Origin of the sequence: Pontibacter sp. SGAir0037 (assembly GCF_005491705.1) — a bacterium.
GTDB lineage: Bacteria > Bacteroidota > Bacteroidia > Cytophagales > Hymenobacteraceae > Pontibacter.
In genome coordinates this window covers 115,343-1,038,088 of record NZ_CP028092.1, presented here as the reverse complement: position 1 = coordinate 1,038,088, position 922,746 = coordinate 115,343, and the positions used below count along the sequence as shown (strand labels likewise).

General features: G+C 45.9%; 730 protein-coding genes, 8 tRNA genes, 3 rRNA genes, 1 other RNA gene, 4 pseudogenes and 1 riboswitch (2 of these 747 only partly in view). Of the genes and pseudogenes, 298 read left to right on the top strand and 448 right to left on the bottom strand.

Annotation, left to right across the window (positions count from 1 at the left end; translation table 11 throughout):
- The 6 genes from C1N53_RS04200 to C1N53_RS04175 form a co-directional block, all read right to left on the bottom strand.
- Positions 1-43, bottom strand: partial view of a hypothetical protein gene (locus C1N53_RS04200; RefSeq protein WP_137758131.1) — the 5' end (the start) only. Its footprint begins 734 nt before the window's first position; 43 of the gene's 777 nt are visible here — the first part of the coding sequence; it begins with the start codon at positions 41-43; its stop codon lies beyond the left edge, outside the window.
- A 468-nt stretch (positions 44-511) separates the two neighbouring features.
- Positions 512-694 (bottom strand): hypothetical protein, encoded by a 183-nt coding sequence (locus C1N53_RS04195; RefSeq protein WP_137758130.1) that lies wholly within the window; start codon positions 692-694, stop codon positions 512-514.
- Positions 695-1,206: 512 nt separating this feature from the next.
- Positions 1,207-2,298, bottom strand: a complete 1,092-nt coding sequence (locus C1N53_RS04190) for an alkene reductase (protein WP_206077613.1) — start codon at positions 2,296-2,298, stop codon at positions 1,207-1,209.
- Positions 2,299-2,387: 89 nt separating this feature from the next.
- A complete protein-coding gene (locus tag C1N53_RS04185) occupies positions 2,388-3,332 on the bottom strand; it encodes an NAD(P)-dependent alcohol dehydrogenase (RefSeq protein ID WP_137758129.1) in 945 nt (314 codons plus the stop codon).
- Between the two features lie 51 nt (positions 3,333-3,383).
- Positions 3,384-4,121: an AraC family transcriptional regulator gene (locus C1N53_RS04180; RefSeq protein ID WP_137758128.1), complete on the bottom strand. Its 738-nt coding sequence runs from the start codon at positions 4,119-4,121 to the stop codon at positions 3,384-3,386.
- 12 nt (positions 4,122-4,133) lie between these two features.
- Positions 4,134-4,346 (bottom strand): hypothetical protein, encoded by a 213-nt coding sequence (locus C1N53_RS04175; RefSeq protein WP_137758127.1) that lies wholly within the window; start codon positions 4,344-4,346, stop codon positions 4,134-4,136.
- 159 nt (positions 4,347-4,505) lie between these two features.
- Here C1N53_RS04175 and C1N53_RS04170 point away from each other — a divergent pair, with 159 nt between their 5' ends.
- A complete protein-coding gene (locus tag C1N53_RS04170) occupies positions 4,506-5,117 on the top strand; it encodes a MarC family protein (protein ID WP_137758126.1) in 612 nt (203 codons plus the stop codon).
- 196 nt (positions 5,118-5,313) lie between these two features.
- On the opposite strand, the gene C1N53_RS04165 is transcribed toward C1N53_RS04170, so the two are convergent.
- Both C1N53_RS04165 and C1N53_RS04160 read right to left on the bottom strand, forming a co-directional pair.
- Positions 5,314-5,964: a hypothetical protein gene (locus tag C1N53_RS04165; RefSeq protein WP_137758125.1), complete on the bottom strand. Its 651-nt coding sequence runs from the start codon at positions 5,962-5,964 to the stop codon at positions 5,314-5,316.
- Between the two features lie 291 nt (positions 5,965-6,255).
- Positions 6,256-8,520 (bottom strand): TonB-dependent receptor, encoded by a 2,265-nt coding sequence (locus C1N53_RS04160; RefSeq protein WP_137758124.1) that lies wholly within the window; start codon positions 8,518-8,520, stop codon positions 6,256-6,258.
- A gap of 353 nt (positions 8,521-8,873) precedes the next feature.
- Between C1N53_RS04160 and C1N53_RS04155 the strand changes: the two genes are divergently transcribed.
- The 8 genes from C1N53_RS04155 to C1N53_RS04120 all read left to right on the top strand — a co-directional run bounded on the left by C1N53_RS04155 (position 8,874) and on the right by C1N53_RS04120 (position 19,677).
- Positions 8,874-10,298, top strand: coding sequence for a hypothetical protein (locus tag C1N53_RS04155; RefSeq protein ID WP_137758123.1), 1,425 nt, complete (start codon positions 8,874-8,876; stop codon positions 10,296-10,298).
- 484 nt (positions 10,299-10,782) lie between these two features.
- Entirely contained in the window at positions 10,783-11,139 is a 357-nt protein-coding gene (locus tag C1N53_RS04150) for a hypothetical protein (RefSeq protein WP_137758122.1), read from the top strand.
- 135 nt (positions 11,140-11,274) lie between these two features.
- Complete coding sequence (locus tag C1N53_RS04145) at positions 11,275-12,633, top strand: MATE family efflux transporter (protein WP_137758121.1); 1,359 nt, start codon at positions 11,275-11,277, stop codon at positions 12,631-12,633.
- Between the two features lie 18 nt (positions 12,634-12,651).
- The gene (locus C1N53_RS04140) at positions 12,652-15,363 is read left to right on the top strand and encodes a carboxypeptidase-like regulatory domain-containing protein (RefSeq protein ID WP_137758120.1); all 2,712 of its coding nucleotides are present in this window, start codon (positions 12,652-12,654) and stop codon (positions 15,361-15,363) included.
- A 49-nt stretch (positions 15,364-15,412) separates the two neighbouring features.
- Positions 15,413-16,624, top strand: coding sequence for a DUF4876 domain-containing protein (locus tag C1N53_RS04135; RefSeq protein WP_137758119.1), 1,212 nt, complete (start codon positions 15,413-15,415; stop codon positions 16,622-16,624).
- A gap of 67 nt (positions 16,625-16,691) precedes the next feature.
- Positions 16,692-18,167 carry a DUF6850 family outer membrane beta-barrel protein gene (locus C1N53_RS04130; protein WP_137758118.1) on the top strand — a complete coding sequence of 492 codons (1,476 nt, stop codon included), beginning with the start codon at positions 16,692-16,694 and terminating at the stop codon, positions 18,165-18,167.
- Positions 18,168-18,197: 30 nt separating this feature from the next.
- Positions 18,198-19,073: a hypothetical protein gene (locus tag C1N53_RS04125; RefSeq protein WP_137758117.1), complete on the top strand. Its 876-nt coding sequence runs from the start codon at positions 18,198-18,200 to the stop codon at positions 19,071-19,073.
- Positions 19,074-19,290: 217 nt separating this feature from the next.
- Entirely contained in the window at positions 19,291-19,677 is a 387-nt protein-coding gene (locus C1N53_RS04120) for a hypothetical protein (protein ID WP_137758116.1), read from the top strand.
- A gap of 105 nt (positions 19,678-19,782) precedes the next feature.
- On the opposite strand, the gene C1N53_RS22460 is transcribed toward C1N53_RS04120, so the two are convergent.
- The 5 genes from C1N53_RS22460 to C1N53_RS04100 form a co-directional block, all read right to left on the bottom strand.
- A complete protein-coding gene (locus C1N53_RS22460) occupies positions 19,783-19,935 on the bottom strand; it encodes a hypothetical protein (RefSeq protein WP_168193957.1) in 153 nt (50 codons plus the stop codon).
- 24 nt (positions 19,936-19,959) lie between these two features.
- Entirely contained in the window at positions 19,960-20,271 is a 312-nt protein-coding gene (locus C1N53_RS04115; RefSeq protein WP_168193956.1) for a carboxypeptidase-like regulatory domain-containing protein, read from the bottom strand.
- 204 nt (positions 20,272-20,475) lie between these two features.
- Positions 20,476-21,867 (bottom strand): DUF3526 domain-containing protein, encoded by a 1,392-nt coding sequence (locus tag C1N53_RS04110; protein ID WP_137758114.1) that lies wholly within the window; start codon positions 21,865-21,867, stop codon positions 20,476-20,478.
- Positions 21,864-23,288 (bottom strand): DUF3526 domain-containing protein, encoded by a 1,425-nt coding sequence (locus tag C1N53_RS04105; RefSeq protein WP_137758113.1) that lies wholly within the window; start codon positions 23,286-23,288, stop codon positions 21,864-21,866. Before C1N53_RS04105 ends, C1N53_RS04110 begins: the two co-directional genes overlap by 4 nt.
- Positions 23,289-23,438: 150 nt before the next feature.
- The gene (locus C1N53_RS04100; protein WP_137758112.1) at positions 23,439-24,134 is read right to left on the bottom strand and encodes an ABC transporter ATP-binding protein; all 696 of its coding nucleotides are present in this window, start codon (positions 24,132-24,134) and stop codon (positions 23,439-23,441) included.
- A gap of 812 nt (positions 24,135-24,946) precedes the next feature.
- Between C1N53_RS04100 and C1N53_RS04095 the strand changes: the two genes are divergently transcribed.
- Positions 24,947-25,903 carry a YafY family protein gene (locus C1N53_RS04095; RefSeq protein WP_137758111.1) on the top strand — a complete coding sequence of 319 codons (957 nt, stop codon included), beginning with the start codon at positions 24,947-24,949 and terminating at the stop codon, positions 25,901-25,903.
- A 12-nt stretch (positions 25,904-25,915) separates the two neighbouring features.
- On the opposite strand, the gene C1N53_RS04090 is transcribed toward C1N53_RS04095, so the two are convergent.
- The 6 genes from C1N53_RS04090 to C1N53_RS04065 all read right to left on the bottom strand — a co-directional run bounded on the left by C1N53_RS04090 (position 25,916) and on the right by C1N53_RS04065 (position 30,725).
- Positions 25,916-26,137 (bottom strand): hypothetical protein, encoded by a 222-nt coding sequence (locus C1N53_RS04090; RefSeq protein ID WP_137758110.1) that lies wholly within the window; start codon positions 26,135-26,137, stop codon positions 25,916-25,918.
- A gap of 12 nt (positions 26,138-26,149) precedes the next feature.
- On the bottom strand, positions 26,150-26,644 hold the full coding sequence (locus C1N53_RS04085; protein WP_137758109.1) for a DinB family protein: 495 nt from the start codon (positions 26,642-26,644) through the stop codon (positions 26,150-26,152).
- 149 nt (positions 26,645-26,793) lie between these two features.
- A complete protein-coding gene (locus C1N53_RS04080) occupies positions 26,794-28,215 on the bottom strand; it encodes an alkaline phosphatase (RefSeq protein ID WP_137758108.1) in 1,422 nt (473 codons plus the stop codon).
- Between the two features lie 155 nt (positions 28,216-28,370).
- The gene (locus C1N53_RS04075) at positions 28,371-28,826 is read right to left on the bottom strand and encodes a DUF3299 domain-containing protein (protein WP_240773380.1); all 456 of its coding nucleotides are present in this window, start codon (positions 28,824-28,826) and stop codon (positions 28,371-28,373) included.
- On the bottom strand, positions 28,816-30,087 hold the full coding sequence (locus tag C1N53_RS04070; RefSeq protein ID WP_137758107.1) for an ABC transporter permease: 1,272 nt from the start codon (positions 30,085-30,087) through the stop codon (positions 28,816-28,818). The genes C1N53_RS04075 and C1N53_RS04070 overlap by 11 nt, the downstream gene beginning before the upstream one ends.
- The gene (locus C1N53_RS04065) at positions 30,084-30,725 is read right to left on the bottom strand and encodes an ABC transporter ATP-binding protein (protein WP_371415952.1); all 642 of its coding nucleotides are present in this window, start codon (positions 30,723-30,725) and stop codon (positions 30,084-30,086) included. Before C1N53_RS04065 ends, C1N53_RS04070 begins: the two co-directional genes overlap by 4 nt.
- A 77-nt stretch (positions 30,726-30,802) precedes the next feature.
- Between C1N53_RS04065 and C1N53_RS04060 the strand changes: the two genes are divergently transcribed.
- The gene (locus C1N53_RS04060) at positions 30,803-31,219 is read left to right on the top strand and encodes a MerC domain-containing protein (protein ID WP_168193955.1); all 417 of its coding nucleotides are present in this window, start codon (positions 30,803-30,805) and stop codon (positions 31,217-31,219) included.
- Between the two features lie 317 nt (positions 31,220-31,536).
- Here the strand turns inward: C1N53_RS04060 and C1N53_RS04055 are convergent, their stop codons facing one another.
- Positions 31,537-32,016 (bottom strand): TlpA disulfide reductase family protein, encoded by a 480-nt coding sequence (locus C1N53_RS04055; protein ID WP_168193954.1) that lies wholly within the window; start codon positions 32,014-32,016, stop codon positions 31,537-31,539.
- A 456-nt stretch (positions 32,017-32,472) separates the two neighbouring features.
- Here C1N53_RS04055 and C1N53_RS04050 point away from each other — a divergent pair, with 456 nt between their 5' ends.
- On the top strand, positions 32,473-33,669 hold the full coding sequence (locus C1N53_RS04050) for a GTP-binding protein (RefSeq protein ID WP_137758104.1): 1,197 nt from the start codon (positions 32,473-32,475) through the stop codon (positions 33,667-33,669).
- A gap of 109 nt (positions 33,670-33,778) precedes the next feature.
- On the opposite strand, the gene C1N53_RS04045 is transcribed toward C1N53_RS04050, so the two are convergent.
- Positions 33,779-34,750 (bottom strand): ROK family protein, encoded by a 972-nt coding sequence (locus tag C1N53_RS04045; protein WP_137758103.1) that lies wholly within the window; start codon positions 34,748-34,750, stop codon positions 33,779-33,781.
- A gap of 363 nt (positions 34,751-35,113) precedes the next feature.
- Here C1N53_RS04045 and C1N53_RS04040 point away from each other — a divergent pair, with 363 nt between their 5' ends.
- Together C1N53_RS04040 and C1N53_RS04035 are read left to right on the top strand one after the other, a co-directional pair.
- Positions 35,114-35,680: a sugar O-acetyltransferase gene (locus C1N53_RS04040; protein ID WP_137758102.1), complete on the top strand. Its 567-nt coding sequence runs from the start codon at positions 35,114-35,116 to the stop codon at positions 35,678-35,680.
- Positions 35,681-35,857: 177 nt separating this feature from the next.
- A pseudogene (locus C1N53_RS04035) lies at positions 35,858-36,766 on the top strand (NAD(P)/FAD-dependent oxidoreductase).
- Between the two features lie 86 nt (positions 36,767-36,852).
- Here C1N53_RS04035 and C1N53_RS04030 read toward each other — a convergent pair.
- The 5 genes from C1N53_RS04030 to C1N53_RS04010 form a co-directional block, all read right to left on the bottom strand.
- Entirely contained in the window at positions 36,853-38,235 is a 1,383-nt protein-coding gene (locus C1N53_RS04030) for a DUF3526 domain-containing protein (RefSeq protein ID WP_137758101.1), read from the bottom strand.
- Positions 38,236-38,238: 3 nt separating this feature from the next.
- On the bottom strand, positions 38,239-39,660 hold the full coding sequence (locus C1N53_RS04025; protein ID WP_137758100.1) for a DUF3526 domain-containing protein: 1,422 nt from the start codon (positions 39,658-39,660) through the stop codon (positions 38,239-38,241).
- A 2-nt stretch (positions 39,661-39,662) separates the two neighbouring features.
- Positions 39,663-40,373, bottom strand: a complete 711-nt coding sequence (locus C1N53_RS04020; RefSeq protein WP_137758099.1) for an ABC transporter ATP-binding protein — start codon at positions 40,371-40,373, stop codon at positions 39,663-39,665.
- A gap of 186 nt (positions 40,374-40,559) precedes the next feature.
- A complete protein-coding gene (locus C1N53_RS04015) occupies positions 40,560-42,992 on the bottom strand; it encodes a TonB-dependent receptor (protein WP_168193953.1) in 2,433 nt (810 codons plus the stop codon).
- A gap of 879 nt (positions 42,993-43,871) precedes the next feature.
- Positions 43,872-44,885 carry a response regulator gene (locus C1N53_RS04010; RefSeq protein ID WP_137758097.1) on the bottom strand — a complete coding sequence of 338 codons (1,014 nt, stop codon included), beginning with the start codon at positions 44,883-44,885 and terminating at the stop codon, positions 43,872-43,874.
- 647 nt (positions 44,886-45,532) lie between these two features.
- On the opposite strand from C1N53_RS04010, the gene C1N53_RS04005 reads away from it, so the two are divergent.
- Positions 45,533-45,919 carry a hypothetical protein gene (locus tag C1N53_RS04005; RefSeq protein ID WP_137758096.1) on the top strand — a complete coding sequence of 129 codons (387 nt, stop codon included), beginning with the start codon at positions 45,533-45,535 and terminating at the stop codon, positions 45,917-45,919.
- A gap of 92 nt (positions 45,920-46,011) precedes the next feature.
- Here C1N53_RS04005 and C1N53_RS04000 read toward each other — a convergent pair whose 3' ends face one another.
- Positions 46,012-48,555, bottom strand: a complete 2,544-nt coding sequence (locus C1N53_RS04000) for a PAS domain S-box protein (protein ID WP_137758095.1) — start codon at positions 48,553-48,555, stop codon at positions 46,012-46,014.
- A gap of 268 nt (positions 48,556-48,823) precedes the next feature.
- On the opposite strand from C1N53_RS04000, the gene C1N53_RS03995 reads away from it, so the two are divergent.
- Positions 48,824-49,507: a carbonic anhydrase family protein gene (locus C1N53_RS03995; RefSeq protein ID WP_137758094.1), complete on the top strand. Its 684-nt coding sequence runs from the start codon at positions 48,824-48,826 to the stop codon at positions 49,505-49,507.
- A gap of 266 nt (positions 49,508-49,773) precedes the next feature.
- Entirely contained in the window at positions 49,774-50,166 is a 393-nt protein-coding gene (locus C1N53_RS03990) for a two-component system response regulator (RefSeq protein ID WP_168193952.1), read from the top strand.
- A 6-nt stretch (positions 50,167-50,172) separates the two neighbouring features.
- On the opposite strand, the gene C1N53_RS03985 is transcribed toward C1N53_RS03990, so the two are convergent.
- From C1N53_RS03985 to C1N53_RS03910, 16 genes are all read right to left on the bottom strand, one after another.
- Positions 50,173-50,844: an HAD family phosphatase gene (locus tag C1N53_RS03985; RefSeq protein ID WP_137758092.1), complete on the bottom strand. Its 672-nt coding sequence runs from the start codon at positions 50,842-50,844 to the stop codon at positions 50,173-50,175.
- A gap of 92 nt (positions 50,845-50,936) precedes the next feature.
- Positions 50,937-51,887 carry a phosphatase PAP2 family protein gene (locus tag C1N53_RS03980; RefSeq protein ID WP_137758091.1) on the bottom strand — a complete coding sequence of 317 codons (951 nt, stop codon included), beginning with the start codon at positions 51,885-51,887 and terminating at the stop codon, positions 50,937-50,939.
- A 4-nt stretch (positions 51,888-51,891) separates the two neighbouring features.
- A complete protein-coding gene (locus C1N53_RS03975) occupies positions 51,892-52,509 on the bottom strand; it encodes a sterol desaturase family protein (protein WP_137758090.1) in 618 nt (205 codons plus the stop codon).
- A 4-nt stretch (positions 52,510-52,513) separates the two neighbouring features.
- A complete protein-coding gene (locus C1N53_RS03970) occupies positions 52,514-53,077 on the bottom strand; it encodes a DUF4833 domain-containing protein (RefSeq protein ID WP_240773379.1) in 564 nt (187 codons plus the stop codon).
- Between the two features lie 160 nt (positions 53,078-53,237).
- On the bottom strand, positions 53,238-53,957 hold the full coding sequence (locus tag C1N53_RS03965; protein WP_137758089.1) for a CDP-alcohol phosphatidyltransferase family protein: 720 nt from the start codon (positions 53,955-53,957) through the stop codon (positions 53,238-53,240).
- 23 nt (positions 53,958-53,980) lie between these two features.
- Positions 53,981-56,578, bottom strand: a complete 2,598-nt coding sequence (locus C1N53_RS03960) for a DUF5686 family protein (protein ID WP_240773378.1) — start codon at positions 56,576-56,578, stop codon at positions 53,981-53,983.
- Positions 56,565-56,936 carry a GtrA family protein gene (locus tag C1N53_RS03955; protein WP_137758088.1) on the bottom strand — a complete coding sequence of 124 codons (372 nt, stop codon included), beginning with the start codon at positions 56,934-56,936 and terminating at the stop codon, positions 56,565-56,567. The genes C1N53_RS03960 and C1N53_RS03955 overlap by 14 nt, the downstream gene beginning before the upstream one ends.
- Complete coding sequence (locus C1N53_RS03950) at positions 56,937-57,398, bottom strand: phosphatidylglycerophosphatase A (protein WP_137758087.1); 462 nt, start codon at positions 57,396-57,398, stop codon at positions 56,937-56,939.
- A 9-nt stretch (positions 57,399-57,407) separates the two neighbouring features.
- Positions 57,408-58,733, bottom strand: coding sequence for an inositol-3-phosphate synthase (locus tag C1N53_RS03945; protein ID WP_137758086.1), 1,326 nt, complete (start codon positions 58,731-58,733; stop codon positions 57,408-57,410).
- 35 nt (positions 58,734-58,768) lie between these two features.
- Positions 58,769-59,761: an NAD(P)-dependent oxidoreductase gene (locus C1N53_RS03940; protein WP_137758085.1), complete on the bottom strand. Its 993-nt coding sequence runs from the start codon at positions 59,759-59,761 to the stop codon at positions 58,769-58,771.
- The gene (locus C1N53_RS03935) at positions 59,758-60,879 is read right to left on the bottom strand and encodes a hypothetical protein (protein ID WP_137758084.1); all 1,122 of its coding nucleotides are present in this window, start codon (positions 60,877-60,879) and stop codon (positions 59,758-59,760) included. The genes C1N53_RS03940 and C1N53_RS03935 overlap by 4 nt, the downstream gene beginning before the upstream one ends.
- Positions 60,857-62,098, bottom strand: a complete 1,242-nt coding sequence (locus tag C1N53_RS03930; RefSeq protein WP_137758083.1) for an aminotransferase class I/II-fold pyridoxal phosphate-dependent enzyme — start codon at positions 62,096-62,098, stop codon at positions 60,857-60,859. The genes C1N53_RS03935 and C1N53_RS03930 overlap by 23 nt, the downstream gene beginning before the upstream one ends.
- Positions 62,099-62,357: 259 nt before the next feature.
- Positions 62,358-62,954, bottom strand: a complete 597-nt coding sequence (locus C1N53_RS03925; RefSeq protein ID WP_137758082.1) for a TetR/AcrR family transcriptional regulator — start codon at positions 62,952-62,954, stop codon at positions 62,358-62,360.
- A gap of 274 nt (positions 62,955-63,228) precedes the next feature.
- Positions 63,229-64,773, bottom strand: a complete 1,545-nt coding sequence (locus tag C1N53_RS03920; protein WP_137758081.1) for a phosphatase PAP2 family protein — start codon at positions 64,771-64,773, stop codon at positions 63,229-63,231.
- 4 nt (positions 64,774-64,777) lie between these two features.
- On the bottom strand, positions 64,778-65,716 hold the full coding sequence (locus C1N53_RS03915; RefSeq protein WP_137758080.1) for a hypothetical protein: 939 nt from the start codon (positions 65,714-65,716) through the stop codon (positions 64,778-64,780).
- Between the two features lie 362 nt (positions 65,717-66,078).
- Positions 66,079-67,059 carry a zinc-binding dehydrogenase gene (locus C1N53_RS03910; protein ID WP_371415965.1) on the bottom strand — a complete coding sequence of 327 codons (981 nt, stop codon included), beginning with the start codon at positions 67,057-67,059 and terminating at the stop codon, positions 66,079-66,081.
- A gap of 183 nt (positions 67,060-67,242) precedes the next feature.
- On the opposite strand from C1N53_RS03910, the gene C1N53_RS03905 reads away from it, so the two are divergent.
- Complete coding sequence (locus C1N53_RS03905) at positions 67,243-68,271, top strand: COX15/CtaA family protein (RefSeq protein ID WP_137758078.1); 1,029 nt, start codon at positions 67,243-67,245, stop codon at positions 68,269-68,271.
- Positions 68,272-68,352: 81 nt separating this feature from the next.
- Here the strand turns inward: C1N53_RS03905 and C1N53_RS03900 are convergent, their stop codons facing one another.
- Positions 68,353-69,021, bottom strand: a complete 669-nt coding sequence (locus C1N53_RS03900) for an NAD(P)H-binding protein (protein WP_137758077.1) — start codon at positions 69,019-69,021, stop codon at positions 68,353-68,355.
- A 396-nt stretch (positions 69,022-69,417) separates the two neighbouring features.
- On the opposite strand from C1N53_RS03900, the gene C1N53_RS03895 reads away from it, so the two are divergent.
- Positions 69,418-70,362, top strand: coding sequence for an AraC family transcriptional regulator (locus C1N53_RS03895; RefSeq protein ID WP_137758076.1), 945 nt, complete (start codon positions 69,418-69,420; stop codon positions 70,360-70,362).
- Positions 70,363-70,448: 86 nt separating this feature from the next.
- Positions 70,449-71,288 (top strand): SDR family oxidoreductase, encoded by an 840-nt coding sequence (locus C1N53_RS03890; protein WP_137758075.1) that lies wholly within the window; start codon positions 70,449-70,451, stop codon positions 71,286-71,288.
- A gap of 429 nt (positions 71,289-71,717) precedes the next feature.
- On the opposite strand, the gene C1N53_RS03885 is transcribed toward C1N53_RS03890, so the two are convergent.
- Both C1N53_RS03885 and C1N53_RS22750 read right to left on the bottom strand, forming a co-directional pair.
- On the bottom strand, positions 71,718-72,464 hold the full coding sequence (locus C1N53_RS03885; protein ID WP_168193951.1) for a DUF72 domain-containing protein: 747 nt from the start codon (positions 72,462-72,464) through the stop codon (positions 71,718-71,720).
- A gap of 154 nt (positions 72,465-72,618) precedes the next feature.
- Positions 72,619-72,762, bottom strand: a complete 144-nt coding sequence (locus C1N53_RS22750) for a hypothetical protein (RefSeq protein ID WP_240773376.1) — start codon at positions 72,760-72,762, stop codon at positions 72,619-72,621.
- 637 nt (positions 72,763-73,399) lie between these two features.
- Here C1N53_RS22750 and C1N53_RS03875 point away from each other — a divergent pair.
- Positions 73,400-74,605, top strand: a complete 1,206-nt coding sequence (locus tag C1N53_RS03875; protein WP_137758073.1) for a GAF domain-containing sensor histidine kinase — start codon at positions 73,400-73,402, stop codon at positions 74,603-74,605.
- Positions 74,606-74,677: 72 nt separating this feature from the next.
- Here C1N53_RS03875 and C1N53_RS03870 read toward each other — a convergent pair whose 3' ends face one another.
- From C1N53_RS03870 to C1N53_RS03860, 3 genes are all read right to left on the bottom strand, one after another.
- Positions 74,678-75,925: an FAD-binding protein gene (locus tag C1N53_RS03870; protein ID WP_137758072.1), complete on the bottom strand. Its 1,248-nt coding sequence runs from the start codon at positions 75,923-75,925 to the stop codon at positions 74,678-74,680.
- A 40-nt stretch (positions 75,926-75,965) separates the two neighbouring features.
- On the bottom strand, positions 75,966-76,961 hold the full coding sequence (locus C1N53_RS03865; protein WP_137758071.1) for an aldo/keto reductase: 996 nt from the start codon (positions 76,959-76,961) through the stop codon (positions 75,966-75,968).
- Between the two features lie 125 nt (positions 76,962-77,086).
- Complete coding sequence (locus C1N53_RS03860) at positions 77,087-79,258, bottom strand: response regulator (protein WP_137758070.1); 2,172 nt, start codon at positions 79,256-79,258, stop codon at positions 77,087-77,089.
- 416 nt (positions 79,259-79,674) lie between these two features.
- Here C1N53_RS03860 and C1N53_RS03855 point away from each other — a divergent pair, with 416 nt between their 5' ends.
- The gene (locus C1N53_RS03855) at positions 79,675-80,115 is read left to right on the top strand and encodes a response regulator (protein ID WP_137758069.1); all 441 of its coding nucleotides are present in this window, start codon (positions 79,675-79,677) and stop codon (positions 80,113-80,115) included.
- Between the two features lie 129 nt (positions 80,116-80,244).
- Positions 80,245-82,839: a PAS domain-containing protein gene (locus tag C1N53_RS03850; RefSeq protein ID WP_137758068.1), complete on the top strand. Its 2,595-nt coding sequence runs from the start codon at positions 80,245-80,247 to the stop codon at positions 82,837-82,839.
- 173 nt (positions 82,840-83,012) lie between these two features.
- On the opposite strand, the gene C1N53_RS03845 is transcribed toward C1N53_RS03850, so the two are convergent.
- A complete protein-coding gene (locus C1N53_RS03845; RefSeq protein WP_137758067.1) occupies positions 83,013-83,687 on the bottom strand; it encodes a response regulator transcription factor in 675 nt (224 codons plus the stop codon).
- A 394-nt stretch (positions 83,688-84,081) separates the two neighbouring features.
- Here C1N53_RS03845 and C1N53_RS03840 point away from each other — a divergent pair, with 394 nt between their 5' ends.
- On the top strand, positions 84,082-84,468 hold the full coding sequence (locus C1N53_RS03840) for a hypothetical protein (protein ID WP_137758066.1): 387 nt from the start codon (positions 84,082-84,084) through the stop codon (positions 84,466-84,468).
- Positions 84,469-84,532: 64 nt separating this feature from the next.
- Here the strand turns inward: C1N53_RS03840 and msrB are convergent, their stop codons facing one another.
- Positions 84,533-85,051 (bottom strand): peptide-methionine (R)-S-oxide reductase MsrB, encoded by a 519-nt coding sequence (msrB, locus tag C1N53_RS03835; RefSeq protein ID WP_137758065.1) that lies wholly within the window; start codon positions 85,049-85,051, stop codon positions 84,533-84,535.
- Between the two features lie 833 nt (positions 85,052-85,884).
- Between msrB and C1N53_RS03830 the strand changes: the two genes are divergently transcribed.
- The 3 genes from C1N53_RS03830 to C1N53_RS03820 all read left to right on the top strand — a co-directional run bounded on the left by C1N53_RS03830 (position 85,885) and on the right by C1N53_RS03820 (position 89,231).
- Complete coding sequence (locus C1N53_RS03830) at positions 85,885-87,747, top strand: LTA synthase family protein (protein ID WP_137758064.1); 1,863 nt, start codon at positions 85,885-85,887, stop codon at positions 87,745-87,747.
- Positions 87,748-87,877: 130 nt separating this feature from the next.
- Positions 87,878-88,519, top strand: a complete 642-nt coding sequence (locus C1N53_RS03825) for an outer membrane beta-barrel protein (RefSeq protein ID WP_137758063.1) — start codon at positions 87,878-87,880, stop codon at positions 88,517-88,519.
- Positions 88,520-88,532: 13 nt separating this feature from the next.
- Positions 88,533-89,231, top strand: a complete 699-nt coding sequence (locus C1N53_RS03820) for an outer membrane beta-barrel protein (RefSeq protein ID WP_137758062.1) — start codon at positions 88,533-88,535, stop codon at positions 89,229-89,231.
- A gap of 124 nt (positions 89,232-89,355) precedes the next feature.
- Here C1N53_RS03820 and C1N53_RS03815 read toward each other — a convergent pair whose 3' ends face one another.
- The 19 genes from C1N53_RS03815 to C1N53_RS03725 form a co-directional block, all read right to left on the bottom strand.
- The gene (locus tag C1N53_RS03815) at positions 89,356-90,612 is read right to left on the bottom strand and encodes a metallophosphoesterase (RefSeq protein WP_137758061.1); all 1,257 of its coding nucleotides are present in this window, start codon (positions 90,610-90,612) and stop codon (positions 89,356-89,358) included.
- A gap of 191 nt (positions 90,613-90,803) precedes the next feature.
- Complete coding sequence (locus C1N53_RS03810; protein ID WP_137758060.1) at positions 90,804-91,529, bottom strand: SH3 domain-containing protein; 726 nt, start codon at positions 91,527-91,529, stop codon at positions 90,804-90,806.
- Positions 91,447-92,961 carry a BatD family protein gene (locus C1N53_RS03805; protein WP_137758059.1) on the bottom strand — a complete coding sequence of 505 codons (1,515 nt, stop codon included), beginning with the start codon at positions 92,959-92,961 and terminating at the stop codon, positions 91,447-91,449. Before C1N53_RS03805 ends, C1N53_RS03810 begins: the two co-directional genes overlap by 83 nt.
- A gap of 49 nt (positions 92,962-93,010) precedes the next feature.
- Positions 93,011-93,745, bottom strand: coding sequence for a tetratricopeptide repeat protein (locus C1N53_RS03800; RefSeq protein ID WP_137758058.1), 735 nt, complete (start codon positions 93,743-93,745; stop codon positions 93,011-93,013).
- Positions 93,742-94,767 carry a VWA domain-containing protein gene (locus C1N53_RS03795; protein ID WP_137758057.1) on the bottom strand — a complete coding sequence of 342 codons (1,026 nt, stop codon included), beginning with the start codon at positions 94,765-94,767 and terminating at the stop codon, positions 93,742-93,744. Before C1N53_RS03795 ends, C1N53_RS03800 begins: the two co-directional genes overlap by 4 nt.
- Positions 94,764-95,768 (bottom strand): VWA domain-containing protein, encoded by a 1,005-nt coding sequence (locus tag C1N53_RS03790; protein WP_168193950.1) that lies wholly within the window; start codon positions 95,766-95,768, stop codon positions 94,764-94,766. The genes C1N53_RS03795 and C1N53_RS03790 overlap by 4 nt, the downstream gene beginning before the upstream one ends.
- The gene (locus C1N53_RS03785; RefSeq protein ID WP_137758055.1) at positions 95,762-96,679 is read right to left on the bottom strand and encodes a hypothetical protein; all 918 of its coding nucleotides are present in this window, start codon (positions 96,677-96,679) and stop codon (positions 95,762-95,764) included. The genes C1N53_RS03790 and C1N53_RS03785 overlap by 7 nt, the downstream gene beginning before the upstream one ends.
- Positions 96,676-97,542 (bottom strand): DUF58 domain-containing protein, encoded by an 867-nt coding sequence (locus tag C1N53_RS03780; RefSeq protein ID WP_137758054.1) that lies wholly within the window; start codon positions 97,540-97,542, stop codon positions 96,676-96,678. The genes C1N53_RS03785 and C1N53_RS03780 overlap by 4 nt, the downstream gene beginning before the upstream one ends.
- Positions 97,543-97,565: 23 nt before the next feature.
- Positions 97,566-98,573 carry a MoxR family ATPase gene (locus C1N53_RS03775; RefSeq protein WP_137758053.1) on the bottom strand — a complete coding sequence of 336 codons (1,008 nt, stop codon included), beginning with the start codon at positions 98,571-98,573 and terminating at the stop codon, positions 97,566-97,568.
- A gap of 90 nt (positions 98,574-98,663) precedes the next feature.
- Entirely contained in the window at positions 98,664-101,615 is a 2,952-nt protein-coding gene (locus C1N53_RS03770) for a tetratricopeptide repeat protein (RefSeq protein WP_137758052.1), read from the bottom strand.
- Positions 101,616-101,637: 22 nt separating this feature from the next.
- The gene (locus C1N53_RS03765; RefSeq protein ID WP_137758051.1) at positions 101,638-102,495 is read right to left on the bottom strand and encodes a hypothetical protein; all 858 of its coding nucleotides are present in this window, start codon (positions 102,493-102,495) and stop codon (positions 101,638-101,640) included.
- Between the two features lie 42 nt (positions 102,496-102,537).
- Positions 102,538-103,632 (bottom strand): hypothetical protein, encoded by a 1,095-nt coding sequence (locus C1N53_RS03760; protein ID WP_137758050.1) that lies wholly within the window; start codon positions 103,630-103,632, stop codon positions 102,538-102,540.
- Positions 103,633-103,701: 69 nt separating this feature from the next.
- Positions 103,702-105,228 (bottom strand): Hsp70 family protein, encoded by a 1,527-nt coding sequence (locus C1N53_RS03755; RefSeq protein ID WP_137758049.1) that lies wholly within the window; start codon positions 105,226-105,228, stop codon positions 103,702-103,704.
- A 3-nt stretch (positions 105,229-105,231) separates the two neighbouring features.
- Positions 105,232-106,920, bottom strand: coding sequence for a hypothetical protein (locus tag C1N53_RS03750; protein WP_137758048.1), 1,689 nt, complete (start codon positions 106,918-106,920; stop codon positions 105,232-105,234).
- Between the two features lie 17 nt (positions 106,921-106,937).
- Positions 106,938-107,693, bottom strand: coding sequence for an FHA domain-containing protein (locus tag C1N53_RS03745; RefSeq protein WP_137758047.1), 756 nt, complete (start codon positions 107,691-107,693; stop codon positions 106,938-106,940).
- 8 nt (positions 107,694-107,701) lie between these two features.
- Positions 107,702-110,368, bottom strand: coding sequence for a tail fiber domain-containing protein (locus C1N53_RS03740; protein WP_137758046.1), 2,667 nt, complete (start codon positions 110,366-110,368; stop codon positions 107,702-107,704).
- Positions 110,369-111,014: 646 nt separating this feature from the next.
- The gene (locus C1N53_RS03735) at positions 111,015-111,842 is read right to left on the bottom strand and encodes a PP2C family serine/threonine-protein phosphatase (protein WP_137758045.1); all 828 of its coding nucleotides are present in this window, start codon (positions 111,840-111,842) and stop codon (positions 111,015-111,017) included.
- Between the two features lie 63 nt (positions 111,843-111,905).
- Complete coding sequence (locus C1N53_RS03730) at positions 111,906-114,488, bottom strand: serine/threonine-protein kinase (RefSeq protein WP_137758044.1); 2,583 nt, start codon at positions 114,486-114,488, stop codon at positions 111,906-111,908.
- Positions 114,489-114,738: 250 nt separating this feature from the next.
- Positions 114,739-115,371, bottom strand: a complete 633-nt coding sequence (locus C1N53_RS03725) for an HAD family hydrolase (protein WP_137758043.1) — start codon at positions 115,369-115,371, stop codon at positions 114,739-114,741.
- A 221-nt stretch (positions 115,372-115,592) separates the two neighbouring features.
- On the opposite strand from C1N53_RS03725, the gene C1N53_RS03720 reads away from it, so the two are divergent.
- Positions 115,593-116,273: a hypothetical protein gene (locus C1N53_RS03720; RefSeq protein WP_137758042.1), complete on the top strand. Its 681-nt coding sequence runs from the start codon at positions 115,593-115,595 to the stop codon at positions 116,271-116,273.
- 34 nt (positions 116,274-116,307) lie between these two features.
- Here C1N53_RS03720 and C1N53_RS03715 read toward each other — a convergent pair whose 3' ends face one another.
- From C1N53_RS03715 to C1N53_RS03675, 8 genes are all read right to left on the bottom strand, one after another.
- Entirely contained in the window at positions 116,308-117,084 is a 777-nt protein-coding gene (locus C1N53_RS03715; RefSeq protein WP_137758041.1) for a polysaccharide deacetylase family protein, read from the bottom strand.
- Between the two features lie 2 nt (positions 117,085-117,086).
- The gene (locus tag C1N53_RS03710) at positions 117,087-118,025 is read right to left on the bottom strand and encodes a glycosyltransferase family 2 protein (RefSeq protein WP_137758040.1); all 939 of its coding nucleotides are present in this window, start codon (positions 118,023-118,025) and stop codon (positions 117,087-117,089) included.
- The gene (locus tag C1N53_RS03705; protein WP_137758039.1) at positions 118,022-119,209 is read right to left on the bottom strand and encodes a glycosyltransferase family 87 protein; all 1,188 of its coding nucleotides are present in this window, start codon (positions 119,207-119,209) and stop codon (positions 118,022-118,024) included. Before C1N53_RS03705 ends, C1N53_RS03710 begins: the two co-directional genes overlap by 4 nt.
- Positions 119,210-119,298: 89 nt before the next feature.
- Positions 119,299-120,135: a hypothetical protein gene (locus C1N53_RS03700; RefSeq protein WP_137758038.1), complete on the bottom strand. Its 837-nt coding sequence runs from the start codon at positions 120,133-120,135 to the stop codon at positions 119,299-119,301.
- A 175-nt stretch (positions 120,136-120,310) separates the two neighbouring features.
- Positions 120,311-121,396: a toxic anion resistance protein gene (locus C1N53_RS03690; RefSeq protein WP_137758036.1), complete on the bottom strand. Its 1,086-nt coding sequence runs from the start codon at positions 121,394-121,396 to the stop codon at positions 120,311-120,313.
- Between the two features lie 4 nt (positions 121,397-121,400).
- Entirely contained in the window at positions 121,401-121,841 is a 441-nt protein-coding gene (locus C1N53_RS03685) for a hypothetical protein (RefSeq protein WP_137758035.1), read from the bottom strand.
- Positions 121,842-122,153: 312 nt separating this feature from the next.
- Positions 122,154-122,909: a hypothetical protein gene (locus tag C1N53_RS03680; RefSeq protein WP_137758034.1), complete on the bottom strand. Its 756-nt coding sequence runs from the start codon at positions 122,907-122,909 to the stop codon at positions 122,154-122,156.
- Between the two features lie 396 nt (positions 122,910-123,305).
- Positions 123,306-125,564 carry a Tex family protein gene (locus C1N53_RS03675; RefSeq protein WP_137758033.1) on the bottom strand — a complete coding sequence of 753 codons (2,259 nt, stop codon included), beginning with the start codon at positions 125,562-125,564 and terminating at the stop codon, positions 123,306-123,308.
- Between the two features lie 425 nt (positions 125,565-125,989).
- Between C1N53_RS03675 and C1N53_RS03670 the strand changes: the two genes are divergently transcribed.
- Positions 125,990-126,226, top strand: coding sequence for a hypothetical protein (locus tag C1N53_RS03670; protein WP_137758032.1), 237 nt, complete (start codon positions 125,990-125,992; stop codon positions 126,224-126,226).
- A gap of 126 nt (positions 126,227-126,352) precedes the next feature.
- Complete coding sequence (locus C1N53_RS03665; RefSeq protein WP_137758031.1) at positions 126,353-126,883, top strand: CopD family protein; 531 nt, start codon at positions 126,353-126,355, stop codon at positions 126,881-126,883.
- Positions 126,884-126,927: 44 nt separating this feature from the next.
- Here C1N53_RS03665 and C1N53_RS03660 read toward each other — a convergent pair whose 3' ends face one another.
- Entirely contained in the window at positions 126,928-129,543 is a 2,616-nt protein-coding gene (locus tag C1N53_RS03660; protein WP_240773375.1) for a cellulase family glycosylhydrolase, read from the bottom strand.
- Positions 129,544-129,681: 138 nt separating this feature from the next.
- Here C1N53_RS03660 and C1N53_RS03655 point away from each other — a divergent pair, with 138 nt between their 5' ends.
- Entirely contained in the window at positions 129,682-130,317 is a 636-nt protein-coding gene (locus tag C1N53_RS03655; protein ID WP_137758030.1) for a hypothetical protein, read from the top strand.
- A gap of 84 nt (positions 130,318-130,401) precedes the next feature.
- On the opposite strand, the gene C1N53_RS03650 is transcribed toward C1N53_RS03655, so the two are convergent.
- The 5 genes from C1N53_RS03650 to C1N53_RS03630 form a co-directional block, all read right to left on the bottom strand.
- Entirely contained in the window at positions 130,402-131,307 is a 906-nt protein-coding gene (locus tag C1N53_RS03650; RefSeq protein ID WP_137758029.1) for an AEC family transporter, read from the bottom strand.
- 164 nt (positions 131,308-131,471) lie between these two features.
- On the bottom strand, positions 131,472-133,079 hold the full coding sequence (locus C1N53_RS03645) for a T9SS type A sorting domain-containing protein (RefSeq protein WP_137758028.1): 1,608 nt from the start codon (positions 133,077-133,079) through the stop codon (positions 131,472-131,474).
- A 197-nt stretch (positions 133,080-133,276) separates the two neighbouring features.
- Positions 133,277-134,209, bottom strand: coding sequence for a citrulline utilization hydrolase CtlX (gene ctlX, locus C1N53_RS03640; RefSeq protein WP_137758027.1), 933 nt, complete (start codon positions 134,207-134,209; stop codon positions 133,277-133,279).
- A 92-nt stretch (positions 134,210-134,301) separates the two neighbouring features.
- A complete protein-coding gene (locus C1N53_RS03635) occupies positions 134,302-136,077 on the bottom strand; it encodes an aminopeptidase P family protein (RefSeq protein WP_137758026.1) in 1,776 nt (591 codons plus the stop codon).
- A gap of 137 nt (positions 136,078-136,214) precedes the next feature.
- Positions 136,215-138,842 (bottom strand): DUF5686 and carboxypeptidase regulatory-like domain-containing protein, encoded by a 2,628-nt coding sequence (locus tag C1N53_RS03630; protein WP_137758025.1) that lies wholly within the window; start codon positions 138,840-138,842, stop codon positions 136,215-136,217.
- A 372-nt stretch (positions 138,843-139,214) separates the two neighbouring features.
- Here C1N53_RS03630 and C1N53_RS03625 point away from each other — a divergent pair, with 372 nt between their 5' ends.
- Positions 139,215-140,447 carry a glycoside hydrolase family 88 protein gene (locus C1N53_RS03625; RefSeq protein WP_206077612.1) on the top strand — a complete coding sequence of 411 codons (1,233 nt, stop codon included), beginning with the start codon at positions 139,215-139,217 and terminating at the stop codon, positions 140,445-140,447.
- Positions 140,448-140,492: 45 nt separating this feature from the next.
- Here C1N53_RS03625 and C1N53_RS03620 read toward each other — a convergent pair whose 3' ends face one another.
- Entirely contained in the window at positions 140,493-140,906 is a 414-nt protein-coding gene (locus C1N53_RS03620) for a DoxX family protein (protein ID WP_137758024.1), read from the bottom strand.
- Between the two features lie 399 nt (positions 140,907-141,305).
- On the opposite strand from C1N53_RS03620, the gene C1N53_RS03615 reads away from it, so the two are divergent.
- The 8 genes from C1N53_RS03615 to C1N53_RS03580 all read left to right on the top strand — a co-directional run bounded on the left by C1N53_RS03615 (position 141,306) and on the right by C1N53_RS03580 (position 149,765).
- Entirely contained in the window at positions 141,306-143,930 is a 2,625-nt protein-coding gene (locus C1N53_RS03615) for a CHASE3 domain-containing protein (RefSeq protein WP_137758023.1), read from the top strand.
- A 93-nt stretch (positions 143,931-144,023) separates the two neighbouring features.
- Positions 144,024-144,398: a response regulator transcription factor gene (locus C1N53_RS03610; protein ID WP_137758022.1), complete on the top strand. Its 375-nt coding sequence runs from the start codon at positions 144,024-144,026 to the stop codon at positions 144,396-144,398.
- Between the two features lie 190 nt (positions 144,399-144,588).
- Positions 144,589-145,698: a HEAT repeat domain-containing protein gene (locus C1N53_RS03605; protein ID WP_137758021.1), complete on the top strand. Its 1,110-nt coding sequence runs from the start codon at positions 144,589-144,591 to the stop codon at positions 145,696-145,698.
- On the top strand, positions 145,695-147,143 hold the full coding sequence (locus tag C1N53_RS03600; RefSeq protein WP_240773374.1) for a glycosyltransferase: 1,449 nt from the start codon (positions 145,695-145,697) through the stop codon (positions 147,141-147,143). Before C1N53_RS03605 ends, C1N53_RS03600 begins: the two co-directional genes overlap by 4 nt.
- Positions 147,144-147,167: 24 nt before the next feature.
- The gene (locus tag C1N53_RS03595) at positions 147,168-147,803 is read left to right on the top strand and encodes a Crp/Fnr family transcriptional regulator (RefSeq protein ID WP_137758020.1); all 636 of its coding nucleotides are present in this window, start codon (positions 147,168-147,170) and stop codon (positions 147,801-147,803) included.
- A 78-nt stretch (positions 147,804-147,881) separates the two neighbouring features.
- Complete coding sequence (locus C1N53_RS03590) at positions 147,882-148,703, top strand: sulfite exporter TauE/SafE family protein (protein WP_137758019.1); 822 nt, start codon at positions 147,882-147,884, stop codon at positions 148,701-148,703.
- A 51-nt stretch (positions 148,704-148,754) separates the two neighbouring features.
- Positions 148,755-149,312 carry a YeeE/YedE family protein gene (locus C1N53_RS03585; RefSeq protein WP_137758018.1) on the top strand — a complete coding sequence of 186 codons (558 nt, stop codon included), beginning with the start codon at positions 148,755-148,757 and terminating at the stop codon, positions 149,310-149,312.
- A gap of 39 nt (positions 149,313-149,351) precedes the next feature.
- The gene (locus C1N53_RS03580) at positions 149,352-149,765 is read left to right on the top strand and encodes a YeeE/YedE family protein (protein ID WP_137758017.1); all 414 of its coding nucleotides are present in this window, start codon (positions 149,352-149,354) and stop codon (positions 149,763-149,765) included.
- Positions 149,766-149,832: 67 nt separating this feature from the next.
- On the opposite strand, the gene C1N53_RS03575 is transcribed toward C1N53_RS03580, so the two are convergent.
- The 3 genes from C1N53_RS03575 to arsC all read right to left on the bottom strand — a co-directional run bounded on the left by C1N53_RS03575 (position 149,833) and on the right by arsC (position 154,933).
- Positions 149,833-150,819: a type IX secretion system membrane protein PorP/SprF gene (locus tag C1N53_RS03575; RefSeq protein WP_137758016.1), complete on the bottom strand. Its 987-nt coding sequence runs from the start codon at positions 150,817-150,819 to the stop codon at positions 149,833-149,835.
- A gap of 6 nt (positions 150,820-150,825) precedes the next feature.
- Positions 150,826-153,987 carry an Ig-like domain-containing protein gene (locus C1N53_RS03570; protein WP_137758015.1) on the bottom strand — a complete coding sequence of 1,054 codons (3,162 nt, stop codon included), beginning with the start codon at positions 153,985-153,987 and terminating at the stop codon, positions 150,826-150,828.
- A gap of 604 nt (positions 153,988-154,591) precedes the next feature.
- The gene (arsC, locus tag C1N53_RS03565; RefSeq protein ID WP_137758014.1) at positions 154,592-154,933 is read right to left on the bottom strand and encodes an arsenate reductase (glutaredoxin); all 342 of its coding nucleotides are present in this window, start codon (positions 154,931-154,933) and stop codon (positions 154,592-154,594) included.
- A 198-nt stretch (positions 154,934-155,131) separates the two neighbouring features.
- Between arsC and C1N53_RS03560 the strand changes: the two genes are divergently transcribed.
- The 8 genes from C1N53_RS03560 to C1N53_RS03525 all read left to right on the top strand — a co-directional run bounded on the left by C1N53_RS03560 (position 155,132) and on the right by C1N53_RS03525 (position 165,033).
- A complete protein-coding gene (locus tag C1N53_RS03560; protein ID WP_137758013.1) occupies positions 155,132-156,595 on the top strand; it encodes an aminoacyl-histidine dipeptidase in 1,464 nt (487 codons plus the stop codon).
- 154 nt (positions 156,596-156,749) lie between these two features.
- Positions 156,750-157,616, top strand: coding sequence for an EboA domain-containing protein (locus tag C1N53_RS03555; RefSeq protein WP_137758012.1), 867 nt, complete (start codon positions 156,750-156,752; stop codon positions 157,614-157,616).
- 25 nt (positions 157,617-157,641) lie between these two features.
- Positions 157,642-158,568, top strand: a complete 927-nt coding sequence (locus tag C1N53_RS03550; RefSeq protein WP_137758011.1) for a TatD family hydrolase — start codon at positions 157,642-157,644, stop codon at positions 158,566-158,568.
- Positions 158,565-159,476 carry a UbiA-like protein EboC gene (gene eboC, locus C1N53_RS03545; RefSeq protein WP_137758010.1) on the top strand — a complete coding sequence of 304 codons (912 nt, stop codon included), beginning with the start codon at positions 158,565-158,567 and terminating at the stop codon, positions 159,474-159,476. Before C1N53_RS03550 ends, eboC begins: the two co-directional genes overlap by 4 nt.
- A gap of 93 nt (positions 159,477-159,569) precedes the next feature.
- Positions 159,570-160,757, top strand: a complete 1,188-nt coding sequence (locus C1N53_RS03540; RefSeq protein WP_137758009.1) for a 3-dehydroquinate synthase — start codon at positions 159,570-159,572, stop codon at positions 160,755-160,757.
- A gap of 210 nt (positions 160,758-160,967) precedes the next feature.
- The gene (gene eboE, locus C1N53_RS03535; protein ID WP_137758008.1) at positions 160,968-162,245 is read left to right on the top strand and encodes a metabolite traffic protein EboE; all 1,278 of its coding nucleotides are present in this window, start codon (positions 160,968-160,970) and stop codon (positions 162,243-162,245) included.
- Entirely contained in the window at positions 162,190-163,599 is a 1,410-nt protein-coding gene (locus tag C1N53_RS03530) for an alkaline phosphatase family protein (protein ID WP_137758007.1), read from the top strand. Before eboE ends, C1N53_RS03530 begins: the two co-directional genes overlap by 56 nt.
- A 780-nt stretch (positions 163,600-164,379) precedes the next feature.
- Positions 164,380-165,033, top strand: coding sequence for an ATP-binding cassette domain-containing protein (locus C1N53_RS03525; protein ID WP_137758006.1), 654 nt, complete (start codon positions 164,380-164,382; stop codon positions 165,031-165,033).
- A 69-nt stretch (positions 165,034-165,102) separates the two neighbouring features.
- Here the strand turns inward: C1N53_RS03525 and abc-f are convergent, their stop codons facing one another.
- Positions 165,103-167,037, bottom strand: coding sequence for a ribosomal protection-like ABC-F family protein (abc-f, locus tag C1N53_RS03520; RefSeq protein WP_137758005.1), 1,935 nt, complete (start codon positions 167,035-167,037; stop codon positions 165,103-165,105).
- A gap of 185 nt (positions 167,038-167,222) precedes the next feature.
- Between abc-f and C1N53_RS03515 the strand changes: the two genes are divergently transcribed.
- Both C1N53_RS03515 and C1N53_RS03510 read left to right on the top strand, forming a co-directional pair.
- Complete coding sequence (locus tag C1N53_RS03515; protein ID WP_137758004.1) at positions 167,223-167,774, top strand: 2'-5' RNA ligase family protein; 552 nt, start codon at positions 167,223-167,225, stop codon at positions 167,772-167,774.
- A gap of 349 nt (positions 167,775-168,123) precedes the next feature.
- Positions 168,124-170,331, top strand: a complete 2,208-nt coding sequence (locus C1N53_RS03510; RefSeq protein ID WP_137758003.1) for a catalase — start codon at positions 168,124-168,126, stop codon at positions 170,329-170,331.
- A gap of 112 nt (positions 170,332-170,443) precedes the next feature.
- Here the strand turns inward: C1N53_RS03510 and C1N53_RS03505 are convergent.
- A pseudogene (locus C1N53_RS03505) lies at positions 170,444-171,517 on the bottom strand (IS3 family transposase).
- Between the two features lie 154 nt (positions 171,518-171,671).
- On the opposite strand from C1N53_RS03505, the gene C1N53_RS03500 reads away from it, so the two are divergent.
- Positions 171,672-174,263, top strand: a complete 2,592-nt coding sequence (locus C1N53_RS03500) for a M1 family aminopeptidase (protein WP_137758002.1) — start codon at positions 171,672-171,674, stop codon at positions 174,261-174,263.
- A gap of 146 nt (positions 174,264-174,409) precedes the next feature.
- Here the strand turns inward: C1N53_RS03500 and C1N53_RS03495 are convergent, their stop codons facing one another.
- Both C1N53_RS03495 and hslV read right to left on the bottom strand, forming a co-directional pair.
- On the bottom strand, positions 174,410-175,381 hold the full coding sequence (locus C1N53_RS03495; RefSeq protein ID WP_137758001.1) for a deoxyhypusine synthase family protein: 972 nt from the start codon (positions 175,379-175,381) through the stop codon (positions 174,410-174,412).
- 273 nt (positions 175,382-175,654) lie between these two features.
- Complete coding sequence (gene hslV / locus C1N53_RS03490; RefSeq protein ID WP_137758000.1) at positions 175,655-176,194, bottom strand: ATP-dependent protease subunit HslV; 540 nt, start codon at positions 176,192-176,194, stop codon at positions 175,655-175,657.
- A gap of 474 nt (positions 176,195-176,668) precedes the next feature.
- Here hslV and C1N53_RS03485 point away from each other — a divergent pair, with 474 nt between their 5' ends.
- The 5 genes from C1N53_RS03485 to C1N53_RS03465 all read left to right on the top strand — a co-directional run bounded on the left by C1N53_RS03485 (position 176,669) and on the right by C1N53_RS03465 (position 179,357).
- Complete coding sequence (locus tag C1N53_RS03485; protein ID WP_137757999.1) at positions 176,669-177,112, top strand: hypothetical protein; 444 nt, start codon at positions 176,669-176,671, stop codon at positions 177,110-177,112.
- A 157-nt stretch (positions 177,113-177,269) separates the two neighbouring features.
- The gene (locus tag C1N53_RS03480) at positions 177,270-177,515 is read left to right on the top strand and encodes an AbrB/MazE/SpoVT family DNA-binding domain-containing protein (RefSeq protein WP_137757998.1); all 246 of its coding nucleotides are present in this window, start codon (positions 177,270-177,272) and stop codon (positions 177,513-177,515) included.
- Complete coding sequence (locus C1N53_RS03475) at positions 177,506-177,829, top strand: type II toxin-antitoxin system PemK/MazF family toxin (RefSeq protein WP_137757997.1); 324 nt, start codon at positions 177,506-177,508, stop codon at positions 177,827-177,829. The genes C1N53_RS03480 and C1N53_RS03475 overlap by 10 nt, the downstream gene beginning before the upstream one ends.
- Before the next feature lie 144 nt (positions 177,830-177,973).
- Positions 177,974-178,540, top strand: a complete 567-nt coding sequence (locus C1N53_RS03470) for a Crp/Fnr family transcriptional regulator (protein ID WP_137757996.1) — start codon at positions 177,974-177,976, stop codon at positions 178,538-178,540.
- A 76-nt stretch (positions 178,541-178,616) separates the two neighbouring features.
- Complete coding sequence (locus C1N53_RS03465; RefSeq protein ID WP_137757995.1) at positions 178,617-179,357, top strand: SDR family oxidoreductase; 741 nt, start codon at positions 178,617-178,619, stop codon at positions 179,355-179,357.
- A gap of 187 nt (positions 179,358-179,544) precedes the next feature.
- Here the strand turns inward: C1N53_RS03465 and C1N53_RS03460 are convergent, their stop codons facing one another.
- Entirely contained in the window at positions 179,545-179,901 is a 357-nt protein-coding gene (locus C1N53_RS03460; RefSeq protein ID WP_240773373.1) for a helix-turn-helix domain-containing protein, read from the bottom strand.
- Positions 179,902-180,007: 106 nt separating this feature from the next.
- On the opposite strand from C1N53_RS03460, the gene C1N53_RS03455 reads away from it, so the two are divergent.
- Both C1N53_RS03455 and C1N53_RS03450 read left to right on the top strand, forming a co-directional pair.
- Positions 180,008-180,754 (top strand): SDR family NAD(P)-dependent oxidoreductase, encoded by a 747-nt coding sequence (locus tag C1N53_RS03455; protein WP_137757994.1) that lies wholly within the window; start codon positions 180,008-180,010, stop codon positions 180,752-180,754.
- A gap of 200 nt (positions 180,755-180,954) precedes the next feature.
- Positions 180,955-181,269, top strand: coding sequence for a hypothetical protein (locus C1N53_RS03450; RefSeq protein ID WP_137757993.1), 315 nt, complete (start codon positions 180,955-180,957; stop codon positions 181,267-181,269).
- Between the two features lie 7 nt (positions 181,270-181,276).
- Here C1N53_RS03450 and C1N53_RS03445 read toward each other — a convergent pair whose 3' ends face one another.
- Positions 181,277-181,633, bottom strand: a complete 357-nt coding sequence (locus C1N53_RS03445; protein WP_371415950.1) for a winged helix-turn-helix transcriptional regulator — start codon at positions 181,631-181,633, stop codon at positions 181,277-181,279.
- A 103-nt stretch (positions 181,634-181,736) separates the two neighbouring features.
- Between C1N53_RS03445 and C1N53_RS03440 the strand changes: the two genes are divergently transcribed.
- Positions 181,737-182,366 carry an NAD(P)H-dependent oxidoreductase gene (locus C1N53_RS03440; protein ID WP_137757992.1) on the top strand — a complete coding sequence of 210 codons (630 nt, stop codon included), beginning with the start codon at positions 181,737-181,739 and terminating at the stop codon, positions 182,364-182,366.
- Positions 182,367-182,630: 264 nt separating this feature from the next.
- Positions 182,631-183,146 (top strand): hypothetical protein, encoded by a 516-nt coding sequence (locus C1N53_RS03435; protein WP_137757991.1) that lies wholly within the window; start codon positions 182,631-182,633, stop codon positions 183,144-183,146.
- Between the two features lie 186 nt (positions 183,147-183,332).
- Here C1N53_RS03435 and C1N53_RS03430 read toward each other — a convergent pair whose 3' ends face one another.
- Complete coding sequence (locus C1N53_RS03430) at positions 183,333-185,042, bottom strand: pyruvate dehydrogenase complex dihydrolipoamide acetyltransferase (RefSeq protein ID WP_137757990.1); 1,710 nt, start codon at positions 185,040-185,042, stop codon at positions 183,333-183,335.
- 119 nt (positions 185,043-185,161) lie between these two features.
- Positions 185,162-185,800, bottom strand: a complete 639-nt coding sequence (locus C1N53_RS03425; RefSeq protein ID WP_137757989.1) for a histidine phosphatase family protein — start codon at positions 185,798-185,800, stop codon at positions 185,162-185,164.
- 59 nt (positions 185,801-185,859) lie between these two features.
- On the opposite strand from C1N53_RS03425, the gene C1N53_RS03420 reads away from it, so the two are divergent.
- The 10 genes from C1N53_RS03420 (at position 185,860) to C1N53_RS03375 (ending at position 197,301) form a co-directional block, all read left to right on the top strand.
- Positions 185,860-186,282: a hotdog fold thioesterase gene (locus C1N53_RS03420; protein WP_137757988.1), complete on the top strand. Its 423-nt coding sequence runs from the start codon at positions 185,860-185,862 to the stop codon at positions 186,280-186,282.
- 2 nt (positions 186,283-186,284) lie between these two features.
- Complete coding sequence (locus C1N53_RS03415) at positions 186,285-187,505, top strand: isochorismate synthase (RefSeq protein ID WP_137757987.1); 1,221 nt, start codon at positions 186,285-186,287, stop codon at positions 187,503-187,505.
- A 205-nt stretch (positions 187,506-187,710) separates the two neighbouring features.
- Positions 187,711-189,414, top strand: coding sequence for a 2-succinyl-5-enolpyruvyl-6-hydroxy-3-cyclohexene-1-carboxylic-acid synthase (gene menD / locus C1N53_RS03410; protein ID WP_137757986.1), 1,704 nt, complete (start codon positions 187,711-187,713; stop codon positions 189,412-189,414).
- A gap of 247 nt (positions 189,415-189,661) precedes the next feature.
- Positions 189,662-190,117: a DoxX family protein gene (locus C1N53_RS03405; protein WP_137757985.1), complete on the top strand. Its 456-nt coding sequence runs from the start codon at positions 189,662-189,664 to the stop codon at positions 190,115-190,117.
- A gap of 225 nt (positions 190,118-190,342) precedes the next feature.
- On the top strand, positions 190,343-191,167 hold the full coding sequence (menB, locus tag C1N53_RS03400; protein ID WP_137757984.1) for a 1,4-dihydroxy-2-naphthoyl-CoA synthase: 825 nt from the start codon (positions 190,343-190,345) through the stop codon (positions 191,165-191,167).
- 184 nt (positions 191,168-191,351) lie between these two features.
- Positions 191,352-192,467 carry an AMP-binding protein gene (locus tag C1N53_RS03395; protein WP_137757983.1) on the top strand — a complete coding sequence of 372 codons (1,116 nt, stop codon included), beginning with the start codon at positions 191,352-191,354 and terminating at the stop codon, positions 192,465-192,467.
- Between the two features lie 74 nt (positions 192,468-192,541).
- Positions 192,542-193,435, top strand: coding sequence for a gluconolaconase (locus tag C1N53_RS03390; RefSeq protein WP_137757982.1), 894 nt, complete (start codon positions 192,542-192,544; stop codon positions 193,433-193,435).
- A 16-nt stretch (positions 193,436-193,451) separates the two neighbouring features.
- Positions 193,452-194,378: a DUF1835 domain-containing protein gene (locus C1N53_RS03385; RefSeq protein ID WP_137757981.1), complete on the top strand. Its 927-nt coding sequence runs from the start codon at positions 193,452-193,454 to the stop codon at positions 194,376-194,378.
- 61 nt (positions 194,379-194,439) lie between these two features.
- Positions 194,440-194,859, top strand: coding sequence for a hypothetical protein (locus C1N53_RS03380; protein WP_137757980.1), 420 nt, complete (start codon positions 194,440-194,442; stop codon positions 194,857-194,859).
- A gap of 393 nt (positions 194,860-195,252) precedes the next feature.
- On the top strand, positions 195,253-197,301 hold the full coding sequence (locus tag C1N53_RS03375) for a M13 family metallopeptidase (protein ID WP_137757979.1): 2,049 nt from the start codon (positions 195,253-195,255) through the stop codon (positions 197,299-197,301).
- Positions 197,302-197,363: 62 nt separating this feature from the next.
- Here C1N53_RS03375 and C1N53_RS22870 read toward each other — a convergent pair whose 3' ends face one another.
- The 6 genes from C1N53_RS22870 to C1N53_RS03345 form a co-directional block, all read right to left on the bottom strand.
- Complete coding sequence (locus tag C1N53_RS22870; protein WP_137757978.1) at positions 197,364-198,182, bottom strand: LuxR C-terminal-related transcriptional regulator; 819 nt, start codon at positions 198,180-198,182, stop codon at positions 197,364-197,366.
- A 181-nt stretch (positions 198,183-198,363) separates the two neighbouring features.
- On the bottom strand, positions 198,364-199,626 hold the full coding sequence (hemA, locus tag C1N53_RS03365) for a glutamyl-tRNA reductase (RefSeq protein WP_137761367.1): 1,263 nt from the start codon (positions 199,624-199,626) through the stop codon (positions 198,364-198,366).
- A gap of 99 nt (positions 199,627-199,725) precedes the next feature.
- A complete protein-coding gene (locus C1N53_RS03360) occupies positions 199,726-200,787 on the bottom strand; it encodes a response regulator (protein ID WP_137757977.1) in 1,062 nt (353 codons plus the stop codon).
- Positions 200,784-202,019, bottom strand: a complete 1,236-nt coding sequence (locus tag C1N53_RS03355) for a hybrid sensor histidine kinase/response regulator (protein ID WP_137757976.1) — start codon at positions 202,017-202,019, stop codon at positions 200,784-200,786. Before C1N53_RS03355 ends, C1N53_RS03360 begins: the two co-directional genes overlap by 4 nt.
- A 17-nt stretch (positions 202,020-202,036) precedes the next feature.
- Positions 202,037-202,486 carry a response regulator gene (locus C1N53_RS03350; protein ID WP_137757975.1) on the bottom strand — a complete coding sequence of 150 codons (450 nt, stop codon included), beginning with the start codon at positions 202,484-202,486 and terminating at the stop codon, positions 202,037-202,039.
- Positions 202,483-204,108, bottom strand: a complete 1,626-nt coding sequence (locus C1N53_RS03345; protein ID WP_137757974.1) for a PAS domain S-box protein — start codon at positions 204,106-204,108, stop codon at positions 202,483-202,485. Before C1N53_RS03345 ends, C1N53_RS03350 begins: the two co-directional genes overlap by 4 nt.
- 160 nt (positions 204,109-204,268) lie before the next feature.
- Here C1N53_RS03345 and C1N53_RS03340 point away from each other — a divergent pair, with 160 nt between their 5' ends.
- On the top strand, positions 204,269-205,027 hold the full coding sequence (locus tag C1N53_RS03340; RefSeq protein ID WP_137757973.1) for a universal stress protein: 759 nt from the start codon (positions 204,269-204,271) through the stop codon (positions 205,025-205,027).
- 86 nt (positions 205,028-205,113) lie between these two features.
- Here C1N53_RS03340 and C1N53_RS03335 read toward each other — a convergent pair whose 3' ends face one another.
- Positions 205,114-206,127, bottom strand: a complete 1,014-nt coding sequence (locus C1N53_RS03335; RefSeq protein WP_137757972.1) for a universal stress protein — start codon at positions 206,125-206,127, stop codon at positions 205,114-205,116.
- A gap of 281 nt (positions 206,128-206,408) precedes the next feature.
- Here C1N53_RS03335 and C1N53_RS03330 point away from each other — a divergent pair, with 281 nt between their 5' ends.
- From C1N53_RS03330 to C1N53_RS03315, 4 genes are all read left to right on the top strand, one after another.
- A complete protein-coding gene (locus C1N53_RS03330; RefSeq protein WP_137757971.1) occupies positions 206,409-206,990 on the top strand; it encodes a YceI family protein in 582 nt (193 codons plus the stop codon).
- Between the two features lie 4 nt (positions 206,991-206,994).
- Positions 206,995-208,290: a hypothetical protein gene (locus C1N53_RS03325; RefSeq protein WP_137757970.1), complete on the top strand. Its 1,296-nt coding sequence runs from the start codon at positions 206,995-206,997 to the stop codon at positions 208,288-208,290.
- Positions 208,291-208,311: 21 nt separating this feature from the next.
- The gene (locus C1N53_RS03320; protein WP_137757969.1) at positions 208,312-208,875 is read left to right on the top strand and encodes a hypothetical protein; all 564 of its coding nucleotides are present in this window, start codon (positions 208,312-208,314) and stop codon (positions 208,873-208,875) included.
- An 88-nt stretch (positions 208,876-208,963) separates the two neighbouring features.
- A complete protein-coding gene (locus C1N53_RS03315; RefSeq protein WP_137757968.1) occupies positions 208,964-209,293 on the top strand; it encodes a hypothetical protein in 330 nt (109 codons plus the stop codon).
- 89 nt (positions 209,294-209,382) lie between these two features.
- On the opposite strand, the gene C1N53_RS03310 is transcribed toward C1N53_RS03315, so the two are convergent.
- Positions 209,383-210,051: an SGNH/GDSL hydrolase family protein gene (locus C1N53_RS03310; protein WP_137757967.1), complete on the bottom strand. Its 669-nt coding sequence runs from the start codon at positions 210,049-210,051 to the stop codon at positions 209,383-209,385.
- Between the two features lie 273 nt (positions 210,052-210,324).
- Here C1N53_RS03310 and C1N53_RS03305 point away from each other — a divergent pair, with 273 nt between their 5' ends.
- The 3 genes from C1N53_RS03305 to C1N53_RS03295 all read left to right on the top strand — a co-directional run bounded on the left by C1N53_RS03305 (position 210,325) and on the right by C1N53_RS03295 (position 213,802).
- Positions 210,325-211,857 carry a catalase gene (locus C1N53_RS03305; protein WP_137757966.1) on the top strand — a complete coding sequence of 511 codons (1,533 nt, stop codon included), beginning with the start codon at positions 210,325-210,327 and terminating at the stop codon, positions 211,855-211,857.
- 144 nt (positions 211,858-212,001) lie between these two features.
- Complete coding sequence (gene hemA / locus C1N53_RS03300; RefSeq protein ID WP_137757965.1) at positions 212,002-213,228, top strand: glutamyl-tRNA reductase; 1,227 nt, start codon at positions 212,002-212,004, stop codon at positions 213,226-213,228.
- A 55-nt stretch (positions 213,229-213,283) separates the two neighbouring features.
- Positions 213,284-213,802, top strand: coding sequence for an ankyrin repeat domain-containing protein (locus C1N53_RS03295; RefSeq protein WP_137757964.1), 519 nt, complete (start codon positions 213,284-213,286; stop codon positions 213,800-213,802).
- A gap of 358 nt (positions 213,803-214,160) precedes the next feature.
- Here the strand turns inward: C1N53_RS03295 and C1N53_RS03290 are convergent, their stop codons facing one another.
- Positions 214,161-215,450, bottom strand: a complete 1,290-nt coding sequence (locus C1N53_RS03290) for a hypothetical protein (RefSeq protein ID WP_137757963.1) — start codon at positions 215,448-215,450, stop codon at positions 214,161-214,163.
- A 79-nt stretch (positions 215,451-215,529) separates the two neighbouring features.
- Here C1N53_RS03290 and C1N53_RS03285 point away from each other — a divergent pair, with 79 nt between their 5' ends.
- Complete coding sequence (locus C1N53_RS03285; protein WP_240773372.1) at positions 215,530-217,158, top strand: IS1182 family transposase; 1,629 nt, start codon at positions 215,530-215,532, stop codon at positions 217,156-217,158.
- 39 nt (positions 217,159-217,197) lie between these two features.
- On the opposite strand, the gene C1N53_RS03280 is transcribed toward C1N53_RS03285, so the two are convergent.
- Complete coding sequence (locus tag C1N53_RS03280; protein WP_206077611.1) at positions 217,198-217,929, bottom strand: DUF2625 domain-containing protein; 732 nt, start codon at positions 217,927-217,929, stop codon at positions 217,198-217,200.
- Between the two features lie 270 nt (positions 217,930-218,199).
- Here C1N53_RS03280 and C1N53_RS03275 point away from each other — a divergent pair, with 270 nt between their 5' ends.
- Complete coding sequence (locus C1N53_RS03275; RefSeq protein WP_137757962.1) at positions 218,200-218,592, top strand: transposase; 393 nt, start codon at positions 218,200-218,202, stop codon at positions 218,590-218,592.
- A gap of 399 nt (positions 218,593-218,991) precedes the next feature.
- Complete coding sequence (locus C1N53_RS03265) at positions 218,992-219,213, top strand: hypothetical protein (RefSeq protein ID WP_240773371.1); 222 nt, start codon at positions 218,992-218,994, stop codon at positions 219,211-219,213.
- An 81-nt stretch (positions 219,214-219,294) separates the two neighbouring features.
- Here C1N53_RS03265 and C1N53_RS03260 read toward each other — a convergent pair whose 3' ends face one another.
- Positions 219,295-219,810 (bottom strand): hypothetical protein, encoded by a 516-nt coding sequence (locus tag C1N53_RS03260; protein ID WP_137757959.1) that lies wholly within the window; start codon positions 219,808-219,810, stop codon positions 219,295-219,297.
- Positions 219,811-220,371: 561 nt separating this feature from the next.
- Between C1N53_RS03260 and ltrA (C1N53_RS03255) the strand changes: the two genes are divergently transcribed.
- Both ltrA (C1N53_RS03255) and ltrA (C1N53_RS03250) read left to right on the top strand, forming a co-directional pair.
- The gene (gene ltrA, locus C1N53_RS03255; RefSeq protein ID WP_137757599.1) at positions 220,372-221,805 is read left to right on the top strand and encodes a group II intron reverse transcriptase/maturase; all 1,434 of its coding nucleotides are present in this window, start codon (positions 220,372-220,374) and stop codon (positions 221,803-221,805) included.
- Between the two features lie 423 nt (positions 221,806-222,228).
- The gene (ltrA, locus tag C1N53_RS03250; protein WP_137757598.1) at positions 222,229-223,467 is read left to right on the top strand and encodes a group II intron reverse transcriptase/maturase; all 1,239 of its coding nucleotides are present in this window, start codon (positions 222,229-222,231) and stop codon (positions 223,465-223,467) included.
- Positions 223,468-223,610: 143 nt separating this feature from the next.
- Here the strand turns inward: ltrA (C1N53_RS03250) and C1N53_RS03245 are convergent, their stop codons facing one another.
- From C1N53_RS03245 to C1N53_RS03205, 10 genes are all read right to left on the bottom strand, one after another.
- On the bottom strand, positions 223,611-224,252 hold the full coding sequence (locus C1N53_RS03245; protein WP_137757958.1) for a hypothetical protein: 642 nt from the start codon (positions 224,250-224,252) through the stop codon (positions 223,611-223,613).
- A 114-nt stretch (positions 224,253-224,366) separates the two neighbouring features.
- A complete protein-coding gene (locus tag C1N53_RS03240) occupies positions 224,367-224,789 on the bottom strand; it encodes a DUF4265 domain-containing protein (protein WP_137757957.1) in 423 nt (140 codons plus the stop codon).
- Positions 224,790-224,944: 155 nt separating this feature from the next.
- Entirely contained in the window at positions 224,945-225,940 is a 996-nt protein-coding gene (locus tag C1N53_RS03235; RefSeq protein WP_240773370.1) for a tyrosine-type recombinase/integrase, read from the bottom strand.
- Positions 225,941-225,981: 41 nt separating this feature from the next.
- A complete protein-coding gene (locus C1N53_RS22455) occupies positions 225,982-226,149 on the bottom strand; it encodes a hypothetical protein (RefSeq protein WP_168193949.1) in 168 nt (55 codons plus the stop codon).
- Between the two features lie 69 nt (positions 226,150-226,218).
- Entirely contained in the window at positions 226,219-231,189 is a 4,971-nt protein-coding gene (locus tag C1N53_RS03230; RefSeq protein WP_137757956.1) for a DNA repair ATPase, read from the bottom strand.
- A gap of 372 nt (positions 231,190-231,561) precedes the next feature.
- Complete coding sequence (locus C1N53_RS03225) at positions 231,562-233,730, bottom strand: flotillin family protein (protein ID WP_137757955.1); 2,169 nt, start codon at positions 233,728-233,730, stop codon at positions 231,562-231,564.
- Between the two features lie 2 nt (positions 233,731-233,732).
- Positions 233,733-234,365, bottom strand: a complete 633-nt coding sequence (locus C1N53_RS03220; protein ID WP_137757954.1) for a DUF1449 family protein — start codon at positions 234,363-234,365, stop codon at positions 233,733-233,735.
- A gap of 357 nt (positions 234,366-234,722) precedes the next feature.
- Positions 234,723-234,962 (bottom strand): PLDc N-terminal domain-containing protein, encoded by a 240-nt coding sequence (locus C1N53_RS03215; RefSeq protein WP_137757953.1) that lies wholly within the window; start codon positions 234,960-234,962, stop codon positions 234,723-234,725.
- A 30-nt stretch (positions 234,963-234,992) separates the two neighbouring features.
- On the bottom strand, positions 234,993-235,718 hold the full coding sequence (locus tag C1N53_RS03210) for a PspA/IM30 family protein (RefSeq protein WP_137761363.1): 726 nt from the start codon (positions 235,716-235,718) through the stop codon (positions 234,993-234,995).
- Positions 235,719-235,731: 13 nt separating this feature from the next.
- Complete coding sequence (locus C1N53_RS03205) at positions 235,732-236,130, bottom strand: YbjN domain-containing protein (protein WP_137757952.1); 399 nt, start codon at positions 236,128-236,130, stop codon at positions 235,732-235,734.
- 302 nt (positions 236,131-236,432) lie between these two features.
- Here C1N53_RS03205 and C1N53_RS03200 point away from each other — a divergent pair, with 302 nt between their 5' ends.
- The 4 genes from C1N53_RS03200 (at position 236,433) to C1N53_RS03185 (ending at position 240,297) form a co-directional block, all read left to right on the top strand.
- Positions 236,433-237,233, top strand: coding sequence for a LexA family transcriptional regulator (locus C1N53_RS03200; RefSeq protein WP_137757951.1), 801 nt, complete (start codon positions 236,433-236,435; stop codon positions 237,231-237,233).
- Positions 237,230-237,709 (top strand): phospholipase D-like domain-containing protein, encoded by a 480-nt coding sequence (locus C1N53_RS03195; protein ID WP_137757950.1) that lies wholly within the window; start codon positions 237,230-237,232, stop codon positions 237,707-237,709. The genes C1N53_RS03200 and C1N53_RS03195 overlap by 4 nt, the downstream gene beginning before the upstream one ends.
- A gap of 292 nt (positions 237,710-238,001) precedes the next feature.
- Positions 238,002-240,008, top strand: coding sequence for a T9SS type A sorting domain-containing protein (locus C1N53_RS03190; RefSeq protein ID WP_137757949.1), 2,007 nt, complete (start codon positions 238,002-238,004; stop codon positions 240,006-240,008).
- Complete coding sequence (locus C1N53_RS03185; RefSeq protein ID WP_240773369.1) at positions 239,971-240,297, top strand: hypothetical protein; 327 nt, start codon at positions 239,971-239,973, stop codon at positions 240,295-240,297. Before C1N53_RS03190 ends, C1N53_RS03185 begins: the two co-directional genes overlap by 38 nt.
- Before the next feature lie 63 nt (positions 240,298-240,360).
- Here C1N53_RS03185 and C1N53_RS03180 read toward each other — a convergent pair whose 3' ends face one another.
- Entirely contained in the window at positions 240,361-242,310 is a 1,950-nt protein-coding gene (locus C1N53_RS03180; protein WP_206077610.1) for a VWA domain-containing protein, read from the bottom strand.
- A gap of 114 nt (positions 242,311-242,424) precedes the next feature.
- On the opposite strand from C1N53_RS03180, the gene C1N53_RS03175 reads away from it, so the two are divergent.
- Together C1N53_RS03175 and C1N53_RS03170 are read left to right on the top strand one after the other, a co-directional pair.
- Positions 242,425-243,012: an RNA polymerase sigma factor gene (locus tag C1N53_RS03175; RefSeq protein WP_137757948.1), complete on the top strand. Its 588-nt coding sequence runs from the start codon at positions 242,425-242,427 to the stop codon at positions 243,010-243,012.
- Complete coding sequence (locus C1N53_RS03170) at positions 242,999-244,390, top strand: carboxypeptidase-like regulatory domain-containing protein (RefSeq protein WP_137757947.1); 1,392 nt, start codon at positions 242,999-243,001, stop codon at positions 244,388-244,390. The genes C1N53_RS03175 and C1N53_RS03170 overlap by 14 nt, the downstream gene beginning before the upstream one ends.
- An 8-nt stretch (positions 244,391-244,398) precedes the next feature.
- Here C1N53_RS03170 and C1N53_RS03165 read toward each other — a convergent pair whose 3' ends face one another.
- The 3 genes from C1N53_RS03165 to C1N53_RS03155 form a co-directional block, all read right to left on the bottom strand.
- Positions 244,399-244,722 carry a DUF6122 family protein gene (locus C1N53_RS03165; RefSeq protein ID WP_240773368.1) on the bottom strand — a complete coding sequence of 108 codons (324 nt, stop codon included), beginning with the start codon at positions 244,720-244,722 and terminating at the stop codon, positions 244,399-244,401.
- Between the two features lie 146 nt (positions 244,723-244,868).
- Positions 244,869-245,162, bottom strand: coding sequence for a hypothetical protein (locus C1N53_RS03160; RefSeq protein ID WP_137757946.1), 294 nt, complete (start codon positions 245,160-245,162; stop codon positions 244,869-244,871).
- 255 nt (positions 245,163-245,417) lie between these two features.
- On the bottom strand, positions 245,418-245,855 hold the full coding sequence (locus C1N53_RS03155) for a thioesterase family protein (protein ID WP_240773367.1): 438 nt from the start codon (positions 245,853-245,855) through the stop codon (positions 245,418-245,420).
- A gap of 664 nt (positions 245,856-246,519) precedes the next feature.
- Between C1N53_RS03155 and C1N53_RS03150 the strand changes: the two genes are divergently transcribed.
- Entirely contained in the window at positions 246,520-248,718 is a 2,199-nt protein-coding gene (locus C1N53_RS03150; RefSeq protein ID WP_137757945.1) for a PAS domain S-box protein, read from the top strand.
- A gap of 87 nt (positions 248,719-248,805) precedes the next feature.
- Here C1N53_RS03150 and C1N53_RS03145 read toward each other — a convergent pair whose 3' ends face one another.
- The gene (locus tag C1N53_RS03145; RefSeq protein ID WP_137757944.1) at positions 248,806-249,498 is read right to left on the bottom strand and encodes a response regulator transcription factor; all 693 of its coding nucleotides are present in this window, start codon (positions 249,496-249,498) and stop codon (positions 248,806-248,808) included.
- A 148-nt stretch (positions 249,499-249,646) separates the two neighbouring features.
- On the opposite strand from C1N53_RS03145, the gene C1N53_RS22450 reads away from it, so the two are divergent.
- On the top strand, positions 249,647-249,805 hold the full coding sequence (locus C1N53_RS22450) for a hypothetical protein (protein WP_168193948.1): 159 nt from the start codon (positions 249,647-249,649) through the stop codon (positions 249,803-249,805).
- 135 nt (positions 249,806-249,940) lie between these two features.
- Positions 249,941-250,276: an STAS domain-containing protein gene (locus C1N53_RS03140; RefSeq protein ID WP_137757943.1), complete on the top strand. Its 336-nt coding sequence runs from the start codon at positions 249,941-249,943 to the stop codon at positions 250,274-250,276.
- A gap of 80 nt (positions 250,277-250,356) precedes the next feature.
- Here the strand turns inward: C1N53_RS03140 and C1N53_RS03135 are convergent, their stop codons facing one another.
- Positions 250,357-251,520: a hypothetical protein gene (locus tag C1N53_RS03135; protein ID WP_137757942.1), complete on the bottom strand. Its 1,164-nt coding sequence runs from the start codon at positions 251,518-251,520 to the stop codon at positions 250,357-250,359.
- 399 nt (positions 251,521-251,919) lie between these two features.
- On the opposite strand from C1N53_RS03135, the gene cphA (C1N53_RS03130) reads away from it, so the two are divergent.
- From cphA (C1N53_RS03130) to C1N53_RS03090, 9 genes are all read left to right on the top strand, one after another.
- Positions 251,920-254,547, top strand: coding sequence for a cyanophycin synthetase (gene cphA, locus C1N53_RS03130; protein WP_137757941.1), 2,628 nt, complete (start codon positions 251,920-251,922; stop codon positions 254,545-254,547).
- A gap of 27 nt (positions 254,548-254,574) precedes the next feature.
- Positions 254,575-255,492: an isoaspartyl peptidase/L-asparaginase family protein gene (locus C1N53_RS03125; RefSeq protein WP_137757940.1), complete on the top strand. Its 918-nt coding sequence runs from the start codon at positions 254,575-254,577 to the stop codon at positions 255,490-255,492.
- Between the two features lie 171 nt (positions 255,493-255,663).
- The gene (locus tag C1N53_RS03120) at positions 255,664-256,395 is read left to right on the top strand and encodes a DUF72 domain-containing protein (RefSeq protein WP_137757939.1); all 732 of its coding nucleotides are present in this window, start codon (positions 255,664-255,666) and stop codon (positions 256,393-256,395) included.
- Between the two features lie 249 nt (positions 256,396-256,644).
- Positions 256,645-257,652, top strand: a complete 1,008-nt coding sequence (locus C1N53_RS03115; RefSeq protein WP_137757938.1) for an NAD(P)/FAD-dependent oxidoreductase — start codon at positions 256,645-256,647, stop codon at positions 257,650-257,652.
- The gene (locus C1N53_RS03110; RefSeq protein ID WP_137757937.1) at positions 257,652-257,975 is read left to right on the top strand and encodes a 2Fe-2S iron-sulfur cluster-binding protein; all 324 of its coding nucleotides are present in this window, start codon (positions 257,652-257,654) and stop codon (positions 257,973-257,975) included. The genes C1N53_RS03115 and C1N53_RS03110 overlap by 1 nt, the downstream gene beginning before the upstream one ends.
- Positions 257,976-258,292: 317 nt before the next feature.
- Positions 258,293-258,961 carry a 2Fe-2S iron-sulfur cluster-binding protein gene (locus tag C1N53_RS03105; protein WP_371415949.1) on the top strand — a complete coding sequence of 223 codons (669 nt, stop codon included), beginning with the start codon at positions 258,293-258,295 and terminating at the stop codon, positions 258,959-258,961.
- Complete coding sequence (locus C1N53_RS03100) at positions 258,958-259,941, top strand: xanthine dehydrogenase family protein subunit M (protein WP_137757936.1); 984 nt, start codon at positions 258,958-258,960, stop codon at positions 259,939-259,941. Before C1N53_RS03105 ends, C1N53_RS03100 begins: the two co-directional genes overlap by 4 nt.
- Positions 259,942-259,966: 25 nt before the next feature.
- Positions 259,967-262,108, top strand: a complete 2,142-nt coding sequence (locus C1N53_RS03095) for a xanthine dehydrogenase family protein molybdopterin-binding subunit (protein WP_137757935.1) — start codon at positions 259,967-259,969, stop codon at positions 262,106-262,108.
- Positions 262,109-262,178: 70 nt separating this feature from the next.
- A complete protein-coding gene (locus C1N53_RS03090) occupies positions 262,179-262,583 on the top strand; it encodes a cytochrome c (protein WP_137757934.1) in 405 nt (134 codons plus the stop codon).
- 47 nt (positions 262,584-262,630) lie between these two features.
- On the opposite strand, the gene moaC is transcribed toward C1N53_RS03090, so the two are convergent.
- The 16 genes from moaC to C1N53_RS03015 form a co-directional block, all read right to left on the bottom strand.
- Positions 262,631-263,107: a cyclic pyranopterin monophosphate synthase MoaC gene (moaC, locus tag C1N53_RS03085; RefSeq protein WP_137757933.1), complete on the bottom strand. Its 477-nt coding sequence runs from the start codon at positions 263,105-263,107 to the stop codon at positions 262,631-262,633.
- Between the two features lie 23 nt (positions 263,108-263,130).
- The gene (locus tag C1N53_RS03080; RefSeq protein ID WP_137757932.1) at positions 263,131-264,324 is read right to left on the bottom strand and encodes a molybdopterin molybdotransferase MoeA; all 1,194 of its coding nucleotides are present in this window, start codon (positions 264,322-264,324) and stop codon (positions 263,131-263,133) included.
- Between the two features lie 145 nt (positions 264,325-264,469).
- Positions 264,470-265,459: a GTP 3',8-cyclase MoaA gene (moaA, locus tag C1N53_RS03075; protein WP_137757931.1), complete on the bottom strand. Its 990-nt coding sequence runs from the start codon at positions 265,457-265,459 to the stop codon at positions 264,470-264,472.
- A 174-nt stretch (positions 265,460-265,633) separates the two neighbouring features.
- Entirely contained in the window at positions 265,634-267,775 is a 2,142-nt protein-coding gene (locus C1N53_RS03070; RefSeq protein ID WP_137757930.1) for a xanthine dehydrogenase family protein molybdopterin-binding subunit, read from the bottom strand.
- 2 nt (positions 267,776-267,777) lie between these two features.
- Positions 267,778-268,239 carry a (2Fe-2S)-binding protein gene (locus tag C1N53_RS03065; protein WP_137757929.1) on the bottom strand — a complete coding sequence of 154 codons (462 nt, stop codon included), beginning with the start codon at positions 268,237-268,239 and terminating at the stop codon, positions 267,778-267,780.
- A gap of 87 nt (positions 268,240-268,326) precedes the next feature.
- Positions 268,327-268,914 (bottom strand): NTP transferase domain-containing protein, encoded by a 588-nt coding sequence (locus C1N53_RS03060; protein WP_137757928.1) that lies wholly within the window; start codon positions 268,912-268,914, stop codon positions 268,327-268,329.
- Positions 268,911-270,089 (bottom strand): XdhC family protein, encoded by a 1,179-nt coding sequence (locus tag C1N53_RS03055; RefSeq protein ID WP_137757927.1) that lies wholly within the window; start codon positions 270,087-270,089, stop codon positions 268,911-268,913. Before C1N53_RS03055 ends, C1N53_RS03060 begins: the two co-directional genes overlap by 4 nt.
- Before the next feature lie 19 nt (positions 270,090-270,108).
- Positions 270,109-271,083, bottom strand: a complete 975-nt coding sequence (locus tag C1N53_RS03050) for an SDR family oxidoreductase (RefSeq protein ID WP_137757926.1) — start codon at positions 271,081-271,083, stop codon at positions 270,109-270,111.
- A 766-nt stretch (positions 271,084-271,849) separates the two neighbouring features.
- Positions 271,850-274,069: a xanthine dehydrogenase family protein molybdopterin-binding subunit gene (locus C1N53_RS03045; RefSeq protein WP_137757925.1), complete on the bottom strand. Its 2,220-nt coding sequence runs from the start codon at positions 274,067-274,069 to the stop codon at positions 271,850-271,852.
- Positions 274,066-275,061 carry a xanthine dehydrogenase family protein subunit M gene (locus C1N53_RS03040; protein WP_137757924.1) on the bottom strand — a complete coding sequence of 332 codons (996 nt, stop codon included), beginning with the start codon at positions 275,059-275,061 and terminating at the stop codon, positions 274,066-274,068. The genes C1N53_RS03045 and C1N53_RS03040 overlap by 4 nt, the downstream gene beginning before the upstream one ends.
- On the bottom strand, positions 275,058-275,558 hold the full coding sequence (locus C1N53_RS03035; RefSeq protein WP_137757923.1) for a (2Fe-2S)-binding protein: 501 nt from the start codon (positions 275,556-275,558) through the stop codon (positions 275,058-275,060). The genes C1N53_RS03040 and C1N53_RS03035 overlap by 4 nt, the downstream gene beginning before the upstream one ends.
- A 494-nt stretch (positions 275,559-276,052) precedes the next feature.
- Positions 276,053-278,032: a tetratricopeptide repeat-containing sensor histidine kinase gene (locus C1N53_RS03030; protein ID WP_137757922.1), complete on the bottom strand. Its 1,980-nt coding sequence runs from the start codon at positions 278,030-278,032 to the stop codon at positions 276,053-276,055.
- Between the two features lie 302 nt (positions 278,033-278,334).
- Complete coding sequence (locus tag C1N53_RS03025) at positions 278,335-279,504, bottom strand: DUF692 family multinuclear iron-containing protein (protein WP_240773366.1); 1,170 nt, start codon at positions 279,502-279,504, stop codon at positions 278,335-278,337.
- Positions 279,491-279,655: a hypothetical protein gene (locus C1N53_RS22445; protein ID WP_168193947.1), complete on the bottom strand. Its 165-nt coding sequence runs from the start codon at positions 279,653-279,655 to the stop codon at positions 279,491-279,493. The genes C1N53_RS03025 and C1N53_RS22445 overlap by 14 nt, the downstream gene beginning before the upstream one ends.
- A 117-nt stretch (positions 279,656-279,772) precedes the next feature.
- Positions 279,773-280,978, bottom strand: coding sequence for a hypothetical protein (locus tag C1N53_RS03020; RefSeq protein WP_137757921.1), 1,206 nt, complete (start codon positions 280,976-280,978; stop codon positions 279,773-279,775).
- Between the two features lie 147 nt (positions 280,979-281,125).
- The gene (locus C1N53_RS03015; RefSeq protein WP_137757920.1) at positions 281,126-284,914 is read right to left on the bottom strand and encodes a T9SS type A sorting domain-containing protein; all 3,789 of its coding nucleotides are present in this window, start codon (positions 284,912-284,914) and stop codon (positions 281,126-281,128) included.
- A gap of 268 nt (positions 284,915-285,182) precedes the next feature.
- On the opposite strand from C1N53_RS03015, the gene C1N53_RS03010 reads away from it, so the two are divergent.
- Positions 285,183-286,367 (top strand): acetyl-CoA C-acyltransferase, encoded by a 1,185-nt coding sequence (locus tag C1N53_RS03010; protein ID WP_137757919.1) that lies wholly within the window; start codon positions 285,183-285,185, stop codon positions 286,365-286,367.
- Positions 286,368-286,510: 143 nt separating this feature from the next.
- Positions 286,511-287,818, top strand: a complete 1,308-nt coding sequence (locus C1N53_RS03005) for a toxin-antitoxin system YwqK family antitoxin (protein WP_137757918.1) — start codon at positions 286,511-286,513, stop codon at positions 287,816-287,818.
- 60 nt (positions 287,819-287,878) lie between these two features.
- On the opposite strand, the gene C1N53_RS03000 is transcribed toward C1N53_RS03005, so the two are convergent.
- The 3 genes from C1N53_RS03000 to C1N53_RS02990 all read right to left on the bottom strand — a co-directional run bounded on the left by C1N53_RS03000 (position 287,879) and on the right by C1N53_RS02990 (position 291,943).
- Positions 287,879-289,120, bottom strand: coding sequence for a sialidase family protein (locus tag C1N53_RS03000; protein ID WP_137757917.1), 1,242 nt, complete (start codon positions 289,118-289,120; stop codon positions 287,879-287,881).
- 47 nt (positions 289,121-289,167) lie between these two features.
- The gene (locus C1N53_RS02995; protein ID WP_137757916.1) at positions 289,168-291,456 is read right to left on the bottom strand and encodes a TonB-dependent receptor; all 2,289 of its coding nucleotides are present in this window, start codon (positions 291,454-291,456) and stop codon (positions 289,168-289,170) included.
- Between the two features lie 109 nt (positions 291,457-291,565).
- Positions 291,566-291,943 carry a hypothetical protein gene (locus tag C1N53_RS02990; protein WP_137757915.1) on the bottom strand — a complete coding sequence of 126 codons (378 nt, stop codon included), beginning with the start codon at positions 291,941-291,943 and terminating at the stop codon, positions 291,566-291,568.
- 408 nt (positions 291,944-292,351) lie between these two features.
- Here C1N53_RS02990 and bioB point away from each other — a divergent pair, with 408 nt between their 5' ends.
- From bioB to lysA, 8 genes are all read left to right on the top strand, one after another.
- The gene (gene bioB, locus C1N53_RS02985) at positions 292,352-293,356 is read left to right on the top strand and encodes a biotin synthase BioB (RefSeq protein WP_137757914.1); all 1,005 of its coding nucleotides are present in this window, start codon (positions 292,352-292,354) and stop codon (positions 293,354-293,356) included.
- A gap of 68 nt (positions 293,357-293,424) precedes the next feature.
- Complete coding sequence (locus tag C1N53_RS02980) at positions 293,425-294,555, top strand: 8-amino-7-oxononanoate synthase (RefSeq protein ID WP_137757913.1); 1,131 nt, start codon at positions 293,425-293,427, stop codon at positions 294,553-294,555.
- On the top strand, positions 294,552-295,166 hold the full coding sequence (gene bioD, locus C1N53_RS02975) for a dethiobiotin synthase (RefSeq protein WP_137757912.1): 615 nt from the start codon (positions 294,552-294,554) through the stop codon (positions 295,164-295,166). The genes C1N53_RS02980 and bioD overlap by 4 nt, the downstream gene beginning before the upstream one ends.
- Before the next feature lie 248 nt (positions 295,167-295,414).
- Positions 295,415-296,704, top strand: a complete 1,290-nt coding sequence (gene bioA, locus C1N53_RS02970; protein WP_137757911.1) for an adenosylmethionine--8-amino-7-oxononanoate transaminase — start codon at positions 295,415-295,417, stop codon at positions 296,702-296,704.
- 145 nt (positions 296,705-296,849) lie between these two features.
- Complete coding sequence (locus tag C1N53_RS02965) at positions 296,850-298,049, top strand: beta-ketoacyl synthase N-terminal-like domain-containing protein (protein ID WP_137757910.1); 1,200 nt, start codon at positions 296,850-296,852, stop codon at positions 298,047-298,049.
- 969 nt (positions 298,050-299,018) lie between these two features.
- On the top strand, positions 299,019-303,365 hold the full coding sequence (locus C1N53_RS02960) for a T9SS type A sorting domain-containing protein (protein ID WP_137757909.1): 4,347 nt from the start codon (positions 299,019-299,021) through the stop codon (positions 303,363-303,365).
- Between the two features lie 189 nt (positions 303,366-303,554).
- Positions 303,555-304,886, top strand: a complete 1,332-nt coding sequence (locus C1N53_RS02955; RefSeq protein ID WP_137757908.1) for an aspartate kinase — start codon at positions 303,555-303,557, stop codon at positions 304,884-304,886.
- Positions 304,879-306,030, top strand: a complete 1,152-nt coding sequence (gene lysA / locus C1N53_RS02950) for a diaminopimelate decarboxylase (RefSeq protein ID WP_137757907.1) — start codon at positions 304,879-304,881, stop codon at positions 306,028-306,030. The genes C1N53_RS02955 and lysA overlap by 8 nt, the downstream gene beginning before the upstream one ends.
- A 59-nt stretch (positions 306,031-306,089) precedes the next feature.
- Here the strand turns inward: lysA and C1N53_RS02945 are convergent, their stop codons facing one another.
- The 6 genes from C1N53_RS02945 to C1N53_RS02920 all read right to left on the bottom strand — a co-directional run bounded on the left by C1N53_RS02945 (position 306,090) and on the right by C1N53_RS02920 (position 312,174).
- On the bottom strand, positions 306,090-306,518 hold the full coding sequence (locus C1N53_RS02945; protein WP_137757906.1) for a hypothetical protein: 429 nt from the start codon (positions 306,516-306,518) through the stop codon (positions 306,090-306,092).
- 275 nt (positions 306,519-306,793) lie between these two features.
- Complete coding sequence (locus C1N53_RS02940) at positions 306,794-308,044, bottom strand: homoserine dehydrogenase (RefSeq protein ID WP_137757905.1); 1,251 nt, start codon at positions 308,042-308,044, stop codon at positions 306,794-306,796.
- Entirely contained in the window at positions 308,025-309,083 is a 1,059-nt protein-coding gene (gene metX, locus C1N53_RS02935) for a homoserine O-acetyltransferase (protein WP_137757904.1), read from the bottom strand. The genes C1N53_RS02940 and metX overlap by 20 nt, the downstream gene beginning before the upstream one ends.
- 9 nt (positions 309,084-309,092) lie before the next feature.
- Complete coding sequence (locus C1N53_RS02930) at positions 309,093-310,421, bottom strand: O-acetylhomoserine aminocarboxypropyltransferase/cysteine synthase family protein (protein ID WP_137757903.1); 1,329 nt, start codon at positions 310,419-310,421, stop codon at positions 309,093-309,095.
- A 265-nt stretch (positions 310,422-310,686) separates the two neighbouring features.
- Positions 310,687-310,796: riboswitch (SAM riboswitch) on the bottom strand.
- A gap of 244 nt (positions 310,797-311,040) precedes the next feature.
- Positions 311,041-311,511 (bottom strand): hypothetical protein, encoded by a 471-nt coding sequence (locus tag C1N53_RS02925; RefSeq protein WP_137757902.1) that lies wholly within the window; start codon positions 311,509-311,511, stop codon positions 311,041-311,043.
- A gap of 282 nt (positions 311,512-311,793) precedes the next feature.
- The gene (locus C1N53_RS02920) at positions 311,794-312,174 is read right to left on the bottom strand and encodes a hypothetical protein (RefSeq protein ID WP_137757901.1); all 381 of its coding nucleotides are present in this window, start codon (positions 312,172-312,174) and stop codon (positions 311,794-311,796) included.
- Positions 312,175-312,388: 214 nt separating this feature from the next.
- Here C1N53_RS02920 and C1N53_RS02915 point away from each other — a divergent pair, with 214 nt between their 5' ends.
- Entirely contained in the window at positions 312,389-313,852 is a 1,464-nt protein-coding gene (locus C1N53_RS02915; protein ID WP_137757900.1) for a potassium/proton antiporter, read from the top strand.
- Positions 313,853-313,895: 43 nt separating this feature from the next.
- Here C1N53_RS02915 and C1N53_RS02910 read toward each other — a convergent pair whose 3' ends face one another.
- Positions 313,896-314,714: a universal stress protein gene (locus C1N53_RS02910; protein WP_137757899.1), complete on the bottom strand. Its 819-nt coding sequence runs from the start codon at positions 314,712-314,714 to the stop codon at positions 313,896-313,898.
- A 396-nt stretch (positions 314,715-315,110) separates the two neighbouring features.
- The gene (locus C1N53_RS02905; RefSeq protein WP_137757898.1) at positions 315,111-316,910 is read right to left on the bottom strand and encodes a TrkH family potassium uptake protein; all 1,800 of its coding nucleotides are present in this window, start codon (positions 316,908-316,910) and stop codon (positions 315,111-315,113) included.
- 669 nt (positions 316,911-317,579) lie between these two features.
- Here C1N53_RS02905 and C1N53_RS02900 point away from each other — a divergent pair.
- From C1N53_RS02900 to C1N53_RS02880, 5 genes are all read left to right on the top strand, one after another.
- Positions 317,580-318,527: a phosphoribosylaminoimidazolesuccinocarboxamide synthase gene (locus tag C1N53_RS02900; protein WP_137757897.1), complete on the top strand. Its 948-nt coding sequence runs from the start codon at positions 317,580-317,582 to the stop codon at positions 318,525-318,527.
- A 54-nt stretch (positions 318,528-318,581) separates the two neighbouring features.
- Positions 318,582-318,959, top strand: a complete 378-nt coding sequence (locus C1N53_RS02895; protein ID WP_137757896.1) for an STAS domain-containing protein — start codon at positions 318,582-318,584, stop codon at positions 318,957-318,959.
- A gap of 15 nt (positions 318,960-318,974) precedes the next feature.
- Positions 318,975-319,892 carry a ribonuclease Z gene (locus C1N53_RS02890; protein ID WP_137757895.1) on the top strand — a complete coding sequence of 306 codons (918 nt, stop codon included), beginning with the start codon at positions 318,975-318,977 and terminating at the stop codon, positions 319,890-319,892.
- Between the two features lie 192 nt (positions 319,893-320,084).
- Complete coding sequence (locus C1N53_RS02885) at positions 320,085-321,206, top strand: hypothetical protein (protein WP_137757894.1); 1,122 nt, start codon at positions 320,085-320,087, stop codon at positions 321,204-321,206.
- Positions 321,207-321,310: 104 nt separating this feature from the next.
- Positions 321,311-321,811, top strand: a complete 501-nt coding sequence (locus C1N53_RS02880; RefSeq protein ID WP_137757893.1) for a ferritin-like domain-containing protein — start codon at positions 321,311-321,313, stop codon at positions 321,809-321,811.
- Between the two features lie 79 nt (positions 321,812-321,890).
- Here the strand turns inward: C1N53_RS02880 and C1N53_RS02875 are convergent, their stop codons facing one another.
- Complete coding sequence (locus C1N53_RS02875) at positions 321,891-322,907, bottom strand: universal stress protein (RefSeq protein ID WP_137757892.1); 1,017 nt, start codon at positions 322,905-322,907, stop codon at positions 321,891-321,893.
- Between the two features lie 264 nt (positions 322,908-323,171).
- Here C1N53_RS02875 and C1N53_RS02870 point away from each other — a divergent pair, with 264 nt between their 5' ends.
- The 4 genes from C1N53_RS02870 to C1N53_RS02855 all read left to right on the top strand — a co-directional run bounded on the left by C1N53_RS02870 (position 323,172) and on the right by C1N53_RS02855 (position 329,631).
- On the top strand, positions 323,172-324,515 hold the full coding sequence (locus tag C1N53_RS02870) for a rhodanese-like domain-containing protein (protein WP_137757891.1): 1,344 nt from the start codon (positions 323,172-323,174) through the stop codon (positions 324,513-324,515).
- A 200-nt stretch (positions 324,516-324,715) separates the two neighbouring features.
- Positions 324,716-325,492 carry a family 16 glycosylhydrolase gene (locus tag C1N53_RS02865; protein WP_240773365.1) on the top strand — a complete coding sequence of 259 codons (777 nt, stop codon included), beginning with the start codon at positions 324,716-324,718 and terminating at the stop codon, positions 325,490-325,492.
- 381 nt (positions 325,493-325,873) lie between these two features.
- Positions 325,874-328,111, top strand: coding sequence for a GAF domain-containing protein (locus C1N53_RS02860; protein WP_137757889.1), 2,238 nt, complete (start codon positions 325,874-325,876; stop codon positions 328,109-328,111).
- Positions 328,112-328,203: 92 nt separating this feature from the next.
- Positions 328,204-329,631: an RtcB family protein gene (locus tag C1N53_RS02855; protein ID WP_137757888.1), complete on the top strand. Its 1,428-nt coding sequence runs from the start codon at positions 328,204-328,206 to the stop codon at positions 329,629-329,631.
- 19 nt (positions 329,632-329,650) lie between these two features.
- Here C1N53_RS02855 and C1N53_RS02850 read toward each other — a convergent pair whose 3' ends face one another.
- The 3 genes from C1N53_RS02850 to C1N53_RS02840 all read right to left on the bottom strand — a co-directional run bounded on the left by C1N53_RS02850 (position 329,651) and on the right by C1N53_RS02840 (position 332,001).
- A complete protein-coding gene (locus C1N53_RS02850) occupies positions 329,651-330,427 on the bottom strand; it encodes a DUF695 domain-containing protein (protein ID WP_137757887.1) in 777 nt (258 codons plus the stop codon).
- 65 nt (positions 330,428-330,492) lie between these two features.
- A complete protein-coding gene (gene kdsA / locus C1N53_RS02845) occupies positions 330,493-331,302 on the bottom strand; it encodes a 3-deoxy-8-phosphooctulonate synthase (RefSeq protein WP_137757886.1) in 810 nt (269 codons plus the stop codon).
- A 111-nt stretch (positions 331,303-331,413) separates the two neighbouring features.
- Positions 331,414-332,001 (bottom strand): methyltransferase, encoded by a 588-nt coding sequence (locus tag C1N53_RS02840; RefSeq protein ID WP_137757885.1) that lies wholly within the window; start codon positions 331,999-332,001, stop codon positions 331,414-331,416.
- Between the two features lie 118 nt (positions 332,002-332,119).
- Between C1N53_RS02840 and C1N53_RS02835 the strand changes: the two genes are divergently transcribed.
- The 3 genes from C1N53_RS02835 to C1N53_RS02825 all read left to right on the top strand — a co-directional run bounded on the left by C1N53_RS02835 (position 332,120) and on the right by C1N53_RS02825 (position 334,448).
- Entirely contained in the window at positions 332,120-333,061 is a 942-nt protein-coding gene (locus C1N53_RS02835) for a hypothetical protein (RefSeq protein ID WP_137757884.1), read from the top strand.
- A 244-nt stretch (positions 333,062-333,305) separates the two neighbouring features.
- Positions 333,306-333,872, top strand: a complete 567-nt coding sequence (locus C1N53_RS02830) for a glycine zipper domain-containing protein (RefSeq protein WP_137757883.1) — start codon at positions 333,306-333,308, stop codon at positions 333,870-333,872.
- 117 nt (positions 333,873-333,989) lie between these two features.
- The gene (locus tag C1N53_RS02825) at positions 333,990-334,448 is read left to right on the top strand and encodes a DUF4440 domain-containing protein (protein WP_137757882.1); all 459 of its coding nucleotides are present in this window, start codon (positions 333,990-333,992) and stop codon (positions 334,446-334,448) included.
- Between the two features lie 79 nt (positions 334,449-334,527).
- On the opposite strand, the gene C1N53_RS02820 is transcribed toward C1N53_RS02825, so the two are convergent.
- The 3 genes from C1N53_RS02820 to C1N53_RS02810 form a co-directional block, all read right to left on the bottom strand.
- A complete protein-coding gene (locus C1N53_RS02820; protein WP_168193946.1) occupies positions 334,528-335,745 on the bottom strand; it encodes a DUF563 domain-containing protein in 1,218 nt (405 codons plus the stop codon).
- A gap of 108 nt (positions 335,746-335,853) precedes the next feature.
- On the bottom strand, positions 335,854-337,116 hold the full coding sequence (locus C1N53_RS02815; protein ID WP_137757880.1) for a class I SAM-dependent methyltransferase: 1,263 nt from the start codon (positions 337,114-337,116) through the stop codon (positions 335,854-335,856).
- Between the two features lie 220 nt (positions 337,117-337,336).
- Positions 337,337-337,666, bottom strand: a complete 330-nt coding sequence (locus C1N53_RS02810) for a hypothetical protein (RefSeq protein WP_137757879.1) — start codon at positions 337,664-337,666, stop codon at positions 337,337-337,339.
- Positions 337,667-338,003: 337 nt separating this feature from the next.
- Between C1N53_RS02810 and C1N53_RS02805 the strand changes: the two genes are divergently transcribed.
- On the top strand, positions 338,004-338,918 hold the full coding sequence (locus tag C1N53_RS02805; protein ID WP_137757878.1) for a lytic transglycosylase domain-containing protein: 915 nt from the start codon (positions 338,004-338,006) through the stop codon (positions 338,916-338,918).
- Between the two features lie 83 nt (positions 338,919-339,001).
- On the opposite strand, the gene C1N53_RS02800 is transcribed toward C1N53_RS02805, so the two are convergent.
- The 6 genes from C1N53_RS02800 to C1N53_RS02775 all read right to left on the bottom strand — a co-directional run bounded on the left by C1N53_RS02800 (position 339,002) and on the right by C1N53_RS02775 (position 346,561).
- Entirely contained in the window at positions 339,002-339,742 is a 741-nt protein-coding gene (locus tag C1N53_RS02800) for a glycoside hydrolase family 25 protein (protein ID WP_137757877.1), read from the bottom strand.
- A gap of 231 nt (positions 339,743-339,973) precedes the next feature.
- On the bottom strand, positions 339,974-341,386 hold the full coding sequence (gene aspA, locus C1N53_RS02795; RefSeq protein WP_137757876.1) for an aspartate ammonia-lyase: 1,413 nt from the start codon (positions 341,384-341,386) through the stop codon (positions 339,974-339,976).
- Between the two features lie 84 nt (positions 341,387-341,470).
- The gene (locus tag C1N53_RS02790; protein ID WP_137757875.1) at positions 341,471-342,964 is read right to left on the bottom strand and encodes a peptide MFS transporter; all 1,494 of its coding nucleotides are present in this window, start codon (positions 342,962-342,964) and stop codon (positions 341,471-341,473) included.
- A 125-nt stretch (positions 342,965-343,089) separates the two neighbouring features.
- On the bottom strand, positions 343,090-343,743 hold the full coding sequence (locus C1N53_RS02785) for a response regulator transcription factor (RefSeq protein ID WP_206077609.1): 654 nt from the start codon (positions 343,741-343,743) through the stop codon (positions 343,090-343,092).
- A gap of 6 nt (positions 343,744-343,749) precedes the next feature.
- Entirely contained in the window at positions 343,750-345,210 is a 1,461-nt protein-coding gene (locus C1N53_RS02780) for a type IV pili methyl-accepting chemotaxis transducer N-terminal domain-containing protein (RefSeq protein ID WP_137757874.1), read from the bottom strand.
- Positions 345,211-345,283: 73 nt separating this feature from the next.
- Positions 345,284-346,561 (bottom strand): anthranilate phosphoribosyltransferase, encoded by a 1,278-nt coding sequence (locus C1N53_RS02775; RefSeq protein WP_137757873.1) that lies wholly within the window; start codon positions 346,559-346,561, stop codon positions 345,284-345,286.
- Positions 346,562-346,902: 341 nt separating this feature from the next.
- On the opposite strand from C1N53_RS02775, the gene C1N53_RS02770 reads away from it, so the two are divergent.
- A complete protein-coding gene (locus C1N53_RS02770; protein WP_137757872.1) occupies positions 346,903-347,802 on the top strand; it encodes a sulfotransferase domain-containing protein in 900 nt (299 codons plus the stop codon).
- A 3-nt stretch (positions 347,803-347,805) separates the two neighbouring features.
- Here the strand turns inward: C1N53_RS02770 and C1N53_RS02765 are convergent, their stop codons facing one another.
- Positions 347,806-348,279 (bottom strand): hypothetical protein, encoded by a 474-nt coding sequence (locus tag C1N53_RS02765; protein ID WP_137757871.1) that lies wholly within the window; start codon positions 348,277-348,279, stop codon positions 347,806-347,808.
- Positions 348,280-348,509: 230 nt separating this feature from the next.
- Between C1N53_RS02765 and C1N53_RS02760 the strand changes: the two genes are divergently transcribed.
- Both C1N53_RS02760 and C1N53_RS02755 read left to right on the top strand, forming a co-directional pair.
- Positions 348,510-349,838, top strand: coding sequence for a cytochrome ubiquinol oxidase subunit I (locus C1N53_RS02760; RefSeq protein ID WP_137757870.1), 1,329 nt, complete (start codon positions 348,510-348,512; stop codon positions 349,836-349,838).
- Positions 349,839-349,849: 11 nt separating this feature from the next.
- Positions 349,850-350,866 carry a cytochrome d ubiquinol oxidase subunit II gene (locus C1N53_RS02755; protein WP_137757869.1) on the top strand — a complete coding sequence of 339 codons (1,017 nt, stop codon included), beginning with the start codon at positions 349,850-349,852 and terminating at the stop codon, positions 350,864-350,866.
- A 78-nt stretch (positions 350,867-350,944) separates the two neighbouring features.
- Here the strand turns inward: C1N53_RS02755 and cphA (C1N53_RS02750) are convergent, their stop codons facing one another.
- Positions 350,945-353,572 carry a cyanophycin synthetase gene (gene cphA / locus C1N53_RS02750; protein WP_137757868.1) on the bottom strand — a complete coding sequence of 876 codons (2,628 nt, stop codon included), beginning with the start codon at positions 353,570-353,572 and terminating at the stop codon, positions 350,945-350,947.
- Between the two features lie 273 nt (positions 353,573-353,845).
- Positions 353,846-354,784 carry a DUF389 domain-containing protein gene (locus C1N53_RS02745; RefSeq protein WP_137757867.1) on the bottom strand — a complete coding sequence of 313 codons (939 nt, stop codon included), beginning with the start codon at positions 354,782-354,784 and terminating at the stop codon, positions 353,846-353,848.
- Positions 354,785-355,092: 308 nt separating this feature from the next.
- Here C1N53_RS02745 and C1N53_RS02740 point away from each other — a divergent pair, with 308 nt between their 5' ends.
- On the top strand, positions 355,093-357,846 hold the full coding sequence (locus tag C1N53_RS02740) for a cation-transporting P-type ATPase (protein ID WP_137757866.1): 2,754 nt from the start codon (positions 355,093-355,095) through the stop codon (positions 357,844-357,846).
- Between the two features lie 60 nt (positions 357,847-357,906).
- On the opposite strand, the gene C1N53_RS02735 is transcribed toward C1N53_RS02740, so the two are convergent.
- From C1N53_RS02735 to tsaD, 13 genes are all read right to left on the bottom strand, one after another.
- Positions 357,907-357,977: transfer RNA gene (locus C1N53_RS02735), tRNA-Cys, on the bottom strand.
- A 171-nt stretch (positions 357,978-358,148) separates the two neighbouring features.
- Positions 358,149-358,622: a GNAT family N-acetyltransferase gene (locus tag C1N53_RS02730; protein WP_137757865.1), complete on the bottom strand. Its 474-nt coding sequence runs from the start codon at positions 358,620-358,622 to the stop codon at positions 358,149-358,151.
- A 774-nt stretch (positions 358,623-359,396) separates the two neighbouring features.
- Positions 359,397-360,047: a porin family protein gene (locus tag C1N53_RS02725; protein ID WP_168193945.1), complete on the bottom strand. Its 651-nt coding sequence runs from the start codon at positions 360,045-360,047 to the stop codon at positions 359,397-359,399.
- A 390-nt stretch (positions 360,048-360,437) separates the two neighbouring features.
- On the bottom strand, positions 360,438-360,956 hold the full coding sequence (locus C1N53_RS02720) for a TlpA disulfide reductase family protein (protein WP_137757863.1): 519 nt from the start codon (positions 360,954-360,956) through the stop codon (positions 360,438-360,440).
- On the bottom strand, positions 360,923-361,531 hold the full coding sequence (locus C1N53_RS02715) for a DoxX family membrane protein (RefSeq protein ID WP_137757862.1): 609 nt from the start codon (positions 361,529-361,531) through the stop codon (positions 360,923-360,925). Before C1N53_RS02715 ends, C1N53_RS02720 begins: the two co-directional genes overlap by 34 nt.
- A 76-nt stretch (positions 361,532-361,607) precedes the next feature.
- Positions 361,608-362,228, bottom strand: coding sequence for a hypothetical protein (locus C1N53_RS02710; protein WP_137757861.1), 621 nt, complete (start codon positions 362,226-362,228; stop codon positions 361,608-361,610).
- 602 nt (positions 362,229-362,830) lie between these two features.
- Entirely contained in the window at positions 362,831-364,720 is a 1,890-nt protein-coding gene (rpsA, locus tag C1N53_RS02705) for a 30S ribosomal protein S1 (protein ID WP_137757860.1), read from the bottom strand.
- A gap of 304 nt (positions 364,721-365,024) precedes the next feature.
- Complete coding sequence (locus tag C1N53_RS02700; protein WP_137757859.1) at positions 365,025-365,663, bottom strand: hypothetical protein; 639 nt, start codon at positions 365,661-365,663, stop codon at positions 365,025-365,027.
- Positions 365,664-365,956: 293 nt separating this feature from the next.
- Entirely contained in the window at positions 365,957-366,460 is a 504-nt protein-coding gene (locus C1N53_RS02695; RefSeq protein ID WP_137757858.1) for an HNH endonuclease, read from the bottom strand.
- An 80-nt stretch (positions 366,461-366,540) separates the two neighbouring features.
- Positions 366,541-367,317, bottom strand: coding sequence for a C40 family peptidase (locus tag C1N53_RS02690; RefSeq protein WP_240773364.1), 777 nt, complete (start codon positions 367,315-367,317; stop codon positions 366,541-366,543).
- Positions 367,318-367,509: 192 nt separating this feature from the next.
- Positions 367,510-367,977, bottom strand: coding sequence for an SsrA-binding protein SmpB (gene smpB, locus C1N53_RS02685; protein ID WP_137757857.1), 468 nt, complete (start codon positions 367,975-367,977; stop codon positions 367,510-367,512).
- Positions 367,978-368,373, bottom strand: a complete 396-nt coding sequence (locus tag C1N53_RS02680; protein ID WP_137757856.1) for a thioesterase family protein — start codon at positions 368,371-368,373, stop codon at positions 367,978-367,980.
- 147 nt (positions 368,374-368,520) lie between these two features.
- Positions 368,521-369,528, bottom strand: a complete 1,008-nt coding sequence (gene tsaD, locus C1N53_RS02675; protein WP_137757855.1) for a tRNA (adenosine(37)-N6)-threonylcarbamoyltransferase complex transferase subunit TsaD — start codon at positions 369,526-369,528, stop codon at positions 368,521-368,523.
- A gap of 66 nt (positions 369,529-369,594) precedes the next feature.
- On the opposite strand from tsaD, the gene C1N53_RS02670 reads away from it, so the two are divergent.
- The 11 genes from C1N53_RS02670 (at position 369,595) to C1N53_RS02620 (ending at position 383,857) form a co-directional block, all read left to right on the top strand.
- Positions 369,595-374,079, top strand: coding sequence for a translocation/assembly module TamB domain-containing protein (locus C1N53_RS02670; protein WP_137757854.1), 4,485 nt, complete (start codon positions 369,595-369,597; stop codon positions 374,077-374,079).
- A 160-nt stretch (positions 374,080-374,239) separates the two neighbouring features.
- Positions 374,240-375,139, top strand: coding sequence for an ABC transporter permease (locus tag C1N53_RS02665; protein WP_137757853.1), 900 nt, complete (start codon positions 374,240-374,242; stop codon positions 375,137-375,139).
- Positions 375,140-375,213: 74 nt separating this feature from the next.
- Positions 375,214-375,432, top strand: coding sequence for a DUF3098 domain-containing protein (locus tag C1N53_RS02660; RefSeq protein WP_137757852.1), 219 nt, complete (start codon positions 375,214-375,216; stop codon positions 375,430-375,432).
- The gene (locus C1N53_RS02655; RefSeq protein ID WP_137757851.1) at positions 375,433-376,266 is read left to right on the top strand and encodes an undecaprenyl-diphosphate phosphatase; all 834 of its coding nucleotides are present in this window, start codon (positions 375,433-375,435) and stop codon (positions 376,264-376,266) included.
- 2 nt (positions 376,267-376,268) lie between these two features.
- Positions 376,269-376,970 carry a tRNA pseudouridine(55) synthase TruB gene (gene truB / locus C1N53_RS02650; RefSeq protein ID WP_137757850.1) on the top strand — a complete coding sequence of 234 codons (702 nt, stop codon included), beginning with the start codon at positions 376,269-376,271 and terminating at the stop codon, positions 376,968-376,970.
- On the top strand, positions 376,954-377,886 hold the full coding sequence (locus C1N53_RS02645) for a bifunctional riboflavin kinase/FAD synthetase (protein WP_137757849.1): 933 nt from the start codon (positions 376,954-376,956) through the stop codon (positions 377,884-377,886). The genes truB and C1N53_RS02645 overlap by 17 nt, the downstream gene beginning before the upstream one ends.
- Before the next feature lie 203 nt (positions 377,887-378,089).
- On the top strand, positions 378,090-379,976 hold the full coding sequence (locus C1N53_RS02640; protein WP_137757848.1) for a TIGR00341 family protein: 1,887 nt from the start codon (positions 378,090-378,092) through the stop codon (positions 379,974-379,976).
- 183 nt (positions 379,977-380,159) lie between these two features.
- On the top strand, positions 380,160-380,858 hold the full coding sequence (locus tag C1N53_RS02635; RefSeq protein ID WP_137757847.1) for a CoA transferase subunit A: 699 nt from the start codon (positions 380,160-380,162) through the stop codon (positions 380,856-380,858).
- A gap of 39 nt (positions 380,859-380,897) precedes the next feature.
- On the top strand, positions 380,898-381,263 hold the full coding sequence (locus C1N53_RS02630) for a four helix bundle protein (protein ID WP_240773363.1): 366 nt from the start codon (positions 380,898-380,900) through the stop codon (positions 381,261-381,263).
- A 63-nt stretch (positions 381,264-381,326) separates the two neighbouring features.
- On the top strand, positions 381,327-381,983 hold the full coding sequence (locus C1N53_RS02625; protein WP_137757846.1) for a 3-oxoacid CoA-transferase subunit B: 657 nt from the start codon (positions 381,327-381,329) through the stop codon (positions 381,981-381,983).
- A 323-nt stretch (positions 381,984-382,306) separates the two neighbouring features.
- Positions 382,307-383,857, top strand: a complete 1,551-nt coding sequence (locus C1N53_RS02620; protein ID WP_137757845.1) for a carbon-nitrogen hydrolase family protein — start codon at positions 382,307-382,309, stop codon at positions 383,855-383,857.
- 77 nt (positions 383,858-383,934) lie between these two features.
- Here C1N53_RS02620 and C1N53_RS02615 read toward each other — a convergent pair whose 3' ends face one another.
- The 4 genes from C1N53_RS02615 to C1N53_RS02600 form a co-directional block, all read right to left on the bottom strand.
- Complete coding sequence (locus tag C1N53_RS02615) at positions 383,935-384,582, bottom strand: DsbA family protein (RefSeq protein WP_137757844.1); 648 nt, start codon at positions 384,580-384,582, stop codon at positions 383,935-383,937.
- A gap of 91 nt (positions 384,583-384,673) precedes the next feature.
- Entirely contained in the window at positions 384,674-385,750 is a 1,077-nt protein-coding gene (locus C1N53_RS02610) for a ferredoxin--NADP reductase (protein WP_240773362.1), read from the bottom strand.
- Between the two features lie 40 nt (positions 385,751-385,790).
- Positions 385,791-386,720: an NADP-dependent oxidoreductase gene (locus tag C1N53_RS02605; protein ID WP_137757843.1), complete on the bottom strand. Its 930-nt coding sequence runs from the start codon at positions 386,718-386,720 to the stop codon at positions 385,791-385,793.
- A 112-nt stretch (positions 386,721-386,832) separates the two neighbouring features.
- Entirely contained in the window at positions 386,833-387,669 is an 837-nt protein-coding gene (locus tag C1N53_RS02600) for an aminotransferase class IV (protein WP_137757842.1), read from the bottom strand.
- Between the two features lie 292 nt (positions 387,670-387,961).
- On the opposite strand from C1N53_RS02600, the gene C1N53_RS02595 reads away from it, so the two are divergent.
- The 3 genes from C1N53_RS02595 to C1N53_RS02585 all read left to right on the top strand — a co-directional run bounded on the left by C1N53_RS02595 (position 387,962) and on the right by C1N53_RS02585 (position 389,945).
- Positions 387,962-388,345 carry an SRPBCC domain-containing protein gene (locus tag C1N53_RS02595; protein ID WP_137757841.1) on the top strand — a complete coding sequence of 128 codons (384 nt, stop codon included), beginning with the start codon at positions 387,962-387,964 and terminating at the stop codon, positions 388,343-388,345.
- Between the two features lie 100 nt (positions 388,346-388,445).
- Positions 388,446-389,207 carry an MBL fold metallo-hydrolase gene (locus tag C1N53_RS02590; RefSeq protein ID WP_137757840.1) on the top strand — a complete coding sequence of 254 codons (762 nt, stop codon included), beginning with the start codon at positions 388,446-388,448 and terminating at the stop codon, positions 389,205-389,207.
- A 222-nt stretch (positions 389,208-389,429) separates the two neighbouring features.
- Entirely contained in the window at positions 389,430-389,945 is a 516-nt protein-coding gene (locus tag C1N53_RS02585; RefSeq protein WP_168193944.1) for a redoxin domain-containing protein, read from the top strand.
- 10 nt (positions 389,946-389,955) lie between these two features.
- Here C1N53_RS02585 and C1N53_RS02580 read toward each other — a convergent pair whose 3' ends face one another.
- The 5 genes from C1N53_RS02580 to C1N53_RS02560 form a co-directional block, all read right to left on the bottom strand.
- The gene (locus C1N53_RS02580) at positions 389,956-391,518 is read right to left on the bottom strand and encodes a VCBS repeat-containing protein (protein ID WP_168193943.1); all 1,563 of its coding nucleotides are present in this window, start codon (positions 391,516-391,518) and stop codon (positions 389,956-389,958) included.
- Between the two features lie 49 nt (positions 391,519-391,567).
- Positions 391,568-395,131, bottom strand: coding sequence for a VCBS repeat-containing protein (locus C1N53_RS02575; RefSeq protein WP_137757837.1), 3,564 nt, complete (start codon positions 395,129-395,131; stop codon positions 391,568-391,570).
- A gap of 134 nt (positions 395,132-395,265) precedes the next feature.
- Positions 395,266-397,044 (bottom strand): RagB/SusD family nutrient uptake outer membrane protein, encoded by a 1,779-nt coding sequence (locus C1N53_RS02570; protein ID WP_168193942.1) that lies wholly within the window; start codon positions 397,042-397,044, stop codon positions 395,266-395,268.
- A 44-nt stretch (positions 397,045-397,088) separates the two neighbouring features.
- Positions 397,089-400,385 carry a TonB-dependent receptor gene (locus C1N53_RS02565; RefSeq protein WP_168193941.1) on the bottom strand — a complete coding sequence of 1,099 codons (3,297 nt, stop codon included), beginning with the start codon at positions 400,383-400,385 and terminating at the stop codon, positions 397,089-397,091.
- Positions 400,386-401,265: 880 nt separating this feature from the next.
- Positions 401,266-402,615 carry a vanadium-dependent haloperoxidase gene (locus tag C1N53_RS02560; RefSeq protein ID WP_137757834.1) on the bottom strand — a complete coding sequence of 450 codons (1,350 nt, stop codon included), beginning with the start codon at positions 402,613-402,615 and terminating at the stop codon, positions 401,266-401,268.
- A 193-nt stretch (positions 402,616-402,808) separates the two neighbouring features.
- On the opposite strand from C1N53_RS02560, the gene C1N53_RS02555 reads away from it, so the two are divergent.
- Entirely contained in the window at positions 402,809-403,711 is a 903-nt protein-coding gene (locus tag C1N53_RS02555) for a ChbG/HpnK family deacetylase (RefSeq protein ID WP_137757833.1), read from the top strand.
- Between the two features lie 74 nt (positions 403,712-403,785).
- Here C1N53_RS02555 and C1N53_RS02550 read toward each other — a convergent pair whose 3' ends face one another.
- The gene (locus tag C1N53_RS02550; RefSeq protein ID WP_137757832.1) at positions 403,786-404,958 is read right to left on the bottom strand and encodes an acyltransferase family protein; all 1,173 of its coding nucleotides are present in this window, start codon (positions 404,956-404,958) and stop codon (positions 403,786-403,788) included.
- 260 nt (positions 404,959-405,218) lie between these two features.
- Between C1N53_RS02550 and C1N53_RS02545 the strand changes: the two genes are divergently transcribed.
- Both C1N53_RS02545 and C1N53_RS02540 read left to right on the top strand, forming a co-directional pair.
- Positions 405,219-407,474, top strand: coding sequence for a family 20 glycosylhydrolase (locus C1N53_RS02545; RefSeq protein ID WP_137757831.1), 2,256 nt, complete (start codon positions 405,219-405,221; stop codon positions 407,472-407,474).
- A 295-nt stretch (positions 407,475-407,769) separates the two neighbouring features.
- Entirely contained in the window at positions 407,770-408,183 is a 414-nt protein-coding gene (locus C1N53_RS02540) for a hypothetical protein (RefSeq protein ID WP_137757830.1), read from the top strand.
- A gap of 11 nt (positions 408,184-408,194) precedes the next feature.
- Here the strand turns inward: C1N53_RS02540 and C1N53_RS02535 are convergent, their stop codons facing one another.
- The 7 genes from C1N53_RS02535 to C1N53_RS22965 all read right to left on the bottom strand — a co-directional run bounded on the left by C1N53_RS02535 (position 408,195) and on the right by C1N53_RS22965 (position 412,198).
- On the bottom strand, positions 408,195-408,611 hold the full coding sequence (locus tag C1N53_RS02535) for a hypothetical protein (RefSeq protein ID WP_137757829.1): 417 nt from the start codon (positions 408,609-408,611) through the stop codon (positions 408,195-408,197).
- Between the two features lie 528 nt (positions 408,612-409,139).
- A complete protein-coding gene (locus C1N53_RS02530) occupies positions 409,140-409,583 on the bottom strand; it encodes a DoxX family protein (RefSeq protein ID WP_137757828.1) in 444 nt (147 codons plus the stop codon).
- Positions 409,584-409,764: 181 nt separating this feature from the next.
- Positions 409,765-410,097: an SRPBCC domain-containing protein gene (locus C1N53_RS02525; RefSeq protein WP_137757827.1), complete on the bottom strand. Its 333-nt coding sequence runs from the start codon at positions 410,095-410,097 to the stop codon at positions 409,765-409,767.
- A 105-nt stretch (positions 410,098-410,202) separates the two neighbouring features.
- On the bottom strand, positions 410,203-410,625 hold the full coding sequence (gene yiaA / locus C1N53_RS02520) for an inner membrane protein YiaA (protein ID WP_137757826.1): 423 nt from the start codon (positions 410,623-410,625) through the stop codon (positions 410,203-410,205).
- A gap of 80 nt (positions 410,626-410,705) precedes the next feature.
- Complete coding sequence (locus tag C1N53_RS02515; RefSeq protein ID WP_137757825.1) at positions 410,706-411,269, bottom strand: Crp/Fnr family transcriptional regulator; 564 nt, start codon at positions 411,267-411,269, stop codon at positions 410,706-410,708.
- Positions 411,270-411,688: 419 nt separating this feature from the next.
- Positions 411,689-411,979 carry a YodC family protein gene (locus C1N53_RS02510; RefSeq protein WP_137757824.1) on the bottom strand — a complete coding sequence of 97 codons (291 nt, stop codon included), beginning with the start codon at positions 411,977-411,979 and terminating at the stop codon, positions 411,689-411,691.
- 6 nt (positions 411,980-411,985) lie between these two features.
- Complete coding sequence (locus tag C1N53_RS22965) at positions 411,986-412,198, bottom strand: YqaE/Pmp3 family membrane protein (protein WP_137757823.1); 213 nt, start codon at positions 412,196-412,198, stop codon at positions 411,986-411,988.
- A gap of 310 nt (positions 412,199-412,508) precedes the next feature.
- On the opposite strand from C1N53_RS22965, the gene C1N53_RS02500 reads away from it, so the two are divergent.
- Positions 412,509-412,814: a hypothetical protein gene (locus C1N53_RS02500; RefSeq protein WP_137757822.1), complete on the top strand. Its 306-nt coding sequence runs from the start codon at positions 412,509-412,511 to the stop codon at positions 412,812-412,814.
- 12 nt (positions 412,815-412,826) lie between these two features.
- Here the strand turns inward: C1N53_RS02500 and C1N53_RS02495 are convergent.
- The 3 genes from C1N53_RS02495 to C1N53_RS02485 all read right to left on the bottom strand — a co-directional run bounded on the left by C1N53_RS02495 (position 412,827) and on the right by C1N53_RS02485 (position 413,240).
- Positions 412,827-412,900: transfer RNA gene (locus tag C1N53_RS02495), tRNA-Arg, on the bottom strand.
- A 69-nt stretch (positions 412,901-412,969) separates the two neighbouring features.
- Positions 412,970-413,043 (bottom strand) — tRNA-Pro (locus C1N53_RS02490).
- A gap of 110 nt (positions 413,044-413,153) precedes the next feature.
- Positions 413,154-413,240: transfer RNA gene (locus C1N53_RS02485), tRNA-Ser, on the bottom strand.
- Positions 413,241-413,576: 336 nt separating this feature from the next.
- Between C1N53_RS02485 and C1N53_RS02480 the strand changes: the two genes are divergently transcribed.
- From C1N53_RS02480 to C1N53_RS02465, 4 genes are read left to right on the top strand one after another with little or no spacing between them, the layout of a single operon-like run.
- On the top strand, positions 413,577-414,548 hold the full coding sequence (locus C1N53_RS02480) for a VWA domain-containing protein (RefSeq protein ID WP_137757821.1): 972 nt from the start codon (positions 413,577-413,579) through the stop codon (positions 414,546-414,548).
- Entirely contained in the window at positions 414,545-415,498 is a 954-nt protein-coding gene (locus tag C1N53_RS02475; protein WP_137757820.1) for a tetratricopeptide repeat protein, read from the top strand. The genes C1N53_RS02480 and C1N53_RS02475 overlap by 4 nt, the downstream gene beginning before the upstream one ends.
- 10 nt (positions 415,499-415,508) lie before the next feature.
- On the top strand, positions 415,509-416,024 hold the full coding sequence (locus tag C1N53_RS02470; RefSeq protein WP_137757819.1) for a thioesterase family protein: 516 nt from the start codon (positions 415,509-415,511) through the stop codon (positions 416,022-416,024).
- Positions 416,025-416,038: 14 nt separating this feature from the next.
- A complete protein-coding gene (locus C1N53_RS02465; RefSeq protein WP_137757818.1) occupies positions 416,039-416,476 on the top strand; it encodes a PaaI family thioesterase in 438 nt (145 codons plus the stop codon).
- A 69-nt stretch (positions 416,477-416,545) separates the two neighbouring features.
- Here C1N53_RS02465 and C1N53_RS02460 read toward each other — a convergent pair whose 3' ends face one another.
- Positions 416,546-421,723 (bottom strand): LamG-like jellyroll fold domain-containing protein, encoded by a 5,178-nt coding sequence (locus C1N53_RS02460; protein WP_137757817.1) that lies wholly within the window; start codon positions 421,721-421,723, stop codon positions 416,546-416,548.
- Positions 421,724-422,930: 1,207 nt separating this feature from the next.
- Positions 422,931-425,243, bottom strand: a complete 2,313-nt coding sequence (locus tag C1N53_RS02455; protein ID WP_137757816.1) for a glycoside hydrolase family 3 N-terminal domain-containing protein — start codon at positions 425,241-425,243, stop codon at positions 422,931-422,933.
- A gap of 346 nt (positions 425,244-425,589) precedes the next feature.
- Here C1N53_RS02455 and C1N53_RS02450 point away from each other — a divergent pair, with 346 nt between their 5' ends.
- From C1N53_RS02450 to trpS, 3 genes are all read left to right on the top strand, one after another.
- Positions 425,590-426,378, top strand: a complete 789-nt coding sequence (locus C1N53_RS02450; protein WP_137757815.1) for a queuosine precursor transporter — start codon at positions 425,590-425,592, stop codon at positions 426,376-426,378.
- A gap of 206 nt (positions 426,379-426,584) precedes the next feature.
- A complete protein-coding gene (locus C1N53_RS02445; protein WP_137757814.1) occupies positions 426,585-427,496 on the top strand; it encodes a DMT family transporter in 912 nt (303 codons plus the stop codon).
- Positions 427,497-427,609: 113 nt separating this feature from the next.
- Entirely contained in the window at positions 427,610-428,584 is a 975-nt protein-coding gene (gene trpS / locus C1N53_RS02440; protein ID WP_137757813.1) for a tryptophan--tRNA ligase, read from the top strand.
- Between the two features lie 87 nt (positions 428,585-428,671).
- Here trpS and C1N53_RS02435 read toward each other — a convergent pair whose 3' ends face one another.
- The 27 genes from C1N53_RS02435 to C1N53_RS02305 form a co-directional block, all read right to left on the bottom strand.
- Positions 428,672-429,283 carry an LUD domain-containing protein gene (locus C1N53_RS02435; protein ID WP_137757812.1) on the bottom strand — a complete coding sequence of 204 codons (612 nt, stop codon included), beginning with the start codon at positions 429,281-429,283 and terminating at the stop codon, positions 428,672-428,674.
- On the bottom strand, positions 429,273-430,655 hold the full coding sequence (locus tag C1N53_RS02430; protein WP_137757811.1) for a lactate utilization protein B: 1,383 nt from the start codon (positions 430,653-430,655) through the stop codon (positions 429,273-429,275). The genes C1N53_RS02435 and C1N53_RS02430 overlap by 11 nt, the downstream gene beginning before the upstream one ends.
- Positions 430,652-431,392 carry a (Fe-S)-binding protein gene (locus C1N53_RS02425; RefSeq protein ID WP_137757810.1) on the bottom strand — a complete coding sequence of 247 codons (741 nt, stop codon included), beginning with the start codon at positions 431,390-431,392 and terminating at the stop codon, positions 430,652-430,654. The genes C1N53_RS02430 and C1N53_RS02425 overlap by 4 nt, the downstream gene beginning before the upstream one ends.
- Positions 431,389-432,777, bottom strand: coding sequence for an FGGY-family carbohydrate kinase (locus C1N53_RS02420; RefSeq protein WP_137757809.1), 1,389 nt, complete (start codon positions 432,775-432,777; stop codon positions 431,389-431,391). The genes C1N53_RS02425 and C1N53_RS02420 overlap by 4 nt, the downstream gene beginning before the upstream one ends.
- Before the next feature lies 1 nt (position 432,778).
- Positions 432,779-434,053 carry a sugar isomerase gene (locus C1N53_RS02415; protein ID WP_137757808.1) on the bottom strand — a complete coding sequence of 425 codons (1,275 nt, stop codon included), beginning with the start codon at positions 434,051-434,053 and terminating at the stop codon, positions 432,779-432,781.
- Positions 434,054-434,135: 82 nt separating this feature from the next.
- On the bottom strand, positions 434,136-436,262 hold the full coding sequence (locus C1N53_RS02410; RefSeq protein ID WP_137757807.1) for a bifunctional aldolase/short-chain dehydrogenase: 2,127 nt from the start codon (positions 436,260-436,262) through the stop codon (positions 434,136-434,138).
- Positions 436,263-436,519: 257 nt separating this feature from the next.
- Positions 436,520-438,235, bottom strand: a complete 1,716-nt coding sequence (locus C1N53_RS02405; RefSeq protein WP_137757806.1) for a GMC oxidoreductase — start codon at positions 438,233-438,235, stop codon at positions 436,520-436,522.
- Between the two features lie 3 nt (positions 438,236-438,238).
- Positions 438,239-438,775 carry a gluconate 2-dehydrogenase subunit 3 family protein gene (locus tag C1N53_RS02400; RefSeq protein WP_137757805.1) on the bottom strand — a complete coding sequence of 179 codons (537 nt, stop codon included), beginning with the start codon at positions 438,773-438,775 and terminating at the stop codon, positions 438,239-438,241.
- Positions 438,776-438,787: 12 nt separating this feature from the next.
- A complete protein-coding gene (locus C1N53_RS02395) occupies positions 438,788-439,660 on the bottom strand; it encodes a sugar phosphate isomerase/epimerase (RefSeq protein WP_137757804.1) in 873 nt (290 codons plus the stop codon).
- Positions 439,661-439,811: 151 nt separating this feature from the next.
- Complete coding sequence (locus C1N53_RS02390) at positions 439,812-442,172, bottom strand: glycoside hydrolase family 3 C-terminal domain-containing protein (protein WP_240773360.1); 2,361 nt, start codon at positions 442,170-442,172, stop codon at positions 439,812-439,814.
- Entirely contained in the window at positions 442,159-445,176 is a 3,018-nt protein-coding gene (locus C1N53_RS02385; RefSeq protein WP_137757803.1) for an FAD-binding and (Fe-S)-binding domain-containing protein, read from the bottom strand. Before C1N53_RS02385 ends, C1N53_RS02390 begins: the two co-directional genes overlap by 14 nt.
- Positions 445,177-445,297: 121 nt before the next feature.
- On the bottom strand, positions 445,298-446,020 hold the full coding sequence (locus C1N53_RS02380) for a GDSL-type esterase/lipase family protein (protein WP_137757802.1): 723 nt from the start codon (positions 446,018-446,020) through the stop codon (positions 445,298-445,300).
- A 14-nt stretch (positions 446,021-446,034) separates the two neighbouring features.
- On the bottom strand, positions 446,035-448,629 hold the full coding sequence (locus C1N53_RS02375; RefSeq protein WP_206077608.1) for a hypothetical protein: 2,595 nt from the start codon (positions 448,627-448,629) through the stop codon (positions 446,035-446,037).
- A gap of 191 nt (positions 448,630-448,820) precedes the next feature.
- Positions 448,821-450,251: a RagB/SusD family nutrient uptake outer membrane protein gene (locus C1N53_RS02370; protein WP_168193940.1), complete on the bottom strand. Its 1,431-nt coding sequence runs from the start codon at positions 450,249-450,251 to the stop codon at positions 448,821-448,823.
- Positions 450,252-450,276: 25 nt separating this feature from the next.
- Entirely contained in the window at positions 450,277-453,465 is a 3,189-nt protein-coding gene (locus tag C1N53_RS02365) for a TonB-dependent receptor (RefSeq protein WP_137757801.1), read from the bottom strand.
- A 415-nt stretch (positions 453,466-453,880) separates the two neighbouring features.
- Positions 453,881-455,290 carry a glycoside hydrolase family 140 protein gene (locus tag C1N53_RS02360; protein ID WP_240773359.1) on the bottom strand — a complete coding sequence of 470 codons (1,410 nt, stop codon included), beginning with the start codon at positions 455,288-455,290 and terminating at the stop codon, positions 453,881-453,883.
- 148 nt (positions 455,291-455,438) lie between these two features.
- On the bottom strand, positions 455,439-459,473 hold the full coding sequence (locus C1N53_RS02355; protein ID WP_168193939.1) for a cellulase family glycosylhydrolase: 4,035 nt from the start codon (positions 459,471-459,473) through the stop codon (positions 455,439-455,441).
- A 391-nt stretch (positions 459,474-459,864) separates the two neighbouring features.
- Positions 459,865-463,191 (bottom strand): LamG domain-containing protein, encoded by a 3,327-nt coding sequence (locus tag C1N53_RS02350; RefSeq protein ID WP_168193938.1) that lies wholly within the window; start codon positions 463,189-463,191, stop codon positions 459,865-459,867.
- A gap of 57 nt (positions 463,192-463,248) precedes the next feature.
- Positions 463,249-464,754, bottom strand: coding sequence for an L-fucose/L-arabinose isomerase family protein (locus C1N53_RS02345; protein ID WP_137757798.1), 1,506 nt, complete (start codon positions 464,752-464,754; stop codon positions 463,249-463,251).
- A 255-nt stretch (positions 464,755-465,009) separates the two neighbouring features.
- Positions 465,010-465,912, bottom strand: coding sequence for a DUF5017 domain-containing protein (locus C1N53_RS02340; protein ID WP_137757797.1), 903 nt, complete (start codon positions 465,910-465,912; stop codon positions 465,010-465,012).
- 14 nt (positions 465,913-465,926) lie between these two features.
- Positions 465,927-467,774 (bottom strand): RagB/SusD family nutrient uptake outer membrane protein, encoded by a 1,848-nt coding sequence (locus tag C1N53_RS02335; RefSeq protein ID WP_168193937.1) that lies wholly within the window; start codon positions 467,772-467,774, stop codon positions 465,927-465,929.
- 16 nt (positions 467,775-467,790) lie between these two features.
- Complete coding sequence (locus C1N53_RS02330) at positions 467,791-470,919, bottom strand: TonB-dependent receptor (RefSeq protein WP_137757795.1); 3,129 nt, start codon at positions 470,917-470,919, stop codon at positions 467,791-467,793.
- Between the two features lie 267 nt (positions 470,920-471,186).
- Complete coding sequence (locus C1N53_RS02325) at positions 471,187-472,440, bottom strand: MFS transporter (RefSeq protein WP_137757794.1); 1,254 nt, start codon at positions 472,438-472,440, stop codon at positions 471,187-471,189.
- Between the two features lie 357 nt (positions 472,441-472,797).
- Complete coding sequence (locus C1N53_RS02320) at positions 472,798-473,556, bottom strand: GntR family transcriptional regulator (protein ID WP_137757793.1); 759 nt, start codon at positions 473,554-473,556, stop codon at positions 472,798-472,800.
- Between the two features lie 476 nt (positions 473,557-474,032).
- Complete coding sequence (locus C1N53_RS02315) at positions 474,033-474,662, bottom strand: bifunctional 2-polyprenyl-6-hydroxyphenol methylase/3-demethylubiquinol 3-O-methyltransferase UbiG (RefSeq protein WP_137757792.1); 630 nt, start codon at positions 474,660-474,662, stop codon at positions 474,033-474,035.
- A gap of 169 nt (positions 474,663-474,831) precedes the next feature.
- Positions 474,832-477,114 carry a S46 family peptidase gene (locus tag C1N53_RS02310; RefSeq protein WP_137757791.1) on the bottom strand — a complete coding sequence of 761 codons (2,283 nt, stop codon included), beginning with the start codon at positions 477,112-477,114 and terminating at the stop codon, positions 474,832-474,834.
- Positions 477,115-477,360: 246 nt separating this feature from the next.
- The gene (locus C1N53_RS02305; protein ID WP_137757790.1) at positions 477,361-477,810 is read right to left on the bottom strand and encodes a YkvA family protein; all 450 of its coding nucleotides are present in this window, start codon (positions 477,808-477,810) and stop codon (positions 477,361-477,363) included.
- Positions 477,811-478,021: 211 nt separating this feature from the next.
- On the opposite strand from C1N53_RS02305, the gene C1N53_RS02300 reads away from it, so the two are divergent.
- Entirely contained in the window at positions 478,022-478,579 is a 558-nt protein-coding gene (locus tag C1N53_RS02300) for an SRPBCC family protein (protein ID WP_137757789.1), read from the top strand.
- A 70-nt stretch (positions 478,580-478,649) separates the two neighbouring features.
- Here the strand turns inward: C1N53_RS02300 and C1N53_RS02295 are convergent, their stop codons facing one another.
- From C1N53_RS02295 to C1N53_RS02285, 3 genes are all read right to left on the bottom strand, one after another.
- Complete coding sequence (locus C1N53_RS02295; protein ID WP_137757788.1) at positions 478,650-480,095, bottom strand: PhoH family protein; 1,446 nt, start codon at positions 480,093-480,095, stop codon at positions 478,650-478,652.
- 260 nt (positions 480,096-480,355) lie between these two features.
- On the bottom strand, positions 480,356-480,832 hold the full coding sequence (locus C1N53_RS02290) for an META domain-containing protein (RefSeq protein WP_137757787.1): 477 nt from the start codon (positions 480,830-480,832) through the stop codon (positions 480,356-480,358).
- A gap of 162 nt (positions 480,833-480,994) precedes the next feature.
- Positions 480,995-482,179 carry a hypothetical protein gene (locus tag C1N53_RS02285; RefSeq protein ID WP_137757786.1) on the bottom strand — a complete coding sequence of 395 codons (1,185 nt, stop codon included), beginning with the start codon at positions 482,177-482,179 and terminating at the stop codon, positions 480,995-480,997.
- Between the two features lie 284 nt (positions 482,180-482,463).
- On the opposite strand from C1N53_RS02285, the gene C1N53_RS02280 reads away from it, so the two are divergent.
- Together C1N53_RS02280 and C1N53_RS02275 are read left to right on the top strand one after the other, a co-directional pair.
- Positions 482,464-484,122: a catalase gene (locus C1N53_RS02280; RefSeq protein ID WP_137757785.1), complete on the top strand. Its 1,659-nt coding sequence runs from the start codon at positions 482,464-482,466 to the stop codon at positions 484,120-484,122.
- Positions 484,123-484,327: 205 nt separating this feature from the next.
- Entirely contained in the window at positions 484,328-486,127 is a 1,800-nt protein-coding gene (locus C1N53_RS02275) for a peptidase (protein ID WP_137757784.1), read from the top strand.
- Positions 486,128-486,199: 72 nt separating this feature from the next.
- Here C1N53_RS02275 and C1N53_RS02270 read toward each other — a convergent pair whose 3' ends face one another.
- From C1N53_RS02270 to C1N53_RS02255, 4 genes are all read right to left on the bottom strand, one after another.
- Complete coding sequence (locus C1N53_RS02270) at positions 486,200-486,691, bottom strand: PEGA domain-containing protein (RefSeq protein ID WP_137757783.1); 492 nt, start codon at positions 486,689-486,691, stop codon at positions 486,200-486,202.
- A 169-nt stretch (positions 486,692-486,860) separates the two neighbouring features.
- Positions 486,861-487,427 (bottom strand): DUF4256 domain-containing protein, encoded by a 567-nt coding sequence (locus C1N53_RS02265; protein WP_206077607.1) that lies wholly within the window; start codon positions 487,425-487,427, stop codon positions 486,861-486,863.
- Positions 487,428-487,681: 254 nt separating this feature from the next.
- The gene (locus C1N53_RS02260) at positions 487,682-488,986 is read right to left on the bottom strand and encodes an amidohydrolase family protein (RefSeq protein WP_137757782.1); all 1,305 of its coding nucleotides are present in this window, start codon (positions 488,984-488,986) and stop codon (positions 487,682-487,684) included.
- A gap of 160 nt (positions 488,987-489,146) precedes the next feature.
- On the bottom strand, positions 489,147-492,170 hold the full coding sequence (locus C1N53_RS02255; protein ID WP_137757781.1) for an amidohydrolase family protein: 3,024 nt from the start codon (positions 492,168-492,170) through the stop codon (positions 489,147-489,149).
- A 374-nt stretch (positions 492,171-492,544) separates the two neighbouring features.
- Between C1N53_RS02255 and C1N53_RS02250 the strand changes: the two genes are divergently transcribed.
- The 9 genes from C1N53_RS02250 to C1N53_RS02210 all read left to right on the top strand — a co-directional run bounded on the left by C1N53_RS02250 (position 492,545) and on the right by C1N53_RS02210 (position 507,662).
- Positions 492,545-494,047, top strand: coding sequence for a catalase (locus tag C1N53_RS02250; RefSeq protein WP_137757780.1), 1,503 nt, complete (start codon positions 492,545-492,547; stop codon positions 494,045-494,047).
- Positions 494,048-494,369: 322 nt separating this feature from the next.
- Positions 494,370-494,663, top strand: a complete 294-nt coding sequence (locus tag C1N53_RS02245) for a helix-turn-helix transcriptional regulator (RefSeq protein WP_137757779.1) — start codon at positions 494,370-494,372, stop codon at positions 494,661-494,663.
- Positions 494,664-494,743: 80 nt separating this feature from the next.
- Positions 494,744-495,148, top strand: a complete 405-nt coding sequence (locus tag C1N53_RS02240) for a rhodanese-like domain-containing protein (RefSeq protein ID WP_137757778.1) — start codon at positions 494,744-494,746, stop codon at positions 495,146-495,148.
- A gap of 158 nt (positions 495,149-495,306) precedes the next feature.
- Complete coding sequence (locus C1N53_RS02235) at positions 495,307-496,533, top strand: exonuclease SbcCD subunit D C-terminal domain-containing protein (RefSeq protein ID WP_137757777.1); 1,227 nt, start codon at positions 495,307-495,309, stop codon at positions 496,531-496,533.
- A gap of 167 nt (positions 496,534-496,700) precedes the next feature.
- Positions 496,701-500,348: an AAA family ATPase gene (locus tag C1N53_RS02230; RefSeq protein WP_137757776.1), complete on the top strand. Its 3,648-nt coding sequence runs from the start codon at positions 496,701-496,703 to the stop codon at positions 500,346-500,348.
- Between the two features lie 220 nt (positions 500,349-500,568).
- Positions 500,569-502,578 carry a tetratricopeptide repeat-containing sensor histidine kinase gene (locus C1N53_RS02225; RefSeq protein ID WP_168193936.1) on the top strand — a complete coding sequence of 670 codons (2,010 nt, stop codon included), beginning with the start codon at positions 500,569-500,571 and terminating at the stop codon, positions 502,576-502,578.
- A gap of 122 nt (positions 502,579-502,700) precedes the next feature.
- The gene (locus C1N53_RS02220) at positions 502,701-506,123 is read left to right on the top strand and encodes an amidohydrolase family protein (protein ID WP_137757774.1); all 3,423 of its coding nucleotides are present in this window, start codon (positions 502,701-502,703) and stop codon (positions 506,121-506,123) included.
- Between the two features lie 219 nt (positions 506,124-506,342).
- Positions 506,343-507,185, top strand: coding sequence for a thermonuclease family protein (locus C1N53_RS02215; protein ID WP_137757773.1), 843 nt, complete (start codon positions 506,343-506,345; stop codon positions 507,183-507,185).
- A gap of 39 nt (positions 507,186-507,224) precedes the next feature.
- The gene (locus tag C1N53_RS02210) at positions 507,225-507,662 is read left to right on the top strand and encodes a hypothetical protein (RefSeq protein WP_137757772.1); all 438 of its coding nucleotides are present in this window, start codon (positions 507,225-507,227) and stop codon (positions 507,660-507,662) included.
- Between the two features lie 58 nt (positions 507,663-507,720).
- Here C1N53_RS02210 and C1N53_RS02205 read toward each other — a convergent pair whose 3' ends face one another.
- Together C1N53_RS02205 and C1N53_RS02200 are read right to left on the bottom strand one after the other, a co-directional pair.
- A complete protein-coding gene (locus tag C1N53_RS02205; RefSeq protein WP_137757771.1) occupies positions 507,721-508,575 on the bottom strand; it encodes a universal stress protein in 855 nt (284 codons plus the stop codon).
- Between the two features lie 98 nt (positions 508,576-508,673).
- Positions 508,674-509,729 carry a DUF6687 family protein gene (locus C1N53_RS02200; protein WP_137757770.1) on the bottom strand — a complete coding sequence of 352 codons (1,056 nt, stop codon included), beginning with the start codon at positions 509,727-509,729 and terminating at the stop codon, positions 508,674-508,676.
- A gap of 128 nt (positions 509,730-509,857) precedes the next feature.
- On the opposite strand from C1N53_RS02200, the gene C1N53_RS02195 reads away from it, so the two are divergent.
- Positions 509,858-511,321 carry a nicotinate phosphoribosyltransferase gene (locus C1N53_RS02195; RefSeq protein WP_137757769.1) on the top strand — a complete coding sequence of 488 codons (1,464 nt, stop codon included), beginning with the start codon at positions 509,858-509,860 and terminating at the stop codon, positions 511,319-511,321.
- Positions 511,322-511,427: 106 nt separating this feature from the next.
- Positions 511,428-512,366, top strand: coding sequence for a DUF3575 domain-containing protein (locus tag C1N53_RS02190; protein ID WP_137757768.1), 939 nt, complete (start codon positions 511,428-511,430; stop codon positions 512,364-512,366).
- 71 nt (positions 512,367-512,437) lie between these two features.
- On the opposite strand, the gene C1N53_RS02185 is transcribed toward C1N53_RS02190, so the two are convergent.
- Complete coding sequence (locus C1N53_RS02185) at positions 512,438-512,737, bottom strand: HNH endonuclease (RefSeq protein WP_137757767.1); 300 nt, start codon at positions 512,735-512,737, stop codon at positions 512,438-512,440.
- A gap of 243 nt (positions 512,738-512,980) precedes the next feature.
- Here C1N53_RS02185 and C1N53_RS02180 point away from each other — a divergent pair, with 243 nt between their 5' ends.
- A complete protein-coding gene (locus C1N53_RS02180; protein WP_137757766.1) occupies positions 512,981-514,234 on the top strand; it encodes an MFS transporter in 1,254 nt (417 codons plus the stop codon).
- A gap of 41 nt (positions 514,235-514,275) precedes the next feature.
- Here the strand turns inward: C1N53_RS02180 and C1N53_RS02175 are convergent, their stop codons facing one another.
- The 4 genes from C1N53_RS02175 to C1N53_RS02160 all read right to left on the bottom strand — a co-directional run bounded on the left by C1N53_RS02175 (position 514,276) and on the right by C1N53_RS02160 (position 516,507).
- On the bottom strand, positions 514,276-514,686 hold the full coding sequence (locus tag C1N53_RS02175) for a response regulator transcription factor (protein WP_137757765.1): 411 nt from the start codon (positions 514,684-514,686) through the stop codon (positions 514,276-514,278).
- A gap of 16 nt (positions 514,687-514,702) precedes the next feature.
- The gene (locus tag C1N53_RS02170; protein ID WP_137757764.1) at positions 514,703-515,497 is read right to left on the bottom strand and encodes a sensor histidine kinase; all 795 of its coding nucleotides are present in this window, start codon (positions 515,495-515,497) and stop codon (positions 514,703-514,705) included.
- Complete coding sequence (locus C1N53_RS02165) at positions 515,494-515,850, bottom strand: hypothetical protein (protein WP_137757763.1); 357 nt, start codon at positions 515,848-515,850, stop codon at positions 515,494-515,496. The genes C1N53_RS02170 and C1N53_RS02165 overlap by 4 nt, the downstream gene beginning before the upstream one ends.
- A gap of 306 nt (positions 515,851-516,156) precedes the next feature.
- Entirely contained in the window at positions 516,157-516,507 is a 351-nt protein-coding gene (locus tag C1N53_RS02160; RefSeq protein WP_137757762.1) for a hypothetical protein, read from the bottom strand.
- A gap of 274 nt (positions 516,508-516,781) precedes the next feature.
- Between C1N53_RS02160 and C1N53_RS02155 the strand changes: the two genes are divergently transcribed.
- From C1N53_RS02155 to C1N53_RS02095, 14 genes are all read left to right on the top strand, one after another.
- Positions 516,782-517,267 (top strand): hypothetical protein, encoded by a 486-nt coding sequence (locus C1N53_RS02155; RefSeq protein WP_240773358.1) that lies wholly within the window; start codon positions 516,782-516,784, stop codon positions 517,265-517,267.
- Positions 517,186-517,500 carry a hypothetical protein gene (locus tag C1N53_RS22735; RefSeq protein WP_240773357.1) on the top strand — a complete coding sequence of 105 codons (315 nt, stop codon included), beginning with the start codon at positions 517,186-517,188 and terminating at the stop codon, positions 517,498-517,500. Before C1N53_RS02155 ends, C1N53_RS22735 begins: the two co-directional genes overlap by 82 nt.
- A 63-nt stretch (positions 517,501-517,563) precedes the next feature.
- Positions 517,564-518,163, top strand: a complete 600-nt coding sequence (locus C1N53_RS02150) for a hypothetical protein (protein ID WP_137757761.1) — start codon at positions 517,564-517,566, stop codon at positions 518,161-518,163.
- Positions 518,164-518,254: 91 nt separating this feature from the next.
- Positions 518,255-518,560, top strand: a complete 306-nt coding sequence (trxA, locus tag C1N53_RS02145; RefSeq protein WP_137757760.1) for a thioredoxin — start codon at positions 518,255-518,257, stop codon at positions 518,558-518,560.
- A gap of 273 nt (positions 518,561-518,833) precedes the next feature.
- Positions 518,834-519,256 carry a hypothetical protein gene (locus tag C1N53_RS02140; protein ID WP_137757759.1) on the top strand — a complete coding sequence of 141 codons (423 nt, stop codon included), beginning with the start codon at positions 518,834-518,836 and terminating at the stop codon, positions 519,254-519,256.
- A 153-nt stretch (positions 519,257-519,409) separates the two neighbouring features.
- Positions 519,410-519,595, top strand: a complete 186-nt coding sequence (locus C1N53_RS02135) for a hypothetical protein (RefSeq protein ID WP_137757758.1) — start codon at positions 519,410-519,412, stop codon at positions 519,593-519,595.
- A 25-nt stretch (positions 519,596-519,620) separates the two neighbouring features.
- Positions 519,621-521,345: an IPT/TIG domain-containing protein gene (locus tag C1N53_RS02130; RefSeq protein ID WP_168193935.1), complete on the top strand. Its 1,725-nt coding sequence runs from the start codon at positions 519,621-519,623 to the stop codon at positions 521,343-521,345.
- Between the two features lie 334 nt (positions 521,346-521,679).
- Entirely contained in the window at positions 521,680-522,951 is a 1,272-nt protein-coding gene (locus C1N53_RS02125; protein ID WP_240773356.1) for an efflux RND transporter periplasmic adaptor subunit, read from the top strand.
- A gap of 140 nt (positions 522,952-523,091) precedes the next feature.
- A complete protein-coding gene (locus C1N53_RS02120; protein WP_137757756.1) occupies positions 523,092-523,811 on the top strand; it encodes an ABC transporter ATP-binding protein in 720 nt (239 codons plus the stop codon).
- Entirely contained in the window at positions 523,792-524,073 is a 282-nt protein-coding gene (locus tag C1N53_RS02115; protein ID WP_137757755.1) for a hypothetical protein, read from the top strand. The genes C1N53_RS02120 and C1N53_RS02115 overlap by 20 nt, the downstream gene beginning before the upstream one ends.
- A 127-nt stretch (positions 524,074-524,200) precedes the next feature.
- Complete coding sequence (locus tag C1N53_RS02110) at positions 524,201-524,947, top strand: toast rack family protein (protein WP_137757754.1); 747 nt, start codon at positions 524,201-524,203, stop codon at positions 524,945-524,947.
- A gap of 536 nt (positions 524,948-525,483) precedes the next feature.
- On the top strand, positions 525,484-527,358 hold the full coding sequence (locus C1N53_RS02105; protein WP_137757753.1) for a peptidase M61: 1,875 nt from the start codon (positions 525,484-525,486) through the stop codon (positions 527,356-527,358).
- Positions 527,359-527,550: 192 nt separating this feature from the next.
- Positions 527,551-529,863 carry a TonB-dependent receptor gene (locus tag C1N53_RS02100; protein ID WP_137757752.1) on the top strand — a complete coding sequence of 771 codons (2,313 nt, stop codon included), beginning with the start codon at positions 527,551-527,553 and terminating at the stop codon, positions 529,861-529,863.
- Complete coding sequence (locus tag C1N53_RS02095) at positions 529,863-530,675, top strand: DUF4249 domain-containing protein (RefSeq protein ID WP_137757751.1); 813 nt, start codon at positions 529,863-529,865, stop codon at positions 530,673-530,675. Before C1N53_RS02100 ends, C1N53_RS02095 begins: the two co-directional genes overlap by 1 nt.
- An 84-nt stretch (positions 530,676-530,759) precedes the next feature.
- Here C1N53_RS02095 and C1N53_RS02090 read toward each other — a convergent pair whose 3' ends face one another.
- The 4 genes from C1N53_RS02090 to C1N53_RS02075 all read right to left on the bottom strand — a co-directional run bounded on the left by C1N53_RS02090 (position 530,760) and on the right by C1N53_RS02075 (position 536,317).
- Positions 530,760-531,575 (bottom strand): purine-nucleoside phosphorylase, encoded by an 816-nt coding sequence (locus C1N53_RS02090; protein ID WP_137761347.1) that lies wholly within the window; start codon positions 531,573-531,575, stop codon positions 530,760-530,762.
- Positions 531,576-531,744: 169 nt separating this feature from the next.
- Complete coding sequence (sppA, locus tag C1N53_RS02085) at positions 531,745-533,508, bottom strand: signal peptide peptidase SppA (RefSeq protein ID WP_137757750.1); 1,764 nt, start codon at positions 533,506-533,508, stop codon at positions 531,745-531,747.
- Positions 533,509-533,787: 279 nt separating this feature from the next.
- Complete coding sequence (locus C1N53_RS02080; RefSeq protein WP_137761346.1) at positions 533,788-535,056, bottom strand: replication-associated recombination protein A; 1,269 nt, start codon at positions 535,054-535,056, stop codon at positions 533,788-533,790.
- A 112-nt stretch (positions 535,057-535,168) separates the two neighbouring features.
- Complete coding sequence (locus C1N53_RS02075) at positions 535,169-536,317, bottom strand: AI-2E family transporter (RefSeq protein WP_137757749.1); 1,149 nt, start codon at positions 536,315-536,317, stop codon at positions 535,169-535,171.
- 67 nt (positions 536,318-536,384) lie between these two features.
- Here C1N53_RS02075 and C1N53_RS02070 point away from each other — a divergent pair, with 67 nt between their 5' ends.
- On the top strand, positions 536,385-537,284 hold the full coding sequence (locus C1N53_RS02070) for a DMT family transporter (protein WP_137757748.1): 900 nt from the start codon (positions 536,385-536,387) through the stop codon (positions 537,282-537,284).
- A gap of 5 nt (positions 537,285-537,289) precedes the next feature.
- Here C1N53_RS02070 and C1N53_RS02065 read toward each other — a convergent pair whose 3' ends face one another.
- Complete coding sequence (locus tag C1N53_RS02065; RefSeq protein WP_137757747.1) at positions 537,290-537,859, bottom strand: hypothetical protein; 570 nt, start codon at positions 537,857-537,859, stop codon at positions 537,290-537,292.
- The gene (locus tag C1N53_RS02060) at positions 537,849-538,367 is read right to left on the bottom strand and encodes an RNA polymerase sigma factor (RefSeq protein ID WP_137757746.1); all 519 of its coding nucleotides are present in this window, start codon (positions 538,365-538,367) and stop codon (positions 537,849-537,851) included. Before C1N53_RS02060 ends, C1N53_RS02065 begins: the two co-directional genes overlap by 11 nt.
- Positions 538,368-538,531: 164 nt before the next feature.
- Between C1N53_RS02060 and C1N53_RS02055 the strand changes: the two genes are divergently transcribed.
- The 4 genes from C1N53_RS02055 to C1N53_RS02040 all read left to right on the top strand — a co-directional run bounded on the left by C1N53_RS02055 (position 538,532) and on the right by C1N53_RS02040 (position 543,965).
- A complete protein-coding gene (locus C1N53_RS02055; RefSeq protein WP_137757745.1) occupies positions 538,532-539,839 on the top strand; it encodes a serine hydrolase in 1,308 nt (435 codons plus the stop codon).
- Between the two features lie 132 nt (positions 539,840-539,971).
- Positions 539,972-540,649, top strand: a complete 678-nt coding sequence (locus C1N53_RS02050) for an NAD-dependent epimerase/dehydratase family protein (protein ID WP_137757744.1) — start codon at positions 539,972-539,974, stop codon at positions 540,647-540,649.
- A 122-nt stretch (positions 540,650-540,771) separates the two neighbouring features.
- Positions 540,772-543,138 carry a TonB-dependent receptor gene (locus C1N53_RS02045; RefSeq protein ID WP_137757743.1) on the top strand — a complete coding sequence of 789 codons (2,367 nt, stop codon included), beginning with the start codon at positions 540,772-540,774 and terminating at the stop codon, positions 543,136-543,138.
- Positions 543,139-543,152: 14 nt separating this feature from the next.
- The gene (locus C1N53_RS02040; RefSeq protein ID WP_137757742.1) at positions 543,153-543,965 is read left to right on the top strand and encodes a DUF4249 domain-containing protein; all 813 of its coding nucleotides are present in this window, start codon (positions 543,153-543,155) and stop codon (positions 543,963-543,965) included.
- Between the two features lie 2 nt (positions 543,966-543,967).
- Here the strand turns inward: C1N53_RS02040 and C1N53_RS02035 are convergent, their stop codons facing one another.
- From C1N53_RS02035 to C1N53_RS01945, 19 genes are all read right to left on the bottom strand, one after another.
- The gene (locus C1N53_RS02035; protein WP_137757741.1) at positions 543,968-544,252 is read right to left on the bottom strand and encodes a PG0541 family transporter-associated protein; all 285 of its coding nucleotides are present in this window, start codon (positions 544,250-544,252) and stop codon (positions 543,968-543,970) included.
- 175 nt (positions 544,253-544,427) lie between these two features.
- On the bottom strand, positions 544,428-547,538 hold the full coding sequence (locus C1N53_RS02030; RefSeq protein ID WP_137757740.1) for an efflux RND transporter permease subunit: 3,111 nt from the start codon (positions 547,536-547,538) through the stop codon (positions 544,428-544,430).
- An 11-nt stretch (positions 547,539-547,549) separates the two neighbouring features.
- Entirely contained in the window at positions 547,550-548,647 is a 1,098-nt protein-coding gene (locus C1N53_RS02025) for an efflux RND transporter periplasmic adaptor subunit (RefSeq protein WP_137757739.1), read from the bottom strand.
- On the bottom strand, positions 548,631-550,064 hold the full coding sequence (locus C1N53_RS02020) for a TolC family protein (RefSeq protein WP_168193934.1): 1,434 nt from the start codon (positions 550,062-550,064) through the stop codon (positions 548,631-548,633). The genes C1N53_RS02025 and C1N53_RS02020 overlap by 17 nt, the downstream gene beginning before the upstream one ends.
- Positions 550,065-550,375: 311 nt before the next feature.
- Positions 550,376-551,347 carry a YpdA family putative bacillithiol disulfide reductase gene (locus tag C1N53_RS02015; RefSeq protein ID WP_137761345.1) on the bottom strand — a complete coding sequence of 324 codons (972 nt, stop codon included), beginning with the start codon at positions 551,345-551,347 and terminating at the stop codon, positions 550,376-550,378.
- A gap of 241 nt (positions 551,348-551,588) precedes the next feature.
- On the bottom strand, positions 551,589-552,353 hold the full coding sequence (gene ygiD, locus C1N53_RS02010; protein WP_240773355.1) for a 4,5-DOPA dioxygenase extradiol: 765 nt from the start codon (positions 552,351-552,353) through the stop codon (positions 551,589-551,591).
- 223 nt (positions 552,354-552,576) lie between these two features.
- Positions 552,577-553,698, bottom strand: a complete 1,122-nt coding sequence (locus C1N53_RS02005) for an AI-2E family transporter (protein ID WP_137757736.1) — start codon at positions 553,696-553,698, stop codon at positions 552,577-552,579.
- Positions 553,699-553,892: 194 nt separating this feature from the next.
- Positions 553,893-554,807 (bottom strand): bestrophin family protein, encoded by a 915-nt coding sequence (locus C1N53_RS02000; RefSeq protein ID WP_137757735.1) that lies wholly within the window; start codon positions 554,805-554,807, stop codon positions 553,893-553,895.
- Between the two features lie 47 nt (positions 554,808-554,854).
- The gene (locus C1N53_RS01995) at positions 554,855-555,679 is read right to left on the bottom strand and encodes a universal stress protein (RefSeq protein WP_137757734.1); all 825 of its coding nucleotides are present in this window, start codon (positions 555,677-555,679) and stop codon (positions 554,855-554,857) included.
- 226 nt (positions 555,680-555,905) lie between these two features.
- Complete coding sequence (locus tag C1N53_RS01990) at positions 555,906-556,430, bottom strand: GNAT family N-acetyltransferase (protein ID WP_137757733.1); 525 nt, start codon at positions 556,428-556,430, stop codon at positions 555,906-555,908.
- A gap of 200 nt (positions 556,431-556,630) precedes the next feature.
- Positions 556,631-557,959, bottom strand: a complete 1,329-nt coding sequence (locus tag C1N53_RS01985; protein ID WP_137757732.1) for a DEAD/DEAH box helicase — start codon at positions 557,957-557,959, stop codon at positions 556,631-556,633.
- Positions 557,960-558,270: 311 nt separating this feature from the next.
- Complete coding sequence (locus C1N53_RS01980) at positions 558,271-558,630, bottom strand: response regulator (protein WP_137757731.1); 360 nt, start codon at positions 558,628-558,630, stop codon at positions 558,271-558,273.
- 10 nt (positions 558,631-558,640) lie between these two features.
- On the bottom strand, positions 558,641-559,498 hold the full coding sequence (locus tag C1N53_RS01975) for a hypothetical protein (protein ID WP_137757730.1): 858 nt from the start codon (positions 559,496-559,498) through the stop codon (positions 558,641-558,643).
- Between the two features lie 30 nt (positions 559,499-559,528).
- Entirely contained in the window at positions 559,529-560,116 is a 588-nt protein-coding gene (locus C1N53_RS01970) for a carboxymuconolactone decarboxylase family protein (protein ID WP_137757729.1), read from the bottom strand.
- A 355-nt stretch (positions 560,117-560,471) separates the two neighbouring features.
- The gene (locus C1N53_RS01965) at positions 560,472-561,713 is read right to left on the bottom strand and encodes a T9SS type A sorting domain-containing protein (RefSeq protein WP_137757728.1); all 1,242 of its coding nucleotides are present in this window, start codon (positions 561,711-561,713) and stop codon (positions 560,472-560,474) included.
- Between the two features lie 212 nt (positions 561,714-561,925).
- Positions 561,926-563,233, bottom strand: coding sequence for a NupC/NupG family nucleoside CNT transporter (locus C1N53_RS01960; protein ID WP_137757727.1), 1,308 nt, complete (start codon positions 563,231-563,233; stop codon positions 561,926-561,928).
- 102 nt (positions 563,234-563,335) lie between these two features.
- Complete coding sequence (locus C1N53_RS01955) at positions 563,336-563,950, bottom strand: bifunctional nuclease family protein (protein ID WP_137757726.1); 615 nt, start codon at positions 563,948-563,950, stop codon at positions 563,336-563,338.
- Between the two features lie 17 nt (positions 563,951-563,967).
- Entirely contained in the window at positions 563,968-564,948 is a 981-nt protein-coding gene (locus C1N53_RS01950) for an electron transfer flavoprotein subunit alpha/FixB family protein (protein WP_137757725.1), read from the bottom strand.
- Between the two features lie 4 nt (positions 564,949-564,952).
- Complete coding sequence (locus C1N53_RS01945; protein WP_137757724.1) at positions 564,953-565,693, bottom strand: electron transfer flavoprotein subunit beta/FixA family protein; 741 nt, start codon at positions 565,691-565,693, stop codon at positions 564,953-564,955.
- A gap of 70 nt (positions 565,694-565,763) precedes the next feature.
- Between C1N53_RS01945 and C1N53_RS01940 the strand changes: the two genes are divergently transcribed.
- On the top strand, positions 565,764-566,096 hold the full coding sequence (locus C1N53_RS01940; protein WP_137757723.1) for a tetratricopeptide repeat protein: 333 nt from the start codon (positions 565,764-565,766) through the stop codon (positions 566,094-566,096).
- A 314-nt stretch (positions 566,097-566,410) separates the two neighbouring features.
- Here the strand turns inward: C1N53_RS01940 and C1N53_RS01935 are convergent, their stop codons facing one another.
- From C1N53_RS01935 to C1N53_RS01925, 3 genes are all read right to left on the bottom strand, one after another.
- A complete protein-coding gene (locus tag C1N53_RS01935) occupies positions 566,411-566,710 on the bottom strand; it encodes an antibiotic biosynthesis monooxygenase (RefSeq protein WP_137757722.1) in 300 nt (99 codons plus the stop codon).
- A gap of 373 nt (positions 566,711-567,083) precedes the next feature.
- The gene (locus C1N53_RS01930) at positions 567,084-568,445 is read right to left on the bottom strand and encodes a cell wall metabolism sensor histidine kinase WalK (protein WP_137757721.1); all 1,362 of its coding nucleotides are present in this window, start codon (positions 568,443-568,445) and stop codon (positions 567,084-567,086) included.
- Positions 568,446-568,453: 8 nt separating this feature from the next.
- Positions 568,454-569,128 carry a response regulator transcription factor gene (locus C1N53_RS01925; protein WP_137757720.1) on the bottom strand — a complete coding sequence of 225 codons (675 nt, stop codon included), beginning with the start codon at positions 569,126-569,128 and terminating at the stop codon, positions 568,454-568,456.
- A 144-nt stretch (positions 569,129-569,272) separates the two neighbouring features.
- Between C1N53_RS01925 and C1N53_RS01920 the strand changes: the two genes are divergently transcribed.
- On the top strand, positions 569,273-570,583 hold the full coding sequence (locus C1N53_RS01920; protein WP_137757719.1) for a deoxyribodipyrimidine photo-lyase: 1,311 nt from the start codon (positions 569,273-569,275) through the stop codon (positions 570,581-570,583).
- On the opposite strand, the gene C1N53_RS01915 is transcribed toward C1N53_RS01920, so the two are convergent.
- Positions 570,580-571,431: an HAEPLYID family protein gene (locus C1N53_RS01915; protein ID WP_137757718.1), complete on the bottom strand. Its 852-nt coding sequence runs from the start codon at positions 571,429-571,431 to the stop codon at positions 570,580-570,582. The genes C1N53_RS01920 and C1N53_RS01915 overlap by 4 nt on opposite strands.
- A gap of 313 nt (positions 571,432-571,744) precedes the next feature.
- Here C1N53_RS01915 and C1N53_RS01910 point away from each other — a divergent pair, with 313 nt between their 5' ends.
- The 3 genes from C1N53_RS01910 to rnpB all read left to right on the top strand — a co-directional run bounded on the left by C1N53_RS01910 (position 571,745) and on the right by rnpB (position 574,207).
- Entirely contained in the window at positions 571,745-572,554 is an 810-nt protein-coding gene (locus C1N53_RS01910) for a DUF2279 domain-containing protein (protein ID WP_240773354.1), read from the top strand.
- Between the two features lie 203 nt (positions 572,555-572,757).
- Entirely contained in the window at positions 572,758-573,705 is a 948-nt protein-coding gene (locus C1N53_RS01905; RefSeq protein ID WP_137757716.1) for a Smr/MutS family protein, read from the top strand.
- Positions 573,706-573,816: 111 nt separating this feature from the next.
- An RNA gene (rnpB, locus tag C1N53_RS01900) (RNase P RNA component class A) lies at positions 573,817-574,207 on the top strand.
- Positions 574,208-574,430: 223 nt separating this feature from the next.
- Here the strand turns inward: rnpB and C1N53_RS01895 are convergent.
- The 17 genes from C1N53_RS01895 to C1N53_RS01820 form a co-directional block, all read right to left on the bottom strand.
- Positions 574,431-575,234, bottom strand: a complete 804-nt coding sequence (locus C1N53_RS01895) for an SDR family oxidoreductase (protein ID WP_137757715.1) — start codon at positions 575,232-575,234, stop codon at positions 574,431-574,433.
- 26 nt (positions 575,235-575,260) lie between these two features.
- Complete coding sequence (locus tag C1N53_RS01890; protein ID WP_137757714.1) at positions 575,261-577,081, bottom strand: glycoside hydrolase family 15 protein; 1,821 nt, start codon at positions 577,079-577,081, stop codon at positions 575,261-575,263.
- Positions 577,082-577,542: 461 nt separating this feature from the next.
- Positions 577,543-577,662: a DUF4184 family protein gene (locus C1N53_RS22960; RefSeq protein ID WP_137757713.1), complete on the bottom strand. Its 120-nt coding sequence runs from the start codon at positions 577,660-577,662 to the stop codon at positions 577,543-577,545.
- Positions 577,663-577,784: 122 nt separating this feature from the next.
- Positions 577,785-577,919, bottom strand: a complete 135-nt coding sequence (locus C1N53_RS22865) for a hypothetical protein (protein WP_256377483.1) — start codon at positions 577,917-577,919, stop codon at positions 577,785-577,787.
- 6 nt (positions 577,920-577,925) lie between these two features.
- Entirely contained in the window at positions 577,926-580,451 is a 2,526-nt protein-coding gene (locus C1N53_RS01880) for a PAS domain S-box protein (RefSeq protein ID WP_137757712.1), read from the bottom strand.
- 552 nt (positions 580,452-581,003) lie between these two features.
- Entirely contained in the window at positions 581,004-582,035 is a 1,032-nt protein-coding gene (locus C1N53_RS01875) for an L-dopachrome tautomerase-related protein (protein ID WP_137757711.1), read from the bottom strand.
- A 159-nt stretch (positions 582,036-582,194) separates the two neighbouring features.
- The gene (locus C1N53_RS01870; protein WP_137757710.1) at positions 582,195-583,370 is read right to left on the bottom strand and encodes a zinc-dependent alcohol dehydrogenase; all 1,176 of its coding nucleotides are present in this window, start codon (positions 583,368-583,370) and stop codon (positions 582,195-582,197) included.
- A 31-nt stretch (positions 583,371-583,401) separates the two neighbouring features.
- A complete protein-coding gene (locus tag C1N53_RS01865; protein ID WP_137757709.1) occupies positions 583,402-584,181 on the bottom strand; it encodes a YgaP-like transmembrane domain in 780 nt (259 codons plus the stop codon).
- Between the two features lie 324 nt (positions 584,182-584,505).
- Positions 584,506-585,066, bottom strand: coding sequence for a hypothetical protein (locus tag C1N53_RS01860; protein WP_137757708.1), 561 nt, complete (start codon positions 585,064-585,066; stop codon positions 584,506-584,508).
- Between the two features lie 12 nt (positions 585,067-585,078).
- Positions 585,079-586,236 (bottom strand): zinc-dependent alcohol dehydrogenase, encoded by a 1,158-nt coding sequence (locus C1N53_RS01855; protein WP_137757707.1) that lies wholly within the window; start codon positions 586,234-586,236, stop codon positions 585,079-585,081.
- Between the two features lie 1,147 nt (positions 586,237-587,383).
- A complete protein-coding gene (locus C1N53_RS01850) occupies positions 587,384-588,817 on the bottom strand; it encodes an amidohydrolase family protein (protein WP_137757706.1) in 1,434 nt (477 codons plus the stop codon).
- Positions 588,818-589,210: 393 nt separating this feature from the next.
- The gene (gene ilvA, locus C1N53_RS01845; protein ID WP_137757705.1) at positions 589,211-590,479 is read right to left on the bottom strand and encodes a threonine ammonia-lyase IlvA; all 1,269 of its coding nucleotides are present in this window, start codon (positions 590,477-590,479) and stop codon (positions 589,211-589,213) included.
- An 8-nt stretch (positions 590,480-590,487) separates the two neighbouring features.
- Positions 590,488-591,528: a ketol-acid reductoisomerase gene (gene ilvC / locus C1N53_RS01840; protein WP_137757704.1), complete on the bottom strand. Its 1,041-nt coding sequence runs from the start codon at positions 591,526-591,528 to the stop codon at positions 590,488-590,490.
- A gap of 126 nt (positions 591,529-591,654) precedes the next feature.
- Positions 591,655-592,263, bottom strand: a complete 609-nt coding sequence (ilvN, locus tag C1N53_RS01835) for an acetolactate synthase small subunit (protein WP_137757703.1) — start codon at positions 592,261-592,263, stop codon at positions 591,655-591,657.
- Positions 592,264-592,290: 27 nt separating this feature from the next.
- Positions 592,291-594,024 (bottom strand): biosynthetic-type acetolactate synthase large subunit, encoded by a 1,734-nt coding sequence (gene ilvB, locus C1N53_RS01830; protein ID WP_137757702.1) that lies wholly within the window; start codon positions 594,022-594,024, stop codon positions 592,291-592,293.
- A complete protein-coding gene (gene ilvD, locus C1N53_RS01825; RefSeq protein ID WP_137757701.1) occupies positions 593,987-595,705 on the bottom strand; it encodes a dihydroxy-acid dehydratase in 1,719 nt (572 codons plus the stop codon). The genes ilvB and ilvD overlap by 38 nt, the downstream gene beginning before the upstream one ends.
- 560 nt (positions 595,706-596,265) lie before the next feature.
- Positions 596,266-596,802: a YceI family protein gene (locus C1N53_RS01820; protein WP_137757700.1), complete on the bottom strand. Its 537-nt coding sequence runs from the start codon at positions 596,800-596,802 to the stop codon at positions 596,266-596,268.
- 366 nt (positions 596,803-597,168) lie between these two features.
- Between C1N53_RS01820 and namA the strand changes: the two genes are divergently transcribed.
- Positions 597,169-598,245, top strand: a complete 1,077-nt coding sequence (gene namA / locus C1N53_RS01815; RefSeq protein WP_137757699.1) for an NADPH dehydrogenase NamA — start codon at positions 597,169-597,171, stop codon at positions 598,243-598,245.
- A 165-nt stretch (positions 598,246-598,410) separates the two neighbouring features.
- Here namA and mgrA read toward each other — a convergent pair whose 3' ends face one another.
- Positions 598,411-599,406: an L-glyceraldehyde 3-phosphate reductase gene (gene mgrA, locus C1N53_RS01810; protein ID WP_137757698.1), complete on the bottom strand. Its 996-nt coding sequence runs from the start codon at positions 599,404-599,406 to the stop codon at positions 598,411-598,413.
- A gap of 172 nt (positions 599,407-599,578) precedes the next feature.
- Between mgrA and C1N53_RS01805 the strand changes: the two genes are divergently transcribed.
- Complete coding sequence (locus C1N53_RS01805) at positions 599,579-599,941, top strand: methylglyoxal synthase (RefSeq protein ID WP_137757697.1); 363 nt, start codon at positions 599,579-599,581, stop codon at positions 599,939-599,941.
- 83 nt (positions 599,942-600,024) lie between these two features.
- Here the strand turns inward: C1N53_RS01805 and C1N53_RS01800 are convergent, their stop codons facing one another.
- Both C1N53_RS01800 and C1N53_RS01795 read right to left on the bottom strand, forming a co-directional pair.
- A complete protein-coding gene (locus C1N53_RS01800) occupies positions 600,025-600,309 on the bottom strand; it encodes a hypothetical protein (protein ID WP_137757696.1) in 285 nt (94 codons plus the stop codon).
- 213 nt (positions 600,310-600,522) lie between these two features.
- Positions 600,523-600,921, bottom strand: a complete 399-nt coding sequence (locus C1N53_RS01795; RefSeq protein ID WP_137757695.1) for a hypothetical protein — start codon at positions 600,919-600,921, stop codon at positions 600,523-600,525.
- A 145-nt stretch (positions 600,922-601,066) separates the two neighbouring features.
- On the opposite strand from C1N53_RS01795, the gene hppD reads away from it, so the two are divergent.
- The 4 genes from hppD (at position 601,067) to C1N53_RS01775 (ending at position 605,261) form a co-directional block, all read left to right on the top strand.
- The gene (gene hppD, locus C1N53_RS01790; RefSeq protein ID WP_137757694.1) at positions 601,067-602,161 is read left to right on the top strand and encodes a 4-hydroxyphenylpyruvate dioxygenase; all 1,095 of its coding nucleotides are present in this window, start codon (positions 601,067-601,069) and stop codon (positions 602,159-602,161) included.
- Between the two features lie 147 nt (positions 602,162-602,308).
- Positions 602,309-604,042, top strand: coding sequence for a phospho-sugar mutase (locus tag C1N53_RS01785; RefSeq protein WP_137757693.1), 1,734 nt, complete (start codon positions 602,309-602,311; stop codon positions 604,040-604,042).
- Between the two features lie 174 nt (positions 604,043-604,216).
- Positions 604,217-604,627 (top strand): hypothetical protein, encoded by a 411-nt coding sequence (locus tag C1N53_RS01780; protein WP_137757692.1) that lies wholly within the window; start codon positions 604,217-604,219, stop codon positions 604,625-604,627.
- A gap of 49 nt (positions 604,628-604,676) precedes the next feature.
- On the top strand, positions 604,677-605,261 hold the full coding sequence (locus C1N53_RS01775) for a nitroreductase (protein ID WP_137757691.1): 585 nt from the start codon (positions 604,677-604,679) through the stop codon (positions 605,259-605,261).
- A gap of 155 nt (positions 605,262-605,416) precedes the next feature.
- On the opposite strand, the gene dnaB is transcribed toward C1N53_RS01775, so the two are convergent.
- Entirely contained in the window at positions 605,417-606,997 is a 1,581-nt protein-coding gene (gene dnaB, locus C1N53_RS01770; RefSeq protein WP_137757690.1) for a replicative DNA helicase, read from the bottom strand.
- Positions 606,998-607,153: 156 nt separating this feature from the next.
- Between dnaB and murC the strand changes: the two genes are divergently transcribed.
- Together murC and C1N53_RS01760 are read left to right on the top strand one after the other, a co-directional pair.
- Positions 607,154-608,533: a UDP-N-acetylmuramate--L-alanine ligase gene (gene murC, locus C1N53_RS01765; RefSeq protein WP_137757689.1), complete on the top strand. Its 1,380-nt coding sequence runs from the start codon at positions 607,154-607,156 to the stop codon at positions 608,531-608,533.
- Positions 608,534-608,551: 18 nt separating this feature from the next.
- A complete protein-coding gene (locus C1N53_RS01760) occupies positions 608,552-609,364 on the top strand; it encodes a 3'-5' exonuclease (protein ID WP_137757688.1) in 813 nt (270 codons plus the stop codon).
- Between the two features lie 62 nt (positions 609,365-609,426).
- On the opposite strand, the gene C1N53_RS01755 is transcribed toward C1N53_RS01760, so the two are convergent.
- Positions 609,427-610,038 carry a hypothetical protein gene (locus tag C1N53_RS01755; protein WP_240773353.1) on the bottom strand — a complete coding sequence of 204 codons (612 nt, stop codon included), beginning with the start codon at positions 610,036-610,038 and terminating at the stop codon, positions 609,427-609,429.
- A gap of 23 nt (positions 610,039-610,061) precedes the next feature.
- Positions 610,062-610,859 carry a M48 family metallopeptidase gene (locus C1N53_RS01750; protein WP_137757687.1) on the bottom strand — a complete coding sequence of 266 codons (798 nt, stop codon included), beginning with the start codon at positions 610,857-610,859 and terminating at the stop codon, positions 610,062-610,064.
- 498 nt (positions 610,860-611,357) lie between these two features.
- Here C1N53_RS01750 and C1N53_RS01745 point away from each other — a divergent pair, with 498 nt between their 5' ends.
- The 9 genes from C1N53_RS01745 (at position 611,358) to C1N53_RS01705 (ending at position 619,246) form a co-directional block, all read left to right on the top strand.
- The gene (locus C1N53_RS01745) at positions 611,358-611,969 is read left to right on the top strand and encodes a fumarylacetoacetate hydrolase family protein (RefSeq protein WP_137757686.1); all 612 of its coding nucleotides are present in this window, start codon (positions 611,358-611,360) and stop codon (positions 611,967-611,969) included.
- On the top strand, positions 611,956-613,848 hold the full coding sequence (locus tag C1N53_RS01740; RefSeq protein WP_240773352.1) for a M23 family metallopeptidase: 1,893 nt from the start codon (positions 611,956-611,958) through the stop codon (positions 613,846-613,848). Before C1N53_RS01745 ends, C1N53_RS01740 begins: the two co-directional genes overlap by 14 nt.
- Positions 613,849-613,850: 2 nt before the next feature.
- Positions 613,851-614,297 carry a thioredoxin-dependent thiol peroxidase gene (bcp, locus tag C1N53_RS01735; protein ID WP_137757685.1) on the top strand — a complete coding sequence of 149 codons (447 nt, stop codon included), beginning with the start codon at positions 613,851-613,853 and terminating at the stop codon, positions 614,295-614,297.
- An 82-nt stretch (positions 614,298-614,379) separates the two neighbouring features.
- Positions 614,380-615,237: a transketolase gene (locus C1N53_RS01730; RefSeq protein ID WP_240773351.1), complete on the top strand. Its 858-nt coding sequence runs from the start codon at positions 614,380-614,382 to the stop codon at positions 615,235-615,237.
- Between the two features lie 67 nt (positions 615,238-615,304).
- Positions 615,305-616,699 carry a VWA domain-containing protein gene (locus C1N53_RS01725; RefSeq protein ID WP_240773350.1) on the top strand — a complete coding sequence of 465 codons (1,395 nt, stop codon included), beginning with the start codon at positions 615,305-615,307 and terminating at the stop codon, positions 616,697-616,699.
- Positions 616,699-617,652, top strand: coding sequence for a transketolase family protein (locus C1N53_RS01720; RefSeq protein WP_137757683.1), 954 nt, complete (start codon positions 616,699-616,701; stop codon positions 617,650-617,652). Before C1N53_RS01725 ends, C1N53_RS01720 begins: the two co-directional genes overlap by 1 nt.
- Before the next feature lie 139 nt (positions 617,653-617,791).
- The gene (locus tag C1N53_RS01715; RefSeq protein WP_137757682.1) at positions 617,792-618,331 is read left to right on the top strand and encodes an RNA polymerase sigma factor; all 540 of its coding nucleotides are present in this window, start codon (positions 617,792-617,794) and stop codon (positions 618,329-618,331) included.
- Between the two features lie 36 nt (positions 618,332-618,367).
- A complete protein-coding gene (locus C1N53_RS01710; RefSeq protein ID WP_137757681.1) occupies positions 618,368-618,808 on the top strand; it encodes a hypothetical protein in 441 nt (146 codons plus the stop codon).
- 6 nt (positions 618,809-618,814) lie between these two features.
- Complete coding sequence (locus C1N53_RS01705) at positions 618,815-619,246, top strand: hypothetical protein (protein WP_240773349.1); 432 nt, start codon at positions 618,815-618,817, stop codon at positions 619,244-619,246.
- 85 nt (positions 619,247-619,331) lie between these two features.
- Here C1N53_RS01705 and pepE read toward each other — a convergent pair whose 3' ends face one another.
- From pepE to C1N53_RS01690, 3 genes are all read right to left on the bottom strand, one after another.
- On the bottom strand, positions 619,332-620,051 hold the full coding sequence (gene pepE, locus C1N53_RS01700; protein ID WP_137757680.1) for a dipeptidase PepE: 720 nt from the start codon (positions 620,049-620,051) through the stop codon (positions 619,332-619,334).
- Positions 620,052-620,153: 102 nt separating this feature from the next.
- Entirely contained in the window at positions 620,154-620,402 is a 249-nt protein-coding gene (locus C1N53_RS01695) for a hypothetical protein (RefSeq protein ID WP_137757679.1), read from the bottom strand.
- Between the two features lie 90 nt (positions 620,403-620,492).
- Positions 620,493-620,753, bottom strand: a complete 261-nt coding sequence (locus C1N53_RS01690) for a hypothetical protein (RefSeq protein ID WP_137757678.1) — start codon at positions 620,751-620,753, stop codon at positions 620,493-620,495.
- Between the two features lie 255 nt (positions 620,754-621,008).
- Here C1N53_RS01690 and C1N53_RS01685 point away from each other — a divergent pair, with 255 nt between their 5' ends.
- A complete protein-coding gene (locus tag C1N53_RS01685) occupies positions 621,009-622,082 on the top strand; it encodes an MBL fold metallo-hydrolase (protein ID WP_137757677.1) in 1,074 nt (357 codons plus the stop codon).
- A gap of 57 nt (positions 622,083-622,139) precedes the next feature.
- Here the strand turns inward: C1N53_RS01685 and C1N53_RS01680 are convergent, their stop codons facing one another.
- Positions 622,140-622,319 (bottom strand): hypothetical protein, encoded by a 180-nt coding sequence (locus C1N53_RS01680; protein WP_137757676.1) that lies wholly within the window; start codon positions 622,317-622,319, stop codon positions 622,140-622,142.
- A gap of 188 nt (positions 622,320-622,507) precedes the next feature.
- Between C1N53_RS01680 and C1N53_RS01675 the strand changes: the two genes are divergently transcribed.
- The 3 genes from C1N53_RS01675 to C1N53_RS01665 all read left to right on the top strand — a co-directional run bounded on the left by C1N53_RS01675 (position 622,508) and on the right by C1N53_RS01665 (position 624,895).
- Complete coding sequence (locus tag C1N53_RS01675; RefSeq protein ID WP_137757675.1) at positions 622,508-623,233, top strand: diphthine--ammonia ligase; 726 nt, start codon at positions 622,508-622,510, stop codon at positions 623,231-623,233.
- Between the two features lie 118 nt (positions 623,234-623,351).
- Positions 623,352-624,062: a hypothetical protein gene (locus C1N53_RS01670; RefSeq protein ID WP_137757674.1), complete on the top strand. Its 711-nt coding sequence runs from the start codon at positions 623,352-623,354 to the stop codon at positions 624,060-624,062.
- 203 nt (positions 624,063-624,265) lie between these two features.
- A complete protein-coding gene (locus C1N53_RS01665; protein WP_137757673.1) occupies positions 624,266-624,895 on the top strand; it encodes a hypothetical protein in 630 nt (209 codons plus the stop codon).
- Between the two features lie 6 nt (positions 624,896-624,901).
- Here the strand turns inward: C1N53_RS01665 and C1N53_RS01660 are convergent, their stop codons facing one another.
- Together C1N53_RS01660 and C1N53_RS01655 are read right to left on the bottom strand one after the other, a co-directional pair.
- On the bottom strand, positions 624,902-625,174 hold the full coding sequence (locus C1N53_RS01660; protein WP_137757672.1) for a hypothetical protein: 273 nt from the start codon (positions 625,172-625,174) through the stop codon (positions 624,902-624,904).
- A gap of 75 nt (positions 625,175-625,249) precedes the next feature.
- The gene (locus C1N53_RS01655; protein ID WP_137757671.1) at positions 625,250-625,678 is read right to left on the bottom strand and encodes a TerB family tellurite resistance protein; all 429 of its coding nucleotides are present in this window, start codon (positions 625,676-625,678) and stop codon (positions 625,250-625,252) included.
- 326 nt (positions 625,679-626,004) lie between these two features.
- Between C1N53_RS01655 and pfkA the strand changes: the two genes are divergently transcribed.
- On the top strand, positions 626,005-626,976 hold the full coding sequence (gene pfkA, locus C1N53_RS01650) for a 6-phosphofructokinase (RefSeq protein WP_137757670.1): 972 nt from the start codon (positions 626,005-626,007) through the stop codon (positions 626,974-626,976).
- A 53-nt stretch (positions 626,977-627,029) separates the two neighbouring features.
- On the opposite strand, the gene miaA is transcribed toward pfkA, so the two are convergent.
- Positions 627,030-627,950 (bottom strand): tRNA (adenosine(37)-N6)-dimethylallyltransferase MiaA, encoded by a 921-nt coding sequence (gene miaA, locus C1N53_RS01645; protein ID WP_137757669.1) that lies wholly within the window; start codon positions 627,948-627,950, stop codon positions 627,030-627,032.
- Positions 627,951-628,220: 270 nt separating this feature from the next.
- Between miaA and C1N53_RS01640 the strand changes: the two genes are divergently transcribed.
- From C1N53_RS01640 to C1N53_RS01615, 6 genes are all read left to right on the top strand, one after another.
- Positions 628,221-633,470, top strand: a complete 5,250-nt coding sequence (locus tag C1N53_RS01640; RefSeq protein ID WP_137757668.1) for a PAS domain S-box protein — start codon at positions 628,221-628,223, stop codon at positions 633,468-633,470.
- 9 nt (positions 633,471-633,479) lie between these two features.
- The gene (locus C1N53_RS01635) at positions 633,480-633,857 is read left to right on the top strand and encodes a response regulator (RefSeq protein WP_137757667.1); all 378 of its coding nucleotides are present in this window, start codon (positions 633,480-633,482) and stop codon (positions 633,855-633,857) included.
- Positions 633,858-634,133: a hypothetical protein gene (locus C1N53_RS01630; protein WP_137757666.1), complete on the top strand. Its 276-nt coding sequence runs from the start codon at positions 633,858-633,860 to the stop codon at positions 634,131-634,133.
- Positions 634,130-634,891, top strand: a complete 762-nt coding sequence (locus C1N53_RS01625) for an MBL fold metallo-hydrolase (protein ID WP_137757665.1) — start codon at positions 634,130-634,132, stop codon at positions 634,889-634,891. The genes C1N53_RS01630 and C1N53_RS01625 overlap by 4 nt, the downstream gene beginning before the upstream one ends.
- 3 nt (positions 634,892-634,894) lie before the next feature.
- Positions 634,895-636,466, top strand: coding sequence for an NFACT RNA binding domain-containing protein (locus tag C1N53_RS01620; protein ID WP_137757664.1), 1,572 nt, complete (start codon positions 634,895-634,897; stop codon positions 636,464-636,466).
- Between the two features lie 214 nt (positions 636,467-636,680).
- Positions 636,681-639,002, top strand: coding sequence for a GH92 family glycosyl hydrolase (locus tag C1N53_RS01615; protein WP_137757663.1), 2,322 nt, complete (start codon positions 636,681-636,683; stop codon positions 639,000-639,002).
- 235 nt (positions 639,003-639,237) lie between these two features.
- On the opposite strand, the gene C1N53_RS01610 is transcribed toward C1N53_RS01615, so the two are convergent.
- Together C1N53_RS01610 and C1N53_RS01605 are read right to left on the bottom strand one after the other, a co-directional pair.
- Complete coding sequence (locus tag C1N53_RS01610) at positions 639,238-641,463, bottom strand: GH92 family glycosyl hydrolase (protein ID WP_137757662.1); 2,226 nt, start codon at positions 641,461-641,463, stop codon at positions 639,238-639,240.
- A gap of 104 nt (positions 641,464-641,567) precedes the next feature.
- A complete protein-coding gene (locus C1N53_RS01605) occupies positions 641,568-642,725 on the bottom strand; it encodes a cellulase family glycosylhydrolase (RefSeq protein ID WP_137757661.1) in 1,158 nt (385 codons plus the stop codon).
- 229 nt (positions 642,726-642,954) lie between these two features.
- On the opposite strand from C1N53_RS01605, the gene C1N53_RS01600 reads away from it, so the two are divergent.
- The gene (locus C1N53_RS01600) at positions 642,955-646,929 is read left to right on the top strand and encodes a two-component regulator propeller domain-containing protein (RefSeq protein ID WP_137757660.1); all 3,975 of its coding nucleotides are present in this window, start codon (positions 642,955-642,957) and stop codon (positions 646,927-646,929) included.
- A gap of 256 nt (positions 646,930-647,185) precedes the next feature.
- Here C1N53_RS01600 and C1N53_RS01595 read toward each other — a convergent pair whose 3' ends face one another.
- The 28 genes from C1N53_RS01595 to C1N53_RS01460 form a co-directional block, all read right to left on the bottom strand.
- Positions 647,186-649,264, bottom strand: coding sequence for a hypothetical protein (locus tag C1N53_RS01595; RefSeq protein ID WP_137757659.1), 2,079 nt, complete (start codon positions 649,262-649,264; stop codon positions 647,186-647,188).
- 76 nt (positions 649,265-649,340) lie between these two features.
- Positions 649,341-650,921 (bottom strand): sugar MFS transporter, encoded by a 1,581-nt coding sequence (locus C1N53_RS01590; protein WP_137757658.1) that lies wholly within the window; start codon positions 650,919-650,921, stop codon positions 649,341-649,343.
- 95 nt (positions 650,922-651,016) lie between these two features.
- Positions 651,017-651,889, bottom strand: coding sequence for a sugar phosphate isomerase/epimerase (locus C1N53_RS01585; protein WP_137757657.1), 873 nt, complete (start codon positions 651,887-651,889; stop codon positions 651,017-651,019).
- 74 nt (positions 651,890-651,963) lie between these two features.
- The gene (locus C1N53_RS01580) at positions 651,964-653,112 is read right to left on the bottom strand and encodes a Gfo/Idh/MocA family protein (RefSeq protein WP_137757656.1); all 1,149 of its coding nucleotides are present in this window, start codon (positions 653,110-653,112) and stop codon (positions 651,964-651,966) included.
- A gap of 45 nt (positions 653,113-653,157) precedes the next feature.
- Positions 653,158-653,931 (bottom strand): ThuA domain-containing protein, encoded by a 774-nt coding sequence (locus tag C1N53_RS01575; protein ID WP_240773348.1) that lies wholly within the window; start codon positions 653,929-653,931, stop codon positions 653,158-653,160.
- 22 nt (positions 653,932-653,953) lie between these two features.
- Positions 653,954-654,505, bottom strand: coding sequence for a plastocyanin/azurin family copper-binding protein (locus tag C1N53_RS01570; RefSeq protein WP_137757655.1), 552 nt, complete (start codon positions 654,503-654,505; stop codon positions 653,954-653,956).
- Positions 654,506-654,557: 52 nt separating this feature from the next.
- The gene (locus C1N53_RS01565; protein WP_137757654.1) at positions 654,558-657,731 is read right to left on the bottom strand and encodes a PVC-type heme-binding CxxCH protein; all 3,174 of its coding nucleotides are present in this window, start codon (positions 657,729-657,731) and stop codon (positions 654,558-654,560) included.
- 155 nt (positions 657,732-657,886) lie between these two features.
- Complete coding sequence (locus C1N53_RS01560) at positions 657,887-658,600, bottom strand: DUF3823 domain-containing protein (protein ID WP_137757653.1); 714 nt, start codon at positions 658,598-658,600, stop codon at positions 657,887-657,889.
- A gap of 18 nt (positions 658,601-658,618) precedes the next feature.
- A complete protein-coding gene (locus C1N53_RS01555; RefSeq protein ID WP_137757652.1) occupies positions 658,619-660,535 on the bottom strand; it encodes a RagB/SusD family nutrient uptake outer membrane protein in 1,917 nt (638 codons plus the stop codon).
- A gap of 18 nt (positions 660,536-660,553) precedes the next feature.
- Positions 660,554-663,742: a TonB-dependent receptor gene (locus tag C1N53_RS01550; protein WP_240773347.1), complete on the bottom strand. Its 3,189-nt coding sequence runs from the start codon at positions 663,740-663,742 to the stop codon at positions 660,554-660,556.
- Positions 663,743-664,702: 960 nt separating this feature from the next.
- Positions 664,703-665,632, bottom strand: a complete 930-nt coding sequence (locus C1N53_RS01545; protein WP_240773459.1) for a glycoside hydrolase family 43 protein — start codon at positions 665,630-665,632, stop codon at positions 664,703-664,705.
- 472 nt (positions 665,633-666,104) lie between these two features.
- A complete protein-coding gene (locus tag C1N53_RS01540; protein ID WP_137757649.1) occupies positions 666,105-668,570 on the bottom strand; it encodes a glutaminase family protein in 2,466 nt (821 codons plus the stop codon).
- Positions 668,571-668,604: 34 nt separating this feature from the next.
- Positions 668,605-670,884 (bottom strand): GH92 family glycosyl hydrolase, encoded by a 2,280-nt coding sequence (locus tag C1N53_RS01535; protein WP_137757648.1) that lies wholly within the window; start codon positions 670,882-670,884, stop codon positions 668,605-668,607.
- Positions 670,885-671,044: 160 nt separating this feature from the next.
- Positions 671,045-674,353 (bottom strand): fibronectin type III domain-containing protein, encoded by a 3,309-nt coding sequence (locus C1N53_RS01530; RefSeq protein ID WP_137757647.1) that lies wholly within the window; start codon positions 674,351-674,353, stop codon positions 671,045-671,047.
- A 272-nt stretch (positions 674,354-674,625) separates the two neighbouring features.
- Positions 674,626-676,704 carry a glycoside hydrolase domain-containing protein gene (locus tag C1N53_RS01525; RefSeq protein WP_137757646.1) on the bottom strand — a complete coding sequence of 693 codons (2,079 nt, stop codon included), beginning with the start codon at positions 676,702-676,704 and terminating at the stop codon, positions 674,626-674,628.
- A 20-nt stretch (positions 676,705-676,724) separates the two neighbouring features.
- Positions 676,725-678,668 (bottom strand): glycoside hydrolase family 97 protein, encoded by a 1,944-nt coding sequence (locus tag C1N53_RS01520; RefSeq protein WP_137757645.1) that lies wholly within the window; start codon positions 678,666-678,668, stop codon positions 676,725-676,727.
- A 37-nt stretch (positions 678,669-678,705) separates the two neighbouring features.
- Positions 678,706-679,440: a DUF1080 domain-containing protein gene (locus C1N53_RS01515; RefSeq protein WP_137757644.1), complete on the bottom strand. Its 735-nt coding sequence runs from the start codon at positions 679,438-679,440 to the stop codon at positions 678,706-678,708.
- A gap of 123 nt (positions 679,441-679,563) precedes the next feature.
- The gene (locus C1N53_RS01510) at positions 679,564-681,573 is read right to left on the bottom strand and encodes a c-type cytochrome (protein WP_137757643.1); all 2,010 of its coding nucleotides are present in this window, start codon (positions 681,571-681,573) and stop codon (positions 679,564-679,566) included.
- An 18-nt stretch (positions 681,574-681,591) separates the two neighbouring features.
- On the bottom strand, positions 681,592-683,457 hold the full coding sequence (locus tag C1N53_RS01505; RefSeq protein WP_137757642.1) for a DUF1080 domain-containing protein: 1,866 nt from the start codon (positions 683,455-683,457) through the stop codon (positions 681,592-681,594).
- A gap of 45 nt (positions 683,458-683,502) precedes the next feature.
- Positions 683,503-684,243, bottom strand: coding sequence for a basic secretory protein-like protein (locus C1N53_RS01500; RefSeq protein WP_206077605.1), 741 nt, complete (start codon positions 684,241-684,243; stop codon positions 683,503-683,505).
- A gap of 365 nt (positions 684,244-684,608) precedes the next feature.
- The gene (locus C1N53_RS01495; protein WP_137757641.1) at positions 684,609-685,493 is read right to left on the bottom strand and encodes an ROK family protein; all 885 of its coding nucleotides are present in this window, start codon (positions 685,491-685,493) and stop codon (positions 684,609-684,611) included.
- Between the two features lie 103 nt (positions 685,494-685,596).
- Positions 685,597-686,520, bottom strand: a complete 924-nt coding sequence (locus tag C1N53_RS01490; protein ID WP_137757640.1) for an endonuclease/exonuclease/phosphatase family protein — start codon at positions 686,518-686,520, stop codon at positions 685,597-685,599.
- A gap of 128 nt (positions 686,521-686,648) precedes the next feature.
- Complete coding sequence (locus C1N53_RS01485) at positions 686,649-688,946, bottom strand: GH92 family glycosyl hydrolase (protein WP_137757639.1); 2,298 nt, start codon at positions 688,944-688,946, stop codon at positions 686,649-686,651.
- Positions 688,947-689,132: 186 nt separating this feature from the next.
- Positions 689,133-690,782 (bottom strand): RagB/SusD family nutrient uptake outer membrane protein, encoded by a 1,650-nt coding sequence (locus tag C1N53_RS01480; protein WP_206077604.1) that lies wholly within the window; start codon positions 690,780-690,782, stop codon positions 689,133-689,135.
- An 11-nt stretch (positions 690,783-690,793) separates the two neighbouring features.
- Positions 690,794-693,838 carry a SusC/RagA family TonB-linked outer membrane protein gene (locus tag C1N53_RS01475; RefSeq protein WP_240773346.1) on the bottom strand — a complete coding sequence of 1,015 codons (3,045 nt, stop codon included), beginning with the start codon at positions 693,836-693,838 and terminating at the stop codon, positions 690,794-690,796.
- Positions 693,839-694,417: 579 nt separating this feature from the next.
- On the bottom strand, positions 694,418-695,461 hold the full coding sequence (locus C1N53_RS01470; protein ID WP_137757637.1) for a LacI family DNA-binding transcriptional regulator: 1,044 nt from the start codon (positions 695,459-695,461) through the stop codon (positions 694,418-694,420).
- A 151-nt stretch (positions 695,462-695,612) separates the two neighbouring features.
- Positions 695,613-695,694, bottom strand: a tRNA-Leu gene (locus tag C1N53_RS01465).
- Between the two features lie 124 nt (positions 695,695-695,818).
- The gene (locus C1N53_RS01460; RefSeq protein ID WP_137757636.1) at positions 695,819-698,080 is read right to left on the bottom strand and encodes a TonB-dependent receptor; all 2,262 of its coding nucleotides are present in this window, start codon (positions 698,078-698,080) and stop codon (positions 695,819-695,821) included.
- 371 nt (positions 698,081-698,451) lie between these two features.
- On the opposite strand from C1N53_RS01460, the gene C1N53_RS01455 reads away from it, so the two are divergent.
- Positions 698,452-699,210 carry an ABC transporter ATP-binding protein gene (locus tag C1N53_RS01455; protein ID WP_137757635.1) on the top strand — a complete coding sequence of 253 codons (759 nt, stop codon included), beginning with the start codon at positions 698,452-698,454 and terminating at the stop codon, positions 699,208-699,210.
- 49 nt (positions 699,211-699,259) lie between these two features.
- Positions 699,260-700,621, top strand: coding sequence for a hypothetical protein (locus C1N53_RS01450; protein WP_137757634.1), 1,362 nt, complete (start codon positions 699,260-699,262; stop codon positions 700,619-700,621).
- 392 nt (positions 700,622-701,013) lie between these two features.
- Here C1N53_RS01450 and C1N53_RS01445 read toward each other — a convergent pair.
- Together C1N53_RS01445 and C1N53_RS01440 are read right to left on the bottom strand one after the other, a co-directional pair.
- Positions 701,014-701,086: transfer RNA gene (locus C1N53_RS01445), tRNA-Lys, on the bottom strand.
- 139 nt (positions 701,087-701,225) lie between these two features.
- Positions 701,226-701,298 (bottom strand) — tRNA-Lys (locus C1N53_RS01440).
- A gap of 160 nt (positions 701,299-701,458) precedes the next feature.
- On the opposite strand from C1N53_RS01440, the gene C1N53_RS01435 reads away from it, so the two are divergent.
- On the top strand, positions 701,459-702,106 hold the full coding sequence (locus tag C1N53_RS01435; RefSeq protein ID WP_240773345.1) for an SH3 domain-containing protein: 648 nt from the start codon (positions 701,459-701,461) through the stop codon (positions 702,104-702,106).
- 206 nt (positions 702,107-702,312) lie between these two features.
- Here the strand turns inward: C1N53_RS01435 and C1N53_RS01430 are convergent, their stop codons facing one another.
- On the bottom strand, positions 702,313-703,119 hold the full coding sequence (locus tag C1N53_RS01430; protein WP_137757632.1) for an SDR family oxidoreductase: 807 nt from the start codon (positions 703,117-703,119) through the stop codon (positions 702,313-702,315).
- A 180-nt stretch (positions 703,120-703,299) separates the two neighbouring features.
- Here C1N53_RS01430 and rlmD point away from each other — a divergent pair, with 180 nt between their 5' ends.
- Both rlmD and C1N53_RS01420 read left to right on the top strand, forming a co-directional pair.
- Positions 703,300-704,712 (top strand): 23S rRNA (uracil(1939)-C(5))-methyltransferase RlmD, encoded by a 1,413-nt coding sequence (gene rlmD, locus C1N53_RS01425; protein ID WP_137757631.1) that lies wholly within the window; start codon positions 703,300-703,302, stop codon positions 704,710-704,712.
- 141 nt (positions 704,713-704,853) lie between these two features.
- On the top strand, positions 704,854-705,225 hold the full coding sequence (locus tag C1N53_RS01420; protein WP_137757630.1) for a hypothetical protein: 372 nt from the start codon (positions 704,854-704,856) through the stop codon (positions 705,223-705,225).
- A 188-nt stretch (positions 705,226-705,413) separates the two neighbouring features.
- On the opposite strand, the gene thiL is transcribed toward C1N53_RS01420, so the two are convergent.
- The 4 genes from thiL to C1N53_RS01400 form a co-directional block, all read right to left on the bottom strand.
- Positions 705,414-706,442: a thiamine-phosphate kinase gene (gene thiL / locus C1N53_RS01415; RefSeq protein ID WP_137757629.1), complete on the bottom strand. Its 1,029-nt coding sequence runs from the start codon at positions 706,440-706,442 to the stop codon at positions 705,414-705,416.
- A 46-nt stretch (positions 706,443-706,488) separates the two neighbouring features.
- Entirely contained in the window at positions 706,489-708,609 is a 2,121-nt protein-coding gene (locus C1N53_RS01410) for a ComEC/Rec2 family competence protein (RefSeq protein ID WP_137757628.1), read from the bottom strand.
- Entirely contained in the window at positions 708,609-709,037 is a 429-nt protein-coding gene (locus C1N53_RS01405) for a GNAT family N-acetyltransferase (protein ID WP_137757627.1), read from the bottom strand. Before C1N53_RS01405 ends, C1N53_RS01410 begins: the two co-directional genes overlap by 1 nt.
- A gap of 73 nt (positions 709,038-709,110) precedes the next feature.
- On the bottom strand, positions 709,111-710,142 hold the full coding sequence (locus C1N53_RS01400; protein ID WP_137757626.1) for a PhoH family protein: 1,032 nt from the start codon (positions 710,140-710,142) through the stop codon (positions 709,111-709,113).
- A gap of 98 nt (positions 710,143-710,240) precedes the next feature.
- Here C1N53_RS01400 and C1N53_RS01395 point away from each other — a divergent pair, with 98 nt between their 5' ends.
- The 3 genes from C1N53_RS01395 (at position 710,241) to C1N53_RS01385 (ending at position 711,819) form a co-directional block, all read left to right on the top strand.
- Entirely contained in the window at positions 710,241-711,011 is a 771-nt protein-coding gene (locus tag C1N53_RS01395; protein WP_137757625.1) for an S-adenosyl-l-methionine hydroxide adenosyltransferase family protein, read from the top strand.
- A gap of 86 nt (positions 711,012-711,097) precedes the next feature.
- Positions 711,098-711,451: a hypothetical protein gene (locus C1N53_RS01390; protein WP_137757624.1), complete on the top strand. Its 354-nt coding sequence runs from the start codon at positions 711,098-711,100 to the stop codon at positions 711,449-711,451.
- A gap of 47 nt (positions 711,452-711,498) precedes the next feature.
- Positions 711,499-711,819, top strand: coding sequence for a putative quinol monooxygenase (locus C1N53_RS01385; RefSeq protein ID WP_137757623.1), 321 nt, complete (start codon positions 711,499-711,501; stop codon positions 711,817-711,819).
- 254 nt (positions 711,820-712,073) lie between these two features.
- On the opposite strand, the gene C1N53_RS01380 is transcribed toward C1N53_RS01385, so the two are convergent.
- The 7 genes from C1N53_RS01380 to C1N53_RS01350 all read right to left on the bottom strand — a co-directional run bounded on the left by C1N53_RS01380 (position 712,074) and on the right by C1N53_RS01350 (position 720,836).
- Complete coding sequence (locus C1N53_RS01380) at positions 712,074-713,441, bottom strand: HmuY family protein (protein WP_137757622.1); 1,368 nt, start codon at positions 713,439-713,441, stop codon at positions 712,074-712,076.
- 53 nt (positions 713,442-713,494) lie between these two features.
- Positions 713,495-715,753 (bottom strand): TonB-dependent receptor, encoded by a 2,259-nt coding sequence (locus C1N53_RS01375; RefSeq protein ID WP_137757621.1) that lies wholly within the window; start codon positions 715,751-715,753, stop codon positions 713,495-713,497.
- A 213-nt stretch (positions 715,754-715,966) separates the two neighbouring features.
- A complete protein-coding gene (locus tag C1N53_RS01370; protein WP_137757620.1) occupies positions 715,967-717,049 on the bottom strand; it encodes a hemin-degrading factor in 1,083 nt (360 codons plus the stop codon).
- A 14-nt stretch (positions 717,050-717,063) separates the two neighbouring features.
- Positions 717,064-717,879, bottom strand: coding sequence for a heme ABC transporter ATP-binding protein (locus C1N53_RS01365; RefSeq protein WP_137757619.1), 816 nt, complete (start codon positions 717,877-717,879; stop codon positions 717,064-717,066).
- Positions 717,880-717,885: 6 nt separating this feature from the next.
- The gene (locus tag C1N53_RS01360) at positions 717,886-718,962 is read right to left on the bottom strand and encodes an iron ABC transporter permease (RefSeq protein WP_137757618.1); all 1,077 of its coding nucleotides are present in this window, start codon (positions 718,960-718,962) and stop codon (positions 717,886-717,888) included.
- Positions 718,962-719,924 (bottom strand): hemin ABC transporter substrate-binding protein, encoded by a 963-nt coding sequence (locus tag C1N53_RS01355; RefSeq protein ID WP_137757617.1) that lies wholly within the window; start codon positions 719,922-719,924, stop codon positions 718,962-718,964. Before C1N53_RS01355 ends, C1N53_RS01360 begins: the two co-directional genes overlap by 1 nt.
- A gap of 261 nt (positions 719,925-720,185) precedes the next feature.
- Positions 720,186-720,836, bottom strand: coding sequence for a response regulator transcription factor (locus C1N53_RS01350; RefSeq protein WP_137757616.1), 651 nt, complete (start codon positions 720,834-720,836; stop codon positions 720,186-720,188).
- Between the two features lie 183 nt (positions 720,837-721,019).
- Here C1N53_RS01350 and hscB point away from each other — a divergent pair, with 183 nt between their 5' ends.
- Both hscB and C1N53_RS01340 read left to right on the top strand, forming a co-directional pair.
- Complete coding sequence (gene hscB, locus C1N53_RS01345; RefSeq protein ID WP_240773344.1) at positions 721,020-721,622, top strand: Fe-S protein assembly co-chaperone HscB; 603 nt, start codon at positions 721,020-721,022, stop codon at positions 721,620-721,622.
- A 22-nt stretch (positions 721,623-721,644) separates the two neighbouring features.
- A tRNA-Leu gene (locus C1N53_RS01340) sits at positions 721,645-721,728 on the top strand.
- A gap of 163 nt (positions 721,729-721,891) precedes the next feature.
- On the opposite strand, the pseudogene C1N53_RS01335 reads toward C1N53_RS01340, so the two are convergent.
- The 3 genes and pseudogenes from C1N53_RS01335 to C1N53_RS01325 form a co-directional block, all read right to left on the bottom strand.
- Positions 721,892-723,029: pseudogene (locus C1N53_RS01335) on the bottom strand (IS3 family transposase).
- A gap of 102 nt (positions 723,030-723,131) precedes the next feature.
- Positions 723,132-723,854 carry an IS21-like element helper ATPase IstB gene (istB, locus tag C1N53_RS01330; protein WP_206077603.1) on the bottom strand — a complete coding sequence of 241 codons (723 nt, stop codon included), beginning with the start codon at positions 723,852-723,854 and terminating at the stop codon, positions 723,132-723,134.
- Positions 723,855-723,872: 18 nt separating this feature from the next.
- Positions 723,873-724,148 carry a hypothetical protein gene (locus tag C1N53_RS01325; protein ID WP_137757615.1) on the bottom strand — a complete coding sequence of 92 codons (276 nt, stop codon included), beginning with the start codon at positions 724,146-724,148 and terminating at the stop codon, positions 723,873-723,875.
- A 151-nt stretch (positions 724,149-724,299) separates the two neighbouring features.
- On the opposite strand from C1N53_RS01325, the gene C1N53_RS01320 reads away from it, so the two are divergent.
- The 3 genes and pseudogenes from C1N53_RS01320 (at position 724,300) to C1N53_RS22955 (ending at position 725,455) form a co-directional block, all read left to right on the top strand.
- Positions 724,300-724,590, top strand: a complete 291-nt coding sequence (locus C1N53_RS01320; RefSeq protein ID WP_137757614.1) for a transposase — start codon at positions 724,300-724,302, stop codon at positions 724,588-724,590.
- A gap of 24 nt (positions 724,591-724,614) precedes the next feature.
- Positions 724,615-725,310, top strand: a pseudogene (locus C1N53_RS01315) (IS3 family transposase); the annotation flags it as partial.
- A complete protein-coding gene (locus C1N53_RS22955; protein WP_137761335.1) occupies positions 725,240-725,455 on the top strand; it encodes an IS3 family transposase in 216 nt (71 codons plus the stop codon). The pseudogene C1N53_RS01315 and the gene C1N53_RS22955, both read left to right, overlap by 71 nt.
- Here the strand turns inward: C1N53_RS22955 and C1N53_RS01305 are convergent.
- The gene (locus tag C1N53_RS01305) at positions 725,433-725,984 is read right to left on the bottom strand and encodes an HAD hydrolase-like protein (RefSeq protein WP_137757612.1); all 552 of its coding nucleotides are present in this window, start codon (positions 725,982-725,984) and stop codon (positions 725,433-725,435) included. The genes C1N53_RS22955 and C1N53_RS01305 overlap by 23 nt on opposite strands.
- Positions 725,985-726,294: 310 nt before the next feature.
- Here C1N53_RS01305 and C1N53_RS01295 point away from each other — a divergent pair, with 310 nt between their 5' ends.
- The 5 genes from C1N53_RS01295 to C1N53_RS01275 all read left to right on the top strand — a co-directional run bounded on the left by C1N53_RS01295 (position 726,295) and on the right by C1N53_RS01275 (position 729,856).
- Positions 726,295-727,161 (top strand): AraC family transcriptional regulator, encoded by an 867-nt coding sequence (locus C1N53_RS01295; protein WP_137757610.1) that lies wholly within the window; start codon positions 726,295-726,297, stop codon positions 727,159-727,161.
- A gap of 77 nt (positions 727,162-727,238) precedes the next feature.
- Positions 727,239-727,802 (top strand): sugar O-acetyltransferase, encoded by a 564-nt coding sequence (locus tag C1N53_RS01290; protein WP_137757609.1) that lies wholly within the window; start codon positions 727,239-727,241, stop codon positions 727,800-727,802.
- A 2-nt stretch (positions 727,803-727,804) separates the two neighbouring features.
- Positions 727,805-728,251 carry a cyclophilin-like fold protein gene (locus tag C1N53_RS01285; protein WP_168193932.1) on the top strand — a complete coding sequence of 149 codons (447 nt, stop codon included), beginning with the start codon at positions 727,805-727,807 and terminating at the stop codon, positions 728,249-728,251.
- Positions 728,252-728,270: 19 nt separating this feature from the next.
- Entirely contained in the window at positions 728,271-728,780 is a 510-nt protein-coding gene (locus C1N53_RS01280; protein ID WP_137757608.1) for a cupin domain-containing protein, read from the top strand.
- Positions 728,781-728,791: 11 nt separating this feature from the next.
- Entirely contained in the window at positions 728,792-729,856 is a 1,065-nt protein-coding gene (locus C1N53_RS01275; RefSeq protein WP_137757607.1) for an alpha/beta hydrolase, read from the top strand.
- 310 nt (positions 729,857-730,166) lie between these two features.
- Here C1N53_RS01275 and ltrA (C1N53_RS01270) read toward each other — a convergent pair whose 3' ends face one another.
- Positions 730,167-731,405, bottom strand: a complete 1,239-nt coding sequence (gene ltrA, locus C1N53_RS01270; RefSeq protein WP_137757598.1) for a group II intron reverse transcriptase/maturase — start codon at positions 731,403-731,405, stop codon at positions 730,167-730,169.
- A 423-nt stretch (positions 731,406-731,828) separates the two neighbouring features.
- Positions 731,829-733,262 (bottom strand): group II intron reverse transcriptase/maturase, encoded by a 1,434-nt coding sequence (gene ltrA / locus C1N53_RS01265; protein WP_137757599.1) that lies wholly within the window; start codon positions 733,260-733,262, stop codon positions 731,829-731,831.
- 552 nt (positions 733,263-733,814) lie between these two features.
- Here ltrA (C1N53_RS01265) and C1N53_RS01260 point away from each other — a divergent pair.
- Together C1N53_RS01260 and C1N53_RS01255 are read left to right on the top strand one after the other, a co-directional pair.
- Entirely contained in the window at positions 733,815-734,234 is a 420-nt protein-coding gene (locus C1N53_RS01260; RefSeq protein WP_137757606.1) for an energy transducer TonB, read from the top strand.
- Positions 734,235-734,320: 86 nt separating this feature from the next.
- The gene (locus C1N53_RS01255) at positions 734,321-734,821 is read left to right on the top strand and encodes a hypothetical protein (RefSeq protein WP_137757605.1); all 501 of its coding nucleotides are present in this window, start codon (positions 734,321-734,323) and stop codon (positions 734,819-734,821) included.
- Positions 734,822-734,827: 6 nt separating this feature from the next.
- Here the strand turns inward: C1N53_RS01255 and C1N53_RS22730 are convergent, their stop codons facing one another.
- Entirely contained in the window at positions 734,828-735,244 is a 417-nt protein-coding gene (locus C1N53_RS22730) for a hypothetical protein (RefSeq protein ID WP_371415947.1), read from the bottom strand.
- A gap of 17 nt (positions 735,245-735,261) precedes the next feature.
- Entirely contained in the window at positions 735,262-735,645 is a 384-nt protein-coding gene (locus C1N53_RS22725) for a transposase (protein ID WP_240773342.1), read from the bottom strand.
- A 315-nt stretch (positions 735,646-735,960) separates the two neighbouring features.
- Between C1N53_RS22725 and C1N53_RS01245 the strand changes: the two genes are divergently transcribed.
- From C1N53_RS01245 to ltrA (C1N53_RS01215), 7 genes are all read left to right on the top strand, one after another.
- Complete coding sequence (locus C1N53_RS01245; protein ID WP_137757604.1) at positions 735,961-736,410, top strand: excisionase family DNA-binding protein; 450 nt, start codon at positions 735,961-735,963, stop codon at positions 736,408-736,410.
- The gene (locus C1N53_RS01240) at positions 736,407-736,976 is read left to right on the top strand and encodes a PIN domain-containing protein (RefSeq protein WP_137757603.1); all 570 of its coding nucleotides are present in this window, start codon (positions 736,407-736,409) and stop codon (positions 736,974-736,976) included. Before C1N53_RS01245 ends, C1N53_RS01240 begins: the two co-directional genes overlap by 4 nt.
- Before the next feature lie 86 nt (positions 736,977-737,062).
- Entirely contained in the window at positions 737,063-737,515 is a 453-nt protein-coding gene (locus C1N53_RS01235; RefSeq protein ID WP_137757602.1) for a hypothetical protein, read from the top strand.
- A 152-nt stretch (positions 737,516-737,667) separates the two neighbouring features.
- Entirely contained in the window at positions 737,668-737,913 is a 246-nt protein-coding gene (locus tag C1N53_RS01230) for an AbrB/MazE/SpoVT family DNA-binding domain-containing protein (RefSeq protein WP_137757601.1), read from the top strand.
- Complete coding sequence (locus C1N53_RS01225; protein WP_137757600.1) at positions 737,904-738,227, top strand: type II toxin-antitoxin system PemK/MazF family toxin; 324 nt, start codon at positions 737,904-737,906, stop codon at positions 738,225-738,227. Before C1N53_RS01230 ends, C1N53_RS01225 begins: the two co-directional genes overlap by 10 nt.
- Before the next feature lie 1,058 nt (positions 738,228-739,285).
- Entirely contained in the window at positions 739,286-740,719 is a 1,434-nt protein-coding gene (ltrA, locus tag C1N53_RS01220) for a group II intron reverse transcriptase/maturase (protein ID WP_137757599.1), read from the top strand.
- 423 nt (positions 740,720-741,142) lie between these two features.
- A complete protein-coding gene (ltrA, locus tag C1N53_RS01215; protein WP_137757598.1) occupies positions 741,143-742,381 on the top strand; it encodes a group II intron reverse transcriptase/maturase in 1,239 nt (412 codons plus the stop codon).
- A gap of 151 nt (positions 742,382-742,532) precedes the next feature.
- Here the strand turns inward: ltrA (C1N53_RS01215) and C1N53_RS01210 are convergent, their stop codons facing one another.
- The 3 genes from C1N53_RS01210 to C1N53_RS01200 all read right to left on the bottom strand — a co-directional run bounded on the left by C1N53_RS01210 (position 742,533) and on the right by C1N53_RS01200 (position 746,437).
- Positions 742,533-743,207, bottom strand: a complete 675-nt coding sequence (locus C1N53_RS01210) for a hypothetical protein (RefSeq protein WP_137757597.1) — start codon at positions 743,205-743,207, stop codon at positions 742,533-742,535.
- Between the two features lie 33 nt (positions 743,208-743,240).
- Positions 743,241-744,557 (bottom strand): IS110 family transposase, encoded by a 1,317-nt coding sequence (locus C1N53_RS01205; protein ID WP_168193931.1) that lies wholly within the window; start codon positions 744,555-744,557, stop codon positions 743,241-743,243.
- A 428-nt stretch (positions 744,558-744,985) separates the two neighbouring features.
- Positions 744,986-746,437, bottom strand: coding sequence for a tyrosine-type recombinase/integrase (locus C1N53_RS01200; RefSeq protein ID WP_137757595.1), 1,452 nt, complete (start codon positions 746,435-746,437; stop codon positions 744,986-744,988).
- A 105-nt stretch (positions 746,438-746,542) separates the two neighbouring features.
- On the opposite strand from C1N53_RS01200, the gene C1N53_RS01195 reads away from it, so the two are divergent.
- The 3 genes from C1N53_RS01195 (at position 746,543) to C1N53_RS01185 (ending at position 749,115) form a co-directional block, all read left to right on the top strand.
- A complete protein-coding gene (locus C1N53_RS01195; protein ID WP_137757594.1) occupies positions 746,543-746,923 on the top strand; it encodes a hypothetical protein in 381 nt (126 codons plus the stop codon).
- Positions 746,924-747,459: 536 nt separating this feature from the next.
- Entirely contained in the window at positions 747,460-748,542 is a 1,083-nt protein-coding gene (locus tag C1N53_RS01190) for an OmpA family protein (RefSeq protein WP_240773341.1), read from the top strand.
- 294 nt (positions 748,543-748,836) lie between these two features.
- Positions 748,837-749,115 (top strand): hypothetical protein, encoded by a 279-nt coding sequence (locus tag C1N53_RS01185; protein ID WP_206077602.1) that lies wholly within the window; start codon positions 748,837-748,839, stop codon positions 749,113-749,115.
- 258 nt (positions 749,116-749,373) lie between these two features.
- Here the strand turns inward: C1N53_RS01185 and C1N53_RS01180 are convergent, their stop codons facing one another.
- The 6 genes from C1N53_RS01180 to C1N53_RS01155 form a co-directional block, all read right to left on the bottom strand.
- Positions 749,374-752,469, bottom strand: a complete 3,096-nt coding sequence (locus tag C1N53_RS01180; protein ID WP_137757592.1) for an efflux RND transporter permease subunit — start codon at positions 752,467-752,469, stop codon at positions 749,374-749,376.
- A gap of 23 nt (positions 752,470-752,492) precedes the next feature.
- Entirely contained in the window at positions 752,493-753,629 is a 1,137-nt protein-coding gene (locus tag C1N53_RS01175; protein ID WP_137757591.1) for an efflux RND transporter periplasmic adaptor subunit, read from the bottom strand.
- Positions 753,626-754,936, bottom strand: a complete 1,311-nt coding sequence (locus tag C1N53_RS01170) for a TolC family protein (RefSeq protein ID WP_137757590.1) — start codon at positions 754,934-754,936, stop codon at positions 753,626-753,628. The genes C1N53_RS01175 and C1N53_RS01170 overlap by 4 nt, the downstream gene beginning before the upstream one ends.
- 103 nt (positions 754,937-755,039) lie before the next feature.
- Complete coding sequence (locus C1N53_RS01165; protein ID WP_137757589.1) at positions 755,040-756,407, bottom strand: HAMP domain-containing sensor histidine kinase; 1,368 nt, start codon at positions 756,405-756,407, stop codon at positions 755,040-755,042.
- A complete protein-coding gene (locus C1N53_RS01160; protein ID WP_137757588.1) occupies positions 756,397-757,089 on the bottom strand; it encodes a response regulator transcription factor in 693 nt (230 codons plus the stop codon). Before C1N53_RS01160 ends, C1N53_RS01165 begins: the two co-directional genes overlap by 11 nt.
- A 152-nt stretch (positions 757,090-757,241) precedes the next feature.
- On the bottom strand, positions 757,242-758,399 hold the full coding sequence (locus C1N53_RS01155; protein WP_137757587.1) for a glycoside hydrolase family 43 protein: 1,158 nt from the start codon (positions 758,397-758,399) through the stop codon (positions 757,242-757,244).
- Between the two features lie 414 nt (positions 758,400-758,813).
- Between C1N53_RS01155 and C1N53_RS01150 the strand changes: the two genes are divergently transcribed.
- Positions 758,814-760,208: a T9SS type A sorting domain-containing protein gene (locus C1N53_RS01150; protein ID WP_137757586.1), complete on the top strand. Its 1,395-nt coding sequence runs from the start codon at positions 758,814-758,816 to the stop codon at positions 760,206-760,208.
- A gap of 54 nt (positions 760,209-760,262) precedes the next feature.
- Here the strand turns inward: C1N53_RS01150 and C1N53_RS01145 are convergent, their stop codons facing one another.
- The 7 genes from C1N53_RS01145 to C1N53_RS01115 all read right to left on the bottom strand — a co-directional run bounded on the left by C1N53_RS01145 (position 760,263) and on the right by C1N53_RS01115 (position 769,108).
- Entirely contained in the window at positions 760,263-761,147 is an 885-nt protein-coding gene (locus tag C1N53_RS01145) for a DUF1080 domain-containing protein (protein ID WP_137757585.1), read from the bottom strand.
- Between the two features lie 358 nt (positions 761,148-761,505).
- Positions 761,506-761,617: ribosomal RNA gene (gene rrf / locus C1N53_RS01140) — 5S ribosomal RNA — on the bottom strand.
- 100 nt (positions 761,618-761,717) lie between these two features.
- A 23S ribosomal RNA gene (locus C1N53_RS01135) occupies positions 761,718-764,611 on the bottom strand.
- Between the two features lie 304 nt (positions 764,612-764,915).
- Positions 764,916-766,439: ribosomal RNA gene (locus C1N53_RS01130) — 16S ribosomal RNA — on the bottom strand.
- The 16S, 23S and 5S rRNA genes sit together here, the layout of an rRNA operon.
- A 453-nt stretch (positions 766,440-766,892) precedes the next feature.
- Positions 766,893-767,165, bottom strand: a complete 273-nt coding sequence (locus C1N53_RS01125) for a hypothetical protein (RefSeq protein ID WP_137757584.1) — start codon at positions 767,163-767,165, stop codon at positions 766,893-766,895.
- A 339-nt stretch (positions 767,166-767,504) separates the two neighbouring features.
- Positions 767,505-768,548: an FUSC family protein gene (locus tag C1N53_RS01120; RefSeq protein ID WP_137757583.1), complete on the bottom strand. Its 1,044-nt coding sequence runs from the start codon at positions 768,546-768,548 to the stop codon at positions 767,505-767,507.
- A gap of 119 nt (positions 768,549-768,667) precedes the next feature.
- Complete coding sequence (locus C1N53_RS01115; RefSeq protein ID WP_137757582.1) at positions 768,668-769,108, bottom strand: hypothetical protein; 441 nt, start codon at positions 769,106-769,108, stop codon at positions 768,668-768,670.
- 163 nt (positions 769,109-769,271) lie between these two features.
- On the opposite strand from C1N53_RS01115, the gene C1N53_RS01110 reads away from it, so the two are divergent.
- Complete coding sequence (locus C1N53_RS01110) at positions 769,272-770,765, top strand: aldehyde dehydrogenase family protein (RefSeq protein ID WP_240773340.1); 1,494 nt, start codon at positions 769,272-769,274, stop codon at positions 770,763-770,765.
- A 70-nt stretch (positions 770,766-770,835) separates the two neighbouring features.
- On the opposite strand, the gene C1N53_RS01105 is transcribed toward C1N53_RS01110, so the two are convergent.
- Positions 770,836-772,170 (bottom strand): NAD(P)/FAD-dependent oxidoreductase, encoded by a 1,335-nt coding sequence (locus tag C1N53_RS01105; protein ID WP_137757581.1) that lies wholly within the window; start codon positions 772,168-772,170, stop codon positions 770,836-770,838.
- Between the two features lie 263 nt (positions 772,171-772,433).
- Between C1N53_RS01105 and C1N53_RS01100 the strand changes: the two genes are divergently transcribed.
- From C1N53_RS01100 to C1N53_RS01090, 3 genes are all read left to right on the top strand, one after another.
- Positions 772,434-774,590 carry an FUSC family membrane protein gene (locus tag C1N53_RS01100; protein WP_137757580.1) on the top strand — a complete coding sequence of 719 codons (2,157 nt, stop codon included), beginning with the start codon at positions 772,434-772,436 and terminating at the stop codon, positions 774,588-774,590.
- 137 nt (positions 774,591-774,727) lie between these two features.
- Complete coding sequence (gene pgk, locus C1N53_RS01095) at positions 774,728-775,927, top strand: phosphoglycerate kinase (RefSeq protein WP_137757579.1); 1,200 nt, start codon at positions 774,728-774,730, stop codon at positions 775,925-775,927.
- Between the two features lie 108 nt (positions 775,928-776,035).
- A complete protein-coding gene (locus tag C1N53_RS01090; protein ID WP_137757578.1) occupies positions 776,036-776,251 on the top strand; it encodes a VF530 family DNA-binding protein in 216 nt (71 codons plus the stop codon).
- A gap of 8 nt (positions 776,252-776,259) precedes the next feature.
- On the opposite strand, the gene C1N53_RS01085 is transcribed toward C1N53_RS01090, so the two are convergent.
- Entirely contained in the window at positions 776,260-776,841 is a 582-nt protein-coding gene (locus tag C1N53_RS01085; protein ID WP_137757577.1) for a carboxypeptidase-like regulatory domain-containing protein, read from the bottom strand.
- A gap of 59 nt (positions 776,842-776,900) precedes the next feature.
- The gene (locus C1N53_RS01080) at positions 776,901-777,431 is read right to left on the bottom strand and encodes a DinB family protein (RefSeq protein ID WP_137757576.1); all 531 of its coding nucleotides are present in this window, start codon (positions 777,429-777,431) and stop codon (positions 776,901-776,903) included.
- Positions 777,432-777,640: 209 nt separating this feature from the next.
- Between C1N53_RS01080 and C1N53_RS01075 the strand changes: the two genes are divergently transcribed.
- Complete coding sequence (locus C1N53_RS01075) at positions 777,641-778,738, top strand: lipase family protein (RefSeq protein ID WP_137757575.1); 1,098 nt, start codon at positions 777,641-777,643, stop codon at positions 778,736-778,738.
- Positions 778,739-778,867: 129 nt separating this feature from the next.
- Here C1N53_RS01075 and C1N53_RS01070 read toward each other — a convergent pair whose 3' ends face one another.
- A complete protein-coding gene (locus tag C1N53_RS01070; RefSeq protein WP_137757574.1) occupies positions 778,868-779,494 on the bottom strand; it encodes a YdcF family protein in 627 nt (208 codons plus the stop codon).
- Between the two features lie 147 nt (positions 779,495-779,641).
- Here C1N53_RS01070 and C1N53_RS01065 point away from each other — a divergent pair, with 147 nt between their 5' ends.
- From C1N53_RS01065 to C1N53_RS01055, 3 genes are all read left to right on the top strand, one after another.
- Positions 779,642-780,070, top strand: a complete 429-nt coding sequence (locus C1N53_RS01065) for a nuclear transport factor 2 family protein (protein ID WP_137757573.1) — start codon at positions 779,642-779,644, stop codon at positions 780,068-780,070.
- A gap of 24 nt (positions 780,071-780,094) precedes the next feature.
- Entirely contained in the window at positions 780,095-780,562 is a 468-nt protein-coding gene (locus tag C1N53_RS01060; RefSeq protein ID WP_137757572.1) for a GNAT family N-acetyltransferase, read from the top strand.
- A gap of 76 nt (positions 780,563-780,638) precedes the next feature.
- A complete protein-coding gene (locus C1N53_RS01055; protein WP_137757571.1) occupies positions 780,639-781,100 on the top strand; it encodes a hypothetical protein in 462 nt (153 codons plus the stop codon).
- A 90-nt stretch (positions 781,101-781,190) separates the two neighbouring features.
- On the opposite strand, the gene C1N53_RS01050 is transcribed toward C1N53_RS01055, so the two are convergent.
- The 3 genes from C1N53_RS01050 to C1N53_RS01040 form a co-directional block, all read right to left on the bottom strand.
- Positions 781,191-782,183: a 2-hydroxyacid dehydrogenase gene (locus tag C1N53_RS01050; RefSeq protein ID WP_137757570.1), complete on the bottom strand. Its 993-nt coding sequence runs from the start codon at positions 782,181-782,183 to the stop codon at positions 781,191-781,193.
- A 232-nt stretch (positions 782,184-782,415) separates the two neighbouring features.
- Positions 782,416-783,144, bottom strand: a complete 729-nt coding sequence (locus C1N53_RS01045) for a head GIN domain-containing protein (RefSeq protein ID WP_137757569.1) — start codon at positions 783,142-783,144, stop codon at positions 782,416-782,418.
- Positions 783,145-783,261: 117 nt separating this feature from the next.
- Positions 783,262-785,187 (bottom strand): ATP-dependent DNA helicase RecQ, encoded by a 1,926-nt coding sequence (locus C1N53_RS01040; protein ID WP_240773339.1) that lies wholly within the window; start codon positions 785,185-785,187, stop codon positions 783,262-783,264.
- A gap of 267 nt (positions 785,188-785,454) precedes the next feature.
- Between C1N53_RS01040 and dnaK the strand changes: the two genes are divergently transcribed.
- Together dnaK and C1N53_RS01030 are read left to right on the top strand one after the other, a co-directional pair.
- On the top strand, positions 785,455-787,395 hold the full coding sequence (gene dnaK / locus C1N53_RS01035; RefSeq protein ID WP_137757568.1) for a molecular chaperone DnaK: 1,941 nt from the start codon (positions 785,455-785,457) through the stop codon (positions 787,393-787,395).
- A 157-nt stretch (positions 787,396-787,552) separates the two neighbouring features.
- Positions 787,553-788,779 carry an outer membrane beta-barrel protein gene (locus tag C1N53_RS01030; protein ID WP_137757567.1) on the top strand — a complete coding sequence of 409 codons (1,227 nt, stop codon included), beginning with the start codon at positions 787,553-787,555 and terminating at the stop codon, positions 788,777-788,779.
- Between the two features lie 228 nt (positions 788,780-789,007).
- Here the strand turns inward: C1N53_RS01030 and purE are convergent, their stop codons facing one another.
- A complete protein-coding gene (gene purE, locus C1N53_RS01025) occupies positions 789,008-789,535 on the bottom strand; it encodes a 5-(carboxyamino)imidazole ribonucleotide mutase (protein WP_137757566.1) in 528 nt (175 codons plus the stop codon).
- A gap of 1 nt (position 789,536) precedes the next feature.
- Positions 789,537-790,667, bottom strand: a complete 1,131-nt coding sequence (locus C1N53_RS01020) for a 5-(carboxyamino)imidazole ribonucleotide synthase (RefSeq protein WP_137757565.1) — start codon at positions 790,665-790,667, stop codon at positions 789,537-789,539.
- A 227-nt stretch (positions 790,668-790,894) separates the two neighbouring features.
- On the opposite strand from C1N53_RS01020, the gene C1N53_RS01015 reads away from it, so the two are divergent.
- Positions 790,895-791,518 (top strand): MarC family NAAT transporter, encoded by a 624-nt coding sequence (locus C1N53_RS01015; protein WP_137757564.1) that lies wholly within the window; start codon positions 790,895-790,897, stop codon positions 791,516-791,518.
- Between the two features lie 106 nt (positions 791,519-791,624).
- Positions 791,625-792,665: a uroporphyrinogen decarboxylase gene (gene hemE, locus C1N53_RS01010; RefSeq protein WP_137757563.1), complete on the top strand. Its 1,041-nt coding sequence runs from the start codon at positions 791,625-791,627 to the stop codon at positions 792,663-792,665.
- Positions 792,666-793,004: 339 nt separating this feature from the next.
- On the opposite strand, the gene C1N53_RS01005 is transcribed toward hemE, so the two are convergent.
- The 5 genes from C1N53_RS01005 to C1N53_RS00985 form a co-directional block, all read right to left on the bottom strand.
- A complete protein-coding gene (locus C1N53_RS01005; RefSeq protein ID WP_137757562.1) occupies positions 793,005-794,804 on the bottom strand; it encodes a TrkH family potassium uptake protein in 1,800 nt (599 codons plus the stop codon).
- A complete protein-coding gene (locus tag C1N53_RS01000; RefSeq protein WP_137757561.1) occupies positions 794,785-795,804 on the bottom strand; it encodes a bifunctional heptose 7-phosphate kinase/heptose 1-phosphate adenyltransferase in 1,020 nt (339 codons plus the stop codon). The genes C1N53_RS01005 and C1N53_RS01000 overlap by 20 nt, the downstream gene beginning before the upstream one ends.
- Positions 795,804-797,015 (bottom strand): pyridoxal phosphate-dependent aminotransferase, encoded by a 1,212-nt coding sequence (locus C1N53_RS00995; protein ID WP_137757560.1) that lies wholly within the window; start codon positions 797,013-797,015, stop codon positions 795,804-795,806. Before C1N53_RS00995 ends, C1N53_RS01000 begins: the two co-directional genes overlap by 1 nt.
- A gap of 356 nt (positions 797,016-797,371) precedes the next feature.
- Positions 797,372-797,980 carry a recombination mediator RecR gene (gene recR / locus C1N53_RS00990; protein ID WP_137757559.1) on the bottom strand — a complete coding sequence of 203 codons (609 nt, stop codon included), beginning with the start codon at positions 797,978-797,980 and terminating at the stop codon, positions 797,372-797,374.
- Between the two features lie 13 nt (positions 797,981-797,993).
- Positions 797,994-798,275 carry an ATP-dependent Clp protease adaptor ClpS gene (locus tag C1N53_RS00985; RefSeq protein WP_137757558.1) on the bottom strand — a complete coding sequence of 94 codons (282 nt, stop codon included), beginning with the start codon at positions 798,273-798,275 and terminating at the stop codon, positions 797,994-797,996.
- A gap of 332 nt (positions 798,276-798,607) precedes the next feature.
- Here C1N53_RS00985 and C1N53_RS22665 point away from each other — a divergent pair, with 332 nt between their 5' ends.
- From C1N53_RS22665 to C1N53_RS00965, 4 genes are all read left to right on the top strand, one after another.
- A complete protein-coding gene (locus C1N53_RS22665) occupies positions 798,608-799,219 on the top strand; it encodes a hypothetical protein (protein ID WP_206077601.1) in 612 nt (203 codons plus the stop codon).
- Position 799,220: 1 nt separating this feature from the next.
- On the top strand, positions 799,221-799,763 hold the full coding sequence (locus C1N53_RS00975; RefSeq protein WP_137757557.1) for a hypothetical protein: 543 nt from the start codon (positions 799,221-799,223) through the stop codon (positions 799,761-799,763).
- 195 nt (positions 799,764-799,958) lie between these two features.
- Positions 799,959-803,255, top strand: coding sequence for an amidohydrolase family protein (locus tag C1N53_RS00970; protein ID WP_137757556.1), 3,297 nt, complete (start codon positions 799,959-799,961; stop codon positions 803,253-803,255).
- 94 nt (positions 803,256-803,349) lie between these two features.
- Positions 803,350-803,721: a DUF3703 domain-containing protein gene (locus C1N53_RS00965; RefSeq protein ID WP_137757555.1), complete on the top strand. Its 372-nt coding sequence runs from the start codon at positions 803,350-803,352 to the stop codon at positions 803,719-803,721.
- A 107-nt stretch (positions 803,722-803,828) separates the two neighbouring features.
- Here C1N53_RS00965 and C1N53_RS00960 read toward each other — a convergent pair whose 3' ends face one another.
- The 4 genes from C1N53_RS00960 to C1N53_RS00945 all read right to left on the bottom strand — a co-directional run bounded on the left by C1N53_RS00960 (position 803,829) and on the right by C1N53_RS00945 (position 807,551).
- Positions 803,829-805,007 (bottom strand): serine hydrolase, encoded by a 1,179-nt coding sequence (locus tag C1N53_RS00960; protein ID WP_137757554.1) that lies wholly within the window; start codon positions 805,005-805,007, stop codon positions 803,829-803,831.
- A gap of 403 nt (positions 805,008-805,410) precedes the next feature.
- A complete protein-coding gene (locus C1N53_RS22860) occupies positions 805,411-806,208 on the bottom strand; it encodes a TerB family tellurite resistance protein (RefSeq protein ID WP_137757553.1) in 798 nt (265 codons plus the stop codon).
- A 156-nt stretch (positions 806,209-806,364) separates the two neighbouring features.
- Complete coding sequence (locus tag C1N53_RS00950; protein WP_137757552.1) at positions 806,365-806,955, bottom strand: nitroreductase family protein; 591 nt, start codon at positions 806,953-806,955, stop codon at positions 806,365-806,367.
- Positions 806,956-807,098: 143 nt separating this feature from the next.
- On the bottom strand, positions 807,099-807,551 hold the full coding sequence (locus C1N53_RS00945) for a MarR family winged helix-turn-helix transcriptional regulator (RefSeq protein ID WP_168193930.1): 453 nt from the start codon (positions 807,549-807,551) through the stop codon (positions 807,099-807,101).
- 220 nt (positions 807,552-807,771) lie between these two features.
- Between C1N53_RS00945 and hisC the strand changes: the two genes are divergently transcribed.
- Positions 807,772-809,913, top strand: coding sequence for a histidinol-phosphate transaminase (gene hisC / locus C1N53_RS00940; protein ID WP_240773338.1), 2,142 nt, complete (start codon positions 807,772-807,774; stop codon positions 809,911-809,913).
- 91 nt (positions 809,914-810,004) lie between these two features.
- Here hisC and C1N53_RS00935 read toward each other — a convergent pair whose 3' ends face one another.
- The 11 genes from C1N53_RS00935 to C1N53_RS00885 form a co-directional block, all read right to left on the bottom strand.
- Positions 810,005-810,556, bottom strand: a complete 552-nt coding sequence (locus C1N53_RS00935) for an NUDIX hydrolase (RefSeq protein WP_137757551.1) — start codon at positions 810,554-810,556, stop codon at positions 810,005-810,007.
- Between the two features lie 57 nt (positions 810,557-810,613).
- Complete coding sequence (locus C1N53_RS00930; protein ID WP_137757550.1) at positions 810,614-811,432, bottom strand: TIGR04290 family methyltransferase; 819 nt, start codon at positions 811,430-811,432, stop codon at positions 810,614-810,616.
- A gap of 77 nt (positions 811,433-811,509) precedes the next feature.
- On the bottom strand, positions 811,510-812,580 hold the full coding sequence (locus tag C1N53_RS00925; protein ID WP_137757549.1) for a glycosyltransferase: 1,071 nt from the start codon (positions 812,578-812,580) through the stop codon (positions 811,510-811,512).
- Entirely contained in the window at positions 812,577-813,683 is a 1,107-nt protein-coding gene (locus C1N53_RS00920; RefSeq protein WP_137757548.1) for a glycosyltransferase, read from the bottom strand. Before C1N53_RS00920 ends, C1N53_RS00925 begins: the two co-directional genes overlap by 4 nt.
- Entirely contained in the window at positions 813,673-814,812 is a 1,140-nt protein-coding gene (locus C1N53_RS00915) for a glycosyltransferase (RefSeq protein WP_137757547.1), read from the bottom strand. The genes C1N53_RS00920 and C1N53_RS00915 overlap by 11 nt, the downstream gene beginning before the upstream one ends.
- 611 nt (positions 814,813-815,423) lie before the next feature.
- A complete protein-coding gene (locus tag C1N53_RS00910; protein WP_137757546.1) occupies positions 815,424-816,509 on the bottom strand; it encodes a glycosyltransferase family 4 protein in 1,086 nt (361 codons plus the stop codon).
- Positions 816,510-816,646: 137 nt separating this feature from the next.
- Positions 816,647-817,696, bottom strand: a complete 1,050-nt coding sequence (locus C1N53_RS00905; RefSeq protein ID WP_137757545.1) for a Gfo/Idh/MocA family protein — start codon at positions 817,694-817,696, stop codon at positions 816,647-816,649.
- A gap of 2 nt (positions 817,697-817,698) precedes the next feature.
- Positions 817,699-818,712 (bottom strand): zinc-binding dehydrogenase, encoded by a 1,014-nt coding sequence (locus C1N53_RS00900; protein ID WP_206077600.1) that lies wholly within the window; start codon positions 818,710-818,712, stop codon positions 817,699-817,701.
- Positions 818,712-820,766: an SDR family NAD(P)-dependent oxidoreductase gene (locus C1N53_RS00895; protein WP_137757544.1), complete on the bottom strand. Its 2,055-nt coding sequence runs from the start codon at positions 820,764-820,766 to the stop codon at positions 818,712-818,714. The genes C1N53_RS00900 and C1N53_RS00895 overlap by 1 nt, the downstream gene beginning before the upstream one ends.
- Positions 820,767-820,809: 43 nt before the next feature.
- Complete coding sequence (locus tag C1N53_RS00890) at positions 820,810-821,928, bottom strand: NAD(P)-dependent oxidoreductase (RefSeq protein ID WP_137757543.1); 1,119 nt, start codon at positions 821,926-821,928, stop codon at positions 820,810-820,812.
- Between the two features lie 27 nt (positions 821,929-821,955).
- Positions 821,956-822,657, bottom strand: coding sequence for an SDR family oxidoreductase (locus tag C1N53_RS00885; RefSeq protein ID WP_168193929.1), 702 nt, complete (start codon positions 822,655-822,657; stop codon positions 821,956-821,958).
- Positions 822,658-822,906: 249 nt separating this feature from the next.
- On the opposite strand from C1N53_RS00885, the gene C1N53_RS00880 reads away from it, so the two are divergent.
- Together C1N53_RS00880 and C1N53_RS00875 are read left to right on the top strand one after the other, a co-directional pair.
- Positions 822,907-823,518, top strand: a complete 612-nt coding sequence (locus tag C1N53_RS00880) for a GNAT family N-acetyltransferase (RefSeq protein WP_137757541.1) — start codon at positions 822,907-822,909, stop codon at positions 823,516-823,518.
- A 26-nt stretch (positions 823,519-823,544) separates the two neighbouring features.
- On the top strand, positions 823,545-824,147 hold the full coding sequence (locus tag C1N53_RS00875; protein ID WP_240773337.1) for a histidine phosphatase family protein: 603 nt from the start codon (positions 823,545-823,547) through the stop codon (positions 824,145-824,147).
- A 69-nt stretch (positions 824,148-824,216) separates the two neighbouring features.
- Here C1N53_RS00875 and C1N53_RS00870 read toward each other — a convergent pair whose 3' ends face one another.
- Entirely contained in the window at positions 824,217-825,701 is a 1,485-nt protein-coding gene (locus tag C1N53_RS00870) for a RagB/SusD family nutrient uptake outer membrane protein (RefSeq protein WP_137757540.1), read from the bottom strand.
- 18 nt (positions 825,702-825,719) lie between these two features.
- Positions 825,720-828,695 carry a TonB-dependent receptor gene (locus tag C1N53_RS00865; protein WP_137757539.1) on the bottom strand — a complete coding sequence of 992 codons (2,976 nt, stop codon included), beginning with the start codon at positions 828,693-828,695 and terminating at the stop codon, positions 825,720-825,722.
- A gap of 603 nt (positions 828,696-829,298) precedes the next feature.
- Between C1N53_RS00865 and C1N53_RS00860 the strand changes: the two genes are divergently transcribed.
- The 4 genes from C1N53_RS00860 to C1N53_RS00845 all read left to right on the top strand — a co-directional run bounded on the left by C1N53_RS00860 (position 829,299) and on the right by C1N53_RS00845 (position 831,722).
- The gene (locus tag C1N53_RS00860) at positions 829,299-829,694 is read left to right on the top strand and encodes a BlaI/MecI/CopY family transcriptional regulator (RefSeq protein WP_137757538.1); all 396 of its coding nucleotides are present in this window, start codon (positions 829,299-829,301) and stop codon (positions 829,692-829,694) included.
- Complete coding sequence (locus tag C1N53_RS00855) at positions 829,678-831,126, top strand: M56 family metallopeptidase (RefSeq protein WP_137757537.1); 1,449 nt, start codon at positions 829,678-829,680, stop codon at positions 831,124-831,126. The genes C1N53_RS00860 and C1N53_RS00855 overlap by 17 nt, the downstream gene beginning before the upstream one ends.
- 112 nt (positions 831,127-831,238) lie before the next feature.
- Positions 831,239-831,553 carry a hypothetical protein gene (locus C1N53_RS00850; RefSeq protein WP_137757536.1) on the top strand — a complete coding sequence of 105 codons (315 nt, stop codon included), beginning with the start codon at positions 831,239-831,241 and terminating at the stop codon, positions 831,551-831,553.
- Positions 831,531-831,722 carry an energy transducer TonB gene (locus tag C1N53_RS00845; protein ID WP_137757535.1) on the top strand — a complete coding sequence of 64 codons (192 nt, stop codon included), beginning with the start codon at positions 831,531-831,533 and terminating at the stop codon, positions 831,720-831,722. Before C1N53_RS00850 ends, C1N53_RS00845 begins: the two co-directional genes overlap by 23 nt.
- Positions 831,723-831,796: 74 nt before the next feature.
- On the opposite strand, the gene surE is transcribed toward C1N53_RS00845, so the two are convergent.
- Entirely contained in the window at positions 831,797-832,573 is a 777-nt protein-coding gene (gene surE, locus C1N53_RS00840) for a 5'/3'-nucleotidase SurE (RefSeq protein ID WP_137757534.1), read from the bottom strand.
- 127 nt (positions 832,574-832,700) lie between these two features.
- Between surE and C1N53_RS00835 the strand changes: the two genes are divergently transcribed.
- The 3 genes from C1N53_RS00835 to C1N53_RS00825 all read left to right on the top strand — a co-directional run bounded on the left by C1N53_RS00835 (position 832,701) and on the right by C1N53_RS00825 (position 835,663).
- Positions 832,701-833,318: a mechanosensitive ion channel protein MscS gene (locus tag C1N53_RS00835; protein ID WP_137757533.1), complete on the top strand. Its 618-nt coding sequence runs from the start codon at positions 832,701-832,703 to the stop codon at positions 833,316-833,318.
- A gap of 62 nt (positions 833,319-833,380) precedes the next feature.
- Positions 833,381-833,821 carry a DoxX family protein gene (locus C1N53_RS00830; protein WP_137757532.1) on the top strand — a complete coding sequence of 147 codons (441 nt, stop codon included), beginning with the start codon at positions 833,381-833,383 and terminating at the stop codon, positions 833,819-833,821.
- Between the two features lie 90 nt (positions 833,822-833,911).
- On the top strand, positions 833,912-835,663 hold the full coding sequence (locus tag C1N53_RS00825) for a M14 family zinc carboxypeptidase (protein ID WP_137757531.1): 1,752 nt from the start codon (positions 833,912-833,914) through the stop codon (positions 835,661-835,663).
- Positions 835,664-835,722: 59 nt separating this feature from the next.
- On the opposite strand, the gene C1N53_RS00820 is transcribed toward C1N53_RS00825, so the two are convergent.
- Positions 835,723-836,199, bottom strand: coding sequence for a Dps family protein (locus tag C1N53_RS00820; protein WP_137757530.1), 477 nt, complete (start codon positions 836,197-836,199; stop codon positions 835,723-835,725).
- Between the two features lie 205 nt (positions 836,200-836,404).
- Positions 836,405-837,193 carry a PhzF family phenazine biosynthesis protein gene (locus tag C1N53_RS00815; protein WP_137757529.1) on the bottom strand — a complete coding sequence of 263 codons (789 nt, stop codon included), beginning with the start codon at positions 837,191-837,193 and terminating at the stop codon, positions 836,405-836,407.
- A 205-nt stretch (positions 837,194-837,398) separates the two neighbouring features.
- Between C1N53_RS00815 and C1N53_RS00810 the strand changes: the two genes are divergently transcribed.
- On the top strand, positions 837,399-838,034 hold the full coding sequence (locus C1N53_RS00810) for an NAD(P)H-dependent oxidoreductase (RefSeq protein ID WP_137757528.1): 636 nt from the start codon (positions 837,399-837,401) through the stop codon (positions 838,032-838,034).
- A 94-nt stretch (positions 838,035-838,128) separates the two neighbouring features.
- On the opposite strand, the gene C1N53_RS00805 is transcribed toward C1N53_RS00810, so the two are convergent.
- Both C1N53_RS00805 and C1N53_RS00800 read right to left on the bottom strand, forming a co-directional pair.
- Complete coding sequence (locus C1N53_RS00805) at positions 838,129-838,545, bottom strand: Dabb family protein (RefSeq protein WP_137757527.1); 417 nt, start codon at positions 838,543-838,545, stop codon at positions 838,129-838,131.
- Between the two features lie 174 nt (positions 838,546-838,719).
- Positions 838,720-841,392, bottom strand: a complete 2,673-nt coding sequence (locus C1N53_RS00800; protein ID WP_137757526.1) for a glucosidase — start codon at positions 841,390-841,392, stop codon at positions 838,720-838,722.
- 435 nt (positions 841,393-841,827) lie between these two features.
- Here C1N53_RS00800 and C1N53_RS00795 point away from each other — a divergent pair, with 435 nt between their 5' ends.
- Entirely contained in the window at positions 841,828-842,370 is a 543-nt protein-coding gene (locus tag C1N53_RS00795; RefSeq protein ID WP_137757525.1) for a cupin domain-containing protein, read from the top strand.
- 108 nt (positions 842,371-842,478) lie between these two features.
- Here C1N53_RS00795 and C1N53_RS00790 read toward each other — a convergent pair whose 3' ends face one another.
- From C1N53_RS00790 to C1N53_RS00775, 4 genes are all read right to left on the bottom strand, one after another.
- Positions 842,479-842,664, bottom strand: a complete 186-nt coding sequence (locus tag C1N53_RS00790) for a hypothetical protein (protein WP_137757524.1) — start codon at positions 842,662-842,664, stop codon at positions 842,479-842,481.
- A gap of 73 nt (positions 842,665-842,737) precedes the next feature.
- Positions 842,738-844,183, bottom strand: a complete 1,446-nt coding sequence (locus C1N53_RS00785) for a DASS family sodium-coupled anion symporter (RefSeq protein WP_137757523.1) — start codon at positions 844,181-844,183, stop codon at positions 842,738-842,740.
- 41 nt (positions 844,184-844,224) lie between these two features.
- Positions 844,225-844,755, bottom strand: a complete 531-nt coding sequence (locus C1N53_RS00780) for a DinB family protein (protein ID WP_137757522.1) — start codon at positions 844,753-844,755, stop codon at positions 844,225-844,227.
- Positions 844,756-844,886: 131 nt separating this feature from the next.
- Positions 844,887-847,442 (bottom strand): M14 family metallopeptidase, encoded by a 2,556-nt coding sequence (locus tag C1N53_RS00775; protein ID WP_137757521.1) that lies wholly within the window; start codon positions 847,440-847,442, stop codon positions 844,887-844,889.
- Between the two features lie 616 nt (positions 847,443-848,058).
- Here C1N53_RS00775 and C1N53_RS00770 point away from each other — a divergent pair.
- Positions 848,059-849,099, top strand: a complete 1,041-nt coding sequence (locus tag C1N53_RS00770) for an MAC/perforin domain-containing protein (protein ID WP_168193928.1) — start codon at positions 848,059-848,061, stop codon at positions 849,097-849,099.
- Positions 849,100-849,252: 153 nt separating this feature from the next.
- On the opposite strand, the gene C1N53_RS22440 is transcribed toward C1N53_RS00770, so the two are convergent.
- Genes C1N53_RS22440 through C1N53_RS00760 form a run of 3 tightly spaced genes read right to left on the bottom strand, consistent with a single transcriptional unit; the run spans position 849,253 to position 852,325 of the window.
- On the bottom strand, positions 849,253-849,417 hold the full coding sequence (locus tag C1N53_RS22440) for a hypothetical protein (RefSeq protein ID WP_168193927.1): 165 nt from the start codon (positions 849,415-849,417) through the stop codon (positions 849,253-849,255).
- Positions 849,418-849,440: 23 nt separating this feature from the next.
- Positions 849,441-851,138, bottom strand: coding sequence for an OmpA family protein (locus C1N53_RS00765; RefSeq protein ID WP_137757519.1), 1,698 nt, complete (start codon positions 851,136-851,138; stop codon positions 849,441-849,443).
- A 2-nt stretch (positions 851,139-851,140) separates the two neighbouring features.
- Positions 851,141-852,325 (bottom strand): hypothetical protein, encoded by a 1,185-nt coding sequence (locus C1N53_RS00760; protein WP_137757518.1) that lies wholly within the window; start codon positions 852,323-852,325, stop codon positions 851,141-851,143.
- A 304-nt stretch (positions 852,326-852,629) separates the two neighbouring features.
- Between C1N53_RS00760 and C1N53_RS00755 the strand changes: the two genes are divergently transcribed.
- The 4 genes from C1N53_RS00755 to C1N53_RS00740 all read left to right on the top strand — a co-directional run bounded on the left by C1N53_RS00755 (position 852,630) and on the right by C1N53_RS00740 (position 856,994).
- On the top strand, positions 852,630-854,534 hold the full coding sequence (locus tag C1N53_RS00755) for a CocE/NonD family hydrolase (protein ID WP_206077599.1): 1,905 nt from the start codon (positions 852,630-852,632) through the stop codon (positions 854,532-854,534).
- A gap of 213 nt (positions 854,535-854,747) precedes the next feature.
- Complete coding sequence (locus C1N53_RS00750) at positions 854,748-855,278, top strand: hypothetical protein (RefSeq protein WP_137757517.1); 531 nt, start codon at positions 854,748-854,750, stop codon at positions 855,276-855,278.
- 22 nt (positions 855,279-855,300) lie between these two features.
- The gene (locus C1N53_RS00745; protein WP_137757516.1) at positions 855,301-855,702 is read left to right on the top strand and encodes a DUF2721 domain-containing protein; all 402 of its coding nucleotides are present in this window, start codon (positions 855,301-855,303) and stop codon (positions 855,700-855,702) included.
- A gap of 80 nt (positions 855,703-855,782) precedes the next feature.
- Positions 855,783-856,994, top strand: a complete 1,212-nt coding sequence (locus tag C1N53_RS00740) for an S-adenosylmethionine:tRNA ribosyltransferase-isomerase (RefSeq protein ID WP_137757515.1) — start codon at positions 855,783-855,785, stop codon at positions 856,992-856,994.
- A 224-nt stretch (positions 856,995-857,218) separates the two neighbouring features.
- Here the strand turns inward: C1N53_RS00740 and lpxB are convergent, their stop codons facing one another.
- The 4 genes from lpxB to C1N53_RS00720 form a co-directional block, all read right to left on the bottom strand.
- Complete coding sequence (lpxB, locus tag C1N53_RS00735; protein ID WP_137757514.1) at positions 857,219-858,331, bottom strand: lipid-A-disaccharide synthase; 1,113 nt, start codon at positions 858,329-858,331, stop codon at positions 857,219-857,221.
- Between the two features lie 86 nt (positions 858,332-858,417).
- Positions 858,418-858,834 (bottom strand): 6-carboxytetrahydropterin synthase, encoded by a 417-nt coding sequence (locus tag C1N53_RS00730; RefSeq protein ID WP_137757513.1) that lies wholly within the window; start codon positions 858,832-858,834, stop codon positions 858,418-858,420.
- Positions 858,835-859,842 (bottom strand): iron ABC transporter permease, encoded by a 1,008-nt coding sequence (locus tag C1N53_RS00725; RefSeq protein WP_137757512.1) that lies wholly within the window; start codon positions 859,840-859,842, stop codon positions 858,835-858,837.
- On the bottom strand, positions 859,839-860,759 hold the full coding sequence (locus tag C1N53_RS00720; RefSeq protein ID WP_137757511.1) for an ABC transporter substrate-binding protein: 921 nt from the start codon (positions 860,757-860,759) through the stop codon (positions 859,839-859,841). Before C1N53_RS00720 ends, C1N53_RS00725 begins: the two co-directional genes overlap by 4 nt.
- An 86-nt stretch (positions 860,760-860,845) precedes the next feature.
- Between C1N53_RS00720 and rfaD the strand changes: the two genes are divergently transcribed.
- Positions 860,846-861,811, top strand: coding sequence for an ADP-glyceromanno-heptose 6-epimerase (gene rfaD / locus C1N53_RS00715; protein ID WP_137757510.1), 966 nt, complete (start codon positions 860,846-860,848; stop codon positions 861,809-861,811).
- Positions 861,812-861,964: 153 nt separating this feature from the next.
- Here the strand turns inward: rfaD and C1N53_RS00710 are convergent, their stop codons facing one another.
- The 19 genes from C1N53_RS00710 to C1N53_RS00620 all read right to left on the bottom strand — a co-directional run bounded on the left by C1N53_RS00710 (position 861,965) and on the right by C1N53_RS00620 (position 891,439).
- Positions 861,965-867,052, bottom strand: coding sequence for an Ig-like domain-containing protein (locus C1N53_RS00710; RefSeq protein WP_137757509.1), 5,088 nt, complete (start codon positions 867,050-867,052; stop codon positions 861,965-861,967).
- Between the two features lie 386 nt (positions 867,053-867,438).
- The gene (locus C1N53_RS00705) at positions 867,439-870,930 is read right to left on the bottom strand and encodes a hypothetical protein (protein ID WP_137757508.1); all 3,492 of its coding nucleotides are present in this window, start codon (positions 870,928-870,930) and stop codon (positions 867,439-867,441) included.
- Entirely contained in the window at positions 870,927-874,574 is a 3,648-nt protein-coding gene (locus C1N53_RS00700) for a HAMP domain-containing sensor histidine kinase (RefSeq protein WP_137757507.1), read from the bottom strand. The genes C1N53_RS00705 and C1N53_RS00700 overlap by 4 nt, the downstream gene beginning before the upstream one ends.
- A gap of 326 nt (positions 874,575-874,900) precedes the next feature.
- Positions 874,901-875,140 (bottom strand): hypothetical protein, encoded by a 240-nt coding sequence (locus tag C1N53_RS00695; protein ID WP_240773336.1) that lies wholly within the window; start codon positions 875,138-875,140, stop codon positions 874,901-874,903.
- Positions 875,141-875,184: 44 nt separating this feature from the next.
- Positions 875,185-875,748 (bottom strand): DUF420 domain-containing protein, encoded by a 564-nt coding sequence (locus C1N53_RS00690; protein WP_137757506.1) that lies wholly within the window; start codon positions 875,746-875,748, stop codon positions 875,185-875,187.
- Positions 875,726-876,289 carry an SCO family protein gene (locus tag C1N53_RS00685; RefSeq protein WP_240773335.1) on the bottom strand — a complete coding sequence of 188 codons (564 nt, stop codon included), beginning with the start codon at positions 876,287-876,289 and terminating at the stop codon, positions 875,726-875,728. The genes C1N53_RS00690 and C1N53_RS00685 overlap by 23 nt, the downstream gene beginning before the upstream one ends.
- A 114-nt stretch (positions 876,290-876,403) precedes the next feature.
- Complete coding sequence (locus C1N53_RS00680) at positions 876,404-876,751, bottom strand: cytochrome C oxidase subunit IV family protein (protein WP_137757504.1); 348 nt, start codon at positions 876,749-876,751, stop codon at positions 876,404-876,406.
- Between the two features lie 85 nt (positions 876,752-876,836).
- Positions 876,837-877,583: a cytochrome c oxidase subunit 3 gene (locus C1N53_RS00675; RefSeq protein ID WP_137757503.1), complete on the bottom strand. Its 747-nt coding sequence runs from the start codon at positions 877,581-877,583 to the stop codon at positions 876,837-876,839.
- Between the two features lie 23 nt (positions 877,584-877,606).
- A complete protein-coding gene (locus C1N53_RS00670) occupies positions 877,607-878,191 on the bottom strand; it encodes a cytochrome c oxidase subunit 3 (RefSeq protein ID WP_137757502.1) in 585 nt (194 codons plus the stop codon).
- A 2-nt stretch (positions 878,192-878,193) separates the two neighbouring features.
- Positions 878,194-879,096 carry a heme o synthase gene (gene cyoE / locus C1N53_RS00665; protein ID WP_137757501.1) on the bottom strand — a complete coding sequence of 301 codons (903 nt, stop codon included), beginning with the start codon at positions 879,094-879,096 and terminating at the stop codon, positions 878,194-878,196.
- Entirely contained in the window at positions 879,096-880,172 is a 1,077-nt protein-coding gene (locus tag C1N53_RS00660) for a heme A synthase (protein WP_137757500.1), read from the bottom strand. Before C1N53_RS00660 ends, cyoE begins: the two co-directional genes overlap by 1 nt.
- 7 nt (positions 880,173-880,179) lie before the next feature.
- Complete coding sequence (locus C1N53_RS00655) at positions 880,180-882,006, bottom strand: cbb3-type cytochrome c oxidase subunit I (protein WP_137757499.1); 1,827 nt, start codon at positions 882,004-882,006, stop codon at positions 880,180-880,182.
- A 17-nt stretch (positions 882,007-882,023) separates the two neighbouring features.
- On the bottom strand, positions 882,024-883,091 hold the full coding sequence (locus C1N53_RS00650; RefSeq protein ID WP_137757498.1) for a cytochrome c oxidase subunit II: 1,068 nt from the start codon (positions 883,089-883,091) through the stop codon (positions 882,024-882,026).
- A gap of 24 nt (positions 883,092-883,115) precedes the next feature.
- Positions 883,116-884,405, bottom strand: coding sequence for a quinol:cytochrome C oxidoreductase (locus C1N53_RS00645; protein ID WP_137757497.1), 1,290 nt, complete (start codon positions 884,403-884,405; stop codon positions 883,116-883,118).
- Between the two features lie 28 nt (positions 884,406-884,433).
- On the bottom strand, positions 884,434-885,084 hold the full coding sequence (locus C1N53_RS00640) for a cytochrome c (RefSeq protein ID WP_137757496.1): 651 nt from the start codon (positions 885,082-885,084) through the stop codon (positions 884,434-884,436).
- Positions 885,084-885,608 carry a DUF3341 domain-containing protein gene (locus C1N53_RS00635; RefSeq protein WP_137757495.1) on the bottom strand — a complete coding sequence of 175 codons (525 nt, stop codon included), beginning with the start codon at positions 885,606-885,608 and terminating at the stop codon, positions 885,084-885,086. The genes C1N53_RS00640 and C1N53_RS00635 overlap by 1 nt, the downstream gene beginning before the upstream one ends.
- Positions 885,609-885,622: 14 nt before the next feature.
- Positions 885,623-887,032, bottom strand: coding sequence for an NrfD/PsrC family molybdoenzyme membrane anchor subunit (nrfD, locus tag C1N53_RS00630; protein ID WP_137757494.1), 1,410 nt, complete (start codon positions 887,030-887,032; stop codon positions 885,623-885,625).
- Between the two features lie 21 nt (positions 887,033-887,053).
- Complete coding sequence (locus tag C1N53_RS00625) at positions 887,054-890,068, bottom strand: TAT-variant-translocated molybdopterin oxidoreductase (RefSeq protein WP_137757493.1); 3,015 nt, start codon at positions 890,066-890,068, stop codon at positions 887,054-887,056.
- 45 nt (positions 890,069-890,113) lie between these two features.
- Positions 890,114-891,439 carry a cytochrome c3 family protein gene (locus tag C1N53_RS00620; RefSeq protein WP_137757492.1) on the bottom strand — a complete coding sequence of 442 codons (1,326 nt, stop codon included), beginning with the start codon at positions 891,437-891,439 and terminating at the stop codon, positions 890,114-890,116.
- 856 nt (positions 891,440-892,295) lie between these two features.
- Between C1N53_RS00620 and rpsF the strand changes: the two genes are divergently transcribed.
- Genes rpsF through rplI form a run of 3 tightly spaced genes read left to right on the top strand, consistent with a single transcriptional unit; the run spans position 892,296 to position 893,371 of the window.
- On the top strand, positions 892,296-892,664 hold the full coding sequence (gene rpsF / locus C1N53_RS00615; RefSeq protein ID WP_137757491.1) for a 30S ribosomal protein S6: 369 nt from the start codon (positions 892,296-892,298) through the stop codon (positions 892,662-892,664).
- Complete coding sequence (gene rpsR, locus C1N53_RS00610; protein ID WP_092104663.1) at positions 892,664-892,915, top strand: 30S ribosomal protein S18; 252 nt, start codon at positions 892,664-892,666, stop codon at positions 892,913-892,915. Before rpsF ends, rpsR begins: the two co-directional genes overlap by 1 nt.
- A gap of 12 nt (positions 892,916-892,927) precedes the next feature.
- Positions 892,928-893,371, top strand: a complete 444-nt coding sequence (gene rplI / locus C1N53_RS00605) for a 50S ribosomal protein L9 (RefSeq protein ID WP_137757490.1) — start codon at positions 892,928-892,930, stop codon at positions 893,369-893,371.
- A gap of 284 nt (positions 893,372-893,655) precedes the next feature.
- Here the strand turns inward: rplI and C1N53_RS00600 are convergent, their stop codons facing one another.
- The 7 genes from C1N53_RS00600 to C1N53_RS00570 all read right to left on the bottom strand — a co-directional run bounded on the left by C1N53_RS00600 (position 893,656) and on the right by C1N53_RS00570 (position 903,786).
- Positions 893,656-894,708: a glycoside hydrolase family 26 protein gene (locus tag C1N53_RS00600; protein ID WP_206077598.1), complete on the bottom strand. Its 1,053-nt coding sequence runs from the start codon at positions 894,706-894,708 to the stop codon at positions 893,656-893,658.
- A gap of 1 nt (position 894,709) precedes the next feature.
- Positions 894,710-895,750: a glycosyl hydrolase gene (locus C1N53_RS00595; protein WP_206077597.1), complete on the bottom strand. Its 1,041-nt coding sequence runs from the start codon at positions 895,748-895,750 to the stop codon at positions 894,710-894,712.
- A gap of 86 nt (positions 895,751-895,836) precedes the next feature.
- Positions 895,837-896,757 carry a hypothetical protein gene (locus C1N53_RS00590; RefSeq protein ID WP_137757489.1) on the bottom strand — a complete coding sequence of 307 codons (921 nt, stop codon included), beginning with the start codon at positions 896,755-896,757 and terminating at the stop codon, positions 895,837-895,839.
- A gap of 20 nt (positions 896,758-896,777) precedes the next feature.
- Positions 896,778-898,253 carry a RagB/SusD family nutrient uptake outer membrane protein gene (locus C1N53_RS00585; protein ID WP_137757488.1) on the bottom strand — a complete coding sequence of 492 codons (1,476 nt, stop codon included), beginning with the start codon at positions 898,251-898,253 and terminating at the stop codon, positions 896,778-896,780.
- A gap of 24 nt (positions 898,254-898,277) precedes the next feature.
- Positions 898,278-901,679: a SusC/RagA family TonB-linked outer membrane protein gene (locus C1N53_RS00580; RefSeq protein ID WP_168193926.1), complete on the bottom strand. Its 3,402-nt coding sequence runs from the start codon at positions 901,677-901,679 to the stop codon at positions 898,278-898,280.
- A 209-nt stretch (positions 901,680-901,888) separates the two neighbouring features.
- On the bottom strand, positions 901,889-902,932 hold the full coding sequence (locus tag C1N53_RS00575) for a FecR family protein (protein WP_168193925.1): 1,044 nt from the start codon (positions 902,930-902,932) through the stop codon (positions 901,889-901,891).
- A 233-nt stretch (positions 902,933-903,165) separates the two neighbouring features.
- Complete coding sequence (locus tag C1N53_RS00570) at positions 903,166-903,786, bottom strand: RNA polymerase sigma factor (protein WP_137757485.1); 621 nt, start codon at positions 903,784-903,786, stop codon at positions 903,166-903,168.
- A 253-nt stretch (positions 903,787-904,039) separates the two neighbouring features.
- Here C1N53_RS00570 and C1N53_RS00565 point away from each other — a divergent pair, with 253 nt between their 5' ends.
- Positions 904,040-905,017: a GSCFA domain-containing protein gene (locus tag C1N53_RS00565; protein ID WP_137757484.1), complete on the top strand. Its 978-nt coding sequence runs from the start codon at positions 904,040-904,042 to the stop codon at positions 905,015-905,017.
- Positions 905,018-905,171: 154 nt separating this feature from the next.
- Positions 905,172-907,238: a thioredoxin domain-containing protein gene (locus C1N53_RS00560; protein ID WP_137757483.1), complete on the top strand. Its 2,067-nt coding sequence runs from the start codon at positions 905,172-905,174 to the stop codon at positions 907,236-907,238.
- 74 nt (positions 907,239-907,312) lie between these two features.
- Here C1N53_RS00560 and C1N53_RS00555 read toward each other — a convergent pair whose 3' ends face one another.
- Complete coding sequence (locus C1N53_RS00555) at positions 907,313-908,056, bottom strand: SDR family oxidoreductase (protein ID WP_137757482.1); 744 nt, start codon at positions 908,054-908,056, stop codon at positions 907,313-907,315.
- Positions 908,057-908,303: 247 nt separating this feature from the next.
- Between C1N53_RS00555 and priA the strand changes: the two genes are divergently transcribed.
- The 3 genes from priA (at position 908,304) to C1N53_RS00540 (ending at position 912,661) form a co-directional block, all read left to right on the top strand.
- Entirely contained in the window at positions 908,304-910,835 is a 2,532-nt protein-coding gene (priA, locus tag C1N53_RS00550) for a primosomal protein N' (protein ID WP_137757481.1), read from the top strand.
- Between the two features lie 160 nt (positions 910,836-910,995).
- Positions 910,996-911,886 (top strand): ABC transporter ATP-binding protein, encoded by an 891-nt coding sequence (locus tag C1N53_RS00545; protein WP_137757480.1) that lies wholly within the window; start codon positions 910,996-910,998, stop codon positions 911,884-911,886.
- 4 nt (positions 911,887-911,890) lie between these two features.
- On the top strand, positions 911,891-912,661 hold the full coding sequence (locus C1N53_RS00540; RefSeq protein ID WP_137757479.1) for an ABC transporter permease: 771 nt from the start codon (positions 911,891-911,893) through the stop codon (positions 912,659-912,661).
- A 78-nt stretch (positions 912,662-912,739) separates the two neighbouring features.
- Here C1N53_RS00540 and C1N53_RS00535 read toward each other — a convergent pair whose 3' ends face one another.
- From C1N53_RS00535 to C1N53_RS00520, 4 genes are all read right to left on the bottom strand, one after another.
- Positions 912,740-913,405, bottom strand: coding sequence for a hypothetical protein (locus C1N53_RS00535; protein ID WP_137757478.1), 666 nt, complete (start codon positions 913,403-913,405; stop codon positions 912,740-912,742).
- A gap of 215 nt (positions 913,406-913,620) precedes the next feature.
- Entirely contained in the window at positions 913,621-914,868 is a 1,248-nt protein-coding gene (locus C1N53_RS00530) for a bifunctional 3,4-dihydroxy-2-butanone-4-phosphate synthase/GTP cyclohydrolase II (RefSeq protein WP_137757477.1), read from the bottom strand.
- 674 nt (positions 914,869-915,542) lie between these two features.
- On the bottom strand, positions 915,543-917,450 hold the full coding sequence (gene dnaG / locus C1N53_RS00525; RefSeq protein ID WP_137757476.1) for a DNA primase: 1,908 nt from the start codon (positions 917,448-917,450) through the stop codon (positions 915,543-915,545).
- Between the two features lie 64 nt (positions 917,451-917,514).
- The gene (locus C1N53_RS00520; RefSeq protein WP_137757475.1) at positions 917,515-918,033 is read right to left on the bottom strand and encodes an O-acetyl-ADP-ribose deacetylase; all 519 of its coding nucleotides are present in this window, start codon (positions 918,031-918,033) and stop codon (positions 917,515-917,517) included.
- 288 nt (positions 918,034-918,321) lie between these two features.
- Between C1N53_RS00520 and C1N53_RS00515 the strand changes: the two genes are divergently transcribed.
- From C1N53_RS00515 to fahA, 3 genes are all read left to right on the top strand, one after another.
- On the top strand, positions 918,322-919,425 hold the full coding sequence (locus C1N53_RS00515; protein ID WP_137757474.1) for an Mrp/NBP35 family ATP-binding protein: 1,104 nt from the start codon (positions 918,322-918,324) through the stop codon (positions 919,423-919,425).
- Positions 919,426-919,430: 5 nt separating this feature from the next.
- Positions 919,431-919,697, top strand: coding sequence for a NifU family protein (locus C1N53_RS00510; RefSeq protein ID WP_137757473.1), 267 nt, complete (start codon positions 919,431-919,433; stop codon positions 919,695-919,697).
- Between the two features lie 261 nt (positions 919,698-919,958).
- On the top strand, positions 919,959-921,230 hold the full coding sequence (fahA, locus tag C1N53_RS00505) for a fumarylacetoacetase (protein ID WP_206077596.1): 1,272 nt from the start codon (positions 919,959-919,961) through the stop codon (positions 921,228-921,230).
- Positions 921,231-921,542: 312 nt separating this feature from the next.
- Here the strand turns inward: fahA and C1N53_RS00500 are convergent, their stop codons facing one another.
- Positions 921,543-922,746, bottom strand: partial view of a hypothetical protein gene (locus C1N53_RS00500; RefSeq protein ID WP_137757472.1) — the 3' portion only. The gene runs 404 nt beyond the window's last position; 1,204 of the gene's 1,608 nt are visible here — the last part of the coding sequence; its start codon lies beyond the right edge, outside the window — the gene reads right to left on this strand; its stop codon occupies positions 921,543-921,545.

The following is a 922,746-nucleotide window of genomic DNA, read 5'->3' as shown; positions in this document are numbered from 1 at the left end:
CCAATGAGAGCAAAGCAAAAGTTGCTAATGAAGCTGTTTTCATTTATAGTTTTTTTGACACCTAACTAGCGGATATACGTAAACATACGCTTATCTGCACTATGTACAGAGTTGCTGAAGCTTGTTTGCCGGCTGTAACCTGTAGAATTGCTTGATAGGTGCATAGTCGTATATGTTTTAGCTAATATAGCAAAATACTACAGATTATCCAGCGGGCTGACGATTTTATCCAAGGCATGGGTGGTGATGTGGGTGTAGATCTTGGTGGTCTTATCAGGCCAATGATCCAGACAGCCTCTTTTAGAGGTTTGGCAATAAAGGAATCAAATTTATACCAGGTGCGGATAAAGAGTTAACTCTCATGGTACAGCGGGTTGAGAAACAGAACGGGCAGTTGATCATATTAATCCATCTTAAATTAGTTGTTTACCTGCCGCAAGACTAAGTCTTAAAGCCTGTAGCCGTGTTTATACGCGAGTATATGCGGGTATAAACTCTGGTAAGTTAAATGTTACTTGAGAACATGCACCCAGTGCGACGCGGCCATCGAAGCAGGAGCGACAAGCGCTACTGCTCCGGCCAATGCCAAATGCTGCCGAAGGTGAAGTACCTTATCTACAGCACAATCTCCAGAAACTACATCAGAGGAGAATGACCTGACCAGCACGAGTAATCCTCCCCCAACCCCCTCCAAAGGGGGACCCGAGGCTGTTGCAAGTTCAGCACAACTAAGTCATAGTTCAGGCACTCTTCATGCAACCGTTCATAAAGCAAACGGTACTGATAATAAGTCCCCCTTCGAAGGGGGTTGGGGGATGACAAATGCCGCTGAGGAAACAGATACTTTTACCACAAAATAAATAACTGATCAAGCAACGAATAGGTAAGATCGGTCCAGCACGAGTAATCCTCCCCTACTCCCTCCAGAGGAGAACATGTTCGTAGTACTTATACTTCAACTGGTAAGGGAATTTTGGATTTCGCTTCGATGCAAGATGCTATACCTTACTTTCCTGCTACACCTAAAAGCGAGAAGTGGAAGCTGGTGCAGGTTGCGTTCGCCACCTCTTACCTGACGACGAAGTAAGCAAAGCTTTCATGCTGAACAAGAATAACGCAGCAGTAGAGCGCGCTCCTACATCTCCATTATCAACAGCGGTTTCCTGGCTGTAGCTAAAGAGAAGAAATAATACTTTTTGCAGTGCTTTAGTAGGTTAAAAATGGATAATCAATATAGCCTTGTTCTCCACCGCCAAACATGGTTGCCCTATCAGGCTGATTAAGCGCTGCACCATTTTCAAAACGTTTTGGAAGGTCGGGGTTAGCCAGGAACAATACCCCAAAAGAAATAATTTTGGCTATGCCTTTTTCAAGTTCAGTTTCGGCAGTTGTCTTATCATAAGCTGTGTTGGCAATCAGGGTATGCTTTATTAGTTTTCCAAATACCTCTATTTCATCCTCAGTAGGATAACCCGGAACCGGCGGAAACATGGGGCTACGCTTCATTAATTCTACATAAGCAATGTCCAGTTTGTTAAGCTCCTCAACTAAGTAAGTATATGTTGCAACGGGATTATCTAACATAATGTCGCCGTAAGGGTGTAAAGGAGATATTTTTATACCAACCTTGTTTCCACCAACAGCACTGATTAATTCCTGCATTACTTCTAACACAAAACGAGCTTTATTCTCAATGCTTCCTCCGTACTTGTCGGTTCTCTGGTTAGCACTTTCTGCCAAAAATTGATTGGGTAAATAGCCATTTGCCGCGTGTAACTCAACACCATCAAAACCTGCTTCCATTGCATTCTTTGCAGCTTGCCCGTAGTCCTTTATTATTTGGTTGATTTCCTCCTCAGAAAGTTCATGGGGTATTTCATATTCCTGCATTCCCTGCGAGGTAAAATGCTTCATCCCTGTAATGGCCACCGCTGATGGGGCAACTGGTAAAACACCTTTTCGGTCAATGGAATGCCCTGCCCGGCCAGTATGCCAAAGCTGAGCAACTATAATTCCACCGTTGTTATGCACCGATTGGGTAACTTTTTTCCAGGCTTCAATTTGTTCTCTTGTATAAAGACCTGGTGTGAATGGACTTCCTATTGCCTGCTCACTAATATTAATTGCTTCGGTAAATATTAGTCCAGCACTTGCTCGCTGTGTATAGTACTGAACAGTTAAATTACCAACCACTCCGTTTATGTCGGCACGGCTTCTGGTCATGGCAGACATTACCATTCGGTTTTTAAGAGTTAAATCCCCTACTTGTATTTCTTGAAGTAATTTCATGATAATCATTATTTTAAATGTTGCTAATTGTTTACAATGCAAAAATGTTTAAATAGAGGTGGGTGAACTTGTATCAGATCACTGTTCCGGGTAAAGGCTCAATCGATTTCTATGGCTACTTTGCCAATAAAACCGCCTTGTTCTGCATACTGGTAGGCCTGGTTGAATTGAGAAAACGGAAATACCTGGCTTACCTCAATCTGCAACCCGTTGTTGATAGCATTCAACAAAACCTCCATGTTTTCTTTAGATGGATGAGAGAGTACTGCCACATGCTTTTTGCGTGAGAACAAGTTTTTAAAAAGCGATGTGGGTATTTCAATGGGCCTGGGGGTAGGATTCAAGAACAAGGCCCTGGGTTTCATGATTCGTCTGGCGTTGTCATAGCCCATCTTGCCTGATAAGTCAACAACAATATCATAGACTACATTTTTTGAAAGCATATCTTCTTTTGTGTAATCTACAACTACACTGGCGCCCCATGTGCTGGCATAGTCAATGGCTTTGGTGCTGGTAACCGCCGTTACATCTGCTTTCTGTTGTTTTAGTAATTGCAGCAAAAACATCCCAAAGCCACCGGTGGCACCATTCACTAAAATCTTAGATTGCGGATGGATGGTGCCCATTTTGTGCAACGCCGTAACGGCAGCGGCACCTACTATCGGGATTGAAGCCGCCTGGGCAAAACTGATATGTGCCGGCTTTTTCCAGACATTTGCTGAAGGCACCGCCACGTATTCCGCTAAGGCCCCTTCTTTCATATTGTTTTTTACTACTCCGAAAACTTCATCCCCTTTTTTAAATCCAGTTACAGCGCTTCCGGCTTCTTCCACAAAGCCGGCAAAGTCCACACCTGTATGTTTCGGGAATTTTAAGCCGGACATGAGCTTCATTTCGCCTTTTCTAATCTTCCAATCCATTGGGTTGATTGAAACGGCTTTTACCTTTACCAATACCTGGTTGGCTTGAACAGAAGGCCTTGGCTCTTCTACATTTTGCAAAACATCTATGTTTCCAAATTTCTGATAGGCTATTGCTTTCATGGTGCTATTTTTAAGTTGTTTATGAATAGCACAAAGTTGGAAACAAACGGGCTAGTAAACTTGTATCAGATCACTGTTGTGTTTTAAGGCTTTAGGCGGCATCCCGAACATCTCGTACATGTACTTATTTAGTTGCGGCAGGTCATAAAAACCCGTGTCATAAGCAATGTCGGTAAGGCTTCTGTCTTTTTCCGTCAGCGCAAGGTAGATCACCTGGCGTAACCTGGTCCACAACAAGTATTTAGACAAGCTACTGCCGGTTTGTGCTTTAAACAGGGATGCTAAACGAGAGGGAGAAAGAAAAACGATATCGGCAAAAGTCTGGGGGGATATGTCCTGCTGAAAGTAATTTGCTTTTATGTATTCCACTATTTTTGAGACTCTTTCATCGTAGCGAATTGTTGGTAGTTTTGCCAGCAGTGCATGTATAATGGTGTAAATATCAAACGTGTCTTCACCTGTTCCAAAGAAAGCGCTCGTTTCGCTTAGTGAATCAAAAACAATATAATCCTGGTTAGCATTAAACCTGCCTGAAAGCTCTAAACCAACCGTAGAGTAAGGCTCAATGTTTAACACATTTAAGGTTCCTTTTTCGGCAACACAATAATGAGGTACATGCGGTTTAATTAAGAAGCCGTGAATATGTTCGCACAACTGTCCATTAATCGTCGAAGTAAAAGGATTATCATTGGATAACACAATCTGATAGGCAGAATGGTGATGAATTTCTACTGTGAGATTATGGGCTTTAAGAGCAAGAATGAAGGGATTGTTTATTTGTTTCTTCATTTCGGAGGTGCTTTAAGGGTAAGTAAATGAAGGTTGTGCTGTTGATGCGATCATTGCTCCAAAAATTGCAGCCACTGCACCAACAACAAGAGCTCTTTCAAAGGAGGTGTCGTTTGCAAAAATGGCAGGACTAACGATTGAGAATATTCCAACAGCTATAAATAGAAACCCTAGTAAATGTGGCCCTGAAAAAAGGCTTCTTCTTTTGAAGTTAAAGTAATTCATAACATAGCTGTTAAAGTAATTTACTCCCTGGCAGGTTAAGTGATATCACTTCCTTATCAGGAAAGAATCTGATCCAGGCTTAGTCGCTCTTCAGCCGAATAAAACATCTATATCTAAGTTAGCCCGTAACAGGTAGAACACAAAATTACTTTACAATTTATGATTGCAGCCATATTCAGTTTTCTGGTCATGCTGAACCCTTTTGCACTTTTCCTGTACCTTAAGCCTGTCATGAAAGACTTGTCCGACGCTGATTTTCGGACGGTGTTTCTAAAAGCCTCCATGATTTCCTTTTTTATATACCTGGTGTTTCTGCTTTTCGGGGACATCGTTTTTCAGAAAGTGTTTCGCATCAACTTTGAGTCTTTCAGGATCTTTGGCGGCATTGTGTTGTTTTCCTTTGCTTATATTTTTATCGTGCAGGGCAAAAAAGCCTTCATTCAGATCAAGGGCGACCTCCACGACCTAGCCTCCGAAATTGCACTGCCTTTCATGGTTGGCGCAGGCACCATTTCCCTTACCATCCTGATGTCTGAACAGTTGGAACTATGGCAGGGAGCCCTGTCACTGGTCATCATCATGCTCGTTAACTTTATGGCCATCATGGGGCTTAAGTTTATACGCCGCAGCATGCGTTCTAAAAAAGTACAGACAGCCTTTGATAAAAACATGGAGCTGCTTCTGCGCATCAACGGCTTCTTTCTGGGTGCCATCGGGGTAGATATGGTTATAACCGGGATCAGCAACCTTTTGGAGGCAGCACGGGTGTAGAAGTTTAGCAGCCTTTTACTGTATTACTGCTGTAGCTGCCTGGTAATTTGCCCCGTTGGCTCTCATCTCAACATAGAATAGTATTTTACCCATGCAAACTGAAGTGTTGCATAAGCAATTCAACAGATACTATACAGTTTGGGCGGGTTTAGCATTGAAATGTTGTTTGGGCGATGCTGCAAACATCTTTTGTTTACTACTCAAGGCAGCTCGGAGCTGTAGCACTGCCCTTGTATTTGGTAAGCAAGTCAAACTTATCTAATACCGCCTCTAACGAAGAACAGTCAGTTTCTTTGTTGGCTACCATCTCGGGTTGCAGGTTTCCGGAAGAGGACGATTTGACGGTGAATTTCTTTTCCAGGCACTTCAGCGCCTTTCCATGAAGCAGGTAAAATCTTTTTTCCGTTACGTCATCCCTGGTTTCACCCTCTCCCTCAAAGCGCCAGGATACATGATGATAGAAAGCAAAAAACAAAGAACTGTCTTTAACGAAATACTCATCTGTTGCTGAAAAGTGACTGTATTCATTGTAGGTATGCCTGATCAGCCGAAGCCCCTCTTCATCCGAAAAAAACACGACTCTCCCCTTTTTTTCGCCATAACAGTCGTAGTTGAAGAAACTGGAATCCAAACTGTTTTTTTCTGCCATAGAAATAACGCGACTGTACTCCTTTCTGATGTCCTCTATGTTCTTCAACTGACGTGATGTATCAGAAGAGCCAATGGCCAGTTCTGCAGTGGAGTCGGTTTGGGCATTGCGGTCAGTTTCCTGCTCCGAATCAGACAATGAACTCTCTCCGCACGAAAAAAGTATACAAAAAATCAGGAAATAAAGTCGTGTTTTCATGCTAAAGGCTATTTGCTATTCCAGATAACAAAGCTAAGCTTCTGCTCTTTGTTACAAATTGCTGTTACTGAAATTACTCTTTTACGATCCTGCCAAAACACTCAGGTAAATTACTAATGTTAAATAAATTACACATAATATTTCAACATAACCAAAAGCTAAAGAGCCTGCTTTTCTAACCAGGCATATGAGCTTTTATAAAGCGGCTTTGGCATTGTATAAAGACGTTAACGTTACGCGCAAGCTGAAAAAATGATGTCTGATGAACATGCTTTTTGTAAGATTTCAGAATTACCATTTATAGGCCCAGCTCAAGCGGGCGTAGAAGGGAGCGCCAGGCGTGAAGTGAATTTCTTCTACCGGCCTTGCTTCGTACTGCAGGCGGCTTTCTGTCGCGAACTGTGTTTCTTTCCAGCGGGTGTTAAACAGGTTCTCCACCGACAAGCCCAGCTGATGTCGACTGTAACTATAGTTTACCTGCAGGTCGCTCACAAAATAACCTTCGGCCACAATAGAGTTATCCTCGTTTGCCGGGCGATCGGCCATGTAACGGTAGCGCAAAGAACCGCTGAAGCGTTTCCATTGCTGCAGGCTCAGCCCGCCCACCGAAGTAAAGGTTGGGGCCAGGGGCAGGTAGTTTTCGCCTTCCGCTTCTCCCAATGCCTGTGGTCTGGCAGCACTTACATCCAGGTCGGCATACAGGTAGCGGTTCAGCTGGTAACGCGCCGAAAGGTCCAGTCCGCGGCGACGCGACTGCCCGCTGGGCTCTACTACGCCGGCATCGCCCACGTACACAAACTCCTGCTCCAGCCACAGATACCAGGCGGCAACGTTCAGCAACAGGCGGGGCACAGGTTTCCAGATAAAGCCCAGGTCGCTGCCATAAGCAGCAGGCAGTATTTCCCGCCCCTGCTGCGGCACCACTACCCGCGTGTCGTTGGAATGAAAGCCCTTGCCCGACTTCAGGTACAGCTGCAGTTGCGTAGACGGAGTATAGGTCAGGTTTAGTTTTGGCGACACAATGGCTGCCGTGGCCACCGCTGTGGTAGCGGGGCTTTGTAGCAGGTCTTCATACTGGTTGCGGAATACATCCAGCCTGGCACCGGCACTGGCAGTAAAGCGTGGAGATATCTGCAGCGTTTCCTCTACATACAGCCCGGCGTTGAGTTCGTTTATGTTGCCCAGTTGGTACTGCTCCAGCGTTTGTGTGCGGTTCAGGCTATGTGAAAGCTCGGAGCCACTTGTTACATCGTGGCGGTAGTTCAGGCCGATGGTGGAGCTAAGAGCTTTGCTGCCCAGGGTACTGTTGTTTGTAAAGCTGCCGTTGTAGCCGAACAGGTGCCGCCCCTCTTTTTGGCGGATTTGATCGCCGTTTTCCGGATCTTCTAAAAAGAAGGTGAAATTGGAGTACAGCTCAAAGTTATAGTTGCTGTAAAACAGTTGGTGCTTTATTACATTATTACCGGGCGTTACCGTAACCAGTTCAGCGTTCAGGTTGCTGCGGCTGGTTTCGCCGCCTTCGTTCGGATCGATGGAACCGAAAAAGCCGATCAGGCCCGACGCAACGGCACGGTCCGGAATCTGGCCGGAGTGGTTCCAGCGGCTGTAAAAGGTAGAGGCCGTCAGGGTGAAGCGCGTTGTCGGCGACAAGTGCGTGTGGTATTTACCCAGCAAGTTAAGGCGGTTAAAGTGCTGCGGATTATCGAAGTATCCGTTCGTGAAGGAATACTCAGAGGCAAGGTAAGCCGACTGTTGCTTCTCCTTTCCACGCTGGCCCAGCAAATTAAAGAGCCCTACAGCCCTGTAGGTGTCGTACTGGCCCAGCTCCAGCTTTACCATGCTGCTGTCGAGGGAGGTGCGGGTGCGCAGGTTCACGTAACCCGCTGTTGCCAGGTTGCCCTGCTCCGCATGGTATGGCCCCTTGCCAAAATCCACGGCCTGCACCAGCTCCGGTATCACAAAATGCAGGTCGGCGTAACCCTGACCGTGCGCATGCGACACCATGTTTACGGGCATGCCATCCACGCTCAGGCGAATGTCGGTGCCGTGGTCGAGGTCGAAGCCGCGCAGGAAGATCTGCTCGGCCTTACCACCGCCTGCATGCTGCCCGATAAACAGGCCAGGCACCAACCTCAGCATTTCCTGCGAATTCCGGATCGGGCGCAGCTGCATATCGAGGCTACTGAGTAATTGCTGTTCTTCGGGCTGCTGCGCCGTAATGTTCACCTCGCTTAGCGCAACAGGAGCAGCCAGCAGGGTAATCCGGAGCGCGGTGGTCTGGTCTTCCTGCACCATTACCGCTACTACCTGCCGTGCAAAGCCCAGGTGTGCCACTTCCAGGGTATTAGCGCCGGCCGCTAAGTTATCGAACCGGTACCGACCCAGGGCATCAGTTTGCGCGGTTCGGGCCGGATCTTTAAGGCTGATGCTAACGCCCTGCAAGGGGGCAAGCGTTCCTTCCTGCACCACTGTACCTGTAATACTGCCTTCCAGGTGTGCCATGGCCGCAACAGGCAACAGAAGCACCAGTAACAGCAGTAAAGAGAGTTCTTTCATTAATTGCTATAAGTAGATCAAATGTAAATCAAAACAGCTTTTTTTTCTTCCCGAGCTGTAAGCCGCAATGGCCGCTGCCGCCATCCAGGCCACGGCATGATCAGCACCATCACAAGCAAAACATCAGCTCCATACCCAAATTAAAGCCAAAAATACGTAATGTCATAGGCCAAGCCTGAGAATCGGGGATTGTATTGGATGCAGGAAATATTAATCTACACTGCGTGGTGCCTGCATAGCTCAATGCTGACAAGCGGGAATAAAAAGCACATGTACCTTTTATTTCTTTATGGAAAAAAGCTAAGCCTTTCATCTGGTATAAAAAGGAATTTGTCAGCTAAACCAGAACGTTAATGAAATCACGCAGAACAATTTGCAGACCAGTACCCGCTACGTATGCAAACGTAACGGTTATTTTCCTGCTACTGTCTCTCCTGCTTATCGGGCAATTCAGCTTTGGACAGGTACAGGAGTTCAAAAAGAACAGCAACGGGTTGCTTTATGGGGAGGAAACTATTGGCCAGCTCAAGTTTATTGTGGACTCACTTAACCTGAAGTTCAAAACCTGTGAGCTGCATAAGACCTATTTATCAAAAGCCCAGACCCACGCACATTTTGTTAGGCTGGAGGAAGGGAATGTGAAGGGAGCCCAAAGAGATCTGGAGCGGCAGATGCCATTGGAGGAATTTTTACTGCGATATCCTAAAGCAACAATTGACAAAGACCTGTTGCTGGTTAGATCTACTTATACTAACTACGATGGGCAAAAGGTACTTGAATTTAGCAGTGTGCCATTTGATGAAACGGGTGCGTATAACATCAGTTTCAAAGAAAGTACACATCAGTATGAGAACCCGATCAAAGGCCGCTGGATTATAAGCTATTTGCCTGCCTCGGTCTACTCAGCAGAATCTTTGGCCGCCTTTTACCTGTTAGAAGAGTTGAAGTTACAGCCACTGCCCCTGAAGTATGCCCGGATGGTGCAGTATTCAAATTATATGGTGGATACGACAACCCAGATCTTCCTTGAAAAAGCTAATGCCTTCAGGCAGTCTCCAAAAAAGCCTGAGGCCGTAACCCAGTTTCTGAACTTTGTGCACCAGGAGACGGACAAGCCAGAACCAGGTAAAAGAATGACAGAAAGCCGACTTGTGCAGCAAGATAAATTTCAAATGTTAATGGCGGCAGCGGTAGAAGCTGCCTTGGAGAAAGGAGGCTCAGATGATGAACTAGAGGAATATGCCGCACACTTCTATTCAAAGAAAGCAGCCCTGGAACTAAAGCGAGGTCGACAGGTAGTCGGAACTTGCAGCATGGATGACAGCCCCAGGATACATGCTCTGAACATTGCTATGCTTTCGGCAGAGTCAGCTCATTGGGAAACATTCCTAAGGGCACACCTGGACATCATGAATGACCGGTTTGACAGGGCTTCAGATGGCAGCTATGCCTGGGCCGGGCGCAAAACCTATATCCGCGAACTGGAGGTGCTGGATATCAATGTGCCGGACCTGCTCTTCGGGATCAGCATGAGAATCGATAACGCAGAAAAAACCCATTATAACGGAAACATAAGCCGCTTAGGAAGGGCCTTATCTGAAACAGCGCAGTCAGAGAAGATACAGCAAGCCATGTTCGATATCATATCAGATCAGCAGCTGGACGATTACAACAGAATACTGATGTATTACCTGTTCCTGAACTATAACTATCATCTGGAAGACAAGAGCCTCCAAAAGAAAAACTTAGCAACATTAAATAAGGCAGTTAAGACATAGCCTCCCTATCTGGCAGCAAGAGCTGTTGTGCAAGAATAGAGTACAATTACAGGCACCAGCTACTGTAAAAGTGGCTAGTGTTTTTTTCGTTCAAAAGTCACCATACAACCCGTATGTTTAATATGATCTTTAATAGAAAATTAAACATATTCAACACAACAGATAAACCTGCGGTATCAAAGTAACTACTTATTAGAAGCGCCTCCTCCTTTAATCAGCAATCTCACATGAAACAAGAGAAATTCTCTCCCCCTATTGAGTTATTTCTGGCTGCATCCGAATCTGCCCAAGAGAATAAGCCGAAAGCTCATAAAATAAACTCCAGTAACAAAGGTTTTTAGAGGCAAAGTTAGATTGCTGCACTCCTATTAAGTGAAAAAGTCACGGTCATAATTTAAATATATAACTTTATTGCACAAACAGATTATCTCTCTATATTTGCAACTATAATGCATTTACAAATATTTGCATTGACAAATAACGGTTGAAGAAAAAAGGCTCATATCGCGTACGTCTGTCACTGGTTATGCTGCAGCTCTTCCTGTTGCTGCAGTTGATGCTTCCCATTCTGCATCAGTTCAGCCATACAGGCAATTTCCCAGGCAAGTGTGCTATGGAAAATGCCGATGAGGTACTTTGCCGACTAAATGCTGCTGCAGCCAATACACCACTTGCTGCGCATTTCTTCACGAGTGATACAGGCATTTATACCGTTCCTGAAAACTTCATGATTACTTTCTCCGGAACCATAGCTGATCTGGAGCATACATCTGTTAACTCAGCATGCTGCCTGCCAGATGGTGTTCTTTCTTTTACTTCCCCTCCACCACAGTTCTTATAACACAACACCTCCTGATTACCTGCTGCCTTGTTCAGCAGCAGCTCATAGTTTCCTTTAAAATCTTTCTGTTCCTGTTTACCAGATACATGTGCCTGCTTGTGCCTATTTCCGGTTTACAGCAAATCTTTACAATTTATGCTTTCCAGGAAGGCGAAGAAGATCTTACGCCAAATACATGCTCTGGCATTGCCCGCTATGGCCACCAGCATTACAGAACCTGTTCTGGCGCTGACTGATACTGCTATTGTAGGCCATTTAGGTTCAGTAGAAGTGGCTGCAGTTGGCATTGCAGCCTCATTTTACATGCTCCTACTCTGGGCGCTCTCCGCTTTGCGTGGGGCTGTATCTTCTATTGTAGCACAACAGGCCGGACATGAGCCCATTAGCAAATTGCGCCAGTTTATGCTGCAGGCTGTGCTACTGGCTTTGCTGATCGGACTGATAGTCAGCGTTATCACTATGCAGTTCTCTCAGGAAATTTTCAGGCTTTATGGAGCTGAGGGTCAACTGTTGCAGGAAGCAGCACAATACTTCCGTATCAGAGCCTGGGCACTTCCCCTCTCCCTTGGCACCCTTACACTGTATGGCATATTCCGAGGCATGCAAAATACCTCCTGGGCCATGGTCATTAGCCTGGCAGGTGCTTTACTGAACGTCCTGCTCGACTGGTTACTGATATTAGGTATACCGGGCGCTATACCTGCACTGGGAACAGAAGGAGCTGCCTTTGCTACCGTTGGAGCCCAGTTGCTAGTTTTCATGCTCGCATTTGCATGCCTGCTCCGGCAAACTAAAATTTCTATTTGCTGCTTATGGCACCCGCACTCACAGTTGCGCCAATTACACCTGCTGAGTTTCAACCTGATGTTGCGCACAATTTCTCTGAATATAGCTTATGTTTTGGGAAGCAGGTTTGCCACTCATTATGGCACCTCCAGCCTCGCCGCTTATACTATAGGTATGAACCTGTGGCTGTTCTCCTCTTTTCTGCTGGATGGTTACGCCTCCGCTGCGGCTGCACTTTCAGGCAACTTAAAAGGGAAAAAGCAATTCAGGAGATTGTATGATACGATGCTGCTCACCCTGCAGTCTGGTATGGGAATATCCCTGATGTTGGCTGTTTTATACCTGCTTCTCTACTGGCGCATGAGCAGCTTCTTTACCCAGGACCCGGAGGTGATAACGCTATTCGAAAACTCCTTTTGGGTCATCATCCTCTGCCAGCCACTGCATGCAATTGCCTTTATTTTGGATGGTGCACTGGAAGGCGCAGGCGACACTACTTTTCTGCGTAATTCTCTTTTCATCACCATTATGATGGGATTTGTCCCTGTCCTCTATACCCTCGATGCCCTACACCTGAAACTGGCTGGTATATGGATCGCCTACTTCGTCTGGATGCTGCTGCGTGCAGGCTTGCTGAGTTGGGGTTTCAGGAGCAGGTACAGAAAACCTGATCATTTAGCTATACCCGCTTCTTTAAGTTCTTATTAATCTATATGCTTAATCTATATGCGAAATAAATACCCTTTTTTAGCTTTATTGCCCCTCCTGTTACTGCTTTGCCACACAACTGTTGCTCAAACGCGTGGAGCTATTACGGGTATCGTACTCAGTGCCGATACCCAGGAGCCATTGGCTGATGTGATGCTGCAACTGCAGGGCACCGATCGCTGGGCCATCAGCAATACCGATGGCCAGTTTCGATTTGAAGGGGTGCCTTATGGGGAGGCAGTGCTGCAGGCCAAGCGAATCGGCTATGCCACCAAACTGCACACGCTGCAGTTCAGCCAACCCGAGACGCAGGTAACTGTACAGTTGGAGGTTAACTCGCTTGCACTTAAAGAAGTGCAGATCACGGCGACGGAGGCGAAAGTCGGTTCGACTTCCATGATCGAGCGCAAAGCCATTGAACACGTACAGCCAACCAACCTGGCTGATGTGCTGCAATTACTACCCGGCCAGCTGGCAACAAACCCAAACCTGAGTGTGGCCCAGCAGGCGCTACTGCGCCAGGCTCCCACTTCCGATCCGGAGGCAGCCCGCATGAACGCGCTCGGCACGGCCATTGTGCTCGACAATGTACCCCTATCCAACAATGCGAACCTGCAGAGCAATGTCACCATCCTAAACTCAGGCCCCACTGCCCTGCCCCCTTTCTCCTCGGTGGCCGGTCGCGGTATGGACCTGCGCCAGATTCCGGCTGAAAATATCGAGTCAGTGGAGGTGATCCGGGGAATACCTTCTGCCCGCCACGGTGACCTGACTTCGGGAGCCGTGTTGGTCAATACCCGCGCGGGGGCTTTTCGCCCGCAGCTCCGTGGCCGCTTTAATCCGCAAATGATACAGACAGCATTCGGAGCCGGCTTTAAGCTGGGTGACCGTGACATCCTGAACATAGAGGCTGACCTGACCACGGCGCAGGACGAGGTCCGCAACCCCACCGAGCGCTACCAGCGCCTGAGCACCGACTTGAAATGGACACGCTTCTGGTTGCCGGAGCGCCAGCTCAGCACCACCACCAAACTCATGCTCTACGGCACCCTCGACCAGCAAAAACAAGACCCCAACGACCTCCGCTACCAGACCAGGCACTATGCCAACGACCGCGGCCTGCTACTCAGCTCCAACGGCAGGTGGCAGGTGGGTACTGGCTGGCTTCAGCAGGTGCAGTATACCTTATCGGGCTCCTACAGCCAACAAGACAGCTATTTCCAGGACCTGGTAACACGGGATATTTTTCCGGTAACAGACGCCATGCACAATACTACAAAGGTGGCCCGCTACGGTGAGAGTGAATACCTGAACACAACCAGTGTGTCGGGCAAGCCACTGAACCTTTATGGCCGGCTGGAACTGAATGCCGTGCGTGAGCTGCTGGGCACACGCCACCGCCTGAGCCTGGGCAGCGAGTGGCGCACCGACGCCAACTTCGGGGATGGCCGCCAGTTTGATCCGACCCGACCACCGCGCCAGAACTACAGCGCCGGTGACAGGCCTCGTTCGTACCGGGAGGTTCCGCCACTTCACCAACTGGCATTTTATCTGGAAGACCAGATATCCGGCTCCATGCTAAACAAAAATTATTTGCTGCAAATAGGTCTGCGCCACGACAACATCGTGCACTATGGCAGGGTGCTGGCCCCACGCCTGAATGCCTCGCTGGAAATACTGCCTGCTATCTGGCTGCGCGCCGGGCATGGCCTTACCTCCAAAGCGCCGCCCCTGCAATTCCTGTATCCGGGCAACCGTTACTTCGACTTCGTAAACTTCAACTACTATGCCCGCAACCCTGCGGAGCGGTTGGTGGTGATGACTACTTATGTAATAGAGCCACAGACGAGGCATTTTACCTCTGCCACCTCTGCCAAAAATGAAGTGGGCTTGGATTTCCGGCGCGGCGACTGGTCCGGCACTGTAACCTTTTTTAGCGAGAAACTACGGAACGGCTATGGGATGCGCCGTGAACTACTGGGCTTTATCATGCCCGTGCTGTATGCCGTTGAAACACCGGAGGGGCAGCCTCCTGTGCTGGCCGTGGACCCGAATCGCAAGCAGGAAGCTTTTGGGGCCTACGATACCTCTGCAAACACCGGAAATTCAAACAATACAGGTATAGAGTATAGCCTGAACATACCCGAGATTCGGGCTATCCGCACCTCCTTCAACATCAACGGGGCCTGGTTGCGCACCAACAGTTTCGACAGTGGCGAATTCCCGGATTTTAACCGTGTACTCAGCGCTTCTAACCAAAACCCGGAGCGGGTGCCAGTTTACCGGACAGGCCGTGATGTGGTGTCGGAGCGCCTGAACACCAGTGTGCGCCTGATACACCGCATACCTGAGTTGCGCTTTGTATTCTCGGCACTGGCGCAAACCATCTGGATAGACCGCAACAAGTCGAACGATCTGAGCCCCTACCCGGTGGCCTACATCAAGCCAGGCGGAGAAGTGGTGAAGCTAAGTCCGGAGGAGGCCATGCAAGACGAGTACACAAACCTGCGGCGCGGTATAGGCATCACCTACAGCACCTGGGAAAAGCAGCCTCCACTTTGGCTCTTCAATGTGCGGCTAACCAAGGAATGGGGAAAAGGCTACGGCTTCTCTTTCTATGCCAACAATTTTGTGGCACACCGCCCTTATTACCAAAGCCCACGCACAAACACGTTCAGCCAGCGCAACCCGGTGCTGTTTTTTGGCTCTGAGTTGCACATTACACTGTAAATCATTCAATACTTTTCTAATACACAATTCAATTTAAAACCCAATTACCATGATGAAAAAAGCAGCCTCCATTCTTATGCTGTTGCTCGCAGTCGTAGCCTTTTGGTCTTGCGAGAAAAAAGATGATGCTATACCTACCGTAACGGTGCAGGTAAGCGTTACCAACCCTGACAACTACAGCCAGTCCGTTGCCACCAACACCAAGGTTACGCTTACAGGTAGCGACAATGGGGAAGTAAAAACAATCACCATCGGAGACGCCACTCAGAATGGTGTAGCTATTTTTACCGATGTAATTCCTGGTACTTATACCGTAGCTGCCACGCGCTCACTTTCACCGGAGGAGGCCTATACCTTGACTGGTGCGCGTCAGAAAACTGAGTTGAACGCCAGCCAGACGGGTGTGATGGTGGTGCCACAAAACCCGATTTCAGAAGTGGAGCTGCAATTGGGTAGTTCGATTATCAGCGCACTGGTATTTAAAGAAGTATACTATACCGGCTCCAGAACCCCGAGCGGCGGCACGTATTTCTCTGACCAGTTTGTAGAAATTTACAACAATTCAGACGAAGTAATTTACCTCGATAACCTGTGCATTGCCGATATCTATGGCGTGTCCGGCCAGATAAACACCAATTCCGAGCCTACTCCATTTAAAAGCGATAGAAACCACGTATATGCAAGCTCTGTTTGGCGCATACCTGGCACCGGCACGCAGCGTCCGTTACAACCAGGCCAAAGCATCATCATTGCGCAAGACGGCATCAACCACAAAGAAGCTAACGCAACAAGCCCAGTAGACCTTTCGAATGCTGAGTGGGAAACCTACAACGAACGTCCGGACGGCAGAGACGCAGACGCACCAAATGTTCCGAATCTGGAGAGGCTCTACTTTACAGGCGGCTTCGACTGGAATGTACCGGTTTTTGGTCCTGCGCTGGTAATCTTCAAAATAGAAGACTTCAATTCGCTGGAGAAGGTGGCTATACCTGGCTCTTCGACTTCAGAGCGGATTAAAATCCCCAACAGCCTGATACTCGATGCCTTTGAAGGACTCCAGAATGCGGAGAGCGGCAACTTTAAGCGCATTCCGACTGCCCTGGACGCAGGCTTTGTATACGCCTCCGACACCTATACCATGGAAAACTTCCGCCGCAAAACGAGCAACACGGTAAATGGCCGCCGCGTGCTGCAAAACACCAACAACACCGCCAACGATTTTGAGAAGCTGGCAAAGCCAACTCCGAAAGGTTTCAATTAAGCAGTTTCTGATCTAAAAGAGCAGGCTTGCCAACTTTGGAGCATGCCTGCTCCTTATTGTTTTTACTATGAATAAATTTTATAGCCTGATTATCCTGCTGCTGCTCTGCCTGCCAACAAAGGCGCAGAGCAGGCTCGACAGTTTGCTTTACCGCTTACCGCTGCAGCCTGTTTCGCTTTGGGTAAGATCACAGAATCCCGCTGCTCTGTCTGGAGCCACCCTGCCCGAATATGGAGTAGCCACCGCATTTGCCAATGGCAGCCAGGGCAGGTTCAGACGCGTGCAGGAAGCGGCCACAGACCTGCAGGCTGGGCTGTATGCTGAAGGCCTGCGCCACTTGGGCGGCTGGAGCTATTACGGTGACTTCAGCTATGGCAAACGCTGGCAACAGGAGTTAGGCTGGGCAGGCACTGATAACCCGCTTAGCGGCAACCCCTTTACCTGGGCCGATAGCCTGAGCGGCGACTGGGCCAAGGACTTTCTGGAAACAAACCTGCAGGTAAGCAGCCCGTCCCTTTTTGGTAGGCTAAAAGCAGGTATAGGCATACACTACCGCATCGGCCAAGGGGCGCGTGCACTCGAGCCAAAGCCCTTCTTTCGTTCCCGCGATCTGGCGCTACGCCCAGGGTTAACCTACCGGTTGTCCGAAGGAAAGTTGCTGGGCGCTTTCGCAGAGGTGCGCTATACCTTCGAAGAACAGGAAATGGGGTTTTACTCGAGGGAGAATGCGCTGGTTTATCGTATTCGGGGGGCCGGCACTTTTACGCGCACCCCATTGGTAAATGCAGAGCGCCAAACGAACGGGAGTAGGCAAGCGACAGGTATACAGTACGAAGCGCACTGGCAGGCAAAACGGTTGCAGCTGAATGCCCAGGTACAACAGCGCCGCGAAGAGGTACAGGAAAAGGCTATGCAGCCCTTACCAGCCGGTACTTTTAAAGAACTGGCTGCCGAGGCCAATGCCGACTTCAGCCTGCAAGGGGAGCGGCACCTGCTCTTTGCCAACCTGCGCTATACCTATACCAACGGACAAGGCATAGATCCGGTCTTCTTTACGGCCAATGCCCTGCATAGCAGCCAGATAATAAGCGCAGTATTAGGTATAGCTCACGGAGAGATCATGAATGCTACACCTGTCTGGGGGCTAAGTCTTCAGCCTCAAATCGCGCAACTTCTTGTGGAGGACCGCACAGCACGCGTTAGTTATGATATCACGAGTGCCAGCGCCACCCTAAAAGGTCATGTCCGGTTTCAGCTGTTCAGGTATGCAACACTAACCTTGCAACCGGAAGCAGGCTATAACCATGTACCGGCAGCTACATTTGAGGCTTTCCGCAATAACATCATCGTACGCCAGATCACCGCCCCTGATTACCGTGTGCTCTCAGCCAGCTATTGGCAAAGCGGGCTTCTAACTTATTTGGATGTGCCGGTTAAGACAGAACAGCGTGTTCGGCTAAGCCTGGGCATGCAGCACTTACAACCAGGCAGCATTCAGGGTTCGCGCTCCCGATGGAATTCCTCTATCAGTTTTTACTATTAATCTTAAGACCTTCTTTTAAAAGACAATTTAATGAAAAACCTATTCCCTATACTTGCTTTTCTTCTGATGTTGGCAGGCTGTGCTCCAAATCGCCCGGTTGCTACGCTACCAAGTACCACAGGCGCAGACACCGGGCTGTCTCCGCAAGACCTGGCATTGGCAGACTCCCTGCTTTTGCTGGGTCTCGACAACGAGGCGCTCTATACCTTGCTGTCGGACCTCAAGCCCATGAGCAGCATTACCACCTTATACCTGCCTATAGCCAAACCCGATTCCCTGCCCGATGGCACTGCCACTGTACTTAACCTCCAGCAGCATCAGCAGCAACTCGAAAAACTAGCTCGTTTTCAGCGCGTGGTCAATGCCCTGGATTTTGGTGATGTGGCATTTATCATGTCGCCCTTTAAAGCCTACTCTAAAACCGACCGCGCTATCCAGATCAATGTGTACCGCCGATCAGCTGTTGACCGCATGATACGCGAATACCAGTCTTTCTTCGGACAGTATGGCTTTGTACCGGGTGTGTCGCCCGAGGTTCTCATCAACACGGTAGAGTTTGAGAAGAAGAACGACCGTTTCCGGGGTTATGGGCATTTGTTCGGATATCCACCGCATGCTGTCAATTTCTTTGTAGGGGCAAGTCAGAGCCAGGAGAAAGACGGGCAGTTTGTGAAGCGGAACTTCTTCCAGATTCCGGTTTACAGCGGCAAAGATGGTCATTTTGTGTATGCGCTCCCAAAGGATTATACCCCTGCCGCAGCAGACTCTGCTGTTTATCACCTGGCAGGGAAAGTACTGGAGCAATATAAGCAGCTACGCGAGCAGTATACACAACCTGATGGAAAGGTGCGGGCCCTAGAATTAATGCAGCATGCGGTTTTACCAAAAACTGCCAACAAAGATTAGAGCCAAGTTCAAAATCTCTGAAGTTTATTCCGGTCAAGTACGTCATAGATTCTGCAGTTCACGCAATCGGGCCTTTCGCTCATGAAGGAGAGTCCTGATTGCTTTACTGTTTTTCAGGCAGGTGATGCTACAGGTGAAAACGCCCTGGCAATAGACTAATTGCTTTTTTCATATGCAGAAGATGCACCTTATGGCTCATGGTTAAAAACTTAAACTTATGAAAACAGACCCTAGCTTCGAAAAAATAGATTACTCAGACCTTCCAAATCTTTTGGAGAAAAGCGGGCTCAAGAAGACATCGCCCCGCCTCCTTGTTCTGGCCTTTATCGCTTCACGACGGGAAGCCACCTCCAAAGCCTGTATTGCCCGGGCCTTGGAAAACCGGATGGAGCGAAGTACTTTACACAGGCTATTGATCACGCTTGTGAAGAAAAACGTACTCTGTAAGGTGCTTGATGCCAATGGGACCCCTGCCTACATCTTTGCACCGCAGCATGAAAACGGGCAACAGCAGATACATTTTAATTGTACCCGCTGCAATAATTTTTATTTCCTGCAGGAGCATCGCATTCAGCCTGTTAAGCTGCCAAAGGGGTTTTTATAAGAGAGTTCAGCCGTTTTATCACGTACGGTATTTGCCCAAGTTGCAATGATTAGCGTTTCATTTCTAATTCATGATTTCTAATTTTTAACTTGGAAGAGCAGTAGTTTATAGTCTGTCCTGTTCTTCAATTCTATTTCCCTTTTTATTTAGCATCTTCCCGCCTAAGTGGTACAGCACCGACAACCCGATGCGTTGGGAGTCCGGTCGGTCATAGTAGTGGTAATTCGTTGCGCTGGAGAGCGACTTTGTCCATCTCAATACGCTCTCTTTTTGCCTTTACCGTTACTTCCTGCAAAGATGCTGTTTCTCGAAAAGTATAATGTGCAGTGGGAGAGCTTTCTCTTCGAGGTTGTGATCGAGCAGAAGGGTATCACTAACAAAGCCTTCCGTACCTAAGTAAGTAGCAAACAATACATACTTCCCAGCCTGCAGCTTATCGAATCGATAGCTCCCGGGAACGTCCGTTATCAGACTGCGATAACTGTTACCAGGCAACGCTCTTAACCTAACCGTCGCTCCTTCCAGCGGATTACCTGCCCTGTCAGTAACTGCTCCTGCTATGGAATAGCTGCTATGACTGCGGTACTGAAGCAAGCCCCAGCATGAGGAACAGTATGAAGGCAAAACGTGTGGTGTTACCTGGCTTTATCAGGAATACCTGGTGAAGCTTCTAAGGCAGGCAAAGGACATGTTAGCTCTCTGCTTTCAAATTACCCTCTAGGATAGAAGCAAGCATAAATTCTTCATAAGGAGCAAAAGAGCTGCTGCAAACAATGTTTGCAGCAGCTACAACAACAACTAAACTTTTCGGTAGAACAAATAACCTGCACCTGCAAACAGCAGCACCAGGAAAAAGAGCGGCAGAAGGCTCCTGAAGGCTTGACTTAGCCCGTAAGAAGGCAACTGCAGTTCGAACTGTGGGAATCCTTTGTAGTCATCGGCCCCAAAGGTTCTTCCGGCCAGCAGGTAATCAAAAATGTAGTAGCGCCGGGCCTGCTGGTACTCAAGCGCGGCTTTCATATAGTGCTGGTAATGGTTGAGCTCTGTCTGCGCCACCTGGTTCAATACATGGAGCACGGTATAGGCAGGATTAATCATGTTGAAATCCAGCGTGCGCTCGTATGTTTGCCGCTGCTGCTCGAGTAACCCGAGGCCTTCGCTATTGTACCGGGCATGCGACATCTCCACATACCCTACCAGCTTGAGGTTAGTGGAATCTTTAATGCTATAGTTCGCTTTACTGAAAGCAGGGGATTTTATATATAAGGAGTCCAGCAGTTGCCGGGTAGGCCAGCTGTAGATGCTGCTATTTTCCCGGCCCACCGATACCAGCTCCAGGTGTCCGCTCCCCTCATCATGGTTGGCGGCAAAGTTTACAGTTGTCGGTATAAACAGGAGCACCAGGATCCAGGAGGCAAGCAAGGCGAGTGCATTAGCCGTACCATTGGTGTTGAAGGAAGTGAACAGGTATACCAGCGAATACCAGAACAACAAGTACAGCTTACTTGCCAGCAGCCAGATTACCATCTGTCCCCCGACATCAATCCTGTTCACGACAAACCCAATCAGACTCAGAACGAACAGCAACAGAAAGGTGACAAAAAAGCGAAACGTAAGTTTATGCACCACCACCCGGTGCACTGAAGGTGCATGTACCTTCAAAAGCTTGTAGGTATAGCTTTCCTTCTCCTCCGACAGCACGTTATAGCCAAGCGCAATCACCAGCAACGGGAACAGGTACAGTATCACAAATGCCAGGTCAAAATTGCCGGCCAGCAGCTTGTCAGGGTTCCGGATCTCCTGCAGTTTGTTGTTGAACACACTGTTGAGGATAAACACATTGTGGTAGAAAGAAAAATTGTCCTTCTGCCCGATAGAAAGCGCTGCAAAACCCGAAGGAGCATACGTTACCATTTTTTGCGTACCCCAGTCGCTCATGTAGGCATTGTAGGGCTGCTTTTTAGGAAAGGCAACTGTGTCTTCGGAGAGCTTCTGAAAGGTTTTGGAATAATTAGCTGTCTGCAAAGTATCCACCTGGTACAGCACATCCCGCTGATGTTCTACGAAACTATGACCATAATGAATAGCGTAAAGTCCTGACAAAAAAAGCAGTATAAGGCCCAGCAACAGGCCTTTCCGACGGCACAGCGCTATAAATTCATATTGCCAGATTAATTTCCAGAGGCTCATAAAACAGGTATTTTAGGTGATGTGAACTGAATAAGAAGTAGCAGCCCCAGTACCCAGATACCGAGTGCCATTAGTTCCGGCATGCGCTGCGACAGAGCCCAGCTAATGCCAGGTGGTTGGTAGGTGAAATCCTCTATTCCCTGCCAGTAGGAGGCACTTACCTTCCAGTCCCAGTCGCCCGTTCTGGAGCCCCCGTAGGCATGCTCATCGTTGAGCTGTTTAATCAGGTGTCTGCGGTAGTTTTCTGCCTCCTGCAGGAAATGGAAATGGTGGTACACATCTGTCTGGGCCACTGCCATCGACAAATTGCGGATAGCCAGGAAAGGGGCTGCAACAGCAGCCAGGCTGCCAATGCTGTTCTGCCTGCGTATGGTATCCTGAAGCGCACCAAAACTCCTGTCGTACACCATGTTGTGGTACTCCTCATCTTCCTGCATGATAACGCCGTCGGCATTCACTGGAAGTGCTTTCAGGTCCTCCACCCCATACTTGGTCAGCAGCGCCTCTTTAAGCTCCTCTACTCGTTTGTTTTTCGGGTCGTGGCCATCGATGCCGTTGCGGTTCGCCTCCTGTATCCAGCTATCCACCGCCAATTTAGAAGGCAAAGGCGCGAGTTGTTCTCCTATGTTAGCAGCCGCTTTCGGCACAATAACTGTAAACAGGAACCAGATGCCCAGCATGTTCACCAGAACAGCTCCGGCAGTACGGGCCCAGGCCGACAGGTATACCGTCAGCATGATCAGGATAAAATAATATATGCCGTAGATGCCTGGCAACAGCAACAGCTGCCAACCTGCACCTTGCGGTTCTACGGAAATAAAACGGATCACGAGCAGGAACAGCACTACGCAAACCAGCAGCAGCAACAGGTACACAAGCGTGTAACCGAAAATTTTACCCCACAGCAACTGCCGCATCGTAATTCCCTGTGACTGCAGCAGCTTTAAGGTGCCACTGGCCCGTTCATCCACCACCGCGCGGTGGCAGGTAAAAATGATAAGCAGCGGGAAAATAACCTGCAGGAGCAACACAAACGCGAGCTCTCCGAAACGAACCAGGGAAGACTGGCTCTGGCTGGTGGCAAAAGCTGCTTCATTCTGCCGGTGCCCCTCCAACCGTAGGGTAGTGCCAACATACTTCTCTACACCAGGATCAAACACATGCAGGAAAGCGTGCGGCTTAAATACAAAATGCCCGTAGTGTGCGGCGCTGTGGGGGTTCACCTCCCCCTGCCCCAGGAACTTTTGCCGCATAAACCCTCGTGCCTCTTCCCGGTGCGCATGCACCTGCTTGTACTGCATGGCTCCAGCCACAATGGTATAGGCGGTAAGTACCAGCACCAGCCCTCCGAGTATCAGAAAAGCACGGCTGAGGGTTAAAGCGCGCCATTCATTTAAAGCGATAAGCACTATTTTCATCATGAACTATATTTATATGGATAAGCTTTTAAAAACTAAGGGATGCGTAAAAGTGGTTATAATGTCTTCTTCGCTATTCCCCGTCAGTACAAAATCTGTAGTTAAATAAAGGCCGGTGAAGGAGAAGAAGTAGCATTCTGTAACCTTCCCTTATCAGATGGTTTCCAGGTAGAGCTCCTGTAATTGCCTGGCATCGACCTGGCCAGCCGGAAGCTCGTGCACCAGTTCCCCGCGCCGCATAATGCCGATTCTGTTGCCCACGTTCACGGCATTGAAAATATCGTGCGTCGCCATCAGTACCGCTTTGCCTTCTTCCCCGAGTCGCTTCACAGTGCGGGTAAATTCATCCGTCGCCTTCGGGTCCAGGCCCGAGGTGGGTTCATCCATCAAAAGGACATCCGCCTGTTTTGCAATGGCAATGGCAATACCAACTTTCTGTCGCATGCCCTTGCTGTAACCCGCAAGCGGTTTATGAAATGCATCCTGCTGCAAACCCGCCAGCGCCAGGAAATGCCTAAGATCGGACTTACTGTATTTAAAGCCTGCCAGCCGGCTGAAGTAGTCCAGGTTCTCGAGACTATTCAGGTTTCCGTACAGCATCACGACCTCCGGTATATAAGCGACAAAGGCTTTGGTTTCATGGCTGCCTGGTTTTACTTCCACGCCATTAATTTTTGCTTTTCCAGTGCTTGCTTCTGTAAAACCAAGAAACAAGTTGATGGTGGTAGTTTTACCGGCTCCGTTTTGGCCCAGCAGGCAATAGATTTCCCCTGGCCTCACCTGCAGGTTCAGGTTGTGCAGCGCAGTATGGTTCTGGTACGTTTTGGTAAGTTGAATAGCTTCTAACATAGGATGCTGTTTTTCTTAAATATAAAGGAAGGAATTTGGTAACATGAAAGCCTGCCTATACCTGCTGGTGCTCATTGGATTTCGGAGGAGTGGGTTCAGCCCTTTATCCTCTGCTCCCTTGCAGAAAAAATCTAGTAATCTCCAAAAGCCAGCATAAAAAGGAATCGGCAATTAAGCAGGCTGTTGTATACCTACATAGGCATTGGGATACAGCCCGCTGCTAAAGCATGAAAAGGCTAAAAATATAGTCTGTACCTACGGGCAGGCATGAAGAAGGCTATACCTGCGGAGGCCCTTTGTTTGTCCAGGATAGAAAGGATAATTGGGAGACACCTGCTTTGTACGTGATGACACTTTTTATTACAGGTGCTTTGAAAACGGTAAATGCCAAAGAATGGCTTAAGGTATACTGTTCTTTATGCTTGTGCAACATGCTTTCGCAGAACATACATTTTATATACTGCTTGTGCACCGAAGCCTGCTCAATTTCTTCATGATAAGAAGAACTTGATTCTTCGGTATCTGGATGAGTATGTATAACTGGAACAGCTAGTGTCCATATAAAAATCAGCAACAGGAGTATCGCAGAAGCCTTATTTAAGACCCCGATGCATTTCATCATTTTTGAAACTCTATTGCACATGCAACAAATATGCATATTCTATAACATAAAAACAATAAGCTCAATCGATGAAAGAAAACTTTCCTACCGATACACTTTAAACAGAACCACCATAACTGGCACCAAAGCCTTATTAAATTTGCCCCATTGGCTGCTTCACGTTATTTTTGATTCAAATACTGGCGGCGCTATGGAAAAGGAAAATCTAAATCGTTTTGATCGCATTGTAGCGATTTTAATTCACCTGCAGTCAGGGCGAGTGATTAAGGCGCAGGAACTGGCCAACCGTTTTGAGGTAAGCCTGCGCACCATTTACAGGGATGTGCGGTCGCTGGAGGCAGCAGGGGTTCCTGTTACAGGAGAGGCTGGTGTTGGCTACTCCCTGGTAGAAGGATATCGCCTTCCTCCCGTACTGTTCACGCCTGAGGAAGCTGCCAGTTTTGTCGCTGCCGAAAAACTGATGCAGAAGTTCAGCGACAGGGCTCTTGGTGCCCACTACGAGTCGGCTATGTATAAAGTAAAATCTGTGCTGAAGAGCCATGCCCGGGAGCGGGTGGCTGCGCTGGAGGCGCAGATATGGGTAGATTCCTCGCAAGAACTGTTCAACAAACATGCCCCGGATGCGCTAAACGTGCTTATCGACAGCATTGCTGAAAAAAAGCAGGTTAGCCTGCAGTACCAGGCATCCTATACCGATGACCAAACTGAACGCATTATTGAGCCGGTGGGTCTTTTTCACGAAAATAACTTTTGGTATGTGCTGGCCTACTGTCACCTGCGATCCGATTACCGGCAATTCCGCACCGACCGCATGATGCGGATAAAGCTCACACAAAACGCCTTTACAAAAGACCATGGCACCCTGGCCGACCACCGGAAAACCAATCTTCCTCCTAAAAGCATAAAGGTCATTATCCGGGTAGATAAAGAGGTGGCCAAATACGTGAGCACGGGGCGCAAATACTATGGCTTTGTGGAAGAGAAAATTCTGGCGGACCAGGTGGAGATGACCTTCATGACTTCAGACATACAGGACGCACTGCCCCGATGGTACCTCATGTTTGCCGATTGCGCTGAAATTGTAGAACCCGAAAGCTTTCGGGAACGGGTCAGCCAACTGCTGGAAAGTGCTAAAGCGAATCTGTAAGGCTGCAGATTATCAATCCTCCAGTTCCTCACAGGCAAAGCCCGCTTCGTTCAGACTGCGAATGATGATGGAAGCCTGTAGCGAAACAGCTTCGACCCGGAGGATGCGGTCGCAATCCTCCAGATCAAAGTTCCAGGTTTCTCCACTGCCCATCAGCTCGTCCAGCAAAGGCTTCACCTGCAGCGCACAGCAGCAAGTAGAGACCGATGTTTTAAATACAAGCACTGTCTTCATGATAAGCTCAATCTATCTCTCCCAAAAGAAAGGTGGCTCAATCCCCAAGGTTCGCAGATATACATACCCCTGCGCCCGATGATGAATTTCATTATCGATAAAGTATAAGACGGTAGACAATACTGTTCCCTCGTATTGTCCAAAGGCCAGTATACGCTCCTGGAATTTCTCATCCGGCACCTGCGCCCAGTACTTATTCAATTCTGCTGTCGCCTCATCCCAAAGCCTAAGTATGCCGGCTTTGGTTTTAGCCTGCTCCAGTTGTTCGTGCAGGGCTTCAGTTTGGCCGCCTGCTATTTGCCTGATGCCCGGCACTGCGATGGCGAGCAGTTCCTGTACCATATCTCCGAAGGGGCGCATGCCGCCCAGGGAGTACTCGTAAAGCTCCTTTTCCGGAAAAGCTTCAATCACACGTCGGGTCAGCCCCCTATGGCCCTGCCAGTGCTCCAGCAATTCAGCAGAGGTAATAACGGTCGCTTTTCCCATTGTTTTAACTGTTGTATCCATTTTTTTGCTTTTGATGAAACGATACCTCAAAGCTACAGGCCTGTAATGACAACAGTTTGTCAGCAGTATTCAGATTTTTTATAGAAAATAGGAAGTGACTGTTTTTAGCCGCGCCTTTCACAGCCACGGCTTTTTTACATGCATAGAAATTACCCAACCGTCAGATAACGCTCTTCCATGGCCGCTACCCGCAGCATGAAATTGTGCAGTTCGTAGTTCTTCAGAAACGGGGGTAACAGTTCGCTTCCGGGGCCATGCATCACCAGCTCCACATAGTCGGCAGAATGGTCCATGCTGGCCCACCCCACCTGGGTATACTGGCGCTGTATATCGGCGAGCAGCTTGTAAGGAAGTTTGCGAGGGTTATAAATATCTACATCATTTATGGCATCGTAGTGGCTCAGCAATAGCTTTACATCTTCCTCTTTCATCCGGATGCCCTGCGCCTCAGCAAATAAATCCTGCACCATACTTACCTTTGAGGATTTTGTCAGCTGGTTCAGCACCCATTCGTTGGTGTGCCGGTGCTGCTGAATGGTATCGAAATGCTTGTTCACATCCTGGCCGTAAATCAGGCCCGGGTTGGCATTACCATGATCGGTGGTCATGATAACCAGCGTTTCTCTGTCCTTTTCGGCAAAATCGAGTGCTATGCCCACTGCTTCATCAAAAGCCAGCTGGTCGTATAACAGCCCGCCAGCATCATTGGCATGTGCGGCCCAATCCACCTTACCGCCTTCTACCTGCAGCACAAAGCCATTCTTGTTTCGCTTCATCAGGTTGATGGCAGTTTGCGTCATTTCGGCCAGGCTAGGCGTTTTGTCCAGCAGTTGCTTGTCGTTTGCACGGTCTAAGGCATAAGGCAACCCGTTTTCATGAAAAACCCCCAGTACCGGCTTTTGCCCCTTTAGCTGCAGCATCTGCTGTCGTGTGGTGGCTACATCAAAGTTATGGGCACGGAACGCCTGCAGCAGGTCCTGTTTGTCTTCGCGTTTTGCCGGACTGAAGTATTCCAGTCCCCCACCCATCATTACATCGAACTGCAGCTTCAGGTACTCCAGGGCAATTTCGGGCTGGGCATTCCGGCTGGAGCTGTTCACACAGAAGCCGGCCGGTGTGGCATGCGTAATGGGTACAGTCGTAACGCAGCCTACCGCCTTTCCGGCTGCCTTGAATTTCTGCCAGATCGGTTGCGGCTTCTCTCCTTTAGGTCCTACATTAAGGCTGCCATTGTTTACACGCATGCCGCCTCCCCAGGAAGAACTGGCTGCTGCCGAATCAGTGACTAAAGAATTGGCCGAAGCCGTATCCATCAACGCACGGTGGCCCTTGTTCTCACGGTAGAGTTGAAGCCAGTGCGAGCCTTTCCCCTCCTTTCGCTGCAACAGCAGGTCGGCCATGTTCAGGGTACCCATGCTCATGCCGTCACTTACCAGCAGGATAATGTTTTTAGACTTTCCTGCAGCCGGCCTTTTTTTACCTGCCGTTTCTGCCAGCGATTTGAAGCCGGGTGCCAGGGTAAACCCCAGAGTGGTTAATAAACCATTGCGTAAGATATCGCGCCTTTTCATGATATTATGTGTTCGTAATAAGGAATGCCAGAGCAATATATACCCTTACTGCAATTATGTTGCAATTATAAAGTTAAGGAATTGTTATGATTTCCTTATCCGACCAGATGCTTTTGCTGTCTGGCACAGATAAAAGAAAGTAAAGCAGGTTAATATTAGGAAGGCACCAGCACTGCCTCTTCCAGAATATAGTTAAAGTTTTCTACATCAGCAGCATTTAGGCGGAATGTACCCCTGAAGGAAATGTATTCATCAGTCCTGTACCTTCTGCCGGGCTTTTTGAAGATCAGGCCTAAAACACTTTCTGGTCCGGCTCCTCCACAGAAAAAGCACATGCTGTACGGCACGGCGGAGAGGGCATACATCCCGGCTGCAACATCAAGCGGAATCATATAGCCGGTCAGAATTACGTCTTTGCCTTCCAGTGCTTTCACTTTGTTGCCGAAAACGGGGTAGTGAAAGAAGGCATCATATGTTGCATTGTACCTCCGCTTAAACTTAACGTCTTGCAGTTGCTCCCAGCTTATTTTTTGCTGTGCCTGGCTTTCTGCTCCTATAAACAAGCAGAGCACGAACACCAGACCAAGAATTTTTTTCAGTTTATGATGCATGAGAAAGTGTTTTGGAAATATTAGTAGATAAAGCCTGACAGGCAGGCAGTAAGGCGGCCATAAAGCCAATCAAAAGGCAAATCAACAGCAGGTAAATTTCATCTGCCTGCAGGCCCAGTCGATACAGGTTTCCGTGCACCATATCTGCCAGTATGTTATAAAGGATGAATATGCCCAGGCGGCTCAGGAGCAGACCGGCCACAAAACCAGCTATAGAAAGATGCAATGCTTCCAGCATCACCATGGCAAACAAATCGAAACGGGAGGCGCCCAAAGTGCGCATAATAGCTAATTCGTATTGACGGTCTTTTAAAGAATTATACAGCGACACAAACACACTAATGCCTGCAACAGCCATAATGAGCAGGCCTATTGCCTGTAACACCTCCACGCTAAAGCCTAGTAGTGTGAAGAGGCGGTTTACCTCAATAGCAGGCAAAGCCGCCTGTATATTACTCTCTGTGTTAATCTTTTTTGGCAATTGCAAAGCTGCCATTGGGTTACGGAATTTAACTAGCATGGCAGTAATTTCCTGCCTGGCACCAGGTGCATGCACTTCTTCTGCAGGATGGTGCCGCTCGTCCTCATTTGCATGATCTGTTGCAGACGCCACTTCGATTGGCTCCTCTACACTGTGGCTGTCGTGCTCATGCAAAAGCCAGATACTTTCCATAGCTGTTAGCACCAGCTGATCGAGAACTGAGTTAGCCGGAGCCAGAATGCCCACTATACGATAGGCCCTTTCGTTATGCACATGACCGCCCTCGGCAGCAAGTCCATGTGTGCCTGAAAAAGTGTCTCCAATCTGCAGCTGCAGGCGCTCGGCTACTGCGGCACCCACACAGGCGTCGAAAGGCTGCTGCCATAAATGCCCCGCTGCCACTTCTCCATTATAGTGCTCCACGTACTGAATGGTGGTGCCAACGATAGGGTATCCCTGAAAATTATCTCCATAAGCAAGAGGAATGGCTTTTTCAACAGAAGGATTGCTAACAAATTTTTCTGCTTCATGCAGCGGGATGTTGCCTGTAGGGGAATCCAGGTGGTAAATGCTCCATAGAATAAGCTGCAGCGGACTGCCCTTGGCACCCACTACCATATCAATGCCGCTAATGTTGCGGTTTAAGCGGTCTTCCAGACTCAGGTGCAGCAGGATCAGAAATGAGATGATGCCTGCTCCCAGGGTAAGCAATAAAATACTTAGAAATGTGCCCAATGGCTTTGCCAGTAAATGGCGCTGGCTCAGTTTGATTAAATTCATAGATGTACCTGATTTACAAACCTGTCTTTGAGGCGCTGATCATGTGTGACAATGAGTAGTGCTGCCTGTTCCAGTTGGGCCTGCTCCTCTAGCAGGGTGGCAACCTGCAGGCAATGGTGATCGTCCAGATTAGAGGTAGGCTCATCGGCGATAATTACACCTGGCGTGTTTATTAAAGCGCGGGCTATAGCTATCCGCTGCTGCTCACCCAGGCTCAGCTCCTGTACCCGTCGGTTTGATTTTCCTGGCAAACCCAGGCGGAAGAGCAGTTCTTCTACCCGCTCTTCCTGCTGCTTTAAACCGGCCAGGTGTTGCGCCAGCAGCAGATTCTCCCTCACCGATAATGCCTGCATAAAGTGCGGACGCTGGAAAACCAGCCCAATATGCTGCCCCCGGAATTTATCAAGCTTTGTCGTACTTAAGTTAGTGATATCTGTACCGTTGATCCAGATTTCCCCCTCCTGCGGAAGTATAAGCCCTGCCAGTAAATGCAACAGGGTGGTCTTGCCGATACCCGATCTTCCCAACAGCAACAAATGTTCCCCCGCTCCACAGGCAAGATCCGGAAAAGCCATGTCTCTGCTCTGTGGGTACCTGTACCGAAGTGCTTGTGTTCTGATCATACTTTCTTTTTCCACAAATCTACAAAACAGTTTTTCTTTTGCAACTATGTTGCAAAAGAAAAACTGTTTTGTAGATTTGTGGCATGATGACAATGAAAGATAAAGTTCTTAGACTCCAAAGCAAAAAAACTACCCCCGACTGGTTAGGCATATTAAGTGCAGGCCTGTGCCTGGTACACTGCATACTGCCCCCACTCCTGCTTCTCCTGCCGTTCGGTTTTACAACAAACGACCACGAATACTGGCAGCATTATAGTTATGCTTTTCTGATTTTCAGCTTCGTTGCCTGTTTCATGACCACCCGCACGTGTACTTCTGGTAGCCTTGTGGTGCTATTCTGGTCCTTTTTTGCATTGTTAACTATAGCACTCCTGCTGCACGAAGCTATCCCAGTTTTTGAATATGCAGCTTACGCCGCCTCCTTTGGGTTGATAGGGTGCCACCTCCTGCACATCCGGCAATGCAAGAAATACCAACCAAAACCGGGAAAGCAACTCGAACCGTTTTAAGATGCCCGGCTTCACTGTACTGGCAGTTCTTCTCCTTACCTGACTTTCAAAAATTGATAACACAAAGACCGCCCTACGCTGTGGGAGTAGGGCGGTCTTTGTATAGGAGTAGTTATAAAATCGGGGAGATTGCTACGGCAAAGAAGAAGCTTAATTAACTGCCGGAGTTATGTATTGGCAGAAAATTTTTGAGATTGTATGAACCTGCAGTACTATCAGGTAAACTTTAAGGAACCTTCGCTTATTTGCCGGTTACAGAACCGAGCAATTGGGCAATCACAGGCGAAACCTGTTTGAAAATAGCTGTCTTTGCTCTTTCATCTATATAACCACCTGAATAAACGTATTGCAATGTTCTGGTCGAATACCAGACTCAAAGGAAATCCGGCTGCCGAAGCCAGGAACTTGTCGGCATAGTTTTTACCATCTGCAACGTGCTGAAATTTAAACTCGTGCTTAGTCAGGAATTCCTCCGTAATCCGCTGCTGAGAGTCTCTCCCAAAAGCAATAAAGACCACTTCTTTATCTTTATATTGGTCTGCCAGTGTATTTAAGGCAGGAAGCTCTGCCAGGCAGGGTTTGCACCCAATAAACCAGAAGTTCATCACCACTACTTTACCTTTTAATGATTGCCTGCTAATGGATTTCCCCTCTAAGGTTTGCGCCGTAAAGTCTGGCATTGTGCAACCTACCAGCCTTTTTAATTCATCCGACGGCGCAAATCTTAAAGAGTCGCGCTCTTTATCAGTCTTAGCCGTTTCCAAGGCTTTCTGAGAAGGTATTACAATCTTTTCCATGTAGTTTTCAAAGCAAACGCTCTGAGCGTTTCCTTTAGAAATGAACAGAAGAAAGGCAAAAAATAGCAAGCTGATTGACTTTATCATATCTGTGGTTAAGTTATTGTTTGATTCTAAATTTTATCTTCTCCTGTTCATCTGGCTCCGTCAGCAGCTAAGCTTTTACTGGCACACTATTCACTAAAGGTTAAGCGCATAGGTATAGCTTCTTCCGTCTCATTAATCCAAGCATACCAGCATTTTCAGAAAAGAAAATGCCCTGTTACATATGCAACAAAGGTGCATATTTTTTTTTATTAAACAACAAGGCGCATCCAGTTCATCCAAAAATTTAACAGAAAATCTAAGCCAGCCTGACAATCTGAAGCAGTTGGCTTATTATTTGCAACATAGTTGCAAACAATAAACCAACCATGTATGTTTGGGCTTTCATACATTTAAACCAACCTGACTTACATGAAAAAACTTCCTGTCACTGTCCTGAGCGGCTTCCTGGGGAGCGGCAAAACTACATTGCTCAACCACATCCTGAACAACCGGGAGGGCTTAAAAGTAGCTGTAATTGTAAATGATATGAGCGAAGTGAATATGGATGCCCGGCTTGTGCAAAGCCAGACAGCCCTCTCCCGTACCGAAGAAAAGCTGGTGGAAATGAGCAACGGCTGCATTTGCTGCACCTTACGGGAAGACCTCCTGCTGGAGGTTGAAAAGCTGGCGAAAGAAAATCGCTTCGACTACCTGCTCATTGAGAGTACCGGCATTTCAGAACCCGTACCAGTGGCTCAGACATTTTCTTATGTCGACGAACAGAGCGGCATCGACCTCACGCGCTTCAGCTATATTGATAGTATGGTAACGGTTGTAGACTGCTTTCATTTCTTAAAAGATTTTGGCAGCATAGATACCCTTCAGGACCGGCAAATGACAGATATGGATGGTGACCATCGCACCATTGTAAACCTGCTCACCGACCAGGTTGAATTTGCTGATATCATTCTACTAAACAAAACGGACCTGGTAACACCCCAACAGGCGGGCTTAATGGAAGCCGCTATAAAAAAACTGAATCCGCAGGCAAAAATCATCCGGTCCAGTTTTAGTAAGGTAAACCCTAAAGAAATATTACATACCGCCCTTTTCGACTTTAACCGGGCAGGATCTTATGCGGGATGGCAAAAAGAACTGGAGGGAGGCACGCATAAACCTGAAACCGAGGAGTACGGCATTGGTTCTTTTGTTTTCCGCGATCAGCGTCCCTTTCACCCGGAGCGCTTCTGGCAGTACATCAACACCAATTTCCCGGCCAACATTATCCGTAGCAAAGGGTTGTTCTGGATCGCCTCCAGGCCGGCCCAGGCACTGAACTGGAGTCAGGCCGGTGGCTCGCTGCGTGCAGAGAGTGCCGGCGTCTGGTGGGCTTCCATGCCTTTTGCAGAACGCATGCAGTACGAGTCTTACCTGGAACACCGGCAAGCCATAGAGTCGAGGTGGAGTAAAGAGTTTGGTGACCGGCAGAATGAGCTGGTGATTATTGGGCAGGAACTGGATGAAGCAGAAATCAGGCAGGAACTCGAAAGCTGCCTGTGCACTAAACCAGAGATAGCCGCCATGCAGCAGGGCCTCTTTCCTCAGCAGGATGAGTGGCCTGTTTAATATTATACAGATGAGAAGTTCATCCAGGTTATCTGGCAGCCAGGCTGAACAACCGCAGTTGTTCAGCCTGGTTTACCTAAGCAAGGGGCATTTTGGGCATTAGCTGCTCTTAAGACTTCAGCTTCATGGCCCATACCAGAGCGCTTGCGCCCAGAATAGCAGCATCGGCTTCGTGCAATTCGCTGAATGTTAACAGCACTTTGTTTCTGAACACCGGCAGCAGGTTCTTCTCCATGTGCTCGCGCACAGGCTGCATAATCATATCACCGGCTTTGGTTACACCTCCAAACAGAATGATAGCCTCAGGCGATGAAAACATGACAAAGTTAGCCAGCGATTCACCTAAAATTTGTCCGGTAAAGCGATATACTTCTTTTGCCAGGGCATCTCCTTTTTGCGCACACTCAAAAACAGCTTTAGAGTCGATTGCCTCCAGCGGGTACTCGTGCAGCAAGCTTGGGCTTTTGGCTTCTGCGAGCATTTCTTTGGCTGTAATGGCAATACCTGTGGCTGATGCATAAGCCTCCAGGGAACCGCACAGGCCGGTAGACCAATGCTTCCGACCGCCCGGCCGGATGATCGTATGGCCTAATTCACCAGCAAAACCATCATGACCATAGATCAGGTGGCCGCCTGCCACTATACCACTTCCAACTCCTGTACCAAGCGTAATAACAATTATATCATTCATCCCTCTTCCGGCGCCATAGGTCATTTCACCCACAGCTGCCGCATTGGCATCGTTGGTGATAGAGCAAGGCAAACCGAACTTTTCGCTGATCATGTTGGCAAAAGGGACAATGCCCTTCCAGTTCAGGTTAGGGGCATGTTCTATAGAACCTGTAAAGTAATTGGCATTGGGAGCCCCAATACCGATGCCTTTGATATGTTGTTTGCCAACCTCTTCAATAGATGGCTCCAAGGCAGCATACAACGCTTCTACAAACGCTTCTGCTGTAGCATATTCGGCGGTGGACAGCCTGCCATTGTGACTAATAACACCGCGGTGATTCACAATGCCGTATTTTGTATTAGTTCCTCCGATATCTACACCGATGGCGTATTGTTGAATATTGTTCATATATGATTGTTTTAGATGCGTAGTCAGTACGTTCCAGAATAAATTAGTTGCACCCTTTATCCTCGGGCTGGCAGCCGGTATTTATTCTTTACCAAAGTATCACTTATTTTCATCGCTAAAATACCGTGTCACTTATACTTCTGCAACATCCAGCAAAATATTAATTAATTTGACAGGCTATAGCCTCTGCTTAAATTGCCGGATGACTGCATAGCTTAAGCCTGCCCGAAAGCGCTCCCTACTCCTGATCACGCGTGTACGTTTTCTTTGAAGACTGTTAAAAACCCTGTGCTGCTGGTTTAAATAGTAGTAAGAATCAGCCACATACTTGTTATCTATAGAATTCTTTTCTTGCTTTAGTACATGAAAACAGAAAAAGAAAAAATGCTGTCAGGTGAATTGTATAATGCGCTTGATGTACAGCTCTCCGATGAAAGGTTAAAGGCGAGACTGCTTTTAAAAGAATTAAATGATAGCAGAGAAGATCAGGCCGAGGAACGGATACGTATCCTGAACGAACTGATTCCGGATGCCGGTCCTGACCTATGGTTGCAACCACCCTTTTATTGCGACTACGGGACCAACATCAAGGTGGGGGAAAAGGTATTCTTCAACTTTAACTGCGTGGTGCTGGACGTGATGCAGGTAACGATTGGCAGCAGAACCTTATTTGGTCCGAATGTGCAGATCTATACAGCTACGCATCCCATGAACTACAAGGAAAGAGCTTCCGGACTTGAGTTTGCCAAACCAATCTCCATTGGCGAAGATGTATGGGTAGGCGGCAGCGTGGTGATCTGCCCAGGTGTCACGATTGGTGATCGCACCGTTATTGGGGCAGGAAGCGTGGTCACCAAAGATATCCCTTCTGATGTTTTTGCAGCAGGGAATCCGTGTCGTGTCATCCGAAGTTTAGACGCTGCTGAATAAGATCGACCCTACCCTTTTTAACTGATACACAAATTTTTTCTATATGCAACAATATTGCATATAGAAAAAATTTATTTTATCTTGCCTGCACCAGAGCAGCAATTGCAAAAGCAGGTATCCATTATTTTAAAATCTGCTTATTGTTTTTCTGCCTGTTCACACATCATACGCTACATTATGGCAGATAAAAAAAATTACGATGTCATTATCATCGGTGGCAGCTATGCCGGACTTTCGGCTGCTATGGCCTTAGGGCGCTCGCTCAGGCAGGTACTTATCATCGACAGCGGCCTGCCCTGCAACAGGCAAACGCCACACTCCCACAACTTCCTTACAAATGATGGGAAACCACCGAAGCAAATTGCGGAGGAAGCAAAGCGGCAGGCCCTGAACTACAGCACTGTCAGTTTCTACCAGGGACTGGCTGTGACAGGTAAAAAAACAGAAACCGGGTTTGTAATCGAAACAGATACAGCTGAAACATTCTATGCCTCAAAGCTTCTGCTTGCAACCGGGATTAAGGATCTGATGCCACCTATCAAGGGCTTTGCTGCGTGCTGGGGAATTTCGGTATTGCATTGCCCCTACTGCCACGGGTATGAGGTGAGCCACCAGACACTGGGTTTAATAGGGAATGGCGAAATGGGTTACGAATTAAGTAAGCTCCTGAGCAACTGGAGTAAAGACCTTATTCTTTTCACCAACGGCAGCGCCACTTTAACGGCTGAACAAATCTAAAAACTACAAAGCAGGAATATCAAAATTGTTGAAACTGAAATCTCAGAACTGGAACAGGAGCACGGGCAGGTTCAGTATATGGTGCTGCAGGATGGAAGCAAACACAAGGTTTCAGCCATTTTCGCCAGAGTAGACTTCAGGCAGCACAGCGATATAGCAGAGCAACTGGGCTGTGAGCTTACGGAGCAGGGCTTCGTGCAGATAGACGAATTTCAGAAAACAACAGTACCAGGTGTATTTGCAGCCGGCGATAATACCACCATGTTCCGTGCTGTTGCTGTGGCCACAGCTGCCGGAACCAAAGCAGGCGCAATTATGAATAAAGTTTTAATTGATGAAAGCTTTTAGATAAGTTACAGGTTCTTTTGCAAGAAAGCCGGGGCAGGATGTGATATGATCTTGCTCCGGCTTTTCTGTTTAGATATGTTCACTACTTACTTTACAACAGCTGGTACTTTTCTGAAAATAAAGAAGCCGATTCCGAAAACAAGTATCACACTTACCAGCAACTTATTTATACCTGCAAAAACAGTAGCAAAGTCTGGCTGGCTGGTAAAGCTGTGCCTTGGTTCTTTCGCATAATCGGCAGATGTGAAGTTTACCTGGTTGAACAGGAATGGGTAGTAAAACTCCCGCAGCGCATCGTGGTATTGTGTGGCACTCTGCAGAAAGCCCAGGTAAGACGGTAGATCGGAACCAGCCATCGCGTTAAATATGCTCTGTACGTTTACAGGCACCGACAACACATTCAGCCGCTCCACCAACTGATGCCGCGCCTGCAGCCCTGCCTGGTAATCGTGGGCAAGATCGGCCACAGCTTCGTCTCCCAACTGATGAAAGGCATAATACCAGCGCCAGGCAAACCGCCCTTTTATTTCAGTAGTATCCGTGTACTGCGGGTACAGGGCAAAAAACTTGTCCATGGTTTCGCGCTTCGGCTTATCCCAGCCCCCATGTACTACCTCCCGCTGTTTTATAGTTAATGCCAGCGCCTGCGGCACCGGCTGCTTTACGGCCACGTACACGTTTAACAGAGCAGGTATAATAATGGTCAGCAGCAGCCATACACCAAGCAGCGTAACAGCATTGAAGGCTGAATTCTTCTGCAAGGCCGCCACCACAAAAGCTACTCCAAACCAGAAAAGCGCATAGAGCACCACCACACCCAGCCACAGCGCCACCCGCTCATCGGGCACCACCTGCCCCCACACCATAGCCACTGCGGATAGCAGCAGCGCCAACCCCAGCACGATCATCATTCGGAAAGTAAGCTTGGCGCCAACAATTACAGGTAAACCAATGGGCTGCGAGAGCAGCAGCGGCAAAGTGCCCTGCTCTTTCTCCACCGACAGTATGTTAAAGCTCAGCCCGATAATGAGCAACGGGAACAGGTATACCAGCACAAAGCTCAGGTCAAAGTTACCCGACAGCACCTTCAGCGGGTTAATGTTCTCGGTATCATAGAGCTGCGACTGCAGGTTAAGCAGGCGAAGTTTGATATAGTACGGGTTCACATCGCGCTGGCCTATAGAGAGGCTGGCCCAGGAGTCGGGGTGGTTTACAGCAAAGGTGGAATGATAATAGCCAATGTCGCCTGCGTCTGTCCCTTCCGGGTATTTTGCTTTCAGCTCCGCTATGTTGTGCTCTGTCAGCACCTCCAGGGCGGCAATGTTCTCCCGCTGCCTTGCCACTTCGGTGCTGCCGTAGTAGATGCCGTATAGTCCGGCAAACAGCGTCAGCATGGTCAGAATCAGCAACCCTTTGTCGGCCCTGAAATTGAGCCACTCGTATTTTATCAGTATCCGGAATCTCTTCATCGCTTAAACAACATTAGTATTATCAATCAGCCTTAGCCCCAACACACATACCAGCGCCAGCCACACCAGCAGCGCAACCAACGACACCACATGCCTGCCAAGTGCCCAGCCTGCCTGGGGTGCTTCATACCTGAAAGGCTCAAATGCTTTCCAGGTGTCGCTGCTCAGGCGCGTTTCTTTATCGCCATACTTTAGCTGTGTCGTCTGGATGTGGTTCAGCTCCTGGGCCAGGTGGTAGCGGTATTGCTCCGCCTGGTTCTGAAAATGAATATAGTGGCTGAAATCAGACCCAGCCATCCCCATAGAAAGGTGGCGCACAGCCAGGTAAGGGTTCAGAAAACCCGCATACTCTGAAATGCGGTTCTGACTTTCGAAAATATCGGTTAGCTCCTCGAAATGCTCCTGGTACACGCGCGTACTATGCTCCTCTCCTGCTGCCATGCGTATACCATCGAAATTAACCGGCAATTCTTCCACAGAAGACACTTTGTACTTTTCCAGCAGCTCCTGCTTCAGTGCCTCCGTACGTTCGTCCTCCGCACTATGACCGTCTATGCCCTTGGCTACCTCCTCGTGCACATCGGCATCCATCTGGGCCTTGGTTGGCGTGGTATAAAGTGTAGCCCCAAGGTTAGCCGATGCTTTGGGTATAATTACGCAGCAGAGAATCCAGATGCCCAGCAGGGTAACCAGAGCAGTGCTGGACCGCTGATGCAACGCTGACACCACCACCGATAATACCACAAAAATGAAGAAGTATACCAGGTAGAAAAACATAAAAAGCAACAGCCGCAGCAACACGTCCCCATCTACATCGAAGCCGCCTCTGCCAAACAAGAGCAGGCTGGCCAGCACTAAGGCAGGTGCCACTACCAGGGCTACCACTTTGCTGTAGCCGGCTACTTTAGCCCAGGCCACCTGCCGCAACGATATGCCCTGGCTCAGCAGGATTTTCAGCGTTCCGGTTTCCCTCTCCTGGGTAAAGGCGCCGAAGCAAAGAAAAATAATAAGCAGCGGAATGAGCATCTGCAGCACAAAGGCCACCGTCATCTCCCCAAAACGAATAAGCGAAGATGACTGCTGCGCCTGGCTGAAGTTGGCGCTGTTTTGCCGGTGGGCCTCCATAAATACAGAAGCTCCGGTATAGGAATCTAACCCGAAATCGAGGAAACTAACGCTGGACTTAGGCCTGAAGGCGTAAGAACCGTAATGCGCCATGCGGTGCGGGTGCCGGTCTGCGGAATTGGCAAACTGGTCGTTAACTGTTTGCTGTGCCACCTCCCGCTCTTCCTGCAGGGTATTATAACTGTGCAGCCCTACCACCGTAGCAGCCAGCAACAGCAGCAGCACCATGATGCTGAGTGCCACAAAGCGGCTGTCGCGGAGGGTGCTGATAAATTCTTTTTTAGCTATGTTTTTTACCATCCTTACACGTGCATATAGTTGAGGTATAGTTTTTCCAGTTCGTTTGCATCCAGATTGGCCGCGGGCAACACATCCACCAGCTCGCCTTCGCGCATAATGCCTATCCTGGTGCCCACTTCTTTAGACCGGAAGATGTCGTGTGTGGCCATAAAGATGCCGGTACCGGCTGCACTGAGTTGCAGCAGCAGTTCCGAAAACTCGTTGCTGGCTTTAGGGTCAAGACCCGAAGTAGGTTCATCGAGCAGCAGCACCTTGGCATGCTTGGCTACTGCAATGGCTATACCCACTTTCTGGCGCATGCCTTTGGAATAGCCCCCTACCCTGCGGCTGGCCGCATCAGCAGGCAATCCTGCACGTACCAGGTAGGTCATCAACTCCTCTTTCGAGTAATCGAACCCGGCCAGGCTGCTGAACAGCGCCAGGTTTTCCAGGCCTGTCAGGTTAGGGTATAGCATCACATTTTCAGGTATATAGGCCAGGTGTTCCTTTACCTTTGTGATATTCGTGGCAACCTCCAGCCCGTTTACAAAGGCAGCACCTGAGGTTGGCTGTATAAAGCCCAGGAACAGGTTGATAGTAGTTGATTTACCTGCTCCGTTCTGACCCAGCAGGCAAAATATCTCTCCTGCCTTAATCTGCAGGTTCAAGCCTTTCAGCGCCAGCTTGTCCTGGTACTGCTTTCGGAGGTCTTTTGCTTCTAGTACATTATGCATAGTGTTTTTACTTTGATTTCTAATGGTATTCTTTTAGTTTTTCTAGCTGTTTTTCATCCTTTTGCTGGCATGGGCTGCAAGCTCACACCAGCATGTACTCATGTTAAACATTCCTGGAAGAATTATAGGGGTGATCTATACCTTTCACACCCTTGTAGTCCCCTAAGGGAGACATTTTTCCTATCTTTAAAAAGTATAGCCGATCGAAGTCATGTAGTTGCGGCCTGCGCCCGGGCTGGCACGGAAATAATCGTAGCCACCTACAAAGTAGCGCTCGTTCAGCAGGTTGTTCAGGTTAAAGGCAAACTTAAACTTGTTCACATTGTAGTACAGCGCGGCATTTGCCACCGTATAACATGGCCAGTAATCCCAGATGGTTTCACCGGTGTTGGCCTGGATTACCTGGGTTTCCATCCTGCGGAGGCTAACGTAGTTGCCCCCTGCCCCCACTCCCACACCGCGTATGCCGGGTATAGTAAAGGTGTACTTCGCCCAAAATCCTGCCGAATGCTTTGGTGCGTTGGCTGCCATCATACCGTTTTCACTGATCAGGTCGGCGCTCCGCACTTCGGTGTGGTTATAGGCATAGTTCGCGTTCAGGCTGAAGTTAGGCACTAAGTTTCCAACCAGTTCCAACTCTCCGCCTTGCGACAGTGTACTGCCGTTTTGCCTGAAGATCGGGTTACCTGCTTCGGTCACCTCAAAGGTCTGTAACAAGGTGTTGCGCTTCTCGATCTGGTAAAGCGAAAGTGTGGCAAACAGCGCCTTCTGGAAAAACTCACCTTTCAAACCTGTTTCCAGTTGGTAGCTGGTCTCGTTTTTAAAAGGCTCGCTGCGGCCATAGCGCTCCGGGTACTTTATGTACTGCGGGTTAAGGGGCCTGAAGCCCTGGCTGTAGCTGGCAAAGTAGTTCAGGTTATCGCGCAGCGAGAAAGTTAAGCCGGCACGTGGCAGCAGCACATTCTGCGCAATGCGTTCTTCCCCTGCGCCGTAGTCGCGCCGGTCGCGGAACATCTCGTAGCGCAGCCCCAGCAACAGGCCCAATCTGTCGGTAATATCCAGCTGGTCCTGCACATACAAACCGGTGGTTTGGTACACGTTGTTCAGGTAATCGATGAAGAACTGCGGCACCGGGCGGCGTATGTAGTTGCTGGTGCTTTTGATTTCATAAACAGGATTTTTCAGGTCGAAGGAAAGCGGCACCACTTCTCCGTTCACCGTCTGGTTCCATACCTCCACCATGCTGCTGTTTTTGTCGGTGTCGAAGCGCACAAAATCAGTACCCAGGGCCACTTTGTGGCTGATGCGGCCGGTATTGCCCGTTAGCGAAAGGTAAGCCGAGGCATTGTTGGTATATTCTTTTGCCAGCCGCTCAAAGTAGCGCACATACATGACAGTGTTCCGCGGCGCATCCACAAACTGGTTGCGTGTGCGGTGCTCCCGAATGTCTTCGGCATAGGAAAACTTCATGTAAGCCAGGTTAAACGACAGCCAGTTATTGATGCGGTGGTTCAGCGAGGCGTTCAGCGACAGGTCATGCACATTATAATGGTCGTTGGGCTGGTTTACGGCAAACGACAAAGGCAGCGCAAACAAATCGCCCCCTTGTATAGGCAGGCCGCGGTCCAGGTAGCCGTTAAAGCTGCTGAATACCACTTCGGCATTCAGGGTGGTGTTTTCGGTGGGGCGAAAGGTAACGGTTGGCGCGATTAATAATGAGCTGCGGTCGTTTCGGTCGCGGAAGGTTTTGGTGTCTTCATAGCCAACATTCAGGCGGTAGAGCAAGGTTTTGTCTGCATTCAGGGGGCCGGTGAAGTCTAAGGTGGAGCGCATCGTCTGAAAGCTGCCCGCCGAGAAGTTCACCGCCTTGCGTTCCTCCTCCAGCGGCTTTTTGGTTACCATGTTAATGGTGCCGCCGGGATTTACATCACCAAACAAGGCCGCTCCCGGACCTTTCAGCACCTCCACCCGCTCCAGGTTTACGGTAAGCGGCACCCGGAAAAAGCCATTGCCATAGCTATAGCCCGAGCGCAGGCCGTTCACCAGCCTGAAGCCGCTCTCGTAGCCGTTACGGAAGCCGCGCACTGTGATGTCGTCGTAGCTGGAGTACTGATTTACGCCCGCCAGGTTCTGCACCACCTCATTCAGGGTAAAGGCCTGCTGGTCTTCCAGCAGTTCCTTCGTAACTGTAGAAATGGTTTGCGGCACATCCATCACCAGGCTGGCTGTTTTAGTGCCTATAAAGCTGTACTCGCTTTTGTAGGTGGTTTCTTTTCGGCCCAGTACCTCCACCTCCTGCAGTGCATTGGTGTTTTGTTCTAATGCAAAGTTAATTACAGCGGCGGGATTCGCTTCACTCAGCTGTACCTGCCTTACCTGTGCGTCGTAGCCCACGGCCTTCGCCACTACCGTGTACGTGCCCAGCCCCAGATTACTGATTCTGAAAGTGCCGTCTGCCGCTGTCAGTGTCCTCTGGTTGCTTTCCTGAAGCACCACCGATATACCCTCCAGGCCTGCTCCGTTGCCCGCTGTTACTTTGCCACTGATTGTGCCCGCGCTTTGCGCCTGCACGCTAAGCTGCATCAGAAGCAGCCATAAAAAACTCAAAAATTTTCTCATATACATGGTTTGGTTGGAGATTTATGCTCCTGCTGCGGCGATAGTGTATGGATGATGGTATACTTATAGATGAATGAGGTTGCTGTAGAAAAAACCCTTGCGCTGACTGCTGACGGAGGTGCGTTGCGCCATAAGCACAGGCTTATCCAGGTAATCATTGGCCGGTACTTATACTTCAGAGTAGCACCATCTGCTTTTAATGAATAGCAGTACAGCTTTGCCTGCAAACAATGCTATGGCCGGAACGGCTCTGGCACCTCCTGCAGCTATATGTTTAAGATAATGCAGTAATTATAGCGATACACACAACTATCGGTATACCTGTAGCTGTGCCCTTCTACTGAAGCGCCTACACTTACTGAGCAACAAAAGGTCAGGCCACAGGAGGCCCGCGCAGATAGGTATTGTTAGGATAGGTAAATTTCCAGGCAAAGTCATAGGGCTGCACATAACAGCCTGCCGGTGGCATGAGACAAAGCTCTAAGGAGAAACAGGAGGATAAGAAAGGCTTGTTAAACAAATCATCTACATGGCAATGTATGTGCGCTTGCCCAACGGTTTGCCCTGCTTGTAGTACATCTTCTGTATGCGTGTGCCGGTGCAGAGACAGAACCGCAGCTTCTGGCGCCAGTACTCTGAGGAAGAGCACCAATAGCAAATAAGCGGTATATATCTGTCGGCCGTACATGTTCAGAAAAAAAGCTTGCTCTTAGTATTAGAGAGCCGCCGAAGTACTTTCATACTTACGAAGGCCTGAAGAGACTTATGCTGCAATGTTAGAAAGAAGCAATCTATTTTGCAACAAAATTGCATCACAATTTAAACAGAGAAGGGGCTTTTACAGGCTTGTGAGTTTATAAGCAACTGGCAAAGTGGCAATTACTCTTCCAGGCTGATTTGTTCAGATTTACGGGTAATTTCATGTATAACGTCATCAAGTTCTGTGGCAGAATCCATGATCATGTCGAAAAACTCCTGCTGCACCTGGTCCTTTTCCTTTTGGATCTTTAAAAGCTTAACCAGCCCCATTAACCTAGCCAATGGTGCCCTTACCACATGGGATTGAATCCAGGCAATTTCTTTCAGCTTCTGATTCTGACTTCTGATCGCTTTGATATTCTTCAGGTTTTCCGAAATATCATGTGCTAACACAATTTTAGCATCCTCTCCTTTGTACTGAATGGTATTGCAGTAAATCTCCACCTGTATGATCTCCCGATTCTTCTTCAGGTGCCTGAAAACACCTGCAAAAGTTGTTTTTTTCTGTTGGAAATTCTTTGCAGCTGCTTTTAGCTGCGGAATATCCTCGGGTGGCCTGATATCCATTACAGTCATGGCCAGAAATTCTTTCCGGCTATAGCCATAGTGATCCAGCGCGGCCTGGTTTACATCCAGAAACCTATAGGTATCAGTTTCATATACCCATATTGGCTGCGGACTAAAATGGAATAATTTACTGTACCGGCTCTCCGACTCTTCCAGCTCACTTAGGATGTGCTTGTGCTCAATATTGTAAACAACGCTTTTGTACAGGTTAAAAGGGGTAAGCTCTTCTTTCAGCAAATAATCAGAAACACCAAGGGCAAGCGATTTGGTGCTAAACACAAAGTCGGTATAGCCGGTAAGCACGATAACAGGGCACCAGGAGCAGAGGCCGACAATGCTGCTGATGAGTTCCTCGCCGCTTTTATCGGGAAGTGTTAAATCGAGAAATAAGATATCATACTTCCCACGCTTGCTGGACTGAAGACACGAGGCCGCTTCTTCAAAACTCCTGGCCTGGTCAATGGATGGATTCGATATATGCTTCAACAGGTAATGTACCAGCAGCATAAAATCTTTAGGATTATCTTCTATCACCAAAAAACGATACGGCTTGGTATCCTTATTCATAAACTATACTTAAAACCCGCAGCTTTCATCATCTTACTATGCATACACTTTAAAGAGAAAACACTAATCTCTTTCCAAACTCTTCGAAGGCTTTATCTTGCTCATTTCCATCTGAATCTACTATTCCCGGTATATCCTTTAAGTCTGTCCTGATTGCTTTACCCACTATTATAACGCTGCAATTCAATAAATTATACTCTTATTTAAAATCTTTCGCCGCAGCTCATTCATGTCTATGGCACGCGTTACTTCGAACGGATGAAGCATATCTCATGCCGTGCTTCAGCATGCTTTCTACCGGATTATGGAATGATGAAAGCTTTCCGGCTTTTAATAACCTATAGACTACTGGATTGGAACAAGACAGGCTGTTTATTCCGATAAAAAGACTGATTTATAGTCTGATTGAAATGCAAAAAATATTTAAAATAATTAAAATCTTAATCAACCTTCTCCGCTGAACGACTTCCTATAAAGGTTATTTTTCCCATTTGCAATTTTATCATTCCCACCATGGGAAATATCAAAGACAGGCAAAGCTCTAAATATGGCTTTAAACACTATATAGAAGGTTTTGTGAATTTGGCATCAGAGTTGAATATAGGGAGACAAGCCTAAAGTAGTACAAGTTTTTAACAACCGATTCCATGAAGAAGTACCTGACCTTTCTAGCAATAGTAGCCCTGGCAGCATTCGTGAACGTGTCCTCTGCCTTTGCCAGCGGTTCGGTGTCTACGCTCTCCTCTACCGAGAAGAGGGTTGTGACGATGCTGTTGCAGAAAGAGATCAACCGCGACCTGATCCTGGAGCTGGAGCTCAACGAGATGCAGTACATCAAACTTAAGGAGCTCAACCGCAAGTTCAAGCGCGATACCCAGTCTTCCCAGCTCCTGCTGGCATCGGCTGAGCTGGACGCCAAGGCCCAGGAACTGGTGAACACCTACGCCCAGGCCGTTACCGATATCCTCACCGAAAAGCAGCTGAACGCCTTCATCACCAACCAGACCGTGCAGCTCACCCAGGTGACCAAGTAAGAATTAATAACCCCTCATACTTTTCAGCGGCCTGCCATTTATAGAATGGCAGGCCGCTTTTTTATATGGATTGTACCATTTTCTACAAGACTCTAACTTTTAAAGGTCAGGATAAAGTGGGCTCCTTTGTTTGCTTCACTCTCCACGGCAATGCTGCCTCCCAGCGTTTCTACCTGCGATTTCACCATAAACAAGCCCATTCCCTTTCCCTGGGTGTGTAAGTGAAACCGCTTATACAGGCCGAATATTTTACGCCCGTGGGCATCCAGGTTGATGCCAAGGCCATTGTCACGAAAGTTCAGGACAATGTCTCCTTTCATTTTACAAGCGAATATTTCCAGAAAAGGCTTCCGCTCGGGGTGTCTGAATTTAAGGCTGTTTGTAATCAGGTTATAGAATATGCTAAACATAAAGCTCTTGATAGCATACAACTCACCTACTTGAGTAAAATCGGTATAGATAACCGCCTCTTCCTGCACAATCAGGTTCTGAAGCGTTGTTTTGATCTCATCTACCAGCTCCGACAGGTTCACCATTTCTTTCGTTTCGCTATGCTCAAGCTTTACCTGCAGCACATGGTTCAAGTCTCTTACAACCTCATCCAGGTTGCGGGTGCAGGCCTGTATACCGTCCAGGCACTTGTCGAAATTAGCTTCACCAGGAGTATAGTTGTGGATCAGGCTTGTGAGGCCAATAACGTTGGCCACTGGTGCCCGAAGGTTATGCGAAACAATGTAAGCAAACTGCTCCAGATCTTTGTTGCGCTGCAACAGATCGGCCGTTACCTTATCTTTCTCTTCCTGAACCAGCTTTTCTTCTGTTACATCGTGTACAATGCCGGTTACCCGCAGCAGCATGCCCTGCTCATCGTGGATATACTGCAGTTCATTATAGGTGCAGCGCACTTCTTCTTTGCCCCTGATTATTCTATAATAAAATGATCTGTGTCCCGAAGGCGCTTCTAGTAAGATCTTATCTTTCACCTCATCCACATCGTCGGGGTGTACAAACGACAGCAGAGCCGGCAAAGATGGCTGTGTTTCTTCCGGTGAGGTGCCGAAGAGCCGGTACATTTCGTCGGACCAACTGCTTTTTTCGGAGTCAAATTCATAATCCCAGCTACCAATACGGGCAATGGCCTGTGCTTCTTTCAGTTTTGCAGCGCCTTCCTCTAACTCTTCTATGGCCTGCAGCAGTGCTTCTTCTGCCTTTTTCCTGTCAGTAATGTCCCAACGGATTGCCAGGTACTGGTACGGTTTCCCCTGCGCGTTCTGAAAGGGTACAATCGTTGTGTCTACCCAATAGAGCGTACCATCTTTGGCCCGGTTTCTAATCTCCCCTTTCCATATCTTCCCTCCCGATATGGTTCGCCACAGCTGGGAAAAGTACTGCTTCGGATGATAGCCCGAATTGATCATCCGGTGATTATGCCCAATAATTTCTTCCCGATCGTATTTAGAAATTTTGCTGAAGTTATCGTTCACATGCCGGATCACACCTTTTTCGTCGGTAATGGCTACAATAGCAGCCTGATCAAGCGCATACTTATAGTCTGCGATTTCTTTTGTGCGCTCCTCTACCTTTTGCTCGAGCAAGGCATTAAGCCTTTTACTGGCATTTTCTGCCTCTTTTCTTTCAGAAATATCTACAAACGCAGCCACAACACATTCCCTATCGTCAAGAGTGAGTATTTCGCCGTAAGCGGAAATATCTTTGGGCTCGTTGTGCCGGTTGTGCAGCTGTAGTTCTACATTCCTGAAGCTCTTGTTCAGCTTTAGCCTGTTTACCACTTCCATCCGATCTTTTATACTTTTCCAGATACCCAGATCGGTAGTTCTTTCGCCAATTACTTCTTCGCGGGTAAAACCGAAAAAGCTGGTAAAGTTATCGTTTACATCTATCAGCCTGCCGGTGCCCAGTTCCGTAATGCAGCAAATTACCGGGCTTTTGTAAAAGACAGTAGAAAACAGCAACTCGCTTTTCCGGAGCTTTTCCTCCATCCGGTTCCGGATAAACAGAGCTTTGCTAACCAGCATGTAGCAAATAGCAAAAAAGACAATGACACCTACCGAAAACCAGATGAACACTTTTAACGTGTTTTGCATCTGCTGTTTTCGTTCCTCGTCTGCCGCTTGCAAAATAGCCCTGCTCCTGTTCTCGATTAGCAGAACCTGCTCGTGCAATAGGTCCAGCTGCTCATGTACAAAATCGTCTACAGAGGCTAAAAGGGGTTGCGTAGGGGGAGCTGAAGCCGGGATTTTCAGGATACTGTCTGCGGCGGATTTGTACCGGTACACAGCTTTTATAAGTTGTTGCAGCTGCTTTTGCTGTACTTCGTCGGAGCTATCCACCGCATCTAAAGCAAGCACATGACGCTCCAGTTCGGTTCCAGCTTCGGTATAAGAGCCCAGGTGATGTGCAGCATTGGTTTGTTTATACCTGATCAGTTCTTCACCTGCATATTGCAGACTATGGTGCAGCACTTCAACCGACCGAAGGATCTTCAGCGTCACGCCCTCCTGCTCACTTGCTTCTAATACATTTCTAAGATCAATGTAAAAGAGGCCTGTCAGGAAGGCAATACATAAGGAGGCGACCAAAAAGGCCACAAAAGTTGTTTTCTGGATGTAAGACATGGGGCGCGGGCACTAAACTCTACTAAATAGAATATAATTATAAATTATTTTTTTAATATCATATAACTAAACCTGAATTTATTTTTCTACTTATTTAGCTGGAAAGCTGCTTCTTTCTAATTTTTAGGCCTTTAAGCGCGCTAATATTTTTCTACTACGCCTGCCTGTGCTTAACTTTATCGCCGGCGACAGTCGTGGCGCAATAACTAACTAACCTTTGCTCTATACTGCGCGTTGATCATATAATACGAAACTTTAGCTAAAACTTATGGAAGAAAAAAAAGGAATAACTCTTAATATAGGTGGCGAGGGACTGATTGAAGATGTACTTACAAAAGAAGAACTGGACCGCCTCACCCCGTCGGATGTCATAGCTTTACTGAAAGCGGGCAATCAGCGTTTTGTACAGGGAGCCATTACTTTGCGCAACCACCGCGAACAGGTACGCAAGGCTGTGAAGGGCCAGTATCCTAAAGCTATAGTTCTTTCCTGTATCGACTCCAGGGTACCTGTAGAGGATGTGTTTGACCGTGGGATCGGTGATTTATTTGTCGCCCGCATCGCAGGTAACTTTGTGAACGAAGATATTTTGGGCAGTATGGAGTTTGCCTGCCATGTTACAGGTTCCAAACTGGTGCTGGTACTTGGCCATAAGCATTGCGGGGCCATAAAAAGTGTGATCGACGATGTAAAACTGGGAAACATTACCCGCATGCTTGCCAAACTTAAGCCTGCACTTGAAGCTTCTTCGGGCTATGATGGCGAAAAGTCCAGCACGAACGAGGATTTTGTGCAGCGTGTAACCGAGCAGAACGTTCTGCTTACAATCAACCAAATCAGGAAAGAGAGCCCTATACTGGCTGAGATGGAGCAAAAGGACCAGATTAAGATTATCGGAGGCATTTACGACATGGATACCGGAAAAGTAGATTTTCTGGAAGATGTTACATAAGGAACATCTGTTTTTAATTTTTGCTCTTTAATTTCAAAAGTAACAGAAAGGGTATTGCTACCCTTTCTGTTACTTTTGAAGGTTTTATAGCTTCACATTATCGCTAATTTATCTATTTTAGTTGTTAATTATAAGCAAAATACAACATCATAAACACATAATCATAATTACTTTTATACCTGAATCCTCCTTTTAAAGAATACTATATTTTCGTTGTATTGCATAGTGCTTTTATAAAGGCTTATTCAGGATTTGAAAAGATGATTATGAAGACCATTATTGTTGACGATGACCCATTCAGTTCCTTCCTCACTGAATCTATGCTGAGACTGGAGAACTTTTCTGAACAGGTCATGACTTTTTCTTCTGCAGAGGAAACATTGGACTTCCTGAAGCAGGATATAAATGAGAATGCGCCTCAGGTTATCTTCCTCGACCTGAACATGCCGACCATGAATGGCTGGCAGTTTTTGCAGGCACTAAAGCCGCACGAAAGTGCCTTGTCCAACAATTGTAATGTCTTTATTTTAAGCTCGTCTATTAACTCCGCCGAACAAAACATGGCAAAAGATCATGCCATTGTAAAAGGCTTTATCAGCAAGCCGCTCACAGAAAACCATATAGACAAAATAAAGCATGACTTTTGCCATGTAGCTTAACGTTGCTTATTCTGTTAAAGAAGAGGCAGCGACATTATGTACTGGTGTAATTCTGTCAACCCTGATCCAGTTCATTCCTGCTGCTTCGGCCGACTTTATGCCCGGGTTACCATCTTCAAATACCAGGCAGGCTTCAGGAGCGACACCAAGCTTTTCTGCAGCCAATAAAAAAGGATCCGGGTAAGGCTTTCCTTTAGCCGTGTCTTCTGCACAAACTAAAACATCTACCAGCGAGTCAATTTCCAGCACTTCCAGCGTTTTCCGGATCATACGCCTGGAACCACCAGATACGACACCAATCTTTACGCGGCCCACGTGGCTCAGCAGGTGGTCAACCACAAAGCGTACAGGCTTCGTCTTCAGAATAAATTCGTTGTAAAACAGGTCCGATTTCAAGGCTACAAATTCTTCCGGGTCCAGGTTAGCGCCGTAGCGTTTGTTTATCTCTACTACCACTTCCGGTATCGGCAAACCGGCAAACTCATCAATGATAGCAGGGTCTATGGTTACGCCTTTACTGGCGGCAACTTTCACATAGGTTTCTTTATGGGCCTGCATGTTGTCGGCCAGGGTGCCGTCACAGTCATACAAAAAAGCCAGGTAGCCTCCCTCCGATAGCTCTGTGAGCCGCTCTAATGCCACATTGTAGGCAATACTGCTATTATAACTAGAATCCATATTCAAATTAAATAAAGCCTGCTGACAGGAGCAAATGACCATACAGCTTCTGCAAACAGGAAAGTATATTACTGGTAATAAATTTTAAAAGCTTATTGTATAGCGGCCACTATTTTGTCCACGGCTCTTCTTAATGTGCCCTGCCTGTTCATCAGCCCGTTGAACAGCAGAATACCGCAGGCGGCACAGGTAATACCGGCCAGCACATCCAGTACATAGTGATGCGAGGTATACACCGCCGCAAACCAGATACCCAGTGTTATGATACCAAACACGGTGTTTGCTGCCCAGCCAAGCCTGTTCCGGAGAGCATAGTAAAAGACTATCAGCGGGTAAGACGAATGTAGCGAGGGCATGGCGGCAAATACATTGGAGCTTTTGGAATAAAGCGAATGAAAAATGCTGATGCCAAAAAAACCGTCGAAACGCGACAGGCCAGCCGTGTTACCCGGTGTGGCGGCTACAAAATCGAACCCATACTGCTGCACATACCAGGGCGGTGCGGCCGGATAAACGTAATACACTATAAAACCCAGCAGGTTTACCAGCAGAAAAGTAAGCAGAAAGTAAATAAACTGCCTTCTGTCTTTCAGGAACCAGAAGAATGCAAAGCCCATGGGCACCGGAATCCAGCTAAGGTAAAACAGGCCACTCATTACATCCAGAAAGGGGGTACTGTGCTGCTGCCAGTATTCATTCGGAGTTAAGATAGTACCACCCTGGTTAATGCCAAACCAGGCTTTCTCCGCCTGGTACAGGTCTGCAATATGCACCGCATTAAACCAGTAGTTCGGGAAAGCCTTCATGTAATCGAACAGTACCCAGAACAGGATAAAGATGGAGAAGCCGGTTATAAACTTTCTGGTAACAGGTGTAATATAATACAGGAAGTTTACCAGCCCCACCAGCGCTAGCTGATCAGTTTTAAAACCCACCAACAGGTACGACAGCAGCAGGTACCCTACCGATAAAGCCAGCATCACCAGCACCGCCTTTCGCGACACGCCCTTTTTTTCTCCTGGCGCCGTAGTTGTTATGCTCATGTTTTTATTTGTCAAAATCAGAGCCGAAAATTTTATCCCACAGGGCCGAGCTAACGCCGTAGCCTTTGGTGTCGTCGGAGTAGTGATGCAGCATGTGGTGCTTTTTCAGCTTTCTCCAGAATTCTCCTTTAAAATTGAAATGATGCAGCGCATAATGCGAAATATCATACACCAGGTAACCAACTACAAAAGCAGCAAAGAAAGCATAAAGCGCTCCTCCTGAAAACACCAGCGAGAAAAGAAGGTACAGGATAAAGGCCATTGGTATACTGGCAGAAGGAGGCATTACCAGTCGTTTTGCATCGTTGGGATAGTCGTGGTGCACACCATGAAAGATAAAGTGCAGGCGCAGTGCCCATTTGGCTTTAGGCACATAGTGGAACACAAAGCGGTGCAGGATATACTCGGTCAGGCTCCATAACAGCAGGCCAAGTGCTGCATACCCTGAAAAAGCAAGTAAGCCCATCTGCTCCACAAACAAAGCTTTCCAGCTAAAGAACAGAATCACCGGAACATAAATAAACAGCGGAACGGTAAAATGTACTTTCGACAAGGCTTCCATCCAATCGTACTTAAACATGCGGACAGATTCCGTGGAATTGGACACAAAATTCTTCTTCATAAATCTAAGGTTTAAAACGCCCTGTAACGGCTTTGCCTGTTGCAGCATCTCTGCCTTTCAGCTCTACATACAAAACATTAGGCACCCAGAATGTACCACCTTCAATCCTGACAAATACACGATCGAGAATGGCTTCTTTCTGGTTGATCGTGGTATAAACATGAAATTTACCGTCTGTACCTTTCCGCAGGTACAAGACCAATTTTGAGTAAGATACAAACTTCAATTCATAGCTGTCTTTGCCCAGCTTTTTGGTGTTAAGCCCATAGGCGAACTTGCGCTGTATGTAGTTTAGCTCTTTCTGCTCTCCCCCATCCGCATAGCGTATCCAGAACGCATGCACCGGCTCTTTCTCATCCAGTGTGCCCTGTGCCGTTCTGTTCAGCTCATACACCACGGTATTGGCATTCGGATCGCGCTGCACAAAAAACATCAGGTCTTTTATACCCTTCGGCACCGGCAGCGTATCCTGCTTTGCTTCCCTTAAATTGCCCGCAGCAAAAACTTTCACGCTCTGCAGGCTTACCAGCAGACACAGCAACAACACGATGTAAAATATATTTCTCAAGGACTAGTATTTTAAAGTATGATTTTTGTCTGCGCAACTACGGTATAACAGATTATACAACAGCACCTTGCTCTTGAACACTTGATGAACATCGGAATCAGCCCCGAAGTTAGCTATAGCCTCAACCCTGGCACTATTTCCAACTCATAGCTCAGCTGCCTTAGCGCATTGCCATTTCCTTTTTCTCCATTGCCTTTTTGGAGTCCATCAATCTATTTACAGCTGTAATATTGGTTAGTACCGCCATAACGGCAATAGGCAGTGTAAACACCGACATTGTTTCAAAAATATGAAATGGAATGCCCGGAATATATACCTTGTAGTCGGCTCCGATAAAAGAGTAGGTGATACCGCAGGCAATGGCGGATATACCAATCAACACCACCCTTTCCGGACGCTGCATCAGGCCGCCTTTACAGTCTACGCCCAGTCCCTCTGCACGGGCACGGGTGTAGCTCACCATCATCGAACCAATCAGGGCCACAAAGGCGAACAGCGAACTGAGCAGGTAGTGGTGTGCGATCAGGTAATAGCAGATGCCCATAAACATGATCATCTCGCTGTAGCGGTCCAGCACCGAATCGTACATAGCCCCGAAAGTCGACTTCATGTTCCCAAGCCGTGCCACCTGCCCGTCCAGCATATCGAACACGCCCGCAAACAGCACCAGCGCTCCGGCCCACCCGACATATTCCAGCTCTCCCCGGTTACTGGTCTCACCACCTACAATAAAGATGGCTGCTACCCCTATATTCAGTACCAGGCCAGTGGTGGTAACTGCATTCGGTGTGAAACCCATCTTGATCAGAAGCCTTACAAAGGGATTGATTACTTTGTATATACCCTGCTGCAGTGCATCACGCAATTCGTTCTTATCCATACTTATAAGCTAATGACAACTGTTTAAAAATCAAACTTGAACCTACCTCTTATACCTATATCTGAAACATTTGGATGATCCAGGTAAGTTAGTCTTTTCACCACATCCACCCGGAAGAATTTAAAGATATTACCCACGCCTACACTTGCCTCCATATAAGGTTTGTTTTCCAGCGTATACGTTGCCTGCCGGCCGTCGCTGAAGGTTGGGAAACGAAACAGCTCCGGATTATTTTCAGGCCTGTTTTCTTCGCGCACCTTGCCATACAAGGCTTTAAACGTGACAAACTCTCTGAGCTTGGTTTTCTTAAGCAAAGGTACTTTGTTAAAGATAAAGCCATTAAAGGTATGGTCGATGTGGATGCTGGCATACTGGTCGCTCACAAACTCCAGGAAGTTCATCAGGTTATACGACTGCAACTGGTACGAATACGTCTGGTTAGCCCGGTGAATCGTGAGCAACGGGAAAGGCACCTGACCGAAGGTATAGCCTCCTTCCGTTACCACATCGGTATAACCTAACTGCGACAGGTAGAAGCGCTTGTAAATGTTCAGGGCCAGGTTCTGGTACTCGTACTGGCTGCCAAACAATCCTTTTATACCTGCTGTACCGCGCAATGTGAGAACCGGGTAGCGGTTTACGACAGGCGTACGGTACAGTTTTCCCTGAAAGAACTGCTCGTTCGGAGCCCAGCGCAGTTCCAGTGTGGCTTCAGAAGTAGTCAGGCCGTGGAGCGGCATCGGTTCGGCTTCACTGGCTGTATCTCCCACCCTGGTATATTCTAAAGAACCTGCCGGTGACTGACGCCAGTTCCGGAAGCCTATTCTGTAAGAGAAATGGTTCTCAAACTCGTGCAGGTAATCTATATTATATGTCTCGTTGTATAGCCACTTGTCGTTTTCGCCGCGCTTAAACGACAGCAGGAAGTTATCCTCCTGCACAAACTGCAGCTCCTGTCCTGGTATTTTGGTATCTTTTTGATAGTTGGCGCGAATTGCCCTTACCGGAAACTCAAAAATAGACCTGTCGGTAAGCGAGTAGGTGCCGCCTACGTAGTACTTCCATTGCTCATCTTTAAAGCCGTACGCCGCATAGGTTTCCAGCATGTATTTTTTGCTGAAATTTGTGGTGGTGCGGCCACCCAGGCGCAGTCGGAAACCTTCCACCGGGTTAAAGCTATAGAAGGTGTTCATCGGCCCGACCTCTATGTTAGGGCCTACCCGTTTATAACCAGCCACAAGCGCTGTTGCCCAGTCCATGGTTCTTCTGAACGACTTCATATGCACCAGACTGTCGATGTTGGTATAAGTTCTGGCCTCTACTGCCGAAAGAGTATCGTGCCGGCTAACCAACCAGAAATTGTCGTCCTGACTATAGGTGTTTTCAGCTTTTACCACAGCATCGCCTTCAAACAGCGTAGCCGGCTGTGCTTCGTTCACTTTATAGTTTTTGTAGGAAACAATGCGTTCGCCGTAAAAGCCTATGTCGCTGTTCTGAGTAATACCAAAATCGGTTTTCAGCTCGCTTTTGCTCAGATGGTAGCGTCCGTCCGGGTTCTGCTCAAAATCCAGGTTAATTTTGAGGTCGCGCACCCAGTTAATGTTCACGCCTTTGCTTACTTCCATGGCCACACGCTGCACTGCATAAGTACCATCCAGCGTTACATACAGGTTACCTGTAAACATAAAGGCAGCCGGGTTGCGTGGCTCGAACTGCAGCCTGGCCAGCTGCTGACCTGTAGCCGTTGTCACGGTGTCTTTCAGGAAGAACTTGTAGAACGTAGGAGCCATATCGGCAATCGGGCTCAGGAACTGGTTGGTCAGGATCATGATATTGTTATCATAGATATCAATATCACGGTACATGTGCTGCATGTACGATGTAAAGCCCTTATTATCAATATACTCCCCGAAGTCTACTTTCTTCTCTGCTTTCACCACCGTTTTGCGACCCTCAGGCGCTTTGCGGTAATAGTGCTGCGAAATATCTTCCTGGATAAAAAATGGCAGAATGGCTTTGCCTTTGATAACAGTCGTATCCAGGTTGCTGGTAATAAAGTCGTACTTGCGCAGGAAGATGTTTCGCTTCAGCTTTTCCGGCGTGTTCACCAGCGACATCTGTGTTTTTTCGTATTGCTCATACTCCACAAAACTGTACTGCTCCGGCCGGTTCTTGGCTTTATTAGCCACTATTTCGCGTATCAGGTCTACGGCAGGGTTGTTCTTGTTGCTGTAGCGGCGCTTGCCGGTTACCACCACTTCGGCCAGTTCTTTGGCATCGCTGCCAAGCTTTACATGCATTACCTGCTCCTCGCCTGGTTTAATAGGGTATGTGGCTGTTTTGTAGCCAACATACGAAAACTGTATTTTATCTTTGAACTGATTTGTTTTAAGCGTGTATTTACCTTCAAAATCAGTGCTTGTGCCTACATTAGTGCCCGGGATGAAAACAGAGACACCGATCAGTGGCTCGTTGGTGGCGGCATCGGTAACACTGCCTTTTACAGTTGTTACCATACCCTGTGCCTTTACCTGGCTTACCATTGTCCCGGAAAACAAAACCAGTAAAAAGCACAGCAACCATTTTATATATGGATGATGTATGTGTTTATCGGAAAACATACCTTTTCTGTATGATATAGTTGTAGAAAAACCCAACCATCAGGGAAACAAAGATTTTGGAGAAGATATAGTTTATGCCCACATAATGCGTTATAGCATAAACACCCGCTGCATTCAGCAGCAGACTTCCCGCCCAAACCATTACATACTTGATTACCTGTGTCGGAATGCTTTTGTCAGATGAATTGAAAACCCAGTTTCTGCTCAGCGTAAAATGTGTAACGCCCCCTGTAACAGTACCCGTTACTGTGCCTGCCACATACCAGAAACCCAAGAGTTCCACAGCGATGATTGTCACCAGAAAATCGACAGCAGAGGCTACCAGAGAAGCCGTCTGTGCCTTCAGGAAGGTGAACATTTAGAGTATCTTGAAGTATAGAAATAATTGTAATATGAAATTTGCGTAAACACCGGCCACTACGTCATCCAGCATCACGCCCCATCCGCCGCTAACTTTCTCCAGCTTCCTGATGTAAAGCGGCTTTGCAATATCAAAAAACCGGAACAATACCAGACCGGCTAACAGCGAGCTACCTGTAATCGGCAGAAACAACAAGCTGATACACATCCCCGCCACCTCATCAATCACCACCTTTTTGTCGTCTTTGCCCCAGTAAGGCTCTACCTCGTTGGCAGACCATACCCCCAGCAGCGTCAGCAGCGCCGTTACAAGCGGCAGCCACCCCACAAGCCGGTCTCCGCCAGCCTGGTGCAGGGCATACAGGCAAAGGCAGGCTGCCACAGCGGCTACTGTGCCTCCTCCCTTGCCTATATAACCAATACCCAGGCTGGTGGAAACGAGTTTGTGTAGTTTTAACATCAAATCAGGTTATAGCGACTCTACCAGCTCCTGGTAATAATCCAGTCCCAGGTGCGTAATCAGGTCTTCGCCCATCAGGTGGCGCAGCGTGTTCTGCAGTTTGATCAGCTGCTTAAAGATGTCGTGCTCCGGACGCAGGCCTTCTGCTGTTTGCGGCGACTTGTAGTAGAACGACAGCCACTCCTGAATACCACTCATACCGGCACGTTGCGCCAGGTCGGTAAACAGAGCCAGGTCCAGTACAATTGGCGCAGCTAAAATTGAGTCGCGGCACAGGAAGTTGATCTTGATCTGCATCTGGTAACCTAACCAGCCAAAGATGTCGATGTTGTCCCAGCTCTCTTTGTTATCACCGTGAGGAGGGTAATAGTTGATACGGATCTTGTGGTAGATATCCCCGTATAGTTCCGGGTTGTCCTCCGGACGAAGAATGTCTTCCAGCACGCCCAGCTTTGATACCTCTTTTGTCTTGAAGTTCTCCGGATCGTCCAGTACCAGACCATCACGGTTACCCAGGATGTTAGAAGAGAACCAGCCTTTGATGCCCAGCGCTCTGGCATGCAGACCAGGAGCAAGGATAGTTTTCATCAGCGTCTGGCCGGTCTTGAAATCTTTACCCGAAACAGCCACACCGTTTTCTTTCGCCAGCTCTACCAGGGCAGGAATATCCACAGTTAAGTTCGGGGCACCGTTTGCAAAAGGAACACCAATTTTAATGGCCGCATAGGCATAGATCATGCTTGGAGAAATGCGTGGGTCGTTGTTACGCAGGCCTTCTTCGAAGGCAGCCACAGTCTGGTGTACTTCGGTTGGCTCCAGGTATACTTCTGTAGAACCGCACCAAACGATCACCAGGCGGTCGCAACCGTTTTCTTCCTGGAAATTGCGCATGTCTTCTATCAGTGCATCTGCCAACTCGTATTTGGTAGCCGCTTCTTTCACGTTTGTACCCGTCAGGTTACGCGCGTAGGCTTTATCAAATACCGCTTTCATAGGCTTGATAGCCTCCAGCTCCGGTTTGATAGCGTGCAACAGGCCTGGCTCCAGTACCTTTGCATTCACAGCAGCTTCGTATACGTTATCTTCGTACACATCCCAGCCACCGAACACAATGTCGTTCAGGTTAGCCAATGGCACGAAATCCTTTATAAGCGGGTTACGGTTTTCTGTTCTTTTACCTAAACGGATATTACCCATTTGAGTAAGGGAGCCTACCGGCTGCGAAATGCCTTTCCTGATCGCCTCTACCCCAGCGATAAAAGTGGTAGCTACTGCACCCAAACCTGGAAGCAGAATACCCAGACGCCCTTCAGCTTTCTTTATTTGATATTCCATCTTAATTATTGTTTCTAAATTGTTGTAATTCTGTTTTATAACCACTTGTTTTCTTTGTACCACTGCAGGGTTTGCGACAGTCCCTTTTCCAGGTCGTATTCTGGTACAAAACCCAGGTCTTTGCGTATGCGCTCTATGCTGCAGTTCCAGTTTTCCGCTGTCAGTTCGCTCAGCTTTTCTTTATTCAGTGCCGGCATTTTATGGCTCGAGGCATATACCGCCTCCAGCAGGTTGGCGATAAGCGTTGCCATCCGCACAGGCACATGCACCTTAACCGATTTCCGGCCCAGGATGCGTTTGGTAATGGTGGCCAGCTGGTAGCGGTCGTAGCTGTTGCCATCCGATACATTATAGCTTACTCCTTTTACCTCTGTGCCTAAAGCCTGCATCACAGCCTTGGCCAGATCCTTTACATACACAAAGCTCAGCCACTGCGGCTTGTCACTGATGTAAGGCTCCAGCCCCAGGTTCAGTGTTTTCAGGATGATAAAAATATCTTTCTCGCGCGGCCCATATACTGCGGTTGGCCGCAACACCACCAGGGGCAATTCCTTTATTTCGGAAAGGTACTGCTCTGCCAGCAGCTTGCTTTTACCATAAGCTGTTACCGGCTGTGCCTTGTGTTCGTCCTGTATCGGCCTGATTTCGTTATAGGCAATAGGGCCCAGTGCAGCCAGGCTGCTGATAAGCACAAACTTCTTCAGCGGAATAGCTGCCCTCGATGCGGCCATACCCAGGTTGCGGGTATACTCGGCATTTATCCGGACATAATCCTGTTCATGTTTGGCCTTGGTGGCGCCTGCTGCATGAACAATGTAAGTGTATTGCTTTTCCTCCAGTTCTTTCTGGAGCGATGCTGTATCAGCGAAGTCGAGCGAGGTATACTGAATCGGGAAAGGTTGGAGGTGTGCTACCTCACTGCTCGCGCGCACCGCAGCATACACTTCCAGTCCTGCCTGCAGCGCAGCTTCAATCAGGTGATAGCCTACAAAACCGCTTGCCCCCGTTATCAGTACCCGTTCCTTCATATCGCTTTCTCGTAAATCCTGTATTTCTTATAAGGCTTCGCCTCCATTTTTACAAGCGCCTGGTTCATCATGACATTATCTTCCAGTATCCAGGAAGCTTCTGCCATCACCAGTCCTTTCTCCTGTCCCTTTTGTATCACGGAGCCATAAAAGCAGGCTTCGATGCCCAGCTTGCGATAACCCTCTACCACACCTAAGGCAATAATGCGCACCGCATTAATTTTCTTTTTCAGCAGGAGCAGCTTAAATATACCTGTTGGCAGCAAGCGTCCTTTTTTAATTTTTTTCAGGATCTGGTTGATATCCGGTATCGCCAGCGAAAAGCCCACCAGTTTCCCTTCATGCTCAGCCACCATACAAAAATCCGGGTCCAGGATCATTTTCAGGTCTTTGGCCAGGTAATCAAACTCTTTGGGTGTCATGGGCACAAACCCCAGGTTCTTATCCCAGGCAGCATTGTATACTTCCCGCAGCCTGGCCGCTTCCTCCTGGTAGTTCTTCATGTTGATCGGCCGGATCGTAATTCCCTTTTGCTCCAAGCGCTTCTGCAGCAACTGCGACAACTTGTAAGGTTTGTCGTTAAAGTTGCCGGCCAGGAACTGGTATGCCAGCAGGTCTACTTTTTTCTGAAAACCCAGCTTTTCGAGCAGTTGCGTATAGTAGGCATAATTATAAGGCATCATGGCTACCGGGGAACTGTCGTAGCCTTCTATCAGCAGGCCGCAGGTTTCGTTGGTAGAGAAGTTAACCGGACCAATAATGGTTTTGGCCCCTTTAGCTACCAGCCACTGGTGCACTTCCTGGAACAGCATGGCCGCTACCTCTCCGTCCTCTACGCAATCAAAAAAGCCAAAGAAGCCATCCTCGGTATGGTTAAAGGCATTGTGATTATTGTTAAGAATAGCCGCTACCCGCCCCACGATTTTATCGTCCTGGTAAGCCAGGAACAGCTGCAGCGAGGAGTGCTCATGGAAAGGGTGTTTTCCAGCAGTCAGCAGGTCCCTTTGCGCTATGTGCAGCTCCGGCACATAAAACGGATCATGCTTATAGAGTTCGTGCGGGAAGTCTATAAATGCTTTTAACTGCTGTTTTGTTTTAACGGGTAATACTTGTTTCATATGCTGCCGCCGTCGTATTTATATGCAGGGATTTAAAAGCATCCGCTATCTTGGCAACCGCCTCTTCTATCTGGCTAAAAGTATGGGTCGCCATCACAGAAAGTCGTATAAGGGTAGAGTCGGCAGGCACAGCCGGTGCTACCACCGGGTTCACGAAAATGCCGTTATCCTGCAGCAGTTTCGTTACCTGAAATGTTTTATCGTTGTCGCGGATGTAAACCGGTATGATAGGCGTTTCGGTTGGCCCTAACTCCAGCCCGGCCGACCTTAACAATTGCGTGGCATAGCGGGTATTGGCCCATAGCCTTTCTATCCGCTCCGGCTCCGATTGTATTATTTCCAACGCAGCCAGGGTACTGGCCACCGACGAAGGAGACATGCTGGCACTAAAGATCAGGGAGCGTGCATGGTGTTTCAGGTACTGGATTGTATCGTAATCGCTGGCAATAAAGCCACCGAGAGAGGCAAGCGACTTACTGAAAGTACCCATAATCAGGTCTACCTTGTCTGTCAGCCCGAAATGAGAAGCAGTTCCAGCTCCCCCCTCCCCTATCACACCCAAACCGTGTGCATCGTCTACCATAATGCTGCCTCCATAGCGCTCGGCCAGTGCCACCAGTTCCGGCAACTTTACAATATCGCCTTCCATACTAAACACACCGTCTACCACGATCAGCTTAATAGCATCGGCAGGCAGCCTGCTCAGCTTCTGCTCCAGGTCCTGCATGTCGTTGTGCCGGTATTTCAGCACTTTAGAAAAAGACAAGCGGCTGCCATCAATAATAGAGGCATGATTATACTCATCCAGCAGAATGTAATCGTTGCGCCCCGTCAGGCTGGAGATAACCCCCAAGTTAACCTGGAAACCAGTACTGAACACAAGCGCCGCATCTTTCCCGACATACTGGGCCAGCCGTTCTTCCAGCTCCAGGTGAATGTCCAGTGTTCCGTTTAGAAAGCGGGAGCCGGCACAGCCGGTGCCATACACATCAATGGCTTTTATGGCCGCCTCTTTAACTTTGGGATGATTTGTCAATCCTAAATAGGCATTAGAACCAAACATCAACACCTTCTTGCCATCAATGACAACTTCTGTATCCTGAGCCGAGGAGATAGATCTGAAATAAGGATAAGCATCCTGAGCCATGGCCCTCTCAGCAGCCTGATATGCAGCGCTTTTCTCACGGGCTATTAATTTTTCTCGAAGTAGATTGCCCATTTCAATATGTTGTTAAATAATAACAATATAATTATTATTATTTTAAATTTAATTAATTGTTAACTTCTTTTCCATGTGCATATAAAAATACTTATAGACCAGAAGCGTATTTCATTCGAAGCAAAGGTAAAAAAATAATGTTATCATAACATATACTTTTCCTGAATATTTTTTTTAGTTCATAACTTAAAGAACTAATCTTGGATTTTCAGCGTCTCTGCCCGCAAATCGTTACTCGCTGCAAGGCTTCCTAATGAAACTAAGCTTTCAGACCATGCATCAGAATATCATGGATAACATCCATTCTGCTTTCGAAGTCGATCACCTTGTTTTCTACCAGCAACCCTATTTCCACTCCCCGGAAAGCACATACCATGGCAAAGGCTACAGCATCGGTATCAGCCGTTTTAAAATGACCGAATTCACCGTTTTCCAGACCGAACCGCAGTATGCTGCGCACCAGGGTTATTTCACGAAGCTCAAACCTCCGGTTTAGCTCCAGGAGATGCTGGATGTTTGCCTGAATATCGCCGCGTACCACCCCGCAAAGGTTTTCCTTATGCTGCAGGATATGAAATTTCGTAACCGAAAAAGCCCTTAGCTTCTCCTCCGCCGTTTGCTTCTTGTCTACTTCCTCCTTCGTGATCCGGAAGACTTCTTCCATCTCCCTGGTCACGACGGCATCAAAGATTTCCTCTTTACTCTTATAGTAGTAGTAAAGGGTGCTTTTGCCCTTGCCTGCAGCTTTGGCTATGTCTTCCATTGTGGTTTTAGCCCATCCAAAACGTTTAAACAGCTTCTGTGCTTTACACAGAACCTCATCCCGGATACCTTCCTCCTTATCATCTAGTTTCATAGACCAAATTCGTTTTACGGTCCAAAATTAAGTATAATTTACATAGGATGTGTTTTCCTGTTCAAAAAAATTTGAAGGGGCAGGCGCAGGTTGGAATTAAGAATTAGGAATTAGGAATTAGGAATTAGAGTTAACGTAATAATTGGAGGAAGTAACTCTTTTGAGGGGAGGAAATACAGCAAAACCGGATATTTACATAAAAGGCCTCGCGGATTCTGAAATTACCGCGAGGCCTTTCGAGCGCCTGCTTTAGAACCAGCATTCTGCTGACTGGTTAATCTGCGCCATCTGTCTGGGCACGCAGTATGGCATAACGGCCAACTTTATTACCTGTTTCCAAACCAGACTCACAATCTGAGCGATAGTGTATACCTCCGAACAAACGTGAGTTAGATGCTTCCTGTGCCATCAGCTTAAATTCCCCTGCTTTTTCGGGCACCAGGTAACTTAGAACGGTGGCAGCAGCCCCACTAAAAGTAGAATGGCCTGATATATACGCTGGGAAATTGGGTACGCCTGTCAAGGTTTTAATCCTGGGATCTAACTGGCAGGGACGAGCGTTAAAATAATGATACTTGGTGTTCCAGCACATAATTGCAGCATCCATTAAAGCGGCATTCAACAACGCATAGTTTCTTGCCCACCTTACTTCGCTGTAATTCTTCTTCACAAACTCTTCTGTGGCTATGGCATTCCAGTGCCCCGGAGGAGTATACGTGCCTACGCCATCGGCCCAGAAGTTTACAATGCGCATTTGCTCACGGGTGGGGTTGCGGGTATACTGCAGCACCTCATCCAGTTCTTCCCGCATTTTTTTAGAAGTTGCCCCCGGAGGCGGACCAGGCCTTAAAGAAGCCACTGCCGCGCTTTCAAACAACAAAGGTTTTACGTTACCGAACAAAGGCAGCATAGGCGGGCGCTTCGGTGTTTCAAGTGAATACCAGGGAGTTTCGCCTTTTGCCTTGCATTCATCTTCCAGTTTTGTCCAGAGTTCTGCGTTACCGCCTGCGGCGCCCATGCCATCTGTTTTAGCTCTTTGAATTATTTTGCGGGCTACCCACCGGCCTAAAGAATCGCCTGCCACCACATCACTTCTGACATTGGCACCACTCCATAAGCGGTAATTCTTTTCCTCCTCCACCAGCCTGTCTATATAAGCTCTGTCTGCCGGGAAAAGCAGCTTCATCATTTCCAGTGTGACACCGGCAACAACAGCATCTTCGGAAGGGTAAGCAGCCAGCTCGCTTTTAGGAATAGCCGGTTGAATGGCAGCATCTACTTTATATGGGGCGGCACGCTTATATACTTCCTTAAAATGATGCGCCATCACCAGGGCATCATACTGCGCCACACTTACATAGGCATAAGCACGGGCAGCATACGGCGGATTAGAAAACGGAAACGTGGGATAAGCAAAGGGATTGGCAGCACTTGGTACCGGATACGTGTTATCGCCGTTCTGGTAAGGAGGCAGGTTGTGCTTTGCCACCAGTTCCCGCATAATTTCATTCCACCTTAACACGCTTCCAACTTTCCAGTAGTTTATAACACGCTGCTGCTCTTCTGTTAAAGAAGATCTCATGGCCTTCAGCTCTTTCAGCTCCTGCTGATAGGCAGCGGAAGTGGTCGGCTGCGGGGCAGGCAAAGGAAATTCAGCAGCAGATGAAACGATAACAGGTGTCCAGTTACCGGCCTGTGCGTCGGTAACAGCTGGTTGCAGTGCCTGATAACCGGCGTTGCTTTCTACGATATCTTTGTCGCAGGCTACCAGCAGGCAAAGGCTTAAGCCGGTAACAATAAAGGTAAAACGCTTTTTCATACACCTACAGTTTTGCTGGTTTAGAAGTAAAATCAATCACATAATCAACTCCAGCCATGAAGCCTGTCGCCTTTCCCACGTTGCGCCCAGCCAGGGTATGCCAGCCTCCGGCATGCAAACCCAGCGCAGGAAGCTGATGCAGGTAATACTTGCCTTCCAACCCCACTTTGGTGCCGTTCATCCGGTTGCTGACAAAAGGCATATCGTTCTTTCGGATATCGAACCCACCGAAGGTGGTCATGTTGTCTACAAAGGCTTCAGCAATTACATGACGGGTGCGGTAGCCGGTGCGGAACTGAAAATTTCCTGCATTTGGCATCTGCACTTCGTGTGAATTTATCTGGCGATCGGTATAATAGGCAGAACGGTCTACCTTTACATTGTTCCGGTACAGGTAAGCACCGGAAACGGTGGCCGTAAACCTGTTTACCTGCACATCTGCTATCAGCCTGCCACTTAACACCTGGCTTCCCAACCCGATGCTCATCGGCAGCAAATCGATATTGTAACGGTTAGAGGGCGTAGCGAAACCGCCTATCGCAAAAACAGAAAGCGTGGTTTTATTGGCCTGCATCCTGATGGCACGCCACTTCAGAGCCAGGCTTACATCCTGAAAGCCTTCCATGCCCATGAGCGTACCTGCACTTGCCGCTGTTCTTACATAAGGTAAGGAGGCCAGCAGATTCAGGTTTTTCACGAGGCCATAGTTCAGCATCAGCGCAGCTGACCGGGTGGAAACACGGCCCAGGTTTTCGTTCTCCCGCTGGAAAGTGCCTTCCCAGTAGCTGGTCCAGCTTTGATAGTTTACGGTGGCGGCCACACAAAGCTTTTGCTCTCCCATCATCAGGGCATCCTGCTCTGTCTGCGCACGAGACACAAGCGGGAGAAAGCCAAGGCAGGAAGCAATACAGCAGGAAATGATGGGGTAAAAGTGTTTCATCATACGCAACAGAATAATTGTAAAAACCCGGAAATCAATATATTTAAAGCACTACCTGGCTTACTGACATAAGCCTTTCAGAAGAAGGAAATAAGGTTTTAAACCCGACTCAAAAGAGAACACTCAAAACTTTACAAAAAAAGTAACCACTTACATACTTTTAAAAGTTTCTGAAAAATAATGACTTGTATGAAATTTCAAAAACTTTTAGGTATATTTTTTTTATCCTGAAAGTGGATCTGTAAAGGCATGGCAGCTATAGCAAAGAAAAAAGCAATAATTTTTTAATTACAGTTACAACATCAAATAATTCAATTTTATAATTACCATCAGAAGCACAGGCAAGTATAGATCCTATGGTGGGATTACGCCTGCTCTACCTGCACGACTACCTTGTCCACCGATTTGCCCCGCTGAAACAGGTAGATTGCCTTTTGCATGTCTTCGAACTGATACACATGGCCAATGTGCGGGGGCTGCAGTTGTAAGTCCTGCAGTTCTTGCAGGAGTTGGTGCATCATATCTGTCTGCTCGTACAGGTAGATCAGGTTAAAACCCATCAGCGATTTGTTTTCGGCAGGTAAGCGGAGTGGATCTATTTTAGGGCGTTTCAGGTATCGCCAGAACAGGCTCGGGTAATCCGGTCTGGAACTGTGGCTGCTGAAACTGGCATTGCCGTACACGACCATGCGTCCCATGGGTGCCATTGCTTTCCACCCCTGCTCCAGCACCTTGCCACCAATACATTCCATGATCAGTTGCAGCGGCTTATCTCCCAAAGCCTCTTTCAGTGTGCGAGGGAAGTTCCGGTCGCGCAGGATAACGGCATCGTATGCCTCCTGTTGCCGCAGAAAATCTACCTTGCCCGCCTGTCCTACTGTGCCAATGGTATAAGCGCCAAACTTCTGACAGATGCGGTTAGCCAGAATTCCTACACCTCCGGCCGCACTGTGAATGAGCACCGTCATCCCCCGCTGCAGGTTGCCCAGGGCCGTAAGCGCATAATACGCGGTGAGCCCCTGCACCAGGAAACCGGCTCCCTCTTCAAAACTCCAGCCTTCAGGCAGCGGAATTACATACCGGTGGTGACTGTTGAGGTGCGACACATAACCGCCAAACCGGGTAACCCCCATCACCTTATCGCCCACCTTCCACTCTTCTACCGCCCCGCCTACCGCTATAATTTCCCCGGCATACTCCAGTCCCGGGATAAACGATCCGGCTGGGGTGGCACTGTAGAGGCCCTGCATGGCAAAGATATCAGCAAAGTTAAGCCCTATGGTGCGCACCTGTACGCATACTTCATCTGCCTTTGGCGGCCCCAGCGTTTCCGCTTGTAGCTGCAGCTTGTTGATGGAACCTGCGGTATACCTGGCGTTTTAACATAAGCTATAGCGGCTTGTTTACCCCAGCAGAACGTGCAGGGAGAGGAATTGGTTAGGGGGAAACTGACCAATATCATTTTCTTGAAAAGCTTTTATCATCTGCTGCCGGGGCAGAAGTAGGGATTTTTGCCTTTTTAAGAAGACATGCAAAAGAAGACATATATCTTACCGGTTGTACTGTGGCTCCTGACGGGGGTGCTGCTGATTGTGGCAATGATGGTGATCGGGGGCATTACCCGCATGACCGGCTCCGGACTCTCTATTGTGGAATGGAACCTGCTATCGGGCACACTCCCTCCTCTTTCTGAAGCCGAGTGGCTGCTGACTTTTGAAAAGTATAAGCAGTTCCCTGAGTACCAGAAACTGAACAACGACATGACACTGGCAGGATTTAAAAACATTTTCTGGTGGGAATACCTGCACCGACTGCTGGGCCGCATCATCGGCTTTGTCTTTATCCTGCCTTTTCTCTACTTCCTGCTACGCAAACAGCTCTCCGGCTGGCTGGTGAAAAGGCTGCTCCTCATCCTGTTGCTGGGCATGGGGCAGGGGCTCATGGGCTGGATTATGGTGAAAAGCGGATTAGTGGATATACCGCGTGTAAGCCACTACCGCCTGGCAACGCACCTCTGCCTGGCCCTGCTACTGATCGGGGTGATTCTCTGGACAGTAGCGGATATTGTGGCTCCCGCCACCAAACGCTCTACCTCCGCTTTGCAGCTTGGAGGCCTGTCACGGCTGGTGCTGCTGGCGGTTATTGTTCAGATAATTCTGGGTGCTTTTGTGGCGGGACTTAAATCAGGCTTTTACTATAACACCTACCCCCTGATGCAGGGCGAGCTTTTTCCTTCACATCAAACGGGCTATCTTAGCTGGAGCAATTTTCTGAACAATGGTACGATAGTACAATTTATACACCGCTGGTTCGCTCTCGTGGCTCTTGGGCTGGTGATTCTGCTCTGGTACAGAGCAGGCCGCAGTATTATTCCGGCCACTACCCGTACTATAGTTCAGTTGCTGTTGCTCACCGGATTTGTGCAGGTGCTGCTGGGCATCACAACCTTACTACTCTCCGTACCGCTTCTCCTGGGCGTGCTACACCAGTTGGTGGCCGTTGCCTTGTTCGCCCTGGCTGTACTGGCTGTGCACCAGTTGCGGGTAAAGCCCTATTAGCCTGCACGTAATAGCGGGCAGGGCCTAAGCTGCCTAGATCAGCTCCCTTTCGGGAATGATTCCTGCCCTGACAGGATCTGCCTAACGCTCCATATGCACCCGCTCTGCCAGTTCAAATACCTGGCCCAGGTTATGGGTATGCACACCCGGCTGTGCCGACACGGCAGCGTTGATCATGGCCTGTGCCACTACCTTATCCTCGTAAGGTCTAAACTTACCGGCCACGCCCACTTTGTCTAAAAAATGCATCACTTTATAAGCCAGTTCTTCGCCAAAGCGGCTGTCTTTGCGGTCGCCGTGCAGGAGTCCCGGCTGTATGATATGTATGCTTTCAAAATTCAGCTTCTTCACGGCTTCCTCCAGCGTTCCTTTCATGCGGGAGTAAAAAAGAAGTGAATCGGGACTGGCACCTGAAGAGGATACCAGCACATAGGTGGGCACACCATTCTGAGCAGCTGCTTCCGCAAATTTGTATTGGTAATAGTAATCTACCTTGTACTGCTCATTCTGTCCGCCAGCCTGTTTTAGCGTGGTGCCGAGCGTAGAGAAAAGTACATCTCCCTTTACCAGGTGCTGCCATTCATCTGGCTCATCAAAGTTAATGAGGTGTTCCTCCAGTTTGCTGTTCGCTATATCCAGTGATCGCCTGCTAAAAGCGATTACTTTGCCGAAGCGTTCATCTGTGAGCAGCTGCTGCACGAGCTGCTTCCCAACTAAACCTGTTGCGCCAATCACGAGTGCTGTTTTCATAGTTAATGTTTTTAGATGCAATTAAATTTATTCCAAAAGCAGCAGGCAGGTGAGCATAAAACCCGACAAATGATTTATCTGGAAAGCTATCTCAAGTCAGTCTTCTGTCATGCGCCTGTCGGCAATAATGCCACCTACGTTGTTGAAGAGCACATGGATACGAGGATGGTTTTAAGTTAATGTTTCACCAGCTGCTCCACCAATGCTCAGCCTCCCGCCTGTTATACTTGCCAGGTCTGTGTTCATGTCATATGCTTTGATAAAGGCTGATGTAGAGCCCTACTGAACCGGAGGTATATGGTGGAAGCTCAGGATTTGATGAAGTAAACAGCATGGATCAATGTAATTTTCTTATTAACTTCGTTCCTATCCTCAGCCTGTAATTTACCCGTAAGCATGGAGAACTTAACAATTCCGCGCGTCGAAATGGAGACTTTTGCGGCCGACAGCTACAAAGAACCACTGCTGAATGTGGAACATTTTCCTATCGATTCTAAATATTTCATTATTGAGAACCGCTATAACTACCCGGTAAAAGATTATATCTCGCCTCATCGCCGGAAATTCTATAAGATCTTTCACATGACCTCGGGCACAGGTATCCTTACCATTGGTTTACACAAGTATGATATGGGGCCGAACGAGATCGCATTTCTGCATCCAGATGAGATCATGTCTTGGCAAACTACTTCTGAGGAAACCGGTGGCCATTTTTGCCTTATCCATCCCCACTATTTTGGGATGGAGGCAGACCACGTCCTGCACCTGTTCAGGCAGTACCCAGGTTTCGAAACAGACAAGGCCGTTATCCAGTTGACGGAAGAGCAATCTGCTAAGATCAATGGTTACTTTGAAATCATGTACCAGGAAGATCGTTCAGAAGGTAACGACAAAAAGCAGGCTATCCTTCTACAGTTACAGATGTTGCTGCTGGAAAGCCAGCGAGCAGGCAAAGCACGGGTTAGAACTCCAGCACCCGAAGGCTATGGTCATATTTACCGCTTTTTATCACTTCTTGAGTCCGCATTTCAGGTGCAGGAACCCGATTCAACTGTTAGGTTAAAAACAGCAGCAGAGTTTGCAGACGAGCTGCATATACATCCTAATTACCTTAATTCTCTGGTCCGGAACCAAACCGGAAAAACATTGAGACAACACATACAGGACCGGCTATTACACGAGGCGAAGTCTTTGCTGGTACAAACCGACTGGGAAATTAATAAAATAAGTTTCGGGCTGGGTTTCTCTGGTCAGGCGGCGTTTACATCATTTTTCAGGAAGAAGGCAAACATTTCACCGTCTGCGTTTCGAAAAAGGGCCTTAATGCATGCTCATGTTTGAAACTCACAAATATCCCTCTGATTTGAATAAGAAGGGGCAGGAGCATTATGATCAACTTTGTACTGTACAAGTAAATGATCATAAAGATGAAAACACAGAAAGTATGGCTCGTTACAGGAGCCTCAAAGGGATTAGGACTTTCTTTAGTAAAGCGCTTACTAAATGAAGGTTACAAAGTAGCTGCTACGTCACGGGAAGCAGGTGCCCTGCGCACGGAAGTGGGTGAGACTGGCGATGATTTTCTTCCGCTTCAGGTTAACTTAACCAGTAACGAAAGCGTGGCTGAGGCAGTGGCCGAGATTGTTGCCAAGTTGGGAGGCATAGATGTAGTGGTGAATAATGCTGGCTACGGCCAGCTGGGCACTTTGGAGGAGCTGACCGATGAGGAGGCCCGTAAAAATTTTGATGTCAATGTATTTGGCTCGCTCAATGTAATCCGGAACGTCATGCCGCATTTCCGTCAAAAAAGATCAGGGGCATTCTTTAATGTCTCCTCCATTGCTGGCTTTTTAGGCACTTTCCCCGGCTGGGGTATTTATAATGCGACCAAATTTGCAGTAGCGGGTTTTACCGAAGCCCTTTCAGCAGAAGCCAAATCTTTGGGTATAACGGCCACTATCGTTTATCCGGGGTATTTTAAAACTAATTTCCTGCTTGAAGGTTCGCTCCGCACGGCAGCCGCCCCTATTGCTGAGTACAAAGAGGCCCGTGACCTGGAAGTTATCCATAATGACCAGATTATTGGCAACCAGCCCGGCGACCCTGAAAAGGCAGCCGCAGCATTCATCCGTGTGGCAGAAATGGAAAATCGTCCGTTGCACCTATTCCTGGGTTCTGATTCATTCGGTATGGCCCACAGTAAAATTGAAGCAGTACAGCATGACCTGGCCGCATTGGAGAGCGTGAGCAGATCAACTGATTTTTAACTAAGATACCTGCATCTTCTGCAATACAACCAGTCCCTTCACGTCTGGTTGTATTGTATTAGAGCTGAAGTTATAGAAGACAGCATCTTTTGCAGCGGAAAGTTTACAGATGAAAGAAGCCCAACTACTTACCACCCATTGTTGGAGGTAGAAATTTTCAGTTGAACGAGCACCAAAACTCCAGTGGTGATATTTTAGGTCTGTTTTAACAACTTTTTTAACGATTTCGAACGTTCAAAACCTAAATTATAAGCAATTTCGGAAACTGTAGATTGATTGTTGAGTGGCCATCTTTTACTTTTTCAATTAATTTTTCATAGATAAGTTGCTGTGCTCCTTATCCAGTAAGCGAACACAAGCTATAGCTTCAATAATGTAGGAATATGTGAAGCAGGTATGGGCAGCCACGGACAAAGCTTGCTTCTCCACTTACAAAGCACCAATCAGGTTGCGGAGTTTGTCTGCATCCAGTACCGCATTTCCTACAATGGTATTGTTAAAGAATACCCAAACTTCTTTGCCATCTTCCAGCCAGTCTTTTACCATAAAAGCATAGCGTTCAAGCTTATCATCAGAATAAGCGGAGGCATACAATTTCTCATCGCCGTGCAAACGAAGGTAAGCAGTGTTGGTGGTGGTCGCTTCTGTGCCCGGGAAACGCTTGCCAGCGCTTGCTAGCACGGTAGTTATGCTGTATTCCCTTAGCATATCCAGGGAATCTTCTGTAAACCAGGACACATGCCGGGCTTCCAGGGCAAAAGTCTGTTTAGGGTAGAGGTCGCGCAATGTCCGGAAGAAACTTTCTGCCACCAGTTTATCGAACCGGAAACTACCCGCAATCTGAACCAACACCGGACCTAGCCGGTCGCCCATAAGCAGGTACCTGGACATAAACTTTTGCAGGGGTTCTTCTATGTCCTGAAATTTGCGTTTATGCGTTATTTCCTGGTGAAGCTTCGGGGCGAACTTAAAGTGGGGCGGCGTCTGGACTATCCATTTTTCGATGGTTTTAGCCATTGTAAAATGATAAAAGCTACTGTTTATCTCTGTCGCATTAAAGCGGGTAGCATAGTGTGCCAGGAAATCCGCTGACTTTAGTTCGGGGGGATATAACACCTCCTGCCAACGATAACTCCAGCCGGATGTGCCAATATGTAAATTCGGGTGTTCATACATAAGTCCAGGGTTACAGAAACTCATATACTGCAAAAAGGCCAGATGGTTTGCCTCTTCTTCTCCACAAACTGTAAGAAAAGGCAACCCATCTGTTACAAAAGAGGCAGCACCAAACCAGCTTTAAAAAAAGGAGCTGCGGTGTTTGAGAAATTTCCTACTGCACTGCTCTGGCAGCTTCAATCCTATAGCTGGACTTTTGGGTAAAAGTTCTGCCGAACATATCAGTGGCTTTTACTTCGATGGTGTGTTCTCCTGGTTCCAGTTTGGTGGGAATATTGGCGCGCCTGTATAAAAGCATATCCTTTAGGCGTTCCGTCGCACATAGTTGAAACAGGTATACCAGCCTCGTCCAGTTTACCTTTGTACCAGTTGCCGGAGGTAGTGCCTACATTGTAGTAGTGGTGTGGCTTTTCCTGCTCCCACCCGTCGGCACCGGTAAGTTACCAATATATTGCCCAAAAGGAGACCGTTCACCTGTAATAGTCCTTGGCTAAATATTTCTCTACCCTTTTTGCTTTGCCATACGCCAATCGGTTCGGTTATAATACCGGGGACACGTTAACTTCTTCGGTCATCGTAAACTTCAGATAAACCTGTTTGTTGGCAGCTTTCTGAACAGGGGCATTACTGCATCTCCTTGGCAGCAGCTATACTCCTTATAAGTTATAAACAAAGGTAAAGGTCATATAGCATGAACTATTTCGGGCAAACGACAATTAATAATGCAAAACTGCTATTTAAATAAAGTTTAGAAGAAGGCACTAATACATTCTAAAAAACAAAGTTATAACCTCATTTTTAGTATTAACGCGCCTATATACCATTTATAACACTCTTATTTGAATGATACTGATTAAATATTGAATTGATTTCACTTTATTGAAATAATTCAATTTTATGTTATAGATTTGCTTAAGATTTTTCTGAATAAAAGTATGCATCATCCACCAATCCCAAAAAACGAGTTAAGCCGGGTTTTAGAGCTTGCCGAACTTGATTTAGATTATTCAAACCTGAACAACACTTTTAAGGATCTGACGAAATTAGCCGCCAGTGTGGCTGGTACGGAAATTTCGCTGCTTAACCTCATCGATTCTTTTACGCAGTGGACTATATCGGGCCATGGACTTGAAGTGAGCCAGATACCCAGGGAAGAATCTATCTGCCAGTACACCATCATGGAAACTGAACAGTTTGAAGTGCACGACCTTAAACTGGATGAGCGGTTTAAAGACAAATCTTATGTGCTGGACGAGCCTAAGCTAAGCTTCTATTTCGGAATTCCGCTGAAAACCAAAAAAGGCCATAGCATTGGGGCTTTGTGCGTGCTGGACAAGAGCACGAAGATATTAAGTCCGGAGAAAGTAGAGCTTCTGAAAGTAATTGCCGCTGAAATTGTAAACCGGCTGATGGCACATCAGGCGATTCAGTCGCTGCAATACAGCCTGAAAGAAGCTAAAGAAACAAAAAAACGTGTCGCACATGATATTCGTGGTCCGTTGGGAGGCATTATTGGTTTGGCGCAGTATATCAGCCAAAAAGGCGATAAAAATCAACTGGACGAAATTCTGGAGTTTGTGAGGCTTATCCAGAAAAGCAGCACTTCGCTGCTCGAACTGGCCGATGAAATTTTAAACGCTGAACATAAAGCAGCCGAACAGCAGCAACTCGAAGAGCATCAGTTAAACCTGCTCGTGTTTAAAGATAAGCTTGAAAAACTGTATCTGCCACAGGCTAAAAACAAAGAGGTGCTTTTTAGTGTGCAGACAGGTCAAAAAAACGGGGTTGCTCCTTTTCCTAAAAACAAACTGCTGCAGATAACAGGTAACCTGATTTCAAATGCTATCAAATTTACACCTGCCGGCGGTCAGGTTTCAGTCCAGTTAGAACTGGAAGTAGAAGAAGATGCCAAAACGCTTCACATTTCTGTTAGCGATACCGGTGTTGGCTTAACCCAGGAAGGTTTAGAAGATATTTTAAACGGTAACGCCTCCTCTACCGACGGCACTACCGGAGAACGTGGTTATGGCTTTGGATTACCGCTGGTGAAGTACCTGATTGATATCATGCAAGGTTCCTGGCACATACATTCCATACCCGGCAAAGGCACCACCTTCGAGATTAAACTGCCGGTTAAGTAGTAGCAAAAAAAAGGCTGCAGTACTTTGTATCTGCAGCCTTCCTTTTAACTTGTTCCAAAATATATCTCAGCATCAGCCTGCATACAGGCAGTTCTCTAAGAAGGCATTCCTGAATTTCCCCTGCGCGTCAAACGCATGAACCAGCGCTTTAAAGTCAGGCAATTTTTCATAACTGGCCTGCAACACAGCTGGAGCCATGGTAAACAACTTGCCCCAGTGCGGAATGGCATGAAAAGGTGCCAGCTGCGCTTCTATAAGCGGAAGCAGTTTTTGTACTGCCTCCCACTCCTGCTTCCAGGTAAAGTGAAAAGCCACACAATCCCTTTTGTAAAAAGGGCTCATCCAGAGCTCATCGGCCGCTATAGTCCTGATTTCTGAAACAAAGAGATAAGGCGATACTTTCCCGTGCAGCTTTTCAAGCGCCATCATGGCTTCATACGCATGCTCCAGCGGCACAAAATACTCCGACTGCAGCTCTTTTCCTGCACTGGGCTGGAAACCCATTCTGAAGTGCGGCAGCCTTTCGTACCAGTATCCGGGTATACCCAATTGCGCTGTTGCATTTTCAGCGGACAACTCTTCCAGCGGATGCATGTGGTCTTCGGCTGGAGTAGCACCATAAAACTCAGGCATAGCCGCAGCCGTTGTATCGTCCAGGCTCTTAATCCAGACCTGGTTGATTGTCTTGTTTTGCCAGGTGGTAAACAGGCTGACACTGTAGCCGGCCGCCATGATGGCTGTGAAATCCGTTTCCAGGGCAGCCATCGGCATGTTGCGGTATACCACCTGCCGTACGCTAAAGCCAGGCTGCAGGTCGAGCGTTATTTTTGTAACGATACCCAGGGCTCCCAGATGCACAACAGCCCCCTGAAAAAGGCTTGCTTCATTTTGCCTTGACAAAGTTACAAGGTCACCGGCAGCATTTACGATTTCCAGCGCCGAAACAGCTGTTGCCAGGCTACCGTTTTTCACACCGGAACCATGTGTGGCCGTAGCACAGGCACCCACAATAGAAATATGCGGTAGAGAGGCCAGATTAGGCAAGGCATAGCCCTTCTCCTGCAGGTAAGGAGCTAGTTCCCCATAGCGCATGCCTCCCTCCACCGTTACGGTATGTGCCGCCGTATCAAGGGCCACCACCTTGTTCATCTCCTTCAGGGAAAGCAGGTTTTCCGTATTGTCGGCAATGCTGTTAAAAGAATGGCGGGAGCCTAATGCACTAATCCTACGGCACTGCCTTACTATTTCCTGTACATCCTCAACTGTAAAAGGATAATGTATGCGATCGGTGCTGTACTGTATATTTCCGGCCCAGTTCATGTTCTATTCATTAGGGATGAAACAGATACGGAACTGGTGCTTAAGAAGCCAGCGTAAACTTATCGGCGGCAGCGGTAATAGTACTCAGCTCCTCATCCGACAATGTAAAACTCATGGCCCCTGCATTGTCTTTCACCTGTTGTTCGTCGCGGGCTCCCACCAGCACACAGGCTACTCCCGGGCGGTTCATGGTCCAGTTCACAGCCAGCTGTGCCAGTGTCGCATTATTTTTTTCAGCAATTGGTTTTATCTCTTCCAGCAGCGCATGGGTGCGGCGGATGTTCTCATCTGTATAGAACTGGTTTCCTTCGCGGGTATCGCCTTCGTTGAACTGATGGCCCGGCTTAATCTTACCTGTTAGCAAACCTCTTTGCAGCGGGCTGTAAGGTATAATGCCCAACCCTCTTTCCAGCGCCTGTGGCACCACATCATTTTCGATTCCACGGTTAATCATAGAGTAAGGCACCTGGTTCGAAGCCAGCTGTATAGTATCCAGCGCCTCCGCTACAAGCTCAACGCTATAGTTGCACACCCCTGCGGCTCTTACTTTTCCCTGCTCTATCAGGCGCTGCACAGCCTCAAATGTTTCACTCACAGGTGTGGTGGCATCCGGCCAGTGGATCTGGTAAAGATCGATGTAATCTGTTTTAAGCAGGCGCAGGCTGGTTTCGCACTCCTGCATAATCTTCTCTTTAGAAGCCCACTTGTACATGCGGAAAGGTTTCCCGTCGTTGTCCACAGAGTCGAAGAAATACTCCCCCTGCTCCGTTAGCCAGTTCATGCCAAACTTTGTTAAGATCTGATACTGATCGCGCGGCACACCTGCCATGGCATTTCCGACTAACTCTTCGCTGCGGCCAAAACCATACACGGGAGCCGTATCAATGGTGGTAATACCTGCATCAAAAGCAGCTTTTATTGCACGTATGGCTGCCTGCTCTTCGGCACCGCCCCACATCCATCCACCAATAGCCCAGGCACCAAAGGCCATAGGAGTAACCATTACATCAGATTTTCCTAATCTTCTTAATTCCATAGTTGTTGTTTTTCTTATATTGCTGTTATACCTCCGTTAGCCTACACAGCTTTAGCACGTGTACGCTTCCGGGTTAAAAACCGGTTAAAATTAATGCTTAAAACCTGCTTTGCAATAAGAGATTTTCAACACCCCACTCCTACTGTAGCTGCTTTCTGAAGCGCCAGTAAAAGTTCGTCTATGTCGATTGGTTTCGGAATGTAATCGTCCATACCTGCTGCCAGGCAAGCCTGCTGATCTTCGCGCATGGCATTGGCGGTGGTGGCGATAATATAGGGCTGAAAGGCATGCTCCCGTCGAATAATGCGTGTAGCCTCCAGTCCGTCCATCTCCGGCATCTGCACATCCATCAGGATGACCTGGTAATCTTTTTGTTGGAGGGCCTGCAGCACTTCCACACCATTTTCTACCAGGTCTGCCTCGTAACCTAAATCGGAGAGCACCATCTGCGCAAACATCTGGTTAATCGGGTAATCTTCCGCAATTAAAATTGTCATAGGGTATTTATTTGCAAAGTCTTCTGTCAGCTTTCTTTTATCGGTTTGAGGCTCCTGCTCCTGTGGCTCATGCCTTAGCGACTTTACCATTTCTCTTTGCAGCGCCTGTTGTTTTACCGGCTTATTCAGTATACCGCTAAACAAATGCTTATGCTCACTTTCAATCTCATAGCCAATAGAGTTCAGCAGCAGAACCGGCAGCTCCGGGTATTTTACTTTCAGCAGCTCTGTTAGGGCCAACCCGTTCAGCTCGGGCATGTGCATATCAGTAATCAGCATATCGAACGGCTGCTGTTCGAGCAGGTACAAAGCCTCTTTACCGGACGAAGATATACAAGGCAAAAGCCCCCACTGCAGCAACTGGCTTTCCAGTATCTTTCTGTTTGTCTGGTTATCGTCTACTACCAGGATGTGCTTACCTGCCAGTTCTGCCAGATCGTGCTTAACATTAAGGGCCGGTGCTGTAGCCGCTTGCGCTAAAATGGTAAAGCGGAAAACTGTTCCCTGCCCTACCACACTCTCTGCCACAATAGTGCCTTGCATCAGTTCTACCAAACGTTTACTGATGGCCAGCCCTAAACCAGAGCCACCGTATTTGCGTGTAGTAGAAGAATCTACCTGTGTAAACGGATTGAACAGGCGGTCCAGTTTATCTGCAGGTATACCAATACCAGTATCGGCAACTTCGAACAGAAGTTCAAACCGGTCCTGCTGCCACTGCGCCAGTTTTACAGAAATCAGCACCTCCCCCTTCGAAGTAAATTTAATGGCATTCCCCAACAGGTTTATAAGCACCTGCTTCAGGCGGAAACTGTCCCCGTGCATCAGCTGTGGCACCTGCGGCGCTGGATGATACATCAGGTCAAGTTTTTGCAAGGCCGCTTTTCGGGCAAAGATATCCAGCACTTCTTCCACCACATCATTCAGGGCAAAATCGTGGCAATCGAGTTCCATGCTACCGGATTCTATTTTGGTGAAATCCAGGATGTCGTTTATGACGCTGAGCAGATTCTTGCCGGAGCTCTGTATAATTTCTGTATACTGCCGCTGCTCTGCATCCAGGTTCGTCTCAGAAAGTAAGGAGGTCATGCCAATCACGCCATTCAGCGGCGTACGGATTTCATGGCTCATGGTAGCCAGAAAAACACTTTTGGCTTTATTGGCACTCTCGGCATCATTTCTGGCACGCTCTGCTTCCTGCTTTACACTTTCAGCGCTGTTTTTTTCTGCCAGCAGTGCTTTATAATACTTCTGTTCATTGTAGAGGTGCAACAGGCATAAACAGATACACACCAGGAAAACACCAACACTGTTAATGTGGGTTAAGGTTCTGTAAACTGAATCATGGATAGGCTGAAGCGAACTGTTATCATTTACAAATAATATGCAAACCAGGAAACAGATTGTTATAAAAACAAAGTGGATGATATTGTTCTTATTGAAGAACTCATCGTTTACAGTCAGCAGCGGCCGGGAAAAGATCAGGGCTATTAAATAAAGATGTGCTGAAGCCCGTAAGCCTTCGGCAAAAGCCATGAAAACCAGGAAAACAGCTACGCTGATATTGGTGACTGATTTGGTAAGCTCCGTATAACCGCCCTTATTCAGTATAAACAAGGCGCTGAAAACGCCAAAGAGGCTGGTCATCAGAACAGCTGAAAGGTAAAGCTCCAGCCATACTTTGATTACTATGTGCACCGCAAAAACAAACAGGCAAATTATAATTAACTGCTGGCTGCGTTTAATAGTCTCTTTCAGGTCGCTTACGTGGCTATCTTTTCTTAACTTGGCTACTATCACGGAGTATATCTCTAATCTTCAATAGAATCTTTTCCTGGCTCAACCAGCTTATCTGACACTTAAATAGTATAATTCAGCTATTATACCTCAGCAGTAGCTCTTACAAGAACAATTCATTATTGCTTATATTATAAACATGCAATATAAGCAAATTACAGGGTAATACCTGCTATGCTTGCCATAGATTTTCCGTTAGAAACAGGTATAAAAAATGTAGCCTCTTAGAAACCTAACCAAGGCTGAAAATACAGCTGCCAATGCTGTTGCACGTATAGCGGAGCGTGCTGCCACCAATACGTTAGCCGATTATATAGCCATTTCTGAACGCAAACTGAGTGGGTGGCACCGGGCTGATCAGTTAAACAAAAGCAGCCTTTTTACCGTTAAAAACCAGCATTGATCATGGAAACGCGAATATGTACAAATTAAGGAAAGTACTTCTGATTGATGATGACAGCACCACGCTTTACATTAATGAAAGGATTGTGCGGGAAATGCGCTTTGCTGAAGAAATAGAGTTGCTCCGAAACGGGAAAGACGGTTTTAAATATATACAGAAGCACTGTGACAACAGCCCGGAAAGCTGCCCGGACCTTGTCATACTGGATCATCATATGCCGGTAATGGATGGGCTTGAAATGATGGAAAATCTGCAGGAAATCGGTATTCTGAGCAAGATAAGAGCTGTGTTTCTTTTGCTTGCTGTAAATAGTGAAGAACAGGATATCCGAAAATTTATGGAACTGGGGGTTCAGGAATATACCCAGAAGCCTCTTTCGAAAGAAACACTTCTGGACGCCTATCAGAAGTATTGGGCTGATGACACGGTACGTGATCATGTTGCCAATAAAAAATAATCATTGCACTTCCTGCCGATACTTGTACAGGCCTTACTTAATAGCAGGTAAGGCCAACTACTATAATATCCTTTATTTTCGATTGCAGCTTCTATTGCTTATCTTCGTTTGTGATCAACCTTTGTTACCATGTCCGATTCTGCCTCTCTTCCCAACACGCGATCGTTTGTACAGGAGATTCCTCAAGAAGAGCTGTTTCAGGCGCTCATGAATGTTACCTTTTCAGCTGTTAATGTTCTTCGGCCAATCTACGACGATGAAAATAACGAACTTGTCGACTTTCATATAGAATATCTTAACAAGGCGGCCCAGGCGATGATAGGCCTGCCAGAGCATCCAAACCTAAGCTTGTTCACCCGCTTTCCGAAAGCCAGGCAAGAGGGTGTATTTGATTTTTATAAGCGTGTATTTGAGACAGGGGAAGCAGGGCGATACGATGTGAGTTACCAGTACGACGGACTGGATAACTTTTTTAACCTCTCAGCGCGGCGTTGCGGCCCTTTGCTGTTGGTAGGCTTTAACGATACTTCCAATCAGGAGCTCAGTGCCGCAGAAAAAGCTTTGCGCGAAAGCCAGGAAAGAGAAAAGGCGGCACGGGCCGAAGCAGATCTGCAGCGCCAGCAACTACAGAACATCTTGTTACAGGCACCGGCAATGGTCTGTGTTTTTGAAGGCCCCGATCATACTTTTAAACTTGTAAACCCTCTGTATCAGCAGCTGGTGGGAGACCGGCCATTATTAGGTAAACCTATTTTAGAAGCCATGCCCGAACTGAAGGGGCAGCCGATCAAGAGCCTGCTGGACCAGGTATATCAGACCGGCGAGAGTTTTCATGCACATGAAATGCTGGTGCAGCTCGACCACGAAAACACCGGCCATGCGTTAGGGCACAACTATTACAACTTTATTTACCAGGCAATCCGTAATATAGAGGGTAAAATTAACGGCATTTTCGTATTGGCTTATGAGGTCACAACCCAGGTTGTAGCCAGGCAGGAGCTGGAGAACAGCCACAGGCAGGTGCAAACCTTAAACGAAGTACTCTCCGATAAAATAAAGGAACTCAACAGGACACAGGAGGCACTGCAGCAGCTCAATAAAGAACTGGAAGCCCGCGTAGAAAAGCGTACCCATGATCTGCAACAGGCAAAAACTGAATCTGAGAGACAACGCAAGCGCATCGAGAACCTCTTTATGCAGGCCCCTGCCGCCATCTGCATCTTACGCGGACCAGATTTAGTATATGAGCTTGTAAACCCAAGTTATCAGCAGCTTTTCCCGAATCGCGTATTATTGCACAAGCCCCTGCTGGAGGCACTGCCAGAAATAGCTGACAACCTGGTATATAAAACTTTTAAGCAGGTATACGAAACGGGTCATACACACGAGGAAAAAGGGCTTTTGATTCCGCTTGCCCGTCCGGAAGACGGTTTAATGGAAGACCGTTATTTTAATTATGTACAGCAGGCAAGGAGAAACGAAAATGGAGAAATAGACGGTATATTGGTTTTTGCCTTTGAAACAACCGAACAGGTGAAGGCACAGAAGATAAGCGAAGAAAGTGCCAAGCAGCTTAGGCTAATTACAGATGCCCTGCCTGTACTCATTGGTTACTTAGACCGCGAAGAAAGGTACAGGTTCGCCAATAAAGCCTATACTCCCTGGTTTAACGTATTACCGGAAAGCCTGATCGGCCGCAAGGTAATGGATGTTGTAGGCGAGAAAGCCTATAGTGGCGTAAAACAATACATCGACCGGGCGCTGGCGGGCGAAAGGCTAACCTTTGATGCCCGCATGCCTTACCGGGAAGGATTCACCAAGTACATCCGCACCGATTATGTGCCGGATGTGCGGAATGGGGAAGTAATAGGCTTTTATACGTTGGTGATGGATGTAACGGATCAGGAACTGGCTCGCCAGTCGGTGGAGGCCAGTGAGCGGCAGGCCAAGCAGCTGGCAACAGAGCTGGCAATTACCAATTCCAGCTTAGTAGCTGCCAATGAACAGCTTACCCGCACCAACATAGACCTCGATAATTTTATTTATACCGCCTCCCACGACCTCAGAGGGCCAATCCTGAACATAGAAGGCTTGGTGGAGGTGTTGAAAGAGCAATTGCCGGCAGAAAGCCTGCAATCAGAAACCATCAACTTAACCTTGGACTATATAATGGATTCGGTGCAGCGGTTTAAACGCACCATCGGTCACCTGACCGACATTACAAAGCTGCAAAAGGAGCACAGTTCGGCAGCCTCAGAGATAGACTTGGCTACCCTGATAGAAGATATACGCCTGGACCTGCTGCCGGTCATAAAAGCGACAAAGGCACAATTAGCTATTGATGTGAGTGCCCTGCCAAGCATCCGTTTTTCAGAGAAAAATCTGCGAAGCATTATCTACAACCTTACTTCGAATGCCATTAAGTACCATGCTCCCGAGCGGCAGCCCGAGGTGCTGATTCGTAGCTATGAAACAGAAGCATACCAGGTGCTATCGGTTCAGGATAACGGCCTCGGAATAGACCTTATCCACAAGCAAAAGCTTTTCGCCATGTTTAAGCGCCTGCACAGCCATGTAGATGGTTCGGGCATTGGCTTGTATATGGTAAAAAGGATCATCGAAAATGCAGGCGGCAAAATAGAAGTTCAAAGCACGGAAGGCAAAGGATCAGAATTTCAGGTATTTTTCCGGAAGCCTGACCTGGCTTTAACAACTGCAGAATAATTTTTTTATTTTTTCTGTGATTCTGTAACCTCCTCTCAACAGCCTCCGTAAATTCACATGGCTAAAAGTTGAAAAGTTTTCTATAAAACTGATCATAAAGAAAGGCTCCCGTTATGAGGAGCCTTTCTTGTTTTATACCAAAGTACTTCCGTTTCTATAGCTTAACCTCTACTTTAGATTTCAAGGCTGATAAGGCTATTGTCGATGGCGAACTTCACGAGTTGTGCGGTGTTTTTTGAGTTGGTCTTTTCCAACATATTCTGACGGTGAGTTTCTATGGTACGCTTACTGGCAAAGAGCTTATCGGCTATCTCTAGGTTTGTATACCCGTCGGCAATCAGCTCCAGCACCTCCAACTCCCGGGCCGATAGCACTGCACCAGGACCGACTGCTCTACTGCCTGCCTGGATATCCTGCAGAGCAACTTTGCTCAACAGATCCAGAGCCAGGTTAGAACACATAAAACGACCACCGCCTGATACCAGCTTAATGGCTGCTTTCATTTCACTTTTACAAGTATCCTTCAGCACATAACCGGCTGCTCCTGCCGCCATCATTTTCTGTACATGCTTTGTATCCTGCAGCATAGAAAGTGCCAGCACCTGTATTTGCGGATACAGCAGCTTCACCTGCTTCACCGTTTCAAGGCCGTCCATTACAGGCATCAGAACATCCAGCAACACAAGGTCGGCCGGAGTCGTGGCTAATAAGTTTAGTAGTTCCTCTCCATTAGAGGCCTCTCCTATTATCTTGATTTCTTCGTCCTGCCCCAGCATTACTTTTATCCCTTCCCTGGCAATACGATGATCATCTGTCAGTATCACACTGATAGGATATTTGTCGTTCATAAATAGTTTCTTGTTGCGTTTAAGTAGTACAACCCGACACTAATGGTGTACAAGACATATAATTAAAAATGTTGTAACGTTGTTTTGCTTTACGACGGAGCCTGCTGCCATTCTGCTTTTCTGAAATTGCCTGCCCGGCTATAAAGTTTATTAAAACTAATTACGATTACGCAAGGCCAATATTGCAAATATGACCGAGAAAAGAAAATGTGTCTGCAACACTTCTAAACTAAGGGTATGCTATAAAAAGCTACCACAGTACTGTGATAACAAATGATGCATTAAAGATGTTTTATCAACTTCTAATTGATGTTTAAACCTTTATTGTCATAATTCTTTTTATATTTGCCCTAGTTCCCGCTATATTTTTGAGATGATTCTCTTTGAAAACAGTTTGATTAAATTGAATTACGATCCGGCAACAGACATTCTGGAAGTATTATACCCTGATTTGCACGACTACCTGATGCCCGAGATCAAGCATAGTATAAACACCCTGGTTGATACTGTAAAAAATTACGACATCAAGAAAATCCTGCTAGACTCCAGCAGAACCATTATTTCGGTGGGCCAGCAGGAAAGCAGGGAAATTGCCTCTTACCTGGCCAGTGGTTTAGCAGCCTCGCGCTTGCAGAAGCTTGCAAGGCTTCAGTCTGCCAGCTCTACGATAGAGGCTATATCCGACAGCAATGTGCAGTACATCCGGCAGGCAGGACTTCTCCCTTTCGACATACAGAACTTTAACAACAAGACAGAGGCCATTGCCTGGCTCAGGGCCTAGCTAAGGCCAACAGCTGCTAGACACCGGCTGGCCTTATTACCATAGCACTGGTACCTGAAAGCAATCAAAGCCCCAAGCTGGGCGCAAAGTCCAGTGAGACCGAATTCATGCAATAGCGCTTATAAGTCGGTGCCGGACCATCATCGAAAATATGGCCCAGGTGAGAATCGCAGCGGGCGCATAATACTTCAATCCGCTTCATGCCGTAAGAGTTATCGTTTACGTATTTTACGCTGTTTTTCCGGATAGGCTCATAAAAGCTGGGCCACCCGCAATCGCTGGCAAACTTTGCCGTAGATTTAAACAGCACATTACCACACACAGCACAATAATAGGTGCCTTTGGTATCAGTTTTCCAGTACTTGCCCGTAAAGGCACGCTCCGTATCTTTTTCACGTGCCACAGCATACAAGTCTGCCGGTAAAATCTTTTTCCACTGCGCATTCGTCACCCGCAGTTTGGTAGTATCTGTGTTCGAATAATATGGATTGTTCTCGTGGCCTTTGTTGGTTTTCAGATTCTGCGCCTGGCTCTGAAAAACAGTAAACATCAAAGCACAAAGAAGGATGAGGGTTGGTTTCATATCAGTTTTTAAAACAGTTTTAAGAAGTTGCCGTGTTACCCGCAGCAACAGCATCATGATGCGAAAAGGAAATATAATTAAGTAACACCAGCTTATTAACCATAACCGGATTACCTTGGTTCAGATACGAAACAGGGCAAAGCGCTGGATGTTCTCGTAAATATTTATCAGCTAAATTTTACCAGGTTATAACCTATAAGCGCAAGGAGTTAATGAAACAAAAAATGAAATATTTTTCAACCTGCCGAAACCTCCTTTCAAATGCTTCCGTATAAAAGGATGGCTAAAAGTTGAAAAGTTTTCTATAAACTGATCATAATAAAAAGGCTCTCTATAAAGGAGAGCCTTTTTTGTTTTAATGAAATTTAAACTTAGAACCTGATTTGATCTTTTCTTAAAGCTATGCTCCTTAGCTCCAACTTCCTCCTCTCAAAGATTTGCAAAAGGTAAAGTATATACCTTCGAAATATTGCCGATGTTTCCTCCGAAAGATATAATTTCATTCTCTCCGCTCTTCTTAATCGTTTGTTCTTACTATAGCACAACAGTTACACTACAAGACGTTTTACCTTACCAGATAATACTTCTTTCTTTCAATTAACTAATCTTCTGCTTCCTTCACTAATTGCAGCTCTTATTGTATTTCGCCTATAATATAGCATTGCTTCGTTCAAATAAAATAAGTATAACCATTCAAATTTTAATTAGTATATTAACAATAAATAATTAAATTTGATAATAATTAAATAATACTGCCTTAACAACCTTTAAAATAAGCCTGACACCCTTATGCACCTATGTAGAACTTATGTATTAAGCTTTAGTAACTATTTATGTATAAAATCTTTTACTCCTTTACCAACTGGAGATATTTTCAAGAGAACATCATCTTTTACGGATTAATTGTTCTTAGCCTGTATCTTACATTCTCCATTTTTTATTTTTTTATTGATCAGCATCTCCCCTTAAGGTTCTGGAACAATATTCCTCCTCATCTTTTTACCTTAGCCTGGAGTTTGCTGCTCACTATCCCCTACATCCTGGTTCGGAAAGGCAATGCTTTTCTGCTATTCAGTACTATTATTTTTGTTGATGTGCTTTTATTGGCCAACGTTTGGTATTACCGCACTTTTTATACGGTTATTCCTTTCAGTGCTTACTCCGAATTAGGAAACCTGCGCAGCCTTTTATCAGGTATACTGGCCTCTATTAATTTGGAGGACGTATCGCTGCTGCTTCCAACGCTCCTGATCGCTTTGCTCTATAATTTCCATTTCCGCAAAAAGCTGAACGTAGAAGCTTTTTATCCCAGAACAACCGCACTTCACATGAGTGCCCTCCCTATTGTTTGTCTCCTCCTCTACAACGGCTTTCAGCATTACAACTTCCATAACCGTATTCTGCAAAAGCCTGAAGTTTTTAATATTGACCATTGCCAGGCAGCCCGGAACTACGGCATCTTTTCGCTCTGGATGTGGCAGGCAAGTGAGTTCCTGTTACCCAAAGAGCCTGTTATGGCAGAAGAGATCTCTGCTGTAAATGAATGGCTGGAGCAGCATCAGCTACCGGCACGCCAGCGCCTCTTTGCACATAGGGCCGATACTACTGCCAAAAACGTGGTACTGGTTCTGGTAGAGTCGCTGGAATCCTGGACAATAGGCAGCCGTGTTAACGGGCAGGAAATAACCCCGCATCTCAATGCTTTAATTCAATCGGAAGCTTCCCACAGCCTGTATGCTCCGCACGTAGTGCCTCAGACAAAGCATGGACGCTCAAGCGATGCGCAGCTGCTTATCAATACCGGGTTATTACCTCTGAACAATGGTGCCGCATTCTTTAAATATCCTGATAACAGTTACATGTCGCTGGCAAAAGCATTGAAAGAAAAAGCTTCTTATAAAGCAATGACGCTGGTGGGCGATAAGCCTTCATTTTGGAACCAGGGAAAGATGAACCCTGCCATGGGCTTTGATTCTCTGATAGCAAGTCAGCATTACAATATGCAGGATGCAGTGGGCATGGGCCTCAGCGACGCCTCCTTTTTTGCACAGTCTTTGGAAAAAATAAAAAAACTGCCGCAGCCGTTCTTCCTACAACTGATTACGCTTACCTCCCACTTTCCATTCGAACTGCCCGAGGATAAAAAAGCGCTCCATATTCCTTCCTCCTTTCCGGCTATACTTGCTGATTACATGCAGACGGTTCATTATACCGACCTTGCCATCGGCAATTTTATAAAAGGCATGAAAGAGGCAGGTTTATTTGAAAATACGCTTTTTGTTTTTGTTGGAGATCATGAAGCGTTCGGCTACGGGCAACGCAGCAGTTTGCTAAAGAATACGGATGCCAAAGCACTTATGTCGAAGAACTGTTATGTTCCCTTACTCGTGTTAAATACAGCGGAACCACTTACCTATACCGAAACCCTTGGCCAAATAGACATTTACCCAACACTGATGGATCTCGCAGGTGCACCAGTTCAATATTGGCGCGGGCTTGGCAGCAGTATTCTCTCAACTCAAAAGAGCAGGTTTGCCATTAATGCCAGCTTTATGGTGCTAGGAGACACCACACAAACCGATACTACAGCAATTAACCACCTGAAAAAAGCCTGGGAAGTATCCGACCAGCTGATCAGGATGGATTATTTTAAAAAGCAGCCCCCTACACTCCCTTTCAGTGCTGTTAACAGGTGAAGATAAGACATATCCCTTCCTAAACTACCCATACTATAACGGCTCTAAGAAATAATTTAATTTAACATATTAAAATATAATCATAATGGCATATTTGTTGCATAGGTGTTAGTTCATCAAAAAAACAAATATGAAAACATTATTTACAACTGCACTCCTGGCTTTGTTGGGCACGGGAGTCTTCGCACAAACCTCTCAAGGTACCTTTGCTGTTTCTGGTTCCGTAAGTTATTATAACAGCAATGGTAACACATCAAGTTTACCAACAACTATAAGTGATACAAACAGAAATCTAGCTCTGAGACCTTCTGTTGGATATTTTATTTCAGATGGAACTGAAGCAGGCATTAGTGTTGGTATAACCTCTAGCCTTAGAAAGACAATTTATGATACAGGTGAAAATATATCTAAAAATAATAGCGTTACATTAGGAGTCTATTTGCGCAAGTATGTAGCTTTGACAGAACAATTATCTTTACACGGTACTGGCTATATCTCAGCAGGGTTAGGTAAAACGAGATATAGTAACACTTCTTCCGCAGACGAGCTTACTCAGAATACAAATAATTACGCTATCGGTTTATATCCCGGGCTTACCTACTTTGCCACCCCAAAATTAGGATTAACAGCATCCTTTGGTAACATTTCCTTTAGTAGACAAAGTACTAAACTTCTTTATGAAAATGATGATCGTTCCGTATCCAGCAAGTTTGATGCAAATTTATCTTTTAGCAGTTTTGGAATAGGGCTTAGTTATTTTATAGCACGTTAAGTAGATGTACATAATGAAGAAGGTAATACTATTACTAATTGCTGTACTTTGCTATAGTAATCTACAAGCTCAAATATCAAAAGGAAGCATTGCTCTTACAGGAACCCTTGCCTACTCTTATTCCACATATGAGGATAGAGATGCCTCAACCTTTCAAAAAGTTAAAAATTATGAATTAGGTCCTTCTGTCGGTATATTTATCAAAGACAATTTAGAGGTTGGGGCCAATTTTAATTTTGGAAGGGAAAGAATATCAAATGATAGGTTGTCTCTTGGCCCTCCTTATACTTCTGATGATAGGTATAGAACATTTAGCTATAATGCATATGCAAAACAATATTTATTCTTATTAGATAAAATAGCTCTACATGCAGTGCTTTCTGTGGGGTACAACAAAACTGTTACACAGTTCAATTCAATATATACAGGAACTTCAGCTATTCCCTCAAGATCTAATGAATCAGATTCTCGATACTTCTCAGCTGGTGTATCACCTGGTATCACCTGTTTTATTTCACCTAAATTTGCGCTTAACCTAAACTTAGGATTACTAGGATTTAGCAAAACCACCTACGATTCAAAAAATGTAGAACTATTGAATGGAGTTATCAATTTTCAAGATGATTATACCTCTAAAAGTAATAGCTTCAACTTTGATTTCTCAAGTGCTACGCTAAACTATGGCCTTACTTATTATTTAGGCAGACAATAATTTCAAATCTCCGTGCTTGCTTAAAGCAAGCACGGAGATTTGAAATTATTGTCTGCCCTTTTATTTTCTTCTGCTATGTGTATTAGTACAGCTACGGACCAGCTTAAATTACATAACAGGCTAATTACCCTCTCCCTTTCCTAAGTTCCAGCACCGTGATTTCCGGCCAGATTCCTACTCTTCCGGAAAAGCCTATAAAGCCAAAACCTCTGTTTACATACAGCATTTTATTATTTTCCTGTGCAACTCCGGCCCAGTTCTTATAGCGGTACTGCACCGGGCTCCACCGGAACAAAGGCGTTTCTACGCCAAACTGCATGCCGTGTGTGTGCCCTGATAGGGTAAGATGGATATGTGTGGGGTGATTTTTAACCACCATGTCCCAGTGCGAAGGATCGTGCGACAACAGGATCTTAAAAGCGTTGGCATCTACTCCCTGTAACGCTTTGTTCAGGTCGCCCCGCTCTATAAAGCCCTTCCCCCAGTTTTCAACGCCCAGCAGCACAATTTCCTGCCCGTCTTTCTCCAGTTTTACGTGCTCATCTAGCAGCAGGCGGTAATCCATATCCGCATGGTGCTGCTGCAGATCCGTCATGTTGTTCTCCCGTTCTTCGTCGCTGTGCCACTTGGCATACATGCCATAGTCGTGGTTGCCCAGTATCGAGAATTGGCCGAAAGGTGCTTTAATCCGTCTGAACATCTCTTTGTAAGGCACAATTTCTGTGGCATGGTCGTTTACCAGATCACCCGTAAATACGTACAGGTCCGACTGCTGCGCCATTGCCAGTTCTATTCCCCGCTGTACCTCCCCGGCATCATCGAAGCTGCCTGAATGTACATCTGAAAGTTGTGTTATTGTGAAGCCATTAAACGCTTCGGGCAAATCATCGAAGTATAAGGTTTGGCGGTGTACTCTGTAATCGTACTTTCCTTTGGTGATGCCGTACACAAACGAGAAAAAAGGAATGCCCGCCAGCACCAGCCCCAGCTGACTTACCACTTTCCGGCGCTGTGGGAACAACGATTTTGTAGCACCTGCCCTTTTACCTGAACGTGTTGCCAAGCGGGTAGCAGCCACAATCACACGGTAGATATCTTCGGCCAGCAGCACCAGCATAAACACCAGCTTGGTGACAAAAAACGTGAGAAAAGCATTGATAAACCACTGCACAAAGGCACCGGATTTATCTTCAGAAAAGCGCAGGTATATGGCGTAGGCAAAACCAAGTATGAAACCGATAAAAAATACCCAGTAGAGGGTACGTACTGTTTTTCTGAGACCAACTGACTTCCAGCCTGCCGTTAACCTTTTAATTCCCTGGTACACATACCAGTCCATGAGCAGGGATAATACCCCCAGGATCATTATAAAACGCGTCATGATGCTTGTTTAGCGTGAGTGTCAGTACCTGCCATGCAAGCGAACAGATACCAGTAATTTTAACATTTTAGCTAACGCAACAGCAGGTGATTAAGATTTGGTAAAACAGGCTGTCGCTTCAGTTCGAGCTTGCAAATTACAGCGGTACTAATTTCTTGGTAGTATTAAATACCTAACCTGATTTATTGATTTTACAGGTTTAATTTACCTATACCTGCTTCACTTACCCAGGCTGTTTTCCCCTCTGGAGTCTTAACTTTGTACCAGCCCTGGTGATACGACTTAAGCGTCACTTTTTCACCTTCATTTAAATCTGCTATGCTCTTCGCAAGCGGACTAGGACCGTTTTTGCCTGCAGTCTGTTGCAGCAGCACCGCATCTTCTTCGGGCTGCATATACACCTGCGTCAGCAATGCAGGCATCAGCAAAAATATTGCTGCAGAAAGAATAAACCTGTGAAACCTTACCAGCTTTTCCATATAAAAAATGTTTAAGCGCCTGCATAAAAAGCACAAACTGCACAAAACGAACAGTAACAGAGCTAGCTGCATAACCTGATCAGACACTTTTAATAGCCAGTAGTTGTCTGGTGTTCTGGCTATACCTGCCTGTTCTGCCAGATACTGCCTGTTCTGCTGTATCTCCTCATCCAGCGGTGAAAGCCGGAAAGCTTTTTCAGTATAGAATATTGCCTTCCCAAGCTGCCCCGCCTGGAAACAGGCATGGCCCAGGTTCATGTATAGTTCAGGTGTTTGAACCCCTTCCTGCTCCAGTACTTCAAAAGCAGCCACGGCTTTAGAATATTTTTGCTGCTGCATTAGAAAGGTTGCCTGCTCAAATCGTAATTGTTCCTGCTGGTCGGGTACTGCAATGCTCGGCAGACGAAGCAGCAACAGGATCAGGAGTATGTTTGCCATTTAAAAACTTATCTATATGTTGAATAACCTGCATGGCCTGTACTCTAAATGCTTCCCTATCTGCTACAGGCTGCTGTGTAGGTGCAAACCGTATGGCATCTATTTCTTTTAATAATGCCTGTACCTCTGCCAGAACATGCCCCGGCACCTGCCGCTCCCGTAAGGCGGCAATTATAAGCGCAGGAGGCAAAGCCTCCTGCTGCAGTTGTAGTTTCTGCAAAAAATACTGTTTCAGTATAGCTTCTGCCTTCTGGTAAAAGGCATCAGAATTTATCTGGCCAGATGTACGCTTGAGCTGCTTAAATGCCCTTAAAGCTCTTTTGCCTGCTTTTCTTGATAACCGATGTGCCGGAGCAGCTGATTGCGCCTGGGTATACCGAGAATACAGCATTCCACCTATAATAAAAAAGCTACACAGCAGCAGCAATATGTAAAATACAGGCTTTTGCCATAATAACCGGCCTTTGCTGCTACCTGGCTTCAACTTTAGCAGTAAGGGTGTAGCTGTGTCGTTTTTATTTGCTGCCGTAGCTAAAAGTTTTGGTGCTTCGGGGCCCGCTGTTACTTTCCATTCGAAGGCATCGGCCTGGTAAGTCTCATACTTCTCTGATGCCGGATTGAAAGCTACTACCATAAGCGCTGGTAAGGTATAATTGCCCCGATAGCTGGCAACCACATCAAACGTAAATGTACGGGTTGCCAGCAACCCTTTGCCTGTAAGTTTTTCTTCGATTGAGCTGTTCTGGTTAAACAGTTCCAGGCCCTCGGGCAGCTCGGGCACATGCAGGCCGGTGTTTTTTAAATTGCCATAGCCGGTTAGTTCTAACTGATAAGTAAGCATATTCGCTGCAGCAGCCACCCGTGGTTTACTCCTGAAGCTAAAGCTGCCCACTGCCCTGGAAAACATACCTGTATCAGCTGGTGCAGGTAAAGGCCGTATGTCCATCGGCACGGCCTCCGATACCAGCTCTCTGGATACAATTTGTTCCATTCCAAAAAAATCATCCGGGGCTGGCGGTACAGTCAGTTTAACAGTTCTTCTTACAGAAGGAAGCCTCAGAAGGCCTTCCCGCTGCGGAATTACCAACAACTTCCTGAGCACCAGCACATGGAATTTCTTACCTGCCAGCACTTCTTCATAGCTTTCTGCACTTACAGGAAATTCTTCCACAAAGCAATCCTGTAGTTTCACGGGCAGTTCGTCCTGCGGGTCTATAATGGGAAGCTGGTGGTAAAGCAGGTAGCTGACTGTAAAAGGCTCCCCCACATAAGGTCGTGCTTTGGAGGGAATAGCGCGTACAAAAACCTGCTTTGCCAGTGTATCTGCTGGAGTTTTTATACGATGCCCAATAGCTAAACCTCCTCGCACAGTAGCTGGGCACAGTAGCAGGCAAAAGGCAGCAACAGCAAACAAATTTATTTTCCAATTCATGTTTCAGCGCAAATAAGGGCACAACAGCAGTATAATTCCTGAGACAGCATCAATAGTCAGGTTCGTTAGTTGTAACCGCTTGGTGTTTTTGCTTTTGTTTCCCGATTCTTCCTCTTACAGCTTCTTCATTTTGGTTTAATAGATCGAACAGATCCTGCATCTCTTTTTCTGATACTTTAAACGCCTGGTCCGACTTCTCATCTGCAGAACTACCTTTTTCTTCGGGCTCAGGACCTCTCTTTGCCTCCGGTTTATCTTGCTTCCGGTCCTGTTGCTGCTCAGCACTTTCGGCCTTTTTGTTTGCCTTTCCTTTTTCATACTGATCCAGTACAAATAACAGGTTCTGGCGAATAGACTGGTCTTCGCTGTCAAGCAGCATTCCCTGCTGAAAAGCCTGTATACTTTGCAAGGTATCACCTGCCCCAAAAAGAGCATTGCCTAAATTGAACCAGCTCTCCGCAGCAGCGTAAGTAGCCGGACTTTGCCGGATTGCCACTCTGTAAAAAGAGGCTGCCTCTGAAAACCTCTCCTGCCGGTATAGCGCATTAGCTAAGTTAAAGGCTGCTACCCCTTCACCAGCGGAATGCTTCCAGGCTTTCCTGTAAAGAACCTCCGCATCTCCCACTTCACCATTACCATAGGCCAGCTTTCCCTGGTACAGGTACAGGTGTTTTTGTGCCTGCCCTGCTACATCCAGGTAAATGCTTGGTAAGAACAAAGCCAGGCTCAGGCCCAAAGCTACAAGCCCAACGATGAGAACAGTTTTATTATAGACGCTACTCATGTTCCGGTTCTTTTAAAGCGTGCTACTCCTTTACCCGGTGCTATAAGCAGTTCCAATACAAGCAGCAGCAAAGCAGCTAAAAGAAAGTACTGGAATAATTCCTTTTTCGCAGGTGCTTTAGCGGTAGCAACAGGAGCAGGAAGCTGCCTGATATCTTCTATAAAATGCAATGCCTGGTTTCCTGCTGAGCCCAATCTGGCATAGCGTGCAGGCTGAACCCCAACCAGCCTGATAAGATTTTTCTCCTGCAGTCTCGATACAACAAGTGCCCCTTGCTTGTCTTTCTTAAACTCCTGCCTTCCCTCCGCCTGCTGCTCCGGAACATGTCCGCCTGCTTCGGTTCCCAAACCAAAGGAGAACACATAAACGCCTGCTTTGCTTAAAGAGTCTGCCAGGCTGCCGTACTGGCTAGTATGGCTTTCGCCGTCAGATAAAACGCAAATAACACGTGCTTTTTGGGGTCTGGATGTCAGCAACAGAGAAGAGATTTTAAGAGCTTCCTCAAAGGAGGTGCCTTGCCTTGGCACCATCTCAGTGGAGATAACCTTGACAGCACTTTCTATTACCCGGTAGTCGGTTGTTAGCGGCAGGTAAGGGTATGCTTTTCCGGCAAACACCACCAGCCCCACTTCTTCTCCTTTTAGTGCTGCCGTTACCTCACGCACAAGTTTTTTAGCCTGTGTTAAGCGGTTAGGGAGCACATCAGAAACCAGCATACTGCGCGATACATCTATGGCAAACACCATAGCCACCTCCTCTTTAGCATTTCGCTTCTCCTCAGACAGGGGCAGCACCGGGTTTGCAAGGGCTATTACAAAACAGGTATAAGCAAGCAGCAGCACACCAAACCTGGTATGTGAGCGACCGGTGCTTCTGCCTGGGTAAAGCCGTTCCACCAGGGCCTTATCCCCAAGCCTAAGCTGTGCTTTTGCCTGCCAATGCCTGTAAACGACATAGAGCAGCAGCAGGAGCAGCAGCCCCCAGCTCAAATGCAGGAATAGCGGGTTCTCGAATGTTATCATGAGGCCAGGGAACGGAAAAATGTAAATCTAAGTACCAGCTCCAGTAAAAACAGCAGCAGGGCTATCAGCAGGAATACCCGGTACTCTGAGTGGTAAACTGTTTCTTTCCTGATACCGTGTGGCGTCTTTTCCAATTGGTCGATCTCCTGGTAAATAGCCTCCAGCGCTTTGGCATTTGTCGCTCTGAAATATGCTCCCCCCGTCCGTTCTGCAATCTTCGTCAGCATGGCTTCATCTATCTTTACCGGCACATACTGGTACACCTTATTACCGTTCAGGTCGGTGAGCGGCAATGGAGCCAGACCTGTAGTGCCGATCCCGATGGTATATACTTTTACCTGATGCTCTTTTGCCAGCTCAGCTGCCGTAAGCGGGTGCACAAAACCTGCGTTGTTTTCACCATCGGTTAAAAGTATAACCACCTTGCCTTTGGAGCTACTGCCTTTTAAAGCATTTACGGCAGAGGCTAAACCCAGACCGATGGCCGTTCCGTCGGCAAGCGCTTCGCCATCCATTTCACGTAATTTCGCCAGCAGAAAGCCATAGTCCTGTGTGATCGGGCACCAGTTGATACTTTCGCCCGCGTATAATACCAGCCCGAACCTATCTTCTGCTCGACCTGCTACAAACCTTGTCAGCACGTCCTTCAGGGCCTCCAGGCGGTTTGGCTTTATATCTTCCAGCATCATGCTGCCCGATATGTCCAGGGCCAGCACTATGTCTATTCCCAGGGCAGGTGCGGCATGTCGTGTTTCTCTTGCCGTTTTCAGGTTGGCCAGCCCCAGGATCAGGAAGCTGATCGTGAGCAAGCGCAGGAAAAACAACAGCTCGGGAGGAGTCAGCCATTCTCTCGCCTGCAGCCCTTTCTGCCCTTGTGTGTGCGGCAGTAGCAGCACAGGAAACTGATGCCGCCAGAACTTATGGCACAGCAACATGAGCACCGGGACCAGACCGAACAAGGCAAACCAAAGGGGATCCTGAAAACTTAGTTTATTCAGCATGCCGCAACCTCCACCTGCTGTACAACACCCGGACATTGAGAGATGCCATACCTGGCTTCTCTGAACAGTGATGACATTTCCTGTAAATCCCTGCTTTCAGGCGTAAACTTATACTTTTCCTGTAGTTCAGACAGTGCTGCTACCTGCCTTCGCTCTGCCTCCGGCACTCTGCTGCTGCCAAGCTGTGCAGTTACGTTTTCCATTGCTTTTTCGGAAGGGGGCAGCTGGTATACCTGTTGTATGTAATGGCTCCATATTTCAGCTAAGCTGTTCAGCACAAACCTCTCAGATAGTTCGTGCTGCTTCCATTTTTCCTCCAGGAGCTGTAGTTGCTCCAATGCCTGTTGCCGGAGCTGCTCGGGCGTGTAGGCGGTGCTTGTTGAGCTTTTGTAAAGCTTAATTAGTAATACAACCAGCAAAAGCAGCAGGCAGGGTATAGCAACAAGAAGACCAGCCGTTAACAAAAGAGGCATACCGGTATTGCTTTGCAGGGGTTTGATATCATGTAAAGCGGCGATCAGGGGCTCTGGCTTAAATGTAACTTCAAACGTCTCTACCTCTAAAGTATCTGCTTTCCCCTGCTGATAAACCAGTACCCGTAAAGGAGCGAACCGGATTCCACCTCCTTTTACCGAAGTAAACTTCACTTCATGCTCAAAGGTATGTTGCAGGTTACGTTCGCTGCTGTTTTTCTGAAGCAGGAGCAGTAGTTCGAACGGCCTGTCGAACAACTGCCAGCTTACAGAATCTGCGGTAGGTGCTTTTACCTGAACTTGCACTGTTACCACCTCCCCCACCAGGGCGATGGTTTTGTCTTGCCGACATAAAACCTCGGCAGAAGCCATAGATGCAGCCAGAGCCGGAGTATACCGGCCTATGCTACAGACCAAAAACATCAGAAACCATTTCATATACGGCCACTCATAAACTGCAACAGCTTTTGCACAAAGTCGTCGCCTGTACTTATTTTCAACATACCAGCCGCGCCTTTCCCGAAGGTGTCATGGTAGTATTGCTCTACCTCTTCAAACCTGTTGCTATAAGCCTTCTGAAATGACAGTGAAGCAGTATTTACCCATTGTTCACTCCCGTTTTCAGTGTCCTGTAGCTTGGCCCATCCAATGGCGGGCAGGTGCTTCTCTTTTTCATCGTACACCCGCACGGCTACCAGTTCATGCTGCTGCGCCACTACCCGTGCAACAGCCTGGTAACCAGCTGCCATAAAATCTGAGAGCAGAAACACTACGGAACGATGGTGGCTTATCTTCATCAGGAAATGCAGGGCAGCGGTTATATCTGTTCCTTTGCCCTGTGCCTGTACTTGCACCAGCTCTTTGGCGATGCGCCAGAAACCGGCCATTCCCCTGGAAGGCGGAAGCAGCTTTTCCACCTTATCGCTAAAGAAAATAACTCCGACGCGATCGTTGTTTTCGAGAGCGCTGAAAGCAAGCGTGGCTCCTGTTTCAATGGCCAAGGTTAATTTGTTTTTCTGGCTGGTACCAAAGGTGCCGGAGCCGCTTACGTCCAGCAGTATCCAGATAAGTCGTTCTTTATCTTCGGTAAAAGTGTTTACATAAGTCTCCCGGAAACGCGCCGTAACATTCCAGTTTATACCTCTGATATCGTCGCCGTTCTCATACTTCCGGATTGAATCCAGTGCCAGTCCACGCCCTTTAAAAGAACTGTTGAAAAGTCCCGCCAGTTTTTGGTGCGTCAGGCTTTTACATCTTAGCTCCACCTTCTGTATATGCTGGATAAGCGTTTGTAATTCCATGCGGCAAGGTATAAGTTGGAGTATCAGGGAGCCGGAACTGCCTTAAGCACCTGGGCTATTACATCGTCGGCTGTCACACTCTCTGCCCGGGCAGTATAGGTAAGACCGATGCGGTGGCGAAGCACGTCCGGTACTACAGCCCGTATATCTTCGGGAAGAACAAAAGCTCTTTTCCGCAAAAAGGCATGTGCCCGGGCCGCCACAGCCAGGTTTATACTCCCACGTGGAGAAGAGCCATAGCGCAGCATAGGCTGCAGGTGTGGCAGTTGGTAGTTCTCCGGAAACCTAGTACAGAAAATAATATTCAGAATGTAATCTTCTATCTTAGGATCGATGTAAATCTTTTTGACGAGTGACTGTATATGCAGCACCTGCGCTACGGTGAGGGCTGGCTCGGGCATCTTTTCTACTGGTCTGCTGGTATGCTGCCGGATGATCATGCGCTCTTCTTCCAGCGACGGATAAGTGATCAGCACCTTCAGCATAAACCTGTCCATCTGGGCTTCCGGAAGCTCATAAGTTCCCCCCTGCTCTACCGGATTCTGCGTAGCCAGCACCAGGAAAGGCTGCTCCAGCGGGTAGGTATCGTTGCCAATGGTTACCTGGCGTTCCTGCATTACTTCCAGCAAAGCGCTCTGCACTTTTTCAGGGGCCCGGTTAATCTCATCTGCCAGCACAAAGTTAGAAAACACCGGTCCTTTCTTTACACTGAACTCGTTGCTGTGAATGTTGTAGATCATGGTGCCCAGAATATCGGCCGGCAATATGTCGGGGGTAAACTGGATGCGGTTAAACTGCACCTGTATAGCCTGCGCCAGCGACTTTACAGCCAGGGTTTTTGCGAGCCCGGGCACTCCTTCCAGTAATAAATGCCCGTTGCCAAACAAGCCGATCAGGAGCCGCTCCAGCAGTGCCTCCTGTCCTACAATTGTTTGCTTTAAATAGGCAAGCAACTCATCTACCAAGCTACTTTCCGCTACAATATCCTGTTCAAACTGTTTCCAGTCATTCAGGGCTACTACTTTCTCCATAAACTACAGACGAGGTTATGCCATAAAGAATAAATGCTGTTTGTCACAGCACCTATTCTTTCTATCCAGCATCAATTTAAAAACCGTTTCTTATTTAGCAGTCAGCAGGTAAGACTTCTTCAGCTCGTTGTATCGCTTCTTATTGGTTTTCACTTTTAAGAAATCAACCAGGAAGGTCTGCTCATCCAGCTGTATCTCGTCTTTTGTCAGCTGACGGGTCTGGTAAGCTTTTTCGAGTAATTCCAGCGCTTTCTGATAATCGCCGCCTTTAGCATAGGCACAACCTAAACCAAACAATGCTTTCGGGTTGTTTTGCTGCATGCTCAGCGCCTGGTTAAAGTTTTCGATTGCCTCTGCATCTTTCCCCAGGTACAGGTGCAGCAATGCATAGTCGGCATAGAAAATGCTGTCAGATTTTACCGCGTTTGTTTTAGCGTATTCCGTAAAATCATCCATGGCGTCGTTCAGCATTCTGTTTTTGAAGTAGCTCAGTCCTCTCAGGTAAAGCTTATTGGATACAGCAGGAAGTGTATCCAGGCGAACTGCTTCGTTAAAATTGTTGATAGCCAAAGGATAGTTTTTAGATTTATGCAGTGCGCTCCCATTGGCATAATAATACTTGTAATGCTGGCCAACTTTTAAAGCTGCATCATAGTCTTTCAGGGCTTTCGACAGGTTGTCAATGGCTTCATATACCTGGCCTCTGTAATAAAAAGCCTCAGCATTCTTCTCGTTATGCTCGATGGCCTGGTTAAGAGACGCAAGCGAAGAAGGATACTGCTTTAAGTGATACATCGACTTTCCGTAGAGCTGATGTACCCTAGAAATATCATTCCTGATAGCCGTTTGCTCTTCTTTTTTGCCAGCCTTACGGGCTGTTTCATAACTGGTACTTAAAAGCGACAGAGCCGTGTTATAGTCTTGCAGTGAGTTTGCAAAATCAAGTATTTCCTGCTTGGTAATTCCACTCGCAATATGTGCCTTAATGTTGCTGTTATCGCTCTGGATCGCGGCTGCATAGCTCTGCAAGGCCAGGTTATACTCCCTGATGCGGTGGTGCGCCATACCTTCTTTATACTGTGCCTCTGAATAGGTTGGCTTACACTTGATAGCCTGCCGATATAGCTCGATTGCCTCCTGGTAACTTGCCTTTGAAGCACTAAAGTATGACCTCAGGTTTTGCTCTTCTGCAGTAATAAACCTGATTTCGCCTTTGCCATGCAAGGCAAGCGCGTTACAGTTCCGGATAGCCAGTGCATGATTGAAGGCTGTATCTGCATTAATAAAATCGTGGGCTGACAGGAAGTTCTGACCTGCTATAAAGAAGTTATTGCTGATAGACTCGATCATCTGCAACTGTACCTGCTCCAGACCTAGCTTTTCTGCTTCGCTGAAGTCTGCCCCTGCTTTCCTGTTTTCTTTTTGCTCTACATAATTCAGGCCACGGTAATAGTAAGCCACATTATACTTCGGATCGAGGGTAATGGCTTTGTTGAAGTTCACCAATGCCTCATCGAACTTCTTTAAGCGGAACTGTAGTTCGCCAAGATCAAAATAATGTGATGCCGTTTTAGGACTTAAGGCTATTGCCCTTGCATAATCTTCTGCTGCACCGTTGTAGTTCTGCACAATGTTTTTCAACCGGCCCTTTTTCACGAAATAGATTGGCTTCTCGGGCGAATCGTCCAGTGCATTTGATGTAAGCACATCGTAATCGGTAATGGCACTTACAAAATCGCTTTTGTGCATCACATAAAACTCGGCTCTGGCTAAGCGCGCATCCACGTAGTTCGGGAAATACTCAATAGCAGAAGAAAAGCTTTCCAACGCACGGTCTCTCGAACGAGAATCGTCGGATTTTTTCTCCAGCATTTTCTGGTAGGCCATCCCTTTGATATAGTATAGCTCGGGGAATTCGTTTTTGGCTTTTTTGTTTTCCTTCAGAATTTTATCGCACTCGTCGATAGCTCCCTGCAAATCGCCAGACTCCAGTTTATTTTTTGGCAGGGTAAGCTCATCCAGCTTTTTAGTAAGCGGCGTTATTTCAGTGTCAACTAAAAAGTGGGCATCCGGTTTAATGGCCAGTGCTTCTTTGTATAACTGAATCGCATCTTTAAAACGGCGTTCGCTCTTGGCTTGGTCTGCTTTGTTTTTGAAGTTATCATACGTGTTTTCAGAGATCATCCTTTTCGTATCCAGGATCTTCTTGTCCAGGGAAGGCACCAGCGATTTTACCTCTTTTGCTTTTTCGAATAGTTCGAGTGCTTCTTTGTACTGCCTGCTGCTGTACAGGGTATTTGCCAGGCTGAAGTACTCCTGGAAGATAGCCTCCTTGCGTTTCTCCTCTTCTTCACGCGCCTGGATATAGCTCTCTCTTTCACGCATCAACTCCTCTTCTGACACCACGCTGGCATTCACCGATTCGTCTGTCGTAACTTCAATGTTATTGTCCGCCGACTCCAGCGGTTTAGCCGGATCATAAAAGCTGATGCCCACAATAAAGGCTTTCCACTTGTTGCCGCCTTCGCTCTCCATGCGCACCAGTGCCTCGCGGGTACGGGTGGTTGTATAGGCTGCCTTTTTAGGTTTGAATTTGCTTCCGAACTTCGCGTCGAACTTTACCTTTACATAAACATAATCTTTCTTCTTTACACTCGAAACGGCTATGTTAGAAAAGGAAATAGAAGCATCCATGGTCTTTTCGTAGTGAATGTCCAGGTCGTTCAGGTATTTTTCGGCGGGCAGGTCTTTGGTTTTACCTAAACCGGCTTCTGGTGTAATATCATCCTCAATAATGATATTCTTGTTGTAGAACACCCTGTTACGCGACGGCTTATAACTGTTGGCAATTACCTCCTGCAGCTCACTTGGCACATTTTCAGAGAAAGTTACATAATTAAGTAATCCCTCCAGCCCCTGCACGGTTGCCTTTGCCTGGTAACTTATTTCCTTGGCATCTTTCAAGGTGATCTTATCCTGTGCCGAAGCATTCGACAGCAGCAGGAAAAAAATACCTACTAAAACATAGTAATTCTGTTTCATGATAATGATTATTGAGTAAATTTTATTGCCTTAGTACCTGCGCCCGGTAAAGTTCTTTCTCTTCAGGAGATGCTTTGATCAACTTGCTGATGAGCCAGCCGGAGTTCCTGGTCTGGCGGTTGAACTGCTTAATTTCAAAAACCCAGTCGTCTACCTGCAGAAAATGATAGCTGATATGATTCACTTTGCTGATGGTTAACCTGTTTTGCAGGCATTCGTTCATAAACACCGAAAGCATGGCATTGCGCTGTGCCGGTTTCGCAAAATAATTCCCGAGGTTAGTTTTGTCTTTTAGTGCCTGGTCCAGGCTCATAAAGTCGGTGGCATGGCTCACAGGATTCAGTGTAATGGTGGTATCCTGCGAAGCAGGCATCCTGAAATCCGCGCTTGCAGGCGTTGACAGGAAGTTAGCCTGCACCCCGGTAATCATCCACTTAGATGCTCCGTTTGCCTGCCTGTCTATGCGTAAAATCAGGGTAGCTTTTTCTGCTTTCCCTTTCCAGGACACCGCACAATCTACTTTTGCATACCAGTCTTTGTCGTAAAAATTCAGAAAAATGGGCTGGCTGTTGTCGTTCACCTTGTTAATGAAGCTGTTGATCTCGCTAAAGTTCCAGCTTCTGTCTTCAGCATTAAACAGGCTCTTGATCAGCTTTTCGCGATCCAGTTCTTTTGTTGGGTCCTGCTTGCGGTTGTACTGCTGTATCAGGGTTTTGTCGGTATTATTAAACCTTTCGATAAACTCATCGATCTGTTTTACCTCCCAGGCAAACAGCGCCTCAAACTCCTTTTCGTAGTTCTGCGCAAACAAGGGAGAGGTAATCAGGAACAGAGCAACGCCCAGGGCTATTCTGCCTGTATAAAATAAAATCCTATTCATAAAAAATGTAAAGCGTTTGTTAAGCGGGCAGAAAGAATCTGCTTATAGTTTTTTAGTTTCTACAACTCCCAGGTCAGCCAGAAAAACGTCCCAGTTGGCAATGGCTTCCCCATCTACAACTTTTTCGTACTGCCTCAGCACAACCGTCAGGTTACGTTTTGTAATATCCCCGTACACCACATTTCCGTCTACAAAGCCCCTGAATTTCTGCACAAAAGTAACCACGCCATAGTAGTTGCCGTCCGTTCCTTTTTTGAATTCGGAGGCATAATTGATCTCCGCATATTCAATAATAATTTTATCGTACTGCCCGCTTCTGAACTGCAGCCGGTTCAGGTAATCCCGGATTTTGTACTTGTTCTTAACGGTGGAATTGGTACTCGATACTTCAACCCGGGCCTCTTCATTCAGAAAAAGCCCGCAGGCCATGTCTATACTTTTCATGGCTTTGTCGCGGGAGGTGTTTACAGCCGTGATGGTTTGGAGGTAGGTAGAGAACTCTTCTGTTTTTTCCAGCGCCTTTTTACTGAACATTTCCATATCCACGTTCAGATCGGAGCTTTTGATCACCACATCCGTCACAATTTTGGCAGGTGCTGGTTCGGCGGTGGCGGCAGTGCTAGCTGTAGTTGTCAGGAGGCTCACCATTTTAGGCTTAGCCGCCCTTAAAGGATAAACAGCCAGCTCTGAACTCATGTAAAGCTGGTGCGTTCCGTTTTTTCTGAAAAGCGCTGCCGCTTCTGTTTTTTTCAGTCGCAGGTCTTTTCCTTCCTGCCGGTATACTAGCTCCGCATCATTTTCAGAAACTGATTCGGCTGCGATAACGTCGCCTCCTTTCTGAATGATAACATTTGCGGGCAGCGGTTTGGCAGCCGCGGTTAGGAAGTCTTTCTTCTCCTGCTCTTCCAGGGCTGCTCCATTCAGCACCAGGTAATTACCGGATGCGTTTACGACAAAAAGCACCTTGTTCAGTTCTATACCTGCCTGAGCTCCTGTCGCACTGTAGGTCACCTTATCAGCGGTTATAGCAGTTACTTTACCTGGCACAGACTTACCGTCGGAGGTATAGATCAGATCCTGGGAAAATGCACTGGCAGAAAAAAGAAGGAATAAAAAAGAACTGTAAAATACCTTCATAAAAAGCTGGTAGTAGTTGTAAATCTGTTTAGTTACTATTGCTGCGCCTCAAGGCAGACCCGGTAATACCTAAATGTAATTGTTCAGGTACACATCATCCACCAGCGCTTTCTGTTGCTGATAATCGTACTTGTGGTTCGATTCTTTCCTGATAAACTCAAACTTGATATCGCGCCCGTTATCGGCATTTTTTACTTTAATGCCAATGGTTCCGTTGAGCCTGTTCTCTACCGCCACTTCCAGGTAAAACTCACCGAAGGTAGCAAAGGGGCCTACCTTGATAGTGCCTAGCTGATGTACATCTTCTTTCGGATCCCAGAACTGGCAAAGGTCAAAATGGATGTAGTCGACCTGCTTCGGGTTGATCTTGTAAACTTTTTTAGATGAAACAGGAAGCGGTGTGTTGCGGTGAATCAGCAGGTCGATCTGGCGGTTCGGATCGTTGGCGATCATCAGGCCGATGTTATAAGTGCTCACACTTTTCAGGTCGATAGGCGTAATATCGCTGCCGGCACTGCTCCCGTTGCCAAAAGATGCCGCATATAAGGCAGCACCCTTTGCCACACTGCTCAGCGGCTGGTGGTAGATCAGCTCCTGCTGTGGCATTACTTTCTGTTTCCAGAAGTTGTATACAAGCTTACTGCTGGAGGTCCCCCCGATCAGCACAATCTTGTTGATGTCTTTTAACTGCATGCCCAGCGAACGCAGGCACCTGTTTACGGCTGCCTCTGTTTTTGCAATCAGTTCATTGGCCTGGTTGGCGTAGTTAGTATAATAGAACGTTGCTTCAAAAGCATCACGGCCCACCATAATCCATTTGCTGATATCCCGCGGATGCTCCGAATCGTTTAGCTCGATCTTGATGTTTTCAGCTATTTTCTGGATGCGGTTTGTCGTCAGTTTATCGTTCGGGAAAGGCCTTTTAAAAGCCTTCTCGTAGCCTTCTTCTATGGCGTTGTGCACCAGTTTATCAAACTCTTTCCCTCCAAGCTTGTTCACACCGTCTTTGGCAATCACATTCAGCTGGTTGCCAGACTTGGTGATCAGGGTAAGGTCGAAGGTGCCACCCCCGAAGTCGTAGATCAGGATAATTTCTTCGTCTATGTTCTTGTTGTAGCTACCATAAAACAAGGCAGCCGCCACCGGCTCTTCCACAATGGCCGAAAGCTCCAGGTCAGCCAGCCGGGCCGCTTCAATAACCGATTTGCGCTGCACATCATTATAATGAGCGGGTACGGTAATAACAGCCTGTTTAAATCCGTCTGGCAGGTATAGCTCGGCATCGTGCTTCACTTTTTTAAGTATAAGCGACGCCACCGTTTCGCTGAACCAGGGGTTGTTATAGTCGTCGAAGTAAACCGGGTCCTGGGTCCCGAAGCTGCGCTTAAAGAAAGATATAATCTGCTTGTCGGGCAAGGACTCATACAGGTTCTCCGCAAAGCCGCCAGCGTAGGCTTTCTTGCCTTCTATTAGGGCAATAGAAGGAGTCGTTTGCAGGTCTTTGTTGTAGGCATCAGGTATTAAAACAGGGCTGCCATCTCTACTCAACGAAGCACACACCGTATTGCTGGTGCCTAAATCTATTCCTAATACCATTATTTAAAATTTTAGCTCTCTTTCTGTTTCGGCTACAATATCACGGTAGCGTGTCGTGATCTGGTCTCTTACTCTTTCGGCAGATTGAATTCCGCGAAGCCATATATCGATAGTCTGCTGTTGTTTTTGCTGCTGCAGCTTCTCCTGGTTCATCTGGGCCGCCTTCTGCGACATCAGGTTCTTTATGTTTCGCTCGATCTGGGCATTGATGTTCTGGGTAGTATCTTTTATCCAGTTGGCAATATTCCCTGTCCAGTCGCGGCTCGATTCATTAAAAATCCGTTTCGACTCCTGCTGGAGTGTTTCTTTGGCCTTGCCTAACTCCCGCTGGAACTCCTCTTCTCTTTTCTTCGGGATACGCTTGCGCAAATCAACCACACCGTACAAGATCATGCTCAGGGAGATGGCTGCGGTAGTGCCTCTCACCCAATTGGCAATTTCCTTAAATATGCCGCTGTCGCTGGCGGAAGCAACAATGGTAAGCGGTGCCAGTAAACCACCCACCACCATGATCAGACCTGTATAATCGCGCAGTGCTACAAAGTACTCCATAGCCCCTTTTTTAATTATTTCCCCCACATAAGCACGGTTGATATAGCAGAAGGACTGCAAGGTTCTGTCTTTATCCGGGAACGGCGGAAATATCTCGTCTGACTTCAGTGGCTGTATGCCCTTACTTCTGAGCTGCGCATTCACCTGGCTTAGCAGGTCTTCAAAAGAACTTTTGATAAAGGCTTCGTCTTTGCCAAGCTCTGTTCGGATAGTAGTGCCAATGGTTTTCAGGAACTGCTCGGTAAAAGCGGGATCAATAGAGGTTTCCACCTTCTCGCTTTTCTCAGCCAGTGACTTCTTATTGAAATCCTTTAACCTGTTGGTCTCCTCTATAGCCACTGTAGAAAATTTACCGGTAATCGGTTTATTCAGATCTTCGTACTTCAGCTTATAGTTTTTCTCGAATTCAGAAGCAGATTTCTGTATAAGTTGCCTTAAGCCGGAAGTCAGCTCGCTGGTGTTCAGCGACTGCTCTTCTTTTCTTGTGATCTGGGTATTCTGGTTGTTCAGCAGTTTGCGTGTATTGGCAGATTTGCTTTCGGCAGACAAGATTTCCCCTAAAAAAGAAAACACAGGTTTAATGCTGTTCAGGTAAGACATCTTTTTCAGCTTATCCAGCACGGGCACCTCCACCTGAGACTTCAGCACTTCCACAATCGATTTGTCGGTAAAATCGGCGGCGGTTAATGTGATTACTTTAGAACGATAGCCAAACAGCCTGCTGAAATCGCGCAGGTTCCGCTCATCTTCCAGCAGGTTTACCAGCAACACAAGCTTATACTGCTCATCGCTCTTCCGGAAGTGCTGGCGCAGTATACCTGACTGCTGCATTTCCTCATCCAGAAAAACCAGCGCCACCGAAGGCAGCACCTCCTCAAAAATTTTAATATTGCAGTTGTTCTCGTCTCTTACATTCAGCACAAAGCCTGAGTTTACCGACGATTCTTCCAACTGCTTTATAATCTTTTTGCACTCGCCAAAGGCATTCATGCTCCTGAATACATCTATAAAAAAGGCATCCTGGGCAGCCAGCTTCTTTATTTTGAAATTAGTCTCCTCCAGAAAACCTGAATAGCTGGATACAGGAATCTCGCGCGATAAATCCTCAATCCTGTCCGCAACAGAAAGTATTTCTCTCATATTAAATCAGCTTAAGCTTAGAAGATGTCGATTACAACTGTTTTCATATAATCGCTTTCCTCCACTTCCTTTACTATATTTTGGATGTTGGTATTATTCGACCGGATCATAAACTTGGTCATTCCCACCTGTATCGTGTCGTTTTCTTCCATCAGCATTTTGCGGGTAAGCCTTCTGTCGTCGCCGTTTATATAGGTGCCGTTTTTGCTCGGATTACCTCCTGTTGCTGTACCGTCGTCGCTCACTATTATCTGCAGCGGTGCGACACTGGTCACTTCCAGCACAGCATGCGAACGGCTTACATAAGGGTCATCGCTCAAAATAACCGTAGGAAGGGAAGCATGCGGTGTTCTGCCGATCAGGTTTTTGCCCCTGTAAAGCGGGAAAGTTTTGGCAGACTGATTTTCCGTGTGTCGTACTAACCAGGCTGCAGCCTCCTGCCCGAATTGACCGGAGTGAGGATAAGTGGCGGATGGCTGGGGCGTAACAGCAGCGCCAGTACTTCTGTAAACCGGTGCAGAAGGAACAGGTGCAGGCTGAGGCGGTTTAGAACCTGCCAAAGGCCGGCTGGCCGTATTAGCCTGCAACATCTGCGCCTGGATCTGCTTTATCTTTTCTGTATTTGTAACATGAAGCTTACGCAGAAAATCGTTCGGGGCATTTTCAGACAAAAGCTGGAAATAAGCCAGCTTCTCTTCTAAACGCACCTTAATATCATGTTCTGATGCAGCCTCAGACAGCTCTAAGAACTCCAGAATTTCCCCCTTGGTCATATAAATAATTATGAATATTGTTCAGCAGCAAGATGTTTTTTCAGCTGCTGTATCTCTTCTTTCAGACTGGCTATAACGGCACTCTGTTCCTGTAGCCCCTGCAACAGGAGCACATTCAGCCCCAGGTAATAAACTGCTTTATGCTCAACCCCGGCTGTAACCGTATCATGAACCAGGTGCGGGAATTCAACTTCCAGTTCCTGTGCAATCAGGCCATATTGTTTCTCAGGTGATAAACACATCGCAGGAAACTCTTCTGTGCGGTAGTAGTAGCTGGCCGGGTTTAAGCGTAGAAGTTTATCCAGCACCGGCGCCAAAGGTGCTATGTCTTTTTTAAGCTTGCTATCAGAGCCAAAGCTGCTAGCCATGGCGGCAGACTGCCTGGCCTGGCTCTCATAGTTATCGGCCATGTTTGCCGACTGCTGTGCGTCCCGTTCATAGTTATCGGCAGATGTTGCTGAATTGCGGGCATCCACACAGTAGCGATCTGCCTGTTCGGCAGCATCTTCGGCATAATCTTTGGCTCCTTTGGCATCATTCTTATGCTGCTCGGCCAGCTTGGCATCATCGTGTGCCTCATTTTTATATTGCTCGGCCAGCTTCGCATCGTCCTGTGCCTCTGCTTTTGCTCTTTCTGCCGCCATTTTAGCAGCATCTGCTGCCTTCGCATCTTCCTGCGCGGCCATACGGGCTGCATCAGTCTGCTTGGCATCATCCTGGGCAGCGTTACTGGCAGTTTCGGCTTCACGGGCTTCGGCTTTAGCCTTTTCAGAAGCCTGCTCTGCCTCCGTTGCCTCATTTTTAGCCTTCTCAGAAGCCTGTGTCGCTTCCAGTGCCTCTGCCTTAGCTTTTTCAGAAGCCTGAGTTGCCTCATTGGCCTCGTTCTGGGCTTTTTGAGAAGCCTGCTCCGCTTCCCTGGCTTCGTTCTGGGCTTTATTCGAAAACTGTTCTGCCTCACGCGCCTCACTTTGCGCCTTGTTAGATGCCTGTTCTGCCTCCAATGCCTCGGCTTTCGCTTTTTCTGAAGCTTGTTCTGCCTCTGTAGCTTCGGCCTTTGCTTTCTCAGAAGCCTGTTCAGCTTCCGTGGCCTCGGCTTTTGCTTTATCAGAATATTGCTCTGCTTCACGGGCCTCGGCCTGTGCTTTATTCGAGGCCTGCTCTGCTTCCTGCGCTTCTGCCTGCGCTTTCTGCGAATATTGTTCCGCCTCGCGTGCTTCTGCTTCAGCTTTTTGTGAAAACTGTTCTGCCTCACGGGCTTCAGCCTGGGCCTTCTGCGAGTGCTGCTCTGCCTCTCTGGCTTCATTTTCAGCTCTTTGAGAGAACTGCTCTGCCTCGCGCGCCTCGCTCTGCGCTTTGTTAGAAGCCTGTTCTGCCTCCTGAGCCTCAGATTGCGCTTTTTGCGAAGCAGTAACTGCCTCCTGTGCCTCCGTCTGTGCTTTCTGTGAAGCAGTGGTAGCTTCCTGAGCTTCCTGTTGTGCTTTTTGGGATGCAGTGGTAGCTTCCTGGGCTTCCTGCTGGGCTTTATGCGATGCAGTGGTGGCTTCTTGGGCTTCCTGCTGGGCCTTTTGAGAGGCTGTTGTTGCCTCCTGTGCTTCGTTTTGTGCTTTTTGTGAGGCCGCTGTTGCTTCCTGAGCCTCATTCTGCGCCTTTTGTGACGCAGTGGCAGCCTCAGTAGCTTCGTTCTGCGCCTTCATAGAATATTGCTCTGCTTCCTGAGCCTCGGCCTGTGCTTTTTGAGACGAAGCGGCTGCTTCATTAGCCTCATTCAGGGCTTTTTGAGAAGCGTTAGCCGCCTCAATAGCTTCTTGTTTTGCTTTTTCAGATGCTGTATTCGCTTCCTGCGCCTCCTGTTGGGCTTTAGCAGAATATTGCTCGGCTTCTGTCGCTTCGTTTTGTGCTTTTTGCGAAGCGGTAGCTGCTTCCTGCGCCTCCGTCTGCGCTTTCTGTGAAGCGGTAGCAGCCTCAGTGGCTTCGTTCTGAGCCTTTTGAGAGGCGGTCGCTGCCTCAGTGGCTTCATTCTGCGCCTTTTGCGAAGCAGTTGCGGCTTCCTGTGCTTCAGCCTGTGCTTTTTGTGAGGCAGTAGCCGCCTCTGTCGCTTCGTTTTGTGCTTTCTGGGAAGATGTAGCGGCTTCGTTTGCTTCGTTTAAAGCTTTCTGAGAGGAAGTGGCCGCTTCCTGCGCCTCGTTCTGTGCTTTCTGAGAAGCAGTGGCGGCTTCAGTAGCTTCATTCTGTGCATTTTGGGAAAACTGAGCGGCCTCTGTTGCCTCGTTTTGAGCTTTTTGTGAAAACTGAGCCGCCTCTGTTGCTTCCAGCTGAGCTTTTTGAGAGTACTGCGCGGCCTCGTTTGCCTCCTGCTGTGCCTTCTGGGAAGAAGTTGTAGCAAGGGTCTCGTAATTCTTGATCTTAACAATTACACTTTCCACTTCTGCCAAGCCAAGCCTGCTCCGGGTAAGTAGTTCTTCTAATTCTGCCTCGAATGAAGCTGAAGTTGTACCATCTGCATTTGTAGCTCCTCCCCCTTTTCCTTCCAGTACCTGGTTTCTGTAAGCCAGCGCTTCATCATAGAGCCGGGAAATCTCGTTTTTCTTCTGTAAGATTTCAGCATGCATATCGATAATGCTGTTCAGCAGCTGCTCAGCATCTGTGTTTACCACACCTTCCGTTTCGTTTGACATTTCAGATCTCAGATAAATACTTTCTATAAGTTATATTATAAGAAAGTGAATTCTATTATACACTTCTCACTAAACCAATTCTCTCACTATTGCCAAATATTACAATTTCCTGTATTATATCCAGTACCTCTTCGCATCCCTCATTTCCAGCTACCGCGCCACTTCCAGCCTACCCTATATACCACATGGTTTACCGGGTAATAAATTACCTGTTAAACCTTCATCTCTAAATCAAATTCTAAAAAAAATACTTAATGCTAATGATCACAGTAATTTACACCTGTTATTATGTAAAGAGCGGTTAGCCGGGTGGTGTAAATAACACCTCTAATAAAAACTCAAATATACATGCGTCTGTACCAGTTAGAAAATACCTAATATTAGGTATTTTCTAACTGGTACAGGATTACAACATAAAAATAATTTAATTAAATATATTAAATATTATATATAATCTTATGTACAACAATTTTGTATTATATCCATCTGTCTTTCAAGCAGCAAAAGTTTATATTACAGTTTCAGGCACAGGTTCAGAAGCCTAAATTGCTCACATAGCACCTGGGTTTAGCAAAAGCTATAAATCTTGCCGAGTAGATGTACACATGCCTCTATAGACACACCAGCGAAAGTGGATTAGATTCAGTTAGCTAACTAACCTCTTAATAAATGCTTTAAAACCTCCTTCTTTCTTAACAGGAGCCGTTCCAGGTACGGCCGCCCTGGAAAAAGAGAGCTGTATCAGTTGCATAGAATAATTATCTCTGGTCTTGCCGTAGCAATATTGCTGGAACTGTTCCAGCAAATCCTCCTCCGGTTCAGATGCCAGTATAAACTTTAGTTTGGCCGGTGTTATATTCTCTGTAACACCATCGCTGCACAATAGTATATAATCATGCTCCTTCACATCTGTTAGCTCTGCCGTCTGCATTTCAGAATAAGGTTCTGTAGCCTGCAACGAGCGGGTAATAATGTTGCGTTGCGGATGCGTGACTGCTTCTTCCGGAGTAATTTCGCCTCTTTTTACTAATTCGTTTACAAGCGAATGGTCTTCTGACTGGTAAATTACGTTGCCATTTCGGAGCTGGAATATTTTACTGTCGCCACACCAGGCCAGGAAAACAGAGTCTTTTTTTAAATAAGCCAGTGTAAGCGTCGTACTCATGCGTTCCGCCTCCGGGTTCTCGGCGATGTACTGTCGAAATTTCTCCATCGCAAACTCCCTGGCCTGTTCTAAGAACCCGACGTTCAGTTGGTCTTCAGACTTTAGGTTTTTATTGAAGTATTCACTTATGTAACGGCAGGCAAACTCTGAAGCCACTTCGCCGTGAGAATTGCCTCCTACACCATCACAAACCATGAACAAGGGGTTATCAGGATATGGGCCATCTCCCGGAGCAGGCCAGACAGCATCTTCATTATTCTTTCTTCCGCCTATCTCGTGAAGCGTGTATACTTTGTTAGGTAAGGGCATAGTAGGTTTGTATCAAAGAGTCAGAAAATGTTCTTTAAGGGCAGGTAAGTGTTCCTCTATTACTTATTGAGCCAGTAGTCCGTTTTTGTAGGTGCCACTTTCTATAAGTTCGCCGTTTGTGTTATACTTTTCACCCGTGCCGTTAAACTCATTATTCTTGAATGTTCCTTCGTACCAGGCTCCATCAGCAAAGGTAAATTTACCCTTTCCTTCACGCTTGTCGCTCACGAAGTCGCCTTTATACATGGTCCCATCGCTGTAGTACATTGTACCGTTTGTCTTTTTTCCCTTTGCCCAGTTCCCGACGTATTTATTTCCGTCTGCCCAGGTCATAGAGCCTTTCCCGTTTTCGTAGAAGTTGCCTTCTTCCAACACAAAAGCGCCTTTGTATACACTGCCGTTTGGATATTGTAAAGTGGCACTAATACCTTTGCCTTTGTTCCATTGCAGCTTACAGGATACACCGTTTGTCATTGTATAGGTGCCGCTTTTGTCGTACTCACCCTTTACAAATGAGCCGTTGTAGCTTGCCCCGTTCTTAAATGTCAGCTCGCCCTTCCCGTCCGGCATCCCGTTCTTCACATAGCCGGTATACACAGATTCATTTTTGCTGCCCTTATACAACACAAGATCAGAAACATATGCGGCAGCTGCTTTCTCTGATGTTGCAGCACCAGAAGCTTTGACAGCAGGTGTAACCGCTACTGTTGCCGCAGAGGCATCCGCATCTGGTGTAACAGGCATTTCACTGGCTGTAATCCCCGACTTTGCAGCAGCCTCATCTCCGCCGGAGAACATAAAGAAGCTTGCCATACCTAACAAAGCTACTCCCGCTACCGCACCGTAAACCAGCGTAAGGTTCTTTTTTGCTGGCTTTGCGGCACTACTCACAGGGCTTGCTGCCGGAGCTGTTGGAGCGGGGGATGCCGTTGCGGTGGCTTTTGGTTCAGGTACTTCTACTGCGGCAGGAGCCGGCTGCACAACCGGCGTTACGGTTTGCTTCGCTTTACTGCCTTTCTTAGCCTTCTTGTTTTTCGGGGCATTTTCAGCCGGGCTCTGTTCTTTTAAAACTTCAGAAACCAAAGCAGGTTCTGCCACAGGAGCTTCTGCGGATTCAGTTTTTTCCGTTGAATCTTCTTTCCTTTGCTCCGAAGCTGCTTCTGCAGCCGCCTCCGGCTGTATTCTGGCCGGTGCAGCAGCTTTCACTTCCTCCTGCGGGGTTTGTGGAGAAGCTTCCTGAACTAAGGCCTGTGCCGGTGCCGGTGCTGGTTTTTCTGCCACCACAGGCTGCGCTGGCACTGCTGGCGGAGGTGCAAGTTCAGCGGCAGGCTTAATTTCTTTTTTGGATTCTGCTTCAGCAACAGGTGCTGGTTTTACTGGTGCAGGCTTTTCTTGCTGCCCTGCTTTAGCCACTGCTTCTTCTGATAGGTCTGCAACTACAGGCCTAGCGTTAACAGCAGCGGGTTGTGGAGCAGGAACAGGTTTGAGTACTTCAGGCGCTGCCACCTTTGCCGGAGCAGGAGCCTCCACTTTAGGCAAAACCACAGGGGCTGCCTTGGCGACTACCGGCGTATCTGCCGCTACTTTCTTTACTGGCTGAGGCTCATTATGATACACCAGGTTACTTTTCTCTTCAGAAGCAGAAGCAGCAGGCTTCTTCAACTCAATCACTTGAGTTTCTGCTGCATTATCTTCTTCAGCCGGTTTAGGAGCAGGCAAAGCCTGGCCGATCACCATCGTTTCATCACCATCACCTAACGCAGCACTACTTATGATAATACTGGATGAAGATAAATTACCAGAAAAAGATTTATCTAAGATTTTAAGCAGAATATCGGCAGACTTAACTCTGTCGCTGACTTTCTTTACCAGGCATAGGCTTAAAATCTCGTTATAGGGCTCAGGTAATATCTTTAACTTCTCCAGGTACTCCTCCCCCAGTATGTTACTCATTACGCGCTCAGCGCTGGTATGCTTCGACCGGCTGCCGAAAAGGCTATGACCAGCAATCAGTTCGTAAACCATAATGCCAAAGCTCCACAAATCAATCTGTGTCGTAATCTGTCCGTTCAAGCCATACTTCTGCGGGTTAAACTGCTCCGGAGCCATGTACTCCACCGTACCCATTAAAGCAGAGTTATTGTCTTGCTGCAATTCATCCAGTGCTTTACTGATACCAAAATCAGTGATTTTAGCAACAGGGCCGTCTTCCTCCAGCTTGATCAGGATGTTCTGAGGCTTTAAGTCGCGGTGGATGATCTGCTTCTTATGCAGGTAGTATAGTCCCTGCAGTACATCTGCCAAAAGCTTGTTTAAGTACTGCGGATGACGGCTCAGATAGCTTTTCAGATCTCCTCCGTCCAGGTACTCCATCACTCCCACCTGCACCTGCTCTTCTTCTCCAAAAGCTGTTACAGTTGGCAGAATGGCCACATCATAATACCGGCACAAATTTTCATGCTGAAATCGTATCACCTTCTTTATTTCGGTAATAAGATCATACTTGGCGCTTTGTTCGGAATTAAAGACCTTGAGAGCTACTTCTCTTTCTAAAAGCACATCAACAGCTTTAAACACACGTGAAAAGCCGCCTTTACCTAATAGATCTTCTTTAGGATTATACTTATACCTTGACCTGAAGTCCATTTTATAAAAATATAACGAATATGAATTGTCGCTGGGAAAGAAGTAATTCTAGCAGAGTCAGACTCCGATGATGGGACAATTTATGGAGCAAACCATTAATTTGAAATGTGGAGAACAGATTTTTGGAAAGAATACCTAAAAGTAGGTAGTAGCGCGAAACAGGTGAGGCAATTTATTCCAATGCGGTAAGCTTAAAATGCAAAGAGCCATGCAGGGCACAGCTCTTTGTTTAAAACCTATTCCTGTAATGCTAGAAGATGGTTTTTAAATCTGCCAGGCTTTGAAGGCGCGCCTCCCAGCCATTTTCAACCGTACCGAAACCGTAATCTGCCAGTATAAAAGGAACTCCGGCTTTTCTGGCCGCTTCATAATCTCCCATGGTATCGCCTATATATACGGGCTGCTTCAGCTCGTAATCTGCTATAATATCTTTTATATTCTCTGCTTTCGGCTGATCTTTGGTGCCATAACACTGGTGTCCGGTAAAGAAACGTTGCATGTTATGGTAAGCTAAAAAAGCTTCTATATACCCGGTCTGGCAGTTGCTCACGATAAACAATCTGTACTTGCCCTGCAGGTACTCCAGCGTTTCTTCCAGTCCCGGATACAATTCGCCGCCATACCGGTTCATGTACTCCAGCTCTATTTTACCGCACAGCTTACGAAACTCCTCACTCTTCTCTTTTGGCAGCGAAGGGAAAAGCTTGTCGTAAATGGCACTATAGGGCATCCCGGCTGTAGCCCGTATATCTGCCTGTGTGAGTTTATCTGTTACATAATCCACTTGGTCAATTCCGGCCTGCCAGGCTTTTGCCACCATAGCTGTAGAATCCCAAAGTGTTCCGTCCAGGTCAAATATGATGCTGTCTGTATTTTCTAACATTCGTACTTTTGTTTTTAATTATCAAGATACCTCTGCCGGTAGCAGCAGGTTCGGACAAAGGTAGGGTAAATAAAAGAAAGGAAGGAAATTCCATGAAAGGAACAGAATTCGTTCGTGCTGGTATCTTTGCAGCCAAAGCCGAAACTAGATTTTAAAACCATACCTATAAAGTACCTGAAACAGATTATTTTACCTGACTTGCTCATGCGACTGCAAACTTTATGAACAGATTCCTCTCATTGGATAATTCTTTACAACTGCTACAGAATATACAGGCATCCTCCTACCCCACAACCTATAACCCTGAAAAGCACAAGATTACGCTTTTAGATGAAAGCCAGCTTGAACTGCTCCACTTCAGGCTACCCATTACCTTTCCGCCACCGGGTGCACCAACAGCCGGACCTGTACATTATGTTATCTTACTTGTTCAATCCGGTAACTGCGCAATGGGGTATTTTGAGGATGGGGAGAACCTGCATCATAAGGTTTTCCGCTCTTATATGGTGCGGAAAAAGCAGGGAAAGAGCCAGATCAAACACCTGAAAACAAAAGGAAAGTCCAGAGCTGGTTCGCGCGTGAGGCTGGGTGAAACAATAGAATTCTTTGAAAACATCAACGAGCGTTTACAAGTGTACTTTGAGGAATATGAAATTCACCGCATCGCCATCAGTTGTTCAAAAATTCTGATCCCATACCTGTACAACTCGAAAGTCGCCACACCTTTCGATAAGCACGACGAGCGGCTCTATAAGATTCCAAAGCATATGCATACTCCCATTTATGAAGTACTGCTGGATGCTAACAAATTCCTGCAAAAGGGAGAACTTATTTATGATGAAGGGCAGCAAGCACTGGTGGATGCACTTTTGAATAAGGAAAGAGGTTCAGGTGAAATATAGAATAAAAAACCGACCGGTTTCCTACCTGCCTGCCTTAAACAACCTTCGCAATAAACTCCCGGGTAGTTGCAAAAGGATAGCCCTTCCCTTTTAACCAGGCAATAAACTGATCCATCCGCTGAATCATTCTGGCTCCGGTGTTTTTCTGTACATATCCCGGAAAACCAAATCGCTCTGTATCAGTTAAGTCGGTAAACTCCCACGGGTGAAAGTAGATGTTCAGGTACTGGTCTTTTTTATAGGTTTTTGCTGCCATACGCTGGTACAGCCAGAGCGGCAGGTTGTGAAACGATAGCCAGAACAAAGGGAACCGAAGCAAGGGAGAAACCGAGGCAGGCAATTGCCACACTCCTGCTTCTTTAAAGAACGTTCTGGGCCTGCTCAGGTTATTGTACCTGCCTGGCAACCAGGTAGGGTTAATAGAACTGTTATAGGTATACCCGGCACTGGCTACTTCTGCTTCGTCTACAGGCATCATACGCGCCATGCGGTAACCTTGCACCTCCTGCCCTGATAGCGCCTCCAACGCTTTTCTTGACTGTGCCAGATGCTCCGGCTTAAAATCGGAATGATACATGCCGTGCGACGCCAGTTCATGGCCGCTTTCTACGATACGTTTGATGAGGGCTGGTGCATTTTCGGCAAAAGTAACCGTACTGAAAAAGGTGGCCTTTACCTGGTGTTTCTCCAGCAGGTCCAGAATAGCGGTGGTACCCTCAACAGAAATGCTGATCTGGTCGGCAAAGGATATGTCTTTGCCATACTCGAATGGCATATCAAACTCCTCGATATCAAAGCTCAGTAAAATCACGGTTACCTGTATAATGTAATGTTTGTAGATCGGATGATGTAATTGGGCCTGTCTTTGGTTTGCATGAACATTTTGCCGATGTATATACCAATGATACCCAGGATACAAAGCTGCAGCCCGCCAAAAAAAACAATGGTCATGATAACAGAGGCCCATCCCGATACTTTTGAACCGGTATAGAGGCTATACATAACGTATGGGACGTACAGCAAAGACAATAATGAAAATGTCAGCCCCAGGTAGGCGGCAAAGTAAAGCGGACGAATTGAAAAAGATGTGACACCATGTAAGGCCAGCCGCAGCATCTTTTTTAAAGTGTACTTGCTTTTGCCTGCAAAACGCTTTGCCGGATCATACTTGATGCCATACTGCCGGAAGCCTACCCAACGGGAGAGCCCGCGCAGGAAAGGCTCGTTCTCCTGCAGGTTCATCATGATATTGGCAATCTTCCTGTCAATCAGCCTGAAATCGGCGGAACCGCTTTCCAGGCCGATATCTGCAAGCGAGTTGATGAACTTATAGTACATTTTAGAAGTGATTCGCTTGGTGTAGGATAAGCGCCTGTCTTCCTTGCGGATGGTATACACCACTTCATATCCCTCCTCCCACTTCGCCAGCAATTCCGGGATCATCTCGGGAGGGTGTTGCATATCACAGTCCATGCTGATCACACAGTCGCCTTTGGCATGATCTATTCCTGCTTTTACAGCTAGCTGATGTCCGAAATTCTTAGAAAATTCCAGGTAAAAGAACTTTGGGTTTAACGCTTTGATCTCACCGATCACTTGCATGGTTTCGTCGGTGCTTCCGTCGTTGACCACGATCAGTTCATAGTCGTAAGCCGGAAGGCATTCGAAAACCTGGTCAATTGCCTTGCTTATTTGCCAGATGTTGGCTGCCTCGTTATAGGCAGGCACAACAACAGATACCAGTTTCTTCATGAAGCGGCAAGGGAGTATTGTTTAAAATCGTTACGGAGCATCTGGTAAATAATCACCAGCCATACCAGCACACAAGGCAAAGCCTTTAAAGCGTAAGGCTTGATATAACTCTCCCGGATAAACTTCGGAAACAGATCAGAAGGTGAAAAACTGGTCAGGAGTAGCGCCAATACAAACAGGCCGATCACCCAGGCTGATTTTGGCTGTGGCTGGATCATAAACCAGATAGCCACACCTGTAAAAGCGATGATGTAAGTCGGGGACTCAGAACCGCTGCTGAAAATCACCACGAATATCAGCGTGGACGCCAGCAGCATCAGCCTGAAGGCTGTATACTGGTACTGCTTCACGCGCAGGTAAGGCAAGGCAAACAGCAGTATGCCGCCTAGTAAAAAGTAGGTGTTTGGTAACTCATGATTGCCGCTGATGCGGCGTACAAGCCCCATCAGCGAAATATCCTGCATGCTGTTGCCGGACACATTCTGAGCATTTTTATGCACCAGGCTGCTATACCAGTCGGCATACGACTGTACTGTAAAAGCGGCAGAATGCAGCACCATCGGAAGCGCAAACAGAATGGCCAGTGCTATTACGCCACTGATAATCAGGCGAATCTTATTTTTACTGAAAAAGAAAAAGGCAAGCCCGACAATGCCATAAAGTTTTATGAGCGTACCTGTTGCAATGGCTACGGCGGCTTTCGTTTCCTGCTGCTTGATCGTATAGGAGAAGCTTAGTAACATAAGTCCTGTCAGGCCAACGTTGAACTGGAAACTTAATAAGGCCCCCAAGGCTTCGTGAGCACAGATAAAAGCAATAACAGACTTTTTGGCGGTGGAGAGCGGAAGGCCGTAAATACCTGCTACCAGCAGGAGAGCGTTCGCCAGGTTCCATAGAACCATGCCAATACCATCGGGCAAAACAGCAAAAGGAGTCATTAAAAGTGCGAAAACCGGGCCATAATGGTTGCTGTCGAAGTATTCCTCCGGGTAACCCCCATACAATATTTGCCCCTGCAGGCTATGCCAGAAAGTGTATTTATAGATTAGATAGTTATTATAAGATGCGGGCCCCGAAATAAATTGCTTAACAGCTGTTACAATGGCTAACAAGCTATATAAAATAAAGACAAAGCGCATGCTGATAAGAAAGGCTTTCAGCCTCTCTAAAGGTACTCCGGGCATAGGTGGAAAATTTCCGCAAACCTATTCAATTTCAGTACATCTGCAAACAGTTTGGTTTGAATTATTTCAGGCTGAAAAGTGCCTTTGGCTTAAAATCCCTTCCGGTTCATCCTGACAGGGAAAAGGCGACAGTCCAGGATATCAAACGCGTAGGTAAAGCCATTCCAGTGAATAATGGGCACATAGCCTGCTGTTGTAGTTCCGTCTTTGGCTGGTAATGTAACCATGGCATTGCCAAAGTATGAAACAGGCCAGATGCCCAGGCGATTAGAGGTATAAGACAGAAAAGCTTCTTTCTCTTCTTTAGAAGAGGTAAAACCTATTTCCCTGGTAGCTTTTTCATCCGAAGCCCTTTCATCTACATAAAAGATTTTAGAATAAGTATGGATGGCAATATCAGGGGCAACCAGCTTTGTTACCTCTGATTTTGTCAGGGTTTGGGCTGCAGACTGCTGGCTGTTCAGGCGTTTTACGTTTTCCTGTAAGGTACGGACTTCAGCTTTGCTGCGCACCTGTACCTGTTCTGCAACATGCTGCGGTTTTTCAGGCTTACTCTCCAGAAACTGCTGCCTTACTTCGCGGGATGTCGGAATGCCGTTATGCCGCTGGTATACCTCCAGTATGACGGTATACGTATTTATAAAGTGATCGGTATGCTGAAGATGAAACAGTTCCAGCTCGTGCGCCCTGTTATTGGAAACCAGGTATGAATGGATGTCTTTGGTGCGCTCATACACCGCTTTAAACTTCTGCTCGTGCGGTGTGCCTTTATAGCTTATCTGCAGGTTCTGCAGAATAGTCAGCCTGGAGTTAGATTCTTTAATATGCGCTACATCTTTCAGATCGACACTCACGATATTCCCAACTACCTTTCTATTACCAGACGATCCACCCAGACCGAATAGGGAGCGCATAAAGTCTATCATTTCTTCAGTATTCGTTTCAGGTGCAGTGTCTCTATTTCGACCTGAATTTTCTCGCTCTTTTTGATATCTTCAAAAAAATTATCTAAATGCTGAATATACAAATCCAGAAGAGCGTCCTGTTCTTCTGTTAAGACGCTCCTCTGGCTATTGATTGTATATTTATCAGAACCTGCCATTATTCAACCTCGATCTGCTTCGATTTACTGAAGGTGCCGATAATTTTGCTGTTCAGTTCTTCCTGCACCGTTGCCAGTTCTTTTACGGCCTCGGCACGCTTACGGCTTCCCTCCTCCGATATTTTAAGCACTGCATCCAGTGTTTCCACCATATTGCGGTTTACCTTCTTCAGTGTTTCCACATCTACGATGCCCCGCTCGTTTTCTTTAGCAGCCGATACTACGTTTGTCTTAAGTAATTGCGAGTTTTTCAGCAGCATCTCGTTGGTGGTATCAGTTACTTTTTTCTGAATCTCCAGTGCTTTTCGCTGCTTCTCCAGCCCCAGGGCTATGGCCACCTGCTGGCGCCATACCGGAATTACTGTTACAATAGAATTCTGTATTTTCTGAGCCAGCACATCGTTTGTTGTCTGCAACATCCGGATCTGCGGCATCGACTGGGTAGCAATGGTGTGCGACAGCGTGAAATCGTGCACTTTTTTCTCGAGGCGTTCTTTAAAAGCAATCATGTCGCTCAGCCGCTGCACCGCCAGTTCATCCTGCCCGCTTGTTTCAACTTCGGCCTGAAGCTGTGGGATGGTCTGCTGCTCTATTTCCTCAATCTTCATCTTTCCGGCCGCAATTACAGCACGCACTTCATGTATGTACTCCACCGCCTGCTTAAACATCACCTCCAGGCTGGTGGTGTCTTTCATTACGCTCTGCCGGGTTTTTTCAAGCTTCACCACCACATCATCCACATTCTGTGAAATAGAGTTGTACTGGCTGGCAAGCTGCTTCGATTTGTCGGCTACTTTTTTTACAAAAGGAAGGCGGGAAAAGAAGCCGGGCTTCTCTGTTTCATCCACTTTGATCATGTTGATCTGGGCCAGCAGCTCATTAATGGCAGTGCCGGCATCACCAGCATCCTTCGCCTTTACCTTAGTGAGCAGCTCATTGGAGTAGTAGCCCAGCTTCTGTTGCGTTTCCACCCCAAAGTTGGTAAGGCTCTCGGGCTTTTCCGGGTCTATTGTTTTAGAGATAGCCAGCGCTTTTTGCTGAATCTGCTCCTTATTTTCGGCAATTGAGATTTCTTTATTTTCCATGGCGTTATTTTCCGAGTAGGTCCTGATGCTGATGATCTAGCGAATGTAGGTATTTCTTTATATTCTCATGTCTTTCAGATGTCTCATACCATTCTATTTCGTTTAATGGCAGGTACTCACCCAGCAGGCCGTGCACCTCTTTCAGGAGAGCTTCGCCTTTTTTGGTTCTGAAATTCGGGTTCTTGTAAAAAGCACTCAGGTACTGTACTTTCACCTGGCCACTTTGCGTAACAGCCAGTTCTTTAACTTCCACTACCAGCTCCGAAGAGTCGTTATGATCGGTAACTATTGTCTTGTAAACGCCTTTGTTACCTTCGGCAAGCGCTGCCATGCATTTGGCTTTTGTTTCTGCTATTACCCGCTGCAGGCGCTGGTTAGGCTTTATATATTGTCCGTAAACATAACCCAGAAATGCAGCAATCAGAGCTGTTAAAAAAATTACCATAAGCACCTCTGTTTCAAATCAAACTTTGTCACAACTACTCCGGCTTAAAATACAGGCCGGGGCACCCTTTCATATGAAAAGCAACATTATTCAGGAAAGGAATCTTCTTCACAAAGCATCTGCTGCTTCCCGTTTTCATGTACAATATACTTTTTTTTCGTCAAATACTGTAAAGAGCAGAAGAAATTAAGGTTTTTTGGCAGCGCCTTTGCCCGCGATAAAGCAGGATTTTACTGCTAAACTGGAAAATAAAAGCGCCCGCGGATACAGAAATGAACCACGGGCGCTTAAAGAAATATAACCTTTTATATGCTAAACTTTATCCGGAGCCTGGGGAGAAACATAAAATTTACGCCGGCTTTGCTGCTTCTTTTTCAGCCACACCTTCTTTAACTTCTTTTGCATGGACATTCTCAGAAAGGAAATATGCTCTAAAGCGCCAAGCATGATAATGGCATAGCCCAGTAGCTCAATGCCTTCTTCGCTGGCACGGGTAACAATATGCCTATAGTTATCTTCTCCCATGGCTGAACTCCAGAGATGGGTGTTCCCATACAACCTGCTGAAGATGAAAACAATAATCATTCCTGTTATAATAATACCAAACGCCCTGGATTGAATAAAGCCTTCCAGCTGCTTCCAAAACTGCTTATGTTCACGATAGGCCATGAAAGCGGTTAGGGCAGCAAGAGAATACGCCATCACCTGCCAGGCACCATCTGCTACATGATCATCCAGGAAAGCATCATATTCACGTATAAGCGCCATTCCTAAAAAGCCGCCCATCAGGTGCCCTACTGCCGCCTGCTTTGGAAATAAACGCACGCTCAGATAAAATAAAGCCACCGACAGGGCCAGAAAAAGCTCCTGTGCATACTCAGTATAAGATTGTTCCGAAAACTTTATCACTTCGTCCTGTACCTGTGCATCAAGCAGGATAATTTGGGTAACACCGGCCAGCACCAGGCTGTAAACCAGAACTTTCAGTCCCATCAGCAGCACTGCTTTTCGTGAGCTATAAGCTACGGCAGCTGCATCATGATGAATTGTTTGTATAGATTGTTTCATGATCTTGATCTGATAAAAAGTGGATTTAATTATTAAAAACACGCACCGGCTCTCTTACCAGGTCATTTCAGGTACAACTGCTCAGGGCCTCCCCTTACTATTTATTGAACAGCTGATTGACACATTAGACCAAATCCGTATTTCGGTCCAAAATTACATAGTTGGAAATTCTTAATGAAATAATAACCTTGAAAATTTGCGTTAAAAATATGACTTGCTGCTCTCAGCACATTAATCTACTTATATTCAAGCACAAAATCTTAGCCTTGCATTGCTGTTTGGGGTGCAGTTTCTTTAAATAAAGCACCTGCAACTGAAAAGCTCTTATGCAAAAACGCCAGAGCCCGCCATCTAATGGCGGACTCTGGCGTTTTTGCACCTGATAGCTGCTGTATGTTATTTAAACATACCCTTCAGCTTTGCCAGTTTCGACTGGAAATCGTCCAGTTCTTCTTCTTTTTTAGGAGCATTACCTTTACGGCCACCGCCACTGCTTCCGGCAGGTCGTGCCGCGGCAGGATCTCCTTTTAAAGACAGGGAGATACGCTTTCTGGCTACATCTACTTCCAGAACAGTGGCCTCTACTTTCTGCCCTACTTTTACCACATCATGCGGATTGCTTACAAACCTGTCGGACAAGTGGCTCACGTGTACCAGCCCATCCTGATGCACTCCAATGTCTACAAAAGCTCCGAAAGCTGTAATGTTAGTAACTATACCCGGCAGTTTCATGCCTGCACGCAGGTCGGTCATTTCATTTACACCTTCGGTAAAGCTGAAAGCCTCAAAAGTCTGCCGTGGGTCACGACCCGGTTTGGCCAATTCGCTTACAATATCCTGCAAGGTTGGCAGTCCTACTGTATCAGTTACATATTTTTTAAGGTTGATCTGTTTACGCAACTCGTCGCGCTGCATCAGGTCCTGCACCGTTACGCCCAGGTCTTTTGCCATTTGCTCTACTATGCCATAACTTTCAGGGTGAACTGCCGAAGCATCTAAAGGGTTTTTAGCACCCCGGATACGCAGGAAGCCTGCAGCCTGTTCGTAGGCTTTATCTCCCAGGCGAGGTACTTTTTTAAGCTCGGCACGGCTGCTGAACGGACCGTTCTGGTTACGGAAGTCAACAATATTCTGCGCCAGGGCAGGCCCAAGCCCTGATACATAGGTCAGCAGTTGCTTGCTGGCTGTATTTACCTCTACTCCTACTGCGTTTACACAGCTCATCACCACATCATCGAGCGAGTGCTTCAGTGCAGACTGGTCTACGTCGTGCTGGTATTGGCCAACACCAATAGATTTCGGATCGATCTTCACCAGTTCTGCCAGCGGATCCATTAGCCTGCGGCCAATAGAAACTGCTCCACGAACCGTTACATCCTGATCCGGGAACTCCTGTCGTGCCACCTCTGAAGCAGAGTAAATAGAAGCCCCGCTTTCATTTACCATAACCACCTGCACTGTATTAGGCAGGTTCAAACCTTTTACAAAAGCCTCGGTTTCGCGGCTGGCTGTTCCGTTTCCGATAGCCACCGCTTCTACTTCGTAGCGTGTTACCAGGTACTTTACGTTTTGAGCTGCATCCTGTGCTTTTCCCTGGCCTGTGTGCGGGTAAATTGTATCGTTATGCAGCAGCTTTCCCTGTTTATCAAGCACCACAAGCTTACAGCCGGTTCTGAAACCGGGGTCAAGGGCAAGTACTGTTTTCTGCCCGAGCGGCGAAGACAACAGCAACTGGCGCAGGTTATCGGCAAATACCCGAATGGCTTCTTCATCGGCACGTTTCTTCGAGCTCAGGCGTACCTCTGTTTCCATGCTCATCTTCAGCAAACGCTTATAGCAATCTCTGGCAGCCAATCGTACCTGCTCCGATGCCGCCGTATTGCCTTTCACAAAAAGATCTTCCAGTTTTGCCAGTGCATCTTCTTCGTCGGGCTGCGCGCTCAGCATGAGTACCATTTCGGCCTCACCACGTCGCATAGCCAGAATACGGTGCGAAGGGGCTTTTTCGATAGGCTCTTCCCATTCGAAGTAATCTTTGAACTTCTGTCCCTCCTCTTCTTTACCCATCATCACCCGACTCTTGAACACGCCTTTCTTTTCGAAAATCTGGCGCATGGCGGCGCGGGCATCGGCATTTTCATTCATCCATTCCGCCATTATATCACGGGCACCTGCCAACGCTTCTTCTGTGTCCTTTACTTCTTTTTCTTCTGAAATATAAGCAGCAGCTTCTGCCGTAACATCGAAGCTTTCCTGTTCGAAAATGCGCTGCGCCAGTGGCTCCAGCCCTTTTTCACGGGCTATAGTTGCCTTGGTACGACGCTTTGGCTTGTATGGCAGGTAAATATCTTCCAGGGTTGCCATGGTTTCGGCCGCCAAGATCTGGGCCTCCAGTTCCGGCGTAAGCTTTTCCTGGTCGCGGATAGATTTCAGGATAGTCTCGCGGCGCTTGTCCAGCTCACGAAGCTGCTCCAGCCTATCGCGTATTGCCGCAATCTGCACTTCATCCAGAGAGCCTGTAGCCTCTTTTCGATAGCGGGAAATAAAGGGTACAGTTGCGCCCTCGTCTAATAATGTTGCCGTCGCCTGCACCTGCTTAATGGTAATGGTAAGCTCCTGGGCAATTTTTAATAGATGATCAAGATTTAATTCCATGTATGAAAATAAAGGATAATATCATTCCAAACGGGAGGGGCTATAGAAGAAACAGCTTAAGATTCATCCCACATTCGCCTCCAGCACTTGTTCCTATTCTGCTTTAGAACAGGTATCTAAAAGCCAAATTTAAGCTTTATTGGCAGAAACGGAAAAACCACAGCACTGTCTGCTAAAAAAATAGACCTTAGCCCTTATAAACGTGTAGGTTAGGAATCCATTTTTTGCCAGCTGCTTTTCTTGCCCAAGGCCTTTTCAGCAGGCCTCGTTCAGGCGGATCATACACAGGCTGCTTCAGCTTTTCAAATTTAAAATTTAAGTCACCTTAGCTCTATCCAGGAATAGTGCTAAACAATTCTTGTGAATAATCGCTACAACCAAATAGCCTCTTTATCAGAGGCTTTACATTTTAACGTTTGCTCAAAATGGAAATTCATTCTTTAGATATATCCCATTTTATCCTCTTGCTGCTCATAGGGATCTACCTGGTGCTGGTCACTTTTGTACTTACCTGGATTTATTATGATGCAGAGAGAAGAGGTGTTTTTGGCTGGCTGATAGTGCCGCTGGTATTTTTTTCCGGTAGCAGCATAATAGGCGCCCTGCTGTGGTTACTCTTCAGGCCAAAGCTTAAACTGAAGCCTGTTTCAGTGAGCGTTTAAATCAAGGGGGCAACAGGAAGCCTGCAACTATACTATTGGGAGATGCAGCAGTAACAGAAAGAATGTGCTGATAAGAAATTCTTTTGCCAGAACACGTACCTTTGCAAAAACCCGATTGCTAAAGCTATGAGCTTCCTTTACGTTAAAGCCCTGCACATTATTTTTGTTGTAACCTGGTTTGCAGGCCTGTTCTATATTGTGCGCCTGTTCATTTATTTTGCTGAGGCAGAAGAAAAACCTGAACCGGAAAAAAGCGTGCTACAGGCTCAGTTCCGCATGATGCAGAAGCGCCTCTGGTATGGCATTACCTGGCCATCAGCTATATTAACCCTTATTTTCGGACCTACCATGCTGTACCTTTATGGCAGCATTCCTACGTGGCTTGTCTGGAAAATCTGCTTTGTAGTTGGGCTTTATGTTTACCATTTTCTTTGCCACCGCATATTCAGTCAGCAGCAAAAAGGCATTATATCCTACACCTCCACCCAGCTTCGGGTGTGGAACGAGGTAGCTACACTTTTCCTGTTCAGCATTGTGTTCCTGGTAGTCCTGAAAAACTCGCTCAGTATGCTTTGGGGCATTATCGGACTTATTCTTTTCTCGGCTATACTCATGCTGGCGATCAGGATATACAAAAGAGTCAGGGGAAAGGCCTGACATTGTATAATTCTTTATGCAGGTATAGACTTAAGATAGACAGTTTATTTTTCCAGCCACACCGCTTCTACCTCAAAGCTTAGGGCTGCTGCACCAGTACGGTTGTTCCTGTTCAACTGCTCTAGTCTAACCTCAAGCTTTTCAGCATGCTTCAGCTCGAACTGATGGTTGGCTTTTCCCTCGAACCAAAATGGCTGAAAACCTGGGTAAGGGCGCGGCAGTAACATGGTGGCAGCTGGTTGCAGTGCATTTAGAGGAATTTCAATATCCTGATAGTTTTCTCCGGCCTTTACACGGGCAGCATATGTAATTCCTTCCCGGCTAATCAGCCCCACTTTTACCTCGGTATCAGATGTAGCGTTTGTTTTCATTCTGATGAGCAGTTTACCGAAACCATTCAACTCATTTTCTCTGCCCGACATCTTGTCTTTGATATAGTACTGAAAACCCAATACCCCCTCTTGCGGTAATTCTTTTGCTGTTAGCTTCAGGATCAACTGACCTGACTTTTCTGCTGTAATAAGTTGCCTTTCATCGCTTTTCCATAGGTTTGGATATACAAATACAGCACGGTCGGTGGTTGGGTTGAAAAGCTGCAGCTTTCCTTTCTCAGAAGCTACAAATACTTGCCATGCATCCTGGTGGTAGTAATCCCAAGCCCAGGGATCGCCTTCGTAACCACCCGGAAAAGTGTAGTGTTTTTCCTCGTCCTGCACCATTACCCTATACTGGATGGCACCGGGTATAACTATATCGGCAGGCACTGTAGCTTCATAAAAATACGCCTCCTTCTGCTCCATTGCTACTGTTTTGTACATGCCAGCTGTATTGCTGAGTTGCACCGCCACTTTGGCTTTTGGCGAAATGCCTGCTACCTGTGCTTTAATGCTAAAGGGCCTGTTGGCTGACACCTCGTGTAAAGGCTGATGTGCTACAAACGGACGGTTTTCCAGCGGCTGTGGTGCCACGAATTCGTGCAGCGCCACACTTCCCACTTTTGTATTGGTTTTGCCATAGCTTTTTCCTTTCCGGAGCAGCAGGTAAGATCCGGGCATCACCTGGAACTGTCCGTTAAGGGCGGTTGCCTTTCGAGTATTTCCCTGATTTAAAGCCTGAATGCTAAATTCTTTTCCAAGGTCGGCCAAAGCAATATGCATCTCCTGCAACTCCCACTGAATGCGGGTAACTTCTTTGGCAGGAGAAGCCTTTGCAAACGGGTCGCGTATGTGTACCGCATCGGGCATTACTTCTAAACGCCAGACCCCATTCTCTAACTTATCTATAAAATAGGCACCTGTTCCGCTGTATTGTACCACTGCCGAAGTACCCACACCTGCTATCTTTTCCAGTTTAGCGGCGTTTACAGGCTTTGTACGGGTGCTGTTAGAGTAATAGAATTCTTGGGCAGTATTCATCTCGCTTAGCGATTGCTTATAACTTACCCGGAATGCCCCGAAAGTACTATCGGCTGGATAAGTGCCAAAGCTTTTCCGTAAGGGAATGGCATGGAAAGCTTTTGAGGCAATCAGCAGGCTAATGGCTTTGGAAGGTGTATAGGCTAAATTAACGTAGTGCGTCTGGTATTCGGTATTGGCATAAGCTGTTGCCATAGGATCGTAGGCAAACTGCGTAGCCCACTGAAAGCCTGCCTCCCTGAAGCTTTTAGCCATAGAAGGATACATGTAAGAGCCCAGCACGTCACCGGCATCAAACTCATATACCATAAGCGCCTTGTTCGCAAAGGCTGCAATGGTATCAAAGGGAATCTGGTATTTATCGACATGAGGCAGATAATTTCCGGGTATGGTATAGTTGGCTACCAAGCCTGTAGGATACCACTGAAAGCTGAAGCCATCTACTTTTGCTCTGGCAACCGCATCGGCATAACGGGGAGATTCGCTTATATTATAGAATATGGGTTTGCTCCACCCCGAGGCTCTTAAGGCATTCGCCATTCGGTTAACATATTCAGTTGCACGTTCTTTTGCACCGGTATGGTGTGGCTCGTTGTTAACCTCTGCACCGATAATGTTTGCATCGGCACTATAGCGAAGCTTGGTATAAGGGTTTACATGGTTCAAAAGCTGCCTCAGGTAATTTTCCTGGGCTTTAAAGGCACTTTCGTTCAGCAAAGCTTTCTGCTTGCCGTAGCGGTGAGAAAATCCGGGCGTTGCCTCATCCTGCTCCGGGTACCCGTTGCCCCAGAAAGCGATGGGAGTCAGCATTACTTTAATGTCGCGCTCTTTTAACTGATAAAGGAGGTAATCAAACAAGCGCAGGTGCTCGTTCTCCAGCAGGTTTCCCAGGGTATCTGTAATTTCGGTATCCCACACATGCACCCGAAAGGCATCAAACCCGAGGCGGGCCATATGGTACACATCCTGCTCAATCGCCTGCTCCGGTTTAATGCCCATTGCCCTCACCGAACGGTAACCGTAAGCAAAAGGAACAGTATAATTTACGCCAAAAAAAGCTGCTTCCTGCTTTGATTTTTTCCAGCGTAAAATCCCTTTGCTGTCTACATATACCTGGTCAGGCTCTCCCTGGCTCTTTTTCTGGGCTAATACAGAAGCGGACGTAAGACAGAGGTATATAATTAGCCATACTGGCATCAATTGCAGTTGCTTCAGAATCATGATGAAGTAAGTTGGTATAGTCAAAACCCTTCGGGCATTTAAACATTTTTGGCTTCCAAGATAAAGAAAAAATCAAGCATTCGTACTTGGGCTCTGTTGCAGCCTTGGCTGCGGCCTTATACGGCACAAGCATCTCTTGTTGTTTTTATGTACCTTTGCTACATGAAACAGCCAGCATTGAAAGCAAACGAAAGAGAGTTAATCAAACTGATTCATTTCTTCAGCAAGCGTGCCCAGCACCTGATAGCCACAGGTGAACTGAGTTCGGAGCATGAGCAGCTAACAACCGCCTGCCATAATCTTGAGCAGCAGTTGCTGACCCATGCGGCTAACCGTGCTGCCATACTGGATAAAAGGGAACGGCTCTCTAAAATCATAGAAGATAATGCGTACTGCCCGAAATGCCAGAAGGCAGATATGCTGAAACGAAACGGCACTGCCACGAATGAGCATGGCTGGCGCAGCAATACCTATCGTTGCCGCCGTTGCAACACCACCTTCACCTGGAACCGCCCAAATAACCCATGGGACATGGTTCCTTTTCTGGAACTGTATATACGGGAGCTCGAACAAAGCCTGGAAACCCAGCAAAACCAGGCTGTTGTAGAACATACCGAAGAAGCCATCACACAGCTGCAGGATAGCTTGTCCCGCCTGAAGCCAGTGCTGGAAACAAGCAACGAAGAAGTTATTGCCCTCGATCAGAAAGAACGGGAAATGGATAAGATGATTCACCAGTTTAAGAACTACCTGCAAATCGAAAAAATCAAACTCGACACCTACCAGGAACCGGAGTAAAGATGTGGAGATGTGGAGATTTGAAGATGTGGAAATGAGGAAATGTGCTGATTAATTTCTTTTTTTATTTTCAAATCTTCAAATTTATATAACCATCCAGTACCAGAAGGCCAGGGTGATGAAGGAGATGGGAATGCCGATGCCGATCATCATGTTGGCGAGCCGGGGCTTTAAACCATAGGAGGCCGCCACAATGGAGGGGGTGATCATGGGAGCCATGGCAGCTTCTATCACACAGATCTGCACCACCTCGCTCCTGTTTCCCAGTGCCACCACATAGAGCAGATAGATAAGTGCAGGAGCCAAAAGCAACTGGTAAAGTAGCCCCATAACGACAAAGCGCCAGTGCTTGCTGCGGCGCTCGATCCGTAGCTGCATGCCCACCGAAACCAAGGCCAGGGGCGTAACCGTGCCGCCTAATCGCTCAAATACCTCTTTCACCACGTCTGGGAATGTCAGGCCAAGCAGGTTCATAGCGACCGCCAGCACAAACATAATAAAGGGCGGAAAGGTGACAATTCTCCGGACTATCAGCGCTGTACTGGCACCACCTTTCGAAAAACCCGCTGCCACAGCTATACCAAGCGTAGACAAAACCATGAACGAGCCAGGCTGATCTACCAATATGGCTGTTTTAAGACCATCAATACCATACAAAGCCTCTACCACGGGAAATCCGACATACGAAGTGTTTCCCAGACCTGCCATCAGGATAAGGCAGCCTGTTAATTTCCGGGACCAGCCATAGATTTTACCAAGAGTATAGAAAATAAGAGCAGAACCTGCAAAACAGATCCAGGCCACCCCAACCGGTAACAGCACTGTGCTGTCGATAATGATTTCCGGGATGAAATAAAGCGCCAGAGCAGGCAGAGAGATATAAATGATAAACTGGTTCAGTGCTACGGCAGTAGTAGCAGGAAATGCTTTTACGTTTCGCAGTACCAGGCCCAGGCCCAAGCATAAAAATAATAGTATCAGACTGCTCATTTAATGGCTAGTATACACGCTTTACAAGATTAGAAAATAAACTACCTGCACCACCTGCCTGTCTGGTAACAAAGTAAAGCCTTAGCTGCATACGGAGCTAAGGCTTTCGCTTGAATGTTGAAATTTAGTAAAGGCTGTACTATACCGGTTATAATCTGAAGCTCTTATTTATTTCTCACCACAACCCTCCGTACAACCCGGGCACCGTCAGAAAATATACTTAAAAAATAAACCCCGTTGGCCAGCTTAGAGGTATCAACCAGCAGGTTGTTTTCACCTGAACTAATTGCTCTTGTTTCGTCCACTACATTAGCCGACTGGGCATTGGTCATGGTAATTCTCACCTCTTTACTTTTGAGCCCGTTCAGTGCAATCTTTAAATCTCCTTCTGCGGGAACAGGATAAATGGTAAGCGCCCGCTCCAGTTCATCGTTCTTAGCTGATGCTACAGGGCCCGAGTAGGTGAGCCTGTAAATTGATTTGGTTGCGTCGTCTGATATAAATAAACTGCCATCTGTGCCAACAGCCACATCAACCGGACGGGCATAAGCTACGGTAGAATCGCTGTTCAGGAAACCACCTACCAGGTCGATGTGGTCGCCGGGTGTTTGCGTTTGGCTGTTCCATGGGTAGTATATTACTTTATAGCCTGTCTTTTTATCTCTGTTCCAGGAGCCATGCAATGCCACAATCGCCCCATTGCGGTACAGCTGTGGCATTTGAGTACCCTGTGTAAATATCAGTCCGAGGGGTGCGGAGTGTGCCGCAATTCCCTTCGTAGCTCTGTCCATTTCATCGCAATCTACTTCGCCATCTTTATTGGTATCGTAGTCTTTGTTGTAGGGCATGTTATTCATGCCTTGAGAACCGTCCGGGTTACAGAAAGGCCAGCCATAGTTTCCGCCGTCGCGCACTTTGGTAAATATCTCGGGAGGGTTGTTGTCAACATAAGCCTGAAGCACCTGCCCGTACCTGCCGGTGTTATCATTGTGCGGATATGGAATCCAGTCGCGGTTATTGCCCACCACCCACAGCTCGTTTGTGCCCGGGAGAAAGGCCAGTCCTTCCGCGTTGCGTATGCCTTCGGCAAAAAGCCGTCTGTTGCTGCCATCGGCGTTATACTGGTAAATAGCACCACGCTTGGGATCGCTTTTGGTATCCGCTTCGCAGGCATTGCAGGTAGAAGCAATGGATACATAAATCTTATGATTGCTGTCGATGGCAATGTTTTTAAGCACGTGCCCGTAATTTCCCTTTAGCTCCGGCAGGCTCTCATCGGGCAAATTACTGATAATGACCTCACGCGCTCCTGCACGGGTTTCTCCTTCTTTATACACAAACCTGCTGATCTGGTTCTTTTCGGCCACATACATATATTGGATGTCTCCAATCTGGTGAAAAACAATATCGTGAGGGTGCTGCAGACCTGTCGCATAATCAAAGTCTTGCACAGTACCATTTTCATTGGCGCGGATAAGCTTAATTTTATTATCAGATTCACCAGGCACTGAAGCAAATAAATCTCCGTTCGGGGCAACTGCCATAAACCGGACTCCGCTTACGCGTGCGTATACTTCCAGCGAAAAATCTTTGGGCACAGTTGCAAAACGATCTACATTAAAAGGTGCGGCACGCATGCTTTCGGGCACGTCTATTTTAACGGTAACAGTTGCGGCAGGTGGAGTTGTCTGAGCCTGAGCTAGCGGAATGGCTGCGCCAGTTGCGAGCGTAAAAAGCAGTAAGGGTTTGTTTAGTAAACGTTTTATTTTCATAGGGGTAAGAATTTAAGCAACCTGTATGTGTATTCCCTTCTTTAAGTGAAATCAGAGGAAAAGTTGCAGCGAAACAGCATTTTACGGGTATTAGCTCCATTTTCTTACGCGCAGCTGCTGGAAGGCAGGCTTTTAAAAAGCTAAGCGGGCAGAGAACGTACCCTCTGCCCGCTTAGCTGTAATGATGCAGGCATTCCTTACCTGTCAGGTTTAAAGATCTCTGCCATCATGCACCGCACACTACCGCCCCCTACTTTTTCTATGATGTGTATCGGCAGTGGCAGGATGTGATCATTATGATCGGTTAGCCGGGTTAGTTGGTCTTCTGTAAGTGAGTAATAGGCAGTCCTGGATAAGATCAGGATTTTTTCCTCTGCCTTATTTTCTACTTGCAGCATGTTCCCGGCAAAAGTATAGAAAGCCTGTTGTTTGGTAATCTGGATGATCTCTTTACCAGAATTGAGCAGGCTATTCCGTACTTTTTCCACGTCTTCCTCATGTATGGCATCCAGCGCAACAATAGCAAAGCCGTCACCCATGTTCATAATCATGTTTGTGTGCAGCAGCGGATCGCCTTTAGGACCGGTAGCTCTGAACGTAACAGGTGTATATTCCATAATCTCGCAGAACTGAAACAAGGGCTCTTCCTCGGTTCTGGGTGAAATGGCAGCATACGCCACCTTGTTCTGCCTGTCTAACACCATACTGCCAGTACCTTCTAAAAAACGAGGATCGTCCTGCTGCTCAAACATCTCCAGGGCCAGGTGCTCCCAAAAGCCACACTGCTCTTCCAGAAAAGCCACTATATCGCTTCTGCGCTCTTCCCTCCTGCCCTCGGGGGCCAAAGGGTAGGTTACCAGCTGTCCGCTCCGGTGCGTGCTAAACCAGTTATTTGGGAATATAGAACCCGGTGTTTCAGAATCGACTTCGTCTTTGAACACCACCACTTCTACTCCTAACTCCTCTAGTTGCGCCACCGCATTCCGGAATTCAAGTAATGCCAGATCGTGCACCTGATCGGGTGTAAGTCCTGTTATATCCTGTTGAAATTCGTTTACTTCTTCCCCTCTTGGGTTATTCCCAAAATTCGTTGGCTCTATCATGAGCACTGTATTCGTCACTTGCTTCATAGCTTACTTTAAGAATGGTAACCTATACGCACAAATGAAAAATATATGCAGAACAAAGTATGAGAACGCTGCTTTACAAAGAGGCTCAAAGGTTAAACTGGCTTTGCTTTTTCCTGCAGCCACGCTGATTCTTCGGCACTTAGATACGGTGATAATTTTTCCACAACCAGCTGATTATACCTGTTCAGCCAGTTAATGTGGTAAGGCTCCAGCAGTTCTTTTTTGACCGGTGCCGTATCTATCAGCGCAATAGTTAAGGTTTCGAAGGTATAGAAGGCTGCAAAGTCGTTTACCACATCCGGTACCGTCAGTACCAGGTTTTCGATGCGTATGCCATACTGCTCTGGCCGGTAAAGGCCTGGTTCCACCGAGGTAATCATTCCCGGCTCAATATCGATTGGAGTGGGTGTTGCATTGAAAACATGCGGACCTTCGTGCACATTCAGAAAGAAACCAACGCCGTGCCCGGTGCCATGCCCATAGTTGCGCGCATGATCCCAGAGCGGCTTGCGTGTGATCGCATCTATCTGGTAACCACGGGTGCCTTTTGGAAAGCGTGCAGTAGAACCGTCTATAGTCCCTCGCAGCACAAGGGTATAATCTGTCTTTTCTTCTTCCGTCAGGTTGCCTAAAGAAATCACGCGTGTAATGTCTGTTGTTCCTGTGGTATATTGTCCGCCTGAGTCCAGCAAAAACAAGCCATCTGCCTGTAGTTCCACATCGCTCTCAGGAGTAGCTTTGTAATGCGGTAAAGCCCCGTGTGCTTTGTAGCCGGCTATTGTATCGAAGCTTTCTCCCACAAAGCCCTCCTGCGCTGCCCTAAACTCCAGCAGCTTTTCAGCGACCGAAATTTCTGTGATCCTGGCGCTGCCAATGTTTTCATCGAGCCACTTAAAAAAACGGGTGACAGCCACACCGTCTTTTACCATTGTTTTTCGGGTGTTGGCTATTTCCACTTCATTTTTAATGGCTTTAAAAAAAGTAGTCGGGTTGGTATTCTGCACAACCTTTACCGAAGGCGCCAGCACTTTGTAAAGGGCAAAACAGGTGCGCTTCGGGTCGATCAAAATAGAACATGCTTCCAGCTCGGCCAGCACCCGCTCCACTTCCTCATAAGGCTGCAGCTCTACTCCAAACCCTTCCAGCGCCAGCTTCTCCTCCTCTTTCAGCTTGTCCTGCTCTATAAACAGCACAGCTTTATCCTGGCTGATCAGTGCAAAGCTCAGCACTACCGGATTGCACTTCACATCGCTGCCCCGCATGTTAAAAAGCCAGGCCATGTCGTCCAGTGAAGAGATCAGGTGGTAATCTGCTCTCTGCTTTCGCAACACAGCACGCAGTTCCGTTAATTTTTCGGGAAAAGATTTTCCGGTAACGGATTCATCTAACAGGTAAGCCGGAGCAGCTGGCAATGCCGGACGATCGTGCCATACAGGCTCCAGCAGATCGTGATGGCTGGCAATCCGGATACCGACAGGACTTAGTTCCTGCTCCAGCAGTTGAGCCAGTTGCACCGATATAAGCTTTGCATCAAAAGCTACCACCTCTCCCGCTTTCAGACGTTCCGCCAGCCACTGGATATATTCCGGTGCCTGCTGCACCTGTAACTTCACCAGTTCATAGCCAGAGTCCTGCAGTTGTTCAACGGCCTGCACAAAGTAGCGGGCATCGGTCCAGAGGCCGGCAAAGTCTGCTGTTATCACCAGCGTACCGGCAGAGCCTGTAAAGCCCGAGGCAAAATAAATACATTTATAGCGGTCTGGTAGGTATTCACTAATATGAGGGTCAGCCGAAGGTATGATATAGGCACTGATTCCCTGTTCTTTCATCTGCTCCCGGATAGCAGCCAGTCTTTCTCTATAGTTCATTTTGTAGTTGTTCTTTTGCCGGCAAAATACAGAAAGATGATCAGAAAAGGTAATCCGGTGAGTGGCCTAAAGGGTTTGTAGCTGTTAACCGGCTTCCGCTAATGAACGGCTACAAGACTTTTCGGTATGTCTGGGATTTAATTAGTGCTAACTTTCAGAAACGTGGCAACACCTACCCGGAAACCGAATTCTTTAAAACTTCTGTCCTGGAACGATGCGGCAGCTTCTACCCTGAAAACACGGAAAACATTATCCAGCGAATACCCTAGCTCATAGTAATGAGGTGACGTGGAAGTTTTAAGGTAGTTAACAAAAATGTTTTCTTTAAGCCCCGCAAAACGCACTTCAGGCAGCTGTGTTAAGAGAAACCGCCTGAACTGGTAATGGGTGTGGCCGGAGAAATAGGATCTGGCTGTACTGTAGGCGTAATAATCAAGCAGGCGAAAAGCACCGGCCGGGCGAAGGCTGCTCAGGATAGTGCGGTTGCCGTCGAAGTGCTGGTAATCCATAAAGTACATACTGTTGTTGTTCAGGAAGGTCCCCCCCAATGCTTCCAGTTCCAGTCTGCCGCGCACACCAAAGCTAAAGCCATGCTTTACGCCAAGCTGTACCTGGTCTAAGTCCACGTCGCTTCCCAATGCGCCAGAAATGCCTTTGCGGTACATCAGTAGCAATTCCGGCGATTGTTCCAGCACCGGGTACTTCCTGCCGTTATACACCCTGTAGCGTAATGCGGGCCTGTAACTTACATCGGCCTGAAAGATAAGCGCCTCATGCTGCGGAAAACCTGTGTCAGCCAGTTCATTATTTTCGGGCAGGTTAGGTGTAAAGGTGCGGTTTTCGCCATACAGCAGGCTATAGTCGGCCTTATTATAAAGCTGGTTCCGCTGTGCCCACTCAAGGCTTCCGTTCAGCTTAAGCGATGCGGTAGGTTTATATGCATACCCTGCCTTTGCATACCATTTCTCATATAACTTCATGTAGCTTCTTCGGAAAAAAAGCGTGCTCAATGTGTTGATGTAAGGATGAATCGGTTCGTCTTCGTTGAACTGGGGTACAAATTTGCCTCCTTCCAGAAACATACTACGCGAAGCCAAACCATCTTGCACGGTATGCGAGAACCTTGACTTTGCGTAAAAGTCTTTGCTTGAAAACCCGTACCGTAGCATCGGCGCAACCTCAAATGTGCGCCGCAGGCTATCGTACTGGTAGCGCAGCTTTCCGCTTACATTTACATTTACACCTTCTACAGTGTTATAGTGTGTCTGCGCAAGTGTGGGGTCCAGGTAAAGGCGCATCTTCGGCGACAGGTTATAAGAAGCACCTCCGATCAGGTCTGTTGGTTTAAATCTTTTCTTCCGTATTACATTGGCCGAATCCACTCCGGTTATTCTTGCTTTCTCTACCAGTGCCAGGGAGTCGTCGCGGTTATAGCCCTGCAGTTCTTTAACAGTTAGCGGCACCGGGCGTACCTCTTCCCAGTAGGCGGAATCGCGCTTGGTTGCCAGTTTATCTATGGCAAAAGACCTTTCGCTGATTACCTCCGGCTCTTGCTGGGCTTTCCGGGCTTCCTTCTCATATTCCGTAATCATCTGGCGATACTGCTTTCGGGTAAGTTTATCTTGTGTAGCCAGTGTTTCTGCCGCATCTTTTTTTGCGGCTGGTTTTAAAGCGGCAACCTCTTTGGGCACGTCCTCTACTTTCTCGTCTATGATTTCTGTTTCAGCGATCAGGTCCTTGTTCAGCTCTACCTGGTAATTGCTACAGGAGGCCATGTACTTAAATTCTCCTGCAAAGCCCATTACTTTTCCGGAAAACTTATACTGATGCGTTACCGGTAGCCATACCCGCGGAGCCACTTCGGCATAGTTCTGTTTGGCGCTTATAGGAAAGCCCATGATGCTGGTTTTCAGGTCGAGGCTATGAATGGCCCAGTAATCCTCAATAATATAGATATACCCTTCAAACACCTGGTCACCGCGCGAACGGGGGGTTACCTTGATCTTATTTACTACAATGTCTTTTTCTTCGAAACTACCTGCGTATTCAAACCTGTAGTAGGCAAAAGCGGAGCGGGAAAGCGGCGAGACGATTTCCGCAATCTTATCGTTATAAAAACTTTGCTGGATAAAACTGCTGGGCGATGCACTTCCTTTATTATCACCTTTTGTCCGGATAGAGATTACATTTTCCTCCACCTTGTTCGGCTGCTTAAAAGTTATTTCGCTAACCGATTCGGTCGTATAGGCTTCATTGAGCTTTACCCCTTCCTCTTTGAGTTTATTCTTTAAGAAGAAAGGTGCTTTGGTAAGTTCACCTGTGCCTTTTATATACACCCGCATCTTATAGCTGTTGTACTGTAACTGGTGAAACTTCTTTTTAGCAATTGCTTTGCGCATAATGGTATAAGCAGGATCTTCGTTCCCGCTTTTTACCTCTACCTCTTTCAACGAGAAGCCCTGCTCCCGTAAAACAAAGTCTACATCAACCCAGCTGGTTTTTACTTCAACCTGTTTTTCAACAGCTGCATAGCCAATGTATTTTACCACAACAGTGTGCTTTCCTGCTGCCAGCTTAATTTCGAACTCGCCATTTACGTTGGTAGATGCCCCATTATTCAGATTGGCAATATAAATAGATGCGTAAGGCAAAGGTTCGCCTTTGTCGTCTTTTACTGTACCCCTGATTCCCTGGGCATACATAGCAAAATGGCAGCAACCCAGAAACAGGGTGAGCAGGCAGGCAACAATACATTTATTTTTCATGTGAGAAGCTAAAAGATTCAGGCAGCAAAAATTAATTCAGACTAAAATTGCATCAGAAGCATTAAAAACACTCGTAAGGCAGGTTGAGCCTGCTTCTATCGTAGCAGATGCAAGAGTCCTCCTGCAGGTTGCCTGCCATCTTTTATTTTTTTGGAAAGTGTGGTTGCCAGGCTCTTCTTTGAAACTGAATGGCAGCTGTGGTAAGGTAAAATCTTCACCAGTTCCAGCCAGACAAAATTACCGGCAGCATCTTAGGCTGGCTGCTCTAGCCTGCAAACGTTTTGCATAAAGGCCGGAATAAGCTATATTAACCTGAATTTTATCCTGAGTACTCACTAGCAGCGTCTCTTTCACTATATACAGGCTTTTTCTATGATCAGCAAAAACATGTACGTAAAAGCACTTCTTTTCATAAGCTTTATTGCCGGTTCGGCTTGCAGCAGCACCGACAAAGTACAGCAACAACAGGTAAGGCTGGAGCCGAAGCAGGATCTGCTTGCCATGGCTGACAGTAATTTCCAGGATGCGGCTGCACAGTATAAAGTAATGATGGAAAGGCTGCCGCAGGATCAGTTTCCTAAAACATACCACGAAGAGAGAGATAAGCTGGAGACAAGCGGCTCTGACTGGTGGTGCAGTGGTTTTTACCCGGGAACACTCCTTTATCTGTACGAAGAAACAAAAGATGAAGCTTTATACGAGGGGGCACTGCGCATGATGCAGGTACTGGAGAAAGAACAGTTTAACACCTCTACCCACGATCTTGGCTTTATGATGTACTGCAGCTTCGGCAACTTAAACCGCCTCAGGCCCAAACCAGCCTATGAGCAAATCCTGCTGAATAGCGCCAAATCCTTATCAACCCGCTTCGATCCGAAAGTAGGCTGCATCCGCTCCTGGAATTCTTCTCCCAACGACTTTATTGTTATTATAGACAATATGATGAACCTGGAGCTGCTGTTCTGGGCTACCCGCACCACAGGCGATTCGTCTTTTTATAACATTGCTGTCACGCATGCCAATACAACCATGGAAAATCATTTCCGGCCGGATTTCAGCACCTACCATGTCATTAACTATAACCCTGCTACCGGTGCCGTACAGGAAAAGAAAACAGCACAAGGCTATGCCGATGAATCTGCCTGGGCAAGAGGCCAAGCCTGGGGCTTTTATGGCTATACATTAATGTTCCGTGAGACAAAAGATAGTATTTACCTGGACCAGGCGCGCGAAATAGCCGATTTTATGTTAAACCACCCAAACCTGCCGGAAGACAAGATTCCTTACTGGGACTTTAATGCACCAGATATACCGGATGCGCTGCGGGATGCGTCGGCAGCTGCCATTATCGCTTCTGCCCTGCTGGAGCTCAGCACTTATGTGGAAACAGAGGAGGCTTCCAGTTACTTCTCGGCGGCAGAAACCATACTTCAGCATTTGTCAGCTGATACCTATAAAGCAGCGCCAGGCACAAACGGAGGCTTTATTCTGAAACATGGCGTGGGGCACCACCCGGCAGGTACCGAAATTGATGTGCCGCTTACCTACGCAGACTATTATTTTATAGAAGCGCTTCAGCGTTATAAAAACTACAAGAGAAAATAACACAGTCCGGAGCATTCGCTTCTGACACGGGCCCCGGCTATTCTGTTAAAGAATAGATTTACGGAAAAACAGCCTGTCAACAGAATAACGGTTATACTTTTTGGCAAAGGCCAGCAGCACGGCAAAATAAGCACCATACATCATCTGTATAAATACATTCTGCCATTCTTCCAGCAAGCTGGAGCCAAAAATGAGGACAAGCATCACCAGTATGCCTGCTACAATGGCCTGCCTGGTAAATAACCCGACAAGCAGCAAAAAGCCGATGTTAAGCTCTATGATCGGCAAAGCATAGCTAAAGAAGGTAACGAAGGGGGTGGGCAGAAATGTGCTTTCAAAGGATCCTACCATCCAGGCGCTGAATTTGTCTAACTTGGGCAGCCGCACCAGTCCATGCCCAAACATGCTTACAGCTATGGGGAGCCTGCCCAACAGGTAACTGAGGTATGCATTTTTCATGTATTCCTATAATCAGATATATCTACATGAACCATACCGCTTTATGCTGTATTTTGTTTGCCCGGTACCTTACCGGAAGCAAACAAATTTTTAAATAATAGGAGTCCGAATAAAATGAATTTTTAAATTAAGAGTCGGAAATATGATTGCTGACATTATTCGGCGTAAAAACGCGAAACATTAAAGTACCGATTAATACTATATAACCTTATATTTTAAATAGGTAACAGCAAGCACTAAAACTTAACTATATACAATTATAACAATCATATTTCTAGACAATAAGCACTTATAGTAAACTTTTTTAAAAATTTATTTCTATAATTGATTAATTTTTTTAAACTTAGATTATTTCAATTTAAGAATTAAAAACGACCTTTGTAAAAATTACTTGTTTTCGTGAAGAACTCTTCAGCTACTTCTCCTACAGGCAGAAACTTAAAAAGTAAGCTTATACTAGGGCTTAGCCTTAGTATTTTACTGGCCTTTACGGTTCAGATCTTTTCCTTCAGATTAACTAAAAGCCTGGGACAAACCAAAGATTCTGTCTCGCATACTTACCGGGTTCTGAATGAACTGGAGGGAACCGTGAACACGCTTGCCAGCCTTGAGAGCAGCATCAGAGGGTATGTCATCAGCAACAACGATACCTTTAAAGCACACTATGAAGACCTGAAAAGCACTACGCTTCTTCACCTTAAAAACGTAAAAGAATTCACAGCAGATAATCCTGCACAACAGGACCGTGTACAGAAGCTTGAGCAAACCGTAAACACCAAAATCGATTTTACTGAGCAACTATTGCGCAGCGGCTCACCGGAAGCAGCCGCTGCCATGATTTCGAGTGGCAGAGGAAAAGTGATGATGGATTCTGTTTACCTGCTGGTAGCTGATATGAAGGCAATCGAAAACAAGCTGCTACACGCCAGGTCCACGCAAAGCAAAGAACTCTCGCAGGAAGTGTGGGTTATAAACCTCCTGAGCACGCTCCTGATTCTTGTGGTGGTACTGGTTGCGGCCTATTTCATTTTTGCTGATCTCAACAAACGAAGTAAACTTGAAAAAGAGCTAAGAGAAAACGAACTACGCCTAAAACAGTTTTTCGAGGCCTTGCCTATTGGTATTACAGTACGCGATGCTACGGGCGAGCTTTACTATGCAAACAAAGGCGGTAAAGAGATCCTGAGCAGGCTATTTCCGAATGCCTCCATCAACAACCTGAAGCAACTCCTCGATTATCATAAGGTATTTGTTTCCGGTACAGAAGAAATATACCCTGTCAGCAAAATGCCGATCATGAAAGCTTTGAGCGGCATCAGCACCAAGGTAGACGACATGGAAATCCGGAACGGCGATACCAGGATTCTTCTCTCTGAAACAGCCTGCCCGGTTTACAATGGCGAAGATGAGATTGTTTTTGCCATTGCTGCTTTTGAAGACATCACAGAACGCAAAAAAGCAGAAAAAGAGTTAGTACAGGCAAAAGAAGAAGCCGAGGCGTCGGTACTGGTTAAAGACAGGTTCCTGGCTAATATGAGCCATGAAATCCGGACACCGATGAATGCCATCCTGGGCTTCACGCACCTGCTGCAAAAGTCGGCGCTGGATGATGAGCAGAAGCAGTTTGTTCACGCGATACAGTCGTCTGGCGAGAACCTGCTCACGATTATCAACGATATTCTTGATTTCTCGAAGATACAGGCGGGCATGATGCAAATCGAGCAACTGCCATTTGATATCAATTCTCTTTTAAACTCACTTAAGGTTCTTTTAAAGCCGAAGGTAGTGACAAAAGGACTGGCCTTTTCTGTGAACTGCAGCAAACAAATTCCTACTTTATTGCTTGGTGACCCGGTAAGGCTAACGCAGATTCTCTACAACCTGATAGAGAACGCCATCAAATTTACCGAGAAGGGAGCCGTATTGGTTAATACCAAAATCTATAAAGAAGAAGGAGAGACCATCTGGCTGGATATAGTAATTGCAGACAGTGGTGTGGGTATACCTGCCGATAAACTGGAAAGCATTTTTGAACGCTTTAACCAGGCTACGACCGCTACTAACCGGGAATTTGGTGGCACCGGCCTCGGGTTAACCATTGTCCGCAACCTGGTGGAGCTACAGCAGGGCGAAATAACCGTAGAGAGCACGCCAGGCAAAGGCTCCCTTTTCACCGTCAGGATTCCGTACAAAAAGGCAACAGAAGAAGACATTGCCAATTATGGAGCCCAGGTTCAGATGGAAGAAAGCTTTGCCAGCAGGCAATTACATGTGCTGGTTACAGAAGACAATACCCTGAATCAGAAGCTTGCGCTAAAGGTTTTAAAAGACATGGGCTTCACTACCGAACTGGCTGTTAACGGCGCGGAGGCAGTAGAGCTTGTCAGGCAACAAAAACACTTCGACATTATTCTGATGGATATTCAGATGCCCATTATGGACGGATATGAAGCTACCCGCCAAATCAGAAGTGAGCTGAAATCAGAGATCCCGATAATGGCCATGACCGCACATGCCATGAGCGGTGAAAAAGAAAAGTGCCTGGCCCTGGGCATGAACGATTATATCTCAAAGCCATTTCACCCGAAAGACCTCCTTCAGAAGATTATCCGGCTTACGCCCAAAGATACGGTAGATGTGCAGCAAGCGGCAGACGAAGTACAGGCCACCGAGCAGGAAACCCTACAGGCGGTGTGTGACCTCAGCTACCTGCAGGAAATGTCTGGCGGTGATACAGACTTCATAAAAGAAATGATGGAGCTGTTTTTGCAGCAGGTACCGGCCGAACTGGAGAATATCAGAAATGCCGCCAGCAAAGGTAATACACAGGAAATTAAGCTTTTGGCCCATAAGCTAAAGTCGTCTGTAACAATGCTGGGAGTTGAGACAATGGCCAGCCGACTGAAGGCAATGGAAACGACAGCTGATACATCACCGGAAATTGCCATGAAACTTTACAGGGAGCTGGTGGTTATTTACGAACAGGCAGCGAAAGAAATAAAACCTCAGCTGGCCCAGCTATAAGTTTTTATTAACCCGGAGCTCTGAAAGGAAAAGAAATAGTAAAGTATGGAACCAGGCCTGAGAAAGGCTATAATTTTAACCGATTACAAACTTATGATATTAGTAATTGAAGACGATGAAATGATTCTGAGAACCTTAGAGTTCAGGTTACGGAAAGATGGCTATGAAGTGGTTGCAGCACGAAACGGAAAAGAAGCAATGGAGAAGCTGAAGAGCAGCGCCAGTTCACTTCACCTGGTAATCACCGATCTGATGCTGCCTTTTGTAACCGGCATGGAGGTTTTGTCTTACATCAAATCTGATTTACCAGGTTTACCAGTTATAGTTTTATCTGCTGCCGACGAAGAGGGCACCATTATGGATGCGTTTAAGTTAGGCGCCGATGACTTTATTGCAAAACCCTTCAGCCCTGGTGAACTCTCCCTCCGGGTTAAGCGTTTGCTTATTCGATACACATCTGTTAAGTAATGCTTGAACGGCTCTAGTTTGATGAAAATACTTTTTCCCGGAATAGTGCTTGCTGAACCGGCTTCTGCTGAAGTAGCCTTTGCACAGGTGTGCATGCCACTAATCCCGTTCATGTTAAGTTAAGTGTTGTTACAGAGAATCTTTAAAAGCATACTCCCCTAAAAGGTTCTTCTACCAGAAACAGTTCTTCATGTTACATCAGGAATCTTATACTTCATTTCTGCTCATCCCTCCCGCACTGCCTCCGCTAGTTAAGTTAATCCTGACATTATCGGCAGCATTTATGGTGGTAGCCATTTTGCTGTTCTTATTTATAGTACTGAGCAGGGTAAGAGATGGCTTTAACTATAACAGAAGGCAGCTCATGCAGAAAAAGTCGCAGCAGTTTATTACCTCAATGATTTTTGAGGAAGAAGGCTGGAATGTAGCCCGGCTGGAAAACTTCCGGGAGAAATACCTGACAAATGATTTCCAGAAACAGTTGTTCCTGGAGAACCTGATTATACTACGCAAAAATATTATCGGTGAACTTGCCGACAAACTGAACCAGCTGTACAAAGACCTTGGGCTGCACATCTATTCCAAGCAGAAGCTGTACTCCGGATCATGGGATGTGATCGCAAAAGGCATCGGAGAACTCACCGAAATGGGCATGAAACAGGACAGCGTGCTCATCAGAACTTTCATCAACCACCCGAACCAGATCCTGCGTTCGGAGGCACAGGTATCTTACCTGAAACTGCAGAACGAAGAGCCTTTCTCTTTCCTGGACGAACTGGAGGAGCCGCTGCTGGAGTGGTCGCAGATGCAGCTGGGAAGGGCGGCTCAAAAAACGCAGTTTCTCAAGCTTCCTCATTTCGAAAAATGGCTGCATAAAAAAGAGCCCAGCATTGTTATTTTCTGCATCCGCATGATCTCCTTCTATAACCAGCATGGTTCTGCACCAAAACTGATCAAGATGCTGGACCATCCGAATGAAAAGGTACGCTTAGAAGCCGTAATTGCCATCTGCCACCTCGAAATTTATGATGCAACAGAAAAAATGCTACAGATTTTCGACCGGGAGCCGCTTAAAGTGCAGCTGGAAATACTGAAAACGCTCCCCAATATCTCCGGAGAAGAGAATATTCCTTTTTACGAGCAGCTATTGCACCACCACGATAAAAGCCTGCAGCTGGCTGCGGCCAAAGCCATCGTACGCAGTGGTCATCGAGGCGAAGAAATTATGGCTACCATTCAGAACAATGATCAACACACGCTGCAGCCGGTTGCAGCTTATGCACTCGATAAAAGAATATGAATCAATTCATGGGCAATTTCGTGAGCAACACGGCTCTCGTTTTTAATTACCTCATCCTGTTCTATGCCATTGGTATCAGCCTGAATTATGTACTGCTGGCGGCACTGTCGGCCATTGCCATGCGAAGCTATAAAAAGAAAAACAGCTTTGTCGACTATCGCACCATCCTGTCGTCTCCCAATGCTCCTTCGGTATCGCTTATTGCGCCAGCCTATAACGAATCTATGACCATTGTAGATAACGTGCGCTCGCTGCTCACGCTGCACTACAACAACTGCGAGATAATTATTGTAAACGATGGCAGTAAAGACAATACACTGGCCCTGCTGATTGAAGCCTATGAGCTGGAAAAAGTAAACATGGTGCTGGACGAAAGGGTGGCCACCAAAGCTGTACGGGGCATCTATAAAGCCAAAAACCCGGCTTACCATAAACTGGTAGTTGTAGACAAAGAAAATGGCGGCAAGGCAGACGCGCTGAATGTGGGCATTAACGTTTCTTCTAACCAGCTGATTGCCTGTATAGACGTAGACTGTGTGCTGGAGCAGGATGCTATACTGAAACTGGTAAAGCCATTTATGGAAGAAGACAGAAAGGTAATAGCAACAGGTGGTGTTATCCGTATTGCCAATTCCTGTATTGTGGAAGATGGCCGGCTGGTAAAGGTAAAGGTACCTGAAAGCTTTATTGCCAGAGTACAGGTGCTGGAGTATTTCCGCGCTTTCCTGATGGGGCGTATGGCCTGGGCCAAAGTAGACGGGCTTCTGCTTATTTCAGGAGCTTTTGGCATGTTCGATAAAGAAACGGTTATCAGGGCAGGAGGCTATAACCACAACACGGTGGGAGAAGACATGGAGCTGCTCGTACGCATGCGCCGCCTGATGTATGAAGAAAAGCAACCTTGTAAAGTAGCATTCATTCCTGATCCATTATGCTGGACCGAGGCACCCCAAACCTGGAATATTTTGAAAAGGCAGCGCAACCGTTGGACTCGCGGAACAGCTGAAACCCTTTGGATCCACCGTAAAATGATCTTTAACCGGAAGTATGGCATCCATGGCATGCTGAGTCTCCCGCTCTGGGTCTTATTTGAGTGGGCCGCCCCTCTTATTGAATTTTTTGGCCTGCTGTTCTTCTTGTTTATCATGCTTTTAGGCTATGCTAACTGGTTATATTTCTTCTCCTTCTTCGCCTTAGTGTACACCTTTGCCATTATGAACTCAGTATTTGCTATCTTGTTCGAAGAACGGTCTTACCAGCAGTACAAAAAGCCCCGCTTCATGCTTAGCCTGGTACTGACTGCCTTGCTAGAGCCACTTATTTACCACCCTGTTACTGTATGGGCCGCCATTTTAGGAAACAGGGATTTAATGACCGGGAAGAAAAGCTGGGGAGAAATGACCAGAACCGGCTTTGCCCAGAAAGCAAAGGAAGCAAGTGCCTGATTAGTTTTATACTTACATCCCAGAATGGACAGCAACTTTGACATACTTCAACAACAATTTTCCCAGCTGGAACAGTCGCTGCTTTCGGAGATACAGCAGGAAAGCACTGTAAGGCACCTGGCAGCAGGAGAGCCCGTGATGCAAACCGGCCAGTATATTCGCTCTACTATCCTGCTGCTGGACGGCTTGCTGAAAGTATACCGGGAAGACGATGAAGGCCATGAGTTTCTGATGTATTACCTGCAGCCTGGTAATGCCTGTGCGCTTTCTATGATGTGTGAGGCCAGAAACGAAAAAAGCCAGATTAAAGCAAAAGCTGTCACAAGCGCAGATGTGGTGCTTATCCCCTCCCACCTCACTGAGCTATGGCTTTCCAGGTATAAAAGCTGGCACCATTTTGTAATTGCCTCTTACCGGCAGCGCTTCGAAGAACTGCTTCAGACACTGGATAGCATTGCCTTTAAAAACATGGACGAAAGACTCATCTTTTACCTGAAGCGCCATGCAAAAGTAAGCGGCAATGAAGTGAAGCTATCGCATCAGCAGATAGCCGAAGAACTTAACTCTTCACGTGAGGTAATTTCCAGGTTGTTGAAGAAACTGGAGCAGACAGGTGCCATAACGCTGCACCGGAATTACATTTCGCTGCACAGCCTTTAAAAAATATAGTTATGTAACCAAAGTCACGTAGCTTCAGCTCCGGGAGCCGTACTTTTGCTCCGGAAATTCACAACATACATGGAAATATTAGGTTACTTAGCGGCTCTCGCCATTGGCCTGTCCCTGGGACTGATTGGTGGAGGCGGCTCTATACTTACAGTACCGGTACTGGTTTATATTCTCGGGTATTCACCCGTACTGTCCACTGCTTACTCACTGTTTATTGTTGGCCTGACAAGCCTGGCCGGCAGTTACCAATTCTATAAAAAGGGACTGGTAAGCCTGAAAACCGCACTGGTTTTTGGGTTACCCTCCATTGTAGCCGTTTATATGACACGGCGATACCTGGTGCCGGCGATACCGGCTGAGATACTGGAAACGGGAGAATTTATACTAACGAAAGACATGCTGCTCATGCTCCTGTTTGCGGCGCTGATGGTTTTTGCCTCGGTGAGTATGATACGTGCCGGAAGTGCTAAAAAGGAAGAGGCTGCACCAAAGGGAGCTTCAGAACACCAGGCACCGGAAAACTTTAATTATGCCGGTATTCTGGCAGAAGGGCTTGTTGTAGGCACTGTTACCGGCCTGGTAGGTGCAGGAGGTGGTTTTTTAATTATCCCGGCCCTGGTCATATTCAGTAAACTCGACATGAAAATGGCAGTGGGCACTTCCCTGCTGATTATAGCCGCCAAATCGCTTTTTGGGTTTGTAGGCGACATTTTCAACTATAGCATCGACTGGCTGTTTCTTCTCATTTTCTCTGCTGTTTCCATTGCCGGAATTTACATTGGCTCTGCCTTATCCGGCAAAATACAGGCTGCCAAACTAAAATCAGGCTTCGGCTGGTTTGTACTGCTCATGGGGGTATACATTATCTTAAAAGAAGTATACCTTACCTGATCCTGTACACTTGTTTAATTTATCAAACTATCATTAAATCAGATCTACAACATGCTGGAAATACTTCGACAACCCTGGCCATGGTATGTATCAGGGCCTTTAATAGCTCTTGTCATGGTGCTGCTGCTTTTCTTCGGGAAATCCTTTGGCTTCTCCTCAAACTTCAGAACTATTTGTGCTGCCTGTGGTGCCGGTAAACGGGTGGCTTTTTTCAACTACAACTGGCGTGAGCAAACCTGGAATCTCCTGTTTCTTGCGGGTGCAATTGCAGGAGGCTGGATAGCCTCTACCTGGCTGGCTTCGCCGGAGGGGGTGCAAATAGCGGAGGCTACTGTGGCAGATCTCCGGGAACTGGGGTTACAGGAGCCCAAGGGGCTGCAACCAGAGGAACTACTGGGCCTGGATGCGCTGCTGAACGTTAAAGCCCTGCTTCTCCTACTTGCCGGCGGATTCTTTATAGGCTTCGGCTCCCGCTACGCCGGGGGGTGTACATCAGGGCATGCCATCAGCGGCTTATCAAACCTGCAGTGGCCATCGTTAGTAGCTGTTATCGGCTTTTTCATAGGCGGACTTATAACCACTTACCTACTGCTGCCTCTATTGCTTTAAGTGTTAAAATCTGCCTTAGCAACTTTAAAAAAGATCAAGATGAAAAAATTAAGATTTATACTGGCCGGGATTCTGTTTGGCATCGTGATGAGCAAGTCGGAAGCCATATCCTGGTACCGCATTCAGGAGATGTTCCGCTTCCAGTCGTTTCACATGTATGGTATAATAGGTACGGCTGTTATACTGGGTATCATTGCGGTATGGCTTATAAAGAAGTTTAAGCTGCGCGATATACAAGGAAACCCGATAGAGTTTACTCCAAAAGAAAAATCTGTGGCACGCTACCTGTTCGGCGGCACAATCTTTGGCTTAGGCTGGGCCTTGACCGGCGCCTGCCCCGGCCCTATGTTTGTAAACCTGGGCCACGCCTACTGGGCCATACTGGTTGCCATTGCAGGAGGCTTACTCGGCACCTATACTTACGGCGCCATCAGAGATCGTTTACCTCACTAGGCATCCAGAAACAAAAGGGGCCCTGCAGCCATATGGCTGCAGGGCTCCTTTTGTTTCTGTTATTAATTTACCAGACAGTTACTGCCTGCTTAATATGTTTGTTTAACCTGCTGTTAAGCATGTAGCCAATGGAAATTTCGTTGGTAGAGGCATTAAACATGCTCGCATCCTGCACCGGTGTTTCGAAAGCATAGCTTAATGAGAACTGATCGAAACGCACACCGCCTGTTACATGAAAAGCCTGATTTACCCTGTAACCTGTTCCCAGCCAGAAGCGATTCATATACACTGCTTTTAACTGCGTATCCAGTGTTCCTACCAGCACTTCATCGTGCTGGTAGAGCGCATTGGCAACCAAACCAATCTGGTTAGAAACACTGGCGCGATAGCCTGCCTGTACCATGTGCTTATGCGTGAAAAGGTAATTCATGTAATCGTCGCCCATTGTAACAAACTTACCTTTGGTGATATCCTGCAATGCGTAGCCTAAGTAAAAGTTTTCTGATGTAAGGGCTATACCTAAATCAAGGTCTAATTTGCTAAAGCTGCTGTTGTTCGCCAGCGCGCGCTGGTACCTCGGGTCGTTTGCCATATCGTCCACCACAAGAGATGAACCATCCAAACGATGTCCGCTATACGTAAGGGCAGTTCCCCAGCGCAAGCCCAGGTGCTCCGACAGCCTGACATCGGCACTATAGTTAAGAGCAAACTGCGTTTCACGGGAAGGCCCGAATTTATCCTGAAGAATAACTGCCCCTAGCGCGTGTTTTGCTCCGGCATACTGGTAATGTGTAACAGGCTGTTTGCTACGCGTTTTTTCACTCGCCAGATCTGCTAAATCAAACTCAGCCGAAAGCAAGATGGTGTTGGGTGCTCCTTCGAAGCCGGTCCACTGGTTGCGGTAAAAGCTTTTAATAGCCGAACCACCATACCCAGTCAGCGAAGGGTTATAGTATAACTGATTTTGGGAGAAATTACTCACCTGCTTTAAGCTCTGGGCCTGTAAGGCAGAAGCTGCAAACAAGCTAAGGGCTACGAGTAAATACTTTTTCATTATATGCTACTTCAGTACTGTTAATACACCTTTCTGCACCAGGTTGATATCTTTCACTTGGATGATGAACAGATACGAGCCCTGCTGAACCTGCCCGTTCTGGCCTCTTCCGTCCCATCCTTCTTCCGGGTTCGTCGTATGGAACAAGCGGATACCTGCTCTGTCGAATACCTGAATGTCTACATCATTATAAAAGCGGAGTTCAGGTACCGTCCAGGTGTCGTTAACGCCATCATTATCGGGCGTAAAGGCATTTACAATCTTGAGCTTTGTTTCAGGATGGTAAATAGACTTGATCAGTGTGAAAGTTTGTTCTATGGAATTATTAGATGGATCTGTACTTCTGACACGGATGACGAAACTGGTAATGCCGGACAAACCCCGGTTCGACTTCAGGTGCAGTTCATTGCCTCTTATCTCAAAACGATCATTATTTGCATCGCCTTCGCCACTTACAAGCTCATAGCTATGCGCATCATCATCCGGATCTGTTGTGCTGAAAGCACCTATGATTTCATTGTCTTTTGCATCCGGTTCAAAAGTATCTGCACTTAAGTTAAGAACTGTGGGCGCCTGGTTAGGCTCCACCACTACTTTTATCTGAGCCTTTCTATTATCTGTGTTCATAGAGTTAGGCTTAAGCACCAGTTCTCCGCTAAGATTATACGCTCCGGCTACCAGGCCATTGTAGTTGCCCCGCTCCCAGTTGATACTTAAATTTTCTTTTTCGCCATTGGCATAGGTCACCTCTACCTGCTCTGGCAAAGTAAGGCTTTCATAGGTCGTTCTGAAAGGCACTGTAAGAGCTGGGATTTCTTTTACCTCCACCACATTACGGGTTACTTTCCGAACACCCGCTGTCACCTCCCGGCCTTTGTTTCCGGCTGCGTCTACTTGGTAGAAAGTTACTGTCAGGGTACCATCCATCAGGGTTCTCAGGCTGAGTGAGGCAATGGTAAAGTTTCTGGCAGTAGCCGAAGCACTACCTGTAATCTCTTCTCCACCATTACTACTGGTGATTGTAAAATAATAGGTCGCACCAACTTCAGCGCCAGTTACGCCTATGCCTGCAGTTTCCAGGTTCGTTACGTCTATCAGATCCGTCAGAAACTGAACGGCGTAGCCGGATGGAGCAATATCGTCGTAGGCTGTTTCCAGTTTATTGGAGGCTGCATTTCCATTACCCGCAAGATCTGTTGCTTTACCGGTAGCAAGCGAAACCGCTACCACAGCCTCTCTGCCAGAGGTGGGTGTTATAGTTGCGGTATAGGTAAGTTTATCAACTGCTCTGAGATTATGAAGGGTGCCGTTGCTTACGGTAAAGTCCGAAGCTTCTAATCCAAACACTTCCTCCGACAGCTTTACCTCTACTGTAAACGCATTTTTAACCGGCCCTGCTTCACCCGATGAAATGGCTACTGTTGGTGCTGTCAGATCAACTGTAACTTTAAATTCGCTACCGGGCTGGCTTTGGTTACCGGCTGCATCCTGTGCTTTTGCCGAGAAATGATAGGTACCTTCGGGCAAGGCTGTACTTTCATAGCTAAAGCTCAAGGTTCTGTTTGCGGCTGCTCTGGCTGTGCCTACTTGTCCTCTGATCTTTTCTAAAATTGTTACAACAGCACCTGCCTCTGCCGTGCCGGAAAGAAGCAAGGTATTATCAGATGTGATCTGGTCATCGGCATAAACACCTCTGTCTTCTGTAATCTTTGTAAAGACAGGTGCTTCAGGAGCTTTTGTATCTACTGTCCAGGTATAAGTGGCAGGCGTGGCATCAATGTTTCCGGCGGCATCTACGGCTCTCACGGCAATGGTATACGTTCCATCTGCCAGGTTATCGAACGTAACCGGATTGGAAGTTACGGCAAAAGTGCCTCCGTTGTAGCTAAGTTCATAGATCACTTTGCTTTCGTTGCTGCTAAACTGAAATGTAGCGGTTCTGCTGTTTGTATTGGCTTCCGGTTTAGATGCAATGGTTGTTTCAGGTGTTCTGTTATCGACAGTGGCAGGTTCTAAAAGCGGCTTCATTACCTTAAACCATTGGTTAGCCATCTTCTGATAGCCGGTGGTGCCGGGGTGCAGCGGATCATCCATATCTCCACCTTGTGTAGTATAGTTATACACGATGCCCGCTTCATTTTCCATATCCACCATTACAATCCGGTCGCTCTTCTCCGCAATCCTTTTCGAAGCCATGGCCTCTAGCTTCTCGTTGAATTTAGTAGTTAAAGGAATCGCCTGCGGATCATTTGGATTCGGAATACGGCTGATGATCCGGGCCAGAACAACAGTAACTTCCTTATTGGCGCGCGCTTCGTACGCATCCACTTCATCCAGAATCGTACTCATTTCGGCAATAGCCTGATCACTGTCTGTTACGCCATACTGTCCGCCGTTTGTGCCAAGGTGTACCAGCAGCATATCCGGACTATATTCGTCCAGATAACGACCGGCTGCTCCTCTGCTTATGGTCTCTCCTCCCTGGTTCTGGTAGCTGCCATTTTTCAGTAGCGCCAGCAAGTCCATTGTGCGGGCACCCGGAAAACCGGCATTCTCGTCGTCAGCCATAAAAGCGCTGCCCGATTTCTCACTGCCTACATAGTTGAATTTAACCTGTGCATTGTTGAGGAGGTCGTACAGGAATTTCCTGTATGCCACTCTCTCTGAAACAGGCCTGGAATCGCCGGAGCGCGTGCCATGCGTATTTGAATCTCCGAAGGGCATAATATTGAAGACCTTTGCGGCGGCATGGGTAGTTGCCATAACAGGAGTGCTATAGTCGGTTTCACCTGATCCTGTAACTGCTTTTACTTTATAGTAATAGGTTTCATTAGCCCCCAGGCCTTCGTTGCGGAAACTATAAACCGTTGCAGCGGCAGTGCCATTAATGGTTGCTAGTTCGGTGTAATTTTTATCTCCAGATAAGGAATAGGCTATTATGTACCTGGTTGCACCGGCAACTGCCTTCCATTCGATTGTGATTGCTCCAACCAACGAAGGCCTGGCTTTGACACCGGCAGGACCGGCAGCCACCGCCGCTACTTCTGCTGTTTTGTTTGGTGCGATAGCTGTTTTAGAACCGGGAGCAGCCAATGCAGAAGCTAGAGTTAACAAGAAAACACAGAACAAAGTAACCCAGGCTGTAGAAGGGGTAGAATTGTTACTCATAAGGGTGGTAAGTGCACATTTAGGTTTCAGAACATATTACTAATTCCCGTAATTCACCTGCTCTTGATGCGACAGCACATATCCTCTTCTAAACAAGCGCAGTTTTCAGGATTCAGTTAAATCAACACCGGGTAAAGCCAGATTACCAAGTATCAAATCTTCATTTATATCATATCAAGCTCCTGTGGGAAACATCGATTGTAGTAGTGTATTTTTACTTAAAGACTTGTACTATATTTCAGTATTAATAGTTTTGAATTTTGTGCTCCATACGCATTAATTTTTATAGCTGCCATCTTCTTTATAGAGGGTGCTTGGATAGCCATAGTGCCCGCTGGGCAATTTTGAGCAAAGCTTAACTATAAAGCATTCAAATATTTAGATAATTACATATTAAACCGCATGGCTTAACCGATGCCTTTTAAAATTTGCATTAAATAGTTCTGTTTTTTTCATAGCAGATAAGAAATTTGTTTTGCAGGCAGTCTCCCACCTTCCCCGGAAAAGGAAGCGGGCAGCATAGGCTAAGCTTGTGTACTCCTCAACCAGCAGAAAGGGCCGTGCCTCTTATGAGAGACACGGCCCTTTCTGCTGGTTTTGATACTTATAGAAGTGTTTTTACCAGCTCTGGCGGCCTTCCGATAACAGCCTGATCGCCTTTGATCACGATTGGGCGCTCTATTAGCACCGGGTGCTCTATCATTGCCTGCAGCCACTCTTCCTCAGAAAGTGTTCTTCCTGCAAATTTTTCTTTAAAAATGCGCTCCCCTTTCCGGATCAATTGCGAAGGCTTGATACCCAGTTTCTCTACAATCTCACGCAAATCCGCTACGGTGGGTGTGGCCTTTAAATATTCTACCACTTCTACCTGCTGGCCACTGCTCCTGATAATTTCCAGCGTTTGCCTGCTTTTACCACACCTGTTATTATGAAATATTTTTAACATACTATTCTCCTGATTCGCAAGTTGTAAGGCACCTGCACCTTAACATGACTATCAATTTAAAAACACTTTCGCTATTTTGCAGCAGCTAAAAGCTGATAGCGGTACCTTGTCTGCAAAAATAGGGAATATCCTGTTGAAACCATACATGGCCGCCTCCGCTGATACACGGCATCCAACATGCTAAAACACATTTAAACTATGAGCACTGAAGTAAGAGCACTGGAACCAAAAGAACTGTGGAATAATTTTGCCGACCTGAATGCAGTACCACGCCCTTCCAAGAAAGAAGAGAAAGTGGTGGCGTTTATCCTGCAGTTTGGCAAAAGCCTGGGACTTGAAACGACACAGGATGAAGCAGGCAATGTACTGATTAAGAAGCCTGCCAGTGCAGGTATGGAAAACAGGCAGACAGTGCTTCTGCAGAGCCACGTGGACATGGTGCACCAGAAAAACGCTGATACCGATTTTGACTTCGACAAACAGGGGATTGACATGTATGTGGATGGTGACTGGGTAAAAGCCCGAGGCACTACGCTGGGTGCAGACAATGGCATCGGGGTTGCCTCACTCATGACCGTTCTTGCTTCAAAAGACATGGTCCATCCTCCGATAGAAGCGCTTTTTACAGTAGACGAAGAAACAGGCATGACCGGTGCATTAGGCCTTAAAGGAGGCTTGCTTAATGCCACAATTATGCTTAACCTGGATACCGAAGAAGACCATGAACTGACCATAGGCTGTGCGGGTGGTATAGACGTAACAGCAACAGGCACTTATAAACAAACCACGGTTCCGGCTGATTTCATATCGTATAAACTTACTGTTAAAGGACTCACGGGCGGCCATTCGGGTATGGATATTTACCTTGGCCGTGCCAACTCCAATAAGCTGCTGAACCGCCTGCTGCTTCTTGCTTCGGAACAGTTTAACATCGGCATAGGCCAGTTTGATGGGGGTAGTTTACGAAATGCCATTCCGAGAGAGGCCTCTGCTGTAATTGCCTTATCCAAAACAGAAAGTCAAGCGCTGGAAACATTCATACAGGAACAGGAGCAGGTGCTGAAAACTGAATATGCGACTACCGATCCCTCTCTTACGATTCAACTGGAGCAGGTAGCCATCCCGGAAAAAGTGGCTGATGCGGCCTTTCAGCATACGTTTTTACGGGCGCTGTATGCCTGCCCTAACGGAATATACCGTATGAGTCCGGAAATTGAGCACCTGGTGCAGACTTCTAACAACGTGGCACGAGTGCTGTTAAAAGACGGGGAATACCAGGTGCTTTGCCTGACCCGCAGCTCTGTAGATACTGAAAAAATGGACATGGCTACAGCTATAAAAAGTGCTTTGGAACTGGCAGGCGCTTCCGTAGAGTTCAGCGGTTCCTATCCCGGCTGGACACCGCGCCCTGGTGCAACCATTGTAAAGCTTATGAGCGAACTGTACGAGGAGAAGTTCAACGATGTACCGCATGTAAATGCCTGCCACGCCGGGCTCGAGTGTGGCATTATCGGAGCCAACTATCCTGAAATGGAAATGATCTCCTTCGGTCCGAATATCCGGGGCGCTCATTCACCGGATGAGAAGGCGCAGATTAGTTCGGTGCAGAAGTACTGGGACTTTTTTACAGAAACATTAAAGCGCATACCTCCCAGGCAGTAGCTAACTAGACTGTTTTTAAATAAGCCGGATGCTGATATTAAAACCTTGCTGTTTCCCCTATGTCTGGAAATAAATTATTAAATTGAGATATAGTTTCACCTTTATTTAACTATACTGCACAGTGTACCAAACGGATATAAAAAAGGCGCAAAGTTTGCTGCTAAAACATTTAAGCAGTACAACAACAGAACAAGCCATTAAATGGCTTACTCAGAAGATGGATCTGGTGAGGTTATCTACTGCCGATAAAGATCTTTACCTTGCCTTTAGTGCCGCACCGCGTTTTGTGGGTAAAAAGTTGCTGGCACTCGACCCTGCCGCCATAACGGAAGCCAATGCTCTGCGCGAAGGTTTTAATCCGAGCGGCTGGACAACTGATCAGGCTGCCCGCACACTGCTGCTGCTGTCGATCCCGCACACAGACGCCACTGCCTTTGCAGAGAAAATAGACAACCTGTTCGACACAGCCGACATGGGTGAACTGGTAGCCCTCTATGCAAGCCTGCCCCTACTCCCTCACCCGGAGCATTTTAAGCTTCGTGCTGCAGAGGGCGTCAGGTCTAACATGGGCGATGTATTTGAGGCTATTGCACACCAGAACCCCTACCCTGCCGATTACCTGGAGGAAGGAGCCTGGAATCAGTTGGTGCTGAAAACAATATTTGTTGCAAAACCGCTGTTTCTTATTTATGGCCTCGACAAGAGAAGAAACCCTACCCTGGCCCGAATTTTATCTGATTACGCACATGAAAGGTGGGCAGCTGGTCGTTTGGTTACGCCAGAGCTTTGGCGCTCCGTAGGGCCTTTCATAAATGAGCAACTGTTCGGAGATATACAGAAACTCTTTGCTGACGGAGACCCGCTACAGCAGGAAGCTGCTGCTCTGGCCTGTTCGGAATCGGCGTATGTGCCTGCCAAACAGTTTTTAAATACGCACGCAGAACTTCGAAACAGGGCAACCTCCGGTGAGATAAACTGGGAATATATAGGCCAGAGGCACCTCGAACAAAGTATTGCTTAACCTTGCACTAAATTATCAGAACGATATGCTATTTATAGATCCACACATTCATATGACATCGCGGACCACCGATGACTATGAGAAAATGCGTAAAGCCGGCATTGTTGCCATTATCGAACCAGCCTTCTGGCTGGGCCAGCCACGCACCGAAGTAGGCTCTTTTAAGGACTACTACAGCAGCCTGATCGGTTGGGAACGTTTCAGAGCAAGCCAGTTTGGCATTAAGCACTACTGTACTATGGGCCTGAACTCCAAAGAGGCCAACAACGAAGCACTGGCAGAGCAGGTAATGGAGCTTCTCCCCCTTTTCGTGCTGAAAGAAGGTGTAGTAGGCGTTGGAGAGATAGGATATGACGACCAGACGGCAGCCGAAGACAAGTACTACCGCCTGCAACTGGAACTGGCGAAGGAAGTAAACCTGCCGGTGCAGATACACACACCACACCGGGACAAGAAATCAGGCACCATCCGCAGTATGGAAGTAGCACTGGAACATGGCATAGACCCAGGTATGGTCATTGTAGATCATAACAATGAAGAAACAGTAAAAGACGTACTCGACAGAGGCTTCTGGGCTGCCTTTACAATTTATCCAAATTCTAAAATGGGTAATGAACGCATGGTGGAGGTAGTAAAGCAGTATGGCACAGAGCGCATCATGATCAACAGTGCTGCCGACTGGGGCATCAGCGACGCGCTTTCTGTACCTAAAACAGCTGCCCTGATGCTGGAGAGAGGTATTTCGGAGGAGGACGTACAGAAAGTGTGCTACTACAATGCCTTGGCGGCTTTCGGGCAGAGCGGCCAGATGCAGGAATCCGATTGGCTGGAACCATCGCCCATAGACCAGCGACATAAATTTTCTGATAATTCCATACTCCGGGGAGGACAGACGCCAGTTGTAGGCGACCTGCCAAGTTCTAACGACCTGGGAGATCTGATTGTAAAATGACAACACTAGGAGCCTATCTCAGGCTGATGCGACCTGCTAACATTGTAACAGCTGTTGCAGATATTTTGATGGGCTATGCAGCCTCCGGCGCACTACTATCCTTCACAAACCAGGGTAGCAGTGCGCTTTTTTCGAACGACAGCCAGCCTTTGCTCTGGCTGATTTTGGCTACCATAGGGCTCTACGGCGGAGGTGTTGTGTTTAATGATGTTTTTGATGCAGACCTCGACAGGGTGGAGCGGCCGGAAAGACCCATCCCCAGTGGTAAAGCTTCTTTGGGCGGCGCCACAGCGCTTGGCCTCCTGCTGCTTATAGGAGGTATACTGGCTGCCCTGCCGGTTTCGCTGCTCAGTGCCCTTATAGCCCTGGGAGTAGCTTTATGCGCCCTGCTGTACAACTGGAAGGGCAAACACCACCCCGTGCTGGGCCCGATTAACATGGGTACCTGCCGTGGGGGCAATTTGCTGCTGGGCATCAGTGCTGTTCCGGCAGCAGTAGAAGAACTATGGTTTCTGGCCCTGATTCCGATCGTATATATTTCGGCCATTACGATGGTAAGCCGGGGCGAAGTGCATGGTGGCAACACAGCAGCACTGAAAGGAGCTGTTTTACTTTATGTCCTGGTTATAGGCAGTATACTCAGCCTGAGCCTGTTCCTAAACTTTAACGTGCTGTACAGTCTGCCATTCCTGGCGCTGTTTGCTTATTTCATTTTCCCGCCTTTGTTTAAAGCAATGCCTACCAAAGAGCCAAAGCTGGTAATGAAGGCGGTAAAAGCAGGCGTTGTAGCTTTAATTGTGATGGACGCCAGTATAGCTGCGGGGTTTGCAGGATGGATATATGGCCTGTTGGTGCTGGCTTTACTGCCGGTTTCTATGTACATCGCCAGAAAATTTGCCGTAACTTAGCCGCAAAACAAATAGCGGTATAAGCTTTGTTCGAAAGGGCACTTTGCTCTTCGTTTAAACGTTGAAACATTATAGTCAACATTCAACAACACAATGAGATCGATTCATCAGGATTTTAAGGTTCACTTTACCTATAACATACATTTTACAGAGGGTCTGTTTTCGCTTCAGAACCCGCTTCTGGTTGATACCTTAAAACAAAGCGAAAGCCCCGGCCCTTATAAGGTGCTTTTTGTGGTGGATAGTGGCGTTGCCGATACACACCCGCAGCTGCTGCAGGATATTGCCGCCTATACCACCCACTACGCTGATGCTATCAGATCGCTGGCTGAGCCGGTTATAATTACAGGCGGTGAAGAATGTAAGAATAACACTGCCTACCTGAACAAGCTTTTGCAGGCAGTAAACAACTATGGTGTATGCCGCCACTCGTACCTCATCGCTATTGGCGGGGGGGCGCTACTGGACCTGGCCGGCTTTGCAGCGGCTATTGCCCACCGCGGCATCCGCCATATCCGTATACCTACTACCGTCCTCTCACAAAACGATTCGGGAGTGGGTGTAAAAAACAGCATCAACTCATTCGACAAGAAAAATTTCCTGGGCACCTTCGCTCCTCCTTTTGCCGTTCTGAACGATAGCCACTTCCTGCTTACTCTCGACGACCGCGACTGGCGTGCCGGTATTTCAGAAGCTGTTAAAGTTGCGCTGATAAAAGATGAGGCCTTTTACCAGGAGATAAAGAACAATGCCGGGCGCCTGGCCAAAAGAGACATGGCTGCCATGCAGGACCTGATCTTCCGCTGTGCGGAAATGCATGTGGAGCATATCGGAGGCGGAGACCCTTTTGAAATGGGCTCTTCCCGTCCACTGGACTTTGGCCATTGGGCTGCCCATAAGCTGGAGCAGCTTACAAACTATAAAGTACGACATGGCGAGGCAGTAGCCATTGGCATTGCGCTGGATGTTACCTATTCTAAACTCATTGGTATGCTTTCTGAGCAGGAATGCGAGGATGTGCTGCAGGTGTTAACCGATCTTGGCTTCGATTTGTTTATTCCGGAATTAGCCGATGGACTGAATAGTGCCGACAATCGCCTGAGCATCCTGAAAGGTTTAACAGAATTTCGCGAGCACCTGGGCGGGCAACTAACTATTATGCTACTCAGCAAGATAGGAAAAGGCGTAGAAGTGCATCAGATTGAAGAAGAGCTGGTAACACACGCTGTGCAGCAACTAAAGCAACGGCAGTATGCCAAGTCCTTATCAGGTATTCATTAAGAGCGGTACGTAAACGGAGCAATTTTTTTTGTGGATAAGTAGCATTACTTATATCTAACTTAAAACTTCTTTCGTAGTAGAGAGAGCTATTCCACATTTGGATTACCAAATTTATTTTGTTATATTCAATATTGTTTTAATTTTAATGCTGGTTTTTCCCGCAGCTGGTATTCTTTTACCAGTTGTTCTCACATTCCAATGTAAAATTATATGCTCATAGATCTACAACACCATCTAACTTACTGTACCAATATCCATCAGGGGGAAACCTGGGAAGAAGTTTTCAAGAACCTGATTACCTATTTACCTTGCCTTAAAAACCAACTGACTCCCAACAGCCCGTTAGGCATCGGACTACGCCTTTCGGATGTTGCCAGCCGAGAACTGTTAGATGACAACAGGTTGACCGCCTTTAAAAAGTGGCTGGACTCGAACGGGCTCTATATTTTTACCATGAACGGGTTCCCTTATGGCGGCTTTCACAACCAGGTGGTAAAAGACGATGTTCATAAACCGGACTGGACAACCGTTGATCGCCTGGCCTACACCAAGCGCCTGGCACATATACTGGCGTCGCTGCTGCCTCAGGGCGTTATAGGAGGCATTTCTACATCACCATTGTCTTATAAACCATGGCATGGGCAGGATCAGGATAAAATAAACGAGGTATACAGTTCCTCTACGGCCCACATGGTGGAGCTGGTGGAAGAACTGGTAAACATACAGGAAGCAACAGGCAAAACCATTCATATTGATATTGAGCCCGAGCCGGATGGCCTGATTGAGAACAGTACCGAGCTGATTGAGTTCTACTCAAACTGGCTTTTACCGATGGGCTGTAGGCAACTGGCCGAATCGAAAGGCTTTACCAAGGTAGAGGCACAACGTGCTATCCTTACCCATATTCAGGTATGTTACGATGTCTGCCATTTTGCCCTTGCCTATGAGAAGCCGAAAGTGGCGCTGGCTAAGCTGGCTATGGCAGGCATCAAGATTGGCAAAGTACAGTTAAGCGCTGCCTTAAAAGCCAGCATTCCGGAAGATAAGGCACAACGACAGGCCCTGGCCGTAAAGCTACAGCCTTTTGCCGAGTCTACTTACCTGCACCAGGTAATAGAGCAGGATAAATTCGGCAAACTGAAACAGTATACCGACCTGCCTGCTGCGTTAGAGGCATTGCCGGAAACAAATGCACAGGAATGGAGAACACATTTCCATGTGCCACTCTTCACCTCCGAATACAACGGCCTGCAGTCTACACAGGATGATATTAAAGAGGTGCTATGGCTCATGACACAGCAACATGTTTCCTGCCATTTAGAAATAGAAACCTATACCTGGGAAGTACTCCCGGAGGGTCTTAAAAAAGACCTTTCAGATTCCATCCGTCGCGAAATGGATTGGGTTCTGCAAACAATAAAGAAAAAGCAACATGAAGAAAACGGTAGTCCTGAACGTAGTAGGACTTACGCAGTCGCTGCTGTCTGACAGCAACACCCCTTTTCTGTACAAATGGGCATCAGGAGCACAGGCAGCTGCCATACACCCTGTTTTACCTGCTGTTACCTGTGCCGCACAAGCCACTTACCTGACAGGTAAAAACCCCGAAGAACACGGAATTGTTGGCAATGGCTGGTATTTTGAAGAAGAATGTGAGATTAAGTTCTGGCGACAATCCAACAAGCTGATACAGGCTGAGAAAATATGGGAAGCGGCGAAAGCCGCTGATCCTTCTTTTACCTGTGCCAATATGTGCTGGTGGTACAACATGTATTCCAGCGCCGATTATGCGCTTACACCACGCCCGCAGTACCTGGCAGATGGCCGTAAAATGCCCGACTGCTATACCCAGCCAGCTGACCTGCGCGACGTCTTACAGCAGAAATTAGGCACCTTCCCCCTCTTCAGCTATTGGGGCCCTAATACCTCTATCAAAAGCAGTAAATGGATTGCAGATGCCTCTAAAATAACTGACGACCTTTACAATCCTACTCTTACCCTGATTTACCTGCCTCACCTGGACTACAACCTGCAGCGGCTGGGGCCACACGATGCCCGCATTGGTAAAGACCTGCAGGAAATCGATGCCGTATGTGCCGATCTGATCAGTTTTTATGAGGCCAAGGGTGCTAGTGTGATTGTATTGTCAGAATATGGCATCTCAAGCGTAAACCAGCCTATACACATTAACAGAGTTCTGCGTGAGAACCACTACATTTCTGTCAGAGTAGAGCGTGGGCTGGAGCTGCTCGATGCCGGCATAAGCGAAGCATTTGCCGTAGCAGATCACCAGGTTGCGCATGTGTATGTAAAGGACAAATCCAGGATTAAAGAGGTGCAACAGTTGCTGGCAAAAGTACCCGGTATAGAAGAAGTGTTGGCTGGAGACGAAAGAAATAAGTATAACGTGGCCCACGAGCGTTGCGGCGACCTGGTAGCAATTGCCAATGCTGATTCCTGGTTTACGTATTACTTCTGGTTAGACGACAGCAAAGCACCGGATTACGCCCGTATGGTGGATATTCATAAGAAGCCAGGTTACGACCCGGTGGAGATGTTCGCCGATCCGAAAATAAAGTTTCTGATGCCGCTTATAGCAGGAAAACTGATCAAGAAGAAACTGGGTTTTCGTACCTTGATGGATATCATTCCCTTAGACGCCACATTAATAAAGGGATCGCATGGACGGGTACCTGAAAGCCAGGATGAGTGGCCTGTTTTCCTCACTAAAAACAAGCAGGTATCACTTCAACAGAAAATTAAAGCAACAGATGTTTTTACCCTGATTCAGCAGCACTTAGGCCTTACGAAACCACAGGTTGCTCCCGTGCAGCCTTTCTGATCATATCTGAATGCTATAAAACAGAGCAGGCCGCTATATTAGATATAAGCGGCCTGCTCTGTTTTAAGTTTTTACAATATTTTTACCTGCGGCTGGAGAGAAGGCCGGGTTTTACTGCCTTTTCTACCTTCACACTGCCATAAGCAGGACAAACGGTGCGGCTGCAGGAAGAAAAAACTCCAGCCAACATGGCAGCAACGAATATTTTTGCTAGAACAGATTTCATAAAGATTATAAATAGGTGATCATCAAAGAACTAATCCTTCGCAGTTTTTTCTCATATACTCGCTTATAACGTATTTGTTACAAAATACTTATATCTCTTTATGCTTATGCAGCAATATAAATAGGTGTAACAGGCAATCTATCCTTCATAGCTTAGCCTGCCCTGCATTATCCCGCATCTGAAGCTTAAGAAATCACTTTAATTTTGTATATTCAAGCTACTGATAATCATTCAAGATACTTGCTACAAATGCGTCAGATCAGAACCTTACGCCTCATCTGTACCTTCTACAAGAGCTACTTTGTAGCATCACTTGTTATTACAGCCTGTTGCGCCAGTCTTTATTTGAAGTCAGGTTATAGTTTATTTGCAGCTGTGTTCTGGTTTAAAATAATATCCTTAGGGATAATCTTCTATTTTATTAACAGCTATAAAAGCAAAGAGTATTATTACTACCAGAATTTAGGTGTTTCTAAAGTCATGCTCTGGGGCACTACCCTTACCTTTGATTTTACGCTGTTTCTCTTCATTATATACCATACCCATCTTTTGAAATGAGCCACAAGCTGGAAGTTGACAGTATACAACTGGCATTCAATGACAGGAGAATCCTTTCAGATATATACCTGAAATGTGAAACAGGCAAAATAACCGGTCTGTTGGGCAGAAACGGCCAGGGAAAATCGTGCCTGATGAAGATCATTTACGGCAGCATGCCTTGTGAAAAATCCGTGCGTTTCGACCAGAAAGTGCAGTTTGAAGCATTTAAGCGGCCCGACCTGCTACTTTACCTGCCACAGTTTAACTTTATTCCGCGGTCCCTTTCCCTTAAGCGTATTTTTAAAGATTTTAACCTTGACTTTGCTGTGTTTCAGCACAGATTTCCAGAATTTAGTTCCAGGTACAGATCGTCTGTTGGCAGCCTGTCTGGCGGTGGCCAACGGCTCGTGGAGATCTATGTTATAGTGAAATCCTCTTCCTGTTTTGCCATGCTGGATGAGCCTTTCTCCCATTTGAATCCGATGCAGATAGAGAAAGTGAAGGAACTACTGCTGGAAGAAAAGGAACACAAAGGCTTGCTGATTACAGACCACATGTACAGGCACATCCTGGATCTCAGCGACAACCTTTATGTACTGGAAGGCGGGAAAACCCACCTGACCAAAACAATTGAAGATATTGAAATGCTTGGCTATGCCAGGTTATAGCAAATGCACCTAAAATAAAAAGAGCGTAGCAGCTAATGGCTTGTTACGCTCTTTTCGAAATACTTGATTTTAATTTAACTTTCCTTCCAGCTCCTCTACTTCCAGCATCAGGGCCTCCCACTTCTCATTCACCTTTTGAAGCTCTTTCTGCACCTGTTCAAACTTAAGCGATTTTTCCTGCAGCAGATCAGGGTTGCTGTATACCTTCGGATCGGCGAGTTGTGCTTCATAACCAGCCAGCTCCTGTTCCAGTTTCTGCACCTGCTTTTCTACATCCGACAACTGCCTGTTCGCCTGCTTTAGCTGGTTATTTAACGCATTATATTCTGATGTATCCCGCTGCTGTTTCTGCTTTGGCTCTTCTTTAACAGGGGCAGGTGTACTGGCAGCCACCTTTTTAGCCTCCTTCTCCTTACGCTCCTGAAATGCTTCGTACTCGTGATAAGTACCAGGATATTCCTTCAGCTGATAATCCTCAATATACCATATCTTGGTAGCCACATTCTCAACAAAATAACGGTCGTGGGAGATGATGATAAACGTACCCTCATACTGCTCCAGTGCCTGAATAAGAATATTTACCGACTGCATATCCAGGTGGTTCGTAGGCTCATCGAGCATCAGGAAATTGGCTTCGGAAATTAATGTTTTCGCCAGCGCTACCCGCGACTTCTCCCCTCCCGACAGCACTTTGATCTTCTTAAACACTGTTTCGCCTGTAAAAAGGAAAGAGCCCAGCAGGGTGCGTAACTCCACTTCTGTTTTACCGGAGCCTGCCTGCTGCAATTCCTGCAGAATTTCGTTGTCTACGGAAAGAGACTCCAGCTGATGCTGTGCGTAAAACGACATGATAACATTGTGCCCGAGCTCACGCTTCCCCTGGATATGCTCTGTACCGGCGATGATGCGCAGCAAGGTAGATTTACCTTTTCCGTTACCACCTATCAGCGCAATTTTATCGCCTCGCTCCACATGCACATTGGTGTCTCTGAAAATTATTTTATCGCCATAGCTTTTGCTCATGTGCTCCAGGCGCAGGATATGGCGGCCAGGCTGCACGTTAAACCGGAAGCTAAAGTTTACTTTGGCGGCATCAGGTGCTACATCTTCTATGCGCTCCATCCGCTCCAGTTGCTTCATACGGCTTTGGGCCTGCTTTGCCTTGGTAGCTTTAGCCTTAAAGCGCTCGATAAACCGCTCTGTCTGCCGTATATGGGCTTGCTGGTTTTCGTAGGCACCTTTCTGAATTTCATTTCGCAAGGCTTTTTCCTCTACATAAAAGCTGTAGTTGCCCGGGTATACATTCAGTTTAGCATTAGCCACTTCTACTGTAGTGGTGGTCGTTTTATCCAGAAACTCCCGGTCGTGCGATACAATTACCACGGCACCTTCGTAGCGTTCTAAATAAGATTCCAGCCATTTAATAGAAGGTAAGTCCAGGTGGTTGGTAGGTTCGTCGAGCAACAGCAGCGATGGCTGCTGTAATAATATTTTAGCCAGCATAACACGCATACGCCAGCCCCCGGAGAAGGAAGCCAGTGGCTGCTGCAATTCTGCTGTAGAAAAGCCAAGCCCTTCCAGTATGGCCTCGGCATTGGCCTGCATGCTGTAGCCTCCCAATGCCTCGAAGCGCTCCTGCAGGCCAGCCAGTTTATCAACTAGGTCGTCGTGGAAATTATTCTCGAATTCAACCAGCACCTTGTCAATCTCCTTCTGTAAGCTGATGGCTTCTTCAAAGGCCTGCATCGCCACCGATAATATACTTTCGTGTGTCTCGTAACTTAACAGATCCTGGTTCAGAAACCCGATGGTGGTTTCCTTGCTCATCTGAATACTTCCACCGTCCGGGGCATACTCGCCAACGATAATACGCAGCAAAGTAGATTTGCCGGTGCCATTGAGGCCAATAAGACCAATCTTATCTTTGGGTTTAATGTGCAGGTTGGCATCTTCGTACATCGGACGGCTGCCAAAGTGAAAGTTCAGGTTATTGATAGAAATCATGGGCGTTGCTCTACTACAAAGTACAAAGGTACTTATTTTGCTTTATTTTAATGCCTCCTTTGTGGCTGTCTTACAAATCATGTGCTCTTACTGAACAATATTATCTGGTGAACGTTTCATACACTTGTGCATAAAAATCAGCTATATTTCCAATAAAAAGATATCTCACATAATTCCGGAACTGTATGATTGCCATAACTTCCTTACTCGATAAAAAACACACCGAACGGGTACTGGAACTTATAGAGAACCTGGAAAGGAGGTTCGGGCTGCGGGGCGTTAAAATGACACCTTATCCGCACCTGACGCTTCTGACAGCTGAAATTCCGGATATGCAGGAAATGAAGGAATACCTCGACCAGATCTGTCTGGAGACTACTCCGTTTAAAATCAGAACAACAGGCCTTGGCATTTTTCCTGGTCCAAACCCGGTTATTTACACCCCTGTTCTCCGCACCCCGCTGCTCAACAATTTTCACGACCGGCTGCACCGCGATATAGCAGAGATGAGCAGTGAAATGGGCGTGTACTATAACCCGAACATGTGGCTGCCTCACATTTCGCTTGCATTGGGTGATACATCGCAGGAACTGCTGGGGCCTATACTTGCCTTTTTAAGCAGCTACAACTTTAACTGGGAAATAGAACTGAATAATCTTACTCTTCTTCAAAAGAGAGGAGACTATTTTCTAAAAGATGAAGAATTCCGCTTCGTTAAAAACGAGTATATCTTTTAAACCATCAACTACAGGTTCGGATTGCACCGCCACTTCCATAGAAAGTACAATAAAAGAGAAAAGCCGGTTTATTAATATTAGGCTCCTGGTATAAATTACTTTAAAAGCAGCCGTTCGTTCCTGCTTTTTTAATGTTCTAAGACCACTTTTTTGCCACCATTCTTGTAAAGCTTTTTTAAAGCTGATCTCTTCAGCAAATTCCCCTCTTCGGATACTGCAATTTTAATATTATTTTAATTTAAGTTTATATAAAATTAATTCAACTTATAACTTTAAGCAGTCGTAGTTTTATACAGTACAGCTGCAACATGCCTGTGTACTTTATCCATTAGTACAAAATAATTAAACTATGAGCGACAACAAAGACCAGCATAAAGACCTTCCATCATCCTACAACGTTAACGAAAACAGCAAGAACAGGCAGTTAGAAAGTTTCAGGGAGAACCCAAAAAATCAGTATATGACGACTGATCAGGGCACCCGAATCAGCCACACCGACGATTCCTTGAAGGCAGGATCGAGAGGCCCGACCATAATGGAAGATTTTCACTTCCGCGAAAAAATGACGCACCTCGATCACGAGTCTATACCGGAGCGAGTTGTACATGCCAGAGGTTCAGGTGCACATGGTTACTTTCAGCCATACGACGATTCTCTGAAAGAATACACCAAAGCCAGGTTTCTGACCGATCCAAGCACAAGAACGCCTTTGTTTGTTCGCTTCTCAACGGTTGTAGGTTCCAGAGGATCAGCTGACACAGTGAGGGATGTACGGGGCTTTGCAACCAAGTTTTATACTTCAGAAGGAAACTATGATCTGGTGGCAAATAACATACCTGTCTTCTTTATTCAGGATTCCATTAAATTTCCTGACCTGGTACACGCCATTAAACCGGAGCCTAACAATGAAATGCCTCAGGCCTCTGCTGCACACGATACCTTCTGGGACTTTGCTTCGCTGATGCCTGAGACCATGCACATGCTCCTGTGGGTTTTGTCGGATCGTGCCATTCCGCGCAGCTTCCGGATGATGGAAGGTTTCGGAGTGCATACTTTCCGTTTAATAAACGAAGCAGGTAAATCGCGCTTTGTTAAATTTCACTGGCGGCCAAAACTCGGGGCACATTCGCTTGTGTGGGACGAGGCCCAGAAGCTGGCAGGTAAAGATCCGGATTGGCTCCGCCGCGACCTCTGGGAAGCGATTGAAATGGGCAACTACCCGGAATTTGAACTCTGTGTGCAGATAGTAGAGGAAGAAGACGAGCTGAAATTCAATTTCGATTTGCTGGATGCAACAAAGCTTATTCCGGAAGAACTGGTGCCCTTGAGGCCGGTTGGGTTAATGACACTAAACCGTAATCCTGACAACTTCTTTGCCGAAACAGAGCAGGTAGCGTTTCACCCGGGTAACCTGGTGCCCGGCATCGATGTGACCAACGACCCGCTGCTACAGGGCAGGCTTTTCTCTTATATTGATACTCAGATAAACCGCTTCCATAGCTCTAACTTCACAGAGGTTCCTATAAACCGGCCTGTAGTGCCTGTCCATAACCAGAACGGAGCCGGTTTTATGCGCCAAACAATTAACAAAGGCAGGGTAAATTACTGGCCAAACTCAATTGGTGAGGGAGAGCCTAAAATGGCTCCTGAAAACGAAGGAGGCTATGTGCATTATGAAGAAAAAGTAGAAGGCCACAAGATCAGGGCCCGAAGCGAAAGCTTTAACGACCATTACTCCCAGGCAACCTTATTCTGGAACTCCATGACAGAGCCGGAGAAGAAGCACATTGTGCAGGCAGCACATTTTGAGCTGGGTAAAGTAGAGATAAAAGCCATTCGGGAGCGCATGGTTGGCCATTTTTATAAAATCGCCCCGGAACTTGCCGAAATGGTTGCCGAAGGCATTGGCGTGGGAATACCAAAAAACCAGGAAATAGCATCTACAGGTCATTATGAGGATAACGATGCTTCCAGGAAAATAAAAGCAGGCACATCAGTCGATGCTTCTACTGCTTTAAGCATGGAGAAGAATAAAATACAAACTGCAAAATCAAGAAAAGTGGCTATCCTGCTCGAAGATGGCTATGACTATGATGAAGTAATGCAGATTAAAAACGCCCTAAAGGAGGCTGGTGCCAGTGCAAAGATCGTTTCTAAATTATACGGCATGCGCAAGGCTACGAACGGACAGGAAATAGAAGCCGATAAAAGCCATATCACCACCGGCTCCATTATGTATGATGCCATTTATATTCCAGACGGTGAAGCACATATAGAGGCACTCATGCAGGAAGGTGATGCTTTACATTTTATCAATGAAGCTTTTAAACATTGTAAAGCAATAGCCACATCAGGTAACGGGATTGCTTTGCTTCAGAAAGCAGAGGTGCCCGGAATTTCCTTTGCCGATAAAAGTGCCGCAAAAGTAATGGCTGATAAAGGGGTTATAACCGCAGGCACCGAGGCTGATGCAGATGATTTTGCCACAGCTTTTATCGATGCCATTAAGAAGCACCGCCACTGGGACAGAGAAGAAAAAACCAAGGTGCCGGCCTAACCACTTATAAAATATTTCACGCAAAAAGTCAGCCTGCACAGGCTGACTTTTTGCGTTACAGGAGCAGCTTCTGTAAGCTTCCCCAGATTTTAGGCCATTGTAAAGTTGGTTTTCAAGTTACAATTTCCTCCAACAATTCCGCAGGTGTTCTGAAATTTAGCGCCTGATGCGGGCGGTGGTGATTATAGTCCTCCATCCATTCCTCCGCTTTCTGGCGCACCTCCGAAAGGGTCCGGAACACGTAAGCGTTGAGCAGCTCTCTCCTGATGCTGCCGTTGCAGCGCTCGATGTAGGCGTTCTGGGTCGGTTTCCCTGGCTGAATAAACACCAGCCTCACCTTGTTCTCCTTGCACCAGTCTTCGAGTTTGCGGGAGATGAACTCCGGCCCGTTGTCCACCCGGATCATCTCGGGCAGCCCCCTGAATTCCCTCAGGTACTCGAGCACCCTGATCAGGCGCAGCGCCGGGATCGACAGGTCCGCCTCCATGGTGAGGAGCTCCCGGTTAAAGTCGTCGACGATGTTGAGCAGGCGGAACTTGCGGCCGTCCCAGAGGCTGTCACTCATAAAGTCCACCGACCAGACTTGGTTGATCTTCTCGGGCTGGAAGAGGGCCTGCTTGAGGCGGGCCGGCAGCCTTCTCTTGTGTCTCCTCCTGATGTTGAGTTTCAGCTGGCTGTAGACCCTATACACCCGTTTGTGGTTCCACCCGTATCCCTTCCTCCTGATGCGGTGGAAGCACTGCCAGAAGCCGATCGAGGGGTGCTTCTCCACCAGCAGCCTTAGCTCTTCTTCCACCAGGTTGTCGTCTCTTTCCACCGGCTTGTACTGATAGCTGCTTCTAGGAAGGCCTGCTGCCTTGCAAGCCTGACGAACGCTCCTCCACCATAAACCCCACCAGCGCCTTCTTCTCGTCAGGCTCTAAAGCTTTTTTTCTACCGCGTCCTTGAGGGCGTGGTGCACCAGGGATAATTCAGCAAACATCTTCTTGAGTCGGGCGTTCTCCTCCTCCAGCTCTTTCATTCGCTTGAGCTCCTTTACCTCCAGGCCGCCGTAGCGCTGGCGCCACTTGTAGAAGGCCGAGGAGGTGATGCCCAGCTCCCGGCAAAGGTCCTGGGCGTTGCGGCCGTTCTCGTGCTCTTTGATGGCCTTGATGATCTGTGATTCTGTAAAGCGTGTCTTTTTCATTCCATCTAAAGTTAAACATTTACTCAACTTTTAAATGGCCAACTTTCAGGGAAGTCTACACTTCCACCTGAAAGCTTGAGGGCAGCTTCGGCAACAACTTCTATTAATCAACAGACTATAGTATATTTACCTTTTACTCTCCTAAGGTATTTATATGAATTTTAGTGAATTTCAAAAACCTCTAGCTGTATTACTTCTGGGTGCATCCATACTTCTAAGTTCCTGTAAAAGCTCCTCTCCTGCTACTGTTGCCATTCCTGTAGAGGCAGGGGTATCAAGGGCATTGGCAGCCCACCGCAAGGAGAACATAAGTCAGCTCCGCTACCAGCTACAGCTACATATTCCCAGGCAGAAAAAAGAGGCTATTCAGGCTTCCGAAACTATAAAATTCCACCTGAAACAGAAGCAGGAGCCACTGCAACTAGATTTTAAAGAACAGGCTGATCATGTGCTCTCTGTTACCATTAACCGGAAAAGAATTGCGCCTGTCTTCGAAAAAGAGCACCTTATTTTACCAGCCAACTATCTGCGGAAAGGGGAAAACCAGGTGGAGATAGAATTTATAGCTGGCAACCTTTCGCTGAACAGAAACGAAGATTTCCTGTATACGTTGCTGGTGCCTGACAGGGCACGCACCGTTTTTCCATGTTTCGATCAGCCCGACCTAAAAGCCACTTTTGCACTTTCACTTACCTTACCGCAAGATTGGCAGGCGCTGGCAAATGGCCCGCTTCAGGACTCTGTACTGACAGGTGATACAAAAACATATCATTATGTGGCGTCTGATACCATCAGTACCTACCTTTTCTCATTTGTTGCTGGCAAATTCTCTAAAGTTACCCGCACAGCAGGTGGCAGAGAGATGAACTTTTACCATCGTGAAACCGATACGGCTAAGCTGAACCACAGCCTGGACCAGATATTCAGGATACACGGCGATGCTCTCAAATACATGCAGGAGTATACCCGGATTCCGTACCCTTTCCAGAAGTTCGACTTTGTGGCTATACCCGATTTCCAATATGGCGGTATGGAGCATGTCGGTGCCATCGATTATAAAGCTTCGTCGCTCTTTCTGGATGAAGGTTCTACACGCGATCAGGAAATTTCGCGCTCCAGCCTTATCTCCCACGAAACTGCCCATATGTGGTTCGGAGACCTGGTTACCATGCAATGGTTCAACGATGTCTGGATGAAGGAAGTCTTTGCCAACTTTATGGCCGATAAAATTACCAAAGTAGCGCTGGCTGACTCTAACTTCGATCTTAAGTTCCTGCTCGATCATTTTCCGGCTGCCTATGCCGTTGATCGTACTGCAGGCGCTAACCCAATCCGGCAGCAGCTTGATAACCTGCAGGACGCAGGCACCATGTACGGCAACATTATCTACCATAAAGCTCCCATTGTGATGCGGCAACTGGAAAGGCTGATGGGCGAAGAAGCTTTTAAACAAGGGCTACAGGTATACCTGCAACAATATGCTTTCGGTAATGCCACCTGGCCCGACCTGATTGAGATACTGGATGCACGCACTCCCATCGACCTGCAGGCCTGGAACCAGGTGTGGGTAAATGAGTCGGGGCGGCCGCAGTTCGATTATCAACTGGAATACAAAGACAAGGAAATTACATCTCTTACAATCACACAAAAAGGAGAAGACGGATCAGACAGGCTTTGGCCACAATTGTTTGAAGTAGCCTTGGTTTATAAAGATCATGTAGAAGAGATTACGGTAAATATGCATGAGAAGCAGGTATTGGTAAAAGAAGCAGCAGGCAGGCCCCGTCCGCTTTTCATCCTGTTTAACTCTTCGGGTCAAGGTTATGGCCAGTTTCCTGTTGACCTGAACAACCTGGCTGCAGTCTCAGGGCTTAAAGATCCGGTAATGCGTGCTTCGGCTTATATTAACATGTATGAAAGCATGCTGAATGGCCGCGATATAACGCCTACAGTGATGCGCACCTTTACTTTAGAGGAGGCCGCAAAGGAAACAGAAGAATTAAACCAGAAACTACTTCTGGGGCAACTGCAGGATGTTTTCTGGCAATACACCCTGCCGCAGGAACGAAAAGAGCTCGGAGCAAAACTGGAAAGTAGCCTCTGGGCCGCTATGCTGCAGCAGAAAGCGCCGAATGCCCGAAAATTATTTTTTAAAGCCTATCAGCAACTGGCAACTACCAAAGAGGCACAGGACAAACTGTTCCAGGTCTGGAAAAAAGAACAGGCTCCTGCAGGCGTAACACTTACAGAAGATGATTATACTTCGCTCGCCCTTGCTTTGGCAGTGCGCAACTTTCCGGGACCTGTGCTGGAAGAGCAGCTGCTGCGCATAAAAAACCCTGACCGCCAGAACAGGCTGCGCTTCCTGATGCCTGCTTTATCGCCTGACCCGGCTACACGCAATACTTTTTTCGCTTCTCTGAAACAAAGAGAAAACCGGGAAAAAGAAGCTTGGGTAACTACTGCTCTTGCTTACCTGCACCACCCTTTACGAGCGGAAACATCGCAACAATACCTGCAAGAAAGCCTGGAGCTGCTTGAAGAAATCCAGTTAACCGGCGATATTTTCTTTCCTGCGAACTGGCTGCAAAGTACATTCGGCTCTTACCAAAGCTCTGAAGCAGCCGAATCAATCAGAACGTTTTTGCAGCAAAATTCTGATCTTAATCCGAAACTAAGGGCAAAAGTGCTACAAGCAGCAGACGGCGTGTTCAGAGCGGAGAAAGCAAGAGAGGCAGGCAGATAGAAGTCTCGTTCTAAAATGGTACAAAGTCATTTTAGAGCACAACGACCAGCTTTATGCCATCAAAAAGAAAGCACCAGCCGGTTTACCGGCTGGTGCTTTTTACTAAAATCTAATATCTATTGTCTAATACCTAGCTCTTCTATGGATTACATATCCAGTACAATCGCGAAAATCAAAGGAGCTACAATGGTAGCATCAGACTCGATCATGAATTTAGGTGTATCTTTTCCTAATTTACCCCAAGTAATTTTCTCGTTTGGCACCGCACCGGAGTAAGAACCATAGCTGGTAGTAGAATCAGATATCTGGGCAAAATAACCCCAAAGCGGAACACCGTCGCGCTGTAAGTCCTGGTGCAGCATTGGCACTACGCAAATAGGGAAATCACCCGCTATACCTCCGCCAATCTGGAAGAAACCAATAGTAGATTCTTCTTTCGCTGTATTAGTATACCACTCCGCCAGCTCCATCATATACTGGATACCGGTTTTCATAGTATGTACGTTCTTGATGTCTCCGCTAATCACGTGGCCGGCATAGATATTACCTAAGGTAGAGTCTTCCCAACCCGGGCATATGATTGGCAGATTCTTTTTAGCCGCTTCCAGCATCCAGCTGTTCTTCGGATCTATCTGGTAATATTGCTCCAGATCGCCAGATAATAACATCTGGTAGAAGAACTCGTGCGGGAAATACGATTCACCAGCTTTATCGGCTTTTTCCCAGTATTTTAATACAACGTGCTCCAAACGGCGCATCGCTTCCTCTTCCGGAATACAGGTATCTGTTACACGGTTCAGGTGGCGGCTTAAAAGCGCCTCTTCATCAGCTGCAGATAGCTCGCGGTAATGTGGAACACGCTCATAGAAATCGTGTGCTACCAGGTTAAAGATATCTTCCTCCAGGTTAGCACCTGTGCAGGAAATAGCATGAATTTTATCCTGGCGGATCATTTCTGCTAAAATAATACCCAATTCAGCTGTTGACATGGCCCCAGCCAGTGTTACGAGCATTTTACCACCATTATTCAGGTGCGTTTTGTAACCTTCGGCAGCGTCTATCACAGAGGCTGCATTAAAGTGCTTGTAGTGTTTCTTTAAGAAATTAGTTACTTCCATGTTTATTGGTTTAGAGCCTGCCCGCTCAGGACAGCTTGCTCCCGCAAGTTATGAATTAATAATGATATTAATTACGGAGCATAAACTGTTGCAGTTCAAACCAGTTGCTGCTGGCGAATTCCTATGTCAGCATATTATCCTATTTATTCGAGTTCAGAACAATTTCTGAACTAAATAATTCCACTAGAAAAGCAAAAATTCAGGCAGCAAAGGCTAAAAGTCTACTATGAGCAGCATAATTTTAGTCCTGCAGCAACATCATCAGTGCTTGTTCTAAGCCGGTTTTTCTATGATCAGGTTGTGGTTCGTGTAGATACAGATATCAGCGGCAATGTTAAGACTTTCTCTCACCATTTCTTCTGCAGATAAATGCGGCGCGTGCTTTTTAAGTGCCAGCGCTGCAGCGTGTGCATACATACTACCCGAGCCAATGGCTGCAATCTGATTATCTGGTTCCAGTACATCGCCTGTACCCGAAATAATCAGTAATTCTTCTTTATTGGCTACCACCATCATGGCTTCCAGTTTGCGCAGGTATTGGTCTTTGCGCCAGTCTTTTGCCAACTCAATAGCAGCACGTTTCATATTGCTGTTATAGGCATTCAGCTTTTCCTCGAAGCGCTCCAGCAGCGTAAATGCATCGGCAGTGGAGCCGGCAAAACCTGTTACAATTTTCCCATCAAGCAGCTTTCGTACTTTTCTCACATTACTTTTTGCAATGTGCTTGTCCATAGTTGCTTGTCCGTCGGCACCCAATGCCACTTCGCCATTATGATAAATACCTACTACAGTTGTTGATCTGATTTTAGTCATAGCAATTGTGTTATGTTGCTTGTTGATACGCAGGAAAAGGCACTTCTGCCACTCCCAACAGTAAAGCTATACTTTCTTCAAAGAAAAAGCCAAAGAGCTTAGATGTGCCAAATTGGCCGAAAGTATCAGCAACAGAGGTATGCGGTGTAGGTGCTTACAGGCTTTTACCAATAGTTGTAAGCGTCTCAATTCTTTATTAAGCGTTGTATAAAACTTTTAAATCTCAAAATGCAAGGCTTTGCTCTTACAGCAGAGATTAATTAAGTTTAATTTAGTATTATCCTTTTTAAGATGAATATTATTAAATTTAAATATTACAGAGCTAAAGGCAAATCTGCTCATTACAGTCTGTTAAAGAACCACACATAGTGCGGATAGTAGGAGTAGTACTCCGGCTAGTGAGTAGTTGGATAAAATTTCAGTTATAGAAATTGAAGTTGCTTCATTTAAATTATCAAGACCAGAACTCATAAAATGGCATTTATCTTAATAAGACTTATTGCGGTTGCTCTGATTATTTTTCCGTTACTTTCAGGAGTATTTGTTTTTGCAACAGATGCTATTTTAAGTTTCAGTCAATTGCAGTCTCTTTCATTCATCTACATTGTTTGGGGTTTTTCGCTATTCTACTTTTCTTGGTCCTTTTTACTGTTTACCCTTATCCCTTATAGTTTTATGTATGTTCTGATACCAATGAAAGAGTTGGGCTTTTTCTATAAATTCATGCTGTTTTACATAATGCTTGTAATTATGGGATTAATCGTGCCTGAAGCATCAGTCGCGGGGGCATTCAATGTAAATCCATATCCAAGAGCTCTGGTATTATATTTTCTATTGACAATAAGCATCTGCCCCTTATGCAACTTGTTCTTGAATAAAAAAGCTCATTTTCAGGAAGCGCATGATATAGATTCTTGACTAAGAGTAAGAAGAGAAAAACTTAATCTAACAAAACTATAAGGTAGCTTCGCCTCCTTATAGACCAGCACGTTACCTATCATAGTAACGTATCGAACTTTATCTTGTAAATGAGCGTTAATGTAATAACTTTGTAATTACATTAAATAAAAATCATATGGAAGTATCAATCATCCAAATAGGGAATTCCAAGGGGCTACGGCTGACTAAGGCCATTCTGGATAGGTATAACATTAAAGATAAAGTTGAGCTAATACTGGAAAAGGGTCAGATTATTTTAAAGCCAGTTGAGCATCCAAGGAAAGGTTGGGAAAAGGCTTTCAGTAAAATGCACGAGAACGGTGATGACCAGCTGTTACTGGATGATGTGTTTGGTGATGAAAGCTTTGACGAATGGAAATAAGTCAATATGAGATAGTCCTGGTAAATCTGGACCCTACTGTAGGAAGTGAAATACAGAAAACAAGGCCTTGTGTCGTGATATCCCCCAATGAGATCAATTATAACCTAAGAACAGTAGTTATCGCACCTATGACTACCCAGAGCCGTAGTTATCCTACTCGTGTGAAAGTGAAGCATAATAATCAAGTGGGGTGGGTAGTAATTGACCAGATAAGGACTATTGACAAAGTCCGCATTGTTAAAGTGTTAGGTAACCTGAACCCTTCAGAAGTCGCTTCCTGTAAAAGTGTGATAAAAGAAACCTTTGTGGACTAATAAAAAATGGTGATAGGTAACCTCGTGCAGCCGTAACTCTTTGCTTCGCTTTGGGCTTCAGCTGCACAAGACGTTAACATACACTGCACACAATCTTTACCATTTAACAAATCTGCCAGTACTGAATTTGTATAAATTGCGACTATGAAAGAGTTCATAGAATATGTTTTACAGTTCGGCAATTTAAATGCACAGCAAATTAAAGTAATTGAAGAGAAAGCAATAAAAGCAAACCTGCAAAAAGGCAATTACTTTTCAGAAGCTGGACACATTCCAAGACAGGTTGGATTTATTGTGGAAGGTGTGATTCGGGGTTGTTACTACAACAACAAAGGAGAAGAAATTACCCGTTGCTTTATCAGCGAAAATAATCTGGTTGTTGATTATATTAATTTTGAGGTTAATATAGCTTCTTCGGAGTACCTGCAAGCCTGTACGGACTGTAAACTCATTTTATTTTCAAAACAAGACTGGGAAGAGCTTTCACATATAATTGTAGGCTGGGATAACATTAAGAGCAAGATGGTTCAAATATGTATGTTCCAGAAATCCAGGAAAGGACCGGTTATTTCACAGGATGCAACTACCCGTTATTTAGAATTCTTAGAAAACTATCCGTCTCTAATCAACCGTGTTCCGCTAGCTTACATTGCATCCTACCTGGGAGTCACGCAACAATCATTGAGTAGAATACGAAAAAACATCCGCTAAAACTGTTTTTACCATATGGTAAACGATTTCATTTTTATGGAGAGCAATTTTGTTTGTCAATAAAAAAAACTATAAAATGAAATCAGCATTAATAACAGGAGCTAACAAAGGCATAGGCTTCGAAACAGCAAAACAACTATTGCAAAAAGGCTTTTATGTTTACCTGGGAAGCCGAGATTTAGAAAACGGACGTAAAGCGGTTGAAAAACTAAAATCTGAAGGACTAACCAATGCAGAATCCATACCATTAGATGTCACAGACGACAATTCTGTAAAAGCAGCTCGTGAAAAAATCGGCTTAAAAACAGATGTATTAGATGTTCTTATCAATAATGCGGGTATCAATGGAGGTGAGCCACCCTATACCGCACTTGAGGCAAAAACAGAGCAGTTTATGGCAGCCTTTAATACCAATGTATTTGGCGTAGCAAGAGTTACACAGGCTTTCATTTACTTATTGCGTAAATCGGCTGAACCAAGAATTGTAAATGTAAGTACCAGCGTGGGTTCTCTTTCGCTGCAAAGTGATCCGAGTTGGCCGGCTTATAACTATGCAAAATATGCGGTATATGGTGCTTCGAAAGCCGCTATGAATATGTACACTGTCCAATTAGCTTACGAATTGCGTGATACGGCTTTCAAAATAAATGCAGTTTGCCCTGGCTATACTAAAACTGATTTCACGAACTATAATGGAGGCGCAGTTGAAGAAGCTGGAAAACGCATTGTAAAATACGCGTTGATAGACCAGAACGGACCAACAGGAAAATTCTTTAGCGAAGAGACAAACCCTGAAACAGGCGAAATACCTTGGTAAAAAACTGTATACAGCAAAGGAATGATAGTAATAGCGGTTTAGGTGTATCCAAACCGCTATTATGTTTTATTGCTGAAATCAGTGAACGGTAAGGTTAACAGCAAAGTTATTTTGTAAATAGACACTCCTTCGCCAGCTGACAAAACATCATCACAACAGGACAACTGTTTAGGCTTGCAGGTAACGATTATTTTCCAATAGTTACTTTTCGGTGCTCTATTCCCCAGTCAGCCAGATTATCAATTATGTTTTGCAGCGTTTTGCCATATTCTGTAAGTTGATACTGAACAGTTACAGGTTGTGTATCTAACACCGTCCGCTTAATGAGCTTGTTCATTTCCAACTCTTTCAATTCCTTGCTCAACATCTTGTTTGAAATTCCCTTTACATCATTCAGAATATCGGAGAATCTCCTTTTGTTGTAATAGCAGACAGACGAAATAATAGAAATCTTCCATTTTCCGTTCAGCACGTCCATGGCATCGTGAACAGCCATAATACGCTTCTTATTCTTGTCGCTGCTTAAGCATTCCATTTCCGTCATAAGTTACTTTGTTACGCAAAAGTTACTGTTACTTTTAGTTACAAAGTAACGAAAATAAATTTATCTCCTCTACATTTGTGCTGTTAAACAGCAAATAATTTGAAAAATGGATTTCACTAATAAAAACGTAGTTATTACGGGCGGAAGCACAGGAATTGGATTTGCTACCGCAAAAGCATTCATCAACGCAGGAGCAAATGTGTGGATAACAAGCAGAAGTGCTGAAAATCTGCAAAAAGCAGCGGCTAAAATCGACAATCCAAAATTGAAAACGGTTGTGTCGGATACTTCAAATTTGGCAGGAATTGCCGACTTAGAAAAATCAGTTGCAGAAAGCGGAAGTAAGATAGACGTGCTTTTCCTGAACGCAGGAATAGCCATATTCACACCAATTGAACAAACAACAGAAGCAGATTTCGATGCACAGTTCAATACCAATGTGAAAGGATATTACTTTACATTGCAAAAACTCATACCGCATTTGGCTGAAGGAGCATCAGTGCTGTTCACATCATCAACTGTTGCAACAACATCTCAGATGTATGCGAGTGTGTATTCCGCAACCAAAGGTGCCGTAAATAAAATTGCCCAGATTGCCGCAAACGAATTGGCAGAAAGAAAAGTGAGAGTAAACATTGTGAGCCCCGGGCCAACACAAACCGAAGGTTTTGACAAAGCAGTTCCCGACAATGAAACAAAAAAGCAATTTGCCACAACTACAGCTTTGCAAAGAATGGGCAATCCTGATGAAGTTGCAAAAGCAGTGTTGTTCCTGACTTCCGACAATGCAAGCTTTATTACTGGAACAGAATTACTGGTTGACGGTGGTTATATTGGTTATGCACTGAAGTAAACCTAACGACCTAACAGCTCGGGCAATACAACAGTCCGTGCGGGTAACGACAGCCGGATATTCCGGCGGTTGACATAGCAAAGCAGCTCTACAGCATTAATGCTGTAGAGCTGCTTTGCTATGTAGGTGAAAAGATCTTTAAAACAGGTATTTTTCTCTCTGTGAGAAATGGCAAAGTGCCTTACGCGCTTCGAAGAAAAATGGGCGAGGCAGCAGCCATTATGTTAATTCAGAACGGGCATGAAAACAGATCATATGAAATTACGGGCAGTAAGCTGAATGCCTATACCGACGTAGCTCAAGCTCCTTTCGAGCTGACAGGAAGAAGCAGCTCATACACTGATGTTGAAGCAACTGCATTTGCCCAACAATTAATAGAAGGTGGTGTTCCTGAGCCTCTCGCTTTCTTACAAACAGGTTTCGCTACTGACATAAAGAACAATCAGTTCGGAATCTTTAGTGAAGACCTAGAAACATTGATCGGAATAAAACCGGCTTCACTTAATAACACTTAAAGCACCCCTATTTCCCAATTATTTTTTTGCGGTGCTCAGTACCCCAGGTAGCAAGATGCTCAATAACAGACTTGAGTTTCTGTCCGTACTCTGTGAGTTCGTATTCAACAGTAACAGGTTGCGTATCCAGCACAGTTCGTTTAATCAATTCATTCATTTCCATGTCCTTCAACTCCCTGCTGAGCATCTTACCGGAAATACCAGTTACTTCCCTTAGAATATCGGAGTATCTCTTCTTGTTGAAACAGAGAGAGGCTACAATAGAGATTTTCCATTTACCGTTGAGTACATCCATTGCATCATGCACGGCCATAATGGTCTTTTTGCATTCATGCGTTTCAATTTCATGATTCGTTTCCATCATAGGTTACCTTGTTACCTGTATGTCACTATTACTTTTTGTCACTAGGTGTCAAATATAAACAATTATTTCTCAACTTTGAGGCAACTTATTAACAAGAACAGATATGGATTTATTAGAAAGCCTCCACTGGCGATATGCCACCAAAAAGTTCAGCAGCAAAAAGGTTTCACAAGATAAGCTGCAAACAATTCTAGACGCCATCAATCTTTCGGCTTCATCAGTGGGTATGCAGCCTTACAGGCTTTTTGTGATAGAGAACCAGGAATTAAGAAAAGAATTAGGGAAAGGTTCTTTTAACTCACAAATAGCGGATGCCTCTCATCTTTTAGTGTTTGCAGCCTATAGTGCTGTCAGGAAGGAGCACATAGAAAAGTATATACAATATGTTGCAAAAGTAAGAGAAACACCGGCAGAAAACTTGGCAGATTTTAAAAACTCTTTGGAAAGCTACCTGCTTAGCAGAACCGATGAGGAGAACTTTATCTGGTCGGCTAAACAGGCGTATATCGCATTGGGAACAGGATTGATTGCAGCAGCACATTTAAAGGTAGACGCTACGCCAATGGAAGGTTTTGATGCAGAGAAGTTTGACACACTGCTTGGGCTAAAAGAACTGGGCTTGAAAAGTGTTGTGCTGCTGGCCCTGGGTTACCGCGATGAAGAGAATGACTTCTTGGCTAAGCAAAAAAAAGTAAGGCTGCCAAAAGAGGAATTTATTACCGAAATTGTGTAAGCAGAGCCAGAAAGGCAATAAACCATCAAAAAAGCATTGGCCAAAACAAAGCTGGAATGTAAACTTCAGCTTTGTTTTGGCCAATGCTGCGCCTAAGGTATATTTTCTGGCAGGACAACACCACATTTATTTTACATCACATGCAACGTTCCGTAAGTTTTGAGTATCTTATAGGAAATTAACTATATATGAACCGTTATTGGCTACCCCTCAGGCTGCTCAGCCTGGTCATGCTTCTTTTAGTTTTAAATGGCTGTGGCAAGGATGAAGGAAGAGTTAGTTCTGCAGGAAATTCCGGCTTCCACCAAAGCCTGGGTAACGGCCCATGCGACTAATGCTGTACTGCACTTTACCAGTAATACGGGCGCGCAGGAGCAGCTTAGAGTTAGCGTAAAAGAAGATGTTATTAAGCGAATTCATGGCGATTACCAGCTCCTGACCTATACCTTTACAGGGCAGCAGGAACACTTGGGCTTTGCTATTCAGGCAGAAAAGAGGTTCGCTGATTTTGCAAACAGCAGTAAGCAGGATTTCGAAAGCGAATACCTGACTGTAAATACCAGCGATAAGCCAAACGAAGAATACCTAACCCCTTATGGCGTTGAGGGAGAACTCCTGAACAACTATACCCTAAACGGACAAAACTACAATCGTGTTTTACATCTTGTTTTTTCATTTACTGCAGAAAGAAGCGACAAGATAAAAGAGATCTATTATGCCAAAGAGGCTGGCATAATCTCATTTACAACCGCCAATGGGCAGGTCTGGTTAAGGCAGTAACTATTAAATTTAAAACGGCTCCCTTACCAAAAAGCTTTTCTGCTACACAGAACATCTTTTTACCAGCGCGTTTCATCGAATCGGTTGAAGTTGCACCAAACTATTTAAATTAAATAACACTAATTTTTAAAACAAAAGCGCCTCTCCGTTTACAGAGAGGCGCTTTTGTTTATCCTTTACAGAAGATTAAACCAGTAACCTGATCGGATCTTCCAGCAGGCTCTTAAATGTTTGCAGGAAAGCGGATCCTACCGCACCATCTACCACACGGTGATCACAAGACAAAGTAACTTTCATCACATTACCAATCGTGATCTGGCCGTTTTTCACAACAGGTACCTGTGAAATACCACCTACTGCCATAATACATGCATCAGGCGGGTTGATAATAGCCGTAAATTCTTCAATTCCGAACATACCCAGGTTAGAGATCGTGAAAGTACTTCCCTCCCACTCTGACGGCTGTAATTTCTTATTCTTAGCTTTACCGCCTAACTCTTTCACTTCAGAAGAAATGGCAGAAAGCGATTTAAAATCAGCATGGCGTACTACCGGAACCAACAAGCCTTCATCTACTGCTACCGCTACACCAATGTTGATGTGCTTGTTATAACGGATCTTATCGCCTAACCACGAAGAGTTAACAGCCGGGTGCTGACGCAACGCAACAGCAGCGGCCTTGATAACCATGTCGTTGAAAGATATTTTAACCGGAGAAACTTCGTTCATGCTGGCACGGGCTGTCATGGCTTTATCCATATCAATGGCCATTGTCAGGTAGAAGTGCGGAGCCGTGAACAGGCTTTCAGACAGACGACGGGCAATCACCTTACGCATCTGTGATACATTCACCTCTTCGTAAGACTCCTGCGGCGAACCGAACACAGCCGGCGCCGGAGCAGCAGCTGGCTTACCTGGCTGTGGAGCAGCCTGCGCTTTTGGAGCAGAAGGAGTAAAGTTTTCTACATCGCGTAACACAATGCGGCCACCCTCGCCCGAACCTTTTACATCAGAAAGATTAACGCCTTTGTCCTGCGCTACTTTCTTTGCAAGCGGAGATGCTTTAATCCTGCCGCCATCTTCAGTGGCAGCTGAGGCAGAGGTTCCATGGGCAGGTACAGAAGTCTGCTGTACTTTGTCAGAGGTTACTTCATTGGCACGGGAAGCAATGTTCGCATCCGATTTTGCATTCTCTTCGCTTGAACGTGCTTCTACATCCTCTGGCAGATCGCCGGATTCAGCAACATTTCCACCGTCTAACAATGCTTTGTAGTCGGCACCCTCTTCACCGATCACCGCAATAACGGCGTCAACAGCTACAGAGTCACCTTCGTTTACACCTGTATACAATAAGATACCGTCCTCATACGACTCCAGCTCCATGGTTGCCTTATCGGTTTCCACTTCGGCCAGCACATCGCCTGATTTTACTTTATCGCCTGTTTTCTTCAGCCACGAAACAAGCACACCTTCTGTCATGGTATCGCTCATTTTAGGCATTTTAATAACAGTAGCTTTGATATCAGCCTTCGGAACAGCTGGCTCTTTTTTAGCCGGAGCTGCAGGGGCCTCTTCTTTCTTAGGTTCAGGAGCAGGAGCTGCTGCAGGAGCGCTCTTTTCGCCTTTGGCCTGTGCCACCAGATCGGCAATGTCTTCGCCAGCATTACCAATAATGGCAATAACAGCATCTACAGGTACAGCATCGCCCTTTTTCGGACCAATGTACAAGAGAGTACCATCTTCGTAAGACTCCAGCTCCATCGTTGCCTTATCGGTTTCAACTTCGGCTAAGATGTCGCCTGCGCTCACCTTATCGCCTTCTTTCTTTAGCCAAGATGCTATCACCCCCTCCGTCATCGTGTCGCTCATCTTAGGCATACGTATCACTTCAGCCATAAATATCGTGTTATGTGTTTTGCCTTTTAGGTCGTGTATAATCAGAATAATCTGCCCAAAAATATAGCTAAAAATATTTTATTCAAACTATCCTTGTGTTATTTGTTCAGCTTTGTTTGCTAACCTACCAGCGGCTTGTCCTGCCCGTAAGCATGCGACACATCGCAGTACTTCTTCACTGTGAACATAGTACCGGTATAATCCAGCTCATAGAGACACAGGTTCAGGTGCTCGAACTTATCCATGCACCGAAGCGGGTAGTTGAGCAGCTGGCATAATAAAACCCGCATTGCCCGGCCATGCATGCAGATCAGGATCGTTTTCTCCTCCGGCCTGCTCAGCATTAGATCAATAAATGGTTTCTGCCGGGCAGCCACCATTTCCGGACTTTCACCTCCTTCTATCGGTACCGAGGTATTGCCTTCTTCCCAGGTGCGAAGCACACCATAATAATAAGCATCTTCTTCCGGGGTGATACGGGTGCCCTCTCTGTGGCCCCAGCTGATCTCGTTCAGCCCGGCATGCTGCTCGTGCGGCAGCCCCATGTCCAGGAATCCCTGTACCGACTGCATCGTTCTTTTCAGAGCTGAAGTATAAACTTTATCAAACGGAACATCCTTATACTTTTCGAAAAAAGAGGCTGCCTGTTTACGTCCCTCTGCATTCAGATCAGAATCTATTCCACTGCCCTGCACAATGCCCTGCAGGTTGTAGTCGGTTTGCCCGTGGCGGATCAGGTATACTTTCTTAATACTCAAAATTGTTCTACTTTTGCCCTGTTAAATCTTTAGACTGCAAATTTAGGCAGCATCTTGCTATGCACAAAGCTATACATACGTTAGAGCAGGTAAACGAGTGGCGAAAAAATACCATGATGGAGCACCTGGGTATCGAAATTACCGAAATAGGTGATAAATACCTGTGCGGAAAGATGCCGGTGGACCACCGCACGCACCAGCCCATGGGGCTTTTACACGGTGGTGCCTCGGTTGCCCTGGCAGAAACGCTCGCCAGCCTGGGTGCTGCCCTTCAGGTAGATTTAGCAACAAAAGCCTGTGTTGGTTTAGAAATAAACGCAAACCATGTGCGAGGGGTGCGCGAAGGCTGGGTTTATGGCAAATCCAGTGCCGTGCATGTGGGCCGCACTACCCAGATATGGGAAACTGTTATTTCGAACGAAGCAGGAGACTTAGTGTGCCTAAGTCGTATGACGGTGGCAGTGATAGATAAAAAAGGATAAGAATGACAGAGGCAGCATTTGCCTTCGGAGACGGAGAAAACACGGGCGCAGGCCCGGCCTATACATTAGAGCATTTTTTTAAAACAGCTATTCAACAAGGGTTGCCTATTGCAGTTTGGCGGCTACCCGATACCACACAGGTGCAGGCCTGCGTTTCATTTCAGAAGAACCTGATCGTAGCGCAGCCTGTGCTGGAGGAAAGTCCTTTCGGCTTCTTTTTCTGCCCTTTCGAAGAAAAGGACAATCAGAAAAACCTTTTTATACAAGCCGATGTTTACTTTGATGCTACTTCGGGCTCGCTTACAGTACGGGAGGGTGTTTCCCAGGAAAGCCAGGCAGCATTTATGGCCACGCTTCAACAACAGAAAATCAATACTGGCTGGCATGCTGCCTCCGGCACGAACCCTCCTTCTGCACAAACAGAAGAGAATTTTAAAAATGCTGTTGCCGAAGCTGTAAGCGTTATTAGGGAAGAGCAGATGGAGAAAGTGGTATTATCCAGAAACCGGACCTATCCCCTTCCCGCCGCTTTTGATATACTGGAAGCAAACGCAGCCATGCGCAGTGCCTACCCCAGAGCTTTTGTTTCGCTTGTTTCAGTACCCGGTGCAGGCACCTGGATGGGCGCTTCCCCTGAAATTCTGGTTAGTATAGATCAGCAGCAAATTTTCCGAACGGTGGCTTTAGCCGGTACGCAACCTGCCGTAGAAGATGTATCGGAGGCAATCTGGCGACAAAAGGAAATTGAAGAGCAGGGCATGGTGGAGCGCTACATCCTGAGCTGCTTTAAAAAACTGAGACTGCGCGAGTATACTGAAGTAGGACCTAAAACAGTGGTAGCCGGTAAACTGATGCACCTGCGCACCGATTTTAAAGTAGACATGAAAGAGGTGGACTTTCCCAGGCTCGGTACTGATATGCTGCATCTCTTACACCCGACGTCTGCCATTTGCGGACTTCCCAAAGAACCGGCTCTACAATTTATTCAGGCGCATGAAGGCTATAACCGCAGCTACTACAGCGGCTACCTGGGCCCCTGTAACAGCCCTGCAGGCACACACCTTTACGTGAACCTGCGCTGTATGCAGATACTTTCCGATGCAGCCGTACTATATGCAGGCGCCGGTATCACCGGGGAGTCTTCCCCCGAAAAGGAATGGCAGGAAACCCAGCACAAAATGCAAACCATGCACCAGGTTTTAAGCCGGTTTGAAAGCAGTTAATATGCTAATTTTTAATGTACTAATGTGCTGGTCGGAGGTTCGGCTTCAATAGTAATTGACTTGATTTGAATGATTATAGGAACAGTCTCTGTTCAACCATTTTATATAAAATATCCTGGTAACTAACCAGTTCAGCATTGTTTTTTTGACATTATCTTAGCTACCACATTAGCACATTAAGAATTAGCACATTAATTAAAAACCCATGATCCTTCAACCTGTTGTAAATATTGCTGAAATCTGTGCTCAGAAAGGAGTAGAAAATGTGGTGCTATCGCCTGGTTCCCGTTGCGCTCCCTTAACCATTGCGTTTGCCCGCCATCCGAAGCTGAAGGTCCGGACGGTTAGCGATGAGCGTGCGGCAGCTTTCATAGCGCTGGGCATGGCACAAACAACAGGAAAACCAACGGTTATTATCTGTACGTCGGGTACGGCTGCATTAAACTATGCGCCGGCTGTTGCGGAAGCTTTCTTTTTACAGGTACCATTGCTCGTGCTTACGGCCGACCGTCCGCCAGAGTGGATCGATCAGCTCGACGGGCAAACCATTCGGCAGCAGCACGTATATGGGCAGCATATCAAAAACAGCTATACTTTTCCGGTAGACCTCGATCATAAAGACGCCATCTGGCACAGTAACCGGTTAGTTTCGGAAGCACTGAATCATACCACCTCCTACCCAGCCGGACCGGTACACATCAATATTCCTTTGCGGGAGCCTTTTTATCCGCCTCCAGGTGAAGAGATCCGCTTTGATGAAACAGTGAAAGTTATTGAAGAGGAGCATAATACTTATCCTCTATCCGCTGATCAGGCTTCCAGACTACAGGCTGACCTACAGCATTATCCACGGATATTGGTAGTAGCCGGGCAGGACAACTATAACCCTGCACTACTTAAAAACCTGCGTAAATTTGTTCAGGCAACTGGTGCCGTAGTGGCCGGAGACATTATTTCCAATGTACATTCCCTCCCTGAAGCTATCCGTTACCAGGATGCCCTGCTGGCCTGTCCGGATGAGGAGAAGCTTCTCAGCCTGCAGCCTGACCTGCTTATCACATTTGGCAAATCCATTATCTCCAAAAGCCTGAAGCTGCATTTGCGCAAATACAAACCAAAGGCGCACTGGCATGTGCAACCTGCTGGCCAGGCTGCCGATACTTTTCAGGCACTCACGAAGATTGTCCGTTGCGAACCGGATAGTTTTTTCAGCTTACTGGCAACAGAACCAGTTACAGCTGTAGCCACCTCTTTTGCAAAGAACTGGCAGAACCTCAACCATAAAGCAGGAGACTTTCTGCAGCAGTATACCTCATCTGCCGGGTACAGCGAGTTAAGTGTATTGGCCAGGGTGCTCCAACAGCTTCCGCAGCCCGGAAACCTGCACTTAGCCAACAGTATGGCTGTGCGCTATGCCAATATACTTGGTTTACCTGCTGACAAGGATATTGCTGTTTTTGCTAACAGAGGCACCAGCGGCATAGACGGCAGTACCAGCACTGCAGTTGGCTGTGCCCTTACCAGCCCCCACATAACCACCTTACTCACCGGCGACCTGGCCTTCTTTTACGACCGCAATGGCTTATGGCATAATTACCTGCCCCAGAACCTGCGCATTGTTCTGTTAAATAACCACGCCGGAGGTATTTTCAGGTTGATAGAAGGCCCGAAACAGCAGCCGGAGCTGGAAGAGTTTTTTGAAACCCGCCAGCCACTTCAGGCCGAAAATACAGCCAGGGATTTTAAAATGCAGTATACAGCCTGTCACTCGTTGGCAGAACTGGAAAAGCAACTTCCGCATTTTTTCGCTGCAAATGCAGGTGCATCAATTCTGGAAATCTTTACAGACAGCAAAGAGAATGCAGCTGCCTTTGCAGCATACAAGCAGGCGTTAAGAAAAACATTATAGAATTGCCTGACATCGTTTAAGGCTGTCAACAGCTTTGCACCAATGAACCAGCTTTAAAATATCCTGGTTCATTGGTGCTCTTTCACATCTTGTTCCGCTTTCCCGAAGTCTGTGTTCCTTTCATGGCAGAACAGCTCTTTCAGTGCATCATCGGCAAAAAATCATCTCTCTTTACAATACCCAAAAATTTATGAAAAACGTTTAAATAATTAGTTGTCAATTGTTTAGTACCTAAAACTATCATCCTATGAATCTTTCCCGAGATATGCACACACTGGAGCACTGGGCAGATACGCACCACCCGCTCTGGATTGATTTTCTCCGCATTGGCTTAGGCCTTTTTATTTTCATAAAAGGTGTATTCTTTATTCAGGATACAGGAGCCATTCAGAATTTACTGGGCCAGAACCAGTTCGGCTGGTTATCGTTAGGCTTGGCGCATTACGTAGCTTTTGCACACTTGGTAGGCGGAATACTCATAGCTATTGGGCTGGTAACACGGGTGGCTATCTTATTTCAACTGCCAATTCTTATAGGTGCCGTATTCTTTATCAACTCTTTAAGAGGATTTAGTGCCGGTAACGTAGAGCTATGGATTTCGGTGCTCGTGCTGGCCCTGCTGATCTTCTTCTTTATCTTTGGCTCAGGCCGTTTCTCTGTTGATCACCTCATTCGTAAACCAGAAACAGACATCTTGTATTAAAGTGCTGCTTCACTTCCTTCTGATACACTTGATCAGGCTCTAAGTTTGTCCTATGCTTTTTACCGGAACCATTAGCTTTTAAAAATCAGCCATATACATCAAAAAACACATCCCCGTTTAGAACAATAGCGTTTATGTAGTACTTTTACAGCATAAAAGCGGCAGCTGATGCTTCGGAAGAACAATTTGTTGCCATATCGTACACTACACAGATAATTGTTTTAAATGGAAAGCAAGTATAACTGGACCACATTAAAAGAATACAAAGAGATTCTTTTCCAATACTACAACGGCATAGCCAAAATCAGCATTAACCGCCCGCAGGTGCATAATGCCTTTACCCCGCTTACTGTGATGGAAATGAGCGAAGCCATGGAGCTGGCACGCCAGAACCAGGAGGTTGGCGTGATTATCCTGACCGGTGAAGGCGGTAAAGCTTTCTGCAGCGGCGGCGACCAGAGCGTGCGCGGGCATGGCGGTTATGTAGGCGATGATGCGGTTCCCCGCCTGAACGTGCTGGACCTGCAAATGCAGATCCGCCGCATTCCGAAGCCGGTAATTGCCATGGTGGCAGGCTGGGCCATAGGCGGAGGCCACGTGCTGCATGTGGTATGCGACCTGACAGTAGCAGCTGACAATGCACGTTTCGGACAAACAGGACCTAAAGTTGGTTCTTTCGATGGTGGTTTTGGTGCTTCTTACCTTGCCCGTATAGTAGGACAGAAAAAGGCACGTGAAATCTGGTACCTATGCGACCAGTACGATGCGCAGGATGCCCTACAAATGGGATTGGTAAACAAAGTGGTGCCACTCGACCAATTGGAAGAAACTACCGTACAGTGGTGCGAAAAAATACTGGAAAAAAGCCCGCTGGCTCTCCGTATGCTCAAAGCATCTTTTAACGCAGAGTTAGACGGACAGGCTGGTATTCAGCAACTCGCTGGCGATGCCACCTTACTTTACTACTTATCCGACGAAGCAAAGGAGGGCAAAGACTCTTTCCTGCAGAAGCGTAAGCCGGACTTTTCAAAATACCCTAAGTTCCCATGATTTTTTCATGCAAGGGTAACTATTTGCTATAAAGCAAGAAGAGCAGGTGCGGGAAAAATAACCTTACCTGCTCTTCTTGCTTTAATTTTTATAGCTTCCACTTTTCAAATCTACGTACATAGGTTCTCAAACAGAAAATTTGGCTACACGGCAAACAGATTTCTGATAACAGACTTCTATTCAAATGGCACCAGAAAAGGCACTCCTGCTCAACGGAAAAAAATTTTACTACGACGAAATAGCTGATTACTCTTTTCGCAACAGTATCCCCCTGAACGGCTATGAAGCTAAAACATTGGAGTTTTGCAGAAGCTGGCTGACAGGCGTACAGGAATTCCCAATCCAAACCTCGGGTTCAACCGGCGAACCCAAACGCATTCACCTTAGTCGCAAACAGCTGGAAATCAGTGCCAGGCGCACTATCAAATTACTGGGACTTCGGGAGTACGACCAAACCCTTATCTGCCTCAACACAGATTACATTGCAGGACTGATGATGCTGGTGCGTGGTTTTGAGGCAGGATTGCAGATGTTTATTGTAGAACCGGTTTCTAATCCCTTCAAACTCCTTCCCGAAGGCACCCGCATCGACTTTGCATCTTTTGTGCCGCTGCAGCTGCAAACTATACTGGAAGACGTAACTTATGGTCCTGCGGTGCTGAACGGAATGAAGGGTATTCTGGTAGGTGGCGCACCCGTAGGCTTATCGTTGCAGCGGAAGCTACAGCAGCTGAAAACACCGGTATACCATACGTATGGCATGACAGAAACTGCCTCTCATATAGCCCTTCGCCTGCTTAACGGTCCTAAAGCTGCAGAATATTACGAAGTGTTGGACAGCATCCAGATCGGGCAGGATAAACGTGGCTGCCTGACTATTACCGGAGACATTACCAGCAACGAAACTATCGTTACCAACGACCTGGTAGAATTGCTTACCCCTACCCGCTTCAGGTGGATTGGCCGGGTAGATAACACCATCAACTCAGGTGGTGTGAAAATACAAAGCGAAAAAGTAGAAGTAGCTATTGCCGAGGCATTGATGGAGCTGCCGCAACAGCCCCGCTTTTTTGTAGCCCCACAACCAGACGAACTGTTAGGCGAGAAAATAGTGCTTCTGATTGAAGGAGAAAAGCTGCCGGAAGAGGTAGAGCAAACGCTCTTCACCAAGCTCAAAACACTGCTCCAGAAATTTGAAGTACCAAGAGAGTTATACTACAGCCCTTCTTTCTCCGAAACGAACACAGGCAAGGTCTCTAAACAGAAAACATTGCAGAAACTGGGGCTGGAGCCGATATAAGCGATACAGCAGGAAACAGATTCTTTATATAGAACAGCTTTTATCTGAACCCGTAAAACTAGTAAAAACATACTATGAAGCGCCCTCTTATAAACGTTTGCACAGCTGCACTTTCTCTGCTGTTCTTAAACAGCTGCAGCAATGGAGGCTTGTTCGGCTCCGGAATTCCTGCCACACTGGAAGAAGCGTGGGCAACTGATAACACGCTTAAAACACCAGAGTCTGTGCTACACGATGAGCAGCGGAATGTCCTGTATGTCACCAACATCAACCAAACTTCCTCGGCTGCCAATAAAGATGGCGATGGTTTTGTTTCCATACTTTCGCTGGACGGGGACATAGAGCAGCTTTATTGGGTAACAGGGCTGAACGATCCAAAAGGAATGGCATTGTTTAACAATGTGTTATATGTTGCCGACCTGGATGAAATTGTAGCCATTGCCACTCAATCGGGGTCTATACTCGGCCGTTACAAGGCAGATGGAGCCAAGTTTCTGAACGATGTAACTGTAGCAACCGATGGAACCGTTTTTGTCTCAGACTCTGATATGAACAGGATTTACCAGTTGCGCAACGGCAGAGTAAGTACTTTTATCCAGGATACCAAGGAGGATAACAGACCCAACGGACTTCTTTTTGAAAGCAACCGCCTGATTATAGCCTTCTCGGGTAGCGGTGTAGCGCGGTTCTACGATCCGAACCGAAAGCAGGTATCGGACTGGACGGAAGGAATACCTTCGGCAGATGGCGTTGTAAGAGCAAGTACCAATGGCTATTTTATCTCTAACTGGAACGGAGAAGTATATTATGTAAACAAAGACGGCAGAAACTGGAAAGTGCTCGATACCAAAGACAGTAAAGTAAACGCTGCCGATATCGAGATCAATACCAGAGACCGCCTTCTGTATGTTCCTACTTTTTTTGATAACCGGGTTGTGGCTTACCGCATCTCCGGTGCCGGCCTTTAATCTTTAGTATCAGCACTTGAAAAAGCTCCCCAGTCTGCATATCCTGAACGGCGATGCCAGCATACCTGCTTTTGAGGCAGCCAAATTGCCCGGACAGGTGCTCGTATGGCGTGAAGTTCTTTCTGAAGGTCCTGTAGGACCACATGCGTCAGAAAAGGAATTCTGGCAGAAACGTCAGGCATTTATAACGGCTGCCTTTGCTGAATCAGCAGAGGGGTACAGGCATAAGGTGCTGGATGAGCTGCCAAAGCTGCAGGAGGCACCTACGTTTTTTGAGGTTGTACTCTGGTTCGATGCCGACCTGATGTGCCAGGTAAACCTGCTCTACCTGCTGCAACGGCTAAGCAGGCAACATATTCCCCGAATCTGCCTCTGCACTCCGGCCCCAGGCAAAAACATAGGTCTTTTAGATGCGGAAGAGGTACAGGCGCTTTTCCAGGAACGCCTACTGGTTACAGAGGCACTACTGGCACAGGCCCGGGAACTGTGGGAACTATATGCCGGCTCTAACCCTTTGCAGTTGCAGGACTACCTGAAACAGCAGCAGCTCCTGCCCCGAATGGCAGAAGCACTAACCTTGCACCTTACACGGTTCCCAGTTTGTGAAACAGGCATAAGCCTGCCGCATCAGTACCTGCTTCAGGCAGTTCAGCAGGGAACAACTACTTTGCAAGCACTTCTGCAGCATTTTTCGGAACACTACCCAGGCTATGGCTTCGGAGATTACCAACTCAAAAGCCTGCTGCAGGAATTACAGCCAGAGCTGGTTACGCAGCACGAACCTTACCAGCTAACACAGGCAGGACAGCAGGTAATAGCAGGGCAGAAAAAGTACACCCGATGGCTTCAGCAGCATGCAGGGTTTGGTGGCGTGTCACATGCATCTGCCATGCCCTATTGCTATAAGCAGGAAGAAGCTGTGCTTACACAAAATAATTTTTAAATTTAAACCTGTTTTGGCCTTAAATATGCAGTAGCGCCAGTATACTTAAACAAGAGGGAATATGAAGATGACGCAAAAGTATGTACCTGTTTTAACGGTGGCGCTGGTACTCACCGTTCTTGGCCTGAGTGCGCAGGACCAGCAAGAGCAAACGGTTATCAAGGGAAACCCGAAGAAATTCATTCTGATAAAAGAAGGGAGCGACAGCACCTCCCTTAACCGCAAGACTCTTTCAGGTATACATCTGACCACACAGAAGAATGGTTCTTATATACTGGATTTTGAGCAGGAACTGGAAGAAAACGCCGTACTGGAAATTAAAAATAAAGCAGGCAAAGCAGTTTATCAGAAACCAGTAAGTATAGAAGGAGACAAAACCAGTTGGCGCTATTCCCTCGGAAAGTTAAAACCTGGTATATACCTGGTTGAGATCAAAACCTCTAATACCACCTACTGGACGAGATTCAAAGTCAGAAAATAGCACATTGCGTTCCTCCAGCTGTTCTCGATCTTTCAGCCTATAAAACAACTTACTAGCCGTGAGTAATTCAAGAAAATTGTTTACATTAGATTGATAAATTTACACAATCATGGGAAAATCACAAGACGCCAAAAAAGAGGCGAAGAAGAAGCCTGCTAAAACCGAAAAGGAAAAAAGGGCTGAAAAACAGGCAAAAAAGAAAAACAATTACGAATAACCCTTACCTACTGCATAGCAGCTAGCGGGTTTAACCTACTATCAGGCAAAAGCCACCTATTTAGGTGGCTTTTATATATTAAAGCCCTGTTAATCAAGCTCTTCTTTTATTAGAAGATCATATAGATTATATCTATATTAATGTTTTATCAACACCAACTAAACCAAATCTAAACTATGGCAAAACCTCTGAAAGTTTGGGGAGTACCTTTCCTGGCTACTTCCGCGCTTTTCTTTTCTGCCTGCAGCAGCAACCCGACTGTAAAAAGTGAAGAGCTCAGCTCAGGTATCAACAAGGAAAACATGGATACCTCTATAGATCCGGGCGATAATTTTACAGCCTATGTGAACGGAACCTGGCTTAAAAACACAACCATTCCTGCCGACAAATCTTCTTATAGTGTGTGGCACATTTTAAATGACAAAGCCCAGGAAGATGTAAAAGCCATTATTGAAGCCTCTGCTTCCGGAAATTTCGCCCAGGGTTCTAATGAGCAGAAAATCGGTGACCTGTATGCGTCTTACATGAACATGCAGGTGCGCGATTCGATTGGTACGGCTCCCCTGGCGGCAGAATTTAAAAAGATAGACGCCATTGCCAGCTATACAGATCTGGCATCTTATTTTGCTTATGCCAACAAATCTGCCAACAGTGTGCCTTTTAGTGTAGGCGTTACCGAGGACTTCAAGAATCCGAAGCAATACATGCTCTATACCTGGCAAAGCGGTTTAGGTCTTCCCGACCGTGAGTATTACTTTCAGGAGGATGCCAAATCAAAAGAAATACGCACTAAGTATGTGCAGCACATTGAGAACATGCTGCAACTGGCAGGTATCGAAAACGGCAAGGAGAAAGCGTCTAAAATCATGGCATTGGAAACTCAACTGGCTTCCAAGCACATGAAGAAGGAAGAAACCCGCAACATGGTGGGCCTTTACAATAAATATGCGACCAAAGACCTGAAAACGCTGATGCCTGATTTTGAATGGTCTACTTTACTGAAAAACGTTGGAGCACAGAACCAGGACAGCATTGTCATTACCCAGGTTGCCTACATCAAAGACCTGAATAATATTATTAAAAGCACTCCGCTGGATACCTGGAAAACTTACCTGAAATGGAGTGTGCTAACAGGTTCGGCTACTGCCCTTACATCTGAACTGGATAAGGAGAATTTTGAGTTTTATAGCAAAACCCTCTATGGAACGCAGGAGCAACAGCCGCAGTGGCGCCGAGCTGTGGATGTGGTAAATAACAACCTGGGCGAAATGGTAGGCAAAGTTTATGTGGAGAAACATTTTTCACCTGAAGCCAAAGAACGCATGCTGGACCTGGTAAACAACCTGCTGAAAGCATATGAATCGAGTATTAAGGAGCTGGATTGGATGAGCGAGGATACTAAAAAACAGGCTCTCGACAAGCTCAGCAAGTTCACGCCAAAGATCGGCTACCCCGACAAGTGGAGAGATTATTCAGACCTTAAAATTGTGAAGAATGATTTGTATGGCAACATGGTTCGCTCTGCAGAATTTGAGTATAACCGCATGATGAACAAGCTGGGCAAACCTGTTGATCGGGACGAGTGGGGCATGACTCCTCAAACAGTAAATGCCTATTACAACCCGCCACTGAACGAGATCGTTTTCCCGGCAGCCATTCTGCAGCCGCCTTTCTTTGATATGAACGCGGAAGACGCTGTAAACTACGGTGCCATTGGTGCAGTTATCGGCCATGAGATCGGCCACGGTTTCGATGACCAGGGAAGTACATTCGACGGCAATGGCGTGATGCGCAACTGGTGGACTGACCAGGACCTGGAAGAATTCAAAAAGAGAACAGGTGCCCTGGTAGCTCAGTATAATGAGTTTAAGGTGTTCCCTGACCTGAATGTGAACGGAGAGTTTACACTGGGTGAAAACATTGGCGATTTAGGCGGATTAAGCATTGCCCTGAAGGCTTACAAAAATAGCCTTCAGGGCAAAGAAGCTCCTGTACTGGATGGCTTTACCGGGGCACAACGTGTGTTTATCGGCTGGGGACAAGCCTGGCTGCATAAAGCACGTCCGGAGGCACTAAGAAACCAGGTAAGCACAGACCCGCACTCTCCTGCCAAGTTCAGGGTAAACGGCGTGGTACGCAACATACCGGAGTTTTATACCGCCTTTGATGTGCAGCCTACAGACTCGCTGTACCTGGCACCGGAGAAACGGGTAAAAATCTGGTAAACATCTTTAAAATTTTAAATACAAAGCCCCTGCACGGTACAACTGCAGGGGCTTTGTATTTACTAAATCAAGCCATTGCTGATGGCAAACTGCACCAGCCCGCCTGTATTTCGTGTATGGGTCTTTTCTATTATTTTCTGCCGATGCGTGTTCACGGTATTAAAGCTAATAAAAAGCTTTTCAGCGATTATCTTGCTGCTGTAGCCTTCGGCTACCAGCTTTACAATTTCCAGCTCCCTCTTACTGAGTAACTGCTGTGCAGATTGCTGTGCGGCCTTATCAGGAGAAAAGAAGACGCAGGAATTATCTTTGGCCGACACAACAGAAGCTATCTGGTTCCCGCTTTTCTTCCAGTTGCTGATATCAGAGCACATTCCCAGCATGCGTGTAATATTGCCTTTTCTATCCTGCTGCAGTACCGTATTCTGCTCCAGCACGCGCAGGTGCTTTCCGTCGGGCTTTAGGATGCGGTAATCATAGCTAAATTTATATTGCACCCGGTCTGGAGCTGGTACTGCCATGATAAAATCCCAGATATTTTTCAGGAGCTTCCAGGTTTTCGAAAGGTCTTCTGGATTCAGGATGGCTATGCCGCCAGCCAAACCGTTTTCAGTAAAATAATTAGCCGTATAGCCTAAGATCTGCTCAGAGTTGGTACTGACAAAATCGTACTGCTGTGTTCGAAGGTCCAGAACCCAGGTAACACATGGTGCCTGGTGCAAGACTGCAGCAAGAGTTGGGTGAAACCGCATATAGTACCAGCTATCCACCAGGAGCGGTTCATAAGGCTGGCTCTCCCAAATAGCCACCAGTTCCTTATATTCTTTGGGGAAAGTAGCAGATACTACTTTCCCGGGAGCAGTGGCAGTCATCTGTGTCATAGGTAGCAGGTGGGTTAACGCCAGAACAGCAGAATAATTTATATACCAATAAACCTATGAATTTTATAATAAAATATCAATACCTATAACTAGGTATTTTCTACTAAATCATCTGATTATCACATAAATACAACAATCTAAATTAGTAAAGTCAGGAATTATGAACAGAACTATAAATGAACTAAGCTTCCTGTTCTTCCAAATTGAAAAGAGCACTTAAACCCTCGAGCAAAGCCTCTGATTCTCCACGCTGGCAGGCAGATTTAAGCTCAAGCGCCGGCATTTTTATGATTTTATGGAGGATGTTCTTCGTTACCTCAAGCAACAGCTCCTGCTCCGAGGCACCTACCTTTTTCAGATAGCGCGCCAGTTCCTGCTGCCTGATCTGCTCTAACTTATTCTTGAATTGCTGCAGAGCAGGCGAAATAGCCATTTCCTGCGTCCAGGTTAGAAAATCGGCCATAGCCACTGCTAAGATTTGCCTTACCTCCGGAATAGCCGCTAACCGCAATGCCAAAGCAGCAGAGGTACGGTTGCGAATATTATCGATGTTATAAACTGAGATTCCGGCTATATTTTCCAGTGCTACATCAATACAGCGCGGCATCGACAAATCGATGTAAAATTGTGTCCTTATTACCTCTCTCTTTTCCACCTCCTGCTTATTTATAAAAAAACAATCGCCTGGCACAGAAGAGATCACCACGTTGGCCTGCTTCATTTCATGCCACACATTTTCCCAATAAGCGGCTCTGGCCTCCAGCTGGTTTGCCAGCTCCAGCGCCTTATGGTGTGTGCGATTTACTATAACCAGGTTACGGATGGATGATTTTTTAAAGTTAAGGCAAACATCTCTGCCAATATCACCTACGCCAATCATGAGTACGCGAGGGTTAGGTATGGCGGCCGTCAGTTCTTCAACCAACTCAACAGTGGCATACGACACAGAAGCAGCCCCATCCTGAAAAGCAGTTTGATTAACCACCAGTTTATTGGTGTTGAAGATCGTGTGCATGAGCCTGTGCAGAAAAGCTCCTGCCATACCAGCATCGGCAGACCATTGATACGCTTTTTTTACCTGGTTCAGTATCTGCATATCGCCTACCACCTGAGACTCCAGGCCAATAGAAACATAAAATAAATGCTGCACTGCCTCTTCTGCCTCTACTACTGACCGGAAGTAAGGCTGCACCCCTTTGGTCGCAATAAATCCTTTCTCCAGAGCAATTAGCTTTATCAGCTCCTGCGAAAGGTCTTTCGGCGAAGCATAGTATATTTCGGTGCGGTTACAGGTCGACAGCACCAGCACATCGCTTGCATCGGTAAATTCCTTTATTTTATCTAACAGGTTTCTGCAGGCAATCTCATTCAGGGCTACGGCCTCGCGCACAGCGATCGGAGCATTCTTGTAAGATAAGGTTAAAGCTTTAAACTGGATCTGCATGTCTTTCATGTTCTATGTCGCATGCAAATTTCAGCTAAATCAACTTGTTAAAACATGACTTTCGTCAATTTTTGTGAGGATTGATGTCAGCTGGAACCATCAGTTTCGCATCCTCTTCAGCTTTTCCAGGTTCAGGAAAGTGATTTTGCTGCCCTGTGTGTCTATCAGCTTTTCGTCTTTAAAATCGGCCAGTGTCCGGATAACTGTTTCTTTGGAAGCACCTACAATACTGGCCAGGTCTTCGCGGGAGATAGCCACCTGCACCTGATCCGCATCTTCTCTTTTATACTGTTTCTCTACCAGCAGCAGCGCTTCAGCCACCCGTTTGCGCACAGAATTATAAGCCAGCTTTAAAAGGCGTTCTTCTTTATCAGCCAAGTTGTCCGAAAGAATCTTGATGAACTTATTGGCTACATCGCGGTTTTTGTAGAGCAAAGAAAAAAACTCTTCTTTCGGAATAATACAAACTTCTGAATCTTCCAGCGCCATGGCAGATTCACGGTATGGCTTCTCCTCCATCAGATCAAGATAGCCAATAAAGTCTCCGTCTTTGAACAGGTTGGTGATATATTCCCGCCCGTCTTCGTTAGCTTTATAAGTTTTAATTTTGCCTTTGCTCAGGAAATAAAGCGCATTCGGGAAGTTGCCTTCAGAGAACAGATTTTGCTTCTTTCTGTAGATGGTTACCTTCTGCTCGTTGGAAATCAGCTTGTTCAGGTCTTCAAGGCCACGTGCTTCATTTATAAAATTCTGGAGCCCCTCCATGTTGTTCTGAAACTCCGATCTCAGGATCTCATTCTTTTTGAGGCGCATTTCAATGGCATCAAGCAACTCCAGGTCGTCAAACGGCTTAATCAGGTAATCGTCTGCTCCCAGGTTCATGCCCTTTCTGAAATCCTCCTTCTCTGATTTAGCCGTCAGGAAAATAAAAGGAATACCCGAGGTATTGGAGTTGTTGCTCAGCATGTGCAATACCCCATAGCCATCCAACTGCGGCATCATAATATCACAGATGATCAGATCCGGAATTTCTCTTTTAGCCAGCTCTACTCCTACCTTTCCATTCTCAGCTTCCAATACCTCATAATTAGCCAGCGTTAGAATTTCCGCAATATTCTCGCGGATTTCCTGGTTATCTTCTATCAGCAGTATCTTTTTCATAAGACTGTTTTGTTTAATGGAAATGTTACAGTAAAAGTGGTTCCTTTATCTAAAATACTCTTGTAACTCATGGTTCCCCCCATTATATCAACGTATCGCTTCACGATGTTCAGTCCTAGACCTGTGCCTTGTATATTGGTAACGTTCTGTGCCCTGAAAAAAGGAGTAAACAAATGGGTTTTATCTGCATCCGGAATACCGATGCCCTGGTCTTCTACTTCTATGCTTATAGTACCACCTGCCATCTGCGTTGTAAAGCGGATCGCTTTTCCCTCTCCGGAGTATTTGCTTGCATTCGACAACAGGTTAAACATAATGTTCTTCAGCAACTGCTTGTCAAGATAAACAGATTTTTCCTTTCCCTGATGCTTATATTTTATCTGCTGCCCCTGTTTCAGAAGCCCCTGCATATCTTCTGTAACCTCCTGCGAGAACACTTCCAGATCGAAGGAGGAAGGTACATTATAAATTTTGCCTTCCTCAATTCTGCTTATCGACAGAAAATCATTCAGAATGGAGGTAAGATTGCTGACAGCGGATTTAATACGGTTTACGTGCTTGTTCCGCTTCTCATCATCTTCGGCCGTTTTGTATTTGCTTATAAGCGAAGCCGATGAGAGTACAGTACTTAAGGGAGTACGAAATTCGTGCGAAGCAATGGTAACAAAACGCGACTTAAGCTCATGCAGCTCTTTTTCTTTCTGCAGGGCTTTCCGCACCTCCTGCTCTGCCTCATACAGGCTCTTGTTGGTGAGTTCCAGCTTTCTGATTGCCTCTGCCAGCTCCTGTGTACGCTCTTCTACCCGCTGCTCCAGCTCTGAGTTTAACTTCTGAATCTCGGCCAGGCTTTTGGCATGCTCTATACTATAGCGGATCGACCGTTCCAGGTCGAAAGGCGTTAGCGTACCCTTCACAAGGTAATCCAATGCACCGACTCGCATGGCTCTTTCATCGGTTTCACGGTCGCTCTGGCCTGTGAGCAGTATAAAAGGGGCCTCTGTGCCTCTCTCCACAGCCTGGGTAATCAGCTCCAGCCCATCCTGCGCACCCAACCGAAAATCGACCAGGTATACATGGTGCCGATGCTCGCCAATCAGTTCCAGCCCCTTCTGGTAAGAGTTTGCCCATTCCAGGTGGTAGTACCGTCCCGGGATATCATCAATAATATCTCTCGTGATGATAAAATCATCTTCATCATCGTCAATTAGCAGTACTCTGATCTTATCAGGCATCCGGTTGATTATCTGTTTTAAAGTTTCGGCAATTCTACTATTTCAAACCAGTATTTGCTTAATGTTTTCATCACATCTACCAGCGCAGAAAAGGTAACCGGTTTCGTAATGAAAGAACTTACACCCAGATCATACGTGCGCAGAATGTCTTCTTCTGCCTTAGAAGTTGTCAGCACCACCACCGGAATCATGCGCAGACTATCATCGGCCTTGATTTCTTTCAAGGCTTCCCTTCCGTCTTTTTTAGGCATGTTCAGGTCCAGCAAAATAAGTCCTGGTGTCGGGTATTCTTCTTTATCTGAGAATTTGCCCCGGTTCTGAAGGTAGTCCAGCAGTTCCTCGCCATTCTCTACAAACAGGATCTGGTTGGTCAGGCGGCTTTCCTCCAACGCTTCCTTCACCAGCATACGATCTTCGGCATCATCGTCGGCTACAAGAATTATGATAGGGCTTTTTGCGGATTTCATTTTTGTTGGTCCTCTTCGGGATGTTTAAGTGCTAATGTAATGATAAAACGGGTTCCCACACCGGGCTGACTTTTGGCAGTGATATCCCCCCCGTGGCGCACTGCAATTTTGCGGCAGATGGCCAGTCCGACACCGGAACCCTCGTATTTCTGTCCTTCCAGTCGCTGAAAGATGTTAAAAATTCTGTCCAGGTATTTTTCATCAAACCCGATTCCGTTGTCTTCGATGTACAACTCAGTTACTTCGTCGCCGGGGGTTGCCGTCAGGTGTGCCTGCCTTTGCAGGCTTTTCGCATAGATATTGATGATCGGGTTCTCGTCTTCTTTCCGGAACTTGATGGCATTACTGATCAGGTTCTGAAACAACTGCCGCATTTGCGTTGGTTCGGCCTCTATGGTAGGCAGTGGAGAGCGGATAATCTCTGTACCTGTTTTCTCTATGGCTACTTCCAGATCAGAAAGTACTTCCGTCAACACCTGGTCCAGGTTTACTTTTACAAAAGGCTTGGACTTGGAAGTAACGCGCGAAAATTCCAGCAGGTCGTTGATCAGGTTCTGCATGCGCGAGGCAGCATTCAGCATACGGTCTACATAATCTTTGCCCTGGTCGCTTAGGTTTGCGTACTCCTTGCTGAGCAGCCTGTCCCCGAAGGCCTGTATCTTACGCAAAGGCTCCTGCAAATCGTGCGACGACACATAGGCAAAATCCTGTAGTTCGCGGTTACTTCGCTCCAGTTCAGCCGCATAGCGCCGTAGCCTTTCCTCGTTCAGTTTCTGCTGGGTAATGTCATGCACAAAACCAGTATACACTTTGCGGTCGGCCAGCTGCACTTCACTAATGCTCAGGTAAAAAGGGAAAACGGAGCCATCTTTCCGCTTTCCGGTTACCTCACGCCCGATACCAATAATGCGTTTCTCGCCTGTTCTGTGGTAGCGGTTCATGTACCCGTCGTGGCGGCTCTGGTCCGGCTCCGGCATCAGCACATTAATGCTTCTTCCTAAAAGCTCATCCTCCTGATAGCCAAACAATTTTGCTGCAGAAGGATTTACCATTTCAATAATACCACGGGTGTCGATGGTGATGATGCCGTCTACCGCCGCCTGTATAATCGAATTGATTTTGTTCTCACTTTCGCGGAGGGCTGCCTCAGCCTTTTTAAGACCTGTAATATCGTGCACTATGCCGGTAAAAATAAGCTTATCCTGCAACTGCACTTCACTGATGCTCAACAGGAAAGGAAAAACTGAGCCGTCTTTCTTTTTACCCAATACTTCCCGGCCTTTCCCAATTATCTGTGCCTCACCGGTACGCAGGTAATTCTCGATATAACTATCGTGCCGGCTATAGTCTGGCTCCGGCATCAGTATTTTTATATTCTGCCCGATAATTTCAGCAGGAGCATAACCAAAGATATTGGCAGCGGCAGGGTTAACTGTCTCAATAATTCCCCGCTGATCTATTGTAATGATACCATCAATAGCTGTATCGATAATCGCCTTTAAGCGTGTTCTATCTTCGAGGTTTTGCAAAGGTTCTTCCAATGAGCTAGAGGTTGTTTCTGTTATATAAATGCTGTGCCAAAGATACGGAAGCTCTCTTTTTGAAAAGATGACATCTATCATTTCTCCGGCTGCTGAACCTCATAAAAGAAGCTTACAGGCTGTTGTAATTTTACAAACTGAACAGGAATCAGCATCCTGACAAGCTATAAATTTCTACTATTTTATACAAGCCGGATTAGTAGGGACGTAGAAATAACTCTTTAGAACTCTGATTTTCAATATGAAGAACATCCTTTTATCAACCGATTTATCTCAGGATGATTATAATACAGCTTTGTACGCGGCTGAAATGGCACGCTTTACAGGCGCACGTCTCATTCTTTTTCATGCCTATCGTACCAACCTAACTTTTTTGCAGGAAGGCGCTTCTTCCGACACCTGCTTAAACGAAAGGCAGGCGCAAGCCAAGCTGGACAGAATAGCCAAGGCCCTGCACAAGATGTATGGCATTTCGATTACGCGATTGCTTAAGCCGGGCTTTACACAGGATGAACTGCCTGTTCTAGCACAAAAAACACGCGCAAATGTAGTTGTTACAGGCATGAACAAACCTGATACAGTAACAGTACCTATCCTGGAAAAAGTGAAGGTACCGGTTCTATGTTTACCTCAGAACTCCTTGTTTGAGCCTATTAGAAAGATTCTGCTCTTCCGGGAAGAACCATCGTTTCAGTTGAACAACGCCTATGAATGGCTTGTGAGTTTTGCATCTAACATTAAAGCAGAGCTGATACATGCTCATGCTGTACCGCAAATGGCAGTTACGGCACCGGGCGGAGCCGTAGGTTCAACTGAGGCAGAAATGTCTTTTGCAGCAATACCGGCATTACTGCCCGCTGAAACTGTAGGCACTTATACGCTTTCTGAGGCTTCTCAACTGATAGCCTTACAAGCCGATACCGCACAAAACGCTTGTAAACTGATTTACCAGCTTACCTCCCAAGCAGAAACGGCCCGTCCTGTTCTCTTCTTAAAATAAGCTGGCCGAAAAGCAGGACTGTCCACTGTCTGGGACAGTCCAACGATGCTGGCATCATTTTTCAGTTAATCAGTCACCGGTCCGTACTATACTTCCGAAACACAGTCCTCGTGTAGCCTGAGCAGTTTTCTTTCCAAGTTTTGCAGGGAACTTGGCGGAAGACTTAAAACAGGAACATGCGTCTGAGCAGCAAGCCTGACAGTGATGCTCCTGTTCAGAAGCCGATCCAGGAATGAATGCCTGGCAGGAACTAAAACCAGCATCTCTGCCTGCTGATCATTAACATAGTCCTGTATACTTTCCGCAATATCCTCCCGCTGCTGAAAATATACTTTATAGTCGATGCCCTTCAGCTGCACATCCAGTATGTCCAGAGCCTTAAATACATGGTTGCTCTCCTGTTGCAGCTTTTGATCAGAGTACAGGTGCAGTACGTATAGCTGACTGGCGTAATGCTCCACCAGTTCTTTCAGCAAGTGCAATCCCCTGCGATCTGGCAGTTCAGCAACATCCAGGGCAAACACTAGCGAGCCTAATCCTTTGAATTTCCAGCCTTTGGGTACAGCAATGGCGGGAACACGGCTATCCTGCATCACGGCAAGCACTGTCCGGCCCAGAAAAGCCCTGTCCAGTGCACCTGCTCCTTTCATACCCATAACAATTAGATCTGCCTGGTACTCTTTTGCAACGCTTATGATCTGTTCGGTGGCAAAGCCAAACCGGGTAAGGCAAGTAACCGGTACCTGTGCTGCATCTGGCATGTTGCCTTCTACTTCTACTGTATGAAATCTTTTCCTTAAAGGCGACTGCAGGTAAAAATCTTCCATCTCCGCTGCAAGAGAACTTTTGAACCGAATGGCAAAGTCACGGCTGAGCTCCGCTTTAAATTCTTTTACATAGCCTTCCAGTATACTGAGGTTTGAGGCTTCCAGCTTCTCCATCATCGACTCTACTCTTAAAGCATCGGGGGAATAGACAGGCTGATAAAATACATGCAGGAGCACGATTTCAGCTTTGGTAGCACCAGCCAGGGCATAGGCATAAGCCAATGCATCTTTAGAAGACTGGGAATAATCAATGGGAACCAGAATAGTTTTCATAATCGCTGCAGTTTAAAAATTTGTAAAATGACAACCGACTAACAAGTTGATTTAGAACTTGAAATTAAGTTCATACTTCTTCACTTCCCATGATCTGCATCACTCCACAAGATGACATTTATCAGTAAAATCCAGTTTAATAATAAATAATTGCAAGCCTTGGGCAATTATTCAGCGTGTGGACAGAAAGCAGCAAAAGATCACTTTCTGAAGTGACAACCGTCATACCCTGCCTCCGAAGGCCGCTCTAATTTTGTCACAGAAACTAAAAGCAAAACGTCATGAATCAGGGACAGTTTTTCAAAACCGCAGGCTTTCTGGTGCTCCTTATGCTCCTGAGCCTGGCCTTAAAGGCACAAAATGCATACGAATTAACAGGGAAACCAGAACTAAAGGTGAGCGGAGGTTCTACGCTGCACGATTGGGAGATGGTAACAGCCTCTGCGCAGGGCAAAGCAGAAATCATAGTAGAAGACCAGGCAATCAAATCTATCAAATCAGGTGAAATGACCATGAAATCAGAATCTTTGAAAAGCGGCAAAGGAGCCATGGATGATATTGCCTATAAAACATTGAAAACTAAAAGTTATGAAGACATCCAGTTCAGGATGACCTCTTTTAAGAACATCAGTCCGAACAGGATGCAGGTAACAGGCAACTTAACCATAGCAGGTGTTACCAAATCGGTAACATTCGAAGTACAGCCACAGGTGAAAGGTGCCACAGTAGAATTAAAAGGTCAGGCAGCTATAAAGTTCACCGACTATAAGCTTACTCCCCCGACCGCACTCTTAGGTACCATTAAGACAGATAACAATCTAAAGATTTCTTTTAAAGCAAATTTCCAACCTATCAACCTTTAATAAGATGAAAAAGACTTTACTTTCCCTGAGCTTGCTACTCGGTTTGCAGCTAAGCTCTCATGCACAGGTTACGTTATCTGACATGCAAAACTGGAGACCTAACGACAAAAGAGGTATTCATGTGTTTGAGACTTCTAAACAGGATACGGTTGTCTACGAGGGTCTGAAACTGCGCCTGGGCGGTAGCTTTACACAGCAGTTCCAGATGCTGCAGCACAGCAACACGGCTTCGGCAGTTTTAAACTCAAACGAGCAAAACCTGAACCAGCTGATTACGATCGGCAATGGCTTTAACCTGGCTACCGCCAACCTGAACTTTGATGTAGCCCTGGCCGATGGTATTCGCCTGAACCTGGTGACCTACCTGTCATCGCGCCACCACCCCGAGACATGGGTAAAAGGCGGCTATATACAGGTGGATAAACTTGGCTTCCTGAACAATGCCTTTGCCGATAAGCTAATGGAGCATGTAACACTGCGCGTAGGGCATATGGAAATCAACTACGGCGATGCGCACTTCAGAAGAACAGACAACGCACAGGCCATGTACAACCCTTTTGTAGGTAACTACATTATGGATGCCTTTACCACTGAAATTGGTGGTGAGGTCATTTACCAGAACAAAGGCTTTCTGGCATTGGCAGCCATAACAGGCGGTGAGATACAAGGTGGTATAACCAAGCCAGACCAGAGAGCGGCATCTTACTATGGTAAAGTGGGGTACGATAACCTGGTAGCTGACAATTTAAGAGTACGTTTAACCGGCTCCTTCTACACAACATCCAGTTCGGCCAGCAACACCCTGTATGGTGGCGACAGAGCAGGCTCACGTTACTACCTGGTAATGGAAAACCAACTGGCCACTACCAGCGCGCAGGCTTTTTCTGGCCGCTTTAACCCAGGTTTCACCGATAAGGTAACTGCCCTGGTAGTTAACCCCTTTGTAAAATACCACGGCCTGGAACTCTTTGGTAACCTGGAAAGAGCCAAAGGCAGATCTGCCGCCGAAACCAGCGAGAGAACCTGGGACCAGGTAGGTGCGGATGTTGTTTACAGATTCGGTAACAGTGAAAACTTCTACGTGGCGGGCCGCTACAACAAGGTACAAGGCACGCTGGCTACTGTGAATACCAAAGCAGAGATTGAGCGCCAGCAAATCGGTGCCGGCTGGTTTGCCACCAGAAATATCTTAGCTAAGGTTGAGTATGTGCAGCAGAGATACTATGGTTTCCCTGGCACCGACATTCGCCATGGTGGCAAATTCGATGGCTTTATGGTAGAAGGTGTCATCTCTTTCTAACAAAGTTTAAAACCTGATCAGATGCGTATCCTACTTGCCCTCCTCCTGCTGGCTGTAAGCGGATTACTTCCGAAAGAAGAGGCACTCGTTGTCCGGGAAAAACGAATAACGGTGCAGGCTTCTACCACTCTTGGGAGTATCTCCTGCCAGTATAAAGCAGAAAGCAGGCTGGATACGCTTCTGATCAACAAGCCGCTCTCTGCGAAGGAAAAGCTATGCCTGCGCATACCTGTAAAAGAATTTGGCTGCGGTAATCTTTTGCTGAACAAGGATTTTCAGCGTACGCTCAATACACAGCAGTACCCGACGGTTTACGTAGAAGTGCTGGAACTGCAACAGCTTAGAAAAGGCTACGCCGGAACGTTAAGGCTTCAGTTAGCAGGTAAAAGCAAACTGCTTCAGCAGGTGCACTTTTACAGAGCAGAAGAAGCTAACAAGGAAGTACTGAGAGCAGACCTTTGCCTCAATTTCTCTGACTTTGATTTACATACGCCACGCAAACTTGGCGGTATGGTGAAAGTGGAAGAAGAACTAAACGTTATAGTTGACCTGGTGCTGCTGCCTCAGAAAACCCAGGCACTTTAATGTATGGTTGCAGCAGATTAGCAGCCCAAGCTGCTTCGATATTTTTTCAATATATACTCAACATTCTTTAACTAAACCAACATGAACCATGACAAATTTTCAATTTCCGGAAGATTTGGAAAGCTTCCGAAATGGTTTGGTAAACAATCAAGTGTTGTTGCTGAGAGCAGGTGGAAACGGACTGGCATGTTCGTTTTTAAAGGAAGGTATTGTCTGCCACTCCATCGTTATTCAAGACCAGATTTTAGCCGATGCTTTATGGAAAACCTGTGAAAGCGGAATTCTGGAGGGAGTTAAATACCTGCAATTCAAGTATTCGTTTGAAAGCTTTATGTTACGCATCAAAGCAAAATGGCTGTACAAAGAATTAGCAGCTACCCTTCCTTATCTCTTTACGAAACAACAGGTTATAGCATAAATATTTGGCTTAGTCTAAACAAGAAGAGCAGCTCTGTTAGGTAGAGCTGCTCTTCTTGCTTTCGGACAAACGCTTGTTCCAGCTTTTCCTTATTTCTTTAAATATGGCCTTAAAGCATTTTGCCAGATGGTATAGCCTTTCTGGTTCATGTGCAGGTTATCCTCTATAAATATATCTGCCATAGGCTTCCCGTTCTTTTGCAACATCAGTGGGTATACATCTACAAACTGAGCATTCTTCTGCTTTTTAAGGTAGCTCTTAATAAGATTATTGGCCTCAACCACAACCGGCATGTATTGCTCCCGCGAAGGACTCGGCTTAATGGAAACAAATGTTAAAGTAGCCTTCGGCAGCTTCTCCCGGATAGCTGTAAACACGGCCTCAAAACGTTTAAAAACTTCCTGCGCATGAACGGTACCGGAAGCTATGTCATTCTCACCCGAGTAGATAACTACCTGGCGTGGCTGGTAGGGGAACACGATATCGTTCAGATAATATGCCAGGTCGGGAAGTGTAGAACCGCCGAAGCCCCTGTTTATAATCTTATGCTCCGGGAACATCTCCTGCACATTGCCCCACATCCTGAATGAAGAACTCCCAACAAACAAGATAGCGTCTTTGGGCGGTGCCTGCAGGCTGTCCTGCTTCTTAAAAGCCTGGATTTCGTCCCAGAACGGTGGTTTATTTTGCTGTGCTTGCGCTGTACCCAGTATACACAACAGTAACAGGCTTAGTAAAAATGATGGTAAATATTTCATAGCAAAGGGTGTATGTTTTAACAGAAGCTAATATACGCAGGTATTCCATATTAGACCGCCATAATCTCTAAGATGCCTGTTTACTTGCGCCACCTATCCCTTCCGCTTCGTTATAAGGCCTGTTTTTTCTACACCGAGCCATTTCTCTGCTGGCTGTAACATAGCATATTAGCTATACATATAAGCAAAAACTATAACTAAATAACTTTTATTGATTTGAACAATATGAGCGCAACAAGCACCTTTGCAGCATAAAACAACATTACTACATACATGTTTAAGCAAAAACTTATACTCTTAGCCGCGCTAGCAAGTGCACAAGTAGCTTTTGCCCAGCAAAAGCCACTTACTACCAACACAGGAGCTCCTGTTGGCAACAATCAGAGTTCAAAGACTGCCGGAGAGAACGGGCCTGTTCTCTTGGAAGATGTTCACCTGATTGAGAAACTGGCTTCGTTCGACCGTGAGCGTATACCAGAGCGTGTTGTACATGCCCGTGGTGCCGGAGCTCATGGCGAATTCGAAAGCTATGGCGATTTCTCAGCCTATACCAAAGCTTCACTTTTCGGTTCAAAAGGCAAAAAAACGCCTCTATTTGTACGTTTCTCTACCGTTGTTCACGAGCAGGGCTCTCCTGAAACACTGCGCGACCCCCGCGGGTTTGCCGTAAAATTCTACACCGACCAGGGCAACTACGACCTAGTAGGCAATAACCTGCCTGTGTTCTTCATCAGGGATGCGATGAAGTTCCCTGATATGGTACACTCGTTCAAGCCTTCGCCAATCTATAACAAGCAGGACCAGAACCGAGTTTTCGACTTTTTGTCGCACCAGCCTGAGTCTACAAACATGCTCACCTACCTGTACACCAACCTGGGTACTCCTGCCAACTATCGCCAGATGGATGGCTTTGGCGTACACGCATTTAAATGGGTAAACACACAGGGCGAAGTGGTGTATGTAAAGTATAAGTGGACCTCTCTGCAAGGCGTAAAAAGCCTGACGGCTGCGGAGGCTGCACAGGTACAGGCAAAAGACCATACCCATGCAACCACTGATCTGTACGAGCAGATCAGCAAAGGAAACTATCCGTCGTGGGAGCTTTCTGTGCAAATGCTGAAGCCGGAAGACCTGGATAAATTCGATTTCAACCCGCTCGACCCAACTAAAATCTGGCCTGAGAGTGTTGCGCCAAGCATGAAAGTCGGTAAGATGACACTGAACCGCGTACCCGGTAATTTCTTTGAAGAAGTAGAGCAGGCTGCCTTTGCACCGGGCACTTTAGTACCAGGTATAGAGCCATCGGAAGACAAGCTGCTGCAAGGCCGTGTATTCTCTTACTTCGATACACAACGTTACCGCCTGGGCGGAAACTTCCAGCGTATTGCCATTAATGCTCCTAAAGTTGAAGTAAACAGCAACAACCAGAATGGAGCGTACAGCGACCGAGCCAAGAACTCGAACATCAACTACGAGCCTAGTATAACTAAGCAAGGTACTTATGCCGACAACAAGCAGTATGAGTATTCTACCCGTAAAATAGATGCGGAAACTATGCAGCGCGTTATTTCCAAGCAAAACAACTTCGCTCAGGCCGGTGAGTTGTACCGCTCTTTATCTGAAGCAGACAAAAAACACCTGATCAGCAACCTGGCTGGTGACCTGGGGCAGGTACAGAACAAAGAGATCGTTACTAGGATGGTAAGCCACTTTTACCAGGCCGATGCCGACTACGGAAACCGCCTGATCAAAGCCTTGAAACTTAATCAGAAAGATGTTGTAGCTGTTACGGCTTCTGCAAATTAACCTCATGAAGGCTGGGTGGTATGCTTTGCTGCCACTCAGCCTTATTTCAACCCAGATTTTTAGAATTGATTTCAGGCTTCCATAACAGGAATAACGCCCCTTCATTTCTAACTTCTAATTTATAATTTATAATTCTTAAACACGATGCTGAAGGCAGTTTCTCTATCTCATCAGACAGCCTCATTAAACTGGCGGCAGGCGCTTCAGTTACAGAAAGAAGAAGCGGCAGCATTTATGGCTTCCTTAAAGATCAGGGGATTGGCTGAAGGCGTACTGGTGATAACCACCTGCAACCGCACAGAGGTTTATTTCGAATCGGCCGACACCACCCCTGCACAAATACAACAGGAACTGCTGCAGTTTAAGCAACTGCACAAGCAGCCAGCATACACGAACCTGTTTACGCATCACAATTACAGCGAGAGTACCTTGCAGTACCTGCTGGAAGTCGGCCTGGGGTTACGCTCTCAGGTGATAGGCGATCGTCAAATTATCGGCCAGTTTAAGGAAAGTTATCAGCATACAAAAGATCTGCAGTTCGGAAGTCCGCTGCTGCACCAGGCTATGCAAACGCTGCTCCGGGCTCATAAGCGTGTGCATAACGAAACAGGTTTCCGTTCCGGTGCCTCTTCGGTTGGTTATGCTGCCCTGGAAAGAATAGCTGATTTTATACCCAGAAAAGATTTCCCGGCTAAAAAACTGCTTATAATAGGGGCCGGACAAATGGGCACAGATGTAGCAAAGTATGCCGCCTCTTTTGGATTTAAAGCAATTGCTGTCGCCAATCGTACCGACGCCAAAGCTGCTGAACTGGCAGAGAAACTACAATTAGAACACTTGCCTTACTCACAATATCTTGCTGCACTGCCTTCCTTTGATGTAGTGATTTCCTGTGTGAGCGGTGGAGAGCAGATAAAGCCTGAGCAGCTTGGTACAACCTCCAACAGACGTATAGTGCTGGACCTTTCTGTACCACAAAGCATAGCTCCTGCCGTAGCTCAACTGGCACATACAACCCTCATCAACATAGACCAGATCACGAGCCGGACACAGGCTGTTAAAGCTGCCCGCATGCAAGCCATAGCCGATGTAGAACAGATCATAGAAGAAGAAACCGAACAATTTGCACAATGGCTGGAAGAACTGCCTGTGGCAAAATCTGTTGCCCAGCTCAAAAGTTTTTTTGCATCTGTGCTGGAAACAGAACTGGCAAAGCACCCGCAACTGCAGCAGGAAGACACAGCCAGCAAGCTGGCTAAAGCAGCATTAGACCGGCTTATCAGAAGACCGGCAGGCGCCTTAAAAACGACAACAGGTGCATCGCGGCAGGTACTCCTGGACTCACTGCAAACCCTGTTTAAACTAGATTAATACCTTTAGCATAAATTAACTTTTTACCTCTCCCTTATTTTTAACTTTTATACGGATGAAATCATTATTGTTTAACATAATTTTCCTACTTTTCCCTTTTTCGCTTTTTGCACAAGGCACAGACCTGATTTCAGCTGCAAGAGCAGGCGACCTTGCTACGCTGCAGACACTGATCGAAGCTAAAGCAGATGTAAACGCAGCTGATCAGCGCGGTTTCACACCTTTAATTATTGCCGTGTATGGCGGACACAGTGCAGCGGCTGAACTTTTAATAAAAGCCGGAGCCAATGTTAACCGCCAGGATGCCACAGGCAACACGGCCCTGATGGGTGCCGCATTTAAAGGCTATCCTGAAGTGGCAAAACTGCTGATTGAGAACGGGGCAAATCTTAACCTGCAAAACGGCAATGGCGGCACCGCCCTGATGTTTGCCACCATGTTTGGCCGTAATGAGCTGGTAAAACTGCTGATAGAAAAGGGAGCCGATAAGAATCTGAAAGACCAAAGGGGCTTAACGGCCCTAGAGCTGGCAAACCAGCAGGGAAATGCCGAAGCGGTGGCACTGCTGCAGTAAAGACATTTTTTAGATGGTTAGTAAAGTCAGAGGCGCAGGTGAAAGCTTGGGCCTCTGTTTTTGATGGTAAAAAAGAACAATAATACTCCTGTTGTATATATAAGCACCCTAACTACGAACATTAATCTGTTATCAAACCCAAGGTCAAGCACAACTGAAAGCAACAGATTCAGAAGCAAGAATACAAACAAGCCAATGTGTACTTTCTTAATCATGCTGCTGTTTTAGATAATTGTGATACCTGCCAACATCAGTTTGTCTAATAACCTCTGCCAAACAGTCTGACAGCCTCGTGTAAACGGCGTGCAATGCCATCGGCCGAAGCATATGGTATAAACTGTTTTGGAAGGAGCGGTTCTTATGGAGCTGTTTTGATATCAATCAAGTAAGGTTTTAAGGGAATCCCTGCTTCATCAGTAAACCTTTTTGAGACTAGAGACTGATATCGTTTGTTAGGCTCCATCTTTACTTCGAAACTGAAGGACTTTCTGTCTTCAGAGAACCCTATCACTTTCTGAATCATCAATACATTTTCTTCTCCTAAGGGACCAAACTCGAAGCCTCTTGTATTGACGTTCATAGGTTGAGAGAAATGTATTGTAATGGTCGTGGTATTAGGATGTACGGTTTGGCTTCCATTTTCAAATTGTTTAATACTTATGACCTGTGGCCTTAAACTCTCATAATAACTGATAGGCTTTTCAAAATAGGTTGCTCTATCTACGAATTTAAACAATTCCGTTTCATTGTTGTAGTCCAACTCTATCATCTCCTCTATTGCCTGCTTTTTAATTTTTGAGGCATCATAATAATTCTTACATATTGCGTAGCCAATGTAATATCCTAAATCACGCATCCCGAACTTATTGTCAGAACTATTCCATAGCCAATTTCTGAAGTCGGAAGTGAACATCTCCTTTGTAAACTCTGATTTCAATCGGTCATCCATACTTTGGCCAAAATTAATCTGCGGGTTGGGAGACTTCATATTTAGGGCTTTTTCTGCTACGAACTCCGCCGCTCCCTCCAAAACGGCTTGGGCTAATAGAGAATTTCCAATAGTTGTTTTCTGCTGCGTGTGAATGTATTCATGCGTATTTAAAAAGGTCAGGTCGCTGATGGGGCTAGTCTCGAAGAAGCTTTTGAGATGAGGGTAATCCATCTCAATCTCATTTGTGACAATGCTCTTGTCTGCCATAGCCAACTCACTTCCAATTAGAACCTTATCCGCAATAGTAGTTCCATTGGTTCTAAAGGCCCCGATTGTAAAATATATTTTGGCAGGCTTCAAAGACGGGTAGACTTTCTTAAGTTTCTCTATTCCTTTCTCAATTTCCTTGGCATAATTATCCGCTTTCAAAGTATTGTTTCTGATAGAGCCCCAGAACAAAGGATATTTGTTGATTGCGTTTACGTATGATTGCGCCGTATATCTGCGAGCTTGCATAATGGCTTGCAGTCCTGGTGAGCCTTTGCTGATATACAAGGCGTTGATCAGTTCAATTTGTCTTGTGCTGTCTTTCGTCTGAATGATTTGGTCATAGGCTTTCCAGAAATTAGGAATGTCGTCCGTGACCACACTTTTATGCCTCTGCGCAAAACAGTTAAATGAGGTAAAAATCAAAAATGCGAAAAAAAATTTTCTCATATAATTTGTTATAACATTGCTACTGACGGGTTGTATACAAGGTAAACGAGGCATAACCGAAGTATGACTTGTATACCTTGTGCTTGTTGCACAACCTATTGAAGATAGTCGTAAAAGGATATATTACCAAATCTTTGATGGGATGCAGGGCAGGAAAACTTTCGAAGACGAGCGGGAGCTGCGCTTCTCGCTCTCGGCGCACGTGCCGGCGCACAACTTCTACCGGCGGCTCAAGGACAGGCTCGACCTCTCGTTTCTCTACCAGCTGACGGCTCCCTACTACGGCAGGTGCGGCCAGCACTCGATTGACCCGGTGGTCTTCTTCAAGCTCTGCCTAGTGGCGCACCTGGAGAACATCTCCTCTGACCGCAAGCTGATCGAGCACTGCAGCCTGCGCCTGGACCTGCTCTACTTCCTCGATTACCAGCTCGACGAGCCCCTGCCCTGGCACTCGACCGTCTCGCGCACCCGCCAGCTTTTGCCCGCCTCTCTCTTTGAAGAAGTCTTCACGCGCGTGCTCTCCCTGTGCGTGGAGGCAGGCATGGTCTCGGGCCACACGCAGGTGGTGGACTCGGCTCTCGTCAAAGCCAATGCATCCATGGATTCCCTTGAACTGAAGGTGCCCCAGGAGACGCTCAATGCCCACCTGGAACGAGTCAGGGTCATCAGCCGCGGGGATCGCATAGCGAAGGCCAACAAAGCCAGCCAGCAGCAGCGTACCATCACGGCCAGCCGGGAAGAATTGCTTGAGATCCGGGCCCGCAACCGCAAGTGGCAACTGGAACAGAACTACCACCCGGGCGCCCATAACAAGGGCGCCAAATACACTTCCAACAAGACACATTACTCGCCCGTGGATCCGGATGCCCGCATCGCGATAAAACCGGGCAAGGCCCGCAAGCTCTGTTACCTTTTGCAGCTCTCGGTAGACACGAGCCGCCATGTGATCACGCACGTGCAGGCCGCACAAGCTGACCGCAAGGATAGTCTATGCCTGCCCGCCATAGTCAGCCATCTTCAAGCAAGGCTACAACTGCTTCGCCTGAGCTGCACCGCGCTGCTGGCCGACGCCGGCTACTCTTCAGGCAGCAACTACGCCTTATTGGAACGAGAGGGAATAAGCGCCTTTATCCCGCCACACGGCACCTACAAGGGTGGCCCTGCGGGATTCACCTACAACAGAGAAGAGGATTACTGGCTGTGCCCCTGGGGCAAGAAAGCTACCTTCCGCAGAGTGGCAGCCAACCGGGTCGAAACAAATAAAATGAAGATCTACCTGACCACCAGAAAGGATTGCAAGGGTTGCCCTTACCGTGAAGGCTGCATTGGCAAAGGCCATGAGCGCAAGGTGGAAATCACTTACTACCGGGACGAGTACGAGCGGGCCATCAGCCGGGTCAACAGCCGTTGGGGGCGGCGCATGAAAGGGCTGCGGCAGGCCACGGTGGAACCGGTACTGGGTACGCTGCTAAACTTCATGGGAATGGGCAAGATCAACACTCGCGGACTGGAAGTAGCTAATAAGGGAATGATTATGGCAGCAGCAGCATACAACCTGCAGAAACTGCTGCGCTTCACCCCAAAAAGAAGCCAGACAGCTGTCTTGGCCCTGCCCAGACCAGAGCCACAGGAGTTTTTCAGCCTACTTTTAGCAAATCGGAAGGTATGGTGGGCGGGGAAAGAAATAGGAGAAACAAGTTATGCTTGAGTTGTGCAACAGCTACCCTTGTTGGCATAGGCCTTTTTATTACTTCTGTTCCATATATAAATTCCAAAGCTCTTGCATTGGCACAGTTCTTCTACTTACCTTATTCAAATCCTTACCTTCAGCTGTCCAGAGAAAAGGGAAGCAATGGATGCCTTTCTTACCATCAACTTTTTTTACTTCTTCTCTCCAGTTTTCCCACCTGAGTCCTTTATAAAATTCATTGATGTCACCTGCAAAACAAAAAGATAAAAAATCAGAGTACCCTATTCCTAATGACTCCCACTCCAGATTGTCAGGAGAAAAGTAGAATACCTTCCCAATCTCTTCTTGCCCGAATGCTCCCGCGTTAATGGCGTAGAATCCACCAAGCACATCATCAGCAATCAACAGAAAAGAAGGCTGTTCTCCATCATTTGTAAAGGACTTCCCCCTGTTCCACTCCATGATGCTCCTGTCAAGCTTCTCAGAGCCCGAACCTAAGATGCGAATCCAACCATCATCCACCAGTATTCCGCCAGATTCATAAACGATTGCTCCCATCGGTGAGCGGGTAGTGACTTGCAACTGTAACAGGGCGTTCTCTGCCTTTTGCTGTTGTTTAGGTAAAACTTCTACTTTGTTGCTTGCTTCTTTTAACCAGTCCTGCACTATAGTCCATCCTGAGTCTTCTTTGTTTATAAGCTCTGATAAAGGGCGAGAACTACCGCTCTGTGCATTAGCCATAGTTAAAGAAGATAAAAGTAGAAAGGTGGATACAGCTATCTTTTTCAATTCATGATTTAGGTTAATGCCAACCTATAGATTAGCGCCATGAGATTTTTCCAATAGTTCTACTTCCTTTACCAGATATAGGTTTAACTTGACTGTACCTGAAGAAGCAGCCAGGGCACTACCCGCCAACAAGGCGACCAAGGTCCTACCAACCGATTCAGTCTGGCTGCTTTTATTTTCAAACCCGCAGGCAGGGGTCATATAGATTTTCGGGACGCAGGGCCCATCACAAAGGTTTCGATCCGTCGCTTGCACAACCTATTTAAAGATATGGAAAAAGCTATACAAACACAAGCTCCTGCCTTTATCTTAGGCGTGGATGTTTCCAAAGACAGCCTGGACGTGTGCCTGATCGACTGCAGTGACGGCAGGCAGCTCTGCCACAAGCTCAACAACAATCCCTCCGGCTTTCGCCGCATGAAGGCATGGCTCAAGCAGCAGGGCTGCGAGGCAGGACCTGAAACGCTCTGCTGCCTGGAGCACACGGGCCTCTACATCCGCCAGTTGGTGCACTACCTGCTGGCAAGGGAGGTAAGGGTGTGGATGGAGAGCGCCCTCAGATCAAGAGAAGCATCGGCCTGGTCAGGGGGAAGGATGACAGGGTGGACGCGCAGCGGATTGCCCGCTATGCCCTGCTGCACCGGCAGGAGGCAAAGTGCGTGAACCTGTCGGCAGTGACGCTGGAGCGGCTGAAGGATTTGCAGGCGAACAGAGGCAGGCTGCTCAAGGCACTGCAGAGCATCAAAGTAACTGTCAAAGAACTCATGGCGGTAGATCCTGTCTCCGGCAAGACACTTGAGCAGGTAAACAAAAAGGCCATCAAAGGGCTGGAGAAAAGCATGGAGCAGGTAGAGGAAAAGATGCAGGAGTTCATCGCCAAAGACGATGCCCTAAAGCACAAGTACGACCTGCTGACCTCTGTAAAAGGCGTGGGCAAGGTGCTGGCCATCTCGCTGCTGGTATACACTAGAGGGTTCACCAGGATGGAGGAAGCTGGCCTGCTAAGCCGGGGTGGCCCCCTTCGAGTACAGAAGCGGAACAAGCGTGATGGGCAAAACGGGTGTGTCTAAGTTTGCTAACATGGAGCTCAAGCACGTGCTGCACATGGCGGCCCTAAACAGCGTGCGCTACAACCAGGAGATGAAGCTATACTTTAACAGAAAAGTCGGGGAAGGGAAAAGCAAGATGAGCGTGCTGAATGCGGTCAGAAACAAGCTCCTGCACCAGATCGTGGCCGTCATCAAAAGAGGGACACCCTATGAGATCAAATTGAACAAAAATTAGACAAAAGCACTTGTCTTACTCATAGATTTCGGACTGGGCCATAAGGCGGCGTAGCTGGCTTACGGGTGTGGTTAGCATATGTTATTCTTTTACTGTGACAATGTTTAGGTAACTTTCATCTTCATTGAAACTCCACTTCCTTGGGCTAGTCGCATCCAACTTTGTAACTTCTATCTTTTCTATTTGACTTAAATCAGCAAGAAAGAATTGCTGATCAACAAGCAGGCTTTTGTTTAGCAGTACTTTGAGCTTTCTGTTCGCTTGGGAGACTTTGAAATGGTCGTACACTTTATTAAGCCTTTGTAATGGTATGTCTTTTTTCAGTTCTACCAGAACAACCCCATTTTCTCCCTTTTCGCCAAAGATCTTCAATGCACTTGCACCTTTATATATTTTAAGCACTTCGATCTGGCTTGGCTTGATCACCAGATGGTTGATTTTTGTTGCTAATGAGTCAATAAAGACTAAAGGTTGCTCGCCATTTAAGCTGCTTGCTCTGATGTTTGTGAGAGTGGTAGATTTTTGTTGTAAGTCCTGACTAAAAGATACAGTAGCAAAAGAGAGGACTAAGAAAAAAGAGAAAAGGAATGTTTTCATTTTTTTATGTTGTTTAAATTGATGCTAACGGCTTGTGTATACCTTGTGCGAGGCCATCAGCCGAAGCATAGGGTATAAACCTTGTGTGCGCCCAGTATGGGCACCTGGTACTGAAGGTATCAAATTATTCCAGAGGGTGCAAGTCCCTTACAGGCGAGTTGGTGAAGCCTGTTAGCAAGCCGCAAGCTGGTTCGTCGTGAGGCGTGCAGTGAAGAAAGCGGGACTGCAAAATCCGGTACTGACGGACAGAAACTGCATAAGAGGCAGGGAGTCGTGGGTAAGCAAGCACATCTTTGTAAAGCCCCTGACCAACAAGCGACTTTGTGTAGATGCAGCAGGAATCGGAGGAAGGAATGTGCTCTTACCTGGGGAGGTCTCCCTCTGTCGTGAACACAGGGAGAAGTCAGCAGAGGCCATAGTAGGTAGAGGTAACGAGCCGGGAAGCACCCGGAGGTCTCACAAGCTACCGAAGGGCCGAACGTTAAGTTGCTCTTAATTCGGCAAGGAGGCTCAGCCAGCCTTGCCTTAAGCGGGGCAGAGATTACAGTAAAAGTAGTAAAGATGATAGAGAAGGTACTCCACCGGGGCAACATGCTCAAGGCATACACGCACGTGCTGGCCAACAAAGGTTCGGCCGGTGTGGACGGTATGCCGGTAGAGAAGCTGGCTACGCACCTGAAACAAAACAGGGACGCCATCGCTACCGACATCTGCAACGGCAGGTACCTGCCTCCACCCATCCTAGGGGTAGCCATACCCAAGAGCAACGGTAAGAATCGCCTGCTGGGCATTCCCACCGTCACCGACCGCGTACTGCAACAGGCCGTTAATCAGGTGATAGCACCGCTCTTTGAGCTTGATTTTACCCAGCACAGCTACGGCTTCCGCCCCAACCGCAATGCCCACCAGGCCCTGCAGCAGGCACACAGGCACATCCACGAGGGCTATCAGCACATCGTGGACATCGACCTGCAGAACTTCTTCGATGAAGTGGATCATTGCCTGCTGCTGCAACTGCTTTACCGGAAGGTAAAATGCCCCCTCGCCCTACGCCTCATCCGCAAATGGCTCCGGGCCCCCATCCTTATCAACGGGAGACTGGTCAAACGTCGGAAGGGCGTGCCGCAGGGAAGCCCGCTCTCACCGCTGCTCTCCAATATCATGCTCCACGAGCTGGATAAGGAACTGGAGCGGCAGGGGCTGCGCTACGTGCGCTATGCCGACGACTTCAGCGTCTACACCAAAAGTGAAGATGAAGCTCGAAAAGTAGGCAACGCTGTATTCCTCTTCCTGCGGAACAGGCTCAAGCTGCCTATCAACAGGGAGAAGAGCGGCATCAGGCGGCCAGTAGACTTTCAGATTCTGGGTCACGGATTCGTGCCCACCTATAAGAAGGGAGATAAGGGCAAATACCAGCTGGTAGTGGCAAAGAAGGGATGGGAAAGGTTAAAGCAAAAGCTAAAGAGCATCACCCGCAAAACAACGCCCTGCTCTTTTGAGCAGCGTGTCCGGGAACTGAAAGAGGCGCAGCGAGGCTGGGTCCACTACTTCCGTTTGGCAAGTATACAGGGCAAACTCAAAGAGGTCGACAGCTGGATACGAAACAGGCTCAGGCACTGCATCTGGCATGACTGGAAACGACCGGACCGGAAAAGGAAGAACCTGATTCGGCTGGGCGTTCCCAAGTGGCAGGCGTATGCCTGGAGCAGGACCAGGAAAGGAGGATGGGCAGTAGCTCAAAGTCCAATCCTGATAACGACGGTAACGGTGAAACGGCTTGTCCGCAGGGGGTATGAATCAATGCTTGACTACTACAAGAAAGTAGCTCCACAGCTTAACGAACCGCTGTATGCGAGAACCGCTTGTACAGTGGTGGTGTGTCACGAACGAAGGACGCTTTTAGTGTCCTTTGGTGCTGTGCAAATGATGAGGGCAGGCCCCTCGGAGCCGGTAGTCAGGTGCAGGCTCCAAACCGCCTTGTGCGGCTTTGCTTAAAAGGCATGGTCGTGAGCGACAAGGAAAAGTTACCGGAAAGGTAGCAGGTAGGTGTTAAGGAGACGAACGCAAGTGAACTGCTGAAGAAGTGTCGTTAGCGAATAAGTGATGTCAAAACCGGGAGTCACCACTGTCCCGGGATAAGCATGAGGGCAACCTGGCTACTGCTCATGCGGCATCCGGCATTAAGGCAGCGTGACCTTAACACAGGCATTTGCACGGAACGTGAGAACGTGTCGTCCTGATGAGAAGGGAGAAGCTCAAGTGGCAGACCCACAAGAGTAAGAGTACCGAGGCAGGGCACGCGGGCGGAACATCCCGTAGTAGCGTGGAAGTCCCTGTAATGGGGATGGAGCCAAGGGGATGTATTATCCGGTTTTTATCACAAAGAAAACTGCAGGTAAGCCTGCAGGAGGTACTGACATGATTAAGACAAAACCATTTACCATCTCAAAGCACATCGTGCACCAGGCTTACCTGCGTGTAAAACAAAACGGAGGTAGCGCAGGTGTGGATGGGCTAAACCTCGAGGAGTTCGACCAGGACAGCAGAAATCACCTTTACCGGTTATGGAACCGAATGAGCTCGGGAAGCTATATGCCCGCACCCGTCTTACTGGTGGAAATTCCCAAGAGCGGCGGGGGCACCCGTCCACTAGGAATACCCACTGTTACGGATCGTATTGCCCAGATGGTAGTCACCATGACATTGGCACCAGTACTGGAGCCTGTGTTCCATGACGACTCCTATGGGTACAGGCCGGGCAAAAGCGCACTGGAAGCGGTGGGCAAAGCCAGGCAGCGGTGCTGGCGGCAGGACTGGGTTCTGGACCTGGACATCAAAGGCTTCTTCGACAGCATCCCGCACGAGTTGCTCCTAAAAGCAGTGCGCAGGCACACAGACTGCAAATGGGTGCTGCTCTACATCGAGCGGTGGCTCAAAACACCTGTGCAGCAAAGAAACGGCATAACCACAGAAAGGACAAAGGGCACTCCGCAGGGAGCAGTCATCAGTCCGCTGCTGGCCAACCTGTTTCTGCACTACTGCATGGACGAGTGGCTGCGGATAAAGTATCCCGGTTGCCCGTTCGAGCGCTACGCAGACGACTGTGTGATACACTGCAGCACCGAGCAGCAGGCGATAGCGCTTAAAGAAGCACTGGCAGAAAGGCTAAAGGCATGTGGCTTGGAGATGCACCCGGAGAAGACCAAAATTGTTTACTGCAGGGACGAGGACCGACGCAAAAGTTACCCGAACATGTCTTTTGAATTTCTGGGCTATACATTCAGAAGCAGGAAGTCACGGAATAAGCAGGGTAAATATTTTATCGGATTCTTACCGGCAGTTGGCGATAAAGCCAGGAAGGCAATCCGGGAAAGGATAAGGGCATGGAAGTTGACCAGCAGAAGCGGCAGCAGCCTGACAAGGCTGGCCGAGGAAATCAACCCAGTTCTGAAAGGCTGGATTAACTACTACGGACACTTCTACAAATCGGAACTCTATGAGGTATTGAGATATTTGAACCTTGTACTCAAGAGCTGGGCCAGGCAGAAGTATAAGAAACTGCAGGGCCATAAAATCAGAGCAAGCGATTGGCTGGGGAAGGTGGCTAAGGCCATTCCGAACCTGTTTGCGCACTGGCAGCTGGGAGTAAGGCCGTGAAGGTTGGATAATAGGAGCCGTGTAAGGCGAGAGTCTTACGCACGGTTCTGTGAGGGCGTAAGGGGGAGGTTCCCTTGCGCTACTCGACTGAGAGCCTCACCGTGAGTAATTTTGCTCACGGCGGGCTACTCGATTGCCAGAAGTTATTCTCTTTTTAGTTGATTCTCAAATAAAATGACAATAGCGACGTAATCCTTCAATTCCTGCACATCGTCGTAGAAGTCAGAATAGGTTTTAGGGTTATGGAATCTGTAAATTCGGAGTTTATCTCCAATCTTGAATTCCACCGTATAGCTTTCCCCGTCTGATACTATTATCTTCTGCTCTGCTCTTCCCCTTATAGTATTAGTATACTTCTTCATCTTTGGCTCGAGCTCTGTTTGGTTGGGCAAATAGACCAAGTTGTGATTTAGAAGCAACCGCATTAAAGACCTTAACTGATCTTGCTCAGCTTTAAGCTTGTACTTCTTTATTTTTACTGGCTTATTCTGTTCGGCATACTCTACTGCTGTCCACAAAGAGTCTTTAACAGCAACTATTTTCAGATTCCTTGTCCCGCTTAATTTATCCAGCTTATAAAAACGGACTTCAGTAGCATTTGCAGATTTGTCAATTGGTGCTAGCCCCACTTTTTTCTCAAAGTCACTGTTTGGAGATAAGTTGATGCTGTCTGACTGTATATTGTCTGCTTTTGAGTGCTGTATATCTGATAATTGCTTTCGCTGTGCATACCCATTCATGCAGTAAAGAAGAGCGAAGATTATTATCAGTTTATACTTCTTCATTGATTACAATTAAGCATAACGGCCGCGTGCATGCAAAGCCCTAAACGTAGTGAGGGTTTGGTATGCATTGTGTTGCCCGACGTAGTTTTATTATTATTCCCTTTCGTGACAAAGTCAGGCTTCTCTAAAACTTAACTGCTCTGCCAACTCTAACTCGTTTAGTAGTTTATAAATTGGCTTATAGTCTACCGCTTCAGGAACATTAACAGAGTAGTAGCCTGTGATAAAATTTTCCATTCCTTCATATTCACAACCAAAGGAGGTAAGCTTATCTAATACTCCCTGCTTGTTCGCACACTCAAAGAAAATAATATTTATAGTAGTGTTTCCAGATGGTTTTATCAATTCTTTTACTACCAATTCTTCAAATTCATTTTCCACTCTCACGACGTCTCCGTCTGAATAGCTGGTTACAAAGTATGGAATATTGTCAATCTTATAATGGCCTTTTTCTTCATCTATAGGTTCAGCCCATACCCTTTCTACATAGTCTTCATCTAAAATGTCGTTCCAGAATTTAAAGATTATCTTTTTCATAAATTTCTATGACGGGCAACTACTGTGTAGCAGGAGCACTACTCCTACTATCCGCACTATGTGTGGTGTGGCATTGCCTTGTTTGGATCTTTAGTTTTAAACTTAGCGCACTTGTACCCACACTAGACATATCAAAGAGCTAATATAACACTACTCTACAAATAATCAAGCGGACTCACAATTTTATCTAATGCATAGCTGGTAACGTGGGTATAGATCTCAGTGGTTTTGCTGCTGTTGTGCCCCAGCAGCGTCTGAATGTAACGAAGATCGGTTCCCTGCTCAAGCAAGTGAGTGGCAAATGAATGCCGTAGCGTGTGGGGTGTCGCTTTTGCCTTCACTCCTCCCTTCTCACGACAGGCCTGGAATACCTGGCGTAAGCTGTCGGTTGTGTACTGCCCGCCGTACTGCCCTTCAAACAGCCAAACTTTGGGCTTGTACTCCTTATAATAGGCACGAAGGGTCTCTAACAGTTTCGGCGAAAGAAGCGTGGTGCGGTCCTTCTTGCCCTTGCCTCCACGTATAAGCAGCAGGTTCCTGTCCGACTGCACATCTGTGAGCTTCAAATTGATTACCTCCCCTATTCTTAGCCCGCTTGCATAGAGCAGCTGCAGCATACACCTGTGCTTGAGGTTGTCCGTTGCGGAAAGGATTTTCAAAACGTCCTGCTTGCTGAGTACCAGGGGCAATTTATCAGCTTTCTCAGGACGCTCTATATGTTGTAGCTGCACCTCGTGGCGACCCAGCACCCGGTGGTAATAAAACTTTACAGCATTAACGCTTTGGTTCACAAAAGAATAAGAATAGGTACCGGCCTGCACCAGGCCACGGTGGTAGGCATTTATGTCCTCTTCCGTAAAGGCGTTGATCTTTTCCATGCCAACGGAGGTATGGCTGTTAAGGAAACGTAAAAGCAGGCCATGATAGGTACGAAGTGTATTCATGCTGTAATTGAGCAGAAACAGCTTCTCTATGTAAGCCAGAGGACAACTGATGTATTCTTGCCCCTTGCTGTAGCTCTGTTCCCAAAGCTGGCGCATCAGCTTCACGTCCTTAACCTGCAACTCCTGGCTGAGCCACAGCCAGGCCAGGCCATTTAACTCCTGCAGCAGAGCCAGTATGTGCTGGCCTGCAGGGTATGGGCATTGCAAAGTACCTATAGGTTTCGCTCTGCTTTATTCAAGAACTGCAGCTAGCTGGCTTCAACTTCCGCCACTTCACCCATCTCTACCGCACCACCAAAGGCAACACCTACCATTTCTGCTACGACTACGGCTATATGTTGCTCGAGGATGATAAGGTGCTTATCGTCAACTGGCAGCCCTATATGGAGAAAGGCAGGGGGATGAAATTCACACAAACTCTAAGCCAAACCTGTTACTGCGAATGAATATAGAAATTTTAATTGCATCAGCTGCCGGAGCCTTCGCTACTGCGGCGAAGGCTCAATCAATCTATCTTTACTGAATTGCTCCAACACCTGCTTGATGCCGGACAAACCACCTGAAATATTCTCCATCTGCACCAGCACCTGCCCTACCTGGTTATTTCCACCGAAACCGCGTAGCTTCTGGTTACGCACAAATGTAGCTTTAATATCTTCCCAGCGTTGCGCTTCTGCGGAAGAGGCAAGCCCGATCAGCTGCTTAAACTTCAGCATATTGGCCTCTGCACCCGTGGTAAGCGTTTGTGATTCGGCCTCATAGTGCGATAAAACCAGCGTTTCCAACTCCTCATCGTTCATAACCGGCATTACCTTTTCAGCCAGTTTGTTCATGTTGCGGTAAGAGCCCTGCAGCTTAAACGGCGGCTCAGTGCGGTATTCATCCGCCTGGGCTGCCGAGCGGATATACTCCATGTTCACCTTCAGGATCACGTCCTGTATCTTCAGCAGCTTTTTCAGCACCAGTACATATTCGTTTACCTCGGCCGGTAAATGGCTCGCCTCAAACTCCATACCTTCATGATCGCCTGTCTCGGCCAATTGCAGCATCGGGTAAATGTCTTTCTGGCTTTTGGCTGCCAGCTTCGCCAGCGTAGGGTTAGAAGTCAGGGCGTTTTCGATGTAGCTCAGCTTAAACACATCAGCTGTATCACCTATAATATCGCCCAAATTATAAATATCGGCACGGTTGGCCAGCATGTCAGGCATCCGGAACTTCTCGCCTGTTTCGGTATAAGGGTTACCCGCCATCACCACGCATACTTTCTTGCCCCTGAAATCGTAGGTTTTGCTTTTGCCTTTGTAGGTTCCCTCAATCTTACGCTGGGCATCACAGAGCGAAATAAACTTCTGCAGAAACTCCGGGTTACAGTGCTGGATATCGTCCAGGTAGATCATCACGTTATCGCCCATCTCGAACGAGAGGTTCAGTTTTTCCAGCTCTTCACGGGCAGCACCGTTAGGGGCTTCGGCCGGATCCAGCGCTGTTACCTGGTGCCCGATGGCCGGACCGTTGATTTTCATAAAGATGATACCCAGGCGATTGGCGATATACTCCATCAGAGTGGTTTTACCATAGCCGGGCGGCGAGAGGAGGAGGAGCATGCCCATTAAGTCGGTGCGTTTGGCCTCTCCTGCCGTACCGATCTGCTTGGCCAGATTAGCTCCGATCAGCGGCAGGTATACCTGGTCGATCAGCCTGTTGCGCACAAACGACGACAGCACCCGCGGCTTAAATTCGTTCAGGCGCAGCTGGTCCTCAAAACGCACTGTCAGTTGCTTTTTAAGCTCATTAAACTGCATAAACTGTACTGCCACCTGTGCTTCGTAGTTTTGCAGCTTCTGCAGGAAGCGGTGAAAATGCAGCTGATACCTTTGCTGCTGCACCAGCGCATGGGTACCCTGCATCTCCTGTAACTCTTCTTTCAGCGGCAGGTTCCTGACATGCTGGCTATGGTAACTGTTCGTGAAAAGCAGGGCCGCTGCTTCGGGCACATATTCCGCTTTCTCGGCTTCGCCTGCTTGTCCTGTAAAAGCTTTCAGCCAGTGCCGGACCAGCTCATACTTTTGAACAGGGTTCTGCTCCAACGATTTAACTGAGGCCTCGTAGGTGCCGGCTGCTTTGTGCTCGGCCAGGTAATGCAGAAACTCCTGGTAAAGTGCCGCCGCCTGCGAACTGATCACAAAATAATCGCCCCGGGTCAGCTCGTAGAACAGGTACTCGCCTGCCGCTGCCGTATCGGCCTCCCGGCATAATTCTGTTTCCTGCACAAAAGTCTGCAGCTCCTGTTGCAGATCGGCTTTCAGCGCATCAAATTCATGTGTATCCGGAAAGACCTGCAAAATGGCACCAATGCCTTTCAACTGATGATGCAGCATTTGTCTCTTCTTGTCAGAAGCAAATACTTTCCAGAACAGCTGTGCGCATACTCTGGCCGTAACATCATACCGCAGGAGATCAGCGGTTTTTACCAGGCGGATAAGGGCGGAAAGTATAAGCGTGGCATCGTGGTCGTGCACTCCTTTTATATACCCTTCGCTGTAGCGCACAGCCATAAACTTCTGCACATACCCGCTTAGCTCCTGCGTAGTAAGTTTATAGAGTTCGTCAATGCTATATACCTGCATACTAACTTCTGCCACTTTTGCTTTATTAGTAGCAGCGGCCTGAGCCGCCTCTAAAATTTTGAAAGCCAGGTACTCGGCACGGTATACCTGTTCGTTTTCCGATACCAGTGTTTGTTCCCACACCGGCCGGTAACTCAGGAATTGCTCATCGGTAATTTTCTCAAAAAAGTCTGTGCCTGTCAGGTGGTAATACATGGAATCGTTGCGGTGCACCACGCTCAGTTCCAGCGGCTGTGTATTTACCGTAAACTGGTATTTGCCGAACTTCAGCACATTCGCTCCATCTACAAACAGTTCCTGCTTGTCCTTTAGCTGGCGAATGGCGTCTTCTTTCAGTGTTTTCAAACGGCTCTGAATGGCATCGGCTTTAATGGTATCGCCCATACCCAGCAGTTCTTCCACAATGCTCCTTATCTTCTCTATCATGAGGTCGGAGGCAAAGTAGCCGTTTATTTCGTTTACAGTTCCGAAGCGCGATGTGCGGCTCTGAGCTGCTTTCAGGATACGGTCGGCGGCTTGCTGCAAAGCAATAGCCCGCTTGTTCCGGGCCTCCTGCAGCGCCACTTTTTTCGATTCGAAAGCACTGTAAATTTCTTCCCGCTTTATAGTTAGCTGATCGATAAATTCTTCGAAATCAGGAAACCTTCCTTCCAGCTCTTCCAGCTGTACCATCAGTTTGGCCAGGTACTCTTCGCATTTCTGGGGCGTATCGCACACATCCAGGTAATTAATCACACTCTGGTTGATCAGCTTGAGCTGCGAATTAAACTCCGCTTTGCCTTCCTGTGCGAGCAGTTCCTTGCGCCTGCGCCTGAGAGCTGCCTTGGTTTGGTTAAAGGTGGCATACATGGCCGAGATGGCATCAACAATGCGGGTAGTCTGTGTGGCATCTTCTATCTTCAGGTTACTCACCACATCGATCAGCATCTCCAGCTCGCCCGAAACCTGTGCAATCTCTTTATCGGTTGCATCGGCCTCCACCACTTTGGCTACTTTCCCGATTGCCGCATTTATATCGTTTACCCGCTGTTCGTAAGGCAACAGGGCATCTGGCTCCAGCAGAAAGGCTACGGTAGCATTGGCCACATCTTGCGAAAAGGTCTGTAACTGGCTGTCGTAGTTGCTGATCCGCTCCTCCTCCACATAGCGCAGCTCTTTCAGTGAAATTACTTCGCCACGTATGGTACGCAGATCGGCCAGGTAACTTACATAATCGTTAATATTGGCCGCCTTCTGAAACTTCAGCTTTTTAATCAGTTCATCGGCTTTGCTCAGCACCTGGCTTACCTGCTGCTGTGTATGCTGGCGAATACCCTGCACTTTCTCAAACTCCTCTACCGCAGCGCTTGCCGTTTGCCGGATAGCACCTAAAGGCAGCGCCAGTTGAAAGGTGTCTTCGCGGTTCAGCCAGTGGTAGGTATCAAGCGTATCGGTGGTTTTCTTGATCAGGTCGAGGTACAGGTTGTCGTACGAATCTTCTTTCTGCAGCAAGGCCAGAATTTCGGTACTCTCGGCCATGGCCCGTACAATGTCTTTGTTCCCGATCTTGTACAGAAAAGACTCTTTGGTAACCGGAAAACTGAAATTGCTTCCAATGTAAGGCGTCTGCCAGACCTGGATCGCATGGTGCTTTTTAGGCTCTTCGTCGGCGCGGAAATAGCAGAGCTCTCCATTCTCAAAGAAAGCATAGCCATGGCAGATAATCGGGTTCTCGATCTTCTGCGCAATCAAATTGTAGGAAAGCAGCAGGTATACACCACTCTCTTTGTTATAGAACACGTACAGAAAATCTTCGCCGTTCGGAGAGGCAATGCGCTTCTCGAACAACATGTCCTGCAGGTTGTTATCAAACTGTTTAAACTCTCCGGTTTGCAGGTAGTAACCATAGGCGTAGATCAGGCCATGGTCTTCGGGCAGCATAATGCAGCAGTTCTCCAGCGCATCTATCCGCCGCGCCTCCTTCAGCTTTGAGTTGTATACCAGGTATCGGTAGTTGTTCTCCCGGTAAGGGCGTATCTTCAGCAGGATAATGTTGCCGATAATGGCGTAATAAATTTCGGAGTCGTCGAGCGTCTGGTCTTTATCCTCCACCTCCTCGGCATAAATGCCGTGGCCCGATTCAGTATTATCCTCCACCTTCAGCGTCAGATCGCCGTGAATGGTTTCTACAAATACTTTATCTTCTATGGAAATATGCGGATGCCTGCCTTTACGCTGCGCTTCTCTTGTGGTGCGCTTCCAGCTGAAGTCGTGCTGGTTGGGAAACACAAACTCGTGGTCGCTGCGGTTATCGAGATAGGTAAGCGAGTTGCCCTGCACCGCCCACTTAAAAGTTTTAATATCGTTCACGCTTTTGCCGATACGGAACACCATAAACAGGTGTGTACCAATAAAAGCAAACTTCACAAACTGTGTGTTTTTATAGTATTTGTAGAGTTTCTGAAAGTCTTCCACAAACAACTTATCACTGATAAGCTGTAGCGACTGCTGGTGGAAAGCGTGGTTCTCATAAGCATACACACTGAACACATCGCTCAGCTCCACCTCCGACTTCAGCCCCAGGTGCACATTATAGCCGAACAGAAACGAAAAGCCGACCGGCACCATGTCCCAGGGCACGCAGTTATGTTCTGTGGTTACCCGCTCTGTAGCCAGCAGCTTTGTTTCAATGGCCCCGAACACCTCCTTCCGCTCCTGGTTCAGCTTATCCAGCCGGTCACGTAGTGCTGCACCACTTTTGTGCAGGCGGTTCCGCAGAATTTCGTAGGTGCCGCCTTCGAGTTGTATATTATCGTTTGCTGTTTCGGCAGCTGTAGTTTGTGCTTCCATAATTACAGATTCAGAATCAGGATTTACAGGATGAAAGGATGAACAGGATTGGGATTAGCAGGATAAGCCTTTGGCTCTAGATAGCACGCTCAATATTGAATTGCATCAGTAAAAGGATTACAAAAGATAAAGTATGTTGATGACCCGGATGAGCTCAGACACTCGCGGGTGCTACGCACACCGCGAGGTCTTTTTATTAAGCTAAGTAACAGGATGCAAGTATCACGACAAAAAAGCTGCTCATAATAAGGGTAATAATTTAATATAGCATAAGGCTTCCTTGCTTCATCTCATCGAATTATATCCTTATTGAATAAATTATGAATTTCATCATTTAATCCTGTTCATCCTAAAATCCTGCAAATCCTGATCCTAATTCAAAGAAATATAAGGCTTATCGGCAATGCCCATGGCGGTGGCCGTGCTGGTGAGTTGCTTTAGCGTAGAGAGCGTACTTTCGTCGGCGCTGCTCTGCATCATTTTCAGAAGCAGGGCCGATACGCTCAGGTTACGCACATCATCCGAGGTCATGCCAAACTGGTTAATAAAGCGTTGCAGGTTTTCCTTGAAGTCTACGTGGCCATTGCCGTTTACATGGAAGAAAGTATCTTTTACCGTATTCAGCACATCGCTGTTGCTTACCAGCCTGTCTACTGCTTTCCCTTTGGTAATAGAACCTACAATCTGGTCGAAGAACATGGTTTCACCACCCACAATATCGATTTTCGCAGCTTTAAGGGCTTCAGAAATCACTTCGGCCTGCGAAGCGGCAATGTCTTTCTGGATATGGATGTGCGCCAGTTCAATGGCTTTGTCTTTTTCCAGACGCAGCTTGAACTCCTCGTGTTCTTTGCCCACGCCATCCAGCTTACGCATTGCTTCGGCTTTGTCTTCTATACCTTTGGCATCTACCGTAAACTTTTCTCCGATCACACGCGCCTCTGCCAAGCCTCGTTTTTCGTTGGCTGCGGCCAGATTCTCGATTACAGCGGCATCAGCCAATCCTTTTTCTTTGGCAACCTTAGCGGCCACCAGCCCGATTTTTTCATCGGCCTCGGCCTGCGCTTCGGCCTTGGCACGGGTAGCTTTAGCCGTGGCAACCGCCTGCATTTCAATCACAACTGCTTCGGCCTCTCCTTCTTTCTGCTTCGCCTGGGCTTTTGCCTCCATTACCTGCGCTTCTGATAACCCGATGGCAGCAGCCTGCGCCGCTTCGGCTTCGGCCATGGTTTTAATTGCCTGTGCACGGTTAGCAGCCGATACCTGTTCTGCTTCGGCATCTATCAGCATTTGCTTGGCACGGAACTCTGCCGCCTGGCGGGCAGCTTCGGCACTCTTAATTTCTTTCACCAGTGCTTCTTCGGCCTCTTTTTCTGCATTTTTGATAGCTACCAGTTTCAGACGCTCTGCCTCTGCCACAGCCCGTGTGTCTTTAATTTTCTCTTCTTCCTCCACCACAGCTTTCTCTACAGTGACACGCTCCCGGATAATGCCCTGTATGTTCTTGCGCTCTTCTTCAATGGCTTTTTCCTTCTCGATCTGAGCCAGCGATACGATACGCTCTTTTTCGTTTGCTTCCAGCATACGCGCCTGCTCTACACGCTCAGATTCAATGGCATCGGTGCGCTGCTTGTTACGCTCGGCCACCAGCACCTGGCGGTCTCTGTTCTGCTCGGCAATTTTTACTTCTTCTTCGGTGGCAATGCGTGCCTTTTCAGATTTCAGTAACTCTTCCTGGCGTACCTTCTCCATCTCAGCATTTTCGCGGGCTTTGATGTTAGAGATCTCGCGCCTCTGCTTTTCCTCGTTTTCTGCCAGCTGCTTCTCCAGCTCCAGAATGGTTTCCTGCGCTTCCACATCCTGCTTTTTAATGGTTTTCTGTGTTTCGCGCTCGATTAGGTTTGCCTGTATTTTTTGCTTGGAAGTCAGGTCGATAATTTTCTTGATACCTTCTGCATCCAGAATGTTGCTTTCATTCAGATTTTTCAGCGGTGTCTGCTCCAGGTAATCTATGGCGCAGTCGTCCAGAATGTAGCCGTTCAGGTCTGTGCCGATGGTTTGTATGATCTGGCGTTTAAAGTCGTCGCGGCTGTTGTAGAGCTCTACAAAATCGAAATGCTTACCTACGGTTTTCAGTGCTTCTGAAAACTTCGCATCAAACAAGCCTTCCAAAGCGGCATGGTCAGAGGCTCTTTTGCAGCCAATCGACTGCGCCACCTGCACCACATCCTCCGGCGTTTTGTTTACACGCAGAAAGAAATTCACCTTGATGTCGGCGCGCAGGTTGTCTTTACAGATAAGCCCTTCCGATCCTGTTCTGGAGATCACAATGGTTTTAAGTGTAATATCCATCACCTCCAGCTTGTGGATGATCGGGATCACAAAAATGCCTGAGAAAGACACTTTGGTATCGCCAAGGCCCGTGCGCACAAGGGCTTCCCCCTGCACAGCCTTCTGATACATTTTAATAACAATGGCAATAATGCCGATCAGGACTACCGCCATAATAAAAACGATAGAAAGAGATAATTGTGCAATCATAACTAAACTGTTTCGTAAGGTTCTATCAGATAATATTTATTTTCTTCATCATAGTCGATTACCAGGGCCGTCTGGCCTTTGGCTACGTTGGCTCCCCGTGTGGTTTTCACGTTGAGTAAAAGCGGCGAACCATCTGTTTTAACAGCGGCTTGCCCCAGGTCTGTCTGCGTAGCAGGGAGCATTACTGTACATACCTTGCCGATAATGGTAACAGAGGAGTCATGCTCTTTTTCGAGCACGGAAAAGAGCTTTACAAAAGGTGTGGTAAGTATCTTGGATACCAGCAGGCTCACCGCCAGAATCGGAACCAGGTATAGTAGTCCCAGCAAAGCGGAACTGTTATTGGTATAATAGTTGGCCAGTATAGAAATTGCCCACAGTGGCAGTACCAGGAAGGTGAGAAACACCATCAGCGGAATCTTTCCGAGATTGAAGAAGGCAAGTGCGGAGTTGAGCCAGGTAATACCCGAAACGCCATCTGCATTCAGATCTGCCTCTGCTTCTACTTCAATATGCAGGAAATCGAGGTCGAAAAGCCCGAAAATGACAGCCGCCCAGTAAAGCAGCACAAACACGAGCAACGCAGAAGGTATAATATTTACACTGGAAAAAGCTGCGTAAAAAAGTTCATTCATAAGCTGGTGGATCAGTGGTGGCAATACATACAGCGGCAGTAAACACTGGCTGTTTTACTTCTGCTGCTTCCGTATATCTTTTGTTAAACCTGTTTCCAAATCTAGCAAAAACTTTAAAAAGCAAAGAATATTTACATATAAACATGTATTATTTTTATGTAAATTTTATTCAGCCAGAAAAGTGGATCTGTCATGATGAATCAGGAGTAGAAGCACCAATCTTACAACCATTTCTGATTTTTAACTTAATATGGCATTAAATATTAAGGAGCAGCGAGACAATAAAAGCTAAAAACTCAATAATGGCTTCTATTATTTCAAGTTCTGTGAGAATCATGGCACTAAAGTTAAAGCTGATTACAATTCAGTCCTGTTTTTCTGTGAACGCCCTATTAGCAGGTAAAGCAGGGCACCAAGCAGGGGTACAAAGATGATGACAACAGCCCAGATCAATTTATCTGTACCTGATCTGAAATCACTTCTAAGCAGATCAATTATTGCCCATAACCACAAGACAAATGGAACAAGGCCAAATAAAAGTACCAGCAACAATTCCATAGTTCCGATACCGCCGATATAGAGTAATATGTTTTCCATTTTCTTCTGGTTTATGTATGACAAATAAATTTATACTTCGTTGGAGGACCCGTGCCTGAAACCAAGCTTTGCCTTTAATGCAGCTACCTCATCCGAGGCTTTCTGCGAGGCATCTTCACCGAGTGCCTTGTCAATCTCTTCTTCTACAGAGCGTTTCTGGTTTGCCATTTCGCCATAAGATTCAGCTAGCGCCTCTTCCACGGCTACTTTATCTTTCATACGCTCCAGCAAAGCCACTGTGCTGGAGGAGTCGATCTGGGCCAGTTGCTTGTTAATGGCTTTGGTTGCATTGCTCACCGTTACCCTCGACTTCAGCACCCTCAGTTCGTTTTCCCACTTGGCAATAGTACCCCGCTGGGTTTTAATATGCTGCTCCAGTTCAGCTACCGACTGCTCAAACTTATGCTGTTCCTCCAGCGATTGTGCGGCAAGCCTTATATGCTCGTCTTTGATCAGCAGCGCTTCTGCAGCCAGCCTATCAGCCTCACTGGCATTCAGATCGCCTTTATGTGCCCGCTGCAGTAGCTGCACCGCTTTGTTTTCGTATTCCTGGGCTTTGTCGGAATGCTTTTCCACATCGTTGCGGGCACGGATCGCCATGGCCTTTACTTCGGCTGTGGCTTCTATACTTTTTTCCAGTTCCTCCTTCATGTCCCGTATACCTTGCTCCGTCATTTTAATAGGATCTTCCAGCTGATCGACAGCAGCATGCACTTCGGCCTGCCCAATCTTCAGTATTCGTTTGATGATATTCATATCCATATCTGCCTTAATGTTTTGAAAACTTGATTAACTGGTCGGCATACTCACTCAGCAAAAGCGACAGCGAATTAAAACAGGCTTCTATCTCACACAGATCAAGCGTCTCAATCTGAAGCGTATCCCGAAAAATTACTTTTCTACCCGATTCATCCAGAACAAAGGCACCGTGAATGATGTCGCGGTTCTTTTGCAACAGGCTTTTATATACCTCCGGCGAGTCGTGGGGCAGATCCAACAGGTATTGTTCCATAATCAGCAGCGGATCCGTGCAGCCAATTACCAGGTTTTTTATCCCCATTCCTTCATTCTCCACCACAAAAACGCAATCCAATTCGTCTTCAAATGTGATGTTGAAACCGAGCTCGAGTAAGTAGCCCTTTACTTTACAATAGTAGTTGTTTCCCATACTGCAATTGTTGTGGCATTTAATATTTTAGACTTCCTTCTTTATGATCAGTTCCGCCCGTTTCAGAACTACCACACTTACCCAACTTGCACGTATCAGAAATATCTGCTAACATTATGAGCAGATTGTTATAAGCAGTTTAATAAAGAAGCTACAGACTTCAAATAAAACATGCCACCTGCCTTTACTCATATTTATAGCTAATTACTGGTATAGATTCTGTATCTTTGCCATATTTGATGATGTAATGATACGATAATTCTATATAAGCTCAAAATATTAGCAGATATTTTTTTTCACAAATGTCCTATATAGGTAAAAATATAAAGAAGATTCGCACTGTAAAGAAGCTTAGCCAGGCTGCTTTTGCGGAGCTTTTCAATCTGGCCCGACCTAGTGTGGGAGCCTACGAAGAAGGCCGTTCAGAGCCTAAAATAGATACATTACTGCAAATTTCGCAGTATTTTGGCCTCTCGCTCGACCAGCTGCTGGCCAAGGAGCTTACCGTAAACGAGCTGTATGGCTTCGATATATTTAAACGTAACTATACAGCAGGCGATGTGCTACTAAAAGTAGCAACAGCACCTGCATCTCCACTCATAACTGCAGTTTTTGTTTCATCTGCGCAATATGAGGCCTATGTGCAGCATCATGCTGAAGCAGCATACCTGCAAAGTTTACCTCAGATAGCGGTGCCTGCCACTTCAGCAGCTAACAGTTTGAGCAGAGCCTTCGAAATGCGCACCGCTGACATGCTACAGCAGCAACAGGGTATACACATCGGCGACATACTTTATGCTAGTCCCGTGGCTCCAGATCAGGCCCGTGGATTAGCACCAGGCGAAGTGGTAGTCATTGTAACTGAAGCTTCTGTTGTTGTGCGCAGGTTTATTAAAGCTGAAAAGGAGACTCTGCTTCTAAAAGCTGATAACCCTTCTTTTAAACAGGAACAGGTGCTGCTACGGCATGTGAAGGAGCTATGGAGGGTAGCCGGAATTTATAGCACCTCCCTTTCGGCCCCTGCTCCGCTGGAAAATCGGGTGGCTGCCCTGGAAGCACTGGTACACGAAATGCAGGACAAGCTTAACCGAATCGGCTCATGAGAACACACTCCCCTTTTCTGAACAACTTTCAGCAGGTGCTGCACCAGGTATACTTTAGCCCGGGAGACGCTTGTTTAGGAGCTATCCTTTCTCTGGTTAATGCGGCTCAGCACTCGCTGAAGATCTGTGTTTTTACGATTAGCGATGACCGGATAAGTGAGGCTATTCTGACTGCACACCGGGAAGGGGTGCGGGTGCAACTCATAACAGACAATGACAAGTTGTTTGATACCGGCTCTGATATACGGCAACTGGCAGCTGCCGGCATAGAGGTGCGCGTAGATTTTACTTCTAACCACATGCACCACAAATTTGCCATTGCCGATACACAGGCTGTACTCACGGGCAGCTACAACTGGACAAGAAGTGCCGCCAGATTCAACCACGAAAACGTACTGGTTACCAACCACCGTGCCACCGTTTTTGCATATCTGAATGAATTTGAAAAGCTTTGGCCGGAAATGGAAAGGCTGTAACCACAAGCGATACAACGATTGTTCCCTTTCCCTCAACAGCAATCGCTTAAATATTCAATACTATAAATATAGTTCAAAACCAATCCTTCTCTATTGCCTGTTATATCGGTTCATAAATACTTCGTTTTTACAAACAAAAAAGAACCAAAAGCAGTATTTATAATCGCAGATAAATCTATAAATCATTATTACAATCAATAAATAGTACAAGTCGCCCTTTGTTATTACCTCACCGAAGGTAATCTTCCTGCATTTGCTCCTTCCCAAGTACCCAGGCCTTTCACTGGTTTTTATGAAAAAAACTTTACCTTCCTTTTTTACTGCCGGAAATGCGGCATTTCCTTTCGCTGCTCACCACGTTGCTTCAGCTAAGCCTGTCCGGATCATACTGTTCTTGTTTTTACTGAGTACCACCACAGCTTATGCGCAATACGATTTGCAGTGGGCAAGCCCCTCGTTCAGTGCAGCGAATGGCTTATCAGAGTCAGCTACAGACAGTAAAGTAGATAAAGATGGAAATGTTATCATCTTAAGCCAGAACGGAATTTTTAATAACGCTATGCGCGCCACGCTTTTTAAGTTTAATTCCAAAGGAGAAAAGGTATGGTCGCTGGTATACGACAGCAAAACAGGTTTACCGCACGAAAGACCAGTAAAACTAAAAGTGGACGCCGCCGGCAACAGTTATATATTAATCAACCTATACCGGGAGTATCAAAGCGACCATACCAGGCTGGTGAAGGTAAGTGCTGCAGGTAACGTGGTATGGTCAAAAGAACTAAAAGAGCAAAACGGGCATGTCTTAGAGGCTACTGCCCTGGAAGTAAGCCAGGATGGAGAAATTTACATAGCTGGTAACCCCAACGGAGCTATTGTCATCCAAAAGTTAGCACCAGACGGTTCAGTCAGTTGGGAAACGGTAAAAACTGTTTTAAGCGATTGCCGTGTTACAGATATAGCCCTGGATGCCCGACACCATATATTAGTAGCAGGTTCGGGCTTTGCAGGAATGCAAGGTTATAACTCCCTGCTCCTGAAGCTGGAGGCCGCCTCCGGAAATGAAATTTATACGCAGCAGTTTCATCACAATGCCTCTAATCAGGTTACCGATGAGGAAGCAAGGAGAATAGTGCCTGCTTCGGATGGCACTGCTTATGTGATTACCAGCACAAGAGCTGATCCGTATACTTTTAACATCATACTGCTGAAGTATGATGCCGATGGCAACCTGAACTGGAGTACTATGATCGGGGCAACAGACGAATCGGAATATTTTGATGCGGCTTTGCTCAGTAATAACAATGTGGTTATACTCGGCCGTGAAACAAAGTACCGTACTACGCCTGATTATTTTCTAACTACAATTGACACGGAAGGCCAGCAAGGCTGGTACAAAACATATAATATCTACGGCGACATGTTCCGTGAAATTGCCCCTCAAAAACTGGATGTAAGTTCAACCGATAAAATAGCAGTAACCGGCCATACAGCCTATTACCAGAGTGTTCCCACCTGGTTTATTCCGTCGCCCTATGTGGAACAGCCTGAGATTATCACTATATTATATGATAAAGAAGGTCAGGAACTTTGGCAGAAGCGGCACAAACTCTCAGATAACACACAGGCATTTGGGCAGGACATTGCTTTTGACAGCCACAATGCCCTGTACATTATCGGAAAGAAGAACGATATTCCACAAACCAGAACTTCCCAGACGGCTAACACACAGGAAGTACAGGCCGATGCGGCAGAACTCCTGTTGCTGAAATATACTTCCTGCAGCGAAACTCCAGTTGTTAAAGCCGGAGAAGGCAAGACTATATGCAAAGGGGCTAGTGTGCAGCTAAGTGCTTCGGGTGCCGAAACCTACGAATGGTCGCCGGCAGCAGGACTTTCTGCTACCAATATTGCCAACCCCGTAGCGTCTCCTGTTGCTACCACCACCTATACAGTTACAGGCACAGTAAACGGCTACACCACATCAGCCACGCAGACTATCACTGTTACAAACTGCACTCCAACCGGGCTGAACAGGGGCAACAAAAATAAGGCGCTAACGGTGCATCCCAACCCAAGCCAGACCGGGAAATTTCTTGTTGAAATGAGTCTGAAATCACTGTCTGATCTTTCTGTGCAGGTAACGGATGCCCGGGGACAAACTGTTTTCACAGCCAATTATCAGCAGGTAAAGGGTAAGTTTGAGAAAAAAATAGACCTCTCTGCTTCTCCGAAAGGCATTTACTTTGTTACAATTATAACAGATGCTGGAACTTCTACCGGAAAGGTTGTCATTAAATAAAGCCGGTGCCGCCACATTTGCTCTTTTTCCGTATGAAGGCCGTATGACACAAAGAGAAGTAACAGACCAAGACGGCACCACCTGGACCTGTGTTCAGGCTTATGGCGGATTATCAAAAGAGAAAGCAGACAAAGCCACTGAGCTGGCAGAAGCCGGAAAGGGCACTGTAACGGTTGTTTGCACTCCCAGCGGCGGCGCACAGACTATACGCCTGCAATTACCCCCAAGCTGGGAAGAAACAACAAGTGAAGAACAGCTTTTAGCCGCCATCGAGCAAGAAAATACCTGAAACACAGTCCGCGCCTGAGTTGCTGACACAGGCGCGGACTGTGCTTTAATACGCAGCCTTGCCTTACTCTTTTATCAGCACTTCTACCGCTGTTCCGGCGGTAGCCCGGCTCCGCAGCAGGTCAGAGGTTTTCACCAGATTGATAAACTCGACGCGATAGCCTTCTTTATCTGCTCCCCTTGCACCTTCGGCCAACGCTAATACCTGGTTATATGTAGCAGTACCTTTAAAAGCCGAATCGCGCAGCAGCATAGCATAAGCTGCCACAGCGGCAGAGAAACGAAAATTATCTGTTGTCTGCTTCAGACTTATTGCCTTGTCTGTTACCACCGTCTGAAAAAGTTTGCTGTTTTCGGCTTCAGGTTCTTTGTAACGCACCTTTAGCGAAAGCATTTCGTTGCTTGTAGTGGCCTTCTGCTCAAGCTTTACCTGCTGGTATTTCAGGTCGTCTACCTTAGCACTTAGGTCTGAGGCAGCACCCACGGGTACTATCTCGTACAAAGCCGTTACCGAATGCCCTGCCCCCATTTCACCGGCATCTTTTTTATCGTTGTTGAAGTCCTCGTTTCTTAAGGCCCGGTTTTCATACCCAATCAGGCGATAAGCTTTTACTTTGGCCGGGTTAAACTCCAGTTGTAGTTTCACATCTTTTGCAATGGTAAAAAGCGTGCCGCCGAACTCATTTACAAACACCTTTTTCGCCTCCAGAATATTATCTACATAAGCATAGTTGCCATTACCTTTATCAGCCAGCGTTTCCATTTTAGAATCTTTGTAGTTTCCCATACCGAAGCCCAGCACCGTCAGAAACACTCCTTCCTCCCGTTTCTGCTCTATCATTCGCTCCAGTGCAGCATTACTCGATACACCTACATTAAAGTCGCCGTCGGTTGCCAGAATTACCCGGTTATTGCCTCCTGTTATCAAATGCTGCTGTGCTGTTTTATAAGCAAGCTGTATGCCTTCACCACCGGCTGTAGATCCACCGGCTTCCAAGCGATCTATGGCCTTCATTATTTTATCTTTCTGATTTCCACTGGTTGGATCCAGCACCAGTCCTACCTGGCTGGCATACACCACAATCGCTACCTTATCCTGTTCTCTCAGCTGCTCCACTAATAGCTTAAATCCGGCTTTCACCAGGGGCAAACGTTCCGGAGTATTCATCGAACCGGAGACATCTATCAGGAAAACCAGGTTAGAGGGAGGCAAAGCAGCTGTTGGAATATGCTTCCCCTGTAAACCTATGTGCAGCAGCTTGTTTTCTTTATTCCACGGGCATTCAGACAGTTCCGTGCTTACTGAGAAAGGATCGTCTCCTTTGGGTTCCGGATAATCGTATTTAAAGTAATTGATCATTTCCTCGCTCCGCACAGCATCTTTGGGAGGTGTTTGGCCCTGCGCAAGAAAACGACGCACATTGCTATAGGAGGCACGGTCCACATCAATCGAAAAAGTAGAAAGAGGATTCTTAATTGCCTCCAGAAATTCATGATCGTGTATGGCATCGTACTCTTCGGTATGGTACGGCACCTGCCCGTTGCTGCTATAGTACCGTGTTTGTACACCAGGTTGAACTATAGCCTGCGTATACTTGCCGGATGATTGCTTTGCAGTGGTTACACCTGCTACACGCCCGGACAAACCCCGTAAATGCACATTCCCATAGCCTGTTACCACTACCTCTTCCAAAGCCCTGGCATCTGTGAGCAGTTTTACATTTATAACAACCTTTCTCCCGATCTTAACCTCCTGCGTTACATAACCGATAAAAGAAAATACCAGTACCTCCTTCCCTTCCGGCACCTGTATGCTATATTCTCCTTTAGCGTTTGTGACAGCGCCCCTGGCTTTCCCTTTTAACTTTACAGCAACTCCGGGAAGAGGTTGCCCGTCCTGCGCATCTGTAACAGTTCCATTGATGGTTCTTTCCTGCTCTGGCTGCTTATTTTCAAAAGCAGATAACATGAGCACCGTAAGCAGAAAAACGAAGGTAAACATGGCTTTTCTCATAGCGATATAGTTTTGGTTTCTCCTGATGATGCAGGCTTGGCCCGGATTCCATAAGGGTACAGAGAATAATTTTAAAAATTTTTTTCTTCGGAAAATTTATTCTATTTACGCCCTATGTTCCTGAAACTCTTCTCAAAATCACGGCCGCCTGACGACCTGGAACTGGTACAGAAATACCAGAAGACAGGTGATCTGGCGTGCATTGGAGAATTGTTTGAGCGCCACACCGAAACAGTTTACCTCGTGTGCCTGAAGTACCTGAAAGATGAGGAAGAAAGTAAGGATGCTACCATGCAGGTTTTCGAAGGCCTGGTGGAGACACTCAAAAAGCACCAGGTAACCAATTTTAAAAGCTGGCTGCACGTTATAGCTAAAAACCATTGCCTGATGCAGTTACGTGCTGCCAAGTCTAAAGAAAAGCTTTTTCTGAAACAGGATGCTACTGGTATGGAATTAGCTTCCAACATGCATCTGACCGAGGAGAAAGAAGAGAGGGAAATTGAATTTCAGTACCTGGAACAGGGGCTGGAGAAACTACCTCTGGAACAGCGCACCTGTGTAGAGTTGTTTTACCTGCAACAGAAAAGCTATAAAGAAATAGCTGCTATAACAGGCTGCGAGCTGCATAAAGTAAAAAGTTATATTCAGAACGGGAAGAGAAACCTGAAACTATACCTGCAGAACAATAATGGAGAGAGATAACATCCGGTTGTACCAGGACGAAGACAATCATGTTCCGCTGGAACTGCTCAGGCAGTACCATGAGAATACGTTGCCCGAAGCTGAAACCTACGAAGTCGAAAAGCACCTCCTCCACTGTGAGCTCTGCACCGATGTGGTAGAGGGCCTGGTGCTCTCTGACCGCACCCAGACTGAAGCAGCTGTAAACGATATCAACTATCGCTTAAAGGCAAAACTTCACCTCAAGGAAAAGAAGAAACGTGCCCCCAGGATGCTTTGGGCAGATTGGCGTGTGGCAGCGGCTATCCTTGCCCTGGTGGGCGCTACGGCTGTGTTCTTCTTTTACCTTTTCTCTCAGTTAAACCAGGCTAAAAATACGATTACCCAAAGCGCACCTGCGCCGGTAGTGCCTGCCCCTGCTGCTACACCAGCCCCTGCCGCAGCGCCTCCCGTAGTGGCAGTACCGGAATCTGCTTCAAGTGCAAGTGGTACCAAACCCACACCAACCAAAACCGGCACAGTTCCGGGCAGCGCTGCAAACACAGCCAAAGCACCGGCCGCCCCCCTGGCTCTTGCCGCAGCTGACGTAGTAGGTATACAGCAGGAGGCAGACCTGACAGAGCTTGAGACCAGCCGTGTGCTGGCTGCACCGGCCAAAGTGTTTATAGATTCTTCTTTGCTGCAAGCCCCCGCTGTGGCCGGTGTCATAGAAGGGCAAAAGCAGTTGCAGCAGACTTTGGTTCCCTCCGATTTCAATACCAACATGCCGCGGGCAGCAGCATCTAATCTTAAAGCAAGAAAGTCTTCCGCTTTCAGACAACTAACCGGTAAAGTGATGTCGTCTAACGGAGAGGCTTTGCCAGGTGTTGCTGTTACGGTAAAGGGTGCTGCGACAGGTGCTTCCACAGACGCTAACGGCAACTATAGTCTTCTGCTCCCGCAGGACAAAGAAACACTGCTGCTTCAGTTCAGCTATATCGGCTTCGAACGACAGGAAGTAAAAGTAGATAGTGCCATTGTGGCTGTAAATGTTAATTTAACTGAAGACACCAGGAGTTTGCAAGAAGTAGTGGTAGTAGAGCTTGATAAACGCAGGGAACCTAAACTAGGCAAAGCTACTGCCCCACAGCCTGCAGCAGGTATGCGAGCTTACCAGCAATACATACAGGAAAACCTGAAATATCCTTCCGGTAGTACAGCGGGGTTGGTGGTGGTGGCTTTTACAGTGCAGGAAGATGGCAAGCTTTCTAACTTTCGGCTTACAAAAGGGTTAACCCAAGCCAGTAATGCAGAAGCTATCCGCCTGCTACAGGAAGGCCCTGCCTGGACTCCTGCCCGGCAAAACGGCAAGCCCATAGCACAGGAGGTGAAGGTCAGGATCAGGTTCCGGAAAAGATAAACCTGCCTTCAGATATAGCAATCCAGAAAATCGAGCACGATGTGGATGACCAGGCCCAGGCCCCACAGCCTTGTTTTCGGAAAGAGGGCAAGCAGTACATATAGAGGCACAAGCCAGTAACTGTGCAGCAAATGATAACCAACGCTGCACCTGTTCGGATCCAGAATGGGCGTTGCCAGCAAATGATCGGCATCTATAAGCAAGCCTGCCAGCATTATCAGGCTTGCTCTTTTAAAATAATTGCGGTAAAAGAGCCAGGCAACTGCCAGCGGAACCGCAATGTGCAGTATCATGTGCACTATAAACCCAATACTGATTTCTACTTCTCCCAATTTGCCTTAAATTTCCTGCCTCTATCATACTGCAATTGCTTTTATAGGTTTCCAGAAACCTGAAAACAACACAAGCCCCTGGCACTGAAGTGCCAGGGGCTTGTGTTAAAATTTGCTAAACCAGTAAATATGTCTGAGCAGGAGATTTAGATAAAGACCTGAGGCTGTGTCTGCTGAAGCTGCATGTAAAGCGCTCTGGACTTCACGTGTAAAGAAAACCAACTATAATCCGTTTTAAGCCTGGCAAAATTATTTCCCTCAACAATACCGTTTATACCTGTTTTATTCAGAGCATCTGCCAGTATACCTTGTTGCACCATAAAGCTGTCTACTGCCATACCTTCCCTCAGGAAGATGCATTCTAAACCTTGTTGTGTTTTCTTTAATAAAAGCATGTTGCTTTTTCCTAGTCCTTCCTGAAGTCTTTCTAATTCTCTCATATTAATTAACCCTCAGTATTACAGACAATTATCACATAACACAAGTTCAATATTTTATATAAATTATTAAAAAATTATAAAATATTAAATTTCAAAGTTGCCCCTGTTTCTGCGACTGTAATGTATACCTAAAATATTGTAATATAGGAGCAACATTCATAGAAAAGCCAACTACAGGAGCACAAAAAAGCCTCCCGAGTACAAATCAGGGAGGCTTTTCAGAATATGGGAATATATTACTTTTTAACTACGTCTTTAGGCCGGCACCTCATCAAAATCCATGCTTTTAGGCAGATCCATAAATTTTTCAGCCAGTTCAGAAGGCAAAGTGGTTAGTTTTCTTTTCATCGTGTCAATCCAGGCACCGTCAACATTTACGACAGCTGCTTTCACGCCATCACCACGATAGATGGAATGTCTGATTGACCAGCGCGATCCGTCGGTCCTGCTCTTGGTTAGCTCCAGCGTAACTTTCAGTGTATCATTTAGACCGACTTCTTTCAGGTAAAGCAGTTCTTCCCGGAAAAGGATAGGCCCGATGTTAAGCTCTCGAAAAACATTAAAGTCTAATCCTATACTATCCAAAATGGCAATTCTGGCCTGGGCTGCAAAGTCAGCATATACAGAATGGCGCATATGCATATTTGCATCCAAGTGAGACCACATTACTTTACCTTCATAGACATTATGCATAATTGATTCTAAGATTTAAATATTTAATATACTAAATTAAAAATACTCTTCTAAACTTAATCTTGCAATACATTTTATAGCTAAAACCAAGCCAACCTCAATTTATTTATGGTTAGTGCATGGTAGCGCTTCACACCCTCTCTCCTGCGTCTGATGAATAGCTGAACTCCGGCATTATGGTGCAACAGTTACTCCTGTTGGTCAACTTTAGACTAGATGTTTTTACCAGGTGACAAAAGAAGCAGCAAAAATAGGTATTTTATACTAAGAACAATCAGTATTGTTTAAGTTGATTCTGATTTTAAATATGTATATAGAAAGAATTTACACTTAACCCCACACCGGAAATGTTCAAAGAAAGCTTCAATAAAGAAATAATTTAAATTATCCTGGAAAAAGAAAAAGCACCTTTTAGCAGTAAAAGAATGGCTCTTAATTAGACAAAAACTAATACTAAAGCTTGTTCAGAACTTAAATCAGCTAGTTTAATTTAATTTTTTGAACTGTTCACTATTGCTGGTGTTTATCGCTGTTAGAAGGTGGCATCATTGGTAAATACAAAAACCATACGCTTGTTTAATTTAAATTATTACTATATTACAGCTGCTGTTTATAAAGTAATTAGCAATTGATGCCGAAGGAATTTTAATGTTGATAAAGAAAGATGGAGCCCTCACCTGCCTTAAATGTAACTGCAACTCGTAAAGAAACATATTTCACTGCTATTCTGGATGCAGAAGGCATATGCAGCTATGCAGGTTCTGCTGTTGAAACTATTCTCAATTACAGGACCGGTAAGCTAGTGGGGCACATGTTCTTTCATTATGTTCATGAACAGGATACGGCTTCGCTGCTAAATTTGCTACAGCAATTAACCGACGGAGAAATCAGAAACCAGGCTTTGTCGCTCAGGCTGCAGCATGAAAACGGGGAATGGTTGAAGTTCAATGTGATGGCCAACAGCATTTCTGCTAACCAGGTTGTACTGGAGCTTTCTGCTCGTTCTGATGGCGATACCTCTTTCGAAGCAGCACCTGCTGATCCGACGGAGGAGGACGACTATTCTTCCCAGTTCAAGTTACTGTATTACAATCACCCGGATGCTGTCTTTACAATGGATGCACTTGGGTTTATAACAGACTTAAACCTGGAAGCTTCTCGCATTTCAGGTTATACTGCAGAAGATATCCGGGACAAACACTATTCGTTTTTCCTGACCTCAAAGTTTCTTGAAAAGTCTATACATGCCTTTCACAAAGCGCTGTCAGGAGTAGCATTAACATTCACCACCAAGATAAGAAGCAAACATAAAGGCATGCTGTTTATCAGCATTACCCTGGTACCTGTGCTTGAAAACGGAAAAGCAAGAAGTGTGCAGGGCATTGCTAAAGATATCACGGATTTGAAAAAAGCTGATAAGCTGGTAAAGAAGCAGGCTATCCGGCTAGAAAACATCCTCGAAAGTATGGAGGAGCCTTTTTTTGCGCTAGATAAACAGTTTCGGGTATCTTATGCAAACTCGGGGTTTGCCGAATTTCTGAACCTGAAAAAAAGTAACATCCATAAACAGAATATATGGCACCTGATTCCAGAAGCCAAAAACACAAAATTTTACGACAAATGCCTTCGGGTTGCTAAATACCGCATCTCCACGAAATTTATACTTTATGTTCCTTCGCGTAACGGCACCCTCCATTTCAATATTTATCCGTACGATAAAGGAATTGCCGTGCATTTTAAGGACGTAACGGCCCAGAAAGCTGCACAGGACGAGCTTAAAAAGCTATCGCTCGTTGCCAGCACCATTACCAATGCAGTGGTTATAACAAATAAATATTCTCAGATTGAATGGGTTAACTCTGCCTTTACCCGCCTTACCGGTTTTACCCTGGACGAAATAAAAGGCAAAGTGCCTGTTTCATTCCTGAGAGGCCCAGAAACAGACAAGGAAACGGAAAACCATTTCAAGCAACTTTCAGACTTAGGCATTCCTTTCTCGCACGAGGCGGTCGGGTATACCAAGAACAACGAGAAGTTCTGGCATAGTATCTCCATCAGCCCTATCCATAACGATAAAGGCGAGGTAGACTACCTGATTGCTGTACACACAGATATTACTGACAGAAAGCTGGCAGAGGATAAACTGGTAGAGCTAACGGAAAACCTGTTTTACCAGAACCAGGATTTACAGCAGTTCACTTATATTGTTTCGCATAACCTAAGGGCACCCGTTGCCAATATACTGGGGCTTACCAGTATACTGAACAGAATGAATACTTCCTCTGAACAGTATACCCAGACGCTGGAAAACCTTACTTTAAGCGCCAGACGACTGGACACCGTCATCAAAGACCTTAACCTGATCCTTTCAGTTAAAAACGCTGAAAGAAGTGAGCAGCTGGAACCTGTAAACCTTGAGTCGGTTTGCCACGATGTTATTCAAAGTATCGAACAGAGTTATTCACCCGATCTCTATTGCATTGAACTTGACATGGAAGAAGATGCCTGTACGATTTTAGGCCGACGTGCTTATTTATACAGCATTTTGCACAACCTGCTCAACAATGCTGTGAAGTACAGAAAAGAGGCTGTTCCGCTAGTAGTGTATGTTAAAAGTAAAGTTGTTGCCGATTCTGTTTGTGTGCAGGTACAAGACAATGGTTCGGGTATGGACCTGGAAAAAGTAGGATCGAACATTTTTAAACTATACAAGAGATTTCACCCGAACATTGCTGGCAAGGGAATTGGTTTATACCTTGTTAAAACACAGGTAGAAGCTTTAGGCGGTCGCGTTGAGGTACAAAGCAAAGTAGGCGAAGGCACTCAGTTCAGCATTTACTTTAAGATGCACCAACAAAGCTGACAGGCAATACATTAACTGACAAAGCTCTACTGCAGGCTCTTTACGCCCGGCCTTGCGAAACTCAGCAGCATACAGTGGTGTAAAAGCTTAGGAAATCAAGCCGTTCTGAAGCGCAAACTTGATTAACGTTGCCGTATTCTTCATCTGTGTTTTCTCCAGCAGGTTTTGCCTGTGCGTTTCTACGGTACGCTTGCTCGTAAATAACCTATCGGCGATTTCTGCATTGGTATAGCCTTCCGCGATCAGCAGCAGCACCTCTACCTCCCGTTTTGTAAGTTCGCGGTGCTGGCTTGTGTTTGCATCCGGACTTTCCGGGGCAGGGGAACTTACACTCATACCCTCACCCGAGGACCGTACGGTTGTATACTGTGCCTTTTTGAGCAGCTCCAACGCCACATCTGAACAAATAAACAAATTACCGCTTGCCACCAGTTTAATGGCAGAGGTTAATTCCTCTTTTCCGGCGTTCTTTAAAATATAGCCTTTCGCACCTGCTTCCAGAACCTTGTTTACATAACTTCCGTGGTTATGCATCGATAACACAAGTACCATAACCGACGGGAAATGCTCTTTCAGATAGCGTGTTGTTTCAAAGCCGTCACGGCGGGGCATATTAATATCCATCAATACGACATCCGCCGATTGCTTAGACAGTAACTCTATTAGCTCCTCACCATCAGAGGCTTCCCCAACTACTTGAATATTTTGCTCATCCCTTAATAGAGCCTTCACACCATCCCTGATAATCTTGTGATCATCAGTAAGAATCAATTTAATCATGATTTAGCAAGAAAATTATTGAACTCGTAGCATTAATTTAAAAGATGTTTAAGTGTTTGTTTTCAATTAGGAAGTAGATAAAAAGCAGGTTACTAAACTTACAAAGCGTTAACTGTCTAAAAATCAGTAACCCTGAAGAGCTAGTGTTATGACCGAACAATTTACGAATTATAGCGCCATTCAGTTTTACACACATGCCAGTATTATTACAATCAGCGGCTTTAATCAGAGCAGGCACCTGATCGAAACGGCGAACCTATTACGTATTTTTCCGGGAACATACGTATATGGCACAGGAATAAATTAAAATTTAAAGGCTACTTTTAGAGATAAAATAACTGAATCACCAGAAAGTAAGGCTGAACAGAGTTTCAGCTAACGTACTTTCATTATGATAAAGCTCTTAAAATGAGAGACTTTATTGCAAGACGCTCTAACTAATATGAATGCATTTAAAGTAGAAAAGACTTTGCTGGACAATAATTTTATTCTTGCTTTATCAGGTGAACTCGATGCCAGTTCTTCTGTAACAGCCGATCAAGCCATTGAACAGGCTATTAACTTAGCGCCTGAAACACTAATTATTGAGTGCAGCAGGCTCAGTTATGTATCTTCGGCAGGTCTGGGTGTCTTCCTGGCCGCTTACCAGGCCTGTCAGCAAAAAGAGGTAGCTTTTGTCTTTACCGAGTTACAACCTAAAATAAAAAACATCTTCAGCATTCTGGGCCTCGACAAGATCTTTACCATAACAGATACTATTCAGCATGCTTTAACATGAGCCTGAGCTACACTGGTAGCATCGCATCAAACAGTAAGGGCCTGCCGATCGGCAGGCCCTTACTGTTTGATGCGAGTGGATTACCAATCCTGCTCGTCTCTCCTGTTTTGCTCAGAAGAACGGCGGTTGCTGTTATGGTTGTTCTGCGAAGTTCCCTGTCTTCCCCTGTTATCATCCCGGTTATTTCTGTTCTCAGAAGATGAGCTTCCATATCCGCTGCCGGAGTAATCGTTTCCGCGCATAGAGCCATAATCTCCACCGCGCGAACCACCATAACCCGATCCTGATCCCATACCGGAAGAACCATAGCCTCCACTGCTTCCGGAGCTATAGTTGCCCATACCCATAGAGCTGCTGCCATAGGACGAGCCGCCTCTGCTTCCGCCCTGCGACGAGTTGTAATTTCCCTGCGAGTAGCCGGAGCCACTGGTATAGTCGTCGTTGCCGCGCATAGAACCTGAGCCGTAGCCGGAAGCTGATCCATATTCATCCCTTCTGCCGCGTGAGCCATAGTCGCCGCCCCTGGAATCGCCACCGCTCATTGAGCCGTACTCTTCAGAACCGCCGAACTTACCACGAGAACTATAGTTAGAGCCACCGAAACCAGAGCCGCTATAGCCTTCACGTTCGTTTATCGAGCTGTAGTTTCCTCTGTTGCCCGTTCCGGAACCATAGTTGCTACTGCCCATGTAACTTCTGTTACCTGCATCCATTCCCCCGGAAGAATTGTAGCTTCTGCTTCTGCCTGATGTTCCGTGGTTGGTGTCGCTATAACCGGAGTTGCGTTGTGAATTACCGTAATTTCCGCTGGAGTACTTGTCGTTTCTGGAGTTGCCGGAGCTAAAACCAGATGCCGGTGTATTGCCTGATCCACCGTAGTTTGAGTGGCCATAGGCAGAGCCTCCTCCGTAGGTGCTACCGCCCCCGCCGTAAGAAGTTCCGTTGCTGAAATCTCCCCTGGCCGATGCGCCGTAGTTCCTGTAGTTATCTGAATTTCTATAGTTTGTTGAGTCGTATCCTCCTCTGTCGTAGCCGCGATCAGAAGAATAGTTAGTTCCTCTTCTATCGTTATCCTCGTCTTCTCCGCCTGTTACTCTGTCCCAGGCATTGCTGATAGTGTCTCCGATACGGTCGAAAAAGCCTCTTTCCTCATCTGATTCTCTGTTGTCTCTTGAAGAACCATAGTTATTGTTGCGGGCTCCATAACCGCTATCGTGCTGGTTGCGCTCATAATCTCTTGCCATAGCTTTCAAATTTTAAATTTTAACTTGAATAAAATCTATGATATTAACGTAGAGCTACTATTGGGGTTGTGTCATGCCATGTGAATAAAGGCAAAAAAGACACAATAAAGTGAGTATTCACTCATCTTAATATAATTTTATTTTAACATTGCTATTCTTCTGCCGGTTTAGGCCTGTGCCGGGCAGCCGGAGCAGGTTATTAACACGTATGATATATGGAAACACTGCACTAAATACTTATTTTAGAAATAAATAAAGGTAATTGAGCCACTAAGTTTTCACCAAGAATGAACAAGCACGTACAATCACTTCAATGCACCTTAGCCTGAAATTTCAGGCTATTATTTAAAGAAAAGCAATAGGCTCCGGAGCATTTTAACAGGACCAAATAAGATATTTATGAATATCGTTGAGTTAAGGATAATGCGTGGGCCAAACTACTGGTCCATTAAACACCCCAAAATCATAGTTATTAAGCTGGATCTGGAAGATCTTCAGCATCTACAGACAAACAACATACCCGGCCTGGCTGATAAGCTACAGCGCCTGTTCCCGGGTATGACCGAACACCGTTCGTCTATCGGCACAGAGGGAGGTTTCCTGCAGCTGGTTCAGGAAGGCACAACACTCAGTAAGCTTGTTCAGCACATTGCCCTGGAACTGCAAACGATGGCAGGAATGGAAAGCGGTTACGGCAGGCGGTACCCTACGGCAGACCCAGGCGTTGATTTTATAGTTTTCTCTTATCAGCAGGAGCGAGCCGGGGAATATGCAGCCGAAGCTGCTGTGCGTATAGCCGAAACACTGGCCAGAGGCAAAAAAGTAAGTATTGTCCAGGATATTGCCAAGCTGCACCAGATCAGGGAAGATGAGTATTTCGGCCCGAGCACAGAAGCCATCGTGGTAGAAGCCGTCAGCCGCAACATTCCTTATATCAACAACCACTCCCGCAGACTTATTCAGCTGGGCTACGGCATTCACCAGCGCCACATACAGGCAGCTATGACCAGCAGCACTTCCTGCTTCGGAGTAGAAAGCGCAGGTGATAAGCACGCTACTAAAATGATACTGGAAGATGCTGGTGTGCCTGTACCAAAGGGATTGATCGTGCGTAACGCCGAAGAGCTGGTCGAAGCTGTAGCAGAACTGGGTTATCCTATCGTAACCAAGCCTTTGGACGGAAACCAGGGCAAGGGTGCCAGCATTAACATTCCCACCTGGAAAGATGCCTTGAAGGGTTTGTCGGAAGCACAGCGCTATTCGCAGAATGTGATGGTAGAGCAGTTTATAGAAGGGGCAGATTACCGCCTGCTGGTGATAAACGGCAAATTTATAGCTGCTGCCAAACGTACGCCGGCTATGGTTGTAGGAGATGGTGTTTCCAGCATTCAACAGCTGATAAAAGAGGTAAACAAAGACCCCAGACGCGGCATCGGCCACGAGAAGGCTCTCACGCACATCAAAGTAGATTTACTCACCCGCTCCATTTTAAAGGAAAAAGGGTTAACCCTGAAATCGGTGCTTCCGGCGGGAGAGATACTGTACCTGAAAAGTACGGCCAACTTGAGCACAGGCGGCACTGCCACCGATGTCACCGACCTGGTGCACCCGTACAATGTGCTGATGGCCGAACGTATTGCCGGTATTATCGGTTTGGATATTTGCGGCATTGATGTAATGACCTCTGATATTGCCATTCCTCTACCCGAAACAAGAGGAGCTGTGATAGAAGTGAACGCTGCCCCGGGTTTGCGTATGCACATCTCCCCTACCGAAGGTTTGCCGCGCAATGTGGCTGAGCCGATTATCAATATGCTTTTCCCGCACGGCTCCCCTAGCCGCATTCCGATTGTGGCCGTAACAGGCACCAATGGTAAAACCACCACCACCCGCTTAATTGCGCACATGGTTAAATCCAGGGGTTTTCAGGTGGGCTACACTACAACCGACGGTATTTACATACAGGATAAACGCATTATTAAAGGCGACACCACCGGAGCCTACAGCAGCGAATTTGTTTTAAAAGATCCTACTGTAAACTTTGCCGTTCTGGAATGTGCCCGTGGCGGTATGCTCCGCTCCGGCCTGGCTTTCCAGCAGTGCGACATTGGCATTGTTATGAATGTTTCTGCCGACCATTTGGGCCTGAAGGATATTAACACCCTGGAGGAAATGGCACAGGTAAAAGCTGTTATCCCCCGCACCGTTTGTCCGGATGGATATGCCATCTTAAATGCTGACGATGACCTGGTGTACGAAATGGCAAACGGGCTTCGCTGCAAAGTAGCTTTCTTTAGCCTCGACGAAGAAAATCCGCGCATTCTCAAACACATCAGCAAGGGAGGCCTGGCGGCGGTGCTGGAAAATGGCTACATCTCCATATTTAAGAACACCTACAAAATCCGGGTTGATCGTGTGGCTGACATTCCGCTCACGTTCGGCGGCCGGGCAAGGTTTAACATTCATAATGTGCTGGCAGCTACGTTGGCAGGCTATATTTCCCATTTCGAGGTGGCCGAGATAAAAAGAGCTTTACGCACCTTCCTGCCTTCGGCTGAAACCACTCCGGGACGCATGAACTTGTTTCAGCTGCCGAAATATGAAGTGCTTATCGACTACGCTCACAATACTGCCAGTATGGAGGCAATAGGCGACTTCTTATCGAATGTACCATCTACTCATAAGATCGGTATTATTGCCGGTGTGGGCGACCGGCGTGACGAAGATCTGCAACAAGTAGGGCGTCTGGCAGCAGGAATGTTTGATGAAATAATTATCCGGCAAGACAAAGATTTGAGAGGCCGTTCCGGTGACGAGATTAACAGTTTGCTGAAACAGGGCATCCAGGCAACAGGTAAAGACATAAAGGTAACAGAGATCAGTTCTGAAACACGTGCATTGGCTTATGCCCTGGAGTATGCCCCACAAGGTGCCTTTATCACACTTTTCTCAGAAGACATACCGGAAGCCATCAAGCTCATCGAAAGCTTCCGCATCATTCAACACAGAAGCGTAATTGCTGAATAATAAAAGCTAGGAGGTTCTTTTTAAGCTATGAACAAATTTGCTATTGCCCTACATGGCGGTGCCGAGCAGGTGAAACGTGAAGACATTACCCCGGAACATGCCGAAAAATTCCGACAGGGCTTAGCCGAAGCACTTGCGACCGGGTATGCCATACTCGAAAAAGGCGGCACAGCCATAGATGCTGTAACAGCAGCCGTAAAAAGCATGGAAGACAATCCGGTGTTTAACGCCGGCAAGGGAGGCAGCTTAACAGAACGTGGCGAAACAGAATTTGATGCGGCCATTATGGATGGGAAAACGTTACAGGCAGGTGCTGTAGGTGGCGTCCGTTATGTGAAGAATCCCATTGAACTGGCCCGGGTTATCATGGAACACTGTAAGCATACTTTCCTGACAGGCACTGGCGCTGAAGAGCTGGCCTTAGCGAACAATTTAAAACTAATGCCTCCTGAATACTTTGTTACAGAAGATAAGAAGAAAGCCTGGGTGGAAAAACAAAAAGCAGGCAACTTGTCGGAGCACGATACGGTTGGCGCCGTTGCTTTAGACCAAAACGGAAACCTGGCTGTAGCTACTTCTACCGGCGGACTTACCGACCAGCATAAAGGCCGGCTTGGAGACAGCCCGATTATCGGTGGAGGCACCTTTGCCAGTAACGATGTTTGTGCCGTAAGCTGCACTGGCGAAGGAGAAGTTATCATGCGGGGCGTACTGGCGCACGAAGTATATGCCATCATGAAGTATGCCGGGGAATCCCTGCAAAGCGCAACAGAGAAAGCTGTAAAAGTATACGACGAAAAGCTACAGGGCGACAAAGGCATTCTGGCAATGGATCCGGAGGGCAACATTGCCTACGCCAGTAACACCAACCTCCTGAAAAGGGCCTGGCAAAAAGCCGGAGACGAACCAGTTGTAGCCTTGTGGGACGATGAGCCTAAACCATAAATTATCGTTGCTCCTGAAGTGTATGCACCGTTTTAGCATGAAAGCTTTTCTCCCTATTTAGAAGAACAAGCAACACTTTCTATACAGATCTTTTGTCTATGATCGGAAAAGCATATAACTCCAATCCTGAATTCCAGTATCTAATGTCTATCATCTAGCGTCTGAAAAAGCATGATATGTATTGGTACCTCGGGTTGGCACTACAAGCATTGGATGGGAAATTTCTACCCGCATGGTTTAAGATCAAAAGGTTTTACAGATTACTATACCCGTTTTTTTAGTACAGTAGAAATCAATAACTCGTTTTATAAGTTGCCCTCTGCCGAGACTTTTGTTAACTGGCGGGCCTCCGTTCCCGATAACTTTTTGTTTGCTGTAAAGGCTAGCCGCTTTATTACGCACATGAAAAAGCTGAAAGACCCCCAGGAAAGCATAGCCCGTTTTTTCGGGAACGTAAATGCCCTTGAAGAGAAGCTGGGGCCTGTCCTGTTTCAGCTGCCGCCCATGTGGAGCATTAACCTGGAGCGCCTTCGCAGTTTCTTGGCCCAACTACCACCCTATTACCGCTATACCTTCGAGTTCCGCCATCCCAGCTGGTATCATCCTGCAGTGTACGACCTGCTCCGACAGTACCAGGCGGCCTTCTGCATTTACGAACTGGAGTACCACCAGTCGCCCTTCGAAGTAACATCCAACTTTGTGTACGTTCGCTTACACGGACCTGAGGCAAAGTACTGTGGCAGCTATACAGAAGAAACCCTGCGCTGGTGGGTTGATAACTGTCGTGCCTGGCATGCTCGAGGCTTAGATATCTACATCTATTTCGATAACGACCAGAATGGCTATGCAGCCTTTAATGCACAACGTTTACAAGAGCTGGTAAGGGAACAAATTGTCTGCTGATTTAGGTTGTAAAAAAGGTGCAGACATAAAGCCGAAGTACTTCTTCCATGTATTTGTAACATACAGTATAACCATTAAGCAACAGATTCATAGAAAAGTAAATTTAAAGGCGCCTGCGCTACACCTTATAACTTAAAGTTATAATCCATAAAGAATAGTGATAAGATATTGTAGCAGAATAAGCGTAAATTGCAGCGTAGAAAAAGGTGCAGCAGATTACCGAATTCTTCATCTTAACAAAACAGTTACATGATAACAACAGATATATGCATAGTGGGGGCAGGTCCTGTAGGCTTGTTTGCCGTTTTTGAAGCTGGTTTACTTAAAATGCGCTGCCATCTGGTAGATGCCTTACCGGCAGTAGGAGGCCAGCTTTCGGAAATATACCCCAAGAAACCGATCTACGATATTCCCGGCTTTCCGGAAGTACTGGCAGGCGATCTGGTTAAAAACCTGGAACAGCAAATTGCTCCCTTTCACCCTACCTTTACTTTAGGTGAGCGTGTAGAAGAGCTCCAGAAGCAGGAAGACGGCTCTTTTATAGTGTTGACTTCTGAAGGCACTCAGATAGCTTGTAAGGTGGTGGTAATTGCCGGCGGACTAGGTTCTTTTGAACCGCGCAAACCAGCCGTTGAAAACCTGGAGCAGTTCGAAGGCAAGGGAGTTGCCTATATGGTGAAAGATCCGGAAACATTCAGAGATAAAAAAGTAGTACTGGCAGGTGGCGGTGACTCTGCCCTTGACTGGACTATTTTCCTGGCTAATGTAGCAGAAGAACTTACACTGGTGCACCGTGGCACTACTTTCCGGGGCGCACCTGAGTCGGCAGAGAAGGTACTTAGCCTGGCAGAAGAAGGAAAAATAAACCTGATGCTGAAATCCAATGTGGTGGAAGTGCAGGGCAATGGTAAACTGAATGCCGTTTCTGTTCTTGTAGATAATAATGCAAATCAGAAACTTGATGTCGATTACTTCATTCCGTTGTTCGGCCTCGTGCCAAAGCTGGGTCCGCTCGAGAACTGGGGGCTGGAGCTCGATAAAAATGCCATTGTAGTAAACACCACCGATTACTCCACTAACATACCAGGCGTTTATGCCATCGGCGACATTAATACATACCCTGGTAAGCTGAAACTGATCCTGTGTGGTTTCCACGAAGCTGCCTTAATGGCACAAAGTGCTTATAATATCATTTACCCGGATAAAAAATTCGTACTGAAGTACACAACAGTTAACGGTATTCAAGAACTAGCTTAATGGAAAACACAATCACAGTATACCTGGAACAGGAAAACGGCGAACGTATTCCGCTGGAAACGCCAACCGACATGGGCCTGTCTATTATGGAAGTGCTGAAGGCAAATGAATTTGATGTTCCGGCCATATGCGGAGGTATGGCAATCTGTGCCACATGCCACGTAGAAGTGCTGGAAAGCGGCGAGTTGCCGGAGCCCAGCGACGATGAAGCTTACATGCTTGAATCGCTGCCCCACGCTACTGAAAGAAGCCGCCTTTCCTGCCAGCTAAAAGCTAAACCTGAGTTAGACGGCCTGGTAGTAAGGCTGATGCCGGAAGCTTAAGTATGATCCTATACATTTTAGAAGCCCTGTTTCTTTCGTAGAAGCAGGGCTTCTTTTTTTCCTGCCACCATCCGTGCAGCGCCAATTTTTCATAGACAAAGCTGCCATTATCCCGTATGTAACTTAAAGGCATATTTTTTTACTAATACTAAGATAATTACATTGGAGCCATTAAAGGCTAATGCGTTAACCAAAAACATGTCTTGTATCGTGGTATTTAGCGAAAATTTATCCTGCACAACGGTAGGCAGTTTTGCATCAGGAATATAACCGCTACAGCCTTCCCTTTTATAGATCAAAGATACTGTATGCACCACATGTATCAATTAAAAGATCCTATGGCAGACCAGAACCAACAACAGCCACCTTTTGGCAAGAAAACAGAGCAGCACAACGACTCCCGCAGAAGTTTCTTAAAACAGTCTTCGCTTCTAACAGCGCTGGCTCTCGCTCCACCTGCTGTAGTGGAAGCAGCCGAAGCACAATTTGATGAAAAAGTGGCCGAGAAGTTTGAAAAAGTGCCTGTTACGCTAAAAATAAATGGTACCGAGCATAAGCTGTCGGTAGAGCCACGGGTTACTTTACTCGACCTGCTGCGCCAACAGCTGGATTTAACCGGCACTAAGAAGGGCTGCGATTACGGTCAATGCGGTGCCTGCACCGTGCATGTAAACGGGGAAAGAATTAACTCCTGCCTCACCTTTGCCGTGATGCTGGAAGGCAAAGAAATCACCACGATCGAAGGACTGGCAAACGGCGAAAACCTACACCCCATGCAGGCCGCTTTTATTAAACATGATGGTTTGCAATGCGGCTACTGCACACCTGGACAGATTATGTCGGCCATAGCCTGTATACAGGAGGGGCATGCCGGCTCAGAAGCAGAAATAAGAGAGTACATGAGCGGCAACATCTGCCGCTGCGGGGCTTATCCCAACATCATCAAAGCAATAGAGGAAGTTAAAAACAGCGGCGCATCCTTATGAATCCTTTTCAGTACATACGACCATCCAGGGCTAAAGCTGCCATAGAAGCCCTGACGAAAGATCCTAAGGCCCGTTTTATAGCAGGAGGCACCAACCTGATCGACCTGATGAAGCATGGCGTGATGGCCCCCGAAAAACTGGTGGATGTAAACCTCTTGCCCTACAAGAAAATTGAGAAGAAAGGAAACGGAATCAGAATCGGGGCATTGGTCTCGAACAAGGCGGTAGCAGAAGACAAGCTGGTCCTGGAAAAGTTCCCGCTGCTCTCGCAGGCTCTGTTAGCAGGTGCATCGGCTCAGTTACGTAACATGGCTACTGTTGGGGGCAATATAATGCAACGCACCCGCTGTTACTATTTCTACGACACGGCTTTGCCCTGCAACAAACGGGAACCAGGTACAGGCTGTGGCGCCCTGGAAGGCATACATGACATGCATGCCATCTTCGGGTTTAGCGATAACTGCATTGCAGTACATCCGAGCGATATGGCCGTTGCCCTGGCTGCCCTCGATGCCACCGTAGTGGTAGCAGGGCCGAAGCGCGAACGCCAGATTCCTTTTGTCGATTTCCACCGCCTGCCCGGCAACACACCCGAACAGGACACCAATCTTCAGAAAGACGAATTAATAATAGCAGTAGACATACCCGAATCCCCTTTTGCCAAGCATGCCCATTACCTGAAAGTACGGGAAAGAGCGTCCTATGCCTTTGCACTGGTTTCGGTAGCTGCTGCCCTGGATATCAGCGGAAACAACATCCGGGATGCACGCTTGGCAATGGGTGGTGTTGCCCATAAGCCCTGGCGCCTGTTCGAAGCAGAAAAAGCCCTTGTCGGAAAACCAGCCTCCCAGCAAACTTTTCAGCAGGCAGCTGAAATTGCCATGCGTGGTGCCAAAGCCTTCGAACACAATGCCTATAAACTTGAGCTGGCTCCCAGATCGCTTGTGCAGGCTCTGAAAACTGCTGCCGGAATCTCTTAAGAATTTGCTCAGACTTAACGCTACCATGAAAAATATACCTAACAGGAAAGTAGTAATGGGCGACCCACTCGACCGTGTGGAAGCAAGGCTAAAGGTGACAGGTGCCGCCCGCTATTCAGCCGAATACAACCTGCCCGATATGGCTTACGGCGTGGTGGTCACCAGTACCATAGCCAGTGGCCGCATCCGCAGTATAGATACCACAGCAGCCGAAAGAGCACCTGGCGTACTCGCCGTTATCACCCATCAGAACTCACCTAAAGTACCTGGTTTCGAAGCCAGTGTAAACAATGAGGGATCGCGGGTGTATGGCCAGGAGTTTCGCTTGTTCTACGATGACAAAATTTACCACAACTACCAACCTATTGCACTGGCCGTAGCCGATACATTTGAAAGAGCCAACTATGCGGCCTCGCTGGTGAGGGTGCAATACGACAAGCAGCCGCACCAAACCGATATAAAAACCAACCTGGAACAAGGCATTAAACCAGCCCGGGAAAACGATTACAAAAGAGGGAAAGCAGAGGCTTATAAAACAGCTGCGGTAAAGATAGAGCAAACATATCATACGCCCATACAGGTGCATAACCCCATGGAAACCCACTCCACTACGGCTGTCTGGGAAGATGGGAAAGTAACGGTTTATAACAAGACACAGGCCACTAAGATTTCTCAGAAAGAGATAGCCAAAGCCTTTGATCTGAGAGAGGAAGAAGTACATGCCATTTCACCGTTCGTAGGTGGTGCTTTCGGCAGCTCTTCCCGTGTGTGGCCACAGGAAATGGCGGCTATTTTAGGAGCAAAAGTGACAGGCAGGCCAGTACAGGTCATGCTGAAGCGTGATCAGGTGTTTAACATGGTTGGCTACCGACCCCGCTCTGTGCAGAAAGTAGGTATAGGTGCCACCGCCAACGGCACTCTGGTTGGAATAAGCCATCAAGCCTATGGCGCAACCTCCCGCTACGAGCAATTTACAGAAAGGCTGGTCGACCCAACAAAATCGATGTACAGTTGCCCGAATTTAGATACCAACTACCGCTTGGTAGAACTCGACATGAGTACGCCTTGCTGGACCCGTGGCCCAGGCGAAACAAGTGGCTCTTTTGCACTCGAATCTGCCATAGATGAACTGGCTTATGCCCTGAACATGGACCCGCTGGCACTTCGCCAGAAAAACTATGCCGATAAGGATCCTGCCAACAACAAGCCGTGGTCAAGCAAGCACCTGCAGGAGTGTTACGAGATAGGTGCTGCGCGCTTCGGGTGGAGCAAACGCCCTGCAACTCCCGGAAGTATGCGATCAGGGGAATGGCTTACTGGCATGGGCATGGCTTCGGGTATTTATAAATCGGAACGGGATAAGGCTGATGCAAGGGCTAAGCTGTTAGCTGACGGCACTATTCTGGTACGTAGTGCCGTGGCAGACACGGGTCCTGGTTCGGCTACCATCTTCACACAGATTGCCGCGGATGTAATGGATGTCGAAGCCAGCCAGGTAAAGTTCGAGTGGGGCAACTCTGACTTTCCGCATGCGCCGGGGCAGTTTGGCTCACATACCACCGCTTCGGTCGGATCGGCTGTATATGATGTCTGTACTAAATTAAAGCAAAAGCTGCAGGAACTGGCAGGAGCATCGGCCAGTGTACCTTATGCAGAAATTCTGAAGCGGCAGAACCTACCGGAGGTGGAGGTATCGGTAAGTTCAGAAGGAGGCCAGGAAGCGGATAAATATTCCGGGAAATCTTTCTGCGCCAATTTTGTTGAAGTACAAGTGCATGCGGCTACCGGAGAAGTAAGGGTAAGACGGGTTGTTTCGGTAGTGGATGCCGGCAAAATCATGAACCATAAAACGGCTCAGAACCAAGTATACGGTTCCATTGTCTGGGGCATTGGCATTGCTTTAATGGAAGAAGGAATCATAGACCATCGCTTCGGCAGGCACCTGAACAACGACCTGGACAAGTACCACGTACCGGTAATGGCCGACATACCTCCCATTGATGTTGTCTTCATTGATAAACCCGATCCTGTTATTGATCCTATGGGAGCAAAAGGACTGGGTGAAATTCCGTTGATCGGTTTTACAGCCGCCATTGCCAATGCCGTTTATAATGCCACAGGCAAACGCATACGGGAACTGCCTATCACCCCTAAAAAACTGATATGATTTTAACGTTTAGCTGCATCCAAAATAAAAAGGCATTTCTGCGTATATTTGTAGCTAAACCAGAAGAACCATGCTAAAAGGAATTATACTTGCCGCCTGCTTAACAACAGGTTATCTCTATACAACAACGCAAACGGATGCCTTAAAAGCCTCTATAAAGAGAGGCGAAGAAGTGTATAGTGCCAACTGCCAAAGCTGCCACATGCCGGAAGGAGAAGGCATACCGGGAGCTTTTCCGCCACTGGCTAAATCTGATTTCCTGATGAAAGACCAGAAGCGGGCCGTTCATATAGTTTTGCATGGCTTAAGCGGCGACATACAGGTAAACGGCGAAACCTATAGTATGGAAATGCCTCCGCAGGCGCATTTATCAGATCAGGAAGTAGCCGATGTGCTGAACTATGTGCAAAACAACTGGGGCAATAAAGCCAAGGCGGCTGTTACACCGGCACAGGTAAAGGCAGCCCGGAAATAATGATCCACTGTGAGGGAAGCGTAATTTAAAGACGTGTAAAGCTGAGGCTATTCTCTTCTAAAATCGCGCTTCCCTCCTGTTTTTGCCATTAGTCTTGTGTCTTTGATCACGATGTCGTGGCTCAGGGCTTTGCACATGTCGTACACCGTAAGTGCAGCCACCGATGCCCCCACCAATGCCTCCATTTCGATGCCTGTTTTAGCCGTAATACTGGCTGTACAGTCAATCACTAGCTCCTGCTGCTCATTCAGCTGTATTGTAACCTGGCAGTTATCCATCCCGATCGGGTGGCAAAGCGGGATCAGTTCGCCTGTCTTTTTTGCTGCCATAATGCCGGCAATAATAGCCGTCTGAAAAACAGATCCTTTTTTAGTCTGAATATCATCTCCTGTCAGCTTTTCCAGTACTTCAGGCGGCAATACCACTATACTCCGGGCTGTAGCCGTACGGTGCGTTACCTGCTTTGCTCCCACATCTACCATGGCAGCCTGCCCTTCATCATTCAAATGCGTAAAATCGCTCATGTGTTTCTCTGCTTTTATCAAGATTAATACGGCCAGGCACGGTATACTTCCCCTTGCTTAAACACACTTTTGTGTGAAGGCAATTCTAAAAAAGCATTGTTTTCTACCAGGTTGGCCAAGTCGCCGGAGCCGTTCCCTTCCAGCGGTGTTGCCAGCCACTGTCCGGCTTCATTTACCTCTAATTTTACCTGCATAAAGTACTGCAGCGGCGGGCTAAAAGTCATATCCGTATGCAGAACAGCAAATACAGCCTGCTGTTTCTTCAGCCCCAACGATGCTTCCAGCCAGGGCTGCACATACCTGTGAAAACACATAAAGGTAGAAACCGGGTTTCCGGGCAAGGCAAATACCAGCGCTCCAGCAGGGTGCCTGCCAAACCAGAAAGGTTTACCGGGCCTTTGCTTTACCTTGTGAAACAGCTTTTTTACGGCCAGTTCCTCCAGCACCTGCGGCACATAGTCGTATTTCCCCATGGATATTCCACCACTTAAGATCAGAACATCATACTCCTGCAGGCAGCGCGACAGGTGAATGCATGTTTTCTCCGGATCGTCGGGAATGTGCAGCAAATCAGGCTGCAGGTTATATTTCTGCAGCGCAGCCTGTATAGCATAGCTGTTAGAGCCTCTGATCTGAAATGGCAGTGGCGTTTCATGCACCTGTACCAGTTCGTCTCCTGTAGAGATTACAACCACTTTGGGCAGTTTTTTTACCTGTAGTTCGGTAGCTCCCACCGCGGCCGCCAGACTAATCAAGGCTGGCGTAACAACCTGGTTTGCCTGCGCCACGATGTCGTGCTGTTTCCTGTCTTTGCCCTGAAAATGAACGTTCTGCCCTTCTCTTACCTCTTCTACCTGTATGGTAGCTACGCCATTTTCAATCAGCAGGTCTTCGTACCGAACCACTGTATCTACCGAAGCCGGAAGAGCCGCACCCGTCATGATTTCTACGCACTCGTCTGCAGCGTCTATAGCAACCGGCCTTTCTCCTGCTGCCTGGGTGGCTTTTATACGAAACCGGCGGGTTCCTTCACCGAAAGCTGCAAATTTAAAAGCAATGCCATCCATCGCTACACGGTTGTAAGGAGGCAGATCACGGTCTGCTCTTACATCTTCGGCCAGAACCCGGCCCGATGCTTTATCAAAAGGAACTACTTCTTTACCGTAATCTTTTACTTCCGCCTGAATAATCGCATCAGCTTCTTCAACAGAAATCATGGAGTGCAGTGTCAAATTAGGTGTGAGATATTAGACGATAGATGTTAGATAATAGATTGTAAAAAATCAATGGTAAGTCGGCCAGGTATGTTAGAAGTATTAGAAGTGTTAAAACTATTCAATTCTTTAACTTTCTAACCCTACACTACCCGCCGATTGTTGCCATGGAGGCATTCAGGATTGGCAGGCCCATGCTGTTTTTTTCTGCTTCCCAACCGTTCTTTTCTTTATTGCTGACAGCTTCCCTGACAGCTGCTCCCAGCCGGCTATCGGTATAGCCGGCACGCATCAGATCTTTCAGATTCATGACGCCTTTACCGTAGAGGCAGGTTTTTAGCTCGCCCTGCGGTGTAAGCCGGATGCGGTTGCAGGTGCCGCAAAAAGAACGGGTATAAGCAGCTATAATGCCTATTTTGCCTTTGTGTCCGGGAATCTTGTAGTTAAAAGAAGTTGAATAAGGCGGATCAGGCAGTTTTGTGATTTCAGAATACTTTTCTTTGATGGAATGCAGGATCTGCACGTGGTCCCAGGCAAGCTTCGTGTAATGGTTATCACCACCGTTAAATGGCATTTCCTCTATAAAACGTACGCTTACGGGCAGCTCTTTCGTTAGCTCCGCCAGCGGCAGAATGTCCTGGGTATTCCGGCCGTCCATCACCACGGCATTCAGTTTTACGTCTATGCCATGATGCAGCAGTTGCTCCAGTGTCTCCAGCACCTGAGGCAGATAATCTCGCCGTGTAATCTCCAGAAACCGGTTCCGGTCTAGCGTATCTAGGCTTAGGTTAACTGACTGCACCCCCAGCCGCTTCAGCTCAGGCACATAAGGCGCCGTTAGTACGCCATTGGTTGTAATGGTTAGTTGCCGCAGCCCCTGAAGTTTCGACAGCTCATTCAGGAAAGGCATGAAATCTTTCCGGACAAAAGGCTCACCGCCTGTAATCCGAATCTTTTCGATGCCCATTTTTACCAGTACCCCACACGCCTGCAGCATTTCCTCGTAGCTCATCAGTTCTTTCTTCGAAAGCCAGTCTATACCCTCTTCGGGCATGCAGTAAAAGCAGCGCAGGTTGCACTTGTCCGTTATGGCCAGCCTTAAGTAGTTTATAGTTCTTCCGTGTTTATCCAGGAGCATGAGTTATTGTTTAGATGCAGGTATCAGTACGTAATATCGTGTTTCAATGCTGATTTATAGGTAATACAGTTTTTCTACTGCTGTTGTTCATTTATCCAGCAGGTTCCTGAGAAAAGAAAAAGCATACTGCTCAACAAACTCAATTCCTGAACAGTATGCTTTGCTAGTATAGGTTTAAACGGTCTTTAACTCTTCCTGGCTGATGAACGGCTGGTTACGCAGACGTTTTCCGGTTGCCTTAAAGATTGCATTGGCTACTGCGCCGCCTGTTGGTGGCAAAGCAGGTTCTCCCAGACCAGTCGGATCAATGCCATTGTTTACGAAATGCACGTCTATCTCTGGCACTTCTTTCATACGAATCAGGCGGTAATTATTGAAATTCTTCTGCTCGGGAGCTCCGTCTTTAAAGGTCAGGTTGCTATACATGGCATGCCCTAAACCATCCACTACACCGCCGCGCACCTGCTGATAAGCCCCGCTCAGGTTCACCACAATACCACAGTCGGCTGCTACGTGTACTTTTTCTACAACTGGTTTCGCATCTTTTAGCTTCACCTCAGCCACCTGGGCCACATACGACCTGTGCGAGAAGTAAACGCTAAAGCCTTGCGCCACATCTTTCTTTTTGCCCCAGTTTGATTTTTCTGCGGCCAGTTCAATTACACCACGCATACGGTCTATATCATACTGAATCTGCCCGACAGGCGACTTCTTCGCTTTATCGAGCAGCTCCAGGCGGAACTGCACCGGGTCTTTACCGGCGGCCTGTGCCACCTCATCCAGGAATGATTGCTCGGCAAAAGCCAGGAAGTTTGTAATAGGCGCGCGCCATGGCCCTGTTGTAATAGCGGATTTATGCTCTACAGAATCAATTAGCAGGTTTTCTACCGAGCCGGAGGGAAAATTGCCTTCTCTGGTAGGATTTCCTGCATTTATACCTGCCCCCCGCAGTTTATAACCGATCATGTTGCCCTTGGCATCTAAAGCAGCCTCGAAGCGATAACGCACTGCCGGACGGTAAGTACCACCCGTCATGTCGTCTTCTCTTGTCCAGATAACCTTAACCGGAGCCTTGATGATGCTGGACAGCTCTGCCGCTTCCATTACATAATCGGCACTTAATCTCCGGCCAAAGCCTCCACCTAATCGGGTAAGCTCCAGTGTAATTTTCTCCGGCTCTATGTTCAGCATTTTCGCAACCATGCCACGCGCCATCTCCGGCGTTTGTGTAGGTCCTGCCAGTTCTACCCCATCCGGTCTTACGTGTGCAAAGAAGTTCATCGGCTCCATCGGGCTGTGCGACAGAAAAGGACACTGATATTCGCTTTTAATTACCTTTGCGGCAGTTTTAAAAGCAGCCTCTACATCACCGTCCTTCCGGCGTACAGTCGCATCAGGACTGTCGAGTAACGCTTTGAAGATGCGGTCGTGGTCAGCAGAGCTTTCCAGCGCCTGCTCTTTTTCATACTCCACTTTCAGCACCTTTCTGGCTTTGCTTACCTGCCAGGTCGATTTTCCCACTACGGCCACATTGTTCTTAAAAGTAACCACATCGACTATACCAGGCATGGCTTTGGCAGCTGCGGCATCAACCGATTTTACTTTCATACCAAAGGCAGCAGGCCTCTGTATCTGGGCAAACAACATTCCTTCTTTATAGAGGTCTAATCCGTAAAGTGGTTTGCCTGTGATCATTTCCTTATTGTCGACATTCCGTACTGCCGTACCTATAAGTTTGAAATCTTTTGGATCTTTTAGTTTTACATCCTTCGGTACAGGAATTTTAGATGCCTCTGTAGCCAATTCGCCGAAGCTCATTTTGCGGCCACTCGCCTTGTGCACCACTATACCGTTTTCAGCAGTAAGTGTATTAGCCTGTACGTTCATTTTTTTGGCACCGGCCTCTATTAGCATCTGCCGGGCTGTTGCGCCCGCTTTGCGAAGGCGTTCCCAGGAATGAGGAACAGCACCGCTACCTCCTGTTACCTGCCGCTCAAATTTAGTTGTGTCGAGCGGGGCCTGTATCACTTTTACTTTAGACCAATCGGCATCCAGTTCCTCGGCCACGATCATGGGGAAAGAAGTTTTTATATTCTGCCCCAGCTCCGGGTTTGGAGAAAAGATAGTAATTACCCCATTTGGACTGATCGAAAGAAAACTGTTGAAATCAATCGCACCAGAAGCCATGGCGGCCTCGTCTACTATTCCCATGGCTGATGCGGCTGAGCCCGCCCAGCTGAAGCCAAGGAAAAGCCCGCCACCCGCCACTGCGGACAGCTTCATAAAATTTCTTCTGCTTGATGTAATGCTCGACATGGCTATTTCATTTTAGTGGCGGCTAAGGCAACAGCTTCCCGGATGCGGTGGTAGGTACCGCAGCGACAGATATTGCCGTTCATAGCATTTTCAATTTCTTCAGTGGTCGGCTTCTTGTTCTTATTCAGCAACGCAGTAGCTGTCATGATCTGGCCTGCCTGGCAGTAGCCGCACTGCGCCACATCCACCTCATCCCAGGCCAGCTGCACCGGGTGATCGCCTTTTTCAGATAACCCTTCTATGGTCGTGATCTTATTATTGCCAACAGCAGAAACAGGAAGTACGCAGGAGCGCATGGCATTACCGTTCATGTGCACGGTACAGGCACCGCATTGCGCAATGCCACAGCCATATTTAGTGCCTACCAGGCCCAGGGAGTCGCGCAGCACCCACAAAAGCGGGGTGTCTGGTTCTACATCGGCCTGATAACTCCGGCCGTTGATTTGCAGCGTATAAGTAGCCATTCCTAATGATTAAATTTGTTTTAACCACAAGGTAAGAAAATTATAGAAATTTTAACTAACAGTAACCGGAAAAGGAGACCTGACAATTTACCTGGATTGCAGCAATGCCTTATAGTCTTCTGCAGTATCTATATCTATTGCCCCGAGGGGGAAGGCAACTGTTGTTACGGCCTCCTGATGGCGAAACAAAATTTTCCTGGCTCCCTCCTGTCCTTTCAGGGCAAGTAATTCTGTGAAAAATGATTTCCCAAACAACACGGGCGTACCTGCAGTATCTTTATAAGCCGATGCAACTATGCGGTTCGTGTTTCCTGCGCTTGCCTGCACCAGCCTGTTCAGCAGTGCCGCATCCACATAAGGCTGATCGCATACCATAAAAATACAGCCTGTAGTTTCTGGTTCGATGCGGAGCAGATACGTCAGTCCACTGCGGATAGAAGAAGCCATGCCCTCTTCCCAGCCTGGATTCTGCACAACGGATACAGGCTCCTTTTCCACCTCAGGAAGTATAGATGCGGCTCTTGCGCCCAACACCACCACGACAGGCGCACAGCCAGCCTGCAGTGCCACCTCTACCGCATGTTGCAACAGTGTTTTCCCCTGGTAAAGCAGTTGCTGCTTGGGCTCTCCTAAGCGTGTAGAAGCACCGGCAGCCAGTAAAACAAGCCCTGTCACAAAAAACACCCCCGCTCTTTTTCTACATCTACCCGTTCTATTACAGCGGTTTCGCGCGGATGTATCGTTCCTAATTTGTCGCGCAGGGAAGCTCCGCTCTTAGCGGAAAGCACCGCTTTTATTTCTGAGACAATGGATAAGGCTATTTCTTCGGATGTCTCTGCTCCTATTTCCAACCCGGTAGGTCCGTATACATGGCTTAGCACTTCTTCGGTAATGGTGAAGCCTTCTTCCCGAAGCTCGTCGAGCATGCGCTCCAGCTTCTTTTTTGGTCCTAACGATCCGATGTAAGGCAGCGGCAGCGGCAGCAACTGACGCAGCATCGCCAGATCGTAGTTATAGTTGTGCGTCATCAGTACAAATACCGTTTGATGATCTATCTCCAGCTGTTGCAGAACCTGTTCCGGCTTCGAAACCAATACCCGCTGCGCCAGAGGAAACCTTTCTGCCATTGCATAATTAGCTCTTCCGTCTACTACACTCGTTTGCCACCCCAGAAGTGCGGACATGGCTGTTAAAGGAATAGCATCGTTTCCGGCACCAATTATAACCAGCGATATAGCCGGCTTCAGCAGCTCTACGAAACCCGTTAAAGCTGCCCCGGCAGTGATATAGGTCTTCACAATGGAGGTTCTGGTCTCCAGTACCTGCTGTGCATCGGCCAATATAGTTTCCTGTAAAGCTTCATCTTCGCAAATTCCCATTGTTTCTCCCGCTTCAGGTATAAACATGCAGGTACCGGGCTGGTAAGCTGTGCGGTTCTCGAGCGAAAAAAGCGTGACTAATACAGCCGTTTGCCGGTTTGCCAGAAACGCTTTCAGCAATGCAATGGGATGGGCAGCAGAGGCCACATTAATTGGTTCGATCAGGATATGGATGATGCCGTTGCAGCCTAAGCCAACCCCTAGTTTGGCATCATCTTCATCGGTGGTATCGTAAGTTACCAGCATGGCTTTCTGCTGCATCATTACCAGCCTGGCCTTGCGTAGCGCATCGCCTTCCAGGCAGCCTCCACTAATGGCACCTGTTAGTTTACCGTCTTCGGTTACCAGCATGCGTGCGCCCGGCCTTCTGTAAGAAGAACCCTGTACATGCACCACGGTAGCAAGGGCTGTTTGCTTATGCTCATTCCGGGCCTCCTCAAATGCCCGGACAATATCCTGTAATTCTTTCATTCATTTACTAACGTTGCCTTCAGGACTTCCGCATGGCCAGGTATAAACCTGCGGCAGCTCCTGCCAGAAGTGCCACACCTGTCAGCACGGTTGTCCTCTGTTTATCTTCCGGACTAAGCCAGCCACCACTTATACCCGAACCAATGTCAGTTGGTTCGAACAAACCATTATCTGCAACAGGAGCTGGTTTTGCCCTGGAAAAGTAATTCTCCATGATTCCTGCTAATATACGACGGGTTAAGCCCGGAAACAATGTGTAGGAGCCTCTTAGCAAATAACCGGAGCCACCCACCGTCACTCTTTCCTTCGGGTGATAGGCCAGTTCCACCATTGCCTTTGCCACCCGGTCTGCCTCGTATACCGGCGGTATAGGTTTTATCTTTTTGCCGATGTAATTGGCAGCATGCTGAAAACCAGGTGTATCTATAAAGGCAGGAAACACATCACAGATTTGAATGTCAGGCCAGTTTAAAAGTTCACCGCGCAATGCGCCTGAAAAGCCTCGCAGACCAAACTTGCTGGCTGCATACGCTACAGTATAAGGCTCCGGCACCCAGGCTCCTACCGATATGGTATTGATGAGAATGCCATAGCCTTGTTGTTTGAAGTAAGGCAGCACAGCATGCGCTCCGTGGATATGGCCCATCAAGTTCGTTTTAATGACATGGTCGTGTGCCGCAATGGGAGTTTCAGCAAATTCACCTACCGCTCCTATTCCTGCATTATTGATCCAGACATCTATCTTTCCCCCGAACTCCATTGCTGCATGCGCCAGCTGCTGCACCTCTTCCGGGTTTGTAACGTCTGTTTTGATATAAGTAGCTGTTGTGTTCAGGTTCTCACACGCTACTGCCAGTTCTGCCAACAGGTTTTCCCTGCGTGCGGCCAGAACCAGTTTTGCTCCGTTACGGGCAAATTCCAGTGCAGCTGCACGGCCTATGCCGCTGGAAGCACCTACCAGTACTACTACTTTACCTTTTAAGTCTTTTCCCATATTCTTGTTAGTTTGTGCTTGCTTGCTGCCATAGCATTTGCTCAAAAGACCTCACAGTGTCTTTAAGACCTGTGAGCGTCTGTGCCATTACCGTTTGCTACTACTTGAAACAAGCTTTTATCTCTTAGTTTTCTTCATACCTCAGTCTTAAGCAGGCTATGTTTTATAGTTAGCTTTGGTACGCTCAAGGCTGGGGTAGGGGCCCTATATAAGCGAGGCCGCGCCTTCGGGCATCGCGCGGCAGAATTGAGAGCTGCCCTTCGGGCTGCCACTCACGTGGCACCGCTACAATTCTGAGGCGCTCAACCCAAAGTCTGGAATCAGTTCGATAGCTAAAGCTTGTCGAGCTTTGGTAAGCTTATAAAATTTGCTATTAATTTCCTTATTCTTAGCTCTGACAGGCTGAAGCATAATCTCAGCAGAAGCCAGTATTAAAGATAGTTCATATACTCCTACAACAGCGCAACAGCCTCAGCCAGGTGCACAAATGACGATTTTTTGTTTGAGCGGTCAGCGAGTTGCAAATCGTCTTGATTCTTTTGCTTACTTTTCTCATCATCGAGGGGCCCTACCCCCATCAAGGAGAAAAGTAAGGCCCAGCCGGCGAGGCGAAAGCTAACAAAGTGCATAATCAGATGACGATTCAGAACAACAGCTTCAGAATGATGTTAACGCTAAATAAGTTTGCCCTATATATAATACAATAACACTCTCCTTACTGAAGCACAGCAACTCCACTAATCTATTAACAACTTGTAACCCCTTCCTACAACAACTTATCCAACGTAATCGGTAATTCCCTTACCCGCTTGCCAGTAGCATGAAAAATAGCATTGGCAATGGCGGGTGCTACGCTTACAATCCCGATCTCGCCTAAACCTTTTGCACCTATGGGGTTCACAATATCATCTTTCTCCTCCACAAAAATCACTTCAACATCATGTATATCGGCATTAACCGGAACATGGTACTTATCGAGGTCGTGGTTTATAAAGCGGCCCAGGTTATTATCCATTACCGACTCTTCTTCCATAGCGGCTCCTATGCCCCATACCACACCACCCAGAATCTGGCTTCTGGCTGTTTTAGGATTGATGATGCGGCCTCCGGCAATAGCACTCACCACACGTGTTACTTTCACGGTCCCCAGATCCTCATCTACTTTCACCTCTACAAAGGTGGCAGAGTGTGCGTAGGGTGCATAGTTGCTTTGTTCTTCGGCCGGTTCATTCGATACTTCTTCTTCTATAGCACCACCTTCGGCTTGTTTCAGGACAGTTGTAAGCGCAACTGCTTTGGAAGGATCTCTGTTCAGGCTGATCTTGCCATCACTGAAAGCAACACTTGCCAGGTCTGCACCTGCCACCGGAGAATTAGCTACCTGCTGTGCCAGGTCTAACAGCTTTTGCTTTACTTTATCGCACACTGCTTTTACAGCCGATCCTACCGATGAAACCGTCCAGGAGCCGCCTTGCAGAGGCGACATAGGCAGCGTTGAGTCTCCTAATTTAAAGGTAACGGCAGCCAATGGAAGTCCCAGGGTGTCAGCGGCAATCTGGCTCATAACGGTATAGGTTCCGGTGCCGATATCGGCTGTGGCGCAGCTTACAGTTAAGTTACCATTCGCTTCCAGCACAGCTTTTGCAGCAGCGGGTTTCTGCTTTGCTTCCCAGGCGCCGTGTGCCATGCCCCAGCCAATCAGGTTATGGCCTTCCTTCATGGAGCGTGGTTCGAGGCTTCGTTTATCCCACCCGAACTTTTCTGCACCCTGCTGGTAACATTCCTTCAGCTCTTTACTTGAGAAAGGCAGGTCCTTGTTCTGGTCTTTCTCTGAATAATTCTTCAGCCGAAACTCCAGCGGGTCCATTTTAAGCTTGTAGGCCATTTCGTCCATCGCACATTCCAGCCCGTAAATACCGGTAGTTCCTCCCGGTGCACGCATATCAAGCGGCGTATAAACATCCAGCCCCACCAGCTTATGGCTCAGCTTTACATGATCGCATTTATAGAGCACGCCCGGCCATATTACCACATCTTCGGTATAGTCTTCAAACCTGGATGTTTCAGCAAACACATCTTTCTGAAGTGCTTCTAACTTTCCATCACCGGAGGCACCTATCTTAAACTTAAGCGTGGTTTTGGGCCTGTGCCCAAAAGAGAACATTTGCTGCCTTGTAAGCACCAGCCGCACAGAGCGCTTTAGTTCCCGCGCTGCCAGCACCGTCAGAAAAAGCTGGTACTGCGGACGCAAACCGGAGCCAAAACCTCCTCCTACAAAAGGCGAGATGACATGCACTTCCTCCATCGGCAGCGCAAAGGCTTGCGAGATATACTTCTGACTGTTCTGCACCCCCTGAATTTTATCGTAAATGGTCATCTTCCCATCATCGCCCCAAACAACAGTGGTGGCATGCATTTCCATGGGATTATGATGTTCGCTTGGATGGCTGTAGGTGGTCTCTATCTGCACAGGCGCACTTTCCAAAGCGTTATCAGGTGTGCCTCGGGGCTTGGGCGGCGGCGTTGCCTTATACTGTTTCGGCTCATAAGCATTTTCTATGTTCGCTTCAAAGTCTGAATCGAATGCTTCCTGCTCATACGCTACTTCCACCAGCATACCTGCATAACGTGCCAGTTCAAAGCTTTCTGCCACTACCAAGGCAATCGGCTGCATACCAAACTGTATTTCATTGTCATAAAGCGGGCGAAAAGGAGAGCCTGGCGGAGCATCCTGATCTTGGTAGTTTTTGTCGAACCATACATAGCCAGGGCGGTTCTCATGCGTAAATACTTCTACCACACCCTCCAGCGCAAGCGCTTTGGAAGTATCTATTTTCGTTATTTTTCCTTTCGCAATGGCGCTGTTTACTACAAAGCCATATAAAAGATCCGGTGCCGTAAATTCGGCTGCATATTTTGCCTCGCCGGTTACTTTTGCGCGGCCATCCACCCGGTTAGCCGGTGTTCCGATTTTATCTCCTGTCATGATGCACTTTCCATTTTGTAAGCCTGCTCTAGCGCACGCACAATGGCGCGCTTCGCCAGCTCGATTTTGAAATCATTATCTCCGTATCCTTTTGCCCCCTGCAGGTAAGCTTCTGCCACTTTCCTGAAGTTTTCGGCTACAGGCTGCTGCCCCTGTAGCAGCGCCTCTCCTTCCGGCACCCGCCAGGGCTTATGCGCCACTCCGCCCAAAGCTATACGGGCTTCTTTAATGGTATCTCCCTCCATGTCTAGTGCTGCGGCAACAGAAACCAGCGCAAAGGCATAGGAAGACCGGTCGCGGAGCTTCATATACGTATAATGATCGGCAAAACCTTTGGCAGGCAGATCAATAGAAGTGATGATTTCATCTGCTTTCAGGTTGGTGTCGATGTGCGGTGTATCACCGGGTAACCTGTGAAACTCGGACAGCGGAATGGTTCTTTCTCCGTTTTTACCGCTTACATTTACTTTTGCCTCCAGTGCAGCCAGTGCAACCGCCATATCAGAAGGATGGGTGGCAATGCAATGTTCGCTTGTGCCCAGTATAGCCAGATCGCGGTTATAGCCATTGATGGCCGAACAACCCGAACCAGGTTCCCGCTTGTTGCAGGGAGTTTGCGTATCGTAGAAATAGTAGCACCTAGTACGCTGCAGCAGGTTTCCGCCATCGGTGGCCATGTTTCGCAACTGCCCCGTAGCGCCAGCGAGTATGGCATGCGAAAGCAAAGGATACCGCTGCTCCACCTGTTCGTTATAGGCAGTATCGGCATTGGTTACCAGAGCTCCTAACCTTAGACCTCCTTCTTCATTTTCTTCTATCGTTTTTAAGGCGATGTGCGTAATATCCACCAGGTGTGCCGGGTGCATGACATCAATCTTCATCAGATCGAGCAGGTTAGTGCCTCCTGCTATAAACTTGGCACTCTCGTGTGAGGTAACCTCACTTACAGCTGAATTAACATCGCTGGCTTTTGTAAATGTAAACGGCCTCATGCTGCACTACTCCTTTCCAGTGCTTCCTGCACTACTTTTACAATATTGGTATAGGCACCACAGCGGCAGATATTTCCGCTCATCAGGTCCCGGATATCATCCAGCGTTTTGGCTTTCCCTTCGTTTACCAGTCCGATCACCGAACAGATTTGACCGGGTGTACAGTAGCCACACTGGAAGGCATCGTGATCGATAAAGGCCTGCTGCACCGGGTGTAGCTCACCGTCTTTCGCCAGGCCTTCGATGGTGGTAATTTCTTTATCTTCCTGCATCACGGCCAGGGTGAGGCAGGAGTTAATGCGTTTGCCATCCACAAGCACGGTGCAGGCACCGCATTGGCCGTGGTCACATCCTTTTTTGGTACCTGTCAGGTGGAGGTGCTCGCGCAAGGCATCCAGCAAAGAAGTCCAGGGAGCCAGCTCCAGTTGTTCTTCTTTACCATTGATATTGAGCCGCACCGTACGTTTTTGAGGTAATGCAGAGGAGGGGTTTTCCATAGTTTCAGACTTTATCTTACATGTTTGTGCTGATGATCCAGATGGTAGGATTAAAAAATGATGCATCACATCGCTACATCAGGACAGGCATACACTTGCTTATATCCTAGTTTTTCTAATCAAACTTCATTGAATTACGCACCCGATCCTTTTTTTGTTGGCCTGCTGCAGGCTTTCGGCGCACAATAAGTACACCACTATACCTGCCTCTGAAGTACAGCCTGAGTAAGTGTGGCGGAATTTAGGTAGCGCTGCATTGCAGTTTAAGGTGGGGCTGGCAAGTAAAGTTAATTTTCTGCGCTACATGTCAGTATGTAGCTACAACACAGTAGAGGCCTGGCATTTATTCCGGTTTAGCCTCAAAAAGAAAAGCCCCTGCCAGAACAAGGGGCCTGAATTTTATAGGAAAGACTCCTGAAACGAAAAGTATAGTGGTAACTAAGTCCTCACCTATACCTCAGTGCGTAAGCCGCTGTAAAAGCCACTATGAATTTTTATACAACCGTTTCCCGCCTTACTTGCACTGCTTTGGGCAGAACTATGAAAAAAGTACTTCCTTTACCTGCTTCGCTCTCCACCTGAATACTGCCGTTGATGCTTTCCAGCAGTTCTTTGCTCAGCATCAGCCCTAAACCCGTGCCTTTTTCGTTGGAGGTGCCTAGCGTAGTATAACGTTTTTCGGTGAACAGTCCTGCCAGGTGCTCCGGCAGTATGCCCTTGCCATGATCACGGATAGCCAATACTACTTTTTCTTCCTGCTCTTCTGCCGTAAGCCTGATTTCTCCACCGGCATAAGAAAACTTAATAGCGTTCATTAACAGGTTGCGCAGTACGAAATTCAACCTTTCTTTATCGGCTACAGCTACTTTATTTGCAGCAATACCGTTTATCAACTGAACACCCTTTTTCTCTGCCTCCGAAACCGCCAAGTATATATTTTCATCGGCTACTATATGAAGGTCTACCTCCTTCAGCTCAACAGATGATTCTTTTAACTGTGCCTTTGCCCAGATCAGCACATTGTCCAGCATGCTCATTGCCACCGACATCTCCCGCTCCAGCAGACCGAAGATATGCTTCACTTCCTGCTCCGTCATGGTTCGTTTTTTTGCCAGCCCCAGGATACCTTTTATGGAATTTAAAGGACTCCGCAGGTCGTGAGAGACAATGGAAAATACTTTGTTTTTAAAGCCATCAAGCTTGCCAAGCCTTTCGTTCTGTTCTTTTAAGACTAGTGCCTGCGAGCAGATTTCATTTTTCTGCTGCACAATTTCTGTGTGCTGCCGCTGCATAAAAAGGTGTGCCTCCTGCAGCTTTTTGAACGCAGTTCTTAATCGAAGCTTCCCAGCTATCACTACTATAAGTAAGGCAAATAAAAGCACAGTAAGGGCAGCACCCATCATAAATGACTTGTGGTGGTGCGCTATCTCCAGTGCTTTCTTATCACTTTCTGCTCTTAAATTTGCGTTTTCCAGCTCTTTCTGCTCGGTTTCATATTTAGCCGTTAACTCCGACTCAATTTTGGTGCGGCTTTCTGCATTCATTAATTCGCTTTGCCTGGTGTAAAGCGACTGATATTTATACGCCAGGTCGTACTGTTGCAGCGATGCGTAAATTTCGTGCATCAGCTGTGCCGCTTCTGCAATTTTTTTTCCCGATTCCACTTTTTCAGCCATTGCCAGACTTTGGCGGGCATATTTCAGGGCCTCCACTCGGTTACCTACAGCTTGGTAAATTTTGGCTATTCTGCCCAGTGAAGCCATCAGAATCATGTCATGATGCAACTCCTGATTCAGACGAACCGACTCAAACAGGTATGGAAGCCCTTCCTCAGGATGATCAAAATACAGGTGCACATTCCCAATGTTATGCAAACTGATGGCCCAGCTCTTCTTGTCGCCGATTTCCTCCTGTAGGGCTGCCGCTTTCTGAAAGAACTCCAGTGCTTTTTTGTATTCACCTTTCTCTTCGTATACATTGCCCAGGTTATTGTACACCTTGCCCAGGCTCTTCTTATTATTGGTTTTCTCCGACAGCGCAGAAGCAGCACTGTAATTTTTTACAGCCCTGTCTAAATCTTTAATTTTAAAGTAAATGCTTCCAAGATTTAGGTAAGAAGCGGTTAGGCTGGCAGTATCCTGCATTTCATTTGCCATTTTCAGCGCTTTATAGTGGCAGTCCATTGCCTGGTCGTACTCACCAGTGATCAGGTAAGCATTTCCCAACAGGTTCAGGGCTTTGGAATTTCCAAGCCTGTACCCAGAGGCTGTTGCCAGCTGATCTGCTGCCAGCGCATATTCCTTTGCCTTCTTTACATCCGTAAGCAGGTATTCTTTGCTCAGGTTACAGTTTGCCATAATTCTGGCCGAATCTGTCTGCGCTTTCGACAATTCCACCTGCAAACTATCTATAACTTTATTTTGTGCCTGGAGCGTACCCGAAAGAAGAAGTAATAACAGTAAAATTGATTTCATAAAAGAGGATTGCTGCGAAATAGCCCTTCCATGCACAAGGCAAAGTTCAAGTGATAAGTTTAAAAAGAAGGAAAAAGGTTTAATAATTCAGACTATCCCGTAAAAATCACAAAATAAAAAAGAAAATAATCAATACCCTAACCTGCACTTATATTTGTTTAAAATATTGATTTACAAACAAAAACATAACATCCAACATAGACAAACATAGCATATAGCTATATTAAAATACACTTCAACAACGCTTTAAAATGCAAGTAAAACCCTTTATAAAAAACAGGATTTCTATTGTAGAACAGGTATTACTTCCGCCATTTCTGTGCAATACTGATGGCCGTTTCCAGCATATGCGGAGCCCAGCTTTCAATTTGCCATTCGGAGTTTGCCAGGGAAGAAGACCGGAGCAACTGCAAAGCTTCTTCGTATGAAGTTGCCGTCTCCAGGATGTGCGACAGGGTGTATTGTTGCGCCTGCAGCGTTTTGTCTTCTGCGGCAGCGCCTGGTTGCAAGGGGTGAGAGGGAAGAAAAAGATTTTTAGCGGCGGGTTTCCTGGTAGTTGTGTGGCGCTTTACCAGTTCCTCCATCTTCAGGAAATCTTGCCGGAATTGTATTCTGCTACTTTCAAGTTTTAAGCCGTTCCCAAGCTGTTCCAGCACTACGTACTTCAGTTCAGGGCATAGCGGCAAGGCATACTCCAGCAACTGAAAAACCTCAGCAGGTACTGCATCGTCGTGGGTGTCGCGTCTTATCCTGATGGCCGGGTCAAGCACAGAACTTTCCCAGCTGCCTCCTGAAATATGGATTTCACGCACCCGGTGCAAAGGATAGAGCTGCATAAGCTCTTCAAATGACACAGAAAAGTTATGCAACTGGCAGTATAAATTGTGCAGGTCCAGGATAATGAAACCGTTCACTGGCTCCACCAGCTTTTCCAGGAAATGCCCATGCTGCTTTACCTCATCCAACGAGTAGGAGAAAGCCAGGTTCTCCAGGCCGACAGGGCGCTGGCAGGCATCCGAGATGCGCATTAGCCTGTCCTGCCCGATGCGTAGGGTGCTGCTGGTATACGGTATGTTAAGGGGAGCTCCGTAATGGAAATTCTGCCCGGTAAAGAAGCCGAAGTGCTCTGTTATATGGTCGAAGTGAAACTGCCGGCAGACCTGCTTTAGATGCTCTAGCCATTGCTGCTGCTCTTTTGTCCATTTACCTGAAACCAAGGAAAAGAACACCCCATGCCCAACCAGTCTCTCCTCTCCACTATAGGTATGGAGTAGTTCTGAAAACCAGTCAGGGACCTGCTCCGCCCAATACAGGGTATCAAAGGACCATTCCAGTGCCTCTACCCTCCCCTCTTCCAGCAATGGAAAGGCAGCGGAGAGAATATCTGTATCTAAATTACAGGCAATGGACGCGAACACTTCAGGCGCTTTCATGATAGCCAGATAGCTCTGAACTACCTTATCCCATGCCACAGGCAGGGCAGTTAGCAGGATATGTCTTTACCTCTTTTCCCTTTGTTCCTTGTTCTGCGGTTGGCTCTGGCAGTTCGCCTTTAGTACAGCTGCTTGTCTGCACGGTTATACCAACCAGTATAGCTCCAAGTAAGGCTTTCGGAATTCTCATAATACTGATCATTTAAAGATTCGTGATTAACTGATATATAGTGTGTTTATAGAGAAGATTCTGTTTTAGAGAAAAGGGTTGCATTGCTTTTATTTTTTCAGATAAAAATCAGCATTATCAGTAATCCCGTTTTAATACTCTGCCAAACCCGCCTATGCCAATAGTTATAGAATGAAAGTTACCATTGTACCCGGTGTATTTCCAGTTAAACTGCGGCTGATTATAGGAGTACCGGATTCTGGCGAACCAATAAGATTCTTCTCCATTCGCATGTCTCATAACAGCCGTAGTCTTACCTAGTTTCAGGTCCAGGCTTAGACCTGCTGTATATGTTGTCGTAAACGAGAGGCCCACATCCTTATATTCCGGAATCTGTTCGATATCGTGCGCCGTGGGAGAAATGTGCATCGAAGAAATACCAGCAAACGGTGCCAGTTTTACATATCTGTTGTCCAGGACAGCGTAGCCCAGCGAGGCCTCCGGTAAAAATACACGTGCCTGCGCACCGTCGCTCCAGATAGCATCCGGAAAAGGAAGCGCATTTTTAGTTTTGCTAAAGCCGATATAGTTGCGCAAGTATAAGCCCCACCGGTTATAGAAAATATCGAAGGCTATACCCATCGGGATGCTGTTATTGAAATTTGTCTCCAGGTTTTCGGTAAAGCTGCCGTAGCCGGAAAAGAATTCAAAGGCAAATCCCCATGTAGAGGGTTTAAAAGCAAACCGGATATAACTCTTCACATACGGATTGTACTTAGAATCAGGAAATGCCGCTAAGTACTGTTCTGCCTGCCTGTTCAGGTCTTCCTGCACATCAGGTGTTTGCTCTGTGTCTGAAAGAAGGTAATCAAGATTTAGTATTAGAACATTCTTTTCGGCATCGGTTAAATCTGACAGCTGAATTTTAAGCTTGGCCTCCGCCTGCTTTCCCATCAGGTATGAAAGCAGCTTTTCCGCCAACACATCCTGGCGCGGTCTGATCCGGGTTCTGGAAACAGACACCAAGATCGAATCAGCCATAAGCATATCCTGCAGCACGAGCGGGTACTGCTCTGTCCAGTAATACAGCAGCCACTTTTCCAGCGGATAAAATGCCACATAATCGGCATCTTCTTCATAGGTGACCAGGTATTGCAGCACCTCCCGCACTTTTTCCTGGTCACCTGCCAGGAACTTTTCCAGCAACAACCTTCTGCCTTTGTCAATCATCCCGGCTTTCGACTCCTGGTAATTCAGAATTTCATTCCGTAAACTATCCGTTTGGGCAAAGGTGCTGAGGCTGATAAAGAACAGGGGTATTAGAACTAGAAGTTTTTTGGTCATAGGTAAAGGTGCTGCTGTCAATTAAATTTATACAATCTTTGTTTAGGTTTGTAAGCAATGCTTTAAATTAATTTTAGCAGCAAGTCTTAAAAACAGGAAAGCCCGGCTTAAAGCCGGGCTTTCCTGTTAGTGCTGTAAGTAAGCTTGTTACTGCTTTACAACTTTAAGTGACTGTGTGCTTGACCCGTTGCTGATTTTCAGGTAGTAAATGCCTGAGGTCATTTTCAGGCTTTTCGTGTTCAACGTGATGGTGCCATTTTTCACTTTATGGGATTTGCTGTATATCGCCTGTCCGTTCTTATCATAAATCACCACTTCTACCTCTCCTGCATCTGCACTTTCAAACTCAATGTTCAGCACATCTGCCACAGGGTTTGGAGACACGGCAAAAGAAACTTCCGGCTCATAAGCACCTGAAGCAGCGCAGCTACCCAATGTAGCACCTTTAGCCAGATGCTCTTCTACTGCATTAATTGAAACGCACAGTGTTTTCTCTTTGCCAGGCTTGCCTGATGGATTGTGGCAAAGCAGTACTTTCTGGTTGTTTCCGTTATTGCTGCAGCTTACATTTACCACATGCACCTGTACCGCATCCGTAGTTGTTCTGCCTCTGGCATCGGTAACAGTTACGGTGTATACGGTGCTCACCTCAGGGCATACCGAGATGGTTGCCGTGGTTTCTCCGGTGCTCCAGCTATAAGTATAACCTGCTTCTCCACCTGTAGCACTTGCAGTAAGCGTAGCGCAGGCAGTCGGAGGATAACCAAAATATACTGTTTTATCGGCACCGGCATCAGCTACCAATGGCTCGTTAAACTCGAACCTCGTCATCACCGGCAAGTGATCCGAAGTTGTATTGGCGTAGTTCGGAATAAGGTTAAACGGTATGATCAGAGTTTCAGAACCCGCATAATACTCGTCGTATAGTTCATCGCTGATGGTAATATGATCGATAACGTTATCTTGTGTGATGAATGAGCGTAAACCTGCTTCACTTAGAGTAGAGGTTACCACTCTGAAATTGTCTGCCGTCACAAAAGAAGCATACGTAGAAGCACCGCCGCCAATCGACTCGTCCACATCGTCGTTGTAATCACCTAACAGGATCAGGTTCACATCAGGGTAATACTGGTCCAGCGTATCTTTCAGCGCCTGTACATCATAGCGCCTGCGGATAAGATCGGCATTGGCAGAACCAGACTTCGCATGAATATTAATCAGGCTGATTCTTTCGGTAACACCTTCTATGGTAGCATCTACCGTCAGCATATAAGGTAACCTGCCGCTCGACCAGAAAGAAGAAGGGCTGGTTGGGTAATTATTCAGAGGCGTGCTGGCTCCGGTTCGGGCTGCATCATACATCTCCTCAAAAACCACTCTGTCGCTTACAACAGAAATAAAGGCTGTATTATAGATAAAGCAAACCTTTTGTTCCGGGAAAGTAGGATCTGGTCCGTTAAATGAGTAAGAGAAGCGATCAGAGCATACACGCGCATAGCCCGGCAGCATATCCACCAGTTGCTGTAACAGATTCTCATCCGATATTTCCTGCACGGCAATAATATCCGCCTTGGAGCTCTCGATCACTTTCTTCGCATTCTGAAGCTGCAGCTGCACATCAGACGGACCATAAGTAGGCAGTGTAGAGCCAAAGAACTCCATGTTCCAGCTCATGACATCCAGTGTTTTGGCAACAGGCACATCAGAACCAGCCGCAACGTAAGGTCTGGTACCAGGAAGATCGGCTTCGAAGCGTGGCAGCAACTGGGGAGTACCTCTGAAACTACCTACTACACCAGTTATGGTAACAGCATCCTGTGGCTTTACACGGCCCACCAGGCTTTGCACATCTCCATCAATCCTTACCTGCAGGGTGGCAGTGCCGTCTGTAACATTGTAGTTGCTTTCCGGGAACAGCAGGCCGCGCTTGTCAGTAAAGCTTACACCTGGCACAGCAACCAACTGCCCTTCGTAAGCAGCCACCTGAGAGGCAGTAATAATCACAGGCGTAATCGGGTTAGTAGCCACTCCGTAGCTTTCAACCTTCACCACATCTACTAACTGCAACTGCTGGTTAAACTCTCCTATCACCGCTGTTACCTGTATCGAATCTCCGATCTGGTAGTTGCCCGGACCGTGAACTGCATATCCGAAAACAGCTATACCACCTGTTGTATCTTGTATAAAAGCCGGACCGCCCAATTCGCTCGCAGCTGTTATGGTGCCGTTAACAATAACAGGAGTTCCTATGCGCAAGGCTCTTGCCTGTGCAATATTTACCTGCTGTGGCTCCGGATCTGGTTCTGGCTCAGGCTCTCCGATACCGAACAGCTGCCCTGTATTAACGGCATTATAGGTACTGGCCATAGAAGAAGACCAGGTAAAATCTTGGTAAATAAAACCTGAACCCGTTAACTGCAATGAAGTGTTTAATGGTGTATTAGCATCCTGTTCTACACCAATATCAGTACTTAACATGCCGGCTGCTGGTCCGTTTGTCGCAGTAAAAACACCCTCATAGCTCAGGAACTGCAACACAGAATCAGCCGCATTTACAAGAGCAATACCATCAGGGGCGCCATTCTGTAAACCACTGATTGGAAAGAAAACAGTACCGAAACCGTTCTGCTGGTTCGGAATAGTACCAGATAAGGTTATGATTGGCGCATACGTAGCTCCGTTGCTACCATTGTAAGGAATCAGTCTCCAGCCACTCAGGTCGGTACCGGCCTTACCTGCCAGTTCTACTCCCTCGTTCACATCTGTACCCACGTTATCGTAGTGGAGCTCGTTGATGAAAACTATATCGCCCTGAGGCAGGAATACCTGGCCGTTGTTTACCTCGTTATAAGTAGAGGCAAGAGCTGCTGTCCAGGTAAAATCTTCGTATGCTGAACCTATACCAGTTAGCTGCAGCGTTAGCCCGATAGCTTCAGAACCAGTCTGCAACACACCAATATCGGTGCTCGTCATGCCATTGGCAGGACCGTTTGTCGCGGTAAAAGCACCTTCATAGCTTAAAAACTGCACTACTTTACCTGCAGCATCTACCAAAGCAATGCCATCGGGTGCACCATTCTGCAAACCATTTATCGGGAAGAAAACAGCGCCATAGCCGTTCTGCTGATTGGGGATGATACCCGATAAGTTAACAATCGGGTTGTAGGTAGCGCCATTGCTTCCGTTATAAGGCACCAGTTGCCACCCAGCTAAGTTCGTACCTGCTAAACCCGCCACTTCCACACCTTCGTTTACATCGGTACCGGCATTATCGTAGTGTATCTCATTAATGAAAACAATGACTTTGCCTGGTGTCTCCGGCTGAGGATCCGGCTCTGGTTCCGGTTCAGGATCGGGGGTTGTACCGCCACCGCCAGTACCAAAGCCCTGGTTGTTATTAGCAGCTCCGAAAGTGCTTTGCGCTTCTGCAACCCAGGTAAAATCAGTATAAACCTTTCCAGTGCCGCTTAACTGCAACGAAAAGGTTTCGGGACCTGTTCCAGGCTGCGAAACTCCTATATCGGTGCTGCTCATGCCATTGGCCGGGCCGCTTGTTGCTACAAAAGCACCTTCGTAGCTTAAGAACTGTACCACCTGGTTATTGGCATCTACCAGGGCTACACCGTCTGGAGATCCATTCTGGATTCCAGCATAAGGTACATGCACAAACCCATAGCCGTTTGCCTGGTTTGCAATGATACCTGAAAGTGAACGAGTGCCATAAGAAGCGCCCCCGCTCCCGTTGTAAAATACAATGCTCCAACCAGTGAGATCTGTTCCGGCCGGGCCTGCCACTTCAACTCCTTCGTTGACATCGGCCCCGTTATTGTCGTAGTGAATTTCATTGATAAAGACGCTCTGCCCTGCTGCCTGTTCCGGGAAAACAAGGGATATGAGAACGCTACAAAGGAAGACAAGTAGTAGAGTTTGCTTCATTAAAGTAGGTTTTAGTTAAAGAAATTTTTTCGGTGCAATAATCTTAATAAAAAATTACAAAATAAACCAGCTTATGTTATTTAATCATTAATTTGAACGTCAATCAGTTCCCTGTTCAGATGATTAGTGCGTATGGTATAGGCTTCGCTACCACGCAGTTTAACCATTTCTCTTTGCTTCCGTGACTCCACTTACCCCCTAACGAATGTTAGCTTTATCAGCAGAAATTCGTAACTTCACACAACAACATAAATTCTGTTAAAAAACTATGCAAACAAAAGAAGTATATATTATATCAGCCGTTCGGACTCCTATTGGCAGTTTTGGTGGTGCGCTCGCCAGTCTTTCTGCCACAGAGTTGGGTGCTGCAGCCATAAAAGGAGCCTTAGAGCGTGCTGGGGTAGCTAAAGAACTGGTACAGGAGGTGATTATGGGTAATGTGTTGTCGGCCAACCTGGGCCAGGCACCTGCCAGACAAGCTGCCATTAAAGCCGGCCTCGGTTACAATGTGGAGTGTACTACCGTAAACAAAGTATGTGCTTCCGGCACGAAAGCCATTATGTTTGCGGCTCAGGCCATTATGCTGGGGCATAAAGATGTAATAGTAGCCGGTGGCATGGAAAGCATGTCTAATGTGCCTTTCTACCTCGAAAAAGCGCGGTTCGGAGCTAAACTAGGACATGGCCAGATGACCGACGGTTTGTTAAAAGATGGTCTTTGGGATGTATATAATGATTTTCATATGGGTAACGCGGCAGAAAATACAGCCCGTGAGATGAAAATCACCCGCGAAATGCAGGATGAATACGCCATCGGCTCTTACCGAAAAGTAGCCGAAGCCGCCGAAGCAGGCTTACTCAAAGATGAAATAATTCCGGTTGAAATTCCTCAGCGTGGAAAAGAGCCGCTGGTAGTTACAGAGGACGAAGAATACAGAAAAGTAAACTTCGATAAAATACCGGGCCTGAAACCGGTTTTCGATAAGGCGGGCACGGTAACAGCCGCTAATGCCTCTACCCTGAACGATGGGGCTGCTGCCGTACTGCTGATGAGCAAGGAAAAAGCCGAGGAACTGGGCGTAAAGCCTATTGCCAGAATACTAGGCTTTGCCGATGCCGAGCAAGACCCGATCTGGTTTACCACTACTCCGGCGCTGGCTATACCAAAAGCCCTGAAGCATGCAGGTATAGAACCAGGTGAAGTTGATTTCTATGAGATCAATGAGGCCTTCTCGGTTGTGTCGCTGGCTAATAACCAGAAGCTTGGCCTGGAAGGCGGTAATGTAAACGTATTTGGTGGAGCCGTTTCGCTCGGTCACCCGCTGGGGGCTTCGGGCGCACGCATTCTGGTAACCCTTTGCAATGTACTCGATAAAAAAGGTGGCAGGATTGGCGTTACCGGTATCTGCAACGGCGGTGGCGGAGCTTCTTCTCTTGTAATAGAAAAGCTATAATTCCGGAATTTGTATATAATTTGCAGGCAGCCTTACGTTAACCCGTAAGGCTGCTTTTGTTTTGCCCGGGCTTTAAACTGCTGCTGATGAATTTTTTAGGCAGGCTTTTTGTCTATTGTCTATAACCACTTGATATGTTATTTATGAGTCGATTTCTTTCATTGCTTTTCACCTTGCTGCTACTGAAAGTTGCCGCTGTTGCTCAATCGAAAGTGATCACCTATCACAACAACGAAAGCTCTTCTGTAAAGGAAGTATATTACATCACACCTGATTCTCTTATAGTAGGGTATTATAACCGCTTCTACCCAACCGGCGAACGTGAAGCTCTGGTGAAATTTGTAGAAGGAAAACGTGACAGCGTTTTAACCGAGTTTTATCCCAACGGACAACCAAAGCTCCAGATCTCTTACAAGCAGAATATCAAACACGGGCCCTTTAAAGCATACCATCCAAACGGCAAGGTATTGCAGGAAGGTATGTATGAGAACGACCAGCAAAGCAACGTGATCAAAACCTTTTATGCCGATGGCACAGTACGGCAGGAAGCCAGTTTTTTGAACGGTTTCCCGGAAGGGCTGGTAAAGGAATTCTATCCATCCGGCAAGGTAAAATCTGAGATATACTATAAAAACAACCAGCAGAACGGACTGGCCAAAACCTATTACGAGAATGGCATATTAAACACGGAAGCCACCTATAACAATGGCATGCTGGAAGGCTCCTATAAAACATACTTCGATAACGGGCAACTGGAAATGGAAGTACAGAATGTGGCGGGGCAGAAAAACGGCAGTTACAAAAGCTATTATAAAAGCGGTAAGTTAAGCACAGAAGGCACTTTTCAGGCTGGCAAAATGCATGGCTTAGCCAAAGCTTTTTACGAAAATGGGCAGCCACGTAGTGTAATTACCTACAAAAACGGGGAGCCTAGCGGCATCAGCAAGGTGTTTTACGAAGATGGCACCCTTCTGGAAGAAGGCAACCACAGCAACAACGACAGCAAAATTACCCACTACTATCCTTCAGGTCATGTAAAGGACGAAGAAGTATTTAAAAAGAAGCAGCGCCACGGTGTCTGGAAAGAATATTATGATGCTCCCGGAAAACCGATACAGGCTTCTGAAACATACGTGACAGACATATTACAGGGAGAAAAACTCCTGTACTATGAAAACGGTCAGGTCATGGAAAAGTATAACTACGACAAAGGCAAAATATTAGGCGTCAGCCAGGCTTTCCACCCGTCGGGCAAATTAAAGTCTGAGACAAATCACAAAAACGGTCTCCGTTTCGGCCCTTTTAAGCAATACTTCGAGGACGGAAAAGTAGAGGTACTGGGCCAGTTCAGGAATAACCGCGCTACCGGCACCTGGAAATACCACGATGCCACCGGCAAAGTAGTCCGCACTGCCGAATACCGCAACGGAGAGATTGTGAGTGAAAAGTAAAAGTTAAAAGGCAGAAGGTGAGAAAGGCTTTTACAAAATCCTCTAACCTTCTGCCTTCACCTACTTTACCAGCACCTTCTTCCACCATACCTGGCTTCCGGAATCTTCTTTCAAAGTATAGGCTACCAGCAAATTTTCCTGGTCTATTGGCAACACCACCGGATAAATTGCCCGGAGTGAATCTGGTGTCAGGCGGGAACTACTTATGAACTGCCCCTGCTGATCTCTCAGTTGTAAACCAATCCTGTTTCCGAATTTTTCGGCCTGCTGTACCCGTTCGTCCCACACAATAGCCAGTTTACCTCCGCCGTAAGACACCATTTGAGGATGCTTGGCTGATGGCAGGTTACTTACTGCTTCCCGTGGTGTAAAGGCAGCTCCTTCCCGTTTGTGGCTGTAAAAAACACCGCTTCCACCACCCATGGTATACCAGGCAAAGTGCATCCCCTGCTGGTTAGATGCCAGCGCAGGCCCTGTATGAGGGCAGCCATTAATAGACCAGTTATCCTCGCTGATGCGCGCTCTTTCCGAAAAGGTCTTGCCATTGTCGGCTGAGTACATGTGCATCATATCCCGAATACTGTCGTTTAAAATGGCCCTGTAAGCCACATGCAGCCGATCCTGTTCATCAACATACAGATCGGTGCGGCAGCACTGGCAAAGCTGTTGGTCTATTACTTTTTCACTTACAAAACCATTCCGGCCCTGTGTGCTGGAAAAGTAGAGCGAGGAGCCTTCTTTGGTGCTGGTTTTGCGCGAATCGAGCCAGATAGCTCCAACTTCGCCATCTGGCAATAAGGCCACATCAAAATAGCGTTCGTCTATACTGCTTTCGGCATTCTCAGCCAATTGCCTGGCACTTGTCCAGGTAGCTCCCCCATCAAAGCTCTGGGTATAAAAAACAAGTCCGGCATAACTGTTTTCAGGATTTGGATTGCTGACGGCGAACATAGCCAGCATTTCTCCATTCTTCTTAAAGATCAGTTTCGATAAATTCTCGTCGTGCGGGTACACACCAGCTGAAGCAGGAATAGCCCTTGGCAAACTGAAGTTTTCTCCTCCGTCTTTCGATACAGCATAGGTTAAAAGGTAATTGCCGATTGTATCCTGTGCCTGCACCCAGCACAGCACTATATTTCCTTCGTGGTCTTGGGTAAGATACGGACAGGAGCCGTTTAGCCCCTTCTGCGATATCTGAACCGCTACAGACTCCTGTTCTTCTGTCTGCTGAGTAGGCTGGCATCCTGTTACAGCAAAAGCCAGGCATATTACCATATAAAACAGCGCAAATCTTCTTTTCATAAATAAAGTAAATGGTTGTAAACCTGATAAATGAATTCTAAAAATTACTACTGCCTGGCAGCAAAACTATAGCCCAGGCCCAGGTGAAAAACTCTGGGAGTACCTTGCCTGTAGCTTTTGCCATAGGCAGTTTTCTCGGCAGTCGTGGCGTACAGCTGGTTGGCCAGGTTCAGGCTGTTCAGCCATATTTCAAAACCTTTTATTGTATAGCCCACCCTGCCATTCAACAAATTATAGCCATTGTAATATTCGGTATTGGCCGCATCCATATAGTACTTGCCCAGGTGCAGCCACTCCAGGCTCAGGCGCAGGCCCTGCACAAAAACAGGTCTGAAAGTAACTTCGGTGTTGGAAATAAAGCGGGGCGCTGTCGCCATCTCGTTATTATTGAAGCCTACGCCACGCTCTTCGTACTCTTGGAAATAATGGCGGGCATTGGTGCCACTGAAGCGTATGGAAACAAGGTCTGATGGAGCATACTTCAAGGTATATTCTACCCCTTGATGCTTGGTTCGGCCAGCATTCTGGTTCTGGTATGATCCGTCCGGCAAGCGTACCGAAATAATTTCATTTGTGCCGTTCAACTGATAAAAGCTAATATCGAGATAGCCCCGGTGCTGCGCAAAGCTCACCCAGCCCCCTGCTTCGTAGTTTGTATAGTTAGATGGCTTAAGTGCAGGAACTTTTACGCCACGATATAGCTCCGTGATCTGAGGCGGGGCAAAGCCCACACTATAGTTGGCATAAAGTCCATTGCTCTTGCCCAGGTCGTATGTGAGTCCCAGTTTCGGGGACAGGCTTTTAAAACCGTTCTTTTCGTCGGGTGCACCGCTAAAGGCACTACCGGGCAGGTGGTTGTCGAAAGCATAGTCGAGCCTGTCGTAGCGCAGAGCCGCCACCAGCTTGAGCCTCTCCGCCGGATTCAGCTCCAGTTGTGCATACGCAGCAGAGTTCAGCAACTGTACCTGGTAATCGGTTAAAAGGGAATCTGTAGGAATATAACCTGTATAAACGCCGGTTGTACTTCTGTCTACAGTTATAAAATGAGCCTGATAAGTGGCAGGACTATAGTCGAAACTGATGCCTCCGATGAGTTGTCCATTTAAAACCGGCAGCCCTTTTTTATGCTGTGCTATTAATCCATAGCTTTCGAAAGCATCTTCGTTGATCTCTCCTTTTGCTTTTAAAGGATTTCCCTGCACATTGGATATGGAGTAAAAAGGGTTCTGACCAATGGCGTTGTTGCGGAAGAAAAGCGTTACCAGCGTATAGTTGTTTTCGTTCCAGGCATGTTCCAGGGTACTTCTTACGCGCAGGGCGTTTACTTTCCGGTACGTAAAAGTATGCAGGCTGGCGTATTCCTTGTTATAGAACCGGGTACTGTCCAGGCCACCGGTCTGGTCAGTAACATAGTCTATTAAACTGGCAGCAGTAGTCAGTTTACTTTTTACGCTTAGCTGGTAATCAGCTCGTAAGGTAAGTGCCAGTTTATCGAAATCGCTGTGGCTCATGATGCCGTTACGTTGCGAAGCATAATAGCCGCCTACATACACACCGAGCTTTCCAAAGGTATTGGAAGCAGAGAAATCGGTCCGCTTGTAGCCCAGATTGCTGGCTTCGGCCTGAACTCTGGCAGTAAATACCTGTGAGGGTGCCTGCGTAATAAAATTAACGGCTCCTCCGATTGCCTCACTTCCGTACAGCGACGAAGCAGGACCACGAATCACTTCTATGGACTTAAGCGCCGCCATATTTATTTCGATTAAGGCATTATGGTTAAAGTCTCCGCTTGTCCGGATCGGAATACCGTCCTCCAGGTACAAGAACAGGCTTTTGTAGCCAATGGGCTGCCGGATAGCCATTGTATGCTGTTCGTTACCGAGGTTTACCATATACACCCCGCTTACCTTGTTGAGCACCTGGTCTAAAGTTACAGGTTTAGTCTCTAACAAAACTTCTTTGCTGATGGCACTGATCGCAACAGGCACTTCTGTTCTGGCCTGTCCTTCCCGGCTTGCCGATACCACCACCTGGTTCAGCTGGCTGGCAGACCGGCGGAGCTGCACAAACAATCCGCTTGCACCCAAAGGCAACTGCTGCGGCAGATAGCCTACATAAGAAACAACGATGGTATCGGCCCCGGCTTTACTGTTTAGTTTGAAATGTCCGTTAAAATCAGTTACAGCACCACTTGTAGTACCTTTCAGCTGCACACTGGCACCTGTTAAAGCTTCTTTGGTGATCGCATCGACCACCTTCCCCTCAACCGCCGATTGAGCGTGAGCATACTGGCATAGTATTATGGCAAGCACAATACATGCAATTATTTTTTGCATTGAAATAGAATTTACAGTTTATGGAAAGACATGCTTTCCCAGTTTGCACAGCAAGTGCATAAACAGGAAAACAAAGGAAAAGGCTTCGCATAGCGGAGCTTAAAGAAAGTTAAACTGTAAATTGTGGCGGGCGGAAAACAGATCCGGGTCTTTTATCGGCACGTGCAGCCTTATACGCTGAACCAAACAGCTGAACGGACTCCGCTAAGTAAGGGTTCAGTTGAAAAAGAGGCTGGTAATATAACGTCACCTGAAAGGCTTGTTTCTGGGAATGCTCTGCTGCATGATCATCGGCCTCATCGGCATGCCGGAGTTTCTTTTTCAGGTAACAGCTTCCCTCGCAGGAAAGCTCCGGCTTATCTTTATTGATACAGAACATTTCTGTTATGTAGGCTCGGTTAGCTTCATAATCAACTACAATAAACACTTTGCTGAACACCTGTAACAGCATTACTACCAGCAGTGATATCGTAATTAAATTCTTCATAAAAAACCGAAGCCACAAAAGTAAGACAGAAGCAAAGAATTCAAAATGACCTACGTCATATATTTTATTCCTGCTCTGCACCCACACAACATTTCTGCCTGATCAAAACTGGCTTGGCCATGTTTCCTACACAAAATCCTTTACGGCTAATCATCGGGAACAAATACAGAAAATTGCCTCCAGCAACCGGCTGTCGCTGCACGGCTATTATGCAAGTTTTCATGATCAGGAAAATTCATGGCAAAGTTTGCGGGCTCCGCTTTTAAACAAATTCACAAAAGAATTTTTCCACAGAAAACATACAATAGCTGAAGTACTTAACTATTTATCCACCGAAGCTACCCATAGGTTTGATTTTTTATTCCTAAATCTTCAAATTACCTTCGTAATCCAAATAAGGGCACTATCATGCAAAACGGACTAAATACAGAAATTCGCAACGACTGGACTTTAGAAGAAACAAAGGCAATCTATTTTAAACCTGTACTGGAGCTGATTGTAGAGGCAGCACAGGTGCATAAGCAGTATCAGGCGACAGGTGAGGTGCAGGTATGTACGCTGCTATCTGTAAAGACAGGCGGTTGCCCGGAAGACTGTGCTTACTGCCCGCAGGCAGCACGTTTTCATACCGGCGTAGATGTACATAAACTTCTGAGCCAGGAGCAGGTGCTTGCTTCTGCCAAACGAGCCAAAGAAGGCGGTTCTACCCGTTTTTGTATGGGAGCAGCCTGGCGCGAAGTACGCGATAACCGCGATTTCGACCGGGTACTGGACATGGTAAAAGGTGTGAACAACCTGGGGCTGGAAGTATGCTGTACTTTGGGAATGGTAAATGAGTACCAGGCACAGAAACTGAAAGAGGCAGGGCTTTATGCTTATAACCACAACCTCGATACATCCGAAGAGCATTACGATAAAATCATCACCACCCGCACTTACGACGACCGCTTAGAAACCATTGATCATGTGCGCAATGCAGGTATATCTGTATGTTCAGGTGGAATTATCGGATTAGGTGAGACAGACGAAGACCGGATTGGCATGCTGTACACCTTATCTACCCTGGTACAGCACCCGGAGTCGGTACCGGTAAATGCCCTGGTTCCGGTAAAAGGAACTCCACTTGAAAACCAGCCAAGGGTATCGGTTTGGGAAATGGTACGTATGATCGCCACTGCCCGTATCCTGATGCCTAAAACGATGGTGCGCCTTTCGGCCGGTCGTGAGCAGATGAGTATTACAGAGCAGGCGCTTTGTTTTCTGGCAGGTGCAAACTCTATTTTTACAGGAGAAAAGCTTTTAACTACACCAAACCCTGATTTTGACCAGGACAAAGCCATGTTTGAGCTACTGGGCTTACAGCCTAGAAAATCATTTAAAGAGGAAGCCCAGCCCCAACCTGTGGTTGGGTAGATATTAGACACTGAATATTAGATGTTAGACAATTATACTTGTACATCTGTGAGAAAGTCTAAAATCTAATGTCTAGCATTTTAAATAAGCTGCAGCAAAAGCTGGCGGAGCGGGAGGCACAGGGAAACCTGCGCCATCTGAAAACTACTACCGGCCTTGTCGACTTTTGCTCGAACGATTACCTCGGCCTGGCCCGCTCCGAAAAGCTGCGGGCGCTGATTAAAGAGGAGGAAGAAAAGTACAGGTACCTGCCAATGGGAGCTACCGGCTCCAGGCTCTTGTCAGGCAACCATCTTTTGTTTGAAGAATTAGAAGCGACCATTGCTGCCTACCATAAAGCAGAGGCGGCTCTGCTTTTTAATTCCGGCTATACTGCTAACGTAGGGCTTTTATCGGCGCTGCCACAGCGGGGCGACACTGTTTTTTACGACGAGGCCAGCCATGCCTCCATGAAAGACGGGCTACGGCTGAGCTTTGCTAAAACATATGCTTTCCGCCATAACGATGTGGCAGACCTGAGGCAGAAACTGAAACACGCCACAGGACAGGTATACGTGCTAGTGGAATCAGTTTACTCCATGGATGGTGACCAGGCTCCGCTAAAGGAACTGTCGGAACTGTGCCGGGAGCAGGACGCAGCACTGATAGTGGACGAAGCCCATACCGTTGGCCTTTACGGAGCTAAAGGCGAAGGGCTTACAGTTGAACTGGGCCTCGAAGAACAGGTTTTCGCCAGGGTACTTACCTATGGCAAAGCGTTGGGTGGCCACGGAGCAGCCGTGGTCGGTTCTCAGGTGCTACGGGATTACCTGATTAACTACAGCCGGGCTTTTATTTATACAACCGGCCTGCCAACGCATGCCCTGCTGGCACTGAAGTGTGCCTATACCTTACTGCCTGAACTTACACCAGCGCGTGAAAAAGTAAAGGCTTTAGCGAAACAATTGTACCTGAAACTAAACAAACTTAGCGGCATTTGCTGCACCCCGGCAGACAGTGTTATACTTTCTGTCTTTTTAGAAGAGGCTGCCCAGCTTAAACCCCTGGCCAATACTCTGCAACAACAAGGTTTTGACGTGCGGCCGGTGATGAGCCCGACTGTCCCCCCGGGGAAAGAACGACTCCGCCTGATCGTGCACGCATTTAATACAGAAGAACAAATTACTGGTCTCGAGAAGGCCATTGCGAAAGGTACATGAAACAATACTTTGTAACAGGAATCGGAACGGACGTTGGCAAAACAGTTGCCGCAGCCATACTAACCGAAGCCCTGCAGGCCGACTACTGGAAACCTGTGCAGGCAGGTGGCCTGGACTTCACCGACACAGACACCGTTAAGAGTCTGGTTTCGAACGAGAAATCGTTTTTTTTCCCGGAAGCTTACCGCCTTAAAATGGCGGCTTCGCCGCACCGTGCTGCAGCAGCAGAAGGCATAGAGATCGACATGAAAGGCCTGAAACTTCCTGAAACTCAAAACAACCTTATTGTAGAGGGTGCAGGTGGTTTAATGGTGCCTTTAAACAAACGCTCACTTGTGATAGACCTGGTACAGCAACTGGGGCTGGAAGTGGTGCTAGTTTCCAGGAACTACCTGGGTAGCATTAACCATACATTGCTCACAGCAGAGGTTTTACGCTACCGTAAAATTCCGGTAGCCGGCATCATCTTTAACGGCGAAGAAAACACGACTTCAGAAGACTTTATCATTAAATATACCGGCTTGCGTCGTTTACCGTCTATCCGACAGGAAGCAGATTTCTGCAAAGACACCGTAGCCGAGTACGCTGAGCAGTTTAAAGGATTTTTGTAAAATTAAATATCGTATCACGATACACGTATCACGACAGAATGCACATTCTCTTCTCAAACTAAGAAATCAGACATTTCGAAAAGAAGGCACTTATATTTTATTAAACCAGTTTTGCCTCCTTACATTGTAAAGTTTTTCTTTAACAGTAAATGTTTTATTCTAACGCTGAGGAAGGGCATGAACAGGATTCTTTGCAATTGTCGTACTACTTGATACGTGCTACGTGTGTCGCATAAAATTTTCTCCTTATGAACCTCTCCCAACGCGATCATAACGTTATCTGGCACCCGTACACGCAGATGAAGACAGCGCCCTTACCTATTCCCATTGTGCGTGGCGAAGGCGCTTTGTTATTCTCCGAAGACGGTAAAACCTATGTTGATGCGGTATCGTCGTGGTGGGTGAACCTGCATGGGCATGCGCATCCATATATTGCCCAAAAAGTTGCGGAACAGCTGCAAACCTTGGAGCACGTTATCTTTGCAGGTTTTACACATCCTGCAGCCGTTACCCTTGCCGAACGCCTTATCGGGATTCTTCCACAGGGCCAGCGCCGCATCTTTTACTCGGATAATGGCTCTACAGCCGTTGAAGTGGCTCTTAAAATGGCGATCCAGTATTGGGAAAATAAAGGCACTCCCAAAAGGCGCATACTTGCCTTCCGCGACAGCTACCACGGCGATACGTTTGGAGCGATGGCGGTGAGCAGCCGCAGCACTTTTACGGCTCCTTTCTGGTCTTACTTATTTGAGGTTGATTTTATAGATGTGCCTGTTCCTGGCCAGGAAGAAGAAACCATTGCGCAACTGGAAGCTTATGCCGCTTCTGGCACCGATACAGCAGCCTTTATTTTTGAGCCGCTGGTATTAGGTACCGCAGGCATGGTAATGTACCAGCCGGCAGCGCTGGACAAGCTCCTGGAAATCTGCAAGCGCCACCACATTCTTACTATTGCCGATGAAGTAATGACAGGCTTTGGCCGGACAGGGCGTAACTTTGCCTGCCACTACCTGCAGCACCAGCCCGATATGGTTACTCTCTCCAAAGGCCTGACAGGCGGCACAATGGCTTTAGGCGTTACATCCTGCACCGAAGAAATATACACTGCCTTTCTGCACGACGACAAGAGCAAAACATTTTTCCACGGGCACAGCTATACTGCCAATCCCGTTGCCTGTGCGGCAGGCCTTGCCAGCATGGATCTCCTGCTGTCAGAGGAAACGCAACAGCACCTAATTCGCATTGCCCAGAAGCACCAGGAGTTTACGGCACGTATCAGGGGTTTTTCCAACATAAAAGAGATACGCCAGCAAGGTACTATCCTGGCCATTGAATTCGAGAGCGAAAGCGGCACCTCCTATTTCAGTAATCTGCGCGACACTTTTTACAATTACGCCCTGGCGCAGGGAGTTATACTCAGGCCGTTGGGAAATATCATCTATATGATACCGCCTTACTGCATTACCAACGAACAGCTGGAGCAGGTATACCAGACAATAGTAGGAATGCATCGGTTAATTTCCGACAACCAGGCTTAAATTATTCTTACAGTTTAAAGCTTTGTGCTGTATTCACTTCTGATTACTTTCAGAAGAATCTCCCCGGGAGGTTCGGGATTCAAACCGATAATACCTAATTTTGCTGTTCCGGATGTAGTTCCGAGGCTTAAAACTAAGTGAAGCTTTGAATAAGGACGAACAGGTAATTGTGATAAAAGGATATGGCGCCATCTCCCCTTTAGGTGCTGATGCCGCTACCACTTCTCAGGCTTATACGAAGGGAATTCCCGCTTTTACAACAATACAGCACCAGGGGCAGCCAACACCTGTGGCAGCACTTCCACCGGAAGCGGACCAAAAAATACAGGCACTGGTTCAGACGAACCGGAACTATAAAGCGCTGGACAGATCGGTTCTGATGGCTGTTTACGCTGCACAAGAAGCTGCTGCGCAAGCAGGATGGGTAGCTAGCGATAATGTATCAGATGAAGAGCTGGCTGTCAATATAGGCTCTTCCAGGGGCGCAACAGGATTATTCGAACAGCATTACGAGGCTTTTCAGAAAAGTGAACTTTCGTCCAGCGCCTCCCCTACCACCACCCTGGGCAATATTTCCAGTTGGGTAGCACAGGCTGTTAACGCAGGCGGCGCACAAATAAGCCATTCTATTACCTGCAGCACTGCTCTTATGGCACTGGCAAACGGTTTGGCCTGGCTAAAAGCAGGTATGGCAAAGCGCTTTCTAGCCGGTGGTGCCGAAGCTCCTTTAACAGCCTTTACCATTGCCCAGATGAAAGCTATCGGCATCTATTCCAGACTATCGGCCGCTGACTATCCTTGCCGGCCATACGCTCAGAACGGGAACAGCACATTTGTGTTGGGAGAAGGCGCAGCCGTGTTCGCCCTCGAAAGCATACCCGCTCATCTGTTAAAAAAGGGCGATGTTATTGTTGAAGCCATCGGCTTCGGGTTCGAGAAGCTTAACAGCAAAACCGGTATCTCAAAAGAGGGAATAAACTTTCAGATGTCTATGCAAAAGGCACTGCAACAATTACCGGCAACCGACAAAAACACAGACCTTCTTATCAGCCACACCCCCGGCACACAGGCAGGAGACCTGGCTGAGCTTACTGCCATTGAACACACTTTTAAAAAAAATATCCCTGTCATAACATCAAACAAATGGATGATTGGGCACTCTTTGGGAGCTTCCGGCGCTCTAAGCCTGGAGTATGCTTTATACCTTTTTGCTCAACAAAAAGTACTTTTCCCGTCTTACCTCGAAACTAAAGTACCTAGCTTAAATACAAATTTTGTTCGCATTATGGTAAATGCTGCTGGCTTTGGAGGCAATGCAGCTTCTGTGATCCTGCGTAAAATTTAGCCTGCTTCTAAGTCTCATTTATGGAAAGCTTTTCCATTTTCTGAACTTAATTTCACTTAGAAAATCTAAAAAATACCTTATTTATGGATTTAATGCAAGAAACTCTTTTTGGCACCTTATTGGGTAAATACCTTTTGCTATATAGGATGCGCCCCATAATATGAAAAAGGCATTGTTTCAGGCCCGGTATTTTTTGTTTTCTTTCATTATGCTTTCGCTGCTGTGGCTTCATAAACTTGAGGCGGAATTCAAACAACCTATGGTTGCAGGCCATAGCAATAGCCCCGGTTCTATTTTTACAAATGCTCCAAAGCCTGCTGTTCCAGTACAATACAAAGCGTTAAGCGCCGGCAATAAAAAGGAGCATTGGATTTTTACGCTGACAATTCACCAGTAAGCTTCTTCACCACCCTCTCCCAAAGCCACTTTAGTATATAGAGCTACATTTTTAACTTATACGAAGTCTTTTATAATGTCTGCTAAAACAGATCAAAATCACCCTTCAAGCATTTTAATTTACACAGCTATTTCTAGCTATTACAGCCTTCATCTTCCAACTAATTACACTTTCCCACTATCATTTAATTTTCCATTTTTAGGAAAACTTCTAAAATTCATATTACCTTTCTAATTCTGCATCATTCTTGATGTCAATAATTATAAAAATAAAACAATCTAACCCTTGTTTAAACACCAATTTTAGAGATTTTATTCTATTTCAGGCTGTCCAACTCTTTTAAAACACGATTTTTTTCACTATCATTGTCCTGTTATTGTGATAAAACACATCATCAGAAGGAACTAAACAGAGTATTATTATATTATTTTGCACAAAGACATTAAAGGTTGGTTAAGGCAAAATAATGCAACGAAGTAATATTTCTGTAGTGCAGTACAGCACGTGTGGCATCACACATGAGAGCTTATCATCTCATGCTAAATGACTAGCAGCTCTTTTTCGCCACCTACATGAAAACACGCTTTACGCTTAGAAGACTTTATTTAGTCTTTCTTTTCTTTCTGCCGGGATTCGTACTTGCACAAACTCCCGGCTTAATTACCAAACCGGCAACTAACGGCGGGCAGGCAGTGCTTGATCCTGACGGCAATGGCTATGTGTCTAAAACGACGGCCGGATTTCCGGGAAAGAATGACGAGGGTGCCGCTTACAGCGAGATTGATTACCGCCCCTTCCCGGCAATGGGAATTGAAACGCTCGGTGACCTGACAACAGGCTCAACAGGCGGGCACACAGATTTTGCACCACCAGAATACACCAACCACAACGGCTCACCGGTTGCCTCTTTCTTTGATGGCAGAAACATGCTTTTTCGCTTCCGCCTCGGCAGCCAGTCTACCTCCTCCAAAGGTTATTCGGTGCTTATTGATATAGACGGACAGTTTAACGGTGCATCTCCGAATCCTGGTTTTGAGTATGAAGTGGTGCTGGCGCTTAATTTCGATGTCGCTGTTTACAGGCATAGCGCAACCGGTTCGCTGAAGATTTTCAGTGGCTCTGTTGACCAGTTTTCACAAAAGGCAGTAGCTGCTTCCACTGGCGGTGGCAATGCTGACTTCTTCTATGACTTTTATGTACCTTTAACTGCCTTTGGCGGAGGCATTACAGCTTCTACTCCTCTACGCATGTCGGGCATAACCATTACCAGTGCACAAAGCGGCTTATCTGGTACAGTGGCCGACGTTGGCGGTGTAAACTTCCGGGAGTACGGTTTTGATCCGATCAAAGCCTGGACAGATGTGATTAATGCCTTCCCTCCTACTTCCCTAACCGATATACAAACAGGTCAGTTTGGAAAAGTTTCGGCCGTTGCCCCTGTTGTCAACAGCCCTATTTACGAACGAGCTATCAATATCACAGGTACTTCTATTGAGGCACCAGGTTCAGTAATTACAGTTTACAGAACCCGTACCACCACTTTGAATGGCGTTACTTCCACTACCACCATCACCTTAGGCACCACAACAGTAAGTAGCTCCGGCACCTGGACTTTAGCCAGCGGAGTGGCAGGCAACCTATTAGTAAATGATGTGATTCACGCTACTGTTACTCCCAGCAACAAGAACACATCCCCTGTTTCAAACAGAGTTACAGTTATTAGCGGAGTATGTACCAGCACACAGCCATTGGTTATTACCGGCACCATCACAGGCAACCCCAAAGGCTTTAAGGGCACTACTCCTTACCAGGGCTCACAGGTGATTACCATTTACAAAACTGTGGGAGGAGTTACAACTGTGTTTGACCAGCAGACAATTAATGCACAAACAGCCACCGCCACTCCAGGCTTATTTGAATGGACCTTCACTTACTCTGGTTCTAAATCTGACGACTTAGGCTTATATACGGCTACCACTACTCCTCCGGGCTATTGTGAATCGCAGCGGTCGAACCAGATATGCTACAGCGGCAGCGGCAATAACGCTACCCTAAACAATATTACACCCAGAATAACAGGTGTAACCTATAGCGACGGCACTCCGGCTGTCACCAACATTACAGCCTCTACTACTTTTGTATCCAACAAACTGGCTACAATTTCGGGTACCTTATCCACCAGTCAGGGTGGTGTAACAATCCAGTTAGTAGTGGATGGTGTTGCTGTTTCGGGAATAACCACAACATCGGGATCATCGGGAGCCTGGACGCTGAATGTTCAGAGCCTGAACCTCGATTTTGGCAAACTTCTGACAGTACGTTCCAGTGTCTCGGGTAGCAGTTGCAGCACTATCCTTTCCAGCGCATCCAACTTTTTAGTAACGCAACCCACCACCTCTGCTCCTACTATTTCTGGTTCTTACTGCGGCGTAGTAGCCGCTATTTCCGGCAGATCTGTAGAAGACCCGGGCACTATCGTAGAAATTTATGCCAACGGAGTTGCCACCGGTAAAACAGGCAAAGTAACGAATACAGGCTACTGGTACGTAGATTTGTCTTCTTTATCAGGAGGAGGCATTGCGCCAGGAGTATCCATAACGGCAAGAGCTACAGCAACAGGAGAACACATCAGTGCTCCTTCAAATACAGTAGTCTCGAATCCCATTCCTACCGGCACTGTTACCATAAACCCTGTCACAGAAGGACAAGCAAATATCACAGGCACAGGGCCAGCCAGTACGGCTACAACAAAAAACTATATTACAGTAGCCATAGAAGGCACGCCCTACCCAGAAATGGAAATCAGCACGAGTGGCACCTGGGCACTTAACGGTATCTCCTCATTCGAGGTATTTGCCGGCGCAAGAATCACTGCTTCATACAGAACCGGAAGCGCCAGTTGCCCAAGCAGCCCTGTTACTGTGACCGTAACCTGTAAAGCACCCTTAAGATATTCAATCGGCACAGGCAACAGCAGCATTTGCAGTGGAGAAACAATAAAAATAACTGTTCCGTTTTCTGAGCCTGAAGTTTCCTATGTGATCATGAACGGCACTACTGCTTCTGGCCCTGCGGTAATAGGCACAGGCAACGCCATAGAACTTACGTCTGCACCACTTACCGCCAACGCAACTTTAACTGTAGTGGCTTCCAAGATCAGCGGAACCGCCTGCACCACCACGATGGATGGCAGCAGAACTGTAACAGTAAATGCTTTACCAGCCACCACCGGACTGACTCTTAGCCAGCCAAGTATCAGTTCCAGTTGCCCCGGCAGTTTCTCTGCTACCCTCAGTGGCACCCTCAGCGCAAATACATACCAGTTGGTAAATGCGGCAGGCGTATTGGTAGGCACTGCCGTACAAGGCACCGGTACTTCTGCAAGCATTAGCCTATCCACCGGACTTATTTATGCCTCACAGACTTTTAGCATAAGAGTTACCAACAGAACCACCGGCTGTTTTGCAACTGCCGGCTCTCCTGCTTTTACAGTTACGATCAGCAGCCCAACAGTAAACCAGACTGTCTCACCTGCCAATGTAACGGTTTGTATGGGCAGCACGGCTACCATTACCTTAGGAAGCACCCAATCCGGCTTTACCTATCAATTGATGAACATCAGCAATCAGCCTGTGAGTGCGGCTATAACCGGAAATGGCGCATCGCAAACCATTACAACCAATGCTTTAACTACAGCGGGCACTTTCCAATACTATGTCGCTGTAAAGTCTACCAACAGCACCTGTACCGAGGCATTCAGGCTGAACAACCAGGTGACAATTAATGTAATGGGAGAAGCATTCTCCACCAGTTCAGCCTCCTGGACGACCAGGTGCGGCCATAACCTTAGCCTCACCCTGACGGGCAATACGCCACCAACCGGTGGTTCCGGGCGCTGGGAATTAACCGGCAGGATAAACAACACGACTGCCAACATTACCATTGCATCTCCAACCTCACCTACAACCACAGCTACGGGCTTAAGTTCGGGCACCTACACCTTTACCTGGACCGTAACTTCAGCCTGTGGCACCAGCACAACCAGAGCCTCATCGGTTACTGTAACGGTAAACTGCCCGGGCTTCTACGAATTGGCGGCCCCCAATTACGTAAATAAGTATAGCTCAGGTGATGTACTGGCCACAGCCTTTGATACAGACGCGGGAGTAAAAACGGCTGTTTTACCACAGGGACAGTACCTGCCAGGCGGCGTTACAATAGATCCGGCCACCGGACTTATAACTGTATCTAACCCGGCTGCACTGGTAGCAGGAACCTATACTTTTAATGTTAATTTAACAGATAACCACGGCTATACCACAACTGTACCTGTTACCCTGTGCTTTTACGGCACAGCACCAACGGTAGCGCCATTACCAGTTGAACTTACAGTTTTTAATGTGTCTGTGAAAAGCAGTAAACCGCTTTTACAGTGGAGCACAGCCTCTGAAATAAACAACAGCCATTTTGTAATTGAGCGAAGCAGTGACGGCTACAAGTTTTCGGCTATAGGCACTGTTAAAGGCAGAGGCACAAGCTTAACTCCTTCAGACTATAATTATGTGGACCACACGCCGCTATCAGGCCTAGCTTACTACCGATTAAAACAGGTTGACTTCGATGGGAGCTACAGTTTCAGTAAAATAGAACATGCACTGTTGGAGAAAACATTTTCAATGGAAGTTTCTCCAAATCCTTTTCAGGAGAAAGTAATCCTGTTCCTGCCTGTAACCATGACAGAGGCTCTAAACATTACAGTTTATTCCGTTGCAGGCAAAGTAGTTTACACTTGCATTGTTCAACCTCAGGAACAAAAAACTGAACTGGAGATAAGGTTAGGAAGCCTTAGCAAAGGTATTTATATATTAAAAGCGACCAATGCCGGTGCACAGTTTACACAGCGCATTGTAAAGCAGTAAGTACAAATCTTTTTAAGCATGAAAAATCTGAAACGTAAAGGATAAAATATTTTACGTTTAATAGAATACAGTAAAGCGATATTTTTTAATTTAACACGCATACATTATTAGCAGATTGCCTGCACTTCCAATGGTTTTTTGCTAAATTCGCACCAAAATTCATTCATTTTTTATACCTATTTCATCTAAATGAAAATAATGAAATTCGGTGGCACCTCCGTAGGGTCAGCCGAGCGTATGAGGGCTGTTTCTGACCTGATTCAGGACGGAGAGTCTAACATTGTGGTGCTATCGGCTATGTCGGGCACAACCAATGCGCTGGTACAAATTGCAGAAAAGCTGTACCAGAACCTTAATGATGACGCGAATGCGCTGATTGATGCGCTCCATGATAAATATAAACAGGTTGTAGAAGAACTCTACAACACCAACGAGAAGAAGAAACAGGCAAACGAATTACTCTCGCACCACTTCGACTATATCCGGGCCTTTACACAAGACCTGTTTACTATTCATGAGGAGCGTGCGATCCTGGCACAGGGCGAATTGCTGTCTACTGCTTTATTCCAGTTTTTCCTGGAGGAGAACAACATTTCTTCAGTGTTGTTACCTGCCCTTAACTTCATGAAAATTGATGAAAACGAAGAGCCGGATGCTGTTTACATTGCCCGGAATCTGCAAACGGAACTGGAGAAGTATCCAAACATCAACCTGTTTGTTACCCAGGGCTACATCTGCCGCAACGCTTTCGGAGAAATTGACAACCTGAAGCGTGGCGGTTCCGACTACTCTGCTTCGCTTATAGGCGCTGCAGCTGATGCTTCTGAAATCCAGATCTGGACAGACATAGACGGTATGCACAACAACGACCCGCGCATTGTAAAGAATACCTATCCTATTGCTGAACTCTCTTTTGACGAGGCTGCTGAGCTGGCTTATTTCGGTGCGAAAATTCTGCACCCTTCCAGCGTATTGCCTGCCAAACAAAAAAATATTCCTGTTCGCCTGCTAAACACCATGCAACCGGATGCAAAAGGAACAACCATCACAGCTGATAGCGAAGGCGGTAAGATTAAAGCGGTGGCGGCAAAAGACGGCATAACGGCTATCAAAATCAAGTCTGGCCGTATGTTACTGGCTTATGGTTTCCTGCGCAGTGTGTTTGAGGTTTTCGAACGCTACAAAACACCAATCGACATGATTACTACTTCGGAGGTTGCTGTGTCTTTAACAATAGACAACAACAAATTCCTGAACGAAATTGTAGGTGAGTTGAAGGAGTTTGGCCAGGTGGAAGTTGACCAGGAGCAAACCATTATCTGTGTGGTAGGTGACTTTATTTCAGAGCGAAGCGGTTCTGCGCTAAAAATATTTAAATCGCTGGAAGAAATCCCTTTACGCATGATTTCTTACGGAGGCAGCAAAAACAACATCAGCCTGCTGATTAATACTGCAGATAAAGTAAATGCCCTTACTTTACTGAATGACGGCATTTTTGAAAGGAGCACGCATAATGCTTAAAGAAAACCTACAGGAGTTACAACAGCATGAAACTCCTTTTTATGTATACGATTTAGAACTACTCAGGCAAACGCTACAGGCGGCGCAGCAGGAGGCCTCCAGGTACAACTTTCATGTACACTATGCCATGAAAGCCAATGCAAATGCTCCCGTATTGGCCGAGGTTCTAGGTGTTGGCTTTGGTGCCGACTGTGTAAGCGGTAACGAAGTACGCCGCGCCATCGAAAACGGCTTTTCACCTGAACATGTTGTTTTTGCAGGCGTAGGCAAGTCTGATGCTGAAATAAACTACGCACTGGAGCAGGATATCTTCTGCTTCAACTGCGAGTCCAGCCACGAACTGGAAATCCTGAACGAACTGGCAGAAAAGAAAGGCAGAAAGGCCCGCATCGCGCTGCGTATCAACCCGAATGTAAATGCCAAGACGCATAAGTATATTACCACGGGTCTTGAAGAAAATAAGTTCGGAATAAACGCCTGGGAACTGGAAAGCGTGCTGGAGCTTTTAAAGCAGTTGCCGCACATCGAGCTAATCGGTATTCACTTCCACATTGGCTCTCAGATTACTGACCTGACTGTTTTCAAGAACCTGTGCACTCGTGTAAATGAGTTCCAGGAGTGGTTTGAGGCTCATAATGTGAGGCTCGAGCACCTTAATGTAGGTGGCGGATTGGGAGTAGACTATTATCACCCGGAGCAACAACCGGTGCCGGATTTTGCTTCTTATTTCAGCCTGTTTAACCAGTTCCTGGAAGTAAGGCCCGGACAGCAGGTGCACTTTGAGCTGGGTAGAGCGCTGGTAGCCCAATGCGGTGCTCTGGTCTCTAAAGTGCTCTACATCAAAAAAGGAATTACCACTAATTTTGCCATTCTGGATGCAGGCATGACGGAGTTGATCCGCCCTGCGCTTTACCAGTCTTACCACAAAATTGAAAACCTTACGGCTGCTCCTTCAGAGGAGGTGCGGTATGATGTGGTAGGCCCTATCTGTGAATCGAGCGACTGTTTTGGTAAAGCGGTTATGCTGCCCGAAACCAGGCGTGGCGATCTGATCGCCCTTCATACAGCTGGTGCCTATGGAGAAGTAATGGCCTCCCAATATAATTTGCGCGATAAAGCAATCGCTATTTATTTAAATCAGTAAATTTTCACAAAAAAGGGTGCTACTACTGTAGCACCCTTTTTTGTGAAGCTGAACTCAACTCATAGCTTCTCAATCACTTCGTTATAAACAGAGCGCAGTTCTGTGCGTCCGTTCTCACTTGCCAAAATCAAAGGTGAGGCATGCGAAATAGCCACATCCTTTTTCAGTTCTGCTATAATTGCTTCTACCTGACCGGCGTTATAGCCTTCCTTTAACTCCAGTGCATACACCACACTACCGTTCGACAAAGTTGGCTGTCCTAATGCTTTAAACTGCCCGTAGCTCGCCACCAGATCCCTTTGTTCAGTACCTGATAGTTTTGCATCAAAAGCTACCAGAATAGCCCCGTTGTAAATGTTTCCAAACCCGTTACTGGAGGCAGCCGGATCAGCAATCTGCATCTGATTCACAACCTTCGGATTTATTCTGACATTACGTATAGGAGTAGCATTGTCCTGCCTGCAAGAAGATAAACTAACAAGTATCATAGCAGACAGTAAGCAGAGAGAGAATATATGCTTCATTGTAAGTACAAGTTAAATATAAACGATAGATACTTGTACGCGAATAATCTCTGAACAGCTACAATAAATGCTATAATTTCTACTGTTTCACGATTGATTTACTACTAGATATTGACTTAGTACAAAATTTAGCTGTATTTCCTCTATTGTTTCTATTTATACTAACTTAAACAAAATAACAAAATTGCTATATAATATAACACAAGATATTGTTTTACAATATCTTACATTTAAAACACCTATACAACAGAAGCTACGTCAAGAGGTATAATCTTGGAAAAATCCTCAACATTGATTTCAGCAGGAATTTCAGCCACAAATATTTCCTTCTCCTCCAGTTCAGGCTGGTATACTTCCATATCTTTCTGCTTGATCTGGCCAACCACAATCGACTCCTCCCCTGTCTCCAGCGCCGACTCGATGATTAACCATGGAAGTTTTACCAGAGCAGCAAGTTTGGCTCGCACATAAATTCTTACAGGGGCTTCTTTATCGAGTGCAGGCGACTGATTTTGCAGCAGTTTAGCATAAGTATAACGATAACCGGTTAAAGCTGCGGCAACATCGGCCCATACCGCAGAACCGGTGGGATGGCTTCCGGCCCCTCGTCCTTTCAGCAATTGTTTCCCGGCAAAAGCAGGCTCTACTTCAACAGCGTTAAACTCTGCATTTACATGATACAGCTCTCGCTGCTGTGGCACAAACGTAGGCAAGACCTGTAATACCAGTTTACCACCCGCACTCCATCTGGCTGTCCCGACTAATTTAATAACGGCACCAACCTCCCCGGCCAGTGCGATGTCATCTTTTGTTATATGCTGAATCCCGAATCGTAGCACCTCATTCGGATGCACGAAAACACCAAAAGCGTGCGCAGCTACAATACATAGTTTGTTCAGCGCATCTATTCCCTGTACGTCAAGCGAAGGATCGGCTTCGGCAAAACCCAGTTCCTGCGCCTGCGCCAGCGCTTCGCCATAACTCAGGCCTCCCGAAGCAAGCTTATGCAGAATGTAATTAGAGGAGCCATTCAATATACCGCTTACTTCCTGTAGCGGCTCCGTACCATAGTAAGCCTCCAGCATCCTGATAATGGGTATACTGCCGCACACAGAAGCCTCGTAAAGCAAAACACCCCCGTGCTCCTGCTGCAGCTTTACCAGTTCAGGAAGGTGTTCGGCTACCATCTTTTTATTTGCTGATACAACTGTTTTACCAGCCAGCAGTGCTTGTTTTACCAGCTCATATGCCTCATCGGCATTGCTGATGAGCTCTACAAGCACATCAATCCGGTTGTCTGTTAAGAGCTCCTGCGGATCGAAAGTAAAAACAGATGCAGGTAAAGCACGTGGCTTTTGCCTGTCTTTCACACATATCTTTACGATTTCCAGGCCAAGTTCTTCACAAGCTTCTACAACATCGTATAAGCCCTGCCCAACACAGCCAAAACCGAAAACACCTATCTTTTTATCAGCAAATCTGCTTTTCATAGTTTAGTACTGCCGCTGTTTCGTGTTTATAAAAGTTTATAATGGCTTGTGATATCTGGTCAGTCTCTACTAAAAATCCGTCGTGCCCGTAGCAGGACTTTACTGCAGCAAAGTCGGAACCTGGCACATGTTCATGCAGAAACCGCTGCTCTTCTATCGGGAACAGCACATCACTTTCCACGCCTATAAACAAGCATCTGGCTTTCAGGTGCGCTAAGGCTTTCTGAATACCACCACGATCACGGCCGACATTATGTGAATCCATGGCTTTAGACAGTAGCCAGTACGTATAGGCGTTAAAGCGTTTTGCCAGCTTTTCGCCCTGGTACACCTGGTAAGTGGCTGCCCTGTAGTTATCGGTAATACTGTTGCCCGGCTCCTGCTGCGTATTCTCGTAGCACACGTAATGCCTGTAGGAAAGCATAGCGATGGCCCGCGCAGTTTTCAATCCTTCCTGTCCGGCAGTCTCGGTGTCGGTGTTCCAGGTCTGGTCCTGGCGAATGGCCATGCGCTGTGTTTCGTTAAAGGCGATGCCCCAGGCAGAGTGGCGTGCATTAGATGCCACATGCACCAGGTGCTGAAAAAGCTCTGGCTTCTGAATAGCCCACTCCAGCGCCTGCTGCCCACCCAGAGAGCCGCCCAACAAAGTATGAATCTGCTCCAGCTCCAGTTCCTGGCGCAGCAGATCAAAGGAATTTACAATATCGCGATTGGTAAGCTGGGGAAAGGTGTGGTAATAAGGTTGCTGCGTTTCCGGGTTAATAGAAAGCGGCCCGGTAGAGCCATAGCAACCACCCAGTGTATTGGCACAGATCACAAACCATTCGGCCGGATCATATACTTTTCCTGCTCCGAACAAGCCTTCCCACCACTCATAAAAATCGGAGTTGCCTGTAAGTGCATGGCATACCCAGATTACATTACTGCGGGTACTGTTAAGGGTTCCAAATGTGGAATAGTTGAGCACGAAGCCCGGAAGCGTAGCTCCGGACTCCAGCACAAACTCTTTGTTATAATGATATGTTAAATTTGTCGGCATTCTATTGTATTAGTCCAGAACAGCTTCTGCCTGTTTATCGAAAACTTTGGCAAAAGCCTGTTGAAAATCTGCTTTTATATCGTCTATGTGTTCTATACCTGCTGAAACGCGCAGCAGGGTTGGATCGACTCCTGCCCCCAACTGCTCTTCTGCCGAAAGCTGCTGGTGTGTGGTAGAGGCCGGATGAATGATCAGCGTTTTTGCGTCGCCTACGTTGGCCAGGTGGCTGATCAGTTCAAGGCTGTTTACAAATTTCTCGGCATGTTCTTTCTCTCCTTTCAGCTTAAACGAAAACACTCCGCCAAAACCACGCTTCAGGTATTTCTGGGCCAGCGCATGGTATTTACTGGAGGGCAAGCCTGGATAATTCACACTTTCCACCTCTTCCTGCTGTTCCAGCCAGGTAGCTAGTTCCAGCGCATTCTGCACGGTTCTGTCAACCCGCAGCGAAAGCGTTTCCAAACCCTGCAGCAGCAGGAATGAGTTAAACGGACTTAGTGCAGGTCCGAAATCGCGTAAACCTTCTACCCTGGCCCTGATGGCAAAGGCGATGTTTCCGAATGGCCCATCAGCTCCGAATACTTCCCAAAAGTTTAACCCATGGTACCCTTCCGCCGGTTCAGAAAACTGCGGAAACTTTCCGTTGCCCCAGTTAAAATTGCCTCCATCCACAATGACACCGCCAATGCTGGTACCGTGGCCGCCAATCCACTTTGTAGCAGATTCCACCACCACATGAGCGCCATGCTCCAAGGGGCGGAACAGGTAACCACCGGCACCGAAGGTGTTGTCTACAATCAGCGGCAGGTCGTATTTATTTGCCAGTGCTGCTACGGCTTCAAAATCCGGAATATTAAATCGCGGATTGCCAATCGTTTCCAAATAAATGGCTTTGGTGTTTTCATCGATCAGCTTTTCGTAGCTCTCGATCTCGTCGTTGGCAGCGAAACGGGCCTCTATGCCCAAACGCTTGAAAGAAACTTTAAACTGGTTGTAGGTACCGCCATACAGAAAGCTGGTCGACACAAAATTATCGCCAGCCTGTAGTATATTATGAAGTGCCAGAAACTGAGCGGCCTGTCCCGAAGCTACGGCAACGGCGGCTGCCCCACCCTCCAAAGCAGCAATGCGCTTTTCGAACACATCGGTTGTCGGGTTCATTATGCGGGTATAGATATTGCCAAACTCCTTCAATGCAAACAGATTGGCTCCGTGTTCTGCATTTTTAAACACATAGGAAGTAGTCTGGTATATAGGCACAGCACGTGACTGTGTGGTGGGGTCTACCTCCTGGCCAGCATGAAGCTGTAATGTTTCGAAACGAAATTCTTTTGACATGATGCTGTTATTTAATGATTTACAAAATTGTTCAGATAAGTTTATGCGTAAGCAGGTAAGGCTAGTATGGCCTGACTGCCGGCTAATTCAAAAAAGAAGCGGTCAGATCGTTATAAACAACAGCAGCAGGTAGAAAAGAAGATGCTGCCGCGCATAGACATCATGTCTGAGGCGTAAAAAAGAGGCTGCGACAAATTCCTTGTCGTTACAGATAATGCGAAATGTACGTGTGTTTGCTTGATTCCCTTTTTCATAAAATAGTATCAATTTATATTCATCCGGCACTTTGCCGGAATCAGGAATTAGCACCTTTACCTCGGTAGTTAGGTTGCTAGAGTTTCACAGAGCCTGTCTCTCCACTCTTCTGTATAAATCAACATCCGTAAGGGATAATTGACTTGATGCTACAATACTAGTTGCTGTTTTTTACAAAAACAAATTTCTTGTCTCTTTTTTGTAAAAACGGCAGTATTTACCTCGATTGGGTACGATGGCTTCATACGGATATGTGTTTGTAAAAGTTTGATTATGGATATAAAACACTTACCCATGCTTTACCTACAAACAAAAAAGGCACAAGGTATATAGTACCCTGTGCCTTCCTGAAATCGTGCTGATGCTATAGCAAAGAACTGATAACAGCTTTCCATTTCTCTGCCAGTTTCAGCTCTTCACCGAAGATCATACTTTCTTCGAGGCTATAGAACGGCAGGGCTTTATCCGGCTGCTTTGGGCTTACAGGAGAAAAGACCAGTTTAACGCTTTCAATAATTTTGCTATCGCCCGAATCCCGGCTGATTTTCTCTACACTGCACTGCCTCACCTCCCTTAGGTCTACGAATATTACCTGATCCTGATTTTCGCTTTTGTGTGTATAAAGCAGTTGCTTCTTCTCTTTATCCAGGCCTATGGCATAAGAAGGGCTCCAGAAGTCATATTCTGTAATTCTGAGTTGTTGTTTTTCTGCCTGCAAGAGTAAATCGTTCAGCAGCTTTCTGGCTTTCTTTTTCTGCGCCAGCTGCATATAAAAAACTGGCACGATGATCAATGCCAGGCATAGGGTGCCTATTATAATTGTTCCTGAATCCATTGTTAAACTGAGTAAATCTTTAAAAAAACGCCATGGCACCAGGTGCTGAAACCAACCCTTGAACTGCATGACTATTGAATTGAAATTTCTTTGTATTGATTGTGAAGCGCAGGATGCTGCCAGAAGGCAGTGCCCTGCTTTTACTGCCCCGGTAAAGCCATTACAAATTTTAAGACCTGACGCAATATTTTAAGGCCAGCAGCCTAAGCGTGCAGCCAGACCATGAACATGCCTGAAATGAAAATGAATTTACCTGCGAAGGCAGCAGGTTGCACAAAGCATTTACCAGAAATAATGGAAAGGAAAAATGATATCGCTGCCCGACAGGCTGAGGCTGAACCGTTTCGATTGAAACAAATACTGCATTGCCTGGCACTGCATCGTGTGCTCAAGTGCATGCGAAAGGTTTAAAAGATAATTTGAATGTCCTTTAGAGACAGGTACAGGCAAATTGTCTCCCGTGCTGACATAGTCCCAACCGGACTTGTGCAGCAACTGCGATTTTGTTTGCTCCCCCTGAAAAACATGCGGATGCCCTTCTTCCTGCTCTAAAGCCAAAGACGCAGCCGGTGTTGCAGGCATGCCCATTCCTTCTCCAATACCCGCAAAGGCGAGCATCAAAGCGAAAAGGAGCAGCACAGCAGATTTTAAAGGGCTATTCATGCTGCAAAAATACAGTTTATAAACCAAAGCAAAGATACCAGCACCCTATATTTTTTTAAAGCCACATGCAAGCTGAATGTTTAGGAAATTATTATTTCCCATTTGAAATGTATGCCCCGTTTGGCTGAAAGACCGTACTACAGCAAAAATGATTATCTTGTAAAAAAGACAGGGCTACTCCGCTTTTTGCTCATTAACTAGGCTTAAAAGCTATATGACAGCATTTTCTACGGAAGACATTTTGCTCGCCTCCTCTATCCTGTTGATGGTTAGCATTATTATCAGCAGAAGCTTAGGGAAATTTGGCATTCCAGCGCTTGTGTTGTTTTTAGGCGTCGGTATACTGGCCGGTTCCGAGGGAATAGGAGGAATTTACTTTAACGACTCTCAGTCAGCGCAATCTCTGGGCACCATTGCCCTTACTATTATCCTTTTTTCAGGTGGTTTGGATACCCGCTGGGAAAGTACACGACCTGTTCTATGGCGTGGTGTAATGCTATCTACGTTTGGGGTGTTTATTACCGCTATACTGGTAGGACTGTTTGCATACTGGTTTCTGAATTTCAGTTTACTGGAAGGGCTTTTACTCGGAGCCATTGTTTCCTCTACCGATGCTGCTGCCGTTTTTTCCATTCTTCGTTCAAAAAACATCGGCCTTAAAAACAACCTTCGCCCCACCTTAGAATTAGAGTCGGGCAGCAACGACCCAATGGCTTATTTCTTAACGGTTAGTTTTACATTTCTTATCGCCAACCCAGGAGCTAGCATTTGGCAGTTGGTTCCGATGTTTTTCATACAGATGGTGCTGGGAGCTTTGATAGGTTTGCTAATGGGCAGGTTTATGACCTTAACCATTAACCGTATCCGGCTGGAGCAGGAGGGGCTATATCCAGCCATGACCCTGGCAATGGTTTTCTTCACCTATGCCTTCACTAATGTGATTGGCGGCAACGGCTTTTTAGCTATATACATTGCTGCAGTTATCTTGGGCAACAGCCGATACCTTCATAAAGGAAGCCTTACACGATTCTACGATGGCCTGGCCTGGCTCATGCAAATCCTGATGTTCTTAACGCTAGGCCTGCTGGTTTTCCCTTCTCAAATTTTACCGGTTATAGGTATTGGCATACTCATCTCTCTGTTCCTGATTTTTGTTGCACGCCCGCTGAGCGTCTTTATCGGCCTGTCGTTCTTCCGCACTACACTTCAGGAAAAGCTTTATGTGTCTTGGGTAGGACTCAGAGGTGCTGTGCCGATTGTTTTTGCAACTTATCCCTTGCTGGCAGGTGTAGAAAGATCAGATATGATTTTTAACATCGTTTTCTTTATTGTTCTAACCTCCGTTATGCTACAGGGGACTACTCTGAGCCTGGTAGCTAAATGGCTGAATTTAGACCAAAAAAGCGAAAGCCTGCGACGCATCCGGCTGGGTGAAGACATGGGCTACGATACTATGAGCACGCTTGTAGAAATAAAACTTGCAGATGGCAGTCCTGCCGCTGGCAAATCGCTGCTTCAGTTGCACCTTCCTAAAGTTTCGCTGGTGGTTTTGATTGATCGGCAGGGGAAATTTATTACTCCAAATGGCTCAACAGTACTGGAAGCAGGAGACAAGCTTATGGTGTTGATGGAACATGAGAAAGAACTTGAAAATGTTCAGCGAGTCTTGAACGGCTAGCGTTATTCATACTTGGAAGCTCTACAATTTTACTCAGTTGCTTTCAGGGCAGTACCAGCAAGGGTATTTCACCCTGATAAACCAGTTCATTTACCAGAAACTTCCTAAAAAGCTGATCAACAAACAGCCTAGAGCCCTTCTGTAAAACTAACAGTTCTTCATTTTTGTTTAAAACCATGGCTCGCATGTCTTCAAAAGCATTTTTATCGTGATAAATAGCATGTTGTGTTGGGCAAATTGCGCTAAACCGCCAGCTAAGCTTTTCCAGTTCTTCCGCTACACTGGCTGTGTCTTCGTTGCCCTTAGCTAAATGAAAGAAAATGATCATATCGACGTGACCAGGGATAAACTGCATTAATTTTTCTAAAGCTGAAATATTCAGAGGATGCTTATCGCTAACGGCGATGAATAGCTTTCTGGGAGAAAAGTAAGGTATATTTTTTGGTATTGCGGCCACAAGGGCATTTGCATTTTCAATAACATCAATGGCAACACTACCCATAAACAGCTGCTTCAGGAGACCTGTACCTTTAAGACTTAGGAATATCAACTGGTCATATGGCTCAGCCACAAGTTTTGCCAAAGTGTACTTTAAATCTGTTTCCACCACTGATAATTGCACCTCCTCGTTGTCAGGAACGTTGGAATGGATAAGAGCTTTTAGCTTTTGAAATGCCCTAGTCCTGGCATGCATGGCAATTGATGCCCTGGTTGTACTGTCGGCCATGGCAGGGGCTACTACAGCAACCTGGTGCAGTAACAGGAGCTTAGCTTCTGCCTGCCTGGACCAATTGTAGGCATAACGTACCATATTATCAGAATAATCAGAAAAATCGATCAATACAATAAATCGCTTGTCCATGTCTTTCCTTTTTAGTTGCCAACATTTATCTTCAATTCTAATGGTTTTAATTCAGTCGAGCCCCGGCCGGATAAACGGCAGCCCCTGACTGCAAAAAATGAGGTATCACGCCAGCTATAACTTCTACCAGCCGCACTTGGTAGCTATCGCCATTAAAAGGCGACAAACGCTACATGCAAAGCACTCAACAACATTCTTCTTAATTACCCTATCATTTAGTCGCCGGCAACTGTTCCAGCATTATAGAAACCAAAATACTCTTTTAACAATATGTAATTGCTATTACTCTTGATTAGCTAGCAACGTTTTAAGATCAGGACACCTTCTGCATCAATCGTTTAAAATTAGCTTTATAAAATATAAAAACCATATTATTTAACATAATAATTACACTATTTAACCGACTACCACATTTGTTATCGGGTATTTATAGGTGGCGTGCATTTGGCGTGCACTCAGAGCCAGTGCCAGAGTGAGCGTACCCACTCTACCCATGTACATCGAAAGCATAATTACACATTTACCCATATCGGAGAGCCCGGCTGTAATTCCTGTGCTTAAGCCCGTAGTTGAAAAGGCTGATACCTGTTCAAACGCCAGCACAAGTACACTAAACTGAGCATCCGTTAATGTTAGAATAAAAATAAAAAAGAAATTAGCTAAAGCAGCGAACGTAAAAACAGAAAAAGCTTTATAAGCAACTACATGAGGAATGGTTCTACGACCGATTTGTATAGTAGGCCTGTTCCGAATAGTAGAGGCTACAGCAAACAAAATAACTACAAAAGTTGTAGTTTTAATACCACCCCCTGTAGAGCCTGGCGAAGCACCTATGAACATCAGAAAAATAAAAAGCATCAGGCAAGGAACTGACAAAGCTGAGATATCTACGGTATTGAAGCCTGATGACCGTGTTGTAACTGACTGGAAAAACGCAGTAGTCAGCCCCCCTACTAAACCATGCCCTGAAAGGGTATTATAATATTCCAGCAAAAAGAATACAATTGTACCAAATACAAGTAACACAGTTGAAGAATAAATTGTAATTCGGGAGAGTGTCTTCCATTTTTTCCAGGGTTTTCGAATACGATCACGTACATTGGCAGGAGAAAACACATCGACAATAGTAGGCACACCAAGCCCGCCTACTATAACCAAACTGGCAACAATCAGGTGAAGCGCGTAAGAATTTTGAACAGGTGGTGTATAAAGTCCTTCCGGGAAAAGAGAAAAGCCGGCATTACAAAAAGCAGTAACTGCATGAAAAACAGAAAAAAAAAGTTTGGAACCGATATTGGGGAAGTATACCTCATCTCCCCAAGTTAAATAAATGAAAACAGCTCCTAGCCCCTCAATTATTAAGGTGAACAAAAGGAGCTTGCGCATCAGGCTACCTGAAGTATAAACAGATTCACCCTCTACCAATTCATGCACAGCTATCTGGTGTTTAATACCAATGCCTTGGCGCATTAAAGATGCAATAAAAGTAGCAAACGTAAGCATACCTAAGCCGCCTAGCTGCACCAGTATCAGAATTACTACCTGTCCTGAAAAAGTGAAATAACTGCCCACGTCAACCACGGCAAGCCCAGTGATGCAGGAGGAGCTAATGGCCATAAATAACGCATCTATAAATCTGATTCCCTCCGGAGAATGACTCATTTTAGGCAACATTAGAAGCGTGGTACCTGCTAGGATCAGCAGAAGGAAACTAAGCAGAAAAGTAGTGGTAGTTCTCAGTTGCACAGCCCGCAGGTAAATCCTTGTTGCCAACAACTCTACAAGCGCCAGAAGCAGCATGTAAAGCGACACCAGCACCCTATACAGTTCTACAGAAAGAGGAATACCAATACCTTCAAATAAAAAGTATAGAATAGGAAAGCGGAAAATATACGTGCAGCATACATGCAGCAGGATGATTCCCATCAACAGTCCTTCAAACCAGGTGCTACGTATAAACTTGCTTCTCTCAAAGCTGTAAAGCATTCTCAGAAAATATATGACGACAAATGCAACCATTATACCGTCTATCAGCTGGTAGATCAAGCTGAGTGCCTCCAGTTTTTTCTCTACGCCATGTGCATACAGCAACAGACCTACTGCCAATAATGTAAGTACATAGGTAGTACGTCTTAAAGTTTTATATACTAGAATTTTACTACCATACAAGGCTCTATTCAAAGATTCTCTGTCCATACACATCCAATTATTCTTTACAAATGCTTCGATCTGTAATATAATACACTGCTCACCCTGCAGATAAAATTCATATTAATCCAACTCCAAATCCCGGATCAGAATTATGCTCTCTCTGTTTCAGGCTTTATAGTCAAGCCTATTGATCTATTCCTAACAACATAGCACAAGCTTCTTGCAAAGGTAAGGTAGTAACAACCCTAAGCTATTTTTTTATAAATGTGAATAGCAGATAGAATACTATTCAACCCATAGCTGGGACATGTTGTATGGCAAAGATGTGATATAAAGCGTGGAATGGCAAATACAAGAGACTACCAGCTACAGCCTTAGTTTGTCCGGCTCCTGCAACAGCCTGCAAAGAATGAACCTCATACCTGCTTATAAGAAGCAACCGTACAAAACGCGAGTATGGGTAATTTATACTGGCACCTTGCGTTTAATACAAAACAAAGTATATACATCAGCGCTTATATTCTGAATAATATGCAAACTATAGGCTCTATAGTATAAAACTAATTTCAACTACCAATGTATATACGCTTATCCTAAGCAGCCTGTAACAGGCAGAAAATAATGTAGTCGGGCTGCCTTAGAAACAAACATTATAAAAATTTCCAGACCTCTAAAATATAACTAACTTTGCTCGCCTATAAACCTGACATATTAATGGAGGCCATAAAAGAAACCAACTTCTCTTTTGCCAATCAAACTGGCTTTTATAGAGGCAAAGTTCGCGACGTATATTATTTTGAGGACAGACTGGCTGTTGTAGCAACAGACCGCATTTCCGCATTTGATGTTGTACTGCCACGCCCTATACCTTATAAAGGACAAGTACTCAACCAGATTGCCAGCCTGTTTTTAACGGCAACCGCCGACATTGTTCCGAATTGGGTGATAGCCACACCAGATCCCAGTGTAACAATAGGGTACCGTTGCGAACCCTTTAAAGTAGAGATGGTAATCAGAGGCTACCTTGCCGGCCATGCGTGGCGCGAGTATAAAGCTGGTAAACGCACTTTGTGTGGTGTAAGCCTGCCCGATGGCTTACGGGAAAACGATAAGCTTCCTGAACCCATTATCACTCCTACCACAAAGGCAGATGAGGGCCATGATGAAGACATCTCCAGAGAAGAAATTTTAGCCAAAAAAATTGTTTCCGAAGAAGATTATCTTAAATTAGAGGATTATACCCGTTCTTTGTTTGCACGCGGTACAGCCCTGGCTAAAGAACAAGGCCTTATTCTGGTAGACACAAAGTATGAGTTTGGCAAGTACAATGGCCAGATTTATCTTATTGATGAAATCCATACACCTGATTCTTCTCGTTATTTCTACAGCGAAGGCTATGCTGAACGACAGGAAAAAGGAGAACCGCAACGACAACTTTCTAAAGAGTTTGTTCGTCAGTGGCTCATTGAAAACGGATTTCAGGGTAAAGAGGGACAAACGGTTCCTGAAATGACAGACGATGTAGTACAACAGATTTCTGAGCGCTATATCGAGCTTTTTGGCATGGTTACAGGCCAGAAATTTGAAAAAATGAATTATAACGAAGTGCTCAAACGCATTGAGCAGAATGTGGAGAAAACAATTTTTAGCCTAAAAGGTTAGACTTATTAGCGTAAAATTTGGTACATTCGCGTTTAAATCCTTAATGGTAGATCTATGAAGTACACGATTGATAAGAAAGAAAATTATACCACTATCACGATAGATGAAAAGAAGTTAGATACTTCTATTGCTCCTGACCTGAAGTCTGAGTTTGTGAAATTGAATGCAGAAGGAATTACTAACCTGATCCTGGATCTTAACAACGTTAAATACACAGATTCTTCTGGCCTAAGCTCTATTCTGATAGCGAACAGGCTTTGCAACTCGTCTAACGGACTTCTGATCCTTACAGGTTTACAGGATCATGTGATGAAACTGGTAACAATATCTAAATTAGAGTCTGTTTTAAACATTCTGCCTACTGTAGAAGAAGCGATTGACCGCGTTTTTCTGCACGAGATTGAGCAGGACTTGACTAAAAAAGAAGACTAAGCTTATTGTTTGCCTGTGGATTTCGAACTCAGGATACTTGGCAGTTCGTCGGCCACACCCTCGGCAAACAGGCATCATACAGCCCAGGTTTTAACCATCGGCAATCAGTACCATCTAATTGATTGCGGAGAAGGCACACAAATGCAGCTGATGCTTTATAAGATAAAGCATCAGCGCATTTGTAATATATACATCAGCCACCTGCACGGCGACCATTACTTTGGCCTGGCCGGATTGCTTTCCACCATGCATTTGCAGGGCAGGCACCTCCCCCTCCACCTTTTCGGCCCACCCGGCCTTTCCGAAATCTTAAGTCTGCAGTTTAAGTACTCCGGCACCAACCTGTGTTTTCAACTCATCTTTCACGAGCTGGATACCACCTGCTACAAAAAGATATTCGAGGATAAACAAATAACCGTGCATACCTTGCCCATGGAGCATCGGGTACCCTGCTGTGGTTTTCTTTTCCGGGAAAAGCAGAAGCCGCGATCCCTCCTGAAAGAAAAACTCCCCCCCTTTCTTACTCCCCCTCAGCTTGTGCGCCTAAAATGGGGAGAAGATGTTCTGGACGAGCAGGGGAACATACTGGTACAGCATAAAGAGGTAACAACCGGGCCCAAACGCAGCCGCAGCTATGCCTATTGCTCAGACAGCCGCTATAAGCCGGACCTGCTCCCTTACCTCAAAAACGTTGACTTGCTTTACCACGAGGCCACTTTTACACACGACCTGCAGGAAAGGGCTACGTTCACCTTTCATAGTACCGCCAGGCAAGCAGCAGAGATGGCCTGTGCCGCCCAGGTGCGCCAGCTCCTGATCGGGCACTTTTCGGTGCGCTACAAAGACCTGACGCCACTTTTAGCCGAAGCCCAGGCTTTATTCCCTAAAACTGACCTGGCCATGGAAGGTAATATTTTCTGTGTCCGCGACTAAGGCTATTCAGAAGCGCCGCCTTCATTTTCAAAATAAAACTATTTTTTTTAGCCATCAATCTTAAATACTAATTAATTTAGCAGTTTGTAAACTTGCCTGCCTTGCATAAAGCAGCCGTTACACAAAATTTAAATTTACCGTAAGGTCCATTACCAGCCTTTGCTGATACTACCGGAAGTGAACTAACATGCTATGTCATTACCAGAACCGAATTCTTTTTTTAAGCAGAAACGCAGCTTCTCTGACGTAAAACAGCATCTTTTAAGCGCTTACTTAGAAACCTGGTTCACCACTTATTTAGCAGAAGCTCCCGAACCCCAGGGAATTCGCTATATTGATTTACAAACAGACGATGCCACTGATGCCCTGAATACGCCTACGGCTTTTGACGCACTGGCCCAATGTCTTGCAAAAAAGGAGAAGCTCCGGGAAATACTAAGCCTGCACCTGCATCACCCCGATCAGGCTGTACTGCAGAAGCAGCTGGAGCTTTTGCAAACTTCACCTGCTTTCCGGTTACTTCACGCTGTTCCTGCTGCCTTGGTAGAAGAAGAAAGCCGGCAGGAATTCTTAAACGCACTGCCCGATGCGCCCGCACTCCTGGTCATGGATCCGTTTCGTAATCCGTTTGCGCTGGAAACTTTGCAGCAGGCCCTGCCTCAGGCTGCAGCAGATATACTGATGCTCTTTTCGCCTGAAAGCATGCACAAAGCATTAAGCGCCAGGAAAAGCAGTCCGGCTCTGGCGGCCCTGTTGGGAACACGACTGCAGAAGATACAGGATTTGTTAAAAAAAGAAAAAAGCAAAGCCAGGAAGCAGGAGTTTATGGCGGAACAACTCAGGCAGGTTATGCAGCATGCAGGCAGGTTTACGCTCCTGCTCCAGGTAAACTTACCCGATGCCAGCCAGGCAGATCATTTCATACTGTTTGCTACGCGGCACAAACAGGCATATAAAAGCTTTAAAGCTATTTTACAGGAGTACAGCGATTACCAGCCAGATGGCGTACTTTCCTTTAAGGCTAACCAGGGCTCGCCACAGCTTGTGCTTTTCCAGGACCAGCATCTGTATTCGCTGCACAACCTGGTAGCCTCGCTGGCACAGGCCGGAGCGCAGTTTAAGTATAAATCGGTGGAAAAGATTTACGAAGAGCATCACCTGGGCACGAACTATACCAAAGAAAATTACCTTGCTGCTTTCGAAGAATTAAGAAGAGCAGATAAAGTAGAGCTGCTCAACCCTAAAACATTACAGGCTATCAGAAAACCCACTTATGCCTCTGTTGTAAAATACAAGCTAATAGCTTCAGGTTAAGCCAACGCTCGCTCAACTAATTTAGCGGGCTAACTAACACTTCCGGAGGGTAGCCGTATAGTTTAGCAAAGTATAGTATGTTTTAACCTAACAACAATAAAACTATGGCTAAGTTAAAGAACCTGGAAGAACTCTTTCATCATGAACTGAAAGATTTATATAGCGCTGAAAAACAATTAATTGAAGCACTACCTAAAATGGCAAAAAAAGCAGCTGATCCGAAATTAAGAGAAGCCTTTGAAAGCCACCTGGAGGAAACGAAAGTACAGAAGGAACGCCTGGAGCAGGTATGTGAAAAACTCGGCATCAGCCCTGGCCGCATGAAGTGCAAGGCAATGGAAGGCCTGATTGCAGAAGGCGAAGAAATGATTGATGAAAATGCCAGTCCTGAAACAAAAGATGCTGGTCTGATCGCCTGCGCACAACGCATCGAGCACTATGAGATATCCGGCTACGGTACTGCAGCTCAGTTTGCCGAAAGCCTGGGCCATAGCGATGCTCACAAACTGCTAAGCGAAACTCTGAAAGAAGAAAAAGACACAGATTCCAAGCTGAACAAGCTGGCTAAAGCCTCTATCAATAAAAAAGCAATGAAGGAAGAGTAAACCTTTTCAATTCTTGCAAAACAGAAGAGCCTTCTCTTAGCCGGAGAAGGCTCTTCTGTTTTAAACCGTTTACAGAAGGTTACCAGGCAAAGGCCGCAAAAGGCTCCGCCTCTTCCGCTTCTTCGCTAGTGGCCTCTCTTGCTTCGGAAGCCGGAAGCGTAAGCAAAGGAAAAGCAGAACTGGCTGTCATCTTCTCTGTCACGCTTTTGTTCAACAACCTGTCCAGCCAGTTATGGCGCTGCGGACTCAGGATAAGCAGATCGGCCTGTTGTTCCTGCACAAAGGCTTGTATTCCCTCCGGCACGTTTTCCTTTTGCTTCAGCACGACCTGATACGCAAGGTCACGCAGTTGCCTGTCCAGCACATCCAGGGCCAGAGATGTCTTTTTAAGCTCTGCCAGCTGGTCTTGGTGCTTGTAAAGGTGCAATACCTGTAGCTTTGGATTATAAGCCCTTACAAAGTCATGCAGCTTACGCAGCACAAACAGATCAGGCTGCCTGCTCAGGTCTGAGGCAAACACAACTGACCTTAACCCTCTGAACCTGGCTCCCTTAGGTATACCCATTACCGGAATCCTGCTGTTGCGCATAACAGAAAGTGTGGTGCTTCCTATCAGTGCCTGGCTCAGGGCATCGTGGCCCTGCATTCCCATTATCACCAGGTCGGCACTATAAGCAGTAGCAGCACTTAAAATCTGCTCAAAGATAGCTCCCATTTTAGCAACACAGGTGATGTTTACTGCCTGCAGGCTAACCGGTTCATGGATTTCTTCGATGGTGTGATAACCGCTTTTACTCACCTGCTGCGAAGGATCTACGGCCAGGTAGCTTCCGCCAGTTGAGTAGTAATCCAACACCACATCGGAAGAAACCGCCTGCTGCACTTCTTTTACATATTCCTCCAGTTCCAAAGCCTTACCCCGTTCCAGTTCAGGTATCAGCGAAGGAATCTCATAAGCTGCCGGTGGAGACATCACAGGAAAGAAAGCGTGGAAAACAATCATTTTCGCAGGAGTTGCCTTTGCCATATCTAAAGCGTACAGCAAGGCGTTGGTGGCATCCTGCGAAAAATCGGTAGGTACAAAAAGAGTTTTCATGGTAACTGTGCTTTAATGTTTCTGAATAGCCGTTTCGGAACTGGCGGCTGGTTAACAAGTCAAAGCTAATTTTTCAAATGCTGAAAAAAGATGACGAACATCCACAGAAAGTATGATATTTGTCAGGATCATATTTTTCTCCTGTGTGACCAATGTCACGGAACAGGTTTGGGCATATCCCTATCTTTGTTGTGCTGATGTCTGATAGCTTGTTTGAGGCTTGCACAGGCATCTTAACCAAAGAAGAGTTAAACGAGTTAGAACATGAAAATAGAACAGTTCGAGGATAAAGGCTTAGCGCATTTTTCCTATGCCATCCTTAGCGAAACCACCCGGCAGATTATACTGGTTGATCCGGCCCGCAACCCAGCACCTTACTTTGCTTTTGCAGACGCTAACCAGGCGACAATAACTGGTGTGATAGAAACGCACCCGCATGCCGATTTTGTGAGTTCTCACCTCGAAATACACCACAGAACCGGAGCCACCCTATACGTCAGCAAATTAGTTGGAGCAGATTACCCGCACCAGCCTTTCGACGATGGCGATGCCATAGAATTGGGAGAGGTAAAACTTAAGTGTTTATTTACACCCGGCCACTCCCCCGATGGCATTAGCATTGTAGCAGCATCAGATGGCAAGGCTGTAGCCGTATTTACCGGAGACACCTTATTTATAGGCGACGTTGGCAGGCCTGATCTGCGGGAAAATGCAGGTAATATGACTGCCAAACGGGAAGAACTGGCCAGGCAGCTGTATAAAAGTACCCGTGAAAAACTTATGACGCTGCAGGATGAGGTGCTGGTGTATCCGGCACACGGAGCAGGCTCTTTGTGCGGTAAAGCACTCAGCCAGGCCAACAGCAGCACTATTGGAGCAGAAAAGCTAGGCAATTACGCCCTGCAGGCGATGCCCGAGGAGGCTTTTGTAAAAATGATTACAGAAGACCAGCCTTTTATTCCGAAATATTTTGCCTACGATGTAGCCCTGAACAAAAATGGAGCACCCGCCTACGCCGCAAGTATTGCAGTTGTAGAAAGGCTTCCCGACAACTTTCAGCCAACCGACACGAATGTTTTGATAGTTGATGCCCGCAACCAGCATAGCTTTAAAAAAGGCCACCTAAAAGGTGCTCTTAATATTCAGAATGGAGCAAAGTTTGAAACCTGGTTAGGGAGCATTATAGGCCCTGAAGAAAACTTTTACCTGTTGGCAGCCGATGAGAAAACTTTAGATGATCTGATTGCCAAAGCAGCTAAGATAGGTTATGAGAGCAAGATAAAAGGAGCCTTTGTGTGGGATGCGGAGGCCGAAGCAAGCAGCCCGCTAATAGACCTCGAAAAATTTAAGGCTGATCCGGCACAGTACACGATCATAGACATCCGGAATGCTCCCGAAGTTGCCGAAGCGTCTTTCTTTAAACAAGCCATGCACATCCCTCTGCCGGAGTTAAGGGAAAGAGCACAGGAAGTCCCCCTGGACAAGCCGATAGTGGTACATTGCGCAGGAGGTTACCGTTCGGCAGCAGGCAGCAGCATACTTGAAAAAGCTTTGCCCAAGGCCACTGTACTGGATTTAAGCGAAGCTGTTACTTCTTTCCAAAACTAGCACTTCCTGTCCGTAGCAAGCCGCCACTGCTTCACTTACTTAAAGTGCAGCAGTGGCGGCTTGCTATAACCTATGGCTTGCATTACAGGCAGGTGTTCCGGTAGTTAAACTATTCTCCTGCGCATAGTGTATGCTTATCAACAGACAACTACGGCATGTTGCTTTTTCTTCACTTTATTTTTTTCATTCTATTACACATCATGACAGGCACTGAACACGCAGCGGCACCACGCCTGCTATGGAGCGACGAGTTTGACTACCGTGGCGCACCTGACAAAAGGCGCTGGACCAACGACCTGGGAGATGGCTGCCCGAAAGTATGCGGCTGGGGAAACGGCGAACTGCAATACTATACTAAAAGCATTCAGAATGTCAGGCTAAAAGACCATAAGCTGATTATTGAGGCCCGGCAGCAGCAAAGAAAAAACAGCCGGTTTACATCAGCCAGACTAAAAACCCAGGGACTTGCCGCCTGGCAATTCGGTTATATAGAGGTCCGGGCCAAATTACCGGCCGGAAGAGGTACATGGCCCGCCATCTGGATGCTGCCCGAAAACTTTAACCACGACTCTCTGCCCGACGGCGAAATCGATATTATGGAACACGTGGGACATGATCCGGGAGTTGTACATGGCACGCTGCATTATGCCGGAGAAAACCTGCAGTCGGGTGGCAGCATACATGTACCTGACTTCGATACCTCCTTTCACCGCTACGGCATTAACTGGACAGCCGACAAAATAGAGTATTACCTCGATGGCGAGCTTTATCATGTATTCGAAAATAATATTCAGGCGGGTACTAATCCTTTTCACCAACGCTACTACCTGCTTCTTAACGTGGCGGTAGGAGGCGGCTGGGGCGGTCGGGAGGGCATCGATCCCGCTGTATGGCCGCAGCGCCTGGAAATAGATTATGTGCGGGTATATGAGCCTTTGGTAACAGCTGCACAGAAACAATATATGTTTGGTAAGTAATCTGAAAGCGTTTTACTAAAAAGACAGCTTCATTGCTTTTAAAGGAGTGTAATTGTCCGTATTTTTGTCAACTTGTTGTTATACCTTCAGAATCCAAATCAAGCGTATGGCTTTCCCTGTTATACCTTTGTATTCAGTGAATAGCAGGTTAAACGGCATTTGATCTGCCATTGCAAATTTCTGCATTTTTCAGTATAAACTCTTAACGTATACTACGTATACGTGGGAGTTATCAGGAGCAGGAGCGGCATGGCAATAAACGATAAGGCTTGTAAAACAAGTTGCTACGCCCGGAATACGTTTCAGAAGATACTATATTACAGGATGCTGCAGGGGTAAACCACAACGTGTTCTGGTTATTACGCGAACATTTAACAGAACATGCAGAACTACAAAAACATCACTGTAGATCTTACTAATTGCGATAAAGAGCCTATCCATATTATAGGCAGAGTGCAGCCACATGGCTTCCTGATGGTCCTCCACAAAACTACCCTCACCATTGAGCAGGTAAGTGAAAACGTAGGGCTTTATTTAGAATCAGACGTAGAAGATCTGCTGGGAAAATCTCTACACGCTATCATTTCGGCAGAAGAAATGCATACCCTCGAAAGGGTTTTCACCAGCCGGATTTATATGAACCCGCTGTTACTTCACCTGAGAGAAAGAGCTTTTTTCGGCTTTATATATGAATCTGCCGATAAATACATCCTGGAATGCGAGCCCTATTCCAGCGATTCCGATAAAGTAAGGTTACAGCAAAACTGTTATTATTCCCATCTTCAAAGCGAGTTGAACAACCTTAGCTCGCAGGAAGAACTCGCTAAATTAATTACAGATTATGTGCAGGCGCTGCTCGATTACGACCGTGTGATGCTGTATATGTTTGATCAGGAGTGGAATGGAGAGGTAATTGCAGAAACGGTTAAACCTGGAGTACATTCCTTTCTGCACCATCATTTCCCGGCCAGCGACATACCTGCTCCGGCCCGGGCACTGTTACTCAGGAAGCATGTTCGCCAGATACCTGATATTAATGCTGCAGCGGTTGATATAGTGCCTTACTTTAACCCCACTTCTGGAAAACCGACTAACATTATACAGTCGGAGTTGCGAAATCCTTCTGAAATACACCTGGAATACCTGCGCAACATGCAGGTTGGAGCCACCCTCTCCGTATCTATCATTGTAAAAGGCAAACTCTGGGGGCTGATCACCTGCCATAACCTCAGCCCGGTGTTTATAGATTCGTGGAAGCGGGAAATGTGCCTTTTAGCAGCAAAGGCATTAGCAAACATGATCCCTTCTATAGAAGAGACAAGAGATTTCAATCAATTTGAAGCGTATAAGGCTACTGAGGCGAAACTGATTGACCAACTCTATAACACCGGTGAAATAACACGAGGCCTTTTTGAAAGTGAAACCAACCTGCTCTCCTTAGCGTCCTGTACTGGGGCCGCTATGTTTTACGCCGGAAAAATCAGTTTGAAAGGAGCTACGCCTACCGCAGAACAGGTACAGGAACTGATCGGCTGGGTTACAGAAAACGCCACTGATTCTATTTTCCATACCCGTGAACTATCCCGCCAGTTCGGGCAGGCCCGGCCTTACAAAGACGTAGCCAGTGGTTTACTTGCACTGGAAATTTCGAAGCCTCACAAAGAGTATATTCTGCTGTTTAAGCCAGAGATAAAAGAAACCAAGATATGGGCGGGCAAGCCGGATAAGGTTTATACAGGTGATGATATGCGTATTCATCCCCGTAAATCATTTGCCAACTGGCAGGAAGTGGTAAAAGGAAAATCACAGCCCTGGAGCCTGAACGAACTGGATATAGCCCAATTGTTCTTAAAAGACTTACAGGCTTTCAGGCTTCATAGCCAGGCCGCATCGCTGCAACGACTCAACACAGAGCTGCAGGAAACCACCGATGACCTGAAGCAAAAGAATGCCCGTTTAGAAGATTTTGCCCAGATTATAGCCCATAACCTGCGTTCCCCGATGAACAACATCCGGGGCTTGTACGAACTCTATCAGATTACTCCGGACGAGGAAACCTGCGGTGAGGTAATGGACCGGGTGAATACAATGGCGGGTAATATGTTGGATACCATCCAGGACTTATACGATATTCTGCATACCACCCTGAATCAGAACCTGGCCCAGGATGAGGTTCTGCTGGAGGAACTGGTTAAGAAGGAAATCCAGAACCTGACGGCTGTTATAGCTGCTACAGAAGCTGATATAAAGCTCGAATTGCAAGCTCCGAAGCTATACATCCCCAAGGTATACATGGAAAGTATTGTGCATAACCTGCTTTCTAATGCACTAAAATATAGTGCTGCTGACAGAAAACCTGTCATACAGGTGAAGTCATCTACTGAGAATGGCCTGTTTATTTTTTCTGTTGAAGATAATGGTTTAGGCCTGGACCTCGAAAAAGTAGGCTCCAAGCTTTTTGGCTTATACAAAACATTCCACGTTAACAAAGACTCTAAAGGCCTGGGCTTATACCTGACCAAACTACAGGTAGAGTCGCTGGGGGGCAGCATTCTAGTAAATAGCACCGTTGATGCAGGAACAAAGTTTACGGTTATACTTGGTACCCCTGCGAATTAATAAATACTTACGACACCAATATAAAATAACGTACTACGCAAAAAGACTGCATAGCCCGTATATCTCTTTGTAGCAGAACAACAAGAGACGATATGGCAACAGCAAAAACGAAAAAACTTTCCGCACAGGATTTACAGAACATAGGTTTCCCGCCAGGAAAACCACTTGGCACAGCCCTGAACATTGTTCATACATATTTTACCGAGCTGGGCAAGAATCACCAGATTGAGCTGCTGCAGGATGTATTAGCTGCTCCGGGCCAATACCAGTTGCATGCTACGCTGGGCCCTCTGGCGCAGGCAATACTGGCACAAAAAGAAGCAGAACCCATCGCCCTGAAGGAGGGGCAGCACCCTTATGCTATCTATGGTGCAGAAGCAATTGAGCAAGGCGCTCTCCGGCAAATGGAGATTGCGATGCGATTACCAGTAGCCAAAGCAGGAGCTTTAATGCCTGATGCGCACCAGGGATACGGCTTGCCTATAGGCGGTGTGCTGGCCACTGACAATGCGGTTATTCCTTATGGCGTGGGTGTTGATATAGGCTGCCGCATGAGCATGAGCATCTTCGATATCCATAAAGGGTATCTTGATAAGAACCGGGAGAAGCTTAAAAAGATGCTGCTGGATAATACCCGCTTCGGCCATGCCTCTTTTAAACGCCCCATTGGGCATGAGGTGATGGACAGAAGCGAGTTTGCTGAAATTCCGGTTGTACGCGAGCTGAAAGACCGGGCTTATTCGCAGCTAGGCACTTCCGGCGGCGGAAACCACTTTGTCGAGTTTGGCACGGTGGAAATACAGGACGCTGGCAATGAGTTTGATCTGCCTGTAGGTACATATCTGGCTATCCTCTCCCACTCCGGTTCCCGTGGCCTTGGCGCCAACATTGCGGGCTACTATACCAAAGTAGCCATGGATGCCTGCCGCCTGCCGCAGGAAGCGAAGCATCTGGCCTGGCTGGATCTGAATACAGAGGCCGGACAGGAGTACTGGCTGGCGATGAACCTGGCAGGGGATTATGCCTCTGCCTGCCATCACCAGATACATGACCGCTTAACCGATGCTTTAGGCGAAAGCGCGATAGCACGCATAGAAAACCACCATAACTTTGCCTGGAAGGAAAAGGATGCCAAAGGCCGGGAGGTGATTGTGCACCGCAAAGGAGCAACTCCGGCAGGTAAAGGTGTGTTAGGCATTATACCTGGTTCTATGGCCACGCCCGGCTTTATTGTCAGAGGAAAAGGCGAGGTTGCTGCTATCAACTCCGCATCGCACGGAGCTGGTCGGGTGATGTCCAGAACCCAGGCCAAGAACACACTTTCGAAGCCACAGGTGCAGAAATACCTGCATAAAGCAGGAATAGAAGTGATCGGCTCCGACCTGGATGAAGCGCCAATGGTATACAAAGACATTCATAGAGTGATGGCCGCCCAGCAGGACCTGGTGGAAGTAATAGGCACCTTTCATCCTAAAATTGTACGGATGAACGGCGATGAGAAGTATATGGAGGTGGATTAAAATCCACCTCTCCTAAACACTAATCGTTCTCCTTCACTAAACCTGCTTCCCAGCCGTCATACTGGCCGTTATACTCTTCGGCCAGTATCCAGAGCTCTATAGAAGCTTCGTTGACAGAGGCTTCGTCTGCTTTGCTTACTTTCGAAAGCAGTAACTGAAATGGCGCGTAAGGTGTGTTTTCCTCTATGATTTTCTCTTCTAAGCTATAGCCGTACCCTTCTGCTTCTTCTAAGAACCTGTCCTGTTGCTCCTCATCGGTAAAATAAAGCACGTGCGTTATTTTTCTGGGGATATGCGATTGGTCTCCCTGTTCCTGCATGTGCCGTATCAGCCTGCCGTTCTGGATGGTTTGCATCACCGTTGGCTCCGGGTACAGAAAGTCGAAGTACAGGCTCCAGTCTTTATCTTCCTGTGTGTTTGCATTAAACTCGTAGCCCGTAAATTGCTGCATTACATTGCCGGCGAAAACCTCTAACAACGCTTCGTGGTTGCTGTAAAAGTAAAAGGTTCGTTTTCCATCATTCAGGGTCTTTCCTACAAATGTGGCTCCGAGGCTACCCACAAGCTGCTGAACCAAAGCATCCTCCATCTCCCCCAATAAATCCCATTCGGCCTCATCTGTCGGGAAGCCATCTTCGTCGGAGGTGCGGCAGCCTACTACCAGTTCAAACACCTGCGGTTTATCCTCCAGTGGTGCCTGCTCCTCCAGTGCCAAGTCTACGCTTATACTGGCAGGCTTTTCATCTAACTCACAAAAATATACTTCCCAATCGGGGGTATGTTCCTTCTTTTCCATTCTATTAAATACAAAAGAGGAGCAGCAGAAGCGTTTCTGCTGCTCCTCTTACCTATACGTTATACTTATTTTACGGCCTGTCTGATTCGGACCAGCTTCTGCAGCAACTCCTCCAGCTGCGCAAGCGGCAGCATATTAGCTCCGTCAGATTTAGCTATACTTGGTGTCGGGTGCGTTTCGATAAACAAACCATCGGCACCAACGGCAATAGCGGCCTTGGCAATTGTTTCGATCAGGGCCGGCTTACCGCCTGTTACACCGGAACTCTGGTTTGGCTGCTGCAGCGAGTGCGTAACGTCCATTACCACAGGTGCTCCTGTTGCCTGCATCTCAGGCAGATTGCGAAAATCCACTACTAAGTCAGAGTAGCCAAAGCTGTTGCCTCTGTCCGTTAAAATTACTTTTTCATTGCCTGACTGGTGGATTTTCTCTACAGCAAACTTCATGGCTGCCCCGGAAAGGAACTGCCCTTTTTTCACATTGATCACTTTACCGGTTTCGGCTGCGGCAATCAGCAGATCGGTCTGGCGGCACAGGAAAGCCGGTATCTGCAACACATCCACGTACTCGGCTGCCATTGCGGCCTCAGTTGTTTCGTGTATATCGGTTACAGTAGGTACCTCAAAGGTTTCACTTACTTTTCTGAGAATACGCAAAGCCTTTTCGTCGCCTATCCCTGTAAAAGAATCGAGGCGTGAACGGTTCGCTTTGCGGTAAGAGCCTTTAAAAATGAGCGGAATCTGCAGCCTATCTGTCAGTTCTTTCAGGTGTTCTGCAATTTGCAGGGCCATCTCCTCTCCTTCTATGGCACAAGGCCCGGCCATCAGGAAAAAGTTGCCAGATGCAGTATGACTAAGTTTTGGAATCTCGAACACGGAATATTTAGTTAGAAATTATGATTCAGAAATTATGAATGGTGGCTCTGGTAGAAGGTCTTGCCTTTTTACTTGCCAGATGTAAAATTACAGAATACTTACTTCTTGTGCTTATTTCTTTTGCAGAAGAATAAACAACTCCCGCCCCTGCCGTGGCTTTATAGAATTATAAGCGCTTTCAAAATGAAGAACGTGAAAATACGGTTCAAAGTAGCCTCTGTACTCTTCCCGGCTGCCACCGAAAGGCGGCCCCTTGTGCTGAAAGGTGGTATCGAATAGCAAGCTTGCCAGTTTACCACCCGGCTTTAGCAGGTCAGCACATTTTTGCGCATAAGTCGGGCGCAAATCAGGAGCTAAAGCACAAAAGAACGTTTGCTCCACAATCAGGTCGAACGCAGGAATGAGCTCAAAAAAATTCTGATGCAGTAAATGCTCCTGCGGAAATTCCGGAACCCGCTTGGCGAAGTCTTGCAGAGGTTTTTTGGCGACATCGGCCACATATACCTGCTCAAAGCCTGCACGAAACAGATACTCTGCTTCATAGGCATTTCCACAGCCCGGAATTAAAATGCGTTGCCCGGTGTTCCGCAATTGATTGAAATAATCTTTAAGAGGTGTCGTTATCTCACCAACATCCCAGCCGGTTTGTTCCTGAAGATAGCGGCTCTGCCAGTAAGCAGCATTAAATTCTTGGTTCATGTTTTGATTTTTGTACAGCAAAAGCTTTATATTTGATACTATGTCAGTTTAATTCGGCTATTACTCTTAAAGTAAAACAAAGTAAATCGGCTTTTAAAACAATTAATTTTTAAGATAAATGTCCACAAACACGCCTGAAAACCGAGGTAACCGCAAGCTGCTTATAGTTGGCCTGATCGTGATTCTGTGCAGTATCAATGGTATACTGCTGTATATGAACTATCAGAAAAAAGAAAAAACCGAGGAACAAGCTGAAGTTATACGTGTTAAAAACAGCGAGCTCGAAAACCAGATAAAAGTTTACGAAGCGCTTAAGGCTGACTTCGAACGCCAAAGCCAGGAACTGCAGGCAATGGGACTTGAAAATGACTCGCTGGAGGCAAAGATCACGTCTATCACCAAAGACCTGAACGAACTGAAGGGCTTCAGAACCAGGAGCTATAGCCTGGAAGACCAGCGTAAATTCCGCGACAGGGCTGCCGCTTTTGAAAAGCAACTGCTTCAGAAAGACAAGGAAATTGCACAGCTAAAGCAAGACAAGGAAACACTGACAACTGAGAACACCACCCTACGGACTACCCAAACACGCCTGAGCGACAGCCTCACAACTGTAAAAACCACCAACGTTGCCCTTACTGAAAAAGTGAAAATAGCTTCGCGCCTTGAGGCACAGGGCATTAACGTAATGATTATTAACCAGCGTGGTAAAGAAAAGGATGATAAAGACAATGAATACCGTGCGAAGCGTGTAGACAAGATCCGAATCCTGTTTAACCTGGCGAAAAATGATGTAGCCGCTAAAGAACCCAAAACCGTTTATATGCGCCTGATAGAACCAGACGGTGCTGCTTTGTATAACCTGGCAACAGGGTCCGGTATGTTCCAGATAGATGGCGAAGATGTATATTATACTGCCAAGCGTGACTTTGTTTTCGATAATACTAACCAGCAGCTCTCTTTCCTGTATGATAAAAATGCCGAGTACAAGCGTGGCGAACATACGATAGAGCTTTTTGCTGATGGTTTTATGATCGGTAAAGCAACTTTTGTTTTGAAGTAAACTTTCTTATTCCTCTGTGAAAAGCCTCTGCATAACCTGCAGGGGCTTTTTTATTTTACAGCCGCTATCCATATGCAAAGTTTAAGCATAGGCAATAACTACATCGTCAGCACTATAAAATTATCTATCAAATTATCAGTTGGTTACACAGCCATTTGTCTTCTTTCAGATTTGAGCCTTCTAACACTGGCACACATATTGTAATTGCTGCCTTACAAGTGTTATCAACTAAAATAAAGTTGTTATGAAAAAGGTAAGTTTAATATTGAGTTTGATTGTGCTGTTTGTTGCTGCCTTTACTATTTCTGCAGTTTCACAGACTAAGAAAGGCTGGAGCCCACAGGCAAAAGGTACTGTTATTGGTGCCGGTACAGGAGCCGCTGCAGGGGCTATTATCCACAAGCGAAACCGTGTGGTAGGTGGCGTTGTGGGTGGTGCCGTAGGTGCAGGAGCCGGCTATGCCATTGGCAAGCATATAGACAATAAACAAAAACAAGCAGAGGCTGCCCGCCAGGAAGAGGCCAGAAGAGTAGCTGCTGCAAACAGGGCTGCCGCAGAAAGAGCCGCCGCTGCAGAAAGAGCTGCTACTACCCAACGACCGGCACCAGCGCAGGTAGCCGTTGCTAAACCAGCTTCGGGTCCGGCTGCAAAACAAGCCATGAGCTACACAGCTGCACCAGCTGCCGTTGCCTACGCCCCCGAAGACAATGGTTTATCTTATTTTGCCAATATGCTTTACCTGCCAAACCAAGACTTCGGCGACCGCACAAAGCCTTATTCCTCTTCTGAGTACAGGAGAAAAAGTTGGTAGAAGTTTACATGGAAGCAGCACCTGAACCCGGTCTGTCAAAGCCTGGGTTCAGGTAAAAAACAAATACAGGCTAGTTCTTACACGTGCAGCCGTTATTATTCATCTAAAGGAAATCTTATGAAAAACTACTTGTATATCCTGTTCTTCTCGGTGCTGTTTATGTCGTGCACACAAAAGCAGGAGGAGGTTAATATACGGGATCTGAACCAGCAATTTATAAGTGCCTGGAATAACCGGGACGCTGACAAGCTAATTGCCATGCTGGCCGATGATGTTGATTTTTTGCAAGGTGACATTCATTTCAAAGGGAAATCGGAAGTAGCCGATAAGTGGGTAAACGAAACCATTGGCACTATCACTGATCTGAAAACCAATGTTGTAAGCGCAGGCACTGACAGTAACACGGCCTACGAAGCGGGTACCTTTTCGGTAGATGTACTGCCTGCTACTCCTGATCAGCCACATGCCATTGGCGAAGGCAATTTTATGCTGCTCTGGAAGAAAGGCAGCGACGGCGAATGGAAACTGAGCTACGCGCAGTTAGAGGATCACCCGGTTATGGTAAAGAACCAGTAAAACACGCATAACTAAAAAGCGGCTTCTATTTCTAATAGAGCCGCTTTTTAGTATATTGAAAACATGCTTCAAACGTATTTTAAACAAGCTCCTTCAGCAATTCTTCTACTTTTTCTGTTTCTACAACTAAATGGTCATGCTGCCCCTGTGTAGCATTCTGAGCAATTTTCTTTCCGCTTGTCTTGCAAATAATATATTTATAATCGAGGTTAAGCTTGGTTGCAATATCAAAGAAAGGCTCTATAACAAACCCTTCATTAAATATCTCGACAAGCTTTGTACCAGGCTGGCAGAAAAGCATACTGATCAGTCCTGCACCTGTTGGAGAAAGCACTAATTTTGCTTTTGAGAACAGATTTATTTTTTCAGAAATACTCAGGTTGCTCGATAATATTGTCTGGAAGCCATAATTACCAAGCACATTCTGCAGCTCCTCCTCATTCAGCACATTCCTGATGCTGGAATCGCGTCGGCTGATATAGATAAAAGGCCCTTCTGATCCTATTTCCCGACTTTTGAACTCCTGCTGTTCTTTAGGCAAGAAAGCATTGCGCATGTAGTCCAGTAACCAGCTGGGCACTAATGTATGGTTTCCACGGGGTGCAGTAGAGGCGATAATTTTATCTGCCTGAATGTGCGTATAGGTCTCTCCTGTGATTACCTTTTCCAGAGGAATGCCCATCATCTTTAAAGTTTCAGACTGATAGCTGTAACGTGTGCTTGGTACCAAGAACCAATCTACCTGATCGAACATGCCACTTTCCTGCAACAAATGCAAACGAGGCAGTACATCCAAAAACCAATGCCCGATGTTATTGATTCCCGCTCCTCCTGAAAGCATAGAGAAAACCGTACCTTTAAACCGGTCGGGCTTGGTAAAGTATTGCTGCCGAAAAATGCTGTTAAGCCTGGTATCCACCACTTTTCCTTCTCTCAGGCTAAGTGAAACATTCTCTACTACCTGGTTGCCCGATGTAATAACAGCAATACTGATTTCATTGTCCGTGTGAATTCGGCCATTAGGTACCTCTACCACAACATAATCCGTTACTACCTTTCGCTGTGGCTTCCAATACTCAGAGCAGGCTTGGTAAAGCTCCTCCGAAATATCCAGTGTTGTAACGTAGTTTGGATAAATGCTATGAACAACTACATCACCATTGCCAGAAAAACTGCTATCTGCCTGTTGGAGCTGGTAAACCCCTGTTGGTTTAAATTTAGTTTGATGAGGGACCACACGCTTTGTAATTTTCCCCAAGCGTTTCAGCCCCTTCTTGTAAAGTATATTCAGCTTCATAACCATGTATCGATTAAAATGCCCTATGCTCTGCACCTTTTCACAGCTTAGGGATTTAATTCAGAAAATAAGAATTATAACCTTTAAGATAAATCTTAAACAGACTATTTATTTTAACTCTACTGTTTCTTTCGGCTCTGGATTAAATACCTGTATTTCCGGAATACAAGTTACAAACTGGCAACCCCATTCCTGCACATAGGCCAGTTGCTCCATAATCTCATCTTTAAGATTCCATGGCAGAATGATGATATAATCCGGCTTATACTCCGAAATTTTCTTTTCGTTGTAAACAGGAATATGACTGCCAGGCAGAAACTTATCCTGCTTGGCCGGCGAGGCGTCCACTACAAACTGAATCAGATCGTCTCCTTTGATACCTGCATAGTTCAATAGTGTGTTTCCTTTGGCAGCAGCTCCGTATCCGATCACCTTTTTCCCGGCTTTTTTCTGCTCAATCAGGAAATTAAGCAAGTTATATTTTATCTGATCCACCCTCTCCTGAAAGTTCAGGTAGTACTCAGTTGTCGTGATGCCTGCTTCCTCCTCTTTTTGCAACATTGCCTGTACATTAGGAGAAATTTCTTTATCCTTATCTTTCTGATGTTTTGCAAAAATTCGTAGAGAACCTCCGTGCGTTGGCACTTCTTCCACATCAAACATCTCCAGCGCATGCGCCTCAAAAATCTTCTTTACAGTTGTAAAAGAGAGGTAGGAGAAATGTTCGTGATAAATGGTATCGAACTGGCAGTCTTCCACTAAGCGAAGCAGGTGCGGAAACTCCATTGTCACAACGCCTCCTTTTCTTAAAGCAACTTTTAAACCCTCCACAAAATCATCAATATCCGGTACGTGGGCCAATACATTATTACCTATCAAGAGATTTGCCTTTCTTTTTTCGCTGGCAAGCCCATGTGCTGTTTCAGCTCCAAAATATTGTATGAGTGTTGGTATACCTTTTATAATGGCAGCGTTAGCCGTATTATGTGTTGGTTCTATACCTAACACAGGTACATTCTTTTCTTTGAAGTGCTGCAACAGGTAGCCGTCATTAGACGCAATTTCAATTACAAACGATTTCTCGTTGTAGCCAAATCGTTCTATCATGCTTTCTACATACCTTCTGGCGTGTTCTACCCAGCTTTTAGAGTAAGAAGAGAAATAGACATACTCGCTATTGAAAATCTCTTTTGCTTTTTTGTATTCCTCCACCTGTACCAGGTGGCAGTTATGGCAGGCATAAATTGTAAGCGGATAGTAAACTTCCGGCTCATTCAATTGATCGAATGTTAAAAAAGAGTTTGAGGGTGGGCAGTTAATTAAATCTACAAATTTATTATATACAGGTTTTTTACAGAATCGGCAATTCATCTTGTCATCAAAATTATGTTTAAACTTTAATTTATATGCGGGTGCATATGGGCTTGGGAAGGAATTTTAATTTGCTACTATGTTCTGAGACAGTTTAAAACGATGCACTATGACATTAAAATGTACGCTAAACTTCCACAATTTATGTTATGAAAGAAGATCAGCCTGGTTTCATTGGATTCATATGATGCCACGTTTTTGCCTTGGGGAGCAACTGTAATTAACTATCGCAGTAACAAAGCAGTTTTACAAGATGAATTTTGAGTTGATGAAAAAGAAGGTATAGCTTGTAATTGACTTTAAAGTTATAGTCTTCTACATAGAATCTATGTACAATATCTGCCGGTGCAGCTAAAAAGAAATGCAATGGTTCCGGACCAAAAAGAGGAAGGATCAGTTTTTCTTTACCTTCTTCTGAATATTTTTCCAGTACAAGGTCAGACCTTTGTTTTTTACCGGAAGATTTAAGACTCCCCTTTTCAAAATTCAATGCATTGGTTGTAGACACAAAAAACAGCAGTGTTATAAACACTACGGTTAACTGAACCATAAACCTTTTGAAAAAATGCATGAGTCTTTGTATCTGAAGCCTGAAATAAAGGCTGTAAATGGCGTTTTTTATAAACAGGATTTTTTACGCAAGCTTATCTAAAACGTTATATTTACTTACTTAAATTTTAATGAATTTTTAATCTCAACTATTTCCTTCCTACGTCATACTTAACTGTTTACAGAACCCACGCGTTAACCTGTTCATCTTAAAGTTGGTATTCGTGCGCAATTTAGTTAATTTAAAGTTGTACCTGGTGCAAAAACTTTAGCAGGCAGGGAACAATAATAGCGCCAGGTAGCCTTTATGTTAAGAAAGGTTTAAAGAGGAAGACAGCATGACACAGCAATTTTGGAAATATGGATGGGTAATGGTGATACTGGTATTTTCGGTACAACTTTGCAGCCAGCACGCTCCACATGTTACAGAAGAATCAGAAAACGCTTCTTTTGCGGCAAATCAGGTGTATAGCTCTCCTGCGTTGCCCACTACTCTTACCTTTGCCGGTGAGCCGGTTCCGCTTCAGATTCCGGATGTGGCAGAACGCCTCGATCGCGAACTGCTCATTAACTCTTACTTCCACTCCAATACCTTACTGGCTTTAAAGCGTATGCAGCGCTACATGCCCGAAATTGAGCGCCTGTTGCGCGAAAACGACGTACCGGAAGACTTTATATACCTGGCTCTGGCAGAGAGTCTCTTTGGCCAGGTTACCTCTCCTGCAGGTGCTTCAGGTTTCTGGCAACTTATGAGCGACACCGCCAAAGGCTATGGCATGATGGTGAACGAAGAAGTAGATGAACGCTTTCATGTGCAAAAAGCTACCCTCGCTGCCTGCCGCTACTTAAAGTCTGCGAAAGCCAAATTCGGTTCCTGGACAAACGCCGCAGCATCCTACAACCGGGGCATGGGCGGATTGGAGCGTGCTTTAAAGCAACAAGGCGTGAGCTCTTATTACGATCTTTACCTGAACGATGAAACATCGCGTTATATGTTCCGCATTCTGGCCCTGAAAGAAATTTTGGGTAATCCTAAAAGCTATGGCTTCGACCTGAACCAGGATCATGGCTATGCTCCTCTCCCATCGCGCCAGATGATCATCAACACCACCATTCCGGACTTGCCTAAGTTTGCGCTGGAGCAGGGTACCAACTATAAAACACTCCGCCTCTACAACCCCTGGATTAAAAGCTATAGTTTAACCGTACCACCAGGAAAAGAATTTGTGCTGGAACTACCAGTAGAAATGTGAGGATGTGGGAATTTGAAGATTTGAAGATGTAGGAATAGAAGTTTCTTTCCAGTCAGATATAAATTTTCTAACTCTTTAACTTCCTATAGTCTTGCGAAATTGGTCCAGTCTTCTTCTTTGCCATTGAAGGTGTTCCAGTCTACCCAGCCTTCCACGCCATCGAGCGGCTTGTCGTGGGAATGTTGCCAGAAAATCCATCTGTCATTTTCCATGCGGGGCTCTTTACGGAAAGTACAGATCCAGATCAGGCTGGTATCGAAGTGCCCTTCTATGTAGCTTTTGTACGAACTTTCGTTGGTATAAATAATTACGTCCCGGCCTGTCTTCTTCTCCACAAGGTCGATGAAAGCCCGAATTTCCTCTGTTATCTGTGCTGGTTTCTTTTTATGGTTCTTATTGCCCCAGTCTTCCACATCTATCACAGGAGGCAGATCATCCTGCCCAAGCGAAACATGTTTCAGGAAATTTTCAGCCTGCTCTTTGCCGGATTTGTTAAATCTGAAAAAATGATACACGCCGGTTTTAAGACCGCTTTCTTTGGCACCGCTATAGTTCACTTTGTACTTTGGGTCCAGGTAAGATGTTCCTTCTGTGGCTTTTATATAGGCAAAATGGATTTGCTGCTGGCTTACTTTCAGCCAGTCTATTTTACCCGAATGCTTCGACACATCAATTCCCGTAATCGGGTATTTGTTTTTATTGATGTTATACCAGACAGGATTCAGCTTCTTATAAAGCACATAAGAGCCAATTGCCAGCATGGCGAAAAGCATGAGCAACAGATAAGGCCAGCGGCGCCTCTTTTTTATTTTTTTTCGCGGCATATCAAGGGTTCTGTCAGCGTAGGTGTTAATTGCTTCGAGAACCTAAAGATAAGCATTTGCAACATTTGTGACACACGTATCACGTAGCAGGACACAAGATTTAATTCTTCCTATAGTTCATACACTCCCTTAGGAACTTATACATCAAAGGAAAGCATGAACACTAAAGCTATACCTCCGCAATAGTTTTGTGCCCTGCTACGTGATACATACAGCACATAAATAGCACCATCAGTTGTTTATAAAAACGGGGTGTATCATGTTCTCGAAAGAATAGATTTCTTCCCATTTCTCCTGGGTAATAAGTTTGCGCTCCGACACAACTATATCATGAATGGATTTCCCGGTAGCCAGGGCTTCTTTCGCAATAGACGCAGCTGTTTCGTAGCCAAGTATAGGGTTAAGGGCCGTTACAATGCCTATGCTGTTCATCACCATCTGTCGACTTGCCTCCACATTAGCTTTTATACCCACCACACACCTGGTTCTCAGGGTATTGATAGCATTCACCATATAGTTAAGCGAAGTAAACAGACTGAAAGCAATAACAGGTTCCATTACATTCAGCTGTAACTGACCTGCTTCGGCTGCCATAGAAATAGTAACATCGGCACCTACCACGTAAAATGCCGTCTGGTTTACCACTTCCGGTATAACAGGATTTACTTTGCCGGGCATAATAGAAGAACCAGGCTGCATAGGGGGCAGCATAATTTCGTTCAACCCCGTACGCGGACCGGAGGCCAGCAAGCGCAAATCGTTGCAGATTTTAGAAATCTTAACGGCACTTCTTTTTAAGGCACCTGATACCAGCACATAAGTACCCATGTCTGAAGAAGCTTCGATCAGATCGGGGGCCAGTGTAATGGGCAGACCAGTGATTTCAGCCAGGTATGAAGTGCATAGTTCCGGATACTCAGCAGGAGCATTAATGCGTGTGCCAATGGCTGTTCCGCCCATGTTGCACTCACACAACATGGCCTGTGCTTCGCGCAAGCGCTTTATATCTTCGCCTAGAGTAGAGGCAAAAGAATTAAATTCCTGTCCCAGGGTCATGGGTACAGCATCCTGTAGCTGCGTTCTACCCATTTTAAGGTAATCTTTAAACTCTTCTCCTTTCTGAGCAAAGGCATTTTGCAGTTCGGCCAATGCCTCCAGGTAATGCGTCACCTTCAGGTGCAGGGCAATCATCAGGGAGGTTGGGTACACATCGTTGGTTGACTGCGAGCAGTTTACATGATTGTTTGGGTGCAGGTATTCGTACTGCCCCTTCCGGTGCCCCAGGTACTCAAGCCCGATGTTGGCAATTACCTCATTGGCATTCATATTAATAGAGGTACCCGCTCCGCCCTGTATCAGGTCTGTCAGGAACTGGTTGTGGTATTCCCCTTTAATTAGTTTATCGCAGGCATACACAATGGCTTCCGCGATTTTAGCGTCCAATACACCACAATCGCGGTTTGCCAGGGCTGCGGCTTTTTTTACACAGGCAATGGCTTCTATAAACTTAGGTTCCTGTGCGTTGGTAATGCCCGTGATATTGAAGTTTTCTAAAGCACGAAGCGTTTGTATGCCATAATAGGCGTTGTCAGGAATTTTTTTTTCTCCCAGGAAGTCGTGTTCTATTCTGTAGTTAGCGTTCATGTGTTGGTCCGGTTATCAGGATGGTTAACACTTGTAGCATACCGCTCTCAGAGGTGTTTTGTTTACAGCAGGCGCATGCGCCTGCTAGCGTACATCGCCCATCCACTTCCTGATAACAGGCCCAAGCAAAATCAGCAACACACCAATACCGATAGAGTAAAGGCCAATCTGGTTGATTATGTCAGCATAATATGGCAGCGACAGCACCGGTTGGTCTACCACATCTTCGGGAACACTCATAAGCGAACCTATCTTCCCAGCCAGAAACTCACCAATGGCGCTGGCAAAAAACCAGATGCCCATCATCATACCTACAATTTTGGCAGGTGAAAGCTTGGTAACCATCGACAGGCCTATCGGGGAAATGCAGAGCTCGCCACAGATAATGAAAAAGTAACCCGCTGCAAAGGTAAAAAGAGAAATCAAACCAGTATCCGCACTCAGCTGGCAGCCCAGGTAAAATACGTAGAAGCCAATACCCAGAAATACGAAGGAAAGCCCGAACTTCATGGGCGTAGATGGTTCTAAACCTTTCCTGTTGAGGGCAGGCCAGAGCCAGGCAAATACAAAGCTCAACAGAATTACCCAGGCTGGAGGCAGAAAGTTGTTGACCGAAAGCGCCGGCAGTTCCACTCCTGCCACTGTCATATCCACGTTGCGCATGGCAAACAAGTTCAGAGAGCCGGCATTCTGTTCATAAAAGCCCCAGAACAGGGTCGAAAAAATAATCAGAACCAGGGCGGCAAACAATTTGTAGCGGGCCGCCTGCTCCATCTGAAAAGATATAAATAAAATGTAGGCAATAGACAGTGCGCCTAATCCGAACATGATATAATCCATTACTTCATATTGGTTAAACAGGGCCACAATAGCCGGAATAACCAGGAGCGTGGCAACATATATAACCACTTCTGTTGGTATGCCTATAAACAAGGGCTTTTTTAAAACCGCCTGATCAGGGGGCAGCCCGCGGTGCTTCAAAGATTTCTGGCCAAAGTAAAACACCACCAGCCCCAGAATCATAAATATACCTGCCAGCCCAAAGCCATAGTGCCAGCTGATGCGTTGCCCAACATAGCCACACAGCAGGCCACCAAGCGCAGCACCCACATTTATCCCCATGTAAAAAATAGAGAAGCCACTGTCTTTGCGGGGATCGTTATCGTTGTAGAGTGTGCCGACGAGGCTCGAAATATTAGGTTTAAAGAAACCGTTTCCGCAAATGATAAAAGCCATACCATAAAAGAAACTCCAGTCTTCGGGTACGGCCAGCACCAGGTGCCCGATCGACATCAGAATGCCACCAAACAATACTGCTTTGCGATACCCCAGGAAGCGGTCGGCCATGATGCCTCCAAACATAGGCATGGTGTACACCAGGGCAGCATAAGACCCCAGTATAGCGTATCCTTTGGGCTCGTCGAATTTCAGCTCTGTTACCATATAGGCCAGCAACAAAGCCTTCATGCCATAAAAAGAAAACCGTTCCCACATCTCTGCGAAGAACAGCATGTATAACTGCCTGGGGTGTCCTTTAGAAGCAGGTGCCTCAGGAATTTCCGGTTCGGTTAAATCCATGTAAAATGAAGTGCAGCAAAATGAAAGTGTATAGCCAACCCATCAATGCCGGCCAACCCTAAGATACAGCAAATTTTAAATACTTCCCTATAAAAACCAAGTGCTCCTGAAGCAGCGCAAGTAACTTATTCTACCAGGTTCTGCTCCAAAGCTTTTTTAACGAGCTCCACCGCATTTTTAACGCTTAAGCGCTTCATCATACTGGCCCGGTGGTTGTCGATGGTCCGAACGCTCAGGTTCAGCTTTTCGGCTATTTCGCGGCTGTTGCAGCCTTCCACTATAAACCGGAGAATAACTTTTTCCTGCTTCGAGAGCTTGGAGGTTCTTTCCATCACTTTCTCCGGCCCTTTCATCTTGTGCATGTAAGAATCCACGATAATGCCCGATACCGCAGGACTGAAATATTTCTCTCCTTTCGCCACTGTTCTGACCGCCCGCAACATTTCTTCCCGCGAAGTGTCTTTCAGCAGGTAACCGGATGCACCCGCCTCTACCGATTTCAGGATATAGTCTTCGTTGTTGTGCATCGACAGCACCAGCACCTTGGTATGGCCGAACTGCCTGCTAACCTGTTCTGTGGCTTCGATACCCGTCATAACAGGCATGGCGATGTCAATCATCAGTACATTCGGTGTGAGTTCTTTCACTTTAGCAATTGCTTCCTGACCGTTTTCGGCTTCTCCTACAATCACAATATCGTCTACTTCTTCGAGTAAAGACCTGATACCGTTTCTCACAATGGTATGGTCGTCTGCAAGTATTACTTTTATTTTTTGCATGTGAACCTATGTTAGGTTTGGAATTTTTACGTGAATCTGTGTGCCTTCCCCGGGATTTGTTAAAATGTCAATCAGCCCGTTGATCATGTACACCCGCTCTTTCATATTACTGATACCATGCGAAGGTCCTGCATTCAGGACGGCTTCCTCTGAGGCATTGTAGGTAAACCCACGCCCGTTATCGGTTACTTTCAGATGGATATATTTACTTTTCGCCCACAGCTCAACTTCTATAGTTGCTGCCCCGGCATATTTAACGGCATTATGAATTGCCTCCTGCCCCACCCTGTACAGGCCCACTTCAATGTTCCTGGGTAAACGGGTGCCGCCCCAGTTGGTGGCATAGGTTACGTTTATTCCTGTGTTTGCCGCCGCCTGTGCGGTAAGCTGTTTTAAGGCCGAAGACAGGCCGAAATCGCTCAGCACAGCAGGCATCAGGTTAAACGAAATAGTTCTGGCTTCTGCGATGGTCTGGTTTACCAGGGCCTGCAGTTCAGATAGGTTTTTGCGCCCTTTCTCATTATTCTGTAAGGAATCGCCTATCTTCTCAATACCGAATTTAAGTGCTGTTAACATCTGGCCCAGGCCATCGTGAATTTCAAGCGCCACCCGTTTTCTTTCCTCCTCCTGCCCTTCTACCAGGTAAGCCGACCTGATCTTCTGCTCGTTCATCTCCTGCTGGTACTTCTGGTCAATAGCCTGTACGAGTGCTTCCTCCGTTTCTTTCAGCGATTGGTTTGCCTGTACCAGTTCCTGGTTTACCTGCTGGGTCTTCCGCTCCGAATCTACCAGCAATGCAATAGTTTGCTGTATTTGGTGTACGGCTGGTCTGAAAATAAACAGTCCCTCCAGCAACAATACGCCCAGGGTACAAAACAAAAGTATATATTCGATCCGCTGCGAATCATTTACCCGCCTTGCGGCCTCGGCATCATACTGAAATACAATATGATCCATCTCTTTTAAATATGCCTGTTCGTTTTCCAGCACAATCCGGATACTTTTGTCTACCTCAGCAGGAGCCGCGGTGGCATGTCCATGGTGAAAGCGACTTACCAGGCTGGCGTTTGTGTAGATTGCCTGAAAATAAGGGTCGATACCGGCGAACATAGCTTTAATAGTTTCACTGTTCTCTACTGGTGTTGCGATATAGCTCAGGTAACCGCTCATCAGCCCCTGGTGGCATTGCTGCCATAGTTCCAGGGCGCTATCCAGCTCGGCCAGGTATGGTTGCACCTGCAGGCTATCTTGCGCCCGGCCCAGCAGCAGTACCGCTTTACCGATCTTCTGGCTCAGCATACGTTGCCTGCCAGCTATATTGATAACGCGGGAGTCGCTCAATTGGCTTTTAAGCGATTGTTGCACCAGCAGTTGCCCTCCTACCAAAAGCAAGGCCACAGCTGTAAGCGCCAGCAGGTAAAGCCAGGTTATTTTCTTCGATATGTCAGAATCAGCAACCCGGCTCATGCCATGTTAATCAGATAGTGTAAGGAGTAAATAATTTATACCTGGTACAACCAATTACAGTATTACCCGGCAATCAGCGGGTGTAGGCCATGTTTTCTTCTATCCACGAAAGACCTTTCTGATACAGGGCAAAAGCCAGGTTCACCCTTTTATCGAAATCCTGGTTTGTAGTTGCACCTTTGGCAGCAAACTGCCTCACCAGTGCTACATTATCCTGCAGGTGCAGTGCTTCCACAACATCATCCGAATCGGCTCTGAAAGGTGTGAACTCTTCCTGTGTAGCTTCAAACGATTGCGTTATAAAGGTACCGTCTGCTTTTATCAGGGCGCAGGTAATACCGCTTGCTTTGGCAATAGAAGGAGCCAATGTACCTTCCAGGCCCCTTTTCATGACCATAACTCCTTTAAAACCTGCCATGGCAGCCAGTGTGATCATTTTTTCGATGTATGTGAGATGAAACACAGAAACAACGAGTACCTGAGCCTGAAGGGGATTTAACACTTTTTCCAGTGTAGCCAGAAAAGGCCGCTTAAAAAACAGCCGACGCCTGTCTACCCACTTATCCAGGGCAACAGACAGTAGTTGCTGATCCAGCGCCCAACCGAATGCTGGTGGTGTCTGTGCTAGTTCTCCCGCATTCTCTATAAATGAGCAGCCCATATCCTGGTACAGGTCGAGCGTATTTAAAGCCAGCTTTGGACCACCGGACCTGCCCATTGTTACCACAGCCGGATAACCTGCCTGCTGAAAAAACTGCGCCAGTAGAGGAGTAATCAGGTAAGAATGCTCTACCCCATCAAAAGGCTCGGCGAGTTGCACCACCACAGCAGGCCTTGTGCCCGCTGGCCTGGCTCTGTATTGATCGGCATAGGTCGCTTCAGCTGCATTCAGCAATCCTTGGTATTCTTCGTCGGTTTCGTAACGTATGCGCAACATGCTGGCAGCCATACCTCTGAAAGCCTCGCCCGGCTCATCGGAATACATAAATTGGCCTAGCTTTTCTGCCTCTCCTATAGACAGAAATTCTTTGTCGAGTAATTTTAACCCTATTTCTTTCAGTTCAGCCGGTGCATCGGAGCAAAGCAACTGGTAGAGATGCTCTGCAACAGGTATACTTTTATCACCGCCTGAGGCATAAAGCAGTACCTTCTCTTCTTCGGTCGGGCCCTTAGCCATAAGCGCCCCGTAAAAGGTACCTTTCTGAATAGGTACTCCTTCTCCTTCGGCTAAGTAAGTATAAATACTGGTTATCAATTCCTTACTTAAGGGTTTACTACCGTGCTTTCCTATTCCGATTACTTTAATCCCCTGCACCAGTGGGTTATCTGTTTCTGTATATAATGCTTGCATATCCACAGCAGCCACAACTGCATTTATCAGGAATTCAAAATTACTACTAAAATTTTAAATCTATAACAATGTACCCCCTATTTTAAGAGGGGGTATTTCATAAAATCACTTATTTTTTATAAATTTTGATTAAAAATAAAGGGGTTATACCATATATACTATATAGTTTTTTTATAAAGAGACTCAAAACATCCACTTGTTACTTCCTAACAATAAGTACTTCGGAAGCACATCCGTTTACCACACCTGCCCAAACCAGATATACTATACTGCGTATGCTTGGGCTGGATTTGTAAAGCTACAAATCAACAGACAGATTCTTCTAAAACAACTCCGCAAGCATGAAGATTTTACAAGGTGGCGCACCCAAATGTGGTAATTTCTGGCTATATCAGATCATTCAGCAGGTCCTGCAGCAAGCCGGGCGCGACGCAACCAGCTTTATTCAGACGCAGCCCATCTATGAACTGGCAAAAACATGGAACCTGAATTACCCCAGCCAGGCAAGTATAGATGTGCTGGATATTACAGACCTGCAATACAGCTACCGCATCAGCAGCGTGTTCAGAATGCCTATAGTTGATATTAAGAGCTATATTGCTCAAACCAACCATGTCTGGACGCACTCTCCTATCTGCAAACGCAGCGGAGAACTGCTCCACCTCTTCGACAAGAAAATCTATATCATCCGTGACCCGAGAGACCGTGCGCTTTCAGCTGCCAAATACTATACCTCTGAGTACATGCTTACATACTATCCGCAGGAAGAAAAAGATCCGAAGCGTTTCCTGGAAAAGAATTTCGACCAGCTGCTGCAGGAGTGGGTATGGCATGTATATGACCACGTACGGTTAAGCCAGTCCTGTAACATCCACCTGGTTTTCTATGAGCAGTTTCTGAATCATTTCCAGGAAGAGCTAAACAGGCTGTTAACTTACCTGGAGCTGGAGCTTTCTCCCGTACAAAAAGAAGCGATACAGGATGCAGTAAGTTTCACTACCTTAAAGAGCAAGAACCCGAAACACCTCAACAAAGGCCAGGCAGGCTATTGGGCGCAGCATCTCACAGAAGATCAGGTTGCGAAAGCAGATATGATTGCCGGTCCCCTGATCCGCTTTCTGAATTATCATCCGTCGCCTGACGAAACCGGAGCAATTAATCCGGCTGTTACGCATGATGATTTTGAGCAACTGAAGCAGGACATAGTTGCCTCTCAGGCGCAATTGTACGAAAGGGTCTGATCTTTACCAGACCCCCAGCTGCCTCCCTATCGTTTTTAACTGGCCAATATGATACCCGTTATGGTGTAGCGCTGTCATGGCAGCCCAGGAAAGCGTTTTACCATTGCTTTTTACGTGAAAGAGATCTGCTTCAGGATCTTTCACGAGTGCTATCATTTCCTGCAGATCAGACTCAAACTGGTTGATGGCATTGAACCACTCCTGGTCTGTGGCAGGCGAATGATTAGGAGGCCAGGGTGCGTCCGGCCATACGTTTAAATTGTTCTCAGGTTCACGCATAAAGTCCAGCAATACGCGCTGCCTTGCCTGCATATGCCCCAGCAGTACCCAGGCAGAAAAATGTAAGCCGTCCAGCATGATGCCTGCTTTTTTATAGTCGAATTCACGCAGCAATATTACATTTGGGGCAAAGCCTCCAATCAGCAACTCGACCAGTTGCTCCCGAATTAATGCAGCCATTTCCTCGTCTGAAGCCATTTTATTATACTTTTTTTGCTCTGAAACGATACCGGCAGAATAAGGTTAAGCGGCTACAGGTAATTCATAGCTGGTGCTACCGGGCCTCAGCTAAGGAACAGGCATTATAGTTTCCTCTTGCACAAGCCAAACCCATGGCAGTCATGATGCGCCGCCTTATTTTTGAAGTTTTTGAGTAGGAACAATGGCGCCTGTAAACTACCTTTACCCGGTCATAAACACATCTTGCTATGGACGATTTTCTCGCAGCCCGATCCCAGATGGCACTGTCCTTAGGCTTTCACATTATATATGCTTGCATTGGCATGGTGATGCCTTTTTTTATGGCAGTGGCTCATTTCCGCTGGCTCAGAACCAACGAAGCAGCTTACCAGAACCTTACCAAAGCCTGGAGCAAAGGAGTGGCTATCTTTTTTGCTACAGGCGCCGTTTCAGGCACTATGCTATCGTTTGAGCTGGGCCTGCTGTGGCCCCAGTTTATGGAACAGGCCGGTCCGGTTTTCGGCATGCCCTTTTCCCTGGAAGGAACTGCCTTTTTTATCGAAGCCATTGCACTGGGCTTCTTTCTGTACGGCTGGAACCGCTTTAACAAATGGTTTCACTGGTTTACGGGTGTAGTGGTGGGCATAAGCGGCCTTGCTTCGGGTATACTGGTGGTATCGGCCAATGCCTGGATGAACAGCCCCGCCGGATTTGATGTGGAAAACGGAGCATTTGTAAATGTAGACCCAATCGCTGCCATGTTTAATGCAGCCTGGTTTACACAAGCCCTGCACATGACCATTGCTGCCTTCGCAGCCACAGGTTTTGCCGTAGCCGGTGTTCATGCTTTTATGATCATGCGAAAGCAGAATGTAGCTTTTCATGCACGGGCACTTAAAATAGCGGCTTCCTTTGGAGCTGTAGCCGCCCTGCTGCAGCCGCTGAGCGGCGATTTGTCTGCCAAGGATGTGGCGCAACGGCAGCCTGCCAAGTTAGCGGCCATGGAAGCGCACTTTCATTCGCAGGAAGCCGCACCGCTTATTATAGGAGGTATTCCGAACGAAGAAACCAAAGAAGTAGACTATGCCATTGAGATTCCGGGCATGCTCAGTTTTTTAGTGCACGGCAACTTTACCGGACTAGTGGAAGGCCTGGATAAAATCGATCCGGCTCATTTACCTCCTGTTACAGTTACCCATTTTGCTTTCCAGATTATGGTGGGCATAGGCATGTTCCTGGTACTGGTATCTCTACTATATTTCGGCACACTCTGGCGCAAAAAGATATGGCTCAACAACAGGCTCCTGCTGTGGCTTTTTGTACTGGCTACTCCCCTGGGTTTTGTGGCCGTGGAAGCAGGTTGGGTTGTAACAGAAGTAGGCAGGCAGCCCTGGATCATTTATGGCGTAATGCTTACTTCCGATGCAGTTACTCCCATGCCTGGTATAGCCTATTCCTTTTACCTGTTCACCGCTATCTATGTATCGCTGAGTCTGATTGTTATTTTCCTGCTATACCGCCAGATTAAAATGGTACCGCACTTGTACGACACTTCGAAAAAGGAGATTCACTCTTAAATATTCAGGCTATGGCATATGTTGTGATTACCTTTCTTTGCCTTTCTATACTGCTTTACCTGCTACTAGGCGGGGCCGATTTCGGGGCTGGAATTGTGGAGTTGTTTACCTCCTCTAAAAACAGGAGCCGCACCCGCGAAACGATGCACCATACCATTGGCCCGGTTTGGGAAGCGAACCACATGTGGCTGATCATAGCCATTGTGATTCTTTTTGTCGGCTTTCCGAGAATATACAGTGTGATGTCGGTGCACCTGCACATACCGCTGGTTATACTGCTTTTAGGTATAATTGCCCGGGGTACAGCCTTTGTATTCCGGCATTACGATGCGGTGGTGGATGAGATGCAGGTACTCTATAACCGTATTTTTGCTTACTCCAGCTTTGTTACACCTTTGTTTCTGGGCATACTGGCCGGGAGTGTGATTGCTGGCAAAATCGATTTGCAGGCAACAGATTTCTTATCTGCCTACGTGTATAGCTGGCTGCACCTGTTTTCGATAGCTGTTGGCTTTTTTACCGTTGCCCTGTGTGGCTTTCTGGCCTCGGTATACCTGATCGGAGAAGCTGATACTACATCTGATAAAATCCGCTTTACCCGCAAAGCCAAAAGCATGAATATAGCGGCAGTGGCTTGCGGGGCTCTTGTTTTTGTAGCAGCGGCACTGGAAGGCATTCCTCTTGTAAACTGGATGTTTGGCTCAGCCATCAGCTTGGGAGCGGTAATGGCAGCCACCCTTTCGCTGGTGCTGCTCTGGTACTGGCTATCGCAGGGGAAAGCTAAAAAGGTGCGTGTGCTGGCAGGCTTCCAGGTTAGCATGATCCTGCTCGCCATCGGCCATCCTGTTTTCCCGGATTTTGTGCTGCTGGCTAGTGGCGACAATCTTTCGTTGCTGCAACACCAGGCTCCCCACAGCACCATGCAGGCACTCGGACTGGCACTGCTGATTGGTAGTGTGCTCATTCTTCCGTTTCTCTTTTACCTCATTTATAGTTTCCAGAAGAAAGCACCTGGCTACACCCATTAATTACATGTACCGAATAGCCTGAATAGATAAATGGCAGAAGCAGGCTGCCTGTAGAGCAACCTGCTTCTGCAAAGAAATTTATTCTACCAGCACCGTTCTGTCCTGTATCACCTTAAAGTTCTCCACCATCTTCACCGATTCAGATACATCTTCTGTAAAAACGGCAATAAAGGAATTTTCTTCGGCATGTTCCAGTGCATAGGCAATGGCACGCATTTCCTCTGGTATCAGCCTCACCGGTTTATAAGGTGCGGCATCTTCTATGCCGTGCATCAGCGGAATAGTTATTTCGTCAGCTGTCTTGCCCCGTAAATCGCTGTCGAGCCGAACTATAATTTCATCAAAGATCTGCCCTGCCACCTTGCCCAGCTCATAAATGTCTTCGCTTCTTCTATCGCCAACGGCAGCCACAACACCTACTTTCCGGCTTACCTCCAGCTCTTCCATAAATTCGCCAATAGCCTTTAGACCTCCTACATTATGGGCATAATCTACCAGCACCTCGAAATTAGGAAACTTAAACAGGTTCATGCGGCCCGGTGTTTTGGAAGGCGATGGCACAAAGGTGCGCAAGGCGGTTTTGATATCTTCTACATCGAAATGAGATACATACCCTGCCAGCACTGCTGCCAGTACATTCTGAATATTAAATTTCGCCCGGCCACCGAAGGTTAAAGGCACATCTCCTACCCTGTCGATCCTGATCTTGTAGCTGTTTTTGAAGATAGAAATATATCCGTTTTCGAAAACCGCTGCCAGGCCACCTTTGGCAATATGCTTCAGAATGCGTGGATTCTGCTCATCCATGCTAAAGAAGGCAATGTTACAATGCAGCTCTTTGGCCATTTCATACACCAAGTCATCATCTGCATTCAGAATAGCGTAGCCATCTTTGTGCACGCTCTTGGGTATAACCGACTTTACCTGCGCCAGCTCATCAAGTGTGTTTATATCGCGCAGCCCCAAATGATCGGAGCTTACGTTGGTAACAATGCCAATGTCGCACTGGTCGAAGCCAAGGCCCGCACGCAAAAGGCCACCCCGGGCGCATTCCAGCACTGCAAAATTCACTGTCGGATCTTTTAAAACAAATTGCGCGCTATACGAGCCGGTAGTATCTCCTTTCTCCAGCAGCTTATCCTGAATGTAAATGCCATCCGTAGTAGTATAGCCTACCTGGTAACCCTTCGATTTCACCATATGTGCAATCAGGCGGGTGGTGGTGGTTTTGCCGTTGGTACCTGTAACTGCCACTATCGGGATACGACTTGGCGCATTGTGCGGAAACAGCATATTGATAACTGGTTCTGCCACGTTACGAGGCAAACCATAGGTGGGGGCAGTATGCATCCTGAAGCCTGGTGCCGCATTTACCTCCAGCACAGCGCCACCTGCCTCGTTCAGCGGAATAGCAATATCAGAGGTCATTACATCTATGCCGCAAATATCCAGCCCAATTAAACCGGCAATACGCTCGGCCATCAGGATGTTGTAAGGGTCAACCAGATCTGTTACATCTGTGGCCGTACCTCCTGTACTTATATTGGCTGTGCTCTTCAGGTAAAGTATCTCGTTCTCCTTTAAAACGGACATGGTAGTGAGGTTATTCGCTTTCAGAATATCCTTTGTCTGCTTGTCTATTGTTATCTGCGTCAGTACTTTCTCGTGCCCGATACCACGCCGCGGGTCTTTGTTTTCGCGCTCGATCAGCTGCTTTATCGTGGATTTGCCATCACCTGTTATGCAGGCCGGCGTTCGCTTTGCAGCTGCAATAAATTTTCCGTTTACAACAAGCAGCCTGAAATCAGAACCTGTTACATACTGCTCCACTATAACACCGCCGGAATACTTTCTGGCTTCTGTAAATCCTCTTACAGCCTCTTTCCAGTTCGTAATATTAATTGATACCCCTTTGCCGTGGTTGCCATCCAGCGGCTTTACCACAAGCGGGTAATCCAGCCATTGCAGGGCCTTTTTCAGTTCTTCCTGTGAATAAACAGTGGTTCCTTTTGCGACAGGCACACCTGCACCTTGCAGCATTTCCTTGGTGGCGCGTTTGTCTCCGGCAATCTCAACGGCAAAACAGGCTGTGTTACTGGTTAAGGTAGCCTGTATCCGCTTCTGATGCACCCCATAGCCTAACTGAATGAGCGAGTGCGTGTCGAGGCGCAGGTAAGGTATTCCCCTGCTTTCTGCTTCTGAAACTATAGCATAGGTGCTGGGGCCAAAATATTCATCTTCCCGAATCCGGTGAAGGTGCATGAGGTCTTCTGTAATCTTGTATTTTTCGCCTTTTATCAGGGCTTCTGTAATTCTTAGCGCGGCATAGGCGGCATATTCTCCTGCCCTGGCTTCCTGGTAGGAAAAGATAACCTGCAGCACGCCTTCCTGCTGCGTAGGATAGCAGCGCCCGAAGCCACACTCCATCCCGGCCATCGTCTGCAATTCCAGGGCAATGTGCTGCATCAGGTGTCCGAAGGTTGTGCCACCGGCTACTGTCTGAAAGAAGCCGCCTTCCACCCCTTCGGAAGAACGGTGGGCCTGCATACCCGGAAACATTTTCTGCAAACGCGGGAGCAAATCAGGAACTTCGTTGGTGAGCTTGTAGCAAAGCTCATCCAACTCGAGTTTTACAACAATGATTTTGTGATGAGAAACCGACCAGTAATTTGGCCCGCGCATAATGCGCAAATCTAGAAGTTTCATAATCTTGAGGTACGTAAACTAAATGCTGTTCTTTATCATGTTTTTCTTTATGGAAAGCTGATTGTCTGGTCCTTGACTGCATCAGCGGGTGTTTGAATAGAACTTTTTGTGATGGCGGCCACGACAGCCTTTGCTTGGTTTAGTTGTTTTCTTGATTGTTTATGTAGCACATGGTGCGGATTAGTACGGAAAATTGCACCAAAAGGTCATGCTTTCAGAAGTTCATGGTAGTTTAAAATAAAGCAAGGTAGAATATAAGGAACTGTACTTTTATTACATAGCCATGTTCCGCTTATACCTGATTGCTTTTAAAATACTGAACACGATGAACGAGGATGCCAGCACAAGCAGCACATCCACCAGCCAGCGAATTGCCGCCTGCCCTGCTGACGCCACATCACCTGTTACCAGTGCCATTCCGATGAGGGAAGCAGAGGGCACCAGGGCTAAGCCTATCATAACCCCCGAAGTAAAAATCGACCGTTTGGTTGCTATCATGATAGCTCCCGCCAGTCCTGCCGCCGCCGACGCAACCACAGAGGTAGAGGTCAGGGTAGTCCAGTATTTTAGCAGCGGGTTGGTCAGCTCGTAATAATCTGCCTTGCCCGGTAAAGGTTCTGTTCCTGTTGCCTGCAGGAAAAAAGCAGTAAGGGCGGCCGCCGCTATAAGTACACCATAGGCTAAAAACACATCTGTTATACCTCTTATCCAGACAGCCTTACACCCGGAAACGATTCCTAAAGGAATACGCATAATGGGCATAAAGCCAGGAGCAACCAGCATGGCACCGATAACAACATGGATAGCATTTGTAGCAATACCTGTAGCCGCCAGAATACCCGAAGCTATAAGCAGCAGTAAAATCAAAGAATTGGCATTACTATCCTTGCTGATGATCATTTCCATTTCTTCCCAACTGGCTAACGTACCATCGCGGTCAACCAGGTTGGAAAAACCAGGACTTATGAGGCTGTCCGGCTCGCTGGTTGCTAAAGAAAAGCCTGGTTTCTTACCCAAACCGAGGCTATCCATCTGCCGCATAAGTTGCTGCAGCGCCTTTGTAGCAACGGTAGCTTTTACAACATCACCGGGCTCGTTGGCAGAAGCGCTTTTATATACCTGAAGGTTTATCAGGCCCTCCAGTTGATTCAGCGCATCCACTACCTCTTTTGTACTTTCTGCTGGTACTGTTAATTCAACTTTCCTAGGCATATTGTTCCTTTTCAGTGTAAGACTTTTAACGAACACCTCCGGCAATGGATATGGAATAACATACTAATTTTTATCAGGATTTATACTGATGAAAGTCATTCAACCAGTTAAACATAAGATGCATTTTTACCTGCTCAAAGGGAAATGGAGTGTACCCTGCTTGCCGGTTGATGCAGTTATACCAGCAGCTTCAACAGCAGCTAACGCTCTGTCGCACATTAATTTAAGATTAAAATTGCATTATAGCTTATTCCCCCATTGCCCCGTAAGATTAGATAGTTTGTTTGAAGCTAAAAACGAAAAGTACTATGCAGGTAACAGAAGAAAATAAAATTACGCAACATCCTTCGCAAGCAGGCAAGCAGCAGCAATGGCATAGCCTGGAAGCTGAAGAGGTGCTGGATAAGATACAGGTTTCCGCTGCCGACGGCTTAAGCGACCAGGAGGTTAAAAAGCGCCAGGAGCAGTATGGGCTGAACATTATGACCCCCAAAAAACAGCAGAGTGCCTTTATCCGCTTCATGCTCCAGTTCCACCAGCCACTGATCTATATTCTGCTGGCAGCTACAGTGGTAACTATTTTCCTGGAAGAGTATATAGATGCTATTGTCATTTTTGCTGTTGTTTTTATCAATGCTATTATAGGTTTTGTGCAGGAGTCGAAAGCACTGCAGGCTATAGATGCTTTATCGAAGAGCATGACTGCCAGAGCCCAGGTAATCCGCAACGGGAACAAACAGAACATTGATGCCCGAGAGCTGGTACCCGGAGACATTGTGCTGGTACAGTCGGGCGATAAGTTTCCTGCTGATGTAAGGCTGGTACAGGAACGCGACATGAAAGTAGATGAATCTGCCCTTACCGGGGAGTCGGTGGCAGTGGAGAAGAACACAGAACCAGTAGCTGCCGACAATGTGCTGGGAGACCGGCTTTGCATGGGTTTCTCCTCTACGGTAGTTACTTACGGGCAAGGCAAAGGGGTAGTAATTGCCACAGGCGACCATACGGAGGTGGGTAAGATCCAGCAATCCATTGCTACGGCCCAGGACCTGGAAACGCCTCTTACCAAGAAAATAAAAGACTTCAGCCACCTGTTGCTGTGGGTAATTCTGGGGCTTTCGGTTGTGGTGTTTGCCATAGGCCTATGGCGGGGCGAAGGAATTGGCGAAACCTTTATGATGGCTGTTGCCCTTGCTGTAGGAGCCATTCCGGAAGGTTTGCCTGTGGCTGTAACCATTATGTTGGCTCTGGGTGTATCTAAAATGGCATCCCGAAGAGCTATTATCCGCAAGCTGGTAGCCGTAGAAACACTGGGAAGCACCAATGTGATCTGCTCCGACAAAACAGGTACGCTCACCGAAAACCAGATGACAGTACAGCAGCTATGGGCAGGAGGCAAAACTTATAGTGCAAATGGTTTGGGATATCGTCCGGAAGGAGAAATACAGGAAAATGAGCAACAGGTGGACCTTTCAACCAATAAAGCGCTGGCACTCTGCCTGCAGGCAGGTTTACTCTGCAACGACAGCACCTTAAAAGAAAAAGAAGGCAAATGGAGCATAGAAGGCGATCCTACCGAAGGGGCACTTCTTGTTTCTGCTCGTAAAGCCGGTTTCGAAAGTAAGAAACTGGAGCAGGACCACCCGCGGCAGGATACCATTCCTTTTGAATCGGAGTACCAGTACATGGCAACACTGCACAAAGGAGCTCCGGCTCTTATCTTCTTAAAGGGTTCTGTAGAGGCTGTTCTGGAGCGTTGTAACCAGGTGATGCAACCCGACGGAGCGCTGACAGCCGTAGATAAGGAGGCCATTAACCAGCAGGTGGAGCTAATGGCAGGCGATGGTTTGCGTGTGTTAGCTTTTGCAATGGCCGAAGCGCCGGAAGGGATTACCGGCATCGACCATCAGGATACCAGCGCTGACCTTGTGTTCCTGGGGCTGCAGGGAATGATCGACCCACCCAGACAAGAGGCCGTAGAAGCTGTAAAGCTGTGCCAGCAGGCCGGTATAGATGTAAAGATGATCACCGGCGACCATGCTATTACAGCCGCCGCCATTGCCAGCCAGATCGGATTGAACGGGCATCGCGAAAACGGAAAACTTGTGGCTATAACAGGCAAAGAACTACAGCAGATAGAGGACAAACAGCTGGAAGAAGTGGCAGAAAATATATCTGTCTTTGCACGTGTATCGCCGGATCAGAAATTAAGGCTTGTGAAGGCACTCCAGGCCCGCGATAAGATTGTAGCCATGACAGGAGACGGCGTAAACGATGGCCCTGCCCTGAAGCAGGCGAACATAGGCATCGCCATGGGCATTACAGGTACCGATGTTGCCAAAGATGCCTCAGATATGGTACTTACAGACGATAACTTCTCTTCTATAGAAGGCGCTGTGGAGGAAGGCAGAAGTGTTTTCGATAACCTGACTAAATTTATTGTCTGGACGCTTCCTACCAACCTCGGCGAGGGACTGATTATTTTGTTTGCTGTTATTTTAGGCACACAGCTTCCGGTGCTGCCTGTGCAAATCCTTTGGATAAATATGACTACTGCCGTGCTGCTAGGCCTTACACTGGCTTTTGAGCCCAAAGAGCCAGGCATTATGGACAGGCCTCCCCGCCCCGCAGGCGAGCCCATTCTTACCAAAGACCTGGTTATGCGCACATTAATGGTAGGTGCCATTTTACTGATAGCGTCTTTTGGACTATACCTGTATGAAAAGCAACAGGGAGCAACCATAACAGAGGCCCAGACAGTAGCTACTACAGTGCTGGTGGTACTGGAGGCATTTTATCTGCTCAGTTGCCGTTCCCTGGTGAGGCCAGTGAGCGAAATAGGTTTCTTTACCAACATGTGGGTATACTATGGCATTGCAGCTATGCTCTTTTTCCAGGCATTGTTTATCTATACGCCTTTCATGAATACACTCTTTAGCTCCAGTCCGTTAGATGCTATGCAGGTATTACGCATTTTTGGGGCCGGGCTGGTACTATTAATCATCGTGACAGTGGAGAAATACTTCCGGTTTAAGAGTAATGCCAAGCAGCAAAAAGCATAGAGAAGCTCTAAAAAAGAAGGTCCTCCTCGATAACGAGGAGGACCTTCTTTTTATAAGGAGAGGTAACGAGCGGATTCGAACCGCTGTAGCAGCTTTTGCAGAGCTGAGCCTAGCCACTCGGCCACGTTACCGTGATTTGGAGTGCAAACATACACAGAAAACGATAGTTGTCAAACTGAATGCGTATATTTTTTAATCAGAAATAACTATAAAAAGCAAACATCCTTACTGTCTGCGAGTTATTTTTCACTAAACACGCACAATCTATTACTCCCCGGCAACCTGCAGCATCCGAATACTAACTAAACCTCCGATTGCGAAACCTCTGTTAAGGATTTCTGCATACATATGCTATTATCCACACCAGCGTATTGCCCATAGTTTGTAATCTGCCTGTAGCCACTTTTAAAGTATAGATTTATAGCCTCCGGTTGGGCTTTTCCGGTTTCCAGTACCAGATCAGTAAAACCAACTTCCTTTGCCCAAGCCTCCAGCTCCTTTAAAACCTTTGAGGCAATTCCCTGATTTCTGACAGAAGGATGCACAAACATACGCTTTACCTCTGCCGTACTACCCTCAAACTGTTTAAATGCGCCACAGCCGACAGGCTGTTCCTGCTCAAACGCCACCACGGCATGCCTGATCATATCAATCTTGTTGAACTGTGCATAAAAGGTATGATCGTCGCCGTCGCGCTCTTTCAGTTCTTTATCAAGCTGCAAAACCAGCTCCCGAAAAGCTGCATCTTCAGAGTTTGTTCTTACCAACCTGGTCATATTCTTATGAGATAAAGGTTATACAAAAGTGACTAATGAAAGCACCAGAACAGGCACATAAGTTATTCTGTTTATTTAATTTTTTGGATTGTTTATGTGGTCGTATTTTGACTATTGCTTCCAGAAAGCTTATTAAAAACATATGAGAAAATTATGCCAGCTAAAAATACTCCAATTATATATATGTGTAACATTCTCGTATCGAAGCGAATGCCAGTAAGTCTTATGCCATAACTTCTGGAAAATCAGTTGGCAAGAAGGCGAGAACAAGGGTAGTTGATATTAGTGCAAATATAATGGACAAACCGTAAGAAGTCATACGGTTTTTTCACCGTGTATTTTTGAAAGTAAAAACTAATAGTGCGAATATTATGATAAGTTAAATTTTTGCTGCTGGTCCCATTTCATCCCCTATTTCCTAAATAGCACGTAAAGAATTTATAAGCAAGTTGGAATCGTATATTTTATATTCAAAGGGTGCAAGAAGAAAGATAAAGATAGTCGTTAAGAAAGAACTCATGCTCCCTCTTTCATATCTACATATCTAACCTCATAACCTGTACAATTCCATTTGCTCTCATTCAGCCTGTTATAACTAGATAACTCTACCTTCTATATGAGCCTTAATTCGATTCTCTGTTTGACTAAATGAATCGAGGGAAGTAGTGAGGGGGAAGCTGTATCAGGAGAACTGTTTTCATAATTTTATGGAAGCATAAAACTAAATTATAATATGGAGAAGCTATACTATAGGCAAAGTTAGGGTGTGAAATCTTATTCTTTCGTTCTTAATGAATAGTTAATACTAATTTCAAATGATTTGTTATTTTTTAATAAATCAGATTCGATTTCATTTTCAGCTCTATCAAAATAAACGGCATGCAAAATAGTGGTGAAGCCATAGTTGTATCTAATGTCGGCGCTGATCCTTGTGTTTAATCTATAATTGACCCCTGCCCCTATGCTGAAATCAAAATCATTATAATCTTGTATGGATTTAAGATTATCGCTTCTTTCACTGCCTTTATCTTTTGCATAAACTGACGCTAAAATGCCAAACTGCGGACCTAAAAAAGCCGAGATTTTCGGAGTCATATTATAGCCAAACAAAACAGGAAGATTAATATAATTATAGCGTACTGCCGTTTGTTGCGCAGGCGTTGTGTTGCCGCTAACTTTATATCCTTTCGAAGAATAGATTAATTCCGGTCTTACATACACCTGATTATTCATGTCCAGTTGTGCCATTAAGCCGAATTGATAGCCAATTCTGTTTCCTACATTCGAATTAAAGACTTCCAAAAACTCGTCTTCTGTGTTCATACTTGAGAGATTAGCCCCTGCTTTAATAGCAAAATTAGCCTGCCCAAGGCTATAATGAATTGATACAAAGCATATAAATGCAGCCGTTAATAACTTTTTCATATGAGTGAATATCTTATTCATACCATTAAAATTCTTACCTGTAATACTGCAAGCAAAAGCAAGAATCGTGAATAGACTCTGCTGGGGAGCCACTACTGAAGTTTCCTCAAAGCCTCTTCAATGCAGCGGAGGAATTTTACATGGCTATCAGTATTTTGCGCGAGCTTTGCCAGCACCAGTTAAAGTATCAGCCTTGCATAAAGTTAAGGGTAAAGGTAAAATATAGCTCAAGAAATTAATCAGTTTCTAATAGGAAGAATCACAGCTAACAAATTCAAACTATCTTGCGATTAAGACGCAGCCTGCATGATGCAACGCCTTAGCAGTTTATACTCCTTTTTCATTACTTTAGAGCCTGCTGAACGTGCTTTTCAATTCCTGGCTCATCTATTATATAACTTTGCCCTGCTTGTCTATGAGAACCACCACGGGATAAGCATCTATACCATACTCTTCAGCTACTTTTCCTCCATCAAGCACAGTTCTGTAGTTGGGCCTGTTCTTTTGATAGAAGCTATCAACATCTTCCTTTCTGTCATGCAGATTGACTCCCAAAACTATAAAGTCTTTGCGAGGAAATTTCTCCGCCAATGCATTGAGCTTAGGCACAGCTGAGATGCAGTACCCGCAGTTCTTGTTCCAGAACTCAAGCAGCACTACCTTGCCCTTTAACTGACTGAGTCGCATCACCTCACTACTGCCGAACATGGGTAGTTGCCAGTCTGGCGCAACAGAGTTCCTGGCCAGAGGTTCCAATGCTTTTTTATGGGATAGCGCAAAGTCAGGTGTGTAGCTTGAGTAATACCACGAAAGCTCAGACGGGTTCTCTGGATGGGTTATAATATTATTGAAAACCGATCTTGCAAAGTCATTGTTCACGCTGTTGCCCTGTATGATCTGCACAGGCATGAGGGATGATGGATGTAGAACAAAGCTTTCGGAAGTACCCCAGCTACTTCAATAGCTATTGCCACCAGCGGCAGAAACAAGTATGTCCAAATCGGATATTTGAATTTGGTGTTAACATTCTGCCACACTTCATTCCAAATTACTTCCATCTTACTCTTGTAGTGCCATAGAATCAAAAAGTCCAACAGGATATAAAATGATAATCGCCATGCGAAGGCATTAGCCATAGTTGGGGGCATAAAAGTGAGGTCAATAAGCAGTACAGTAGTTACTATCGGAAGGAACAAGAACGCTCCAAGCAGGGCAGTTCTGTTTATGATGATTAGACCACCACAAAGCAATTGTGAAATGCCAATAAATGCCTTGAAAGGCTGGTGGTCGAACATGTACCATGAGACACGAAACAAGCTCAAATCCTTTAATGGTGCTGCCAATTCTGAGTCACTTACTCCAAACTGACCATCCACCATTTTGCTGTAGCCATACCTAAGAAAAGTCCAACTAATAAGAAATCTTGCTGCAAGTATAAAATAGTCCCAGTACTTTTCTTTAGGTACTTTGTTTAATAGCTTCATCAATCAATTATTTGCTAACGGTTTTGCTATAAGATGGCGTAGCTAACTTATAGGTTTGGTTGGCGTTTCGATTTTTTTAATAGCTCTCTTCTAACTCCCACAGTTCTTTAAAGTCGGTTGTCCATTTCTTTAAAGCGGTTTGCCTGTCATTCAATTTTTTAACTTCAAAATCTTTAGCTATCACGTTTTTATTATAGTCATTGAGCGTATCAACTCTTTCTATGATGGTCGCCTGAGAATTTCTAAAGTCAAAGATTCTCTCGGTCAATGCATACTTCCAGTTACCGTCCGGTTGAAGGAGCGACTCAGATTTTTTCAAGTAAACGGCTTGTATAGTTTTCTTGGAGTCCAACAGATAGTGTGTGTATGTATAGCCGTATTCACCACATGACATTGAGTCAATTCCCAAACCCATACTTTTCTGTGAGTAATAGGTAACTTTACCAAAACAATCTCCAGCGCCATATTCATTTGTGCTGTCTTTAGTTACGCCTGATGTGTTGAACTTTCCCAGAGTTAAATTTTCAAGTTCAGAATCTAAGGTATAAGCTCTGTCTTTAACTTCTTGTTCTACTGGTGGTTGTACCGTTTGCGCAGCTCTATCTTCTTGGTCTAGTGATGCAGTCTTAGACTCGTGAATGGGATTACACGCAGCGGCAAAAGTCCTGAAAGCAAAAAGGATAATTTTATACTTCATTCAGTTAATTAATTGCACGCCAACTACTGTATAGTAGGAGTACTACTCCTACTATCCGCACTATGTGTAGAGTGGTATTGGCTTGTTTTGATTTTTAATTTTAAACATAGCGCGCCTATATCCACATTAAATATATCGAAGAGCTAATATAATATTATTCTACATATTATCAAGCGGAATCATCCTTTTATCCAACGCAAAGCCCGTTGCGTGTGTAGACTTCTTATATTTATGATGCTCCTTAACTTAAGCAGGGCCAGGATGTGTAGCGCAGGTTAGGGCCTCGCTCATAAATTTATATCATATACAAGCCGCTCGGATTACTCATCCGCCTTAGCAAATGCATGGATGCGTTTATGAACGTAACTGAACGTTCAAAAGAAGAATGGTTTTATGAAGGACGAAAAACAGTGCCCGCAGTGCGGCAACCCATTGAGGGGAAGCTCAGACAAGCGTTTCTGCTCCAGCCGGTGAAGAGTGCGCAACCGGACCAGGCAGGGCAGCGCCTTCTCCTCTGGCAGCTGTTTATGAGGAAGTAAAATTGGCTATACAAAAAAAGCCCCGGCTTGCGCCGGGGCTTTTTACTATGAAATCAGCTTAAATTAAGCGTTTTCTTCTTCTGAAGATTCGCCAGAAGCATCCTGCGCTTTTTTAGCAGCGGCAGCTTCTAACTTCTTAACACCAGCTTCTTTCTCGTTTTCCATCATTTGCTCTCTCAGGGCAGAAAGGGCGTCCAGGTCACCAAGCGTAGACTTGTTCTCTGTTTCTTTCGCAGCCTTCGGAGCTTTAGGAGCAGCTTTCTCTGCGCCTGCAGCAGCCGGAGCTTTCTTAGTAGCCTTCGCTACACGTGCATTGTCAGCCTCTGCTGTTGTAGCAGCTGTATGAGAAAGAATAATTTTACGGTCATCTTTAGAGAATTCAGTTACACGGAAGTCTAAGCTTTCGCCAGCTTCTACCTGTGTACCGTCTTCTTTGGTTAAGCCTTTAGGGAAAGCAAAACCTTCGATACCGTAAGGCAGTTCTAACACAGCACCTCTGTCTGATTTCTCAAGTACAGTAGCTTTGTGTACAGACCCGATGTTGAATACAGTTTCGAAAGTATCCCAAGGGTTCTCTTCCAGTTGCTTGTGTCCTAATGCAAGTCTTCTGTTTGGAACGTCCAGCTCCAGAACAATTACATCCAGGTTTTCACCAACTTTCACAAACTCAGAAGGATGCTTGATTTTCTTAGTCCAGCTCAGGTCAGAAACGTGTACAAGACCGTCTACACCTTCTTCCAGTTCTAAGAACAGACCGAAGTTAGTCAGGTTACGAACAACACCAGTATGCTTTGTACCTACGGCGTATTTCGTTAACACATCTTCTTTTGTCCAAGGATCTTCTGTTAATTGCTTGATACCAAGAGACATTTTACGCTCATCACGGTCAAGCGTCAGTACAACCGCTTCTACCTCGTCGCCTTGCTTAATGAAGTCTTGCGGGTTGCGCAGGTGCTGAGACCATGACATTTCAGAAACGTGGATCAGACCTTCAACTCCTGGCATTAACTCAAGGAATGCACCATAGTCAGCCACGTTAACGATCTTACCTTTAACTCTTGAACCAACTTCAACCTCAGCAGGAAGGGCATCCCAAGGGTGAGGAGTCAATTGTTTCATACCAAGGGAAATACGTTTCTTGTCATCATCGAAGTCAAGAACCACAACATTAACTTTCTGGTCAAGCTGCAATACTTCTTCCGGATGGTTGATACGTCCCCATGAAATATCTGTGATGTGAAGCAGACCGTCTACACCACCAAGATCGATGAACACACCGAAGTTTGTCATGTTCTTGATAACACCTTCCAGAACCTGACCTTTTTCCAGGTTGTTCAGGATAGCGGCACGTTGCTGCTCCAGGTCTTTCTCAATCAGTACTTTGTGAGAAACTACCACGTTGTCGAAAGCGGCGTTGATTTTCACAACTTTCACTTCCATTTTCTTACCTACAAATACATCGAAGTCACGGATTGGCTTCACGTCGATTTGTGAACCTGGTAAGAAAGCTTCTACACCGTGGATATCAGTGATAAGACCACCTTTCGTTCTTCTCTTCACAACGCCCTCCAGAACCTTGTCGTTCTCAAGTGCATCGTAAATTTTAGCCCAGGCGCTAACGATTTTCGCTTTCTTACGGGATAAGATAAGCTGACCGTTTGGATCTTCCTGGTCTTCGATAAATACTTCTACTTCGTCACCTACTTTCAGTTCAGGCATATCTCTGAATTCTGAAACCGGTACCAAGCCGTCAGATTTGAAACCGATGTTCAGGATCACGTCACGATCAGTGATACCTACAACAGTTCCGGTAACAACCTCCTGCTCCTGTACAGTAGTCAGGGTGTCATCATACATTTTTTCCATTTCGGCTTTCTCTGCTTTGCTGTAGCCACCGCCGAAACCTTGAGACTCAAATTTGTCCCAATCAAAATTATCTGGAGAATTACTCATAAAATTCTTGCTCTGGTGAAGCCACCGACTTAGAGCAATGGGCCGGTTTGGTTTAATTTTACATTCCCTGTTTCAGTAAAACAGGATCATTCACCCGAATGAGGGGCAAAAGTAATAAAATTTCTACTAATATGCTAGCTATCACACCATAAGTTATACTTAAAACTTTCATTACCAGATTAATTACATACCCGTCTACCCATGCATCAGGCTTTATCTGTTCTTCCTGGCTTTCTGGTGTTATCAATAGGAAAAGGAGGACCTGATAGCCCTCCTTTTCCTATTGCTGTTTATGTAGCTCTGCTTACTGATTTGCCAGCAGAATGGCGGCTACAATATTTACACCAAGGCCAATTCCCCAGTTCTTCCATACTTTCCGTGACTTGATTCTTTTGGCATCAGAAGTATAGCCTCTATTGTAATCTGCGTTGTTCATCAATTCCTGACTTGGATAGCTCAGGTTTTGTTCCTTTGGTTTGGTAGTAGAACAAATAACGGCTGGCACCAGACCAACAAGTGGCGATAACAAACTGGCAACCAACGTACCGGTTCCTGCACCTGTATACCCAGTATAGTAATGATGAGCATCTGTCTGCCCTTGAATAAACAGTTCCTGGGCCGACTTAGAAACGGCCGGTGCCGGAGTGGTAGTTGTAATGGCACCCGATGTTCTACTTACTGTTAAAGCATTGGCTTCGGTTTCAGGAGAAGAAAACACCTCAGTGGTCTTGTTGGCATATTGCACCAGCAGAATGTCTGTTTTAGGCAAGCTGTAAACCGGACCATCCAGATTCTCTTCTTTCTTAAACTTTACTTCTGTTGGTGTAATTTCCAGTATCTTAACTTTTAATTCATCACCTGTTTTTTTGGTGATTACATCCTGTGCAAAGGAAAAGCTTATGCATAAGGTGCAGAGAAGGGCTGTTAGTAAATATTTTTTCACTGTGTAATAAAAAGGTTGTGTTCACGCTTACTCTGTAGGCTTTTCAGCTTTCGCCCCATACTCTAAAGGTTTTCTGGAAGACCTGTACAATTGTTTTCAGGAGATTTAATATGGCAGAAAACCTCTCAGAAATAGTAGATTAAGGATAATATATTATTGCACAAATATACACTTACAACTATAATTACCAACAAAAAAGCCTGCAAAAATTCTATGCACTTTCAAAAGCATAAATCTTTCTTCGGCATGCATCACCTTATGTTATTATACAGTTCTGGCAGAAGCAGCTGTTCCTATTTTTCAATTCCGAGGTATGTGCCCCATTCTTGGTTGGAGGTATCAAGTTGTAGTTGCAGAAATGTCTTCAGAGAAGGTTTGATAGGCTTACGGACTAATTTCAATCCGGCTTCTTCTGGTGTACGGTCGCCTTTGCGGGTATTACAGCGCATGCAGGCTGTTACCAGGTTCAGCCAGTTGGTTGCCCCACCGCGGGAGCGCGGTGTTAAATGGTCGAGGGTCAGGTTTTTGCTGGTTCCGCAGTACTGGCAGGAAAAGTTATCGCGCCGCAGTACATTCTGCCGTGTAAGCGCTATGCCATAAAACGGGATGCGCACGTACCGCTGTAACCTGATAACGGAAGGCACCGGGTAGCTCTGGCTAACAGTATGCAGAAATGAATTGTTTACTTTGGCTACAAGCTCAGCTTTTTCGAGGTAAACAAGTAAAAAAGCCTTTGGTATGGTACAAACAGCTATAGCACTAAAATCCTGATTGAGTATGAGCACTTTATCTTTCATGGCTGTTCCTGATTTTACGCTTTAGCTTGTACGATAAAATTTAACAGGCATCCAGCGCAAAAGCAGAGAAAACAGCTTTCTTATGAAAAAATACGCTTGATTATCCGCAATTTATGAGAATATCGTTTCCTGTCGGCCTGGTAAATGCCATTATGGTCTAAGGTGTCCACTCTTACTTCGCCGTGAGCATGTATAATTTGCTGCCCTTCCAGCATTAAACCCACATGTATAATACGGCCTTCTTCATTAGAGAAAAAGGCAAGATCGCCGGGCAGGGTTTGTGTAGCAAAGTGCACTTCTTCTCCGTGCGCCACCTGCTGATAGGCATCGCGGGGCAACTGATAGCCGCAGATCCCAAAAACCTGCTGCACAAATCCTGAGCAATCGAGGCCGAAGATAGATTTACCGCCCCACTGGTAAGGAGCCTTTAAAAAGTTAAACGCAACTTTTGTGACCTGTATTGTGGTGGCAGGAAGGGCTGCGTTAGTTGCCCGACCATTATACAGGTACACGTCGTCGTTTATGCGGATGTTCATGCCATCGAAAAACGGCAGATAACTTCCAATGCCTACAGGTATACGCAGCTGCGCATTACTTACCACCTGAACCAGGTCCATTGCCCTCGGATGCTTCGCCTCCACCCATTCCTGGTAATACTGCGCCGAAACAGGCGTATGCTGTTTATAATCTATCCAGCCTTTATACCCATCTGAAGCCAGCTGCACGCACAGCCAGTTCCCCTGCTGGTTTACAACTTCGTAGCACTCCCCAAACAGTACCTGAGTTACCTGTTCCGATCTGTCGGAAGTATCGGCACGCATTGGCACCAGGCTGAGCAAACAAATACCGTAGTTCACGTTTTTATAATTTGAAGATGAGAAGATTTGGAGATGTGTAAATTTAAAGATTTGGAGATACGAAACCTAAGAAAGGCATGACTGCGTCGTACTTAATCATGTAATCTATTATTTTTATACTCAGTTTCAGATAAAGATAATGATAAAATCATTCCCCCATTTTCTAATTTTCAAATTCCCAAATTTTCAAATCTAATACCCACTTCTGTCCATTTCCCGTTTTACATCGCGGGCTTTGATATCTTCCCGTTTATCATACAGTTTTTTACCCCGGGCCAGGGCTATTTCAACTTTAGCAAAGCCTCTATCGCTGATAAAAACCCGGATCGGGATAATGGTTACCCCCTGCTCCTGCGCCTTATTCTCCAGTTTACGCAGCTCTTTTTTATTGAGCAGCAGCTTGCGCACGCGCATGGGCTCGTGGTTATAGTGGGTGCCTTCGGTGTAGGTGGATATGTGCATGTTGTGCAGATACAGTTCTCCGTTTTGAAAAACACAGTACCCATCCTGCATATTCACTTTTCCTTCCCGAATAGATTTTATCTCGGTACCACGTAGCATCACACCTGCTGTATATTTTTCCAGAAACGCATATTCAAAAGAAGCTCTGCGGTTTACAATATTTACATGCTTCTTTATCCTTTCTTTCTCTTTTGCCATTTAAATTACTTTAGAAGCCAAAACTTTGGCTAGTTTCTCTTTTTTCAAAATTTTCTGACCAGTTTCTCCTTCAGCTACCAGCCTATCTCCCACCCTTGCCTCAAACTGGCAAATTATCTCATTTCCCTCCAGGCTCTTTAATTTAGCTTCAAAAGCTATCTTTTCTCCCTCCAAAGCCGGGGCTTTGTGCTGAATGCTTACAAATGTGCCTATCCCTTCTTCATCCACCTCCTTCATCTCCAGGACAAACAGCCTTCCTACCCACTCTGCTGCCTGAGCCAAAGCAAAGGTAGAGCATACCTGATGCACCAGCCCATCTTCAAAACGGGCAAAGTCTGCTTCTGTCACCACCTTCTGGTAATTTCTGGTATCACCTATGTGGAAAGTGCTTTTCATCTCGTTGTGATGCGATGGCTATTTGTTGCTTGTTAAGGTATAACTGGAACGGTTATAACCTGTTCACGCAAATTTTACTCTTTTATTTCGGGTAGTTCGCGACCTGTCTCTACGAAATCATCGACAAAATTTCTAACTCCCAAACTCTTAAAACTTCATTCTTGGTTCTGGGCTCACATATTGTGTGGCAAAATCGCCTTTCAGGTACTGGTAATGCGCAGTAATGGCAATCATGGCGGCATTATCGGTACAATACTGAAATGCCGGAATATATACGTTCCACTTATACTTTTTGGCATACTCCTGCAGGGTCTGGCGCAGGCCGGAGTTGGCCGATACGCCACCGGCAATGGCTACTTCTTTTATACCCAGATCTTTGGTTGCCTGCACCAGCTTTTTAAGCAGCGTTGCAATAAGCGTTTTCTGTATGCTGGCACAGATATCAGCTAAATTTTCCTGTACGAAGTTCGGGTTTTCTTTCGTTCTTTCCTTCAGGAAGTAAAGCACAGAGGTTTTAATGCCGCTGAAAGAATAGTCGTAGTTAGGCATGTTACCTACCGGAAAAGCAAAAGCATCCGGATTACCAGTAGCAGCCGTGCGGTCGAGCATAGGTCCACCCGGATAGGGCAGGCCGAGCATTTTGGCTGTTTTATCGAACGCCTCTCCCACGGCATCGTCAGTTGTCTGGCCAATGATTTCCATTTCCAGGTGATCTTTCACCAGCACAATCTGGGTATGTCCACCGCTAACCGTCAGGCAAAGGAAAGGGAAGCTGGGCTTGGGGTCTTCGATAAAATGTGCCAGTATATGCGCCTGCATGTGGTTTACTTCGATAATGGGTATATCCAGGCCGAGGGCAAACGATTTGGCAAAAGAGCAACCCACCAGAAGGGCTCCTAAAAGTCCGGGACCGCGGGTAAAAGCCACCGCATTTAGCTCACTTTTTGTTACATTTGCGGTGGCTAGCGCCTGGGCTACAACAGGTATGATATTCTGTTGATGCGCTCTTGAAGCAAGCTCAGGCACAACACCGCCGTATTTTTCGTGTACGGCCTGGGTGGCTATAATATTCGATAAGACCTTACCGCCTTTAATTACGGCAGCGGAAGTCTCGTCGCAAGAAGATTCGATTGCTAATATAGTTGGTTCAGTCATCCTTTGGAAAAAGAACAGTCGTCAATAAATTACGTCAAAGTTACAGGAAAAGCCCTTCTAAAAATAGTGTTAGGCTTAATCCTGTTTCTTTTGCTGCTGTTTGTAGCTGCTTTTATAGCTATACGCATTCCATCGGTACAAACAAAAGTAGTACAGAAAGCAGCTGCGTATATATCACGAACCATTGAGCACGAGGTTACCATTGGCCGCGTAGATATCGCTTTCTTTAAAAGTGTGGTGCTGGAAGAGGTGCAGGTGCTTGATCGGCGCCACAATGAGATGTTCTACATTGGCAAAACGGAAGCCGATATCAGTGTTTTTTCTATTTTTGACCCCAATACCTTACACATTGCCAGCCTGGAACTGGTAGAGCCGCACGCTAACCTGGTAAAATATGCCGGAACCGATTCGTTGAACCTCTCTTCTTTTATAGCCTCACTTGGCAAGTTAGTAGCCAGCGATACAACTAAAACATCAAAGCCATTCGATTTTTCGATTGAAGAGCTGGTTATAAAAAACGGGAAGTTTACCTACGACGATTTTAACGATCCGCGCACGGCGTATGGCATGGATTATTTTCACCTTAACTTCGAAAATATTTCCGGGCGGTTTAGTGAAATACAACTGGACGATACGCTGAAGGTAAGCATACACGGACTTACCACGCACGAAGTTAATTCCGATGCGAAGCTCCATAACCTGGACACACGTATGACCTACGCCTCCACTTTCTGGGAGTTTGACAACCTGGACCTTCGCCTCAACCAGAGCAACCTGCAGGACTACGTTCGCTTCGACTATAACAGGTTCGGAAACTTTTCGCAGTTTATCGATAGCGTGGCTATGACCGTGAACCTGGAAAACTCTACCGTTTACTCTAAAGATGTAGCGGTTTTTGCACCTCAGCTCAGAGAGTATGAGGAAATGGCAAAAGTTAATTCAGGCTCCTTTAAAGGTACTGTGAGCAAGTTTACTGCCCGAAACGTAGATATTAACTATGGAAAAAATACTCACCTCGTAGGCAGGGTAAGTGCCGACGGATTACCTAACTTTAAAGAAATGTTTGCCAATCTGCGGTTAGGGCCTTCAGTAATCAATGCCGAAGACATAAAACATTTTTTGCCTAAAGATGCCTACACCATTGCTGCCAGGCTGGGCAATGTAGAACTGGAAGGCCGCTTCTTAGGCTTTTACAACGACTTTGTGGCTAACGGCACTTTTAATACGCAGCTGGGCAGCCTGGTTTCGGACATCAACCTGAAAATAGATGACAATGCCCGCACCTCTTCCTACAGAGGCTATGTAAAAACAGACAGGTTTGATGTTGGCCGTTTGCTCGATATTTCAGATGTCATAAAAACGATATCCATAGATGGTCGCCTGGCTGGCTCGGGTTTTACACTGGAGAATGCCCGTGTTAACCTGAATGCCACAATTAACCAGTTGCACATCCTGGACTATAACTATAGAAACATTAAAGCAAACGGCACCCTCAGCCGCCAGAACTTTATTGGAAAGGTTGCTATAAACGACCCGAACCTGGTCTTTAACGCCGATGGCGAAATTGCCCTTGCCCGCAGCAGCCAGGCGTTTAACATGATCGGCACACTGCAACATGCCAACCTGCAGGCGCTGAGGCTGTCAGATGTGCCCTTTACCATCAGTACCCAGGCCAATTTAAATTTCAGTGGCCTGCAGTTAGACAGTTTTTCCGGGCAGGCAAAGCTCGAAAACACCCGCTTTACCTACAACGGCACCCCTATAGCCCTCGACTCGATTACCATTGATTCCAAAATATTTGAGAACCAGCGGAGCCTTACCTTAAATTCTGACCTGCTGGCCCTTTACCTGCAGGGCGACTTCGACTACACCACCCTCATCGGTGATATGAAACAGCTGGTAGAGGAGTATAAGCTTAATTTTGAAAGTTACGATCCTGCCATTCAGGCGTACTATAATCGTAAATCTGCCACAGCCATCCGGGAGTACAGCCTCGATTATAATTTGCACCTGCGGCATGCCAACCCGCTTATCAAGCTTTTTATACCCGAACTCAGCATTGCCAACTATACCGACGTAGAAGGCTCATTCCGCTATGGCAACACAGCCATTTTTAACCTGTACACCAACATTGATACCATTGCCTACAACGATCACCTGTTCTTCCAGAACACGATAGAGCTAAATACATCCAAGCTGCAGCTAAGCCCGGATGTGCTTTCCAGCCTGCTGTTTACCTCTGCCAGGCAACAACTACTGGAAAGCAACGAAACCCAGGATTTTTACCTGGAAGGCATCTGGAACGAACGTAATATTGATTTTTCCACCAGCATCAGGCAGGCCGGGGCAAACAACCGGGCTACCATTACAGGCGACCTGAACTTCCTCGAAAACCAGGTACAGATCGTATTCGACAGGTCTAACATTACACTGCAGGAGAACCCCTGGGTTTTTACTCCTGAAAATACCATCTACATCAGTAACCGGGGCAAAACCATCGAGTTTGAGAACTTCCTCATCTCAAACCTTAACCAGACGATTTCCATACAAGGTGTTTTATCGGATGCCCCTGACAGCAGGCTGAACGTGCAGGTACAAGACTTCGATATGGCTAACCTGAACCCGCTGATCTCTATGAAACTGGCTGGCAGGCTGAATGCGGAGGTAATGTTGCAGGGCATCTACAACAACACTGTTGCCAATGCCTCTATAAACCTGGATTCCCTTTACATGGATAACATACTGGTTGGCAGTATTGTAGGTCGCACCGAATGGAACGGCACGCAGCAGCTGATGAACGTAGATGTGGGCGTTCATTACAACAACGCGAAGGTGCTTTCGGTAACGGGCAACTACAGGCCGAACGATGAAGTTAACCAGCTGGACCTGCTGGCTGTATCAGAAAATGCACAGCTTAAGCTGGTTGAACCTTTACTTACTCCCATCCTCTCCCACCTGGAAGGCACCATGGAGGGGCGGATTCGCGTACTGGGTACCCTGGCAGCTCCGCAGCTTTCCGGCTCAGTTATGGTAAACAACGGGCAGTTTCTCTTCGACTACCTGGGCACCACCTACCGTTTCTCCGACAGGGTATACCTGGCGCCGAACAGCATCAGTTTCCGGAATGCCCGGGTGCAGGATATATATGGCAACACGGCTACTGTTAATGGCGGCATTTCGCATGAAGGCTTTGAGAACATGCAACTGGATATGGAAGCCCGGTACAGAAACTTTATGGTGCTGAACACAACCCAGGAGCAGAACGAGCTTTATTACGGAACTGCCTTTGGCACCGGTACAGCTTCTGTAACAGGTCCGGCTGACGACCTGACCGTAAGAGTTAGAGCCAGAAGCGATGCTAATACGCGTATTGTATTGCCCCTGGATAACCAGACCGAGGTAACACGCAGGAAGTTTATCCGCTTTGTAAACACAACAGCTACTGATACCACAGGGGTCGCCACAGCTACAGATAACCCTGAAATAGACCTTTCAGGCATCAACCTGGATTTCGACCTGGATGTAACCAACAATGCTTACTTCGAAATAATCATAGACCGGCAGACTGGCGACATCATCAGGGGCTCAGGCCAGGGGCAGGTCAGGATGACGATTGATACACGCGGCGACTTTAATATGTATGGCGGCTTCGAGATTCTGAATGGAGCCTACAACCTGAACCTGCTCGAAGGGGTAGTCAGCCGGGAATTTAAGGTTGTGCCCGGTGGCACTTTGTCCTGGAACGGCGATCCGCTTACTGGTTTAATGGACCTGAGAGCAACCTACTCACAAACTACTTCCCTACGCGATATTGCCCCGGATATACAGGGCAGATATCCGGTAACAGCTGTAATCGACCTGAAGGGAGAGCTGCTGACGCCAAACATTAACCTGGGCCTGAGCTTTGAGGAATTGCCACAGGACATTGAATCGTCGGCTTCTATTCAGGCTTTTAAAAGCAATGTAAACAACGACCCGAACGAGCTGAACCGGCAGGTATTCAGTTTGCTGGTGCTGCGCAGGCTTTCGCAGCCGGGCACGTTCGCCTTTAACGAGGCAGCCGGTGCGGCAGGTAGTTTGGGAAACCTGTTATCTGCCCAGCTAAGCAGCTTCCTGAACAACCTGGACAACAACCTGGAAATAGACATTGGCCTGGACGGACTGGATCAGAATGCGCTCACCAACCTGAATGTGAGGCTCAGCTATACCTTTTTTGAAGGCAGGTTGCGGGTGACCAGCCAGTCAGGTTTTGCCAACAGCGCCACAGCCGGTACGGCAGGCGCCACCGGGGCAGCACCGGGCTACCAGGGCGACTGGTCGCTGGAATACTACATCACCCCATCCGGAGAACTAAGAGGCAGGCTGGAATATAACACACAGCCCCGCTCCTTCGCCAATAGGGTTGTAAACCGGCAAAGCCTTAGTATACTACATACCAAACGCTTTAACAGGTTTGGAGAACTCTTCCGTATCGAAAGGCGCAATCGGCGGGACAGGGCAAGAGACCGGGAGCCAATCATTCTCGATTCGGACCCCAGGCTGAACCTTTAGCTTTGATCACAGATAAACCGTAATGCCTCTGTTCTTCATGCATAAACCTTATCTGTTCCGGCAACGGCGCAGCACTTTAAAAATTTTTACTACACCTTGTTTATGTAGCTATACCTCCTTTATTAAAATAATCTTTCTATTTTTGTGAGGAAGCGTTATTATGGCAAAGTATAATTTAAAATCTGTTAAGAAAAAAAAGCTGGGTAGTTATCCGCACACCATGGTGGTACTTACTATTTCCCTGGCTCTTTTTGTAATTGGTCTGTTCGGAATCCTCCTTATCCACGCCGGAAAATTATCCGACATTGTTAAGGAAAGTATCGAAATGCAGGTATACCTGGATCAGAACCTGAGCGAGGTACAACTGGTAAGGCTTCAGAAAACTTTCGCCGCTAAAGAGTATGTGGCTTATAAGCAGGACACGGCACAGGTTCGCTATATTTCCAAAGAAGAGGGAGCCAAAGCCTTTTTAGACGAAACCGGTGAAGATTTCATGGAATTTCTGGGCGAGAACCCACTACGCGATGCTTATGTAGTGCGTGTAGCCGCAGACCACTCAGGAAATGAAGAGCTTAGAAAAATTAAAGCAGATCTGGAGGCAGTGAACGGGGTGTACGAAGTGCAGTACGTGGCAAGCCTGATCGAATCCATTAACAGTAACCTTCAAAAAATAACCCTGGTATTATTAGGCTTTGCGGTCATTCTTATCGTAGTAGTGATCATTTTGATCAACAATACTGTAAAGTTGGCTCTATACTCGCAACGCTTCCTGATTCGCAGTATGCAATTGGTTGGCGCTACTTCTTTTTTTATACAGCGGCCCTTTCTGAACAGAGCTGCCTGGCAGGGTGTCGTAAGTGGTATTGTCGCTTCTGCTTTGCTGTTCATCCTGATGCAGTATGCGTATTACGAAATCAACGAACTCAGGCTGCTTCGCGACGATGAGCAGATTTACATGCTGATGATCGCCCTGATGGTGATCGGTTGCATTATCGGATTTATGAGCTCTTACAGAGCCGTAAAGAAATACCTGGGTATGTCGCTCGATGAACTATATTAATCTGGATCCAAAACACATCAACTACAGTAGTTTACACAAATTCAATTTAGCTACGCACAAACATTCAAACAGATATGGAAGATAACAAAAACAAGCTTGCCTTTGGCAAACGCAATTACATCATTATGCTGGTGGGCATTGTGGTAATTGCCATCGGTTTTATCATCATGACCATGGATGATGAACAGTATGGCCTTGGCTTTATGGGTATAACGCTTGGACCTATTGTGGTGGTGCTTGGTTTCATCATCGAGTTTTTTGCAATCTTAGTTAAGGACAAAACAAACGAGTAGATGAACGAATGGCAGGCTATTATTTTAGCCATAGTTGAAGGACTTACAGAATACCTGCCGGTTTCCTCTACCGGCCATATGATTATCGCTTCCAGCCTGATGGGCATAAACGAGTTGCCTATCACAAAGATATTTGAAGTAAATATTCAGTTTGGAGCCATTTTATCGGTGGTAGCGCTTTACTGGAAGCGTTTCTTTAACACATTTGCGTTTTATAAAAAGCTTCTGGTAGCTTTTTTACCTGCTGCCGTTATCGGGTTTGCATTAAACGATATCATAGATGAGATGCTCGAAAGTGTTTTACTTACGGCTGTTATGCTTGTGCTGGGTGGCATTGTGCTCATCTATGTAGATAAATGGTTTAAAAACGCCGTTGACGACAAAATTACCTATAAAAACGCCATCGTAATAGGTTTCTTCCAGTGCCTTGCCATGATGCCGGGTGTTTCCAGGTCGGCGGCCTCTATTATAGGAGGCTTAACCCAGGGTGTAAACCGTAAGGCAGCTGCGGAATTCTCTTTCTTCCTGGCCGTGCCTACTATGCTGGCAGCGGCTACCTATAAGTTTATTACCGACCTCCTGGGACTAAAGCTATCCGACCTTTTCAAGTTCGACCTGGTAAAGATCGGCAACAGCTTTGAAGTACTATCCGGTCATGACCTGAAACTGCTGCTTATTGGTAACGTTGTTGCCTTTATTGTGGCCATGTTTGCTATCAGGTTCTTTATTAGTTTCCTGACCAAATACGGTTTCAGGATGTTTGGCTACTATCGAATTGCTATCGGTATCGCCATTCTGGCTTTACTGGCAATGGGCGTTGATTTAAGAGTATAACTATGGATTATAATTTTGCTGAAGGCGAAATATTACTGATTGACAAACCCCTCACCTGGACCTCTTTCGATGTTGTAAAGAAGATCCGAAACATTCTGCGCATTAAAAAAATCGGCCATGCCGGCACATTGGACCCGCTGGCCTCTGGTTTACTGATTCTTTGCACAGGTAAATTTACCAAGCGTATCGATGAGATACAGGCCCAGGAAAAAGAGTACACCGGCACTATTACCATTGGCCAGACCACCCCTTCTTACGATTTGGAAACTCCTGTTAGCGAAGCGTGTGATACCAGCCATTTAACAGAGGCAAATTTAAAAGAAGCCGCAGCAACTTTTGTAGGTACCATTGAGCAGGTACCCCCTATTTACTCCGCTGTATGGGTAGATGGCAAGAGAGCCTACGACCTGGCCCGTGGTGGCAAGACAGCCGAAATGAAACCCCGCACAATCACCATTAAAGCTTTTGACCTGACAGCCATCGAAGGTAATGTGGTATCGTTTAAAGTGGTGTGCACAAAAGGCACTTATATACGCAGCCTGGCCCACGATTTTGGCCAGAAATTAGGTTGTGGTGCTCATTTGTCTTCTCTTGTTCGTACCCGTATCGGACAGTATAAGTTAGAAGATGCGCTTACAATAGAACATGTTCAGGAAATCAGAAAAGCACAGCTAGAGGCAGAGGCGAATGGAAGTAATTCATGATATAGCAGCATTTCCCAACCTAAAACATGCCGTTGTAACGAGTGGCACTTTTGATGGTGTGCACATTGGCCACCAGAAAATTCTGCGGCGTGTTACAGAGCGTGCCAGGATTTCCGGCGGACAGAGTGTGGTTATTACCTTCTGGCCTCACCCGCGCCTGGTGCTGTTTCCGGAAGACAATAACCTGCAATTGCTTTCTACCATTGAAGAGCGGATAGAGCAGCTTCGGGCCTTTGGTATAGATTATCTGCTTATAATCCCTTTCACAAAAGAATTCTCCCGCCTAAGCTCCCGTACCTTTATTTCGGATGTCCTGGTTAAAACGATCAGAACCAAAGTGCTTATTATAGGCTACGACCACCGCTTTGGCAAAAACCGCGAAGGCAGTTTTGAGCACCTGAAATCCCGCTCGCAGCAGTACGGCTTCGAAGTAGAAGAAATCCCGCGCCAGGACATCGATGATGTGGGCGTGAGCTCTACCAAAATACGCACTGCCCTTGAATCAGGAAACATTCCTACAGCCAACCAATACCTGGGCCGCCCTTACGCCTTTACGTCTGTGGTGGAAGAAGGCAATAAACTGGGCCGCACCATCGGCTACCCTACTGCTAACCTGGCTTTGCCTACTGCGCATAAATTAATACCTGCTAACGGAGTGTATGTGGTATGGGTAAAACTGCAGGAGGAACGCTTTGCCGGCATGATGAATATCGGCACCCGCCCTACCGTAGACGGCACCAAGCTAACGCTGGAGGTGCATATCCTGAACTTCAGCCGCGACATTTATGGCCAGTCTTTAACCATAGAATTTGTAGAGCAACTGCGCCTGGAGCAGAAATTTAACGGCCTGGATGCCTTAAAGGCACAGCTAGCCAAAGATAAAGAAGAAACAAGCAGGGTTTTGGGCTTTAGTTAGCCTGAAATTAGTTAAGCTCCGCTTCCTTCTCTGCCTCATTCATCATATTTATAGCACAAATAACACACATACAATAACCAATTATCGGGTTAGCAGTACATAGATTGTTTTGATCGGGACGACAACCGCAGCCTGAGCTTTTAGCTCTGTAGAAAGCCTTGCCTCCACGATCAAAGCTTTGGGCCAGGATTTTTGTGTGTAAAATGAGGAAAGACATTGTGCTGATTTATGATCAGCTGGAAGAAGAAACTGTAAAGAATAAGATTGTACCAGAGTTTGGTGCAAGTGTAAAGGAGCTGATATCCTTTAAACAGGATGACACAGATTGTAGCCTTATTGAAGATGAAAGCTTTGTTGTTACCTATTTAAACGACCAGCGCATTGCAGAAATCATCGCCACTGCTTCCCTGAAAAAGTGGACTCTGGCATTCCTTCCTCATCCGGGAATGATAGAGGTAAGAACAGGGTATGGCATATCCGGAAGTTTGTATGAGGCCATTGAGGATATCAGAAACGCTGAAAAAACAATAAAAGCAGACCTGTTGCTCTGCAATGGAAGGCCGGTTTTTAACAAAGTGGTGGTTGGTAACAGCCTGAGTCTGATGGCAGGAAGTGTGTCAAAGAACTTCTTCTTATCCAGGCTCGAGAAAATAAAGAGCTTCTTCAAAAGCTTTCAATCGCACATCCCAAGGGAATTCACCATTACCGCCGAAAACAAGCCGCCCCTTCACACGGCCGCACTGGGTATAGTGGTGGTTTCACACGGTAAGAGTTCTATCTTTTCCAGAAGGATACTAAAAGGATCATTTATAAATGATGGCAGGCTGCATAGCCTCATTCTGGCACCCAACAGCCTAGTAGATATTCTTAGCTACTACATGAGTAGTATTTTCGAGAGGGGCAACGGAAGGTTACCATCCTTTATAGGGCATATCAAATCTAGCCAGATTACGATTTCCAGCCCCGCTCCTATGGACTTTTCGCATGACAACCAGCTGTTAAGCGCAAAGGAAATTGAGCTGCTGGTAAGCAGTGAAAAGCTTATGATTGTGCCGGGCAGGTATCTTTCGGTAGATAAAGAAGCAGGAGAAGCCAAAGATAAATTCAGGGTAGATACGCTTCCCAAAGGCGATGCCTACATCAGGGACCTGACGACACAGCCGCTCTCGTGGGTAAGCCACGCCTCCACCGAAGAGTTTAAGGAGCTCTTTCTGATACTGCGGGAAAATGCCAGGGCCACCAGCTCTTACCTGATGCTGATGGTCTTATCAACCCTGTTGGCAAGCTTTGGTTTGTACGCAGATTCATCGCCGGTTATTATCGGCGCTATGATCCTGGCTCCGCTTATGTCTCCTATTATATCGCTTTCGATGGGTGTGGTTCGCCAAGATAAAAAACTTATTTTCCGAAGCGGGAAAACAATTGCTTTTAGCTTAGTAGTAGGCTACCTGGCCGCTATACTGGTTACCCTGCTAACCCCGTTCCAGCACCTGAATGCAGAAATATCAGCCCGTATCAGGCCAAACCTCCTGGATTTAGGAGTTGCCATTGTTTCGGGTATAGCCGGAGCTTATGCACACGCACGGGAAGAAGTAGCTAAAACGCTTGCCGGAGTAGCCATTGCTGTTGCACTGGTACCACCTTTGGCTGTATCAGGTATAGGACTGGGATGGGGCGACCTGGAAGTTTTTGTAGGAGCCTTGCTTTTATTTCTCACCAACCTGGCAGGTATTGTGTTGGCTGGTATTATAACCTTTTTATTCTTAGGCTTTAGTCCCTTTCACCTTGCCAGAAAAGGACTTATGATAGCACTCCTTATTGTGGGTTTAGTAAGTTTACCGCTAGGATACGGCTCCCTGGCAATGGTCAGGAGCTATAATGTTATTCGTTCCCTTAACAACCACCAGGTTGATGATATCCTGATCAAAAACGTTTCCGTTATCAGAAACAGTAATCCCCTCACCCTTAGTGTCACGCTTTTATCTGATAACCCTGTTACCCCGCAAGATTTGGAGAAAGTGAAAAAGTCCATTGCCGACCAAGTTGAACAGGAGGTGGTGCTGGAGGTTTTAATCAGCCAGAAATTGTAAAGCAGCCACCGGAACAAAATTACGTTAAACACAACCTATTGAAGGGTAATTTCGAAAAGCCATATATTCCATATGGCTTTTTTTATATATAAATTACTTCAATGAATCCGATAGATCAGAAGCAATATCTATTATTTAACATAATAATTACACTATTAACTAAAATTATCTTCTAGACATCCTATGATCAATAAAACAGTAAAAAACGTGCAGGAGGCACTGCAAGGAATTCAGGATAGCATGACCTTGATGCTGGGTGGCTTTGGTTTATGCGGCATTCCGGAGAACAGCATACAGGAACTGCTCCGCCTGGGTGTAAAGAACCTGACCTGTATCTCCAACAATGCAGGCGTGGATGATTTTGGCATCGGATTACTCCTGCAAAAGCGCCAGGTGAAAAAGATGATCTCCAGCTATGTAGGCGAAAATGCCGAGTTTGAGCGCCAGTTGCTTTCCGGTGAATTGGAGGTAGAACTTATTCCGCAAGGTACCCTTGCCGAACGCATCCGGGCAGGTGGTGCGGGTATACCTGCCTTTTACACACCGGCAGGTTATGGCACCGAAGTAGGCGAAGGCAAAGAAAGTCGTGCGTTTAACGGTAAAATGTACTTGCTGGAATCCTGGCTTAAGGCTGATTTTTCCTTTGTTAAAGCCTGGAAAGGCGACACAGCAGGCAATTTGATGTACAAAGGCACCGCCCGCAATTTTAACCCGATGATGGCCGCAGCCGGAAAAATTACAGTAGCCGAAGTAGAAGAACTCGTACCAGCAGGCGAACTAGACCCCAACCTCATCCACACCCCCGGCATTTACGTGCAACGCATTTTCCAGGGAGAGCACTACGAGAAACGCATTGAGCAGAGAACAGTGGCTTCCGCTTAATGTGCTAATTTTTTAATATGCTAATGTGCTTTTTAAAATATGGATAGAATGAAACAGTTGAGAATTGAAGAGAATCCTATAGTGAACAAGGCATTTAAGTTTGCTTTGGAAATTATTCAGTATACTGATGCTCTGGAAGCAGATAAAAAATATGTGATCGCAAATCAGCTGCTTAAGAGTGGAACTTCTATAGGTGCAAATATTTGGGAGTCACAACATGCAGAAAGTAAAGCAGATTTTATACATAAGCTCAAAATTGCAGCCAAAGAAGCAAAAGAAACGGAATACTGGCTACTATTATGCAGTTACAGCAAAGCGTTCCCGGCTGTAACCGATAAACTGGAAAGATTGCTCGAAATTCAAAAATTACTCTCTAAAATTATTTCCACTTCTAAAAAGACATAGCATCAATTAACCACCACATTGAAATTTTAGCACACTAACTCATTAACGAATCAGCACATTAACATGGCTCTAGATAAAACAGGTATAGCAAAGCGAATTGCAAAAGAAGTAAAAGACGGGATGTATGTTAACCTGGGAATAGGTATTCCTACCCTGGTGGCAAATTATATCCCGGAAAATGTAGAAGTGGTACTGCAGTCGGAGAATGGCTTATTAGGTATGGGCCCCTTCCCTACCGAAGAAATGGTGGATGCCGATTTGATAAATGCGGGCAAACAGACCATAACAACTTTACCCGGTTCTGCCATTTTCAGCTCGGCAGAAAGTTTTGGAATGATACGGGGCGAACACGTAGACCTGACCATTCTGGGAGCCATGGAAGTATCGGAGCGTGGCGATATAGCCAACTGGAAAATTCCTGGCAAAATGGTGAAAGGCATGGGCGGTGCCATGGATTTGGTGGCCTCGGCCAAAAACATTATTGTAGCCATGCAGCATACGGCCCGCGACGGCTCCTCTAAACTTTTGAAGGAATGCAGCCTTCCCATTACAGGCCTGGCCTGCGTAAAGAAAATCGTGACAGACTTAGCTGTTATTGAGGTAACAGAAAAAGGCTTTAAATTACTGGAACGAGCACCCGGCGTTACCATAGAAGATATTCAGAAAGCCACAGCCGGTACGCTTATAGTGGAAGGAGATATACCAGAGGTGCAGGTGTAAAAGGAACTTCGCGGATTAAAATAAAGGATGTATATTTGTAATGACAACAAACAGGTCGCGTTGTTATGAAGTATAGTGTCCCTTCCTGAGCCTGCCCTGGTGCTATACAGAAATTAATTACAAGTCATTTTTTCTTTTCCGTCTGGATTGGCAAGGAAGTGAACTGCTTTATAAAACCAGGATTTTAAATACCTAAATGCTCTTTCAGTAACACATGATTGCGGCTCATAGCAGGCAGGTACTGACCGAATTTTATAAAATATTGAACCGAAACTATACTTACTGCACGTATACCTTTAAAAAGTAAAAACACCCACTAACACATGAGTGAAAGAAACGACGCAATTTCAGAACATAGATTATTACTGCGCCAGCTGGAGCTGAAAGATTATAAAGAAGTAAAAGAGATCATGGACATCGTGTATTCTAACATAGACGGTGCCTGGACCCGAAAGGAGTTCTCTAACCTCATTAAAAAATTTCCTGAAGGACAGATTTGTATCGAAGACAAAGGCACTGTAGTGGCTGTGGCATTGAGCCTTATTGTAGACTATGCCGTGTATGGCGACAAGCACACCTACGAGCAGATCATTGATAAAGGAACTTTTAAATCACATGACCCCGAAGGGGATACCCTGTACGGCATCGATGTATTTGTTCACCCGGAATACCGGAACCTGCGCCTGGGCCGCCGTTTGTATGATGCCCGCAAAGAGCTTTGCGAAAAGCTGAACCTGCGCGGTATTATTGCGGGTGGCCGTATACCTGGCTATAAGCATTATGCCGAAAAGCTGACGCCTGCCAAGTACATAGAGATGGTCCGAAACAAAGAAATCTCTGACCCTGTGCTGTCTTTTCAGCTAAGCAACGGTTTCCACGTGCGTAAAATCCTGAAGGGCTATCTGCCCGAAGACATTGATTCACGTGCTTATGCTACCTTGCTGGAATGGATTAACGTTTACTTTGAGGAGAAGGACAAGCTGATCGGTGGTAAAAAAACCGTGGTACGGATCGGTATTGTGCAGTGGCAGATGCGGGCTGTAAAAGACCTCGACGACTTTATGCAACAGGTCGAGTTCTTTGTGGATACCGTCAGCTCCTACAAATCAGATATGGTTGTATTCCCGGAGTTTTTCAATGCTCCTCTCATGGCGCTCACCAACGAGGAATCGCCTTCGGAGGCCATCCGTAGTATGGCCGAGTACACCGATGAAATCAGGGAACGCATGATTCACCTGGCGCTGTCGTACAACATCAACATTATTGCAGGTAGTATGCCCGAGTACTACGACAATAAACTCTATAACGTATCTTACCTCTGCCGCCGCGATGGCACATACGACAAGCAGTATAAGCTGCACGTAACGCCGGATGAGTCGCACTACTGGGGTATGCGCGGAGGCCATAAGCTCAAGATATTCGATACAGACATTGGTAAAATCGGTATCCTGATCTGCTATGATGTGGAGTTCCCGGAGCTGGCACGTATGCTTTCCGATATGGATATGAAAATCCTGTTTGTACCTTTCTGGACAGATACCAAGAACGCTTACCTGCGTGTGCGCCTCTGCTCTCAGGCCCGGGCCATTGAGAATGAATGTTATGTGGCTATCACTGGAAGTGTGGGCAACCTGCCGAAGGTGGAGAACATGGATATTCAGTATTCTCAGTCGGCAGTATTCTCGCCTTCTGATTTTGCTTTTCCGCATGATGCGGTGATAGCCGAGGCAACACCAAATACGGAGATGACGCTGATCGCTGACCTGGACCTGGACCTGCTCAAAGACCTGAACACGGCAGGAAGCGTACGAAACCTGAAAGACCGACGCAAAGACCTGTATAACCTGAGCTGGGTAATGCGTAAAGACGATTAACAGCAGCACCAACAAACAAAAGAGGCAGCCAAAAAGGCTGCCTCTTTTGTTTGTTGGTGCTGCTGGACTTACAAAAACTACGAAGCCTGATTCTCCTCCGCCCAGGTTTGTTCTAATGCCTTTAGAAAGACTTCAGAGGGCTGGGCACCAGAAATGCCGTATTTGTTGTTTAGCACAAAAAAAGGCACCCCATTTATTCCCAGGTTCCGGGATTGCTGTATATCCATCTTCACTTCATAAGCATAATTCTCAGACGAAAGCATTTCCCTGACCTCTGCTGCCTCTAACCCTATTTCGGAGCCTAAAGCAACCAGTGTCTCCTGGTCCTGCACATTTTGTCCTTCCAGGAAATGAGCCGCCAAGAGCCTTTCTTTGGCTTTGTCCTGCAAACCATGTTTGGCTGCCAGGTGGATGAGCCGGTGGCTATCGAAAGTATTGGCTACTTTCAGGTTATCAAAATCATACTGAAGCCCTACTTCTCTGGCCATGCCAGCTACATAGTTGTTCATTTCCTTGGCCTGCTCACGGGTAGTACCTTTAATCTCAGCCAGAAAATCGTAGGTGTCTTTGCCGGGTACATGCTGCGCATCCGGCTGTAGCTGGAAACTATGCCACTCCACCTCTACCTCATCTTTGTGCTGGAACTGCTCCAGCGCCTTTTCAAATTTCCGCTTGCCGATATAGCAGAACGGACACATTATATCAGACCAGATATCTACTTTCATGTTTATTAGAGCTTCGTCAAATTAAAAATTAGAAATGATCCCTTTAATGGATTTTATCTGGAATATAGCGTAAAAGTAAGCTTTGCACCATTCATAGTTCTATAGTTACGTTTCCTTCTATCGGGTGGCCGACGCAGGTCAGCACCAGCCCTTTCGCCAGTGCTTTCTCCGTTAACACTTCATTATACGACATCCAGACTTTACCCTCCGTACATCTTGCCACGCAATTGCCACACTTACCGGCTTCGCAACTATAAGGTAAAGTTAATCCGGCTTGCCTGGCTGCCTGCAGAATAGTGGTCGGGTATTGCACTGCCAGGCTTAACTCCCGCTCTCCTGCTCTGATCAGTACGGTGTGAGGGCCTTTATCCTGTGGCTCCACTTTCACAGGAACCTTAACCGTGCTAAAGTTTTCCCGGATGATACTGCCTGCTGCTACGCCTAATTGCCTGATGCCATAATTGCACATGGTCATGTAAAGCTGCGGGCCGCACAGGTAGAATAGCGCATGCTTTAAAGGGACGGTAGCATACTGTTTAACAAGCTCCTGTAGCAGATCTCTGTATAGTCTGGCCCTGGCTAAATCAGGGGAATTACTAAACAGGAACTCTATTTTAAGCCGCCCCAGCGAAGAAGCTTCCAGCTGCTGCAAGACTTCCAGGTAAATGGTTGTCGCAGGCGAAGAATTACTGTAGATCAATACTACCTGTATCTCCGTATAATCGTGTAGTAAGGTTTTGATCAGCGACAGAACAGGCGTTATACCACTGCCGGCGGCAAAGAAAAATATTTGCTGAACAGCAGAAAGATCATCCGGCAAAGTGAAAAAGCCGCCGGCACCACTTGTTTGTACTCGATCTCCTACCTTGGCATAATCGATCAGATAACGGGAAAACACTCCGTTTTCAATTCGCTTCACACCAATACGCAAAGGCTCGTTCAAAGACGGAGATGAGGTAATAGAATACGAACGCCTGAGCTCTTCTGCATGGTCCTGATATACAAAAGTCAGGTACTGACCAGCTTTGTAAGCAATCTCAGCAGCGCCCTCTCCTTCAAAAGTGAATGTCTTAAATCCTTCTATCTCTTCCTGAATGTGACTTATTGTTAACGTAGTGTACATGCCTGCTCCCAAGTTTAATTGCACATGAGCTAAGACAGCTGCCATGCCATCCTACCCTTATGACCTCGTCGCGTCCGATATATTTTTATTCTATCGTTACCACTACTTTCCCCTGAGTCTTGCCGCTGTTTACCTGGTCGTGCGCTTCCTGCATTTGCTCAAACCGAAAAGTATGAGATACCACAGACTTCATTTCACCGGTTTCTAATAGTTTCGCCAATGATCTCATGTCATCACCGTTGGAAGCCACTAGGTAGCCGAAACCTTCCACACCTTTGTCTTTTGCTTTCTGCTCGTTCTCCGGGCTAAAGCCAAGTATACTGATAACAATTCCACCTTTTTTAAGCGTTTCGATAGAACGCGCTACGTTACCTGGCCCTAGCGAATCCAGTACCACATCGGCATCCTGCACTACCTCTTCAAACTGCTGGCTGGTATAGTCGATGTGCTGATCTGCGCCAAGCGACATGATAAAATCTTTCTTTGAAGCGGAGGAAGTGCCGATTACAAAGGCTCCGAGATGCTTTGCAATCTGTACAGCGTAATGCCCGACACCTCCGGCAGCGGCATGTATCAGTACCTTCTGGCCTGCCTGCAGCTTTGCTTTCGTAACTAATACCTGCCAGGCCGTTAAAGCAGCCAGTGTGGCGGCGGCAGCCTCTTCGTGCGAGATAGCAGCAGGTTTTAGCGCCAGGTGGTCTTCCGGAGCAGCTACGTACTCGGCATATGCCTTGCCATGTCCGGGGAAATTAACCATCCCGAAAACAGCATCTCCCACTTTAAAACGCGTAACATCCGGGCCTACCTCTGCCACCTCACCAGAAATATCCCAACCAACAATAACAGGGCTTTCATCTTTAATCTGATTATAAAACGCTTTTCCCTGCCCGGTTTTCACATCCACCGGATTAATGCTTATGGCTTTTACTTTCACCAGTACCTGGTTTGCTGCTATGCTCGGGGCATTTATTTCTTCTAACTGTAGTTTGGTATCTTTGAGAACAATTGCTTTCATGTTTTTTTTGATTTTTTCTTCAAAAGTATTTGTCTTTACTCGGAGTTAACAGCCTTGGTTCAAAAAATCATTTTTAATCCAGAAGCTGGCATCGCTTTTCTCTGCGCTCAAATTACCCATGCTCCACCTTAACCAGCTCTTTGAGCAAAGAAAGCGTTACTTCGCCTGGCTTACCTTTTCCAATTATGGTGTTGTCTACCTGCACAATGGGCAAAATTCTTTTGGTTGTACTGGTGAGAAAAGCTTCTTTAGCGTTTGCAACATCATCTAGCGTAACTGTAGCCGCTTCAGCTTTAAATTTTCTGGCAGCTAGTTGCAGCACATTTTTACGGGTTATGCCCGCCAGTACATCCTGTGCAGGAGTGACAACCGTGTTGTCCTGGCGCACTATAAAGAAATTGCAACGCGGCAATTCAGTAACTATTCCATTCTGATGATAAAGCACATCGGCTGCGCCTTGCTCCCGTATCTGCCTGATCAACTTTATGCCGGTCACATAGTTAATAGTTTTAGCCAGCGGTAACTCCCGCACATACTCGTGTGTAATTACTTTAATACCCTGCTCTATGATGTAGGCATCCGGCAACACCAGTGGCTGCTGCAGCATCACAAGGTTCGGCTTTACCGGGTCGTACCCATTGGCAGAGTAGCCGCCGGTTACTATTATTTTCATGCCTGAGAGCTCCAGATCATTCTTTTCAAGCAACTTATAAATGCCTGTTTCCAGCTCATCTCTGCTAAGCGGCACAGCCAGTTCCACAAAGCGAGCCGAATCGTAGAGCCTATCCAGGTATTCAGGCAGAAACAATGGGCGCTGCCCCTGGCACTTAAAGAAATCGAACACGCCATAGCCCCGCTGAATGGCAAGGTCGCTTATATGTAAGGATGCGTTTTCGTAAGGAAGAATTACCTGGTTAACGGAGGCAAAAAGTGGCTTGTCTGATGGCATTATGTTTCTTTTAAATATTCTTTATGAAACTGCGGAAATTGCTTTTGCTTATTTATTTTCTTTGCCTGCTGCTCCAGGCCATACAGCCGGTATACCCGATCCGGCATCACAGGTTCGGGTGAGCTAAAAGGTTGCCGATGGCACAAGCTTTTCCGAATCCGCAGCAAAGTGCACTACTTTGTACACTATAGCTAAAAGCTTACCGTATGATATGCCTAAATAACAAAGATTCTGTATAAATTACAGCCATTTTGCAGGCTGAAAAGCCTCGTTAAGCAAATATACAGTTAACATGAAAGATTTTAAGAAGTACTTTATCATACCGGCCTCACCAGAGGAAGTATATGCCGCTCTTACAAACCCAAACACCATTCAGCTCTGGACAGGAGAAAAGGCAGAGATGTCTACAGAGCCTGGCAGCGAGTTTTCGCTTTGGGATGGCAGCATTGTTGGCAAAAACCTGGAGTTTGAAGAAGGAAAGAAAATTGTGCAGCAATGGTATTTTGGCGATCAAGCAGAAGAGTCGATTGTGACCATAAAGCTGCATGAACACAAGCAGGGCACTTCTGCAGAGTTAAGGCATACCAATATTCCGGATCAGGATTTTGAAGATATTACCGAAGGCTGGAGCGATACTTACTTTGCTTCTCTTATCGAATTTTATGAGGAATTCTGATGAAGAGGGAGGTATGGCAAAAAGCTGACCTCCCTTTTTGTTTAAACCTGTTCATTTAAACTTTGCTTATATTTTTCTGTTTCACCTCAAATAACTTACTATGAAACTCAGCTATATTTTTGTTTTGCTCTTCGGGCTAATGCTGCACCAAACGCATGCGCAGCGCGCCGAAGCCGACCAGCTGAAAACCTCCAAAGGCAATGTAACCATACAGCCCGTTTTGCATGGCACATTAGTCCTTAGCTGGAATAACCAGACCATTTATGTTGATCCTTATGGCGGGCCCGATGCTTTTGCCGGTTTGGCAGCCCCCGATCTTATCCTGATCACGGATGTGCACGGCGACCACCTCGACACAAAAACATTAGAGGGCCTGGAAACTGGTAAAGCTACTATAGTTGCACCACAGGCCGTAGCAGACATGCTACCCGAAGCGCTGAAGCAGAAAGCCGTTGTGTTAGGCAATGGTGCCAAAACCGAGCAATTAGGCATTTCCATTGCAGCCATTCCTATGTACAACCTTCCGGAAGCTGAAGATGCGATGCACCCCAAGGGACGGGGCAACGGCTATATACTTACCATTGGAGGCAAGAACATCTACATTTCTGGTGATACAGAAGATGTTCCGGAAATGCGCACTCTGAAAAACATTGATGTGGCTTTTGTATGCATGAACCTGCCTTATACCATGGACATAGATCAGGCTGCTTCCGCTGTACTGGCCTTCAAACCAAAAGTGGTGTACCCCTATCATTACCGTGGTCAGCAGGACTTAAGCGATGTAGAAAGCTTCAAAAATAAAGTTAATGCAAAGGACAAAAAAATTGAAGTAAGGTTGCGGAAGTGGTATCCGCAGAGTTAAGATCAGCACATTGTCATCGGCCGGCTTTGATAAAAGGCCGGCCGGTTGCTTTTAACCCTTTGCTGCCTTAACAACCGCTTTTTAACAACAGAATATTCAGGTTAAAATATTAGCTAAATTAATCTTTTTTAATAGCTTGCATAGTAAACAGAGGCGCAGATGAGCAGGCACCAGAAACCACTCTCCTGCCTGTTTCTAATCATTCTAAATGTTAATACAGCTATGTTAAAAGGTTTTGCAATAGGTGCTTTGGGCACTTTGGCAGTGGCTTTCGCTATTATCTTTTTTCTGCGATCTCAGCGGGCTGAAAAGGAAGTAGAAAAATCTGTTCCGGCCATGTTGCAAAACGACCTCCCCTGGTTGCCTCTAATGAAACCAGACAGTACCCGCATAGTTGCCAAAGATATTAAAGGGAAGGCAGTTATTGTGCTGTTCCAGCCCGATTGCGACCATTGCCAGCGAGAAGCTGCTGAGATCAGCGAGCACCTCGAAGCTTTTAAATCATATAACCTCTTTTTTGTTTCTGATGCGCCTTTAAGCCAGATTAAGCAATTTTCAGAAGAGTACAAATTAGCTGGTAACGACAAAGTACATTTTATGCATACTGCCACCGCATTTATTTTGGAAACCTACGGACCTGTCCCATCTCCTTCTCTATATATTTATTCCGATAAAGGCAATCTGGTAAAAGAGTTTAAAGGAGAAACGCCTGTAAAGGAGATCATACAGGCGCTGTAGCGGTTTACACCTATTCTTTCAGTTTGTTTTTAAGTAGCAAAATACCTGCGCCGTGCTGTTGCCATTGCTGCTGTAAAAGTTCAGGAACCGGAGTTGGAGAATGTGTGTACGAGCCTAAAACTATATCCTGATCCCCATCCTGATCTATATCGCCAGTATCCATTACAAGCCAGCGACCTGCTGTGGCATGTTGTAATACAGAGGGTTGAAAAGTAAAATTTCCTGTATTTTCGAGGTAAACGAAGCCTGCTTCCGGTGCGTTTTCATAGTCTGGAAAGTACGCGATGGCAGCTATATCTATATCTCCGTCCTGATCGAAGTCGCAGGCTTTCGCAATAGAAGCTCCATGCAGCTGAAAAAAATACGCCTCTTTAAAATTATTCTTTTTATCGTTTAAGAAAATCCTGATCCCATGATAAGGCTTTAAGCTAAACGAATAGTCGGCATTATCTCCGTTTGTGTACAAGATGTCCAGAGCGCCATCTCCATCAAAATCAACCACCTCCAGATAACTTGAGCCATAGACCGGCGGAAACTGCAATACAACCTTTTCATTAAACCTGCCATTTCCCTGATTTAGAAAAAGAACCACCTGTTCTTGCCCCTGCGCAAACAAAGCCAGAATATCCTGCCTACCATCCTGGTCGAAATCAGAAACGATTGCCTTGCGGGCACCGGCTGCCTTCTTTAATATTTTCTGCTGATAACCTCCCTCCTTTGTTTTTCGAAACCAGGATAATTCGCCTGTATAATTACCGTGCTGGCACACGATAAGATCTTCCAGTCCGTCCTGGTCTATGTCTGAAGCAGCAACATAAACAGGCCTTTTTAAAGTTGAAAGCAGTTTACGCACCTCAAAGCCGCTGCTTGCATTTGCCTTCTGGATTGAGTAAAGATCTCCCGCAGTGCGATCGCTCGGGTTTATCTCTCCTATGGTGAGCACTTTAAATCCTCCTGCAGTCTCCGGCACTAAACTCACGGGCGGGCTATCCAAAAACACAGTATCTGCTTTCTTTAGCTCACTATCATAAACGACCAGGTTATGGAACTGGTCTCCTGTTACGATACGCTTATGCCGAGGGTCTATTTTCACAAGGGTAATGGATGAACTCTTCCCCTCCTGCCATCGAGGCATCACCTCCTGAAGCAATTCGGTTCCTACCTTTAGTTTTCTGGCGCTGGCTTTGGGAAGCGGTAATTGATCAGGCGCCTCCTCCACATAAAAGTTTACTATTTTCTGCCAGGCTTCTTCCTCTATGGCGGGTTCATCAGGGTACACTCCTGCCTGCACTACTGCCATAATTTCTTCTGAGGATAAACCGGCATATTTAGCGAATCCATCACCTCCAAGCCCCAGGCGCAGGGCCATATTCGGAAGTACTTTGTTTTTCCAGGTTTGTTTATCCAGCAGCGTCGGTTCCGGGTATACATGGCAACCGGCACAGTATCCCTGTGCCAGTTGTTTTCCTGTTAGTGCCGCTATCGTACGGGCAGGCAATTCTACTTGAGCCCCATTACTCAGCCTTACCACTTTTTCATTCTTTTGCTGACAGCCGTTTAGGGCAGTCAGCATTGATGCTAAAATCAGTAACCTTACAGAAGTAATACACCTCATGGGTTCGTTATAAAGTGCGGCTTTTTCCTGTAAAGGTATACATTACCACCTTCTCCATGTCTGGAGTTAGTTTAAACATTCTTCCTGATTGAGATAAATAGGTAGAGCCGTAGTAAAATTCCACTTTAGCTTTACGGCCGTTTTTATAAAAAACCTGTGCCCAGGCATCTTGGGGATTCAGGGTAATAGTTTTAGATAAAAGATTGTTCGCTGCCGTACTTTCTTTCAGCGTAAACACTTTCAGGTTATCCTGATTCTGCGTAGCCAGCACTATCCTCTCCCCGTTTTTGCCATATAAAGTTGCCAGACCTTTGGCATCTCCGGGCACATAAAAGCCACTTCTGCTTAAGGGTTGCGGCACAAAACCACCTTTGCCATTGCCCTGCAGGTATAACCCTTTAAAAGCATCGTACCGACCGGTAAAAACCTCCGTTCCATAGTCATTCCCTACTAAGAGCACATCCAGGTTTCCGTCGTGGTTAATGTCTTCTGTTACCATGCCGTAAACGGGGGCCAGCTGTGCCTCAACGGGCAAAGCGGTCAATTTAAATTTGCCTCCGCCCAGATTCTCGATGTAACTGTTTGCCAGGTGTGTTGCCCGCAGGATAAGCGCATCTTTTGTTTCTTCGGGCTTCAGCACCTGCTCTATGGTGGCAGTGCTATAGTTTGCATAGCGGGCAAAAATACTGCGTGTACGAGGCATTTGCGCATTTAAGTCGTCGCGGTTGTGCATCGGAAAAGCTTTCATGGTACCGTCTTCTGCTTTCATGTAGCAGGCTAACACCGGGTCTATATTACCATTATCATCGAAATCCTTTGCATAAACCAGCAAAGGCATGTCTTCTGTAGCCACATAGTTGGTGTTCAGCCCAAGGTTACCAGCCATATAGTCTATATCGCCATCTCCGTCGAAATCGCCTGCTACCAGGCTGTTCCACCAACCGATTTTATTGGCCAGACCAGTTGCCTCTGTTACATTTGTTAATTTGCCTTTCTTATTCTTGAAAAAAGTAACCGGCATCCATTCTCCGGCTATAATCAAATCAACCTGGCCGTCTCCATCAAAATCAGACCACAGCGCATCGGCCACCATTCCCAATGTTTTCAGTTCAGGGCACACCTGTGCGGTAACATCTGTAAATCGGCCATTGTTGTTTTGCAGTATATAACTGGCAGGAGCCAACGGATATTTACCAGAAATAACACGAGTCCCTACAAACAAATCCAGGTCGCCATCCTGGTCATAATCAGCTGCCTTTACGCAGGACCCGCTGGCATATAAAGCAGGCAGGGCCTCCGCATCTAATGTAAAAATGCCCTTGCCGTTGTTCTTGTATACTTTGTCCTGGAAATATGGTGACCCCTCCTCAAACTCATAGCTGCCGCTTACCACATACAGGTCAAGGTCGCCATCCTGGTCGGCATCAAAGAAAAGAACGCCCATTTCTTCTTCCACCTTCGGCCCATTCCGGATTATTTGCTTATCAGACATCACGAACCTACCCGTAGACTGCTGCAGAAAAAAAGTACCTGGCCGGCCTGACGCACCGCCTATGTAGAAGTCTTCCAAACCGTTTCCATCTATATCGCCTACTGCTATTCCCGGGCCTGACTGGGTATACTTGTGAGGCATTGTTTTTTGTACATTAAAGTCTATTTTATCATCTTCCAGGTGCTTAAACAAAATATTATAGGAACCAGCTGCCTCCTGTAGCGGCGCTGTTTCCGGCATACTGTTACTTAAAGCTGGGGCAGAAGCTCCTAAAAGGCTAGCTTTTACATATTCCAGCGTCAGCGTCTGGTTGGTTTTAACATTCACCAGCCTCTGGGCCCTCCCATCGGGCCAGGTAACAAGTAAAGAGTCTACTGAGGGTGAATTACCCAACCCGAAATGTGCCGAATTTTCTACCGTAGAAAGATATCCTTTATACAGGGAGTGTTCATGAAACTGCTGTTTACCGTTATCATAGTAAATGGTTAGCTTTGCACCAATCCCCCCCCGGTTCATGTCGCTGCCCTTAAACCGTACTTTAAGGTAATGATTTGTACTGGACGTTTTTTTCCCGCTATATAACTGGTTCTGGTATACAAAGGCACTGTCATTTATGTTATTCACCAGAAAATCCAGGTCGCCATCGTTATCCAGATCGGCATAGGCCGCACCATTGGAGAAAGAAGGTGTGGTTAGCCCCCATTCTTTACACCTGTCTTTAAATGTTAAGTCTCCATTGTTCTGAAAGGCGTAATTGGCTATTTTCACAACAGGTATAGAGTCGATCAGGTACATACCTCCCACCATTCCGGCGGAGCCGCTTCTGTAAATCCGGAAGTCATGATCAGTTACATCTCTTGGGAAACCGTTGGTGATAATGGCATCCCGCAAGCCGTCGTTATCAAAATCGGCTAACAAAGGAGCCCAACTCCAATCGGTCTGGTAAATACCGGCTAACTGCCCGATTTCACTAAATACAGGTTCGCCTTTTTCCGTCAGCCCCTGGTGTAGTTGCAGGGTGTTGCGTACATACTGGTGCTGGTAATTATAGACATCGTTATTGATATAACCGGCATAATTGTTCGGACCGATCATCATTTTCTTGCGCTTGTTGTTTTCTGGCAGCATATCCAGGGCCAGGATGTCCACCAAGCCATCATTGTTAATATCAGTCACGCTGTTTCCCATGGCAGAATAGCTTGTGTGGTTGATGTACTCATCTATTCTGTTAGTGAAAGTACCGTTCTGGTTGTTAATATACAGGAGGTCGTTAGACAGGTAATCGTTAGAAACGTATACATCAGGCCAGCCATCCATGTTGATATCCGATATAGCCAGGCCTAATCCAAAACCTTCTATAACAATACCGGCTTCCTGTGTTATATTGGTAAAGGTACCGTCGCCGTTGTTGCGGTAAAACCGGTCGTTGTTTTCGGCACTGCCATCCACTTTCTTTTTATGATAGGTGGTTGGTAATCCTTCGTTGATCACATTCGTCAGCACATAGAGGTCTAGGTCTCCGTCTAGGTCGTAGTCGAAAAAGGCAGCGTTGGTGGTATGGCCGGTATCTGCAATGCCGTACTTTTCGGCAGATTCTGTAAAAGTAGGTATACCGTCTTTTCCGGGCCCATTGTTTATATACAACAGATTGGCCCTGCTTTCTGGCGTTTTCTTCATAGTAGCTCCAACATAAATATCGAGCCAGCCGTCGTTGTTAATATCTACCAAGGCCACACCAGAGCACCATTTGCCTTCGCCTGCAACGTTAGCTTTGTCTGTTATATCATCAAACTTAAAGTCGCCTTTATTCAGGTACAGCTTGTTCGAAACCATATTCCCTGTAAAGTACACATCCTGCAGGCCATCATTGTTAAAATCACCCACGGCTACACCGCCACCATTGTACACATACTCTGAGGTGAGGATATTCAGGGTATCGCTTTCAAAAATCCTGTTTGAGAAGGTAATGCCTGTTTCATCAGGAGACAACAATGTAAACAAAGTATCTTCCTTCTTAGTGCAGGCACAAATTATACCTATAAGCAGGTAAGGGATTAACTTTAATGGTAAGATTTTCATGAGAAGAGCGCAGCGAATATAGACGTAAAAGGTACTGGAAAGCAGTAACTAATATACTATTTTGATTGTAATTCGGTAAAATAACAATGGCAAGATTTCACAAATCTTGCCATTGTTCTACTGGAAAGAGTTACTTATTGATAACCTTCGTTCTGTTTCAGGTTAAACTGGCCTGAAGAGAGTCGGCTGGTGTTGATCACCAACTCCGGAACAGGCATAAATTCATCCTGATTGGCAGAGAATTGTGCATTTGTAAACTTCGGCACATACGTTTTTTCGAAGCTTGCATAGGCATTAAGCGTTTGGGCTGCAATGCCCCAGCGCACTAAGTCAAATTTACGATGTCCTTCCATTGCCAACTCCAACCGGCGCTCTTCCATGATAGCTGTCATGGCTGCATCTTTAGAGGCAAATGGTGTCGTATATAAACCCACTTTATAGTTCGCAACCGGTCCTTCCGTATTAGAGCCCACCATGTAAATGCCTTCTATGGTCTCCTGGCTTCCGGCACGTTCACGCACGATATTCACCAGATCAGTAGCATTAGATAAAGATCCGGCTTGTGCTTCGGCTTCAGCAGTTAACAAAATAACATCTGCATAACGCATTACCGGGAAACTAAGCGCATTGGCTGGCTGTCCCCAGCTACCTGTACCAGCACTACCGCCTGTTAGTTCAGCTCGTGAATGCACGTTTTTCTTCGGGCTGTATGGTCCACCGTTATTAATATCACGGATCCAGTTACGGCCAGGGTGCGCGCCCCAATCCAGGTACTGAATACCACGGCGGCCTACTGTATGGTCAAGGCGCGGATCAAGTGTACCTGCATACGGCGTGAAAGGTTGAGAGGAAGTTCTCTGATAGTCGCTGGTGACACCATTGGTAGCATACGGTGTTCTTCTGGGTAAACCTGTTGCAGCATCAGTCATGTAAGAATTAACCAGTGCCTGAGATGGCTGAAAGAAACCGCAGCAACCACCCGGTCTGTCTCCAGAACCACCATGTGGGAAATTCAGGTTTTGCTCATAGTTCGCATTAGAATTGTTACCAGCTCCGTCGTTAATGGCATACTGAATGACAAATACTGTTTCGGCACTATTTTTTGTAGCTACCCTGAAGTTGGCACCATAGTTAGGATTTAATGCATATTTTGTTCCCTGTGCATTGGTCCCATTAGCCATTACATCTTTAAGAATAGTTAGTGCCTCTGCATACTTTTTCTGGTAAATCAGTGCTTTGCCTAAGAAAGCAGCCGCAGCCCACTTATTTGCGCGACCTCTGTCAGCCTGTGTTGGCGGAAGGTTTTCCATCGCGAACCTGAAATCAGCTTCAATCTGAGGCCAGATATCGGCTTGGTTGGTGATGGCTTTATAGTCTTCGTTTGTAACGGCAGTTTCCGGTATCCAGGGAAAGCCTTTATCAAACACTTTTTTACCTTCCATGTGAAAGAAGGCACGTAGGAAACGCGCTTCCCCCTCAATACGTGCCGCATCGGCAGCAGAAGCATCGGTAATTAACTTTAATGTTCTCAGAACCTGGTTGGCCATACCAATCCCATCTACTGCGCCTCGCCACTTGTCGTTTATCACAACATTACTAGGCGTTTGCTGATACAGCTCAATGGGATTAATAGTATTAAAGTCGGCGGCCTCTGAACCTTTGTTGGCATCATCAGCTGCAACACTACCCATTATCCAATTAGTTGATCCAGTAGCTTGTGTTTCAGGGCGGCCATCTAGAGCTGCATAAGTTGCTATCAACATTCCTTCAACACCTTTTTTATTGGTTAAAGAACTTTCAGAATAGGCACCGATGGGATCAAGCTCCAGAAATTCTTCTTTACAGGCAGTCATTATTCCTGCCATAAACAAAGAACCTAATGTTATTCCTAAATAGAATTTATTCTTCTTCATGTTATAAAACATTTTAATGATTCATGTGCTTAACTTACCAGTTGCTAGAAGCCGAAATTAATCCCGAAAATGAACTGCCTGGAATTAGGATAATTGGCTTGGTCAACCCCCATAAACTGGTCATCAGCTGTTGAATTGTTATCGCCTACTATACTGATATCAGGATCTGCACCAGTATAATTGGTTACGGTGAAAAGGTTCTGCCCCTGCAGGTATACTCTTAGGTTATTCAGGTGTATTTTATTAGCAACAGCCGTAGGAAGTGTATATCCTAATTGCAGCGTTCTCATTCTTAAATAAGAACCTTTTTCTACATAGTAATCTGTAGAAATAGTAGAAGAATAGTTATCTGCATTGCTTATAATAGGCAAGGTACCTCCCCTGTTGGTTTCAGACCAGGAATTTTCCAGCACCCTGGTACTTACACCGCCCACAAAGCCTCTCAAGTCTGTATACCACTTGGTGAAGTTATACAGATCGTTGCCATAGTTCCAGAACAGAAAAGTTGAGATATCGAAGTTCTTATAGGCTAAAGACAGATTGGAGCCCATCTGGAACTTAGGAATCGGATTGCCGATAACAGCTCTGTCGTTATCATCTATTCTTCCGTCGTTGTTAATATCCTTGATTCTCCAGGAGCCTACCCATTTGTTATCAGTAATAGGACCGGCATCTACCTCTGCCTGATTCTGGTATATACCATCAATCTGGTAGCCATAGAAGGATGAAATTGGATATCCTTCCTGAATTGCGATGATGTTATTCAACCTGTTAGAGTTTGTGCTGCGGTAAATAATTGCACCAGATTCAGCCATTCTGGTTAACTCATTTGTATAATGTGTAAAGTTCAAACTAGCATCATACCTGAAATCGCTGGCAAAATTCCCTGTGGTTCCCAAAGTCAGGTCAAAGCCCCTGTTCCGCATTTCACCAATGTTTATTCTAGGCATGGTGATATCCGGCATCAGACCATTTCGAACCTGCTCCATTAAAAGATCTTTTGTTACCACATTGTAGCCTTCTAGAGTTACATTAAACCGACCATTGAAGAACGATGCATCAATACCCAGGTTAGTTGTTTCGGTTGTTTCCCACTTCGTGCTGGTGTTACCCAAGCGTTGTTGTCTGTAGCCAACTGTAGCAGAATTATTCTGTCCGTTAATTGGATACCAGGACGCTCCGGGCTGTGAGAAGAAGGTACTAAACTGGTTATTGGCATCCAGGTTTCGCTGGCTACCCATCTGGCCCCAGCCACCTCTGATTTTCAACTCTGATAAAAAGGAAAGACCTTGCATAAAGGCTTCATCCGAAATTCTCCAGGCGGCACCTACAGCAGGGAAAACACCGACTCTGGCTTCTGGTCCGAACTTAGAAGAAGCATCGCGGCGAACCGTTGCATTAAACAAGTACTTATCTCTGAAACCATAGTCGATACGACCAAACAAGGAGTAGAGAGAGGATCTGCCTAAATTATAAGTTGAAGCCGTGATAGTGCCTGTACCTGTCTGGATAGATCTGAATTCAGGATCAACGCCGAAATCATAGTTCGTATTTCGCCCGGTGATGCCACGGCCTGTGCTTTTTACAGCTTCCACACCTGCTAAAACTTTTATATTATGGTTTTCGCCTAAAGTTTTGTTGTAGTTCAGAGTGTTGGTCCAGGTCCAGGTATTCAAATAACCATAATTCTCTGTAAATGAGTCTTCGGTCTGGTTCTCAGATCTTTCATACGTAATAGCTACATAGTTATTGTTGTAGTTATTGTTGTAGTCAATACCGAAAGAAGACCTGGCTGTTAAACCATCTAAAATATCTACTTCGGCAAACGCATTACCAAATATCTTAAACCCATTGTTCTGGTTGTCTTTGCCTCTGTAAAGGTTTGCCACCGGGCTACTACCATTACCCGACTCCCCAACACCATTACCAGCAAAGCCGCCATTTATATCGTAAACCGGCAGATAAGGCATCATACGATAGGCTTGTGCCCATGCACCACCCTCACCAGCTTCACCACCACCTTGCCTGGTTTCATAGGTAACCTGCAGGTTCTCTCCCACTCGTACTCTATTAACTGGGTTAAACGTAGTATTCGCTCTTACAGAAGCTCGGTCATAACCAGTATGGATGATAGTACCTTCCTGGTTAAAGTAGTTTACGCCTAAGGAGTAAGTTCCTTTTTCAGAGCCGCCGGAAGCACTTATCTGGTGGCTTTGAATTACGGCAGCCCGTGTTATTTCATCGAACCAGTTCGTGCCCGGACTGGTCTGGATGATCTGATAAAAACCACCAGGCCCAATGTTGTAAAGGTTAGGATTTGCTCTTGGGTCTCCTGCCGGTACACCTCCTGAAAAGCCAGGACTAACTATCAAGTAACCGGGAACAACCGGCGACAACCCGTTACCATAAATTCTGGATCCTCTTACGTTACCTTCGTCGTCAGCAACTCCAAAAGGTGTTCCTCCGTTTCTGGCTGCCGTCCACAGGTATTGCCCATACTGCTCTGTACTGATCATTTTCGGCATAGAGCTTTTGGGGATTACCTGCACACCTGTATAGGAGTCGACAGAAATACTGGAAGTACCGGCTTTACCACGCTTCGTAGTAACAATTACTACACCATTTGCTGCACGGGAACCATAAATAGAGGCTGAAGTTGCATCTTTCAGCACCTGTACCGACTCAACATCTTGAGGGTTTAGTGCAGAAGGGTTTTCTGTAGGCACGCCGTCTATCACGTAAAGCGGGTCGTTATTTCCAAAAGAAGCAAAACCACGAATACGTACCTTGGCTGTGGCACCGGGTTGCCCGTTACCACTTACGGTTACACCGGCAGCGCGGCCCTGTAACTGCGATTGTAAATTGGCTGCGGGTGTTTGCAATAATTCAGTAGGTTTAACCACTGAGACTGAACCAATAATGTCTCTTTTTTTCTCCGTGGTATAACCTGTTACCACTACTTCATCCAACACTTGGGCATCCAGCGCCAGATTAATGTTTACAGTAGACCGATTATTAATCGGAACCTCCTGCCGCTGGTAGCCAATAAACGAGACGACAAGTGTTCCACCTGGAGGAGCTGAGATAGAATATCTTCCTTCTGAGTTTGTTGTGACACCATTGGAAGTACCTTTTACAAGCACCGTTACGCCTGGCATACCGTCGCCATTCTCGTCGAGCACCCGGCCTGTTACCGTGTTATTCTGAACAGCCTTGGAGCTTCCTGAAGAATTTGCCCCAGCGTTAGTACTGAATGGGCTTTTCTTAAAAGCATCATCAGCACTTTTTCCCACGTAAGCCAGATCTTGTCCAAAAGCAATTTGGCAAGATCCCACCAGCATGCATGGGACTATTAGCTTTTTTAATGGGTAGAAGAGTTTTTTCATTGCAAATAAATTAAGGTGAGTAATTGAAATGGGTATTCACTGGAATTTCCTCTATGCAGCAAGTGAAAGGCGCTCAATAGCACCAATACTTTTCATAGAAAGAAAGTAATATGCAATGGGTAATAGATATGGCTGCTTCAGTAGGTTAGTCTTACCATCAGAAAGAACAGAACCACATAAGAGCTGCGTATCTTCAAGTAGAATAGTGGGAGGTTATTTTATTGATCGTTTATGATCAACCTATAAAAGCCATGTATTTGGAACAGCTTGATTCGATACTGGCTTTATAATAATGTATAATTCTATATCAATAGGTCTCCTTTCCGATGATTAACAGTTTAAAATTTCTAAAATGCGTGTGATTACTCCCTTTATACAACAAACAACAATGAGTTATTAAACGAGTTTAACTTAAAGCTTAAGGATAATATGATAAATATGAAGCACTTATACTATTTCTTGCCGATGTATATAAACATCCAGGCAACAAAAACATCAATCTGCTCTAATTCAAACTATCTATACAACACATAAAATAAAGCTAAGCATCTTACTGAATTGCTAGCAGTTACAGCAAAAACCAACACCAACTAAACTTTCCGATGCATCAGATAAAAAGACGCAGAACTACAAATTAATGTTGCTAATATAGCAGCGTGATTGAGCACTTACAACAAATTTTTATTATTTTTTTTAGCTTTCATATCATTGTTTTAACAATGATTTTATTCTTGTAGGAAGCGGCACAGCTGAACAAGCGGAAACTTATACAGCAACAGGAAGCAGTACCTATCTATTACTTCAGCCTCCCGATAGTGATTTCTGTTAAGGCACACTATAAAGCAGCCGTATGATCCGTTTTTCTTGTTTTCAACCTGTCGTATACCAGTTCACCTATTGCCTTTCCCTGCTCAGCTCCTTTTAAACAGGCTGGCCGGAAATGTATCCCGCCGTATACCCGGCTTTCCCCTACTTCGTAAGCGGCTTCATTGAAAGAATTAAATTGACGGGGAGGCAACCCTATTGCCATTTGGGTTGAATCGACATAAGTAAAAGAATCGCCAAATTTATGGGTAAGCACCGCTGCAGCTGCGGCGGAGATAACACTATGCCCACTCGGAAATTCAGGAAAGGGAGGTGTTTGCAGAATAGGCTCCCAATTCTCATCGATGTAGCGGTCAATGTAAGTGTCTGGTCTGATAGAATTATACTTGAATTTAGAATCCCAGCAACTGATAAAGCCATCGGCAATTGCAGTTGTAACAAAAACGTAAGTTTCAGCTGCCTCCATCATATTAAGATTACTTCTGCGTATCGCCAGATTAGCAATCGACATCCAGTGGCCCGGAGGTGTCAGCTTTTGTTTAAAATAAGTTACGTGTCCTTTTGTATAGGATACATTCGGGTTGTCGTCCCAAAATCGTGCAATCAGCAATTTTTCTTCGTCGATGTTATTCACCGTATTATATACTTCCATGGCTTCTTTATAAAGTGCTGAGGTAGCAGTAGAGTCAAACGCCATGGGATTATCATACCTGAAGGCAGCAGCAGAATCTATGACAAAAGGCCGCATCTTATTCCAATGTGGTTCCACTGCCGGCATATAGTCCGGAGCAGTAGGTTGCCACACGTCTATACTCTTAGAGATAAAGTGCCGGGTCAGGGCTCTTGTCTCTTTATAATGATCGGCTTTCGACCAGGCTAATATGTGTTCGCCAACCTGCCTTCCATAAGCGATGGAATTTTTCAGCACCTCTTCGCGTATGCCAATCTTCTGTATTTCCTCCAGGTACTCATCTTCGTATTTCTGCATATTTGCTTCTACCAGAACCAGCTTCTTGCCAACAGTAGAAAAAGCAATAACGCTTGAAACTGGATAGTAAATTTCTTCTGAAGTATCCGGTTGAGGAACAGGGGTTAATTCATTTAACTGGCCGGCTAACGACTTGTAAGCTGTGTTACCAGGAACCAGGGCCTCATATGCAGCAATATTGGGGTAGGCATAGATCCGGCTGGCTACTGGCGGTGTGAAAATATCTTTTATGATCACTTCGCTTAAATGATCGTTCCAGATTGTTAATTGCTTTTTAGAAAATTTATCCAGCGCAGCCACATCGTGTTTTTCTTCGCAGCCCCACAAAGCAGCAACAGCCAATAAAAATATCAGATGTAAACCGTTTCTCATATTTGTTAATCTATTTTAGGTTGGCTCAAAATATACCCAGAATACATATAATTTAATAAACGAACACAGAAGCTTTTGCCTTTGCTAACACCAATATAAGTAAGCAATCACATAAAAAACAAATTTATCTGCCAATAACTTCCGAACCAGTTATTTAACAACTATTTTAGTAGTCACTAATGTCTGTATTCTTATGAAAAAGCACTCCTGTATACTTTTGCTGTTAGCAGCTATTTTGTTTATCGCAATTCCCTCATCAGCTCAAAAAACTCCTGGCAAGCTCCCGGACCTGCTCTTGCGGGTGGATGACATCGGGATGAACCATGCAGTAAATACAGCTGCTCAACAATTGGCAGAAAGTGGCATTCCTTTTTCAACTTCTGTTATGTTTGCCTGCCCTTGGTACCAGGAAGCTGTGTCTATCCTTAAAAATCATCCGCATGTTACTGTAGGGGTTCATCTTACACTTAATGCCGAATGGCGCAACTACCGCTGGGGACCTGTTACAGGCAGAGAAGCTGTACCAAGCCTGGTTGATAGCGACGGGTATTTTCTGCCCTCAATCGAAGCATTTCTGCAGAGCAATTACAAGTTAGAAGAAGTAGAAAAAGAACTGACGGCACAAGTTGAAAGGGCACTGTCATCGGGTCTTAAAATAACGTACCTCGACCCACACATGGGGATGGCTATTGCTACTCCTGAGCTCAGAGCCATTGTTGAGAAGCTGGCACAAAAGTACAGGCTGGCCATTTCAACATACTTTGGTGAAGATTATAAATCCATGTGGTCTGTACCTGTAGCAGTAAAGAAGCAGGAATTTATGCTGCACGTTAACAACCTAAAAGCAGGGAAAACAAACCTGGTTGAATTGCATATTGCTCACGCAACCCCAGAAATGGACGTTTTGGTTGATATGAACAGCAGCCTGATGAATACAGCTGAGGGAACTCCACAGGCCAGCCAGCATCGTAAAACAGAATTAGAGATGCTTCTCTCGCCTGAATTCAGAACCTTGATAGGAAAAAAATTCAATCTAGTTACTTACAGCGATCTGGCAAGAGTTCCTGGCATCAGCGCCATGAAAAGACCTATATAACTCATAAAGCAACAGTTACTTATATTTCACCCCGCAGCTTATTCCTAAAATTGAGAGCTGCAGCATACCTTGGCCTACACCTTTATATAAATCCTTCGCTTATCCAGCACATAACCGATCATCCACATAAGCAGCATATAAGAAACGGCAAAAAGCAAAGAGGCATTGTTTCCTTCAGCCCAGGAAAGGTAAAAGCGGTCATAGACCCACCCGCTTAACCCCTGTCCATTCAGGCGTATCATACTCATCGTTTTTATAACCATACCCGACATGGCATAGATAAACAATGGATTGCGTCCAAACACCTCGAAAAAATAGGTCCAGCCTTTTAACTGCAATACTTCTATTACAAGCATAAGCACCGCCAGCAATAACAGGTCTAGGCCAACAGTTAGCACCACATAAGAGCTTGTCCAGATTGGCTTGTTAACAGGCAAGGCTATATCCCAAAGCAAGGCTACCGCTGTCAGCACAGCTCCTGAAACAGCCAACGCCAGTAGTGTTCTGCTATTGTTGCCTCTGGCTTGTACAAACAGTCCAGCCAGATAACCCGCGATAACATTAACCACAGCAGGCATCGTGCTGAGCAAGCCCTCAGGATCGAATGGGATACCATAGCCTTTATAGAGATTAGCAACCGGAAAAATCAACAAGTCCAGTTTTAAAGCAGCATTACCTTCCAGGCTATATGGATCCGGCTGATCACCTGCCGTATACAGAATCCCCCAGTACAGCAATAGTAATGCTATGCCCAGCATCAAGGCTCCCTTGGTTTTAAAAAACCTGATGGCCAGGGCAGCTATTCCATAACACAGCGCAATTCTTTGCAGTACGCCCATGAGACGTATGCCCGCAAAGTCTATCCATCTAAAACCTTCATCTGTTACCTGGAAAAAGGGATAAGCATTTAAGAAAAGGCCTATCAGAAAAATAAGTGCTGTGCGCTTAAGGACCTTCTGCAGAAAAGCACCATTCCCTTGCTTTTCAAATTTGCGCATGCTAAAACTCATCGCATTGCCGACCACAAACAAAAAAGTTGGAAACACGAGATCTGTAACTGTGAACCCGTGCCAGGCCGCATGACGGAAAGGTGCATAAATGGTACTCCAGCTTCCGGGTGTATTTACAACGATCATCAGTGCGATGGTTAAGCCCCGTAACACATCTAAAGACAGGTATCTCTGAAATGCATTCTCCTGCAGAAGGCCATCTGCCCGCAAAGGATTGGTTAAAGTTGTCTGGTTCATACTTATCTGTTTGAAGATCTTTATTGCAATGCAGTATTCAGTTGCCGAAGCAAAAACGAAGAACAAGCAAAGTAAGGACTCACAAATATTGTTAAATTTAAAATTATTCCTCTAAATTTAAACAGACTTGTTACATTTATTATTTTATAGCTTAAGCCATTGCATACGCTGATACAACTCCCACGGCTGTTAAATGAGAATGCATGGCAAAAAAGTAGTTCAAATAGAAACTCTAACTTCACCTCCCATAATGTAGCTCTATGAAACGGTTATCTTTTCTCTTTTGCCTGATCGCTCAGCTCGCAGTAGCGCAGCAGATAAGCATCATACCCAAACCTGCCAGTATACAGGCAGGCAGCGGCCATTTTACTGTTACGAATAAAACGGCTATCGCCCTGCAAAACGAAGCGGACAGAAAAGCCGCCGAATTCTTAAACGATTACCTACAGGAGATCTATGGCTTTAAATTGAACGTAACTTCTAAAAAGGTTAAGAACAGCATTACCCTCTCCACCTCCAAAACTGCCAAAGAAAACGGACAGGATGCTTATACCTTACAAGCTACACCACAGGGTATAACCATTGCAGGCACTACGCCAGCAGGCACTTTTTATGGTGTACAGTCGCTTATTCAGATGCTCCCTACCGAAAGAAGTACTTCACTGGATATTCCGGCTGTTTCGATACAGGATGCGCCTCGTTTCGCTTACAGGGGAATGCACCTGGACGTAGGCCGCCATATGTTTCCGGTAGCTTTTGTCAAAAAATACATCGATTACATTGCACTGCATAAGATGAACTATTTTCACTGGCACCTCACTGAGGATCAGGGCTGGCGCATAGAGATAAAAAAGTATCCTCAGCTAACACAGGTAGGCGCTTTCAGAAACGGTACCATTATTGGCCGATACCCAGGCTCAGGCAACGACAACAAACGCTATGGAGGTTTCTATACCCAGGAGGAGGTAAAGGAGGTAGTAAAATACGCTGCCGACCGCCACATAACAGTTATTCCTGAAATTGAGATGCCCGGCCATTCTGAAGCAGCGCTTACCTCCTACCCCTGGCTAGGCTGCGAAGGCACCGGTCCTTACCAGGTACAGCAGACCTGGGGCATTTTCGACAACGTATATTGCGCCGGAAAAGAAACCACTTTTACGTTTCTGCAGGATGTTCTGGATGAAGTAATAGCCCTGTTTCCGTCCAAATACATACACGTGGGTGGCGACGAGAGCCCTAAGGGGAACTGGAAAAAATGCCCGCTTTGCCAGAAAAGAATTCAGGATGAAAAACTGGCAGATGAACATGAGCTGCAGAGCTATTTTATTCAGCGCATGGAGAAGTATATCAACAGCAAGGGCAGAACCATTATCGGTTGGGATGAGATACTGGAAGGCGGATTAGCTCCCAATGCCATTGTTATGAGCTGGCGGGGAGAGGCAGGAGGCATTGAGGCAGCCAAACAAAACCACTATGTTATTATGACACCAGGCAGCCATGTATACTTAGACCACTCTCAGAGCCAGCGCGAAGATTCTGTGACCATAGGAGGCTTTACCACTGTTGAAAAAACGTACAGCTACAACCCTGTGCCGAAAGAGCTGAATGCCGATCAGGCAAAATACATACTTGGAGCCCAGGCCAACGTCTGGACCGAGTACATGAAAAATTCAGACAAAGTGGAGTATATGCTCTTCCCGCGCATGAGTGCTTTAAGCGAAGTACTCTGGACGGCACCAGAGAAAAAGGACTGGAACGATTTCGAGAACAGATTACAGACACAGTTCAAACGCTACGACCTCTGGGGCACAAAGTATAGTAAGGCTTATTATGATATTGATGCCAGTGTACTACCTACAGCCGATCATAATGGTGTTACTTTAAAAATGAATGCCAAACAAAACCTGGGCAAACTAATGTACAGCCTCCAGAGCCAGCCAGCGAAAGAGTATACAGAGCCAATCAAACTGAACCAATCGGCAAAAGTAACCGGGCTCTATTATAAAGACAACCAATTGATTGACTCTCTCACACTCAGCTTAAAAGTAAACAAGGCGACCGGGAAGAAAGTAACGCTCAGCGAGCAGCCTTCGGACTATTTTCCTGGGAATGGAGCCTTTACACTGGTAGACGGCCTTCTCAACGAAAAAGGAGGCCGCACACAGGAATCGATCGGGCACCACGGCATGGATGTAGACGCTACCATCGACTTAGGAAATCCACAGCAAATAAACCAGGTAGTGGTACATGCATTAAATGCTGGCGGCACCTATGTATACCCACCTAAAGCAATAGAAGTGTATGGCTCTTCCGATGGCAAAAGTTATAGCTTACTGGGCAAAACAGAGCAGCCATCTCAGGTAAAAGGATCGAAAGCTATTATGCAGGTAAACTTTTCTCCTGCATCGGCAAAATTCGTAAAAGTAACGGTGCGGAACATGCAGGCCGTGCCGGAGGGCATGCAGGGAGCCGGAGAAAAAACCTGGGTGTTTTTGGATGAGATAGAAATACATTAAAAAAACCTCCGTAAAAGCAGACGAGGCTGGCCCTTTTGGGCCAGCCTCGTCTGCTTTTACGGAGAGATAGCTTTGAGTACTATAGCAAACTTAATTACAATACCTTCTGCCCAGTACTAGGAACTTCATCTAAATAACTGGCATCCTATACTTTAACAAAGCAACAGATAATATGCCGATTGCCTGGTTCAACTTCAGCTCATGCGCTGCAAGTAAGGATTATAAAATTATCTATAAAATATTTTTATTATAACACTAAATATAAAATTTTGGTTAAATTGCAGCAATAATAACAATGCATCTATCTAAAATGAAGTCGCAGGTAAACTATACATTTTGTGCAGAAGCAGACCCAAGCCTTTCTTATAAGTTAAAGAAAGGCTTCGGCAACAGAGTTACCAGGTTAACCGGCACTTGGCTGAATAACGATACTGCTGCTATTTCTTTTTATCCAAGTGCTTTTAATAAACTGGCTCATGCCATTATAGAAGAGTATAACCACCAGTGCGATGTGCTTGGTTTTTATGAAGAGAAGGAAAAGGCAGATAAGCTAAAGCGGCTTGGATATGAGCTTCACATGGATTTTGAAGAGATGGAGCATGGCACTTCCCTAGTACTATGCTACACAACTCCTACCCATGTACTGAAGCATTGGATGGATTCGCATTATAATAGTGGCAAAGCCGAAATTCTTGTAAAAGAGCTCTAGGTTGCGCAATTTCAGAAGGTATCCAGCAGCCACTCCATTGCCTCCGACTCTGTCAGGAAAAATTCTGAATCATACGGCAGGTTATACTCCCTCCGCGTTTGAACCGACATTTTTTGAATCATATTCTGCTGGAAGATATCACCTGCCATGATTGTGGCTATCCGTTTTACCTCGCTTCTGTATAAAGCATTTTTCACCAGTCCAGTAGACCATACCTGATCTGCTACATTCGGCATCCCTAGCTTACGTACATCTACCAGTACATACCACACTGTATTAGTTAGAATTTCCTCACAAATAAGCGACATACCGGTTCTGTATTCCTCGCTATTAGGTAATCGTAGCCACTCTGCTTTTAAAAAATTGTAGTTTGCTTTTAATGAAAAGCGAACAATCTCAATTTGAGCCGTTTTAACGTGTAATACCATAGCAAAACATAAAATAACCGGTACTAATAAATTGCCAGCATATTACAAATTTTATAGAACAAACAACATAAGTAGGATAGAAATTATTTCCTGTAAAACTTCCTAAATATTTCTTTACAAGGCATTTTCGCTTTATTAACGGGCAGCAAACACAACTACTGCATCATTAAATATTTCTAAAACCGAACGCCCCCTGTACAGGGGGCGTTCGGTTTTAGAAAATCAGGATAAAACTCAAACAACTACTTGCTCTCGCTTTTCCTCTTCCTTGTCATGCGCTTTCATTCTATTCTCAGATCTATCTTTAAACCTGTAGTAGAAGGTAAGCATTGTTAATCCGATCAGGAAAACAATAAGGCTAGCAACAGACATAGACAATTAGTATGGTTACAGATTTATATATATTAAACGTATAATACGTTATGCTGCCTTGGCGGGTGTTGCAGTACGACTACTATTTTTTTATTGTTAACATCAGATGCATTTAGTTTTTCAAGCTTACTATTTTGGAAAACAGGCATGGAGTTGTTAGTGCAGACGACGAAGTATTTTATGGTCTATAGAATAGCGTCCGGGCCCAACAATCATGAAAAACACAAGCAGGCCCAGCACAGCAAGCGATATAATTAATTCTGCGTTATACCAGGAAACACCCTGCTGGAAATTAACCAGCAGTATGGCTCCCAATAAAATAGGCATTTGCAGCAACAGGGAAAGGCGTGTCAGAAAGCCCATCGCAATCATAAGGCCTCCTACAATATGAACCATACTGGTAAGCATAGCTGCATTACCCGCTCCGATGATGCCTTGTCGTTGGCTCAGGTGATAGAACACTTCGCTACTGTTTTCTAAAAACATAATACCCTTCAGGAAAAGAAAGAGCCCAAGAGCCACTCGTAGTACATCCATCCAGACTGGGTTACCAGCACTGTTTATACTTTCTGAACGCGTAAAGAAATGAGAAATATCCATGGCTTGTACAGGTTAAGTTGCTTATAGCATATATTCCAATATACGTTTTTTTAGAAGTATAGATACTGTTATATAATACAGGTGCTGGTTAGGGTATGAAGCAGCAGTTTTAATGTTGATATACACTCTATAAGGTGTTAAACAGCTTGATTTATTTGTTTTAAAGAATTTACAGTTATATTTATGAGTTCTCTTCAAGAAGTTGCTTTAAGTTTTGGCCAAGAAGATTATCCCATCCCCATTCAAACCGTTCCCATTTAAAATGCGGGTGATCCGCAAAACTATCCAAGCCCGTTTGAATAACTTTTAGGCTGGTCTTGTTCTCTTCCGAACATAGCTCAAACATAACCTCCGAACTTCCCGGATAGCCTTTGCAAGCCCAACTGTGAGCCAGGGTTTTACCTTCTACCAATTTAGTCACAATCGATTCTTTCCGGTATTCGGCACCGCTATCGTCGAATTCAAACTTAAATCCGACTACAGGTTCAAACTTTTGAAGTTGAGGAAGTACCATTCCTTCATTTTATCCTTATCAGTTATAGCCTGCCAAACTTTCCTGATGGGTACATTATAATAAACTCCTTTATCAGTGGCGTGCTCATATTTCTTCTCTTTTGAATTAAAACCCTTCATCTATCTCAACATTATTCTTAGCTGGTTTGCTTAAACTGTCTCTGGTATTTTTTTGAACGGCAATAGCAGCAAAAAGGCTTAGGATGAATGACATAGCATAAAAACCTTTCTCACTCAGGAGCAGGTTAGCATTCCAAAGCCCCGCTGCCAGCAACACTACCGCTAAAATGGTAGAGAACCAGCTTAGTCCATAATAAATATTGGTAACAGGAACCCCTTCCAGTTGGTCTCGCACACTTTTTTGGAGAGAGATGGCCGAGAACAAACCATACATAAGTATAGTAAAATAATACCCCTTCTCGTTCAGCAGCATTTCGGCATTCCACAGTCCGATAATATATGCTGCCATACCAATAAGTAAAGTAGCCCAGGAGGCCGCAATAAACGCATTTGATGGTTTCTGATTCATTTTTTCTTTTGTCAAGTGATGAATCAAAGGTATACCAGTTCTCAATACTCTCTTTTGACAATTATCAAAAAAGGAATATGTTACATCTGACTACGTATCCTGCTCAGCGTTTCCTGGCTAATACCAAGGTAGGAGGCAATTTGCCCAAGCGAAATTCTTTGGAGGATATGGGGAGAGGTATCTATTAGCTGTTCATATCGCTCCCGAGCCGTTTTAAATTGCATAGCCATCAACCGCTCTTCCAATCTGATGTAGTATTGCTCATTTATAATGCGAACAAGGCGCTCAATATCATTATGGGAATTAAACAATTGGTTTAAGGCTTCAAAACTGATACCCCACAGCGTAGAGTCTTCTACTATCTGTATGTTTTCTACAGCCGGCTTTCGGGAAATAAAGCTATAAAAAGAAGTAATAAAGTTATTTTCGAAGCCAAACCAATAAGTTATTTCCTTCCCGTTAAGGTTATAATAGCCCCGCAAACAACCTTTTTCCAGAAAATACAGATTATGACATACCATTCCTTCTTGAAGTAAAAAAGAATTTCTTACAAGCTCTACCTTTTTTAGTGCATTGGAGAGAGCTTCCCACGCTCCTGTAGCAATAGGATGGTATTGCCCTATGCAATTATACAATGCATTCATTTTACAGCTCTCTTGATTTTTCTGTGGTAGTGAACAGAGTATGTTATATTTTAATAAAGCTAAACCTACAAAGGCTTCTTTTTTATAGATGTGCTACTGTTAAATTTTCCACCTGGTGCTGAGCTACACTCTAACTGCCTTATGCACATACAACTCTACTTCACAAGACAAATTGTAATGAATGGAGCTCATTTTCATCTGTAGATTTATATATGTCAAATTTATTCTGATTGACAGCTGATTCTGTTGCAACACTTGCTTTGTAGCTATCGAACTCTCTAGCTCTAAAAGCCTAAATATTAGAAAATCCTCTTTCTCTTTTTTTCAAGAGCCATGATACAAAAAAGACAAGGGTAATGATAAATAAAATTACTTCCTTAAGCTTAAAAACGGTTTATTAAGTAAAAGCTATAAAATAGTTATTCTCCCTTTTGCCTCAACAACCCAATAATTAAATCTTTATCAGCCAATTCTTTCTCCAGAAGTACAAGCCGTTCCTGCAGGCTCAGATTTGATTCCTCTAATTTCATCAAGGCGTAATCGTAAAAATCGATATGTAAGAATTTTCTGGTTAGTTCATCGTAATAAGTACAAAAAACTGCTTTTACACCGCCTCCCATATTAGCCTCAACAATTCTATTAACGGTCATGGCTGGGCCACCTGATTTTAGCTGTACAATATCACCTGGTGAGAGTTTTTCCGTCCCCATAATTCTTTATGCAAATTGTTTATTCTCCTGTATAGCCTTTATTATGCGCCTGGTACGTTTTTCGGCCCTTTGGTTGTTTAGAGAAAGCATGGCCCATATAGCAGCTGGGAACCACCCTAAGATGGTGCATTGAAGGATTAGGCAAATGATGCCCGAAAAGATTCTGCCGTTTATCATCAGTGATAGGAACGGGAAAAAAAATGCTAAAAGATAACCCATGAAAGTAGTTGAAATTTTAAATGTAAACCTTGTTAATCTTTTCTTCCTACCTCTGTTCGAGCGGTAGCTCAATATTCATATCCGTATCAGTTACTGGTTTTTCCGGCAATGTATATTAATATTTAAGTTCTAATTGGCACCTCCTTTAACATTACTCACAATAAAGTAAAACTAAACACTATAAATGGCTGCGATATTTACTAGCATTGTAATATAAATCGTGATGAAAGTATAAAAAAAACAGATAAATTAAAAAGGAATTAGATTATGGAGATAGTCACTGAAACAACCTTTAAAGTGACTTCTATTCTTGTTCAAAGCATTAATGCCATACCTGGCGAGGGAACCCAAAGCCTTTGCGGAAGGCGGCAATACAGCTGAGGCAGCGCCTGGTGCTATGCCTACGCCTGCGCTAGACCTGCAGCAGGTGATAAATTCTCTAAACCAGTTAAACAGCAACTTTGTTGAGTTGGCCACCTGTGTGGATCAGTGGCAAAGCGAGCTGCATGTAAACTATAGCGCAGGTGCTGCCGAAGAGGCGATGGCGGTAATAAAGGAGATGCAGCAGTTTTGCAACCGCACCCATAAAACAAAAAAGCACCTTCAGAGCGTCTGAAGGTGCTTTTTGTGATCCCGTTTGGATTCGAACCAAAGACCTACTGCTTAGAAGGCAGTTGCTCTATCCAGCTGAGCTACGAGACCAGCGTTTACGAGGAAGTAGTGAACTTCCTTTAAACAAAAAATTTCGGAATCTCTTCCGAAATTTTTAAGTCGGGGTGGCAGGATTCGAACCTACGACCTCCACATCCCAAATGTGGCGCGATACCGGGCTACGCTACACCCCGAACTAATTTTGCTTTCAACTCCTTCAGATGCAAACCTGTTATCGTTGATTGCGGTGCAAAGGTAAGAGAAGTTTTTAATATTGCAAAAAAAATATTTAAAAATTTCTCAGCGGAGGAGGGGGGATTCGAACCCCCGGTACCCTTACGAGTACGGCAGTTTAGCAAACTGCTGGTTTCAGCCACTCACCCACCCCTCCGGGCCTCTTTCTGCTAAAGAGGATACAAACATACGACTCTTCCCTGTACAACGCAATAGCACCCTTTACTTTTTTCTTCTTCTAAAGCATCCAAACAGCTCCAAAACCTATAAAAAAGAGCTTAAGTAGCTGACTCTATTCATCTTTGTTCTGCCATTTCATTTAAAAAAATTTTTAAACTTTTTGAAATAAATCAATTCTTGATCTCCTACACCACCAGAAATTGCTTTATAATTAAAATTCCTCCTCTTTTCTATACCTGAATCTATCCGTTTTAAGTTAGTATATTTGTTTTTCAGCAGAGCTTTCACAGAAAAATAGCTCTCTTTTTAGTTCATGACCTGGTACCAAACACTTTCCTTACTCGAAATTTTATTCGGCACTTTATTTATTGTGCTCTACATCGGGTATTTACTGCGTGTAAGGCGCGTGGCCCGATTTTTCCAGAAACGGGTGTATGTGGTTTGGGTAAAATTCTTTATCCGCAGCACATATGCTGTCCTGCTGCTGATTTCAATTTTAGGTCCCTCCTTTGGCGCCATGAAAAAAGAAATTAAAACCATTGGCAAGGATCTTTACATTGCGGTGGATCTTTCTGCCTCTATGGATGCAACAGATATTCAACCTTCACGCATTGAAAAGGCAAAGCAGGAGATATTGCGGGTTATCAACCGCTTTAACTCCGATAGAATAGGCCTTATTATTTTTTCATCTGAAGCTTTTATTCAGAGCCCGCTCACATACGATCAGAATGCCTTGCAGGTATATACCAGAACACTACGAACCGGTTTGCTGGAGCAGGGCGGCACTGACTATAATACTTTGCTAAAACTGGTATCGGATAAGTTTAGCCAGGACGCCCGTCTATCCAATGAAGAGCAAAAAGCTAAAATACTGATACTGATCAGCGATGGCGAAGATTTTGGCGAAAACATAGAAAGAGCAGCAGAGGCCCTGGCTGAGTATAACATCAGGGTTTATACAGTGGGAATCGGCACAACGGAAGGCTCACAAATCCCGACCCAGCAAGGCTTCAAAAAAGACCCTGACGGCAAAATAGTAGTCAGTCGCTTACATCCCGATCACCTCATTCGGCTGGCGGAACTTACAAACGGGCAGTACTTTGAAATCAACAATCGTGTGAGTGAGGTTAACCGGCTGCTTAACGTGATTAATAACATTGAAGGTGAACTCCGCGAAAGCAAAACTATTGATGTTACGGCAAATAAATATGTCTATCCGCTGGCACTGGCCCTCCTGCTCATCGTGCTGGATGTTCTGATCACCATTAAACTTATCAGGATATGAAAGCCTTGTTTCTCTTTGTGCTGCTCATCAGCTTCCTGGGAGGAGGCCTGAATGCAATTTCCCGATTAAATGCTTATACAAAAGATGCGGCATCGGCCTATCAGGATAAAAACTATACAGAAGCAATAGCTGCTTATGAATACCTCCTCCAAAACCTGGACGTAGAAGATTACCAGATCAGGCTAAACCTGGCTCATTCATATTACCAGGCTGGTCAGCTGGAACGGGCACAACAGGAATACCAGTTACTGGCTGATCATCAGTACAGCAGAGTACGTGCTATAGCCTTGCTACAGCTTGGCAACATTGCGGCTACTCAAAAGAAGTATAAAAGGGCCCTCTCCTACTGCAAAGACGTGCTGGTGCTGGAGCCTGAAAATGACCAGGCCCGTTATAATTACGAACTTCTTAAAAAATACCTGGCCTTACACCCTGAAGTAGCAGCGGCTGAAGAAGAGGAACAGTTGCCGCCACCCGCTGAAGAAGCTGCTCACAACACGCAGCAGCCTGCTGATACACAGGTGGAGCCCCAGCCTAAAAACCGGCCCGACAGTAATGGAGACCAGGAGGAGGAAACAGAGGGCCGGGAGCAGGAAGTAAACCCGGAGGGCAAACAGGAAACAGGCAACCAACAAGGCGCTGACCAGAAAGGACAGGAAGGTAAACAGGAAAGAGAACAGATGCAGGGTCAGGAAAAAGGCAATGAACAGGGGTTGCACCAGAATGCAGAGCCGAATCAGGCAAATACAGAACGTAGCGCAAGTGCTGATAATATTTCAGAGCAGGACCAGCGTGCGCAAACGCAGCGAAGCAGGCTGCATCAGATGAGCATCAGTCCTGAAAAAGCCAAAGTTCTATTAGATGCTATGCGAAATGCTGAGATGCAGTATATCCAGCAGCTACCAAAGAAATCTAATACCAAGCCAGACCGTACTAAACCAGACTGGTAAATCAGAAAAAATGACAGAAAAAGCACTACCTAAAATACTGGAGAGCCAGGTGCTCATCCGCTTTGAAGACTGCGATCCGTTCGGCCATCTAAACAACGGCAGGTTTATCGACTATTTTGTTAATGCCCGTGAGGATCAGGTGCGGGAGCACTATAACTTCAATGTGTACAAACATATGCGTGAGAACGGCAAAGGCTGGGTGGTAACATCAAATCAAGTGCAATACATCCGGGAAGTAAAGTTTATGGAAACCATGACCGTTCGTACCTGCCTGCGCTGGTTCACCAGCTCCGATCTGATGGTAGAAGGGCAAATGGTGGACCCTAAAACACAAACGATCATGTCTGTTATCTGGACCCGTTTAACCTACATAGACCTGAAGAAAGGAGGCAGAACAGAGCATAGCGAGGACCTACAGCAACTCTATCGTTCTGTTGCCATACTGGGCGAAGGAAAACAAAATACTTATTTTGAGGAAAGGGTAAAAGAAATCCGGGCAGAGCAGGCCGCCAAAGCATCACAATAATAGCGTAAACATGTATGCGTATAGAGGACCATTACCGTAAACTGGAGCACTTATATCATCAAGCTAATGTGCAGCAACTCTTTAGCGGCAGCACGATTGCTGTTTCACATGGGAAAGCTGAAATCACACTTCCTGTCGATCCGAAATACTTTCATGGAGCGCAGGCCATACATGGCGCCAGCTATTTCAAACTGCTGGACGATGCCGCTTACTTTGCTGTGGCCTCTGTTGTAAAAGACGTTTTTATTGTAACATCCTCTTTTCAGCTGAACCTGCTACGCCCGGTCAGCAGTGGTGTTTTACACGCTGTGGGCACTTTACGCTCTTTTGGCAAATCTATCTCCATAGCCGAATCTGTTATTTACAACGACAAAGGAAAAGAGGTGGCTTTCGGTACCGGGCAGTTCACCAGAACTACACAACCCTTAGCAGATTTAAAAGGTTATGAATAGGATTAAAAAAACTATAAATGAGAAGAGGCCGCTTGTACTAAGCGGCCTCTTCTCATTTATTGGTAGTTACTACCTTTTAATAAAGCTCAGTGTCTGCACCTGGTCTGCTCCCTGTATTTGTACTACGTACTTGCCTGTAGCAAGGCTCTGCAGTTCGAAAACAGCCAACCCGTTGCCATAGCTGTACTGGCTTACCTGGCGACCATCCATACCAATAATCCGGATTTTGTACTGCGCCTCCGGCAACTGTGTCAGATCCAGGTTTAAAGTGCCTGTTGTCGGGTTCGGGAAAAGTGTTGCCTTTACCAATGCCACACGCTGTACCTCCACAGCCACAATATTGCTGAGGCTGACCGTACCGTCCAGGTCTACCTGCTTGAGGCGGTAGTACAACACGCCGGCAGGAGCATTTTTGTCCAGGTAGCTATAGGAGAGTTTTTGATTGCTGTTACCGGCCCCCTTCACACGGTTTACTGTTTCAAATGTGCGTCCGTCACGGCTGCGCTCCAACTCAAAGTGATCGTTGTCCTGCTCCGTAGCCGTTGCCCATTTCAGCACCACGTCCTGCTGCTGTGCTTTAGCTTCGAAGCTGATCAAAGTTACCGGCAGAGGATTCATCTGAACAGGCACTACATATTTATTACCGGCTGCCGAACTCGGTGCTCCTTCATTATCCACTACCGCATAGTAAAAGTTAGCATTTCCCTTATAGTCGACAGAGGGCATATAAGTTAATGTGTTTGCATCGGCCCATGCATAATTAGTATTAAGCACCGCCAGATTCCCGTTTATGTATAATGTTCCTGATGTAGGGGCAGTTAATATGCGGAAGTGAGCTACATATCCGTCAGGATCAGACGCATCTAACGGATTTAGTGGCACCGGTTTCTTAGAGTTATTCATAATATCTCCTGTAGTCTCAACATCTTTAGCCACAGGCACACCATTAATAGGAATGGTGATTTTTGCAGGAGACATATCCTCGGCTCCTAAATTATCAATAACAGTATAATAGAATTCTACATCAGCCAGATTTCCAGGAGCCGGGTCAAATCGAATAACAGGCATTCCCGTGATAGTGAAAACTTTATCTTTTTCTACCACCTGCCCATTGATCGTTAAAACGCCTTGTGCTGTAGTCGGAACAGAAGTAAATTTAAATGCAGTAACTGTTCCATCAGCATCCGTCGGATAAGAGGCGGCAGGAATTGTTAAAATTGTTGCACCGTCCGTATTCAACAGTTTTTGAGTCAGTATATCTTTTGCTTCAGGGGCCAAGTTATGCTTTATTTCACAGATAGACTGTCTGTTTACAGAACCACCTGTACTCGCTGTATAACCAAAGTACACATTTGGATCATTGTTAAAAATATCCTTTACAATATCTCTGGCATAACTTGTTCTGAATACTCCATCGAAGTATACCTCCATTGTATTAATTTCTTTAATCCAGACAATTCTTATAAGGTGGTCTTTACCATCTTCTACGTTACCATTACCTTCAATCATAGGAACGGCTGCCTTAACAGGAGATCCCACCTGGCCATTCACGAAGAAATTAGTGTGGTCAGCAGCTATATCACCTACTCCAGTACCATTATCCCAGGTATCGAACTCGACTCCTATAGAAGGCTGTATTCCCTGGAAACCTAAACCCTGACCAACTGCACCACTTGCAAAAACAGGGTTGGAAGCCACTCGTTGAAAGCCAAACACTATACCGTCAGCTCCATTCGCATCTATTGTTCCAAAATTCGCCTTAAAACTAATCTCAAATGAATTATTCAGATTTACTGTGTAAACACTCCATACCTGCCCCTGTTGGTTATTTATCGCATCTGTTAATTGATAGCATGTACCTCCGTTGCTTATGGCGCTACCACTTGCCTGGTATAGTTCTTCGTTGATAACAATGGTAACCTGAACATTAGAAACTCCTCCCCTGGCATCAGTTGTTCTGACTGTTGTAGTATATGTGCCACTTACAGGAGTACCGGAGTTTACAGTTATTGCCCCTGTTGTTGGGTTTAGCGTTAGGAAACCTGGCAATGCAGTTCCTGTCACAACGGCACTTGTAATGGAGCCATCCGGATCAGTTACTGTTGCCACGGTTCTCCCACTAGAAAGAGCTCGACGGGCATACACATTGGGATTAGAATAAGCTGCAGGACAGTCTATAACAACTGTTGTATAAGCGGGATCAGACGCGCAGCCGTTAACAGTAACAATAAGCGTATATGTACCAGCATGCGTATAAGTTGAGCTAGCTATAGTGGGGTTCTGTGCTGATGAAGTAAAACCATTAGGTCCCGTCCAGGTATAAGCTGCACCGCTGATGCCTGGTGCAGATAACCTGATAGTGCTACCTGCACATACAGGACTGTTGCTACTGATGCTGTATGACTGATAAACTGAACTTACTTCTGAAGCACTAAGCTCTCTGTTATACACATGAATATCATCCAATGAGCCTTTAAAGTAATTACTTGTTGGAGCAGCCGGCCAGCCACCTATATTATCATAGCCAATTCTTAAATAGCCACTAAAATTTTCTGAAGTAGTTACAGCAGCGTTACTTGCCTGTTGTACCCCGTCCACATACATTTTCATTCCGGCACCGGACAAAGTAACTACTACATTATGCCATTTGCCATCGTTATAGCTGGTAGTAGTATTGATAGTTTGATGACTGCCTGCATAAACACCAAAGTAAAGCTGGCCATTATTCGCCATATAGATATGTCTGTCGTACTGACTGCTTGAACCAGTTGCAGATCCGCCCATACCCAAAAGCTTTCCTCCTGTAGTAGAAGTTGTATTGAACCAAATGCTAAATGAGAAGACATTGGTTGTATTAAAACTATTTATTGTGGTAATATGATCATCAACACCATCAAAGCTATACGCTTTAGAAGTATTACCAAACCGATCCGAAGTTAAAAACGCTCCGTTTCGAGCTGTACCATTATTCATTCCTAAAGCATCGTTTGCGTTTCCATTAAATGGATAAGCATAAAGCAGATTGTTTGCTGGTACCGTAGATAAACTTGGAACTTCAGTGATGGTGGCTGTTACAGCTGTTCTGCTTGCACTCTCTACTCCTGCAGAACTTACAGCCGATACATAATAAGTAGTAGTACCTGAGAGAGAGGGTGTGGTATAGGTTGAGCTGGTAGCACTACTAATAGCAGTACCTCCGGTTGCAACAGTATACCAACGGTAGCTTCCTCCTGTAGGCGCACCTGAAGCTGTAAGCGTAACCGTTCCAGGTCCACAGCTTGAAGCCCCGGTTGCAGTTGGAGCAGCTGGACGGGTATTTACTGTCACATCTTCTGCAGTGCTTGATGTGGCAACATAATTTGAGCCACTCACTGTAGTTGTAGAGGTTGGAGTATCATAACTAGTATTACCAGTGCCCCCTGTTAGAGGTGTAATTTTACGAGTAGCCGTAGAACGTGTTGGGTCCAGGTAAGAAACAGTGACAGAGTTTTGATAAGTACCGTCAGCCACAGTACTTGGAATATTTACTCTGAAAGTAAAAGTAACAGTAGTCCCGGAAGGAATTGTTAGTGAGCCAAAGTTTAATGTGCTTTGCCCGCTAGATGGTAACATATAATTTGTAGAAGACCCTACAACACCCGTTGAATTGCCGCCATTATCAGCATAAGCATTACCCAAATCATAATTTAATAATGTATTATAAGTAAAACCAGTTGGCAAGACATCCTGAATTATTACCCCATGTGCCGCCCCCCCTGAGTTAGTAACTGTAATAGTATAATCCGCTGTTAAGCTACCTCCAGTGTTGCGCACAAGGGAAGCAGTGCTTGTAGTTTTATTTACAGTAAGGTTTGGTAGGCAGAGTGCCCCTGATGCACTATTTACAATTGTTGTATTCCCAATGTTAATACCAGCCCCATTAGAACCTGCAACAGCTCCAAAATGAGCATTACTGGCCGTAAAACCTGCAGCTCCCCCAGCCCAAGTACTACCAGTTCTTACAGCAGTGTGGTTAACATATACAACACCGCCGCCGCCGCCGCCGCCTGGCCCGTGAGCTGATCCTCCTCCTGTATTGGTACCACCACTACCGCCACTCGTATTTACAAGTACGTTTGAAATACCATTGGGAACAGCAGACGTCAATAATATACTACCTCCGGCACCGCCGCCGCCACTTCCGTCATTAGCTACAGTATTGTTTGCAGAAGCACCACTTGCATCTATAGTACCTGTACCTGTAATAGACCCAGCTCTTACCATAACAATACCACCGCCGGCTGCTCCACTACTTGCAAAGCCGCTTCCAGGAGTTCCTGTTGCATCGTTCGTTGATCCGGCACCGCCGCCGCCGCCCATTACCAAACGTGAGCTAGAAACCACTGAAGAAAGACTTGCTCCACCAATACCACCAACACCCAGGTTCGAGCTCCAGGAATTACCACCTTGACCACCTACACCCAAGTTACCGCCTCCACCGCCGCCAGAGTTTTGGTCATTGGCAGATGGCCGACCATCAGTACCTCCTCCTCCTGCATTTCCAGGTGCTCCCCTACCCATACTACCACTAGGATAGCCTTCAACACCTGTATTTACTAAACTTCCCTGATGATTAACATAGGCAGGAGTACCTGCAGTACCCTCCCCTTTCTGCGCATTAGCATTATTAGTGGAGAGGGTTCTAAAATCTGTACTTGTTCCACTACCTCCAGTCAACCTTCTTCCAGCACCTCCTCTAAAACCTTTACCACTTACGTCAATCGTTCTGCTATTAAAGTTAAGGTTCCCAGCTACATCCATTGCCACTACACCACCCGTAGAGCCATTCCAAGCCGGTGCAGTTACAGTCGCACCCAAGGTAGCAGAACTGTACTGTGGCACCCTTACTACCTGAAAGCGCTTTTGCCCCTGCGTATTATAATTTGCATTAATATAAGTATTTTCTAAGCTTGCTACTGTAAGCGTACCACCACTTACCGGCACAGCACTTGTAGCAATGACATACTCATATTGACCAGCTGTAAAATTTGTAGTAGTATTACCACTTCCACCTGTGCTAGTATTTCCATCGCCATAAGCGGTACCATTTGTAGTGTTAATTTCGGCACCTTGCATCTGAATGATCAACACCAAGTCACCAGCGGCAATTGGTGCTTGGCTTCCATCTGCATTGGCAGCCCCCAAAGTAATACTTTTGTTATTACCTGCTGTCACAGTGGCATTACCTGGATAATAAGTATTAACCACAGTTACTGCTCCACTAAGAATACCATCCTTACCAGGTGAAGCACAAATCTGAGCTAGAGCAGAATATGAAGAAAGGTAAAAGACAACGCTTATAAGCAAACTAACCGCTCGAAGGGCAAAAGAGGCTTTTAAAGTAAAAGTTTTCATAAAGGGTGGTATGGGAGTGGTTGGAGGCTTAGACTAAAATTGCGCTTGCTGAGCTTAGACAATAACGGCTATCAGCAATCAAGCTTGAGGAAGAGGAGGTATATCCATCAGCCTGGGTACCAGTTAAGAAAATGTTGAATAGTAGAGTTGTTTTCATGCTAGTGCTTTAATAGTAATTTTCAATTATTGCTATCGAATCAACTTTAGTTGCACTACATGCTATGCTAAAACTACTCCATTCTTATGCAGCTTGTAAAATATTCTAATACTTACAAGCTAGCCCCTTGGAATTGCACTTATTTATAGCCCTATAATTAGAAAAAACAAGCTTTTCGCTCTTACCACTAGCATAAAGTCATTATAAAAATACAAAAATTTACATCAGCAACTTTGCATCGGATTTCCCATATATAGACAAGCCATTTGCAGTATTTCCCAAATAAAGACTATAATGTTATAACACAAACCACTGAAATTAGAACAATTCCTATTTCACTCTCACTAATGGATTTTCTACTAATATCACAGGTATCATCAATCCAATAAATGATCCTTAAATAAGTTTTGTAAATAAAATTACATTTAACAAATTTTAAATATTATCACAATTTTATAATTAAAATTGTGATAATATTTATTGAAATATTTAATAAATCAACTAAGTAGTTATGATATAGAATGCTAGCACCACATGCTTCCGATCTGAAATGATTGTTCGCTTACCCGTCGTTATAAAGTCCTCCAAGGATAAAAATACAGAAGCGGTTTATGCTAAAAAGGCAGCTATACATAGGCTGCAAACCCCTTCTTTCATTGACAGCTTCTCTTTTATGCTATAAGATATTATACTACCTAGGTAGGCCTTGCAGCTTTGAATAAGGATAGGTATGGCTTGGGATAATCGCCGGAATTTTAACCAGGTAAAGAGGAAAGCTTTAGCGTGATAAGTTGCAAAGCCGGCTTGTGTTATACAGAACAGATCAATTACATTTCATTTATAAACAAAAAGCCCCGCCACGGTAACATTCACCATAGCGGGGCTTAAAGAAATTATTGAAAACTAGCGGTAATTGATCGTTGTTTTTAGGTCTCCTACCATCAAATCAATGGCTCCAGGCTCTGTAGCCCACTGCCCTTGCTGATTAATAAAAGCAAAGTCTTTCGCAGAAACGGTAAAGCTCACTTCTTTTTCTTCACCAGGCTGCAGCGCAATTTTAGTAAATGCTCTTAATCTCCTGGCACTTGGCGTTACACTGGCGTAGTGTGTACGACTAAACATATCTACAGCCTTCTTACCAGCTCTGCTGCCTGTGTTTTTCACCTTCAGTGTTACACGCACCTGCTCCTCACCACTGAACGTGGTTTTATCTACGCGCAGATCAGACATAGCAAAGGTAGTATAGCTTAAGCCGGTTCCGAAAGCCCACTGCGGGTTAAAGCCCCCTTCACCATAGGTATCCGGCACATCTTCACGAATTCTCTCAGAACCTTTGTGATCATACATAACCACATCACCCGAATAGCGGGGATACGTGAATGGCAGCACGCCATCCGGGTTATAATCGCCAGCCAGAACATCTGCAATGGCAGGTCCACCAAAAGTAGCTGGTCTGTAAGCCAGTAGAACAGCATCAGCCAAAGGCTCTACAGAAGAGATTACCCTTGGCCTTCCCTCCAGAAGTACCAGTATTACAGGCTTACCTGTTTCTTTGGCAGCTCTTACCAAAGCCAACTGGTTTTCTTCCAGGTTCAGGTCATCAATCACGCCCGGGCTTTCTGCATAGGCTTTCTCTCCGATACAAAGCACAATAGCCTGCGCCTGCTTCGCATCTCGTTTAAGTTGCGCCACATTGTAATTAGCAGCAGCTTTAAAATCGGCAACCGAACTGGAAATAACATTTCCTCTGCCCATTTTCTCTGTTAAAGCAGCCACTACTGTTTTCGCCTTAGCCGGATATTTGCTCTCGTCAGTTCCCTGCCAGATGTAAGACCAGCTGCCATGCAGCGATGTTAGTGTATTGGCGGCAGGACCGGCTACCAGTATTTTAGCATTCTTTTTCAACGGCAGTACCTGCTTCTCGTTTTTAAGCAGGGTTAAGCTTTCCAACGAAGCCTGGTAAGCTACTTTATCATATTCCGGCTTCTGTACCTGCGCTCTCAGATCAGCCACCGGATAAGCATTTTCAAACAGACCCAGCTTCTTTTTCAGCGTTAAAATACGTCCTGCTGAAAGGTTTAAACGCTCTTCCGATATAGTGCCCTCTTTTACCAGCTCTACCAGCAGATCATAAAAAGAATAATCTACCGGCACCATGCTCATGTCCAGACCGGCTTCTACAGCAATTCTCACCGCCTCTTTTGGTGTGGAAGCCACACGATGGCGGGTATGTAAGCGGATCACATCTTCCCAGTCGGATACTGCTACGCCCTCGAAACCAAGTTCGCCCCGCAGCACCTCTGTTAAAAGATATTTACTGCCATGCACCGGCACACCGTTTACCTCTCCTGAGTTGATCATAACCGTAGAAGCTCCGGCCTCTACAGCTGCCTTAAAAGGTGGCAAAAAGATTTCACGCAGCATGGTTTCCGGAATATAAGAAGGCGTACGGTCTTTACCTGTAGCAGGAGCCGAATAACCCAGGTAGTGCTTCATACAAGATGCTACCGTTGTAGGCTGGTTTAAACCATCCTGCTCATATCCTGTGATAGCGGCTGTTCCCATGGTTTTAACCATAAACACATCCTCTCCAAAAGTTTCTTCGAAGCGCGGCCATAGTGGCTGACGCCCCACGTCCAGTACCGGGTCGAAGTTCCATGGAATACCGGAGGCTCTTGTTTCAGCAGCAGTAATCTTTGCCGCCTCGTGTACCAGCGAAGGATTACGGGTAGCCGACATGCCTATATTATGCGGAAAAAGCGTAGAGCCAGCCAGGTAGTTGGAACCATGAATCGCATCGATACCGTAAATTACCGGAATGCTACGCGCTGTTTCTTTAGTAGCAACATCCTGTATAGCTGTAATAATCGGGTGCCACTCCTCCAGGGTATAGGCACGGCCTTTTACATTCAGGATAGAACCTACATGTTTTTCAACAATTGCCCTGCGAAGTTTAGCGGGATCAATTTCCGTCGCTGAGTTATCCTTCAGAATAAGATCGATCGTTACCTGAGTCATCTGTCCGGCTTTTTCCTCAATGGTCATCCTGGACAGCAAATCCTCAATATCAGGATCAAATTTTGGAGCGGGTGCAGTTGCTGCCTGCGCTGCTGCTTCGGTTGTAGTACCTTGGGCAGACTGGTTTGCCTGCTGAGATACACCGCATGCATGCAGGCAGAGCACAGCCAGTACTAGTACAGGTGTGGATATCTTCATAAGTTTGAATAATGTTAATAATAGGAATATAGTTCTTGTATAGCCTTACTCACTTTTACAGCAAGCAAGTGCCAGCAAATGTATCATAAATGGGCTAGGATATATTCTGCATCCTTTAGAAAGATACATTTGATAACCTAGAATGATACATTTGATACACCTCCTGCCACTCTTTTACGAAAGTACCGCCTCCTTGCTCTGTTCCTTGCTAAGTAATCACTCACCAGAAATATTTTCCGGATTTACCACTTTGTATTTATAGAGAAAACAATATTTTATACTTTTGAAAGATAAAGCAAAGGCTCCCTCAGGAGCGGTAACAGATTTTTCCTTTAGAAAAACAGCTATGGCTTCTATTTCAGAAAAAGAAAAAAAGCGCACGCACCTCTTCCTGGTGCTCAGTGGCATATTTATAGCAAATGCCTTACTGGCAGAACTAATAGGGGTAAAGATTTTTTCAGGTGAGGCCGTATTTGGGTTACCCGGTGCACATATTCCTATCTTTGGCTCTGAGCTGGACTTTAACTTATCGGCTGGCGTGATGATCTGGCCTGTAGTATTTATTACCACAGATATTATTAATGAATACTTTGGAAAAGAGGGTGTAAAAAAGGTAAGTATCCTAACAGTGCTGCTTATTTTATATGCCTTTTTAGTGATTACGGTTGTAACCGGCTTACCTCCTGCTCAGTTCTGGCTGGAGGTAAACAGCACCGATAGCCAGGGAAATGCCTTTAATATCGACTTTGCTTTTAACAGCATTTACAGGCAAGGCCTGGGAATCATTATTGGCTCTGTTATCGCTTTTATTGTTTCTCAGTTTCTGGATGCTACGGTTTTTCATTGGCTGCGGCGTTTTACGGGCAGCAAGAAGATATGGCTACGGGCAACTGGTTCTACCTTGGTGTCGCAACTGATCGATAGCTTTGTCGTGCTCTTTATCGCCTTCTACTTTTTTGGAAACTGGAGCCTGACGCAGGTATTTTCTGTAGCAGCCTTAAATTATATGTACAAATTTTTTGTGGCTGTAGCTTTAACTCCAATTTTATATGTGGCACATTACCTCATAGATAGCTACCTGGGCCATAAAGAAACAACAGAACTTATAGAAGAGGCAGCCGTCGAAAGCAAGTAGAAATGCCCGCATCATTTTTATTTTGCCTCAACTTACCGTAGATTTGCGGGCTTATTTACAATAATGCCTGCACATTTAGCACATACACAGATTTTTATTACCGGTTACGAGTTACACGATTTCTAACCAATCCTCCCTTTCCACCCATCTCAGCAGTGGCCAAGGTTACTGCTATCATTTCATTTACTATCATTTAAAGAACAATTATGTTCAGGGGAATTTTATTGGTTTTTCTCGGAGCTTGTAGCTTCGGTATACTTTCAACGTTTGTAAAATTAGCCTATAAAGAAGGCTTTAGCTTGGGAGAAGTAACAGGCTCGCAGGTATTTTTCGGAGCAGTTGTTCTATGGTCAGTTGTATTGCTTCGGCAGGTTGTGCGTAAAGCACCTAAAAAGGTTAAGGCTAAAGACGCACTTAAATTAGTGGCTATGGGCACCAGTACGGGCCTGGTAAGCCTTCTGTACTATAAATGTGTGCAAACCGTTCCGGCTTCCATTGCAATACTGTTGCTTATGCAGTTTACATGGATGAGCCTTGTACTGGAGTCTATTCGGAAAAAGAAACTTCCGTCTGCCATACAGTTGCTTACCGTGTTATTCATTTTAGCAGGCACCGTGCTGGCGGGGCGTGTTTTCTCTGCGGGAGCAGAGGATTATGACCTTGCAGGTATCGTGTATGGCTTGCTGGCCGGTTTTAGCTATGCGCTTTTTCTCCTGATCAACAATGCAGCTGGTAATCACCTGCATCCGACAACCAAAAGTGCGCTCTTATTAACGGGTGCCTGTGTGCTTATCTTCTCTGTTTTTCCTCCTGTGTTTCTAACAAGTGGGGCACTGGCAAACGGGCTGTTTAAGTGGGGCATTTTATTATCGCTATTTGGCACTGTTATACCACCCCTGTTTTTTGCTTATGGTATTCCCCACACAGGGCTTGGTTTAGGAGCCATTTTAAGTGCTGCCGAGCTTCCGGTGGCTGTGCTTATGTCCAGTATTATTTTACAGGAACAGGTATCACTTCTGCAATGGACTGGCGTTGCTGTTATTTTAACTGCTATTGTGGTTTCGAACTACTATACTATGCTCAGAAATAAAACAGCGTTGCAGCACCGTGAAGCTTAACCGTGTATGACTGGAGCATAAGCTGCAGGAGCTTATTTCTACTGATTTAGCCTGATATTTCCTTTCCTCTTCAATTTACTTTACTTTGCAATAAAAACAGAGATACACCAACTATGGCACGCTACCTTACCGGCATCCAGAGTACAGGCAGACCTCATTTAGGAAACCTGCTGGGAGCTATTATACCTGCAATTGAGCTTTCGAAATCTTCAGATGAGGAGGCTTTATTTTTTATTGCTGATTTACACTCACTTACGACCATACGCGATGCAGAACTGCTTCGCCACAATACTTATTCTGTTGCCGCTGCCTGGCTTGCCTTCGGCTTTGATACCGATAAGCACGTATTTTACCGCCAGTCCGATGTGCCTATGGTTACAGAGCTTACCTGGTACCTGAACTGCTTTGCTCCGTTTCCGATGTTAGCGAATGCGCATTCTTTTAAAGATAAATCGAGCCGCAGGGGCTTATCGGATGTTAACGCCGGTTTATTTACTTACCCGGTATTGATGGCCGCCGATATCCTGATGTACGATGCCAACATTGTACCCGTAGGCAAAGACCAGGTGCAGCACCTCGAAATTACACGGGATATTGCCAGCTCGTTTAACCACCACTTCGGGGAAACCTTTGTTTTGCCGGAAGCCAAAATAGATGAAACCGTGATGACTGTACCGGGTACAAACGGCGAAAAAATGAGCAAGTCTTACGGCAACATTATCGACATATTTTTGCCAGACAAGCAGCTACGTAAAGCTATTATGAGCATTGTAACCGATAGCACTGCCCTGGAAGAACCTAAAGACCCGGATACAGACACTACTTTTAAGCTTTACAGTCTGTTGGCTACTACTGAAGAGACAGCTGCAATGCGCCAAAACTACCTGAATGGCGGTTATGGCTACGGACATGCCAAGCAGGCGCTTTACGAGCTGGTTCTCCGCAAGTATGCCAAAGAAAGAGAGCTGTTTAACTATTACATGGAGAATTTACCGGAAATAGATAAAAGACTTCTAGAGGGAGCAGCCAAAGCCAAAGCTATTGCTGCTCCGGTTCTGCAAAGGGTAAGGCAGAAGATTGGATATTAAACAGCCTAATAGAAGAAGCCTTTTAACTTTATTATATCTAAATTAAAAGGCTTCTTCTATTAAATTTTATCTAATTATAGTCACAAGCTACATTTCTCTTTCTTTCAGGTCCTCATTTATAATAAAAATGGTAAGCGTCCTCGGTCCATGTGCCCCAAGCACCAGCGATTGCTCTATATCAGCTGTTTTGGAAGGGCCCGCTATAAAGGTACCGAAGCTATAGTTGGCATTCCCGATCTTATTATAAGCATTGTGCATAAGTGGCACAATTTCCTGTCTCGGAACAATCAGCGCCAGATGCTGGCAAATAAAAGGCAATACTCTTTGGGGCAGTTGATCTTCTGTTATCCATAAGGCACTATTCTCGGCTACACCAAAATGCGCCTGCAGAATAGCCAAGTCTATATTTTCTAAAGTATGCGGATCTATATCAAATGGCAGAGCAACTTCAGCAAAATCTAAAAACCGGGAATAACTGGAAACTACTCGCCGGGCATCTTTATACTCCTGTCGTAAAATTTCCTTTATCTCCTCCAGGCTTTCCACCTCAAAAACCTTACTGCCTATGCCTACAGCCACTGTAGAAAACTTTTTAGCCAAATCTACAGCTTCCGATAAAAATGTCGGAATTTCAGGCATTGCAACAAGTGCAGGCTGATTCCTGGCTACGGCTGCTAGAATTCTGTCTCTACTGTTCATTTTTCTTTCTGTTTTTCCGGTACCATTCGCCAAAAGATTCTTTTGGCGGTACTGGCATTTCGCGCTGCTTGTACCAGGGGTTCAGCTGGTTGTTAACCGTGAAGGGTGCATTCTTCAGGAGCCACCGGCCAGCTTTACCTGCAGACTGGAAAGCAGCAGGCGAGGCAAAAGTCTGTGTCATCAGTTTCATGCCCATGCCTTTCTTTTTATCGGCATAGCCTTCTTTTACAATTACCTGTCGCCATTTATACAACTGATCATGTATATCTATCTTTACCGGGCAAACATTGGAGCAGGAACCGCACAGCGTTGAGGCAAAAGGCAGGTCAGCATTCTTGTGCATATCCAGATTAGGAGCCAGAATGGCACCTATAGGTCCAGCCACAGCATTGTGGTAGCTATGCCCGCCACTTCTCCTGTACACGGGGCATGTATTCATACAGGCACCACACCGAATGCATTTCAGCGAGTTCCTAAAATCTTCTCTGCCAAGCTGGGTGCTACGGCCATTATCTACCAATACCATATGTATCTCATGCCCTGGTCTCGGCTTTCTAAAATGGCTCGAATACGTGGTAATAGGCTGGCCTGTAGCACTGCGAGCCAATAACCGAAGAAACACCCCTAGATGCTCCCGTTTCGGAATCAGCTTTTCGATGCCCATACAGGCAATGTGTACATCAGCCAGATGAGTCCCCATATCAGCATTCCCTTCGTTTGTACATACTATAAATTCTCCTGTTTCTGCCACAGCAAAATTGACGCCTGTAAGTGCTGCACGTCGTGTTATAAACACTTCGCGCAAATGATGGCGGGCTGTCTCTGTCAATACCTGCGGATCTGCCATACCTGCCGGTGATCCCAGGTGCTCATGAAATATCTCTCCTATCTCTTCTTTCTTTTTATGAATACAGGGAAGTACAATATGGCTAGGAGGCTCCTTTGCCAGCTGCACAATACGTTCACCCAGATCAGAATCAATCACCTCTACCCCGTGTTGCTCCAGGTAGTCGTTCAGGTGGCATTCCTCGGTAAGCATCGATTTGCTTTTCACCATACGGTTCACACCATGCTGTTGAAGTATAGAAAGGACGATCTGATTATGCTCCACTGCATCAGCAGCCCAATGTACGGTAATGCCATTTGCTTTGGCATTCGCTTCAAACTGCTCCAGGTAATCGTGCAGGTTGGAGAGAACATGCTGTTTTATTCCTGATGCAGTTTCACGCAGCAACTCCCAATCTGGTATGGCATGAGCAGCTCTATCACGCTTCTGCCTGACAAACCAGAGTGTTTCATCATGCCAGTTAACCCTCGGCTCATCTATATTAAACTGTTCCGCTAACGTAGCATGATCTTTTACCTCTTTCATAGCTCCTGTGCGTTTAATATTTCAGCTATATGCAGCACCTTCACATTACTTTTCTGCCTGCGCAGAATTCCTTCCATGTGCATCAGGCAGCTCATGTCGGCCCCGGTGATATAGGCAGCCTCATGCTGCAGATGATCGGCCACACGGTCTTTTCCCATTTTAACAGATACTGCTTCCTCGGCCACACAAAACGTACCACCAAAGCCACAGCATTCATCCTGGCGGGTAAGCGGAATCAGTTCCAGTCCCTGCACCATGTTGAGGAATTGTTCAGGTTTTGAAAAAGCTGGTGCCACAACTTCTGACATCTGCGAAAGTTTTAGTCCTCTTTGCCCATGGCAGCTCTGGTGCAGCCCTACCTTGTGCGGAAAACTTGCCTCTAGCTTTTCTACTTGCAGAACATCCGTCAGGAATTCTATTAATTCATACACTTTCCCTCGAATAGCGGCTGCATCAGCAGGGTGTTTATCAGAATGCAGGTGATCCTTCAAATGAAGTACACAACTTCCCGAAGGGGCTACTATGTAATCGAATTCCTTAAAGTTCTGGATAAACAGTTCGTTGCTTTCTTTGGTGAGATGTTCGTACCCTGAGTTGGCCATAGGTTGGCCACAGCAGGTTTGCCTGAGCGGGTATACTACTTCTACACCTAACTTCTCCAACAGCTCAAGGGTAGCAACAGCAGCTCTTGGATAAAACTGATCAACGTAACAAGGTATAAAAAGACCTATTCTCATAGTTTGGCATCATGCGTTACAGCATAATATTTTAATTCTATTAAGTCGTTCGGCAATGGCTTTGTGTTCCAGTGGCTATGGATAGCCAATGCCGTACCCAGTGCGGTAGCCTGGGCCATAGAGGCAGCAAAGATCTCCTTCTCCGGGTAGAAATGTGCCAGCAGGTTCATATAAATTGCATTCTTACTGAATCCGCCGTCTACAAAAATTCGCTGCACAGATGTACCGGCCACGACCAATTGTGTGGACTCAACCTGCTGCTTTACCAGGCCATACATTAACTGGTGATATGCTTCCTCTGCAGAGCTAAAAGCAGCAAGATCCTTTTGTGCAAAAGAAGTAGCTAATGATAAGCCCCGTATTGTTTCAGGCTTCTGCTCATACTCCGACTGAAGCTGATCTAAAATTTCAGGATTGAAGGCAACAGATTTGTAGAAGCCTTCTTCTTGGTTAAAATACGCAGCAATCCGCTTTACCTCTTGCTCATGCAGATAGCCTCCAAAAAACCTGGAGGCTTTTACAGATTTGGCTCTATAATGCATGTAGCAAAGACAATCCTGCTCCAGCTCGCTTTCGGTAAGAGGTATGGTATTAAAAGGATTTAGGGTAATGCACCAGGTACCGGTAGAGATAAGGGCAAAGGGCTCATGAAAACTCACGAGATACGGGATAAGCGCAGCTGAACTATCATGCAGGCCTACGCCCACAGCATACTTTTTACCCAGGAAAGAAGCAGGCACTACCGTATCAGAAGAGACAAGCGGGGCCAGCTTTTCCAGCACGCCCTCCTGTTCAACCCAGGTATGGTAAGTTTCTGTATCGAAATTCCAGAGACTGGTATGGCAACCAATGCTGGTAATATCAGAAAATGGCTGGCCCGAAAGCAGGCAACTCAGGTACTGCGGCAGGTGCAGCGCAAACTTCACTTTTTTGAATAGCTCCGGCCTTTCGTGCTTCAGGCGGTATATCTGCAAACCTGAATTCAGGCTGGCTAAAACAGGCGAGGCAGTTTCTTTAGATACCCTCTTCTCACCACCATAAGTACTATAGAACTGCCTCTGCAGCTGTTCCGGATAAGCCTTCAGGTAACTGTAAAGAGCACAAAGTGGTTTGCCCTCCCCGTCAATATACACCAGACTGGCCCCATAGGCAGAGAAGTTGATAGCCTTTATGTCGTATTTCTGATACCTTAACACTTCCTGCAAGCAATCAAAAACAGATTGCCTCAGGTTCTCCAGGCTTTCACAGGGTTCTCCATCCTCATCCACTGTCTCTTTAAAACGTGCCGATTTCTCATACACAATTTGATAGTCCTCATCAAGGAGAAACAGCTTTTTGTTTGTTTTCCCTACATCAAAAATAGCGACAACCGGTATCTTTTGCATACTATAAACCAGAGGCTACTGTTTTTAAACCACGTTCACGAATCAGGTTCTCTCTCACTTTAAGCTGGCGGTATAGTTGTAATGGCCTTACTGCCCCACCGGCTCTTAGCTGCGCTTCCGCCACCAGCGGACGCACATCGGTACGGAAAGCATCCTGCAGAATTTCCTGGCATCGCACTACATCGTTTACCTGCTGCGCCTCTGCCAGTGCTGTTCTGTCCACGAGCAAAGCCTGTGCATAAGCCAGCATAATAGCCTCCACCGACTGTAATAGATCTTCCAGCGGGTCTTTTACATTATGAGCTGCATCTATCATCCAACCCAAATCTTTGGCATGATTCATTCCTCTTGCATCCATACCTGCTACTAATTCATTAAATATCAGAAAAAGCTGATAGGGCTTGATGCTGCCGGTTGTCAGGTCATCATCGCTGTACTTGGAGTCGTTGAAGTGGAATCCTCCTAATTTCCCCTCCATCAGCAGCAGTGCTACAATCTGCTCAATATTAGCATTAGGCAGGTGATGCCCGAGGTCAACCAACGTATAGGCTTTCGGCCCCAGCTTATTTGCCATTAGCAGCGACTGGCCCCAGTCGCCAATGGTAGTGGAGTAAAAGTTTGGTTCAAAGGCCTTATACTCCACGTACATTTTCCAATTATCCGGCATGGCTGCATACACCTCCTCCAGGCTTTCCAGCGTATTCTGGAAAGCTTTTCTGAAGTTCAATTGTCCCGGGAAACAGGAACCATCTGATAGCCATACCGTCAGAGATTCAGACCCAAGCTCTATGCCATGCCGGATTACTTCTATATTATGCTCCACCGCCTGCCTGCGCACCGCCTTATCAACATGCTGCATAGAACCAAATTTGTAACTGTACTGCTGGTCTGGCTGATCCTGGAAAGTATTTGAATTAACAGCATCAAATTTAAGCCCGTGCTGAGCAGCCAAGGATTTGATTGCCTGGTAATTCTGCGGAATATCCCACGGAATATGCAGAGAAATAGCACCGCTGGAACGGTTTAAGCTGTGTAGCAGTCCCACGTCTTCTATTTTCTCTTCGAGTGTTCCCGGCTCACCACCTCCAGAAAAACGGCCAAAGCGGGTACCTCCTGTACCTAGAGCCCAACTTGGGATAGCGATCTGAAAATCTACCAGCTTTTGCAGTACATCATCCAAGTTAGAGACAGAGGCTGCAGCAAACTCATACCGGCTACTGTGCTCTTTAGAAAGATGGTGATTAAACTCATCTATTTTATATTTTTCGATTTGCATACTAATATCAGACTAAATATGACACTTCTTTAAGCGGTATCGCGACAGGGGAACTGTCTGAATTACCTTCCCTTTCAGTTTTCTAGCGGGCAAAGGCCATTGCCACACCACCGTCTACATTCAGCATATTCCCTGTCGATTTATGCAGGAGGCCTCCTACAAAAGCGAAACAGGCATTGGCAATATCTTCAGGCAGAATGATTTGGCCGAGTAAGGTACGCTTAGCATAAAATGCAGGCAGTTCTTCTACAGTTATACCATAAGCTTTGGCACGGCCTTCGGCCCAGCCCCCGGCCCAGATGTTGCTGTCACTGATCACTGCGTCCGGGTTTACAACATTCACTCTAATGCCATCTCCACCCAACTCGGCTGCATTCAGCCTACTCAGGTGTAGCTGTGCCGCTTTGGCTGAGCCATATCCCGCATTGTTCGGACCAGAAACCAAGGCATTCTTACTCACGATGTTCAGCACATCACCACCTATATCCTGCTTGCGCATTATTTCTGTAGCTGCCTGTGTTACCATAAACTGCCCTTTTACCAGCACATCGTAGAGCAGATCCCAATCTTTATCGGTATGTTCCGCAATGGATTTTGAGATAGAGAGGCCGGCATTATTTACAACAATATCTACTCCGCCGAAAGCCAGGGCTGCTACATTGAATGCCTCCTGAATCTGATCGCGCTTTGTTACGTCCAATACTGCCGTGGCATAGGTGTCTTTACCATATTGACTTTTAAATTCTTCCCCTGCTCCATGTAGGCGCTCTTCATTCATGTCGTTGAGTACTACTACGGCACCCTCTTCCACAAACTTTTTGGCAATAGCCTTACCGATACCACCTGCACTACCTGTTATGAGAGCTATTTTTCCAGAAAGTGCTTTTGGCTTTGGCATGCGCTGTAGTTTTGCTTCCTCCAGCAACCAGTATTCAATATCGAACGCTTCCTGGCGGGGAAGAGAGGTATACTCTGAAACGGCTTCAGCTCCCTTCATGACATTAATCGCATTGATATAGAATTCTGAAGCTACGCGGGTGGTTTGTTTATCCTTGGAAAACGAAAACATACCTACGCCCGGATATAATATGATAACAGGATTGGTATCGCGGATAGCAGGGCTGTTGGCGTGTTTGCAGCTTTCGTAATACGTAGTGTACATCTGGCGATAGGCCTCAAAAGCAGGAGATAACTTTTCTTTCACTGCTTTTACATCGGATAGATCTTCATCCGGCTTCAGGTCCAATACCAACGGACTAATTTTAGTACGCAGGAAATGGTCAGGGCAGCTTGTTCCCATTGGTGCCAGTCTTTCCAGGTCATTGGAGTTGATAAACTCCAGTACACGGACATCGTCAGTAAAGTGCCCTACCATATGTCTTTCAATGGAGCAGAAACCTCTGAGAATTGGGGCAAGGGCAGCAGCCTGCTTTTTACGACCTTCTGCCTCTAAACTCTGAATTTTAGCGCCACCAAACACAGGACCTTTCTTGCCATAGTTCTCTTTAAGGTATTCGGCACAGCGCTCAATCACCTCCAGCGTATTCATATAGCTTTCGTAGGCGGTATCACCCCAGGTGAAAAGGCCATGAGAGCCAAGCATGATGCCACGAATACCCGGGTTCTCATCCAGGCACTGGCGTAGCTGCAAGCCAAGGTCGAAGCCCGGTCTTTGCCAGTCTACCCAACCGATACTTCCGCCAAACAACTCTTCTGTGATTTTTTTTCCATCTTTTGCAGCGGCAATAGCAATAGCGGCATCGGGGTGCAAGTGATCTATATGGTTAAAGGGCAGGAAGCCATGCAATGGAGTATCTATAGATGGCGCTTTAGAACTAAGATCGAAGATACAGTGATTAAACAGCTCCACCATCTCGTCTTCCTGCTCAATACCTCTGTATACATTTTTCAGGCTTCTTAACTTATCAACATACAAAGCTGCCAAACCACTACGTTTTAAAGTACCAAGGTCACCGCCCGAGCCCTTTACCCACATCACTTCTGTTTCCTCACCTGTGAGCGGATCTTTAGCCATTGCTTTGCAGGAGGTGTTACCGCCTCCGTAGTTAGTTAACCTTAGGTCAGCTCCCAGCAGGTTAGACCTGTATATTAATAGCCCTACTTCGTCTCCGGCCAGTTTAGCGGCTTCTTCTTCGTCCCATAGGTAGCTTACATGCTTGAACGTTGTGTTTGCTGTAATCTCTGACATATAGCTTATCTTTTAATTTCACCTTATTTCCAATCACTCCTTTTGCCGGAGCCGTACATTATTTTTGCCACAGCTAAGGGCATAGAATATCCTGTTTACCCCCTGTTATGCTGTTCAAAGTATTTGATTAACTCCGAACTAATCACATAAACAGGTGAGTAATTATGTCTCAATATATAATTCAGGATTATAGCATCTGTCATGCACTGTACTGCTTACTGTTAAATTTTGCACCTTTCAGTAAGAAATACAGGCTTTTACAAATTACCCTTTTTCATTTCATTAACAGCAAAATCCACAGCCCTAGCTGTAAGTGCCATATAGGTTAAAGAAGGATTCTGGGTAGAGGTAGAAGTCATGCATGAACCGTCCGTTACAAATACATTTTTGCAGGCATGCAGTTGGTTGTGCTTATTGAGCATTGAGGTTTGGGGATCGTGCCCCATGCGCACACCACCCATTTCATGTATATCCAAGCCGGGAGCCTGCTTCGAATCGGTTGTTTTTATGTTTGTAAAACCGGCTTTAGTAAACATATCTGTAAACTGCTCATGATAATCGGCAATCATCTTCTCGTCGTTATCGTCATAAGCCATCGAAATGTTCAGCAGGGGCACACCCCAATCATCTTTTTTGCTTTTATCCAGGCTGACACGACTTTCTTCTTTCGGAATTGTTTCACCCATCATATGTGAGCCGACTCTCCATATGCCTAGTTTTGGGTTCAGCAAGCGTGACTTCAAATCAGCACCAAAGCCAGAGCGATCTTCTTCAAAATAGCGCTTAGCACTAAAACCGGCCGCATAGCCTCTCAGAAAATCTGTCTCCTGTTTATACAAGTTACGGAAGCGCGGTACATAACCTCCAGCTGCCGGGTTCCGGCCATCGGTAGTATACTCCAGCAGCCCCTCATACTCTGCCGTAACCCTGGCTCTATAGTTATGGAAAGCAACATACTTACCCAGTACGCCACTATCGTTTCCTAAACCATTTGGAAATCTGCCGGAGACTGAGTTTAAAAGAATCTGATTCGTATTAAGGGCCGATGCATTTACAAAGATGATATCAGCATAAAATTCTACCGCCTCTTTTGAATTTGCATCTATTATACGAACACCACTTGCTTTGCCAGCCTTATCATCATAGAGAATAGACTCTACTACAGAATAAGGGCGAAGTGTTAAATTACCTGTTCTTTGGGCCCATGGAATGGTAGAGGCATTGCTACTGAAATAACCACCAAACGGACAGCCTCTCTGGCAAAGTGTTCTGTTCTGGCACTGTGCCCTGCCCTGCTCCAGGTGAACAGGCTGTGGTTTTGAAAGATGGGCACAACGGGCACTGATCACATGCCTGTCGTTAAATTTGCTTTTCAGCTGCTGTTTAAAGTGATCTTCTACAGAGTTAAGCGGGTAAGCAGGTAAAAATTCTCCGTCGGGTAGTTGTGGAAGCCCATCATTATTACCGGATATACCTGCAAATTTCTCTACATAGCTATACCAGGGGGCAATATCTTTATACCGAATAGGCCAGTCTACTGCGAACCCATCTCTGGCAGGGCCTTCAAAATCAAAATCACTCCAGCGTTGTGTCTGCCTGGCCCACAACAATGACTTACCTCCAACCTGGTAACCACGGATCCAATCGAATGGCTTTTCCTGTACATAAGGTTGTTCGGTATCTTTCACAAAGAAATGCATGGCATCTTCACGGAAGGCATAGCAGCGGCTTATAACCGGATTCGCCTGTTTTATATCCTGCGGAATCTCGAGCCTGTGCTCAAATTCATATGGATACATATTAGTAGTTGGATAATCTTTCAGGTGCTTTACATCGCGCCCTCTTTCCAGTAGCAAGGTTTTTAAGCCCTTCTCGGTTAATTCTTTGGCTGCCCACCCCCCACTTATACCTGATCCAATTACAATGGCATCGTAGGTACGTTGTTTTACGCTTTCAGTATTTAAATTCGCCATAGCTTAACTTACTAATGCTTTATTTGCCGGAAAATAACCATTGTACCTGGCCGGTATCAGTTCATATACCCGTAGCTCCGTCATCACAACTTTAGAATTCAGGTATCCTTTTATGGTTTGATCTTTCATTATTTTGTAAAAAGCCAGTACATCCTCCGGTGCATTCCTGGCTTCTAGTTTTGTCAGTATCTCTTGTCGCTGCTTCGGATTACACGCCGTAAAAGAGGCCCCAAACTGTTTTTGTGTCAGCTCTTCGAATTGTTTTAATCCGTTCATAAAAGCTTTCTGCTCCTTCTCCTCCTGGCAATCATCCAGCATTTTTAAAACAAACAGGTGCAGGCCCATTTGCTTAGCTCCAGGTGTGTCTGTTTGAGGAATAATTGTTTCAGCTACCTCTGCCAATAACTTTTCCTGATCTTCTGAAACCGAAAGATTGTTTAGCAGAACAGAAGCCTTTCTTTCCTCGGTTATGCAGGAAGGCAAAATCATTACCCCCCCTGTAAAAAATAGCAGGCTCTTTACAACAGAACGCCTTCTCATATCTACTCCCCTTTATAATGTACTACCTTTTAATTCTTTACTAACCACGCTTCTGAAATACTGCACGCTTTCCTTTACATCCGGAGTGCTTTTATACCAGTTGTACTCATACTCAGCAGAGAGAATACCTTTGAAATCCTGTCTGATCAGTTCCTGTATCACACCTGCGATATTGGTAACTCCATCTCCCCAATGCACATCATGCGCTTTCAGGTCTTTTTCGTGCATATCTTTAACATGCAGCTGAAAAACACGTCCTTCCAGCTGCTTTAAACAAGAGACGGGATCCAGGCCGGAGCGGGTCCAGTGACCAATATCTGCGCATACCCCAATACGCTTGCTTTGCCCCTCCAGGGCTGCCTGTACAATATCAGGGCTCCAGTAACGTGTTGGCTGCGGGTGGTTATGAATGGCAACATTTACCTTAAACTCTTCGCACAGCTTAGAAAGCAGTGGCAGATCTTCGGGCTTAGGTTCAGATGTGATAGTTTCTATCCCCATGGCTTTAGCGAATAAGAATAACTCCCGCCACTCCTCCTCACTACCAGGGGCTATCACACCAAAAGAAACCATCTTCACACCTTTTTTCTTTAGTCTTTTCAGGATTTCCTTTCGCTGCTCATCCGGCATTTTATAATCCATTTTCCCTTCCATACCTCCACCAAGTACCTGCCCAGGATAAGCCTCTACAAATCTCAGGTTGCAACTGTCTATCTTATCAATAGCTTCGAAAAAAGTAAATTGTTTAAATGTATAAGCCTGAGCCCCCAGCTTCCAACCAAGCTTTGTTTCGGGATGTTTTTGCCCGTAAGTCGCGTTATTTATACCCAGCAGGCTGAACAGAACGAAGGCAATCAGGATGGTACTCTTCGACAATACTTTCATGCTTATATTTTTAAAACAGCTATAACTTCCTTTTATTATTCCACCGCAGACGATGTTTTAGCTTCTTCATTAAACTTAACGCACTAAGTTAAAAATTAAAAGGTAATTACGAAAAACATTTTCAATTAATTTCCTGCTAAATTGTGATTACTTACTTTGAAACTTTTAATTCCTGAATAGCAACCTGTGGCACCAGTACCTTATTCACTTTCTCAGCCACGATACTTTCAGGCAGCTTAAAAGAAGTAGTTTGCCTGATGTTTTTGGAAGAGGCACCCGCTCTAATAGTATAATTACCTGCTTCAGCTACCCAGGCGGACTGATCACTATCGAAAGAAGACAGAGCGTGTGCATCTAGTACAAAAGTTAGCGTTTGTGTCTGGCCAGGCTGTAGCAGATCCGTTTTTGCAAAGCCCTTTAATTCTTTCTCTGGTTTCTCCATAACCTTAGACGGTGCCGATAGGTATAGTTGCACTACTTCCTTGCCAGCCACTGTACCTGTATTTTTAACATCCAGTGTAACAGTAATCTTGTCTTTAAATTTATTGGAACTCAGCTTCAGCTTGCTGTAATCAAAATTTGTATAGGATAAACCGTAGCCAAACTCATAAGCAGGTTTTACTTTAAAAGTATCGAAATAACGGTACCCTACATAAATACCCTCTTCATATACCACTTGTTTGGGTTCTCCTACTGGTGTTCCCGGGAAGTTCTTTGCAGAGGAAACATCCGGATAATCCATTGGAAAGGTCGTTGCTAACTTTCCTGACGGATTAATTTTTCCACTCATAATATCAGCCACAGCGTTTCCTCCCTCCTGACCCGGTTGCCAAGCCAGTAAGATAGCATCAGCCTGATCTCTCCAGCTTGCTGTTTCTATCACGCCACCAATGTTAAGCACTACTATCATTTTTTTGCCTTTAGCATGGAATGCATCAGAAACAGATTTCAGCAACTTCTTCTCATCGGCTGAAAGATAAAAGTCGTTCTCCAGTTTCCGGTCACCGCCTTCACCAAAAACCCTGATAATAGAAACAATAGCCACATCCGATTCTTCCGCTTTCCGCTGTATAAGGCTTTCATTAATTGCCATTTCACCCAGAATACTGTCCTGCTTAGGCATTGCTGTAATCAGGCTGTCCGCTTTCAGGTTGCGTGGCCTTCCCCGCTTCAGGTAAGTCAGATAACCTTCCTGTAGTTCGCTGTCAAGTTGGTAACCAGCATTTTTAAGTCCCTCTGCTACAGACACACTATACTGATTGTTTACCATACCACTGCCAGTACCTCCCACAATCAGCTTATAAGAGTAGTTGCCAAACGCGGCCACTTTGGGTGCAGACTTTTGAAGAGGAAGCGTATTTTGTTCGTTTTTAAGTAATACCATCGACTGTGCCGCCGCTTCGCGGGCCAAGGCAGCACTTTCTTTCAGGTTTGGCTTATCGGAGTATGGATAGTCTTTAAAAGTAGGAGTTTGCATTGCAACATGCAGTATTCTTTCAATGTTCTTATCCAGCACCTTCATATCCAGGGCACCATTACGCGCGGCGCTGTCAATTTTATTTGACCATACCGCCAGGCCCGGCATCAGTAAATCGTTGCCTGCTTTCATTTGTTTCACGGCATCCTCCCCGCCATACCAGTCGCTAAGCACAAAGCCCTTAAAGCCCCATTCCTCTCTGAGTATCGTTTCCAGCAACTCCTTACTTTCGGAAGTATACACACCGTTAATTTTGTTGTAAGAAGACATCACCGTCCAGGGGTTAGCTTCTTTAACCGCAATTCTGAATCCCTCCAGGTATATCTCCCGAAGAGCTCTTTCGCTAACAATAGTATTGATAAAACGCCTGCTGGTTTCCTGGTTATTGGCTGCAAAGTGTTTTATAGAAGTCCCTACCCCCTGCGATTGTATCCCATTAATTACCGAAGCAGCCATTTTACCTGAGATCAAAGGATCTTCTGAATAGTACTCGAAGCTACGTCCGCCCAACGGGTCACGATGGATGTTGAGCGCAGGAGCAAGCAGTATATCTACACCATATTCTTTTGCTTCATGCCCCATTGCCTTGCCCACACGCTCGGCTAACTTTACATCCCAGCTGGATGCCACCAGCGTAGCTACCGGAAAAGCTGTACAATAGTAGGAGTTAGCATCATTCTCTCTTCTGGGGGCGATGCGCAGACCGGCTGGTCCGTCTGAAAGATAAATAGGAGGAATGCCTAGGCGAAGGAATGGATACGTATAACCCCCAACAGCAATAATATTCTTTTGTTTTTTTCCCGGTAAAGCCTGTGGATAGACTTCTCGTCTTTTGGCACCCGTTACCATCAGCGATTTTTCTTCAATGGTCATGGCATCGATCACTTCTTTTAGTGAACTTTTACCTAATTGTGGTGCCGGTTTAGCAGTTTGCGTCTTTACAGGGCCTGTAGAGGCTGTCTGCGCCATAACGGCACCTGCAGCAAAAAACTGAGCCGCTAAACAAAAGAGGGTACTATACTTACGTAATTTCATAAACTGTAGGGTTACTGGTTATCTTGATATGAGGTGCTTTATCTGGGCTCTCCTGCCTCTCCAGCGCTGCCCATAGAATCTCAACAGGATGGAAGGCCTTGCGGCTTGTACCGTCTTTGATCTGGTGGCGGCAGCTGGTACCAGGTGCCGCAATGAGGGTATCCGCGGGTTGGGCTTCAACTGCCGGGAACAAGACAAGGCTTCCGATCTTCATAGACACATCGTAATGTTCTTTTTCATAGCCGAAAGAGCCTGCCATACCGCAACAGCCGGAAGGAATTAATTCTACTTCATAATTAACCGGCAAAGAGAGTATTTTTTGTGTAGGAGTGAGTGCATTTAAGGCTTTCTGGTAACAGTGCCCATGCAGCTTGATAAGTTGTTTCTTTTTAGTAAATAGCTCTGATGTAATATTTCCTTTTGCTACTTCCTGTAGTAAAAACTCTTCCAGCAGGAAAGCATTGCGGGCAATCTGCCTGGCTTCAGGTACAAGTGTAGCAGAAGCCAGCTCCAGGTACTCATCCCGGAAAGTTAGAATAGCCGAGGGCTCTATACCAATCAATGGTGTACCCTCAGCTATTAGCCCGGAAAGTAACTGTATATTTTTATTGATAATAGCTTTTGCCTGGCGCACCAATCCCTTGGAAAGATAAGTACGTCCGCTTTCCAGGTGCTTTGGAATAATTACTTCGTAACCCAGAGCTGTTAAGAGTTTAACAGCCGTTTTACCAATTTCCACATCGTTGTAGTTGGTAAACTCATCGCAGAACAGGTATACCTGCCTGGAGTTTGTGGTTGTACCTCTTTCCCTATCCCAGCGCCTTTTCCACTTCCGCAGGGTAGTGCTTCCTACCTCTGGCAACGAGCGCTCTGCGGCAAAGCCAATGGTTTTCTTTACCAGATTGCTTGTGAATTTATTGTTGATAATAAAATTGTAGAATTGAGATATAACAGATGCCAGTTGCTGTGATTTGGTAAAGTTACCAACCAAACGGGCACGCATCGGCACACCGTTCGCATCGTAATAATGCTGCAGAAATTCAGCCTTCATCTTGGCTACATCCACACGCGACGGACATTCAGATTTACACCCTTTGCAGCTCAGGCAAAGCTCCATAACTTCCTTGATCTCCTCATGATCAAAAGGATTTACCTTTTCAGAAGTAGTCAGGAACTGCCTTAAAATATTGGCCCTGGCCCGTGTAGTATCTTTCTCCTGTCGGGTAGCCATATAACTGGGGCACATCGTGCCACCTGTCACGTGGGTTTTACGGCAGTCGCCGGAGCCAGAGCATTTTTCTGCCAGCTTTAAAATCCCCTCCTGCTGTGAAAAATCGAACAGGGTTTGCACAGGTATAACGGCTTTATCTGCTTCATACCGAAACGCCTCATTCATCGGAGGCGTGTCTACGATCTTGTTGGCATTAAATATACCTTTCGGATCAAATACCTGCTTTACTCTCCTGATCAGGGCATAAGCTTCTTCACCAAGCACAGCCGGAATAAACTCACCCCGCAAACGCCCGTCACCATGCTCTCCGCTTAGAGAACCGTTATATTTTTTCACCAGTTCTGCTGTCTCCTGCAGCACTGTTCTGAATAGAGTTTTCCCTGCTGTGGTTTTCAGGTTTATCATCGGCTCCACGTGCAGTTCTCCTGCCCCGGCATGGGCATAGTAGGAAGCATTCAGCTTATGTTTCTCCAGGATCACCTGCAGGTCGGCTATGTAAGCCGGTAAATCTTCGGGCGAAACGGCACAATCTTCTATCAGGTTAACTGGCTGCTCATCGCCTGGTAAATTCCGGATCAGGCCAAGCCCTGCCTTCCGGACATCCCATGCTAGCTTGGCCTGGTTGCCGGTAACTACCGGGTAAGCATACCCTAAGCCAGCTGCCTGCAAATCAGCAATTAAAGCTAAAGCCTTTGCTTCTATTGTCTCCTTCGTGTCTTCCAAAAACTCCACCATCAGCAATGCTTCCGGCTCTCCCTGTATAAAGAAGCGGTTGTGCTGGTATGTTGGATGTCCTTTCGTAAAGTCCATGATATACTTATCTACCAGCTCCGACGCCATAGGCTGATGCCTGAGCGCCACCAGGTTTGCCAGCAGAGATTCGGAGAGCGAATGACAATGGATGCAAACCAGTCCTTCCTCTTTAGGAGGCAGAGGCAGCAGGTTCAGCGTTGCTTCCGTTACAAAGGCCAGCGTTCCTTCCGATCCTGCCAGAAGCTGGCATAAATTCAGCGCTGGCATGTTCGCATTGGCTTCATCTCCGATAAGGAAATCAAGCGCATAACCTGTATTTCTTCGGGTAAGCGTTTTCTTCGGATAACCTTTAGTAATGATTTGCCTGCTTTCTTCGTCCTGCACCAGGGCTACGAGGTTTCTATAAATTTCACCTTCCAGGCCGGTAAGCGTACATTTTTCTATAACCTCTGCTCCTGACAAGCTTCTGAATGCTGTCTCTGTACCATCACTTAACAACACCTGTGCCTCCAGCAAATGCTGCCGTGTGTCGCCCCATACAATGGAGTGCAAACCACTGGAATTATTTCCGATCATGCCGCCTATCATGGCACGGCTGGCAGTAGATGTTTCAGGCCCGAACATAAGGCCGTATGGCTTCAGGTATGCGTTCAGGTCATCCCGGATCACACCAGGTTGCACCCTTACCCATCGCTCCTGCGCGTTTACCTCCAGTACCTTGTTCAGGTATTTTGAAATATCCACGACGATGCCTTTTCCTACTACCTGCCCGGCCAGTGATGTACCTGCTGCTCTTGGAATTAACGTTAGCGCATGCTCATTTGCAAAAATGACAAGCGCTCTGATAGCTTCTTTTGTTTCAGGAAGAGCAACTGCCAGCGGCATCTCCTGGTAAACAGAAGCATCAGTAGCATATACCCGCTTCTGCGCCTGATGCAAGGAAGAATCATCAAAATATAATTCTCCCTCAAACCGGGTTTGAAGCGCTGCAAATAAAGATGTAAGCGAAGCTGAATTCATGGCCAAAACTGGAAATTAGTATGCGATAAAGGATAAAGCTTATCTGCAAATAGAAGAAAAAAATGGCACAAGTTTCACTATATTCTCCCTAATTAAATGTGTTTATGCATTGTTTTATCACTCACTGAAATAATTTAAAAATCTCCCCGGCAATGATATCATGCCCTTTCTCGTTCGGATGGTTTACATGCGACATATAGCCCTCTATAGAACCTTCTTTGCTGACTATTTTTTGAAATTCGGCAAAAGGATCGGCTAGTCCGACTTTGTATTTCGCTGCCAGTTCGCGGATCTGCTTTGCGTGTAGCTCCAGCTTATTGCCAGGTTCCAGGATATTGTAGCGCTGATCTGGCGATGGCGTAACCAATACTACTTTTATATTATTGGCAAGGGCTTCCTCTATCATTTTCTCCCAGGCCACTTTTGTCCTCTCCAACCCGATGCCCAAGTCATTTAACGCATAATCTATAAACAGTACATCAGGTTTATGCGGCAATACATCTACTGTTAGGCGGGTCTGGCCTTTCTCGGCATACTCCCCTCCTATGGCTGTAATAATAATATTAATAACAGCATGCGGATAAACACCTTTCAGTTTACCAAGAACCAGGTTCGGGTAAGATTCCAGGGTATGCACTTCCTGACGGCTCCAATAACCTGATGGCACCGAGTGACCATGAAACACGAGGTTTATCCTTTTATTATCTGGGAAAATTGTTTTGAGCTCCTTCTGTACCTCCGCCAGGTAAGCAGCAGTTGGTGTAGCTGCTTTGATGCTTTGGCTCTGGCTTTTACAAGAACTGGACAGCAACAGGGCCAGTAATAATATAGCTATGCTTTTCATGATTGATATGCTGTTTATTCCCATGAAACCACTAAATCACCGGTAACATTTCGAACAATATAGTTTTCACCATACTGCTCTTCTCCATTTTCAAATGATATCTTGCCCGTTTTCCAGGGATAGGTGGTATTCAGGTAAAAATGAATCTGTTCCTTCGTAATCCCGTCGTTCGGATAAACTCTTACAGTAGCATTTTTTAATCCTGCTATTTGCAATCTCCTGGTAATACCAAGTTCTCCTGAGTGCATTTCTTTACAGGACACAATACCATCGTTCTGCTCCACAAACACACGTGCCTCTCTGCTCCAGGCCGTAGGGAAAGAATAAGTGGCATAGCCGTTTTCTAACCTGGTGTCGTACCCATTCAGCACAGGAGCTCCCTGCGGAAATTTAAAGCGGTGCTTTACAGATGTATTAGGTACATAACCGGAGAAAAAGTAACCGTTCTTGCTGCGGGAGATACCTAGTACCGGACTTTTAACAGCAGGATCATATTTATCGACGGCATACTCCAGGCCAAATTCTTTGAGCACATAACGCAGGTAAGCAGGGCCTACAAAATATTTGCCCGGATCGTTTGGTTTCAATAAACGGCCACCTTCATAATCGCTTGAGTTCGTACCACGTACGTAAGCGATCTTTCCGCCTTTCCAATCTTGTTGTGCCCGTACCCACACAGCATCACGGCTATTATTAGCCTGCTGCATTTTTACCAGCACTTTGGTGGCCGGGTCCTTCGCGTTCTTAACAGTAGTTCTCAGGGCTCCTCCAGAAAGAAGGGCTTTGTGGTTAATTGTAGCCGGAAAAGCTTTCTCCAGTTGGTCGAAGGCGTAGTTTCCCATGATCTTCATGTCTCCCTCAAGTGGGGTACCGTTCTTAAGATTGAGTAGTTCCGCAAAGGCCGGGCTGGCATGATCAGCCGGGCCATAAACAACCACTTTGCCACCTGCTTTTACGTAGCTGATCAAACTTTTCTCAAAATCAGAATCTGCATCGGGTACAATGGTAACCAGTACAGACTGATCGAACATGCCCGGCTTTCCTGCCAAAGCTGACTGAAAGTATTTTGTAGAAATTACCGTGTTCAATGGAAGACCATTGTTGATCGCTTGCCTGATAAACCAGTCTCCGTAATAGATCTCCGCCAGACGATCCTGTTGGTTATGCGCCCAACTATGATACTCTTCGAAAGGGTATACCCATACCAGCGGCCCCGGAGCCGTTGGGCTATCGTAGCGGGCTTTCAGGATATGCGGTATTACCTCATCCGGTACCTGCGTTGGCATGTTCCCATACGAATCATCAATGGTCAGGAAATTTAAATGGGTAGGCAACTTCAGATCCCCCTGCTGGTTGATCATTGCCACCGACATAGGCAGGTAAATATCGTGCGGCTCACGACCATAGCGATCTAACCAGGGGCTATTCAACCACCATGGGTCATGGGTATAGTAACGGAAAATATACCTGTTGTCTGGTAACTCCGCAATGCGCGACATATAACCAACCATTTCTAAACCAAAATCGCCGTCCAGGGCAGCCCAGGGAGAGTTAGGAGGAGGCAGGATATTGTAGCCGCCTTCGTAAATCGCTTTTAGGTCTACACCATCTTTTGCCAGATCTATGCCTGTGGCTAAGTTGGTACCTCTTGTCTCTATTCTGAAATCAGGACATTCTTGCCGGAAAAGGGTCCAGAAGTTAACGATCTTATTTTTGGTATCTTCCAGGTTCTCCTTGTTAAAATCTTTCCCTGTAAATATAGTACCGGTAGATGCCCACGGCTCCATCCCAAAGCCAAAGCCATTGCTGAACCAGATGTAATCATAGCCCAGGTCCTGCAGGAAATGCTGGCTCTGACGGCCGAAAAATGTACCAAAAGGCGTATCTGCCGGAATGCCCTTCGGAAAACCGGCATAGGAAGCATCATCAGCATTTAGTGTAGCATAGCTGAACACAAACGATTTATGGCCCATGGCACTTCCTTCCAGAATTTCCGGGTGCTTCTTATACTTAAACTCAGATTTGGCAAACTCCGGCCCTGGGTCGAATGTAGCGCCTACACGTATCGGCTTGCCTGTAATGGCAGCGCCTGTTTCTTTTAAGGTTTGTATGATAAACTTCAGATCCTGGTAAGTAAACTGCGGAGGATTTTTCATATACAGGTAAGCCCGCTCATGCAGCGATAACTCCTTCGGGCCTGATCCAACTTCGTGATCTGTGTTTGGGTTGCCTATGTACTTTGCCCACTCCAGCGGCTGGTTCAGGTTTCCGCTGTAGTCCAGTATTTCTGAGCCGTCTGCGGTCCAGAGCATCACAGAAATGGTATCAGCATGGCGCAGCAAAGAACCCCATTGCGAAAACATTTCGGCAGCCACACTTCTGATATAGGCCTTGTCATTCTTCTTAAAAGGCTTTAACGAAGCTTCCAGGGTGATGTTATTAAAAGACTGCCCTCTCAGGCTCTCCTCTACAAGCGCAGGTGGGCTTGCAGCATTTGTGGTGACCGGGGCAGAGGTTGTGGTTGGCACTGAAACCGGCTGGGTACCCGAGCAACTGTACATAAGAGCAACAGGTACTAACCAGGTTAATTGCTTAAGATTAAAATTCATTTTATGATCTGAAGTTTATTTCGATATAAGGAATGATCTGGCACAGGAATAAAGCCATAAATCACAATACAATTCTCGCTCTTTATATAGTCTTACACAGCACATAGAGTCTTTTCTAAACAAAAGTTGACTCTATGTACCGTGGTTAAGGTAAATACCTGGTAACACAAACTATTCAGCAGTTAATGTAATTAATAGCCTTCGTTCTGCTTAATGGCAGGATTTATCTCAATTTCCCTTCTAGGTATAGGCAGCACAAGTTCATGCGGTGCCAGTGTAAAGTTTAATCCCTTACCAGCGTAATAAGCATCTATCACTTCTTTTGCTCTGCCCGTTCTTATCAGGTCGAACCAGCGATGAGCTTCGTATGCCAGTTCCACCCTTCTTTCATGTGCTATAGCTTCGCGCATCTCTTCCTGAGACAGTCCCGCTACACCTTCCACATCTGCCCTGTCGCGCAGCATATTCACATATTCTTCTGCACTTGCGGTACTACCCTGTTCATTTAAGGCCTCTGCATACATCAGGAGCACATCTGCATAGCGTAATACTAAAAAGTTAACTGCGCCGTCCCTTGGGTTTACTGCTGTTAAATCTACAAATTTTAAACCGTGCCGGCTATAGGCTTTTTCACCTGTCAGATCAGACGTGATAGAATCACCTACGGAGGCATCTCTTCTGCTGTCTCCTTCTTCGTAGGCCTCCATTAAACTAAGAGTAGGTGTTATTCTGCCAGAACCTTGCTGACGGTTTGCTAAAAGGCCTGTAGAGGCAGGTGTAAACTGTACCGAATAACTATTTCCTAAATTAGCGCCTGAAATGAACTTCAGCTCGTAAATAGACTCTGCCAGGTTCTCATTCCCTTTCACAAACAAACTGCTGTAGTTATTTACCAGGGAGTACTGTCTTGAATCGATTACTTCTTTCAGTTGTGAGGCAGCCAAATTGTACTGCTTCTGCGTGAGGTATACTTTACCCAATAAAGTTTTCACTGTTCCCCGTGAAATGCGTCCTTTGTTCGGATTCAGATCTGCTGGCAAAAGAGCTTCTGCACTGGTCAGATCTTCCAATATGACATTATATACCTCATCTTTGGGTTTTAGCGTCAGGTCGGTTGCCATAATCTGATCCGGACTTCGGAACTCCACATTAGTAATTGGAGCGCTTCCGAATGTCTGCACCAGTATAAAGTAGGCATAGGCACGCATAAATTTAGCTTCGCCCATTAGCCTGTTCTTTGCATCATCGCTGATGGCCACACCTTCTAAGCGGTTAATAATTACGTTACAGCGCGCCACTGTATAAAGTGCCCTGTCCCACACCGACTGCACAATGGTATTAGAAGACGTTATGTTTAGTTCGTCAAACTCTACTTCGGTAATAGAAGAGGAAGAAATAGATATCTCTGCATTATCGGTCATTAGCTCGGCAATGTAGAAGATATCGGTATTATAAAGATCTCTGAAAGTACCATGTACACCAATCATGGCTTTTTCGAAATCATTTTCTGTCTTATAAAAGTTCTGGTCGTTTATCTGCGACTCAGGCTGCAGTTCTAAAAAATCCTGGCAGGAAGTACTAATTACCAGCAGGAATAGTATGATATATGCTTTCAGCTTCATGACTTTATCGCTAGAGGTGAAAAAACTATTGAAGAGAAACCCTTAAACCCACTGTGTAAGTCCTTGGAAGAGGGTAAGAAAAGTAGTCGATGCCTGTCGCCGCGATGTTATCACCTGTAGAACTTGATTCGGGATCGTAGCCCGGATATTTTGTAAAAGTGTAAACATTGGCCACATCACCAAACACGGTTACAGACGGTATGCGCAACCTCTCCAACAGATTATCTGGTAGTGTGTAAGAAAGGTTTATATTCCTGATTCGCACGAAAGAGCCATCAAACAAAAATCTGGAGTTTGAGCTGATACCCCGGGCATAGTCGTTACGGATAGCCCTTGGCACAATTCCATCTCCCGGATCCTGCTCCGATTTCCAGCGGTTAGCTACCATAGCCAATTGGTTCTGGACACCAGCACTGTTCAAGGAAATCTCTCCACCTTGAAAATAAACCTCGTTCCCTTGCGAACCCACAATAGTGGTGCTCAGCCTCAGGTTCTTAAACCGGAAATTATTCGTGAAACCAAATGTATATTTTGGCCAGGGACTGCCTACAATTTTTCTATCGGCATCGGTAATAACATTATCTCCGTTTACATCTTCGAACTTTAGATCGCCAGGCTGTACATTCGGATGCTGTTTCGCGTTGGCATCTACATCTGCCTGGTTCTGGAATATGCCGATCACATTCAGCATGTAAAAGCTTGAAATAGGATGGCCTACTTCTGTAATCTGGTAAGCTGAGTTAACAATTCTGGAACTGGATGAGCTTAAAGCCAGCACTTTGTTTCTGTTTACACTGATGTTGAAGTTCGTATTCCATGAAAAGTTGTCGGAACGGATGTTTTCTGTGTTCAGCGCCAGTTCCACCCCTTTGTTCTCCAGTTCACCAACGTTTTGGGTAGATGAGCCAAAACCGGAAATAGCAGGCAGTAAACTATTCAGCAGCAGATCTTTTTTGCGATTCCGGTAAACATCTGCCGTCAAAGACAAACGATTATCAAAAAGAGATACATCCAGACCCAGGTTAACTTCAAAAGAGCGTTCCCATGTTAGATCATCATTTGCCAGACTCTGAGGAATAATACCCAGCACTGGTTGACCCTCCGCCACATACCTGGAAATGCCTAACAAGCCAATATGGGCATAGTTACCGATCAGGTTATTGCCGGAGGTACCGTAGCTGGCCCTGACCTTCAGGTCATCCACAAAATTTGCGTTAGCCATAAAGGGCTCCTGCGATACCCGGTACCCCACCGAGAAAGAAGGGAAAGTACCCCACCTGTTGTTTGCTCCAAAGCGGGAGCTACCATCGCGACGAACAGTGGCTGTAAACAGGTATTTATCATGGTAAGCATAGTTTACTCTTGCTAACCAGGAGAGCATGGCCCATTCTGAAATGTAATTTGTACCCGCGTTTACGTTACCTCCGGCCAGAACAGGAATATAATCTGTTGGAAAGTCAGTGGCTCCGGCCTGGAACATTTCCAAGGCATCTTTCTGAGCAGTAAAACCAGCCACAGCATTCAGGCTATGACGCTCCCCGAAAACCCTTTGGTAATTAACCGTGTTTTCGTTGAGCCAGTTGATGCTGGTTCTGTTATGCACACCAGCTGTTGCCGGACTTGTTTTAGCACCCCATTCACCTATTTCGGAAGATTTCCAAAGCCGGGTTCTGTCTGCTATATAATTAATACCTATAGATGATCGCACCGTAAGACCATTCAGTATTTCATACTCCAGATAATTGTTTGTAAAGACATTCGTAGAATTTCTTCTGTCACTGAATTCGTCCAGGATCAGTAACGGGTTCTCAACAGGCACTCCAAGCGGATCTAAAAGTTCTGAACTATAACTGCCATCTTCATTATAAAGGGGCAGCGCCGGAGAACTGGCCAGGGCGGCAGAGATGAGTCCGCGCTGCCCCAGGTGCCCCTCCGCACGGGCAAAATCACCATAAGAATGGGAACCAGCCACCGAAACACCTAATTTCAGCCGTTTAGACAGGTAAGCATCTATATTAGTACGCAGGTTAAACCTCTTGAAATTTGACCCTTCAATAATTCCTTCCTGATCGAAATATCCTCCACCCACATAGTAATTTATGTCATTTGCTCCACCACTTACAGATAACTGGTAGTTCTGGAGAGCAGCTGGCCGGAAGATCACATCCTGCCAATCGGTATTTGCAGCTAGTGAAGCGGGATTACGAAATTCAGGCTTTACCTGTGTAGCACCAGCCCGTACCTCATTCGGGTCTGAAGCGTTTCCTCCTGCATATACCCAAGCGTTATCGCGACCTTCGGCCACAAACTCTGCAAACTGCTGTGCGTCCAGTAAGTCAAGCTTCTTTGCTAATGTCTGTACACCACCCGATGCCTCAAAGCTTATAGAAGGTTTTCCTTGTTTTCCTCGCTTAGTAGTAACTATAACTACACCATTCGCACCTCTCGAACCATAGATGGCGGTTGCAGAAGCATCTTTCAGAATTTCAATGGATTCTATATCAGCCGGATTGATAGTACTTAGCGGGTTAATCTTACTGGCAGTATTATTTGCCATCCCACTAGAGGAAAATGAATTCCCGTTAAAGCTACTAACATCGGAACCTCCTCCACCTGCCCCTATGGCATAGCCATCTATTACATACAAAGGCTGGTTACCACCTGTGATAGAACTTAGCCCCCTGATCACAATATTCACATTTCCACCCGGAGCACCGGTTGTCTGTGTAATTTGTGTTCCCGCCACCTTGCCCTGCATCATCTGATCGAAGCTGGCAGAAGGCGTTGGCAGCAGCTCTTCAGTTGTCAGGCTCACCATGGAACCTGTCAAATCCTTTTTCCGCTGTGTACCGTAACCAACCACCACAACTTCCTTTAGTTGCTTTTCATCGGCATTCAGGCTTACATGAACAACAGCCTGACCTCCTACCGCTACTTCTTTGGCATTATAGCCGATATAAGAAGCTACCAATGTAGCGTTGGTAGCTACAGTTAGCATAAACTCTCCGGATGCATTTGTGGTAGCACCATTTGTTGTTCCTTTCTCCACTATGGTAGCTCCGATAAGTGGCTGCCCGTTTTCAGCAGCCGTAATAGTACCACTTACCTGTATCCTGTTAGTTGATTGTGCAGCCAGGTTATTGACAAAACATGCAAAACTTAGCATCACACAAATCAACCTCAGGGGTAATAGCTTGTTGATAACTTGTTTCATCGTGACGATCTTTAATATGTATGTATAGTAATAGAATTCTTTTCTATGCTGATGCTAACTTTATTATCCTGGCACTACTTAGTACATTCGCAATTTACGCTTTATAAATTTATCTTAACGCACTAAGTTAAAAACATAAGTTTATTCCCCTTGTAGTTCAGCAATCTGGTTATAAAGCAATGCTACAATTCGTTGGAAATATAATACTATAGCTTTAAAAAGCTTGTTTTATGCACTTCTAAACTACAAGCTATTCCAAAATTTCTTAACGCACTAAGTGAGTACTCAATATTAAAAAAGACTGGCATTAAAAGCAAGTCTTTGTCTGCTTTTTTATAAAATTGTCCTCCCAACACAATCTCAAAACGAAAGAATATAATAAGAGCCTTCCCATGGTACAGGAGAGGCCCAATAGCTACTTCAGGGCTGCAAACTTTTTAGAAGCATCATCCAAAACCAGCACCCAATCCTGATCATCACCTTGCGAAGGAGGTGTAAATTTTATAAGGCCGCTGTTTGTGTGCTTTCCTCCTTTTGTAACTTGCCCTGTTCTGGGGTTATACCAGGATGCTTTAACTTTTGTACCAGAGATTTTACCCATGTTTACTTCGAAGGGAAGGCCGGAAGAAGAGTAGATAAAAGCGTAATTTTCTCCCCTGGTTGCCTGAATCCGCTCTTTGTAATTATCAGGTGAATGCACAACCATCGACTGATCGGGAATGCGCTCCAGCATTGGCCGCGACTCCATCAGTTTTCGCACCAAAGTCATTGCATTGGCACCCGGCAAATCGAGCGACTCAAACCAGGGTTTAGTGGCATCTATGTGCCGTTTCCTCTCCGGAGCGTACATCTGCCAGATATTATTGCAGCCATACGTATGCCCGTGGGCTCCGGCAAACAAATTCAGGTAGGCTTTTCTTCGGATGTCGTTCGGATCAGCATAGCCATTTTTCTCCAGGTCGAAACAAACTGGTATTTCTTCGTACATCGGCTCCCCATCCATAGTAGGCTTTATAGTAGATAGCCTGTAGTCCTGGCTTATCTTGTCCCACACTTTGGTATCGGCACAATGTCCGGATTGCCACATGTTAAAATCCAGCCACTCATCCTCATGAAACCACTTAGAAGAATTTGTCTGCGGATGGAAAGTCATCATAGCCTTGTCGTTTCCGCCTACTGCCTCAGTTATACCTTTAGCCATGGCACGCCAGACTTCCACATCATCGGAATTATCCCGTGGGTTTCTATCCCCTCCGATAACCCATATAATATTTTTCTTTGCTTTATACCTGCTCCCTATAAACTTACCATAGGTATAGGCATTCTGTGTATTAAAAATTTCAGGGCCTACGCCCCATTTATTCTTAAATAACTTATCACCCCAGGTAGGTAACATCGCTATATGCAGCCCCAGTTCTTCGGCTTTATTAACAATATAGTCTACATGTTCAAAATAAGCTTCATTTGGTTTTGCAGGATCATCATTAACCAAAGGAGTATATCCGTAAGGGTTCGGGTCGTGCAGGCCATCGTGCTCCGCCAGCACTACTGCCTGGATTACCGTAAAACCTTTTTCTGCCCTGTTTGCCAGGTATATGGTAGCTTCTTCCCTGTCTAACCTGTGAAACAGTTCCCAGGCAGTATCGCCCAGATAGAAAAAAGGCTTGCCGTTCTGGTAAACCAGGTAGCGCCCATTGTCACTTACACGCAGATCTGACTGGCCCTTTACAGCAAACGGATACAGAAGCGCTATACCACAGAGCCAGAAAAATAGCTTAGAGTTTTTATTAAGCAGAGACAGGTGCATGATAAATATCTTTTTCATGATAGCGAACAGATCAGGAAATAGTAATTTAAGTTATTGATGTGCAGAACACAATTGCAGTAGCATTTAAAACAACATCAGTGAGAAAAAACGATTAAAGAGCCTTTTACAAGCCTCTTTAATCATTGTCATAACTATCCATGCAAATCTACTCTACTGCAAATTTCCTAGCCACTTTTTCTTTCTCCAGATACAGTGTTCCTATATAAACGCCGGCAGGTAACGTCTTCACCTTTCCCTCTAAAATATTTTCTCCCTTCGAGAGTGATAATTGCTGGTCCAGCAACTTCCTGCCCAGCATATCTGTGATCACAAGAGTAGCTTTGCCTGCTTCCGGGGCAAAGGCTGCGACTTTTATAGTTTTATCTGCGGCTGTTATTATGTACAGTTCAGCTATTCGCAGCTCCTTGCCCTTAAATGCAGCTGAGGTAACGAATGCTGTGCCTGCCTGCTGTGCCATGTAAGGAGACAGGCTAATATAATCTATTGCGACAGCTTTACCCAAAGAGGCCACGCCTACCGGGCTCGGCACATCGAATCGTATGATACGGATGCTGCTTTTCCCGATCCATAGAGGCTGTTGCCCCAGGTTTACGCTGTATTCTTTAAAATCTGAATCATTTGCTGAGATATCAAACTCCACAAAATTGGCTACATTATCACCAACAGGCCCCCACCAATAAAATCTGGCCTTTGTTTCTGCAGTTTCATTTCTCAGCCTGATGGTTACAAATTTATAAACGGTTGGGTCGATAGGTGTGCTGGCAGGAACATCCAACCTGATGTTATTGTAAGCTTGTGCCGCTGTCAGGTTCAGGATGCCGGCAGCAGTATATGCACCAGTATAATTAACAATATTCCAGCCTTCGGCTTTGTTGTTCGCAACAGGCTCATTAAAGTTCCAGGTATAGTTATGCTGCAGCGAAGCCAAAAGTCTCACCTGATCTATCTGCACCAGTTTACCTATAGAAGCGGTACTTGCCAGCGCCGGCACATCAAATCGTATAATGCGGATGCTGCTCTTGCTTGTCCAGGCGGGGTTCTGGCTAAGATCTACTATATATTCTTTAAAATCGGAATCGTTTGGAGTGATATCAAACTCCACATAATTCGCCACATTGTCTCCCACTGGTCCCCACCAGTAGAACCGGGCCTTGGTTTCTGCAGTCTCATTCTTTAACCTGATCACCGCATATTTAGTGGTAGTTGGCGTAATGGCATTACTCGCAGGAACATCGTATTTGATATGATTGTAGCTTTGCCCTACAGGTAATGTTAATATGCCACTGGATGAACTGGCATTACTATAGTTCACGATTGTCCAGTCGTCTATTCTGTTGCTCTCTACTGTTCCGTTAAATTCCCATATGTGTGTCTGAGGATCTACCTCCAGCTCACCGGAATATTCTGTATTGGCTGTTGTATACTTCTCCAACACTGCCATCTGAGGCCTGTCTACACCACCGATTGGCTCTACTGCGAGGGTATAAGTATTCCACCACGGCCCTGCCGCCCAATAGGTGCCATTTATTTTATTGTTTTTTAGAAAAACCAGCATGTTATCCAGTGCTGTAAGCCAGCGGGGATCATTATCAGGCACTCCATACTCCCCCATAAAGCCATTCAGGTTGTTGTCTCGCAACCACTTTACAAACGGAGTTGCCCTGGTAACACCTATATTCGGATTGGCTTGTTCTCCTTCATACGTCTGATCATACTTTCCAGAAGCATCATCATCAAAATAAAGATGTGCTTCAAAGATCAGCTTATCCGATGAGTCAACCAGATCTTTGAGATTATTGCTTGCAGTCGGCCATCTGGTGGCAGAACTCCAGCTATCGCCCCCTACTACGATGGTTGTCTCGGTATCTACATTTCGGATAGTATCGATAATCGCCTGCGCAATGTTGAACCAGGGAGTTGAAGTAAGCATATCGTGGGGTTCGTTCATGATACCGTAGCCCCAGATATTTTCATAATCTTTGAAAGCCAAGGCCAGCTTTTGCCAGGCATCCGTTACAGCAGATACGGGTATGGTAGGCGAACCTATAAGATAAGTGGTGGTATCAATTTTTCTGCGACCGTAGTTGTGCATATCCAGCAGTATCCACATCCCTTTTTTGTGAGCAGCCTCTACAAAGTTCTTCATTCTACCTAGCTCTACCTCATCCAACGGACCATTCAGCGTGCGCTGTATACGCTCCCATTTAAACGGAAACCGGATCAGGTTTAATCCTTTAGATTTAAAATAGTCCAGTTCTGCCGCAGTTGGATAGGTATAGTCTGTGTTGTGAACGCCAGGCATATTTTCACCAAAATCAGCACCAGCCAGGTTCACACCAAAAGGAGCCGGAATCCTGGGAGCCATAGGCTGCACAGGTTCCGGTTCCGGCTCTGGCAGCACTTCCGTCGTAAGTTTTACATAATCAATATCAACTGTTTTACCGAAAGAAATGGCATGCAAAGGACTTGGCACATCGAAACGGATAATGTTGATCGTCCCGCTCCACCTGATATCTTTGGTTAGATCAATTTTATATTCTTTAAATTCGGTATCATTTGGAGTTATGGTAAAATCAATATATGCAGCTGTTGCTGCTGATCCCCACCAGTAAAATCGGGCATTTGTGTTGGCTGTCTGGTTTTTCAGGCGGATTACGGCTGTTTTGCTTTGCGCCGGATCCACAGCGTTGGTAGACGGAACATCGTAACGGATATGGTTATAAGACTGGTTACCAATAAGGTTCAGAATCCCGTCTTCTGTATTTGCATTATTATAGTTTACAATAGTCCAACCTTCTACTCTATTAGAGATAACAGGTTCATCAAAACCCCAGCTGTGTGTTTCCTGCGGGTTGGTATCTGTACCGGCACCACGACTGATCAGGAAAGTGTGTTCCACGGGCTTATTGATCGAATAGATTTTCTCCAGAGCCACAGCAAGCTGTTGCTCCGTTTCTGTCTCTTTAGGTTTATCAATCAGGTAAGCATCAAATAAAGCTTTGTTAGCAGTATACTTTGCATCATTGGTATTCCTTAAGTTATCGATATAGTTCTTGATGTCGGAGAAAGTGGCATTGCTCAATTCTTTAGGAAGATAATTAATCTCTACCCGCCTGATATCCCGCAGTTTCCGCTGGTACGCCCTGTATTGTATACACTGCGCCATTACTTTCTGAGCCTGCTTATACTGTGGTGTTCTTTTCTCTAAGGCCAGATTTACCCCTTTGTTTAGTTCCGCGCTGGTATAGTTACGGATAAAATTCCCGTCTATCGTTAAGGCATAATCACCTGCCTGAAGCTTTGCTATTTTTAGCAACTCACTGTTTAATTCCTGCGAGAATGGAACAAGCGACAAAGCCGATTCGGCCTCGGCAGCTACAGGAAAAGGTAAGCTCTTTGCTTTGTATGTAAACTCAATCTTATTTTCTGAAGCCTTAAATGCTGTTATAACACAATCTTTACATCTTTTTAATTCTCCTTTAGCAATATCGATATCGGCTACATATTTAGGAGCTCCCGTATCTTTCAGAAACTGGTAGGCCATAATAAAATTGCCCGGAGAACCAGGATGAACTCTGTCGTTGCTGATAAGTGTAGCTGCCGGATTATTTACCTGCACCTGCTTATTTAAGTTATTCAGAATAGTCCAGTAGTCTACAACCTTCAGGTTGTACTTCAGGGCCAGTTCATCTATAATAAATGTACACTTCTGAAGGGCATCATTTACACCGAACAGATTTTCAGCTGGCAAAGTACCTGTCTGATCATAAATAGTAGGTTTTTGCAGTATTATTTTTGTGTTAGCCTGGAGCAAACGTTGAATTACCTTTTCAAGGTATCCTCTGTAATCGTCCAGTGCCCGCTGTTTTTTCGCCTCAATGTCAGGTTCATTCTGCCTGCTTGCTGCATACAAGCCTCTGTTCACATCATTCATGCCAGCCATTACAACCGACCACTCTGCCGGATTTTTCAGTATATCGTTATCCATTCGCTGCAGAAAGCTATTGGCATTATCGCCCCATATACCCGAATTATAAAAAGTTATTTTAGCCTCCGGGAAACGAGTAGCATAGTACAGCAGAATGAAATTATGAAATTCACCACCATGGGTGATGCTATTCCCGATAAAGTTAACCCTGTCACCTTTTTTAAAGATAACATCATCTGTATTTTGAGCCATACAAAAGTGATTGATCACTAATGCAAACAAACAAAAGAAAAAAGCTGTTTTCCTGATCATATATGATATATTAAAGGTAAATCGTTTGCTACTCCTACTATAGATAATCTCTCAACAGATAGCTGCCTGAGTTGGCAGCTTTTCCTGAAGACCAATTTTACACCACGCTCTACCCTTACTCCTGATCTTGCTGAATGTGAGCTGGACTCTGTATGCGCCACATTATTTTTATGTAAAGATGCTCCCTCCCACGCCTCCACAGGCACGGACAAATAATACATCCTGATTAATTGTGACTGTTGCTCTTTCATAAGTTTAGAATTTATTTTCCGCAGGCCTGCTTCTCCTACTTCACCGGATAACAGCAATCAACCTTGGACAATCGCTTCAGTTAATTTTCATTTAAAGAAGATGTAGCTGCTGCTGCCCTCCTTTCAATATCTTTGGCCCAGTCTTCTTGCAAGAGGAAGTATAACCTGGCATAGTGTTTATTTTCCCAACACTGCTTGGCTAATGATAGATAAGGAGCAGACTTCCCTTCCTGCATGTGCTTCTCCTGCGCTACCTTCTCCAGGCTTTCCAGCGAACTATGCAGCTGTTCCAGCCACACTTTTGAGAGTTTACTTTCTCCGGAAACAACTTTCTGATCAATAAAAGTACTTTCGAAAACACGCAGGTCGTAAGGCTGCAGCGCTAAGGTTAAAGTTTTGGATTTTTTGCGGGTCTTTTGCACAACAGGCTCCAGCAGTTTGTCTGATTTTGCCAGCTTTAATTTAATTTCGACTGGCTCAGGCAGAGTGTTCAGAACATAAAAGTATAGTTTACCATCTACCATTTGCTGCCTTACCCGCACCGGATCCGCTATACCTGCCACATTTTCGAATTTCACAGCTGGTAATGCCTGTAAGGCTTCAGAGAAACGGAGAAGCTCTTCCTCCATACCATAAGTTCCTACCACGTAGCCCCCTTTTACAATACTGGTTGCATCAAGATGATTTAATGCAAACACATAGGGCTCCAGGCTGTGGTAACCTGCAGCATTCAGAGTGGAGGCACGCCAAACCATTTCGTTTACACCTATGGCTTTTAAACCTGGCAGTGGTTGTTCCTTGCCGATGGCATCTTCCCAGTAACGGTCGTGAATGGTTACCCGCATATTCGACATATCCTGCATAGAGGCCACTACTTCTGGTGCCGTCATAACAGTACGGTTCACTTCATGATTAGCAGGCGGATAATGAGAGCGCTTCCACCTGAGATCTGCCGGCACATATGTATGATTCAACACAATAGTAGGATGATCTTTGTAAAGAGCCGGGTCAATCCCCATTTCACGCATCACCTCAACCGGCGGCTCTGTCAGGTAATCGGCCAGTCGTTGGTTATTAGTGAGATGCACAAAAACATTTAGTTTAAGCTTAAGGTCAGGACGGTAAGCAGCCATCTTTTTGCTCATAGCAGCATAATGCTGATACAATACCTTACAGCGCCAGTCTATCCAGGCTTTTTTGGCTTCCGGGTTATTCATCAGCCATTTATAACTGTTCTCAAAACGCTTCGGATCCCCAGGCTTGTAAATCGGGATCTTTAGCTGCGCCTCCTCCTGGAACCGTTGCAGGTTAGAATCATTATAACCGGAAGCAAGCGAGCCAAATGTAAATAGCTTTGGTCGGGCCATAACTAAAGATATGCCATCAAAAGCTGGTTCGTGGGCATAACGTTCGCAAACTTCCTGCACAATTGCATCTACTGAGGCCATCACTCTTGGATCGGCGGCATTATAATTGGGGTCTGCCCCATGCCAGTAGCCATACCATAATTTACCATCTTTGTTGATATTGATAACAGTTTCTTCTCCCCTGTTAATCCTGGAAGTATCTGCCAGCGCATATTTATTTAGGCTTGGCAGCGTGTGAATGTGCAGGCCTGCCGTAAATTTCATATTCTGCTCTCCCAGGCGCTTCAGCAGGTAAGCAGGATAACCGTCAGGGTGCGGGCGCTGCCCTCCCTGCGCTCCGTCAATATCCGGTTGGAAAGGCTCAACAGCCGTTCCGTACAAAGGGCCGGCATACCAGGCCAGCGGATATTCAAACTCTGTCTGCCCAAAAGACTGCATGTACTCGAGCAAGCGATCTGTTGCCTTCGTAAAACCTTCCAGATCGCGGCCAGTACCAAAATTATGGAAAAGCACCGGGTCTTCGTAGTACAAGCCACTGCTGCGGGCAGGTACGCTTCCGTTAAATCTGGCTGCCTGTGAGGCAACTTTAAAATCATTTATCTTATAAACTTTGATATCCTTAACAGCAGCCGGGTAGTTATTTTCTGTTGTCATAAAAATAAAGGCCTGCCGTTTGGAGCGGGGCCAGAATACAATTCTGAACTCCTTCATTTTACCAGAAACTGGATATTCCTCTCCGGTTACAACACCTGTATGCGACTGAAAATCGATGGTGCTGTTAAAATGCTGCAACATAATCTCCATGGATCGGGGCTTATCATCCGGATAGGTAATAACAGCTACGTGCGGTGCGTCCAGCTCTTCTACCTCAAAATCGAGGGCAAAACGATTGTGTACTTTAGCTCCTGCCTCACGATAAGCGCCTATTGGCGAAGAAACCACCACGGTGCTGCCTGCCTCGCCAACAGGCTTTTGTTCTGCAGCATTTACCTCAGTAATTAAGATTTGACTGGCAGCCTGCTGCTTTGCCTGATCACGTTTTGCCAGCACCTGCACCGGGGCTGAGACTTTCTTTTCTTTGTTGTTTTCGTGGTAGTATAGGGTAAAGGTATAGGCACCTGGTGAAGTAAGGGTAACAGGTACTTTCAAAACGCTGTGGTTCAATTTCCCGATTGCCTGGTCTTGCAGTGCCTTTTGCTGCACTACGTTACCGTCTTTATCAGAAATTGTAAATTTCAGCTGCTTTAAACTGATGCTTTCTTCTCCTGCATTACTTAATACCATGGTAGCAGCACCTGCTTCTGATGCCCTAAGGAAAGGATCCTTAAAGGAAATATCAGCTGAGAAGTCACCGTATTTCAGGAACATTGCTCTTGCTTCATCTTCTGTTAAGGCTCGGTTATAAATGATAAAATCATCTATTGTTGTATGGCAGGCTTGTTCTCCCTGCGCATTTGCAGCCCCAATAAAAAAATGAGGGTACGTTTTCGGAGTCCATTGCGGCATCCAGCCAATAGACGAAGGCTTGCCATCCACATAAATGAGTGCCCCTTTTTTAGCATGCCAGGTTACTGCCAGATGATGCCATTCACTTGCGTGCCAGTCACCAATCTTATGGTAGTAGATATAGGAGTCCTTTGGGTCTTTCAGACTAAAACGAATAAGTCGGCCCGGGAACATTTCTATTTTAAAGCTATTGTTGCCGGCTGCACCTGGACCATCCTCACTTAATAAGGTAAGGGGACCGCCTGATGCGCCCCCCTCTTTTTCCTGAATTTTCACCCACATGGAAATAGAACCTTCTGATTTATTCAGGTTCTTTCCCGATGCATACTGCAGCACCTGCCCTGAAGAGAAAAATGCGGCTTTTCCATCTACTCCCTCTACTAATGTTGGCTGTTGCCTGCTATTCACAGGCTGTTTAGCCCCCGCAGCATCTGCCGTAAATCCAGAGTTGAAATTCAACCGGAATAATTCCTGCAGTTGCTGCTCACCTGGGCCCTCTTCTACCCCTAAAAGATTTGCCTTAGCTTCAGGCAAGGCAACCAAGCACATTAGCAAAAAGAAAAACTTCACCGCACTTCTCATATCTGTGTACTACTCAACTATTACTGCTTCAATATTAAGATAATCCCCTATTTTCTTAATGGTTTGGGCATGATGACCAACACCTAAAGCAAAGTGGTGCGTTGGACCTTCTTTTACCCATTTCTTTAAAAACGTGCGTACATCAGGTTTAAAATATCCTCTTGTATTTGTATTACCTGTTGGCGGAATCGGGCCTTCAACAGATGTGCCTTCTGCAATCACGAATTTAAATTTACCATCGTGCGTAGAAGTGATACTAAGCATCGTGATGGGTCCTTCTTTGATCTTAAATTCCACGCCAGCACCAAACCCAGGCTTGCCATGGTATTTCTTCAGACTTCTTAGCACCGGCTTGCCCTGCGCTATAGTCACATTATGGGGGCCATCGTGGCCAACCAGTATAAAGTTCTCTTTAAAATCTACCGGATGAAATTCAGCAAAGCTGCCACCAATACCTAATCGCTCCATTATCAGCATGGCAATGCAGCATTTCAGGTCAGACTCACCACACATCGGGAAGCCAGCTCCGGTTAACAGGGAATTACCTACGATCAGGTTCGTCATCACCATGCGGGTATCACTGTTTTCTTCTCCTTCATAATAATAAGCTAATCCGGTTAGCTTTTTATCATCTACAAACTCTTCCAGCGCCACCGATACACGTGCCGCTACTTCCAAATCGGTATCTCGCAGCTTCTCAGAAATTGGATCGGAAACTGGGTCTGGTGTATCGAAAAAATCTAATATACGCTCTTTTTCTGCGTCCACAGCACCCTCTTTTACCTGGCGGTATTTTTTCACGATCTCGTGCGCCTCGCACTGCACAATATGCACACCGAAATGGGCTGTAAGCATGGTAGCATCCGAGTGCATATCCAGCATGGCTTCTATCGGGTGACCGATATGCCCGATTCTGGCTGTTTTCAGATCATGCAGCACACGGGCTATGTTACAATATTCCGCTATTTCAGCCTCTGCAGCCGGATCGTCGTGCAATGTACCGATTATTACATCCGGTACTTTCTTTCCCATTCTTACTGCAACACCTGTAAACTCAGGTAAAGAGCAGATATCGTCGTTGTATAGTTGCTGATGCGTAGAAGCCTTGCTATAATCAAGCGCTTTATCAGGCTGCAGTGCCACCAGTACCACCGGTACATCCATACTTTTGATAATAATACCAAAAGTACTGGAAGTGGCATAAGTAAGCATGTCACAGAAAATCAGATCTAGATTAGCTGCTTTCAGCTTTGGCAACAGTTCATAGGCACTTGTCACATCGTCAACCATGCCAAAGTCTACAACTTCTACCTGGTTCATCTTCACCTTCCCTAAAAACACCTCCTGCTTTTCCAGCATCTGGTCATAAAGTCCTTCAAACTGCTCCCAATACTTGGCATATCCTACTCCAAAAACACCTATTCTGGGTGTAGTCTCCACTCTTCTCTTAATAACCGGAGCAGACTTAGCAAGCACAACTGGCTCAGCTATAGCTGATTCTTCAAATTGATTCATATTCTTAAGTTTAACTATTCTTCTTAAATCTTAACGCACTAACGTTTAGAAAACAATAGATTTCTCTTCATCCTGTTACTTTAGTTGCTCACCTATATATCTTTAGGTGAGCATACCCTACAACTACAACATAAAGTATTTCATTAGCACAAGTTAACGCACTAAGTTTAAATTATAAAACATTTAACTCTTTTTTTATAAATAGCACCCATATAACATCATCTAGCAGTTTTTTTATAGCAGCTTATACTTTGTTTATTCCGTTACTTCGATTTCTATTTGCCTTACAACCGCCTTATGGTCATCCACACTGTTATTGGACGCTAAGAAAGTAACCATATAAGTTCCTGGAGTGGTATATACATAAGAATAACTGCTTAATGCATTGCTACCTATATTTTGGATGGGAACACCTGTGTCTGGCGGTACTTTTGTAAAGAACAGTGGTTTACTTACATACCAGTCTTCGCTTTCCGGTGCGTTTTTACCTCCTCCGATAATTACCAGGTCCACAATAGGAGTACCTCTCGAATACCAGGCATTGTCATCGTTTTTCATACTAAAAGGTTGCCAACTGGAAGTCTGCAAAGTAGCCACAGGTATAGCAGTTCCGTCAGGCAATAAGGTTTTGGCATTAAATGCGGGAATAATCCAGTTACCGGCAGCTTTGTCAGGATCAGTTGCTCCAACAAATTTAAAGGCAAAGAAAAGCGGCTTTCCTGTCTCTACCAGATCCGAAACATCCATTGTTCCGGAAGGGGTAACAGTTGTATTGGGCGCAATGGCAGCTCTGTCTGTAATGTCTGTCCAACTGGCGGCCATCACTCCTTCTTTTGTCATGGCCTGCACATTACTACTCACCATTAACCTTAATGAATTTGTCTGGGTACCGCCTCCACCATACTGTGTTGTTACATCAATCTGCGGAACACCACCGGCAATAGCAGTACGTTCGCGGAAGTTGTAATCTGAGCCTGGCACACCTGAGTAAAAAGTAATATTGCCGGCATATCCTCTAAAGGCAAAATTAACCTGCTCCCCTACCTGGTACGTGTGCTTTTCTACCTGAACATCGAAATCAGGTGCTGCTACTTCAATCTCTTTTTCACAGGAAACCAAAGCAAGAGCTGCCAGTAATGTTATATATATTCTCTTCATGATTGTTCAAATAATTAATATCCTGGATTTTGTGTAAGCGCCTTGTTTAAAGACATATCGTAAGTTGGGATTGGCAGCAGCGTGTTTCTTTCAGCCACGTTCGTTTGTGCCAGCACGTGTCCCTGTGCGGCACCATTCGCAAGCGCCCAGGTCATGTAATTCTTCATATCACCTACAAAATTACCCCAGCGGATCAGGTCTGGCCTTCTAGCAGTTTCGAAGCAAAGTTCTCTTGCCCTCTCATCTTTCACCACCTGAAAAAACTCATCTTTACTTAAACCAGCCTGCAGGTCTGCATCGGCCTGTTCTGTTAGTGTAGCTACTGCTGTTGCCCCACTACCCGCATCTCCGGCCTTGGCAACCAACGTAATAGTAGGAGGAGCAGCATAACCGGAGGCAAATTCACCTGGTTTAGGTTCATAATATACAGAGGCTACCTGTCCCTGCGTATCTACAGACATTGATAAATAGGCTGTTGCCCTACCGCTTGCAGTTGCATTAACCCCATTTATGTATACATCAGGTGCAAGCGTATATCCGGCTCCACGATTGGTTAATCCAATAATTTTGATCGGTTTATTTCCTTCATTCAGAACACCATACCCTCTTCTTCGCACTTCATTAATGGCATCATAGGCGATGGCAGTTGGTCCGTTTACCTCATTTTCTGCTTCAGCTAGCATCAGTAATACATCTGAGTATCTGAGGATCGGGAAGTTCTGAGCAGAAACAGACGCATCCTTCGGAGAAAGAGCCTCATACTCTCTCCTCCATTTTCCCATTGTTCTTCTCCACAAATCCGGATTAGGTGTTCTAACGCCAGGAGTGCCGGCGTAGGTGAAAGTAGCAATATTCCAGTCTCTGCGCATATCAGGGGAACTGATTGTATAGCATTCCGTACAAATGCTCTCATACAAATCATACAGCTTCTTTGTAGCCAGCACCTGCCCGTTACTGCGTCCTAACTCCGGGTCGCTGCTTCTGATACCTCCTCGCACACCCACATAGTAGGTATACTCCTGCAAACCTGCAGATAACAGGCCATAGAATTCTACTTCCCAGATGCTTTCCCTGATATCATACTCATCTTTGGCGTATTTAATGAACACACTACTATAGTCCGGATTGAGCGCATGCATTCCTGACTCCTTCACTTTTGTTGCCCATTTTAATGCTTCTGCATACTTTGATTTATCATTCACCGGGCTGCCAGCCATAGTAAGGCATACCCTGGCTAATATTCCCTGCACAGCTGATCTGGATACACGGCCTCCCCCACTCAGGTTAGCAGCTTCCTCCACTAATCCCTCTGCTTCAGTCATATCTTTTATAATCTGCTCATACACTTCTTTTGCAGGAGTACGGGGAACATTTACATTATTGATATCGGGCTTATCTGTTAATTGTAGCGGCACATCGCCAAAATTGCTCACCAGCAGGAAGTAATAATACGCTCTAAGAAACAATGCCTGCCCTTTTATCTTGTTCAGAGCTGTCTGATCCAGATCCGGGTTATCGACTCTTGCCAGCACCAGGTTAGCGCGGTATATTCCCTGGTAAAGCGTTTTCCAGAAGTTGGTGATCTGTGCATCAGCAGGTGTATAAATGTAAGCTGTCGTATTTAACTGGCCGGTATTTGTGTATTCCAGATCGGTACTTACATTGAGCCAGTACGGAATTACATCGCCATACATCGCCTGGCTTCCGAGCACATCGTAAACGCCGGCTAAACCTGTTTCTAATTCTGCAATAGAAGTATAAGTAGGGGCAATAAAATTGGTAGGCTCTGTATCGAGGAAGTCTTCGCAGGAAGTACTACCTATACCTATCATTATAGCAAATAAATAATTTCTAATTTTCATATGGCTGGTCATTAGATTAAAAGGTGGTAGTTAAGCCAAAAGTCATGGTTCGCGCCAACGGATAAGAAGCAAAGTCGAAACCAGGTGTCAGAGCAGAGTGACGGGTAGAAACATCTGGGTTAGATCCCGAATAATTTGACCAAGTGTGCAGGTTTTGTGCCGAAACATATACCCGAAGGCTCTTCATTTTTATTCGGTTTAGCAGGGCCTGGTTAAAGTTATAGCCTAATGAAACTGTTTTCAGCCTCAGGAAAGAACCGTCTTCCACTTCTCTGCTGGTATAGTAAGTATCTTTTTTGCCAGCTGTTCTGAATTGGGTATTGCTTGGGTTTTCCGGGCTCCAACGATCTGCATAGGCTGCATATTGGTTAAGCGCCACCACCCGTTTCGCATTTCCTTCAAAGAACAATCTGTTAGCATTGATCAGGTCGTTGCCATAAGACCACTGAAAGAACACGTTCAGGTCGAAACCTTTATAGGCAAAGTTGTTGGAAAAACCACCTGTGTGAATTGGAATACCTCTGCCAATTACAGTAAAGTCCATTTCATTTACCACCAGGTCACCGTTTATATCTCTGTACTTGATGTCGCCAGGCTGGATATTAGCTCTTGGCTGACCATTTGTAGGAACATTGTCTTTTAACACATACTGGCCCAGTAGCATATCAAAATCGTCGTACTGATATACGCCATCCCAGATCAGGCCATAGATCTGGCCGATGGGCTGCCCAAGCTGTGCAATGTAAGGGCTGGTATTGCGGAAATCGGTGTCGAAGCTCACGTTTTGCAGCAAAGCTGTTTGCCCCTCGTTCAGTTCCAGCACTTTATTCTGATTAAAGCTGATGTTAAAGTTTGTTGTCCACTCGAAATCATTCTTATGAATATTAACCGTATTTAAAGTTAACTCCAGGCCCTGGTTCTGAATCTTACCGATGTTCTTAAAGGCAGTTGCCACATCGCTTATAGTTGTTAAACCTGTGGAGTAAGGCAGGTTTGCATTTAATAATACATCATCTGTTGTTTTCCGGTAAACATCAGCAGCTATACTCACCCTATCGTTAAACATTGACAGGTCGTAGCCAATATTAGACTGAATAGTTGTTTCCCATTTCAAGTTTGGATTACCAAAATTTTCCAGGAGAGCACCTCTGGTTGGCTCTGCATTGTTAAACGAGTAGCCACCAAACCTGGGAATAGAAAGTGTAGACAGGTAAGCAAAATCAGAGATGCGGTTGTTACCTGTAGTACCGTAACTTATGCGTAGTTTAGCATCTGATATAAAACCCAGGTTTTTAATAAACCCTTCTTCAGACATTCGCCAGGCAATGGCCGCTGAAGGAAAAAATCCCCAGCGATTTCCGGGCGCGAATTTAGAAGATCCGTCATACCTGGCGGAAGCAGTAAACACATACTTTGATTTATAGCTATAATTTGCTCGGCCTAATAAAGATGCTAAAGACCAGCGGGAGCTTCCGGAGGTACCAAAATTTGAGGCAGCTTCATCTAAACCGTCTACGCCAGTACCTTCGTTCAGTACCTGAATCGCAGAGAAACCATACTCCCCATCCGACTGCTTCTGAATAGCAGTACCTGCCACCAGGTTCAGGCTATGTGCTTTATTAAAAGTCTTTTTATAAGTTAAGGTATTCGTATTATTCCAATTGCTGACAGGCCTGTAATAAACAAACCCATTTTGCTTTTGGTCTCTTCTGCTATTGCCCGCAGTGGTAAGAGAATTAAAGAAGCCTTGTCTTTCTACCACGATGTTTGTAACACCGCCAGCCACTCTTAAGGTAAGATTAGGAGTAATAGCATAATCCAGGTAACTATTTGCCCTGAAGTTATTCACCTTTGTTTCGCGCAGCTCATTTTGCGCGGATAAGATCGGGTTTACCCTGAAATCGGTTTCAGGCATCGAAGGATCAAAAAGCTCATCTACGAGCAGCTCTCCTACACCAGCTACAGGCCGGAATCCCCATACAGAATACAGCAAACTTAAATTAGCATAAGTAAAAGAGTTAGAAGAAGATTGCGTCATAACGGCACCATAGGTCTTCTCGCTGCTATAGGTCAGGTCGGCTCCAACCTTAATTTTCTTGTTAAGATTCTGGTCCAGTGTAATTCTGCCCTGATAGCGTTTGAACCCCGAGTTGATAGCAATACCCTGCTGATCGATCACGTTACCGGATACTGAATAAGAAGTATTTTCTGTGCCGCCTCTTACAGATATTTCGTGGTTCTGTATAGGTGACCTCTGGTACATTTGGTCCTGCAGGTCGATACTCTCTACATTTCTGTAATCTTCCAGCGTTTTACCATCTTTAAAATAAACCCTTTCTGTATAATCCGGATTCAGCTCACTCTGATATTTCACAAAGTCATACGCATTCATTAATGCAAGCGGCTTCGGGTTTTCGGAAAAGCCATAGTAAGCATTGTAAGTAACCACAGGTGCTCCTTTGGTACCACGCTTGGTTGTAATAATTACCACACCATTAGCACCTCTCGCCCCATAGATAGCGGTTGCAGATGCATCTTTCAATATAGTAATAGATTCGATATCACTTGGATTCAATGTATTGGCATAGGAATCTTCCATTGGAAATCCGTCTATCACATACAAGGGAGCTGTAGAACCAGTAATGGACCCTACCCCACGGATAACAATGTTATTATTGGAACCAGGCTGCCCGTCGTTACTCGATACGGTAACACCAGCCACACGACCCGCCAATGCCTCATCGAAAGATTTAACAGGTGCTTTTGCCAGATCAGGCATTCTCACTTCCTGGATAGAACCTGTTACATCAGCTCGATCTGCTGTACCGTAACCGATAACCACCACTTCCTTTAACTGCTTTTCATCTGCCACCAACGACACATTAATGCTGGTCTGGTTATTTACGCTTACTTCTTTCACCTGGTAACCCAGATACGTGACTACAAGAGTGGCATTGGCGGGCACAGAGAGCTTAAATTTGCCTTGCACATCTGTGGTAGCACCATTGCTTGTTCCTTTTTCCACTACGTTGGCTCCAATTAAAGGGCTACCATCCTCAGCCCCTGTGATGGTTCCACTAACGTTGATTACCTCAACTGTCTGTGCTGCCGCTATAGTATTGATGCATAAGATCAAACTTAGCATGACACATATCAACTTTAGTGATAATAGGTTGTATAAAAAGTGTCTCATATGTATGTGTTTTAGTTATTCAATGGCTGTTAATACATAGACACTATGCATTAAATAAAAGAACTTAATATAGAGTGATCAATCACACATATATAAAAAAAATAAAAACTGATTTAAAACTTTCTAAACTTATCAGAATTGCCTAGTCTAACTTCACAATGATTGTCTATAAAAAAACTTAACGCACTAACTATTTATATAAAAAAATGTGCAACACCCTCAACTGTAGCTTTTCACTTTTGAAGGGATTGGTAATTCCATTGGCTTTAGCTTCGGAATAAAAACGATGAGCAACACAAATGCCAGAGGATACATAATGCCCGAAACTACCCAAAGCGGGGCATAAGAATGGTTTTGAATAATCATACCCATAAAAGGATTAATGATTAAACCAGATACTGCGCCAGCTGTACCAGATAAACCTACCACGGTAGAAGTAGCGTATTTACCAAAAACATCCGAGATAGCTGTAATATAATTGGTAATCCAGATACCATGAGCCAGCATCATAACAGCCATTAAAAAAATAGCCACTTCAACAGAAGAAACCCAGGCGATAAAGGGTGCAACCATTGTTATGGCAGCTGCCATACCCATAGCCATTTTGCGTGCTTTGTTTACAGACATATTCTTGGATATAAGTTTGTCGGAGAACCAGCCACCAGCGATATTTGACAGGCCAAGCGCCAGAAAAGGAATCCAGAACAGCTCACCTATCCTTTCAAAAGACACGCCTCTTTCTTCGTTCAGGTACTTAGGCACCCAAAACATCAGGAAATAGAAAACAGGATCCAGTAAAAAACGGATTAACACAAAAATAAAGGCGTCCTTATTTTTTAAAAGCTTTATAAAAGGTATGGAAGGCACATCTTCAGCTACCGCTACACTTACTTCTTTTCCTGGTTTGTTCTTCTTTTTACGCCACGGCAGCAGCATCCAAACCGCAACCCACACCAAGCCAATAAGACCTGGCAGTGCAAAACTCCAGCGCCAGCCTAAGCTATTGGAAATCCAAATGGTAACAGGCGGCGCAAGTACAGCACCAACAGCAGAGCCTCCTATAGCTATACCATTTGCCAACGCACGCTCCTTCTTACCAAACCACTCATATACTGTTTTAGCCGCTCCAGGAAAACACCCACCTTCTCCTACACCCAGTAAAAATCTGAAGGCAACCAGTTGATGAAAGCTAGTCATGATACCGTGCAAGCTGTTTGCTATCGACCAGACACCAACAGATAAAGCCAAACCAGCCTTACCTCCTATTTTATCAATCAATCTTCCCCCTATAGTAAACATCAAAGCATAACTGATCAAAAAGCTTGTGTTCACCATGCCGTACTGCACATCATCAATGTTAAATTCATCCTGAATTTTTATAATGGTCATAGACAAAACCTGCCTGTCCAGAAAATTCAGACCAGTAGCTATAAAAACAAGTATCAGGATGAACCAACGTATTTTTGCAGACATATTCTTAACGCACTAAGTGAGTACTCAATATTAGACATGTTAATCAATAAAAGCAAACGATTTATGAAAAAAATTTACAATTTATTTATCACACAAGACATTAAGGAAGAAAACAGAATGGAAATATTCTATTTTAAAGTAGAATATTGGATAATTTCACAGTTCATGATTGACTAAGTCCAATATTTAAATTTCCACTACAACACAGCTACTTAACGCACTAAGATAATTTAAACTCATTAGATCTTTGCAATTCCGTTATTTCTGAAAGAGAAAATAGTAGCCAAGATTGGAGAATGAAGCTAACTAATGGAAAGCCTCTTTTCCAACTTACATAGCTTCTATGTAGATGAATCTCTACTTACCTGAAGTATCGTTATACTCGGGATTAGCTACTACAGCAAACTTATACTTATCGCCCCGGTAATACGATTTCTCAATCTCCAACACCACTTCCGGGTGACTCAGCACAACACCATCCAATAAAAAAACTGGAATCTGTTCAGTTGTTTCAAAATTATTGTCAGCTGCCCCTGGCTTTAATATAGCTGCGCTTAGTGTCTGTTTAATACCAGTTATTTTAAAGTGGTACTTTTCTTCATACACTTTGAAATAGGAGATATCAGTAGGCATCATGTTAATTTTAGGACATAGCCTTAAAGAAACATATCGGACTTCATCTTTGATGATAACATCATCTGCATAGCGGAGCTGATGAATCTTAAGAACAGGCCCTTCCATTATGTAATGTTTGCCACTTATTTCTGAAGACACACCGTGCTGCAGGATTGTCTTTTCTAATACTATATTTTTAGGATGGAAACCTTCTGCCCGTAAACTCTCATTAAACCCTCTCCTGGTTGAGTCTATAGAACCCAGTGTACGTAATATATGATGGTCTTCGGTACGATTAAGCACAAAAGTACCTTTTCCTTTAATCCGTTGCGCCCAGCCCCTGGATTCTATCTCCAGCAAACTCTTTCGGGCGGTGGTATTACTTACCTGAAAATTTTTGATTAGCTCATTCTCAGAAGGAATTTTGTCTCCAGGCTGCAGTTCTCCAGATTTTATCTTTTCGATAATTGATTCACTAATAGAAATGAACTTTGGCTTCATCAAGTGTTAGGTTGTGTTATAGAAACAGTAAAAGTATAAGATAAAGTAAATTATTAATAATTATTTACCTAAAATATAAAAACATAGAATCGCTTTACTTTCATCAAATCCTTAGAAATCAAATTTATTAATCTTTTATAGTAATCAAGGTTAAATTATTTTGATCGTTTACACAACTCTTTTATTGCTTTGTTTTAAATACCTGCTATATACTTTTTTGAACACACCCATAACCACTCAATCATGTAGCAAAGATTTTAATACTGCTCTAAGATTACTCCTATTCACCATTGTAACCTAAAAAATTATTAACTGAAGAAGGTCTCAAGATCATGTACAGTATCAGCTTTTATGCTTGCAGCTAATAATTGGTTGTGGATGTTCGGAAAGTTCCAGAACTTTTAAAGGTCTATATTAACAGATGAAGTCAAAGTATTCTTACCAGGATTATCCAGAACAGCCCTCCTCCAATTCTCTTATGGGTTACCGCCTTTTCTGCATTTAACTAAAAAGAAAGGGAAATTCTCGTTAATTGCTGTAATTTCAAATAATCCGGCTTCATCAAACTCTGCATGAATTGATTCTTCATCATAAAAATACATCCGGACACCTTCGAATATTTCATAGCTATCTTTGCTCACCAACCTGCCCTTGCCATAGGTGTGCGCCTCTTTTGAAATCGCCGTAAAAACCATGTACCCACCTTCTTTCAGTTGATTATAGCAGTCACGAATTAGTTTCTGCCTTTCGGTGCTATCCAACAAATGAATTAAAGCATAGCAAAATATTCCATCGTATTGAGCATTATCAAATGGCATATCCGTAACAGAACCATGAAAAATAGTCATGCCTGTACCGTAGTGCTTCCTTGCCATTTCAATGGCCGTTTGAGATATCTCAATTCCGGTTACATTTATTCCATTATCTCTGAAAATTTGCGCGCTCCGACCATACCCAAAACCAGGAATGAGAATATTTTTAACGCCCTTATCTACAAAAAAATCCTTTGTCAGCTTAGCAGAGTCGGAAGGTTCGAAGCCCCACATTTCTTGTTTTTCGATAAAGCTTTTCTCCCAAAATTCGGGTTGCTCCTTTTCATTTATCATATTCTCTTTACTGGATTTATCAAGCTTTAAGCTTTACAAAGCCTTCTACTAAATGCTTCTTTATCTTACTACTCCCAATGTACTAAATGGTTAAGTAAACTTAGCCATAAATAAAAAAGCCCTGCATAATTTCTCATGCAGGGCTGGTTAAAACAGGAGCTGATACTACCTAGTTAACAGCTTCTGCTTTTCTGGATTTTTTCTTTTTGCTTTTTGCCGGCACCGCTTCAATGGAGTTTGCCCTTCGGGCATCTACCTGCGGCAAACCAGATGTATCGTCTGTTACCAGAGTCATTTCGTTTACCAGATGACCTGCTCCGGCAAATTTATCAATGATAAACAACACGTAACGTATATCCACGGCAATATTGCGCACCTGGTTCGGGTTGTATACAATATCGCTCATGGTGCCTTCCCAGTTTCTGTCGAAGTTCGCTCCCAGCAGCTGCCCATTAGCGTTAATAACCGGGCTACCGGAGTTACCGCCTGTAGTATGGTTAGAGGCAATAAACGCCACCGGCATCTCGCCATTCACACCATACTGCCCATAATCCTTCTGCTCATATAGTTGTTTCAGCTTATCAGGAATCACATAGTCTTCCACGCCTCCCATGGCTACTTTTTCCATGATACCTTCCAGTGTGGTGAAATATTTATATTTCACCCCGTCCAAAGGTTCGTAAGGCTCTACAATGCCATACGCTACACGCAGGGTAGAATTGGCGTCAGGATAAAACTTTCTGTCCTGTTGCATCTCACGCAGTCCTGCTACATAGGTTCTGTACAGCAGGTTCAGTTTGTCCTCCACCTGAGTGTAAGTAGGCAGGATACTCGCTCTGTAGTAGGAATCTATACTTTTAGCCAACTGGAAACCAGCATCATTTTTCAGCACGTTTTGCCCTTTGCCAGCCTTTATATCTTCTAAAGCTTTTCTAACACCAGCCTCCGAAGTAAACAACGACTTGCTATAGATATGATCTGCATACTTTTCAAAGTCGCCTTTGTACTGTTGCTGCACCATTTTAAAAGCCTCCGGATGCATTTTCGGATCAATGGCATTGTAGTACATGCTCATCAGGGCTACAAACACTTTTTTGTCTGCAGGAGCATAATAATTCTTGTAAAAACCAGCTACACCTCTCTCCAAACGCTGTACCTGTGCATTCACCTCTGCCTGAGCTGCTTTCGCATCCAGCATGTCCTGCAGCTGGCTAAAGCCAGTTGCATACTTTACCAGCTCTACTCCCTGGGCAGCTTCCAGTATATAATCTCTGGAAATAGTAATGCCATCAAGCGATTTATAGCTCTCCTCAAACTGGCTCATTAAGCTGCCATAGGTTTGCTGGTGACTGGCATCGGCATTCGCCCATTGTACAAATTGTTTTTCCAGTTCCTGCTTTTTTGCAATGGCATCGGCTTTACGGATGCCGCGGTTCTCGCCAATCCATTTTTTCCAGTAGTTGGCAATACTGGCATACTTGGCTGCATACTGAATACGTACCGCATCAGCAGCTTTCATTTCTTTATCCAGTATGTTGAGTTTTGTTTCTCTGATTTTAATCTTGGCCGGATTCGAAACTTCATAAATCTCTTTCACAGCATGGGAAGTAAGGTATTCGTTGGTACGGCCCGGAAAACCAAACACCAAAGTAAAATCACCTTCGTTCACACCGCGCATAGAGATTGGCAGATGGTGCTTTGGTTTGTAAGGCTGGTTATCAGGTGAGTAATCGGCTGGCTTGTTATCCGGTCCGGCATACACCCTGAAAAGAGAAAAGTCGCCAGTATGGCGCGGCCACATCCAGTTATCGGTATCGCCCCCAAACTTACCTATAGAGGAAGGCGGGGCACCTACTAAACGTACATCTCTGAACGTTTCTGTTATATACATATAGTATTCGTTGCCATAGAAAAAGGGCTTAATTACTGCCTGGTAATGGGTTCCGGCTGTGGCCTCTCGGCTAACTTTGGTAATGTTACGCTTAATCATGGCTTCACGCTCAGCTTCCTGGGCATTGGCTGGTATGCCTTGCAGTATCTGCTGCGTCACGTCTTCCATACGTACTATAAAAGTTGCGGTAAGACCAGGGTTTGCCAGCTCCTGCTCTCTGTTCATCGCCCAGAAACCGTTGGTCAGGTAGTCGTTTTCGACAGTGCTATGCGCCTGCACCTGTCCATAGCCGCAGTGGTGGTTGGTCAGCAGAAGTCCTTCCGGTGAAATCATTTCGCCGGTGCAAAAGCCACCAAACGAAACAATGGCATCTTTCAGGCTGGACTGGTTAATGCTGTAAATATCTTCTGCAGTGAGCTTCATCCCCTTTTTCTGCATGTCAGATTCATTCAGCTGCTTTAAAAGCATTGGCAGCCACATGCCCTCATCAGGGCGCGCCGAGGCAAAGCCCAGGCATAGGCAGGCTGCAAAAACAAAGGCAATAATACGTTTACTAATCATGTTTGATAAAAAAAGACATAAGATGCAAGGCATCGTACCCAGAGCTTGTTATCAAACATAACGCCTTCTGTAGTGCCGCCTTACTTTAAGATGCTTTAAAATTACATATTATTCCCTCGTCAGGCAAAAACCAGGCCTTTTGCTGAATTATATCAGTTGCCTGACTACTATATGCTCATAAGGGGCCCCAAATAAAAGAGGCTGCCCTTTTAAGGCAGCCTCTTCAACCTGCAGATGCAGTTCTTTTTATAGAGTACCCATTGTTGGCTCTATAGCCTGGTTCAGCTCCCACTCCTGGAAAGCAGAAATTTCCTTCTGAAAAGCATCTATAAACCAAGCCATTATACTGATATCATCAATCAGACCTACCACCGGAATAAAGTCCGGGATTATGTCCAGCGGTGTAACCAGGTATAGCAGAACGGCCACGCCAATCAGCAGCGATTTGTTGGATACGTTCCGGTAAGAGCCATTGGCATAGGCTTTCACCAGTCGTATAAAAGTCTGCATAATATCTTTTACCTGCTGAAAACCGGTTTTGGTGCTATCGATATCCACCATTTTATTATAAGCAGTAGAAAGCAACATGGCCAGTTTCAGTGGTTTGGCAATTACGCCTCCTGCCCTGCCTACATACTTTTTAAAGGCAGCATTCTGAGAGTATCTAAGTCCTTTATTTATTAATTCCTGTAGCATATATCTTCGTTTTATAAGTCCAGTTGTATACGTGCAGAAACAATAGTTCGATATAAGATATAAAGCAACCAGCTTCTGTAACTAACTCAAAAATAGCAAAAAATATAAATGCAGCACATCTTGACAAGTTCCGAAACAAACATATAACTTGCCGTAATTTCTTCTATAAGCGTCCGGATAATCTACAACCTTATTTTTTCAGAAGTACGATATGAAGCTGCTGCTCAAATTGTTTTTGTTGCTGCTTTTGCTTGCTGCAGCGCTCAGTGCTTACGCCTATTATTTTTTACCCAGGCAAACCGAGGTAAGGCAGGCAATTTTTATCGAGGCTACGCCCGAGCAGGTATACCGCTATATACATAATCCTACTCAATGGGAACTATGGACTCCCTGGAACAAAGCCAACGATCCTTCGCTGATCCACATGTATGGCGGCCCCTGGTCCGGAGCAGGAGCCACGCACCGCTGGAGCGGTGATAAATTCGGCAACAGCTTTATTCTTTTTGTAGAAAGCAACAGCCCCGTATCTCTTCGCTACGAGCAAACCATAGAAGGTACTCCCTACAAGACTTCAGGTGCTTTTCAGCTCGAAAAAGCAGGAGACAGTACACAGGTTGTCTGGCTTCAGACTACTCCGCTGGCTAATAACCCGCTTGCTTTAGTGCAAGGCGCCTGGAGAAAAAAGAGGATCGAAGAAGAAATGGCAGCAGGTTTAAACGGGCTTAAAGCGCTGGTTGTTAAGAACAGCACTAAAAGAGCTTCCAGATAAAAGGCTATAGTTGCCCTTCCTTTCACAGAAAGGGCAACTATAGCCTGTGCGAGTTCCTTAACTTGTGTTTTTATAATAACTCGTTTGCCAGGTTGGCTAGCTCAGAGCGTTCTCCTTTCTGAAGGGTAATATGTGCGTAAAGCGGGTGATTTTTTGCCCGGTCTATCAGGTATGACAAGCCATTGCTCTGGGAATCGAGGTACGGTGTATCGATCTGGTAGATGTCGCCAGTAAACACAATCTTTGTATTTTCGCCAGCCCTCGAAATAATTGTTTTCACCTCGTGCGGAGTCAGGTTTTGTGCCTCATCCACTATAAAAATGATGTTGGATAAGCTTCTGCCCCGAATGTAAGCCAAAGGCGTAATCATCAGCTTCTCCATATCCACCATGTCGCGTATTTTCTGGTATTCTTTGCTGGTTTCGGCAAACTGGTTCTGTATATACTTCAGGTTATCCCAGAGCGGCTCCATGTAAGGGTTCAGCTTCGATTTGATATCGCCGGGCAGGTAACCAATGTCTTTGTTGCTGAGCGGCACCACGGGGCGCGCCAGGTAAATCTGCTTATATTCCCGTCGCTGCTCTATGGCACTGGCCAGTGCCAGCAGTGTTTTACCCGTACCGGCCACGCCTTGTATAGATACCAGTTTTATTTTCGGGTTAAGAAGTGCATGCAGGGCAAATGCCTGCTCGGCGTTACGTGGTTTAATGCCAAAAGCCGTTAGCTTATCTACCCGTTCCAGTTGGTTCTCGGCCTGGTTGTAGTAAGCCAGTACAGAGTTTTTAAAGCTTTTCAGTATAAAAAAATGATTGTCGGCAGGCGGCGTTTCCAGCACATCCGAACTATCGCACTGGCCCTTTTCATAGAGTTGGTTCACCACACTGGATGAAACATCTTCTAAGGTATCGTTTCCGGTATACAGATCCGACACATCCGATATCTTACCAGTCTCATAATCTTCTGCCGGCAGATTCAGGGCTCTTGCCTTCAGACGGAGATTTATATCTTTTGTTACGAGTACCACCTTTGCCTCTGGCTCTTTCATTTGCAGATGCAGAGCTGCATTCAGGATGCGGTGATCGTTTTTATCGCCAAAGATCTGCGTAGCGTTAAACAGGCCCGCCTCTTCTTTCATGAGCACCTTAAAATGCCCTTTATTTTTGCCATTTAGCGGCAACCAGTCCTGCAGCCGGTGCTCCGACGACAGCTTATCTATAAAACGGATGAACTCTCTCGCTTCGAAGTTCTTAATATCGTTGCCTTTTTTAAAGTTATCCAGTTCTTCGAGTACCGTAATAGGTATGGCTACATCGTTATCCTGAAAATTAGACACAGCACTGTGGTCGTAAAGAATAACAGAGGTATCGAGCACATAAATTTTTTTAACTGCAGTTTCGCCTGCTTTCTTTTTAGTGGATTTTGAACTGGTGGATTTTGAGGATTTAACGGCACTATTGGTTTTAGACTTTCTCTCAGTTTTAGAGGGTTCCTTTGGAGTAGTTACGGTGTCGGACATAGTGGTTAAGCTAAGGGTGAACAACAAAGATTCCAACTTCTTAAAAGCCTCTGGTCCAGTACTTGCAGCAGCAGCGGCTTCTTCTACTCCTCTTACGAAATTTTATAGACTTGGTGTAGGCGTAAATCTGAAGTTTGGCGGGTATGCTAATGGATATTCTATAATAAACATTAGGTTTTTAATATACAACATTGAAAGCTAAATGATTACAAAAAAATAAGAGGTAACATTTATTTTCTGCACCTCTTATTTTTTTATAATTACCTCTGGTCCAGCATCTCTTCCTGTATTCGGGTTGGTCCCGGGTTAGTCTGGAAAGTGGCAATGGCGTTGTTTCCGCTAAACAAGGTAAGCACATTACCGGAGATGCTGTAAGTTGTTACGTTCTCAAGCACGCCAAGCAGATAACGCTCTGCCTCCATATCCGGGCATGACATGCGCGTTGATCCTAAATCGGAAATTTTTAATCTGTTGCCCTTTAATTCATAGCGCCCGAAAAATTTGTTACACCCTGCAAAGCCATTCATCTTGTTGTCGCCTTCTGAAAAGTGTATAAAGCTGTTGCGCGTTTCCTGTAAAACCGGAACGGTTTCATCACCAAACGATAACAAAACCCAATCTGTATCCAGTATGGTGTCCTGTTCTCCTACTGCTTCTGTGTTGCTGATGGTGCAGGCCGAAAAGGCCACTAAAAGTATACTGCAGGCATAGCCAAAATATTTATAAAATATGTTCATGAAACTATAAGTATGGTTGATTTTTATCTGGCAGAAAAGCTGTGCCTCTCCGCAGCCAGTTAAGATATGTACGGGCTGTATAAAATAAAGTGGATGTTACTCCATCAAAAACAAAGGCCCGCTGCAGTGCAGCGGGCCTTTGTTTTTAAATAAGTTCAGCTATTATTGCGATCTGCCTCTGCCGGTGTTTCTGTCATAGTCACTCATAGCGGAGCCAACGTTCCAGTTCGGGCCCGACTTGTGCTTGTCGCCATGTCGGCTGGTACCCGGATAATCATCATTGTCGTGGTCAAACATATCTTCGTCTCTGTCCTGACCATGATCGGCTAAATAAGCTCTGTTGGAACTATAGCTGCCAGTTGCATAATTATCTTTACGGTCTCTGTTTGGCTGCTCTCTGTCTACCTCGTTTTTACGAAGTTCGTAGTCGCTGGAATCGTAGTTCTTAAAATCGCGGCCATAGTTATTGTCGCTGCGGCTGTGATCCCAGTCGCCACGATCGAAGTGGCGGTTATCGGTACTGTGTCCGGGATTATTGCTTTCGTCCATGCTGAAATCGCTTACTCTTCGGCCGGAACCACCAGTACGGTAGCTGTTGTCTTGGCGGGAATAAGGATCATAGCTGTTAGAATTTGAGCCTGTGCGGCTAACATTGCCGGAACCACCCCGGCTTTCAAAAGAAGAACGGCTGTAGTTCATATCGTTGCTGCCGCCACTGCTTCTGCGGTCTCCGGAGTCCCTGCCGGTGCCCCTTGTGCGCTCATAGCCGCCATTGCGGTCGTTGTTCATGTTCGGGTTCGGATCGCCGTAACGGTAGTGCTCGCCACGGCTGTTATAGCTCTCATTGGAACTGTTCCAGCCACGGTCCGATTCTTTCCAGCCGTTGCCAAAGCCCTTGTCTCTATCCATATTACGGTCTCCATGCCCACGGCTCGACTGGCTTCTATCCTGGTTGCTGTTTATGTTGCCGGAACCTGAGCGGTTACCTGCATTATACCCAACCGATGAAGGACCATTGGTATAGTTGGAATCTCTGCCCCCGGTGCTTCTGACATTACGGTATTCGTAATTCTGGTCTTTCATACCATAGTAATTGCCACGGTTGCTGTAGCGGTTTTTATATTCAGAGAAGTCTTCCCTGTTATGTTCTCTGTCGCGGTTATAGGATTGTCCGCCATAGCTATTGCCCTGGTTCCTGTAATCGCCCCGGTTGCTGTTGCTCTGGTCGTATCTGTTATAATCGTCGGTATAGTTTGTCAGGTGATCGTTCAGGTCATCATGCTGGTTCCTGCGATCCTGGTTCCTGTTTCGGTCATTTTCACGGTTATATCTTTCGTTTCTTTCCATAGTCTTTAAAGTTTATATCACTATATAATCTATAAACGCATGAAAGCCACGAGTGTTAATTTTTAAGGCAACTTTGAAGAATTTTTCAGGGCTGTGTTGTACCTGCATCAGTTAACTGCCTGCTATAGAACTGCCTTTCTTCTGCACCACCTTTACCGTGCTTATAAAGCACTACTCTTATTATAGATTTGCTCTATATTAAATCAATATAAATTATAACCATTTTAAGCCAACCAGCAGTATACATAAGAGCAATATTGCCAATTCTTTAATCAGGAGTTACAATGATTGAACACAACAAAGAAAAACAGCCAGGTAATGGAGCGAATGGCTCTAATGGCAGCAACGGCCAGAATGGCCAGGGCAACAGAACCCTTACAACACGCCAGGGACACCCGGTAACTGACAACCAGAACATCCGGACACTCGGCAACCGCGGACCCGCTACTATGGAGAACTATCACTTCATAGAAAAAATCTCACATTTCGATCGTGAGCGTGTTCCGGAGCGTGTTGTGCATGCCAGAGGTGCCGGCGCTCACGGCGTATTCGAAGCCTACGGAAAAGTAGGCGATGAGCCCATTGCCAAGTACACCCGCGCCAAGCTGTTCCAGGAAAAAGGCAAGCAAACACCTGTGTTTGTTCGCTTCTCTACAGTTGGTCATGGTGGGCACTCTCCTGAAACACTGCGCGACCCGCGTGGTTTTGCCGTTAAGTTTTATACCGAAGATGGTAACTGGGACTTAGTGGGTAACAACCTGAAGATATTCTTTATCAGGGATGCCATGAAATTCCCGGATTTTATTCACTCTCAAAAACCAGATCCTGTCACGAACATCCAAAGCGGGGAGCGCATTTTCGATTTTATCTCGAATACCCCTGAAGCCACGCATATGGCTACTTTCCTGTTTTCACCGTGGGGCATACCTGCTAACTACCGCCAGATGCAGGGCTCTGGTGTAAATACATACAAGTGGGTAAACAAAGACGGTGAATCTGTTTTAATAAAATATCACTGGGAGCCGCTGAAGCAAGGCATCCGCAACCTGACACAAAAAGAAGCAGAGGCTATACAAGCTAAAAACTTCAACCATGCTACTCAGGATCTGTACGAGGCAATTGAAAAGGGCGACTATCCTGAATGGGAGCTTTGCGTGCAGATTATGAGCGATGATGAGCATCCGGAACTGGATTTCGACCCGCTGGATGACACCAAACTATGGCCACAAGAGCAGTTCCCATTCTTGCCTGTAGGCAAAATGACTTTAAACAGAAATCCTGTCGACTACTTTAACGAGGTAGAATTATCAGCCTTTGGTACGGGCGTACTGGTAGACGGGCTGGAATTCTCTGACGATAAAATGCTGCAGGGCCGTACTTTCTCCTACTCCGACACACAACGGTACAGGGTTGGAGCCAACTACCTGCAACTGCCTATTAATGCGCCAAGAGTACCAGTGCATACCAACCAGCGGGGCGGCCAGATGTCTTATAAAACAGACTTTGCCGAAGGCCAGAACCCGCACGTTAACTATGAACCGTCTACTCTTGGCGGATTGACAGAAGCTCCAAAAGCAGGTGAGGATTATAAGCCGAAATACGAGGCAAACTACCTGTTAAAACAGAAGATCGACCGCGCCAACGACTTTAAGCAGGCAGGCGAAACGTATCGAAACTTTGAAGACTGGGAGCGTGATGAGCTGATTATGAACCTTTCTAATACCTTAGCCGCCTGCGATAAGCGTATTCAGGATAAAATGATTGAGCACTTTACTTTAGCTGATGAGGAATATGGCCGACGAGTGGCTGAAGGCATTAAAGAAGCTACCGAGATGATGATGAAGGACAAAGTAGAAGGCACCGACGGGCCTATCGGCAATACTTCAGCCAAAGAAGGGGTTACAGATGCCCAGGAAAAATCGCACGAAGCGAAACCATACTAAGTTTGCCACCTCATTTCAAAAACAAGGAAGGCCGTACCTCTGAAGAGGTACGGCCTTCCTTGTTTTTGAAATGACTATACCTGACTGGCACACCGGCTTCAGGAATTATGCCTGAATGTCGAGAAGTTCACCGGGTTTATCTAAAAGATTACGGCTAATCTTCTACATCTTTTATCTTGCCGGTAAATACAGAAGAAGAATCGTAATGAAGAAAACAACCCTTGCCATTGGCTTTTTTGCCTGTCTGGCTTTTGCCCAACCTACACAGGCTGCCAAAGGCCCTGAACTGACCTACCAAGTAAACCTAAACGATAGAGCTGATGATCGCTTTAAGGTTACTTTAGATGTAAAAGGACTTAAATCTGACAACAATATTTTTCAATTTGCTGCCACAGCTCCGGGCACCTACCAAACCATGGATATCGGCCGCTTTGTACACAACTTTAAGGCATTTGATAAAAAAGGGCGTGAACTGGAAGTAAAGCAGGTAAGCACAAACCAGTGGGAGCTCAGCAAACCGGATAAAGTACGGAAGATAACCTACCAGATTGCCGAAACCTGGGACACTCCGGTAGACAAAGACAAAGTATACGACATGTGCGGTACTTCTCTTGAAAGTGACCACGCCCTGATAAACGGGCAAGCTGTTTTTGGCTACCTGAAAGGCATGCAGGCTACCCCTATGCGCATTAAGTTGGAATATCCACAGGAATGGACAGTAGGAACAGCGTTAAAAACTGACAAAAACGGCTATTATGTAGCTGAAAGCTACGATCATATAGTAGACTCCCCTATTCTGGCCGGCACACTTACAAAAGCTGAAACTAAGTTTAATAACACCACCATCGATATTTATACCTATTCTAAAACAGGTATGATCAAGTCGGAGGACCTGCTTTCGAACATGACCAGTATGCTGGAGGCGGCTAATGCCTTTGTTGTGGATTTTCCGGTAGACCGCTATACTTTCCTGTACCATTTCGAGGATCAGACCTGGGGCGCCTGGGAGCACTCCTACAGCTCAGAATACATTTATAAGGAAGCACCACTTACTCCTGCTTACGCCAGCCAGCTGACGGATGTAGCCGCGCATGAATTCTTTCACGTGATTACGCCCCTGAACATCCATAGCGAGGTAATTGAGCGGTTCAACTTTGTAACGCCTACCCCATCGCAACACCTCTGGCTGTACGAGGGCACCACCGAATGGGCTTCTGACATGATGCGCCTGAGAAGCAACATGATCGATCTGCCGGCTTACCTGCAGGACATGCAAAGTAAGCTGCACTACAATGACCAGATGGATAAGAACTACAGCCTGCAAAAGCTTAGCCTTACTTCTTACCAGCCTGAAGGGCAGAAACAATATGGTAATATTTATAACCGTGGCGCTGTTACAGCCGCGCTTTTAGACATTCGTTTGCTGGAACTCTCAGGAGGCAAACGCGGTCTGCGGGAAGTAATCAACGAGCTTTCTAAAGAGTTTGGTCCTAAAAAAGCCTTTCCTGAAAATGATTTTTTTGAATTATTTACAGCGAAAACTTACCCTGAAATAGGAGACTTCTTTAACCGCTATGTAAAAGGTACAGAAGCATTGCCTCTTGCAGATTACTTTGGCAAACTGGGAATCAACTACAGCAAATCAACTCAAACCGGCAACCTGCAGCCCTACTTTGGCTACGAGTTTAACGTGCACGATGGTAAAATCATTTTTGTGAAGGTAAGCGAGGAACTTCAGAAAATGGGCTTGCGCGATGGGGATGCACTGGTTTCTCTTAATGGCACTGATATAACCTTCCAGAACGTTCAGGAAGAATTTGAGAAGCTGATGGCAGCTAAAAAAGGGGATGTAAATACCTACCAGGTTCTGCGTAACGGTTCCAAAGCAGAGGTAAAAACTACTGTTCTGGAAAAGGAGCAGGAACTAAGGCATCATTTTGAGCTTGATAAACAAGCCTCCCCGGAACAACTGGCCTTAAGGGCTAACTGGCTGAAGAACTTGTAATACAATACTTAGCTATACCAAAAGAGCTGCTTCAGGAGCAGCTCTTTTGGTATAGCTAAGGTTAAAACCCTTTTATTCTTCTAAGATTTTTTTCTTCTCTGTCTCGTACTCCTGTTGTGTAATAATCTTCTCATCCAGAAGTTGCTTTAACTCACGCAGTTTATCTGCTTTCGATTTTACTGGAGTGCCATTTTGCTGCGTCAGGTTAGATGGTTGCCCTACCTCAGAGATCGGCTTTAATTCATACGTATGGGTTGGTTTGTACTTCATTGTCCACAGGAAAGGAACCAGGAAGAAAAAGCCTCCAACAATAGCACCCACATCTACTTCTTCATCTCTGGAAAAATATGTATTAAATGTTTCGTAGCCTTCTTTCTCTAACTTAACGGAGGTTCCACTACCAACAATCTTTGTATCGCGGTGTGTGTAAGGCGTTTCTCCGACAGGCTCACCATCTAAGTAAACTTTTGCACCACTTGGGTTCGATTGAATAACCGTGGAGCTGGCGCAGCTCGAAAATAAGATCGAAGAAGCCAGAAGCAATGAGGCAGCCTTTGTTTTCATTGTAAAGTTGTGTTTCATTATTTTTATGTGTGTTTGTAATTTAACCAACACAACAAATATGCCAAAGTGCTAATATAGTTACTTTAAATAAGTGTTTCCTTATATTTAATCTATATGAATTTTCAGCTTCAGCGAAGTAATATGCACTTTTTCACATATCCGTTCAGGTTTACACCCTAAGCAATCCACGGAAACCGCGGGCAGCATAATAAGAGGATGCGCCATTATGATACACAAACACATGGCCGTAGCGATAATCTGCAAAAATGGCCCCGCCTTGCTTTCGAATATCGGCAGGTGTTTTCAACCAACTCGATGTTTTTGTATCGAATTTCCCGAGCTGCTGCAGTTCCCGGTATTCTGCTTCCGACAAAACCTCAATACCCATGGCATCTGCCATATCCATAGCATTATTCTCGGGCTTGTGTTCTTTCCTCGATTCCAGCGCCTCATGGTCATAGCAAACACTCCTGCGGCCTTTCGGGCTTTCCGCGGAGCAGTCATAAAAGATATATACTCCCGTTGCTTCATCATACCCCACCACATCGGGTTCTCCGCCGGTTCTCTCCATCTCATAAAGCGACCACAGCTTTTCGGCATCAGCTTCTAGCTTTGCCTGTATTTTATCCCATGCAAGTCCTTTATGGCGGTTCATATTCTTTTCGAAACGGGCTTGTGAAAGTTTAAGCTGTTCTGCACGCTGCTCCGGTAACAGCTCTTTTTTATTTTCCATCATCCAATTTTCTCAATTTCTTTGAGATAGACTAATGCAATATTATGAATTGATATTTTTCTTAATCTTACTATTCCCCACAACCAATAGCTAAACGGAAGTCTACTCGCCTTATCTGTTGAAATTGACAGATATGCCGAACAGACCTATCGAATATACTATATATTTTTATCGCAGAATATATTTATATGAGTGAGTAGCAACAAAAGAGGCCGGTCTCTCGGAACCGGCCTCTTTCTATTTCATGAGTTCGAACCTTAATTAACCACTTGCTGGGTTTCTGCTTTATACTTGTTGTCGAACTTTTCATAGAGCACCTTCTGCTTATGGTTCAGATCGATTTTGCGGCCCTGGATAAAAGCGTGTGTTACATTATTGGTACGCATGTCCAGCAGGTCACCGGACGAAACCACAATGGTAGCGTCTTTGCCTACCTCCACAGAACCAACCTGCTTATCTACACCCAGTATTTTAGCTGCATTCAGCGATACAGAAGCCAGGGCCTGCTCTTTGTCTAAACCGTATGCTGCAGCAGTACCGGCAATAAAAGGCAAGTTGCGGGTTCCGTGGATGCTAAGATCATAGTCAAGGGCAAACGGAATGCCTGCTTTATGCAGTAAATAAGGCGTTTTATAAGGCATATCCACATCTTCTTCAGCACGTGAAGGCAGTGCATGCACACCCGAATAAATTACAGAAATGTTATTGGCCTTCAGAAAATCTGCAACAGCTATGGCATCGCGCGCGCCCACTACAACAATGTCTTTCACGCCATGCTGCTTCGCAAAATTCACACTTTCAATAATCTCTTTGCCGTAGTTGGCATGGATATACATTTTCTTGGAACCATCAAACAATCCTGCCATGGACGATAGCTTCAGGTTCTCATTATCATGTTTGCCAGCTTTATAAACAGCAGCATCTTTCAGTAAAAGCGACAGCTCGTTGATCGTCTGTTCTCTTCTCTCACCCATGCCGGCTAAACGTGGGTTTGGTGCTCCGCCTGTTTGCACCAGCATAAAAGGCCAGTTAACATGAATTCCTTCATCTGCTTTTACTATGGCATCTTCCCAGTTCCAGGCATCCAGTTGTAAAATAGAAGAAGACCCGGAAACAGTGCCTCCAACGGGCACCAGCTGCGACAACAGCACCCCATTAGCCCGAACCGTTGGAATAATATCAGAATCGGTGTTATAGGCTACTACCGAACGTACATTCGGATTCAGGTCGCCTACCTCGCGCCAGTCTATAGTGGCACGCACGCTTTCTATTTCATTCAGGCCCAAGTTAGTGTTTGGCAGTATCAGTCCAGGATAAATATGCTGGCCCGTTACATCCACTACCTCGTAGCCGGACAAATTGGCCCCGCTCTGAGGACCCGCATACGTAATTTTGCCGTTGTCGAAACCTACTACCGCGTTCTCTACTACTGTGCCATTGCCCACATGCAGGGTGGCACCCTTCAGCAGAACAGGTTTCCCTTGTTTCGGAGCCGGAGCAGGCACCTGTGCGAATACAGGTACACTTAACAATAAAGCTACAAAAGCTGATAAATATCTCATTTACTTTAAATTCTTATGGTTGTGTTAATACAAATGCTGTCAAGCCGCTAGTACTTTGTCAAAGCAGAAGTCAAAAATGATGAACTCTAGATGATACTCTTTTAAGAGAAACCTGCGCATTTTGAACCTCATAAAATTGATGGACTTCTTTCACTGTGTACTAGTAAGCATAGAACTCCGACTCTTCGCTGTGCTCTACTTCTTCGCAGTGTTGCACAGAAGTTCTGCGGGTTGTTGGTGTCTGCGTTCTGGCTCCTCCGGCTTTTGCATTCAGCATCAGCTGCACCAGGCGCACGCGCTCTTTTTCCATTTCGTCACGCATTTTCTCATCCTGCTCCAGGTCGTAGTAAGCGATCCCATCTACAAAGGTTTTGAGTGGTTTGGCATAAATAGAAAGCGGGTTGTCATTCCAGAGCACCACATCTGCATCTTTACCTACTTTAATGCTGCCCATTCTGTTATCGAGGTGCAGCAGCTTGGCAGGATTAAGCGTTACCATTTTAAGCGCTTCTTCTTCGCTCATACCTGCGTATTTCACACTTTTGGCAGCTTCCTGGTTCAGGCGACGCGCCATCTCAGCATCGTCGGAGTTGATGGCAGTAACAATGCCCAGGCTGTTCATGATCCCGGCATTGTAAGGAATGGCATCTTTCACCTCCATCTTGTACGCCCACCAGTCCCCGAAAGTAGAGGCACCTGCACCATGCTCACGCATTTTGTCTGCTACCTTATAGCCTTCCAGAATGTGGGTAAAAGTATTTACTTTAAAACCCATCTGGTCAGCCACTTTCATCATCATGTTTATTTCTGACTGCACATACGAGTGGCAGGTAATAAAGCGCTTGCCGTTCAGGATTTCGGCCAGTGTTTCCAGCTCCAGGTCACGACGAGGTGCCGGTGTGCCGGCTTTCTGCTTTTTGGACAGTTTGTTGTAGTTCTTCCAGGCCTGGTCATACTCTTTCGCACGGGTGAAGGCATCTACATATACCTGCTCTACCCCCATTCTCGACTGTGGAAAGCGGATGGTGGCATTGGCGCGGTTCGACTGCTTCACGTTTTCGCCCAGGGCAAATTTGATATAGCTGTCGGCATTCTCCACCATCAGTTCATCCGGGCTTTTGCCCCAACGCAGCTTGATTATAGCCGACTGACCACCAATCGGGTTAGCAGAGCCGTGCAGCAACTGAGAGGTAGTTACCCCACCGGCCAGTTGGCGATAGATGTTAATGTCCTCATGATCCACCACATCGCTCATGCGCACTTCTGCGGTTACAGACTGTGTTGCTTCGTTTACACCGTTCAGCGCAATGTGAGAGTGCTCATCTATGATACCCGGTGTTACGTGCTTGCCTGTTCCGTCTATTACCTTCGCACCAGATTCGCTCAGGTTCTTACCAACTTTGGCGATCTTACCGTTTTTCAGGAGCACATCCGCATTCTCCATTTTACCGTCTTTCTCGTTTGTCCAGACGGTGGCATTTTTAATCAGGATAGTTTCCTGCTTCGGAGCCGTTGCACTACCGAAGGCACGAAACGGATAAATCATACCGCCAGTCTGTGCGGCTCTGGCTTCTGCTTTCTCAGCGTCTTTCTTCGCTTTATCTGTTAATGCCTGCGAATAAGCCGCCGACCATTTTACAGGCGTCGCGTCTGCCAGTTGCCCTTCGCCCTGTAGGTTTTTATCGGCTAACCAGCCGCTTAGGCGAATGGTAGCGTTGCTTTTTTTATTTTCTTTAAAGGATAAAGTAACAAGGCTTCCGGAGAAGGAGACTTTACCTGTTACGGTATCCTGGCCCACTACTTTTAACTCTGGCTTTTCAGGAGTACCGCTTATTTGCAGCGTTTTGGCAGGTTGGTTGCCGATTTTTAAAGTATAAACACCTCTGTAGTCCGAAGGTATTTCGGCAATTTTATACTGGCTGCCCTGCACCCAGTTTTCCAGTATAATGTTGCTGTCGGCGAACAGGTTATCGGTGGTGATAATGAAGTTAGCCAGCATGCCTTTATTCAGGCTGCCTACCAGTTTATCTGCATTCAGAAGTTTGGCAGGAGTAGCAGTAAGCGCTTTCAGAGCCTCTTCTTCGGATAATCCGTACTGTATGGCTTTGCGAAGGTTAGGCAGGAAATCCTTTTTGTCTTTCAGGTCAGACGCTGTAATAGCAAAAGTAATTCCCTCTTTTTGTAGTATACCAGCATTTGCAGGCGCCATTTCCCAATCCTTCATATCTTCTAAAGAGATACGGCGTGCATCCATCGGGTCTTCCACATTATAGGCATCCGGGAAATTCAGGGAAACGATGAGCGGGGCATTGGTGGCTTTCACCTCTTTTATCATCTGGTATTCATCACCGCCACCTTTTAGTATATACTGCTTCTTAAACTCATCTCCCACTTTATCAGCACGAATCAGATTCAGCTTGTTTTCTACTTCAAAGATCTGTGGCAAACGGTTAATGTCAGTAAAGGCTTTCAGGGAAATATTCTGCTCTTTACCAGGGTTCATAACGCTCCATTGTGCATCCAGGTATGTCTGGCGCAGCAAGGCAATGGTTCCCATCAGGGAGTTCGGGTAATCCTGCTGCGAAGAACCTTTATCAAACGACAAGGCTGCTGCTGCCTTATCCACCACCAACACCTCATTCTCGCGCTTATCAGCTAATGTTACCAGGGCAGCGGTACCGCGGGCAATACCATCCCGGTGAATGGCCAGCACTGTACCAAAGCCTAGCTTACGCATTTCTTCGGCCTGTTTGCTGTTCACTTTAAACAGCTCATCTGCTTTTGTCTCCGGCCTTATGGCTTGGTTCCAGCTGTAAGCACCTTTTTTTTCAGATTCCATCTGAGGTGGCGAGGTCCAGCTTCTACGCTCTATTTTTACTTCCGGCATGCCATAGCTGCTGTACATATCTACCAGGCCGGGATAAATATGCTTTCCCTTTGCATCTACTACCACAGCTCCGGCCGGAACTGAGACGTTGGTACCCACAGCTTCTACCTTACCTCCACGAATCAGCAGCGTGGCGTTTTGCAGTGTGGTTTTATAGTCTGTGTGGATGGTGGCATTGGTAAGAGCTACCAGGCCAGGGCGTTCGTCATACACGCCGTTGCGCGGAAAAGTCTCCTGCGCCATTACACTGCCTGCTCCCAGAGCGAGTAAGGCTGCAATGGTTAAGATTTTTTTCATAAGATAAAATCAGGTAAACTTTGGTTAGATTAGTTTATTCAAATGTAATTAACTCTGCGCAAACCTTATATATAATTTTTCAAAAATTAAGCAACATAGCAGCAACAGGTTCAAAAATACAGGTTAATTATTCTTATTTTCATAATCTGACCCTACTCCCCCCTCCTGTTCATTGCTCTCATTTAAAATGTAATGCAATTCTGCACCTTGGGTCTTCCTTTTAGAAGCTCATGCTTAATCCTCTCCAGACAAAAAAGTATTGCCATAAATAGACAAAAGCTATGACAACATAAAATTTATCAATTTGATCTATATATAAATCTGCTATACTTTTGAGGCATTAAGATAGATTATTAACCCTTTCCCATATTTCTATGAATCATAACGAAGAAACCCAAAAGTTAACAACCGCTTCAGGGAAGCCTTACTATGAGCACGAAAACAGTTTAACAGCCGGACCAAGAGGACCCGTATTGTTAGAAGATTTTATCCTGCATGAAAAACTGGCTCATTTTAACCGCGAAAGAATACCGGAGCGAGTTGTGCATGCTAAAGGCTCTGGCGCCTATGGTACTTTTAAGGTAACGCACGATATTACCAAATATACTCGTGCAAAGGTATTCAGTGAAATAGGCAAAGAAACCCGTGTTTTCCTCCGCTTCTCTACAGTAGGCGGTGAAAAAGGAAGTGCCGACAGCGAGCGTGACCCACGAGGTTTTGCGGTAAAGTTCTATACCGAAGACGGTAACTGGGACCTGGTAGGAAATAACACGCCTGTTTTCTTTATCAAAGACCCTAAAAAATTCCCGGATTTCATTCATACCCAGAAGCGCGACCCTTATACTAACTGCAAAAGCGCAACCATGATGTGGGATTTCTGGTCGCTGAACCCTGAGAGCCTGCACCAGGTGGTTATCCTGATGAGCGACAGGGGAACACCTTTCTCCTATCGCCACATGCACGGCTTCGGAAGCCATACCTTCTCTTTCATTAACAAAGAGAACGAGCGCTTCTTTGTAAAGTTCCACTTCAAAACGTTGCAAGGCATTAAGAACTTTACCGATGGGGAGGCCACAGCCTTAAAAGGCCTGGACCCGGATCAGGCACAGCGTGATCTGGTAGAGGCGATCGACAGAGGCGATTTTCCTCGCTGGGCACTGAAGGTACAAATCATGCCGGAGGCTGAAGCGGCTACCTACAAGTGGAACCCGTTCGACCTGACCAAAGTATGGTCGCAGAAAGATTACCCGCTGATTGACGTGGGTGTACTGGAGCTGAACGAAAACCCCGACAACTACTTTGCTCACGTAGAGCAGTCGGCTTTTGCTCCGGCTCACCTGGTAGATGGCATCGGCTTCTCTCCGGACAAAATGCTGCAGGGCCGTATTCTTTCTTACCCGGATGCACATCGCTACCGCATTGGCGCAAACTACGAGCAGATTCCTGTAAACCGATGCCCGTTTGCAGTAAACAACTACCAGCGCGACGGCGCTATGCGTGTAGACGGAAACGGAGGCAGCAAACCAAACTATTTCCCGAACAGCTTCGACAACATTAAGCCAGACCCAAGTTACAAAGAGCCTGCTCAGAACCTGGGCAATGTAGTGGCTGACTGGTACGACAGAAATGCCGAAGGCGAAAACGACCACTATACGCAGCCAGGCAATCTTTACAGATTAATGACACCGGAAGAGAAGAAGAACACTGTTTCTAACATCGTAGGTGCCATGAAAGGCATAGATGGACCTAAGAAAGGTGAAATTATCAACAGGCAGCTTTGCCACTTCTTCAGAGCAGATATTGGCTTAGGCCTTGCCGTAGCTCAGGGATTGGGAGTAGACATCTCTGCTTATGCTGATACCATGCATGCTAACTAAAAAGCACTGCTTCAGAACCAGGAAGTTGTGCTACAGGAGATAAGTGTACAAATAACCGGAAATTAACTTTACACTTGTTTACTTGATCAAGTTACCGAAAGCCAGCCCTAGTGCTGGCTTCTTTTTTTCCTGCTAACAGGTGCTGATGCCCCGGTTTTTTGTCTCTCTTTAAAAGAAATCTTTTTATGCTGAGACAGCACATTTCTATTCACAACAAGCTACTCATATTTGAACTTCTTTCCTGCTATTTCTGTCTTTTAAGTATACATGAAGAAACCTTCATACGTTATACACTATAGCTAATATTTAATATTCCTGACATATGGGCACCTTAAAAGTTAGAGTTGATCAAAAGAAGTTGGAAAGGTCCGCTTATATCTTAAAATGCCTGGCGCACCCTGTGCGTATCAGCATTATAGATTTACTCGAACAAAGCCAACAGCTTACTGTAAGCGAATTACAGGAAGCACTGCATATAGAACAATCGCTGCTCTCTCACCACCTTATTAACATGCGCGATAAAGGCATCCTGGACACTTACCGGTCCGGAAAAAACGTGTATTATTCTATACTCGACACAAACCTGACCAATATTGTGAGCTTCCTTACCAGGTAAGGCAGGAAACACATTACTGGCTTTTGTGGCTCTAGTGCCTGCTCTTATATGTATATTTGCCTGTATAAACTTAACCGACCATGAAGATATTCATAGCAACCATACTCACATACCTGCTCTCTTTTGCACCACAGCAAGGAACTCCTGAGGTAAAGCGTTTAACAGCAGAAGCATATAAAGAGCAGCATGCCAGGCAAAAAGGAGCAGTGCTATTGGATGTTCGTACACCGGCTGAATACACCAAAGGCCATCTTAAAAAGGCCAAGAATGTTGATTTTCTGGCTGGTGAGGTAGATTCTGCCATGCACACCTGGAATAAATCAGACACCTACTATATTTATTGCGCTACCGGTAACCGGAGTGGTAAAGCAGCTAAATTATTGCAGGAAGCCGGATTTGAGCATGTATACAATATTGGTGGCTACGAAGACCTGGAAAAAGCGGGCATCGCCACCAGAAAGGAGAAGAAGCATAAGGGCGAGTAACTTTTGCTGCGTAATGGAGGCAAGGTGTGTTCTAAGTATACTTTCCAGTTTCTAACTTTTCATTCAGAACCTCCCTTTCCCTAAATTTTATATTCCTAATTTGCATTATAGATATAGGTTAATGTAATTTAGAGCGTACAGGAGAAAGGATTGGGATCATGCGCATTTTACACACCTCAGACTGGCACCTTGGCCAGCGTTTAGTTAACCTCGAAAGGACCGAAGAACACCAGCACTTTCTGGATTGGCTACTGCAAACTATAGCGCAGGAGCAGGTAGAGGTATTGCTTATATCGGGCGATGTATTTGACAATGGTGCCCCCTCCAATACAGCTCTGAAGCAGTATTACAATTTCCTGACGAAAGTATGCGCCACCTGTTGCCGCCACATCATTATAACAGGGGGTAACCACGATTCTATATCTACTTTGAATGCTCCTAAAGAGCTTTTAGATTGCTTTAACATAAAAGTAGTGGGAGGCGCTACAGCCAATCCGCTGGATGAACTGCTGGAGCTACAGGATGCACAGGGCAACCTGCAACTAGTGGTTTGCGCGGTTCCGTTTCTGCGCGACCGCGACGTGCGCCTTTCTGTTCCCGGCGAAACAACTGCAGAACGCGAGGCCCGCATTAAACAAGGTATAGCTGCCCATTACCAGGCTTTTGTGCCGCATCTGCAGCCTTACAAAAAACAAGCGATACCAGTTGTAGCCATGGGGCACTTGTTTGCAGCCGGAGGCACGGCCTCCGAAAGCGAAAAAGAAATTCATGTGGGTAATCTCGGGCAGATCGGGGCAGAACAGTTTCCGGAGGAGTTTGACTATGTAGCACTCGGGCACCTGCATCGCCCTCAGCAAGTAAATAATCGCCATCATATCCGCTACTCCGGCTCACCTATTCCGCTTAGCTTCAGCGAGGTTACAGATAAGAAAGTGGTTTTTATCCTGGATTTCGAAGAGGGAAAACTGGCAAACCTTCGTGAACTGGAAATACCAGCCAGCCGGAAACTGGTACGCTTTAAAGGCTCCCTGGAAAAAGTAAAGCAGCAGGTAATTGTTTTCGACAACAGCCCCTACTGTTTCCCCGCCTGGGCCGAAATACAGGTAGAACTGGAGAACCCCCTCCCCGACCTGAACCAGCAGTTGGAAGAAGTACTGGCCCTGCAACCAGAGCTACAGCTTCTCATCCACCGCCCGCCTGTTATTAAATCGGCCAAGCAAACGCTGGAGCAACAGGTAGCAGCCATTGACCTGCACACTCTGGGTGAGAAAGATGTGTTTCTGAAACGCTGCGAAAGCGCCTTCCCCGACAGCGACCACTCCGAACTGGTGGCTACTTTTGCCGAACTAATGGAGCTGATGGAACAGGAGGAGTTGAACAGTTAAAAAGTTGAAGGAGCTTTTTAACTGTTTTAGCCAAAGGTCACCTAAGCGTGTTTCACCTCCGGAACCAGAGAAATAAAGCATGCTTTCCGCATGAAAGAATAGTGGCAGAAAAAGGTAATTGTTTGCTGTAAGCCTGTACCCGATCTGCATTTAAAGAAAGAGTAACCATGAAAATCTTAGCTGTACGTTTCCAGAACCTGAACTCATTAAAAGGGCAACACGAGATCCGTTTCGACCAGAGCCCTTTGGTGGATGCCGGTTTATTTGCCATTACGGGCCAGACTGGTGCAGGTAAAACAACTTTGCTGGATGCGATAACTGTAGGATTATACGGGCTGGCACACCGCCACAACACCGATAAGCCGCTGGAGATTATGACCCGCCACACGGCTGAAAGCTATTCGGAAGTGGAGTTTGAGGCGAACGGCAAGCGCTACCGCTCTAAATGGCAAATCCGCAGAAGCCGGGGCAAAGCTGAAGGCAGGATACAGTCGGTACACATGGAGCTGTATGACTTTGCTGAAGACACTCTTTTTGATCTGAAACCCAGCCAGGTGCCCGACAAAGTAGCGGAACTCTGCGGGCTGGATTACAACCAGTTTCTGCGTTCGGTCATGCTTTCGCAGGGCGATTTTGCCCGTTTTCTGAAAGCAAACTCCAATGAACGAAGCAGTCTGCTGGAAAAAATAACCGACACAGGTATCTACTCTGCTATCTCCCGTTTTGCTTTTGACAAGGCAAAGGCTGAACGGCTGAAAAAGGAAGAGCTGGAACGTAAACTACAGGACAGCAAGCTTCTTCCTGAAGAACAGCGCCAGGCCTATGAGCAGCAAATAACAACCCTGAAATCTAATGAGGCGCTGCTGGGGCAGGAAATCCAGACTATACAGGAACAGGTGCAATGGCTGCAGCGGATAGAGCAGTTAAAAGCCAAAGCACAGCAACAGGAACTGGTGCACCGGGAGCAGGAAGCCAAGCTCACGCAGCTTCAGCCTGAGTTTCAGAAACTGGAGCAGCACGAACAGGCCCGGCAGTACGAGGGGCAGCTCACTCGTATAGAAGTAGCGAACGGCCAGCTGGTACAGGTGCAGAGCCAACTGGAAACGCTGGTAAAACAACTGCCTGTGCTCGAAACAGAACTGGAAGCTGCCGGACTTATGGCAACTGCGGCAGGTACAGCACACCAGCAACAGGAAGAGGCCCTGCACAGGCTGGAACCACTGCTGGATCAGGTAGTAAAGCTCGATCACCAGTTGCATACAGTGCGGGAGCAGTACAAAAAAGACAAGGGAGCCTATGTGCAGTTTAACACTGTGTTTCAACAGGATAAATTAAACCTGCAACAGAAACAAGAGCAGTTAACTGCATTAACACATAAGGCCGGTCTGCACAAAGACTGGCTGCAGCAGAACCAGCATCTCCAGGATCTGCCTGAGAACTTATTTGATTTCCGGCAAACGGTAAAAGACCTGAATGAAGCAGAACAGAACATCGAAAAGCTGCTTCAGGAGCAGGCTACAGTAGAACAACAGGTACGCCAGGAGGCGCAGCAAAACCAGGCACTGCAGCAGAAACAGGCACAAACCAGAGCTTTACAGGAACAATACGAGCAGCAGCGGCAGGAAAAACTGACAAAACTGCAGGCTGTACTGGCTGCCAGAACCATAGACCAGTTAGAGGCAGAGGCTCAGGAACAGCCGTTATTACTTGCCCGCTACGAAAAACTGCTTGACCTGGCCACGCAGCACCAGGAACACAGCACCAGAAAGCAGCAGTTGGCAACCCAGGTACTGCAACAGGAGCAGGAAATAAACCGGAAACAGCAGCAGCTAAAAGAGCTTCAGCTAAAATATAGCGAAGGCTTCACCAGACTGGAAGAGCTGCAAAAACTGGTCTTGCTACAGCAACGTATTCAGGAGTATGAACAGGCAAGGCAAAATCTGCAACCGGAACAGCCTTGCCCGCTTTGCGGCTCTGCACACCACCCTTACCTGGAAGGCACCTATACCTCTACCCTCTCCGAAGACCAGCAGAAATGCGATAAACAGCAGTTGCTGGTAAAAGAACTGGAGGCAGGTATAAACACAGTGCAGTTGCAGTTAAATACCCTGCAGCATGGCCTGGCCGTATCAGGTCAGCGCAAACAGGAAGCTGAACAGGAAGTCGATCGTTTACAGCAGCTTTACCAACAGCAGGCAGGCAGCGTAAGCCCTACCTTGCACGATATAAAAGAACTTGAACATCAGCTGGCCTATCAAAAAGAAAAAGTAGGCAGTCTGAATAATAGTCTGCAACAGGCCCGGCTTCACAGCAAGGCATTGGAAAACATAAACCAGCACCTGCAGGTTGCCCGAGAAGAAGGCATACGTGTACAGGCTGAAATAAACCAGTTGCACCACTCAGAGAAGCACCTGCAAACCCAGGTAGCCAAACTACAGCTTTCGCTGCAGGATGTACGCGTGCAACTTCAATCTCACGCTGAAATGGCCGCGTCGTTTGCAGCTGCTTACGGTTTAAGCTACACTGCTGATACCCGCCACGAAGTCCTGAAAAAGCTGGAGCAGCTCGTGGCAACTTACCAGCAGAAGCAGCAGGAACTGGTACAGATGCGGGAAATTTATACCGGGATGCATGCCGAAGTTAAAGCCCTTGAAGCCAGTGTAGAGGAAAAGCAAAAAGAGTTGCAGCAACGCCAGGCACTTCTTAAAGACGCACACCAGCAGCTTGTAAAGCTAAAAGAAGAACGGACCGACTTGTTTGGAGAGAAAGACCCGCAAAAAGAACGCCAGCACGCCCTGCAGGAATTAAAAGCAAAGGCCGTACAGGCAGAAGAAGCCAGGGCCAGGCAACAACAGAAGCAACAGGAGTTAAAAGAGAACCGACAACGGCAACAAGAGTGCCAGCATACGCATCAGCAAAACAAATCGCAGCTCGACGAGCTACGGGACGGGCTTCTTCGTGTGCTGCAGCAGCAGGGCATTGCCACCATAGAGGCTCTGAGCCAGATGCTGCTCCACAAAGACGAAGCAAACCGCCTTGCCAACCTTAAATCGCAGACAGAAAAGCACCTGACAGAAACGCGCAAAAGCCTGGCCGATGTGCAGCATGAACTGGAGCAAACGCAGGTTAAAAAACTAACGGAGGAAAGCCAGGAAACACTGCGCGAACTTTACCAGCGGCAAACACAGCAGCAGCGTGCCTTTATAGAGGAACGGGCGCGGTATACCCAGCTGCTGGAACAGGATAAAGAGCAGAGGGAGAAGAACCTTGCACTGGCGGTGCAGCTACAGACCCAGCAACAGGTCTGCTCCCGCTGGGATCAGCTCTCTAACCTGATCGGATCGGCAGACGGCAACAAATTCAGCCGCTTTGCACAGGGTCTTACCCTGGCACGGCTGGTAGAACTCGCAAACAGGCACCTGCAGAAGTTGAACGACCGATACCGCATCCTGAAATCTTCTGAGGAAGACTTGGAGCTGCTCATTGTGGATACGTACCAGGCAGAGGCTGTCAGGCCTATGAATACCCTCTCTGGCGGGGAAAGCTTCCTGGTAAGCCTGGCGCTGGCGCTGGGCCTCTCAGACCTTGCCGGGCATCGTACACAGATTAACTCGCTGTTTATAGATGAAGGTTTTGGCACCTTAGATGCTGAAACTCTGGATGCTGCCATAACAACACTTGAAAACCTGCAGGCCAGTGGCAAAATGATTGGTATCATCTCGCACGTAGAGGCTTTGAAAGAACGTATCAGCACACAAATAAAGGTTCATAAACAGGCCGGAGGAATCAGCAGTATAGAAGTTACAACTTCATAAAATATAACTATTTTAACTTGAATATTTCATTTACCATTTCACAGGTATTGGTAATGCAATAAATACTTTCTTATAATCAATTTTTAACTCCAATCAGAATATTATTAAAATATTATATTATAAATTGTAGCGTGAATGCTTTTTTAACTTAAATTGCACTCACGCAATATTGCTATAACAACCTGTCTTCCAACCTTCTTACACTATTCTAATGCTGCGCATGAAGATGATAGCGCTACTCCACTTGTTTATTCTCCCCTATCTGTATAGTGTTCAGGACGACGGAAAGATCAGACAGCTTCACTCGGAACTTGAGCAAACGAATGAGCAGGCAGTCAGAGCTGATATACTCAGTGATATCAGCCAAGCGTACAGGTCTTCGAATCCGAAAGAAGCAATACAGTATGGCAATAAAGCTATTGAGGCAGCCGAAAAAGCGGATGATGTAAAAGTTCTCGCCAAGGCTATCAACACAACAGGAGCCGGCTTTTTCATGCTGGGTGATTTCGAATCTGCTGCTAACAAATACTACGAAGCACTCAGGCTAAGAGAGTCGATCGGCGATTCGGTTGGTATCTGTTTAAGCTACAACAACATCGGCAATATTTATATAAGCCAGCATAACTACACCAAAGCTGAGGAATACTATAACAAAGCACTGCGCCTTGCGAACCACATCAAAGACAAAACATCAATTAGTCGCACGCTAAACAACCTAGGCAGCTCGTCTCTGAAGCAGGGAGCCTATGAGCAGGCTTTAAAGTATTACAAGGCAGCACTCCCTTTAAAAGAAGAGCTGGAAGATAAACCGGGTGTTATTGCGGCACTTAGCAACATTGGATTGATCTATAGCACCGCAGGCAATTACCAGGCTGCCCTCACATACCAGCTCCGTGCTTTAGCCATTGCCGATGAAATACAAAGCCTGCACGATAAAACTTATGTTCTGAGAGGCTTATCAGAAGCTTATTGGGTTAGTAAAGATTATGACAAAGCTGTTTACTACGCAAAGCTCAGCCTGGAAGAGGCGCAGAAACTAAATGCAAAAGACCACATCAGGCTCTCAGCAGAACTCTTAAACAATATTTACACCACTATTGGCGACTTTAAAAACGCGCACGCTTACCTGACGCTTTACAGCCAGTACAATGATAGTGTACAGACAGAGAAGGCGATGATGCAGATCTCAAGCATGCAGGTAAAGTACGACACGGAACTCAAAGAAAAGGAAAACCTGCAGCTGAAAACGAACGGAAACCTGCAGGCCAAACAGCTTCATCAGAAAACGCTTATCCAGTATGGCATCGGCACTTTGTTGGCAATTTCGGTCTTGTTCAGCATAATAGCTTACAGAGGCTCAAAGCGCTTGCGCCAGATAAACAAGCAATTGTTTATAAAAAACGAGCAGATCATGGCATTTCACCACGAACTGTCTGAAAAGAAAAAAGCCATTGTAGAACAGTCGGACCAGCTGCAAAAACAGAAAGAAGAACTGGTACGGCTGAACGAGGTAAAAAACAAGCTGTTCTCTATTGTTGCGCACGACCTGCGAGGGCCACTGGTTTCTTTAAAGTCGCTCCTGCAACTGTTATCGGTAGGTGCTTTGCCTGAAGATAAGCTTCGCCAGTTTGCCAAAACGCTGGAGTCAGAGCAGCAGAACACTTTATGGCTGCTGGACAATTTGCTCATCTGGGCCCGCTCGCAGATGGAAGGCCTAAACACAAAGGCCAATACCATGCATATTGCCGCGCTCGTACAGGAAAACATTGAACTTTTAACGCCTCAGGCACAGCGGAAAGACATCACCATCACCAATAAAGTAGCGCCAAACGTTGCCCCTATCACCATGGCCGATGATGAGATGATTAAAATGGTACTCCGCAACCTGATATCCAATGCCATTAAATTCTGTAATGCCGGCGACTCAATTACCATAGAAACACAGTCAACCGACTATTTTTTAACAGTTATTGTTCAGGATACAGGTATTGGCATTGATGCCAAAAGCCAGGAAAAGATTTTCGGTTTCCGCAGCCTAACCACCCGGGGAACCGCACTGGAAAAAGGAAGCGGCCTGGGCCTGGCGCTCTGCAAAGACTTTATTGAGCAAAACGGCGGCAGAATATGGGTAGAAAGTGAGCCTGGAGTTGGCAGTTCCTTTAAATTCACGTTGCCTTCTATGGGCACCGCACAGCGGCAAATGGCATCTAAACTGGATTTCCTGCTGTAAATACTTTTCTGCGCTCCACGACAAAAACTTCCATTAAAACAACTATACCTATTTTATTTAAAAACCTGCTATATTTAACTTCTTATATAGCAAACCTTTACCTAATCTATCCAAACCTATACATGAACAGAATATCTAAAAGCTTTAGCGGCCACTGGAAAAAGCCGCTGGTGGTGCTTTGTTCGCTGGGCTTTCTGGCAGGACCTGCTCTTGCCCAGGAGCAGCTCAGGACGCTAAATGAAAAAGTAAAAAAGGAAGACAAGAAAGATCTTCCGCTGGAGGCTGATCGCCATATAAAGATCAAAACAAAGGAAGGCTCCTGGCTGGCGCTGGATGTTCACCCCGATGGCAGCAAGATCATCTTCAGCATTTTAGGCGACCTGTACCTGCTGCCTATAACCGGCGGAAAAGCTGAACAATTAACCGAAGGCATGGCGCTAGACGTACAGCCCCGCTTTAGCCCGGATGGCAAATCTATTCTGTTTATTTCGGATAAAGACGGAGCTGACAATCTCTGGACGATGGACCTGAGCACCAGGAAAACCAAGCAGATCAGCAAAAGCAAGAACGAAAACTTTCAGGCTGCCGAATGGACGCCGGACGGAGAATACTTGGTGGCTGCCAAAGGGCGCCGTAACTTAAAACTGCACCTGTACCACAAAGACAGTGGCAGCGGTGTAGCGCTTATCAGTAAGCCCGATAACCTGAAAACCGTTGAACCTGCTTTCGGAAAAGACAGCCGCTACATCTGGTATGCCAAGCGCACAGGAGCCTGGAACTATAATGCACAATTGCCACAGTACCAGTTAGCTACTTTTGACAGAGAAACAGGCGAAACCGATACCAGAACCTCCCGCTATGGTTCTGCCTTCAGCCCCACCCTATCACCAGACGGAAACTGGCTGGTATACGGCACCCGCTACAACAACAACACGGGCCTGGTTGCCCAGAACCTGAAAACAGGCGAGGAAAAATGGCTGGCTTACCCGGTACAGCGCGACGAACAGGAATCTATTGCCCCTCTGGGTGTGCTTCCCGCCATGTCGTTCACGCCGGATAGCAAAGATCTGGTTGCTTCTTACGGAGGCAAGATATACCGCATTCCGGTAGCAGGTGGCCAGGCAAAAGAAATACCTTTCGAAGTAGAAACAGAAATCGCTATCGGTCCTAAGCTGGAGTTCAAGTACCCGATCACAGACGACAAAACGATGACGGTTACGCAGATAAGAGATGCGGCTGTATCTCCGGACGGAAAACGTGTTGCCTTTACCGCATTAGATCGCTTATACCTGATGGATTACCCAGGTGGCACCCCGAAGCGCGTTACAACACACGAGTTTACTGAAGCACAACCTGCCTGGTCGCCGGATGGCAAAAGCCTGGTGTTTGTAACCTGGCATGAAAAAACAGGCGGTTCTATTTACAAAGTATCTGCCGATGGCAAAGGAAAACCTGTAAAATTAACCGTCGAAAATTCTGTTTTCCAGGAACCGGTGTGGTCGCCGGGCGGTGATAAAATCGTGTTTATTAAAGGTTCGTACCAAACCTACCGCGAATCGGCTGGACCAAGTGCCTTCGATTCGCGCCAGACAATTAACTGGGTATCTTCAAAAGGAGGCCCGAGTACTTTTGTAACAAAAGCTAACCTGGGCGCAAATCCTCACTTTGTAAAGGGAGACGACCGCATTTACCTGTATAGCTCAAGCGATGGCCTTATTTCTGTACGTTGGGATGGCACAGATAAAAAGCCCTACATCAAAGTAAAAGGCATTACCACCTTTGGTTCTTACGCCGATATGCTGGAAGAGGAAATGAGCCACAACCTGCACCTGAACGAAAGAGAACCGGAAATGCAGCCTTCTACCGCTACAATAGTTATCAAAGCTCCTGTAGGCGATAAGGCACTTGCCCTGATCAACAACGAAATTTATGTAGTTACACTGCCATTTGTTGGAGGCGAAACACCTACTATTTCTGTTGCTGATGTGGCCAGTTCGCAGTTCCCAAGCTGGAAGCTTACCGACATCGGCGGGCAATTCCCGAGCTGGTCTTCTGATGGAAAAACAATATACTGGTCTATCGGCAATGCCTTTTTTGCCTATAATTTAGATGCAGCCTTTGCCAGAAAAAGAGAACTGGACCTTCTGGAAGAGAAAAAGAAAGATGCCAAGCAAGAAACTGCCGAAGCCAAAACAGACAGTACCGGCGCTAAAGAAGCAGTAAAGATTGAAGGCTATAAGCCACAGGAAACAAAAATTGCCATACAGGTGCCGCGTGATATTCCGCAGGGAACCCTGCTGTTGCAAGGCGCACGCATTATCACCATGAATGGCGATGAGGTAATTGAGCAAGGAGACATACTCGTAGTAAACAATCGCATCAAAGCTGTTGGTCCGGCAGGCACCCTTACAGTTCCTCAGGGGGCTACTATAGTAGATGTAAAAGGCAAAACCATTACACCGGGCTTTATTGATACACATGCCCACATGTGGCCGCGCTGGGGCGTGCACTCCAACCAGGTATGGATTTATGCTGCCAACCTGGCCTATGGCGTTACCACAACCCGCGATCCTCAGACTGCCACTACCGATGTGCTTACGTATAGCGACATGGTAGAAACCGGTAAAATGCTCGGTCCAAGAATATATTCTACAGGTCCTGGAGTAGGTTACTGGTCTTATAACCTGAAAAGCCTGGACCATGCAAAGAGCGTGCTCAGACAGTATTCGGAGTACTACAACACCAAAACCATTAAAATGTACCTGGTAGGCAACCGCCAGCACCGCCAGTGGATTATTATGGCGGCGAAAGAGCAGGGCCTGATGCCGACAACAGAAGGCGGCCTGGACTTTAAACTGAACCTGACAGAGGTATTAGACGGCTATCCGGGCCATGAACATTCATACCCGATTTACCCGCTTTACAAAGATGTGATAGACTTTGTGTCGCAGTCGCAGATAGCCTATACTCCTACCCTGCTGGTATCTTACGGCGGCCCCTGGGCTGAAAACTACTACTATGCTACCGAAAATGTGATCGGCGATAAAAAGCTGAACTACTTTACCCCGAAGGTGGAGGTAGACGAGAAAGCCAGACGCCGTTCCGGCTGGTTTATGAAAGAAGAGCACATCTTCGACCGCCATGCAGAATTTGTAAACAACATGGTAAAAGCAGGAGGTTTAGCCGGTGTCGGCTCGCACGGGCAGTTGCAGGGACTTGGTTACCACTGGGAACTGTGGTCTATCCAATCCGGGGGCATGAGCAACCTGGATGCGCTTAAAGTAGCTACTGTACTGGGTGCCAAATCCCTCGGTCTGGATGGCGACCTAGGCACTATTCAGAATGGTAAGCTGGCTGACCTGGTAATCATGGACCAGAACCCGCTGGAGAACATCCGCCATACCAACACTATTAAGTATGTAATGCGCAATGGCCGTTTGTACGATGCCAACAACTTAAACGAACTGGCTCCTACAAAACGTAATGCCCCGGAGTTCGACTGGCACAGCGCAATGCCTGTTGGCGTACCTGGCATACAGGAATAATTAACACACCCCCCTTTTCGAAGCCCTCACTTAAACAAGTGGGGGCTTTTTAATTTTGGTAACTATGCTAAGGCAGGTAAATACAGCACTCAAATTCTATACTTATAGTAATTTCCTATTTTACTACAGGTATAAAACCTGGCTTACTGCTTGTGCCCCGCCTCTGAAAAACTATAAATAATATTTGTGGTAAAAGAAGATTAACAGCACCTTTGCCTCATGAAAAAAACACTCTTTTTCTACTTTTCACTTCTTATTCTGCTTTCCATAACTGCTTGCAGGCAAGACAATGACAAGGCGCGTGAAGAATTCCGCCAGCGCCAGCAAACTGTTAACGGACGTGCAGCAGAAACATCTGCCAACGATACGAATGAGCCAGCAAATACACCAGCTGCTGCCGAAACCAGAACCCCGGAAAATATTGCAGGAGACAAGATAGTGGGCGTGAAAGACGGAGACACATTTGAGCTGCTTCGAGATGGTAAAACCTCAATTACAGTAAGGCTCTACGGAATAGATACGCCGGAGAAGAACCAGGCATTCGGGCAAAGGGCCAGGCAATTTGCCTCTGACCTGGCCTTTGGTAAAATGGTTCGGCTGATAGAGCATAACAAAGACCGCTATGGCCGCACCGTAGGCACTATTATACTTCCTGACGGGCGCAACCTGAACGAGGAGCTTGTGCGGGAGGGATATGCCTGGCACTACAAAGCTTACTCCAAAGACAAGAACCTGGAGAACCTGGAGGCAGATGCCCGCCGTTTTAAGCGCGGACTCTGGCAGGACCCGAATCCTACGCCTCCCTGGGATTTCAGGAAAGAGAAGCGAAGCGGCACCACCGACACCAGTGCTGCCCCCGCTACCAGCAATAAAGCACCTATACCCGCTGGTGCCACTAAGCGACAGGTGTATATCTGCGACAGTTCCGGTTCAGCAGTTTATCACCTGGACCAGAACTGCTCTGTTTTAAAACGTTGCAAAGCGGAAATGTTGACGATAACAGAGGCATCTGCCATAAGAGAATACAACAGAAGATTAGATAAAACCTGTGGCTCTAAATAAAATATCGAGTATATTTAAGGTTCATCACCCTCATTATTTATGCAGACAACATTCCATCAGAAAGCTTTAAAATTTGTTAAAACCAGTATTTCAGCTGCCATTCTCTTTTCTGCTTTTACTGCTTGCCAGGGAACAGAAAGCTCAGATGGCACAGCCGCAACTACTGATGCTCAAACTGAGCAGATAGCGACGGCGGACTCGGCAGTAGTAAAAGAAAGAAGACCGGCACCAGACTTTTACTTTATATCGGAAGATATGCGCGATAAACGGGTATGGATCTGTGATGATGCCGATAAAGACATTTTCCATACGGTGCATAACTGCGATTCTCTGCGTGGCTGTAATGGCAAGTTCAGAAACCTGACCATCGTGCGTGCCATAGAAGACTTCGACCGCTACAACTGCCAGAGCTGCAGCAGCGACTTAAACGACATCTTTGATGAAAATAAGGTTAGATTAGAAACTGAATTACACTAATGCTCTTTACTATTCTAACCACAAAGGCTGCTTTACATCTGAAAAGCAGCCTTTGTGGTTACTGCCGGTGATGGTGCAGCACCAGCAATGGAAAATCGGCTTGATAGGTTAGCTTTTCCACCAGGCTCTGAGAGAACAGCTCCTGCAAAAAGCCCTTCTGCTTCCGAACAACAGCTACCACACTGCCTTTGGTTTTCAGAAAATAGTTCTTGATACCTTCATCGCGATGCTTGTTCACGACCTCGTGCATACTGATAGACGCCCCCGGAAAAGCCTGCTGTAAGTGCTGCCAGAATTGTTCTGCTTTAGCCTGACTTTCCGTCGTCGATTCCTTTACCACATGCACCACCTCTACCGTACTGTTAAAATAGCCAGCAAATTGCAGCACTTCGCCCAGCGCTTCTGTGTCCTGGTCAGCAAAGTCGGAGGCGAAAACAATCTTCTCCATAACAGGGGCAGGAGCATTGGCCGGTATGGCTAAAACCGGACACTCCACCTCGTCTATAACAGCTTCGGCATTGCTTCCAATCAAAAGCTCTTCCAGTTTATTTCCCACTCCGGTTGTACCCATCACAATCAGGTCGTATCCTTCCTGCTTTGTCAGTTGCTCTGCCAGATCAGTTAGCAAAGCTTCTTTTAGTATATAATCGCAGGTGAAGCCGCCTTCTCTGTTAGTAACTTGGTTTTGTTCCAGCGTCAGGCAAGCCGTTCTGAGCCGGTCTTCTGCAGCACGCATCTGTTCTCCCAGCAGCTCGCTGGCCACCAGGGCCGTTTCAGAAGTATCAATAATAGGCAGGTGTACCACATGCAGCAGTGTAAGATGCGCCTGCGCGCGCTGCGCCAGGAAGGCGGCATACTCCACAGCCTTTGCAGCGGTTTCAGAAAAATCAGTAGGGCACAATATCTTTTTCATAGCAGTTATAACAACAGAAGCTTATATTTTATAGCTGCTATGTATACGGAATTTGGTCAGAAGGTTAAAAGGTCAGCAGGTTAAAACTTTTCAACATGCTAACCTGCTAACTCCTTAATCTCTTTCCAGGTCCAGTTATACCTGGGCTGAATGGTTTTGTAGGCGTTGGTATAGTGCGCTACTATAACTTCTTTCAGTTGTTGCACTGGTATTGAAGACGAGAAGATTTCGCGGCTTGTGGGGTTGTCATACGTCTCCAGGCGCGTAAGCTTGTCGCCATCCAGACGCAAAAGCGGGCCTGTTTCCGTTACAGACTCGTAGGTCCAGGAGCGGTCTGACTTTTCCAGTTTGTTTAGTTTTTCGGCAAGCGGGGCCATTGGTAAGCGCGGCAATGTTGGGCGGGATGCTATATCAACCCAAGTTGTATATTTATATTCCAGTTCATACCTGTTCTGGTCGTAACAGGTTAACACCATATCGAATCCTTTGGTACGGCTGAAAAGGCCGTAATAATGAACTGGGTGTGGTGTTTCAATAACAAGAAGGCCAATACCAGGGAAACGGCTCAGCTTTGTCTTCGGACTATACATTTCACGGTAACCCAACAGCGCATCGGCTACTTCATCTTCCCACACGCCTTTCTCCCAGTCCGGGTCTTGTAACACGCGTTCAAATTCTCTCAGGAAGTAAGTAAACTTTTTCGGGCAAAGCGTTACCTCCGGCTCCGGAAGCTGTTCTGCTCCAAACGGAGGATAAAACAGATCCCGTTCCCGGGCATTGATCCAGCACACCAGCTTTAGCGCCTCCCCAGCCAGCGGGTGGTTCAGGTCCAGCTCCCGGAAATCCCCGATCAAAGCCATCTGGCGCAACAGTTCCTCATTTTCCAGCGCAAGCTCCGGATGAAGCAGGCTCCACACACCAATAAAGCCATCAATGTCGAAATGGTTGGCAGTAACGTATGGCAGATCCAGTTCCGGCAGGCTTAACCGCAAGGCATGCAGCACAATGGCCGCACTGGTATCGTCGCGTATTTCAGCCGGAGTGGGTGTGCCACGCCAGTGCGACAACATAAAGCCATTGGCATGAGTACTGTCTACTACAATAGCTTTTTGCTGCCTGAGCTCAGAAAAAGGTATAAATTTGCGCTGCATCATGCCTTAAAGGTACAGAAATTTATACTTTGTGCCGCCGTAGGCTTCTCTCTACTTTATGTGAACAGGCTGCAAAACGATAATACATAAACAAATTAATACGAAAAAAGAGCATAACCTCTTCATCACAAATGAAACTAAAAGATATCTACGCCACCTCCCTCTCCTTACTCACAGACCTGTATCAGCTAACAATGGCTTATGGCTACTGGCGGCAAGGCATGGCCGAGCAGGAGGCTGTATTTCACCTGTACTTCCGTAAGAACCCATTTAAAGGCGGTTATACGGTAGCGGCCGGGCTGGAACATGTTGTGCAATACCTGCAGGAACTCCAGTTTCAGGAAGAAGATTTAGCTTACCTGGCCGGATTAAAAGGCTCTAAAAATCAGCCACTTTTTGAACAGGGATTTATAGATTACCTCCGTGAGATGCGCTTCAGTTGCAATGTAGAGGCTATTCCGGAAGGAACGGTTGTTTTTCCGAATGAGCCTTTGGTACGGGTTAGAGGGCCATTGCTGCAGGCACAGTTGATAGAAACCCCGCTGCTTACGATAATGAATTTCCAGACCCTTATCGCTACAAAAGCTGCCCGTATAGTAGAAGCTGCAAAAGGCGACAGAGTAGTGGAGTTTGGTATGCGCAGGGCCCAGGGGATAGACGGTTCATTGTCTGCCACCAGAGCAGCTTATATAGGCGGGATTTCCGGCACCTCCAATTTGCTGGCCGGTAAGCTTTACAACATACCTGTAAGCGGCACGCATGCACATAGCTGGGTGCAGGCTTTTGATTCGGAACAAGAAGCTTTCGAGGCGTATGGCGAAGCATTTCCCTCCGACTCGATTTTTCTGGTAGACACTTACGATACCTTGGAAGGCGTAAAGCATGCCATTGAAACAGCTCAAAAGCTGCAGCACCTGGGCTTTAACTTTAACGGCATCCGCCTGGACTCCGGTGACCTGACCTATTTGAGCGTGGAAGCCCGGAAACTACTCGACGCCGCCGGTTTTACGCATACCAATATCGTTGCCAGCAACGACCTGGATGAGCACATTGTCACCAGCCTTAAACAGGAAGGCTCTAAGGTAAACGTTTGGGGTATCGGTACAAAAATGGTAACAGCGTATGATCAGCCGGCTCTAGGCGGCGTGTACAAGCTTGGGGCTTTACGTAAGAAAAACGGGGAATGGGAGTATAAAATTAAACTGTCGGAGCAGCTAGCGAAAACCTCTAACCCTGGCATACAGCAGGTGCGCCGCTTCTACGATAAAAATGGGTATACGGCAGATATGATCTACAATGAGTTTGAGCCGGTTCCGGCGCAGCCAGTGGTAGTAGATCCCTTAGATAGTACCCGAAGAAAGCAAATTGAAGCGGGCTGTGCCTACAAAGACCTGTTGGTACCTGTTTTCTCAGGAGGAGAGTTGGTGTATACTTTGCCCGCTTTGCAGGAAATAAGGGGAAAAGTAAAAGACGAGCTTAGCCACCTGCATGAAAGTATCCGCAGGTATCTGAACCCGCATAATTATCCGGCAGGCCTGGAGGAAAACTTACATAATTTCAAGATCAGCCTGATCCTGCAGCTCAGAGAATCTTAAGCTAAGGTGCTTTCTGCCATGCAATTTGTCAGATATAAAAAATACCAAAGTTTAGGTATTTTTTATATCTGACAAATTGCACATCTTTGGGAAATTTTCCAACAACATGAAACAACTTTTACCCTTTATCTTCTGCTTATATGCAGGTTCGAATTGTATTGCCCAACAAACAGATTTGCTGGCTCCTGAAGCGACAGCTGCACCCTTAACAGCGCTTGCTGTACCTTCACTTACCAGAGCCAATGTGCTTATAGCCGATGAAAGCACTTCGTTGTACCTAAGAACACCTGCCGAACAGGTAGCCGGCACTCATCCTGCTACAGCCGACACATTAGCGGCAACAAGCCCATCTTACAAAAAGAATAACCTGAAGATAAACTTATCATCGCTGGCACTGGGTAATTACAGCTTTAGCTACGAGCGTTCGCTTACACCTAAAATTTCCTTTGTGGCAGGCTACCGGTTTATGCCCGAGCAATCGGCCGGTGATATGTGGATCTCCAAAGAGATAAGCAAGCGCTTTTTGGATGAAGATGACGAACTGAGAAGCGACCTGGATAAGATTCAGTTGTCAAACAATGCTGTTACGGGCGAGTTTCGTTTCTATACCGGAAAGAAACCTGGTGCAAGAGGGTTTTACGTATCGGTATACGGTCGTTATACTACTATAAAAACGAACTATATCTACGACTATGAAACGCAAAACACTAGTTACCAGCTCCCTCTTCAGGCAGATATGAAAGGATTTGGTGGGGGACTTATGATCGGCTCGCAATGGTTGATTGCCAAAAGAGTAACGTTTGACTGGTATATCATAGGAGCTCATTATGGTAAACTTAAAGGCGATCTAGCAGCCGTAAGAGATCTAAGCCCATTATCTGCTTCCCAAAAAGCTGAACTGGAGCAGGATATAGAAGACATTCTGGTGATTGGTGACAAGCAGTACATCGATGCAACTGTTACAGATCAGGGCGTTACCGGCAAACTAAATGGTCCTTTAGCAGGTATCAGAGGTTTAGGTTTTAATATAGGCATTGCCTTTTAGCCAACCTGTACAAGTGCCTTTTACAAAGCGGCCATGCATTCTTAAATGCATGGCCGCTTTCTTTAAAAGCTTCAGCCTTTCCCTCTTCTTCTGCCCCTTCTGTTCGAAATGCGCTCCATCCGCTTGTTTCTCACCCATTTTAAATATTTTTTTAAAGGTTCGGCTTCCTGCAAAGCCGGTATAGAGTTATAGAGCAAAGCCAGTTCTTTATTGGTAAAGGTTAGATGAATGGTACTATGGCAGGGCTGGCAAAGGTCTGCTGTGGCTCCATAACGCCCGCCCTCTTCGCGCGGCACCAAGTGATGCCGCGTGAGGCTTTGCACCTCCCGGCCGCATAGTTCACATACTAACTCCTGTTGCTTTTTCACCATGTCATGCTATCTGCTGGCTATCTGGTAATAATCAGATAAAAACAATTTCTGATACTATACGGTTTAGAGGCATGTGTTAGTTCTGCCCCCACACCGGATGCTTTCCTGCTTTCTTCACCCTAAGACATTGAAACAGAAAGCTTTTTATTTTATAGTGCTTCAAGCTCTAACATCAGATAAAATTTGAAACTGGCACAATGGGATTATGCTTACATTTGCCTGATTAAACTTAATGTTTTAACTATGAAATCTCATAACGAAGAGGTTACTGCTATACACGCTGCAGACCAGCACCAGCTTGTCCCTAAAAAAGTTATACGGGAAGGGCTTCTGATTTTTATTCTGGCGGCAATTCAGTTCACGCACATGATGGACTTTGTGATCATGATGCCCTTAGGTCCGCAACTGATGCGGATTTTCAGTATTTCTCCGAAAGAGTTCGGTTTTCTTGTTTCGGCCTATACCTTTAGTGCGGCCATTGCCGGTTTTCTTAGTGCCTTATTTATAGACAGGTTTGACAGGAAAAAGGCGATGCTGGCCTTATACTTCGGTTTTGCCCTTGGCACACTGGCCTGTGCACTGGCCCCGAATTACTTTTTACTGATAGTAGCCCGCGTGGTTGCTGGTGCCTTCGGAGGTGTGTTAGGAGCTCTTATTCTGGCTGTTATAGGTGATGCTATACCAGAGAACCGCCGCGGAGCAGCAACCGGTAAAGTAATGGCGGCCTTCTCGGTTGCATCCATTGCCGGTATTCCGATTGGCCTTTACCTGGCCAGCGAATTAAGCTGGCACATGCCTTTTTACCTGCTGGCAGGCCTTAGCTTCCTGATCTTACTGGCGGCCATACGTTTTCTGCCAACCATGCGCGGGCACCTGACCAATGCTGTTAGAACCAACCCATTCCGTGTGCTGGGCGAAATAGCCGTTTCGCGTAACCTGCAATGGGCAATGGGTTTAACCGTAACACTTACCAGTGCAGGCTTTCTGATTATCCCGTTTATAAGCCCGTATATGGTAGCTAATATTGGATTTTCAGAAAGAGAATTAAGCTATATCTATATGTTTGGTGGTTTAGCAACTGTGGTTACTTCTCAGCTAACGGGGCGGATGGCAGACAAATTCGGAAAGCAACGCATCTTTATTTTAGCGGCTCTTCTGGCTATACCTCCTATCCTGGCTGTTACCAGTTTGCCTCCGGTACCGCACTATGTGGCCCTGATTGTAACCACTATCTTCTTTATTTTTTATGGTGCACGCTTTGTGCCGGCCATGGCGCTTATAACATCAAGTGTAGAGCCCAGGTTAAGAGGCAGTTTTATGAGTATAAATTCATGTGTGCAGCAATTAAGCGCAGGCTTGGCTTCGTTTGCAGCAGGTTTTGTGGTAAAAGAAACGGCAAGTGGTACCCTGCAGCATTTTAACTGGTTAGGAGTATTAGCATGTGTTATCTCACTATTAACAATCTGGGTTGTTCGCCACCTGAAAACAGTAAGTTAAACCATGCTGGCTATTGTTTTTTTGAATAGAAGGCCAGCCTTCTATTCAAAAAAATTCTTAACTATTGGTAATACCTCGTCTCGTTTCAGAGCCTGTAAGGCCATTCGCATTTCTTCGGGTTCAGCACTTTTCAGCAAGTAGCCATGTGCCCCTTCGTGCAGGAGCTTTTCTACCAGTTGCTCTTCTCCATGCATAGAAACCACTAATATTTTCACCTTCGGGTATTTACTGATCAGATAGCGGGCAGTAGCCAGGCCATCCATTTCAGGCATCTCCAGATCTAACATAACAACATCCGGCAGATTATGCTCAATCTTTTCTAATAGCTCAATTCCGTTAGAGGCATCACAAATAACGGTTATTTCGCTATAAGTCTTAAAAATTTGCACCAGGCCTTTACGAAACAGGGTATGATCGTCTGCAATGGCCACAGTTATTGGGGTGTACTCCATAATAAACTAAATAAAATTAAAGGTAGGCAATAGGAACTACAATTGAAACTCTAACACCGCCACCTTTTGTAGAAAAAAAATCGAAGGTACCATCTATTATTTCTATCCTGCCCTGCAGATTGGTTAAACCGAGACCCGGCTTGGCAGCTTGGATGGCAGAAATCTGGGCCTGGTAATCAAAACCCTTCCCATTATCAGTGTAAAGCACACGTAGCATATCAACTAAATAAACAAGTTCTACCCGAATCAACGTTGCTTCACTATGCTTTAATGTATTGTTGAGCAATTCCTGCAGCACTCTGAAAATTGCCAGTTCTACTTTAGGCTGAAGCTTCTTTTCACCTGCATGAACAAATTCGAAAGTAATACCGGCGTGCTGCGGAATAGCTCTTCTAATAGATTCCACGGCCTGCACTAAACCAAATTTTTCCAGAATTGCCGGCATCAGATCATGGGAAATGCGCCGTGCACTTCCGATTACTTCATCTAGAAGCCCCTTTATCATTTGGCCCTTCGCTAATGCTTCAGGAGAGTCTTTCACCTCTGCGCACAGTTGCCCGACATGCAGCTTCACAAGCGCCAGCATCGCCCCCACATCATCGTGCAGGTCGCGGGCCAGTCTGCGCCGCTCATCTTCCTGGGCCTCCAGCGCAGCCTCTAGCAGTTGTTTCTGCTTTGCTCGCTGCAGGTCGCTTATATGCTGATGATGTAAAATCAGCCGCTTTTGGTATCGCAATACAAATACAACAATACCGATAGCCAGCAGAAACAGGATGGCAGAGACAGAAATAACTGGTAAAACTAGCTTCATTTAGCGGGGGCTTTTCGCATGACGACCATTAGCAACAGATTAAAAGAAATTGTTAAAAGAATAGTAATGTTAACCAGCATTCTGGCGTCTTCATATGAATGCGCCATTACTTCATTCAGAAATGAAAATACAGTTGCAGTGCCTGCATAATAGATAACGATGCCGGCGCTAAGCAAGAACATCGGGTCGTGCTCCAGAAACAGCTTATCCATATCATTGAACACTTTATAAAAGTATAGCAAGGCTAACAAGATCAACAAGGCGCTTCCAACTGATCTGGGGTAAGAATTCAGCCTGGCTATACTTTCTAAATAAACAGCATCTACAACACAGAAAGCTACGAACAGCGCCATAGAAGCCACCACTGCTATTCGAACAGACTTTCTTAAGAATGTTATACAATACAGAGAGGATAAAAACAGGTATTCAACAGGTATATATACATGAGAAAGCCATAAATTATTAATATTTAATAGCCCCAGAATATGCCCGCCTATTTCGATAAACAACAGGAATACAATGTAGCAGAGTAAGATCTTAACGAATAAACCTCCACCGCTTTTCAATTTAGCTATACCTACAACAAAAGTTGCTATTAGCGTTATAATAGAAATGTTAATTAATACCTGGTTTAAAAGCATTATAAAAATTATTCTTGTTTAGCCGATGCCGCCTCCCAGGTCACCTGAGCTGCAGGTAGGTGGGCACAAAGCCGATCGGTCTACTATTTCACCATCTTCCATGTCGGTGCCGTTTTCATCAACACCTACCAGGATTAACTGCTGTGTACCTACTTCATCCAGTGCATAGTACATCCTGATGCCAACACAATTTTCCTGCTGAAGTATCTTCTCGATCCATTCTCTGCCGAACATATGCGCCTTTACATACTTTTTAGGCTTTTCAGCTTCAGCTGCAAGCGTATCCTGTTTCTTTCTGTAATTTGCAGTCCAGGCTGCTGCCTCTTGTAAAGGAATCGGGCCTCCTTCGGAGCCATTAAAAATTGCCATATAGTAAAAAATAAGGTTGAACACCTTAAATATAGCAAATTTTGAATTTATCATAACACTCCTGTTTTGACATTACATCAAGATAAAGCCAAAGTTTTTCACAGCGTTCAGGTGTTGTTTTTAAAAGCACCCCTAACAAAAGCCGAACTTAGTTATTTAATAATTACTCTCAAAAAAAGAATTAATATAAAACCGTGTAGCCATTTATATCAGATTATTTCTATCTTTATTTCGCTTTAGCAGCCACCATAGAACCTTCTTAACTATATGCCATATGCGTCAGCTTTTATTCACCCTGCTTCTTTTATTCCCGGCTGTATGCCAGGCACAGGATATTCTGATAAAACGCAATGGAGATGAACTGGAAGTTAAAGTGCAGGAGATTACTTTATCTGAAGTTAAGTATAAGCGTTTCGACAACCTGGAAGGCCCGCTTATTTCTATTGCCAAACAAGATGTATTTATGATTAAATATGAGAATGGCACCAAGGACGTCTTTACCAATACGGCACAGCCTGCTGCCGCTCAAACAAGAGTACCTGCAATGCGCAATTATGAGCCGGAGCATCTCAAACTATCAGGGCCACGGATCGGCTTTACATTGCTTAGCCAGCGCTATACCAACCATATTGCAGACGAGTACGATACCGATGTAAACCCATTCATGACACAGTTCGGTTGGCAGTTCGAAACCAAATTTTTACGCTCGAGAATGGCGTATCGGGGCTGTTTGAGTTTGTACCCCTTATTGGAGGTTTAGAGCAGGGAAAGTTTTTACCGAGCCTGAGTGCTCTGATAGGCGTAAGAGGTGCCAGGGGTTTTGAATTCGGCCTCGGGCCAAATGTAGCCATAAGTGGGGCCGGACTGGTATTAGCTGTTGGCACAAACTTTCAAAGCCAGGGCATCAATTTTCCTGTAAACTTTGCGGTAGCCCCTTCCAGTGACGGTGCCCGCTTTAGCTTGTTACTTGGGTTTAATTCCCGCAGAAATTAAAGAACAGCTCCTGCCCTTCTATACTCAGAAACAGAGCGCTTTCATAATTTAACCTTTCTCTTCATGAAATATGTACTGGTTTGTTTTATGCTCCTGTTCCTGTTAAAAGGTGTTAATGCTCAGGATACAATATTCAAACAAAACGGAGATGAAGTAATTGGCCGGGTGCTGGAAATTACTCTCTCAGAAGTTATATACCAGCATCCTGATTCAGCAGAAGGCAGAAAGTGGGCTATCCCGAAGCAGGAAGTATTTATGATACGCTTCGCCAATGGCACTAAAGAAGTTTTAGAACAGCTAAATTTAAGTTCTGAAGCTGTTGCAGCTCCCACATTAACTGCCGAGCAATTATACCTGCTAGGTCGCGAAGACGCATTAAAATACTATACCGGCAGTAATGCTTTCTGGGGTTCGTTTGCTTTTTCTCTGTTGCTCTTTCCCTATGGTTATATCGGTTCTGCTGCTATAGCACTTACACCTCCTAAAATCAAGACGCATTCTATTCCGGACCTGAACCTATTGGCAGAACCGAGCTACAAGACAGGCTATCAGGAACAGGCTTTCAAGCAAAAGAAAAGAAAGGCTGTTGCCGGAGCTGGTGCAGGTACAGCTGTTATAGTTGGAACCGTTATTATTATTTTGAGCGCACTGGGAGCACAGTAAGCCATAACAAAGGATACCCTGTACTGCATAGAAGTATTTAATCTTTTAAGTGCCCTCTTCGTAAAAACTTTTCAAATCAGTTTCATGAACTATGGCTAAGAAATCTTTTTCTGAATTAATTAAGAGTCCTGGAATGCCTGTTTTGGTGGATTTTTATGCTGACTGGTGTGGCCCCTGCAAAACCATGCATCCGGTAGTAGAACAGTTGGCCCAGGAGTTTTCGGGTAAATTAAAAGTGATAAAAGTAAATGTTGATAAAAACCAGGCAGCAGCTCAACAGTTTCGGGTGCAGGGGGTACCAACCTTTATTTTGTTTAAGAATGGCGAAATTGTCTGGAAACAAGCCGGAGCTGTACCCGGTCATCAGCTGGCACAGGTAGTGCAGCAGAATATCTGAACAACATAACAGGGGCTGGTATGAAAGCAACAAGGGCATAGTAGCTCTATACCTCCCCTGCTTTTCCTCTCCCATATCTCATCTTAGCGGCTGCATACACTTCCGGTAAGCCAGCCTTATTTACCTGTAGTTTCTGCAGGATACCTACTTCCGACCGTGGTTCAGCATGCCTACGGAAGAGGGTACAAAAATTTAACATTAAATTTATAATATATAGCTTTTGTTATAAATAAAATATTTATATTCGCTGCTTCAAATATTTATAACCTTTTTATGAAAAAATTTTTACTTGCTATGATGGCAGCTACAGTTGCCACCTTCTCCTGCTATGCACAAGCTTTACCTGATTCAACTGGTGCTCAAGTACTGAAGCCTCAGGCAGGCAATGTTTCCACAGAGTTAAACATTAATCCCTTTAACGGCAGTATCAGCTTAAACAACAGCTTTAACCAGCTTAAATTCCGCTTTTTCACAGCGCCTAATTTTGCTCTCAGGCTTGGGGTAAATGCTAACCAATCAAGCAGTACAAACGAAAATTCAAATCCTTATGGCACAAACTCCTATGTTTACGAGGAGACCCGTAGTACGACAACATTTGGATTAAACATGGGTATAGAAAAGCACTTCGCCGGAACAAGAAGGCTTTCTCCTTACATAGGAGCAGATCTTGCCATTGTTAACAAAAATTCGTCATAGGAAATAACAAGCGGACAGGTAAAAACAGAGGTTACAGGTGCCTGGCTGCTAACGACATACAACCCCAACAATCCTTCTTATCCTTTATCAAGTTTTAGCGAACCAGGATACTTCCGCTATGGAGTGAATCTGGTAACTGGTTTCGATTTCTACATGGCCAAAAATCTTTTCTTCGGCTACGAAATGAACTTTGGGTTTAGCAAGTCTGATAACAAAGAAATTGAGGTAAAGCAAACAGGCACCGGAAGCTCTCCTATCACTATGAATGATATTAAAAGTTCTAACTTCTCATTTGGCCCGAACCTGATGAATGGTGTTAGAATTGGCTATGTGTTCTAAAACATCGACCGCAATAAGCTTCTATATGAACAAAATCACGTTTCGCTCTGCTTTCTTTTTCATCCTTTTCTCTCTCCTGCTGTTCCAGAGCTGCAAAAAAGAGGAAGATGAAGTACATCCTGAGGTACAGACGCTTGAGCTAACAGCTCTTTCGCCTTCCAGAGCCATGTTGCGAGGGAAGGTTGTTAATAAAGGCAAGTACAATATTACCGATTATGGTTTTATGTATGGCTTTACACCTGATTTAAGTGAATACAATGGCTTGAAGCTTTCTTTAGGCAAGGATGCTCCCGCTGGCGACTTTAGCAAAGAAGTAACCGAACTTAATAATATGTATAACAACTATTATTATGACCGCACACTGTATGCCAGGGCTTATCTGACCAACGAAAGAGGTACAGTATTCGGACAGGTTGCTTCAGTTATGCTTCCGTCGCCAAATGTACAGAGCATTGTACCTGCCAGTGGAAGAGCCGGAGACAGAATTACAATAAACGGGCAATTCTTTGCAAGCAGTCCAGGCGAGGTAAACGTGAAGTTTGCTAATATTTCAGCCAGGGTAGTAGAGGTGAGTTCCTCTAAAATAGTGGTTGAAGTACCTGTTGGAATTACAGACAATTATTATAGCTATAGTTACAACTATAACCAGATCCCTGTAGTGATTACAATGGGTAACCAGAACCTGAATGTCACTTCCAGTTTCCGGTTAATTCCGACAGTAAGAGATTTCGCACCAAAGTCTGGCCCTATCGGAACAACTCTGACTATTTCTGGAGATAACCTGCCCAACTCTTACTACAATTATTACCAAACCCTGCGTGTGTACCTGGGCGATGTAGAGGCATCAGTTTCAAGCTATAATTCATCCGGTAGCTTTCAGGTGGTTGTGCCAAGCACGATCAGCACCAAAACGTTTGCTATATCTGTCCTGATTAATGGTGTAACCACTGTTCTTCCAGGTGAATACACCGTTACCGCGCCTACTATATCCTCTATTTCACCAGCTTCAGGTCTGCCGGGAAGTACGTTTTCGCTTTTCGGCTCCAATTTTCCTTACTACTACTCTTATTACTATAACAACGATCTGAATGTAAAGATAGGAGATATTCCAGCCGCAGTACAATCGGTATCTACCGGACAAATATCTGTTATGGTTCCGCAGGATATGCCTGCCGGTAATTACAAAGTAACTTTAACAGTTGGACCAAACACTGTTGAGGCACCCCAGCAGTATAAAGTTACTTCTCCCTCTGTTACTGGTTTCTCCCCTTCTTCGGGAGGTGTAGGTAAAGAAGTTACTATAAACGGCACTTTCCTGCCGGGTGCTTACTATGATGTGTACTTTGGTACAGTGGCTACAAATGCCTACAGTGTTTCTGCTGGTTCGCTCAAAGCAACAGTGCCAGCCGGAATAAGTGCCGGTAAAGTAAAAATAACAGTACAGCATGGCAGCCAGAAAATAGCAGCTGACGATGATTTTACGGTTTTAGCACCAAGCATTGTGTCCTTCTCGCCAAGTACGGGAGTAGCCGGAACAGCAGTTACCATTAACGTTGCAGGCTTTACACCCTCCACCTACTACTACTATACAACTGTTAAATTCGGAACCACCGAAACCCCGGTTATAAGTGTAGGCGAAAACACGATTCGTGCCATGGTACCTTCCGGTGTAACTGGCTCTATGAAAATAAGCGTGACACACAACGGGCAAACCATTATCAGTGAAGATAACTTTACAGTTACAAACTAACACATAGCACTTGACTGTTTAAAGGAGGGCCATTATCTTTGATAATGGCCCTCCTTTTTTATGGCTGTTTAGAAATGAAGCATAAACGCCCGGTGCCCCTTCTTTGGCAACTGTATACCCAGGCTATTTACTTTCAAACAATAGCGCACGCAGGGCAACCAATCTACTTTTCTCCTACACTTCGGCTACTATATAATAAGTGTTCGCATGCAGACACCAGAATGTACGAAACCGGACACTCTATGCAAACCAAACGCTTATATTACAATTTAATTACCTGATTATCAATTATATAAATTTCATGGCACATTTCTTGGCATCAGGTTTACAGACTATGAAAAATTCGTCATCTACTATGGATCGTGTTATAGAGAAAAAGAGATTTACTCCTAAAAGGATAGCCATTATAGCTGCTGCAGGCGTTACGTTGGTATTTGTGGTGTATAGCCTGCTTTTTGCCGAACACTCCTCCAAGCTGAATGTCGACAGCCAGCGCATTACAGTTGGTGAAGTAAAGAATGGCACCTTTCAAGAGTTTATTGCAATAGATGGTTCTGTAGATCCGCTTAAAACTTTTTACCTTGATATTACAGAAGGCGGAAGAGTAGAGAAAATATTTACGGACGATGGCCGCATGGTAAACAAAGGTGATACGCTTATAAAGCTTTCCAACACCACCCTGCAAATTGATTTCATGACCCGTGAAACGCAGCTGTACGACCTGATGAATGAGCGCCAGAATTCAGAAATAACCATGAAGCAGGCACAGATCAGGCAGCTGAATGAGTTGGCAGAAATTGAATACAACCTGGCACTGGCTGAAAGAAAGTATAATCGAAACAAAATACTGTATGCTGAGAAAGCTATTTCGCAGGAAGAGTTTGAGGCATCGAAAGATGAGTATGAATATCTGAAAAAGCGTAAAACATTAGGCGATCGCTCTATAAAACAGGATGCTCAACTGATTGAAGAGCGCCTTCGCCAGCTAGACGAGTCCATTACCAGAATGAAAGCAAACATTGCCATGGCGCGTAACACGCTTAACAACCTGCACGTGGTGGCACCTGTTTCAGGGCAGCTGTCTACGCTTAAAGCAGAAGTAGGCGAATCGAAAGCTGCAGGCGAGAATATTGGTCAGATAGACGATATGAACGGCTACAAAGTACGCGCCTCTATAGACGAACATTATATTTCCAGAGTATATCCTGGCCTTAGCGGTAACTTTACCTTTAACGGCAATACGCACGAAGTAACTATTGCAAAGGTGTTTCCGGAGGTTCAGAGCGGCACATTTCAGGTAGACATGGAATTCCCGAACGGCAGTCCTGAAGGTATACGCCGTGGACAAACACTGCAGATAAAGCTTAACCTGAACGATGGCGGCAATGCCATGCTCATACCCCGTGGCGGTTTTTACCAGAGCACCGGAGGCAGCTGGATATTTGTTATAGACAAATCAGGTGACTATGCTGTAAAACGCAATATTAAGCTGGGCCGCCAGAACCCGCAGTATTACGAAGTGCTCGAAGGGTTAAAGCCAGGTGAAAAGGTAGTGCTTTCCAGCTACGACAGCTACGGTAACATAGATCGCTTACAACTGAAATAGATGAAATTCGAAGGTTTGTGAATGAGCAAAGACGCTGGAGGATTTGTGATTTCCAATCTATACTTTATAGTTCATCATGTGAACACTGCCCTGCTTTTAGTACAAAATAAAACTATAACGACACTTAAAAAACAGAAACCATGAGCAAAGAAAACCTGATTATTGAGACAAACCAGCTTGAGAAGAAGTACATTACCGATACGGTAGAAACAACCGCCTTAGCCGGAGTTAACCTTCGTATTGCGAAAGGTGAATTTGTAGCCATTATGGGCCCTTCTGGTTGCGGCAAATCCACCTTACTGAACATACTTGGCTTGCTCGACAGCCCTTCCGGAGGTGCTCTTCGTTTCCTGGACCAGGACATTAGCCGGGCTTCTGAGCGCCAGCGTGCCAAACTTCGCAAAGAGAACCTGGGGTTCGTGTTCCAGAGCTTTAATCTGATAGATGAGCTGACGGTAGAAGAAAACATCGGCCTGCCACTTACTTACCTTGGGGTACCGCGTGCCGAAGCCCAGAAGAGAGTGCAGACCGCCATGGAGCGTATGGGCATTGCTCACCGTCGAAACCACTTCCCGCAGCAGTTATCAGGTGGTCAGCAGCAGCGCGCCGCCATTGCACGCGCCACTGTTTCTAACCCGAGCCTGATCCTGGCCGATGAACCAACAGGTAACCTGGATTCTGTACATGGCCGCGAAGTAATGGCGCTGCTTTCGGAGTTAAATGAATCAGGAACTACTGTTGTAATGGTAACACACTCTCCTTCCGATGCCGAATATGCACACCGCATTGTTAATTTGTTTGATGGCCAAATCGTAACAGAAAACATCAACACCAAAAAACATGCTGCGGAACTGCTTTAAAGTTTCTTTATCCGGGCACCTTTTCGCGGTGCTGAACACTGTAGGGCTGGGAATTAGTATTGCAACATGCATTACGCTTTCGCTGGATATCAGAGAAGATGTAAACAACAGATCCTCTGCCTCTTTTAATACAGCTATTCCATCAGGTCAGGCAGCGGCAGTTATTCCGGGTAAATGCCATTTCAGCCAGCACAGCCAGCTTGCCTCTGCCCGTATAGCGGCTCCAAAAAGATACCAGCACTGCGCTTGCTTTGCCTCCTGAACCCAAACGCCTGCGCTTTTTTTAAGCGAGGTTAAATTTTATATGAATTGCTGGCATCAGCAGGCAACCAAAGCAGGAGAAACTGTATCTGTTAATAAAACATCATATTTCACTTAAATCTACCATTATGAAAAAGCCGCTACTCCTGCTCCTGTCTGTTTTGCCGCTTTACCTGCTTGTAGCGCAGTCGAAGCATTCTTTCGAGTATACTTTACCGGCTACAGGCGTTAAACAAAACGAACTGACACTCGAGGTGCCAGCAGGTAAGTTAACCCTGAACTCCGGCACTACTTCACTTGTGACTACCCGCATCGATTACAGCTTGCCGGAATGGAAACCTAAAGTAACAACTTCTAAAAACGGCGAAGTTTCAACGCTGAATATCAAGCAGGAAAATTTCAAAAATAAATCTGGCAAACTGGAGAATAATTGGGATGTCAGCATCAACAAAAATGTGCCTTTGTCTCTCCATATAGCCTTAGGTGCTGGCGATGCGACTATTGACCTTCGAAACAGCTCCCTCAGAAAATTGCAAATGGAAACCGGTGCCGGTTCCTGTAATGTAAATCTGCAAGGCAGTAAAGCCGAGCAAATCGAAATCAACACCGGCGTAGGTGAACTGGACCTGGACCTTTCGGGCAACTGGAACCATAACCTGGCTGTTGAAATAAACGGAGGCATCGGTTCTATGAATGTGAAAGTTCCGAAGGGCACCGGTGTAAGCGTACAAACCAGCGTGTTGGGCAGCAAAAGCCTGAATGGCTTTAAAAAGAGCGGCGGTGTTCACAAAAACAGCGCCTACGGAAAAACCAAAAACACCATTACTATACAGATCAGCGGAGGGCTGGGCAGCATCGATGTAACAGAGGTATAGCACTGCTGTACTTTTGCCGAAAGATGTTACGCCAGGCATGGAGCAATTAATTCAAAAGTATTGTTTTCTGATGCTTAAAAGCTCAAGCACTGTGAATGCTTTGCATGAAAGACCAGGACCTGGCGTAATATCATGCGCAACAAATATGTGAGAGTCAATTAAATAAGACCGGTCGTATGGTACCTGTTGCCAACATATTCCCTATGAAAAAGTTAACCTTTCTGCTGCTTGCAGCTACTTTAACAGCAGTACTTGCACTGGTAACAGAAAAGTACACAGCTGAAACCTTGCGTGCTATCGAAAAAGTGCTTCCAATACAATAGACATTTCTTTTTCCGCATAAACTATCGCGACAGGTAGTATATTTGCAGCTTTTCTTTTATCTTTTGTATAGCATAAGCTTTTGTCTGCTCGTCTTCTTTTGGTATAATCAGTTTAAAAGATATTGCTTCTACTGATTTACAAAATATTGCAGCAAACAAAAGCTTATTTCCGTTCATAAGAGAATAAACTTAACGACGTCCGCTTACACATTTATGATGCTTAAAAAGAAGCTGCTTCTCCTGGCCCTGGGCCTGCAACTCGGCATAGCTGGCTTTGCACAGCAAAAAACGGCTGCACCAACAAAAAACTGCCAGGTTACCATAGACCTCACGCAGGTTAAAAACGATAAAGTAATGGTAACCGTATTGGCTCCAGCCATTATGGAGCAGGAAACCATTTACAACATGCCCAAAATTGTACCGGGCACTTATTCTATTTCAGATTTTGGCAGGTTCGTTTCAGAATTTAAGGCTTTTGATAAGGCCGGGCGTGCATTAGCAGTAGAAAAGCTGGACACAAACCGATGGAAAATTGCAAATGCCGCCACATTGCACCGCATTACCTACTGGGTAGACGACACGTTTGACGCTGCTAAAAAAGGAGATGCTATTTTTGAGCCGGGTGGCACCAATATAGAAGAAGACAAGAACTTCCTGATTAACACCTTTGGCTTTATAGGTTATTTTGAAGGGCTGAAACAGATACCCTATGAACTTACCATTACCAAACCAGAAGGGTTTTACGGTTCTACTCCCCTGCAGGCAGTAAGCACAACTGCTACAGCAGACCGCTATTTAATACAGAACTATGTAGAGCTGGCCGATGCGCCGCTTATGTACAACAGACCCGATACCAGTATCGTGAACATTGGTAAAACCGAAGTCCTGGTTTCGGTTTACTCTCCAAGCAAGCGCGTTACCTCTAAACCCATTGCAGAAAACGTAAAAGGCATTCTGGAAGCACAACGCAGTTACCTGGGAGGAACCCTACCTGTTGATAAATACGCATTTATTATCTATGTACCGGAAAAGGCCGGAAAATCCGGTTCGTACGGTGCCTTGGAACATTCTTACTCTTCGGTATACTTTTTACCGGAGATGCCGGAGCAGCAATTCAGCAGCACCATGCGCGATGTGGCTGCCCACGAGTTTTTCCATATTGTAACTCCGCTTTCAGTCCACTCTGAAGAAATTGCCTATTTCGACTTCATAAACCCCAAAATGTCGAAACACCTCTGGATGTACGAAGGCGTAACAGAGTATTTTGCCTCACACGTGCAACGCTACGAAGGCTTGTTTACCACAAACGACTTCATGCAGAAAATCCGCGATTACATTGCCAATTCCAGAACTTATTACAACGATACCCTGCCATTTACGGTGATGAGCGCCAATGTGCTGGATGAGTATGCAGATCAGTATGGAAATGTATACCAGAAAGGAGCTTTGATAGGCATGGCATTAGACATCAGGCTGAGGGAGCTTTCCAACGGCGAATACGGGCTGCGCAACCTGATGCTCGACCTGTCTAAAACATACGGAAAAGATAAACCCTTTCAGGATGACACCTTGTTCGACACCATCACAGAGTTAACTTTTCCACAGATAAGAGAATTCTTTTCACGCTATGTAGAAGGCTCAGAACCTCTGCCTCTGCAGGAGACTTTTAGTAAAGTGGGTATAAGCTACGAGCCAGTTGCTGTAGAGCGGGTAAATTCCTATGGTGGCTTTATACCGGGCTACGACAGAGAAGCCGATAAAATAACCGTAGCTGAAACACGCGAAATGGATGCTTTTGGAAAAAAAATGGGCTTTAAGATCGATGATCAGCTATTAACGCTGAACGGGCAGGAAATCACGCCGTTAAATGTAAAGGAATTATTCAGTACCGATCTTCAGCGCCTGGAAAGCGGAAGCCCTATTGAAATTGTGGTCGGCAGAAAGAATGCCCGTGGAAAAATAAAAAAGAAAAAGCTGAAAGGCGTAGTGACCACGCAGGAGAAAGAGATACCGCACGTTCTAAAGCCTGCCTCTGACGCTACCGAGCAGCAGCAACGCTTAAGAGCCGCCTGGTTAAACGAAGCCTGACTCTTAAAGGCTCTGAATAGCCAGTAGCACTTTTTGAATGCTTAACATACTAATAGCCATACCAGTACAGGTCTGGCTATTACTTTTTGAACATTCTTGATTTTAGTGCTGTTGAGCTTTATTATAAAGCATCTACCTGTAAAATTTCAGTATATTTAAACACATTACTGATTTTACAAAATTTCAGCATACATGCGCCTTAACCATTGCCTGCTACTATACCTTCTCCTCGTGTTAAGTATAGGTTCGGCTTTTGCTCAAAAAACGGCCACGCTTAGCGGTTTTGTTCGCGATGCGGCCTCCCATGAAGCTCTGGTAGGGGCAACAGTAGCTGTTCCTGACTTAAAGGCTGCTGCCGTTACCGATGCACGGGGCTTTTATCGCCTGAACCTGCCTTCAGACAGTATTACGCTTATTGCTTCTTATGTGGGGTATCAGCCTTCTTTAACCACCATTGCCCTGTCTGCCACTGAAACTAAACTGGATATTCTGCTGAAAAACCGTGATAATGAACTGCACGAGGTAGTGGTAGAAGGCACCAGCCTGCGCCAAAAGCTCAATAATACCCAGATGAGCGTAGAGCAACTAACCACACGTGAGGCAAAACTGTTGCCTGCCTTGTTTGGCGAGGTAGATCTTATTAAAACGCTTCAGTTAAAACCTGGCATACAGTCTGGTGGAGAGGGTACGGCAGGCCTTTATGTGCGTGGCGGTGGCCCCGACCAGAACCTAGTGCTGCTGGATGATGCCGTTGTTTATAATGCTTCTCACTTGTTCGGTTTCTTTAGTGTGTTCAATCCGGATGCCGTTCGAAGTGTGGAACTGTATAAGGGGGGCTTTCCCGCCCAATTCGGAGGTCGCTTATCTTCTGTATTGGATGTTAAGCTGAACGACGGCAATAATGAGAAAATAGGTGTAGCCGGCGGTTTAGGTTTAATTTCTTCGCGTTTAACCATCGACGGCCCGCTAATAAAAGATAAATCTTCGTTTATCATATCCGGCCGCAGAACGTACATCGACATTTTCACCAGACAGCTGAACAAGATAAAAGAAGGCGATAAAGGTTACAGCCCCATTCCGGACTATTACTTTTACGACCTCAATGCCAAGTTTAACTATAAATTAGGCGAGAAAGACGAACTCTTCCTGAGTGGTTACTACGGCAACGATATTTTCACTTTTAACGACGATGATTTCAGATTCGGATTTAACTGGGGCAACACAACTGCTGCCTTACGCTGGAATCATAAATTTAACTCCCGCTTTTTTGCGAACACCACCCTGAGCAGTACCGGCTACCAATATACATTGCGCAACGAAATCGACATCTTTAGTATAGACCTGACTTCTAAAGTACACGACCTTAGCCTGAAAACAGATTTTGATTACATCCTGAACAACAAACATACTTTAAAATTCGGCGCGCAGGTAACCAGGCACGCCTTCACTATCGGGCGCTTTAATTTTGATGCCGAAGACAACAGTTTGAATTTAGGTGCTGGCAACGATTATCAGGCGGTAGAACTAGGAGCCTATATATCAGATGATTTTATCGTTAACGAGCGGCTTTCTCTTAATTATGGGCTACGGCTTTCAGCTTTCAGAAGCGACGGCAAAACATTTACAGGTTTAGAACCCAGAGCCTCTGCTAAATACAATGTCTCAGAAAGTGTTGCCTTAAAAGCCAGCTATGCCAACATGAACCAGTATGTGCACCTGGTGGCTAACTCTGGTGCATCACTGCCAACCGATATCTGGTATCCTTCTACAGACTATGTGCGCCCGCAGCGCTCGCAGCAGGTAGCTTTAGGTATAAGCAAGCTCTTTGGAGGAGGAAAGTATATGCTTACGAATGAGCTGTACTATAAATGGATGAAGCGCCAGATAGATTTCAGAGACGGAGCAAACCTTTTTGTGAATGATAGCCTGGAAAGTGAATTTTTGTTTGGTACAGGCGAGAGCTATGGCAACGAAATTTATTTCGAAAAGACCAAAGGCAGGACTACCGGCTGGATCGGGTATACCCTCTCCTGGACCTACCGCACCTTTCCCGGCATTAACGAGGGACGTACTTTTCCTACACGTTATGACCGCCGCCATGATGTTAGTGCCGTGCTCATTCAGCAGCTTTCGAAAAGAATCAGCGTAACAGGTGCCTGGGTATATGGCTCGGGAAACGCTTTTTCTTTGCCTGTTGCACGGGTTATCCTGCAGGACATCCCAGGGAAGGAGCCTACTGTAGTTCCCATTTACACAGAACGAAACGGTTTCCGCTTAGCTCCTTATCACCGCCTCGACCTGGGCCTGGTACTCAAACTGAATTCAAAGCGCGGCGAGTCTGACCTTACGTTTAACGCCTACAACGCCTATAACCGGCGCAACCCATATTTTGTGTATTTTGAGCAGATACGGGACATTACCGGAAGTGAAACGTTAGCTTTTAAAGCGAAGCAGGTGTCACTTTTCCCTATTATCCCATCCCTTACTTACAACTTTAAATTCTGATGAAAGTAAAGCACTTCCTCTATAGCCTTTTCTGCAGCATCGGTATACTTCTCTCTGCCTGCGACATGGAGCAGGAGATCACCATTAATCTCCCGGCCTACACACCTCAGCTAATGGTGGAATGCTACCTGGAGCCCGGCATACCACTTCGGGCCACTGTACTGGAAAGTATGAGCTATTTTGATGCGCCGCAATCTGAGTTGCTTACCGATGTAGAGGTTTACATTACGCACAATGGCAAAAGGATCAAACTTAATTACAAACCGACATATGTTGCGGTACAGGATAAATACTACACCCATCGTTCCCGTGAAATTATGACGGGTAAGCCCGGTGACGTGTATACGCTGGAAGTTATAGACAGTAAAGGGCGCAAAGTAACAGGCACTACAACCATATTACCTAAAGTACCCATTGATACTGTAGAATGGCGATTTAACAGCAAGGAAGAAGCTTTGCTTCTGGCCTCTTTTCAGGACGATGCGAAAACTCCTAATTTTTATCGTTTTATGGTGCACCGGGATAGTTTAACCAGTGGCTCCGATCGCGACTATGTCACGAACGATAACCTGAATAATGGCACTATGGTGACGTTTGGAACTGCCTATAAATACGCCAAAGGCAATACCCTGCTCGTATCGGTTTATAACATAGAAGAACAATATTATCATTTTCTGAATTCTACGGCTGAAGCCAAAAATGCCAATGGGAATCCCTTTTCGCAGCCTTCTGTCTTAAGATCAACTGTAAAAGGTGGATATGGAGTTTTCACCAACCTCGCCTACGATAGAAAGGTTGTCATTATCAAGTAGCATTTTACAAACAAAGCAGAAGCCCTGACTGATGGTAGCCATCAGTCAGGGCTTCTGCTTGTAAAGCCGCGCATTGAACAGCCGCTATTGCACCCTGATCAACTCTTTTATCAGCATGGTCATACGGGGTTCAGCCTTTGCAGCGGCTTCCAGTATGTCTGCCAGGGCTACTTTTTTAATGCGGTCTGGCGTGCACATATCGGTGATTACAGAAACTGCAAAAACAGGCATATTCATGTGGCGGGCAGCAATCACTTCCGGCACCGTAGACATACCAACGGCATCTGCTCCAATCACAGACAAATAACGGTATTCGGCCTTCGTCTCCAGCATCGGTCCGGGCACGCTTACATAAACACCTTCCCTCAGATCAAAGTCGGCATCTTCTGCTATAACCATTGCCTGCCGTACCATCTCTTCATCATACACTTCGCTCATATCGGGGAAGCGCGGGCCAAGTTCATCTATGTTTTTGCCGATAAGCGGGTTAAAAGGTTGCAGGTTGATATGATCCGTCAGTACCATTAAATCGCTGGTGTTAAACTGTGGGTTTAGTCCTCCGGCAGCATTGGAAACAAACAGCTTCTGTACTCCCAGCAGCTTCATAACCCGCACCGGAAACACTACCTGATCCATGCTGTATCCTTCGTAATAATGGAACCTGCCCTGCATTACGATCACATTTCGACCGGCCAGCTGCCCGAAAATCAGCCTTCCGGAATGGCTTTCTACTGTAGAAACCGGAAAATGCGGAATATCGGCGTAAGAAAGGCTGTGGGCAATATCAATTTCGTTAACAAGCGCACCTAAGCCCGTCCCTAAAATAATACCAAATTCAGGGGCAAAGGCATTTGTAGCCTGCTGTATATAAGAAGCTGATTCCTGTATCTGCTGGATCATAGCCATAGTTTTAAATAAAAGGATGGGTTAAAATCAAAGACCGGGCAAAGATGCAAAAAAATAAGGTGCTTTAAAATGAAAAAGCTCACCCCGCGTGTATGGGTGAGCTTTTTACAAGTTTGCCAGCACACTGTTAAAGCTGTCAGACAAACGTCACTTTAATATCCTGTTACTGAATAGTCATTTCGTAAGGCATACGTGCCTGCACACCTTGCATGTTCTCTACCTTTTTGTACATCTTGTAAAACGGATACAGCTCACCCAGTTCAGCCTTTACAGCCTTCTCTTTCACCTGGGCACCAGCATCGCCAAACATGCTTTCGAAGAAAGATTTTTTGCGGGGCAGCTGCTTTATCCGATAATCTCCGGCTACTCCGGCTTTAGCAGCAGCCAGCTCTATGGCAGTTTCTAAACCGCCGTGCACGTCTACCAGCCCACGCTCTTTTGCTTCTATCCCGGACCATACTCTGCCCGAAGCAAATTCCTTAAGCTTATCCTGGGTCATGTTTCGGCCCTGGGCAGCTTTGCTGGTAAAGATCTCGTAAATCTTGTTGATCTCACGCTGAACAATCTCTTTTTCGGTATCCGTCATGTTACGGGTTACAGAAGGCACATCTGAAAATTTGCCTGTTCCCACACGATCTACAGTAATACCCAATTTGTTATTCAGGAAGCCCTGTATATTCGGTATTATACCAAACACACCGATACTACCTGTTATAGTGTTCGGGTGGGCCACAATGGTATCGCAACCCATCGCCAGGTAATAACCGCCAGAGGCAGCCACATCCGACATAGAGGCAATAATTGGCTTTACTTCTTTGGTTAACTGGATCTCGCGCCAGATCAGGTCTGAGGCTAATGCACTTCCACCGGGCGAAGCAATACGCAGCACCACCGCTTTTACATTTTTATCCAGGCGGGCATCACGAATGGCGTTGGCATAACGTATACTGCCGATTTCATCGTCGTCGCCTTCTCCGTCTACAATATCACCTTCTGCATAAATTACAGCGATGCGGTTAGAAGATGTGCTTTTTTCTACTTTGGATGGCGCATCTTTATACTTGCTTAGTTGCACCAGCTGGATTTTTTTATCCTGTTCAATGCCTGCCCGTTCTTTCATGTAGGTAACGGCCTCATCGTAATAACCCACATCCGTAATCAACCCAAAACGCTTCGCATCTTCCGGCTCACGTACCAGGAAGTTATCTGAAATATTTTTCAGCTCTTCGTAGGTCGTGTTACGGGCTTCAGCTATTCTACGCAGTTGGTAATCGTTGATTGAGTTCAGGAAAGAGTTTACCTGTGTGCGGTTTGCCTCACTCATCTTGTCGAGCAGGAACGGTTCTACAGCGCTTTTAAACTCCCCGACCTTAAACACATTCGCCTTGATGTCAAGCTTTTCCATAAGCCCTTTGAAGAAATAAACTTCAGAATGCATGCCATTAAACTCCAGGCTACCCATGGGGCTCACATAAATCTTATCGGACACCGATGACAGGTAATAGGCTTTCTCTGAGGCAATATCGCTGTAGGAAACAATAAATTTGCCTGACTCTTTAAATTTAATCAGTTCATCCCTGATCTCCTCCAGCTTGCCCATTCCGGCATCCAGATAGCCGAGGTTCAGGAAAATACCCTCAATGTTTTCATCAGCTTTTGCATTTCGTATTGCCGCTTTAATCTGATCCAGTCCGTCGCTGCTGGAGATCATGCCAAAGGCAAGCCCGAGCTCTCCAAACGGATTTTCTTCTGCACGCTCTGCAATGTTTTTATCCAGCTTTAGCTCTAAAACAGAATTTGAAGTAACTTCTACCTCGCTTTTAGAGGCAGTGCTGGCAGCTATACCAACCAGGATCAGGACAGTAATGAAGGAGAATATGAGCAGGCCCAGGATGGTGGCCAACACATATTTCAGAAAGTTTAACATATAGATGTTGCGTTTGTAGAATTAGTTTTCAATCAGGAGCCAATATACTCCTGTATATACAATAAGCAAAATTAGCACTTATAGTTCAATACTTTTACCACTGTTCGCCCACTACTCGACCAACCAAGCCTTTTTATAGACAGAAGCAGATTTAGAGATTTAAAGATTCGAAAACGTGTAAATTCGGTAATGATAAGATTAACCAGCAACATATCTATTATTCAGAATTACCACATCTTCAAATTTCCAAATCTTCACATTTACTTACCCCTCTAGCTCTCAATACTTATACTTCTCGCCCCACTGCCCTTTTAGTTGCTTGCGCATGTCGTTTTCTCGGGCGTTCTGGCCTGGGTTGTAAAGAATAGTGTTTCGCAGGCCCTCAGGCATAAAGTCTTGCTGCACAAAATTGCCTTCGTAGTCGTGGGCATATTTATAGTTGTTCCCGTAGCCAATCTCTTTCATGAGCTTGGTTGGTGCATTGCGTATGTGCAAAGGCACTGGCAGGTTGCCTGTTTGCTGCACCAGGGCCCGCGCATTCTTTATGGCTTTGTATGAGGCATTGCTTTTAGGCGAAGTAGCCAGGTATACGGTTGCCTGCGAAAGAATGATTTCTGCCTCCGGGTAACCAATCATCTGCACCGCCTGAAAGCAGGAAGTGGCCATCAGCAAGGCATTGGAATTAGCCAGCCCAATATCTTCAGAAGCAGCAATAAGCATTCGCCGCGCTATAAATTTAGGATCTTCGCCACCTTCAATCATACGCGCCAGCCAGTAAACGGCCGCATTCGGATCGGAGCCGCGAATCGATTTAATGTAAGCCGAAACCAGGTCGTAGTGCATTTCACCTGATTTATCGTACATCACGATGTTCTGCTGGGCCACCTGCTGTACCAACTCGTTTGTCACCACTACTTCATTGCCCTTCACTCCTTCTGCCACAATTTCGAGCAGGTTCAGCAGCTTACGGGCATCACCGCCTGATATCGTTAAAAGTGCCTCGTATTCCTGCACGCGCACATTACGTTTTCGCATCCACTCATCTTCTGCCAGGGCTTTATCTACCAGTTCTATCAGCTCATCTTTGTTCAGGTGCTTGAGTATATATACCTGGCAGCGCGATAAAAGGGCCGATATCACTTCAAAAGACGGATTTTCGGTGGTTGCACCCACCAGGGTTACTGTTCCCTTTTCCACAGCTCCTAAAAGGGCATCCTGCTGCGATTTGTTAAAGCGGTGAATTTCATCTATAAAGAGGACAGTGCCTTGCCGCTTTTTTGCCTGGTCTATCACCTCCCGAATGTCTTTCACACCAGAATTAATGGCGCTAAGTGCAACAAAAGGCACCTTCATCTGATTGGCAATAATGTTGGCCAACGTAGTTTTTCCAACGCCCGGAGGCCCCCATAAGATCATAGAAGGAATTACACCGCCTTCTATGTAGCGGCGCAAAATACCTGTTGGTCCTACCAAATGCTTTTGTCCGTAATACTGGTCCAGGTTATGTGGCCGCATGCGCTCGGCCAGCGGTATATTCGGATGATTCATTAATTCCATAGCTCTTCCTGTTAATCGTCAGGTAAAGGCAAAGCTACGAATTTGAGAGGAAAGAGATAAGACAGAAATCATGCTGCAAGCGGTAGCACCTCCAATACATAGCCTACTGCTCACCGGTGGGCTCTATATCATTCTCCCGCTCCAGTTGCCGCTTTACCTGATCATCGTCATTTCTCAGAGCCGGCTCCTGCATAGGACTCACTGCTGGTTTTTCGTCTCCAAACAGCACTCCCCATTGCTTAAAGTTTTCGGTGCGGTCGAAAATAATCTTGAATACGGCAATAAGCGGCAGCGACAGGAACATACCAATAATACCGGCTATTTCTCCACCCACTATTACTCCCACAATGGTTGCCAGGGCATTAATTTTAACTTTAGAGCCTACTATACGCGGCATCAGAATATTGTTATCCAGGAACTGCGCACCAGCAATTACGCCCAGTACTGTAATTATGGGCCATAATTCTGACGAAGAGGCAAGCGTTAACAATACACCTATGATATTCCCCAGCAAGGCGCCAACGTATGGAATCAGGTTCAGAAAAGCAAAAATCACCCCTATGAGCAGTGCGTGCTTAATACCAATGATCATCAGGGTGCCCCCCACTAAAACCGTCATGTAGCTAACCTGTATTAGCAAGCCAAAGAGATAACTCTTAATGATCACTTCCATCTCCCGCATAGCATCCTCTACTTTTTTATGGCTGTCCTTTGGAAACCAGAAAAAAACGAAACGCAACAACAGGTTTTTATAAAAAAGCAGCAGAAAGATATAGATTGGCAGCAGCCCCAGGAAAATAAAGATATTAGTTATAGACAAAGCTGCCCCACTTAGCATATTGCCTGCATAGCCCAATACCCTGCCACTTTGCTCACTTATAAAACTGGTCTGTTCTTCGGTAGAGTATGGCGTAATATTTTCTATCCAAACACTGAGCGATTGCAGGTGCTTGGTAACATTTGCCTGAATGGTAGGAAAGTCAGAAACCAGATTGCTTATCTGGTACGAGAAAAACCATACAATCAGGCCCACTACTACTATCAAAGCCATCAAACTGACAGCTATGGAAAGCACATCCGGAAACCTCTTTCTACGGAAAAACCGGTAAAGTGGCAGCAGCATAATGCTCAGGAAAAAAGCCATTAAAAGAGGTGCCAGTAAGTCCTTGGCCAGCACAATAATCCAGCCTAAAAAGAACAAGCCCATTATCTCAATGGATCTTCTGACGGTTAGCGGTAACTTGTTTATCATAAGTGCATATATAGCGTCGTAACTGAGCTATATACGGAAAGGAAAGAAAAGCATTTATCTTTGCCGCATGAATAAAAATGTGCAGGTGCATGCGGCGCTTTTTCTGGTTGCCCTGATTTACGGCAGTAACTATAGTATAGCCAAAGAAGTAATGCCCGCTTATGTGGGGCCATACGGTCTTATAATTTTGCGCGTGGTGTCTGCAGCTATCTTTTTCGGCGTTTTCTCCAGGTTGGTGATCAAAGAAAAGATAAGAGGTTGGGCTGACAACCTGCGCTCTGTTGCCTGTGGTATTACAGGTATTGCGTTTAATCAGCTTTGCTTTTTTGGCGGGCTAAACCTAACAGCCCCTATCAATGCTGCTTTGCTGATGGTTATAAGTCCTGTGGTGGTGCTTCTGTTCTCGGCTTTGCTCCTGAAAGAGCGGGTAGGCTGGAAAAAAATTACAGGCATTGTGGTAGCCTGCCTGGGCGCCCTGTTGCTGATCAGCAGTTCCCATACGGCCTCCGGCACCGGCAACTGGCTCGGCGATGTGCTGATCATTTTAAACGCCACCAGTTTTGGCTTATACCTGGTGCTGGTAAAACCGCTGATGGCCAAGTATAAAGCGGTAACGGTGGTGAGTCGTATTTTTGCTGTAGGAGCAGTTATAGTTGTACCCTTCGGACTTAACCAGTTATTGGCCCCCGATTATAGTGCCTTTCCGCTTACAATCTGGCTCGCCATTGCTTTTATGATTATTGGGGTAACTATTATTACGTACCTGCTTAACACCTGGGCCTTGAAGTATGCAAACCCTACCTTAGTTGCTATTTACATTTACCTGCAACCCGTGTTGGCTATTTTAATTGCTGTCGGGTTTGGCAAGGATTCGTTTACGCTACAGAAAGCACTGTACGCCCTGCTCATTTTTGCAGGGGTATATATGGTTAGCATGACGAAGCAGCAGGTAGCCAAGAGAGCTTAGTTTTATTACTCCTCCAACTCCTCTAAAGCAGCCTTTAACTTTTCCTGTAGCGGCACAAGGTCTTTTTTTAATGCTTCCCGGTTCAGGTAGTAAAGCCCGATAGCCAGAAAAACCATAATAGCATAAGCTGATATTTCATGCGACAACCCTCTTACAATAAAAAGCATACTCACAAATAAAGGTAGTATATACCAATACAGTACATTCTGAAGCAGCTTTGCCTGCTGGTCAACAAATGTTTTCTGCTGTTGCAGATAATCCCTCAAGGAAGTGTCCAAGCCTTTTGGCTCATATTTTCTTGCTCGGTTTAAGCTATAAATAATAAGCAGGCAGGTTAGTACTAACAGTATGGCTCCAATAATTAAAAATATATCGCCCTTAACATAAGCTATAAACCCGAAAGCCGGCACAATGGCAATTGCAGCCACAACTTCCCTTATGTCCCGGTTTCTCAAGCCTTTCTCCATTCGTTTCAGCTCTTTGTTCAGATCATCTAACAACCTGGTTTTATTATACCTTACCACTTCTTCATGGCTCGCTTGCTGCCACAATCTTTTTAATTCATCATCTAACATCGCATATTTGTTTTATACAGGTTGATAATTTGATTTTGATCCGTTTGATCTTCACGGATACATGGTTCTCTGTCAGGCCGGTAATAGCAGCTATTTCTTTGTAAGGTAAATCCTCCAGGAATAGCAGCACGATAGATCTGTCTGTTTCATTAAGTTGCTGTATACAGGCATAAAGGGCTGCAAAAGCTGCTTCCTGCCCCGGCATATCCGGCAGTGGATCCTCTACATTCTCCAGCGTAACGCTATCAAACTGCACATGCTTTTTTTTCCTTTTTTGTAACTTATAGTTGCTTCGCAAGCATACATTTAATGTAATGCGATACACCCAGGTGCGAACATCAGCCAGTCCTTTGAAATCAGGCAGGGCTTTCCAGATTTGCAACACAACTTCCTGAAAAATATCATGTGCATCATCGGCATCACTGGCATAGGTCCGGCAAATGCGGAAGATCCTCTCTTTGTCAGAATCTAATATGTTCAGGAATCTTGTTTCCAGTTCTTGCTGCATGTGGTTTTAAGCGGCCTTTTAGACACTTTATCAGATTAGTTACCAGAGCCGCTAAAATATGACAGTGCAGCCAAACTATTTTTTCAACCTCTATAGTACAGCATTAAGTATTGAAAAAAAGTAATTAATTACTACCTTTCTTAGGATATAAACATAGCAACTATATGCTTCACAGAAAACTGAATCTGCTTTGGCTCTGCCTGGTCCTTAGTGTAAGTACCTTTGCCCAGACAGCCACTAAAACCGCCACTGCTACCTTAAAAGAGGCGAAACCTGAAACGGTTGGTATGAGTGGTGAACGCCTGCAAAATATCGATCGTGCTATGCAGGAGTATGTTGATAAAGGATACATACCAGGCGCTATTGGCCTGATTGCCCGCAATGGTAAAATAGTATACTACAAGGCAGCAGGCTACGACGATGCAGAGGCCCGGTCGCAACTTCAGCGCGACGATATTTTCCGGATAGCTTCGCAAACAAAAGCTATCACCAGCGTGGGAGTTATGATGTTGTATGACGAAGGGAAGCTGAAACTTGAAGATCCGATTTCGAAGTACATACCCAGCTTTAAGAACCCACAGGTGCTGGAAAAGTTTAATGCACAGGACTCAAGCTACACCACAATACCGGCTAAGCGTGAGATCACCATTAAAGATTTGCTTACCCATACCTCAGGTATCGGCTATGCGTCCATTGGGAGTAAAGAGATTGTAGCCATCTACGCTAAAAATAACATCCCGAGTGGCATTGGCACCCCGATGGGAAACTTAGGCAAATCTATTACAGCACTTGGAAAGCTACCCCTCGTACACCAGCCCGGAGCACGGTTTACTTACGGACTGAACACGGATGTGCTAGGCTACCTGATAGAAGTGGTGTCGAAACAATCGCTCGATACTTTCTTCAGGAACCGTATTTTCGGGCCTTTAAATATGAACGACACCTGGTTTTATCTGCCTGTGGAAAAGCAGGAGCGTTTGGTAAAATTATACACCGAAAACCAGAACAAAGAAACTGTACCGATGCCTGCACAAGGCGGGTTAACGCCGGACTATCCGAAGGCTAAAGGTATGTATTACTCAGGTGGTGCCGGCTTATCTTCTACCATCTACGATTATGCCATTTTCCTGCAGATGCTCCTAAACGGCGGTGAATACAATGGCCGTCGTATTCTAAAAGAAAGTACTGTCCGACTGATGACTACCAACCAGATTGGAGAAATCAATAACGGCGACAGTAAATTCGGACTTGGCTTTGGCATTGCCACAGAGAAAGGTGCAGCGAATTCGCCTGTTTCCGTTGGCTCATTCGACTGGGGAGGCATCTTCGGAACTACTTACTGGGTAGATCCCAAAGAAGGTATAGTAGCGCTGTTGTACACGCAAAAGTACCCGAACAGCCACGGCGGCCTGGGCAATGAATTCCGGAAACTGGTTTACCAGGCCATCGTTGACTCCGCAAGCAAAAAATAGTTAAAGAGAAAGGGTTTGGTTCTGATCAAACCCTTTCTCTTTAAAGACAATGCCTGGTATCATCCACCGCTCTCCTTCATAGTTTTTATACCTGCTGAACAGCATTTACTCCTGAACATTCATCCATAACACATGAAAATAACAGCCATTATAACGGGAGCCACTGGTATGGTGGGCGAAGGTGTATTACATGAATGCCTGCATCACCCCGATGTAGAACAGGTGCTGGTAATCAACAGAAGGCCCTGCGGTATCACACACCCTAAACTAAAGGAAATCATTCACCATAACTTTTACAACCTCTCGGCTATAGAAACTCAGCTACAGCCCTACAATGCCTGCTTTTTCTGCCTCGGCACGTCCTCCATCGGGATGAATGAGAAAGACTACCACCGCGTTACCTACGACCTGACCATGCATGTAGCGGAGACGCTGGCAAAGCTGAATCCCGAAATGACTTTTTGCTATGTATCTGGTGCCGGAACCGATGGCACAGAAAAAGGACGCTTGATGTGGGCACGTGTAAAAGGCAAAACAGAAAACCACCTGCGCCAGTTACCTTTCAGACAAGTATATGCTTTTCGACCAGGATTCATGAAGCCTACCCAAGGACTCAAAAATACCTGGAAATTTTATTTTGCAATAAACTGGCTATACTCCCCACTTCGGGCTTTATTTCCAAAGTATGTATCCACACTAAAAGAATTAGGGCTGGCCATGATACAAGTTGTAAACAATGGCTATGAGAAACCTGTTATGGAGGTACAAGACATCGTGATTGCTGCAAAAAGATTGTATAAAAAGCTATAGTTCAATAACATACAAAATATAATATTTTTTTAACCCAGCTTTTATATCAGGATACAACCTGAGATCGTTGGAAAATTAAAATCAGTGAGTTCAAATAAATCAGAACTAGCAAAACTTTACAAATGCCCCCTACACCATTCTTTCAGCGTAAGACTTCCGTACTTATAGCGCATCTTCTTTGCCTGCTGTGTTTTAACCTGCCGGTGCCCGATGCACTGGCGCAAAGCACCAGGTATACCATCAGCGGCGCCATTAAAGACAAAGCCAGCGGCGAAACGCTTATTGGCGCTACTGTGCGTGTGGCTGAACTGAGTGGTACCGGTGCTGCCACCAATGAATTCGGTAATTTCTCGCTTACTCTTCCGGCAGCCACTTATACATTGCTCATAGATTATGTAGGCTATGAACAGCAGCAAAGACAAGTAGAACTGAATAACAATACCCGACTAAACATCCTGCTGGAGCAACAGAGCAGGCAGCTAAACGAAGTAGTCGTTACTTCCTCCCGTGCCGACCAGAATGTGCGGAGTCCGCAGGCCGGTGTTGAAAAGCTGGATATGCGTGAAATCAACCTCCTTCCCGTGCTGATGGGTGAGCGGGATGTGCTGAAATCGGTGCAGCTTACACCAGGCATTAAATCGGCAGGTGATGGTAATGCAGGCTTTTATGTTAGAGGCGGTGGCGCAGACCAGAACCTGATCCTGCTAGACGACGCACCTGTGTATAATGCTTCTCACCTGCTGGGTTTCTTCTCAACGTTTAATTCCGATGCTATTAAAGATGTAACCGTGTACAAAGGCGGTATGCCAGCCGATTACGGTGGCCGGCTCTCTTCGGTGCTGGATATTAAAATGAACGACGGCAGCACCCAAGACTACCATGTAAGTGGCGGCATCGGCCTTATATCGGCAAAGCTTAACCTGGAGGGGCCGATACAAAAAGACAAGTCTTCTTTCCTGATCAGCGCCCGCAGAACCTATGCCGACATGTTTTTAAAGCTTAGCGGTGACGAGGATCTTAAAAGCAGCTCCTTGTATTTCTACGATCTGAATGCAAAGCTTAGCTATACTTTATCTGAGAAAGACAGGCTGTTCGTGTCAGGCTACTTCGGTCGCGACAATCTGGGCTTCCGCGATCAGTTTGGCATTGATTGGGGAAACGCGACCGGCACCTTACGCTGGAGCCATTTGGTAAGCGACCGTTTATTCTCGAATACCTCCCTGATCTTTAGCGACTACAGCTACAAAATTGGGATCAGTACCAATAACAACAATTTTGATATTACCTCCCGCATCCGCGACTTGAACCTGAAACAGGAGTTTGAATTTTTCCCAAACCCCAGGAACTCCATGAAGTTTGGCGTAAATGCCATCTATCATACTGTCGTTCCAGGCGAGATAACGGTTACAGGAGAAGCCAACATTAACTCAAGTGAGTTGCAGCAACGATATTCCCTGGAAAATGCAGCTTATTTTACCAACACCTGGACTGCCACTAACAGGCTTAGCCTGATCTACGGTTTGCGTATTTCAGCCTTCAGCATATTAGGCAAAGGCGACTTTTATACCTTAAACAGTAACCGTGAAGTAACAGACGTTGCCAGCTACGACCGAGGCGAACATGTGCAAACATACCTGAACCTGGAGCCGCGCTTGTCAGGTGCCTATCAGCTGAGCGAGACCTCATCGCTAAAAGCCTCTTATGCCCGCACCACCCAATACCTGCACATGCTGTCTAACTCCACCACCTCCAGCCCAACCGATAGATGGGTCTCAAGCTCAAATAATATCAAGCCGGGTATAGCTGACCAGGTGTCGCTGGGGTACTTCAGAAATTTTTCTGATAACCTGTTCGAGTTCAGCGTGGAAAGCTATTATAAGGCCATGCAGAACCAGATCGATTATAAAGACGGAGCTAATATTACCAACAGCGAAGTGGTTGAAGCAGAGCTGCTCTTTGGTGAAGGCAGAGCCTACGGCATAGAGTTTTTCTTAAAGAAAACAAGCGGCAGGCTCAGCGGCTGGTTAGGCTATACCTTGTCCCGCTCCGAGCGCCTGATCAACGGCATCAACAACAACAGCTGGTACCCTGCCAGGCAGGACCGCACCCACGACATAGCCTTGGTAGGCATTTACCAGCTTACCCCCACCTGGACCCTTTCCGGAAACTGGGTATACAATACGGGCAATGCAGTTACTTTCCCAAGCGGCAAGTATCGCGTAGCCGATCAGGTGGTATTTTACTATACAGAACGTAATGGTTACCGCATGCCCGCTTACCACCGCTTAGACTTAGGCGCTACCAAAAAGCTACAAGACACACCTAAGTTTTCTTCTGAACTGGCTATTAGTATTTACAATGCCTATGGCCGGGAAAATGCCTTCCTCATTAATTTCAGGGAAAACGAAAACGACCCGAGCAGAACAGAAGCATACCAGGTGGCGCTGTTTAAAATGATTCCTTCCGTTTCTTACAACTTCAGATTTTGATTAAGCTACTCACCATGAAACTATACCGGATGCGTTACCTGATCCTGTTGCTTCTGGCTGCCCTGCTTATGCAGCTGTTGAGCGCCTGTGAGCAGGTAATAGAAGTTAACCTGAATGATGCCTCTCCCCGCTATGTGATAGAAGGCAGCATTACAGATGAAGCAGGTCCGTACCAGATTCGGATTACCCGCACTAAAAACTTTGATGAAGACAATACTTTTGAAGGAGTTACCGGTGCTGTTGTTCTTGTTTCGGATAATGCAGGAAATATGGAGACACTACAGGAACATAGCCCGGGCATATATACAGGCTCTATCGTGCCGGGCGTGCCAGGGCGAAGCTACTTTTTAAACGTTCTCATTGGAGAAGAAAGATTTACCGCCACCTCTACCATGCCTGCTCTTGTTCCTTTCGAAGATCTGTATATAGAAGAACAAAGCACCTTCGGAGAAGCCCGCAAAGTGCCCTATGCTGTTTTTACCGATCCTGCCGGTGAACCTAATTATTACCGGTTCCTGCTTACTGTGAGTGGCAGGAGAGTAAACGTGATTTATGCCTACACCGACCAGTATACAGATGGCAGACAGGTGAAAAGATCGTTGCGCTATTTTACCGAAAACGAAGACGACGACATAAAAACCGGAGATCAGATAGAGGTTGAGATGCAGTCTATCGATAGCCCTGTTTATACCTATTTCTATAGTTTAAGCCAAACGATTGGCCAGAATGCTGCAGCTCCGGGTAACCCTGTCAGCAACATTACAGGAGGTGCTTTAGGCTATTTTAGCGCCCATACAGTGCAAAGGAAAAGTATTGCGGTGGAGTAGCACTACTCCACCGCCACTTCTACCCGCCAGCTGAAAGCCTTTAGCCCCTGCTCTTCTGAGGCAGCGTTAATTTCTTTTAACCTGGAAATCAGCTTATCTGCTTTATCATCCGGTGCCACAGAAAGAATGGCATTGTTTAACGCAGGCCAGGTATGGGTGCCCATGCGGGGTTCTCCTTCCAAAGAGCCCCGCCCCTGCAAATCGTTAAACTTCGTAAAGCCCCTGATCGCCACCTCATCCAGCAGGCTTACAATCTCCTCCGATAAAGCCTGGTTGAATACAATCATGATACCCTTCATTTTTTTCGAATTAGAAATTATGCTTTTACTGCTCCTTCATTACCTAACATCTTTACTCGCTCTTTGCGCTTAATGAACTCAAACACCTCCCACACCATCTTCAAATCTCCATATTTCAAATCTCCTCATCCAATTAGCACATTAGAGAATCAGCACATTAAAACTAGCCTGCCAGCAAACTCACCTTATGCTTGCGTTTGCGGTGGAAAATAGCATACATCACAGGTACAAAAACCAGCGTGATAAGCGTGGAAAAGGTCAAACCTCCGATTACTGCCACGGCCATTGGTTTCCAGGTTTCGGAGCCTTCGCCCTTGCTGATAGCCAGTGGAACCATGGCTAGCAAAGTGGTAAGCGTAGTCATGAGCACAGGGCGCAGCCTGGAAGCACCTGACTCCACTATAGAATCGAACAGCGACAGCCCTCTGCCACGGAGCAACTGAATGTAGTCTACCAATACGATGGCGTTTTTCACCACTATACCCACTAGTATAATGCCTCCCACAAATGCAATCACACTAAGTTTGGTGTTGGTAAATACCAGGGCCAGCATCACACCCGTAAAGGCAAAAGGCAGTGAGAACATAATAATAAAGGGATCTTTCAGCGACTCGAACTGGGCAGCCATTACAATGTATACTAAAATAATACTGAGCCCCAGCAGCAGGAACAAATCCCCGAAGGCATCCTGCTGCTCTTCAATGTCTCCGCCAAACTCAATTTCCACTCCCGAAGGCACATCCAGCTCATTCTGAATAAAGTCTTCCATTTGTGCCGTTACCACGTTTAAAGGTGTTTCCAGCAAATCTGCGGTTACGCCTACAGCACGTTCCCGCCCTATGCGCTCAATATTGGGTGGTGTAAAGATTTCACGCACTTCGCCAAGCGAACCAACTTCTACCAGGTTCCCATCCGGTGTGGTAATGGTCATTCGCCTAACATCCTCTATACTCTGCCTGAAAGGAGCACCGTAACGGACAACCACATCAAACTCCTCGCCTTGCTCCCGGTACTCGGTAGCAGTCTGGCCGGCAATCATACTACGGATGCTCTGTCCTACTGCTCCGGTGTTCAGCCCTAAGGGAGCCAGCCGGTTCCGGTCCAGGTCAATTTGCAGGGCGGGCTGCGGATCGCCACGGTCTACACTGGCATTTCTTACCCCTTCAATCTGCTCCAGCCGGGCAACAATTCTGTCTGCTATTCCGGAAATCTGCTCCAGGTCGTTGCCGATAATATTTATAGCAACAGGCGCTCCGGCACTAGGTCCGCCCTGCGTGCTAACAGAAAAATCGATGATTTCCGGAATATCCCGGAACTTCTCCCGCAGCACTTCCGCAATCTCAAAAACAGTTCTGTCGCGCTGGTCGACTGGCACCAGCGATGCATTAATATCGATGATATTAGAGCCTGTACTTGCACCGCCCATAATACTTCCGCCACCTTGTGTACTGGAACCTATGCCCGAAGAAATTATTTCCAGTTCCGGCACATGCTCCTTAAAGATAGCCTCCACCTTTTCGATAGTTGGCAGTGCGCTCTGCGGGCTGCGGCCCGTTGGTAATTCCAGCGTGATCATGAGCCGGGCGTTATCAGCCTGCGGCATGAACTCTGTTCCGATTCTCGGCACCAGAAGCAGCGACCCCACAAACAAAACAACTGCCAGCACAACAACCAGCGCCTTGTGCGTAAGCGACCATCCTAAAATGTTTTTATAACCTCTGTCCATGCGGCCCAATACATTTTCCACACTCCGGTCGAGTTTGTGCCGGAAACTGTTGCGGAGTTTGTTGTCTTTTTTCTTTTCCTTAAAAAGTTTAGAAGACATCATCGGGATAAGTGTAAGGGCTGCTAGCGTAGAAATAACAATAGTTACCACCACAATGGCACCCAACTGCCCAAACCAGATACCAGTCATACCGGTCAGGAAGGTGAGCGGAAGGAATACAGCAACAACAGTGAGCGTAGTAGCAACCACTGCCACACCTACTTCGTTGGTGCCGTACAAGGCTGCTTCCCTGGGCTTGGTACCTCTTTCAATGTAAGTGGTAATGTTTTCGAGCACCACAATGGCATCGTCTACCACCATGCCCAAAGCTATGGAAAGCGAGGAAAGCGAGATAAGGTTTAACGTATTGCCCGTAATTGAGAGATAGATAAAGGCGCCGATAAGCGAAAAAGGAATGGTAAGCGCCACAATAAAAGTTGCCCGCCATTTCCGAAGAAATATAAATACAACTAGCACCACAAACACAACGGCATAAATCAGCACTTCCGATAAGTTGTTTACAGAATTCACGATGTAGCGGGAAGTATCTACCACCGTCTGTATTTTTACATCAGGCGGAAGCGTACGCTCCAGCTCCGGCAGCCTTGCCAGCACCTGCTTGGCTACCTCCACGGTATTGGCATTGTTCTGCTTCTGCACCGATATGGTAATTGCGTTGCCCCCGTTTACCACTTCCAGGCGATTCTCTTCGTTAATAGCATCGCGTACCTCGGCTACATCCTGCACATAAATAATACCGCCCTGTGGCGTGTTCCTCACCACGATCTGGTTTATCTCCTCCACCGTTTTAAACTCTGCATCTATCCGCACGTTGTACTGCTGCCGACCAACGGTAATATCACCGGCCGGAATAACCAGGTTCTCGTTGCTGAGTGCCTGCGATATCTGGTTTATGTCTACCCCATAAGCACGCATGCGCTGCGGATCTATGTTGATCTGGATTTCGCGGACTGGCCCTCCCTGTATATTTACAGCACCTACTCCCGGAATCCTGTTGAGAGGCGTTACCAGTTGGTTGTCGAGTATCTGCCTCAGGTTAGGATAACTTTCTTTTGCCGTGGCCGCGAGGGTGATAACAGGAATGCTACTGGCATTGAACCGATAAATCACCGGCTCATCTACATCGTCGGGCAGCAGCGGCTGTGCCCTGCTCAAGGCATCCCGAATGTTATTGGAGGCCTCATCCAGGTTTGCGTTCCAGTCAAATTCAATGGTAATGATCGATAAATTATCTACCGAACTGGAGGTGATTTCATCGAGATCGTTCAGCGTACTGAACTGGTCTTCGAGTTGCCGCGTTACGTTCTGCTCCACCTCCAGGGCACCTGCACCCTGGTAAGTTGAAATAACGGTAATAATAGGCGGATCTATTTCCGGAAACAGATCTACAGGCAGATTTAAAGTAGAGTATACGCCAAACACCATCAGGGCCAGAAACACCATAATGGTGGCAACAGGACGGAATATGGCTAATTTAAATATGTTCATGCTGCTAATGCTTACTGTTCAGAAACCTGTCCGGGATTATTCATGATTCTTACCAGGGAGCCTTCGTTCAGCTTACCCATACCTTCCGTTACGATGCGTTGCCCTGCCTCAAGCCCAGACTGTATCTGAATCAGTTCTTCGTAGCGGTTACCTGTCTCCACAGCCGTACGTCGAACACGATCACCCTCCACCACATATACAAACTGGTTGGTCGTACCTTGCTGGTTGACAACAGCAGAGGTCGGAATGTAAATACCTTCTGCTTCTCCCAGGTTTAAGGTTACACGGGCAAACATACCGGGGCGCAACCTCCTGTCTTTGTTATCGATGCGTATTTCCGTCTGAAAAGTGCGGCTGCCTCTGTCGATTGTAGGCGATTTCCGGTATACCTGTCCTGTAAACTCCTGGTCCGGGTACACATCTGAAAGCACGGTTGCCTGCATTCCTTCATTCACTCTTGTAAAATATGCCTCACCTACACGAATGGTTACTTTTACAGGATCAATCTGCATCATAGACAAGATAGCGGGCGCATCGGCAGAGGGCGAAAAGATTTCGCCTGAAGTAAAGTATTTACCTGTTATCACACCGTTAAAGTTGGCCGTAAGGCGGGTATTCTGTGCCAGGTTGTTGTAATTGCTCAGCGCATTCTGATACTCTGTCTGGGCCTGATCAAACTGCTGCCCAGATACAGAGCCAATGCGATATAAAGTATCGAGGCGGGTAACATTTCGCCTTGCCAGATCGAGCTGTGTTTTGGCCTGGTTCAACTGAGTTGAATTCATGGTCGCCAGCACCTGCCCCTTTCTTACCTGGTCTCCCTCCTGCACATGTATTCGGTCTATCCTGACACCTGTTTGGCCTGCAATAAGAGCCTGTTCCCAGGGTTCAATATTTCCTGTATAGCTGATCTGCTGAGGCAGCGTCTGTACCTGTATAACTTGGGCTTCCACCGCAACGGCCTGTTCAGCTTCTGCCTTCTCCTGCGTTTGGGCTTGTTGTTCGTTGCCACCGCAAGCGTTCAGCAAAAGTGCCAGTAGCGCATACCCCGCTAAGCCGCGGTAAATTTTCTTTATTGTTCTCCCTGATACGTTAGTTGCCTGTTCCATTACCTCCGGTTAATTGTTCGAAATCGGCTATTGCATTTAAATATTCATACACCACTTCTAAATAACTCAGCCGCGACTGCGTGAGCGCCAGTTCTGCATCGTTGGCATCGATAAACGTACCAACACCGCTCCTGTAGCTTACCTGCGCAATTTCAAAACCCTTTTGTGCCTGCGCTATATTCTTTTCCTGTGCTGCCAGTGCTGCCCTTGCTCTTTTCACCCTGTTTAATGCGTTTTTGGCCTGAATGGTCAGCGATTTGCTCATGTACTGTTTCTGGATCTGTACCTGCTCCAGGTCCAGTTTGGCCTGCTCTATCTGGCGGGAACGCACGAACCCCTGGAAAACAGGCACACTTAGCTGCAAGCCTACGCCGGATGTTCGCACCCACAGGTACTCCCTGAAGTTGAAATTATTTGCCTGCGACTGATACGCATAGTTACCAAAAGCTGAAACTGACGGAAAATAGCTTGATTGCTGCACCTGTACCTGCTGCTCCTGCAGCATCTCCTGCACATCGAGTTGTTTCAGGCTAGGGTTGTTTTCTACACCAAAGGAGGTAAGCAGTTCTGTATTACTGCTATTCAAAAACTCCTGTAGTGTTTGCACCAGTACAACCGGAATCTCATCGGGTATGTTGGCCAGCAATTTTAGGTTACTGGTGGCCGCTTCCAGGCTGTTTTCTGCCTGCAGAATATCCGGTCTGATATTTTCTACCTGCACCTCCGATCGGATAACATCATACTGCGGCACCAGCTCCTGGGCAAACTGGTTTCGGGTATTTTCAAAATTACGTTGAGCATTCTGCAGGCTTTGCTGCAGCACCTTCAACGATTCCTGCGCCAGTAAAACATCATAATACGCTTTTTTCACCTGCATGCGAATATCATTCCTGCTGATGTCCAGCCCTCGTTCATTTACGTTTACTGCCGTTTTAGCAGCTCTTGAGTTCAGGATCAGCTCCCGGCTATAGATCGGCACATTGGCCTGCGCCGCTAACTGGTACGAGTTATCTGATCCGGCTTCAATAACGGTTACTCCCTCTGAGCCGCCGCCGCCAGCTCCCGGAAAATTACTACCGGCAGGCAGGAAGAAAACAGGCCTCTTCAGGTTCCGGGTATACTGGCCATCAATGCCAACCTGCGGCAGGAAACCGCCATTTACGGCTCTGAGCTGGCTGTTGGCACGCTTTACACTCAGCTGTGCCAGCAGTACATCGGGGTTCCCTGAAATGGCGCTTTCCACTGTTTCTTCTAGGGTAAGCCGGAGTGTATCGCTTATTTGCGCCCTGGCCTGTGCTGTAGCTCCTATCTGCAGCCCAACACTAAGCAAAGCACTACAGATAAGAATAATAAATCGGGACCTGCTAAAAGCATACCTGTGCATTTGTGCAGCAATTTCTGCTACCTTACTTTTCATGTGCATAAATCTGTTTCTATCGCCCAAACTGATTTCTGACCTAATTGTTTAAAAATAGCTTGACGCTATTATTTGAGTTTCCCGCTCTGTGTTCGTTGCCTTGGCAGTTAGAACTATAGCTTAGAGTTACTCAAAAATCAGCTTTGGGTTTTGAAAACTTCAGTTAGTTCTGTTTTTTATGAACTAGAGAAGCTAGAAGATAATAGTATGACACGCCTGTACCCAGCAGAGTAAGGCACAGGATAATGTATTGCCTGGGAAGAGGGAAAGGTTATAGTATTTGCCTGAACAATTGCTTGGGAGTAAGGCTGCTACTGCGCAACAGCTGTAATGTGCTGCATAATTTTAACCGCATGTTCTCTGGAATTTTCTATAAACCACACATGCGTATCCATGCCTCCACACACCACACCTGCCAGGTATACACGTGGCAAGTTCGTTTCCATAGTATCAGGGTTATAAGTCGGGTACAGCTTCTGATCATCCGAAAGTGTAACCCCTGCCTGCTTTAATAATGAAAAGTCAGGCTTATACCCCGTCATAGCCATTACATAATCATTGGCTATGGTTATTATGCCTTCGGGCGTTTGTATATCTACTTCCTGCTCCCTTATTTCGGTGAGGTTAGAATGAAAGTAGGCTTTAATCGAGCCTTCGGCAATACGGTTCTCCAGGTCTGGCTTTGTCCAGTATTTAATGCGCCCCAATTCGGCTTCACGGATAACCATAGTTACTTCAGCTCCTTTACGCCAGGTTTCAAGGGCCACATCGGCAGAAGAATTGTTTGCCCCGATTACAACCACTTTTTGTTTATAGTAAAAGTGTGGGTCGAAATAATAATGCTTTACTTTAGGCAGTTCTTCTCCTTTAATGTTCAGCAGGTTAGGGAGGTCATAAAATCCCGTGGCTATAACGAGGTGCCGCGCCCTGTACTCTGCTTTGCTGGTCCGGATGGTGTACACTTCTTCCCCCTTTCCGCTAATTGCGGTAACTTCTTCAAATAGCCTGATGTGAAGTTCCCTGGCATCGGCTACTCTTCGGTAATACTCCAGCGCTTCCGAACGGTTTGGTTTGGCATGAATCGAAGGAAAAGGATGCCCTCCGATTTCAAGCCGATCGGCTGTAGAAAAGAAAGTCATGTTTAGCGGGTAATTGAAAAGTGAATTCACCAGGCAGCCCTTTTCAATGATTACGTAGCGTAAACCAGCCTTTTGTGCTTCGATGCCACAGGCCAGGCCGATGGGACCTCCGCCAACTATTAGTATATCCAGTTCGGTAGTTATAGTCAATTTAGTTTCCTCTTTTAAAACAGAGATAAAAGTGTTAAGATGCAGCACACCTGGACTTTACCTGTAGCGGTGCCTCTTCCTCAGCAGAAGTATATCACTTTCTGATCTCTCCACTATACGTAAGGTAGTGCAACATTCTTGTACGCACAAAAAAATGTTGCCGGTTTACTTTCCCTTCATTCTCTTTTCAGGATAACAAGAGCTTGAGAACCTCATACTTGTGTACTCTTAACCTTTAGCCAACTTTTACAGAGGTCATGGAAAGTGAGCCCATGAGCAATTTGTCATTCAGGAACGAAACCTGCTCTCCTTCCTCTTTAACACCTAATGTGTAAAGCAGAGGCAGATAATGCTCAGGAGTAGGAATGGCCAGTGCAGCAGCCGAGCCTAACTTTTCGAACTGCTGTAGCGGCCGGTGGTTATCCTGCAGAATCAAATTTTTCACACTTTCATTCACTTCCTCTGCCCAATCGTACCCGCCCTCCTTTTGTTGCCAATTGATGGTACGAAGGTTATGCACAATATTACCGCTCCCTATTATAAGCACTCCTTTTTTGCGCAGCTCCGAGAGTTCCTTTGCCAGCTCATAGTGCCAGACAGCCGGTTTGCTATAGTCGATACTCAGTTGTAGCAAGGGCACATCTGCCTGTGGGTATATATGCCTGATCACACTCCAGGAACCATGGTCGAAGCCCCATTCATGGTCGAGCCCAATCTGTGTTTTCTGAACCAGTTGCTGTGTCAGTTCTGCCACTTCCTTATTACCTGCAGCTGGATACTGCACCTCGAATAGTGCTCTTGGGAAGCCATAAAAATCGTGAATGGTACGCGGGGCTTCCATTGCTGTAACAAAGGTGCCCTTGGTTTCCCAGTGCGCCGAGATACACAAAATAGCTCTTGGTTTTGGCAAGTCCTGCCCTATATGTTGCCAGGTTCGGGTAAATTCATTTTCTTCCAGGGCATTCATAGGGCTCCCGTGACCCAAGAAATAGGCTGGCATTTTGTGCGAGTAAGCTTTTAAGCTATCGGTATATATTTTTAAATCCTGCAAAGAAGGCATGTTGTTCTGAGGTGAGAGTTAACAATCAACAGCTATAAAGCGCGTCGCATTTTTATACCTGCTTCGCCTGTACTTTATACGTTACACAAAAATACATGTATGTACATTAATTCACAAATACAGTATTTTCAAGAAGTTCACCGTTGTTCCCGACGCGACCGGGCTAGTGGCTGTTATGGCTGGTTCTGGCCTGGAAGAAGTGCTTTACTTTCTTCCATATGCCCGGCCCGTTCTTGTTTTCTTTGCTTTCTTTGTTTCCTAGCAAATAGCCAATGGGGTGCAGGCTTTCTACATTATCGGAGATGATTTTGAAAATGGCCAGCAGCGGCACAAACAAAATCATGCCTGCCATTCCCCACACTTGCCCGCCAATTATAACGGCCACAATCACGGCCAGCGGACTTAAGCGGATTTCGGAGCCGATGATAACAGGTTCAAGCACATAGCTCTCAATTAGTTGCACCACAAGCACCACCCCTGCAAAGAGTAGCACCGTGTTAAAGTCGTCGGTAAAAACCAGCATAAGGCAAACCGGTAAAACGCCACTCAGCAGTGGGCCAATGTAAGGTATAATGGTAATGATAGCACCAAACATAGTAAGCAGCACAGCATAAGGGGTACCGAAGGCCCAGAAAGTAATGATATACATGGCAGCCAGCGCCAGCATTACTTTTATCCTGCCCCACAGGTAATGATAAGCGACTTTAGTGCTTTCATCCAGCGTCTTTTTTGCTTTATCCTGCTCCTCGCCGGGCGCGTACATTAACACCACCTCCGCAAATTTGTCTCTGCTAAGCAGAAAAAGGAACAGGTAAATAATAACCAGTAAAAATTTTAAAGAGGCAAAGGCGGTGTTGCTGACAAAGGTGGTCAGATATTCCTGCACCGCTCCGGTTATTTGGTCGGACCGCTCCCGCAGCAACTCTGTTTGTTTACTGGGCGATATGCCTGTTACGCCATAAAAATAGTCCTGTACCTTTTCCAGCAGATCAACAGCGGCCTCCTGCATTTCCGGAATATCTTCCAGAAAACGGCTTAACTGGAAAGACAGCATCACGGCAAAGCCGCTTACAACCACAAACACAACAAAAGTACCTATCAGAGAGGATACCATTCTGCCTGCGCCTTTCTGCTCGAGCCAGTTCGTAAAAGGGACAACCAGCGTTGCCAGGAAAGCCGCGAAGGCAAAGGGTTCCAGAAAGCTTGCGCCGAAGTACAGACCGGCAAATACAGCAAAAAGTGTGATTAATATGGCATTTAATTTCCTGTGCTTGCTGTATCCCATGCTTTGTACTTTCAGAGAATAGAAATGAAACTGCTTTTAAAACCTGACTATTTCTCTATTCATACGAGAAAAACTGTTTAGGTTTTAAAAGCAGCCAGTACAAGGCAGGCTACAGCCTGTTTAAGCAGAAATTCCTGCTTTAGCGTTACACACGAGCCGGTTATACTTTAACTATCAGCAACCAAAGGCGAAACCTATAAAAGGTAGTATTCTTTTTCCAGGGGTTTTAACTTTTCCGGCACATTCTGATCATCAATCATTTGCTTCAGGTTTATCTCAATGGTTCTGGCTATCGCAGTCATTGGTGTATCTGTCGGTTTGTTTTCGAAAGGATCCTGTAAATGAATAGCCATTTTCTCAATCAGGAAGAAAGCCGATGAGATGGCAATAACCATGAGCACTTCCAGTATGCCGAAAATTTCCAGCAAGGCAAACGGCAACAACAGCACAAAGAAGAACAGTGCAAAATGAGTGTATAAGGTATAAGTAACCGGGAAAACCGTATTCTTGATTCGCTCACATTTCCCCATAGAGTCGGTTAACTTGGTGAGGGTAACATCTATTTCTACCTGTTGAAATTTGTTTAGCCAACCTGCCTGCAGCGCAAACCTTAGATCTTTGGCATGCAGTTCCAACAAGGCGTTCGGGATGTTATCGTGTTTCGAGATATAGGCAATTTCAGCCTCCGTCAGATATTTACTTATTTTTTCAATCGACATAGAGTTCCGCAAAGACATTCCAAGGCTGTAACACCAGGCTATCTGCCTGTTGGTAAAACGCTCGATAAACTCTCTTACCTCTACCGAAACATACGGGTCTTCTATAAAGCAGCTGAGTTGCCGGATCAACGACCTGGAATCGTTCACGATAGCTCCCCACACAATGCGGGCCTCCCACCACCTGTCATACGCCTGGTTCGATTTAAATGCCAGAAGCAACGAAAGCACTGTGCCTAATACCATAGGCACACTTAATGGAATTGATATGTTAAAGAAATGGAAAAACTTGTCTTCGAGAGCTATGATAGTGGCGTATATTGTAACAAACAGCACCTCGAACTTAATTTTCCCGAATACATATCCTATAGGAATATTATTTTTTAGCAACATAGGGAATCAGATAAATTTAGTAACTACAAAATGTGCAGTATTACACCTTACTTAAGCGCGAGGTAAGGCACCTTGGAGTGTATGGCTTTCTGACTCAGGCGCCTGTTTTTCCTGATCGGCAGATAATCCAATAAGCTTTTCTTTTTGCAGGTGACCAGCAGATCGACTTCGAACTGATCTATAAATGAAATGACCCCGGTTGTTAAGTTATCTTCCTGTAGCAAATGAATGGAACAGCTCATGGTACTAAACACCTGGCTGGAGTAAACTTTATCAAACACCGGCTTCAGGTTTTCCAGATCGGTGCCGGGTTTAAATACTACCAGAAAAGTAACATGGTAATCGTTTTTGCATAGCAGGCTAACCAGTTTCTTATCTGGCAGAGCACTTTGGTGATCATCTGGATCAACTACAAAAGCGATCTTTTTAAACCTATTTATTTCAAAGAACTCAGGCACGTATAAAACCGGGCAGGATACATCCTGCACCAGGTTATTGAACAACTGCATTGTATCGTCTGCCGACACCTTCCCAATCGGCACCGGACACAACACAAGCTCTACTTTGTTCCTTACAATGAAATTCTGGAGATGCAGAGAGCTGTCACAGTAAACATGGGAAACCCGAATGCTGTTGATTTCGATAGCGTAAGACTTCTGAAGTCGCTCCAAAGCTTTGGTAAAGCTTTCGGTTGGTTTCTCCAGCCTGTTCTCATCGCGGGGGAGCATGAGCAACTCTGTGATAGAATCAGGCAGCGGAATCAGGTGCACCAAAAGGATCTGGCAGGTTTCTCCTTTTAACAGGTGCAAAGCATATTTAATGAGGTTAAGTGAGTGCAGGGTAAGGTCTGTCGGTATTATAATCTTCTTCACAGGCGTCTTCTTTTAGAATGAGTAATGAGACTGTAAGCCACATTACAAAAAAAGGCACCCGAATTAAATACCGATTAACATTACATTAAAAGGTGATTAAATTTAATATTTTATCAAAAATAAAGGTAAAAAATATTAAATTAAAACAAAACCAAAAAGATCCGCTTCCGTAGCCTTGAGGTCATCAGGCTGAGGCAGCTGCCGGAACCAGATAAAACAAATCGCTTCAGATCTGAAGTTTCATCATATACATTCCCCTGTATTCTTCTTTCATCTGGGGCATCTCGAGGTGGTAAGTACCGCATATTTCGAAGCCGTTCTGTATATAGAACCTGAGGGCTTGGTGGCTGCTATCCATTGCTTTTAGCCAGACTACCTTTTTGCCACGCTGTCGGGCATATTCTTTTGTAAAAGCTACTACTTCACTGCCAATGCCTCTGCCCGAAGCCTTCTTCAGCAAATAAATTCGCTCCAGTTCCAGGCTCTCCTGCGCTGTATACCCCTCTAAGGCCTGGTCGATATTAAGTTTTAGGAAGCCAACCAATTCGTCCTCTTTATAAATCAGAAAGAAGGCCGCATTCGGATCTGCATGTTCTTCTGCAAGCCTGTCCTCTCCAAAGCTCTGCTCTATATAATCTTCTCCTCCATCGTACCACAAATAGATGTAGTGGTTTTTATAAGACCTGATCGCGATATCTTTTAATAAGGAAATGTCGGAAAGAGTACAAGGAACAATACGAACGGATGCCATTCAGAGAATTCTAGTATAAGTAAAGTGTTCATTCTAAAAGAGCTGCAATTTATACAATTATCCTGCATTTTGTTAGGTGATGCTCCTGAATTCCAAACATTATACATTACAACAAATCGCACCTTTTTTGCAATAACAGGTACGGCACAAACAGAAGAGGCGGGAATTAATTCCCGCCTCTTCTGTTTGTGCCGTACCTGTCAGGCTTTGGCAGACTTTGGTTTGTTACCCCAACGCCTGTTCTGACCACCGGCATTTGCGCCTCCGGTGGCTGAATTAGGTCTGTTCCCACCGCCGGAACTGCCTTGTGGTGCGTTGACACGGTTTCTGCCTCCACGTCCGCCTCTGCCTTTTTGCTGCTTTACCGTGGTGGCTGCCTCGGCAAAATCTTTGGCTGTAAGCGGGTACGGGTGGTTATCAATCACGGGCACCGATTTGTTAATTAGCTTTTGTATACTTACCAGGTAAGCTGTCTCTTCGGCATCGCAAAAAGACAAAGCTACCCCACTGGCACCTGCACGCCCTGTTCGGCCAATACGGTGTACGTAGGTTTCAGGCTCGTTTGGCAACTCATAGTTGATCACATGCGACAGATCGTCTACATCTATTCCCCTGGCTGCTATATCTGTTGCTACCAGCACACGGGTTTCGCTGCTCTTGAAGTTATTGAGAGCACGAACACGGGCATTCTGGGATTTATTGCCATGAATAGCCTCGGCCTGTACACCGGCTTTTGTCATATCTTTCGCCACCCGGTCAGCCCCATGCTTTGTGCGTGTAAACACAAGGGCACGATCTATGGTCCCATCCTTCAGCAGGTGAATCAGGAGGTTTTTCTTATCCGACTTCTTCACATAATATACTGCCTGCTGAATGGTATTGGCGGTAGACGAAACAGGCGTTACTTCCACTTTAGCAGGATCTACCAGAATGGTATCAGCCAATTTCATGATTTCGGGAGCCATAGTGGCTGAGAAGAACAAAGACTGCTTTTTCTCAGGCAACACTTTAAGCACTTTTTTCACATCATGTATAAAGCCCATGTCCAGCATGCGGTCTGCCTCATCCAGTACAAACAATTCTATATGCTGCAGGTCTATAAACTTCTGCCCCATCAGGTCGAGCAAACGACCAGGTGTGGCAACCAGTATATCGATGCCAGCTCTTAGGGCATCTGTTTGCGGGCGTTGCGGCACACCACCAAAAATAACGGTATGCTTTAAGCCAGTATTGCTACCGTAAGCAGCCATGCTTTCGCCAATCTGTATAGCAAGCTCACGAGTAGGCGTTAAAATAAGAGATTTTATAGTTTTATGTCCTTTCTGCTTTGGCTGATTGTATAGCAACTGCAGAATAGGAATGGAAAAAGCAGCTGTTTTTCCGGTACCGGTCTGAGCGCAGCCCAGCAGGTCTCTTTTCTGAAGTATGTATGGTATCGCCTGCGCCTGAATAGGAGTTGGCTTGGTATAACCTTCAGTTTGCAGAGCCTTTAAAATAGGCTCTATAAGGTTTAAGTTCTCGAATGTCATTAATTGATTTTTCTAAATAAGGCTGCTCTTTTCATTTTACAGAGCAGTTAAGAGATGAGAAAAAGATTGAACAGGAAGATCTGATCTATTCCTGCATTTACTTCCATCTATACCTCTTCAACTGTAAAAGACCAACTATAGTTCTACTACAGCAAAAAGAGTCATATAGCCACAAAGGTAGCGTTAAGTATTTATACATCCTAATATACAGGTGAGTGCTGTCCGGCCAGAGCAATGGCCATATACAGCTAACAGGGGCAGGCCAACCGCAGGAGCAGTTTAAATGATGGCTGCAGGCTTAGCAAGAAAGGCTATATTACCTGGAGTATATGCTCAATATCGGCTTCTTCGATAGGCTTTATAAGAAAGTTAACCACATTGCCGTAAGCAGCTGCACGTTGTTTGTCCAGCTCGCTGGTAGAAGAAGTAAGAACATACACTTTATAGTTCAGGTTCTTTTCCTTCATACTGTTCAGGAACTGCCAACCATCCATTACAGGCATGTTCAGATCCAGAAAAACAACATCCGGACCATAAGCTTCCAACGATGAAAAAGCAGCAACAGGATCAGTGAAGTCCTGAACTACATAAGATGGGGCAAAATTCTCTATCATCCTAAGCATGATAAAGTTAGATATCTCCACATCATCCACAAGCAAAACTTTCTTCATCTTTATATACTTAGGCTTTTAATTCAACCAGGTCTTTCGTTGCTTTGGATATTACATCCTGCAAAGCCAAGTCAAGATCCTGCGATGACTTTCTCAGCCTGGGTAAAACTTCTACTTTAATTTCTTCAACTGATTTATAATACTCCATTACAGAAATAAGCCCCAGAATACGGCTTAAAGGCTCGCGAACATGATGCGCGTTTAAAACAGATATTTCCAGGAGCTTCTCATTTTTAGCCGAAAGTTCCTGTGTCCGCATGCCTATAATTTCTTTCTGCACCTCTATAATGGAGGAAATTTCTTTGTTCTTACTATGAATAGTGGTGAGCGCATCCTGTAGTTTCAGGTTCTTCTCATCCAGTTCTCTGAACAAACATAATTCCAGCAGCTTGGATTCCAGATTTTCAGCCACAAGGGTTAAAAAAGGAATATGTTTTTTTGTGAACTGCTGGCTCTTTCCGGCTAAAAGGGAAACAATTATCTCGCGTTGCTGCCCATGGTTAAAACACCAGCCCCAAAGTTCTGCCTCTTCGGAAGCAGGTACCTGGTATGCCTCCGGTAAGTTAAACACATACGGATCAGGCCAGAACATTGGAATTCCCTTCTCATGCAAAAGCTCCTCATACGCCAGATAATGAAGTTTCTCATCAATTTCTATGGTAGCTCCCTGAGAGGTTACCATAAGGTGTATGCAGGTATTCCCGCGCCGATAACTGGCTCTGAAAGTATGAAAATTAAAAAGGTACTTCAGATTAATTTTAAAGCAGGAAGCCAGCTCATCGAAAGTCTGGCTTTTGATCAGGCAATTTGAAAACTTTGAAAAAGCTTCGTAGGTAATTCTGAAAACTTGATTGTCTGATACTATCACTGCATCTAAAACTATAAAAGGAATAATATTCTAAAACTCTGCTTCGAGCAGCTCATTATCAATTTTTATACCAGATAAAGTTGCAATTGTATTTAACATATTAACTAAGTCAGCCTGAGACATTAATTCTAAAATCTCTTCCTCAGAGAAACCTTCCTTTTCCAAATCCTGGAAATCATTCTCATTTACAGCTTCAGGATGAAGCGCAGCCTTTGTTACCAGTTTTACGGCTACCTTATAGCTGTTTGGCAAAGCAGGCGCATCCAGATTGGCCGTTACCTTAAAGTTTTCATCGTCGCTGATCATGCTGCTCATGCTATCGGCAAATAAGCCGTGGGCATGGGCACAGTAATCGCAGCCTCTTTGTTTGGAGGCATTGTAAATGATCAGTTGTTTCAGAATATTGGGTACCTGTCCTTCAATCAGGGTAGACTTCAGCTTCGTCCAGTTTCCACGCAGTAAGGTAGCATTGCTTCCCTGGCACTTAAACCAATTCAAGACAAAAGGTAACTGTAGCACCCGCATGGTTTCATCATAAATTTCCTTTACTTCTGATGATGCCTCCTCATAAGAAACTACTTTATATCGTGCAGAAACAGTTGCATCTGTATAGCTCATGTATATAACTTTAAAAACAAGTAATGGTATTGTATTGTTGGTTAGAAACCATGGCTAAACCGTTCAAGCTTGAGAATCAAGAATAAAGTATTTCCTTATGATTAATTCTTTTAAAAAAGCTGACATGCAAAAAGCCAGGCCAAACTAAAAATCTGCTACTAAGGTAGTTATTAAATACGAATCTGGCAATATGACTTGCCGGCTCCCTTTCATATGCCTGCCTTTTCTTTTTAATTATACCTTACTCGCATGCACGTAACGCAACATGCGCGGCTGCTTTCCTACACCGTAAATTTTATTAAAATGCCATGATTACCCCAGCAGACCATGCTAATACCCGGACATCGGAAAAGAGCTACTTCTTAATGAACTGTTGCGTTTTTTTCTGTCCCTGTTCATCCTGAAGCACCAACAGGTAAGTGCCCCTGCTGAGCCCGGAAACGTCGAGCACATAGTAGCCTCCCCTTCTGCTAATAGTCTGTGTCATGACCCTGTGCCCTGCCTTGGAAATAACCTGCATCATGTGGCTGGAAGAAGTATGCGGTAACTCCACAGTAAGCCATTCTGACGTGATGGTAGGAAAAAGAATTGCTTTAGGAGCGCTGGGCGCCCACTCTTTAGCTATTATAGAGGAATAAGAAACCTTTTTGTTAAAATCCACCTGCTTTAACCTATAGTATAAGGTACCTGCAACCGGAAGCATATCTTTGAATGTATAATGTATCGTCTGAGATGAATTGCCTGCTCCCATTACTTTGCCGATAGACTGAAAAAAATGGCCATTGAGGCTTCGCTCTACTTCATAAAAGTCATTTTCAGTTTCAGAGGCAGTGTCCCAATCCAGTACAATAAAATCGTCTGCTATGCTGGCTTTAAAGTTCATCAGCTCCACGGGCAGTACAATATAGTCATCTTCAACAGTCCAGCTGACGCTAACATCATCAATAGCCAGCCCATGGTCCATTTCAGGTTCATCGGCATCTTTCCAACGCAACAGCAGGTAATGTTCAGCCGGAATTTCGTCGGGCAGAAAAGTGGCAAGAAAGGATCTGTTAGCTGGTGAATTTCCGTTTAATGCTCCCCCGGCAGTTCTGTTTACGGGGCTTTTGAAATGAAGCGCAGGAACTTCTGTCCAGCCAATATCGGTTTTCGGAGACAGATTTACCGCAGACGGATTATCGGTAATAATATACCAGCAGGAAATATGCTGTACATTGGTCGTAACACTCCCGCTGCGCCACTGCTCGCCATAGTAACTTACTTCGACTGCACTAACAGTAGCGCCTGTTTTGTTCTGTAGAAGCAGGTTATAGGCAAACTCTCCGGCATTAAGAGAAGTTACGGCACCTAAAGCTCTGTCGGAAGAGTTGTTGCTACCATAACTATAGAGACCTCCGGTATTACTTGATCCGTTCCCGGCAGTAAGCTTGTCGTCTGTTGTTACGCTTCTGGTTACACGCCAACCGGGCAAATACTCCTGGCCACTTGCCCAGGCACCTGTTCCCGAAGCAGGCAATTCATCAAAGCTTTGCCTGTAGCTCTTACTGTGCTTCTCCATTTTCACCTGCGCCACAAGTGTTGCAGGCAGGGCTATCAAAACCAAGACAGCTAGAACAAATATACCCTTTCCAAAACCGGTAGATGCTCCCTTCATTTAAAAATAGTTGGCGTGAATATAATTTGCTACACCCAACTCTGCACTTATTCATAAAGTTCATTTGCAACAACTTGATGGCGAAAAAAAGGGAAGTCCCCGCTCTTAACGGAGAGCGGGGACTTCCCTTTTTAACCTGAGTTTATGTTGAATGCTTAAGCGTCTAAACTAAAGAGCATACCAGCTACTGTTGCCGTCATCATACAGGCTAGCGAAGCACCAAGAAGTGCCAGGAAGCCTAACTTAGAAAGATTTCCCTGCTGCCCAGGTGCCATGCTTCCTATACCTCCGATTTGTATGGCTATAGAACTGAAGTTAGAAAAACCGCACAGCGCATACGTAGCCATCACCAGCGATTTAGGGCTTAACGTACCTGCAGCCTTCATATTTGCCAAGTCCAGGTAAGCAACAAATTCGTTTACGGCTGTTTTCTGGCCTAACAAGCTACCCACCTGCAGGGTATCTACCCAAGGCACCCCCATTATAAAAGCAAAAATTCTGAATACCTGCCCCAGTATATACTGAAAGGAAAATCCATCGAACTGCCCATTGGTGCTGCTGATAACCATTTCATTTAAACCGGTTACGCCACCTATTTTAATAAGGATATAGTTTAAAAGCGCTATTACAGCTATAAAAGCCAACAACATACCTCCCACATTGGCTGCCAGCCTTAAGCCATCCGCTGCTCCCCGCGACAAGGCATCTACCAGGTTTACACCAAGCTGCTCCTCGTTTACCTCTAATGCGGTATTTATTTTTTCAGGTTCTGTTTCAGGCACCAACATTTTAGCCAGCACAATGCCGGCAGGGGCATTCATAATAGAAGCCGTTAAGAGGTGCGCTGCAAAGATAGCCTGCTGCGCCGGGTCATCCCCTCCCAGAAAAGCCACATAAGCAGCCAGTACACCACCCGCCAGGGTAGCCATACCACCGGTCATCAGGCACATCAGCTCAGAACGGGTCATATTGCCAATAAAGGGGCGCACCAGTAGCGGGGCCTCCGTCTGCCCTAAAAAGATGTTCCCGGCCGCTGATAAACTTTCGGCACCAGACAGGCGCATGCCTTTAGACATAATCCAGGCAATCCCGAAAACTATTTTCTGCAACACGCCGAGGTAGTATAAACCAGCCGAAACAGTAGAGAAAAAGATAATAGTAGGCAATACTGAAAAGGCGAAAATAAAACCCAATCCACCATTCTGAGCAGGATTTGCCAGGTTTCCGAACAGAAACTCGGCTCCGGCCTGTGAAAAGCTCAAAAGCTTTACAAACAACTTACTTACAAAGGCAAAGGCATCAGCAACAAAGGGCACTTGCGTAACCATAACCCCAAAAAAGAGTTGCAGGAAAACACCGAAGCCTACCAGCTTCCAGTCGATGCGTTTTTTATTTTTGGAAAAAAGAAAAGCGATGGCTAACAAGGCGATCAGACCTATAAACCCTCTGAAGATATCAAGCATACAATGGCAGGAAAATTTGCCAAAAGTACTCCTAAAATATCATAAAACAAAAAGTCCTGCACCTTCTCGGTACAGGACTTTTCAAAGGTCTGTAAATTATACCTAGTTTCGTTTATTCAGTTCGTCCCGGATTTTGGCAGCGCGCTCGTAATCCTCTTTTTCCAGTGCATCGTTCAACAATTTATTTAATTCGTCTACTGACGTCTGACTTAAAGATTCTTTAGAGCTGCTCGTATTGCTGCTAGTGGATGCGGAGGAACTGCTGCTTTTCAGCATTTCACTGCTATCCTCTTCTTCATCTTCCAGGTCGCTTAAGATAATACCCGCTTCCGACAATACACTTTCTACTGTATAGATCGGAACTCCAAAACGAAGACCGATGGCAATTGCATCGGATGGCCTTGCATCCAACTCGAAATCTTTAACGCCATCAGTACACATAATCTTGGAATAGAACACGCCTTCTTTCAGATCGGAAATGAGAATCTCGGTTATGCTCACATTCATTTGTTCGGCAAATGTTTTGAACAAATCGTGTGTGAGCGGCCGGTTCGGGTTAATCTTCTCTATCTGAATAGCGATAGATTGTGCCTCAAACATCCCGATAATAATAGGCAATCTTCTGTTTCCCTCTCTTTCACCTAACACCAGTGCGAACGATCCTGTCTGCGACTGACTGGAAGAAAGGCCGAGTATCTCTAACTGAATTTTTTTCACGTTTTGTTCTTCTATTTCTATTTGTCTAAAGCCTTCGCGGCTTCAATTAATTTAGGAACTACCTCAAAAGCATCCCCAACTATGCCATAATCAGCGGCTTTAAAGAATGGTGCTTCTGCGTCCTTATTAATAACGACAATCACTTTAGAAGAGTTAACCCCCGCCAAGTGCTGAATAGCACCAGAAATGCCTATGGCAATGTATAGGTTAGGGCTTACGGTAATACCAGTCTGGCCAACGTGCTCGTGGTGCGGGCGCCAGTCCATGTCTGATACAGGTTTAGAACAGGCTGTAGCTGCTCCAAGCGCTTTTGCCAGATCTTCTACCAGGTGCCAGTTTTCAGGGCCTTTTAAGCCACGTCCGCCTGATACCACAATTTCTGCTTCCTGCAGCGGCACACTGCCGCCCGTATCCAGCAGAACGGTTTCTTTTGGAGCAGCACCAAAGTCTGCATCACTTACCTCGGCAGAGAATCTTTCTACGCTTGCCGTATTTCCCTCCTGCGAAGTTAACTCAAAAGAATTTTTCTGCACAGCAATTATCTTAACTTCTGCATAAAGATTTACATCGGCAAAGGCTTTTCCTGAAAAAACACTGCGTGTTACTACAAAACTGCCTCCGTCTGTCTTCGGCAGAGAGGTAACATTGGTCGCTAATGAGCCATTCAGGCGTACTGCCAAACGCGAACCAACAGCCGCACCTATGTTAGAATGGGCAAACACCAATACTTTTGCTCCTTCCTGTGCCACGGCTTTTGCGATTACTTTTACATAGGCTTCTGCCACAAACTGCTTCAGGCGCTCATCGGCATCAAACAGAACTTTGCTTATACCTTGTGCACCAAGCTTAGTCAGCGCATCTTCGGTTACATCGCCAATGGCTACTGCCGTAGCAGTCGTTCCTAAGCTCTGGGCTACCTGGCTTCCGTAAAAAGCCGCCTCCAGTGAGGATTTCTTGATCTCTCCATGGAGACCTTCTACAAATACTAATACAGACATATCGTTATAGTACTTTAGCTTCGTTTCTTAACAATGAAATTAATTCTGCCGCATTATCGGCATCGATCATACGTACGCCACCTTTTTTCTCTGGCTTGCTAAAACTTACGTATTCCGATTTGGCCTCACCTCCTGCAGGTTCTACTACTTTCAGGGGCTTGGTACGGGCCGTCATGATACCACGCATATTCGGGATGCGCGGCTCACACATTGGCTGCTGCGCACTGGCCACAAACGGCAGTTTTACTTCAACCACTTCTTTGCCACCCTCAATTTCCTTTTCGAGGCGTGCAGTGCTGTCGTCTACCATATCCAGTTTAAAAGCCGGGGTAACAGATGGAATGCCCAGCATTTCGCCCACCATGTTGTGTACCTGGAATCCGTTATAGTCAATCGACTCACGGCCCATCAGGATCATATCGTAGCCTCCGTCTTTTGCCACAGCCGCTATTTGAGCTGCTACAAAGAAAGCATCCTTCGGATGTGCGTTTACACGGATAGCGTCGTCTGCGCCAATAGCAAGTGCCTTACGTATATTCGGTTCGGCATCTGCCTCCCCTACATTCAGAACAGTAACTGATCCGCCTTTAGCCTCTTTCAATTCTATGGCTCTGGTTAAAGCGTATTCATCCCACGGATTGATGACGAATTGTACGCCGTTCTTATCGAACTCCTTATTATCGCCTGTAAAATTGATTTTAGAGGTAGTATCCGGAACGTTACTGATACAAACTAATATTTTCATGATTAGAAATGTTAGCTTTTAAATTTAAATTTGTGCAAGTTAATTATTTAATAAATATAGCATTTTCGAAATGTCTCAAAACAGATTAGAGCAACTTTTCAGATTCCTGGAGGAAGACCCAAGTGACCCTTTCACTATTTATGCCATCGCAACTGAATATCGCAATACCGATAAGCAGAAAGCAATGGAATATTATGAGAGACTGCTTGCTGAGCACGAAAATTATGTTGGCACTTACTATCACGCTGCTAAACTGTACGAAGAGTTTGGACAGAACGATGTAGCAGAGCGCATTTATAAGAAAGGAATGCAGATAAGCCGCCAGGAAGGCAACATGCACGCTTTCTCAGAACTGCAGCAGGCTTACAATAAAATGATGGGCCTCGACTACGAAGACGAATAGAGTTTCACCCAATTATGAATTAGAAATGTATGAATGTTTGCACTACTGCCGTGGCGCCTGCTTATTAAATAGGTTGAATCAAATTCAGCTCAACTCCCACTAGCCATGCTTACTTTTCTTAAAGCGTTAGCTCATTCATAATTTATAATTCATAATTAAGCGAAGTTATAGCTTCGCCCGTAGTAAGGACTCACTCAAAAATAGTATGCATGCAGCATATTTACAAATAAAAACGAAAAGCCAGCCAAATTGTTTTGAGCTTTCTGGTAAGTTCAAAATAATTTGGCTGGCTTTTTACGGCTTATTTTATTGATTTATTCGCAGATATGCTCGAATCGTTTAATCTGAACACTTCCAGGCACCAGCTTTAGTCCTTTCGGAATTCCTTTATGCACATCGTGGTACATATGACTTTTGTACCATACATTAAAGCTTTCTTCATCGGTCCAGTAGGTCATCAACCAGATCTCGTTCGGATTCTCCTGCGGGCTTATTACCTGCAGCTTTATAAATCCTTCCGCATTATCGACTAGGTGTGGTCTTTGCCTGAAAGCTTCTTTCACCTCAGGAGCCATATCATTTGCAACTATAAAACTGCTAATGGAAATAAACATACATTTTGCTCATTTAAAATGAAAAATACCCTCCTCACCTTCCAACACGATGCAAATACACAGAAATAAAGCCACATTATCAAATTAAGATGATTGAACCTTAGTTCTGTACTTGTTGTATACTGCTTCGTAACTTATCAAAAGCAGGAATGGCAGCTATTGGTCTGTTACCTGCCGCACTCTCTACAGACATTGGTTCAGACCATTGCCGATGGTGGTAATCGGCGGACTGATGAGCGGGACTGTACTTACACTGCTCATTTTCCTGCTGCTTTTTGACAGTGTTTACAAACGCATCCTGCACCGCAAATCGCAAAGAAATCTTACAGACATATACAAACACCACCTGCTGCCACTTTTATTTTTCTACGCCTTACCTCTTAAAGCTGATACTAAACGTGGTGCCTACACCCAGCTCTGAGGTAAAACGCATGTTTCCGTTGTGTAGCCTGATGATCTTGTCTGTCAGCGACAGACCAATGCCTGTACCGCTGTGACCACGGGCATTCTGCGCCCTATAAAAGGTCTGGAAAACATGTGCCTGTTCGTTGGCAGGTATACCCATTCCCTTATCCTGCACCACCACCGTTACCTGTGCATCTGTCAGCCGAAGCCATACATGTACCTCCTGATTACCAGAAAATTTACTGGCATTATCCATCACATTGCCCAAAGCTATCTTCAGCAGACTTACGTTTCCCTTTATCCGAAGCAGATCAGGATCTTCGGGCATCTCCTCCAGGTGCAGCAGCACCCTGGCCAGTTGGTTTGCCCGCTGCTGTTCGTCGATGCACTCCAGCAGCAGTTCATCTAAGCGCACATCCTCCTGCCGCATGTCTACTTCATCAAAACCGGTTTGCGTAAGCCGCAGCAGATCGCTGGTGAGCTTTTGCAAACGATCCGTCTCCTTTTGCAGTATCTCCAGCGAAGCCATGTACTCCTCCGGTTCCCGCTTGCGTAACAGGGCAACTTCAATTTCGCCGCTAATGGCTGTTATGGGATTACGAAGCTCATGTGAGGCATTGGAAATGAAGTTTTTCTGCATCTCGAATGCCATCTCCAGCCTATCGAGCATCTGGTTAAATGTTTTGGTAAGATAACCAATCTCATCTTTCACATTGCGCTCCTTTACACGCAAGTGCAGGTTAGAGGCCCTTATTTCATTGACCTCATGCACAATGCCACTGATAGGCTGCAGCACTTGCCTGGTAAAAAAGCGTGCGCAGATCACCACCAGTACCAGGCTCACCAGGAAAGAGATCAGCAATACCTCCTGCAGGTTTCGCAGCTTGCTTTGCCCGTACAGATCCTGCGCCGACACCAGCACATAAAACCTTCCCTGGTTGTCGTCGAACAACCTTCCTACCCACTGGCGCTCATTGTTCATAAAGTGAATGGAAAGCTCCCTATTCAGTCTGTCGAACACCTGCTCCAGGTTGGGTAGATCAATACTATCAGACTCAAAAGCAGGTGTACGGTTCAGGTGATACAGGTGCACCTCCTCCTCGGGTAGTGATTTAGTGAACTGTACCCTTACGCGCTGCATCATTCTGGGGCTTAATTCATCTTCATCGAGGTATAGTTGCGCCGTAACGTGCGCCCTGTCCTGCAGCCGCTCCCGGAACTCCTGCCTGGTATAGCGTTCTGAGAAAAAGTAAACTGTAATACCCATAATACAGAAGATGGCCACAAACAGAAAGGTAAACGACAGGGTGAGTTTGGTGCTAAAGGTCATAGAAAAAATTACTGCACTTTAAAAACGTAGCCCGTTCCGGGTACTGTATGAATTAGCTTCACCTCAAAGCTCTTGTCTATTTTATTTCGGAGATAATTTACATATACCTCTACCACACTGGAGCTCAAATCGAAGTTCAGCCCCCACACATTCTCCAGCAGGTCTAATCGCGATAAGACTTTGCCCTTGTTACGTATAAAGTATTCGAGCAACAGAAATTCTTTAGCAGTTAACTTAATCTCTTTCCCGCTGCGCACCGCCGACTTTGTAGCCAGGTTTACTTCCAGATCGGCAAGAGTAAGTATATCGCTTGCCCTAGCTAAATTCTTTCGCCTTTTAAGAGCCCTCACCCGGGCCAACAGCTCTTTAAATTTGAATGGTTTGGTCAGGTAGTCATCCGCCCCGGCATCCAGGCCTTTTACCACATCGTCGGTGGTTCCCAAAGCAGTAAGCATCAGGATGGGCACATGAGCATTTTGCTTCCGGATATCACTGCATAGCTGAATTCCGTTGCTATTCGGAAGAATAACATCCAGTATAATGAGCGAGTAATCTTTCTGGCGCGCCAGGCTCAGCCCTGTTTGCCCGTCGTACGCCACATCTACCTCATACGACTGTTCCTGTAAGCCTTTCTTCACGAAAGCTACCACATTAGGCTCGTCTTCCACTACTAGTATGTTCATAGCACATATTGTAACTACTAAGTTAAGCAGGATCAGCGAAAATGTTTCAGGCCAGAACAAAATCAACTTTTTCCGGTTTAGCTTTCGTAAACAGTGCTGCCGCACCTGCCCGGCACTACTCCTGAAGTTAATTTACCAGCTGCTTTGAAAAAGATTACCCTTTTCTGGTTTCGCCGCGACCTGCGCCTGCACGACAATACCGGCTTTCACCGTGCCTTAACAAGTGGAACGCCTGTACTCCCACTCTTCATTTTTGATAAGGATATACTGGACAAACTTTCCGACAAGACAGATGCACGGGTAAACTTTATCCACCAAACCGTTGCCGCGCTACAAGAGCAACTGCATGCAATGGGCAGTACGCTGCTGGTACAATACGGGCTGCCTGAAGAAATCCTGAGCTCTCTTTGCCGGCAGTACAACATTACAGCAGTGTATACCAACCGCGACTACGAACCTTATGCACGCACCAGGGATACCGCTGTAGAAGACCTGCTCTCCGCTAAAGGAGTCGGTTTCTATACGTTTAAGGATCAGGTAATATTTGAGCAGGAAGAGATTCTTTCCAAAACAGGTAGCCCGTACAAAATTTATACTCCTTATAAAAAGGCCTGGCTGCAACGCTTTGCCGCAGACCTGGTAGCTCCCATTCCGAGCAAAGATAACCTGCACCAACTGCTGCCGCATACTGCAACGGCACTTCCTTCGCTTTCAGAAATGGGTTTTGCTCCGTCTGCTATGCAAGTGCCTGCCCCTCGCCTATCAGCCGATGTGCTGCGCGCCTACGAAGATACCCGGAATATACCCGCTCTGGATGCCACCTCCCGCATCAGCCCATACCTACGCTTTGGTTTGATTAGTGTGCGCGATGCTGTTGTAAAGGCTATAGCACACAACCAGGTGTGGCTACAGGAACTGATCTGGCGGGAATTCTTTATGCAGTTATTGTACCACTTCCCGATTACTGCCACCGAAAGCTTTTATCCTAAGTTCAGGGCCATAGAATGGCGCAATAACGAAGAAGAGTTTGAAAGATGGTGCAACGGCACAACGGGCTTCCCCCTGGTTGACGCAGGCATGCGCGAGTTAAATGCCACTGGCTTTATGCACAACCGCGTGCGCATGGTTGTAGCTAGCTTTCTGATAAAAGACCTGCTGATTGACTGGCGTTGGGGCGAAGCCTATTTTGCAGAGAAACTACTTGACTATGAGTTAGCCAGTAATGCAGGTAACTGGCAATGGGCAGCAGGTACGGGAGCCGATGCGCAGCCCTACTTCAGGATATTTAACCCTGACAGCCAGGTAACAAAGTTCGACAAAGACTATACTTATATTAAGCGCTGGGTTCCGGAATATGGCACAGCCGCTTACCCGAAGCCAATGCTGCAACACAAGGAGGCGAGCTCCAGAGCATTGGAAGCTTACAAAAAATCTATAGCGGCTATGGCTCCTTAATGCATATAACGCCTGTTCTTTCGGCTGCCCGGCTCATAGATCAGGCGCACGAAAGAGCTCAGCCGCTCGTTCTCTCTTGAGATAGGTATACCTGACACGATCCCTACCATCAGGTTCTCGTGGATCACGAGGCGCATTTGCGGCCGCATGACCATATCGAAACGGCCATGCACAAACTCCTTGTTAAACTCTATACCTACGAAATTGCGGGAATGCGGAATCATGTAGTGGAAGCTGGTATTAATTTCATACTCTGTTTCTATACCGCTGTGCCCGAAGTGCCTGAACAACCTGGGCCCTGTGTATATCAACGTATGAAAATCGGAGCCCCAACGTTTGGCTGCTACAAAAAACGGATTAAACAGGATTCCCTTAAACAGCCTATCCTCACGTATCTTATCTATATCGGTAAACTCAAACTCCGTGATTTTACCGAGTGCTAAGGACGTGTTGATTTGTGGTGCCACCAGAAAGGTATACTGCGCCGCCAGTTTCAGCGACTCAATCCGGTCGGATGGCTGGTTCGTAGCTGGATTCCTGTCTTTCACATTCCGGCTGTACAAGGAAAAAGGCACCTCAATCTCCAGCCCCAGCCTGTCGATGGGCGCCCACTCATACTCCACCAGGAAATTGTACCGGTCGTAGGTCAGGTTATCGGTCATACCAGCTCCTATGTTCCACTCCTTCTCCCCCTTATGCGCCCCCAGATCCCGGATTAAATCAATGTAAAGCGGTTCGGCGTGCTCCAGTTTAACAGGTCTGTCTGTGCGCGTAGAATCGGGTGTGTGATGTTGGGCAGTTGTAGTAAAACAAGCAAGTGCTGCAACAATAAATAATAAGTATTTCATGTATAGCTTCCCTTCAGAATCATTCGAAGGTAGAGCGGCTACATTAAAAGTAGATTAAAGACATATTAAATCTGTCTAAGAATCATTTTCTGCACCTCTTACAATAGCTATACCTGGAACATATGCCTGCAATAGCTGGTTTACTTTATGACAGAAGCTGATTTTGGAGATTCAGCCCATTTATATAATATTGCAAATGCCTTTTTTAAAGTATCTTTCTGCAGTTTTACTTTGCTGCTTTGTTCTATTACGGTTGCCAGGTTTTTGCAATGTTCCTATTCCTGCTGATACACTAACCTTAGAAGAGAATTCTGTGAACAAGCCACGCCTCTTAGCAATGGGCAGTGGATTGGCAGTAGGGTACACAGCCACACTCGTTGCCTTAAATGAGGCATGGTATAAAGAACAGCGTAATGCCGGTTTTCACTTCTTCAACGATAACAAAGACTGGTTGCAGCAAGACAAGGCCGGGCATTTTTACAGTTCGTTTCATTTTGGCCGCACTGGTATAGAAATATTACGTGGCGCAGGGGTTCCGGAAAAGAAGGCCGTTCTGTATGGAGGTTTATTGGGCATAGTGCTACAAGCACCAATCGAGTTTTTTGATGGGTTTCAGGCTGAATACGGCGCTTCTGCCGGTGATCTGATAGCTAATTCTTTAGGAGCAGCAGCCGTTATATCACAGGAACTAGCCTGGGGTGAAATACGGATTATGCCTAAATTCTCCTTTAATACTACCGGCTACGCTGCTTTACGCCCCAAGGTATTAGGCACAAACCTGCCCGAGCAAGTACTTAAAGATTATAATGGGCAAACTTACTGGGCTTCTGTTAATGTAGGTTCCTTTTTGAAGAATGCCAGCTCCTACCCAAAGTGGTTGAATGTAGCTGTTGGTTATGGAGTAGAAGAAATAGTTTACAATGAAAAACCTCTTAACCAGGAACTAGGCTTACAGGCTTACCGCCAGTTTTACCTGAGCCCTGACATAAACCTGATGCATTTTAAGGGCAAAAACAAAGTTATAAACACAATGCTGTATTTCCTGAGCATTGTTAAAGTACCTGCCCCGACTCTGGAGTATAGCAACCGCAAAGGCTTTCGTTTCCATTCTGTCTATTTTTAATATCGGCTGCGGCTACATAAGCGGTGTTATTGCCGTTTTATATCCTTTGAATACTTGTACCTTTGCCTATGGCTTTACCTGATACCTGGCTGAGCTCCGATAAAGTTTCAGAGGCTTAGAACGTATTTCACAACAGGTAATGTTGTAATCAGAATGAACTTCAGCTCCATTAAAGCTGACTTACCTAAACATAAAAGATAATTATGAACGTAGGAGATCGCGTGCGCCTGATGTCAGGACGCGAAGAAGGCATTATCACCAGGATACTGGATAACAATATTGTAGAAGTAGCCATCGACAATGACTTTACTATTCCGGTGGCCCGGCGGGAAGTGGTGGTAATAGCTCCTGAAGAAGCAAAGTTTTTGCGTAACGATGCACCGCAGCCTGCTGCCAGAAAAGAACCGGCAGCACCTGTACTGGCCACAAAGGGAATCTACCTGGCGCTGGTACACCAGTCTGAAGAACTTTTAGCAGTCACCGTAGTCAACAACACTGATTATGATGTATTGTTTACATCGGGTGAAGACCGCAACAATATTTATCGCGGCCTACAAAATGATAAACTGGCCCCGAAAGCAACCCGGGTTATAACGCATTATCACCTGAAGGATTTTGAAAAATGGCCCAGTATTGTCGTGCAGTTCCTGCAACACAGAAATGGTGCTCCCTCACTTTTTGAGCCTGTAACCAAAAAGGTGCAATTTAAAGCTGCCTCTTTTTATAAAAGTAAAAAAACAGCGCCCATCTTAAACAAAGAGGCGTACCTGTTCCAGCTGGACACGAAACCTACGGTAGTTGACACAGATAAGATAAAGGAGCAATTAGCTGAAACAGCAGCCCCAAAAGATAATTATAAACTTCAGGCTCCGGAACATGAAGTAGACCTGCATATAGAAAAACTAACAGAAGACTACCAGGGCATGAGCAACAGCGCCATGCTGAAAAAGCAGCTGGAGCATTTCCAGGATGCTTTGGACAGAGCTATGGCATCCAATATGCATGAGATTGTGTTTATACATGGCACAGGCAACGGTGTACTTCGTAAAGAGATTCAGAAAATTCTCAGCAAAACCGTTGGTATCAAATATTTCGAAGACGCCAAAAAAGAAAAATTTGGCTACGGAGCCACCCTGGTAAGGCTAAGGTAGTGGAGTTAGGGAGAGACGAGTTAAAGAGGTTAGAGGGTTGTATTTAACCTATTAAACCCATTTTGTTTTAACTCTTAACTAAACCTCCTATTTTTGCATTGAAATAGATTAACAGCAGGCCGTCTTATCGCTGCTCTTTCGGGAGGAGAGGAAAGTCCGGGCAACGCAGAGCATCCTACTTCCTAACGGGAAGGGGCTGTTTTGGCGACGAAACAGCTACAGCTAGTGCCACAGAAAATTACCGCCACTTGCAAAAGTGGTAAGGGTGAAAAGGTGCGGTAAGAGCGCACCAGTGGGCGGGTGACCGTTCCAGCTGGGTAAACCTTAGGAGTTGAAAGACCAAATAGGCTGTCAGCGCCTTGCTTCGGCAGGGCTAAGGGCTGCTCGTCCGATGTCAGTGGGTAGGTCGATGGAGCCTGTGCGTGAGTGCAGGCCTAGATAAATGATAAGACGTGTAGCTTCGGCTATGCGACAGAACCCGGCTTACAGGCTTGCTGCTAATTTATTTTAACCTCTACTATGCCTTTTTTTGTACTGGCACTGCCAGGTTCTGATGTGAAGCAGACAGCTGCTTCAATTAATTCTTTGCCAGAAATTTAGTACCTCCCAGGTATACACAAAAGAAGCCGTTTTGGAGCTGCTTTCAGAAAACAACTCCAAAACGAACTCTGCAAGCAGCATTTCTCTGCTCAGCTAAAAAAGCCTCTTTACTTCTTTAATAAATCTTACCCGTTGTTCACAAACCCCGGATAAAGTGTCATGCCGCCGTCAACGTAAATAGTTGTACCTGTCACATAATCACTATCCGGAGAAGCCAGCCAAACAGCTACTTTGGCAACATCTTCCGGCTTACCGATACGCTTGTACGGAATCAGTTTTAACAATTCTTTGCGCTTTTCCTCATCGTTCCAGACGTCTTCGTTGATATCTGTGGCAATGGCTCCCGGCGAAATGGCATTGATGCGTATCTTCTTAGGAGCTACCTCCAGCGCCAACGACTTCATCAGCATTAGAATACCGCCTTTAGAGGAAGCATAGTTCACATGACCGGCCCACGGAATAATGTCATGCACTGAACTCATGAATATGATGTTGCCCTTGGCTTTGTCGTCCGGGCCTGCTTCTCCTTTCTGATTGAAAATTTTGATGGCCTCGCGGGCGCATAAAAAATAGCCGGTGAGGTTGGTATTCATCACCTTGTTCCATTGATCCAGCGTCATCTCGGCAAAGGCACTGTCTTGCTGGATTCCGGCGTTGCTCACCAGCACATCTACAGTTCCGTAAGCCTCCAGTGCTGCCTGAAACATACGGGCCACATCTTCCTCTTTGCTCACATCGGCCTTGCAGATAAAGCCTTTTCCGCCCCCTTTTTCAATTTCATCCAGGGTCTGACGGGCTCCATCTTCATCGCTGTGGTAATTTACAATTACATTGGCCTCTTTCTGCCCAAAGGCGATGGCAATGCCTTGCCCTATACCGGAGCTGGCACCAGTGACCAGTACTGTTTGATTTGCTGTTTGTGTTGACATGCAGATATATTTTATATGATAGGTTATTAATAGTTGACGTTTTTATTACGGCTGTCGTTGAGTTGTTTGTTCAGGTTATAGGCAGCACTGATCAGGCCCAGGTGCGTGAAGGCCTGCGGAAAGTTCCCCAGGTGCTCCCCCTGGAACCCCAACTGCTCTGCATACAGCCCCAGATGGTTGGCATACCCAAGCATTTTTTCAAAGTAAAACCGCGCCTTCTCCAGCTGTCCAGACCTGGACAAGCATTCAACATACCAGAAGGAGCACATGGAGAAGGTGCCCTCATGGCTTACAAATCCGTCTGGGGCAGCCATATCCAGGCGGTAGCGGTACACCAGCGAATCAGAGACCAATTCCTCTTCAATCCTTTTGAGGGTAGAGAGCCAGCGAGGATCTTTGGGGCTGATAAACCGAACCAGTGGCATAAGCAGCGTAGAGGCATCTACGGTCAGAGCACCCGGATATTGCATAAACGCCTGCTTTTCATCATCCCAGAATTCAGTGAAAATGCTGTTAAAGATCTTGTCCCGCTCTTCCCGCCACCTCTTGTTTAACGGAAACGACCGGGTTTCTGCAATTTTGATAGCGCGATCGAAGGCTACCCAGCACAGAAGGCGGGAATAAAGAAAATTTTTGCGTCCACCGCGCACTTCCCAAATCCCCTCATCGGGTTGCTGCCAATTATCTGTCAGCCAGTTAATCTGTTTTTCAAGGTCTTTCCAGAAGTCATAGGAAATAGGCTCACCATACTTATCATAGAGGTATACAGAATCCAACAGTTCCCCGTAAATATCAAGCTGCAATTGCCCGTAGGCATCGTTCCCAATCCTGACCGGCGATGATTGCTTATATCCCTCAAAATGCGTCAGCTCCTTTTCCTCCAACTGCCTGTGCCCGTCAATGGAGTACATGATACCCAATCGGTTCTGTCCTTTTATATCCTGGCACAGCCTTTCCACCCAGTGCATAAAGGCCCCGGCTTCTTTGGCATATCCCAGCCGGATCAAGGCATACATAGAAAAAGAGGCGTCTCTGATCCAGGTGAAGCGGTAGTCAAAATTACGGGCGGCACCAATGCTCTCCGGCAGGCTGAAGGTGGGCGCCGCTAAAATAGAGCCGTAGTTGTGCGAGGTCAGCAGCTTTAGAACCAGCGCCGACCGGTTTACCATGTCCAGCCAACGGCCGGTGTAGGTAGATTGCCCAATCCAGTTCTTCCAGTAGTTTACTGTTTCAAAAAGGCTCTGGGTTATGTAGGCTTCAAAATCTCTTTCCTGTATATGCCCCTTTTTAACATGCTCCAGCAGAAAGTCGGCGGTTTGGGTGGGGCTCAGCGTAAATTCGGCCACTACATCAGCTCCATCCACCTGTAAAGGCACTGAACTCATCAAACGCAGTACAGTGGAGTCGCCGGTGCAGGTAAAGATTACTTCTGTTTCAGAAATCTGCTCCACGGTATGAGTGCTTCTGCCATAGTCGAAGCGTGGCTTGCACCTCATCCGGTAAGTCACTTCGCCCCGTATAGAGGTTACCCGTCTGATAAGTTCTTTGCCACTGTACAGTTCCTCTACCGGCATAAAATCGGTGATCTCTCCCACGCCATCTGGTGAAAGGAACCGGGTGAGCAGCACGTTAGTATCCGGCAGATACAGCTGCTTGGTCTTCTGCTCTTCAAACAAGGGGTTTAGCTGAAAGCTGCCGCCTTTCTCCACGTCTAGCAAAGCGGCAAAGATGCTGGGGGAATCAAAGTTGGGGAAACACATGAAATCAATGGAACCATTCAACCCTACCAACGCCACTGTATTCAAGTCACCGATAATTCCGTAATTCTCTATGGGCTGATATCGCATGCATCGTTTTATAAAGTCGTTTAAATCGAAAGTTTGGCTATAAGCCACCTCAACGGACAACTATAGAAAAACCTGTTCTATGGTACCCGTTCATTTATTAACTGATGTTACGCAAAGAGAAATGAAAAGGTGAGTAGCTTTATCCACGATTTCATAATTTGAATCTGGATAGCGTACAAAGCCAGGGTCAGAACTTCTGAAATAAATGGCTAAAATCTGAGGCAGCCTACAGGAGCCTCTCTGCTGCATTTTATTAGGCGCCTTGAATGTTTTTTCTCTTATTCAAATGCATCTCACTTCAACTTTGCTTTCTGTACCTGCTGAAAAAAGATACTTAGTAAAAGTAAAACAGGTATAGCAAACCAGCCTGTTGTTTTTATAAACCCTACTTCGCTTTTCCTTCTTCTTATACCCATCTTTAGCTGCAGTCTTATTTTTTGATTCTTGCTACAGTGCTCATATTATAGTTTAGCACGCGCACAAAGCGTTCGTGCATGAGACGCATAAGACAGGCTTTTACACCTTCTTGGAAGTAGAGCCAATGGTAAAACAATTGCTGGATGGGAGAAGGTAAAAGGCATCTTATCTGTTTTTCAATTTAATTAACTTTAATGTGCTTATGAAATTTTGCAATTGAAAAGCGTCAGCTTCAAGTAACCACAAAAGCAAAATAGCGATCTAAAGTTGAACACTTTAGCTCCCGTCAAAATTTTATAAACACACTGTTAGCCGCTTCCGCCGACAGAAAAGTCCGCATGTCTTTGAATCCCTCCAGAATCAGCGAGTGTTGTGTCAGAAAGAGGCTTAACTCATCATCGTCAATCAGAAATATTTTCAAGAGGTGTTACTGCAAATAGATTGAAAACTTGGTGCCTATGTTCTCCTGACTGCTTACCTCAATATGCCCACCCATCGCTTCAACATGAGATTTAACCAGAAACAGCCCGATCCCCCTCCCTTCAACAGTCCTGTGGAACCTCTTATAAAGCTTAAAGACGTTTTCGCCTGCTTTCTCCATGTTGAATCCCGATCCATTATCAGAAAAGGTAAGGACAACATTTTGGCTAGCGTCGCAAGCGTACTTGATGTTAATTTTCAAGGCACGTTCTGGAGAGCGGTATTTAATGGCATTAGACAGAAGATTATAGAAAATACTATAAAAATAAGCTTTATTGCCTGGCAGGAGGGTCTCTTTTCCTATATTTAAGAAAACTTCGCCACCACACGCCTGCAACGATTCCTGAAGACTGTCCACTGCCTGCTGGCATATAAGCCTGATGTTGATTTTCTCTTTCTCAATGGTGTCTTTGTTATCCCGGATAGATAAAATCTGGTTCAGGTCTTTTAAAACCATATCCAAATTGATAATACTGGTTTTCAGGTTTTTTAGAGATATGTCATATAACTCGGAATTGTTGTCTACCCTGAATAGCAGTTGTGTATATCCTAGTGCGTTTGCAACAGGTGCACGGAGGTTATGAGAGACAATATAGGTGAACTGCTGCAGGTCCCGGTATTGCTTGTCAAGGTCTTTGGTTAACTCTAACTGCGCCTCCTCAGCCTCTCTTCGGGCCGTCACATCATTTTGAATAACAATGTACCGACTCACCTGACCCGTATCATCCAGCACAGGGGTGATATTTTTAGAAACCCATATCCTCTCTCCCGACTTTTTATAGCTCAGAACTTCTTCTTCAAAGGGCTCCCTTTGCTTAATTTTTTCTAAGATACGCCTCGCCAAAGCTTTGTCTGTGCCGGGCTCTTGCATAAATGAACTACACCTTTTGCCTTTCACTTCGGGAAGAATATAGCCTGTGAGCCTGGTGAAGCCCTCGTTTACCCACTCAACAAAACCTTGGGCATCAGTTATATAAATACCGTTGGTAGTTTTACTTGCCACCAGCGATAGCTTTTCGAGCTCCTGCTTTGACCTTACCTTCTCCGTTACGTCACTAAAATAAACCGACAGGCCCTCTGTGGAGGGAAAGGCCTTTACTTCCAGCCATACATCCTTTCTTTCAAGGTAAGCTTCAAAATGGACGGACTTTCCCGTTTCAACGGCATAATGGTACTGCTGGTAAAAGGTTTTAAATATCTCTTCATCATACACTTCCCATATGTTCTTGCCCAGCAGCTTTTCCCGATTCGTTTCTAATATCCTGTCATACTCGCTGTTGATGTAGGTGAAGTGCCAATCCCTACTTAGGGTAAAGAACGCATCGGTGATGCTCTCAAAAATGGTGTTTAGCTTCTTGGCCTGCTCCACTACCGTGTTGTGATACTGAGTAATGGCGGTAATATCCTTCACAAGAGTGTATACTCCTGTTATCTTACCGTTCACATGAATCGGGACTTTCAGAATGTCATAAACTTTATAAGACTGGCTGAGACAAGCTATCTCTAACTTAAATCGGCATGTTTTACCGCTTAGCGTATCCAGATGGTGCTTCATGCTGACAGTTACCGCTTCGGTAGGGAGAAATTCCGAAAAATGGCGGTTGAGGATCTTCTCCCTTGGGATTCCCTCGAAAACACCTCCGGCAGCGTTTATATCCAGGATCACGCCTTCCCGGTCCTCGACCAGGATCATGTCCGGGTTGTTGTCAAAGAGGGAGCGGAAGCGTTGCTCGCTTTCCACCAACTGCAGTTCGCTGATTTTACGCTCGGTAATATTACGGGCGTTAACGACCATTGCCCGGATGGCAGGGTTGCTGAGTTGGTTGCTGACAATGGTCTCAAACCATATCCAGTTTCCGTCGGCCTTTCTGAAGCGGTAATCCGATATCTGAACATGGTCTTTTGAACCCAGTTCTAACCAGGACTCCTTTACCTTTGGCAGATCCTCCGGGTGAACCCCGTCAAATGCATTCTTACCCATGACTTCTTCAGGTGCAAAACCGAGCGTTTTCCGGATAGAGTTGCATAAGTAGAGGTAGTTGCCTGCCTCATCCAGTAAGGCAATGGTGTCGGAGCTGTGCTCCACCAAGGCCTGGTGCTGCTCCTCTCTCAGCCTTTGCCCTACCGCAGGATGCTCCGGGGCCACCCGTACGACGCAGAGGGCCGCCTCGTCCTCTTCCGACCAGGTAGCCGACCATAGCAGGTGCAACGGGTGCCCGCTTTTGTGGATAAAGCGGTATTTAAAATTGACGGTTGTCTCTCCCTGAGGAAGATCTTTAAGGACACTGGAGATTTTGGAGCGGTCTTCAGGATGTACAAAATCTATAACCGGCAGTCCCACCAGCTCCCTGTTTTCATAGCCCATTATATCCTTGCAGGCGTTACTTACAAATAAGAAACATCCCTGCCGGTCGAAGGAACAGATCATATCGGGCGATAGCTGAACCAACTTCTCAAAAAAGCCTTTTTTCACTTAAACCTCCAGCTGTTACTCGAAAGAACAAAAATATAAGAAATGTAGTATAGATATTGAATAATTTCAATTTATCTATCAATCATACATAGGCAATTTATGATTATGAAATTATGAATAAATATGGACAATGTACCTGAGGACAAGTAAATTATTTTTAGTTGTGTTGGGGTAGTAACAGCTTTCCCGGAGCAGAGAAGCTCAGGCTTTATTATAACAATCTCCATGCTATCGGATGTGCAGGAATCTTTCATGTAAGCCTTCAGTTTTAAAGGAATTATCATGTTCTAGGTTCATTTTCACCAGGAGCTTCTGGCACTACTCACAGACAAGGGGTACTTGTCTCTTAAATTTATAAGGATATATCAGCTCAAGTACAATGTACAGCCTCAAAATACGGCTGTACAAAAAACGTACTTATTATATTAATATTAAATAATGTTTTAATTTTCTCTTAAATAATCAATAAGGTAGGGCTGGGATTGATTTAAAAAAATTATTTATTGAACATACTTTATTAAAACCGGGTAAAGTGCCAGAGAATGTTGTGTATTAAGTGGCAGGCAACTTCATCCGGTAAATGGCATAAGGTGTTGTTCTTTTATTTTCGCCTTCATTGTATTCGGGTTGCTTATTGATTTGGGAGCAGCTGATGTATAAATAATCATCCTCCGAAATGGAATAACTATCCGGCCAGATCAGCCTTTCGTCTGCCACTATATCTTCCTGCTTATGCGAAGGCGTTATTTTTACCATTTTGTAGTTAGGGTAATCTCCCTGATACAGGTTGCCTCTTTTGTCAAAGATCATCCCATCAGTAACCGAAAAACTTCCCAGATCTTCTACCGCAGCCTCCCGCTCATCTTCAGGCAATACTTCATCACGCAGAAATTCTGTTCGAATGCGGTACAGTTTATTATCGGTGAGCGGTTTGTAATACAGCCACTCGCCATCCGGTGTTAAAGCAATACCATCTGATTGGAGATGTACCGGTTTACCATCCTTTTTAAATTCTTTCCCATCCACTATCAGTTTAAAGGAAGGGTCGTGTTTTACCGAATGATGATCGCGCAGTAACTCCCTGCTTTTTCCCGTTTCAAGATTAACCACCACGATTCCCCCTTCATTGGAGTTCGATAAATAAGCTACTCTTCTACGGGTATCGACCCGCACATCGTTGATATAGCTTTTGTTGCTTAATACGCCATCAAACCTGTACACTTCTTCTATGCTATTGGTAGCCAGGTTGAACTTTACCAGCTTAAAACTATTATCATAAACTTGTTCCATCTTAGGGCAGGCAGGGTCCACCACCCACAGGTAATTCTCCTCATCTACATACACCGCCTGCACACAAACCCACTTATTCTTTCCGTCGTCACCTTCCTTCCAATTGTTCCACTCTTCATCCGGGTAAGGCCTTGATTCATTAGGTCCAATAACTTCAACAACATCCCACTTGTGCGGACCTGGCCATAGCGGGTAACACGTAAATACACGTCCATCTTTTGATACTGCCACACCCGTTATTTGGTAGGTGTCGTCTATAAAAACTTGTTCAAGTTGATTGCTGCTGGTACTCATAATTGGATAATTTTAAATGTACAACTCACTTGGTAAATTTGCCTGTAACGGGAAGGTTAAAAAATTAATCCAAGCGGTTAAGATAAAAATGGTAACGCAACACTTTTATCTTACCCACTTGGAGATTAGATCGCTTAAACTTTGAATTCCTCAATTTAATTATCCGGCCGGAGCAAATACCGAACGCATATTATTATTTGCTTTTTCTTTGAACATCATATACCCTTCCTGTCCCTTATCCAAAGATAATTTGTGAGTGAGCAAATAGGCTGGGTCTACTTCTCCGCGGGCTACAATATCCAGTAGTGTAGGAATGTATCGTTGGCCGAATTGCTGGCCCATCCGGAAAGTCAGGCCCTTATTCATGGCCGGTCCCATTGGGAATTTATCAATAAGTCCACCGTATACTCCAATAATTGATACCGTTCCGCCTTTGCGGCACGCCATAATGGCCTGCCGGAGTACGGCAGGTCTATCACTCTGCAAGCGGGCATATTGCTTGGCGTAATCATACACCTTTTCAACTCCGGTGCTGTTGGCTTCCATGCCCACGCAATCAATACAGCGGTCCGGACCACGACCACCGGTCATTTCTTTCAAGGCTTCCAATACATCTACTTCTCTAAAGTTCAGTACTTCGGCCTTTGCCCTGGTGCGAGCTTGCTCCAGCCGGTACGGATATTGGTCAATAGCGATTACCCGGCCGGCTCCCAGCAACCAGGCGCTATGCATAGCCATTAGGCCAACCCCGCCACAGCCCCACACCACCACGGTATCGCCCGGTTCAATGCCTGCAAAATCGGCGGCCATATACCCGGTAGGAAAAGCATCGGAGGTAAATAAGGCAGATTCGTTACTTATCCCGTCCGGCACCTTAAAACAAGTATTTTCGGCAAAGGGAACACGGGTATATTCGGCATGGCTGCCGGCATAACCTCCCAAAGCGTGTGAATAGCCAAAAATGCCTGCTACCGGGTAGCCATAAGCTTTCTCAGTCCATTCGGGTTCAGCATTCGAGTTATCGCACAACGAGTACTCCTCCCGGTGACAGAACTCACATCCGCCACAAGCTAAAACAGAGCACACCACCACCCGGTCACCTTTCTTCAGTTTTTTTACTTCCGGCCCAACTTCTACTATTTCGCCCATAAACTCGTGCCCTATAATATCGCCGGAACGCATGGCGGGTATATAGCCACCCAGCAGGTGCAAATCAGAGCCGCAAACCGACGATAAAAAAACGCGCACAATTGCGTCACGAGGGTTTAATATAGTAGGATCGGGCACGCGCTCAGTACTCACTTTGTTAATTCCTTCCCAGCAGATTGCTTTCATAGCTTAGTATTTAATATTAGAAAATATATTTTTAGTAGTTCTCATTTTTGCGACCAGAGGGTTGGCCAATAATGGTCGGAATTTCTCCTGCTTCCAGCAGACGCTTAAAACGGCGAAGGTCTTGTTTTACCAATTCCTTAAATGCCGGATTCAGCAATTTGGCGGCTAGCTTCCCGGCAGCTCCTGCCGGCGGATGGTACGCAATGGTAGCTTGCACCACGGTACCCCGGTTTGCGGGAGCATCCGTAAAACGGACTTCACCGGAATTTTCAATTTCAGAACCAGGCAGGGAGCGCCAGGCTATCAGGCTATTTTCTTCCTCCCGGTCTATTTCGGCATCCCACTCCACGGTGCTGAGTTTCTCTTTGGAGATAATATTTTTGGGAACCTTGGCTACCCAGTGCGAGCGCCTGTGACCTGTCTGCCTCACATCTTCCAGGTATTGCATAAACTTGGGCAAGTTTTCGAGCTTGCGCCAGAATTGATATACCTCCTGACGAGGCTTAAGTATGGTAACGCTTGAAGTGACTTCAAACCCTTCGGTCTTAGAATGAGCCGTATCTATGTGCAGGGCCTCATTAACCGGGCAGAAACCAGAAGCTCCCCGTAGCACCAGGTAACCGCCCGCTGTGGTTAAGCTTTTTCCGAGAGGGGATTGTTTTCTGCTCCATCCGTAATATGCCAAAGCCGCACCACCCAAAACAGATAATACTCTGCCAGTCGTCCCTATATTGGTAAAGCCTTTTGCTTGCCTCTGCCTGCCAGATTTCTTTGGATTAGGAGGAATGAAAGTTTTAAATGCGTTAGCCATAGTGTTTTAAATTTAGTTTGACTTAAAATCTGTGAGAAGGTGATAAAAAAGAAGGGCCAGTAATTAGTGATTTATGCAACGCTGAAATTTTCTCATCCTTCGGAGGCACGCTGTTTCGTGCTGGCAGGTATGCTCCACAAGCAAAAAATTAATGCGGCTAGGCCCAGCGCCTTTTCCCGGCATAATTCTCCTGTTTTAATGCCTGGCTCTCCTTTAAAATAGATGGTAGCATAAAATGTATCAACTAAAATAGATGGTAGCATAAAATGTATCAACCCAAAAGTTGTTCGGCCTTTGCCGCCTCTTGGGTTGATACATTTTATGCTACCATTCTCTTGAATGTTGCTTACTGCTGTTTTTCTTTGACAGCAGCATGATACCGGCAGTTATAAGCAAAGCCGTAGTAGCTGCCTTCCCGATAAAAGCCGAGCGGTTATACTTCCATTCAGCATTCCAGCCCCGCTCTACCCAGGGATTAGGGAGAACGCCGTGTTTTAGATCATTGAGTTTTCCCTGGATCACATCTACCCGGTCAGCCAATATGAGCGTCATCCAGTGCGTAGCGGTGGCTTCGCTGTACTTATAGGCATAGCGGCGGATAGCGCCACTCAGGCCTGCAGGCGGTGTAGAAGTACCAAATACACGGGTAACACCGGGTCGCTCTATGGAATGAAAGACCTCCATGTCCAGCGGCTGCTGGGGGGGCTTTTCGTAATCGAAACGCTGGTGGTCCGCACCATTGGTATGTTTCATGGGGTAAGCAGGATCGTTTTCCGGATCTGCATCCATGCCCCAGCCGGGTATATCTTTGGCGCGTGCCATATTGCGTTTGGCAATTACCCGATCCTGGAACTCCTCTATTCTGTTTTCTAATGCATCTTTCATGATAAAAAGGTTTTAAGCGTTGGCTCTTGGTGGGATTAATAATGGTTTGATGATGTTGTCCATTTTTTTGGAAAACATGCGGTAGGCATCCGGTATTTCTTCCAGTGGAAAACGGTGTGTAATGATTTCCTTTGGATTGATCCTGCCGCTCATGATGTGATCTATCATTTTGGGCAACAGCCGTTTTACCGAGGCCTGGTTGCCCCTTATGGTAATGCCTTTATTCATGATACTGCCGAGGGGAACGAGGTTCCAGGGCGGACCATATACACCAATGATGGACACGATACCGCCTTTTTTAACGGAGTTAACAGCCCAGTGAAAGGCGGTGGCATTGCCAGCCTGCAGCAGCAGTCCCTTACCGGTAATGTTTTGAAAGGCACTGCCGGTGGCATCGCAGCCCACCGCATCAATACACACGTCAGCCCCAAAATAATCGGTGGCCTTTTTCAAGAATACCACCGGGTCATCCATTTCCCTGAAGTTATAAGCCTCGGCAAAAGCAAACTTGCGGGCAAACTCCAGGCGGTATTCTAATTCATCAATTACGATGACTCTTCCGGCGCCGAAAAACCAGGAAAAGCGGGCTGCCAAAAGACCAACCGGGCCGGCGCCAAACACTACTACGGTATCACCTTTCTGGATGCCACCCTGCTCTGCAGCCTGGTAGCCGGTGGGCACCACATCAGTCAGGAGCACGGCGTTTTCCGGATCCATACCTTCCGGGATTACGGTGGGGCTCACATCGGCGTAGGGTACCCGAACGTATTCTGCCTGTCCCCCATCATAGCCTCCCCCCGTGTGGGCATAGCCAAAAAAGCCACCGACGGCCGTGGCTTCAGCATTTGCCTCATGGCAGTTGCCATAAAGTTCCTGCTTGCAATGCGGACAGGAACCGCAGGCAATGTTGAAGGGCACCAGTACATGGTCGCCTACCTTCAGTTTTTTTACCCCGGATCCAACTTCTTCTACTATACCTGTAAATTCATGGCCAAAGGTCATGCCCACACGGGTGTCCGGCACCAAGCCATGGTACAGGTGCAGGTCCGATCCACAGATCAAGGATCGGGTGACCCGGACAATGGCATCCATGGGATGCTTGATTTCCGGCTCCGGCCGGTTACGGTCTGCCCTGATTTGATAGGGCCCGCGAAAGTTCATTGCTAACATAGGCGTGTTATTAAAATGAAACAAACAAGTAAATAGCATCAAGCAGGAGGGTTTTTAAGCCTTCGCTTAATAAAAGTTTAAGGGTGGGTTGAACAAGAAAGGGTGATCTGGATGGGTCAAACAAGAGGAAAAACTCCAAAAGCACACCGGCTTTATTTTGGACAAGTTCTGGTTGCTTGAACGTGGTTCTTAAACACAGCAGTAAAATAAATGATATCCTTTACGATACCTTCCTAATTTTTTACGTTCCTACAAAAGGTATGGGCTACATATTAAGCAATATTTCGCTTGCGGTAAATACTTAATTGCTGTTGATGTTCATATGGTTAGGAAATAAGTTTTCTGTCAGAACACGTTGCGTGCAGGAAAGTGAAACCAGTATTAGTTTATAAAAAGGATAAAATAAAGAAAGTAATAAGGAGGATTTTTTTAGTACTTTTTTGTTACTTAAGAAACAAAAAAGTACTATTTTGCTGAAATAAGCGGGTTCTTAAGGTTTTAATTTAGATCAAAAAACTACATAACCGAACCTACTCCAAAGAGGTTTAGCTGCTATGGGATCATGCTTTAAGAATGGGGGGAGACAGGTCAGAAATCCTTATTACATTTATTAATAAGTATAATCAGCAATGTTTTTAGATCTTTAATCAGATTTATTGGGATGATGGATAATCTATGGTAAGCTTTTAAATCAACCTAGCAAAAATTGCCACTCTTTTTAGTAGAAACAAACGTCACTCACGTCTAAAGCTAATTTTCATCTTACTATCGCCGTTTATTAATACTAGTGATTAAATTAACATAAGGGTATAACTTGAGCTAGTTAACAAAAGTGAGTTAGTACTCCGCCTGCAATTTTAAATTTCTTGAAACTAACATTGTATAGCTAACTAAAGAAGCGAAATGCAATCAATGCCCCAGAAGCTATCAATAAATAGTCCATTCACCTTTGATGCTGCACTGCCAGAGGCATAAAATTATAGCGATTGGAAATAATATTAAAATTATAATAGCTTCATAAGGTAACCCTGGCTTTAGTTTAATCAGTTTACCTCTTTTCATCAATTATTATTTCCCACAACAGATTTGTGTAGCCGAAGCTCAAAGCATAGCGAGGGTTAAGAATACCGTGTTAGGCGAAGTTTTGTTAGTACATTTTTCTTTTGTTCCAATCAAACTTGCTTTTATTTAACTTATTCTTCTGTGCAATTTTGGATAGGTTCTTATCAATGTTTGCTTTGCTAAACCATTTGCCATTGATAAACACGCCTGCAATATTCTTCGTGTTTCTGATATCTACCAATGGGTTTGCATTAAGTAATATCAAGTCTGCAAACTTTCCAGTTTCAACAGTTCCTATCTTGTCCTCAATTTCAAGCCATGTAGCTGGCAAACGCGTCGCAGATGCCAATGCTTCCTCAGGAGTGAGACCCGCATTTACCAATAACGCTAGTTCATCATGCAGCGCAAAGCCCCAAATTACCCCAGAGGTACCTGCATCCGTTCCGGCGACAATAGGAACGCCCTCTGCTTTAAAAGCTTTCACAAGCATATTGTTAAAGTTTACCAATCGGTCAAAATATGCAATTCTTTCGGGGCTGCTTTCCCTGTTATATGCATTATAACTGAGCCACTTGCTTTGCATTAAAGGGAGTACATATTGTAGGCTTGACAGGCTTCGTAAGCTATCTAGGGAACGGGTTTGTTTTGCAATCCATGACATTGTAATTAATGTGGGAGAAAACCATGTATTGTTTTGTTTAGCAAGCTTCGCAAAGTACACAGCATCTTCATAATTGTAATTTTTGCTAAGCCTTGCAAATTCCTCCGCATGAGCCACCATATCATAATGAGGAATAAAAGCTTCCTGAACTCTTCCTTCAAAGGAAAGTGGGATGTGGCCAATGACTTTCATTCTTTGTTTTAGCGCTTCATCGACAATTGCTTTAAAAGTTTCTACATTCAAATGACCATAAACTTTGATAAACTCATAACCTTGTACCTTTGCTATTCGAACTGTCTGTCGACCTTCTTCAGCATTGTTAGCTATATTGCCAGATCCTTCACCGCCGTCAATTAATGTGGCTAAAGCTATTCGGGGTCCTGCAACAGTACCTTTTATTATTTCATTTCTCTGCCCAAAGTGTTCAACTCTGGCACTTAATTCAAATGCAGTGGTTACGCCATTAGCCACATACAGCATCATAAAATCTTGTGTGTCTGTGAAAATTGTGGCACCTTTTGTTGGATAGCTGTTGCTAAAGTTTACATCAGCGAGATTGTGCACATGCATATCTACAAGGCCAGGTATTAACCATTTACCAGTACCATCAATAACTTTTGCTTTGTTTGGCATCTTGCCGTTGATGGATATTATTTTGTTGTTACTGATTACAACCTTTGCATTACTGATGACTGTATTTTCTATAGTCATCGGGATGATGTTCACATTTTTAATGATATATGTTTCCCTATTATCAGCCTGGAGTCGGTTGCTGTTTTGTATCGACTGAGGCTTCGCTTTATCGGCGTATAATAGAGTGATAAAAAACGTTACAATTAAAACATACTTTGATTTCATAAGTTTGAGGACAAAATTCGCCTAACATCTAGCTAAACGGAAGTTTAATCGGCTTATCTGCATTATATCTGGTAATATTCCTCCTGCACGCCTCAATAGCCGGAAATTATTAACCTGAAACACAAGCGCAAGCTAATATAGCTAAATTACTGAATTTCAATATAATATCAGCACATTCAAACACTGCTTTCAACAGCTTTATTTTATATTCCAGCAGTATATAATTAAAGCTGAATCAAACGAATGGGAACAGGCATTATCCTATAATACAATATACAAATGCTGCGGAAGCTTATCAGGAGAAATTGTCGGAACTCATCGGTAAAAAAAGCTAAGCCCCACCTGGTTTTCACCAGGCAGGGCTTTCACTCAAAACTAAACTAAACTACTTAACTAAACTAATAGGTTCAGGAAGTCTTGTTTACCGTTCAGATACTCGTAAGTAAAACCTTCTTCCGACATGCGGGCTTTAATGGCCTCTACATCGTGGGGCTGCTTTACTTCCACACCTATAAAAACAGGACCTTTTTCTTTGTTGTTCTTTTTGATGTACTGGAAATGAATAATGTCATCGTCGGGGTGCAACACCTTGTTTACAAAAGTTCTGAGCGCACCAGGCTTTTGACTAAACGTTACCATAAAGTAGTGCTTAAGCCCCTGGTGCTGCATAGCCCGCTCCTTTATATCCTCCATTCGGGTGATATCGTTGTTGCTGCCACTTACCACACACACTATATTTTTTCCTGCAATCTGCTCGGCATAAGCTTTCAGCGCAGAAATACTCAGCGTACCGGCAGGCTCCAATACCACACCTTCTTCGTTGTACATCTTCAGGATATCTTCGCATATCTGCCCTTCGGGCACCAGTACAATATCATCCAGAAGCTCTTTGCATATTTCGAAGGTTAGCTCCCCCGGAGACTTTACCGCTGCGCCATCTACAAAGCTATCAATTGTTTCCAGCACCTGCCTCTTATTCTCTTTAATTGATTTGTACATAGAAGGTGCCCCTAAGGGCTGCACACCTATCAGCTTTGTTTGAGGACTTATCTGTTTAAATATGCTGGATACACCAGCTGCTAAACCACCGCCTCCAATCGGCATAAACAGGTAATCAATAGAAAAAGAAGCATCGCGTAATATCTCCAGCCCAACGGTAGCCTGTCCTTCTACAATGGCCATATCGTCGAAAGGCGGAATAAAAGTACTGCCACGCTCGTCGCAGAAAGTTTTGGCGGCTTTAAAGGTATCGTCGTAGGTAGCGCCTGTGAGCACAATCTCTACCTTGTCTTTGCCAAACATGCGCACCTTGTTTACCTTTTGGGCAGGTGTATTGGCTGGCATAAAGATATAGCCTTTAATACCGAGTAACTGGCATGCATAAGCCACACCCTGTGCATGATTTCCGGCACTGGAGCATACAATCTCCTTTTCGCTCTCCTCCGGAGTAAGCGTTGAAATCTTATTGTAGGCTCCCCGAATCTTATAAGAACGCACCACCTGCAGGTCTTCCCGCTTCAGGTACACATCGGCATTATAAGTTTGCGAAAGCCACAGGTTCTGCAGCAGAGGGGTTTTAGAGATAACGCCTCGCAGGTTTCTTGCCGCCCGCTCTACATTGCCTACCGAAACTACCGTATCCAGCACTATATCTTTATCCATTGAATTTATTACTTAGAGCGGAGCTTTCTCACAACAGCTCCTGTTTGCCATAATTCTGAATCACGTACCTCTTTCAGCTCTGCTTCCAGTTCCTGGCGGTAACCAGGTGTAGAACCTCTCTGGATGGTACGCTCTGCTTCTTTTCCGGAAGCAACGCTATCGTATAGCTCGTTTAGTACCGGCAGTGTAGCTTCTCTGAACTTCCCTTTCCAATCCAGGGCACCGCGCTGTGCTGTTACAGAGCAGTTGGAGAACATCCAGTCCATGCCGTTTTCACCTACCAGTGGCACCAGGCTTTGTGTCAGTTCTTCTACTGTTTCGTTAAATGCCTCTGAAGGAGAATGGCCACGCTGACGTAATACCTGGTACTGTGCCTCGATAATACCTGCCAGCGCACCCATTAATACACCGCGCTCACCAGTTAAGTCGCTGTATACTTCTTTTTTGAAATCGGTTTCGAACAGGTAACCGGAGCCCACACCTATTCCCATAGCTACAGCCTTTTCGAATGCTTTACCGGACGCATCCTGGAAAACAGCAAACGAGGAGTTAAGTCCGCCTCCAGCCAAAAATAACCTGCGCAAGCTGGTACCGCTGCCTTTTGGCGCCACCAGAATCACATCCACATCCGCTGGCGGTATAATATTGGTTTGCTCTTTAAAGGTGATGCCGAAGCCATGAGAAAAATAAAGCGTTTTGCCAGGTGTAAGCTTTTCTTTCAGCGTTGGCCAAACCGCAATCTGACCGGCATCCGAAAGCAGGTTACAGATGATGGTGCCACGCTCAGCCGCTTCCTCTATCGAGAATAATGTTTCACCTTCTACAAAGCCATCACTTATAGCTCTCTCCCACGATGGAGAATCTTTACGCTGTCCAACTATCACATTAAATCCATTGTCTCGCATGTTAAGGGCTTGTCCAGGGCCTTGCACACCATAACCAATTACTGCGATTACTTCATCTTTAAGGACTTCACGTGCTTTAGAAAGAGGAAATTCGTCACGGGTGATTACTGTTTCGTCTACTCCTCCAAAATTGATAGTTGCCATTTTGTTTTAGCTAGTTTTATGGTTAAAAGATTATTTTTTTATAGACTGAGGATATCAGACAAAAGGCTTTTTTATTTCTGCCATTTACTAAGTGTTTAAAGTAAGTCTTATACCCTGCGTCTTGTTTTACATCGTAAACACTTTATCCCGATTATTCAGGAATTCGTTTTCTACTACTTCGTGGCCAGGTTCTTTTTTCTCAAACTCACGCAGCTTTCTGTTAAAGCCTTCGCTGTCTTTAATAATGGCGATGCGGGCACTTCTTACAAACTCGATCAGGCCGAACGGCTGCAGTACTTTAATCAGGTTATCGGTTTCTTCGCGGTGACCAGTGGTTTCAAACACCGTATAGTCTTTGCGGATCACCACAGCCCGGGCTCCGTTCTCACGCAACAGGCGTTCTACAACAGCTTTTTCAGCAATTACATCGGTTGGCACCTTATAGAGCGCCATTTCCTGCCAGATCACATCCTCATTGGTATGGTAGTAAACCTTTAATACCTCTACCTGCTTCTCAATCTGCCCGGCAATTTTGCGCACCACTTCTTCTGTCTCGTGTATCACGATGTTAAAGCGATGAATACCCTCTATTTCGGATGGGGAGGAATTGAAGCTCTCGATATTCAGCTTCCTCCTGGAGAAAATGATAGCGATTCGGTTCAGCAGTCCAACCTGGTTCTCGGTATATACCGTGATGTTGTACTCCTGTTTTTCTACCGGTTTCTGATCTGTCATAATTTTATCTTGTTCTTCTAAGGAAGATTACTTTAATCTGATTTCACTCACGCTACAGCCTTGCGGCACCATCGGGAACACATTGTTTTCTTTGGTTACCATTACTTCCAGCAAGAAAGAGCCTTTGTGGTTCAGCATTTGCTCCAGCGCGCCTTTCAGATCGTCTCGTTCGGAAATGCTTCTGCCTGCAATGCCATAGCCACTTGCCACCGTTACAAAGTTCGGGCTGGTGATATCTACAAAGGAGTAGCGCCTTTCGTGGAAAAGCTCCTGCCACTGCCGCACCATGCCCAGAAACTGGTTATTAAGAATCAGGATCTTCACATCTACTCCACTCTGCATGATTGTACCTAACTCCTGTAGTGTCATCTGGAAACCGCCATCGCCGATAACAGCAACCACGGTTCTGTCCTGAGCCCCGAACTTGGCACCTATAGCAGCCGGAAGCGCAAAGCCCATTGTTCCCAGGCCTCCGCTGGTAATGTTGCTGCGGGTATGGTTCAGTTTGGCATAGCGGCAGGCGACCATCTGGTGCTGGCCAACATCCGTTACTATAATGGCCTCACCTTGGGTAAGCTCATTCAGCTGCTGGATTACCTCTCCCATCGTCAGTTCGCCGGAAGCCGGGAATAGCTCATCCTGTATGACAGCCTCTACCTCCTTCTGCTCGTACTCATTAAATTTCTCCAGCCACTCGGTATGTTTTTTCTCTTCTACCAGTGCGGTTAGCAATGGCAGCGTTTCTTTGCAGTCGCCCCACACAGGCACAGTTGCCGTTACGTTCTTGCTAATCTCCGAAGGGTCGATATCCAGGTGAATTACCTTGGCTTGCTTGGCATACTTATCCAGCCTGCCGGTTACCCGGTCGTCGAAGCGCATACCAATGGCAATCAGCACATCACACTCGTTGGTCATGACATTCGGGCCATAGTTGCCGTGCATGCCCAGCATACCAACATTCTGCGGATGATCACTTGGCAAGGCACCAGCTCCCATAATGGTCCAGGCAGCAGGTATACCTGTTTTTTCGATAAAGGCTTTGAACTCCTTTTCTGCTGCGCCCAGTATAACACCCTGTCCCCATAGCACAAATGGCTTCTGTGCCTGGTTAATCAGGTCTGCTGCCTGTTCAATATATTCTTTGCGCACGATCGGTTTCGGGCGATAGCTCCTGATATGATCACAGCAGGTATAGCCTTTAAAATCAAATTTCTGGAGCTGTGCGTTTTTCGTAATATCAATCAAAACCGGACCAGGCCTGCCGCTTCTGGCAATATGAAAAGCTTTGGCTAAAGTATCACATATCTCGCTGGCATCGGTAACCTGGTGGTTCCATTTCGTAACAGGTGTGGTGATACTGATTACATCCGCTTCCTGAAAAGCATCTGTTCCCAATAAATGAGCGAATACCTGGCCTGTAATACATACCAAAGGTGTGCTATCTATCAGCGCATCCGCTAAACCCGTAATCAGGTTTGTGGCACCCGGTCCGCTGGTGGCAAATACCACGCCTACCTTACCAGATGAGCGTGCATACCCCTGCCCGGCATGGATACCACCTTGCTCATGGCGCACCAGCACATGGTTAAGCTTTTCACGATAATCGTAAAGAGCATCGTAAATCGGCATGATGGCACCACCGGGATAGCCAAAAATGGTATCAACCCCTTCTTCCAGCAAACCCATTATCAGTGCCTCGGCACCTGTTATTGGTTTTGTTTCCTCAAGCAATTCTGGAGCTTGTTTCTCTTTCGTTAACATGAGTCTCGTCTAAATCAGTTATACATCCGTTACTCGCATCGCTTACCGTTCTGAGATATTTTAGCAGGACTCCCTGCTGTACGTTCGGCTTAGGCTTTACCCATTTGTCGGCACGCAGGCTAAGCAACGCATCATCTACCTTAACCTCAATTTTATTATTGATTGCATCCAGCGAGATAATATCACCATCCTCTACCAGGGCAATCGGGCCGCCATCATAGGCCTCCGGGCAAACGTGGCCAATTACAAAGCCGTGGGTGCCACCAGAGAAGCGTCCATCGGTAATCAAAGCCACCTTATCGCCCAGCCCGGCACCCATAATGGCTGAAGTCGGTTTTAACATCTCCGGCATACCTGGTCCGCCTTTCGGACCTACATAACGGATTACGACCACATTCCCGGGTTTGATTTTATGCTGGGCAATGCCCTCGTTCAATTCTTCTTCGGAATTGAAGACAATAGCAGGTCCTTCGAACTTTAATCCTTCTTTACCTGAAATTTTAGCAACTGCGCCCTTTGGTGCGAGGTTACCGTATAATGTCTGGATATGACCGTCAGCTTTAATCGGGTTAGACAGCGGCCTCAGCAGGTCCTGCTCTTCCCCCAGCGGTTCCACATCTATTAGGTTCTCCGCTACTGTTTTTCCAGTAACCGTCAGTAAATCTCCATTAATTAAACCTTCGTTCAGCAGCATTTTCATCACACTCGGAATACCGCCCATTGCAGAAAGATCTTCCATCAGGTACTTACCACTTGGTTTCAGGTCGGCCAGCACAGGTGTTCTGTTGCTCACCGCCTGAAAGTCATCCATGGTTAACTTTACTCCTGCTGCATGCGCAATCGCTATCAGGTGAATCACAGCATTGGTAGATCCACCCAATACCGTAATCAGCACCAGGGCATTTTCGAATGCTTCGCGGGTTAAAATATCTCTTGGTTTGATGTCTTTCTCGAGCAGGTGCAGCAGGTAGTGGCCCGTGCTCAGGCATTCATCACGCTTCGCCTGGCTTACCGCAATAGAAGAAGAAGAGAATGGAATAGACATACCCAGTGCCTCTGCCGCTGCCGCCATGGTATTGGCAGTATACATGCCCCCACAGGCACCCGGCCCTGGGCATGCATTGTTAATGATGCCCCGGTAATCTTCGTCTGAAATCTGGTTATTGAGCTTCTTACCGTATGCTTCGAAGCAGGAAACAATGTTCAGCTTCTCCCCTTTAAATTCTCCACCTTTGATAGTACCACCATAAACCATGAGCGACGGCCTGTTCAGGCGGGCCATGGCTATGAGCGTACCGGGCATATTTTTGTCACAACCCACCACACATGCCAGGGCATCGTAATAATGGGCACCAGTAATGGTCTCTATCGAGTCTGCAATTATTTCCCTGGACACCAGTGAGTAGCGCATGCCTGCATTACCGTTTGTGATCCCATCGCTTACACCAATGGTATTAAACCGCAGCCCTACCATTCCTAACTGGTTTACACCTTTTTTCACTTCATCGGCTAAACCGTTCAGGTGCATGTTGCAGGTGTTCCCGTCGAACCCGGTTGAACAGATCCCGACAAAAGGTTTTCTTAAATCTTCTTCAGAAAGACCAGAACCTATTAGCATGGCTTGAGCAGCAGGAAAGCTATCGTCTCTTGTATAAAGACCGCTGTATTTATTAAGTGACATTCGTTTTGTTAAGTTTATTTAACGCTTAAAGCAGGCATTCAAATAATATGGTTACAAATACACAGAATTACTTACTCCTATAAAATTCATATTTGCAAAACCCTACTATTTCTAAAATTGCCTTATATTTCATTAATGTATTAATTTTCAATACCTTATACTAGTACCCAATACAATATCAAAACAAGTAAGGTATGCTTAAATTTGCTGTAGCTAAGTACTTTTACTCATACCTGGTTATTGTTAGCGGTAGCGTTTCTTTTTAAAAGCCAAGGGTATAAAAACAAAAAAGCCATCTGTTTCGAGATGGCTGCCTGGCTAAATGTAAGCTTCGGTTGTTAAATTTATTATGCAAGCCATCTCCTTCCCTTCGTGATAATAACCACAAGGCGAATAATGCTGCTAATAATGTTTTGAAGCTGTTTTTTCATATTATAAAAGCAATATCTTTAATTTATTATTTAAATACAAATAAAATTTAATTTTTATTGCGAATCTAAAAATAAGACCGGGTAAACTATTCATCTACCCGGCCACTTTCTGTATGTTTTTGTTATTGCTTAGCCTTGCTTTACAAGCTGCACTTCGGCATTTAGGCGAATCTCATCGCTTACGACTACACTGCCTGCTTCGGTTACCGCATTCCAGCTTAAACCGAATTCCTTGCGGTTTATCTTGCCTGTTATGGTAAAGCCTGCTTTTGTCTGGCCATACGGGTCAACCACTACACCGCCAAACTCTACATTAACTGTTACTGGCTTGGTCGTTCCTCTTATAGTCAGTTCACCGTGCAATTTGTAGTCATCTCCACTGGCATGCTCATACTTATTGCCCACAAATTTTACCTGTGAGTGATTCTCTGCGTCAAAGAAATCAGCTGATTTCAGGTGTGTGTCGCGCTGCTCATTGTTCGTGCTGATCGAATCAACATCGGCAGTGAACACAATGGTGGATGCTTTTGTAAAATCATCTCTTTCGGTTTCTACTTCCACATTAAATTTGCCAAAGTAACCCGTTACCGTTGTAATCATGAGGTGCTTTACCTTAAACTGAATTTCGGAGTGGGTTGGGTCAGAGGTCCATCTTGTATTTGCCATTTCCTGTTTTGTTTACTGTTAAAAGATATGTTTAACTCTTATTTCCAGAACTTACTTAAGCTACTGCAGATACTTTTTTCCACACCTCACAGTTAGCCAGAACAATTTATCCTACGCACTCCTTCCCATGATGCTCAGCAATGCAACAGGCTTTATCTGCTAAAGTAAATCTTCTACCTGCCAATAATTCTTGTGTGATACTTAACTAACACACCTGGTGTAAGGTATAATAAACATTTCAATCTCGTAGATAAAGAAATTTTAATAGCTTACGAGTACTGTTGCTTATTGATTGTATATACTTCTTTTGTTTATACTCGTTACAAATTATTTCTTTTTCTGACAAATCACAAATACGAACATTTCATGTCACAGCTTTTTAGTCCTTTAAAAATCAAAGAGATCGAGTTTAAAAACAGGATAGCTGTTTCTCCTATGTGCCAGTATTCTGCTAAAGATGGCTTTGCGAATGACTGGCATCTGGTGCACCTGGGAAGCAGGGCTGTAGGTGGAGCAGGACTTATCATACTCGAAGCCACTGCTGTATCGCCGGAAGGGAGAATTACGCCCGATGACCTGGGAATATGGCAGGATGCGCACCTTTCTAACTTGAAGCGCATTGTTGCCTTTATAAAGGAGTATGGTACAGTAGCCGGTATACAGCTGGCGCATGCAGGTAGAAAGGCAAGCCACAGAAGCCCATGGAAAGGCGGAACTGCCATTGCTCCGGAAGAAGAACACGGCTGGCAAACGGTTGCGCCCAGTGCTGTGCCATTTACTGCATCCGAACCGGCTCCACTGGCTCTGGACGAAGCTGGGATTCAGAAAGTAATAACCGATTTTAGAGCAGCAACTGCCCGGGCTGCAGAAGCTGGCTTTGAGATTATCGAAATACATGCTGCACATGGATACCTGTTTCACGAGTTTCTTTCGCCGCTCAGCAATAAAAGAACCGATACCTACGGTGGCTCTTTCGAAAACAGAATCCGCTTCTTATTGGAAACAATTGAAGCTGTAAAAGAGGTATGGCCAGCACAATATCCGTTGTTTGTCAGGATTTCGGCTACCGACTGGACTGAAGGCGGCTGGACAGGCGAAGATTCTATAGCCCTGGCAACCATACTAAAGGAAAAAGGGGTAGACCTGATTGACTGTTCTACGGGAGGCAATGTACCCAAAGCACCAATACCTGTCGGCCCAGGTTACCAGGTGGAATTTGCTGAAAGTATCAGGAAAGAGACAGGCATTTTAACTGGTGCCGTAGGCATGATAACAAATGCAAGCCAGGCAGAAGCCATTATTGCTGATGGCCAGGCAGACATAGTGCTTTTAGCCAGAGAGATGCTCCGCGATCCTTACTTCCCGCTACATGCAGCACACGAGTTAGGGGCAGATATTAAATGGCCGGACCAGTACGAAAGAGCCAAACCAAGAAAAGCTTAATGTGCTGATGGCAATAAGGACTCCTGTGCGAAGGCATCAATTTCTTCGCACAGGAGCCTACAACTCAACTTTCTTAATAAATTGCGACCACACCTGTCGTTCCGGCACATCAAGAGCCTGTAAACTCTGATAACTCTTGCAGATCCACAGGATTGTATTGCAGGCCTAGGCTTGCAGAATCTTCTCAATGGCCTCCAGTTCATCCGGGCGAAAGGCTGTATGCTGCAGGCACTGAAGCGAGTCAGTCAACTGTTCGGCAGAGCTGGCTCCAATCAACACAGACGTAACACGTTCATCTTTCAGTAACCAGGCAAGAGCCATTTGTGCCAGCGACTGGTTGCGCTGCTGTGCCAGGTTATTTAACGCCCGTACTTTAGCTACTTTTTCTTCTGTAATATCGTTTTCCTGCAAATGCCCGTGGACTTTTGCGGCACGCGAACCGGCAGGTATACCCTTCAGATACTTACTGGTTAAAAGCCCCTGTGCCAGCGGTGAGAAAGGAATGCAGCCTACGCCCTGCTCGTGGAGCAGTTCGAGCAGCCCCTCCTCTTCTACCCAACGCACAAACATAGAATACTTCGGCTGGTGAATCAGGCATGGCGTGCCCAGGTCTTTTAAAATAGAAAACGCTTTTGCCGCCTCTGCCGGGTGGTAGTTAGAAATACCCACATACAGGGCTTTTCCCTGCCGCACCAGAAGATTGAGCGCTGCCATGGTTTCTTCTAAAGGAGTTTCCGGGTCAGGGCGGTGGTGGTAGAAAATGTCAACATAGTCCAGCCCCATACGTTTCAGGCTCTGGTCGAGGCTGGCAACCAAATATTTCTTAGACCCCCAGTCGCCGTAGGGTCCTTCCCACATTCCATAACCCGCTTTGGTGGATATAATTATTTCATCCCGATAGCCGCTGAAATCCTGCCGTAGTATCTTCCCAAAATTCTCTTCGGCTGAACCGGCAGGAGGCCCATAGTTATTGGCCAGGTCAAAGTGGGTAATGCCTGAGTCAAAAGCCAGTCGCAAAATCCGGCGCGAATTTTCCAGCACATCTACATGCCCGAAATTGTGCCACAGGCCAAGCGACAAAGCCGATAACTTTAAGCCGCTCTTACCACACCGGCGGTATTCCATGTGCTGATAGCGTGCAGGATTGGGAGTATAAGACATGACTACGGGTTTCGGTTAAGTAAGCGGGAAAATAAAGCTAAAATAACGTAACTCCAATTTTAGATCGTACAAACAGCAGTCGGCGTTAGTTAATAAAAAGTTTACTATATTCACTCCTGCATCACAAACGATACGTTACTGGCTGATTGCAGACAACTATAGCAACTTATATATGAAAAGCATTGCGTTAATCGCTCACAACAACAAGAAAACTGAACTTCTGAACTGGGTAAAAGAAAACCAGGAATCCCTGAAAGGCCACACACTGATTGGCACCAGTAATACATCGGCTCTGATCAATGACATACTTGGTTTGAATGTGCAGCCATTCGGCCACGGCCCAAGCGGAGGAGATATTCTTTTAGCCGCTAAAATTTTACAGGGTGAAGTAGAAAAGATAATTTTCTTCATAGATGCAGAAACTCCCCATGGCCATGAGCACGATATCCAGACGTTGATCCGTACGGCAGTACTGAACAACATTCCGATCGCTCTTAACCGTGCCTCGGCTGATCTGATTGTACTGGAAAGGTAAGCTACAGTTAAGAAAGAAGTACGGAGCTATTTAGCTGTTATCTTGGCAGGTAAATAGCTCCTGTTTTATTTCTGCAGGCAAGGTTACAGGAAGGCCTGTACCAGTTGCTTCCACTCATCCTCCAGGCTTACAGACGGCCTGCTATTGTCTGCCCTTCTGTACCAATAATCAGCATTCCAGATATCTCCCTCTTTCCTGTGCAGAAAAGCATGAATCCAGGCAGCATTTTTATCAGGTAAATCCTGGATCAGCTCATGTGCATTTTCCCAGTCGCCTTTCCCATCATACCACAAAGCCTTTAAATAAACAGAGGCTTCTGCTGGAGGCTTATTGGCCGAAAGTGTTTCTTTAAAGTCAGTATAGATCATTGTCTGTAATTAAGTTTTGTTTTAATAATAGAAAGAGCAGGCATATTACCATTCACTACGGTAACCTAAACGTATGGTTAATATGCAGAGAGCAGCCATAAACATAACCTGTTGCAGCCTTCGCAGAAAACCTGCTAAACACAAAAGCCGCACCTGCTATGCATAAGCAGATGCGGCTTTTGCCAGAACCAAAGTCCCAGGTTGTACCTGAGCTTATTCAGCCTTCCAAAGTTCTCTTACCTGGTCGCCGATCAGCACCACAAAGCGCGCAGGGTTTGCGATAAGTAACAGGCGCATATCCACACCCGAAAACTGATCCGACTCTACCCAAACACCCTCTTTCTCTCCGTTGCTGTTAATGTAGTTTCCGTTAAGTGAGTTGGCTACATAGGCCGTTGGCAACAGAATATCTGTATCAGATTTTAATTTATCGTGCACATCTTCCAGTACATCTTCCAGGTAATCACCGTATTCTTCGTTAAAATCGTCTTCCAGGTCGTGTAGCTCTTCTTCTATATCATCGTAGCGCGAATCGTTATAATCAAGCGCATTCAGTTCTTCTTTCTTCTGGATAATGGCAACCAACAAAGTGTTCAGGGCTTCTGCATTCATAGCTATAGCTTAATTCCGTTTTTTACAAAGTTTAAACTATGCATTAGTAATTGCAAATATTCCCTGCAAAAATTCCCAAAACCACCCACATTTTGAAGATTGAAGAAAAATCTTACATTTACATAAAACTAATCTTATAAAAACTATGACTACAGATATTTTACCGCTGAATGGCACCGACCACATAGAGTTCTATGTGGGCAACGCCAAGCAGGCAGCTCATTTTTACCAAACTGCGTTCGGTTTTAAACTGGTAGCCTACGCCGGACCTGAAACAGGCCTGCGCGACCGTGCTTCTTATGTGCTGGTACAGGATAAGATTCGTTTTGTTTTTACCACTTCTCTTCACCCAGACTCAGCTATTTCAAAGCATGTATACCTGCATGGCGACGGGGTAAAGGTGCTGGCACTTTGGGTGGATGATGCTGAAAAATCATACTACGACACCCTGGCACGTGGGGCAAAACCGGCCAGCGAGCTGCAAACGCTTAGCGATGAGTTCGGAGAAGTAAAAACGGCTTCGATTCATACCTACGGCGACACCATTCATACCTTTGTTGAGCGCCGTAACTACAGTGGCCCATTTTTGCCGGGTTATGTAGCCCGCTCCTCGCAGCTCCAGGTGGAGCCGGTGGGCCTTAAGTATGTAGACCATTGCGTTGGAAACGTAGAACTAGGTAAGATGAATGAGTGGGTATCGTTTTATGAAAAAGTAATGGGCTTTAGCCTGCTCATTACATTCGACGATAAAGACATCAGCACTGAATATACAGCCCTGATGTCAAAAGTGGTTTCCAATGGAAATGGCTATGTAAAATTCCCCATCAATGAGCCGGCGAAGGGCAAAAAGAAATCCCAGATTGACGAGTACCTGGATTTTTACCATGGGGCAGGCGTACAACACATCGCCATCGCCACAGACAATATACTGCATACAGTCGCTGAGCTGCGAAGCCGTGGCGTAGACTTCTTATATGTGCCCGAGACGTACTACGAAGATCTTTTCGAACGGGTAGGTACAATAGATGAAGAAATGGAAGAGCTTAAGAAGCAAAACATTCTGGTTGATAGAGATGAAGAAGGCTACCTGCTCCAGATCTTTACCAAGCCTGTAGAAGATCGGCCTACAGTGTTTTACGAAATTATTCAGCGGAAAGGGGCCAAATCGTTTGGCAAAGGCAACTTTAAAGCTTTATTCGAAGCAATTGAGCGGGAACAGGAGCTGAGAGGTAACCTTTAATATAAAAATAATGTACAGTCCGATTAAAAATACGTATAGAATTTATTTATTTTGATATTTATATATTACACTCCGGCAGCTATAGCTTTCCTTTCTGACTGCAGCAGCTGGCGAAATTGCACCATATCTAATTAACCTAAAACCGAAATGATAGAAGCAGGAATACACGAAAAGATTGACCAATGGCTTACTGGCAACTACGACGAGGCTACAAAAGCAGAAATTCAGGACTTACTGGACCGCAATGAAGAAGATGCGCTGAATGATGCCTTTTATAAAAACCTGGAGTTTGGCACAGGTGGTTTACGGGGAATCATGGGTGCAGGAAGCAACCGCATGAACCGCTATACCCTGGGTATGGCCACGCAAGGCCTTTGCAACTACTTAAAACAAAGCTTCCCGAACCAGCAGATCAGCGTTGCCATTGCACACGACAGCCGCAACAATTCCGATAAATTTGCCCGTGTTACAGCCGATATTTTTTCGGCCAACGACATTAAGGTGTACCTCTTCGAGGCACTTCGCCCTACACCAGAATTGTCGTTTGCAATCCGCCACCTGGGCTGCCAGAGCGGTGTAGTTATCACGGCATCTCACAACCCTAAAGAATATAACGGTTATAAAGCCTACTGGAACGACGGAGGTCAGGTAGTAGCGCCTCACGATAAAAACATTATTGCCGAAGTAAACAAAATCACGTCTGTTGATGAGGTGAAATTTGAGGCAAAACCAGAGAACATTGAGATGATCGGTTCTCAGGTAGACGAAGCTTACATCGAAAAAGTACTTGGCTTGTCTATCTCACAGGAAGCCATTAAACGCCAGCACGACCTTAAAATCGTGTATACACCTATTCATGGCACAGGCATTACGCTGGTACCTAAGGTGCTGGAGCGCTTTGGCTTTACGAACGTGCATGTGGTAGAAGAACAATCAGAGCCAAACGGCAACTTTCCAACGGTAGTTTATCCGAACCCGGAGGAAAAAGAAGCCATGACACTGGCGATGAAAAAGGCAGCCGAAATCGATGCCGACTTGGTATTAGCTACCGATCCTGACTCTGACCGTGTAGGAATTGCTGTAAAGAATCTTAACGGCGAGTTTGTTTTAGTTAACGGTAACCAAACAGGCTCTCTCCTGATCAACTACCTGCTGCAGGCCTGGAAAAAGGCCGATAAATTAACGGGAAAGGAGTTTGTTGTTAAGACGATTGTAACCACCGACCTGATCAGGAAAATTTCCGATAGCTATAACGTTACCATGTATGAAACCTTAACAGGCTTTAAATACATTGCAGAGGTAATCCGTGAGCTGGAAGGCAAAGAAACCTATATAGGCGGTGGCGAGGAAAGCTATGGCTACCTGGCCGGAGACTTTGTGCGCGATAAAGACGCTATCTCCTCCTGTGCACTTATTGCTGAAATGGCCGCTGTGGCCAAAGATAACGGACAGTCTTTATTTGAAATGATGATTGAGATGTATACGAACTACGGCTTCTACAAAGAAGAACTCATCTCCATCACGAAAAAAGGAATGCGCGGTGCCGAAGAAATTCAGCAAATGATGCAGGACATGCGCAGCAACCCTCCTAAAACAATTGCAGGTTCTCCTGTTGTAACAGTAAGCGATTATAAATTCAGTACGGTTAAAAACCTTCAGACCGGGGAAGAAAGCAAGCTGAACCAGGAAAGTTCTAACGTGTTACAGTACCTGACCGAAGATGGCAGTAAAATATCGGCTCGCCCTTCTGGTACCGAACCTAAAATTAAATTCTACTTTAGCGTAAATGAGCCTTTAGCCTCTAAAGAGGAATTTGATGCTACTGCGGAGAAGCTGGATCAGAAAATCGAGCAGATACAGCTGGATCTAAAATTAAAATAACGCAGGTTAACTTATATTTCCAAAGCCTGAGCAGCTGGTTTGCTCAGGCTTTTTTATGTGTCTTCCATTTATCCTGGTTTTTTTCTTGTCTTAAAGCACTTCCTTCTTAATTTTACCTCCCCACATTACAAAAAAACAGTATAGCTGTTTTAAAACAGGGACTTATATCAGCTCATGACTAAAATAGAGCTTACAAAAGCTAATGGAGATATATTTCTGGTACTGGAGCGGGAAGAGAACAACCAATTTATCTGCGCTCGCTGGACAGGTGTCCAAAGCCTGGAGACAGTACAGAAGGGAGGCACTGCTTATCTGGATATGATTCGCCAGCAACCATGCCCCAAATTATTAAATAGCCATAGGGAGTTAATCGGCCCCTGGGACATTGCCAACGATTGGATTACCAGCTACTGGACTCCAACTGCTGTTTCGCTGGGCTTGCAATACATGGCGCAGGTGCTTGCCCCGGGCGTATACGGCAAAATGTCTTTTCATCAGCTACACCAGCGCATCGATAACTTTATGGAGATAAAGATGTTTGAGGAAGAAGAGCCAGCCCACCAATGGCTGCTTACCATCAAGTAGCTTTTTCTTACATGAAGCTCCACCCTTACTTAAAACGATAATTTGTAAAATGGATATAGCATTTTCAACGATCAGCGAGGTAATTAAAACCCGAAGAACAGTAAAGCCTCCTCAGATGAATGGCAACCGGATTCCGGATGAGCAGGTAAGCCAATTGCTAAGCCTGGCCGATTGGGCACCGACACACGGCTATACTGAGCCCTGGCGCTTTAAAGTATATGCTGGTGAAAAAGTAAAGTCGTTTTGTGCCGACCATGCCGAACTGTATAAGCAGCATATAGGCGCAGAAAACTTTCTGGAAGTAAAGTACGAGCAGATCAAACACATGGGTGACCAGGCTTCTCATATCGTTATTGCTGTGATGCAGCGCGGCAACTTACCTAAAATACCTGCCCTGGAAGAAATTGCGGCGGCATCCTGCGCTGTGCAAAACTTTTTATTAGGCGCAACAGCTGCTGGTATTGCCAGTTACTGGGGCTCGGGCGGGATGGCCTACCATCCTGTTATGAAAGAATACCTCCAGCTAAAAGAGGAAGACCTGGTGCTGGGAATCCTATATATAGGCTACACCGACAAACCGGTTCCGAAGGGCAAAAGAACTATACCTCTCGACGAGAAGGTGGAGTGGATGTAAAGCAAATAACAAGAAAAGCCGCTGGCTCATCAGAAGAACGCAGCGGCTTTTCACACTTTTGGCTAAAAGTGAATAAATTTATAGGAACTCATTCGTTAGATTCTTATTAAAAGAGCATAAAACTGCTCTAACTCACTTCCGAGGTTCTCTAAGCTTTAAAACGGCGGTTCTTCATCAAAATTAGAAGTCGGGAAACCTCCGCCGCCGCCAGAAGAACCATCATTCATGCGGCTGCCTAACCTTATAGAACCCGGAGAGTCGGTATCGAAGGTAGAATTAGGCAGCGCGTTAAATCCACCCATGCTATCGCCTCCGAAGTCATTATCAAGGTTAGTAAATTTGGTATACTTACCGATAAACTTCAACTGCACGTTTTCCAGGGAACCGTTACGATGCTTGGCAATAATAACCTCTCCTACTCCGGCAGTAGGGTTGCCCATTTCGTCTTCGGTAATGCCATAGTATTCGGGGCGGTACAGGAAGAGCACCATGTCGGCATCCTGCTCTATGGAACCGGATTCACGAAGGTCGGAAAGTTGCGGACGCTTATCGCCACCCCGGGTTTCAACGGCACGGCTCAGCTGCGACAGAGCGATTACCGGCACGTTCAGCTCTTTGGCCAGCATTTTCATGGCCCGTGAAATAGACGCAATTTCCTGTTCGCGGTTCCCTCCACCCTTGCCTTCAGCGTTCCCGCTCATCAACTGCAGGTAGTCAATAATAACCATCTGTATATCGTACTGCGCTTTTAGGCGGCGGCACTTGGTACGAAGCTCACGAATAGATAAGCCCGGTGTATCGTCAATAAAAATAGGCGCCTCTGTTAGCTTGGAGATCTTATGGTTAAGCTGTGCCCACTCATAATCTTCCAGGCTTCCTTTTTTGATCTTTTCAGAATCCAGTTCGGCCTCAGAAGAGATAAGACGATTAACCAGCTGCAGCGACGACATCTCCAGCGAGAAGATAGCTACGCCTTTCTTAAAATCAACTGCCGCATTCCGCAGGCAGGAAAGCACAAACGCTGTTTTACCCATTGCAGGGCGGGCAGCCAGGATAATCAGGTCGGAAGGTTGCCAGCCGGAGGTAACGCGGTCCAGAGCAGTCATGCCACTTGGCACACCTGTAAGGCCATCTGTTTGCTTACGCTTCTCCTCCAGTTCCTTAATGGCCTGGTGCATGAGCGAACGCATGTCATCGAAGTTCTTACGAATGTTCGATTCGGATACCTCGTAGAGCTTGGCCTCCGTTTTATCGAGCAGGTCGAATACATCGGTTGTATCTTCAAAAGCACTCGAAAGCACCTCAGAAGATATGGAAATCAGATCGCGTTTAATGGAGTTTTCAGTGATAATACGCGCGTGGTACTCGATGTTGGCCGCCGAGTTAACCCTGGAGGTCAGCTGCGTTACATAGTAAGCGCCTCCTGCCAGTTCAAGCTCTCCATGCTCCCGCAATTCTTGGGTTACCGTTAATATATCAATTGGTTCTGACTTGTCGAAGAGAGCCAGAATAGCTTTAAAAATACGCTGATGCGCCTCTTTATAAAAACTTTGAGGCCTTAAGATATCAATAACCGTCGTAAGCGCATCTTTCTCTAACATCAGAGCACCTAATACGGCCTCTTCCAAATCCAGTGCCTGCGGCGGTTTTTTACCCAACTCAGAAACAGCAGGTGCTTTTTTGCTCCACCCGTTACGGTTGCCAACGGGCCGCACGTTCATTTTCATCTCCTCCATAGTTACAAATTTAAAAAGAAAGGCTTCCGAGTAATCCACAATTGCGAAAGAGTAATCCACAATTCAGTACAAGATATCAACATATTAGTTTATAGCTATTTTATTTTAGCTAATGAATTTTAAATTTGTAGGTTAGCGAACATATTTAGCGTGGCTATGGAGAAGAAGGAACAACAGCACATACACCTGATTGCCATTGGTGGCAGTATTATGCACAACCTGGCGTTGGCATTGCACGATAAAGGCCTGAAAATAACAGGATCTGACGATGAAATTTTTGAACCTGCCAAGAGCAGATTAGCTTCTGCCGGACTGCTGCCTGCACAGGAAGGCTGGTTTCCGGAGAAGCTTGATACAAGACCAGATGCCATTATACTGGGAATGCATGCCCGAGCCGATAATCCAGAGCTGCTAAAAGCACAGGAGTTAAACATTCCGGTATACTCCTTCCCAGAATTTATTTATGAACAGTCGAAAGACAAGCAGCGCATCGTAATTGGAGGCAGCCATGGCAAAACTTCCATTACATCTATTATCATGCATGTGCTGAAACAGCAGAACCGCCTGTTCGATTATGCTGTGGGTGCCCAGTTAGAAGGCTTCGACCGAATGGTGAAGTTAACTGACGATGCTCCTGTTATCATCATTGAGGGAGACGAATACCTGTCAGACCCGATCAAGCGTGTTCCGAAATTCCATTTATACAACCACCACATCGGCGTTATCAGCGGCATTAGCTGGGACCATATCAATGTTTTTCCAGATCCTAAAGTATACCGCGATCAGTTCCGCATTTTTGCCGAAATGACTCCAAAGGCCGGTACCCTCATTTATAACCAGGACGATGAGCAGGTGCTTTTGGCAGCCGTGCCACGCAACCCGGCTGATATTGCCTATATCGGGTATGGCGTACACGACCATGCTATAAAAAATGGCAAAACAATTCTGCATACTAAAAAGGAAGGTGACATTGAAATTCAGCTTTTCGGAGAGCATAACCTCCGTAATATTAGTGCCGCCAAGGAAGTTTGTAAGAAAATTGGCATAAAAGCACATGATTTCTACCAGGCGCTTCGCACATTTAAAGGGGCCGCCAAAAGACTGGAGAAATTAGGTGAAAGTAATTCTACCGTACTCTTCCGCGACTTTGCCCATGCCCCCTCTAAAGTGAAAGCAACCACGGAGGCTGTAAAAGCCCAGTACCCGGAGCGTCGTCTGGTAGCCTGCCTGGAGCTGCATACCTTCAGCAGCCTGAACAAAAGCTTTATTCCTCAGTATGCAGGAGCCTTGGCAAAAGCCGACGATCCTATTGTATACTTCAACCCGAAAACGTTGGAGCACAAACGCATGGAAATGCTATCGGAGGAAGAGCTAAAAGCCGCCTTTCAGAATCCTGCACTGAGAGTATTCACCGATTCAGCCGCCCTGGAGCAGCACCTGCTCAGCCAGAACTGGCAACATGCGAGTCTGCTGCTTATGAGCTCGGGTAACTACAACAATATTAACATGGAGGCGCTCACCAAAGCGGTTCTGTAACCTATAAAGTACAGCCAAATGAAACTGAACCTGAAACGCCCCATTGTATTCTTCGACCTTGAAACAACAGGCACAGATATATGCAAAGACCGGATTGTAGAAATAAGTGTGCTGAAGATAATGCCGGATGGTGAAGAAATCTTAAGAACCAGGAAGATCAATCCTACCATACCCATTCCGTTGGAGTCGAGCCTTATCCATAAAATATACGACGAGGATGTAAAAGACTGCCCTACCTTTAAAATGATAGCCAAAGATCTGGATGGTTTTCTGAAAGGCTGTGACCTGGGCGGGTATAATTTAGTGCGCTTTGACATCCCGCTTCTGGCCGAAGAATTCCTGCGCGTAGGGATAGACTTTGACATTGAGAACAGGAATGTAGTGGATGCCTGCCGTATATTTCACATGATGGAGAAACGTACTTTATCTGCCGCCTACCAGTATTACTGCAACAAAACACTGGAGAATGCACACAGTGCAGAGGCCGATACTGTTGCCACCTACCATATTCTGATGGCCCAGCTCGACCGTTACCAGACAACTCCTCTGGAAATTACAGAAGGTGTAGAGGAATTCCCGATCCAGAACGATATGTCTATACTGCATAAGTTCACTTTCGAAAAAACAGCCGACTTATCAGGAAGAATTGCCTACAACAATACCGGGCAGGAAGTATTTAACTTCGGCAAATATAAAAACGTGCCTGTAGAAGAGGTATTACAAAAAGAGCCAAGCTATTATGATTGGATGATGAAAAGCGAATTCCCTCTGTATACCAAGAAAATACTAACCCGCATCAGGCTGCGCAGCATGCAAAGCAGTATTTCCTAAGTGGAATTATATAGCAAAAAAGAGGCTGCCATAAAATGGCAGCCTCTTTTTTGATGGTATTTCTATCGTGGCGAGCTTATTTTCATCTCATCTAACAAGGTATTACGCTCCTCCACATTATAACGGCATTCGCTGCCAGCATTTCTTTTAGAACACTCGCAACCAATTATTTTGTTGCCAGAAAACGTGAAGTAGCAGAAGTCGCAATCGAGGCTGGCGCTACACATGTGCTTTACACTCGCGCTACTCAGGTACAAGCTGTTATCAGCCCCCAATTCCAACTCCAGTGCCATCGATCTGAAAGCTCCGTTTCGGATGCCCAGACCTACCAGGTAATAGATCGGCTCCACATCATCACTTTCCTGCACCTTTCGGATCATGGTTTTATCCACCACTGTTCCATCGCCAAACTCTTTGATAAAAGGCTGCATAAATTCCTGCTTAGGCACCACATACCTGATCTCACCTTCTGAGCTGACCTGTGCCAGTATCTGCCCCCTTACTACTTCAGCCTCTGCCTGCTCTACAACCACATCATCAACTACTTCTGGAAACTGCTGCTGCCTGCAGCCAGCAGCTATTGTCCAAAGCAACAGGCAAAGCGCTAAACTGTACCATTTCCCTTTCAAAACTGATAGTTTATACACTACCTTCACACGGGTACTTTCTGCCACAAAATGCAATCTATTATTTAACCTTAATTTCCTTTATAGTACTTTAACGCCTCCGGCATCCATTGCTGCAGATCCTTTTGGCGGGTACCTGAGCTAGGGTGCGTTGACAGGAACTCCGGGGTTCCCGCACCACCGGCCTGTTGCTCCATACGCTGCCAGAAAGGCACTGCTGCCTGCGGGTTGTACCCTGCCATTGCCATAAAAATAAGCCCCAAATGATCGGCCTCCGACTCCTGGTTACGGCCATACTTTAACAGGCCTAACTGTGAGCCAACGCCATAGACAGCCATCATCAGGTTTTGAGTAGTCCCTGGCTGGCTACCCGCAAGGGCAGAAAGTGTTGCACCTCCAAACTGCTGAGCCAACTGCTGGCTCGCCCGCTCGTTACTGTGCTTGGCAATAGCATGCGCAATCTCATGCCCCATTACGACAGCAAGACCGGTTTCGTTTTGTGCAATCGGCAAAATACCTGTATAAACTGCTGTTTTACCACCTGCCATTGCCCAGGCATTGATCTGATCATCTTCTATCAGGTTAAACTCCCACTGATAGCCCTTTAACTCATTGGAAAGATTATTCTGGGCCATATACTGCTCTACTGCTTTCTGCACGCGTTGTCCCACACGTTTTACCATGGCCGTCGCCTGTGCATCGCGGGATAACTTGCTTTCGCTGATTACCTGCTGATATGCGGCATAACTCTGTTGTTGCATTTCAGCATCAGAAACTAAGTTGAATTGTCTGCGACCTGTGATAGGCACCGTTGTACATGAAACCATCATGACAACAGCTAACGAAAAAGCTACAATCTTTTTATACATGATTTTTTGACTTTAATGCTTGTAAAATTTTAGAATTCAAATTTTGAACCAAATTTTTAAAATCCGGCAATACTACCGGAAAAACAATATTAAACAATTTACTTTCTGCAATACCTTGAAAAGCGTTTCCGGAGGCTTACCAAAGCAAAAGTACTATCGTTCTGCTCAAGTATACGTTTTACACGATACAATTTGTTTTAGAGTACCTGCACCTTTATTGTTGCTCCGGCTTGCCTGCAGAGCGGCATAATTTTCTTTAGAAGAAACGGCTATGTTTTCCTTATGCTCGAATGGGCACAGCTGAAAAGGTTAGAAAAAAGGGTGCTACCATGTACGTGCATTTCTTTAAAAACTTCTAACCAGCTGGCAGCCTTACCTGTCTCTTTGGCTATTAAATGAAACTCAACACTGCTAAATATTTAGTAAATTCTCTCGTTTAATGCACGCATGATATAATAAGAAAGCCTATTTTTGAAAATAGAATATAAGAAACCCTTTATGAAAATTTTAGCCATTGGCCGTAATTACGCAGAACACATAGCCGAACTTAAAAACGAAGTACCCGACGAGCCTGTTATTTTTTTTAAACCCGATACCGCCATTCTTCGCAACAACGAACCTTTCTATTACCCTGAGTACAGCCAGGATATTCACCACGAGATAGAACTGATCCTGCGCATCAGCAGAGAAGGCAAAAACATCGATGCAAAGTTTGCCAGCAAGTATTACGACTCAATTGGCCTTGGCATCGACTTTACAGCCCGCGACCTACAATCAAAAGCAAAAGCGAAAGGGTTGCCCTGGACGCTAGCCAAAGGATTTAACGGATCAGCTCCTGTTTCAGAATTCTTACCTCTAACCGATTTCCCGGATCTGCACAATATTAATTTCAGGCTGGATGTAAACGGAAGCACAAAGCAGGAAGGCAATTCCAAAATGATGCTGAATACCTTCGATGCCATTATTGCCTACATATCGCGCTTTATTACATTAAAAACAGGAGACATTGTTTTTACAGGCACACCAGCAGGTGTTGGGCCAGTTAAAATAGGAGACAGATTAGAAGGGTATGTTGAAGATAAAAAACTGTTGGATTTTGAAGTTAAATAAGCACCTGGCATTTCTTGCTGTATTATTTTTTACTGGTTTGAGTGTAGCGGCACAGCCTACTCCTGAACCAGGCTATTTTATATTTCCCATCAAGCCGGGGCAACGAAACTATTTATCGGGCACGATGGGTGAGATTCGCTCAAACCACTTTCATGGCGGCCTCGATATAAAAACCGACCAGCGCGAAGGCTTGGAGGTGTATGCCGCCGCTGACGGCTATATTTCACGGGTAAAGCAATCGACCTATGGCTATGGCAATATTATATACATCACCCATCCGAATGGCCTGGTAACTACCTATGCGCACCTGCTTTCCTACTACAAGCCTCTGGCAGATCACATGCTCCAGAAGCAGTATGAAAAGCAAACCTTTGAGTTGGAACTGTTTCCTGAGAAGGGACAATTCCCGGTAAAGAAAGGTGACATTATAGGCTTATCAGGAAATACAGGCGGCTCCGGCGGACCACACCTGCACTTCGAAATACGCGATACAGAAGATAAGCTTTACAACCCTTTGCTCTGGGGCTTTAAAGAAATTATCGATACAACTCCACCTGAAATCTATAGCCTGGGCATACAAACACTCGATATTTATGGGAGGGTAAACCAGGAGTTTGGCAGAGCAGAATTCCGCACGAAGAAAACCGGTACAGACTATATACTACCAGACACCGTTTTTGCTCATGGCTTACTGGGGTTAGAAATACAAACCAACGATATGCTCGATGGTGCTACCAATAAGAATGGGACCCAGGAAGTAGCGCTTTTTGTAAACGATAAACAGGTGTATAGCCACTATATAAACAAAGTGCCTTTTGAGCTTTCACGGCAAGTATCGCAGCACATTAACTACAACATGTATAAAATGTTCGGCCGCACCTTTCAGAAAAGCTTTGTAGACCATGGCAACGACCTGCCGCTTTACAATGCCAACGAGAGAGGCGGCAGAGTTTCGGTGCAGGCCGATTCGGTTTACAGAATCCGTCTGGTAGCTAAAGACTCTTACAACAACGCCACCACTTTAAGCTTTATTCTGAAAGGGCAGAAACCGGCTTTTAGCAAAACACTGGCAAAAAATGTAAAGCAGCCGGAACTGGTTTATGAAGTTATAGGCAATATTTTAAAAGTGGTAGCCACCGATACTTCTGCCACACCGCGCAATGTGGAATTGTACCGGGGGAATAAGCGCATGGAACTGGTGCCAAGCTATACCAAAAACTCTGCCTCTGTTTGCCTCTATGACCTGCGGGCGGGAATTCCCGAACAGATCAGTTTCTGCGGCATTTCAGCCAGCCTGGTAAATCAGAAAATCATTCCTCCTGCACAGGAAGTGAACTACGAAAATAAATTTGTAAAAATAGCTTTCGGAGAAAAATCGCTTTACGACACCTTATACCTCGACACGAGGCTGGAGGGAGATGTGTATACGATTGGCGATTTCTTTACACCTTTGCACCAAGCCATCAAGGTTACCATCACACCCCCAAAGCCATTCGCTGACAAAACAAAGGCTGCTGTATACTTTTTGGGGACAGGCAGAAGCAGAGGCCTGGAAGGCGGAACCTGGAACGGCAACTCCATTACCTTTACTACCCGCAACATGGGTAAGTTTAAAGTTATGGAAGATGTGAAACCACCTGCCATAAAGCTTCTGGGGAAAAGCAATGTGCAGATCAGGTTCAAGATATCAGACGATTTGTCCGGCATAAACTCTTTCAGGGCAGAAATAAACGGCCAGTGGCTCCTGATGAAGTACGAACATAAAACAGCCACCATTTACTCTGAAAAGTTAGATAAAAGTATACCTTTGTCAGGGGAAGTGGTTCTGAAAGTGAGAGATAACGCTGGCAATGAAGCCATTTACAAAACAACAATTTAATAATGGAACTCCAAATAGGCGATAAAGCCCCGGCCTTCGAAGGCGTAGATCAAAACGGAAACACAGTAAAACTAAGCGACTTTAGCGGCAAAAAAGTAGTGCTCTACTTTTACCCGAAAGATAATACCCCCGGCTGCACGGCGCAGGCATGCAACCTGCGCGACAATTACCAGGAACTTAAACAGGCAGGCTTTGAAATTCTGGGAGTAAGTGTGGATAGTGAAAAATCGCACCAGAACTTTATCACGAAGTTTGAACTGCCTTTCTCACTTATAGCAGACACCGATAAAAAGATTGTAGAACAATATGGTGTGTGGCAGGAAAAATCGATGTATGGCCGCAAATACATGGGCACTATGCGCTATACCTTTGTAATTGACGAAGAAGGAATTATCCGAAATATCATTACAAAAGTAAAAACTGCTGATCACGCAAAACAAATAATTTAAAAATGTAACTTTAACACTTAATATTTATTAAGTTTAAATTCTTACATTTAGTCATATTTATTCATTCAAACTTATCAAAACTGTGAATCCACACAACAAGAGCATTGACGAACTAAAGCAGGTAGCCGCACAGGTACGCCGCGACATTGTGCGTATGGTCCACGCTGTAAATTCAGGGCATCCGGGAGGCTCTTTGGGCTGTACAGATTATTTCGTTTCGCTTTACTTCCGCGTTATGAACTACAGCACAGATTTTAAAATGGATGGTACCGGCGAAGACTTATTCTTCCTGTCGAACGGCCACATCTCCCCGGTATGGTATAGCACGCTGGCGCGCGCAGGCTTCTTTGAGGTAAAAGAGCTGGCTACATTCCGTAAGCTGAACTCCAGGCTACAGGGTCACCCTGCCACAGAAGAAGGTCTGCCAGGCATTCGGGTAGCATCGGGCTCACTTGGACAGGGATTATCTGTTGCCATTGGTGCTGCTCAGGCTAAAAAACTCAACAAAGACAACAGCCTGGTATACGTGCTGATGGGCGACGGTGAGTTAGAAGAAGGCCAGATATGGGAAGCCGCCATGTATGCTCCTCATAACAAAGTAGACAACCTGATTGCCACCGTAGACAGAAACGGCCAGCAAATCGACGGCTCCACTGAAGAGGTGCTTTCGTTGGGTGATTTGCGTGCCAAGTTCGAAGCTTTTGGATGGCATGTTTTGGAAGCAGATGGAAACAGCTTTGAAACCCTATTACCAGCACTGGACGAAGCAAAAGCAGCAACCGGTAAAGGAAAACCCGTGATGATCCTGATGGATACCCAAATGGGCTTTGGTGTAGACTTTATGATGGGGTCGCACAAATGGCATGGCGTAGCTCCGAACGATGAGCAGCTGAACAAAGCACTGCAGCAATTAGCTGTAAACGAGGCGGCCGACTACTAGTACGTATTTAACCGTTTTCTGCCGTTAAACAGAAAGCACTTGGTTTACCTGGTTCAATTGATAAGCTGTGGCAAACTGGCATAAACTCTCTTTCCTGCTTTTTAGCTTGCTGCTTTTTACAGCAGGCGGGAGGCTTTATGCCCAGGAGAAAAAGCCGGTGCCGACTACCCGTATCCTCTTTTTACTGGATGCTTCCGGCAGTATGCTGGCCAAATGGGAAAACAGCGACCGGATGCAGATTGCCAAAAACATGCTGGCCAACCTGGTGGATTCACTGGAGCAACACGAGCATGTGGAGGTAGCACTCAGGGTATACGGACATCAGTTTGGGCGCGAACGCAACGATTGCAAAGATACAAAGCTGGAGGTGCCATTTGCCGGTAAGAATGCTGCAACCATTAAAAAGAAGTTACAGCAGATCATACCCAGGGGCAATACCCCCATCACATTTTCGCTGGAGCAATCGGCCAATGATTTTCCGAACGATCCCAGATCCAGGAATGTATTAATCCTGATTACAGACGGCCTGGAATCCTGCGGAGGCGACCCCTGTGCCACCTCTATAGCGCTGCAGAAGAAACGTATTTTTCTAAGGCCTTTTATTATAGGGATTGGCATAGAGGAACAGTTCGCGCCTCAGTTAAGCTGTATCGGTCAGTATTTTAATGCGGCTAATGTGGAAACATTCCAGCAGGTGCTGGCCCAAATAGTTACCCAAACGCTAAGTGAAACTACTGTAAGTGTAGAGCTGCTAGACGAGCAAAACAGGCCTGTTGAGACGAACGTGAACATGACCTTTGTAAACGCTTTAACAGGTACTACAGAGTACAACTTTGTGCACTACATGGATGGCAGCAGAAAGCCTGACGTACTGGCCATAGATGCGCTGCAACCTTACAGCTTAATCGTAAACACGGTTCCGGCAGTGGTACAGCAAAATGTACCTATTGTGCCGGGGCAGCATAACATTATAAAAGTAAAGGCACCGCAAGGCGAACTGAACCTTCGCCAGGATGGCCCCTCCCCTTACGGCCAGCTAGAAGCTATCGTAAAGAAAACGGGAACAAACCAGACCTTGCATGTTCAGCAATTTGGCACAAGGCACAAATACCTGGCGGGTGTATACGACCTGGAACTGCTCACACTACCACGCATCTATTTAAAAGATGTGGAAGTAAAGCAGGGGCAGTTGCAAACAATTAACTTTCCTGCGCCAGGCCAACTGAACATTCCTTCAGAACTGCAAGGTTACGGAAGTATTTACACATTAGCCGACGATGGTACCCAGCAATGGGTGTACAACCTTTCGGAACAAAACAGCAGGGTAATTCTGGCTATGCAGCCCGGCAATTACCGCTTAGTTTACAGAATGAAATCAGCCCAGTCGAGTAAGTTTACCGACGTTCAGGATTTTACAATTAGGTCTGGGGCAACTACAACCGTTAAAATATTCAACAGATAATGAAAGAGTACACTTACACAGAAAAAAAAGACACACGCTCAGGCTTTGGCGCTGGCTTATTAGAGCTTGGCCGCACTAACCCGAATGTAGTAGCCCTATGCGCCGACCTGGTAGGCTCTCTTAAAATGGGTGACTTTATCAAAGAAAACCCAGACCGTTTTTTCCAGATTGGTATTGCCGAGGCAAACATGATGGGCATTGCAGCTGGTTTAACAATAGGAGGCAAAATACCTTTTACAGGTACTTTCGCCAACTTCTCCACTGGCCGTGTTTACGACCAGATCCGCCAGTCTATCGCTTATTCGGGCAAAAACGTGAAGATATGCGCTTCACACGCCGGTCTTACACTAGGAGAAGACGGTGCCACCCACCAGATACTGGAAGATGTGGGTATGATGAAAATGCTGCCTCACATGACGGTTATTAACCCTTGCGACTATAACCAGACAAAGGCTGCCACCATTGCTATAGCCGATTACGAAGGCCCTGTTTACCTGCGCTTTGGCCGCCCGGTAATTCCAAACTTTACTCCTGCCGATCAGAAGTTCGAAATTGGGAAAGCTGTCATGCTGAACGAAGGTACAGATGTAAGTATTTTTGCAACCGGCCACCTTGTCTGGAAAGCAATCCTGGCAGGCCATTTACTGGCTGAAAAAGGAATCAATGCCGAAATTATCAATATCCACACTATCAAGCCTCTGGATGAAGAAGCCATCCTGACCTCTGTAGCCAAAACCAAGTGTGTGGTTACAGCAGAGGAGCACCAGATGAATGGTGGCCTGGGAGACAGCGTGGCGCAACTTTTGGCCCGTAAAATGCCATTGCCTCTCGAAATGGTTGCCGTTAACGACTCTTTCGGAGAAAGTGGTACACCAGAGGAACTAATGGATAAATACGGCCTGAACGAGCACAACATAGTAGATGCAGTAGAACGTGTAATAGCCAGAAAGTAGCTTTTACAAAAAATTCGGCCTGTAACATATTTCTTATCAAAAGAGAGGCGGTTCTTCTTTGGGACTCCCTCTCTTTTTTGTTTATTTGAATTCAGATTCAACTTAATTCCTACTTCCTGAAATTACTTTTACCTGACTTGTGGAAGACAAAGAGCTGTTAGAGAAATTTGCCCAACCTGAAAGCCGCCACCTGGCTTTTAACCAGCTCATCAGGAAGTATCAGCAGAAAATTTACTGGCATATCCGCAAAATGGTGGTAGACCATGATGATGCAGACGACCTGACACAGGAGGTTTTTCTAAAGGTGTGGAAAGGGCTGGAAAATTTCAGGCAGGATGCACAGCTTTATACCTGGATTTACCGTATCGCCACCAATGAATGCCTTACCTTCCTTTCCAGCAAAAGAAGGAAATTCTTTTTACCACTTCATGATGTTGCGGCCGAACTTACCGAAAAGCTGGATTCCTCCCCTCATATCAGCGGTGATGAGGTACAGCTAAAACTGCAAAAGGCGCTGCTAAAGCTTCCTGACAAGCAGAGGCTTGTTTTTAACATGCGGTACTACGACGACCTGAAATACGAAGAGATTTCTGAGATTTTAGGCACATCTGTTGGAGCGCTGAAAGCTTCTTACCATCATGCTGTAAAAAAAATAGAAGAATTTATAAAGCTGCATTAAACTTTAGCTAAAGATCTGTATCTAATAGGTAAGATTATGAAGGAATTGAATAAAGATTTTAGATTAAGTGATCTCCCAAAGCACAACGTTTACCAGGTGCCGGAAAAATATTTCGATCGCCTGCCAATGCGTGTTATGGAGAGAACGGCTGGTGCTACCGCGCCACAGCAAAGCTGGCTTAGTGGGTTCTGGCAGCCCATGCGTTACGCCGTTGCGCCGCTTATGCTGCTTTTGATTTTTGTGGCTGTATTTGTATTTAATACCCAGGCTCCGGAAAGAACGGCGCCACACGATTTATCAGATATAGCTGATAAAGAAATAGTAGAGTACCTCAACAACGATGTTCTTTTAGAGACAGCTGATTTTGCAGATTTAGCTATAGCCGATCAAAACCTAGCACCTGATTTTCTTAATATCAGTTCTGCTTCGGCAGAAAGAGAATTAGAGTATTACCAGCTAAACGAATTTACTTATTAATTATCCATGAAAAACAGTATTTATACTGCACTGCTATTTGTCCTGTTTATGTTGGTTGGCATCACCACCCATGCCCAAAGTAACCGTGAGAAAATAGAAAGTGCTAAAGTTGCTTTTTTAACTGACAAACTTGCCCTTACACCGGATCAGGCACAGAAGTTTTGGCCGCTCTACAAAGAATATGAAGGAAAGCGCAGAGAAATAGTATATGCCCGCTTAAACAAAGGCAAAGACCTGGAAAATCTCAGCGACCAGGACCTCCGGGCTATGGTTGACAATATGTTTGACCGCAGGCAGAAAGAGTTGAACCTGGAGCAGGAGTATGCTGCCAAATTCCAACGGGTGCTGTCGGCCAAACAAATGGTGCTTCTTTACCGCGGAGAACATGAATTCACAAAACTCCTGCTTCAGAAGCTGGATAACAGGCAAAGCCAATAGTTCTGGCCGAGGCCAACTAAAAAAGGCACTGCGTAAGCAGTGCCTTTTTTAGTTGAAAAGATATAAATCTTCCTTCAAGAAAGTCTTAAACAGCCTCCATGATAAAATTGATATCATCAGATGGTTTAAACTCCATTGGCTTCTGGCCCTGCAGGAAAATACGCGCAGGCAGGTCTCCTTTAAGCGTAACACGATCTCCTTTAACGTGCAGCATGCTTCCTTCACGCAAGCCGACAACAGGCTGGGAATTGTGCACATGAAACTCAAAAATACGCATTTCGCGTGTCTCTCCCATATGTGTGGAATGTTCGATGGGGTCCTGGTAGTGAGGGTTAATATTAAAAGGCACCAGTTGCAGAGCTTTGAAAGTTTTTGGGAAAACAATAGGCATATCATTTGTTGTACCAATGGATTTGCCTGCTACGTTGGTTCCTGCGCTTGTTCCTACGTAAGGCATCCCCTTCTGCACCCTCTCCAGCAAGGGCTTTACAAGCTGCTGCTGGTATAATTGTTTCAGCAACAAAAAAGTGTTTCCGCCACCTATAAAAACCGCTTCTGCTTCATTTACCGCCTTAACCGGGTCTTTAGCTTCATGTATGCCGGTTAAGCTGATGTCCATCCGGGCAAAGGCTTCTTTTGCCTTTAAAGTATAATTGGCATGCGAAATACCTCCCGGCCTTGCATAAGGTATAAACAATATGCTCCTCTTTTCTTCCAGCAATAGCCGGATTTCATCTTCGCAATGCTCGAGGTAGCCCGTTCCGTGTGTTGTAGAGGTGCTTATTAAAAGTAAATTTCTGCTCATGTTGTGCTGTTTTGCTCAAAAATAACAAAAACAGCCGGAAATGAAGGCATACTTATGCGTTGATGTTACTTTGCATAATCTCTACCTGCTTCTGCTGCAAGGTTAGGTTTTTACCTTCAGTTTGATGGTTTCGAGGTATGGCTCCAGCGAAGCATTGTTGGTGAGGGCCCGCACAAGGCCGATTGTTTTTAAATCGTACAGGAACCAGAGCTCTACATAAAAATCGAAAAGCCAGTATAAATCTATTTTGCACCAGCCTTTGATGCGATGGTGCAGGTAATGTCCTTTTTCCAGGGCCAGTTGGGCCTGTACATGTGGTGGCAAATTATTAAACTCCTCAGCACTAATCATTTCCCAAAACTTATTTTAAACGTATGCTGCATTAAAAAAGGCTGCCGCAGCAGCCTTTAAGGGTTTAACGAAAATTATGACATCGAAGGTTTAGTTCAGGTGTAAAGTATACAGCTCAAAACGATGTGAGGCAAAGCTCCAGTGTGAAGAAGAAGGATGTATCTCCACTCCATCTTCATCCATAATGGTAATAGCAAACCCATCACCCTGGTTCATAGGCTCTGTGAAGTGTTTCACCGGGTATATCTTACCTTCCTGTATCCATTCTTCTGGCTCGAATGCCGGCATGGAGGCATCTACGCATTTCGCGTAAACAGCCATATAGCTTGGGGGTACAAATAAGTTTACCATATCTATTTAACTTTTTTTAAATATAAAAAATTCCTCTAAACCAGGAAATAAATTGGGTGCTTTTTTTGCAAACCTTCCTTGTGAGATTCAATCAGACAGCAAGATTATCCATATTCCTGCTAAAGCCCATGCCTGCACTATAGCCCACGGGCTTAGAGAAGAATCTACTATTCGCTGTAGCCACTTTCCAAATTAGCTCGTAAGCTAGAAATCAGACGGGTATCAGGGAAACTGTAACATGAATGAAAAATATTTATGGAGGAAACAATTAACAACAATACAAAAGCGAAACATACATTTGCTGTAGCACCGGGTGTTTGGGGCGTAAAAACTGTTTTGGTTAATCTTTACCTGGTTGGCGACCCCGCCGGCTCATGGGTACTGATTGACGCAGGCGTTTACGGTGCCTATAGTAAAATAAAGAAAGCTGTTGCAGAAGTTTTTGGTAAAAACAGCCGCCCAAAAGCTATTTTATTAACACACGGCCATTTCGATCATATCGGGGCGGTAAAAGAACTGGCAGAAGAATGGGAAGTTCCTGTTTATGCCCACCCTCTGGAGATGCCTTATTTAACAGGTCAATCCAGTTATCCACCACCAGACCCAAGTGTAGGAGGTGGCGGGATGGCCTATATGTCTTTCCTCTATCCTAAGAAGCCAATCAATATTATTAACCATGTAGAATTGCTTCCGGAAGATGGTTCTGTACCAGTACTTCCGGATTGGCAGTGGATACACACCCCAGGCCATACCGCCGGTCACGTTTCGTTTTACAGGGAAAGCGATAAAGTGTTGATTGCAGGTGATGCATTTGTAACCCGACATGGAGAATCGGCTATAGCTGTTATGATGCAGAAACGGGAAGTGCATGGCCCGCCTATGTACTATACATCTGATTGGGTATCGGCGCACCATTCTGTGCGGAACCTGGCCAGCCTGCAAATTGATGTAGCTGCCACTGGGCATGGTTTGCCAATGAGAGGAGCAGAACTAAGAACGCAGCTAGACCAGCTGGTGCAGGATTTCTGGGCAGTGGCAGTACCATCTAAAGGACGTTATACCAACGAGCCAGCCATTACCGATGAACAGGGAGTTATCTCTGTTCCACCCCCCGTAAGCTCCCCTGTCACCACTGTTCTGCTTGCTGCCGGCGCTATTGCTATAGCCGGAACCGCGTATGCAGTGCTTTCCAGGAACAAAAGAGCCAAACGGCAGCACATGAACAACAAGAGAACCACCTTCTCACATAACCGGGTGGCAGAGGGAATACCTCCCACAATAGATCCCGATTTCGACGATCCGACCGTACACACCAATAATTACCCATAATAAATCTGAAAGCCTGAAGGCATAATGCCTTCAGGCTTTCAGATTTATTATGGGACCTCAGCTTTTACCGCGCCCGGAACCGCTCTTCTTCCCGCCGCCATCCTGCTTGTTTACAGTAGCCCAGGCTCTTTTCTCTGCTTCCTTGTGGCTTACGCCTCTATCTTCATAGCTATCTTCTATGTGTTGTGCTTTTCTCTTTTGCTTATCAGTATAAGCTGATTTATCTCCTTGTGACATACCTCTGTTCTTTAACGTAATCATTCATACAAGCCTATGTGTAAAGGCCTCTCCTATTTTACGAAAACCACAAAAATTGGTAAAGGTCCTGGCTCCGCTACGAGCATTGAACCATAGAACGCCTTACTTCGCTTCAGATTCTGAAATGTATGCCCTACATTTGCCATTCACATTAAAGACTATACACATTGCGCAGCATTTTTAACTGGAGCGGGGGCAAAGATTCAGCCCTGTGCCTGCACCATGTCCTGCAGGACAAATCATGCCAGGTAGAGGCTTTACTTACTACCTTTAGTGGCTCTACCAATCGGGTTACCATGCATGGTGTGCGGCAGGAGCTACTAGTTCGGCAAGCAGCCAGTATCGACATACCATTAACTAAAGTCAGTCTGCCGGAAGGAGTAGGAATGGAAGGTTACAATCAGTTGATGCAGGAAGCCTGGCTACCATTTCAGAAGCGAGGTATTACCCATGCTATTTTTGGCGATATTAACCTGGAAGACCTGCGGCAGTACCGGGAGAATCAGCTGGCAAAGGTGGGAATAAAGGCTCACTTCCCGCTCTGGGGAATTCCTACTGCTACATTAGTTCACGATTTTATTTCAACAGGCTTTAAAGCAGTAGTAGTTTGCGTAAACGAACGTTTACTCGACGGATCTTTTGCAGGCAGAATGCTGGACGAAAAGTTTCTGCAGGATTTACCGGCTGGAGTAGATCCCTGTGGAGAGAACGGTGAGTTTCATACCTTCGTTTTCGATGGCCCTATTTTTAAAGAACCCGTTGCATTTCAGTTGGGAGAACGGGTACGCAAAACCTATGGCCCTCCAGCCAATGCAGATGACAGTTGCTACGATAAAGACAAAGCTCCTGATTATGATACCGGCTTTTGGTTTTGCGACCTGCTACCAGCTTAAACCATCGGCAAAATAGCCAATCTAATTCACACACCGGCTATAAATTGTTTACATAACAACTTAACAGTTGTTTAAGAGTATAAATTAGTCTTCATTTCTATACCTGAAATTTAAGATAATGAAAGTCCGCCTTTCCAAAATAAGATTCTGCTTTGTAAGTAAAGTAAAAAGGCTGGCATTCCTGTGGCTGTTCCTGGCTGGCCTTTGCTGTACCTCAAGCTGTAATCGTACTTCAGAAGGAAACCAGCAGGGAGAACTTTCTGACAGTGTTGCAGTAAACCCGCCCATTTCACCTGATTATTCTATTGCTTCCGGCGACACCTCCACCGATTCAGGCTCCATACAAAATAACTTTAGCGATTGCGTCAGAGGTTTTCCTGTTCCAACCATAGATAAGGTATTGCACCCTGATGCCACCTTTAGCATTAACAAGGATAGCACGGCGGCCATAGAAACAGTAGTGTTCCGAACAGAAGACAAACTTACCATCAAACACTGGGGGTGCGAATACTTTCTTCTGACTTACCTGTTTGAGACATCCCGTTTCCAGGGAAGTTCCTCGGACACGAATTACTGGTATGAAAAAGCGGCCAACCTGCTCGAAGAAGCAAGCGAGGCTATGCTGAGGCAGCAAAGCTCGTCTGATATATTAATGAACAGCATTACAGCACTTCGCCAGCATAGTTCTGATACCAACACTCCTGCTTTTGGAGAGGAAATTGACTTTGGGCATGATGCCATACGCAATTTTGTAGTTCTGAACCGGGTGCAAAAGCTGAAGAACAAGCGATTTTTGGTAGAGGTAACTACGGCAGTCGGTCCGCTATAGTCTGAGTTCCATAAAAACAAGTAAAACCATTGCCTCATACGAGCCTCATACGCAAGTTACCTGCCAGCTATAAATTAGTGACAATAGTTATACCTGATATTTTCTTCTCCAAAGAATTACATCAATTAAGCGTGCTAGCCCAACGCTCTGTAACTGCACCTGCCTAACTACTCGTACTATAGTTTAAAATCTGGAAACAACTTATGAAACTACTATATTATAGTTCTTTATCGCTACTGCTGCTATTGTTGAATTGCTCCCCGAAAAATGATGAAGCAACAGCGGAGAACATGAATACCGACCAGCTAGACGAGGTAGCTGACTCAGCAACCAACACCCGCAGGGATATTGTGGCAAGACCAGGCACAGAAGAAGATTTGGACCCGCTGCCGCTTCCGCAACCCGTTCTGCAGCTGCTCGAAAAGCACTACAGTGGCTGGAAACAACCTGCACTGGCAGAGGGCGTAGAAAAAAATTCCCGTAGCCACGAGCAAGGCCCTTACTCGGTGAGCGGAGACTTTAACGGAGACGGACAGCAGGATTATGCCGTGCAGATACAGCAGGATGAACATGTAGTTATGTTGGCTTTCCTGCAAAGCGCCGATAGCTGGCAGGTACAGGAACTGAAGAAAGATATTCTTTTTAACGACAGGGGAAATCTGAAAACTCCTTACTATCTCTACCTGACAGAAGCTGGACAGGAAATCCGGAACCAGCAAAATAACCAGGAAATTACCACACCTTATGATGCCGTTACTGTAGCTCTGAATAACAATGCAGAAATCTACGTTCTGGAAAACGGCAGGTTTATCAGGTACAACTCTTCTAATTAGGGAAGGCTAAAGCATGTAAAAAGCCATGTAGGCCAAAGCAAGCACAACGAAACCGGTTACTCCTGTACCAAGTACCAGTTTGCATATTTTTACCGAATAATAACGGTCTGCCATGTGCAGGCGAAGAAAATTTAGCTTCAGATTAAAAATAAAGAAAATAAGCGTAAGCATAAAGCTCAGAATCCAGAACACGATAAAGCGGGCTATAAAAACACCTGGCAACTGGAAGGTGAGGCGATGCAAAACAGGCTCCTGGTGCAGCAACAGGTATAATCCCATGGCTAAGAGCACACTGGTGTACACAACAAAGATCAAGCTGCTATAAAGCCGTACCTGCCTCATTCAGAAAAAAAATTAATTGTTAAATATTGATTGTGCTTCCTGCCTGATAAATTCACGGGTATAGCCATCTTTTACACCCATTGATATCTTATTCACCAGCACTCCTACTATACTTTTACTATAGCCAAGCCGGGAGGCCATGTGAATACAAAACTTCATTTCACTTTCGTCAACAATACCGTCTGCCAGCATCATTTCCACCAGATCGTATATCTGATCGAAACGCTCTAAATCGTTGGAAGGTACCTGGGGATTAACATGCGTGGAATCTGAAAGTAAAGCACGTACTTCGCTTTCGCTCATACCGTGTTTCTGCCCGATCGAGATAATGAAGCTGATCTCGTTCGGGTCTACATGCCCATCTGCTTTGGCAAGTGCGCCCAGGTTAGTAATGTGGCTCTTCACCTTTTTTGTTTCTTCGCTTTCAAAAAAACCAAACATACATTGCCTCTGTTTACTATAATTTATTATTTCGCCTTTAGAAGTAATAGTATATACGCATAAAGTAGATTTTAGCTTTAGCAAATAACACAGATAGTATAAAGTACAATTTTATTTACCATATACGAAAACTAAAGTGTAATTTTGATGTGTTAATACGGCTTTTCCTATATAAAGGAATATTCTTTATGGAAATTTTTTGAAAAAATTTCAAAAAATCCACATTAACATTTTATAACAGATTTAATAACAACTTTTAATAATCAGTAATGGATTTACCGGCATGCCAGCCGGGTAAAACCAGGAAAACAAATCAGACTCTACTCATGAAAAAAATAGGTGTATTTACTTCAGGAGGCGACGCTCCGGGTATGAATGCATGTATCAGAGCGGTTGTCCGTGCCTCCATATACCATGGGCTGGAGATTTACGGAATACAGCGCGGATACAACGGTATGATAAACGGAGAAATTTTCCAGATGCAGTCAACCTCTGTTAGTAACATCATCCAGAAAGGCGGCACTATACTTAAGTCTGCCAGAAGCAAAGAGTTTATGACCAAAGAAGGTCGCAAACAGGCCTATGAACAGTTACAAAAACATGGTATAGAAGGCCTGGTTGCCATTGGCGGTAATGGTACTTTTACAGGTGCCAGCATTTTTTACGAAGAATACGGAATTCCTACCTTAGGTGCTCCGGGCACTATTGATAACGACCTGTACGGAACCGACTATACCATTGGCTACGATACAGCAGTAAACACAGCCCTGGACGCGATTGACAAAATACGGGACACAGCAGACAGCCATGAGCGCTTGTTTTTTGTAGAGGTAATGGGCCGCGACTCAGGCTATATAGCTATACCTTGTGCAATTGGCGGTGGCGCTGAAATTGTTATGATACCGGAAGCCCTTACTTCTATCGAGGCCGTAACAGCCAGCCTCACCCAGGGCCGCAACAAGAACAAAACTTCATTTGTGATTGTAATTGCTGAAGGTGAAAAAGAAGGTAACTCTACAGTTATAGCACGCCAGGTATCAGAAGTTTTACCACACCTGGACAGCCGGGTAACTATTCTTGGGCACGTACAACGCGGAGGCAAGCCAACAGCCTCTGACCGTATGTTGGCCAGCCAGTTAGGCATTGCCTGTGTGGAAGGATTAATGGCGGGCCGCACAAACGAAATGGCTGGTATCGTAAACTCTGAACTTGTATTTACACCGTTTATAGATACCATTACCAAAAAGAAAATGATCAATCCGAACTACACCAGGATGGTAGACATTCTTTCGGTTTAACCAGTTATACCTCACCAGTGAGCTAGTAAGGCATATCTGATATCCTTGCTAGCTCATTTTTTTATCTGCTCATCTATAAAAGCTACTATCTCGTCCCATTGCTCCGGGTGAAACCAGGTATAATCTGTATGTTTGTTAAACCAGGTTAGTTGCCTTTTGGCATACCTGCGGCTGTTGCGTTTCAGTAACCGCACAGCTTCCTCCCATTCATAGGCATTCTCCAGGTAATCGAAAATTTCTTTGTATCCGACAGTTTGCAAGGCATTATGAGCCCGGTACGGATACAGCTGCTTTGCCTCTTCCAGCAGCCCCCGCGATAGCATCAGGTCCATTCGTTTATCGATGCGCCCGTATAGCTCAGCTCTCTCCCGGTTTAACCCAATCTTGATAACTTGGAAAGGCCGTTGCTGCTTTTTGCTTTTTCGGAAAGATGAATAGGGCTGCCCGCTGGATACACACACCTCCAAAGCCCTTACAACCCGTTGCGGATTGGCTTTATCTACCTGTTCATAATACACCGGATCGAGCTGCTGCAACTGATCCAGAAGCGGCGCCAGCCCATCTTGCTCCAGCCTTTGCGTAAGCTGTTCTCTAACCTGGGCATCTGTTTCAGGCATTTCGTCCATGCCTTCGCACACAGCACGAATATATAAACCGGAGCCGCCCGTAAGTAAAACAACATCCTTTCGGGTAAACAGCTCTTGCAGCAGTTGCAGCACATCTTGCTCAAAAGCCCCGGCATTATATTCTTCCATTATATGATGGGAGTCTACAAAATGATGTACAACCCCCTGCTGCTCTTCTGCCGTTGGCTTTGCTGTTCCGATCTGCATCTCTTTATAAAACTGCCTGGAATCTGCTGAAATTATCTCAGCATGATAGTGCTTTGCCAGCTGCACACACAGGTCTGTCTTTCCAACAGCAGTCGGCCCTGCTATTACCACCAGATACTTCATCTTGTTTGTTTGCTCCATAGTTCCCTTTCTTGCCCAGGCTTTTGCTTTACCTGCTGCTTTTGCACTGCTGCCTGCTTTTAAAGTTAGGGCGCAATTTAATTCTTAGGCCTGATGAAGCAAATTGCTCCACTTTTTTGTTAGATAACAGTAATAAACAATTTTAGAGATAGTTTAAGGAATATATCATACTCTTTCAGGTTATTTTTACTAATTTATCATTTATTCGTAATCCCCTTTTCGGAGTAGAAGAACCGAATAGGTTTACTTAATATTTTAGCATAAAGCATAATGCCATCCATAACCAACAGGCAAAATACTGAAGAAATTATTTCTCAGGCGCAAACCCTTTTACATTTATCAACTCAACTGGCCAAACCATCCATCGGTTTACTGGTAGCTTTAACCAACGGTAAGATAGTTGCTGCAAACAAAGCTGCACAGGATTTCTGCCCGAGCCATCAGGATCTAACCTCGTCAGAGCTGGCAGTTGTTTTAGGAAAGACCGCAGCAGAACTGGATGAAGCATTGGACAGCTTAAAAACAGAGCTGAAGCTGAGCGGTATAGCCCGGATTCCTGATAACGAGGTCGTACCTCAACTCTTTACCTATACCTTTACACTAATAGAGTTTGGCGGTTCCCATTTTATATGTGTTGAGCTCATGCCGTCTGGTTCGCCTCAGGTATCCTTACCCAAAGACCAGGACAACTACCACAGTGTTTTTGAAAACAGCACAGAACCGCTCTTTATACTGGACAGGGAAGGACGTTTTATAGATATCAACAGAACAGCGCTTGCCCTTGTAAATCAGCAGAAAGAGGAAATTATCGGTAAATCTATCTTTAAGCATTTTGATCTGAACCTTTTTGAGCGCATCGCTTTGAAAGGGCAGATACAGCAGGCACTTGAGGGAACCCCGCAAAAGTTTGAGTGGTGGCTGCACGAGAAAACACATGAGTTGCTACCGGTAGAAATATCTTTACTAAAAGGTACTTTTAAAGGGGAGCCTGTGATTTTCGGTTCAGCCAGAAACCTGATCGAAATAGTTGGAGCAGAACAAAGTGTCAGGTTCAGAAACCACCAGCTGGAATTTGTGAATAACCTCATCACCAACCTTTCAGCAGCTGGCAATAAGCAGGAAATCTTAAAAACAACGGTAGATGAATTGCTTGAAAAAAGCGATGTTACCGCGGGTTGTGTATATACTTATTCCAAAACCGAAGGAAAGGTTTTGCTAGCCTATTCAGCAGGTGAAATCAATCAGATAGAGCTGCCTTCGGAGCTGGAAGTAAGCCAGGAACTTGTGCAGCGATTGCATGGGTACGAAAAGCGCCGTGCGACCAGCGAAGTAAACGAGTTGTTCGAGCAATACATCCACCAGAAGCTTACCGTATTATCTATCAGCACCGATACTGCTTTTGAGGCGTTTATTGTTGTCTGGACAGACGACGAAAAGAAAATTACGCAGAGCTTTACTTCTCTGCTCGATTTCATCAATACCGCCATCAGTAACTACATTGCAAGGCATGAGCTGCAGCTGCAGTTGTCAAACTCAGAAGATAAGTACAAAATGCTTTTTGAGTCTTCTTACGATGCTATCCTTCTTTTCAGAGATGGCAAAGTAGTAGACTGCAATGAAAAGGCTTTGCAGTTTTTCCGCTGTAAGTACGAAGACATTGTTGGCCACACACCTATAGATTTCTCGCCACCATACCAGCCCGATGGATCGCATTCGAAAGAGAAAACAGCTCAGCTGATGCAAGAGGTACTTACAACGGGTAATCCGATGACATTCGAATGGAAGAATCTTCGGAAGGATGGCACCATGTTCGACTCTGAAATCAATATCAACCGCATTATGATAGACGGCAAGTATCATGTGCAGGCCTTTAAGAGAGACATTACGCAACGGAAAACGGTGCAGCTTGCCAAACGCCGCGAGGAAGTGATGAAGGAATCGATGATGCAGTTCAGAGACTTTCTCGAAAAAGTAAACCTTATCTACTATAGCTTGGATAAAAATGGCATTATAACCCATGCCAACGACTATTTTATTAAATACACCGAGTATACTGAAGAAGAACTGATCGGGCAGAACTTCTTCCTGCTGCTTGTGCCGGAGCAAGACAGGCTGGCACGCAGGCATGAATTAGCCAGGGCCATGCAGTCCCGCAAGATGAATACTTATTATGAACGGGATATTGTTACAAAATCGGGGCAGTTAAAGACGTACCGCTGGAACTCTATGCTGGAGTACGACCCGGACGGCGAGCCAATCGGCATTACAAATGTGGGCAAAGACATGACCGACAAACGTATTGCCATGGAAGCCCTGAAAGACAATAAAGTGAGGCTGCAGGACCTGTTCGACAATGCCCATGACCTTATTCAGAACCTTTCGATAGACAATAAATTTATTTTTGTAAACAAGGCCTGGAGAGATCGCCTTGGCTACAGCGACGAAGACATTGAGTCGCTGACGCTAAACGATATTGTGCACCCTTATTACAAGGCAAAGCTCTTGTACCAGTTGCGCAATCTCTACAAAGGAGAGAGTGTAAACAAGGTGGAAACCGTATTCCTTACCAAAGCCGGAAAGCCTGTTCACCTGATTGGCAGTATCACCTGCAGCTGGCAGGATGGTGCGCCTGTTGCTACGCGAGCCATTTTGCACGACATAACAGATCGCATAAAATCCGAACGCCTGCAAAAGGTTTATTACAGCATTGCAAACCTGGCTATCAGCAGTAAAGACAACTATTCGCTTTACAGCGCTATCCACCGGGAGCTTAGCAAAATTATAGAAACACGGAATATCTACATTGCCCTCTGTGATAAGGAAAGGCGCCACCTTCAGTTTGTGTACCTGATCGATCAGTTCATCGACAAGTCTTCTAATGCCCAGATCAGGAGGCCGTTCTCGAATGGTTTATCCGAGTATATTATCCAGACAGGTAAACCGCTCTACATGCAGAAGCAGGAATTACTGGAGTTGTCTAAAAAAGAAGGCTTTACAGTAATGGGCGCTATACCGGAAGTGATACTCTGCTCGCCGCTGTCTATTGGCGACCGCATTATTGGTGTTATCGCGCTGCAAGACTATCAGAATGCCGATGCTTATGTGCCTGCCGATATTGAAATACTGCACTTTATTTCGAACCAGGTAGCCCTTGCGATTGAAAGAAAACGCAACGAAGAACAGATTAATACTCAGAATGCGAAGTTGAACGCCATTTTTGAAAGTGGTTCGCATCATATGTGGTCTGTTAACCGTGATTTTGAACTGACATCTTTTAACCGCAACTTCTTTAATGAATTTAAGAAGCGTAGCGGCAACGAAATACAGCTTTACACACGCCTGAACGATAACAAGCTGCTGGATTTCCACGAAAACTCTTTCGACTACTGGAAAGAAAAGTATGAAAAAGCATTTGAAGGAGAACCTCAGCTCTTCGAAGTGCGCCTTAAAGAATCCGATACCTGGCGCGAAGTATACCTGAACCCTATTTACCTGGAGGATGGCTCTTTTGAAGAAGTATCGGCTATTGCGCTGGATATCACCGAAAAGAAAGGCTCGCAGCTGGCTCTTGCAGAAAACGAGAAAAAATTCCGCCGTATTTTCGAGTCGTTCCAGGATGTGTACTACAGAGTTTCCATGGAAGGCATTGTGGAACTGGTTAGCCCATCGGTTTACCACCTGATTGGCTTTACCGAGCAGGAGATACTGGGCCAGAGCGCATCTAAAGTTTTTGTAAACGAGGAGGATATTACCTCTACCAAAAACCTTCTGCTCGACAAAGAAAGCATCCGGGATGTTGAGCTGGATATTTACTGCAAAAACGGTGCTACCAAAACGATACTCATGGACTCCAGGCTGATCTACGATTCAGAAGGTGTTCCTATCGCAACAGAAGGTGTCATCAGGGATGTGTCGGAGTTGAAGAAAACCCAGATCGCACTTTTAAAATCCAAAGAAGAAGCCGAAAACCTGCTCAAGGTGAAAACGCAGTTCCTGGCAAACATGAGCCACGAATTACGCACGCCCATGAACGGTATTATTGGTATGATTGATCTGCTCAGCCAGATTAACACCGATGAAGAGCAGCAGGAGTATATCGATACCCTTCGCAAATCTTCGGATGCCTTGCTGGCTATATTAAATGATATTCTGGATCTCTCGAAAATGCAGGCAGGCAAGCTGGTAATCAGTGAATCCGCCATCGATTTGCACGATACATTAGGAAAAATACACTCCTTATTTGCCAATCGTGCGCAGCAAAAAGATCTCAATTTTACATACCAGATATCGGAACAAACGCCACGTTATATCTTCACAGACGAAACCCGTTTCCTGCAGATACTGTCAAACCTGACTTCCAACGCCATTAAATTTACCAACGAAGGCGAAGTTAACATCAGCGTAAGCAGTAAGTCCCTTAAAAAAGAAACCTTTATGCTGCATGTCCGGGTGAAAGATTCAGGTATAGGCATTTCTGAAGAAGATCAGCAGTTGTTGTTTACAGACTTCACACAGCTAGACAATTCTTCTACCAAAACATTTGGCGGCACAGGCCTGGGGCTGGCTATTTCTAAACAGATAACACAACTTCTGGGAGGAGATATCGGAGTTGAATCTGACGGACAGAACGGCAGCACCTTTTGGTTTGATATCAAAATAAGAAAGGCTGATTATGAGGAAGTGGAAAGCCAGCTGAAATTAATGCAAATGCAGCAGGCGGAAGTGGAAGTTCTGCAGGACAGCCCGTACATTCTGCTTGTTGATGATAACCAGATTAACCAGAAAGTAGCAGAAAAGCTCCTGGAACGGTTAGGCTGCAGGATTGATGTGGCATCGAATGGCTTTGAGGCAATAGAACTGGCTACCACGAATACCTATAACATTATTCTGATGGATATCCAGATGCCGGAGATGGATGGCGTTACGGCAACAAAGCATCTGAAAGAACAGCTGAAAGAGGCTTGTCCGCCTGTTATTGCCATGACAGCCTATTCAATGAAAGACGATGCCGAGAAGTTTTTAAACCAGGGCATGGACGATTATATTTCCAAACCGGTAAAAAGCAGTGCTTTACACACCGTCATATCTAAATGGCAAGCCAGAGCCGGTGCAGAGGGTAACCACGAGGGTACTGATTCATTTGCAAAACCTGTAACTTTGCCTGAAGAACCAGTAGCGGAGCAGAACATAATTGACACAACAATTGTGGAACAGCTCATACTAATGGGTGGTGAAGAATTTACCATGCAATTGTACAGCGAATTTGAGGAAGAAGCAGCCGAATTACTTGAAACAGCCAAAAAAGATTTGGCAGCACAACATTACAATAGTATTTTGAGTACATTGCATCAACTAAAAGGCACTGGTTTTACGCTGGGCATAAATTCTTTTGCTGAACTTGCTAAGCAACTGGAGCACGATATTAAAGGTGAGAAATTTGAGCATGTAGCCGAAAATTTCTCTAAGTTGCTGGAACAATATGATTTCTACCGAAAAGCGTACAAGAATATAATTATTTAATTCACTCTTATGGCAGACAAAACCATTCTGATTGCAGAAGATAGTTCTGTGATCCTTAACCTGACAAAAAAGATTTTAGAGCTTCAAAACTACAAGATACTAACTGCTAAGAACGGTGGCGAAGTAATCAAACAAGTAGAGAGCAATAAAATTGATGCGATTTTAATGGACCTGAACATTCCGATTAAAAACGGCATGGACTGTACCCGTGAAATCCGTGCACATGAAAACAAAGACATTGCTAAAATTCCTATTATTGCGGTAACAGGAAATGCCAACAACTACACTATGGAGGATTTTAAAGAAGCCGGCATTAACGCTTACCTGCCTAAGCCTCTCGATTTCGACATGTTGGTGCAAACTGTAAAACAGCATACAGAACAATAAATGGAATTAAAGTATACGCGGCCTTTTTTAAACAAACTGGAGGATATTTTTGCAGAGTCGGACTTTGTGCTGCGCTACGAAAAAGGAAATTTTAAGGCAGGCTACTGTGTGCTGAAAGATATGAAAGTGGCTGTCGTAAATAAATATTACAGTTTGGAGGGTAAAATAAACTGCCTTTACGACATCCTTCGCACCATCGCTGTAGACGAAAATCTGCTCAGCGAAAAAAACAAGCAGCTCTACCTGGAAATTAAAAAACAGGAATTAGCCAATTGAAAGTTACATTCTTAGGTACAGGCACCTCGCAGGGCGTACCCGTTATCGGGTGCTCTTGCGAGGTGTGCCGTTCTGTAGACTACCGTGATAAGCGCCTTCGCGTTTCCATTCACCTACAGGTAAACGACAAAAGTATTATCATAGATACCGGCCCTGATTTTCGTCAGCAGGTATTGCGTGAGCGCATTAAAACATTGGATGCGCTTGTGTTTACACACGAACACAAAGACCATACGGCCGGTCTGGATGATATACGTGCCTATAACTTTTTACAAAACAAAGATATGCCTGTATATGGGGAAGAGCGCGTGCTTCGCCAGCTGAAACAGGAGTTTTCTTACATCTTTGCCGACTTCAAGTACCCTGGCATTCCAAGGGTTGAACTATACCCGGTTACAGAAACACCTTTCGAAGTAGAAGGCGTTACGTTTACACCTATCCGTGTAATGCATTACAAGCTCCCTATATTTGGGTATCGGATCGGCGATTTTACGTATATCACAGACGCCAACTATATTTCAGAAAATGAAAAAGAGAAGATAAGAGGCTCTAAAGTAATTGTGCTGAATGCGCTGCGCCATGAACCTCATATTTCACATTTTTCGCTACAGGAGGCTATCAAAGTACTGGATGAGTTACAGCCGGAACAAGCTTACCTTACCCATATCAGCCATTTACTGGGCCAGCACCGCCACATAGAGCAGGAACTACCCGAGAACATTCATTTAGCTTATGATGGTTTACAGATAGAAGTTTAGTACGTGCATCAGAATTATTACTTTTTACAACAACTCACCAAAGCATTACGGCCCAAACTCATCGGGCTGCAGATCTTTACCTGTTTCAGCCAAAATAAAGATGAGCTTATTATTGGACTGACGGATACGGCACAGGAGTTTTACATCCGGGCACTGCTTACCTCCCACTTTTCTTCTCTTTCTTTTCCGGCCCAGTTTAACAGAGCCCGTGCCAACACCATCGAGCTGTTCCGAGGCGCCCTGGGTACTACTGTAACAGATCTTGTACAGCATCTGAATGAGCGAAGCTTTTACTTACAGTTAAGCAACGGCATGCAGCTTCTTTTTAAACTTTTTGGAAATCGCTCCAACATCGTTCTTTTCCAGGAAGAAGAAGCTGTAGAACTGTTTCATAAGAAATTTGAAGCAGACGCTGACTTAAACCCATTTCAGATGGACAGGCTCCTTCAGCAGAACTTTGAAGCCTTTAAAGCTGCAGATGGAAATTTAAAAAAGGTTTACCCCACTTTTGGCGAACTGCCTGCTCTTTACCTGGAGCAACAGCAGTATGCGGCACAGCCTTTAGAAGAAAAATGGGAACTGGTACAGGCTCTGCTGGAACAACTAGAAAACCCTGAGAGCTACTACCTAAGCAGGATAAACGGCAAAATCCGCTTATCGCTGCTGGAAGTAGGGCAGGTAGAGCATACTTATCCTGATCCGATAGAAGCAGCAAATGCTTTTACGCGCACGTATCTTTCCGAAACCGGTTTTGAGCAACAGTATGAGCAGGCGAGCCAACAACTCACCAGAAGGTTAAGCGGCACACAGCAGGTGCTTCAGCAAGTGGAGGCAAAGCTTAAAGAACTCCGCCACGACAAATCGTATGGGCAAACAGCCGATGTGATTATGGCCAACCTTACAAATATCCCTCCCAAAGCTGACGAAGTAGAACTATACGACTTTTATACTGACCAGGTAAAAACCTACAAATTACGCGTAACCGAAACTCCTCAGAAATTTGCGGAACGGCTTTACCGGAAAGCCAAGGGCCAGCATGTTGAAGTAAGGCAGCTGGAAGAGAAACTGGAGCGTAAACTGGAAGAGGTTCTGATTCTGGAAGATGCCTTGCAGGCTTTGGCAGACGTTCGGAATTACAAGCAACTAAAAGTATTTTTAAAGGAATACCCGCATCTGCTAAAAAGCAAGCAGCAAACACAGCAGGAAATACCTTTTCGCCTGTTCGAAACCGAAGGTTTTAAAATACTGGTAGGCAAGAGCGCCAAAAACAATGATGAGCTAACGCAACGCCATACTTTTAAAGAGGATATCTGGCTACATGCCAAAGATGTGTCAGGTTCGCATGTTATCATCAAGCACCAGGCTGGCAAAACCGTGCCCGCTACTGTACTGGAAAAAGCCGCACAACTGGCAGCATACTACTCTAAACGAAAGAACGATTCCCTCTGCCCTGTTATCTATACACCTAAAAAATGGGTTAGAAAGCCGAAAGGAGCCGCTCCGGGTGCTGTTATTGTGGAGCGCGAAAAGGTACTGCTGGTAAAGCCGGAGAATCCGTTTGAGAGGAAATTATAAGCAATTTCTGCCGCAGCCGTTGTAGATTTCTTTAACGTAAGGACTTGCTAAGCTTATACTTTTAAAGTATTTTGCTTTAAATTATGGTTAACAGTTTATCAGTCACATTCAATAGAATTCATATTCCTGAAATAAGTCAGATCTGCTGTTTTACAAGAATTTCTAAGGCTAAATCGTTTTATTTAGATTAACTGATGAGCAATATACCTATAAAATGAAAAAACTACTTTTAGTCCCCTTGGCTTCACTCCTATCCCTGCCCATGTTTGCACAGAAGCAGGCAGCACCTAACCTGGTAAAATACGCCAAACCCATGATTGGTACCGCCAAAATGGGACACACCTATCCGGGTGCTACTGTTCCCTTTGGTATGGTGCAACTCAGCCCTGATACAGATACCATACCCTATGCTGTAAATGGCACTTACAATCCGGATGTATATAAGTACTGTGCCGGCTACCAGTACGACGACAAAACCATTGTTGGCTTCAGCCACACGCATTTTAGCGGCACCGGCCATTCTGATTTGGGCGATTTCCTGATTATGCCGACAACTGGCAAACTGCAGCTCAACCCAGGCACGGCAGACAGGCCTCAAAGCGGCTACCGCTCTGCTTTTTCGCATGCCAACGAAGTTGCTGAACCGGCTTATTACAAGGTAAAGCTCGACGACCACAACATCACGGCAGAACTCACGGCCACTAACAGAGTGGGCATGCACCAGTATACCTTCCCGAAATCAGATGAGGCCCATATTATCCTCGACCTGATGGCGGGCATTTATAACTACGACGACAAAAATACCTGGACATTTGTACGGGTAGAGAACGATACCCTAATTACCGGTTATCGCCAGACCAACGGTTGGGCCCGAACCCGAACGGTTTATTTTGCCATGGCTTTCGATAAGCCATTCCACCAGTACGGCACTAAAAACTACGACAACAACGTGTACAAAGGCTTCTGGCGCAAATTCGACCAGGAACACAATTTCCCGGAAGTAGCAGGCAAAAAGCTAAAGATGTACTTCGACTTTAAAACCGGAGAAGGCGATAAAGTGAAGATAAAGTTTGCCATTTCACCGGTAAGCACACAAGGAGCCTTAGCCAATATGCAAGCTGAAATCCCGCACTGGGATTTTAACCGTGTAAAGCAGGAAGGCCAGGCGCTATGGAATAAAGAACTGAGTAAAGTCGTAGTAGATGCCGGTAGCGAAGGAGAAATGATCAACTTCTACACGGCCATGTACCATGCTTTCTTAGGCCCTACGACCTATATGGATACCGATGGCTCTTACAAAGGTCTGGATATGAACGTGCACCAGGCAAAAGACTTTACCAATTATACCAGTTTCTCGCTCTGGGATACTTACCGTACGTTGCACCCGCTCTTTAACGTGCTGCAGCCGAAACGCAACACCGATATGATTAAATCGATGATGGCACATTACAACCAGAGCGTGCACAAAATGCTTCCGGTGTGGTCGCATTACGCCAACGAGAACTGGTGCATGATCGGCTATCACAGCGTACCGGTTATTGCCGATGCCGTGATAAAAGGCAATGCTAACTTTGATGTGAATAAAGCCCTGGAAGCCTGTGTTACAACGGCCCGCAACAACTACTACGATGGTTTGAACTATTACATGGAAATGGGGTATGTACCCGAAGATAAAAACGGCTCTTCTGTTTCAAAAACCCTGGAGTATGCCTACGACGACTGGTGTATTGCCCAAATGGCCAAGAAACTGGGCCGCCAGGATATTTATGAGGAATTCAGCAAGCGTGCCACCAACTATAAAAATGTGTATGATGCTAAAATAGGGTTTATGCGCCCGAAGCTGAGCGATGGCACCTGGAAAAAAGAGTTTGACCCGCTGGACACGCACGGACAAGGCTTTATTGAGGGCAACTCCTGGAACTATAGCCTTTACATACCGCATGCTCCTGCTGATATGATCGCCATGATGGGCGGTAAAACGAAATTTGCCTCTCACCTGGATTCCCTGTTCACGATGGATCTTCCTGATAAGTATTTTGAGAACACTGAAGACATTTCACGCGACGGCATCATCGGCAACTATGTGCATGGTAACGAACCTTCGCACCACGTAGCCTACCTGTTTAACTGGACCGACCAGCCTTGGAAAACGCAGGAGAAAATCAGGATGGTGTTAAAAGCCATGTATAAACCAACCATAGACGGCTTAGGCGGCAACGACGATTTTGGCCAGATGAGTGCCTGGTATATTTTCAGTGCCTTGGGCTTTTACCCTGTTGCTCCTGCTTCAGACCAGTATGCCATTGGCAGCCCATCGGTTAAATCGGCTACTTTAAACCTGGAAAACGGGAAAACTTTTGCAGTAGATGTTAAAAAGCAGAGTGACAAAAATGTATATGTAGAGAAAATGGAGCTGAATGGAAAGCCGCTCAACCGCCTCTACCTGACGCACGACGAGATCATGAATGGAGGCAAACTTACTTTTTATATGAGCTCGAAGCCAAATAAGAAGTTAGTTGCTCTGGCTGCTCAGTAATGAACAGGCGGAGGCGAGGCAGCAGACATAAGTTATAGATTGGCTGTTGCTGCGCCAGATTAAAAATTACAACTCATGAACTGGATACAGCGGCTTAATTGCTTCGAGTGGCTCATAAATACCAAAGAGCGGTTATCATAAGTATATTTTGCTGCAGTTTATAGCTCTAAAACAACAGAGGCAGGCCAGTTAACTGGCCTGCCTCTGTTGTTTTAGAGCCTCTGGTTTATTTTTATTATAGCTTAGTTAGCGGATTAAAATCTATAGCAGAAGGCGGCACGGCGTTTTCTCCTGTCCCCCACTTCTTGTTGGGCAGGCTGCCCATCTCCAGCTCCAGCGTTCCTCCGCTCACCAGGTCCTCATGCGTGAACCAGGGCTTGTCCCATACCCTGCCGTTGAGCCGGGCGCGCTGGATGTACTTGTTTTCAGGGGAGTTATTCCTGGCTACCACCGTAAAGGTCTTGCCATTATCCAGCTTTACGCTCACCTTTTCGAAAGAAGGGCTGCCGATGTTGTAGGCAGGAATGCCCGGAGTCACCGGGTAGAAACCCATCATCGAGAACACCACGAACGAGGTCATTCCTCCCCCGTCCTCGTCGCCCGGGATGCCGAACAGGTTGTCGGTGTACCAGGTGTCGAGCAGCATCCGGATCCGCTTCTGCGTCTTCCAGGGCGAGCCCAGGTAGTTGTAGAGATAGGGCACATGGAAGCTCGGCTCATTGCCCATCACGAACTGCCCCACCAGGCCGGTGGCGTCGGGGAAGGTACCCCACAGCTCGTACTTGGAGCGGCCCAGCCCCTCCCGGAACAGCTCGTCCAGCTTCGCTTCGGCTGCCGCCTTGCCGCCCATCATCCCGAAGAGCCCCTGCAGGTCGTGCTTCACGTCCCAATTGTAGGTGTAGGCGTTGTTCTCGGTAAAATAGTCGCGCCCGCCCATGCCGCCGGAGAACTTCGGGTCAAAGGGCTCAATCCAGCGGCCCTCGCTATCCTTGGGCCACATGAAGCCTTTCTCCTGCCGGAACACGTTCCGGTAGTTGGCAGACTTTTTCAGGAACAACTCCGCTTCCTGCGGCTTTCGCAGCTCGCGCGCCAGCTGGGCCAGGCACCAGTCGTCGTAGCTGTGCTGCAGCGTAACGGCCACCGCCTGCCTGCGCTCGAAGCCGTGCACCTCCTTCACCGTCTCCTTCTCTCCGGGCCGGAGGGCCGGAAAGTAGTTGTTCTGGTGGTAGAAGGAGTCCACGCTGCTCATCGGCCCGTAGCGCCAGGGCAACAGGGTGCCCTCCAAGGCGTTCTTCCGCAGCCCTTCGTAGGCTTTGGGCAGGTCGAAGTCACGCACTCCCTTAGCCCAGACATCGGCCACCCAGGCGGCGGCGTGGTTGCCCGTCATGCAGGCGTGCTCCCCCCACAGCACGGCAAACGAGGGCAGCCAGCCCGACTGCTCGTACATGCGCACGTAGGAGGCGATCTTGTCGGCCTCCATCTTCGGGTTCAGGATCGTGTGCAGGGGCTCCAGGGACAGGTAGGTGTCCCAGATCCAGTTGTCGGTGTAGAAGGGCCTCTCCGCCCGGTGCACCTGGTGGTCGAAGGCGCTGTAATAGCGGCCCTGCTCGGTGATGTTGACCATGCGCTCATAGCTGCGGTAGAGTGAGGTGTAGAAAGTGCGTCGCTGCGCTTCTGTGCCACCCTCCAGCTGCACCTGGTCCAACACTTGGTTCCAGCTCCTGGTGGCTTTAGCCAATACCTCCTCCCTTTTCCAGGAAGGAATCTCCTCCCGCAGGTTCTTTTTGGCCTGTTCGCTGCTGATAAAGGAGACTGCGTAGCGGAACAGGATCTCACGCCTACCCGTTTTGGCGGCAGCGTAGCGCTGCACGCCTTTCTCGTCGGCAACCAGCTCAGGACTCACCGGCTCGCTGAACTCGCCGTAGAACCAGGCGCTCATGCCCGTAAAGTCCTCCTGTCCGCTGAGGGCTTTCTTTCCCTCAAAGGCTAAGCTCCCTTTGTGGCGCAGGGCAAAGAGCACCTGGTTCTCCTTGCCCTCCGGGTAAGTGAACACGAAGAGGCCCGCCTTGCCGGAGGGAATGAACTCGATCCCGATGCCGCTCTCCTCCAGGCGCACCTGGTAGCGGTGCGGGGCCGCCTTCTCCTGGTCGTAGGCATACTTCCGCTCAAAGGCCGCCCGGTCTACGGAACCGCTGTGGGGCAGGATACCGAAGAGCTCGCCCAGGCGGTGCGAGATGATCGTCAGCGGAAAGAAACCCAGCTGGTCGTCAAGCTGGTCCCGCTTGGCCGGGTACACCCGCACCATGCTGTTGGGCAGGTGCGCCGTCGGGCGAGTGGGCTCCAGAATGTGCCCCACCCCGCCGATCGTCGGATCAACGTACTCCAGGTTCGTTTTTGAGTTCTGGGCAACTCCTTTTAACGCTGTGGTCAGTAAAAATAGAAGGCAGATATATCTTAGCATGCTTCAGTAATTTCAGGAAAAGTTTTAGATTTAAACTTACGAAGTACAGGTCTAAAATCAAATGCCGGTGCAGCCTGATTTACACTCTTCACTGGCTATTCTTTTTACTTACCGGCAAGCTCTTTAATTAAAGCTGTTTCCTGAGGCTGGTAAGGTGTACCATCTTTCCTGAAAATATCATGAAACCATGTTTCAGGCTCCGCTGTGTACTGCTTCACCCAGCTATCCCAGGCATACTTTGTCTGGGTTTTTCCATCAACCAAGCCCCAGTTGAACATGGCCACCCGGTTCTTTTTTGCAATTGGTAAAAAAGCTTCGAACGTACTACCATTAGGCCGTGCCATGTATTCGGTGCAGAGTAACGGTCGGTTATAGCGTTGTAGCCAGCCAATTCTTTTCTCAAACTCTTCAGGCCCATCATAATTATGAAAAGAAATGACATCCGATTGCTCCAGCTGCACTTTCTGTATCGGGGATAGTTTAGCATGCGCAGACCAGTCTCCCAGCCATACGCCAGAAGTAAGCGGTTGCGAAGGATTAGCAGATCTTGCCCATACAAACGCCTGCTCAAGTAAAGGCAACACATAATCAGTTTTGTTCGGCAGTTCTACCGCTTTGTAAGAAGGGCCGGTATCATTATCGGGTTCATTCCAGATGTCCCAGCCCAGAATCCTGCTATCATCGGCGAAATGCTTTACCACTCCCTTCACATAACGCTCCAGACGCGGATACTGTGACGAGTCTTTTAAAGCTTCGGCTCCGGGGCTCTGTACCCACCCCGAATTATGCACATGCGGCTTTGGCTCCCGTTGCCTGCCTGGTTTAGGAAAAGGGTCCCAGCAAGAATCGAAGAAAACCAGCAAAGGCTTTATCTGATGCCGGTCTGCTATACTTAAAAAAGTGTCTATCCTGTTTAAGAAAGCAGCAGAATCCTGTTGATAAGGCAGGTCATGCAGGTATACACGAGCGGTGTTCATTCCAATGGAAGCAGCCCAGCCTAATTCTTTGCTAATTGTAGCAGTATCGAAAGACTCTGCCTGCCACATCTCCAGCTGATTAATAGCGTTGCTTGGAATAAAATTGCTCCCAACAAGCCAGTCTTGCTCCTGATACCAGTTGTTTGCCTTTTCGGCAGACCATATCTCTCGTGCTGCAACAGCTTCCGTATTGTTGCGGTTTTCTTTCTCACTCGAGGGCTTACAGTGTAGCAGAAAGAAACAGATTAATAAAGATAGCGGAATAATTTTCTTTACTGATTTCATCCAGTGCATGTTAAAATTTAAAGATTTTGAGCTGTGTAGTTTTACCCTGTTCTGAGAAAACAACACAGCTAAATAAACAAAAAGCAGCTAGATGATTGAGTACATACTTTTCAGTATTTCAACATTTGTGGTTTATTCACTATATTGAATGCAGATTGACACGATAGGTAGAGACCTGAAATAATTTGTAGAGGTTTTCTTCTTAAATTTAGTCTTAAACCTATAAGCTATGATTAATAAACTTACGCTAATTGTTGCTTTTCTTCTTTTCTTCCCACTCCTGCTTATTGGGCAACCTTATTATTTTAAGCATTACCAGGCCGAACAGGGGCTTTCTAATAATTCTATTACTTCCTCATTACAAGACAAAGAAGGCTTTTTGTGGTTTGGCACCAAAGACGGGCTCAACCGCTTCGATGGCTATAACTTTAAAGCTTATTATTATAATCCGAAAGACCTCAACAGTATAGGAAGTAACCATATAAATCGCTTGTATGAAGACAGCAAAGGACACCTATGGGTAGGTACAGGCAAGGGTTTATACCGCTACAACTCTAAAACAGAAAGCTTCACTTTATTAAAACCGACAGCCAACAACGAGATTAATGATGTGTGCCAGGACAAAGAAGGTAAGTTTTGGTTTATTGCTGGTATGAACCTTTACAAGTATGATCCACGGTCTGAAGAGTTGCAATCTTATAGTTCCAAAGAGAATTTCTCAGCTACTTCTATCTGTATAACATCAGACGGATCTCTGTGGGTATCTTCTCAGGACGGCTTCATCCTGAAGTATGAGCAGAAACAGGATCATTTTATACGGTTCGACGTTTTTTCCCATTCCAAAACACCTCCCACCAAATGGATAAAAAGGATTACCGATACAGGTAAAAACACTATTCTGATTGGCACTACCTCTCAAGGAGTAAAGCTCTTCGATGTTAAGACTTCTACTTACAAAGACGTCTTAACATACGACCAGAATAAAACAGAGATTTATGTCCGGGATTTTATGAAGAACTCTGAAAACGAGTATTGGATAGCGACTGAATCGGGTTTGTTTATCTATAACCTGGAAAGCGGTACTGCTACTAACCTGCAAAAGAACTATAATAATCCTTACTCCCTCTCCGACAATGCCCTTTATACCTTGTGCAAAGACAGAGAAGGCGGCATTTGGATCGGCACTTATTTTGGCGGGCTTAACTATCACCCCAACCTGCCCATCAAATTTGAAAAGAAGTTCCCGATAAATGGCGAAAACTCCATAAGCGGAAATGCTGTGCGTGAAATCTGCCAGGATAAGTATGGCAACTTCTGGATTGGAACCGAGGACTCAGGCTTAAACAAATACAACCCAGCAACAGGCCGGTTCGAACAAATTAATTCAAATAAAATTTCTCACTATAACATCCATGGTTTAGCTGTGCTGGACGACGAACTCTGGATTGGAACGTTTGAACATGGTTTAGATGTAATGGATGTTAGAACCGGGGAGATATTAAACCACTATGAGGTTGGGGCTAATGCCGATAATTTAAAAAGCAACTTTATAGTAACTATTGCCAAAACCAGAAACAACGATTTCCTTTTAACCACTACTGTCGGTTTATACCTGTTTCAACAGAAAACCAAAACTTTTAACCTTATTCCGGGCTTACCTATACACCCATTCTACTTATCTGGTATTGAAGACTCGAAAGGAATAATCTGGGGAGGCACTTATAACGAAGGGCTGCATTATTACGATCCTACTACAGGTAAGAATGTTTCTTTTAAACACGAGCCTGGCAACAAAAACAGCCTCAGCGGGAACAATGCACACGATATATTCGAAGACAGCCGCAAAAATCTCTGGGTAACAACTGAAAGAGGCCTCTCCAGGTATAATCCGAGTCAAAAAAACTTTACCAACTATACGACTGAAAATGGCTTACCGAGCAATATTACCTATAGTATACTCGAAGACCAAGAGCAGAACCTGTGGATAAGCACTTCAAAAGGACTGGTTTTCCTGAACCCGATTACAGAAGAATTTAAGACCTATACAACTGCTCATGGCTTGTTAAGCGATCAGTTTAACTATAGCTCTGCTTATAAGGATGCACAAGGCAGGATGTACTTTGGTAGTGTAAAAGGAATGATCAGCTTTAACCCTGCTGAGTTCATAAAAACAAATTACATACCGCCTGTTTTTATAACCGGCTTCCAGATAAACAACAAAGAACTTGCTATCCGGCAAAACAACTCTCCTCTGCAGGAATCTATTACCTACACCAAAGAAATAACACTAGATCATAATCAATCTTCTTTCAGCATTGATTTTGCGGCTTTAAGCTATACTGTTCCTGAAATGACAGAATACGCCTATAAACTGGAAGGGCTGGATAAAGACTGGAACTACCTGACGTCGAACCGTAAAGTATATTTTACACAGCTTCCGCCCGGCAGCTACACGTTTATGGTAAAGGCGGCCAACAGCAGTGGCATCTGGAATGAAAAAGCAACACAGCTGACCATTAAGATTCTGCCCCCTTTCTGGGCCAGCAGCTGGGCATACTTTATTTATTTTACTATTGGTGGCATTATCCTCTACTTGCTTATACGCAACTATCATAAGCAAACGGAAAATAAAAACAGAAGAAAGATTGAGGTACTGGAGAATGAAAAAGAGAAAGAAATTTACCAGGCTAAAATTGAATTCTTTACTTATGTGACACACGAAATCAGAACGCCGCTTACACTTATAAAAGGTCCTTTGGAGAGCTTGATGAGAAAAGCAGTCAACATGCCTGATATAGCAAGCTGCCTGGTTATCATGGAAAAGAACACTAACCGTTTGCTAAACCTCACCAACCAGTTACTGGATTTCAGAAAAACAGAAACCAACGGCTTCAGCCTAAGCTTTGTAAAAACCGATATATCTGCCTTACTGCTAGAGTTGGTGGATAACTTCCGGCCTATAGCTGAGCAAAAAAACCTGAGCTATAAGTTAAACCTCCCTGATGCTCCGCTCTATGCTTTTGTAGACCGGGAGGCCATACTTAAAATTATCAGCAACTTACTAAGCAATGCTACCAAATATGCTGAAGCACGTGTCCAAGTTATACTTCACAAACCATCCAACCAGTCCTTTACAATCGAGATATGGAATGACGGTTTCCTGATACCGTCAGAAAGTAAAGAAAGAATATTTGAGCCGTTTTACCGGATAGACGAAAATAAAAATGCAAGAGGAACCGGTATCGGCTTGCCGCTTGCCCGCTCACTTGCAGAATTGCACAATGGCAGCCTTGAGCTAAGGCCATCGCAAAACGACCTAAATATTTTCACACTTACATTACCCATACACCAGGAAAACGAGTTCGACCTGTACGAGGAGAGCGCACCAGGCAGCACCCATACAGAGCTTATACCCGAACACATAGACTCCGGCAAGTTTGTAGTGCTGCTGGTGGAAGACCAGGTAGATATCCTTGAGTTCATAAAACATGAGTTATCAGACAGTTATACTGTTCTGGCTGTTACAAATGGGAAGAAAGCACTGGAAGTACTAAAAGCGCAAACGGTGCACCTGGTTATCAGCGATGTGATGATGCCTGTTATGGATGGGTATGAACTTTGTCGCCAGATTAAAGCTGACCTCGACTACAGCCATATACCTGTTATTTTGCTTACAGCCAAAAATACATTAAAGTCCAAAATTGAAGGTCTGGAGTCCGGGGCAGATGCTTACATAGAGAAGCCATTCTCTACTGAACATTTACATGTGCAGATAGAAACACTACTATCTAACCGTAATAAAATTAAAGAATACTTCTCTTCTTCCCCTTTGGTGCATCTGAAAAGCATAGCTTACTCTAAAGCAGACGAAAACTTTTTGGAAAAGCTAAACAGTATTATCAGCAGGAACATCGCTGATACAGACCTGAACGTAGATCAGCTGGCGGATATTATGAACATGAGCCGCCCAACGTTATACCGAAAAATAAAGGCGCTTTCTAACCTGTCTCCTAACGAACTGATTAACATAGCCAGGTTGAAAAAGGCAGCAGAATTATTAGCGGAAGGCAAATATAAAATAAATGAAGTGGCCAGCATTGTAGGTTATAGTTCTCATACCAGCTTCGGAAGAAGCTTTGTGAAGCAGTTCGGTATGACACCTTCTGAATATGCCAATTCAAAAATTTTAGATCCAAAGGAATAATCAGTCATTCATAGGAGGTGCAACAGGTAAGCATAAACCGTAGTGGATGCTATACTTCAGGCAGAACACCGGGAAGAGGAAAGCTATGGATGTCTTCTTCCCGGTGTTCTGTTATCTGCGAATGACAGGAAATTGCATAATTCTCAATGTAGTACATCCATAAGGAATCAACATAATTTCCTCTTCCTCTGCGCCGCTGGTTTCCAGATCTGATTCTGGTTTGTCGATCTGTCTGTACTTAATAAGCATAGCGAAGCTACTCCATCCATACAAATTGTGTAAAAGCTCCGTTAGCAGCTACGTCCCATACTTCAACCCTTACCCATTTTTTACCTTTAAGATTTGGAGTGAACTTAAACAATTGCTTTCCGAACGGTTTGGTCTGATCTAAATTAATTCGCTCCCGGTGTACCTGTTGGCCGTCTCCGGAGATAATCTCAGCAAAGTTTAACGGAAATGTCCAGTCCACTTCAAGTTCCATTGCTGCTTTACCGTTGGCAGCCAGTTGTATTGTTTCACCGGAACTTTTCCCGTTTACCCTGAAAACAGGGAGCAGGACTTCTCCTGTTGTTACAAAGAATTTCCCCTGCTCCATTGCATCGAGCACAGGCTGCCAGCCATCTTTAAATTTGGGGAGTTTATCGAGCTGCAGGTAATTGATGTTCATGTGCCCATAAAGCTCATAATCTGGCTCCAGTTTAAATAAGTCGGCTTCTCCTATCGCATATTTTTTATGCCCCCAGTTTGCCATGTCATCCATCAGGTCCAGCACTCTTTTGCCCAACCTCGGTTGCGACAGATCAGCTGGTATAGACTTCCAGGCTGCACCGAAAAAACGGTCAGATTTATAAAAACTTTCTTCCCGGTATTTGTCCGGAAAACCTGTGGAGCCCTTGGTGCGGGCATGGGCAGTCCAGGCAAGGCCTTTCTCCAGTTCCAGCAGTTTTAGCAACTCTTCTTTGTTACCTACGCGATATACTTTGCCGTATGTTGGATCGTCCTCCACAAAAGGCTGGTCTTTCTCTCTGGACATGATCCAGTAAACAGGCTTTGGAAATATATTCATCCAGTGCCCGCCAAAGTGGCTGTTGGGTTCCTCCCCCGGCAGCATCAGAAAGTCACCATCCGAAAGCCTGGCACATTCTTCAAACATCAGCTTGAATTCCGGCAGTCTGCGTGGTCCGTTATCCCAGGGGTTTCCTGCCAAATGAAACTCCCCCAGGTGCATGATATTCACACCCAGGTTTCGCAGCGCTTTTACATGTCCCGGAATTTCTGGTATAGGTTTATGTGTCAGCACATCGTCTATATGCTCGGTATGAAAGTGGCTCGCCATTGTATTATACCCGGCAAGCGGCTTGTAAGAATCGCTGTGAGTATAGCGCTTTACGTCTTCCAATACTTTTCCATCTTTCTGTGTACTGAGCAGGCAAAAGAAATTTAGCCGCTGTTGTGTGCCCGGAGGTGCATTAAACCAGGGTACATGACGCCTGTCACCCATCAGGTCGTGCCGAATACCAATGCCATAGCCCGAAAACATGTTCCGATAGTTACTGCCATGCCAGACATACTTGAGGTTATAGGCATTATCCAAAGGATAGAAATACTGGTGGGGGGGAGGAAAAACAGCTACGCTCCCTCCTGTGCTTTCACCAATAATAGTACGGTATTTTACGGCCAGGTTCTGACTACCAGCAGACTGGTCGGCTGAAGTGCTCTGTAAATAATTGTCGGTATCAGCCCAGAATAGCTCCTTCCAAGCTGGCTGCTTGCTTACCAGGCCGGCATCGTAAATAATGGCAACAGAGTCTTTTTGAGTAGCAACTACAGCTGCTATGTTCAGCAAAGGGCTGCCATTATACATTGTAATTTCCAGCGTACCCGAAAACTCACCCGCTGTAATATCAGACAAGGCCACCATTGTTCTCGATCCTGCACTTACAACCTTCGCACTTCTTTTGGTTACATTTACTGGATAGGCTTTGTAAGGCAGGTAAGCTGTCCTGTCAAAAAAGATATTCCAGCCACTTTCTTTAGACAAATCTCTCTTGCCTACAGTCAGAATAAAAGCTGGATCTAAGTCTTTGGCCACCTCCTTTACAGTTCCTCCCTGGCTTAACTGTATCTGCTGGAAAAGCGGCTTACCGGCTTCCAGATTGAAGGCGACTGTTCCTTTTTCCTGGTCACTTACTGGCCAGGAAATATGCAATACATTTCCTTGTACGGTTGCTGTAACACCACTCTTCCTGTTATACCCCTGCAGGTCGACTGGTACCTGTGCATGCATCATTGTATGCACCATTAGAAATGCAATAATTAATAAGCATTTACTCATTCCAAATTATTTATATGCTTCGCTGATTTGTTTTACTTACCGGAATTAAATTACTGTAAGTTTTCCTGAGAAGGCATCATTCGTTTAACCTTTCTTCCTCAAGTATAACTACCGGTTTATACCCGCCTTTAGACCTGTAATAGAACATCAGCCCCAGGTATACCACAAACATAAGTGCCGGTAACAAGGCAACGGTACGAAGCGCATCTTTTTTGGCTTCATCTTGTGCAGCAGCTATAGTCTGCAGCGTTTCCGGGGAAGCATTTTCAAGTTTATCAGCATCAAGTGCTTTATACTCGCCAAAGAGGCCTGTTTTTTCTTCCGTTATGTAGTTCATGTGTAGCTCTGTCTGATGCTGCCGGTCATAAACAGCCAGGTTCTGATCCAGCTCTTTATCCTGAATAGCCCCCAGAAATACAGCCCCTATAACTCCTACTCCTACCTGTCCGACTGCGCCCGTAAAATTTAAGGCCAATGCGCCCCCTTTTGGAAACTGCTCTGACACCACCCCCAGCATAGTACCCCAGAAAAATGTTTTGCCCAGCGCATAAATGGTTGCCGCCACAATAATAACGATGCCCGCTGAATAAGACAGTAACTGCAGCCCGGCAGCAGCAACAAAGGCACTGACTGCCAGCAAGCCCAGCGGTGAAAATTTATGCACAATCGGCCCGGAGTAAAACCGCAGTACAGCCATGATAACTGATGTATAAACAAGTACCCATCCTCCCTGAAAGCCTACTTTTGCCATTTCAGGTGTCATCAGATCGGTTATCCAGCTGTCAGTTCCTAGTTCGGTGGTAGCCAGCGGAATCATGAGCAACAACAGCATAATAAAGAGTGGCCTGCCCAGCGACCGGACAAAGAACCCAAAAACACCTACTATAGCTGCTGTTATAAGTCCGCTTACAGTATGCGACCAGCCAAACAGACTGCCTAACTGAAAAGCACATAAAGCTACAATTATTAAGATGCCCAGCACCCCCACTTCCTTCAGCATTTCCAGATAACTAATACCAGCTTTTACACGCTCATTTACCGGAAAATTTCGGTTCATGATTAACCAGCCGTAAACGATCACGGGAAGCAAAATAAAGCCGATTATAATTTCCCATCTCAATTCGAGGTGAATCATACCGATGCCTAATAAACCTGCCAGTACCATACCGGTAGGCCAACCTGCATGCAGTATGTTAAGCCATTTGGTTTTGTCCTTGGCAAACATCGTAGCCACTACGGGGTTTACCACAGCCTCGGCTGCTCCATTACCCAGCGCAAAAAGAAGCGTGCCAACATAGAGCATCCAATAGCCGTTAGCCATTATGGTAAGCACAACCGATGCAATGTGGCATACAAAGGCAAAAATCATTGATTTTTTATAGCCCACTTTATCTATGATAAAGCTGAAAAGCACTATACTGATACCAAAAGGCCAGAAACTTACCCCGAAAATCTCTCCCTGCTGCGTTTTGCTAAGCCCAAACTGCACGCCCCACTGTGCCATCAGGAAAGACCTGAAAACAAACCCGAAAGCCGATGCTACCAAAACGATAAAGCATCCCCAGAAGAGTTTCTGCCTTGATTTTCTATCGGTATGAAGTGTATCCCCTTGATGCACCTCTACTAACTCACCTGAGCCGACTGTAGTTGTATTCATATTATTTGGAATGCTTTGTTGTTTTTCAGTTATAAAAGCCATGCAATGGCACGGTTAGGTTTCAGGAAAAGGAAACTACCTGGCGGATAGACAGCCTAGCCTGCAATTGCCTCTGCTGAACGGGTGAACTGCTTTTTGAAAAAAGCTAAGCCTTCACTCGCCAGTTCGTCGGCACTGTTGGCTAAGGGGCGCCAGATAGAGGCTGCTCTGGCTAGTTCTTTTGAAGGGGCTCCGAAAGTTTCTATCACAAGGGCACCTTCATATCCAATGTCTGCCAACGCATCGCTGATACCTTGCCAGTCTAAATGTCCTGTGCCCGGAGTACCTCTGTCGCTTTCGTTGCCTTGTATGTGGCACAACAAGTCTTTGCCTACCTTTCGGATGGTAGCCGGTATGTTTTTTTCTTCGATGTTACAATGGAAGGTATCCAGTAGAATTTTTACAAAAGGGCTGTCTACTTCTCGGATCAGTTCAATGGCCTGGTCTGCGGTGTTAATCATATCTGTTTCGAACCGGTTGAGCGGCTCCACCCCTATTACTACTCCCGCTTCCCGGGCAATCAGGCCTGCTTTTACCAGGTTCTCAACGCACCAGTTTCTCTCCTGCTGCTTCTGCTCTGCAGATACAATTCTGGTTTTACCCACAGCGGAGTAAACAGGCCCGCCAAATACAGGGCTTCCCATGTCTGCCGCAATAGCAATACAGTCTTTTATATACTGCAGCCCTTGTGCCCGCACAGTTGCATCTGTACTGGAAATGTCGCGGTCGGGGCCAAATGCGCCACTTATCGTTACTTTTAAGCCTGTATCCTTTACTATCTTCTTCAGTTTTGCCCAATCTATCAGGTCTTTGTCTTCAACGGCTACTTCTATAATATCATAGCCCATGTCTTTTACTTTGTAAACCAGGTCAAAGGTCTCTGTCCGGAATGGGGACGCCCAGATAAAAGTACTTGCTCCAAATTGCATCGTATATCTTTTGTTTTAAGTCTGAAATAAAAAGAGGATAAGCGCATCCGCCTATCCTCTTTACTTGTAAAGCTTTAAGAGACCACTTCTTCAGAAGGAACAGCCTTAAGTTCAAAATCCGGTATCATAACTCTTTTTCCGTTGTTCATAGCCGACTCGTGTGCACAAATACCGGCACAGGTATAATTAGCCGCTACATCGGCATCTACAGCCGAATCTCTGCCTTCTATAATGGCAGCTACAAATTCCTGAACCAGGTGCGGGTGCGAACCGCCATGTCCGGCTCCCTGCAGAAACGAAACGTGGTTCGGATCGTCGATCTTCTCTCTTTTGGTGAAATGAGCGATTTCTTCTATTAAAAGCGCATCTGTATCGGGCACATCGATTCTTCTGGCACTCTCACCACCTTCGAAAATGGCATGATGTTCGTCCTGCAACTGCTCCCACTCAAAAGACATTTTATCGCCATACACATCATAGCTTTCACGGTATTGGCGCACCACGTCGAATAAAGAGCGGGTAGCCTCTGCCACCACATCAGAATTTTTCAGGGTAAATGTTGCCGTTTCTACTGCAAAAGGTGAGCCGTATCGCTTCGCCAGATCTTCGCTCAATCTGCCGGAGCCATGGCATACCACCGACTCAGCTTTGGTATTGTTAATTCTCAAGAGAGGAGAAATAGCATGAGTGCCGTTTAGCATCGGTGGGAATCCTTTCCAATATTCAGCCCAGCCTTCCATGCTCATATCCTGAATATGCGAACCTCTAACAAACTGTATACGCCCAAGCTTGCCGCTCTCGGCTAATTCCAAACCATACAGGAATTCTCTCGTGTACAAGGCTGTTTCCATCATCATATACACTTTGTTGGCTTTGCGCTTCGCTTCTACTATAGCCTTGCAGTCTTCCACTGTCATAGCCATTGGAATAGTGCAGGCTGTGTGCTTATTGGCGTTCAGCGATGCAAGCGTCATTCTGGCATGTTCCGGAACCGGCGTAACAATGTGAATGGCATCCACATCTTCTCTCTTAGGCACATCCTCAAAATGCTCGAAACAGAGGTTGCGGTCGAGGTTAAACTTAGTGGCAAGTTCTTCCAAGGTTGCTTTGTTCCTGGTGCAGATACCTACTGCCTTAATATTTGGATGGCTTTGATAAATAGGGATAAACTCCTTGCCAAATCCCATACCTACAATAACTACCGTAATTTTTTTCTCGCTCATACTTTTGTGTAATTAGTGTGATGTAAAAAATTCCTATAAAGCTGATTACTTTTTTGCAGCCCATTTAACTGCATTCCGCAACAGGGTTTGGTAAGCAGGCAACTGATGCGAGGCTTCATCGTGCCCCAGGGCTATACCTACTACTCTGGACTGGCCATGATTTACTACAAACACAGAAGGATATACTTTATCAGATCCGTCGGCACTTGCAGTAGCCAATACCTCTACGCCCGGTCCTGAATTGTCCTGCTGGTAATAGTAAAGCTCATCCTGTAATGAAAATTTTGGTGTTACACCCTTTGTTACGGGATGCTTTGTGTTGGTAACATTTACATGAAAACTACCATAAGGATCGTGCCCTCTGGAGCCTCCGCTTACTAACTGCTGGTTGTATTCCGGCCAGTCCCTCCAGTTGTACCACAAGGCGGCATGTCCCATTACCAGGCCTTTGCCAGCTCCAACAAAATCCATGATAGCTTTGCGTACCAGCGGGTCTTTTATAGGCTGGTTATTTGTCAGGTAAAGCACATCCACATCAGGCAGGTAGTAAGCAATAGAATCTGTGTTATCGGTATACCTGACAGAGGCCAGGCCGTCTTTTCTTAAAGTTTCGGCATCGGCCTGCTTATACCATTTATCAAAGTCGTGCGAAGAACCGCCACCAACAATTAAGGTTCTGATCGCCTTTGTACGCTTACCAGCAGCCTTTGTGCTTTGCGCATGGCTGGTGAACATTAAACTACTAATAAGCAGGATCACCGGCAGAAGCAGTATTTTCTTACCCGATAAGTTAAATACAGGTTCAGGATTAGATTTCATACAATGCGTTTAAGGTTGATACTTATTTAACAACTTTCATAATTCCCTTCATCATTCTCCAATGGCCCGGAAACGTACAAACAAAGGGATAGTCGCCGGGTTGTGCCGGAGCGGTGAAGGTAAGCGTTACGACCTCTTCCGGGTTCAGGAGTTTGGTAGCAAATAGCACCTCTGGCATTTTAGGCACATAGTGTTGCTGGGCTCCTTTGGGGTCACGGGCCATGGCATCTGCAGCTGCCCCTACTTTATCGAGTGTACCAGGCTTTACAATAACCAGGTTATGCTGCATACCATCAGGGTTCTCTAACTCCAGGGTTACCTTTTGCCCTGCCTTTACTGTAATCAGCTCTTTATCGAACTGCATTCTGTCAGGCACAATACCAATAATGATAGTTTTTGATTGTGATTGCCCTTGCTGCTCCATGGCTCCGGCAACCGGTTCAGGTATATGTATAACTTCTCTGGCCGGTTTAACCTCATGTGCTGGCCACACAATCTCATACACTTTGGCTATGGCACTGCTGCATGCGATACTAGCTACAAGGCAACCGGATACTATAATTCTTTTCTTCATGTTTAAGCTTAAATTCTAATAATGCTAGGGTGTATTGTGTTATGCAGGAGCTTTATAAACTCGCTTTGCTTATTTTGTTTGCTTTCTTCAATTCTAAAGAGATAGCCTGCAATCCTCCTTCAAACGGAAAGGCTCCTTCGTAATCTCCAATTCTGCTGTTACTGAAATCTTCTCCCGATCGGAGGTTTCCGAGAATCTGCTTTGAGAATAAGGCTGGTGCTTTTGCTGTAGCAACCTGTTTTCCATCTACTGCAATTGTCATCTGCCCGTTTTTCTCCAGCCGCGCAATTACATCGAACTTTTCTGGCAATGGTTTAGAAGTAACGGCTTTGTAGGCTTTGCCATTCTGGTTTACAACCAGATTCAATTTGCCATCCTGTATAAACAGGCCATAACCATCTGTTTTACTTCCCTGGGCCAGAATCACGCCCGCTAAATCGCTGGAAGCACGCTTCGAAACAGAGGCTTTCATAGTAATTTCCTTCTCCGACACATCTGTAGGAAACTGTAAACTACCGCGTCTTCCCAAAGTATAAACTTCGTTGCCAACTGCCTGTACCATCCGGTGTGTTAAGCTGTTTGCTGCGGTAGCATTTTTATTTGCCTCTGCCAGAAAGCCATCTTCATGGGCAATGGCAGCAGCAAACAGTGCTTTTGCAATCCAGTCATCCTGAGCATTCTCCGGTACCAGGCTGGCTTCGTAAATAAGTTTACCTAATGCCACATCAGCAGGGAAGGCAACCATCGCCAGAAACGCCGCTTTGCGGGTGTTCAGGTTTTTATCTTTTGTAATTCCGCTTTTTTGGATGGCAGTTACTCCTTGTTCAGTTTTAGGCAATACCTGAACAGCCGCTTTTCTAACTCCGGCAGCCGGATGCGACAGGGCCTGAACTGCTACATTTATAGCTTCAGTGTTAGCTCCGTTTAGAGCACCCAGCCCATGTAGTGCCCAGAGGGCATGCACAGCAGGACTATTCAGGCCGATTTCATCTACTTTCTGATTGCCTATGATTTTATAGAGTCCGGGTAAAGCCTCCATGTTCTTCGACTCTACCAACAAGCGCTGTGCTGTCATGCGCCAGAACATGTTGTCGTTTTCTAAAGCAGCCAGTAGCCCTTTTGTATCGTTAACAGATAGTTTCAAAGGTTTATAAGGCTTCGCTTTTTTGTAGACAACCCTGTAAATTCTGCCATGGTTGGTATCCCGGATAGGGCTAACCATCGCATTTCCCTGTCCCCGCTCCTGTGGTTGCACTGTATTAGGCAACACCAGCTTTACAGGCGACTGGCGTTCTACAAAGTCGTTGTGCTGAATAATAAAATTGTACCAGTCTGCCACCCACACCGCACCGTCTGGCCCAACTTCGGCATGCACCGGACCAAACCATTCGTCTGAACTTGCCATAAAATTCCAGCCGTCTTTTTCGGCAAAGCCAGCGCCATCCGGCTCAATTATAGCGTTATGTGTAAGCCTTACGGTTGGCTCTGTTACAAAAGCAATGCGGTTCCAGTATTCTTTCGGATAATTTCTGGCCGTATAGAGGTGATGTCCTGCTGCTGCTGTAAAGCCTCCAATTACATCTACCTGGCGCAGGTTGGGAGTCATGGCATGTACCTCGTAGTGGCCATCAATTTTCTGAACAGGCTCTACAGAGTTCTGAGCAGCGGGCTGACCACCTTCGGCCTGAGCCGTTAGTTCAGGCAATTTTCGCATGGTGTATTTGCCTGGCATAGAATAATAGGCGCTGTGCGTATTATTGGCAGTAGAGATAAACACGTTGTTATCTTCCGAAAAGCCCAGCCCCCAGGTATTGTTACTGGTGTTAGCTAAGAACTCAAAATCCTGCCCATCAGGTTTAAAATTGTAAACTGCGTTTCCAAACCGTAATGGATTGCCGTTAACTGTGCCGTTAAAACCTGAGTATCCGACTACACCCCAAATTTTGTTATCGAAGCCATACTGTAAGTTAGAGGGACCTGCATGGGTATCATTTTTCCCCCATCCTGTAAGTACCTTTTCAAACACATCAGCTTTATCGTCACCGTCTGTATCTTTCATAAATACAAAATCGGGGGCCATAGAAACTATAATTCCGCCGTTAGCAAACACTATACTCGTTGGTATGTTCAGATCATCGGCAAACACTGTAAACTTATCTGCTCTTCCGTCTCCGTTTGTATCTTCGCAAATTTTAATTCTATCGTTCGCCTCACCGTCTGTTTCTTTAAATGTATTCGGATAATCTACCGATTCTACTACCCACAGGCGGCCCCGCTCATCCCACGCCATGGCTATAGGATTCATAATATCCGGTTCAGCAGCAAATAACTGGAGTTCAAAATCGGCTGGCACCTGTATTAGTTTGTGAGCCTCTGCCGCCGGTACTGCTTCCTGTAACCGGGGAACTTCGTATCGTTTTGTATAGTCTGAAATATTAAGTGTGCTGTAGATATCAAAATCAGGAATGTTATATTTTGCCACCAAACCTTGCACCCGATCCCCTACAGCCCAGAAGATGCCGTTTTCAACCAACTTCAGGAAATCCCGGTTGGTCCAGGTGCTGTCGTTATGACCGTAGGCTGTGTAAAAAATACGCCCTTTGCCCTGCTTGCGCACCCAGGTATAAGGCTCACGTGTATTTCCCTCCACACGCTCCATCAGCACCGTCATGTCCTGGTTGATGTTCTGGTGCACGTATGTTTCATCCCATGTTATGAACTCGGATAAACCTTGCATGACAGGATGTGATGCATTGGTTATATTGGCTGTAAAGGTGCCTTCGCCATGTGATTTAAACTGCCCGCCTATGGTTTTAAGGTACCATTCAGAATTCTTAAAGCAGCCGGCAGCAGAATGCAAGGGAATAAGGCCCTTGCCTCCTTCTACAAACTTTTGCAGTGCTTTCTCCTGTGCAGGTGAAATGTTATCATGGTTAGCGTAAATCACTAAACCATCGTATTTACTCAGGTTGTCTTCGTTAATGTCTTCTAAGCTTTGGGTATAGGTTAAATTTATACCGCTGTTAAAAAGCGCTGTAGCAAGCCAGGGAGCATATTTACCGGAATCATGGTGCTTGCTATCATGCCCTAAAAAAAGAATTTCAGCTCTTCTGGGAGTATTATCCTTTTTGTCGGCTAAAGAATCGCTTTCATTAACACGCGCTCGATCGGTGCATGCATAAAATAATAAACCTATAAAAAGGCATAATAACGTTATCTTCTTCATTACAAGTGCTGCTAGTAATTTAACTGGAAAGATTCGCCTACTTGAAAAGGGCTACAACTGGTGCTCTGAAACTAATTGGGGAGGATAAATAGGGAAGCTTTTACCAAGGATAAAAGCCTCCCGTTGAACTTAATAATTAATTAAAAACAAGATTTTTATAGTTCTAACTGTTGAACTGGAGAGTAGATCAGAGGTTCAATTCCAACTAGTTTTACGCCAATGCGGGCATAAACAAAACTTTGAGGCCTTATTATCTTATCTTCCGGCACATCAACATTTAAACTAATACTACCCATATTAGCGATATCTCCACCTGCAATTGTACTACTAGCCAGATTATAGTTTGGTCTAGCATCCACAAATTGAGTTCGGTTAAGATATAATGAAACCCTCTCTATGTTTTTAGCATCTACACCCGTAATAATCTGCTCTAAACCTAAAGTAGCATTTATCTTATCCCCGTTTTTTGCAATCTGCGGATTATTAATGATATAGTATGGTTCTACTTCAATGTCCAAATTTGTATTCCCATTAACATTCACTAAAATAGTATCGGAAGCTGTTGCTGTATTATACTTCATCCGGAAAGGAGCTTGATTAGGGCGGAACACGAGCTTGTAATTCGCATTGAACAAGTTGGCAGAGTAAGTTCCTTCCTGTGCTAGAATTACATTAATTGGAGCTTTCAACTGCCAGCCTGGTTCCCAAAGTTCGAAGTTAACTTGGCCATTGGCTACATTTAATGGTTGATTATTGTACATAATCCGGCCTTGAAACATAGCATTGGGTTCATCATAATTATCATACTCACAGGAAGTAAAAGCAAATAAACCCAAGCAAAAAATTAAAATATTATAGACTGATTTCATGATATTACTTCTTAAGGTTTATTGATTAGGATTTCTTACTATAGATGGGTTTCTATTCCTGATATCATCGTTGATAAAGGAGTAATAATTACCAATTCGGAACCAGTCAGTACCTGTTACTCTGTCGGGCCTTACAATATCAAATACCCAATGTCCATTGTTGGCACCACCCGGATTGTAGATTTTATATGGCCACAAACCAAATACTTGTGTTCTGGTTTTATCAGCTTTTCCGATATTCTGTGTAAGAGAATTAACATCCATAATCTGTCCATTCAAGACTATATGAGCTAGTCTCCAGCGCTTCATATCCCACAATTCATGTCCTTCATATGCTAACTCCACTCTTCTCTCATGCACAATTCTGTCAAAAGTAATTTCACTTGATGCGAGATCAGTAGTAAATCCTGCTCTTCTGCGTACTTGATTGATATATTCTGCTGCTAAAGTTGAGTTACCTAACTCAAAGGCAGCTTCAGCAGCATTAAGCAGTACTTCTCCATAACGATATCGGATATACCATGTATCACTTTGAGTACCAATTTGTCCTGCTCCTACTGTAGGATCCATATACTTGCGTATATAAAATCCGGTTTGAGCTGTACCATCAAACCCATTCACAGGGCCGTCAAAACCGACTACTTGTGTTTCAGGAACATTATCTGGATCAGGAACAAGATCTGCCATGTCACCAGGTCTGCCTGATGTAACCATTGTGCCTGTACCAGGCCGATACAGTCCTCTCCATATATCCACAGTTGTACTCCCTCCTGGTCTGTATACAGAGCCTGGAAGCATGACTGTAGCATAGAGCCGTGCGTCTCTTCCAGCAAAGATATCTAACTGATTCTCGTACTCAATATATTTACCAGATGCATCACGATTTCGTAGGGGTGCAAACGTGTTACCTTCAATTAGCTCAAAAGACTGAACCAGATTAAGCGAAGCATTTAACCTTCCTCCAGTAGTGCCCTCTTCTGATAATGATCGAGGCTGATTTTCAAGAGTCCAATTATTAATTTTACCACTTTTTAGTTTATAATCATTCACAAAAATTGCTTCAGGATTATTATTCTTGTCCCTAAAAAGACTAGCAAAATTTGCTGACAAATCGGTTTGGTTGTTTAAATATAGTGCGTAAGCTCCTACATTGCCGTTGATAATCTCCTGTGCCGCCTGTAGTGCAGTGGTATAATAAGTATTAGCCATACTAGCAGGAATCCCCACTTCGCCTCCTGGTAGAGTTACTTGCGGAGTCCTGATAGCACCATATTTAGCAATGGAAGCGGCATATAAAGCGGCTCTGCTCTTTAAAGCCATTGCTAAACCTTTTGTAGCTCTATCTTTGACTTTTGCATCACCTGGGAGAACAGACTTAACCGCATCCATTTCTTGAATCACAAAATCGTAAATTTCATGCTCTTTAGCTCTTGGTCTTTGCAGATAAGTAGGATCTCCGCTAAAATCGTAATTCATGGACTCTAATATTAAAGGCACTCCCCCTACACGCTTAACGGCATTAAAATAAACCGCGGCACGCAGCCACCTTACTTCCGCTATAAATCTTTCTCTGGCTGGTGCTGTCAGTTGGCTTGCAGCTTCTAATTTTTCAAGTGTCAAATTCAAATCTCTTATAAAGCCATAGTCCCACCAGCCCCAATCACCATAGCCGAATTCTGAATTGCCATGACGTCCATAATCTCTCGAAGCAAAGGCTTCATTGAAATCTGCATGTTGATTTGCATCACCACCTATTGCCTGATAATCTGGGTAACGGGCATACAGATCTACCACAACTGCTAAGGCAAGGCTTTCTGTTGTAAAGACCTGTTCTTCAGAAAGAATATTCCTAGGTTCCCTATTAAGAAATTCATCGTCTTCGCATGCTGTGCAAGTAAGCAGCAGAGCCGCTATTAAATAAGTATACTTTTTCATGTAAATATCTTTTGAATCTTAAAAGGAAAGATTAGTACCTATGTTAATTATCCTATGCTGCGGATACTGCAAACCATTTGTATCTCTGATTTCAGGATCTAAGCCTACAGAACGGAGTGGGTCGATCGAGAAAAGATTATAACTATTAATAAACAACCTTGCTCTCTGTATTTTTACTTTATTTACAAATCTTTCTGGTATGCTATAGCCAACTTCCAGAGTTCTCAAACGCAGGTATGCCATGTTCTGTAGCCAAAAAGTTGAATTTTTATTATTGTTGCTATGCCCACTGTCGTTCCATCTTAAAGCTGGGTACTTACCAGGTATCCAAGGGCTATCCAAGTTAAAAGGATCTTCTCTATGCCATCTGTCATCATACAAATCCTGTAACAGGTTACCAGTGTTCTGGAATGCATTACGCATCTCCCATTCACGATTGTAGGCATACATTGTACCACCAGAGAAATCAGCAGTGATATCAAATCCTTTCCAGGATGCAGACAGGTTAAGACCAAAGTTTACCCAAGGAGTACCTCCGAGTTTATGACCAATTGGCCTTTCATCCATTCCATCAATTCTACCATCGCCATTAACATCTTTGTAAATGAAGTCGCCGGGAAGTAAAGTTCTGTTACCTTGTCCATCAATATCAATAGGATAATTATTGATTTGATCCTGTGACTCGAATTGACCAACTACTTCATAACCCCATGTTGTACCAGACCACCTGTTTTCAGATGAGAAGCGGTAATGGTCCCATGAGCTAGACCAGCGTGGTTTATAGGATTCAACATTTTTGTGGCGTGCATACGAAATATTTGTTCCAACAGAGAAATTTAATTCACCAATCTGATGATTGTATGCAATGGATGCCTCACCTCCTACAACAGCGTCTGATCTGACGTTTTCCTGAGGTAAGCTATATCCAATCTCTGCAGGAGTTAATATATCCCATTTGTCACCTAGCAAACCCTCACGTTTTCTTTTAAAATAGTCTATACTACCACTAATTCTACCATTCAAGAAGGCATAGTCAAGACCAACGTCTAGTATATTGCTTGTAAACCATGAAATATTTGTAATTGGCACTCCATTCCTCTGGATTCTGGCTCCTCTTATTAAGTTGCCATTAATAATCATATTTGAAGTACCATAATTATAACCGGTCTTCCAATCAAATGGTCCAATACCCACATCGTCATCTCCTAAAATACCATAAGAAGCTCTTAATTTTAAATCACTCAAAAAGTTACCACCTACCAGATTCCTAAAGAATTCTTCATTGGTTATTCTCCAGCCAATGGATGCAGAAGGGAAGAAGCCCCATCTCTTATCTGGTGCAAATTTCCAGGAAGCATCATAACGTGCAGATACGTCAAAGTAATATTTGTCAGCAAAGCTGTAGTTAACTTGCCCAACATACCCAATCCTGGCTTGCTCATCATCCCAGTCATTGTAGGTATCCATGTCAGCAAATTGTAGCAAAGGCAGCTCATTATTAGTAGGAACAGAATGTACCCAAGCACCAACATTTCTGTTCTGAATTCTCTCATATACAAAGTTGGCGCCTACAGTATGTTTATCAGCAAACGTATTATTATAGCTTAACTGAGCCTGCAAAACGTTATTAAAGACTTTTCGAGTCTCTCTTTCACGCCAAGGATTTTGTGCCCCAGCTGTACGTCTATATTCTTCAGGAGAATCTGCAGTTGCTGGATAATAAGTGTACACATCATAAGTGTACTCGTGCCCGTTCATTAAGCGATCGGCCAGGTAATAAGAGTACATACCTCTGGCTTTAAGTCCTTTGATAGGTAATTCATAATCCAAACTGAAATTTGACTGAAGCACGCGCCAATCTTCCCTCCAGTAACCTGCAGTCTCTTTGTTGGCATACGCCCAGTTAGCATCTACCTGACTGATATGGGCAATATAATCGGGGTTATCATTTGCATAAGGCCGCTCATAAGGAAGGTTTCTGAATAATGCAAAGCGTGGCAACCAGTAATCATCTGTTCCTGGTATACCTGGCTGATCTCTTGTTTCTATCCTACCATTAATCTGCACTCCCACTTTCAGTTTATCTGTAATATTTGCATCTAAGTTCGATTGCATATTAGTACGCTCGAATATAAACTCCCTTCCAAGCACAGAACTTTGATCTAACCTGGTAAGAGAGATATAATAGTTTACTCTTTCAGACCCTCCCTGTGTATTTACACTAATTTGAGTTTGTGGAGCATAGTCTTGTATAATGAAGTCATACCAGTCAAATGTTTGATAACCTCGTTCTGTTCCCTGTCTCCACTTTTCCAGTTCAGCGGGTGTAATATCTGTTTTAGGATCTTGAAAACGATTCATTTCTGCTTCTGCTTTTCCTCGCTGCCACTCGTAGGCATTCACAGTCTCTGGAAACCTAGTCCAGCTTTGCACACCATAATAGGCGTTTAAATTCAGCGTAGGCTTCTGCCCACGCTTGCCTCTTTTGGTAGTTACAATTACAACTCCATTAGCAGCTCTTGAGCCATAAATTGATGCAGCTGCATCTTTGAGCACAGTTATACTTTCAATATCTTGTGGAGAAATATTGTTAAACTGTCCCTGGTCCTGCTGTATGCCATCAATCACAAACAGAGGGTTCCCTCCCATGTTACGAACTTGAATTTCAGCACCTGAACCCGGACGCCCCTCTGCCATTCTGAAGGCGACACCAGGAAGTTTACCTGCCAGCGTCGCACTTACTGTAGAGGCAGCTACTTTTTCGATATCTTTAGCCTGTACAGATGAAACAGCACTTGTGATGGACTCTTTTGTTCTTGTACCATAACCTACTACAAGCACCTCCTGTAACGATTTAGCATCAGGTTGTAATTGAACATTTACAACACTCCTTCCAGCTATGTTTACCTCTTGTGTGGTGTAGCCTACGAAGCGAAACATAAGCACACCATTCTCCTGTCCCTCAGGTACGGATATAGTGTATTCACCATCAGCATTGGATGGCGCCCCTATCTCAGTACCTTTTAATACGACAGTTACTCCTGGTATCCCCGAGCCTGTTTCATCCGTAATTTTTCCTGTTACCTGCCTACGGCCTGCATCCTGTGCTACAACAGCGTGCATAGCAACAAAATAGAATACCAGCATTAAACATAGCCTAGCTTCTTTCAACCTTGTTGAAATGAAGTGTTCAGCATAATACTTCATAAAATTAGTACACATTTGAACCATACATTTACCATAAAAAATTTTAAATTATATTTATAAAAGGAGAATGAAATAAAGCGTTATTACAAACTCTGTACTTTGCCTTTCCGATAGCTGACTCTATCCAAGTAGATAGTTGTTCTGTTAATTCATAATTGCTGTTAGCTGTGATTTAGAACTATCAATCAAATGATTTACTGAGCAGCTATATCTTTATATAGAAATAGCTTCTACAAATGAAATATTTAATAGATAATTAAGTGAGTATATACTCATCAAATTATCTACATTTTGTATCAGACACCTGATACAGGTGATTAATTAATCACTTTAATACAAAATGTAGAATAATGATATAGTTTGAAGAAGATTTTATTAATTCACAACTCACTCACAATCTGAGCAATAGCCATAAAACATGAAGAAATTAGGATTGATAGATGAAAAAACCTTACTAAGAGTAAGCCTGATTGAAAGTGATGCAAGAATACATACACTTTGCTCGGAAACAGCTGAATTATTTAGCTAAGTAGCTACCTGAAATGAATTAGATTGTCAAGAAAAGACAAGGTTATAAGCAGGAAGTAAATAGAATGTATGTATCAGAAAGCTGTCTGAAGATTCTATCAAAATAAAGCTGCCGGTTTAGAAGAAAATTTCTTCATAAACCGGCAGCTTTCAATAAAAGAACGGAATGTTATTGCTTTCCTCTACAGCAGGAAGCTCATTTTACTAGTATCACTCTCTGATTCAACATGGAAATCTGAATCAGGTTGTCTCATTAGAAAACAGGTTTATTGTAACTCTCTTCTTCTGTTTCTAATACTAACTTCATAATTAAAGTGCAGCACCAGCCAGCACCGGAGATGCTATGTTATAGACAGCATTCTGAACTTTGTGCAGGTAGTTCTCAGCTCGCGCATTATATGCCACGGATCGTAAGTTAGATTTACCTGAAAACTACTTCACCTTCTGCTGGGCCACACCTTCCATGGTAATTTTTACAGGTTTTATCATTCCATTCGCATCAAATTTCATTTCGTCGATACATGTAACACGATGGTCTCTGGAGGGATTTTCTAATGGCTTTCTATGGTACACAATGTACCATAGGTCTTTTGCCTTGTTATGCATAACCGAATGATGGCCTGCTCCTGTCGCCACCTCCGGGTCTTGCTGCAGAATAGTATCGATGCGCTTGAAAGGACCTAGTGGAGAATCGGCCATAGCATAGGCCACCCTGTAATTTGGTCCACCCCAGCCGCCTTCTGACCACATAAAGTAATATTTACCCCCTCGCATAAACATAAAGGGTCCTTCCACATAACCTTCCGGGGTAACTTCCTTGAAAGTGGTTCCATCCTCAAAAGGTATAAATCCTGTGAAATCGTTATTTAACTTCGCCACGTTACAATGTCTCCAGCCACCATAGTACATATAGTACTGCCCATCTTTGTCTTTGAAAACAAACTGATCAATGGGTTGAGCACCATTATGAAATTTATCAATCAAAGGCTTTCCCAGGTGGTCTTCAAATGGCCCGGATGGTTTATCAGAAACAGCCACTCCTATTCCACCCAACTCGTTATCGCTCTGAATATCGTTAGCTCCGAAAAAAAGATAGTATTTTTTATCTTTTTCAACAATAGAAGGAGCCCACATGGCACGATTTGCCCACTTTACACTAGTAGTATCTAATATTCGCTCATGCTTTTGCCAGTTTGTCAGATCTGTAGAAGAAAAAGCGTCCAGAAAGACCTGCTTTTCATAAGGCGCAGAATAAGTTGGGTAAATCCAGTAATTCTTCCCGAAAATTACTCCCTCCGGATCAGCATACCATCCAGGGAAAACAGGGTTTCCAGACGTTTTCTTTTGCTGCTCACTGGCCATCGTTGCAGATGCACCCTGCTGTGGCGTTTCTTTCTGTGCACAGGAAGCTAGAACAGCAACCTGGAGTATCATGCAAAACAAAGCTTTGCTCTTCATAAGCGATATAGTATGGTTTTAAGCTTTTTAAATTCATTTCTAACTTAACAGGATTATGATGAATTCTTATACTTCTAAAGCAATGTGGCTTTTTAATAAACCGTTTTAGTATAAGTCCATCTTTACCCTGTTCCGTACCTGTAATCTACTAACAATAAAAGAGAATTAAATCAGAATTGCAATCTATTCTACATAAACTGAATCTAATGATAGCAACATGATAAACTGAACCTTGATTGGCTTCTACACAATCTGCCATAGAAGCCAATCAAGATTTATCTTTGGCTAAAATCAGGGTTAAACAACACATTATTGTTTCTTGCACACATCCGGCAAAAGCTCCTCATGCTTTTGGGAAGAGGGTATGCCGCATGTATTACTTATTTAGTTTCGCATCGAGCAGCTTTATAAAGTATCCGCCCACTACGGAGCGGGCACGGAAATTCAATACATTGGCATCAGTCGTTTCATGCCAGTCACTGATCGGAACCCTGCTCTGTGTCTCATTGGCATAATCCCAAACAGGCTCTACCAAAGCTTTAAAATCGGCATCATTATCAGCCAGTGTTGCGGTCCAGAGTATCCAGTCGGATTTGGTGTAGGTTTTACGGCTATCCAATGGCAAACCGAACTTATGCTGTTTCGTCAGGTAAAATGCCATCTCTTTTTTTCTTACAGACTCCGGGAAAATATGAAGGTTCAAAATTTTATCCCAAACCAGGTTATACTTCTGGCTCCAGGTACCTTTTTGCTCGAAAGCAAGCGTATAGTGATCGCCGTCAGCTGCCAGTGGCATCCACTTCTGGGCCATGTCTTTTGCCAAAGCAATATACTGTTTCTCTACATCACCTTTACCTAATGCGCCAGCTAACTTTCCATAACAAGCCAGTGCCACAATTGCTTTTACAGAGAGGTTTGCATTACGTGCCAGGTGGCCTGCAAAATCATCGGTTGATAATTGATTTGCCGGATCGAAGCCGCTTTGTTTCAGGTACTCTGCCCAGGTAGTTAAGGTTTCCCAGTGCTTATTGGCATAGGCTGCATTTCCTTCTGCTGCTGCAATGGCCTGTGTCAGGATAATCATGTTACCTGCTTCCTCCACGGGCATATCTTCTCCATAAGTCTGACCGTTTGCAACCGGGTAAGTACCCAGGTCGTGTGCAGGGAAAGGCTTTTTCCACTGTCCGCTTTCGCTGTAGTAGAATATCCCATTCAGCATGCCTTTCATCAGATCAGGGTTATAAACAAGAAAAAGCGGTGCAGAAGGATACGTTACATCCACGGTATTGATGGAGCCATTGCTGAAATTCTCTTTCGACAGAAACAGTATTTCTCCCTGCGGACTCTCCACCAGCGTATGCGCCGCTATGGCCTGACGATAAGCCAGTGCACAAAGATCGGCATAGGCTTTTCCGCCGGCTTTCAGCGCATCCTGGTACATTTGCTTATCAAAGTCTTCACATTGCTTTATTACTTTTTTGTAGTCGGCTGCAGCCTTTGCCAATTCTTTCTCTATTGTAGCCCCTTCACCTTTCTTCCACCAGGGTTTCAGGTTCTGGCGGAAATACTGCACCGAGAACAGTTCATCATAGCCAAGCAGCATCACCTGCTCCACCGCTTTACTTCCTACTTTACCTAAAGGAACAATGGTGTTCAGCATCAGGCTTTGCCCCTGCTTTACTTCTGGCACAGTAACCTTAGCGGATGCTGTAAATGGTGCCAGCGCATTGGCAACCGGTGCAATATACTGCAAAGATTTAGCTGCAGTTGGAACAGCCACATACATATAGCCCCAGTCGATGCGAACGTTGTCTCCTTTTTTCTGTAGTAAAGGCTGTTCCTGGGTACCTGCTTTCAGAATAGAAAGATTATTGGCTGTATACTTTTCTGTAGTTACTTTTTGCTCTGGAGAATTAACTGCTATGTCTGTTGAGGCTCCCAGGTAAAGCTGCACATCATGCGTTGCCTTATCATTAGATTTAGCCTGAACGGAAACATAAGAAACGGGGCGGGCCAGCAGGTCGAGGTTCTGCATCAGCAGCGGCGATGTAAACGTAGCTGTTACATCTACCGCACCACAGGTAAACTGGTAAATAGTTTGGGTAGCATTCAGCTTAACGGCTGTTTGTTTGGCAGCAAGAATAGCAGCTTGTTCTTTTGATTTCTCGATTGTTGCCAGACCAGCATCCAGCCAAGAGCCGCCTGCTGTATTTGCTACATGTATCGCCAGTACATTTTTCCCTTTCTTTAGCTTCTTTGCAAAAGCATCTTTCAACGGAATGTGCTGTAGTTTATCTGTCCAGCCGGTGTGGCGGTAAACTTCTTCTCCGTTTAAGTATACCTCTACATTATCATCATAGTTAATTTTTAACACCAGCTTATCTAAATTGGGATCATCCAAGGTGAATGTTCTCCTGGCCCAGAGATTATTGCTGTCCCAGTTCGTCTTTACAGGTCCTTTGTCATGCCCAAAGGGAGCAGCGCCTGTTTTCCACTTGCTGTCATCAAAAGCAGGATTCATCCATCCTGCTGCCGGCTCAGATTCGGTATAACTGAAATTATAGCTTACTTCATCCGAAGCGGGCAACACAGTTTTATATGAAACCGCCTCCTGTCCCAGAAAACGATAAACTTTTCCGTCCACTTTTACCATGCCGATCAGTGCATGATCTGTACCTGTCCAGTGTTTGGTGTTTGATTCGTTCAGTTTATCACCGAAAGACCAAATGCTCAGGTATGGGTTATGTGTGATAATAGGGTAAGCTGGCGCCCGTAGCTCCTGTGCCTGGAGTGTTATGTTTAAAAGCAGGCACACTGCGAGCAGGGAAAAAAATTTCTTCATGTGTAGTAGCATAAATATGAAAGGTATTAATTACTTATTTGATCGGCTTTGAAAGCGAAAAGGGCTTATCCTCCTCCTGCTGGCCTCTGTCCAGGGCAGGTTTATTACCCATGACAAAGCGTAAAATGCCTCCGTTCACTATATCTGCATGGCTGATCCAGTTGCGGGTATAGGGTTTTCCATTCAGGGTTGCTGATTGGATGTAGACATTATCCTTGCTATTATTTACAGCTTCCACCGTAAATTTTTTTCCGTTTTCCAGCGTAACAGTTGCTTTGCCAAAAACAGGGCTGCCAAACACATACTGGTCTGTGCCCGGTGTTACACTATAAAAGCCTAGGGCACTCAGCACATACCAGGAGGAAGTCTGCCCCTGGTCCTCATCACCCGGGTAGCCATCTTCTGTTGAACTATACAATTTATCCATCACGGTGCGTGCCCATTTCTGCGCTTTCCAGGGCTCACGTGCATAGTTGTAGAGGTAAATCATGTGCTGGATAGGCTGGTTCCCGTGCGCATACTGCCCCATATCTGCCATTACCATTTCTGTCATTTCATGGATCATGCGGCCGTAGGTGCCTACTTTTACGGTATTCGGAACGGTAAATACAGAGTCAAGCTTTGCCGTGAAGTTCTTCTCTCCCTCCATTAGGTTAATCAGCCCCTGCACATCCTGAAAAACAGACCAGTGGTAGTGCCAGGCATTGCCCTCTGTATAAGGACCACCCCATTCTACGGGATCGAAATTTTCCACCCATGCTCCGTCCGCCTTTTTACCTCTCATAAACCTTGTGGCAGGGTCGTACAGGTTCCTGTAATTATACATCTGCTTACCAAATACATTTTCGTAGAAGGCATTATCTGTTACCTTAGCCAGTTGGTATCCGCAGAAATCATCGTACGCATATTCCAGTGTTTTTGCGGTTGCTTCTCTTACCTGTGGGTATGGCACGAAGCCCAGCGTGAAATATTCTTTCCAGCCCTCACGTCCGTTAGCTGGTCCCCAGGGGCCTTTGTTGGTTGCTTCATGATAGTATGCGTCCAGTGCTTTTCCCGGATCAAAGGTGCGGATACCTTTTACCCAGGCATCTGCAAAAAGCGAAATAGCATGGTTCCCCACCATACTACCGGCCTCTCCGGGGAAGGACCAGGACGGCAACCAACCACACTGCTCCTGTGCATCCAGCATAGCGCTTACATACTGCCCGTGCATGGTTGGGTGCAAAATGGTGTTCAGCGGGAACTGTGCTCTGAATGTATCCCAGAAGCCGGTGTCGGTATACATATAGCCTCTGTAAATTCTGCCGTCGTAGGGGCTAAAGTAGTATGGTTCACCTTTTCTGTCATACTCGAAGAACTTGCGCGAGAACAGGCTCGCCCTGAAAAAGCAAGAATAGAAAGTGGCTTTCTCCTCTTCGGTTCCTCCCTCTACCATCACCCTTGCCAGGTGTGTATTCCAGGTATTCGCAGCAGCAGTTTTTGTGTCTTCCAGCTTTTTATGTTTGCCAAGTTCCTTTTCCAGGTTCAGTTCTGCCTGCTCCTGGCTGATGTAGGAAGATGCAATTCTGGCCTGCACTGCTTCACCGTTCCGGAATTGTATAAAAGCACCAACTCCTCTTCCCTCATCCTCTAGTTTATCCTGGGAGATTTCTTTGTTCCTGTTTTTCCAGGTGCCCTGCGCAACAAACGGTTTATCAAATACAATAACAAAGTAGTTTTTGAAATTCTTCTGCAAGCCTCTTCCGTTGTGCACATAACCTGTTATTTTTCTTTCCTTCGGGCAGATCTGCACCTGGCTCATACCGGTATAGCCATCCAGCACTACATAAGCAGCATCTTTGTTTTTGGGGAAAGTAAACCGAATATGAACGCCCCGCTCTGTAGGCGACATTTCGGTGGTGATGTTGTTCTCCAGTTTTACTTTGTAATAGTGTGGCTTGGCAGTTTCGTTTTCATGTTTAAATGCAGCCGCTCTGCTATACTGGTCCACAGCAAGCTGGCCAGTAACAGGCATCAAAGAAAAAACGGCATAGTCGTTGGTCCAGGAGCTGCACTGATGGGCTTGCTGAAATCCTCTGATGGAATCTTTGTGGTACTGGTACTTCCAGCCGTCCCCGTTCACGCCTGTTTGCGGAGTCCAGGTATGCATGGCAAAGGGCAGTGCAGTTGTAGGATAAGTATTGCCCCTTGTTAAGTCGAAAGTAGAATTGGTGCCTTGTAATGTATTCACATACTGTACAAGATCAGGTGTAGCAGCTGACAGCCACCTGCTACAAAGCAAAAAGAGCAGGAGAAAGATGAGATTTTTCGTCATACGCTTTATATTCTTCAGGTTATAATATGCTTCGAATGAATCCTGATCTGGTTGAATTTCAGAACATGATCACTTGTTAGCAGTTCCGGCAAAAAAGGCAGTAGTACATCGTCGCACAAGCCGGACGATGCACCACTACCTGCTTTAATTCAAAAACAGCTTATTTGATTAATACTTTCTTCTTATATACTACACCGTTTGCCCCGCCAATATGCAGGATATAGAAACCAGGTTTAAACGAAGTTGTATTAATAGCAGCAGCGCCTCCTTCCATTCTTCCTGTATAGATCTTGCTTCCCGTGATGGTATAGATATCTACTGTGTTCACTTCATCCCTTACAGGCATTAAAATATTCAGTTTTCCGTTAGCAGGATTAGGCCATACCTCTACCTGCATTCCAGCTGCTTTTTCTACTTTGGCGCTAACCGTCGTGGTTGCCTGTACCTGCCCCGGCTCGGCATATGTAAACGGGAAATCTACCTGGGCCTGCCTGAACTGAAACTCCCATTCTTCTGGCCAGCCAAAGGCTATCGTTGCCTGTTGCTTTAAATTTACACCGGCTGCACCACTCCAGAAGTGTATAAACTCTCCCCAGTTCAGGGCACGTGTATAAGCGCCATTGTATTGCGGGAAGTACTCTGAAAGCAGCTGGTAATAGTTGTTTAATACCTCGCTTTCACCATACTGATTATAGATCGGGTAAAACCAGTTCTTGAACCACTGTGTACCTGCTCTCGGGAAATTGTCTGTTGCATTCATACAAGTGTTAAACCAGCGTTCTTTCTCGGTGGTCAGCTCCAGGGCTTTGTATACATCGTACTGGAAAATCTCACACCACTTGCTGTCGCCCCACAAACCGAATGCAGGTGATTCTTTCACACCTTTCGAAGATCCTTCTACAATGTGGCCGATTTCATGCACCAGTATATCCAGGTTCCAGCCTGTAGGTCCCTGGGACCAGGTGCCGCTCTGTCCCATATCAATTACGTTACGGTAATCGTGTGAGGGATCAAATACTGTAGCAGGATGGCCTCCGGAATAGCTGTTCAGGTGCATGACAGCATAAAGCTTCGGATCACTGTAGCCGCCATAGGTTTCGCGGGTATACTTCCATACATCTGTAAACGTGGTTTTCATCCACTCTGCCGAGTTGTCCATGTTTTCATCGAAATAAAGGTTCAGATCCGGGTTTTCGTAAACAAGCGATACCACCTTGTTATGATCGAACCAATGTTCCTGCCAGGTTGCAGGTGCCGTAGCCGATGGAGTTGTGGCAGAAACAACAGCCGTAAAGTCAGAATTACCTTGCACGCCCTCTGCCCTTAACCGATAATAATAGGTTGTATTACCTGCCAGCGAGAAGGAATGGTAGCGGGTATTATTGGCATCTATTGCGGTATGCCAGTCCCAGTTACTCCCATCTGCAGACCTCTCCAGCCGATAACCGGTTTCATTCAAGGAGTTGTCGTTCCAGGTGATGATAATCTGGTTATCGGTTACTGCTGTAGCTGTAAAATTAGCAGGCACACCAGGTGCTTCAGTGCTTGGGCTTCCTGCTCCCGTACCAAACAACTGTAGCTCTGCTACCTGCACTATACTGGCACCTCTGTTAGCCGTAACATGTAAGCGGTAGTAGGTATAAGCTGTTGAATTTTCGAAACCGTAAGTCAGCGTTCTATGTCTGCTTGGAAATAGCTGGTTACGCAACTCATGTAGTGTTGTCCAGTTAGCACCATCGTTAGAGCCTTCCAGCCTCCAGGCTGTGGGGTCGCGCTCAGGAGCATCGTTTGCCGAAGTAAGTGCATATTGAGAAACAACGGCTCCTTCGGGCACATAAAATTGCATCCAGGTGGTGCGGTTAAAAGTCAGGTATTTCGTGTATAGGTTATTGTCCGTGAGTTTCGCTATCCCTTCAGCACCAGCTGTATTGTACTGGTCGGAAATCACACCGCCTTCAAAATCGGTGATATCAGCCAATGTTTGCAGTGGTTGCGTGGTAACGACAGGAGAGCTGGCGTAGTTAAGCCCACCGGCATTTATGGCATAAATCCTATAAGAATAGGTAGTGCCGGCACTTAAGTTCTGATCCGTAAAAGAGGTTTGATTTGCCCCTCCTGTAGCCACAGTAAAGAAGGTAGCTCCGTCAGCAGAACGACTTATCCTAAAGCTTTCTTCGTCATCAGAATTATCTGCCCAGGTTAGCTTTACCTGTCTGTCAGAAAGGGCAGTTGCCGTTACATTTCCCGGAGCTGCAGGCGGCTGCTGACTGGATTTTTTACCCCATAACACCCACTCAGCAAACTGGCTGTCTACCGAGCCGTTGTTAGCTGTAATGTTTAGCCGGTAATACATGTAAGCCGCAGTGGTACTGAGGGGATAGGTTTTTGTTTCGAAGCGGCTGGCAAAGCTTTGGTTGCTCTGGGTGTCCAGCGTGATCCAGTTTTCTCCATCTATCGAACCCTGTAAGTTCCAGCTTCTGGGATCGCGATCAGGAGAATCGTTAGCTGAAGTAATGGCATAATACTCCAGCACAGCGGCATAAGCTGATTGGTACTGAACCCACAGCGCTTTCTGGCCATTCTGGAAATATTTTGTATTCACATTATCGTCTATCAGCTTATCGTAATTTTCTGAAGCAACTCTGCTGCTATACTGGGAGGATATGACACCGCCGTTGTTGGTTATATCTTCCGGTATGGCTTCAGTTGCCGCTTTGGCCACATTAGAAAAGTTTGAGTTGCCGGTTGCACCTATTGCTCTTACCTTAAAATAATAGGTTGTTCCGGGAGAGAGCTTTTCCTGCAGATAAGTGGTTACGCCTGCCCCTACTGTAGCTACAGGAGAGTAAGAAATTCCGTCAGCCGACAAGTTGATTTCGAAACCTGCCTCATCAGCTGAAGCATCGCCCCAGGCTAAAGAAATGGCTTCGGTCGATTGTGCTTCGGCGGTTAAATTTGCAGGAGCCTCAGGTACCGCTACGCCCCATAGCTCCCATTCTGCCAGTTGTATAGAGTTATCGCCATTGTTTGCGGTTATGTTTAATCGGTAGTATTTGTAAGCGATTGTAGTACCAAGACTAAATGTTCTGGTCTGTGTACGTTTTGCAAATGTTTGGTTCTGCTGTGTATCCAGCATAGTCCAGTCGGTGCCGTTCAGAGAGCCTTCCAATAACCAGTTCTTCGGATCACGACCTGCATTATCGGTTGCGGAGGTAAGCGTATAGCTGCTTAAAAGAGTGGGAGTAACAGGTTGATAAATAATCCAGGCCTTTTGCTGCTTTTTAATGTAGTATTTGGTGTGGATGTTATTATCAATAAGTTTTTGAAAGTTTTCAGAGCTGTTGTTAAGTTCATGCTGTACGGAAAGTTTTCCGCCATCATTGGTAATATCGGTAATTTGTGCTGCTGACTTTTGGTAGCAGCAAAGGAATAGCGCAAGCGCTATAGCGTATTTTAGAAGTGTATTCATATAATTCCTGATTTTAAATTTTAATTTATTTATGTGTGTATTATATGAGTTACCCGGAAACGCTAAGGCCCTCTTACATCTTTATTTGCGACATTTTTCATAAGCTGATTTATTTAATAATTGATTGTGTAAATATTTTTATACTGGACTATGCCATCATATCAACAACAGTATCTTTATTTGATACTAAAACGGTTTACTAATAACTTATAAAATTACTTTTCTAATACCTTTACAAGACTCCGTTCCTGCATAGCATTCAATTTTTTCCTTTATTTCTCTATGTCTGATACCCACCTGTTTTCCACGCCCCACTTTATATTTGGTGTGGCAGAAGCAGTAATAACTAATTTGCCCCCTCCGGCGATCTCCTGATGCGTCAGCCAGTTTCTGCCGAGGTCCTTCCCATTTAAAGTTGCTGATGCAACATAAAAATTCTTGTCGCTGAAGTTCTCTACCTGCACTGTAAACGCTTTCCCACCTGGCAACTTAATCTCCACCGACTCAAACAGCGGCACGTGCAGGTAATATACCGCCCAGCCCGGGCAGGCCGGATGCAGCCCTATGGCAGCAAAAGCAAACCACGACGACATAGCTCCGGCATCATCGTCCATGGTTCTGATATAAGCCTTCGGTTCATTCTTAAATATGACGTCTACAAAGGAGCCAATCCCTCTGCTGTTGTCGTTAAAATAATGCTGCACCACCGTATCTACCGCTAAATGATGCATCAGCGCCTGCGATTTCCAGGGTTCAGAAGAGGCATTGTACATAGAAGGTACTTGCAAATCAGGCTCGTTGGCGCGGTTATGGTAGTCGTTCCCAAAGAACTCATCCAGTTGGCTGATATAGGCCTGCTCGCCCCCAGTCAGCCCGATAAGTCCTTTCACATCGAAAGGCACCGACCAGCGGTACTGCCAGATCGTGCCCTGGTACATGCCACGAGCCGACATTCTGTTTACATCGTTCCGGCTAAGGTCTTTAAAATCTTTGTTCCAATGCTGCTTGTATTCAAGTGCCTTTTGCCTGTACTTTTCACTTAAGTCAGGCTTCTTCAGTTCTGCCAGAATTTGAGACAAAGCCCAGGCATCGTAAGAAGATTCCAGGGCCCGGTCGGGTTTAGAATAATCCAGGTTGTCTACTTCCCCGATCAGTTTATCTAATATGTGCTCAAAATCAATCTGGTAACCTTTCCGATGCGCATCTAACAAGGCAACAATGGCATGTTCTGTTCTGACGGTATTGGAAGGTTCATGTGCCGTAGCAAAATCCTTCTTTCCATAAGGGTAAAGATTCGCAATGGAGGCGGCAATATCCTGGAACTGTTCCGGGTAAGCAATGGACAAAAGAGGCAGTTGTGTTTTATAGTTATCCCAAATGGCCCAGCCGTTATAAACAGTTGCCTTTGTAGTTTGCAAAGAGCCGTCGATGGCGCGGTATTTACCATCTTCTTCCGAAACCACATAAGGCGATTGAAGTGCTCTGTACAGTAAAGAATAAAACAGTTTTTCCCTTTCAGTGTCTCCTTTTACCTGGATGTTGCCAAGATGCTGATTCCAGTCGGCTGAGCTGTACTGCCTTAACTGATCAAATGAACCTGCTCCGAGAGCAGCTTGGGCATGCGCGACATCGACAGAGGAGAAAGCTATCTCCAGTTCTACTACCTGCTGATCGGTGTCAGGCATGGCGATTAATTTATGTTCGCTTATCCTTGCCCATTTCACAGGCTGATCAAACTTTATACTATAGTACAGCCTGTAGGTACCGGCACTGCAGGTGGTTTTAGAATCGATCCAGCCACTCAGCATAGCACCCTCAGTGGTATGTTCTTCTGCAACAAAACGGTTTACAAAAGCATGGCCAAGATCTATGGAAAGGCCTTTTTTACCTGCCGGGAAACGATAGCGATGCCTCCCATTGCGTTTGTAAACCGTAAATTCGGCTTTTATATGATTGGAGAAGCCAACGCCATAGTAACCCGGGCCGGCCGATTCTTCTGTTTTCAGCAACTCTGTCTGCTCTGGCGAATCACCCAGGAATGGCTTCACCAGAATATTACCGCCACTGCCTTCACATCCCACCCCCTCAAAACGATTATGGGTAAAACCCAAAAACTTTTTAGCCAGGTACTCATACCCCATGTGTGTGGTAGGATAGGTTTGAGGACCGATGCTCATCATGCTAAATGGATAAGAGGCTGCCGGAGAAAGCTGCCCGTGGTCACCGGAAGAGCCTAGAAACACATTTACCAGGTCTGCGGGTTGTTGCGCAGCAGGCAAGCTACCTGTTGGCTTTACAGAAGTACAGGAAAAAGCAAAGAATACGAATATGACAAGAGAACTGTATTTCATTTGTTAAGCTTTGTGAAAGCCTAGTTAGCTTTTGTAATACGTGCTACCCAACCACCACCTTTTGCCATTTTAGCAACCAGGTTGGTGTTTTTATCTACTGTAAAAGATTCCATTTTAAAATCCTGTGCATTGCGGTCAGCATTGATGCCATCGCGCCAGACCTGCATTTTATACTCCCCTTCACCCAGGAAAGAAAGGTTTACCTTTACTTCTCTGGCTGTCCAGTCCGTCATGCCGCCAACATACCAATCGCCGCTTTTAGCTCTGCGGGCAACCAGAACATAGTCTCCCACCTGTGCCTCTAGCGGAACTGTTGCCTCCCACTCCGACGGCACCGGCCCCAGCAGTTCCATTGCCTCAGGCTCTTTATAGTAATGCGAAGGATTATCGGCAAGCATCTGCAGCGGACTCTCATATACTACAAACATAGCCAGCTGATGACAGCGGGTCCCCATGCTCATGGGCTTCGACCACACAGGTTTGTAAGCATCTTTCTGAGCATTGAGCATGGCACCTGGCGTATAATCCATTGGTCCGGCCACCATTCGAATAAAAGGAATTGTTACATTATGCTCCGGATCTACGCTGCCGCCTTTCGACTGCTCCAGCCCAAACACACCTTCATAAGAAAGTACATTCGGATAAGTGCGCGACAAGCCTGTGGGTTTATAAGCGCCATGAAAATCGACCAGCATGCTGCGCTTTGCCGCAGCCTCCGCTACACGCACGTAATAGTTAACCATGGGCTGGTCGTCGCGCTGCATAAAATCAACTTTAATGCCTTTCACATGCCATTTCATAAACTGATCCAGTACCGTTTCCAGGTTCTGGTCCAGTGGCAGCCAGCTAGCCCATAGTACAATTCCTACATTTTTGCTCCTGGCATAAGCTGTAAGCTCAGGAACATTAATATCCGGGTTCACCTTTAAAAGATCACGTGTATCGCTCCACCCCTCGTCTAAGATCACATATTCTATTCCATATCTGGATGCAAAATCGATGTAATACTTATAGGTATCGTTGTTGATACCAGCCCTGAAATCTACGCCGGTAATGTTGTTATCATTCCACCAGTCCCAAGATACTTTACCTGGCCTCACCCAACTATAGTCGCCTTTCGATGGAGTGGCCAGCTGATACACCAACTGGTTTGCGAGCAGTTCTTTATCATCTCTTGCCACCATCAGCACGCGCCATGGCAGCGCCTGTGCAGCGCCAAAGCTGGCGATATAGTTTTCCCGCTCGCTCACAATTTCATTTCGGTCGCCTCTGAGTTCTTTTTTCTTTGGATAGTAAGGAAAGACGCCTTTCACTCCTCCTTTGCTGTTCCCCCGCAACCACATACCGGCATAGTTCAGCAAATCAGATTCGGTAAGCAGCACCTTCATTCCCTGCACCTGGAAAAGAGCAGGCAGACTGGCTAATTGCTTCCCGCCAATGCTATCCAGTGGCAACTGACGGTACAGCCGCTCATTATGTGAGAAGAAGCCATCTTCCAGCGGATACCAGGCTTTTCCTCCCTTTGCAAAATTAACGTTAGCTGTCTCGGCACTTATTTTACTGTTTCCTTTTTTGCTGCTAATCCAGCGCCAGGCAACCCCATTGTTAAAAGCCCGCCATTCAAGCGAAAGGTTATTTTTAAAGTCGAGGCGGAGCTCGTTATAATTATCTTCTATTTCATTTGTTTTCTGCCATACCACAGGCTTCAGGCTCTGATTAACAGAACGTCTCTTTTCTTTCGCTACTTTCCAGGAGTTGTCTTTTACATAATCGGCACTTATGCCAATAGCCGATGAGTTAATGAGTTGTTTGGCATCGGCCAGCACTTCGTAATACACACTATCGGACACTGATAAGCGGACTTCTGTTTTCTTATCAGGAGACAGAAGTGTATAGTTCTGTTGTGCCTGTACGGTAAAAGCAAAGAGGAAAAAGAAAGCTGAAGAAAGATATCCGGGTTTCATAGCTAAGCCTGGGGTATGGTGAAAGCAGAAAAATTTATTACAGTGGCCTGATCTTGATATTCTTGAACCATACTTTATCACCGTGGTCCTGCAGCGCAATATGTCCTTTTTTGTATCGGCCATAATCTGGCATACTGGCAAATTTGCTGCCTTTTACCATGCTTTCCCACTCCGGGCTCCAAAGCGTATAGTCTACTACTTTTTTTCCATTCAAATAATGTTCTACATGGCCGTCTTTCACGATTAAACGCACTGTGTTATATTCTCCTACCGGATTTACAGCTGGCGTTGTAAGCGGGTGCATATCGTAGTTAGTACCGGCCTGGCGATTGTTGTCCTTTCCCTGCTTAGCATCCGGGTGGCGCTCATCGTCGATAATCTGCATTTCCGGACCAGTTTGCCAGGTATAGCGGAACTTAGGATCTTCCGAAACATTGAAGAAAATTCCACTGTTACCGCCTTCGGATATTTTCCAGTCCAGCATCAGTTCAAAGTTCTCGTACTCGTTCTTTGTCAGGATATCACCGCCCCCTTTCCCGGACAGTACAATAGCGCCATCTTCCACCTGCCAGGCAGCGGGCACCTCGTCTTTTTTAAATCCTTTCCAGTTTTCCATGCTCTGCCCATCGAATAGCAGCACCCAGCCTTCTTTCTGTTCTTTCTTTGTGAGTGCGTTTTCTGCCTTCGCAGTTGAATTGCCACTTTTAGAGGCACAGCCGAAAGTCATCCATACGGTAGCAGCCATAGCCACTAATGTTGTTATTTTTCTCATGTAAAGATTAAGTCGTTAAAACGTTTTAAAACAAATACCTGTCGGGTACTTAAAAGAAAATAGCAGCGGCAGAATCAGCAGAAACTGATTTTACCGCTGCTATCTTCTTTGATAAACACATGTTTATTTAGCCAAAGAATTTATCCACCTTGCAATTTTAAGTGCATCGGCATCGGGCACCTGTGGCATTGGCGGCATCTCTGTTGCATAGTCAGGCCAGTTTTCAGGCTTCGGATTATGAATCAGTTCTACAATTTTTTTGTCAGAATATTTGCGCTTGGCAACATCTACATAAGCCGGCCCGATCTGCTTTTTATTCTCGCTATGGCAGGCAAGGCAGGTATACTTAGATAACAGGCCTTTTACCTCTGCATAGGTAGGGGCTTTAGCAGAAGCTGCCGTGCTTTTAGTTGCGGCAGGCTTTGCAGCAGTTGTGGTGGTTTTCGCAGGGGCAGCAGACTGGCTCGCTTTAGCAGTAGTTGCTTTTGCTGGCGCTCCTTTTGCTGTCGGTGCAGCCGAGTTGGTAGTGCTTACCTCGCTCATCGAAAGTTTCTGACCTGTAGGAATATTGTTGAGCGTATAGTATGCCGTAGGGTGAACAAGTGAATAAGATCCTTCACGATCACGCACGCCTTCCAACGTAATGTTGTGGATGTGGTAACGACGTAAGTTGTCTACAATAATGCGGGCTTTCATACCATCGGCTGATACTTTCACTCCTTTGATAGGATTCTCCTCTGAGCTTACAGGAGGACTTCCATATACCGGATGATATTTGTAGATAAAGCTGGAGACAGAATAAGACGCAATGTCCTGCGCAGACTTCATATCAACAGGCTTTGTGAACTCAATCTCGAAACCATCAGGCATGGCACGTACAGCGCGCATTTCGAAAGGCACGTTGTTGTTCCAGATCAGGCGCTGCAGCCCCTGGTTCTCATCACCAGCCGAGCCCCAGCCACGGTTTGTCTCACCTACAAACAGAGAACCGTCTTTAGCCCAGGCCATGCGAAGCACACCTGACTGGAAACCGCTTCTGAAAAGGAAAGAAGCTCCCTGGTACTCCCCGTTCACTTTCTCCAGGAACACACGGGATATAAGGCTCATGCCCTGGTCACCTACCAGCACCTGCCCCTCAAAAGGCCCAAAACTGCCTTCCGGAATCATGATTGGTTCAGAGTTCGACACGCCAAGTATACCATGGGGTAACCATACAGCCGGCAATTTCAGCTCCGGAATCTTTTCTTTTGCCTCGAAAAGAGTAACAAACTTTTCGTTAACAATGTTTTCCGGTTTAATGTAGCGGCCTTCTTCGTTCTTGATCTCACGGCCATCTACCACCGCATTCTGCTGATCTTTAGTTAGCTTGAGCGGTGAGTTTGGCAGGTTTGTCCAGCGCAGCCCGGCAGGGTGGCCCATAAAAGACCCTTTGGTTACATGCCATAAACCACCTGAGCCAATCCAGTCGCCCTGGTTATCGGTATAGAAAAGCTGCCCATCTATGATGCCCAAACCGGCAGGAGAACGTACTCCGGTTGCAAATGGCTGCAGCTGACCGGCTTCGTTAATGTTCATCACCCAACCTCTCCACGGCACGCGGCTTTCGCCACGGTACCATTGTTCATCGCCAAAGGCCACGTTACCAGACACAAAGAATGTTCCGTCAGGGGCTATTTTAGGACCAAAGCTATACTCGTGGTAGTGGCCTGAAAGCGGCCAGTTATGTACGGTCTCGTACACATCGGCTTTTCCATCTTTATCGGTATCAACCAGCTTGGTTAACTCTCCACGCTGTGCACAGTACAGAGCGCCGTCTTTGTAAGCCAGACCCAATATCTCGTGCAGTCCGCTGGCAAATTTCCTGAAATAAGGTCTTGCACTGGTAGGGTTTTCAACAATGAAAACATCGCCTCTACGTGTAGAAATGGCAAGTTCTCCATTCGGCATAATGGTCATGCCACCTACTTCCAGCAATACGTTTTCGGGTGTGCTAACCCCGGTAATCCTGAAAAAGTCTTCTTCTTTGGGTGACTCCTGTGCCACTGCAGCTGCTCCCGAACCTGCCAGTATAGCAGAGGCAAGCAACACACGCAGCGCAGCACCAGAGATATATTTTTTAAATGTGTATTTCATTACTAAAAAGATCAAAGGTTAGAAAAGAATAGAATAGCTTAGCTTGCCCTTTACCGGTACAATCAGCTCTTTCTTGCCATTGGAATCACGCACCACTGGCTTTGCGCCTCCGGCATCGTCTACACGCAGGTAATATGATTTACCGTCGATCACATACATTTCTTTGGAAACAGCCTCTATGGTATTACCTTCGGCCAGTTTGGCGTAAAGGTCACCTGAAGGATTCTGAACCGCTATGGATCGGCGGATTCCCTGGCCGTTCTCCAGCACTCTTACCTGATCTTCAACCGAAGTGCCATACACTAAATACTTAAAGGTTGGCTGATCCTGCTGATCCAGCACATAGCCTTTCGGACGGAAGCCTGTACCTGCTGTATCGGCTACCCAGGCAGCATTACCGGAACTTAGTTTTGCAATGGTGAAAGATGGTTTGCCCAGATATTGTACTGTGCCGAGCGGACGGGAAGTACCGTTACCACGGTTGTACCACATAGGTGTTGCATCCAGAAAACCGCCACGCCATACCTGTACAAGGTTGCCATTATCCTGGTCGTAGGTATAGTGCACCTGCTCCGGACTACCTACCGATACAGCATGCACTACCTTGGCAGAAGGCCCGTTACCAGTAGGAGCAGGAAGGTCCATAAAGCTGCGCAGAATTGTATTAGCTGGTGCATCTACCAAAATAGGACCGGCTGGTGTATTTCCGTTGGCACTGGCATCTATGGCATCGCCCAGAATAAAGGCACGAATACCCGGACCCATAATGTTAATGCCAAAGGCAGGCTTGCCCCACTCTACCATTTTCTGGTATACCATTTCGAAAGGATAGTCGCCTGCAGCCAAAGTAGCTCTTCCCATGGCGTTGCGGCCTCCCATCGGAAGATTCACTTTATCCCCGATTTTCATCTGGCCTCTTCCGTTAGCCGTATTCAGGTTGAAATAATAATCGCCTGGCTCCCGCACTTTTAAAGTTCCGGTATAGCGGATAATGTAATCCTTCGGCAGGTTTTCTATTCCGCCGGTCAGCATTGTCATTGGTCCTTTTGCCTCTGGTGGCAAGCTATTATAGTCCGGCTCTTTTTCGAACTTACCTTTAAAAACAGCATAGTTCAGGTTCACCAGTTCAGGACGGGGTTTGTTAAATTCGCTTACTATGATGTTGCGGAAAGCCACTGCGCCGTGGTCTCCCTGGAAACGCAGCGGTCCTGTTGGTTTTTCATCGTTTGCAATTGCGCCGCGGGTTGGCCCGGTTAGCTCTACGTTCTCATGTATGGTAACGCCATTCAGTTCAGCGCGGAGGATTTTGGCATTTTCTATTTTTTTACCGCTGGCATCGAAACGTGGTGCCTGAAACGAAATGCGCAGGTGCTGCCATAAACCAGGCGCACGGCTCACATTCTGGCGTGGCGCATAGCCCTCATAACCTTGCTGTCCGTTAGGTCTTTTGTCGTCCCAACGCTGATAAATGCCACCGTTGCTACCGTAAGTAGCTTTCTTGTTTTCCCAACTGTCTTCCAGTTGAATTTCATAACGTCCCTGCAGGTAAACACCAGAGTTAGCGCCTTTGGCCATCATAAAATCAAGCTCCAGGTCTACATCGCCATACTCCTGCACTGTGAGCAGGTCTGCACCTTTGTTCTTTTTAGTAGGGTTATTCACCAGCACACCTGATCCGCCGGAGGTACTTATTACGTTTGTTTTCTCCAGGTTTGCGGTTACATCGCCTGCTACACTCCAGCTTTTGCCCGGGTCTCTGAACTGAGACAGGTCGTTCAGCGGAAGCGGCTTCGACTGGCTTGCACTAACTTGTGCAAAGGCCGAACTTGCTCCACATACCCAGGCTAAGGCCAGTGCAATAGGAAAAAGTCTTGTTTTTAACATACTGCGTTTTTATAATTAGAAAGTTGAATAGGTTCTTATTTTATACTATAAAGCCGGATTCTGCGCATACACCTGCCACAGTTCGTCTACTGTTTTACCAGTTAGTTTTACCCATGTTTCCGGTGTATAAGTACCTGATCTCATAGCAGAGTCGAGGTTGTCCACAATCTTTGCGTTAATGTTTTTCTCCAGCCAGGCCAGGAAACGGCCTGTTATGCGGTAGCTGTTTGTGTAACTATGCTCCGGCTTCAGTTCCGGCAAAGACCAGTTGGCCCCTGCGTTATCTACACCATATTTATACCTTACATAATCGGTTATACCTTCTGTTAACCACCCCGGACCGGCACCTCCTTTATAAGCCTGCACAATATGAAAAGCCTCATGCGTTACCACATCAATATCGCCCGGGTGTTCCAGCATCCATTTAGGGCTATACCGGATAATGCCTGAACTGGCAGCAGCAACTCCCTGGTATCCGGGATCTATTACAAAAGTAACTTTTCGGGCTGTGTTAGGATTAAAGCGCTTGGCTTCCTGTGGATATACAGTAAAGAAAGCATCTATCATCTTTTTCTTGATGTCGGCTCCGTTCTGGTGAAACAGAGAATCCTTGTTAATAAAGACCAGCGTGTAAGGCCCTCGGGTAACAGAGTCTTTGCTGATATAGTCTCCTATATAAGTCCATCTGTTTTCCCTGCTCTGCTTCCTGTCCTGTGCCTGTCCGTGGGTAATCACTCCCAAGGCTAATATCATCAGATAGAAAGCCGATGTAATTGTTTTTTTCATACATGTAAAAATCTAAGCAGCTTCTTTAGTCATTATGAATGCTATGGGTATAGCTTCAGGCATGGACCAACTAATCATGCTACAGTTTTAATTAATTGTTTATCAACTGATTGAAAAATCATTATTAAATATAGCAATTAAAATTTATTATGCCTTTAAAACAATGTTAAAACTCCGAATTTGAGCATTTATGACAGTGCCAGGAGCTTATCAGGTAAGAAGTAAGCATTTCTCCCGGAGGAGAAATGCTGTACCTCTCTACTCACCTAATCTAACTTTAAAAAAACACAATAAAAAACTCTTCCTTTTCAGATAAACGCTTGTTAAATAATAAACCGTTTTAGCTCAAGCGCGTCATAAATTATTTATGAAGATAATACCTTGTTTCGAATCCAGCTACTGGCTGCTCCAACTAAAGGTGCTTCTTCCCCTAATTCGGCAATTCGGATCGGAACGAATATTCCCGCCTGTGTAAGGTAGCTTTCCATAGCCGGGAAAAATAGACTGTGCGCCTTCGAAATATTGCCGCCTAACACGACTAACTCAGGATTCTCCCTCTGAATAAACAACGTTAGAAAGGCACCCATATTTTCTCCGAATTCAGCAAAAACCTGTTGCAGGGCAGGACTAACAGTTACTGCTTCTGAAATTTCTTTTACACCTGCAAAATGCTTCCCTGTCAGTTCTGTACTTCTTCTTAAAAACCACCTGGTAGACAAATAATCTTCAGCAATTCCATCTTTAAAAGGTGTATTCCAGAGATCGGCATCCTCTACTATACCATCGTCACTTTTAGCCGATCCAAGACCTGTACCCAGTGTTAACCCCAGTACTTTTTTGTAGCCACGCGCTATGCCGCATACCACTTCTCCCTGTAAGAATGACTCAGCATCATTAGAGAAACTAATGTTTTCAGAACTGATAGCCAGCTTCTCAGAAAGCAGCTCTTTTACATTAAGTTTATATAAAGCATCATACTTGTTCTGGCCATTGATAAGCGATATGCCTGCTTTATAATCGAAAGGCCCCGGCATGGCAATACCGATTTTACCACAAAATGATGCGTTGTTTTCTATAACTTTTCGAATTACCTCACACCAATCGTTTATAATATCGGCTGCTTTACCCCCTGTATTTATTTCTTTTCTTTCACAACTTTCTTCCAGAAGTGAATATGTATTTAAGTTTACCAGAGCCGCTGTTATATGTGAACCTCCAATATCTATACCCAACACTGTTGAATCGCGCATAAATTCTTCCTTATTTATTACTAATCTTAAAATAATCTGCTTTAAAGTTATAACCTTAATCTAAGTTTAAAGCATTATTATTGCCTCTTTTATTATATTTCTTTTAAAAAGACAGCTCTACCATAACGGGAAAATGATCTGATGGCATTTTGGCTTCATATTTATGCAAGGCAACTTCATTCGGGAAATTACCTGAATCTTCACGCTTTGCCTCCTGGCCCGGTTTTGCCTCTCCCCTATAGCTGTCGGTTAATATTCCGTATCTTTTTACTTTAAACTTGTTACTAACAAAAATATGATCTATGCGACTTTCTGTTTTTGTATTTGCATTAAATCCGTTAAAAGTGCCTGTGGAAGCATATCGCACAGGTGTAATTTCATAAGCATCTTCTAACAGATCTGAGTTCTGCAGTAGCTTATACCCTTCATTGTTCTGGTCTATATTAAAATCACCTGTCAAAATCACTGGCGAAGTACCTGCCATCGTTTTGATTTTTTCCAGTATCAGCTTAGCACTTTCGCTGCGTGCTTTTACACCTCTGTGATCGAAATGGGTGTTGAACAGGAAAAATGTAAGTCCGGATTTTACATCCTGAAATTGCCCCCAGGTACAAACTCTTGGTAAAGCAGCGTCCCAACCTTTGTTCGGGCGGTCTGTTACTTCGGAAAGCCAGAAGGTGCCTTGTTTTAGTAGTTTAAATTTGTCTTTCTTATAAAAAATCGGCGAAAACTCACCTGCAGCTTTACCATCATCTCTTCCTACACCTATATAACCGTAAGCTGGTAAGCTTTTAGCAAGATCCTGTAACTGATTAGCCAGCACTTCCTGTGCACCGAAAATATCGAAATCATGAAATTGAATGAGGTTCTCTATCACGGGCAAGCGCTGCTTCCACAAATTGCCTTCATCTCCGGGGTTGTCGTACCTGATATTATAGGTTGCCACTCTTAACTGCTGCCCCGCCACTTTAAAGCCTGACAGGATCACCATAAGCACAACACTAAGAACTACAAATATCTTACTCATACACTGGTTCTGCTTCGGCAGATTTTAATTATTTACAAGTTAAACCAAGCTTATTCGCTCGGTGATTTTAAAGCAATAGGCAGTAACAGTAAGCTGCTGCTATTTTGAAGCAGCTTACTGTTACAGTTTTATTTTGACTCCTGGTTTGAGAATGAGTATGGGAAAGCATCTTTCTCAGTACCACGTTTCGTATTCGGCTCAGCACCCATATCAAACTGTATTTTCGCACCTTTCATTAAGTTTTCATGCGAAAGCCAGTTCTTTTCATACTTCTTTCCATTCACACGCATGCTTTGCACGTACAGGTTTTGGTCGCTATTCTTGGGAGCTTCTATCTCTAGCTTTTTACCATTCTCCAGTGTGAGCGTTACCTTCTTAAATAAAGGTGCTCCTACCACATATTGGTCGGTAGCCGGGCAAACCGGGTAAAAACCTAATGCCGAGAACACATACCAGGCAGAAGTCTGCCCGTTGTCTTCGTCTCCACAGTAGCCATCCGGAGTAGGCTTATACATGCGGTTCATGGTCTCTCTTACCCAATACTGCGTTTTCCAAGGCTCACCGGCAAAGTTATACAAGTAGATCATGTGCTGAATCGGCTGGTTGCCGTGCGCATACTGCCCCATGTTCGCAATCTGCATCTCACGAATTTCATGTATCACGCCGCCGTAGTAGCTGTCATCGAAAACAGGAGGCAACGTAAATACAGAATCCAGTTTAGCTACAAAGTTTTTACTTCCACCCATCAGATCTACAAGGCCCTGCACATCATGAAATACAGACCAGCTATAGTGCCAGCTGTTCCCTTCTGTAAAAGCATCGCCCCACTTAAATGGGTTAAACGGAGATTGGAATTTACCATCCTGGTTTTTGCCACGCATTAACCCTGTGGAAGGATCGAACAGGTTGCGGTAGTTCTGACTTCTCTTGGCATATAAATCGATTTCAGCCTGAGGCTTGTTCAAAGCTTTTGCCAGCTGGTAAATAGCAAAGTCATCGTAGGCATATTCCAGGGTACGGGCTGCATTCTCGTTAATTTTTACATCATAAGGCACATAGCCTAACTTGTTATAGTATTCAACTCCCTTACGCCCGATGGCTGTGATTGGGCCTTCATTATTGGCGCCGTGAACTAAAGCTTCATAAAGCTTTTCAATATCATAGCCCCTCAATCCTTTTACATAAGCATCGGCCACAACAGAAGCAGAGTTATTTCCCACCATAATATCGGCATAACCAGGGCTGGACCACTCAGGCAACCAGCCACCTTCTTTGTAGTCGTTGATTAGCCCCTCCTGCATCTCTTTATTAATAGAAGGAAATGCCAGGTTCAGGAATGGGTATAGCGCTCTGAAAGTGTCCCAGAAACCAGTACCGGCAAACCGATAGCCTGGCAGTGTTTCACCGGTATATGGGCTGTAGTGTACAATCTTATTGTTGGCATCCAGTTCATACATCTTATGCGGGAAGAACAGGGTACGGTATAAGCAGGAATAAAAAGTGCGAATCTGTTCCTCGGTACCTCCTTCCACAGCTATTCTGCTAAGGGTTTTGTTCCAGATGTCTTTGGCTTTACGTTGTGTGGTGTTAAAATCATCGGAAGCCAGTTCTCTCTTAAGGTTCAGCTCTGCCTGCTCCAGGCTGATAAAAGAAGACGCAACACGCAGATGCACCTGCTCCCCTTTTTTGGTTTTAAAGCCAACGATGGCACCAGCATGGTCGGCATTCATCTCCTGCTTGCCTTTTTCCAGCTTGTTACCACTCCAGGTATGAGAGAGGGTAAAAGGTTTATCAATATAAATCACAAAGTGATTCTTGAAGTTCTTTGGGTTGCTGCGGGCATTTTTGGTAGTGTATCCTACAATTTTATTTTGACCAGGTATAACCTTTACATAAGATCCTTTATCAAGAGCATCGATTACGATAAAAGAGCTATCATTTTGAGGAAAAGTAAATCTGAATTGCGCTGCACGTTCTGTAGGTGTAATTTCTGTTGTTACATCATGATCGGCCAGGTATACACTATAATAATACGGTTTAGCTATTTCAGCTTTATGCGAAAACCAACTCGCCCGGTCGTCCTGGTTAAATTTGATCTTACCAGTAACAGGCATGATCACAAACTGACCATAGTCGTTCATCCAGGGAGAAGGTTGATGTGTCTGTTTAAAGCCTCTGATCTTATCAGAAGCATAGGTATAAGCCCAACCATTCCCCATGGTGCCTGTTTGCGGCATCCAGAAGTTCATGCCCCAAGGCAATGCGATGGTGGGATATGTATTACCGTTTGAAAGGCTCGGCTTTGAGTCTGTTCCCATTAAAGGGTTAATCCATTCAACAGGATCGGTTACCTTACCAACTATATTAGTTTGAGCAGATACCGCAGAAGAAAGTAGCAAGAAAATATAAATGAACGTTTTTTTCATTTACCTGGAGTAGAAAGATGAAGTAATATATTTTGTAGTAATAATATTAATTACCTGTAAACTTACAAAAGGTACTGTTATGAAAGCTTGGTTATGTAATGATAAAAGCTAAAAAAAATACTTGTTTAGCTTTTATAAAAAAACCTACAACTCCAAAAGATTTTAGAGTTGTAGGTTAATAAGCTATTAATTATAACCTGGATTCTGTTTCAGGTTAGGGTTAAGCGAAGTTTGACGTCTTGGGATTGGGAACAACTCCTTTGTTGGATCCGATGGCTGGTGATCCCACCATGAAGCAGTAGTAAACTTCCCAAATCGAATCAGGTCCTGACGACGGAATCCCTCAAATATAAACTCTCTACCTCTTTCAGCTAATAATTCATCTAAAGTAAGGGTTGCAGTTGTATACTTTTCATTCTCCCAATCAGCTGGATCAAAAGCTCTCTGCTTTACCTGATTAATTAATTCGACAGCCTCTGCAGTAGCGGCCCCTCCATTCTTTCTCATAAGAGCTTCAGCTTTAGCAAAATACACCCAAGACAATCTATAAATTGCCCAGTCAGTACTATTATATTTTGGATCTGTAGAAGCTCCTAATTTATATTTATTGAATCTTACACCACTGTTTTCTTCACCTTGCGTCATATCTGATGGAAGTAACTCAGGATCTGTTCCATTCTGCTCTGCTACTCGGTTTCTTCTGATGTTATCAACAAAAACAAGTGGCTGATTATGATATTCGTTTCCACCTTGAGCAATAACAGGCTTAGTTGGATCATCGTAACGCATTTGAGGCCCAATTAAGAGCCACTCTTTTTTCCTCTTATCATTGTCTTTAAATTTATCATAAACTCCAGGAATCACAACTACGCCATCATTACCATTTCTAGCCCCTCCATAGATGTGTCTTTGATCGAAGTGATAGAAGTCTCCAGGCCATGAAGGTTGAAAGTTAGCTACTTGAAATTCATAGGCAATTGAGAACAAAATTTCCTTCGATAAGTTATTTGTTGGTTTATAAGTATCTAGGATATTATCATCAAGAGACGCCGCTCCTGTTTGTCCGCCAGCTTCGCCAGAGATAAGCTTATTTGCAGCAGAAATGGCATCGTCCCAACGTGGAGTTCCAGTCCATTTTTCTGCGTTTAAATATAATTCCACTAGCATGGCATAAGCACCCGCCTGAGACATACGACCTACCATAGCAGAAGATAATTTAGGCGCTTTATTTATATTCTCTAAAATCTCCTGCTCAATAAATTTGAACACCTCTGCTCTTGGCTGTGTAGGTGGACTTATTGGTTCCCCTACTTTTGTAACGATAGGAATATTACCATAAAGATCCATTAGTTTTAAATAGTGGAAAGCTCTCAGTAGTCTTAACTCGGCAACAAAGGCGTCTTTCTCAACTTGTGTAAGGCCCATTTCAGCGATACTCCTTTTCTCAAGGTTTTCGATTGGATCTGTACAGAGGCCTAAGCCCCACCACATCAACCTCCAAGGATTCCAAGATGAATCATCATCGGGTGTTGTAGTATGATAATGTAGGCGAATCCACTCACCTCCATCTTGCCCATGTCGTCCTTTTACAGGCCAAGCTAGTTGATCCGCAGAAAGTTCACTTACTCGCCACCAACCGTTCTGCCCCGGGGTAGACCAAGCGTTTGCATGGGTGTAAGGTCTCAGAACAGCAGAAATTACTTCATTTTTATTGTTATAGAAGTTATTAGTAGTTAAGCTACTATACACATTTTCTTCTAAATCAGTGCAAGCATTTATTGCAAAAAGAGGCACTGCTAGTACTGCTATTTTAAAAAATTTATTTATTCGCTTCATTATATTAGTTTTTAAAATCCTACGTTTAGACCGACTAATATGGACCTTGTATTTGGATAAGGATCACGAGTATCCATACCAGGAGCTAATCCTGTATCACTTACAAAGTCAGGATCATTTCCTGTATATTTAGTAAATGTAGCCAAATTTGCTCCTGTAGCATATAATCTAAGATTTCTGATATAGGATGTATTCAATTTAAAATTATAACTCAAAGTTACTTCATCCAGCTTCACATGATCTCCTGGTTCTAGATAGTAATCAGAATACTGATATGTATCATTTAATTGAGCATGTCTGGTGAAGGCACTATTTAATAGGTTGTTAGGTAAGGCAGTCTTATTACCGTAAGCCATTTCTCTTCTATTCAAAATATCGTAATCGAAACGGCCTCTCAAAAATACCCTTAGCCCCCAGTTTTTATAGCCAAAATCGTGAGTCATCGAGGCAAGGTATTTAGGCATTCCGTTTCCTATAATAGCAAGATCAGACACATTTGGATCAATTGATCTATTTAATTGACTGAATGGAACTTGTGAACCATCACGTTTATAAAATAACCATTTGCCATTTTCATCAAAACCTGCAAAACGAGCGCCATAAAAATTACCAACTGCTCCCCCCTCATCAAGTCTTATTGCGTTACCCAAAGCTCCATATCCACCAATATCACCTGTCATGATTTGCTGCTGCTTATAGATATCATTAGAGAAAGTTACAAACTTGTTACTCACTGTACTTGCAGTTGCATCTATATTCCATCTAAAATCGTTCTTCTTGATTGCAACAGCACTTAATCCTATTTCAATACCTTTATTGGCAATTTCACCTACGTTAGTAGTTATTGTCTCTCTGATAAATGGAGGCAACTGTGAGGTGTAATTATAAACTAAATCTGTTGTATTTCTTTTAAATACATCAATCGTACCACTTAGTCTATTATTTAGTACACTAAAATCAATACCTGCATTAAATTCTCCTTTTCTTTCCCACTTTAAATCTGGGTTGGGGTTTTTATCAGGTCCATAGGTTTGCCGCCAAACACCATCCGGATTGATGTATAAACCGCCACCGCCTAACGTTACAAGTGAAACATAATTACTGAATCCCTGATTTCCAGTCACACCAAAGCCAGCTCTAAGTTTTAAGTTGTTCACAAAAGTGACACTTTCCATAAAGCTCTCCTTGCTAATATTCCAACCGGCAGAAACAGCCGGGAAATCGCCCCACTTATTGTTTGCTCCAAATCTTGATGACCCTTCCCTCCTGTATATTAAGGACAACATATATTTATCCATGAAAGAATAGTTGAATCGACCAAAGAACGCAATTAGAGTATTATCAGCTTTACTACTACCCATACCTGCTTTACCTAAACCAAGTTGGTTTCCTGTACCTATGTTATTTTCCCTGAAAACATCATTTACAAAACCAAGGTTAAAAGCATTAAAACTCTCAGAAACTGCATATTGGTAACTATAACCACCTACAGCGTTAATATGATGATTGTTAGCCAGAATTCTATCAAACTGAATAGTTGGTTCGAATACATAGTCGACTCCTAAAAAGGTATTTCTAGAAGCATATCCACCACCTCTAAAAATATCATTCTCTAAAGAGTATTCTGAAGCGAGTTCTCTGTACGCACCGTCTATATAGCTGTTGCGTTGTACACCTGCAAACATTGAAGCTTTTAAACCTTTCATAAGTTCTAAACCTACGGATGCACTTGCAGCAGTAGTTTGTTGCTGTCTTCTGTTAGTTTCTTGTTCTAATCTGGCAACTTCGTTTGTACTTGTTTGCTCAAAATAAAAAGATCCATCAGGGTTATAAACTGATTGGGTAGGATTTCTAATTAGAGAACCTTCCCAGCCGCCGCCACCTAATAAATTTGCATTATTAAAGTTTGTCGACAAAATTAGCTGTGCAGTTAAGCGATCATTTAATCCACTGTGATTTAAGTTGATTCTTCCGCCATATTGCTTCCTTCCATTCTCTTTAGCAATACCTTGCAAATCCTGATAATAAACACTCGCGCTATAGTTTGTATTATCACCACCACCTGATAATTGCATATTATGGTACTGACTTAGATTACTTTTATTTATCAACAAATCATAAAAATCTGTTGAATGCCCATAATCATTTGTTGCACTTATTAGGCCTTCTGCAATTTTTTGGCGATACTGATCTGCGTTCATGAAGTCAGCTCGGTCTCTTACATACTCTCTTCTAAAGTAAGTATTGTAATCAAACCTAGCCTGACCGGGTTTTCCTTTTTTAGTTGTAACTAAAATCACACCCCCATTAGCACGCGTACCGTAAATAGCAGCAGCAGACCCATCACGTAATACACTAATCGATTCTATGTCATCCTGCTGCAACAGATCTAAGTTACCTCCTGGTATACCATCAATTACGATCAGAGGAGCAGTACTAGCACTTACAGAACCAGCTCCCCTTAGTTGTATATTTACACCTGAGTTTGGATTTGAGCCACCCGTTCTGGTAATAGCTAAACCAGGAATCTTACCCTGCACTAAATCTAAGGCATTTCTAGCCCCAGATTGTCTAAAATCCTCTTGCGTTACATTACTTACAGCCGAAGTAATTTCCTCTCTTCTTTGCGAACCATAACCAACCACCACAACTTCACTTAAAGCGGCTGCATCTTCAGCAAGCACAACATTAATAGAAGCCCTTGAATTAACAGGAACCTCCTGTGTTATAAAGCCTATATAAGAGATTACCAGAACACTAGTGTTACTTGGAACACTAATTGTATACTCTCCATTAGCATTTGTAACTGTACCTGTAGTAGTACCTTTTACACTGACAGAAGCTCCAGGCAGAGGCCCACCTGTTTTATCTGTAATACGGCCTTTCACTTCCATCTCCTGCCGCTTCACAGCACCATCAGGCAATGACGTGTAAGCTGAAATCAGAGAGTTATCCCCTGAATTCTCTCCTCTGGCTGCAGAAGCCGGGGAGGATAAACCTGTACACAGTGACAGAGAAAGCGCGCTAATACCGAGTATCCGCCCTTTCCCCTTCACACTGCCCAGCAGGTTTTCAATTAGTAGTCCTCGTTTCATATAAAAAATTAATTATTAAGTTTCATAAATATCACCCTAAACCTCTTGCTAAATCAAAGATATCTTCAACTAATTCAACAAGCTGCCTATGATAAAACTGCCCTGGATCTTTCGTCTAAATTTTTTAAAACGATTTAGCAAGCTTTCAACAACAATCCAGAAGATTTATTTAAGTATTTACAGTCTGGCAAAAACTATTTTATAAGCAGCAGTACCAGACACAGTACATTTCAATTTTGATAAAAACGATTTAGCAAAAAACCCTGATTATTAATGCCAAATTTCTATTTTTCTATTAAAAATTGAATCTGCATAAGTAACTTATACATTAAATTTATTCTAATAATAAACAAAGTGCTTCATCAATATTAAAAATAACTTCTCTATTTTCCAAGTAATATTCTTAATATTAAATGTTTTGCAACAAGTAATTTTTTAATGTGAGCAATTACTTATTTCCGACCTAAATATATATATTGATTTTTAAATTTCAATAGTTCTTTCTTTTTTTTGTTAGCATTTAATCATTCAAGAACAATTTCATATCACCACATCCAAATCAGTTCTGCTCAAGCTTGAGCCTCGCACAATAAGTTTTGCGGGTAGTGTAATCGTCTCAACGGCTTTTGCTTTGGAGGAATCTTCTAACTGATCAAGCACCATTTTAATAACGGCTTGCGAAATTTCTTCTACGGGCTGTGCTACAGCTGTAATAGGAGGATTATAGAGTTTAAAAATATCATGGTCATCGAAAGAGGCTAACCCATATCTGCCTTTACCTTTCGTATCCAGGTTCTGAATAGCCTCAATTCCCCAGGTACCAATATAGTTTGTTGCCGTAAATATGGCGTCTACTTCAGATTGCTTTTTAAGGTAGGAGGCAATCTGCTGTACATTCTTTTCTTTAGACTCATCAAAGGCAAGCCTTTTAACATAGGGCTTCAGCTTGTGGTCTGCCAACGCTTTTTTGTAGCCTCTCAAGCGCTCTTCCATTTGTGACTGGCGTGAATCTAAGGTAATGAAAGCGATATCTTTATAACCTTGTTCAATCAAGTGCGTGATGGCCCGATAGGTGCTTTCATAATTATCAATCACCACATAATTTGTCTTTAAATTAGTGTAGTAACGGTCAAATAAAATCACAGGATAATTGTCGCTGATTAACGACTGGATTTCATCTTCGATACCTGCCGGTGGTGTAATAATGTAGCCATCTATGTTCCAGTCCCGGAACATGTTTATAAGCTCTCTTGCTTTTTCAGGGTTATTCTCAGTACTACAGTAGATAATTTTGTAGCCTTTTTTATGGGCATTTTCTTCTATCAGGCGGGCAACGTTAGAAAAAAAGACATTGGAAATATCTTCCACCATCAGGCCAATAATTTTGGTCTTGCCTGTGCGCAAGCTCTGGGCAATCTGGTTTGGCTTATAACCAACTTCCTTTACCAGGTTCAGCACCTTGTTGGTCAGGTCTTCACTAATCCGCTTCTCCTTGGCTTTGCCATTCAGAATAAAGGATACTGTTGTAATTGAAATATTTAATTGACTGGCAATATCGCGGATAGAAAGCTTCTTCTTTTTCATTTGTACCTGTTTATGAAGCTAAAATTCAAGGTGCAACGTCTTTTTTACACTTTTGAAAGAACTTCGGAGCTAAACTTAAACTGGGGAGTCTATTTACAGCACAATATAATAAAAAAGCCCTGTTATTTAAAACAGGGCTTTTAAGGAAATGTGCGCACGGGGAGATTCGAACTCCCACACCCGAAGGCACCACCCCCTCAAGATGGCGTGTCTACCAATTTCACCACGTGCGCAGATTGAATTGGTGGATGCAAAAGTAGCAAGCGGTTATGACATTTGCAATGCAGCAAACCTGCTTTACAGTGCATTTTTTCATTCAATTATCACTATCTCTGTTAATCAGCATTTTAACCGTTTCTAGTTAAGCAAAGTATACCTCAAACCCATAAATAACCTCCTGCCCTGTAAAGGAGCGTAATTATACTCTGTATCGAAACTATAGTTATAGGGGTTATTTACCTCCACCTCTTTATCAAAAGGATCAAAGGGGCGCATCAGGGGGTGCTTCGGCATAAAATTAAAAATGTTCTTTATACCTCCATATACCTCAACGCCATTGCCAAGCAGTTTTGTGAGCTGCACATGCTGCAATGTAAACCAGGGCGACTTGGCAGGCCTGAAATCATTTTCCTGCACAGGCAAGCGCATCGGCCCTCTGATACTCCCGGTATAATCTACCGAAAGGCCAGCTCCTTTCAGCTCGTAGGAAGCTGCAAATGTAGCTGATACAGCAGGAGCATGTAGCTGAGGTATTCTTTCTTTTGCCTTTACCTCCGATGCCTGCACCTGGTACACATCCATTAAGGTAAGACCGGCATTTAACCGGAAAGGGAAATTAAACCTCATTTCTGCATCTAACGCGACACCCTTGGAAATGGCATAGCCGCTTAAGTTATCATACAATATAAGATTATTGTCTGTCAGAAAATCTGCCACAATCTTATTAGTAAAATAAGTATAAAAGACACTTGCCTGCAGCTGCATATAACCCGCTGCCATATTAATAAAGTGTTGATAGTTTACATTTGCATTATAAGACCGCTCTGGTTTTAGCTCCTCCTTTACAACCACTTCTCTTGCACCGGTGAGCGCCGCATGATCTTCTGTAAAAAGATTAACCACTCTGTACCCATTGCCTAAACTGAAACGCCAGCTGCTTTGCTGGTTGGGGCTCCATTTCAGGTTGATTCTGGGCGTAAAAATGCTGCCATGCTCTGAGTTATAGTCATACCGCAGTCCCGTAAGCAGTGTGGTGGCAGCAGAAACATTCCATTCGTCCTGCAGAAAAAGGCCAGGCAGCAGGGTGTGCACTGGCTCGTTCTCCGGCTGGTGCGCAACAGCTGATTGGGTTGCCGGTGTATTATCATCGTAAAAGGTATAGCGGAGGGCAGTACCTGCTAAAAAGTTATGCCTATCTCCGATAGCTTTACTCCAGACCAACTGCCCGAAAAGAACCTTTTGTCTTGCCTTAAATGCTTCTGCACCATAAGCGGCATTCTGGTCATGATCGTTAAAGGAATAGTTCAGCATTACATGCTCGGCTCCGGGCATCTGGTAAGCACCCAGTACTTCAAGGCGTCTTGTATAAACAGATTCACCATACACCTCATCTCCTCCCCTGTGGGCCGGAGTCCATTGCAGTTCACCCCCAAACCTGTCTTCGTAGTAATAGCGTACAGCCAGACTGGCCACTTTATTACCTGGCCTGTTCAAACTCCATTTATTAAAAAGAGAAATACGATGCTGCAAAGGCACATCCGTAAAGTTATCGCCGTTTACATCCCTCCTATCCGAAAAGCGGTAATAATTCGCACTCACCAGAGAAGAAGCTTTTGTAAACCGTTTACTAAAACCAATATCTGCAGATAATTCTTGGTGAGATGTATAGAACACATCCGCCGTAGCTACAGGAGCAGTTAAAGGGCTTTTGGTAATTATGTTAATAAGCCCTGCTACCGCTTCAGAACCATACAAAGTCGAAGCCGGGCCTTTTACCACTTCCACCCTCTCCACCAGGCTGTTAGGAATACCACTTAAACCATAAACTGTTGACAGAGCACTTACAATGGGCATGCCATCGATCAATACCATTGTATAGGCTCCTTCCATTCCATTGATATGTATGTCGCCAGTGCCACAAACATTACAGTTTAGCTGGGGCTGCACGCCATTCACTATTTCCAACGCATTAAAAAGGGAGGGTGTAGGATTCTTTAAAAAGTATTTTGGAGTATACACCTCAACAGGAACCGTTGACTCAGACAGGAACGTCTCACGCATTGTACCCGAAACTACTACTTCCTGCAGTTCCGTAAGACTCTCCGGCAACACCACCTGCACTTCCGTCACCTCCCCCGCTTTAACTTGTACTTCCAGTTCTTTAAAACGAGGCGATCCCATTGCCTTTACTTTTAAGGTATGAGTGCCCTCCGGAACTTGATCGATTGTGAATTTTCCTGCTCTATCAGTACTTGCGCCTAACGTTGTATTTGATAGCCCAACATTTGCATAAGCCACAGCACCCTTTGCAGTTGTAACTGTCCCCTGCAAGCGCCCGTGCTGGGCACTCAAAACAATCGGGTAAACCAGCATTATTATAAGTAGATAATATTGTTTCATACGCATCGAATTAGCTGCACCTAAACAAGGTACGAAACAACATTAATAATATGTTTTAAATATTTAAAATTTATTTTTAGACTAACCTAAATACAATAACCCTTTATGACTTTAGTCAGCTTGTGTCTCATTTATCTTTTAATACATTCATAATAAAGCGGTTATAAAACTTATCAGCTAAGCAGAAACCTTCTGTACAGGCTTTGATGTTGCTCTTCTTATAGCTTGAAGCTTTTAAAAAAGAACAAAAAGAAAGAATAGACTGAATATATTTTAGCTTCTCCTGTTAGGACTTTCCAAAGCTAAAGCTTAACTTTATTATCGGAATACAATTCTTGATCAAGCAATACACCTCAGGAATATATAACTATATGGGTATACAAATAAAAGGTTTAACCAAAACATTTGGTAAGAAGAAAGTTCTCCAGGAACTTGATATCAACATTGAAAAAGGCCAATGTTACTGCCTGTTAGGTAAAAACGGAGTGGGTAAAAGCACTTTTTTAAATTGTATTCTTGATCTAATTAAACCGGATGCAGGCTCAATTCGATTATTAGGAAAAGACTATATTTCTGATAACATAACTATAAAGCAGGACTTAGGCGCTTTATGCGAAGACAATCCGCTGATAGAAGAGTTTTCAGGTTTAGAGTATCTTAATTTTGTGGCCAAATTATACCACTTGCCTCAGCCTGAAGCCGAACAGCGTATTTCCAGCCTTACAAGATATTTTTTCTCTGAAACGGAGTCTCTGCATAAGAACATTGCAGGCTATTCTACCGGCATGAAAAAGAAGGTAGGTATTGCGGCTGCCATGCTGCATAAACCTAGCATTCTTATTCTTGACGAACCTTTTACAGGCTTAGACCCTATTGCCGCCCAACTCCTGGTGCAGCTTATCCGCAACTATCAGAACCCGAACAGGGTTATACTTATCTCCTCTCATGACCTGAACTACGTTGAGAAAGTTGCCACGCATATAGGCGTGCTTAACGACGGGCAGCTGATGTACCACGGCTCAGTACAGGAGTTTACGATGAACGGCGAAAACCTGATCGACCAGGCCCTGTTCCAGCTATTGCTACCACACCATAATACAGAAGCAGACATAGACTGGATGCTGAACTAGTTTTACTGGCTGAGGGTTTAGGTAGAAACGCTTCACTTACTACTTTACTATGGAATTAGTATTATATTCCTGCAAAGCAAAGCTGAGCAGTTACTTTCGGCAGAAGAGATTACAACGGTCACTTCTGCTAGGATTAGGCATTATAGCCTCAGGTTTTTACAGTTGGCTTTTTTCTTTTCTGCTTTTACAGGCTCAGCAAGGGGACATAGATTTAACAGCAGCTAAAGTAATCAGCTACGCAAACCTGCTTATACTGGCTATTACCATACTGCGCGGTTTTTTCCCGGCTTATATACCTAAAACTGAATTTATTCATAGGTTATACCCCGTAAAAGCATTTCAGAAATTCTGGGTTGAGCTGGTGGTTGAACTGGCCTCTCCATTCTATTTTGTGCTGGCCAACTTCTTCCTGATTCTTTTCATGATGTCGCCTGCGTATAGTTTCCTACACTTGCTGCAGAGCATCACTGTATTACTTACAGCACATATTACCAAACGCTCTTTCCAGGTAATCATCGAAAGAAAGATTCAATGGCGAAGCATTAACTTTTTATCTGCAGCAGTTATGGCCGGCGCATTCCTGGCTGTACAGGCTCGCAGCCCTATGTTCGAACCTGCTGCCTCATGGCCTTACCTGGGGGTACATCTTGTAGCGGCGGCATTCTTTTTGGTATCTAACTACCTGCTGGAGCAGGCTGCCCTGGAGCCGAAGCGCAGAACGGTTAACTATAGTCAGGATGCACGCAGAGGCTTGGGCTGGAGGCTTTTCACCAACCACAAAATGGCAAAGCAGCTATTACTTTTCGGTTTGGTCTTAAAAGCATTTATGCTGGCAATGGACGCTATCGCTTTTAGCATGAAAGGTGTACACATCTTTGACAAGAACCCGTCTGTCTGGCTATTTATGGGGCCTCTGGTTATATACTCTTACGTCTTCAATAATGTATGGGGCTTCTACAAAAACCTGTGGCTTACAACAGAACGCACCAGCGGCAACTATATGGACTTTGTAAAAGTAAGTCTGCTATCCATCCGGCTACCCCTTTTGCTGGATGCAGGCATCGTACTGCTTTACCTGGCACTGTTTAACCACGAGAAAGCTTACTTTATTATACCCATGTATATAGCTTCTGTGCTTGCTTTAACGCCTATTGGTATCATTGCTTCCATAGTAAGCCCAAAGGTCGTGAGAGGCGGCATTATGAGCTTTACAGCCAAAACATCTTACCTGTTCAGTATTATATCAATCCTGACAGTCGGGCTCCTGTTTCTGCCACTGCTGCACCCGCTTCTTTTTCTTGTTTACCCTGTAGTAATTGCGGTAGCGTTGTTTGCAGCTGTGGCTGTTATAAAGGAGTACCCGAAATACAAGTACAAAATGTTTGAAACGCTGTATAAAACAGAAGCCTGAACACAGCATCTTTATTCTACAGAGAGCCCCTGCATTATCACTGACAGGGGCTTTTTAGTTTATATACTCTTGCACTTCAAGCAATCTTATGCTTTATAGAAGGACTCAATTACAGGTATAGCTAGCGGCGTTTTATAACAACGATGCGATTGCGTAGGTGAAAGACAAAGAGACAAGGTTCTGCCATGAGAGGCACAGAAACAGATTTAAAGCTATGCAAAGGTTTTCTTATGCTTATTGCCAGAAATACACTTGGTTTATCCTTGTAATACAAATTAAAGCAATAAGTAACAGAGGCAGGCACAAAGCAGAACAGGTAAAGGCGCCAAATCCAGGTTTAGCTGAAAAAACAAAAGCCGTTTAAGAGTAACTCTTAGACGGCTTTTGTTTTGTGATCCCGCTGGGATTCGAACCCAGGACCCATACATTAAAAGTGTATTGCTCTACCAGCTGAGCTACGGAATCGGTACTTATTTCCTGTTTGGGAGTGCAAAAGTAGAAGCTTTTATTTAATATACAAAATATTTAAGCTTTTATTTTTTTCACTACAGCAAACTGAGGCAAAATAAAAGAGCCTCTCCTTCTGAAAAGGCTCTTTCGCTTGTGATCCCGCTGGGATTCGAACCCAGGACCCATACATTAAAAGTGTATTGCTCTACCAGCTGAGCTACGGAATCTTTTTACTAAATTGCATCTCTAAGGGCGTTTCCCTTAATTGCGATGCAAAATTAACAGCAATCTTTTTAAATGCAAAACCTTTGGTTCAAAATAACAGCATTTTTGCTCCTTTTTTCTCTCTCACTAATTAAACCTGCTTATAGTCAGTCAGATAAAATTATGCTTGAGCAGGCAGATTCTTTATTTAATCTTCAGCAATATTCTGATGCTTTCCAGGTATACGAAACTATCCTGGAAAAAGAACAACTTTACTCCCCTCAAATGCTACTGAAGATGGCTTACATAAAAGAAGGCCTAAAAGATTACACAGGGGCTATGTATTACCTGCACTTGTTTTATACAAAACAACCCAGCCGTTCTGTGCTAAAAAAAATGGAAGAACTGGCACAGGCACACCGGTTGAGCGGCTATGAGTACAACGACCTGCAGTTTTTTAAAACACAGTTCAGCAAGCACTACATGCGTATTCTGGAACTCATGTTAATAATAGCGGTAGTGACCGTTACTGTAATGGCCTTTAGGTGGCGCAGTGGCTACAGATTCAGCAAAACTTTTAAAGCGGGCTTTATCTGTTACCTGCTTTTCATCATTTACTACATCAACTTCCTGAACCTGGGAAACGAGGGGATCATCAAAAACGACTATGTGGCTATTATGTCGGCTCCTTCGGCTGGTGCTTCCTGGTTAGCCACTACCTCCCAGGGCCATAAAGTGCCCATTACCGGCGAACAGGATATCTGGTATGAAATTAAATGGAAAGGCCAGAAAGCCTATATCCGTAAGAATAATGTACTGGAACTACCCTGAAAAGATGTTAACTTATAGATGTTAGATACTAGAGTTTAGATAGTAGATTTTGGTGAGAGCAATCTAATGGGCGGGTGAAAGTTTGATATAATATTTTTTTCCCAAGCTTCATTATACTAGCTCTCGTTTATTTTACCAATTCTCCTTTTGCCTAAGCTTAACATCTAAAATCTAATACCTAGCGTCTACTATCTGACATCTTTTAATTATTTCAACGGAGAGTCCTTCTCTTTGGCCATCACGTTATATACCAGTTTGTCGGCTAAACTTGGGAAGAGCTTGTTTACCCACACAGCCATTTTTCCCTGGCCAGTCATTACTAAGTCTCGTTTGCGCTTTATAGTTGCTTTCAGAATTCTGTCAGCTACTTCTTCGGCGCTCATCATTTTTTCTTCTTCCCGGGGCGTTTCCCCCTGCTGCTGCCCGTTAGCGGATAAAGCTGAATTGCGAATGTTGGATGCTGTAAAACCCGGGCAAGCCAGCAGTACATGCACGCCTTTATAAAGCAATTCTGTACGAAGAGTTTCCAGGAAACCATGCATGGCAAATTTAGAGGCCGAATAGCCTGTACGGGCTGGTAATCCACGATAGCCTGCTATAGAAGATATACCTATAACAGAACCTTTTGTAGCCATAATATATGGTAAAGCAAACTTAGTGCTATACACTGTTCCCCAGAAATTAATATCCATTACCTTCCGGATCACGTCCAGGTCCAGATCCTGGAACAAGGCCCGCATCGAAATGCCTGCATTGTTCATCAGAATATCAAGCTGGCCATATTTTGCTACTGTTTCCTGTACCATACGCTCACACTGTTCCTCCACACTCACATCGGCCTGAATAGCCAGATGATCAATGCCGGCTGCTGCCAGTTCCTGGGAGGTTTCCTGTAAAGTTTGCTGGTTACGGCCTGAAAACGCCACCTTTGCTCCCGCTCTGCCAAAAGCAAAGGCACATGCTTTTCCAATACCTGATGTTCCGCCTGTTATAAGAATTACTTTATCTTTCATAATAAGGTATAACTGTTTTGCATTAGCCAAAACACTGATGCACCTGCAAAGGTAAGCGTATGTAAAGTAATTCCTGAAAAAATGTATGACGCACCTGCCTGAATAGCCTGCCTCCATGCCAAACGCAACACAATTCAGTTCCGGCTATTACTCCTCCTTATTTTTGACTAATTTTGCAGCATCGTGAAAAAGAAGAAAAAGCAAGTATTCGAGCTACTCGAACATATTAAGATTGAGGAGATGGCGGCAGAGGGCAAATGCCTGGCGCGCCACAACAACATGGTTATTTTCGTAGGCGGTGTTGCCCCTGGCGATGTGGTAGACCTGCGTGTAACCAAAAAGAAGAAGAACTTTATGGAAGCTACTCCGGTGCACTTCCACGAGTATTCTGAACTTCGTATACAGCCTTTCTGCGAGCACTTTGGAGTTTGTGGCGGCTGCAAGTGGCAACATATTGGCTACGACACCCAACTATATTATAAACAGAAGCAGGTAAAGGACAACCTCGAACGCATCGGCAAAATACCGCTTCCGGAATTTGACCCTATTCTGGGCTCTGCTAAAACCACCTATTATCGCAATAAACTGGAGTTTACCTTCTCCAACAATGGCTGGCTAACCAATGAACAGATCAAGTCGGGTGCTGCGTTCGACCGGAACGTACTCGGCTTTCACATTCCTGGCCGCTTCGACAAGATACTTGATATCCAGAACTGCTACCTGCAGCCAGATCCTTCTAATAATATAAGGCTTGAAGCCAGAAAGTATGCCAGAGAAAACAATTTGGTTTTCGGAGACCTGGTACGAATGGAAGGCCTGTTGCGTAACCTGATCATCCGTACTGCCAACACAGGTGAACTGATGGTATTACTGCAGGTACGGGAAAACGACCAGGAGGCGATTACCGGCCTCCTGGACCATCTCTTGTCTACATTTCCGGAGATTACGTCGCTGCAATATGTTGTAAATGCCAAAGGCAACGAAACATTCCACGACCTGGACGTGATCTGCTATAAGGGCCTGCCTTATATACATGAAGAAATGGAGGGCATCAGGTTCAGAGTGGGGCCCAAATCTTTTTACCAGACCAATGCCGACCAGGCCTACGAGCTTTACAGGTTAACCCGCGAGTTTGCCAACCTGACGGGCAATGAACTGGTATACGACCTTTACACCGGAGCCGGCACGATAGCTAACTTTGTAGCAAAGCAGGCCAGAGAAGTAATTGGCATCGAATACGTACCAAGTGCTATAGAAGACGCTAAGATCAATTCGCAGATCAACGAAATCAGTAACACGACCTTTTATGCCGGCGACATGAAAGACATTCTTTCAGACGACCTGATTGCCCGCCATGGAAAACCGGATGTTATTATAACGGACCCGCCTCGGGCAGGCATGCACCCTGATGTGGTGGAAAAACTGTTGCAGGTGCAGGCCGATCGTATTGTATACGTTAGCTGCAACCCAGCCACACAGGCCCGTGATCTCGAATTACTTTCTGTGAAATATGGCGTTACGCGTGTACAGCCCGTAGATATGTTTCCACAGACGCATCACGTAGAAAATATAGTTCTGTTAACTTTAAAATAAGAGGTAAGCCACACGATTTAAACCTTTGTTGCCTACAGTTTAAACAAGCTCCTGTTACTTTAAAGTACGGCAGATTTAACTTGAGGCAGTTACCGGAAGAAAATCAATATTTGTCTTAGCCTTAGCATATAAAATAAAAAGATGGAAAACGATCCCGAATTAAATGGAAAATACCTGGGTACTATTTCCAAAGATTTTGTGGTAGTAGCCGAAACCTTAAGAGAAGCAGCTTACCAGGTACGCAAAAGAAAGATATCAGAATACCCGATCTTCGTCTTCAGCCGCACAGAAGTTCCGATAGGTTCTCTCTTTCTGGCCAAAGAAGAACTGGCTTTGGAATGGAATATTTTTGCTTCGTATGCTGAGGATTTTATTCAGCGTAAACTGATTGATGTCGAAAAACTAGAAGAGTTTAAAGCTGCCTACAAAGATCCGGATGAATTCTGCTGCCTTTTTGTAGTAGACGGTGAAAACTTCACAAACTTCGTGTTTATTCCTTATCCGGAAGATTAATTTTTTGGGGACACAAGATTCAAAACTCAAGAAGTAAGTTATTTAGAAGAAATCCAGCTATAATGATGTTGACATAAGTATTGTTTAAATATTATTACCTCTAAAATATATAAAAGAAAAAGGGAAGCGTTAAGCTTCCCTTTTTCTTTTATCCTAAATCTTATGTCTTGTGTCTTGGGTCTCTAATTTTAAAAATGCTTCCACCCTTGTGCCTGCAGCGGGAAGGCTTGCCCGTGCTTGTTAGCCAGGTTTATGCCTTCACTGGCTTCTGTTATTTTCCCAATGATAGTGAAATCCGGGTGATTCTTGATTTTATCGTAATCAGCCAGCGGCACTGTGAAGAGGAGTTCGTAATCTTCGCCACCGTTTAAGATGCAGGTAATCGGATCCAGGTTAAACTCCATGGCAGCTTCAAGGGTTTGCTCATCCACCGGCAGGTTTTCACGATAGATAGTAGCCCCGACACCCGATTGTGAACAGATATGAAAAAGTTCGGAAGCCAATCCGTCTGATACATCGATCATAGAAGTCGGTCTGATGCCCTTATCCTTCATTTCATGCACCACATCCATACGCGCTTCTGGTCGCAGCTGACGACCTACAATATACTGCTTATCTTCCAGCTCGGGCTGCATTTCAGGGTTAGCCATAAAAGCCTGCTTCTCACGCTCCAGTATCTGCAGGCCTAAATAAGCAGCTCCAAGGTCACCCGTTACGCAGATCAGGTCGTTTACCTGTGCGCCACTTCGTTGCACAGCCTCCCCTTTTGCTACCTCCCCTATTGCGGTTACACTAATTACCAGGCCAGCTCTCGACGAAGTAGTGTCACCACCCACCAAATCAACTTTATAGTTTTCGCAGGCCAGGTTAATTCCTTCGTACAGCTCTTCCACAGCCTCCACCGTATAGCGGGCACCCAAGGCAATGTTTACTGTTATTTGCGTAGGCTTTGCATACATAGCCGCGATATCCGATACGTTTACTGCTACTGCCTTATACCCCAGGTGCTTTAAAGGGCAAAACGTTAAATCAAAATGCACCCCTTCCAGCAGCATATCGCTTGATACAACCAACTGCTTTTCCTGCGGCTCAATAATAGCTGCATCATCCCCGATTCCTTTTATAGTAGATTCCTGGTGTTTAACCTCTATTTTGTCTTTGATCAGTTTGATCAGGCCAAACTCTCCCAGTTCGCTTAGTGGCGTATAGTTGCTCATGTGTATTGCTTCTTTAATTGCTGCAAAAGTACGAAATAATAATCTCCTACTCTAGCTCTACTACAAAAGCACCGGAAGTGGCTATATCATGAAAGGAAATTTGAAGCTCGTTTAGTTTATCCCGCATCTGCTGCAGGTACCATGGGTAGCTTGAGGCATCAAGCAAAACCTGCTTGAACTCGAACTGCAGCAGCTCCTCTGGCTTTACCGGCGCATTGCGGGCTAACAGGATATAATCTACCGCTAAAGGCTCCTGGGCCTGTACCCGCAAAGGCTTGTCGAGCAGTAACAGCCGCTTTCCCTGCCATACATACACACTGTTGCTGTCTGGCAGTTGCGCAAGATAGAGGTTTGAAGCCTGCCCCGAAGTGTACAGCAACTGCCTCTGCGTCTCTTTTATGCCTCTGTGCCAGAGGTGTGGCCGAATGTTGTAATTAAAGGCATCGGCATGCTGCTGCAAAACAGAATCGGAAACCACAATAGCCTGCTGCCCCTCCATAAAAGAAAGAGCCGTATTACCCCGCAGGCTGTAAACTGTTAAGACTTTCTGCTTCTGTTGCTGCTTATCTATTAATAACTGCTGCACCGAAAGCACTCCCACAACAACTGTGGCAAAGGCAAAATACTTCAGTTTTTTCAGTGCCAGAAAAAGTATAAGCAGCAAAAGTAATATGTACAGCAACAGTGCCTGCACTTTAGAGATGGTAATCCCATCTATAACAGCCTGTGGCAGATTGCTCAGGAACAGGTTGCATTCGTTCATGAGCCACAGAGAACCTGTGTGCAGCAGAAAAAGCAGCTTGCTGAGTACAGGCACTCCATACAAGGCCAGTGCGGCAACACCGGAGTAAAGCGCAAGCATGGCCAGGGGAATAACAGGTATATTGGCCATCCAGAAATACACCGGAAACTGGTGGAAGTAATATATACCCAAGGGCATGGTAGCAAGCTGTGCTGCAACAGAAACTGTAAACAGTGCCCAGGCATACCGTAATACCGGATGGTCAAAATCCAGCAGCTTCTGAAGCTTTGGCTGCAGGTACACAATGCCCAGCACGGCCGCAAACGATAGTTGAAAGCTTACTTCAAATAAATAATATGGGTTATAAGCCAGCAGCACAAAAGCGGCAATAGCTACTGTATTATAAATATTTGTCTGCCGCTTTATAGCCAGTGCAATGGTTACCAGGCTAAACATAACCACTGCCCGCAGAACCGATGGTGATAAACCCGTCATAAAAGCGTAGAGCCACAGCACCGATAGCACAATACCCGCCGAAGCAATACGCACCGTGCGTCCTTTGCCAAATTTACTTAATGCCCACATCAGCACCAGGTAGAGCAGCCCCACATGCAAGCCGGAAACCGCCAGCACATGCATCGTACCTGTATTGGTATAAGCGCTTCGTACGGCATTATCCAGTTCATCTTTCACTCCTAATACCAGGGCAGAAGAGATTCCATATTCCCGTGCCAGCCCAACCCGCTCCCGCAAAACAGCGTCGAGCTTCCGGCGCAGCAGAATGCTATAGTACAGAACAGGATTGGCAGGATCTGCGCCAAGCTTCAGGAACTGATGCCTCTGAAGAGCGTGGCGGTGTATTATATTCTTATTTTCCAGAAAGGCCCTGTAGTCGAACTGGTGAGGGTTGGCAGGCGGAGGTACCGCTTGGGGAGCACCTTTTATAAGCAGCCTGTCGCCATAGCTGAGTCCGTAAAGCTGTTCAGCGTCATCATCGGGCACAGACAACTGTATTTTTCCGGCAACCTGCTGCCAGTTACCTTGTACCTGTACGCTTTCCAGGCGCAATACAGTGTTCTGGTAACCTGGCTTCTGTACCACATAATCGTCTACGGTGCCTATGTAGTAAGACGGAGCTATTGCCAGCTGTGCAAGATGATCCTTCTGCCCCGAAGCCGTATGGATATGTGTTATAGCTGCACCTCCCGCTACAAAACACAGCAAACCCAGTATACCGGCGGCATTTGTTGCCGTTACCGTCCTGGCTTTCTGTGCCACAGCAAACGCTAACAGGTAGGTTGCTATAAAAAAGGCAGTCAGCTCAGCACTATACCTGAACTGGCTGCCCGTATATACATATAGCAGAATGCCTGCTATAAAACTAACCGTAATCCGAAGGAATGGGTATGGAGCCCATTTAAACATCAGCCCTTGTATGTCATTTTGTAATGGTTGATGTCACACTCACTAAACATCTCCCCCTCTGTTTCGAAGCCATTGCGCAGGTAAAAATTGAGTGCTGCTACCTGGGCATGCAGGTATATGGTGCTATCAGGATATGCCGATCTCACATCTTCCAGCACCAGTTCCAGTACTTTGGCACCTACATTTTTATTCCGGAATTCTTCCAGTACCGCAAAGCGTTCCAGCTTTACCCCTTGTTCTGTTTTTCGCCAGCGGGCAGCGCCACAGGCAATGCCATTATAGGTAGCCATGTAGTGCTTCGCTACTTCTTCATACTGGTCATATTCGGCTTCGCGCGGCACACCCTGGCCTATCACAAATACATTTTCGCGAATAGCAGTTGCAGTTTTAAAATCCTGCTCTTGCTCAATGCGGATAACTTCTATCATGTTGGAAGCACCAAAGCGGCTCCCGTAAAGAATGAGCCGCTTTGGGTGTTAAATAGTCTTAGATATGAAATTTTCAGAAATTGCTTCGGCGCTTGCCATTAAAGCGCGATGTTTCTTCTTCCCCGGCCTCAATGGCAGCTTTCCTGGCAGCGGCTGCATCTTCCTCATGCTTGGTATAAGCATTCACAATATCTTTTACCAGTCTGTGGCGCTGCACATCTTCTGCCTTCATTTCCACAAAGCCAATGCCCTTTACATCTTTTAAAATGTGCAAGGCCTCTATCAAGCCCGATCGCTGGCTACGCGGCAGGTCAATCTGCGATCTGTCGCCGTTGATCATCACTTTGGATGTAGGCCCCATACGTGTCAGGAACATCTTGATCTGAGCAGGTGTGGTGTTCTGCGCTTCATCGAGCAGCACAAAAGCATTGCTGAGGGTACGGCCACGCATATAAGCCAAAGGCGCAATCTCGATAATCTTGTTCTCCTGGTAGTACTTCAGCTTTTCCACCGGAATCATGTCTTCCAGCGCATCGTAAATCGGGCGCAGATACGGATCTACTTTTTCCTTCATGTCTCCCGGCAAAAAACCGAGGCTCTCGCCTGCTTCAACCACAGGCCGGGAAATAATGATTTTCTTAACCTCTTTATTTTTAAGCGCACGCACTGCCAGTGCTACCGAAATATATGTTTTACCTGTACCGGCAGGTCCTAAAGTAAATACCAGGTCATTCTTCTCAACCGCATCTACCAGCTTTTGCTGGTTAGGTGTTTTAGCTTTGATGATGCCCCCTTTGCTGCCATAAACAATTACATCCGGAGAAGTTACAATAACCTCCTCATCCAAAATAGGATCTGGCGAAAGGTATCTATTTACGCTGTTTTGCGTAACCTTTCCGAACTTGTGGTAATGATCTATCAGTGCAGAAAGGATTTCATGGATTTTGGTTATTTCCGGGGTTTGCCCCTGTATCTTGATCTCGTTCCCCCTGGATATGATCTTGCTGCTCGGAAAAGCAGCTGCAAGTTGTTTTATGTTTTGATTCTCTGTCCCCAGAAAATCAATCAGGGAGATATTCTCCAGCGTTATAACTTTCTCTACCAAATGCTTTTATATTATATAGTCAGTTGACAATATTTTCTTTAATTTAGTTTATAATACGTTATTATCAATACAAATCTACTTAAATTATAGTTCGTAATATGGCTGTAATTACCTTTACGTCAGATTTTGGTTACAGAGACCATTATGTTGCTGCTGTTAAAGCTAAAATAATTTCGCAGGACCCACAAATCCCGATCATCGACATTACACATGCCGTAGAACCTTTTAACATTCCGCAGGCTGAGTTTGTGCTGGGCTCCGTTTATCACGAATTTCCCGAAGGCACGGTGCACCTGGTAGGGGTTGATACACATTCCAAAAAAGGAAAGTACCTGGCTGCCAAGTTTAAAGGGCATTACTTCCTGCTGCCCGACAATGGTTTGCTTTCGCTTTTAACCGATGGCAGGCCTGCTAAAGTGATAGAGCTGCAAACTGATATCCTGATGCCTTTCCCGACAAAAGAATTACTGGCACCTGCCGCTGTTTACCTGGCCAAAGGAGGCGATATAGAGGTTCTGGGAAACCAGACACACGACATCAGGCAACTGCTGAACAGGCAACTCCGCCTAAATGATCACTCCATTACAGGCCACGTAATCCATGTAGACCGTTATGGCAACCTGATCACCAACATTACCCGCGATTCTATTGATACCATTGCACATGGACGCACCTTTACCATCCACTTTTCCCGTGAAACCGTAGGGCGCATTTATGCCAACTATAACCAGGTAGACGAAGGCGACTGCTGCTGCATCTACAACAGCCTGAACCAATTGTGCATCGGCATTAACAAAGGCCATGCCTCCGAACTGCTTGGCCTTGGCTTCGATTCTCAGATCGATGTGCGTTTTTATCCGGGAAGTTAAGGAGATGTGGAAATTCGGGGATGTGGAGATTTGGAGATAAAGGGATGCCTGCTTATATTTAGGCATAACAAGACGTTTTATATTGTATGAAAGCGCACAGCCCCAGACTTGAGTTGTTTTTACACCTGCTCACTGCGCTTGTCTTGTTGCTGAAGGGAGCCGACAAAATTTCACATAGTCATTTTATTTCCGGGAGCCTTCTTCTACTGTTGGCTTTTATGATACTCGCACTCGTTTTTCTGGAAAAGCGCCTGCATTTATCCCACATCAGGGTAAAGCAGATTTGCTTTTTAGTTGAATCGCTAGCCCTTTCTATTATTTCCATCGTATTTTTCCAGGAAGGGCGCCACTATTTACCTTATGTGTTCGGGGCCTGCGCCCTCACCTACCTGATAGTAGCCATTGTATCTTTTGCGAAAGCAAAAGAAGCTGCTCATTAAAGAACCCTATCTTCAAATCTTTTCATCTTCAAATTTCCAAAGTAAAAATGTTGATACGTATTGTCAGGATGACTTTTCAGGAAGATAAAACAGCAGAGTTTCTGGAACTATTCCGGCAGACGAAAGACAGTATCAGAGCGTTTGAAGGATGTAACCACGTAGAACTGCTGCAGGATATGGATCAGCCGAATGTGTACAGCACCTACAGCCTCTGGGACTCTGAAAACGATTTAAACAACTACCGGCATTCTGCCCTCTTCGGCACTGTATGGAAAGCGACCAAAGCTTTGTTTGCTGATAAACCACAGGCATGGTCGATGCAGCGGATAGAGGTAATGCCTCAGCCGAAATCGCCAAGCATACATTAACAGCTATCAGACTTCTTTTTCGCACCACAAGACAAAACAGCCGAACTGACCACACCTGATACGAATGCAGCAATCCGGCTGTTTGCATTACCTCTGCTCCGGAAAACCCTTATGGCGTAATTGCTTTGCGGGAACAGAGAAGCTTACTAAACTAAGAATAAACCTGGTGCAGAGGGCATATCTGCGTTTTCATGAAGACTGTGATGTCATTTTGAAAATAATTTCTAATTCATAATTTCTGATTTAACGCAACCCTAAGCACCTTTTTTCACCAGAGCGTACTGTATCTGTGGTTTGCCTCTTTCGCCATTGGTCGTCATGGCACTAAACTTCAGCTTGTAGATATTACCATCGGCATCTTTCACTATATAAAAGCGATCGGCGTAAACATTTGGCGCTCCTGTCCCGGTTGTAAACCTCCAGTCTGCCCCAATGGCCAGACGGGAACTGCTGTAAGTCAAACCACTTAAATTACTTTCGTTAAAAGCATCGTAGCTTACAGAGCTGGTTTGTACTTTGGCAACCTCTGCCCCTCCCATGTTATTGAGCAGCACCATGTCCTGGTAAAAGTAAGGAATGGTTCCTGCCTTATACGTATAGGCCGACCAGGCAATATCCCACCGCTCTTTAGCTGGCTCTACTTCTACAGCACCATTCTCAAAAGACAAATACCTGAAGTTATACTTGCTGTCTTTTGAAACACTAGCTTCTTGCATACCTGTACCATTAATGTTAGCATACTGTACTTTATAGTTGTTGCCATTTCGGATAATGCGCACTTTTTTCCAGCGCCTGGCAGCAGCCCCCTTCGTACCTCTGTTAATAATGTACACCTTATTTTCAGCTTCCGTGGCAGAAATGGCAGCAATTGCTGTTTTGCTAAGATCACCCTCCACATCGTCTATATAGGCCATGGCTTCGGGCGAAAAGGCATCCAGGGTAAGTTTTGCCACCAGTGCTACCGTGTCTGCAGCGGTTACCTGTGTAAGATCTGTTTTATCCAGGGCTATAGCCATAGCACCGGTCGGGTTATTAAGCACTACCCTGAAATCGCTTCCGGTATAAAAGCCAAGGTCCCAGGCAGTGCGGGGAACGGCTGCCTGACGGTTCGCACTTAAGTCTACAAATACGATATTCGGATAGGTGGCTCCCCCGCCGTTCAGCTCCATGGTATTACCCTGCGAAAGTATTTCTGAAAAGCTAAGCGTTACCACAGCATCTCCGTTCACTACCACTTCCTGGCTGGAAGAACTTATCTCAAATGCAATGCTTTCATCGCCATCCAGTAAAACACCATTGGCTTTTACGACCTTAAAGCTAGCTTCGGTGCCACCTGCCGGTATAGTCAGCGTTAGTTTATTATTGGTAGCGGCTGGCTCTGTGGTAAATTCTGTTCCGTAGGCTATGCCGCTTGGCTGCATCGTAATAGTGAGCGGCACAGGGGCCGTAGAAGCTCTTGATAATCTTACCTTGATGGTTACTTCATTTGCCTGCGACTCGAAGCCCATCGACTGCGCCTCGAACTGCACCAGGTTATCCGGCAGTGGTGGCTCCTCTTCCTGGCAGCTTATGAGCAGGTTAGCAGAAATAAACAAAGCTAAAATATAGTTGAATTTACGCATAGTTGTAGGTTTAATGGAATTGAGTTTATGAATTGGATTTTTAAATAACTCTGTTATTTGCTCCACTGGAAGTTCAGCCCGAAAAAGTAAGAACGTCCGTAGCCGATTGGTCTGTCTCCTCCCGTACTGTGCGCACCTCCGGAATCGAGCTGGGTACTGGCAATTCGGGTTACATCCAGCAGGTTTTTGATACCTGCATTTAAAGCAAGAAATTTAGTAAGTGTTTTAGTAGCGGTTATATCAGCCCAGTGATAGGCATCTGTAGAAGCCAGGTATACCTGCTCCGGCCCGAGCACATACGCCGGGAGTTTGCCGGTGTACTTGTAAAACAAGCCCAGGCTCGCCCCCCATTGCTGCAGCCTGTAGGTAAGGTTCAGGTTTGCTTCTGGCGACCAGGTAAAGTAATCAAGGCCTTCCTGCGCCTCATAATACATGTTATAGCGGCCAATATAAGCCACTCCTGCTGTAGCCTCGAGTGCCTGTGTGCGAAAGGTATTGCTCCAGGTCCCGCCCGTGGTTTTGTATTTGTCAACATTAATGTAAGTATAGTAAGTCGGGTTTGCCTCGTCGCGTCCTGTTGTGATCTGGTTGCTCAGGTTATTGTAAAAGCCACCTATAGTTGTGGCAAACTGCACCTGGCTGGTTTGCTGCACCTGCCAGGCCAGGGAGCCGCTGAAACTATGCGACAGCTCTGCCTTCAGGTTTGTGTTTCCTATAATGTCGTGGCTGGCATCGTGGAAGCTGAAGTACAGTTCCCGCAGCGATGGTGCCCGAAAACCTCTGGCATAAGCCAGGCGCAGGTCCAGATGGCTGCCTAGTGTAATTTTGGTATTGATGGAAGGAATAGCCGGCGGCGCATCGTATACTGAATTGTGCACCACCCGCAGCCCGGGCCGGATGCTCAGAGCAGGCACCGGTGTAATTTCGGCAGAAGCAAACAAAGCATAATCGTTCAGGGCAGGCTGGCCTTTTATCCTGTCGCCGCTGCCGCTTTCGAGGTTAATATCCACACCTGGCTGCAACGATACCGCAGGAGAAAGTTTATACTGTGCTGTCCCTCTAAAGGTAGTGCCACGGAAGGAGGAAAGATCCTGTGCGCCGGGTGCCAGCGAAAGCGTTACACGGCCTGTGGCCTCGTCTACTTCCACGCCCTGGGTTCTGCGTTTAAAATCGGTATAAGCAGCCACACCTGTAAAAGTGAGTTTCGGATTCAGTTGCCATTCCGCTTGTGCCTGGTGCATAAAGCGTTTGGTCAGGAAATTTTTGTCAGAAGCTTTTCCGTTGGTGAATACACCCAGGCTGTTGATTTCTTCATCCAGCACATTCAGGCGATACCAGGTATTCACGTTGCTATTGCGGAAACTGGCCGATACATCCCCTAACCACTGCGCCTTCGGGTGCCATTGCCATTGGCTGAACCTTCCCTCCTGCTCCCCCATTAACCCTTTGGAGTCGTTATGTGAGATGCTGCCTGCCAGTTGCCAGCCTTTGTGTTGCCAGTTTACCCGTGCATGCTGGTTATGAATTCCCCTGTCAAGCCCATACTCCCGGGCAATCGTTTCTTCGTGCAGCCTGGCCGAAACAGCCAATTGTTCGCTCAAGGGCTTTTTGGTGATAATGTTGATCACGCCCGCCAGGGCATCAGCCCCGTATACCACCGACATAGGACCTTCCACAATTTCGATTCGCTCAATTGCATTAACATCCAGCTGGTTGATATTAATTTCGTTGGATGTGCCCTGCCTGCCGATCATGGGCGCTCCGTCTAGCAGCACCTTCACATTCTGCCCGGAAATGCCCTGCAAACTCAGGTTAGAAGTTCCCATAGCCAGATCCTGCGCAAACCTCACTCCCAGTTCGTTATTCAGAACACCCTGTATATCGGTAGCTCCGCGTGCTTTTATGCGTTCGCTGCTGATGGTCCGCACCTGGTACACCGATTGCCGCGCCGACTGTGGCTCATACTGCCCCGTTACCACCACGTCCTGCAGTTGCAGGCTTTCCTGCTTTAACCGGATCACGGGTAGCTCCACCTGCTGATGTGGCTTCAGCTCCACCTGAAATTCAGTAGCACCCGCACCAATAGCCTGCACCACCAATGTATAGTTTCCCGCCGGTGCCGTTACAGAAAAAGTACCTTTATCTGCTGTTAAGACGCCATAAGAGGTGCCTTTTAGTGTAACAGATGTAAAGGCTGCAGGCTTGCCATCGGCACTTACTACCATCCCGGAAATGGTTCCGCTTTGCGTTTGGCCAAAAGTGTTAGCCAGGCTAAACAGCAGCATTAAGAGCAGAGGGATAAAGGTTTTCATGTTATAAATAAATCGTTTAGGTATAAAGCCAACAGAGCGCACGCTGCCATGCAATGGCTGGACTGGATGCCAGTATTTGAGTATAAATTATGAGGCTCCCCGGCCTTAGGGGCTTCTTATAAGATCCTCTCCGGCACAAGCAGTTCTTTAAAAACCGCCTGCACCTTTAAGGAGATCTCACTCAACACATATAAAAAACGAAGGAAATACATGTTACGCTCCCGCCGCCTGTAGCATCGGCAGGCTGTTTACCAGTTGTCGCCACTCTTCCAGCTCCGGCTGGCCGGGCTTCCGCAGTCCAAAGAAGCTTACCACCAGTTCCTTTTGCTGATCGAACAATTCTATGGATGTAACCACCCCATCACGGGTTGGCTTCTTCACCACCCAGGCAGAGGCAATGATGTCCTGCAGCAGGTGCATGTTAAATTCAGGGTCCAGTACATTTACCCAGGTTTGCGGACCTGCATGCCCACGTTCCAGTATGCGTATGGTTCGCACTTTGCCCTGGTGAATCTGGATATTACCACGGTTGCCCACAAAAATCATAATGGGCAGCTTTGTGGCTGCAGCCGATTCGAGTATTTCTTTTACCTTTTCCGGATGTATCATATAGGTAAAGGGCCCATGCGCCAGTTCCATGGCATGGTGGCGGTGCACCTTGTGCTTTCGAAGCATGCCATGAAAGTCGTGCGTATCCTGCAGATCGGCCCAATCATACAGCAGTTCCTCCGCATCTACCTCGGTATCGTATACCCTGGCCGCATACGGCTCCGTAAACTGCTCCTGCTCCTGGCCTGCGGCACGAAAATCTTCCACTAAAGCTATATAAGCATCGTAGTTGCTTTTGCCTTCCTGCAGGTAAACCTTTAAAATGGCATCCCCTGCTTTGTCAAACACCTGCAGACTGGTTAAACGCCGGTCGTTTTTCAGTTCTTCTACCGCAAAGGCCACATGCCAGGCATAAAAGAAGAACCTGGATTCTATCGGACCAATAACGGTAGCCACTCCCTCCATTACATTAACCTGCTTAAAAGCACCTTTATGCTCCAGAATGCAGCTATCGTTACGGGTAAGGGCCATTACATAACCTAACTCCGGCAGCCGCTTTACCAAAGTTCCCCAATCTCCTTCCAGGCGAATGGCGTTTTTACCCACCATCGTTGCCAGTAAAGTAGCCTCGTTGGTACCCAGTTCTCTGGCTGCATCCCGGATGCGTAGCGCTGGCTTTGCCTGCTGCAGCCCCTGCCAGGCCTTTACAAGCGTTTCTGTATCGGCAAATTTATTTTCTGCTATCATATCTGTGTTCTCCGCTATTTATGAATAATGTTTTGAAATACTTTTTGGGACTGATGATAAGGTATTGCCATCACGAAAGGCCTGTTGCTACACCCGTGGCACATTACCTGCACCGGATGAGCGAAAGTTGCCTCCAGCACCTCTTCCTGCATCAGGTCGGCTGTTCTACCCTGCGCAACTGTTTTGCCTTTTTTCAGGAACAATAGCTCATCCGCATACTGAGCTGCCAGGTTCATATCGTGCAGGATGGCCAGAACACCTATATCCTGGCGGCACATCTCCCGCGCTATATGCAGCATACTATGCTGCTGTGCCATATCCAGGCTGGAGGTGGGTTCGTCGAGCAGCAGGAAACGAGGCTGCCGGCTACTTCCTTTTAACTGCGCTATGACGCGTGCCAGTTGTACCCGCTGCTGCTCCCCACCCGACAGACTGGCGTAGTTCCTGTCGGCCAGGTGACGAATGCCTGTGGCATCCATCACCTCTTCGGTCACCCGGATGCTTTTCTTCAGGGCCTCGCGGTGCGGCAGCCTGCCCAGCTGCACAATTTCCCGTGCTTTAAAAGGAAAGTTAACATGCACACTTTGCGGTAGCACGGCCCTTACCAGCGCCAGTTCCCGGGCTGTATAGTCTGCCAGGCTTTTGCCATTCAGCCGGATGCTGCCTGTGTGTCCGCCTGTCTCTTTAGAAACCAGCTTTAACAAAGTAGATTTACCGGCTCCATTCGGCCCCAATACCGCCGTAAACACCCCCGGTTCCAGTTGCAGGCTCACCTTTTCGAGTATTTGCTTTTTGCCCCGGGCATAGGATATATTTTCGGCTATCAGCATAGTTCTTTAAATCATGTTTTTCTTTTTCGCATGGATGATCAGCCAGATGAATACCGGCGCTCCCAGCAGGGCTGTTACAATGCCAATCGGCAGTTCTGACGGAGCGACTACGGTTCTGGCAAACAGGTCGGCCAGCATCAGAACCACGGCGCCACCCAGCATGGAGCCAGGCAATACAATATGGTGATCAGGCCCAAAAGCCATGCGCAGGATGTGCGGCACCACCAGACCGACAAAACCGATAGTACCAGCTATAGATACGGCTGCGCCTACAGCCATAGAGCTCAGAAAGATGACCAGGTATTTTACCTGCTCCACATTTACTCCCAAGTGATGCGCCTCGGCCTCTCCCAAGGCCATTGCGTTCAGCTTGCTGCCTATAAAAGAGAGTACCAGCGCAGGCAGCAGCATCATGGGCAATGCCACACCTAATTTTCCCCACGAAGCTCCCCCCAGGTCGCCCAGGCTCCAGAAAGTAAAGCTTCGCAGGGCGGCATCATCGGCATAAAACAATACCAAACCGATTAGAGCAGCAGCCAGTGCATTTATAGCTATACCTGATAAAATGAGTACTGTTATCTCTATTTTCCCCTGCCGCTGCCCCAGTGCATAGGCAATCAGGGTCGTTACCAGGCCACCTGCAAAGGCAAATACCGGCAGCAGGTGTGGCCCTGCAAGCACAGACCAGAAACCCGATAGAGCGGAACCGAACACAATGGCTGTCACAGCAAACAAGGCTGCTCCGCTCGACACTCCGATCAGGCTCGGCTCCACCAGCGGATTGCGGAACAGCCCCTGTAAGCCTGCCCCGGCCACACCCAGAGCTGCGCCCACCACCATGGCCAGCACCATTCTGGGCAATCGTATATGCAGTAGCACCTGCTCCTGCTGCAGGGAGAACCCATCCGCAGCCCCTCCCAGCTGATGCAGCAAAATGGAGAGGATCTCGGCTGCAGAAATGGGAACAGCACCAACCTGAAGGGAAATCACAAAAACACAAACGAGCAATGCGGCGATTCCTGCCAGTATGAGCGAGGCGCTACTGGTATAGCTTTGTTTCTTTATAGTTAAATTACCGAGCATTATTTAGCAGCTTTTGCAGTGGGTGCCGCTGCCGGGTGTAGCTGCAACGCCAGTTCCTGTACTGCTTTGCCTACTCTGGGGCCAAAACCTGACAGGTAGAGCCCATCCATAGAAATAAAATGCCGTTGTTTGCCTGCTGTGGTTTCTTTTACGCCCGGTATAGCCAGCACACCCTCTGCCCCGCCAAGACTTTCGAGGCCTGTATCGAAAAACAGCAAGTAGTCCGGGTTAGCAGCTATTACCGCTTCAGCCGTAAGCGGTTTATACTCTTCTATCTGCTTTACGGCCTGCTCGCCCCCTGCCAGCTCAATCATTTTGGCGGCGAAGGTATTACTGCCGCAGATATTTAAAGTTCCCTGCCCACGCGCATAAATAAAGAGCACTTTAGGCTTTGTGGTAGCAGTAGCCAACGTCCGCTTTACCTGCTCAAAATCCTCGTCTACCTGGTTTACCAGTTCCTGTGCCTTGTCTTCTCTGCTCAGCAGTTTACCAATCTCTTTGATCATGGCCTGTGTACCTTCCTTCGATAGCTTATGCTCGAAGTAATGCTGCTCCATACCCGTGCTTGCCAGTTGCTCTGTCACACTTTTGTCTACATAATCTTTTTCGGCCAGTACCAGCTGTGCCCCAGTCGAGATAATGCCTTCGGCTTTTACACCTGTCCGGTAGCCAAGTGAAGGCAGCGCCTGCAGATGCGCCGGATACGTACTGGTGCGATCGGTGGCGACAATATGATCGCAATTGCCCAAGGCACAAACAATTTCAGACACGGTACCTCCGAGCGTAACAATTTTTAGATCGGATGCAGGCACAGAAGCCAATGTTTCGCTACTTGCGGTAGCCGTTTGTTCACCTGTGCCTGGCGTGCAGGCAAAGGTAGCCAGGCACAAACCTGCCGTATAAGTTAAGCCTATCCACCAGTTGCGGCTTTTTCTGTTAGCTGTTGTATTAAAGTTCTTCATGTGCGGCGATTAATTATTTAGAAGCATTCTAAACAATAGCAAAGGTAAAGGCTCCGGGTGCTGCTGTCAATCGCTTGTGGTAGCCAATTTCACTCACTAGTACTAGTGATAGGGCATCACTAGTACTAATAGTCTACATGCATTGGCAATTAAAATTACCGCCAGGTATATAGCATTTAATCAGCAACTTACACAAAGTATCGGACTGGTTTTCCTTTAAGAAAAACTTAGAAACTTTTGCTAGTACTGTTTCTGAAGAAGCTATTTCAGCTTTACGATTCCCAGATCAAGGGCTTTTACAATCAGTTCGGCAGGGGATTTTATCTGCAGTTTACGCAGAATGCTCTTGCGGTGAGAATTAATCGTGTGCGGACTTAAAAAGAGTTGCTGGGCAATTTCTGCCGTTGATTTTCCTTCTGCAATCAGTTGTATGATTTCTGTTTCCCGTGCAGAAAGGGCTATACTTGTTTCTGGTCTGGTTTCCGGGACAGCTCCGGCCTGGGCCAATATCACATCCAGCACTTTGCTGCACATATACCGTTCTCCTTTAGAGGTGGCGTGCAGTGCTGCTAAGATTTCCTGTTCGCTGCTGTTCTTCAGCACATAGCCGCATACACCACATCTCAGGGCCTCCAATATGGTTTCCTTGTCTGGTTGCGAAGTAATAACCAACAGGTTAGAGCCGGGGCAGGTTGCTTTAAGGCTAATGATATCCTGCAGATTAAAGCCATCTTGCTGGGCACAATCGATGGTAATTACCTGCGGGTGATACTCCTGCGCCAGCGCAAGCAAAGTTGCAGGCGAATCTGCTTCCGCTACCACTGTAACCGACTGCTGATCTTCCAGCAACGCATGTATTCCCCTGCGCATAAGCAGATTCGCATCAGCAATCAGAACAGAGGTTATTGACATACAAGATTAGTTTTAGAAGATACTGCTAAAGTATAGAACAATGTTAATACAACAAAATTATTTAGAATTTTTCTAAATAACTAACAAGCATAAATATAAGCTATAAAGCCCTAAATCATTACCTTTGTAAGCGCAGCTACTGTATCAGTATTCAGTCGTGTTTCAGTTTTATTTAGCAGGAGCATGCGTATACATTTTGGAGCTGAAGCACCTGACCAGTTGCAGCTGCCCGATAAACCTGACAGACATATGCAAAACTACTTTGAATTTTATGGCATCCCGGAGAGCTTTATATTGGATGAGAAAGCTATAAAGAATACCTATTACCAACTGAGCCGCGAGTACCACCCGGATTTTTATGCGAACGAACCTCAGGAAAAGCAGCAGGAAATACTGCAGCTCTCTACGCTTAACACCAATGCCTACCGTACCCTGAGCAATGCCGACCTGCGCATGCAGTATATTTTAAAAGAGCATGGTCTTCTAGAAGAAGGCGGCAATAATGAGTTGCCGGGCGAATTTCTGATGGAGATGATGGATATAAATGAGGAGCTGATGGAGCTGGAATTTGATTTTGATGCAGATAAACTGCATGAGATCGGAGAAAAAAGTACAGGAATTACAGCTCAACTCGATGCCGATATTCTGCCTACTTTGCAGCGATATCCTGAGCTTCATGGAGTTACAAAAGAAGCTGCCCTGCAGGAGGTAAAAATCTATTATCTGAAGAAAAAATACCTGTTGCGAATAAAAGAAACATTGTCTAAGTTTGCAGCACGTTCCTGAAAATCGTTCGGGAAAAGGCAATGCCTTGGTGGCGGAATTGGTAGACGCGCTGGTCTCAAACACCTGTGAGGTTACACTCGTGCCGGTTCGACTCCGGCCCAAGGTACAATTACAATATAAAACCCCATGTAAATCAAGCATTTACATGGGGTTTTATATTGTAGGGGACGGATTCAGGTTGTTTACCTTTTTTTTATTCCTCTACTGTAAGTACCCCTAAACCAGCACAGTTCAAAAGTAGACTTTTCTGAAATCACTTACCACTGCTACTATGAAGTGGGAATGTGGTAAACCTGGAGCGGGTGCTTTGTGAGCGTGGGCAGGTTTTCCATATTTCCACTTTCTTTTTGGAGTGGCCACTCCCTTGGCGTCAGGTTGCCCAGCGCCTCGTGCGGCCTGTGGGTGTTGTAATGCTCCACCCACTCCTGCGTCAGCTGTCGAACCTCCTCCAGGTCAAAGAACAGGTAGCTGTCGAGGATTTCCCTGCGGTAGCTGCCGTTGAAGCGCTCGATATAGCCGTTCTGCATCGGCTTGCCCGGCTGCGTGTACTGAATGGCGATCTTTTCCCTCTCACACCACAGGGTAAAGTCCCCGCTGGTGAACTCCGGCCCATTGTCCACCCGAATGGATGCCGGCTTTCCCCGCCAGTCAATGAGCTGCTCGAGCGTGCGGATCACGCTTTTGGCCCCGATGGAGGAGGCCACCTCGATGGAGAGGGCCTCCCGGTTGCAGTCATCAATCACGTTCAGGGTCCTGAACTTGCTGCCCGAGGCCAGCGAGTCACTCATAAAGTCCATGCTCCAGCTGCTGTTGAGCTGGGTTTGCTGCACCAGGGGCTTCTTTACCCTGGACGGCAGCCTTCGCTTGCCTCTTCTCTTCTTGTTTAGCTTCAGGAGCCTGTAGACCCGGTACACCCGCTTGTGGTTCCACTCCCTGCCCGCCCTTCTCAGGCAGGCCAGCAGCTTCCTGAAACCGTAGGAGGGGTGAGCGGAGGCCAGCTCCTGCAGGGCGGCGATCACCTCAGTGTCATCGCGGCGGCTTTTGTAGTAGAACTTCGAGCGGGACAGACCGCTCAGCGTGCAGGCCCTGGCAACCGAGAGGCCGTAGTCCGAGACAAGCTCCTGGGCTAGGGCTTTCTGCTGCCAGGGCCCCAGCCCTTTTTTGTGATCACCTCCTTTAGGATGGCGTGGTCCAGGCTCAGGTCGGCCAACATCTTCTTGAGCCGCTGGTTCTCCTCCTCCAGCTCCTTGAGCCGCTGCACATCCGAGGCGTCCATGCCCCCGTAGCGGCTCCGCCACTTGTAAAAGTGATCTCCAGTTCCCGGCAGATGTCCTCGGCCTTGCGGCCCGCTTCATGCTCCTTGAGGGCCTTGACGATCTGGCTCTCGGTAAATCTTGTCTTTTTCATCTTCTCAGGTTAAATGGATATTCCGGCAATGCTGACCCCCAATCCGGTGATACTGACCCCTTGAAATAGGTTTTGTTTATAGCGTCCGATGGACTGACAATTTTACTGTTTTTTTCTCAGACTTTCACCTTTCAGCTCGATTCTGTAGGAAGAGTGCACCAGGCGGTCGAGAATGGCATCGGCTATGGTCTCTTCTCCTATCACATCATACCAGCTGGCTACCGGCAATTGGCTGGCGATAATGGTGGAGGCCTTTGCATGGCGGTCCTCGATTATCTCCATCAGGTCCAGGCGCTGCTGCTGCTCCAGGTGCGTCAGGCCGAAGTCATCGAGTATCAGCAGGTCCGTTTTAGAGAGCCGCTCCATGAACTTGTAGATGGTGCCGTCCAGGCGGGCCATCTTGGTGCGCAACAGCAGCTTCTGCACGTTGTAATATGCCACTCTGTAGCCCTGCGCGCAGGCCTGGTGGCCCAGCGCCGAGGCCAGAAAACTCTTGCCGCAGCCGGTGGCCCCGCTGATGAGCACTGACTCGGCTTTAGCCAGATACTCACCCGTGGCAAGACCCAGTACCAGCCCCTTGTCCAGCCCCCGCGAGGCCTCCAGCCGCAGCTCCTCCACAGAGGCCTGGTAACGGAAGCGGGCGTTCTTCTTTAGCTGCTCAAAGCGCCTGTCGGCCCTGTCCTCTTCCTCGGCCTGCAGCAGCAGGGCCAGCCCCTCGCTTAAGCTCAGCTCGTGGCTCTTTCGCGTCTCCAGCAGCGCCTGCCAGCTGCGGCCCATGCCATACAGGCGCAGGCGGCTGAGTTGTGTTTCAATCTGCATCATCATGTTTATCGGTTATAGTGGTTAAAAGGTAATGCTTGTCTGGGCGTAGTAGTCCCGCCCCCGGATGTTGCCGTGCACCGGCAAAGGCGTATCCTGTTTGGCTTCTTCTGCATGGCCGGCCATGTCGTTTTCCAGCACGTTGCGCACGAAGCGGTAGGAGTAGCTCTGGCAGTCAATGGCCAGACGGCAGGCCCTGTCAAAATCCCCCGGCGCTGCTTTGCCCTGCAGGCGCAGCAACCCGTCACAGGTGCGGTACAGCTGCTCGGGGTAGCGCTTCTGTTCAAAGAGCAGCTCCATGAATTGGCTGAGTACCTCTGATTTACCCTTGGCCTTCTTCAGGTAATACTCTGGGCTGCGCTCCAGGTAATGTTGGTGGTGCGTGAAGTTGCTACCTTTGACTGGAGGATTTAAGAAGGGCAGTTTTATTTAAACTGTTAACTTTGAAAATATGAACAAACGCGTATTTGACGACTCCTTCAAGCGGATGGCTGTGGAGCTCTCCTATACCAGGGGCTCTGTCAAGGAGGTGGCCCAGGAACTGGGTGTTGATCCAGCTCGATTGAGCAAGTGGCGCAATAAGCTACAGGCGCCCGCGCAGCCAGCCGCCGAGCTGACGGCGGAACAAAAAGAGATCAGGCGGCTGCAGAAAGAGCTCAAGGAGGCGCAGCTGGAGCGAGACATCTTAAAAAAGGCCATCAGCATCTTCTCCAAGGGAGACGGGCGGTATACGGATTCATAAAGGAGCAACGCTACCGATTTCCCGCCTGAGAGGATGTGCAAAGTGCTGAAGGTCAGTACCAGCGGGTTCTACTACTGGCTCCAGCATCCTGTCGGTGCAAGAGAGCTTAAGGAACGGGAGCTGGTGGGACAGATCAAACAGGTTCACAAGCAGAGCGGGAGCCGCTACGGCAGCCCCCGCATCAGTTTCGAGCTACGCGATCGGGGCATCAGAGCCTCGCGTCCTCGGGTGGCCCGGTTAATGCGTAAGCATCAGATAAAGAGCATTGTAAGAAAGAGTTATCGGGTGCAGACCACTGATTCCAACCATAGCCTCAGCGTAGCGGAGAACCATCTGGCAAGAGATTTCAATGCAGACAGGCCAGCAGAGAAGTGGGTATCAGATCTGACATACATCAGGACCCAGGAAGGCTGGCTGTACCTGACAATCGTGCTGGATCTGGCTGACAGGAAGGTGGTGGGCTGGGCCCTGAGCGAGACGATGGAAGCGGAGGCAACCACGGTGGCGGCCTGGAGGATGGCAGTCAGAAACAGGCCCCTGTCGCAAGAATTGCTCTTTCACTCGGACCGGGGCGTGCAATACGCCTGCAGTGAATTTAGGAAGCAACTAGAGGGCAAATCGGTGTTGCAAAGTATGAGCCGCAAAGGGAATTGCTCTCGACAACGCGGTAGCCGAGAGCTTCTTCAAGACCCTGAAAACGGAACTGGTATATCACTGTAGATTCACCACCAGGCAAGAGGCTAGGCTGGCTGTGTTCGAGTATGTCGAAATCTTTTACAACAGGGAAAGAAGGCATTCCGCACTAGGCTATCTTTCTCCCTGCCAGTATGAAAAAATATACCTTAGTAATAAAGTAGCTGCCTAACAAAAATCCTCCAGTAAACTGTTGCAATTCCACCCAGACTCAATATAGCATTTTTATATTTATTTATTCGGTCTCCATTATTTGAAATTTGTCGGAAAAATATATTGCTAAATTTATCAGAAAGATTATGATGGCTCAATGTCATCTGTGCTCTATTTTCTCGGCAGTTTGTAACTAAAACAGTTTTATTAGTATTGTAATATTTTAATGGTATGTTTGCTACTGTCTTATTCAATTCAGTATGTGATAATTGTTCACTAAAATTTTTCTCTTTTTGTTGAATTATTTGCAAATACTCCTCCTCTGATAAATTTGGTGCTACTCTTTTTAAGTAAGACCGATTAAATCTTTCATCCGGATTATATAAAATATCTATACTATTTTGAACTACCGATTGTATCGCCTCTTTATATGATAAGAAGTTTGCAAAATCTGTATTCACTAATGTGCCATCCATATCAAAAAATAAAACTGTATCAGTCTCAATTTTTATTTTAACCTCTTTTACAATTTCTTTTGTGAATGTCATATGGGACTATCAGTTTTGCTGTCCATTGTAATTGATGGTGGTTTGTTTTTACACTTGCACCTAACGTTTGGGCTAGAATGCGTTCATGCATTATAGCTTTTGTTACCTTAGGTTATTCTTCAATTTTATTACTGCTACTATCAAGTTCTCTGCAAGCTAAAAAACCCATCGCACAAACAGCACATTTGGTTTTTGCCGACACAAAAGCCAACGCTTCCAAAAACCAAAAGAGCCGTTTCTTGCCAACGCACGAAATAGAATAATCACTTAATCAGAACAAAGATTTGTTTGAATTTCTTAACTTTGCACTATGTCAAGAATCTTGTCAACATACAACAGCGAGTTAAAATTAAAAGGTTTCAATGTCTTTCAAATTGAGAAAGACGGCAATGCCACCAAAGCGTACAGCCGAAAGGATTTTTATAAAATCTGCCTGACCACGGGCAAAAGCCGTATCCATTATGCCGACAGAAGTTTTGATGCCGAAGGAACCATTTTGTTCTTCGGAAACCCAAACATTCCCTACTCTTGGGAAACACTTTCTACCCAGTATGTGGGCTACACCATTCTATTTTCGGAAGACTTTTACACTTCGGGAAAACATTCGGAAACCTTGCAAAAATCGCCTTTGTTTAAAATGGGCGGCACACCGATTTTGGATATTTCGGAACATCAGAGACAGTTTTTAAACAGTATTTTCCAAAAAATGATTGAAGAACAACAATCTGACTATGAGCATAAAGATGACCTTATTCGCAATTATATTGACTTGATATTGCACGAATCCCTCAAATTGAAACCGTCCGAAAATTACAACCAGGATAAAAACGGAGCAGAACGACTGACCAATGTTTTTATGGAATTGTTGGAACGCCAATTTCCTGTAGAAAGTCCTGACAGACCGCTTCAATTGAGAACCGCCAAAGACTATGCAAAAAGCCTTTCGGTACACGTTAATTACCTGAACCGAGCCGTAAAGGATGTTACGGGAAAAACTACCACAACCCATATTGCAGAACGTATTACCAATGAAGCCAAAGCCATTCTGCAACACACCGATTGGAATGTTTCGGAAATTGCTTTCGCTTTGGGATTTGAATACCCAACGTACTTTAATAATTTCTTCAAAAAGCAAACAGGAGTAAGCCCATCTTCCGTTCGGTTGGGAAAAGTTTGAATTTCATAATCATTGGTTTGAATTTCTTTAACAGCACCTATTAAAATCGCCCGACCTTTGTATCAAAGAATACAAAGATGAATAAGTCGGATATTTTTGAAAGGTTGCGAAACGGAGAAATTATTCCTTCCAGCGACAACCAAAGAAAAGAATTAAGAAGCGCTTCTTACAACACGAAAAAACTACTCGTGCAGATGAACAATTCGACTGACCCAAATGAAGTCAGAAAATTGTTAAGCCAAATTACAGATTCGGAAATTGACGAAAGTACAGCCGTATTCACACCGCTTTACATCAATTATGGTAAGCACACCAAAATCGGCAAAAACGTATTCATCAACTTTGATTGTGTGTTTTTGGATTTAGGTGGCATTACCATTGAAGATAACGTACTGATAGCACCAAAAGTCAGTTTGCTGTCCGAAGGACACCCTATTTCGCCCGAAGAAAGACATTCACTTGTTCCGAAACCCATTCACATCAAAAAGAACGCTTGGATTGGTGCAAATGCCACAATTTTACAAGGCGTAACCATTGGCGAAAACTCTGTGGTAGCAGCAGGTTCGGTTGTTTCAATAAATGTTCCCGACAATGCAATTGTAGGAGGTATCCCTGCTAAAATCATTAAAAACATTGAATAAGTATGAAGAAGCTGTTTTATACAATTATTCTTTTATTGGGCTGTACGCAACTGCACGCTTGTAATAAAGACAAGGAATTGGACAAACCAAAACAGGAATCTATGAAACTAAAAATAACGATAGGAGAAAATACGGCAACAGCAATTTTGTACGACAATCCCACAAGCAGGGATTTTACTACAATGCTCCCGCTTACCGTAGAAATGGACGATTATGCAAATACGGAAAAGATATTTTATCCGTCCCGAAAACTTACCACCGAAGATGCACCCAAAGGTTTCAAACCGTCCGAAGGCGATATTACGCTGTATGCACCTTGGGGAAATATCGCTTTGTTTTATAAGGATTTCAGCTATTCCAACGGCTTGATTTCTATGGGAAAAATCACAAGTGGAATAGAATATTTCAAAACAAAGGGAAAAATTACTGTAACTATTGAATTGGAATAATAACCAAAAATTAAAAGATATGAACAAGTACATCAAAACGATTGCAATACTTACAGGAAGTTTATTTCTGATAACCGCTTGCAATTCAAGCACCGAAAAACAACAAGAAAATATGAAAACAGACAAAAACGAATTGGACGCCATTTTCCCGTTAGGCGAAAAAGGTTCAGATGATTTTTTTACAGGAAATGCTTACAACATTGGGTTGGTAGATGTGGATTCCGTTTTTACCACAGCCGTTGGCAATGTATATTTTGAACCCGGAGCAAGGAGCAATTGGCATACTCATCCATCAGGGCAAATATTGATTATTACGGACGGAGTTGGCTACCACCAGATTGAAGGACAGCCCATTGAAGTCATCAAAAAAGGAGATGTGGTAAAATGTCCGCCAAATGTAAGGCATTGGCACGGAGCAAGCCCTGATGTGGGTTTACAGCAATTGTACATCGTACCCAACACCGAAAAGGGAATTGTAGATTGGCAGGAAGCCGTAACGGATGAACAGTATAAAAAGGAACAAAATTAAACCATAGAAAAATGAAAACGAGATTAATAGCAACAATGACTTTTTCTCTGTTGATATTGGGAGCTTGTCAACAAAAAACAGAAGCTAAACAAGAAGAACAAACACAAAAAACAGAAACAATGAACGATACAGAAGAACACTACACTTTTGAGTTAAGTGATAAAGTAACACGCCAGAAAGTAACCTTTAAAAACCGTTACGGCATTGAACTTACAGGCGATTTGTATATTCCTAAAAATGGCGGCAACAATTTACCGGCATTGGCAATTAGTGGTCCTTTTGGAGCGGTAAAAGAACAATCATCAGGCTTGTATGCCAATCAAATGGCAGAACGTGGTTTTGTGGCATTGGCATTTGACCCGTCCTATACAGGCGAAAGCGGTGGCGAACCCCGCAACGTGGCATCACCCGACATCAACACCGAAGATTTCAGTGCTGCTATTGACTTTCTTGGCTTACAAGACAACGTTGACAGAAACAAATTAGGCATCATCGGGATTTGCGGATTTGGCGGTTTCGCCTTGAATGCCACAGCCGTTGATAAACGTGTAAAAGCAGTTGCTACAACCAGTATGTACGATATGTCAAGAGTAAATGCAGAAGGCTATTTTGGTTCTACCACACCCGAACAACGTACTAAAATGTTAGAACAAATGAGCTTGCAACGTTGGGAAGATGCTAAAAATGGAACACCCAAATATCCAGAAAATGGATTGGCACAGACCAATGAAGAATCGCCCCAGTTTGTAAAAGAATATTATGATTATTACAAAACCGACAGGGGTTTTCACGAACGCTCTTTGAACTCAAATGGTGCTTGGACAGCAACCAATAGCTTGTCTTTTATGAATATGCCGATTTTGACCTACATCAAAGAAATTTCGCCAAGACCAATGTTGCTGATTGCAGGTGAGAATGCACACTCTAAATATTTCAGTGAAGATGCCTATAAAAATGCTTCCGAACCAAAAGAACTGATGATTATTCCAAATGGTGTACACACCGATTTATACGACAAAATAGATGTAATTCCATTTGATAAATTAGAAAAATATTTTAAGGAAAACTTGAAATAATTTAGCCAACGCTAAAAACCATACACATTGCCAAGTACTCACTTCATTTTTATTTCACTTTGGTGTTCGTGATTACTTCGTAGTTCGCACCAGCCGACACGCAAGCCAAAACTTGGCAAAGAGTATGGTATTCCCAACGCTGACTGACAAGTGGAATGGAAAAAAGCCAGCAGAGAATCGAGTAGCCCGCCGTGAGCAAAATTACTCACGGTGAGGCTCTCAGTCGAGTAGCGCAAGGGAACCTCCCCCTTACGCCCTCACAGAACCGTGCGTAAGACTCTCGCCTTACACGGCTCCTATTATCCAACCTTCACGGCCTTACTCCCAGCTGCCAGTGCGCAAACAGGTTCGGAATGGCCTTAGCCACCTTCCCCAGCCAATCGCTTGCTCTGATTTTATGGCCCTGCAGTTTCTTATACTTCTGCCTGGCCCAGCTCTTGAGTACAAGGTTCAAATATCTCAATACCTCATAGAGTTCCGATTTGTAGAAGTGTCCGTAGTAGTTAATCCAGCCTTTCAGAACTGGGTTGATTTCCTCGGCCAGCCTTGTCAGGCTGCTGCCGCTTCTGCTGGTCAACTTCCATGCCCTTATCCTTTCCCGGATTGCCTTCCTGGCTTTATCGCCAACTGCCGGTAAGAATCCGATAAAATATTTACCCTGCTTATTCCGTGACTTCCTGCTTCTGAATGTATAGCCCAGAAATTCAAAAGACATGTTCGGGTAACTTTTGCGTCGGTCCTCGTCCCTGCAGTAAACAATTTTGGTCTTCTCCGGGTGCATCTCCAAGCCACATGCCTTTAGCCTTTCTGCCAGTGCTTCTTTAAGCGCTATCGCCTGCTGCTCGGTGCTGCAGTGTATCACACAGTCGTCTGCGTAGCGCTCGAACGGGCAACCGGGATACTTTATCCGCAGCCACTCGTCCATGCAGTAGTGCAGAAACAGGTTGGCCAGCAGCGGACTGATGACTGCTCCCTGCGGAGTGCCCTTTGTCCTTTCTGTGGTTATGCCGTTTCTTTGCTGCACAGGTGTTTTGAGCCACCGCTCGATGTAGAGCAGCACCCATTTGCAGTCTGTGTGCCTGCGCACTGCTTTTAGGAGCAACTCGTGCGGGATGCTGTCGAAGAAGCCTTTGATGTCCAGGTCCAGAACCCAGTCCTGCCGCCAGCACCGCTGCCTGGCTTTGCCCACCGCTTCCAGTGCGCTTTTGCCCGGCCTGTACCCATAGGAGTCGTCATGGAACACAGGCTCCAGTACTGGTGCCAATGTCATGGTGACTACCATCTGGGCAATACGATCCGTAACAGTGGGTATTCCTAGTGGACGGGTGCCCCCGCCGCTCTTGGGAATTTCCACCAGTAAGACGGGTGCGGGCATATAGCTTCCCGAGCTCATTCGGTTCCATAACCGGTAAAGGTGATTTCTGCTGTCCTGGTCGAACTCCTCGAGGTTTAGCCCATCCACACCTGCGCTACCTCCGTTTTGTTTTACACGCAGGTAAGCCTGGTGCACGATGTGCTTTGAGATGGTAAATGGTTTTGTCTTAATCATGTCAGTACCTCCTGCAGGCTTACCTGCAGTTTTCTTTGTGATAAAAACCGGATAATACATCCCCTTGGCTCCATCCCCATTACAGGGACTTCCACGCTACTACGGGATGTTCCGCCCGCGTGCCCTGCCTCGGTACTCTTACTCTTGTGGGTCTGCCACTTGAGCTTCTCCCTTCTCATCAGGACGACACGTTCTCACGTTCCGTGCAAATGCCTGTGTTAAGGTCACGCTGCCTTAATGCCGGATGCCGCATGAGCAGTAGCCAGGTTGCCCTCATGCTTATCCCGGGACAGTGGTGACTCCCGGTTTTGACATCACTTATTCGCTAACGACACTTCTTCAGCAGTTCACTTGCGTTCGTCTCCTTAACACCTACCTGCTACCTTTCCGGTAACTTTTCCTTGTCGCTCACGACCATGCCTTTTAAGCAAAGCCGCACAAGGCGGTTTGGAGCCTGCACCTGACTACCGGCTCCGAGGGGCCTGCCCTCATCATTTGCACAGCACCAAAGGACACTAAAAGCGTCCTTCGTTCGTGACACACCACCACTGTACAAGCGGTTCTCGCATACAGCGGTTCGTTAAGCTGTGGAGCTACTTTCTTGTAGTAGTCAAGCATTGATTCATACCCCCTGCGGACAAGCCGTTTCACCGTTACCGTCGTTATCAGGATTGGACTTTGAGCTACTGCCCATCCTCCTTTCCTGGTCCTGCTCCAGGCATACGCCTGCCACTTGGGAACGCCCAGCCGAATCAGGTTCTTCCTTTTCCGGTCCGGTCGTTTCCAGTCATGCCAGATGCAGTGCCTGAGCCTGTTTCGTATCCAGCTGTCGACCTCTTTGAGTTTGCCCTGTATACTTGCCAAACGGAAGTAGTGGACCCAGCCTCGCTGCGCCTCTTTCAGTTCCCGGACACGCTGCTCAAAAGAGCAGGGCGTTGTTTTGCGGGTGATGCTCTTTAGCTTTTGCTTTAACCTTTCCCATCCCTTCTTTGCCACTACCAGCTGGTATTTGCCCTTATCTCCCTTCTTATAGGTGGGCACGAATCCGTGACCCAGAATCTGAAAGTCTACTGGCCGCCTGATGCCGCTCTTCTCCCTGTTGATAGGCAGCTTGAGCCTGTTCCGCAGGAAGAGGAATACAGCGTTGCCTACTTTTCGAGCTTCATCTTCACTTTTGGTGTAGACGCTGAAGTCGTCGGCATAGCGCACGTAGCGCAGCCCCTGCCGCTCCAGTTCCTTATCCAGCTCGTGGAGCATGATATTGGAGAGCAGCGGTGAGAGCGGGCTTCCCTGCGGCACGCCCTTCCGACGTTTGACCAGTCTCCCGTTGATAAGGATGGGGGCCCGGAGCCATTTGCGGATGAGGCGTAGGGCGAGGGGGCATTTTACCTTCCGGTAAAGCAGTTGCAGCAGCAGGCAATGATCCACTTCATCGAAGAAGTTCTGCAGGTCGATGTCCACGATGTGCTGATAGCCCTCGTGGATGTGCCTGTGTGCCTGCTGCAGGGCCTGGTGGGCATTGCGGTTGGGGCGGAAGCCGTAGCTGTGCTGGGTAAAATCAAGCTCAAAGAGCGGTGCTATCACCTGATTAACGGCCTGTTGCAGTACGCGGTCGGTGACGGTGGGAATGCCCAGCAGGCGATTCTTACCGTTGCTCTTGGGTATGGCTACCCCTAGGATGGGTGGAGGCAGGTACCTGCCGTTGCAGATGTCGGTAGCGATGGCGTCCCTGTTTTGTTTCAGGTGCGTAGCCAGCTTCTCTACCGGCATACCGTCCACACCGGCCGAACCTTTGTTGGCCAGCACGTGCGTGTATGCCTTGAGCATGTTGCCCCGGTGGAGTACCTTCTCTATCATCTTTACTACTTTTACTGTAATCTCTGCCCCGCTTAAGGCAAGGCTGGCTGAGCCTCCTTGCCGAATTAAGAGCAACTTAACGTTCGGCCCTTCGGTAGCTTGTGAGACCTCCGGGTGCTTCCCGGCTCGTTACCTCTACCTACTATGGCCTCTGCTGACTTCTCCCTGTGTTCACGACAGAGGGAGACCTCCCCAGGTAAGAGCACATTCCTTCCTCCGATTCCTGCTGCATCTACACAAAGTCGCTTGTTGGTCAGGGGCTTTACAAAGATGTGCTTGCTTACCCACGACTCCCTGCCTCTTATGCAGTTTCTGTCCGTCAGTACCGGATTTTGCAGTCCCGCTTTCTTCACTGCACGCCTCACGACGAACCAGCTTGCGGCTTGCTAACAGGCTTCACCAACTCGCCTGTAAGGGACTTGCACCCTCTGGAATAATTTGATACCTTCAGTACCAGGTGCCCATACTGGGCGCACACATTGTGTAAGCGGCAGCTACGGCCGACGGCCTCGCCGCCGCTTACACGAGTCCGTTGGGCAAAATGAAAAGTTAATGAAGAAGATTTTATACTCATCGCTCACTGTAAGTTTCATTTTTACAGGCTGCATACAAAACAGCCTTAAAGGTGAAGAAGTAATTGTTGAGCCAAAAAGTGAAGAGCTTATCATTGACCCAGTTGAATCCATGCCAAGATTTCCTGGCGGAGAAGATTCGCTTACAGCTTATTTGAACAAGAATAATCAATGGAGAGTAGGGCAATCTACGATAGAGGGAAGAGTTGTTGTAGGCTTTGTTGTAAGTGAAAAGGGTGAATTAAAGGAAATAGAAGTCCTGAAAAGTCTTTGCCAATCTTGTGATAAAGAAGCTATAAGATTAGTAGAAAGCATGCCTGAGTGGATACCAGCCGAAGAGAATGGAAAGCCAGTGCCAAAGAGAATGATGTTACCGATAAGTTTTGATGGTTTAAAGTAAAAACCCCTTTGCCCAACACAGCACATGAGCAATGCTTCGGCTACGCCTCGCTCACCTCATGTACAACACCGTTGGCAAACATGTAAATGAATAAAGCTCTCAAAAAAATAACCTGCTCAATTTTGGTGATAATCCTGACAAGTTGTTTGTCACCTTCACCAGCAGGGTTTTGGGAAAATTTTCAAGAAGAGCAGCAAGTTGAGCATCTAAATAACCAAGGACCATGGGGTGGCAAAAGGATAGTTCATTGGAAAAAGGGAAAGGGCACATTCGACAAGTCAGAAATTATAAGATTTGCCACAGACAATGGTTGGACACTTAAAAGCGAAACAACATTTGACTCCTACACTACACAAAAATGGGTTCAGGACGGTAAACTCATTTTCCCGCTTCATTGGAAAGGCTTTACCCCTAAATTCGACTTTGACTACACAGGTTTTAAAGAATTTCCAAGGTGGATTTCTGGTAATATCTTAGTTATGTCATTCACCACAGGTTACATCAGCATAGACTTAGAGACTCAAGAAGAAATTAACACGAATGGATTTATAATTCTGAACGAGAAACAAAACGAAATGACTCTATGAAGCTGTTTAGAGTTTTATTTTTTTTTTTATTTTACGAATAAACAAGATAGCAAAAGCCAGAAAATGGAGCGCCATCCATGTATTTACTTTCGTTTCAAACCTGATGAGTAAAGCTTTGAAGCTGTCAATCCAGGCAAAGGCATGCTCAATAACTTTTCTTCTTTGGAAGAGTTTTTCATCAAAATACACATACTCATCGCTGCCTTGCCCGTTTCTGGGATTCAAATCAATATTTGCCTCTAGTTTCAGTGTCGAGCAGATCTTTCTGAAGCTCTCTGCGTCAAAGCCGGCATCAGCATTCATAAACAAGCCCTCCACATCTATCCCTGCCTCTTTGAGCAGCTCACACAGCTCCCTCATTACCTGCTCAATCTGGTAGAGGTCATGATGAGCCCCTGCCACTGGCGGGCTCATGGCAAACAAAAGGCCTTCATCATCAGCTAAAAACAGGCTATTGCAGCTTTTCTTTTCTGATAAGAAATACAGGCTCCTCCATTCATGCAGATCGTCTGGCTGCCATCGAGCTGTACCGAAGAAAGGTTCATCAACCGGCGGTGCTTTTTTAACAGGCTTACCCATACCTTCCTGAAACTGCCATCATTGGTCCACTTCCTGAAGTGATGATAAACGCCCTGCCAGCTGATCCGTTGCTTTTCAAAGAATTGCTTTACAGGCAGCTCACGCCATTGACAGCCTGTTCTCAGCCTGTGGAGGATAGCCGAAACGATCGCTGTGACCTCTACTTGTAGTTTTGTCCCTCTTTTTCCTTTACTTAAATGTGGAACGATCCACTCTTTAATCGTATCTTCACTTAATACTGCCATTGAATTAGTGCCTAGTGTATAAAAAGTCTGCAAACTCTTGTACACGGCTAATTCTTTGGCAGTTACTTTAAAACTCTAAACAGCTTCTATGTAACTCAAGTAGAGCAAGTATGGCTAGAATCAAAAAGACAGCAAAAGACCTGACCATCAAATAAAAAAAACATTAGCTAACGTACTTGTATATACTCCATGCTTCGGCCGACGGCCTCGCACGCAGTATATACAAGTACGTTAGCAAACAGTTAAAATTATAAATCTTGTAAAACATTGTTTCGTTTATTTCGTTTATTATATTTGTAACAAACAGATATAAAAATGGAAGCTGTCTTAGAAAGACCAACTCTGCAAGAACAGAAGGTAGCAAGCGAATCGCTTTTCAGCTTTACAGCTGCAATAGAAAAGAAAAGCTCTGACAAAGTAAAAATAAAGATACAAGAAAGTGGAGAATTTATTACAGTTCCCAAAAAAGCCCTTGAGCTGCTTTCTCTTATCTTATACAATATGGCAGAAGGCAAGGCAATATCCCTTGTTCCCTCTGATTCGGAAGTAACCACACAACAGGCTGCTGATATGCTAAATGTATCAAGACCGCATATTGTTAAATTGCTTGAGCAAGGTGCCATCCCTTTTAAAAAAGTGGGTAGCCATAGAAGAATATTACTTGAAGATTTACTCAAGTATGAGGTAGAACAAAAAGAAAGGAGAAAAGAGAATCTGCAATTCTTAGCTGAACAGGCTCAAGATCTAAATCTTGGCTACGAATGATTCATTCTCCAAAATTCATTGCAGTACTTGACGCATGTGTGCTTTATCCCGCACCAATTAGGGACCTGCTGCTGAATTTAGCTTATTTTGATTTATATACTCCAAAGTGGACTGATAAGATCCATGAGGAATGGACAAGGAACCTGCTGCTAAATAGGCCAGAACTTTCAGCGGAACAATTGCAGAAAACAGTTGATGCTATGAATACGGCTTTTCCCGATTCAAATGTAGGAAATTATGAATCAATCATCATGGCAGTTACTCTACCTGATAGCGATGATTGCCATGTACTTGCGGCAGCAATTCGCTCTAGTTCGGAAGTAATTGTGACAGCTAATATCAAAGATTTCCCAAATGAATATTTAAGCAAATTTGACGTTGAAGCACAGCACCCTGATTACTTCATATCAAACTTAGTTGACCTAAATCCTGAAAAAGCTCTCAAGGCATTTCAGCAACAGGTTTCAAATTTAAAGAAGCCACCAATGAGCAAAGTACAAGTCTTGGAAAACCTTAAAAAGGTTGGACTTGAGGTAACATCAGAGAAGTTGCTTGAACTAATCTAAAAAACCATTTGCTAACAATGCATATATAAAACCCTTGCTCCGCTGCGGGCTTTTCATATACTAATCCGTTGTGAAATATAAAAATCATGAAAAAAGGTCTTCTTGCGATTCTTTTGGTTTCAATGATAGTAGGGATCTCTTACAGCCAATCGAAGAGAAAGAAGAGCCAGTTCTCTTTAATTATTGGTAGCTGCTTTAAATCCGACACTGTAGATATAAGCATAAATGGACAGGGGCTTGTAAGAAATGAAGTTGTTGAATCCCACTTTTCAACTGGCATAACACAGTTAGCCATCTACCAAGATGATAATGGACTTTGGGTTCTAAATAAAAATGTAAGAACGAAACTTGGCAGACTGGATGTGAATAAAATTCTTGCTCTTAACATTAAGATAAATGGAGTGGCAACCTCTAAAAGTGTAGATTTAAGAAAAGGATGGATTCTTATGCTCGACAACTGCTATACTGAATCTAAGGCAGGTAAGGCAGAAAGAGCTGTAACTATACAGCAGCATAAGAAAACAGTAGTACTTGAATAAAATTACATTTCACAACAAGGTTCATAATTTAGGCTCGGCTACGCCTTCCCACATTATGCACGAAACGTTACCTATCATGTGAAACTATAGAACTTTATCTTGTAATTAATCGTTGATGTAATAACTTTGTAATTACATTAAATGGAGGGATTATGGAAGTGTCAATCATTCAAATAGGAAATTCTAAGGGCCTGCGACTAACAAAGTCTATTTTGGATAGATATAACATCAAAGATAAAGTTGAACTAATACTGGAGAAGGGACAGATTATTTTAAAGCCAGTTGAGCTTCCAAGGAAAGGTTGGGAAAAGGCTTTCAGGGAAATGCATGAAAACGGTGATGATCAACTTATGCTGGATGATGTGTTTGGCGATGAAAGCTTTGACGAATGGAGATAAACCAGTATGAAATCGTATTGGTGAATCTGGACCCTACTGTAGGAAGTGAAATACAGAAGACAAGGCCTTGTGTGGTAATTTCCCCTGATGAAATTAATCATAATTTAAGGACAGTAGTTATAGCGCCAATGACCACCAAGAGTCGTAGCTATCCAACCCGTGTGAAAGTGAAGCACAACAATCAAGTAGGATGGATAGTGATTGATCAGATAAGGACTATTGATAAAGTTCGTATTGTTAAAACGCTAGGCAACTTGAATCCATCAGAAGTAGCAGCTTGTAAAAGTATAATAAAAGAAACCTTCGTGGATTAGTAAGAACAACGAATAGGTAACCCAGCCTATAAGTTATGCTTCGGCTTCGCCTCGCACACCTTATGAGGCAAAACCGTTACCTTTGATTTAAATTATGGAAAGAAGAGCATCTACGTTTATAGTTACGCTATCGGCTCTATACTCATTCTGTATTATTGGGTTCTCTCTATTAGTTGCTCTATTCATATTAGGCTCCTCCCACAGATTAGAAAGCATGGAACCAGATTTGCTACTTGTTGCAGGTTCCTCATTACTGATAATGCCCGCGACAGCTATACTATTATATAGAAGTCTTCTTAGTGGGAACGCAGAATTAAGAAGCTCCTATTTTCTTATTGTTCTGTTAGGGCTGGTGATGTTAATTTTCACCTACTACTTTTATGAAGCAATGACTGATGATTACTCCGAAGGGCTATCAATGTTCCATATGGTGCCGTTCGCAGGTATAGTTTCTACAGTTATCGTTCAAGTGTATGAGCAGTAGCGGATTTTAAGTACTAACGATTCGGTTTGCAAGTTACTTAAATTAAAACAATAGCGGTTCAAGTTTGCACTTTAACCGCTATTGCTTATACACAATGTGTGCGCCCAGTATGGGCACCTGGTACTGAAGGTATCAAATTATTCCAGAGGGTGCAAGTCCCTTACAGGCGAGTTGGTGAAGCCTGTTAGCAAGCCGCAAGCTGGTTCGTCGTGAGGCGTGCAGTGAAGAAAGCGGGACTGCAAAATCCGGTACTGACGGACAGAAACTGCATAAGAGGCAGGGAGTCGTGGGTAAGCAAGCACATCTTTGTAAAGCCCCTGACCAACAAGCGACTTTGTGTAGATGCAGCAGGAATCGGAGGAAGGAATGTGCTCTTACCTGGGGAGGTCTCCCTCTGTCGTGAACACAGGGAGAAGTCAGCAGAGGCCATAGTAGGTAGAGGTAACGAGCCGGGAAGCACCCGGAGGTCTCACAAGCTACCGAAGGGCCGAACGTTAAGTTGCTCTTAATTCGGCAAGGAGGCTCAGCCAGCCTTGCCTTAAGCGGGGCAGAGATTACAGTAAAAGTAGTAAAGATGATAGAGAAGGTACTCCACCGGGGCAACATGCTCAAGGCATACACGCACGTGCTGGCCAACAAAGGTTCGGCCGGTGTGGACGGTATGCCGGTAGAGAAGCTGGCTACGCACCTGAAACAAAACAGGGACGCCATCGCTACCGACATCTGCAACGGCAGGTACCTGCCTCCACCCATCCTAGGGGTAGCCATACCCAAGAGCAACGGTAAGAATCGCCTGCTGGGCATTCCCACCGTCACCGACCGCGTACTGCAACAGGCCGTTAATCAGGTGATAGCACCGCTCTTTGAGCTTGATTTTACCCAGCACAGCTACGGCTTCCGCCCCAACCGCAATGCCCACCAGGCCCTGCAGCAGGCACACAGGCACATCCACGAGGGCTATCAGCACATCGTGGACATCGACCTGCAGAACTTCTTCGATGAAGTGGATCATTGCCTGCTGCTGCAACTGCTTTACCGGAAGGTAAAATGCCCCCTCGCCCTACGCCTCATCCGCAAATGGCTCCGGGCCCCCATCCTTATCAACGGGAGACTGGTCAAACGTCGGAAGGGCGTGCCGCAGGGAAGCCCGCTCTCACCGCTGCTCTCCAATATCATGCTCCACGAGCTGGATAAGGAACTGGAGCGGCAGGGGCTGCGCTACGTGCGCTATGCCGACGACTTCAGCGTCTACACCAAAAGTGAAGATGAAGCTCGAAAAGTAGGCAACGCTGTATTCCTCTTCCTGCGGAACAGGCTCAAGCTGCCTATCAACAGGGAGAAGAGCGGCATCAGGCGGCCAGTAGACTTTCAGATTCTGGGTCACGGATTCGTGCCCACCTATAAGAAGGGAGATAAGGGCAAATACCAGCTGGTAGTGGCAAAGAAGGGATGGGAAAGGTTAAAGCAAAAGCTAAAGAGCATCACCCGCAAAACAACGCCCTGCTCTTTTGAGCAGCGTGTCCGGGAACTGAAAGAGGCGCAGCGAGGCTGGGTCCACTACTTCCGTTTGGCAAGTATACAGGGCAAACTCAAAGAGGTCGACAGCTGGATACGAAACAGGCTCAGGCACTGCATCTGGCATGACTGGAAACGACCGGACCGGAAAAGGAAGAACCTGATTCGGCTGGGCGTTCCCAAGTGGCAGGCGTATGCCTGGAGCAGGACCAGGAAAGGAGGATGGGCAGTAGCTCAAAGTCCAATCCTGATAACGACGGTAACGGTGAAACGGCTTGTCCGCAGGGGGTATGAATCAATGCTTGACTACTACAAGAAAGTAGCTCCACAGCTTAACGAACCGCTGTATGCGAGAACCGCTTGTACAGTGGTGGTGTGTCACGAACGAAGGACGCTTTTAGTGTCCTTTGGTGCTGTGCAAATGATGAGGGCAGGCCCCTCGGAGCCGGTAGTCAGGTGCAGGCTCCAAACCGCCTTGTGCGGCTTTGCTTAAAAGGCATGGTCGTGAGCGACAAGGAAAAGTTACCGGAAAGGTAGCAGGTAGGTGTTAAGGAGACGAACGCAAGTGAACTGCTGAAGAAGTGTCGTTAGCGAATAAGTGATGTCAAAACCGGGAGTCACCACTGTCCCGGGATAAGCATGAGGGCAACCTGGCTACTGCTCATGCGGCATCCGGCATTAAGGCAGCGTGACCTTAACACAGGCATTTGCACGGAACGTGAGAACGTGTCGTCCTGATGAGAAGGGAGAAGCTCAAGTGGCAGACCCACAAGAGTAAGAGTACCGAGGCAGGGCACGCGGGCGGAACATCCCGTAGTAGCGTGGAAGTCCCTGTAATGGGGATGGAGCCAAGGGGATGTATTATCCGGTTTTTATCACAAAGAAAACTGCAGGTAAGCCTGCAGGAGGTACTGACATGATTAAGACAAAACCATTTACCATCTCAAAGCACATCGTGCACCAGGCTTACCTGCGTGTAAAACAAAACGGAGGTAGCGCAGGTGTGGATGGGCTAAACCTCGAGGAGTTCGACCAGGACAGCAGAAATCACCTTTACCGGTTATGGAACCGAATGAGCTCGGGAAGCTATATGCCCGCACCCGTCTTACTGGTGGAAATTCCCAAGAGCGGCGGGGGCACCCGTCCACTAGGAATACCCACTGTTACGGATCGTATTGCCCAGATGGTAGTCACCATGACATTGGCACCAGTACTGGAGCCTGTGTTCCATGACGACTCCTATGGGTACAGGCCGGGCAAAAGCGCACTGGAAGCGGTGGGCAAAGCCAGGCAGCGGTGCTGGCGGCAGGACTGGGTTCTGGACCTGGACATCAAAGGCTTCTTCGACAGCATCCCGCACGAGTTGCTCCTAAAAGCAGTGCGCAGGCACACAGACTGCAAATGGGTGCTGCTCTACATCGAGCGGTGGCTCAAAACACCTGTGCAGCAAAGAAACGGCATAACCACAGAAAGGACAAAGGGCACTCCGCAGGGAGCAGTCATCAGTCCGCTGCTGGCCAACCTGTTTCTGCACTACTGCATGGACGAGTGGCTGCGGATAAAGTATCCCGGTTGCCCGTTCGAGCGCTACGCAGACGACTGTGTGATACACTGCAGCACCGAGCAGCAGGCGATAGCGCTTAAAGAAGCACTGGCAGAAAGGCTAAAGGCATGTGGCTTGGAGATGCACCCGGAGAAGACCAAAATTGTTTACTGCAGGGACGAGGACCGACGCAAAAGTTACCCGAACATGTCTTTTGAATTTCTGGGCTATACATTCAGAAGCAGGAAGTCACGGAATAAGCAGGGTAAATATTTTATCGGATTCTTACCGGCAGTTGGCGATAAAGCCAGGAAGGCAATCCGGGAAAGGATAAGGGCATGGAAGTTGACCAGCAGAAGCGGCAGCAGCCTGACAAGGCTGGCCGAGGAAATCAACCCAGTTCTGAAAGGCTGGATTAACTACTACGGACACTTCTACAAATCGGAACTCTATGAGGTATTGAGATATTTGAACCTTGTACTCAAGAGCTGGGCCAGGCAGAAGTATAAGAAACTGCAGGGCCATAAAATCAGAGCAAGCGATTGGCTGGGGAAGGTGGCTAAGGCCATTCCGAACCTGTTTGCGCACTGGCAGCTGGGAGTAAGGCCGTGAAGGTTGGATAATAGGAGCCGTGTAAGGCGAGAGTCTTACGCACGGTTCTGTGAGGGCGTAAGGGGGAGGTTCCCTTGCGCTACTCGACTGAGAGCCTCACCGTGAGTAATTTTGCTCACGGCGGGCTACTCGATTAGGCACTGGCTTTTTTTTATTCATTTATCATTACTGATACGCCCATACCGTGAATAGAAAATGAAGGATAATCGCTCAAGTCTGAATTGGGAATATACTGTTTATAATCTTCTTTTTCCAGTATATGAAATTTCTCAATTCCATATCTCTTTGTGCTTTTATTGAATTGATTTAAGAACGCACCAACTTTTTCCTCTAACCATGAATCCATTAGAAAATCATTCAGCTGTTTATAACTGATGTTTTTCTTTCCGAACTGATTTTCATAGCTCTTTGAAAGCTCTGTTGTCATGTCCCTGTAGTAAATTGGAGACTCGAAATGAAAGTAGCCAAGCTTATCTAAATTAAAATCTTGTTTAATGATAGGTAAACAGCTATTTAGTTTCTCCATTGCTGCTGAAAATAACACAGGCTTACGATGAGAAAATCTTAAAGCAAGGCTACTATCACTAACGTTTTCTGTAATTCTAATGGTAAAATCGAGCGTGTCATTTTCGGATATCCAACAATAGGAATATGACCTGGTGAAATTTTCAGCTTCGAACCAATTGTCAAGTCTATTTTCAATTTTAACTAATGTTGTATTTCTTGAATTAGCATCAATTTCCGAATTGCCATTGTCTTCCGCTTGATTCCCTTCATTACAGGCCAAAAATGTCAGTGTGATTACAAATAGAATTATCTGTTTCATATTTTTAGCTTGTGCCTAACTTCTATATAACTACTAAGCAGCTTCCTTTTTGAGTTCATGAAGCCTTCGCTCCAGATACATAATTTTTACTTGCTTATACTTCTCCTGGTAAGCAGCTAATTCAACGGGTTTGAACTCCTGCTGGCAAGATACCATTTTGTAGTAAATAGTGGCAATTTTATTAGCCGTAGCCACGGTGGCATACTTGTTTCCACCCTTTGCTTTCATGCGGCGGAAGTAGTCACCGAGCCAGTTGTCGCTGCGCTGCACGGCATTGGCTGCATTCCGAAAGGCCTGACTGGCTGGGTTAGGCTTCTTCTTCATCAGGGTGCTGCTGATAAGCTTTCCGCCTGATATTTTGTTGTTGGGGCACAGGTTGAGCCAGCTGACAAAGTGCTTAGCAGTTTCCCATTTGCTCATGTCGGTGCCCGTCTCCGAGAGAATCTCCAAAGCGGCAATGTCGCTGATGCCGTAGATAGCCATTACGTCCACTCCCAGCACTTTCTTAAGGTAAGAGCAGGTATTGAACGCTGGTTTGTTCCTGTTGGCCTTCTTGTTTGTAATAGCCTCACACGCAGGCGCCGCTTCAGGGCAGATCTCGCTGCGGTAGTATTCGAGCTGCCGCTCGATGGCCGCGTCGCAAGAGCCGATGCGCTGGGTCAGGTACTGATAGTTCATGTAACTATCCTCCAGCAGATAAAGCTGCTCTGTGCGCCAGTTCCCCTCCAGGGACTTGAGAATGGTGGCCCTGTCTGCCTTCACTTTAAAGTGGACACAGGCAAGGAAGTTTTCCGCTGTCCGCTCTCCCCGCAGAATGGCTTCAATGATGGCTATGCCCGTCTTGCCGGTGATATCGCGCAGGAGCGTGTGCACCTTCACGTTCATCAGTTCCAGGGCCTTCTGCATGCGGAACACGCAACGGCTTCGGTCCTGGGTAAGCGTTTTACGGTGGCGCACCAGTGTGCGCAGCGCCTCCTGCTCGTCATCGGGCAGATAACTGCTGCGAAGCAGTCCGCAACTGTGCAACTTTTGGATCCAGCGCGCATCATCCTCATCGTTCTTTCTGCCACATACGTTCTTGACCTGTTTAGCATTGACCAGGTACACCTCCAGGCCCTGCTGTGTAAGGAGGTTAAACAAGGGTTTCCAGTACACGCCCGTGCTCTCCATGGCTACCGTGTCCACCCCGCACTGGATAAGCCAGGCGGCGATGGCTTCCAAATCGCCGGTCATCGTCCCAAAGGACCTGACCTGCTCTGGATCTCTATCTTCGGGTACGGCGACAGCGTGTATGGTGTCGCCTACGTCGATACCTGCCGCATTCGGGTTGACCAGTGGCAGGTTGACCACGCTCTTGCTGGTGAGGGTTTGCTTTTTCATAGGCTTTCGTGTTTTGGGGTAAATACAAAAGCCCTTGCCTGCCACCCAGCCAGCTTACTCTTCTATGCGGGCTCCATCGCCCAGTTTGAAACCTAATGGGGCAGCAGGACCACACTACCGGTAGAGTTCACTCACTCAATGTTAGCAAAGGTCTCGCTGCAAAAGCTCCTGTATCTGATTTTACTCTTTCCCCAACTTTTAGGCTGAAACAGGCCGCTCAAGTTATCATGCCCGAAACATTGACAAAGTCAATACAGACACTACTGTATAAACGTGAACATACGGTTATCTACACTATGGCTGTAGGTGTGAGGGCCTGTTCCAGCAATGTGTTTTTCAGCTGCTCTCCGTTTCATTTTAGCCTGCATAGTATATTATTTAGCTAATATATTACAATTCTACAGATTATCCAGCGGGCTGACAATATTATTCAGCGCATGGCTGGTGATGTGCGTGTAGATCTCCGTGGTCCTGCTCGAACTATGCCCGAGCAGCGTCTGGATATAGCGCAGATCCGTGCCCTGTTCCAATAAATGCGTCGCAAAGGAATGGCGTAGTGTATGAGGGGTGGCATTTGTTTTTACCCCTGCTCTTTCTTTAGAGGCACGAAACACACTCCTGATGCTCTCCACAGTGTATTGCCCACCCGTCTGCCCCTCAAACAGCCACTCCTTGGGCTTGTAAGCCTTGTAATAAGCCCTGAGACTCTCCAGCAGCTTCTGCGAAAGCAGCGTGCTGCGGTCCTTTTTACCCTTGCCCCCGCGTATGAGCAACAAGTTCCGATCCGACTGCACATCGGTCAATTTCAAGCCTATCACCTCCCCTATCCTCAAGCCTCCGGCATAGAGCAATTGCAGTAGGCAGCGGTGCTTGAGGTTATCTGTGGCAGAAAGGATCTTGAGCACATCCTGCTTGCTGAGCACAGTAGGCAGACGCTGGGGCTTCTCTGGCCGCTCCACGTTGTTTAGCTGCACCTCGTGGCGGCCCAGCACCCGCTGAAAATAAAACTTAACGGCATTGATGCTCTGGTTCACGAACGAACAGGAATACTGCTGGCTTTGTACCAGTAGGCGGTGGTAATTGTTTATCTCTTCCTCGGTGAATTGGTGTATCTTTTCCAGGCCCTGCCCGCTGTAGGCGTTCAGAAACCGCAGCAAAAGACTGTGGTAGGTGCGGATCGTACTCATGGAGTAATTGAGCAGAAACAGCTTCTCTATGTAAGCCAGCGGGCAGCTGATATAGGCTGCCCCTTTCTGGTAGCTCTGTTCCCAGAGCCTGGCCTGCAACTGCATGTCCTTTATCTGCATGGCCTGGGCCAGCCATACCTGGGCCACTCCCTCCAGCTCTGAGAGCAGTAACTGCAGGCTGACGCTATCGGAGGGCAAGGCAAAGCATTTCATGGCAGGCAGCCATCTGGCTACACGGCTGTGTGTCAGGCACGCATGGATTGCCTGACTATACTGAAAGCTTACCTGCACCAGCACCTTTCCCGCCCACTCCAACGGTGAAAGGCGGGCGACGGGCTGCACAGGCACTCTTTTAAGCGGTTCGGTCTCTTGCCCGGCTGCCAGTACCACTGTCTTGTCAGCAGGCCGGATGCGCTTGGGGCGGTTCAGGTAACGGGTGTTCACCTGGGCCAGTCCCTGAAAGTGATTGTAGGTCATTTCAATGGCCTGCGGAGTGTGGTGCATCACAAAACACTTATAGGTCTTGCTCTGCTTTATCCACGAAGCCTCTTTTAAACGCCTGCTGATGAAAGGGTTGGGCTTGTACCAAAGACGGATATATTTCTTCCCCTCGTGCTCCAGGAGGTTGAGGTAAACAAAAGGGTAGTCAGCAGGATAAGCCATAGGGGATAACGAATAAATTTCCGTAAAACTATAACCTTTGATCTTACTATCCGCGTTATTACGCGAGTAAACTCGGGTATAAGCGGGTAGTGACGCAACTAAGTGATGAACCAGGAGAGAACATGCACGCAATGCGCAAAAGTGATCGTTGGCAGGAGCGACAAACGCTATTGCTCCGATGCCTGCCGCCACCTGTCCAACAATACAAGCAGGCGCCACAGCGAGGGGGAGCGTAGGATGCAGCAGGTAAACGGGGCTCTGCGTAAGAACCGCAGCATCCTGCGACAGCTAAGCCCGCAAGGGAAGACCACCATTCCAAGGCAGTACCTGGAACTGGCCGGCTTTGACTTCCGCTACTTCACCCAGCTCTACCGCACCCAAAGAGGCAACACCTATCACCTCTGCTACGATTACGGATACCTGTTGCTGCCAGAAGAAAAAGTGCTTATTGTAAACTGGCAGCCTTACATGGACGAAGGCCGGTGATAAGGTGCCCGTATGGCTGTCCCGCTTTTTCGGGCCCCTGTACCCGGCAAAGATGAGCCAACACGGTTGTCGTGCTCAGCTTGCTTCTACAGATTAAAACCAATAACAAACGTTATGATAAATATAGCTTTTGCTATCTAAGATGAAATATAATCAAAATAGTGGGTGGCAGAATAGGTGGCAGAATAGGTGGCAAAATATCACCTAAAATTTGTTAACTTTTATTAAATTATATAAACAATAGGGTTTCAAGACAATACACACAGCTTTGTAAGCTTAAACATCCATTAAAAACCTAATTAAGTTCGGCCCAAGGCACATTTATAAAACAAAAAATCCCTGTAAATCAATTATTTACAGGGCTTTTTTGTTTTCGTGGGACGGAATCTATACTTTTAGATAAACAAAAATCCTCTGAGCGGGATTACCGCAATCAGCATAAGCCATCCTTATACTTTACCACTGTACTTTGCGTTAAAACTGAGATGAAAGCTATCCTGCTATACTTCTTTTTTAGTTTATGCATAGGACAGGTTATGGCACAGAATCTTGTTCGAAACCCAAGCCTGGAGGAGTTGAAAAATAACATTGTTGGGTTCAGGGGCGTGAGCGGCACGCCTGACATTTCTTCCAAAGAAGATAAAGTTATCCAATACCCACCCTACTATAATGCCTACCAGTCAGACTCTCCTACCCGTCAACTTAGCAGCATACAGTTTGGTGATATTTGCTTCTGCCAGTGGTTTAGCTCCGCATCCAGCGAACTGATGCAGGCAGTTCTAAAGAAGCCACTTAAAAAGAATGCTAGGTATATTGTATCGCTTTATACCATAAGAGCCTCTGTACTTGAGCCGCCAATCAGTGAGATAACGATCTCTTTTATAAAGAAGCCCTTACCTTTAAGCAGAAAAGTGTATGGCCAGCAAGGTCACACATTAACAGGTGAAGGTATGCCTTATCTGTCTCTGACTTCAGCTGCATCACCAGTTCTTGCTTCACGCGAAACCTGGACAAAAGTAACCGGGGTTTATAAAGCCAGAGGGGGAGAAAAGTACTTACTTATCGGTAATTTTTCAGGAGCTAACAACAATGAATTAGACGCATTAAACCCGGATAGTGTTGAAATTACAAGGGATAACAAGATAAAAGGAACCTACTACTGCTACGACAACATTAGTGTAATTTCTGAATCCAAAGCCGGGAAGCAACCTGAACAAGATGCACCAAATCTGAAGCCACTCCTTACCAAATTCGCCATAGGCAATACCATTACGCTGAAAGATGTAAACTTTAGAACAGGCGAATTTCAAATTTTAGAAACAGCATTCTCTACCCTCGATTCTCTGGCCACTTATCTAAAGAATGAGCCAGAAGCTGTAATAGCTATTCAGGGGCATACAGACAATGTGGGTTCAGAAGAAGCCAACCTAACCCTTTCCATACAGCGGGCACAAGCTGTGATGGACTACCTGTTCCAAAAAGGTATTGCCGCCGAAAGAATGACTTCAGAAGGATATGGCGAAGGAATGCCAAAAGCAGATAATCTGACGGTAGAGAGCAGGGCACTGAACAGAAGGGTTGAAATAATGATTCTACAGAAAACATCGCGGCCTGAGTAGCTTTGTTGTGTATGATGATGCTTGTGCACCCCTCAATTACAATCATCACCTCATAGCCCCTCATAGCGCAAGCGTCCGCTTGTGCTTTGTCAACTACTGGGCAAGCTTTATGCTACCTCAATTATAGCACAAGTGGCCGCCTACGCTATGGATAGATTATGATAGCTACAGGAATTAGTCTAGGCTTACATCACTGAAATATTTTTTTGAAGTTCATTAAAAATAGTTATCATTAAATATAATGAATGCATTATATTTAGATTCAAAATCACTAAAAGTTTATTAAAGAATTAAATGAAAAAGATTAGAAGTATCGTAGCTCTTGTGCTACTTGCTGCGTCAATGTCCAGTTGTGCAACTGTATTTGGTGGTCCTGTTACTGAATATCAAAGAACTAAGCCGGTTGCTGGTCAACCACAAAGGCAAGTTCGTGCTGGTGCTTTAATTGCTGATATTCTTTTGTTTTGGCCTGGTGCTATTGTAGACTTCGCTACTGGTGCCATCTACAAACCTCAACCTAAAACATCGCAAACTCCGACACAAACCACCACTAACCAACCTACAGGAAAATAGTGAAAATTTACTGCAGGCACCGTAATAGCCAACCAGGCAATAATTCTGTTGCCTGGTTGGCTATTACGGTGCCTGGCATTGAACACTTCATCCCCCCTCACACAAGTATCCACTTCTGCCCTGCTACCTACAAAACAATAGAGTACAGCCTCCTGCCCACTACATACCTGTTCTACCTGCTTCAGGAGACAGGAAGAAAAAGAGGAGTATAGCTAAACGTAGGCATACTCCTCTTACACAAACAACTAAACTTTAATTTTACTTCCGCTCCGACCTGCTATAGGCCAGGTAATATACCTGGGGCAGCACAATAAGCGACAGGATCATACAGATCATCAGTCCGCCCACAATCATAATGGCGAGTGGCTTCTGAATCTCAGAACCCATACCTGTTGAAAGTGCAGCTGGCAGCAAACCCGCCGAGCCCATAATGGCAATCATGAACACAGGCCTGATACGGCTGTACACGCCCTCCGAAATAGCTTCCTGCAAGGAGAGGCCCTTGCGCAGGTAATCCTTCATAACGGCAATCAGAATGATACCATCGATGGTGCCTACCCCAAATAGAATAATAAAACCTATACCTGCCGAGATGCCAAAGGTCGTGCCCGTAAGCCACAGCGACAGGAAGCCCCCGATAAAGGCAAACGGAATGGTGATGAGCGATATCACGGTATCTTTCAGGTTGCCGAAGTTCACGAACAGCAGGAAGAAAATCATCAGCAGGGAGATGGGCACAATGTAGCTCAAGCGCTGTGTGGCTCTTTCTTTATTTTCGAATTCACCGGCCCAGGTTAACCCATAGCTCTCAGGCAGCACAACCTGCTCTGCCACACGTTGCTGCGCCTCTTCTACTGTACTGCCCAAGTCACGGCCCCGCACCGAGAAACCAACGGCTATGTAGCGGCTGCTTCCTTCGCGGTAGATAAAGGCCGGCCCCGTAAAGAAACCGACATCGGCAATTTCGTAAAGCGGAATCATAGACCCGCTGTTGGCCGGAACCAGAATGTTTCTGATCTCTTCTTCCGACTTCCGGAAAGGTTCTGCATAGCGTACCCGCACATCAAATATGCGCTCGTCTTCATAAAAGGAAGTGGCTGCTTTACCGCCAATCGCCATTTCGATAACAGATTGTGCATCGGCCATGCTCACGCCGTAGCGGGCCATGCGGTTTTCCTCCAGTTTGATGCGCAGCTCTGGCAAACCGATGTTGCGGTAAATGTTCAAGTCTTCTATACCTTCCACATCCTTGATGGCAGCAGCAACCTGGTCGGCAGTATTTTCCAGTTCAAACAGATCGTTCCCGAAGATCTTAACTACCAAGGAACTCTTCACCCCTGACACATATTCCTCCACGTTGTCCATGATGGGTTGGCTGAAGCCAAAGGTAACACCAGGATAAACACCCAACGACTGTTCCATCTCCGTTAGCAGTTCCTGTTTAGAAATTTTGCGTTTCCAGTCGCTTTCATCCCGAAGCTGCACATGAAATTCAATGTTGAAGAAACCAGTAGGGTCGGTACCGTCGTTCGGGCGGCCTGTCTGCGTGAGAACAAAAGCTACTTCTTCAAACTCACGGAACTTGGCTTTCATTTCCTTGGTCAGCTTCACCGACTCATCGAGGCTCACACTGTTTGGCAAGGTTGCCCTTACATACAATGCACCTTCGTTTAACTGTGGAATAAATTCAGTACCCAACTGGCTGAACCCGAAACCACAAACAATCAACAGAACACCGAACAACGATACCGTCAGCTTCTTATTGGCTGCGCCCATCTGGTACAACTTGAACATAACACCACGAATAAAATTAGTTATTGGGTTTTCGCGGTCAACCACGTTCTTGCGGAGCAGCACCTTACACATGGAAGGCACATACGTCAGGCTTAGCAATACCGCACCAATCAAGGCATACCCTAAGGTAAAGGCCAGTGGCGAAAACATCTTCCCCTCTACTTTCTGAAAGGTGAAGATCGGCATCAGTGCTACAATCAGGATGATCTGGGCAAAGAAGATAGACTTGGCAACAGAGCGGGTCTGGTTCTTGATGATGCCCAGCTTGGAGATTTTGTTAAACCGCGCCATGCCCAGTTCATGCGCTCTTTTATCGAGCCCCACGAACACATGCTCCACCACCACCATGGTACCTTCCAGCAGCAGGCCAAAGTCTACTGCACCAATCGAGATCAGGTTGGCAGGCAGGCCCTGGATGCGCAGCATCACAATGGCAAACAGAAATGCCAGCGGTATAACCGATGCGACAATAACCGTAGTGCGCCAGTTAAACAGAAAGATGAACACCAGTACCGATACCAGCACGATTCCCTCCACCAGGTTGTGCGTTACGGTGCGCACCGTGTTATCTACGAGTACGGTTCTGTCGTGAAAGGGCACAATCTTTACATCGGCGGGCAGAATCCTGTTGTTAAGTTCCTCAATTTTAGCCTTGAGCCTTTCAATAACGGCACTAGGGTTTTCACCGCGCAGCATAATTACAATGCCTTGCACCAAGTCATCGTCGTCGTCCAAACCTACCTGGCCCAGGCGCGGCTTGGCAGAGATTTTTACATCCGCCACATGCTTCACCAGCACAGGTGTTCCGTTTACGTTTTCAATAAGAATATTTTCGATATCGGCCACACTCTCCAGCAAACCAACCCCGCGCACCACATAGGCCTGGTCACCTCTGTCAATCACATCGCCGCCTACGTTGATGTTGCTGTTCTCTACGGCCTCAAAAACATCCAGCGGAGACAGGTTATAATTAGCCAGTTCTACTGGGTTTACCTGTATTTCATAAATTTTCTCCTCACCGCCAAAGCTCACCACCTCCGCTATACCGGGTACTCCTACCAGCTCCCGCTCTACCACCCATTCGTGTATTGCGGCTAAATCGCTTATAGCCCGTGATTTACTTTTAAGTACATAGCGGAATATCTCGCCTGTAGCACCTGAAGGCGGCTCTACCTCCGCCTCTGCTCCCTCTGGCAACTCAATGCTTTGCATGCGGTTAGAGGCGTACTGCTGGGCATAAAAATCATCTACATTCTCATCAAACAGCACCGTTACCACCGACAAGCCGAAAAGAGAGGTAGAACGCACCTCGGCTTTGCGCGGTATAGTGTTCATCTGGCGTGTGATCGGCAGTGTAATAAACTTCTCTACTTCCTCGGCGCTGCGGCCGGGCCATTGCGTAATAATGCGGGCCCTGGTATTGGTTACATCCGGGAAAGCCTCAATGGGTGTATTAATATAACTGATCACTCCGGCTGCCACCAGCAGCGCCGTCAGGAAAAAGACGATGATGTGGTTTTTAAGCGAGAACGATACTAAACTCTGAACAAATTTATCCATGTTGTCTGTCTGTGCTCCTCCTGTTAGTTCTGAATTTGGTTATAGATAAGCAGGTGGTTTTCGGTCACTACCTTGTCTCCTGCTTTCAGGCCTTCTTTTACCATCACGGCATTTTGGGTCTGGTACACAGGCTCCAGCTGCACAATTTCAAAGTGGCAACTGTCGCGGTACAACACCACCTGGTGTCTCGAATTAGAAAAGATCATGGCTTTGGCCGGGAAAGCCAGCAGGTTTTGTTGCGCCTCGTTCTGCGCTGTATTGTCTTGTGTTACCGATACATTTACAAACATCTCAGGCTTCAGGAGCAGGTCACGGTTCTGGATGCTGATGCGTGCTTTCAGCACACGTTCTTCCGTATCGAATGTATTAGCCAGCCTGTCGATTTTTCCTTTAAACACCTGGTCCGGATAGGCTGAAGCCCTGACTTCTACCTCCATTCCCTGCTTTACCGTGCTCAGGTTGCCGGCATACACATTGGCCATTACCCATACCTCTTCCAGGTCTGAAACAGAAAACAGCGGTTCGTCGCCAGCCTCTATCTGCTGGCCGCTTACAATATTTTTCGACACGATGTAGCCGTTAAAAGGCGCTCTGATAATGAGCACGCCCCGCTCCAGGCTACCGCCATAAATGCCCAGGTTTTCCTGTACTTTCGTAATTTCCAGCCTGGCCATTTCCACATCCTGTTGCGCCTCTATGAGTTCGCGCTCCGAGGCTACACCATCGTCGAACATTTCCTGCGTAGCCGAAAGCTGGCGCTGCGCCAGTTTTAGCTGCGCCTGGCCCGTGCGAAGTTCCGCGTTCAGGCTGCTTAGCTCGGGGCTGCGCACCTCCAGCAGCACAGTGCCTTTCTTGACATAATCGCCTAAAGAGAAATTCACTTTCGATACCACGCCATCCAGCAAAGGCACGAAACGGTAATACTTTTCAGGATTACTCATCACCCTGCCCGTTAGTTGAATGTAGTGATGTTCGGTAGCAGGAGCCACATCGGCCAGTTTGATATTTTTGGCCAGCTGTGCAGGCAGGCAGTATCCATTTGCTGCTTCAGGTGCCGCTTTTTCTGTTGTTTCTGCTTGCTGGCAACCAGACAACAGCACAGCAAGGCACAACGCTGCAGATAGCTTATTGAAGTGTTTTATATAGAATGGGCGTATCATAAATCAGTTCCTGTTAATAAGTTAAGTTCTTCTTTTTTGGATTCGAGGCTGCGGATGGTATCGAAGTAGAGGAGCTTATTTTCTTTAAAGGCATCAAAGAAGTCCAGAAACTCCAGCAGGCTGATGTTTTTGCGCTGAAAGTTCCGGCTTACCCCTGCCAGCACCTCGTCCAGTTCGTTTATGTAGGTTTCGTCGATAGACTGGTATAAACCTGATAGCTGCAGATAGTCCTTATAGGCCCTCACTACTTCCTTTTGTGCCTCATTTACCCGTAGCGATTGCAGGTGCCTGCTTTGCTGCACCCGTACCTGTGCCGCCTTTATATTGCCTTTGTTGCGGTCGAAAAACGGCAGGTCCATGGTAACACCAAAGCCAATAAAGTTGAGCAATATATTGCCACCACGGTCGTAGCTGGTATTAAAGGTAAGGTCGGGTACGCGCATGGCCCGCTCCAGTGTATGCTCCGCCTCGCTTACGCGCAGGTCTGAAGCAGCCACCAGTACAGCAGGATTTTGTCGTTCCGCCATAGTCAGTAAACTATCGAGGGATTGATTCAGCAGCAACGACCGGCGAGGAAGAGCTCCCTTATCGCTCAGGAACAGCGTTACATCTGCAGGCAGCAGCATCAGCGATTTCAGGTCTTTCTGTGCCTCATTGCTTTCCTGCAGCGCCTCGTTCAGCTCGGCGCGCAGCGACAGGCCCAGCGCCCTAATGCGGTAAAAGTCGGCCTTGGAGATATTGCCGTTGCGCAGCTGTGCCTCCTGTGCCCGTATCAGTTGCGACAGCACATTTTGCTGCTGCCGTAGCAGGCGCACGTTGTTCTGGTGGTAAAGCAAACCGGAAAGCTGTGTTCTGAACTCTGCCTTCAGCGAGAGCAGCATTTCGGTATAAGCCGTTTGAGCCAGTTCCCGGTTTGCCACCTGCAGCGAGATGTTCTTTTTGCGTTTGCGGGCCGTTTGCACCAATTGATCCAGCTGTACAGAAAATTGCCTGTTCCTGCCAAAGCGATCACCAAATAGCGGTGGGGCTCCGTCTCCGTTGGCTACCTGGTAAGGAGTTGCCCACAGGTTTACCTCGCTTATTTCCAGTTCAGGGTTTGGCCATGCCTTCGCCTGCAGAATCAGGGCTTCTGTCTGATCAATGTTTAGCCTTTCGGCAATCAGAGCCAGGTTCTTCTCAAGGAAAAGGGCCTCAGCTTCGACTCTCGTAAGAGAAAGTGTATCCGGTGTTTGTGCCTGTGCCGGAAAAGCAGCAAAAGAGCACAGCAGCAAAAGCCAGATAACGTGTTTTAAGAACTTAATTGTCATGTTGCAAAGTAGCTATGTAAGATGTGCTACAAAGCTACAGCGGCAACATTAAAGGCTTCTTTGGCTTATATTAGACTTAGATTAGAAGAAGGTTATTTTACGGTTAAGCCGCAGGAAATACCAGTTTCACTTCGGTACCCTGGCCCGAAGAAGAAGAGACAGAAAGGCTGATATGACAAAACTCCGCAATATGTTTGGTTAAAGATAAGCCTATTCCATGGCCTGGTTTCAGAAATTGGGTATTACTTCCACGGTAAAAAAGATCAAATATTTTATCCTGTTCCTGCTCCGGTATGCCTGGTCCGTTGTCCTGTACCAGCAAAACCAGCTCCCGTCGGGTAGACAATTTAATAGTAATAGTCACCTGCTGTTCATTAGAGAATTTGAGTGCATTATCAACAATGTTGGTAAGGGCGGTGGCAATGAGTTCCGGGTGAGAATGTAATTGCATACCGTCACTGTCACCTACTTCTATTAGTGTTTCTACTTCAGCTTCAGGATACTTAAAGTGGAGCTTTTCGAGTACTTCCCACAAAAGCTCATCGAGGCGGAAAGAACGGAAGGTTGTTTTAGGATCTTTGTTATTCAGACCACTTATCAGGAGTAGTCCTTCTATTACGGAACTCAGTTCAGAAGTGCTTCTGGCAATCTTTTTAAGTACATGCTGGTATTCTTCTGGCTCTTTCTCTTTTTCAAGGCCTAATTCTGCCTCTCCCAAAATGGCAGCCAGAGGGGTTTTTAACTCATGCGAAACGTTTTTCAGGAACTGCTTTTGGTTATTTACACCAGACTCTAGCCTGTTTAGAAATGTATTAAGCGTAGCTGTTAATTCACTCAATTCGTCGCTGGGCTGGTTGATTTCGGGAAGTCGGGAATTCAGGTTTTCAGTAGAAATTGAATTTACTTTTTGCAGAATGGCAGAAAAAGGCCTGAATGTTTTCTTAGCCAACAGTGCGTTTAAAATATAGTTGATTAGGATGCCAACAAGTAATAAACAACCAAAGGCTATACTCAGATTTTGGAGGCGGGCCTTCCCTGTTACATCTTCTCCTGAACTGACGACGACAAAATTACCCTGATTGTCTTCGTAGTAAATGCCGGAGTACTGCCGTTCGTTAACCTGAAAATTATACTTGCCCTGTTGCCGTATCCGCTGCAGCATGCGCTGATTTACCGGAAATGATGTTATCTCCTCCACAAAGGCAATCTGCCCGGCTGCATCATAGATTTGCAGCATCTCGTTGTCGAGTGTATTCAGATACCGCTGCTCATACTCCCGGTACTTTTTCTTATTCAGCTCATCTTTTTCCAGGAAAATGATAGCCGAAAGCAGGGCACGGTTCTCTAATTTGTTATAAAACGAATTAAGCGTATAGTTCCTGTAAAAGTAAAGGGTGCTTCCTAAGACAATAAGCAGTGTAATGGCACAAACCAGTGTAGAGCGTAGAGCAAGTTTCTGTTTAAGATTCATCCGATTTCTGAGCCAGCATGTAGCCGCGTCCCTTTATGGTATGTATCAATTTAAATGAGAAGTCTTTATCTATCTTATTACGCAGGTAATTAATGTACACATCTACTACATTGGTGTTGGAGCTGAAGTGGATGTCCCACACGGCCTGGGCAATTTCTACCCTCGATACCACCTTTTCCCTGTTCCTTAGCAGGAAAAGCAGCAAGTTAAATTCTCGAGGTGTTAAAATGATTTCTTTACCTGCCCTCTTCACAATATTCTGCTCTACATTTATCTCCAGGTCAGCATACTTATCGGCTTCAAAAATGCCTTGCTCCAGTTGCTTTCTCCTGATATGGGCGTTTATGCGGGCCAGAAGTTCCTTAAAATGAAATGGCTTCGACATAAAGTCATCTGCCCCGGCCTCCAGCCCTTTTACCTTTTCTTCCGGATCGCCGAGTGCGCTTAGGATAATAATGATAGAGGCAATATTTCTTTTGCGGGTAACTTTGCAGACTTCGAAACCATCTATGCCAGGTAGCATAATATCCAGTATCACTACATCATACTCGTTCTTACTGATCAGGTTTACCGCCTCAAATCCGTCCGCCACCCGATCTACCTGAAATCCTTTATCGGTTAATCCTTCCGCTACAAAGGAAGCAACACGGGCATCGTCTTCAACAAGAAGGCATTTTATCATAACAGGCGATATTTAATGAGGAGGTAAAGCTAGTAAATCCAGGTGAAACAAATAATCTGAACAGAACAACTCGCTGTGGCTTATAAACAATATTCCAGCCAATTACAGCGTACTTATTTTACCAGGCCTACTTAATTTGAATGTGCTACTTGCTATTTACTAACCTGAACGCCTGAAGGAAGTTTTTGTGGTGTGGTGGTAGGACCTAAGACTGTAATTTTTCCATTTTTCACGTCCATACGGTCAATAAAAACGACTCTTTCGTCTCCTGTTTTAGTAGTTCTTCCATGATAGACACAGAACATTTCTTTACCATCCGGTGAATACGTGATACTGTTATGCCCTGTACCCGTTACAAAACCGCCTTTGTCAGAGTTTTTCTGCAGCACCGGATTATTGGCAGCCTTTTTATAAGGCCCCAGCGGCGAAGTTGACGTAGCATAACCAACGGCATAATGCTGCCCACCAAAGTAATTGGCAGAATACATCATGTAGTAAATACCATCTTTCTTAAATGTAACGGACCCCTCGGTCCAGCGTCGGTTTACCTCTCGGGCTGTTACAGAACGGCTTTCCCATTCGGCCTGTTTGTCATTCAGGTTAACGGGTGGCCGCAACAATAAAACAGGCTGACCAATAACACCTGAGAAATCGGTTTTAAGTTCTACTCCATATACCCAGCTTTCTTCAATTTCCTTAAACCAGCCTTTTTCTCGTGCCCAATCAGCTATCTGGCTTTCTACCGGATGTTTATAGGCCACACGGGAATAGTATAAATAAGCTTTGCCATCAGTATCAAAAAATACATTGGCATCAATAACAGGATAACCTGGATCAAAAACAGGTTTGTTGGCCATATCAACGAAAGGACCTGTAGGCTTATCGGCAACCGCTACCCCAACACGAAAGTTTTCCTCTTCATTGGCAGGGTTTTCCTTCCACTGCGCACTATAGAACATGTAAAACTTTCCCTTAACCTCATATACTTCTGGTGCCCAATAGGCACCGCCCCAGCTGGCTTCAGGGTCGCTCCAGCCATTTTGGTTGTCATGAAAATATACCTGCCCCTCGCTTTTCCAGTTTACCAGATCCTTCGATGAGTAAGCAGCAAAACCTTTCTCTGCTCCGCCTCCCGTGCCATACATATAATAGGTGCCCCCGGTATACAACACGTATGGGTCGCCGAATTGTACATCCAGCGGGTTTGAAAAAGTACTGTTTCCTGCAGGCTTTTTCGGTGCTGTTTGGGCCAACACAGGCTGCAAAGACAATCCTAGAAGAAAGAAAAACAAAAGCAGGTTATTTTTCATAGTTATAATTACGATTCTTCAAATTAATTAAGGCAGCTCCTCCTTTACAAAACTTCCTGTTAGAAATAAGGAGAGTACACATCATTTGGCAGAAGTGTAAAACTGTAGTTGAAGCAAATTACAAAAAATCCGCTAACATCTCCCCGTAAACACCGGGGCTTTAGAACAAATAAGTATACAATAATCTTCTGCTTATCCGCATATCAAGCAGTTACAACAAAAACAGGATACATACTTTACTATTATTGGATTTAAACTTGCCCTGCTAAGGCAATTTAACTAACTTGAGCCTGAGTAATTTATCCCCTCTTTTGAGGATAAACTCTACATTTTAGCAGAAAAAATACCAATCAGGTTTTGTATAAAGCCTCCTTATATAAATTTATCCCGCTATTGATAGCAACAAGCCAACGCTTGCATAAAGTACTGGTAGTTATAGCACTGTTATTCTTTGTGTTTAGCAGCGCCGCCGGGCAATCCCGTGCAGTGACCGAAATAGTAACTGATTTCAATGGATACTGGCGCAGTTCCGTAAGCTCCGTTAATCCTGTAAAGCCAAACAACAAGCATAACCTGCTATCCTTCGCTTTTAACGGTGTCACTTACTCAACCGGAGCAAACGATGCTTTATTAACAACCAAAGGAATTGTATATCGCCCCATGACCTTTATGGCTCTGCCAGTAGGAACTGTACCCAGTAAAGTAACTTCGAATACTAAAATTGGCCTAGGGGCAATGTATGATGGCGTACCGAATGGTCCCAGCAATCCGCCACCGCCTAATAACATACCGTTTTATCTTACAGATGGAATGAATGGACTTGATTTAGGAACCTGTGTGGCCAATTTACCAAATGGCACCCTCACCTTTGGCATTAAAAACCTATCGGCAGCAGCTATCGGCGATGGCGTCCCGGATATTCTGGTAACGCAGGTAGCCGATCCGTCTTCATCTTATGACCGCTATAGCTTTACCGATGTAAATGGGGTACAGATCGGCAATACCCTCGACATTGTTTTCACGAACATTACACCCGTTGGTCAGTGGCTGGCTGACTTTTACGAAGCAAGTACAGACCCGATGGTTTTAACAAGTAGCTTTACCAATGGGCAGCGGGATCTCCGATTATGGGCTGCTGATTTTTCTGACTTCGGCATCACCAGTGCCAACATAGGCAATATCCGTAATTTCAAAATCAGTTTATCAGGCACAAGTGATGTAGCCTTTGTAGCTCATAACAATTCTTCTTTTAATACAGAAAGTCCGCTTCCTGTAAGCCTTACTTATTTTGAAGCCAAATGGCAAAACGGGCAGGCGCTATTGTCTTGGCAAACAGCCAGTGAACAGGACAATAAATACTTTATAGTAGAAACCAGTACAGATGGAAAGGACTTCAGACAATTAACTGTTATACCCGGAGCTATTAACACTACTGTTAAAACCAACTACCATTATACGCACATAACTCCTGCAAGCGGAACCAACTACTATCGTTTAAAGCAGGTTGATGTAAATGGCCAAAGCACCTACAGCAAAATAGTATACATCTATAACAAAGCTCATACATCCCATATAACGCTTTACCCTAATCCTGCACATGAGATTGTTATTGTAAACCATGGAGTTGCCAGCGGCCATGAAAAGATACAGGTACTGGATATGACAGGCAAAGAAGTACTACATATTTCTGTTACCGCTGATTCTGAGGACACAGCCATAAATGTAAAAAGCTTACCTAAGGGTTTTTATCACGTTGTATTTTCCAGTGCAACAGGTGAGAAGTTTTTTTGTAAATTAGTTGTAGGGTAATTCCGGCCGTGGAAAATTTCTTAAAATTAAGAGCTGCTAAAGTACGTATCCTTCTTAAAATAAGGAAGCATATTTCTTCGGCATCTGATTAATAGGCTTGATTTTAACATCTTTGAAATAGACTTCCGCAGCCTCGCTTTGTAGCTGAATTCTGCCTCTCGTAAGCGGAATAGTTTGTCCGTCTTTCACGTGGCGTGAATTTTGAAGTATCATTACTACCTGTCCATTAACAATATGCAGGCTTTTGTCTTTATAGCAGATTAGCTCTAATTCTGTCCACTCTCCGGCCGGGCTTTCCCTGTCTTCGCTTCGCAGGCAGAAACCACTATTCCCTGTACCTGCGCCTATTGGCAGAAATGGCTGCTTTGCACTTGCCACTGTGTTCATATTTCCTTCAGGTATATAAGCGCGTACATCTATAGCAGAAGAGGCGATGGTCCAGTAGTCTCCCATATGGCCTTCCATGATCTGAAACTCCTGCGACAGCATCCAGGCTCTCCAATAATCTACGCCACTCTCACCTATGGAATGGTAAAGTACCCCGGAGTCTTTCAACTTATCTGTTCTTGGCTCCCACTTTTTATCTCCCCACCTCACTTTCAATTTCAGGTGATAGTTTTCGTATTCCTGCTTCGTAAAGATACAGCCATAAATTTCTCCACTCACTTTTAACACAGGTTCTTTGCCCTCTGAAGTAACAGAAAAAACGTTTGCTATATTCTTATTATATCCAATGGGTTCTAATGGTGCTCCATCTTCACCTACAGGCATATCACCTTTATAATCCTTCTGATGCCTATAACTCAGATACATATCCCACTTAGCCAAGTCCTTATCAAGCAAGGGCTCCCAGTCCTCCTTCACCTGAAAGGCACTAACAGTTCCTATGAACAAACTGCAAACAATTACAGTTTGTAAAACTCCAAACCACTTTCTCATACTTCTTTTGATTTCTGTATGTTTATTTCTCTCTTCTCAACTCTTGTTTTCAGAAGATATTAATAAGAGACTTCTCCAAAAATAGAGAAAGCATGGTGCTAGAAGCTTGTAAAAATCTATTAATTATAGGTAAAAATTCATGAGATAAGCTGAGCCATCGGCACAGAATGCCGGGCCTATCGCTTGGGAATTCTGGAGCACTCGGTTCGGCTGCTGAAGAACGTGATCTTTGCCTGGGGTCGGATGCGGGCGTGCGTGAGCGGGAAGGGATTGGCCCTGCCGCGGTTTAACGTGTGGGGTGTGAGGTGTGTGGAATGAAAAAAAGGTTACCCTTTGTGGGGGTAACCCTTCGTGTTGTGGTTGGCGGCCACCTACTCTCCCGGGTGTGACCCCAGTACCATCGGCGCAGCCGGGCTTAACTTCTCTGTTCGGGATGGGAAGAGGTGAACACCGGCGCCATAGCCACCATTGCCGTCGCACGGTTGCTGTCCGTGCCTGATGCTGTGGTGTGTCTTTGACCTTGTGGGGGAGAGGGAAAGGGGGGGAAGCGGCGGGCCGTGTCCGGCCTCTTGGAGAACGCGCCCGGGCAATTAGTACCGCTCGGCTTTGCCGTCTCCGGCTTTACACCTGCGGCCTATCGACGTGGTCGTCTCCCACGGCCCTTCAAGGGAGATCTCATCTTGGGGCGGGTTTCGCACTTAGATGCTTTCAGCGCTTATCCCGTCCGAGCGTAGCTACCCTGCGCTGCACCAGGCGGCACAACAGGTCCACCAGAGGCTCGTCCATCCCGGTCCTCTCGTACTAAGGACAGAGCCCCGCAAATCTCCGACGCCCGCAACAGATAGGGACCGAACTGTCTCACGACGTTCTGAACCCAGCTCGCGTGCCACTTTAATCGGCGAACAGCCGAACCCTTGGGACCTTCTCCAGCCCCAGGACGTGACGAGCCGACATCGAGGTGCCAAACCTCCCCGTCGATATGAGCTCTTGGGGGAGATCAGCCTGTTATCCCCAGAGTACCTTTTATCCTTTGAGCGATGGCCCTTCCATGCGGAACCACCGGATCACTATATCCGCCTTTCGGCCCTGCTCGGCTTGTGGGCCTCACAGTCAAGCCCCCTTCTGCTATTGCGCTCTGCGCACGGTTACCAAGCGTGCTGAGGGAACCTTTGAAAGCCTCCGTTATTGTTTTGGAGGCGACCACCCCAGTCAAACTACCCGCCAAGCAATGTCCCGCTCACGCGGTTAGGCTCCAAGCCACTCAAGGGCGGTATTTCAAGGACGGATCCGCGACGCCTGGCGACGCCGCCTCTTCTCCTCCCGCCTATCCTACACATGAGTGACCCAGAGGCAATGCTAAGCTGTAGTGAAGGTTCATGGGGTCTTTCCGTCCCGTTGCGGGTAATCGGCATCTTCACCGATACTACAATTTCACCGAGCTCACGGCTGAGACAGCGCCCAGATCGTTACACCATTCGTGCAGGTCGGAACTTACCCGACAAGGAATTTCGCTACCTTAGGACCGTTATAGTTACGGCCGCCGTTTACCGGGGCTTCGATTCAGAGCTTCGCCTTGCGGCTAACCCCCCCTCTTAACCTTCCGGCACCGGGCAGGTGTCAGGCCTTATACGTCATCTCTCGATTTGGCAAAGCCATGTGTTTTTGTTAAACAGTCGCCTGGGCCTTTTCACTGCGGCTTCTTGCATCGCTGCAAGGAAGCGCCCCTTCTCCCGAAGTTACAGGGCCATTTTGCCGAGTTCCTTGGCCGTGATTCACTCGAGCACCTTAGGATTCTCTCCTCGACCACCTGTGTCGGTTTGCGGTACGGGCGGCGCGCCATTTAAACGCTTAGCGGGTTTTCTAGGGAGCCTGCTTAGGGACGATCTCCGCCCCCGGGGGGTTGGAGTACTTTCCACTTTCGGCTAGCCCGGCGTGCTTGACGACCGGCCCAATACCTACGGTGTTAAACGCACTATTCCGTCAGTGCGCCGTCCTTTCACTTCTCCGTCACCGCATCGCTATGGCGCGCCGGTGCTGGAATATTAACCAGCTGTCCATCGACCTTAGCCTTCGCCTCGGCCTTAGGACCCGACTAACCCTGATCCGATTAGCGTTGATCAGGAAACCTGGGTCTTTCGGTGTGCGGGTTTCTCGCCCGCATTATCGTTACTTATGCCTACATTTGCTTTTCCAAGCACTCCAGCGCCCCTTGCCGGGACGCCTTCGCCGTCCTTGGAATGCTCCCCTACCAGTATGACCCGTGTCATAATCCGCGGCTTCGGCGCCTCGCTTGATGCCCGATTATTATCGATGCCCTGCCGCTCGACCAGTGAGCTGTTACGCACTCTTTAAAGGAATGGCTGCTTCCAAGCCAACCTCCTGGCTGTCCGGGCAGCTGGACCCCCTTTGTTCAACTTAGCGTGGACTTTGGGGCCTTAGCCGGCGGTCTGGGTTCTTTCCCTCTCGGCGCGGGACCTTAGCACCCCGCGCCTCACTGCCGCGTATGTCAAGTGGCATTCGGAGTTCGTCAGGATTCGGTAGGATGTGACTCCCCCTAGTCCTATCGGTAGCTCTACCTCCACATGACTCCACCGCGACGCTGCCCCTAAAGGCATTTCGGGGAGTACGAGCTATTTCTCAGTTTGATTGGCCTTTCACCCCTACCCACAGGTCATCCAAATGCTTTTCAACGCAAACTGGTTCGGACCTCCAGTTGGTTTTACCCAACCTTCATCCTGCCCATGGGTAGATCACAAAGTTTCGCGTCTACCCCCCCTGACTCTGCGCCCTATTCAGACTCGCTTTCGCTGCGGCTCCGCGCCTCCAGACGCTTAACCTTGCCAGGGAGGAGTAACTCGTAGGCTCATTATGCAAAAGGCACGCCGTCACCCCACACAGGGGCTCCGACCGCTTGTAGGCGCACGGTTTCAGGTTCTCTTTCACCCTCCTATTCGGAGTGCTTTTCACCTTTCCCTCACGGTACTGGTTCACTATCGGTCTCTCAGGAGTATTTAGCCTTGGCGGATGGTGCCGCCGGATTCAGGCGGGATTCCTCCGGTCCCGCCCTACTCAGGATTCCACTACGGCCAATCAACTTGCGCTCACGGGGCTATCACCCGCTCCGGCCTGCCTTCCCAGGCAGTTAAGCTTCGTTCATTGGTCCGACGGCGTGGTCCTACAACCCCAGCCCTGCCGTGACAGCGCTGGTTTGGGCTCCTGCGCGTTCGCTCGCCACTACTTGCGCAATCATTGTTATTTTCTCTTCCTCCGGGTACTTAGATGTTTCAGTTCCCCGGGTTCGCCCACCCGAAGGTGTAGTGCATCTTCAATGCACTGGGTTGCCCCATTCGGACACCCGCGGATCAAATCGTATGTGCCGATCCCCGCGGATTTTCGCAGCTTGTCGCGTCCTTCATCGCCTCTGAGAGCCTAGGCATCCCCCGTGCGCCCTTCTCTGCGTTCTCGGCCGCCCCACAAGCGTGGGGGCGGCCCGCCTCTTCTCTTCCGTCCCGGCCCTAAGGCCGGAACGTCCTTCTTTCTCTCTCTCCCATCATGTCAAAGAACTTTCCCCAGGGCACAAGTCCAGAGTCCAGGGCCAAGGGTTGTCTAACCCTTCACCCCGCTCTCTCTCAGGTGCCCCAAATAGTAGCCTATGCCTGCTGCATAGGCCGTGATCGTGTTTGAGTGTGATCGGTTGAAACAGGCCTCCAAGGCCTCTGTCCGCGCCCGCTGCCCCTCGCTTCTCGGGAAAGCCCGGGCCGTCTCTAGAAAGGAGGTGATCCAGCCGCACCTTCCGGTACGGCTACCTTGTTACGACTTAGCCCCAGTTACCAGTTTTACCCTAGACGGCTCCTTTCACGGTCACCGGCTTCAGGTCTCCCTGACTTCCATGGCTTGACGGGCGGTGTGTACAAGGCCCGGGAACGTATTCACCGCGCCGTTGCTGATGCGCGATTACTAGCGATTCCGGCTTCACGGAGTCGAGTTGCAGACTCCGATCCGAACTGAGACGCACTTTTTGAGATTGGCACCCTATCGCTAGGTAGCGACCCTCTGTATGCGCCATTGTAGCACGTGTGTAGCCCTAGGCGTAAGGGCCATGATGACTTGACGTCGTCCCCGCCTTCCTCGCTTCTTGCGAAGGCAGTCCCTTTAGAGTCCCCGGCTTGACCCGCTGGCAACTAAAGGTAGGGGTTGCGCTCGTTGCGGGACTTAACCCAACACCTCACGGCACGAGCTGACGACAGCCATGCAGCACCTTGCTTTGTGCCCCGAAGGGAAGCCCCATCTCTGGGGCCGTCACGCGCATTCTAGCCTAGGTAAGGTTCCTCGCGTATCATCGAATTAAACCACATGCTCCACCGCTTGTGCGGGCCCCCGTCAATTCCTTTGAGTTTCACCCTTGCGGGCGTACTCCCCAGGTGGGTCACTTAACGCTTTCGCTTGGACGCTGGCCGTCTATCGCCAACATCGAGTGACCATCGTTTACGGCGCGGACTACCAGGGTATCTAATCCTGTTCGCTCCCCGCGCTTTCGTGCCTCAGCGTCAGTTGCAGGCACAGCGAGCTGCCTTCGCAATCGGGGTTCTTCATGGTATCTATGCATTTCACCGCTACACCATGAGTTCCGCCCGCCTCTACCGAACTCAAGCCCGCCAGTATCAACGGCAGTTCCGGGGTTGAGCCCCGGGATTTCACCGCTGACTTAGCAGGCCGCCTACGCACCCTTTAAACCCAATAAATCCGGACAACGCTTGCACCCTCCGTATTACCGCGGCTGCTGGCACGGAGTTAGCCGGTGCTTATTCACACGGTACCGTCAGTTACCCCCGCAGGGGCGTTTTCTTCCCGTGTAAAAGCAGTTTACAACCCAGAAGGCCTTCTTCCTGCACGCGGCATGGCTGGGTCAGCCTCGCGGCCATTGCCCAATATTCCCTACTGCTGCCTCCCGTAGGAGTCTGGTCCGTGTCTCAGTACCAGTGTGGGGGACCATCCTCTCAGAACCCCTAGCCATCGTCGCCTTGGTGGTCCGTTACACCGCCAACTAGCTAATGGCACGCATGCCCATCTTCCATCGCCTCAGCTTTAACAGCAGGGTGATGCCACCCCGCTGTCTTATGCGGTATTAATCCACCTTTCGGTGGGCTATCCCCCTATGGAAGGCAGGTTGCATACGCGTTACGCACCCGTGCGCCACTAACCCAGGAACCGAAGCCCCTGGACTCGTTCGACTTGCATGTATTAGGCCTGCCGCTAGCGTTCATCCTGAGCCAGGATCAAACTCTCCATTGTAAAAATTACTTAATGCAGCATCGCTACCGCAAATGTGTTCGTCCGACCCAGGCTTTCCTTTTTCACTTCCGCCCCTCCCCCCGGCGGGGGAAGGGGCCTCGGCGCAGCTGATCTGTTGCGATCACCCGCGCGGACTTACCTTGAATTTCTGTCTCAACCAATCTCTCAAAGAACTTGCCGGGAGGACTTCCTCCTCCCGCCTGCGGCAGCCTTCCCTGCCGTGTGACGCACTGTGTCGCGCTCGCTTTGCTGAGCCCCTTTCGTTAAGGGAGTGCAAAGGTAAGGACTTTCTATAAAACCGCAAGCAAAAGCGAAAAATATTTTTTCTTTTTTCCCTGCCCTTCGGCGTCGCAGCCTCCGGCGCTCCCTTCCGGACCTGCCGTCCGAAGCGGATGCAAAGGTAAGAACCTTTTCCCGCTTTGCAAGCAACCAGGCAACTTTTTATTTTCGACCTTAGTGCCCTGCAGCCCCTGTTAGCCAAACCGCTCCTGCCGAACGGGGATGCAAAGGTAGCAATCTTTCCCCGCCCCGCAAGCGCCGGCCCCTGAAAAAAGAGCCCCGGCAGCCCCCCGAGCGGCTAAGCCCCTCTGCCTCAGCCGCAATGGTTTCAAAATAATTTTCAGCGGGATGGGAAAAGGCGCCCAAGCAAGCACCTGATGCAGCAGGGGCGCTTAAAGAGAACACCCGCACCCCTGCCCGGGGTTCCGGAGAAGCCAAGGTTTTCATGAGTGCCCAAGGCTGCGCACCCGGAGGCAGCGCCTTGGCAAAACAACAGCTAAGCTCAAACCAAGGGCCGGTTGAAGAAAGTTTTGAGGGGATAGTCCCTGCTTTGCTTTTCAGGGTCTATAGTATGTGAAACTGAATTGCTATATCAAGCTCAATTGTATATGCGTCGTTCGATTATACCTGCTACGCTGGCTGGCTATACGCTTAACAGATGCTGAGATCAACTGTAAAAATAAAGCAGTTATGGTGTATCAGGCTGTTTATTTGAAGTCGGGTCTACATTAGAAGGATTATGAAAGAAGATAAGAACCTAGAACAGGGAAAACAAAGCTCCGGCTGTTACAGCTGGCGTTTATGCAGTAAGGCAAAGGAAATGATAAAGGTCAGCGCTCCACCAGCCAATGTAAACAGGATTCTTTCCAGAGCGAGCTGCAATGGCTCGCTGGAATGGCTGCCAAGCAGCAGTAAAACAAAAACAGTGATAAAAATTACAGCCACTGCATAGTGCTTCCGCACATAATAAAGAAAAAGAAAGATATTACAGGCTACTAACCCTATATGCAGGACAGGTGGCAGGTGAAGCAGCAGAAGGCCACTTCCCAATAAACAACCGCATAAGGTCCCTACCATTCTTTCACCAATGCGTTTTACGGTATGGGTGTGGCTAACCTGCAGAACAACTATAGCTGTAAACGGCATCCAATAGCCATGCCCATAACTCGTAAAGCTATCAATTAAAACGCCTATTGCCAGCAATACACTTAATGTAATACTATAGAGTAAGAGATCCGGTCTTAACTTTAGTTGCTGGCTCCATTGCAGTATGAAGGCCGATTCCTCTTTAGCATTTCCATTTTGAGAGAGAATATTTTCTGTCGCTTTTATCTCCTGCTCCCCTACCCCAGGCAAAATAATACATAATAGGAGTTGCGACAGAAGACCTAAGCCCCCTCCTATAGCAGTAACACTTACAGGTGTACTATAGTGCGCATCCGACATAGCCATGAAAAAAATAACGCCGGCAGGAATATTCACATCGGGCCAGTTAAGGGGAAACACCTGACGCCAATAACCAAAGCTGAACGCCAGCGCAATAGCACCAAGAACAGCTAAAGCTATATGATCTTTTGTGGCTACCGCCAACAAAGCAGTACCAATAAGAACACTCACTGCTTTTGCAGCCGCAACTATTCTGTTTCTGATCTGCCCTTTTATATTAAGGCCAGTTACACTTTGCATGCCTACAACAAAGAAACCTGTCGCCATACCTAAATCGGCAAGCTGGCTAAGGCTTAAAGCAACCACAACAGCAACTGCAGAAAAGAAAGCATTCTGAGTATCGGTAATAAATATTTCTTTAGATAAATAGGATGTGCTGCGCATTAATAATTAATCTGTACCTGCCTTGGGTAAAGGTGAAGTTAAATAGCTATTGCAGGTAAAACCCGGCAAGCACAAAAATAAAATAAAGCTCGTTAATTCTTAGAGGCACTTCAGCCAGGCTAATTGCTGATACCGGAAATATAAGCCGCAATTTCCTCCTCTTTCTCCTGTAGGTTTTTATAAACAAACTTACCCACTACATCGCCTGAACCTGCATCCAGCACGCCAAAAATTCTTGCCTCACTTATCACCTCCTTGTCCCACTCTGATGCCATTACCATAAGCACGTAGCCATTATAAGAAGTTAAGTCAATAAAATTGGGCACAAGGCTTGGCGGGGGCCACTTTCCTGCAGCCAGACTGTAGTTCCCCGGCTCCCAGCGCGGCGGATCGTGCAGCTTATCTTTTTCAGGCTGGAAAAATCCATCCACTACAGGCCCCATAAACAGGACATTTTTCTTTTTTAACCCTTTGGGTAGCAGGGCGGCAGATACTTCTAAGTCGCGTGCTGCATCTGATACTTCCTCTGAGGAGGGCTCTAATGTTTCTTCAGCATCCATTGGTTTTATTTTTTAAAAGATGATGTACTCTATACAGGTACAGCTTGTTTCCATAACAAGCTCCTTTTTACATTATTCCTATATAATCCTATCCTATTATAAAAAAAACCTATATAAACTATTTAAGGTTAGACAATAATATAACATATTATACCGGAAAGCCATGAAACAAGCAGAAGTAATGTCGGAAAAAGAAACTGTAACCGGCTATGAAGATTTAAACAAGCAATACATTGGAGGGGAATGGATGGATGGTAGTGAAGACTATGAAATTGAGAACCTAAACCCCTATGATGAATCGGTGCTGAACAAATTTAAATGCGCCAGCACTGGCGACGTAGACAGAGCCTTTCATATAGCAAAAGAGGTTGGTAAATCGTGGGGTGAAACAAACCCTATAGAAAGAAGAGCCATCATGTTGAAAGCCGCCGAAATTTTACAGCAACGGAAAGAAGAAGTGATAGATTGGCTGGTAAATGAGGCAGGAAGTACGCATTTGAAAGCTGGCATTGAGCTGCAGCAAACGTATGATATGATTGTTGAAGCAGCCTCTTTCCCAACCAGGATGCAGGGTTTGATTACACCTTCCTCTGTACCTGGCAAAGAAAACTATATTTATAGAAAACCATTGGGTGTAATTGGCATTATCAGCCCCTGGAATTTCCCGCTATACCTGTCGATGCGTTCTATTGCGCCTGCCATCGCCATTGGGAATACCATTGTTGTAAAGCCAGCCTCTCAATCTCCGGTAACTGGCGGCACGCTGGCTGCCAAAATATTCGAAGAAGCAGGCTTGCCGGCTGGTGTTTTTAACGTGGTAGTAGGAAAATCGAGTGCGATTGGTGATTATTTTACAGGACACCCGATTTCAAAACTGGTATCCTTTACCGGATCTACCCCGGTAGGTAAAGGCATTGGCAGAATAGGTGGCGAAGGTCTTAAGAAACTGGCCTTGGAGTTAGGAGGCAACAATGCCTTTATCATACTTGATGATGCTGATGTAGACCGGGCTGTAGAAGCAGCTGCCTTTGGCCGGTTTATGCACCAGGCCCAGATATGCATGTCTACAAACCGCATTCTGGTGCATGAAAGCCTGTACGATGAGTTTACCGAGAAATTTGTAGAAAAAGCCCGGCAAATTAAATATGGAGATCCGAGAAAAGAAGACACTATAGTTGGGCCGCTTATAGATAACAAAGCCGCCAAACGTGTGGTGGAACTGGTTGAGCGCACTGTGAAAGCTGGCGCCAAACTAGAAACCGGAGGCACTGCCGAAGGGAACGTCGTATTACCAACGGTGCTATCAGGTGTAACCAAAGACATGCCTATTTTTCAGGAAGAGGTTTTTGGTCCGGCTGTCGGAATTATTTCTTTTAAAGATGACGAGGAAGCCATTGAACTGGCAAACGCTACTGAGTTTGGCCTGAGCGGGGCTCTTCATACGCAAGACTTACAACGTGGTATACAAGTGGCCAGAAGGGTGGAAACGGGCATGATTCATATAAACGACCAGTCTGTGAATGACGAACCACAAACGCCTTTTGGTGGAGAGAAAAACTCGGGAGTAGGCCGGTTCGGAGACGGCTTTATTCTGGATGAAATGACCACTGTGCAATGGGTAAGCGTGCAGGTAAAACCAAGGCAATACCCGATTTAGCGATTATAGAGGTAGAGAGGTAAGTTGTTCAGGATACTTTATTCCTGAACAACTTACCTCTCTACCTCTATTAAGTAATTGTTTTATGTGTAATGGTATCTGCAACGGGTATATTTTCCTGTTTATTGCCAATAATAATGCGGTTATCTGAATTAAAGGTAAAGTAATTCCAGCACCAGTTAAGCATAACCACCAGCCGGTTTCTGAAACCGACAATGGAAATAAGGTGAATAAACATCCAGATAAGCCAGGCAAAAAAGCCCTGTGTTTTAATTTCTTTGTTAAATAGTTTAAGATCGGCTACAGCACGATTACGCCCTATTGTTGCCATTGCTCCTTGATCTTTGTACTTAAAGGGTTGTAGTGGCTTGCTGGTAAGCATGTTTATGAAATTTTTCCCCAGCAACTCCCCCTGCTGCATGGCAGGCTGTGCCAGCATCGGGTGCCCTTGCGGATTTTCATCTGTTACCATGGCCGCAATATCGCCTATGGCAAAAATATTATTATACCCGGCCACACGATTATAGACATCAACCTGAATGCGATTTCCCCTTAAAACACTTTCCGGCCTTAGCCCCGGTACAGGTGCCCCGGTTACACCAGCTGCCCAGATCAGGGTGCGGCTTTTTAAAGTCTCTCCGGAATCAAGGATTACCGTATAGCCATCGTATGATTTAACACGCCGGTTTAGCCACACTTTCACCCCCAGCTCCTCCAGAAATTTTAAAGATTTCAGCGAGGCTTCCTCCGACATACCTTTCAGCAACTGCCCTCCGCTTTGGATCAGGTGGATATCCATTTCCTTAAAGTCCAGTTCTCTGTAGTCTTTCGGAAATACATGATTTCTGAGCTCACACAAAGCTCCGGCCAGCTCTACTCCTGTTGGTCCGCCACCCACAATCACATAATCCATCAAGCTATTTACCTGCTCAGGATCATCCAACTGAAGCGCATTTTCGAAATTGCACAGAATAGTATTGCGCAGAGTAATGGCATCTACTGTACTTTTCATGGCCACCGCATTCTGCTCCATTTCCTTATCCCCAAAGTAGTTAGTGGTGGCCCCAGTCGCTATAACCAGGTAATCGTAGCCAATAAGCCCGATCGATGTTTCTACAAATTGTTTTTCAGTATCGATATGCTGCACTTCGGCCAGCCTGAAGTAGAAATTATCGTGTTTGCCAAAGATTTTTCTGAAAGGGTGAATGATAGAATCTGCCTCAACTCCGGTAGTTGCCACCTGGTAAAGCAAAGGCTGAAACGTATGATAGTTCTGCTTATCGATTAGTACCACCTGCACGGGAGCATGTTTTAATGATTTCACCAATTCAAGCCCGGCAAAACCACCTCCTATAACTACTACCCGAGGGTTACCGGTACTTTCTATTCTTGCATAAGCCGCCATAATTTCTTTTTTGTCAAGAGTTAGTTCTTACGGAGATGCCGTATAGCTGTTCGGATGAATACTGAAATTAGGCACCGCCGAAGGCTGGCTGATAATTTTTTGTGACAGCCTGTGGGATCATACACCAAGACACATGTTTTTTATAATTTTACTGCTACAAGCAAGGCTTTTAGATCTGCGGATGATTCTGTTCCGTTTCCGACGGCAAGAAAGAATTATACTCATGCTTTTGCAGCACCTAAACACTAACATTTACATACTTCATGACAGCAAGCACAGTTAAGCATTTTTTCTTTAGCGAGTATTTTGCTGACGGGGCCCGCACCACACTGGGCATTCTGCTTCCTGTTCTGCTCTTTTTTCAGTTAGGAGAATTACAAATGGGCTTTCCTGTGTCCATCGGAGCCTTATGCGCGAGCATAACAGATGTGCCGGGTCCTGTTGCCCATAAACGTAATGGTATACTGGCATGTATAGTAATTGTGTTTGCGGTAGCGGCCGCAACGGGCTATGCGCAGGTCAACATGTTTTTAATGGGTGCGGCTATTCTGCTGTTCAGCTTTTTCTTTTCGATGCTGACAGTCTTTAGCATGCGTGCAGCCATAGTAGGTACAGCTGCTTTGCTTATTATGGTACTGGTGATGGGGCTACATCCGGCCAATATCTGGTTGTTCAGCGGCCTGCTGGCAGCAGGTGGAGCCTGGTATCTGTGTTTAAGTATGCTTTTCCTGCGCGTGCTGCCTTACCGACCGGCTCAGCATGCGCTGGGTGAATGCATTCATGAGGTAGCCAGAACCCTTCGGCTGAAAGCTGCCTTTTATAATCCTGCCACAGATCTGGATGAAGGTTATCAGAAGATCGTTGCTCAGCAGATTGTAGTAAGCGAGAAGCAGGATGCTGTGCGTGAACTGCTTGTAAAAAGCAATTTAATGATGAAGTCTACTTCTGTACAGGGGCGGGTACTGCTCCTGACCTTTGCCGATGTGGTAGACCTATATGAGCAAATTATGGCTATCCAGTATGATTATGCCACCATGCGCGAGGAACTTGGCCATACTGGCACACTGGAAACAATCGGCCGCATGATAAGGTATGTAGCAGATGAACTAACTGAAATTGGCTGGGCCATTCAATCGAATACGCGCTACAGGCCCAGACGACAACTACAGACCGACCTGGAGCAGGTAGAACACTATATTCATGAACTGAGCGACCGTACACCTGAAGTACATATACTGGTGCTCCAGAAAGTCTTTTTGAATTTACAGGACCTGGTGCAACGCCTCTTCAGTATACAGAATTACTTTAAAGCTGAAACCGGCGAAAAGACAAAGGCTGACACAATGATTGAAAAGGAGGATGAACTGGAGTTTAGCCGTTTTGTTACGCATAACGAGTACGACCCGAAAAAACTCAAAAACAACTTCACGTTCCAGTCGGCAATCTTCAGGCATTCCTTACGAGTAGCTCTTGTTTGTTTGTCGGGTTATATACTTACCCAGCTTTTCAACCTGGGCCATCACAGTTACTGGATCTTACTTACCATTATAGTTATCCTGAAACCGGCATTTAGCCTTACCAAGCAGCGTAACTATGAACGGCTGGTCGGGACCATAGCAGGTGCGGTTATAGGAGTATTTATACTGCACTTTGTAAAAGATACTACGGCGCATTTTATCCTGATGACGATTTGCATGGTAGGTACATTCAGTTTCCAGCGGATCAATTATATAATCTGTGTTATCTTCATGACTCCCTTTATACTGATAGCTTTCAGTTTTATGGGTAGTGGCGATTTAACTATTGCCCGGGAGCGCATTGTAGACACTGTTATTGGTTCTGCCTTTGCTTTTGCGGCATCTTACCTTGTTTTTCCGAACTGGGAATCAGAGAAATTGAGCCAGTTTATGCGGGCAATGCTGCAGGCCAACATAAATTACCTGCAGAAAGTAGCTGAAACGCTGGCAGGTTTAAAAGTAGGCACAACTGCTTACAAACTTGCCCGCAAAGATGTTTATGTGAATTCTGCCAACCTTTCGGCAGCTTTTCAGCGTATGGTGTCAGAGCCTAAAAAGAAACAGCGCAACGGCGAACAGATTCACCGCTTTTTAGTGCTCAATCATATTTTATCTTCTAATATAGCTTCTGTTGCTTCTTTTCTGCAATCCAGGGACAGGCAAGTTTATCCGCAGGCGCTTTCGCAGCCGGTACATAATTCTATTGCCATCCTACACGAAGGCATGCAGCAGCTTTCTCCTGAAACCGATACACCTGCTCAGCCTTTACAGGAAATAACGGAAACAGTGGCAGCGGCAGATACTCCGTTTGAAAACGAAGCATTGCTCCGAGACCAGCTACACTTTATGCAGAAGCTAAGCCAGGACATACACAAAACTACGCTGGAGATCACAAACCAATAATCCAGATGGCTCGTAAAGCTACAAATCATATCCTTTTTACTATATTTGCTCCAATTGCCGGCTTGCTTTAAAAGTATAGCAACAAAATCTTCGAATTAACGAACAACCATTAACGACAAACGAAACATACATTCTTCATGAGAACGATTGACGATTATAACTTTTCAGGCAAAAGAGCTCTCGTGCGGGTAGACTTTAATGTGCCCCTAGACGAGAATCACCAGATTACAGACGACACACGTATCCGTGCGGCAGTACCTACCATTAAAAAAATATTAGCTGATGGGGGCGCTGTTATCCTGATGTCGCACCTCGGTCGCCCTAAAGGCGGACCTGAAGAGAAATACTCGCTCAAGCACCTGGTAGAGCGTTTATCTTCTGAGTTTGGCACAACGGTAAAATTTGCTTCTGATTGTGTGGGCCCGGAAGCTGAAAGCCTGGCTGCCGATCTGAAACCGGGAGACATCCTGTTGCTGGAAAACCTACGCTTTCATAAAGCAGAAGAAAAAGGCGATCCTGAGTTTGCTCAGCAATTATCTAAATTAGGTGATGTGTATGTAAACGATGCTTTTGGAACTGCACACCGTGAGCATGCTTCCACAGCTGTTGTAGCACGTTACTTCCCGAACGATAAAGTTACAGGATATGTCATGCAAGCCGAACTGGATAATGCACGCCGTGTATTAGATAACGTAGAGCGGCCTTATACAGCCATTATGGGTGGAGCCAAAATATCAGATAAGATCCTGATAATTGAGCGCCTGATGGACAAGGTAGATAACCTGATTATTGGCGGCGGCATGTCATATACTTTTGTGAAAGCAGATGGAGGCCAGATCGGTTCATCTTTGGTTGAAAACGATAAAGTAGAGCTTGCAGCCAGACTTATTGCCATGGCACGTGAGAAAGGCGTTCAGCTTATGATTCCGGTAGATTCTATTGTGGCTGATCAGTTCAGTAACGATGCCAACGTAGATACTTCGCTCAGCCACCATATTAAAGACAACTGGATGGGCCTGGATATAGGTCCGAATGCCCGTGAGCAGTATGCAGAGGTAATCCGTAATTCTAAAACTATTCTTTGGAACGGCCCGATGGGTGTTTTCGAAATGTCTAACTTTGCGGTAGGTACAGAAGCAATTGCAGAGGCTGTTGTAGATGCAACGCGCCGGGGTGCTTATTCCTTGATTGGCGGCGGCGACTCTGCTGCTGCGGTAAACCAACTGGGTTACGCTGACCGGGTATCTTATGTATCGACAGGTGGCGGTGCATTGCTGGAGTACATGGAAGGTAAAACATTACCTGGTGTAGCAGCCATCGAGCGCAACGATTACTAAGGCAATATCAATTATAAAATAACTTACTCCCCTGCTGCTGCTTAGTAGCAGGGGAGTTTATGTTTAAAGTCCGGCATACGTTATGCCCGAATTTTAAGAGCTTAAAAAATGGAGGAGCAAAAGAACAACCCGCTACACGGCAAAACACTGCAAACAATAGTAGAGCAGCTCGTAGATTACTATGGCTGGGAGCATCTGGGCTATAAAATCAACATCAACTGCTTTAAAAACGATCCAAGCGTAAAATCAAGCTTAAAGTTTCTGCGCAAAACTCCCTGGGCCCGCAAGCAAGTCGAAGACTTATACATTGCCACGTTTGCTTAAAAGCTTAATCAGTTTTCGTATCCGGTATTATCCTTGAAGAAAGTATTGTAGCGCTTTCTTTCTTCCTTTTGATACTCCAGGTATTCCTGCATCTGAAGCCGCTGCAACTCTTTCCGCTGCTTAGCCTCATTGGAAAAGATATTGTAAAGGTAGGTAAACGGACTGCCCACAGGGCTTGCTTTTATTAAGCCAGGTGGCAGTCCTTTCTCGGGCTTTGGCACAACTTGGGGTTTAGTAATAGAGTCAGCCAGAATCTCCACCTCTCCCAGCATTACATTGCCTTCTTCCAGTGTAATATTCACATGTATTTCCTGAACAGGCAGCTTGCTTACAGGATGCCATTTGGGTTTGAAGCCCAAAGCCCGGATGAGCAGCGTATCTCCTTTTTGTACCTGTAAAAGAAACCGGCCGTTTGCATCTGTTACCGTGCCCCTCATGTTTTTAGTTACTGCAACAGAAGCACCCGGAACCGGTGTCTTTTTATCAGACTTCATTACCGATCCTGTAACTCTTACCCAATCCTGCGCCAAAGAGGGAAAAGAAGCACTGAGCAACAGGCCAAAAAGTAAGAGAATGAATTTCTTTTGCATAGTATCAGGTTTAAAATGCCGTCTAAATTTACGCAGCAAGTACAAAGGGAGTAAAAGATCTAACCGGAATAGGCACTAAAGTTTTTAACCACACATGCTGTTACATATAACTGCCCCACATGGCGCATGGTATGTTCGGCAGCATGAACCAGAAGCCCATGAACCGTAGAAGGAATCTGTGACCGGCCAACTCCTCTGGCTTCTTTTAAAGAGTTTTCTGGTGTAGAACGCAATTGCTCCAGTGCCCGGTCTGTCTGGTCCCTAAATTTTTTAACAAGTGCTGCACCGGTCAACGAATCTGCTCCCGACTTTCCCTCTGCCTCCAGCCAAGCCAGTTGCTCCGCTGTAAGTGCCTCTCCCCTGGCATAAGTAAATAAACGGTCGAGAACGCCTGTTAAATGCTGCAGGTGAAAACCCACCGAAGCTACACCGGCTGGCTTTTCCCACAGTAGTTTATCCGGGAAAGCCTGCATTATTACGGCTAGCTCTTCACCAGCCTGCAGCAAAGCATGTGCAATTGGTTGCAGTAGCTGCGGTATATCAGGCAGCGGGCCACGTAGCCACACTTCCAGGTTATTTGTTTGAGCCATAGGTGTCGGTTAAAAGCTAATCCTGCTATTACTGTACTTCACACAAGATACGGTAGTTACTCATTTTTTCAAATCAACCTGACAATAAGCCTTTCTTCAGCTGTATTCTTATTTCAGCACGGGTTTTGCTATGTTAACTGTATTACTATTATCTGTGTTACAACGTTAACAATACCTGTCACACTGAACTTGATTTTATTTCTACTTTAATGACACTTAAATTTTTAAAACCCATACTTCCGTTTTTAATGCTTTTACTGTTGCAGCTTCCTTTGCAGGCACAAGTGCTAAAGCCAGGTTTCGACAAAGCAGAATACATTGAATTACTTAAAGCTTATGCCGGCTGGCGCGACAGTACTTTCAGGAGGAATATTGAGCCAACCAAAGTATATGAAACAGTATACCATTCTCCAGAAACAGGATTGGAGAACAGCTGGCAACTGCTTCGTAGCAAAGAAGAAAAAGTAGCCGTGATAAGTGTTCGCGGCACTACGCAAAGTACCAACAGCTGGCTCGAAAACTTCTATGCAGCCATGGTGCCCGCAAAAGGAGAACTGAAACTTACCAAAGCGTATACTTTCAACTATAACCTCTCAGAAAACCCCAAGGCAGCGGTGCATGTGGGGTGGCTGGTGGCTACAGGCTTTCTTTCGCAGGACATGCTGCCCCAAATAGATTCTACCTATAATGCAGGTACAAAAGATTTTATCATACTGGGGCACAGCCAGGGTGGAGCTATTGCTTATCTGCTTACGTCGCACTTAAACAACCTGGTAAAAACAGGCAGACTGCCCAAAGACATTCAATTTAAAACCTACTGTAGCGCAGCTCCTAAACCAGGCAACCTGTACTACGCTTACGAATATGAAAACCTGACTTCGGGCGGCTGGGCTTTTAACGTGGTAAACACAGCAGACTGGGTTCCGGAAACCCCTGTCTCAATTCAGACGATGGAAGATTTTAATACCACCAACCCATTCACAAATGCTGAAAGTGAATTAAAGAACCGGCCGCTTGCTCAGAGGCTTGTGCTGAAGCATGCCTTCAATCAGCTTACAAAGCACACCAGGAAGGCACAGAAACGGTATGAGCAGTACCTGGGAAACCAGGCATATAAATTTGTGCAGAAGCAACTACAGGAGTATGATCAGCCGGAGTACTACAATTCTAACCACTATGTCCGGACAGGAAGCTTTATTATTCTGATGGCTGATGAAGCCTATTACAAGCGTTTTCCCGATAATGAAAAGCGCGTGTTTGTGCACCACATGCTACAGCCTTACCTGTACCTGGCCGAGAAGCTATAAGGAATTATGCTTTGAAGAGGCAGGTGCGATCAAAACCTGGTGGCGCCTGCCTCTTATGTATGGGTAAAGTTTTTCCTTAAGTGATGTGTGATTAAAATACACAGAGAAAGTTTTACGAAGTTCACTATACTACCTTTCAGCCCGGTCTCTGCGATTCAGGTATTCCAGCAACTCCGCTACTGAGGCCAGGTCTCCTTTGGTATTATACTTCTCGATGCGTTCCAGTTCTCCGGCAATCAGTCCTGCCCTGGTGTCTTTCACTTTACCCTGCGAATGCACCACTTCTTCCTGCCATGGCATTGGGTTTCCGGGAACACTGTAGAGCCTAAGCTCCGGATACTCCCGTGTTGTAGCAGTTACAGCCGCCATAAAAGCACGGGGCTGCTGAAAAGGAGCTGCCATCATAAGCATGGTTTTATATCCTTTTTGCTTTGCATAACGCGCTACAGAGGTGGCCTCTATAAATGTGTGCAGTATATCCGTATCAGCAGGATAGGGTGGTACCGGCTCTATTTTGTTTTCTGCAACGCCCAACGCAAGCAGCTTTTGCCTCCACTCCTCAAACCCCGGATAGCCGCTCATTGCCTCCGTACCCAGAAACAATATTTTGGCAGCCCTTTTTCCTTGTAGCAGTTCTACTGATTTAGAAAAGATTGCCTCCTGGTTATCGGCGGTCTGCCCAAAGAGAAACAGCGCATCTGCAGTTGTAGTTGGCAGTGTGTCGCACAGCGTGCGGATAATGAGTTCTTCCATCATAGCGTCCATTATACGGTGGAAAGTACAGCAGGATATAGCGCTTTATCGTAACAGCACGAAGAATTATGAACATCAAAAAGGAACATCAGCACATTTTATTCTATCTTCGAATACTAAATTTTTCTTAACAAAGCTTAACCAAAGATAATGAGCCTAAAATCTGTACTTTGCTTATGTGCTTCTTTACTTATCTGTTTAAGTATACAGGCACAGGACACTAAAAAGCAGGATCATGTACTAGAACCTGTCATGCTGCAGCTTAAAGGGTATAACAACCGCGACATAGAAACATTTGCGGCAGCCTTTAGCGATACAGTAAAAGTATTTCGCCAGCCGGGCGTATTATCTTATCAGGGGAAAGAAGAACTGAAGAAGCGCTATGGCCAAATGTTTGCCAATACGCCAGATCTTAACTGCGAAGTTGTAAACAGAATTGTTGCCGGCAATGTCGTAATAGACCATGAAAAGGTAAGGCGCAGCAAAGACCAGCCCCGTTTTGATGCCATTGCCGTTTATCGGGTACAAAACAACATCATTGTAGAAGTAACCTTTATCTCTCCGGATACTACTAAATAAACATCTTACCTCTTCTTAAAAACTATGATTAAAGAAGCCGATGCAGACGACATAGATGAGCTCTTTGAGCTATGGTGCGAGTTGCAGGAGGATCACCAGGGCTATCACCCTGTTTTTAAAGTTAAACCGAATAGTCAGCAGGTTCTGAAAGATGAGCTGCTCTACCGGATGCGTGATAAGGACACCCGGTTCTTTGCCTACACCGATGGCTCGGAATGGCTGGGAATGATGGTTGTTTCTCTTAAAAAAGCCTCTGAAGGATTTAAATTATCCCGCAAAGGCTATATAGGAGAAACTATTGTAAAAAAAGAAGCCAGAAGCAAAGGCATAGGCAAAGAGTTGTTCGAAGCAGCCCGAAACTGGCTCTCAGACAGAGGGGCAGATCATATTGAGCTCCAGGTATCCGTCAAAAACAACAGGGGCTTGTCTTTCTGGCAGGACTTAGGATTTACGCCAACTACTTATCACATGATATTAGATGTGAAGAAATAAAGTTTTGGCAAGCATTTTGTTAAAGGTATATAGTATTAACATGATACTTCTTGCTACTCTTTAACAAAATAAAACTATGTACACGTTACTCAAAAAAACGCTTATTGCTCCATTATGCCTCCTGCTGCTTTCTCTCTCCGGTTGCGAAAAAGAAGAAATTACCAGTTACCCACAACCTGCTGCTGTACTACAAGAAAAAACCGTAAATTTTAATATTTATGGCGATGAAGATTATAGTAGCGCACAGTGGAACAACGCCAAAGTGCAGGTTAGGGTAACAATCAGAAAAGTAGGGCTGGAGCCTTACAAAGAAACGGTCGTGCTTGATTCAACTTTAGATTGGATCGACTTTAAGGATGTTCCGGCATTTGAAAATAGAATTCTGGTTAACCAGAAACTCTCTTACGACCCTCAAAAGGAAAGTATTGCCATTGGCTACTCACGGGTTTATGATGTTGATGGCCTTATCAGTACGAGTGGGGTTAGTTATTACCTCGAAAGAGACCTCTCTGAAAATAATATCGATATTATATTATAGATAACCAGCATGTAAACAAAGGCAACAGAAATCAGGTTGTTGCCTTTGTTTACATGCTGGTCTGTTGCCATCTGAAAGAATTTTAGCAAACTACCCCACTACCTCGTTTACCAGTTCTTTGCCTTCTTCGAAATCCTGGATATTTTGTAGTGTAACGGCTGCTATACTTTGCAGGGCGTTGCTGGTTAAAAAAGCCTGGTGGCCGGTAATTAACACGTTGTTAAAAGACAGCAAACGCATAAACACATCATCCTGGATTACTTTCTCAGATAAGTCTTCGAAGAACAGGTCTGCTTCCTCTTCATAAACATCCAAGCCGAGGTATTTAATACGGCAACTTTTTAAACCTGCAATCACAGCTTTTGTATCAATTAAAGCGCCTCTGCTGGTATTAATCAACATAACGCCCTCCTTCATCTTAGCAATAGACTGATCGTTTATGATATGAAAAGTTTGTGGCGTAAGCGGGCAATGCAGCGATATAATATCCGCTTGCGAGAGCAGCGTATCCAAATCTGTGAACTCTATGCCGATCTGCTCTACTTCCTCCCCTTTCACCACATCATAGCCCAACACACGGCAGCCAAAACCCTTCAGAATTTTTGCTGTTACCAACCCGATTTTGCCTAAACCAATCAGGCCAACCGTTTTGCCATGCAAGTCGAAGCCCATCAGGCCATTCAGGGCAAAATTTCCCTCTTTCACTCTGTTGTATGCCCGGTGCGTTTTCCTGTTCAGCGTCAGGATAAGGGCAATGGTATGCTCGGCCACAGAATAAGGCGAATAGGCAGGTACCCGAACCACTTTTAACCCAAGCTCTTTGGCGGCCTTTAAATCTACATTGTTAAAGCCGGCGCAACGCAGGGCAATTAACTTTACCCCATGTGCCGCCAGCACTTTCAGAACTTCGGCGTTCGCTGCATCATTCACAAATATGCACACAGCATCATACCCCTCTGCCAGCACCGCTGTAGGAACAGAAAGGGGTACATCCAAAAACTTAAGATCATGCTGAAAAGCGGTATTCGTTTCTTTGAAAAAATTTTTGTCGTAGGCTTTCGAACTGAAAAATATTACACGCATGGCACCAGGTTAAAATTTAAAGTTCTACAAAAGAAAGTTTTACGTAGCTATCATTACAAAGGTAGTATGTTCAGTACATCCAACTAAATACAAAAAGCAATTACTAAACTGATAATCATCATTTTATAATAACCTAGATACAACTCTTCATTAACTGAAAAGAAAACGCCCTGCTCCAGTTACAACCGGGCAGGGCGTTTCAAATCGAAACAAAACAACAAACAAAGTATTTCTACCTCCTGACCACTTTACCTGATCCTGAGATCTCTGAACTTACGGATGGGCTTCCATCGTAATAAACGCTGCCACTGCCGCTTATAGTTACCGTTAAATTGTTTAAGGCTGTTACATCTGCCCTGCCGGAGCCCGACAGCGTTACAATAACATCGTCTGCCTGTAAACTATAAGAAGCTATCCTGCCAGAGCCGGAAAGCACAATGGTATTCATGTTGGTTTCTCCGCTCAGCGTTATTTCTCCTGAACCACTTAACCTGGTAATAATTCTTTCGGCAATAGCTGCTATATTGGCTTTGCCAGAGCCGTTTACAGAAAGAGCTAAATTGCCTGCTTCTAAGGAATTGGTGCTGCTGATGCTGCCAGAGCCATTTATACTTAACTCACTTACTTCGGGCACGGTTATGTATACCTCCACAGCCTTGCTTCTCCGCACACAGCTTCTGTGCCTGATCTTCCATTTTCCGTCTACAACTTCTGTGCTTAAATCGCTTAAGATGTTAGGCTCCCCCTTTACTTCTACTTTCTGAGGGCTTCCCTGTGTAAGGTACACTTTAAAATCGCCTTCCGATTCTATTTTGCTGAAAGGCTGTAACTGAAGTTCACGCTGTTCTATGCTGCCCTCGCCCTTAATGCAGGCAGAGTCGGAACAGGAAACCAGATACCCTAACCCGAGCAGGACAAGGAGGTAAATAGCGGCTTTGGCTAAAAGTAATTTCAATTTCATAGTTTTAAAGAACGTATATAGTTGTTACCTATATAGTGATTCAAAAAAAGTGCCAATGGTTGCATGCAGGAATAGCAATTTCTACCATGATACCAACACCCACAGCTGTACTAAAGCTTAGTTAGCCTGCACAAGCTCCAGCTTGCCGTTATCCAGATACCGGATGCTGCCCAGATCTACCATCTGCCGGATTAGTACCGTTACAGCTCCTGATTGCTTTGGCTCGAACTGTTGCACCAGTTCTTTGGGTTGGTAAGGCTGTACCTGCAGCAGTTCCACTACTTTCATGCGTAAGGCTTTCTCTTCCTCCTCCTGCCGTTCTTTTTTCCGTTCTGCCAGGCAATAATCACAGATACGGCATTTCTTATCGCTGATTTCACCGAAATACTCCAGCAGCAGCTGAGTGCGGCAACGATTGCCGGTATGAACATAATGGGCTATTTCTTTTACCTGGCCTAAAGCTCTTTCGCGCAGTCTTTGCAGTTTCTTCTGGTCCAGGGGAAGATTGAGGGCATCCAGGCGTGGCGCTGTAAAAACCAGCTGGGGCGCATCTTTTGAGGGCTCATACACCACCACCTGCAGCTTGTGCAGGTACTCCAGTTTTCGCTTCACCTCCGGGTCGGTTAACTTTAACTGCTCGGCTATTTTCCGTTCCGATATCTTTACAAAATTGGTAAATGCTTCGCCCCCGTATAAGCGCAGGATCATCCGAAGCAAAGCATCGTGCTCCGGGTTCTTTACCTGGAACTCATACAGCACCATGTTGTCCACGGCCAGCATCAGCCGCGACGGCATATAATAGCTTTCATTCAACTGAATATAGCCTTCGCCTTCCAATCGTTTGATAGCATGATGTACCTCCAGCGGCTTTAGCTTATAAGTTTTAGAAAAGTCGGCCAGGTCAAAATCAAAATTCCCCATAGCCCCGCTGCCTACTGCTATCTGGTAGTAATTGGCTAAACTCTGATATACTCTTCTGATTAACTCAACTGGCGGATGCGCCTCCTCCACTTTCTTTTGCAGTTCCTCCACCTCGTTCGGGCCGTGCAAAATAACAGCATAGGCATATTTCTCGTCGCGACCCGCACGGCCTGCTTCCTGGTAATATGCCTCCAGACTCTCAGGCAGGTCCATGTGCACGACCAACCGTACATCAGGTTTATCGATACCCATGCCAAACGCATTGGTCGCGGTGATCACCCGCACCTTGTCCTGTATCCAGGCACTCTGCACTGCACTTCGTTCTTCAAACTTTAAACCTGCATGATAGGCTGCAGCCGAAATACGCCTGCTTTGCAGAAATTTTGCCAGCTCTACTGTTTGCTTGCGGCTACGCACGTACACAATACTTTGCCCAGGCATCCGCTGCAACACCTCCAGCATGCGACTGATCTTATCTTCGGTATAGAGGCAGGAATAAGATAAATTGGCTCTGGCAAAGCTTTTTACAAATACATTTGGCTCCGGGAACTGCAGCTTCTCCTGGATATCCAGGCGAACCAGCTCGGTGGCTGTTGCTGTGAGGGCAATGACTGGTACGCCCGGTAACAGGATACGCAGCTCCGCAATTTGCAGGTATGGCGGCCTGAAATCGTAGCCCCATTGTGAGATACAGTGTGCCTCATCTATTGCCAGCAGCCCGACCTTCATCCGTTTTACCCGCTCCTGAAACAGGTCTGTCAGCAGGCGCTCCGGCGACAGGTACAGAAATTTTACCTGCCCATACACACAGTTATCTAAAGCAATATCTATTTCCCGGCGGTTCATGCCCGAATAAATGGCAACAGCCGAAATTCCCCGTCTTTTCAGCTGCTCCACCTGGTCTTTCATAAGGGCAATCAGTGGTGTAACTACCAGGCAGATCCCCTCTTTCGCCAGTGCAGGCACCTGAAAGCAAATAGATTTACCTCCTCCTGTTGGCAGCAGAGCAAGCGTATCTTTACCTGAAAGCACCGACCGGATAATATCTTCCTGCAAAGGCCTGAATTGCTCATAGCCCCAATAGTTCTTTAAAATATGATGGATGTCTTGCACAGGAACCATGAATCAGCACCAAAATTACTTATTAATGTCGAGTTTACAGATTTTACAACGCTACTCTTCTGCACTTAGGATATACTACTATAAATTCAGGAAAATATGTCGCAACAGAAGCTTATCTGTTAAAGCAAGTCAGACAAAAGGTTTTCACATGTCTGCCCCTGTGACATATTGACATAAAAAACAGGCTATTCACCGCTTGGCACATAGCTTGTTATAAAGGAAGTAACAGTTTGAATTTGAAATCGGAATTAACAATAAAACTATAGAATGGGAAAGATAATAGGTATTGACTTGGGTACAACCAACTCCTGCGTTGCTGTAATGGAAGGTAACGAGCCGGTGGTTATACCAAACAGCGAAGGCCGCAGAACCACTCCGTCTATCGTTGCTTTCTTAGACAACGGAAACGGTGAGCGTAAAGTAGGCGACCCTGCCAAAAGACAGGCAATCACAAACCCTCAGAACACAATCGCTTCGATTAAGCGCTTCATGGGCCACAGCTACAACGAAGTAAACGACGAAGCAAAGCAAGTATCCTATAAAGTGGTACAAGGCGGTAACAACACAGTGCGTGTTGAGATTGGCGACAGACAATATACGCCACAGGAAATCTCTGCCATGGTGCTTCAGAAAATGAAGGCTACTGCCGAAGATTACCTGGGAACAACCGTAACTGAGGCCGTTATTACAGTACCAGCTTACTTTAACGATGCACAGCGCCAGGCTACGAAAGAAGCTGGTCAGATTGCGGGTCTGGAAGTAAAGCGTATCATTAACGAACCTACAGCAGCAGCACTTGCTTATGGTCTGGACAAGAAAAGTGTAGATCAGAAAATCGCTGTATTCGACCTTGGTGGCGGTACTTTCGATATTTCTATTCTGGAACTTGGTGATGGCGTGTTCGAAGTACTTTCTACAAACGGTGACACCCATCTTGGTGGTGACGACTTTGATCAGGTAATTATCAACTGGCTGGCCCAGGAGTTCCTGAACGACGAAGGCATTGACCTGCGTAAAGACCCAATGGCATTACAGCGCTTAAAAGAAGCTGCTGAAAAGGCTAAAATTGAGTTATCCAGCTCTAACGAGACTGAGATTAACCTGCCTTACATAATGCCAGTAAACGGTATTCCAAAGCACTTGGTGCGTAAATTGAGCCGTTCTAAATTTGAGCAGCTTTCTGATGACCTGATCCGTCGCTCTATGGAGCCATGCCGTCAGGCTTTAAAAGATGCTGGTCTTTCTACTTCTGACATCGACGAAGTAATTTTGGTGGGTGGTTCTACCCGTATCCCAAGAGTACAGGAAGAGGTGGAGAAGTTCTTCGGTAAAAAGCCATCTAAAGGTGTAAACCCTGATGAAGTAGTTGCCATTGGTGCCGCAATCCAGGGTGGTGTATTAACAGGTGAAGTAAAAGACGTACTTCTGCTGGACGTAACGCCTCTTTCTTTAGGTATTGAGACCATGGGTGGTGTGATGACTAAGTTAATTGAGTCTAACACAACTATTCCTACGAAGAAGTCTGAGACATTCTCTACTGCTTCTGATAACCAGCCTTCTGTGGAGATACACGTACTGCAAGGTGAGCGCCCTATGGCCCGCGATAACCGCACCATCGGACGTTTCCACTTAGATGGTATTCCGGCAGCTCCACGTGGTGTTCCTCAAATCGAAGTTATCTTCGATATAGATGCCAACGGTATCCTGCATGTAACTGCTAAAGATAAAGCGACAGGCAAAGAGCAGAAGATCCGTATCGAAGCCTCTTCCGGCCTGAGCGAGCAGGAAATCGAACGCATGCGCCAAGAAGCAGAAGCCAACGCAGAGGCTGATAAGCGTGCGAAGGAAGAAATTGAGAAGCTGAATGCGGCTGACTCGATGATCTTCCAGACCGAGAAACAGCTGAAAGAGTATGGCGACAAGTTATCTGCCGGTAACAAGTCGAATATAGAAAATGCGCTGGGTCAGTTAAAAACTGCACATGGTGCGAAAGACATTGCCGGCATAGATGCCGCTATCGAAGCTCTTAATGGAGCCTGGAGTGCAGCTTCTCAGGAAATGTATGCAGCTACACAGGGCGGTAACGGCGCTCCGGGTGCCGATTTCGGTGGCCAGGCTGGAGGTCCGGGTGCAGGCCAGCAAAGCGCAGGATCTGACGACGGTGGCGTAACTGACGTTGATTATGAGGAAGTAGACAGTAAGAAATAATTTTATCCCTTCTCTATATGTTAATCCCCTGCTGAGAAATCGGCAGGGGATTTTTTTTTATTTCCGAGTCTTGAACACTATAAACTATAGTTATTTTATTATATATTTCATAAAAAATATTTAATAATCAGTAAGTACATCTTACACTACCTTTATTATGAAGCATTTGTCTGCCATTCTTTTATTTCTACTGCTCAGCCAGCTTGCATTCAGCCAGAAAGACTTTCGGAAAGGTTATATTATCCAAGGCACTGATACGATAAAAGGCTATGTAGATTATAGAGGAGACAAGCGCAATGCCCAGGTAACCATATTTAAACCGGATTTAAATGGAGCAGAGCAGAGACTAACGCCAACTGATATTGCTGGCTATGGTTTTGAGAAAGAAGGAAAAGTTTACGAATCTAAACCTATTATAAATAATGATAGAAAAGAAAAGGAATCAATATTCCTGAATGTTCTGATCAAGGGGAAAGCCAGTATCTATTATTACCGTGATGCTGATGCGAAAGACCGCTATTATGTTCAAAAGGACACTTCCATTTTCGAACTAGAAAACCTGAAATACCAGGTTGTTAATCCAGGTTCAGAAGCCAGGTACGAACGCGCTGAACGTAGGTACCTAAGCACCCTGAGTTCATTGTTTTCCGACTGCCCTTCTTTTTCAAACCAGCAACTAAGCAATGTAAGGTTCAACCATAGCGATCTTATAAAGATTACCAATAAGTATAACAGGTGCATAAATCCTGCCAGTGTTGCTAAAGCGTTTACTAATCGCGAAGATCAGGTGAAAATAACTGTCGGCCCTGTGCTAAGCTTTTCGAAGTCAACTTTGTCATTTACCGGTAATTCAGCATTAGGACGTGCAGAATTTCAAAACGACTCTCATCTTGGAGGAGGATTTTCATTTAATATGCTCTTGCCGTCAATGAGTGAAAAGCTATCAGTACAAACCGAATTACTGTATATTCCCGCTAAGTTCAGTTCCCCATCAACTAGGTATGATGCCTTTTATTATGAATTTCAGTTTGACCTCGCTTACCTTAAACTACCTGTTCAACTTCGTTATACCTATCCTAAGGGAAAAGTTCAGCCTTTTGTGAATGGAGGATTAGTGCTGGCATATGCCATAAAAGATGATAATAAACAGATTGTAAGTCACGAATCCAGATTCAGAGAGCCTACGCAATCGTCGGCCATCGCTGCACCTAACTTTAATCATTTTATGAATGGTATAACAGCCGGTGCAGGTTTAATGTGTCAGATAAATAACAAACCCTTAGCTTTGGAAATCAGGTACGACAAAACCAGCGATATAACTAAAAATATTAATTTAAGTGGGAGTATAAAAGGATTTAACTTATTGCTCAGCTATGGATTTTAATCTTTAACAGTATTATTTACTTAGAGTCGACTTGTAGCTACTGCACAAATTAAGCCCCTTTAACAGGAGGATAAAAGAAGGAACGGATTGAAAAAGTAACCCTTATTCTTTTCGTTAGTTTTGCACTCCGATAAGTCAGTTAAATTGCCTTTTACTTCAAATGAATAAATTATCCAAAGCAAAGGGCCATAGCTTTAACTATGGCCCTTTGCTTTGGATAGAACTTGACTAATCTAAATCCCGATCTCCTCGTCTTAACTCTTCTACAGAGCGCATTACTTTATCTTTCAGGCTGCTCTTATACTTCTCCAACCTGTCGGCAATAGCAGCGTTGGTAGTACCTAAAATCTGGGCGGCCAGTATCCCTGCATTCTGAGCGCCATTTAATGCCACAGTTGCCACAGGTATACCTCCTGGCATTTGCAGGATAGACAGTACAGAATCCCAGCCATCTATAGAATTGCTTGACTTTACAGGTACGCCAATAACTGGTAAAGTTGTAAGCGATGCCACCATACCTGGCAAATGTGCTGCCCCACCGGCACCTGCAATAATTACTTTTAAGCCTTTTTTACGAGCAGACTCCGCATATTCGATCATACGATGGGGCGTACGATGCGCAGATACAATCGTCAGCTCGAACGGTACATTCAGCGTTTCCAGAATTTCAGCAGCAGCATCCATTACTTTAAGGTCTGACTGGCTGCCCATAATAATTCCTACTAAGGGTTGTGTATTGGTAGTTTCTTCGGCCATGTTATGCTTTAACTTTAATTACATTTTTGATAGAGGTTGCCCGTTGCTGTGCTTCTTCTATTGTTTCACCCAACACGGTAATATGCCCCATTTTACGGGCAGGCCGGGTATACTTCTTTCCATACAAATGAATGTATACACCCGGCACCGCCAACGCTTCCTGGAGCCCTTCATAGGCAGCCTCACCATCATAGCCTGGTTCTCCCAGCAGGTTAAGCATCACAGCCGCACTTTGTATATCAGTACTGCCCAGTGGCAGGTTCAGAATGGCACGCAGGTGCTGCTCATACTGTGAGGTATAGTTAGCTTTAATGGTGTGGTGTCCGCTATTATGAGGTCGGGGAGCTACTTCGTTTACCAGTATCTGCCCGTCTTTGGTCAGGAACATTTCTACTGCTAGTATACCCACCATGCCAAACGACTCAATTACACGGGTGGCAATTTCTATCGCCATCCGTTGCTGCTTATAAGCTACATTGGCCGGAGCAAAAAGGTAATCTACCAGGTTATGCACCGGGTGAAAACTCAACTCAACCAAAGGAAAGGCCGACACTTCGCCATTCGCATTACGCGCTACAATAACAGATATCTCCTTTTCATAATCCACCAGCTTTTCCAGCACCGATGGCTCTTCAAAAGCTTTTCCCAGATCAGCTTCGCTCGTTAAACGTGTTACCCCTCGTCCGTCATAGCCCTCACGGCGCAGTTTCTGAAATGCCGGCAGAAAATCAAGGTTCTGCTCTAGCTCCTGCCTGTCTTTTAAAATTTTAAAATCAGCGGTAGGTATGCTGTGCTGCCTGTAGAACTCCTTTTGCAGTCCTTTGTCCTGAATAGTGCGTACGGTCTTGGCGTCCGGGTATACCTTCACACCTTCTTCTTCCAGCTTCGCAAGCGCATCGCAGTTTACATGCTCTATCTCTATGGTCAGAACATCACAATTCTTACCGAATTCATACACTGTATCAAAATCGCGGAAGCTGCCAACGAAAAATTCGTGGCATACATCTTTGCAGGGCGCGTTTTCATCCGGGTCCAGAACCAGGGTATATAAGTTAAAATCGAGCCCGGCCTGCAGGAGCATACGTCCAAGTTGTCCGCCTCCTAAAATGCCTAGCTTTACTTCTCCTTTCATGTGCTATCTATGTATTATAAATCTTGTATCCCCAAAATTAAACATTCTGCTCCGAGACAAAACATAAAAGAAAGATAATATTAAGGTCTATTTTCTTAATTTATCTTTCCGGCAAAAGGTTTTTAAACCAAATGCTGATATAATTACCCGCGGCCCTCGCTTCAGGTTTTGTTTTAGAATGATATACGCTATATTTAGAGCTAGACTAAAAAGCCGCTCCCCGTTCTATGGAAATAATCCTTGCTACCTTTTCTGCCCTTTTTTCGGTTGTGAATCCTTTCGGTGCCATGCCGGTTTTTCTAACCCTAACGCAGGAGGATACCAATGAGCACCGTAACCAGCAAGCACTGAAAGCCTGCCTGTATATGGTTGGCATTCTGGCCGTCTTTTTTCTGGCAGGACAGTATGTACTGAATTTCTTTGGTATACGGATCCACGACCTGCGCATTGCTGGTGGCCTCATGATTATGCGGGCAGGCTTTGATCTTTTAACGCCTGGCGCCAATAAAAAGAAAATATCGCCTGAGGTAGTAGAGGAAGGCCAACAGAAAGAGGATATTTCTTTTACACCTCTGGCTATGCCGATGCTTTCCGGGCCAGGCGCCATAGCTATAAGTATAGGCTTGTTTACTACCTCGCTTTCTTACCTGGACATGGTGCTGATTCTGATTGGAATTATCCTGCTTGCCGTAGTATCTTATATTATTCTTCGTTTTTCTTACCAGCTGACACGCTATATGGGCAAGGCGGGGTTGGCAGCCCTTTCGCGTATCATGGGCTTTATCGTGCTTTCAATAGGTGTGAATTTTATCGTTTCGGCACTTACAGCCCTGTTCTTTACAGAAAGATAGTTCATGTGCTAATGAGGGATTGTGCTCCTATGCCAATACCGGGATGTGTATCTAAAACCTGAACAATACCCCATTAGCACATGACAAAATTCCCTATCTTTGCAATATGCAACTGAAGAACGATTTGCTTATTAGAGCAGCCAAAGGGGAAGCGGTAGAACGTACTCCTGTGTGGCTGATGCGCCAGGCCGGGCGTATTTTACCTGAATACAGAGCTGTACGCGAAAGCCTGAGCGGTTTTAAAGAACTAGTAGAAACGCCTGAACTAGCAGCAGAAGTTACCATACAACCTGTTGATATTCTGGATGTGGATGCGGCCATTATTTTCTCTGACATACTGGTAGTGCCCGAAGCAATGGGCTGTACGTATGAAATGGTAGAAAAACGCGGCCCTCTGTTTCCTAAAACTATCCGTACCGAAGAAGATCTGAAGAAATTGCGTGTAGCAGATCCACAAGAGCATTTGGGATATGTTTTAGAGGCTATACAAGTAACGAAACGAGCCTTAAACGGTCGTGTGCCACTTATCGGCTTTGCCGGAGCTCCATGGACAATCCTGGCTTATATGGTAGAAGGAAGCGGCTCCAAGACGTTCTCTCATGCACGTGGCATGTTGTACACCAACCCTAAACTGGCCCACGGCCTACTACGCAAAATAACCGATACCACCATTGCTTATTTAAAAGCGCAGGTAGAGGCAGGTGCTAACCTCATTCAGGTATTCGACTCCTGGGCAGGTATACTTTCTCCAGCTCATTACCGTGAATTCTCGCTGCCATACATTAGCGAGATTTGTAATGCTATCCGCAACGTGCCGGTTACTGTTTTTGCCAAAGGTGCTTTTTTTGCGCTGGAAGATTTCAGCAGGCTGAACTGTGAAACCATAGGCTTAGACTGGAACATGGGTGTTAAAACTTCCAGAGCCCAGGTAGGACCAGACAAAACTCTACAAGGGAACATGGACCCTTGCCTGCTGTATAGCTCTTTCGATACAATTCAGCATGAAACCATTAAAATGCTGAAGGAATTCGGACCACAACGCCACATTGCGAACCTGGGCCATGGTGTTTATCCTGACACTGATCCTGAAAAAGTAAAATGCTTTGTACAAACTGTAAAGGAGTACGGAAACATTATTGCAGGTTAGAAAATATTAAAATTTGTGTATGTGGAGAGTTGAGGATGATTTAATATGCTAATGTGTAAATGTGCTGATGTGCTAATACTCAGTCAAGTTGATTTTAAATTTTCTGATAGTTAAAGATTAAAAATTTCAGCTTTAGAGCGTCATTTATAATCTTTAATTTGACAAATTACTAGTGTTGTTACAACAAAAACGGCTGACGAGAAGGGTATCTTGTCAGCCGTTTTTGTTAAAAGTTCGAATTGAAGATTAATATGTATATTGTATTACTAAATGAGAATTTTCTCTAAAATACTGCACACTCATTATTAGCACATCAGCACATTTTCAAATCTCCAACTCCTACCCCACTGCCACGTGTGTTTCAGGATATTTATAGGCGGTTGTAGCGGCCCTGGTGCTAATGGCAAGCGCCAGCGTAAGAGTACCTACTCTCCCTAAAAACATAGAAATAATGAGCACGCACTTGCCCATATCTGACAAGCCCGCTGTTATACCAGTACTTAAGCCTACAGTAGCAAAAGCCGATACCTGTTCGAAAGCCAAACGAAAAATATCATACTGCGCATCGGTAATCGTTAGAATAAACAGGAAGAAGATGTTAAGAACTGCGGCAAAAGTAAAGATAGAAAATGCTTTGTAAGACACTACGTGCGGTATAGATCTGTTTCCGACTTCAACATTTCTCTTTCCCCTGATAGTGGTAACAACCGATAGTATAATAACTGCAAACGTTGTAGTTTTTATACCGCCACCTGTGGAACCCGGAGACGCACCAATAAACATCAGGAAGATAAACATCAGCAGCGTTGGCACTGTTAAAGCCGAAATATCTACGGTGTTAAAACCGGCTGTTCTGGTAGTAACCGATTGAAAGAAAGAAGTAATAAGCGCTTCTACAAAGTTCAGGTGCGACAGAGAGTTAAAGTATTCCAGCAGAAAAAAGCCAACAGTACCCAAAGTGATCAGGGCCGCTGAAGTATAAATGGTAATTCTTGATAGAAGTCTCCAGTTCTTCCAGGGCTTGCTCATGCGGCTTCGCATCGCTTCCGGCGACAGTACATCTATAATTGTAGGAAAGCCAATTCCCCCAAAAATAATAAGGCCTGCCACAGCTAAATGCAGAATATAAGAAGTTCGCACAGGTTCTGTGTAAAAGCCTTCCGGGTATAAAGAAATTCCCGCATTACAGAAAGCCGAAACGGCATGAAATACCGAAAAGAAAATTTTGCTTCCGAGGCTTACGAATTCTGTTTCACGCCCCCAGGTCAGGAAAATAACCACTGCACCGACACCTTCGATCAGAAAGGTCATGAAAATAAGTTTCCGGAGCAGGTTCTTAGTAGAAAAAAGCGATTCGCTCTCCAGCAGCTCATACATGGCCACATTCTGCTTTATTCCGACCCCCTGTCGCATGAGTGAGGCAAAGAAGGTAGCAAAGGTAAGTATACCTAAACCACCCAGCTGAATCAGGATTAGCAGCACAACCTGACCGGCAAATGTAAAATAGGTGCCGGGGTCTACCACGGCCAGACCTGTTACACAGGAAGCACTGGTTGCCATAAACACTGCATCAATAAAGCGCATACCGCCCTCTGTGGTCACCATTTTAGGCATCATCAGCAAAGCAGATCCCAGCAAGATCAGGAACAGGAAACTCATCAGAAAGGTAATGCCTGGCTTTAACCGGAGCGTTTTAAGGTGCACTTTAGTTTCAAGCAACTCTACAATCAGCAGCACCAGCATGTACAACGATACCAGTATCCGGTACATTTCTACCGACAGAGGTATATCTACTCTTTCGAATACATTGTACACCAGCGGATATTGCAGGATATAGGTGCTAAACTGGTTGAGGAAGATAATTCCCATCAAGAGACCTTCGAACCAGGTACGCTGCAGGAACTTTACCCGCTCAAAGGTGTAGAGGATGCGAAGCAGGTAAATAATTACGAAGATAGCCAGAATGCCATCAATCGCATAGTAGAGCCACTGCAAAACTGCCGGGTCTTCTACTACACCATGCGCATAAATCAGCAGCCCGATAGATACTAAAGTAAGTACGTAAGTTGTACGGCGCATAAAGGCATACACCTTCAGCTTACTATCGTAAAGAAGCGTGTTAAGCGATTCTGTGTTCATGTTTCTCAAACAGCCTGTTTTGCTGTGCTTCCTTTAAAAGAGATTGCTTGTTAATTGGCACCACGCCCACCTGCTCACATACCAACCCGCCACCCAGGTTACTGAGCCCTGCCATAAATGCCATATTTGTCCTTAAGGCAACACACAAAGCGGCTATGCTTACAACTGTATCTCCGGCACCCGAAACATCAGAAATTGAACGAAGATGTGCATCTAGATAAATCTTTTCCTCCTGATCTGCTACAAAAACACCTCTCTCTGACAAAGTTACCAGCACCTGTTCGGCCTGTAATCTATCCTGCAGCTCTTCAACGGCAGCTTCGAAAGCGGGCAGGTTTTCATCGGAGAACTCAACCTTTAGCCCTTCTTTAAGCTCCTTCAGGTTAGGCTTGAACAAAGTGCAGCCAATAAAGCTCAGGAAGTTTTTCTTCTTCGGATCAACTACGGTAGGCACCTGCCGCTCTTTAGCCAGCTGAATGAAATGCTGAATATTACTGCCGGAAAGCACACCTTTATCGTAGTCCTCAAAGATAACCACATCAGCCCGATCCAGTAACTTGTGAAACCGCTCTTCCAGCTTGCGGTTTTCGAAATCAGTCAGGTTGTACTCCACCTCAGAATCGACGCGAAGCAGCTGCTGTGCACCGGCAATAATCCGATGCTTGATGGTAGTAACCCGCTCCGGGCTTTGCACCACGCCTTCCAACGAAAGATGATGCTGCTCCAGAAGACGTAAAAAGTCGCCACCATCCGGGTCGTCGCCCACTACCGAACAAAGCAAAGGCGTTGCACCCATTGCCTGCACATTAAGTGCTACATTGGCTGCACCGCCCAGTCGCTTTTCCCGTTTCACTACGTTTACAATAGGTACAGGTGCCTCTGGAGAGATGCGTGTCGCTTTCCCCCACAAATAGGAGTCGATCATCACATCACCTACAATAAGCACCTGTAACCTGTTAAAGGCATCAAAAACGCCTTCTAAGCTATTTTTAAAATTCATTATTGAAGTTTGGCCAAGCTGCTCTTGATGCGTGAAAACGCTTCAACCAGCTTTTCATCAGAAGTGGCATATGAGAATCGGATACATTGCGGAGCACCGAATGCTTCTCCACTTACCGAAGCGATATGCGCATCAGTTAATAAGAACATACATAGGTCGTAAGCATTTTCGATGGTCTGGCCATTATAGCTTTTACCAAAGTAGGAACTCACGTCCGGGAATATATAAAAGGCACCGGTAGGCACATTTGTTTTCAGGCCAGGTATGTCCTGCATCAGTCCCAGCACCAGGTCACGGCGGCGCAGGTAGGCCGCTGTCATTTCCTCAGCCGAAGCCTTACCACCCTGCAAGGCTGCATATGCCGCTTTCTGGGCTATAGAGCAGGTGCCTGAAGTAATCTGGCTCTGCATCTTATCGCAGGCTGATGCTATTTCTTTATTAGCAGCTATATACCCTACGCGCCAGCCTGTCATGGCATAACCTTTCGAGAAGCCGTTTACAGTAATAACGCGGTCTTTGATGAAATCAAAAGCAGCCATACTAGCATGTTTGCCTTCGAAGTTGATATACTCATAGATCTCATCGGCCATTACGTATACCTGCGGGTGCTTCTCCAGTACGCGCGCTAAGGCCAGTAATTCATCTTCATCTAAAACAGAACCAGTAGGGTTACTCGGAGAAGAATACATTACCAGCTTTGTATTAGAAGTGATGGCACTTTCCAGTTGTTCCGGCGTTACTTTGAAATCGTTCTCGAGGCGGCCCTGTACCTGTACCGGTACACCTTCTGCCAACTTTACGATCTCTTCGTAAGATACCCAGTAAGGCGAAAAAATAATCACTTCATCTCCGGGGTTTACCAGGCACATCACCACATTTGCAATAGATTGCTTGGCACCTGTAGAAACTACAATGTTTTCCGGCTTATAGTCGAGGTTGTTGTCGCGTTTCAGTTTATCTACAATAGCCTGGCGCAGCTCCGGGTAACCAGGTACTGGCGTATAAAAGGTAAAGCCATCGTCGATTGCCTGTTTGGCGGCATCCTTTATATATTGAGGAGTTTGGAAATCGGGCTCTCCAAAGCTCAGGTTTATCACATCATATCCTTGCGCAGCCAGTTCACGACCTTTTTTAGCCATGGCAATGGTCTGAGACTCTGCCAGTGCAGAGATTCTGTCTGATAAAATGTTTACTGCTTCCGCGTTTTGCATAGGAAATTATTTAGTGGTCCAAAGTTACTTATTCTGCTACAGACAATCCAGCAATGTTACCTGAATTTAGCCTCTTCCTTAAATCGATGAATCAGCTGGAAATTTAACTAAGAAGAAGAAAGAAACCCAAAATTATGACTACTATATAAATTTTACTCTCATTCTGTTAACAAAGATTAAGCTACAGGTATAAAATTTAACAAAATGGCAACACCTGTTCTATAAATTCTGCTGAAACCTTTATAGTTTAAGCTTGCCTTAGCGATGCATGAAGCATCCAGGCAGAGGGCACCGCCAAGGCATCAACAAAAAGGGAGGCTTTACCGGCCTCCCTTTTTGTTGATGCTGTTGTTAAGTTATACCTTACCGTAAGCAGTACGCTCTACAATACTTCTCCCCAAGGTAATTTCATCGGTATATTCCAGCTCTCCGCCTACAGGCACGCCCCGCGCTATGCTGGTAATCTTAAGGTTAAATTCGCGCAGCTTCCTGGTCAGGTAAAACGAAGTGGTATCTCCTTCCATGGTTGGGCTCAGGGCAAAAAGCACCTCTTTCACTTCGGAGTTCGGCAATCGCTCCAGCAGAGAATCTATGTGCAGGTCGGATGGACCTACACCCTCTATGGGAGAAATAACCCCTCCCAGCACATGGTACAGGCCTTTGTACTGCGCTGTGTTTTCAATAGCAATTACATCGCGTATGTCGCTTACAATGCAGAGCAATGTGCGGTCGCGGAGTGGGTTGGCACAGATGCCGCAAATCTCAGCATCTGAAATATTATGGCACTGCTTACAGTGTTTTACCTCTGTCCGCATCTTCACCAAGGCTTCCGCAAGGGAGAAGGTCTCTTCCGACTCCTCTTTCAGCAGGTGCAAGGCTAAACGCAAAGCCGTTTTTCTTCCCACGCCTGGCAGCTTCGCCAGTTCTTCCACGGCATTCTCAATCAGCTTTGAAGGAAAATTCATTCAACCTCCTCAATTACTGAATATCTGCAGAAAGTTCTTTCAGGTGCAGGGAAGTACACATGCCCTCCAGCTCCTCATAAGAACCCACTTTTACCGTACACTTGCCTTTGTAGTGAATCAGCCAGGTGCATTGCTCGGCCTGCTCCACAGAATGCCCGCATACTTTAATAAGCGTATCAATAACGTGATCAAATGTATTTACATCATCATTATATACCACCAAGTTTCGCAGATCAGTACTTTCCTCCAGTACCGCTATCTCTTCCTGATAAATAGTTTCTCTCTCAATATTCATAATGCAAAAATACGAAATATAATGCAGGATAGGAAGTATAAAAGCTTTTTTAAAAGCTACCTATCTACCTTATCAGCAATTGATTACATTTATTTACCTGCGCAAAATAAATTTTATGGCCTTCAGAAAACCTCGTTTCTCCACTGCTTTTCAAACTGAAGCACCTTACATGAAGCCTGTTAAGCTGCCAAAGCTCTTCCAGAAGCAAAAAGCGTTTTGATGGCTGCCCAAAATTCAATAGTTTTGTATCAGGCCATGTAATGGCAAGGGTATACGTGTAATAATTTCTGCTGCTTTATACCTGTTTCTGATATCTTTCCGTAAGCTGTTACATGAAAGAAAAAGCTGGCACCGCTCTGGCACAACCGACTACCAGAGTGGTTGGCAAAAGAGAATTGTCGGACAGCAACGATGATTTAACGTTTTGGCTCTCTCAATCGCCTGTAGCGCGTTTGCTCGCTCTGCAGAACTTAAGGAGACAGCACACTATTTTATTCGGGATGGAGCTGATTACTGATTTTCAAGACCTTGTAAAGTTACTGAATACACATCAGGTAGAATACATGATAGCAGGTGGTTTTGCCGTCGCCATGTACGGTTACCCGCGTTACACCGGAGATATCGATATATGGGTAAATCCTACCCAACAAAATGCCGTGTATATGCTGCAGGTGATACAGCAGTTGGGCTTTGCCGATCATCATGTTACGCTGGAAGATTTAACCACTCCTGATATAGTAGTACAGCTGGGTTACCCGCCTAATCGTATCGATATGTCTACCGGCTTAACAGGCGTTGACTTTGCTGCCTGCTGGGAGCGCAAAGTTTCGCAGCCATTTGGAAATACCACAGCTTACTTTATCAGCCTTAACGATCTGCGGGAAACAAAAAAAGCTACGGCACGCCAGCAGGACCTGCTCGATTTACAGAACCTACCCGAATAACATGCCCGCCGTTTCTGCTGCCCTGAAAAAGGCCATCCAACAACTAAGCGAAAAAGAAAAAGAAGCCATTATTCTGAAAGCCATCCGTCGGGATGGAGAGCTACAGGATATCGTGGCCTTTGAACTGGAGGAACTGACACTGGAGGAAGCGATGGAGCAGACTTCTGACACCATCCATGCCCTGTTGATAAACGCCTCGGGCCGCAGCCTGAGCAAAGCTCTCACAAAGGCATTACGCAAAGCGGCTAAAGAAATAGCCCGCTTTAAACGTATCACCAAAGACGCCAAAGGCGAAGTAGAACTGCACCTGTACCTGCTGCGCCTCATATTCAGCAACTACACAGGCCAGTTCGACAGCTACTACAAAGTGTTTTATACCACTACGGCCCGCCTGCTGCTGCGCACTATGCAGCTTATCCGCAAAAACCTGCACGAAGATTATCACCTGGAGTACAAAGATGAACTGGATGATTTTCTTTCCCAGATACACAGCAGAAACAAACCGCTAAGCTTTCATTTGCCAGTATATTTCGAGGCTGAATAACTAGTGCTCCTCCAATTTAAATTTTAGAATTGACAACCTTTGTATGAATAGGATAAGCTGAAATTAGTGCTTTATTTCTAATTCATAATTTCTAATTCATAATTTGACGAAGTACCAGCTGAAATGCTATTACCTATTCCCGTTCAAATTGATTAAATTTGAATTTCTAATAATCCTTCTACCCTTATCGTAAACATGAATAAACGCACTTACCTGAGTTTGTTCCTGGCGGCTGCACTTGCCTTACCCACAGGAACAGCTCTCGCTCAGGATAAAAAAGAAGACTCCAAGTGGAAAGTAGATGCGCCACATGGCCCGCAAAAAGACATTACCATTACCACCGACGAAGGCACCTGGATGAGCCTCGATGTAAGCCCTGACGGCAAAGAAATTGTATTTGACATGCTGGGCGATATATACATCATGCCCATGGCAGGTGGTAAGGCCAAACTGCTCCGTAGCGGACGTGCCTACGAAGTACAGCCGCGCTTCAGCCCCGATGGCAAATTCATTTCCTTTACTTCTGATGCAGGCGGCGGCGATAACATCTGGATTATGAAGCGCGCTGGCTCTGATGCCAAACAAATTACAAATGAAAATTTCAGGCTGCTGAACAATGCTGTCTGGACTCCTGACGGGGAATACATCGTGGCCCGCAAACACTTTACGGCTACCCGCTCTTTAGGTGCCGGCGAAATGTGGATGTACCACCGCACAGGCGGCTCCGGCATACAGCTAACCAAGCGCAAAAACGATCAGCAGGATGCAGGGGAGCCATTTGTATCGCCAGATGGCAAGTATGTTTACTTTTCCGAAGACATGAGCGGCGGATCTACCTTTGAATATAACAAAGATCCGAACGGACAAATTTATGTGATTCGAAGAGTAAACCGTCAGACAGGAGAAATAGACAATGTAGTATCTGGTAACGGCGGTGCCGTTCGGCCTGTGCTTTCGCGCGACGGCAAGCATATTGCTTTTGTACGCCGCGTACGCACTAAATCTGTGTTGTTCATCCACGACCTGAAAACAGGTGAAGAGTGGCCTGTATACGATAAGCTGAGTCACGATCAGCAGGAAGCCTGGGCCATTTTCGGGGTTTACCCGAACTTTGCCTGGACACCAGACAACAAAAGCATTGTTTTCTGGGCAAATGGCAAAATCAACAAAGTAGAGGTAGCTAACCAGAAAGCCAGCATTATACCTTTCGAGGCAACGGCTACGCATTCCATTGCCCAGGCAGTTCGTAAAGATCATAGTAGAGAAGGTATTTCTCCTGCACAGTTTACAGCCAAAGCTATTCGCCATGCTGTTACCTCTCCAGACGGCAAAACCCTGGTGTTCAATGCAGCAGGCTATATCTATAAAAAAGAATTGCCCAATGGCACGCCTGTTCGCATGACCAACGGCAAAGATTTTGAGTTCTACCCTGCTTTCTCGCCAGATGGAAAAACAATCCTTTACTCGACCTGGAACGATGAAAACTACGGCGCTCTGTATAAAATAGACATCAGCAAGCGTAATGCGAAACCAGCTAAACTTACCACTGAAAAAGGCTTCTATACCAATGCCTCTTTCTCTCCAAACGGCAAGTTTATTGTGTACAGCAAAGACGGTGGCAACAACCACATGGGCTATGCACATGGCAAAGAACGCGGTATTTACTATATGCCTGCGAATGGCGGCTCACCAGTACTGGTGCAGGAACGAGGTTCTTCTCCACAGTTCAACGCTACTTCTGATCGCATTTTCTTTACAGGATCACAGGGAGGAAACTATGCATTTAAGAGCGTAAACCTGCAAGGCAAAGAAGAGCAGACGCATTATACTTCTAAGTATACCGATCAGTTCTACCCTAGCCCGGATAACAAATGGATTGCTTTTGTAGAGTTGTTTAAAGGATATGTAGCCCCTTTCTCTGCCAATGCTTCCGGCTTGGATTTAAGTGGCGATACAAAAGCGGTGCCTGTAGCCCGTTTCACACAGGATGCTGGCAGCAGCATTCACTGGTCTGGTGACAGCAAAAAAGTTAATTGGGTAAACGGAGATGAGTATTTCTCCAACGACCTGAAAAACCGCTTCAGCTTTATAGAGGGTGCTCCTGAAAAACTACCCCCTATCGATACCGCAGGCACTAAGATCGGACTTGTTTTAAACGCTGCTATTCCACAAGGCAAGATCGCCTTCACCAATGCCCGCATTATTACCATGAAGGGCGATGAAGTAATTGAGGGAGGCACCATTGTAGTAGAGGGTAACCGTATTGTGGCCGTTGGAAAAGGAGTACAGGTGCCTGCAGATGCTAAAGTGGTAGATGCTGCCGGCAAAACCATTATGCCGGGCATTGTGGATGTACATGCCCACATGGGTACTTTCCGTAATGGCATGAGCCCACAAAAGCAATGGGCGTATTATGCCAACCTGGCTTATGGTGTTACCACCACCCACGACCCCTCCTCTACTACCGAAATGGTGTTTAGCCAGGCAGAGGCAGTGCAATCCGGGGCAATGGTTGGTCCGCGCATCTTCTCAACAGGCACCGTACTGTACGGGGCCGATGGCAATTTTAAAGCAGTGATCAACAACCTCGACGATGCCCGTTCGCACCTGCGCCGCATTAAAGCAGCGGGAGGATTCTCTGTAAAAAGCTACAACCAGCCACGCCGTGAGCAGCGCCAGCAGGTCATTCAGGCTGCCCGCGAACTGGATATGACCGTGGTGCCCGAAGGCGGTTCTACCTTCTTCCACAACATGAGCATGATCCTGGACGGACACACAGGTATAGAACACAACATTCCGGTTGCGCCGCTTTATAAAGATGTGTTGGAACTCTGGAAAGCAAGCAATACAGGCTATACCCCAACACTTATTGTTAACTACGGTGCTGCAAACGGCGAATACTACTGGTATCAGAAAACGAATGTGTGGGAGAAAGAACGCCTGCTAAGGTTTACTCCCCGCTCTGTGATAGATGGCCGTTCCCGTTTTGTAACGCAGGTGCCTGACGAGGAATACGAGAATGGTTATATGGCGGTATCCAGAGCCTGTAAAGCGCTTACGGATAATGGCGTAAAAGTAAACCTGGGAGCGCACGGACAGCTACAGGGCCTTGGCGCGCACTGGGAACTCTGGATGCTGCAGCAAGGGGGGATGACGAACCATGAAGCCTTACGTGCCGCCACTCTAAACGGTGCGGAGTATCTGGGTATGTCAAAAGAGATTGGTTCACTGGAAACAGGCAAGCTGGCCGACCTGATCGTGCTGGACCAGAACCCATTGGAAAACATTCAGCACTCAGAGCATGTGAAGTATACCATGGTAAATGGCCGCCTGTATGATGCTGCTACCATGGCAGAAATAGGTAACCAGGACAGCAAACCAACTAAATTCTGGTGGGAAAACAACCGTTATGCCACCTCTTTCGACTGGCATGAAGGCGCCGATACCCGCCACGAAGGAATAGCGGGCGACCACTGCTCCTGCCGTCATTAGAAGTAGGCCGCCAGAACACCAGTTTTGTGGTCTGGCGGCTTTTACTTACTCCCTGAAAACCACAAACCGAACCTGCAAGCAGCAGAGAAACAAAATGAAGCTAAATACCAGCATGCCTGATACGCTTAGGCCCTACTTTGAACTTGAAATAAAAGCCTATACTACCAATATAAGAAAGGGTAATTTACAGACTGCCTGGCAGCACCTGGAAAGAGCACATATAATTGGACAGGCTTTTCCTTATGAACATAGTTATGCTCATTGGAAAATGTTGCAGTTTGGCATCAAGATAAAAAGTGCCAAGGAAATAGTAGGCCAGATTCCAAGATTACTTGTTGGCGGTGTGAAATCATTTGTCGGAAAGGTTCCTACAGGTAATACAGGAGGAGCAAATGTTTCTGCACTAAAACCAATGCCTATCGCAAACGATATTTTAGATATCTTCAAAAAAGCAGGATTAGTTTAGAGGCAGATACCAAAACTTGATAACTATAAACTTTGCAAAACAGCCACTTTTAATTCATAAAAGTGGCTGTTTTGCTTATAAAGCAACAATGCTTTCTTCTATGTATACTAAGCTTTCACCGCAGCCAGCACACGCTTGATCAGTTCATTTGGGTTGCCATCGTGCCATCGCCAGACAATAACAATATCGTGTTCAGGATCGACCCAAATTGTGTTTTGGCCTGCACCAAGCGCAGCATAACTCGTGGTGGGCGCATCTGGCCATGCTTTACCTTCAGTATTCAGCCACCATAAATAACCATAATCCGGGCCGACTGGTCCGCGTACGGAGGTTGCTTCTTTTACCCATTCTTCTGAAATAATCTGCTTATTGTGCCACTTTCCCTTACGCAGGAACAGGTAGCCGAAACGGGCTTCGTCGCGAGCACTAATCCAGAGGCCTCCGCCCCAGCGGGTACCACCGCTTACAGAAGCCATCCGCTTCCCGTTAACCTCTGCATAAGAATTATGATATGGCACGTAGCGCCAGGTATCGGAAGCACCAATAGGCAACATTACTTCTTCTTTCAGTAAATCCGGTAAAGGTTTCTGCCATACCCGCAGCAACGATAATGCCAGGCGGTTTATCCGGACATCGTTGTACTCATAGAAAGCGCCCGGTGCCTGCAAAGTGCGTGGCTTTCTTTCACCTCTACCATACTCCTCCTTTCCTACAAAATCGTGTTTCTTCCCCCAAAGCGCCCCCTCCCACTCACTGGTTTGGCGGGCATGGTGTTCCCAGGTAACGTTTCTGTTCTGCTTCGAATCGTAGCCGCCATCCTGCACATAATTTGCTACTGGATCTGTAATAGCTTTAACCAAGCCTTTATCTATAGCAATGCCCAGCAAGGTAGACAAATAGCTTTTTGCCACACTATAAGTAGGATCGGCCCTTTGGGTATCTCCCCATTCTGCTACTATAAAACCATTTTTAAGTATAAGGCCATTAGTGCTGGCTCTGTCGGTTGGCATAGAACCTAACAGCTTGCCGAAAATGACTTCCTGAGTAGAAAAGTCTGCAGGCATTTGAGTGGTTTCCTGTGTCTTAGCCCACTCAACTGCCTCCTGTAGTTTGGCTGCATCCATACCAACCTGTTCAGGCTTCTTAGTTAGCCAATCGTCATCTTCTCCAGGATAGTATTCCTTAGCTGCAGCTTTTAAAACGTTAGCAGTACGCTGCTGCCCCTGCTGCTGACAAGAAAAAAGCGTTGAAGCTACTGCCAACGCTAATAGGGATTTCTTAAACATACTCTTCCGGAGTTAGAACGTTAGAAGATTAGAAAGTTAAAAAGTTATAAGTAAGAAGACAATATTAGCTTGATGTAAACATGAGCAGGAATTACTTTCCAAAGCATTTTATATAAGTGATTTAACCCATATAGAAATCGTGATACTTGTGTCCTTTTACTTAGTATTTAGGCTGCGACACAACTCGTCGGAAATAGCACCGGTATTCCTGTTTAGATCAAGACACAAGACAAAAGGTTTTTCCTTTTGTTAGGGATTTGTGAACAAATCAAACTTCTAATTCTGGTAAGTTAAGGCGCAATCTATAACCATCTGCATTTGGCATCAATATCTAAAGTGAATTCAGCAGCTTTGCAAATAGACATTCCAGCGCACAAACTTTCTAACCTTCTACCTTCAAGGCTCACCATCCGAAACCACCACCACGCCTGCCGCCGCCACCGAGTATACCTCCCAGCAAACCGCCTAGTCCGCCTCCGCCCATACTGCTGTAGCCGCGCCTGCCGTTTAAACCACTCAGTATGGAAATAATAGACCCTAAGCCGCCTCCGCTACGATACATACCACCTCCCATCATACCGCCACCTAACAGGCCGCCGAGCAGTCCACCACCCATGCCACCCATCATACCACGTCTTCTGCTTCCACCCATCATTCTGCTGATTACAATGGGAGCCAGTATACCTAACATGCCTGTAACCATTTGAGGTGATATACCTGCATTTTTAAACATATCCCCGAAGCCGCTTTTATTCAGGAACGAAGGCGAAGTTGGGTCCTCCCCTTGCTGCTTCGCTTCATCGGCTTTATTTACAAACTGCTCCAGCATACTATACTGCTTCTGGTCCACCTCCAGGTATTGCGCCATTTCCTGTATGCGTTGCTGCTCCTCCGTCGTATACTGCCCGTCGGCTTTGGCAAAGCTGATAATATCGGTTATGAAGGAGAAGCGTAATTGGCTTCGCTTTAGTACATCCAGGCATTTTTGCAGGTTTATTTGTGATGGATTCTGAGCTACCTGCACCACCTCCAACTGCACATTTTCCGGCAACTCTGCAGCTTCTCCCATTAGCTGCAAAAATTCCAGTTCTTCCTGCGATGCCTTCCCATCTGCCGAAGCCATGGTAGCCAGTGCTCCGAAGTAAGCACCTTTCTCTTCCATGGTATAGTTTTTCAGTAAGTTTGCTTGTTCCTGTTCCATAGTTCTCGTTTTATAGGTCTAGTATAAACGTGCTGCAGCAAAAGCAGGTTGATGTTCATTCGGCTTAATATGTACTTCTATGAAGCAAAACGTCCTCTACAGCATAGGCCGAAGAGGACGCAGGAACAATTAATGCGGTTGCAGATTTAGTTCGCCTTAAAGAGAACTCTCACCCCAGTTGCCGGTAAACACCAGCTCACTTAGCGGTTTTCTTGACCTTACAGCTATTTCCCTAGCTTTTAAATGAGGAGGGAGTTGTTCTATATCTCCCAAGTAGCCAACTGCAATCATTGTAACAGGCTCAAAATCATCCGGTATATAAAAAGCCTCTCTTACTTTATCTGCCGAAAAGCCGCCCATCAGGTGCACATAAAGCTCCAGTTCTGTTGCCTGTGCAAGTAAATTCCCGGTTGCCAGCCCTACATCATGCCAGGCATGTGCATTGTCCGATTTATTCAACGCATAGCGTTTACTTGCCACAGTTAGTATTAAAACAGGCGCATCTTTTGCCCATACACTGTTTCCCTCAAACAAGGAGTCGAGCAGTTTGTGGTAGGTTTCCGGGTCTTTGTCTTTGGCTGCATAAATGAATCGCCAGGGCTGCTCATTCATGGCAGATGGAGCCCAGCGTGCTGCCTCAAACAAAGCCGCTATCGCTTCTGCTGGTACTGGCTTATCGCTATAAGCCCTGGTGCTACGTCGGTTCTTTATTAAATGATGTATGGTAGTTTCTACTTCAGATCCCATGTGTTAAACTTAAAAAGTTAAAATTTTCTTGAGCAGGCTTTTCCTGGCTGCCAGCTCCCTTTCCCTTCATCAGCCAAAAAGACACGAACATCAGCAGTAGCTATTAGCACGCATCTGATATTCCTGTATCTTATTATTACCTACTACTCTCTCAGGTTGTCTAGCTGGTTGCTTAGCAGTTCGGCATCGTCTTCAGATAACTTTCCTATGATATCGTGTTCCATTTTCATCATGATAGGGTCTATCTGTTCCAGCAATGCCATCCCCTTATCGGTAATGGCAATGTCTACTTTCCGCCTGTTGTGCTCGCACTGCTCACGCGTTACCAGACCCTTCAGGCGAAGCTTCTCCACCAGTCGGGTAGAGTTCGACATACGGTTCAGCATTCTTTCCTGAATCTCGAACAGGTTGATGGATTTCCCGTGCTGCCCCCTCAGAATACGCAGCACATTGTATTGCTGCGAAGAAATGTCATATGGCTTCAGTAAACTGTCGATTTTTGCCATAAGCCACTCCCCGGTAAACATCAAGTTCAGAATGGCTTTCTGATACGCATTCCGAAACTTGTTCATCTTTATTTCATCCTCTAATCTCATAATTACTACCCTCTCAACTGTTGTATATACAACAAATATAATAAAAAAGTTTCACTCATGTAACACCTGCCGAATTTTAATGCTTTAACATTGAACAAATTATTAAAATAGTAGCAGAAATTATAATTGTTTGAACTTTTATTCTATTAAAATTGAACTATATTGCATTAAAATGTATTACCGCTGAAATATTTCCTGCCATTGTTATGGTACTTCAACAATGATTAACCATCAGACCAGTGCTTATTACGCTGCTTCAAATGAGAATTTGTTCGGTGTCTCTCCTAAAGTAACGGCAGCTTTAGCATCTGCATTCCACAACATTTATAGTTACCCCTGCCCTGATGCGCATCTGCTTCGGGAGGCCATTGCCCAAAAACTAGGAGTGTTACCGCAGGAAATAAGCATTGGAAGCGGTTCTGCTGAACTAATATCGCTGCTGATCAGAACTTTTTGCCGGCCTTACCATACCACAAGTATACTTTCAGTTAATCCGACTTACCCGCTTTATAAAATGGAAGCCGATACGCTGGGAGTTCAATACATAGAAGCGCCGCTTGATTCCTCTTATAATTTTGATGTAGACTGCATTTTAAGAAAAGTTGATGCATCTACCTGTATCTGCTTTATCTCTAACCCGAATAACCCCACAGGCACTTATTTAACCAGACAAGGACTGGAACGGCTGGTTTACGAATTGCCGGAACATGTTTTACTGGTGGTGGATGAAGCTTATATTGAGTATGTGAATGCACCTGACTTTGCCGATGCTTTGAGCTATAGAAATGTGCGCCAGAACCTGATCGTGCTGCGCACTTTTTCAAAAGCCTATGGGCTGGCTTCTCTGCGTGTAGGCTACATGATAGCTGGGGAAAAACTGCAGGCAGCTCTGCATAAAATAAAGCAGCCGTTTAATGTAAACCAAATGGCCCAGGTAGCTGCCCTTGCTGTGCTGGAAGACGAAGATTTTTTAAATCATACCATACAATCAACCGCATTCAGCAAGTTGTACCTGCAGCAACACCTCTCGGAACTAGGTATACAGTACTGGCCGTCGCAGGGTAATTTTCTGATGATAGATGCAGGTATACCCGCCACCGTACTTTATCAGCAATTGCTGCAAAATGGCATACAAGTACGCCAAACCACCGGCCCTTTTACCTTACGCATTACGGTTGGCCAGCAACCTTACCAGGATTATCTTATCTATATACTAAAGAATATACTTAACCCGACATCACTTATGCAGCACCCGTCACTCAGCCAGGTTTTAAAAACCGGCGAGACATTCGCCAATGCTGAGACAACAGATAAGATTGCCGCCAGCCAGGCCTTAACACAAGAAGCTTCTAATATGGGCACAGCCGAAGAAAGAATTGCCTTTGCCTTTGCCCGCGCTTTTGATGCCTGCCTTGCCCATACTTCTAACCATACCGGAAATCTCTACAGCTCCACTTACGGCATGATGGACATGATATCGGCCTTCAATGTGCTGGTAAAGTCTACACCGCTGGTTACATTCGGGCACCTGTTCTCGAGCCTGAGCATCCAGAGAGCGGTTGCAGGTGCATCTGCCATACATATCCTAGATTTAGGTATCGGAGGAGGACTGCAGTGGTTTACTTTATTGGAGTTGCTGGCTTCCCGTCCTGAAGGGGCTCCCCAGGTACGGCTGACAGGCATTGATATACCGGCTTCGGCAGATGATCCGGAACAAAAGCTGCGCGCAACCGGCGAAGCCCTAAAACAGCATGCACAGCAACTGGGCATCGACTTCAGCTATACTGGCATAGCCTCTAAACTCGAAGATATCAATCTAAAAGAATTAATTCTAAATCCTTCTGAAGCACTGGTTATCAACTCTGCCTTTACCTTACACCACATTCCTGACCAGTTAGTAATACAGCCTGACGAACGTGATAAAGTACTACTGCAGATCAAGGCATTAAGCCCTGTAATTTTTACTTTAACCGAGCCCGACTCTGAACACAATAAACTGGATTTCCTGCCACGCCTGCGCGAATCGCTGCGCCACTATTATACTGTGTTCGATGTGCTGGATACACTGCTGCCAAGCGATATGCCGGAGCGACAGGTTATAGAGCAGGAGTTTTTCGCCCGTGAAATCATTAACATTATTTCGTGCGAAGATAGCCAGCGTGTAGAGCGGCACGAGCGCAACGAAGCCTGGCAAAGACGCCTGGTGCGGGTAGGGTTTACTCCGTTTGAGCAGGAGCCACTGGCTGACCAGATTGTTTCTACGCTGCAACTGCACGAGAACTTTGAGCTGCAGGCCAACGGTGCAGGCTATACCTTACTCTGGAAAAATACACCCATTGTAGCTGCTACAGCCTGGCGATAGCAATACAGCATTTTTTCTTCATAAACAGAACAGGCTACCTGGTACCAGGCAGCCTGTTCTGTTTATGAAGTGGTTCAAGTTAAGCAAAACATCAGGCACCTAATTTTTTAAGCGCCAGCATACAAAGCGCAACGGTACCTGACACATGAATTTTACCACTCATGATCATGCCTTCCACTTCTTTCAAAGGCACTTTAAGTACTTCAATATTTTCAGTTTCGTCTAAATCCTGTTCAGCTACCTTGCGCACATTACGCGCTAAGTAGTAATAGATCTTGTTCGTGTCTTTGGTTGGGTTATCTATTACATCCAGCAAAAATTCCACATCGTCGGAAGTATAGCCGGTCTCTTCGAGCATCTCTCTTTTGGCAGCCTCCAGCGGTTCGTCTTCGCCTTCATCTATCACACCGCCTGGCAATTCGATAAAAATATCGCCAGCCGCATGCTTGTACTGCCGCACAAAAATAACCTCATTCTCTTCTGTAACCGGAAAAGTTAAGACCACATTAGGGCGTACACTAACATAATAATCGTCGAGCACCATGCCGTTGGGAAGTTCTACTTCGTCGCGGCGCAGGGTGTACCATTTCTCGTTAAATACCAATTCTGATTTTACTATTTTCCAGGGCTTAATGTCCTTCATGTATCTTATTTTATAATGTATGGTCGCTTGAGCAGGTGAAGATAAGATAAGATTCTGTTACTTCTTCCCGTGGTCTGACACCATATACAAATTCTTTTCGGCTACTTTTTCTTTCACCGCTTCCTGCCAATCCTGCCCTGTAGCAGACAACAGTTCCGACTGGTTCCATTGCTGGTTTTGCCGTTGCGCGGCATCTACTTCTAGCACATACAGTTCATGCCCTGGCCGCTCTTTTACTTTAAAACCACAGGAGCGCAGCATCCCTTCGATGCAGGCCTGGTTGGGAGCCCACCAGTTTGTAATGTCTCCCGCCATTTTCTTCTCTATAAATGCCATTTTCGGCCAACTGTCCTCTTTCATCCGCTCCCGGTCGTTTATACCAAAATCTTCAGGCACCTCTTGGGGAGCATCACCTGGCATCGACAAAGTCTGGAATACCATCAGGTTTCGTGCTTTTTGAGAAAGGATATCCAGCGATAGCAAGGGGTAGCGCAGGTGATACAGCACTCCCATGTACCAGATCAGGTCGAACTGGCGGTCGAGCCTAGCCACATCATATACCTGCATCTGCTTCAGTTCAATTTTATCTTCCAGACCGAATTGCTTTGCCACCCATTCCGCTTGCCGCAGGTAGTGCGGGTCTACATCAATGCCCAGCACGTTTGCTCCGCGTTTAGCCAGTTCTATGGAATAGAAACCTGCGTTGCAGCCAATGTCCAGCACCTCCCAACCCGTTAAATCTGCAGGAATAAAGTTTTCCAGTTCCTTCCATTTAAAGGATGGGAAATCTCCCAGAAAATGATTCGGGGCGGTTTGTTCTCCGTTTGGCAGGTGTATGTTGTGGAACCAGGGCCCCAGTTGTTCTATTTCTTTCATAGTTTAATTTGGTTTGAATGGTTAGCCACAAATACCTGTTGTAACCATGAATAAGGCTTTCTATTTAAAACTCCCTTCTAACTCGTCAGCGTCATCAACTGCCTTGCATACAGCTCCACTTCCTCTGCCCGATGTGCAGCGGTGTGCTTGTTCAGGACTTTCTGCCTGGCTCTTTCCCCTATCGCTTTACGCTCTGCTTCGCTCATATCTCTTAAATATCTTAGCGTGTCTTCTGCTGAATAGGAAACCAGAATCTCAGAATCAAACTCAAAGAAGCTGTCTAAGCCATCCCAATAATCAGAGATGATAGGCACTCCACAGGCAGCTGCTTCGAACAGGCGCACACTTGGTGAATAGCCTGCTTTAATCATATCGGCCCGGGTGATATTCTGTGTAAAGCGCTGGCTGTTGTAGAAAGCGCGGTGCTCGGCTGGTGGCAGGTGATGGATGTGTTGCGTGTTGGCAGGCCATTGCACGGTGGCAGGGTACTGCGGACCCGCTACGACAAATTTACCCTCCGGCCATTGGCGCGCGGCATCCAGCATCAGCTTTTCCAGCGGTGGCTGGCGATCATCGGAATAAGTACCTAAATAACCCAAATCCCACTTCAGTTCCTGTACTTCGGGGTAGTACAGCGTCGGATCGAAAGAACAGTAAAGCGGACGAGCCATCATATTACCGTATTTCTGCTCCAGTAAATCCAGTGTTAATCCACCTGTAAACGATAGGTACATATCGTATTGCGGAATGAGGCTGGGGTGCAGGTATTCGTAATCTTCACGCTCAAGCTTTGCCAGCGTAACTGGTGTATCGATATCGTAAAATGCTTTAATGCCTTCGGCTGTTTTCATCACCCACTCCCCTACCTGCACACCCTGTGGCACATAGGAACCCACGATTACCAGATCGGCTTCGCGCACCTGCTCGGCAAAGCGTTGCTGCAGGTCGTCCAGAGAAGCATAAAGTTCTGTCTGGCAGTATTCAGGATTAGGTAAGTCACGGCTGTTGGCGTACCAGGGCACATCGCGCTCCAGAAAAAGTACATGATGCCCTCTGTTGTGTAATTCTCGCACCAAACCACGAAAAGTAGTGGCGTGGCCGTTGCCCCAGGAAGATGTAATGGATAAGCCAAGTATAACTATGTTCATGCCAGTGCGACGTCTTGTTGTTTTACTTTTGCATACAGCAGTTGCTCTAACTGCTCTGCTCTGTGGTTATAGGTATGGGCGGCAAGCACTTTCCGATAAGCTGCCTCACCAATGGCTTTTGCCTGCCTGGCCGTAAGATCGGAAAGTATAGAGGCGACATCATTGCCATCCTGTGCGACCAGTATCTCTTCGCCAGGCGTAAAAAAGAAATCAATGCCCTCCCAGTAATCTGTAATAATGCAGGCTCCTGCCCCTGCTGCTTCGAATACACGTGTGGCAGGCGAAAACCCATAGCGCGCCATACTTTCACGGCTGATGTTCAATACAGCTTTCGGAGTACAGTTAAAGGCATTGTGGTCGTTGGTATACACATGGCCGATGTATGTTACGTTCTCACTCATCGGCTTATCGCCCCAGCCACTACCCCCGATAATGTACTTCTTGTCTGGGGTTGCAGCGGCAGGCTTTAAAAAGAATTCTTCTACGCGTGCCTCTCTGTCTGGCAAGCGGTTCCCCAGAAAAGCCAGATCACAGGTAAAGCGAGCCTCAGGCGCTACAGGAAAATGAGTAGCCGTATCTAAGGCATTATAAATCGGAACACACTTTTGGGCTCCCAGTGCCTCATATGCTTTTACCACAGGATCTCCGCCACCATAGGTTAAGATCATGTCGTACTGACTGATCAGCGTCAGGAACGGGTCTGTGAGGTTATTGTGTACCCGATCCAGGGTAGCAGGTGCGTCTACGTCCCAGAAAACCACCAGGCGATCATCTGTTTTTAAGTTCAGCACTTCGCGTTCCAGCAGCTCATCAAACACCCCTACGCCACTGGCTTTTACCACCATGTCGGCTTCGGCAGCTTGTTGCAGGCATTTATACACAGCTTCTTCGGTTGCATCGTATACCACAACTTTTGCCCAGTCGGGATCAGGTATATCGCGGTTCTGCTGGCGTTCGTAGGCATCGGGCTCGTAAAAGGTAACCTGATGGCCTCTTTCATGTAAGGCACGAATAATACCTCTATAGTAGGTAGCGGCTCCGTTCCAATAGGCCGAAACCAGGCTGGAGCCAAAGAATGCGATGTTTAGTTTTCTATTCTTCATGCAGCAGTTGCTCTTTAGGAGTAGTATGAGTTTGGGTGGATTCTACTAATTCTTTATAAATACTTTCGAGTTCATTTACCCTATGAAAGCAGGTATGTCGGCTCAGGATTGTCATTAGTCCATGCTTTGCCACTTCGCTGGCTTTCGTTTCGTTAGAGATAACCATCTGCAGGTGCTGCTTCATTTCTTCACCTGTTCGGGCTACCAGGAAGTCCTGGCCTGGTGTGAAAAGATTTTCGGCATCATCCCAGGGAGAAGAAATAAGCGGAATGCCACAAGCCATCGCTTCGAATGGACGGATAGTTGGGATACCCGGTAGCGCTTCTACGTATGGTCTGCGCGGCACATGCACTGTTACTTTATATTTGGCAAACTCTTCAGCCGCTTTATAGTTGGGTAACCAGCCGCCATACTCAATACCAGCCTCTGCCAATGCTTTGAGGGCATGCTCCGGGTAACGCACACCATAAATTTTCGCCTTCAACCCCAGATCTTTTACAGGATTAATCAGAAACTCGTGTAGTTCAGCAGTTCGCTCTTCGTCGCCCCAGTTGCCGATCCAGATCAAATCTCCTTCGTACTGTGCTGGCTTTTTATGCGGATAAAAAACAGTTGTATCTGCTGCTTCGTGCCAGGTCCAGGCCCGGGTAGTCCAGCCTTCTTTCAGGTACAGATCGCGGATAATATTGCCAAAGGCCAGTACGCCATCGTAGTAGGTCAGGTCGTAGTTAGCCATACTCTCCCGCTCTGTTACCGCGCGGTGGTGGGTATCGTGGAAGAGAAGCTTGTAGTGATGCTTTGCCCGATGTTCTCCGATGCGTTTCACTAATGCATGTTCATTCCACTCATGCACCAGTACCAGGTCAGCATCCTGTAGCACCTCATCCAGATCCAGGGTTTCTAACGCATAGAAGTTTGTGCTGATACCAGGATAATAGAGTTGCAGTTCCTCCAGTTTCTCTTCGCCATAGCCCTCGATCAGGTTTTGTAGGCTCCAGCTGTTTTTCGGTTCGTATACTTTTACCTGGTGCCCCCGCACTTTTAGTTCGTGCACTACACCACGTAGAAAGTGGGCGTTTCCGTGGTTCCAGTCAGATAAGATAGAGTGGTAGAAAAGGATGATGTTCATATTTTTGATTTGAGTGAGCGTAAGTTTGTTGATCAAATGTCCTCACAGTGTCTTCATGACCTGTGAGTGTCTGTGTTGATGGCTTTTATTTCAGAGACCTCGCAGCGTGCGCAGCTCCTTCGAGTGTCTGGGGCATCAGGTTCTAATTTTTATAAAGCTTTTTGTTCTTTGCCACTATTATTCCTCAGTCTTAAGCACCCTTTGTTTTATAGCTACTCTCCGAGCGCTCAAGGCCGCGAGGCCTCGTCCTTGGGCATCGCGCGGCAGAATTGAAAGCTGCCCTTCGGGCTGCCACTACCGTGGCACCGCTACAATTCTTTATCGAGGGCCCCTACCCCCAGGCGCTCAACCCAAGGACTGGGATCAGTTCGATAGCTAGGGCTAAGACTTAACTTCCACTGCTGGTGTGAGCTTGTAGCTTGAATCTTATTCTCTGCAGGAAGAAGCTCCTATAATTATCTGTGGTACGAGCTACAAGCTCGCACCAGCACACTGTACTACAATAATTAGCTGCCTTTATACTTGCTACTTGTGCAAATGAGGTTTACTAAAATTGTTGTAGTTAAATTAGATCAGAGCAACCTTTACACATTTATTCTAATTCTTAATTCTTAATTCACCGAAGCCTTCGCTGTCTCTGTTGCTTTTAACTGTTGGGCGTAGAGTTGCAGGTAGTCTTCGGCCATGGTGTCGGAAGTATAGTTATGAGAACGTTTCACCGAGCGGCAAGCCATGATGTTACGTCCGAACTCATCTTCGATCAGGTTGTTGATTGTGTCGCGCAGTTCGTCGGCATTGTTCGGATTTACAAACCTGGCGGCATTCCCCCATATCTCTACCAGGCTGTCTGTTTTACCTACTACCAGTGCACAACCCGACATAGCTGCCTCCAGAATAGTTAAGCCGAAAGGCTCATATTTTGCAGGTAGCACATAAACAGAGGCTCGGGCTAACCAATCAGACACTTCTGCAGAAGAGAGCTGCCCCAGGAAATGTACATTCTCCAGATCAACCGCTTTACCAGTAGCCGGATGCCTGTCTTCGCCGGCAATGTATACTGGCCACTGCAGATCAGAGGCGATGTGTGCCAGCAGGGAAATGTTTTTTGCTTCGTCCCACACCCGGCCCATGCTGAAAATAAACGGTTCTTTTTTACCGAACTGGAACAGGTGCTGCCCGCGGCCGTTATATACCACAGCGCTTTGCTTAAACGGACCATACAGTTCTTCAGCCTGGTGCAGCATAGCTTGTGTAGGGGCTACCACTACATCAGCTGCCTGCAATCCTTTGGTTACCATTTCTCTATAAGTATTCCATTCTTTTGGGGCTTCTTCGTCTTTTACGGCGCGCCACCACGACATGACACAAGAGTGCACCACCACCAGCACCGGTTTTCCCCAATCCAGGTTTCCATGGGCCATCCCGTTCAGGTGAACCAGGTCGGGCTGCACCTCGTCGCTCAGTTGCAGCAACCATTCGCCTGCTTTGTCTACGTCTTCCCAAGGAGTATCCATCCACTCCAGTTTATAGTCGCTTTCGTATACTTTCAGGTTTGGTAAGCTTTCCGCCTCCTTACGCTGCGATACACTCATACGCCCACCCATTGTTGCCAAAGCAACCTGAGTACCATAAGGTGCCAGGGCTCTTATCAGTTCTATCGCGTATGTCCAGACACCACCTACGGTATCTGCTGTCATTAAAATTTTAGTTGGATGATGTGCTTCCATTTTTCTTTCCTATTAAGGTACATTCGATCCAATTTTCAGATTCGGGAAGTATCAGATGTTGTACATTCCATCTGCTCATCTCTACATCCTCAAATTCTCAAATCGAACTACCTCCCGTAAATTTTATCCAGAACTTCTGCTACTTTCACAAATTCTTCTGCCTCCTCGCTGAATCCTTCGCCGCTGACAAGTCGCTCGGCCCAAACCACACCTGCTCTGCCCGACCAGTCGTCTGGCGGTGAGCTAAGGCGTTCGGTTTTAGTGCCATAATAGCGCTCAGCTACAAAATCGTAAAATGAACCGTTTATATTTTTCAGAGCGACACCGCCCTCTGTTCCATAAAATGTGGCACTGATAATGGCTTCCTGACCGGCAGGCAGATTCCAGGAGCAACTTAACTGCATGTGAGTACCTGTTTCGAGTGCAATACTGGCCGTAGCATAATCTTCTACCTTGCCTTCTGCCATAGAAATTGGTTTTCCTTTGGCAAACAAAAAGCTTTTCACATCTTTCACACCCGGAAAATTCAGGCTCCACAGCGCCAGGTCTACCAGGTGCACGCCCAGGTCTATTACACAGCCCCCGCCCGAAAGCTTTGGCTCGTAAAACCAGGCTTTATCAGGCCCATAAGCATTATGGAATACCAGTTCTACAGCGTAAATATGGCCCAGCTCACCGCTCTGCACCACTTTATATACCTCCTGCATCGCATTGGTATGGCGGTACGACAAATCCACATACAGTAGTTTGTTTTGCTGACGCGCCGTCTCCACCACACGCCTTGTTTCTTCTACGTTCCGGCCAAGCGGCTTTTGGCAGAAAACAGATTTTCCTGCTTCCAGCGAAAGCCTTGTTTGTTCGGCATGGAAAGCACTTGGTGTCGCAATAACTACTCCCTCGATCTCATCCTGCTCCAGTATACTCTCTAAAGAGCCAGCTGTTTTAGCGGTTGGCACCGATTTAATGGCTTCTTCCAGATTGTGTGAAGTAACATCAGAAATACACACCACTTCTCCTGCTCCACTGTTAGAAATAACTTCCATGCGGTTGCGGCCAATCCAGCCAACACCCAAGAAGCCTAACTTAGGCTTTCTGCCTGCTGGTTTCAGAGTGATTTCTTCGGCTATGTTTTGTTTGTCGAGTACTGTTTCTTCCATGGCTAAAAGGTGATAAGGGCTTTTACAAAACCGTCGGTTCGGCTTGTTAAGCTGTTAAAAGCTTCGTTGATTTCTTCTAAAGTAAAGCTGTGTGTATAGAGTGGTTCTGGCTTCAGTACACCATTTTCTACCGCCTCTACGGCTGCTTGTATACCTTTGATATACTCCTGCGGGTCACGCTCGTGTGCGTTGATTACATCTAATCCGCGCCAGTTCCAGAGCTGGATATTTACCTGCCGCATGCCGTCCTGGTGGAAACCTGCAATAATTAACTTACCACGCTCTCTGGTTAGCTCACCAGACAGGTTCAGCGGCCATTCTTTACCAGTGCACTCTACTACGCGATCGCAGAATGTTCCGTTGGTAAGCTCACTCACTTTCTGAATTATTTTATAGTGATCATCCATCAGGATAAGCTCATCAGCACCGCACTCCTTTGCCATCTCTAAAGAGAATTCGCGCTTCGAAATAGCAATTACCCTGGCTCCTGCGTGCTTGGCTAGTTGTACCAGCAAAGCTCCCAGAAAACCGATGCCTAAAATGGCTACTGTTTGTCCTGCTGCAATATCGCTACGCTTAAAGATGTTCATGGCGCAGCCCAGAGGCTCGCCCGGAAAAGGTTTGCCAGCCAGGGCAGCAGGCAGCTTTACCACTTTATCGGCATCTGCCAGATCGTACGCCGCATAAGATTTGTACGACAGGGCAGCCACACGGTCGCCTACCGCTACATTGTCTACTCCCTCGCCCACGGCATCTACTATACCCCAGCCTTCGTGGCCGGGATTACCTGCTTCTACAGGATAAGAAAACCACTCACGGCCTTCCCACACCGGAATGCTGGAGGCGCAAAGGCCGCAGCCTTCCAGTTTCAGGCGCACCTGCCCCGCCTGAGGCTCAGGCAGCTTTACTTCTTGTACTTCAATTGTTTTGGGTGCTGTAATAACAGCTGCTTGCATGATATCAACAGCCAGGGTGTTAGCTGCTGATTTTTTTTGAGATAGAAGCGTTTCTTGCATTAGGCTACTGCTACTTTTTTAACAGGTTCTTCGAATTCAATTTCAGAATGGAGTGTAAACGGAACTTCCAGCCCGCGGTTCTCGCACAGCCACTGGTATAGCTTGGCTACGCCCTGCTGCACATTATGCTTCGGATACCAGCCTGTGGCCTGCTGGAACTTACGGATATCAGACACATAGTAATGCTGATCGCCTGGTCGCCAGTCGCCGAACGACAAGGGAATTTCCTTACCTCTGTACTTGCCAATGGTTTTCAGGAGTTCCAGCAGACTTACCGTGTTTGTCGGTCCGCCGCCAATGTTAAAGGCCTGCCCTGAGATGTGTGGCATGTGCTCCTGGGCCAGCAGAAAAGCGTCTACCAGGTCCTCCACAAACAGGATATCACGTACCTGCTTGCCATCGCCGTAAATATTTACCGGCTGGTTCTCGATAGCTCTGATAGCAAAATGCGCCACCCATCCCTGGTCTTCGTTGCCGTACTGGTGCGGGCCATAGATGCAGCTCATGCGGAACACAACAGCCGGCAAGTTATAGGTACGGGCATAGTCTACCACATACTGATCAGCTGCACCTTTTGAGCAGCCATACGGACTGTGAAAGTCGAGCGGACGGGCCTCGCTTATGCCATTTTCTTTGATGGTATTATCAGCAGGATAATAGCGGGAACCGTTGGAAATAAAGGTAAGGTCTTCTAATCCACCGTATACTTTGTTGGTTGAGGTAAATACCAGCGGTGGCGGATTATCGCGTTCGCGTATGGCTTCCAGCACGTTGATAATGCCTCTCGCATTAATTTCGAAGTCGGGAATTGGCAGATCCAAAGAAGTGGTGACAGCAACCTGCGCCGCGAAATGGAAAACAGCTTCTGCGTGTTTCATCACTTTTCGTACCGTATGGATGTCGCGGATATCGCCCACGTACACCTCCAGCTTGTCGCCATAGGTTTCCTGCAACCATTGCAGGTTTCGCTCCACACCGTCACGGGAAAGGTTATCGAACACCAGCACCCGCTTGCCCTCTTCGAGCAGGCGTTTGGCCAGGTTAGTACCCACAAAGCCGGATCCGCCTGTAATTAATGTATAAGGCTCTACCGCATCAGCACCTAAAGTGCGTTCAATGTGGTTTAAATCATGTAGCCCTTCCACGCCATACTTGGCTATCAGCCTGTACAGCAGCTTTGGTGTACCGTCAAAATGTTTTAATCCGAAATGATATTCCCGTTCATCCAGGTGAAAGCCTGATACCGTAGGTTCTTTCTCATCCAGGTTACGCACGGCATACCAGTATACACGATCTACATCGGCCTGTAAAGCCAGCTGAAACTCCTGCAACTGCTTGTACTCATCATATTGCCAGGTAGAAAAACCAGCCTCGGTTATCCAAAGCTCTGCCTTAGAGCCGAAGGTATTCAGCACCTCACGTACCGCCTGCACATTGGCTTCCCATCCGTCCCATTGCTGGTCGAACACTTCCGGGAAACCGTGTATACCTACGGCATCGATATACTGCATAACGCCACGCTCAAACATCATGTGCAGCCAGTTCGGGTCGATTGGGCTCATGCCACCCAACAATGTTTTCTTGCCACGTTGCTTACACCAGTATGCTGCTCCGCCTACCATTTCGGCAAACTTGTTCCAACCATAGTCCATGGTAAAGTCGTACTCTACCTTGTTGTTTGGCTCGTTCCACAGCTCTACCCACTCAAAGTGCTGCCCATGGTCTGTTATAAACACATCCAGGAAATCAGCATAAGCCTTTTTATTTTTGGGCGGGGAAGATGTTCTGGGCTTTTCACCTATCGAAGGCGGTGTGTACAGGAAGCAAGGCAACAGTGTAACTTCTTTGGCAATAGTAGGCACAAGCCAGTTGTACCAGTCCTTGCCGTTTTCAGTGTAATAGTCGGCCCAGGAGACACCTGTGCGCAGATGTGTTACGCCCAGCTCTTTCAGGTCGTTGAGCACCTGCAATACGCGCTCATGCTCACCTGGCCGAAACCATTCTACAACGCCTAGTGTGGGAACTACTCTTTTATTTTCAATTATATTATCCATTCTCTTTGAAGTGCTAATTTGGTTGTTGGAGAAAATTAAACGCTTATACCGTCAGGCCTCGTGCAGCTAATTCTGCGCTTGCCTCGTTCACACGGTCGTATGCAATCTGCCCCTCCAGCCACGCAGCCAGTTCTTCGAGTCCGCTGTTAAATTCTACCTGCGGGTAAAATCCGAGCACCTCTTTGGCAAGAGAGACATCGGCATAGCAATGGCGGATATCACCTACTCTGTATTTACCTGTTACTTCCGGTGCCAGATGCTGTTTGTCCATCACGTTTGCCAATCGTTCGGCAATCTCACGGATAGTATAGTTGTTGCCGCTGCCTACGTTAAAAACGTTGCCGTTGGCTTCGTCTTTCTCCATCGCTAACCGGCAGGCTAAAGCCACATCGCGCACATGCACAAAGTCACGCTGCTGGTAACCGTCTTCAAAAATCATAGGCGAGTTATTGTTGAGCAGGCGCGATGCAAAAATAGCCAGCACCCCTGTATAAGGGTTAGACAGTGCCTGGCGTGTGCCATACACATTAAAGAAGCGCATGGCTACGGTCGGAATATTATAGGCACGGCCCACCATCAGGCAAAGGCGCTCCTGGTCGTATTTAGAAAGCGCATACACCGACGACAGACAAGGTGCTTTTGATTCTGATGTGGCGACAGGCTGTAGCTTGCCTCCCTGTGCATCGTATAGTTCCCAGTCGGCTGCTTTGAGTTGCTCCAGGCCACGCTCGCTGGCTGTTACCAGTTCGCCGGCTTCGTTCTTATACAGGCCTTCGCCGTAGATGCTCATGCTGCTGGCTACAACCAGCTTTTTCACCGGATGCTTGATGAGTGCCTCCAGCAGTACCGCTGTACCCATGTTATTTACATCGGTATACTCTTTAATCTCATACATACTCTGGCCTACTCCCACCATGGCTGCAAAATGGAATACAGCATCAACGCCCTCCAGTGCCTTTGCCACATCATCCGGGTTTCGTACGTCCCCCACCATCAGCTCTACCTCATCGTGCAGGTACTCCGGCCTCGTGCAGTCTTTCCCATGCACCTGTTCCGAAAGATTGTCTAAAGCTCTTACTTCATAACCCTGGCTTAAAAGCTCGTCGGCTAAGTGAGAACCAATAAAACCTGCACCACCTGTTATCAGAATCTTCTTTATCATAGTTTGTCTACGTGTGTGAATTACAATTTAAAATGGCTGACCTGTAGGTCTGATCGTTATATGATTAAGCGAAACTCCCTGCGGCTGGCTCAGGGCAAAAAGTACAGCATCTGCCACCTCATCGGGTGAAACAGCACCATAACCAATCGACTCAGCCGTCTGGAATCCTGAAATTGTATTCTTAAAGAAATTAGTATCGGTTACTCCCGGTGCCACCACGGTTACACGAACGGAGGGCAATACCTCCAGCCGGAGTGTTTCGGCTACAACTTCCAGCGCAGCTTTGGTGGCCGCATAAACGCCGCCGTAGGTATGGGGCTTGTGAGCAGCCACCGACGAAACAAATACCACATCTCCCTTTCCTGCCTCCAGCATAGCCGGCACAAAGGCCCGAACCATTCGAAGTGCACCCAAAAGATTAGTATCAATAACGTCACTCCACTTTTGCGGGTCGCCCTCTGTTAGCTTTTCCTGTATACCCCGGCCTGCGCAACACACCAATAAATCGGGAGCACCTATACTTTGCCGAACTTCTGCAAAAAGGGTGTCTACAGCTGGTCCGGAAGAGACATCACAGATATGTTTATCAAAAATGTGCTCCTCTTCTCCGGTGAAGGAAATATCGGCGACGGCTGCCCGTGCACCTGCCGCTGTCAGTTTTTTTGCAATAGCGTATCCTATACCTGATCCTCCTCCCGAAATAAGAGCTCTTCTACCGTCTATCTTCAAATTATTATCTGATAAAAATTTAATTCTATATATTAGAATTTAAATTACATAATTTGATAGCTAGAACGTAGGACAGGCAAATAGGGTTGTAGATGCTGCTGATTCTCTATATATAAAAGCGCCTAATTTTGCTATTTTGGCTATTTAAGAACCTCCGGATTAAAAAATAATTAAAATTGATGGCTAACGGGCTGTACCGTTTTAACCAGGCCACCTGATAAGCCCATCATCACACCTGATGTTTAGGACATGTACTTTACAGAAACAATCCAATTAGAAGACCAGCGGGTATTACTTCGCCCCTTTCAGTTAAATGACCTGGAGCAGCTAAAAGCTATGGCACTGGACGAGGAGATCTGGCGCTATATGCCCGGCAAAATTTCTTCGGAAGCAGAACTCCAGAAGTGGGGTGAGCAGAACGTCAGCGACAGAGTGGAATGCCGCCGATACGCTTTTGTAATTATTGATAAGGCAACAGGTGCATTGGCAGGCAGCACCAGCTATGGCAACATCTCTCCGGCTGATAAGCGACTGGAGATCGGCTGGACCTGGCTGGGAAAAGACTACAGAGGCAGTGGCTTAAACAAGCATTGTAAATTCTTGCTGCTGCACTATGCTTTTGAGGTGCTGGAGTACGAGCGGGTAGAGCTAAAAACGGATGTACTGAACATGCGGTCCCGGAAAGCCATGCTGAAACTTGGTGCAACAGAAGAAGGCACTCTCCGCAGCCACACCCAGATGCACGATGGCCGCCGCCGGGATACCATTTATTATAGTATACTGCGGCCGGAGTGGGAAGAGATTAAAGGCAGAGTTTTTACAGGATTTACTGTATCCTCCTTCAGTCAAGATGTCGTATAGCTTTTACCATCAAATAAAGCATTATATTGACAAGCATTTATTCACATTCTTCCTCAAACATTCCTGATAGCATCTACCTCATTCGCCATGCACGCCCTGCCGTTTCTAAAAACGGTTGGTTTAATGCCGCTGCCGCAAAGCAATTTCTCTCTGATTATGACACAGCAGCAATAGAAGATTTTATACTACAACAACAGGTCTTACCGCTTACGAGAGTAAAGAAAGTATATTGCAGCACCTTAGTCCGCTCACAACTCACAGCAAAAGCTATTTTCGGAAGCGGGGTGCCGCTGATAATTGATCATAACTTCCGTGAATTCGAACGCAAAATTTTTTCTCTGCCTCTCCTCCGTTTGCCCCTTCACCTCTGGACCCTCAGTGCGCGCATGCTTTGGTTTATGGGACTGAACAGTACGGGCATCGAAAACTTTAAACAAGCCAGACAACGTGCTAAAAGTGCTGCTGCAGTACTGGCGCAGGAGGCCAAACAGGAAGGAATTGCCGTACTGGTGGCACATGGCCTGTTAAACAACTTTATCAGGAGGGAGCTCTTGCGCAAAGGCTGGAAGCTAACCAGGCGGGGTGGCAGCAGCTTTCTGGCAGTAAGTGTGCTTGAGCGGGTAATGTGAGTAACCGAAAGAAAAAAGAGTCCCTGGCCGCTTACTGACCAGGGACTCTTTTTAAAAGAAAAGCTATTATTAATTATAACCTGTTGTCTGCTCTAAATTTGCATTGGCATCTACTTCACCCTGCGGAACAGGCCAGGCCCACTCACGCGCACCTGGAGCTAACGACATAGTTGTAGTGGCATCAGACTCTGTTCTGGTTACTGAACGTGTTGTTCTTTTGATATCAAACCATCTGTGTCCCTCTGCAAACAACTCCTTACGGCGCTCAGTGGCAATGGCATCAAGTAAGCCCTGTTGAGTCAGGTTAAGAGCAGGAACGTAGTTAGCAATTCTGGCAGCCCTTAACTCATTCAGATCAGACAGCCCGGCTAATAATTTTGCACCGCCCTGCATGGCTCTCGCCTCTGCCCGGATCAGGTACATTTCGCCGGTTCTAAAAATTTTCCAATCTACCAGGTTATCCATATTTCTACCCGCTGCCTGCGACAAGGCTGTAATAGATGTACCACGGCCCACAAATTTATTCACAATTCTTCTGGTGTTATCTCCCAAAGATCTTGTATTGAAATAAGACGTGTATCTTACATCATTTGCTTGGTCATAGAGTCCCATAACAGCTACTGACGGCCTGAACCTGTTCCTGTTTGTACTGCTGATATGTACGCCTGTAGCCGGGCTGCCCTCACCTGCACTGTATGTAACTTTCCAGATCACTTCTCTATTAGCAGGGTAATTATCCAGCCACACACTGGAGAAATTATCTCTTGTAGCAAGTGGTATTGCCTCTATTACCTGCGTTGCGTAAGTCTCAGCCGCTTCATATTGCTTTGCATACAGATTTACTCTTGCTAATAAAGCTTTTACCGCAGTCTGATCTAAATATGCTCTGTTAGTGCTGCTATTAAGAGCTCTGTCAACATTGCCTAAAAGTTCTTCAGCGTCTTCCAGGTCTGCAAAAATATTATCATATGTCTGCCTAACCGTTAAACGGGCGGGCAGGTCAAACTTATCGACAGATGTTTTATAAGGCACGCCTTTTGCTTCTGAATTACGGTCGTAGCTTTCGCCCCAGAAACGCAGCAAATCAAAATGAGCCATGGCTCTTAAAGCCAGTGCCTGTCCTTTAATTCGATTCACACGTCCTGGTTCAGCTGCCTCAAAGCGATCTATGTTCTGCAAAGTCAGGTTGGCTTGAAGTACAACAGCATAGGCTGCCAGCCAGGCTTCTTCAAGGTCGTTTTCATCTGTTGTATAATTCCAGTTTACCTGTGTAGCCCAGTTCGATAAATCTTCTGATGTACGTACCAGGTCCTCTCCCATCATATCAGGCAAAGAGGCCCAGGTGCCCGTTGTCTGAGCGCCAGTGCCAAAGTAAGCTGTAGCACGCAGACGAGCATAAGTTCCGGTAAGAGAGTATTCATGCTCATCTAAAGTAGTAAACGAATCCGTTATTTCTAACTGGAATTCAGGCTCCAGATCAATTACATCCTCACATGCCGTAAGCACCAGAGAACAGCTTAAACCTAATCCTAATAAATATTTATTAAACTTCATTTTTTCTAAGTTATTAAATTATAATCCAACGTTCAGACCAAAAGTAATTGTGCGCAGAGCCGGATACTGTGCTCCGGTAAGCGTACCAGGATATCTTGAATCGTCACCTGTTGGAGAGGCAGTAGATATTTCCGGATCGAAGCCCTGGAATTTTGACCAGGTAAGCAGGTTCTGTCCTTGTGCAAATACAGAGACTCTTCTTAAGTGAATAGCATTTGTCAGGCTGCTTGGCAATGTGTATGAAAGATTCAGATTACGCAGCCTCAGGAAGTCGCCGTCTTCAACAAATCGGGTAGTACCGCCTCTCATTGCCTGAGTGGCTCTTGGTATGTCTGTTACCTGACCTGGAGTTCTCCACTCATTTAAAAGCGCAGCAGACAGGTTATCCCACAAGTAAGATGGGTCCTCTACATTCATGCGGTCATTGTTAAAGATCTTGTTACCTTGAACGAACGAGAACAAAGCACTAAGTTCTATTCCTTTAAAACGAAGCGTAGTACCGAAGCCCCCAAAAAATGGTACTTCTGTTGTACCGACAATAACGCGATCAGCAGCATTATACACTTCTGTAATTTCACCTTCCGCAGTTAAATACTGTGCATTACCGTTATCAGGATTAACACCTGCATAGCGTACCATGTACAGGCTATTCATGCTTTCGCCTTCGCGCTGAATATAATTACCAGAAATAACATCATTATCTCCTTCACCGATTAGCTCAGTAACTCTGTTTCTGTTGTAGGTCAGGTTAGCATTCAGGCTCCAGGTGAAATCAGGGGTGCTGATAACATCACCGTTCAGATAAAGCTCAACACCTTTGTTTTGCAGCTCGCCCACATTGTACAGAAGCGATCTGTAACCAGAGGTTCTCGAAAGCTGACGGTTCAGGAACAAATCCGTAGTACGGGAGTCGTAATACTCAAGCGTTGAGCGCAAACGGCCATTTAAGGTAGACAATTCAAAACCCGTATTAAAAGTAGTTCTTCTCTCCCATCTCAGGTCTGGGTTGCTTAGTTGGTTCTGTACTAAACCGCTAACGCCATTGTATACCGCTCTTGAATATAATTCCCTCGGCTGGAATGGGGCTATATCACCTTGATTACCAGAAGATCCATAGCTGATTTTAAGCTTCAGCTCATTAAAGATATCAGACAGATTCTGCATAAAAGCTTCATCAGACACGATCCAGCTGGCACCAACAGAACCAAAGTTTGCCCATCTGTTATTTGCTCCAAATCTGGAAGAACCATCACGGCGCCCGGTAACACTGACAAAATATCTTTCTTTAAAACCATAGTTTGCCGTTACAAAATAAGATAGTAAAGCCGATTCTTCGCCACCGCCGGCGACAGCAGGAATAAAGCCATTGGTAGCAGTACCAGGCGTAATACCAGATTCGTTTTCGAAGGCACCACCCAGGCCATACCCTGTAAAGCCCAAGTTCCTGTACTTGCTGGTTACAACTTCATTGAACAATGAAACACTTAAAGTATGATCAGAGCCAAATTCTGTAGCATAAGTTGCAGAAGTAGTACCTGTTACACGGAACCGCCTGTTATAAGACCTGGTAAGGCTTCCTCTTCCACCTGTTGAGGAAGCACCGGATGGTGTAGTTGGATCGATGTAGTTTGTGTTTTCATTAGAGGTATAATCCCCTCCCCAATTTGTTCTAACAGAAAGTCCGGGTACAGCTTTAATGTCGTATTTGACATAAAAATTAGCTACTCCTTTTAATTGTTGCCTAAGGTTTGTGTTTTCCAGTAACTGCTGCAATGCATTCGGCTGGCCGGAAGTCATCTGTGTATAATTCCCATTCTCATCATAAGGTGTTTCGTATGGGTTCGTCCAGCGAATAGCATTCAGTGGAGTGGCAATACCTGTGTTTGCCTCACTTGTGTTAGTAAACTCCGAGTAACCAAAGGTTGAGTTTAAACCAAAAGTAAATGCACCTGTTTTGTTCTCGATATTTGCCCTGCCAGTATAACGCTCCAAGCCGGTAGTCTGTACTGTACCAGATTGATCGAATATAGAACCAGATAAGAAATAAGTCGTGTTTTCACTACCTCCTGAGGCGCTTAAGGTGTGGTTTTTTGTAACACCAGTCCGGAAGAAAACATCTTCCCAGTTTGTATTCACAGCTCTTAACCTGGCCAGATCATCATCATCCCATTCATAAGGATTGCCATTTGCCAGTTCATAATCTAGCTTCTGAGAACTGTTCATAAGTTTCAGCTTGTTTTCAGGCATAGTGGAAAAGCCATACTGTACGTTATAGTCCAGCTGTGTTTTACCAGCTCTACCTCTGCGTGTTGTTATAACAATAACACCGTTAGCACCTCTGGAACCATAAATAGAAGTAGACATGGCATCTTTCAGCACACTAAAAGATTCGAAGTCAGCAGGGTTTAAAGTAGCGAAATCAGCAGCTGTAATTTCAACACCATCCAGAATGTATAAAGGCTGATTTCCTCCAAATAAAGATCCTCTGCCACGTATGAGCACGTTGGCAGCTGCACCAGGCTGACCGGAGTTTGCCTGTATCAAGATACCGGGAGCTCTTCCTTGTAGAGCCTGATCAAAAGAACCTATAGGGTTTAAGGCTACTTCCTCACCGGATACAGATGCTACCGAGCCGGATATTTCCCTGCTATTCTGTGTCTGATAACCAGTAACTACAAGTTCAGCCAATTGTCTACTATCCGTAGAAAGAGTAACATTTACAGTGCTTCGAGCCCCAACTACAATCTCCTGTGTTGTCATTCCTATAAACCGGTACACCAACGTAGTATTATCAGAAGGCACTGCAATAGAATAACTGCCATCCGCACCAGTATTAGTACCTGTGCTAGTTCCTTTAACTGAAACAGACACACCTGGCAGTCCCTGCCCCGTATCCTGGTCTGTTACTCTACCTGAGACAGTTTTACTCTGCGCCACTACCTGCTGTAACAGGCAAAGCACCAGAGCAAAGCTTAAGAGTATGCTTTTTTTCATGATTAGTGAGTTAATTGTTAGATGTTAGATTTTGCTGGCATACACAAAGAAATCCGCCCCAGCATCCGGATTTCTCAGACTTATCAGGCATGAATTCAATCCTGTAAAATCTATGATTAATAAATAAATATATTTGAATAAAACAAAGATAAACAACACAAATAAGCTAACATCCGAAAATATAACTTTGGAATTAGCCTATAAAAATTGTATATACAAGTTTAAAGAATTACAATATTATGAAAAAGATACTTTTCAAACAAATTCATTAAACAGATAGGTTATTTAAATTATTCCTAATATTTATTCAAATAAATAGTTACACAAGTAGTATTTCGTGGATATCTTAAAAAAAGAACAATCTAATTTACTTTTGATTTTTTTCAATAAGGTTATTTATACATTACTTCAGCATACCTGCCTAATAAATTGGCTTTTTTATATATAACCATTAGATCATTGTATACTGCACATGGCATAAGCGCGATGCAATTTGCTATACCTCGTTCACTATCGATCATTTTTTTTAACAATAACTAAACTTTTAGTTTTTAAACTAAGTAGATAGTTATATATTTACTCAACAGAGAAAACATCTATTGTATGAAAGAGCTAACCCGAGCTGAGGAAGAAATCATGCAAATCCTTTGGAAACTGGGAAAGGGATTTGTAAAGGACATCATAGAACAGATGCCGGCACCGAAACCTGCCTACAACACGGTGTCTACGATTGTTCGGATCCTGGAAAAGAAAGGCTTTGTTGGCTATACTGCCTTTGGCAAAGCCCACGAGTATTACCCACTCGTGCCCCAGGACAAGTACAAAAGCTTTTTCCTGAAAACCTTTATGAGTGGCTACTTTGGAGGTTCCTTCGAAAGGCTTGTTTCATTCTTCGCCAAAGACAACAACCTGAATGTGCAGGAGCTGGATAAACTGATACGACATGTGAAAGACGACCTTAACGAAGAGGAGGACCAGACGGATGGTACAGATCGTTAACTACCTTATCAAATCGGGGCTTTGCATGCTGGCACTGTACCTGTTTTACTATGTCATGCTCCGGAGCCAGCCTGGTATAAGACTAAACAGGCTATACCTGCTTATAGCTCCTGCTATTGCTATGGTTCTACCCTTGTTGCAGTGGCCACCGCTACTCTCACACGATATATTTATTGCCGAAAGCTTACAGGCATTTCAGCTGCGGGAAGTTGAAATTACGGCTTACCAAAATGAGACTGCCACGGCGGCTATGAAATCTTATATAACCTTTCCGAGTGCGGTACTCTTTACTTATTGTATCGGAACAATTGTTCTGCTTGGCAAACTGGTGTCGCAGCTAATGCGCATCAGAAAACTGGTCATTCAAAGTACTGCTTTACCATCCGAAGCTCCTGATACCGTACTTCTGCAGACTGATAGCAGCCACCCTACTTTCACATTTCTGCACTACATTTTTGTAGGTGAGCAATCTTATTTAACAGCTCAGGAGAAAAAGCAGGTACTGGTACATGAAATGGCACATGCGAAGCTCCACCATACCTGGGATATTCTTTATTATGAAATACTTTCTGCACTCTTATGGTTTAACCCAATGGTATGGCTTCTGAAGAACGAGCTACGTGATGTGCACGAATATCAGGCCGATGCAGAGGTGCTGGCACAGCACCAACCTCAGCAATACAGTGCCTTACTGGCGAAAGAGGTACTTTATAAGACAGGTATACCTGTAGGAAGCTATTTTAAGGAACCGCAGGTATTCAAGCGTATGCAAATGTTGCAGCGATATGGCAAAAGAACGAACCTGCTCCGCCCTTTGGCTATGCTCCCATTGCTGCTGCTCTCACTGTTGTTCTCTTCACAGGGGGTATCTGCCGATATTGCTGCCGGTTTATCTGCATTACCTCAAGAAGCTGCTCCTGAGCAGGAAGTAAACATTGCGACTACCACAGAACCTGCCAAATTTGTTTCTGAAGATTCAAAAGTGAAGTTTGTTCCGCCTGCTATAGTTGAAGAGAAACGAAAGCCTGGCACCGGAAACAATATAACACCAAGTGCTAAGAACGTAGAAGCCTCATCACCTCAAGAGAAAGCAGATGAAACGCTTGATACCTCAAAAGTTTATGAGTATGTAGAACAAATGCCCTTTTTCCATGGTGGCGAAAAAGCAATGCTACAATTTTTGGGAGAAAACATTAAATATCCCAAAGCTGCCATAGAAGCTAAAACTGAGGGAATAGTAGTCCTATCCTTTGTTGTACAGAAGGACGGAATGCTCACCGATATTAACATTATAAGAGACTTGGGCAATGGCACGGCCGAAGAAGCTGTACGTGTAACCAAGTTAATGCAAGGCAAATGGCAAGCCGGCAGACAAAACGGTATAGCCTTACCCGTAAGGTATACCCTGCCGGTCCGATTTACCATAAAATAAAAAATCCTTTACTCCTACTACACCTGTTTTTAATTCAGCTCAAAAGCTGAGACAGGACTCGTATTGGCTATATTTTATTTATAACTTTAAATAGATAAATATGAAACTTGTATTGAAACACATAACTAAGTTTCTTGCTTTAGCCATGTTTGTTCCGCTGGCTTTCTCCTGCACAAAAGAAAATGAGAGCACCAGAATGACTTCTGAAGCAGATAAAAAGACAACTTTTAAAGCACCCTCCGACACAATGGATGTAATCACCCAAACACCTTCTACTTCAAAAGTTTATGAGTATGCGGAGCAAATGCCTCAATATAACGGAGGTGAAAAAGCCATGATCGATTTTCTTGCTTCTAATATCCAATATCCAAGCGCTGCAAGAGCAGCTAAAGTAGAAGGGATGGTTGTTTTTTTTTACTGTACATGAGGATGGTAGCCTAACGGATATTACCATTGTAAAAGACCTAGGCTATGGAACTGCCGAAGAAGCGGTTCGGGTAACCGAGTTGATGGCTAACATGTGGCAACCCGGCGGGCAAAACGGTATTACTGTCCCTGTAAGGTATACCTTACCTGTACGGTTCGCTTTAGATTAGAAGGTTTACCAGTTACCCCACCCATATCTTTTGTTTCTTCAGAAAAACAGGTGGGGTAACTTACAGTATCTTGATTATAAACTCCACTCGTTATTCAGCCGTGCAATGGCGTAGTGGGCTGTCAGGTCGAACTGACAAGGTACTACCGATACATAGTTATTCACCAGTGCCCATTCATCGGTATCTTCGCCTTTATCAAAATTTACAAAGCTGCCTGTCATCCAGAAATAGCGGCGGTTATTTGGGTCCAGGCGTTCATCGAATTCTTCCTGCCACTTGGCATGTGCCTGCCGGCATACTTTGACACCTTTTATCGGTTCTGTGCTTTTCTTAGGGAAGTTCACATTCAGGGCTGTGTTTTCAGGTATTTTATGCTCCAGAGCCTGCCGAATAATTTTCTCAACATATTCTCTGGTGTGTGAAAAATCTGCCTCGTGGCCATAGTCGCAGAGCGAGAAGCCAATAGCAGGCAGGCTCTCTATAGCTGCCTCAATGGCTGCCGACATAGTGCCGGAATACAAGACACTGATGCTGGAGTTAGAGCCATGGTTGATGCCACTTACAACCAAATCAGGCTTGCGGTCTTTCAGCACATGATGCTTTGCCAGCTTTACACAGTCAGCAGGTGTACCGGAACATTCGTAAGCCTCTATTCCCAGATCATCGAAAGCAATAGATTTATCTAAACGTAATGTGTTCCCAATGGTAATGGCATGTCCCATACCCGATTGAGGACTATCAGGGGCCACGACCACCACATCCCCTATCGTTTTTGCTATTTCCACCAGGGTGCGTATGCCTGGCGAAGTGATGCCATCATCGTTTGAGACTAAGATTAAAGGTTTGGACATTTTATATTATTTTAATTTTTTTTATAACCAATCAAGTTAAATAAGATTTCACACGAAGATACAACAACCTGTACCTCTAACTCAAAGTTTATATAAATAAAAATAACCGGGAGGAGGATCGTGACAGATGATGAAGGGCATTATTTACGCAGTTCTTTTAGGTGTAGGTATGGCAGCCTGCCTTGCAGATCAGAACAACAATGCTGACGAAACAACAGAAGCTGAAAGTACAACTACGCCTACTCTGCCAGCAGGTGACAGGGGTTTAACACCAGATGCCTCTTTTTTTATAATTGGAAAAGGGAAGGTAGGTCCTATCAGAATAGGAATGCCGGTTGCAGACCTGCGGCCACAACTTTCTTCTCAAATTACTTTCACAGATACAACGCTGCAACAAGAGGGGCAGCAATACACTGCTTTTGTACTTCGCCCGGAACAAGATGCCAATGGCCTGCTTGTAGAGCAGCAGTGCGATACCGACTGCCGCATCTGGCGCATCAACATTCAGAGCCAGGATTATAAAACGACAAAAGGCATCGGAGTTGGCTCAAAATTCAGTGAGGTGCAGGCAAATTATCCTATTAGTACAATAAGTCAGGCCGAAGGGAATTTAGTAGCTGTTTCGGAACAGGCAGGACTTTCCTTTGTATTAAACAAATCTCAGGTTGATTTAAACAGGAGTGGTGATTTAGCTCCAGCCGATATTCCGGCCAATACTTTGGTACAAAGGCTATTGGTATATTAAATTAACACTATTTATTGCCCGTCCTTTTGTAATCTTAAGCACAAATACTTATAATTGCTTTCATGAGTATATTACGCAACCTATACAGGCTCCGAAACATGGGGCTTCTCCTGCTTCGATTAGGTATTGGAGTTATGTTTGTACTACATGGCTGGCCAAAGCTGGAAGGCGGTCCGGAGCGTTGGGCTATGCTCGGAGAAAACATGCAATTGCTGGGAATTGGCTTTGCACCTGTATTCTGGGGATTTATGGCTGGCTTTGCTGAAACTGTTGGTGGCATTCTGCTTGCCCTCGGCTTATTCTTCCGGCCAACCTGCGCTTTACTGCTGATCACGATGATTGTAGCCACCACCAGGCATATAGTGGCCGGAGACGGATTCGGAGGTTACTCACATGCCCTGGAAGCTGCTATTCTGTTTTTCTCTTTCCTGTTTATTGGCCCGGGTAAATTCAGCTTAGACGAAAGCATTTTCCCTGCCCATAAAGACCGCAGCAAGTTCTAGTAAACCACTAATTTCTACTTTACCTGCGCTTAATTCCCCTCAGAAATTAGTAACATTACAGCTTCAAGAATTTTCCACAACATACTTATTATGCTGTTAACGCTACTACTTTCTCTTTTCCTTAGCTCAGGCACCCCCGGTAAACCCGATCTCAAGACTCCTTATGAGAAAGGCAACGGGAACCAGACTGCCACCTATGATGAAGCCATCGACTGGTACAAACGGTTTGATCAGGCCTACGAAGAAGTTAAAATGATGCCTTATGGCTATACCGACTCCGGCCGCCCGTTGCACCTGGTTATTGTTTCTACCGATAAGGATTTTGATCCTGCTTCCATCAAACAGAAAAACAAGCGGGTGCTGCTTATCCAGAACGGCATCCACCCGGGTGAACCAGAAGGGATAGACGCCACCATGATGCTTGCCCGTGATTACCTGCAGGATAGCAAGCGCCGCAAACTGCTGGACAAGGTAGTGCTGGCTATTATACCTGTTTATAATATTGGCGGAGCCCTGAACCGTAACAGCCATACCCGCACCAATCAAAACGGGCCGGAGAGCTACGGCTTTCGTGGCAACTCCCTTAACCTCGATCTGAACCGAGATTTTATTAAAACCGATTCCCGTAATGCCGAGCTTTTCCACCTGATCTTCCGCGATTGGGACCCGGATGTGTTTATGGACAACCATACTTCTAACGGGGCTGATTACCAGCATGTGATGACCCTGATTGCCACACAGCACAACAAACTGAACCCGCACCTGGCTAGTTACCTGCAGCAGAAAATGCTGCCTGACCTGTATAAAGGCATGAAGAAAGATAAGTTTCCGATGGCGCCTTACATGAACCATGCCGGCGATACTCCCGACAAAGGCATTATTGGTTTTATGGAAACTCCCCGTTACGCTACCGGCTATACTGCACTTTACAATACCATCGGCTTTGTACCTGAAACGCACATGCTTAAGCCCTTTGGCCAGCGGGTGCAATCTACTTATAAACTGATGGAGCACATGATTGCTGTTGTACACCGCGATGCGGATGAAATTGCCGCCGCACGCGCCAAGGCAAAGCAGGAAACCCTGCAGCAAACCAACTTTGCCTTAGACTGGAAACTGGATACAAGCAAGGTAGATAAAATTCCTTTTCTGGGTTATGCTGCCAAGTACAAACCAAGCGAAGTAAGCGGGCTGGAGCGCCTATACTACGACCGCAAAGCGCCCTACAGCAAAGACATTAACTACTATAATACCTTTACCCCTACCGTACAAGTACAAAAACCTGTCGCCTATATTATTCCTTATGCCTGGCGCGAAGTGATAGATCGCCTGAAAAGAGACAAGGTACAATTAAAGCAACTCCGCAACGACACCACCCTTACGGTAGACACGTACTATATCACCGACTACAAAACAGGCCAACGTCCGTACGAAGGCCATTACCTGCACTCCGATGTGCAGGTGGAGACACGCACCATGAAACGGCAGTTCTTGAAAGGCGACTATGTAGTGTACCTGAACCAGGAGGCAAACCGCTTTTTAGTAGAAACGCTGGAGCCACAGGCGGTAGATTCGTACTTTAACTGGAACTTCTTCGACAGCATACTGATGCAGAAAGAGTATTTCTCTTCCTATGTATTTGAAGACCTGGCGGCCGAGTATCTGAAACAAGACCCGAAGCTTCGCCAACGGTTAGAAGAAGAAAAAAGAAAAAACCCAAGTATGGCAACCAGTGCCAGAGCTCAGCTGGATTTTATTTACCGCAACACGCCTCACTACGAGTACACCCACAACATGTACCCTGTGGCCAGGCTGATGCAGGACATTAAACTTCCACTATAAAACAATCGGGGCTGCCTATCCAGGCAGCCCCGATTGTTCTATAGCTTATCGGCAGCACCTTAGCCTTTCAGATAAGCCGAGTACATCCACACCAGTTTTTCCTGCTCCCGGATATAATCGCTCATAAGGGCATTGGTACCTTCGTCGTTAGCATCTCCTGCCAGTTCAAGCAATTCGCGCTCACTTGATATTAATACGCTGAAGCTGTTCAAAACCTCCTGTACAGCTTGCCTGCCTTCAGATACGTTCGACACCTCTTTTATAGTAGAAGTTTCTAAATAAGATGTAAAGGTATGCAGGGGCGTGTGGCCGAGTGTCAGAATGCGTTCGGCAATTTCATCAATCTTGACAATGGCATCGTTATACAGCTCTTCAAATTTAGCATGCAGTTCGAAGAACTTTTCTCCTGCTATGTTCCAATGGAAACCGCGTGCATTTATGTAAAACAACTGATAATTGGCTAAAAGTACATTCAGTTTTTCTGCAAGTTGTGTTGCTTTTTCTGCGTCAATTCCAATCTGGTTTGTTGTTGCCATTTTTAAGTATCTTTTTTATAATAATTAATTCCCGCTTCTAAAGTAAACAGCTAACCCAAAACAAAAAATGATAAGAAGCATTTTTGGCTTGGAGCTGTTTTACCTCTTATACGTAAGCACAGAAACTGGTAGAAAAAAATAACTGTTTTATACTTCAGGATGGCTTTCCGGGCCAGTATACAGCTACAAACAATCTGCCTCTCCGCTATACCTCTATCTCGCCTTGCAGGTAAGCTACTGCCCTGCCAGTAATTCGTACTCTATCGCCTAAATACGCTACAGTCAGGTCGCCCTGTCGCCTGGATACTTGTTTGGCTGTTAAAACAGCTTTGCCAAGCCGTTCACTCCAGTAAGGTGTGAGTGTTGTGTGAGCCGAACCCGTTACAGGATCTTCGTCTACACCTACCTGCGGAGCAAAGAAGCGGGAAACAAAGTCTACTGTGTTGCCAGGCGAAGAGACAATAATACCACGTGCCGCTATGCCAGCCAGTTTACGCATATCGGGTACCATCTCTTCTATCTCTTTCTGCGAAGTATAGACCAGCAGATAATCTGTTTTGCCCTTGTACGTTTCTGTTGGCTTTACACCTACTGCAGCCACCAGTTCTTCGGGAGTAGGCACCATTTGCAGTGTATCGGCAGGAAAATCAAGTGTAAGCTCTTCGTTATCCAGGTCTACTGTTAACAAACCACTTCTAAGGGAATAAAAGTTAATTTTAGTGCCTGGATACTCGTAAAACTTAAAAAGCACATAAGCTGCAGCCAGTGTAGCATGGCCGCAAAGATCTACCTCTACTGTAGGCGTAAACCATCTAAGTTCAAAGTCGGCATCTTTCCTGACTACAAAGGCTGTTTCCGCCAGGTTATTTTCTGCGGCTATGTTCTGCATCAGTTCATCAGGCAGCCACTCATCGAGAACACATACGGCAGCGGGGTTGCCGCCAAATACCTGGCTGGTGAAGGCATCAATCTGGTATAGTTTTATTTTTGGCATCAGTCTTATAGGTTATTTAATATTAACGGTTCTTAATACGGTTTCATTTTTATGGTGAAGTGTAAAGCTACAGTTGCTGTTAGATAATGCCACTATGCAACTTTATTTTTCTTCATGTCCAGCTAATTAATCTGAACTTATTTTCGTTTTAAAACCTTATTCTATAAATTTGCATGTATATACATTAATCATATAGACAACAAACATGAAGACACTACTAAACCACCTCAACTGGCGATACGCAACAAAGCGCATGAATGGTGAGAAAGTGCCTCAGGATAAACTGGATTATATTTTAGAAGCTATCCGCCTTTCAGCTTCTTCTGTAGGTTTACAGCCATACACCGTACTGGTGATAGAAAACGAGGAAGTAAGAAAGGAAATACAGAAGGTTGCTTATAATCAGCCTCAAATAGTGGAAGGCTCGCACGTTATTGTTTTTGCCGCCTGGGAAAAAATTACGGAGGAACAGATAGATGCCTATATGCAGCATACGGCTGCTGTCAGAAACGTACCTCTCGAATCCCTGGAAGGTTTCAGAAACAGCATTCTCGGCTCTGTTAAGAGCAGAACAGATGAGCAAAACTTTGAGTGGGCGGCTCGCCAGACCTATATTGCTTTGGGCACAGGCCTTATAGCTGCTGCTGAGCAGGGAGTAGACGCCACTCCAATGGAAGGTTTTGATCCGAAAGGTTTAGACGAAGTACTGCAATTAAAGGAAAAAGGCCTTCGCAGTGTCAGCATGATGACCATTGGCTACCGCAACAAAGCAGAAGATTTTTTGGCTACTGCCAGAAAAGTAAGAAGAAGCAAAGAAGAGCTTTTCATTACAATCAAGTAATTATTCCTTTTTCATAGTGTTTTAGATTCGTTTCGATTATTTATAGCAAAGCCACCTTATCGGTGGCTTTGCTGCTTTTACGACACCTGCCCGTTTAAACATCTACCGAGTCGTATACAATTACCTTAGACCAGAGATGAGCATAGTTTTCAACAAACTTGAGGTGCACCGGGTGCTTCTGATAAATTTCCTCTTCTTCCAGGTTATCAAAAAACAAAAGCCACGAGACAGCATAGCCCCGCTCAATCACATCGCGGTTGGTCGTAGCCGGAACTCCTATTCTGGCCAGTTTAATTTCTTTCACCCCTTTTTTAAGATTGGTAAGGCCTTCAATCAGCTTTGCTTTATCTGCTGCAGATTCGGGGTTCTTTAGCCAGAAGTAGACGTGGTGGACAAAATTTCCTTTAGGTTTCTGGGTTGCAGCTTTCGCCACGGGTGCTAAACCTAGTAATCCGGCTACAGACAAAAGAGCAGAGTTACCTAAAAACAATCTCCTGGATAGCTTTTTCATAAAATATTTTGCTTTTGCGTTTCAGTTTTTTCTAAAAGAACAGCCCCTCTACCCTCACCTTTTCTGTACTTTAAAGAATAATATTACTGTATATCTATAAAAAGCACAAGGCCTTAAGCTTTTTAAAATAGATTACTTTAAAAAGCTTAAGGCCTTGCTTACAGTATGGGCCGCTTACAGCGTTACTTCTACTTGCTGTTGGTTGGCTTTAAATACACTCTTGTATTCGTCTTCATCCATTTCGAGCAGCAAATTAGCTACTAAGGCTGTCCATCCCGTCTGGTGAGAAGCCCCCAGGCCTTGCCCGGTGTCCCCGTTAAAGAACTCGTAAAACAGGTGATGCTCCGCAAAATGCTCATCATCTGCAAAAGCTGCATGATCTGAATGGTAACGATACTTTCCTGTTTCATCTTTTTCGAAGATACGGAGCAACCTGATAGTTAATTCGTTTGCAATTTGTTTCAGGTTCAGCTTATTGCCGGAGCCTGTCGGGAATTCGTACACGTAGCTTGGGCCATAGTAGCTATAGTACTTCCTGAGCGACTGAATAATTAAATAATTCAGAGGGAACCAGATCGGGCCCCTCCAGTTAGAGTTACCTCCAAACATATACGAAGAGCTTTCGCCAGGCTCATACTGAATGACATGCTTGCCATGATGATCAAACTCGAAAGGATGCTCCAGATGATACTTAGACAAAGAGCGAATACCAAAATCAGATAAAAACTCTGATTCGTCGAGCAGCCTTTTGAGCAGGTGCTCCAGTCGGTAACCCCGCATAATGGACAGCATAAAGTCTCCGTTGTCATTTTTCTTTTCGAAGCGAGAAATCAACGACGCCAGGTCAGGGCGTGTTCTCATGATATTGATGGCCCTTACCTTAAACTCATACGAATAATCAAAAATGGTTTTGCTGATCATCTCCACCGCAAACAAAGGTATAATACCTACCAGAGAGCGTATTTTCAGACGCTGGCTACCACCGTTTTCAAACTGCACAACATCATAAAAGAAATCGTCTTCGTCATCCCAGAGCGATATATTTCTATCCCCGATATGGTGCATAGCCCAGGCAATGTTTAGAAAATGGCGGAAAAACTTAGCGGCAGATTCTTCATAAGCAGGGTTTTCACCGGCCAGTTCCAGCGATATGCGCAACATATTCAGAGAAAACATAGCCATCCAACTGGTAGAATCGGCCTGCTGCATGTTTTTAATACCTGCCGGCATTTTGCTTCTGTCGAATACTCCAATGTTATCCAACCCCAGGAAGCCTCCTTCGAACAGATAGTTCCCGTTTTCGTCTTTCCGGTTCACCCACCAGGTAAAATTCATTAACAACTTCTGGAAAGCGCGCTCCAGGAAATCATAATCTGCCTTACCCGTTTTAATTTTATCTTTTTCATATACCTCCCACACGGCCCAGGCGTGTACCGGAGGGTTCACATCGCTGAAATTCCACTCGTAAGCCGGAATCTGGCCATTGGGGTGCATATAGTACTCTTTTAGCATGAGTTGCAATTGCTCTTTGGCAAACTCAGGATCAACATGCACAAAAGAAGTAGCATGAAACGCCAAGTCCCAGGCAGCATACCAAGGATACTCCCACTTGTCTGGCATGGAAATGATGTGGCGGTTTGTCAGGTGCTGCCAGTCTACGTTGCGTTTCTTTATACGATCGGCAGGTGTATGGCCGGGCTCTCCGTTCAGCCATTTGTATACATCCATATAATAGAACTGCTTTGTCCAGAGCAGTCCTCCGAAAGCTTTCCGGAGCAGCTTTTTATGCTCCTGGCTAAGCGTTTTAGGCGTTAGATCGCCATAGTAATCGTCCGTTTCCGATTGACGATGGGCAAAAATGGTATCAAAATCTGCCCAGGCATTCTTTAAAGGTTCTCTGCTCAGGCGCACCCGAAAGACATGAGAGCCACCGGCAGCAATTTCTTTTTTAAACCAGATAGCCGATTTTGTACCTACCTTCTCCGGGTTAACAGTAGGCTGCCCCATAAGCACATAGTCGTTGATCCCATCCTTCACATAAGGATAGTCGTTCTGTGTATGGTAGATGAACTGGTTATTTGTTTCGTTCTCACAAAACAACTGCTCCCCTGCTTCGTGGTATAAATAATACTCCCCGCTTCTGCTGGAAGAAGTTTTAATACAATTATCCGCTACCGAGGCGATCTGTGGCCTTTTACTGCTGAACCGTGGGTTGTGCTTCCAATAGTTGCGGAACCACAGGTGCGGCAGAACATGTATGGCAGCAGCTTCCGGCCCACGATTGTAAACAGTTATCTTCATTAAGATATCGTCTACATCTGCCTTGGCATACTCGATATAACAATCGAAATAACGCTTCTCTGTAAAAGCAGCCGTATCAAGTAACTCGTACTCAGGCATATCGCGCCCTCTCCTGTTCTTTTCGATTAATTCATTGTAAGGAAAAGCAGTCTGAGGATATTTGTAGAGGTATTTTGTATAAGAATGCGTTGGCGAAGAATCGAGGTGAAAGTATATTTCCTTCACATCTTCCCCGTGGTTTCCCTGCTCATTGGCTAAGCCAAAAAGTCTTTCTTTTAATATAGGATCTTTGCCGTTCCAGAAAGCAGGAGCCAGGCAAAGAATCTGGCGGTCGTCGCAGAATCCTGCTATACCTTCTTCTCCCCAACGGTATGCAATACTGCGGGCTTTGTCGTGGGTAATGCAATTCCAGGCATCTCCGTCAAAACTATAGTCTTCCCGCACGGTACCCCACTGCCTCTCTGTTAAATAAGGCCCCCATTTCTTAAAATTCTTCTTATCGTCAGGCTTCAAAGAATTATCCTGCTTTGCACCAAAATCAACCATCTGTGTTAACTTAAAATAAATTCAATTTCCACTGCGCTATACCAACCTGTTTATTGCCTCTAACTAGCAGAAACCGGAGCATTAATTTACAAAATCATAAGTAATCAGCGCAATATTTTTTCCTGTTTATACTTATTTTTCACAATTAGATATCAGGAGCGGAGCAACAACTTTACGTTTCACAACTCTAAAAAGGAAAAATACAAATTCATTTAACATTAGACTAGCCCTCCACAACATCGGAAAATTAATAATTTCCCATTTTGAACTCATAAGCATAAATCGTGCAAATATTTAATTGTATCGACTTTAATTGTTCAAACCAGACCTCCTGAAATACAGAAAATCCGTAGCTGAAAGCACAGGATTCTTTTAACGATCATTTTCCTTTTGAGGCAAATCATCCTAATGTAACATTATACCTCCGTCACTAATATGGAAAACAAACACATCATTCCTCTTTTTCTAAGATCTGGAAAACATATTCCCAATAACCCTGACCTTCCTTTGATGTTATACAAACAGGTTTTTACGGATCAGAAGAATCTGGAAAACAAATTTAAGGCAAGCTTTGCAGAGCATAACTGGCGGGGCACCTGGACGAATGGTGTCTTTGATTACCACCATTACCACAGTACTGCCCATGAAGTTCTTGGGGTGGCTGCAGGTTCGGCAACCATTCAATTTGGCGGACCTGAAGGGGAGAAGCTGGAGGTAAAAGCAGGAGACATGGTTATTTTGCCTGCAGGAACCGGGCATTGCCGTATAAAAGCTTCCCGGCATTTTACTGTTGTAGGTGCTTATCCGGCGGGGCAGGAAAAGTATGACATCTGCACAGAAGAAGATGATGCCGAAGCAAAGAAAAGGCAGATTGCACAGGTACCTTTACCTGCTACAGATCCTATAGAAGGAGCCAACGGCCCCCTATTGCAATACTGGCAGGCAAAAAACAGCCGTAGCTCCTTTATTTTGGGATAATCTGAAAAACCTACTAAACCCCTGAAACGTATAAAAACTACCTTTGGCTAAATTAGAAGAGCCTGAAAATTTAGGAATGTTTCTAAATTTTCAGGCTCTTTTTATAGGCTACTGCCCTTGTTGCCTGTCTTTCCGGAGCAGGTAAATGTAAAGTCCTCCCCATAGCAGGAAAACGATCATCAGCACAACGTCTATGTAAGTATAACTGCCCTGCAGTATCTGGTAAGCGTTTAGGCCTGCAAAAACAAAACAGGCAATGGTGAGAATAATTCTGAATCTTTTTTGGTTTTGCATAGGTGCTTCTACAAATATCGCCTCAAGATACTAAATTTACAGCGCTTTGGCCCGAACAGATTGCCGGATTAATTTAAGCTTCCAGGCTCATGTAAAGCAAAATCCAGAGCGTGATGAGTACTGCTCCAGCCACGTTCAGAAACAAGCCGAACCTGGCCATAAAGCCCACCGGCACTTGTTTGCTACCGTACACAATGGCATTCGGCGGTGTAGCAACAGGCAGCATAAAGGCAAAGCTACAAGCCAGCACCACCCCCAAAACAGGGTACAGCACAGGCAACTGCAACCTATCGAGTACTCCTACAATTATCGGTACAAAGGTAATGGCAATGGCGGTGTTAGAACTTACCTCTGTCAGCATCAGCACCCCGGCCACCAGTATAAATATCAGCAGAAGCTGCTGCTTCGGATCTACAAACGTAGTAATACGCTCTCCTATAGTATCTGCCAATCCCGAAGATACCACTAGCTGCCCTAGTGCCATTCCGCCACCGAAAAGCAGAATAGTATCCCAGTCGATGCGCAGAAGATCGCCTGCGACCAGGGTACCTTGTCCGTCATTTTCCTTGCCCGGCGGAATCAGGAACAGCAACAAGGCTGCCAGTAAAGCTACCGTGCTTTCGGCAAAATAGGTATTCATGAAACTGTAAGCCTCCTGCATCCCCAACAAATTCAGCACTCCCGGAGCCAGCCACAGCACCACAGCCAACACAAAAACACTTAGGGTTACCTGTTCTCCCCTCGAAATCCGGGGCTGCTGTACAGTTTGTTCCTGCACATAGGCTTGCACCACGGCGGCACTATAACTGCTTTTCTTCAGGAAGAATCTTACATAAAGCAGCAGCACACCATACATACTCAGGGCAATCGGGAAAGCCAGCAACAGCCACTGCAGAAAATCAATTACAACTCCTTCCGTAGCCAGGTAATTTACCCCGATCAGGTTGGGCGGAGAACCGACAATGGTGCTAATACCACCTATGGATGCACTATAGGCTATGCCTAACAAGAAGTATGGTGCCGGGCTCTGTGACACATCATCCTGGCTGATGAGTTTTACAACGCCTACGGTGAGCGGCAGCAGCATGGCCACCGTAACAGAGTTACTTACCCACATCGACAGCACAAAAGACACCATCGAAAAGCCTAAAAAAAGCCGGAACAGGCTTTTCTGGAAGAAAGACCGCGACAGGATAAACAATGCTACTCTTTTGTCCAGGCCATGGCGTGTCATGGAGCGGGCAAGCAAGAAGCTGCCGATAAAGAGCAGGATAATCGGGTGCCCCAGGTTCTGGAAAGCGGTGTTAATATCGGCTATTCCCAGAATGACGGCTGCCAGTACACCTAAGAAGGCAGTCATAGAAAGCGGAATAGTTTCTGTCATCCAGAAAACGAGGCAGAACATCATAATAGAGGCTACTTTTCGCGCCTGTGGTTCTAAGCCTGCTGCCAGCCACCACACCGCCAGTGCCAGCAGTGGGGCCAAAAGCAACCCTGTGTTCCGTCGGGAAAGCTTCATGTAATCGGGTGGGAATATATATAAATTATAAAAGGTAAGTTTTATACTGCCAGGTAACGCTGCTGCAGGATATTGAGGTGGTGCATTTCGTGGCCCAGGATAATGTAGCCGATTGCTCTGACAGTTACAGGATTTTTGTTGGCGATGCCTTCCTGTAGCAGCATCTCTTCGTCGAAGCTTTTAAACAATTCTATGGTTGCCTGCCGAACAGCAGCATACTCCGCCAGAATAGAAGAAACCGCCCTGTCTTTTGCTTTGGAGGGCACTACATAATTATCCTGATCGAACCCAGCCAGTTCGGTTTTATCCTGCCGGGCAAAGCGTAGGGCCCGGTAGGCGAAAATACGCTCAGTATCAATCATATGCACCAGCACCTCCTTTACCGACCATTTCTCAGGCTGGTAACGGAAGTTCAGCTGTTCTTCGCTTAGCCCCTGCACCATGCCGGCAATATATTCTTTGCTTGCTTCCAGGCCTGCTAACAATTCTCCTGCATTGGCCGCCGCCGCCACATATCCTTTATAAAAATCGGCATACTCCGTTGGAGCAGGAAAACTTTTTATCTCGTTCATAGTCTTAAATTTCAGTTTAAAAGGTGATCAGCTGCTAAAGCACCAATATAGGCAGATAAAGGTAGAACAGCCAACAGAAAATAAAAGAGGTCTTCGGGCATGTACCAGAAGACCTCTTTGGGATGTAAAACTTATTGACCTACCATAAAAACAGCGTTACCAAACAAAAGTTTGCCGCTGTGCCAGAAACCTCTGAACAAGGGATTATCCGCCATATAAACAATTTGCCCGCGGCCCATTTCCTGCGTTCCCAGAATAAGGGCATCCTGCAACTTGTTTTTCACTTTTGCTCCTACAAAGCCCGTGGTATAGTTATCCTTTTTAAGCACGCCTACATTCCAGCCATCCTCAAGGAAAGAGTAGGTACTGGAGCTTCGGATAAGTGCGAAATACGTATTGCCGTAGCCAAAAGCCAGCGGATGTGTATTATCTAAATTTACACGGAATACGCTGCCCTGCACATCTCCGGCTAAGGCGGCACGTTCGCGATCGCCATAGGCGCGCAGGTTGCTGTAAGGGTCCTTCTTAGCTTCGTCCTTCTCTTTGTCTTTGTCAGCTTCAGCCTCTTCTTTTAGCCTCAGGTTGAAATCTTTTTTGCCGGCGAAGAAGCCGGCTGCATTTTCCATCGCTATAAGTTTACCACCGGCCTGGATCCAGCTTTTTAGCTGCTCCAGCCCCTGCTCGCTGAAAACTCTGCCATAAGAACCAGTTGGCAGAATAAGTACATCAAACTCGTGTAAAGGCACCGAGTTAAAGTATGAAGTACCCAGCACCGTAACAGGATAGTTAATCTGCTGCTCAAAATAATGCCACACCTCCCCGAAACCATAAGGAGACACTCCTTCACCTGACATTACTGCTACTTTCGGCATCTTCAGGAAACGGACACTACCAGAACCGAAATCAGCACCGTTGGTTACAAAGCCTGTGGTAGTGGCCGCTAAACTTATACCGTTGCTTTGGGCTGTGGCACGCACAATTTTGTCGAAATCTTCCTGCAGGCTTTCATTGCCCGTGCGGGTTATAATTAAGGTACCAGCACCATACTGCTGCCCTTCCGTCTCAAATGCTTTTTCGGCTACCCTGATTTTCACCTTCTGCTGCATCAGTTGGGTTAAGAACTTCAGGTCCTGCAGGTTGTTCCAGCGGGCCAGGTAAGCATAGGGGCGTTCTACAGCAACGGCTGCAGATGGTGCAGCCGGTTTACCTGTACCCGGCTCAATTCTCGTTTTTAAAGCAGCAGCCTCTAGTCCGAAGGCATAAGGCAAAGCCCAGGAAGTAATGTCATACGTGAGCGAATCTTCAAGATTGGTTGAGGGCTCGAACAGCACTTTCACCAATGTCGATTTAGGCTGATACATACTGATCACCAGATCGTTCTGGCTTACTTTCACACTTTCTTCCTTGCCTGTGCTATAGTTAAATCCTCTGGAGGTTAAGTTCCTGTTTGCGTAGCCATAGCGGATCTGCTGACGGTCGAGGTAATCGGTTAATGCCTGCAGATTACCTGCATTGCCACCATTATTCTTCACCACAAAGGTTTTGTAGCTTCCGCCTGGATTCTTCGCATTGTTATCGTGGTATTTCTTAAACTCCTGCTTTAGCTGATCGGCTTTCTCAGAGGTAGCCTGCAGGGTGGCGAGGCTGGCTGCATGGTGGTGTGCAATACGGTCTTTTAAAGTAAGCGTATCGCCATCCAGCTTTTTATAAGCCAGACCTGCCCTGCCAGAACCACCCTGCTCATAGGTCATGCCGATGGCTCCGTTAAAAGTGGGCCAGGTATCGCCGTAGCTTGGGTAAAGCAGGTCGAAGTTTTCGCGAGTAAAGTATAGCCAGTTATTTTTATCGAAGTACTGGCGGTTATAATCGCCAATGGTGTTCTGGAACTGACGCTGCCAGGGTGTTATGCTTTCGTGAAAAGGTTTAGCAGCCGGTGAGAAATAGTATGGCGATTCGGCCCCCATTTCATGAAAATCGGCATGCACCTGAGGTAACCAGCTGTTATAAACCGCCAGGCGTTGCTTCGATTCGATCTGTGTTTGCCAGGCCCAGTCGCGGTTCAGGTCGAAGTAATAATGGTTGGGCCTGCCTCCCGGCCACGGCTCATAATGTTCCCAGGCAAAAGGGGAGGCATTCCCGTTTACACTCTGAGTTTGCTTATACCACTGCACATAACGTTCGCGGCCATCGGGGTTTACGCAAGGGTCTAGCAGCACCACACTATTCTGTAACCAGGCTTTTGTTTGAGTATTAGCCGGGTTTACAAGATCATACAGCACCTGCAGCACCGCCTCCGAACTCACCGATTCGTTGCCGTGCACATTGTAGCTAAGCCATACAATAGCAGGCTGGTTTCCCTGCATCTGCCCGTTCAGCACCCCTGCCTGGCGCAGGTTGTTTTCCCTAACCTGTTCAAGTCGTTGCAGGTTCTCTTCATTGGCAACATAAGCGAGCAATAAAGGCCGCCCTTCGTAGGTTTTGCCATATTCCTGCACCTTGATCCGGTTTGGTGCTTGTGCAGCCAGGTAGTTTACATAATCTACTATGCGGGCGTGGGTTGTAAATTGCGTTCCGAGCTGGTAGCCCAAAAACTGCTCTGGCGTCTGAAGTGCCTGCTGGGCGAAAGCTGCCTGCATGCTAAGCAACACCAAAGCAAAAGCGAAGAAGCGCTTTAGGTTAAATATCATTTCGGTATTTGTAGTGGTTAATTTGTATAGGTAAAATGAAGTACAATCTGCGGAAAAAAGCCGACATAGCCAAATGAGCGGGGTTATCTTCGCCAGTGCTATAACTAAAGTCATTGACCACCACTAAAGAAGCTAGACTGAGGTGTGATGTATATTTTATACTTAGCTGTAGATTTGGTGCTCTGTCTTCGAGCTTTCTTATCAGCAACTTTCTAGTAAAGTAAGTATTGCGACTATAGGTTATTTAAGTGGAGCATGCAAGTAGAGAAACCTAGAATCAGGTATCGTCCTTAGGTGTGTTAGATGGGCTACTCCTACTGCTGAATAGACTTCTTCAATTATACGGTTATGCTAAATTTACATAAAGCTTGTTCAAAATATTAACAAAAATTAAAATAGCATATATTTAATTTACTTTTAAATTGCACAGGGACAATTGCTAGAGAGAAAAGCAATATATTACTGGTGAATTCTATTCCAATGTCAATTTAGAATGATTGGACTCCTACCCTCAGCTATATTAATGTCCTGATTACCTGGAGTAGTTCTCCTCCTAGCTGGGTGTTTGCTTTGATTGTAAGTAAAATTGTTAATTTTTTAAATTATGTATTACCGTATGAAATTAAGGCTTATCGTATTTTTTATATTTGGAATATTTACCTCTTGTGATAATGAAAATATTGAACAAGATGTACAACCGGTTACTTTCCGTACCGACAATATCATTACGGTTACGAATCTTAATCCTAAAACACCTAAATCACCCTCAGCGAGAAGCCCCTACAATTTACTCGGATACGGCTATGATGTTACAGGCCAATTTGGAGATTCAAGTGCCGCAAGGCATCAGGTAATTGATGTTGTTAAGTTCAAAGAAATCGAACCAACTAGTGTTGTAATCGGCCGAACCAACACTAGTTGGTTTAGGTCATTTGAATCAGAAAACTGTGAGGCTTTTTCTAAACTCATGTCAACAAGAACAGCAGCAACAGAGGGGTCAAAACTATTTAAAGGTGCTATAACTTCCTTTTTCCCTGATCAGGATGCATTTTCAGCTAAATATATATACTCAACCTACATTTTCACAACACATCGGAAGATTGTCAAAATGGCCACTGCTCCACAGTTTTATCATAAGTATTTCACTGAGGCTTTCAGATCGGATATCCAAAGCAAATCTCCTCAAGATATAGTGGCTAAATACGGTACACATATACTTACGGACATCCTTTTAGGATCGAAGCTTGTTGTAATGTATCAGGCCGAAACAGATAACTCAGATAGAAAAAAGGCAGCGCGATTAGGCTTAACTGCGGCTATGAACAATGTGTTTAATTTATTCACGGGAGATATAGATAACAAAGATGCGACATCTGCAACTGGCAATTTTTCGCAAAAGATAAGCTTTAAATCCTATGGCGGAGATCTACGCCAAATATCCCAAAGTACTTATTCAGGGAAAAATCATCCTACAGTTAACATTTCAGGCTGGTCCCAAAGTTTGACAACTGCTGATGAAGAATTGGTAGATTTCAATTCTTCTTCTAGAGATGCTTTACTGCCTTTGTATGAAGTTATCGAAGATCCAATAAAGAAAGAAGAAGTAAAAAATTATATTCAAGCTTATTTAGAAGGCGAACAGGTTAAAATTCAATAAAAAAAGGCTTTAATCTCGAAGACTAATGTAACAATCATTGCTGAAAAGCAAACCTTTAAGACATAACTTGAAGATTAATTTTATCTTTGAAGTATATAGGGCTAATTCTAATATAGTCTTAATTAACCTATGCTGTTGCCAATAACAGCTTTATTAGCAACAGCATAGGTTATTAGCCCTTAGTTTCCAATCGACAGGGTTTACGCTGGCAGCATGCACCCGCACCAGTAGCTGTTTGCTTTTTACCGATGGCTTAGGCTGATCGCCAAATTGAAGCACCTCTGCTCCACCATTTTGTTCATAAAATATTGCCTTCATTGCTTTCTGTCTGCCTATGGTACTTACTCTGCAATTCGTATCTCTACTCTTCTATCCAAAGGATTCAATTTTACGGTAGATTTTGTATCTCCTACGTAATCTGTCTGGATGCGATTACTCGGAACTCCCTGCATTTTCAGGAAATTGGTTAATGCTTCCACTCTCTTTTTGCTCAGGGCCATATTATATGCTGCATTTCCGGACTGATCGGCATAGCCTGTCAGCCTTACCACTACATCCGGGTTTGCCCTTAACACATCGAGTGCCTTGTTCAGCTCGTTTAAACTACCGGCAGGAATATGATGCGAATTAATCGGGAAAAACACAGCAGTCGTATAACCGGCAGCAGGTTCCCGAACAGAGGCTGCCTTGCTGTTCTTTAATTCGGCCAGTTCTCTTTCATATTGCTGGAGCAACAGCAGCATACTGTCCTGAACAGCTGTTTGCTGTTGCAGATAAAGTACCATATCCCTGTCAGGTGTTGTTCTTGTATCAGCAGCTGTATCTGAATTGTGGCTTTTCTCGAGCGAATCTATACTTATCAGAAGTTGTCGGTTCTGCTCATGTATAGCTGCAAGCCTTTCTCTTTGCTTTCTCGCCTGCGCTGCATTTATGCTGTTTGGCTCTACCACAACCACTGGCCTTTCTGCAGGCAACTCCTTGTATACTTGCATCTGCCGCTCATTTTCAGGAACCCGAACAGCTTCGTTTCCGACAGGTACCGGCTGCCGCTGCCTGGCCGCAGCAGGTTGCCGTATCATAACCGAATCTGTTGTAGTACCGGAAGCTGCCTTAACTGCACGGCGGGCAGGCCGCTGCTGCCGAACAGGTACAGCATAAACTGTATCCGAATCAGTTGCAGTAGTGCTATCTATGTTCACGTTTATACTTTGCTGCAGAACAGTATCTTTGGGTTGGGCTATCTGTTTTTCTTTTTCAGCCAGCTGTGGCAGGTTTGCAGAATCTGCTGTATTTTTCAGTTCCACCTGTTTCGGTGCCAGCCGGAGCACAGCTTCCAGCACGTTCTGCTGAGGCTGCTCATAATTACCTACCGATTGCAACAAGGCTACATTATCAGCATAAAATTGTGGAGCATTGAAAGTAGATTTTCTGAACCCAAAACTATAGCCAATGGTAAGGCCTGTATGAAAAAAGGAGCTATTGTAATCGTTCTGCACCCGCGCTACTTCCTCCAGGTGTTCACTTTGCAGGTAAACCACTTCAGCCTGTAAAGCCAGCTGCCATCTCTCCGATAGCCGCAGCTTTAAACCTGCTCCAAAAGGGATTGCCGGAGTGTGAACTGTTGCAGCTGTTATGTCTCCGTCGGCAACTGCCAACCTGCTTAACCCATACCCTGCAAACAAATAAGGTGAAAGCCATGCGGAAGAGTTGAATAACCAGCCATTATCGGTATAAAAGTAGCCCCGCACCGAAGCCATCTGCACAGCAGTTGAGAACAACTCGTCTTGTGGTTCGAATCCTCTTACATGGCCAAAGGAAGAACCCAGCGATACTCCAAAGCTGTTGCCGAGGTGGCGCGAGATTTCGAGGCGGTAAAGCAGGTTATCACTTATTTCTAAATAATTACCGGAACTGTTATCCGGATTAAAATAATTAGCTGCACCGGTATAGCCACTGAACTGCCACTTATAGACATCATGCTGCGCCACTGCCCACTGCCATATAAGCAACAACACGCTTGTTAAAGCAAACTTTCTCATGGCTATCTGTTTAAGTTCATCCAAAAGTTAATCTCCAGGCTTAAGCCAACAAATGGCTTGACATACACTCTGTCGAAATCAAAATCTGAAATGGTGTTGGCAGCCTGATCACTTTGCAGCACAGTAGCACCAGCGTTAATGCGTATAAACGGAAGGGCCCTGTAGCCCAGGGCCAGGTACACCGGTCGCTTTACCAGCGGCCCGGTCGCCACATTATCTTCGCTAAACTCCAGATTTTTCAGAAACACACCTGCCGAAATGCTCGACCTCGACCAGAAAGCAGAAGAAAAAGGTGCCTTGCCTAGTGGAATAGAGATACCTGCATAAGGAGCTGTGGCCGAAGAAAAATTTTCAAAATCACCGGAGTAATAAACACCTCCGTAGCCGATATTCAGCGCAATTACGTTTCTTGTTTTCGCTGTAGCGTAATCTGTTATCTTCTTGCTGTCTGTTAGTGCCAGCAGTTGCGCGTTGGCATACTGGGCCACTTCCTGGTTTACCAGTACCTTTAGGGCTTCTATTTGCTCCTGTGCATATTTCAGCCTTACCGTTTGGTTATCTTCTCCTTCGGCAGCTACAATGTTGCGGCGGGCTTTGCGCAACCTCAGGTTGTTGATCTGCTCCAGCTTGTCGAGGACAATGTCCGAAAAACCATCAAACTCATAGTTGATATGGCTTCTGTAAAGCAGCAGCCCCTGCTCCACAATGGCATTCATGTCGCTACGCATGTTCCTGGGGTGCTTTCGCAATGCTACACTGCTCCTGCTAACAACAAAAGACTGGTCGATGTAGGAATTCAGGGCCGCATTTAACTGCCGGAGTAACTGCCGCTGCTGCCTTGCAGATGCCTGCCTGTAGTAGTTTATGAGAAAAGTATATTTTTCGTTTCCCCGCAGCGGATAATTAACAGGCAGTGTAAAACTGCCTTGCGGGTTTGCGGCACGGCTTTTCCAGGTATTTCTGTAAAGCGGCTCTTTGCTGGTATCGGTAGAGCCAAAAATAAGGATTTCTACCATTCCCACATGCTCTCCGGCTTCCCCTGTAAGCAAAAAATTGCTTTCGGCTGGCAGAGGCTGCCCTTCGTTAAAATAGGACCTGTCGTAGTTAAACACAACCGTTTCGTACTGGGCAAACAACGGGAAACTCAGAAGCAGGAAAAGTGTCAGTGCGTAAAAGTTTATTTTCATGAGGTGTAAAATTGCGTGTTAAAAATCCGAAAAATAGCGTTTCCTGAACAGCAACTGAAGGACTGTCCGCACAAAGGCTATATATTTTTAACCTGAAAAGGAGAGACAATGTTTAATAAAATTGCACAAATGTTCTTACCCTCTTTCAGTAAACCCAAGCTTAAGTACTGTTGCCCAAGCATTATTCCTAACTCCTGAAGCACACTTCAAAAGCAATCCTGCATAGAACAGTTTCATTGGTTCTTCCGCCTGTTAACAAAGTTTTTGCCTATATTCATGCTGCAAACTATCTAACCCTAACCTCATGAACAGAAAATTACATCTGCTACGGGCATTGCTGCTCCTGCTGATGCTCGGCTCCAGCGCTGTAACCACCGCTGTTGTGGCCCAGCGTGTAAACCAAGACTCGCTCTACATCCGGCAGAACTTTACCAAGCAGGAGTACCAAGTACCGATGCGCGACGGCAAAAAACTGTATACCATCGTGTATGCACCCAAAGACCAAAGTAAAAAGTACCCGATCATGCTGAACCGCACGCCTTATTCTGTTGGTCCGTATGGTGATGCGTATAAAACCTCGATGGCCCCAAGCCCAACCATGTTGCGCGACGGCTATATTTTTGTGTACCAGGATGTGCGGGGTACTTATATGTCGGAAGGTGATTTTGTGAACATGACACCCCACCTGCCCAATAAGAAAGGCAAAAAAGATATAGATGAAAGCACCGATACCTACGACACCATCGACTGGCTGGTAAAGAACCTGAAAAACAGCAACGGACGTGTCGGGCAGTGGGGCATCTCTTACCCTGGTTTCTATACAGCCGCAGGCTTAATGAGCAACCACCCCGCCCTGAAAGCCGCTTCGCCACAGGCTCCTATTGCCGACTGGTTCTGGGACGACTTTCACCACAACGGTGCCTTCTTTTTGCCGCACGCCTTCAACTTCCTGGCTAGTTTTGGCCTTCCGCGCCCCGAACCTACCAGCAAGCGCAATCCGAGCTTCAGCCACGGCACGCCCGATGGCTACGATTTCTTTTTGCGCATGGGCTCTTTAAAGAATGCCAACAAGTACCTCAACAACAAAGTAGCCTTCTGGAACGAAATGGCTGCTCACCCTAACTATGATAAATTCTGGCAAGACCGCAACCTGCTACCACACCTGAAAAACCTGAAAGGCACAGCCGTGATGACGGTAGGCGGCTGGTTTGATGCAGAAGACCTGTACGGCCCGCTTAAAATTTACCAGACCATAGAAAAGAACAACCCAAAGCTGCAGAACATGTTAGTAATGGGCCCATGGGTACATGGCGGCTGGGCCAGAGGCGATGGTTCCAGTTTAGGTGCCGTGCATTTCGGGCAGGAGAACTCACCCTGGTACCAGCAGAACATCGAAGCAAAGTTCTTTGCACATTACCTGAAAGGCGACGGTAAATCAGAGGTAAAGCTTCCTGAGGCTGTTATGTTTGAAACAGGTGCAAACCAGTGGCGCGAGTTCGATGTATGGCCACCCAAAAACACCCAGGACAAAACGCTTTTCTTTCATGCCAATGGCAAAATGAGTTTTGAGGCCCCTAAACAAGGTGAAGCCGAAATAAGCGAGTTCATCAGCGACCCTGCCAAACCTGTTCCTTTTACCGAAGCTACCGCCATCGGCATGACACGCGAGTATATGTCGGACGACCAGCGCTTTGCCAGCCGCCGCCCCGATGTGCTCTCGTTCCAGACAGATGCACTGACAGAAGACATCACGCTGGCAGGAGAAATACTGGCGCAATTGAAAGTAGCTACCACAGGTAGCGATGCCGATTGGGTTGTTAAACTGATTGATGTATATCCTGATGATGCTCCGGCTAATCCGCACATGCCTGGCAAAGCAATGGGAGGCTATCAGCAGATGGTGCGTAGCGAATTAATGCGAGGGCGCTTCCGCAACAGTTTTGAAAAACCAGAGCCGTTCACGCCAAACCAGGTAACCAATGTAGACGTGGCATTGATGGATGTACTGCACACCTTTAAAAAAGGGCACCGCATTATGGTGCAGGTACAAAGCACCTGGTTCCCGCTGGTAGACCGAAACCCACAGAAGTTCGTGGACAACATTTTCGAAGCTAACGAAGAAGACTTTATCAAAGCCACGCACCAGGTATATCACTCCCCTGCACAAGCGACAGGTCTGAAGGTAAAAACCCTGCAATTGGCACAATAGCTTTTGCGTAGCACGTAACACGATACACGTTTCACAATAAAGGTTTACCTTCTGCCTTCACAAACTACTTTCATAAGAAATGTGAATTCCTGGTTTACTTTAAAGGCAGAACCTGATCTTATGGATCATGATACAATGTCGTGTTACGTGCTACATAATGTAAACCTAAAACTCTTACCTTTGCACCTATACAAGATTTAACCAATATCACACATGAGTGCCAGAAGCTTTGAACTGTTATTAGAATCTGCCTATGATCCGGAGCAACCAGATGTGTTTCCTGATGGAGCTGCGGCTGCCTACAAAAATTTTGAGCAGGCCTTTAAACAACAGAGAGGCAGGGCTTCGGAAGAAGTGAATTATAGCTTTGAAATAGTTCGCCTGGGTGTAGCCATTGCGTTTGTAAAGGCGTTTACCAGGCTGGCTCATAATGAAAATACAAAAGAGGTGCTGGGTCTTTTAAAAGAGGCACTACAGGCAAAAAACACAAAGGAAATCGATAAGATTGTTCAGAAAAAGATCGCACTTTTTGACAACCTGTATCACGAAATCTTTGTGAACGAGCAGCGGGAACAAATTCTCAGTTTGTTTGAGCAAACACTGGATGCCTCCTCTAAAGAAGAACTCGACGAGCTGATGCTGGAAGGGTTGGAACTGCTGCAGGTAATAGACTTCGATGCTAACAACGACGAGGGCGATGATGACGAGCCGCTGGACGAGGACTTTATAAAAAGCATTAAGTAAAATTCCGATCATAGCCGCCCCTATGGAATTAACCTTAACTACTCCGGGTCTTTTATTTCCTGCTCTTTCGCTCCTGCTGCTGGCCTATACCAATCGCTTTCTTTCACTGGCAAGCCTCATTCGCGGGCTCAAAGACAGGTACGCCACCACCCACAACCGCGCTGTTTTCGGGCAGATACAGAACCTGCGCACCCGCTTAGTGCTGATACGCAACATGCAGGCTTTCGGTATAGCCAGTCTGCTGGGCTGTGTACTGTGTATGTTTGTTCTTTTTGCCGGCTATAATACTATAGGCAAATACGTGTTTGGCTGCAGCCTTATCCTCCTGATGATTTCCCTGGCATTAGCGCTACGCGAAATTCAAATCTCTGTACATGCCCTGAACCTGGAACTAAACGACCTGGAGGAAGAGAAGGAAAGGTAAAGTAAGCATCTGGTAAGCCACTACAAGAGCCCAACACATTACAGAAGGAATGCCTACCTTTGCAAAAAAATGTGTTCCTGATGATCGACCCAAAAAAACTGGCTATAAAAGATTTTGTGTATGAGCTGCCAGACGAACGGATTGCTAAGTTCCCTCTTCCAGAAAGAGATCAGTCTAAGCTACTGCATTACGCACACGGACAAATAACTGATAAGCACTTTAAAGCATTACCTGCCTTACTTCCTCCTGATAGCTTACTTGTTTTTAACGATACCAAGGTAGTACAGGCAAGGCTGTTGTTCAGTAAAGAAACAGGCGGCATTATTGAGATCTTCTGCCTGGAACCTGTTGCCCCACACCGGGAAGTACAGCTTGCCATGCAGCAAACAGGCTCCTGTACCTGGAAGTGCCTGGTTGGCAACAACAAACGCTGGAAAAGCGGAGCAGTACAACTGGCTTTCGAAGGAGGCATTCTGAAAGCAGAAAGACAGGAACAGCTGGAAGGTCACTTCCTGATCCGGTTTACTTGGGAACCGGCCAATCTCACCTTTGCCGAGGTGCTCGAGCAGTGCGGCAAGTTGCCGCTGCCCCCCTACCTGAACCGCGGCTTAACCCCCGAAGATCATACCCGCTACCAGACGATCTATGCCAACCAGCAAGGCGCTGTAGCAGCTCCGACAGCAGGCTTGCATTTCACCGATCAGGTAATGCAACACCTGCAGGAATGTGGCATCTACACCGCATACCTGACCTTGCACGTGGGAGCCGGCACTTTTAAACCTGTGAAAGCAGAGCACATGGAGGAGCACGAAATGCACGCAGAGCAACTCTATATCAGCAAATCGTTTCTGCAACAGTTGCTGCAACAGCTGGGGAAACCTGTAATACCGGTAGGTACCACCAGCATGCGAAGCCTCGAAAGTATCTACTGGCTAGGTACAAAAGTGCTCCGTCAGCCGCAGTTGGCAGAGAAGGATTTACATGTAAGCCAATGGATCGCCTACGAGACTGCAGAAACGCCTTCCGCTGCACAAGCCATACAGGCGCTGCTGGATTTTATGGCGCAACACCACACAGAACATTTACATGCCAGCACACAAATCATTATAGCTCCAGGCTATTCTTTTAAAATATGTGATGGTCTGGTAACCAATTTCCATCAGCCTGAAAGCACGCTGCTGCTGCTTGTTTCAGCGCTTATAGGCGAAAATTGGCGTAAAGTATATCAGCATGCGCTGGCTAACGATTACCGTTTCCTGAGCTATGGCGATAGTTCTTTACTGCTGCCTTAGTCTCGTAAGCTGCCTTAAAAATCTGTATCAATCAGATCATCTGATGCCCCTTCGCCTGGAAAAGCACGAATGAGCATAACAGAAATGGCAACTCCGGTTAAAAGTAACGTGAACAGTATCGGTTTCATAGTTAATAAAGTGTATCAGGTTCATAATAAAAAAAGAAGGCCTGCTGCTCCTTAGCGCAACAGGCCTTCTTTTTTACCTGTAAACCAGGGAAAGGGTTATGCTTTTAAATAGCTTACCATTAATTCGGCAGCACGTTCGGCAGTTCTGTAAGTACCTATTTTCTCACGCACCAGTATATAGCCTGCTTTCTGCTCTTTTATAAAGTACTTGTCGAAGAGTAGCTTCTTTAGCTCTGCCACAATTTTTTTAGGAGTGAAGTCGTCCTGTATAAGTTCTGTTACCACAGGTTTATCAGCAATCAGGTTCACCAGCGATATGTATGGCACCTTTATAACGCGCTTGCCAATAGAATAAGAGATGGTACTGGTTTTATAACACACCACCTGTGGCACACTAAATAAGGCCGTTTCAAGAGTAGCAGTACCGGAAGTTACCAAGGCTGCCTGTGCATACGAGAGCAGGTCGTAAGTCTGGTCGTATACAATCTTTATGTTAGGGTCTTTGTTATACTGCTCGTAATACTCCCTCGAAAAATTAGAGACTCCTGCTACCACAAATTGGTAGTCGCGGAACGAAGGAAGCACACTCAGCATCACATGCAGCATGTTTTCAATTTCCTGCTTACGACTTCCGGGCAGTATAGCGATAATCGGTTTATTATTGGTAAGCCTGTTTTGCGACCTGAAGTTCGGGTTTACCACATGATCGGTAACAGAATCCGAAACAGGATTGCCGATGTAATCTACCTCATAGTCGAAGCGGCCGTAGAACTCTTCCTCGAAGGGCATGATCACGAACATGCGATCCACCAGCTTTTTGATGGTGTGCACGCGCCCCTGGTTCCAGGCCCATATCTTCGGGGAAATGTAATAAAAAACCTTAATTCCCCTGGCTTTGGCAAATTTGGCAATGCGCAGGTTAAAACCTGCATAATCTACCAGTATCACCACGTCCGGCTGATACGCTTTTATATCGGCCTTACACTCTTTCAGGAAACCAAGTATTTTAAAGAAATTGGCAGCAGTTTCGGCAAAACCCATAAAAGCCATTTCCTTATAATGCTTTACCAACTGCATGCCGGCCTGCTCCATCATGTCGCCCCCCCAACCTCTTATGTCAGCAGCAGGATCTTTTACCCGGAGCTGTTTAATAAGATTGGAAGCATGCAGATCACCTGATCGCTCACCGGCTATAATGTAATATTTCATGCGGTAATATACGTTTGGGCACCCCTGATTCAGGCATGGTTAAAAGAAAGCAACAAATGGTAGCCTGGGCAAAATGCCCTTGTTGCTTATTCGCCGAAATACTCTACGTAGTTGCGTGGGGTTTCGTATAATTTAAGGCTGTGTAATTTGGCTTCGGATATCTCCGCAATTTTAGGGGCCAGTATATTCCAGAACTCCACTATCAGATTTTCGGTACTGGCCAGCTTATCTTCCATAAAAGGTACATCCAGGTTCAGGTTCTTATGGTCTACCTTCTCAATAATGTGCTTCCGGATAAGCGTACTTAGTTTCTTCAAGTCGATCACAAAGCCTGTATCGGGATCAGGATTTCCTTTTACAGTTACAATAAGCTCATAATTGTGCCCATGCCAGTTTGTATTAGCACACGGCCCGAATACCTCCTTATTCTTTGCCAACGACCAGTTCGGGTTGTGCAGCTTATGGGCTGCATTGAAATGCTCTAATCTGCTTACGTAAATCATCTAACTGCTAAACTTATAATTCTTTCGCGACAGCAAATATACGAAGAAAGGAACACCAAAGAACGAAGTAATGATACCAATTGGTAAACCTGCCGGCGGATAAAGTAAACGGGACAGCAAATCGCACAATAACATAAAGAAACCGCCTGCAAAAGCGCAGAAAAGCAGGTTGCTCCGGCCTGTTGCTCCCATGAGTGCACGGGTAACATGTGGTACAATAAGTCCGACAAACCCGATCGTGCCCGATGCCGCCACCGCTACGCCTGTAACTACTGAAACCGAAACCAGAATAATCCAGCGGGTCTGCGCCACATTTACACCCAAGGCATGCGCCCTGCCCTCCCCCAACAGCAAAATGTTCAGGTTTTTCTGCATAAAAGCGAACAGCAGCAGGGCCAGCACAAGTGCTACAGCGGGGTAAGGCAAAACATCCCAGCTGGCTCTTTCAAAACTGCCCATCGACCAGAAAATAACAGAGCGTAATTTGCCTTCTGAATCAGATAAAAATGTCAGCAGCCAGACCATGGCCGTACACAAGGAACTGATGGCTACTCCTGCTAAAATAAGTTGCGTTGGGATAATCTGCCCTTTTCGGTAACCAAGCACCACTACCAGTAACGTTACTCCCATTGCCCCCATCAGCGCAAAAACAGGGGGCATATAAATACCTGCTATTACCATTTCCACAAAGCCGAAGAATACAATAACAGCTCCGAGAGAGGCTCCTGAAGCGGTACCCAGCAGGTAAGGGTCAGCCAGCCCGTTGTTAACCATTGCCTGTAGCAAATACCCACTGAAAGCCAGCGAAGCACCTACCACCAAGGCCAGCAACATACGGGGCAGGCGCAGGTGTATAATCGCATAATGGGTAGTATTATGTTCATCGTAGTGCAAAAATGCATCCGCAATGGTAGCTACATCGGCTTCGAAAGTACCTACCTGCAGGCCCAGCACCAGCACCGCCAGAATAAGCAGTATAGCCACTAAAAAGTATAAACTCCTGCTCATGGATACAGAAATTTCTCCAGTTCCAGGATAGATTCTACTACACGGGGCGAAGGCCGGGCTATCAGGTCGCCTGTTGGGTCATACAGTCTTTTGTGCTGATAAGCATCAATCCTGCGTAGCTCCGGGTATATGCCAAAGAAGCTGTCTTCGAGTTTTTCCGGCGTTCCGCCTAGCAACACATCCGGGTTAAGCTTCAGAATGTATTCACGCGTCAGGGCCGGGTAAGGGTCCTGAAATACTTCTTTTACCGCATTTTCGGCACCAAGAATGCGCAGTTTATCAGTAAGCGACGTATTCTGCCCATACACATAAATAGGATCCGTCCAGGTAACGGCCAGCACACGTTGCTTTTTCTCATGCTGTTGATGGCGTTGGGCAATTTCCTGCACCTGTTGGCGCAATGAATCTGCCAGGTGTTTGGCAACCTGCTCTCTTCCTACAATCTGCCCTATATCTTCCAGTGCCGTAAAAATATCTTCTACGGTATAATATCGCTGGTAATAAACCGGAATCCCCAGCTCTTCCAGGCGGGCAGCTGTTTCGAGAGGTGTAATGCCCTCTACTGTAAACACTATATCCGGTTTCAGACGCAATACCTGCTCGTAATCGACAGGATAATTGCTCACAACAGGCTTTTTTTCTACTCCCGCCGGATAGTTACAATGGGGAGTCCGGCCTACAATATGGGCGGTATCGCATACTGCAAACAGCATTTCGGTCATGGAGGCTGCCAGCGAAAGCACCCGCACCGGCTGTCGCGTTAGCTTTACCTCCCGCCCGAGGTCATCTTTTAGCACCAGGGGCTCCTGTTGTTCGTTCTTTTTGCCGTAGCATGCGTACAGGGCAAATAGCAGCAATATAAAAAAGAACCTGAAGGCTCTGACAAGGGAGGTATTCTCTGGCGTATGTTTCTTCATGGATCCGGGAGCCGGGCACAACAAGCAGGCTCCATTAATTTTTGTAAATTTAACGCAATTTACGTTACAGCCTTTAAAACAAAACTATGATTGTCGTAACTGGTGCCGCCGGCTTTATCGGGAGCTGCCTTGTAAGCAGACTCAACGAAGCAAATTTTAACCACGTTGTGGTGGTAGATAATTTCTCTGTTGTGAAGAAAGAGAACAACCTGAAAGGTAAAAAGATAAAGGAGTTTGTAGACCGCGACAACCTCTTCGACTGGCTGGAGACAAATTATGAAGAGGTGGAATTCATCTTTCACCTGGGAGCCCGCACCGATACCACCGAGTATAACAAAGATGTGCTCGACCTCTACAACCTCAACTACTCCAAAAAAATATGGAATGCCTGCTGTGAATACCAGATTCCGCTGGTTTATGCCTCCTCTGCTGTTACCTATGGCTCCGGCAGTTTAGGTTTCACCGATGAAGAGGCCACATTACCCCTCCTGCAACCTCTGAACCCGTATGGAGAGTCGAAACATGATTTCGATAAATGGGCACTGGCACAAACTGCAAAACCATTTTTCTGGGCCGGGCTGAAATTATTTAATGTATATGGCCCTAATGAGTATCATAAGGGAGATATGGCTTCTGCCGTACTGCATGCTTTTCAGCAAATCAGAGACAAAGGCAGCGTTACCTTGTACCGTTCGCATAAACCGGAAGTGGCAGATGGCGAGCAAAAGCGTGATTTTACCTATGTAAAGGATGTGGTAGAAGTATGTTACTTTCTGATGCACCACCGTAGAAACTCTGGCATTTACAATGTAGGCACTGGCCAGGCACGCACCTTTATGGCCGTAGCCCTTCAGACTTTCGAAGCACTGGGTGTGGCACCAGACATACAGTTTGTAGATACGCCCTCTGCTTTACACGATGCGTACCAGTATTTAACTGAGGCGAAAACAAATAAGCTTCGCTCCATTGGGTATGATAAGCCTTTTTATACCTTAGAAGAAGGGATAAGAGAGTATGTGCAGGGGTATTTGCTGGAGGGGAGGTATTATTGAGAAATGATGGATGATGAATTCTTAATTATGAATAGGAATTGCAGGGCTGTTTATTTGATGAACGATGCTCTGCTATAATTTGTAAGCCATTTTACATAAGAAAGCCCCGGCAACTGCCGGGGCTTTCTTATGTAAAAACTGCCAGCTAAGTTACTAGTGCTGAATCACTAAACGTTGCGTAGCTACTTTATCATCTGTTTGCAGTTGCAGCATGTAAAGACCTTTGGAATAGGCTGCCGTTTCCAGCTCAAGCTGTAGTCGCTGATTGGCTTCGCCCTTACCTGCAAATTGCTTTACAACGGCTCCTGTTGCATCATAAATTGTTAATTTATAAGCACCTTCTTTTTCCAATGCAAAGGCTATAGTGGTTTTGCCATCAGCAGGATTCGGGTAGGCTATAAAGCTTTCTTCATCGGAGAGGTTAGCAGAAGCAGCTGTTATGGCACTGGTGCTCTTGGCGCTCAGGCAGCCACCTAGTTTATCGCCGTGGGCCAGGTGTGCCTGCACCGCACTTGGCGCTATGCAGTTTTCCTTGCCGTTGTGGCAAACAAGCACTTTATCACCTTTATTGCCGCAACGTACGTCTATAACCGTTATAGTAACAGTAGCTGAGTTGCTGCAAGCATCTGCATTGGCAGCAGTAGCTGTGAAGGTATATTCCCCTGCTGCTGTAGGAGCAAAAGCAAATGTTTCACCGCTTCTCTGCATGCCTGTTGATGATTGCCAGGTATAAACAGCACCTGTGCCAGCTGCAGCCGAAAGCGTTACACTCTGAGCCCCATAACCCAGGTAAATAGTACGTGCGTCACCGCCTGTAAACGCATTGCCCGAAGGTATAACCGTAATAACCGGAGCCGCCACTGGCCTACGCACTTTACCATCGCAGTTTCGGTCTATGCCATCGCACAAATCAGCTGCTTCCGGATTGACCGAGGCATCGGCATCGTTACAATCACCTGCACGGGCTATATAACCAGCAGGAGCTTCACAGGCTGTTACAGCGCTGGCTGCATCGCCATAACCATCTCCATCGGCATCAGCATAAAATACAGTTACACAGTTTACAGTAACACTTACCGGAGCTGAAGTGGCAGCCAGGCCTTCGTTGTCGTAAGCTTTGGCTGTTAAAGTATAGGCGCCGCCGCTAACTTGGCTCCAGGCAAAGCGGTACGGTACGGCGTCAGAGGTTCCTAATAGTACACCATCTACGTAATACTCCACTTTAGCAATCGTTCCATCACTGTCGGTGGCATTTGCTTCTATGGTGATGGCGGCAGGTGCATCGTAACTGGCCGAAGCAACCGGTGCTACAATGCTTATAGTCGGAGCTGCATTGGCAGGAGCTGACTCGCCATATACTTCCAGTTCAAAGATAGAGTATCCCCATACAGTAGCTCTGGCTGTTCCATATATCCTGATGTAGCGTCCTTTGCCTGCTAAATCTGAATGATCGTTCACCAGTGCTGTATTTCCTGTCACCGTTTTCAGATCTGTCCAATTATCGGCATCGGCTGATAGCTGGACTTTATAATCCTTTGCAAAGGCCGGTTCCCAGGTAATTTTCACACGGTTGATATGATAGCTTTGGCCCAGGTCTACCACCAGCCACTGCGGATCTGCAAACTGACTTGCCCAACGGGAACCCGGATTACCGTCTACTGCATTTGCACCAGGAGTATCAGCATTTTCAGTAGAAGACACGGTTACAGGCTTGTGCAGCGCCAGGTTTATGGCACCGTTTCCTGGCCCTTCTCCAGGCCCGGTGCTTCCGCAGGTGCTGCCCACGGTATATGTATGTGGCGATGCACTTGAATTTCGCTCGCCACCAGCAGGCACCCTGTAGGTAAAGTAGAAACTTAGAGCTGTTCCATTGGCAGGAGCATCTACGGAATAAGTGAAATCTGTACCAGAGGCTGCCATAACATAACCCGGATAAGTCCCTCCCTGATCTGCCGGTTTTGAATAAAGCAATACAAAATCAGTTCCTGCAATTGGCGTCAGCGGATGGAAGGTATAGGTTACTTTTCCTCCCTCTGTAACTGCACTATAGCTATAGTCTCCATTGGCTGCTGTTCCGCAGAAGGCTGCTGCTTTTTTGCCGTACACCTCCAGCTCATAGAGTGAATAGCCATAAGGGGTGGCGCGTTTTGTCCCGTAAATCCTGACATAGCGGCCTGCCTGCGAAAGCTGCGGATGCTCGTTTACCAGCGTAGTATTGCCTGTAATGGTTTTAACGGTTGTCCAATTCTCGTTATCCGCTGAAATCTGTAGCTGGTAATCGGAGGCAAAAGCAGGTTCCCATACGACCTTCACCATATTTATAGTATATGTTTCGCCTAAATCTACAGTGAGCCACTGCGGATCAGAGAAGGCACTGGACCAGCGGGTAGTACCATTGCCATCTACTGCATTAGAGCCAGGCGTGCCCGGGTTTTCCGTTGAAGAAACTGTCACCGGTTTACGCAGCGCCAGGTTTTCCCCATAAACCACAGGCGTACTTACTGCTATACTAACAGCGGCAGAAGTGGCTGACAAACCGCCGTTGTCATACGCTTTTGCAGTAATAGCATAGTTTCCTTCAGTTACATTGTTCCAGGTAAAGCTGAAGGGGCTGGTAGTATCGGTGCCCAACAGAGTGCCGCCACTGTAAAACTCCACTTTACTCACAGGACCTTCCAGGTCGGTAGCTGTCGCATTAATGGTGATGTTAGCCGGGGCTGTATACACAGCATTATTGGCCGGCGCTGTTATACTTACTGACGGTGCTGTGTTAGCCGGCGCTTCTGCCGTATAGTAGATATTGTCAAAATAAAAATCTGATGTAGCAGCAGGAGCATCACCAGCAAACATAAACAACTGGTTTACTCCCGCCAGGTTGATGCTGCCCAATGCTTTTATAGGTATAGTCACCTCGTGCCACGCTCCGTCTCTTACCAGACCATACTGGTTCTGTCCTGCTGCAAAGCTTATCCAGCCCTCGCCACCTGTTGTGCTCACACCTATTCTAAAACCGACTGTGGCAGTTGTTTTCATGTAAAACTTGATGGCACCGTTCTCAAAATAAGTCAGGTTACGTTCGTTGTTCGCCACTCCCATGCCAAACCAATTGCCTGGAGCAGCCCTGAAGGCCAAAGCGTCAGTTCCTTCGAAAGGTGTGGTAGCCGGCGCAGTTCCTAGGTTATTCCATACGTAGAGGTTAGCATCTACACCTAAAGTAGCTTTCTGTGTAATAGCAGCTTGTTCTGTAAAAACACCATACTTATCAGCTGTTATGGTATTGTCTTTTACCACAAATGTTACAGGTTCCGAAGTCGTTGTCAGTTTACCGTTATCTGTTACCCTGGCGGTAATAGTATAAGTACCGGCGGCCACATTGGCCCAGGTAAAACTATAAGGGCTGGTAAAGTCGGAGCCCAATAAGGTGCTGCCGTTATAGAAATCTACTTTATACACCATACCGTCTGCATCAGCAGCGTTGGCATTTATAACAACATTAGCTGGTGTTGTAAAGTCTGCCGAGGCTGTAGGTGAGGTAATGCTAACCGTTGGTGCTGTATTACCAGGAGCCGCCACGAAAACAGTGGCCGGTTTAGAAGCCCTGGTTACACCTTCGTTGTCGGTTGCTCTGGCAGATAATGTATATACTCCGGCAGCCACATTGCTCCAGGTAAAGCTGTAAGGGCTGGTTTCGTCGGTACCGATCAAGGTTAAGCCGTTGTAGAAGTCTACTTTGGTAATATAGCCGTTTTCATCAGCAGCATCAGCGGTAAGCACTATATCATCTAAGGTACTCAGCAATGCTTCGTTAGCAGGTGCGGTTAGGCTTACTGTTGGTGCCGGGTTAGCAGCCACACCGCCGCTATAATAAATATTATCGAAATAAAATTCTGTATTAGCACCCGGTGCATCACCGGCAAACATAAATATCTGGTTAACAGATCCCAGGTCTATGTGCATGCCCATGTTCGGGTTATTGAACATACTGAGCGGGATGGTTACTTCGTGCCACTGCCCGTCTCTTACCAAACCATATTGCTGCACACCCGGCGGGAAATCTATCCAGCTTTCGCCGTGCCCGCTGGCAATACCAATTTTAAACTGGCCGGTATAAGTGGTTTTAAAATGGAATTTAAGCGATCCGTCTGCAAAGTTCTGCAGGTTCTTCACCTCGTTTGAAATGCCTAAGCCAAACCAGTTGCCAGCCGCTGCCCGAAGCGCCAGCACCTCGTTCCCTTCAAAAGGCGCGGCCCCCGGAACTGTAGCCAGGTTGTTCCAGATATAAAGATTTGCATCCTGTCCATAACTGAGTTGCCCGCTTAGGTCTGCGCGTTCGCTGTACACGCCATAATTACCTGCTTCCGCATTGTCTTTGCCCAGAAACAATTCATCTCCCGGGTTCTGATACAACCTGATGTAATCGACATACATTTTGGCAGGAAGTGGTGCCGTTATACCATCTGCACCATATATACCTGTAAATTGCCCGCCAATCGCCAGATTTAGCAGGATGTACTGCGTACGGTGAAATTCTTCTAAATCGGCAGCTGCAGCGCCTTCTATGTTAAATGCGAAAACTTCTATATCGTCCAGGTATACCCGAATTGCTTCGCTGTTCCAGGTCATTTTGTAGATGTGGTACTCGTTTGTAAGGTCGGTACTGCTGGTATACTCCCGGCTATAGTCTGCCTTGTTTCCCCCACTTTGCCAATGCACTGCAGAACTCATACGCTTGTTCACAACATTGTCGGCAATGGATTTAGCAGCTCCCATTTCCAAAATATCAATTTCGCCGCTGGCTGGCCAGGTGCCCGTGGAGCCTAAAAGCCAGAAAGCGGGCCAAAGGCCATTTTTTAAATCTGGCACTTTGATGCGTGCCTCCAGGGTACCGTACTTAAACTGCACTCTGCCATAGCTTTTCATGCGGGCTGAGGTAAACTGTCTGCTCTGAAAGTTCTCCCGGCGTGCCTCAATCACCAGGTTTCCGTCTTCGATGCGGGCATTTTCAGGACGGCTGGTGTAATATTGCAGCTCCTGGTTTCCCCATCCACAGAGCCCACGTTCACAGCCATCCCCAAAATCAAAGGTCCAGTTCTCGGGATTAATGGTATTCCCGTTAAAGTTCTCTTCCCAGACAAGTACCTGCGCATTGGCAGGCACAACTGCATAAAAGCCCAGCACCGCCAACAGTGCCAGCTTTACAAACCAATCATGCTTGATTCGGATTGAATAAAGGTTTCTCATACGCTTTAACAATTATAGATATGTAAATAAAATCCAATAATCCAGCATATATCACCTATACCATGGCTGCCTGCCATAGTAATTTTATCCAGGTCTGTTTAAAGCTCCATTCAGTAAACAGGCTTATAACAGCTATAGAAGCTTTGTATCCAGCACAAGCTTTCCTGGTAAACAATAAAAGGTGATTAAAACGATTGAAGCGGGGGCGGGTAAGTATGGATTATTGTTAAAGCATATAATAGTGAGCACTCAATCATTAAGAATAAATACACGTAAAACAGCCAGTTAGGTTTCAATTATTCCCAAAAATATTTAAAAATGTATCTCTTCCCGAAACTGAAAACCAACAAAGCTGCTCAGCTATAAATAAGAATGCTCCGATCAGCTTAAAACAGCACCGACACCTGCGTACGGCCTGTATGGACGGCTCTTACCAGGTTAGCCTTTCGTCCATCGTAGTTGAGGGAAATATTTAAACCGTTGCTCAATCGCTGCTGCACGTTCAGCGACCAGGTAATATTGTTGCCGGGGCGTAAAGCATTCAGGATTTCATAGCCTACATAAGAATATTCATTGCCTGTAAAATCTATGTTCACGTAGCGGATAAGCCCTGAAACGGTACGCTTGTTTACCTGGCTTAGCCTTGTCTCCAGCCCCAGTTCATGAAAAGCCGCCTGTTGTAGTTCCTCTGCTGTAGCCATAATATCTTCTCGCAAAGCAAACTGGTAAGTGCCTGTAAAACGAAGCTTTGTATTAGGCTGATAGGCCAGTTCAGGCGTCAGTTCATGCGACTGAATTTCGAAGTTTTTAGAAGACAGAAAATTGGACCGGCTTTCCCGTACGTTCTGCCCCAGGCTTAGCTTTGAGCTTAGTACCTCGTTTAGGTTTAAGCGCCCGATAATGGTGTGGCCGGAGAGGTTGCGGGTTTCGGTGCCGTTGGTAAGCAGCGATTTCTGCTGATTCTGCTGTACCGTATACTCTAACCCATAGCGCGGATTGCTGCGGTTAAAGTACAGCGTGTTGCGTAAGGTTTTAGCCATCGATAAAAGCATTTCATCCTCCGTTCCCTGACTGAATGGGTTAAAGCGGTTCAGCAGATCGGCATCAGTGGTCTTCTTATCGATGTTAACAAAAGTGAGGACAGAAAACCTGGCGGCAAAGCCCTTTATACCTGGTTTACTACGCCAGCTGCGGGGCGTGTTGGTGTTCAGCCTATAGGTAAACTGGTTGGTGTAGGCATTTACGTACTCATCGGTTGGCAAAAATATTTTAATATAGCGCTGCTGGTCCACTGTCTGCGCCTCCAGGTAATCGTTCAGGTCGTTAGGATTGCCTCCGTCGCGCAGGTAGTGCGTTCCCTGCCCCGGCAGCGTTTCCCTAAAAATAAAGATCCGCTTCAGTTCCCGCCCTGTACCTATGGCATAGGTTAGTTCTGAGCGGAAACTACCATCCAGGAAACTGGCATTATAGTCGATGCGCGACTGCACATTCTCTTCGTTCTGGGCATTAACCAGGCTAAGCTTACGGTAGGTTGCCTGTATCGCCAGATCGCTGTTTGCACCCAGGCGCGTTTGCATCGTACCGTTATAGGTCTGCCCAACCTCCGGCAAAGCCAGGTCACCGTTTAAGGTAGGCCTTAAATCGGTACGGTGGCTATAGTCCAGCCTGAACTGTGTGCGGGCGGTATCATGGCTCTGAATAAAGAAAACGTGCTCATCAAAATACATGGCCGAACCTGTTACCGAATCGGAGCCTAATGCTGTAATTCTGTTTTTATCGAAACGATAGATATAGCCGGGTGAAATCTTACCAGCTTTGTATTGGATACCTATGTCGCCCCTGTACCAGACTGACCTCCTATCTGCCTGCTCACTGTTCAACATAAAAAAGCTATTCTTCACTTCCAGTTTACCGAGCTGTTTATTGGCATCCAGGTAATGCTGCACACCATTCATCTGATTTTGCCTATAGCGGCGGCTGAGCCTGTAGTTGAGCAGGTTATTGGCATCCTGCACTGCACCTACCGAAAAGTTCAGGATATGGTCTTCGGCCTGCAGGTCCGGGTTCTGCAAACTCCAGTCGCGGTCAAACTCTATCGGGCGGTAACGATCGATAGGGCTGAAGTTTCTGTCGGTATATTCGTAGTTAAGCGTGCTGTTAAATTTGTACTTCCCTAACAGAGGAACCTCCTGTTCCTGCACGTTATACCCGACACGCAACGCTTTACCGTTATCGTCGGCGGCATCGCGTCTGGAGAAGCGGTTCAGGTCGTTTTGTGAAGCAGCCCCTTCCAAAAAAAGATTTATTCCCTTACGGACTTCATAATTACCGCCCAGGTTTACCAGCTGTTTTTTGCGGGGCGGAGGCAGAATACGCAAAGGCGCATAACTCCCCTGCGGCACTCCATTAACCGGGGCCACCCATTTGTAAACACGTCCGTTCACGGTTGAGTTTGCCATTACATAATCGCCCTGATTCAGCCCTACTTCCGAGAAACGAACATTATACACCGCCGCACTCGGATCAGTAGAATAAACGAATATCCTGGCCTGCTCCCGCCCCTCATTATACACTGAATCTCGCTGCGCATACAGCACCTGCGACGGATCGAAGGCCACAAGTGAAGCACCGGAAGTTACCGCTTGCGAAAGGTTGTCCCCGATTTCAGACAAGAGTTTTTTTTCTTCATCCTGCAGGTCCAGGTTGATCAGGTTGTTGGGGTTATCGGATTCGTTATAGTAGTTGGTATACAGATGCAGTTTATCGAGCTGCTGATAATGGCTCATGTGGTAGATACCACGGCTATAGTTCATATCGGAATACTCGAAATCAACTTTAATGCGGGTATTCTTCGTAATAAGGTGGCGTGTGGTGAAGGTGATCTCGGCCTGGTTATAATCAATGGTATAGTCGTAATCGTAGCCTCTTTGCAGCAGCCTGCCATCCAGGAACACGCGCTCCGAGTTTGCCAGCACTATAATAAAACGTTCGTTATTAGGCCCACGCAATCGGTAAGGCCCCAGCACTCCTTCCAGCGCCTGCACATTTTCCGAGGCGAATTTTCCTTTTGATACAGATGCCGCGACTGCTGTTACCCCCTGCCTTTCCGGGGCTTTCCCAAATTTTGTTTCGAAAGCACCACCCTGCACGTTTTTGTAGAATTTCATGAAGTACGAAGGCTTACTTTGCAGCACAACATCTCCTGCTGTTAACTGCCAGAGCCGGTGCGAAAGCGTTATATAAACACGATCAAACTCCTGTAACTGCTGCGTATTTCCTTCCGGCTGAAACGGTATGTTCTGATCTGTGATAGCAGCTGTGATGCTGATGTCGTCGGTTAGTTTACCGTCGAGCTGCAGGTTAAGTGCAGAGTTTACAAATACGTTCTGTGTATTGCCAAAGGAGATACCGCGGGAGATGCTGCCCGTTTTATGAAGGCCCGGCGTTTTAAAAATCTCCTCTTTCGATGTAAAATCAGTTTCATAATATCCCTGCTGCGATTTGCTTACATCCAGCTTCGTGATATCGTTATGAAAAGCGGCTTTTGTCAGATTGAGCGGGAGCACCCGGTAGCACACCAGTACAGAATCTCTGGCAGGCATAAAGTTTCCCAGTGAATCGGGCGCAACAGCATCCGGGGCAGGAAAGCGAGTTAATCGAAACTCATGGGTACTGTAGTTATAGTCGAAGCTATACTGGTTTGGCACGCTACCAGGAAAGCTAACAGAAGCAGGTAAAATGGTAAGCGAGTCCAGAACAACGGGATCAGGAGACACAGGTATCCACTGGCAACGCTTGTTGCTGGCAGCCGGTGACTGGGCAAACAGCGGGACACTTAACAGGCACAGCAATAACCCGATGTACCAGCTTTTTATCATACAGAAGCCAGAGGTAAAGAGATAAAAAACGTGGTTCCCTTACCTTCCTCTGTATCAAACCAAATCTGGCCACCAGCGCTTTCTATTCCTTTTTTGGCCACTGCCAGGCCAATACCAGAACCTGTGTACTTGGTACTGAAATTCGGTATAAAAACTTTGTTCCGGATCTCAGCAGGTATACCACTGCCATTGTCTTTTATAGTTACCAAAGCAGTTCGCCCTTCCTGCTGCACCTCCAGGGCTACTTTTAGGTGAGGTTTACGGCTGGCTGGCACCGCCTGTATAGCGTTCAGCAGAAGATTGTTGAATGTTCGCACAATCAGGCTTTCATCTCCCAGTACTATTACTTCTTCCGCAGGAATGTCTTTAAGAATTACAGCCGTAGCCGGATCGTTATGCAGATCGGCTGCCTGCTGCAGGGCTGCTGCCAGGTTCATGGGCTCAGCCTTTGGCTCCGGCATAGAGGTAAAATTAGAGAATGAGGTAGCTATATCGCTCAGAATGTTTATCTGGGTAATCAGCGTGTGTGATATTTTATCAATGAGTTGCTCTGTATTCGGTTTCTTTTCAGCAATGGCTTTCTGCAGGTATTGCAACGAAAGCTTCATAGGTGTCAGTGGATTCTTGATCTCATGGGCCACCTGCCTTGCCATTTCGCGCCAGGCAGCCTCTTTCTCGCGCATTGCCAAGTCAACCTTATTCTGCTCCAGCGTAAGCAGCATACGGTTATACTCGTTTACCAGCATCCCGATTTCATCGGCTCCTTTATAAAGCAGCATTTCGTTTTTACCGGCAAGCGACGTTCGCTTCAGTTTCTCGGTGAGCATGCGCAAAGGCACTGTTAAGGCTCTGGAGGCAAAGAAAGTAAGCAGGATAAACACCATAAACATAATGGTAAAGATGTTCATGGTAGTTGTAATCAGTTCGATCAGCTTGGATTCCAGTTCTTTTTCAGAATCGAAGAAAGGGATACCGATAAAGCCTTGCAGCTCCCCCTGCGTACTGTTGTCGCGCAACGGCATGTAGAGCGCATTAAAAGTCAGGCTGCCGGCTTTTTCATCGAGCAGCACCCGCAAAGCCTGTCGCTCCGACACAGCAGCAAATGCTGCCGGATTAACTAATTTGGAAAGCAGGCCTGCTTCAAATATCATTGGCTGACTCGTTACAACAAGTCTCCCGTGCCTGTCATACAAGTTAATGTCTGTTTCAGAAATACTTGCCACATCGGTAACTTTAGATTGCAACAACCTCCTGTTTAAAAGACCATCTGTTCGCAGCAGGCTACTCAGATTTTGCTGAACAGACTCCCCCCTTTGTTCATATGTCATCATCAGGTCTTTCTTATAGGAAGATGTTACAAGACTTGCCGTTGTAATACTTACCAGTAAAAGCGGAAGAAGAATGCCAAAGTTCAAAAACAGCTGAATTTTTGTACTAAAATTAGGACTGAACTCTCTTACATACTGCCTGTTAAACAACAAATAAACCACCAGGCAGCATATCAGGCCAAACGTAAACGACAAAAAAAGGAAAGAGAAATTAGACAGTATCTCCCGCCCCCCATAGTTTTCTGTGGTGATAACAAGCACTTTTCCATCGGCATCCTGTACGCCCAGGTGGTGAGAGTTATCCTGTGTAATGCCTTGCCTGTAAAGGTCGATGCTTTGCATCCGTGCCTTGTTAAAATTGGTAGCATAATCATACTCGCCTTCGCTGTATACCAGTTGGTTTTTCTCGTATATCGCGTAGCTTAAAAAGTCAGTTCTGAATAACTGGCTGTTTTTCTGATCTACCAGTAGCTCAGGAACCACACTATGCGGCAATAGCTTTTTAAGCGTAAGCTGCAGCACTATAGTACCCAGATGCCGGTTGCCTAGCGGAATCTCGATTATTTTAAGGTACATGCGGGCATTAAACTTAGTTGGATCGTTTATCAGGAACAGGTTTTTCCGTTCTGTTCGGGTAAGCGGCTTATCATACCTGTTTATCAGTTCCTGCAGCGTAGATGCAGTGGTATCGGCGCTCACCAATGTACGGCCTTCGCTATCGAACAGCAGCACATTGGTTTCGTACTTATCAAAGTAATCCCGCAGGTACTGTTTTGATATCTTACGTTTTATAAAAGCAGCGTCCACGTAAGGGCCCATCATTTTCATCTTGATCAGGCCATCATGCGCAATCTTCCGCGACACATCCTCCTCCAGCATATATTCGGCCAGTACATCATTACCCTGCAGTAAATTGGAAGCGAAGTTCTGCTTATAAGCCAATATCTCTTTCTGGTAATGGGTATACAACGCAATGGCACCTGTAAAAGCACTAACAGCCATTACCAGCAACAGGAACAGGTATATCCGGTAAGTAAAACTGACAGCGCTCCGGTGTTGCGCCGAAAGCATCACAGCCAGCCAGAACACAACGCCCGTTATGATAATACTGATCAGGTAGGCCACCTGCAGGACCACCACAATCACGATAAACAGAGCAGCTACAGCCCCTAGTAACTGATACGGCCACATTTTTGGCTCTTTGCTAATCAGCACCGATAAGACAGTGGAAAGGATATAGGCAAACACGCACAAAGAGCCGGCATGCACGAAAATAGTACCCAGTAAGATGATCTTGTATTTTGTGATATCCAGGGTTTGGCTGATATCCAGCGAAAGAGGAGAGTTATGGTAGATGCCGTGATAAAACTTAAACAGCAACAGCAACAGGATGTAAAAAATCACAATACAATTAAGCTGCAGGTACCTGCTATGCCTCTTGCTGATCGTTTTTAGCTGTGAAGCCACCTGGTTCTTATTGAACAGGTACAGCGAGGCCCAGGCTACAGTAGCCAGCAGCAGCATGTTAAGGGCTAAATCGCCTACAGACGGCGACCAGAAAGACGCAGCATACAACCTGGGGTCGAACAGCCTGATTTCTGCTATGGCAAAGGGCAGGTTTAGTGCTAAAAGTGCCAGCCTGAGTAGCAGCAAAAGAGACAATAATAGAAAAGCTCCCTGTGTGAATTTCTCCTTCCGCAGCAACCGGTTACTCCACAGAGCACTGAAAGCAATATAAAAAGCGATTCCCGATGCAAGTAAAAACAGCTTTAACCCATCGTGGCCTGTTTGTTTTCTGCCACTCTTCAAATCCAGGGCAAACAGAAAATCACCTTGGTTTGTGCGTACCTGTGGATAATTAGCCCTGGGGTCCAGCACCAGCTTTGCCTGTGTGTTCTGGAAAATATGCTGCTGTAGTCCGGAAGTGAGGTAATCGTTGCTGATCCGGTAATCGATCTGCAGCGGAATATAAATCAGTAACTGGTATGCCCGTTCCCGATGAGGCACTACTATAAAAGTACCAAAACTATTACTTAGAGCAGCGGGCCTGTCTACAACAGGCGGAAAGTCTAAATCAGGAACAACCGTATGATCAGACCAGAAAACCAACTGCCCTTTCTCATACACAAATGTTGGATACTTCGACTTTTTCAGAAGGTGAGAAAAAGAGATGGTCCCCCCGCCATTCAACTGGCTCCCTATTTTTTTTGCCTCGGCCTTTGCTTCATCAACAATATGATTAATTCTTTTTGAGATAGCTGCCTGAACTGTCTGAGAGTCTTTATTCGCAATCAGAGCAGGTAAGTTGTAATGCAAGGCTGCTGTGGCAATAAAACACAGCAATGCGCAGACAAAACAAATTAAGGGGGTGATCTTCAGGTTCAAAACAGAGCAATTTATACGAATTTAAGTAAAACGCCGGATAAGCACTATTGATTCAATGCAATTATAGCGTTTCTATCCTCTTTCATCAAATTTAGTGCCTGAAAAGCAACAGGTTTGCAGACAGATTATTGTCAGAGCTATAGGCATCGCTAAAGGTGGTATAATAAGATGTAACTAATAGCAGAGGCCCTTAAAACTGCTTAAATCAGTTTTAAGGGCCTCTGCTATGGCTGCTCGTAATACTTTCCTACAGAAAGTTAACCATTCGATTTGCGGTTATTTTTATACCACAGAAAACCTACAGTACCTACCAATACATAAGGTATAATCATGAGGTACAAAATACCTGTATTTAAACCGGAACCAACATCAGACTCAGGTTCTTTGCTGCCTGTACCAACATTCGATTCCACAGTAGCACGACACATAGCACATTGGCTATAGGCATCCGTAGTAACTATTACCAGAAGAAACGCTACTACGGTAGCTACCAACATTTTCTTTATTTTCTGCATCATCATCTATCGCTAACACAAACTTACTACAGGTTCCAACTGTAGTATGGTGATATTAAAACATAAACTAAAACACCTGTAACTGCAACGTATAACCATAGCGGGAATGTCCAGCGGGAAATTCGCCTGTGCCTGGCGTGTTGCTCCGTAATGCCAAAGTACATGGATAAAAGTACCAGAGGTACAATTACGATAGCCAGTACAATATGTGTGAGTAAAACAAAATAATAAAAACCTTTCAGGAGTCCCTCCCCTCCGTACACCGTACGCTCACCTAAAAAATGATACGTAACATACGACACTAGAAAAACGGAAGATAAACTAAATGCCACAATCATGGCATTCCGGTGAGCCCTCGTATTTCTACGCTTGATGTTATAATATCCTATCACTAATGCTACGGCTGTGAGAGAATTCAGGATTGCATGAAAACCAGGTAAATTAGTTACGTCGATATCATGGTTTCTTGCTTTTGGCATAAAAAACAATAATGCCACTACAATTGGAATAACAACAGATAAAACGGCAATTATAACCAGGAATGTCTTGTCCTTCTTTGCCTCCACTTTATTTGCTTTTACTGTATTCATCTAGAAGTACATTTATTTCAGTTATCAATCTATCCACCTCAACCGGATCTGTTCCATCGTACTGCCCTCTGATATGCTGATTTTTGTCTACCAGCATAAATTTTTCGCTATGGATAAAATCCTGCTGGCCTTCCACCTGTTGCACAGGCAAATAAAACCCTTGTTGTGCTAAAGTATAGATCTCCTCTCTGTTACCTGTCAGGAAAATCCATTTTTTTGGATCGGCCCCATACATGCTGGCATACTCTGCTAATACTTCCGGCGAATCATTTTCTGGATTTACAGTAAGGGATACAATGTTAACGGAAGGGTTATCAGCAAAAGCTTCCTGTACTCTTGATAGTTGGGAAGACATTTTCTTACACACATCCGGGCAGGAGGCAAAAAAGAAGTTGGTAACGTAGATTTTATTTTCCAGATCCTGCTGCGTTACCCTTTCTCCCTGCTGGGAGGTAAAGGCAAAACCAGGGACCTGGTGAAATAGGGTATCACCCTTTTCATCAAAAAGGACTTCACCTTCTTCATCAGTTTTAGGAAACAAGGTTTTTAACGTAAAATGATGTTCCCCAAAAGACCCGACGAATATAAAAACAAGAAGAGGCACTAATAATAGGATACCTAATATTAGTGCCTTTTTACTACTCATATATCTTCTTTAATTAAAGTAATTCGTAACGGAATCGTAATAGTAACTTCCTTCAGAAATAAGTGCTACCATTAACCAGATTACCAAAGCCATTGGAATAAGAATACACCAGATAAGCGCTTTTGTTTCGTGCTTTAAGTGCATAAATTCAGCTACAATGTAGAAAGCCTTAAAAATAGTAAGCACAATAAAGATGGCATTTCTGAGTGTGCCGGCATCCATGGTGAATGCTATCAAGAACTCAAATGCGGTAATTGCCACCAATATCCAGAAAGTTTTCCAGATCTGCTTTGTTTGTGGTTTCGGGATTTCACCAGTGTGGTTGAAATCATGTGAATGATCAGAATGCATTGCCATAGTATTCTATAACTTTATTAACGGTTACTTTCCTGTTATAAAAACGGCAGGAAAACAGCTCCAGTTATTTTTAAGTTTATCTTAATTAGATCAGGTAGAAGAATGTGAAAACGAATACCCAAACAAGGTCTACAAAGTGCCAGTAAAGACCAACTTTTTCAACCATTTCATAGTGCCCACGTTTGTGATACACACCGTTTACAGTATTGATGAAAATCATGATCAGCAACACCACACCACTAAATACGTGTGTACCGTGGAAACCAGTGATGAAGAAGAAAAGATCTGCAAACAATGGCGGACCATACTGGTTAACTGTTAAGTTAGCTCCGAAAACTCTTGCTCCGTCGCTTAATAACATACCTTGGTCATCACCGGTAATAAAGTGAGCCCACTCCCATGCCTGACATCCTAAGAAAGTACCACCAAACAGGATAGTCCACAACAACCACTTCTGAACATCGTTTTTATCCATTCTATGTCCGGCTTCAACGGCCAATACCATGGTAACTGAACTTAAGATCAGGATCATGGTCATTAAGGCTACGAAGGCAAGCGGCAGATCCACGCCATGAAAACCAGGGAAAGCATTAAACACTTTCTCAGGAATTGGCCAATACTCAGTTGAGAAAATAAAGGCTTCAGGTTCGCCAGTGTAAGGCAAGTGCTTGTGACGTGAAAGACCGTAAACAATTAGAAGCGCACCAAAAGTAAACGCATCTGAAAGCAGGAAAAACCACATCATTAGTTTTCCATAGCTCGCTTTAAATGGTTCGTTTCCACCATCCCATGTACCTGTACTAGGTGCTTCCAGCGTAGTTGATGTAGACATAGTTTATGTATTGAAAAAATTGTTTAGTGATTTAATCTTAAAAAGATGTACAAATATAGCCAAAGTCCTCCTAAAAAGTGCCAATATATAGTACATAACTGTATACGCAGCATATTTTTAGAATGCACTTTGTACTTTAAACTGGACATCAGCACTATTACTAAAAAAATAAGGCCAGTAATTAAGTGAAACCCGTGAACACCTGTTAATACATACATGAATGAACCGGCAGGGTTACTGGTCTCGCCACCGAAATAAACATTATCCTGTACAAGCGATCCCCACCCGTTCAACTGACCGATCAGAAAAGCCACTCCCAGGCCGATAGTAGCCATGAGCATGATCTTCAGAAATGACAAGTTGTTCTTTTTGGCAGCATTATGTGCTAGTTGCATCGTAACACTGCTGATAAGAATAACAATGGTATTTATGAGGAGTACAGAAGGTAAATCAAATTCCAACCAGTTACCTTCTGCCCTTCTTACGATGTATGCACTTGTAAAAGCTGCAAACATCATGATAATACTAATAATAATCAACCACAGCGAGAACTTTAATGGATGCACTCCTGCTGTTGTATTTTCTCCATCTATTGATCTGGCAACCATTTTTATAAATTTACTTTATCTAAAACAAAGGCTATCTGCACGATAGGCAGATATAAAAAAGATCCAAACATAATATTCATAGCAGCCTTTTTTGTACAGGTACGCATTAAATAAAACGTTTGGGCTAAAAATAAAACACCACACACAACAGCTACAAAAGCTGAGGTAGTACCTGTCATCCCGAACTGTAGTGGCAACAGACTTAAGGGAATCAGCATCAGTGTGTAGATCATGATCTGAATAGCTGTTTTCAGATTTTTTCCACCTTCCATCGGTAACATCCGAAAGCCGGCTTTCTTATAGTCATCGTCCAGCACCCATGCAATTGCCCAGAAATGTGGGAACTGCCAGATAAACTGTATTCCGAATAAAATCCAGGCTTCTACACCCATTACACCTGTTGCCGCAACCCATCCTATAAGTGGTGGCAAGCCGCCGGGTATAGCACCTACAAATACACAAATTGGGTTTATACGCTTAAGCGGTGTATAGATAAGCCCGTAAAGAATCAGGGATACCAGCGAAATGGCTGCTGCGAGTGTATTAAAGAAATATCCAAGTAAGAACAAGCCGGCAATACCTAATATAAAGCTGAATATCGCAGCTTCTGTTACCGACAATAATCCTGTAGGCAAAGGTCTTTTGGCTGTTCGCTTCATCATCTTATCAAGATCCTTTTCCAGAATCTGATTGATGATATTTGCAGATCCTGTTACCAGTAATCCACCTAACATAACTAAGGCAATTTCTGCATAGTTCGTACCAGGTTTACCCAGTATAAACCCTATAGCACTAGAAAAAGCAACTGTAAAACTTAATCTGAACTTAAGGAGAGAGAAATACGCCTTTACTTTTTCCGACATAAAAGAAACTGGCCGCAGTGTTTCCGACTTTTGAGAGATCATTAGTTTAAAACAGCTACTGGTTTATTTACTGCCTTATAAGAGGCATACTTATATATAATCAACATTAAAAACTGTACACCAAATAAAAGTGTACCTAACGTGAGATGCAATGGTTGAAGCGCAGGGGGTATAGCGAAATAAGCCATGCCAATGCCCAACGCGATTTCCAATCCAACGATGACCAACATTATTGTCGTCAGCCCTGACATTTGTTTATCCTTCAGATTATACAGCAGGTAGGCAGTATAAACATTAATTCCTAATACCAAAATTGAAAAGGACCGGTGAACATAAAAATAAGCCCCTAACTTATCTACCCACAATTCTCTCGATTCCCCATTCATCATAAAAGCTACCAGATCTACTTCTTCACGAACCTGAGTACCTAATATAATTTGAATAAAACTGATGATGGAAACGGTCCAGATCAGAAAATATATTTTGCCTGTGAAAGCAAACCGATTTGTAAAAGTTTGTTTTTGTGAGCGCACCACAGCGTATTGCAACATTGCCACTATGAGCAGCGCTAACGCCATGTGTACGGTAATGGTAATGGGGAGCAGGTTTGTAGAAACTACTATCGAACCCAACCACCCTTGAAAACCTACCAGAAGAAAGCTCAAAAGCGACAAGTAGAAAACGATCTTGTCCTTCTTTAAAAAAGGGAAAGCAAAAACGACAGTAAGAAAAATAAAAACACCAATTAAAGCTCCAACCAACCTGTTTATATACTCAATCCAAGTTTTAGTGACATTAAATTCTGTTTCTATGTACTGGCTTGGATGAGAAAAAATGGCGGCGGAGACTTCTTTGAAACCAAGCTTATCCAGATATCCGGCTACCCTCTTATTTTTCTCTATTCGCTTTTCCTTATATACTTCTAAGTAATTATCAGGCAATTGGCCAACATCAGTCGGAGGAACCCAACTGCCAAAGCACTTAGGCCAGTCTGGGCAACCCATTCCTGAACCAGTACTCCGCACGATTCCTCCGACCAATATTAGAAAGTATACAGCTAAAACTGTAAGTACTCCAATATTTCTAAATCTTTTATATTGAAAAGATTTATTATTCATTTACTAGTTATTCAAAATCCTTCTCGTTTGGCAGGTTTGAAGACTGCGTCTGCGAATAAGGTACTGTTTGTGGTATAAAGTCTTCAGCTGCACCAGGCTTGCTGTAGTCATAAGGCCAACGGTATACAGCTGGAATTTCTCCCGGCCAGTTTCCGTGTCCTGGTAAAGCCGGCGTCGTCCATTCCAGTGTATTAGACTGCCATGGGTTAGCGGTTGCTCTACGGCCTCTGAAGATGCTGTATATAAAGTTGAACAAGAAGATGAACTGAGCAGAGAAACCAATAATGGCTGCAATACTGATAAAGCTGTTCAGGTCAGCGAAGATGTTGAAAGCTTCGAAACCAGACCATGAATAGTATCTTCTTGGGAAACCTGCTATACCCAGGTAGTGCATTGGCATAAATACCATGTATACGGCAGCAAATGTCATCCAGAAGTGTACCATGCCTAGTTTCTCGTCCATCATGCGGCCAAACATCTTTGGGAACCAATGGTAAACACCACAGAACATTCCAAAGAAAGCGGCAGCCCCCATTACAAGGTGGAAGTGTGCGATTACAAAATATGTATCGTGCAGCTGAATATCCAGCGCCGAATTACCCAGGATAATACCTGTTAAACCACCTGAAATAAAGAGTGATACAAAGGCAATGGCAAACAACATAGCAGTTGTAAAGCGAATGTTACCTCTCCAGAGCGTAGCTAACCAGTTAAATACCTTTACTGCTGATGGTACTGCAATGATAAGCGTCAGGAACATGAAAACCGATCCGAGGAATGGGTTCATACCTGTTACGAACATGTGGTGAGCCCAAACGACGAATGACAAAAGAGAAATACCTAACAGGGAACCAATCATCGCTCTGTAACCAAAGATTGGCTTACGAGAATTTGTGGTAATTACTTCAGAAACAATACCAAAGGTTGGTAAGATTACGATATATACTTCCGGGTGCCCCAGGAACCAGAACAAGTGCTGGAACAGGATCGGGCTACCACCAGTATTTGATAAGGCTTCACCAGCAATAAAGATATCAGACAGGTAAAAGCTTGTACCAAAGCTTCTGTCGAAGATCAGGAGCAGTACTGCAGAAAATAATACCGGGAATGAAAGTAAACCAAGAATAGCTGTTAAAAAGAAGGCCCATATAGTCAAGGGCAGCTTTGTCATTGACATTCCTTTTGTGCGCAGGTTAATGATTGTTGTAATGTAGTTAACACCACCCAAGAGCTGCGATACAATGAATAGCGCCATAGCAACAATCCACATGGTCATACCCATACCAGAGCCCGAAATAGCCTGAGGCAGGGCACTGAGTGGAGGATATATCGTCCAGCCACCGGCTGCAGGTCCGGTTTCCAGGAACAGCGAAATTAACATAACCACACTCGCCAGGAAGAAGAACCAGAAAGAGAGCATGTTCATAAAGCCCGAAGCCATATCACGTGCTCCAATCTGCAGCGGAATCAGGAAGTTACTGAAAGTACCACTCAAACCAGCAGTTAACACAAAGAACACCATAATGGTACCGTGCATGGTAACCATTGCCAGGTAGAACTCTGTATCAATTTTACCATTCTGCACCCAACCTCCCAGGATTGGCTCCAGGAATGTGAAGGTAGCACCAGGCCAGCCTAATTGTAAACGGAAAAGGATTGACAAGAAGCCACCTACAAAAGCCCAGAAAATACCCATGAACAGGAATTGCTTCCCAATTACTTTATGGTCCTGGCTAAATATGTACTTCTCAAAGAAATTCAAATCATGATGATGATCATGCTCATCGTGTGCATGATGTACATCTTTATTGATAGAGATATCTGTACTAGACATATTTGAAATATTAAATGCTACAACTCTGTTTTTACTTCTTCAGCAGTTTCTGCTTTCTTCTCCAGTACTAACTGCTTAGTAGGTTCTGCTGAGAATTTAGCCAATAGATCCGGATTCTGCTCTATGAATTTTGGCTGTGAAGCTACCCACTCCTGATAATCTTCAGGCTCATCCACTACTAAGATCATACGCATGGCAAAGTGCCCCTGACCGCAAATTTCAGTACAGGCCAATTCATATTTGAAATCCGGGTTTCCTGTTTCATTCTGCATTTCAGCAGTTGTTTTCGTAGGCACAAACCAGAACTTCGTAGGCATACCTGGCACCGCATCCATTTTTACACGGAAGTGAGGCAGGAACACACTGTGGATTACATCTCTTGATCTGATCTTGAATAGAATAGGCTGGCCTTTTGGAACGTGAATTTCTCTCGCCACAAAGTCGTCCATTGAGTTGTTATCACTGAAATCGATACCCATTTCGTTCACAGCATCAATTAGTTTGTAGTTAGCCACACCTAATTTGCCATCCTCACCAGGATAGCGAACCATCCAGTTGAATTGCTTACCCATTACCTCTATGACAACAGAATTTTCAGGAGCAGCTTTGGTGATGTCTGTCCAGGTTCTCCATCCTGCAAAAACCAGGATCGCCATCACAACTGCCGGAATCAAGGTCCAGACAATTTCTATTTTGTTGTTATGCGGGTAGTAATAAGCTCTTTTATTGTCTTTGTGCTGGTATTTGTAAGAGTACGTGAACAGCAGGATCTGCGTAATCACGAACACGATACCAATAACAGTCATTGTAGTCCAGAATAAGCTGTCTGTCCAAGCACCATGAACAGAAGCAAGAGGCTGGTTCATCGTGTCCCAAGAATCAGCAAATGACCAGAAGAAAGCTCCACCACCTACGATCAGGAAAAGCAGGAAAAGCGTGCTGTTAACTTTATTACTAGTCTTTGTTGTACCGACATGACGCTGGCTGGAGCCTCTGAAAATAGAAGCCAGAGTGCCAATCCTGAACAAAAGGAACAGGATTACTATTAATAGAAGTATGGATAAACCAATGGCGAACGTAATCATTATATAACGCTTTTAGTATAATCTCTAAACATGATGGTGAATACTCTCTTCCAGGAACGGGTGGTTAACAGGAACAAGAGATGCTTTGGTAAGACCTTTTGTAAACGTTAACAGGAATACGCCCAGGAACGTAAGTGCAAGACCGATTTCAATGAAGCCAATGCTTCCGTTTTCACGCATGGTACCAGGCATCATCATCAGATAAAAATCTAACCAGTGACCAATCAGAATAGCTATAGTCGCTAATTTAAGCATAATCATCTGCCTTTTCGCATCTCTTGTCATCAGAACAAGGAAAGGGAAAGCAAAGTTTACAATCAGGTTGATAAAGAACAACCCGAAATAATGACCGCCTTCAAAAGCTATACCTACTCTGTCTGTGAAGTAAATTACCTCTTCCGGTATGTTAGCATACCAGTATAACATAAACTGGGAGAACCATACATAAGTCCAGAAGATGGAGAAAGCAAATACAAATTTACCTAAGTCGTGCAAGTGGTTAGAGTTAACCATTGTCAGGTAACCGTTTTGCTTCAGAATAATAACTGTAAGCGTTACGGCAGCCAGACCAGATACCCACCAGCTGGCAAACACATACCAGCCAAACATGGTAGAGAACCAGTGTGTATCAATTGAAAGAACCCAATCCCAGGCAGACATGGAAGATGTCACACCAAATACAACCAGGAACATAGCAGAAATTCGGATGCTTTTGTGGTAATATCCTGTACCACCGTACAAATCTTCGTTGATTGAATTTCTTCTTAACCAGTTAAAGAAAAGAATCCAAAGTCCGAAAAAGGCAACCATTCTGATCAGGTAGAACCAGAAGTTCAGATAACCTGATTTACCTGCAATGATTTCATCATAACGCGGGTCATTTACATCATACAGGTAATCATGCGTCCAGTGAAAAATGTCATGACCGCCTACCAGGAAGACAATCAGCATGATAATACCGCCAACTGGCAGGTAATAGCTCAATGCTTCAGGTATACGCTTGATCAACACCGACCAACCGGCATAAGCCACATACTGTACAGCTACAAAGAATACCCCGATCAGGGCTATACCAGTAAAGTAAACGTTATTAAGCCAGAGGTTCATGAAGACTCTTCTTCTGAAGATATCAAACCAACCTTCCGGCTCATGGCCTGCAGCTGCAACGGCACCATGCCCTTCAGCTGCATGATGGCCTCCTCCTCCCATGGCCATTATAATTGCACCTACTATAAGTAAAACAACACCTATAGCTATCATTAAGAAAAACTTATTATTCGTCTTTCTGCTAATGATGAGTCTTTCTTCTGTCATTATTCTTTAATAAAATTATGCCTTAGACTTAATTTCCTGTTACTGGGTTATCTGTACCTGTTTCGGCAGCTTCCTGTCCTGCTTCAGACTCAGTTGCTGTACCAGCATCAGCCTGACCAGTTTGTAATTGCTGCACATACATGACAATTTTCCAGCGCTCCGTAGGATTCACCTGAGAACCATGGGGTCTCATTCTTCCTCTACCGTTTGTGATCACATGGAATATGTGACCAGCTGGAAGCGAAGCAACCCTGCCAGCACTATAAGAAGGCACACCTTTGAATTTAGCACCTACTAAACCCTGTCCGTCGCCTTGTTCGCCATGGCATGGAGAGCAGAAGCGGGCATAAAGAACTTTTCCTTCTTCCAGGTTCTCCTGGTTGTAAGGAAGAGGGTTTTTAAGCTCAACTCCTGCCACTTCAGCTGTATCCTGGGACAGGTAAAGGTTATATCCCATTTTACCTCTTGCCACTGTACCTGTAGCAGGTACACGCATGTTCAGCCCTCCCGGGTTATACTGATTGGGAGCTAACTGTGAATAAGGATCCAATGGAACGGAGTGATACATATCCGGGGCATACTCAAGCCCTGGGTCCTGCTCATTGCTACAAGCCAAAAGCAGAGCAGATGAGAAAAGAATAGCGGAGGCTTTTAAACCTATGTTAGTTAACCTTTTCATTATTTTATCACCTCCTTCTGATTAACTTCTATCGCACCGTTAGAACGAAGCAGGTCATTTAAAGCAGCCATATCAGTAACACCTTCATTTATTTCGATAGCCATTACAAACTTATCATCTGTAGAGCGCTTATCGAAAACAGGAACTTTGAACGAAGGTCTCAGACTTGTAACAATAAAGAATGTAATTACCATCCCGAATGCAGCACAAAGTACTGTTAATTCGAATGTAACCGGTATGAAAGACGGTAAGGCAATGTGTGGCTTACCACCAATAATCATTGGCCAGTCAAAGCCTAGCATCCATATCTGCATCCAAAGCGCGAACGATGTACCGAACAGACCGCAGAAGAAAGCAACTATCGGTAATCTTGAACGCTTGATTCCTAATACATCATCAATTCCGTGTACAGGATAAGGCGAGAAAACGTCATATATTTTAGTACCAGCAGCACGGATGTTCTCGATGGCATGCAGCAGCACATCTTCATCATCGTAGATACCTAGAACAAATTTTTTAGTCATTGCTATGATGTGTATTAGTGTTTGTTCGAATCCTTTGCAGTTCCATGCATGTGTGCATGTGTGTTGGGCTTAACAGCTGAAGATGACTTCAGGATAGATTTCACTTCCGCCATGTTTACTACCGGGAAGAACTTACAGAACAGTAGGAACAGCGTAGAGAATAATCCCATGGTACCCACATATACTCCGATGTCGATCCAGGTTGGAGAGAACATTACCCATGAAGATGGCAGGTAATCTCTGTGTAGTGAGGTTACGATAATTACGAAACGCTCGAACCACATACCAATGTTCACGAAGATTGAGATAATGAAAGTCGCTGTTAAGCTTCTTCTGATGCCTCTGAACCAGAAAAGCTGAGGTGTAATTACGTTACAAGTCATCATAGACCAGTAGGCCCACCAGTAAGGTCCTGTTGCACGGTTAATGAAAGCATATTGCTCGTATTCAACCTGCGAATACCAGGCAATAAAGAATTCAGTGATATAAGCAACACCTACAATAGAACCAGTCAGGATAATCACCTTGTTCATCGACTCCACGTGCTCCAGCGTAATGTAGTCTTCTAATTTGAACAGTTTGCGGGTGATGATCATCAGGGTAAGCACCATGGCAAAACCAGAGAAAATCGCACCAGCCACAAAGTATGGAGGGAAGATGGTGGTGTGCCAGCCAGGTATTACTGAAGTTGCAAAGTCGAATGATACGATGGTGTGTACAGAAAGTACCAGTGGCGTAGCAAGACCTGCCAGAATCAAGGAAACCGTTTCATAACGAGACCACGCTTTAGCAGAACCTGTCCAGTTGAAGGAAAGGAGCGCATAAGCTCTTCTGGCAATCGGACCGGTTGCACGGTCGCGGATAGTTGCAAAGTCAGGAATCAGACCTATGTACCAGAACACTAATGATACAGAGAAATAAGTAGAGATCGCGAATACGTCCCAAAGAAGCGGAGAGTTAAAGTTTACCCACAGCGAACCGAACGTGTTTGGCAATGGAAGTACCCAATAAGCCAGCCATGGACGGCCCATGTGAAGAACCGGGAACATAGCCGCACAGATTACCGCAAAGATAGTCATCGCTTCGGCTGCACGGTTAATTGAAGTTCTCCACTTCTGACGGAATAACAGGAGGATAGCAGAGATCAGTGTACCTGCGTGACCGATACCAACCCACCATACGAAGTTGGTGATATCCCAGGCCCAACCTACTGTTTTATTTAATCCCCACTCTCCTATACCATACCAAAGCGTACGGTAGCAAGAGTAAATGAAAATAGCTAAACCCACCAGAGCTACAGCCAGGGCAGTTGCCCAACGAATGTTGGGCCTTGCCTCCACCTGTCTGCAAACATCTTCGGTGATGTCGTGGTATGTTTTCCCCCCGGTTACAAGAGGCTCTCTTATCGGAGATACATGCTGCATAACGCTATCGAAATTTTAAAATTAAGCTAAGTTTCTAATTTTTGTCAGGTATGTTACGTTTGGCTGTGTATTCAGCTCCTCTAGTACGTGGAAAGCACGTTCGCCTTTTTCACGGGCAAGGATTTTAGATACACGGCTCTCCGGATCCAGCATGTCACCGAATGTAATGGCATCGGTAGGGCAAGACTGAGCGCAGGCAGTAACAATTTCACCATCTTTTGGCCTTCTGTTTTCACGTTTCGCCTCTAGTTTACCTAGCTGCACACGCTGAACGCAGAATGAACATTTCTCCATTACACCTCTTGAACGTACAGTCACGTCAGGGTTTAACACCATTTTACCAAGGTCGTTGTTCATATGGAAGTCGAACTTATCGTTGTTCACGTAGTTGAACCAGTTGAAACGACGAACTTTATAAGGGCAGTTGTTAGCGCAGTAACGAGTACCTACGCAACGGTTGTAAGCCATCTGGTTAATACCTTCAGAGCTGTGCATGGTAGCGGCAACAGGACACACCGTCTCACAAGGAGCGTGGTTACAGTGCTGGCAAAGCATCGGCTGGAAGATAACTGAAGGGTTTTCAGCAGGATCTTCCATGGTAGCATAGTCTCCTTCTTCGTGTTCAACAGCACTATAGTATCTGTCTATACGCAGCCAGTGCATTTCACGACGATTCAAAACCTCCGCTTTACCAACAACCGGAATATTGTTTTCTATGTTACAGCTTAGTGTACAAGCACCACAACCAATACAAGAGTTAAGATCGATGACCATACCCCAGTGGTGGTTTTTGTACTCATAGTCATCCCAAAGAGAGATATTAGCTGGTTTCGCCGGACCATCATGTGTTGCCTGACGAACGTATTCTGTAACTTCTTTCGGATTTTCCTGATACTTAGCTAATGTATTTTCCTGCACAACAATACGATCCATAATAGTGTGGTGCGTCTGTAGTTGTGCAATAGGATTAGTAGCATCTGTTTTAGCAATCTGTACCGGACCACTGAACAGGATGCTGTTATCAACTACACGAGCTATCGGGAAAGCGTTAGCTCCAATGCCTTTCACTACCGGCATTGATTCCAGGTCGCGTCCGTAACCCATGGCAATGGATACAGTACCTTGTGCCTGGCCAGGTTGTACCAGAGCAGGTGCTTCGATAGTTTTACCGTTAGCAAGTGTCAATCGTACAATGTTGCCTTGTACGATATTCATTTCCTCGGCCATTTTACGCGGCATTGCCACGTAGTTACCCCAGGTTGCTTTAGAAATAGGATCTCCCATTTCCTGTAACCACGGGTTATTGGCATCATAACCAGGTCCGATCTGTATTTTTTCGTACACAACAGCTTCGATACCTTGCGTAGCGGCACCTCTGCCGGCAGCACTTGCAGCGGCGGCTGGTGTCATGCCACCTGTGGTAGCAGTTGTATTAACAGCTAACAGGCTGGTTCCATTTTGCAATACCCCGTCGTGCACTGCTTTTTCCCAGAAAGTATTGAAGTCGCCGGTTGCGATACCACTCCAGGTGGAGCGGATATAGTCGTAGAAAGTTGTGTTGCTTCCACTCCAGGCAAGCAGGCTATCCTGCATCTGGCGGGTTTTGAAGATCGGGCTGATAACCGGCTGACCTAAGCTGAGAACACCTCTCTTCGGTTCGTAATCATTCCATGATTCCAGGTAATTATTATCTGGAGTTACATAATCTACAAGTGCCGCTGTTTCGTCAACTCTTTCTGCAAACGATACTTTAAGAGCCACTTTTTTCAATCCGTTCACAACCTGCTCTGCCAGCGGGTGTTCGTAAGCCGGGTTTGCATTGTAGAAGAATACGGCACCAACAGTTCCTGCATTCATCTCCTGGATGAAACGCAGCATCTGGGCATCGTTACCTTGCTTCGTGAAGTAAGGAGAAGCAGTATCAATTGTAGTGCCTTCAGCACCTAATGCCTGGTTAATGGCTGTTACCAGTGTTTGAACAGCTGGATCATTAGAGCCAGAAACCACCAAAGCTTTACCACGGTTAGCTCTTAAATCTCTTACCGCATTGTCGAAAGCTTTTTTATCTACGTTGGCAGGCGCAGCACCACCTTGTCCGGAAATGCTATTGTAAAGTGCTACCACTAAAGCTGCTTCCTGAGAAGGTTTAATGGGCACACGCATATCGGCGTTGGCACCTGTTAACGAAAGGCGTGTTTCGAACTGGTAGTGACGGGACATGTTTCTGTTTTCAGCAGAAACCTTTCTGTTCTGGATATATTGTCTGGAGAAAGGAGTCGGAGCGATCCATGATCCCAGGAAGTCAGCATTTACACCCACAATAATGTTTGCTTTGCTGAAGTCATACCCAGGAACAACACCTCCGTTAGCTCCTATCAGGGCAGATGCGGAATTAGCATCATACACTACATGCTCAAAATTTCCGAATCTTGAACCGAATTCATTTATCAGGCGCTTTGTAGAAGGGCTGATAACCGTAGAAGAAACAATAGCTACTTTACCAGTTACATTTCTTAAAGCAGACGTAATTTCACGGTCTACCTGTGCCCACTCAGCTTCTTTTCCTTTGATCAGAGGAGTGCGAAGCCTGTTGTTGTCATACACATTCAGCACAGAAGCCTGTGCTCTCGGGCTGGTACCTACTGGCGTAATAGCAGAGCTAGGGTTCGGCTCAATTTTGATTGGCCTTCCTTCGCGTGTTTTTACCAGCACACTGTTATAATCACCATGGGAGTAGTGTGTAGTGGCGTACCAGTTAGCAACACCTGGCTCCACATCAACCGGCTTATTCAGATAAGGAATAGCCTTTCTTACTGGCGCCTCACAAGAAGCCAGCGTAGCCGCTGCCAAACCAAATCCTAACAACTTCAGAAAATCTCTTCTCTTGGCAGTTGTTGGTTCTGCAGATGCACCGGCATCACCATTAGCTTCATTAATTGGCAGGAACTCTGGAAACTCGTTATGAGCATGCTTAGCGAATTCCGGAGTGTTTTCTAACTCCTCAATTCCTTTCCAGTATTTAATTCTGTCTTGCATATTATATCTAGAAACTCGGATACTTGATTAAAATAGATAATAAGATTAATAGTGACACTTAGAACACTCTGTACCACCATTAGACGACACCGTAAAGGCACCTTTAGAAGAGGCCTCATGCAGCTCCACCAGGTTATCGTAGTATGCGTTACCCTGTGTATTTAAAGGAGTTTCACGGTGGCAATCAATACACCATCCCATTGTAAGAGGAGAGTACTGATAAACAACTTCCATTTCCTGAATAGGACCATGGCATGTCTGGCATTCCACACCGCCAACTTTGGTATGTTGGGAGTGGTTGAAGTATGCAAGATCAGGAAGGTTGTGGATACGAACCCACTCTATCGGCCTGTTACGCTCAATAGCTCTGTATATTTTCTGAATCTCAGGCGACTCGGTCTGTATCTGGCTATGGCAGTTCATACAGATGTTAGCAGAAGGAATACTGGCACTCTTGCTCTTATAAACTGTTGTATGGCAGTAGTTACAGTCAATCTGGTGTTCGCCGGCATGCAGCTGGTGAGAGAAGGCAATTGGCTGCCTCGGCTGGTACCCCTGCTGTATACCGATTCCCATTGTCTTATCTAAGGCAATATCCAAAAGAACCACAACAAAGATCAACATAACCAGTGTACGAACCGCTTTGGACTTATATACTTTGGAAAAGTCGAAACGCTGGTTTACAACCTCATAGTCATACTCATCCAGCTGTTTGTTTTTATTAAGATAGTTCTTCAGAACAGAAGAAATCAGAAGGAGTGTTACTACCAGCACGATCAGTACCACGATCAGCACTACCAGCACGATATCCAAATAACCAGCTACCGCAGAACCAATAGCATCGGTTCCAACCTGCTCACCACCCTCTACAGGACCAGCACCCGGACCTGGAGCCGCAGCAGCAGTTTCAGAAGCTTTCACATAAGTCAGAATAGAAACAACCTCTTCATCCGAAAGCTGGAAAGAAGGCATTGCCTGCTTCTTATACTCATTGTAGATCGCTACTGCCTGCGCATCTCCTGACTGGATAAGAGACTGAGAGTTCTTGATCCACTTTAAAAGCCATGACTGGCTTCTCCTTTCGTTAACGCCCTTTAACCCGGGACCAACAACTACATCTGCAGTAACAGCGTGACAGGAAGCACAGTTGTTCTTAAACAGAGATTCGCCAGAACTTACAATTGCCTGGTCATCCACCGGTAACCCGCCAGTGCTGGCGGCGGCAGCTCCCTGAGTAGCGCCAGGAGTTGCTCCATGAGCATCTACGTCTGCCTGTTCACTTCCTTGAGCCAAAGCCCCGAAAGACGTTGTAAAGGCAAACAAGAAGGCGATTAATAATTTGGTTTTTGCTTTAAGTATACAGCTAATCATAGCCAAGATCGCTTGTGTGTGTATTAAGTGTATTTGGAAATTACTTTACGGCCACAAATCTACTATGCGAATTTCATTAATCAAATAGAATAAGTTTATTTTTCCCCCTCTCTCCTCTCTTACCATAAACGAACCGCATTTACAATAAAAATGGCTTCTGTATACCTTTAAAAGCCTTTTTATTTAGAATAATTATAAATAACATCGTTATATAACAGACTCTATAATATGCTTTTATCAATAATTCATATAACTTTTAAAAGCATATTACGTGCCTTTACTGCTGCTGCAATTGTACATTTCCTTTTTCACCTATCCGTATTAATCTCCTTTATATTTATAAAGTGATAGTCTTTTATGGAATATATAGTAATTATATAGTTAGTTTTCAATTTAATACGGAGCAGAACAGATCATCCGATCTTTCTCAAAAATCATATTTTAGCAGGGTAGAATTTATGATATTCATCAGTTATACCTCATACTCTTATAAGGTCTTCATTCCAAAAAGGCATTTGTTTTATCTTTCCTGCTATACTTTTTTAATTTATTTTTTACCCGGAGCTGCAGACACTCCTTTCTATAATAGGACGTATACTTTCATTATTTTATTGATTTTATTAGGTGTTAAAGCCTGTTTAGGTTTGTCTATTAAGTATAAACAACAACACCTGCGGCATATACTTTACAGGAATTATATAGAAGTTTCCTGTCTGCGGGCGGCTACGTCACCCAAAGACTTGCAGCGCTGATGTATCAGGATACACCAGAGGAATAAATATTATTCCAATGTTTTGTAAAACAGCATTATTAGTTATATCTTTGCACCCTAAAATCAAAAAATTCTCATACATCAATGGAATTAAAAAATTACGAAACGGTCTTCATCCTGACTCCGTTGCTTAACGAGACGCAGATGCAAGAAACGGTCGAGAAGTTCAGACAGGTGCTTAAGGAAAATAGCGCCGACATTATCCACGAAGAGAACTGGGGGTTACGCAAACTTGCTTACCCAATCCAGAAGAAATCAACTGGTTTCTATCACCTCATCGAGTTTGCTGCTCCTACTACTATAGTAGACCAGTTAGAGCTGGCTTATCGCCGTGACGAAAAAGTTATTCGCTTTTTAACTACTGCCCTTGATAAGCATGCTATTGCTTACAACGAGCGCAGAAGAAAAGGTGAGTTCAAATCACAAGCTAAAAAAGAGGAGGTTAAAGGATAATGAGCTTAGTTAACGAAAAAGTCCACAAACAAGAGAATCGCCAGAAATACTGCCGTTTCAAGAAAAGTGGTATCAAATACATCGATTACAAAGACGGTAACTTCTTACTTAAATTTGTAAACGAGCAAGGAAAAATTCTTCCTAGAAGATTAACAGGTACCAGCCTGAAATTCCAGCGTAAAGTATCTCAGGCTGTTGCGAGAGCAAGACACCTGGCTATTTTACCATATGTAACTGATTCTTTAAAATAAGGAGGTAACACAATGGAAGTAATACTTAAAGATGACGTTAAAGGCTTAGGCTATAAAAACGATACTGTAACTGTGAAGCCAGGTTATGGCCGTAACTACCTTATCCCACAAGGATTAGCTGTTATCGCTAGCGCTTCAAACAAAAAAGTAGTAGCTGAAAACATCCGTCAGGCTGCTCACAAAGCTGAAAAAATCAAGAACGACGCGCTGGAGATTGCTAACAGCATCGGTGAGACTGTACTTGAAATTCCTGCTAAAGTGGGTGAGAGTGGCAAAATCTTTGGTTCTGTTACGACACTTCAGATTTCTGATGCTCTAAAAGCAAAAGGTTTCGATGTTGACCGTAAGCGTATTTCTTTTGATCAGGACGTTAAAACAGCTGGTGAGTTTACTGCCAGCCTGAACCTGCACAAAGAAGTAAAGCACACTGTACGTTTCAATGTAGTAGCTGAGTAATTTATTCTCACTACTATTCATAACAAAAGCCCTGCTATTTACTGGCAGGGCTTTTTATTTTTCCGGTTTTACTTACCCTAAACACATCAGGACCCACTTAAAGTAAGAAACATTTTTGCATCATAAGCAGCCATATCCAATGCCGCCTGCACCTCAGCTTTTACAGCTCTAAAGCGACAGTATGGGAAATCTAACTCCAGGTTATGCGCCTATTAACAGCTAAAATGCTAAAAATGCTTTATCTTGATATTTTAAAGATCTGCAGTTATTTGGAGTAAATAAAGTTATTTTGTCGATTTATAGCCATTCCATCCTTGTAGCTGATCCAGCGTTAAAACTCTTTCGTTTGCCAGAAGCTCCCTCAGATCTTCTTCTGTGTTTTTTTCATACACCAGTTCAGACCAACCCATAAAAAATGTCCATTTAGGTTGTGCTTCCAGTTGTGCGGCGGTCGGATACTTACCGCATTCACCTATTGCTATTGGTTTATCACCTGCAACACCAGCCATAATGGAGTATTTTTCAGGCGTAAATCCACTTTGGTCATATATATCGAGTGTAGCCACATCCCAATACGTATCACCTGGGTTATACAAATTAACATCAGTAGCAAGGTTTGGGAAATCCTGCACGTTCCATACCCAGATTAAATTTGTCAGTCCTTTTGTATGTGTCAGGTAGTCGTGGGTAATCTGATACAACTTGCGGGTGCCATTCTCTCCCGGCCTTCCACCCCACCAGAATTTCCCCTGGTTCATTTCATGCAGGGGTCTCCAAAGTACTTCAACACCATGCTTCTTTAGTACATTCAAATGTACCGCCACCTCATCCATCATCACCTTCCAGCGAATATTCAAAGCGGTTCCATCCGTAATCAGCTCATTCCACTGAGCATCATCTAAGTTACTCAATACACCTTTGCCGTTATTCCAGTCGCATGGCTGTTCAAAAGCAGGGTTGCAGGCATGCCACATAATATTTATAACAGCCCCTTTTTCCCACTGTCTAATTGCCTCCTCTATCATGAGACTTCGATTAGCTATATTTTCCTCCTGAAAAAGAAAATCACCGCTCCATAAGCCGGGATATTGCCCTGTGGTTTTATAGATTTCTTCTGTCCAGCGGGCAGGAGAAGCGTTCGGCTCCCGGTTATGAATACCAGCAATCGTTTTAGTACCGGAGATGCGGTAGAGGTAGTCGAGTGTTTTAAAGCGGACCCCAGTGGCATTTTCAGGCATCGTAGCCATAGCCGCAGTAGTATCTGTTTTTACTTTGCAGGCGGTTAAAGAAAGTATAACCGCTGTTCCTGTTATGATATAAAATATAGTACGTTTCATGCTATTGTTGCCAGCCTGGCATTTCATCCAGCGTAATGACTCTTGGAGATAAGTGGAGGTGTAAAATTTCAGTTTCTGAGTTCTTTTCAAACACAAGCTCCGACCAGCCCATAAAGAATGTCCATCTGGGTTGTGCGGCCAGTTGGGCTGCGGAAGGCAATTTCTGGCATTCGCCGATAGCCATTGGCTTGTTTCCCGCTACGCTTGCAACAGCATTGTATTTCGCCATGGTAAAGCCACTGCCATCATCGTAAACATCCAGTGCCACAACATCCCAGTAAGCATCACCCGGGTTATAGGTGTTTACGTCATTGGCAAGGCTCCCGAAATCCTGGATATCCCATACCCAAATCAGGTTAGACAAGCCTTTAGTTTGCGTCATGTAATCATAGGTGATCTGCCACAACTTACGGGTTCCGTTAGGTCCTGGCCGACCTCCCCACCAAAATGCCCCCTGGTTCATTTCGTGCAAAGGCCGCCAAAGCACCTCTACTCCATTGTCCTCTAAAAATTGCAGGTAAACACTTACCTCATCCATCATGGCTTTCCAACGGTTGTTTAAGCTGGTGCCGTCGGTAATTAATTCTGCCCACTGCTCATCCGAAAGACTGCTTAATACGCCATTATTGTCCCAGCCGCAGGGCTGTGATAAGGCCGGGTTACAGGCATGCCACATTATGTTAATGATCGCACCCTTCCGCCACTGCGCCAGCGCTTCATTTACCATAGTTTGACGATTGTTGATATTTTCTGCCTGAAAGAGGAAATCTCCGCTCCACAGCCCCGGGTATTTACCTGTTACAGTCTTTATTTGCTCTGTCCACCGCGCAGGAGTAGCATTGGGCTCACGGTTGTGCATGCCTGCTACTGTTTTATCTCCGGAGATGCTGTACAGGTACCTCAAGGTTTTAAAAGGGGTATCAGGGATAAACTTATCGGGTTTTTCGTCCGGGGCAGGTGCATCTCCGCCTGAGTTTCCGCTACAGGCCGAAAGAAAGAAAACCAGTCCCATTATTATTTTAGAGTATTGTAGTCTATTCATTTCAATAGTAAAGTGGTTGGAGAAACTAGCGGTGTTATCTGCATGGAGCAGGTACTGAGGCCGGTTTATTGCCTCAGCACCTTGTGCTAGCGTTTTTTTACGTCAACCCAGAACCTTCTGGGCCGTTTCACGAACTTATCATAATCAGAATAAATATTATCCCAGTCGTCAGTGCCGTTCAGGGTGAACTCAAACGCATTATCGGTAACTGTTTTAGAGAGGTTATTGCCTAAGGCAATGTTGCCGGGGCCAATAAAAGTGCCTGTTGCAGTTCCGCCATCCTCAAAGGTAAACGTAACGGTGTTGTTCGCATAGTTGCGCACCCAGGTGCCTTGCCCTTTGGGGATTTTCCTGTAAAATGAATTTACATTCGTTTGTGGGTTCAGCACGAACCGGAAGTCGGCATACTTACCATCCGGACCTGCATCGTTGATCACGGTACCATAGGTATTTCCTTCATCTGTAACACCTGTATACTCAAATGTCAGGACGTTGTCCAGCTCAACAGCCGGTCCGTCAGATGCTGGCCACACCCAAGGTTTATCTGTCATGTGTAAAACGGCTCCGCCCCCGTACTCTGGTCCGGTACCTCCATATACAACCAGTCCCTTTATATCATAGGTGCCCAACAAAGTTTCTGTAAACGGCACAATCTCCACAGTCCAATCTCTTTTTTGGCCCGACTCAGATGTTACCGTATAAGTCATTTTGTTCCCGTTTGCGGCAAAGTTTACCGGTTCGCCGGAGGCGGGGCTTATGCCGGCCTTATAAGAGGCCATAATTTGAGGTGCTACTTTTGTAAGGTCAGTGTCCTCCTGCATCAGTAAGGTAACAGTTACCTTAGAGGCTGCCCTGTCGATTATAGCCGGGCCAATTTGTCCGTCTGCTATCTTAAAAGACATGATGGCACGCTCGTGGCTTACAATGTCATCGAAGGGGTCTTTTGTGCAGCTATAGTGCGTAAGAGATGTTATAATTAGTGCGACTAAGGTTAAAAAACGATTCATGAATTTCATAATGCTGTAAATTAAAGGTTGGGATTAGCATCAACTTCACGTTGTGGAATATCGAAGAAGTAGGCACCACTCTCAATTGCCTTGCCATGCTGGTTTACCAGCACTTCTTCCATTTTATTTGTTCTGCGCAGGTCAAAGAGCCTGTGTCCTTCAAAAGCAAGTTCCCAGGCCCTCTCCTGAATGACGGCGTTTCTGAATTGTTGCGGACTCAGCCCTCCCTGAAGCTGACCCAAACCGGCTCTTTCCCTGATTTGGCGCATGGCTTCGTAGCCCTCTGCTGTCGGACCGCTTGCCTCTGCATAGAGCAACATCACATCTGAGAAGCGAAGCACAGGAGTATTCACGCTTGTCTGCTCTCCTACACGACCCGGATCAAGAAATTTTCTGGTAAAGGGGCGGCTATAGTCGTTAATACCCAGGTTTCGTTCCGTACCATTTACAATAACCTTAGAAATAATTAATTCAGTTTTACGCTTATCATTGGCCGCATAACTGTTGTAGTGTCCGGGCTCTATCACTAAATGGTTCCAGCCAGACATAACGGCAGTACCATCCTCTAACCGGAACACAGCGCCATCAATGGAAGGGATAAAGAGTAGGGGGAGCTTTGAGAAGTTTCCTTCCTGTGGGCCTGTACGGTCAGTCGAGACACTAAAAATATGCTCGGGGCCGTCTTCTTTTGTTACATCGAAAATATTCTTCAGGCTCGGATCAAGGCTATAGAGGCTTTGGTCGTAAAGCACCTTTTCTGAATAGGCCTTCGCTGAAGCATACATCTCGTCGGCATTCATCACAAAGTCGTAGCCCGGGGAGTTGGTGCTCTTGGCCGATGCAAGAGTCACGTATACTTTTGCTAACATACCCCAGGCAGCTACTTTGTTTACCCTGCCTTCCCTGCGTGCCATGTCCATGAGTTCAGCGGCATTTTCTAGGTCGGCAATAATCAGATTATACATTTCCTGAATCGACGATTTTGGAGAGTTGATCTGGTCGAGCGAGGTAACCGGTGTAGTGCGCACAGGGGCCTCTCCAAACAAGCGCACTAGGTTAAAGTAATGCAGTGCCCTTAGGAAGTAAGCCTCTCCAACCACATGGTTCCGATAAGTGGCCTCCATGTTTCCGATACCAGGTACATTGGCTATAACCGCATTTGCACGGTTAATACCGATGTATGCATAGCGCCAAGATGTAGTGAGCTGCTCATTATCAGCCCTGGGTCTTAAGCCATCTATCTCAAATTCACTTGCCCCGGCATCAGGTTTCAGCGTAACGTTTTCAGTCGGTAGCTCTGTTACAAGGATAAAGTTCCTGGAGTAATACTCAATTTCAGGTAATATAGAGTAGGCATACACGATGGCAGAAGTGGCATCTGCCGCTGTTTTATAAAAATTTTCGGTAGAGGTAAAGCCGTATGGTTCTTCTTCCAGACTGCACCCTGTTACTACCCCGGCCAACAGCAGGGTAGCTATATATGTTCTCATTTTCATACTTCTGCGAATGTTTTGTAAAAACTAAAATCCAATATTCAGGCCGAGAGAAAGGGCACGTGGACGAGGATAAGAGCCCCATTGCTGCCCGTTTTCCGACACCTCCGGATCATAGCCGGGATTAAACCTCGTAAAAGTATAGAGGTTATTGCCCGAGAGGTATACCCTCATGCTTTCCACACCTTTAATAAGCCCCGGTTTAAGGTTATATCCGAGGGCAATGTTTTGCACACGTAAAAATGAGCCATCGGTAATAAAGAAGTCGGATGCATAGTAACCTCTGGCCGAGTTTACACTTGGGTATTCGACCGATGGGTTATCTGGTGTCCAGCGCTGTAGTTGTCTGCTTGGAGCCGAAAATTTGTTGAATTCAAAAACATCATTCCCGTGCACACCATAAAGCTGTGCTGAAAGATCAAAGCGCTTATAGCTCAGGTTGGTGTTGATGCTATAAAGGAAATCAGGATTCGGATTGCCTATAATGGTTCTGTCTTTGTCGTCTATAACACCATTTCGGTCAAGGTCTACATACTTGATTTCCCCTGGGTAAGCCATACTTCCAGTTAAGCCTGCTTCGAGGCCTTCTTCAAGTGTTTGAATGATTCCGTCGGTTTTGTACCCGTAAAACGCATTAATGGGTTGCCCGTTCATGTAAACGCCTACAAAAGACCGGAACATTTCGATGGTGCTGCCGTTTGGCTCAAATAAATTCCCTCCGCCGATATTCACTACCTTGTTCCTGTTCAGGGTAATGTTCCCGCCAAGGTTCCACTGCAGTTCCCCCGTCAGGATTTGTGTGTTTAGCCCAAGTTCTAAGCCGTAGTTATCAATTATACCGTCGTTTACCCATATTCTATCGTAACCAGAGGAGGGGGTAATGTAAGACTGGCGGAGCAGGTCGGTAGTGTGCTTATAGTAATAGTCGGCAGTTAAAGTGAACCTGTTATTCAGTAACCCGAGGTCTATACCGGCATTGAACTGAGAGGTAGTCTCCCATTTTAAGCTTGGGTTAGGTAAGCCGCTCCATATTTTATTGTAACCGTCCCAGTCGAATATGCCCGGGCCAAAGCCAATCTGGAAGCCTCCGTCGGTAAAGTAGCGCCCGGAACCCAGCCTGTCGAGAGTCTGGTAAGGGCTAATTCCCTGGTTTCCGGTAAGGCCATAGCTTAAGCGTATCTTGGCTTCAGAGACTGCAGGCAATGCTTGCATAAAGCTTTCTTCCTGTATTTTCCAGGCAATGGCTGCTGATGGGAAAAAGGCCCATTTGTTGTTCGGACCAAATTTCGACGAGCCATCCGCACGCGCCGTAAAGGTAAACAAGTAGCGGTCTAGCAGCGAGTAAGTTGCCCGGCCTATGTAGGAGTTTAGCAACGATCGGCTTAACCAGTTTGTGGCAACCTGCTCCTGTGCCGTATTAATGTTTTCGTTGCGCAATACATCATTCACAAAGTCTCTTCCTTCTAACCTGGAGCCTCGGGAGGTAGACAACTGGGTAGTATAGCCTGCCACCAGATTCAGGTTATGTACTTCGTTAAAGCTTTTCTGGATGGTAAAATAGTTCTCGTTCAGCAATTCGTTGCCCGACCAGTTATCAATGGCGCCAAAGCCCTGGAACTGATAGCCGGTATAGGTGGCTTCGCGGGGCTCGTACCAATCGTTGATAGAGCTTCCATACTTATTGCTCACCTGTGTTCTGAAGGAAAGCCAGCTATTAATTTCCCAGTTCAGTGAGAGCGAGCCTAGTACATCAATTGCTTTGTTGGTATTAAGCACCTCGTAGGCCCGGGCCAAAGGGTGGTTATAGTCGAGCGAGCCTATCCTGAAGTAACTACCATCTTCGTTGTAGACCGGGAAAATGGGAGAGCGACCAGCAGAAAGCCCGCCACCGTTACGTTGTGTATGTGTCATGATCAGGTTTACACCTGCTGTAAGGTTGTTCAGTAGCTTTTGCTCTAAGTTTACACGGCCATTGTACCGCTTATAGTCGTTTCTGATAGCCAGCCCTTGCTCATTGTAATAGTTACCGGAAAGGGAGTATTTGGTTCGATCGTTTCCGCCGGTAGCTGTAAGTGTATAGGTATGGGTAATCGGGTTGCGGTAAACTAAGTCCGGCCAGTATACACGGTGGGGCCATCTGGGCCTTTCTGGATCTTCCCCCCTGAGCTCGGCAATGGAAGGGTAGTAAGTGCCCAGGTAATCTGCTCCCTCAAACAAAGGCTGTAGTCCTGCATTCATCCTGGCTTCATTATCAATTATGGCCAGGTCAACCGGGTCAGACCAAACATCCAGTTTATTGGCTAAGGTAGACACAGTGGTTAGCGTACTCAGGTTTATCCTGGACTTACCTTCCTTGCCCTTTTTAGTCGTTACCAGAATAACACCGTTTGCTCCACGGGAACCGTAAATGGCGGCTGCAGAGGCATCTTTCAATACTTCAATCGATTCAATGTCTTCCGGGTTTATCTGTTTCAGGTTTCCTGCATCACCCCAAGGGAAGCCATCTACCACTACAAGCGGGCTGTTCGAGCCTCGTACGGAGCTTACTCCCCTGATTCGGATGGTAGCACCCGCGCCCGGCTCGCCGGAAGGGGCTATCACCTGTACCCCTGGAATCTTACCCTGTAGCAACTGGTCTACAGAGGAAGTGGGAGTTCTGTTCAGGTCTGTGCCTTTTAACGATGCAACAGAGCCTGTTAAGTCACTTTTAGCCATCGTGCCATAGCCTACCACCACTACTTCTTCGAGGCTTTTGCTGTCCGGCTCCAGGGATATGTTAAAGGTTGTCTGGCTGCCAACAGCAACTTCCTGGATTTTATACCCCAGGAAAGAAAACACCAGTATACCTGCCTGGTCTGGCACCTCCATGGTAAAGTTGCCGTTGTAGTCTGTTGATACTCCGGTGGCTGTACCTTTTAAAACCACCGTAACACCTGGCATTCCTTCTCCTTTCTCATCTACGACTCTGCCTCGGAGCGTGATAACTGCTGCTTTGGGCGCTTTTTCGGTATGGCTCCTGGAGGGGCTGACTTTCTGATCCGGGGCAGCCGGAGCTTCAGACTGTAAGGGTTGGATAATATAGATGTTATTATCGCCTTTCTTGTAGGAGATATTGAAAGGCTGTAGCAGTTCTTTTAGTACATCTTCTACTTTACCTCCAATTTTGCTGTGCTCATGCGGCTTGTTGACAACGGAGAATTTATCGAGCAGACTTCCTTCGTAGATAATACTGACACCGTATCTTTCCTCAATCTCGTACAGCACATCTTTTAGCATTCTTTTTTGCGTGGCAGCAGCGTTGTCCGTGGATCGCATGCTTATAAATGGATCCTGGTGCTGGGCCATACCTGGAAACGAGAAAGCGCCTAGGTGCAGCGTTGCCACTACCAGTAAGACTTTCCTGTTTGTTGTTCGTAATTGTATACTCATAGAAAGAAAATAGTTATGTAGTCGGTATAGGTGAGGCAATAGCATGCCTGTCCGGCTTTTCCAAAGCCAGTTGAAACCCGAAACAATAGCACAGGAGTAACCCTTTCAGGGTGCAACTATTCAGGCGAAATAATTATAATCTGCTATTCATTTAAAGTCCATTGGTATGCAAGTATTGGAGATATCCGGTATATACACCATGTCATATGTTATTCGTGAACGATAACCTGCCGCCCTTCGACCTGTATCTCTACTCCAAGAGTGGTTGCAAGAGCGTTAAGTAAGGCCGCCTGATCGTTTGTCGGCAGCGTTCCGTTCAGAACCCGGTTAGCGGTTAACGGATTTCTGAAAATTACCTGAACGCCATAAATGTCATTTAAAATGTTAGCGACATCTGCTACTGTTGTATTATTCAGAACCAGCTTCCTTTTTTGCCAGGCGCTAAAATCACCTGCTTTCACCAGAGTTTTTTCAATACTGTTTTTATTGAGTTTAACCGATTCTCCCGGCTCCATATAAACAGGTTCCTCCTTCTTTAAAGCATTGATACTGAGCCTAACTTTGCCTGAGTTTAGCACCACCCTGGTTTCAGAAGGCCTTTCTTTTACATTAAATTCTGTACCAAGCACTTCTACATCCATGTTCTGGGTATGCACTGTAAATTTTACATCACCTTCTTTTGCGGTTGCCCTCCTCTTCTTCAGTACTGAGAAAAAACCCTCGCCTTCGAGCCAGACCTGCCGGTCAGTAGTGCCATCCCAGTTCTCGTTCCACTTCAGCTTTGAGTTGGCATTTAAAACCACTTCAGAGCTATCGGGCAGCAGGATCGTCTTAATTTCGCCATAGGCAGTAGCGTACTGCAACGTTTTCTGCTGGTTTGAGAGCAAGTAAAAGCCAACTCCCGCCAACAGAAGCAACACAACTGCCGCCGCTGCCGCCATATTCCAGCCGGATAACCAGTTGGATAAGTGATGTATTTTTGCCTCTTGTTTGGCAGGTGGTGTGACAGCCGGGTTCTTATTAGCTAATATGTTTTGCAGCATCAGCTGCGAATCCTCCTCAGATAAACTCCAGTCATCAAACGCAACATGCTGCAGTATTCTTTTAGCTTCTTCTACTGCTCCTCTTTGCTCTGGATGCCGGGAAAGCCACGATTCCCAATAAGCATTTGTGTCAGCATCCGGATGCTGCAGCCACTTTACGAAGAGCTCATTCGCCAATAACTCATCTGCATTTTTATAGTTGTCGTTCATGTTTGGTGGCATAAGTGAGCTCTTACACAACAAAGGAATTGGTTGGTAAAATCTCGGTGTTTTTTCTGAAATTTTTTTTGAAAAGAAATGAAAGCTTTATCTATCTGGGTGTTTAAGGTACTATGATTCAAGCAAGTATATAGTTGCTTAATCAGTTTTTTCTTACTATAATCAATAGGGAATGAGTAGCATACGGTGCTGTAACTTTGCAAGGCACCGTGTTACCTGTTAGATTAAAGTAATGAGGAGAACCGGAGTAGCATAAACAATAACCAGGCATACATAAAGTCTATTTTATTCATGCTGCTTCTCAGTTTCTTAAGGCCATCACTAATAAGATCGTATACAGAAGCTACTTTGAGCGACATCAGGGCAGCCACTTCTTCGTATGTCATTTCATTATAAAAATAAAGGTAAATAGCTTCTCTTTGGCGTTTGGTGAGTTGCTCCAATACCTTCGAGAGCTTTTGTTTCTGTTCAGACTCAGCCTGCGAAACAATAAGTTTTTGCTCAAAGGGCATTACCAGGTCAAAGCGATAGCCTTCTTCGAGGGCAGACATACTTACCTTCTTTTGCTGAGCCATAAGTTCCTCTACAATCTTCCTTTTCAGGGACTTGAAAAGGTAAAACTTGATAGAATCGGTGTTGCCCAATCTTTCCCTGCGATCCCATAACTCAATAAAAAGGCTCTGAATGCAATCTTTCACTAAATCTTGGTCAGACGTGATCTGGGTCCCATACTTATATAATACGTTCACATATTTTTGGTAGATAGCTATAAAAGTCTCCTCATCACCTCTTTTGAAGGCTAGCCATAATGAGAGTTCAGAGTTATCTGTTGTATTATCTTTCATTTCTACCTCTCAGTTTTAAGCTATTTAGTAACTTATGTGCAAAATTTGGTGATGTAGCGAAAACTATTATTCAACCTTTCGATGCTTCTGCTGAAGGGAGCAACTTACTTAAAGCGGAATAAAATAATGAGTAAGCACTTACGCAAAGTATAAAATTAATCATACATCATCAATAAGACGCCTGCTATTAATTCCCTTACTGTAGCATTAACTGATAATTTGTAACTTACAGCTTTTGTATACCCCCTCAAAAATGTTTCGAACAGAAGTACAGGTTGCCCCATCAAGTTTAAATTTATCGCTTCATTCCAATGTGGTAACTATAGGCTCATGTTTTGCTGATGTTATTGGCAGCAAACTAAGGCAAAATAAGGTGGAGGCGCTTGTTAACCCTTTCGGTACCATATTTAACCCTTTGTCGGCAAGTCTGCTTATTGCGGCTGCGTCAGGCAAATCTTACCCTTTCGAGGATCACCTGGTGCAGCATCAGGGTATCTGGTTTGCCTACGACCTCCACTCTTCCCTCTCCTCCCCAAGTAAAGCCGAGCTACTGCTTACTATTGCGCGAAGAGTGCAACTAACACAGGCGTCCCTGCAAAAAGCCGATTTACTTATTCTAACTCTAGGGACAGCGGTAGGTTACAAGTTAAATAGTACCGGGGATCTGGTAGCTAACTGCCATAAACTACCGGCGAAGCAATTTACCCGTCATTTACTTTCTGCAGAAGAAATAGTTACTTCCTTAGATAAAATAAACGCATTACTTCAGCCTATAAACCCTACCCTAAAGGTGCTGCTTACGGTAAGCCCGGTCAGGCACTTAAAAGAAACTATAGAAGTAAACACAGTTAGCAAGGCCATATTGCGAGTGGCATGCCATCAGTTAACGGCCAGGCACGAGAATATGCTGTACTTCCCAGCATATGAAATTATGCTCGATGATCTGCGTGATTACCGTTTTTACAAGCGTGATATGATCCACCCTAGCGAAGAAGCAGAAGACTATATCTGGCAAAAATTCACGGCTGCCTATTTCAATAAAGATTTTAACATGTTTATGCAGGAGTGGGGGAAAATGAAACGTGCTCTTTCACATAAAGCCTTTCATCCTGCCTCCGAAGCACATCAGACTTTTCTGAGAAACACTTTAAAGCAGTTAAAAGAGTTGCAACAGAAGTATCGTATTAACACAGCACAGGAAGAAGAACTGCTACTTAAGCAACTGCTTTAGCCACTCATCCATACAATCCCGTAAAAATACATGAGACACAGGACACAAATTCTTTTCAGGTGTAATGATTGCATAAGATTTTAAAGTCGTACTACTTGATACGTGCTACGTGTGTCATTTAAAAAGTCTTTTGTCCTGTATCTAAAAAAATACTATGGCCGAAAACAAGAACCCAAACCGCCTTATAAACGCATCCAGTCCTTACCTGCTGCAGCATGCCTATAATCCCGTAGATTGGTACCCGTGGGGAGAAGAGGCGCTACAGAAAGCAAAGGCAGAGGACAAGCCTATCGTGGTAAGTATTGGCTACGCCGCCTGCCATTGGTGCCATGTCATGGAACATCAGTCTTTCGAAAACGAAAAGGTGGCTGAGGTAATGAACGAGCATTTTGTGTGTATCAAAGTAGATCGGGAAGAAAGGCCGGATGTAGATGCCGTTTACATGGATGCCTTGCATGCCATGGGTGTGCAAGGAGGCTGGCCGCTGAACGTGTTTCTTAACCCGGATGCAAAGCCATTTTATGGCGGCACCTATTTTCCGCCGAAGCAATGGGTAAACCTGCTTTTAAACATTGCAGATGCCTATAAAAAGAGCAGGAAAGAACTGGATCAGTCGGCAGAGCAGTTTGCTCAGCACCTGAACCGGAGTGAGCTGGATAAGTACGGTTTGCAGAAAAGCAACTTCCATGTGCGGGAAGATGATTTCCGGCTAATGGGTTATAACCTGAGCGTTAAGTTCGACAGAGAAAAAGGAGGTATAGGCCAGGCACCCAAATTTCCCATGCCCACCGATTACCTGTTTTTACTGCGCTACTACAGCCATACCAGCGACCAAAGCATGCTGAACCAGGTAAACCTTACGCTACGGGAAATGGCTTACGGCGGCATTTACGACCAGATAGGTGGTGGCTTTGCCCGTTATTCCGTTGATGCCGACTGGCTGGTGCCCCACTTCGAGAAGATGTTGTACGACAACGGGCAACTGGTCAGTTTGTATGCCGAGGCGTACCAGTTAACGAAAGAGCCGCTCTACAAATCGGTTGTATACGAAACCATAGCCTTTGTAGAACGGGAGCTGATGAGCGAAGAAAACGGCTTTTATTCTTCGCTGGATGCTGACAGCGAAGGCGAAGAAGGAAAATTCTATACCTTTACCAAAGAGGAGCTGCAGAAAATCCTTGGAGACGAGGAACCGCTGTTCTCCAAGTACTACCACGCCACTGCCGCCGGTAACTTCGAGCATGGCCGCAACATCCTGCATCGCCGTGTTTCAGAAGAAAAATTTGCCAGAGAAAACCAGCTGGAGCCGGATGTCCTGCAGGAGATGACCCAAGACTGGAAAGCAGCCATCATGCGGGTACGGGCAGCGCGCGTGCGGCCAGGACTAGACGACAAGATACTGTGTTCCTGGAATGCCCTGATGCTGAAAGGGCTTGCCGATGCCTACTATACGTTCGGAGAAAAACATTTTCTGGAGCTGGCTCTCCGGAATGCCGGTTTTATACGGCAGCGCCTCAAGCAGGAGGAAAGGCTTTATCATAACTATAAAGCCGGGAAAGCTACGATAGATGGTTTCCTCGAAGACTATGCACTGCTTATTAGAGCCTTTACCCGGCTGTACGAAGTAACTTTTGATGCACAATGGCTGCAGGAAGCAAAGGCTCTAACAGATTATACTTTAACCCACTTCTTCGACGAGCAGGAAGGGATGTTCTTTTTCACTGATAACAGCTCGCAACAGCTGATTGCCCGCAAAAAGGAGATTACCGACAATGTCATTCCGAGTTCCAATTCCGTTATGGCCACCAACCTGCACTTCCTGGGGCTGTATTTTGATGAGGCCCGCTACCAGCAGCTATCAGACGATATGCTCAGTAAGGTGAAAGACTTGGTCATCAAAGAGCCGTCCTTTTTAAGTAACTGGGCTTCTTTGTACTTCCACAAATTAACATCAACCGCCGAAGTAGCCATTGTTGGCGAAAAAGCGGCCAAGATACGTTCTGACTTCAGCTCCTACTATTTGCCCAACATGCTCCTAGCAGGTACAGCCGGTACAAGCTCGCTGCCGCTGCTACAGGACAGAACAGCTATAGCTGGGAAAACAACCATTTACGTTTGCTTTAACCGAGCCTGCCAGCTGCCCGTGCACACGACTGCCGAAGCTTTGAGTCAGCTGCGCGGACAGCGCCACCAGCAGGAACCGAAGTTTCCGGCTTTGTAGTAAACCATGTTCCCTTACTTTATTGAGAGCCCTCAATAAAGTAAGGGAACATGGCACTTGCCTTTCTTTCTGCCTCAGGCATCCAGCGTGCTCATGTACTTCACCATTTTATCAATTTCCTCCCTCGAAGCCAGCCTGGCATTTTCAGACCGGCCATACCCTACTTCTTCTTCACCTGCTTCTATGCGCTGCATAATGCTATCGGCGAACTCATCTACAGGGGCGCCAAAAGTATGAATACCTGCACCACCCAGATCCGTGTTAACAGCCGGAGGAGCAATCTCAACCACTTTTATACTCGTGTTTGCCAGCTCCAGGCGTAAAGTCATGCTAAAGGCGTGCATGGCAGCCTTGGTCGCACTATACACCAGGGCAAAGGTAGCCGGCGTAAAAGCGAGGCCGGAAGTAACGTTAAAGATGGCTGCTGTTTCCTGTTGCTGCAGATGCGGAATAAAAAGAGTAGACAAATGAATAGGCGCTTCTACGTTAATGGCGATTTCCTGCCTGCGCTTTGCCCAGGGCTCCTGATCTTCTGTAAAGCGCCCTCTGCGCTGTATACCGGCATTATTCACCAGCACGTTTAGCTGCGGAAACGCACTGGTTGCCCACTCGAACAGTGCAACCCGGTCTGCCTCATCCGCCACATCACATACACGGGTATGCAGCTCCGGATACTTCTGCTGGGCCTCCTGCAGCTTCTCTGCTCTTCTGCCACAAACTATTACCTTGCTTCCTGCCTTTAAAAAGCGCTCCGCTATGGCAAGGCCGATGCCTGATGCACCACCCGTAATCAATACTGTATTTCCTGATAGGTTCATGTTTTCCTTTCTTAAATTCTTCGTTTATTCTACTGCTTAGCCATTTTACTTCCCAGGCTCTGGATTGAGTTCGAAGTTTAAACAATATTTTTATGTAAGTAAATGATAAGCTCCATTTAACATTACCTGCAAAAGCAATGGCATGTTTACAAACCTGTTAAATTTACAAAGGCAAAATGCGTTTGCAGAAATGCTACATTTTAAACCCATTTTTCCGACCTTTGTAGAAGTATAATCCGGAGCACCCTTGTCTGAACTTTTAAATTTTAATTACCCGCCTGAGCCGGCGGTAGATCGTGTTACATTGTTTGCCGATGTCATTCTACCTCTGCCGCTGCCCAAGCTCTATACCTACCGCATCCCGTTCGAAATGAACGACGACGTGTCGGTGGGCGTGCGGGTAATTGTGCAGTTCGGGGCAAAAAAGGTACTTAGTTGTATTGTAGCCGAAATCCATGAAAATGCGCCAGCCGAGTATCAGGCCAAGTATATCCTGGATGTGCTCGACGATAAACCTATTGTCACAGCGCCTCAACTGAAGCTGTTCCGGTGGATTGCCGACTACTACATGTGTACCATAGGCGAGGTAATAAATGCGGCCCTGCCCTCTGCACTGAAACTAAGCAGCGAGTCACGCATACAGCTTCACCCGCACTTTAATCCCGAAGAAGACGAAATACCTTTAGCCCCACAGGAAGAACGCATCCTGTTTGCACTGCAGCAGAACAAGGCTCTTACGTTTACCGAAGTGGGGCATCTACTGCAGCTCAAAAGCTACCATAAGTTTATCAAGTCGCTGATCCAGAAAGAAGCCATCATTATTTTTGAGCAGGTAAGCGACAAGTTTTCTCCTAAAGTAGTCAAGAAGGTGCGCCTGTCAGAGCACTTTGTGCAGGAAGAGGGCATGCTGGAAGAGCTTTTCAGCCAGCTGACGGCAAAGCCAAAACAGCTGGACGTGCTGCTGAACTACCTGCAGAAAGTGCCTGTGCACCAGGATATTCACCTGAACTACCTCGGGCTGGATAAAAGCATTCTGACAAAGAATCCCCACATTTCTGCTTCTGCCGTAGACTCTCTCATCAAAAAGGGGGTGCTGGAGCAGTTCGACCAGATCATTTCGCGTTTCCCTGTCGATCATTCTCCTAAACTGATGCCCAAAGCCTTGTCGGAGCACCAGGAACAGGCGAAAGATGAAATATTAGGCCTGTTCAAAGAGAAAGACACGGTACTGCTGCATGGCGTAACAGGCAGCGGCAAAACAGAAGTATATATCGACCTGATCAAACATGCTTTAGAGGGCGGCGGCCAGGTACTGTACCTGCTGCCCGAGATTGCCCTTACAGCCCAGATTGTGACACGCCTGATAAAAGTTTTCGGGGATAAACTCGGCATTTATCACTCCAAGTTTTCCGATAACGAACGTGCCGAAGTATGGCAGGGCGTGGTGTCGGGGCGTTTCCAGGTGGTGGTGGGCGTGCGGTCTGCCGTTTTCCTGCCCTTTCATAGCTTGTCCCTGATTGTGGTAGACGAGGAGCATGAAGCGAGCTATAAGCAATACGATCCGGCACCACGGTATAATGCCCGCGAAACAGCCCTGATGATGGCGCAGTTTCAGGGGGCAAAGACGCTGCTCGGCTCTGCAACCCCTTCCATCGAAAGCTACTATAACTGCAAAACAGGCCGCTGGGGCCTGGTAACGATGAGCAAACGCTTTGGCGAGGCCCAGCTACCGGAGATTGAGTTGATTAATGTGCGGGACGAGCAGCACCGGAAGAACATGCACAGCCATTTCTCCGGAAAGCTGTTGAACGCTATCGAGGAACGGCTTCAGCGGCAGGAACAGGTTATTCTCTTTCAGAACCGACGCGGTTATGCTCCTTTCATCAGCTGCGATGAGTGCTCCTGGATTCCGAAATGCCGCCACTGCGCTGTCAGCTTATCCTACCACAAGTATAACAACGAACTCCGCTGCCATTACTGCGGTTACCACGAACGCATGCCCCACGACTGCCCTGCCTGCGGTGCCACCACACTGAAAAGCATGGGATTCGGCACCGAAAAGGTAGAGGATGAACTAAAGCTGATGCTGCCAAACGCTGAGATACAGCGCATGGACCTCGACACCACCAAAAAGAAAAACAGCTACCAGCAGATTATTGCCGATTTTGAAAGCGGGAAAACCAACGTGTTGATCGGCACCCAAATGGTAACCAAGGGCCTCGACTTTGAAAACGTTAGCCTGGTTGGTATTCTGAATGCCGATACGATCATTAATTTTCCGGATTTCAGGGCACATGAGCGGGCATACCAGCTATTTGTGCAGGTAAGTGGCCGGGCGGGGCGTAAAGGCAAATCGGGCACAGTACTGATACAGACCCGTGATCCGCTGCAGCCGATCTTCCGAAAAGTACACAGCAACGATTACCTGTCGTTGTACGAGCATGAGATAGAAGAGCGTATGCGCTTCGGCTACCCGCCGTTTATGCGCATGATCAAGGTTGTGGTGAAGCACGAAGACGAAAAAACCTCCGAGAACAGTGCCATTGTATTAGCCAAAGACTTAACCGATCGTTTAGGAAGGCAGCATGTTCTGGGGCCGGAGGTGCCGTATATCTTCAAGATCCGGAACCAGTTTCTGAACGAAATCCATATCAAGCTTCCACGTGAAAACACCAACCTGCGAGGAGCTAAAAAACAGATTGCAGAAGCCATTCGCGATTTGCAACTGCTCCCCGACTTTAAAGGAGTGCGCGTAGTAGCCGATGTCGATCCTGTGTAACTACTTTTTTGCCCCTTGGGGGCAGCCTCGATAAAAAGCTATCAAAAGTCCCCCTTTGAAGGGGGAAAAAGTAATTATCTGCCTAACATCAATTTATAATTCATAATAAAAAAAGCTATATTGCATTTAAAGTATACTTGTACCTAACCCAACGATTGCTTTGGCTACAGTTTTAGAGATAAACGATATTTCCAAAAATTATGGCAGCATAAAAGCCCTGGATCGCCTTTCACTCACTATTGAAGAAGGAAGCATCTATGGCCTGCTAGGACCAAACGGCAGTGGCAAAACCACTACACTGGGTATTGTGCTGGATGTTATCAAAGCCAGCAGCGGCAGCTTCTCCTGGTTCGGGAAAGGCATTTCAAAAGAAACCAAGCAACGGGTAGGCGCGCTACTGGAAACACCAAACTTTTACCCATACCTGACCGCCAGGCGAAATTTGCAGGTGTTTGCCGAAATAAAAGGTGCCAACCAAAGCAACACAGACAAAATGCTGGACCTGGTAGGGCTTGGCACCCGCAGCCATACGACGTTTAAAGGCTTCTCGCTTGGCATGAAGCAGCGGCTTGCCCTGGCGGCCGCTATGCTCAACGATCCGGAGGTGCTGGTACTCGACGAGCCAACCAATGGCCTGGACCCCCAGGGAATAGCAGAGGTACGCGACCTGATCTTACGAATAGCCGCACAGGGAAAAACCATTATACTGGCAAGCCATCTGCTGGATGAAGTGGAAAAAGTATGCACCCACATGGCCGTGCTGCGATCCGGCAGGTTGGTTTCAGGTGGTGCAGTGGGCGATACCTTGTCTGCCAGCGAACAGCTTTTGATACAGGCCGCAGAACTGGCACCAGTTCTCCTGCTGCTGGAACGCCTGCCCTATGTAGCCAAGTTTAACCAGGAGAAAGACAGCATCTTACTTACATTAAAAGAAGGCTACACCAGCACCGACCTGAATAGAGACATGTTTGAGCAAGGCATTGTGTTGTCGCAGCTGGTAGTGCGGCGCAAAAGCCTGGAAGCTCAGTTCCTGGAAATGATAAAAGATTAAGCGTATGAACTTACTGCGATTAGAGTTCCTCAAGGTACTTCCTTACCGTACTTTCTGGATTATACTGGGTGCCTTTGCCGTACTTATTTTCCTGTTTATGTACTCCAGCCAGGGCATTACGATCAACACCAGCAAACTGGGCGACAGGCTGTACCAGTTTCCGGAGCTATGGAACAACCTTACCTATGTTGCCAGCTACTTTAATGTAATTCCAGGTATATTAATGATCATCCTGATTTCGGATGAGTATAGTTTCAGAACAATGCGACAGCAGGTAATTGATGGTTTAAGCCGGCTGGAGCTCGTACTGGCGAAGTTTTACATGGCCTTGGTGATTGCGGCTGCCTGCACCCTCTTCTTATTGATGCTGGGCTTGTTCTTTGGGCTGATGTATAGCAGAGATACTTCAGCCAGTGGAATATTCGGGCAGATCCAGTACCTGCTGTATTACTTTTTCCAGGTAACAGGGTTTATGTCCCTGGCAATGCTCTTCAGCTTCATCATAAAGCGAAGCGGATTATCCATTATCGTTTTCATAGCCACTACACTGGTAGTAGAGCCGATCATTCGCTCTCAGGTACCGGATCATGTTGATAAGTATTTTCCCATGAAGTCACTCTCCAGCCTCACACCGCTCCCGATTCAGCAAATGGTAGATCAGGCTACTTCTCCCAGCGATATTTTATCACCGGCAGTAGCTTTAGTACCTGCTATCATATATACCATTCTGTTTCTGCTGCTGTCTTATATGGTGCTAAAGCTGCGCGATCTTTAAAAGTGTACCTGTATTTCGCGGCTTCTTTTTCCCACAAAATACAGGTACCGCCTGCAGCTTTATCGCCTTTAGAAGGCTTTATATGAGTGAATTAAAATAGCCGATGATGATGGAAAGCTCGTGAGGCATGTTTATATCAAGATGTTTTTCTTTGATAAAGGTTTTCACCTCGTTTTTCTTACCCCCCATCAGCTTAAACAAATCGCGTTGCAATTTCCGTAGTTCAATAATCTCCCCGTCAGGCTTCTGCACATAGTAAGACATTTTCACTTCTTCTACCCAGTCATCATACCTCCTCACAAAACTTGAGCCGGATAATACTTTGTTGTAATCTTTCAACCGAATATAGGTGCTTCTGGCAATAAGAGAATAGTTGCCGTTGTGCAAAACCTCGAAGAAGACAGGCTTCTTAAAATCTGACCTTACCCTGCCCTGGTTCCAGTCGATTGTCTGAAAAACATTATACCTGCCCGAACGCGAATCTGCTGCCACAAAGGAATCTACACTTACAGGAGAATAAGAGCTAACCGATCCGTCTTCCTTAATCACCCTGATTACCTCTTCTGTACGATGGTAAGCAATGGCTCCGTCAATGCTTTCACCTGTAGATAGCGTTACTTTTCCGTTTGCCCACTCCTGAACAAACATGTCGTTGAAGTGCTGCCCAAAATTAATACCAGGGTACAAGCCTGCGAATAGAAAAAGGCATAATCCTTTTATGGCGGATTTGTTTATTACTTTCATAGTTTTACTCTTCTTTAGACACGGTTTACTTTTACTAAATTCTTCTGCACAAATGAAGGCCTTCCTTCCGGCTCCCTCCTCTGCCATTTACACGCTTTAAAACTGTTTCATTTTTATATAGTGATATCCATAAAAAAAGCCTGTGCCGGATACTTGTTACAAGCATCCGGCACAGGCAGACTACGGTAGTCCTTATAAGACTTCCCTAAGAATCTTTATTTTTTAAAGGCTATATTCTTCAAAATAGTATGCCCCAATTTATCCCGTTTTGTTGTCAGGTATTTTTGATTATGCTCGTTCGGAGTTATTTCAATCGGCACATTATCCACGACTTCTAATCCATAACCCATTAAGCCAGAACGCTTTTTAGGGTTATTCGAGATTAGTTTCATCTTAGTTACGTTTAGCTCCCTTAAAATTTGAGCACCTACGCCATAGTCACGTTCATCCATTCCGAAGCCCAGCTCCAGATTGGCCTCTACTGTGTCCAGGCCCTGCTCCTGCAGCTTATAAGCCTTCAGTTTATTTATCAGGCCGATGCCTCTGCCCTCCTGGTTCATGTATACAATTACGCCTTGCCCGGCCCGCTCCACCATGCGCATGGCTTCGTGTAGCTGTGGCCCGCAGTCGCAGCGGCAGGAGCCAAAAATATCGCCCGTTACGCAGGAAGAGTGCACCCGTACCAGCACCGGTTCATTCGGTTCCCATGTTCCTTTTACCAATGCCAGGTGTTTTGCTCCGTTGCTACGCTGTGTAAAAGCGTATAGATCAAAATTGCCAAAGTCGGTTGGCAGTTGCACCACAATCTCCAGGTCTATCAGGCTTTCTTTCCGGAGGCGGTACTCGATCAGGTCCTTGATAGAAACGAGCTTCAGGTCGAACTTCTCCGCCACCTTTACCAGGTCAGGCAAACGGGCCATCGTTCCGTCTTCGTTCATGATCTCGATGAGCACACCAGCCGGAGCCAGACCAGCCAGGCGAGCCAGATCGACGGCCGCTTCGGTATGGCCTGCACGGCGGATAACGCCTTCTTTCTTTGCCTTAAGCGGGAAAATATGGCCTGGTTTGCCCAGTGAATCAGGATCTGTAGCAGGATCGACAAGTGCTAAAATGGTCTTAGCTCTATCGGAAGCAGAAATACCGGTGGTGCAGCCATGCCCGATCAGGTCTACCGAAACGGTGAAAGGAGTGGCGTGCAGAGCAGTGTTCTTTCCAACCATCAGCTCCAGCCCCAGTTCATCGCAACGCTCTTCGGTAAGCGGGCAGCAAATCAGCCCACGCCCGTGTGTCGCCATAAAGTTGATGATTTCAGGAGTTACTTTCTCTGCTGCGCAGATAAAATCTCCTTCGTTTTCGCGATCATCGTCGTCTACCACAATCACGATTTTGCCTTGACGAATATCTTCTATCGCAGCTTCTATAGTATCGAAAGGCCTTAAGTCTTCTTTCGGATTATTTTCCATATCTATTATTTTTAACAGCCTTATACAGGACAGCTATCTATCCTGCATAATGGCACAAAAGTAATAAGTTTCTCCCGTATTGAAACTTTATTTCAATAACACCTACAGCAGCGGAAAAGTTGAAAGCAGGGAAGAATTGAATTTAGTTGGAAGCGTATCTTTAAATACAAGGTGAAGGCCCCTTTGAAGGGGGACTTTCTGTGTCACCGGGTATTTAGTTATCTTCTGAACACCTATAGGTGGGAAAAGTTGAGAGGGAAATATAATCAAGGCTTACCTTTTTCAAAGAAGAACTTCGTCCCCCTTTGAAGGGGGTTGGGGGATGATTACAGGAGCAGAAAAACTTATGAGTGCCGGAGCGTAGGAGAATTCAGATACCGTTCCTAGCCCGTAGCAGCTGGTACACCGCTTCACAGGCAGTCATCCCCCAACCCCCTTCGAAGGGGGACTTGTGCATGGCTATGGATTATTACTTTAAATCTTAAGTTTGATGCTGTAAAAGCCACCCTTGAGAGTTGAGGCCCTCCATAAAGAAGGAGCCAAAGTCTGTAGCAACTCAACTACCACTTTACAGGCAGGTCATCCCCCTACCCCCTTCTAAGGGGGACTTTTTAATACCACAAGGCAAACCCGGCAGGTTAAGAAAACCTACCGGGTTTTGGGAAGCTCCAAAGCTAATTAATCACAATCCCCAGCATCTCGCACAGCTGGTTTTCAAAATTCTTCAGGGAGCGGATAAGCGTCAGTTGCCTGTCCTGCTCCGTGGGGTCGGTTACCAGGCGAAGCTTCTCCATTTCATTTTTCAGCAAGAGCTGCACATTGCGCCACTTCAGACGCAATACGGCACGTTCGGCCCCGTAAGAAAGCAGGTCGGTTTCGTGTGGAACAAAGATCTGGTGTGTTTCCCAGTTATGGCTGAGTTCGTGCTTCTCTGACAACAGGTTGGTTGCTTCGGTTCTGACCTCCTGCTCAGGGTAATTGATGAAAAAATCGGCACCGGGTACTACACCCTGGTTAAGCCTTTCCTTTACCACATCCACAATCCTGATGTAGAGCGGTGTTCGGAACTCCACATCCTCCAACTGCTCCAGGATATACTGGCTTGCCGTCAGGCCATCGTCCAGCAAACGATCCGGATAGTTGAGCAGCATCCGTACAATTTCCCGCTCATAGCGTTTGAGCATGTCGGCATCGGATACCGGCTTCTCCTGCTCCTCTTCTACTGGCGATGGCGGAATAAAATCATCGGGAGATCCTGTTTTCGGGGGCTGCTGCCTGTCCTGCAGCTGCATTTTGTTGTACTCCGAAATCAGTACCTGCTCGTCAATCTCAAATATCAGGCTGCAGCTCTGGAAGAATACCGTACGCTTAATGGCATCCGGAATTCTGGCAATAGAGGAAACAATTTCCCGTATAGCTTCCGCTTTCTTCACCGGGTTATGCTTCGATTCCGCGGCAAAGAGGCTGGCTTTAAACGTAAGAAAGTCTTTGGCTTGCTGCTGCAGGTAGGTTTTAAAGGCGGCATCGCCTACTTTCTGAATGTACGAGTCAGGGTCTTCCCCTTCGGGAAAGGTAACCACCTCCACATTCAGCCCATTCTCCAGGATCAGGTCAATCCCGCGCAAGGAAGCTTTGATACCCGCTGCATCGCCATCGTAGAGAACCGTTATATTTTGGGTATAACGGCTGATCAGCTTTATCTGCCCTTCGGTAAGCGATGTTCCCGAAGAAGCCACCACATTTTCGACACCGCCCTGGTGCAGCGAAAGCACATCCAGGTAACCCTCTACCAGGTAACACCTGTCCTCCATCCGGATAGCCTGCTTTGCCTGGTACAGGCCATACAGCACATTGCTCTTGTGGTAAATCTCCGATTCCGGCGAATTCAGGTATTTGGCACTCTTCTTATCGTTGGACTTCAGAATACGGGCTCCGAAACCGACCACACGACCCGAAATGTTGTGTATCGGAAACATGACACGGCCCCTGAACCTGTCGTAGCGCTTGTCTTCTTTCGCCACTGTGAGGCCGGTTGCCTCCAGGTATTGCTGCTGATAGCCTGCTTTTAAGGCTGAATCCGTCAGGTCAGACCAGGCTTCCAAACTATAGCCCAGTTCAAATTTCTTTATTGTTTGCTGGCTCAGGCCGCGCTGCTTCAGGTAGGATTGCCCTATACTGCCCTGATCGTGCTGCTGCAGGTTCTGCTGAAAATGCTTGTTCGCAAAGTCTGAAACAATGTAGAGGCTGTCGCGTGTGCTTTGCTCCGCTGTAAACTCTGGTGCTTCCTCCTCGGGCACCTCAATGCCATACTTCTTCGCCAGGTACTTCAGCGCCTCCGGGAAGCTGGAGCCTTCCACATCCATGATAAACTGCACCGAGTTACCCGCCTTACCGCACCCAAAGCACTTGTAGATGCCTTTGGCAGGAGAAACCGAGAAAGAAGGAGATTTTTCGTGGTGAAACGGACAGCAGGCCCACATGTTCTGCCCTTTCTTCTTCAGCGACACAAAGTCGCCGACCACCTCCACAATATCAGCCTGCGCTAGAATCTGATCGACGGTTTCTTTTGGAATCAGGGACATAAGGGTAATTTTTTACTTGTGGGATTGCAAAGATAACAGATGTGGTACAGGAACCTCAACTGTTTTACGTTAAAAGCTCCCCGTACAACTTAAAATTTTGTTCGTCGAAGCATACGAATATGATGCTTTGCAGGCTGGTAGCATGCTCTTCCAGGTACTCCCGCACACTTTCTACTGCCACTGCAGCGGCTTTGTCTTTTGGATAACCGTAAACACCCGTGCTGATATTCGGAAAAGCAATCGACTGCAAATGCTTTTCGGAGGCTATTCTCAGGCTGTTCCGGTAGCAGTTGGCCAGCTGCGCGGGTTCGTCCTGCGTACCATCCTGCCAGACCGGCCCTACTGTATGAATAACGTATGCTGCAGGCAACTTCCCTGCTGTTGTTATCACGGCCTCTCCTGTAGGGCAACCTCCCTGCCTGGCCCTTATTTGCCGGCACTCCTCCAGTATAGCTGGTCCGCCTGCCCTGTGAATGGCACCGTCTACCCCACCGCCTCCCAACAGGCTGCTGTTTGCTGCATTTACAATGGCATCTACCTGCTGCTTTGTAATATCTCCCTGTACTACTTTTATCTGCGTCATATTACTCCTTCTTACGTATAATCAGCTCCTTCCTTCCATTCAGCAGCTATTTTTTGTAACTGATTCATTTGTTCCCGTTTGAAGCTAATCCTGTAGGGAAAAACAAAAGTGCCCTCATTCATCCGCTTGCGTGTTCCAGGTTTTCTCTACTCTAAAAGTTCTTACAATCATTTGTAATATACTCTCATCGGTATTATCAATCACTTCATCACAATTATCAATATACCGGCTCTGCCGCATTAAAAATTTAATCCGTATCTTTGTAGTGCAAATTTATTGCAGGTAACTATGGCGATTACGAAAGAAGATATATTAAAAGCCCTCAGCTATGTAGAGGAGCCGGATCTTGGCAAAGACCTGGTCACCCTGAACATGGTAGAGGATGTGCAGGTAGAAGGGAAGCAGGTTAGCTTTACTGTTATCCTGACGACACCGGCCTGTCCGCTTAAGGACATGATACGCAATGCCTGCGTGAACGCCATCCATATGATGGTAGATAAAGAGGCCGAAGTAACTGTGAACATGACATCGCGCGTTACCTCAGCCCGCACCGATAATGCAGCGGTTGTAGGTGGCGTAAAAAATATTATTGCGGTTGCTTCAGGCAAAGGTGGTGTAGGTAAATCTACTGTCACTACCAACCTGGCTATTGCCCTGGCAGAATCCGGCGCACGTGTAGGCCTGATCGATGCCGATATTTACGGTCCTTCTATTCCGACTATGTTTGGTGCCGAACAAGACCGGCCAGGTATGGTACAGGGCGACCACGGCAAGAATTATATTGTGCCGATAGAGAAATTCGGCATCAAAATGATGTCGATCGGTTTCCTGACACCGGCCGACGGTGCTGTTATCTGGAGAGGCCCGATGGCAAGCTCTGCCCTGAAGCAATTTATTTCTGATGTAGACTGGGGAGACCTGGATTACCTGCTGCTGGACCTGCCGCCTGGCACTTCTGACATTCACCTGACCATGGTGCAGGCGCTGCCTGTAACGGGAGCTGTTATTGTCACTACTCCTCAGAAAGTAGCTTTGGCAGACGCCATGAAAGGACTGCAGATGTTCCGACAGCCTCAAATTAACGTACCCATTTTAGGTATTGTGGAGAACATGGCTTATTTTACACCTGCCGAGCTTCCTGAAAATAAATACTTCATTTTCGGTGAAGGCGGTGGCCAGCAGCTGGCAGATAAGTATGAGGTACCTCTTTTAGGACAAATTCCGCTGGTACAGAGCATCCGTGAAAGCGGTGATGCAGGAACTCCTGTTATTTTACAGAACGATTCTCCTGCTTCCGGTGTTTTCAAAGAGTTAGCCCAGGCCGTTGCCCAGCAGATTTCTGTTCGTAACGCGACATTGGCCAAAACACAAATTGTAGAAATTAAAAGTTAATGCACATGGCAGCCATAAACGTAGACAACGATTTCTTACTCCGCATAGAGGGCGCTCTGGATCAGATCAGGCCTTACCTGGAAGCTGATGGCGGCAACGTAAAGGTGCTGGGAATAACAGAAGACATGGTTCTTCAACTCGAGCTCTTAGGTGCATGCGGCTCCTGCCCTATGTCTACCATGACCTTGAAAGCAGGCGTGGAGCAATCGGTATTAAAAGCCATTCCGGAAATAAAATCTGTGGAAGCGGTAAATGTTACGCCGTTAGCATAGAAAACATCTGAACCACCATAAAAAAGCGGGAGAGGCAATATAGTTTGCCTCTCCCGCTTTTTTACGTCCGCTTTATAGATAACTGGTTTAAGATAAATTTTTTGCATACGGCTACAGCACGAAGTAATGCAGAAGTCCCCCTTTGAAGCCACCACCTACTTTCTTGCAGGCTCCTGCCACCAAGCGTGACTTTTGGGGCCTCCGCTCTTTCCGTTCCTCCCCTAATTTCTTATATTTGTTTAGAACCTCCTGTATAAGCCTATGCTCAGAGCGAACGACCCTACCCTGCATTCCTGGATCGAAATTTCCCCTACCAGCGATTTCCCGATACAAAATCTCCCGTTTGGTATTTTTCAAACACATACCAAAACGCCAAGGGTTGGAGTAGCTATAGGCGATTATGTACTGGACCTGTGTGTACTGGGGCAGTATAATATGTTCGAGCTGATTGATATTGATCCCACTGTTTTTAACCGTCCATTCCTGAACGACTTTATTGCCCAGGGAAAACCGATCTGGCGCGCCGTCAGGAACAGGGTTTCTGATTTACTGCGCAACAACAACGACGAAATATGCGGTAATCCGGAGCTGATGGAGAAGTGCCTGTTAAAAATGAGCGAGGTGCAGATGCTAATGCCAGTAAAAGTTGGCAACTATACCGACTTTTACTCCAGTATAGAGCATGCCACCAATGTAGGCACGATGTTTCGCGACCCTAAGAATGCACTGCTACCAAACTGGAAGCATATTCCGATAGGTTACCATGGCCGCGCTTCCTCTATTGTAGTTTCCGGCACACCCGTTCGCCGACCTAATGGGCAAACAAAAGCGCCAGATGAACCTGCTCCAGCCTTCGGCCCAACCCGCTTATTAGATTTTGAACTGGAAGTGGCCTTTATTACCGGACGTGAAACAAATCATGGCGAAAGTATACTTCCTGAAGAAGCCGAAGATTACATATTTGGCCTGGTGCTTTTCAACGATTGGTCTGCCCGTGATATACAAACCTGGGAGTATGTGCCTTTGGGGCCCTTTCTAGCGAAAAGCTTTGCTTCCTCTGTTTCGCCCTGGGTGGTTACGCTGGATGCCTTAAAGCCATTTAGAGTAAAAGGACCGGAACAAGATCCGAAGCCTCTGCCATACCTGCAGCTTGCCGGGGAGCATAATTATGATATTCACCTGGAGGTGTTCATTCAACCTGAAGATGGAGCAGAAAACCTCGTCTCGCGGTCGAACTATAAGTATATGTACTGGAATATGCACCAGCAACTGGCCCACCAGAGCAGCAATGGCTGCAACATACAAATTGGCGATATGTACGCTTCAGGCACTATAAGCGGGTCAGAGAAGGGCTCTTATGGCTCTATGCTTGAGCTAACCTGGCGCGGCACACAGGCTCTTGTCTTATCAGATGGCACAGAGCGGAAGTTTCTGCACGATGCCGATACGGTTATCATGCGCGGCTACGGTGAGCGCAACGGCATCCGAATCGGTTTCGGTGAAGTAAGCGGCAAAGTGCTGCCGGCTTTGTAGTTTTTAGTGCCCTTCTTTGAGGGGGGCCAAAAGTCCCCCTTTGAAGGGGGCAGGGGGATGACTTGCCTCTAAAGTGGTAGTTCAGTTGCTACAGGGTAAGAACAGGAGCAGCCTTTTATGCACTTACTCCGGCAATTCTAAAAATTACTCTGCTATTGTAATCATCCCCCCACCCCCTTCAAAGGGGGACAATTTTCTCCTTGCTTGAATAATTTTCTAAAGGAATTCAACGAAGCTTCAGGGTCTTTTTTTGCCTTAATGGAGCGTTACTCAGAGCTTCATAACTCTCCGCATATTTAGCTCCCAGCTCTTTTAAAAATCGTAATACCTGTTGATCAGGTCAGTTTTGATGCCGAAGTAAACGATGTGGGCGTTGGAGTTCACCAGGGAAGAGCTCTCTCGGCGGAAGGTATAACCAGCCTGCAGTTTCATGTTTGTTCTGGGGTTTAGCAGATAGCTGAGGGTAGAGTTGTTGTAGTAGAAGTTTGTAGCTACTCCCTGGCCTGTGTAGTTGCCAAAAGTAAATTCTCCTCCCGGCGCATCGTAATCTGATAAGAAGATATTCTTGCCGTAGTGTATACCATTTGCATCCGCACCGTACCTGGATATGTTAAACTTTGTGTTCAAATCGAACCTCCTGATTCTATAGCCTCCGATCAGGATTAACTCGTTGAAATTTGCACCAAACGGATGCGCCAATGGCTCGTTGTAATGGGCATTATTAAGCGAAGGCAGCTTATGTCCGTAAACATAGGGCCTCACATGATTATACTCAGCCTGTGCATACATATTCGGAATACCAAACAAATCAAACGCTTTTAAGCCTAGCTGGTACCCCACTTTCTGCTGAAAAAAGCCGCTCCCTTCAAATAGCTTTTCAATATTAAAGTCATCCAGCACAAATTGACCATACGCAGAATACCTGTTCAGGAAATTATACCTTAAGTTTGCTCCCATCATAGAATTGCCCGGTGAGCCCATATTAAAGTTTACGGCATTCATAAAGATGATCGGGTTCAGGTAAGCCAGTTCTACTGAACCATCACTGCCAGAATCAGGTCCCCAGATCATAGACTGAAAGATACTAATGTTCCATTTAGGGCTCGGCAGGAACGACAGGTAATTATAGGTAGCATACTTTTTAGGATAGCGCGGACCTACAAAGCCGTTGCTGATATCCATGTACTGCGTCCAGAGGTTGGTGTACTTAATTTTCCAGAAGGTGGTATTAATCTTGAAGAAAGGATAGCTATAGGCAAAATCCGATAGGATTAACGAGCGATAGCCATCGCCTAAAAAGTTTTTATCCTGCCCGAATTGAAAGTTAAAGTACTCATTCGGCGTGAAGCTGACATAACCAACAGGCAGCGCATAATCCCAATCCTGGTTGCCGTTTTTAGGCCTGGCAAATCCCTGACCAGGCACTACTCTTCTTTGCCTTGTATAGGCATCTACATAGCCCGGGAAGCGGGATAAGTTCTCGTAAAGCGCTGTATAAAAAGAAAACTTTTTGCCC

Bases quoted from the DNA above. Each gene is read 5' to 3' on its own strand.
- C1N53_RS03140 (WP_137757943.1), top strand. From the start codon at position 249,941: ATGAATGCATTTAAAGTAGAAAAGACTTTGCTGGACAATAATTTTATT.
- C1N53_RS02410 (WP_137757807.1), bottom strand. From the start codon at position 436,262: ATGTCAGAGATTACAGCAAACACAACGTTCAAGCATGTAAGCTACCTA.
- C1N53_RS03765 (WP_137758051.1), bottom strand. From the start codon at position 102,495: ATGAATAGGATTTTATTTTATACAGGCAGAATAGCCCTGGGCGTTGCT.
- C1N53_RS03150 (WP_137757945.1), top strand. From the start codon at position 246,520: ATGGAGCCCTCACCTGCCTTAAATGTAACTGCAACTCGTAAAGAAACA.
- C1N53_RS02920 (WP_137757901.1), bottom strand. From the start codon at position 312,174: ATGAATAGCCCTTTAAAATCTGCTGTGCTGCTCCTTTTCGCTTTGATG.
- hemE (WP_137757563.1), top strand. From the start codon at position 791,625: ATGCAACTGAAGAACGATTTGCTTATTAGAGCAGCCAAAGGGGAAGCG.
- C1N53_RS01040 (WP_240773339.1), bottom strand. From the start codon at position 785,187: ATGGTTCCTGTGCAAGACATCCATCATATTTTAAAGAACTATTGGGGC.
- C1N53_RS02590 (WP_137757840.1), top strand. From the start codon at position 388,446: ATGAAACTCAGCTATATTTTTGTTTTGCTCTTCGGGCTAATGCTGCAC.
- C1N53_RS03325 (WP_137757970.1), top strand. From the start codon at position 206,995: ATGAAAAAGACTTTACTTTCCCTGAGCTTGCTACTCGGTTTGCAGCTA.
- C1N53_RS02930 (WP_137757903.1), bottom strand. From the start codon at position 310,421: ATGTCAAAAGAATTTCGTTTCGAAACATTACAGCTTCATGCTGGCCAG.
- C1N53_RS00855 (WP_137757537.1), top strand. From the start codon at position 829,678: ATGGTACAGATCGTTAACTACCTTATCAAATCGGGGCTTTGCATGCTG.
- C1N53_RS03785 (WP_137758055.1), bottom strand. From the start codon at position 96,679: ATGAAATGGTTTCTGATGTTTTTGGTCTGTAGCATAGGCCGGTATACT.
- C1N53_RS02360 (WP_240773359.1), bottom strand. From the start codon at position 455,290: ATGAAAAAGATATTTATCATGCACCTGTCTCTGCTTAATAAAAACTCT.
- C1N53_RS01550 (WP_240773347.1), bottom strand. From the start codon at position 663,742: ATGAAGTATTATGCTGAACACTTCATTTCAACAAGGTTGAAAGAAGCT.
- C1N53_RS02605 (WP_137757843.1), bottom strand. From the start codon at position 386,720: ATGAAAGCAATTGTTCTCAAAGATACCAAACTACAGTTAGAAGAAATA.
- C1N53_RS02730 (WP_137757865.1), bottom strand. From the start codon at position 358,622: ATGACCAGGTTGGTAAGAACAAACTCTGAAGATGCAGCTTTTCGGGAG.
- C1N53_RS03605 (WP_137758021.1), top strand. From the start codon at position 144,589: ATGTTACATCAGGAATCTTATACTTCATTTCTGCTCATCCCTCCCGCA.
- C1N53_RS01570 (WP_137757655.1), bottom strand. From the start codon at position 654,505: ATGAAGAAAAGAATTATAGTATCCGGTTGCCTTGTAGCTAGTATCGCA.
- C1N53_RS03525 (WP_137758006.1), top strand. From the start codon at position 164,380: ATGAGCCACAAGCTGGAAGTTGACAGTATACAACTGGCATTCAATGAC.
- C1N53_RS00720 (WP_137757511.1), bottom strand. From the start codon at position 860,759: ATGAAGAAACATACGCCAGAGAATACCTCCCTTGTCAGAGCCTTCAGG.
- C1N53_RS01565 (WP_137757654.1), bottom strand. From the start codon at position 657,731: ATGAAGAAGATAACGTTATTATGCCTTTTTATAGGTTTATTATTTTAT.
- C1N53_RS03570 (WP_137758015.1), bottom strand. From the start codon at position 153,987: ATGAGTAACAATTCTACCCCTTCTACAGCCTGGGTTACTTTGTTCTGT.
- C1N53_RS03465 (WP_137757995.1), top strand. From the start codon at position 178,617: ATGAAATCAGCATTAATAACAGGAGCTAACAAAGGCATAGGCTTCGAA.
- C1N53_RS01395 (WP_137757625.1), top strand. From the start codon at position 710,241: ATGGCTGTAATTACCTTTACGTCAGATTTTGGTTACAGAGACCATTAT.
- C1N53_RS00775 (WP_137757521.1), bottom strand. From the start codon at position 847,442: ATGATATTTAACCTAAAGCGCTTCTTCGCTTTTGCTTTGGTGTTGCTT.
- C1N53_RS00780 (WP_137757522.1), bottom strand. From the start codon at position 844,755: ATGAACGAGATAAAAAGTTTTCCTGCTCCAACGGAGTATGCCGATTTT.
- C1N53_RS02800 (WP_137757877.1), bottom strand. From the start codon at position 339,742: ATGCCGCGAAAAAAAATAAAAAAGAGGCGCCGCTGGCCTTATCTGTTG.
- C1N53_RS02635 (WP_137757847.1), top strand. From the start codon at position 380,160: ATGATCAATAAAACAGTAAAAAACGTGCAGGAGGCACTGCAAGGAATT.
- C1N53_RS03580 (WP_137758017.1), top strand. From the start codon at position 149,352: ATGAAAAAATTAAGATTTATACTGGCCGGGATTCTGTTTGGCATCGTG.
- C1N53_RS22450 (WP_168193948.1), top strand. From the start codon at position 249,647: ATGACCGAACAATTTACGAATTATAGCGCCATTCAGTTTTACACACAT.
- C1N53_RS02275 (WP_137757784.1), top strand. From the start codon at position 484,328: ATGAAGAAAACAACCCTTGCCATTGGCTTTTTTGCCTGTCTGGCTTTT.
- C1N53_RS02510 (WP_137757824.1), bottom strand. From the start codon at position 411,979: ATGGGGACGGAAAAACTCTCACCAGGTGATATTGTACAGCTAAAATCA.
- C1N53_RS01155 (WP_137757587.1), bottom strand. From the start codon at position 758,399: ATGAAAAATAACCTGCTTTTGTTTTTCTTTCTTCTAGGATTGTCTTTG.
- C1N53_RS01915 (WP_137757718.1), bottom strand. From the start codon at position 571,431: ATGAAATACTTATTATTTATTGTTGCAGCACTTGCTTGTTTTACTACA.
- C1N53_RS02050 (WP_137757744.1), top strand. From the start codon at position 539,972: ATGAAAATAACAGCCATTATAACGGGAGCCACTGGTATGGTGGGCGAA.
- C1N53_RS01630 (WP_137757666.1), top strand. From the start codon at position 633,858: ATGGAATTAAAGTATACGCGGCCTTTTTTAAACAAACTGGAGGATATT.
- eboC (WP_137758010.1), top strand. From the start codon at position 158,565: ATGACAACACTAGGAGCCTATCTCAGGCTGATGCGACCTGCTAACATT.
- C1N53_RS03755 (WP_137758049.1), bottom strand. From the start codon at position 105,228: ATGGTATTAGGAATAGATTTAGGCACCAGCAATACGGTGTGTGCTTCG.
- C1N53_RS01805 (WP_137757697.1), top strand. From the start codon at position 599,579: ATGAAAAGCATTGCGTTAATCGCTCACAACAACAAGAAAACTGAACTT.
- C1N53_RS03440 (WP_137757992.1), top strand. From the start codon at position 181,737: ATGGATTTATTAGAAAGCCTCCACTGGCGATATGCCACCAAAAAGTTC.
- C1N53_RS01020 (WP_137757565.1), bottom strand. From the start codon at position 790,667: ATGAAAGGAGAAGTAAAGCTAGGCATTTTAGGAGGCGGACAACTTGGA.
- C1N53_RS02160 (WP_137757762.1), bottom strand. From the start codon at position 516,507: ATGGCAATTTTTAATGGCTCCGAAGGAGGCCCGATTCCTTTACAAGAG.
- C1N53_RS03185 (WP_240773369.1), top strand. From the start codon at position 239,971: ATGCTGGAACTTCTACCGGAAAGGTTGTCATTAAATAAAGCCGGTGCC.
- C1N53_RS02895 (WP_137757896.1), top strand. From the start codon at position 318,582: ATGAAGTACACGATTGATAAGAAAGAAAATTATACCACTATCACGATA.
- C1N53_RS02760 (WP_137757870.1), top strand. From the start codon at position 348,510: ATGGACGATTTTCTCGCAGCCCGATCCCAGATGGCACTGTCCTTAGGC.
- C1N53_RS03865 (WP_137758071.1), bottom strand. From the start codon at position 76,961: ATGGAATTAAGAAGATTAGGAAAATCTGATGTAATGGTTACTCCTATG.
- C1N53_RS02960 (WP_137757909.1), top strand. From the start codon at position 299,019: ATGAAAACACGCTTTACGCTTAGAAGACTTTATTTAGTCTTTCTTTTC.
- C1N53_RS02305 (WP_137757790.1), bottom strand. From the start codon at position 477,810: ATGCTACAGGAATTAATAAATAAAGGACTTAGATACTCTCAGAATGCT.
- C1N53_RS03575 (WP_137758016.1), bottom strand. From the start codon at position 150,819: ATGAAAAAGTATTTACTCGTAGCCCTTAGCTTGTTTGCAGCTTCTGCC.
- ltrA (WP_137757599.1), top strand. From the start codon at position 739,286: ATGATAGAGAAGGTACTCCACCGGGGCAACATGCTCAAGGCATACACG.
- yiaA (WP_137757826.1), bottom strand. From the start codon at position 410,625: ATGAATCAGAAACCATCAAATGCGTTTATTGCGGCCTCCTGGGCTACT.
- C1N53_RS03845 (WP_137758067.1), bottom strand. From the start codon at position 83,687: ATGAACGACAAATATCCTATCAGTGTGATACTGACAGATGATCATCGT.
- C1N53_RS04125 (WP_137758117.1), top strand. From the start codon at position 18,198: ATGAAAAACCTATTCCCTATACTTGCTTTTCTTCTGATGTTGGCAGGC.
- C1N53_RS03485 (WP_137757999.1), top strand. From the start codon at position 176,669: ATGGCATTTATCTTAATAAGACTTATTGCGGTTGCTCTGATTATTTTT.
- C1N53_RS00740 (WP_137757515.1), top strand. From the start codon at position 855,783: ATGATCGACCCAAAAAAACTGGCTATAAAAGATTTTGTGTATGAGCTG.
- C1N53_RS02390 (WP_240773360.1), bottom strand. From the start codon at position 442,172: ATGAAATTACGTAAGTATAGTACCCTCTTTTGTTTAGCGGCTCAGTTT.
- aspA (WP_137757876.1), bottom strand. From the start codon at position 341,386: ATGAACGCTAACTACAGAATAGAACACGACTTCCTGGGAGAAAAAAAA.
- C1N53_RS01905 (WP_137757716.1), top strand. From the start codon at position 572,758: ATGAACGTAGGAGATCGCGTGCGCCTGATGTCAGGACGCGAAGAAGGC.
- C1N53_RS02715 (WP_137757862.1), bottom strand. From the start codon at position 361,531: ATGAAGCTATTAAACAAAGTACCTAAAGAAAAGTACTGGGACTATTTT.
- C1N53_RS00800 (WP_137757526.1), bottom strand. From the start codon at position 841,392: ATGGTTGATTTTGGTGCAAAGCAGGATAATTCTTTGAAGCCTGACGAT.
- C1N53_RS00745 (WP_137757516.1), top strand. From the start codon at position 855,301: ATGGAATTAACCTTAACTACTCCGGGTCTTTTATTTCCTGCTCTTTCG.
- C1N53_RS02790 (WP_137757875.1), bottom strand. From the start codon at position 342,964: ATGGATTTAACCGAACCGGAAATTCCTGAGGCACCTGCTTCTAAAGGA.
- C1N53_RS00705 (WP_137757508.1), bottom strand. From the start codon at position 870,930: ATGATAAAAAGCTGGTACATCGGGTTATTGCTGTGCCTGTTAAGTGTC.
- murC (WP_137757689.1), top strand. From the start codon at position 607,154: ATGGAGAAGAAGGAACAACAGCACATACACCTGATTGCCATTGGTGGC.
- C1N53_RS00660 (WP_137757500.1), bottom strand. From the start codon at position 880,172: ATGAATAATAAATCTTTTCAATATAAAAGATTTAGAAATATTGGAGTA.
- abc-f (WP_137758005.1), bottom strand. From the start codon at position 167,037: ATGATTTCTATCAATAACCTGAACTTTCACTTTGGCAGCCGTCCGATG.
- C1N53_RS02775 (WP_137757873.1), bottom strand. From the start codon at position 346,561: ATGCAAGCATTATATACAGAAACAGATAACCCACTGGTGCAGGGGATT.
- C1N53_RS03760 (WP_137758050.1), bottom strand. From the start codon at position 103,632: ATGAAGGTATTTTACAGTTCTTTTTTATTCCTTCTTTTTTCTGCCAGT.
- C1N53_RS01780 (WP_137757692.1), top strand. From the start codon at position 604,217: ATGACTAAAATAGAGCTTACAAAAGCTAATGGAGATATATTTCTGGTA.
- C1N53_RS03935 (WP_137758084.1), bottom strand. From the start codon at position 60,879: ATGAAACAAGTATTACCCGTTAAAACAAAACAGCAGTTAAAAGCATTT.
- C1N53_RS01745 (WP_137757686.1), top strand. From the start codon at position 611,358: ATGAAAATTTTAGCCATTGGCCGTAATTACGCAGAACACATAGCCGAA.
- C1N53_RS01485 (WP_137757639.1), bottom strand. From the start codon at position 688,946: ATGAAAAAAACGTTCATTTATATTTTCTTGCTACTTTCTTCTGCGGTA.
- C1N53_RS01875 (WP_137757711.1), bottom strand. From the start codon at position 582,035: ATGAGTACCAGCAGCAATCAACTTGAACAAGTTTTTATAGACGACACC.
- C1N53_RS03610 (WP_137758022.1), top strand. From the start codon at position 144,024: ATGATATTAGTAATTGAAGACGATGAAATGATTCTGAGAACCTTAGAG.
- C1N53_RS03645 (WP_137758028.1), bottom strand. From the start codon at position 133,079: ATGAAAATAAAACGTTTACTAAACAAACCCTTACTGCTTTTTACGCTC.
- C1N53_RS00595 (WP_206077597.1), bottom strand. From the start codon at position 895,750: ATGAATAGACTACAATACTCTAAAATAATAATGGGACTGGTTTTCTTT.
- C1N53_RS02295 (WP_137757788.1), bottom strand. From the start codon at position 480,095: ATGTCCGACACCGTAACTACTCCAAAGGAACCCTCTAAAACTGAGAGA.
- C1N53_RS03550 (WP_137758011.1), top strand. From the start codon at position 157,642: ATGCTATTTATAGATCCACACATTCATATGACATCGCGGACCACCGAT.
- C1N53_RS00960 (WP_137757554.1), bottom strand. From the start codon at position 805,007: ATGTTTAAGAAATCCCTATTAGCGTTGGCAGTAGCTTCAACGCTTTTT.
- miaA (WP_137757669.1), bottom strand. From the start codon at position 627,950: ATGGAGCAAACAAACAAGATGAAGTATCTGGTGGTAATAGCAGGGCCG.
- C1N53_RS01385 (WP_137757623.1), top strand. From the start codon at position 711,499: ATGTTGATACGTATTGTCAGGATGACTTTTCAGGAAGATAAAACAGCA.
- rfaD (WP_137757510.1), top strand. From the start codon at position 860,846: ATGATTGTCGTAACTGGTGCCGCCGGCTTTATCGGGAGCTGCCTTGTA.
- C1N53_RS01045 (WP_137757569.1), bottom strand. From the start codon at position 783,144: ATGAAATTGAAATTACTTTTAGCCAAAGCCGCTATTTACCTCCTTGTC.
- C1N53_RS01435 (WP_240773345.1), top strand. From the start codon at position 701,459: ATGCTTGAGCAGGCAGATTCTTTATTTAATCTTCAGCAATATTCTGAT.
- C1N53_RS02165 (WP_137757763.1), bottom strand. From the start codon at position 515,850: ATGGCGCTGTTCGTAGCTTTCTGTGTTGTAGATGCTGTTTATTTAGAA.
- C1N53_RS02080 (WP_137761346.1), bottom strand. From the start codon at position 535,056: ATGAATCATCCGAATATACCGCTGGCCGAGCGCATGCGGCCACATAAC.
- C1N53_RS03340 (WP_137757973.1), top strand. From the start codon at position 204,269: ATGAAGAACATCCTTTTATCAACCGATTTATCTCAGGATGATTATAAT.
- C1N53_RS00760 (WP_137757518.1), bottom strand. From the start codon at position 852,325: ATGAAAATAAACTTTTACGCACTGACACTTTTCCTGCTTCTGAGTTTC.
- C1N53_RS02215 (WP_137757773.1), top strand. From the start codon at position 506,343: ATGAAAAAAACACTCTTTTTCTACTTTTCACTTCTTATTCTGCTTTCC.
- C1N53_RS02325 (WP_137757794.1), bottom strand. From the start codon at position 472,440: ATGTCTGCAAAAATACGTTGGTTCATCCTGATACTTGTTTTTATAGCT.
- C1N53_RS01640 (WP_137757668.1), top strand. From the start codon at position 628,221: ATGCCATCCATAACCAACAGGCAAAATACTGAAGAAATTATTTCTCAG.
- C1N53_RS01600 (WP_137757660.1), top strand. From the start codon at position 642,955: ATGATTAATAAACTTACGCTAATTGTTGCTTTTCTTCTTTTCTTCCCA.
- C1N53_RS01285 (WP_168193932.1), top strand. From the start codon at position 727,805: ATGAAGAAGCTGTTTTATACAATTATTCTTTTATTGGGCTGTACGCAA.
- C1N53_RS00640 (WP_137757496.1), bottom strand. From the start codon at position 885,084: ATGAAAAGGTTAACTAACATAGGTTTAAAAGCCTCCGCTATTCTTTTC.
- C1N53_RS03690 (WP_137758036.1), bottom strand. From the start codon at position 121,396: ATGGAAAATAAAGAAATCTCAATTGCCGAAAATAAGGAGCAGATTCAG.
- C1N53_RS03260 (WP_137757959.1), bottom strand. From the start codon at position 219,810: ATGAAAACATTCCTTTTCTCTTTTTTCTTAGTCCTCTCTTTTGCTACT.
- C1N53_RS00830 (WP_137757532.1), top strand. From the start codon at position 833,381: ATGAGTATATTACGCAACCTATACAGGCTCCGAAACATGGGGCTTCTC.
- C1N53_RS00655 (WP_137757499.1), bottom strand. From the start codon at position 882,006: ATGTCTAGTACAGATATCTCTATCAATAAAGATGTACATCATGCACAC.
- C1N53_RS01275 (WP_137757607.1), top strand. From the start codon at position 728,792: ATGAAAACGAGATTAATAGCAACAATGACTTTTTCTCTGTTGATATTG.
- C1N53_RS00810 (WP_137757528.1), top strand. From the start codon at position 837,399: ATGAAGACACTACTAAACCACCTCAACTGGCGATACGCAACAAAGCGC.
- C1N53_RS02395 (WP_137757804.1), bottom strand. From the start codon at position 439,660: ATGAAAGTATTGTCGAAGAGTACCATCCTGATTGCCTTCGTTCTGTTC.
- C1N53_RS02340 (WP_137757797.1), bottom strand. From the start codon at position 465,912: ATGAAGAGAATATATATAACATTACTGGCAGCTCTTGCTTTGGTTTCC.
- C1N53_RS01195 (WP_137757594.1), top strand. From the start codon at position 746,543: ATGAACCAGGAGAGAACATGCACGCAATGCGCAAAAGTGATCGTTGGC.
- C1N53_RS02545 (WP_137757831.1), top strand. From the start codon at position 405,219: ATGAAACGGTTATCTTTTCTCTTTTGCCTGATCGCTCAGCTCGCAGTA.
- C1N53_RS01015 (WP_137757564.1), top strand. From the start codon at position 790,895: ATGGAAATAATCCTTGCTACCTTTTCTGCCCTTTTTTCGGTTGTGAAT.
- C1N53_RS01850 (WP_137757706.1), bottom strand. From the start codon at position 588,817: ATGAAATCAAAGTATGTTTTAATTGTAACGTTTTTTATCACTCTATTA.
- C1N53_RS02720 (WP_137757863.1), bottom strand. From the start codon at position 360,956: ATGCCTGTGCAGATCATACAGGGCAACAGCGTGAACAATGACTTTGCA.
- C1N53_RS03195 (WP_137757950.1), top strand. From the start codon at position 237,230: ATGAGAACACACTCCCCTTTTCTGAACAACTTTCAGCAGGTGCTGCAC.
- C1N53_RS01950 (WP_137757725.1), bottom strand. From the start codon at position 564,948: ATGTCTGTATTAGTATTTGTAGAAGGTCTCCATGGAGAGATCAAGAAA.
- C1N53_RS01160 (WP_137757588.1), bottom strand. From the start codon at position 757,089: ATGATAAAATGCCTTCTTGTTGAAGACGATGCCCGTGTTGCTTCCTTT.
- C1N53_RS00965 (WP_137757555.1), top strand. From the start codon at position 803,350: ATGAAGCTAAATACCAGCATGCCTGATACGCTTAGGCCCTACTTTGAA.
- C1N53_RS03825 (WP_137758063.1), top strand. From the start codon at position 87,878: ATGAAAACATTATTTACAACTGCACTCCTGGCTTTGTTGGGCACGGGA.
- C1N53_RS00580 (WP_168193926.1), bottom strand. From the start codon at position 901,679: ATGAGTATACAATTACGAACAACAAACAGGAAAGTCTTACTGGTAGTG.
- C1N53_RS22750 (WP_240773376.1), bottom strand. From the start codon at position 72,762: ATGCTTTTATACAGGCGCGCCAATATTCCCACCAAACTGGAACCAGGA.
- C1N53_RS02425 (WP_137757810.1), bottom strand. From the start codon at position 431,392: ATGAGAATAGGTCTTTTTATACCTTGTTACGTTGATCAGTTTTATCCA.
- trxA (WP_137757760.1), top strand. From the start codon at position 518,255: ATGGCTAAGAAATCTTTTTCTGAATTAATTAAGAGTCCTGGAATGCCT.
- C1N53_RS02665 (WP_137757853.1), top strand. From the start codon at position 374,240: ATGGCAAAGTATAATTTAAAATCTGTTAAGAAAAAAAAGCTGGGTAGT.
- C1N53_RS01705 (WP_240773349.1), top strand. From the start codon at position 618,815: ATGAAAAACAGTATTTATACTGCACTGCTATTTGTCCTGTTTATGTTG.
- C1N53_RS03230 (WP_137757956.1), bottom strand. From the start codon at position 231,189: ATGGAAGCACAAACTACAGCTGCCGAAACAGCAAACGATAATATACAA.
- C1N53_RS01370 (WP_137757620.1), bottom strand. From the start codon at position 717,049: ATGATAGCAGAAAATAAATTTGCCGATACAGAAACGCTTGTAAAGGCC.
- C1N53_RS02125 (WP_240773356.1), top strand. From the start codon at position 521,680: ATGAAAAATTCGTCATCTACTATGGATCGTGTTATAGAGAAAAAGAGA.
- C1N53_RS03120 (WP_137757939.1), top strand. From the start codon at position 255,664: ATGATATGTATTGGTACCTCGGGTTGGCACTACAAGCATTGGATGGGA.
- C1N53_RS04145 (WP_137758121.1), top strand. From the start codon at position 11,275: ATGCTTTCCAGGAAGGCGAAGAAGATCTTACGCCAAATACATGCTCTG.
- C1N53_RS02630 (WP_240773363.1), top strand. From the start codon at position 380,898: ATGGATAGAATGAAACAGTTGAGAATTGAAGAGAATCCTATAGTGAAC.
- C1N53_RS03975 (WP_137758090.1), bottom strand. From the start codon at position 52,509: ATGAAGAAGAATTTTGTGTCCAATTCCACGGAATCTGTCCGCATGTTT.
- ltrA (WP_137757599.1), top strand. From the start codon at position 220,372: ATGATAGAGAAGGTACTCCACCGGGGCAACATGCTCAAGGCATACACG.
- C1N53_RS01585 (WP_137757657.1), bottom strand. From the start codon at position 651,889: ATGCAATTTGGAGCAAGTACTTTTATCTGGGCGTCCCCATTCCGGACA.
- C1N53_RS02225 (WP_168193936.1), top strand. From the start codon at position 500,569: ATGAAGATGATAGCGCTACTCCACTTGTTTATTCTCCCCTATCTGTAT.
- thiL (WP_137757629.1), bottom strand. From the start codon at position 706,442: ATGAGCAACTATACGCCACTAAGCGAACTGGGAGAGTTTGGCCTGATC.
- C1N53_RS02990 (WP_137757915.1), bottom strand. From the start codon at position 291,943: ATGAAGAATTTAATTACGATATCACTGCTGGTAGTAATGCTGTTACAG.
- C1N53_RS04160 (WP_137758124.1), bottom strand. From the start codon at position 8,520: ATGAAAGAACTCTCTTTACTGCTGTTACTGGTGCTTCTGTTGCCTGTT.
- C1N53_RS01420 (WP_137757630.1), top strand. From the start codon at position 704,854: ATGGAAAACGATCCCGAATTAAATGGAAAATACCTGGGTACTATTTCC.
- C1N53_RS04170 (WP_137758126.1), top strand. From the start codon at position 4,506: ATGATTGCAGCCATATTCAGTTTTCTGGTCATGCTGAACCCTTTTGCA.
- C1N53_RS02060 (WP_137757746.1), bottom strand. From the start codon at position 538,367: ATGCAGCAAGAACTGGAAACAAGATTCCTGAACATATTAGATTCTGAC.
- pgk (WP_137757579.1), top strand. From the start codon at position 774,728: ATGAGAACGATTGACGATTATAACTTTTCAGGCAAAAGAGCTCTCGTG.
- C1N53_RS03800 (WP_137758058.1), bottom strand. From the start codon at position 93,745: ATGAGTAGCGTCTATAATAAAACTGTTCTCATCGTTGGGCTTGTAGCT.
- C1N53_RS04030 (WP_137758101.1), bottom strand. From the start codon at position 38,235: ATGAAGAGATTCCGGATACTGATAAAATACGAGTGGCTCAATTTCAGG.
- C1N53_RS01145 (WP_137757585.1), bottom strand. From the start codon at position 761,147: ATGAGAAAGTGGTTTGGAGTTTTACAAACTGTAATTGTTTGCAGTTTG.
- C1N53_RS02285 (WP_137757786.1), bottom strand. From the start codon at position 482,179: ATGGAAAGAAACGAAAGATATAACCGTGAAAATGACCGAAACAGGAAC.
- C1N53_RS01865 (WP_137757709.1), bottom strand. From the start codon at position 584,181: ATGGCTAACGCATTTAAAACTTTCATTCCTCCTAATCCAAAGAAATCT.
- C1N53_RS03590 (WP_137758019.1), top strand. From the start codon at position 147,882: ATGGAAATATTAGGTTACTTAGCGGCTCTCGCCATTGGCCTGTCCCTG.
- C1N53_RS03200 (WP_137757951.1), top strand. From the start codon at position 236,433: ATGTCCTATATAGGTAAAAATATAAAGAAGATTCGCACTGTAAAGAAG.
- C1N53_RS01410 (WP_137757628.1), bottom strand. From the start codon at position 708,609: ATGTTTAAATGGGCTCCATACCCATTCCTTCGGATTACGGTTAGTTTT.
- C1N53_RS01690 (WP_137757678.1), bottom strand. From the start codon at position 620,753: ATGGTAAACTTATTTGTACCCCCAAGCTATATGGCTGTTTACGCGAAA.
- C1N53_RS03540 (WP_137758009.1), top strand. From the start codon at position 159,570: ATGAGATCGATTCATCAGGATTTTAAGGTTCACTTTACCTATAACATA.
- C1N53_RS03065 (WP_137757929.1), bottom strand. From the start codon at position 268,239: ATGGCTACTTATACGCTGCAAATCAACGGCCGGAGTTATCAGGCCGAT.
- C1N53_RS03045 (WP_137757925.1), bottom strand. From the start codon at position 274,069: ATGACAGGAGATAAAATCGGAACACCGGCTAACCGGGTGGATGGCCGC.
- C1N53_RS02400 (WP_137757805.1), bottom strand. From the start codon at position 438,775: ATGAGAAGGCGTTCTGTTGTAAAGAGCCTGCTATTTTTTACAGGGGGG.
- C1N53_RS03435 (WP_137757991.1), top strand. From the start codon at position 182,631: ATGAAGGAAGAGTTAGTTCTGCAGGAAATTCCGGCTTCCACCAAAGCC.
- C1N53_RS03350 (WP_137757975.1), bottom strand. From the start codon at position 202,486: ATGAAATCCGCAAAAAGCCCTATCATAATTCTTGTAGCCGACGATGAT.
- C1N53_RS03655 (WP_137758030.1), top strand. From the start codon at position 129,682: ATGAAACAGCCAGCATTGAAAGCAAACGAAAGAGAGTTAATCAAACTG.
- C1N53_RS03745 (WP_137758047.1), bottom strand. From the start codon at position 107,693: ATGACCAAGGGGGAAATTCTGGAGTTCTTAGAGCTGTCTGAGGCTGCA.
- C1N53_RS03225 (WP_137757955.1), bottom strand. From the start codon at position 233,730: ATGATTGCACAATTATCTCTTTCTATCGTTTTTATTATGGCGGTAGTC.
- C1N53_RS00890 (WP_137757543.1), bottom strand. From the start codon at position 821,928: ATGATAAAGAAGATTCTGATAACAGGTGGTGCAGGTTTTATTGGTTCT.
- C1N53_RS01170 (WP_137757590.1), bottom strand. From the start codon at position 754,936: ATGACAATTAAGTTCTTAAAACACGTTATCTGGCTTTTGCTGCTGTGC.
- C1N53_RS00680 (WP_137757504.1), bottom strand. From the start codon at position 876,751: ATGGCAATGCATTCTGATCATTCACATGATTTCAACCACACTGGTGAA.
- C1N53_RS02365 (WP_137757801.1), bottom strand. From the start codon at position 453,465: ATGAAACAAGTTATCAACAAGCTATTACCCCTGAGGTTGATTTGTGTG.
- C1N53_RS00565 (WP_137757484.1), top strand. From the start codon at position 904,040: ATGTTTCGAACAGAAGTACAGGTTGCCCCATCAAGTTTAAATTTATCG.
- C1N53_RS02470 (WP_137757819.1), top strand. From the start codon at position 415,509: ATGACAGAAAAAGCACTACCTAAAATACTGGAGAGCCAGGTGCTCATC.
- C1N53_RS03985 (WP_137758092.1), bottom strand. From the start codon at position 50,844: ATGGATTCTAGTTATAATAGCAGTATTGCCTACAATGTGGCATTAGAG.
- C1N53_RS03450 (WP_137757993.1), top strand. From the start codon at position 180,955: ATGGGCGAGGCAGCAGCCATTATGTTAATTCAGAACGGGCATGAAAAC.
- C1N53_RS00690 (WP_137757506.1), bottom strand. From the start codon at position 875,748: ATGAATACAGTAAAAGCAAATAAAGTGGAGGCAAAGAAGGACAAGACA.
- namA (WP_137757699.1), top strand. From the start codon at position 597,169: ATGTCACAGCTTTTTAGTCCTTTAAAAATCAAAGAGATCGAGTTTAAA.
- C1N53_RS00620 (WP_137757492.1), bottom strand. From the start codon at position 891,439: ATGATTAGCTGTATACTTAAAGCAAAAACCAAATTATTAATCGCCTTC.
- ltrA (WP_137757598.1), top strand. From the start codon at position 741,143: ATGATTAAGACAAAACCATTTACCATCTCAAAGCACATCGTGCACCAG.
- C1N53_RS02185 (WP_137757767.1), bottom strand. From the start codon at position 512,737: ATGGTGAAAAAGCAACAGGAGTTAGTATGTGAACTATGCGGCCGGGAG.
- C1N53_RS03875 (WP_137758073.1), top strand. From the start codon at position 73,400: ATGCATCATCCACCAATCCCAAAAAACGAGTTAAGCCGGGTTTTAGAG.
- C1N53_RS03095 (WP_137757935.1), top strand. From the start codon at position 259,967: ATGAAAAATATACCTAACAGGAAAGTAGTAATGGGCGACCCACTCGAC.
- C1N53_RS02045 (WP_137757743.1), top strand. From the start codon at position 540,772: ATGCCCCCTACACCATTCTTTCAGCGTAAGACTTCCGTACTTATAGCG.
- C1N53_RS03920 (WP_137758081.1), bottom strand. From the start codon at position 64,773: ATGAAAAAGCGTTTTACCTTTATTGTTACCGGCTTAAGCCTTTGCCTG.
- C1N53_RS00770 (WP_168193928.1), top strand. From the start codon at position 848,059: ATGAAATTAAGGCTTATCGTATTTTTTATATTTGGAATATTTACCTCT.
- C1N53_RS00710 (WP_137757509.1), bottom strand. From the start codon at position 867,052: ATGAGAAACCTTTATTCAATCCGAATCAAGCATGATTGGTTTGTAAAG.
- C1N53_RS03480 (WP_137757998.1), top strand. From the start codon at position 177,270: ATGGAAGTATCAATCATCCAAATAGGGAATTCCAAGGGGCTACGGCTG.
- C1N53_RS03965 (WP_137758089.1), bottom strand. From the start codon at position 53,957: ATGGATAAGAACGAATTGCGTGATGCACTGCAGCAGGGTATATACAAA.
- C1N53_RS02540 (WP_137757830.1), top strand. From the start codon at position 407,770: ATGCATCTATCTAAAATGAAGTCGCAGGTAAACTATACATTTTGTGCA.
- C1N53_RS03210 (WP_137761363.1), bottom strand. From the start codon at position 235,718: ATGAATATCATCAAACGAATACTGAAGATTGGGCAGGCCGAAGTGCAT.
- C1N53_RS03685 (WP_137758035.1), bottom strand. From the start codon at position 121,841: ATGGTAATTTTTTTAACAGCTCTGATTGCTGCATTTCTGGGTTATGTT.
- C1N53_RS00725 (WP_137757512.1), bottom strand. From the start codon at position 859,842: ATGAGCAGGAGTTTATACTTTTTAGTGGCTATACTGCTTATTCTGGCG.
- C1N53_RS03995 (WP_137758094.1), top strand. From the start codon at position 48,824: ATGGAAGAAAAAAAAGGAATAACTCTTAATATAGGTGGCGAGGGACTG.
- C1N53_RS03160 (WP_137757946.1), bottom strand. From the start codon at position 245,162: ATGAGAGAATTAGAAAGACTTCAGGAAGGACTAGGAAAAAGCAACATG.
- C1N53_RS03330 (WP_137757971.1), top strand. From the start codon at position 206,409: ATGAATCAGGGACAGTTTTTCAAAACCGCAGGCTTTCTGGTGCTCCTT.
- C1N53_RS01615 (WP_137757663.1), top strand. From the start codon at position 636,681: ATGAAAAAACTACTTTTAGTCCCCTTGGCTTCACTCCTATCCCTGCCC.
- C1N53_RS02370 (WP_168193940.1), bottom strand. From the start codon at position 450,251: ATGAAGCTGAAAGCATATATCATACTATTCCTGCTGGTAATTAGTACT.
- C1N53_RS01575 (WP_240773348.1), bottom strand. From the start codon at position 653,931: ATGAAATCTAATCCTGAACCTGTATTTAACTTATCGGGTAAGAAAATA.
- ilvC (WP_137757704.1), bottom strand. From the start codon at position 591,528: ATGGCAACTATCAATTTTGGAGGAGTAGACGAAACAGTAATCACCCGT.
- C1N53_RS00695 (WP_240773336.1), bottom strand. From the start codon at position 875,140: ATGTTGGTAGCTACCGTAGTAGCGTTTCTTCTGGTAATAGTTACTACG.
- C1N53_RS02780 (WP_137757874.1), bottom strand. From the start codon at position 345,210: ATGAGCCGGGTTGCTGATTCTGACATATCGAAGAAAATAACCTGGCTT.
- C1N53_RS03035 (WP_137757923.1), bottom strand. From the start codon at position 275,558: ATGGAAAACCCCTCCTCTGCATTACCTCAAAAACGTACGGTGCGGCTC.
- C1N53_RS00880 (WP_137757541.1), top strand. From the start codon at position 822,907: ATGTACTTTACAGAAACAATCCAATTAGAAGACCAGCGGGTATTACTT.
- C1N53_RS01890 (WP_137757714.1), bottom strand. From the start codon at position 577,081: ATGCGATATCAGCCCATAGAGAATTACGGAATTATCGGTGACTTGAAT.
- C1N53_RS01105 (WP_137757581.1), bottom strand. From the start codon at position 772,170: ATGGCGGCTTATGCAAGAATAGAAAGTACCGGTAACCCTCGGGTAGTA.
- C1N53_RS03815 (WP_137758061.1), bottom strand. From the start codon at position 90,612: ATGACGCGTTTTATAATGATCCTGGGGGTATTATCCCTGCTCATGGAC.
- ilvD (WP_137757701.1), bottom strand. From the start codon at position 595,705: ATGTCACTTAATAAATACAGCGGTCTTTATACAAGAGACGATAGCTTT.
- C1N53_RS03220 (WP_137757954.1), bottom strand. From the start codon at position 234,365: ATGAATGAACTTTTTTACGCAGCTTTTTCCAGTGTAAATATTATACCT.
- C1N53_RS04165 (WP_137758125.1), bottom strand. From the start codon at position 5,964: ATGAAAACACGACTTTATTTCCTGATTTTTTGTATACTTTTTTCGTGC.
- C1N53_RS01720 (WP_137757683.1), top strand. From the start codon at position 616,699: ATGAAAGAGTACACTTACACAGAAAAAAAAGACACACGCTCAGGCTTT.
- C1N53_RS01870 (WP_137757710.1), bottom strand. From the start codon at position 583,370: ATGAAAGCAATCTGCTGGGAAGGAATTAACAAAGTGAGTACTGAGCGC.
- C1N53_RS02615 (WP_137757844.1), bottom strand. From the start codon at position 384,582: ATGAAAGTAGATATCTGGTCTGATATAATGTGTCCGTTCTGCTATATC.
- C1N53_RS03900 (WP_137758077.1), bottom strand. From the start codon at position 69,021: ATGAAAACAGCACTCGTGATTGGCGCAACAGGTTTAGTTGGGAAGCAG.
- C1N53_RS00985 (WP_137757558.1), bottom strand. From the start codon at position 798,275: ATGAATATTGAGAGAGAAACTATTTATCAGGAAGAGATAGCGGTACTG.
- C1N53_RS02245 (WP_137757779.1), top strand. From the start codon at position 494,370: ATGGGCACCTTAAAAGTTAGAGTTGATCAAAAGAAGTTGGAAAGGTCC.
- C1N53_RS03125 (WP_137757940.1), top strand. From the start codon at position 254,575: ATGAACAAATTTGCTATTGCCCTACATGGCGGTGCCGAGCAGGTGAAA.
- C1N53_RS00805 (WP_137757527.1), bottom strand. From the start codon at position 838,545: ATGAAAAAGCTATCCAGGAGATTGTTTTTAGGTAACTCTGCTCTTTTG.
- C1N53_RS02105 (WP_137757753.1), top strand. From the start codon at position 525,484: ATGATGCTTAAAAAGAAGCTGCTTCTCCTGGCCCTGGGCCTGCAACTC.
- C1N53_RS02995 (WP_137757916.1), bottom strand. From the start codon at position 291,456: ATGCAAAAAATAATTGCATGTATTGTGCTTGCCATAATACTATGCCAG.
- rpsR (WP_092104663.1), top strand. From the start codon at position 892,664: ATGAGCTTAGTTAACGAAAAAGTCCACAAACAAGAGAATCGCCAGAAA.
- C1N53_RS02740 (WP_137757866.1), top strand. From the start codon at position 355,093: ATGCAGGTAACAGAAGAAAATAAAATTACGCAACATCCTTCGCAAGCA.
- C1N53_RS00975 (WP_137757557.1), top strand. From the start codon at position 799,221: ATGCCCGCCGTTTCTGCTGCCCTGAAAAAGGCCATCCAACAACTAAGC.
- C1N53_RS01980 (WP_137757731.1), bottom strand. From the start codon at position 558,630: ATGAAGAAAGTTTTGCTTGTGGATGATGTGGAGATATCTAACTTTATC.
- C1N53_RS03730 (WP_137758044.1), bottom strand. From the start codon at position 114,488: ATGGACTTCAGGTCAAGGTATAAGTATAATCCTAAAGAAGATCTATTA.
- C1N53_RS03820 (WP_137758062.1), top strand. From the start codon at position 88,533: ATGAAGAAGGTAATACTATTACTAATTGCTGTACTTTGCTATAGTAAT.
- C1N53_RS03665 (WP_137758031.1), top strand. From the start codon at position 126,353: ATGAGCTTCCTTTACGTTAAAGCCCTGCACATTATTTTTGTTGTAACC.
- C1N53_RS03930 (WP_137758083.1), bottom strand. From the start codon at position 62,098: ATGGGCAATCTACTTCGAGAAAAATTAATAGCCCGTGAGAAAAGCGCT.
- C1N53_RS00675 (WP_137757503.1), bottom strand. From the start codon at position 877,583: ATGTCTACATCAACTACGCTGGAAGCACCTAGTACAGGTACATGGGAT.
- C1N53_RS03290 (WP_137757963.1), bottom strand. From the start codon at position 215,450: ATGAGAAAATTTTTTTTCGCATTTTTGATTTTTACCTCATTTAACTGT.
- C1N53_RS01165 (WP_137757589.1), bottom strand. From the start codon at position 756,407: ATGAATCTTAAACAGAAACTTGCTCTACGCTCTACACTGGTTTGTGCC.
- C1N53_RS01535 (WP_137757648.1), bottom strand. From the start codon at position 670,884: ATGACGAAAAATCTCATCTTTCTCCTGCTCTTTTTGCTTTGTAGCAGG.
- C1N53_RS01970 (WP_137757729.1), bottom strand. From the start codon at position 560,116: ATGAGCTATACAGATGCAACTGTTTCTGCACGATATAAAGTAGTTTCT.
- ilvA (WP_137757705.1), bottom strand. From the start codon at position 590,479: ATGGATAAAGATATAGTGCTGGATACGGTAGTTTCGGTAGGCAATGTA.
- C1N53_RS00950 (WP_137757552.1), bottom strand. From the start codon at position 806,955: ATGGGATCTGAAGTAGAAACTACCATACATCATTTAATAAAGAACCGA.
- C1N53_RS01670 (WP_137757674.1), top strand. From the start codon at position 623,352: ATGAAAGTCCGCCTTTCCAAAATAAGATTCTGCTTTGTAAGTAAAGTA.
- C1N53_RS01200 (WP_137757595.1), bottom strand. From the start codon at position 746,437: ATGGCTTATCCTGCTGACTACCCTTTTGTTTACCTCAACCTCCTGGAG.
- hppD (WP_137757694.1), top strand. From the start codon at position 601,067: ATGACTACAGATATTTTACCGCTGAATGGCACCGACCACATAGAGTTC.
- ilvN (WP_137757703.1), bottom strand. From the start codon at position 592,263: ATGACAGATCAGAAACCGGTAGAAAAACAGGAGTACAACATCACGGTA.
- C1N53_RS02095 (WP_137757751.1), top strand. From the start codon at position 529,863: ATGAAAGTAAAGCACTTCCTCTATAGCCTTTTCTGCAGCATCGGTATA.
- C1N53_RS03020 (WP_137757921.1), bottom strand. From the start codon at position 280,978: ATGACCAAAAAACTTCTAGTTCTAATACCCCTGTTCTTTATCAGCCTC.
- C1N53_RS22870 (WP_137757978.1), bottom strand. From the start codon at position 198,182: ATGACACAGATGACTGCCACTGCTCCCGGGAAAGTAGTATCTGCTACT.
- C1N53_RS01860 (WP_137757708.1), bottom strand. From the start codon at position 585,066: ATGAAAGATGCATTAGAAAACAGAATAGAGGAGTTCCAGGATCGGGTA.
- tsaD (WP_137757855.1), bottom strand. From the start codon at position 369,528: ATGACTGAACCAACTATATTAGCAATCGAATCTTCTTGCGACGAGACT.
- C1N53_RS02905 (WP_137757898.1), bottom strand. From the start codon at position 316,910: ATGGACAGAGAATCTTTGAATAGAGCCTTGTATGGTAGTAAAATTCTA.
- C1N53_RS01230 (WP_137757601.1), top strand. From the start codon at position 737,668: ATGGAAGTGTCAATCATTCAAATAGGAAATTCTAAGGGCCTGCGACTA.
- C1N53_RS03795 (WP_137758057.1), bottom strand. From the start codon at position 94,767: ATGATAACATTCGAGAACCCGCTATTCCTGCATTTGAGCTGGGGGCTG.
- C1N53_RS01500 (WP_206077605.1), bottom strand. From the start codon at position 684,243: ATGAAAAAAACAATTACATCGGCTTTCTATCTGATGATATTAGCCTTG.
- C1N53_RS04180 (WP_137758128.1), bottom strand. From the start codon at position 4,121: ATGAAGAAACAAATAAACAATCCCTTCATTCTTGCTCTTAAAGCCCAT.
- C1N53_RS04135 (WP_137758119.1), top strand. From the start codon at position 15,413: ATGATGAAAAAAGCAGCCTCCATTCTTATGCTGTTGCTCGCAGTCGTA.
- C1N53_RS02755 (WP_137757869.1), top strand. From the start codon at position 349,850: ATGGCATATGTTGTGATTACCTTTCTTTGCCTTTCTATACTGCTTTAC.
- C1N53_RS02335 (WP_168193937.1), bottom strand. From the start codon at position 467,774: ATGAAAATTAGAAATTATTTATTTGCTATAATGATAGGTATAGGTAGT.
- C1N53_RS01055 (WP_137757571.1), top strand. From the start codon at position 780,639: ATGTACACGTTACTCAAAAAAACGCTTATTGCTCCATTATGCCTCCTG.
- C1N53_RS00865 (WP_137757539.1), bottom strand. From the start codon at position 828,695: ATGAAAAAAAGCATACTCTTAAGCTTTGCTCTGGTGCTTTGCCTGTTA.
- C1N53_RS01100 (WP_137757580.1), top strand. From the start codon at position 772,434: ATGACAGCAAGCACAGTTAAGCATTTTTTCTTTAGCGAGTATTTTGCT.
- C1N53_RS03670 (WP_137758032.1), top strand. From the start codon at position 125,990: ATGGAAATTCATTCTTTAGATATATCCCATTTTATCCTCTTGCTGCTC.
- C1N53_RS01110 (WP_240773340.1), top strand. From the start codon at position 769,272: ATGAAACAAGCAGAAGTAATGTCGGAAAAAGAAACTGTAACCGGCTAT.
- C1N53_RS02345 (WP_137757798.1), bottom strand. From the start codon at position 464,754: ATGAATCAATTTGAAGAATCAGCTATAGCTGAGCCAGTTGTGCTTGCT.
- C1N53_RS03115 (WP_137757938.1), top strand. From the start codon at position 256,645: ATGATAACAACAGATATATGCATAGTGGGGGCAGGTCCTGTAGGCTTG.
- C1N53_RS04090 (WP_137758110.1), bottom strand. From the start codon at position 26,137: ATGAAGACAGTGCTTGTATTTAAAACATCGGTCTCTACTTGCTGCTGT.
- surE (WP_137757534.1), bottom strand. From the start codon at position 832,573: ATGTCCAAACCTTTAATCTTAGTCTCAAACGATGATGGCATCACTTCG.
- C1N53_RS02925 (WP_137757902.1), bottom strand. From the start codon at position 311,511: ATGGATTCAGGAACAATTATAATAGGCACCCTATGCCTGGCATTGATC.
- C1N53_RS02835 (WP_137757884.1), top strand. From the start codon at position 332,120: ATGTCCACAAACACGCCTGAAAACCGAGGTAACCGCAAGCTGCTTATA.
- ltrA (WP_137757598.1), top strand. From the start codon at position 222,229: ATGATTAAGACAAAACCATTTACCATCTCAAAGCACATCGTGCACCAG.
- C1N53_RS02200 (WP_137757770.1), bottom strand. From the start codon at position 509,729: ATGATGCAGCGCAAATTTATACCTTTTTCTGAGCTCAGGCAGCAAAAA.
- C1N53_RS03110 (WP_137757937.1), top strand. From the start codon at position 257,652: ATGGAAAACACAATCACAGTATACCTGGAACAGGAAAACGGCGAACGT.
- C1N53_RS02955 (WP_137757908.1), top strand. From the start codon at position 303,555: ATGAAAATAATGAAATTCGGTGGCACCTCCGTAGGGTCAGCCGAGCGT.
- C1N53_RS02415 (WP_137757808.1), bottom strand. From the start codon at position 434,053: ATGCAAATCGAAAAATATAAAATAGATGAGTTTAATCACCATCTTTCT.
- C1N53_RS01530 (WP_137757647.1), bottom strand. From the start codon at position 674,353: ATGAATACACTTCTAAAATACGCTATAGCGCTTGCGCTATTCCTTTGC.
- C1N53_RS01210 (WP_137757597.1), bottom strand. From the start codon at position 743,207: ATGAAACAGATAATTCTATTTGTAATCACACTGACATTTTTGGCCTGT.
- C1N53_RS02745 (WP_137757867.1), bottom strand. From the start codon at position 354,784: ATGCCTAGGAAAGTTGAATTAACAGTACCAGCAGAAAGTACAAAAGAG.
- C1N53_RS01255 (WP_137757605.1), top strand. From the start codon at position 734,321: ATGAATAAAGCTCTCAAAAAAATAACCTGCTCAATTTTGGTGATAATC.
- C1N53_RS03710 (WP_137758040.1), bottom strand. From the start codon at position 118,025: ATGAAGAAACTGGTATCTGTTGTTGTGCCTGCCTATAACGAGGCAGCC.
- C1N53_RS03740 (WP_137758046.1), bottom strand. From the start codon at position 110,368: ATGTCAAACGAAACGGAAGGTGTGGTAAACACAGATGCTGAGCAGCTG.
- C1N53_RS02860 (WP_137757889.1), top strand. From the start codon at position 325,874: ATGCAGAACTACAAAAACATCACTGTAGATCTTACTAATTGCGATAAA.
- C1N53_RS22960 (WP_137757713.1), bottom strand. From the start codon at position 577,662: ATGCCTTTTACCTTCTCCCATCCAGCAATTGTTTTACCATTGGCTCTA.
- rpsF (WP_137757491.1), top strand. From the start codon at position 892,296: ATGGAATTAAAAAATTACGAAACGGTCTTCATCCTGACTCCGTTGCTT.
- C1N53_RS01175 (WP_137757591.1), bottom strand. From the start codon at position 753,629: ATGATACGCCCATTCTATATAAAACACTTCAATAAGCTATCTGCAGCG.
- C1N53_RS01280 (WP_137757608.1), top strand. From the start codon at position 728,271: ATGAACAAGTACATCAAAACGATTGCAATACTTACAGGAAGTTTATTT.
- C1N53_RS00540 (WP_137757479.1), top strand. From the start codon at position 911,891: ATGAACTTACTGCGATTAGAGTTCCTCAAGGTACTTCCTTACCGTACT.
- C1N53_RS02645 (WP_137757849.1), top strand. From the start codon at position 376,954: ATGGAAGTAATTCATGATATAGCAGCATTTCCCAACCTAAAACATGCC.
- C1N53_RS02320 (WP_137757793.1), bottom strand. From the start codon at position 473,556: ATGAAGCCAAAGTTCATTTCTATTAGTGAATCAATTATCGAAAAGATA.
- C1N53_RS02620 (WP_137757845.1), top strand. From the start codon at position 382,307: ATGAGTGAAAGAAACGACGCAATTTCAGAACATAGATTATTACTGCGC.
- C1N53_RS01185 (WP_206077602.1), top strand. From the start codon at position 748,837: ATGAAAAAGATTAGAAGTATCGTAGCTCTTGTGCTACTTGCTGCGTCA.
- C1N53_RS02445 (WP_137757814.1), top strand. From the start codon at position 426,585: ATGTTCAGGGGAATTTTATTGGTTTTTCTCGGAGCTTGTAGCTTCGGT.
- lpxB (WP_137757514.1), bottom strand. From the start codon at position 858,331: ATGAAATATTACATTATAGCCGGTGAGCGATCAGGTGATCTGCATGCT.
- cphA (WP_137757868.1), bottom strand. From the start codon at position 353,572: ATGAAACTTCTAGATTTGCGCATTATGCGCGGGCCAAATTACTGGTCG.
- C1N53_RS02565 (WP_168193941.1), bottom strand. From the start codon at position 400,385: ATGCTGGTGGGATCTTGCCAAATTGCTTTTGGACAAGATCTGGCTTAC.
- C1N53_RS02020 (WP_168193934.1), bottom strand. From the start codon at position 550,064: ATGAAAAGTAAGGTAGCAGAAATTGCTGCACAAATGCACAGGTATGCT.
- C1N53_RS00750 (WP_137757517.1), top strand. From the start codon at position 854,748: ATGAGTGCCAGAAGCTTTGAACTGTTATTAGAATCTGCCTATGATCCG.
- C1N53_RS01760 (WP_137757688.1), top strand. From the start codon at position 608,552: ATGAAACTGAACCTGAAACGCCCCATTGTATTCTTCGACCTTGAAACA.
- C1N53_RS01120 (WP_137757583.1), bottom strand. From the start codon at position 768,548: ATGCGCAGCACATCCTATTTATCTAAAGAAATATTTATTACCGATACT.
- C1N53_RS02140 (WP_137757759.1), top strand. From the start codon at position 518,834: ATGAAAAAATTTTTACTTGCTATGATGGCAGCTACAGTTGCCACCTTC.
- C1N53_RS04055 (WP_168193954.1), bottom strand. From the start codon at position 32,016: ATGGAAAAGATTGTAATACCTTCTCAGAAAGCCTTGGAAACGGCTAAG.
- C1N53_RS03360 (WP_137757977.1), bottom strand. From the start codon at position 200,787: ATGAAAAAGATACTGCTGATAGAAGATAACCAGGAAATCCGCGAGAAT.
- C1N53_RS22445 (WP_168193947.1), bottom strand. From the start codon at position 279,655: ATGAGAATTCCGAAAGCCTTACTTGGAGCTATACTGGTTGGTATAACC.
- C1N53_RS01470 (WP_137757637.1), bottom strand. From the start codon at position 695,461: ATGAAAAAGAAGAAGCTTTCTATCCGCGATATTGCCAGTCAATTAAAT.
- C1N53_RS02880 (WP_137757893.1), top strand. From the start codon at position 321,311: ATGGCTAAGTTAAAGAACCTGGAAGAACTCTTTCATCATGAACTGAAA.
- C1N53_RS02575 (WP_137757837.1), bottom strand. From the start codon at position 395,131: ATGAAAATCTTACCATTAAAGTTAATCCCTTACCTGCTTATAGGTATA.
- C1N53_RS03295 (WP_137757964.1), top strand. From the start codon at position 213,284: ATGAAATCATTATTGTTTAACATAATTTTCCTACTTTTCCCTTTTTCG.
- C1N53_RS02480 (WP_137757821.1), top strand. From the start codon at position 413,577: ATGACCTGGTACCAAACACTTTCCTTACTCGAAATTTTATTCGGCACT.
- sppA (WP_137757750.1), bottom strand. From the start codon at position 533,508: ATGTTAAACTTTCTGAAATATGTGTTGGCCACCATCCTGGGCCTGCTC.
- C1N53_RS02785 (WP_206077609.1), bottom strand. From the start codon at position 343,743: ATGCAAAAAATAAAAGTAATACTTGCAGACGACCATACCATTGTGAGA.
- C1N53_RS04155 (WP_137758123.1), top strand. From the start codon at position 8,874: ATGAAATCACGCAGAACAATTTGCAGACCAGTACCCGCTACGTATGCA.
- pepE (WP_137757680.1), bottom strand. From the start codon at position 620,051: ATGAGCAGAAATTTACTTTTAATAAGCACCTCTACAACACACGGAACG.
- C1N53_RS00600 (WP_206077598.1), bottom strand. From the start codon at position 894,708: ATGAAACGTACTATATTTTATATCATAACAGGAACAGCGGTTATACTT.
- C1N53_RS02180 (WP_137757766.1), top strand. From the start codon at position 512,981: ATGAAATCTCATAACGAAGAGGTTACTGCTATACACGCTGCAGACCAG.
- C1N53_RS02725 (WP_168193945.1), bottom strand. From the start codon at position 360,047: ATGAAAAAGTTATTAACGGCTGCATTTATATGCTTTGTATCAATTCAT.
- C1N53_RS00510 (WP_137757473.1), top strand. From the start codon at position 919,431: ATGGCAGCCATAAACGTAGACAACGATTTCTTACTCCGCATAGAGGGC.
- C1N53_RS02195 (WP_137757769.1), top strand. From the start codon at position 509,858: ATGAAACTAAAAGATATCTACGCCACCTCCCTCTCCTTACTCACAGAC.
- C1N53_RS02300 (WP_137757789.1), top strand. From the start codon at position 478,022: ATGAAGCTGCTGCTCAAATTGTTTTTGTTGCTGCTTTTGCTTGCTGCA.
- C1N53_RS03135 (WP_137757942.1), bottom strand. From the start codon at position 251,520: ATGGCAAGAGATTATGAGCGCAACCAGCACGATAGCGGTTATGGAGCC.
- hscB (WP_240773344.1), top strand. From the start codon at position 721,020: ATGCGTATACATTTTGGAGCTGAAGCACCTGACCAGTTGCAGCTGCCC.
- C1N53_RS02405 (WP_137757806.1), bottom strand. From the start codon at position 438,235: ATGGCGAATTTAAATACTGAAAGCGTAAAACAACGTACCTACGATGCC.
- C1N53_RS01985 (WP_137757732.1), bottom strand. From the start codon at position 557,959: ATGACATTCGAGAACTTAAACCTTATAGAGCCTATTTTAAAGGCTCTG.
- C1N53_RS03945 (WP_137758086.1), bottom strand. From the start codon at position 58,733: ATGGAATATCAAATAAAGAAAGCTGAAGGGCGTCTGGGTATTCTGCTT.
- C1N53_RS01000 (WP_137757561.1), bottom strand. From the start codon at position 795,804: ATGAATTTTAAAAATAGCTTAGAAGGCGTTTTTGATGCCTTTAACAGG.
- C1N53_RS03960 (WP_240773378.1), bottom strand. From the start codon at position 56,578: ATGTTTTCCGATAAACACATACATCATCCATATATAAAATGGTTGCTG.
- C1N53_RS04190 (WP_206077613.1), bottom strand. From the start codon at position 2,298: ATGATTATCATGAAATTACTTCAAGAAATACAAGTAGGGGATTTAACT.
- C1N53_RS03245 (WP_137757958.1), bottom strand. From the start codon at position 224,252: ATGAAGAAGTATAAACTGATAATAATCTTCGCTCTTCTTTACTGCATG.
- C1N53_RS03190 (WP_137757949.1), top strand. From the start codon at position 238,002: ATGAAAAAAACTTTACCTTCCTTTTTTACTGCCGGAAATGCGGCATTT.
- C1N53_RS03905 (WP_137758078.1), top strand. From the start codon at position 67,243: ATGCAAAAGAAGACATATATCTTACCGGTTGTACTGTGGCTCCTGACG.
- C1N53_RS03560 (WP_137758013.1), top strand. From the start codon at position 155,132: ATGAGCACTGAAGTAAGAGCACTGGAACCAAAAGAACTGTGGAATAAT.
- C1N53_RS03240 (WP_137757957.1), bottom strand. From the start codon at position 224,789: ATGAAAAAGATAATCTTTAAATTCTGGAACGACATTTTAGATGAAGAC.
- C1N53_RS00925 (WP_137757549.1), bottom strand. From the start codon at position 812,580: ATGAACATAGTTATACTTGGCTTATCCATTACATCTTCCTGGGGCAAC.
- C1N53_RS00935 (WP_137757551.1), bottom strand. From the start codon at position 810,556: ATGAAGGACATTAAGCCCTGGAAAATAGTAAAATCAGAATTGGTATTT.
- C1N53_RS02375 (WP_206077608.1), bottom strand. From the start codon at position 448,629: ATGAATTTTAATCTTAAGCAATTAACCTGGTTAGTACCTGTTGCTCTT.
- C1N53_RS03700 (WP_137758038.1), bottom strand. From the start codon at position 120,135: ATGATAGACTTTATGCGCTCCCTATTCGGTCTGGGTGGATCGTCTGGT.
- C1N53_RS00625 (WP_137757493.1), bottom strand. From the start codon at position 890,068: ATGCAAGACAGAATTAAATACTGGAAAGGAATTGAGGAGTTAGAAAAC.
- C1N53_RS04075 (WP_240773380.1), bottom strand. From the start codon at position 28,826: ATGCATCATAAACTGAAAAAAATTCTTGGTCTGGTGTTCGTGCTCTGC.
- C1N53_RS02155 (WP_240773358.1), top strand. From the start codon at position 516,782: ATGCGTCAGCTTTTATTCACCCTGCTTCTTTTATTCCCGGCTGTATGC.
- C1N53_RS02830 (WP_137757883.1), top strand. From the start codon at position 333,306: ATGAAAAAGGTAAGTTTAATATTGAGTTTGATTGTGCTGTTTGTTGCT.
- C1N53_RS02945 (WP_137757906.1), bottom strand. From the start codon at position 306,518: ATGATACTTGTTAGTTTATCTTCTTGCAGGCAGGACAATGCTACTCCT.
- C1N53_RS02840 (WP_137757885.1), bottom strand. From the start codon at position 332,001: ATGAACCAAGAATTTAATGCTGCTTACTGGCAGAGCCGCTATCTTCAG.
- C1N53_RS00570 (WP_137757485.1), bottom strand. From the start codon at position 903,786: ATGAAAGATAATACAACAGATAACTCTGAACTCTCATTATGGCTAGCC.
- C1N53_RS01455 (WP_137757635.1), top strand. From the start codon at position 698,452: ATGGGTATACAAATAAAAGGTTTAACCAAAACATTTGGTAAGAAGAAA.
- C1N53_RS01355 (WP_137757617.1), bottom strand. From the start codon at position 719,924: ATGAAGAACTTTAATACAACAGCTAACAGAAAAAGCCGCAACTGGTGG.
- C1N53_RS03870 (WP_137758072.1), bottom strand. From the start codon at position 75,925: ATGAACTGGGCCGGAAATATACAGTACAGCACCGATCGCATACATTAT.
- C1N53_RS01935 (WP_137757722.1), bottom strand. From the start codon at position 566,710: ATGTTTATTTCCATTAGCAGTTTTATAGTTGCAAATGATATGGCTCCT.
- ilvB (WP_137757702.1), bottom strand. From the start codon at position 594,024: ATGTTAACGAAAGAGAAACAAGCTCCAGAATTGCTTGAGGAAACAAAA.
- C1N53_RS02855 (WP_137757888.1), top strand. From the start codon at position 328,204: ATGGCAACAGCAAAAACGAAAAAACTTTCCGCACAGGATTTACAGAAC.
- smpB (WP_137757857.1), bottom strand. From the start codon at position 367,977: ATGGCAAAAGAGAAAGAAAGGATAAAGAAGCATGTAAATATTGTAAAC.
- C1N53_RS03940 (WP_137758085.1), bottom strand. From the start codon at position 59,761: ATGAAGGAACGGGTACTGATAACGGGGGCAAGCGGTTTTGTAGGCTAT.
- C1N53_RS03790 (WP_168193950.1), bottom strand. From the start codon at position 95,768: ATGCTGAATAAACTAAGTTTTCAGGATCCCCTTTGGTTTGCCTTGTTC.
- C1N53_RS02810 (WP_137757879.1), bottom strand. From the start codon at position 337,666: ATGGTTCAGTTAACCGTAGTGTTTATAACACTGCTGTTTTTTGTGTCT.
- fahA (WP_206077596.1), top strand. From the start codon at position 919,959: ATGCTCAGAGCGAACGACCCTACCCTGCATTCCTGGATCGAAATTTCC.
- C1N53_RS01050 (WP_137757570.1), bottom strand. From the start codon at position 782,183: ATGCGTGTAATATTTTTCAGTTCGAAAGCCTACGACAAAAATTTTTTC.
- C1N53_RS00825 (WP_137757531.1), top strand. From the start codon at position 833,912: ATGCTGTTAACGCTACTACTTTCTCTTTTCCTTAGCTCAGGCACCCCC.
- C1N53_RS01750 (WP_137757687.1), bottom strand. From the start codon at position 610,859: ATGTATAAAAAGATTGTAGCTTTTTCGTTAGCTGTTGTCATGATGGTT.
- C1N53_RS04085 (WP_137758109.1), bottom strand. From the start codon at position 26,644: ATGGATACAACAGTTAAAACAATGGGAAAAGCGACCGTTATTACCTCT.
- C1N53_RS01505 (WP_137757642.1), bottom strand. From the start codon at position 683,457: ATGTTAAAAACAAGACTTTTTCCTATTGCACTGGCCTTAGCCTGGGTA.
- C1N53_RS03275 (WP_137757962.1), top strand. From the start codon at position 218,200: ATGGAAAAAGCTATACAAACACAAGCTCCTGCCTTTATCTTAGGCGTG.
- bioA (WP_137757911.1), top strand. From the start codon at position 295,415: ATGAACCTCTCCCAACGCGATCATAACGTTATCTGGCACCCGTACACG.
- lysA (WP_137757907.1), top strand. From the start codon at position 304,879: ATGCTTAAAGAAAACCTACAGGAGTTACAACAGCATGAAACTCCTTTT.
- C1N53_RS01260 (WP_137757606.1), top strand. From the start codon at position 733,815: ATGAAGAAGATTTTATACTCATCGCTCACTGTAAGTTTCATTTTTACA.
- C1N53_RS01660 (WP_137757672.1), bottom strand. From the start codon at position 625,174: ATGGGATTATACCTGTTGCTGCACCAGGAGCCTGTTTTGCATCGCCTC.
- C1N53_RS01580 (WP_137757656.1), bottom strand. From the start codon at position 653,112: ATGAGCGAGAAAAAAATTACGGTAGTTATTGTAGGTATGGGATTTGGC.
- C1N53_RS01655 (WP_137757671.1), bottom strand. From the start codon at position 625,678: ATGTTTGGTTTTTTTGAAAGCGAAGAAACAAAAAAGGTGAAGAGCCAC.
- dnaB (WP_137757690.1), bottom strand. From the start codon at position 606,997: ATGGAGGAGATGAAAATGAACGTGCGGCCCGTTGGCAACCGTAACGGG.
- moaA (WP_137757931.1), bottom strand. From the start codon at position 265,459: ATGCTCCTGGATAAACACGGAAGAACTATAAACTACTTAAGGCTGGCC.
- cyoE (WP_137757501.1), bottom strand. From the start codon at position 879,096: ATGATCTCTCAAAAGTCGGAAACACTGCGGCCAGTTTCTTTTATGTCG.
- C1N53_RS01930 (WP_137757721.1), bottom strand. From the start codon at position 568,445: ATGACCTTTAGCACCAAACTCACCCTGTCGTTTACCTTTCTGTTTGTG.
- C1N53_RS01225 (WP_137757600.1), top strand. From the start codon at position 737,904: ATGGAGATAAACCAGTATGAAATCGTATTGGTGAATCTGGACCCTACT.
- C1N53_RS00635 (WP_137757495.1), bottom strand. From the start codon at position 885,608: ATGACTAAAAAATTTGTTCTAGGTATCTACGATGATGAAGATGTGCTG.
- C1N53_RS01180 (WP_137757592.1), bottom strand. From the start codon at position 752,469: ATGGATAAATTTGTTCAGAGTTTAGTATCGTTCTCGCTTAAAAACCAC.
- C1N53_RS01450 (WP_137757634.1), top strand. From the start codon at position 699,260: ATGGAATTAGTATTATATTCCTGCAAAGCAAAGCTGAGCAGTTACTTT.
- C1N53_RS03720 (WP_137758042.1), top strand. From the start codon at position 115,593: ATGAACAGATTCCTCTCATTGGATAATTCTTTACAACTGCTACAGAAT.
- C1N53_RS02115 (WP_137757755.1), top strand. From the start codon at position 523,792: ATGCTGCGGAACTGCTTTAAAGTTTCTTTATCCGGGCACCTTTTCGCG.
- C1N53_RS02070 (WP_137757748.1), top strand. From the start codon at position 536,385: ATGAATAAAAATGTGCAGGTGCATGCGGCGCTTTTTCTGGTTGCCCTG.
- C1N53_RS04010 (WP_137758097.1), bottom strand. From the start codon at position 44,885: ATGAATAAGGATACCAAGCCGTATCGTTTTTTGGTGATAGAAGATAAT.
- C1N53_RS01075 (WP_137757575.1), top strand. From the start codon at position 777,641: ATGACACTTAAATTTTTAAAACCCATACTTCCGTTTTTAATGCTTTTA.
- C1N53_RS04080 (WP_137758108.1), bottom strand. From the start codon at position 28,215: ATGAAAAGGCGCGATATCTTACGCAATGGTTTATTAACCACTCTGGGG.
- metX (WP_137757904.1), bottom strand. From the start codon at position 309,083: ATGCCGACAAATTTAACATATCATTATAACAAAGAGTTTGTGCTGGAG.
- C1N53_RS03315 (WP_137757968.1), top strand. From the start codon at position 208,964: ATGACAAATTTTCAATTTCCGGAAGATTTGGAAAGCTTCCGAAATGGT.
- C1N53_RS03005 (WP_137757918.1), top strand. From the start codon at position 286,511: ATGAGTCGATTTCTTTCATTGCTTTTCACCTTGCTGCTACTGAAAGTT.
- C1N53_RS02250 (WP_137757780.1), top strand. From the start codon at position 492,545: ATGAATCATAACGAAGAAACCCAAAAGTTAACAACCGCTTCAGGGAAG.
- C1N53_RS03850 (WP_137758068.1), top strand. From the start codon at position 80,245: ATGTCCGATTCTGCCTCTCTTCCCAACACGCGATCGTTTGTACAGGAG.
- C1N53_RS03345 (WP_137757974.1), bottom strand. From the start codon at position 204,108: ATGATAGATGTCATCTTTTCAAAAAGAGAGCTTCCGTATCTTTGGCAC.
- C1N53_RS01460 (WP_137757636.1), bottom strand. From the start codon at position 698,080: ATGAAACAATATTATCTACTTATAATAATGCTGGTTTACCCGATTGTT.
- C1N53_RS00820 (WP_137757530.1), bottom strand. From the start codon at position 836,199: ATGGCAACAACAAACCAGATTGGAATTGACGCAGAAAAAGCAACACAA.
- C1N53_RS02625 (WP_137757846.1), top strand. From the start codon at position 381,327: ATGGCTCTAGATAAAACAGGTATAGCAAAGCGAATTGCAAAAGAAGTA.
- C1N53_RS02805 (WP_137757878.1), top strand. From the start codon at position 338,004: ATGACACAGCAATTTTGGAAATATGGATGGGTAATGGTGATACTGGTA.
- hslV (WP_137758000.1), bottom strand. From the start codon at position 176,194: ATGACTAAAATCAGATCAACAACTGTAGTAGGTATTTATCATAATGGC.
- ltrA (WP_137757599.1), bottom strand. From the start codon at position 733,262: ATGATAGAGAAGGTACTCCACCGGGGCAACATGCTCAAGGCATACACG.
- rplI (WP_137757490.1), top strand. From the start codon at position 892,928: ATGGAAGTAATACTTAAAGATGACGTTAAAGGCTTAGGCTATAAAAAC.
- C1N53_RS03175 (WP_137757948.1), top strand. From the start codon at position 242,425: ATGTTCCTGAAACTCTTCTCAAAATCACGGCCGCCTGACGACCTGGAA.
- C1N53_RS02265 (WP_206077607.1), bottom strand. From the start codon at position 487,427: ATGATGGAAAATAAAAAAGAGCTGTTACCGGAGCAGCGTGCAGAACAG.
- C1N53_RS00915 (WP_137757547.1), bottom strand. From the start codon at position 814,812: ATGAACATCATCCTTTTCTACCACTCTATCTTATCTGACTGGAACCAC.
- C1N53_RS01320 (WP_137757614.1), top strand. From the start codon at position 724,300: ATGAACAAACGCGTATTTGACGACTCCTTCAAGCGGATGGCTGTGGAG.
- C1N53_RS02220 (WP_137757774.1), top strand. From the start codon at position 502,701: ATGAACAGAATATCTAAAAGCTTTAGCGGCCACTGGAAAAAGCCGCTG.
- C1N53_RS02710 (WP_137757861.1), bottom strand. From the start codon at position 362,228: ATGAAGTATAAAATTATCCTTTTTGCTTTCAGGACTTTTGCCGCTGCG.
- C1N53_RS03180 (WP_206077610.1), bottom strand. From the start codon at position 242,310: ATGAGAAAAGCCATGTTTACCTTCGTTTTTCTGCTTACGGTGCTCATG.
- C1N53_RS02430 (WP_137757811.1), bottom strand. From the start codon at position 430,655: ATGAAAGAGGTAAAAGATCATGCTACGTTAGCGGAACAGTTTAATATA.
- ltrA (WP_137757598.1), bottom strand. From the start codon at position 731,405: ATGATTAAGACAAAACCATTTACCATCTCAAAGCACATCGTGCACCAG.
- C1N53_RS01855 (WP_137757707.1), bottom strand. From the start codon at position 586,236: ATGTTAGCAATGAACTTTCGCGGGCCCTATCAAATCAGGGCAGACCGT.
- C1N53_RS00515 (WP_137757474.1), top strand. From the start codon at position 918,322: ATGGCGATTACGAAAGAAGATATATTAAAAGCCCTCAGCTATGTAGAG.
- recR (WP_137757559.1), bottom strand. From the start codon at position 797,980: ATGAATTTTCCTTCAAAGCTGATTGAGAATGCCGTGGAAGAACTGGCG.
- C1N53_RS03430 (WP_137757990.1), bottom strand. From the start codon at position 185,042: ATGGCTGAAGTGATACGTATGCCTAAGATGAGCGACACGATGACGGAG.
- C1N53_RS03515 (WP_137758004.1), top strand. From the start codon at position 167,223: ATGATTGCCATAACTTCCTTACTCGATAAAAAACACACCGAACGGGTA.
- C1N53_RS03310 (WP_137757967.1), bottom strand. From the start codon at position 210,051: ATGAAATATTTACCATCATTTTTACTAAGCCTGTTACTGTTGTGTATA.
- C1N53_RS04175 (WP_137758127.1), bottom strand. From the start codon at position 4,346: ATGAATTACTTTAACTTCAAAAGAAGAAGCCTTTTTTCAGGGCCACAT.
- C1N53_RS01245 (WP_137757604.1), top strand. From the start codon at position 735,961: ATGGAAGCTGTCTTAGAAAGACCAACTCTGCAAGAACAGAAGGTAGCA.
- C1N53_RS00920 (WP_137757548.1), bottom strand. From the start codon at position 813,683: ATGAAGAATAGAAAACTAAACATCGCATTCTTTGGCTCCAGCCTGGTT.
- C1N53_RS04045 (WP_137758103.1), bottom strand. From the start codon at position 34,750: ATGAACAATATTCAACAATACGCCATCGGTGTAGATATCGGAGGAACT.
- C1N53_RS03680 (WP_137758034.1), bottom strand. From the start codon at position 122,909: ATGAAACAATCTATACAAACAATTCATCATGATGCAGCTGCCGTAGCT.
- C1N53_RS01590 (WP_137757658.1), bottom strand. From the start codon at position 650,921: ATGAATACAACTACAGTCGGCTCAGGTGAGTTAGTAGAGGTGCATCAA.
- C1N53_RS02420 (WP_137757809.1), bottom strand. From the start codon at position 432,777: ATGCAAAAGATACCGGTTGTCGCTATTTTTGATGTAGGGAAAACAAAC.
- C1N53_RS02205 (WP_137757771.1), bottom strand. From the start codon at position 508,575: ATGAAAAAGATATTGTGCCCTACTGATTTTTCTGAAACCGCTGCAAAG.
- C1N53_RS00795 (WP_137757525.1), top strand. From the start codon at position 841,828: ATGGAAAACAAACACATCATTCCTCTTTTTCTAAGATCTGGAAAACAT.
- C1N53_RS03335 (WP_137757972.1), bottom strand. From the start codon at position 206,127: ATGAAAACTATTCTGGTTCCCATTGATTATTCCCAGTCTTCTAAAGAT.
- C1N53_RS03380 (WP_137757980.1), top strand. From the start codon at position 194,440: ATGAAGATGACGCAAAAGTATGTACCTGTTTTAACGGTGGCGCTGGTA.
- C1N53_RS02940 (WP_137757905.1), bottom strand. From the start codon at position 308,044: ATGAAAAGCAGATTTGCTGATAAAAAGATAGGTGTTTTCGGTTTTGGC.
- C1N53_RS04015 (WP_168193953.1), bottom strand. From the start codon at position 42,992: ATGAGAAAATTTTTGAGTTTTTTATGGCTGCTTCTGATGCAGCTTAGC.
- C1N53_RS01960 (WP_137757727.1), bottom strand. From the start codon at position 563,233: ATGCTTGATATCTTCAGAGGGTTTATAGGTCTGATCGCCTTGTTAGCC.
- C1N53_RS02210 (WP_137757772.1), top strand. From the start codon at position 507,225: ATGCAGACAACATTCCATCAGAAAGCTTTAAAATTTGTTAAAACCAGT.
- arsC (WP_137758014.1), bottom strand. From the start codon at position 154,933: ATGTTAAAAATATTTCATAATAACAGGTGTGGTAAAAGCAGGCAAACG.
- C1N53_RS01390 (WP_137757624.1), top strand. From the start codon at position 711,098: ATGAAAGCGCACAGCCCCAGACTTGAGTTGTTTTTACACCTGCTCACT.
- C1N53_RS02525 (WP_137757827.1), bottom strand. From the start codon at position 410,097: ATGGTACTTCCTCAACTTCAAAAGTTTGAACCTGTAGTCGGATTTAAG.
- C1N53_RS02030 (WP_137757740.1), bottom strand. From the start codon at position 547,538: ATGAACATATTTAAATTAGCCATATTCCGTCCTGTTGCCACCATTATG.
- C1N53_RS04120 (WP_137758116.1), top strand. From the start codon at position 19,291: ATGAAAACAGACCCTAGCTTCGAAAAAATAGATTACTCAGACCTTCCA.
- C1N53_RS02315 (WP_137757792.1), bottom strand. From the start codon at position 474,662: ATGATAAATGAAAAGGAGCAACCCGAATTTTGGGAGAAAAGCTTTATC.
- C1N53_RS02110 (WP_137757754.1), top strand. From the start codon at position 524,201: ATGAAAAAGCCGCTACTCCTGCTCCTGTCTGTTTTGCCGCTTTACCTG.
- C1N53_RS01525 (WP_137757646.1), bottom strand. From the start codon at position 676,704: ATGAAATACAGTTCTCTTGTCATATTCGTATTCTTTGCTTTTTCCTGT.
- C1N53_RS02135 (WP_137757758.1), top strand. From the start codon at position 519,410: ATGGCCAAAAATCTTTTCTTCGGCTACGAAATGAACTTTGGGTTTAGC.
- C1N53_RS00870 (WP_137757540.1), bottom strand. From the start codon at position 825,701: ATGAAGTTTAATAAATATTTATTAGGATTAGGTTTAAGCTGTTCTCTG.
- truB (WP_137757850.1), top strand. From the start codon at position 376,269: ATGGATTATAATTTTGCTGAAGGCGAAATATTACTGATTGACAAACCC.
- C1N53_RS02870 (WP_137757891.1), top strand. From the start codon at position 323,172: ATGAAAATAGAACAGTTCGAGGATAAAGGCTTAGCGCATTTTTCCTAT.
- C1N53_RS02385 (WP_137757803.1), bottom strand. From the start codon at position 445,176: ATGAATTCAGCTTCGCTTACATCTTTATTTGCAGCGCTTCAAACCCGG.
- C1N53_RS01430 (WP_137757632.1), bottom strand. From the start codon at position 703,119: ATGAAAGATAAAGTAATTCTTATAACAGGCGGAACATCAGGTATTGGA.
- C1N53_RS03470 (WP_137757996.1), top strand. From the start codon at position 177,974: ATGAAAGAGTTCATAGAATATGTTTTACAGTTCGGCAATTTAAATGCA.
- C1N53_RS03980 (WP_137758091.1), bottom strand. From the start codon at position 51,887: ATGAGCATAACAACTACGGCGCCAGGAGAAAAAAAGGGCGTGTCGCGA.
- C1N53_RS02120 (WP_137757756.1), top strand. From the start codon at position 523,092: ATGAGCAAAGAAAACCTGATTATTGAGACAAACCAGCTTGAGAAGAAG.
- C1N53_RS02515 (WP_137757825.1), bottom strand. From the start codon at position 411,269: ATGAATGCATTGTATAATTGCATAGGGCAATACCATCCTATTGCTACA.
- C1N53_RS01945 (WP_137757724.1), bottom strand. From the start codon at position 565,693: ATGAAAATATTAGTTTGTATCAGTAACGTTCCGGATACTACCTCTAAA.
- C1N53_RS03675 (WP_137758033.1), bottom strand. From the start codon at position 125,564: ATGGAATTAAATCTTGATCATCTATTAAAAATTGCCCAGGAGCTTACC.
- C1N53_RS03040 (WP_137757924.1), bottom strand. From the start codon at position 275,061: ATGAGGCCGTTTACATTTACAAAAGCCAGCGATGTTAATTCAGCTGTA.
- C1N53_RS02170 (WP_137757764.1), bottom strand. From the start codon at position 515,497: ATGAAGCTAGTTTTACCAGTTATTTCTGTCTCTGCCATCCTGTTTCTG.
- C1N53_RS00555 (WP_137757482.1), bottom strand. From the start codon at position 908,056: ATGAACCTATCAGGAAATACAGTATTGATTACGGGTGGTGCATCAGGC.
- C1N53_RS01560 (WP_137757653.1), bottom strand. From the start codon at position 658,600: ATGAAATCAGTCTATAATATTTTAATTTTTTGCTTGGGTTTATTTGCT.
- cphA (WP_137757941.1), top strand. From the start codon at position 251,920: ATGAATATCGTTGAGTTAAGGATAATGCGTGGGCCAAACTACTGGTCC.
- C1N53_RS03915 (WP_137758080.1), bottom strand. From the start codon at position 65,716: ATGATGAAACACTTTTACCCCATCATTTCCTGCTGTATTGCTTCCTGC.
- C1N53_RS01710 (WP_137757681.1), top strand. From the start codon at position 618,368: ATGAAGGAATTGAATAAAGATTTTAGATTAAGTGATCTCCCAAAGCAC.
- C1N53_RS02040 (WP_137757742.1), top strand. From the start codon at position 543,153: ATGAAACTATACCGGATGCGTTACCTGATCCTGTTGCTTCTGGCTGCC.
- C1N53_RS00905 (WP_137757545.1), bottom strand. From the start codon at position 817,696: ATGGAAGAAACAGTACTCGACAAACAAAACATAGCCGAAGAAATCACT.
- C1N53_RS01065 (WP_137757573.1), top strand. From the start codon at position 779,642: ATGAGCCTAAAATCTGTACTTTGCTTATGTGCTTCTTTACTTATCTGT.
- C1N53_RS03305 (WP_137757966.1), top strand. From the start codon at position 210,325: ATGTTTAAGCAAAAACTTATACTCTTAGCCGCGCTAGCAAGTGCACAA.
- C1N53_RS01610 (WP_137757662.1), bottom strand. From the start codon at position 641,463: ATGCTAAGATATATCTGCCTTCTATTTTTACTGACCACAGCGTTAAAA.
- C1N53_RS00730 (WP_137757513.1), bottom strand. From the start codon at position 858,834: ATGATTTACGTAAGCAGATTAGAGCATTTCAATGCAGCCCATAAGCTG.
- C1N53_RS03390 (WP_137757982.1), top strand. From the start codon at position 192,542: ATGAAGCGCCCTCTTATAAACGTTTGCACAGCTGCACTTTCTCTGCTG.
- C1N53_RS02065 (WP_137757747.1), bottom strand. From the start codon at position 537,859: ATGTTAGATGATGAATTAAAAAGATTGTGGCAGCAAGCGAGCCATGAA.
- C1N53_RS03885 (WP_168193951.1), bottom strand. From the start codon at position 72,464: ATGTATGAACACCCGAATTTACATATTGGCACATCCGGCTGGAGTTAT.
- msrB (WP_137758065.1), bottom strand. From the start codon at position 85,051: ATGAAACCAACCCTCATCCTTCTTTGTGCTTTGATGTTTACTGTTTTT.
- C1N53_RS02260 (WP_137757782.1), bottom strand. From the start codon at position 488,986: ATGAGATATTTATCAGCTTTTGTAGCTTTATTGTTAAGTGTACCTGTA.
- C1N53_RS01785 (WP_137757693.1), top strand. From the start codon at position 602,309: ATGATAGAAGCAGGAATACACGAAAAGATTGACCAATGGCTTACTGGC.
- C1N53_RS02560 (WP_137757834.1), bottom strand. From the start codon at position 402,615: ATGAGAAACGGTTTACATCTGATATTTTTATTGGCTGTTGCTGCTTTG.
- C1N53_RS04095 (WP_137758111.1), top strand. From the start codon at position 24,947: ATGGAAAAGGAAAATCTAAATCGTTTTGATCGCATTGTAGCGATTTTA.
- C1N53_RS00755 (WP_206077599.1), top strand. From the start codon at position 852,630: ATGAACAGAAAATTACATCTGCTACGGGCATTGCTGCTCCTGCTGATG.
- C1N53_RS00970 (WP_137757556.1), top strand. From the start codon at position 799,959: ATGAATAAACGCACTTACCTGAGTTTGTTCCTGGCGGCTGCACTTGCC.
- C1N53_RS02075 (WP_137757749.1), bottom strand. From the start codon at position 536,317: ATGATAAACAAGTTACCGCTAACCGTCAGAAGATCCATTGAGATAATG.
- C1N53_RS00590 (WP_137757489.1), bottom strand. From the start codon at position 896,757: ATGAATCGTTTTTTAACCTTAGTCGCACTAATTATAACATCTCTTACG.
- C1N53_RS03090 (WP_137757934.1), top strand. From the start codon at position 262,179: ATGCTAAAAGGAATTATACTTGCCGCCTGCTTAACAACAGGTTATCTC.
- C1N53_RS01060 (WP_137757572.1), top strand. From the start codon at position 780,095: ATGATTAAAGAAGCCGATGCAGACGACATAGATGAGCTCTTTGAGCTA.
- C1N53_RS03830 (WP_137758064.1), top strand. From the start codon at position 85,885: ATGTATAAAATCTTTTACTCCTTTACCAACTGGAGATATTTTCAAGAG.
- C1N53_RS01990 (WP_137757733.1), bottom strand. From the start codon at position 556,430: ATGGCATCCGTTCGTATTGTTCCTTGTACTCTTTCCGACATTTCCTTA.
- C1N53_RS22725 (WP_240773342.1), bottom strand. From the start codon at position 735,645: ATGGCAGTATTAAGTGAAGATACGATTAAAGAGTGGATCGTTCCACAT.
- C1N53_RS02055 (WP_137757745.1), top strand. From the start codon at position 538,532: ATGCTTCACAGAAAACTGAATCTGCTTTGGCTCTGCCTGGTCCTTAGT.
- C1N53_RS03030 (WP_137757922.1), bottom strand. From the start codon at position 278,032: ATGAAATCAATTTTACTGTTATTACTTCTTCTTTCGGGTACGCTCCAG.
- C1N53_RS03805 (WP_137758059.1), bottom strand. From the start codon at position 92,961: ATGAATTGGAAAATAAATTTGTTTGCTGTTGCTGCCTTTTGCCTGCTA.
- C1N53_RS03495 (WP_137758001.1), bottom strand. From the start codon at position 175,381: ATGGAAGTAACTAATTTCTTAAAGAAACACTACAAGCACTTTAATGCA.
- C1N53_RS04105 (WP_137758113.1), bottom strand. From the start codon at position 23,288: ATGATGAAAATAGTGCTTATCGCTTTAAATGAATGGCGCGCTTTAACC.
- C1N53_RS02475 (WP_137757820.1), top strand. From the start codon at position 414,545: ATGAAAGCCTTGTTTCTCTTTGTGCTGCTCATCAGCTTCCTGGGAGGA.
- C1N53_RS00765 (WP_137757519.1), bottom strand. From the start codon at position 851,138: ATGAGAAAGTTTGCTTTAACAAGCGTGTTGTTGCTTATATGGCAGTGG.
- ygiD (WP_240773355.1), bottom strand. From the start codon at position 552,353: ATGCCAGCCTATTTCTTGGGTCACGGGAGCCCTATGAATGCCCTGGAA.
- C1N53_RS02655 (WP_137757851.1), top strand. From the start codon at position 375,433: ATGAACGAATGGCAGGCTATTATTTTAGCCATAGTTGAAGGACTTACA.
- C1N53_RS03215 (WP_137757953.1), bottom strand. From the start codon at position 234,962: ATGGAAAACATATTACTCTATATCGGCGGTATCGGAACTATGGAATTG.
- C1N53_RS00900 (WP_206077600.1), bottom strand. From the start codon at position 818,712: ATGCAAGAAACGCTTCTATCTCAAAAAAAATCAGCAGCTAACACCCTG.
- C1N53_RS03510 (WP_137758003.1), top strand. From the start codon at position 168,124: ATGAGCGACAACAAAGACCAGCATAAAGACCTTCCATCATCCTACAAC.
- C1N53_RS01940 (WP_137757723.1), top strand. From the start codon at position 565,764: ATGTCTCAAAACAGATTAGAGCAACTTTTCAGATTCCTGGAGGAAGAC.
- C1N53_RS01595 (WP_137757659.1), bottom strand. From the start codon at position 649,264: ATGAGTAAATGCTTATTAATTATTGCATTTCTAATGGTGCATACAATG.
- C1N53_RS04185 (WP_137758129.1), bottom strand. From the start codon at position 3,332: ATGAAAGCAATAGCCTATCAGAAATTTGGAAACATAGATGTTTTGCAA.
- C1N53_RS01895 (WP_137757715.1), bottom strand. From the start codon at position 575,234: ATGTCAACACAAACAGCAAATCAAACAGTACTGGTCACTGGTGCCAGC.
- C1N53_RS03780 (WP_137758054.1), bottom strand. From the start codon at position 97,542: ATGGAATTACAAACGCTTATCCAGCATATACAGAAGGTGGAGCTAAGA.
- C1N53_RS01775 (WP_137757691.1), top strand. From the start codon at position 604,677: ATGGATATAGCATTTTCAACGATCAGCGAGGTAATTAAAACCCGAAGA.
- C1N53_RS02435 (WP_137757812.1), bottom strand. From the start codon at position 429,283: ATGAACAGTAGAGACAGAATTCTAGCAGCCGTAGCCAGGAATCAGCCT.
- C1N53_RS02450 (WP_137757815.1), top strand. From the start codon at position 425,590: ATGGCTTCTATTTCAGAAAAAGAAAAAAAGCGCACGCACCTCTTCCTG.
- C1N53_RS00535 (WP_137757478.1), bottom strand. From the start codon at position 913,405: ATGAAAGTAATAAACAAATCCGCCATAAAAGGATTATGCCTTTTTCTA.
- C1N53_RS01380 (WP_137757622.1), bottom strand. From the start codon at position 713,441: ATGCGTAAATTCAACTATATTTTAGCTTTGTTTATTTCTGCTAACCTG.
- C1N53_RS03395 (WP_137757983.1), top strand. From the start codon at position 191,352: ATGGCACCAGAAAAGGCACTCCTGCTCAACGGAAAAAAATTTTACTAC.
- C1N53_RS04020 (WP_137758099.1), bottom strand. From the start codon at position 40,373: ATGCATAATGTACTAGAAGCAAAAGACCTCCGAAAGCAGTACCAGGAC.
- C1N53_RS02555 (WP_137757833.1), top strand. From the start codon at position 402,809: ATGAAAAAGCACTCCTGTATACTTTTGCTGTTAGCAGCTATTTTGTTT.
- ctlX (WP_137758027.1), bottom strand. From the start codon at position 134,209: ATGAAGCAAGTGACGAATACAGTGCTCATGATAGAGCCAACGAATTTT.
- moaC (WP_137757933.1), bottom strand. From the start codon at position 263,107: ATGAGCGATTTTACGCATTTGAATGATGAAGGGCAGGCTGCCATGGTA.
- C1N53_RS04130 (WP_137758118.1), top strand. From the start codon at position 16,692: ATGAATAAATTTTATAGCCTGATTATCCTGCTGCTGCTCTGCCTGCCA.
- C1N53_RS01520 (WP_137757645.1), bottom strand. From the start codon at position 678,668: ATGAAACCCGGATATCTTTCTTCAGCTTTCTTTTTCCTCTTTGCTTTT.
- C1N53_RS01125 (WP_137757584.1), bottom strand. From the start codon at position 767,165: ATGAAAACCTTGGCTTCTCCGGAACCCCGGGCAGGGGTGCGGGTGTTC.
- C1N53_RS03355 (WP_137757976.1), bottom strand. From the start codon at position 202,019: ATGCCTGATAAGATCAGAGTACTGCTAATTGACGATGATGAAGATGAT.
- C1N53_RS01605 (WP_137757661.1), bottom strand. From the start codon at position 642,725: ATGAAATCAGTAAAGAAAATTATTCCGCTATCTTTATTAATCTGTTTC.
- bcp (WP_137757685.1), top strand. From the start codon at position 613,851: ATGGAACTCCAAATAGGCGATAAAGCCCCGGCCTTCGAAGGCGTAGAT.
- C1N53_RS03990 (WP_168193952.1), top strand. From the start codon at position 49,774: ATGAAGACCATTATTGTTGACGATGACCCATTCAGTTCCTTCCTCACT.
- C1N53_RS01375 (WP_137757621.1), bottom strand. From the start codon at position 715,753: ATGAAAACCTTTATCCCTCTGCTCTTAATGCTGCTGTTTAGCCTGGCT.
- C1N53_RS04040 (WP_137758102.1), top strand. From the start codon at position 35,114: ATGAAAACAGAAAAAGAAAAAATGCTGTCAGGTGAATTGTATAATGCG.
- C1N53_RS02005 (WP_137757736.1), bottom strand. From the start codon at position 553,698: ATGGGATACAGCAAGCACAGGAAATTAAATGCCATATTAATCACACTT.
- C1N53_RS00785 (WP_137757523.1), bottom strand. From the start codon at position 844,183: ATGAAGCTTTCCCGACGGAACACAGGGTTGCTTTTGGCCCCACTGCTG.
- C1N53_RS02660 (WP_137757852.1), top strand. From the start codon at position 375,214: ATGGAAGATAACAAAAACAAGCTTGCCTTTGGCAAACGCAATTACATC.
- C1N53_RS02355 (WP_168193939.1), bottom strand. From the start codon at position 459,473: ATGGCTCAAAATACAGATGATGTTATCTTTAAAAAAGGTGACAGGGTT.
- C1N53_RS03105 (WP_371415949.1), top strand. From the start codon at position 258,293: ATGTATCAATTAAAAGATCCTATGGCAGACCAGAACCAACAACAGCCA.
- C1N53_RS03950 (WP_137758087.1), bottom strand. From the start codon at position 57,398: ATGTTAAAACTACACAAACTCGTTTCCACCAGCCTGGGTATTGGTTAT.
- C1N53_RS01495 (WP_137757641.1), bottom strand. From the start codon at position 685,493: ATGCGCGATTCAACAGTGTTGGGTATAGATATTGGAGGTTCACATATA.
- C1N53_RS02330 (WP_137757795.1), bottom strand. From the start codon at position 470,919: ATGCTAAGTTTGATCTTATGCATCAATACTATAGCGGCAGCACAGACA.
- C1N53_RS02550 (WP_137757832.1), bottom strand. From the start codon at position 404,958: ATGAACCAGACAACTTTAACCAATCCTTTGCGGGCAGATGGCCTTCTG.
- C1N53_RS00585 (WP_137757488.1), bottom strand. From the start codon at position 898,253: ATGAAAATGAGAACATATATAGCTACCCTGCTGTTGGCCGGGGTAGTA.
- C1N53_RS03750 (WP_137758048.1), bottom strand. From the start codon at position 106,920: ATGAGAGAAATACTTTCTGTTGCGGACAGGATTGAGGATTTATCGCGC.
- C1N53_RS02175 (WP_137757765.1), bottom strand. From the start codon at position 514,686: ATGGAGTACACCCCAATAACTGTGGCCATTGCAGACGATCATACCCTG.
- C1N53_RS03890 (WP_137758075.1), top strand. From the start codon at position 70,449: ATGAAAACACAGAAAGTATGGCTCGTTACAGGAGCCTCAAAGGGATTA.
- C1N53_RS03955 (WP_137758088.1), bottom strand. From the start codon at position 56,936: ATGTTCACCTTCCTGAAGGCACAGACGGCTTCTCTGGTAGCCTCTGCT.
- bioD (WP_137757912.1), top strand. From the start codon at position 294,552: ATGAAACAATACTTTGTAACAGGAATCGGAACGGACGTTGGCAAAACA.
- C1N53_RS02130 (WP_168193935.1), top strand. From the start codon at position 519,621: ATGAACAAAATCACGTTTCGCTCTGCTTTCTTTTTCATCCTTTTCTCT.
- C1N53_RS03415 (WP_137757987.1), top strand. From the start codon at position 186,285: ATGACAGAGGCAGCATTTGCCTTCGGAGACGGAGAAAACACGGGCGCA.
- C1N53_RS03600 (WP_240773374.1), top strand. From the start codon at position 145,695: ATGAATCAATTCATGGGCAATTTCGTGAGCAACACGGCTCTCGTTTTT.
- C1N53_RS00575 (WP_168193925.1), bottom strand. From the start codon at position 902,932: ATGAACGACAACTATAAAAATGCAGATGAGTTATTGGCGAATGAGCTC.
- C1N53_RS02530 (WP_137757828.1), bottom strand. From the start codon at position 409,583: ATGGATATTTCTCATTTCTTTACGCGTTCAGAAAGTATAAACAGTGCT.
- C1N53_RS02100 (WP_137757752.1), top strand. From the start codon at position 527,551: ATGCGCCTTAACCATTGCCTGCTACTATACCTTCTCCTCGTGTTAAGT.
- C1N53_RS02610 (WP_240773362.1), bottom strand. From the start codon at position 385,750: ATGGCAGCTGTCTTAGCTCATGTGCAATTAAACTTGGGAGCAGGCATG.
- C1N53_RS01240 (WP_137757603.1), top strand. From the start codon at position 736,407: ATGATTCATTCTCCAAAATTCATTGCAGTACTTGACGCATGTGTGCTT.
- C1N53_RS00645 (WP_137757497.1), bottom strand. From the start codon at position 884,405: ATGACAGAAGAAAGACTCATCATTAGCAGAAAGACGAATAATAAGTTT.
- C1N53_RS03100 (WP_137757936.1), top strand. From the start codon at position 258,958: ATGAATCCTTTTCAGTACATACGACCATCCAGGGCTAAAGCTGCCATA.
- C1N53_RS04060 (WP_168193955.1), top strand. From the start codon at position 30,803: ATGAAAGATAAAGTTCTTAGACTCCAAAGCAAAAAAACTACCCCCGAC.
- C1N53_RS03895 (WP_137758076.1), top strand. From the start codon at position 69,418: ATGGAGAACTTAACAATTCCGCGCGTCGAAATGGAGACTTTTGCGGCC.
- mgrA (WP_137757698.1), bottom strand. From the start codon at position 599,406: ATGTCTTATACTCCCAATCCTGCACGCTATCAGCACATGGAATACCGC.
- C1N53_RS03155 (WP_240773367.1), bottom strand. From the start codon at position 245,855: ATGCATAATGTCTATGAAGGTAAAGTAATGTGGTCTCACTTGGATGCA.
- C1N53_RS02825 (WP_137757882.1), top strand. From the start codon at position 333,990: ATGAAAAACTACTTGTATATCCTGTTCTTCTCGGTGCTGTTTATGTCG.
- C1N53_RS04070 (WP_137758107.1), bottom strand. From the start codon at position 30,087: ATGAATTTAATCAAACTGAGCCAGCGCCATTTACTGGCAAAGCCATTG.
- menB (WP_137757984.1), top strand. From the start codon at position 190,343: ATGGAAAGCAAGTATAACTGGACCACATTAAAAGAATACAAAGAGATT.
- eboE (WP_137758008.1), top strand. From the start codon at position 160,968: ATGCTCATAGATCTACAACACCATCTAACTTACTGTACCAATATCCAT.
- C1N53_RS03475 (WP_137757997.1), top strand. From the start codon at position 177,506: ATGGAAATAAGTCAATATGAGATAGTCCTGGTAAATCTGGACCCTACT.
- nrfD (WP_137757494.1), bottom strand. From the start codon at position 887,032: ATGCAGCATGTATCTCCGATAAGAGAGCCTCTTGTAACCGGGGGGAAA.
- C1N53_RS03735 (WP_137758045.1), bottom strand. From the start codon at position 111,842: ATGCCCTTACCTAACAAAGTATACACGCTTCACGAGATAGGCGGAAGA.
- C1N53_RS22965 (WP_137757823.1), bottom strand. From the start codon at position 412,198: ATGGGTTATCTTTTAGCATTTTTTTTCCCGTTCCTATCACTGATGATA.
- hemA (WP_137757965.1), top strand. From the start codon at position 212,002: ATGCTGAAGGCAGTTTCTCTATCTCATCAGACAGCCTCATTAAACTGG.
- C1N53_RS00945 (WP_168193930.1), bottom strand. From the start codon at position 807,551: ATGAGATTAGAGGATGAAATAAAGATGAACAAGTTTCGGAATGCGTAT.
- C1N53_RS03145 (WP_137757944.1), bottom strand. From the start codon at position 249,498: ATGATTAAATTGATTCTTACTGATGATCACAAGATTATCAGGGATGGT.
- C1N53_RS02585 (WP_168193944.1), top strand. From the start codon at position 389,430: ATGTTAAAAGGTTTTGCAATAGGTGCTTTGGGCACTTTGGCAGTGGCT.
- C1N53_RS02455 (WP_137757816.1), bottom strand. From the start codon at position 425,243: ATGAAGATATCCACACCTGTACTAGTACTGGCTGTGCTCTGCCTGCAT.
- C1N53_RS03650 (WP_137758029.1), bottom strand. From the start codon at position 131,307: ATGAGCAGTCTGATACTATTATTTTTATGCTTGGGCCTGGGCCTGGTA.
- C1N53_RS02570 (WP_168193942.1), bottom strand. From the start codon at position 397,044: ATGAAGAAGAATAAATTCTATTTAGGAATAACATTAGGTTCTTTGTTT.
- C1N53_RS02230 (WP_137757776.1), top strand. From the start codon at position 496,701: ATGAAAATCTTAGCTGTACGTTTCCAGAACCTGAACTCATTAAAAGGG.
- C1N53_RS02695 (WP_137757858.1), bottom strand. From the start codon at position 366,460: ATGAAAGATAAAGTGCTCATACTCAATCAGGATTTTAGTGCTATAGCT.
- menD (WP_137757986.1), top strand. From the start codon at position 187,711: ATGATCCTTCAACCTGTTGTAAATATTGCTGAAATCTGTGCTCAGAAA.
- C1N53_RS22665 (WP_206077601.1), top strand. From the start codon at position 798,608: ATGAAAGAAAAAGCTGGCACCGCTCTGGCACAACCGACTACCAGAGTG.
- bioB (WP_137757914.1), top strand. From the start codon at position 292,352: ATGCAAAACGGACTAAATACAGAAATTCGCAACGACTGGACTTTAGAA.
- C1N53_RS02900 (WP_137757897.1), top strand. From the start codon at position 317,580: ATGGAGGCCATAAAAGAAACCAACTTCTCTTTTGCCAATCAAACTGGC.
- C1N53_RS22440 (WP_168193927.1), bottom strand. From the start codon at position 849,417: ATGAAGGCAATATTTTATGAACAAAATGGTGGAGCAGAGGTGCTTCAA.
- C1N53_RS01695 (WP_137757679.1), bottom strand. From the start codon at position 620,402: ATGATTAGTGCTGAGGAGTTTAATAATTTGCCACCACATGTACAGGCC.
- C1N53_RS01005 (WP_137757562.1), bottom strand. From the start codon at position 794,804: ATGAACACAGAATCGCTTAACACGCTTCTTTACGATAGTAAGCTGAAG.
- C1N53_RS02465 (WP_137757818.1), top strand. From the start codon at position 416,039: ATGCGTATAGAGGACCATTACCGTAAACTGGAGCACTTATATCATCAA.
- C1N53_RS03010 (WP_137757919.1), top strand. From the start codon at position 285,183: ATGCAAACAAAAGAAGTATATATTATATCAGCCGTTCGGACTCCTATT.
- C1N53_RS02770 (WP_137757872.1), top strand. From the start codon at position 346,903: ATGAAGATTTTACAAGGTGGCGCACCCAAATGTGGTAATTTCTGGCTA.
- C1N53_RS04025 (WP_137758100.1), bottom strand. From the start codon at position 39,660: ATGGTAAAAAACATAGCTAAAAAAGAATTTATCAGCACCCTCCGCGAC.
- C1N53_RS03445 (WP_371415950.1), bottom strand. From the start codon at position 181,633: ATGATGGAAACGAATCATGAAATTGAAACGCATGAATGCAAAAAGACC.
- C1N53_RS03455 (WP_137757994.1), top strand. From the start codon at position 180,008: ATGGATTTCACTAATAAAAACGTAGTTATTACGGGCGGAAGCACAGGA.
- pfkA (WP_137757670.1), top strand. From the start codon at position 626,005: ATGAAAAAAATAGGTGTATTTACTTCAGGAGGCGACGCTCCGGGTATG.
- C1N53_RS03625 (WP_206077612.1), top strand. From the start codon at position 139,215: ATGATCAGCAAAAACATGTACGTAAAAGCACTTCTTTTCATAAGCTTT.
- C1N53_RS00895 (WP_137757544.1), bottom strand. From the start codon at position 820,766: ATGGATAATATAATTGAAAATAAAAGAGTAGTTCCCACACTAGGCGTT.
- C1N53_RS00530 (WP_137757477.1), bottom strand. From the start codon at position 914,868: ATGGAAAATAATCCGAAAGAAGACTTAAGGCCTTTCGATACTATAGAA.
- C1N53_RS03375 (WP_137757979.1), top strand. From the start codon at position 195,253: ATGGCAAAACCTCTGAAAGTTTGGGGAGTACCTTTCCTGGCTACTTCC.
- C1N53_RS02090 (WP_137761347.1), bottom strand. From the start codon at position 531,575: ATGATCCAGCAGATACAGGAATCAGCTTCTTATATACAGCAGGCTACA.
- C1N53_RS03205 (WP_137757952.1), bottom strand. From the start codon at position 236,130: ATGGGAAACAACTACTATTGTAAAGTAAAGGGCTACTTACTCGAGCTC.
- C1N53_RS04110 (WP_137758114.1), bottom strand. From the start codon at position 21,867: ATGAGCCTCTGGAAATTAATCTGGCAATATGAATTTATAGCGCTGTGC.
- C1N53_RS00790 (WP_137757524.1), bottom strand. From the start codon at position 842,664: ATGCAAAACCAAAAAAGATTCAGAATTATTCTCACCATTGCCTGTTTT.
- C1N53_RS01925 (WP_137757720.1), bottom strand. From the start codon at position 569,128: ATGAACATACTAGTAGTGGAAGACGAGCCTAATGTGGTAGCTTTCGTG.
- C1N53_RS01555 (WP_137757652.1), bottom strand. From the start codon at position 660,535: ATGAAAAAGTATACTTATTTAATAGCGGCTCTGCTGCTTACTTGCACA.
- C1N53_RS01365 (WP_137757619.1), bottom strand. From the start codon at position 717,879: ATGCTGATAGCCGAAAATATATCCTATGCCCGGGGCAAAAAGCAAATA.
- C1N53_RS00560 (WP_137757483.1), top strand. From the start codon at position 905,172: ATGGCCGAAAACAAGAACCCAAACCGCCTTATAAACGCATCCAGTCCT.
- C1N53_RS01665 (WP_137757673.1), top strand. From the start codon at position 624,266: ATGAAACTACTATATTATAGTTCTTTATCGCTACTGCTGCTATTGTTG.
- C1N53_RS01515 (WP_137757644.1), bottom strand. From the start codon at position 679,440: ATGAGAAAAATAACAACATTAGTGGCTATGGCTGCTACCGTATGGATG.
- C1N53_RS02600 (WP_137757842.1), bottom strand. From the start codon at position 387,669: ATGCCATCAGACAAGCCACTTTTTGCCTCCGTTAACCAGGTAATTCTT.
- C1N53_RS01305 (WP_137757612.1), bottom strand. From the start codon at position 725,984: ATGACATTCACAAAAGAAATTGTAAAAGAGGTTAAAATAAAAATTGAG.
- C1N53_RS01070 (WP_137757574.1), bottom strand. From the start codon at position 779,494: ATGATGGAAGAACTCATTATCCGCACGCTGTGCGACACACTGCCAACT.
- C1N53_RS01325 (WP_137757615.1), bottom strand. From the start codon at position 724,148: ATGGAGCTGCTCTTTGAACAGAAGCGCTACCCCGAGCAGCTGTACCGC.
- C1N53_RS03620 (WP_137758024.1), bottom strand. From the start codon at position 140,906: ATGAAAAATGCATACCTCAGTTACCTGTTGGGCAGGCTCCCCATAGCT.
- C1N53_RS02865 (WP_240773365.1), top strand. From the start codon at position 324,716: ATGACAGGCACTGAACACGCAGCGGCACCACGCCTGCTATGGAGCGAC.
- C1N53_RS03770 (WP_137758052.1), bottom strand. From the start codon at position 101,615: ATGAAACAGAATTACTATGTTTTAGTAGGTATTTTTTTCCTGCTGCTG.
- C1N53_RS02875 (WP_137757892.1), bottom strand. From the start codon at position 322,907: ATGAAAACTCTTTTTGTACCTACCGATTTTTCGCAGGATGCCACCAAC.
- C1N53_RS02595 (WP_137757841.1), top strand. From the start codon at position 387,962: ATGAAAGATTTTAAGAAGTACTTTATCATACCGGCCTCACCAGAGGAA.
- C1N53_RS01540 (WP_137757649.1), bottom strand. From the start codon at position 668,570: ATGAAGAAATTTTTTTCCCTGCTCGCAGTGTGCCTGCTTTTAAACATA.
- dnaG (WP_137757476.1), bottom strand. From the start codon at position 917,450: ATGTCCCTGATTCCAAAAGAAACCGTCGATCAGATTCTAGCGCAGGCT.
- C1N53_RS01800 (WP_137757696.1), bottom strand. From the start codon at position 600,309: ATGATCTATACTGACTTTAAAGAAACACTTTCGGCCAATAAGCCTCCA.
- C1N53_RS03015 (WP_137757920.1), bottom strand. From the start codon at position 284,914: ATGAAGCAAACTCTACTACTTGTCTTCCTTTGTAGCGTTCTCATATCC.
- C1N53_RS02640 (WP_137757848.1), top strand. From the start codon at position 378,090: ATGAGGAAAGACATTGTGCTGATTTATGATCAGCTGGAAGAAGAAACT.
- C1N53_RS03000 (WP_137757917.1), bottom strand. From the start codon at position 289,120: ATGAAAAGAAGATTTGCGCTGTTTTATATGGTAATATGCCTGGCTTTT.
- purE (WP_137757566.1), bottom strand. From the start codon at position 789,535: ATGGCCGAAGAAACTACCAATACACAACCCTTAGTAGGAATTATTATG.
- C1N53_RS03810 (WP_137758060.1), bottom strand. From the start codon at position 91,529: ATGGCAAACATACTCCTGATCCTGTTGCTGCTTCGTCTGCCGAGCATT.
- C1N53_RS02910 (WP_137757899.1), bottom strand. From the start codon at position 314,714: ATGGACAAGCGATTTATTGTATTGATCGATTTTTCTGATTATTCTGAT.
- C1N53_RS02765 (WP_137757871.1), bottom strand. From the start codon at position 348,279: ATGGCTTCAGACGAGGAAATGGCTGCATTAATTCGGGAGCAACTGGTC.
- C1N53_RS01480 (WP_206077604.1), bottom strand. From the start codon at position 690,782: ATGAAGCGAATAAATAAATTTTTTAAAATAGCAGTACTAGCAGTGCCT.
- C1N53_RS03055 (WP_137757927.1), bottom strand. From the start codon at position 270,089: ATGAAAGAATTACAGGATATTGTCCGGGCATTTGAGGAGGCCCGGAAT.
- C1N53_RS03635 (WP_137758026.1), bottom strand. From the start codon at position 136,077: ATGAACTATAGAGAAAGACTGGCTGCTATCCGGGAGCAGATGAAAGAA.
- C1N53_RS02240 (WP_137757778.1), top strand. From the start codon at position 494,744: ATGAAGATATTCATAGCAACCATACTCACATACCTGCTCTCTTTTGCA.
- C1N53_RS03460 (WP_240773373.1), bottom strand. From the start codon at position 179,901: ATGACGGAAATGGAATGCTTAAGCAGCGACAAGAATAAGAAGCGTATT.
- C1N53_RS03320 (WP_137757969.1), top strand. From the start codon at position 208,312: ATGCGTATCCTACTTGCCCTCCTCCTGCTGGCTGTAAGCGGATTACTT.
- C1N53_RS02580 (WP_168193943.1), bottom strand. From the start codon at position 391,518: ATGCTGACTGCCCTAAACGGCTGTCAGCAAAAGAATGAAAAAGTGGTA.
- C1N53_RS02000 (WP_137757735.1), bottom strand. From the start codon at position 554,807: ATGTTGCTAAAAAATAATATTCCTATAGGATATGTATTCGGGAAAATT.
- C1N53_RS01405 (WP_137757627.1), bottom strand. From the start codon at position 709,037: ATGATAGAAGTTATCCGCATTGAGCAAGAGCAGGATTTTAAAACTGCA.
- C1N53_RS00815 (WP_137757529.1), bottom strand. From the start codon at position 837,193: ATGCCAAAAATAAAACTATACCAGATTGATGCCTTCACCAGCCAGGTA.
- C1N53_RS02280 (WP_137757785.1), top strand. From the start codon at position 482,464: ATGATTGAACACAACAAAGAAAAACAGCCAGGTAATGGAGCGAATGGC.
- C1N53_RS03405 (WP_137757985.1), top strand. From the start codon at position 189,662: ATGAATCTTTCCCGAGATATGCACACACTGGAGCACTGGGCAGATACG.
- C1N53_RS02380 (WP_137757802.1), bottom strand. From the start codon at position 446,020: ATGAAAAGCATAGCTATATTATTACTGGCCCTGTTGCTGTCCAGTTCT.
- C1N53_RS01295 (WP_137757610.1), top strand. From the start codon at position 726,295: ATGTCAAGAATCTTGTCAACATACAACAGCGAGTTAAAATTAAAAGGT.
- C1N53_RS04000 (WP_137758095.1), bottom strand. From the start codon at position 48,555: ATGTCTTACATCCAGAAAACAACTTTTGTGGCCTTTTTGGTCGCCTCC.
- C1N53_RS00650 (WP_137757498.1), bottom strand. From the start codon at position 883,091: ATGATTACGTTCGCCATTGGTTTATCCATACTTCTATTAATAGTAATC.
- C1N53_RS02815 (WP_137757880.1), bottom strand. From the start codon at position 337,116: ATGAATTGCCGATTCTGTAAAAAACCTGTATATAATAAATTTGTAGAT.
- C1N53_RS02310 (WP_137757791.1), bottom strand. From the start codon at position 477,114: ATGATTAGTAAACGTATTATTGCCTTTGTTTTTGCAGCCTGCCTATGC.
- C1N53_RS01510 (WP_137757643.1), bottom strand. From the start codon at position 681,573: ATGAAATACACATTTAAAAAATATATCTCTGGTGCTGCGCTGCGTGTG.
- C1N53_RS02820 (WP_168193946.1), bottom strand. From the start codon at position 335,745: ATGAAGCTGAATATACTTTACAAGAAGGGGCTGAAACGCTTGGGGAAA.
- rpsA (WP_137757860.1), bottom strand. From the start codon at position 364,720: ATGAGTAATTCTCCAGATAATTTTGATTGGGACAAATTTGAGTCTCAA.
- C1N53_RS01350 (WP_137757616.1), bottom strand. From the start codon at position 720,836: ATGTCAATAACCTCTGTTCTGATTGCTGATGCGAATCTGCTTATGCGC.
- C1N53_RS01115 (WP_137757582.1), bottom strand. From the start codon at position 769,108: ATGGATGCTGAAGAAACATTAGAGCCCTCCTCAGAGGAAGTATCAGAT.
- C1N53_RS01360 (WP_137757618.1), bottom strand. From the start codon at position 718,962: ATGCTCGGTAATTTAACTATAAAGAAACAAAGCTATACCAGTAGCGCC.
- dnaK (WP_137757568.1), top strand. From the start codon at position 785,455: ATGGGAAAGATAATAGGTATTGACTTGGGTACAACCAACTCCTGCGTT.
- C1N53_RS02255 (WP_137757781.1), bottom strand. From the start codon at position 492,170: ATGAAAAAAATCTTAACCATTGCAGCCTTACTCGCTCTGGGAGCAGGC.
- C1N53_RS02915 (WP_137757900.1), top strand. From the start codon at position 312,389: ATGACAGCATTTTCTACGGAAGACATTTTGCTCGCCTCCTCTATCCTG.
- C1N53_RS01795 (WP_137757695.1), bottom strand. From the start codon at position 600,921: ATGAATGCAGAAGCCCTGAACACTTTGTTGGTTGCCATTATCCAGAAG.
- C1N53_RS00670 (WP_137757502.1), bottom strand. From the start codon at position 878,191: ATGGTTGCCAGATCAATAGATGGAGAAAATACAACAGCAGGAGTGCAT.
- C1N53_RS03080 (WP_137757932.1), bottom strand. From the start codon at position 264,324: ATGATTTCTGTTGAAGAAGCTGATGCGATTATTCAGGCGGAAGTAAAA.
- C1N53_RS02270 (WP_137757783.1), bottom strand. From the start codon at position 486,691: ATGAAAACAAAGGCTGCCTCATTGCTTCTGGCTTCTTCGATCTTATTT.
- C1N53_RS03855 (WP_137758069.1), top strand. From the start codon at position 79,675: ATGTACAAATTAAGGAAAGTACTTCTGATTGATGATGACAGCACCACG.
- C1N53_RS02290 (WP_137757787.1), bottom strand. From the start codon at position 480,832: ATGAACATATTTTATAAATATTTTGGCTATGCCTGCAGTATACTTTTA.
- C1N53_RS01235 (WP_137757602.1), top strand. From the start codon at position 737,063: ATGAAAAAAGGTCTTCTTGCGATTCTTTTGGTTTCAATGATAGTAGGG.
- C1N53_RS01030 (WP_137757567.1), top strand. From the start codon at position 787,553: ATGAAGCATTTGTCTGCCATTCTTTTATTTCTACTGCTCAGCCAGCTT.
- C1N53_RS00910 (WP_137757546.1), bottom strand. From the start codon at position 816,509: ATGACAGCAGATACCGTAGGTGGTGTCTGGACATACGCGATAGAACTG.
- C1N53_RS03630 (WP_137758025.1), bottom strand. From the start codon at position 138,842: ATGAAAAATAAATGTATTGTTGCCTGCCTGCTCACCCTGTTTCTGGGT.
- C1N53_RS01090 (WP_137757578.1), top strand. From the start codon at position 776,036: ATGGAGGAGCAAAAGAACAACCCGCTACACGGCAAAACACTGCAAACA.
- C1N53_RS01490 (WP_137757640.1), bottom strand. From the start codon at position 686,520: ATGAGTAAGATATTTGTAGTTCTTAGTGTTGTGCTTATGGTGATCCTG.
- C1N53_RS01685 (WP_137757677.1), top strand. From the start codon at position 621,009: ATGGAGGAAACAATTAACAACAATACAAAAGCGAAACATACATTTGCT.
- C1N53_RS01290 (WP_137757609.1), top strand. From the start codon at position 727,239: ATGAATAAGTCGGATATTTTTGAAAGGTTGCGAAACGGAGAAATTATT.
- C1N53_RS03595 (WP_137758020.1), top strand. From the start codon at position 147,168: ATGGACAGCAACTTTGACATACTTCAACAACAATTTTCCCAGCTGGAA.
- C1N53_RS03775 (WP_137758053.1), bottom strand. From the start codon at position 98,573: ATGGAGAAAGTAGTAGCCCTGAATGACTGGAAACAGTTTGAACAGGAT.
- C1N53_RS01190 (WP_240773341.1), top strand. From the start codon at position 747,460: ATGGCACAGAATCTTGTTCGAAACCCAAGCCTGGAGGAGTTGAAAAAT.
- C1N53_RS03420 (WP_137757988.1), top strand. From the start codon at position 185,860: ATGCACAAAGCTATACATACGTTAGAGCAGGTAAACGAGTGGCGAAAA.
- C1N53_RS03925 (WP_137758082.1), bottom strand. From the start codon at position 62,954: ATGAAACTAGATGATAAGGAGGAAGGTATCCGGGATGAGGTTCTGTGT.
- hemA (WP_137761367.1), bottom strand. From the start codon at position 199,626: ATGCAGATCCAGTTTAAAGCTTTAACCTTATCTTACAAGAATGCTCCG.
- istB (WP_206077603.1), bottom strand. From the start codon at position 723,854: ATGATGATGCAGATTGAAACACAACTCAGCCGCCTGCGCCTGTATGGC.
- C1N53_RS03725 (WP_137758043.1), bottom strand. From the start codon at position 115,371: ATGTTAGAAAATACAGACAGCATCATATTTGACCTGGACGGAACACTT.
- C1N53_RS03050 (WP_137757926.1), bottom strand. From the start codon at position 271,083: ATGGGAAAAGACTTAAAAGGTAAAGTAGTAGTACTGGTAGGTGCTTCC.
- C1N53_RS02850 (WP_137757887.1), bottom strand. From the start codon at position 330,427: ATGGAAAAGAAGGAACATACCCCCGATTGGGAAGTATATTTTTGTGAG.
- trpS (WP_137757813.1), top strand. From the start codon at position 427,610: ATGGCACGCTACCTTACCGGCATCCAGAGTACAGGCAGACCTCATTTA.
- C1N53_RS01080 (WP_137757576.1), bottom strand. From the start codon at position 777,431: ATGGCTCAAACAAATAACCTGGAAGTGTGGCTACGTGGCCCGCTGCCT.
- C1N53_RS02150 (WP_137757761.1), top strand. From the start codon at position 517,564: ATGAAATATGTACTGGTTTGTTTTATGCTCCTGTTCCTGTTAAAAGGT.
- C1N53_RS02235 (WP_137757777.1), top strand. From the start codon at position 495,307: ATGCGCATTTTACACACCTCAGACTGGCACCTTGGCCAGCGTTTAGTT.
- C1N53_RS02885 (WP_137757894.1), top strand. From the start codon at position 320,085: ATGTCATTACCAGAACCGAATTCTTTTTTTAAGCAGAAACGCAGCTTC.
- C1N53_RS02980 (WP_137757913.1), top strand. From the start codon at position 293,425: ATGTCTAGCATTTTAAATAAGCTGCAGCAAAAGCTGGCGGAGCGGGAG.
- C1N53_RS01085 (WP_137757577.1), bottom strand. From the start codon at position 776,841: ATGCAAAAGAAATTCATTCTCTTACTTTTTGGCCTGTTGCTCAGTGCT.
- C1N53_RS03585 (WP_137758018.1), top strand. From the start codon at position 148,755: ATGCTGGAAATACTTCGACAACCCTGGCCATGGTATGTATCAGGGCCT.
- C1N53_RS02535 (WP_137757829.1), bottom strand. From the start codon at position 408,611: ATGGTATTACACGTTAAAACGGCTCAAATTGAGATTGTTCGCTTTTCA.
- C1N53_RS04050 (WP_137758104.1), top strand. From the start codon at position 32,473: ATGAAAAAACTTCCTGTCACTGTCCTGAGCGGCTTCCTGGGGAGCGGC.
- C1N53_RS03070 (WP_137757930.1), bottom strand. From the start codon at position 267,775: ATGTCGAGCATTACATCAAGCAGAAGAAATTTTATGAAGCTGTCCGCA.
- C1N53_RS03530 (WP_137758007.1), top strand. From the start codon at position 162,190: ATGAAGAAAACGGTAGTCCTGAACGTAGTAGGACTTACGCAGTCGCTG.
- C1N53_RS02025 (WP_137757739.1), bottom strand. From the start codon at position 548,647: ATGGAACAGGCAACTAACGTATCAGGGAGAACAATAAAGAAAATTTAC.
- C1N53_RS02190 (WP_137757768.1), top strand. From the start codon at position 511,428: ATGAAACAACTTTTACCCTTTATCTTCTGCTTATATGCAGGTTCGAAT.
- hisC (WP_240773338.1), top strand. From the start codon at position 807,772: ATGATTAACCATCAGACCAGTGCTTATTACGCTGCTTCAAATGAGAAT.
- C1N53_RS04005 (WP_137758096.1), top strand. From the start codon at position 45,533: ATGAAGAAGTACCTGACCTTTCTAGCAATAGTAGCCCTGGCAGCATTC.
- C1N53_RS00860 (WP_137757538.1), top strand. From the start codon at position 829,299: ATGAAAGAGCTAACCCGAGCTGAGGAAGAAATCATGCAAATCCTTTGG.
- C1N53_RS02680 (WP_137757856.1), bottom strand. From the start codon at position 368,373: ATGAAAAGCACTTTCCACATAGGTGATACCAGAAATTACCAGAAGGTG.
- C1N53_RS03500 (WP_137758002.1), top strand. From the start codon at position 171,672: ATGAATTTTAGTGAATTTCAAAAACCTCTAGCTGTATTACTTCTGGGT.
- C1N53_RS03705 (WP_137758039.1), bottom strand. From the start codon at position 119,209: ATGCCCGGAGTACCTTTAGAGAGGCTGAAAGCCTTTCTTATCAGCATG.
- C1N53_RS22860 (WP_137757553.1), bottom strand. From the start codon at position 806,208: ATGGAACAGGAACAAGCAAACTTACTGAAAAACTATACCATGGAAGAG.
- C1N53_RS01635 (WP_137757667.1), top strand. From the start codon at position 633,480: ATGGCAGACAAAACCATTCTGATTGCAGAAGATAGTTCTGTGATCCTT.
- C1N53_RS01680 (WP_137757676.1), bottom strand. From the start codon at position 622,319: ATGTCACAAGGAGATAAATCAGCTTATACTGATAAGCAAAAGAGAAAA.
- C1N53_RS00835 (WP_137757533.1), top strand. From the start codon at position 832,701: ATGATGAAGGGCATTATTTACGCAGTTCTTTTAGGTGTAGGTATGGCA.
- C1N53_RS01820 (WP_137757700.1), bottom strand. From the start codon at position 596,802: ATGGCAAATACAAGATGGACCTCTGACCCAACCCACTCCGAAATTCAG.
- C1N53_RS01545 (WP_240773459.1), bottom strand. From the start codon at position 665,632: ATGGCCAGTGAGCAGCAAAAGAAAACGTCTGGAAACCCTGTTTTCCCT.
- C1N53_RS02035 (WP_137757741.1), bottom strand. From the start codon at position 544,252: ATGATTGTATTCAACCAGGCTTTATCGGAGGAGATTGTAAGCCTGCTG.
- C1N53_RS04100 (WP_137758112.1), bottom strand. From the start codon at position 24,134: ATGTTAGAAGCTATTCAACTTACCAAAACGTACCAGAACCATACTGCG.
- C1N53_RS00930 (WP_137757550.1), bottom strand. From the start codon at position 811,432: ATGAAAGAAATAGAACAACTGGGGCCCTGGTTCCACAACATACACCTG.
- C1N53_RS00995 (WP_137757560.1), bottom strand. From the start codon at position 797,015: ATGCAAAACGCGGAAGCAGTAAACATTTTATCAGACAGAATCTCTGCA.
- C1N53_RS04140 (WP_137758120.1), top strand. From the start codon at position 12,652: ATGCGAAATAAATACCCTTTTTTAGCTTTATTGCCCCTCCTGTTACTG.
- C1N53_RS00520 (WP_137757475.1), bottom strand. From the start codon at position 918,033: ATGACGCAGATAAAAGTAGTACAGGGAGATATTACAAAGCAGCAGGTA.
- C1N53_RS03170 (WP_137757947.1), top strand. From the start codon at position 242,999: ATGGAGAGAGATAACATCCGGTTGTACCAGGACGAAGACAATCATGTT.